This window comes from Streptomyces sp. P9-A2 (genome assembly GCF_036634175.1).
GTDB lineage: Bacteria > Actinomycetota > Actinomycetes > Streptomycetales > Streptomycetaceae > Streptomyces > Streptomyces pratens.
Window position 1 is genome coordinate 1 of sequence record NZ_JAZIFX010000001.1, and the last position, 922,746, is coordinate 922,746.

The 922,746-nt window shown below is 70.7% G+C and carries 770 protein-coding genes, 57 pseudogenes and 1 CRISPR repeat array (1 of these 828 only partly in view); of the genes and pseudogenes, 397 read left to right on the plus strand and 430 right to left on the minus strand.

Annotation, left to right across the window (positions count from 1 at the left end; all coding sequences use genetic code 11):
• The first annotated feature begins 40 nt into the window (after positions 1-40).
• A complete protein-coding gene (locus V4Y04_RS00005) occupies positions 41-367 on the plus strand; it encodes a transposase (RefSeq protein WP_031102356.1) in 327 nt (108 codons plus the stop codon).
• 5 nt (positions 368-372) lie between these two features.
• Positions 373-1,050, plus strand: coding sequence for an IS3 family transposase (locus V4Y04_RS00010; RefSeq protein ID WP_332432647.1), 678 nt, complete (start codon positions 373-375; stop codon positions 1,048-1,050).
• Here V4Y04_RS00010 and V4Y04_RS00015 read toward each other — a convergent pair.
• Positions 998-2,347 carry an IS30 family transposase gene (locus V4Y04_RS00015; RefSeq protein ID WP_332432648.1) on the minus strand — a complete coding sequence of 450 codons (1,350 nt, stop codon included), beginning with the start codon at positions 2,345-2,347 and terminating at the stop codon, positions 998-1,000. The two genes, V4Y04_RS00010 and V4Y04_RS00015, sit on opposite strands and share 53 nt — an antisense overlap.
• A 59-nt stretch (positions 2,348-2,406) precedes the next feature.
• On the opposite strand from V4Y04_RS00015, the gene V4Y04_RS37590 reads away from it, so the two are divergent.
• The 4 genes and pseudogenes from V4Y04_RS37590 to V4Y04_RS00030 all read left to right on the plus strand — a co-directional run bounded on the left by V4Y04_RS37590 (position 2,407) and on the right by V4Y04_RS00030 (position 4,840).
• Positions 2,407-2,592, plus strand: coding sequence for a hypothetical protein (locus tag V4Y04_RS37590; protein WP_443079926.1), 186 nt, complete (start codon positions 2,407-2,409; stop codon positions 2,590-2,592).
• A 12-nt stretch (positions 2,593-2,604) separates the two neighbouring features.
• Positions 2,605-2,748 (plus strand): annotated as a pseudogene (locus V4Y04_RS37595) (integrase core domain-containing protein); the annotation flags it as partial.
• A gap of 60 nt (positions 2,749-2,808) precedes the next feature.
• Positions 2,809-3,906: a HEAT repeat domain-containing protein gene (locus V4Y04_RS00025; RefSeq protein ID WP_332424803.1), complete on the plus strand. Its 1,098-nt coding sequence runs from the start codon at positions 2,809-2,811 to the stop codon at positions 3,904-3,906.
• Between the two features lie 592 nt (positions 3,907-4,498).
• Complete coding sequence (locus V4Y04_RS00030) at positions 4,499-4,840, plus strand: hypothetical protein (RefSeq protein WP_332424805.1); 342 nt, start codon at positions 4,499-4,501, stop codon at positions 4,838-4,840.
• Positions 4,841-5,161: 321 nt separating this feature from the next.
• Here V4Y04_RS00030 and V4Y04_RS00035 read toward each other — a convergent pair whose 3' ends face one another.
• The 5 genes from V4Y04_RS00035 to V4Y04_RS00055 all read right to left on the minus strand — a co-directional run bounded on the left by V4Y04_RS00035 (position 5,162) and on the right by V4Y04_RS00055 (position 11,973).
• Positions 5,162-7,636: a CBM35 domain-containing protein gene (locus V4Y04_RS00035; RefSeq protein ID WP_332424806.1), complete on the minus strand. Its 2,475-nt coding sequence runs from the start codon at positions 7,634-7,636 to the stop codon at positions 5,162-5,164.
• A gap of 112 nt (positions 7,637-7,748) precedes the next feature.
• Positions 7,749-8,573: a carbohydrate ABC transporter permease gene (locus V4Y04_RS00040; protein WP_332424808.1), complete on the minus strand. Its 825-nt coding sequence runs from the start codon at positions 8,571-8,573 to the stop codon at positions 7,749-7,751.
• Positions 8,570-9,499, minus strand: a complete 930-nt coding sequence (locus V4Y04_RS00045; protein ID WP_332424809.1) for a carbohydrate ABC transporter permease — start codon at positions 9,497-9,499, stop codon at positions 8,570-8,572. Before V4Y04_RS00045 ends, V4Y04_RS00040 begins: the two co-directional genes overlap by 4 nt.
• A 46-nt stretch (positions 9,500-9,545) precedes the next feature.
• On the minus strand, positions 9,546-10,868 hold the full coding sequence (locus V4Y04_RS00050) for an ABC transporter substrate-binding protein (RefSeq protein WP_332424810.1): 1,323 nt from the start codon (positions 10,866-10,868) through the stop codon (positions 9,546-9,548).
• A 67-nt stretch (positions 10,869-10,935) separates the two neighbouring features.
• A complete protein-coding gene (locus V4Y04_RS00055) occupies positions 10,936-11,973 on the minus strand; it encodes a LacI family DNA-binding transcriptional regulator (protein WP_332424811.1) in 1,038 nt (345 codons plus the stop codon).
• A 117-nt stretch (positions 11,974-12,090) separates the two neighbouring features.
• Between V4Y04_RS00055 and V4Y04_RS00060 the strand changes: the two genes are divergently transcribed.
• Positions 12,091-14,226, plus strand: coding sequence for an alpha-galactosidase (locus V4Y04_RS00060; RefSeq protein WP_332424812.1), 2,136 nt, complete (start codon positions 12,091-12,093; stop codon positions 14,224-14,226).
• Between the two features lie 1,218 nt (positions 14,227-15,444).
• On the opposite strand, the gene V4Y04_RS00065 is transcribed toward V4Y04_RS00060, so the two are convergent.
• Both V4Y04_RS00065 and V4Y04_RS00070 read right to left on the minus strand, forming a co-directional pair.
• Positions 15,445-15,579 carry a hypothetical protein gene (locus tag V4Y04_RS00065; protein ID WP_332424814.1) on the minus strand — a complete coding sequence of 45 codons (135 nt, stop codon included), beginning with the start codon at positions 15,577-15,579 and terminating at the stop codon, positions 15,445-15,447.
• 19 nt (positions 15,580-15,598) lie between these two features.
• Entirely contained in the window at positions 15,599-15,970 is a 372-nt protein-coding gene (locus tag V4Y04_RS00070; protein ID WP_332424815.1) for a DUF6907 domain-containing protein, read from the minus strand.
• A gap of 197 nt (positions 15,971-16,167) precedes the next feature.
• Here V4Y04_RS00070 and V4Y04_RS37600 point away from each other — a divergent pair, with 197 nt between their 5' ends.
• Positions 16,168-16,548 (plus strand): transposase, encoded by a 381-nt coding sequence (locus V4Y04_RS37600; protein WP_443080156.1) that lies wholly within the window; start codon positions 16,168-16,170, stop codon positions 16,546-16,548.
• Positions 16,549-16,576: 28 nt separating this feature from the next.
• Here the strand turns inward: V4Y04_RS37600 and V4Y04_RS00075 are convergent, their stop codons facing one another.
• A complete protein-coding gene (locus V4Y04_RS00075) occupies positions 16,577-16,960 on the minus strand; it encodes a PPOX class F420-dependent oxidoreductase (RefSeq protein ID WP_332432649.1) in 384 nt (127 codons plus the stop codon).
• 1,180 nt (positions 16,961-18,140) lie between these two features.
• Here V4Y04_RS00075 and V4Y04_RS00085 point away from each other — a divergent pair.
• From V4Y04_RS00085 to V4Y04_RS00095, 3 genes are read left to right on the plus strand one after another with little or no spacing between them, the layout of a single operon-like run.
• Positions 18,141-19,253: an NDMA-dependent alcohol dehydrogenase gene (locus V4Y04_RS00085; RefSeq protein WP_332424816.1), complete on the plus strand. Its 1,113-nt coding sequence runs from the start codon at positions 18,141-18,143 to the stop codon at positions 19,251-19,253.
• A 26-nt stretch (positions 19,254-19,279) separates the two neighbouring features.
• Complete coding sequence (locus tag V4Y04_RS00090; RefSeq protein WP_332424817.1) at positions 19,280-20,500, plus strand: cytochrome P450; 1,221 nt, start codon at positions 19,280-19,282, stop codon at positions 20,498-20,500.
• A 6-nt stretch (positions 20,501-20,506) separates the two neighbouring features.
• On the plus strand, positions 20,507-20,695 hold the full coding sequence (locus V4Y04_RS00095) for a ferredoxin (protein WP_332424818.1): 189 nt from the start codon (positions 20,507-20,509) through the stop codon (positions 20,693-20,695).
• Between the two features lie 207 nt (positions 20,696-20,902).
• Here V4Y04_RS00095 and V4Y04_RS00100 read toward each other — a convergent pair whose 3' ends face one another.
• Positions 20,903-21,220, minus strand: coding sequence for a hypothetical protein (locus V4Y04_RS00100; protein ID WP_332424820.1), 318 nt, complete (start codon positions 21,218-21,220; stop codon positions 20,903-20,905).
• A 128-nt stretch (positions 21,221-21,348) separates the two neighbouring features.
• On the opposite strand from V4Y04_RS00100, the gene V4Y04_RS00105 reads away from it, so the two are divergent.
• From V4Y04_RS00105 to V4Y04_RS00115, 3 genes are all read left to right on the plus strand, one after another.
• The gene (locus tag V4Y04_RS00105) at positions 21,349-21,909 is read left to right on the plus strand and encodes a hypothetical protein (protein WP_332424822.1); all 561 of its coding nucleotides are present in this window, start codon (positions 21,349-21,351) and stop codon (positions 21,907-21,909) included.
• A gap of 438 nt (positions 21,910-22,347) precedes the next feature.
• Complete coding sequence (locus V4Y04_RS00110; protein ID WP_332424824.1) at positions 22,348-23,115, plus strand: crotonase/enoyl-CoA hydratase family protein; 768 nt, start codon at positions 22,348-22,350, stop codon at positions 23,113-23,115.
• 76 nt (positions 23,116-23,191) lie between these two features.
• A complete protein-coding gene (locus tag V4Y04_RS00115) occupies positions 23,192-23,968 on the plus strand; it encodes an SDR family NAD(P)-dependent oxidoreductase (protein WP_332424826.1) in 777 nt (258 codons plus the stop codon).
• 355 nt (positions 23,969-24,323) lie between these two features.
• On the opposite strand, the gene V4Y04_RS00120 is transcribed toward V4Y04_RS00115, so the two are convergent.
• On the minus strand, positions 24,324-25,391 hold the full coding sequence (locus V4Y04_RS00120; RefSeq protein ID WP_332424828.1) for a phosphotransferase family protein: 1,068 nt from the start codon (positions 25,389-25,391) through the stop codon (positions 24,324-24,326).
• 185 nt (positions 25,392-25,576) lie between these two features.
• Here V4Y04_RS00120 and V4Y04_RS00125 point away from each other — a divergent pair, with 185 nt between their 5' ends.
• Positions 25,577-27,028 carry an MFS transporter gene (locus V4Y04_RS00125; protein ID WP_332424830.1) on the plus strand — a complete coding sequence of 484 codons (1,452 nt, stop codon included), beginning with the start codon at positions 25,577-25,579 and terminating at the stop codon, positions 27,026-27,028.
• A gap of 108 nt (positions 27,029-27,136) precedes the next feature.
• Here V4Y04_RS00125 and V4Y04_RS00130 read toward each other — a convergent pair whose 3' ends face one another.
• The 5 genes from V4Y04_RS00130 to V4Y04_RS00150 all read right to left on the minus strand — a co-directional run bounded on the left by V4Y04_RS00130 (position 27,137) and on the right by V4Y04_RS00150 (position 32,676).
• Entirely contained in the window at positions 27,137-28,234 is a 1,098-nt protein-coding gene (locus V4Y04_RS00130) for a 2-oxoacid:ferredoxin oxidoreductase subunit beta (protein WP_332424832.1), read from the minus strand.
• Entirely contained in the window at positions 28,231-30,093 is a 1,863-nt protein-coding gene (locus tag V4Y04_RS00135) for a 2-oxoacid:acceptor oxidoreductase subunit alpha (protein WP_332424834.1), read from the minus strand. Before V4Y04_RS00135 ends, V4Y04_RS00130 begins: the two co-directional genes overlap by 4 nt.
• On the minus strand, positions 30,090-30,404 hold the full coding sequence (locus tag V4Y04_RS00140) for a hypothetical protein (protein WP_332424836.1): 315 nt from the start codon (positions 30,402-30,404) through the stop codon (positions 30,090-30,092). The genes V4Y04_RS00135 and V4Y04_RS00140 overlap by 4 nt, the downstream gene beginning before the upstream one ends.
• 117 nt (positions 30,405-30,521) lie before the next feature.
• Complete coding sequence (locus V4Y04_RS00145; protein ID WP_332424838.1) at positions 30,522-31,448, minus strand: SDR family NAD(P)-dependent oxidoreductase; 927 nt, start codon at positions 31,446-31,448, stop codon at positions 30,522-30,524.
• Positions 31,441-32,676: a cytochrome P450 gene (locus tag V4Y04_RS00150; protein ID WP_332424840.1), complete on the minus strand. Its 1,236-nt coding sequence runs from the start codon at positions 32,674-32,676 to the stop codon at positions 31,441-31,443. The genes V4Y04_RS00145 and V4Y04_RS00150 overlap by 8 nt, the downstream gene beginning before the upstream one ends.
• Before the next feature lie 112 nt (positions 32,677-32,788).
• On the opposite strand from V4Y04_RS00150, the gene V4Y04_RS00155 reads away from it, so the two are divergent.
• Positions 32,789-33,577: an enoyl-CoA hydratase gene (locus tag V4Y04_RS00155; RefSeq protein WP_332424842.1), complete on the plus strand. Its 789-nt coding sequence runs from the start codon at positions 32,789-32,791 to the stop codon at positions 33,575-33,577.
• A gap of 83 nt (positions 33,578-33,660) precedes the next feature.
• Here V4Y04_RS00155 and V4Y04_RS00160 read toward each other — a convergent pair whose 3' ends face one another.
• The 17 genes from V4Y04_RS00160 to V4Y04_RS00240 all read right to left on the minus strand — a co-directional run bounded on the left by V4Y04_RS00160 (position 33,661) and on the right by V4Y04_RS00240 (position 52,301).
• Positions 33,661-34,119, minus strand: coding sequence for an SRPBCC family protein (locus V4Y04_RS00160; RefSeq protein ID WP_332424844.1), 459 nt, complete (start codon positions 34,117-34,119; stop codon positions 33,661-33,663).
• A 40-nt stretch (positions 34,120-34,159) separates the two neighbouring features.
• Positions 34,160-34,645: a nuclear transport factor 2 family protein gene (locus V4Y04_RS00165; RefSeq protein ID WP_332424846.1), complete on the minus strand. Its 486-nt coding sequence runs from the start codon at positions 34,643-34,645 to the stop codon at positions 34,160-34,162.
• A gap of 16 nt (positions 34,646-34,661) precedes the next feature.
• On the minus strand, positions 34,662-36,905 hold the full coding sequence (locus V4Y04_RS00170; protein WP_332432650.1) for a transketolase-like TK C-terminal-containing protein: 2,244 nt from the start codon (positions 36,903-36,905) through the stop codon (positions 34,662-34,664).
• 166 nt (positions 36,906-37,071) lie between these two features.
• Positions 37,072-38,256 carry an acyl-CoA dehydrogenase family protein gene (locus V4Y04_RS00175; RefSeq protein ID WP_332424848.1) on the minus strand — a complete coding sequence of 395 codons (1,185 nt, stop codon included), beginning with the start codon at positions 38,254-38,256 and terminating at the stop codon, positions 37,072-37,074.
• A gap of 27 nt (positions 38,257-38,283) precedes the next feature.
• The gene (locus V4Y04_RS00180; protein WP_332424850.1) at positions 38,284-39,072 is read right to left on the minus strand and encodes an SDR family NAD(P)-dependent oxidoreductase; all 789 of its coding nucleotides are present in this window, start codon (positions 39,070-39,072) and stop codon (positions 38,284-38,286) included.
• Positions 39,069-40,235 (minus strand): thiolase family protein, encoded by a 1,167-nt coding sequence (locus tag V4Y04_RS00185; RefSeq protein ID WP_332432651.1) that lies wholly within the window; start codon positions 40,233-40,235, stop codon positions 39,069-39,071. The genes V4Y04_RS00180 and V4Y04_RS00185 overlap by 4 nt, the downstream gene beginning before the upstream one ends.
• A 60-nt stretch (positions 40,236-40,295) precedes the next feature.
• Positions 40,296-41,342, minus strand: coding sequence for an LLM class flavin-dependent oxidoreductase (locus V4Y04_RS00190; protein ID WP_332424851.1), 1,047 nt, complete (start codon positions 41,340-41,342; stop codon positions 40,296-40,298).
• An 81-nt stretch (positions 41,343-41,423) separates the two neighbouring features.
• Positions 41,424-42,275, minus strand: coding sequence for an alpha/beta fold hydrolase (locus V4Y04_RS00195; protein ID WP_332424852.1), 852 nt, complete (start codon positions 42,273-42,275; stop codon positions 41,424-41,426).
• Between the two features lie 2 nt (positions 42,276-42,277).
• Positions 42,278-43,477: a CaiB/BaiF CoA transferase family protein gene (locus tag V4Y04_RS00200; RefSeq protein WP_332424853.1), complete on the minus strand. Its 1,200-nt coding sequence runs from the start codon at positions 43,475-43,477 to the stop codon at positions 42,278-42,280.
• A complete protein-coding gene (locus V4Y04_RS00205; protein WP_332424855.1) occupies positions 43,474-44,643 on the minus strand; it encodes a hypothetical protein in 1,170 nt (389 codons plus the stop codon). The genes V4Y04_RS00200 and V4Y04_RS00205 overlap by 4 nt, the downstream gene beginning before the upstream one ends.
• Positions 44,644-44,901: 258 nt before the next feature.
• A complete protein-coding gene (locus tag V4Y04_RS00210) occupies positions 44,902-45,678 on the minus strand; it encodes an enoyl-CoA hydratase-related protein (RefSeq protein ID WP_332424856.1) in 777 nt (258 codons plus the stop codon).
• A 15-nt stretch (positions 45,679-45,693) separates the two neighbouring features.
• Complete coding sequence (locus V4Y04_RS00215) at positions 45,694-46,812, minus strand: hypothetical protein (protein ID WP_332424858.1); 1,119 nt, start codon at positions 46,810-46,812, stop codon at positions 45,694-45,696.
• Positions 46,813-46,815: 3 nt separating this feature from the next.
• Entirely contained in the window at positions 46,816-47,628 is an 813-nt protein-coding gene (locus tag V4Y04_RS00220; RefSeq protein ID WP_332424860.1) for an SDR family NAD(P)-dependent oxidoreductase, read from the minus strand.
• A gap of 75 nt (positions 47,629-47,703) precedes the next feature.
• A complete protein-coding gene (locus V4Y04_RS00225) occupies positions 47,704-48,165 on the minus strand; it encodes a limonene-1,2-epoxide hydrolase family protein (RefSeq protein ID WP_332424862.1) in 462 nt (153 codons plus the stop codon).
• Entirely contained in the window at positions 48,162-48,767 is a 606-nt protein-coding gene (locus V4Y04_RS00230; RefSeq protein WP_332424864.1) for a VOC family protein, read from the minus strand. The genes V4Y04_RS00225 and V4Y04_RS00230 overlap by 4 nt, the downstream gene beginning before the upstream one ends.
• Complete coding sequence (locus V4Y04_RS00235; RefSeq protein ID WP_332424865.1) at positions 48,767-51,532, minus strand: branched-chain amino acid ABC transporter permease/ATP-binding protein; 2,766 nt, start codon at positions 51,530-51,532, stop codon at positions 48,767-48,769. The genes V4Y04_RS00230 and V4Y04_RS00235 overlap by 1 nt, the downstream gene beginning before the upstream one ends.
• A 40-nt stretch (positions 51,533-51,572) precedes the next feature.
• On the minus strand, positions 51,573-52,301 hold the full coding sequence (locus V4Y04_RS00240) for an ABC transporter ATP-binding protein (RefSeq protein WP_332424867.1): 729 nt from the start codon (positions 52,299-52,301) through the stop codon (positions 51,573-51,575).
• Positions 52,302-52,546: 245 nt separating this feature from the next.
• Between V4Y04_RS00240 and V4Y04_RS00245 the strand changes: the two genes are divergently transcribed.
• Both V4Y04_RS00245 and V4Y04_RS00250 read left to right on the plus strand, forming a co-directional pair.
• Positions 52,547-53,731, plus strand: coding sequence for an ABC transporter substrate-binding protein (locus tag V4Y04_RS00245; protein ID WP_332424869.1), 1,185 nt, complete (start codon positions 52,547-52,549; stop codon positions 53,729-53,731).
• Positions 53,732-53,733: 2 nt separating this feature from the next.
• Positions 53,734-54,462, plus strand: coding sequence for an SDR family NAD(P)-dependent oxidoreductase (locus V4Y04_RS00250; RefSeq protein WP_332432652.1), 729 nt, complete (start codon positions 53,734-53,736; stop codon positions 54,460-54,462).
• A 323-nt stretch (positions 54,463-54,785) separates the two neighbouring features.
• Here the strand turns inward: V4Y04_RS00250 and V4Y04_RS00255 are convergent, their stop codons facing one another.
• The 6 genes from V4Y04_RS00255 to V4Y04_RS00280 all read right to left on the minus strand — a co-directional run bounded on the left by V4Y04_RS00255 (position 54,786) and on the right by V4Y04_RS00280 (position 62,260).
• Positions 54,786-55,976, minus strand: a complete 1,191-nt coding sequence (locus V4Y04_RS00255; RefSeq protein WP_332424871.1) for an ABC transporter substrate-binding protein — start codon at positions 55,974-55,976, stop codon at positions 54,786-54,788.
• A 162-nt stretch (positions 55,977-56,138) separates the two neighbouring features.
• The gene (locus V4Y04_RS00260) at positions 56,139-58,106 is read right to left on the minus strand and encodes an oxidoreductase (RefSeq protein ID WP_332424873.1); all 1,968 of its coding nucleotides are present in this window, start codon (positions 58,104-58,106) and stop codon (positions 56,139-56,141) included.
• Positions 58,107-58,164: 58 nt separating this feature from the next.
• On the minus strand, positions 58,165-60,165 hold the full coding sequence (locus V4Y04_RS00265) for an alpha-ketoacid dehydrogenase subunit alpha/beta (protein WP_332424875.1): 2,001 nt from the start codon (positions 60,163-60,165) through the stop codon (positions 58,165-58,167).
• A 194-nt stretch (positions 60,166-60,359) separates the two neighbouring features.
• Positions 60,360-60,869, minus strand: coding sequence for a MarR family winged helix-turn-helix transcriptional regulator (locus tag V4Y04_RS00270; protein WP_332424876.1), 510 nt, complete (start codon positions 60,867-60,869; stop codon positions 60,360-60,362).
• Between the two features lie 21 nt (positions 60,870-60,890).
• Positions 60,891-61,085, minus strand: coding sequence for a ferredoxin (locus V4Y04_RS00275; protein ID WP_332424878.1), 195 nt, complete (start codon positions 61,083-61,085; stop codon positions 60,891-60,893).
• The gene (locus V4Y04_RS00280; protein WP_332424881.1) at positions 61,082-62,260 is read right to left on the minus strand and encodes a CaiB/BaiF CoA transferase family protein; all 1,179 of its coding nucleotides are present in this window, start codon (positions 62,258-62,260) and stop codon (positions 61,082-61,084) included. The genes V4Y04_RS00275 and V4Y04_RS00280 overlap by 4 nt, the downstream gene beginning before the upstream one ends.
• Before the next feature lie 72 nt (positions 62,261-62,332).
• Here V4Y04_RS00280 and V4Y04_RS00285 point away from each other — a divergent pair, with 72 nt between their 5' ends.
• A complete protein-coding gene (locus V4Y04_RS00285; RefSeq protein WP_332424882.1) occupies positions 62,333-63,454 on the plus strand; it encodes an NAD-dependent epimerase/dehydratase family protein in 1,122 nt (373 codons plus the stop codon).
• A gap of 615 nt (positions 63,455-64,069) precedes the next feature.
• Here V4Y04_RS00285 and V4Y04_RS00290 read toward each other — a convergent pair.
• From V4Y04_RS00290 to V4Y04_RS00315, 6 genes are all read right to left on the minus strand, one after another.
• Positions 64,070-64,486 (minus strand): PPOX class F420-dependent oxidoreductase, encoded by a 417-nt coding sequence (locus V4Y04_RS00290; RefSeq protein WP_332424883.1) that lies wholly within the window; start codon positions 64,484-64,486, stop codon positions 64,070-64,072.
• Positions 64,483-65,427, minus strand: a complete 945-nt coding sequence (locus V4Y04_RS00295) for a hydroxymethylglutaryl-CoA lyase (RefSeq protein WP_332424884.1) — start codon at positions 65,425-65,427, stop codon at positions 64,483-64,485. Before V4Y04_RS00295 ends, V4Y04_RS00290 begins: the two co-directional genes overlap by 4 nt.
• Positions 65,424-67,439: an oxidoreductase gene (locus V4Y04_RS00300; protein ID WP_332424885.1), complete on the minus strand. Its 2,016-nt coding sequence runs from the start codon at positions 67,437-67,439 to the stop codon at positions 65,424-65,426. The genes V4Y04_RS00295 and V4Y04_RS00300 overlap by 4 nt, the downstream gene beginning before the upstream one ends.
• Before the next feature lie 17 nt (positions 67,440-67,456).
• On the minus strand, positions 67,457-69,517 hold the full coding sequence (locus V4Y04_RS00305) for an oxidoreductase (protein ID WP_332424887.1): 2,061 nt from the start codon (positions 69,515-69,517) through the stop codon (positions 67,457-67,459).
• A 125-nt stretch (positions 69,518-69,642) separates the two neighbouring features.
• The gene (locus tag V4Y04_RS00310) at positions 69,643-71,163 is read right to left on the minus strand and encodes a class I adenylate-forming enzyme family protein (protein ID WP_332424889.1); all 1,521 of its coding nucleotides are present in this window, start codon (positions 71,161-71,163) and stop codon (positions 69,643-69,645) included.
• A gap of 152 nt (positions 71,164-71,315) precedes the next feature.
• Positions 71,316-72,026: an EthD domain-containing protein gene (locus tag V4Y04_RS00315; RefSeq protein ID WP_332424891.1), complete on the minus strand. Its 711-nt coding sequence runs from the start codon at positions 72,024-72,026 to the stop codon at positions 71,316-71,318.
• 147 nt (positions 72,027-72,173) lie between these two features.
• Between V4Y04_RS00315 and V4Y04_RS00320 the strand changes: the two genes are divergently transcribed.
• Both V4Y04_RS00320 and V4Y04_RS00325 read left to right on the plus strand, forming a co-directional pair.
• Positions 72,174-72,737: a VOC family protein gene (locus tag V4Y04_RS00320; protein ID WP_332424893.1), complete on the plus strand. Its 564-nt coding sequence runs from the start codon at positions 72,174-72,176 to the stop codon at positions 72,735-72,737.
• Positions 72,738-72,932: 195 nt separating this feature from the next.
• Complete coding sequence (locus V4Y04_RS00325) at positions 72,933-73,307, plus strand: hypothetical protein (RefSeq protein ID WP_332424894.1); 375 nt, start codon at positions 72,933-72,935, stop codon at positions 73,305-73,307.
• Between the two features lie 160 nt (positions 73,308-73,467).
• Here V4Y04_RS00325 and V4Y04_RS00330 read toward each other — a convergent pair whose 3' ends face one another.
• Positions 73,468-74,115 carry a TetR/AcrR family transcriptional regulator gene (locus V4Y04_RS00330; RefSeq protein ID WP_332424896.1) on the minus strand — a complete coding sequence of 216 codons (648 nt, stop codon included), beginning with the start codon at positions 74,113-74,115 and terminating at the stop codon, positions 73,468-73,470.
• A 182-nt stretch (positions 74,116-74,297) separates the two neighbouring features.
• Between V4Y04_RS00330 and V4Y04_RS00335 the strand changes: the two genes are divergently transcribed.
• Genes V4Y04_RS00335 through V4Y04_RS00345 form a run of 3 tightly spaced genes read left to right on the plus strand, consistent with a single transcriptional unit; the run spans position 74,298 to position 77,109 of the window.
• Positions 74,298-75,569, plus strand: coding sequence for a multidrug effflux MFS transporter (locus V4Y04_RS00335; RefSeq protein WP_332424897.1), 1,272 nt, complete (start codon positions 74,298-74,300; stop codon positions 75,567-75,569).
• A gap of 56 nt (positions 75,570-75,625) precedes the next feature.
• The gene (locus tag V4Y04_RS00340) at positions 75,626-76,225 is read left to right on the plus strand and encodes an NADPH-dependent FMN reductase (protein WP_332424899.1); all 600 of its coding nucleotides are present in this window, start codon (positions 75,626-75,628) and stop codon (positions 76,223-76,225) included.
• Positions 76,222-77,109: an LLM class F420-dependent oxidoreductase gene (locus V4Y04_RS00345; RefSeq protein ID WP_332424901.1), complete on the plus strand. Its 888-nt coding sequence runs from the start codon at positions 76,222-76,224 to the stop codon at positions 77,107-77,109. The genes V4Y04_RS00340 and V4Y04_RS00345 overlap by 4 nt, the downstream gene beginning before the upstream one ends.
• Positions 77,110-77,450: 341 nt before the next feature.
• Here V4Y04_RS00345 and V4Y04_RS00350 read toward each other — a convergent pair whose 3' ends face one another.
• Together V4Y04_RS00350 and V4Y04_RS00355 are read right to left on the minus strand one after the other, a co-directional pair.
• Positions 77,451-78,245, minus strand: a complete 795-nt coding sequence (locus tag V4Y04_RS00350; protein ID WP_332424903.1) for an enoyl-CoA hydratase/isomerase family protein — start codon at positions 78,243-78,245, stop codon at positions 77,451-77,453.
• Between the two features lie 8 nt (positions 78,246-78,253).
• Positions 78,254-79,069, minus strand: a complete 816-nt coding sequence (locus V4Y04_RS00355; RefSeq protein ID WP_332424904.1) for an SDR family oxidoreductase — start codon at positions 79,067-79,069, stop codon at positions 78,254-78,256.
• A gap of 46 nt (positions 79,070-79,115) precedes the next feature.
• On the opposite strand from V4Y04_RS00355, the gene V4Y04_RS00360 reads away from it, so the two are divergent.
• Together V4Y04_RS00360 and V4Y04_RS00365 are read left to right on the plus strand one after the other, a co-directional pair.
• On the plus strand, positions 79,116-80,375 hold the full coding sequence (locus tag V4Y04_RS00360) for a cytochrome P450 (protein WP_332424906.1): 1,260 nt from the start codon (positions 79,116-79,118) through the stop codon (positions 80,373-80,375).
• A complete protein-coding gene (locus V4Y04_RS00365) occupies positions 80,372-81,676 on the plus strand; it encodes a cytochrome P450 (protein ID WP_332424908.1) in 1,305 nt (434 codons plus the stop codon). Before V4Y04_RS00360 ends, V4Y04_RS00365 begins: the two co-directional genes overlap by 4 nt.
• 222 nt (positions 81,677-81,898) lie before the next feature.
• Here V4Y04_RS00365 and V4Y04_RS00370 read toward each other — a convergent pair whose 3' ends face one another.
• Entirely contained in the window at positions 81,899-82,942 is a 1,044-nt protein-coding gene (locus V4Y04_RS00370) for an NAD(P)H-dependent flavin oxidoreductase (RefSeq protein WP_332424910.1), read from the minus strand.
• Positions 82,943-83,140: 198 nt separating this feature from the next.
• Between V4Y04_RS00370 and V4Y04_RS00375 the strand changes: the two genes are divergently transcribed.
• From V4Y04_RS00375 to V4Y04_RS00385, 3 genes are all read left to right on the plus strand, one after another.
• A complete protein-coding gene (locus tag V4Y04_RS00375; RefSeq protein WP_332424912.1) occupies positions 83,141-84,334 on the plus strand; it encodes a flavin reductase in 1,194 nt (397 codons plus the stop codon).
• The gene (locus V4Y04_RS00380; protein ID WP_332424914.1) at positions 84,331-85,347 is read left to right on the plus strand and encodes a TIGR03617 family F420-dependent LLM class oxidoreductase; all 1,017 of its coding nucleotides are present in this window, start codon (positions 84,331-84,333) and stop codon (positions 85,345-85,347) included. The genes V4Y04_RS00375 and V4Y04_RS00380 overlap by 4 nt, the downstream gene beginning before the upstream one ends.
• Before the next feature lie 104 nt (positions 85,348-85,451).
• A complete protein-coding gene (locus V4Y04_RS00385) occupies positions 85,452-86,648 on the plus strand; it encodes a cytochrome P450 (protein WP_332424916.1) in 1,197 nt (398 codons plus the stop codon).
• 99 nt (positions 86,649-86,747) lie between these two features.
• Here the strand turns inward: V4Y04_RS00385 and V4Y04_RS00390 are convergent, their stop codons facing one another.
• The 4 genes from V4Y04_RS00390 to V4Y04_RS00405 all read right to left on the minus strand — a co-directional run bounded on the left by V4Y04_RS00390 (position 86,748) and on the right by V4Y04_RS00405 (position 91,363).
• Complete coding sequence (locus tag V4Y04_RS00390) at positions 86,748-87,248, minus strand: nuclear transport factor 2 family protein (RefSeq protein WP_332424918.1); 501 nt, start codon at positions 87,246-87,248, stop codon at positions 86,748-86,750.
• On the minus strand, positions 87,245-88,672 hold the full coding sequence (locus V4Y04_RS00395; RefSeq protein ID WP_332424921.1) for an FAD-dependent oxidoreductase: 1,428 nt from the start codon (positions 88,670-88,672) through the stop codon (positions 87,245-87,247). Before V4Y04_RS00395 ends, V4Y04_RS00390 begins: the two co-directional genes overlap by 4 nt.
• Positions 88,673-88,776: 104 nt before the next feature.
• On the minus strand, positions 88,777-89,955 hold the full coding sequence (locus V4Y04_RS00400; RefSeq protein ID WP_332424923.1) for an ABC transporter substrate-binding protein: 1,179 nt from the start codon (positions 89,953-89,955) through the stop codon (positions 88,777-88,779).
• Positions 89,956-89,962: 7 nt separating this feature from the next.
• The gene (locus tag V4Y04_RS00405) at positions 89,963-91,363 is read right to left on the minus strand and encodes an aldehyde dehydrogenase family protein (protein ID WP_332424925.1); all 1,401 of its coding nucleotides are present in this window, start codon (positions 91,361-91,363) and stop codon (positions 89,963-89,965) included.
• A gap of 188 nt (positions 91,364-91,551) precedes the next feature.
• Here V4Y04_RS00405 and V4Y04_RS00410 point away from each other — a divergent pair, with 188 nt between their 5' ends.
• Positions 91,552-92,754: an NAD(P)/FAD-dependent oxidoreductase gene (locus tag V4Y04_RS00410; RefSeq protein ID WP_332424927.1), complete on the plus strand. Its 1,203-nt coding sequence runs from the start codon at positions 91,552-91,554 to the stop codon at positions 92,752-92,754.
• Positions 92,755-92,815: 61 nt separating this feature from the next.
• On the opposite strand, the gene V4Y04_RS00415 is transcribed toward V4Y04_RS00410, so the two are convergent.
• On the minus strand, positions 92,816-93,718 hold the full coding sequence (locus V4Y04_RS00415; RefSeq protein ID WP_332424928.1) for a crotonase/enoyl-CoA hydratase family protein: 903 nt from the start codon (positions 93,716-93,718) through the stop codon (positions 92,816-92,818).
• Positions 93,719-93,858: 140 nt separating this feature from the next.
• Between V4Y04_RS00415 and V4Y04_RS00420 the strand changes: the two genes are divergently transcribed.
• On the plus strand, positions 93,859-94,494 hold the full coding sequence (locus V4Y04_RS00420; protein WP_332424930.1) for a TetR/AcrR family transcriptional regulator: 636 nt from the start codon (positions 93,859-93,861) through the stop codon (positions 94,492-94,494).
• 205 nt (positions 94,495-94,699) lie between these two features.
• Here V4Y04_RS00420 and V4Y04_RS00425 read toward each other — a convergent pair whose 3' ends face one another.
• From V4Y04_RS00425 to mftA, 10 genes are all read right to left on the minus strand, one after another.
• Positions 94,700-95,824, minus strand: coding sequence for an acyl-CoA dehydrogenase family protein (locus tag V4Y04_RS00425; RefSeq protein WP_332424932.1), 1,125 nt, complete (start codon positions 95,822-95,824; stop codon positions 94,700-94,702).
• Positions 95,817-96,992, minus strand: a complete 1,176-nt coding sequence (locus V4Y04_RS00430) for an acyl-CoA dehydrogenase family protein (RefSeq protein ID WP_332424934.1) — start codon at positions 96,990-96,992, stop codon at positions 95,817-95,819. The genes V4Y04_RS00425 and V4Y04_RS00430 overlap by 8 nt, the downstream gene beginning before the upstream one ends.
• A gap of 8 nt (positions 96,993-97,000) precedes the next feature.
• Positions 97,001-97,774 (minus strand): enoyl-CoA hydratase-related protein, encoded by a 774-nt coding sequence (locus V4Y04_RS00435; RefSeq protein WP_332424936.1) that lies wholly within the window; start codon positions 97,772-97,774, stop codon positions 97,001-97,003.
• Between the two features lie 159 nt (positions 97,775-97,933).
• The gene (mftR, locus tag V4Y04_RS00440) at positions 97,934-98,551 is read right to left on the minus strand and encodes a mycofactocin system transcriptional regulator (RefSeq protein WP_332424938.1); all 618 of its coding nucleotides are present in this window, start codon (positions 98,549-98,551) and stop codon (positions 97,934-97,936) included.
• A gap of 120 nt (positions 98,552-98,671) precedes the next feature.
• Complete coding sequence (gene mftF, locus V4Y04_RS00445; RefSeq protein ID WP_332424939.1) at positions 98,672-100,129, minus strand: mycofactocin biosynthesis glycosyltransferase MftF; 1,458 nt, start codon at positions 100,127-100,129, stop codon at positions 98,672-98,674.
• Positions 100,126-100,953, minus strand: a complete 828-nt coding sequence (gene mftE / locus V4Y04_RS00450; RefSeq protein ID WP_332432653.1) for a mycofactocin biosynthesis peptidyl-dipeptidase MftE — start codon at positions 100,951-100,953, stop codon at positions 100,126-100,128. Before mftE ends, mftF begins: the two co-directional genes overlap by 4 nt.
• On the minus strand, positions 100,953-102,155 hold the full coding sequence (gene mftD / locus V4Y04_RS00455) for a pre-mycofactocin synthase MftD (protein WP_332424940.1): 1,203 nt from the start codon (positions 102,153-102,155) through the stop codon (positions 100,953-100,955). Before mftD ends, mftE begins: the two co-directional genes overlap by 1 nt.
• Before the next feature lie 76 nt (positions 102,156-102,231).
• Positions 102,232-103,494 (minus strand): mycofactocin radical SAM maturase, encoded by a 1,263-nt coding sequence (gene mftC / locus V4Y04_RS00460; RefSeq protein WP_332424942.1) that lies wholly within the window; start codon positions 103,492-103,494, stop codon positions 102,232-102,234.
• Positions 103,491-103,772, minus strand: a complete 282-nt coding sequence (gene mftB / locus V4Y04_RS00465) for a mycofactocin biosynthesis chaperone MftB (RefSeq protein WP_332424943.1) — start codon at positions 103,770-103,772, stop codon at positions 103,491-103,493. The genes mftC and mftB overlap by 4 nt, the downstream gene beginning before the upstream one ends.
• 9 nt (positions 103,773-103,781) lie before the next feature.
• Complete coding sequence (gene mftA, locus V4Y04_RS00470) at positions 103,782-103,910, minus strand: mycofactocin precursor MftA (protein ID WP_332424945.1); 129 nt, start codon at positions 103,908-103,910, stop codon at positions 103,782-103,784.
• Between the two features lie 377 nt (positions 103,911-104,287).
• Here mftA and mftG point away from each other — a divergent pair, with 377 nt between their 5' ends.
• Entirely contained in the window at positions 104,288-105,913 is a 1,626-nt protein-coding gene (gene mftG, locus V4Y04_RS00475) for a mycofactocin dehydrogenase MftG (RefSeq protein WP_332424947.1), read from the plus strand.
• A gap of 282 nt (positions 105,914-106,195) precedes the next feature.
• Here mftG and V4Y04_RS00480 read toward each other — a convergent pair whose 3' ends face one another.
• The 6 genes and pseudogenes from V4Y04_RS00480 to V4Y04_RS00505 all read right to left on the minus strand — a co-directional run bounded on the left by V4Y04_RS00480 (position 106,196) and on the right by V4Y04_RS00505 (position 115,463).
• Positions 106,196-108,364: an MMPL family transporter gene (locus V4Y04_RS00480; RefSeq protein ID WP_332424949.1), complete on the minus strand. Its 2,169-nt coding sequence runs from the start codon at positions 108,362-108,364 to the stop codon at positions 106,196-106,198.
• Positions 108,365-108,390: 26 nt separating this feature from the next.
• Positions 108,391-108,939, minus strand: a complete 549-nt coding sequence (locus V4Y04_RS00485; protein WP_332424951.1) for a TetR/AcrR family transcriptional regulator — start codon at positions 108,937-108,939, stop codon at positions 108,391-108,393.
• 179 nt (positions 108,940-109,118) lie between these two features.
• Positions 109,119-109,536 (minus strand): annotated as a pseudogene (locus tag V4Y04_RS00490) (TetR family transcriptional regulator); the annotation flags it as partial.
• Positions 109,537-109,671: 135 nt separating this feature from the next.
• On the minus strand, positions 109,672-111,453 hold the full coding sequence (locus tag V4Y04_RS00495; protein ID WP_332424953.1) for a ThuA domain-containing protein: 1,782 nt from the start codon (positions 111,451-111,453) through the stop codon (positions 109,672-109,674).
• A gap of 17 nt (positions 111,454-111,470) precedes the next feature.
• Entirely contained in the window at positions 111,471-114,317 is a 2,847-nt protein-coding gene (locus V4Y04_RS00500; RefSeq protein WP_332424956.1) for a PQQ-dependent sugar dehydrogenase, read from the minus strand.
• A gap of 843 nt (positions 114,318-115,160) precedes the next feature.
• Entirely contained in the window at positions 115,161-115,463 is a 303-nt protein-coding gene (locus V4Y04_RS00505) for a helix-turn-helix domain-containing protein (protein WP_332424958.1), read from the minus strand.
• Positions 115,464-115,529: 66 nt separating this feature from the next.
• Here V4Y04_RS00505 and map point away from each other — a divergent pair, with 66 nt between their 5' ends.
• Positions 115,530-116,312 (plus strand): type I methionyl aminopeptidase, encoded by a 783-nt coding sequence (map, locus tag V4Y04_RS00510; protein ID WP_332424959.1) that lies wholly within the window; start codon positions 115,530-115,532, stop codon positions 116,310-116,312.
• A 374-nt stretch (positions 116,313-116,686) separates the two neighbouring features.
• On the opposite strand, the gene V4Y04_RS00515 is transcribed toward map, so the two are convergent.
• Together V4Y04_RS00515 and V4Y04_RS00520 are read right to left on the minus strand one after the other, a co-directional pair.
• On the minus strand, positions 116,687-116,848 hold the full coding sequence (locus V4Y04_RS00515; protein WP_332424961.1) for a hypothetical protein: 162 nt from the start codon (positions 116,846-116,848) through the stop codon (positions 116,687-116,689).
• A gap of 189 nt (positions 116,849-117,037) precedes the next feature.
• Positions 117,038-117,298: a UBP-type zinc finger domain-containing protein gene (locus V4Y04_RS00520; RefSeq protein ID WP_332424962.1), complete on the minus strand. Its 261-nt coding sequence runs from the start codon at positions 117,296-117,298 to the stop codon at positions 117,038-117,040.
• Positions 117,299-117,370: 72 nt separating this feature from the next.
• On the opposite strand from V4Y04_RS00520, the gene V4Y04_RS00525 reads away from it, so the two are divergent.
• The gene (locus tag V4Y04_RS00525; protein WP_332424964.1) at positions 117,371-118,963 is read left to right on the plus strand and encodes a Na+/H+ antiporter; all 1,593 of its coding nucleotides are present in this window, start codon (positions 117,371-117,373) and stop codon (positions 118,961-118,963) included.
• 16 nt (positions 118,964-118,979) lie between these two features.
• On the opposite strand, the gene V4Y04_RS37605 is transcribed toward V4Y04_RS00525, so the two are convergent.
• The 6 genes from V4Y04_RS37605 to V4Y04_RS00555 form a co-directional block, all read right to left on the minus strand.
• Positions 118,980-119,285: a hypothetical protein gene (locus V4Y04_RS37605; protein ID WP_443079927.1), complete on the minus strand. Its 306-nt coding sequence runs from the start codon at positions 119,283-119,285 to the stop codon at positions 118,980-118,982.
• Positions 119,286-119,394: 109 nt separating this feature from the next.
• Positions 119,395-120,206 (minus strand): IS5 family transposase gene (locus V4Y04_RS00535; protein WP_332424965.1). Its coding sequence is split into 2 segments (ribosomal slippage): positions 119,395-119,867 and positions 119,867-120,206, totalling 813 coding nucleotides; the frame shifts between segments, so codons are not numbered across the junction.
• A 154-nt stretch (positions 120,207-120,360) separates the two neighbouring features.
• The gene (locus V4Y04_RS00540; protein ID WP_332424967.1) at positions 120,361-120,492 is read right to left on the minus strand and encodes a hypothetical protein; all 132 of its coding nucleotides are present in this window, start codon (positions 120,490-120,492) and stop codon (positions 120,361-120,363) included.
• 455 nt (positions 120,493-120,947) lie between these two features.
• A complete protein-coding gene (locus V4Y04_RS00545; protein ID WP_332424969.1) occupies positions 120,948-122,333 on the minus strand; it encodes a DEAD/DEAH box helicase in 1,386 nt (461 codons plus the stop codon).
• A 336-nt stretch (positions 122,334-122,669) separates the two neighbouring features.
• Positions 122,670-123,317 (minus strand): dihydrofolate reductase family protein, encoded by a 648-nt coding sequence (locus tag V4Y04_RS00550; RefSeq protein ID WP_332432654.1) that lies wholly within the window; start codon positions 123,315-123,317, stop codon positions 122,670-122,672.
• A 555-nt stretch (positions 123,318-123,872) separates the two neighbouring features.
• Complete coding sequence (locus V4Y04_RS00555; RefSeq protein ID WP_332432655.1) at positions 123,873-124,550, minus strand: helix-turn-helix transcriptional regulator; 678 nt, start codon at positions 124,548-124,550, stop codon at positions 123,873-123,875.
• An 83-nt stretch (positions 124,551-124,633) separates the two neighbouring features.
• Here V4Y04_RS00555 and V4Y04_RS00560 point away from each other — a divergent pair, with 83 nt between their 5' ends.
• Together V4Y04_RS00560 and V4Y04_RS00565 are read left to right on the plus strand one after the other, a co-directional pair.
• Positions 124,634-125,068 carry a hypothetical protein gene (locus tag V4Y04_RS00560; protein WP_332424971.1) on the plus strand — a complete coding sequence of 145 codons (435 nt, stop codon included), beginning with the start codon at positions 124,634-124,636 and terminating at the stop codon, positions 125,066-125,068.
• Positions 125,069-125,216: 148 nt separating this feature from the next.
• Positions 125,217-126,449: pseudogene (locus V4Y04_RS00565) on the plus strand (IS200/IS605 family accessory protein TnpB-related protein); the annotation flags it as partial.
• Here the strand turns inward: V4Y04_RS00565 and V4Y04_RS00570 are convergent.
• From V4Y04_RS00570 to V4Y04_RS00580, 3 genes are all read right to left on the minus strand, one after another.
• On the minus strand, positions 126,439-126,855 hold the full coding sequence (locus tag V4Y04_RS00570; RefSeq protein WP_332424973.1) for a hypothetical protein: 417 nt from the start codon (positions 126,853-126,855) through the stop codon (positions 126,439-126,441). The pseudogene V4Y04_RS00565 and the gene V4Y04_RS00570 sit on opposite strands and share 11 nt — an antisense overlap.
• A gap of 199 nt (positions 126,856-127,054) precedes the next feature.
• Positions 127,055-127,189, minus strand: a complete 135-nt coding sequence (locus tag V4Y04_RS00575) for a hypothetical protein (RefSeq protein WP_332424975.1) — start codon at positions 127,187-127,189, stop codon at positions 127,055-127,057.
• A gap of 655 nt (positions 127,190-127,844) precedes the next feature.
• Positions 127,845-128,015 (minus strand): hydrophobic protein, encoded by a 171-nt coding sequence (locus V4Y04_RS00580; RefSeq protein ID WP_332424976.1) that lies wholly within the window; start codon positions 128,013-128,015, stop codon positions 127,845-127,847.
• Between the two features lie 141 nt (positions 128,016-128,156).
• Here V4Y04_RS00580 and V4Y04_RS00585 point away from each other — a divergent pair, with 141 nt between their 5' ends.
• Positions 128,157-128,330, plus strand: a complete 174-nt coding sequence (locus V4Y04_RS00585; RefSeq protein ID WP_332424978.1) for a CsbD family protein — start codon at positions 128,157-128,159, stop codon at positions 128,328-128,330.
• A 305-nt stretch (positions 128,331-128,635) separates the two neighbouring features.
• On the opposite strand, the pseudogene V4Y04_RS00590 reads toward V4Y04_RS00585, so the two are convergent.
• Positions 128,636-128,797: pseudogene (locus V4Y04_RS00590) on the minus strand (anti-anti-sigma factor); the annotation flags it as partial.
• A 477-nt stretch (positions 128,798-129,274) separates the two neighbouring features.
• On the opposite strand from V4Y04_RS00590, the gene V4Y04_RS00595 reads away from it, so the two are divergent.
• Entirely contained in the window at positions 129,275-129,724 is a 450-nt protein-coding gene (locus V4Y04_RS00595; protein WP_332424979.1) for an ATP-binding protein, read from the plus strand.
• Between the two features lie 96 nt (positions 129,725-129,820).
• Here the strand turns inward: V4Y04_RS00595 and V4Y04_RS00600 are convergent, their stop codons facing one another.
• From V4Y04_RS00600 to V4Y04_RS00630, 7 genes are all read right to left on the minus strand, one after another.
• Positions 129,821-130,666 carry an RNA polymerase sigma factor SigF gene (locus V4Y04_RS00600; RefSeq protein ID WP_332424981.1) on the minus strand — a complete coding sequence of 282 codons (846 nt, stop codon included), beginning with the start codon at positions 130,664-130,666 and terminating at the stop codon, positions 129,821-129,823.
• Positions 130,667-131,287: 621 nt separating this feature from the next.
• On the minus strand, positions 131,288-132,481 hold the full coding sequence (locus tag V4Y04_RS00605; RefSeq protein ID WP_332424983.1) for a PP2C family protein-serine/threonine phosphatase: 1,194 nt from the start codon (positions 132,479-132,481) through the stop codon (positions 131,288-131,290).
• A gap of 721 nt (positions 132,482-133,202) precedes the next feature.
• Positions 133,203-134,030 carry a restriction endonuclease gene (locus V4Y04_RS00610; RefSeq protein WP_332424984.1) on the minus strand — a complete coding sequence of 276 codons (828 nt, stop codon included), beginning with the start codon at positions 134,028-134,030 and terminating at the stop codon, positions 133,203-133,205.
• Between the two features lie 416 nt (positions 134,031-134,446).
• On the minus strand, positions 134,447-134,794 hold the full coding sequence (locus V4Y04_RS00615; protein ID WP_332424986.1) for a hypothetical protein: 348 nt from the start codon (positions 134,792-134,794) through the stop codon (positions 134,447-134,449).
• Between the two features lie 381 nt (positions 134,795-135,175).
• Positions 135,176-135,577: a hypothetical protein gene (locus tag V4Y04_RS00620; RefSeq protein WP_332424988.1), complete on the minus strand. Its 402-nt coding sequence runs from the start codon at positions 135,575-135,577 to the stop codon at positions 135,176-135,178.
• A 242-nt stretch (positions 135,578-135,819) separates the two neighbouring features.
• Positions 135,820-136,239, minus strand: coding sequence for an SRPBCC family protein (locus V4Y04_RS00625; RefSeq protein WP_332424990.1), 420 nt, complete (start codon positions 136,237-136,239; stop codon positions 135,820-135,822).
• Between the two features lie 32 nt (positions 136,240-136,271).
• Positions 136,272-137,276 (minus strand): aldo/keto reductase, encoded by a 1,005-nt coding sequence (locus V4Y04_RS00630; protein ID WP_332424992.1) that lies wholly within the window; start codon positions 137,274-137,276, stop codon positions 136,272-136,274.
• 143 nt (positions 137,277-137,419) lie between these two features.
• On the opposite strand from V4Y04_RS00630, the gene V4Y04_RS00635 reads away from it, so the two are divergent.
• A complete protein-coding gene (locus V4Y04_RS00635) occupies positions 137,420-138,334 on the plus strand; it encodes a LysR substrate-binding domain-containing protein (RefSeq protein WP_332424993.1) in 915 nt (304 codons plus the stop codon).
• A gap of 524 nt (positions 138,335-138,858) precedes the next feature.
• Here the strand turns inward: V4Y04_RS00635 and V4Y04_RS00645 are convergent.
• Together V4Y04_RS00645 and V4Y04_RS00650 are read right to left on the minus strand one after the other, a co-directional pair.
• On the minus strand, positions 138,859-139,686 hold the full coding sequence (locus V4Y04_RS00645) for an isocitrate lyase/PEP mutase family protein (RefSeq protein ID WP_332424995.1): 828 nt from the start codon (positions 139,684-139,686) through the stop codon (positions 138,859-138,861).
• 331 nt (positions 139,687-140,017) lie between these two features.
• A complete protein-coding gene (locus tag V4Y04_RS00650) occupies positions 140,018-141,130 on the minus strand; it encodes a glutamate--cysteine ligase (protein WP_332424997.1) in 1,113 nt (370 codons plus the stop codon).
• A 317-nt stretch (positions 141,131-141,447) separates the two neighbouring features.
• Between V4Y04_RS00650 and V4Y04_RS00655 the strand changes: the two genes are divergently transcribed.
• Together V4Y04_RS00655 and V4Y04_RS00660 are read left to right on the plus strand one after the other, a co-directional pair.
• Positions 141,448-142,377: a GNAT family N-acetyltransferase gene (locus V4Y04_RS00655; RefSeq protein WP_332424998.1), complete on the plus strand. Its 930-nt coding sequence runs from the start codon at positions 141,448-141,450 to the stop codon at positions 142,375-142,377.
• 750 nt (positions 142,378-143,127) lie between these two features.
• On the plus strand, positions 143,128-151,755 hold the full coding sequence (locus tag V4Y04_RS00660; protein WP_332425000.1) for an SDR family NAD(P)-dependent oxidoreductase: 8,628 nt from the start codon (positions 143,128-143,130) through the stop codon (positions 151,753-151,755).
• Positions 151,756-152,212: 457 nt separating this feature from the next.
• Here V4Y04_RS00660 and V4Y04_RS00665 read toward each other — a convergent pair whose 3' ends face one another.
• Positions 152,213-153,640 carry a flotillin family protein gene (locus tag V4Y04_RS00665; protein ID WP_332425002.1) on the minus strand — a complete coding sequence of 476 codons (1,428 nt, stop codon included), beginning with the start codon at positions 153,638-153,640 and terminating at the stop codon, positions 152,213-152,215.
• A 148-nt stretch (positions 153,641-153,788) separates the two neighbouring features.
• Complete coding sequence (locus V4Y04_RS00670) at positions 153,789-154,298, minus strand: hypothetical protein (RefSeq protein WP_332425004.1); 510 nt, start codon at positions 154,296-154,298, stop codon at positions 153,789-153,791.
• Between the two features lie 626 nt (positions 154,299-154,924).
• Here V4Y04_RS00670 and V4Y04_RS37610 point away from each other — a divergent pair.
• Together V4Y04_RS37610 and V4Y04_RS00675 are read left to right on the plus strand one after the other, a co-directional pair.
• A complete protein-coding gene (locus V4Y04_RS37610) occupies positions 154,925-155,128 on the plus strand; it encodes a four-helix bundle copper-binding protein (protein ID WP_443080157.1) in 204 nt (67 codons plus the stop codon).
• Positions 155,107-156,006 carry an NAD-dependent protein deacetylase gene (locus V4Y04_RS00675; RefSeq protein WP_332425005.1) on the plus strand — a complete coding sequence of 300 codons (900 nt, stop codon included), beginning with the start codon at positions 155,107-155,109 and terminating at the stop codon, positions 156,004-156,006. Before V4Y04_RS37610 ends, V4Y04_RS00675 begins: the two co-directional genes overlap by 22 nt.
• 189 nt (positions 156,007-156,195) lie before the next feature.
• Here V4Y04_RS00675 and V4Y04_RS00680 read toward each other — a convergent pair.
• Positions 156,196-156,540, minus strand: a pseudogene (locus V4Y04_RS00680) (VOC family protein); the annotation flags it as partial.
• Between the two features lie 379 nt (positions 156,541-156,919).
• Between V4Y04_RS00680 and V4Y04_RS00685 the strand changes: the two are divergent.
• From V4Y04_RS00685 to V4Y04_RS00695, 3 genes are all read left to right on the plus strand, one after another.
• Positions 156,920-157,342 carry a DUF6003 family protein gene (locus tag V4Y04_RS00685; protein WP_332425007.1) on the plus strand — a complete coding sequence of 141 codons (423 nt, stop codon included), beginning with the start codon at positions 156,920-156,922 and terminating at the stop codon, positions 157,340-157,342.
• A gap of 240 nt (positions 157,343-157,582) precedes the next feature.
• On the plus strand, positions 157,583-158,455 hold the full coding sequence (locus tag V4Y04_RS00690) for a hypothetical protein (protein WP_332425009.1): 873 nt from the start codon (positions 157,583-157,585) through the stop codon (positions 158,453-158,455).
• A 25-nt stretch (positions 158,456-158,480) separates the two neighbouring features.
• Positions 158,481-158,888 carry a DUF4190 domain-containing protein gene (locus V4Y04_RS00695; RefSeq protein ID WP_332425011.1) on the plus strand — a complete coding sequence of 136 codons (408 nt, stop codon included), beginning with the start codon at positions 158,481-158,483 and terminating at the stop codon, positions 158,886-158,888.
• A gap of 172 nt (positions 158,889-159,060) precedes the next feature.
• Here the strand turns inward: V4Y04_RS00695 and ykgO are convergent, their stop codons facing one another.
• The 3 genes from ykgO to V4Y04_RS00710 form a co-directional block, all read right to left on the minus strand.
• Positions 159,061-159,183 carry a type B 50S ribosomal protein L36 gene (gene ykgO / locus V4Y04_RS00700; RefSeq protein WP_006130958.1) on the minus strand — a complete coding sequence of 41 codons (123 nt, stop codon included), beginning with the start codon at positions 159,181-159,183 and terminating at the stop codon, positions 159,061-159,063.
• An 86-nt stretch (positions 159,184-159,269) separates the two neighbouring features.
• A complete protein-coding gene (gene rpmG, locus V4Y04_RS00705; protein WP_055575111.1) occupies positions 159,270-159,434 on the minus strand; it encodes a 50S ribosomal protein L33 in 165 nt (54 codons plus the stop codon).
• Between the two features lie 304 nt (positions 159,435-159,738).
• Entirely contained in the window at positions 159,739-160,182 is a 444-nt protein-coding gene (locus tag V4Y04_RS00710) for a hypothetical protein (RefSeq protein ID WP_332425029.1), read from the minus strand.
• A gap of 563 nt (positions 160,183-160,745) precedes the next feature.
• Between V4Y04_RS00710 and V4Y04_RS00715 the strand changes: the two genes are divergently transcribed.
• The 3 genes from V4Y04_RS00715 to V4Y04_RS00725 all read left to right on the plus strand — a co-directional run bounded on the left by V4Y04_RS00715 (position 160,746) and on the right by V4Y04_RS00725 (position 162,829).
• Entirely contained in the window at positions 160,746-160,970 is a 225-nt protein-coding gene (locus tag V4Y04_RS00715) for a hypothetical protein (RefSeq protein WP_332425031.1), read from the plus strand.
• Positions 160,971-161,506: 536 nt separating this feature from the next.
• Complete coding sequence (locus tag V4Y04_RS00720; protein WP_332425033.1) at positions 161,507-161,965, plus strand: DoxX family protein; 459 nt, start codon at positions 161,507-161,509, stop codon at positions 161,963-161,965.
• A gap of 531 nt (positions 161,966-162,496) precedes the next feature.
• Positions 162,497-162,829 (plus strand): putative quinol monooxygenase, encoded by a 333-nt coding sequence (locus tag V4Y04_RS00725; protein ID WP_332425034.1) that lies wholly within the window; start codon positions 162,497-162,499, stop codon positions 162,827-162,829.
• A 28-nt stretch (positions 162,830-162,857) separates the two neighbouring features.
• Here V4Y04_RS00725 and V4Y04_RS00730 read toward each other — a convergent pair whose 3' ends face one another.
• From V4Y04_RS00730 to V4Y04_RS00740, 3 genes are all read right to left on the minus strand, one after another.
• The gene (locus V4Y04_RS00730; RefSeq protein ID WP_332425035.1) at positions 162,858-163,736 is read right to left on the minus strand and encodes an endonuclease/exonuclease/phosphatase family protein; all 879 of its coding nucleotides are present in this window, start codon (positions 163,734-163,736) and stop codon (positions 162,858-162,860) included.
• A 282-nt stretch (positions 163,737-164,018) separates the two neighbouring features.
• Positions 164,019-164,909: a DMT family transporter gene (locus tag V4Y04_RS00735; RefSeq protein ID WP_443080158.1), complete on the minus strand. Its 891-nt coding sequence runs from the start codon at positions 164,907-164,909 to the stop codon at positions 164,019-164,021.
• A gap of 198 nt (positions 164,910-165,107) precedes the next feature.
• Complete coding sequence (locus V4Y04_RS00740) at positions 165,108-166,298, minus strand: MFS transporter (RefSeq protein WP_332425038.1); 1,191 nt, start codon at positions 166,296-166,298, stop codon at positions 165,108-165,110.
• A 252-nt stretch (positions 166,299-166,550) separates the two neighbouring features.
• Between V4Y04_RS00740 and V4Y04_RS00745 the strand changes: the two genes are divergently transcribed.
• Positions 166,551-167,231 (plus strand): lysophospholipid acyltransferase family protein, encoded by a 681-nt coding sequence (locus tag V4Y04_RS00745; RefSeq protein WP_332425040.1) that lies wholly within the window; start codon positions 166,551-166,553, stop codon positions 167,229-167,231.
• A gap of 183 nt (positions 167,232-167,414) precedes the next feature.
• On the opposite strand, the gene V4Y04_RS00750 is transcribed toward V4Y04_RS00745, so the two are convergent.
• Both V4Y04_RS00750 and V4Y04_RS00755 read right to left on the minus strand, forming a co-directional pair.
• The gene (locus V4Y04_RS00750; RefSeq protein WP_332425041.1) at positions 167,415-167,882 is read right to left on the minus strand and encodes an SAM-dependent methyltransferase; all 468 of its coding nucleotides are present in this window, start codon (positions 167,880-167,882) and stop codon (positions 167,415-167,417) included.
• Positions 167,883-168,058: 176 nt separating this feature from the next.
• Complete coding sequence (locus V4Y04_RS00755) at positions 168,059-168,940, minus strand: helix-turn-helix transcriptional regulator (RefSeq protein ID WP_332425043.1); 882 nt, start codon at positions 168,938-168,940, stop codon at positions 168,059-168,061.
• A 100-nt stretch (positions 168,941-169,040) separates the two neighbouring features.
• On the opposite strand from V4Y04_RS00755, the gene V4Y04_RS00760 reads away from it, so the two are divergent.
• A complete protein-coding gene (locus V4Y04_RS00760) occupies positions 169,041-169,805 on the plus strand; it encodes an SDR family oxidoreductase (protein WP_332425045.1) in 765 nt (254 codons plus the stop codon).
• Between the two features lie 49 nt (positions 169,806-169,854).
• Here the strand turns inward: V4Y04_RS00760 and V4Y04_RS37615 are convergent, their stop codons facing one another.
• The 6 genes from V4Y04_RS37615 to V4Y04_RS00785 all read right to left on the minus strand — a co-directional run bounded on the left by V4Y04_RS37615 (position 169,855) and on the right by V4Y04_RS00785 (position 175,893).
• The gene (locus V4Y04_RS37615; protein ID WP_443079928.1) at positions 169,855-170,451 is read right to left on the minus strand and encodes a transposase; all 597 of its coding nucleotides are present in this window, start codon (positions 170,449-170,451) and stop codon (positions 169,855-169,857) included.
• A gap of 75 nt (positions 170,452-170,526) precedes the next feature.
• Positions 170,527-170,955, minus strand: a complete 429-nt coding sequence (locus tag V4Y04_RS00765; RefSeq protein WP_332425047.1) for a DUF6892 domain-containing protein — start codon at positions 170,953-170,955, stop codon at positions 170,527-170,529.
• An 86-nt stretch (positions 170,956-171,041) separates the two neighbouring features.
• The gene (locus tag V4Y04_RS00770) at positions 171,042-172,481 is read right to left on the minus strand and encodes a GH1 family beta-glucosidase (protein WP_332425048.1); all 1,440 of its coding nucleotides are present in this window, start codon (positions 172,479-172,481) and stop codon (positions 171,042-171,044) included.
• A gap of 87 nt (positions 172,482-172,568) precedes the next feature.
• The gene (locus V4Y04_RS00775; RefSeq protein ID WP_332425049.1) at positions 172,569-173,492 is read right to left on the minus strand and encodes a carbohydrate ABC transporter permease; all 924 of its coding nucleotides are present in this window, start codon (positions 173,490-173,492) and stop codon (positions 172,569-172,571) included.
• 12 nt (positions 173,493-173,504) lie between these two features.
• Complete coding sequence (locus V4Y04_RS00780; RefSeq protein ID WP_332425050.1) at positions 173,505-174,500, minus strand: carbohydrate ABC transporter permease; 996 nt, start codon at positions 174,498-174,500, stop codon at positions 173,505-173,507.
• 82 nt (positions 174,501-174,582) lie between these two features.
• Positions 174,583-175,893 carry an ABC transporter substrate-binding protein gene (locus tag V4Y04_RS00785; protein ID WP_332425051.1) on the minus strand — a complete coding sequence of 437 codons (1,311 nt, stop codon included), beginning with the start codon at positions 175,891-175,893 and terminating at the stop codon, positions 174,583-174,585.
• Positions 175,894-176,194: 301 nt separating this feature from the next.
• On the opposite strand from V4Y04_RS00785, the gene V4Y04_RS00790 reads away from it, so the two are divergent.
• Positions 176,195-177,208, plus strand: coding sequence for a LacI family DNA-binding transcriptional regulator (locus tag V4Y04_RS00790; RefSeq protein ID WP_332425053.1), 1,014 nt, complete (start codon positions 176,195-176,197; stop codon positions 177,206-177,208).
• 10 nt (positions 177,209-177,218) lie between these two features.
• Here V4Y04_RS00790 and V4Y04_RS00795 read toward each other — a convergent pair whose 3' ends face one another.
• The 3 genes and pseudogenes from V4Y04_RS00795 to V4Y04_RS00805 all read right to left on the minus strand — a co-directional run.
• Positions 177,219-177,791: a chloramphenicol phosphotransferase CPT family protein gene (locus tag V4Y04_RS00795; protein ID WP_332425055.1), complete on the minus strand. Its 573-nt coding sequence runs from the start codon at positions 177,789-177,791 to the stop codon at positions 177,219-177,221.
• A 1,747-nt stretch (positions 177,792-179,538) separates the two neighbouring features.
• A complete protein-coding gene (locus tag V4Y04_RS00800) occupies positions 179,539-179,979 on the minus strand; it encodes an ATP-binding cassette domain-containing protein (protein WP_332425056.1) in 441 nt (146 codons plus the stop codon).
• Positions 179,980-180,018: 39 nt separating this feature from the next.
• A pseudogene (locus V4Y04_RS00805) lies at positions 180,019-180,162 on the minus strand (IS5 family transposase); the annotation flags it as partial.
• Between the two features lie 9 nt (positions 180,163-180,171).
• Between V4Y04_RS00805 and V4Y04_RS00810 the strand changes: the two are divergent.
• Together V4Y04_RS00810 and V4Y04_RS00815 are read left to right on the plus strand one after the other, a co-directional pair.
• Positions 180,172-180,291: pseudogene (locus V4Y04_RS00810) on the plus strand (IS5/IS1182 family transposase); the annotation flags it as partial.
• 420 nt (positions 180,292-180,711) lie between these two features.
• Positions 180,712-183,720: a family 16 glycoside hydrolase gene (locus tag V4Y04_RS00815; RefSeq protein ID WP_332425057.1), complete on the plus strand. Its 3,009-nt coding sequence runs from the start codon at positions 180,712-180,714 to the stop codon at positions 183,718-183,720.
• An 88-nt stretch (positions 183,721-183,808) separates the two neighbouring features.
• On the opposite strand, the gene V4Y04_RS00820 is transcribed toward V4Y04_RS00815, so the two are convergent.
• Entirely contained in the window at positions 183,809-184,000 is a 192-nt protein-coding gene (locus V4Y04_RS00820; RefSeq protein WP_332425058.1) for a DUF397 domain-containing protein, read from the minus strand.
• On the minus strand, positions 183,997-184,278 hold the full coding sequence (locus V4Y04_RS00825) for a Scr1 family TA system antitoxin-like transcriptional regulator (protein ID WP_332425059.1): 282 nt from the start codon (positions 184,276-184,278) through the stop codon (positions 183,997-183,999). Before V4Y04_RS00825 ends, V4Y04_RS00820 begins: the two co-directional genes overlap by 4 nt.
• A gap of 203 nt (positions 184,279-184,481) precedes the next feature.
• Between V4Y04_RS00825 and V4Y04_RS00830 the strand changes: the two genes are divergently transcribed.
• The 6 genes from V4Y04_RS00830 (at position 184,482) to V4Y04_RS00855 (ending at position 192,954) form a co-directional block, all read left to right on the plus strand.
• Positions 184,482-185,513, plus strand: coding sequence for a LacI family DNA-binding transcriptional regulator (locus V4Y04_RS00830; RefSeq protein ID WP_332425060.1), 1,032 nt, complete (start codon positions 184,482-184,484; stop codon positions 185,511-185,513).
• Between the two features lie 199 nt (positions 185,514-185,712).
• Positions 185,713-186,810, plus strand: coding sequence for an ABC transporter substrate-binding protein (locus tag V4Y04_RS00835; protein ID WP_332425062.1), 1,098 nt, complete (start codon positions 185,713-185,715; stop codon positions 186,808-186,810).
• A gap of 81 nt (positions 186,811-186,891) precedes the next feature.
• Positions 186,892-188,463: a sugar ABC transporter ATP-binding protein gene (locus V4Y04_RS00840; RefSeq protein ID WP_332425063.1), complete on the plus strand. Its 1,572-nt coding sequence runs from the start codon at positions 186,892-186,894 to the stop codon at positions 188,461-188,463.
• Positions 188,456-189,418: an ABC transporter permease gene (locus V4Y04_RS00845; protein ID WP_332425064.1), complete on the plus strand. Its 963-nt coding sequence runs from the start codon at positions 188,456-188,458 to the stop codon at positions 189,416-189,418. Before V4Y04_RS00840 ends, V4Y04_RS00845 begins: the two co-directional genes overlap by 8 nt.
• Complete coding sequence (locus tag V4Y04_RS00850; protein WP_332425065.1) at positions 189,415-190,449, plus strand: ABC transporter permease; 1,035 nt, start codon at positions 189,415-189,417, stop codon at positions 190,447-190,449. Before V4Y04_RS00845 ends, V4Y04_RS00850 begins: the two co-directional genes overlap by 4 nt.
• 216 nt (positions 190,450-190,665) lie before the next feature.
• Complete coding sequence (locus V4Y04_RS00855) at positions 190,666-192,954, plus strand: AbfB domain-containing protein (protein WP_332432656.1); 2,289 nt, start codon at positions 190,666-190,668, stop codon at positions 192,952-192,954.
• 177 nt (positions 192,955-193,131) lie between these two features.
• Here V4Y04_RS00855 and V4Y04_RS00860 read toward each other — a convergent pair whose 3' ends face one another.
• The 4 genes from V4Y04_RS00860 to V4Y04_RS00875 form a co-directional block, all read right to left on the minus strand.
• Entirely contained in the window at positions 193,132-196,395 is a 3,264-nt protein-coding gene (locus V4Y04_RS00860) for a LamG-like jellyroll fold domain-containing protein (RefSeq protein WP_332425066.1), read from the minus strand.
• A gap of 320 nt (positions 196,396-196,715) precedes the next feature.
• The gene (locus V4Y04_RS00865) at positions 196,716-197,519 is read right to left on the minus strand and encodes an SAM-dependent methyltransferase (RefSeq protein WP_332425067.1); all 804 of its coding nucleotides are present in this window, start codon (positions 197,517-197,519) and stop codon (positions 196,716-196,718) included.
• 103 nt (positions 197,520-197,622) lie between these two features.
• A complete protein-coding gene (locus V4Y04_RS00870) occupies positions 197,623-197,856 on the minus strand; it encodes a DUF397 domain-containing protein (RefSeq protein WP_443079929.1) in 234 nt (77 codons plus the stop codon).
• Positions 197,853-198,719: a helix-turn-helix domain-containing protein gene (locus tag V4Y04_RS00875; RefSeq protein ID WP_332425070.1), complete on the minus strand. Its 867-nt coding sequence runs from the start codon at positions 198,717-198,719 to the stop codon at positions 197,853-197,855. The genes V4Y04_RS00870 and V4Y04_RS00875 overlap by 4 nt, the downstream gene beginning before the upstream one ends.
• 256 nt (positions 198,720-198,975) lie before the next feature.
• On the opposite strand from V4Y04_RS00875, the gene V4Y04_RS00880 reads away from it, so the two are divergent.
• Positions 198,976-199,434: an ATP-binding protein gene (locus tag V4Y04_RS00880; RefSeq protein WP_332425072.1), complete on the plus strand. Its 459-nt coding sequence runs from the start codon at positions 198,976-198,978 to the stop codon at positions 199,432-199,434.
• A gap of 143 nt (positions 199,435-199,577) precedes the next feature.
• Positions 199,578-200,180, plus strand: coding sequence for a TetR/AcrR family transcriptional regulator (locus V4Y04_RS00885; RefSeq protein WP_332425073.1), 603 nt, complete (start codon positions 199,578-199,580; stop codon positions 200,178-200,180).
• Positions 200,181-200,495: 315 nt separating this feature from the next.
• Here the strand turns inward: V4Y04_RS00885 and V4Y04_RS00890 are convergent, their stop codons facing one another.
• From V4Y04_RS00890 to V4Y04_RS00900, 3 genes are all read right to left on the minus strand, one after another.
• Positions 200,496-201,095 (minus strand): DinB family protein, encoded by a 600-nt coding sequence (locus tag V4Y04_RS00890; RefSeq protein WP_332425074.1) that lies wholly within the window; start codon positions 201,093-201,095, stop codon positions 200,496-200,498.
• A gap of 66 nt (positions 201,096-201,161) precedes the next feature.
• Positions 201,162-202,748, minus strand: a complete 1,587-nt coding sequence (locus V4Y04_RS00895; protein WP_332425075.1) for a hypothetical protein — start codon at positions 202,746-202,748, stop codon at positions 201,162-201,164.
• Positions 202,749-203,423: 675 nt separating this feature from the next.
• The gene (locus V4Y04_RS00900) at positions 203,424-204,620 is read right to left on the minus strand and encodes a 4-hydroxybenzoate 3-monooxygenase (RefSeq protein ID WP_332425077.1); all 1,197 of its coding nucleotides are present in this window, start codon (positions 204,618-204,620) and stop codon (positions 203,424-203,426) included.
• Positions 204,621-204,790: 170 nt separating this feature from the next.
• Here V4Y04_RS00900 and V4Y04_RS00905 point away from each other — a divergent pair, with 170 nt between their 5' ends.
• The 4 genes from V4Y04_RS00905 (at position 204,791) to V4Y04_RS00920 (ending at position 209,803) form a co-directional block, all read left to right on the plus strand.
• Positions 204,791-205,168 carry an ASCH domain-containing protein gene (locus tag V4Y04_RS00905; RefSeq protein ID WP_332425080.1) on the plus strand — a complete coding sequence of 126 codons (378 nt, stop codon included), beginning with the start codon at positions 204,791-204,793 and terminating at the stop codon, positions 205,166-205,168.
• Positions 205,169-205,441: 273 nt separating this feature from the next.
• Positions 205,442-206,254 (plus strand): SDR family NAD(P)-dependent oxidoreductase, encoded by an 813-nt coding sequence (locus V4Y04_RS00910; protein WP_332425081.1) that lies wholly within the window; start codon positions 205,442-205,444, stop codon positions 206,252-206,254.
• Between the two features lie 44 nt (positions 206,255-206,298).
• On the plus strand, positions 206,299-207,513 hold the full coding sequence (locus tag V4Y04_RS00915; protein ID WP_332425082.1) for a serine hydrolase domain-containing protein: 1,215 nt from the start codon (positions 206,299-206,301) through the stop codon (positions 207,511-207,513).
• A gap of 19 nt (positions 207,514-207,532) precedes the next feature.
• Complete coding sequence (locus V4Y04_RS00920; protein ID WP_332425083.1) at positions 207,533-209,803, plus strand: cytochrome P450; 2,271 nt, start codon at positions 207,533-207,535, stop codon at positions 209,801-209,803.
• A 111-nt stretch (positions 209,804-209,914) separates the two neighbouring features.
• Here V4Y04_RS00920 and V4Y04_RS00925 read toward each other — a convergent pair whose 3' ends face one another.
• Positions 209,915-210,499, minus strand: coding sequence for a TetR/AcrR family transcriptional regulator (locus V4Y04_RS00925; protein ID WP_332425084.1), 585 nt, complete (start codon positions 210,497-210,499; stop codon positions 209,915-209,917).
• 458 nt (positions 210,500-210,957) lie between these two features.
• Here V4Y04_RS00925 and V4Y04_RS00930 point away from each other — a divergent pair, with 458 nt between their 5' ends.
• Positions 210,958-212,460: a glucose/sorbosone family PQQ-dependent dehydrogenase gene (locus tag V4Y04_RS00930; protein ID WP_332425085.1), complete on the plus strand. Its 1,503-nt coding sequence runs from the start codon at positions 210,958-210,960 to the stop codon at positions 212,458-212,460.
• Between the two features lie 160 nt (positions 212,461-212,620).
• Here V4Y04_RS00930 and V4Y04_RS00935 read toward each other — a convergent pair whose 3' ends face one another.
• Positions 212,621-213,232, minus strand: coding sequence for a dihydrofolate reductase family protein (locus tag V4Y04_RS00935; RefSeq protein WP_332425086.1), 612 nt, complete (start codon positions 213,230-213,232; stop codon positions 212,621-212,623).
• Between the two features lie 308 nt (positions 213,233-213,540).
• Between V4Y04_RS00935 and V4Y04_RS37620 the strand changes: the two are divergent.
• Positions 213,541-213,639 (plus strand): annotated as a pseudogene (locus tag V4Y04_RS37620) (YceI family protein); the annotation flags it as partial.
• Between the two features lie 34 nt (positions 213,640-213,673).
• Here V4Y04_RS37620 and V4Y04_RS00940 read toward each other — a convergent pair.
• Positions 213,674-214,942: an NAD(P)/FAD-dependent oxidoreductase gene (locus tag V4Y04_RS00940; RefSeq protein ID WP_332425087.1), complete on the minus strand. Its 1,269-nt coding sequence runs from the start codon at positions 214,940-214,942 to the stop codon at positions 213,674-213,676.
• A gap of 181 nt (positions 214,943-215,123) precedes the next feature.
• On the opposite strand from V4Y04_RS00940, the gene V4Y04_RS00945 reads away from it, so the two are divergent.
• The 3 genes from V4Y04_RS00945 to V4Y04_RS00955 all read left to right on the plus strand — a co-directional run bounded on the left by V4Y04_RS00945 (position 215,124) and on the right by V4Y04_RS00955 (position 218,641).
• Positions 215,124-216,797 carry a PucR family transcriptional regulator gene (locus tag V4Y04_RS00945; protein WP_332425088.1) on the plus strand — a complete coding sequence of 558 codons (1,674 nt, stop codon included), beginning with the start codon at positions 215,124-215,126 and terminating at the stop codon, positions 216,795-216,797.
• Between the two features lie 103 nt (positions 216,798-216,900).
• A complete protein-coding gene (locus tag V4Y04_RS00950) occupies positions 216,901-217,398 on the plus strand; it encodes a carboxymuconolactone decarboxylase family protein (protein ID WP_332425089.1) in 498 nt (165 codons plus the stop codon).
• Between the two features lie 154 nt (positions 217,399-217,552).
• Positions 217,553-218,641, plus strand: coding sequence for a questin oxidase family protein (locus V4Y04_RS00955; protein ID WP_332425090.1), 1,089 nt, complete (start codon positions 217,553-217,555; stop codon positions 218,639-218,641).
• On the opposite strand, the gene V4Y04_RS00960 is transcribed toward V4Y04_RS00955, so the two are convergent.
• Positions 218,592-219,260: a maleylpyruvate isomerase family mycothiol-dependent enzyme gene (locus V4Y04_RS00960; RefSeq protein ID WP_332425091.1), complete on the minus strand. Its 669-nt coding sequence runs from the start codon at positions 219,258-219,260 to the stop codon at positions 218,592-218,594. The genes V4Y04_RS00955 and V4Y04_RS00960 overlap by 50 nt on opposite strands.
• Before the next feature lie 163 nt (positions 219,261-219,423).
• Here V4Y04_RS00960 and V4Y04_RS00965 point away from each other — a divergent pair, with 163 nt between their 5' ends.
• Entirely contained in the window at positions 219,424-220,197 is a 774-nt protein-coding gene (locus V4Y04_RS00965) for an alpha/beta fold hydrolase (protein WP_332425093.1), read from the plus strand.
• 58 nt (positions 220,198-220,255) lie between these two features.
• Here V4Y04_RS00965 and V4Y04_RS00970 read toward each other — a convergent pair whose 3' ends face one another.
• The 3 genes from V4Y04_RS00970 to V4Y04_RS00980 all read right to left on the minus strand — a co-directional run bounded on the left by V4Y04_RS00970 (position 220,256) and on the right by V4Y04_RS00980 (position 225,049).
• Entirely contained in the window at positions 220,256-223,630 is a 3,375-nt protein-coding gene (locus V4Y04_RS00970) for a pyruvate carboxylase (protein ID WP_332432657.1), read from the minus strand.
• A 124-nt stretch (positions 223,631-223,754) separates the two neighbouring features.
• Entirely contained in the window at positions 223,755-224,546 is a 792-nt protein-coding gene (locus V4Y04_RS00975) for a response regulator transcription factor (protein ID WP_332425094.1), read from the minus strand.
• On the minus strand, positions 224,543-225,049 hold the full coding sequence (locus V4Y04_RS00980; RefSeq protein WP_332425095.1) for a MarR family transcriptional regulator: 507 nt from the start codon (positions 225,047-225,049) through the stop codon (positions 224,543-224,545). Before V4Y04_RS00980 ends, V4Y04_RS00975 begins: the two co-directional genes overlap by 4 nt.
• A 254-nt stretch (positions 225,050-225,303) precedes the next feature.
• Here V4Y04_RS00980 and V4Y04_RS00985 point away from each other — a divergent pair, with 254 nt between their 5' ends.
• From V4Y04_RS00985 to V4Y04_RS01020, 8 genes and pseudogenes are all read left to right on the plus strand, one after another.
• The gene (locus V4Y04_RS00985) at positions 225,304-226,545 is read left to right on the plus strand and encodes a cytochrome P450 (RefSeq protein WP_332425096.1); all 1,242 of its coding nucleotides are present in this window, start codon (positions 225,304-225,306) and stop codon (positions 226,543-226,545) included.
• 55 nt (positions 226,546-226,600) lie between these two features.
• A complete protein-coding gene (locus tag V4Y04_RS00990) occupies positions 226,601-226,807 on the plus strand; it encodes a ferredoxin (RefSeq protein WP_332425097.1) in 207 nt (68 codons plus the stop codon).
• Complete coding sequence (locus V4Y04_RS00995) at positions 226,804-228,042, plus strand: NAD(P)/FAD-dependent oxidoreductase (protein WP_332425099.1); 1,239 nt, start codon at positions 226,804-226,806, stop codon at positions 228,040-228,042. Before V4Y04_RS00990 ends, V4Y04_RS00995 begins: the two co-directional genes overlap by 4 nt.
• The gene (locus V4Y04_RS01000; protein ID WP_332425101.1) at positions 228,029-228,871 is read left to right on the plus strand and encodes an SDR family oxidoreductase; all 843 of its coding nucleotides are present in this window, start codon (positions 228,029-228,031) and stop codon (positions 228,869-228,871) included. The genes V4Y04_RS00995 and V4Y04_RS01000 overlap by 14 nt, the downstream gene beginning before the upstream one ends.
• A 291-nt stretch (positions 228,872-229,162) precedes the next feature.
• Positions 229,163-229,813, plus strand: coding sequence for a CatB-related O-acetyltransferase (locus tag V4Y04_RS01005; RefSeq protein WP_332425102.1), 651 nt, complete (start codon positions 229,163-229,165; stop codon positions 229,811-229,813).
• A 173-nt stretch (positions 229,814-229,986) separates the two neighbouring features.
• Positions 229,987-231,465, plus strand: coding sequence for a glutamate--cysteine ligase (locus V4Y04_RS01010; RefSeq protein WP_332425104.1), 1,479 nt, complete (start codon positions 229,987-229,989; stop codon positions 231,463-231,465).
• Between the two features lie 3 nt (positions 231,466-231,468).
• Positions 231,469-231,603: pseudogene (locus V4Y04_RS01015) on the plus strand (pyridoxamine 5'-phosphate oxidase family protein); the annotation flags it as partial.
• A gap of 401 nt (positions 231,604-232,004) precedes the next feature.
• Positions 232,005-232,727, plus strand: coding sequence for an FAD binding domain-containing protein (locus tag V4Y04_RS01020; protein WP_332425106.1), 723 nt, complete (start codon positions 232,005-232,007; stop codon positions 232,725-232,727).
• Positions 232,728-232,766: 39 nt separating this feature from the next.
• Here V4Y04_RS01020 and V4Y04_RS01025 read toward each other — a convergent pair.
• The 3 genes and pseudogenes from V4Y04_RS01025 to V4Y04_RS01035 all read right to left on the minus strand — a co-directional run bounded on the left by V4Y04_RS01025 (position 232,767) and on the right by V4Y04_RS01035 (position 235,267).
• A pseudogene (locus V4Y04_RS01025) lies at positions 232,767-234,000 on the minus strand (IS256 family transposase).
• 133 nt (positions 234,001-234,133) lie between these two features.
• Positions 234,134-234,499 (minus strand): transglycosylase family protein, encoded by a 366-nt coding sequence (locus V4Y04_RS01030; RefSeq protein WP_332425108.1) that lies wholly within the window; start codon positions 234,497-234,499, stop codon positions 234,134-234,136.
• A gap of 420 nt (positions 234,500-234,919) precedes the next feature.
• Positions 234,920-235,267 (minus strand): transposase, encoded by a 348-nt coding sequence (locus V4Y04_RS01035; RefSeq protein ID WP_332425110.1) that lies wholly within the window; start codon positions 235,265-235,267, stop codon positions 234,920-234,922.
• Between the two features lie 330 nt (positions 235,268-235,597).
• On the opposite strand from V4Y04_RS01035, the gene V4Y04_RS01040 reads away from it, so the two are divergent.
• On the plus strand, positions 235,598-236,401 hold the full coding sequence (locus tag V4Y04_RS01040; protein ID WP_332425112.1) for an SAM-dependent methyltransferase: 804 nt from the start codon (positions 235,598-235,600) through the stop codon (positions 236,399-236,401).
• A gap of 267 nt (positions 236,402-236,668) precedes the next feature.
• Here V4Y04_RS01040 and V4Y04_RS01045 read toward each other — a convergent pair whose 3' ends face one another.
• A complete protein-coding gene (locus tag V4Y04_RS01045; protein WP_332425113.1) occupies positions 236,669-238,117 on the minus strand; it encodes a WGR domain-containing protein in 1,449 nt (482 codons plus the stop codon).
• A gap of 271 nt (positions 238,118-238,388) precedes the next feature.
• Between V4Y04_RS01045 and V4Y04_RS01050 the strand changes: the two are divergent.
• Positions 238,389-247,280, plus strand: a pseudogene (locus V4Y04_RS01050) (SDR family NAD(P)-dependent oxidoreductase); the annotation flags it as partial.
• A gap of 19 nt (positions 247,281-247,299) precedes the next feature.
• Here V4Y04_RS01050 and V4Y04_RS01055 read toward each other — a convergent pair.
• Positions 247,300-248,579 (minus strand): annotated as a pseudogene (locus V4Y04_RS01055) (ISL3 family transposase).
• A gap of 109 nt (positions 248,580-248,688) precedes the next feature.
• On the opposite strand from V4Y04_RS01055, the pseudogene V4Y04_RS01060 reads away from it, so the two are divergent.
• A pseudogene (locus tag V4Y04_RS01060) lies at positions 248,689-252,378 on the plus strand (condensation domain-containing protein); the annotation flags it as partial.
• Between the two features lie 81 nt (positions 252,379-252,459).
• On the opposite strand, the gene V4Y04_RS01065 reads toward V4Y04_RS01060, so the two are convergent.
• From V4Y04_RS01065 to V4Y04_RS01075, 3 genes are all read right to left on the minus strand, one after another.
• The gene (locus V4Y04_RS01065) at positions 252,460-253,038 is read right to left on the minus strand and encodes a tellurite resistance TerB family protein (RefSeq protein ID WP_332425115.1); all 579 of its coding nucleotides are present in this window, start codon (positions 253,036-253,038) and stop codon (positions 252,460-252,462) included.
• Positions 253,039-253,440: 402 nt separating this feature from the next.
• Complete coding sequence (locus V4Y04_RS01070) at positions 253,441-253,899, minus strand: hypothetical protein (protein ID WP_332425116.1); 459 nt, start codon at positions 253,897-253,899, stop codon at positions 253,441-253,443.
• 65 nt (positions 253,900-253,964) lie between these two features.
• Positions 253,965-255,317, minus strand: coding sequence for a ricin-type beta-trefoil lectin domain protein (locus tag V4Y04_RS01075; RefSeq protein ID WP_332425118.1), 1,353 nt, complete (start codon positions 255,315-255,317; stop codon positions 253,965-253,967).
• Between the two features lie 530 nt (positions 255,318-255,847).
• Here V4Y04_RS01075 and V4Y04_RS01080 point away from each other — a divergent pair.
• Together V4Y04_RS01080 and V4Y04_RS01085 are read left to right on the plus strand one after the other, a co-directional pair.
• Positions 255,848-256,342: a hypothetical protein gene (locus tag V4Y04_RS01080; protein WP_332425120.1), complete on the plus strand. Its 495-nt coding sequence runs from the start codon at positions 255,848-255,850 to the stop codon at positions 256,340-256,342.
• A 30-nt stretch (positions 256,343-256,372) separates the two neighbouring features.
• The gene (locus V4Y04_RS01085) at positions 256,373-257,257 is read left to right on the plus strand and encodes an IS5 family transposase (protein WP_332425122.1); all 885 of its coding nucleotides are present in this window, start codon (positions 256,373-256,375) and stop codon (positions 257,255-257,257) included.
• Positions 257,258-257,267: 10 nt separating this feature from the next.
• On the opposite strand, the gene V4Y04_RS01090 is transcribed toward V4Y04_RS01085, so the two are convergent.
• On the minus strand, positions 257,268-257,663 hold the full coding sequence (locus V4Y04_RS01090) for a hypothetical protein (protein ID WP_332425124.1): 396 nt from the start codon (positions 257,661-257,663) through the stop codon (positions 257,268-257,270).
• Positions 257,664-257,777: 114 nt separating this feature from the next.
• Between V4Y04_RS01090 and V4Y04_RS01095 the strand changes: the two genes are divergently transcribed.
• The 3 genes from V4Y04_RS01095 (at position 257,778) to V4Y04_RS01105 (ending at position 260,697) form a co-directional block, all read left to right on the plus strand.
• Positions 257,778-258,011, plus strand: coding sequence for a hypothetical protein (locus V4Y04_RS01095; protein ID WP_332425125.1), 234 nt, complete (start codon positions 257,778-257,780; stop codon positions 258,009-258,011).
• Entirely contained in the window at positions 258,008-260,131 is a 2,124-nt protein-coding gene (locus V4Y04_RS01100) for a bifunctional serine/threonine-protein kinase/ABC transporter substrate-binding protein (protein WP_332425126.1), read from the plus strand. Before V4Y04_RS01095 ends, V4Y04_RS01100 begins: the two co-directional genes overlap by 4 nt.
• A gap of 143 nt (positions 260,132-260,274) precedes the next feature.
• A complete protein-coding gene (locus tag V4Y04_RS01105) occupies positions 260,275-260,697 on the plus strand; it encodes a DUF350 domain-containing protein (protein WP_332425128.1) in 423 nt (140 codons plus the stop codon).
• A gap of 85 nt (positions 260,698-260,782) precedes the next feature.
• Here the strand turns inward: V4Y04_RS01105 and V4Y04_RS01110 are convergent, their stop codons facing one another.
• Complete coding sequence (locus V4Y04_RS01110; protein WP_332425129.1) at positions 260,783-261,337, minus strand: hypothetical protein; 555 nt, start codon at positions 261,335-261,337, stop codon at positions 260,783-260,785.
• Positions 261,338-261,456: 119 nt separating this feature from the next.
• Positions 261,457-261,894 carry a hypothetical protein gene (locus V4Y04_RS01115; protein ID WP_332425130.1) on the minus strand — a complete coding sequence of 146 codons (438 nt, stop codon included), beginning with the start codon at positions 261,892-261,894 and terminating at the stop codon, positions 261,457-261,459.
• A gap of 291 nt (positions 261,895-262,185) precedes the next feature.
• Here V4Y04_RS01115 and V4Y04_RS01120 point away from each other — a divergent pair, with 291 nt between their 5' ends.
• The 4 genes from V4Y04_RS01120 (at position 262,186) to V4Y04_RS01135 (ending at position 268,672) form a co-directional block, all read left to right on the plus strand.
• The gene (locus tag V4Y04_RS01120; protein WP_332425132.1) at positions 262,186-265,467 is read left to right on the plus strand and encodes a family 78 glycoside hydrolase catalytic domain; all 3,282 of its coding nucleotides are present in this window, start codon (positions 262,186-262,188) and stop codon (positions 265,465-265,467) included.
• A 201-nt stretch (positions 265,468-265,668) separates the two neighbouring features.
• Positions 265,669-266,118: a hypothetical protein gene (locus V4Y04_RS01125; RefSeq protein WP_332425134.1), complete on the plus strand. Its 450-nt coding sequence runs from the start codon at positions 265,669-265,671 to the stop codon at positions 266,116-266,118.
• Positions 266,119-266,280: 162 nt separating this feature from the next.
• On the plus strand, positions 266,281-267,624 hold the full coding sequence (locus tag V4Y04_RS01130) for a cytochrome P450 (RefSeq protein WP_332425136.1): 1,344 nt from the start codon (positions 266,281-266,283) through the stop codon (positions 267,622-267,624).
• Between the two features lie 205 nt (positions 267,625-267,829).
• Entirely contained in the window at positions 267,830-268,672 is an 843-nt protein-coding gene (locus V4Y04_RS01135; RefSeq protein WP_332425137.1) for an alpha/beta fold hydrolase, read from the plus strand.
• Positions 268,673-268,855: 183 nt separating this feature from the next.
• Here V4Y04_RS01135 and V4Y04_RS01140 read toward each other — a convergent pair whose 3' ends face one another.
• Together V4Y04_RS01140 and V4Y04_RS01145 are read right to left on the minus strand one after the other, a co-directional pair.
• The gene (locus tag V4Y04_RS01140) at positions 268,856-269,737 is read right to left on the minus strand and encodes a diacylglycerol/lipid kinase family protein (protein ID WP_332425139.1); all 882 of its coding nucleotides are present in this window, start codon (positions 269,735-269,737) and stop codon (positions 268,856-268,858) included.
• 151 nt (positions 269,738-269,888) lie between these two features.
• Positions 269,889-271,520, minus strand: coding sequence for an FAD-binding oxidoreductase (locus tag V4Y04_RS01145; RefSeq protein ID WP_332432658.1), 1,632 nt, complete (start codon positions 271,518-271,520; stop codon positions 269,889-269,891).
• A 72-nt stretch (positions 271,521-271,592) separates the two neighbouring features.
• On the opposite strand from V4Y04_RS01145, the gene V4Y04_RS01150 reads away from it, so the two are divergent.
• Positions 271,593-272,192, plus strand: a complete 600-nt coding sequence (locus tag V4Y04_RS01150; RefSeq protein WP_332425140.1) for a TetR/AcrR family transcriptional regulator — start codon at positions 271,593-271,595, stop codon at positions 272,190-272,192.
• Positions 272,189-273,781: a glycerol-3-phosphate dehydrogenase/oxidase gene (locus tag V4Y04_RS01155; RefSeq protein WP_332425141.1), complete on the plus strand. Its 1,593-nt coding sequence runs from the start codon at positions 272,189-272,191 to the stop codon at positions 273,779-273,781. Before V4Y04_RS01150 ends, V4Y04_RS01155 begins: the two co-directional genes overlap by 4 nt.
• Positions 273,782-273,866: 85 nt before the next feature.
• Here the strand turns inward: V4Y04_RS01155 and V4Y04_RS01160 are convergent, their stop codons facing one another.
• From V4Y04_RS01160 to V4Y04_RS01200, 9 genes are all read right to left on the minus strand, one after another.
• A complete protein-coding gene (locus V4Y04_RS01160) occupies positions 273,867-275,855 on the minus strand; it encodes a galactose-binding domain-containing protein (protein WP_332432659.1) in 1,989 nt (662 codons plus the stop codon).
• Positions 275,856-276,372: 517 nt separating this feature from the next.
• Positions 276,373-279,147 (minus strand): glycoside hydrolase family 97 catalytic domain-containing protein, encoded by a 2,775-nt coding sequence (locus tag V4Y04_RS01165; RefSeq protein WP_332425142.1) that lies wholly within the window; start codon positions 279,145-279,147, stop codon positions 276,373-276,375.
• A 69-nt stretch (positions 279,148-279,216) separates the two neighbouring features.
• Positions 279,217-279,567, minus strand: a complete 351-nt coding sequence (locus V4Y04_RS01170; RefSeq protein WP_055592751.1) for a hypothetical protein — start codon at positions 279,565-279,567, stop codon at positions 279,217-279,219.
• A 463-nt stretch (positions 279,568-280,030) separates the two neighbouring features.
• On the minus strand, positions 280,031-280,762 hold the full coding sequence (locus V4Y04_RS01175) for a hypothetical protein (protein WP_332432660.1): 732 nt from the start codon (positions 280,760-280,762) through the stop codon (positions 280,031-280,033).
• A 335-nt stretch (positions 280,763-281,097) separates the two neighbouring features.
• Entirely contained in the window at positions 281,098-281,439 is a 342-nt protein-coding gene (locus tag V4Y04_RS01180) for a hypothetical protein (RefSeq protein ID WP_332425150.1), read from the minus strand.
• A gap of 35 nt (positions 281,440-281,474) precedes the next feature.
• On the minus strand, positions 281,475-283,199 hold the full coding sequence (ctaD, locus tag V4Y04_RS01185) for an aa3-type cytochrome oxidase subunit I (RefSeq protein WP_332425151.1): 1,725 nt from the start codon (positions 283,197-283,199) through the stop codon (positions 281,475-281,477).
• 248 nt (positions 283,200-283,447) lie between these two features.
• Entirely contained in the window at positions 283,448-286,831 is a 3,384-nt protein-coding gene (locus tag V4Y04_RS01190; protein ID WP_332425152.1) for a CARDB domain-containing protein, read from the minus strand.
• 379 nt (positions 286,832-287,210) lie between these two features.
• A complete protein-coding gene (locus V4Y04_RS01195) occupies positions 287,211-289,112 on the minus strand; it encodes a DUF2264 domain-containing protein (protein WP_332425153.1) in 1,902 nt (633 codons plus the stop codon).
• A complete protein-coding gene (locus V4Y04_RS01200; RefSeq protein WP_332425154.1) occupies positions 289,109-290,140 on the minus strand; it encodes a hydroxyacid dehydrogenase in 1,032 nt (343 codons plus the stop codon). Before V4Y04_RS01200 ends, V4Y04_RS01195 begins: the two co-directional genes overlap by 4 nt.
• A 232-nt stretch (positions 290,141-290,372) precedes the next feature.
• On the opposite strand from V4Y04_RS01200, the pseudogene V4Y04_RS01205 reads away from it, so the two are divergent.
• Positions 290,373-290,552 (plus strand): annotated as a pseudogene (locus V4Y04_RS01205) (cupin domain-containing protein); the annotation flags it as partial.
• Between the two features lie 116 nt (positions 290,553-290,668).
• On the opposite strand, the gene V4Y04_RS01210 reads toward V4Y04_RS01205, so the two are convergent.
• The 5 genes from V4Y04_RS01210 to V4Y04_RS01230 form a co-directional block, all read right to left on the minus strand.
• The gene (locus V4Y04_RS01210) at positions 290,669-291,490 is read right to left on the minus strand and encodes a transferase (RefSeq protein WP_332425155.1); all 822 of its coding nucleotides are present in this window, start codon (positions 291,488-291,490) and stop codon (positions 290,669-290,671) included.
• Positions 291,487-292,752: a glycosyltransferase family 4 protein gene (locus tag V4Y04_RS01215; protein ID WP_332425157.1), complete on the minus strand. Its 1,266-nt coding sequence runs from the start codon at positions 292,750-292,752 to the stop codon at positions 291,487-291,489. The genes V4Y04_RS01210 and V4Y04_RS01215 overlap by 4 nt, the downstream gene beginning before the upstream one ends.
• 98 nt (positions 292,753-292,850) lie before the next feature.
• Positions 292,851-293,282: a cupin domain-containing protein gene (locus V4Y04_RS01220; protein ID WP_332425159.1), complete on the minus strand. Its 432-nt coding sequence runs from the start codon at positions 293,280-293,282 to the stop codon at positions 292,851-292,853.
• A 129-nt stretch (positions 293,283-293,411) separates the two neighbouring features.
• Positions 293,412-294,401, minus strand: a complete 990-nt coding sequence (locus tag V4Y04_RS01225; RefSeq protein ID WP_332425160.1) for an alpha/beta fold hydrolase — start codon at positions 294,399-294,401, stop codon at positions 293,412-293,414.
• 127 nt (positions 294,402-294,528) lie between these two features.
• Positions 294,529-294,837 (minus strand): MarR family winged helix-turn-helix transcriptional regulator, encoded by a 309-nt coding sequence (locus V4Y04_RS01230; RefSeq protein ID WP_332425162.1) that lies wholly within the window; start codon positions 294,835-294,837, stop codon positions 294,529-294,531.
• 533 nt (positions 294,838-295,370) lie between these two features.
• Between V4Y04_RS01230 and V4Y04_RS01235 the strand changes: the two genes are divergently transcribed.
• Positions 295,371-295,892 carry a hypothetical protein gene (locus V4Y04_RS01235; protein WP_332425163.1) on the plus strand — a complete coding sequence of 174 codons (522 nt, stop codon included), beginning with the start codon at positions 295,371-295,373 and terminating at the stop codon, positions 295,890-295,892.
• A 109-nt stretch (positions 295,893-296,001) separates the two neighbouring features.
• Here V4Y04_RS01235 and pgm read toward each other — a convergent pair whose 3' ends face one another.
• The 7 genes from pgm to V4Y04_RS01270 form a co-directional block, all read right to left on the minus strand.
• Positions 296,002-297,642, minus strand: a complete 1,641-nt coding sequence (pgm, locus tag V4Y04_RS01240) for a phosphoglucomutase (alpha-D-glucose-1,6-bisphosphate-dependent) (protein ID WP_332425164.1) — start codon at positions 297,640-297,642, stop codon at positions 296,002-296,004.
• 104 nt (positions 297,643-297,746) lie between these two features.
• Positions 297,747-298,175 carry a hypothetical protein gene (locus V4Y04_RS01245; RefSeq protein ID WP_332425166.1) on the minus strand — a complete coding sequence of 143 codons (429 nt, stop codon included), beginning with the start codon at positions 298,173-298,175 and terminating at the stop codon, positions 297,747-297,749.
• 50 nt (positions 298,176-298,225) lie between these two features.
• Complete coding sequence (locus tag V4Y04_RS01250) at positions 298,226-299,080, minus strand: STM4011 family radical SAM protein (RefSeq protein WP_332432661.1); 855 nt, start codon at positions 299,078-299,080, stop codon at positions 298,226-298,228.
• 82 nt (positions 299,081-299,162) lie between these two features.
• Positions 299,163-300,554, minus strand: a complete 1,392-nt coding sequence (locus V4Y04_RS01255; protein ID WP_332425168.1) for an STM4012 family radical SAM protein — start codon at positions 300,552-300,554, stop codon at positions 299,163-299,165.
• Complete coding sequence (locus tag V4Y04_RS01260) at positions 300,551-301,372, minus strand: STM4013/SEN3800 family hydrolase (protein WP_332432662.1); 822 nt, start codon at positions 301,370-301,372, stop codon at positions 300,551-300,553. Before V4Y04_RS01260 ends, V4Y04_RS01255 begins: the two co-directional genes overlap by 4 nt.
• Before the next feature lie 118 nt (positions 301,373-301,490).
• Positions 301,491-302,744, minus strand: coding sequence for an STM4014 family protein (locus V4Y04_RS01265; RefSeq protein ID WP_332432663.1), 1,254 nt, complete (start codon positions 302,742-302,744; stop codon positions 301,491-301,493).
• Between the two features lie 10 nt (positions 302,745-302,754).
• Complete coding sequence (locus tag V4Y04_RS01270) at positions 302,755-303,720, minus strand: STM4015 family protein (protein WP_332425169.1); 966 nt, start codon at positions 303,718-303,720, stop codon at positions 302,755-302,757.
• Positions 303,721-303,941: 221 nt separating this feature from the next.
• On the opposite strand from V4Y04_RS01270, the gene V4Y04_RS01275 reads away from it, so the two are divergent.
• The 5 genes from V4Y04_RS01275 to V4Y04_RS01295 all read left to right on the plus strand — a co-directional run bounded on the left by V4Y04_RS01275 (position 303,942) and on the right by V4Y04_RS01295 (position 307,083).
• The gene (locus tag V4Y04_RS01275) at positions 303,942-304,268 is read left to right on the plus strand and encodes a hypothetical protein (protein WP_332432664.1); all 327 of its coding nucleotides are present in this window, start codon (positions 303,942-303,944) and stop codon (positions 304,266-304,268) included.
• 121 nt (positions 304,269-304,389) lie between these two features.
• Positions 304,390-305,484, plus strand: a complete 1,095-nt coding sequence (locus V4Y04_RS01280; RefSeq protein WP_332425171.1) for a DUF6745 domain-containing protein — start codon at positions 304,390-304,392, stop codon at positions 305,482-305,484.
• Between the two features lie 146 nt (positions 305,485-305,630).
• Complete coding sequence (locus V4Y04_RS01285; RefSeq protein WP_107098775.1) at positions 305,631-305,780, plus strand: hypothetical protein; 150 nt, start codon at positions 305,631-305,633, stop codon at positions 305,778-305,780.
• A gap of 77 nt (positions 305,781-305,857) precedes the next feature.
• Positions 305,858-306,379, plus strand: coding sequence for an ATP-binding protein (locus V4Y04_RS01290; RefSeq protein WP_443079930.1), 522 nt, complete (start codon positions 305,858-305,860; stop codon positions 306,377-306,379).
• Positions 306,376-307,083 carry an adenosylcobinamide amidohydrolase gene (locus V4Y04_RS01295; RefSeq protein WP_332425174.1) on the plus strand — a complete coding sequence of 236 codons (708 nt, stop codon included), beginning with the start codon at positions 306,376-306,378 and terminating at the stop codon, positions 307,081-307,083. Before V4Y04_RS01290 ends, V4Y04_RS01295 begins: the two co-directional genes overlap by 4 nt.
• 76 nt (positions 307,084-307,159) lie before the next feature.
• On the opposite strand, the gene V4Y04_RS01300 is transcribed toward V4Y04_RS01295, so the two are convergent.
• The 5 genes from V4Y04_RS01300 to V4Y04_RS01320 all read right to left on the minus strand — a co-directional run bounded on the left by V4Y04_RS01300 (position 307,160) and on the right by V4Y04_RS01320 (position 310,727).
• Complete coding sequence (locus V4Y04_RS01300) at positions 307,160-307,684, minus strand: SRPBCC family protein (RefSeq protein WP_332425176.1); 525 nt, start codon at positions 307,682-307,684, stop codon at positions 307,160-307,162.
• 77 nt (positions 307,685-307,761) lie between these two features.
• On the minus strand, positions 307,762-308,682 hold the full coding sequence (locus V4Y04_RS01305) for an oxygenase MpaB family protein (RefSeq protein ID WP_332425178.1): 921 nt from the start codon (positions 308,680-308,682) through the stop codon (positions 307,762-307,764).
• A 138-nt stretch (positions 308,683-308,820) separates the two neighbouring features.
• On the minus strand, positions 308,821-309,087 hold the full coding sequence (locus tag V4Y04_RS01310) for a hypothetical protein (protein WP_332425180.1): 267 nt from the start codon (positions 309,085-309,087) through the stop codon (positions 308,821-308,823).
• A 103-nt stretch (positions 309,088-309,190) separates the two neighbouring features.
• Positions 309,191-309,802 carry an AMIN-like domain-containing (lipo)protein gene (locus V4Y04_RS01315; protein WP_443080159.1) on the minus strand — a complete coding sequence of 204 codons (612 nt, stop codon included), beginning with the start codon at positions 309,800-309,802 and terminating at the stop codon, positions 309,191-309,193.
• Positions 309,803-310,559: 757 nt separating this feature from the next.
• Positions 310,560-310,727 carry a hypothetical protein gene (locus V4Y04_RS01320; RefSeq protein ID WP_332433148.1) on the minus strand — a complete coding sequence of 56 codons (168 nt, stop codon included), beginning with the start codon at positions 310,725-310,727 and terminating at the stop codon, positions 310,560-310,562.
• Here V4Y04_RS01320 and V4Y04_RS01325 point away from each other — a divergent pair.
• The 3 genes and pseudogenes from V4Y04_RS01325 to V4Y04_RS01335 all read left to right on the plus strand — a co-directional run.
• A pseudogene (locus V4Y04_RS01325) lies at positions 310,683-310,802 on the plus strand (PAS domain-containing protein); the annotation flags it as partial. The gene V4Y04_RS01320 and the pseudogene V4Y04_RS01325 overlap by 45 nt on opposite strands.
• A 308-nt stretch (positions 310,803-311,110) precedes the next feature.
• The gene (locus tag V4Y04_RS01330) at positions 311,111-312,304 is read left to right on the plus strand and encodes a PP2C family protein-serine/threonine phosphatase (RefSeq protein ID WP_332425184.1); all 1,194 of its coding nucleotides are present in this window, start codon (positions 311,111-311,113) and stop codon (positions 312,302-312,304) included.
• A 182-nt stretch (positions 312,305-312,486) separates the two neighbouring features.
• Positions 312,487-314,772, plus strand: coding sequence for an MMPL family transporter (locus V4Y04_RS01335; RefSeq protein ID WP_332425186.1), 2,286 nt, complete (start codon positions 312,487-312,489; stop codon positions 314,770-314,772).
• A 189-nt stretch (positions 314,773-314,961) separates the two neighbouring features.
• Here the strand turns inward: V4Y04_RS01335 and V4Y04_RS01340 are convergent, their stop codons facing one another.
• The 4 genes from V4Y04_RS01340 to V4Y04_RS01355 all read right to left on the minus strand — a co-directional run bounded on the left by V4Y04_RS01340 (position 314,962) and on the right by V4Y04_RS01355 (position 319,315).
• Positions 314,962-316,905, minus strand: coding sequence for a DUF1996 domain-containing protein (locus V4Y04_RS01340; protein ID WP_332432665.1), 1,944 nt, complete (start codon positions 316,903-316,905; stop codon positions 314,962-314,964).
• Between the two features lie 292 nt (positions 316,906-317,197).
• Complete coding sequence (locus V4Y04_RS01345; protein ID WP_332425187.1) at positions 317,198-317,875, minus strand: lytic polysaccharide monooxygenase auxiliary activity family 9 protein; 678 nt, start codon at positions 317,873-317,875, stop codon at positions 317,198-317,200.
• Between the two features lie 259 nt (positions 317,876-318,134).
• A complete protein-coding gene (locus V4Y04_RS01350; protein ID WP_332425189.1) occupies positions 318,135-318,767 on the minus strand; it encodes a GNAT family N-acetyltransferase in 633 nt (210 codons plus the stop codon).
• Between the two features lie 95 nt (positions 318,768-318,862).
• Positions 318,863-319,315: a flavodoxin family protein gene (locus V4Y04_RS01355; protein ID WP_332425191.1), complete on the minus strand. Its 453-nt coding sequence runs from the start codon at positions 319,313-319,315 to the stop codon at positions 318,863-318,865.
• Positions 319,316-319,447: 132 nt separating this feature from the next.
• Between V4Y04_RS01355 and V4Y04_RS01360 the strand changes: the two genes are divergently transcribed.
• Positions 319,448-320,101 carry a class I SAM-dependent methyltransferase gene (locus tag V4Y04_RS01360; RefSeq protein WP_332425193.1) on the plus strand — a complete coding sequence of 218 codons (654 nt, stop codon included), beginning with the start codon at positions 319,448-319,450 and terminating at the stop codon, positions 320,099-320,101.
• Between the two features lie 31 nt (positions 320,102-320,132).
• Here V4Y04_RS01360 and V4Y04_RS01365 read toward each other — a convergent pair whose 3' ends face one another.
• The 3 genes from V4Y04_RS01365 to V4Y04_RS01375 all read right to left on the minus strand — a co-directional run bounded on the left by V4Y04_RS01365 (position 320,133) and on the right by V4Y04_RS01375 (position 323,492).
• Positions 320,133-320,474, minus strand: coding sequence for an ArsR/SmtB family transcription factor (locus V4Y04_RS01365; RefSeq protein ID WP_332425195.1), 342 nt, complete (start codon positions 320,472-320,474; stop codon positions 320,133-320,135).
• 443 nt (positions 320,475-320,917) lie between these two features.
• Positions 320,918-322,570, minus strand: a complete 1,653-nt coding sequence (locus V4Y04_RS01370; protein WP_443080160.1) for a SulP family inorganic anion transporter — start codon at positions 322,568-322,570, stop codon at positions 320,918-320,920.
• A 316-nt stretch (positions 322,571-322,886) separates the two neighbouring features.
• Positions 322,887-323,492 carry an Rv1733c family protein gene (locus V4Y04_RS01375; RefSeq protein WP_332425198.1) on the minus strand — a complete coding sequence of 202 codons (606 nt, stop codon included), beginning with the start codon at positions 323,490-323,492 and terminating at the stop codon, positions 322,887-322,889.
• A 662-nt stretch (positions 323,493-324,154) separates the two neighbouring features.
• Between V4Y04_RS01375 and V4Y04_RS01380 the strand changes: the two genes are divergently transcribed.
• The gene (locus V4Y04_RS01380) at positions 324,155-325,528 is read left to right on the plus strand and encodes an alpha-lytic protease prodomain-containing protein (RefSeq protein ID WP_332425200.1); all 1,374 of its coding nucleotides are present in this window, start codon (positions 324,155-324,157) and stop codon (positions 325,526-325,528) included.
• 31 nt (positions 325,529-325,559) lie between these two features.
• Here the strand turns inward: V4Y04_RS01380 and V4Y04_RS01385 are convergent, their stop codons facing one another.
• The 3 genes from V4Y04_RS01385 to V4Y04_RS01395 all read right to left on the minus strand — a co-directional run bounded on the left by V4Y04_RS01385 (position 325,560) and on the right by V4Y04_RS01395 (position 328,255).
• Positions 325,560-325,883, minus strand: coding sequence for a hypothetical protein (locus tag V4Y04_RS01385; RefSeq protein WP_074995366.1), 324 nt, complete (start codon positions 325,881-325,883; stop codon positions 325,560-325,562).
• 349 nt (positions 325,884-326,232) lie between these two features.
• Positions 326,233-327,891 (minus strand): catalase, encoded by a 1,659-nt coding sequence (locus tag V4Y04_RS01390; RefSeq protein WP_332425207.1) that lies wholly within the window; start codon positions 327,889-327,891, stop codon positions 326,233-326,235.
• Between the two features lie 178 nt (positions 327,892-328,069).
• Positions 328,070-328,255 (minus strand): hypothetical protein, encoded by a 186-nt coding sequence (locus V4Y04_RS01395; protein ID WP_332425209.1) that lies wholly within the window; start codon positions 328,253-328,255, stop codon positions 328,070-328,072.
• Positions 328,256-328,492: 237 nt separating this feature from the next.
• On the opposite strand from V4Y04_RS01395, the gene V4Y04_RS01400 reads away from it, so the two are divergent.
• The 4 genes from V4Y04_RS01400 to V4Y04_RS01415 all read left to right on the plus strand — a co-directional run bounded on the left by V4Y04_RS01400 (position 328,493) and on the right by V4Y04_RS01415 (position 332,207).
• Positions 328,493-328,642 carry a hypothetical protein gene (locus tag V4Y04_RS01400; protein ID WP_332425210.1) on the plus strand — a complete coding sequence of 50 codons (150 nt, stop codon included), beginning with the start codon at positions 328,493-328,495 and terminating at the stop codon, positions 328,640-328,642.
• 303 nt (positions 328,643-328,945) lie between these two features.
• Positions 328,946-329,566, plus strand: a complete 621-nt coding sequence (locus V4Y04_RS01405) for an L-threonylcarbamoyladenylate synthase (protein WP_332425211.1) — start codon at positions 328,946-328,948, stop codon at positions 329,564-329,566.
• A 228-nt stretch (positions 329,567-329,794) separates the two neighbouring features.
• A complete protein-coding gene (locus V4Y04_RS01410) occupies positions 329,795-330,550 on the plus strand; it encodes a dienelactone hydrolase family protein (protein ID WP_332425213.1) in 756 nt (251 codons plus the stop codon).
• A gap of 151 nt (positions 330,551-330,701) precedes the next feature.
• Positions 330,702-332,207: a metallophosphoesterase family protein gene (locus tag V4Y04_RS01415; protein ID WP_332425215.1), complete on the plus strand. Its 1,506-nt coding sequence runs from the start codon at positions 330,702-330,704 to the stop codon at positions 332,205-332,207.
• Between the two features lie 48 nt (positions 332,208-332,255).
• On the opposite strand, the gene V4Y04_RS01420 is transcribed toward V4Y04_RS01415, so the two are convergent.
• Positions 332,256-333,230: a TauD/TfdA dioxygenase family protein gene (locus V4Y04_RS01420; RefSeq protein WP_332432666.1), complete on the minus strand. Its 975-nt coding sequence runs from the start codon at positions 333,228-333,230 to the stop codon at positions 332,256-332,258.
• 196 nt (positions 333,231-333,426) lie between these two features.
• Between V4Y04_RS01420 and V4Y04_RS01425 the strand changes: the two genes are divergently transcribed.
• Positions 333,427-334,257 carry an aldo/keto reductase gene (locus tag V4Y04_RS01425; protein ID WP_332425216.1) on the plus strand — a complete coding sequence of 277 codons (831 nt, stop codon included), beginning with the start codon at positions 333,427-333,429 and terminating at the stop codon, positions 334,255-334,257.
• 71 nt (positions 334,258-334,328) lie between these two features.
• On the opposite strand, the gene V4Y04_RS01430 is transcribed toward V4Y04_RS01425, so the two are convergent.
• From V4Y04_RS01430 to V4Y04_RS01440, 3 genes are all read right to left on the minus strand, one after another.
• A complete protein-coding gene (locus tag V4Y04_RS01430; protein ID WP_332425217.1) occupies positions 334,329-334,796 on the minus strand; it encodes a peroxiredoxin in 468 nt (155 codons plus the stop codon).
• Positions 334,793-335,173, minus strand: coding sequence for a hypothetical protein (locus V4Y04_RS01435; RefSeq protein ID WP_332425218.1), 381 nt, complete (start codon positions 335,171-335,173; stop codon positions 334,793-334,795). The genes V4Y04_RS01430 and V4Y04_RS01435 overlap by 4 nt, the downstream gene beginning before the upstream one ends.
• A 74-nt stretch (positions 335,174-335,247) precedes the next feature.
• Entirely contained in the window at positions 335,248-335,769 is a 522-nt protein-coding gene (locus V4Y04_RS01440; RefSeq protein ID WP_332425220.1) for a MarR family winged helix-turn-helix transcriptional regulator, read from the minus strand.
• Positions 335,770-336,164: 395 nt separating this feature from the next.
• Here V4Y04_RS01440 and V4Y04_RS01445 point away from each other — a divergent pair, with 395 nt between their 5' ends.
• Both V4Y04_RS01445 and hemC read left to right on the plus strand, forming a co-directional pair.
• A complete protein-coding gene (locus V4Y04_RS01445) occupies positions 336,165-336,941 on the plus strand; it encodes an NPP1 family protein (protein ID WP_332425221.1) in 777 nt (258 codons plus the stop codon).
• A 128-nt stretch (positions 336,942-337,069) separates the two neighbouring features.
• Positions 337,070-338,005: a hydroxymethylbilane synthase gene (gene hemC, locus V4Y04_RS01450; RefSeq protein ID WP_332425223.1), complete on the plus strand. Its 936-nt coding sequence runs from the start codon at positions 337,070-337,072 to the stop codon at positions 338,003-338,005.
• A 16-nt stretch (positions 338,006-338,021) separates the two neighbouring features.
• Here the strand turns inward: hemC and V4Y04_RS01455 are convergent, their stop codons facing one another.
• Positions 338,022-338,543, minus strand: a complete 522-nt coding sequence (locus tag V4Y04_RS01455; RefSeq protein ID WP_332425225.1) for a hypothetical protein — start codon at positions 338,541-338,543, stop codon at positions 338,022-338,024.
• 539 nt (positions 338,544-339,082) lie between these two features.
• Between V4Y04_RS01455 and V4Y04_RS01460 the strand changes: the two genes are divergently transcribed.
• Entirely contained in the window at positions 339,083-339,877 is a 795-nt protein-coding gene (locus V4Y04_RS01460; RefSeq protein ID WP_332425226.1) for an RNA polymerase sigma factor SigF, read from the plus strand.
• Positions 339,878-339,962: 85 nt separating this feature from the next.
• Here the strand turns inward: V4Y04_RS01460 and V4Y04_RS01465 are convergent.
• Positions 339,963-340,262: pseudogene (locus V4Y04_RS01465) on the minus strand (ANTAR domain-containing protein); the annotation flags it as partial.
• A 266-nt stretch (positions 340,263-340,528) separates the two neighbouring features.
• Here V4Y04_RS01465 and V4Y04_RS01470 point away from each other — a divergent pair.
• Positions 340,529-341,320 (plus strand): VOC family protein, encoded by a 792-nt coding sequence (locus V4Y04_RS01470; RefSeq protein ID WP_332432667.1) that lies wholly within the window; start codon positions 340,529-340,531, stop codon positions 341,318-341,320.
• A gap of 21 nt (positions 341,321-341,341) precedes the next feature.
• Here the strand turns inward: V4Y04_RS01470 and glgX are convergent, their stop codons facing one another.
• Both glgX and V4Y04_RS01480 read right to left on the minus strand, forming a co-directional pair.
• Complete coding sequence (gene glgX, locus V4Y04_RS01475; RefSeq protein WP_332425228.1) at positions 341,342-343,486, minus strand: glycogen debranching protein GlgX; 2,145 nt, start codon at positions 343,484-343,486, stop codon at positions 341,342-341,344.
• The gene (locus V4Y04_RS01480; protein WP_332425230.1) at positions 343,483-343,995 is read right to left on the minus strand and encodes a pep a2; all 513 of its coding nucleotides are present in this window, start codon (positions 343,993-343,995) and stop codon (positions 343,483-343,485) included. The genes glgX and V4Y04_RS01480 overlap by 4 nt, the downstream gene beginning before the upstream one ends.
• Positions 343,996-344,363: 368 nt before the next feature.
• Between V4Y04_RS01480 and V4Y04_RS01485 the strand changes: the two genes are divergently transcribed.
• The 7 genes from V4Y04_RS01485 (at position 344,364) to V4Y04_RS01515 (ending at position 354,833) form a co-directional block, all read left to right on the plus strand.
• Complete coding sequence (locus V4Y04_RS01485; protein ID WP_332425232.1) at positions 344,364-344,663, plus strand: DUF5133 domain-containing protein; 300 nt, start codon at positions 344,364-344,366, stop codon at positions 344,661-344,663.
• A 74-nt stretch (positions 344,664-344,737) separates the two neighbouring features.
• Complete coding sequence (locus V4Y04_RS01490; RefSeq protein ID WP_332425234.1) at positions 344,738-346,735, plus strand: alpha-1,4-glucan--maltose-1-phosphate maltosyltransferase; 1,998 nt, start codon at positions 344,738-344,740, stop codon at positions 346,733-346,735.
• A complete protein-coding gene (gene treS / locus V4Y04_RS01495) occupies positions 346,732-348,456 on the plus strand; it encodes a maltose alpha-D-glucosyltransferase (protein WP_332425235.1) in 1,725 nt (574 codons plus the stop codon). The genes V4Y04_RS01490 and treS overlap by 4 nt, the downstream gene beginning before the upstream one ends.
• A gap of 28 nt (positions 348,457-348,484) precedes the next feature.
• Entirely contained in the window at positions 348,485-349,843 is a 1,359-nt protein-coding gene (locus V4Y04_RS01500) for a maltokinase N-terminal cap-like domain-containing protein (protein ID WP_332425237.1), read from the plus strand.
• Positions 349,844-349,846: 3 nt separating this feature from the next.
• A complete protein-coding gene (gene glgB, locus V4Y04_RS01505) occupies positions 349,847-352,072 on the plus strand; it encodes a 1,4-alpha-glucan branching enzyme (RefSeq protein ID WP_332425239.1) in 2,226 nt (741 codons plus the stop codon).
• A 274-nt stretch (positions 352,073-352,346) separates the two neighbouring features.
• Complete coding sequence (locus V4Y04_RS01510; RefSeq protein ID WP_332425241.1) at positions 352,347-354,251, plus strand: AMP-dependent synthetase/ligase; 1,905 nt, start codon at positions 352,347-352,349, stop codon at positions 354,249-354,251.
• A gap of 147 nt (positions 354,252-354,398) precedes the next feature.
• Positions 354,399-354,833 (plus strand): ATP-binding protein, encoded by a 435-nt coding sequence (locus V4Y04_RS01515; protein ID WP_332425243.1) that lies wholly within the window; start codon positions 354,399-354,401, stop codon positions 354,831-354,833.
• Positions 354,834-354,950: 117 nt separating this feature from the next.
• On the opposite strand, the gene V4Y04_RS01520 is transcribed toward V4Y04_RS01515, so the two are convergent.
• Positions 354,951-355,355: a PRC-barrel domain-containing protein gene (locus V4Y04_RS01520; protein WP_332425245.1), complete on the minus strand. Its 405-nt coding sequence runs from the start codon at positions 355,353-355,355 to the stop codon at positions 354,951-354,953.
• Positions 355,356-355,619: 264 nt separating this feature from the next.
• Between V4Y04_RS01520 and V4Y04_RS01525 the strand changes: the two genes are divergently transcribed.
• The 5 genes and pseudogenes from V4Y04_RS01525 (at position 355,620) to V4Y04_RS01545 (ending at position 360,921) form a co-directional block, all read left to right on the plus strand.
• The gene (locus V4Y04_RS01525) at positions 355,620-356,027 is read left to right on the plus strand and encodes an STAS domain-containing protein (protein ID WP_332425247.1); all 408 of its coding nucleotides are present in this window, start codon (positions 355,620-355,622) and stop codon (positions 356,025-356,027) included.
• 246 nt (positions 356,028-356,273) lie between these two features.
• Positions 356,274-356,564, plus strand: a pseudogene (locus tag V4Y04_RS01530) (RsbRD N-terminal domain-containing protein); the annotation flags it as partial.
• A 2-nt stretch (positions 356,565-356,566) separates the two neighbouring features.
• Positions 356,567-356,791, plus strand: a pseudogene (locus V4Y04_RS01535) (SpoIIE family protein phosphatase); the annotation flags it as partial.
• 323 nt (positions 356,792-357,114) lie between these two features.
• A complete protein-coding gene (locus V4Y04_RS01540; protein ID WP_332425249.1) occupies positions 357,115-358,482 on the plus strand; it encodes an NAD(P)/FAD-dependent oxidoreductase in 1,368 nt (455 codons plus the stop codon).
• A 201-nt stretch (positions 358,483-358,683) separates the two neighbouring features.
• Positions 358,684-360,921, plus strand: a complete 2,238-nt coding sequence (locus V4Y04_RS01545; RefSeq protein WP_443080161.1) for an FUSC family protein — start codon at positions 358,684-358,686, stop codon at positions 360,919-360,921.
• A gap of 38 nt (positions 360,922-360,959) precedes the next feature.
• Here V4Y04_RS01545 and V4Y04_RS01550 read toward each other — a convergent pair whose 3' ends face one another.
• The 3 genes from V4Y04_RS01550 to V4Y04_RS01560 all read right to left on the minus strand — a co-directional run bounded on the left by V4Y04_RS01550 (position 360,960) and on the right by V4Y04_RS01560 (position 362,881).
• Complete coding sequence (locus V4Y04_RS01550; RefSeq protein WP_332425252.1) at positions 360,960-361,391, minus strand: hypothetical protein; 432 nt, start codon at positions 361,389-361,391, stop codon at positions 360,960-360,962.
• Positions 361,388-362,233: a SigB/SigF/SigG family RNA polymerase sigma factor gene (locus V4Y04_RS01555; protein ID WP_332425254.1), complete on the minus strand. Its 846-nt coding sequence runs from the start codon at positions 362,231-362,233 to the stop codon at positions 361,388-361,390. The genes V4Y04_RS01550 and V4Y04_RS01555 overlap by 4 nt, the downstream gene beginning before the upstream one ends.
• Positions 362,234-362,437: 204 nt before the next feature.
• Positions 362,438-362,881, minus strand: a complete 444-nt coding sequence (locus tag V4Y04_RS01560; RefSeq protein WP_443080162.1) for an ATP-binding protein — start codon at positions 362,879-362,881, stop codon at positions 362,438-362,440.
• Positions 362,882-363,334: 453 nt separating this feature from the next.
• Here V4Y04_RS01560 and V4Y04_RS01565 point away from each other — a divergent pair, with 453 nt between their 5' ends.
• Entirely contained in the window at positions 363,335-363,790 is a 456-nt protein-coding gene (locus tag V4Y04_RS01565) for a cyclic nucleotide-binding domain-containing protein (RefSeq protein WP_332425258.1), read from the plus strand.
• Positions 363,791-363,913: 123 nt separating this feature from the next.
• Here V4Y04_RS01565 and V4Y04_RS01570 read toward each other — a convergent pair whose 3' ends face one another.
• Complete coding sequence (locus V4Y04_RS01570; RefSeq protein ID WP_332425259.1) at positions 363,914-364,531, minus strand: LysE/ArgO family amino acid transporter; 618 nt, start codon at positions 364,529-364,531, stop codon at positions 363,914-363,916.
• Positions 364,532-364,601: 70 nt separating this feature from the next.
• On the opposite strand from V4Y04_RS01570, the gene V4Y04_RS01575 reads away from it, so the two are divergent.
• The 3 genes from V4Y04_RS01575 (at position 364,602) to V4Y04_RS01585 (ending at position 366,382) form a co-directional block, all read left to right on the plus strand.
• On the plus strand, positions 364,602-365,498 hold the full coding sequence (locus tag V4Y04_RS01575) for a LysR family transcriptional regulator ArgP (protein ID WP_332432668.1): 897 nt from the start codon (positions 364,602-364,604) through the stop codon (positions 365,496-365,498).
• Between the two features lie 176 nt (positions 365,499-365,674).
• On the plus strand, positions 365,675-365,920 hold the full coding sequence (locus V4Y04_RS01580; RefSeq protein ID WP_332425261.1) for a WhiB family transcriptional regulator: 246 nt from the start codon (positions 365,675-365,677) through the stop codon (positions 365,918-365,920).
• 102 nt (positions 365,921-366,022) lie between these two features.
• A complete protein-coding gene (locus V4Y04_RS01585) occupies positions 366,023-366,382 on the plus strand; it encodes a DUF488 domain-containing protein (protein ID WP_332425263.1) in 360 nt (119 codons plus the stop codon).
• A gap of 79 nt (positions 366,383-366,461) precedes the next feature.
• Here V4Y04_RS01585 and V4Y04_RS01590 read toward each other — a convergent pair whose 3' ends face one another.
• A complete protein-coding gene (locus V4Y04_RS01590; protein WP_332425264.1) occupies positions 366,462-368,135 on the minus strand; it encodes an FAD-binding dehydrogenase in 1,674 nt (557 codons plus the stop codon).
• Positions 368,136-368,152: 17 nt separating this feature from the next.
• On the minus strand, positions 368,153-368,767 hold the full coding sequence (locus V4Y04_RS01595) for a TetR/AcrR family transcriptional regulator (RefSeq protein WP_332425266.1): 615 nt from the start codon (positions 368,765-368,767) through the stop codon (positions 368,153-368,155).
• Positions 368,768-369,246: 479 nt separating this feature from the next.
• Here V4Y04_RS01595 and V4Y04_RS01600 point away from each other — a divergent pair, with 479 nt between their 5' ends.
• Both V4Y04_RS01600 and V4Y04_RS01605 read left to right on the plus strand, forming a co-directional pair.
• A complete protein-coding gene (locus V4Y04_RS01600; RefSeq protein ID WP_332432669.1) occupies positions 369,247-369,993 on the plus strand; it encodes an MBL fold metallo-hydrolase in 747 nt (248 codons plus the stop codon).
• A 71-nt stretch (positions 369,994-370,064) separates the two neighbouring features.
• On the plus strand, positions 370,065-371,300 hold the full coding sequence (locus V4Y04_RS01605; RefSeq protein ID WP_332425268.1) for a DUF4032 domain-containing protein: 1,236 nt from the start codon (positions 370,065-370,067) through the stop codon (positions 371,298-371,300).
• Positions 371,301-371,372: 72 nt separating this feature from the next.
• Here V4Y04_RS01605 and V4Y04_RS01610 read toward each other — a convergent pair whose 3' ends face one another.
• A complete protein-coding gene (locus V4Y04_RS01610) occupies positions 371,373-372,245 on the minus strand; it encodes a universal stress protein (protein WP_332425269.1) in 873 nt (290 codons plus the stop codon).
• A gap of 83 nt (positions 372,246-372,328) precedes the next feature.
• Here V4Y04_RS01610 and V4Y04_RS01615 point away from each other — a divergent pair.
• Positions 372,329-372,559: pseudogene (locus V4Y04_RS01615) on the plus strand (peptidase M15); the annotation flags it as partial.
• A gap of 192 nt (positions 372,560-372,751) precedes the next feature.
• Here the strand turns inward: V4Y04_RS01615 and V4Y04_RS01620 are convergent.
• Positions 372,752-373,948, minus strand: a complete 1,197-nt coding sequence (locus V4Y04_RS01620) for an RNA-guided endonuclease InsQ/TnpB family protein (protein WP_332425270.1) — start codon at positions 373,946-373,948, stop codon at positions 372,752-372,754.
• Positions 373,949-374,103: 155 nt separating this feature from the next.
• Here V4Y04_RS01620 and V4Y04_RS01625 point away from each other — a divergent pair, with 155 nt between their 5' ends.
• The 6 genes from V4Y04_RS01625 to V4Y04_RS01650 all read left to right on the plus strand — a co-directional run bounded on the left by V4Y04_RS01625 (position 374,104) and on the right by V4Y04_RS01650 (position 380,838).
• On the plus strand, positions 374,104-375,486 hold the full coding sequence (locus V4Y04_RS01625; protein ID WP_332425271.1) for a CAP domain-containing protein: 1,383 nt from the start codon (positions 374,104-374,106) through the stop codon (positions 375,484-375,486).
• The gene (locus tag V4Y04_RS01630; protein ID WP_332425272.1) at positions 375,483-376,016 is read left to right on the plus strand and encodes a GrpB family protein; all 534 of its coding nucleotides are present in this window, start codon (positions 375,483-375,485) and stop codon (positions 376,014-376,016) included. The genes V4Y04_RS01625 and V4Y04_RS01630 overlap by 4 nt, the downstream gene beginning before the upstream one ends.
• A gap of 58 nt (positions 376,017-376,074) precedes the next feature.
• Positions 376,075-377,025, plus strand: coding sequence for a transposase family protein (locus V4Y04_RS01635; protein WP_332425274.1), 951 nt, complete (start codon positions 376,075-376,077; stop codon positions 377,023-377,025).
• A gap of 177 nt (positions 377,026-377,202) precedes the next feature.
• The gene (locus V4Y04_RS01640) at positions 377,203-377,880 is read left to right on the plus strand and encodes an AIM24 family protein (protein ID WP_332425276.1); all 678 of its coding nucleotides are present in this window, start codon (positions 377,203-377,205) and stop codon (positions 377,878-377,880) included.
• A 135-nt stretch (positions 377,881-378,015) separates the two neighbouring features.
• On the plus strand, positions 378,016-378,975 hold the full coding sequence (locus V4Y04_RS01645; protein WP_332432670.1) for a threonine/serine dehydratase: 960 nt from the start codon (positions 378,016-378,018) through the stop codon (positions 378,973-378,975).
• Between the two features lie 216 nt (positions 378,976-379,191).
• Entirely contained in the window at positions 379,192-380,838 is a 1,647-nt protein-coding gene (locus tag V4Y04_RS01650; RefSeq protein ID WP_332425277.1) for a serine/threonine protein kinase, read from the plus strand.
• On the opposite strand, the gene V4Y04_RS01655 is transcribed toward V4Y04_RS01650, so the two are convergent.
• Positions 380,835-382,277 (minus strand): serine hydrolase domain-containing protein, encoded by a 1,443-nt coding sequence (locus V4Y04_RS01655; protein ID WP_332425279.1) that lies wholly within the window; start codon positions 382,275-382,277, stop codon positions 380,835-380,837. The genes V4Y04_RS01650 and V4Y04_RS01655 overlap by 4 nt on opposite strands.
• A 183-nt stretch (positions 382,278-382,460) precedes the next feature.
• On the opposite strand from V4Y04_RS01655, the gene V4Y04_RS01660 reads away from it, so the two are divergent.
• Complete coding sequence (locus V4Y04_RS01660) at positions 382,461-382,886, plus strand: SsgA family sporulation/cell division regulator (protein WP_332425280.1); 426 nt, start codon at positions 382,461-382,463, stop codon at positions 382,884-382,886.
• A gap of 51 nt (positions 382,887-382,937) precedes the next feature.
• Here V4Y04_RS01660 and V4Y04_RS01665 read toward each other — a convergent pair whose 3' ends face one another.
• The 4 genes from V4Y04_RS01665 to V4Y04_RS01680 form a co-directional block, all read right to left on the minus strand.
• Complete coding sequence (locus V4Y04_RS01665) at positions 382,938-383,435, minus strand: DUF6328 family protein (protein ID WP_332425281.1); 498 nt, start codon at positions 383,433-383,435, stop codon at positions 382,938-382,940.
• A 167-nt stretch (positions 383,436-383,602) separates the two neighbouring features.
• Entirely contained in the window at positions 383,603-384,586 is a 984-nt protein-coding gene (locus V4Y04_RS01670) for an aldo/keto reductase (RefSeq protein WP_332425283.1), read from the minus strand.
• A gap of 146 nt (positions 384,587-384,732) precedes the next feature.
• The gene (locus tag V4Y04_RS01675) at positions 384,733-385,443 is read right to left on the minus strand and encodes a ribonuclease H family protein (RefSeq protein WP_332432671.1); all 711 of its coding nucleotides are present in this window, start codon (positions 385,441-385,443) and stop codon (positions 384,733-384,735) included.
• Between the two features lie 108 nt (positions 385,444-385,551).
• A complete protein-coding gene (locus tag V4Y04_RS01680; RefSeq protein ID WP_332425285.1) occupies positions 385,552-386,355 on the minus strand; it encodes a VOC family protein in 804 nt (267 codons plus the stop codon).
• Positions 386,356-386,538: 183 nt separating this feature from the next.
• Here V4Y04_RS01680 and V4Y04_RS01685 point away from each other — a divergent pair, with 183 nt between their 5' ends.
• The gene (locus V4Y04_RS01685; protein WP_332425287.1) at positions 386,539-387,510 is read left to right on the plus strand and encodes an SGNH/GDSL hydrolase family protein; all 972 of its coding nucleotides are present in this window, start codon (positions 386,539-386,541) and stop codon (positions 387,508-387,510) included.
• A gap of 91 nt (positions 387,511-387,601) precedes the next feature.
• Here the strand turns inward: V4Y04_RS01685 and V4Y04_RS01690 are convergent, their stop codons facing one another.
• Entirely contained in the window at positions 387,602-388,084 is a 483-nt protein-coding gene (locus V4Y04_RS01690) for a VOC family protein (RefSeq protein ID WP_332425289.1), read from the minus strand.
• 277 nt (positions 388,085-388,361) lie between these two features.
• Here V4Y04_RS01690 and V4Y04_RS01695 point away from each other — a divergent pair, with 277 nt between their 5' ends.
• Both V4Y04_RS01695 and V4Y04_RS01700 read left to right on the plus strand, forming a co-directional pair.
• Positions 388,362-389,099 (plus strand): ATP-dependent Clp protease proteolytic subunit, encoded by a 738-nt coding sequence (locus V4Y04_RS01695; RefSeq protein ID WP_332425291.1) that lies wholly within the window; start codon positions 388,362-388,364, stop codon positions 389,097-389,099.
• A 2-nt stretch (positions 389,100-389,101) separates the two neighbouring features.
• Positions 389,102-389,704: a ClpP family protease gene (locus V4Y04_RS01700; protein ID WP_332432672.1), complete on the plus strand. Its 603-nt coding sequence runs from the start codon at positions 389,102-389,104 to the stop codon at positions 389,702-389,704.
• A gap of 198 nt (positions 389,705-389,902) precedes the next feature.
• Here the strand turns inward: V4Y04_RS01700 and V4Y04_RS01705 are convergent, their stop codons facing one another.
• Entirely contained in the window at positions 389,903-390,307 is a 405-nt protein-coding gene (locus V4Y04_RS01705) for a helix-turn-helix transcriptional regulator (protein ID WP_332425293.1), read from the minus strand.
• A 186-nt stretch (positions 390,308-390,493) separates the two neighbouring features.
• Between V4Y04_RS01705 and V4Y04_RS01710 the strand changes: the two genes are divergently transcribed.
• Positions 390,494-391,387, plus strand: coding sequence for an RNA polymerase sigma factor SigF (locus V4Y04_RS01710; RefSeq protein ID WP_332432673.1), 894 nt, complete (start codon positions 390,494-390,496; stop codon positions 391,385-391,387).
• 130 nt (positions 391,388-391,517) lie between these two features.
• Here V4Y04_RS01710 and V4Y04_RS01715 read toward each other — a convergent pair whose 3' ends face one another.
• Positions 391,518-391,973, minus strand: a complete 456-nt coding sequence (locus V4Y04_RS01715) for an ATP-binding protein (protein WP_332425295.1) — start codon at positions 391,971-391,973, stop codon at positions 391,518-391,520.
• 172 nt (positions 391,974-392,145) lie between these two features.
• Between V4Y04_RS01715 and V4Y04_RS01720 the strand changes: the two genes are divergently transcribed.
• Positions 392,146-392,739, plus strand: coding sequence for a PRC-barrel domain-containing protein (locus V4Y04_RS01720; protein WP_332425297.1), 594 nt, complete (start codon positions 392,146-392,148; stop codon positions 392,737-392,739).
• Complete coding sequence (locus V4Y04_RS01725; protein ID WP_443079931.1) at positions 392,739-393,182, plus strand: PRC-barrel domain-containing protein; 444 nt, start codon at positions 392,739-392,741, stop codon at positions 393,180-393,182. The genes V4Y04_RS01720 and V4Y04_RS01725 overlap by 1 nt, the downstream gene beginning before the upstream one ends.
• Positions 393,183-393,212: 30 nt before the next feature.
• On the opposite strand, the gene V4Y04_RS01730 is transcribed toward V4Y04_RS01725, so the two are convergent.
• Positions 393,213-394,493 carry a DUF6777 domain-containing protein gene (locus tag V4Y04_RS01730; RefSeq protein ID WP_332425301.1) on the minus strand — a complete coding sequence of 427 codons (1,281 nt, stop codon included), beginning with the start codon at positions 394,491-394,493 and terminating at the stop codon, positions 393,213-393,215.
• Between the two features lie 168 nt (positions 394,494-394,661).
• On the opposite strand from V4Y04_RS01730, the gene V4Y04_RS01735 reads away from it, so the two are divergent.
• Positions 394,662-395,945: a streptophobe family protein gene (locus V4Y04_RS01735; RefSeq protein ID WP_332425303.1), complete on the plus strand. Its 1,284-nt coding sequence runs from the start codon at positions 394,662-394,664 to the stop codon at positions 395,943-395,945.
• A gap of 42 nt (positions 395,946-395,987) precedes the next feature.
• Here the strand turns inward: V4Y04_RS01735 and V4Y04_RS01740 are convergent, their stop codons facing one another.
• The 5 genes from V4Y04_RS01740 to mgrA all read right to left on the minus strand — a co-directional run bounded on the left by V4Y04_RS01740 (position 395,988) and on the right by mgrA (position 401,879).
• Positions 395,988-397,097 (minus strand): serine/threonine-protein kinase, encoded by a 1,110-nt coding sequence (locus V4Y04_RS01740; protein ID WP_332425305.1) that lies wholly within the window; start codon positions 397,095-397,097, stop codon positions 395,988-395,990.
• Entirely contained in the window at positions 397,094-397,771 is a 678-nt protein-coding gene (locus V4Y04_RS01745; RefSeq protein WP_332425306.1) for a hypothetical protein, read from the minus strand. The genes V4Y04_RS01740 and V4Y04_RS01745 overlap by 4 nt, the downstream gene beginning before the upstream one ends.
• A 7-nt stretch (positions 397,772-397,778) precedes the next feature.
• Complete coding sequence (locus V4Y04_RS01750) at positions 397,779-400,109, minus strand: ABC transporter ATP-binding protein/permease (RefSeq protein WP_332425308.1); 2,331 nt, start codon at positions 400,107-400,109, stop codon at positions 397,779-397,781.
• Between the two features lie 68 nt (positions 400,110-400,177).
• Positions 400,178-400,588, minus strand: coding sequence for a hypothetical protein (locus tag V4Y04_RS01755; RefSeq protein ID WP_332425311.1), 411 nt, complete (start codon positions 400,586-400,588; stop codon positions 400,178-400,180).
• 298 nt (positions 400,589-400,886) lie between these two features.
• Positions 400,887-401,879 (minus strand): L-glyceraldehyde 3-phosphate reductase, encoded by a 993-nt coding sequence (gene mgrA, locus V4Y04_RS01760; RefSeq protein WP_332425313.1) that lies wholly within the window; start codon positions 401,877-401,879, stop codon positions 400,887-400,889.
• Between the two features lie 142 nt (positions 401,880-402,021).
• On the opposite strand from mgrA, the gene V4Y04_RS01765 reads away from it, so the two are divergent.
• The 3 genes from V4Y04_RS01765 to V4Y04_RS01775 all read left to right on the plus strand — a co-directional run bounded on the left by V4Y04_RS01765 (position 402,022) and on the right by V4Y04_RS01775 (position 405,384).
• Positions 402,022-402,906 (plus strand): LysR substrate-binding domain-containing protein, encoded by an 885-nt coding sequence (locus tag V4Y04_RS01765; protein WP_332425315.1) that lies wholly within the window; start codon positions 402,022-402,024, stop codon positions 402,904-402,906.
• Between the two features lie 281 nt (positions 402,907-403,187).
• Positions 403,188-404,855 (plus strand): transposase, encoded by a 1,668-nt coding sequence (locus tag V4Y04_RS01770; RefSeq protein WP_332432674.1) that lies wholly within the window; start codon positions 403,188-403,190, stop codon positions 404,853-404,855.
• Between the two features lie 13 nt (positions 404,856-404,868).
• Positions 404,869-405,384 (plus strand): mycothiol transferase, encoded by a 516-nt coding sequence (locus tag V4Y04_RS01775; RefSeq protein WP_332425316.1) that lies wholly within the window; start codon positions 404,869-404,871, stop codon positions 405,382-405,384.
• On the opposite strand, the gene V4Y04_RS01780 is transcribed toward V4Y04_RS01775, so the two are convergent.
• Together V4Y04_RS01780 and V4Y04_RS01785 are read right to left on the minus strand one after the other, a co-directional pair.
• The gene (locus tag V4Y04_RS01780; protein WP_332425318.1) at positions 405,366-406,445 is read right to left on the minus strand and encodes an adenosine deaminase; all 1,080 of its coding nucleotides are present in this window, start codon (positions 406,443-406,445) and stop codon (positions 405,366-405,368) included. The genes V4Y04_RS01775 and V4Y04_RS01780 overlap by 19 nt on opposite strands.
• 89 nt (positions 406,446-406,534) lie before the next feature.
• A complete protein-coding gene (locus V4Y04_RS01785; RefSeq protein WP_332425319.1) occupies positions 406,535-406,927 on the minus strand; it encodes a VOC family protein in 393 nt (130 codons plus the stop codon).
• A gap of 154 nt (positions 406,928-407,081) precedes the next feature.
• Here V4Y04_RS01785 and V4Y04_RS01790 point away from each other — a divergent pair, with 154 nt between their 5' ends.
• Positions 407,082-407,543, plus strand: a complete 462-nt coding sequence (locus tag V4Y04_RS01790) for a pyridoxamine 5'-phosphate oxidase family protein (RefSeq protein ID WP_332425321.1) — start codon at positions 407,082-407,084, stop codon at positions 407,541-407,543.
• Positions 407,544-407,843: 300 nt separating this feature from the next.
• Here V4Y04_RS01790 and V4Y04_RS01795 read toward each other — a convergent pair whose 3' ends face one another.
• From V4Y04_RS01795 to V4Y04_RS37625, 8 genes are all read right to left on the minus strand, one after another.
• A complete protein-coding gene (locus V4Y04_RS01795) occupies positions 407,844-409,214 on the minus strand; it encodes a PI-PLC domain-containing protein (protein ID WP_332425322.1) in 1,371 nt (456 codons plus the stop codon).
• Between the two features lie 99 nt (positions 409,215-409,313).
• The gene (locus V4Y04_RS01800) at positions 409,314-410,222 is read right to left on the minus strand and encodes a glycoside hydrolase family 19 protein (RefSeq protein ID WP_332425324.1); all 909 of its coding nucleotides are present in this window, start codon (positions 410,220-410,222) and stop codon (positions 409,314-409,316) included.
• Between the two features lie 271 nt (positions 410,223-410,493).
• Positions 410,494-411,642, minus strand: a complete 1,149-nt coding sequence (locus tag V4Y04_RS01805; RefSeq protein WP_332425326.1) for an LLM class flavin-dependent oxidoreductase — start codon at positions 411,640-411,642, stop codon at positions 410,494-410,496.
• Positions 411,643-411,668: 26 nt separating this feature from the next.
• Positions 411,669-412,862, minus strand: a complete 1,194-nt coding sequence (locus tag V4Y04_RS01810) for an SfnB family sulfur acquisition oxidoreductase (protein ID WP_332425327.1) — start codon at positions 412,860-412,862, stop codon at positions 411,669-411,671.
• Entirely contained in the window at positions 412,859-413,419 is a 561-nt protein-coding gene (ssuE, locus tag V4Y04_RS01815) for an NADPH-dependent FMN reductase (protein ID WP_332425328.1), read from the minus strand. Before ssuE ends, V4Y04_RS01810 begins: the two co-directional genes overlap by 4 nt.
• A gap of 154 nt (positions 413,420-413,573) precedes the next feature.
• Positions 413,574-414,791 (minus strand): acyl-CoA dehydrogenase family protein, encoded by a 1,218-nt coding sequence (locus V4Y04_RS01820; protein ID WP_332425330.1) that lies wholly within the window; start codon positions 414,789-414,791, stop codon positions 413,574-413,576.
• A 55-nt stretch (positions 414,792-414,846) separates the two neighbouring features.
• Entirely contained in the window at positions 414,847-415,965 is a 1,119-nt protein-coding gene (gene sfnG / locus V4Y04_RS01825) for a dimethylsulfone monooxygenase SfnG (RefSeq protein ID WP_332425332.1), read from the minus strand.
• A 191-nt stretch (positions 415,966-416,156) separates the two neighbouring features.
• A complete protein-coding gene (locus tag V4Y04_RS37625; RefSeq protein ID WP_350851021.1) occupies positions 416,157-416,240 on the minus strand; it encodes a putative leader peptide in 84 nt (27 codons plus the stop codon).
• Positions 416,241-416,377: 137 nt separating this feature from the next.
• Between V4Y04_RS37625 and V4Y04_RS01830 the strand changes: the two genes are divergently transcribed.
• The 3 genes from V4Y04_RS01830 to V4Y04_RS01840 all read left to right on the plus strand — a co-directional run bounded on the left by V4Y04_RS01830 (position 416,378) and on the right by V4Y04_RS01840 (position 418,671).
• Positions 416,378-417,328, plus strand: coding sequence for a LysR family transcriptional regulator (locus tag V4Y04_RS01830; protein WP_332425334.1), 951 nt, complete (start codon positions 416,378-416,380; stop codon positions 417,326-417,328).
• 116 nt (positions 417,329-417,444) lie between these two features.
• Positions 417,445-417,882, plus strand: a complete 438-nt coding sequence (locus tag V4Y04_RS01835; protein ID WP_332425336.1) for an SPW repeat protein — start codon at positions 417,445-417,447, stop codon at positions 417,880-417,882.
• Between the two features lie 303 nt (positions 417,883-418,185).
• Positions 418,186-418,671, plus strand: a complete 486-nt coding sequence (locus V4Y04_RS01840; protein ID WP_332425337.1) for a nucleoside deaminase — start codon at positions 418,186-418,188, stop codon at positions 418,669-418,671.
• Between the two features lie 46 nt (positions 418,672-418,717).
• On the opposite strand, the gene V4Y04_RS01845 is transcribed toward V4Y04_RS01840, so the two are convergent.
• A complete protein-coding gene (locus V4Y04_RS01845; RefSeq protein ID WP_332425339.1) occupies positions 418,718-418,945 on the minus strand; it encodes a hypothetical protein in 228 nt (75 codons plus the stop codon).
• Positions 418,946-419,047: 102 nt separating this feature from the next.
• On the opposite strand from V4Y04_RS01845, the gene V4Y04_RS01850 reads away from it, so the two are divergent.
• The 3 genes from V4Y04_RS01850 (at position 419,048) to V4Y04_RS01860 (ending at position 423,640) form a co-directional block, all read left to right on the plus strand.
• Positions 419,048-420,628, plus strand: coding sequence for an alpha/beta fold hydrolase (locus V4Y04_RS01850; protein ID WP_332425340.1), 1,581 nt, complete (start codon positions 419,048-419,050; stop codon positions 420,626-420,628).
• A gap of 68 nt (positions 420,629-420,696) precedes the next feature.
• Complete coding sequence (locus tag V4Y04_RS01855) at positions 420,697-421,791, plus strand: baeRF3 domain-containing protein (protein ID WP_332425342.1); 1,095 nt, start codon at positions 420,697-420,699, stop codon at positions 421,789-421,791.
• Positions 421,792-422,188: 397 nt separating this feature from the next.
• Positions 422,189-423,640 carry a PP2C family protein-serine/threonine phosphatase gene (locus V4Y04_RS01860; protein ID WP_332425344.1) on the plus strand — a complete coding sequence of 484 codons (1,452 nt, stop codon included), beginning with the start codon at positions 422,189-422,191 and terminating at the stop codon, positions 423,638-423,640.
• A gap of 108 nt (positions 423,641-423,748) precedes the next feature.
• Here V4Y04_RS01860 and V4Y04_RS01865 read toward each other — a convergent pair whose 3' ends face one another.
• On the minus strand, positions 423,749-425,242 hold the full coding sequence (locus V4Y04_RS01865) for a DNA-binding protein NsdB (protein ID WP_332425346.1): 1,494 nt from the start codon (positions 425,240-425,242) through the stop codon (positions 423,749-423,751).
• A gap of 234 nt (positions 425,243-425,476) precedes the next feature.
• Between V4Y04_RS01865 and V4Y04_RS01870 the strand changes: the two genes are divergently transcribed.
• Positions 425,477-426,616: an aminoglycoside phosphotransferase family protein gene (locus V4Y04_RS01870; RefSeq protein WP_332425348.1), complete on the plus strand. Its 1,140-nt coding sequence runs from the start codon at positions 425,477-425,479 to the stop codon at positions 426,614-426,616.
• Positions 426,617-426,978: 362 nt separating this feature from the next.
• Positions 426,979-428,967: an N-acetylmuramoyl-L-alanine amidase gene (locus V4Y04_RS01875; protein WP_332425350.1), complete on the plus strand. Its 1,989-nt coding sequence runs from the start codon at positions 426,979-426,981 to the stop codon at positions 428,965-428,967.
• A gap of 69 nt (positions 428,968-429,036) precedes the next feature.
• On the opposite strand, the gene V4Y04_RS01880 is transcribed toward V4Y04_RS01875, so the two are convergent.
• The 3 genes from V4Y04_RS01880 to V4Y04_RS01890 all read right to left on the minus strand — a co-directional run bounded on the left by V4Y04_RS01880 (position 429,037) and on the right by V4Y04_RS01890 (position 430,997).
• Positions 429,037-429,534: a hypothetical protein gene (locus V4Y04_RS01880; RefSeq protein ID WP_332425352.1), complete on the minus strand. Its 498-nt coding sequence runs from the start codon at positions 429,532-429,534 to the stop codon at positions 429,037-429,039.
• Between the two features lie 112 nt (positions 429,535-429,646).
• Positions 429,647-430,573: a universal stress protein gene (locus V4Y04_RS01885; RefSeq protein WP_332425354.1), complete on the minus strand. Its 927-nt coding sequence runs from the start codon at positions 430,571-430,573 to the stop codon at positions 429,647-429,649.
• Positions 430,574-430,754: 181 nt separating this feature from the next.
• Positions 430,755-430,997 (minus strand): DUF397 domain-containing protein, encoded by a 243-nt coding sequence (locus V4Y04_RS01890; protein ID WP_332425356.1) that lies wholly within the window; start codon positions 430,995-430,997, stop codon positions 430,755-430,757.
• A 317-nt stretch (positions 430,998-431,314) separates the two neighbouring features.
• Here V4Y04_RS01890 and V4Y04_RS01895 point away from each other — a divergent pair, with 317 nt between their 5' ends.
• Positions 431,315-433,159: a sulfatase gene (locus tag V4Y04_RS01895; protein WP_443079932.1), complete on the plus strand. Its 1,845-nt coding sequence runs from the start codon at positions 431,315-431,317 to the stop codon at positions 433,157-433,159.
• 182 nt (positions 433,160-433,341) lie between these two features.
• A complete protein-coding gene (gene paaK / locus V4Y04_RS01900; RefSeq protein WP_332425358.1) occupies positions 433,342-434,637 on the plus strand; it encodes a phenylacetate--CoA ligase PaaK in 1,296 nt (431 codons plus the stop codon).
• Between the two features lie 34 nt (positions 434,638-434,671).
• On the opposite strand, the gene V4Y04_RS01905 is transcribed toward paaK, so the two are convergent.
• The 4 genes from V4Y04_RS01905 to V4Y04_RS01920 form a co-directional block, all read right to left on the minus strand.
• Positions 434,672-436,168, minus strand: a complete 1,497-nt coding sequence (locus tag V4Y04_RS01905) for an acyl-CoA synthetase (RefSeq protein WP_332425360.1) — start codon at positions 436,166-436,168, stop codon at positions 434,672-434,674.
• A 601-nt stretch (positions 436,169-436,769) separates the two neighbouring features.
• Positions 436,770-438,332, minus strand: coding sequence for a phytoene desaturase family protein (locus V4Y04_RS01910; protein WP_332425362.1), 1,563 nt, complete (start codon positions 438,330-438,332; stop codon positions 436,770-436,772).
• Positions 438,333-438,459: 127 nt separating this feature from the next.
• Positions 438,460-440,745, minus strand: coding sequence for a serine/threonine-protein kinase (locus V4Y04_RS01915; protein ID WP_332425363.1), 2,286 nt, complete (start codon positions 440,743-440,745; stop codon positions 438,460-438,462).
• A gap of 356 nt (positions 440,746-441,101) precedes the next feature.
• A complete protein-coding gene (locus tag V4Y04_RS01920) occupies positions 441,102-441,503 on the minus strand; it encodes a ferredoxin (RefSeq protein WP_332425365.1) in 402 nt (133 codons plus the stop codon).
• 109 nt (positions 441,504-441,612) lie between these two features.
• Between V4Y04_RS01920 and V4Y04_RS01925 the strand changes: the two genes are divergently transcribed.
• The 5 genes from V4Y04_RS01925 to V4Y04_RS01945 all read left to right on the plus strand — a co-directional run bounded on the left by V4Y04_RS01925 (position 441,613) and on the right by V4Y04_RS01945 (position 446,117).
• Complete coding sequence (locus V4Y04_RS01925; RefSeq protein WP_332425367.1) at positions 441,613-442,020, plus strand: DUF6479 family protein; 408 nt, start codon at positions 441,613-441,615, stop codon at positions 442,018-442,020.
• A 221-nt stretch (positions 442,021-442,241) separates the two neighbouring features.
• Positions 442,242-442,748 (plus strand): SigE family RNA polymerase sigma factor, encoded by a 507-nt coding sequence (locus tag V4Y04_RS01930; protein ID WP_332425369.1) that lies wholly within the window; start codon positions 442,242-442,244, stop codon positions 442,746-442,748.
• Positions 442,749-442,759: 11 nt separating this feature from the next.
• A complete protein-coding gene (locus V4Y04_RS01935) occupies positions 442,760-443,296 on the plus strand; it encodes a cellulase (RefSeq protein ID WP_332425371.1) in 537 nt (178 codons plus the stop codon).
• 164 nt (positions 443,297-443,460) lie between these two features.
• Positions 443,461-444,789 (plus strand): bifunctional glycosyltransferase family 2/GtrA family protein, encoded by a 1,329-nt coding sequence (locus V4Y04_RS01940; RefSeq protein WP_332425374.1) that lies wholly within the window; start codon positions 443,461-443,463, stop codon positions 444,787-444,789.
• Positions 444,786-446,117, plus strand: a complete 1,332-nt coding sequence (locus V4Y04_RS01945; protein ID WP_332425375.1) for a hypothetical protein — start codon at positions 444,786-444,788, stop codon at positions 446,115-446,117. The genes V4Y04_RS01940 and V4Y04_RS01945 overlap by 4 nt, the downstream gene beginning before the upstream one ends.
• A 15-nt stretch (positions 446,118-446,132) precedes the next feature.
• Here V4Y04_RS01945 and V4Y04_RS01950 read toward each other — a convergent pair whose 3' ends face one another.
• The 3 genes from V4Y04_RS01950 to V4Y04_RS01960 form a co-directional block, all read right to left on the minus strand.
• On the minus strand, positions 446,133-447,407 hold the full coding sequence (locus tag V4Y04_RS01950; RefSeq protein WP_332425376.1) for an amidohydrolase: 1,275 nt from the start codon (positions 447,405-447,407) through the stop codon (positions 446,133-446,135).
• Positions 447,408-447,496: 89 nt separating this feature from the next.
• Complete coding sequence (locus V4Y04_RS01955) at positions 447,497-447,820, minus strand: hypothetical protein (protein WP_332425378.1); 324 nt, start codon at positions 447,818-447,820, stop codon at positions 447,497-447,499.
• A gap of 102 nt (positions 447,821-447,922) precedes the next feature.
• Positions 447,923-448,702 (minus strand): SDR family NAD(P)-dependent oxidoreductase, encoded by a 780-nt coding sequence (locus V4Y04_RS01960; protein ID WP_332425380.1) that lies wholly within the window; start codon positions 448,700-448,702, stop codon positions 447,923-447,925.
• Positions 448,703-448,874: 172 nt separating this feature from the next.
• Here V4Y04_RS01960 and V4Y04_RS01965 point away from each other — a divergent pair, with 172 nt between their 5' ends.
• Positions 448,875-449,510, plus strand: a complete 636-nt coding sequence (locus V4Y04_RS01965; protein ID WP_332425382.1) for a TetR/AcrR family transcriptional regulator — start codon at positions 448,875-448,877, stop codon at positions 449,508-449,510.
• A 111-nt stretch (positions 449,511-449,621) separates the two neighbouring features.
• On the opposite strand, the pseudogene V4Y04_RS01970 reads toward V4Y04_RS01965, so the two are convergent.
• The 3 genes and pseudogenes from V4Y04_RS01970 to V4Y04_RS01980 form a co-directional block, all read right to left on the minus strand.
• A pseudogene (locus V4Y04_RS01970) lies at positions 449,622-450,322 on the minus strand (flavoprotein); the annotation flags it as partial.
• Positions 450,298-450,585: pseudogene (locus tag V4Y04_RS37630) on the minus strand (hypothetical protein); the annotation flags it as partial. The pseudogenes V4Y04_RS01970 and V4Y04_RS37630, both read right to left, overlap by 25 nt.
• A gap of 166 nt (positions 450,586-450,751) precedes the next feature.
• Positions 450,752-451,735, minus strand: coding sequence for a PstS family phosphate ABC transporter substrate-binding protein (locus V4Y04_RS01980; RefSeq protein ID WP_332425383.1), 984 nt, complete (start codon positions 451,733-451,735; stop codon positions 450,752-450,754).
• Between the two features lie 278 nt (positions 451,736-452,013).
• On the opposite strand from V4Y04_RS01980, the gene ligA reads away from it, so the two are divergent.
• Entirely contained in the window at positions 452,014-454,122 is a 2,109-nt protein-coding gene (gene ligA, locus V4Y04_RS01985) for an NAD-dependent DNA ligase LigA (protein WP_332425385.1), read from the plus strand.
• A 497-nt stretch (positions 454,123-454,619) separates the two neighbouring features.
• Here the strand turns inward: ligA and V4Y04_RS01995 are convergent, their stop codons facing one another.
• From V4Y04_RS01995 to V4Y04_RS02005, 3 genes are all read right to left on the minus strand, one after another.
• A complete protein-coding gene (locus V4Y04_RS01995) occupies positions 454,620-454,838 on the minus strand; it encodes an EF-hand domain-containing protein (RefSeq protein ID WP_332425386.1) in 219 nt (72 codons plus the stop codon).
• A gap of 282 nt (positions 454,839-455,120) precedes the next feature.
• Entirely contained in the window at positions 455,121-455,990 is an 870-nt protein-coding gene (locus tag V4Y04_RS02000) for a universal stress protein (protein WP_332425388.1), read from the minus strand.
• Between the two features lie 157 nt (positions 455,991-456,147).
• The gene (locus V4Y04_RS02005; RefSeq protein WP_332425390.1) at positions 456,148-457,218 is read right to left on the minus strand and encodes a zinc-dependent alcohol dehydrogenase family protein; all 1,071 of its coding nucleotides are present in this window, start codon (positions 457,216-457,218) and stop codon (positions 456,148-456,150) included.
• Positions 457,219-457,595: 377 nt separating this feature from the next.
• On the opposite strand from V4Y04_RS02005, the gene V4Y04_RS02010 reads away from it, so the two are divergent.
• Positions 457,596-458,624, plus strand: a complete 1,029-nt coding sequence (locus V4Y04_RS02010) for an alcohol dehydrogenase catalytic domain-containing protein (RefSeq protein WP_332425391.1) — start codon at positions 457,596-457,598, stop codon at positions 458,622-458,624.
• Between the two features lie 324 nt (positions 458,625-458,948).
• On the opposite strand, the gene V4Y04_RS02015 is transcribed toward V4Y04_RS02010, so the two are convergent.
• Positions 458,949-459,572 carry a hypothetical protein gene (locus tag V4Y04_RS02015; protein WP_332425393.1) on the minus strand — a complete coding sequence of 208 codons (624 nt, stop codon included), beginning with the start codon at positions 459,570-459,572 and terminating at the stop codon, positions 458,949-458,951.
• Between the two features lie 412 nt (positions 459,573-459,984).
• Here V4Y04_RS02015 and V4Y04_RS02020 point away from each other — a divergent pair, with 412 nt between their 5' ends.
• From V4Y04_RS02020 to V4Y04_RS02035, 4 genes are all read left to right on the plus strand, one after another.
• Complete coding sequence (locus V4Y04_RS02020; RefSeq protein ID WP_332425394.1) at positions 459,985-460,182, plus strand: hypothetical protein; 198 nt, start codon at positions 459,985-459,987, stop codon at positions 460,180-460,182.
• Positions 460,167-460,772, plus strand: coding sequence for a 3'-5' exonuclease (locus V4Y04_RS02025; protein WP_332425396.1), 606 nt, complete (start codon positions 460,167-460,169; stop codon positions 460,770-460,772). Before V4Y04_RS02020 ends, V4Y04_RS02025 begins: the two co-directional genes overlap by 16 nt.
• Positions 460,773-461,162: 390 nt before the next feature.
• Complete coding sequence (locus V4Y04_RS02030) at positions 461,163-461,537, plus strand: hypothetical protein (protein ID WP_332425397.1); 375 nt, start codon at positions 461,163-461,165, stop codon at positions 461,535-461,537.
• A 190-nt stretch (positions 461,538-461,727) separates the two neighbouring features.
• Complete coding sequence (locus V4Y04_RS02035; RefSeq protein WP_055625691.1) at positions 461,728-462,102, plus strand: ArsR/SmtB family transcription factor; 375 nt, start codon at positions 461,728-461,730, stop codon at positions 462,100-462,102.
• A 768-nt stretch (positions 462,103-462,870) separates the two neighbouring features.
• Here V4Y04_RS02035 and V4Y04_RS02040 read toward each other — a convergent pair.
• The 5 genes and pseudogenes from V4Y04_RS02040 to V4Y04_RS02060 all read right to left on the minus strand — a co-directional run.
• Positions 462,871-463,023, minus strand: coding sequence for a hypothetical protein (locus tag V4Y04_RS02040; RefSeq protein WP_332425402.1), 153 nt, complete (start codon positions 463,021-463,023; stop codon positions 462,871-462,873).
• 233 nt (positions 463,024-463,256) lie between these two features.
• Positions 463,257-463,544 (minus strand): integrase, encoded by a 288-nt coding sequence (locus V4Y04_RS02045; protein ID WP_332432676.1) that lies wholly within the window; start codon positions 463,542-463,544, stop codon positions 463,257-463,259.
• Between the two features lie 33 nt (positions 463,545-463,577).
• Positions 463,578-463,700: a hypothetical protein gene (locus V4Y04_RS02050; protein WP_332425404.1), complete on the minus strand. Its 123-nt coding sequence runs from the start codon at positions 463,698-463,700 to the stop codon at positions 463,578-463,580.
• 255 nt (positions 463,701-463,955) lie between these two features.
• Positions 463,956-464,280: pseudogene (gene trxA, locus V4Y04_RS02055) on the minus strand (thioredoxin).
• Between the two features lie 30 nt (positions 464,281-464,310).
• Positions 464,311-464,789: pseudogene (locus V4Y04_RS02060) on the minus strand (FAD-dependent oxidoreductase); the annotation flags it as partial.
• Between the two features lie 271 nt (positions 464,790-465,060).
• On the opposite strand from V4Y04_RS02060, the gene V4Y04_RS02065 reads away from it, so the two are divergent.
• Positions 465,061-465,807: a DUF4118 domain-containing protein gene (locus V4Y04_RS02065; RefSeq protein ID WP_332425406.1), complete on the plus strand. Its 747-nt coding sequence runs from the start codon at positions 465,061-465,063 to the stop codon at positions 465,805-465,807.
• Between the two features lie 344 nt (positions 465,808-466,151).
• On the opposite strand, the gene kdpC is transcribed toward V4Y04_RS02065, so the two are convergent.
• From kdpC to V4Y04_RS02100, 7 genes are all read right to left on the minus strand, one after another.
• Positions 466,152-466,781, minus strand: coding sequence for a potassium-transporting ATPase subunit KdpC (gene kdpC, locus V4Y04_RS02070; RefSeq protein WP_332425408.1), 630 nt, complete (start codon positions 466,779-466,781; stop codon positions 466,152-466,154).
• A gap of 35 nt (positions 466,782-466,816) precedes the next feature.
• The gene (gene kdpB, locus V4Y04_RS02075; protein WP_332425410.1) at positions 466,817-468,946 is read right to left on the minus strand and encodes a potassium-transporting ATPase subunit KdpB; all 2,130 of its coding nucleotides are present in this window, start codon (positions 468,944-468,946) and stop codon (positions 466,817-466,819) included.
• Positions 468,946-470,610 carry a potassium-transporting ATPase subunit KdpA gene (kdpA, locus tag V4Y04_RS02080; protein WP_332425411.1) on the minus strand — a complete coding sequence of 555 codons (1,665 nt, stop codon included), beginning with the start codon at positions 470,608-470,610 and terminating at the stop codon, positions 468,946-468,948. The genes kdpB and kdpA overlap by 1 nt, the downstream gene beginning before the upstream one ends.
• A 12-nt stretch (positions 470,611-470,622) precedes the next feature.
• Entirely contained in the window at positions 470,623-470,712 is a 90-nt protein-coding gene (gene kdpF, locus V4Y04_RS02085) for a K(+)-transporting ATPase subunit F (RefSeq protein ID WP_332425412.1), read from the minus strand.
• On the minus strand, positions 470,709-470,864 hold the full coding sequence (locus V4Y04_RS02090; protein WP_332425414.1) for a hypothetical protein: 156 nt from the start codon (positions 470,862-470,864) through the stop codon (positions 470,709-470,711). Before V4Y04_RS02090 ends, kdpF begins: the two co-directional genes overlap by 4 nt.
• Positions 470,865-470,942: 78 nt before the next feature.
• The gene (locus V4Y04_RS02095; protein WP_332425416.1) at positions 470,943-473,462 is read right to left on the minus strand and encodes a sensor histidine kinase; all 2,520 of its coding nucleotides are present in this window, start codon (positions 473,460-473,462) and stop codon (positions 470,943-470,945) included.
• An 824-nt stretch (positions 473,463-474,286) separates the two neighbouring features.
• On the minus strand, positions 474,287-474,655 hold the full coding sequence (locus V4Y04_RS02100) for a hypothetical protein (protein ID WP_332425418.1): 369 nt from the start codon (positions 474,653-474,655) through the stop codon (positions 474,287-474,289).
• 490 nt (positions 474,656-475,145) lie between these two features.
• Between V4Y04_RS02100 and V4Y04_RS02105 the strand changes: the two genes are divergently transcribed.
• Entirely contained in the window at positions 475,146-476,246 is a 1,101-nt protein-coding gene (locus tag V4Y04_RS02105) for a tyrosine-type recombinase/integrase (RefSeq protein ID WP_055606369.1), read from the plus strand.
• A gap of 34 nt (positions 476,247-476,280) precedes the next feature.
• Here V4Y04_RS02105 and V4Y04_RS02110 read toward each other — a convergent pair whose 3' ends face one another.
• From V4Y04_RS02110 to V4Y04_RS02115, 3 genes and pseudogenes are all read right to left on the minus strand, one after another.
• Complete coding sequence (locus tag V4Y04_RS02110; protein WP_326751187.1) at positions 476,281-476,493, minus strand: helix-turn-helix domain-containing protein; 213 nt, start codon at positions 476,491-476,493, stop codon at positions 476,281-476,283.
• Positions 476,490-477,011, minus strand: coding sequence for a WhiB family transcriptional regulator (locus tag V4Y04_RS37635; protein ID WP_443079933.1), 522 nt, complete (start codon positions 477,009-477,011; stop codon positions 476,490-476,492). Before V4Y04_RS37635 ends, V4Y04_RS02110 begins: the two co-directional genes overlap by 4 nt.
• Before the next feature lie 211 nt (positions 477,012-477,222).
• Positions 477,223-477,690, minus strand: a pseudogene (locus V4Y04_RS02115) (IS5 family transposase); the annotation flags it as partial.
• A gap of 242 nt (positions 477,691-477,932) precedes the next feature.
• On the opposite strand from V4Y04_RS02115, the pseudogene V4Y04_RS02120 reads away from it, so the two are divergent.
• The 4 genes and pseudogenes from V4Y04_RS02120 to V4Y04_RS02135 form a co-directional block, all read left to right on the plus strand.
• A pseudogene (locus V4Y04_RS02120) lies at positions 477,933-478,820 on the plus strand (IS110 family transposase); the annotation flags it as partial.
• Positions 478,821-478,900: 80 nt separating this feature from the next.
• Entirely contained in the window at positions 478,901-479,284 is a 384-nt protein-coding gene (locus V4Y04_RS02125) for a transposase (RefSeq protein WP_109383656.1), read from the plus strand.
• Positions 479,285-479,343: 59 nt separating this feature from the next.
• Positions 479,344-480,309, plus strand: a complete 966-nt coding sequence (locus tag V4Y04_RS02130; protein ID WP_443080163.1) for an IS3 family transposase — start codon at positions 479,344-479,346, stop codon at positions 480,307-480,309.
• 37 nt (positions 480,310-480,346) lie between these two features.
• Positions 480,347-480,661: pseudogene (locus V4Y04_RS02135) on the plus strand (transposase); the annotation flags it as partial.
• Positions 480,662-480,678: 17 nt separating this feature from the next.
• On the opposite strand, the pseudogene V4Y04_RS02140 reads toward V4Y04_RS02135, so the two are convergent.
• Positions 480,679-481,023 (minus strand): annotated as a pseudogene (locus tag V4Y04_RS02140) (transposase); the annotation flags it as partial.
• A 215-nt stretch (positions 481,024-481,238) separates the two neighbouring features.
• Positions 481,239-481,632 (minus strand): annotated as a pseudogene (locus tag V4Y04_RS02145) (helix-turn-helix domain-containing protein); the annotation flags it as partial.
• A 198-nt stretch (positions 481,633-481,830) separates the two neighbouring features.
• On the opposite strand from V4Y04_RS02145, the gene V4Y04_RS02150 reads away from it, so the two are divergent.
• Positions 481,831-482,748: a MerR family transcriptional regulator gene (locus V4Y04_RS02150; protein WP_332425426.1), complete on the plus strand. Its 918-nt coding sequence runs from the start codon at positions 481,831-481,833 to the stop codon at positions 482,746-482,748.
• Between the two features lie 303 nt (positions 482,749-483,051).
• On the opposite strand, the gene V4Y04_RS02155 is transcribed toward V4Y04_RS02150, so the two are convergent.
• The 6 genes from V4Y04_RS02155 to V4Y04_RS02180 form a co-directional block, all read right to left on the minus strand.
• A complete protein-coding gene (locus V4Y04_RS02155; protein WP_332425427.1) occupies positions 483,052-485,841 on the minus strand; it encodes a hypothetical protein in 2,790 nt (929 codons plus the stop codon).
• 242 nt (positions 485,842-486,083) lie between these two features.
• Positions 486,084-487,802: an IS1182 family transposase gene (locus tag V4Y04_RS02160; RefSeq protein WP_332425428.1), complete on the minus strand. Its 1,719-nt coding sequence runs from the start codon at positions 487,800-487,802 to the stop codon at positions 486,084-486,086.
• A gap of 203 nt (positions 487,803-488,005) precedes the next feature.
• Positions 488,006-488,728, minus strand: coding sequence for an HAD family hydrolase (locus tag V4Y04_RS02165; RefSeq protein ID WP_332425430.1), 723 nt, complete (start codon positions 488,726-488,728; stop codon positions 488,006-488,008).
• The gene (locus V4Y04_RS02170; protein WP_332425432.1) at positions 488,725-490,221 is read right to left on the minus strand and encodes a helix-turn-helix domain-containing protein; all 1,497 of its coding nucleotides are present in this window, start codon (positions 490,219-490,221) and stop codon (positions 488,725-488,727) included. The genes V4Y04_RS02165 and V4Y04_RS02170 overlap by 4 nt, the downstream gene beginning before the upstream one ends.
• Positions 490,222-490,423: 202 nt before the next feature.
• Positions 490,424-491,431 (minus strand): IS3 family transposase, encoded by a 1,008-nt coding sequence (locus tag V4Y04_RS02175; protein ID WP_332425434.1) that lies wholly within the window; start codon positions 491,429-491,431, stop codon positions 490,424-490,426.
• Between the two features lie 17 nt (positions 491,432-491,448).
• The gene (locus tag V4Y04_RS02180) at positions 491,449-491,832 is read right to left on the minus strand and encodes a hypothetical protein (RefSeq protein WP_332425435.1); all 384 of its coding nucleotides are present in this window, start codon (positions 491,830-491,832) and stop codon (positions 491,449-491,451) included.
• Between the two features lie 223 nt (positions 491,833-492,055).
• On the opposite strand from V4Y04_RS02180, the gene V4Y04_RS02185 reads away from it, so the two are divergent.
• Complete coding sequence (locus V4Y04_RS02185) at positions 492,056-492,526, plus strand: ATP-binding protein (protein WP_332425436.1); 471 nt, start codon at positions 492,056-492,058, stop codon at positions 492,524-492,526.
• A 50-nt stretch (positions 492,527-492,576) separates the two neighbouring features.
• Here the strand turns inward: V4Y04_RS02185 and V4Y04_RS02190 are convergent, their stop codons facing one another.
• Positions 492,577-493,065 (minus strand): SAM-dependent methyltransferase, encoded by a 489-nt coding sequence (locus V4Y04_RS02190; RefSeq protein WP_332425437.1) that lies wholly within the window; start codon positions 493,063-493,065, stop codon positions 492,577-492,579.
• Positions 493,066-493,140: 75 nt separating this feature from the next.
• The gene (locus V4Y04_RS02195) at positions 493,141-494,529 is read right to left on the minus strand and encodes a Tat pathway signal protein (RefSeq protein WP_332425438.1); all 1,389 of its coding nucleotides are present in this window, start codon (positions 494,527-494,529) and stop codon (positions 493,141-493,143) included.
• 189 nt (positions 494,530-494,718) lie between these two features.
• Between V4Y04_RS02195 and V4Y04_RS02200 the strand changes: the two genes are divergently transcribed.
• From V4Y04_RS02200 to V4Y04_RS02305, 22 genes and pseudogenes are all read left to right on the plus strand, one after another.
• Entirely contained in the window at positions 494,719-495,216 is a 498-nt protein-coding gene (locus V4Y04_RS02200; RefSeq protein WP_332425439.1) for a DUF6415 family natural product biosynthesis protein, read from the plus strand.
• A 293-nt stretch (positions 495,217-495,509) separates the two neighbouring features.
• The gene (locus tag V4Y04_RS02205; RefSeq protein ID WP_332425441.1) at positions 495,510-497,405 is read left to right on the plus strand and encodes a glycoside hydrolase family 15 protein; all 1,896 of its coding nucleotides are present in this window, start codon (positions 495,510-495,512) and stop codon (positions 497,403-497,405) included.
• A gap of 2 nt (positions 497,406-497,407) precedes the next feature.
• Positions 497,408-498,748: an ATP-binding protein gene (locus tag V4Y04_RS02210; RefSeq protein ID WP_332425443.1), complete on the plus strand. Its 1,341-nt coding sequence runs from the start codon at positions 497,408-497,410 to the stop codon at positions 498,746-498,748.
• 2 nt (positions 498,749-498,750) lie between these two features.
• Positions 498,751-499,176 (plus strand): roadblock/LC7 domain-containing protein, encoded by a 426-nt coding sequence (locus V4Y04_RS02215; protein ID WP_332425445.1) that lies wholly within the window; start codon positions 498,751-498,753, stop codon positions 499,174-499,176.
• Between the two features lie 23 nt (positions 499,177-499,199).
• Positions 499,200-499,532, plus strand: coding sequence for a DUF742 domain-containing protein (locus V4Y04_RS02220; protein WP_332425447.1), 333 nt, complete (start codon positions 499,200-499,202; stop codon positions 499,530-499,532).
• On the plus strand, positions 499,507-500,130 hold the full coding sequence (locus tag V4Y04_RS02225) for a GTP-binding protein (protein ID WP_332425448.1): 624 nt from the start codon (positions 499,507-499,509) through the stop codon (positions 500,128-500,130). Before V4Y04_RS02220 ends, V4Y04_RS02225 begins: the two co-directional genes overlap by 26 nt.
• On the plus strand, positions 500,127-501,311 hold the full coding sequence (locus V4Y04_RS02230) for a cytochrome P450 (protein WP_332425449.1): 1,185 nt from the start codon (positions 500,127-500,129) through the stop codon (positions 501,309-501,311). Before V4Y04_RS02225 ends, V4Y04_RS02230 begins: the two co-directional genes overlap by 4 nt.
• 11 nt (positions 501,312-501,322) lie before the next feature.
• Positions 501,323-502,555 carry a cytochrome P450 family protein gene (locus V4Y04_RS02235; RefSeq protein WP_332425451.1) on the plus strand — a complete coding sequence of 411 codons (1,233 nt, stop codon included), beginning with the start codon at positions 501,323-501,325 and terminating at the stop codon, positions 502,553-502,555.
• Between the two features lie 87 nt (positions 502,556-502,642).
• Positions 502,643-503,119, plus strand: coding sequence for a helix-turn-helix domain-containing protein (locus tag V4Y04_RS02240; RefSeq protein ID WP_332425453.1), 477 nt, complete (start codon positions 502,643-502,645; stop codon positions 503,117-503,119).
• Positions 503,120-503,268: 149 nt separating this feature from the next.
• Positions 503,269-504,534 carry an ATP-binding protein gene (locus tag V4Y04_RS02245; protein ID WP_332425454.1) on the plus strand — a complete coding sequence of 422 codons (1,266 nt, stop codon included), beginning with the start codon at positions 503,269-503,271 and terminating at the stop codon, positions 504,532-504,534.
• 4 nt (positions 504,535-504,538) lie between these two features.
• On the plus strand, positions 504,539-505,204 hold the full coding sequence (locus tag V4Y04_RS02250; RefSeq protein ID WP_332425456.1) for a dTMP kinase: 666 nt from the start codon (positions 504,539-504,541) through the stop codon (positions 505,202-505,204).
• A complete protein-coding gene (locus V4Y04_RS02255) occupies positions 505,201-506,076 on the plus strand; it encodes an isocitrate lyase/phosphoenolpyruvate mutase family protein (RefSeq protein ID WP_332425458.1) in 876 nt (291 codons plus the stop codon). The genes V4Y04_RS02250 and V4Y04_RS02255 overlap by 4 nt, the downstream gene beginning before the upstream one ends.
• 87 nt (positions 506,077-506,163) lie before the next feature.
• Positions 506,164-506,625: an NUDIX domain-containing protein gene (locus tag V4Y04_RS02260; RefSeq protein WP_332425460.1), complete on the plus strand. Its 462-nt coding sequence runs from the start codon at positions 506,164-506,166 to the stop codon at positions 506,623-506,625.
• 2 nt (positions 506,626-506,627) lie between these two features.
• The gene (locus V4Y04_RS02265; protein WP_332425461.1) at positions 506,628-507,323 is read left to right on the plus strand and encodes a TylF/MycF/NovP-related O-methyltransferase; all 696 of its coding nucleotides are present in this window, start codon (positions 506,628-506,630) and stop codon (positions 507,321-507,323) included.
• Complete coding sequence (locus V4Y04_RS02270) at positions 507,320-507,646, plus strand: hypothetical protein (RefSeq protein ID WP_332425462.1); 327 nt, start codon at positions 507,320-507,322, stop codon at positions 507,644-507,646. Before V4Y04_RS02265 ends, V4Y04_RS02270 begins: the two co-directional genes overlap by 4 nt.
• A gap of 12 nt (positions 507,647-507,658) precedes the next feature.
• Entirely contained in the window at positions 507,659-508,264 is a 606-nt protein-coding gene (locus V4Y04_RS02275) for an NAD(P)-dependent oxidoreductase (RefSeq protein ID WP_332432677.1), read from the plus strand.
• Complete coding sequence (locus V4Y04_RS02280) at positions 508,261-509,193, plus strand: nucleotidyltransferase domain-containing protein (protein ID WP_332425463.1); 933 nt, start codon at positions 508,261-508,263, stop codon at positions 509,191-509,193. Before V4Y04_RS02275 ends, V4Y04_RS02280 begins: the two co-directional genes overlap by 4 nt.
• 34 nt (positions 509,194-509,227) lie before the next feature.
• Positions 509,228-511,105, plus strand: coding sequence for a radical SAM/SPASM domain-containing protein (locus V4Y04_RS02285; protein WP_332425464.1), 1,878 nt, complete (start codon positions 509,228-509,230; stop codon positions 511,103-511,105).
• Positions 511,105-511,818: a 2OG-Fe(II) oxygenase gene (locus V4Y04_RS02290; protein WP_332425466.1), complete on the plus strand. Its 714-nt coding sequence runs from the start codon at positions 511,105-511,107 to the stop codon at positions 511,816-511,818. Before V4Y04_RS02285 ends, V4Y04_RS02290 begins: the two co-directional genes overlap by 1 nt.
• An 82-nt stretch (positions 511,819-511,900) precedes the next feature.
• Positions 511,901-512,074 (plus strand): hypothetical protein, encoded by a 174-nt coding sequence (locus V4Y04_RS02295; RefSeq protein ID WP_332425468.1) that lies wholly within the window; start codon positions 511,901-511,903, stop codon positions 512,072-512,074.
• Between the two features lie 392 nt (positions 512,075-512,466).
• Positions 512,467-513,081 (plus strand): aKG-HExxH-type peptide beta-hydroxylase, encoded by a 615-nt coding sequence (locus V4Y04_RS02300; protein ID WP_332432678.1) that lies wholly within the window; start codon positions 512,467-512,469, stop codon positions 513,079-513,081.
• Positions 513,071-513,238, plus strand: a pseudogene (locus V4Y04_RS02305) (IS110 family transposase); the annotation flags it as partial. The gene V4Y04_RS02300 and the pseudogene V4Y04_RS02305, both read left to right, overlap by 11 nt.
• Here the strand turns inward: V4Y04_RS02305 and V4Y04_RS02310 are convergent.
• Complete coding sequence (locus V4Y04_RS02310; protein WP_332432679.1) at positions 513,231-513,716, minus strand: hypothetical protein; 486 nt, start codon at positions 513,714-513,716, stop codon at positions 513,231-513,233. The pseudogene V4Y04_RS02305 and the gene V4Y04_RS02310 sit on opposite strands and share 8 nt — an antisense overlap.
• Positions 513,717-514,073: 357 nt before the next feature.
• Between V4Y04_RS02310 and V4Y04_RS02315 the strand changes: the two are divergent.
• Positions 514,074-515,077, plus strand: a pseudogene (locus tag V4Y04_RS02315) (IS5 family transposase).
• A 119-nt stretch (positions 515,078-515,196) separates the two neighbouring features.
• Here V4Y04_RS02315 and V4Y04_RS02320 read toward each other — a convergent pair.
• From V4Y04_RS02320 to V4Y04_RS02340, 5 genes and pseudogenes are all read right to left on the minus strand, one after another.
• Positions 515,197-516,162, minus strand: a complete 966-nt coding sequence (locus V4Y04_RS02320; protein ID WP_332425470.1) for a WGR domain-containing protein — start codon at positions 516,160-516,162, stop codon at positions 515,197-515,199.
• Between the two features lie 111 nt (positions 516,163-516,273).
• Positions 516,274-516,831 (minus strand): annotated as a pseudogene (locus V4Y04_RS02325) (transposase); the annotation flags it as partial.
• Positions 516,832-516,946: 115 nt separating this feature from the next.
• Positions 516,947-518,461, minus strand: a complete 1,515-nt coding sequence (gene ltrA, locus V4Y04_RS02330) for a group II intron reverse transcriptase/maturase (protein ID WP_332425472.1) — start codon at positions 518,459-518,461, stop codon at positions 516,947-516,949.
• Between the two features lie 479 nt (positions 518,462-518,940).
• Positions 518,941-520,193, minus strand: a protein-coding gene (locus tag V4Y04_RS02335; protein ID WP_332425473.1) for an IS3 family transposase whose coding sequence is annotated in 2 segments (ribosomal slippage) — positions 518,941-519,911 and positions 519,911-520,193 — 1,254 coding nt in all. Because the reading frame shifts where the segments join, the coding sequence is not laid out codon by codon here.
• 171 nt (positions 520,194-520,364) lie between these two features.
• Positions 520,365-520,961 (minus strand): annotated as a pseudogene (locus tag V4Y04_RS02340) (helix-turn-helix domain-containing protein); the annotation flags it as partial.
• A 69-nt stretch (positions 520,962-521,030) separates the two neighbouring features.
• Here V4Y04_RS02340 and V4Y04_RS02345 point away from each other — a divergent pair.
• The 7 genes and pseudogenes from V4Y04_RS02345 (at position 521,031) to V4Y04_RS02375 (ending at position 530,363) form a co-directional block, all read left to right on the plus strand.
• On the plus strand, positions 521,031-521,339 hold the full coding sequence (locus V4Y04_RS02345) for an immunity 53 family protein (protein ID WP_332425474.1): 309 nt from the start codon (positions 521,031-521,033) through the stop codon (positions 521,337-521,339).
• Between the two features lie 72 nt (positions 521,340-521,411).
• Positions 521,412-522,203 (plus strand): annotated as a pseudogene (locus V4Y04_RS02350) (NAD(P)H-dependent glycerol-3-phosphate dehydrogenase); the annotation flags it as partial.
• Between the two features lie 121 nt (positions 522,204-522,324).
• Positions 522,325-523,577 (plus strand): IS3 family transposase gene (locus V4Y04_RS02355; RefSeq protein WP_332425473.1). Its coding sequence is split into 2 segments (ribosomal slippage): positions 522,325-522,607 and positions 522,607-523,577, totalling 1,254 coding nucleotides; the frame shifts between segments, so codons are not numbered across the junction.
• Between the two features lie 74 nt (positions 523,578-523,651).
• On the plus strand, positions 523,652-525,115 hold the full coding sequence (locus tag V4Y04_RS02360; RefSeq protein ID WP_332425475.1) for a hypothetical protein: 1,464 nt from the start codon (positions 523,652-523,654) through the stop codon (positions 525,113-525,115).
• A 98-nt stretch (positions 525,116-525,213) separates the two neighbouring features.
• A complete protein-coding gene (locus V4Y04_RS02365) occupies positions 525,214-527,052 on the plus strand; it encodes a hypothetical protein (protein WP_332425477.1) in 1,839 nt (612 codons plus the stop codon).
• Positions 527,049-529,145 carry an integrase gene (locus tag V4Y04_RS02370; RefSeq protein ID WP_332425479.1) on the plus strand — a complete coding sequence of 699 codons (2,097 nt, stop codon included), beginning with the start codon at positions 527,049-527,051 and terminating at the stop codon, positions 529,143-529,145. The genes V4Y04_RS02365 and V4Y04_RS02370 overlap by 4 nt, the downstream gene beginning before the upstream one ends.
• A 387-nt stretch (positions 529,146-529,532) precedes the next feature.
• Complete coding sequence (locus V4Y04_RS02375) at positions 529,533-530,363, plus strand: IS5 family transposase (protein ID WP_332425481.1); 831 nt, start codon at positions 529,533-529,535, stop codon at positions 530,361-530,363.
• On the opposite strand, the gene V4Y04_RS02380 is transcribed toward V4Y04_RS02375, so the two are convergent.
• The gene (locus V4Y04_RS02380) at positions 530,281-530,847 is read right to left on the minus strand and encodes a hypothetical protein (RefSeq protein WP_332425483.1); all 567 of its coding nucleotides are present in this window, start codon (positions 530,845-530,847) and stop codon (positions 530,281-530,283) included. The two genes, V4Y04_RS02375 and V4Y04_RS02380, sit on opposite strands and share 83 nt — an antisense overlap.
• A 105-nt stretch (positions 530,848-530,952) precedes the next feature.
• On the opposite strand from V4Y04_RS02380, the gene V4Y04_RS02385 reads away from it, so the two are divergent.
• Complete coding sequence (locus V4Y04_RS02385; protein ID WP_332425485.1) at positions 530,953-531,294, plus strand: hypothetical protein; 342 nt, start codon at positions 530,953-530,955, stop codon at positions 531,292-531,294.
• Positions 531,295-531,383: 89 nt separating this feature from the next.
• Here V4Y04_RS02385 and V4Y04_RS02390 read toward each other — a convergent pair whose 3' ends face one another.
• Positions 531,384-532,397, minus strand: a complete 1,014-nt coding sequence (locus V4Y04_RS02390) for an NAD(P)H-dependent glycerol-3-phosphate dehydrogenase (protein ID WP_332425487.1) — start codon at positions 532,395-532,397, stop codon at positions 531,384-531,386.
• Positions 532,398-532,596: 199 nt separating this feature from the next.
• On the opposite strand from V4Y04_RS02390, the pseudogene V4Y04_RS02395 reads away from it, so the two are divergent.
• Positions 532,597-532,827: pseudogene (locus V4Y04_RS02395) on the plus strand (NAD(P)H-dependent glycerol-3-phosphate dehydrogenase); the annotation flags it as partial.
• Positions 532,828-533,028: 201 nt separating this feature from the next.
• Here the strand turns inward: V4Y04_RS02395 and V4Y04_RS02400 are convergent.
• From V4Y04_RS02400 to V4Y04_RS02415, 4 genes are all read right to left on the minus strand, one after another.
• Entirely contained in the window at positions 533,029-533,652 is a 624-nt protein-coding gene (locus V4Y04_RS02400; RefSeq protein WP_332425488.1) for a hypothetical protein, read from the minus strand.
• Positions 533,649-534,842 (minus strand): MAB_1171c family putative transporter, encoded by a 1,194-nt coding sequence (locus tag V4Y04_RS02405; RefSeq protein WP_332425490.1) that lies wholly within the window; start codon positions 534,840-534,842, stop codon positions 533,649-533,651. The genes V4Y04_RS02400 and V4Y04_RS02405 overlap by 4 nt, the downstream gene beginning before the upstream one ends.
• On the minus strand, positions 534,839-535,216 hold the full coding sequence (locus V4Y04_RS02410) for a hypothetical protein (protein ID WP_332425492.1): 378 nt from the start codon (positions 535,214-535,216) through the stop codon (positions 534,839-534,841). Before V4Y04_RS02410 ends, V4Y04_RS02405 begins: the two co-directional genes overlap by 4 nt.
• Positions 535,217-535,583: 367 nt before the next feature.
• Positions 535,584-536,030: a helix-turn-helix domain-containing protein gene (locus V4Y04_RS02415; protein ID WP_332425494.1), complete on the minus strand. Its 447-nt coding sequence runs from the start codon at positions 536,028-536,030 to the stop codon at positions 535,584-535,586.
• 672 nt (positions 536,031-536,702) lie between these two features.
• On the opposite strand from V4Y04_RS02415, the gene V4Y04_RS02420 reads away from it, so the two are divergent.
• The 8 genes from V4Y04_RS02420 (at position 536,703) to V4Y04_RS02455 (ending at position 543,564) form a co-directional block, all read left to right on the plus strand.
• Positions 536,703-537,599 carry a helix-turn-helix domain-containing protein gene (locus V4Y04_RS02420; RefSeq protein ID WP_332425495.1) on the plus strand — a complete coding sequence of 299 codons (897 nt, stop codon included), beginning with the start codon at positions 536,703-536,705 and terminating at the stop codon, positions 537,597-537,599.
• A 2-nt stretch (positions 537,600-537,601) separates the two neighbouring features.
• A complete protein-coding gene (locus V4Y04_RS02425; protein WP_332425497.1) occupies positions 537,602-538,303 on the plus strand; it encodes a zinc finger domain-containing protein in 702 nt (233 codons plus the stop codon).
• Positions 538,304-538,462: 159 nt separating this feature from the next.
• Positions 538,463-539,110, plus strand: a complete 648-nt coding sequence (locus V4Y04_RS02430; protein WP_332425499.1) for a WhiB family transcriptional regulator — start codon at positions 538,463-538,465, stop codon at positions 539,108-539,110.
• Positions 539,107-540,708: a hypothetical protein gene (locus V4Y04_RS02435; RefSeq protein WP_332425500.1), complete on the plus strand. Its 1,602-nt coding sequence runs from the start codon at positions 539,107-539,109 to the stop codon at positions 540,706-540,708. Before V4Y04_RS02430 ends, V4Y04_RS02435 begins: the two co-directional genes overlap by 4 nt.
• The gene (locus tag V4Y04_RS02440; protein WP_332425502.1) at positions 540,705-540,896 is read left to right on the plus strand and encodes a hypothetical protein; all 192 of its coding nucleotides are present in this window, start codon (positions 540,705-540,707) and stop codon (positions 540,894-540,896) included. The genes V4Y04_RS02435 and V4Y04_RS02440 overlap by 4 nt, the downstream gene beginning before the upstream one ends.
• An 84-nt stretch (positions 540,897-540,980) precedes the next feature.
• Complete coding sequence (locus V4Y04_RS02445; protein ID WP_332425504.1) at positions 540,981-541,217, plus strand: hypothetical protein; 237 nt, start codon at positions 540,981-540,983, stop codon at positions 541,215-541,217.
• Positions 541,214-541,840, plus strand: a complete 627-nt coding sequence (locus V4Y04_RS02450; protein WP_332425505.1) for a plasmid mobilization protein — start codon at positions 541,214-541,216, stop codon at positions 541,838-541,840. Before V4Y04_RS02445 ends, V4Y04_RS02450 begins: the two co-directional genes overlap by 4 nt.
• Positions 541,837-543,564, plus strand: a complete 1,728-nt coding sequence (locus V4Y04_RS02455) for a relaxase/mobilization nuclease domain-containing protein (protein ID WP_332425507.1) — start codon at positions 541,837-541,839, stop codon at positions 543,562-543,564. Before V4Y04_RS02450 ends, V4Y04_RS02455 begins: the two co-directional genes overlap by 4 nt.
• Here V4Y04_RS02455 and V4Y04_RS02460 read toward each other — a convergent pair whose 3' ends face one another.
• From V4Y04_RS02460 to V4Y04_RS02470, 3 genes are read right to left on the minus strand one after another with little or no spacing between them, the layout of a single operon-like run.
• A complete protein-coding gene (locus tag V4Y04_RS02460; RefSeq protein WP_332425508.1) occupies positions 543,565-543,969 on the minus strand; it encodes a DUF5958 family protein in 405 nt (134 codons plus the stop codon).
• A complete protein-coding gene (locus tag V4Y04_RS02465; protein WP_332425509.1) occupies positions 543,966-544,622 on the minus strand; it encodes a Fic family protein in 657 nt (218 codons plus the stop codon). Before V4Y04_RS02465 ends, V4Y04_RS02460 begins: the two co-directional genes overlap by 4 nt.
• A complete protein-coding gene (locus V4Y04_RS02470; RefSeq protein WP_332425510.1) occupies positions 544,619-545,290 on the minus strand; it encodes a hypothetical protein in 672 nt (223 codons plus the stop codon). The genes V4Y04_RS02465 and V4Y04_RS02470 overlap by 4 nt, the downstream gene beginning before the upstream one ends.
• A 329-nt stretch (positions 545,291-545,619) precedes the next feature.
• Here V4Y04_RS02470 and V4Y04_RS02475 point away from each other — a divergent pair, with 329 nt between their 5' ends.
• The gene (locus tag V4Y04_RS02475) at positions 545,620-546,096 is read left to right on the plus strand and encodes a hypothetical protein (RefSeq protein WP_443079934.1); all 477 of its coding nucleotides are present in this window, start codon (positions 545,620-545,622) and stop codon (positions 546,094-546,096) included.
• Positions 546,097-546,249: 153 nt separating this feature from the next.
• Here V4Y04_RS02475 and V4Y04_RS02480 read toward each other — a convergent pair whose 3' ends face one another.
• The 4 genes from V4Y04_RS02480 to V4Y04_RS02495 all read right to left on the minus strand — a co-directional run bounded on the left by V4Y04_RS02480 (position 546,250) and on the right by V4Y04_RS02495 (position 548,656).
• Positions 546,250-546,726, minus strand: coding sequence for a DUF7919 family protein (locus tag V4Y04_RS02480; protein ID WP_332425511.1), 477 nt, complete (start codon positions 546,724-546,726; stop codon positions 546,250-546,252).
• A gap of 348 nt (positions 546,727-547,074) precedes the next feature.
• Positions 547,075-547,884, minus strand: a complete 810-nt coding sequence (locus V4Y04_RS02485) for a DUF317 domain-containing protein (RefSeq protein WP_332432681.1) — start codon at positions 547,882-547,884, stop codon at positions 547,075-547,077.
• A 27-nt stretch (positions 547,885-547,911) separates the two neighbouring features.
• Positions 547,912-548,202 carry a hypothetical protein gene (locus V4Y04_RS02490; protein WP_332425512.1) on the minus strand — a complete coding sequence of 97 codons (291 nt, stop codon included), beginning with the start codon at positions 548,200-548,202 and terminating at the stop codon, positions 547,912-547,914.
• A 100-nt stretch (positions 548,203-548,302) separates the two neighbouring features.
• Positions 548,303-548,656, minus strand: a complete 354-nt coding sequence (locus V4Y04_RS02495; protein WP_332425513.1) for a DUF317 domain-containing protein — start codon at positions 548,654-548,656, stop codon at positions 548,303-548,305.
• A gap of 292 nt (positions 548,657-548,948) precedes the next feature.
• On the opposite strand from V4Y04_RS02495, the gene V4Y04_RS02500 reads away from it, so the two are divergent.
• From V4Y04_RS02500 to V4Y04_RS02520, 5 genes are all read left to right on the plus strand, one after another.
• On the plus strand, positions 548,949-553,439 hold the full coding sequence (locus V4Y04_RS02500; protein WP_332425515.1) for an AAA family ATPase: 4,491 nt from the start codon (positions 548,949-548,951) through the stop codon (positions 553,437-553,439).
• Complete coding sequence (locus tag V4Y04_RS02505) at positions 553,436-553,888, plus strand: hypothetical protein (RefSeq protein WP_332425516.1); 453 nt, start codon at positions 553,436-553,438, stop codon at positions 553,886-553,888. The genes V4Y04_RS02500 and V4Y04_RS02505 overlap by 4 nt, the downstream gene beginning before the upstream one ends.
• A gap of 28 nt (positions 553,889-553,916) precedes the next feature.
• A complete protein-coding gene (locus V4Y04_RS02510; protein ID WP_109383656.1) occupies positions 553,917-554,300 on the plus strand; it encodes a transposase in 384 nt (127 codons plus the stop codon).
• Positions 554,301-554,317: 17 nt separating this feature from the next.
• A complete protein-coding gene (locus tag V4Y04_RS02515; protein WP_332425518.1) occupies positions 554,318-555,325 on the plus strand; it encodes an IS3 family transposase in 1,008 nt (335 codons plus the stop codon).
• A 251-nt stretch (positions 555,326-555,576) separates the two neighbouring features.
• Positions 555,577-555,828, plus strand: a complete 252-nt coding sequence (locus V4Y04_RS02520; protein WP_332425519.1) for a hypothetical protein — start codon at positions 555,577-555,579, stop codon at positions 555,826-555,828.
• Positions 555,829-555,883: 55 nt separating this feature from the next.
• Here the strand turns inward: V4Y04_RS02520 and V4Y04_RS37640 are convergent.
• Positions 555,884-556,950, minus strand: a protein-coding gene (locus V4Y04_RS37640) for an IS630 family transposase (protein WP_435841980.1) whose coding sequence is annotated in 2 segments (ribosomal slippage) — positions 555,884-556,464 and positions 556,464-556,950 — 1,068 coding nt in all. Because the reading frame shifts where the segments join, the coding sequence is not laid out codon by codon here.
• Positions 556,951-557,146: 196 nt separating this feature from the next.
• Here V4Y04_RS37640 and V4Y04_RS02535 point away from each other — a divergent pair.
• Both V4Y04_RS02535 and V4Y04_RS02540 read left to right on the plus strand, forming a co-directional pair.
• Positions 557,147-558,592, plus strand: coding sequence for an NF041680 family putative transposase (locus V4Y04_RS02535; protein ID WP_332425521.1), 1,446 nt, complete (start codon positions 557,147-557,149; stop codon positions 558,590-558,592).
• Between the two features lie 141 nt (positions 558,593-558,733).
• Entirely contained in the window at positions 558,734-559,300 is a 567-nt protein-coding gene (locus V4Y04_RS02540) for a hypothetical protein (protein WP_332425483.1), read from the plus strand.
• Here V4Y04_RS02540 and V4Y04_RS02545 read toward each other — a convergent pair.
• Positions 559,218-560,048, minus strand: coding sequence for an IS5 family transposase (locus V4Y04_RS02545; RefSeq protein WP_332425481.1), 831 nt, complete (start codon positions 560,046-560,048; stop codon positions 559,218-559,220). The genes V4Y04_RS02540 and V4Y04_RS02545 overlap by 83 nt on opposite strands.
• Before the next feature lie 390 nt (positions 560,049-560,438).
• Entirely contained in the window at positions 560,439-560,648 is a 210-nt protein-coding gene (locus V4Y04_RS02550) for a hypothetical protein (protein WP_332425522.1), read from the minus strand.
• 123 nt (positions 560,649-560,771) lie between these two features.
• Between V4Y04_RS02550 and V4Y04_RS02555 the strand changes: the two genes are divergently transcribed.
• From V4Y04_RS02555 to V4Y04_RS02565, 4 genes are all read left to right on the plus strand, one after another.
• Complete coding sequence (locus V4Y04_RS02555; protein WP_332425523.1) at positions 560,772-563,675, plus strand: NACHT domain-containing protein; 2,904 nt, start codon at positions 560,772-560,774, stop codon at positions 563,673-563,675.
• 168 nt (positions 563,676-563,843) lie between these two features.
• Positions 563,844-564,815 (plus strand): Helicase associated domain protein, encoded by a 972-nt coding sequence (locus V4Y04_RS02560; protein WP_443079935.1) that lies wholly within the window; start codon positions 563,844-563,846, stop codon positions 564,813-564,815.
• A 154-nt stretch (positions 564,816-564,969) separates the two neighbouring features.
• Positions 564,970-565,137, plus strand: a complete 168-nt coding sequence (locus V4Y04_RS37645; RefSeq protein ID WP_435841982.1) for a hypothetical protein — start codon at positions 564,970-564,972, stop codon at positions 565,135-565,137.
• Entirely contained in the window at positions 565,137-565,511 is a 375-nt protein-coding gene (locus V4Y04_RS02565) for a hypothetical protein (RefSeq protein WP_332425525.1), read from the plus strand. Before V4Y04_RS37645 ends, V4Y04_RS02565 begins: the two co-directional genes overlap by 1 nt.
• On the opposite strand, the gene V4Y04_RS02570 is transcribed toward V4Y04_RS02565, so the two are convergent.
• Positions 565,471-566,112, minus strand: a complete 642-nt coding sequence (locus V4Y04_RS02570; RefSeq protein WP_332425527.1) for a hypothetical protein — start codon at positions 566,110-566,112, stop codon at positions 565,471-565,473. The genes V4Y04_RS02565 and V4Y04_RS02570 overlap by 41 nt on opposite strands.
• Before the next feature lie 241 nt (positions 566,113-566,353).
• Between V4Y04_RS02570 and V4Y04_RS02575 the strand changes: the two genes are divergently transcribed.
• A complete protein-coding gene (locus V4Y04_RS02575; protein WP_332425529.1) occupies positions 566,354-567,634 on the plus strand; it encodes an ISL3 family transposase in 1,281 nt (426 codons plus the stop codon).
• Here V4Y04_RS02575 and V4Y04_RS02580 read toward each other — a convergent pair.
• Genes V4Y04_RS02580 through V4Y04_RS02590 form a run of 3 tightly spaced genes read right to left on the minus strand, consistent with a single transcriptional unit; the run spans position 567,579 to position 571,707 of the window.
• Positions 567,579-568,985 (minus strand): hypothetical protein, encoded by a 1,407-nt coding sequence (locus tag V4Y04_RS02580; RefSeq protein WP_332425530.1) that lies wholly within the window; start codon positions 568,983-568,985, stop codon positions 567,579-567,581. The two genes, V4Y04_RS02575 and V4Y04_RS02580, sit on opposite strands and share 56 nt — an antisense overlap.
• A gap of 47 nt (positions 568,986-569,032) precedes the next feature.
• Positions 569,033-571,003, minus strand: a complete 1,971-nt coding sequence (locus tag V4Y04_RS02585) for an ATP-binding protein (protein WP_332425531.1) — start codon at positions 571,001-571,003, stop codon at positions 569,033-569,035.
• Complete coding sequence (locus V4Y04_RS02590; protein WP_332425532.1) at positions 571,000-571,707, minus strand: hypothetical protein; 708 nt, start codon at positions 571,705-571,707, stop codon at positions 571,000-571,002. The genes V4Y04_RS02585 and V4Y04_RS02590 overlap by 4 nt, the downstream gene beginning before the upstream one ends.
• 729 nt (positions 571,708-572,436) lie before the next feature.
• Here V4Y04_RS02590 and V4Y04_RS02595 point away from each other — a divergent pair.
• Positions 572,437-573,387 carry a hypothetical protein gene (locus tag V4Y04_RS02595; RefSeq protein WP_332425533.1) on the plus strand — a complete coding sequence of 317 codons (951 nt, stop codon included), beginning with the start codon at positions 572,437-572,439 and terminating at the stop codon, positions 573,385-573,387.
• A 100-nt stretch (positions 573,388-573,487) separates the two neighbouring features.
• Positions 573,488-573,667 (plus strand): hypothetical protein, encoded by a 180-nt coding sequence (locus V4Y04_RS02600; RefSeq protein ID WP_332425534.1) that lies wholly within the window; start codon positions 573,488-573,490, stop codon positions 573,665-573,667.
• Positions 573,668-573,792: 125 nt separating this feature from the next.
• On the opposite strand, the pseudogene V4Y04_RS37650 reads toward V4Y04_RS02600, so the two are convergent.
• From V4Y04_RS37650 to V4Y04_RS02680, 17 genes and pseudogenes are all read right to left on the minus strand, one after another.
• A pseudogene (locus V4Y04_RS37650) lies at positions 573,793-574,104 on the minus strand (hypothetical protein); the annotation flags it as partial.
• On the minus strand, positions 574,101-574,589 hold the full coding sequence (locus V4Y04_RS02605; protein ID WP_332425535.1) for a hypothetical protein: 489 nt from the start codon (positions 574,587-574,589) through the stop codon (positions 574,101-574,103). The pseudogene V4Y04_RS37650 and the gene V4Y04_RS02605, both read right to left, overlap by 4 nt.
• A gap of 30 nt (positions 574,590-574,619) precedes the next feature.
• The gene (locus V4Y04_RS02610) at positions 574,620-575,486 is read right to left on the minus strand and encodes a DUF317 domain-containing protein (protein WP_332425536.1); all 867 of its coding nucleotides are present in this window, start codon (positions 575,484-575,486) and stop codon (positions 574,620-574,622) included.
• A gap of 32 nt (positions 575,487-575,518) precedes the next feature.
• Positions 575,519-576,148 carry an HAD family hydrolase gene (locus tag V4Y04_RS02615; RefSeq protein WP_332425538.1) on the minus strand — a complete coding sequence of 210 codons (630 nt, stop codon included), beginning with the start codon at positions 576,146-576,148 and terminating at the stop codon, positions 575,519-575,521.
• Entirely contained in the window at positions 576,145-577,296 is a 1,152-nt protein-coding gene (locus V4Y04_RS02620; RefSeq protein ID WP_332425539.1) for an MFS transporter, read from the minus strand. Before V4Y04_RS02620 ends, V4Y04_RS02615 begins: the two co-directional genes overlap by 4 nt.
• Positions 577,293-578,519 (minus strand): ATP-grasp domain-containing protein, encoded by a 1,227-nt coding sequence (locus V4Y04_RS02625; RefSeq protein WP_332432683.1) that lies wholly within the window; start codon positions 578,517-578,519, stop codon positions 577,293-577,295. Before V4Y04_RS02625 ends, V4Y04_RS02620 begins: the two co-directional genes overlap by 4 nt.
• A gap of 256 nt (positions 578,520-578,775) precedes the next feature.
• Entirely contained in the window at positions 578,776-579,915 is a 1,140-nt protein-coding gene (locus tag V4Y04_RS02630) for an MFS transporter (RefSeq protein WP_332432684.1), read from the minus strand.
• A 65-nt stretch (positions 579,916-579,980) separates the two neighbouring features.
• Complete coding sequence (locus V4Y04_RS02635) at positions 579,981-580,457, minus strand: hypothetical protein (protein ID WP_332425541.1); 477 nt, start codon at positions 580,455-580,457, stop codon at positions 579,981-579,983.
• Positions 580,454-581,296 carry a winged helix-turn-helix transcriptional regulator gene (locus V4Y04_RS02640; protein ID WP_332425543.1) on the minus strand — a complete coding sequence of 281 codons (843 nt, stop codon included), beginning with the start codon at positions 581,294-581,296 and terminating at the stop codon, positions 580,454-580,456. The genes V4Y04_RS02635 and V4Y04_RS02640 overlap by 4 nt, the downstream gene beginning before the upstream one ends.
• Positions 581,297-581,338: 42 nt before the next feature.
• Complete coding sequence (locus V4Y04_RS02645) at positions 581,339-581,752, minus strand: hypothetical protein (RefSeq protein ID WP_332425545.1); 414 nt, start codon at positions 581,750-581,752, stop codon at positions 581,339-581,341.
• 13 nt (positions 581,753-581,765) lie between these two features.
• Positions 581,766-582,215, minus strand: a complete 450-nt coding sequence (locus tag V4Y04_RS02650) for a hypothetical protein (protein WP_332425546.1) — start codon at positions 582,213-582,215, stop codon at positions 581,766-581,768.
• Positions 582,212-582,643 (minus strand): annotated as a pseudogene (locus tag V4Y04_RS02655) (hypothetical protein). The gene V4Y04_RS02650 and the pseudogene V4Y04_RS02655 overlap by 4 nt, the downstream one beginning before the upstream one ends.
• Positions 582,644-582,730: 87 nt before the next feature.
• Positions 582,731-583,078, minus strand: coding sequence for an SH3 domain-containing protein (locus V4Y04_RS02660; protein WP_332425548.1), 348 nt, complete (start codon positions 583,076-583,078; stop codon positions 582,731-582,733).
• A gap of 151 nt (positions 583,079-583,229) precedes the next feature.
• Positions 583,230-583,949: a hypothetical protein gene (locus V4Y04_RS02665; protein ID WP_332425549.1), complete on the minus strand. Its 720-nt coding sequence runs from the start codon at positions 583,947-583,949 to the stop codon at positions 583,230-583,232.
• 66 nt (positions 583,950-584,015) lie between these two features.
• Positions 584,016-584,498 carry a hypothetical protein gene (locus tag V4Y04_RS02670; protein WP_332425550.1) on the minus strand — a complete coding sequence of 161 codons (483 nt, stop codon included), beginning with the start codon at positions 584,496-584,498 and terminating at the stop codon, positions 584,016-584,018.
• Positions 584,495-585,043, minus strand: coding sequence for a DUF4913 domain-containing protein (locus tag V4Y04_RS02675; protein ID WP_332432685.1), 549 nt, complete (start codon positions 585,041-585,043; stop codon positions 584,495-584,497). Before V4Y04_RS02675 ends, V4Y04_RS02670 begins: the two co-directional genes overlap by 4 nt.
• A 183-nt stretch (positions 585,044-585,226) precedes the next feature.
• Positions 585,227-585,982 carry a DNA-methyltransferase gene (locus V4Y04_RS02680; protein WP_332425551.1) on the minus strand — a complete coding sequence of 252 codons (756 nt, stop codon included), beginning with the start codon at positions 585,980-585,982 and terminating at the stop codon, positions 585,227-585,229.
• A 515-nt stretch (positions 585,983-586,497) separates the two neighbouring features.
• Between V4Y04_RS02680 and V4Y04_RS02685 the strand changes: the two genes are divergently transcribed.
• The 12 genes from V4Y04_RS02685 (at position 586,498) to V4Y04_RS02740 (ending at position 597,533) form a co-directional block, all read left to right on the plus strand.
• Positions 586,498-587,613 carry a C40 family peptidase gene (locus tag V4Y04_RS02685; protein ID WP_332425552.1) on the plus strand — a complete coding sequence of 372 codons (1,116 nt, stop codon included), beginning with the start codon at positions 586,498-586,500 and terminating at the stop codon, positions 587,611-587,613.
• Between the two features lie 81 nt (positions 587,614-587,694).
• The gene (locus tag V4Y04_RS02690) at positions 587,695-588,003 is read left to right on the plus strand and encodes a DUF6112 family protein (RefSeq protein ID WP_055607579.1); all 309 of its coding nucleotides are present in this window, start codon (positions 587,695-587,697) and stop codon (positions 588,001-588,003) included.
• Entirely contained in the window at positions 588,003-588,689 is a 687-nt protein-coding gene (locus tag V4Y04_RS02695) for a hypothetical protein (protein ID WP_332425557.1), read from the plus strand. The genes V4Y04_RS02690 and V4Y04_RS02695 overlap by 1 nt, the downstream gene beginning before the upstream one ends.
• Before the next feature lie 15 nt (positions 588,690-588,704).
• Positions 588,705-590,105: an SCO6881 family protein gene (locus V4Y04_RS02700; RefSeq protein ID WP_332425559.1), complete on the plus strand. Its 1,401-nt coding sequence runs from the start codon at positions 588,705-588,707 to the stop codon at positions 590,103-590,105.
• Between the two features lie 81 nt (positions 590,106-590,186).
• Positions 590,187-591,659, plus strand: a complete 1,473-nt coding sequence (locus tag V4Y04_RS02705) for an SCO6880 family protein (protein ID WP_332425560.1) — start codon at positions 590,187-590,189, stop codon at positions 591,657-591,659.
• A gap of 71 nt (positions 591,660-591,730) precedes the next feature.
• Entirely contained in the window at positions 591,731-592,186 is a 456-nt protein-coding gene (locus V4Y04_RS02710) for a DUF6238 family protein (RefSeq protein WP_332425561.1), read from the plus strand.
• A gap of 28 nt (positions 592,187-592,214) precedes the next feature.
• The gene (locus tag V4Y04_RS02715) at positions 592,215-593,720 is read left to right on the plus strand and encodes a VirB4 family type IV secretion system protein (RefSeq protein WP_332425562.1); all 1,506 of its coding nucleotides are present in this window, start codon (positions 592,215-592,217) and stop codon (positions 593,718-593,720) included.
• Between the two features lie 324 nt (positions 593,721-594,044).
• A complete protein-coding gene (locus V4Y04_RS02720; RefSeq protein WP_332425563.1) occupies positions 594,045-594,599 on the plus strand; it encodes a hypothetical protein in 555 nt (184 codons plus the stop codon).
• 318 nt (positions 594,600-594,917) lie between these two features.
• A complete protein-coding gene (locus tag V4Y04_RS02725) occupies positions 594,918-595,700 on the plus strand; it encodes a hypothetical protein (protein WP_332425564.1) in 783 nt (260 codons plus the stop codon).
• 9 nt (positions 595,701-595,709) lie between these two features.
• A complete protein-coding gene (locus V4Y04_RS02730; RefSeq protein WP_332425566.1) occupies positions 595,710-595,949 on the plus strand; it encodes a hypothetical protein in 240 nt (79 codons plus the stop codon).
• Complete coding sequence (locus V4Y04_RS02735) at positions 595,942-597,042, plus strand: hypothetical protein (RefSeq protein ID WP_332425567.1); 1,101 nt, start codon at positions 595,942-595,944, stop codon at positions 597,040-597,042. Before V4Y04_RS02730 ends, V4Y04_RS02735 begins: the two co-directional genes overlap by 8 nt.
• A 35-nt stretch (positions 597,043-597,077) precedes the next feature.
• Positions 597,078-597,533: a hypothetical protein gene (locus V4Y04_RS02740; RefSeq protein WP_332425568.1), complete on the plus strand. Its 456-nt coding sequence runs from the start codon at positions 597,078-597,080 to the stop codon at positions 597,531-597,533.
• Between the two features lie 172 nt (positions 597,534-597,705).
• Here the strand turns inward: V4Y04_RS02740 and V4Y04_RS02745 are convergent, their stop codons facing one another.
• Both V4Y04_RS02745 and V4Y04_RS02750 read right to left on the minus strand, forming a co-directional pair.
• On the minus strand, positions 597,706-598,656 hold the full coding sequence (locus V4Y04_RS02745; protein WP_332425274.1) for a transposase family protein: 951 nt from the start codon (positions 598,654-598,656) through the stop codon (positions 597,706-597,708).
• Positions 598,657-598,714: 58 nt separating this feature from the next.
• A complete protein-coding gene (locus tag V4Y04_RS02750) occupies positions 598,715-599,248 on the minus strand; it encodes a GrpB family protein (protein WP_332425272.1) in 534 nt (177 codons plus the stop codon).
• Positions 599,249-599,656: 408 nt separating this feature from the next.
• Between V4Y04_RS02750 and V4Y04_RS02755 the strand changes: the two genes are divergently transcribed.
• The 4 genes and pseudogenes from V4Y04_RS02755 (at position 599,657) to V4Y04_RS37655 (ending at position 602,999) form a co-directional block, all read left to right on the plus strand.
• On the plus strand, positions 599,657-600,154 hold the full coding sequence (locus tag V4Y04_RS02755; protein ID WP_332425569.1) for a hypothetical protein: 498 nt from the start codon (positions 599,657-599,659) through the stop codon (positions 600,152-600,154).
• A 1,050-nt stretch (positions 600,155-601,204) separates the two neighbouring features.
• Positions 601,205-601,402, plus strand: a pseudogene (locus tag V4Y04_RS02760) (hypothetical protein); the annotation flags it as partial.
• Positions 601,403-601,505: 103 nt separating this feature from the next.
• A complete protein-coding gene (locus tag V4Y04_RS02765; protein ID WP_332425571.1) occupies positions 601,506-601,940 on the plus strand; it encodes a hypothetical protein in 435 nt (144 codons plus the stop codon).
• 654 nt (positions 601,941-602,594) lie between these two features.
• Positions 602,595-602,999 carry a hypothetical protein gene (locus V4Y04_RS37655; RefSeq protein WP_443079936.1) on the plus strand — a complete coding sequence of 135 codons (405 nt, stop codon included), beginning with the start codon at positions 602,595-602,597 and terminating at the stop codon, positions 602,997-602,999.
• Here V4Y04_RS37655 and V4Y04_RS37660 read toward each other — a convergent pair.
• The gene (locus V4Y04_RS37660) at positions 602,967-603,227 is read right to left on the minus strand and encodes a hypothetical protein (protein WP_443079937.1); all 261 of its coding nucleotides are present in this window, start codon (positions 603,225-603,227) and stop codon (positions 602,967-602,969) included. The genes V4Y04_RS37655 and V4Y04_RS37660 overlap by 33 nt on opposite strands.
• Positions 603,228-603,451: 224 nt before the next feature.
• Between V4Y04_RS37660 and V4Y04_RS02775 the strand changes: the two genes are divergently transcribed.
• From V4Y04_RS02775 to V4Y04_RS02840, 14 genes are all read left to right on the plus strand, one after another.
• On the plus strand, positions 603,452-603,835 hold the full coding sequence (locus V4Y04_RS02775) for a hypothetical protein (protein WP_332432686.1): 384 nt from the start codon (positions 603,452-603,454) through the stop codon (positions 603,833-603,835).
• Entirely contained in the window at positions 603,832-604,635 is an 804-nt protein-coding gene (locus V4Y04_RS02780; protein ID WP_332425572.1) for a DUF317 domain-containing protein, read from the plus strand. Before V4Y04_RS02775 ends, V4Y04_RS02780 begins: the two co-directional genes overlap by 4 nt.
• Positions 604,636-604,666: 31 nt before the next feature.
• The gene (locus V4Y04_RS02785; RefSeq protein WP_332425574.1) at positions 604,667-605,023 is read left to right on the plus strand and encodes a hypothetical protein; all 357 of its coding nucleotides are present in this window, start codon (positions 604,667-604,669) and stop codon (positions 605,021-605,023) included.
• A complete protein-coding gene (locus V4Y04_RS02790) occupies positions 605,014-605,829 on the plus strand; it encodes a DUF317 domain-containing protein (RefSeq protein ID WP_332425576.1) in 816 nt (271 codons plus the stop codon). The genes V4Y04_RS02785 and V4Y04_RS02790 overlap by 10 nt, the downstream gene beginning before the upstream one ends.
• Positions 605,826-606,455 carry a hypothetical protein gene (locus V4Y04_RS02795; RefSeq protein WP_332425578.1) on the plus strand — a complete coding sequence of 210 codons (630 nt, stop codon included), beginning with the start codon at positions 605,826-605,828 and terminating at the stop codon, positions 606,453-606,455. The genes V4Y04_RS02790 and V4Y04_RS02795 overlap by 4 nt, the downstream gene beginning before the upstream one ends.
• Positions 606,456-606,687: 232 nt before the next feature.
• Positions 606,688-608,475, plus strand: coding sequence for a type IV secretory system conjugative DNA transfer family protein (locus V4Y04_RS02800; RefSeq protein ID WP_332425579.1), 1,788 nt, complete (start codon positions 606,688-606,690; stop codon positions 608,473-608,475).
• 40 nt (positions 608,476-608,515) lie between these two features.
• Positions 608,516-609,343, plus strand: a complete 828-nt coding sequence (locus V4Y04_RS02805) for a hypothetical protein (protein ID WP_332425580.1) — start codon at positions 608,516-608,518, stop codon at positions 609,341-609,343.
• A gap of 174 nt (positions 609,344-609,517) precedes the next feature.
• Entirely contained in the window at positions 609,518-610,381 is an 864-nt protein-coding gene (locus V4Y04_RS02810) for a hypothetical protein (protein ID WP_332425581.1), read from the plus strand.
• A complete protein-coding gene (locus V4Y04_RS02815; protein ID WP_332425582.1) occupies positions 610,378-611,652 on the plus strand; it encodes a DNA cytosine methyltransferase in 1,275 nt (424 codons plus the stop codon). Before V4Y04_RS02810 ends, V4Y04_RS02815 begins: the two co-directional genes overlap by 4 nt.
• Positions 611,652-612,782 (plus strand): DnaB-like helicase N-terminal domain-containing protein, encoded by a 1,131-nt coding sequence (locus V4Y04_RS02820; protein WP_332425584.1) that lies wholly within the window; start codon positions 611,652-611,654, stop codon positions 612,780-612,782. The genes V4Y04_RS02815 and V4Y04_RS02820 overlap by 1 nt, the downstream gene beginning before the upstream one ends.
• 63 nt (positions 612,783-612,845) lie before the next feature.
• On the plus strand, positions 612,846-614,210 hold the full coding sequence (locus V4Y04_RS02825; RefSeq protein ID WP_332425586.1) for a DUF317 domain-containing protein: 1,365 nt from the start codon (positions 612,846-612,848) through the stop codon (positions 614,208-614,210).
• A gap of 210 nt (positions 614,211-614,420) precedes the next feature.
• A CRISPR array of direct repeats spans positions 614,421-615,548; the repeat unit is 29 nt; unit sequence CGGAACACCCCCGCGTCGGCGGGGAGGAC.
• A gap of 32 nt (positions 615,549-615,580) precedes the next feature.
• Positions 615,581-618,001, plus strand: coding sequence for an alpha/beta fold hydrolase (locus tag V4Y04_RS02830; RefSeq protein ID WP_332425588.1), 2,421 nt, complete (start codon positions 615,581-615,583; stop codon positions 617,999-618,001).
• A 49-nt stretch (positions 618,002-618,050) separates the two neighbouring features.
• Positions 618,051-618,263, plus strand: a complete 213-nt coding sequence (locus V4Y04_RS02835; RefSeq protein ID WP_332425590.1) for an MbtH family protein — start codon at positions 618,051-618,053, stop codon at positions 618,261-618,263.
• 188 nt (positions 618,264-618,451) lie between these two features.
• Complete coding sequence (locus tag V4Y04_RS02840) at positions 618,452-618,955, plus strand: winged helix-turn-helix domain-containing protein (RefSeq protein ID WP_332425591.1); 504 nt, start codon at positions 618,452-618,454, stop codon at positions 618,953-618,955.
• A 14-nt stretch (positions 618,956-618,969) separates the two neighbouring features.
• Here the strand turns inward: V4Y04_RS02840 and V4Y04_RS02845 are convergent, their stop codons facing one another.
• The gene (locus tag V4Y04_RS02845; RefSeq protein ID WP_332425592.1) at positions 618,970-619,914 is read right to left on the minus strand and encodes a tryptophan 2,3-dioxygenase family protein; all 945 of its coding nucleotides are present in this window, start codon (positions 619,912-619,914) and stop codon (positions 618,970-618,972) included.
• Between V4Y04_RS02845 and V4Y04_RS02850 the strand changes: the two genes are divergently transcribed.
• Positions 619,854-621,041: a cytochrome P450 gene (locus tag V4Y04_RS02850; protein WP_332425593.1), complete on the plus strand. Its 1,188-nt coding sequence runs from the start codon at positions 619,854-619,856 to the stop codon at positions 621,039-621,041. The genes V4Y04_RS02845 and V4Y04_RS02850 overlap by 61 nt on opposite strands.
• A 6-nt stretch (positions 621,042-621,047) precedes the next feature.
• Here the strand turns inward: V4Y04_RS02850 and V4Y04_RS02855 are convergent, their stop codons facing one another.
• Positions 621,048-622,808, minus strand: coding sequence for a non-ribosomal peptide synthetase (locus tag V4Y04_RS02855; protein ID WP_332425594.1), 1,761 nt, complete (start codon positions 622,806-622,808; stop codon positions 621,048-621,050).
• A gap of 89 nt (positions 622,809-622,897) precedes the next feature.
• A complete protein-coding gene (locus V4Y04_RS02860) occupies positions 622,898-623,392 on the minus strand; it encodes a hypothetical protein (RefSeq protein ID WP_332425595.1) in 495 nt (164 codons plus the stop codon).
• Positions 623,393-623,584: 192 nt separating this feature from the next.
• Here V4Y04_RS02860 and V4Y04_RS02865 point away from each other — a divergent pair.
• The 7 genes and pseudogenes from V4Y04_RS02865 to V4Y04_RS02895 form a co-directional block, all read left to right on the plus strand.
• Positions 623,585-623,686, plus strand: a pseudogene (locus tag V4Y04_RS02865) (DNA cytosine methyltransferase); the annotation flags it as partial.
• 121 nt (positions 623,687-623,807) lie between these two features.
• Positions 623,808-624,752, plus strand: a pseudogene (locus V4Y04_RS02870) (DNA cytosine methyltransferase); the annotation flags it as partial.
• Positions 624,753-624,804: 52 nt separating this feature from the next.
• Positions 624,805-625,404 carry a DUF4913 domain-containing protein gene (locus tag V4Y04_RS02875; protein ID WP_332425596.1) on the plus strand — a complete coding sequence of 200 codons (600 nt, stop codon included), beginning with the start codon at positions 624,805-624,807 and terminating at the stop codon, positions 625,402-625,404.
• Positions 625,401-626,180, plus strand: a complete 780-nt coding sequence (locus V4Y04_RS02880) for a glycosyl hydrolase (protein ID WP_332425597.1) — start codon at positions 625,401-625,403, stop codon at positions 626,178-626,180. Before V4Y04_RS02875 ends, V4Y04_RS02880 begins: the two co-directional genes overlap by 4 nt.
• Entirely contained in the window at positions 626,177-626,653 is a 477-nt protein-coding gene (locus V4Y04_RS02885) for a hypothetical protein (protein ID WP_332425598.1), read from the plus strand. The genes V4Y04_RS02880 and V4Y04_RS02885 overlap by 4 nt, the downstream gene beginning before the upstream one ends.
• A complete protein-coding gene (locus tag V4Y04_RS02890) occupies positions 626,650-627,315 on the plus strand; it encodes a hypothetical protein (RefSeq protein ID WP_332425599.1) in 666 nt (221 codons plus the stop codon). The genes V4Y04_RS02885 and V4Y04_RS02890 overlap by 4 nt, the downstream gene beginning before the upstream one ends.
• Complete coding sequence (locus V4Y04_RS02895) at positions 627,312-628,064, plus strand: large ATP-binding protein (protein ID WP_332425601.1); 753 nt, start codon at positions 627,312-627,314, stop codon at positions 628,062-628,064. Before V4Y04_RS02890 ends, V4Y04_RS02895 begins: the two co-directional genes overlap by 4 nt.
• Positions 628,065-628,253: 189 nt before the next feature.
• Here V4Y04_RS02895 and V4Y04_RS02900 read toward each other — a convergent pair whose 3' ends face one another.
• Positions 628,254-629,408: an acyl-CoA dehydrogenase family protein gene (locus tag V4Y04_RS02900; protein WP_332425603.1), complete on the minus strand. Its 1,155-nt coding sequence runs from the start codon at positions 629,406-629,408 to the stop codon at positions 628,254-628,256.
• 404 nt (positions 629,409-629,812) lie between these two features.
• Between V4Y04_RS02900 and V4Y04_RS02905 the strand changes: the two genes are divergently transcribed.
• Complete coding sequence (locus V4Y04_RS02905) at positions 629,813-630,196, plus strand: transposase (protein WP_109383656.1); 384 nt, start codon at positions 629,813-629,815, stop codon at positions 630,194-630,196.
• A gap of 17 nt (positions 630,197-630,213) precedes the next feature.
• Positions 630,214-631,221, plus strand: coding sequence for an IS3 family transposase (locus tag V4Y04_RS02910; RefSeq protein WP_332425518.1), 1,008 nt, complete (start codon positions 630,214-630,216; stop codon positions 631,219-631,221).
• A 173-nt stretch (positions 631,222-631,394) separates the two neighbouring features.
• On the opposite strand, the gene V4Y04_RS02915 is transcribed toward V4Y04_RS02910, so the two are convergent.
• Positions 631,395-632,141 (minus strand): aminotransferase class I/II-fold pyridoxal phosphate-dependent enzyme, encoded by a 747-nt coding sequence (locus tag V4Y04_RS02915; RefSeq protein WP_332425605.1) that lies wholly within the window; start codon positions 632,139-632,141, stop codon positions 631,395-631,397.
• On the opposite strand from V4Y04_RS02915, the pseudogene V4Y04_RS02920 reads away from it, so the two are divergent.
• Positions 632,117-632,746, plus strand: a pseudogene (locus tag V4Y04_RS02920) (HARBI1 family protein); the annotation flags it as partial. The gene V4Y04_RS02915 and the pseudogene V4Y04_RS02920 overlap by 25 nt on opposite strands.
• Positions 632,747-632,750: 4 nt before the next feature.
• Here the strand turns inward: V4Y04_RS02920 and V4Y04_RS02925 are convergent.
• A complete protein-coding gene (locus V4Y04_RS02925) occupies positions 632,751-633,536 on the minus strand; it encodes an aminotransferase class I/II-fold pyridoxal phosphate-dependent enzyme (protein ID WP_332432687.1) in 786 nt (261 codons plus the stop codon).
• 368 nt (positions 633,537-633,904) lie between these two features.
• Here V4Y04_RS02925 and dnaE point away from each other — a divergent pair, with 368 nt between their 5' ends.
• A complete protein-coding gene (dnaE, locus tag V4Y04_RS02930) occupies positions 633,905-637,441 on the plus strand; it encodes a DNA polymerase III subunit alpha (RefSeq protein WP_332425607.1) in 3,537 nt (1,178 codons plus the stop codon).
• A 289-nt stretch (positions 637,442-637,730) separates the two neighbouring features.
• A pseudogene (locus V4Y04_RS02935) lies at positions 637,731-638,326 on the plus strand (transposase); the annotation flags it as partial.
• Between the two features lie 137 nt (positions 638,327-638,463).
• Here the strand turns inward: V4Y04_RS02935 and V4Y04_RS02940 are convergent.
• Together V4Y04_RS02940 and V4Y04_RS02945 are read right to left on the minus strand one after the other, a co-directional pair.
• Positions 638,464-639,471 carry an IS3 family transposase gene (locus V4Y04_RS02940; protein WP_332425434.1) on the minus strand — a complete coding sequence of 336 codons (1,008 nt, stop codon included), beginning with the start codon at positions 639,469-639,471 and terminating at the stop codon, positions 638,464-638,466.
• Between the two features lie 17 nt (positions 639,472-639,488).
• Positions 639,489-639,872, minus strand: coding sequence for a hypothetical protein (locus V4Y04_RS02945; protein WP_332425435.1), 384 nt, complete (start codon positions 639,870-639,872; stop codon positions 639,489-639,491).
• A 617-nt stretch (positions 639,873-640,489) separates the two neighbouring features.
• Here V4Y04_RS02945 and ltrA (V4Y04_RS02950) point away from each other — a divergent pair.
• Positions 640,490-642,124: a group II intron reverse transcriptase/maturase gene (gene ltrA / locus V4Y04_RS02950; protein WP_332425608.1), complete on the plus strand. Its 1,635-nt coding sequence runs from the start codon at positions 640,490-640,492 to the stop codon at positions 642,122-642,124.
• Between the two features lie 245 nt (positions 642,125-642,369).
• Positions 642,370-643,150, plus strand: a pseudogene (locus V4Y04_RS02955) (transposase); the annotation flags it as partial.
• 246 nt (positions 643,151-643,396) lie between these two features.
• Here the strand turns inward: V4Y04_RS02955 and V4Y04_RS02960 are convergent.
• Positions 643,397-644,222: pseudogene (locus V4Y04_RS02960) on the minus strand (HARBI1 family protein).
• 310 nt (positions 644,223-644,532) lie between these two features.
• Between V4Y04_RS02960 and V4Y04_RS02965 the strand changes: the two are divergent.
• The gene (locus V4Y04_RS02965; RefSeq protein WP_332425610.1) at positions 644,533-645,186 is read left to right on the plus strand and encodes a hypothetical protein; all 654 of its coding nucleotides are present in this window, start codon (positions 644,533-644,535) and stop codon (positions 645,184-645,186) included.
• A gap of 203 nt (positions 645,187-645,389) precedes the next feature.
• On the opposite strand, the pseudogene V4Y04_RS02970 reads toward V4Y04_RS02965, so the two are convergent.
• The 6 genes and pseudogenes from V4Y04_RS02970 to V4Y04_RS02995 form a co-directional block, all read right to left on the minus strand.
• Positions 645,390-645,784 (minus strand): annotated as a pseudogene (locus V4Y04_RS02970) (transposase); the annotation flags it as partial.
• A gap of 10 nt (positions 645,785-645,794) precedes the next feature.
• A complete protein-coding gene (locus V4Y04_RS02975) occupies positions 645,795-647,018 on the minus strand; it encodes an aminotransferase class I/II-fold pyridoxal phosphate-dependent enzyme (protein WP_249954476.1) in 1,224 nt (407 codons plus the stop codon).
• Between the two features lie 22 nt (positions 647,019-647,040).
• Positions 647,041-648,363 (minus strand): hypothetical protein, encoded by a 1,323-nt coding sequence (locus V4Y04_RS02980; RefSeq protein WP_332425613.1) that lies wholly within the window; start codon positions 648,361-648,363, stop codon positions 647,041-647,043.
• A 45-nt stretch (positions 648,364-648,408) separates the two neighbouring features.
• Entirely contained in the window at positions 648,409-648,957 is a 549-nt protein-coding gene (locus tag V4Y04_RS02985) for a hypothetical protein (protein WP_332425614.1), read from the minus strand.
• Positions 648,958-649,074: 117 nt separating this feature from the next.
• Positions 649,075-650,022, minus strand: coding sequence for an aspartate 1-decarboxylase (locus tag V4Y04_RS02990; protein ID WP_332425615.1), 948 nt, complete (start codon positions 650,020-650,022; stop codon positions 649,075-649,077).
• Between the two features lie 443 nt (positions 650,023-650,465).
• Complete coding sequence (locus tag V4Y04_RS02995) at positions 650,466-651,842, minus strand: IS1380 family transposase (protein WP_332425616.1); 1,377 nt, start codon at positions 651,840-651,842, stop codon at positions 650,466-650,468.
• Positions 651,843-652,444: 602 nt separating this feature from the next.
• Between V4Y04_RS02995 and ltrA (V4Y04_RS03000) the strand changes: the two genes are divergently transcribed.
• From ltrA (V4Y04_RS03000) to V4Y04_RS03015, 4 genes are all read left to right on the plus strand, one after another.
• Positions 652,445-653,797: a group II intron reverse transcriptase/maturase gene (gene ltrA, locus V4Y04_RS03000; RefSeq protein WP_332425618.1), complete on the plus strand. Its 1,353-nt coding sequence runs from the start codon at positions 652,445-652,447 to the stop codon at positions 653,795-653,797.
• Positions 653,798-653,886: 89 nt separating this feature from the next.
• Complete coding sequence (locus V4Y04_RS03005) at positions 653,887-654,681, plus strand: hypothetical protein (RefSeq protein ID WP_332425620.1); 795 nt, start codon at positions 653,887-653,889, stop codon at positions 654,679-654,681.
• A gap of 451 nt (positions 654,682-655,132) precedes the next feature.
• The gene (locus V4Y04_RS03010) at positions 655,133-655,849 is read left to right on the plus strand and encodes a tyrosine-type recombinase/integrase (RefSeq protein WP_332425622.1); all 717 of its coding nucleotides are present in this window, start codon (positions 655,133-655,135) and stop codon (positions 655,847-655,849) included.
• A 17-nt stretch (positions 655,850-655,866) separates the two neighbouring features.
• On the plus strand, positions 655,867-656,211 hold the full coding sequence (locus V4Y04_RS03015) for a helix-turn-helix domain-containing protein (RefSeq protein ID WP_055605523.1): 345 nt from the start codon (positions 655,867-655,869) through the stop codon (positions 656,209-656,211).
• A gap of 1,284 nt (positions 656,212-657,495) precedes the next feature.
• Here V4Y04_RS03015 and V4Y04_RS03020 read toward each other — a convergent pair.
• Both V4Y04_RS03020 and V4Y04_RS03025 read right to left on the minus strand, forming a co-directional pair.
• Entirely contained in the window at positions 657,496-657,870 is a 375-nt protein-coding gene (locus V4Y04_RS03020) for a hypothetical protein (RefSeq protein ID WP_332425624.1), read from the minus strand.
• A 304-nt stretch (positions 657,871-658,174) separates the two neighbouring features.
• Positions 658,175-658,543 carry a hypothetical protein gene (locus tag V4Y04_RS03025; protein WP_332425625.1) on the minus strand — a complete coding sequence of 123 codons (369 nt, stop codon included), beginning with the start codon at positions 658,541-658,543 and terminating at the stop codon, positions 658,175-658,177.
• A gap of 71 nt (positions 658,544-658,614) precedes the next feature.
• Between V4Y04_RS03025 and V4Y04_RS03030 the strand changes: the two genes are divergently transcribed.
• From V4Y04_RS03030 to V4Y04_RS03040, 3 genes are read left to right on the plus strand one after another with little or no spacing between them, the layout of a single operon-like run.
• On the plus strand, positions 658,615-659,268 hold the full coding sequence (locus tag V4Y04_RS03030; RefSeq protein WP_332425627.1) for a hypothetical protein: 654 nt from the start codon (positions 658,615-658,617) through the stop codon (positions 659,266-659,268).
• On the plus strand, positions 659,265-659,873 hold the full coding sequence (locus V4Y04_RS03035; RefSeq protein ID WP_332425629.1) for a hypothetical protein: 609 nt from the start codon (positions 659,265-659,267) through the stop codon (positions 659,871-659,873). Before V4Y04_RS03030 ends, V4Y04_RS03035 begins: the two co-directional genes overlap by 4 nt.
• Positions 659,866-660,522 carry a hypothetical protein gene (locus V4Y04_RS03040; protein WP_332425630.1) on the plus strand — a complete coding sequence of 219 codons (657 nt, stop codon included), beginning with the start codon at positions 659,866-659,868 and terminating at the stop codon, positions 660,520-660,522. Before V4Y04_RS03035 ends, V4Y04_RS03040 begins: the two co-directional genes overlap by 8 nt.
• Here the strand turns inward: V4Y04_RS03040 and V4Y04_RS03045 are convergent.
• Positions 660,519-661,163, minus strand: a complete 645-nt coding sequence (locus V4Y04_RS03045; protein ID WP_099970846.1) for a class I SAM-dependent DNA methyltransferase — start codon at positions 661,161-661,163, stop codon at positions 660,519-660,521. The genes V4Y04_RS03040 and V4Y04_RS03045 overlap by 4 nt on opposite strands.
• Before the next feature lie 125 nt (positions 661,164-661,288).
• Here V4Y04_RS03045 and V4Y04_RS03050 point away from each other — a divergent pair, with 125 nt between their 5' ends.
• Entirely contained in the window at positions 661,289-661,777 is a 489-nt protein-coding gene (locus V4Y04_RS03050) for a hypothetical protein (protein WP_332425636.1), read from the plus strand.
• Positions 661,778-661,831: 54 nt separating this feature from the next.
• Here V4Y04_RS03050 and V4Y04_RS03055 read toward each other — a convergent pair whose 3' ends face one another.
• Together V4Y04_RS03055 and V4Y04_RS03060 are read right to left on the minus strand one after the other, a co-directional pair.
• Positions 661,832-662,542 carry a TylF/MycF/NovP-related O-methyltransferase gene (locus V4Y04_RS03055; protein WP_332425638.1) on the minus strand — a complete coding sequence of 237 codons (711 nt, stop codon included), beginning with the start codon at positions 662,540-662,542 and terminating at the stop codon, positions 661,832-661,834.
• Between the two features lie 258 nt (positions 662,543-662,800).
• Positions 662,801-663,682, minus strand: a complete 882-nt coding sequence (locus tag V4Y04_RS03060; RefSeq protein WP_249954483.1) for a methyltransferase domain-containing protein — start codon at positions 663,680-663,682, stop codon at positions 662,801-662,803.
• Between the two features lie 250 nt (positions 663,683-663,932).
• On the opposite strand from V4Y04_RS03060, the gene V4Y04_RS03065 reads away from it, so the two are divergent.
• The 6 genes from V4Y04_RS03065 to V4Y04_RS03090 all read left to right on the plus strand — a co-directional run bounded on the left by V4Y04_RS03065 (position 663,933) and on the right by V4Y04_RS03090 (position 672,297).
• Entirely contained in the window at positions 663,933-664,085 is a 153-nt protein-coding gene (locus tag V4Y04_RS03065; protein WP_332425640.1) for a hypothetical protein, read from the plus strand.
• 57 nt (positions 664,086-664,142) lie between these two features.
• Entirely contained in the window at positions 664,143-665,357 is a 1,215-nt protein-coding gene (locus V4Y04_RS03070) for a cytochrome P450 (protein WP_332425642.1), read from the plus strand.
• A gap of 47 nt (positions 665,358-665,404) precedes the next feature.
• Positions 665,405-666,814: a serine hydrolase domain-containing protein gene (locus V4Y04_RS03075; protein ID WP_332425643.1), complete on the plus strand. Its 1,410-nt coding sequence runs from the start codon at positions 665,405-665,407 to the stop codon at positions 666,812-666,814.
• Between the two features lie 7 nt (positions 666,815-666,821).
• Entirely contained in the window at positions 666,822-670,055 is a 3,234-nt protein-coding gene (locus tag V4Y04_RS03080) for an amino acid adenylation domain-containing protein (protein ID WP_332425645.1), read from the plus strand.
• Positions 670,056-670,096: 41 nt separating this feature from the next.
• Positions 670,097-670,918 carry a tryptophan 2,3-dioxygenase gene (locus V4Y04_RS03085; RefSeq protein WP_249954487.1) on the plus strand — a complete coding sequence of 274 codons (822 nt, stop codon included), beginning with the start codon at positions 670,097-670,099 and terminating at the stop codon, positions 670,916-670,918.
• A gap of 155 nt (positions 670,919-671,073) precedes the next feature.
• Entirely contained in the window at positions 671,074-672,297 is a 1,224-nt protein-coding gene (locus V4Y04_RS03090; protein WP_443079938.1) for an IS701 family transposase, read from the plus strand.
• Between the two features lie 268 nt (positions 672,298-672,565).
• On the opposite strand, the gene V4Y04_RS03095 is transcribed toward V4Y04_RS03090, so the two are convergent.
• Positions 672,566-673,507, minus strand: coding sequence for a hypothetical protein (locus tag V4Y04_RS03095; RefSeq protein ID WP_332425649.1), 942 nt, complete (start codon positions 673,505-673,507; stop codon positions 672,566-672,568).
• On the minus strand, positions 673,504-675,219 hold the full coding sequence (locus tag V4Y04_RS03100) for a non-ribosomal peptide synthetase (protein ID WP_332425650.1): 1,716 nt from the start codon (positions 675,217-675,219) through the stop codon (positions 673,504-673,506). Before V4Y04_RS03100 ends, V4Y04_RS03095 begins: the two co-directional genes overlap by 4 nt.
• Before the next feature lie 1,199 nt (positions 675,220-676,418).
• Between V4Y04_RS03100 and V4Y04_RS03105 the strand changes: the two genes are divergently transcribed.
• The 4 genes from V4Y04_RS03105 (at position 676,419) to V4Y04_RS03120 (ending at position 680,022) form a co-directional block, all read left to right on the plus strand.
• Positions 676,419-676,616 (plus strand): phosphopantetheine-binding protein, encoded by a 198-nt coding sequence (locus V4Y04_RS03105; RefSeq protein WP_332425651.1) that lies wholly within the window; start codon positions 676,419-676,421, stop codon positions 676,614-676,616.
• On the plus strand, positions 676,613-677,767 hold the full coding sequence (locus V4Y04_RS03110) for an acyl-CoA dehydrogenase family protein (protein ID WP_332425652.1): 1,155 nt from the start codon (positions 676,613-676,615) through the stop codon (positions 677,765-677,767). Before V4Y04_RS03105 ends, V4Y04_RS03110 begins: the two co-directional genes overlap by 4 nt.
• Positions 677,767-679,239, plus strand: a complete 1,473-nt coding sequence (locus tag V4Y04_RS03115; protein WP_332425654.1) for an AMP-binding protein — start codon at positions 677,767-677,769, stop codon at positions 679,237-679,239. Before V4Y04_RS03110 ends, V4Y04_RS03115 begins: the two co-directional genes overlap by 1 nt.
• An 81-nt stretch (positions 679,240-679,320) precedes the next feature.
• On the plus strand, positions 679,321-680,022 hold the full coding sequence (locus V4Y04_RS03120; protein WP_099965359.1) for a methyltransferase: 702 nt from the start codon (positions 679,321-679,323) through the stop codon (positions 680,020-680,022).
• A 62-nt stretch (positions 680,023-680,084) separates the two neighbouring features.
• Here V4Y04_RS03120 and V4Y04_RS03125 read toward each other — a convergent pair whose 3' ends face one another.
• From V4Y04_RS03125 to V4Y04_RS03145, 5 genes are all read right to left on the minus strand, one after another.
• Positions 680,085-680,228, minus strand: a complete 144-nt coding sequence (locus V4Y04_RS03125) for a hypothetical protein (RefSeq protein ID WP_249954489.1) — start codon at positions 680,226-680,228, stop codon at positions 680,085-680,087.
• A 522-nt stretch (positions 680,229-680,750) separates the two neighbouring features.
• Positions 680,751-681,092: a hypothetical protein gene (locus V4Y04_RS03130; protein ID WP_332425659.1), complete on the minus strand. Its 342-nt coding sequence runs from the start codon at positions 681,090-681,092 to the stop codon at positions 680,751-680,753.
• Positions 681,093-681,132: 40 nt separating this feature from the next.
• Positions 681,133-682,029, minus strand: coding sequence for an IS982 family transposase (locus V4Y04_RS03135; protein WP_332432689.1), 897 nt, complete (start codon positions 682,027-682,029; stop codon positions 681,133-681,135).
• 130 nt (positions 682,030-682,159) lie between these two features.
• Complete coding sequence (locus V4Y04_RS03140; protein ID WP_332425660.1) at positions 682,160-682,561, minus strand: hypothetical protein; 402 nt, start codon at positions 682,559-682,561, stop codon at positions 682,160-682,162.
• Positions 682,562-682,638: 77 nt separating this feature from the next.
• Positions 682,639-684,225 carry a hypothetical protein gene (locus V4Y04_RS03145; protein WP_332425662.1) on the minus strand — a complete coding sequence of 529 codons (1,587 nt, stop codon included), beginning with the start codon at positions 684,223-684,225 and terminating at the stop codon, positions 682,639-682,641.
• Positions 684,226-684,245: 20 nt separating this feature from the next.
• On the opposite strand from V4Y04_RS03145, the gene V4Y04_RS37665 reads away from it, so the two are divergent.
• The 3 genes from V4Y04_RS37665 to V4Y04_RS03165 all read left to right on the plus strand — a co-directional run bounded on the left by V4Y04_RS37665 (position 684,246) and on the right by V4Y04_RS03165 (position 686,869).
• Positions 684,246-685,321, plus strand: a protein-coding gene (locus V4Y04_RS37665) for an IS630 family transposase (protein ID WP_443079939.1) whose coding sequence is annotated in 2 segments (ribosomal slippage) — positions 684,246-684,717 and positions 684,717-685,321 — 1,077 coding nt in all. Because the reading frame shifts where the segments join, the coding sequence is not laid out codon by codon here.
• 139 nt (positions 685,322-685,460) lie between these two features.
• Entirely contained in the window at positions 685,461-685,844 is a 384-nt protein-coding gene (locus tag V4Y04_RS03160; protein WP_332425435.1) for a hypothetical protein, read from the plus strand.
• A gap of 50 nt (positions 685,845-685,894) precedes the next feature.
• Positions 685,895-686,869 (plus strand): IS3 family transposase, encoded by a 975-nt coding sequence (locus V4Y04_RS03165; protein WP_443080164.1) that lies wholly within the window; start codon positions 685,895-685,897, stop codon positions 686,867-686,869.
• Between the two features lie 2 nt (positions 686,870-686,871).
• Here the strand turns inward: V4Y04_RS03165 and V4Y04_RS03170 are convergent, their stop codons facing one another.
• The 4 genes from V4Y04_RS03170 to V4Y04_RS03185 all read right to left on the minus strand — a co-directional run bounded on the left by V4Y04_RS03170 (position 686,872) and on the right by V4Y04_RS03185 (position 692,009).
• Complete coding sequence (locus V4Y04_RS03170; RefSeq protein ID WP_332425667.1) at positions 686,872-689,574, minus strand: hypothetical protein; 2,703 nt, start codon at positions 689,572-689,574, stop codon at positions 686,872-686,874.
• Between the two features lie 251 nt (positions 689,575-689,825).
• Positions 689,826-691,298 carry a hypothetical protein gene (locus V4Y04_RS03175; RefSeq protein ID WP_332425669.1) on the minus strand — a complete coding sequence of 491 codons (1,473 nt, stop codon included), beginning with the start codon at positions 691,296-691,298 and terminating at the stop codon, positions 689,826-689,828.
• Complete coding sequence (locus V4Y04_RS03180; protein WP_332425671.1) at positions 691,299-691,661, minus strand: hypothetical protein; 363 nt, start codon at positions 691,659-691,661, stop codon at positions 691,299-691,301.
• Positions 691,662-691,691: 30 nt separating this feature from the next.
• Positions 691,692-692,009 (minus strand): hypothetical protein, encoded by a 318-nt coding sequence (locus V4Y04_RS03185; RefSeq protein WP_332425672.1) that lies wholly within the window; start codon positions 692,007-692,009, stop codon positions 691,692-691,694.
• Between the two features lie 48 nt (positions 692,010-692,057).
• On the opposite strand from V4Y04_RS03185, the gene V4Y04_RS03190 reads away from it, so the two are divergent.
• A complete protein-coding gene (locus V4Y04_RS03190) occupies positions 692,058-694,817 on the plus strand; it encodes a hypothetical protein (protein WP_332425673.1) in 2,760 nt (919 codons plus the stop codon).
• Positions 694,818-695,124: 307 nt separating this feature from the next.
• Here the strand turns inward: V4Y04_RS03190 and V4Y04_RS03195 are convergent, their stop codons facing one another.
• The 5 genes and pseudogenes from V4Y04_RS03195 to V4Y04_RS03215 all read right to left on the minus strand — a co-directional run.
• Positions 695,125-696,939: a UvrD-helicase domain-containing protein gene (locus tag V4Y04_RS03195; protein WP_332425675.1), complete on the minus strand. Its 1,815-nt coding sequence runs from the start codon at positions 696,937-696,939 to the stop codon at positions 695,125-695,127.
• Positions 696,936-699,098: an ATP-dependent nuclease gene (locus V4Y04_RS03200; protein ID WP_332425677.1), complete on the minus strand. Its 2,163-nt coding sequence runs from the start codon at positions 699,096-699,098 to the stop codon at positions 696,936-696,938. The genes V4Y04_RS03195 and V4Y04_RS03200 overlap by 4 nt, the downstream gene beginning before the upstream one ends.
• 330 nt (positions 699,099-699,428) lie before the next feature.
• On the minus strand, positions 699,429-700,880 hold the full coding sequence (locus V4Y04_RS03205) for a hypothetical protein (protein ID WP_332425678.1): 1,452 nt from the start codon (positions 700,878-700,880) through the stop codon (positions 699,429-699,431).
• A complete protein-coding gene (locus tag V4Y04_RS03210; RefSeq protein WP_030944093.1) occupies positions 700,877-701,194 on the minus strand; it encodes a hypothetical protein in 318 nt (105 codons plus the stop codon). The genes V4Y04_RS03205 and V4Y04_RS03210 overlap by 4 nt, the downstream gene beginning before the upstream one ends.
• Before the next feature lie 75 nt (positions 701,195-701,269).
• Positions 701,270-701,402: pseudogene (locus V4Y04_RS03215) on the minus strand (IS5/IS1182 family transposase); the annotation flags it as partial.
• Between the two features lie 278 nt (positions 701,403-701,680).
• On the opposite strand from V4Y04_RS03215, the gene V4Y04_RS03220 reads away from it, so the two are divergent.
• The gene (locus tag V4Y04_RS03220; protein WP_332425682.1) at positions 701,681-702,832 is read left to right on the plus strand and encodes a hypothetical protein; all 1,152 of its coding nucleotides are present in this window, start codon (positions 701,681-701,683) and stop codon (positions 702,830-702,832) included.
• A gap of 290 nt (positions 702,833-703,122) precedes the next feature.
• On the opposite strand, the pseudogene V4Y04_RS03225 reads toward V4Y04_RS03220, so the two are convergent.
• Positions 703,123-703,347 (minus strand): annotated as a pseudogene (locus V4Y04_RS03225) (MBL fold metallo-hydrolase); the annotation flags it as partial.
• 986 nt (positions 703,348-704,333) lie between these two features.
• Positions 704,334-704,498 (minus strand): annotated as a pseudogene (locus V4Y04_RS03230) (pirin family protein); the annotation flags it as partial.
• A gap of 139 nt (positions 704,499-704,637) precedes the next feature.
• Between V4Y04_RS03230 and V4Y04_RS03235 the strand changes: the two are divergent.
• From V4Y04_RS03235 to dhaM, 4 genes are all read left to right on the plus strand, one after another.
• On the plus strand, positions 704,638-704,889 hold the full coding sequence (locus tag V4Y04_RS03235; RefSeq protein WP_332425684.1) for a hypothetical protein: 252 nt from the start codon (positions 704,638-704,640) through the stop codon (positions 704,887-704,889).
• A gap of 654 nt (positions 704,890-705,543) precedes the next feature.
• Positions 705,544-706,536, plus strand: coding sequence for a dihydroxyacetone kinase subunit DhaK (dhaK, locus tag V4Y04_RS03240; protein ID WP_332425685.1), 993 nt, complete (start codon positions 705,544-705,546; stop codon positions 706,534-706,536).
• A 48-nt stretch (positions 706,537-706,584) separates the two neighbouring features.
• The gene (gene dhaL, locus V4Y04_RS03245; protein ID WP_332425686.1) at positions 706,585-707,229 is read left to right on the plus strand and encodes a dihydroxyacetone kinase subunit DhaL; all 645 of its coding nucleotides are present in this window, start codon (positions 706,585-706,587) and stop codon (positions 707,227-707,229) included.
• The gene (dhaM, locus tag V4Y04_RS03250; protein ID WP_332425687.1) at positions 707,222-707,635 is read left to right on the plus strand and encodes a dihydroxyacetone kinase phosphoryl donor subunit DhaM; all 414 of its coding nucleotides are present in this window, start codon (positions 707,222-707,224) and stop codon (positions 707,633-707,635) included. Before dhaL ends, dhaM begins: the two co-directional genes overlap by 8 nt.
• A gap of 121 nt (positions 707,636-707,756) precedes the next feature.
• Here the strand turns inward: dhaM and V4Y04_RS03255 are convergent, their stop codons facing one another.
• Complete coding sequence (locus tag V4Y04_RS03255) at positions 707,757-708,458, minus strand: glycoside hydrolase family 75 protein (protein WP_332432690.1); 702 nt, start codon at positions 708,456-708,458, stop codon at positions 707,757-707,759.
• Between the two features lie 262 nt (positions 708,459-708,720).
• Between V4Y04_RS03255 and V4Y04_RS03260 the strand changes: the two genes are divergently transcribed.
• Both V4Y04_RS03260 and V4Y04_RS03265 read left to right on the plus strand, forming a co-directional pair.
• The gene (locus V4Y04_RS03260) at positions 708,721-709,776 is read left to right on the plus strand and encodes a fibronectin type III domain-containing protein (RefSeq protein ID WP_443079940.1); all 1,056 of its coding nucleotides are present in this window, start codon (positions 708,721-708,723) and stop codon (positions 709,774-709,776) included.
• Positions 709,777-710,064: 288 nt separating this feature from the next.
• Complete coding sequence (locus V4Y04_RS03265; protein WP_332425688.1) at positions 710,065-710,610, plus strand: hypothetical protein; 546 nt, start codon at positions 710,065-710,067, stop codon at positions 710,608-710,610.
• Between the two features lie 249 nt (positions 710,611-710,859).
• On the opposite strand, the pseudogene V4Y04_RS03270 reads toward V4Y04_RS03265, so the two are convergent.
• The 3 genes and pseudogenes from V4Y04_RS03270 to V4Y04_RS03280 form a co-directional block, all read right to left on the minus strand.
• Positions 710,860-711,393: pseudogene (locus V4Y04_RS03270) on the minus strand (PadR family transcriptional regulator); the annotation flags it as partial.
• 32 nt (positions 711,394-711,425) lie between these two features.
• On the minus strand, positions 711,426-713,441 hold the full coding sequence (locus tag V4Y04_RS03275; RefSeq protein ID WP_332425689.1) for an NADPH-dependent 2,4-dienoyl-CoA reductase: 2,016 nt from the start codon (positions 713,439-713,441) through the stop codon (positions 711,426-711,428).
• Between the two features lie 161 nt (positions 713,442-713,602).
• Positions 713,603-713,983, minus strand: coding sequence for a hypothetical protein (locus tag V4Y04_RS03280; RefSeq protein WP_332425690.1), 381 nt, complete (start codon positions 713,981-713,983; stop codon positions 713,603-713,605).
• A 347-nt stretch (positions 713,984-714,330) separates the two neighbouring features.
• Between V4Y04_RS03280 and V4Y04_RS03285 the strand changes: the two genes are divergently transcribed.
• Entirely contained in the window at positions 714,331-716,496 is a 2,166-nt protein-coding gene (locus tag V4Y04_RS03285; RefSeq protein WP_332425691.1) for a SpoIIE family protein phosphatase, read from the plus strand.
• Here V4Y04_RS03285 and V4Y04_RS03290 read toward each other — a convergent pair.
• On the minus strand, positions 716,486-717,322 hold the full coding sequence (locus V4Y04_RS03290) for a putative protein N(5)-glutamine methyltransferase (protein ID WP_332425692.1): 837 nt from the start codon (positions 717,320-717,322) through the stop codon (positions 716,486-716,488). The two genes, V4Y04_RS03285 and V4Y04_RS03290, sit on opposite strands and share 11 nt — an antisense overlap.
• Before the next feature lie 339 nt (positions 717,323-717,661).
• On the opposite strand from V4Y04_RS03290, the gene V4Y04_RS03295 reads away from it, so the two are divergent.
• The 4 genes from V4Y04_RS03295 (at position 717,662) to V4Y04_RS03310 (ending at position 721,413) form a co-directional block, all read left to right on the plus strand.
• Positions 717,662-718,285, plus strand: a complete 624-nt coding sequence (locus tag V4Y04_RS03295; RefSeq protein WP_332425693.1) for a sulfite oxidase-like oxidoreductase — start codon at positions 717,662-717,664, stop codon at positions 718,283-718,285.
• 91 nt (positions 718,286-718,376) lie between these two features.
• Positions 718,377-719,096, plus strand: coding sequence for a ferredoxin reductase (locus tag V4Y04_RS03300; RefSeq protein WP_332432692.1), 720 nt, complete (start codon positions 718,377-718,379; stop codon positions 719,094-719,096).
• Positions 719,097-719,412: 316 nt separating this feature from the next.
• Positions 719,413-720,381, plus strand: a complete 969-nt coding sequence (locus V4Y04_RS03305; RefSeq protein WP_332425695.1) for an acetylxylan esterase — start codon at positions 719,413-719,415, stop codon at positions 720,379-720,381.
• Between the two features lie 252 nt (positions 720,382-720,633).
• Positions 720,634-721,413 (plus strand): GntR family transcriptional regulator, encoded by a 780-nt coding sequence (locus tag V4Y04_RS03310; protein WP_332425697.1) that lies wholly within the window; start codon positions 720,634-720,636, stop codon positions 721,411-721,413.
• Here V4Y04_RS03310 and V4Y04_RS03315 read toward each other — a convergent pair.
• Positions 721,391-722,173 carry a class I SAM-dependent methyltransferase gene (locus V4Y04_RS03315; RefSeq protein ID WP_332425698.1) on the minus strand — a complete coding sequence of 261 codons (783 nt, stop codon included), beginning with the start codon at positions 722,171-722,173 and terminating at the stop codon, positions 721,391-721,393. The two genes, V4Y04_RS03310 and V4Y04_RS03315, sit on opposite strands and share 23 nt — an antisense overlap.
• A gap of 404 nt (positions 722,174-722,577) precedes the next feature.
• Between V4Y04_RS03315 and V4Y04_RS03320 the strand changes: the two genes are divergently transcribed.
• The 3 genes from V4Y04_RS03320 to V4Y04_RS03330 all read left to right on the plus strand — a co-directional run bounded on the left by V4Y04_RS03320 (position 722,578) and on the right by V4Y04_RS03330 (position 725,906).
• On the plus strand, positions 722,578-722,976 hold the full coding sequence (locus tag V4Y04_RS03320; RefSeq protein ID WP_332425699.1) for a nuclear transport factor 2 family protein: 399 nt from the start codon (positions 722,578-722,580) through the stop codon (positions 722,974-722,976).
• Between the two features lie 404 nt (positions 722,977-723,380).
• A complete protein-coding gene (gene rho, locus V4Y04_RS03325) occupies positions 723,381-724,520 on the plus strand; it encodes a transcription termination factor Rho (RefSeq protein WP_332425701.1) in 1,140 nt (379 codons plus the stop codon).
• A 165-nt stretch (positions 724,521-724,685) separates the two neighbouring features.
• The gene (locus V4Y04_RS03330; RefSeq protein WP_332425703.1) at positions 724,686-725,906 is read left to right on the plus strand and encodes a D-alanyl-D-alanine carboxypeptidase family protein; all 1,221 of its coding nucleotides are present in this window, start codon (positions 724,686-724,688) and stop codon (positions 725,904-725,906) included.
• 80 nt (positions 725,907-725,986) lie between these two features.
• On the opposite strand, the gene V4Y04_RS03335 is transcribed toward V4Y04_RS03330, so the two are convergent.
• Positions 725,987-727,006, minus strand: a complete 1,020-nt coding sequence (locus V4Y04_RS03335; protein WP_332425704.1) for an asparaginase — start codon at positions 727,004-727,006, stop codon at positions 725,987-725,989.
• Positions 727,003-727,791 (minus strand): FadR/GntR family transcriptional regulator, encoded by a 789-nt coding sequence (locus tag V4Y04_RS03340; RefSeq protein ID WP_332425705.1) that lies wholly within the window; start codon positions 727,789-727,791, stop codon positions 727,003-727,005. The genes V4Y04_RS03335 and V4Y04_RS03340 overlap by 4 nt, the downstream gene beginning before the upstream one ends.
• A 134-nt stretch (positions 727,792-727,925) precedes the next feature.
• On the opposite strand from V4Y04_RS03340, the gene V4Y04_RS03345 reads away from it, so the two are divergent.
• Positions 727,926-728,987, plus strand: coding sequence for a fatty acid desaturase family protein (locus V4Y04_RS03345; protein WP_332425707.1), 1,062 nt, complete (start codon positions 727,926-727,928; stop codon positions 728,985-728,987).
• A gap of 133 nt (positions 728,988-729,120) precedes the next feature.
• Here V4Y04_RS03345 and V4Y04_RS03350 read toward each other — a convergent pair whose 3' ends face one another.
• From V4Y04_RS03350 to V4Y04_RS03360, 3 genes are all read right to left on the minus strand, one after another.
• The gene (locus V4Y04_RS03350) at positions 729,121-729,378 is read right to left on the minus strand and encodes a winged helix-turn-helix domain-containing protein (RefSeq protein WP_332425709.1); all 258 of its coding nucleotides are present in this window, start codon (positions 729,376-729,378) and stop codon (positions 729,121-729,123) included.
• Between the two features lie 240 nt (positions 729,379-729,618).
• Positions 729,619-731,196 (minus strand): glycoside hydrolase family 53 protein, encoded by a 1,578-nt coding sequence (locus tag V4Y04_RS03355; RefSeq protein WP_332425710.1) that lies wholly within the window; start codon positions 731,194-731,196, stop codon positions 729,619-729,621.
• A 116-nt stretch (positions 731,197-731,312) separates the two neighbouring features.
• A complete protein-coding gene (locus V4Y04_RS03360) occupies positions 731,313-733,334 on the minus strand; it encodes a beta-galactosidase (RefSeq protein WP_332425711.1) in 2,022 nt (673 codons plus the stop codon).
• Positions 733,335-733,550: 216 nt separating this feature from the next.
• On the opposite strand from V4Y04_RS03360, the gene V4Y04_RS03365 reads away from it, so the two are divergent.
• From V4Y04_RS03365 to V4Y04_RS03385, 5 genes are all read left to right on the plus strand, one after another.
• Positions 733,551-734,873: an ABC transporter substrate-binding protein gene (locus tag V4Y04_RS03365; RefSeq protein ID WP_332425713.1), complete on the plus strand. Its 1,323-nt coding sequence runs from the start codon at positions 733,551-733,553 to the stop codon at positions 734,871-734,873.
• Entirely contained in the window at positions 734,870-735,847 is a 978-nt protein-coding gene (locus V4Y04_RS03370) for a carbohydrate ABC transporter permease (protein WP_332425715.1), read from the plus strand. The genes V4Y04_RS03365 and V4Y04_RS03370 overlap by 4 nt, the downstream gene beginning before the upstream one ends.
• On the plus strand, positions 735,844-736,749 hold the full coding sequence (locus V4Y04_RS03375; protein ID WP_332425717.1) for a carbohydrate ABC transporter permease: 906 nt from the start codon (positions 735,844-735,846) through the stop codon (positions 736,747-736,749). Before V4Y04_RS03370 ends, V4Y04_RS03375 begins: the two co-directional genes overlap by 4 nt.
• Positions 736,746-737,777 carry a LacI family DNA-binding transcriptional regulator gene (locus V4Y04_RS03380; protein ID WP_332425719.1) on the plus strand — a complete coding sequence of 344 codons (1,032 nt, stop codon included), beginning with the start codon at positions 736,746-736,748 and terminating at the stop codon, positions 737,775-737,777. Before V4Y04_RS03375 ends, V4Y04_RS03380 begins: the two co-directional genes overlap by 4 nt.
• Positions 737,778-737,874: 97 nt before the next feature.
• Positions 737,875-738,264, plus strand: a complete 390-nt coding sequence (locus V4Y04_RS03385) for a MarR family winged helix-turn-helix transcriptional regulator (protein ID WP_332425721.1) — start codon at positions 737,875-737,877, stop codon at positions 738,262-738,264.
• A 336-nt stretch (positions 738,265-738,600) separates the two neighbouring features.
• On the opposite strand, the gene V4Y04_RS03390 is transcribed toward V4Y04_RS03385, so the two are convergent.
• Entirely contained in the window at positions 738,601-739,002 is a 402-nt protein-coding gene (locus V4Y04_RS03390) for an SseB family protein (RefSeq protein WP_332425723.1), read from the minus strand.
• A gap of 283 nt (positions 739,003-739,285) precedes the next feature.
• Between V4Y04_RS03390 and V4Y04_RS03395 the strand changes: the two genes are divergently transcribed.
• Positions 739,286-740,731: a glyceraldehyde-3-phosphate dehydrogenase gene (locus V4Y04_RS03395; RefSeq protein WP_332425725.1), complete on the plus strand. Its 1,446-nt coding sequence runs from the start codon at positions 739,286-739,288 to the stop codon at positions 740,729-740,731.
• Between the two features lie 241 nt (positions 740,732-740,972).
• Positions 740,973-741,947, plus strand: a complete 975-nt coding sequence (locus V4Y04_RS03400; protein ID WP_332425726.1) for a hypothetical protein — start codon at positions 740,973-740,975, stop codon at positions 741,945-741,947.
• 22 nt (positions 741,948-741,969) lie between these two features.
• On the opposite strand, the gene V4Y04_RS03405 is transcribed toward V4Y04_RS03400, so the two are convergent.
• Positions 741,970-743,631 (minus strand): FAD-dependent oxidoreductase, encoded by a 1,662-nt coding sequence (locus V4Y04_RS03405; RefSeq protein ID WP_332425728.1) that lies wholly within the window; start codon positions 743,629-743,631, stop codon positions 741,970-741,972.
• A gap of 245 nt (positions 743,632-743,876) precedes the next feature.
• Between V4Y04_RS03405 and V4Y04_RS03410 the strand changes: the two genes are divergently transcribed.
• From V4Y04_RS03410 to V4Y04_RS03440, 7 genes are all read left to right on the plus strand, one after another.
• Positions 743,877-745,016 carry a SchA/CurD-like domain-containing protein gene (locus V4Y04_RS03410; protein ID WP_332425730.1) on the plus strand — a complete coding sequence of 380 codons (1,140 nt, stop codon included), beginning with the start codon at positions 743,877-743,879 and terminating at the stop codon, positions 745,014-745,016.
• Positions 745,017-745,085: 69 nt separating this feature from the next.
• Positions 745,086-745,568, plus strand: a complete 483-nt coding sequence (locus tag V4Y04_RS03415) for a cupin domain-containing protein (RefSeq protein ID WP_055605499.1) — start codon at positions 745,086-745,088, stop codon at positions 745,566-745,568.
• Positions 745,565-746,833: a beta-ketoacyl-[acyl-carrier-protein] synthase family protein gene (locus V4Y04_RS03420; RefSeq protein WP_332425734.1), complete on the plus strand. Its 1,269-nt coding sequence runs from the start codon at positions 745,565-745,567 to the stop codon at positions 746,831-746,833. Before V4Y04_RS03415 ends, V4Y04_RS03420 begins: the two co-directional genes overlap by 4 nt.
• A complete protein-coding gene (locus tag V4Y04_RS03425; protein WP_332425736.1) occupies positions 746,830-748,077 on the plus strand; it encodes a ketosynthase chain-length factor in 1,248 nt (415 codons plus the stop codon). Before V4Y04_RS03420 ends, V4Y04_RS03425 begins: the two co-directional genes overlap by 4 nt.
• A gap of 27 nt (positions 748,078-748,104) precedes the next feature.
• Complete coding sequence (locus V4Y04_RS03430; RefSeq protein ID WP_332425738.1) at positions 748,105-748,365, plus strand: acyl carrier protein; 261 nt, start codon at positions 748,105-748,107, stop codon at positions 748,363-748,365.
• Between the two features lie 2 nt (positions 748,366-748,367).
• Positions 748,368-748,850: an SRPBCC family protein gene (locus V4Y04_RS03435; protein ID WP_332425740.1), complete on the plus strand. Its 483-nt coding sequence runs from the start codon at positions 748,368-748,370 to the stop codon at positions 748,848-748,850.
• A 28-nt stretch (positions 748,851-748,878) separates the two neighbouring features.
• Positions 748,879-749,214 (plus strand): TcmI family type II polyketide cyclase, encoded by a 336-nt coding sequence (locus V4Y04_RS03440; RefSeq protein ID WP_332425741.1) that lies wholly within the window; start codon positions 748,879-748,881, stop codon positions 749,212-749,214.
• 114 nt (positions 749,215-749,328) lie between these two features.
• Here the strand turns inward: V4Y04_RS03440 and V4Y04_RS03445 are convergent.
• The 6 genes and pseudogenes from V4Y04_RS03445 to V4Y04_RS03470 all read right to left on the minus strand — a co-directional run bounded on the left by V4Y04_RS03445 (position 749,329) and on the right by V4Y04_RS03470 (position 758,220).
• A pseudogene (locus tag V4Y04_RS03445) lies at positions 749,329-750,244 on the minus strand (methyltransferase).
• Positions 750,245-750,343: 99 nt separating this feature from the next.
• Positions 750,344-751,405, minus strand: a complete 1,062-nt coding sequence (locus tag V4Y04_RS03450; RefSeq protein WP_332425743.1) for a right-handed parallel beta-helix repeat-containing protein — start codon at positions 751,403-751,405, stop codon at positions 750,344-750,346.
• Between the two features lie 141 nt (positions 751,406-751,546).
• Entirely contained in the window at positions 751,547-753,085 is a 1,539-nt protein-coding gene (locus V4Y04_RS03455; protein ID WP_332425745.1) for a vWA domain-containing protein, read from the minus strand.
• Positions 753,082-756,093, minus strand: coding sequence for a hypothetical protein (locus tag V4Y04_RS03460; protein ID WP_332425746.1), 3,012 nt, complete (start codon positions 756,091-756,093; stop codon positions 753,082-753,084). Before V4Y04_RS03460 ends, V4Y04_RS03455 begins: the two co-directional genes overlap by 4 nt.
• Entirely contained in the window at positions 756,090-757,175 is a 1,086-nt protein-coding gene (locus V4Y04_RS03465; RefSeq protein ID WP_332425748.1) for a hypothetical protein, read from the minus strand. Before V4Y04_RS03465 ends, V4Y04_RS03460 begins: the two co-directional genes overlap by 4 nt.
• On the minus strand, positions 757,168-758,220 hold the full coding sequence (locus V4Y04_RS03470) for a hypothetical protein (protein ID WP_332425750.1): 1,053 nt from the start codon (positions 758,218-758,220) through the stop codon (positions 757,168-757,170). Before V4Y04_RS03470 ends, V4Y04_RS03465 begins: the two co-directional genes overlap by 8 nt.
• A 281-nt stretch (positions 758,221-758,501) precedes the next feature.
• Between V4Y04_RS03470 and V4Y04_RS03475 the strand changes: the two genes are divergently transcribed.
• Positions 758,502-759,851, plus strand: a complete 1,350-nt coding sequence (locus tag V4Y04_RS03475; protein WP_332432693.1) for an IS30 family transposase — start codon at positions 758,502-758,504, stop codon at positions 759,849-759,851.
• Here V4Y04_RS03475 and V4Y04_RS03480 read toward each other — a convergent pair.
• The 14 genes from V4Y04_RS03480 to V4Y04_RS03545 form a co-directional block, all read right to left on the minus strand.
• Entirely contained in the window at positions 759,799-760,725 is a 927-nt protein-coding gene (locus tag V4Y04_RS03480; RefSeq protein WP_332425752.1) for a hypothetical protein, read from the minus strand. The genes V4Y04_RS03475 and V4Y04_RS03480 overlap by 53 nt on opposite strands.
• Before the next feature lie 477 nt (positions 760,726-761,202).
• Entirely contained in the window at positions 761,203-763,329 is a 2,127-nt protein-coding gene (locus V4Y04_RS03485) for a serine/threonine-protein kinase (RefSeq protein ID WP_332425754.1), read from the minus strand.
• A 13-nt stretch (positions 763,330-763,342) separates the two neighbouring features.
• Positions 763,343-763,498 (minus strand): hypothetical protein, encoded by a 156-nt coding sequence (locus tag V4Y04_RS03490; RefSeq protein WP_332425756.1) that lies wholly within the window; start codon positions 763,496-763,498, stop codon positions 763,343-763,345.
• A 1,039-nt stretch (positions 763,499-764,537) separates the two neighbouring features.
• Positions 764,538-765,746 (minus strand): MFS transporter, encoded by a 1,209-nt coding sequence (locus V4Y04_RS03495; RefSeq protein ID WP_332425757.1) that lies wholly within the window; start codon positions 765,744-765,746, stop codon positions 764,538-764,540.
• Between the two features lie 542 nt (positions 765,747-766,288).
• Positions 766,289-767,518, minus strand: a complete 1,230-nt coding sequence (locus V4Y04_RS03500) for an RNA polymerase sigma factor (RefSeq protein WP_332425759.1) — start codon at positions 767,516-767,518, stop codon at positions 766,289-766,291.
• A 43-nt stretch (positions 767,519-767,561) separates the two neighbouring features.
• Positions 767,562-767,969 carry a YciI family protein gene (locus V4Y04_RS03505; RefSeq protein ID WP_332425760.1) on the minus strand — a complete coding sequence of 136 codons (408 nt, stop codon included), beginning with the start codon at positions 767,967-767,969 and terminating at the stop codon, positions 767,562-767,564.
• Positions 767,970-768,319: 350 nt separating this feature from the next.
• Positions 768,320-768,541: a hypothetical protein gene (locus V4Y04_RS03510; protein WP_332425762.1), complete on the minus strand. Its 222-nt coding sequence runs from the start codon at positions 768,539-768,541 to the stop codon at positions 768,320-768,322.
• Between the two features lie 187 nt (positions 768,542-768,728).
• A complete protein-coding gene (locus V4Y04_RS03515; RefSeq protein ID WP_332425764.1) occupies positions 768,729-769,163 on the minus strand; it encodes a ribosomal maturation YjgA family protein in 435 nt (144 codons plus the stop codon).
• A gap of 403 nt (positions 769,164-769,566) precedes the next feature.
• Positions 769,567-769,851, minus strand: a complete 285-nt coding sequence (locus V4Y04_RS03520) for an MGMT family protein (RefSeq protein ID WP_332425765.1) — start codon at positions 769,849-769,851, stop codon at positions 769,567-769,569.
• 7 nt (positions 769,852-769,858) lie between these two features.
• On the minus strand, positions 769,859-770,386 hold the full coding sequence (locus V4Y04_RS03525) for a DUF488 domain-containing protein (protein WP_332425766.1): 528 nt from the start codon (positions 770,384-770,386) through the stop codon (positions 769,859-769,861).
• 523 nt (positions 770,387-770,909) lie between these two features.
• The gene (locus V4Y04_RS03530; protein WP_332425767.1) at positions 770,910-772,022 is read right to left on the minus strand and encodes an alpha-hydroxy acid oxidase; all 1,113 of its coding nucleotides are present in this window, start codon (positions 772,020-772,022) and stop codon (positions 770,910-770,912) included.
• Entirely contained in the window at positions 772,019-773,143 is a 1,125-nt protein-coding gene (gene hppD / locus V4Y04_RS03535) for a 4-hydroxyphenylpyruvate dioxygenase (RefSeq protein ID WP_332425768.1), read from the minus strand. The genes V4Y04_RS03530 and hppD overlap by 4 nt, the downstream gene beginning before the upstream one ends.
• Before the next feature lie 70 nt (positions 773,144-773,213).
• Complete coding sequence (locus tag V4Y04_RS03540) at positions 773,214-773,426, minus strand: MbtH family protein (RefSeq protein WP_332425769.1); 213 nt, start codon at positions 773,424-773,426, stop codon at positions 773,214-773,216.
• 44 nt (positions 773,427-773,470) lie between these two features.
• On the minus strand, positions 773,471-802,594 hold the full coding sequence (locus V4Y04_RS03545) for a non-ribosomal peptide synthase/polyketide synthase (RefSeq protein WP_332425771.1): 29,124 nt from the start codon (positions 802,592-802,594) through the stop codon (positions 773,471-773,473).
• Positions 802,595-803,151: 557 nt separating this feature from the next.
• Between V4Y04_RS03545 and V4Y04_RS03550 the strand changes: the two genes are divergently transcribed.
• The 4 genes from V4Y04_RS03550 (at position 803,152) to V4Y04_RS03565 (ending at position 809,181) form a co-directional block, all read left to right on the plus strand.
• Entirely contained in the window at positions 803,152-804,789 is a 1,638-nt protein-coding gene (locus tag V4Y04_RS03550) for an MFS transporter (protein WP_332425772.1), read from the plus strand.
• 291 nt (positions 804,790-805,080) lie between these two features.
• Positions 805,081-805,329 carry a transposase gene (locus V4Y04_RS03555; RefSeq protein WP_332425773.1) on the plus strand — a complete coding sequence of 83 codons (249 nt, stop codon included), beginning with the start codon at positions 805,081-805,083 and terminating at the stop codon, positions 805,327-805,329.
• A gap of 291 nt (positions 805,330-805,620) precedes the next feature.
• On the plus strand, positions 805,621-806,916 hold the full coding sequence (locus V4Y04_RS03560; protein ID WP_332425774.1) for a glycosyltransferase: 1,296 nt from the start codon (positions 805,621-805,623) through the stop codon (positions 806,914-806,916).
• A gap of 858 nt (positions 806,917-807,774) precedes the next feature.
• The gene (locus V4Y04_RS03565) at positions 807,775-809,181 is read left to right on the plus strand and encodes an MFS transporter (protein ID WP_332425775.1); all 1,407 of its coding nucleotides are present in this window, start codon (positions 807,775-807,777) and stop codon (positions 809,179-809,181) included.
• A gap of 119 nt (positions 809,182-809,300) precedes the next feature.
• Here V4Y04_RS03565 and V4Y04_RS03570 read toward each other — a convergent pair whose 3' ends face one another.
• From V4Y04_RS03570 to lnt, 4 genes are all read right to left on the minus strand, one after another.
• Positions 809,301-811,322, minus strand: a complete 2,022-nt coding sequence (locus tag V4Y04_RS03570) for a helix-turn-helix domain-containing protein (RefSeq protein WP_332425777.1) — start codon at positions 811,320-811,322, stop codon at positions 809,301-809,303.
• A gap of 199 nt (positions 811,323-811,521) precedes the next feature.
• The gene (locus tag V4Y04_RS03575) at positions 811,522-812,322 is read right to left on the minus strand and encodes a 3-hydroxybutyrate dehydrogenase (protein ID WP_332425779.1); all 801 of its coding nucleotides are present in this window, start codon (positions 812,320-812,322) and stop codon (positions 811,522-811,524) included.
• Between the two features lie 54 nt (positions 812,323-812,376).
• Positions 812,377-812,856, minus strand: a complete 480-nt coding sequence (locus V4Y04_RS03580) for an NUDIX hydrolase (RefSeq protein ID WP_332425781.1) — start codon at positions 812,854-812,856, stop codon at positions 812,377-812,379.
• A 72-nt stretch (positions 812,857-812,928) separates the two neighbouring features.
• Complete coding sequence (gene lnt / locus V4Y04_RS03585) at positions 812,929-814,533, minus strand: apolipoprotein N-acyltransferase (RefSeq protein WP_332425783.1); 1,605 nt, start codon at positions 814,531-814,533, stop codon at positions 812,929-812,931.
• 327 nt (positions 814,534-814,860) lie between these two features.
• Between lnt and V4Y04_RS03590 the strand changes: the two genes are divergently transcribed.
• On the plus strand, positions 814,861-815,010 hold the full coding sequence (locus V4Y04_RS03590; RefSeq protein WP_332425784.1) for a hypothetical protein: 150 nt from the start codon (positions 814,861-814,863) through the stop codon (positions 815,008-815,010).
• 18 nt (positions 815,011-815,028) lie between these two features.
• Here the strand turns inward: V4Y04_RS03590 and V4Y04_RS03595 are convergent, their stop codons facing one another.
• Both V4Y04_RS03595 and V4Y04_RS03600 read right to left on the minus strand, forming a co-directional pair.
• Positions 815,029-815,574, minus strand: a complete 546-nt coding sequence (locus tag V4Y04_RS03595; RefSeq protein WP_332425785.1) for a hypothetical protein — start codon at positions 815,572-815,574, stop codon at positions 815,029-815,031.
• A 115-nt stretch (positions 815,575-815,689) separates the two neighbouring features.
• Entirely contained in the window at positions 815,690-816,475 is a 786-nt protein-coding gene (locus tag V4Y04_RS03600; RefSeq protein WP_332425786.1) for a glutamate racemase, read from the minus strand.
• A 57-nt stretch (positions 816,476-816,532) separates the two neighbouring features.
• On the opposite strand from V4Y04_RS03600, the gene V4Y04_RS03605 reads away from it, so the two are divergent.
• Positions 816,533-817,708 (plus strand): glycosyltransferase, encoded by a 1,176-nt coding sequence (locus tag V4Y04_RS03605; protein WP_332425787.1) that lies wholly within the window; start codon positions 816,533-816,535, stop codon positions 817,706-817,708.
• 83 nt (positions 817,709-817,791) lie between these two features.
• On the opposite strand, the gene V4Y04_RS03610 is transcribed toward V4Y04_RS03605, so the two are convergent.
• Positions 817,792-819,081 carry a TerD family protein gene (locus V4Y04_RS03610; protein ID WP_332432694.1) on the minus strand — a complete coding sequence of 430 codons (1,290 nt, stop codon included), beginning with the start codon at positions 819,079-819,081 and terminating at the stop codon, positions 817,792-817,794.
• A 292-nt stretch (positions 819,082-819,373) separates the two neighbouring features.
• On the opposite strand from V4Y04_RS03610, the gene V4Y04_RS03615 reads away from it, so the two are divergent.
• From V4Y04_RS03615 to V4Y04_RS03630, 4 genes are all read left to right on the plus strand, one after another.
• Positions 819,374-819,805 carry a DUF6643 family protein gene (locus tag V4Y04_RS03615; RefSeq protein WP_332425790.1) on the plus strand — a complete coding sequence of 144 codons (432 nt, stop codon included), beginning with the start codon at positions 819,374-819,376 and terminating at the stop codon, positions 819,803-819,805.
• 117 nt (positions 819,806-819,922) lie between these two features.
• Positions 819,923-820,753, plus strand: coding sequence for an MOSC domain-containing protein (locus tag V4Y04_RS03620; protein WP_332425792.1), 831 nt, complete (start codon positions 819,923-819,925; stop codon positions 820,751-820,753).
• 281 nt (positions 820,754-821,034) lie between these two features.
• A complete protein-coding gene (locus tag V4Y04_RS03625; RefSeq protein ID WP_332425793.1) occupies positions 821,035-821,640 on the plus strand; it encodes an Rv1733c family protein in 606 nt (201 codons plus the stop codon).
• Between the two features lie 107 nt (positions 821,641-821,747).
• Entirely contained in the window at positions 821,748-824,180 is a 2,433-nt protein-coding gene (locus tag V4Y04_RS03630; RefSeq protein ID WP_332425794.1) for a right-handed parallel beta-helix repeat-containing protein, read from the plus strand.
• A gap of 34 nt (positions 824,181-824,214) precedes the next feature.
• On the opposite strand, the gene V4Y04_RS03635 is transcribed toward V4Y04_RS03630, so the two are convergent.
• Positions 824,215-826,593 carry a hypothetical protein gene (locus V4Y04_RS03635; protein WP_443079941.1) on the minus strand — a complete coding sequence of 793 codons (2,379 nt, stop codon included), beginning with the start codon at positions 826,591-826,593 and terminating at the stop codon, positions 824,215-824,217.
• Positions 826,594-826,881: 288 nt separating this feature from the next.
• On the opposite strand from V4Y04_RS03635, the gene V4Y04_RS03640 reads away from it, so the two are divergent.
• Positions 826,882-827,721 carry a DeoR/GlpR family DNA-binding transcription regulator gene (locus V4Y04_RS03640; protein ID WP_332425796.1) on the plus strand — a complete coding sequence of 280 codons (840 nt, stop codon included), beginning with the start codon at positions 826,882-826,884 and terminating at the stop codon, positions 827,719-827,721.
• A gap of 112 nt (positions 827,722-827,833) precedes the next feature.
• Here V4Y04_RS03640 and V4Y04_RS03645 read toward each other — a convergent pair whose 3' ends face one another.
• A complete protein-coding gene (locus V4Y04_RS03645) occupies positions 827,834-828,976 on the minus strand; it encodes a PLP-dependent cysteine synthase family protein (RefSeq protein WP_332425798.1) in 1,143 nt (380 codons plus the stop codon).
• Positions 828,977-829,340: 364 nt separating this feature from the next.
• Between V4Y04_RS03645 and V4Y04_RS03650 the strand changes: the two genes are divergently transcribed.
• Positions 829,341-829,664, plus strand: a complete 324-nt coding sequence (locus tag V4Y04_RS03650; protein ID WP_332425800.1) for a hypothetical protein — start codon at positions 829,341-829,343, stop codon at positions 829,662-829,664.
• A 195-nt stretch (positions 829,665-829,859) separates the two neighbouring features.
• The gene (locus V4Y04_RS03655; RefSeq protein WP_332425802.1) at positions 829,860-830,405 is read left to right on the plus strand and encodes an ATP-binding protein; all 546 of its coding nucleotides are present in this window, start codon (positions 829,860-829,862) and stop codon (positions 830,403-830,405) included.
• Positions 830,406-830,722: 317 nt separating this feature from the next.
• On the opposite strand, the pseudogene V4Y04_RS03660 reads toward V4Y04_RS03655, so the two are convergent.
• From V4Y04_RS03660 to V4Y04_RS03685, 6 genes and pseudogenes are all read right to left on the minus strand, one after another.
• Positions 830,723-831,015: pseudogene (locus V4Y04_RS03660) on the minus strand (SHOCT domain-containing protein).
• A gap of 110 nt (positions 831,016-831,125) precedes the next feature.
• A complete protein-coding gene (locus V4Y04_RS03665; RefSeq protein WP_443079942.1) occupies positions 831,126-832,820 on the minus strand; it encodes an ISAzo13 family transposase in 1,695 nt (564 codons plus the stop codon).
• 292 nt (positions 832,821-833,112) lie between these two features.
• Positions 833,113-833,535, minus strand: a complete 423-nt coding sequence (locus V4Y04_RS03670; protein WP_332425804.1) for a PPOX class F420-dependent oxidoreductase — start codon at positions 833,533-833,535, stop codon at positions 833,113-833,115.
• Between the two features lie 126 nt (positions 833,536-833,661).
• Positions 833,662-834,549, minus strand: coding sequence for an NAD(P)-dependent oxidoreductase (locus tag V4Y04_RS03675; RefSeq protein WP_332425806.1), 888 nt, complete (start codon positions 834,547-834,549; stop codon positions 833,662-833,664).
• Between the two features lie 466 nt (positions 834,550-835,015).
• The gene (locus tag V4Y04_RS03680) at positions 835,016-836,254 is read right to left on the minus strand and encodes an ROK family protein (RefSeq protein ID WP_332425808.1); all 1,239 of its coding nucleotides are present in this window, start codon (positions 836,252-836,254) and stop codon (positions 835,016-835,018) included.
• Positions 836,251-836,943 carry an alpha-ketoglutarate-dependent dioxygenase AlkB family protein gene (locus tag V4Y04_RS03685; RefSeq protein WP_332425809.1) on the minus strand — a complete coding sequence of 231 codons (693 nt, stop codon included), beginning with the start codon at positions 836,941-836,943 and terminating at the stop codon, positions 836,251-836,253. Before V4Y04_RS03685 ends, V4Y04_RS03680 begins: the two co-directional genes overlap by 4 nt.
• Positions 836,944-837,028: 85 nt before the next feature.
• On the opposite strand from V4Y04_RS03685, the gene V4Y04_RS03690 reads away from it, so the two are divergent.
• The 3 genes from V4Y04_RS03690 (at position 837,029) to V4Y04_RS03700 (ending at position 841,415) form a co-directional block, all read left to right on the plus strand.
• Complete coding sequence (locus V4Y04_RS03690; RefSeq protein ID WP_332425810.1) at positions 837,029-838,171, plus strand: methyltransferase; 1,143 nt, start codon at positions 837,029-837,031, stop codon at positions 838,169-838,171.
• 465 nt (positions 838,172-838,636) lie between these two features.
• The gene (locus tag V4Y04_RS03695; RefSeq protein ID WP_332425811.1) at positions 838,637-840,472 is read left to right on the plus strand and encodes a glycoside hydrolase family 15 protein; all 1,836 of its coding nucleotides are present in this window, start codon (positions 838,637-838,639) and stop codon (positions 840,470-840,472) included.
• A 277-nt stretch (positions 840,473-840,749) separates the two neighbouring features.
• Positions 840,750-841,415: a phosphatase PAP2 family protein gene (locus V4Y04_RS03700; protein ID WP_332425813.1), complete on the plus strand. Its 666-nt coding sequence runs from the start codon at positions 840,750-840,752 to the stop codon at positions 841,413-841,415.
• Between the two features lie 41 nt (positions 841,416-841,456).
• Here the strand turns inward: V4Y04_RS03700 and V4Y04_RS03705 are convergent, their stop codons facing one another.
• The 4 genes from V4Y04_RS03705 to V4Y04_RS03720 all read right to left on the minus strand — a co-directional run bounded on the left by V4Y04_RS03705 (position 841,457) and on the right by V4Y04_RS03720 (position 845,602).
• Positions 841,457-841,621, minus strand: a complete 165-nt coding sequence (locus V4Y04_RS03705; RefSeq protein WP_332425815.1) for a hypothetical protein — start codon at positions 841,619-841,621, stop codon at positions 841,457-841,459.
• Positions 841,618-842,733, minus strand: coding sequence for a Gfo/Idh/MocA family protein (locus tag V4Y04_RS03710; RefSeq protein WP_332425817.1), 1,116 nt, complete (start codon positions 842,731-842,733; stop codon positions 841,618-841,620). The genes V4Y04_RS03705 and V4Y04_RS03710 overlap by 4 nt, the downstream gene beginning before the upstream one ends.
• Before the next feature lie 185 nt (positions 842,734-842,918).
• On the minus strand, positions 842,919-843,752 hold the full coding sequence (locus V4Y04_RS03715) for a response regulator (protein WP_332425819.1): 834 nt from the start codon (positions 843,750-843,752) through the stop codon (positions 842,919-842,921).
• On the minus strand, positions 843,749-845,602 hold the full coding sequence (locus tag V4Y04_RS03720) for a sensor histidine kinase (protein ID WP_332432696.1): 1,854 nt from the start codon (positions 845,600-845,602) through the stop codon (positions 843,749-843,751). Before V4Y04_RS03720 ends, V4Y04_RS03715 begins: the two co-directional genes overlap by 4 nt.
• Before the next feature lie 399 nt (positions 845,603-846,001).
• Here V4Y04_RS03720 and V4Y04_RS03725 point away from each other — a divergent pair, with 399 nt between their 5' ends.
• The 5 genes from V4Y04_RS03725 to V4Y04_RS03745 all read left to right on the plus strand — a co-directional run bounded on the left by V4Y04_RS03725 (position 846,002) and on the right by V4Y04_RS03745 (position 852,259).
• Positions 846,002-846,985, plus strand: a complete 984-nt coding sequence (locus V4Y04_RS03725; RefSeq protein WP_332432697.1) for a Bug family tripartite tricarboxylate transporter substrate binding protein — start codon at positions 846,002-846,004, stop codon at positions 846,983-846,985.
• Entirely contained in the window at positions 846,982-847,518 is a 537-nt protein-coding gene (locus V4Y04_RS03730) for a tripartite tricarboxylate transporter TctB family protein (protein WP_332425821.1), read from the plus strand. The genes V4Y04_RS03725 and V4Y04_RS03730 overlap by 4 nt, the downstream gene beginning before the upstream one ends.
• Before the next feature lies 1 nt (position 847,519).
• Positions 847,520-849,013 carry a tripartite tricarboxylate transporter permease gene (locus tag V4Y04_RS03735; RefSeq protein WP_332425822.1) on the plus strand — a complete coding sequence of 498 codons (1,494 nt, stop codon included), beginning with the start codon at positions 847,520-847,522 and terminating at the stop codon, positions 849,011-849,013.
• A gap of 256 nt (positions 849,014-849,269) precedes the next feature.
• On the plus strand, positions 849,270-850,379 hold the full coding sequence (locus V4Y04_RS03740; protein ID WP_332425823.1) for a GDSL-type esterase/lipase family protein: 1,110 nt from the start codon (positions 849,270-849,272) through the stop codon (positions 850,377-850,379).
• A 200-nt stretch (positions 850,380-850,579) separates the two neighbouring features.
• The gene (locus V4Y04_RS03745) at positions 850,580-852,259 is read left to right on the plus strand and encodes a cellulase family glycosylhydrolase (RefSeq protein WP_332425825.1); all 1,680 of its coding nucleotides are present in this window, start codon (positions 850,580-850,582) and stop codon (positions 852,257-852,259) included.
• Positions 852,260-852,339: 80 nt separating this feature from the next.
• Here V4Y04_RS03745 and V4Y04_RS03750 read toward each other — a convergent pair whose 3' ends face one another.
• Positions 852,340-853,053, minus strand: a complete 714-nt coding sequence (locus V4Y04_RS03750) for a class F sortase (protein ID WP_443079943.1) — start codon at positions 853,051-853,053, stop codon at positions 852,340-852,342.
• Between the two features lie 117 nt (positions 853,054-853,170).
• Positions 853,171-854,076, minus strand: coding sequence for a hypothetical protein (locus V4Y04_RS03755; protein ID WP_332425828.1), 906 nt, complete (start codon positions 854,074-854,076; stop codon positions 853,171-853,173).
• 146 nt (positions 854,077-854,222) lie between these two features.
• Here V4Y04_RS03755 and V4Y04_RS03760 point away from each other — a divergent pair, with 146 nt between their 5' ends.
• The 3 genes and pseudogenes from V4Y04_RS03760 to V4Y04_RS03770 all read left to right on the plus strand — a co-directional run bounded on the left by V4Y04_RS03760 (position 854,223) and on the right by V4Y04_RS03770 (position 856,724).
• Positions 854,223-854,498 (plus strand): hypothetical protein, encoded by a 276-nt coding sequence (locus V4Y04_RS03760; RefSeq protein WP_332425830.1) that lies wholly within the window; start codon positions 854,223-854,225, stop codon positions 854,496-854,498.
• A 184-nt stretch (positions 854,499-854,682) separates the two neighbouring features.
• A complete protein-coding gene (locus V4Y04_RS03765; RefSeq protein WP_332425832.1) occupies positions 854,683-855,882 on the plus strand; it encodes an MFS transporter in 1,200 nt (399 codons plus the stop codon).
• A 70-nt stretch (positions 855,883-855,952) separates the two neighbouring features.
• Positions 855,953-856,724, plus strand: a pseudogene (locus V4Y04_RS03770) (maleylpyruvate isomerase family mycothiol-dependent enzyme).
• Here the strand turns inward: V4Y04_RS03770 and V4Y04_RS03775 are convergent.
• On the minus strand, positions 856,711-857,097 hold the full coding sequence (locus tag V4Y04_RS03775) for a MarR family winged helix-turn-helix transcriptional regulator (RefSeq protein ID WP_332425834.1): 387 nt from the start codon (positions 857,095-857,097) through the stop codon (positions 856,711-856,713). The pseudogene V4Y04_RS03770 and the gene V4Y04_RS03775 overlap by 14 nt on opposite strands.
• A gap of 119 nt (positions 857,098-857,216) precedes the next feature.
• On the opposite strand from V4Y04_RS03775, the gene V4Y04_RS03780 reads away from it, so the two are divergent.
• Complete coding sequence (locus V4Y04_RS03780; RefSeq protein ID WP_332425835.1) at positions 857,217-857,486, plus strand: DUF6332 family protein; 270 nt, start codon at positions 857,217-857,219, stop codon at positions 857,484-857,486.
• On the opposite strand, the pseudogene V4Y04_RS03785 reads toward V4Y04_RS03780, so the two are convergent.
• Positions 857,447-857,686 (minus strand): annotated as a pseudogene (locus V4Y04_RS03785) (response regulator transcription factor); the annotation flags it as partial. The gene V4Y04_RS03780 and the pseudogene V4Y04_RS03785 overlap by 40 nt on opposite strands.
• A gap of 82 nt (positions 857,687-857,768) precedes the next feature.
• The gene (locus tag V4Y04_RS03790) at positions 857,769-858,464 is read right to left on the minus strand and encodes a TetR/AcrR family transcriptional regulator (protein ID WP_332425836.1); all 696 of its coding nucleotides are present in this window, start codon (positions 858,462-858,464) and stop codon (positions 857,769-857,771) included.
• Positions 858,465-858,680: 216 nt separating this feature from the next.
• On the opposite strand from V4Y04_RS03790, the gene V4Y04_RS03795 reads away from it, so the two are divergent.
• Positions 858,681-859,130, plus strand: coding sequence for a nitroreductase family deazaflavin-dependent oxidoreductase (locus tag V4Y04_RS03795; protein ID WP_332425838.1), 450 nt, complete (start codon positions 858,681-858,683; stop codon positions 859,128-859,130).
• Here V4Y04_RS03795 and V4Y04_RS03800 read toward each other — a convergent pair.
• Positions 859,120-860,421, minus strand: a complete 1,302-nt coding sequence (locus V4Y04_RS03800) for a geranylgeranyl reductase family protein (protein WP_332425839.1) — start codon at positions 860,419-860,421, stop codon at positions 859,120-859,122. The two genes, V4Y04_RS03795 and V4Y04_RS03800, sit on opposite strands and share 11 nt — an antisense overlap.
• Positions 860,422-860,652: 231 nt before the next feature.
• Here V4Y04_RS03800 and V4Y04_RS03805 point away from each other — a divergent pair, with 231 nt between their 5' ends.
• Positions 860,653-862,023, plus strand: a complete 1,371-nt coding sequence (locus V4Y04_RS03805) for a dipeptidase (protein WP_332425840.1) — start codon at positions 860,653-860,655, stop codon at positions 862,021-862,023.
• Between the two features lie 124 nt (positions 862,024-862,147).
• On the opposite strand, the gene V4Y04_RS03810 is transcribed toward V4Y04_RS03805, so the two are convergent.
• From V4Y04_RS03810 to V4Y04_RS03820, 3 genes are all read right to left on the minus strand, one after another.
• Positions 862,148-863,188 carry an NUDIX hydrolase gene (locus V4Y04_RS03810; RefSeq protein WP_332425841.1) on the minus strand — a complete coding sequence of 347 codons (1,041 nt, stop codon included), beginning with the start codon at positions 863,186-863,188 and terminating at the stop codon, positions 862,148-862,150.
• A 148-nt stretch (positions 863,189-863,336) separates the two neighbouring features.
• Positions 863,337-863,531 carry a hypothetical protein gene (locus V4Y04_RS03815; RefSeq protein ID WP_332425842.1) on the minus strand — a complete coding sequence of 65 codons (195 nt, stop codon included), beginning with the start codon at positions 863,529-863,531 and terminating at the stop codon, positions 863,337-863,339.
• A gap of 113 nt (positions 863,532-863,644) precedes the next feature.
• Positions 863,645-864,598, minus strand: coding sequence for an ROK family protein (locus V4Y04_RS03820; RefSeq protein ID WP_332425843.1), 954 nt, complete (start codon positions 864,596-864,598; stop codon positions 863,645-863,647).
• Between the two features lie 237 nt (positions 864,599-864,835).
• On the opposite strand from V4Y04_RS03820, the gene V4Y04_RS03825 reads away from it, so the two are divergent.
• Positions 864,836-865,885, plus strand: a complete 1,050-nt coding sequence (locus V4Y04_RS03825) for a LacI family DNA-binding transcriptional regulator (RefSeq protein ID WP_332425846.1) — start codon at positions 864,836-864,838, stop codon at positions 865,883-865,885.
• A gap of 502 nt (positions 865,886-866,387) precedes the next feature.
• Here V4Y04_RS03825 and V4Y04_RS03830 read toward each other — a convergent pair.
• Positions 866,388-867,692 carry a DUF6986 family protein gene (locus V4Y04_RS03830; RefSeq protein ID WP_332425848.1) on the minus strand — a complete coding sequence of 435 codons (1,305 nt, stop codon included), beginning with the start codon at positions 867,690-867,692 and terminating at the stop codon, positions 866,388-866,390.
• Between the two features lie 294 nt (positions 867,693-867,986).
• On the opposite strand from V4Y04_RS03830, the gene V4Y04_RS03835 reads away from it, so the two are divergent.
• Positions 867,987-868,952 (plus strand): endonuclease/exonuclease/phosphatase family protein, encoded by a 966-nt coding sequence (locus tag V4Y04_RS03835; protein WP_332425849.1) that lies wholly within the window; start codon positions 867,987-867,989, stop codon positions 868,950-868,952.
• Between the two features lie 106 nt (positions 868,953-869,058).
• Here the strand turns inward: V4Y04_RS03835 and V4Y04_RS03840 are convergent, their stop codons facing one another.
• The 3 genes and pseudogenes from V4Y04_RS03840 to V4Y04_RS03850 all read right to left on the minus strand — a co-directional run bounded on the left by V4Y04_RS03840 (position 869,059) and on the right by V4Y04_RS03850 (position 871,542).
• The gene (locus V4Y04_RS03840; protein ID WP_332425850.1) at positions 869,059-870,021 is read right to left on the minus strand and encodes an electron transfer flavoprotein subunit alpha/FixB family protein; all 963 of its coding nucleotides are present in this window, start codon (positions 870,019-870,021) and stop codon (positions 869,059-869,061) included.
• Positions 870,022-870,076: 55 nt separating this feature from the next.
• Positions 870,077-870,865, minus strand: coding sequence for an electron transfer flavoprotein subunit beta/FixA family protein (locus V4Y04_RS03845; protein WP_332425852.1), 789 nt, complete (start codon positions 870,863-870,865; stop codon positions 870,077-870,079).
• Between the two features lie 288 nt (positions 870,866-871,153).
• A pseudogene (locus V4Y04_RS03850) lies at positions 871,154-871,542 on the minus strand (TlpA family protein disulfide reductase).
• Between the two features lie 105 nt (positions 871,543-871,647).
• Between V4Y04_RS03850 and V4Y04_RS03855 the strand changes: the two are divergent.
• Positions 871,648-872,058 (plus strand): DUF4395 domain-containing protein, encoded by a 411-nt coding sequence (locus V4Y04_RS03855; protein ID WP_332432698.1) that lies wholly within the window; start codon positions 871,648-871,650, stop codon positions 872,056-872,058.
• A 189-nt stretch (positions 872,059-872,247) separates the two neighbouring features.
• Positions 872,248-872,976, plus strand: coding sequence for a lysophospholipid acyltransferase family protein (locus V4Y04_RS03860; protein ID WP_332425856.1), 729 nt, complete (start codon positions 872,248-872,250; stop codon positions 872,974-872,976).
• A 19-nt stretch (positions 872,977-872,995) separates the two neighbouring features.
• Here the strand turns inward: V4Y04_RS03860 and V4Y04_RS03865 are convergent, their stop codons facing one another.
• The 4 genes from V4Y04_RS03865 to V4Y04_RS03880 form a co-directional block, all read right to left on the minus strand.
• A complete protein-coding gene (locus tag V4Y04_RS03865; protein ID WP_332425857.1) occupies positions 872,996-873,586 on the minus strand; it encodes a transglutaminase domain-containing protein in 591 nt (196 codons plus the stop codon).
• A gap of 454 nt (positions 873,587-874,040) precedes the next feature.
• Positions 874,041-875,111 carry a threonine aldolase family protein gene (locus V4Y04_RS03870; protein WP_332425858.1) on the minus strand — a complete coding sequence of 357 codons (1,071 nt, stop codon included), beginning with the start codon at positions 875,109-875,111 and terminating at the stop codon, positions 874,041-874,043.
• On the minus strand, positions 875,108-875,854 hold the full coding sequence (locus V4Y04_RS03875) for an SDR family NAD(P)-dependent oxidoreductase (protein WP_332432699.1): 747 nt from the start codon (positions 875,852-875,854) through the stop codon (positions 875,108-875,110). The genes V4Y04_RS03870 and V4Y04_RS03875 overlap by 4 nt, the downstream gene beginning before the upstream one ends.
• 38 nt (positions 875,855-875,892) lie before the next feature.
• Positions 875,893-877,290, minus strand: a complete 1,398-nt coding sequence (locus V4Y04_RS03880; RefSeq protein WP_332425859.1) for a DUF6421 family protein — start codon at positions 877,288-877,290, stop codon at positions 875,893-875,895.
• A 252-nt stretch (positions 877,291-877,542) separates the two neighbouring features.
• Here V4Y04_RS03880 and V4Y04_RS03885 point away from each other — a divergent pair, with 252 nt between their 5' ends.
• Positions 877,543-878,226 (plus strand): glycerophosphodiester phosphodiesterase, encoded by a 684-nt coding sequence (locus tag V4Y04_RS03885; RefSeq protein WP_332425861.1) that lies wholly within the window; start codon positions 877,543-877,545, stop codon positions 878,224-878,226.
• A 60-nt stretch (positions 878,227-878,286) separates the two neighbouring features.
• Here the strand turns inward: V4Y04_RS03885 and V4Y04_RS03890 are convergent, their stop codons facing one another.
• Positions 878,287-878,829, minus strand: a complete 543-nt coding sequence (locus V4Y04_RS03890; RefSeq protein ID WP_332425863.1) for a GNAT family N-acetyltransferase — start codon at positions 878,827-878,829, stop codon at positions 878,287-878,289.
• 169 nt (positions 878,830-878,998) lie between these two features.
• Between V4Y04_RS03890 and V4Y04_RS03895 the strand changes: the two genes are divergently transcribed.
• On the plus strand, positions 878,999-879,400 hold the full coding sequence (locus tag V4Y04_RS03895) for a VOC family protein (RefSeq protein WP_332425865.1): 402 nt from the start codon (positions 878,999-879,001) through the stop codon (positions 879,398-879,400).
• A gap of 35 nt (positions 879,401-879,435) precedes the next feature.
• Here V4Y04_RS03895 and V4Y04_RS03900 read toward each other — a convergent pair whose 3' ends face one another.
• Together V4Y04_RS03900 and V4Y04_RS03905 are read right to left on the minus strand one after the other, a co-directional pair.
• A complete protein-coding gene (locus tag V4Y04_RS03900; protein ID WP_332425867.1) occupies positions 879,436-880,077 on the minus strand; it encodes a MarR family winged helix-turn-helix transcriptional regulator in 642 nt (213 codons plus the stop codon).
• The gene (locus V4Y04_RS03905) at positions 880,074-881,885 is read right to left on the minus strand and encodes an FUSC family protein (RefSeq protein ID WP_332425869.1); all 1,812 of its coding nucleotides are present in this window, start codon (positions 881,883-881,885) and stop codon (positions 880,074-880,076) included. The genes V4Y04_RS03900 and V4Y04_RS03905 overlap by 4 nt, the downstream gene beginning before the upstream one ends.
• Before the next feature lie 180 nt (positions 881,886-882,065).
• On the opposite strand from V4Y04_RS03905, the gene V4Y04_RS03910 reads away from it, so the two are divergent.
• The 5 genes from V4Y04_RS03910 to V4Y04_RS03930 all read left to right on the plus strand — a co-directional run bounded on the left by V4Y04_RS03910 (position 882,066) and on the right by V4Y04_RS03930 (position 885,703).
• Positions 882,066-882,635 carry a DUF5134 domain-containing protein gene (locus V4Y04_RS03910; protein ID WP_332425871.1) on the plus strand — a complete coding sequence of 190 codons (570 nt, stop codon included), beginning with the start codon at positions 882,066-882,068 and terminating at the stop codon, positions 882,633-882,635.
• A gap of 101 nt (positions 882,636-882,736) precedes the next feature.
• The gene (locus tag V4Y04_RS03915) at positions 882,737-883,675 is read left to right on the plus strand and encodes a M56 family metallopeptidase (RefSeq protein WP_332425873.1); all 939 of its coding nucleotides are present in this window, start codon (positions 882,737-882,739) and stop codon (positions 883,673-883,675) included.
• 320 nt (positions 883,676-883,995) lie between these two features.
• Complete coding sequence (locus tag V4Y04_RS03920) at positions 883,996-884,682, plus strand: phosphatase PAP2 family protein (protein ID WP_332425875.1); 687 nt, start codon at positions 883,996-883,998, stop codon at positions 884,680-884,682.
• Positions 884,663-884,848 (plus strand): hypothetical protein, encoded by a 186-nt coding sequence (locus V4Y04_RS03925; protein WP_332425877.1) that lies wholly within the window; start codon positions 884,663-884,665, stop codon positions 884,846-884,848. Before V4Y04_RS03920 ends, V4Y04_RS03925 begins: the two co-directional genes overlap by 20 nt.
• A 39-nt stretch (positions 884,849-884,887) precedes the next feature.
• Positions 884,888-885,703: a TetR/AcrR family transcriptional regulator gene (locus V4Y04_RS03930; protein WP_332425879.1), complete on the plus strand. Its 816-nt coding sequence runs from the start codon at positions 884,888-884,890 to the stop codon at positions 885,701-885,703.
• Here the strand turns inward: V4Y04_RS03930 and V4Y04_RS03935 are convergent.
• Positions 885,691-887,193: an LVIVD repeat-containing protein gene (locus tag V4Y04_RS03935; RefSeq protein ID WP_332425881.1), complete on the minus strand. Its 1,503-nt coding sequence runs from the start codon at positions 887,191-887,193 to the stop codon at positions 885,691-885,693. The genes V4Y04_RS03930 and V4Y04_RS03935 overlap by 13 nt on opposite strands.
• 190 nt (positions 887,194-887,383) lie before the next feature.
• Here V4Y04_RS03935 and V4Y04_RS03940 point away from each other — a divergent pair, with 190 nt between their 5' ends.
• Positions 887,384-888,043 (plus strand): DUF305 domain-containing protein, encoded by a 660-nt coding sequence (locus V4Y04_RS03940; protein WP_332425883.1) that lies wholly within the window; start codon positions 887,384-887,386, stop codon positions 888,041-888,043.
• Here V4Y04_RS03940 and V4Y04_RS03945 read toward each other — a convergent pair.
• A complete protein-coding gene (locus V4Y04_RS03945) occupies positions 888,032-888,670 on the minus strand; it encodes a DUF6214 family protein (protein WP_443079944.1) in 639 nt (212 codons plus the stop codon). The two genes, V4Y04_RS03940 and V4Y04_RS03945, sit on opposite strands and share 12 nt — an antisense overlap.
• Positions 888,671-889,287: 617 nt before the next feature.
• Here V4Y04_RS03945 and V4Y04_RS03950 point away from each other — a divergent pair.
• Together V4Y04_RS03950 and V4Y04_RS03955 are read left to right on the plus strand one after the other, a co-directional pair.
• A complete protein-coding gene (locus V4Y04_RS03950) occupies positions 889,288-890,091 on the plus strand; it encodes a pectate lyase (RefSeq protein WP_332425885.1) in 804 nt (267 codons plus the stop codon).
• A gap of 163 nt (positions 890,092-890,254) precedes the next feature.
• Complete coding sequence (locus tag V4Y04_RS03955) at positions 890,255-891,409, plus strand: WD40/YVTN/BNR-like repeat-containing protein (protein ID WP_332425887.1); 1,155 nt, start codon at positions 890,255-890,257, stop codon at positions 891,407-891,409.
• A gap of 189 nt (positions 891,410-891,598) precedes the next feature.
• Here V4Y04_RS03955 and V4Y04_RS03960 read toward each other — a convergent pair whose 3' ends face one another.
• The gene (locus tag V4Y04_RS03960) at positions 891,599-892,306 is read right to left on the minus strand and encodes a uracil-DNA glycosylase (protein WP_332425888.1); all 708 of its coding nucleotides are present in this window, start codon (positions 892,304-892,306) and stop codon (positions 891,599-891,601) included.
• Between the two features lie 240 nt (positions 892,307-892,546).
• Between V4Y04_RS03960 and V4Y04_RS03965 the strand changes: the two genes are divergently transcribed.
• Positions 892,547-893,599: an N-acetylglucosamine kinase gene (locus tag V4Y04_RS03965; RefSeq protein WP_332432701.1), complete on the plus strand. Its 1,053-nt coding sequence runs from the start codon at positions 892,547-892,549 to the stop codon at positions 893,597-893,599.
• A 65-nt stretch (positions 893,600-893,664) separates the two neighbouring features.
• Entirely contained in the window at positions 893,665-894,588 is a 924-nt protein-coding gene (locus V4Y04_RS03970) for a sirohydrochlorin chelatase (protein WP_332425889.1), read from the plus strand.
• Positions 894,589-894,768: 180 nt separating this feature from the next.
• Here V4Y04_RS03970 and V4Y04_RS03975 read toward each other — a convergent pair.
• Positions 894,769-894,933 (minus strand): annotated as a pseudogene (locus V4Y04_RS03975) (beta-propeller fold lactonase family protein); the annotation flags it as partial.
• A gap of 249 nt (positions 894,934-895,182) precedes the next feature.
• Here V4Y04_RS03975 and V4Y04_RS03980 point away from each other — a divergent pair.
• From V4Y04_RS03980 to V4Y04_RS03990, 3 genes and pseudogenes are all read left to right on the plus strand, one after another.
• The gene (locus V4Y04_RS03980) at positions 895,183-895,878 is read left to right on the plus strand and encodes an HAD family hydrolase (protein WP_332425890.1); all 696 of its coding nucleotides are present in this window, start codon (positions 895,183-895,185) and stop codon (positions 895,876-895,878) included.
• 116 nt (positions 895,879-895,994) lie between these two features.
• Positions 895,995-896,661 (plus strand): annotated as a pseudogene (locus V4Y04_RS03985) (beta-L-arabinofuranosidase domain-containing protein); the annotation flags it as partial.
• Between the two features lie 174 nt (positions 896,662-896,835).
• Entirely contained in the window at positions 896,836-897,585 is a 750-nt protein-coding gene (locus V4Y04_RS03990; RefSeq protein ID WP_332425891.1) for a DUF4142 domain-containing protein, read from the plus strand.
• 83 nt (positions 897,586-897,668) lie between these two features.
• Here V4Y04_RS03990 and V4Y04_RS03995 read toward each other — a convergent pair whose 3' ends face one another.
• Positions 897,669-898,457, minus strand: coding sequence for a LysR family substrate-binding domain-containing protein (locus V4Y04_RS03995; protein ID WP_332425893.1), 789 nt, complete (start codon positions 898,455-898,457; stop codon positions 897,669-897,671).
• A gap of 162 nt (positions 898,458-898,619) precedes the next feature.
• Here V4Y04_RS03995 and V4Y04_RS04000 point away from each other — a divergent pair, with 162 nt between their 5' ends.
• The 5 genes and pseudogenes from V4Y04_RS04000 to V4Y04_RS04020 all read left to right on the plus strand — a co-directional run bounded on the left by V4Y04_RS04000 (position 898,620) and on the right by V4Y04_RS04020 (position 902,949).
• Positions 898,620-899,012, plus strand: coding sequence for a DUF5997 family protein (locus V4Y04_RS04000; RefSeq protein ID WP_332425895.1), 393 nt, complete (start codon positions 898,620-898,622; stop codon positions 899,010-899,012).
• 269 nt (positions 899,013-899,281) lie between these two features.
• Positions 899,282-899,761, plus strand: coding sequence for a hypothetical protein (locus V4Y04_RS04005; protein ID WP_332425897.1), 480 nt, complete (start codon positions 899,282-899,284; stop codon positions 899,759-899,761).
• A 228-nt stretch (positions 899,762-899,989) separates the two neighbouring features.
• Positions 899,990-901,420: a S41 family peptidase gene (locus V4Y04_RS04010; protein WP_332425899.1), complete on the plus strand. Its 1,431-nt coding sequence runs from the start codon at positions 899,990-899,992 to the stop codon at positions 901,418-901,420.
• Positions 901,421-901,490: 70 nt separating this feature from the next.
• A pseudogene (locus V4Y04_RS04015) lies at positions 901,491-901,610 on the plus strand (IS6 family transposase); the annotation flags it as partial.
• A gap of 214 nt (positions 901,611-901,824) precedes the next feature.
• The gene (locus tag V4Y04_RS04020) at positions 901,825-902,949 is read left to right on the plus strand and encodes a DNA polymerase III subunit beta family protein (RefSeq protein ID WP_332425900.1); all 1,125 of its coding nucleotides are present in this window, start codon (positions 901,825-901,827) and stop codon (positions 902,947-902,949) included.
• Positions 902,950-903,295: 346 nt separating this feature from the next.
• On the opposite strand, the gene V4Y04_RS04025 is transcribed toward V4Y04_RS04020, so the two are convergent.
• Both V4Y04_RS04025 and V4Y04_RS04030 read right to left on the minus strand, forming a co-directional pair.
• Entirely contained in the window at positions 903,296-904,570 is a 1,275-nt protein-coding gene (locus V4Y04_RS04025; protein WP_332425902.1) for a cation:proton antiporter, read from the minus strand.
• A 4-nt stretch (positions 904,571-904,574) separates the two neighbouring features.
• On the minus strand, positions 904,575-905,045 hold the full coding sequence (locus V4Y04_RS04030; protein WP_332425904.1) for a cation:proton antiporter regulatory subunit: 471 nt from the start codon (positions 905,043-905,045) through the stop codon (positions 904,575-904,577).
• Positions 905,046-905,402: 357 nt separating this feature from the next.
• Here V4Y04_RS04030 and V4Y04_RS04035 point away from each other — a divergent pair, with 357 nt between their 5' ends.
• Both V4Y04_RS04035 and V4Y04_RS04040 read left to right on the plus strand, forming a co-directional pair.
• Positions 905,403-906,302, plus strand: coding sequence for a universal stress protein (locus V4Y04_RS04035; protein WP_332425906.1), 900 nt, complete (start codon positions 905,403-905,405; stop codon positions 906,300-906,302).
• A 136-nt stretch (positions 906,303-906,438) separates the two neighbouring features.
• Entirely contained in the window at positions 906,439-907,260 is an 822-nt protein-coding gene (locus V4Y04_RS04040) for a universal stress protein (protein WP_443080165.1), read from the plus strand.
• 296 nt (positions 907,261-907,556) lie between these two features.
• On the opposite strand, the pseudogene V4Y04_RS04045 reads toward V4Y04_RS04040, so the two are convergent.
• Positions 907,557-907,769: pseudogene (locus tag V4Y04_RS04045) on the minus strand (aldo/keto reductase); the annotation flags it as partial.
• 115 nt (positions 907,770-907,884) lie between these two features.
• Complete coding sequence (locus V4Y04_RS04050; protein WP_332425911.1) at positions 907,885-908,313, minus strand: secondary thiamine-phosphate synthase enzyme YjbQ; 429 nt, start codon at positions 908,311-908,313, stop codon at positions 907,885-907,887.
• A gap of 106 nt (positions 908,314-908,419) precedes the next feature.
• On the opposite strand from V4Y04_RS04050, the gene V4Y04_RS04055 reads away from it, so the two are divergent.
• On the plus strand, positions 908,420-909,511 hold the full coding sequence (locus V4Y04_RS04055) for an NAD(P)-binding domain-containing protein (protein WP_332425913.1): 1,092 nt from the start codon (positions 908,420-908,422) through the stop codon (positions 909,509-909,511).
• A 162-nt stretch (positions 909,512-909,673) separates the two neighbouring features.
• On the opposite strand, the gene mltG is transcribed toward V4Y04_RS04055, so the two are convergent.
• On the minus strand, positions 909,674-910,504 hold the full coding sequence (gene mltG / locus V4Y04_RS04060; RefSeq protein ID WP_332425915.1) for an endolytic transglycosylase MltG: 831 nt from the start codon (positions 910,502-910,504) through the stop codon (positions 909,674-909,676).
• Between the two features lie 43 nt (positions 910,505-910,547).
• Entirely contained in the window at positions 910,548-912,350 is a 1,803-nt protein-coding gene (locus V4Y04_RS04065; RefSeq protein WP_332425917.1) for an ABC transporter ATP-binding protein, read from the minus strand.
• Positions 912,351-912,488: 138 nt separating this feature from the next.
• On the opposite strand from V4Y04_RS04065, the gene V4Y04_RS04070 reads away from it, so the two are divergent.
• From V4Y04_RS04070 to V4Y04_RS04090, 5 genes are all read left to right on the plus strand, one after another.
• Entirely contained in the window at positions 912,489-912,956 is a 468-nt protein-coding gene (locus V4Y04_RS04070; RefSeq protein WP_332425919.1) for a MarR family winged helix-turn-helix transcriptional regulator, read from the plus strand.
• 298 nt (positions 912,957-913,254) lie between these two features.
• Positions 913,255-915,102 (plus strand): ABC transporter ATP-binding protein, encoded by a 1,848-nt coding sequence (locus V4Y04_RS04075; protein WP_332425921.1) that lies wholly within the window; start codon positions 913,255-913,257, stop codon positions 915,100-915,102.
• On the plus strand, positions 915,099-916,880 hold the full coding sequence (locus tag V4Y04_RS04080; RefSeq protein ID WP_332425923.1) for an ABC transporter ATP-binding protein: 1,782 nt from the start codon (positions 915,099-915,101) through the stop codon (positions 916,878-916,880). Before V4Y04_RS04075 ends, V4Y04_RS04080 begins: the two co-directional genes overlap by 4 nt.
• A 350-nt stretch (positions 916,881-917,230) precedes the next feature.
• The gene (locus V4Y04_RS04085; protein WP_332425925.1) at positions 917,231-917,701 is read left to right on the plus strand and encodes a DUF5709 domain-containing protein; all 471 of its coding nucleotides are present in this window, start codon (positions 917,231-917,233) and stop codon (positions 917,699-917,701) included.
• Between the two features lie 153 nt (positions 917,702-917,854).
• Entirely contained in the window at positions 917,855-918,124 is a 270-nt protein-coding gene (locus tag V4Y04_RS04090) for a type B 50S ribosomal protein L31 (RefSeq protein WP_332425928.1), read from the plus strand.
• Positions 918,125-918,180: 56 nt separating this feature from the next.
• Here V4Y04_RS04090 and V4Y04_RS04095 read toward each other — a convergent pair whose 3' ends face one another.
• Positions 918,181-918,975 (minus strand): metal-dependent hydrolase, encoded by a 795-nt coding sequence (locus V4Y04_RS04095; RefSeq protein ID WP_332425930.1) that lies wholly within the window; start codon positions 918,973-918,975, stop codon positions 918,181-918,183.
• A gap of 144 nt (positions 918,976-919,119) precedes the next feature.
• Between V4Y04_RS04095 and V4Y04_RS04100 the strand changes: the two genes are divergently transcribed.
• Both V4Y04_RS04100 and V4Y04_RS04105 read left to right on the plus strand, forming a co-directional pair.
• The gene (locus V4Y04_RS04100; protein ID WP_332425932.1) at positions 919,120-921,633 is read left to right on the plus strand and encodes a DEAD/DEAH box helicase; all 2,514 of its coding nucleotides are present in this window, start codon (positions 919,120-919,122) and stop codon (positions 921,631-921,633) included.
• A 19-nt stretch (positions 921,634-921,652) separates the two neighbouring features.
• Positions 921,653-922,519 (plus strand): acyl-CoA thioesterase, encoded by an 867-nt coding sequence (locus V4Y04_RS04105; RefSeq protein WP_332425934.1) that lies wholly within the window; start codon positions 921,653-921,655, stop codon positions 922,517-922,519.
• A gap of 1 nt (position 922,520) precedes the next feature.
• On the opposite strand, the gene V4Y04_RS04110 is transcribed toward V4Y04_RS04105, so the two are convergent.
• A protein-coding gene (locus tag V4Y04_RS04110; protein ID WP_332425936.1) for a DUF6397 family protein crosses the window boundary here: on the minus strand, positions 922,521-922,746 show its 3' portion. The gene runs 725 nt beyond the window's last position; the window shows 226 of its 951 coding nt (coding positions 726-951); the start codon falls outside the window, past its right edge; it ends in the stop codon at positions 922,521-922,523.

A 922,746-nucleotide genomic window follows, 5' to 3' on the forward strand; every position in this document is an offset into this window, starting at 1 on the left:
CGGGTCAGGTGGAGGCTCGATTCCATGTAAGGATTGAGTCATGGCACGACCCTCCCGTTACCCGCTTGAGCTCCGCCGTCGTGCGGTGCGCATGGTCGCCGAGGTGCGCGACGACCACCCGAACGAGACGGCCGCCCTGCAGGCGGTCACCGACAAGCTCGGCATCGGGTCCCGCGAGACGCTGCGGAACTGGGTCAAGCAGCACGAGATCGACGCGGGGACGCGTCCGGGGACGACGACGGAGGAGTCCGCCCAGCTCAAGGCGTTGAAGAAGGAGAACGCCGAGCTGAAGCGGGCCAACGAGATCCTCAAGGCCGCGGCGAGTTTCTTCGCGGCCGAGCTCGACCGGCCACACACGCGCTCGTAGCCTTCATCGACGAGCACCGGGACCGCTTCGGCGGCGTCGAGCCGATCTGCCGGGTCCTCACCGACCACGACTGCAAGATCGCCCCCTCCACGTACTACGCCCACAAGAAACGCCTCGAAACGCCCTCCGCCCGCCGCTTGCGCGACGAAGAACTCAAGGAGCGGATCCAGGACGTCCACACGTCCAACTACCGTGTCTACGGGGCCCGGAAGGTCTGGCGCGAGCTGAACCGGCAGGGACATGCGGTGGCCCGCTGCACCGTCGAGCGCCTGATGCGCGAGCTCGGGATCCAGGGGGCAGTGCGCGGCAGACGCGTCATCACCACGATCCCCGGCGGACAGGTCCAGCGGGCCCCCGATCTGGTCGACCGCGACTTCGTCGCCGTCGCTCCGAACCGGTGCTGGGTGGCGGACTTCACCCATGTGAAGACCTGGTCCGCGACCGTCTATGTCGCGTTCGTCGTGGACACCTTCTCCCGCCGGATCGTCGGCTGGTCCGCGGCCACCGTGAAGGAGACCGTCTTCGTGCTGGACGCCCTGGAGATGGCCCTCTGGCAACGCGACCGCGATAAACAGCCGGTTCAGCCGGGCGAGTTGATCCATCACTCGGACGCCGGGTCGCAACCCGGACTCAACCGGTCGTTGCAACACCGGCTTCCTGAATCGATAGTAGATGCCCGTTGAGGGCTTCGGCGGGTGTCTTCCAACCGAGGGTCTTGCGGGGCCTGCTGTTGAGTGCGAGAGCAACAGCCTGGAGATCTTCGGGATCCCATCGCGACAGGTCGGTGCCCTTGGGAAAGTACTGTCGCAGCAGCCCGTTGGTGTTCTCGTTCGTGCCTCGCTGCCAGGGGCTGTGCGGGTCGGCGAAGTAGACCTGCAACCCTGTGCCGAAGCGGAGTTGGGCATGCTGAGCCAGCTCCTTGCCACGGTCCCAGGTCAATGAGCGACGCAGCTGCTCGGGCAGCGTGGTAATCGTGGCGGCGATCGCGTCCCTGACGGCCTCGGCGCCCAGGCCTGCCAGCGCCGGCCCGTTCTTCACCCGCGGCTCGATACCGAAGCCTTCCATCCGGGGCAGATGCAGAAGCATCGTGAACCGCGTCGTGCGTTCCACCAGCGTGCCGATCGCGGACTTGCCGGTGCCGATGATCAAGTCTCCCTCCCAGTGCCCTGGGACCGCACGGTCTTCAGCTTCGGCCGGCCGCTGACTGATCATCACCTCGGGCGTGACGTGCCCGCCCGCCCGCCGTCGGGAGCGGGAGCGGGGAACCCGCAGCGCACGGCCGGTGCGCAGGCAGGCGACCAGCTCGCGCTTGAGCGCCCCGCGTCCCTGGACGTAGAGGGCCTGGTAGATCGCCTCGTGCGAGATACGCATGGACTCATCATCGGGGAAGTCCGCCTTGAGCCGGTGGGCGATCTGCTCCGGACTCCACGCCCTCGCCCACCGCCGGTCCTGACGCCGGGGCTTGTTGCGTCCTTTCCACCGCGGCGTCTGCGGCCCGGCCACCGGCGTCCCGTCCGGACGCCGGACCTCTCCGGCGAGCCGGTCCTGCACATACTCACGCAGCCGCTCATTGGCCACCAGCTTCGGCGTCTTGGGACGCCGCGCCATCAGCTCCGCCTTCCACTGCGCGATCGAGGCCCGGTAGGTGAGCTGTCCGCCGCGGGTGGCCGCGTTGCGCCGCAGTTCCCGCGAGACGGTCGACGGATCCCTGCCCAGCCGGCGTGCGATCTCGCGCACGCCCACGTCCTGGGCGTTGAGCAGCGCGATCTCCTCGCGTTCCGCGAAGGACAGGTACCGGCCTGATGGCGGGCTGAGCTGGATCGACGGCATGCCGCCACGCTCACGGAACCACCGGGATCCCACTACCGGGGATACGCCGCACGTGACGGCAGCGTCCTCGCTGGCCATCCCCTCGGCGATCTTCACCCAGAACGCCCGCTCCACTTCCCGACGGATCGGAGGCCGCCCCGGCGAACGCATCGCCGGACGCCCCGTCACCGCCGTCGCCCAGCCCTCTGGTCTTCCCACGCGACACCTCCGTGATCAAGGTGTTGCGACGATCAATTGAATCCGCCCAATACACGTCGTTCAAGCTCGCCGAGCACCTGGACGCCGCCGGCATCGCGGCGAGCATCGGATCGGTCGGTGACGCGTACGACAACGCCCTGATGGAGTCCACGATCGGCCTGTTCAAAACCGAGTTGATCAAGCCCCGGCGGCCCTGAAAGACGCTCTCCCAGGTCGAGCTGGCCACCGCCGAGTGGGTCGACTGGTACAACCACCGAAGACTCCACGGCGAGATAGGCCACATTCCGCCCGTCGAATACGAAGCCAACTACTACACCGAACTCACGAAACCCCAGGTCATCACCACAATCTGAGATCTCTACCGAACCCGGGGCGGTTCATCTGGACTGCCTTCGACGGCCAGGGAGCTGCTCATGGCAACTGAATGGGGCGCCTTGCAGCATGCATATGGGAGTGCCGAGGACACCCCGCCGTACCTGTGTCAACTCCTGAACGAGGATCCCGAGGTGCAGGCCGAGGCACTGGGAATGCTCGATATGTCCGTGCTGCATCAAGGATCCCTGTACAGTTCCACCCCGCCGGCCGCACTGTTCGTCGCAGCGATCCTGACCCACCCCCAGACTTTGGCCGAGCACGAGAGCTTCTTCCCCTGGGATGACCGGACCCGGCCCCTGCGTGCCGCACTACTCGACTGGCTCGGCCAGATCGCCGACTCGGCCTCCTACGGCGAAGACCCCGGCAGCGAGGACGAGTACGGGGATGAGTACGACGGCGAGGACGAAGACGAGCTCGAAGCGATCCACGCATGCCGGAGTATCCGACGCGAGCTCTACGACGCGGTCGAACCGTTCCTCGACGATCCGCATCCGGACACCCGAGAGGCAGCCCTCGGAACGGTCACCCTGCTTCTGAAGGCACCCGACCTCGCTGAGCTCGTCCCCCGCGCCGCCCACCGCCTGCGCAACGTTCTCGCAGCAGACGGAAGCCGCCGAGAACGCTCCTCCGCAGCTCTGGCGATGGGCGCCTGGGGCCAGGACACCACCGGCCTCCTCAACGATCCTGATCCAGCCGTGCGCGCCTGCGCCGCTTTGGCCACCGGATGCGAGCACATGCCACGAGCCACCGCCGTCCTGCTCGAAGCCCTGCAAAGCCCGGCCGAGGCAGACCACTGGTTCCCCGACCCCCTCCCCCAGATCGACGGCTGGCTCCGCTTCACCCTTCTGAAGGCCGTCCTTGACCGCGTCGGCGCCTTCGAGGACCTAGCCCCGGCGGCCATGGCCCTGATACCGCTCGCCAGCGACTACACCGTCGACCGCGACTGGGGTCCGCTGCTCGTCAAAGCCTTCCCCACCGGCTACAGCCCTGGCCTGCCACTGTCGGCCGCGCAACGAGAGCTTCTGCAAGCCGTCACCGCCAATGACAATTGCTGGGGAAATATTGGCAACAGATTCCACTGGCTCAGGGAAGCCGGCCTGCCGGAGCAGCGCGACGCCATCCGAGCCCTGCTCTGATCACACGGACATCGGCTGATCTGGTCCAAGAACAAGACCTGTCCGCAGTCCGCTGTGGTCCCGGCTCCGCGTACCTGTCGAAAACGACCGTGACAGGTACAGCGAGAGCTGGACCAGAGAAATGAGATCAAACCCCACGTACGGGGCAAACACCGTCGCTCAGCACGCGGCGCAGTGAGAATCCGACAGCGCGAACGAGAAGCGGTGAGAACCCGACAGTTTCAGTGCGACAGGACAGCAGTCAAGAGAACCAACGCAGAGCGACGTCAGCTGGCGTTTGCCAACAAGCGTGCTGATTCGCCAACCACGTTGCGTCGTCACAGTCGTCCCGGTGGGTGCGCTCACCGCCGGTGTGCGGACTCTGTCCACAGGTCCGCGCTCCGAGGATCGCTTCTGAGGCCGCCGCGATCAGCGCAGCGGCCCGTATGTGAGGAGCTGCCCATGATCCAGAACCCGCTCATGTCCCAGGTTCCCGGCGTGCCGCTCGCTCCGTTGACGCCGGATGCAGCGATCAGTGCCTTCAGCTACCTCCGGGCCGTGGAGGCCGGCGACACCGAAGCAGCCGCCGGGTTCGCCAGCGCCGGATCCGCGAATGCATTGGCTGCTCGTGGACGTCGCCAAGCGGATCGTCGTCCCGGTCACCGCTCTGTGCGGCATCGACCCGGACCCGTGCGACGACTCCTTCGCCCTGGCGGCCGTCGGGCGGGTCCTCGTGACCACCTTGGGCAACTGGGCGTCGCAGGCCGGCTCGAATGCGGCGGAAGGAATCGCCTACGCGGTCATCTCCTTCGTCAGGCAGGTCCTCACCGAGGAAGAGTGCGGTGAAACCGTCGCCGGTGTCCTGCGACAGCTGGAGGCCGTCGGCGTGGGCCAGGCCCTCGATGCGCACCTCGCACCGGCCGGTGCGCACTCGGTGCGCCTGTCCATCGTGTAGTGCGCCCCGGGACGGCGGTGGTGCGCACCACCGCACCGCACCAGGTGCGCCCCAGCGGCGGGCAGGCCCCCTATCACACACCCCCTTGACCACGGCCTGACCGGCGGCCCGAACGTGCTGTGGCAAGGAGAAACGTGCCGGGTGGCACACCTGGCCAAGGGGGCCGACGCGCGCCAGGTCGACCTGGTCAAGGGGGCGGTCGACGGTGCGCACACCGGTGCGGCGCGGACGCCTCGGGGGACGACGCTCTCGGGCAGTCAGGGCGCCAGTGGTCGGCGGGTAGGTGCCCGCCGACCACTGGGTAAGGGCCGGCTCGAGGGACTACGGCTGGCCGATGACCCGACCCAGTTCGATCCGGTCGATGTTCGGAGCCCACGCGCTCGTGTTCCCGAACGTCACACTGTTGGAGCCCTCCTTCAGGTCGACGGGAACGCTCAGCGTCCAGTAGTCGTCCCAGCTCCAGGTGTTCTTGAAGGTGACCTTCCGGGGAGTGGCGCTCCCCACCGTGATGTCCGCCGTACGGGACATGATGTCCGTGTTGTAGGCGTGACCGTTGTCGCGCCGGTCGTTGTGCGCGTAGTGGACGACCAGCAGATAGCGGCCGGACCTGGGCGCGTCTACCGTGAACTCGGCGGTGGCGGCGGCGCTGTTGCCGAGGTCGCCGATGTACGAACCGGCGGAGGCGTGGGGAGAGTCGACGAGCTTCGCCCCGCCCGCCAGGGTGGCGGATGCGGCCTCGTAGGAGAGCGTGCCGGCGGTCGAGCCGTCACCCATGACGTCCAGGGAGCGCACGGAGGCGTACCCGGCCGTCATGGCGACGCGGTTGTTGCCCGCTGCCAGGTACAGCCGCAGGGGCCGGCCGGGCGCCGCCGTCACCTTCTCTCCGTGCAGGGTGAGCTTCACCGCCGCCGAGGCCCGCGACACCACCCTGTAGTGGCCGTCGCGTGGGGCGTACACGTCGAAGATCGTCTTGTCGCCCTGGCGCAGGACCAGAGCACCCGTGCCTACCCCGGCCGAGGAGGAGTAGTCGTACGAGGGTTTTCCGCTGATGTCCGCCAGCGTGGCCTCGTACGAGGCGGACGGGGCTCCGGTGCGCGCGGTCAGGTCGACGCGGTCGAGGGTGACTTCGGCGTCGCCCTTGGAGAGCGACAGCACATGGGTTCCGGCCGACAGCTCCACGCTGACGTCCTTCTTGGCGCGGTAGGTCCAGTTTTCCGTAGAGGGGTAGGTGACCGTGACCGGGTCCGCGCCGTCGACGGACAGCTTCTGTGTGGCGGGGGCGCCGGACTGGTTGCCGTAGAGGATCGACAGGTCGTACCTCCCGGCCTCGGGCACCGTCACGGTGAAGTCGACCTTGCTTGAGGCCTGGTTGAGCGAGCCGACGTCCTTCGTTCCGGAGGCCGCGTAGCCGTTGGGGTTGCTGACGGTGCCCTGGGTGTAGACCCGGCCGCCGGTGATGGCCGCGTCCTCGGCCTCGTACGAGGCGGACCAGGGCACGGAGGCGGCGGACGGGGTGCCGGAGCCGCCGGGGGTGAGGACGATCCGGTACGCGGACATCTTGTGCAGGCCGCGCAGCGGGACGGTCACCGAGCCGTCGTCGGCCACCTTCACCTTCGTCCGCGCGAGGACGCGCGGCGTCGCGTGCTGGCCCTCGTAGCCGGACCAGGCGGCCTCGGTGACCGTCGCGGTGACCGTGCGGCCGAAGACGGGTCGGGAAACGTTCCGCACCACGACGTCGGAGTCGCCGGCGGAGCCGCCGAGCAGGATCTGCGCCTGGCGGCGCGAGGTGTCGAGGGAGGCGAGACCCTGGAGGGTGTCGATGGTGTTGGCCTGCGGTGGGGTCACCTTGACGGTGTCGCCGGTCAGCCCGGCGTACCAGCGGAAGAACCACCAGCCGCCGTTGGGAATGTTTGACCGCACCACGTTGCCGTCCATGTTGCCGGCGGCGTCCCAGTAGGCCTGGTTGGCGTACACCTTGTTCCGCTCGAACATCGAGACCCACTGCACGAGCTGCCCCGGCACGGACAGGTCACGGCGGTTGGCGTACTCGTCGATGTTGATCTTCAGCGGTGCGATGCCCAACCGACGTTCGATCGAGCGGTAGTTGTCGTAGTGTGCCTGGAAGTCGCGCAGCGAGCTCGAGCTCAGCTCATGCCAGGTCATCACCTGGGGCAGGACGTTCTCCCGCTGGGCGAAGGCGAGGAAGTCGGTCATCAGCCGGGTGTGGTAACCCGTCTCGTTGGGTCCGGCGATCCTCGCGTCTGGGTCGATCGCGCGAATGCGCTGGTACACCGTTTTCCAGTCCTTGAAGAACCGGTCCCGGTTGATCTCGTACTGCGCCTGGTCGGAGACGCCGATGTTGTACCAGATCCAGTCGGGCTCGTTGAACGGGATGTAGACAAAGCGGTCGCTGTTCGGGTTGGCCGATACCTCCTTGACGATCTTGTCGACCTTGGGGAGGTAGTCGTTGATGCCGAGGTCCTCGTACGGCCACTTGGCGTAGATGTCCTGCATCATCACGTTGATCTCGCCGCCACCGTTGCGGAAGAACGACTTGGAGACGGTGAGTGCGTCGCCGTTGGGGTGCTGGGCACCGCCCTCCGGCTTCTGCGAGATGCTGGTGATCTTCAAGGGCTCCAGGACGGCGTCGCTGGGCACGCTGTCGTCACTGAGTCCGTACAGCGCGCCGTTGGCGCCGTGCGTCACCGGCCCTTCGGAGGCGGCGAGGTCGACGGTGACACATTGCGGGTCGGCGGCGGCTGCCGCGGGCCCCGCCGCGGGAAGGGTGCCTGCCATGACGACTGCTCCAAGTACGGTGGTGAGGAAGGCGGTTCTCGCACGGGACCTCGTGCGGGTCCTTGTACGGCCTCTCGTGCGGGTGGGGGTGATCACGCTGTTGGACCTCCGGTCACTTGACGGCTCCACTGGTGATTCCGGACACGATCTTTCGCTGGCCGACGAGGAACACGGCGACCATGGGCAGGCTCATCACCACGACGTACGCGAAGACGAGGTGCCAGTTGTTGAGGTAGAGCTGGGCGCCGGCGACCTGGTAGAGGTTCAGTGGGAGGGTCGCCCGCTCTCCGCCGCCGAGGACGAAGAAGGCGTAGAAGACATCGCTCCAGGCGTAGAGCATCACCATGATCGTCGCGGTGGCGATCACCGGCCTGAGCAGGGGGAGGACGATCCGCAGGAAGATCCGGGACGGCTTCGCCCCGTCGATCCGCGCCGCCTCCTCCAGCTCGACGGGGATGGTACGGATGAAGCCCGTCATGAAGAAGATCGACGTGGAGAGGTACATTCCGGTGTAGACGGCGATCATCCCGGGCCGGGTGTTCGCGAGCCCGAGCTGCCGCAGCTCCATCACGATGGTGATGACGGCGGGCGGCAGCAGCAGTCCGCTGATGCACAGCGCGTACGCCGCCGAGACCAGCTTGGACTTGCGGCGGGCGAAGACCCAGGCGGCGCCCGCTCCGAGGATCAGGACGAGGGCCACCGAAGGCACCACGACGATGAGCGAGTTGAAGAAGCCGCGCACCATCTCGCCCTGGCTGACGGCGTCCTGGTAGTTGCTGCCGGGCTGCCAGTGCCGCGGCAGGTCCAGGTTCGGCGTGACGGCATCCGCCTGCGGCTTGGCCGACGTGAGGGCGACCAGCCACAGCGGTACGCCCACGGCGAGCCCGGCGAGGAGGAGGACGAGGACCGGGCGGCCGTACCGCCACACCGGGGTCATGGCATCTGCTCCCTTCGCCGCAGGCCGATGACGAGCGGGATCGCGATGGCGACCACGACCAGGAACAGGACGAGGCTCATCGCGGAGGCCTGGGCGTACAGGCCCTGCCCGAAGACCCGGAACATGTAGATGTTGAACACCTCGGTGGAAGCCGCGGGCCCGCCACCCGTGGTGGCCTGCACGATGTCGAACGTGTTCATCGACCCGATCAGCGCCGTGGTCACGTTGAAGGTGACCGCCGGCGCGAGCATCGGCCAGCGCACCGACCGGAAGGTCCGCCAGGGGCCGGCGCCGTCGCACTTCGCGGCCTCCAGCATCTCGCCGGGGATGCCCTTGAGCCCGGCCAGATAGATCAGCATGGCCAGGCCCATCCACTTCCAGCCGTGGATGAGGGTGACCAGGACCAGCGTCCAGGTCGTCGAGCCCAGCCATGGAACGTCGGTGCCGAGAACGGAGTTGACGGCGCCGTCCTGGTCGAGCAGGGCCTGGAAGACGTAGCCGGTGGCGAGCGCCGAGATGAGCACCGGCAGGAAGAAGACGGCGCGGAAGAACCGGTTGAAGCGGGTGTCGGCCTCCAGCAGCAGGGCGAGCACGAGCCCGAAGCCGTTCTGGAACAGCGCCGCCAGCAGGGCGTACAGCAGGGTCGTGCGGATCGCGCGCAGCAGCGAGCCGTCGTCGGCGATGGTCTTGAAGTTGTCGAGGCCGGTGAAGGCGATGTCCGCGTGGTAAGAGGACCAGTTGGTGAACGGGTAGTAGAAGTTGAGCAGGTTCGGCGCCAGGAAGAAGCCCGCGAAGACGGCGATCGCGGGGAGCGCGAACCACCAGGGGTGGTGCGTGGCGGCGCGCGGCAGCCGGCCCGCCCTCTTCGCTGCGCCCTTCACTCGTGCCGACCCCTGCTTACGCGTACGTATGGCCGTGTCCGCCATCGGAAGTCCCGCCCGTGGATGTCGGGGAAGTGGGGAATCGGGTTGTCTAGAAGCCGGGTGCGCCCTGAGCCTTGGCCACCTGCGCGAACTGGTCCTGGATCGCCTGGGCGACCTGCTGCGGGCTCTTCTTGCCGTAGATCATGTCGGCGAGGTAGAGGTGCGTGTCCGGGGCGACGATGGCCTTGGCCTGGAAGACCCCGATGGCCTTGGACAGGGCCGCGACCTGCTCCTTGGACGTCTGCGGGAGCCCGTCGGGGGTGGGCACGGAGGGCTGTACGGACGGGATCTTCATCGCCTTGATGTAGCCGGCGTAGTCGGGGCCGAGCCAGAAGGCGAGGAACTGCCGGGCTGCGTTCTGCCGTTTCTCGTCGCCGGTCCTGAAGGCAACCACACCGTTGGTCTGGTCGGGTGAGTACATGCCGGTGGCGGAGGAGTTGGTGATCGGGAACCAGCCGATCGTCCGGTCGATCTCCGCCGTGGGGTGCTTGGCCTGCAACTGGCTCTGGAAGGAGGTGACGTTGAGGGCCATGGCGGCCTCGCCCTTCCACAGCGCGTCCGCCTGTCCGGTGAAGGTGCCGGTCCGGTAGTTCTTCTGGGCGAGCCCCGCGTCGAGCAATTCCTCCTTGTACTTCTTGATGGCGGCGACGACGACCGGGTCGGTCCACTTCTCCTTGTTCTCGTTCAGGCCGGCCCACCACTGCTGGTCGAGGTCGGTGAGTTGGATCTGCATCTGCCACTGGAGGGGCCACTTGTCGCCGCCGGCCTCGTAGAAGCCGGCCGCGTCGGTCTTTTCCGTGACGGTCCGGCCGAGGGCCAGGAGATCGTTGTACGACGTGGGGAAGTCCTTCTCGCTCAGTCCCGCCTGCTGGAAGACGTCCTTGTTGTAGTAGACGCCGAGCATGGCGGGGCTGGTGACGATGGCCGCGTACCGTTTGCCGTCGATGACGCCGAGCGAGCGCTCGGTGTCGCCGAGCCTGGAGACCCACTCCTCCCCGTCGAGGGTCAGGAGGTTCTGCTGCGGCTGGATGAACGGCAGCGTGGAGATGGACGGCTGCCAGAACATCAGGTCGGGCCGGTCGCCGGAGGCGAGTTTGGTCGGCACGTTCTGCTCGTACAGGTCCGGGATCGCCTGGGTCTCCACCTCGGCGCCGGTGGCCTTCTCGAAGGCGTCGATGACCTGCTGCGGTGCGTTGACCGTGTTCTGCGCGGTCCACACGGTCAGCTTCACGCCGTCCAGGCGGGCGGTCGGGTCGACCGTCGTCTGCTTCGCGTCCGCACCGGAGTCGCCGGCGGTGGGGTCACTGCACGCGGTGACGGCCAGGCCGACGGCGCATATCAGTGCCAGGGCGGGGAGAGCTCTTGTCTTCATCTCGTGCCTTTCGAGAACGGGTGGTTCAGGAAGCAGGACTCAGAACCGCGGTGTTCCTAAGAGCCGTTCAGCCACCCGCGGGCGGCGCCCCCGAGCTCTCCCGCACCACCAGCTCCGGCACGGAGACGGGGTGCGGGGCGATGTGCGCGGACTCCTCCAGCACCCCGTGCAGCAGGGCGAAGGCGGCCCGCCCGAGGCCGGTGAAGTCCAGGCGTACGGTCGTCAGAGACGGGGTCAGATAAGCGGAGTGCGGGGCGTCGTCGAAGCCGGCGACGCTGACCTCGCCGGGGACGGACCGGCCGGACTCGTGCAGGGCACGCAGCACCCCGAGCGCGAGGTCGTCGTTGCCGCACAGGATCGCGGTGACGTCCGGGTCCTTCGCCAGCTTCCGGCCCGCCCCGTGGCCGCCGGCCGGACCCCAGCAGCCTTGTACCGGAAGGGGCTCGGGCGCTCCCGCCTCCTTGAGCGCCTGCCGCCAGCCGGTGGTGCGGGCGCTGGTGCGCCGGGTGCTGGAGGGGATGGCGACGTAGTGCACGGTCTCGTGGCCGAGGGCGAGCAGATGGCGGGTCGCCTCGTAGGCGGCCTCGCGGTCGTCGGTCCACACCCAGGGGCGGTCGTTCCCGGGCGGGCTCGCGGGGGTCTCGATCACGCCGACGACCGGCAGTCCGGCGGGGACGGCGCCCAGGGCCCGTACACCGGCCGGATCGTAGGCGATCACGATCAGCCCGCCGCCCGCGTCCGCCGCCCGTTGCACCGCGGCGGCGGCAGCGGCCTCGTCCACCGATTCGAGGACGCCGATTCCCACCGCATACGAGGCGGCGCGGGCGGCCTCCTCGATGCCCTGGAGAATGGAGGCGTAACCGTAGTGGGTGGTGTTGGCCGTGAGCACGGTCACGGCCCTGCCGCGTCCGCTGGCCAAGGCGAGCGCGGTGGCGTTGCGACGGAAGCCCAGTTCGTCGATGGCGGCGAGCACCCGTTCCCGGGTGGACGGCTTGACGCTGGGATGGCCGTTGATCACCCGGGAGACGGTCTGGTAGGAGACCCCGGCGGCGGTCGCGACGTCCCTGATGCTCGCAGGGCGCCTTGTGTGACCGGTCACATTCATGCCAGGATTGTGACCGGTCACAATGCGGCCGTCAAGAGACGGTAACGATGGATTCACGCGGCTGACGCAGACCGCCGCCGACGGACGGGCAGGGCGGGGTCAGGAGGGGGAAACGCCTTGACCGATACGGCGGATTCGACGACGAAGGTCGCCGACTACCCGGATGCCAGGATCAGTTGGGGACACTCGGCGCTCCGGATCGAGATCGCCACCGCCTCCGACGGGACCCTCCGGCTGGTCCGGCTGACCCCACCCGGCGACACCGGACCTACCTGCGGACCGGAGATGGCCCTCCCCCTCGTCGAACTGACCGCCCTCGGCCACGGCAGCGGCTGGTCCGGGCCGCGCTTCACCGGTACGGCCTTCGGTACGCGGCTGCGGTACCGGGACCACCGCAGCGGCAGCCGCGCCGGCTGGGTGTGGCTGACCGTCGAACTCCGGGACCGCGCGAGCGGGTTGACGGCGCTGGTCGAGTTGACGTCCCCGGTCGGATTGCCGGTGCTCCGCTCCCGCGTCCGGCTCCGCAACGAGGGCACCGAGCCCCTGGTCATCCAGTCGGTCAGCAGCCTGCTGCTCGGCGGCCTGCCCGTTCCGGACGCTCTCGACGTGCACCACGCCCGCAACGACTGGCTCGCGGAGTGCCGTTGGCACGCCGAGCCGCTGCGCGACACCGTCGCCGACATCAACGTCGGCGCCCACCAGCACGACAGCCGGGCCGCCCTCGTCCTCACCGGACGCGGCAGCTGGTCCACCGACGGCCACCTGCCGATGGGAGCGCTGACGGAAAGGGGCGGCGGCCGGACCTGGCTGTGGCAGATCGAGTCCCCGGCCGGCTGGCGCTGGGACCTGGGCGAACACACGCACGGCACGTATCTGGCGCTGAACGGCCCCACGGACGCGGAGCACCAGTGGCGGGTCAGGCTCGCTCCGGGCACGGAGTTCACCACCGTGCCGGGGGCGCTGGCCCTCGGCACCGGGTTCGACGCGGCAATGGGGGCGCTGACCTCGTACCGCCGTGCCGTACGCCGTCCGCACCCGGACCACACCACGCTCCCCGTCGTCTTCAACGACTACATGAACACCCTGATGGGCAACCCGACGACGGAGAAGCTGCTGCCGCTGATCGACGCGGCCGCCGAGGCCGGGGCGGAGTACTTCTGCATCGACTCCGGCTGGTACGACGACGACACCGAGGGCTGGTGGGACAGCGTCGGCGCATGGCAGCCCTCACCGCGTCGCTTCCCCGACGGCGGGATCCAGGCGGTCCTGGACCGGATCCGGGAGCGAGGCATGGTGCCCGGGCTGTGGCTGGAGCCGGAGGTCGTCGGGGTGCGCAGCCCCCTGGCGACCAGCCTCCCGCCGGACGCCTTCTTCCAGCGGGACGGCGTGCGCATCGGCGAACAGGGCCGCCACCAACTGGACCTGCGGCACCCGGCCGCCCGTGCGCACCTCGACAAGACGGTGGACCGGATCGTCGGCGGCTGGGGCGTGGGCTATCTCAAACTGGACTACAACATCGTGGTCGATCCGGGAACCTGCGCCCCCGGTGACATTGCGCCGGGAGCCGGGCTGCTCGGCCACGCCCAGGCCTACCTGGACTGGCTGTCCGACGTTCTGGACCGTTACCCCGGGCTGGTCGTGGAGAACTGCGCCTCGGGCGGGATGAGGATGGACGGGGCCACTCTCGCCGTCACTCAGCTCCAGTCCACCAGCGACCAGCAGGACCCGCTGCGCTACCCAACGATCGCCGCGGCCGCGCCGACGGCGGTTCCGCCCGAGCAGGGCGCCGTCTGGGCCTACCCGCAGCCCGGGTTCGACGACGACCTGATCACCTTCACCCTGGGCGGCGCACTGCTCGGACGGATTCATCTGTCCGGCCACCTCGATCGGATGTCGGAGCATCAGCTCGAGCTCGTACGGGACGCGGTGGGGGCGTACAGGACGATCCGCGGGGATCTGGCACAGGCGGTACCGTTCTGGCCGCTGGGTCTTCCGGGGTGGACGGACGAGTGGCTGGCCCTGGGGATGCGGGTGCCTGGTGGCCGTACGTCCTACCTCACCGTCTGGCGCCGTGGGGGAGAGGCCGAACTCCGGGTTCCGGTAGGGCACCTGGCAGGGCGGGAGGTCCGTGCGGACATCCTGCACCCGTCCGCGGCGGATGCGGGCTCGGCGGCCTGGGACGGGAACGGACTGCGGGTGTCACTGCCGCGCGTGCCCGCCGTCCTGCTGGTCCGTCTCACTTCGGGCGGATAGGGACACGGGCCGTAGGGACGGGTCCGCGAGCCCGGCCCGGGGGCCAGGCGGCGCGGCTCAGAGCCTGTCGGATGGCTGATCATGCGCGAAGCGTGACGTTGGGGTTCTGCCCTCCGGACATGGCGACGGCCCCGGAATGATCACGTGGTGTGTGCCAGTGCGAGAACTCCGAGGCCGTCAGCGGCCCATGCTGCCCGCCCAGTCTGACCGATGAGATGTGGGAGATCATCCAGCCGCTCCTTCCTGTATATGACCTGCGAAGAGGCGGCGGGGTGCGCAAGTAAGCAGACCGGTTGGTGCTCGACTCGATCCTGGGCCTTGTCCCCTGTCAGAGGGCTCTACATTCTTTCCCGGGTTGGTCCCCCCATTCGTAGGGTGGGGACGCCCAGGGGTGCCGGGTGTGGCTATCAGAGGGCGTTTAGGGATGGATTGCGGCACTAAGTCGCTCCTGCGACCAACAACCTTCGGGCTGATTCGCACCTTACGCGCGCCTTCACGGCCTTCCGGGTGCCGGCTCGTGCGCCCGTTTGATCAGCTTATCGGAGCTGGATTCCGTCTGGTTTAGCAATGGGGCGGAAGATTCTCACCAGTGCGGAACTTCCAGGCATTTCAGGCTGCGCACGTTACCGATGAATACGGCAAAGCGGGTTGAAATGCCCATCGCGAATCAACATCAAACGCCCACTCAAGCGCCAGCTCCGCCCGGACATCTCCCGGCGGCGTCCCGACACCCACTACCTCCACGGCGTGGACTGAACGGCAAACGAGGCCCGTGCCGCGCTGGGTCTGACCGCCGACGACGCCGGGCCCGCCGCGCGGCAGGCAGCCAGTCGCGGCACGACACTTCAAAACGGACGGCGATGTCCGAGTTCGCCACGGCCCGACCGCTGAACCCGGCGGCCGGCAGACCGGCCCCCCTTGCTACGGCACCCGCAGCAGCGATGCCCGGCCGGCGCCTCGGGCACCGCTGTCCTCCCGGCCCGCGCGGCCAGGCCGACGCAGTCCGGTCCGGGGCTGTCGGGGACGTGCCGGGTGCGGGGCGTTGAGGGCGTCAGCGGGTCTGCCCGTCCTGGTCCGCTGCGGTCCCCGGCCCCAGTTGGCCGATGAGCGTGGCGGTCGCGGCAGCAAGTCGCTCGGCGAGGCTGAAGTCGCCGTCACGATGCCCCGCAGCGGCCCGTCCTCATCGGCATCGGCCTCTTGCCCCAGGCGCTCGCATAGTTACCGGTCGGCCTGGTCCAGGACGTCGGGCCAGACACCGCCGTACGTCTCCGGGCGCACTTTGGTCAGGGGTGTCAGCCACAGGTCCGCGTGAGACTGGAGCAGCTGCTCGGTCGGCCGGAAGTGCTGAAACACACGCCCCTGTCGTTGTCTGTCAGGCCTGGCTGTGTGCGGCGGGTGTGTCGGGCAGGTGGTGCTCCCACTTCTGCAGCTCGTCTGCCATCTGGCGTAGCTCGTGGATGAGTTGCCGGAGCTGTTCCCTGCTGGTCACCTCGGCTTCTTCTGCTCTCGTGGCCTCGAGCATGACGTACGGCTGAGCGTCAGGTTCTTCGTCGGAACGGTCGCAGGTCAGGGTGGTCAAAAGTTCCAGCCATCCCGGCTTTCCGGCGCGGCGGGGAGCGGCGATCCCAGGTCCCAGCAGCATGTGAGGGCTGTCGTCCTGGTGAGTGGCGGTGTGGTCCCAGTCGCACCATGTGGGGCAGGCGGTGGCCGCCGCGGGAACTGGTTGAGGGATGACCGTGTCCATGATGCGGATTGTTCCCTCTGGCCTGCGGCGCGTGCTGGAGGCGCACGGGGGTCGGACGCGGGCCGGCGGGGTCGCCGGTGACGTGGCCGCACACCGGCCGGCAATCTCCGCTTGCCTACAACACGCGGCGACCACGCTGCGCAAAAGCCGCCACCTCGCTCAGCTCATCGCGCAGCACAAACAGCCAGCTCAGCCACATGCCACCAGTCACCCACGCCTCCGCGCCGCGTAACCCTCCCTCGATACCGCCCAGTACAGCTGAGCATCAGCAGGCCACAACCAAGATCAATACGCAAGCGCCCCAGCTACGCCACATCCGTAGGCTCCGCTGGGACGCGGTCGAACTCGTGTGGCCGTCGGGCCGGACAGTGACCGAGGTCGCGCGGGAACTCGGGGTCAGTCCGGAGTCGTTGCGGGGCTGGGTGAAGAAGGCCCGCGCCGCCCAGGACACCGGATCGGGACTCGATGCCCGGGGGCGGGGCGGGCCGTCGATCGAGTCCCTGTCGAATCCGGAGCGGTTCAGGTGTGACGTGCACTGGTTCAGTTCGAGTGGGCATCCACGGAAAGCCTGCCTGTAGGCCGCCCACCCCGGGTCGGGGCTGGGAATCACCACCCGGAGGGCTTCGCGGTGCCCATGACGCGGCTGACGGTGATCTCGATGACGACCCGGTTCGGGTTGACCCGCGGGGTCTTGTACCGCTCGGCGTACCGGCGCTCGGCATCGGCAACGGAGGCGGGATCGTCCTTGATCACGGCTGTGCCTTCGAGAGTGCACCAGCGCCGGCCTTCGACCTGCCCCACGGACACGCGTGCCTCGGTGCCGACGGCCAGGGCGGCGCGGACGTTGCGCGCCTTCTTGCTGCCGCCGTCGGTGATGACGCGGGCGATCCGTGCCTGGGGGTCGTAGGTGACGCCGACGGGGATGAGGTGCGGAGTGCCGTCAGGCCTGAGCGTGGTCAGGAAGCACGTGCGGCGCTCCCGCCAGAACATGTCGTCCCCCTCAGCAGGCTGCGGTGCCCTGATGTCCAACGTGGGTCTCCTCGGTGCGAACGGCTCAGCACGACGTCCACGAGCCCGAAGGGTCGTGGAGGCCGATGGTTCAACCGTAACGGGCCGCCCTGGCCGGGCCCCGCTTCCCCCTGCCTGCCCGTGCACAGGCCGGCAGATGGCCAAGGTCGAGGGAGGTTCCCGTCCGCTGCACTCACCGAGCCGCACCCAGTCCCACCTGTGCCGTTCGGAATTCGTCGCTGCTGCTCAGAGTGGGGCCGGCGCGTCACAAGGGCCTCCTGGAACCCTGTCCGGGTGATCGTCTCACTGGTGTGTCGGGGGACGCGGAAGCTGCTGTCGGTCCCGGCGGTGCTGTTGCGTCGACGCGCGGCCAAGGATGCCGAGTTGTTGGTGCTGCGGCATGAGAACGCGGTGCTGCGCAGGCAGCTCGCCGGTCCGGTGCGGTACGAGCCGTCGGACCGGATCTGGTTCGCTGCGCTGATCGAGGTGTACCGCGCGTACTACCTGCTCACCGTGCTGGACGCGGGCACGCTCGGGCTGGGCATCGTCTATAGGCATCTCCGGCATCGGAGGCGTCATCGGCGCGCTGAAGGCCCCGCGGCTCGCGAGGCGGTTCGGGCCGGGCCCGGTGATGCCGGCGGCCTTCGGGCTCTACCCGGTGCTGGGTGTCCCACTGCTCCTTGCCCGGCCCGGTCCCGGGTGGCTGACGGTGCTCGCCCTCACCGGCGCCGTGCAGATGGCGGCCGCGACCTGTGCGGGAACGATGCAGCGTTCGGTACGCCAGCAGCTGACGCCGGCCAAGCTGCAGGGGCGAGCTCAGCAGGGCCTTGGCCCCGCCGAGCATCCCCACACCACTGATATCGCCCCGGCACAGAACGCCACCGAGGAGCCATTTCGCTCGTGGGTTCAGCCGCGCGTTCAACTCTCTCACCTCACGGTGTTCGTTTTCTCGGGAGGATCGTCGGGTCGATCGGCCGGGCGCCACACGGGCGAGTGTACCGACGCCCGGCATCGAGGCCCTTCCTGCCGGGCACTTCGGTATCACCCAAGGGGTTATGAGCACCGGCACGGCCGACGTCGGAGCGTTTTCGACCGGAGGCTTGACACATCGAACCCAACACTGTGTGATTACCGCCACCTAAGGCGTGAGAGGGGTCACACCGTGAAGTCAAAGGCAGCCATCCTCTGGGAGACCGGCCAGCCGTGGAGCGTCGAGGAGATCGAACTCGACCCGCCCCAGCAGAACGAGGTCCTCGTACGGATCGAGGCCGCCGGCATGTGCCACTCCGACGATCATGTCCGGGCCGGCGACGGATACGCCGCGCTCCCCACCATCGGTGGGCACGAGGGTGCGGGCGTGATCGAGCAGGTCGGTCCCGGCATCGAGCACCTGGCCGTGGGCGACCACGTGGTGTTCTCGTTCCTGCCCGCCTGCGGACGGTGCCGCTGGTGCGCGAGCGGACGGTCGAACCTGTGCGACTACGGGCAGTTCCTGATGGAAGGCTCGATGATCAGCGGCGGGTACCGCGCGCATGCCCGGGGCAAGGACGTCGGCACGCTCTCCCTCGTGGGCACCTTCAGCGAGCGCACCGTCGCGCACGAGACGTCGGTCGTGAAGATCGACCAGGACATCCCCTTCGAGGTCGCCTGTCTGCTCGGCTGCGGGGTGCCGACCGGCTGGGGATCGTCGGTCAACATCGGCAAGGTCCAACCCGGCGAGACCGTCGTGGTGGTGGGGATCGGCGGCATCGGCGCGAACGCGGTCCAGGGCGCCCGGATGTCCGGCGCGCAGAACATCGTGGCCGTCGACCCGGTGGCCTTCAAAACCGACCAGGCGAAGATTCTCGGTGCCACGCACACCGCTGCCTCCATGGAGGAGGCGATGGGCATCGTGCAGGACGTCACCCGGGGCGTCATGGCCGATGTCGGGGTGTGCACGATCGGCGTGGTCGAGGGGGAGATGATCCAGCCGTTCCTCGACCTCGTCTCCAAGGGCGGTCGCGCGGTCCTCACCGGCATGGCCCGCAACGTCGACAACAAGGCGACTCTGGGCCTGCAGATGTTCGCGCTGTTCGAGAAGTCCCTGCTCGGCACCGTGTACGGCGGCTGCAACCCGCGCGCCGACATCCCCCGCCTCGCCGACCTGTACCGGACAGGAAAGCTCCAGCTCGACGAGCTGGTCACCCGCACCTACTCCCTCGACCAGATCAACGAGGGCTACGCCGACATGCTCGCAGGCAAGAACATCCGCGGCGTGATCGTCAACCAGTTCTGAACCGATCCCGCTGCCGAGGAGGCTCCGTGACGACGACGCGTCAAGGCGACAACCAACAGCAACTCGACGACAGACAAAAGCAACTCGCCGAGCAGCTCAGCCACTTCGACCTCTTCAGCTGGGAGGACCAGCGGGTGAAGTGGGAGCTGTTCGACTACGCCCGGGGACGATGCCCGGTGGCACACACGGACGGAAACGGCGGCTTCTACATCGTCAGCCGCTACGACGACGTACGACGGGTCATGGAGGACTGGGAGACGTTCTCCTCGACCGAGTCACCGCTGGTGCCGACCGGCGTGCCGTCGCTCTGCCCCATCGACGACGACCCGCCCGTCCAGACCGCGGCCCGGCAGCTGCTCAACCCGCTCTTCTCCCGCAAGGCGCTCGCGCCGTACGAGGAGGCGATGCATCAGACCGCCGTCGACCTGATCGACGCGTTCATCGACCGCGGCTCCGCGGAGATCCTCAACGAGTACGCCGGCCCCTACGTCGGCCGGATGCTGACAAAAGTTATCTTCAACGACCTCACCGACGAGGAGCTCAACGCGGCCCAGGAGCTCGCGCTCGCCGTCGCCGAGGCAGCCACACCAGAGCTGTTCGGGCAGCTGTTCGTCATGTGTACCAAGTACCTGGAGCGTGCCAAGAAACGCGGGATCACCGGCGACGGTGTGCTCGCCCGCCTCGTCAACGGCCGCTTCGGCGACCGGCCCATCACCCAGGAGGAGCAGATCGGTTGCCTGGGCATCCTGGTCCTCGGGGGCCTGGACACCACGCGGGCCGCGATCGGCAACATCGCCTACCGGCTCACGCAGCACCCCGGGCTCGAGGACCGGCTGCGGGACCCCGCGTGGGTGCGCCGGGACATGGACGAGTTCCTCCGCCTCGACTCCCCCGTCGCCGCGATGGCACGCGTGGCGACCCGGGACGTCGAGCTCAACGGTGTGCTGATCAAGAAGGGCGAGCGGGTACAGGTCCGGTTCGACTCCGCCAACCGGGACACAGCCAAGTTCCGTGACGCCGACCAGCTGGTCTTCGACGAGGCGCGCAGCGGCCACGCCGCCTTCGGCATGGGTGTCCACCGCTGCGTCGGCTCCAACATGGCCCGCATGCAGATCGAGATCGCCTTCGAGGAACTGCTGAAGCGGGTCAAGAACATCAGGCTCGCGCCGGCCGCCGACATCAAGTGGGTCCCGGGCCAGAGCAACGCACTCCACACCGTCGACATCGAGTTCGACCGGGTGAGGTGAGCGACCATGAAGGTCATCGTTGATGTGACACGATGTCAGGGCCACGGCAGGTGTGCCCTGTTGGCCCCGGAGGTCTTCGACGTGGACGACGACGGCAAGGTCGTCGTGCTGCTCGCGGAGGTCGGTGACGAACACGTCGCCGGTGTCCGCGAGGCCGTGACGAGCTGTCCGGAGGCCGCGCTCGAACTCGCATGACCCGTCCCGGCCCGACCTGGTTCGGGCCGGGACACCACGTGCCCCCACGACATCCACCACCGTCAACTCCCCAGCCGTCGATGGCATTACCCGGCTCCAGGACCTGGCTTCCGAAGGAGACCGATGACGATGACGAACGCCGTCCAGGCTCTGGCCGCCGTCGCGCGCGCCCTCCGCACCCTGCTCCACGGCACCGGCGATCCGACCTCACGGCTGTACCGGACGTCGCGTACCGCATGGCTCGCCGTTCAGGTCGCGCGCGAGCGCGCGCTGCCCCGACGGCCGCACGGCCGTCCCGGCGACTCCGGACGCGGTCACCGACACGTGGCTGACCGACGTGCTGTGCCGCGACGTACCCGGCGCCGGAGTCATCTGGTCGCAGACCACGGAGGCATCCGCCGGCAGCTCGACCCGCTGGCGCACCGAGGTGCGCCACAACCGGGCGGGCGACGACGCCGGGCTGCCCTCGACGCTCTTCAGCAAGACCACCCAGCGTTTCAAGCAGCGGATGATGCTCGGCTTCATCGGCAACATCTCCGGTGAGCCGACGTTCTACCGCGACTTCCGTCCCGACCTCGACATCGAGGCACCGCTCGGCTACTACGGCGCCTTCGACCCGGTGTCGTGGCGCTCGATCTCCCTTCGAGGACCTCGTGCACATCAAGGGGGCGGAGTTCCTGGTGCCGGCCCGCTACGTCACCCGCGACGAGATGGTCGTCCTGCTCGACCAGATGGCCGCCTGGCACGGCCTGTTCTGGAACTCGCCCGAGGTGCGTCCGCTGGTCAACGCGCCCGCCGACTATGTCGCTCGCGCCGGTGACTTCTTCGGCCGGGAGGGCACCGCCCGGCCCGGCGCGGAGCGCGGACGCGATGTCATCCCGTCCGCGCTCGCCGCACGGACCGTGAACAACCTGGAACCGATGAGAGCCGGACTGCGGCTGCACGGCGCCCCGCACATCGGCAGCACCTACGTCACCGACGAAGAACAGATGGGCTTCACCGACTGGCAGTGCGTGCTGCGCGGCTCGTGGGCGTACGACGTTTCCTGTCTGCTCACCGGCTGGTTGACGGTGGAGGCCCGGCGCGCCTGGGAACGTGATCTGCTCGAGCACTATCTCCACCGGCTCGACGCGGCGGGGGTGAGCCGCCGACGTCGAAGGAGGCCTGGACGGCGTATCGACAGCAGACGTTGTAGCCCTACCACGCCTGGCTGAGCACCATCGGTCACGGCTCCCTCCAGCCGGACATGCAACCCGGCGAGGTCAGTCTCGAGATGGTGGCCAGGACCGCCACCGCGGTCGACGACCACGATCCGATCTCGCTCCTGCGCAAGGCTCCCGGTATCGGCTCCGGGAGGGAGTGAGGAACCCCGCCCGCCCCTCCCGGAGGGGCGGGCGCCCCCGTCGCCCTCGGCATTCGTGAGGTTGTCCAAACCCCGGCGGCGCCCGCCCCACCCAGTCGGTCGGCGGTGGGGCGGGCGCCGCCGCAGTTGTTGTCACAGGAGCGTCCGGGGTGAGGACGACGACTTAATCCATCAATGCTTGGTAAAGTGTGAGTGCCACGCCTTCCCGCCCTCTCCTCTAGGTGGGCCGCAGACGTCGGCGTGCCGTGTGGTCGTCGCATCCGCTTGTCGCGGAACCGAAGGGAGAGATGTGAGCTCGAAGGACGTTCTGACCGAACGGACAGGCGCCGTACTGGTGATCACGATCAACCGGCCGGACGCCAGGAACGCACTGAACCGGAACGTGGCCGAGGGCATCGCGGCGGCAGCCGACGAACTCGACGCGTCCGAGGACCTGAGGGCCGGCGTGCTGACCGGGGCCGGCGGGAACTTCTCCGCCGGCATGGACCTCAAGGCCTTCCTCCGGGGTGAGTCCCCGAGCCTGGAGGGCCGGGGGCTGTGCGGCATCACGATGACGCCGCCCCGCAAGCCGTTGGTGGCCGCCGTGGAGGGCTGGGCGCTGGCGGGGGGACTCGAACTCGTGCTGGCCTGCGACATGGTGGTCGCGGGCGAGACGGCGCGGTTCGGCGTCCCCGAGGTGAAGCGCGGCCTCGTCCCGGCCGCCGGCGCCGCACTGCGCCTGCCGGGCCGGGTGCCGCAGGCGCTGGCACTGGAGATGCTGCTCACCGGTGAACCGATCGAAGCACCGCGAGCCGCGAAGATCGGCCTGGTCAACCGTGTGACACGGGCCGGCGGGGCACGGGAGGGCGCTCTGGCCCTGGCACAGAAGATCGCCGAGAACGGTCCCTTGGCCGTCCTGCGGACCAAGCAGATCGCGAGCGCCGCCGCGGACTGGGGAGCGGAGGAGGGTTGGAAGCGCCAGCAGCCGTTCATCGACGAGGTCTTCGCTTCCGAGGACGCCGCCGAGGGAGCACGCGCCTTCGCGGAGAAACGCCTCCCTGTCTGGCGTGGCCGGTGAAAGTCGGCGTTCTTGCTCGCAGTCGGCCCGACGTCCGTCCCCATGTTCCCCGTCATCGTCAGGAAGAGAGAGAAACGTGAACATCACGGGAGCCAGCGCTCTGGTCACGGGAGCGGCGTCCGGAATCGGCGCCGCGGTCGCACGCCGTCTCGCGGCGGAAGGGGCCCATGTCGTCGTCGCCGACGTACAGGAGGACAAGGGTCGGAAACTCGCCGCGGAGATCGGAGGCGTATTCGCCCCGGTGGACGTGACCGAGACGGGTCAGATCCGCGACGCTGTCGCGGCGGCGACTTCGATGGCGCCGCTGCGGGCCGTGGTCAACTCCGCCGGAGTCGGCGGAGCCCAGCGGACCATCGGCCGCGACGGCAGCCTCGAATCGGCGCACGACCTCGGGGCATTCGCCCGGATCATCGCGATCAACCTGATCGGCACGTTCGACGTCGTGCGCCAGGCGGCCACCGCCATGAGCACCAACGAGCCGGACGCCAATGGGCAGCGCGGGGCGATCGTCAACATGGCCAGTATCGCGGCCTTCGACGGCCAGATCGGCCAGGCCGCCTATGCCGCCTCGAAGGGAGGTGTGGTCGGCCTGACGCTCCCGGTGGCGCGCGACCTGTCGGCCGCGGGAATCCGCCTGAACACCGTCGCCCCTGGTCTGATCGACACGCCCATCTACGGCGAAGGCCCGGACGCGGAGGCCTTCAAGGAGCAGTTGGGATCGCACGTGCTCTTCCCCAAGCGCCTCGGCCTGCCGGATGAACTCGCCGCCGTGGTAATGGAGTTCCTCAGGAACGACTACCTCAATGCCGAGACCGTCCGGGTGGACGGTGGCATCCGGATGCCACCTCGCTGACACCCCGGCCCAGGGCACGAACGCTGCCGGCTCCGGCTGTCCGACGGGGGACAGCCGGAGCCGGCTGCGTTCGTGCCCGCAGCACCTCGCGGGGGCTGGAGTCTTTCGTTTGGATCGGGCCAGATCGGGGAGCGGGGTCCGGTGCTGGGGGGCACCGCCCACACCCTTCAGGCAGTGGGGGGCATCGCAAGGCGGAAGAGGGAGCCACATGGGGTCGCCCCTGCTCTGGGGGCACCTCCCATCGGTAGCCGGGGGAGAAGCCGAGAGCTCGGGGAAGGAGCCCTGGGGACCGACGACAACGCGGCGAGGTGCGGCACCGAACCCCGCGAGCCCGGCCCGATCCACACGAGAGGCCCTAGGTGCGGAGGGATCCCACGGCGAGGCCGGCCGCCATCAGGCGGGGCACCGCGCGTCCGGCGGTGGCGAAACCCGGCCCCGATCCGACGCCGGCCCTGCGCCGGTGTTCGATGCCGGCCGCGATCGTACCGATCTTGTAGTAGGCGAGGGCCAGGTGGAAGTCCCAGTGGTCGAGCGGTACGCCGCCCGCCGCCTCGTAGGACGCCGCCAGTGAGGGTGCGTCGGGCAGCCGGTCGCTCGTCCAGGCACTCGGTGCGCCGAGGATGAGGTCGAGGGCCTCGTCCCGGTAGGCGCACATCATGGCCACGTCCGCCACGGGGTCGCCGATCGTCGACAGCTCCCAGTCGACGACGGCTGTCACCTCGGGGGGATTGCCGTGCCCCAGGATGGTGTTGTCGATGCGGAAGTCGCCGTGCACGATCCCGGTGAACCGCTGTTCCGGGACCGCTGCCTCCAGTCGCCGCCCGAGTTCCGCCGCCCCGGCGCGGACGTCGTCGTCCTCGGGGGCGACCAGCTCCCACTGACCTCGCCACCGGCGCAGTTGCCGCTGCGCGTACGCGTCGGGCCGGCCGAAGCGTTCGAGTCCGACAGCCACATGGTCCACACGGTGCAGCGCCGCCAAGGTCTGAGTCAACGAGGACATGACATGGGCCAGTTGGGGTTCGTCGAGGGCGGCCAGGTCGTCGCGTGACTGCACGCTGCGGCCGTCCACGTAGTCCACGACCGTGAAGGCGCCGCCGAGGACCGACTCGTCCTCGCAGAGGACGACCGGCCGCGCGACGGGTACACCGCTCCCCCGCAGACCGGACGTCACCCGGAACTCGCGTGCCACGTCGTGTGCGGAGGGCGTACGACCCGCGCGCGGCGGCATGCGCAGGACCCAGCGTGACGTCCCGTCGCTCAGCACATACGTCAGGTTGGACCGCCCGCCGGTGATCAGGACCGCCTCGAGCGGACCCGTGGGAGTCGTGTCGGCTTCCGCCATGTGGCGGGCGACCGCGTCCAGTTCGTCACGGCTCAGATCGGTCGTCGCCCGACTCGCCTGCGCAGGTGGCTCGGTCTTCACGGATGCTCCTCCTGACGGTCGCAGCCGGCCTCGGCCACCCCGGAAGATGCGGCGGCCAGGGCCGGCCGGGTGTGACGTGATCGGCCCTTCCACGGACGGCCGATTATACCTATTGATGTTTGGTTTAGCGTAGCATGAGGCGGCCGGACCGTCCGGTCGCGCATCCCAGGCGGGGAGGCCAGTACGTGACGGACACCGGACGCGGACGCCGACGCATGTCGTTCCTGGTCCTCACCCTCTCGGCCGCGGCGTTCTCGTCGCTGCAGTCCCTCCTGGTCCCCGTGCTCACCCACATCGAGCACACGTTCCACACCGATCAGCGGACGGTCGTCTGGGTCCTCACGGCCTACCTGCTCTCCGCCTCGATCCTGACTCCGGTGCTCGGACGCGTGGGTGACATGGTGGGCAAGCGCCGCATGCTGGTGGTGACCCTGGCCGCGCTGACCGTCGGGTCCGCACTCGCGGCGCTCGCACCGTCCGTCGGATGGCTCATCGCGGCCCGGGTGATCCAGGGTGCCGGCGGCGGAGTCATGCCGCTGGCCTTCGGGATCATCCGCGACCTGTACGGCGAGGCGCGGGTCTCCCGGGCGGTGAGCGTGCTCGCCGCCATCGGCGCGCTCGGCTACGGTGCGGGCATCATCGCCGCCGGGCCCGTCATCGATGCGCTCGGATATCCCTGGCTGTTCTGGCTGCCGACGATCACGACGGCGATCGCGGCGATCGCGGCTCGCGTCGTGATCCCCGACTCCCCGGTGCGCGGCCCCCGGGGTCTGCCCCTGTTCCCGGCGCTCCTGCTGTCCGTGGCACTCGTGGCCCTCCTGGTCGCGCTGAGTGAGGGCAACGTCCGGGGCTGGGTCACGCCCGGCATCCTCGGGCTGGTGGCGCTCTCGGTGCTGGCAGGGGCCGGCTGGATCTGGACCGAGACACGCGTTCCGGTGCCGATGATCGACATGGCGATGATGCGGCGACGCGGTGTGTGGTCGTCCAACTGCGTGTCGGCCCTGCTCGGGTTCGGGATGTTCGCGGGTTTCGCGTTCCTTCCCCAGCTCATGCAGACCCCGCCCGAGGCGGGCTACGGGTTCGGGAGCACGATCTCGGAGTCGGGGCGCCTCATGCTCCCTTCCGCCCTGGCCATGTTCGTCGTGGGCTTCGCGACCTCCCCGCTCGTCCGGCGCTTCGGGTCCCGGGCGGTGACCGTCTCCGGGTCCGCCCTGGGCTCCCTGTCGTTTCTCGGTCTGGCCGGCTTCCATGCCACCCCGTGGCAGACGTGCGTCGCGGCCACGTTCCTCGGGGTCGGCCTCGGGCTCGTGTTCGCCACCGTCGCGGGCGTGGTGGTCAGTGCCGTCCCTCCCGAACAGACCGGCGTGGCAAGCGGGATGAACGCCAACATCCGCACGATCGGCGGTTCACTCGGGGCGGCGGTCATGGGCGCCATCGTGACGACCCGGGTCTCGGCGACAGGACATCCACCGGAGTCGGCCTACACCCTGGGCTTCGCGATGCTGGGCGTGGCGCTCGCGCTCGGCAGTATCACGGCCCTCTTCATCCCCGACCCCCGCGGGCGGCTGATCGAGAGCTCCGCGCGCGACACGGCACCGGCCGGGTCGGACATGGCCCCGTCCGGCCGCATCCTCTGATCCGGCGCGTACGCGAGGCCCCCGCGGGCCGACCCTCCAGGTCGGCCCGCGGGGGCCTCGCGTGCCCGCTACGGCGTCACCGGGACGCCTTGGTGAGTGGGTGACAGATCACGGCACCTCCCAGGTGTCGGGGCCCTCGATGAGGGCCTGGAGGTCGCCGTCGCCTCTTTGCTCACGGTCGGCTCTCCCCTGGGCACGGGCCTGGTCGTCGTACGTCGGGCGCTGCACCTGACGGAGGATTCCGATCGGGGCGCGGGTCATCTCGCCCGTGGCGGTCAGTCGCGAGAGCGCGAACGCCACGGTCGGGTCCTCGGCGTGCGCGTCGTGGACCACGACCTGTCCCGCGTTCGCGGGCGTGACGTGGTCGACGTGCACCTCGCCGGTGGGCCGGCGGAAGACACCGAGCCGTCCCTGCCCGTCCTCGGCGGGTACGCCGAAGCGAACCGGTTCGCCGTGGACGAGCGGGATGATCGCGTCGGCGGCGGAGTCGCGGTCCTTCAGGGCGTCGTAGGCACCGTCGTTGAAGATCGGGCAGTTCTGGTAGATCTCCACGAGCGAGGTGCCGCGATGGGCGGCCGCGGCCGACAGCACCGAGGTGAGGTGTTTGCGGTCGGAGTCGACGGTGCGCGCCACGAAGGTGCCCTCGGCCCCCAGGGCGAGGGAGACCGGGTTGAAGGGATGGTCGACCGAACCCGCCGGAGTGGACTTGGTGATCTTGCCGGTTTCGCTGGTGGGCGAGTACTGGCCCTTGGTGAGCCCGTAGATGCGGTTGTTGAACAGCAGGATCGTCATGTTGACGTTGCGGCGCAGGGCGTGGATGAGGTGGTTGCCGCCGATGGACAGGGCGTCGCCGTCGCCGGTGACGACCCACACCGAGAGGTCCTCGCGGGCGGTGGCGATGCCGGTGGCGATGGCGGGAGCGCGGCCGTGGATGGAGTGCATCCCGTAGGTGTCGAGGTAGTAGGGGAACCTCGAGGAGCAGCCGATGCCGGAGACGAAGACGATGTTCTCGCGGCGCAGGCCCAGACTGGGCAGGAAATCCTGGACTGCCTTGAGCACCACGTAGTCGCCGCAGCCGGGGCACCAGCGGACCTCCTGGTCGCTGGTGAAGTCCTTGCCGGTCTGGGGGCCGTCGGCAGCGGGCACCAGTGCCGTGCCGCTGTGCCCGTCCCCGGCCACGGGGACAGGGAGGTCGGTGACCGTCATGAGGCCTCCTGCGAGATCTCGGTGAGATGGGACAGCAGCTCGTGCTCGAGCTGCTCTGCGCCGAACGGCATGCCGCGCACGGTGGTGAGGCGGTGTACGTCGACCAGATAGCGGTCGCGCAGCAGGGTGGCGAGCTGGCCCAGGTTCATCTCCGGGCACACCACGCGGTCGTAGGCCGCCAGGACGTCCCCCAGGTCCGCCGGGAACGGGTTGAGGTGGCGAAGGTGCACCTGGGCGATGTCGAGGCCGCGGCGGCGCACCCGGCGTACGGCGGCGCCGATCGGGCCGTACGTCGAGCCCCAGCCGATGACCAGCACGCGGGCCCGGCCGTCCGGGTCGTCCACGGCGAGGGCGGGGATCGACCGGGCCACCGCGTCGACCTTGGCCTGCCGGGTGCGGACCATGAGGTCGTGGTTGTCGGGGTCGTAGGAGATGTCCCCGGTGCCGTCCTTCTTCTCGATGCCGCCGATACGGTGCTCCAGGCCGGCGACGCCGGGCGGTGCCCAGGGCCGGGCCAGGGTCTCGGGGTCGCGGGTATAGGGCAGGAAGCGCCGGCCCTCGGCCGGTGTGGTCGCGAAGCACGGCTCGATGCGGGGTATCGACGCCACGTCGGGGAGTCGCCACGGCTCGGAGCCGTTGGCGAGGTAGCCGTCGGAGAGCAGTATCACGGGGGTGCGGTGGGTGACGGCGATGCGTGCCGCTTCGACGGCGGCGTCGAAGCAGTCGGCCGGGGACTGGGCCGCCACCACCGGCAGCGGTGCCTCGCCGTTGCGTCCGTACATCGCCTGCAGCAGGTCCGCCTGCTCGGTCTTGGTCGGCAGGCCGGTCGACGGTCCGCCGCGCTGGACGTCGACGATCACCAGTGGCACCTCGAGCATCACCGCGAGGCCGATGGTCTCGGCCTTGAGCGCCACGCCCGGCCCGGACGTCGTGGTGACGCCGAGATGGCCGGCGTAGGACGCTCCCAGGGCCGCGCCGATGGCGGCGATCTCGTCCTCTGCCTGGAAGGCGGTGACGTCGAAGTTCTTGTGCCTGCTCAGTTCGTGGAGGATGTCGGAGGCCGGCGTGATCGGGTAGGCCCCGAGGAAAACCGGGAGTCCCGAGAGGCGTCCGGCGGCCACCAAACCGTAGGACAGAGCGGTGTTGCCGGTGATGTTGCGGTAGCGGCCGGGGGCCACGGCAGCGGGTTTGACCCGGTAGGAGACGGCGAACGTCTCGGTGGTCTCGCCGAAGTTCCAGCCCGCGCGCAGCGCGGTGACGTTGGCGTCGCGGATCGCGGGTTTCTTGGCGAACTTGCTGCCGAGATAGGCGACCGTACCGTCCACCTCGCGGCCGTACAGCCAGGACAGCAGGCCCAGCGCGAACATGTTCTTGGCACGGGCCGCGTCCTTGCGGGAGAGCCCGAACTCCTTGACCGCAGCCACGGTCATCCCGGTCAGGTCGAGTGCGTGGACGGCGAGGTCGGCCAGCGAGTCGTCCTCCAACGGACTGGCGGAGTACCCGGCCTTGGCCAGGTTCCGTGCCGTGAAGTCGTGCGTGTCGACGATCACCGTCGCTCCCGGCCGCAGGTCCCCGACGTTGGCCTGGAGCGCCGCCGGGTTCATCGCCACCAGGACGTCGGGCCGGTCGCCGGGAGTCAGGATGTCGTGGTCGGCGAAGTGCAGCTGGAAGCTGCTCACGCCCGGGATGGTGCCCTGCGGTGCGCGGATCTCGGCCGGGAAGTTCGGCAGCGTGGACAGGTCGTTGCCGAAGACGGCCGCGTCCTGGGTGAACCGGTCCCCCACCAGTTGCATGCCGTCGCCGGAGTCGCCGGCGAACCGGATCACCACCCGGTCCAGTTCGGTCACTCGTGTGCTCATCGGGGTGCCTCCAGGTGGGCTCGGACCACCGAGCGGGTGTCGTCGGCCCAGCCCTTGCCCGCGGCGTACGCGATCATCTCGTCGTAGCGGGTGCGCCACTGGTCTTCGCCGGACGGGTGGGCGCGGCGCCCGAGTTCGGCGACGTCGAGCCACACGTGTGCGGGGTCCCGTTCGTCGGTGGCGCGGGCCAGGCCGTCGGCCGCCAGCGCCCGTGCCGCGGTACGGGCATCGAGTTCGGTGACGACCGACAGCGCGGTCAGCAGGGCGGGGTCGAGGATGTCGATCCCCTCGGCGGTGACGCGCACCTGCATGGCGGCTCCTCTCCTCGAGGGGTGGGCGTGTGCGTGGGCGCCCCACCGTATCAAACGTTGTTGGATTATTGTGAGAAAGGATCACCCGTCGTCATGGGGACGGGTGATCAGCGGACATCAGGGGGCCAGTGCGGCCGTCGCGGTCTCCCAGAGCCGCTCGGCGGCAGCCGGGTCCAGGGCATAGGGGGCCACTCCCCCCGAGTGGTCCGGGCGGCGTTCCGTGACGACCGCGGCCGGCCGGCAGTCCTGGTAGTACCCGGCTCCCGCATGCGCGAGTCCGGGCGCGGTGGCGAGCAGGACCGACGTCGCGGCGCCCTGCTCGACGGACTTCATGGGCAACCCCTCCGTGTCCCACCGGATGTGCCGCTGCAGTTCGGTGTGGACGATGCCGGGGTGAGCGGCGTTGGCCCGCACGCCCCGGTCGCCCCAGCGACGCGTGATCCCGACGGCGAGCAGCACGTCGGCGGTCTTCGACTGCGCGTACGCCAGCCACGGGTCGTAGGGGCGGAAGCGGAAGTGCAGGTCGTCGAAGACGACCGGCGAGCGCAGGTGCGCGGCGGAGCTGAGACACACCACGCGGGCGCCCGACGCCTCGGCCAGCGGCCGTTCCAGGCCGTGCACCAGCGCGAAGTGACCGAGGAAGTTGGTGGCGAACTGCTGCTCCCAGCCGTACGGCGTGCGCTCCAGCTCGGGCAGCGCCATGATCCCGGCGTTGTTGACGAGCACGTGCACCGGTCCGGTCCACGCGTCGGTGAACCGGCGCACCGAGCGCGGATCGGCGAGGTCCAGCTCGCGGGCCTCGATCAGATCGTTGCCGGTGCGCTCCGTCAGTTCCGCGGCGATCCGGGCCGCGGCGCCGGTGCGGCGGGCGGCGAGGACGACCCGGGCCCCCGTCACGGCGAGGGCGCGCGCGGTCTCGACGCCGAGGCCCGAGGTGGCACCGGTCACGATCGCCGTGCGGCCGGTGAGGTCGACGCCGTGGACGACCTCGTCGGTGGTGGTCGCGAAACCGAAACCCGTCAGCCGCTCCCCCGTCTCAGACATCGCCGTCCTCCTGTATCCGTACGGCCGCGGGCTCGGCGCCGGCCGCGAAGCGCACCGGAAGGCTGCGCAGCCCGTGGGAGTTGGTGTGGCCGCCCCAGACCACGGGGCCGTCGGGTTCGAGGGCCGGAAGCTCGTCCAGGAGGTACTCCAGGACCGTCCGCAGCTCCAGTCGGGCCAGGCCCTCCCCCAGGCACCGGTGCCGGCCGCTGCCGAAGGTGAGGTGCTGGGTCAGGCCGGGGCGGTCGAGGTCGAAGGCGAAGGGGTCGTCGAACTTGTCGGGGTCGTGGTTGGCCGCCCCGAAGGCCAGCATCACCTTCTCGCCGGGGCACAGTTCGGCGTCGCCCAGGGTGGTTTCGCGCCGTACGGTGCGGGCCATGTTCCACACCGGCGGGTGCAGCCGCAGGCACTCCTCGATCATCTTCGGCACCAGGGAGCGGTCGGCGAGCAGCCGGTCGCGCACACCCGGTTCGGTGATGAGGCGGTAGATCATCGTCCCGATGCCGTCGACCGTGGTGCCGTGGCCGGCGACGACCAGGAGCTGGACCAGGCCGAGCGCCTCGACGTCCGAGACGGTCTCGCCCTCGATCTCGGCGTTGACCAGTTGCCCGAGCAGGTCCTCGGCCGGCCTGCCGCGCCGGGCCGCGATCTCCTCCGCCAGGAACGCCTCGAGCCGCTGGGCCGCGGCCCTGCCCCGTTCGGGGTGGCCGGTGTCGGCGAACGCCTCCATGAACTCCTCACCGAGGGAGTGGACGCGCTCCCAGTCCGACCGGATGCCGAGAATCCGGCAGATCACCAGGACCGGCACGGGGCGGGCGAACTCGGTGACCAGGTCGGCGCGGCCCCGCTCGGCGAGCGGGGCGAAGCCGTCCGCGACGATCCGGCGGATGTCGGCCTCCCAGGGGCCGAGCGCCTTGGGTGTGAAGTGCGGAAGGACCAGTTTGCGGAAGGCGCCGTGGCGGGGCGGGTCGAGTTCCGCCGGGATCACCGGCATGGACTTGCCGGTCGGCGGGATCATGATGCCCTCGGTGACGGTGAACGTCTCCCAGTCCGTCGAGGCGGTCACGATGTCGGCGTGCTTGAGCAGTGCCCAGAAGCCGCCGGACGCCTCGCTCCAGGCCACAGGACACCGTGCCTGCATGTCCGCGAGTGTCCCGAACAGTTCGTCGGCCAGTTCCGGCCTGCGGTTGTCGAGGTCCACGAGGTGTCGCTGCCTGCGGTCGTCGGTCACGGATCCTCCTCGATGATCGGACCGCGCTAATCTAACAGTGATTGGCTCTGGTGTGACCGTGTGACACCCGTCACTCCGAGGGCCGAAAGCCCATTGCCGTTAGGAGTCCGGTGTGTCCTCCACGAACCCCTCTGCCTGTGTCCTCGTCGAGCACGACGGGGCAGTCGCCACGGTCACGCTCAACCGCCCGCTGCGGCGCAACGCGCTGACCTCCCGGCTGATCCGGGAGCTGAGCGCCGCCATGGCCCGGCTCACCGACGACGCGCGGGTGCGCGCGGTGGTGCTGACCGGTGCGGGGCAGGCCTTCTGCGCCGGACTCGACCTGCGCGAACTGGGCGAGACCGGGGACAACATGCGCTCGGCGGGCCCCTCGGCCGGCGACAACGCGCCCTGGCACCGTCCGGCCAAACCGGTCATCGCCGCGGTGAACGGTCCGGCGGTCACCGGCGGTCTGGAGATCGTGCTGCACTGCGACTTCGTCATCGCCTCGGAGGCGGCCCGCTTCGGTGACACCCACGCCCGGGTCGGCGTGCTGCCCGGCTGGGGCCTGTCCTACCTGCTCCCGCAGGCCGTCGGCGTGCGCCGGGCCCGGGAGATGAGCCTCACCGGGCGTCTGATCGGCGCTGAGGAGGCGCTCACCTGGGGGCTGGTCAACCGGGTGGTGGAGGGCGAGGACCTGCTCGCCACCGCCCGGGAGGCGGCACGGCAGATCGCCGAGCTCGACCCGGAGATCGCCGCCGAGTACCTGGCGCTCTACCGCGACAACGCCGCCTCCACGCTCGCGGAGGCGGCGCGGCGCGAGAGCTCCCGCTCACTGGCCTGGGCGGAGCGCATGTTCCGTCCGGAGGGCGTCGCCGCCCGGGCGGACGCGCTCATCGAGCGGGGGCGGGCCCAGAACTGAGGGCCGTCCGGCGGACCGTTCCAAAGGCGCGGCGGCACGCACGGTGCCGTCGCCGTCCTCCGGAACGGTCCGCCGGTGAGCCCCTACTCCTGTGTTGCCGGCGTCAGGCCGAGGTGGTCGCGGAGGTTCCCCAGGAACGCCGAGTACCGGCTCGCGAAGGCCTCGTGCATCTCGGCCTCGACGCCGGCGTCGCAGTCGAAGTCGCCGTACCACTCGACGAACGTCCCGTTCGTGCGCGTCACCGGGCGGACCCGGATGGTCGCCCGGTAGCTGCGCACCGGGAACGGGTTCTCCCCCGGGGGGAAGCCGTAGGAGTACGACCGGTCGTCGGCGTCCATGGCCACCAGCCGCTCGCGGACCACCCGGCCCCCGTCGCGCAGCACGAGACGGCGTACGGAACCGACGGCCGGTCCCCCCTCGCCTTCCAGCCCGCCCTCGGACAGTTTCTCGACGAAGTCCGCGATGTCCTCGAAGCGGCCCAGTACCGCCCAGACGGTGTCGACCGGCGCGGGCAGGATGTCGCTGACGTACGCACGGCTCATGGTTCCTCCGGTACGGACCGTGTCGGGGCGGGCGGGGGTGTCACTGCTGTCCTGCGGTCGGGAGGGGCCGCATGAACGCCTCCGTCTCACGTTTGAACGCCACGACGACGCGGCGCTCGCGGAACAGCCACCGGCCGTCGACGCGTACGAACTCGTCCTCGTAGTCGCCGGCGATGGCCGGACGGGTGTCGACCGCGAGGCCGTCGGGACCCTGGTCGTCCCGGAGTTCGACGGCGACGGACACGCCGCGGGCGTGGTCGGCGTCCAGCACGTCGACGGCGATGTTGGTGACGACGTGGCGGGTCACCCGGTCGGTCAGTGCGTCCCGCCGGGCGAAGAAGGCACGCAGTTCCTCCCGCCCGACGGCGTCGATCGCCGGGGAGCGCCAGGCGCCGTCCTCGGTGAAGAGGTCGGCAGCCGACGCGCCGCGGCCGTGGTCGAGCCGACGGCCGTACTCCACCATCAGCCGTCTGCACTCCTCGATCGCCAGAAGCCGTTCCAGCGGCGGCATTTCATGGTTCGTCATGCGCGTGTTCCTCCCGTCAGTCGGGCCGGTCGATCAGATCGAGGGCCGCGCGGACGATGTGATCGGCATCGATGCCGTGTGCTGCGTACAGGTCCGGCAGGTCGCCGGACTCGCCGAACCTCGTCACCCCGAGTGGGCGGATGCCGAGTCCGCCGGTGTGGGCGGCCAGGAAGGCCAGGGTGTGCGGATGGCCGTCGAGGACGGTCACCAGGGCCTGCGGCCGACGTTGCGGGAACAGCTGGTCGAGGATCCAGCTGTCCCCCGGTTCCAGTCCGTCGCGGGCCCGCTGGGCCCGCATCAGCCGGTCCGGGCTGGTGGCCACCACGACGTCCACGGGGTGGCCGGCGGCCGCGAGACGCTCGGCCGCCGTGACCGCCTCGGTCACCATCGCGCCCATGGCGACGATCGCGACCCGGGCGCCGGGCTCGATGCGCAGCCGGTAGCCGCCGGCCACCACCTGGCGGCGGCGCCGTTCCCGGGCGGCGGCCTCCTGCGGTATCCGCGCCAGCGCCTGGTCGACGGGGCGGGTGGACAGCCGCAGGTACGTCGAGCTGCCGCCCTCGCGGCCCAGCCGGGACAGGCCGTCGAGCAGGCACCACTCGGCCTCCAGGGCGAAGGCCGGCTCGAAGGCGACGCAGCCTGGCTGTTCCAGGCCGATCGAGGGCGTGGTGATCGACTGGTGGGCGCCGCCCTCGGGTCCCAGGGTGACGCCCGACGGGGTGCCGACCAGGATCGACTGTCCGCCCGCGTACATCCCGAACGACCAGGGCTCCAGGGCCCGGCCGACGAAGGGGTCGTACACCACGCCGATCGGGAACAGCGGGTGTCCCCACCGGCTCCAGGTGGCACCGAGTTCGCCCAGCAGACCGACCAGGTTGACCTCGGCGATGCCGAGTTCGATGTGCTGGCCGGTGGGCCGTTCGGCCCAGCGCAGCAGCGTTTCGGCGTCGTCGGCGAACCAGTCCTGCTTGGCCGTGCTGGACCAGGGGCCGGCCTTGTTGAGCCATCCGCCGAGGTTGGTGCTGGAGGCGACGTCGGGGGCCACCGTGACCACGCGGGCCGCCACCTCCGGCGCGGACCGGGTCAGGTCGAGCAAGGTGCGTCCGAGCGCCTGCTGGGTCGACGCGCGGCCGTTCGGGGTGCGTCCCAGGTCCGCCGGTACGGCAGGGGGCGCGGTGGGCTCCGGCGGCGTGCGGGTCAGCCGGGCCGCGACCGCGGCGCAGTGCCGGGCCTCGGCGCTGTCCGCGGGGAAGGCGGCCCACGGGTCGGCCGGGTCGGCCCCGGTGCGCACGGCGAGGTCGTGCAGCTGCTCGGGGGCGAGCAGGTTCGCGTGGTTCTGCGGGTGTCCCGCGCTGGCCAGCCCGTAGCCCTTGACCGTGTAGGCGAAGATCACGGTAGGGCGCGTGTCGTCGATCCGGTCGAAGGCGTCGAGGAGTGCGGGCAGGTCGTGACCGCCCAGGTCGCGGACGGCCTCGACCAGGGTGGTGTCGTCGACGTCCGCGATCACGGCGGCGACCGCGGCGGCGTCGGATCCGATGCCGGGCAGGCGGCGGCGCAGTTCGGCGGCGTCGCAGCGCAGCAGTCGCTGGTACTCCGGGTTGGGCATCTCGTCGATCCGGCGTTCCAGGGCGTCGCCGCCCGGCCGGTCGATGAGGGCCCGCAGTCTGCGTCCGTACTTCACGGTCAGGACCTGCCACCCGGCCGCGTCGAACATCTGCCGCAGCCGGCCGGCGGCGATGTCGGGCACCACGCGGTCCAGGGACTGCCGGTTGAGGTCCACGATCCAGACGACCTCGCCGAGGTCGGCGGTGGCGGGGTCGAGGACGGCCTCCCAGACCGCGCCCTCGTCCAGTTCGGCGTCGCCGACGAGCGAGTACTGCCGTCCGCCGCGCCGGGTGCCGGTGCGGTCGTCGACGTAGCGGCCGGCCACCGCGCCCCAGATCGGCGCGGTCGCCCCGATGCCGACCGAGCCGGTCGAGTAGTCGACCGGGTCGGGGTCCTTGGTGCGGCTCGGGTAGCTCTGCAGTCCGCCGTATTCCCGCAGGCGGGTGAGGTAGGACCGGTCGAGCCGGCCCAGCAGGTAGTTGACGGCGTGCAGGACCGGCGAGGCGTGCGGCTTGACCGACACCCGGTCCTCGGCGGTCAGGCGGCCGAACCAGAGTGCCGTCATGATGCCGGCCATCGAGGCGCTGGAGGCCTGGTGGCCGCCGACCTTGAGCCCGGAGCGGTTGGGGCGGCCGCGGTTGGCATGGTCGATCATCGCCGTCGCGAGCCACCGGACGCGGCGCTCGAGCGATTCCAGGACCGCCGGTTCGTCCGCCGTCCCGTTTCCGTCCGTCCGGACCGCCGCGCCGGGGTAGGCGTCCGGCGGGGTCGGGGTGGGGGTGGTGCTGTGGGTCATCGGTCTCTCCCGGTCATTCGTCGGCTCAGCCCACGTACGGTCGCTCCCGGCGCAGTTCCTGCCGGGCGACGGTGCGCCTGTGCACGGCGTCGGGCCCGTCGACGATCCGCAGCACCCGCGCCCAGGCGTAGAAATAGGCGAGCGGCAGGTCGTCGCTCACGCCGGCGCCCCCGAACACCTCGATGGCGCGGTCGATCACCCGGGTGGCGACGGCCGGGGCGACCACCTTGATCTGGGAGATCTCCCCGCGGGCCGCCTTCGCCCCGTCCCGGTCGATGAGTCCGGCGGTGTGCTGCACCAGCAGACGGGCCTGGTCGATGTCCATGCGGGAGTCGGCGATGAGCTCCTGGACGACGGGGTTGTCGGACAGCCGCCGGCCGAACGCCACCCGTTCCCCGGCGCGCCGGACCATCAGGGCCAGGGCCCGTTCGGCCATGCCGAGCGCGCGCATGGCGTGGTGGATGCGGCCGGGGCCGAGCCGGGCCTGGGCGATGGTGAATCCGTCGCCCTCGGACGCGAGGAGGTTCGAAGCCGGCACCCGTACCTCGTCGAAGACCAGCTCTGAGTGGCCGTGCTGGTCCTGGTAGCCGAAGATCGGCAGGTGCCGCTCGATGGTGAGTCCGGGCGTGTCCCGCTCCACCAGCACCATGGACTGCTGCCGGTGGGTGGGCGCGTCCGGGTCGGTCTTGCCCATCACGATGAAGATCCGGCAGCGCTCGTCCGCGGAGCCGGTGATCCACCACTTGCGTCCGGTGACGACGTAGGAGTCGCCGTCCCGCCGGATCGTGGTGGAGATGTTGGTGGCGTCGGAGGAGGCCACGTCGGGCTCGGTCATCGCGAAGGCCGAGCGGATCTCTCCGGCGAGGAGGGGGGCGAGCCATTTCTTCTTCTGCTCGTCCGTGCCGAAGAGGGCGAACGTCTCCATGTTGCCGGTGTCGGGTGCCTGGCAGTTGATCGCCTCGGGCGCGATGACCGGGGACCAGCCAGTGATCTCCGCGATCGGGGCGTACTCGGCGTTCGACAGGCCGGAGAGCGAGGGCAGGAAGAGGTTCCACAGCCCCCGCTCGCGGGCGGACGCCTTCAACTTCTCCATCACGGGCGGGTAGCTGTGCTCGCCGTGCTCGCGCAGGTGGGCCGCCCAGACCTTCTCGGCCGGGAAGACCTCCTCGCGCATGAAGTCCCACATGCGGTCCTGCAGGGAAGTACTCATGAACAGCGCTCCAGGGTCTTACGCGGCCTAGTGGCCGGACATGCCGCCGTCGACGGGCAGCGTGATACCGGTGACGTACGTCGACGCGTCGCTTGCGAGGAACACCACGACGCCGTCGAGTTCGTGCGGCTCGCCCAGCCGCCGCAGCGTGGTGTGGTGCTCCAGGAAGTCGTTGAGCGCCGGACGCGGGATCGGGTCGGTCAGGTCCGTGGCGAAGTAGCCCGGGGCGATCGCGTTGACCCGGATGCCCTTGCGGCCCGACCACTGCTGGGCGAGGTCGCGGGTGAGGCCGACCAGGCCGGCCTTGCTGGAGACATAGGCCGCCTGCGGGGCGAAGGGCTTGACCAGCGCGAGCGCGCTCGCGACGTTGATGATGCTCGACCCGGGCCGCATGACCCGGGCGCAGGACTGGGCCATCCAGTAGGCGCCCATGAGGTTCACGTCGATGACGCGGCGGAACTCCTCCGGTGTCTCGCGCAGGGCCGGGACGGCCGTGCCGATCCCGGCGTTGTTCACCAGCACGTCGACCGCGCCGAGTTCGGTGACGGCCCGGTCGACGACCTCGGCGCAGTCCTCCGGGGAGACCACGTCGCAGCGCACCGGCAGTGCCCGCACCCCGTGCTTCTCGACCTCCCGGGCGATGTCCCGCAGGCGGTCCACCCGGCGGGCGGCGAGGACCACGTCCGCGCCGGCCGCGGCCAGCGCGCGGGCGAAACCCGCGCCGAGGCCGGAGCTCGCGCCGGTGACGACGGCGACCCTGCCGGTCAGGGAGAACTGTGCGACACCGGTCCTGGGTGTCTCGCCCGGGGCCGTCATCGGACCAGCTCGACCAGGGTCGCGTTGGCCATGCCCCCGCCTTCGCACATGGTGATCACACCGCGTCGTCCGCCGGTGGCCTCCAGATGGCTGATCAGGGTGGCGAGGATGCGGGTGCCGGAGGCGCCCATGGGGTGGCCGAGGGCGATGGCTCCGCCCCGCGGGTTGACCTTCGCGAGGTCCACGCCGAGTTCGCGGGCCCAGACCAGGGGGACGGGTGCGAACGCCTCGTTGACCTCGAAGGCATCGATGTCGTCGATCGTCAGGCCGGTACGGTCGAGCAGGCGCTGGGTGGCGGGGATGACGCCGGTGAGCATCAGCAGCGGGTCGCTGCCGGTCACCGCGAATCCGGTGAGCCTGGCCCGCGGCGTGAGGCCCAGTTCGGCGGCCTTCGCCTCGCTCGTCACCAGGGCCGCGGAGGCCCCGTCGGTAAGGGGCGAGGAGTTGCCGGGCGTGATGTGCCAGCCGATCTCCGGGAAGCGCTCCGCGAGCCCGTCGTCCCTGAACGACGGCCGCAGGCCCCCCAGTTGTTCGGCGGTGGTACCGGGGCGGATGGTCTCGTCGGCGGTGACGCCGCCGACCGGCACGATCTCCCGGGCGAAGTCGCCCGCGGCGGCGCGGGCGGCGGCCAGCTCGTGGGAGCGTGCGGCGAACTCGTCCAGCTCCAGCCGGCCGAGCTTCCAGCGCCCCGCGATGATCTCGGCGGAGACACCCTGGCCGACCAGTCCCTCGGGGTAACGGCCCGCCAGGGGCGCGAACGGCTTGCCCTCGCGCCCCGGGAACCCGAGCGGCACCCTGCTCATGGACTCCACCCCGCCGGCGACCACCACGTCGTAGGCACCGCTCATCACGCCCTGGGCGGCGAAGTGCAGTGCCTGCTGGGCGGATCCGCACTGGCGGTCGACAGTGGTGGCCGGCACGGACTCCGGGTAGCCGGCGGTGAGCAGGGCGGTCCGGGCCACGTTGGTGGCCTGGTCCCCGGCCTGACCGACACAGCCGGCGATCACGTCGTCGATCCGCGCCGGGTCGACCCCGGTGCGTTCGAGCAGGGCCGTCAGCGTCGTGGCCAGCAGGTCGGCCGGGTGCACACCGGACAGGGCGCCGCCGGGTTTGCCCCGGCCGGAGGGGGTGCGCACCGCGTCGACGACGACGGCAGGAGACAGCTCGGGCATGGGTTTCTCCTGAGTGGGACGGTCAGGTCGGGGCCGGGGCGCCGGGCCGGGTCAGGCTCCCGCGAGCTGCGGGATCACCTTGCTGCCGAAGAGCTCGATGGCGTCGAACAGCTCCGGCTCCGGCATGCCGCCCATGTCCATGTAGGCGAGGTGCGTGGTGACCTTGAGCTGCTCGCTCAGCCGGGAGATCCGGTCGACGACCTCGTCCGGACTGCCGACGATGGCCGGGCCCTTGGTGGTGAGCCAGTCGAAGTTGAAGGGACGCTGGTTCTGCTTCGGGACGGCGGGGTTGATCTGCGCGAGCAACTCGTTCATCCAGGCGTGGTAAGCGGCGTACCGCGGTTCCCACTGGTCGCGCGCCGACTTGCTGTCGGGGCCGACCCAGACGTGCCAGCCCGCACCGATCTCCGGCTCCCAGTCGTGGCCGTGCTCCTCCCACTTGGCGAGGTAGTGGTCCACGACCTTGGTGAAGAACGACGGGTCGCCGAAGGCGCTGGGAAGCATCAGCTTCCAGCCCAGGCGGGCGGCGTGTTCGACGGACTCCAGGGAACTGCCGCCGCCGATCCACATGCAGTCGCGGGCCGCCTGGATCGGGGCCGGCTGCAGGGACTCGCCGTTGATGGAGGGCCTGAACTGCCCGGACCAGTGCAGGGGTTCACCGGTCCAGAGCTGGTCGACGAGTTCCGCGTTCTCCTTGAAGCGGGCCGCGGACTCGTCCAGGCTCTGGCCGAAGAGGGTGTAGGTCGAGGCGAAGAAGTTGCCCCGGCCGTGCACGACGTCGACGCGGCCGTCGGACAGCACGTCGACCGTGGCGTAGTCCTCGGCGATGCGCAGACCGTCCAGGTTGGCGAGCAGGGTGACGGCGGTGCCGAGGCGCAGGGTGGTGGTGCGCTCCGCGATGGCGGCGAGGACGACCGGCGGTGCCGAGTAGATGTACTCGATCCCGTGGTGCTCGCCCATGTTGATGCCGTTGAATCCGGCGGACTCGGCGAGGACGGCCATCTCCGGGAACATCTTGTAGCGGCGCGCGTTGGTGCTCCGCTCACCGGTCACGGGGTCGGTGACGAGGTCACCCAGCGACATCAGGTTGAACTTCATGGAGCCTCTTTCGCGTCAGGCCGGCAGGGCACTCACAAGGAGCCTTACGTGGCATTAATCTAACACCCTTGGGTTAAGGGGTCAATCGTCGAGGAAGGCGCGGATGGCCTCGACGAAGGCGTCGTTGCGGTCGCCGACGACCATGTGTCCCGCGCCGTCGAGCGTGACCGCGCGGGCCGTGGGCATCACCGTCAGGAACTCGCCCACCTCGTCCTCCCGGACGACGTCGCTGTCACCGCCCGCGACCAGCAGGGTGGGCACGCCGACCGACTTCGCGGCGGCGACCGCGTCGTCCGGCCGGACCAGCGGGTGGGGGCCGCCGTCGGCCTCCGGGAGGATGGCCGGGTCCCAGTGCCACCGCCACCGGCCGTCCGCACCGCGGCGCACATTGCGGTGCAGCCCCTCAGTATCCGAACGACGTTCGGTCGAGCGGTACGCCGCGACGGCCTCCGCGACCTCCTCCAGACTGCCGAAGCCCTCGAGGTGGGCCGTCATGAACCGTCTGATCCGGGCGATGCCGACCGGGTGCGGACGCGGGGTGATGTCGACCAGCACCAGACGCTCGGTCAGGTCCGGGCGCCGGGCCAGTCCCATCAGTGCGGTCATGCCGCCGAGGGACGCGCCGGCCAGGCAGGCGGGGCGGCCCCCGCCCACCTGGTCCAGGACGCGCTCCAGGTCGTCGATGTAGTGCTCGATGGAGTAGTCCCGGTCCGCGGACCAGTCGCTCTCGCCGTGCCCGCGGGCGTCGTAGGTGACGGCCGTCCAGCCGTCGCCCGCCAGGGTCTCGGCGGCGCGGCTCCAGGAGTGCCGGGTCTGGCCCCCTCCGTGGAGCAGCACCACCAGGCCGCGCCCGGTGCCGGGCACGGCCGGTGCCCGCACATCGGCCACGATCCTGCCGGCCGTGCCGCGCAGGACCAGGGGTGCCCGCTCCACGGTCACCTCCGGCCCGCGGACGTGGTCCGCAGCACGCCCAGGATCTCGTCGTTGTGCTCACCGAGCAGCGGCGCACCGCGCCGGATGACCCCCGGTGTCCGGCTCAGTTTGGGAACCACACCGGGCATCGGGACGCTCTCGCCGTCCAGGGACGGATCGGGCACTTCCACGACCATCTCCCGTGCCCGGTAGTGCGGGTCGCCGAGGATGTCGGGCGCGGTGTAGATCCGGCCGGCGGGCACTCCCGCCCGGTCCAGCACGTCGAGGAGTTCGTCGACGCTCTGCCCGCGCGTCCAGCGCGCGATCTCGGCGTCCAGTTCCAACTGGTGCTCGCCGCGCCGCAGATGGGTGGCGTACCGGCCGTCCGGCGCGGCCCACCCGGGGCGTTCCATCAGGGCGGCGAGCCGGCTGAACACGGTGTCCTTGTTGGCTCCCATGACGATCCACCGTCCGTCGGAGGTGGGATACACGCTGGAGGGCGCGATGCCCGGCAGCAGGGGGCCGGAGGGGCCGCGCACCTTCCCCAGCTTCACGAACTCGGGGAGGATCGACTCCATGTACATCCACGTCGCCTCGTAGAGGGCCACGTCGATGACCTGGCCCCGGGGGCCCGGACGCAGATGGCCCGACAGCAGGGCGAGCAGGGCACCGATGAAGCCCTGGGTGCCGGCGAGAGCGTCCCCGATGGAGATGCCGACCCGCACGGGCGGCCGGTCCGGCTCGCCGGAGAGGTGCCGGAAGCCGCTCATCGCCTCGGCGATGGAGCCGAATCCGGCGCGGTCGCGCAGCGGGCCGGTCTGGCCGTAGCCGGTGATGCGGACCATGACCAGGTCCGGGTTGCCGGCCTGCAGGTCCTCGGGGCCGAGGCCCCAGCGTTCCATGGTGCCGGGGCGGAAGTTCTCGATGACCACGTCGGCCGTACGGGCCAGTTCGCGGAAGGCGGCCTGACCCTCGGCCTCGCGGAGGTCGAGGGTGACCGACTTCTTGCCGCGGCCGATGATGGGCCAGTACAGCCCCACGCCCTTGTAGAGCCCGCCCCAGCGGCGCATGTCGTCACCGGCCGGGGGTTCGACCTTGATGACCTCGGCGCCGTGGTCGGCGAACAGGTGGGCGCAGAACGGCCCGCTGATGATGTGTCCGACCTCCAGGACGCGCAGGCCGGCGAGCGCGCCGCCGTCGGCGGACGCCGTCCGGGCGGTCATCGGTCGAACCCGTTCCGCGTCAGCCAGCCGTCGATGTGGTCGACCGCGGACCGGAGGTGTTCCTTCTGGCCGCTGTAGTAGTGGTTCGCGCCCTCGATGACGCTGAGCTGCTTGTTCTCGTGGGCGATGCCCTCGTAGATGGCCCGGGGGTGGGCCGGCGGGCACGCGTCGTCGCGGGAGTTCTCCAGCAGGAGCACCGGGACGGTCACCCGGGACGCCGCGTCGACGGCGTCGACCTGGGCGGTGTCGTAGGACCACTGGGAGAGCCAGCTGCGGGTGGTGGTGAAGCGGCCCAGCGCCGAGGGGCCGTCGTTGACCAGGCGGGGGTCACCGAGGTAGGAGCCGGGGGCCCGGTCGTTGGGGTCGACGGAGAGGTCCAGCCAGCGGGGGTCTGCCATGGTGCCCTGCACCACGAAGCAGTGCTCCTCCTGGTCGCGTCCGGCCGCCTTCAGACCGGCCAGCCGCTCCTGGCAGTAAGCGGTGATACGGCGGCTGCGGGCCACCTGGGCCGCGCGGTACTCGGCCAGGAACTCCGCGGTGTACGGAGGCTGGTCGGGGTTCTGAGGGGAGTACAGGTTCAGGTGGGGGTCGCGCTCGTCGGGGCGCGACTCGTCGAGGATCGAGGCGTCCAGGAAGTCGGTGAGCAGGTGGTGCCGGCTGCGGTGGGCGGCAAGGATCATCACCCCGTCGGCCGGGGTGAGCCGGGTGTCGGCGAGCGGGGTGTACTCCCCCGCACCGGTCAGCTTGATGACCGGTTTCTCGGCCTCGGCCTGATAGCCCATCATCAGCGAGCCGCCGCCGCTCCATCCGGCCAGGATGACCCGCTCGTAGCCGAGGCGCTCCTTGGCGTCCTTCACCACGGCGCCGAGGTCGAGCAGGACGTTCTCCATGATCAGCGCGGCGTCGCCGTTGCTGTAGCGGGTGCCGGCGGCGACCACGTGGAATCCGGCGCGGGCCAGCGCCGAGAACATCGGCAGGTAACCGGGCGATCCGATCGGGTGCATGGCGACCACGCAGGTGGTGGACGGGTTCTCCCCACGGAGCAACTGGGCCTGCAGCACCACCGAGTCACCGATCGTGCCGTAGACGTCCTTGCGGGTGGAGTTGTCCCGTTGCACCACGAGGTAGGGGGTGCGGGTGTACTTCACGGACCTGTCCGCGGGCATGGGCGTTCCTCCGGTGCTCGACGTCGTGCGGGCCGGCTGTCAGATGCCGTCCACAAAACCATACAGCGTTTGGATCCTTCTGTGCAGCTCCTCCGAGGCCGGGGCTCCGGCCTGTGGACCGGGCCGGGGCAGGGTGGGGCACAGCCCGTGGGAGGGTGACTGCCCCCGCTCGGCCGAAAGCTCGCGGCAGCGTCCGGCACCGCGGCGGACCGCGGTGCCGGCGCCCGCGAGCCCGGCGGGAACCGTACGGGTGGTCCCCTACGAAGAGGTGCCCCGCGAGAGGTAGCCCCGGCGCTCGCCGGACACGAAGGTCTCGCGGGCCTCGCGCGCGTCACCGCGCATGTTCAGTTCGAGGGTCAGCGCGGTCTCCTGGCGGTACAGCGGGCCGATGTCCCGCCGGGCGCTGCCGTTGATGGCCTTCTTGGCCGCCCTGACCACCGCCGGCCGCTTGGCCGCGATGACCCCGGCCAGCCGCCGTGCCTCCACCACGACCGACTCCTCGTCGGGCACCGCGACCACGGTCCCGTACGAGGCCAGTTCCCGCCCCAGGACCGGCTCGCAGGTGAGCATGGCCTGGCGCAGCCGTTTGTCCGGCATCAGGCCCATGGCCTGGACCGCGCCGCCGGTGGCACCGTTGTCGACCTCGGCGAGCACGAAGCGGCACTCCTCGTCGGCGACGACGATGTCGCAGGCGCCGGCGACCAGGACGCCCAGCCCGATGCAGTAGCGGTGTACGGCGGCGATGACGGGGGCGGCGCACTCGTGCAGGGCCACCGTGAGGTCCGTGGAGCCGTTGACCTGGCCGAGGATGCCCTCGAAGCCGGGCAGCCGCTGGACCTCCTTGACGTCGCCACCCCCGATGAAGCCCCGGCCCTCGCCGCGCAGGAGCACCGCGCGTACCTCGGGGCGCGCGGCGACGCCCTCCACGACGGCTGCCAGCGCGGCGAGGTCATCGATCCCGACGGCGTTGACCGGCGGGGCGTCGACGACCAGCTCGAGGACGCCGTCCTCGGACAGCTTCTGGTGGATGGGCACGGTGTCCTCCTTCGCTCAGCGTCCGCGTTCGTCGCCGGTCAGCGACGGGACCTTCGGGTGCGGCATGGGGTGGGCCAGGGGCGGGGCCTCGTCGGGCGCCTCGGCCCGGCACATCTCGACCGCCTTGGCGTAGGCGGCGACCTGCCGGTCCTCCAGCTCGTAGTCGAACCTGGCGGTGTACATCGGGTACGCCTCGGGGGTGGGCGGATTCTCCCGCAGCCACTCGACGGTCTCCACGAGCGCGTCGTACGCCGTGATGACGTCCCGGTGACCGAGCTGGGTGCGGATCTTCGAGGCGTCGACCGTCATGTGCGGGCGGGAGGCGGGCGCCAGGAACTCGTTGACGGCCGAGGGCGCGATCAGCGACGGGATGCCCACGAAGTCCAGCGGCTTCCCGCAGATCTCCGCCACCACCTCGGCCCACTGGCGCAGGGTGAACTGGTCGTCGTCGGCGACGTTGTAGGACTCGCCGTCGGCCACCTCGGGCTGGTCGACCATCGCCATGATGCCCGCGGCCGCGTTCCGGGCGGCGCAGCGGAAGATCGTCCACAGGCCGTCGTCGGGCAGGATCATGTAATCGCGGCCGTCCTGGATCCGCTTCAGCACCGCCCACTCCCACGGCACGATGTTGCGCGGGCCGTAGATCTGCGGGTACCGGACGTAGGACGCCTTGTAGGCGCCGTTCGCGGCGCGTTCCATCACCGAGCGCTCGGCGTTCAGGATCTGCATCGCGAACTTCGCGGGCACCTCGGCGGTGTCGGCCAGCGGGCTGTCCTCGCGGGCGTTGACCTTCATGCCCCACGGCTTGGAGCCCTGCGGCTCGATGAAGCCGCGGTAGACCGGTACCCCGCCGACACAGATCAGCTGGTCGGTGCGGCCGGCGAAGAACTCCCCGGTCACCCGCATCCGCCCGTAGGTCGCGACCACGAGGTCCCACTCCTGGCCACCGACGACCTCCTGAAGCGTCTCGGCGAAGTGCGGGTCGGCGTGCAGGTGCCGGACATCGGGCAGACCGGGGGGCTCGTGGGCGCCGCGGTGCAGCATGGTGACGTCGTGGCCCCGGTCGAGCAGCCCCTGCAGGATGTGCGGGCCGGTCGGGCCGGTGCCGCCGATGACCAGTGTCCTCTTGCTCATGGCTCAGTCCTCGATTCCACGGCTGACCGCGGGGGCCAGCCCTTCGCTGAAGGCGGTCTGTCCGCCGTCGACCGGGATGACCGCGCCGGTGATGAAGCTGGAGAGGTCGGAGGCGAGGAACACCACCGCCTGTGCCATCTCCTCGGGCCGGCCGACCCGGTTCAGCAGATGGGAGCGCTCGACCTCGCGCAGCCGCTCCGCGGGCAGGCCGTTGCGCAGCGCGGGGGTGTCGAAGACACCGGGCACGATCGCGTTGCAGCGGACGCCCCGCGCCCCGTAGTGCACCGCCACCGTGCGGGTCAGCCCGATGATGCCGGCCTTGGCGGTGTTGTAGCTCATCCGCCAGGTGGCGCCGGTGACGCCGCGGGTGGAGGACATGTTGACGATGCTGCCCTTCCCGGCTTCGAGCATCCCGGGCAGCACGTGCTTGCAGCCGAGTGCGGCGCCGGTCAGGGTGACCGACAGGCTGGTGTTCCACGCCTCCAGGTCGAGGTGGAGCGGGTCACGGTCGAGGTCCATCACCGGTCCGCCGGTGAGCGCGGCGTTGTTGTGCAGCACCGTCACCGGCTCGGCGAACGCCCGGCGCGCCGCCTCGACGGCCTCCTCCCAGGAAGCCTCGTCGGCGATGTCGAGGACCACCGCGGCGGCCGTGCCGCCGGCCCCGGTGATCGCCTGCGCGGTGGCGGTCGCGGTGTCGCCGTTCACGTCGGTCACCAGCACCTTGGCGCCCGCCGCGGCAAGGGCCTCGGCGGAGGCCCGGCCCATTCCGGAGCCTGCGCCGGTGACCAGCGCGACCCTCTCGTCCAGGGAACCCATCGTCGTGTTCTCCGTTCACCTCGGCGTAAAACCAAACAGTGTTCTATCAGGGTCGGGGGCGCGGGGGAAGGAGGGTCAGTCCCCGGCGCGCATGTGGTCGTCCAGGAGGGGCGGCCGGTCGGTCACGAAGTCCTCGGGCAGGTAGCGCTCGGCGAACTCGCGGGTGTCGTAGAAGTAGTCGCGGACCCAGCGGATGCGGCCGTCCTCGATCTTGAGCGTGCCCATCACCTTGAACGAGTGGAGCAGTTCGCCGTCGGCGTCGACGGAGTCGTCGTACCGCTCGGTGAGGACGTAGGGGCCGTCGGCGGCGGCGTGCACCAGGTCGAACCGGAAGCCCGCCACCCCCTTCCTGGCCTTCGCCTTCTCCAGGTCCGTCACCAGCTGCTCCAGGCTGGTCACCCGGGGCGGGTCGAAGCCGGCGGAGGCCCACCACAGGTCGTCGTGGCACAGCCGCCGGGCGGTCGCCGCCATGTCGTCGTGGGAAGGCCCGAAGTGGGCGAAGAAGTCGCGCACCACGGTCAGCGGATCGGTGTTCACGCCCCCTCCTCCCCTTCCCCGGCCGATGGGCCCGGCACGGGCCGGGCGTTCTCGTGGTCGTAGCGGTAGGCCGTGAGCACGGCCTCGTTCTCGCCCTCGTGGAAGCGGCGGACCAGGTCGTCGAAGTCCACGCCGTGACCGACCGGGTGCCGGGCGAAGGCCGGCGAGCGCAGGAACGCGGTCGCCTCCTCGTTGCCGGGGAACCGGTCGATCTGCAGCTCGGCCCGGTTCCCGTCCGGGTCCTGGTAGTAGAGCGACAGGGTCGGTCCGTGGTTGACGGCCCAGGTGGGGTCGGTGCCCCGGCCCTTGAGCCGTTCGTACGTGGCGACCAGGTCGGCCAGGCTCGCGTAGGTGAACGCGATGTGGTCCAGGCCCGCCGTGTGCCCGGCGGGCTCGCCGAGGTCCGGCGGCTGGACGACCGCGATCCGGTGGTGCTCGTCGTCGAAGGTCAGGAAGCCGATGAACTCGTTCTCGAACACCACCTCCGCCTGGAGCAGGTCGGCCCACCAGTCGAGCATCGGCCGGAACCGCCGGGTGCGGAGCACCACGTGGGCCAGGCGGGCGGGCACGACCCGGCGGGCCGTGCTCCCTTCCCCGGTCATCAGCTGAGCTCCTCGACGAGGTCGCCGTCGCGCCGGCCGGCCGCCCGCGCGGTGTCCTGCGGGTCGGCGGACTCCGCCGGCTCCTCGGCGCCGCCCCCCAGGTAGGCGCTGAGCACCCGCGGGTCGTTGCGCACCTCGTCGGGGCTGCCGTTGACGAGGACGGCTCCGGCGGTCAGCACGGTCACCTCGTCGCAGGCGGCGAGCACCATGTCGATGTTGTGCTCGACCAGCAGGATGCCCATGCCCCAGTCCTTGGCCAGGCGGCGCAGCAGCGCGGCGAGGTCCTGTGCCTCGGGGTCGCTCAGGCCGGCGGCGGGCTCGTCGAGGCAGAGCACCGAGGGGGTGCTGGCGACGGCCCGGGCGATCGCCGCGAGGCGGCGGTGGCCCATGGAGAGTTCGCCGGGCTTCAGGTCGAGCTCGCCGAGCAGGTTGAACTCGCGGGCCGCGGCGAGCGCCACGCCGTTGAGCTGGATGCGGCCCGGCCGCACGAAGTCGGCACCGTACTTCAGAGGGCTCCACTGCTCGCTGGCGATGGCGAGGTTCTCGCGCAGGGTGAGGTCCTCGAACAGCTCCAGGGACTGGAAGGAGCGGCCCAGGCCGGCCTTCAGCCGCTTCTGGGGCGACAGCCGGGTCAGGTCGGTGCCGTCCAGGTCGACCGTGCCCGTCTCGGTCCGTACGAAGCCGGTGACGGCGTCGATGGCCGTGGTCTTGCCCGCGCCGTTGGGGCCGATCAGGCCGTGCACGGTGCCGGGTTCCACGGTGAACGTGGCGTCGGCCACGGCGACCACGTTGCCGAAGCGCACCCGCACTCCGGAGACGGTGAGCCGCTTGGGCGCCACCGGCTCCGCCTTGACCGCTTCGGCGGCCTGCACGTCCGCGGCGTCGGCCACCGGCTCCGCCTTCCTGCGGCGCAGCTTGCGTCCGATGCCCTTGACCAGTTCGACGTTGACCTGCCACAGCCCGGACGGGTTCTGCACCAGGATGACCAGCAGCATCAGGCCGCTGATCAGCGGGAGCCAGGACTCGATCGAGTGGATGCCGGAGAACAGTTCCGAGCCGACGCCCGACGGCATCAGCGTGCCGCCCATGACACCGCCGCCGACGTAACCGGCGCCGCCCACCACGGTCATGGCGACGACCACGATGGAGTTGAAGGTGTCGAAGTTGATGGTCACCACGCTGAAGCTGCGGAAGGTGAGTACCACACCGGCGATGGCCGCGATGCCGGCCGCCGCACCGAAGGCGAACAGCTTGGCGCCGAAGACGCTGACGCCCAGGGAGGCCGCCGCACGCTCGTTGCTCCGCACGGCGAGCAGCCGCCGGCCGACGGCGCCGCGGCGCAGGTTGAGGACGCCGACCGCCACGAGCACCAGCAGGACGAGCGACATCACGGCGTAGTTTCCGGGTGCCAGCAGGCCGCTGACGTTCAGCCCGAAGATCTCGATGGGCGGGACGACGATGCCGCTGGTGCCGCCGCTGTAGTCGCTGTTGTTGAGGACGATGTTGTAGATGACGACGGCGAGGCCGAGGGTGACGATGGCCAGGTTGATGCCGCGGGTGCGCAGGGCGGGCAGCGCCACCAGTACGCCGAGCAGCGCGGTGACGGCCACGGCACCGGCGAGGGCGGCGAGGAAGGGCCACTTCAGGTCGGCCACCAGGCGGGCGGCGATCAGGGCGCCGAAGCCGGCCAGCACGTACTGGGCGAGCGAGAGCTGCCCGGCGTAGCCGGTGACGAGCACGATGGACACGCACAGGATCGCGAAGCCCATGGTGACGGTGACGGCGTTGGTCCAGGCGGTGTCGAACACCGAGGAGACCAGCCAGGCCATGACCGCGGTGACGACGACCGTGGGGATGATCCGCACCTTGCCGGAGCCCACGTCGATCATGCGGTCCAGTACGTGGCTGCGCAGCGGGATGCCGCGTCCGCGCAGCACCATGACGACGACCACGATGATGAAGGGCACACTGGCCGACCAGCCGGGCGCGCTGACGTAGCGGGCCAGGAGGGACTCGACGACACCGAGGCCGATGGCTCCGGCGAAGACGATCGGGAACGAGTTGAAGTTGGCGATGAGGCCGACGGCGAGGGCGGGGATCACCAGCATGGCGAGGACCTGCGGCTGCAGGTAGGTGATCGGCGCGATCAGGGCGCCCGCGAGCGCGCTGAGGCCGGCGCCCAGGGCCCAGTTGACGGTCGCGATGCGCTCCGGGGAATGCCCGAGGCTCGCGGCGACGCGCACGTTCTCGGCGACCGCGCCGGTGGCGCGGCCGAACGTCGTACGGCGGTAGACGAACCAGAGCGCGACGGTGGAGGCGGCGCCGAGGAGGAAGAGGATCATGCGGTCGGCGCCGACGTAGACGTCCGGGGCGACCTGGATCCCGTTGGTCGGCAGCAGCGACGGCGCCGCCTTCAGGTCACTGCCGTAGATCAGTACGGCGGCCGATGTCAGCACCATCAGCACGGCGAGGGTCGAGATGACCTTCAGCAGGGCCGAGGCTTCCTTCATCGGTTTGAGGATCAGCAACTGCACCAGGATGCCGAGGACCGCGCCCACCACGACGGCGAAGACCAGGCCGAGCCAGCGCGGGAGCGAGAAGCCCACCACGGCCTGGTAGTAGGCGTAGCCGCCGACCATCACGAAGCCGCCCTGGGCGAAGTTGAGGATGCCGGATCCCCGATAGACCAGTACCAGCCCCTGGGCGATCAGCGCGTAGAGCGCACCGGCTCCCAGGCCGATGAGCACATACCGGAGGATGTCCATGGAGGTGTCTCCTGTGAGTGGTGAGGCCGGGTCGAGCGCGTCAGGCGGCGCTGTCGTGGTCGGAGAGGTAACGGCGCCGGATCTCCTCGTCGCCGTCCGCGGAGTTGCCGCTGGCGACGAGTTCGCCGCGGCGCATCAGGTACCAGCGGTCGGAGGCACCGAGGGCCCGGCGCGCCTGCTGCTCCACGAGCAGCACCCCGATGTCCAGCGTGGTGGCCGCTTCGCGCAGGGCCGCCAGGAGCCGGTCGACCACGAGCGGTCCCAGGCCCAGGGAGAGTTCGTCGGCGAGCAGGACCTTCGGCCGCCGGGCGAGCGCGCGGCCGAGGGTGAGCATCTGCTGTTCGCCGCCGGAGAGGAGTCCGGCCCGGCGGTCCAGAAGTCTGCCCAGTTCCGGGAAGACCTCGACGGCCGGCTCGATGCCGCCGCTGCCCAGGAGCAGGTTGTCCCGGACCGACATCGACATGATGACGGAGCGTTCCTCGGGCACGAAGCCGAGGCCGGCCGCCGCCCGCTTGTGCAGGCCTCCGGTGAGCGGTGCGCCGAACCAGCTGATCTCCCCGCCCAGCGGGTTCAGCTCGCCGGCGAGTGTCAGCAGGGTGGTCGACTTGCCGGCGCCGTTGGGGCCGAGCAGTGCGACGATCTCACCGGCGTGGACCTCGATGTCCAGCCCGCGGACGACGGCGAGATCGCCGTAGCCGGCGACCAGCGACGTCGCCCGCAGGGCGGCGGCTCGCGCCGCGCCGGGCTCGGTGTGGGCGACTGCAGTCACGTCATCTCCCTCAGCGGTGGTGGAGCCGGGTGCGCTGCCATGGCGTGGTGGTGGGCGGCGCACACAACAAAGTAAACGCTGTTTGGTTTTACGCCCACCGCAAGCCGGGCGCAAGATCCGTGCATGGCCGGATTTCCTCGACACTTGGCGCGAACACATCCCTTGATGTTCTGGGCTGCACGCCATTAACCTAACTATGTTTCGTTATGTGTGGCAAGGACTCTGTCTCCTAGGGCAAGGACCCCATGAAGCGAAGACTGTTCTCCACCCTCGCCGTATCCCCTCTCCTCCTCGGTTCGCTGGCCGCCTGCGGCGGCTCCGACTCCGGCACCGCGGCCACCGGGGGCCCGATAAGGATCATGTCGATCGGCTCCTTCGAAACGCCCGTCTTCTCGACCCCCCAGGTCGAGACGGCACTGCGGGCGAAGATCGCCGACATCAACGAGAACGGCGGTATCGACGGACGCGAGGTCGTCCTCAAGATCTGCAACGACAAGTTCGACCCCAACGAGGCCACCTCCTGCGCCCAGCGCGCGGTGTCCGACGGCACGCACGCCGTCGTCGGGGGCGCTTCCCCCTTCTCCCCCCAGTTCCTGCCGGTCCTGGAGGCCGCGAAGATCCCGTTGGTGGCCGGGAGCGCCAGCTCGGGCCAGGTGGAGCTGCAGAGCGAGGTCTCCTTCCCGGTCAACGCGGGCGCGCCCGGCATGTCGCTCGGCACCGGGCGCCTGGCCGCCGAGGCGGGCCCCTCCACCGTCGTCATCGCCTCCGACAACGAGGGCTCGCAGACCGGCGCCGACCTGAGCATCCAGGGCGCCGAGTCGGCCGGCGCCAAAATGGCCAAGGTCACGATGAAGCTGGGCGCCCCGGACGTCTCCGCGACCGTCGCCCGTGCCCTGCAGCTGAAACCCGACGCCATCGCCCTGCAGGTCGTCACCGAGGACGCGCTGAAGGTGGTCAAGAGCCTGCGCCAGTCCGGCTACAAGGGCGCGCTCACCGCTCCCGGCTCCCTCTTCCCGCCGGCCAGCCTGAAGGCGCTCGGTGAGTTCGCCGAGGGCGTTCGCATGACCAGCCGGGTGGTGCCGCCCACGTCCACCGACATCCCCCAGGTCAAGGAGTTCCTCGCCCAGATGAAGGCCGAGGACCCCGGGGCCCAGACCGACGATCTCGCCCTCAACGCCTGGACCGGCATGTACCTGCTGGCCGAGGTGCTGAAGGGCCACGAGATCACCGACGGCGCGTCCGTGATCGCGGCCTTCGACGCCATCAAGGAGCCGATCGAACTCGGTACCGCCCCGGACTACACCGGCGTGCCCGCGACACCGGACTCCAAGACCTACCCCCGGGTGCCGCAGTTCGCCACGGTCGGCAGCACCGTCAAGGACGGCGAGATCGTCCGGGACGGGGACTTCTTCAACCCGCTCGAGCTGTGAGCATGGACACCGTCGTCGTCACCGGGGGCGCCGGCGGCATCGGCGCGGCCACCTGCCGGTACCTCGCCGAACAGGGCTACCGGGTGGTCGTCGCCGATCCGCAGCGCGCGGAGGGTGAGCGGCTGGCCGGCGAACTGGACGGCCTGTTCGTCCACCACGACGTGGGGGACCCGCGGTCCTGGGACACGCTCATGACCGCGGCGGTGGACCGCTTCGGTGCGCTGTACGCCCTGGTGGCCGCAGCCGGGGTCAAGAGCGAATACCTCCTGGCCAGTCCGCCTGACCCGGTCCTGTTCCACCGCACCGCCACGGTCAACCAGCTCGGAGTGATCCTCGGGGTCCAGATCGTCGGGGAGCACCTGCGGCAGCAGGGCCGGGGCTCGATCGTCAACATCGCCTCCGGTGCGGCGATGCCGCCGTCGCAGAGCCCGGACCTGGCCTATGTCAGCACGAAGTGGGGGGTGCGCGGGATCAGCCGGGTCGCCGCGCGGCGGCTCGCGCCGCACGGAGTACGGGTCAACACGGTGCTGCCCGGGCTGGTCCGCACCCCGATGATCGCCGGCGTCACGGAGCGGGATCCCGGACGGGTCGCGTCGGTCGAGGCGGTGATCCCGATGGGACGGATGGGCCGCCCGGACGAGATCGCCCGGGCCGTGTACTTCTTCGTCTCAGAACTCGGCTCGTACGCCACCGGCGCCGAACTGGTCGTCGACGGGGGGTCCCTCGCCTGACGGACCCGGCACACGACGGGGCGGGCGGCCCACGGCACGCGGGACACCGGGGAGACCCCGCCCGCTCCCGTATCCGCCCCGGACGCCTCCGGGGCGGCGCGCCCCCGGGCGGGATCCCCTTCCCCGCCCGGGGGCGCGTACGGCCATCGGCCACGCCCCGCCCGGGCAGACGGGCCGGCGACGGCGTGGGGCCGGGGCCGGAAGCCGGCCCGCCGGTGTCCCGGGCGGACGGACGCGCGTGCCGCGCGTGCGGACGGCCGGTGGCCACCCCGTCCACCGGCCGTCCGTCGCGGTGCCTCGCGGCCGTGTCCCGCCCGTGCGGGTCAGCCCTCCAGCGGGTCGAAGAACTCGCCGTCCGGGACGATCTTGCCGTCCTCGATGGTGCTCGGCATCACCTTGAAAACCGAGACTCGCGGGTACTCCTTGTGCGGCACGTCGCCTCCGAGGCCCGGGTAGTCGGGGTAGATGCCGAACAGGTCCACCGGCTCGGCGATGTCCGACAGGGCGTCGATGACCGACTGCCCGTCAGTGACCTTCTTGCCGCTCAGGATGCCGGGCAGGGCGCGCACGGAGAGCCAGCCGTTGAGGCTGATGTCGTCGATGGGCGCGTCGGCGTCGAGGGCGTGCACCTCCTTGTTGAACTGCGCGATCATCTCGTTCTCGCTGTACGCCGAGGGGAGGCCGCGGCCGGCGAGGACGATGCCCTCCGCCTTGTCGCCGAGGGCCTTGATCGAGGCCGGGTTGACGATGGACGCCGGGCCGGTGATCGGGCCCTTGAACCCGTTCTCGCGCAGGGCCGACACGATGCGCGTGGCGGTGTCCCCGGACGCGGTGATCACGACGCCGTCCGGCTTCTGGTCGAGCACCTTGAGGGCGATCGGGTTGTAGTCGGCGGCGGTCTGCGGGGCGACGACCTCGGTCGTGGTTCCGCCGGCGCGCTTGATGCCCTGCTCGGCCTGCTTGACGGAGGCACGGCTGGAGGCGTTGTCCGCGGGAACCACGACGATCTTGTCGCCGCCGCGCTCCGCGGCCAGCCGGCCGGCCGCGATGACGAAGGCGCTGGATCCGGCGTTGATCGGGTAGAACGCCGCCTCCTCGCTCTCCGCGGTGCCGTCACCGCCACCGGGGCCGATAAAGGGTATCTTCGCCGCCTCCAGGACGGGGGCGAGCGCGGCCGTGTGCGGGGTCATGCCGCCGACAACGGCGGCGACGCCCTCACTGATCGCGCGCTGGGCGCAGGCGGTGGCCTCGTTGGGGTCGAACTTGTCGTTGCAGAAGGAGACCTTGAGCTTGCGGCCGTCGATGCCGCCGCCCTTGTTCACCGCGTCGACCGATGCCTGGATGGCGGTCTCCAGCTGGGGAATCGAGTAGACCGGGCTCTCGAAGGAGGCGATCGACATGATCTTGATGGGGCCTTCGGCGCCCGCCTCGGAGCTGGAGTCGCCGCCACCGCACGCGGTGAGCGGCAGGGCCAGGGCGAGCGTCGCGGCGGCGATTTTCGCGGAGCGGTGCATGGATGTCTCCTACGTGATCAGGAAGGGGGTGTGGGAGCGGGCCGCTCTGCTGCCGCCGTTCGCGCGGCAGGAGGGTCGAGCGGACTCCGCGGAGGCCGGACCGGTCCGGTCCATGCGGGGTGGGCGGGCCGGGCCGCCGGGTCGCGGCCCGGCCCGCCGTACTCAGAACGTCTGTGCGAGCAGGGTCGCTTCGCGGGTGGCGGTGGTGACGCCACGGGGGGCGATCACGTCACCGCAGGTGTGCGCGGTGACGCCGAGCGCCTCCAGTTCGTGGACCAGCCGGTCACGCGGCACGGGGTGCACCGCGGCGACGACGACGTCGATCCCGGGCAGTACGCTCTCGACTCCGTCGGGGTCGATGAGCGTGGCCTGTCCGTCCTCGTACGACCTGAGGTCCCGGAAGGTCATCGCCGTGATGTGCGACGACCGGCGGAAGAGGTCCTGGTAGTCGAGCCGGTGGTTGTAACCGCTGTTGGTGACCAGCCGGTCGAACGGCGTCACGTAGACGACGTCGCGGCCCTCCAGCGCCAGTTTCTCCACCGCCACACCGGCCGGGTTGTGCCCGGTGCGGTCCACGACCAGTACGGTCGCCCCCTCGGGGACGCCGTGCACGATCGCGTCGTCGACCGTGACGATCCCCGGGCGGTCCAGGCCGTGGGCGGCCAGGTCGTGCTCGGCGCCGGTGGCCACGACGACCTCGTCCACGTCCGCCGCCCGGATGTCGGCCGCGGTGAGCCGGCGTCCGTACTCCACCTCGACGCCCTCGTGGCGGAGTTCGCCCACCAGGTGGTCGACGGTGCCGAACAGTTCGGCGGCGCGGGTGTCCAGCAGGTTGCGCAGCCGGCCGCCCGGCCGGTCGGACGCCTCGACGATCCGTACGTCGTGGCCCCGCTTGACCGCCACCTCGGCGGCCTGGAGGCCGGCGACTCCGGCGCCCACGACGAGGACGCGCTTGCGCCGCGACGGCGCCGGCAGGGCGGCGAACTGTGCCTCGCGGCCGAACTCCGGGTTGTGCCAGCACTGCACGGCCTTGCCGTCCACGCGCCGGCTGTTGCACTCGGCGACCCGCACGCAGGTACGGATGCGGTCCTCGTCGCCACGCAGGATCTTGACGCCCATGTCCGGGTCGGAGAGGAAGCCGCGGGTCATGCCGATCAGGTCGCACATGCCGTGCTCCAGGGCCCGCTCCGCCATGTCCGGGTCGACGATGCCGCCGACGCCGACCACCGCCACCCGCGCGCCGACCGCGTCCCGCAGTCCCTTGGCCAGTTCGAGGTCGTAGCCCTTGGGGTAGCGGAAGGAGGCGACCGACGGCTGGGAGTACGCCGGTGCCTTGGTGCCGATGGAGAGGTTCATGAAGTCGATGTGGCCGGTGTCCACCAGGCGCCTGGCGACGTCGTTGAGCTCCTCCACGGTGAGGCCGTTCTCGTCCTCGCGCAGATGGTCGTCGGCCGTCATCCGCCAGCCGAGGATCCCGTCCTCGCCCAGTCCCGAACGGACCGCTTCGAGCACCGCGGTGGAGAAGGCCAGTTGCTCGCCCCACTCGTCGTCGCGGCCGTTGCCCCAGGGGCTGTAGGACTGCTGGAGCAGGTAGCCGTGGGCGCCGTGCAGTTCGAGCCCGTCCAGGCCGGCCTCGCGGAACACCTCGGCCATCCGGCCGTAGGCGTCCACGGTCATCTGCACCTCGGCGCCGGTCATCCGGTGGGCGGCCTCACCGAACTCGTCCTGGCCGCCGTTGAAGGACCACTCGGCGCGCTCGTCGAGCAGCACGTGCGAGCCGATCTGCCGGCCGAAGCTGACCACCTGCGGGGTGACCAGCGCGCCCTCCTCGTGCACGGCGTCGGCCAGCCGCTTGAGCCGGTCGACCACCGGCCACGGCCAGCCGTGGAACGGCTCGACGTTGACCGGCTGGGTGATGAGCAGCGCGGCTCCGCCCCTGGCCCGGCGGCGGCAGTAGTCGACGTAGGTCGTTTCTTCGCCGGCCGGGTGCCAGGGCGCCATGATGCTGTGTGCCGTGGTGATCATCCGGTTGCGGAGCACATGGCCGCGGAGGGTCATCGGGCTGAGCAGACGGGCGTACTTCCCGTCCGTGCGGGGTGACGTCGGCTCAACGGCCGGGCTGGTCGTCATGCGTCTCTCCTGTCGGAAAGCCCGCCGTGTGCCGGAGGGCCGAAGCGGCCCAACCGGCCTAGACGGCGAGGATTCTGCGGATCGCGGCTTCGATGTCGCGCTGCCCGACCACCCACTGCTTCTCCAGGGCGGGGGCGTAGGGCGCGGGGCTGAAAGGCGCCCCCACGCGCACCACGGGGGCGTCGAGCGTCCAGAACCCCTCGTCGACGGCGCGGGCGGCGATCTCGGCGCCGATGCCGAAGTCGAGGACCGCCTCGTGCGCGATCACCAGGCGGTTGGTCTTCGCGAGGGAGCCGAGGACGGTCTCCCAGTCGATGGGTGCCACGGTGCGCAGGTCGACGACCTCGACCGAGACGCCCTCGGCGGCCAGCGACCCGGCGACGGCGAGGCTCTCGCGCACCATGCGCGAGACGCTGACGACGGTCACGTCGGTGCCTTCGCGGAGCACCTTCGCCTTCCCGATCGGGACGACGTGGTCGGACGAGAAGCCCGGGCCGGACTTCTCGTAGAGGAGCCGGTGCTCGATGACGACGACCGGGCTGTCCTCGTGGATGGCGCTGCGCAGCAGTCCGTAGGCGTCGGCCGGGGTCGAGGGCATCACGACCTGGAGGCCGGGGATGTGCGCGAGGAGCGCCTCGATCGCCTGGGAGTGCTGGGCGCCCGAGGAGCGGCCGGCGCCGAACTGGGTGCGGATGGTGAGCGGCACGCTCACCTTGCCGCCGGTCATGTACCGCAGCTTGGCGGCCTGGTTCATGATCTGGTCCAGGCAGACGGCGATGAAGTCGGAGTACATGATCTCCACCACCGGCCGCATGCCGGCCATGGCGGCGCCCACGCCCGCCCCGATGATGGCGCTCTCGGCGATCGGGGTGTCGCGCACCCGGCCCGGGAAGTCGGCGGCCAGTCCGCGGGTCAGGCCGAAGACGTTGCCGCCCTCGCCGACGTCGATGCCGGCCACGAAGACCGACGGGTCGTGCTCCAGTTCGTGGCGCAGTGCGGCCTTGACCGCGCGGCTGTAGCGGACGGGTTCGGCGCCCTCGGGCAGCGCGGGCTCGGTGACGGTCCTGGTGGGCGTACGGATGTACTCGAAGAGGTCGCCGGCCGACGGTTCCCGGCCGGCTTTCGCCGCCTGAACGGCCCGCTCGATCTCCTCGGTCACCGACGCGTGCACGGCCGCGATGCCGGCCTCGCTCGTGCCGCCCGCCCGCAGCCGTTCCTCGGCGAGCAGGATCGGGTCCCGCTCGGCCCAGGCCGCCGCGAGGTCCTTGTCGCGGTACTTGAGCGGGTCGCCCTCGTAGTGGCCGCGGGCGCGGAACGTCACGGCCTCGACGAACGCCGGGCCCCCGCCGCGGCGTACCGCCGCCACGATGTCCTCCATGGCGTCCGCCATCTCCGTCACGTCGTTGCCGTCGAGACGGTGGAAGGACATGCCGTAGGCGGCGGCGCGGGCCTCCATGAGGCCGGGCGCCTTCAGGTGGGTGCTGGAGAACTCGGAGAACTGGTTGTTCTCGCAGAGCAGGATCAGCGGCAGCCGCCAGTCGCCGGCGAGGGTGGCGCCCTCGTGGAAGGCGCCGGTGCTGGTGGCGCCGTCGCCGAAGTAGCTGACGGCGACCTTGCCGTCGCGCCGCAGCAGCGCGGCGGTGGCGGCTCCGGCCGCGATCGGTACTCCGGCGCCGACGATGCCGTTGGCGCCGAAGATGCCCAGTGCCGGGTCGGCGATGTGCATGGAGCCGCCGCGGCCGTGGTTGGTCCCGGTCTCCCGGCCGAAGAGTTCGGCGAAGGCTCCGGTGAGGTCGAGGCCTTTGGCCAGTACGTGCCCATGCCCCCGGTGGGTGGAGGTGATGACGTCGTCGGGCCGCAGTGCCGCCGCGGTCCCGACGGGCACGGCCTCCTGACCGACCGAGAGGTGCACGAACCCGCGGATCACGCCGTCGCGGTAGAGCGCGGCGGCCCGGTCCTCGAACATCCGGATGCGCAGCATCTCGCGGTGGAGGTGGGCCAGGTCCGTCCGGTCTCCGGGGCTCGGGTGCGAACGGGGCTTCTCCTGGACGTGTGTCATCGTGCTCCCTGTCCTCGCGGGAATCGAATCGCGGCGTCGGTTGCGGACCGCAGTCGCGATCGGGCTCACTGTGACACAGGACGAGGGCCTTAAACAAGCATTGATTGGTTACTGGTGTGCGCGGATTTCTGCGGGCTTTTCCGGCGTGTGCGCGACGGCCGGCCGGACCGGCCCGCGCGCGGCCCGCACCCGCGTCACGGCGCGGGCTGGTCGGCCAGGCGTATCAGGAGGCTGCCGAGCTGCCGCTGTTCCTCGGGGGAAAGCACGGCGAACCAGGCCCTGTCCCGCTCGGCCTGGGCGCGCAGGCCCTCCAGCAGCCGGGAGGCGCCCTCCTCGGTGAGCGAGACGAGCACCTGACGGCGATCGGTCTCGCTGCGGTCGCGGCGGATCAGTCCGTCGCGCTCCAGGGTGTTCAGGACGGCCGAGGTCGCGGCCCTCGAGGCCCCGGACAGCCGGGTGAGCTGCCGGGCCTCGAGGGGTCCGGCGGCCCACAGCAGGTTCATGAAGCGGAACCCGGCCCAGCTCCAGCCCAGTCTGCGGTGCACCGACTCGGCGTCCTGGCCGAGCCGGTTGAAGAACTTGGTCAGGTTGAAGACCAGGTCGGTGCGGTCGGCGGCGTCGGGCGGGACGGTGTCCTGCTCGACGAGCCGGGCCCGCAGGACGTCTCGGAGGGTGGGCTGCGCCTGGCCGTCGGGGGAGTTCACGCCGAGAAGGATAGAACCCACTCAGTCCTCGAGACGGATGGCCTGCTCGGGACATGCCATGGCCGCGGTCTCGGCGTCCCGGCGCTGGTCGCCGGTCAGCTCGGCGACGACGGTCTCGGCGTAGCCGCCCGCGTCGAGGTCGAACACGTCGGGCGCCATCATCGCGCACTGGCCGTGGCCCACACACTTGCTCGTGTCGATCACTGCTCTGGTCATCGGTGCTCCTTCGTCGGGTCCTGCGCTGCGGGGCCTGCGCTCACCACGCCCGTCTCGACGAGCCGGGCGGCGTCGAGCCCGAGGGAGGTGAGGATGTCGTGGCTGTGCTGTCCGGGCAGCGGCGGCGGCGTCGGCTCGTGCGGCTCGGAGCCCGAGAACCGGGGTGCCGTACCCGCCTGGAGGACGCCGTCGTGCCTGCGCAGCGACCGCCGGGACCTGATGTGCGGGTGGTCGGCGGCCTCGGTGAGACCGAGGACCGGGGTCACGCAGCAGTCGGTCCGCTCGAACTCCGCCGCCCACGCGTCACGGGTGCGGGTGGCGAAGACGGCGGCCATCCGGCGGCGCAGGTCCGGCCAGCGGGACTCGTCGAGCTGGTGACGCGGGTCGTCGTCGAGGCCGAGCCGGCGCAGCAGCTCCGCGTAGAACTTCCCCTCGCCCGCGCCGACGGCGACGTATCCGCCGTCGGAGCACTCGTAGACGGAGTAGAAGGGCGCGCCCCCGTCGAGGACGTTCACCCCGCGGCGGTCCTGCCACATGCCCCCGGCGTACATCGCGTGGGTGCTGGACAGCAGGTGGGAGACGCCGTCGACGATCGCGGCGTCGACGACCTGCCCGGTGCCGCTGACCGCGGTCTCCCGCAGCGCGGCGAGGAGTCCGATGACGAGGTAGGTGGCGCCGCCGCCGAAGTCTCCCACGTAGTTGACCGGGATCTGCGGCGGTCCGCCGGCGCCGCCGATGCCGTGCAGCGCTCCGGTGAGGGCGATGTAGTTGATGTCGTGGCCGGCGGTCGCGGACAGCGGGCCCTCCTGGCCCCAGCCGGTCATCCTGGCGTACACCAGCCTGGGGTTGCGGGCCAGGCAGACGTCCGGGCCGAGTCCGAGCCGCTCGGCGACGCCGGGCCGGAAGGGCTCGGTCAGGGCGTCGGCCCGTTCGGCGAGCCGGAGGACGATCTCCACCGCCTCGGGCTTCTTCAGGTCCAGGGCGAGGGACCGCTTGCCGCGGTTGAGCAGGTCGAACCTGGGCTCGGCGGCGGCCTCGACCCCGCCGTGCGCGGCCCGCGCCCGGTCGACGCGGATCACGTCCGCGCCGAGGTCGGCCATCAGCATGGTGGCGAAGGCGCTCGGGCCGAGACCGCCCAGTTCGACGATCGACAGCCCGCTCAGCGGTCCGGGCATGGCTCCTCCTGCGGTCAGCACCGATGCGGGGGATCAGTGGCACCGACAGCGTAAACCAATTAACGTATGGTTATGAAGTCCTCCCCTACCGCACTCGTCGTCGGCGGCACCGGTCCGAGCGGGCCGCACCTGATCACGGGCCTGTTGGAGCGCGGGTACGACGTCGAGATCCTGCACCGCGGGGTCCACGAACCGCCGGACCTGCCCGACGTCCGCCACCTCCACGCCGACCCGCACTTCCGCGAGACGCTGGACGCGGCGATCGGCTCCCGCACCTGGGACGTCGTCCTGGCCACCTACGGACGGCTCAGGACGGTCGCGCAGGCGTTCGCCGGGAAGTGCGGGCAGTTCATCGGCGTCGGCGGCGTCCCCGTCTACCGCGGCTTCTTCGAGCCGGAGGCCACCCGGCCCTACGGCATGCGGCTGCTCGCCCGCGAGGACGGCACCCTCGCTGACGCCTACGAGCCGGTGGCGCCCTTCGCCGCGAAGATGGTGGCCGCCGAGCGGGAGGTGTTCCGGCTCGGCGCCGAGGGCGCGTACGCCGCCACCATGGTCCGCTACTCCCAGATCTACGGGCCGCGCAACATCGTGCCGTGGGAGTGGGCCGTGATGAAGCGGATCGCGGACGGCAGGCGCCGGATGATCCTGCCCGACGCCGGGCTGTGGATCGTGACCCGGTGCGCCGCGCGCAACGCCGCCGAGGTGCTGCTGTCCGCGGTCGGCAACCCGGCCTCCGCCGGCGAGGCGTTCAACGTCGCCGACGACGACCAGCAGACCACCCGCCAGTGGGCGGAGAGCATCGCCATGCTGCTCGGCGCGGAGCTGGAGTTCGTCGGCATCCCGTCCGAACTCGCCCCCTCCGCCATGGGTGAGCTGCTCTCCCCCACGGCCCGCCCGCACGTCCTCGTCGACGCCTCGCGCGCCAAGCGGCTGCTGGGCTACCGCGAGGTCGTCACGGCCGCGGACGCCCTCGCCGAGACCGTCGCCTGGCTGGCCGAGAACCCCGTCACCGCCGAGGACTACCCGACGTACAACGCCCGGTTCGACTACGCGATGGAGGACCGGCTGCTGGCCGCCTGGGACCAGGCCCGCGACCTCGTCCGCCGGCAGGCGCCGGACACCCCCGTCGACATGGCCCACCCGATGCCGCACCCCCGTGTGCCGTCCCTCCGGGCGGACGCTCGCGGTCGCTGACCGAGGGTCCTCCGGCGGCTTCCCGGTGCCCGGGGAGCCGCCGGAGTCATGCGCGGCGCCGGGCCGGGCGACCGCGGACCTGAATCCGGGCCCGGGCGGCGACGGGGCAGAATCCACGCCCGGGACACCGTCGGCAGAAGGCGGGGCAGGGCCCGGGGACGCAAGGGGTAGCACCGCCCGGTGCGGGTGAGATGAACAAGCAGCCAGGGCTCCGGAGTGGCTCGGGCACGACCCCGCCTGAGCCGTCGGCCGAGGCGTGGGACCCGCACCCAGGCCTGGCAGCGACGGACAGGACCCCACCCACCCCGGCCCGGAGACGCACGCGGCGCCGAACCAGGCCACAAGGCCACAAGGCCACAAGGGGCAGGATCCCCGACCGAGTCGGCGATACATGAGAACCGGGTCCCGGGCCGTCGGCAGGACCCGCGGCCGAGCCCCTGCGTGACCGGCAGGACCCACCCCCGGGCCCGGAGACGCACAGAACGCCGGGCCTCGCGGCGGCGAGGGGCAGGATCCCCCGCCCGAACCGGCGATACGCGAAGACCGGGCCCCGGGGCGACCGCGGGCCGGACTCCGCGTCACCCCGGGACCCGGCGTATACCGGCCGGGCCGGGCTCAGCCCGGCGTCAGATCCGTCGCGACGATCCGGCGCGGGTGAAAGGTGACCTTGCTGCGGGTCTGGCCCGGCAGGTCGTGGTCGTGGAAGTCGTGGCCGTACTTCGCCCCCGCCTCGGCGGCGAACGAGAAGTCGGCATCGGGTTCGAGCTGGACGTCGGCGCGGATCTCCAGCGTCCGGAACCTGTTCTCGGGGTCCATGACGAACAGGGTGGCCAGCGGGTTCCGCCGCAGGTTGCGGGCCTTCTGCCGGGAGTCGTTGAGCGAGATGCGGAAGAGTCCGTCGCCCTCGTCGTAGTGGAAGGCGATGGCCGTGACCTGTGGGAGCCCGTCCGGGCCGATGGTGGACAGGGTGGCGGTCATCGCCTTGGTGAGGTCCTGGTGAGTGGCCGGGACCCGGGGCCGGTCGGACGTCATGACGCCTCCTTCTGCGGGAAGCCGCCCGCCTTGGACACCATCGAGGGGACTTCCTTGCCGAGCTTCCCGCCGATGAAGGCGGCGGCGTCGACCAGCGCCGGGACGGACAGGCCGGTGGTGACACCCGAGCGGTCGAGGGTGTAGACGAGGTCCTCGGTGGCGATGTTGCCCGTCGCTCGCGGCGCGAAGGGGCAGCCGCCGATGCCGCCGATGCTCGAGTCGAGGATGTTCACCCCGAGGTCCAGTGCGGTCACGGCGTTGGCGTAGCCGGTGTTGCGGGTGTTATGGAAGTGCGCGCGCAGCGGGACGTCGGTCAGCGTGCGGGCGGTGCCGAAGAGTTCGCGCACCTGGCGCGGCACGCCCACCCCGATGGTGTCGGCGAGCGCGATCTCGCGGGCGCCGGCCGCCGAGGCCCGGGCGACGAGACCGGCGACCGTATCGGGCGCCACCTCGCCCTCGAAGGGGCAGCCGAACGCGGTCGCGATCGTCACCGACGCCGGCATCCCGGCCGAGGCGGCGAGTTCCAGGACCTCCTCCACCATGGCGGCGAGGGCGTCGGTGCCGGCGTTCTGGTTGCGCAGGTTGAAGGAGTCGCTGGCGGCGACGACCAGGTTGATCTCGTCGACGCCGGAGTCCAGGGCGCGCAGGAAGCCACGCCGGTTGAGCACCAGCCCGATGTACGACACGTCGTCGCGCCGGGGCACCCGCTCCATCACCTTCTCGGCGTCGGCCATCTGCGGCACGGCGTCCGGGCGGACGAAACTGACGGCCTCCATCCGGCGCACCCCGGCCGCGATCGCCAGTTCGATGAAGCGGACCTTGTCCTCGGTGGCGAGGATCGTCGCCTCGTTCTGCAGGCCGTCCCGGGGGCCGACCTCGACCACCTGGACCTGCCCGGCCGTCTCCCGCGCCGCACTCGTGGTGCCCGACGGCTTCGTCATGCCCTCACCTCCGCTGTCGCGCCCCGCGCCGGACGTGCCGTGCCGCTGAGCTGCTCGATCCGCGTCGCCGCGAGGTACCCCTCCCGTACGGCGGTCCGGTAGGACCGCGGGAGGACCGCGTCACCGACGTACTCCACCGGGACCCCGAGGTCCCCGGCCCAGTCGGGCCGGGACGGCGCCGCGCGGGTCACCATGACCACCAGATCCGCCTCGTGCGTGGACACCGTGTGCCCGAGGAGGTCCTCCACGTCGACGGAGGCCGGGGTGACCGCGGCGACCATGGACAGCGGCAGTGCCGTGAACCTGCCGTGGGCGCGCAGCCGGCCGAGCGCCGTCGCGGGGCGTCCGGTCGCCTCCGCGGGCAGTCCGACGGAGGCGAACGGGGTGACGAAGGTGACGTGCGCGCCCGCCTCGACGAGCAGTTCGGCCACGCCGAGCGCCTCGTACTCACCGATCTCGTCGACCACGACCGCCGCCGCGGGGACGGTGGTCAGCGTGAGGGCGTCCCGCGAGGTCACCACGTGCGGCAGGTCCGCTCCCGGCACGGCCGCACCGGGCCGCGCCGTCTGACGGGCGCCGGGCCGGGGCACCGATCCGGTGGCCGCGACGACCACGTCGGGCACGGTGGCGAGCACCGCCTCGGCGTCCGCGCGGGTGCCGAGCCGTACGTCGACGCCCGCGCCGCGCACCTCCCGTTCGGACCAGGCGATCGCGTCGAGCATGCCCGGCGCGTTCGGCATGGCCAGCGCCGCCCGGCGGGCGAGGCCGCCCAGTTCCCCGGTCTCCTCGAACAGGGTCACGGTGTGCCCGGCCAGGGCCGCCGCACGGGCGGCCTCCAGACCGGCCGGGCCGCCGCCGACGACGGTCACCCGGCGGGCCCGCCGGGTGGGGTGCGGCAGGTCGGTCGTGGTGCCGGCGCCGGGCAGGGCGGGGTTGACGGCGCATCGGATCGAGCCCTCGGTGATGATCGAGCGCTGGCACTCGTTGCAGCCGATGCAGGGCCGCACCCGGGCGGCCCGGCCGGACATCGTCTTGCGGATCAGTTCGGGGTCGGCGATGTGCGCCCGGGTCATGCCGATCAGGTCGGCGGCGCCCGAGGCGACGGCCTCGTCGGCCTGTTCCAGGGTGCGGTAGCGCCCGGTGACCAGGGTGGGCAGGGTCAGGCCGCGCGAGGGCAGTTCGTTCCAGGGCAGTTCGTAGCCGGCCGGCTGGTCCATGCCACCGGTCATCAGCGGGAAGGCCTCGGGGGTCCGGCCGCCGAGCGAGAACCCGACGAAGTCGACCAGGCCCTGGTCCTGCAGGGCCCGGCCGATCGCGAGCATCGCCTCGGAGTCGATGCCGCCCGGACCGATGTCCGCGCTCAGCCGCACGCCCAGCACGAATCCCGGCCGGGTCGCGGACCGCATCCCCTCCAGGATCTCGGCGAGGAAGCGCAGCCGGTTGCCGAAGCTGCCGCCGTAGCGATCCTCGCGCCGGTTGTAGAGCGGTGAGAGGAAGTGGTTGACCAGGTAGTGGTGGGCGCCGTGCACCTCGCAGCCGTCGAGCCCCGCGTCCGACATCACCTGCGCGGCGTGCACGAAGGCGTCCTGGATCTCCTCGATCTCGGCGTGCGTCATGGCCCGGGCCGGGGCGCCGTTGAGACCGTCGTTGTCGGAGGCGGAGAACGCCGGGCGGCCGTCGGGCAGGGGCGGTGAGGCCGCCCCGCCGTGGTTGGCCTGCCCGATCAACACGGCCCCCTCCTCGTGCACGGCCGCGGCGAGCCGCGCCAGACCGGGTCCTACGTCGTCCCGGTGGAGCCGGAACGACGCGGGCCGGTACGTCGGGTGCACGGCGCCGGCCTCGGTGATCAGCAGGCCGACGCCGCCGCGCGCCCGGGCGGTCAGGTACGCGACGAGGGTGTCGGAGACCAGCCCGTCCTCGGCGTACCCGGTCATGTGGGCCGTCGTCGCGACCCGGTTGCGGACCGTCAGCGGCCCGAGGCGGAGCGGCGAGAGCACGTGCTCGAGTGCCATGATGCCCTTCCTCTTCCTCAGACGGAGCTTCCGCCGGAGTAGCGCACCCACGTCGCGCGCTGCCAGCCGTCCTCGAACCGGGCCGCCGCCAGCGAGCCCTCGGTGATCGCCGGTTCCAGGGTGCGCGGACCGCGCGCGTCGCCGATGACGTACAGCTCGGGGATGTCCTCGAGCTCGGCCGTCAGGGCGTGGTCGGGCACCGCGCCGGACATGAACACGAAGGTGTTCACCTGCAGTTCCTGGATCCGGTTCGGGGCGACGATCGGTGCGACGGTGGCCCTGCCCGGTTCGACGCCGTGCACGAGAGTGCGCGTGTGCAGCTCATAGTCGCCCTTGTACAGTTCCTCGGCGTGCGGGCCGGCGGCGTAGTCGTAGGCGACCGGGATATTGGCGGCGAGGTTGGAGAAGCGGGTGACGTGGTGCACCCGGTGGCCGGCCAGGACGAGGGTGTCGGCGACGTCGATGCCCTCGTAGTGCCCGAGCTCGTCGACGAGGAGCACCGGCCCGGTGATCTCGGCGCCGTTCAGGACGTCCCAGCCGGTCAGCACGTCGACCCCGGCCAGACCCGCCGGGGCGTCGGCGGGCCGCCAGGCCTGGAAGCCGTCGTGGCGGGGGGTGGCTCCGGTCGCGACGACGACGCGGTCGGCGCCGATGGCGTCCACCGCCTCGCGGGAGTCGAGCGCGGAGTTCAGGACGACCTCGACGCCGAGGCGGGCCAGCTCCGACTCGTAGTAGGGCAGCAGCGAGGCCACGTCGGAGCGGGACGGGGACTTCTCGATCAGCCTGAGCTGTCCGCCCAGCCGGTCGGCCCGTTCGTGCAGGACGACCCGGTGACCGGCCAGCGCGCAGGAACGGGCGGCTTCCAGGCCGGCCGGGCCGCCGCCGATGACCAGGACGGTGCGGCGGCGCGGGCTGATGGTGAGCACAGGGTCGCCGCGCCTGCTCTCGTGACCGCAGGCGGGGTTGACGACGCAGCCCATCAGGCCGCGGCTGGTGAGGCCGCCGGCGCAGGCCTGGTTGCAGGAGATGCAGGGGCGGATCTCCTCGGTGCGTCCCTCCTGCGTCTTCCTGACCAGGTGCGGGTCGGCGATGAGCGCGCGCACCATGGAGACCATGTCGGCCTCACCGTTGCGCAGGATCTCCTCGGCGTCGTGCAGGGACAGGACGCGGCCGGTGACCATGGTGGGGAGCGTGGCCTGCCGGGTGATCTCCCCGGTGGCCTGCCGGACCATGTAGTTCCGCGGTTCGCGGGTGACGCCGATCAGCTTGGAGCGGCGGTAGTGGCTGCCGTAGGAGACGTTGAGGTAGTCGACCAGCCCCTCGGCCTCCAGCCGCCCGATCACCTTCCGGATGTCGTCGCCCGTGGTCATGTGGTCGGCGCCGTCGGGCGAGAGCCGTACGCCGACGACGAAGTCGGGGCCGACCCGGTCCCGGACCGCGCGCAGTGCCTCGACGAGGATCCGTGAACGGTTCTCCAGGGATCCGCCGTACTCGTCGGTGCGGTGGTTGGTGGCCGGGGAGAGGAAGGAGCTGAAGAGGTAGCTGTGCCCGCCGTGCAGTTCGACGCCGTCGAGGCCGGCCTGCCGGACCCGGCCCGCCGCGGCGGCAAAGCCCTCGACGACCTCGTCGATCATGTTCTTGGTCATCGGGTGCGGCACCAGGCCCAGGACCGGGTCCGGCACCGCGGAGGCCGCCCAGGGGGCCGAGCCGTCGTGCGCGTAGAGCGTGGGGCCGCCGTGCATGAGCTGCTGGAACAGCTTCATGCCCTCGGCCCGCACGGACGACGCCAGGTCGGCGAGGCCCTCGATGATGTCGTCGGTGGTCAGGTCCAGGAAGCCCGGTGAGCTCCAGTGGACCTGACCGCCCTCGCCGAAGCTGAGCGCGACGCCGCCCCGGGCGCGCTCCATGTGGTAGGCCTTCAGGGTCTCCGTCACCGGGCCGCGGGCGAAGCCGGTGCCGTGCGCGGACCGGACGATGCGGTTGCGCAGCGTGACGTTCTTGATCGTGAGCGGCTGCCAGACCAGGTCCAGTTCCCGCTCGGCCCGCTCGGCCTGCTCGTGAAGTTGCTCGGCGCTCACGTACGTCCCTCTCGTGCCGGGTCCTGCTGTGGTGTGGTGCGTGTGCCTACTGAGTTCCTGTGGTGTTCCCGCGGTCCGGTCGCTGCGGTCCGGACCGCGTCTGGGATAGGGGGGTTGCCCGGGTGTCAGCCGAGCATGTCGCGCAGCACGTTCTTCTGGATCTTGCCGGTCACGTTGCGCGGGAAGTCGTCGACGACGACCACCTTCGTCGGCACCTTGTACTTGGCCAGGCGCGAGGCCACGTGGGCGATCAGGTCGGACTCGTCGACCGTGCGGCCCCCCTCGGGCACGACCACCGCGTAGCCGACCTCGCCCCACTTCTCGTGCGGCATCCCGACGACCGCCGCGTCCTGCACGTCGTGGTGGCTGGAGATGACCCGCTCGACCTCGGCGCAGAAGACGTTCTCGCCGCCGGATTTGTACATGTCCTTGAAGCGGCCCCGCAGGGCAACGAAACCGTCCTCGCCGATCGAGACGGCGTCACCGCTCTTGAACCAGCCCGTGGCGGTCGCCTCGTCGTTCTCGGGGTCGCGGCGCCAGTATCCGGGGGAGATGGAGGGGCCCCGCACCCATGCCTCGCCGATCTCGCCCGGGGTGACGTCCTCGAGGGTGATGGGGTCGACGACACGGATCTGGACGTGCTGGACGGGCATCCCGACCGTGTGCGCCTTCTCCACCCGCGACCCCTTCGGCATCAGGGTCATGCTGGGCCCCATCTCGGTGGCGCCCCAGCCGGCCTGCAGTTCGAGGCCGTGCTCGCTGAAGTAGGCACCGACGTCCGCCGGGATCGCGCCGCCGCCGACCATGCCGGCCCGGATGTGGGAGAAGTCGGCCGAGTCGGAAGCCTGCTCCATCACCATCCGGTACATCACCGGTGCGGCGTTGAAATTCGTGAATCCGTGGCTGCTGTCGCCGAGCAGTTCGGCGACCCGGGCCGGGTCGAAGCGGCGCATGACGCTGATCCGGCCGCCGGCCATGAGCGTCGGGTTGACGATCGCGTTGAGGCCGGCCGCGTGGAAGAGCGGCAGCGCGCTGAGGTAGCGGGCGGGCGGGCTGCCGATGCACATGTCGTGCTGGACGTTCAGCGCGTGCCAGGCCAGCCCGCCGAGCGTGATGAGGGCGCCCTTGGGCAGACCGGTGGTGCCGGAGGTGTAGAGGATCTGGGCGGTCCGGTCGCCCGGGTACGGGCCGGTGCCGCTGATCGGAGCCGCCCGGTCCATCGCCGCGTCGATGTCGTTGCGGACGTCGGTGCACTCCCAGCCCGCCAGCGGCAGGCCGAGCTTCTCGCCGAGCGTGGTGGCGGTGTCCTGCCAGGTCGCGTCGTGGATGAGCAGGGCGAGGTCGGCGTCCTCGCAGAGCACGGCGATCTCGTCGACCGTCAGCCGCCAGTTGAACGGCACGAAGACCGCGCCGGTGCGGATACAGGCGAACTGCAGGGCCAGGACCCGCCAGTCGTCGTCCGCGATCAGTCCTACCCGGTCACCGCGCCGAACGCCGAGGTCGACCAGGACCGAAGAGAGCCGGGCGACCCGGTCCTCGAACTCGCTCCAGGTGAGTTGCCGGCCGGAGTCGAGGCTTTCTACCGCGATCTCGGGCCCGTGGCGGCGCGCGTTGTAAGTGACCCAGTCCGTCAGATGAGTGACCACTCGTGCTCCCTAGCTGGTGATCGAAGTGGGGTGCGGCATCCCTAGCCGTCGTACGCCCTCGGTCACGTGGCCGAACGGGCGAAAACCTAACAGCATCTGATTATGGGGTCAATGGCAGTGACGGCGCTTCCACTGTCCGTGGGATCCGCAGGTCAGACCACCCGTTCCTCCCGGACCACCAGACAGAACACCTGGAACGGCAGGAGCGCCGGACCGTCCGCCACCGCCTGCGCGGCCCGGGTGGCCGGGGCGGCGGAAGGGAACCAGACCTCCAGCAGCCCGTCGTACGGCCGGTCCGCCGCACCGCGCGGCGAGAGTCCGGGGTCGGCGTCCAGCGCCGCGCTCCAGCGGTGCCCCAGCGCCGAGCCCGCCCCCGGCAGGGCACCCAGGGATCCGGCCAGCGCCCGGCCGGCCGGCTCGCCCGCGGCGCCCGTACGGGCGAACACCATCAGCGTGCGCCCTCCGGGCGTAGGGTGCTCCGGCGCCTCACCGAAGCAGTGCGCCAGCAGCACCGCGGTCATGCTGGACCGGTCGGTGAACAGCGCCTCGTCCGGCACGGCACGGCCGAGGTAGTCCGGGTGCGCGCGGAGCGTGCCGATGGCCGCGAGGTCCGGGAACGAGGCCAGCGGCACGCCGTCGTACTCCCAGTCCGGCGGGCGGCCGACGGGCTGCTCATCAGGTATCGCGTGACCCTGCGAGTAGCCCACCATGCCCGGCAGCCCGCAGGCGATCGCCGCGTGCTCCTCGCGCCAGTGGCGGGAGAACTCCGCCCAGTCGAGGTCCGCTCGCCGGCGCACGGGGGCCACGGATCTGATCATGGAAACGGTGGTACCGGCCGGATCGGCCGTCATCTGGTCAGACATGGGCAGATGCTGACGTGACTCCCGGTAAACGTCAAGGTTTAAACAAGCGACGATCATACGTCAAGTCTTTGACAATCATCGTTGGGTAAGCCACTGTGGAAGCGCACCCCCCGGTTCCGGGAACGTCTTTCACCACGAGGAGGGGCCGTGATTCACCACCTGGCCATCACCCCGAAGAACTTCGACGTGTCGCACAGGTTCTACACCGAGGTCATGGGCTTCGAGCTCGTGAAGATCGTCAAGCGTCAGGCCATGGGCGGATCCAAGGCCGGCTGGACCAAGCACGTGTTCTACGAGACCGCCAAGGGTTCCGGCTCGTACTTCGTGCTCTGGGACCTCCACCTCAACGGTGTGGAACTGCCCGAGGACTGGGACCCCTCGATCTCCGTCGGCGTCGGTCTGCCCTGGTGGATCAACCACATCGCCTTCGAGGTCAAGGACCTCACCGAGCTGGAGGAGAAGAAGCAGCACTGGCTGTCCCACGGCCAGAAGGTGAGCGAGGTCGTCCACGAGTTCATCACGTCGATCTACACCCGTGACCCGGACGGCAACATGGTCGAGTTCACGACCAACACCCGTCCGCTCGACGACGACGACAAGGCGGAGGCGCTGGAACTGCTCGCCGACAACGAGCCCGCCTCCATGCCCGACTACCCGGGGGTCGTCTACCTCCCGGACGGACGGATCATCGAGGCACCGTCCTCGGAGTGACCCTTCCCGGCCGCATCCGTCGTCCTTCGTACAGGCCCGGCCCGGCCCGATCCCGTCCGGATCGGGCCGGGCCGGGACGACGGGCCGCGCCGGCCGTGTCCGCCGCCCCCGCGACGGACACGGCTCCCTCAGCACGTTGCCGGTTGTTCCCCCCGCCCGCTGCCGCGGGACACCCACACACGAGAGGTCAGGCTCATGGGCTGGTCGATGTACACCGCCAGATTCGGAGCGACGAAGCCGGCCTTCCTGCCGGCCGTGGCGGATCCCGAAGCCGTCACCGAGTCCGTGCGCGCGGGCCTGGACTGGATGTTCCCCGACGTCGTCATCACGGCCGACACCGCCACGGTGCGCCTGTCCATGAACGCGCCCTCCGCCGAGGCGGCGCTCGCGCATCTGCGCGGCAGCTACAAGTCAGCCCTCTACACGGCCGGGGTGTGGCAGGTCGGCAACTGGCCACTGCACCTGCTCACCGTCGAGGCCGGCCTGCCCCTCGGGGTCGGAGCCCCTCCCGACGCCACCGCGGAGCCCGCCGCGGTCCACGGCCGGGACGGTCTCCATCTCGTCGGCTGACGTCCGGTCGGCTGACGTCAGCCGGACGCACGGCATGCACGGCACCCACGGCACGTGCGCCGGATCCCCGGAGGGGGCAGCGGACGCCGCCCCGCGCATCGCGGGGGCGGGACGTCCTCGTGCCCGCGCCCTCCGTCCCCGCCGTCGGCTTTCCGCTCGCTCAGGACCCGGAGAGCCGTTCGGCCGCCAGCCGCGTCTCCTTCAGCTGGATCGTGCTCTCGATGATCGAGATCATCGAGGAGGCCATCACCTGGAAGAGCTCCTCGGAGCTCATGCCGCGCGCGTCGAGGGCCGCGTACAGCGACGGCGTGGTGATCTCGCCGTTCTCGTCCTCGACGGGCCCGGTCGTGCCGGTCTCCTGCAACGCGCTGGTGATCGCCAGCAGTTCCAGGCTCTCCATCAGCGGGGCGACCATCGGCAGCGGCACGCCCTCGGCCTGCAGCCGCTGCACACTCGCCTCGACCTCCAGCAGACCGATACCCAGCGGCGCGCGGCGCAGCATCACGGGAATCAGCTCCGGGTGCGAGATCAGCGCCTGGCGGGTGCGGTAGGCGTTGAGCGGCAGCCAGACCCTCCAGTTCTCGTTCTCGGTGCGCGGGGTCGCCACGTCGGCCAGCGCGAGCTGGGTGACGCCGACCAGGATCTCGTCCTTGTTGCGGAAGTGGTGGTACAACGAGGCGCCGTTGACCTTGAGGGCCTCCCCCAGACGCCGGATGCTCAGAGCGTCGAGACCCTCGCCGTCAACGATCTCGAGCGCCGCCTCGAGTGCCTTGCGGCGCGAGATCAGCGGGACCTTCGGTCGGGCCATGGGGGCTCTCCTCGTCTCCGGGCTCCACGTCCTCACGCACCTTAATCCATCGACGTTCGTCTGGTGGCCACCAGGTGCGGGTGGCCCTCTTTGTCCTTTCCTGATTCCACGTCAGTTCCGGCAGCCCCCTCGGCCCGTTCGCTCCCGGCCGTCATCCCATCGTACGGAGAGGCCCGCGCCCAGTGACCGACGACAACACCGCCCCCTCAGCAGGGGCTCCTCCCGGCCCGGATCCGGCGCCGGTCGCAGCGGCCCCCTCGGCGGCGGGCGCGACCCGTGTGATGGTGGTCGTGGCGCTGCTGATGTCGGTGTCGCCCTTCACGATGGACATGTACCTCCCGGCCATGCCCGAGATGGCCCGCGACCTGGACGCGGCGCCGTCGCAGATCCAGCTCTCCCTCACCGGTGTGCTGGTGGGGCTGGCGCTGGGCCAGCTGGCCGCCGGGCCGCTGGCCGACGTGTTCGGCCGCCGCCGCCCGGTGCTGGTGGGGCTCGCCGGCCACATCGTCACCTCGCTGCTGTGCTTCGCCGCCCACGACCCGTATCTGCTCGCGGGTACCCGGCTGCTGCAGGGTCTGTCGTGCGCGGCGGTGGCGGTCGTGTCCATGGCCACCGTGCGCGATCTGTTCGCGGGTTCGGGCTACGCGCGGGTCATGTCACGGATGTTCCTCGTGATCGGTGTGGCCCCGGTGCTCGCACCCACCATCGGCGGCGGTGTGCTCGCGGTCGCCGAGTGGCCGTTCATCTTCCTGGCGCTCGCCGGTCTCGGAGCGGTGCTGCTCGTGGTGGCCGCGACCTCGCTTCCCGAGACGCTGCCGCCCGAGCGGCGGGGCCGGCCCTCACTCCCGGCCGTCCGCGCGTCCTACCGAGCACTGCTGGGCGACCCGACGTACCTCGCGCTGATCCTGGTCGGGGGGCTGATGTTCTCGACCCTGTTCAGCTACGTGTCGGGGGCGTCGTTCCTCCTGCAGGGCCGATTCGGGCTGAGCGAGCAGCAGTTCGCCCTGCTCTTCGCCGCCAACGCGGTCGGACTGACGGTGCTCGCCCAGGTGAACCCGGCGCTCATCCGGCGCTTCGGACCGGCGAACGTGCTCACCTTCGCCACCGTGCTGGGGCTGTTCAGTTCGGCGCTGCTGCTGCCGCTGCTGGCCTTCGGCGAGGCGCCGCTCGGGGCCGTTGTCGCGGTGCTGGCGCTGTCGGTCGCCGGGTACGGGCTGAGCATGCCGAACAGCCAGGCGCTGGCGCTGAACGGGCAGGGCCACCGGGCCGGCACCGCGGCCGCGCTGATGGGGTTCACACAGTTCGCGGTGGCCAGTCTCGTGGCGCCGATCGTGGGCCTGGGCGGGGCCGACGGCACCGCGATGGCCGGCGCCATGCTGGCGGCCACCGCCTGCGCGGCGGGCGTGATGTGGCGCGTCGTCCGGCGGCACCCGGAAACGATGGCCGTCCGCTGATTCCGCCGTCCACCGATTCTTGCCAGCTTGAACCAACCGCTGTTAGTTTATGGTGCATGCCTGAACACGCGCTCGACCAACGACCGCTGGTCGTCGGCATCGGTGGCACGGTGCGGGGCGAGTCCAGCTCCGAGGCGGGGCTGCGCTCCGCTCTCGCGGCTGCCTCGGCCGCCGGTGCCCGCACCCTCTGCCTGACCGCCCACGACATCGCGCTGCCCTTCTACGAGCAGCGCGTCCCGCGCTCGCCCCAGGCGGCGAGACTGGTGGAGGCGCTGCGCTCGGCCGACGGCCTGATCGTGTCGAGCCCCGGCTACCACGGATCGGTCTCGGGCCTGGTCAAGAACGCCCTCGACTACGCCGAGGACCTCGCCGGCGACCAGCGCCCCTATCTCGACGGGATCCCGGTCGGCTGCATCGGTGTCGCCTACGGCAAGCAGGCCGCGGTGGCGGTCATCGACCAGCTGCGCACCGTCGCCCACGCCCTGCGCGCTTTCCCGACCCCGTACGGCGCGGCGGTCGTCGCCCAGCGCGGCGCCTTCCGCGACGGCCGGTGCGTCGACGCGGCACTGGACGATCAGTTCGCCCGTGTCGGGGCCCAGGTGGCGGCCTTCGCCGGCGCCGTCCGGACCGCCGCCGCCGTGTTCGAGGTCGCATGAGCGCCCGCCCGCTGCGTGCCGCGGGGCGGTCCTTCGGCATATGGGCCGGCGCGTTCCGCCTCGACGACCGTGCGCTCGTCGCCGACGCGGCCGCCGCCCTGGAGGACATGGGCTACGCGGCCCTGTGGTTCCCGGGTGGCCTGCGCCGTACGTTCGAGACGGCCGCCGTGCTCCTGGAGGCCACCTCGCGGGCCGTCGTCGCGACCGGTATCGCCAACATCTGGGTCAACCCGCCCGCGGAGTCCGCGCGGGCATTCGCCCGCCTCGACGCGGCGCACCCCGGCCGGTTCCTGCTCGGGCTCGGCGCGAGCCACGGGCCGATGGTCGAACGGGCCGGTCTCGGCCGGTACGAACGGCCGCTGGCCAAGATGCGGGGCTACCTCGACGAACTGGACGCCTCGACCACCCCGGTGCCGCCCGAGGACCGGATCATCGGCGCCCTGGGCCCGAAGATGCTCGCCCTCTCCGCGGAGCGCTCCCTCGGCACGCATCCGTACCTCGTCACACCGGAGCACACGGCGCGGATCCGCGCGGCGGTCGGCTCCGGCGCCCGGGTGATGCCGGAGCAGGGGGTCGTCCTCGACTCCGACCCCGCCTCGGCCCGCGCCACCGCCCGTGAGGCGCTCGCCATGTATCTGGAGCTGCCCAACTACGTGAACAACTGGCTGCGCCTGGGCTTCACCGAGGACGACGTGGCCGACGGCGGCAGCGACCGCCTGGTCGACGCCCTGGTCGCCTGGGGAACGCCCGGACAGATCGCCGCCCGGGTCCGCGCCCACCATGACGCGGGCGCGGACCATGTGTGCCTGCAGTTCCTCGGCGCCGCACCGGGCGGGCTGCCGCTGGACGCGGCACGCAGCCTGGCCACGGCCCTGCTCGGCTGATCCGCGGGCGCCCGGGCCCTTCGTCACGGAGGGGCCCGGGCGCTCCGCGGATGTCACCGCGTCCGCCCCTGTGTCGGGCCCCGCTCCGGCGAAACCGTGGAACCCGCCCACCTCCTGGGCCGTCTCCTGGAAAGTGAGCGCGCCGTCCCGGCGGTTCGGGACCGCTGTCCCCGCGGGGACAGCGGCCACCGGTCAGGACCGGCGGCACGGAAGGGGCCCGCGCCCACCCACTCGTCCAGGGCCGCCTGCGCGGAAGGTGACAGGTCGTCGGCGAGTTCGTCACCGCGGGGCCCGTGCCCGCCCGTCGCCGTCGTGGAGCACCGAGCGGGTCCGGGACACGCCTACCTGTTGTGGAACTCCGGGGCGCGCTTGCCGAGGAAGGCCGCGACCGCTTCCCGGTGGTCCTCGGTGAGCGCCGCGGAGACCTGGGTGCGGTTCTCCAGATCGAGACCGGCGGCCTGGCTGGAGATCTCCAGCTGCGACCACATCACCTGCTTGGTCATCCGCACCCCGTACGGCGCGTGCGCGGCGATCGCGCGGGCCACCTCCAGGGCGGTGTCCATCAGCTCCGCCCGGGGCACCAGCCGGGAGACCAGTCCGATCCGTTCGGCCTCCTCCGCCTCCACGAAACGGCCGGTGAGCAGCAGTTCGAAGGCGCGCGAGGCGCCGATCAGCCGGGGCAGCAGCCAGCTCACCCCGATGTCGCAGCCCGAGAGGCCCACCTTGACGAAGGCCGCGTTGAAGCGGGCGTCGTCGGCGCAGACCCGGACGTCGGAGGCGAGCGCCAGGGCGAACCCGCCGCCGGACGCGGCGCCCTGCACCGCCGCCACGACCGGCATCCGCAGCGAGCGCAGCCGGGTCACCAGGGTCGCGATGTGCTCCTGCACCGACATCCAGTCCGGGACCGCCCGTGATCCGTCGCCGCCGGGCGCCGTGCCGTGCCCCTGGAGGTGGGCACCGGCGCAGAAGTGCTTGCCCGCCCCGGTGAGGACCACCACGCGGACATCGGTGCGGGGCGCCAGGGCGCCGAGCACGTCGTGCAGTTCCTGGACGATCACCGCCTCCAGGGTGTTGAACCGCCCGGGCTCGTCGAGGCGGACCTCGAGGACGCCGCCGCCGTGGTCGACGGTGCTCACCGAGGGCATCAGACACCCTCCAGCGCGGTGAACTCGTCGCCGCCGAGCAGCGCGCCGCCGTCGACGGTCAGCACCTGTCCGGTGACCCACGACGCGGCCTCGCCGGCGAGGAACTCCGCGGCGTCCGCGACGTCCTCGGGCTCGCCGAAGCGGGGCAGTGGCCAGCGGCCGTAGACCTTCTCGCCGCCGGCGATGAGCGGCCCGGAGAACCGGGTGTTCACGACCCCGGGCGCGATGCCGTTCACCCGGACCCGCGGGCCGAGTTCGACCGCGAGCTGGGCGGTCAGGTAGTTGAGCGCCGCCTTGCTCGTGCCGTAGACGCCGGACGGACTGCCCGGGGTCTCGGCGACGTTGGAGGAGATCATCAGGACGGAGCCGGGCCGGGTCTCCCCCAGGCCCGCCTCCAGGGCCAGCTGCGTCCAGCGCAGCGGGGCCCAGAGGTTGACGTCCATGATCTTCTGCCAGCGGCCGTGGTCCACCGTGTGGGTCGGGCCGAAGTGCGGGTTGGCGGCGGCGTTGTTGACCAGCACGTCGAGTGCGCCCCACCGCTCGCGCACGTCCGCGAGCAGGGCCTGGGCGGTGTCCTCGTCGGAGACATGCACGCCCGCGCCGCGCGCGGTCTCCCCCGAGGGGTCCAGGGCCTGCGCCGCGGCCGTCGCGTCGTCGGCGTTGCGGGCGCACAGTACGACCCGCGCGCCCCGTTCGTGGAAGCGGCGCGCGATGCCGAGACCGATGCCCCGCGAGCCTCCGGTGACCACGGCGACCCGGCCCTTCATGGACCCGTCCGGCGCCGTGGCTTCTCGTTGACACCCTTTGTGTGGCATGCCAGCATCCTAAATCTAATACTGGTTGATTAATAGGGGTGCATCCATGACGCCCGATCAGTTCGACCACACCGCCGAGGACCACGCCGCGCGCTGGCGGGACATCTACGCGGAGGCCCGCCGCGGCTGCCCGGTCATCTCCTCCGAACGCCACGGCGGCTACCACGTACTGACCCGGCACGCCGACATCACCGAGGCGCTCCGCAACCACCAGGCCTTCTCCTCCGAACGGTCCTGGCACGCCGACGGCACCGACAACGGCCTCGGCGTCGCCATCCCGCACCAGCCGGTACGGGTCGGCATCCTCGAGATGGACCCGCCCGAGCACACGAAGTACCGCAGACTTCTCACCCCGTGGTTCACCCGCCAGGCCATCGCCCGGGGCCGCGAACGGATCCGGCACACGGCCACCTGGGCCATCGACCGGATCATCGAGAAGGGCGGGTGCGACATCGTCACCGATCTCGCCGGGCCGTTCCAGGCCATCGTCATCCTCGACATCCTGGGCATCCCGCTGGAGCGGTGGTCGGCCTACGCCGACGTCGCCGAACGGATGGTCCGGCAGACCGAGGACCGCGCCGAGGGTGCCCTCTGGATGCGGGAGGACGTCCGCAAGGAGGTCGAGCGCCAGCGCGCCGCACCCCGGCCGGGGCTGATCAGCGGTCTCAACACCGCGGTGGTCGACGGCGAACCGCTCAGCGTCGGATGGGCCACCGAACTCGTCAACATGATGCTGCTCGGCGGCGAGGGCACCACGATCGCGACCATCGCCCACATGCTCAAGCATCTGCACGACCGGCCGGAGGACCGGGCCCGGATCACGGCCGACCCGTCGCTGCTGCCGACCGCGGTCGACGAGATGATGCGCTACCACGCGCCGTCCCCCGGCCTGGCCCGTACCGTCACCCGGACGGTCGAGGTCGGCGGCCACACGTTCCACCCCGGTGACCGGGTGCTCCTGTCCTACGCGTCGGGCAACTTCGACGAGGACGTCTTCCCGGACGCCGCAACCCCCGACATCACCCGCTCGCCCAACCCGCACCTCGCCTTCGGCGGCGGCGTCCACCGCTGCCCCGGGGCGCTGCTGGCCTCCGCCAACGCCGAGGTGTTCCTCGGCGAACTGCTGCGCCGCATCCCGGAGTACGGGATCACCGCCGTCCAGGCTTACGAGCGGATCCCGCTGACCAACGGCTTCTACTCGATGACGATGGCCTACCGCCAGGGCCCGCGCGAGGGCACCGACACCGGCGAACTGCCCCGGCTGACCGGCGAGCGGGTACGCCCGAGCGAAGGAACGGACCGATGAACGACTCCTCCGTCCCGGTCGGCACCCCCGAGCCGTTCGACCACCACTCCCCCGCCTTCGCCGAGCAGTGGCCGGAGATCTACGCGGACCTGCGCGCGGGCTGCCCGGTCACGCACTCCCCGCGGCACGGCGGGTTCTACGCCGTCACCCGCTACGAGGACATCCGCCGCGTCCTGCGGGAACCGGAGACGTTCGCGTCCGGGCGCGAGCTGGAGTTCGACGGCCGGACCGTGGGCGGGGCGACCGTGCCGGTCACGGCGTCGCGGCTGGGGATGATGGAAATGGACCCGCCGGCCTCCCTCGCCTACCGCCGGCTGATCGCGCCGTTCTTCTCCGCCCGCACGGTCCGCGAGTACACCCCCCGGCTCACCACGATCGTCGACCGGATCCTCGACCGCACCATCGAGTCGGGCCGGATGGACGTCGTCGATGACCTCGGCGCCGTGCTGCCGCCGCTGGTCATCGTCGATCTGCTGGGGCTGCCCCTCGACCGCTGGCAGCACTACGCGCACGCCCTGCACCAGGGCGTCGGCCACCGGAAGGGCTCGGCGCGGGCGATCATCGGCGTGATGCGGGAGATGCGGGAGCTGGTCACCGAGTGGCGGGAGCGCGGGGCCGGGCCGCCGGGCGTCTGCACCGCCCTGCTGGAGGCCGAGGTCGACGGGCGGCCCATCGACGACGACCTGATCGCCGAGCTGGTGTTCATGCTGCTCACCGGGGGCGTCGACACCACGACGGCACAGATATCCAACGTCGTCGGGCATCTGGACGCCCATCCGGAGCTGCGCCGTCGGCTGATCGAGGACCCCGACGCCGTCCCGGGTGCGACGGACGAACTCCTGCGGCTCTACAGTCCGGGCACCGGCGCGGCCCGCACCGTCGTCGCTCCGGCCACGCTCGGGGGCGTCGAACTGCGGCCGGGTGACCGGCTCTTCCTCGGCATCGGCTCCGCCAACCGCGACGAGACGGTGTTCCCCGATCCGGAGACCGTCGATCCCGACCGTGCGAACGCGCACCAGCACACGGCGTTCGGGATCGGTGTGCACCGCTGCGTCGGCGCGTACCTCGCCAAGGCCGAACTCGTCGAGGTGGTCCGCGCCCTGCTCCGCCGGATGCCCGACTTCGCCGTCGACCGCGAGGGTCTTGTCCACCGGCCGGTGATCCCCCTGGTCAACGGCTGGACCTCGATGCCCGTCCGGTTCACCCCCGGCCCGCGGGTGGTCCCGGAACACGCCGCCCCGCTGCCGGAGACGGCGGCTGTCGGTACGGCGCCGGCCGGTACGGCGGACCGGCACGGCTGATCCGGCTGCACTGTCCGGACCCCGCCCGGTCCCACCTGCTCCGAACTGATCCGAACTGATCTCACCGGGGCCTGCACGGCCGGCCCGGCTCCCCCGAGCCGGGCCGGCCGGCCGACGTGGTTCCGCCGCCCCCTGGCCGCAGGCCCGTCCCTCCGCCCGCGGCGGCGCCGATGGCCCGGTCCCCCCGTCGGGACCGGGCCATCGGCGTACCGCTTCGCGGGGTCAGGCGCGGGTGGCTTTGAGGGCCGGCAGCGAGGCAGCGGTGTTCTCCAACAGGCCGAGGGCCTGGTCCATCATCCGGTCGAGGAGCACCTTGACCGGCACGATGTCCTTGATGGCGGCGGCGACCTGACCGGCGACGACGATGCCGGCCTCGGTGTCGCCCTCCATCTGGGCCAGGTACCCCCGGTCCTCCTTCCACTGGTTCAGCTCGTCCACGGAGATGCCCGACTCCTTGACGGCCGGCAGTTCCTCCAGGAGGGCCTTGTTGCGCAGACCGCGGCTGGGCGCGTAGTAGCCCTGGTAGGTCATGTCGTCCCACTCACGCGAGTCGACGATGTACTGCTTGTAGTTCTGGTGCCACTCGTGCTCCTCGGTGGTGATGAACCGGGTGCCCATGGCGACGCCGGCGGCGCCCATGGCGAGCATCGCGGCGAGCCCGTATCCGTCGTGGATGCCGCCGGAGACGATGACCGGGATGTCGACCTCGGCGATCACCTGCGGGGCGAGCACCATCGTGGAGACGGGCTTGAGGTGGGTGTGACCGCCCATCTCGTAACCCGAGGCGATGACGACGTCCACGCCGGCCTCGGCCGCCTTCACCGCGTGGCGCACGGAGCCGACCTTGTGGACGTGCAGCAGGCCGGCCTCCTTGATGCGCTCGGTGAAGCCGCCGGGGAAGCCCGCCGAGGTGGTGATGGCGGCGAAGTGCTCGCCGACCGGGCCGCCGGCGAGCTTGATCCGGATCGCCTCGTCGATGCAGGCCTCGGAGGCCGGCAGCATCTCGCCCGAGGAGAGGGTTCCCACCGGGATGTTGACCGCGAAGGCGCCCCGCGCGCCGACCGCCACCTGCTCCATCCGGTCACGCAGCTTCTTGCGCAGTTCCACCTCGGGGGTGAGCAGACCCGGCGTGGAGACCGAGCCGAGCCCTCCTGCCGCGGACACGGCGGTCGCCAGCGAGGTGGTGGGTGACGGACCCATACCGTCCTGCATGATCGGGTACTTGGTTCCGAGTCGGCCGCACAGGGCCTGCCATACCGCTCCCACGTCGATCCCTTCCGCTGAGTGCGCAAACGGCCCTTCCCGGGGCCCGGACCCGCTCAGCCTAACGACATTTGGTTATTGCGCCAAGACCCCTCTTCGGCAACTGCGGACCACCCTCCGCCCGGGCCGCCCCCTCCGCCCCTTGGCCCTAGAATCTAATGTTGTTAGATTATGATTATTGCCGTCCCAGTGAGGTGCGATGTGAGCAACTACGCCCGGGCGACCGCCCCGCCACAGGACTCGCGCTACTTCCGCGACGTCCTCGGACAATTCCCCACCGGTGTCGCGGTCATCACGGCGCTCGACGCGAAGGGCCGGCCCCTCGGCATGGCGGTGGGGTCCTTCGGTTCGGTATCGCTCGACCCGCCCCTGGTTAGCTTCATGCCGGCGCGCACGTCGAGCACCTACCCGAGGATCGAGGCCTCCGGACGGTTCTGCGTCAGCATCCTCGGCGCCGACCAGGAGGACGTGTGCCGCGCCATGGCGACCAGGGGCGCCGACAAGTTCGACGGGATCACGTGGTTCCCGGCACCCTCCGGCGCACCCGTCATCGACGGGGCCCTGGCCTGGATCGACTGCACGCTCGCCCAGCGCCACGAGGCGGGCGACCACTACATCGTCGTCGGCGAGGTCGACCAGCTCTCCGAGCTCCGGCCGGGTCCGCCGCTGGTGTTCTTCCGCGGCGGGTACGGCGGGTTCACCACGCCGTCGCTGATGGCCGCGCCCGAACGGGATCTGGTCGAGCTCATCGAGCTGGCCGGGCGCGCCCGGCCGGTCATGGAGCGGCTCGCCCGGGAACTCGACCTCGAATGCCTCGCCGTCGGGACGGTCGGCCGGCAGTCCGTCTGCCTCGCCATCGCCGACTCCCCGAACGCCGACTACATCTCCTCCCGGGTCGGTTACCGCACCCCGTTCGTGTTCCCGGTCGGCTCGGTCTTCGTCGCCTGGGACCCGGCCGGCACCGGCGCCTGGCTCCCCGACGACCCGGCCCACGCCGCGGCGGGTGAGGCCGCACTGCGCCGCACCCGGCGGCGGCGCTGGTCGGTGGCGATCGGCGACGACCACTACGACCAGCTCGAGCGCGCGGTCGGCCTGCAACTGCGCCATCCCTCGGTCGACGAACTCGACGGCGTGATGCGCGGACTGCGCGAGGAGCAGTTCGACCCCGAGCTCGATCCGCACACGTCGTACGACGTCCGGATGCTCGTGGCGCCCGTCTTCGGCCCCCGGAAGGTCGAGCTCGGCCTCGCCGTCCGGGGCTTCGGCCGCCATCTCGACGGCGCCGAGGTCGAACAGGTCGCGGCCCGGCTGGTCGAGGCGGCCGACGAAGTGAGCAGCAAGATCGGCGGGGCGGACGCCCTGGCCGCGGCGATCGGCAGGGAGACAGCAGCATGAGCGTGCCCGTCGACACCGCGCTGCCCATCAAGGGCGGCGCCGATCCGGCCGCGGCGGCGCGTGCGGCCGAGGAGGCCGGCTACGACGCCGTCTGGGCCAGCGAGCTCGACCGCGATCCGTTCCTCCAGCTGGCCGTCGCGAGCACCGCGACCGAGCGGATCGGCCTGGGCACCGGCATCGCGGTGGCCTTCGCCCGCAGCCCGATGAACGTCGCCTCGATGGCGCACGACCTGCAACGCCTCTCGCAGGGCCGCTTCATGCTGGGGCTCGGCACCCAGGTGCGCGCGCACATCACCCGGCGCTTCTCGATGCCCTGGTCCGAACCGGCCGCCCGGATGCGCGAGTACGTCCTCGCCCTGCGCGCCATCTGGTCCGCCTGGGAGACCGGTGACCGCCTCGCCTTCGAGGGCCGGTTCTACACGCACACGCTGATGACGCCGATGTTCACCCCGGCCCCGCACGGCCACGGCACACCACCGGTCGTCGTCGCGGCCGTCGGGGACCTGATGACCGAGGTGGCCGGGGAGGTCGGGGACGGCGTCCTGTTCCACAGCTTCCTCACCGAGCGCTATCTGCGCGAGAACACCCTCGCGGCGCTCGGGCGGGGACGCGCCAAGTCCTCGCGTCCGGGCTTCCAGCGGGTCGGCGGGCCGTTCGTGGCGACCGGCACGACCCCGGAGCAGATCTCCGCCGCGGCGGAGGCCACCCGGAGCCAGATCGCGTTCTACGCCTCGACCCCGTCCTACCGGCCGGTGCTGGAGGCGCACGGCTGGGGCGGGCTCGGCGAACGGCTGCACGCGCTGTCCCGTGCGGGCGACTGGCAGGCGATGACCGCCGCGGTGGACGACGAGGTGCTGCACGAGTTCGCGGCCGTCGGCACCCCGGAGGAAGCGGCGGACATCCTCGCCGCGCGCTACGCCGACGTGTTCGACCGCTTCACCCTCGTCACACCGTACGACCTCGACGAGACCGCCCGCGCCCGGGTCGCCGCCCGCCTGCGGGAACTCACCTGACCTGCGGCCGACGCCACAACGGGTGTCCTCCGCTCTTGTCGGAAGGCACCCGCCACTTTACGCTAACAGCGTTTGGTTAAAAGCGCGTACGACAAGGATCCGCCATGACCGAGAGCCGTAAGTCCGAGCACGCGTACCACCTCGACAACACCGATCCGTCCCTCGCCCCACACCTGTTCGAGACACTGAAGGACGTGCAGGGCAAGTGCCCCGTCGCGTGGAGCGACGCGGTCGGCGGGTTCTGGATGCTGACGAAGTACGCCGACATCACCGCGGCGGCCAACGACTGGGAGACCTACACCGTCGAGGAGGGCCACACCATCCCGTCGACCGGGAAGTCGGTGATGCTCCCGCTCGCCGAGGTCGACCCGCCGCTGCACACCCCGTGGCGCCGGTTCCTCGTGCCGTACTTCACCCCCAGGACCGTCGAGGGCTACCGGCCGGTGATCGAGGGAATCGTCGAGGACGCCTTCTCGGGCCTGGCCGCGAGGGAGCGCGGGGACCTCGTCTTCGACGTCGCCCGCAAGGTCCCGACCTCCACGATCTCCGCGATCCTGGGCTTCGAGCAGGACGGGAACCACATCTCCGACATCGTCGACGAGTGGATGGCCTCCACGGGGGACCCGGAGCGCGCACGCAGCGCCGCGGCCGCCGTCGAGGCCGTCGTGCGGGAGGAGATCGACAAGCGTCGCGGGAAGCCCGCCGAGGACGTGCTCGGCAGGATCATGGAGGGCGAGATCGAGGGCGCCCCGCTGACCGACGACGAACTGCTCGGCCTGTGCATCGTCTTCATCGTGGCCGGTCACGGCACCACCGTCGACGGCATCACCAACACCGTGCACCGGGTGCTCGCCGAGCCGGGTCTGATGGAATCACTGCAGGCCGACCGCTCCCGGCTGGGCAAGGTCATCGACGAGTCGCTGCGCATCAACCCGCCGGTGTGGAACATGGGGCGCACCGCCCGCAAGGACGCCGAGGTGCGCGGTGTGGGCATCTGTCCCGGGGAGAAGGTGATGCTGACGTTCGGCGCCGGCAACTACGACCCGGAGAAGTTCGAGGAGCCGGACCGCTTCGACCCGGACCGGCCGGGCGTGCACGGCCATCTGACCTTCGGTTTCGGCCGTCACCGGTGCATCGGTGAGGCGCTGGCGAAGCTGGAGATCACCATCGTGCTGGAGTACATCCTCGACCGGCTGCCCGACCTGGCCCTGGACGGCGAGGTCACCGCCCGGACCTACTTCACGACCTACGGCTTCACCGCGCTGCCCGTCCGCCACGGCGCCGTCGCCCCGACGGTCTGACGGCCCGCCCCCGCCACGACGGGAAGGCCCCCACCCCGCGCGGGGTAGGGGCCTTCCCGTCGTGGCGTGCTCTTCCGGGGCGCCTGGTTCAGTCCTGGTTCAGCCCTGGGGCAGGGTGGTGCCGGAGTTGAACGCGGCGAGGTCCCTGCGCTCGGCGAACCGCCACTGCCCGTCGGTGTCGCGGACGACGACGTCCTCGTAGCGGCCGAACTGGTGGACGCGGCCGTCGGGCGCGAGCACGACGAAGTACGCCGTCCCGGTGGCCCGGTCGCCCTCGTAGGAGGTGACGACGGCGTTGACGGTGAGGTGGTGGTGGAGAGGCGCGCCGGGGGTCTTGGTGGCGATGGTCCGCAGGCGGGCCCGGCCGCGGACCTTGCCGGTGTCGTCGAGCACGTCCAGTCCCCTCGCCCGGAAGGACGCGGCGGTGTGGCCGAAGGAGGAGATGTCGGTCCAGCCGTCCTCGGTGAAGCAGTCGGCGTAGGCGGCGCCGTCCGCGAGGTCGGCCGCCTGGGCGTAACGGGCGTACAGCTCGTAGATCGCCAGGCGGTCGGCGACCTCGCGGGGGCCGCGCCCGCCGGTGGCGGCCGTCTCGGGCGTCACCGCACGGCCCCGGCGGTGGCGCTGCGGGCGGCGGTGCGGCCGAAGACGAGGGCGTTGCCGATGGAGGTGCCGCCGCCGGCGTACACGTCGGCGTCGAGACCGCCGGCCACCTCACCGCCGGCGAACAGGCCCGGTATCGGGCGGCCCGCGGTGTCCAGGACCCGGGCCTCGTCGTCGATGCGCAGACCGGCGAAGGTGATGCCGATGATGGCCGGCCGCAGCTCCACCGCGTAGAACGGGGCGGTCGAGACCGGGGCCAGTGTGCCCTTCTTCTCGAAGGCGGTGTCGCGGCCCCGGGTGACGTCGGCGTTCCAGTGCTCGGCGGTCGCCTGGAGACCGGCGGCGGCGATACCGGTGCGCTCGGCCAGCTCGGCCAGCGTGGCACCGGACTTCACGACGCCTGCCTCGATCTGTTTGCGCAGCATGGCGGCGGTCCAGTTCGACTCCAGGTCGACGCCGAGGCCGTAGGGGTCGACGTGCCCGCTGTCGGCGACCTGGCGCAGCGCGGCCTCGTCGAAGACGGCCCAGCACGTGCCACCGGGCTGCTTGGCGATGACGTGCGGCATCACGCAGTAGGTGTCGGTCTCGTCGACGAAGCGGTGACCGTTCTTGTTGACGTAGATCACCCAGGGCGGGGTGAAGGCGTCGTTGAGGCGGCCGAAGTTCGGCGTCTCCAGCAGGGTGCCACCGTAGCCGCGCAGTTCGCCGCCGGCGGCCAGTCCCATGCGGACACCGTCGCCGATGTTGGTGTCGGGGCCGAGGTACCAGTGCCAGTCGCCGTGCTCGACGGCCTCGGGCCAGTGCTCACCGAGCAGGTCGGGGGCGGCGCCGAAGCCACCGGTGGTGAGGATGACGGCGTCCGCCCGGATCTCCTCCCCGGACTCGGTGCGTACGCCGGCGACGGCACCGTCGTCCCCGGTGAGCAGTCCGGTGCAGCGGGTGGCGGTGCGGATCTCGACGTTGTCCATCGCCTCGACCGCGGTGAGCAGCGCGGCGACGATCATCGCGCCGCCCGCCGGGCCGAGCCCGCGTGTGTCACCGGTGGGCAGGTGACCGCGCGGCTTGTACTCGAGTCCGGCGATGTAGAGGCGGTCGGGCTCCCAGGTGACGCCCAGCTCCTCCAGCCAGCCGATCACCTCGCGGGTGCCCTCCGCCGAGGCGCGCAGCAGCCGCGGTTCCAGTTCGTGCCGGCTCACCGTCATGTAGTAGTTGATGAGCTCGTCGACCGAGTCCTCGACGCCGCGGGCCTTCTGGACCGGGGTGTCGGCGGCGTAGACGACGCCGCCGGCCCGGGCGGTGGCGCCGCCGACCTGATCGGCCGTTTCGAGGAGGATCACGTCGGCTCCGGCCCGGCCTGTCTCGAGTGCGGCGGCGAGTCCGGCACCTCCGGCCCCGACCACGGCGATCCTGCGGGTTGCTGCCATGAATGAACCTTTCTGCACAGGGGTGCCGGTGGGGGCCGCCCCGTAGTGGCCCCCACCGGCACACGGCTGTCCGGCTGTCCGGCTGTCCGACTGCTTGCGCTTCGCTACTTGGCGAACGGGTCGAAGAAGTCGCCGTCCGGCACGATCCGGCCGTCCTTCACCGCGCTGGTGCCGACCTCGAACGAGGCGACCCGCGGGTACTCCGGCAGCGGAGGGGGATCCTGGATGCCCTGGTAGTCCGGGTAGGCGTCGCCCAGGCTGACCGGTTCCTCGATGGCGTCGAGGAGCTTGATGACGGAGGCTCCGTCGGTGATCTCGCTGCCTTCGGCGACCGCGGCGAACAGCTTGACGGCCAGCCAGCCGTTGAGGCCGATGTCGTCGATGTTGACCTTCGGATCGGCGGCCTTCATCGCCTTGTTGAACGCCGCGATCTCCGCGTTGGAGGTGTCGGAGGCCGCGTGGCCGCGGGAGGTGAGCACGATGTTCCCGGCGTCCGGCCCGAGGATCTTCAGTACGCCCGGGGTGACCATGGAGGAGATGCCGGTGATCAGGCCCTCGTATCCGGCGGACCGCAGCGCGGTCGCGATCCGGCCGGCGTCGGCGCCCGAGCCCTGCAGGGAGACCGCGTCGGGGTCGTGGCCGATCGCCTTGGCCACCACCGTCGCGTAGTCGGCCGAGCCGATCGGGGCGTAGATCATGGTCGCCTTGCCGCCGGCCTCTTCGACGCCCTTCTTGGCCCATTCGGCGCCGGCCCGGGCGGTCTCGTTGTCCCCGCCGATCACGACGACCTTCGGGCCGCCGCGCTCGACCGCGAGCTTTCCGGCGCCGACGCCCATGCCGACCGGGGTCGCGTTGATGGGGTAGGACACCGGGCTGGTCGCCTCGTTCTGGCCGTCGGCGCCGCCGGGGCCGACGATCGGGATCTTCGCCTGCTCCATCACGGCCGCGATGGCCCCGATGTTGGGCGAGAGCGGGCCGACGACCGCGGCGACCTTCTCGGAGACGGCGCGCTGGGCGCAGGCCGTGGCCTCGTTGGGATCGAACTTGTCGTTGCAGGTCAGCAGCTCGATCTTGCGGCCGTCGATGCCGCCGTCCTCGTTGACCTGTGCCACCGCGGCGGTCACGGCCGTCTTGAGCCACGGTACGGAGTAGACCTGGCTCTCGAACGACGCGATCGTCATGATCTTGACGGGACCGTCGGACGTTCCCCCGGTTCCGCCGTCGCCGCACGCGGTGAGCAGCAGCGGGAGCACCGCGAGTGAGGCAAGTGTTCTCTTGCGCATGTCGTGTTCAGCCCTTCGCGGTGTGGACGACCTGCTGCTCGGTGAAGGACCGCAGTCCGTCCTCACCGTTGGCGACCCCGAGGCCGCTGTGCTTGGCGCCGGAGAACGGCGCGTGGGAGGGCAGCATGGCGTGGCAGTTGACCCATGCCGTGCCGCATTCGAGCTGTTCCGCGACCGCCCTGGCCTTCGCCGCGTCGGCGGACCAGACCGAGCCGGACAGGCCGTAGTCGGTGGCGTTGGCACGTGTCACCGCCTCGTCGACGGTGTCGTACTTCAGCAGTGGGATCGCCGGGCCGAACTGCTCCTCGTCGACGATGCGCATGCCTTCGGCCACGTCGGCGAAGACCGTCGGCTCGAAGAAGTAGCCGCCGCCGTCGATGGGCTTGCCGCCGGACACCACCCGGGCGCCGCCGGCGACGGCGTCGGAGACCAGCTCCGAGACCCGCTCGAACTGCGGACGGGTGGTCAGCGGGCCCATGGCGGTGGCGGGGTCGGTCGGGTCACCGACGACGGTGGCGCGGGCCGCGGCGCCGAAGGCCTCGACGAACTCCTCGTAGCGGTTCGCCGGAACGAAGATGCGCTTGGGGATGCAGCAGATCTGGCCGCAGTTGAACATCGAGAACGCGAACAGGGTGCCGGCGGTCTTCTCCAGGTCCGCGTCGTCGAGAACGATCGCCGCGTCGTTGCCCCCGAGTTCGAGGGTGACCCGCTTGAGGTCGTGGGCGGCGTTGACGGCCACGGACCGTCCGGCGGCGATCGAGCCGGTGAAACTGATCTTGCGCGGCGTCGGGTGCGAGGTCATGGCCTTGCCGAGCTCGTCGCCGCCGGTGACGACGTTGATGACGCCGGGCGGCAGCACCTCGGCGCCGATCCGGCCCAGCAGCAGGGTCGAGAGCGGAGTGAACGGCGAGGGCTTGAGCACGACGGTGTTGCCGCCGCGCAGGGCCGGGGCGATCTTCCAGGTCCACATGCCGACCGGTCCGTTCCACGGCGTGATCGCGGCGACCACGCCCATCGGCCGGTGGGCCACCTCGATCCTGGCGGTGGCGTCGTCCTGGATGACCCGCTTCGGCCAGTCCAGGTCGGCGTAGTAGCGGATCCAGGGTGCGGAGGAGGCGACTTCGGCCGCGGCGACGGCCCGCGGCTTGCCGGTCTCCTGGATCAGGAGCGCGGTCAGTTCCTCCTGGTGGGCGTCGACGGCGTCGGCCAGGTCACGCAGGGTCTGCCGGCGCGCGTCGTCGTCCCGCTTCCAGCTCGTCTGGGCGCGGGCGGCCGACGTCATCGCCTGGTCGAGCTGCTCGGGCGTGCACTCGGGTGCCTGCGCCTCGACGGCACCGGTCGCCGGATTCACGACATCGAAGGTGTCGCGTGTGTCGACGGGCTTGCCGTCGATCGTCATGCTCAGCATGGGTGTCCTCCACGTCCGGACCACGAGGGATGAGCCACGTCGGGCATGCGGCAGGCAGCTCACGTGCCAGGAGTTGCGCCGAACGTGATCATTGACACAGTATTCTGACAGTGCTTGGTTTCTTAGGCAATGACTTCACACCTGGTTCCGTCCTTTCCCGACCGTGCCGTCCAAGGAGATCGATGACCATGAGCGACGGAATCGTCGTAGTCGGCGCCTCACTCGCCGGGCTGCGGGTCGCCGAGGCGCTGCGCGCCAACGGGTACACGGGCCGGCTGCGGCTGGTGGGCGACGAGCGCCACCTCCCCTACGACCGCCCGCCGTTGTCCAAGCAGGTACTGACCGGCGAGTGGGAAGCCGCGCGCACCGCGCTGACCACTCCCGCGAAGCTCGCCGAGGCCGGCATCGAGACCGTACTCGGAGCGCGGGCCGCCGCGGTGGACACCGAGGCCGTCACCCTGGCCGACGGCGGCCGGCTCGCCTACGACCAGCTCGTCGTGGCCACCGGCGCGGCCGCCCGGACCTGGCCGGGCGCCGCTCCCGGCGGGCGGGTCCACCGGCTGCGCACCCTCGCCGACAGCGTCCGGCTGCGCACCGCACTGGCGGACGGCGGCCCGCTGGTCGTCGTGGGCGGCGGTTTCATCGGGCTCGAGGTCGCGGCCGCCGCGCGCGGGGCCGGCCTGGACGTCACCGTCATCGAGGCCGCGGGCACGCTTCTCGAACCCGTTCTCGGCCCCGAGATCGGCGCCTGCTTCACCCGGCTGCACCGGGCCCGGGGCGTACGGGTACTGACCGGCGTCCCCATCACTTCGGTCCAGGAGGCGGCCGACACGGTGGCCGTCCGGCTCGCCGACGGCACCGAACTCGCCGCCGCCCACGTCGTCGTCGGTATCGGCGCCGAACCCAACAACGACTGGCTGACCGGCCTCGGCCTCGATGACGCCGCGGGCGTGCCGTGCGATGCCCGCGGCCGGGCCGGTGACCGGGTGTGGGCGCTCGGCGACGTCGCGCGGTGGGAGCAGCCGGCGTACGGCGACTCCGCACGCCACGAGCACTGGACGACAGCGGTCGACCAGGCGGCCGTGGTGGCGGCGGCGGTCCTCGGCCGGGAGTCGGCCCGCCCGCCGGCGCCGCCCTACTTCTGGAGCATGCAGTACGACGTGAACTTCCAGCTGGTGGGCCGCCCCGACCTCGCGTCCTCGGTCAAGGTGCTCGAAGCGGGGGAGGGCGGGGCCGACCGCGGCACCGTGTTCGCCTTCACCGACACCGCGGGCCGTCGCGTCGCGGTCGCCGCCTTCCACAGCCCGCGGCGCTTTCTGCGGCTGCGCCGCGAACTCCAGGAGGAGTTCGCCACCACGCCGACCCCCGTGACCGGTCACGGGGGTCGGTGACACGCGCTCATGCGTGGGCGGCCACTCCTGCGGCCGCCCACGCCCACCCGTACGGGGCTCCTCACTCGTCGTCCCACCACGGGTAGAACGGTGGCATTCCCGTGTGCGCGCTGCCGGTGAAGCGGGGTTCCCGCTTCTCGCGGAACGCCTCGACGCCTTCCTTTCCGTCCGCCGCGCTGGTGTAGAACATCGCCAGGGAGTCGACCCGGTGCGCCTCCCTGGGGTGCGGCAGGGCGCTGTTGCGGTACATCATCTGCCGGGTGAGCGCGACGGCGACCGGCGACCGGTTCCGCGAGATGCGGCGTGCCAGGCCCTGTGCCTCCTCGAGCAGGGATGCGGCGGGGACGACCCGGCTCACCAGTCCGCCGTCCCCGGCCTCCTCCGCCGAGAGGACCTCGGCCGAGTACACCCATTCCAGCGCGCGGGCCATGCCGACGATCCGCGGCAGGAACCACGTCGACGCCGCCTCGGGGACGATGCCGAGTTTGCCGAAGACGAAGCCGATGCGCGCCTCCTCCGAGGCCAGCCGGATGTCCATGGCCAGGGTCATCGTCGCCCCGATGCCCACGGCCGGGCCGTTGATCGCCGCGATCACGGGCTTGCGGCAGTCGAAGATCGCCAGGACCACCCGGCCGCCGGTGTCGCGCACGCCTCGCAGGATCCGCGGATCGTCGAGGTCGTCCATGTCGGACAGGGTCGGCCGCTGGGACTCGTCCAGCCCGAACACGTTGCCCTCCGACGCGAGTTCCATGCCGGCGCAGAAGGCCCGGCCGGCTCCCGTCACCACCACGGCACGGACCTCGTCCCGCGCGTTCACCCCGGTGAACAGTGCCACGAGTTCGTCCGCCATCTCGACGGTGAAGGCGTTCAGCCGGTCCGGGCGGTCGAGAGTGACAGTGAGAACCCCGTCGTCCAGGTCGGTCGACAGGGTCCGGAACCCCTCGACGTCCGCTCCCGCGCTCATGCCCCGCATATGATTCCTCGATCCGCGTGTTCTACCGATCGTCAGAAAATAATCTACCGTCGGGATTATGATGGTGAACGCGTGCAACGTGCAAGGGTTCGCCAGGCCCCCAGAGACTCCCAGGGACGAGGAAGAGTCACGTGAGCGAGACGAGCAGGGAATGGCCGCGCCCCAAGATCAGGCCCCGTAAGGCCGAGCTGAAGAACGATCAGATCTTCGAGACGGCCGCCCGGCTGTTCTACGAGAAGGGGTACGCGGCCACGTCCCTGCAGGACCTGGCCAGCGCGGTGGGCCTGCAGAAGGGCAGCCTCTACTACTACATCGACTCCAAGAAGGACCTGCTCTTCGCCATCGCCGACTACGCGCACACGTTCTTCGTCGAGCTCACCGAGAACGCCAAGGCCGAAGGCGGCACGCCCCTGCAGACGCTGGAACGCATGCTGCTCCAGCACGCCAGGTTCGCCGCGGAGCACTTCCATGTGACGGCCGCCTTCTACAACGAACGGTCGGCCCTGTCCGACGAGTACCAGGAGCGCATCGTCGCCACCCGCGACGCCTACGAGACGTCCCTGCGCGGGCTTGTGAGGAGCGGCCAGGAGTCCGGCGAGATCGCCGCGGACCTGAATCCCAGGCTCGCGGTGTTCGGTGTGCTGGGGATGATCAACTGGATCCACCAGTGGTACCGCCCGGAAGGGTCTCTGTCACCGTCCGAGATCGCGGCGGCGCTGAGCCGGCAGGCCGTCCGGTCCCTGCTGCCGCGCACCGACGCGGACTGAGCGTGGCGGGGCGGCCGGCCGCGCGACTCCCGCGTGCCGGGGCCTGTCCGGCGGATCAGGTCGCAGGACATCGGCGGCACCTCATCAGCGCGGGTGAGCGGGGGCGATGGGGGTGCCCCCGCGCATGGGGGTCCCCTGCTCGAAGAGCTTGGGGGAGGGCGCACCAGCCCCCGCGTCTGCGTCTGCGTCTGCGTCTGCGTCTGCGTCATGATCCGCCGGACAGGCCCTGAAGCGGGGCGGACACCAGGCGCCGCCCGACCTCGGTCGCGGCCTCCCGTTCGTCCCCGTACCAGGTGCGCAGGGACAGCGCGCGCTTGTAGTACCAGTGCAGTTCGTGTTCGTGGGTGAATCCGATGCCGCCGTGGATCTGCAGGGCATCCTCACATGCCGAGCGGCCGACCTCGGCGGCGGCGGCCTTGAGTGACAGGGCCGCGAGCTCGAAGGCCCCCGGGGAGAGCGTCGCCGAGTCTGCGGCCACGGCCTCGACGAGGCTCTCGAGCATGATCACGCGCTGGGCGGCCGAAGCCGCGATGTGCTTGACCGCCTGGAAGCCGCCGATGGGACGGCCGAACTGCTCGCGCTGTTTGGCGAATTCGACGCTCAGGTCGAGTACGTGGCGAGCGATGCCGGCGAGTTCAGCGGCGACCAGGACCCGCTGCCAGCTCCGCAGTGCGGCCACGAGTCCCGCCGCCGCCTCGCCCCGCGCGATGACGTCGCCCGGTCCGGCCGTGACCCCGTCGAAGGTCACGCGGGCGTAGCTCGCCCCGGGGTCCGTACTCCGGTGCCCGGTGACGGTGATGCCGGGCCGGTCGCGGTCGAGGACCAGGACCGTCGCCGTGCCGTCCGGTCCGCCGTCGACGATCGCGACGAACAGGTCCGAGACCGCGCCGAAGCGCACCAGGTCCACCGATCCGGCCAGCAGGCCGGAGTCCAGGACCGGCGAGCCGTTGGCCGCGCGCCAGTCGAGGGTGACACCGGGGTCCAGGACAGCCACCCGTCGTCCACCGGTCAGCGTGGCCGCCAGCCGGGTTCGCGCGTCGTCGGCGCAGGCCGTGCGGAGCAGCAGTCCCGGCAGCAGCATCTGCTCCAGCAGGGGACCGGTCACCAGACGCCGCCCGAACAGCTGGAACAGCGGCACGAGAGCGGCGGGGTGCAGTCCGAGGCCGTCGTCCGCCTCGGGCGCGATCAGCCCGAACCAGCCCTGTGCCGCCGCTTCTTCGAGCAGATGCCGGTCCTCACCCTGGGCCCGCAGTGCGGCGAGCCTGCGCTCGTCAGCGTAGTCACGGTCCAGGAACGCCCTGACCGCCTGCAGGATCTCGTCGTCAGCCACGGGGCAGTCCCAACAGTCTCTCGCCGATGATGTTCTTCTGGATCTGGGACGTCCCTCCGTAGATGGACGCCGCCCGGGAGTAGTAGTGCTCCTTGACCCACCGCGGGCCGTCGAGACCGAACGGTGCCCGGTCGGCCGCCAGACGGAACGGTCCGAGCAGGTCGGTGATGGACGTGTAGAGCAGTTGCTCCACCTCATTGAGGCTGAGCTTGTCCACCGAGTCGTAAGGGCTGGGTATGTCACCGGTGAGCTGCCGGTCGATGGTCCGGCGGGTCAGCGCCTCCAGTGCCCGCACCGCCGTGCAGGACCGGCCGAGCTGCTCCAGGACCCGGTCCGGGGGCTCGGTCCCGGTCGCGCTGACGTGGCCACGGAGGTTCCGCACGGCCTCCTCGACCGCCACCTCGTACTCCACACGCCGGCGGAGCGTGTACGAACCGCGCTCATGGCTCAGGGTGTCCTGGGCGATGGCCCACCCCTCGTTGAGCTGTCCGACCAGATTGCGCACCGGCACACGGACGTCCTCGAGGAAGACCTCGCAGAACTCGTCGTCCCCGGTCATCTGCACCAGCGGTCGTGCGGTGACGCCGGGGGTACTCATGTCGACGAGGATGTAGCTGATGCCCCGGTGCTTCGGAGCGTCCGCGTCCGTGCGCGCCAGCAGCGCGCACCACTGCGACTTGTGAGCCCAACTGGTCCACACCTTCTGACCGGTGATGACGAACTCGTCACCCTCGATCCGGGCGCGGGTACGCAGCGAGGCCAGGTCGGATCCGGACTCCGGCTCGGAGAATCCCTGGCACCAGATGTCCTCGCCGGACAGCAGGCGGGGCAGCAACTGCTGCCGTTGCCAGTCGAGTCCGTACGTCTCGATCGACTTGCCGACGACGTCCACGCCGATCAGGCCGATGGGCTGCGGGGCGCCGGCCCGGGCGAGTTCCTCCGAGAAGACCAGTTGGTGCAAGGGACTCAGTCCCTGCCCTCCGGCCGCCCTGGTCCAGGAGATTCCGACGAACCCGGCCTCATAGAGGGTCTTCTGCCATTCCCGCAGGACGGCGAAGCGGCCCTCCAGGTCGAGAGGGACCTCGGGGACGGTCGCCTGCGCGAGCCAGGCTCGGACCTGCCGACGGTAGGTCTCCAGGTCCGCGGTGTCCTGTGTCGTGTGGGTCATCCTCCGGATCACTTCCCCGTGTACTGCGGCTCGCGCCGCTCGAAGAAGGCGGCGACGGCCTCCTTGGCGTCGTCGTATCCGGAGAGTTCGCCGGTGAGGCTCTGCTCGAACGCGTAGCCGTCCTTGAGCTCCATGTACTCGATGTGGTTCAGGCTGCGCTTGGCCATCCTGATGGCGACGGGGCTGTGCCGGGCGATCCGTCGGGCCAGTTCGGTGGCGGCGAAGAGCAGTTGATCGCCGGGCACCACGCGGTCGATGCCGCCGTACTGGGCCAGCTCCTCCACCGGGACCATGTCACCGGTGAAGTGCATGCGGCGCACCAGCGCCTGCGGGACCAGGCGCGAGGCGTGCTTGGCGCCGCCCATCGCGCCGACCTGGATCTCGGGGAGGCTGAATCTGGCGCCCTCGGCGGCCACGACCATGTCGCACGAGCCGGCCAGCGCCAGTCCTGTCCCCACCGCAACGCCGTGGACGGCCGCGATCACGGGCACGGGACAGTCGTAGATCGACCAGAAGGCCTCACGCACATGCCTCATGCGCTCGCCGGCGTTCTCCGGGTTCATGGTCAGGAATTCGTCGAGGTCGTTGCCGCCGCAGAAGTGCTTGCCGGCCCCGGTCAGGATGACGACCCGCGCGTCCGGGGCATGCCGTTCGATCTCGCCGAACAAGGCCTTGATCTCGGCGTACATCGGCAGGCCGACGGCGTTGACGGGCGGCCTGTCCATCGTGACGGTCGCTACGTGGTCCGTCGTCCGCACGTCCAGGAACTGGAACTCCGACATGTGTGCACTCACCTTCTGCCGACTTCTGCCCGCCGGTCCGGGTCAACTGCTCGGTCGAAAAAAATCGACCGAGCGGTAGAATGGTGACAGCACCTCACCCCGGGCGCAAGCGTTCAGGGGTGCTCCAGTGCCCGGCCGACGGAACGGGTCCGGGTCCGGCTACGCCTCTCCGAGGCCGCGTTCGAGCTGCCGGATCGCCGCGTCGAGCAGGTCGCCCAGCTCGGCCCCGTCCTCCGCCAGCCAGTGCTCGTACGCGGCGATCGCCGCGGCGAGGAGGGCGTACCCGAACATGCGGGGCACCATGTCAAAGGGCGACAGGCCCTTGCGCAGCGCCACGTACTCGGTGACGATCGCGCGCCACGCCGCGTAGCGCAGGGTGGCATCGGCCTGGAGCGTGGGAACGGTCAGGATGAGTTCCATGCGCTGCCGGTGCCACGGCACCGACACGTCGTCGTACCGGTTGAACTCGACGACCGCGTGACGCAGGGCGTCCATGATCGGGGTGCTCGGATCGGTCGCGTTCAACAGGTCGCGAAGCCCGGTGAGTTGCTGCGCGAAGTCGCCCCAGACGAGGTCGTTCTTCGACGAGAAGTAGCGGAAGAACGTCCGCCGGCCGATGCCCGCCGCCCCGGCGATGTCGTCCACCGTGGTGGCGTCGAAGCCCTGCCGGGCGAACAGTTCGAAGCCCAACCGCTCCAGGTCGGCCCGCGAGGTGGCGCGCGGGCGCCCGCTCCTGGCCGGCGTGCCGACGATCACGCCTTTCGTAGGCGACTCCACAGGCGTGACCCTTCCCCGTCGGCCGGCTCCAATTCCTGTGCCGTACCGCACATACGGCTCTGCCCCGACAACATACGCCGCTACGGGTGCGGTGCGCCGTCCGAAGCCGAAGCCTCGGCCTCACCCCCCGGGCCGCCCTCTACTGCCTGGCTTTCGCCGCGCGGACGCCCGGGCCGGGACGATGCGGGGACGGAGGGCGGCCGTGGAGCGGCCCTTGAGGGCGGAGATCCACACACCGGTGCCGTACGCGAGGTCGTCGAGGCGGCGGGCGATGCCGTACCGGACGGGGTCCAGCCCGGCCTTGTCGCGCCGGTATTCGAGGGCGATGTCCACCACGGCCGCGACGGCGGTGGCGCGGCGTACGCGGGGGGAGGCCAGGCAGCCGAGGACGGTGAGCGGCCACCAGTGGCGGGTGAGCAGTGCCGAACCCTGGGCCACGGCGGACACGGCGCCACCGCCCGCGAGCCGGGCCGCGAGCCGGACGGGCCGCCCGGTGCTGCGCAGGGTGTGGGCGATCCGTGCCGTGGCGACGGCGCACAGGCCCGCGGCGACCGGCAGGGACCAGCGGCGCTGCGCGGCCAGGGCCAGGACCAGCGCGGCGTTCCAGGGGGCGAGTACGGCGGGGGCGATGTTTTGGGGATGGCGTTCGGCGAGGGGGTGGGCACCGGTGCCGTACTCCACCTTGCGCCGGAACCAGTCGCGCAGGACGACCCTGTGCTCGTGGGCGGCCTCGACGGACGGTTCGTAGCGCACGCGCAAACCGCTCCGTGCCAGGCGCCAGCACAGATCGACGTCCTCACCCACCCGCAGACGGGAGTCGAAGCCGTCCGCGAGCGCGTCGACGCGTGCGACGACGCAGGCGCTGGGCACCCAGGACACCGGTGTTCCGGGGCGGACCGAGGCCGGGTCCGTCCCCAGGTCGAGGGAGGACCGGATCCGTTCGTAGCGGCCGAGCCAGCAGGCGGAGGCGGGGGTGACCAGGCCGGTGATCCTGGGCGCGGCCATGGCGACACGGGGGTCGGCGAAGTGCCGCAGCAGGGTGGGCACCGTGGCGGGCGGCAGGACGACGTCGGAGTCGGCGAAGACGACGTAGGGGGTGGTGACGAGACGCAGACCGGCGTTGCGCGCCCCCGCCGGTCCCACGTTGACGGTGAGCGGCAGCAGACGCGCGCCGTGTTCGGCGGCGACGGCGGCGACGGGGCCGGGACGATGGGAAGCGTCGTCCACGACGACGACCGGGCTGCCGGCGGGCAGGCCGGCCAGGAGGCGGGCGAGTTCCCGTGGACGGTCGCGCACCGGGATCACGTACGTGCAGTCCGGGCCCGCCCCACCGTCGGCTCCGGGAGGTGGGGGCAGGACATGGACGGCGGGGTGGGCCAGTCCGGTCTCCAGGAGGCGGTCGGCCAGGACGGCACCGGCAGCGTCGCGCACACGGACCGTACGCCCAGAAAGCAACGGCCGGGCGCGGGCGCCGAGTCGGACGAGACGGACGGGGCTTCCGCCGAGGAGGACCCGGCCGCCGTCGAGGACGCGGGTGGACCGGTCGAGAGTGACCTCGAAGCCACGGGGAAGCGTCATGGGGCGGCTGCCTTCGTGCGTGCGACGGCGGGTGAGGCGGTGGACGCGGCCGTGGGGTGCTCCGGTGCGGGGTGCTCTGCCGAGTCGAGGAGGCGGCCCCGGGTGTCCGTGCGGCCCGCGGCGATACGGCGCACGGCGACCGACACCATCGACTCCAGTGCCGCCCGGCCCTCCTCGGCCGTCGCCCCGGTCGGGTCGCCGAGCACTCCGGTGGGAGACACCGCACGCACACCGCGGGCGACGAGTTCCGGCATGAGGGAAGTCAGCGACCGCGTGTCGCCGGCCACCGCCTCGGACAGGCGGACGTCGGCGGGTGCCAGGTGCAGCATCAGGGACGTCTCGGCACGGCCGGCGTGCGCGTCGCCGCCGGGTGTCTCGCAGCCGAGCCACGCCACATCGTGGCCTTCGCCGCGAAGTCGGCCGACCGCCACGTCGAGCGTGGGCACATTGCCTCCGTGGCCGTTGACGAAGACAATGCGGTGGGCCCACAGCGACAGCGACCGTACGGTTTCCACCAGTACCGCGCGCAGTGCCTCGTGGCCGATGGAGACCGTCCCGGGGAAGCCCGCGTGCTCGCCGCTGGCGCCGTAGGCGATGGTCGGTGCCAGCAGTACGGGACGGCGCACACGCTCCGCCGTCAGCCGTGCCGCTGCCAGCCGTGCCACCGACTCGGCGATGACACTGTCCGTGTTCAACGGGAGGTGCGGACCGTGCTGTTCGGTCGAACCGACGGGCACGAGGACCGAGGCGCCGGCCGGCACGCCCGGCCAGACGGAGCGTTCCAGCTCCTGGGGTCCACACGGCCGCCGGGGGCGGGGCGACATCACCGGCCGGCCGTGTCGGCGGCGCGCGGGGCGCCGGCGACGCGCGTGAAGCCGTCCGGGACTATCAGGTCGTGCGGTGACAGGTCCTGCGCCGAGGCGTGCCCGAGGCCCAGCACCGCCGAATCGAGCCCGCTCCGCAGGATGTCCAGGACGTTCTCCACGCCCGCCTGCCCGTTGGCGGCCAGGCCCCACAGGTAGGCGCGGCCGACCAGGACGGCCCGCGCGCCGAGCGCGAGAGCCTTCGCGACGTCGCCACCGCGGCGGACACCGCCGTCGAGGAGGACCTCGATGTCGTTGCCGACGGCTTCGGCGATCGCGGGCAGCAGCCGGATCGTGGCGGGTGTGGTGTCGAGGTTGTTGCCGCCGTGGTTGGAGACCGAGATGGCCGAGACTCCGGCGTCGACGGCCCGCAGTGCGTCGTCGACCCTGCTCACGCCCTTGAGCAGGAACGGGCCGCCCCATTCCGTCCGCATCCACTCGATGTCTTCCCAGGTCGGCGGCTTGGTCTGCATCCATTCGCCGTAGGCGCCGAAGAATGTCGGGGCCCTCCCGCCAGGCGGTTGGAGGTTGGGGGTGGTCAGGTCGGGGATCCGGCCGGATCTGACGAAGGCCCACAGCCAGCGCGGGTGCGGCAGGACGTCCGGTGCGAACCTGACCGCCGTCCTGAGGTCGATCGCCTCGGGGACGGGCGGGCTCCCCCAGTCCCGGCCGTGGGAGAAGGACCAGTCCAGCGTGGCGATGAGCGCCTTGGCTCCCGCGCTGCGGGCGCGCTCCATGCGCTGCGTCATGGCGTCGCGGGTGCCGGTCCAGTACATCTGGTAGAAGACGTTCGGGTTGGCCTCGGTGACCTCCTCCACCGACTTGGAGGCGAACGAGCTCAACCCTATGATCACGCCCCGGTTCGCCGCGGCCCGGGCGACCGCCACCTCGCCGTCGGGATGGACGGCCTGCACTCCGGTCGGTGAGATCACCACGGGGATGGAGGAGGGGACACCGAGCACGGTGGTGGACAGGTCGCGGTCGGCGTGGTGGCCCACGACCCGTGGGGCGAAGCCCAGTTCGGCGAAGGCGCCGGTGTTGTCGTCGAGCGTGCGGCCCCGTTCGGAGCCGGCCACGAGGGCACCGTAGACGGTGCTCGGCAGGTACTTCTTGGCGCGGCGCTGGGCTTCCGCGACGGTCTCGAACCAGGGATTCCTGCGCATGGTGCGGCTCTCTCCTGCGGTGGGGACGGTGACCGGGAACGAACCTGAGGGCTCGGGCGGTGCGGCGACGGCGTCGTCAATCGCCGCCGAGGGGAAGGCTCGTCCCGGCCAGGGGGTGCTCGTCGCAGTCGCCGACAGGTGGCCGGTTCCTGTCCGGGCGGCGGGTGAGGACGATGTCCACGGGCCCCCGTCCCCGTGCGGGCGTGGTGCGGTGGGAGTGGTCGCCGGAGGGTTTCGGAAGGTGGTCGCGGTCCTTCGGGCGCTCGGCCAGCAGTTGCTCTCCGTACCCCTGTACGCATTCGGGGTCGGGGCCGTCCAGCGGAAGCCCGGTGAAGAACTTCGCCGCCATGCAGCCGCCCTTGCAGGTGTCGTAGAACGTGCAGGAGGCGCACGCCCCGCCGGTCTGCGGCTCGCGCAGGCTCCGGAACAGCTCCGACTCCCGCCACACCCCGGCGAAGCCACCCGGCCGGCGGATGTTCCCGGCGAGGAACTCGTCGTGGATGGCGAACGGGCACGCGTACACGTCGCCGACGGGGTCGATCAGGCACACCACGCGTCCGGCGCCGCACAGGTTCAGGCCCGGCAGCGCCTGCCCGTAGGCGGACAGGTGGAAGAAGGAGTCACCGGTGAGGACGGTGTCGCCGTGGGCCACCAGCCAGTCGTAGAGCTGCCGTTGCTGCTCGGGCAGCGGATGCAGTTCGTCCCACACGTCCGCGCCGCGGCCGGAGGGACGCAGCCGGGTCAGCCGCAGTTGCGCGCCGTAGCGGTCGGCGAGGGCCTTGAACTCGTCCATCTGTGGGATGTTGTGACGGGTGCAGACCACCGACAACTTGAAGTTGGTCATCCCGGCGTCGGCCAGGTTGCGCATCGCGCGCAGCGCCGTGTCGTAGGAACCGGGCCCGCGCACGGCGTCGTTGACCTCGGCGGTCGCGCCGTCCAGCGAGATCTGCACGTCCACGTAGTCGTTGCGGGCCAGCCGCCGGGCGACCTCGGGGGTGATGCGCACACCGTTCGTGGAGAACTTCACTCCCACGTGGTGTGCGGTGGCGTAGTCGATCAGTTCCCAGAAGTCGGGCCGGACCGTGGGCTCGCCGCCGCCGATGTTGACGTAGAAGACCTGCATGGCCTCCAGTTCGTCGATGACGGCCTTGGCCTCCTGTGTGGTCAGTTCGCGCGGGTCACGCCGGCCCGAGCTGGACAGGCAGTGCGTGCAGGACAGGTTGCACGCGTAGGTGAGTTCCCAGGTGAGGCAGATCGGGGCGTCGAGACCGTGCTCGAAGAGGTCCACCAGGCGTGCGGCGCCGGGGACGGGCCTCGACTCCTGTGTGCTCGCGGTCATGGGATCCGGTTCCTTTCGACGACCATCGACGACCGGGTGAGTGCGGCCAGGGCCTGCCCGTACCGGGGCAGGTCCTCGTCGTCGACACCGGCCGCCGAGCAGGCGGCCCGTGCGGTGGGTGCCGTCGCCAGCGCCCGCACAACGGCCAGCAGCCTGCGGTCCTTGAGGAAGGTGAGCTTGCGGGTACCGAAGTGGTACAGCAGCGCACCGAAGGGTTCCGGCCGCACCGAGACCTGCGGGTGCAGGTCCCAGGCACGGTCCAGGTTCGGGGTGGTCATGCGCGTGGCCTAGTAGACGCCGCACATGCCGTCGATCGAGACTTCCTCGATCAGGTCGTCGGCCTCGATGAGTTCATCGGGCGACGCGGTCTCGTCGGGGTGGTTCTGCCGGGCCTGGCTGGAGTCGAGGTCGTTCATGCGGCTCTCCCTCATCGGGTGCGGTCGCACGGCTGCGGCCGTCAGGGGGTAAGGGGTACACGGACGGGCAAGCACCGGCACGCCGCCCTGTACGGGCGGTCTCGTGTGCGCGGGCGGACGACGTACGGGACGGCGGAGCACTTCGGGGGTCACCGGAACCGCCGACCGCGCCTGTGAGCACCAGAGAGTATTGACATCCGGTGCCAAAAGGAAGGTACTGGTGATCGGTATTTCCGCCAAGGCCCGTTCAGCATCCGCCGCCTGGCAGCCCGCCCGCGCCCCGACCTGCGCGAACGCGAGCCCTCCCGGTGCGGGCCGGCCGAAGAATCGGTTGCCCGCAGCCACCGCCGTGCCCGCCGTCGTAGAGAGGAGGGGCGTTGAGAACCTGCGCCCACGGCCCGTCCCCCGTGCCCCACCGCCGCGATACGGCTCCCGTACGGCGCGCGTACGACGTCGTCGTGGTCGGCGCCGGCACAGCGGGTTCGGTTCTCGCGGCCCGGCTGACCGAGGACCCCGACCGCCGCGTACTCGTGGTGGACGCCGGCCCCCTGCCGCGCGGCGCGGCCGGTTTCGGCCCGGCGCTGCTGGACGCGTGCCTGGTCCCGGGCGCACAGCCGAACCACCCTGCCACCCACGCACACCCGGTACGCCTCACACCGGAGCGGCCGTGGCTGGTCCCTCGCGGACGCGTCCTCGGCGGCTCGTCCACCGTCAACGGCGGTTACTTCGTACGGGCCCGGCGCGAGGACTTCGACCGCTGGGCCGCCGCGGGAAATCCCGCGTGGTCCTACGAGAGAGTGCTGCCCTACCTGCGCGCGCTGGAGAACGACCTCGACCACGGCGCCGGCCCTCTGCACGGCGACGGGGGCCCGATGCGTGTCCGGCGCGGTCGCCTGGACCATCCGGCCGCCGCCGCGTTCCGCGACGCGGCCCACGCCCTGGGTTTTCCCGACGACCCCGACAAGAACGACCAGGCTCCACCCGGCTTCGGGCCGGTGCCCGCCAACGTGGTCGACGGGGTGCGTCGCAACGCCGGGCTCAGCTATCTGCCGCCCGAGGTGCTCGACCGGCCCAACCTCACCGTCCTAGGCGGTGCTGCGGCCCGCCGGGTCGTGATCGAGAACGGCCGTGCCACCGGCGTCGTCGTCGAGCACGACGGTCGTCGCTCCGTCCTCGACGCCGACGCCGTCGTGCTCTGTGCCGGTGCCCTCGCCACCCCTCACCTTCTGCAACTCTCCGGAATCGGACCGCGCGCCGACCTCGAACGCGTCGGCATCCCCCTGGTCCGGGACGCCCCCGCCGTGGGCTCCGGCTTCAGCGACCACCCGCAGGTGGTCCTGGAGTGGACCCCTCGCGAGGCCTGGGACGAACCGTCCGGCTCGTGGCTCGGTGGATGTCTGCACCTCACCTCCCCGAGCGGCGGACCTGCGGGGCCGGACGGCGGGGACGGCCCCGGCGATCTGGAGATCCTCCAGTCGCTGGTGCCCATGTCCGGGCTCGTGACCGGTGGCGCAGGCACGGCCGGTGGCCCTCTGCCGTTCCTCGTGTCCGCCCTGACCCCCCGCCTCACCGGCCGGCTGCGCCTACGCTCGGCCGACCCCGCCACCCCGTTGAGCATCGACTACGGCTACCTCGGCGGCCCCGACGACCACCGCCGCCTCCGGGAGGGCGTGCGCGTCACCGCGGCCCTCCTCGCGAGCCCGCCCTTCGCCGATGTCGCCCGGGGGCTGGTCGATCCCGGCCGCGAGGTCCTGGACGACGACCGGTCCCTCGATCAGTGGATCCGCGGGCACCTCGGCACCGCCCAGCACACCTGCGGCACGGTACCGATGGGGCCCGCCGACGATCCCGGGCACGCCGCCGTGGACCAGTTCGGACGCGTCCACGGCGTACGGGGGTTGCGTGTCGCGGACACCTCGATCCTGCCGGACACACCTCATCGGGGGCCCGCCGCCACCGCCGTCCTCATCGGTGAGGTCGTCGCCGAAGCCATGCGGCGCTGACGGCTTCCAGGACCGCAGGAAGTCCGCCAGGCCCTCCACCAGCCTGTCGACGTCGTCGGCATTGGTGTAGGGCGCGGGGCCGACGCGGAGGCCGCCGGTGTCGCCCAGGCCGAGTCGCCGAGTCGCCGGGAGGCCTCGAGGGGATTGACACATCATTCATCTAGTGATCTTTAGCGGATTTGTCAGTCGGAAAGGGTGAGGGAAGCGGAGGAACGGGGGAGGACGGGACCGCTGTGCGGGTCCCGTCCTCCGGGGTGCGCTCCGGTCCGGCCGGTGCGCGGGTCAGACCGAGACGGGGGTCTCGTCGCGCGTCTTTGCTGCCAGTTGCCGGTTCAGCTTCTCGCCCTCGATGTCGAGGTCGGGCAGGGCCTTGTCGACGGACTTGGGCAGCCACCAGGCGGCACGGCCGAGCAGCGACATCACCGCCGGAACCAGCACCATGCGGACGACGAAGGCGTCGATGACCACGCCCACGGCGAGGGCGAACCCGATGGATTTGATGATCGGGTCGTCCATCAGGACGAAGCCTCCGAACACGGCCGTCATGATGAGCGCGGCGGCCGTGACGACGCGGGCGTTGTGGCCCATGCCGCTGACCACGGCGGCCTGCGGGTCGGCGCCGTGGACGAAGTCCTCGCGCATGCGGGAGACGAGGAAGACCTCGTAGTCCATGGCGAGGCCGAACAGGATGCCGATGAGCAGGATCGGCAGAAAGCTCACCAGCGGGCCGGGAGTGTCGACGCCCGCCAGGCCGGCGAGGTGGCCCTCCTGGAAGATGGCGACGGTGATGCCGAAGGTCGCGCCCACGGTGAGCAGGAATCCCAGGGCTGCCTTCAGCGGCACCAGGACCGACCGGAAGACCAGCATGAGCAGCAGGATGGACAGGCCCACCACCAGGAGCAGATACACCGGCAGGGCGTCGGCGAGCTTCTCCGAGACATCGATGCCCAGGGCGGTCGCGCCGGTGAGGGCGATGTCGGCGCCCTCGATGTCCGCGACCCGGTCGCGGATGTCGTGGACGGCTTCCTCGGTGGCGACGGCGGTCGGGCCGGCCTCGGGAATGATGGCCAGCAGGGCGGTGGTGCCCTGCTCGTTCAGCTGCGGTGGGGCCACGGCCAGGATGCCGTCGGTGTCCTTGATGAAAGCGGTGGCCTTCTCGACGGCCGCCCCGGTGGACTGGGCGTCCTCACCGTTGACGACGGCGATGAGACGGCCGTTGAAGCCCTCGCCGAAGCCCTCGGACGTCAGGTCGTACGCCTCGCGTGCGGGAGAGCCCTCGGCAGCGGTGCCCGCGTCCGGCAGGGCTATGCGCATGTCCTGGGCCGGCAGGGTGAGCGCGCCCAGCCCGAGGATGCCGACGACCAGGAGTGGGACGCGCAGCCTGGTGACGAGCCGGCCCCAGGTGAAGCCGAAGCCCTTGGCGACGGTGCCGTCCTCGGTGGCGTATCCGCCCGCGTGGCGCTGTTTGCGCGGCAGGATCTTCTTGCCGGCGAAGGAGAGGAAGGCCGGCAGCAGGGTGAGGGCGACCAGCACGGCGACGGCGACGGTGCCCGCCGCGGCCAGGCCCATCACGCTCAGGAAGGGGATGCCGACGACGGAGAGGCCGGCCAGGGCGATGACGACGGTGGCGCCGGCGAAGACGACGGCGGAGCCGGCGGTGCCGGTCGCCCGGCCGGCGGCCTCCTCGGGCTGGAGGCCCTCGGCAAGGTACTGGCGGTAGCGGGAGGTGATGAAGAGCGAGTAGTCGATGCCGACGGCCAGGCCCAGCATCAGCGCCAGGACGGGAGCGGTGGAGGTCAGTTCGATGACACCGGTCAGGGAGAAGAGGCCCGCCATGCCGACCGCGACGCCGATCAGCGCGTTCAGCAGGGTCATGCCGGCGGCGACCAGCGAGCCGAAGGTGACGACCAGGACCACCGCGGCGACCAGGACGCCGAGCGCCTCGGTGGAGCCGATCTCCACCTCGCCGCCCATGACCTCGCCGCCGTGCTCGACCCGCAGGTCCTCGATGTCGGCGCCGACGGCCTCGTAGGCCGACTTCTGCTCGTCGGTGACCTCGTCGGCGGCCTTGTCGAACTGCACCTGGATCAGGGCGTAGCGGCCGTCCTGGGAGACGGAGCCGGTCTGGAACGGCTCCATGGCAGCGATGACGCCGTCGATCCCGGAGGCTTCCTTCACCACGGGTGCCACCGCGGCGGGGTCCAGCTTCTCGCCCTCGGGCGCGGCGACGACGATGGCACCGGTGGCTCCGCCGGCCTGCGGAAACTGCCGTTCGAGGTCGTCCAGTGCCTGCTGGGACTCGGTGCCCGGCATGGAGAACTTGTCGCTGGTCGGGCCCATCAGGGTGGCCGCTCCGACACCCAGCAGGGTCAGCAGGAGCAGCCAGACCGCGGCTATTCGGCCTCTTCTGCGGAAGGAGAACCGTCCGAGCCGGTACAGCAAGGTCGCCATGGAGGAGGGGTCTTTCCGTTAGGGGGTCAACTGGGGGTGTGGTCAAGCGTCCGCAGCGCACTGCGAATCATTTCGGCGCGCAGCACCTCGTCCGGTGCCACCTCGTCATCAGTGGCACTGGTGATGAAGACGGCACCCAGTACCATCCACGCCGCCACCCGGGCCGGTGCCTGCCGCGAGCGGCCGGCCAGCGCGTCCAGCAGTCCGTCCGCCAGTTCCATGACATTGAGGTCCTGGTGGCAGGACATCTCGGCGATGTCCTCGAAGAGAAGCCGGATCTCGCGGCGGAACCGCAGCGTCAGGTCGACGTATCCGACGACGGCCTCCTCCACCAGCCGACCGCCCTCCAGCCCGGCCACGCGGTCGAGCAGCGTGGCGAGGGCGTCCCGGGCCGGGGTCAGCAACTCGGTGAGGATCTTTTCCTTGCCGGCGAAGTGGTAGAGGAGTGACGCCTTCGAGCAGCCCGCGTCGGAGGCGATGTCCTGCAACGAGGCGCCGCGGAAGCCGTGCACGGCGAACAGTCGCAGTGCCGACTCCAGGATCTGACCGCGCATGGCGGAGACGGAGCGTGCCATGCCCCAACCGTAACTGTCCGATCGGTCAGAACTGACCGATCGGACAGCGTGCCACTGTGGCTTGCGTCACTCTTTTCGCCCGAGGCCTGTACGGGGCGTACGCGGCCGACTTCGTCGGCGCGCACACGGAAGCCGGCCCTCGGAGAGTGCGGCACTGCGGGGCGTCACGCCGGGAGCGTTCACTGTTCGGGGTGGCCCTCGACGAGGTGTCGCAGCGAGGGGAGCAAGGCGTCGATGTCCTGTCCGCTCCGGCAGGCGACGACCGTGGTGCCACCGCCCGTCTCCGAGCGGGACCGCGGGCCCGCGGACAGGGCGAGCACCTCGCGCATCGCGGCATAGACCTCTCCGACAGGGGGCGGGGGACTCGCCCCGGAGCCATCGGCGCAGCACATGGTTATGGGCCGCGACCACGGACGCGACCACCGACGCGGCCATGAGCTCGGACCTGAGCGAGGCCGAATCGGTGGAGTCCCCCGGCCAGTTCGAGATGAACTCGCGGAACAGACGCCGGTAGCGGGCCACGCCGGCGATTTCGCGGTCGCGGAGCGCGGCGACCTTGCTGGTGAGTCGGTACCGCCGGCGGGCGAGGTCGCCTTTGAAGTTCCCCCGGGTCCTGGACAGCGGGTGTTTACGCTGCGGGGTGTCGATGACTATGGGTGAGGGCCGGCATGCACGCCGACCCTCACCAGCATGTGCTGCAGTGCCGCAACGGTCTACGGGTCGCTCAGGCCGTCATGGCAGGGTCCATTTCTGGTTGGGTCCGGTGTGGCAGGTCCACAGGTGGACGGGGGTGCCGTCGTTCCAGGTGCCGCCGGATACGTCGAGGCACTTGGCGGACCGGGGGTTGCGGACGGTGCCGTCGGGCTGGGGCGCCCATTCCTGCGCGCCGGTTCCGTTGCAGGTCCAGAGCTGAACCTTGGTGCCATCGGCACTCGCACCGCCGGAGACGTCGAGGCATTTGCCCAGGGCCCGGAAGGTGCCGTCGCCGGCCAGGGTCCACGTCTGGGCGCCGGTTCCGTTACAGGTCCACAGCTGGACCTTCGTGCCGTCCGCGCTGCCACCACCGTCCACGTCCAGGCACTTGCCGTTGACCCCCTTGACCGAACCCGACCGGGGGCCCGGCTGTGTGTCGCCCGACGTCTTGATCCGGACGTTGCGAAACGCGACGTCGTCGCCGTCGCCGTGGTTCTGGATTCCGATGTGGCCCTGCTGGAGGCTGCGCGCGGGGTCGGTATTGGTGAAGTCGTTGATCTTGCGCCCGTTGAGGAGGATCTCCAGTCGCTCGCCGGTGACACGGAGCTCGTAGGTGTTCCACTCGCCGGGCGGGTTCAGTGCGGCGTCACGTGCGGCGATGTCGGCGGACTTGAACCCGTACACGGCGCCCGTGGTGCGGTCGGCCGCGTCGGTCGCGTCGATCTGGATTTCGTAGCCGTTGTTCACCGCGGACCAGGGGTCGTCGGAGGCGGGGAAGCCGATGAAGACGCCCGAGTTGTCATCGCCGGGGGCTTTCCAGTCGAGCTTGAGGGAGTAGTCGCCGGTGAACTCCTTGGCGGAGTACCAGAGCATCCCGAGTCCGCCGTACGAGGTGAGGGTACTGTCGGCGAGGGTGAACCCGCCGGGACCGGCCTGTTTCCAGCCGGTCGTGGCGGAGCCGTCGAACAGGGACGTGTAGCCGGTCTCGGGGCGGCAGTCCGCCTCGGTCATGCCGGCCGCCCAGCGGATGCCGCCGAGGAGATGCCGGCGGAACACGGGGTCGGCGTAGGAATCGTCGGTGTGGCCGCCGCCGGTGTAGAAGGCCCGGCCGCCCTGGTAGTCCTTGCACCAGGCGATCGGATGGTCGCCGGACATGTTTCCGCCCGAGTAGCTGGACTCGTCGAGGGAGGCCAGCACATGGGCGGTGGTGCGGGGGTTGGTGCGGTAGTTGTACCACTCGTCGGTGCGCTGCCAGGTCGTGCCGAGATGGGCGGTGGCGTCGTGGGCGCGGTCCTCGACCTCGACGGTGGCGGACTGGATGGCCGGGTGGGAGTGGAAGAGGGCGCCGGCCAGTCCTTCGTAGAAGGGCCAGTCGTACTCGGTGTCGGCTGCCGCGTGGATGCCGACGTACCCGCCGCCCTCCTTGATGTACTGCTCGAAGGTGGTCTGTTGCGCGTCGTTGAGCACGTCACCGGTCGTGGAGAGGAAGACGACCGCCTCGTACCGGGCGAGATTTCCGGTGGTGAAGACCTGGGGGTCTTCGGACGCGTCCACGGTGAAGTTGTTGGCCGTACCAAGGGCCCGCAGTGCCGCGATGCCGTCGTCGATGGAGGAGTGCCGGAAGCCTGCGGTCCTGGAGAAGACCAGGATCTCGTAGGCGGGATCGGCAGCCGGAGCGGGCGCGGGGCGCGGGGCCGCCTCCGCTCGTGAGGACGCGCCGGCCGGCTGGTCACCGACACCGGGCACGGCCATGGCCTGTGGTGTCATACAGAGCGCGATGCCGGTGAACAGGCCGAGAGCCGCCTTGAGTCGAGTGTTCATGTACGGTCGCCTCCTTCCTACGGAAGAGTCCATTTCTGGTTGGGTCCGGTGTGGCAGGTCCACAGGTGGACGGGGGTGCCGTCGTTCCAGGTGCCGCCGGATACGTCGAGGCACTTGGCGGACCGGGGGTTGCGGACGGTGCCGTCGGGCTGGGGCGCCCATTCCTGCGCGCCGGTTCCGTTGCAGGTCCAGAGCTGAACCTTGGTGCCATCGGCACTCGCACCGCCGGAGACGTCGAGGCATTTGCCCAGGGCCCGGAAGGTGCCGTCGCCGGCCAGGGTCCACGTCTGGGCGCCGGTTCCGTTACAGGTCCACAGCTGGACCTTCGTGCCGTCCGCGCTGCCACCACCGTCCACGTCCAGGCACTTGCCGTTGACCCCCTTGACCGAACCCGACCGGGTTCCGCTGCCGGAGGTGGTGAAGGAGTACTCGTCGACATCGAACAGCGAGCCGGTGCCGCCCTTGAAGACCAGGAACAGCGTCGTGGAACCGGTGGGCTGATCGGACAGATCGGTGGTCACGTCCTGGAAGACCTCCCAGCCGCCGGTCACCGGCACGGTCGCCGTGCCGAGCACGGTGCCGGTCGGGGACCCGGCGCGTACCTCGATGGTGCCGCCCGCGCCTTCGGAGGAGACCCGGGCGGTGAACTCGGTGGCGTTGTCCAGGGCGTACGGGGCGAAGGAGACCCAGTCGCCGTTGTCGATGTGGCCGACGGTCTTGCCGCCATGGGCAGGGCTGTGGTTGACGACCTGGACACCGGCGGAGTCGCCGTAGTGCTCGGCCTGCCGGTGGGTGGGCTGGGTGATGTGCTGGTCGTGTGCGGTCAGCGCGGGCTGGCCGTTCGCGCCCTTGTCGGTGTACTCGGCGTCGATGACGCCGAAGATGTTGGCGTTGGGGTCGTGTTCGCCGTCGGCCAGGGTCTGCAGCGTGCCGGTGCAGCCGGTGGCCGAAGTCTGCGGGTGGCCGTGGCTGTCGTGCCCGACGATGAACGAGACCTTCACCTTGGAGCAGTCGACGGTGCCGTCCTCAGGGTCGGTCACCGTCACTGCGAACGGGATCGCGGCACCGAAGTCGTAGATGCGTCCGTCCGCAGGCAGGTCGATCCGCACTGTGGGTGCGGTGTTCCCGACGGTGATCTGCACGGACGCCGTAGCGGTCTTGCCGGTGGTGTCCGTGACCTTCAGTGTGGCCGTGTACTGGCCGTTGGCCGAGTAGGTGTGGGAGGGGTCGGCGGCGGTGGAGGTCGCGCCGTCGCCGAAGGCCCAGGAGTGGCCGAGGGTGTCTCCGTCCGGGTCCGAGCTGCCGGCCGAGGAGAAGGAGACGGTCAGAGGTGCCTTGCCGGAGGTGACGTTCGCCTTGGCCTGCGCGATCGGGGCGCGGCCGCCGGTGACGTGTTCGATGCGGTACAGGGCGGAGTTTTCGTCGCCGTTGAAGTAGCCGGTGCCGTAGTCGAGGACGTAGAGAGCGCCGTCCGGACCGAAAGCCATGTCCATCACCTGGGTGCCGCTCCAGGGGAAGGGGTTGATGGACTGTACGGTGCCGTCGCCGACCGCTTCGATGCGTTTGATCCAGCGGCGGCCGAACTCGCCGGCGAAGAAGTCGCCGTCGAACTCCTGCGGGAACTTGACCTCGGAGGTGGAGCCGGCGTCGTAGTGGTAGACGGGGCCGCCCATGGGGGACTCGGAGCCGCCGCCGAACTCCGGTACGGAGGTGCCGTTGTAGGGGATCCAGGCGGGTTGGGCAGGCGGCAGGTCGGTCAGGCCGGTGTTGCGCGGCGAGGTGTTCTTGGGTGCCGAGCAGTCGAAGGTGGTGCCCGGAGTTCCGGTGGCGAAGTTGTGATCGGTGTAGGCGTCGTTCTTGCCGGTGCAGTACGGCCAGCCGTAGTTGCCCGCCTTGGTGATGCGGTTGAACTCGACCTGGCCCTCGGGTCCGCGATCGGGCTTCGCGGTCCCTGAGTCGGGACCATAGTCGCCGAGGTAGACGGTGCCTGTGGCCTTGTCGACGCTCATCCGGAACGGATTGCGAAAGCCCATCGCGTAGATCTCGGGCCGGGTCCTGGCGGTACCGGGCGGGAAGAGGTTGCCACTGGGTATCGAGTACGTTCCGTCGGCGTCGACCTTGATGCGCAGGACTTTTCCACGCAGGTCATTGGTGTTGCCGGAGGAACGCTGGGCGTCGTAGGCGGGGTTGCGGGTCGCACGCTCGTCGATCGGGGTGTAGCCGTCGGAGGCGAACGGGTTGGTGTCGTCACCGGTCGACAGGTAGAGGTTGCCCGCCGCGTCGAAGTCGATGTCGCCGCCGACGTGGCAGCAGATGCCACGGGACGCCTGGACGTCGAGGATCTTTTTCTCGCTGGTGGGGTCCAGGGTGCCGTCGGTCTTCAGGACGAACCGGGAGAGTCGGTTGACACCGTCGAACGGCGTGAAGTCGGAGGCCGATCCGTCAGAGGGTGCGTCACCGCTCGGAGTGCTCAGCTTGGGGGCGTAGTACAGGTAGACGAAGCGGTTGGAGGCGAAGGCCGGGTCCACCGCGACGCCTTGCAGGCCTTCCTCGTCATGGCTGTAGACGTCGAGTCTGCCCGCCACCTTCGTGTTTCCGGCTCCGTCCGTGAGCCGGACGGAGCCGTCGCGCGAGGTGTGCAGTACGGAACGGTCCGGCAGCACGGTCAGGGTCATGGGCTCGCCCGTTTCGGCCACCCCCTTGGCGAGCGTGACCTGCTGGAACTCCGCGACCGCTGCCCTGGGGCCGTCGGCCGGGCCCGGCGGTGCGGCAGCCGCTGCTCCCGGTGTCAAGCAACCGGTGGCACACGCCACGGCCAGCGCTAACAAGCGGACGAGTCCGGGTCTGAGCAGTTTTGTGCGCACAGACGTCTCCCGAGGTGTGGGGTAGACAACAGGACATGATCAGTCCTGTCGAGGGGAGCATCGGCGCGCGCCGTCGCGCCGTCGAGCCAGGCTTCAGATGCATGACCGGTTCGATTCAAGGAAGTTAGCGGCCTTGGTTCCGGCGCGTAACCCCTTTCGTGAGAGATCTCTCGACTTTCTCCTTGATCGGGACAAAGCTCGCGGGGTGTCGGATGTGGGATCTTGCCCATCGCCGCCCGTTGCCGTCCGTTGCCGTCCGGACAAAATCGCTGGAGCGCTCGGACCAGCCGGTGGCCTCGCGTGGAAGAAGTACATCTCCCCGTGGGCGAAGGACACCACGCCCTCAATCACCAACGGGGCAGCTCGAGGCACTTGCCATCCTCTGCAATTCGTCCTGGGGCGGGTTCGTCCATGCGGATCCAGGCGAGCTCCTGCGAATTCAGCGCGGCCGGGCGGTCCAGCGTCGCCTGCCGGCCGGGGTCCGGCCGGCAGCATTACCGGTCTCCCTTCCCAGGCGCCGAGGCAGTTCACCAAGGCCTGCCCGATGGGTCCGCGGGGTGCGTTTTGTCCGGCTCCTGAGCTATGGCGCTACGGAGAACAAGCTCACGCGCGAGGCCGGCGCCTTCATTAATTTCCGGGACTACAAGTTCCAGGTGGAGTTACCCCGGCCTGTCAGACACTGATGGGCTTGCGATCCATGCGGCTGTGCAGAGCACCCCATGTGGCGCCTTCGCGGCGTGACGACGTTCGCACTCGGCCGGGCTGAGCCGGCCGTTCGCCGAATGGCGGCGCCGAGGGTTACAGAAGCCTTCGATGCAGGCAACGCAGCTGCGGGACGGAGACTTACGAGGCCAGCCGCCCTCGTGCGTGGTGACCGGAGTCGGTCGGCCCGACGCCGCTTTCGGGCCGGCTGATCTCGGCCCACACCGCGTCGAGGGAGAGGCCGAGGACGTCGGCGATCGCCGCGACGGTCGGGAAGGCGGGGGTGGCCACGCGGCCCGTCTCGATCTTACGGAGGGTCTCTGGTGAGACACGTGCGGCGAGCGCGGTATCGAGCATCGAGCGCTCTCCCCTGGCCCGGCGCAGGAGGGCGCCGAGGCGCTGTCCGCGTTCGATCTCTGCGGGAGTGAGCGGCAACCTGACCATGACCCCGATTCTAGTACCGGTACAGTATGGCCGGTATAGTTATTGGCCACATGAGAAGGGCGCCGCATGATCGAGATCCTGAACCCCACCCTGTTGGCCCGCGCAAGAGACACAGGTGCCCTGGTCGCCGACATCCTGCAGACGCTGAAGAGCCGTAGCGCGATCGGCACGAACCTTCTGGACGTCGACCGGTGGGCCAAGGCCATGATCGTCGAGGCGGGAGCCACGTCCTGTTACGTCGACTACGAGCCGTCCTTCGGACGCGGCCCGTTCGGTCACTACATCTGCACGGCCGTCAACGACGCCGTGCTCCACGGACGGCCGCACGACTACACGCTTGCCGACGGCGATCTGCTGACACTCGACCTCGCCGTCTCCCAAGGGGGAGTCGCTGCAGACGCTGCCATCAGCTTCATCGTGGGCGACGCAAAGCCCCCGGAGAGCGTCGCGATGATCAGCGCAACCGAACGCGCGCTGGCCGCAGGGATCGCCGCTGCCGGGCCCGGGGCCCGCATCGGCGACATCTCCCATGCCATCGGCACGGTCCTCAGCGGGGCGGGGTACCCGATCAACACCGAGTTCGGAGGTCATGGCATCGGATCGACGATGCACCAGGACCCGCACGTTTCGAACACCGGACGGCCTAGCCGTGGATACAAACTGCGCCCTGGGCTGCTGCTGGCACTGGAGCCGTGGGCCATGGCGGACACCGCCGAACTCGTCGTTGATGCCGACGGGTGGACACTCCGAAGCGCGACAGGCTGCCGGACGGCACACAGCGAGCACACGATCGCCATCACCGACGACGGAGCCGAAATCCTCACCTTGCCGAAGCAAGCACAGCCGTGAGGCCGGAGGCCCCCGTGCCCCTCTCCTCCAAACATCCCTCGGGCATGGGAATGGTCCAGCCGACCTCAGCCGCATGACCCGTACGGCGCCGTACCGCTGCGGGCGGCAGGAAGGCATCGGACATTGCCGAAGCCTGCAGCCTGTTCCCGTAGCCGTTGGATCTCGTCGCGCCGGGCAGTGAAGCCCCCCCTCCGGCCTGGACAGCCTGATACTGGGACGGAAGATCCCGGAGAAAGCAGTCGCAGGCAGTGAATAAAAGGGCAATACGGGCAAGCGGTGCATGCTGGAGTTCAAGCGGGATGCCGTCACGCCGGCGCTGTCGTCGGACAAGACAGTCACCGTGAAGTTTCCCCCAGGTCCTGGACAGCGGGTGTTTACGCTGCGGGGTGAACGCCGGTGCCGCCGAACTTCGTGATGGCGCCGTCCTGTTCCGCACGACGGACGATGCCGACCGCCTTGTCACCGCGTTGCGCCGGCAGGCGTACCAGCCGCCGGCCGTTCTTTCCGTGGACTCCGATGACGGCCACTGTGCTCATGGTTCCTACGCTCCTGCCGGGCTGGTCGTGCGGGTGTGCGTCACGGGTGCGCGGCTCCTGCGGCCATGGGCGCGCCACCGTGACGCGCGCCTGTCAGCCGGCTGACGTTCGCGTCGGCGCATGCCCGGCCGGCTGGCCGGGCGGGCGGCTCAGACCGGGAACGGCAGACCGGCGGCGTGGAACAGCCGGTCACACGAGTACGTGATCGACGAAGCACCAGCGCCAGTTCTCTCCGGGCTCATGTGTCCGCATCACGGGGTGTCCCGTTTCCCGGTGGTGCCCCGTCGCGTGCCGTCCCAGCGACGAGTCGCAGCAGCCGACGTGACCGCAGCTGAGACACAGACGCAACTGCACCGGATCCGTGCCGTCCCGCAGACACTCCGGACACGTCTCGGTGAGTGGGACGGGTTCCGGGAGCGGCAGCGCGTCGGCGTGCGTGCACTGTTTCATGATGGCCAGATTACGACGGCTGCGCAGATCACTGCGCGGATCACTGCGCGGAGATTCGGGGGTGGGCACGACATGGACGTGATGCCGCTGCTGTTGCTGGTGGCGGGCAGTGCCGCGATCTCCGCCGCCGCCAGACGCACTCCGGTGCCGGCCCCGCTGCTGGTGGTCGCCGCCGGTCTCGCGGTCAGCTACGTCCCCGGCGTGCCCGTCTACACGCTCGACCCGCACATCGTCCTCCCTCTCATCCTGCCCCCGCTGCTGCACACGGCTGCCACAGACAGCTCCTACCTCGGTCTGCGGGCGCAGCTGCGCCCGGTCGCGCTGCTGTCGGTGGGGTACGTGCTGTTCGCGACCTTCGTCGTCGGCTGGGCCCTGTACCTGCTCGTGCCGGGCCTGTCGCTCACCGCGGCTCTGGTGTTCGGTGCCGTGGTGGCCCCGCCGGACGCGGTCGCGGCGACGGCGGTGGCGCGCCGGGTCGGACTGCCGTCCCGGATCACCACGATCCTCCAGGGCGAGTCCCTGCTGAACGACGCCACCGCGATCACCGCGTTCCGGGTGGCCGTGGCGGCGGCCGTCGGCGAGGGCGCGACCTGGGCCGGGGGGATCGGGGAGTTCCTGCTCGCGGCGTTCGGCGGCCTCGCGTTCGGCCTGGTGTTGATGGTTCCGCTGCACTGGCTGCGCACCCACGTGAAGGAGGCGCTGCTGCAGAACACGCTCTCCCTGCTGATCCCGTTCGTCGCCTACGCCGCTGCCGAGCAGGTGCACGCCTCCGGGGTCATCGCGGTCGTGGTCGTCGCGCTCTTCCTGGGACACCGCGCGTGGGAGGTCGATTTCGCCACCCGGCTCCAGGAAGAGGCGGTGTGGAAGATGGTCGCGTTCGTCCTGGAGGCCGCGGTGTTCGCGCTCATCGGACTGCAACTGCCGATCGTCATTGGAGGACTCGGGGAGTACGCGGGCGCCGAGGCCGCCTGGTACGCGCTGGCCGTCTTCGCGGTGGTCGTCGTCGCGCGGTTCGTATGGGTGTACCCGGCGACCTTTCTGCCACCGCTGCTGTCGGCGCGGATCCGGGAACGCGAGGGAAGACCCGGCTGGAAGTCGCCGTTCGTCATCGCATGGGCCGGCATGCGCGGCGTGGTCTCGCTGGCCATCGCCTTCTCGATCCCGCTCACCGCCGGCGGCGCCGACTTCCCGCAGCGCAACCTGCTGCTCTTCCTGACCTTCACCACGGTCATCGGCACGCTGGTGGTGCAGGGGCTGACGCTGCCCCCGCTGATCCATCTGCTGAAGATCCCCAAACGCGACATCCAGGCCGAGACCCTCGCGGAGGCCAACGCCCAGGCGCAGGCTTCGCGGGTCGCCGAGCAGCGGCTGGACGAGCTCCTGTCCGACGAGCGCAACGCTCTTCCGGCCCCGCTCGCCGACCGTCTGCGCACCGTCCTGGAGCGCCGGCGCAACGCCGTCTGGGAACGTCTGGGCCAGGCCAACCCGGTCACCGGGGAGTCCGTGGACGACACCTACCGGCGGCTGTCACGGGAGATGATCAGCGCGGAACGTGACGTGTTCGTCAGACTCCGCGACGCCCGCTACCTCGACGACGAGATGCTGCGTACCTTGCTGCGGCGGCTGGACCTGGAGGAGGCGGCGGTGTATCGGGAGACGGCATAGAACGGCCCCCCGGTGCTCATGGGAAGGGGAACCTGGTGACGGCGGCGACGACCGTGCTTTTGCCCGGAAACGCACTCTCTTCGACCAGGGCGACAAGGACATACGGCATCTTGGCCATATGGGCACGTTCAACGGGTATGCCGTGGCGGTGTTCGAAGTCCTGGGCGAACTCCTCGAGGGGTCTCCCCTGTTTGTGGACATCTCCTGAAGATCGGATTGCGTGGTCCGAGAAGGAGGTGTCCAGGTGGATGCCGCCCGATATCCCGAGGAGTTCGAGCGGGACGCGGTCGAGCTCGGCGAATCCATCCCTCTGCCGAAACACCGGACCGCGGAGCGGACCCAGGGCGCCACGAGGCGCTCTGTTTGCATCCCCGGTTCGACCGGGAGGAACTCGGAAGAAGGTTCCTGGGCCGAATGACTTAGAGCTTGTCTCATGTGGTGAGTTTCGCGAGCTTCTTGTAGCAGGTCAGGGCCGCTGCGAGTCCGAGGAAGGCCAGGGAGTGGCTGCCCTTGCGCTCGTATCGGACGGTCAGGCGGCGGTAGCCGAAGAGCCAGGAGATCGACCGTTCGATCTTCCAGCGGTGCCGGCCGAGACGCTCGCCGGACTCGACGCCGGGCCCGGCGATGCGCGGGACGATGCCCCGCTCGCGCAGCCGCTTCAGCCTCTCGGCGCAGTGGTACGCCTTGCCGACGCGGAGCCGGCCGGGGTGGCGCCTGCGCGGGCCGCGCCTCGAGCGGATGGCGGGTATGCCCAGGACCAGCAGCAGCGCCTGGCTGTCGTGGGCGTTCGCGCCGGAGACGCCGAGAGCGAGGGGTAGGCCCTGCGCGTCGGACAGGACATGGAGTTTGCTGCCCTTCTTGCCCCGGTCGACCGGATTGCGCCCGGTCGGCGATCCCCCTTTTTCGCGCGGACCGAGGCCGCGTCCACGATGACCGAGGTCCGGTCCACCTCGCCGCGGGCTCCGAGTTCGTCCAGGACGGCCCGATGCAGCCGCCACAGCCCGTCCTTGGTCCATGCGGAGAACCGGCGGTGCGCGGTGGCCGGCGAGACACCGAATGTCTCCGGCAGATGGCGCCAGGCACAGCCGCTGGTCAGTACGTACACCACAGCCGTGAACACCGCTCGCTCATCGACCGGGGCCGTGCCTCCACCCTGCGGACGGGAAGTGAACGAAGGCAACAACGGTGCGACGAGCGACCAGAGTTCGTCAGGAACCAACCGCTGCGACAAACCAACAACCATGGCAAAGCATCATGCCGCATTCACCTAACGCCACGTGAGACACCCTCTTAGCCCCCACGCTGTCGCGGTGGACACTTCCTTGTCCGCATCAGAGTTCGAGACCCTACCCCTCAGCTCCGTGGCCGACGCGACGACCGGCAAGCAAGACTTCGAACTACTCGCCGGGCTCCCAGACGTCTTCGCCGACGACCGCGACGAAATCGCGGTCAAAGTCTTCCGCCTGCACGCCTATAAGGGCGGCCAGACCAGTCTCCAGCTCCTTCGGCTGAGCACGGAAGTGCGCCATATGCTGACCGTCCTTGCAGCCCGCGAGTCGGTGCCCTCCCCCACGTGCGGAGAAATCTTCCGCAAGGCGGACGAGCCGACCTGCCGCAGTAGGCAAGGAGATTGCCACTCAGGGCCGTTGGCGCCAGCAATACAACGCAGCCTGACGGACTGTCTACTGCTCAGACTGCCGTCCGCGACCAGCGTGAGCACCCCGAGAACCGGTCACACCAGCCCTTTGGCCTGCGTCTTCAAGTTGGCGGAGGCTTCGTGTGGAACATGCCTTCGCTCACACCGAGCCCTGCAAGGTCCTCCGCGACTGCCGGCAACGCGGGCGATAGCCTCCACTACGTGGTCCAGGCCGTCGCCCGCATGCACAACCTCGCCCTCGCCGCATGAGCGGACAGTCGGGCCGCCCACTTCAGGCTGCCCGATCACAGCCTTCTGCGGCACGCTTCGGGTGGGTTTCGTCCGAGGTCAGTGGCCCCTGCGCACTCGGGCCGCCGCCCGGGCCTCCGCCGCCTTGCGGGCCTCGGCGGCCTTGCGGGACTCCTTGACGGGACGGCTCGGACGGCTGCCGAGGCCGCGGAAGGGCGCGTTGCCGCTGTTGGCCTTCGTCCCGGCCGGCGGGCGCTTCGCACCGGTGATGGCGGTCAGCGTCGCCTCGCCGGAGCGCACCGGGGTGACGGTCGGCCGGACACCGGCATCGGACATCATCCGGTTCACCTCGCGCCGCTGGGCGGGAGTGACCAGGGTGACCACGGTCCCGGACTGTCCGGCCCGCGCTGTGCGCCCGCCGCGGTGCAGGTAGTCCTTGGGGTCGGCCGGCGGATCGACGTTGACGACGAGGTCGAGCGCGTCGATGTGAATACCCCGTGCCGCGACGTTGGTGGCCACCAGCACGGTGATGTCACCGTCCGCGAACCGGGCGAGCGTGTGCGTGCGCTGCGGCTGCGACTTGCCGCTGTGCAGGGCACCGGCCCGCACACCGCCGGCCCGCAGATGACGTGTGAACTGGTCGACGCCCGCCTTGGTGTCCAGGAACATCAGCACCCGGCCGTCCCGAGCGGCGATCTCGGTCGCCGTGGCGTACTTGTCGGCAGGATGAACGGTCAGGACGTGATGGTCCATCGTGCTCACCGAGCCGGCCCCGGGGTCGACCGACGCGTGGACCGGGTCGTTCAGATGACTCCGCACCAGCTGCTCGACGTGGCGGTCGAGCGTGGCCGAGAACAGAAGCCGCTGCCCGTCGGAGGGGACCTGTTCCAGGATGTCCGAGACCTGCGGCAGAAACCCCAGGTCGCACATCTGGTCCGCCTCGTCCAACACCGTGATCCGAACGTGGTTCAGATGACAGTCCCGGCGCGACACGAGGTCGGCCAGCCGCCCCGGCGTCGCGACGACCACATCGGCGCCGCTCCGCAGCTCCGCCACCTGCCGGTTGATCGACAGCCCGCCGACCACTGTCGCCAGCCGTACGTTCAGCGTCCGCGCGTACGGCACCAGGGCGTCGCTCACCTGCTGGGCGAGCTCCCGGGTCGGCACCAGGACCAGCGCGAGGGGCCGCTTCGCCTCCGCCCGTCGGCCCGCCGTCCGGACGAGCAGAGCGAGCCCGAAGGCCAGCGTCTTGCCGGACCCTGTGCGCGCCCGTCCGAGGACGTCGCGACCGGCCAGCGCGTCGGGCAGCGTCGCCGCCTGGATGGGGAACGGTTTCGTCACCCCGAGCCCTCCCAATGTCTTCACCAGCTCCGGCGGCAGCCCGAACGCGTCGAAGGACGCGGCCGGGATCACCTCCGGCGACACTGTCACTCGCGGGGACGTGCCACCCCTGGAGAGTCCGGAGGCCGACGGCTTCGCGTTCATGAGGCACCTTCCTGATCTGGCGCCCGGAACGCACCGGGGTCCGTACCGTTCGGTACGGACCCCGGTGTAATGAAGCGCGGGCACAGTTTATCAGCGGCCCGGTAGGGCCCTCATCCCTGATCTTGGACACTCGAGACGCTGGATCCTGAGAATCCGGGAACGGACATGTCGTGGCCATGAAGCGCTGTCCGCCGGAGTTCGAGGCGGGCGCGGTCACGCTGTACGAGTCGCGGCCCGAGGCGGCGATCAAGCAGATCGCCGTCGGCCTGGGGAACGACACAATGAAAGACATGGCATCGAGCCCTGCCTGCGCTCCAGGTCCTCGACCGAGGTGGTTCAGAGCCCCATACGGGTGAACGTCATATGCGCGACTCCGCTGGGCGAGGAGGCGGCCTCGACCTCGTAGTTCTTCTCCAGGCCTTCCAGTCCGTCCCAGAGGCGTACGCCTCTGCCGAGCAGAATCGGGACCACCACGATGTGCATGTGGTCGACGAGCCCGGCGGCAAGGAAGTCGCGGATCACGGTGGGCCCCCCGCCGATGCGTACGTCCTGGCCCCCCGCAGCCTCGCGGGCCGTTTCGAGCGCCTTCGCAGGCGAAGCGTCGAGGAAGTGGAATGTCGTGCCACCCTCCATCTCGATCGACGGACGCGGGTGATGGGTGAGGATGAAGGTCGGTGTGTGGAACGGCGGGTTGGGCCCCCACCATCCCTCCCACTTCGGGTCCTCTTGCCATCCGGGGTGGCCGAACTTCCCGGCGCCCATGATCTCGGCGCCGATCCCGGGCGTGAACTGCCGCGTGAAGGCGTCGTCGAGGCCGCCGGTCCCGCCGGGCCGGCCGATCATCTTGTGCCACCACCGGGTGGCGAACATCCACTCGTGCAGTCTTTCGGCGGCGTGGCCGAACGGTGCGTCATGGCTCTGCCCCTCACCGGTGCCGAAGCCGTCGAGCGAGACGGAGAAGTTGTGGACGCGGACGAGTGACATGGCTGGCGACTCCTGGGAACGTATGAGGCGGGCGATGGCGTCACGGGCTTCCTTCAGCTTCATGTTCCTCACCGCCTTCAGCAACGGCAGCCCGTACACAGGTGTCGCGGCATTCGACCGTGCTGCGTTGCTTGTACCACTCTTCAGTGAGGCATTGGGGCCGTCCGCCGCGTGGGCCTTTACGCAAGCGGGCGGCCTGGCTGTCGGCCTTCTCCGGGCAGGACGCCGAACAGGCTCCGGTGGTTCGGTCGATTTTCCTTGAGCCTGGACAGCGGGTGGTTGGTCGACATCGAGAAGCGGCGTCGAACGTGTCCGGCCCGTACCGCAGGGGTGGGCCGGCGAGCTGAGGACTCCCGCCGAATCGCAGTATGTCCCTGCGCGGGTGGGCGGGCACCGCGATCAGCTGCGACGGGAGGGGGCCGGCTGCGTCAGGCGCACTCGGATGCGGCGTAGGGCGGCTGAGATGCCGCATGCTTTGCGGACCCGGTACCTGGATGCACGCGCGACACCGGTCATGTCGGCGGGCGATCGGGGGTTCCGCGGTCTCCGGCCTGATCAGGCGGCTGGCTGCAGTCGGACGCAGCATTGTCCGAGGCTGGGCACCAGGCATGCCTGGAGTCCTGCCTCGCCCCTGCCCTTGAGGACACCGCGAAGCAGGTGGAGGTTCATGCCGCACACCGTCCGGGTGTGCTCCCGGGCCAGCGCGTGGAAGGGGCAGTTCGCCAGAACGATGGCGTCGTCCTCGTGGCGTGGCTCGAAGCCGTAGCGCTCCAGCAGGTCGAAGACGTTCGTCTCGTTCTGCTCGCCCAGTTGCGTGCCGAGTTCTTCGGCCTTTCGGTGCAGCACCTTGCGTACCGGCTCATCTGTCGCGTCGGATTCCTCCACGGCTTGGGCAAGGAGTTGTCCGGCCAGCTCGTAGCGGCGGTCCGGCAGGTTGATGGCGACCTGTTTCGTCGAGCGGCGGTAGAGCTTGGCCGGCCTTCCCGCGCCCGGTCCGGAGCGTCCGCTGCGGCGTTCGTAGACGACGTCCAGCAGCGATTCGTCGGCCAGCCGGTCCAAGTGGAACGCGACGGTCCGCCGAGCCAGCCCGAGGGCGGCGGCCGCCTCGTCACGGCCGACGGGACTCGGCTGACGCACCACATGGTCGTACAGCCTCCTGCGGGTCGGCTCGTCAAGAGCGGCTATGGCGGAGACATCCGGGTCGCGTACTTCCTTCGGGGTGTCCACGAACACCAGTGTAAAACCCACAGCCATTGACTATAGAAAGGATCGGCGATTCTATTACCAATGAACCTTGTCGATAGAAGGAGGGGGCCATGTCCTCCGTAACCACAAGCACCACCTCCGCCGCTCCGCGGCGGGCGGTGCTCACCGACCCCGGCTACCAGGCGTTCGTGATCCTGCGTGTCGGCTTCACCGTGGCGCCGATCCTGTTCGGGCTGGACAAGTTCGCCAACCTGCTCGTGGACTGGCCCACCTACCTCGCGCCGTGGATCGACGACCTGGCTCCCGGCAGCGCCCAGGCGGCCATGTACGCGGTGGGGACGATCGAGATCGTGGCCGGCCTCGCCGTGGCGCTGGCTCCGCGCTTCGGGGGCTGGCTCGTGGCCGGCTGGCTGGCCGGCATCATCGTCAACCTGCTGACCATCCCGGACTACTACGACATCGCCCTGCGCGACTTCGGACTGCTCCTCGGCGCCGTCGCGCTCGCACGGCTCGCCCAGCACTACCACGCCGAGCGGCGGCCGTGAACAGACGCCGAGCGCACTGAACCCCTCCAGCGGGTGGAGCCTCACGGCGCCACCCGCAGCGCCGCGCCTCCTCTGATCGCCCGGAATCCTGTTATCAGCCGCGCGCGCGAGAGCGATGGAGCAGATCCGATGAGACGGTGAAGCCGGCCGGCTGCGCGTGCTGGAGGACCGGCTGGCACGGAAACGCGCCGACTGGGCAGCCGGGCGGGTGCGCGTGGTGCGCGGCGGCAAGCGCCTGGCCCGGATGCGGCACCAGCTGCCCGCCGCGCAGTTGTCCGAGGGCGAGTGGCGTGGGCGCTGGGAGGCGGCCCGCTGGTTTTTGCGGGCGGACGGGGAGAGCGGCAAGCAATAGGGGAACGAGACGATCCGCATCGCACCAAACGGTGAGGTGAGCATCCGGCTGCCCGCTCCGCTCAAGGAGTTGGCGAATGCCCCGCCCGGCCGGTACGTGCTCACCGGCCGGGCGGCCTTTGCGCACCGGGGGCCGGAGTGGGCCGACCGGGTGGCGGCGAACCGGGCCATCGCCTACCGCATCCACCACGACCCGGCCCGGGCGCGCTGGTATGTGACCGCGTCCTGGCAGACCCCCGTCACACACACGATCCCCCTGACAGCGGCGCTGGCCGACGGGGTGATCGGGGTCGACATGAACGCCGACCACTTCGCCGCCTGGCGCCTGGACACCCACGGCAACCCCACCGGCAGCCCGCGCCGCTTCTGCTTCGACCTGACCGGCACCGCCGGCCACCGCGATGCCCAGGTCCGCCACGCCCTGACCCGGCTGCTGCACTGGGCCCGTACCTGTGGGGTGCGGGCGATCGCGGTCGAAGACCTGGACTTCACCACCGAGAAGACCCGCGAGAAACACGGCCGCAACAAACGGTTCCGCCGACTGATCTCCGGCCTGCCCACCGGCCGGCTCCGCGCCCGCCTGACCTCGATGGCCGACGCCATGGGCATCACCGTCGTCGCCGTCGACCCGGCCTACACCTCGAAGTGGGGCGCCCAGCACTGGCAGAAACCCCTGACCAGCAGCACCCGCAGGACCACCCTCCCCCAAGCTCTCGACTGCGCTCAAGCAGGGGGCACCCCCATCGACGCAGCCGCCGTGGCGATCGCACGACGCGCCCAGGGGCATCCGCTCCGGCGTCGGACGGCACCGCCCCGTGCACACCGGAGTGATGTGCACGGGCATCGGACCGTCCAGGCCGGACCGGATGCCCCCGGGCGTGAGGGACCCCGCCGCCGCCTTCCCGGACCACGGACACGATCCGTGCCGCCGGACGCGGAACGAACGCGGGCGACCAGGACACCCAACACCGTTCGGGGCGTCCGCGGCGAGCGGGAGTGGGTCCAGGACTCACTCCCGCTCACTGACTAGGAACGGTCCGTCCCGTATCAGCAGTCAGGTCGAGGGAAAACTCCGCGCCCCCGTCGAGCGCCATGAGGATCACTACAGCGCCACTGCCGTAGTCGATGACCTCGAAATAGGCGCGCTCCCCGAGCCCTTCGACCGGTGTCTTGACGATCTTGGGGCCGGTAGTGGTTTCGACGGCTTCGCCGTTGGCCTCGAACTCCGCTCGCGGGTCGGTCACCTTGTGCAACTTCAACCGTATGGTCAGCGTTCGGGAGACCGGGTCGTCCGCCCTCTTCGCGATGAGGGAGGCGTTGCACTCCGCGACGTCCATCGCCCGGTGCCGGTGCTCCCCGTGCGTGGAGTCGTCACTCCGGTCGTAGACCACGCTCACGGCGGCCATTTCCGCGTCCGCGCACAGGTTGCCGCTCATCCGGTATCTCGCGTCCGGCCCGTCGGGGGCATCCGTGGACAGCAGAAGCGACCCACCCCAGACCGCTGTAACCAGCACGGCACCGCCCAGTGCCCACACCGCACTTCCACCGCGACGCGGGAGTGGGCTGCGCCGAACCCGGTTCGGGCTGTTCTTCGGGCTCGCGCGTCCGCTGCGACGAGGTATGCACCAGGTGAACCTACGTCACCTCCGCTGTCGCCCCTCCCCCACCACCTGAATCCGCGGCCGGTGCGAGCGGATCCATGGTCGGGCCGAGGTGCGCGGCCACCAGGTCGTCGCGGTCGGCGGCATCCGGGAAGGAGACGATCGCCATGTGCTCGCCGTGGCCGTGGTCGCACCGCACCAGCGCCGTCTGCGCCGCCAGGTCGAGGGTGGCTACGACGAACAGGACCAGTCGGCGCCGAGTTCGTCGGCGACGCGGATGGACACCAACGTCTTACCCGTGCCCGCAGCCGACACATACAGCGCCCGAGTGTTCGCCCGGCGCAGACGCCGCGCCGAGCGTGAGACGGCCTTGGCCCGACCGGGAAGGAATACCGCCCTTTCAGCCGGCCTGGCGTGGAACAGCGATCGCGGTCGTACAGCTCTTCCTCGATCCGAAGCGGCGCCGACCGACACCGACCACATGTGCCGCCGGTCGGTGTGCTGTTACCGGAGGGTGTACTCGCCCATGTGCTTGCCGTCGACGCCCCCGGGCCCTCGGCGACCTTCTTCCCGTCGACGGTGATTGGGCAAGGGCTGCGGCGAACCGGCCGTTGCACAGCGTCACGGGCGCGGCGGTCCGCCGCCGACATGCGCCTGCTGTCGGCCGGCCCACCGGCCCGGCGTATGCGGCTTTCGGTCAGGTCGGGGACGGGACGCGGTGAGAGGTTGCGCGGTCCGTCGCGCATGACCGTCCCACCCCCGACCGCAGCACACCTACCCCGCTCCCCTTTGAGAGTCCTTGGCCTGGGCCGGTGCGGGTCGGATCACCATCGATACCAACGGCCGCGGCCACCACCGGCGGCGGTGGAGCGCATCACGAAACCCAGCAGCCACAGCACCAGCACGGCGAGGGCCACCCACCACAGAATCTTGACGGCGAAACCCGCACCGAAAAGGATCACCGCGAGAAGCAGAACAAGAAGCAGGGGAACCATGGTTATCGACCTCCTGCGGCTCCGTCTGCCCTGTCATTTTCCCTCCATTCCTGGGCGGCGCCTTGTTTGCGAAGGAGTAGCCGGGGCACAAGAGGCTTTACCGCGACAGCGGCACCAAAAGGATATGAGGAGGCGTGTTCCATGACTGCCGGCAAGAAGGCCAAGGCGAAGACCGAGCAGGCCGAGGGAAAGGCCAAGGAGGCCCTGGGAAGCGCCCTCGGCAACGACCGCATGGCCGCCGAGGGGCAGGCGCAGAAGAGTAAGGGCGACGCCCGTGAGGCCAAGGAAAAGGCCAAGGACGCCTTCAAGCACTGACGCGCTGTACCGGTCGAGGGTCTTCCCGGAAAAATCCGGGAAGACCCTCGATTTGCTTCGGCGAGCACCGCTCACCCCTTGTACTCCGGGCGTTTACCATCGGCAGCCGCCACCCCAGCCGCGCGGGAGGCCGGCGAGCTGTGATGATCCTTCCCGGCAGCACAGTGACCCCGTTCCCGCACGACCGGTCCCCCTGGCGTCCGGAGGTGACCGCTGCACAATGCACGCGGCCCTTGCATGGCTTGTCCCTGCCGCGCCTCTCCCCTCCCCCAGGCCCACTGCGTAGGTTCGGAACGCCGCTGGAGTCAGAACCGGATGGCGGAGTGACTGCCGGGGTGCAGAGAAAAGATCTGGTCGAGGCCGACGGTGCGCAGCACGCGCAGTGTGCGGGGCGGGACAGCTGCGAGCGCGATATCCGCCCGGGCGACGTGAGCATGGCCGCGGGCCGCGATCAGGGCGGGGAGTCCGCCAGCGGCAAGGAAGCCGGCGGGAGCGGTGCGGTCCGTCGACCCTCAGCGGGCGATCCCGCGGACACGGTGCTTGATGAGGTGACGCGCGTACCACCCCGCACACGCTGCCCGGCCTCGTAGCGGCGCATGCCGAAACGGCCTTCCTGCACGGCTCCGCCATATCCCTGGGCACTGTCAGGAGTCGTATCCGTCGAGGACGCCGACAGTATGCTCCTCAGCGCCCTTCTCGATGCCCGGCGCCGCCATGCGGCAGGCGGCTGGGGCCTCGTTCGCCTCGGCCCCTCGGCAGCAGGCCGTCGGTCGGCTGCCGATTGTCAGTGGCACGCTCGAACAGTTCACGATCCCCGGCACCGGAACGCGCCGAACACCAGGACCGGTGGGTGCCCCATGAACAGGACGATAGCGGGTAAGCGAAATGATGCGATAACGGCAACTTGCGTTGTACCAGTAAAAAAACGACCCACGGGAAGAGTTATGGTCACCCCGCTCAAAAATCGGGCATCGGATGAACAGGAATCCGCAGCGCCCCTGCGATACAGCATTGCCTGGGACACTGCGGATGCATCAATCGCCGAAGCCCGAGCGGCCGTACGCACGCTGCTGGCCCAGGCCGGACACGACCCCGGCCACCGGCCGAGCCAGGACGCCCAACTCATCGTCAGTGAGCTGGTCACCAACGCACTGCGTCATGCGCCCGGTCCGGGCGAACTGGCGCTGGAAGTGGCACCCGACGCCGCCCTGCTGCGCGTCACCGTGAGTGACAGCTCCCCTCGCTCGCCCGAACTGCGAGCACACGACGCGCGCCGCGTCGGCGGACACGGCCTGCACCTGGTCGCCCAGCTGTGCGATCAGGTGCAGGCCGTCGCCCGGGAGACCGGCAAACAGGTCGTCGCTCACTTCCACCTGCGCAAGCCCGCTCACTAGTCGGCGTCCGTGGCTGCGGCAGCGCAGGCCCGAAGAGTCGGCAAGCCACCGGCCCACCGGCGGGCAGCTGTGTGCCCGCCACGCTCGGGCGCCCTCTCAGGGACCGGTGAGCATGCCCTCCCGCAGCCGGGCGAGAGTGCGCGACAGCAGCCGGGAGACGTGCATCTGGGAGACGCCCAGGCGTTCGCCGATCTGGGCCTGAGTGAGTTCTTCCACGAACCTCATGTGGATGATCTGCCGGTCCCGCTCATCGAGTTCCGCGATCAGCGGGGCCAGGGCGTGGAAGTCCTCCACCAGTTCCAGAGCCTGGTCCCGGGTACCGATGAAGTCCTGCAGCGCGGCTTCGCCGTCCTCGCTACCGCTGATGGTGGCGTCCAGGGAGGAGGAGCTGTAGCCGTTCGCGGCGAGGCGGGCCTCCCGCACCTCTTCCTCGGGCAGGCTCATCAGCTCCGACAGTTCCTTCACCGTCGGGGTGCGGCCCAGGCGGCTGCGGAGTTCCTCGGTGGCGCGCGCGAGCTGGACGCGGGCTTCCTGGAGCCGGCGCGGAACGTGGACGGCCCAGGTGGTGTCGCGGAAGAACCGCTTCATCTCGCCGACGATGTACGGAATGGCGAAGGAGGTGAACTCTGCCTCCCGGGAGAGGTCGAACCGGTCGATCGCCTTGATCAGGCCGATCATGCCGACCTGGACGATGTCCTCCATCTCCTCCGGCCCGCGGCTGCGGAAGCGACCGGCCGCGAAGCGGACCAGGGACATGTTCATCTCGATCAGCGTGTTCCGCGCGTAGCTGTACTCCGGCGTGCCCTCCTCAAGCACCGCCAGCTGGTCGAAGAACAGTTTGGACAGCTCGCGGGCGTCCTTCGGCGCCACCTGAGAAGGATCGGCAACCTCCGGCAACCCGTGCGCCTGTGTGTCCGTTGCCGCCATATTCATGAGCGCCATGACATATCCCTCCCGCCATCGAAGCCAACCGCGCTGCCGGCCGGATGCAGCCGACGCCGCCACGCGGATACCCCCTCGTCCTGCATCCATACCTGCACTCGCACGAACGGAGGAGGGACCACACTTCTCGAGCGGCTCGGCGCCCAAGAGGACGCTCCAGGGACACCCGGTCCTGAAGTACGACGGAACGGCATCACGGCCGCCGGGCCCACTGAGCAGGGGACCGAACTCGCCGCGGTCTTGTCCATGACCTGTTCGGCGACAAGCCTCGCCGGTGGCCTCCAGGCTGATGCGCCGGGCCACCCGGCCGGCGTCGGCGAAGCTCTCGGCTCTCCGGACAATCCCTGGCAAGCGGGCATGTTGGAGACCGGCGGCGTCCATCGGCCGGTAGGCGAAGGGGTGCAGGTCGTCGTCGTGCGCGGAGGGATCACAAGACGGTTGGTCTTCTCCCGGCCGGTGCCGCCTGCGAACGTCGAGGTCAGGGTCGGCACCCGCACGGCCTGGTCACAGCGGCGCAGCAGTGGTCCGAGCCGGACGACCAAGTCTCGCTCGGCGGCCCGAACGATGGCGCCGTCAAGAGTGTGGTGGGCAAAGCGGTGTCGTCCGGCGGGCCGCTGCGGCTCATGGCTGCGGGCCCGGTCCGGTACCGGCCGATCTGCGGCGTTTACCGTGCCAGTCCAGTATCAGGACCGTGGCATCGTCCTTGAGGCTGCCATGGCAGGCATCGAGCACCGCAGCGGTCAGGTTCCGGACGGCTTCTCTTGGATGCAGCGCGCGGGTGGCGTGAACGACCGAGGCCAGATCGACGGCCGCGGCACCGCGGTCCTGCATTCCGTCGGTGAGCAGGATCAGGCGGTCTCCGGGCTGCAGGTGCAGTTCCTGGAGACGGTAGGAGGTGGGTGCCGCCACACCGAACGGCAGGTTGACGGCGAGTCCGACCTCTTCGACGGTGCCGTCGCGCAGCCGCAGCGGCCAGGGATGGCCGGCGTTGACCAGTTCACAGATGCCTGTTTCGAGGTCGACGCACAGCAACTGTCCGGTGGCCAGGCCGCGGTTGTGGCTCAGCAGAGCCTGGTGGGCGTGGTGGGCCTGTTTAAGGGCGTCACAGCCGCTGCGGCGCGCCTGTCGCAGTGCGCCGACCAGCAGGGTGGCCAGCAGAGCGGAGTTCGTGTCATGGCCCATGGCGTCGGTGATGGACAGGTGCAGGGTGCCGCGGTCGAGTGTGTAGTCGTAGGTGTCGCCACCGATGTCGTCGGCGGGGATCAGCCCGGCGGCGAGGGTGAACTGGGCCGCCTCGCAGCAGGGGGCCGAGGGAAGCAGCTGGTGCTGGATCTCCGCGGCCAGGCTGGTCTCGGTGGTGCGCCGGCCCAAGTGGTACAGATCGGTGAAGCGGCGGTCCGTGACGATGATGTAGGCCAGCGCATGTGCCGCCTCGCGCACTTGTCGGAGCACGGTGTCGTCGGCGGCCTGCAGGGTCACCTCCAGGACGCCGATGCGGTCGCCGCGGTTGGTGACCGGCGTGATGACGCGCCGTCCGCCCTGGCCGTCCGGTTCCACATACTGGCGCTGGCTCTGCAGAACGCTGTCGTAGACACTGCCCTGCAGGTCGATCGGCTCGGCATGATCCGCGACATCACCGCCGACCGCGGCGAGCCGTACCAGTCGCTGACCGATGAGGTCGACGAACAGGAAGGACACCTGTTCCGCACCGAATCGCTTCTGCAGGTCGTGTGCCACCACGTCCACTGACTCACCGGGTGGCGCTGCCTCCGCAGCGGCCAGCAACTCGCCCAGTTCCAGATCTCCACCCACCACAGCAACCTCCTATCGGCTGCCACAACTTTTTCCCCAAGTTTTCGCAACCTCACCTGATGCGCCCGTCTTACCTGGTCAGGGCGGTGAGACCGGCCGGTGCGGGCAGGTCCCGGGTCCGCCGGTGGGCGTCCGCGGGCGACCGGACGGCAGTGCGTCGGCGGCCGAGGGATACGGAGGAGGCAGCATGTCGGCACACGGTGAGCGGTCCGGAGCGGGCCGGTGCCGATTGGATGCGCGGTGGTTGCCGGACTGCCGGCGCCTTCGCCTGCCGCCGTGATCCCTTGCCCCTCACCCCGCAGGCGCTTCGACAAGCGGCTCGACCTGCTCTCCGGCCGACCGTGCGGGAGGGCGGGTGTACGACGATCAGCGCGCTGCTCACGCTTCCGGCCGGGCTCGGCGAGCGAGTCCGCTGTCTGCGATCAGGGCGTGTCGCCGGAAGAGGAGAAGCTGCACATCGCACCAGGGCCGGGCGTGCGCGGTTCGCCGGGGCGCGGGCCGTGCAGGGCGCGGCTGCCGGGCCACCGCGGCAGCTCGGTGGACGTGGCAGCATCGTCGTCGGCTTCGTCCGACCGCCGGCCCGTGGCGTCCAGGAGCAGAGCGTCAACGGTTCGTCGCCCACGAGATCTACCGCCATCTGCTTCACACGCCCCACTGCCAAATCGCTCCCGCAGACCGCTTGACGATCTGTGGGAGCTTCACCGGCCACCCGCCCTCCCCCGCTTCAGCCGGCCACGAACTCCGGCTCCCACGGCCGCGGCCCCACGTCGCCCTGCCAGCGCAGGAGTTCGTGGCCGTCCATGCAGACGATGCCGCACTGTCCGGCGTACTCGATCGCGGGAGCGGTGAAGTCGCTGGTGGTGACCACGACGGCGACATCGGCCCCGTGAACGGTGAAACGCGTGCCGCCGAACCGCTGCATGTCCTGGGAACCGACTCGGTTGGCGTCGCAGTACCGCTTGCACTGGATGACGACCAGGCGCCCGTCCGGCGTCCTCGCCACGACGTCGGCGCCCAGGTCGCCGGCTCCGCCCACGACGTCCACGTCGAGGCAGCCGTCGCGTCGGCACAGTTCGGCTATCGCCTGCTCGAACTCGTCGGGATCCAGCGCCTCGTAGGCGATCTTCTCAGTGTTCGCGAACACGTCGTTCACGGACTCGGGGAGCGGTGCGGTCCGTTCCACGTCGAGGCGACCACCGCAGGGATCGGTCCGTGCTGCCACGGGGCCGGCGGCAGGAGTCGGTGGAGCGGTGTCGAGGGCTTCGACCGCCGTCTCCGTGGCCTCGTCCAGGGCTTCCGCGGCATGGCGCGCAAGCCTCGCTGCCGATATCCGGCGCCCTCTACGGCAACCTGCCACGACACCGCCGGCGCCCACGAGGACGAGCGCGACGGCCCAGGCAGGATGGTGCTCGACGACGGCCGTCGCGGTACGGACGGCCGTGCCCACCAATATCAGGACGACGGCGAGAAGGACGAAGTACAGGGCCGTCGCACGGAGTTCGAACCGGCGAGGGCGACGCCCGGAACGCGGAGCACGTGCGGGTACGGTCATGGTGATGCTTCCCCTCCGAGGACGTCAACGAAGATCAAGAGGCGTCTGCCCCGGTACGGGATGTTCTACCGAGCCAGTGAGATCACCCGTGTCTCCGTGCTTCCGCACCGTCGACGAGGCGTGCGCCGCTGGATCCGACCGCCGACGAACGCTCGGTGGTGGAGGGTTGGGTGCGGCGGCACAGGTCCGTGCAGGACATGGCCATACAGGCCCAGACAATTCTGGCCTGCGACGAGGTCGGGGAGGACGGCTTCCCCCTGTCGACGGGTGTGGTGGTCGTGTCCGGGGGCCGGCCAGGAGGGGGCGGTGCCCCATGGGGTGGCTTCGGCGTCGGTCAGAGGAGCACTTGCGTCCGGTGGGCGGTGCCGTCTGGAGGAGGTGGACGTGAACAAAGGACTGCCCGCCGTAGCCGGAGGTCAGTCCGCGTACACGACGATCAGGCACAGAGCCACGAACGGCACGACGGAGGAGCCGAGCAGCGTCAGTACTGCCGGGACCGCCGCCGTCAGCCGCTCACTGCCCTTGCGCCGGCACGAGCGGAACACCACGCGGGCCAGGAGGAGCGGCAGCGCCAGCAGGGCCAGGAGGACCACCGGAGCCGAGAGCCTGCTGAACACGGTGGTACCGGTGTCGGTGACCAGGTGCCGGACGGTTGCGCCGAAGACGAGCGCCGGGACGGCCAGCAGGACGAACGAGAGGACCGACGCCACGGCGACGGTCAGTCCTTCGGTCAGCCGCTCGGCACGCCCACGTTCCCGGCGCACTTCCGTTGTCCCGCTGTCCCCCATGCCCATCCCCAGGTGCCGCAGTCCGGTGCCGCCGGCCCTCCGGTCGAGCCGCTCAGCCTGTGGCCGGCAGGACGGCAACGTCCGGGCCCTGTGGCCGTGGACACGATGATCTCACGTGCCCATCGGCCCGCCGGTTCCCTGTACGCCTCCATACGGCTCGCGTCCGCCCGGCCGGCGCCTCGTTGTGCGGTCGGCCTCGCATCCGCTGGGCAACGCACGCCGTCCCGCCCGGCGCTGCACCGTCACACACTTCATTCAACGTCACTCGCTGAAGTAGGCCTCTTCGAGTCCTTCGGCGGTGATCTCCCACAGGCACTGGTCGGTGGCGTCTTGCCACCGGACGTACGGCCTGACGGCTCAGCGGCTGCCGAGCCCCGGATCCCCACTCCGCAGCCGGTCCTTGCCGGCCGGAAAGAGCGGAGTCCAGGGCAGTGCCGTGCGCCAGCCATCGCCGCCGCGCATCCAGTCCCCGATGACCTTGGCCACCGTCTCGGGTCCGACGATGTCCCCCTGCCACGGCACATGCGCCTCGAAGTGCAGACGGTCACCGCCCTCGCGATACTCGACCTGGTAGCTGAGATCATCGTTCAGGTAGACCTGCATGAAGTGCCGGCCCACCGGTTCCCTGTCGGTCCGCTCGACGATCACGAACGGGTGCGACAGATTCATGTCGGCCAGCAGGTCATGGACAGCCACCTCCGACGGGTCGTCGATGGACTTCCCACCGGCCTCGGTGGCCCGGATCAACGGCTTGGTCATGCAGACGACTGTAAAGGCGCGGTCCGACAGTCGGGCCGGGCGGCTGGCAGGCGAGGCGGGACTCACGCAGCTCTTCCCACAGCGTGCAGTCCTCCCCCTGTTGCAGACCGCGCTCCTGGAGCATGCCGCATGCACCCCGGACACGTCCCTGCGTATGGTGCGTCGATGGTCCCTGGCGCAATTCCCGGCATCACCGAGCGCCGCCAGTACGTGTCGGCGGCGCTCGGTGATGCCGTTGCGCCTCAGGCGCTTGCGGTCTTCTCGAGTGCGGCGAGGCCCTCGGTGTAGATGCCGTGGAAGAGGTCCTCGGCTTCGGCGTCGCTGACGCCCACGGGGGTGAACGTGCCGGACCATTCGACGCGCGAGGCGTCGCGGCTGCCGGGAACGGCGTGGACGCGCAGAGTGGAGCGGTAGCCGGTCACCGGGAAGGGCGCCTGCTCGATGGTGTAGGAGTAGCTGCGCGCATCGTGGTCGAAGGCATGGAGGCGCTCGATGATGACGCCGCCGTCCTGGTTGGTCAGGCGGCGTACACGGCCGCCTTCACCCAGTTCGCTCTCGGGGATGTAGGGGAGCCAGTCGGGCAGGGATCCGAAACCGCCGATGAGCTGCCAGACGCGGTCGGGGCCCTGCGGCAGGTCGAGGGATACGGTGGTGGTGGCCATGGTGGGTGCTTTCTGTGGTGTGCCGTGGTGTGTCAAGCGGTGGGAGCGTGGGCGGCGATGAGCTTCTCGTCGCGCAGGGCGTCCCAGAAGGCGACCGGGACGCTCTCGGTGAGGGCGGCGACGTCCTCGGCGATGCGGCTGGGCCGGGTGGCGCCGGGTATGACGGCGGCCGTGGCGGGGTGGGCCAGTACGAACTGCAGCGCTGCGGCCTTGACGCTCACACCGTGCTCGGCGGCAAGCGTCTTGATCCGCTCGACCCTGGTGACGATTTCCGCCGGGGCCTGCTGGTACTCGAAGTGTCGGCCGCCGGCGAGGACGCCGGAGCTGTAGGGGCCTCCGACGACCATGTCGACGCCCTGCTCGGTAGCCGCGGGCAGCAGGCGCTGCAGGGACCGGTTGTGGTCGAGGAGGGTGTAGCGGCCGGCCAGGAGGAACGCGTCCGGCCGGGGCTCGTCCAGGTCGAGGGTGAGCTCGATCGGCTCCACCCGGTTGACGCCGAGGCCCCAGGCCTTGATGACGCCTTCCTCGCGGAGTCGCTGCAGCACGCGGAAAGCGCCGGTGCGCGCGGTCTCGTAGACGGCCGGCCAGCGGTCTCCGTGGAAGTCCTGGGCCACGTCGTGCACCCAGACGATGTCGAGGCGGTCCGTCTTCAGGCGCGTGAGGCTGTCCTCGATCGAGCGCAGGGTGGAGTCCGCCGTGTAGTCGTCGATCACCTTGTTCCGGCGGCCGTACTCGAAGAGGCCGCCCTTTTCGCCCAGGTCTCGGGTGGTGGGGTCCTCCGACTCGTCCAGGATGACGCGGCCCACCTTGGTACTGAGCACGAACTCGTCGCGCGGTCGGCCGGCGAGGACCTCGCCCAGGCGGATCTCGGACAGACCGGCGCCGTAGAACGGGGCGGTGTCGAAGTAGCGGATGCCCTGGTTCCAGGCGGCCTCGACGGTGGCCGCGGCCTCCTCGTCCGGGATGCTGCGGAACATGTTGCCCAGCGGTGCGGTACCGAAGCCGAGGGTGCCCGGCAGAAGGGACTTGATGCCCATGGGGAAAATCCTTCTCTTCATTGCGTGACGCGGAGTTACATAGGGTTTTTCCGCTCCGCGGCTCTTGCTCTGTCGAGGCTAGGATCGACGGGTGAGACTGTCCAAGACTTGCTTGGACGGACTTGAGTCCTGAGAGGTCTTAAATGCTTGACCTGCGCCAACTCCGGTATTTCGTGGCCGTCGCCGAAGAGGAACATGTCGGCCGGGCCGCCGAACGCCTGCACATCTCGCAGTCGCCGCTGAGCCGGCAGATCGCTCAGCTGGAGAAGAGCCTGGGCCTCACCCTGTTCGAGCGCAGCCAGCAGCGTATTCGGCTCACCTCCGACGGCCACGTCTTCCTCACCGAGGCCACGGCCCTGCTGCGGCACGCGGACCGGCTGGAGAACCTGGGCCGGCGCCTCGGCCGGGGCGAGGAGGGCGGCCTGTGTGTGGGATACGTGGGCGACGCCATGCACACCGGCCTTCTCCCCCGGGCCCTGCGGGCGCTGCACGACGACCGCCCCGGGATCCATGTCGCCCTCTACGACCTGCCCGCATCACAGCAGTTCGAGGGACTCCGCCAACGCAGCCTGGATATCGCCCTGGTCCCGCAGGCACCACCCGAGACCGACCCGGACCTGCGCAGCACCCTCCTCTTCGAAGACCCCCTGTTCCTGGCCATGCCGAACAGCCATCCCCTCGCCGGCGCGACGGAGATCCCGCCCGGTGACCTGGACGCCCAGCCGTGGGTCGCCATGGAAGACAGCCAGGACCTCACCTGGCGGGACGGCTTCGTCGCGTCCTGCACCGCCGCCGGCTTCACCCCCGACATCCGGCTGGAGGCGCCGGACCCCCTCACCGCACTCGGCCTCGTCGCATCAGGGCTCGGCATGGCGTTCGTACAGAAGAGCATGCTGCGCGGCCACATCCCAGGAGTCACAGTCCGCGACCTCCCCTGGTTCCAGAGGTCCGTGCGCCTGTGGGCCGCCTGGCACCGGATCGATCTCCGTCCCGTCGTCGCCTCGTTCCGCGCAACCGTCCTGAGCACCGGAAACGAGGAGCACGACCTCACCGGCTGAACCCCGGCGCCACGCTGCCGTCGGCAACCTGACGCACCCTCACCCGATACCGCTCGTCGGCAGGGGCAGGTACGACCGTACGGATACCGCGCTTGCGCAGGTGCTTGCGGACGGCTCGTGAGCAGTACTTCTTGTCGGCGAGGACCACATACGGTGCGGAGCGGGACCATCCACGTGGCACGGGCACTCGCAGGCCATGACCTCTTCGGAAGCGAAAACGGAAGCGGATGCGTCACCGGCCCGGCAGGCAGCCGGTACGAAGGCCGGGAGGGGGCGGCGCTCGTCGGCCACCGAAGGGATCTTCGTGGACAGTCGCCCGGGTCCGACCGACGGCGCGGTCGTCCGGTTCGCCGGCCGGGTTCTGCGTGCTTACCGACCGGCTGCTGCCTCACGCGTACATCGTTTTGACCGGAGGGCACCCGCCTCCGACTCGCACGGGAAGAGGGGCTCCCCACCGGCGCTGCAGCGGGCGCGCTGGGATGCCGGTCGCTCCTTCGGGTGTGCGAGCCCGGCCGGCGGGCCGGTCAACAGGGCTTGGAGAGGATTGCGTTGAGTTCGGAAAAGGTGATTCCTTCGGCGAGTGAGTCGTAGCCGCCGGTGCCGAAAAGCTCCTGCGCGGCGCGGCGGGCAGCGGCGTAGGCGGCTTGTGCCACGCCCGAGCCGAGACTGACGCGAGCCACTCCGAGGGCGCCGAGCTCGGCAACGGTCGGTGTGCCGGGGCCGGCCATGACGTTCAGCGGCATGGAGATGTCTCCGGCCAACGCCGCGATGGTGGCGGTGTCGGCCACGCCGGGGACGAAGATGCCGTCCGCGCCCGCCTCGATGTACATGTGTGCCCGGGCCAGGGTTTCCTTCAGCCGGGTGTCCGGGTCGCCGAGCCCGAACAGGAAGGTGTCGATGCGGGCGTTGAGGAACAGGTCCACGCCTGCGTGGTCGGCGGCCTGCCGGGCCACGGCCAGCCGCTTCGCGAGCTCTGCCGGGGGTCGGGCGCCGTCCTCGATGTTGATGCCGACGGCGCCCGCCGCGAGCACTCCGGTGACGGTCTCGGCAATGCCGGCGGCGTCCTTCGTGTACCCGCCCTCGATGTCAGCGGTGACCGGGACCGCGACGGCGGCGACGATCCGGGCGATCAGTTCCAGTGCTCGGTTGCGGGCGAGGACCTCACCGTCCGGAGAACCCAGTGACCAGGCGACGCCGGCGCTGGTGGTGGCGATCGCGGGGGCGCCCGCGGCCTCGATGACGCGGGCGCTCGCAACGTCCCAGGCGTTGGCGAGCGCGAGGGGGGCAGGTGAGGCGTGCAAGGAACGGAAGAGGTGGGCGTCCTTGGCGTTGTCTGACTGTGTGAGGGTCATGGACGCAGTCAAACATCGACCGGCGCCCGCTTTCCGGCAGGAATCCGACATGGACGTCGGCCTCGGGCCCGGCGAGAAAACGACCTCGCACAAGGACAGCCCCCGCCCCAGGATGACCCCCACATGCGACGGGAGACACCGGGTTCGTCCGCCGCGATCCGCTACATCCTGGTCGGCGGGTGTTTCCGGCGGGCGGTGCTGCCCTGCTTCGGGATATCGAGGTCTCCGGCCCTCCGCAGTTTCCCGATCCGGTAGGCCAGGCGCAAGACCCCGTGTTCCCTCTCAGCCGCGATCGCCCTGACGGCGCCGAAACCGCGTACCGGAAGGACGGTCAGCTGTTCGTGGTCAAGTCGGCACAGCGGGTCATGACGCGGGTGAGGCTGCCCTCCTCGGCCAGCAAACGGCGTTGCGTACGCGCCCCGTTGCCCTGTTCGAGGAGGCGGGCGATGCCCTCGCGGACGAGATCGTCGTCGCCGTGGTCCACCAGCGCCTCGCGAACGTGCCGGTACATAGCCTGGACCGCCCCGACCGCGGAGGTCTCGCGCATGGTCTCGGGGTGCAGGAGGGGACCGTCGAGACCCGAGCGTCCCGCTCGCCACGAGGCCAGGCGCAGCAGACCCGTCCCGACCCTGGCCGGCGGTACGCCGTCCTGCCAGGCCCGGGCGGACGTCTCCACCAGGGCACGCGCGAGCGCGGCCAGCAGCACAGGTAGAGAAGCGTCCAGGCACACGTCCGCCACACGGATCTCCACGGTGGGATACGAGGCGGAGAGCCGGGCATCGAAGTAGATCATGCCCTCGTCACGGAGGACCCCCGTCTCGACCATGGCGGTAACCTGCTCGTGGTAGCGGTCGGCGGACCCGAAGATCTCGACCGGCCCGGCGGACGGCCAGCGGTTCCACACCCGGCTGCGATAGCTGCCGTAACCGGTGTCCTGCCCCTGCCAGAAAGGGGAGTTCGCGCTCATCGCCGTCAGAACCGCCAGCCACGGGCGTATACGGTCCAGGACAGCCACACCCTCCTCGTCGGAGTCCACCGACACGTGCACATGGCAGCCACAGGTCAACTGCTCCTGAGCCGTCACCCCGAACTGCTCACCCAGCCACCGATAACGGGTACCGGTACTCAGCGACGGCTCGACAGCCAACGGCGAAGTCGCCACAGCCGCCACTCTCGCGCCGGCAGTGTCCGCGTGCCGCGCCGCCTCCCTGCGACAGCGGGTGATCTCCTCCTGGAGCCGGCCCATCTCCGTCACCGGCTCGGTCGCGAACTCCACCTGCTCCTGTTGAAGCTCCCCCTCGAACTGGTGGTCCTTCGCGCCGGCCCCTCCGTGCTGCCAGGCCCGGCGGTCGGCAGCCGCGAGCGCCGCGTCGGAGACGGCGACCGGCGCACCACTGTTCGGGTCCACCAGCAGTAGTTCCTCTTCCACACCCACACTTCGCATGCCGTCGCCCCTTGTCTCCTGCTCACCAGTCCTCCGGGCCCGCCCGGAGGACTGGTGAGCAGGTGCCCCCGCGACGACACACCATGCCTGGAGGAGGCGCCGGGCTCCCTGCCGACGGCAGCCGGGGCCTCGATGCATCCACCGGCGGCCCGGGACACGGAGGCAGGCTGCGACAAGGCCGGGCACCGCTCGCCGAAACGAGGCTGCGGGAAGACGCGCTCCCGCTCCACGCCGAAGAACGTCAGGCCTCCCCGGGTGCGGGCGGCCGCCGGAAAAGCCGTTGCGGCCCGTGCTTCCTCCCCGGACTCTTGGTGGTCATGCACTCCTACTCCCTGCGGCCTGCCTCGCTCATGGACGCGCCCGCCATCACCGAACTACTCAACAAGGTCGACGAGATCGAGATCGGCCGGCCCGAGACTGACCTGCACACCGTCCAGGCCGACCTGAAACGCCCCGGGACCGATCCGGAGCGCGACTCGTGGCTCATGTGGGACGGGGACGTGCTGGTGGCCTACGGGCTGCTGTGGGACGAGTCAGGCGGCGACCGCATCGACATCGACCACTACGTGCTGCCCGACCATCAGCGGCCCGGTGCACACCTGCTGGAGGCGATGGAGGCCAGGGCGCTGGAGAAGGCACGGGAGAACGGCGCCGGGCGAGCCGTGGTCCACCTCCACCTCAACGTGACGCCCACCCTCGACACGCAGTTGCTCCTGAGGCGGGGCTGGCAGGTCGTACGGCGATATCACGTGAAGCGCCGCCCGCTGGATCCCGCACGGGACGTGGTGCCCGAGGTACCCGCCGGCGTGCTGATACGGAACTGCGGCGCCGAGGAGGACCGGGCCCGCGTCCACGCGCTCCACCAGGCTTCCTTCGTCGACCACTTCGACTTCCAGCCGCGCCCGTACGACCAGTGGCTGCACGACATCGACGCCGACGCGCTGGACTGGTCCCTGGTGTGGATCGTCTCCACCGACGAGCTGGGGGACGCCGGGTTCCTGCTGGCGCGCGACGACCGGGAGGCCATGGGGTGGATCCCCGGCCTCGGCGTTCTGACCGGGGCCCGCGGTCTGGGTCTTGGCGGTTTCCTGCTCCGGCACGCCTTCGCGGCCTTCGCGGCACGGGGCCGGGACGCCATCGGGCTCGGCGTGGACACCGCGAACGCCACCGGGGCTCCCCGGCTGTACGACCGCCACGGGATGACGACCCATTTCGCCGTCGACACCTGGGAAACCGTCCTGAGCTGATTCCGCCCGCCGGCCCCGCCCTCCGCACTCCGTCGGTTCTACGGGCCGTCGGTCAGAACTCCCGAACGGCCGTGGTGCCCGCGAAGATGATCGGCACGTTCCGGTCGCGGGGCGGCGTTTGATGTGGTCGGCGTCGGCCGGCTGCTGCTCGATGATCTGTACAGCGTGCTTCGGGGAAGAGTTCGCGTCGAACGCCGACCATGGAGATCGCGTACGTACTCGATGGTCTCGAGGATGACGGTGGTGCCGTGGTGGACGACGCCAAAAGCGTCTTCGCCTACCGAGCCGGCCGCAGTGCTCGCCTCGGACAGGGGCGCAGGGGCCTCGCTGCTCGGGCGGCACGCTCAAGGCTCGTGAAAGCTCCCTCCGGGACGACCGGAGTGGGCGTGCCCACGGCCACGTCCGCCGTCGTCGGCCCTGTGCCACTCGGGGAAGCGTCCGTTTCTGCCGTTCCGCGGCCGATGCGGTCGGCATCGACGCGACACGGGCCGAACGGTCGGGCTTCGCAGCATCACGTTTGAGTGATGGTGGGGAGACGGTGTCCGTGCGGGCGAAGGATTCGACCGGCACTCTGCCGCCGCGTCGGCCCAGGGTACGCCGGAGCAGGAGGAACCTCATCATGGAAAGCGATTCCGCTTCGCGAGGCCGCCCTCGGAGCTCCTGAGGCCGGCGATCCGTTCGTCCCCGTGTTTTCGCGAGCCTTCGAGATCGTCCCGGCACCGTGCGGCTCCGCCGTCGCGGGGGAACCAGGTGGACCGCGCCGCCATCCTCACCTACGAGTCCATGGGAGGGTTCGAGCAAGTGAGTGCAGACGCGGACATCATCAGGCCACTGCCGGAGTCGCTCCGGGAGCATGCCCGGCGCCTCGGGGAGAAAGTCGCCTTCCAGGACCGCCGTACGCGGCGGACCTACCGGGACCTGGAGCGAAGGACCGGGCGGCTGGCCGGCCACTTGGCGCGGCTCGGCCTGGCGCGGGGCGAGCGGGTGGCCCTCCTGCTCGGCAACCGCGTCGAGGCGGTCGAGAGCTCACTCGCCGTCACCCGGGCGAGCGGAGTGGGCGTACCGCTGGATCCCGGGAGCTCGGGGGCGGAGTTGGCCCGTCTGCTGGACGACTGCGGTGCGCACGTGCTCATCACCGATGAGGCCCGACTGGCGCATCATCAGGAACTCCTGTCCCGCCCCGGGCTGATCGTGGTGACGGCCGAGGGCGGCGAGGAGGACGGGGATATTCCGTCGTCCGAGGGCTCCGGCGCGTTGACGGACGGGTCCGTGGCCGCGGGCGGTGCTCTGCGCTACGAGGAGCTGGCGGGTACGGAGCCCGGGATTCCCGCCCGGGACGATCTCGGGCTGGACGAGGTGGCGTGGCTGCTCTACACCTCCGGGTCCTCCGGCACCCCCAAGGGGGTCCTGTCCACCCAGCGCAACCGCCTCTCGCCGGTCGCGACGGGCCTCGTCGGCATTCTTGGCATGTCCGAAGAGGACCGGGTGCTGTGGCCGTTGCCCCTCCACCACGCCATGAGCCAGGTGGTCTGCGTCCTCGGGGTGACCGCGACCGGGGCCGGGGCCACTCTCGCGCCCCGGTTCTCGGTGGCGGAGGTACTCGGTGAGCTGCGCCGTACGGACGCCCCTTACACCCTTCTCGGCGGGGTGCCGACGACGTATTCGGCCCTGCTCGACGCGGTCCGGCGCGAGGAGGGCGACAAAGCCGACGGCGGCCTCGGAACACCCGCGCTGCGGGGCTGTGTCAGCGCCGGAGCTTCGGCGGGGCCCGCATTCCGGAAGTCCTTCGAGGCGATCTGCCGCACCCCCTATCTGGAGCACTACGGCAGCACCGAGGCGGGCCCGGTCACCATGGCGGCACCGGGTGACACGTCGAAGGCCGGGTCGTGCGGCCGGGCGCTGCCCGGCACCCGGGTCCGGGTCGGCGGTGGCACGGACGGACGGGACTCCGGCGAGGGCGAGTTGTGGGTGAGCGGACCCGGCGTCATGGCCGGCTACCACGGCAGGCCGGAGGCCACCGCCGAGGTGCTGCGCGAGGGCTGGTTCCGCACCGGCGACCTGGCCAGGATCGAGGCCTCCGGGGACATCGTGATCACCGGCCGGGTGAGTGAGCTGATCATCCGGGGCGGGGTGAACATCCATCCGTCGGAGGTGGAGGCGGTGCTGCGGAGGCTGCCCGGGGTGGCGGACGCCGCCGTGGCCGGACGCCCGCATCCCGTCTTCGGTGAGGTGCCGGTCGGCTATCTGGTCCCCGAGCCGGGCGGCGGTGTGCCGGCCAGGGGGTCGGTCCTCGCCGCCTGTCGTGCGGAACTGTCCGCTTTCAAGGTGCCCGTCGAGCTGTACGAGGTGGAACGCATCCCCCGTACCGCCTCCGGGAAGGTCCTGCGGCATGCCCTCGCCGACGGGCCCACGCGAACGCTCGGCACGCCGGCGGCCGGGGGGCCGGCGGACGACCTGCTGGCCCTGGTGCGGAGTGAGGCGGCGGCCGTTCTCGGCCGTACGGCGGAGGCGGTGGAGCCCACGACGGCGCTCCGGGACCTGGGCATGGACTCGCTGACGGCGACCGTGCTGCGGGAGCGGTTGTCGGCGGCGACCGGCCTTCCGCTCTCCGAGGCCGTCGCCTTCGACTTCCCCACGGCCGCCTCGCTCGCCGCCCACCTCCGCTCGCGAAGCGCCGCGAGTGCCGCGAGCGCCGCCGCACCGTCCGGCGCCGGGATCACGCACCGTGGAGCGGCCCGGCCGGACGACGACCCCGTGGTGATCGTGGGCATGGCCTGCCGCTATCCCGGAGGCGTGACCTCCCCCGAGGAGTTGTGGCGGCTGGTGGCCGACGGGAGGGACGCCATCGGCCCGTTCCCCACGGACCGGGGCTGGGACACGGAGGCACTGTACGACCCGGATCCGGGCCGGTCCGGCCGGACGTATGTGCGTGAGGGCGGCTTCCTCACCGGCGTGGACCGCTTCGACCCCGGCTTCTTCGGCATCTCCCCCCGCGAGGCCCAGGCCATGGACCCGCAGCACCGGCTGCTGCTCGAAGTGGCGTGGGAGACCTTCGAACGCGCCGGCCTTGTCCCCCGCACCCTGCGCGGCTCGCCGACCGGGGTGTACGTCGGGCTGATGTACAGCGACTACGCCGGCCGCCTCACGGAGGTGCCCGAGCATGTCGAGGGCTACCTCGGCCTCGGCAGCGCCGGAAGTGTCGCCTCGGGCCGTATCTCCTACACCTTCGGCCTGGAGGGCCCGGCCATCACGGTGGACACGGCGTGTTCCTCGTCCTTGGTGGCCCTGCACCTGGCGGCCCAGGCGCTGCGCCGGGGCGAGTGTTCCTTCGCGCTGGCCGGCGGGGCCACGGTGATGTCGGGGCCCGCGTCGTTCGTGGAGTTCAGCCGCCAGCGGGCGCTGGCCCCGGACGGCCGCTGCAAGGCGTTCGGCGCGTCCGCCGACGGCACGGGGTGGGCCGAGGGCGCCGGGATGCTGTTGCTGAGCCGGTTGTCCGAGGCGCGCCGCGCCGGGCTTCCGGTGCTGGCCGTGGTGCGCGGCTCGGCGGTGAACCAGGACGGGGCGAGCAACGGACTGACGGCGCCGCACGGGCCGGCACAGCAGCGGGTGATCCGGCAGGCCCTCGCGGACGCGGAACTGACCCCGGGGGACGTCGACGCGGTGGAGGCGCACGGCACCGGCACCCGGCTGGGCGATGTCATCGAGGCGGAGGCGTTTCTGGCGACGTACGGGCGAGCGACACGGGAGCGTCCGCTCCGGCTGGGCTCGGTGAAGTCGAACATCGGTCACACCCAGGCCGCCGCCGGGGTGGCGGGCGTGATCAAGACGGTGCAGGCGATGGCGCACGGCGTGTTGCCGCGTACGCTGCACGCCGACGAGCCGAGTCGCCGGGTCGACTGGTCGTCGGGGCGGATGACGCTGTTGAACCGGTCGGTGGAGTGGCCGGGAACGGACCGCCCGCGCCGGGCGGGGGTGTCCTCCTTCGGTATCAGCGGCACCAACGCCCATGTGGTGCTCGAGGAGGCCCCGGCGGACCGGAACACTCCGCCGCCGGTTTCCGCGGCGGACGACGGGGCCGGGAGGGACCGTGTCGACGGCGGGGCGATGCCGGCGTCCGTGGCTGTCGCGGTGTCTGCGAGGAGCGGGCCGGGGCTGCGGGCCCAGGCGCGACGGCTGTACGAACAGGTGGCCGCCGACCCGGACACGGCCTTGGTGGACATCGGGTACTCCCTCGCCACCACCCGTGAGGCCTTCGAGCACCGGGCCGTGGTGGTGGCCCGGGACCGTGCGGAACTGCTCGCCTCCCTGCGGGTGGTGGCGGAGGGCGCGAGCCGGCCCCGGGTGCGGACGGGCACGTCCCGCCGCCGGGGACCGCTGGCCCTTCTCTTCACCGGCCAGGGAAGCCAACGCGTGGGTATGGGACGTGAGTTGTACGAGTCCCGGGAACTACATCCGAGCTTCGCCCGGTCGTTCGACGAGTGCTGTTCCCTGCTCGACCCCTTGCTGCCGGTGCCCCTGCTGGACGTCGTGTTCGCCGGCCCCGGCACGGAGACGGGCGCGCTCCTGCACACGACCCGGTTCGCGCAGCCGGCGCTCTTCGCCCTGGAGACGGCCCTGTTCCGGCTGCTCGAGGCCTGGGGTGTGCGCCCGGACCTGGTGGCCGGGCACTCGGTGGGCGAGGTGGCCGCGGCGCATGCCGCCGGGGTGCTGTCCCTCGCGGACGCCTGCGTCCTGGTGGCGGCCCGGGGCCGGTTGATGGACGCGCTGTCTCCGGGCGGTGCGATGGCCGCCGTGGCCGCCGGAGCGGACGAGGTGGCCGCCCGCCTTGCCGAGACAAAGGGTGCGGCGGAGATCGCCGCCGTCAACGGTCCCGCTTCGGTGGTCGTCTCCGGGGACGAGGCCGCGGTGCGGGAGACCGCCGCGTACTTCCGGGAGCGGGGCCGGTCCACGACGCCACTGCGGGTCAGCCACGCCTTCCACTCCGCGCGGATGGAACCCATGCTGGCCGACTTCGCCGAGGTCGTGCGGCGCCTCTCCTTCTCCACTCCGCGCATTCCTCTGGTCAGCGCCGTATCGGGCCGGGCGGCCACCGACGAGGAGCTGAGCTCGCCGGAGTTCTGGGTGGACCACGTCCGTCGGCCGGTCCGCTTCGCCGATTCGGTGGCGCACCTCCGCGGCCGGGGCGCGGCGCACTACGTCGAGCTGGGTCCGCGCGGAGTGCTCACCGGCCTGGTCGAAGGCTGCCTCTCCGTGCCGGGCCCGGCACCGGCGGGCCCGGACATGGGCACAGGCACAGGCACAGGCACGGACATGGGCACGGGCACGGGCACGGGCGGAGCGTCCGGCGGCGAGCGGACTCCGGCACCTCTGGTCCTGCCGACCCTGCGCGGGGCGCGGCCGGAGGCGGACGCCCTGCTCGACACCGTGGCCGCGTTGCACACCCATGGCGTGCCCGTGGACTGGCGGGCCGTCTTCGCCGGGCGCGGCGGTCGGCGCGTCGCCCTGCCCACGTACGCCTTCCAGCGCCGCCGGTACTGGCTCGACGCCACCCCGCGGCATCGGTCCACGTCTCCGTCGGACACCCCGGCCCATCCTTTCCTCTCGTCCCGCACCATGATGGCCGACGACGACGGGCTGTTGCTGAGCGGGCTGCTCTCGGTGCGCCATCAGCCCTGGCTGGCCGACCACGTGGTGGCGGGGGCGGTGCTGCTGCCGGCGGCCGCCTTCGTGGAGATGGCCCTGCACGCCGGTGAGTCGGCCGGCGCGCCCGTCCTGGACGAACTCGCCCTGACCACAGCGCTGTCACTGCCTGCGGACGGCGCCGTCGAGCTGCAGATGAAGGTGTCCGGGCCCGATGACACGGGACGGCGGACCCTGCTCTTCCACTCCCGGCCGCACTCGCCGGCGGGCGACCGGCCCTGGCAACGGCACGCCTCCGGGACGCTCGTGCCGGAGCAGCGGTCGACGGACCGCAAAGCGGCTGCCACCGTGGCCGGCACCACGCCCTGGCCGCCGCCGGACGCGGTGCCGCTGCGCACCGACGCCCCGGACGCCGACCCGTACGAGCGGCTGGCCGGGCACGGGCTGAGCTACGGCCCCGCCTTCCGGGGCCTGCGCGGCGCCTGGCGGCTCGGGGACGAGCTGTACGCAGAGGTCGCGCTGCCGGAGACCGCCGGAGTTGCGCTCCCGGACGCGGGAGGCCCGGGATTCGTCCTGCATCCCGCGCTGCTGGACGCGGCGCTGCACGCCCTGGCACTCGACGGATGCGCGGCGGACCGTGCCGGGGAGGGCCGTGCCGGGACGGGGGATGGCGGGGTGTCCCTGCCGTTCGCCTTCAGCGGGGTGCGCCTGCACACGGCCGCCGCGCGGCGGTTGCGGGTGAGGATCGCCCTCGGGCCGGACGGGCGGGCCGGGGTGGAGCTGACCGACACGGCGGGCACGCCGGTGGTTTCGGTACGTTCGTTGACGCTCCGACCCCTTCCGCGCACCGGAGGGGGAACAGCGGATCCGGTCACCGGGGCTCTCCACCGGATGGACTGGGTGCCGCTGCCGGAGCCGCCCGTGCCCGCGGTGGTACCTCCGTGGGGCGTCCTGGGCGCGGCGGGCACACGACTGGTGGATGTGCTCGCACCCCGGGGCTCCGGCGTTCCGGTGTACGCCGGCCCGGCGGCGGGCGGCACGGCGCCGGCCGTCCTCGTCGCACCGTGCCCGCCGCCGCCGGCCACGACCGGCGATGCGCGGGACCCGGCGGCAAAGCCGCGGTGGGCGGCGGGCTGGGCACTGGAGTTGATACGGGAGTGGCTCGCCGCACCGCACCCGGCGAACTCCCGTCTCGTCCTCGTCACCTCCGGCGCCGTCGCCCCGGAGGACGGTGGTCCGGTCGACGGCGGTCCGGTCTGCGGCGGTCCGATCGACGGCGGCACCGGTTCCGGGGATTCCGGCGCATCCGACGGGTGTGCTTCCGTACCGGCCCACGCACCGGTATGGGGGCTGGTCCGCTCGGCCCTGCGGGAGAATCCGGGCCGTTTCGCCCTGGTCGACATGGACGATCACCCCGACTCCTGGCGCCTCCTCCCCGCCCTGCTGGCCGCCGCGGCGCCGGAGACGGCCGTACGACGGGGCACGGCGTACGTACCGAAGCCGGTACGGGTGGCCGAGGCGACGGGGGAACGGCGGCCCCGGCGGCGGCTCGATCCGGAGGGCACCGTCCTGGTCACCGGCGGCACCGGTTCCCTGGGCGTACTGGTGGCACGGCACCTGGTCACCGCCCACGGCGTCCGGCATCTGCTGCTCGCCGGCCGGCGTGGACCGGACGCTTCGGGGGTGGACGAACTCGTCGCGGAACTGGGCAGGTCAGGCGCCGAGGTCACCGTCCGGGCGTGTGACGTCGCGGACCGGACGGCGCTCGCCGCCCTGCTCGACGCGGTGCCGGCGGCCCATCCGCTGACCGGCGTGGTGCACGCCGCGGGGGTGCTGGACGACGGCATCGTCCCGGCGCTCACGGCCGACCGGCTGGAGCGGGTGCTGCGGCCCAAGGCGGGCGCCGCCCTCGCCCTGCACGAGCTGACCCGGGGACGCGACCTGGCGATGTTCGCGCTGTTCTCCTCGGTGGCGGGTACCTTCGGCTCCGCCGGTCAGGCCAACTACGCGGCCGCAAATTGCGTGTTGGACGCTCTGGCACGACACCGGAGGCGTCTCGGTCTGTCCGGTACGTCGATCGTCTGGGGTCCCTGGCGGCAGAACGAGGGCATGATGGCGCACCTCACCGACACGGACCTGCGGCGGATGGCCCGCTCAGGATTCGACCCATTGGAAAAGGAGGAGGGCCTGGCCCTCTTCGACGCCGCCGTGGCCGGTGACGACCCGGTGGTGGTGGCGGCCCGCTTCGGCCCGGCCGCCCTGAGCCACGGCGTTCCGGCGGCGGGCCGGTCCCGGGTGCCCGGTTCCGCCACGACGGGCGCGGGCGGCGGGGGCGGGGCTCCGCTCGTCCGACGGCTGGCGGCCGCTTCACCCGGTGAGCGGGGTGAGCTGCTGCTCACGGAGGTGCGGACTCTGGCGGCCTCGGTACTGGGCCACCCGGAGGGGGCGGGTGCGATCGACGGGGACGACCTGCTGGCCGACCTGGGGCTCGACTCCCTGGCCGCGGTCGATCTGGGCAACCTGCTCGTGGCGTCGACAGGGCTGGCTCTGCCGTCCACGCTGCTGTTCGACTTCCCGACTCCGCGTGCGGTCGCCGCCGAGCTGGCGGAACGGTACGCGCGGGAGGCGGCTCCTCCCGACGCACCTGGCGCATCCGACGCCCCCGAATCGCCGGATGCCGTCGGCCGTCCGGGCAGCCCCGGCCGACCGGCGGACGACGGTGTTCCCGGCGGTCCGGAGACGGCCGGTCGGCCGGAAGCCCCGGTGCGTGCCGGGAGCTCACCGGACGCCGGGGGTGCTTCGGATTCCCTGGAGACGCTCTTCCGCTCCGCCTGCGCCCGGGGGCAGACCTGGGACGGCATGGCTCTGCTCACGATCGCCGCGCGCCTTCGCCCGGTCTTCGACAGCGCCGGAGCGCCCGGTGCGGCACTCGAACCCGTCACGCTCGCACGGGGCGGTGCGGGACCCCGGCTGGTCTGCTTCCCTGCCCTCAGCGCGCTCTCCGGACCCCAGGAGTACGCCCGCTTCGGCGTCGGGCTGCGGGGTCTGCGACCGGTCCTGGCGGTACGGCATCCGGGGTTCGGCCCCGGGGAGGCGCTGCCGGCCACACTGGACGCCCTCGTCACCGCTCAGACCGCCACCGTCCGCGCGGCCGCGGGTGACGCACCGCTGGTCCTGGTGGGCCGGTCGGCCGGTGGCTGGGTGGCTCATGCCGTGGCCGAGCGGCTGGAAGCCGAAGGCTTCGCCCCGCTCGCCGTCGTCCTGGTGGACACCTATCCAAGCAGTGACGACCAGGACCAGGCGCTCTCCGCCATGACGACGGACATGCTGCACCGGGCTGCAGAGTTCCTCCCGGCCGGCCCTGACCGGCTCACCGCCATGGCCGGATACTTCGAACTCTTCGCCGGCCGGCAGCCCTCGCGGCTCGTCTCCCCCACCCTCTTCGTACGGGCCCGGGATCCACTGCCCGGTGCGGAGCCCGCTCCGGTCTGGGGGCTGCCGCACACCGAAGTCACCGTGCCCGGGGACCATTTCACCGTATTGGAGGAGCACGCCCGTACCACCGCGCTCGCGGTCCACCACTGGCTGGCCGGTCCGGACCGACGACGCCCCGACGCCTGGTACCGGTCGGAGTCCATGGCCGGTGACGGTCTCCTCGACGGCGGGAGCGATGCGGACCAGGGGCTCCCGGACGACGCCGACGACGGAAGCGGGCAGCACCACGCCGGTCGCCCTTGAGGCGTCTTGACGGCGTTGTCGACTTGACGCGGGGGTCCCACCCGGGGCGGGTTCAAGACCGGGTGGGATCGGCGGTGGTGCGGTCAGGCCGCTGCGAACAGACCGCCGGCGGCACACCGTGGCAGCCGGCGTCGGCAAGGGGGCCAGGGGCGATCCATCTCGTCCTCTGCGCGGCCGGCCCGCCGGACAAGGAGATCGCTCCCGCCCGCACGACGAGGCTCGCCCGTGGTCCCGCTTCACAGTTGGGAGTGGGGCCACTTCGGATCTTTCTTCCGGTAGCCGGTCGAGGGACACCCGCCGGCCCTGGAGGTGGCGAAGCCCTCCGGTGTCCTTCACCGACACGGTGCGGGTGACGTCGTGACGTCCGGTGCGGAGTTGCCCGCGTCCTTCCACGTCGTACGCACGGCACCGGAGCCCGCACGCCGGGAGGGGCGTGCGGGCTCCGGTGCCGGAAATGTCACTCCGAGATGTCGACCTTGCCGTTGGCGGGCTCGACGGGAGCGGGCGTCGCCGACGTACCGCGCCGGGTGAGCCCCTGGAGGAGCTGCGCGAGGTCGACTCCGGTGGCGGAGTTGAGGAGCTCCATGCCCTGGACGACGTTGTCGGTGACGGTGCGCGTGAGCTGCCCCGCGCCGTCGGTGGAGATGACGGTCAGCTTGTCCACGGCGGCCAGCGGCTCGGCGGCCTTGCCGACGACCTGCGGCAGCACCTCGACCAGCATCTGCAGCACCGCCGCGTCGCCGTAGCGTTCGAAGGCGTCGGCCTTCTTGTGCATGGCTTCGGCCTCCGCCGAACCCTTCGCAGCGATCGCGGCGGCGTCGGCGTCACCCTCGAGGCGTACGGCGTCGGCGAGCGCCGCGCGGTGGGCCTTCTCACCCTCACCGGTCAGCCGTGCCCGCTCGGCGGCCGCCTCGGCTTCCTTGACCGAGGCGATACGGCGGGCTTCGGCCTCCTGCTCGGCCTGGTAGCGGGCGGCGTCGGCGGGCTTGCGGACCTTGGTGTCCAGTTCGCGGTCGGTCAGCGCGGCCTGCCGGGCCGCGACCTTCTCCTGCTCCTGCAGGACCTCCTGCCGCCGGGCTGCCTCGGCGAGCGGGCCGGCGGCGTCGGCGCGGGCGGCGGCCTCGTCCGTCTCGGCCTTGATCTCGGCCTGCTTCAGGGCGAAGGTGCGCTGGGCGATCGCGATCTCCTCCTCCGCCTTGAGCCGGGCCTGCTCGGAGGCGCGCCGGGCGACGGCCTCGGCGATGTCGGCCTCCTGCTTGGCGCGGGCCGCCTCGGGCCGGCCCAGGTCCTGCAGGTAGGAGCCCTCGGTGGTGATGTCCTGGATCTGGAAGGCGTCCAGCACGAGGCCCTGCCCGGACAGGCTGGCCTCGGCCTCCTCCGCGACCTGCCCGGCGAAGGCGGCACGGTCGCGGATGATGTCCTCGACGGACATGCGCCCGACGATGGAGCGCAGCGCGCCGGAGAGCACTTCCTGCGTGAACCCGACGATGCCGTCCTGCTGGTCGAGGAAGCGCTGGGCCGCGGCGCGGATCGAGTCCTCGGTGCCGCCGACCTTGACGATGGCGACACCCTCGAGGTTCGCCTTCACCCCGCGCAGGGTGACCGCGCCCCGGACAGCGATCGGAATGTGCCGGCTGGACAGTTCGAGGGTGAACTTCTGCTGGACGAAGGGCACGACGAAAACACCGCCGCCGACCACGACCTTCTGGCCGCTGTTGTCGGTGAAGATCCGGCCGGTCTCGGGGTCGGTGGACTGCTTGCCGCGCCGGCCGGTGACGATGAACGCCTCGCTGGGGCCCGCGACCTTGTAGCGAGTGACCACCACGAGCGCCAGCAGGACCAGGAGTACGACGACTCCTACCACTGCTATCAGTACAGAGCTCATATGTGTGAAATCCCCTCAGCCCTCCCCGGGGGACGGCGATGTGGTTCGGATCGGACATGAACGTGGGCAATGCGGAACACGGGACATACGGCGACCGCGGGAACGGAAGGCTCGGGCGGGTGGGCGGCGCGCTGCGGTGACGTACCGGTCAGCGCTCGACCGGCCGGACCGCCACCGATGTCGCGGACAGCGCGGACTCCACCCAGACCTCGACGCCCCGCGCGACGGGCCCTGAGCTCTTCGCGGCCAGCTTCAGCGGCTGTCCGGCGAGATACACCAGCACCTCTCCGTACCCCTGGGCCGGGATGGCGGTCACCACGGAGCCGGAGGTGCCGACGAGATCGCCGCCGCGCGGGGTGGCAGCTGTCTGGTCCCGCATGAGGGCGCGGCTGAGCTTCCAGGTCAACCACCCCGCGGCCGTCCCGGCCACCACACCGACCGCCGTCGCTCCGGTGGTCCCCAGATCCGTCGTGCCGAGGACGATCGCGCCGCCGAAGCCGAGCATGGACACGAACCCGGCGATGACCGGCAGCGACAGGAGTCCGTCGAACAGCCCGTCCAGCACGCCGCCGAACAGGCCTTCCAGGATCCCGTCGAAGATCAACGAGAACAGCAACAGAAGCAGTCCCGCGATACCGAGACCCACAAACCAGTCCATTCGGGCCTCGCTTCCACTCGGTGATCTCCCGCATCCGCATACTCCCACACGGCCCGGCTCGAACACATTGCCGGAACTCGGCAATCTTTACGCGTTCTTGATGCCGCCTTCCGACGGATGCCGGGGTTCCGCTCCCGCTCCGGCCGCGGTACAGGTTACGGAGACGCGAGGCGAGATGCCCACGGCCCCCGCGTCTCGGCCCGGGGCGCGGCGGGGCGCCGGGCGGCACACAGCCGTTGCTCTACTCCGGCAGGATCAACGCCCCTGGGCCGACCGCGAGGGCCTGCGGGACCGTCCGGCGCGGGGACCTCTCCAACATGCCGTGTCCCAGCCGGCGAGGTTCCCGCGACGTACGACGAGACAGGTCACGGCGTGGGGTGGCGCGGCGAGGAACCGAAAAACATCAGCTGATTCCTGTCAAGTGGATCGCTCGACGCGGGAAGTACGTCTTCGCCGGCCCTTCGGCCGCGACCGGCTGAAGCCGCGGGGCGGCAGCACCTTGATCGCGGGCGTCCTGTCCCGGCACGCCGGTTACTACGCCGACATCGGCCCGGGCTGTGCTCGAGGTCTGTGCCATCGTCTGCACAGCGTCGTCGTACGGGGAGGAGTGCGCCCTCCACTCGGACATGCACGAGCACTGCCGCGTGTGCGCCAAGGTGTGCCGGCGGTGCGAACCGGTGTGCGACGAACTGCTCGCCCGGCTGGGCCAATGCCTGTCCGCGTGCGCCCGGGCGGCCCCTACGGACGGCGGACGGCGGACGGCGGACGGCACAAACGGGGAGGGCCGCCTGTTCCGTACCCTGGCGGTATGCGCATGCGCCCCACTCTGAGCTGGTCCCCCGCCGAGGACTTGCCACCCGGCACCACGGATCTGGAGCCGGTCGCCGAGACGCTGAGTACCGGCGGGGTGCTGGTACTCAGCGGGGCGGGGATCTCCACGGAGTCGGGCATCCCCGACTACCGGGGCGAGGGCGGGAGCCTGAGCCGGCACACTCCGATGACCTACCAGGACTTCACCGCCGGCATCCAGGCCCGGCGCCGGTACTGGGCGCGCAGCCACCTCGGCTGGCGCACCTTCGGCCGCGCCCGCCCCAACCCCGGGCACCGGGCCGTGACCGCGTTCGCGCGGCACGGCCTGCTCACCGGTGTGATCACCCAGAACGTCGACAGCCTGCACCAGGCCGCGGGCAGCGAGGACGTCGTGGAACTCCACGGAAGTCTGGCCCGGGTCGTCTGCCTTTCCTGCGGCGCCCTCAGCCCGCGCCGCGAACTCGCCCGGCGGCTGGAGGAGGCCAATACGGGCTTCGAGCCGGTGGCCGCCGGAATCAACCCGGACGGTGACGCCGACCTCACCGACGAACAGGTCGAGGGTTTCCGCGTGCTGCCCTGCACGCTCTGCGGCGGCATCCTCAAGCCGGACGTGGTGTTCTTCGGCGAAGCCGTTCCGCCGCGGCGGGTCGAGCACTGCCGCACGCTGGTCCGTGAGGCGGCCTCGCTACTGGTTCTGGGATCTTCGCTGACGGTGATGTCCGGGCTCCGGTTCGTCCGCCAGGCGGCCCAGGCCGGAAAGCCCGTACTGATCGTCAACCGGGACCCCACCCGGGGTGACCGGCACGCCGCCACCCGGGTCGCGCTCCCGCTGGGAACGGCCCTCACCACCCTGGCCGACCGGCTGAACATCCCCGTCGACGACGAGTTGACGGCCTGAGCGGGGTCTGTACGGTGAACAGGTTAACTCCCGAGCTGGAAGCGGCAGTTGATGACTGACGTGACGAGTGACCACTGAACGCTTGATTCAAGCGTTCACTGCCGCCTCCTTGGAGAAGTCAAGCCGAGTGGATTTCGCTTCGCGAAGGACCAGGCGAAAGGGCGGCAGCCAACCGCGATGGCGGCCCTCGACGCAGAACTGGTCGCCTTCCGGATCGGCGAGCACCACATGCCCCTCCTCGGGGCGTTGACCGATGTCGATGTGGCGGGCGCCGAGCCCGAGTGCCCTCGCCACCACCTGCTGCTGGTCGTCGAGGGACGTGCTCGTCAGGTCGAAGTGCATCCGGTTCTGGCCCGACTTCTGCTCCCGGGCGGGGAGAAATCGGAGCCGGAACCCTGTGTCGTCGTTCGGTAGGAGAGTGGGCCCGTCGTCGGATTCGTGGGCCGTCTCCCAACCCAGGAGACCGGCCCAGAAGCGCGAGAGGCGGAAGGGATCGTTCGCATCGAAGCAGAGGGCGTGGAGCTGAGACGTCATCTTCCGCATATCCGATCCGCCGGCTCGCCGCCCGCACCCGCCGATCGTGCGGGCGGCGAGCCGGCAACAGGGCTTCGTCCAAGTCGTGGGGGAGCCTGCCCCTGTGGCCCCGCCCGGTCAACTCGTTTTCGCTCACCACCGTCGCCACAGCCCTCCGTGGGCAGGAGCCGGGCGGTGGGCCGCGGCCGAGATCCGTGCCTGCGGACAGAGGTCGTCGGATCGTGGGGGCCGGCGGACCTCGTCCTCGGCAACGCGGGTGTCCACCTGTCCGCCGCGCGGCAGGCGTGGATGGCTTACGGCCGGGAGTGGTCGTGAGACGGCCGATGGGGGGTACAGGGGGTGCCGTCAGGACAAGAACTTCTCCCGTGAGGGCCCAAGGATGACCGATGACGCCTACCTCGTCCTGCTGAACGGCACGGCCGTGACGATCGGCGTGCCCCCCGCGGCCGTCGGGGAACTGGCCTGTATGGAGACCCCCGCGGTCCGGGCATGGCTGCAAGCGCAGGGGATCACCGCGACGTCCCCCGGCTTTCGGCTGCTGCCGCCCGAGGAGACGGCAGCCCTTCCCGACGATGCCGAGCGGCTGCCCGTCCCTCTCGGGGAGGAGGAGCTGAGCCGCGTACGCCGGCATGCCGCGCCGCCCGACGTCGCCCGGCTGGAGGAGGAACTACTGGCCTACCGTTCCCGCGCGGACGGCAGGGACGCACTGCTCGCCCGTGCCCTGGCAGCCGGGGTTCCGGCGCGCCGCATCGCGGAACTGACCGGTGAAGACCTGGCCGTCGTCGAGGCGTTGACGCACTGACACCACCTCTGCCGGACCGCGGCCGCGACCGGGCCCCGGCCGACGGCGGCGCGCCGTAAGCCGGTGGCCCGCCCTCCGGCCGCCCCGGCCGCGCAGGGGTCACCTCGCACCGGCAGGTGCGGTGACGTTGCGTCAAATATTGGCTCTCGAAGGTGCTTTCGTTGCAAACAGGGGCAGCCGGGACGCCAGGCCGGTACCGCGGCGGGCCAGCCTACGCACACCTGAGAGGAGACACATCACATGGTCAGGTCAAGCGGCAGCGTCCGGGTGGGCACGGCGTCCGTGGCCGGTGTTCTGGCCGGCACGGTGCTGGTCGGTTGCGGCAACGACGGCGACTCGCCGGAGGGGAAGGACCGCTCCGCGGGGAAGGAGACGTCCAGCGCTCGGGAGCAGGGCACGGAGGCCGTCCGTTCCGCTTACGACAGGACGGCCGAGCAGGACACCGCGCGGGTGACGCTGCGCGTGCAGACCTCGGCCGACGGCACCTCGGTGACGGCGAACGGCCGGGGGACCGTCGACCTGGAGGACGGTGACAGCGTCATGACCCTCGGCGCGCAGGGCGAGCGCATGGAACAGCGGGTCGTCGATCAGGTGCTCTACCAGAAGCTTCCCCGGGGCGAGACCCCCGGCGGTAAGCCGTGGATCAAGATCGACTTGCAGAAGGTCGCCGAGCGCCGGGGAGTCGGGGACCAGTCCGTGAACGATCCCGCCCAGGCGGCCACGTTCACCAAGGCGATCGACGACAAGGACGTCACCCGCAAGGGCACCGCCAAAGTCGGCGAGGTGAACACCACCCACTACCGGGTCGCCGTCGACGTCGTCGAACTCCCCAACGGTGCCACTCTGCGGCAACAACTCGGTCCGACGCTGCCGATGGACGTGTGGCTCGACGACGACGGCCGCATCCGGCGGCAGCAGATCGACATGACGCTCAAGGCCCCCGCGGAGAGCGGTGCCCCGGACCGGGCCTCCTCGTCCTCCCAGCAGGCGAAGGTGCGCACCGTCATGGAGTTCAGCGACTTCGGTACGGACGTGGAGGCAGAGGCGCCGCCGTCCCGGCAGGTCACCGACCTGACCCAGAAGGCCCTCGAAGGCAGCCGGAAGCAGGGCTGATCCGTCTCGTACCGAAGGAGCGACCATGACATCGACGCAAGGACACCACGGGGGGTGGCAGGGCGGCCCCGCCGGTCCGGGTGAGCGCCGCAACGGGTTCGGTGTCGCGGCTCTGGTTCTAGGACTGGTCGGCGCCGTACTGTTCTGGACCGTGATCGGCGGGATCGTACTCGGTCTGCCGGCGCTGATCTTCGGAGTGATCGGCCACCGGCGCAAGAAGCACGGCGTGGCCACCAATGGAACGATGTCCGTGATCGGCGCGGTGATCGGCGCGCTCGCACTCATCACCTCCTCGGTGCTCCTGGCCATGGGCGCGGCCGTGTTCAACAGCGACGAATTCAAGAGCTACACCGAATGTGTCGAGCACGCCGACACCGAAGCCGACCGACAGCAGTGCGCGCAGAACTTCGACCGGGACGTCGACAACCGGTGAGCCCCGGTGGTCAGGGCCGGGACGGATTCCTCCGGAAGGTGCGGGTCTTCTTCGACGGCACCGTGTGAGCGCCGGTCGAGCATCGGCCGGCCTTCCGCTCCGCTCCCCCGTCGGCGCGATGGGCGGCCCGGTACCGCGATCGCGGTACCGGGCCGCCCATCGCGCCGGCGCGTCAGCCCTGGCGGGCCTTGAAACGCGGATCCTTCTTGTTGATCACGAACGTCACGCCTCGCCGACGCACCACCTGGGCACCCGGCTTGGCCTTCAGCGAGCGCAAGGACTTGCGTACCTTCATCAGGGCCTTCTTCCGCGGTATCGAACGGGCGGGGGCGCCCTCGGCTCCCCCTCGGGGCCTCCGCCACAGGGCGACGGAGGCAGGTGTCATCGCTCTTCGCGGAAGAGGACGTGCTCACCGGCGACCGGGTCGTACTTCCGCAGGACCAGCCGGTCGGGATCGTTCAGACGGTTCTTGCGGGTCACGTAGGTGACCCCCGTGCCTACTGTCGACCTCAGCTTGACGACCGGCCGTGCAGTGCTGCGTGCCATGAGGTGCTCCTTTCGCCACCGCCCGAGCCATTGACTCGGGCATGCCAGACATAGTGGACAACAGTGTCGACGGGCTCCGTATTCCGCGTCCCACGTTCAGCAGGCCGGGACCGCCGCCCGCTCCGTGCCCGGCACCTCGCCGGGCGGACCGATGCCACGTGCAAAAGATCATGGAGGGCGGTCACCCACGCGGCGAAGGGCTCCGCAGTGCTTCAGCCGAAGGACCGTCCCCGTGGGCCATGGGTGAGACCCGGGGACACCGCGTCAGCGCCGTCCACCGGGCCTTCGGCACCGGCCACAAGGGTCAGGTGGCGGGGCGGGCAGTGTGGTCGGGGTGGTGCCGGGTACGGCGGGCCTCCTTCATCTCCGCCTCGTACAGGTGGTCACGCCCCTCGGCCAGTTCCTGCCGGATCCCCTGCTCGATCTGCTGGAAGGGCCGGTAGTACGTGGCGTTGTACGCCTCGACGATCTGGAAGGTCCAGTGCCCCGGGATCACGTTGCGGCCGAGGATCTCACGCTCCACCCGGTCCGCCTGCTCTTCGTGGCCGGCCTCGCGGAGCAGGCGCACCGCGTCGTCGAGGGCGAGGTCGGCGCCGCCGGTCAGCTGGTGGAACGCATAGAGCGCACCACGGGCCCGTTCGGCCGTCTCCAGCGCCTTCGACAGTCCGCCCAGGGCTTTGACCGTCGTGTCGGAAACGCCGTCCGGCCGCCGGTGCTCAGGGGCGGGGTGCTGCGCGTTCGTGTTCATACGAAGACGGGTTCCCCAGGCAGGGCCGCAGAAGGCTGCGGCGTTCGGGGCAAGCCGTGTGCGGGGCGGATGTGAGCAGGGGACCTGGCGGCTGGAGACGTGACCGCTCAAGGAATCCGGCAGAATAGTCTGATCATCGTATTTTTCTTGGGATTCACCCATATCATGCGGTTTCCACCTCATGGCAAAGTAACCTGGCTGAGCCCGTCAAGCCGAAGTTCAGTCTTCGGCCGTCGGACGGGACACCGGAGAGTGGGGATACACGGGGGTTTCAGCAGCGCCGGAAGGCGGGAGCGACCTCGTACAAGAGGGACACGACCCGACAGCACGGGACGGGCTCCAGGACATGGCCGACGACCGTCGCCGGGCTGTGCGCGAGCTGCTGCAGACGGCCGGGGAACTCCGCGAAGTGCTTGCCCTCGCGGCCGGCGATCTGCGAAGGGCCACCGCGTTCGCGGCCGAAGCGCGGGCGGGTGAGGTCCCCATGTCCGGCGTCCCTCCGGCCGACCTCATCGGCTGGGCGCCCGCACAGTCCCGCTTGCCTGCCGGACCGTCCGCAGGACGTGACCTGGCAGCGGATCGAGACCAGGCCAGGAGACGCCCTGGTGCTGTGCACCGGCCACTGCGTGGACTTGTTCACCGGCCGGAACAACGAAGCCCTGACCGCGGCATGGTCGCAGGGTCCACCCGAACTGCCCTCCGTGTTGGGCCACTTCGACCAGGCGGTTCCCCTCGGCGGCGCCGACCGGACCGCAGTCTGTCTCTGGGAGCACGAACACCGCGGTTGAGAGGCAGTGAGTACGACACCTTGCCCAACGCCTGACCGCCGGGCACTTCCGATGCCGGCGCGGCCGGTCCTGGCGCCGGTATCAGGACTGCGGAGCTGCCCGTGTACGGCAGTCTCCCCGATACATGTACATGCGGAAGCTCCCCGTGTCTGCCCGGGGGACGCTGCTCTCGCTCGCCGAGGCGTGGTTCGGCACGGCATGACGCGTGTCCGTCACACCGTGCCGGAGACCTCACGCCCTGGGCACACCGCCGGCCGCATACTGTCTTCGGTCAGTGATCCACAGGCTCCTCATCCGTCTCGTACGTGCCCGTCCGGGGGGGGAAGGGTTTCCCGGCCGGCAGGCCTGCGTTCTCGTTTCGAGACCTGGGGCGACCATGTCTCCAGGGAAACGGAACGTGATGATGTGCAAGAACCTCGCGATACGCCTGAACCCGCCGGGGCTCGCATGCGTAGGGAGTGCGGGAGGACACGCACAGCAGAATTCCGCACAGCCCGAAGCACCCGACGCACAGCGACATCTTCAAGGAGTGCCCGATGAGCACCGCACGTATCAGCGACCGGCTGACGAGCCGCCAGCCCCTCGTACTGGGCCTGTTCCGTATGGTCCTGGGTCTGCTGTTCGCCAGTGAGGGCGCGGCTACGGTCTTCGGGGTGCTGGACCGAACGGCCAGCCCGGTGGGCGACTGGCCGTTCTGGTACGCCGGGGTGATCGAGCTGGTGTGCGGCGTCCTCGTTCTCCTCGGAGTCACGACGCGCAGCGCGGCCTTCGTCAGCTCGGGCATCATGGCCTTCGCCTACTTCACGGAGCACCAGAAGGACGGCCTGTTCCCGCTGCAGAACGGTGGCCTCGCCCCCGCGCTCTTCTGCTGGGGATTCCTGCTCATCGTGTTCTTCGGGCCGGGTGCCCTGTCCCTGTCGGGCGTCGTGGGCCGAGGGGAAACCGACGTCCTGCGGTCTGCTCGCCCAAAGCCCGCGCAGCGGGTGGGCGAGTAGGCGGCACCGGGACGAGGACGTCCGGCACGGGGTCTCCGTGCCGCATCCGATCCGGCTGCGCCTCCGGCGCATTGACGACCGGATCGAGGCCGCGGCGAGTTCCGCCCCGACCGTCCCGCGCCCGCGCACGGGCGGCTGCAGTCGCTCCTCCCCCACGAGGACGGGCGGCCCCATGTGATGCGCGGCGATCCGCGCCTGAGCGAGGGACGGAGTCGTGGCTCCGGGAACGCGCGTGCCCGGTATGCCTGATCGATCCGGACGAGAAGTGGCGTCACCGGGCCATCGTGTCGGGCTGCCACCGGCCGTGCTCAGCGCCCCGGTGGCCTCCGAGGCCCTTGGCGCCGGTCGCCGCTGTGCCGGCGGAGCCGGTCGGTGTGGCGGGCGACGTCATCGACACGCGCCGCGAGGTCGGAGGGGCGGACAGGCGAGGTGACAGGCTCTGTGGCAGGGTTCGCCCGTCGGATGCGCCGGGGTGCGAAGAGTGCCGCGCCCGAGGGCGCGACCGTGCCGGAGAATGACGAGGGAGACAGAATGATCTTTATCACCGCGAAGTTCCGGGTGCGCCCCGAATATGCCGACGAGTGGCCGGGGATCGCCGCGGACTTCACCTCGGCCACCCGGGACGAGCCCGGCTGTCTGTGGTTCGACTGGTCCCGCAGCCTCGATGACCCGACGGAGTACGTCCTGGTCGAGGCCTTCCGCGATGACGAGGCGGGGGCGGCCCATGTGCACTCCGAGCATTTCAGGGCCGCGCAGCGGACCCTGCCGCCCCACCTGGCCGAAACGCCCCGCATCGTGAACGCGACGGTCGCGCAGGACGACTGGTCGCTCCTGGGTGAGATGAGCGTCCCCGAGCGGGAGTGACGTACCCGCCTTGAGGTATCCGGACCGTTCAGCGGCCGCGTCGGGGGACCCTCAGATCCGTGACCACCGGGCGGTGGTCCGATGCCTCCGCCGCCACGGCTTCGGCACCGGCCACGGTGATGTCGAAGGAGGCGGCCACCAGGTCGATGCGCTTGATCGGGGCGACCGCCGGATACGTCCCACCGCCGTCCGGGTCGGCGTCCCGCAGCCGCTGCCACAGGGGTGCCAGCTCCGGAGCCGTCGCCTCGGCGTTGAAGTCGCCGATCAGGATCTTCGGTCCGCGGTCGGCGGCCAGTACGTCGAGCATGTCCGCCACCTGGGCCGCACGGACCGAGGGGTCGGCCCGGTGGTCCAGGTGCGTGCTGTAGACGTGCACGTGTACGCCCTTGACGTCGACCGTCACCTCGGCGAACCCGGGCATCGGGGCCGGCACCGGGCCGGGTGCCTGGGTGGAGAGCCGGGTGATCTCGTGGTTCTCCGCCTCGATCACCGGATAGCGGCTCAGGACGGCGACACCGTACTGCCGGCGCTCTGCGTCCTCGGCTGCCGGGGCCAGATCGTAGATCGGTGCGAAGAACACCCGCATGTCCAGCTTCCCGGCCAGTGCACGGGCCTCGTCGACGAATTCGCTGCGGTCGCCCCAGTGCACGTCGACCTCCTGGAGGCCGACCACGTCGGCGCCCAGATCACGCAGTGCCCGCGCGGTCCGGTCCAGGTCGAAGACCCCGTCCTCACCGGCACCGGCGTGAATGTTGTAGGTCGCCACTCTCAGCGGCACCGCCGGGGCGTCCGCCCTGGTGGCACCGGCACCCGCGGCTGTCGCAGGCGCCGCCGCGGCGAGCAGGACTACGGCCGGCGCGGCGGTGGCGGCAGCGCCGCGGACGAGGCGGGAAAAGCTCGGTTTCATGCCTGCTCCGGATCAGGTGGTGGGTGGGACGCGCGGGAGGGGCGGGGCCCGGTCGGCGCGACAGATCGCCTGACAGCACGTCAACACCTGTACCAGGTGGGCGGGTTTATCCACCAGGTCCCCGGTGCCTCTCCCCTGTCGCGATGCCGGGGTGTCCCGTCGTGCCGCCTTCCGGGTGCCGTCGGCGGAGTGCGGGCGAGCCGGTGGTTCCATACCGTCGCACGGTACCTGTCCCGCGCCCCGCCCGGTGTCCGCCGGCTCACCGCCGTCCACGGGGACGGCTCACGGAGCCTCGGCGTTGACGGTGGAGCGGTCCTCGCCGGTCAGGGAACGGGCGAGCGCCAGCCTCGAGAGCATCAGCACGCCTGTCACGATCAGGGCGATGCCCAGCAGTTGGGGCAGGAGCCACCAGCCCGACCGCACGGATTCGGAGTAGACCGTGAGCCCGAGCGCCAGGCTCACGCTCGCGTCGCCGAGGGTGATGGCGGGCTGGGACGCGACCAGGGGGCCCGCCTGCAGCGCGTTCTCCAGGAGGAACAGCGCCGACGCGCCGAACAGGGCGAAGCCGTAGGTCTGCCAGGCCGTGAGGAACGCGGTGACGCCGCCGTCGTCGAGTGTGTGCATCGACGCCTTCATCAGCGCCGCGGTCACCGCGTACGCGACGGCGGTGGCCAGCCCGAAGCAGGCTGCGCGGGTGCGGCTCCCGGGCCGGCGGAGCGCGGCGAGCACGAGGGCGACGATCGCGGTGGCGCAGACGGCGAGTGCCGGGATCCAGCGGTCCATCGGCACGTGCGTGCGGTTTCCCGCGGGCGAGGCGGCGGCCAGGGCGACGGCGAGTCCTGCCACCACGGCGAAGGCGGCCGCCCAGCCGGTGCGGGACAGCCGCCCCCGCAACAGTACCGTGGCGATGGCCAGAGCGAGCGGGAGCTCCAGCACGAACAGGGGCTGAACGATCGTCAGTGGTCCCGTCGCAAGTGCCACGGCCTGGCAGACCGCCGCGGTGATCATGGTGATGATGCCGGCGAGCCAGACGGGGTGCCGCAGCAGGTCGAGCATCAGCCCGGCCCTCAGCTTGTCGGACCGGGGCACGCCGAGGGCCGCCTTGCGCTGCAGTACGGTGGCGAGCGCGCTACTGAACGCGGCGCCCAGGGCGAACAGGACCGGCAGCAGCATGTCCACGGTGTGGGTCCTCCGGGATGACGGGACGGCCCGCCCCCGGGCCCTGCCATGGTGCCCCGCGTTCTCCCTCCTTCTCGCGAACACACGGGGGCGTGTCGCGGCCCGTACGGTGGCGGCCGTTTGCTCGGTGACCGCTCCGGGCCCCGGCGGATGCCGGGCAGGCGGGCGCGGATGTCACCGCGGCCCCCGCGCTCACGTCCCCGGCGGTACCGGTCGCCTCAGGAGGTAGACGGTCGCGGTCACGACCAGGACGATCATGCACGCGATGAACACCAGCCCCGCGTCCTGCAGGCCGAGAGGGCCCGTCAGTAAGCCCACGCCGATCACCGGCACCGAGATGCCCGCGTAGGCCACCACGAACAGCATGGAGATGACACCCGCCCGCTCCCCCGCCGGAGACACCTCGGCCAGTGCGGACAGCGCGCCGCGGAACGCCAGCCCCTGCCCGGCGCCGCCGACGATCGCGCTCAGCACCACCAGCGCGAGCAGGTCCCAGTGCAGCGCGCCGGCGAGCAGCGCCAGTCCGGCGAGAAGGCCGGCACAGCCCCATGGCAGGGACCGTGCCGCCCCGACCCGGCCGACGGCCAGTTGCCCGGCGGTCGAGGCGAAGAACGCCAGCGCGACGACCAGCCCGATCAGGGCGCGGTTCTGCACGTTCAGGAACTGCGCGAGGAACGCCGGGCTGACCGACGTGAACACCCCGAACAGCGCGAAACCCACGAACGAGGCGATCGCCGCCGGCCCGAACACCGCCCGCACCTGCGGAGGCAGGCCGGGCCGTCGAGGCCGTACGGTGCTCAGCGGGCGTCGCTCCCGTACGGTCTCCGGAAGTCTCAGCAGGACAACGACCGAGCCGGCCACCAGGACCAGGTGCACGACGAACGGCAGGTACAGCGGCCCGGCCGCGTACTGGGACAGGACTCCCGCGAGCAGCGGTCCGCATCCCAGCCCGCCCATGTTGGCGGCGGTCGCGACGAATGTGGCGCGAGAGGCGCCGCCGGGCGGCGCCAGCTCCATCACGAACGCCGTGGCGGCCCCGGTGAACAGCCCGGCGGACAGTCCCGACAGCAGCCGCCCCGCGTACAGCCACCCCAGGTCGGCGGCGCTGAGGAAACAGACGGCGCTCAGGGCCGCGAATCCCAGACCCCACAGCAGCACCGGGCGCCTGCCCACCACGTCCGAGACGTTCCCCGCCAGCAGCAGGACACCGATGACACCGAAGGCGTACACGGCGTACACGACGGTGACGGTCAGCTCGGAGAACCCGAACTTCTCCTGGTAGAGACCGTAGAGAGGGGTCGGCAGCGTGGTACCGACCATGCACACGGCGAACACCGCACCGCCGAGCACACACGCGCGCCACCCCGGGCGATCACCGGCCATGCCGACGACGGTAGCCCCGTGTGCGCCGCGGTCCCGCCCGGCACGCCAACCGGCCGGGAGAACCCGGAAAGCACCGGGCGCCGTCCCCGGCCGTGTCATGGGGGCCGTGTCATGGGGCCGTGTCATGGGGCCGTGTCATGGGGCTGTGTCATGGGGAGAACCACGCGGTACCCGTGGGCGCGGATACTCATGTGCCGGAACGCGTCGGCACGCGAAACTGGCGAGCAGGATTCCCGTGTCGAAAGGCCGACCATGCTCAGCCGTGCCGCCGCCGCCCTGCTGCCCTTCTTCGGACGCCTCACCGTCACCCGCGAGGCGGACGGACCGTACCCCGTGGGCAGTGTCTTCGTCGCCAACCACGACTCGGTGGCCGATCCCGCGGTCGTCCTGGCCGCCCTGCGGTCCGTGGACGTGATGCCGGCGATCCTGGTGACGGCGGGTCTCTGGCGCGTGCCGCTGCTGGGCCGGGCGTTGACACGGGAAGGGCACATTCCCGTCCACCGGGGATCGGCCCGGGCATCGGAGGCACTCGCTGCCGCGGCCGGAGCACTCGGGGCGGGGCGTCATGTACTCATCTACGCCGAAGGAGGTCTCCCCCTGCACCAGGACGCGAGGTGCGCCGCACCCCTGCCCTTCCGCACCGGTCTCGCACGACTGGTGGTCGCGACCCACGCGCCGGTGGTCCCCGTCGGTCAGGTGGGGGCCCGGCGCCTCTGCTCGGGAACGGTCGCGAAGCAACTGGCCGGTGTGCTCACGGCCCCGGCGCGCCGCCCGCGGTTCCACGTGCACATCGGCGGTCCGGTGCGTCTGCCGGCGGAGACGGCGCGCGGTACGTCGGTCGCGCACGGTGCGGTCAGTGCCGCCTGGCGGCGAGCGGCACACGCCGTCGGTGAGCCGGTCCGCACTCCCGGGCCCCATGGAGAAGGGCGGTGACCCCTCGGTCGTCCAGGTCACCCGGCGGCGGCCAGGCGACGCCGGAGGGTACCAGCAAGGGCGTCGAGCTGGTGGACCAGCCGGGCCGTACCGTCGCAGGGCACCGGCCCGACCGCATCGACGTAACGCGCCCCGCGAGACGGCGGCGTGACTCATCCGCTCCACCTCGCGCCTCGCAACACCTCACGGCAGGAAGTACTCCGACATCAGGCGGCTGACCCATTCCGGCTGTTCGATGTCGGCCGGGCGGAACTCCTCCATCGTCGGCTTGAGGTCGATGACCGGGGTGCCGGAGACCGCGTCGAGGCCCACCACGGTCAGCTCGCGACCATGGACGGACTCGATGGCGCAGGACGTCACCCCGATGCGGTTGGGCCTGCGGGGTCCTCGGCCGGCGAAGACGCCGACCGGCGGGAGGTCGGGGCGGCCCCGGTAGGGGCGGGGTTCGCGGTAGTCGTCCTGTTCCGGGAACTGGTCGAAGACGAACAGCACCTCCACGTGGGAGAAGCCTTCCAGCCCCTGGAGGCAGGCATCGCCGAAGCGCTCGTAGACGGTGATGGTGCTGCGGACGGCACCCCAGTTGTCCGTCTGCCGGACATCCGTCCGGTTGTTCCGGACCGTACCGATCGGCGTGATCTCGAAGCTCGGCATGCCGAGAGGCTATCCCCGCCGCCCCCACACCGGCACCGGGAACGAGTACGAACCGTGAGCGGCGCGGGCCGCCTCGGGGTTGTCGTCGGCCGGCGGGGAGACCTACGGATCTTCACCTGCCCCGCCGACCACCGTCACGCCTTCCGGGTGGACCTGCACTGATGAGCTGGAGCTCATCACCCGCGCTCCGGCCCATCCGACAGGCCCTGTCGCTCCGCCGCCTCTGTGAAGCGGTTCAACCCGAGCGCGGCGAGCAGGCGCAGCTTCCCGTGGCCCTCGGACCGGGGCGGCGCGGTGAGGACGAGGAGTGTCTGGGACTGGTCCTCGGTGAACAGCGCCTGGCAGTCCACCTCGATCGCGCCGACCTCGGGGTGGATCAACGTCTTGTGGTCCTCGAACCGCTGTGCGACCTCGTGCCGGTCCCACAGGCCGGCGAACTCCCCGCTCGCCTTCTGCAAACTCCCCACGAGGTCGCCTGCCCGCGACCGCGGGCCGCGCAGGCCGTAGGCGGCGCGCAGGTTCGCGACCTGGGCGCGGCTCTGCCGGTCGTGGTCGGCCTCGGGATAGACCGACCGCTCAGCAGGGTCGGTGAACCAGCGGTAGATCGCGCTGCGGGCGAGGCCCGTGTGCTTCGACGCGTCCCCGAACAAGGCCGTGGCCATGGCGTTCTGCACCAGCGTCTCGGCCAGGTCGGTCAGGATCAGCGCCGGAGCGTCGTCGAGGCGGTCCAGCACGCGCAGCAGTGCGGGAGCGACGTGCGGCGAGGCCGACAGGGACGCCGGTGCGTGGTGTCCGGCGATCCGGTACAGGTAGTTTCGCTCGTCGGTGGTCAGCCGCAGGGCCCGGGCGAGCGAGGCCAGCATCTGCTGACTGGGCTGCGGGCCGCGCTGCTGCTCCAGCCGTGTGTAGTAGTCGGTCGACATCACGGCGAGGGACGCGACCTCCTCGCGCCGCAGACCCTGGGTCCGCCGGCGCGTGCCTGGAGGGAGGGCGACGTCCTCGGGCCGCAGTGCCTCACGGCGGCGGCGCAGGAAGTCGGCCAGTGCTGCACGGTCCACGATGCCGATTATCGTCCGAGGCCCGGACGTGAGCCAGGGATCGCCGATCCCCCGATAAGCGCTCTCTGCCCAGCGCCGGCGAAGCGACGACAATCGAGGCATGGACATCTCCGGAAACACCATCTTCATCCCCGGCTCCACCAGCGGCATCGGTCTCGCCCTCGCCCTGGAGCTGCAGGCCAAGGGCAACACCGTCATCGTCGGTGGGCGGCGCGCCGAGCTGCTGGCGCAGATCGCCGCCGAACACCCCGGCATCGACACCGTGCAGATCGACACGGCGGACCCGGCGAGCATCGCCTCCGCCGCGAAGCAGGTGCTGGCCGGCCACCCCGGCCTCAACGTCCTCGTGACGATGGCCGGTGTCATGAAGGCCGAGGACTGGCGCGACCCGGCTTCCTTCCTCACCTCCGCCGAGACGACGGTGACGACGAACGTGCTCGGTCCGATCCGGCTCATCGCCGCGTTCATCGAGCATCTGCAGGCGCGGCCGGACGCCACGATCATGACCGTCTCCTCGGGCCTGGCGTTCACACCTCTCAAGTACACGCCGAGCTACAACGCGTCGAAGGCCGCGATCCACATGCTCAGCGAGTCCATCCGGCTGCAGCTCGCCGACACCTCGGTGCGGATCGTGGAACTCGAACCGCCGTCCGTCCGCACCGCGCTGATGCCCGGACACGAGGACGACGAACACGCCATGCCGCTGGACGAGTTCATCGCGGAGGCGGTCGCCCTGATCGAGGCGGAGCCCGACGCCAAGGAGATCCAGGTCGAGCGCGTGAAGTTCCTGCGCTACGGCGAGGCCCGCGGCGACTACGACCAGGTCGTCGAGACGCTCAACGGCCCCGCCCCGCAAGGGAAGTAACCACACCGACAGCACCACCTCAGAGCCGACGCGCTCACAGCCGCAGGCCTCACCGGAGCCGAGCACAACCTGTCATCAGGCCCCAGGCGTTCACGTCTCGTGGGGTGACTTTCACAGCCCCGAGAGACGGGTCGATGGACATCCCCGTCCACGCGTCCACGCCCTCGTCGAGGAACCGTTCCTCGTCCCTGAAGTTCAGAAGTCGAGCCGCGCCGGCGCCCCAAAGGGTGGCCGTACTGATCGGACACTTGTCGAAGTCGCCCTGGAGAAGACGCAGGAGGAATTCCACCATCCCGCACTCGTACAGTCTCCGTCCTCCGCCTTGGCGTGCCCACACCGCCACCGGCCGGCGGTCGGGGTCGGGGTCCGTCGTCACCCGGCACAGCGCGTCAGCACCGTTCGTATCTCCCCATCCGAGCATGTCCTTCAGGGACGGCCGGGGCTCGGGAGCTGGATCCTGCCGGCCCTGCGTGGTTTCGGAGTTCGCGGTGTCCTCCGGCACGTCCCGCCACGGGCTTTTGGCCCTGAGCCGCCACATCACGGCGTTGAACTGCCACCGCGGGTCAGGGACCGGACCGCGCTCACCCACCGGCGAGAACGGCTCGACCGACTCCCACTCGGCATCCGAGAGATCACCACGCGCCACCCGCGACAACTACCAGGCCCGGCCTCCCACGCACCGACGGATCCGGAAACCAGTGATCCGGACCTGGAGCAGCCCCTAGTCGGCCGTGATGCCCCGGCTTTCGAGGACGGCCACCAGGTCGGGGCCCAGGAACTCCGAGCCCAGGACGCGGCGGAGGTTCGGGAGGAGAACGAGGTCGTCGAGGGAGGCGATGTCGAACAGGTCGTCCTCACCGTCCCAGACCGGTGCGCACTCCTGGTAGACCTGGTTGCCGCCGTCCATGCACAGTTCCTCGACCCCGGCCAGGAGTTCGTCGCCGATCTCCAGCGACTCGAAGTACGCGCGTGCCTCGGGCACCACCTTGTACGCCAGGCCGTGCTCCTGGGCGTACGTCCAGGGGTCGCCGCCGAGGCCCTTCTCCTTCAGAAGGCCGGCCAGACTGAACCGCGGGGTCAGTTTCTCGTCGATGTACATGAGCTGCTCGATGACGACGAGCTTGAAGTTGAAGTCCTTGAACCGGGCCATGGAAACGACCCTATTGCACCGTGCGGACGCCCTCCCCCGTCCCCGGTGCGGCACCTGCGAGGGTGCCGCACCGGGCCGGGCCCGGGTCAGGCTCCGGGCAGGACGCCGCTGCGCACCACCTCGGCGTACCAGCGGGCGCTGGCCTTCGGGATGCGGGTGCCGGTGGGGTAGTCCACGTAGACGGCGCCGAAGCGCTTGCTGTAGCCGTGGGCCCACTCGAAGTTGTCCAGCAGGGACCAGAGGAAGTAACCGCGTACGTCCGCGCCGTCCACGATGGCCCGGTGGACGGCGGCCAGGTGGCCGCGCACGTAGGCGATCCGCGCGGGGTCGTTGACCTGGCCGGAGGGGTCGGCGTAGTCGTCGAACGCCGCGCCGTTCTCGGTGATGTACAGCGGCAGCCGCGGGAAGTCGGCGGCCAGGCGGCGCAGCAGGTCGTACAGGCCGGTGGGGTCGACGGCCCAGCCCATGGCGGTGGTCTCGCCGGGCGGCTGGTGGAAGGCGACCTTGTCGGCGCCCGGCCAGGGGCTGTGGGCGCTCTTTCCGTGGCCGTCGGAGGTGTGGGCGCCGCTGCCGTCGGTCGCGGAGACGACGGTGGGGGTGTAGTAGTTCACGCCGAGGAAGTCCAGCGGCTGGTGGATCTGCTTCAGGTCGCCGTCGCGCACGAAGGACCAGTCGGTCAGTTCCGCGGTGTCCTTGAGCAGGTCCTCCGGGTAGGCGCCCTGGAGCATCGGGCCGGTGAAGACCCGGTTGGCGAGGGCGTCGATGCGGCGGACCGCGTCGGTGTCGGCGTCGTCGGGGGTGAGCGGGCGGACCTGGTGGATGTTGAGGGTGACCGAGCACCGGGCGTCGGCGGGGAGGCGGTCGCGCAGTGCCTGGACGGCCAGGCCGTGGCCCAGGTTGAGGTGGTGGGCGGCGCGCAGGGCGGCGACCGGGTCGGTGCGGCCGGGGGCGTGCACGCCGGAGCCGTAGCCGAGGAAGGCACTGCACCAGGGCTCGTTCAGAGTGGTCCAGGTCTTCACCCGGTCGCCCAGGGCGTCCGCGGCGAGGGCCGCGTACTCGGCGAACCGCTCGGCCGTGGCGCGCTCGGGCCAGCCTCCGGCGTCCTCCAGTTCCTGCGGCAGGTCCCAGTGGTAGAGGGTGGCGACGGGCTGGATGCCCTTGTCCAGCAGGTCGTCGACGAGGCGCCGGTAGAAGTCAAGGCCCTTCTGGACCGCGGGGCCGCGGCCGGTGGGCTGGATCCGGGGCCAGGCGAGGGAGAAGCGGTAGGCGCCCAGGCCGAGTTCGGCCATGAGGGCGACGTCCTCGCGCCAGCGGTGGTAGTGGTCGGTGGCGGTGTCACCGGTGTCGCCGTTGCGGACCCGGCCGGGGGTGCGTGCGTAGGTGTCCCAGATGGACGGTGTGCGGCCGTCCTCGGCGGCGGCCCCCTCGATCTGGTAGGAGGCGGTCGCGGAACCCCAGAGGAAACCCTTGGGGAAGGTGAGGGCAGCGTCCGGGGAGGACGCGGTCTGCTGTGCTGAGGTGACCACGTAAGTCCTTTCGGGGTGGTGGGGGCGGGTGCGCGGGCGCGCGAACGCCCGGTGGGGGTACGGGTCCGGGGGTGCGGGCGCGGCGGGTCAGCCCTTGACGGCACCGGCCATGATGCCGCTGACGATCTGACGGCCGAAGACGATGAACATCAGCAGCAGCGGCAGCGTGCCGAGCAGCGCGCCCGCCATGATCAGCGACTGGTCGCGGACATAGCCCGCGCTGAGCTGGGTGAGGGCGACGGGAACCGTCGGGTTGGTCATGTCGAGCACCACGAACGGCCAGAAGAAGTCGTTCCACGCGTGCACGAACGTGATCATGAACAGGACCGCCATCGCGGGCCGTGCGACGGGCAGCACGATGCTCCAGAAGATCCGCAGCGAGTGCGCCCCGTCCACGCGTCCGGCCTCGACGAGTTCGTCCGGCAGTGCCTCCGACAGGTACTGCCGCATGAAGAAGACGCCGACCGCGCTCACCAGGGTGGGGAAGATGACGGCGGGCAGCTGCTGCGACCAGCCCAGCTCGGCCATCATCATGAACAGCGGCACGACGGCGAGCTGCGGCGGCACCAGCATGGTGCCGATCACCAGCATGAGCAGGGCGTTGCGTCCCTTGAACCGCAGCTTGGCGAAGGCGAATCCGGCCAGGGTCGCGAACAGCACCGTGGACAGGGCGATCACCCCGGCCACGATGAGGCTGTTCATCATGGCCTTGCCCATCGCCGCCTCGTCCCAGGCCCGGGCGAGGTTGCTGAACAGGTTCGGGCCGGGCAGGAACGGCGGCGGCGTCTGGCTGACCCGGGTGTTGTCGGTGGAGGCGGCCACCATCGTCCAGTACAGCGGGAAGATCGACAGCAGCGCCATGACGGCGAGCAGGACGTAGGCGAGCGGGCCCGCGTGGTGCTGGCGGCCGGCGCGCTGGCGCAGCAGCCGGCGGCCACCGCGGCCGGTCGGCTTCTCGGCGGAGGTCCGGGCCGCGGTGTCCGTCCGGGCCGGGAGACTTTGAGTGGTCATGGCGACTCCAGGTCAGGACGTGCGGGAGCGCAGGCGCTTGATCAGGCGCTGCACGGCGAAGGCGAGGACGAGCAGCAGGAACATCGCCCAGGCGACGGTCGCCGAGCGGCCCATCTGGTAGTTCTTCCAGCCCTCCTCGTACAGCAGGAGTCCCAGCGTCTGGTACTGGTTGTCCGCGCCGCCGGTGATGCCGTTGGGTCCCTGGCCGAAGATCAGCGGTTCGCCGAACAGCTGGGTGGCGCCGATCGTGGAGAGCACGATGGTGAAGACGATGGTGGAGCGGATCCCGGGGATGGTGACGTGGGTGAACTGCTGCCATCGGGAGGCGCCGTCGAGGGAGGCCGCCTCGTACCGGTCGGCGGGGATGGCCTGCATGGCGGCCAGGTAGAGCAGCGCGTTGTAGCCGGTCCAGCGCCAGATGACGATGGTGGAGATCGCCGCCTGGGCGGGCCACTTGTCCGCCTCCCAGTTCACCGGGTCGATGCCGACCGAGCCGAGCGCCCAGTTGATCATGCCGAAGTCGCGTTCGAAGATCATGGTGAACACGAGGGCGGCGGCGGCGACCGAGGTGGCGTAGGGCACCAGTGACGCGACGCGGAAGAACAGCGAGGCGCGCATCCGGTAGTTGAGCAGGTGCGCCATGCCGAGCGCCATCATCAGCTGCGGCACCGTGGAGATGACACCGATGGTGATGGTGTTCCGCAGTGCGTTCCAGAACCGTGAGTCGTTCCAGAGGTCGACGTAGTTGTCGAAGGCCACCCACTCCATGACGTCGAGAGTGGCCAGTTCCACGTCGTGCAGGGAGATCCACGAGGTGTAGACGAGGGGGTAGAAGCTGAACGCGGCGAAGACGACGAAGAACGGCGCGATGAAGGCGTACGGGGCGCCCTTGATGTCGAGCCGGTGCAGCAGCCTGCCGCGCCGCCGGACGGTGCCCTCGCCGCCCGTCTTCCGCGGCGGGCCTGGCGGCTCCTCGCCGGCCAGGGCCTTGGTGGTGGAGGTGGCCACCGGACTTCCTTCCTGAGAGCGAATGTGTGAGCCGGGCCCGCCGGCAGGACGCCGGCGGGCCCGGACCGCCGGGGGCAGTAGGTCAGCCGACGGCCTTCTCGATGCGCTCCGCGGTGGTCTTCCACGCCTCGTCACGCGGGGTGCCCTGCTGCTCGATCAGAACCAGGCCCTGGGAGAAGGTGTCCTTGATCGTGCCGTCCTTACGGCCGAGGACCTGCTTGTCCGGGATCTCCTGGGCGGCGGCCCCGAAGATCTGGCCGATCGGGGCGTCGTTGAAGTACTCCGACTTGGCGTTCTTCACCTGGTCGCTCTCCAGCGCCTCTCCCGAGGACGGGATGTTGCCGATCTCCTTGAAGATGTGGGTCTGCTGCTCCGGTGCGGTCAGCCAGGCGACGAGCTTCTTGGCCTCCTCCTTCACCGGGCTCTGCTCGACCACGCCGAGGAAGGACCCGCCCCAGTTGGCACCCTTGGGGGCCTTGGCGACGTCCCACTTGCCCTTGTTCGCCTCACCGGCCTTCTCGCTGATGTGGCTGAGCATCCACGCGGGGCACACGGCGGTGGCGAACGTGCCGTTGGCCAGGCCCGGGTCCCAGCCCGGCTGGAACTGGCGGAGCTTGGCCGTCAGGCCGTCGTCCGCGGCGTCGGCGGCCAGGTTCCAGGCCTCCTTGACGACCGGGTTCTTGGCGTAGATCAGCTCGCCCGCTTCGTCGTAGTACTGCTCGGGGTAGCCGTAGACCATGGCGTTGAACAGACCGCTGGCCGCGTCCATGTAGGACACCTTGTCGCCCTTGAAGCCCTTCTTGAAGGTGCGGCCGACCTCGACGTACTTGTCCCAGTCGCCTTCCCAGAGCTTGGCGACCTCCTCGCGGTCGGTGGGCAGACCGGCCTGCTCGAAGTAGTCCTTGCGGTAACAGACGGCCATCGGGCCGATGTCGGTGCCCAGACCCAGCACCTTGCCGTCCCCGGTGCTGATCTGGGACTCCTTCCACGGCAGGAAGTGGTCGGTGCCGGTTACGTCGGAGAAGTCCGCGAACTTGTCCGCCTGGGTCTCGGTAATCTCCTTGGCCCGGCCGATCTCGATGCCCTGGATGTCCTTCAGGCCCTTGCCGGCGGCGAGCCTGGTCTGCAGCGCGGTGTAGTAGGTCTGCTCGTCGCCGGCGATCTCTTCCTTGATCTCGACGTTCGGGTTCTCCTTCTCGTACTGCTCGAGAAGCCCTGTCTCCTTGATGCCCATCACCCCGTACATGCCCATGGTGATGACTACCTTGCCGTCCTTTTTGCCACCACCCGTGGCCGAGTCGTCACTGCTGCTGCAGCCGACGACGAGCGTCATCGCGCCGGCGACCGCGACCGCGGCCGCCGCCCTCGTACGCATCGAACCGGGACTGCCCATGGATCTCCTCCTAGCGACGGCGCTGACGCACCGGAGTGACGATTGCTGCGATGACCACAGCGGCTCTGGCAATGGGGTGGGAACGTGCCCATTTTGGGGTGGGCACGTTCCCATCGATGAACCGAAGACTCCTTGCAGCACAGCCGGTCTGTCAATGACTTGAACACAACTCGTAGTCCGGGCAACGAGTTCGGCACCGGGCTGCCGGGCCCCGGCACACTCGCTTCGAGCCGCCGTCTGCAAGAATTGCCGCTGGTCACCTCCGCGGCCGGTGTGGCCGCGGCCGCCGAGAGGGGAGCACATGGCCGGGAATCGCCGTCCCACGATCAAAACCGTCGCCGCCCGTGCCGGCGTGGGCCGGACCACGGTGTCCCGCGTCGTCAACGGCTCGGATCTGGTCAGTGCCGACGCGCGGTCCAGGGTCCTGGCAGCGATCAAGGAACTGAACTACGTTCCCAACTCGGTCGCCCGCGGCCTGGTCACCAACCGGACCAATGCCGTGGCACTGGTGATCCCGGAATCGGAGAGCCGACTCGGTTCGGAACCGTTCTTCGCCGCGCTGATCCGGGGCGTCAGCGGCGCCCTCGCCGAGAGCCGTACCCAGCTGCAGCTCATGCTGGTCCGCGACCAGGCCGAGCGGGACCAGCTGACCGAATCGGTGGCGGCGCGCCGCGTGGACGGTGTCCTCCTGGTCTCGGTCCACGCCCACGACCGGCTGCCGGGCATGCTGGAGGAGATGGGGCTGCCCACCGTGCTGGCCGGCCGCCGCGACGCGGGCGAGCGGCTGAGCTACGTCGACTCCGACAACGCGGGAGGCGCCGCCGAAGCGGTCCGGCACCTGCTGGGCGGAGGCAGGACCAGGATCGCCACGATCACCGGGCCCCTGGACATGGACGTCGGCCGCAGCCGGCTCGCCGGCTGGCGTGACGCCCACCGGGAGGCAGGAGTGCCCGCAAGCGAATTCCTGGCCGAGACGGGTGACTTCACCGAGGAGGGCGGCACCCGCGCGATGCGTTCGCTTCTTGAACGTGCCCCGGACCTGGACGCCGTGTTCGCCGCCTCCGACCTGATGGCGGTCGGCGCGCTGGCCGAACTGCGCCGCCAGAAGCGGCGGGTGCCGGGTGATGTCGCCGTCGTGGGGTTCGAGGACTCCGTCCTCGCCCGCCACACGAACCCGCCCCTGACGACGGTGCGTCAGCCGGTGGAGGAGCTGGGCCGCACGATGGCCCGTATCCTCACCGACATCACCCAGCACGGCGCGCCCCGCCAGCAGTTGACGCTGCCGACGGAACTGGTGGTGCGCGAGTCGACCTGAACCGGCGTTCTCAGCTCATCTGACCGCTGTCCGCCGGACGGCGGGCGCGGAGGCGGGTGAAGGCGGTCGGCGTCGGCCGGACCGGAAGGAAATCCTTGATCAGTTCGGCGCACTCGCGCGGGCTCGCCGTACTGGTGTCGCATTCGACGTCGTAGTCACCGTGCTGATGGACCAGCTCGTACTGGAGCGCGGCGAGGCCCTGGGGCCGGTCGCCACGGGCCTTCTCGCGGCGAACCAGTTCGTCCGGTGAGCAGTGGACGCCGACGAACAGCACGTCCTCGGGGCGCAGTACGGCCAGGCAGTCGGCCGGCCGCCAGGGCTCACTGAGGACATGGTCGACGACGACATCGTTGCCCACCTCGGCCATGGCCGCGATCGAGCGGTGGAAGCCCATTCTCGTCCGGCGCAGAGCGGTGTCGAGGTCCTCCGGTGCGAGGGGCCGCTTCGTACGCATCGCGTTGAAGCCGTCCACCGCCAGGTGGGAGAAGACACCGTCGTCCAGGATGCCGAGCAGTTCACGGGCGATGCTCGACTTCCCTGAACTGGACGTGCCGTTGAGGAAGATGATCCGACCGGCTGCCATGCGGACATGATCACACGGCTGCCCCCGGTACCGGCCGTCCCTCCGGGCGCCGGTACCGGGTGGGGCCGGACCCGGGAGGACGGCCGGGTGGAGTCAGGTGGTGTTCAGGGTCCATTTCTGGTTGGCGGCGCCGGTGCAGATCCAGATCTGGGCGGGGTGAAGAACTGTTGGGGCTTGGCTGAGTACGAGTGTGTTCCGGTGTGTATGAGTGAGCGCAGGCGGTCACAGTCAGGGCCAGGGGTGTGTGCTGTCGTGCCAGAAGGGGGAATGTGGGTTCGCCTGCCGGATGCGTGTCCTTGGCGGGTGGTGCTCGTTGGGCGGGGTGATCGGGTTTCTCGGCGGCTGGGCTGATGGGGGTGTGTCGGGTGGGCGGTCTGCGGAAGGTCGCGGCGCCGTTCGTCGCGCCCGGCCCGTCGGGGGTGGCCATCCGCACCCGGCTCAAGCAGCTCACCGCCGCCGATGAGGAGGTACTGCGGCGAGTGGGCGCACATCTGGGCACCCTCGCCTCCCGTGACCTGAAGACGCGCTGCCACGACGGCCTCGAGCACGATGCCGGGGCGTGGGCGGTGCGCAAGCGGGAGCTGACCCCGCTCTCGTCGGCCCGCTGGGCAGGGGCGGTCACCAAGGCCACACATGATCAGTGGGCCCTGGCCCGCCGCTGCGCCCTCGCCCACCTCCAGAACCTTCAGGCGGGGGTGCGGATGCTGCGGCACCGGCTGTCGCTGCCGCTCGGCGCACAGGGCAGCAAGCGGGCGCCAGGCGGTTACCGCAGCAGGCGGGAATGGCACGCCAAGGCCCGCCGCCTGCACATGCTGGAGGACCGGCTGGCGCGGGAACACGCCGACTGGGAAGCCGGGCGGGTGCATATCGTGCGGGGCGGCAAGCGCCTGGCCCGCATGCGGCACCAGCTGCCCGCCGCACGGCTCACCGAGGACCAGTGGCGCGAACGCTGGGAAGCAGGGCGGTGGTTTCTGCAGGCGGACGGGGAGAGCGGGAAACGGTACGGCAACGAGACGATCCGTATCGGCCCGGATGGCGAGGTCAGTATCAGGCTCCCCGCCCCGCTCAAGCAGTGGGCGAACGCTCCGCACGGCCGGTACGTTCTCACCGGCCGGGTGACGTTTGCGTACCGAGGGCCGGAGTGGGCCGACCGGGTGGAAGCGAACCGGGCCATCGCCTACCGCATCCGTTACGACATGGTCCGTGGGCGCTGGTATGTGACCGCCTCCTGGCAGATCCCCGCCTCTCCGGTAGTGCCGATGGCGGCGGCGCTCGCGCACGGAGTGATCGGGGTGGACATGAACGCCGACCACCTGGCCGCCTGGCGCCTCGATGTCCACGGCAACCCCATCGGCACCCCGCGCCGCTTCTCCTACGACCTGACCGGCACCGCCGACCACCGGGACGCCCAGGTCCGCCACGCCCTGACACGACTGCTCAACTGGGCTAGGGCCTGTGGGGTGAAGGCGATCGCGGTGGAGGACCTGGACTTCACAGCCGAGAAGACCCGCGAGAAACACGGCCGCAAAAGGCGCTTCCGGCAGCTGATCTCCGGCCTGCCCACCGGCCGACTCCGCGCCCGGCTGACCTCCATGGCCGACGCCACCGGCATCACCGTCATCGCTGTCGACCCCGCCTACACCTCCCGGTGGGGCGCCCAGCACTGGCAGAAACCCCTGACCAGCACCACACGTAAAACCACCCGGCACGATGCCGCCAGCATCGCGATCGGGCGACGCGCCCAGGGCTATCCCCTCCGGCGTCGGACGGCACCGCCCCGCACCCACCAGAGCGATGGATGCGGGCATCGGACCGTCCAGGCCGGCCCGGAGTCCCCTGGGCGTGAGGGAGCCCGCCCCCGCCTTCCCGGACCACGGACACGATCCGTGCCGCCGGACGCGGAGCGAACGCGGGCGACCAGGACACCCAAAACCGTTCGGGATGTCCGCAGTGAGCGGGATTGGACCCAGGACTCACTCCTGCTCACTGACCAGGAACGGTAGTACTCCCACTTCAGCCAGCCCATCCGGTCCATGCGGCCGTTGTCCTTCATCCGCATGGTGGTGGACTTCCCGGCCCCGTTCGGCCCGAAGAAGCCCGTCATCTCTCCGGGGCGCACGGTGAAGCTCAGGTCGTCGACGGCCAGGACTTCTCCGTAGCGTTTGGTGAGACCACACACCTCAATCACCGAATCTTCAGAGGACGTCCTGATCGAAGAAGCGATAGTTCATGGATTGTGCCAGGTTATGACTGTTTCACCCGTAGCTCGTTTCGCGAGGTTGGAGATCATCGCGAGGCGGATCATGCTCTCGGAGTGTGCGGGTTTGGCCTCGTAGTCGCGGGCGAGGCGGCGGTGCATCATGATCCATCCGGTTGGGTCGGCCGCGACTACGAGACCCTCCCCGTCAGCTCCGAAGCCATGATCCACGCCGCATCGATCGACAACCTCGCCAAGCGCATAACGGACGAGACCACACCAACCTGGCGAGGAACTTACTAGAACTTAAAGGGCAATTCGGCTACATCAAACGCCCTCTCAGAAGTAGGCCGTTGTAACACGCGCACCGTCCGGTGCGTCGGGGCCAAGGCTGGCCGGGGCGCCTGGGAGCCGGATGGGCGATTCTGTGAGCTGCATGGGAACGAGTACCGGGGCGAGGGCGAACGGCCTGATCAGGGTGTGTGGTTCCGCGTATCCCCGGCCTCCGGCAGGCGGAGTCCCGCCGGACTCCCACAGAACTCGCAGGAACGGGGAGGCTGCTCCCCCACGCACGGCCCCGGACTTTGAACTCTCTGATGACAAAGTATGGACATGTCAAGCAGAAGTCCTCTAGCTTGACGGCTCAAGTACAGCGCCACCGCAGCAGACCGGAACGAAATCCGGCACGGTCCGGTCCCCTACTCGTGTACTCGTGGAGGACCAATGCGCCACCGTCTGTTTCCACGCGCCCGAAGACACCTCACCCCCCTGTTGTTCGCGGGAGCCCTGACCGTGGGGCTGTGCTCCGCGCCGCCGGCCGCCGCCGCTCCCTCGGACATTCCTCCCCAGGAACCCGGCGTCACACTGCGCGTGTTCGACGTGCAGACGCCGCTGAGCAAGCTGTGCACCCTGAAACCGGGTCAGACCCCCAACCACGACAAGCTGATGCCGACGGTCGACTGGTCCACGGAGGCCGACTTCGGCGGACTGGCGGACCGCTTCGTCACCGAGGCGTCGGGCTACCTGAACGTGCCGAGCGACGGCTCGTACGTGTTCCGCCTGACCAGTGACGACGGCTCACGGCTGGCGATCGACGGCGACACGGTGATCGACCACGACGGGTTGCACGGTGCCGAGCCGAAGGACGGCACGGTCCATCTCACCGCCGGGGCGCACCCGTTGCGCATCGACCACTTCGAGCGCGACGGCGGGCAGCAGCTCCAGCTGGCCTGGAAGCCGCCGGGCGCGAGCGACTTCGCGATCGTGCCCCGGGAAGTGCTGAGCACCGACGCCGGGGTCGTCCGGGTCACGGCGCCGGGCCGCAAGGAGTGCGAGGCGAGCGGCGACTCCCCCGGCGACGGCCTCCCGCTCACCGACGTACGCCCCGACCTGACCCTCACCGATCTGCGCCCGGACGGATTCGAGCCGCAGGTCAGCGGCATGGACTGGCTGCCCGACGGGCGTCTGGCGATCAGCACGTGGGGCGGCACCGACAACGTTGCCGGAGAGGTGTACCTGCTCGACGACGTCACCGGTGCCACGGGCCGCGACAAGGTCACCGTCACGAAGGTGGCGAGCGGGCTGCGCGAGCCCATGGGGATCAAGTACGTCGACGGATCCCTGTACGTCTCGCAGAAGCACGAGCTGACACGGCTCGTCGACCGCGACGGCGACGAGGTGACCGACGAGTACCGGACGGTCGCGACCTGGCCCTACGGAGGCAACTTCCACGAGTTCGCCTTCGGCCTGCTCTACCGGGACGGCCACTTCTACGTGAACCTCTCCGTCGCCATCGACCTCGGCGGCGCGACCACCGTGCCGCAGCCGGCCCCGGGCCGCGGAGCCACGTACAAGGTCAGCAAGAAGACGGGGAAGATCAGCCCGGTGGCGGGAGGGCTGCGGACGCCCAACGGCATCGGCTGGGGACCCGACGGCAGCATCTTCGCCACCGACAACCAGGGCGGATGGCTTCCCTCGTCGAAGCTCGTACAGATCAAGCAGGACCGCTTCTTCAACCACTACACCGAGCCCGCCGGTCCCTTCGACGGCTCCCCCGTCACCGAGCCGGTGCTGTGGCTGCCGCAGAACGAGATCGCCAACTCGCCCTCCACTCCGCTGTATCTGAAGAAGGGCGCGTTCGCCGGCCAGATGCTGCTGGGCGACGTCACCTACGGCGGACTGCAGCGCGCCTACTTGGAAAAGGTGAAGGGCCAGTACCAGGGGGCCGTGTTCCGCTACACCCAGGGCCTGGAGGCCGGCGTCAACCGGGTCACCCAGGGGCCCGACGGCGCGATCTACGTCGGCGGGCTGGGGGCCGACGGCAACTGGGGCCAGGAGGGCAAGCTCAAGTTCGGTCTGCAGAAGCTGGCGCCGAACGGCAAGAACACGTTCGACGTCCGCACCATGCGTGCCGTGCCCGGTGGCTTCGACCTGACGTACACCCAGCCGGTGTCCGAGGCCACCGCCGAGCAGTTGGCCGGCCACTACCGCGCGGAGCAGTGGCGCTACACACCGACCGCGGATTACGGAGGCCCGAAGATCGCCGAGGAGCAGCTGGCGGTGCGCTCGGCGACGCTCTCGAAGGACCGGCGTACCGTCAAACTCCGGCTGGACGAACTCAAGCCGGGCCGTGTCGTCCACATCCGCTCCCCGCGTCCCTTCACGTCGGACTCCGGTGAGCAGTTGTGGAGCACCGAGGCCTGGTACACCCTCAACCGGATTCCCGGCAAGCAGCCGCCCCCCGCGACCCGGTACGAGGCCGAGGAGGCGCGCCTGACGGGCACGGCCGGTGTGAACACCGACCACGCGGGCCATTCCGGCAGCGGCTTCGTGGACCGTTACGCCACCGAGGGCAAGGCCGGTACGACATTCGACGTGACGGTCCCGAAGCCGGGCACCTACGACGTGGGGCTGCGCTACTCCAACGGGCCGAACCCGTTCCGGGGCACCAAGTCCCTGTCCTTGTACGTCAACGGGAAGAAGCTGCGGCAGACGCAGCTTCCGCCCACCGACGACTGGGACTCGTGGTCGACGCGGACCGAGCGGCTGGCGCTGCGCGCCGGGAGCAATACGGTCTCCTACCGGTTCGACGCCGGCGACACCGGTCATGTCAATCTCGACATGCTCAGCGTCCACCCGCGCGGAGCCCCGGTCCCGCTCTTCGACGGCACGGCCGCCTCCCAGGCGCAGTGGCAGCACACGGACGGCCGGAATCTGCGATGGCCGCTCGGTGACGAGAAGTCGATGGAGGTGTGCTGCGGCGACATCCGCACCAAGGACGCGTACCAGGACTTCAGGCTGCACGTGGAGTTCCGGGTGCCGCTGCTTCCGCCCGACGTCACCGGACAGGACCGCGGGAACAGCGGCATCTTCCTCCAGGACCGCTACGAGCTCCAGATCCTCGACTCCTACGGTGACACCACGCTCGACACCAACGAGGCGGGAGCGTTCTACCTGAAGCGGGCACCGGACGTCAACGCGGCGACGGCGCCCGAGACCTGGCAGAGCTACGACATCGACTTCCGCGCGGCGCGTTTCGACGACAGCGGCCGCAAGACCGCCGACGCCCGGGTCACGGTGGTGTGGAACGGGAAGAAGGTCCACGACGACATCGTCCTCGACGGACCGACCGCGTCGGGCCGGTCCGAGACTCCTGCCGCGGGAGCGATCCGGCTGCAGGACCACGGGAACAAGGTGAGGTTCCGCAACATCCGGATCACTCCACTGGCGTGATCCTTCCGTCGTGCCGGGCGGTCCTCGCGGCCGCCCGGCACATTTTTACGTGGCCGCGAAGGACCCGAAGGGACGCCTCACCGATGGTTCAGACCCGCGCGTCGGACGCCAACGCCGTGAACGCCGACCATGCGCGGCGGGACACGGCCAGTGCCTGCCGCTGGATATCCTTCGAGTCCCGGACGTGAACGGCTTCGGGGCGCATGGCGACCTCGACGCAGTTGTCGCCGCCGCCACCGCTGTAGCTGCTCTTGAACCAGGCCGTTTCAGCGGTGTTCATAGCGCTCCTCGCATCTGTTCCAGCAGGCATGCCGTGGCCTGATGGCTCAGGGCCTGCGAGCGCAGCTTGCCATAGCGCTGGAGCATGCTGCTTGCGGCTTTCGGGTCGTTGACAAGCATGCTACTGCCGTGCCCCTCGATGTAACCCGCCCACCGATGATCGGTGGTCTCGGCGAGGTACATCTCACCCTCGAAGCCGGCGTGCTCCTCCTGGACCAGTGGCATCACCTGAAGCTCCACATTGCGGTGGCGGCCCACTACGAGGAGGTGCGTCAGCACGAGGGTGCCGCCGGGGAGGGGCGCCGCCTCGGCGCCACCGCGAGGGTGCTCGTGACACGTCCCCGCCCATAGCCTTGTCAGTGTCCCGGATACGGATGTATAACGTTGTAAAACTCGAGCCCGGCGGCTCGGCGCCCGGCTCACGGTGACGGCACCCGCATCTGCACCGGTCCCCGGTTCGGGCCGCTCACGAAGGGATTGTCGTGCGGGTCAGCCTCAAGGACGTCGCCGCGCACGCGGGGGTCTCCATCAAGACCGTCTCCAATGTGGTGAACAACTACCAGCACGTCACCCCCGCCATGCGCGAGCGCGTCCAGCGATCCATCGACGCCTTGGGCTACCGGCCCAACCTGGCCGCCCGCCACCTGCGCAAGGGGCGTACGGGCATCATCGCGCTCGCCCTGCCCGAACTGGGCAACCCCTACTTCGCCGAACTCGCCGCCGCCGTCATCGACGCCGCGGCCGAGCACGACTACATCGTGCTGCTCGACCACACCGGGGGCCGGCGCGAGCAGGAGATGCTCGTCAGCCAGGGCTTCCGGGCCAGGGTCATCGACGGACTCGTCCTCAGCCCGATCGAGATGGAGGCCAAGGACTTCCAGGACCGCGCCGAGCACGTGCCGCTGGTCCTGCTGGGCGAACGGGACTACGACCTGCCGTACGACCACATCGCCATCGACAACGTCGCCGCCGCGCGCGCCGCCGTCCGGCACCTGGTCTCGCTGGGTCGCCGGAAGGTGGCGTTCATCGGAGCGCGTCGGGGGCGCAGTCAGCCCGCCCAACTGCGCGTGCAGGGCTGGCGGGAGGAGCTCACCGCCGCCGGGCTCCCGGCCGACGAGAGCCTGGTCGCCGCCACCGACGGCTGGGGGCACGCGGACGGAGCCGCGGCGATGGCCCACATCCTGGACGGCGGGGTGCGCCCCGACGCGGTGTTCGCCTACAACGACCCGATGGCCATCGGGGCGATGCGGGTGCTCCACGAGCGCGGCCTGCGGGTCCCCGAGGACATCGCGGTCGTCGGATTCGACGACGTGCTCGAAGGGCGTTTCAGCGCGGTGACGCTCACCTCCGTGTCACCGGACAAGGCCGCCATCGGCCGTCTCGCCGTCGAGTCGGTGCTCGCCCGGCTCCACGACGCGGATCCGGAGCCGCGCCGCATCTGGGCGGACTACCGGCTGGTCGAACGGGAGAGCACACTGGGCCGGCCCGCGGGCGTCCACGGCTCGGGCACCTGATTCCCGCTCACTCACCCCCTCCCTCCCCCGCGTTGCTTCCATCCCGCCTTGTGCGCAAGGGGTTTACAGCATCCTTCCAACGATGTAAAAACCTGATTGCGGCGAACCGGACGCCGCTTCGCACACAGGGAGCACCATCAGTTCCGCGCGCCCTACAGCTCCCCAGTTCCCTTTCAGCGTCACCCGGATCGGGGTCACCATGCAGCGCACCACCCACCGCTCTCCTCTCCTCGCCCGTCCCGTGATCGTGGCCATGGCCGCCGCGGTGGCTCTCACCGCCACCTCCTGCGCGAAGTCGGAGGACGACGCCTCGACCGGCAAGAAGTCCCCGACCGCCGCGGCCGACGCCGGTCAGAAGGTCGCCTCGCCGAAGCCGGGCGGCAAGACCTGCACCATCGACGCGTACGGCGGCGAGAAGCTCGACCTCAAGGGCGCGACCGTCGGCTTCTCCCAGTCGGAGAAGGAGGCCAACCCCTTCCGCATCGCCGAGACGCAGTCCATCAAGGACGAGGCGGCGAAGCGGGGCGTCAAGCTGCTGACGGCCAACGCCCAGTCGCAGTTCTCCAAGCAGATCAGCGACGTCCAGGACCTGCTCGCCAAGGGCGTCGACCTGCTGGTCGTCGCGCCGCTCAACTCCGACGGCTGGGACCCGGTGCTGCAGGCCGCCGCCGCCAAGAAGGTCCCGATCGTCACGATCGACCGCAAGATCAACGCCACGGCCTGCGAGGACTACGTCTCCTTCATCGCCTCGGACTTCGTCGAGCAGGGCCGGCGCGCCGCCGACCTGATGATCGAGGCCACGGGCGGCAAGGGCGAGATCGCGATCCTGCTGGGCGCGGCCGGCAACAACGTCACCACCGAACGCACCAAGGGCTTCAAGGACCGCGTGGCCGAGAAGGCTCCCGGCCTGAAGGTCGTCTCCGAGCAGACCGGTGACTTCGCCCGGGAGAAGGGCCAGCAGGTCACCGAGCAGCTCATCCAGTCCAAGCCCGGTATCAAGGGCATCTACGCGGAGAACGACGAGATGGGCCTGGGCGCGGTGGCCGCGCTCAAGGGCGCGGGCAAGAAGGCCGGCGACGTCGAGATCGTCACGGTCGACGGCACGCGCAACGCCGTGCAGGGCATCGTGGACGGCTGGATCACCGGCGTGGTCGAGTCCAACCCGCGGTTCGGCCCGCTGGCGTTCGAGACGCTGGACACCTTCACCCAGGGCAAGGAAGTGGCCCAGGACATCATCATCGAGGACGGCGCCTACGACACCGGCAACGCCGAGCGGGACCTCGGCAGGGCCTACTGATCCCCCGCGGGGCCCGGCCTTCCCGGCGGGCCCCGCCACCACGTCACCCCTCACTTCCTGACCCACTTCCTGGAGGCACAGGTGGCTCCCCCCGCCGAAGTCCTCGCCGTCCGCGGACTGAGCAAGACCTTCCCCGGCGTCCGGGCCCTGGACGACGTGGACCTGACCCTGCACCCGGGCGAGGTGCACGCCCTGATCGGCGAGAACGGCGCCGGCAAGTCGACCCTCATCAAGCTGCTCACCGGGGTCTACCGGCCCGACGCCGGTGACATCGTTTTCCAGGGCCGTGACGTCTCCTTCGCCACTCCGCTGGAGGCGCAGAAGGCCGGGATCTCGACCATCTACCAAGAGGTCAACCTCATCCCGCTGCTGAGCGTGGCCCGCAACCTCTTCCTCGGCCGCGAGCCGCGCACCCGCTTCGGCCTGCTGGACTTCGCCCGCATGCACAAGGAGGCCGAGGAGACGCTGCGCGCCTACGGGGTCCGGGTGGACGTCCGCCTGCCGCTGCGCGCCCTCGGGGTGGGCGCCCAGCAGATGGTCGCCCTGGCCCGCGCGGTGGCCACCGAGGCACGCGTGGTCATCATGGACGAACCGACCTCCTCCCTCGAATCGCGGGAGGTCGAGACACTTTTCTCGGTGATCCGGCGGCTGCGCGACGACGGCATCGCGGTCGTCTACGTCAGTCACCGTCTGGACGAGCTGTACGCCGTGTGCGACACGGTCACCGTGCTGCGCGACGGACGCCGGGTCCATCACGGCCGGCTCGCCGACCTCGACCGTCTCTCCCTGGTGTCGACCATGCTGGGCCGGGAGCTGGGCGAGGTCCGCGAGGAGGGCCTGACCAAGTTCACCGGCGACCACCACGCGGCCGGCGCCCAGCCCGTACTTGAGGCACGGGATCTGACGGTCCCGCATCGGCTGCGGGGCGTGTCCGTTCAGATCCGGCCCGGCGAGGTCGTGGGGCTCGGCGGGCTCCTCGGATCCGGGCGGACCGAGACGGCCAAGGCCATCGCCGGTGCGCTGGCGACGAGTTCGGGCCGGGTCGTGGTGGCCGGTGTGCCACTGCGCGGCGGGTCCACACCCGCCGCCATCCGGGCCGGCGTCAGTCTGCTGCCCGAGGACCGCAAGAGCGAGGGCATCGTGCCCGGTCTCTCGGTCCGCGAGAACATCGCGCTGGCCGTGCTGCCCCGGCTGTCCCGCTTCGGCCTGGTCTCCGAGGCACGCGTCGACCGTGTCGTCGACACGTTCATCGAGCGGCTGCGCATCAAGGCGTCCTCACCGCACCAGAAGGTCGGTGAACTGTCCGGCGGCAACCAGCAGAAGGTGCTGCTCGCCCGCTGGCTGGCGATGAACCCCAAGGTGCTGCTGCTGGACGAGCCCACCCGGGGCATCGACGTCGGGGCCAAGGCCGAGGTGCAAAAGCTCGTGGACGAACTGGCCGAGGACGGCCTGGCCGTCCTGCTCATCTCCTCCGATCCGGAGGAACTGATCGAAGGGTCCGACCGCGTGGTCGTACTGAAGGACGGTGCGGTCGTCGGCGAGCTGGCCGGCGACGAGGTCACCGAGGACACACTCATGCGCACCATCGCCGGGCACGCCCCGGCCGGACACACGGCCGGGGCCGCTGCCGGGGAGGAGGCCGTCGATGGCTGAAGCCGCCCTCCGCACCGCGCCACTGGACCGGACCCGCGTCCTGCGGTGGCTGCAGACCTACGGGGTCTACGCCGGCGTGGCGCTGCTCCTCGTCGTCAACATCGCCGTCACTCCGCACTTCCTGTCCTCGGAGAACTTCCGCACCCAGGCCGTGCAGGTGGCCCCCGTCATCATCGTCGCGATCGGGATGGCCCTGGTCATCGGCACCGAGGGCATCGACCTGTCGGTCGGTGCGGTGATGGCCCTCGCGGCGTCCGTGACGGCCCTCTACCTCGGCTACGGCCTCCTGCCGGCACTGCTGGTGGTGGCGGTGTTCGCCGCCGCGATCGGGCTGGCCAACGGGGCGCTGGTCGCCCTCGTCGGGGTACAGCCGATCGTGGCCACCCTGGCGCTCATGGTCGGCGGCCGGGGTCTCGCACTGGTGCTGCTGCCGCAGCTGGAGGAGCTGCGCAACCCGGGGCTCGCCTCCCTGGGCTCCGGTGCCGTGCTGGGCGTCCCGTACCTGATCCTCGTCGCGGCCGCCCTGGCACTGCTGGCGGCGTTCGTGGTGCGCCGCACCACGTTCGGACGCCAGCTCCTCGCCATCGGCGACAGCCGGCCCGCGGCGCAGCTGGCCGGCCTGCCGGTGCGGCGCGTGCTGATCATCGTGTACGTGCTGTGCGCGCTGCTCGCGGCCGTGGCGGGCGTCCTGGCCACCGCGCGGCTCCAGGCCAGCGACCCGACCTCGCTGGGCAATCTGATGGAACTGTCCGCCATCACCGCCGTCGTGGTCGGCGGAACCCCGCTGACCGGCGGCCGGGTCAACATCGCCGGCACCGTGGCGGGAGCCGTCCTCATCCAGCTGCTCACCGCCACCCTCATCAAGCACGACCTGCCGCCGTCGTGGACCCAGATCGCGCAGGCCATAGTGATCGTGTGCGCGGTCTACGCGGCACGGGGACGGGGGAAGCGATGACCGCCACGAAGACGGACGTGCCCGTGACCGCCGTGGGCGGCGAACCGCCGAGGAGCGCCGGGTCCGAGGGCTCCGCGCGCAAGGAGCGGCTGAGCGGCCTGGTCCAGCAGCACGGGGCGCTGGCCGTACTGGTGATCGTCTCCCTGGTGGCGTCGTTCAGCTTCGACTCCTTCGCCACCGGGGACAACGTCGGCAACATGGCGACGAGTTCGGCGTTCCTGGCGATCGTCGCGCTCGGGATGACCTTCGTCATCATCACCGGGGGCATCGACCTGTCGGTCGGCTCCCTGTTCGCCCTGGGCGGTGTCCTGGCGGCCTGGGGATCGCGGCACGGAACTCTGGTGGCGCTGCTGCTGCCCCTGGTGGTGTGCGGCGGGATCGGCGTGGTCAACGGGCTGCTGGTGGCCCGTTCCCGGCTGGCGCCGTTCATCGTCACCCTGGCGTCGATGCTCGGGGCGCGCGGTCTGATGCTGGCCCTCACCGACGAGGGCGCCGAGACGTATCTGATCGGCAAGGGCTCCTTCCTCGCCGAACTCGGCCAGGGCACCACCTTCGGCGTCGGCAACCCGGTGTGGATCACCCTGGCGCTGTTCGCCGCGGGCGCCGTCGCACTGCGCCGCACCCGCTTCGGGCAGCATGTGTACGCGGTCGGCGGCAACGAGGACGCCGCGGCCCTGATGGGCACTCCGGTGGACCGTACGAAGATCCTCGTCTACACGCTGTCCGGACTGCTGGCCGGTCTTGCGGGCGCGCTGAACGCGGCGTGGCTCGCCTCCGGGGTGACCATCCTCGGCAACGGGATGGAACTCGAGGCCATCGCCGCCGTCGTGATCGGCGGCACCTTGCTCACCGGCGGCCTCGGTTTCGTCAGCGGCTCCCTGGTGGGCGTCCTGCTGCTCAAGGTGATCCAGAACGTCATCAACCAGATCGGCTCCCTGGACTCCTCCTACCAGCAGGTCGTCAGCGGCGCCTTCCTGGCCGTCGTGGTCGTCGCCCAGACCTGGCTGGGCCGCAGACGCCAGTTGCTCTGAAGCTCCGGACACGGCAGCCCTCCCTCCCCGGACCGGCTGCCGTGTCCGTCTTTCGGGGCGGCCGGCTCCCGCGCACACGCACGGGAACCGGCGGTCCCGCGCACACGCACGTGTACCGCCCCCACTCTCCGAGGAGGCACGATGCGTCGAATACCCGTACCGCGTCCACCGGTTCACGGGCCAGGACACCGGCGGTGGTGGGTCACCACCGCGCTGATGGTGCTGGCCCTGTTCGGCTCCGCGGCCCTCACCGGGTCCGCCACCGCTACTGCCGCACCCCAGGCGTGGACGCCCAGACCCGCGCCGATGACCACCCCCTGGACCAACCAGGTCCCCGTCGACACACCCCTGCCCGAGTACCCCCGCCCCCAGCTCACCCGCCCCGACTGGGCCAATCTCAACGGCATCTGGGACTTCGCCGTCACCTCGGCCGACGCCGGCCGGCCGGCGTCGTTCCCCGAGCAGATCCGGGTGCCGTTCGTGGCCGAGTCCGCGCTGTCCGGCGTCCAGCGCCGGATCACGCAGAACGACAAGCTCTGGTACAAGCGCACCTTCACCGTGCCGTCCGGCTGGGACGGCCGCCGGGTGCAGCTCCACTTCGGCGCCAGTGACTGGCGCACGACCGTGTGGGTCAACGACCGGCAGGCCGGCGCGCCGCACAGCGGCGGCTTCGACGCGTTCTCCTACGACATCACCGACCTGCTCGGCAGTGGCACCAACACCGTCGTCGTCTCCGTGTGGGACCCGACCCAGACCGGCGGTCAGGCCGTGGGCAAGCAGCGGATCAACGACGTGACACCGCATCCGGGCGGTGGCATCTTCTACACCGCCGCGTCCGGCATCTGGCAGACGGTGTGGCTCGAACCCACGGCGCCCGCGCACATCACCCGCCTCGACATGGTTCCCGACCTGGTGAACAACCGGCTCAAGGTCACGGTGCGGGGCGCCGGGACGAACGGCCACCAGGCCCGGATCACCGTCTCCACCGGCGGCAGCACGGTGGGCACCGCCACCGGCCCCGTCGGCAGCGAGTTCACCGTGCCGGTGCCCTCCGCACGGCGGTGGACCCCGGACGATCCCTTCCTCTACGACGTACGGGCGGATCTGCTCTCCGGCGGCACGACGGCCGACTCCGTCGGCAGCTACACCGGGATGCGCTCCGTCGGTGTCGCCCGCGTCGGGGGTGTCCTGCGTCCCGTCCTCAACGGCGAGTTCGTCTTCCAGACCGGCACCCTGGACCAGGGCTACTGGCCGGACGGCATCTACACCGCGCCCAGCGACGCCGCCCTCCGGTACGACCTGCAGAAGCACAAGGACCTCGGCTTCAACATGGTCCGCAAGCACATCAAGGTGGAGTCTCAGCGCTGGTTCTACCACGCGGACCGGCTCGGCCTGCTGGTGTGGCAGGACATGCCGTCCATGGACCTGCGCACACCGGACGCGGCCGCCCGTACCCAGTGGGAGACCGAGTACGACCGCGTCATCGACCAGCACCGCAGCTCGCCCTCGGTGGTGATGTGGGTCAACCAGAACGAGGGCTGGGGCCAGTACGACCAGGCCCGCATCGCGAACGAGGTGAAGGCGTACGACCCGTCCCGCCTGGTGAACAATATGAGCGGTGTCAACTGCTGCGGCTCCGTCGACGGCGGCAACGGGGACGTCGTCGACCACCACGTCTACGTCGGTCCCGGCACCACGGTGCCCGACGCCGGCCGGGCGGCCGTCCTCGGCGAGTACGGGGGCCTCGGGCTGAAGGTGCCCGGTCACGAGTGGTATCCCGGCGGCGGGTTCAGCTACGAGGACCAGCCGGACGCGGCTCACCTCGACAACCGGTTCGTCGGCCTGCTGGACGCGATCCGCGAGGTACGGCTGCCACGGGGCCTGTCCGGCGCGGTCTACACCGAGATCACCGACGTGGAGAACGAGGCCAACGGCCTGCTCACCTACGACCGTCAGGTCGTGAAGGTCGACGAGGCACGGGTGAGGGCCGCCAACCGCGCCCTGATCGACGCGTCCCGATCGCCGTCTGCACCCGTCACCCTGCCGGCCGGCCAGTACCGGTCCCTCGGTGTGACGACACCGGGGTTGGCGAACCGGTATGTGCGCCACCAGGACGGCGCGGTGTTCACCGAGGCCGTGGACGGCGGCAGCAGTGCGCTGCTGAAGAACGACGCCACCTGGAGGATCGTCCCCGGCCTCGCCGACGGCTCCTGCTACTCGTTCAAGTCGCGGAACTATCCCGGCGAGTATCTGCGGCACCGCGATTACCGCGTGTACAAGGAGTCCGGCAGCGGCGACCTGTTCCGGGCGGACGCCACCTTCTGCCCGGTACGCGGCGCGAACGGGGCGGTACGGCTGTCCGCCCACAACTTCCCCGAGCAGTATCTGCGCCACTACGACGCCCGGTTGTGGCTGGCCACCCCGGGCGGTACGCACACCTGGGACAGTCCCGCTCTGTTCACGGAGGACACCACCTGGACCGTGGCGGCGCCCTGGGCACCGTGAGCGGTGTGCGGCACCCGGGGTGACGGGCGGTGGCGGTCCCCGGTCCGTCACCGCCCGCGCGTCCCGGGCGGTGCTCCCCGACGGAGGGAGGGTGCGGATGCCGGACGGCATCCGCACCCTCCCGCTACCGCCGGGACCGTCGGCAGGCGCGGTCGCCCGTGCCTGCCGACAACCCGCCTACGGCTTCTCCCGGTCGTGCAGGGCGCTCACCTCCTCGGCGGTGAGCGCCCTGTCGTACGCGTGGACCTCGTCCACCGCGCCGTCCCAGAAGTCGGTGTCGCCGCCGTTCCACTGGGCGCGGCCCACGGCGAGCGGTCCGGAGCCGACGTAGGCGGGGCCGGCGGTGGAGGTCGCCGCCGGTTCGCCGTCGACGTAGAGGTCGATCTCGCCCCGCGCGTCGTCACGGACACCGACGAGGTGGTACCAGCGGCCCGTGTCCGGCTTCGTCTCCAGCCGGGCGCGCTTCCCGTCGGGGGTGCTGAAGGCGAAGGCGCCCTGCCCGTACTGCAGGTAGAAGGGGCTGGCCTGGCGCCGCCCGTCCTGACTGATCGCGGTGGCGTAGTTGCCGGGGAGCGAGTCGAGCCTGACCCAGCCGGCGACGGAGTAGCTGCCGGTGGTGTCGAGCACGGGGCCGTCGGTCTCGGCGTGCTGCCCCTGCCCGTCGAACTCGAGCGCGCTGCCGCTGACGCCGGGGGTCCAGCCGGCGCCTCCGGTGAGCGTCAGGGGCTTGCCGTTGGGGCCGCCGTCCTTCGCGGTCGTGCCGGTGCCCTCGTCGAGGGTCCAGTGGCCGCCGCCCTTCAGCTGCTCCCGCTCGCCCGCGGCGGCGCCGGCCGCGATGACCTTACGGTTGGCCTCGCGCACCCGGACCGGGTCGACCTTGATCTCCCGGCGGTCGTAGGTGTAGAGGCCGTTGAGCTCGTTCTCCAGGTCGGTGATTTGTGTGTACACCGAACCGGAGAGTTCGGCGGCGGCCTGGTCGAGGTAGAACCGCTCGGTGTTCTCCACGTACTTGCGGGTCAGCGCCTCCTTGTCGGCGACCCCGCTGTAGATCACCGTCGGCGTGCCCGGCCACATGTGGCCCGGGGTGCGCAGGGTGAAGCCGCCGTGCTCGCCGTCCATGGCCGCCCGGTGGTCGGGGAACGGCGGGTCGTCGTTGTTGTAGTCGTGGTGGTCGATGATGTCGCCCTTGCCCGAGTCACCCTTGGAGTTGCAGCAGTTGACACCGCTGTGGGCGTTGACGACGCGGGAGGGGTCGGCGGCCTTCACCGACTCGGCGATGCGACCGCTCTCCTCGCGGTTCCACTCGCCCCAGCCCTCGTTGAAAACGATCCAGCCGATGACCGAGGGCGAGTTGTGGTGCTGGCGCATCATCTCGCGGCCCTGGTCGACGAAGGCCTTCTGGCCGGTCTCGTTGGTGATGTTCCCGGAGACGAAGTCCTGCCAGACCAGCAGGCCGAGCTTGTCGGCGTGGTAGAACCAGCGCGCCGGCTCCACCTTGATGTGCTTGCGGACGGCGTTGAACCCGAGCTTCTTGTGCGCCTCGAGGTCGAAGGCCAGCGCCTTGTCGCTGGGGGCGGTGTAGAGGCCGTCGGGCCAGAAGCCCTGGTCGAGGGTGGCGAGGGAGAAGACGGGCTTCCCGTTGAGCACCAGCTTCTGGTAGCCGCCGACCTCCTCGATCCCGATCTCGCGCATGCCGAAGTAACTGCCGACCCTGTCGGCCGACCTGCCGTCGGTCAGTCTGACGTCGAGGTCGTAGAGGTAGGGGTCGTCGGGGCTCCACAGGTGCTGTTTCTTCACGGGGAGGTGGAGCCGGCGGTTGGCGGGCCCGCTGGCCTTGCCGACGACCTTCCCCCGGGCGTCGCGGGCGACGGCCTCCACGCGCGCCTTCCCGGAGGCGCCCTCGGACTCGACGGTCACCGCCAGGCTGCTGGTGTCGATGTCGGGCGTGGTGACGACGTTGTCGATGGCCGTGTCGGCGACGGGCTCCATCCAGACCGTCTGCCAGATCCCGGACGACTGGGTGTAGAAGATGCCGCTGGGGCTGGTGTGCTGCTTGCCCGTCGGCTGGTCGGCGCCGCCGGTGTCGGTGACCGCGACCACGACCTCCTGCGCTCCTCTGTCCTTGAGCGCGTCGGTGATGTCGGCGCTGAACGCGGTGTAGCCACCGGTGTGTTCGGCGACCTTCTTGCCGTTGACCCAGACGCGGGCCTGGTAGTCCACGGCGCCGAAGTGGAGCTTCAGCCGCTTGCCCTGGCCGACCTTCCAGTTCTTCGGCACTTCGACGAGCCTGCGGTAGAACATGTGGTCCTCGTGCCGTTCGAGCCCGGACAGCTGGGACTCGACGGGGAACGGCACGGTGATCTTCTCGTTCAGGTTCCTGCCGAAGACCGGCTGCTCGCCCGCCTTCGCGCCGCTGAACTGCCAGGTCCCGTTGAGGTTCTTCCACTGGGAGCGCACCTGCTGCGGCCGGGGGTGCTCCGGCAGCGGGTTCTTCCTGTCCAGCTTGTCGGCCCACGGTGTGGTGAGCCGGTGACCGGAGGCGTTCGTGGCGTAGCGGACGATCCGGGGCACGGTCCTGCCGCCTGCCGTCAGCCCGCCTTCGCCGTCGTAGGTGAACCGGACCTGCTGGTTCTTCTGGACGGGCTTCGAGAGCGTGACGAGGAGGGAGGTACGGTCGCCGGGTACGGCCTTCACCGACGTGACCGGCATGGCGGTCGTGTCGGCCTCGATCTTCAGGTGCTCCGCGACCTCGTCGAGGTCACCGACCCGTTCCTCGAAGCGGGCGCGCAGCCGCTTCCCGTCCTCGGCGACCGACAGGTCCACCGGAAAGACCTCGAAGCCTGCGGGCGGTGTGAACGCCGACTCGGGGACGAGTTGCTTGGGCGTCGTCGGGCTCGACCAGCGCAGGAACATGTTCGACCCGCCGAGGTCCTGGAACATCTCCAGCCGGAAGGTGTGCTTCTCACCGGCGGCCAGCCTGATCGGCTCGCTGGTCTGCTCCCTGTCCCAGTCCGGCTCCCAGTGGTCGATGACCGGCTTGTCGTCGACGAAGAGGCGGAATCCGTTGTCGCCGGTGGCGTGGAACGTGTAGTCGCCGGTCGCCGGTGCCTCGATCTGCCCCGTCCAGCGGGCGGTCGTGTGCTCCGTCCTCCCGGTCAGTTCCTCGAAGGTGCTCGTCAGGCCGGAGAAGTTGATCTGCGGTTCCAGGAGGGTCCCACCGAGCTCGGCGAAGTCCCTGGCTCCCGGCGCGGACATGCTGAAGTACTCGCCCTTCAGGCCGTGCTGCTGGACAGCGGCATCGGCTGCCGCGCCGGCGGTACGCGCGGACGTGCTGCTGCTCGCGGGTTCCGCGGCCGCCGCGGCGCTCGTGGGCAGGACCAGGGCCGCGGCGGTCAGCAGAGCCCACCACCGGGCTCTCGGGCGGGTGTGTTGTCTTGTCATCGAACCTTTCCTCGCGCAGGGGGCATGGAGACAGGACGAAACGGGACTGCGTCATTTGAACGGCCTTACCGGCGACGGGTGTTCACCGGCGGTCGGTGCGGGCCCGCCGGTACCGCACGGCACCGGCGCTGCGATGGCCAGAGACCCTTTCAACGTTGGAAATTCACTGTGCAGCGGAATGACAACACGTCACCGAACGGCTGTCCAGACTTCGCGCACAGCTGGCTGCCCGTCAGGAACCCGCGCAGCCGGGGCACAAGGAGGCGAGAGCCGCCGCGGCGGGCCACGGAGGACCACGGCGGATCGCGGCGGCGCAGACCTCAGGGAATACGGGCGACTCCGACGTACAACGGGATCTGTTCACTTCGGCTGTGCTGCTCCCCGGGATCCGGGTGCCAGCGCTCCGCGAGCTCTATGCCGGGGTCGATCAACTCGAGTCCCGCGAAGAACCTGGCGAACTCGTCGCGTGACCGGACCTGGGCGGAGGTCCCTCCCTTGCGGTAGACCTCGACGACACGCTCCCAGGTCTCGGCGTCGAAGTCTCCTGTCGCGTGGGAGAGAGCCAGATAGCTGCCGGGGGCAAGGGACTTGAGCAGTTCGGACACGATCCGGTAGGGGTCGTCCTCCTCTGCCACCAGGTGCAGCAAGGCCACCAGGGACAGGGTGACCGGCTGCTCGAAGTCGAGGGTCTCTCTCGCCGCCGCGAGGATCTTCTCCGGCTCCCTCGCGTCGGCCTGTATGTAGGCGGTACCGCCCTCCGGCGTGCTGTGCAGGAGCGCCTCGGAATGCCTGAGGACGATCGGGTCGTTGTCCGCGTACACCACGCGGGCCTCGGGTGCGACTCTCTGGACGATCTGGTGGAGATTGGGTTCGGTGGGTATTCCCGTGCCGATGTCGAGGAACTGACGGACGCCCCGCTCCGCGACCAGCCGGGCGGCCCGGTGCATGAAGTCGCGGTTGGCCCGAGCCATTTCCTTCACCGCGGGGAAGAAGGAGATCACTTTCTCGGCGGCTTCCCAGTCGACGGGATAGTTGTCCTTTCCGCCGAGGAAGTAGTCGTACATGCGGGCCGACTGGGGTTTGCTGGTGTCGATGTCGTCCGCGTTGAATCCCGCTTCTGTCACTTCATTCCTCCGCTACGGCATCGGCGTGGTGATTCATTTCATTCAACCGGTACTGATCAGTGCGCTCACGAAGGGACGCGCCCCAGTACGTTCCAGCCAGGTCTCAGGCAACCAGGAAGTCGACCGCTCCCGACTTGGCCGCTCTGACCAGATCGGCGATCGCGGCGGTGGTGCAGATGAGGGCGGGGCCGTCGGGGTCCGTCGACTGCCTCAGCGCCACCCTCCCCCCGCCGAGTTTCTTCACCTCGACACAGTTTCCGTTATTGCTGCCGCTCCACGGTTTGTGCCACCCCTCGGTTCCCAGATCACCTGTGGCGTTCATCGTGTGCTTCATCATTCCCACTCCTTGCGGACGTCCGAAAGGAATTCCCTGGTGCGCCCCTTGGACATGGCTTGGGCGCTCATCCGGTCGAGCACTTCGCGGTGCAGCGCGACTTCCCTCCGGTCTTCGCTGTACTGGGCGCCGCCGAGATTGTCCGTTCCGACGATGTCCGGGAAATCCGGCATCGGAAGACGGAAGAGAGTGAAGGGGCCGAAGGCGCCCGGGTGCAGTCCGGCGGTGAAGGGCAGCACCTGAAGTGTGACGTTCGACAGGTCCGTCACCTCGATCAGACGGTCGATCTGGGCCTTCATGACCTCGTGTCCGCCGGCCGGCCGCCGCAGGACGGTCTCGTCCATGACGATCCACAGCCGGGGCGCAGCCGGGCTCCGGCGGGTGAGCAGCGCCTGACGCTCCATCCGCAGTGCCACACGCCGGGTCAGTTCCTCCGGCGTCGGGTGGGGCCGGCTCAGCCTCAGGACGTCGCGGGCGTAGTCCTCGGTCTGGAGGAGTCCCGGGACGACGTGGGGTTCGTAACCCCGTATGTGGGTGGCCGAGTTCTCCAGGCTGACGTGCACCGCGAACCAGTCCGGCAGGGCGTCACGGTAACTCTTCCACCAGCCGGGCTGGTTGGCCTGGTCGGTCAGGGCGAGGAACTCCCGGGCCTCGTCCTCCGGTACGCCGTAGATCTCCAACAGCGCCTTGACCGTGGCCCACTTCAGGGTGACCTTGGCCTGCTCCGTCCTGGTGACCGTGGTGTGGGCCTGGCGCAGCCTGGCACCGACGTCCTGTGCCGAGAGGCCCTTGGCCCGCCGAAGTTCCTGGAGCCGTCTGCCCAGAACCATCTGAAGAACGGTCGGGGCCGACCGCGGTGCGCTCACGTCGCATGCCTCCTCGAACGGCCGGTCGCCGAGCAGTCTGCCACGGGCCCCACCCCGCGGACAGGCGCACAGCGAGGTTGCGCACTGTGCAAAGTGACGGGTTGCCAGAGCGCTCGCGGGGCAACCATAGTGACGGGGTGACCAGGTTTCCCCGGACCGCACGCCAGGCGCCGGCTACGCCTGGCCACGTGGACACCTGTCATGACCGCTCCCCCAGCTCACGGCATCCGGTGTTCCCCCACGTTAGGAATCGTTCGTGGCCTTAACCGACGCCACCCCCACGGCCGGTGGCACCCCTCCCCCCGACCTCGGCGGCGCCGCCTGCCGAGCCGCCTACTTCCTGCCCTCCGACCGCAGAACCGTCGGGAGGGCCCGTCACCTCGTGACGGAGCAGCTCGACGTCTGGGGTGTCGTCCCGGACACCTGCGACACAGCGGCCCTTGTGGTGAGCGAGCTTCTCACCAACGCCGTCCTCCACACGAGCAGCCGGAGAGTCGCCTGCACCCTGGGAGCCACACCGGACCTGGTGCTGATCCAGGTCACGGACGACGGCAGCGGTCCGTCCGTGCCCCGGACGCGACGGGCCGATGCCCGGGACGAGGCAGGACGCGGGCTGCTGCTGGTCAAGGCGATGTCGGAACGCTGGGGGGTGGAGGTCACCGAATACGGGGACGGCCGGACCGTATGGGCGACGCTGCGCACGACCCGGCCCTGAGCCCACAGCCGCACAGCCGGTCCGCCCGGCCGTCGCCGCCCGGTCCGCGCTCTGACATCATGAACCAAACGGAACTCCGCTCCGGAATGAGGGTACGGAACCACGTTCCGTGCAGCAGGTCCGGCGGCGGAGGGAGCGACACGGTGAGCGACACCGACGGCAGGGACAGCGAGGAAGCGGGGCGCGCGGGCCGGCCCAAGCGGACGGACGCCCGGCGCAACGAGAAGGCGCTGCTCGACGCGGCGGCCACCGTCTTCGTCACGTCGGGCGTGGATGCGCCGGTGCGCGACATCGCGGCCGAGGCCGGTGTCGGGGTGGGCACGATCTACCGCCACTTCCCGACCCGGGCGGATCTCATCATCGCCGTCTACCGGCACCAGGTCGAGGCCTGCGCCGAGGCCGGCCCGGCCCTCCTGGAGAGCAGCGCGACGCCGTACGCGGCGCTGCGGGAATGGATCGGTCTCTTCGTCGACTTCCTGGTCACCAAGCACGGACTCGCCGGTGTGCTGCAGTCCGACAACGCCGGCTTCGAGACGCTGCACGCCTACTTCCTCGACCGGCTCGTGCCCGTGTGTTCCCAACTGCTCGCCACCGCGGCCGCGGCCGGTGAGATCCGCCCCGACGTGGAGGCCTACGCGCTCATGCGCGGCGTGGGGAACCTCTGCATCGGCGCGGACAGCGATCCCCGCTACGACGCACGCCCGCTGGTCGACCTCCTGATCACCGGGCTGCGGCAACCGCGCTGACGCCCGTGGGTGCCCCTTCTCGCCGCTACGTTTCCATGCCGGCCGGCCGCGGCCATGAAGCACCGGCTGCGGCCTCCCCGGGTGGGAGACTGCCGGGATGATCGACCGCGCGTTCGCCGTCCGCCTCGTCGAGGCGTAGTGGGAGCGGTGCAGTGGGAGCGGTGCAGTGGGAGCGGTGCAGTGGGAGCGGTGCAGTGGGAGCGGTGCAGTTCGCCGATGGCGACCTGGGCGCCGCCGCCGCCGCTGCGGCTGAGCAGTGCCACGGGAATCCGCAGTCGTGCCGGCACCGCCCGCAGGACCTCACTCCCCGGCCGGTCAGCGGTTGCCGGCCTCCCTCGCCGCCTGCTCCAGCCGGTCTCGGTGGGCCTCCCACCAGGCAGCGTCATCGGACGGCAGGGCGCTCGCTCCCTTCCCCCAGCCGACGGCCCCGTCGATGAGCTCCCGCAGGATGTCCGCGTGGCCGGCGTGCCGGTGGGTGTCGGCGATCACGCGCACCAGGAGGTGGTGCAGTGTGGTCTCGCTCCGCTCCTTCGGCCACCACGGGACATGGCCGACGGTGTCGAGCGCGAGTGCCGCGAACGTGCTGTCCGCGTGCTCCCAGGCACGGTGGTAGAGCGCGACGATCTCCTCGCGCGACTCGTCCGCGGTGGCCCACATGTCCGCGTTGGGTTCGGCGTCCTGCGTGTACCACCAGGACGGCGGATCCTGATGGAAGAACGGCCGGCCGAACACGTCGCCGAAGTAACCCAGTTCCACTCCGGCGGCGTGCTTGACCAGCCCCAGCAGGTTGGTACCGGTGGGCGTCAGCGGGCGGCGGACGTCGTACTCCGGGAGCCCTTCGAGTTTCCACACCAGGGCTTCCCTGGCGTCCTGCAGATACCGGGTCAGGTCCGCTTTCGGGTTCGGTTCCGTCATGCCCCGCAGTCTCGCACCGGGCACTGACAGCCGGGCGTCCGGCGCCGAGGGCCAGGGCGGCCGGGGTCATCGTCCGAGGGCGGAGGAGAACGCGTTGCGGATGTCGGACTTCGACGGCGTGACGTACTTGTCCGAGGGGATGACGCCGTAGGTGAAGAAGAGCGACGGGCAGGTGGAGCCGCTGATCTGCACCGTGCGGTCGACGACGCGCTTGCCGGTGCGCAGCGCGTACACCTTCACCGGGAGCGAGATCCTGCGGAACGTGACGTCGGTGATCCGCCCGCTGGTCTCGCTGCGGTAGGGGCAGGTGCGGACGGCGCTCCCGAAGCCCTGTTGGCCCACGCACACCACCAGTGAGGCCTTCGCCGCGTCGGTGGTCCGCCAGGCGCCGGGAAGCTTGCCCGAGTGCTCGCTGTCTCCCAGGAACAGGGACCGGCCGGAGCCCGCGCGGCGGGCGGGAGCCCCCTCGTACTTCGCCGGATCCTCGCAGTAGCGGTTCTCGCGCACCAACTCCTGCACCTCGTCCAGTTGCAGGGCCAGCACGGCCTTCCTGATCGCCTTGCGGGCCCGGCCCTCATGGCTGTCGCCGGGGTACTCGTCCAGCAGCCGCTGGTAGCGGGACTCCGCCTGCGACCACTCCTGCGTGCCCATCAGGGCGTCGCCGCAGCCCATCAGTGCGGCCGGAGCGAGCCGGTCGGCGGTCTCGGAGGAACGGTCCAGGACCTGCTGACCCGGCTCGGACTCCCGGTCTCCGAGCCAGTCCGTGATCCGGACCGTCTCGCAGGCGTCGTCGGTGGGCAGCCCGTCCAGGAAACGGTCCAGGGAGGCCCCGACCGTGGCGTCGTTGCGGGAGTCCTCCTTCAGGATCGAGGCCAGCAGGCGGAAGCCCGAGGTCAGGTCGTCCTGGTCGCCGTTCAGTCCGGCGGCCAGCCGGGTTTGCGCCGTTTCCAGTCGCTCACAGGTGTCGACCGCCGTGTCGCCGCGTGCGGCCACCGGGGCCGCGGCGAGCCTGTGCCCCGCCCACACCCGTTCCTGGGCCTTGGTCACCGCCCCGCAGTCACCGTCCGCGCGTGCCCGGGCGATGTCGTCCTCGATGCCGTGGGCGTCGAACCGCAGCAGCCCCACCCCCAGCAGCACCGCGACGGAGAGGCCGAGCGCGACCAGGCGCTGCGCCGTCCGCGGGCTGCCCCTCCGACGCCGGGCGAGCAGCCATCCGTGCGCCACGACCGCCGCCCACCACAGCAGCAGGAGCACCTCGCTCCAGGTATCGGCGGTCGCGGCCGTCGTCCAGACCAGCGCGAGGGTGACCACCGCGGCGGTCCAGAACAATCCATGGCGGCGCATCAGCAGATAGCCCACCCCCAGGAGGGACGCGTTGCCGAGAGCGACCGCGAGCGGATCGTGCCGCACCGGATCCTGGAACGACGCTCCCTGCGACGGCGGGTCGTGGGCGGGCGGGCCCGGCAGATCCTGCGGGGCCCCGGGGCTGTGCGGAGGTGCGGGCGGCCGGGTCGGAATCGACGGCGCGGGCGGTTCGGTCGGCTTCGGTGGTGCGGAGGGGTCGGTCGGCACAGGTGGTGCGAAGGGGTCGGTCGGCACAGGTGGCGCGGACGGGTCGTCGTCCGGTCCGGTGGGCGGCGGCGGAAAGGTCATCGGTCCCCCAGGTGACGATCGTCGTACGGGGCGGGACGGGCGTGTCACGGCTCGTCCGGCAGGCGGGAGTGCCGCGCGCGGCTCCCGCTTCCTCCACAGGCCGGCTCTCCAAGGCGTCCCCGCCCTCCCCGGCACCTCCATTCCACCGCGTTCCAGCGTTGATCAGCACCCCTGCGGCAGCACTGAATCATCCCCAACCAGCTTGTACAGCAGGCCCGTTGCCCTTTTTACCGTTTCGCCGACCGGCTGGTGCCCCCGTCACGGGCCGCCGCGGCCAGGTGTCAGCCGGTGCGACGGCGGATCGACTTGAAGGCGGCGTATCGGGCCAGGCCCTCGACGGAACTCCTCACGGGCGATCCGCATGTCCGCCTCCGGGGCACCTCGTCCTCGGGCCCCCTGGGCCGGCCGGCGCCGTGGAGGAGGACCGCGGGCGGCACGACGTCGTGGTCGGCTTCGGAGCGCGGATCGCACAGCGCGGCGGCGGGTCCGTAGGAGAGCAGGTGTGGTGGCCGTCGTCGCTCCGTCCAGGAAGGTGGTCGACGGCCGGTCGCCGTACGGCGTCGTCCTCGGGCCCGAAGCCCACGGTGCCGGGTGCGTCCGCCCGGCCGGGGAGGGGGCCGGGGGCGTCCTCCCCGAGCCGGTCGGTGGCCGGTTCCCGGCGGGACGGCGCCTTGGTCATCGCCCTTCCGGCCAGCCCGTGTAGGCCTCGGCGAGGTAGGTCGAGCCCGCGGTCGAGCCGGTCACCGCGGCCAGCTCGCCCTCCTGGCGCCGTATGTCGAAGGGGGTGGCTTCCGGCAGGGTGTGCAGCATGGTGGTCATCCAGTACGAGAAGTGCTGGGCCTTCCAGACCCGGCCGAGCGCCCGTTCGCTGTAGGTCCCCAGTGGGGCGGTGTCACCGCTCGCGACCGCTCGCTCGAGTTCCTCGGCCAGGACCCGCACATCGGCGAGCGCCAGGTTGAGACCCTTGGCGCCGGTCGGCGGCACCGTGTGCGCGGCATCGCCGGCCAGCACCAGCCGCCCGTGGTGCATCGGCTCCTGGACGAAGCTGCGGAACGGAAGCACCGTCCTCGAGGTGATCGGCCCCTCCTTGAGGGTGTGCCCGTTGGCTCCCACACGGGACTGCAGTTCCTCCCAGATCCGGTCGTCGGACCAGGCGGCGGCGTCCTCGGCGGGGTCGCACTGGAAGTACATCCGCTGGACGGTCTCGGTGCGCCGGCTGATCAGCGCGAAGCCGCGCGGCGAGTGGTTGTAGATCAGCTCCGGAGCACTGGGCGGCGCCTCGGCGAGGATGCCGAACCAGGCGAACGGATACTCGCGGAAGTACTGCGTGCGCCGGGCCTGTGGCACCTCGCGACGGCACAGGCTGCGTGACCCGTCGGCGCCCACCAGGAAGTCCGCACGTATCTCGTGGGCGGTGCCGTCGGCGTCGGTGAACCGCATGGCCGGGGTGTCGGAGGTGAGGCCGTCCACCGACACCCCGGTGACGCCGAACCGGACGTCGCCGCCGTCGCGCTCGCGGGCGTCGGCGAGGTCGATGAAGACGTCCGTCTGGGGGTAGAGCTGGGTCGAGGCGCCGACCAGGCCCTGGAAGTCGATCCGGTGGGCGCCTCCTTTGAAGGCCAGTTCTATCCCGTCGTGGCGGTGGCCGTCGCGGTGCACCCGGTCACCGACGCCGGTGCCGGCCAGCAGGTCGACCGAGTCCTGCTCGAGGATCCCGGCGCGGTGGGTCTCCTCGATCTCGCGGCGGCTGCGCAGATCGACCGCTACGGAGTCGATCTCGGCACGGGCGAGCAGATGGGAGAGCATGAGCCCGGCGGGGCCGGCACCGACGATGCCGATCTGCGTACGACTGTGGACGCGCGAGGATGACATGGTCGACATTCTGCGTCCGTCCGGGCCGCCGGGCCAGGGACCTCTTCCGTCCGGTGGAGACGGATCGGCCGTCGCGGGCCCGGCCCATAATGGCCGGCCGAAGAGCGATCCGTGTTTCACACGGCTGACGGAGCAGGGCGGTAAGGAACATGTGGCCACGGGTCGGCGGTATGCGCGCACTGGAACTCGGCACCCCGGACGGACTGCGTGATGAGCTGAACTCTCTCGTTCTGGCCGGACGGAAGACCGCCACGACCGGCCTGCTGGCCGAGTACGTCGAGGAGACCGAGGGGCTGGAGTTCGTCGGTGAGCGGCTGGCCCTGCTGGACGACGACGGCCGTGCCGTCGCCACGATCGAGATCACCGGTGTGGATCTGACGTCCTTCGCGGAGGTCACATGGGAGCACGCCGCCGCCGAGGGCGAGGGCGACGCTTCCCTCGAGGACTGGCGGGCCGGCCATCGCCGCTTCTGGGAGCGCGAGGGCACCCCGGTGGAGGACGGCACTCCCCTCGTGTGCCTGACCTTCCGGGTGGTGCGGGCCGCCTGACCCTCCCGGCGATCCCTCGTCCTCTCCTCCCGACGACACCGCCGTCCCTGCTCACAGCGGGGGCGGCGGTGTCCTGCTGCGGGTCGGCCTTCGCCCTCGGCGTAGCAGACCTCCGCTTCGGACCAGTGGAGATCCGGCGTCCGTCCGTCCGTCCCGGAAACCAAACCTAGACAGGTGTCAAATTTTTGGTTAGGTTGGCCGGACTTCACCCGCTGGAAGGCAGAACTTGCCGTGACGCGGCAGGTCCACACCTCAACGACGAGGGGATCGACTATGGAACTCGACGGCAGGATCGCGGTCGTGACCGGTGCGGCATCGGGCATGGGCCTGGCCGCCGTGAAGGCCCTGGCGGGAGCCGGCGCCACGGTCTACGGAATGGATCTGAGGCAGGAGAATCTCGACCGCGCCTTCGACGGCCTGGAGCGGGTTCGGGGCCATGCCGCGGACGTGTCCGACTCCGCCGCGGTGAACCGGGTCTTCGACCGGGTCCGGGAGGACCACGGCCGGCTGCACATCCTCGTGAACGCCGCCGGTGTCGCCACGCCGAACAAGGAGAAGCAGGCGTGGGTGGACGGGATCAACCACCGGATGACCGAGTCCTCCAAGACCGGTGAGACCTACCACCCGGAGTTCCTGGGCGGCATCTCCGACGAGGACTTCGACCGGGTCGTCGCGATCAACCTCAACGGCACCTTCTACGCGATCCGTGCCGCCGTGCCGCTGCTGAAGGAGAGCGGCAGCGGTTCGATCATCAACTTCGCCTCCGTGGCAGGGCTCATCGGTCTGCCGATGCCCGCCTACTACCCGGCGTCCAAGGCCGCGGTCGTGGGCCTCACCAAGGCGGTCGCGGCCGAACTCGCCCCGTTCGACATCCGGGTCAACGCCCTGGCCCCGGCCGGCATCAGGACCCCCATGCTCACGGCGTCCGGCGACGACCACGTCCAGGCGCTGCTCTCCCTCCAGCCGCTGAAGCGGCTGGCGGAGCCCGACGAGATCGGCCGCACGGTTCTCTTCCTCGCCTCGGACGCGGCGGGGCACTACACCGGCCAGACGCTGGCGCCCTCCGGCGGCGCCCTCATGCTCTGACGCGCCTCGCCGACACCCTCAGCACACCGGACGGAGAAGAACCAGTGCAGCACACCGAGGCCCCTGAACCCACTGTCGCCCTCACCGGGACGCCCGGCGTCGAACGCCGCCTCCTCGAGGTCCTGGACCACACCATCCGCGCGGACATCGCGGACGGCGCCTACCACGGGGCGAACATCATCGTGGCCCGCCACGGCCGGGTCGCCCTGCGGGGCACCTACGGTCTGGCCGATGTCGACACCGGCCGCCCGACCCGGCGCGACGACGTCTACCGCATCCTGTCCATGTCCAAGGGCTTCACCAACGCTCTGGTCTTCCGGGCGCTCAGCGAGGGCAGGCTGATGCTCTCCACGCGTGTCGTCGACCTCATTCCCGAGTTCTTCGGCACCGAGCCGTTCCGTGCGGCGCGCAAGGACCGGATCAACCTCGCCCATCTGCTCACGCACCGGGCCGGCATGCCCGCCACGCCCAACCCGGGCCTGGGCCCTGAGGGCTTCGCCGTGCTCGCCGATGTCATCGAGGCACTGGCCGGCGTCGACGTCGTGCACGAGCCGGGCACGAACCTGAACTACTCGGCGGCCATCAACCACGCGCTCATGGGCGAGATGGCCCGGCGCGCCTACGGTGCCGACTCGTTCCGGGAGCTCATGCGGGAGAAGGTCTTCGACCCCGTCGGCATGGCACACACCCGGTTCGGGATGCCCGAGAAATGGCGTGACCAGGGCGTGCCGCTGAAGGTCATCGTCGCCAACGACTCCTGGCTCAAGCCCGAGGACATCGAGTGCCTCAACGACGTCATCGACCGCGAGGACGCCGAGATGCCGTGGGTCGGCGCGGTGTCCACCATCGACGACGTCTTCGCGTTCACCGAAATGCTGCGCAACAAGGGGCGCACCGCTTCCGGGGAGCAGCTCATCGGGGAGTCGGTGCTGGACTTCGCCGTGACCAACCAGACCGGCGACCAGATCAACGACCTGTACGGGATGGTCGCCGCCGCCCGCAAGTGGGACCTCCCGCCGGGGAACATGGGCCTGGGCATGGCCCTTGCCGGCACGGGGACGCACGCGCGTTTCTTCGGCCCCTTCGTCTCCCCGGGCACCTTCGGCTCGTACGGGGCCGGTTCCTCCCTGCTGTGGGTGGACCCCGCCTCGGGCATGTCCTTCTGTTTCCTCTCCTCCGGGGTGATGGACGAGGGGGACAACGTCGCCCGGTTCCAGAAGCTCTCGTCGATCGCCGCCTCCGCGGCAACCAGCGTCTGACCAGCGAAAGGACCAGGCCATGACGTCACTGCAGGAAGAGGCCCGCCCGGTGGGCCGCTGCCCCGTCGCCCACGGTTTCGACGCGATGGGCGACGACTACTACCGCGACCCGGCCGGTCACCTGGCCACGGTCCGGGACACCTCGCCGGTGTTCTGGTACCCGCACCTCAACGCGTGGATCGTGACGCGGCGGGACGACTGTCTCACCGTTCTCTCGGACTGGCGGACCTACTCCTCGGCAGCGAACTCGGCCGCGGACGTGCCGGAGAAGCACCACGGGATCTACCCGCCGGATCTCGTGTCGAAGATGATCGTGGGGCAGGACCCGCCCGGCCACACGGATGCTCGTTCCGTGGCCCAGCGGGGCTTCGTCAAGGAGCGCATGGACCGGCTGCAGCCGGAGATCGAGGCCAGGGCGCACCGCATCATCGACCGGTTCGAGAACCGGGGTTCGGCGAATCTGCTCGAGGAGTACTCGCTGGAGCTGACGACCCAGACGATCATGGCGCTGCTGGGTCTCGGCTACGAGCACGAGGCGATGCTGCGGCAGTTGCGCGACGACCTGTTCGCCGTGCTGTCGTCCGCGCACGAGCCGCTGCCCGAGCCGGGGCGCAGTGAGGTGTGGGACCGCTTCGTCGAGGCCAACCTGACGCTGCGTGCCATCGTGGACGAACGACGCGACTCCGACGCGGACGACATCATCTCCGTGATGGCGTCGGCCAGGGCGAAGGACGGCTCGTACGCGCTGCCCACGCCGCAGATCGCCCTGCATGTCTCCGAGTTCGCCGCGGCCGGCACGGACACCACCGCCCAGGCGATGACCAACGCGGTGATCTTCCTTTCCCAGAACCCCCAGGCGTTGCAGGACGCGCTCGCCGAACCGGAGCTGTGGCCCCGGGTCTTCGAGGAGACGGTGCGGCGCCGCCCGTCCTCGACGTTCACCTCCCGCCGGGTGACACGCGACGTGGAGCTGTCGGGCGTGAAGATCTCGGCCGGTGACATGGTGTGGGTCGCGCTGGCCTCGGCCAACACCGACCCCCTGCACGTCGACCGTCCCTTCGAGTTCGACATCCACCGCCCCGACCCCGAGGATCACCTGGCCTTCACCGCCGGACGGCACACCTGCCTGGGCAATCCGCTCGCCCGGGTCCAGGGGGCGACAGGGCTGCGGGTGCTCTTCGAACGGCTGCCGTCGCTGCGTCCCGACGACACCGACGAGCTGGACTTCCTGCGCATGGCCCTGCTCCCGGTACGCCGTTCGCTGCACGTGCACTGGGACGTCGCGGACGTCGAGCGGTCCCGGACGCGCACCGTGCGCACGCTCGACCTGGAGGTGATGGAACGCACCGAGGCGTCGGACGGCGTCGTCGCCCTGACCCTGAGCCACCCGGACGGCGGGGACCTGCCGCCGTGGAAGGCCGGCGCCCACATCGACGTCCATGTACCCCGGGGGGACAGTGGGGACAACGGGGAGGACGAGCCGTGGGTGCGCCAGTACTCGCTGGCCTCCGACCCCGAGGACCGCACCACGTACCGCATCGGTGTGCTGCGGGAGGAGGCCGGCCGGGGCGGGTCGGCGGCGGTGCACGACGCGCTGACCGCCGGGTCCCGGGTCACCGTGTCCTGGCCGCGCAACAACTTCCGGCTCCTGCCCTCGCCCCGCTATCTCTTCGTCGCCGGGGGCATCGGCATCACCCCGGTCCTGCCCATGATCAGGGAGGCCGAGCGTGCCGGGGCCGAGTGGGACCTCGTCTACGGCGGGCGCACCCGCACGTCGATGGCCTTCTGCGACGAGCTGGCCGCCCACGGCGGCCGGGTCACGCTGGTCCCGCAGGACCGGGACGGGCTGATCGACCTGGCCGGTCTGCTCGGTGAGGTGCGTGACGACACGCTCGTCTACGCGTGCGGGCCCGAGCCCCTGTTGCGCGCCGTCGAGGAGAACACCGCCCACTGGCCGAAGAACTCCCTGCGCATGGAGCGGTTCGCTCCCAAGCCCGTGGAACGCACCCTTCCCGACACTCCGTTCCAGGTGGAGTTCGCGGAGTCGGGGACGGTCGTCGAGGTCGGCGCGGACGAGACGATCCTTCAGGCCGCGGAGAAGGCCGGGCTGCCGACGGTGTCCTCGTGCAAGACCGGGACGTGCGGCACCTGCGAGACGCGCATCGTCTCCGGCCGCGCCGACCACCGGGACTCGATCCTCACCGCGTCGGAACAGGAGACCAACGAGACCATGCTGATCTGCGTGTCCCGGGCCGAGGCCGGGTGCCCGCGGCTGGTGCTCGGCGGCTGACTCCGGCGGCGCCGCCCGCTTCCTCCCGCCGCTCCGTCGGGAAACCCGTGACCCGGGTTTCCCGACGGAGTCATGTCGGCCGCCCCGGCCGCCCCGGCCTGGCCGGCCGTCTCAGTCGTCGAACAGCTGGGCCCATTGCCGGGCCAGCGAGGTGAGGATCAGTTCCTCCCGCTCCTTGTGGCCGCGGATGTACAGGAAGTAGAAGTTGCGCTCCAGGCTCATCATGAGCGTGGCCATGTGCACTTCGCGTTCCGTCCGCTCATCCTCCGTCCCACCGTCGAGATGGAGCGCGGCGTGGGCCGACGAGACACGCTGGATCAGGCCCAGCCACTCCTCGAGCACCTCTTGGTCGATGGCCATGGCCTGGTCGACGGCCTCGAACTCCGTGGCGTAGCGCAGCCACATCCCGCGGGCGGTCCCCAGCCACTCCCGCAGGGCCTCGGGGGTGTGCCCCGGCATCCCGTCCAGCACTTCGTAGAGCTCGGCGACCTCGGCCTCGATCTCGGTCATGCGGGCCCTGATGATCTGGGACTTGCTGTTGAAGTACAGGTACAGGTTGGCCCGGCTGCTGCCGGCCGCGGCCGCGATCTGGGCCATGGACGTGCTCCCGTAGCCCCGTTCCTTGAAGAGGCGCAGAGCCTCGTCGACGAAACGCTGACGCGTGGCAATGCTCTTGGCCGTGCGGTTGGCTGCCATGCGGAGTACCTGGCTCACAGAAAGAAGCTGACGGATCGAAACACCCGGGGGTCGCCGGGAACAGCGCCCGGCTCACCCGCCGAGGGGCGGGGCGGTACGGCACTGCCGGTGAAGTGTAGCCATTCGGGTGAACCGTACGGTGGGGACACTCCACGGTGCCATGCCGGTCGGGTTCGGTGGGCGCCTGATCGCGGCGGCCCCGACCGGTCCCACCGTACGGAACACCTGGGAACAGCATGCCGCCCGTCGGCAGCCGAGGAAGTCCCGACTCATCTCCTGCCAGGGGCATTTGAAGCTGCTCGGCCCACCGTCGAGCGGGGTGGCGTCCGGGCGGGTCCGCGTCCCGGCCGCAGCCTCCCCCTCACCCGAACGGCGCAACAAAGCGGCACCCGGAGCGCCAAAACGTAAGCGGAACGTGATGCTTCGAACGCGGGGGGTGGCCCACCGGAAGGAACCACATGCACCACATACTGCGCGGGCCGGTGACGACTGCGCTCGTCCTGGCCCTCGGCGCATCTCTGTCCGGCGCCGCTGTCACGGGCGGAGACCCCGCCGCGAACGGGAACACGGACGCCGCGACCCCTCCGTCCCACACCACCGCGCCGCCTGTGTCACCCGCCTCGGGGACGTTCACCAAGCGGGTCGTGGCCACCGGGCTGAACGACCCCTACGAGATCGTCCGGGCCCCCGACGGAGCCCTGTGGGTCACCGAGAAGACCGGCAAGAAGGTCACCCGCGTCGACCCGAAGACCGGCGTCAAGACCACCCTGCTCAGCCTGCCGGAGGCCGTTCACAGCGAGGGCGGGCAGGACGGCGTGCTCGGCCTCGCCCTGGAGGAGCACGAGTCCGGCGCGCTGTACGCGTACGTCGCCTACAGCTACGACATCGACTCCACCCCGGGCGTGCAGGCCCGCACGAAGATCGAGCGCTACACCTACGACGCCGGCCGGCAGCGGCTGCACAGCCCGAAGGCCGTCATCGCCGGCATGCCGTCCGGCAACGACCACCAGTCGGCGCGGCTGCGCCTGGGACCGGACGGCAAGCTGTACTACACCATCGGTGACCAGGGCGTGAACCAGTTCGGCAGCACCTGCAGGCCCAGCTACACCATGCGGCTGCCCACCGCCCACGAGGTCGAGGGTCTGGACTGGATCGCCTACCAGGGCAAGACCCTGCGGCTGGACACCGACGGCTCCATCCCCTCGGACAACCCGGTCCTCGACGGCGTGCGCAGCCACGTCTACACCTACGGGCACCGCAACGCGCAGGGCCTGGCCTTCGGCCCCGACGGCACGCTCTACTCGAACGAGCAGGGCCCGAAGACCGACGACGAGATCAACATCCTGACCAAGGGCACCAACTACGGCTGGCCGAACGTCTCGGGGTACCGCGACGACAAGGCCTACGTCTACGCCAACTGGTCCGCCTCCTGGCCGACGCCGTGCGACGAGCTGACCTTCAGCAACTTCGAGATCCCCGCGACGGTCCCCGTGCAGGAGGAGAGCGACTTCGCCCGGCCCTTCATGGACCCGATCCACACCTTCGGCACCGTGGGCTCGGACTTCCGGTTCCAGAACCCCACATGCGCCCAGGGCGAGATGTGGTCGGTGTGCTGGCCCACCATCGCGCCCTCCAGCTTCGAGCACTACGGGACATCCAGGAAGTCCGCCGGGGCCACCGGAGAGGGCCTCCCCGGCTGGAACGACTCCCTGGTGATGACCACCCTCAAGGACGGCACCGTCTACCGCGTCGACCTCACGCCGGACGGCCGGGACGTCAGCAACGTCACCAAGCTCATCACGGAGGAGAACCGCTTCCGTGACACGGAGTTCAGCGCCGACGGCAGGTCCCTCTTCGCCGCGACCGACTCCGCGGGCCCCGTCCGCGACCAGCGGGGCGCTCCGTCGACCGACCCGCTGGAGAACCCGGGCGCGATCATCGAGTACCGCTGGGAGAGCTGACCCGGTACGCCTCGGCCCGCTCCAGTACATCGAGGAACGCACGAAGTCGTCCTCGCCCCGTCCGGCCGGTGCCTCGCACCGGTCCGGGCTCCAAAGGGGCGAGGACACTTCCCGTCCCGCACGGGCCGGGCAGCCGTGCGGGACTGCCGGTGCACAACCCCTACGTGTCGGCGCCGTACGTCCCGTACTCGGGTGGTCCCGTTGTTTCGTAGGTGTGGACCGCCAGGCCGCGTGGTGTCGTCTCGTGTCGGACGAGGCGCAGGCCGGTCGGGGCGGTGCCGGCCGGGAAGAGACGGCGGCCGGTGCCGACCAGCACGGGGGCGATCACCAGGCGCAGTTCGTCGATCAGGCCGGCGGCCAGCAGGGACTGGGACAGCCGGGCGCTGCCGTGGAGCTGCAGCTCACGGCCCGGCCGCCGCTTCAGGTCGGCGACCTGCGCGGGGACGTCGCCGGCAAGGATAGTGCTCGGGTTCCAGTCGGCCTCGGTCAGGGTGTGGGAGGCCACGTACTTCGGCAGACCGTTCATGAGGGGGCCGAAGGGCGGGTCGGTCATCTTCGGCCAGTCCCGCGCGAAGTTCACGTACGTACGGCGACCCAGCAGCAGGGCGTCCGCCCTGCCGAGCCAGGTGGCGGCCAGCTGTTCGAAGGCCCCGTCCAGGTACGGCACGAACCAGCCGCCCCGGGTGAATCCGTCGCCGGTGTCCTCGTCCGGTGACCCCGGGCCCTGGTAGACGCCGTCCAGCGTCAGGAACTGCGTCAGCGTCAGCTTCATCGCGCACCGGTCCTCTCCTCGACGGGACGGCGCCCCTCGCGGTCCCTCACTGTTCTCCACCTCCTTGGACAGTGTGGCGCGCGAGAACTCATCGGTTCGGGCACCGCCTTCCGACGCGGCGCCGCACGGCGGGACGGCTGCGCGCCGGTGCGGCACCTCGCGCGTCCGGTGGTGTGTGCGCACGTCGTGCACGATGTGCGCCGATACCGCGAGTGCCGCATGAACTTTGTGATACGCCCCGCACTGTTCGTCAAAGCGTTACCGCAGAGCGGTGCCTCTCAAACTGGTTCATCTCCTCATGTACCAGGCTCACCCGCGGCATCGCCGTGGTCGGGCCCACCGTCCGGCTGGAGCTCGACGTACAGGCCCTGTACCGGACCCATGCCACCCCGGCACCGCCCCGGTAGGGACGACGCCAGGGTCGCACCGGGCCGCGGCCGGTCAGCGCAGCGGGTCGAACGGCGCGAGCTGCGCGGGGCGTTCGCCGGTGACCATCGTCTCGGCGAGCAGCAGTCCGGTGGCCGGGCCGAGGGTGATGCCCCACATGCCGTGGCCGCCCGCGGCGAAGACCCGGGGTGAGCGGGTGCGGCCGATCAGGGGAAGTCCGTCGGTCGTGCACGGGCGTGAGCCGACCCACTCGTCCTTGCGGGCGTCCAGGTCGGCCCCGCGCAGCAGCGGGCGGGCCGCCTCGGCGATGGCGTTGATCCGCCGGGCGTCCAGGGGCGCTTCCGGCTTGCGGAACTCCATCATTCCGGCGACGCGCAGCCGGTCGCCGAGCGGCGTGCAGGCGACGCGCTGTCCGGGGAAGTAGACCGGTCCGGACGGCACGTGCTCGACCGGGACGCTGAAGCTGTACCCCCGGCCGGCCTGTACGAGGGAGCGGACGCCGAACTTTTTGGCGTGCCGGCCGAGCCAGGCTCCGGTGGCCAGGACCACCGCGTCGAAGCGTCGGTTCTGGCCGTCACCGGTCAGGACGGTGACACCGGTGGCCGCGTCCCGCACATCGGTGACCTCCGTGTTCTCCCGGATCTCCCCGCCCCGGGCACGGACCGCGTCGGCCAGGGAGTGCACGAAGTGTCCCGGGTCGATGTAGCGCTGACCGTGCAGCCGGATCGCCGCGCCGATCTCGTCCGAGAGGGACGGCTCGACCCCCCGGGCCTCGTCTCCGTCGAGGATGTCGAACTCCATGCTCTGGCCCGCGGCGTGGATCTGTTCGAGTTCCTCCAGCAGAACCCGGCGCTCCCCGGCCGTGCGGTAGGCCGCGAGGAAGGACTTGGCGTCGAGGGTGCGCGCCTCGACGCCTCCTTCGGCCAGCAGGTCGAAGGAGGACAGCGACAGGCCGTTGATGGGGACGAGCGCGCGCATCGCGCGCAGCCACCGTGTCGCGGTGCTGTTGCGGGCGAATCCTGCCAGGAACCTGAGCAGGCCGGGGTTCGCGCTGGGCGGGACGTAGACCGGGGAGGACGGGCTGAGCACCGCTCGCAGGCCGTAGCTGAGGACCGCGGGTTCGGGCAACGGTGTCGCCAGTCCGGGGGTGAGCCATCCGGCGTTGCCCCAGGACGATCCGGCGGCCACTCCCGCGCGGTCGTACACGGTGACGTCGACCCCTCGCTCCTGCAGGAACCAGGCGGTGGACAGTCCGACCATGCCGGCGCCGACGACGGCGACGGAGCGGGGGTCGGAGTGTGCGGGCGAGGGCGTGCGGGCCATGCGAAACCTCTTCTCCAAGGCGGTGATGTCTCCGATGGTGAGCCCGGTCCGCCCGGTTGTCTTTGTGCTGCGCGGCCAATGAAAGGCGGATCGATGATGCTCAGGGCACTGCGCACGGGAGTCACAATGGGGGCATGACCCTGCGCATGAGCCGTTCCTCTCCCACCACGGGGTACCAGTGATGATCACGGTTACCGATCTCGTGGACTCCCTGGGCGCCGGCTTCCTCCGTACGGTCGTGGCGGCCAGGGACGCCGAAGTGCACGACATCGCCCTGGCCGAGCCCGGCGACGCCGGGGGGCAGCCGGGGGAACTCGTCCTGGGGGTGGGCGTGACCGACCGGGCGGAGGCCCTCGCTCTGCTGGAGCGGGCCGCACGGGCGGCGGCCGGGGGCGTCGTTCTCAAGAGCCCCTTCGCCGGCGATCCCCAGGTGGCCCGCGCCACTCGCGAGCTGGCGGGCCCCGCCCTGGTCGAACTGCAGCCGCACACCTCATGGGCGCATGTCGTCTGGCTGCTGCGAGGTGTCATCGACCGGGCCGCCGCGCCCGACACCGGTCGCCTCGGTACGCCCGGACCGCACGTCGACCTGTTCGCGCTGGCCGACGCGGCTGCCGAGATCATCGACGCGCCCGTGACGGTGGAGGACGCGCAGTCCCGGGTTCTCGCGTACTCCGCACGGCAGGACACCACCGATCCGGCGAGGGTCTCCACCATCGTGGGACGACGCGTCCCGCCGGAGACCCTCACCCATTTCCGGGCCGGCGGTGTCTTCCGCAGGCTCGCCCGCTCCAGCGACCCCATCTGGACCCCGGCGGGCCCCGACGGCACGCTGCCCCGGCTGATCATCCCGGTGCGGGCCGGCGGCGAGTGGCTCGGCTCGATCTGGGCGGTGGTCGGCCCTCCGGTCCCGGAGGAGCGCATCCGGGAGCTCGGCGAGGTGGCCTCGGTCCTCGCCCTGCATCTGCTGCGGCTGCGCGCCGAGGCGGGTATCGCACGGCGGGTGTCGACCGGCCGGCTGCGGGCGGCCCTGCGCGAGGGAGCCGCACCGGGCCCGGGCGCGCTTCCCGGACCCGGCACGCTGCCTGCCCTGCCGGCGGGCCCCTGGCGGGTGGTGGCCTTCGGGTCGCCCTACGAGGCCGGCGACGTACGCAGGCAGCTGGATCTGTGGGAGTCCGTCGTACGCCGCTTCGGCTGGCACGAGCCCTTGCTGACCGACATCGACGGGTCGCTGTTCGGCCTGGTCACCGAGCGACCGCGCGGCAGACGGCCGGTCACGGCCGGCGGCATGGCCGACGCCGGTGCGGGCACCCTCGACTGGCTCCGCCATGTGCTCGGTGAGGTCCACTCGCGCGATGCCGGCCTGTACGCCGTCGCGGGGGGCCCTGCCCACTCCCCCGACCGGTTGCCCCGTTCCACCGCGGAGGCCGGGGAGCTCCACCGGCTGGTCATCATGGGCCGGCTCCCGCTCCACGGCACGACGGGGATCGTCCTGATGGAGGACGCCTGGGACGCCGTGGTCGTGGAGCGTGCCACGGCGGCCGTCGGGATCGACACGGGCCTGCTCGGCGGCCCGCTCGCCGTGCTGCGCGCGCACGACGAGGAGCACGGCACGCCGTACCGCGCGACGCTCGCGGCCTGGCTGGACCACTTCGGTGACCCGCAGAGCGCCGCGCGGCTGCTGCGGATCCACCCCAACACTCTGCGGTACCGGCTGCGCAAGCTCGACGAGGTGGCCCCGGTGGACCTGTCCTCTCCCCGCGTGCGGCTGGCTCTGCGGCTGCAGCTCACGGCGATGGACGGGTCGCCGGCCCGGGGCGAGGCTCCCGGTCCTTCCTCGCCGCCGCCCCGTCCGTGACGGCTCGCGGCCTCATCCGGTCGGCCACTGAAAGTACGTTCATCAAAAATGAGTCATTGATGATAGGACAGGAGGTCAGATACCGCGCGTCGAGGGAGTTCACGTGACCGAGCAGGCAGCTGAGACCACCGACGGGCGGGTGTTCGTCGACCGGCAGAGCCCGGACGCCTATCGCGCACTGTCGGCCACGGCCGAGGCGGTGCGCAAGGTCGCGGCCGACGCCGGGCTGGACCGCATCCTCGTCGAGCTGATCAACATCCGGGTCTCCCAGCTCAACGCGTGCGCGTTCTGCCTCGGTCTGCACACCACGAGGGCGCTGCGCGCCGGTGAGACCACACAGCGCCTGGGCGTGCTGCCCGCCTGGCGCGACACCGAACTGTTCGACCCTCGCGAGCGTGCCGCGCTGGCGCTGGCCGAGGCGACCACCCTTCCCGCGGACGCGGACGCGCAGACCACCGCCTACCGCATAGCCCGCCCCGTACTGTCGGAGGACGAGATCTCCGCCGTGATCTGGGTGGCGATCACCATGAACGCCTTCAACCGGGTCTCGGTCCTGAGCAAGCACCCGGTGCGCAGCCGTGCCGCGGCACCGGCCGGCTGAAGGCCCCCGCGGGCCTGCTGTGGCCTCACGTTCTGCCCTGGCCCCATCGACCACGCGCAGGGGTGGGACCGGTACCAGGGACGCAGTCGTCCGGTTCCGGACCTAGGTCTTCGGCCTGTTACGTCGCCGTGGCGCCGCGCCTACCGTCCTGACCATGGACACGACGGGCATGCTCGACGAAGCACTCCAGCGACTGCACCGCTGCGGGCCGGAGCGGCTCGGACGGCTCACCAATCACGCACCGATGGCCGTCGAGGCCCTGGCCGCGCGAGGGCGGGCCGGTTCGGTGCACCGCTGGCTCGACCTGTACGCACGCAAGCTCGAGGAGTTCCCGGCCGGGGGCGAGCCGGTCACGACGGCCAACTGGCCTTCGGCGCTCGGCGATCCCCGCCGTGCCGCCGACTGGATCGGCTATTTCGGCCGAGAGGTCGCCGAACGCCCCTGGCGTGACGTGCTGACCGAGTGGTGGCCCCGTCTCCTGCCCGGTCTGTACGGCGGTTCCACCCATCCGGTGATCCGGGTGGGGCACGCCGTGCGGACGCTCCTGGTCGGCGAGGCCACCGAGCCGCGCCTGGCCGAACTCGGGCACGGCCTCGGCTACTGGGCCGCCCGCCATCGTCCCGTCGCGGATCTCGCCTCGTTGCCCGGCTCGGACAGCGCCGCCGCGGCGATGGACGCGGTGACGCCCATCGCCGTGCAGGACGGCGGCTTCGCCGACCGGCTCCGGCGCGTCACCGGCCTGCCGGTGTGGGCGGCAGCGGTCACGGACCCGGACGAGGCCCGCGATCGCCTCGCCGAACTGGTGCGGGCGGCGACCCACCGGTACGCCACGCATGGCCACGGCGAGGAGACGATGCTGGTCCACGCTGCCACGGCCCCCAATGCCGTACTGCGCAGCCTGCCCGCGCTCCCGCGTGCCCTGTGGGTGCCGAGTCTGCGGGCCGCCTGGACGGCGTCCGCGGCGGTGACCGCGATGTACGCGCCCCGCTCCCCCGTCGCGTACGCCGCGCCGGGGATTGTCACCCCCGAGGAGGTCTTCGAACGGGCGCCGGCGCACGGCGACGAACACGTCATCAAGCTGACGGACACGGCCCTCGACGTCGGCGACGAACCGGCTCTGGCGGCGGCCCTGCGCGCCGTCGAGCTGAGCGAACCCCTGGTCCAGGACGCGTCGCGCGGCCGGGCAGCACTGTTCACGCCGGGCCGCAGCGGCGGCGGAGCAGTTCCACGCCGGGGCCCGTGAGGTCGTCGCAGTACACCGCGCGTCCCGTCATGGCCATCACCAGGGCCACGGTCGGGCCGGACACCAGGGGTCCGGAACCGGTGGTGAAGGGACCGTCGTCGGCGACGAGCCGCAGGCCGCCGATCCGGCCCTTGGCCACGACGACCTGGTCCGTGCTCCGGTAGTACTCGGCGACCCGTGTGACGACGTCGGCCGGATGGTCGCGACGGATGCCCAGCGGGCGCCGGATGTCCTCTCCGTGCACGATCGTCTCGCCCAGCATGGCGATGACGGGCAAAGGGGGCTTGGTCGTGCTCGGGACGGCACGCCGGAACCGGTCGAGGGTCTCGGCCGGAGTCGCGCCCATCTGCTCGGCCAGCCGCATGGCCACCTGCTTGTCGAAGTCGAACCGGCAGCGGATCACCCCGGCCAGCCAGCGCGGCCCGTTCAGGCTCGCGCCCGCGGTGAGGTGCGCCAGCACCTCGCGCACGGTCAGGCCGGTGCACAGTGACGGCGTCACCCACCGCTCGTCGGTCAGTCCGGCGAGATCGGCCGCCAGCGCCGCGCGTTCCGCGTGGACCGAGGGCCAGATGGCCGTCCCGCGGATACGGCGGCCTGTCGTGGGTTCGGGATGGGGCATGCGGGCAGGTCTCCTGTCACGGGGCGTACGGCTCGGGTGTGGCCGGCGTGCTCTCGGTTCGTGAGGGAGACTCCCGGTCCGGGACGAAGTCATCGGTCGCCGATGAGTTCCGGAGGCCGGGCCGGTCTCCCTGGTGTACGACGACAACGTTCCCGGGACGGATGTGACGACCGTGCAAAGCGGTTCCGCCTACGCCGAGGTCAACGGTCTCGAGATGTACTACGAGGTCCACGGCGTCGACCGCGCGCCCCGGCGCCCGCTGGTGCTGCTGCACGGCGGGGTCCTCACGGTCGGGCTGTCCTTCGGTGCCGTGCTGCCCGCCCTGGCCGCCGACCGGCCGGTGGTCGCTCCCGAACTGCAGGGACACGGGCACACCGCCGACATCGACCGCGCCATGAGGGTGCCGGATCTGGCTTTTGACGTGGTGGCACTGCTCGACGCGATCGGTGTCGAAGAGGCCGATTTCCTCGGGTACAGCCTCGGCGGGCTGATCGCCCTCGAGATCGGGGTCAGGCATCCCGGGCGGGTGGGGCGGCTCGTGCTCGCCGCCGCCCAGTACACGCAGGACGGCGTCCATGAGGAGGTCCGTACCCCCGGCCACAGCTCACCGCGGCTGCCCGGCGAGGCGGACTTCCGGGAGATGGCCGACGCGTACGCAGCGAGCGCGCCGTATCCCGAGCGCTTCGAGGATCTCCTCGCCAAGTGCTCCGCGGCGGCGCACGCCCCGCTGCCCTGGACCGCCGACGACCTGCGCGGGCTGACCGCTCCCACACTGCTGGTCATCGGCGACACCGACTTCGTACGGGTCGAGCACGCCGCCGAGATGCAGCGGCTGATTCCGCGGTCGCGGCCGGCCGTGCTGCCCGCCACCACGCACATGACGCTGATGCGGCGGACGTCCCTGCTCCTGCCACTGCTGGACGAGTTCCTCGGCTGAGCACCAGCGGCGGGAACCGGGACGACCGGCGCGCGGCAGGCGGCGGGCGGCGGGCGGCTCAGGCGAGTTCCACGAGGAGGTCGCCGCCCTCCACCTGCTGGATGCGGTTGATGGCCAGCCGGCTCACCGTGCCGGACTTCGGGGCGGTGATCGCGGCCTCCATCTTCATCGCCTCGATGGTGGCCACCGTGGCACCGGCCGCCACCTCGTCGCCCTCGGCGACCGCGAGGGTCACCACTCCGGCGAACGGCGCCGCGACATGGCCGGGGTCGCTGCGGTCGGCCTTCTCGGTGACCGGGACGTCGGAGGCGGCGGCCCGGTCGCGGACCTGGATCGGCCGCATCTGACCGTTCAGGGTGGACATCACGGTGCGCATGCCGCGCTCGTCGGCGTCGCCCACGGCCTGGAGTTCGATGAGCAGCCGCACCCCGGGGTCGAGGTCGACGGTGTACTCCTTGTCGGGGCGCAGTCCGTAGAAGAAGGCCTTGCTGTCCAGGACGCTGGTGTCGCCGAAGGTCTGCCGGTGCGTCTCGAACTCGCGGGCCGGACCGGCGAACAGCAGGCGGTTGAGCGTGGACCGGCGGTCCTTCGCCAGCCCGGCGCGGTCGTCCGCGCTCAGTTCCCGCACCGGCTTGGCCTCGGCGCGGCCGCGCAGTGCCTTGGTCCGGAACGGCTCGGGCCAGCCGCCGGGCGGGGTGCCGAGTTCGCCGCGCAGGAAGCCGATGACGGAGTCGGGGATGTCGAACCGGTCCGGGTCCTGCTCGAAGTCCCGCGGGGACACCCCGGCGCCCACCAGGTGCAGGGCCAGGTCGCCGACCACCTTCGACGAGGGGGTCACCTTGACGAGGCGGCCGAGGATCCGGTCGGCGGCGGCGTACATCGCCTCGATGTCCTCGAAGCGGTCGCCCAGGCCGAGGGCGATGGCCTGGGTGCGCAGGTTGGAGAGCTGCCCGCCGGGGATCTCGTGGTGGTAGACACGGCCGGTGGGTGAGGCCAGGCCCGCTTCGAAGGGGGCGTAGACCTTGCGGACACTCTCCCAGTACGGCTCCAGGTCGCCGACGGCCTGGAGGTCGAGGCCGGTGGGCCGGTCCGAGTGGTCGGTCGCCGCGACGATCGCCGACAGGCTGGGCTGCGAGGTGGTGCCCGCCATGGACGCCACCGCTCCGTCGACGGCGTCCGCTCCGGCCTGGATGGCGGCGAGGTAGGTGGCGAGCTGCCCGCCGGAGGTGTCGTGGGTGTGCAGGTGGACCGGCAGGTCGAACTCCCGGCGCAGGGCGGACACCAGGGTCGCCGCCGCGGGTGCCCTCAGCAGGCCGGCCATGTCCTTGACGGCCAGGACGTGCGCGCCCGCGGCCACGATCTGCTCGGCCAGGCGCAGGTAGTAGTCCAGGGTGTAGAGCCGCTCGGACGGGTCGGACAGGTCGGAGGTGTAGCACAGGGCGACCTCCGCGACGGCCGTCCCGGTCTCCCGTACGGCGTCGATGGCGGGCCGCATCTGGTTGACGTCGTTGAGCGCGTCGAAGATGCGGAAGACGTCGATGCCGGTGGCCGCCGCCTCCTGGACGAAGGCGTCGGTCACCTCGGTCGGGTAGGGCGTGTAGCCCACGGTGTTGCGGCCGCGCAGCAGCATCTGGAGGCAGATGTTCGGCACGGCTTCGCGCAGGGCGGCCAGGCGTTCCCAGGGGTCCTCGGCGAGGAAGCGCAGGGCGACGTCGTAGGTGGCGCCGCCCCAGCACTCCAGGGAGAGCAGCTCGGGCAGGGTGCGCGCCACCACGGGGGCGACGGCGAGCAGGTCCTTGGTGCGGACCCGGGTGGCGAGCAGCGACTGGTGGGCGTCGCGGAAGGTGGTGTCGGTGACGCCGACGGTGGGTGAGGCGCGCAGCCGGCTCGCGAACCCCTCGGGGCCCAGTTCCGCGAGCAGTTGCCGGGACCCGGGCGCCGGCTCGGCCGCGGTCGGCCGGGGCAGCTTGGTGGTGGGGTCGATCAGCTCGGGCCGCTCGCCGTGCGGCTTGTTGACCGTGACGTCGGCGAGGTAGGTCAGCAGCTTCGTGCCGCGGTCTGCGGAGTGGCGTGCGGTGAGCAGGTGCGGGCGCTGCTCGATGAACGACGTGGTGACCCGGCCGGCCTGGAACTCCGGGTCGTCGAGCACGGCCTGGAGGAAGGGGATGTTGGTGGAGACGCCGCGGATGCGGAACTCGGCCACGGCGCGCCGGGCCCGGCCCACGGCGGTGGCGAAGTCCCGGCCCCGGCAGGTCAGTTTCACCAGCATGGAGTCGAAGTGGGCGCTGATCTCCGTACCGGCGTGGGTGGTGCCGCCGTCCAGGCGGATGCCGGAGCCGCCGGGCGAGCGGTAGGCGCTGATCTGCCCGGTGTCGGGGCGGAAGCCGTTGGCCGGGTCCTCGGTGGTGATGCGGCACTGCAGCGCGGCGCCGCGCAGGGTGATGTTCTCCTGGGCGAGTCCGAGGTCGGCGAGGGTCTCGCCGGCGGCGATGCGCAGCTGCGCCTGTACGAGGTCGACGTCGGTGACCTCCTCGGTCACCGTGTGCTCGACCTGGATGCGGGGGTTCATCTCGATGAAGACGTGGTTCCCGTCGCGGTCGACGAGGAATTCCACGGTGCCGGCGTTGCGGTAGCCGATCTGGCGGGCGAAGCGCACGGCGTCGGCGCAGATCCTGTCCCGCAGCTCCGGGTCGAGGTTCGGCGCGGGCGCGAGTTCGATCACCTTCTGGTGGCGGCGCTGCACCGAGCAGTCACGCTCGAAGAGGTGGATGACGTTGCCCTCGCCGTCGGCGAGGATCTGCACCTCGATGTGGCGGGGATCGACGACAGCCCGCTCCAGGAAGACCGTGGGGTCGCCGAACGCGGACGCGGCCTCCCGTGAGGCCGCCTCGATGGACTCCCGCAGCTGGGCGGGTTCCTCGACCCGGCGCATCCCGCGCCCGCCACCGCCGGCGACCGCCTTGACGAACACGGGGAAGCCGATGTCGTCGGCGGCGCGCACGAGTTCCTCCACGTCGGTGGAGGGCTCCGAGGAGCCGAGCACCGGCACGTCCGCCGCGCGGGCCGCGGCGACGGCGCGCGCCTTGTTCCCGGTCAGCTCCAGGATCCGGGCGCTCGGTCCGACGAAGGTGATGCCCGCCTCTTCGCACGCCAGGGCCAGCTCGGGGTTCTCGGACAGGAATCCGTAGCCCGGGTAGACGGCGTCGGCGCCCGCCCGGCGGGCCGCACCGACGATCTCCTCGACGGAGAGATAGGCGCGCACCGGATGCCCGACCTGGCCGATCTGGTACGCCTCGTCCGCCTTGAGCCGGTGGAGCGAGTTGCGGTCCTCGTGGGGGAAGACCGCGACCGTTCGGGCACCCAGCTCGTAGCCCGCGCGGAACGCCCTGATCGCGATCTCACCACGGTTGGCTACCAGCACCTTGCGGAACATGTTGATCCCTTCAGCCTGCCCGGTGACGAAGACCATCGTGTCGGTGACGGGCCCGGTGCGCCATGTGAGCCGGGCCACTCGTCACGCGCCGGACGAGGTTGCCGCTTCGGCGCCGTGGGGCACGTCAGTGTGCGGGGGTGGCGTCCTGACGGGCGGGGTGGCCGAGCCAGTAACCGAAACCCCGGCGGGTGCGGATCAGCGCGGGGTGTTCCTTGTCCACCTTGAGCCTCAGTCGGGAGACGAGCTTCTCGATGGCCGAGTTGGCCCGGTACTCGCCCCACACGTGCCGGCTGATCTGCTCCTTCGACAGCACGCGTTCGGCGTTGGCCAGCAGGTGGCTCAGGAGACGGTATTCGGCGGGGGTGAGGTCGAGCTGTCTGGACCCGCGCCATGCCTGGCAGGCGGCGTCGTCCAGGACCAGGTCGCCGTAGCAGTGCATCCCCTGCTGCTCGGGGGCACGGCCGCGCAGCAGGACCTGGGCCCTGGCCAGGAATTCGGTGATCCGCACCGGCTTGGTGACGTAGTCCTCGCCGCTCGGGCCGAGTTCGGGCAGGAGGCTGTGGAGGAAGTCGCAGGTGGTCAGGAACAGCAGCGGCGGCCGGTCCGCGGGCGCCACGCGCCGCCCCCGGGTGAAGCCGATCAGGTCGGGCAGGGTGGCGTCCAGGACCACCAGGTCGAAGCGGTGTTCCGTGAATCGCACCATCCCGTCGGCCGCGGTCCCCGCGGTGCAGACCCGGTGGCCCACCAACTCGAGTGCGGTGGCGATCAGTTCGGTCACCGAGGGGTCCTGTTCGACGACCAGGACGTGCCGCCCGCGGCCGCGGGGCGGCCACGCTCCTTCTCCGAGGAAGCAGCCCGCCGGATGGCCGGTGCCCCGGTACCCGGGGAGGCCGGTCGGGCGGGGCGCGGCCGTCATGGCTCGAGGCCGGCCTCGGCCCGGGCCTCGAAGTCGCCCACCGTGCGAGGAAAGAGCCCGGAGAGCAGCCGGAGGTCCTCGGGCGACCGGTCCGCCGGCGCCACCCGCATGCTTCGGAGGCTCACTTCCCGCATCCGGTCGGCGGCGGCCGGTCCGGCCTCGGCGAGCCGGACACGCCGGTCCTCCGGATCGGGGACCCGCCGTACGTAGCCGTCCTTCTCCAACTGCCCGAGCTGCCGGGTGACATGGGACGCCTCCACGGAGAGGCGGGCCACCGGCTTCCCGGGGCGCAGCGGGTCGCTCCCGGCGGCGTGCCGCAGGATCGCCGCGGCGGCCCGGTGCAGCGGCGGCCCGGCCACGGCCATCAGGCGCTCGTGCTGCCGGACCCGGCCCACCGGGCAGGCGACACGGGCGAGGGCCCGCTCGGTCTCGACCGGATCCGGCGAGGCGGGTACGGATACCCCTGCGGGCGCGGATACCACTGCGGGCTGCGGGACGGACATGTGGTTACCGTAGAGTTACTTGACTGAGTTAAGCAAGGTGGGCGCAGGCCTTCTCACTCCCGCGTCACCCCCACTCCGCCACCGGACCCTTCGTATGACGTGAATCACGTCAGGCTGAGGTCAGGAAACTGACCGGAAGGTGTCAGCCCGCTCCGCTTCCATGCCCGGTGGCCGAGCTTTCCGATTCCACAACTCCTGCTTCCTTTACGGCCGTTCCAGCCGGAAGCGCTCCCCCACGTCATGTAGGAGATGCCATGCCCGAGGCCCTGTCCTGCCCTGCCGGCGGCACCGCCGAGGAGTTGCCCGAGTATCCGCTGCCGCGGGCGGCGCAGTGCCCTCTGGCCCCGGCCCCGGCCGCGCAGGAGCTGCGGGCGGAGCGCCCGGTCACGAAGGTCCGCATCTGGAACGGCAGTACGCCCTGGCTGGTCACCCGGCACGCCGACCAGCGTGCCCTCCTGCCCGACCCCCGGGTGAGCGACGACGACCTCGACCCCGGCTTCCCCCATGTCAACGCCCACCGGGCGATGATCGCCCTGGCCACACCCCGGCTGATCACGAACACGGACGCGCCGGAGCACACCCGGCTGCGCCGGACCGTCAACGGCCCGTTCCTGGTCAAGCGGATCGAGAGGATGCGGGCCCCGGTCCAGAAAATCGTCGATGACCTGATCGACACGATGCTGGCGGGCCCCCACCCGGTCGACCTGCTCACGGCGTTCGCGCTGCCGGTGCCGTCGCTGGTCATCGCCGAACTGCTCGGGGTGCCCTATGAGGACCACGACTTCTTCCAGCGCAGCAGCAGCCTGGTCCTGGACGGCGCCGCGGCGCCCGAGGAGGCCCGGAGGGTCAGCGGTGAGCTGGCCGCCTATCTGAACGACCTGATCAGGCGGAAGACGGACGACCCGGGCGAGGATGTGCTCTCCGAGATGGCCGGCCGGGTCCGCGACGGGGAGATGTCGCACACCGAGGCCGTCCACATGGGCGTGGCGATGCTGATCGCCGGCCACGAGACGACCGCGACGATGATCAGCCTCGGCACCCTGGCGCTGTTCGAGCACCCCGACCAGCTCGCCCTGTTGCGGGAGACCGACGACCCGAAGCTGGTCGCGAACGCGGTGGACGAGCTGCTGCGCTACCTGACCATCGTCCAGACCGGTGTGCGCCGGGTCGCCAAGGAGGACATCGAACTCGGCTCGGTGGTCATCCGCAAGGGCGAGGGCATCGTCTTCGACCTGCACGCGGCGAACTGGGACCCGGAGGCGTTCCCCGAGGCCGGACGGCTGGACCTCACCCGCCCCGCCCGGGTCCACCAGGCGTTCGGCTACGGGCCCCACCAGTGCCTGGGCCAGAACCTGGCCCGGCTGGAACTCCAGGTCGCCTACGGCACCCTCTACCGCCGCATCCCCACCCTGCGCGCGGCCGCCCCGATCGAGGACCTTTCCTTCGACCGCACCGGGACGACGTACGGCGTCCACAGCCTGCCCGTCACCTGGTGACCGGCCCCGCCCCCACCCCCACCGCACGACCGGCAGAACCGGAAGGACCGACCGAGTGACAACGACGCGTGTGGAACTGGACGAACCCAAGTGCGTGGCGTCGGGACAGTGCGTCCTGGCCGCCCCCGACGTCTTCGACCAGCGGGACGACGACGGAGTGGCGGTCCTGCTGGAGGAGTACCCCGGTGAGGAACTGCTCCACGACGCGCGCCAGGCCGAGGCGGTCTGCCCGGCCGCGGCGATCCGCCTGGTGGAGCGGTGAGACGCGTCGTGGTCGTCGGCGCATCGGCCGCCGGACTCGCTGCGGCCGAGACCCTGCGCCGGGCGGGCCACGACGGCCCGCTCACCCTCGTCGGTGACGAGCCGCACGTCCCGTACGACCGTCCTCCGCTGTCCAAGCAGATCCTCTCCGGCGCGTGGCCGACCGGACGGCTGCCGTTGCGCCGGGACGAGGACCTCGACGCCCTGGACCTGGACCTGAGGCTGGGAACGGCGGCGACCGGGCTGGACCTGGCGGACCGCACGGTCCGGCTGGCCGACGGGTCGCGGGTGCCCTACGACGGGCTGATCGTGGCCACGGGCGTGCGTCCCCGGCGGCTGCCCGGCGAGGGAGCGCACGTCCTGCGCACGCTGGACGACGCCCTCGCGCTGCGTGACGTGCTGACGCCGGGCACCAGGCTCGTCGTGGTGGGCGCCGGGTTCCTCGGTGCCGAGGCCGCCGCCGTCGCCCGGGGCCTGGGCGCCCATGTCACCCTGCTCGAGCCGTCTCCCGCCCCGCTGGCCCACGCCGTCGGCACCGAGGTCGGCGGGATGCTCTCCCGCGTCCATCTCGACCACGGCGTGGAGTTGCGCACCTCGGTCACCGTGACGGAGGTGACCGAGGACGGCGTGCGGCTGGCCGGCGGCGAGGTGGTCGAGGCCGACGAGATCCTGGTCGCCGTCGGTTCGCTGCCGAACACCGGCTGGCTCGCGGAGAGCGGGCTGGCGCTCGGCGACGGCGTGATCTGCGACGAGTACTGCGAGGCCGCACCGGGGGTGTACGCGGCCGGTGACATCGCCCGCTGGTACAACCCGCTGTTCGGGACGTCGATGCGGATCGAGCACCGTACGAACGCCGCCGAGCAGGGCATGGCCGCCGCGCGCAACCTGCTCGCCGCGCCGGAGGCGCGCACGCCGTTCGCGCCCGTTCCGTACTTCTGGTCCGACCAGTACGGCCTGCGGATCCAGGCTTACGGCTACCTGCGCGGCCACGACGAAGTCACCGTCGTGGACGGGGACACGGCCGGGCGGCGGTTCGTCGCCGCCTACCGCAGGGGCGGAAGACTCACCGGCGCACTGGCGGTGGGCATGCCGCCCAGGGCCGTCCGCGCCTGGCGGAAGGCCGTCGCGGACGGTACGGCCTGGCACGAGGCCGTACGGGACGAGGCTGCCGCCCCCGACGGCCTCATCGGCATCGGTCATCACCACGGCAAGGAGACCTCCCATGCACGACAGTAGGGACGACCGGTCGCGTGACGTGGTCGTCGTCACCGGAGCGGGCGGGATGGGGTCGGCGGTCGCCCGACGGCTGGGCAGCGGGCGGACGCTGATCCTCGCCGACGCGTCCCGCGCCCGGCTGGACGAAACGGTGGACGCGCTGCGCGCCGAGGGGTACGCGGTACGGGGCGTGCCGACCGACGTCCGCGACCGTGCGGCGGTGGAGCGACTGGCCCGGACCGCGGCCGGGGCGGGGCGGATCACGGCCGTCGTGCACACGGCCGGGGTGGCCGCCGCGACCGCCTCGGTGTCCAGGATTCTCGAGGTCGACCTGCTCGGCACGGTGTACGTCATCGAGGCTTTCGAGCAGGTGGCCGTCCGTGGCACGTCGCTGGTCTGCGTCGCCAGCGTCGCCGGGCACATGGCCTCGATCGGCGCCGAGGACGAGGCCTCCCTGGCCACGGCACCCGCGGACCGGCTGCTGGGCCTGGACGCGGTCACCGGCCTCGGCGACGATCCGACGGCCGCCTACATCCTGGCCAAACGGGCGAATCTCCTGCGGGTGCAGGCCGCCGCCCTCGCGTGGAGCCGGCTCGGCGCCCGCGTCAACACGGTCAGTCCGGGCATCGTCGCCACCGCGATGGCGACGGCGGAGGCCGACGCGGACTCCGACGGGCACATGATGAGAATGCTCGACGCGTGCGGCGCCGGCCGCCCTGGTACACCCGCCGAGATCGCCGACGCGGTGGCCTTCCTCACGGATCCGCACTCCTCGTACATCACCGGCGCAGACCTGCTCGTCGACGGCGGTCAGACGGCATGGATCCGGCACCACATGCCCCGCGGGTGACGGCGCTTCGGGGCCGGGAGGTCAGGGCGCGAGGCCGGCTGCCTCATGCGGGCAAGGGCGCGTCAGGAGGACAGCCCGGGAGATCTGAGCCTCCCTGCCGGGCCGGCGCCCTACGGACACTCCGACGGCGACGGGCCACTCCGGCGGATGGACGGCGGGCGCTGGCCCGGCAGACGGCAGACGACAGACGGCAGGGGCGCGTTTCCGCAGGTGGTAAATCGGTGTCCCGGACAGCCCGGTACCGGGATCATGGACCGGCCCCTGACGCGCAACTGTTGAGGAACCGCCCCCATGCCGGTGCCTGCCGACCCGACGATCCTCCACCCGATGCCCGAGCACCCGCGGGTGGTGCTGCTCAGGCCGCTGGTGCGGTCCCCGCTGATCGAGGTCGGGGAGTACTCGTACTACGACGACCCGGACGACCCGACCGCGTTCGAGACGCGCAACGTGCTCTACCACTACGGGCCCGAGAAGCTGGTCATCGGAAAGTTCTGCGCGCTGGGCACGGGAGTGCGGTTCCTCATGAACGGCGCCAACCACCGGATGGACGGCCCCTCCACCTTTCCCTTCCCCACCATGGGCGGCTCGTGGTCCGAACACTTCGACCTGCTCACCGGCCTGCCCGACCGGGGTGACACCGTCGTCGGCAACGACGTCTGGTTCGGTCACGGCACCACGGTGCTGCCGGGCGTACGGATCGGACACGGCGCCGTCATCGGCGCCGGTGCCGTGGTCACCGGCGACGTGCCCGACTACGGCATCGTCGGGGGCAATCCGGCCCGCCTCATCCGCACCCGCTACGGCCCCCGGGACGTCATGCGCCTGCTGGCGGTGGCCTGGTGGGACTGGCCCGCGGAGCACATCACCGGCCATGTTCGGACGATCATGTCGGGGAGCATCGCCGATCTGGAGTCAGCCGCCCCTGACCTCCCGCCCGTGTGACGCGCGTCCAGTCGTACGAACGACCGCGGGGCGCGCCGGATGCGGCCGGGTACCCCGAACGGGTAAGGAGTATCCGGCTCCGCGACGGATCCTCTCCCGCGTGGTCGGAGTCGGCCGGGGGTGCGACGCTGGGATGGAGAGGTGTCCGCGGACGGCAGCCGGGAGGGAATGCGATGGGACGCGACGTCCCGGCGCTGGTGTTCACCCGTGAGGACCGCCGCCGGTACCGGATCAAGATGCAGGAGTGCCTCGACACGTTCGCGCAGATGCTGCGGGAAGCACGGTTCGAGTCCGAGCGGCCCCAGGTGGGACTGGAGATCGAGCTGAACCTGGTCGACGACCGGGCGGAGCCGGCCATGCGCAACAACGATGCGCTCGAAGTGATCGCGGACCCCGCCTGGTCCACGGAGCTGGGACGGTTCAACCTCGAGATCAACGTTCCGCCGCGGCGGCTGACGGCGGGCGGACCCGACTCCTGGGAGTCCGAGATCCGTACCGCGCTGAACCACGCCGAGAAGCGCGCGAAGTCGGTCGGCACGCATCTGATCATGACCGGGATCCTGCCGACGCTGCGGCAGGAGGACGCGGGTGAGTCGGCGCTGTCGGAGAACCCGCGCTACCGGCTGCTCAACGACCAGATCTTCGCGGCCCGGGGCGAGGACCTGCACATCGAGGTGGACGGCCTCGACCGGCTGCGCACCTATGCGGACACGATCACTCCCGAGGCCGCCTGCACCAGTACCCAGTTCCATCTGCAGGTGTACCCGGAGCAGTTCGCCGACTACTGGAACGCGGCGCAGTCGATCGCCGGGGTCCAGATCGCCCTGGCCGCCAACTCGCCGTTCCTGTTCGGCAGGGAACTGTGGCACGAGACCCGCATCCCGCTGTTCGAACAGGCCACCGACACCCGTCCCCAGGAGATCAAGGTGCAGGGGGTACGGCCCCGGGTGTGGTTCGGGGAGCGGTGGATCAACAGCGTTTTCGACCTCTTCGAGGAGAACCTGCGGTACTTCCCGGCGCTGCTCCCGCTGTGCGACGAGCAGGATCCCGCAGAGACGCTGGACCGGGGCGACATCCCCGAACTGGGCGAGCTGACCCTGCACAACGGCACCATCTACCGCTGGAACCGCCCGGTCTACGCCATCGCGCACGACAAGCCGCATGTGCGGGTGGAGAACCGGGTCCTTCCCGCCGGCCCGACCGTCGCCGACACGCTGGCCAACGGCGCGTTCTACTACGGGCTCACCCGAGCCCTGGTGGAGGAGGAACGGCCCGTATGGTCCCGGATGTCCTTCTCGGCCGCCGAGGAGAACCTGCACACGGCGGCACGGCACGGCATCGAAGCCCGGCTGTACTGGCCCGGGATGGGCGAGGTGCCGGTGCCCGAGCTGGTGCTGCGACGGCTGCTCCCACTGGCGCACCGCGGGCTGGAGCTCTCCGGGATGGACGAGGCCTGGCGGGAGCCGCTGCTCGGCATCATCGAGCAGCGCTGCGTCACCGGGCGCAACGGGGCGGTGTGGCAGAAGGAGATGTTCCACCACATCGACGCCACGGCCCACTGCGGCCGCCATGAGGCCCTGCGCCGGATGACGCAGCAGTACATCGACTACATGCATCTCAACGCCCCGGTGCACACCTGGCCCGTCGACTGACCCGTCCCGGGCGGCAAGGAGGTACTGCGCGTCAACGGACACGCCCGCATCCTGACGGACGCGCCGTTCTTCGACGACATGACCGCCGACGGCCGCCGCCCGGCGCTCGCCGTACTCCTGGAGATCGACGAGATCTACTGGCCATCATGTCGCTGTACTCCACCGGCAAGGGCCAGGCCCGCTGGACCATGCGCTGGAAGACCGCCCTGAATACCTTCGACATCACCTTTGACGGCCGACTCTCCGCAGCCCGTCAGTAACCCCAACCACCCTGATTGCACCGCTCGTTCGACAGACCCGGACTTGGCTCCCTCTGACACCCCACGGCCACTCGCGGGCGAGGGGTGCGTGGGCGCGGGGACGAGGGGACGTTCCCTGGAGGGCGGGACGCCGGCCCCTGGGGCGTACGACAGGCGCACATGGGGTTCGTGTGAGCCCTGTACGCGCCCCCACGCCCGTGCGGAGAATGCAGTGTCCATGATCATGCAGCGGAGTGGCCGGTTCCGTCGGCCGAAGCCCAGGAAAGCAGGTCGACCGCCATGCTCTTGCGTCTTCCCACATCCCTGACCGAAGCACAGAACTGCATGGCAGAGGGAGCGGTGCCCATCGGCGGAGCCACTCTCGTGTGGGCGCTCTGGCAGCGGGACGGCTTCCCCGAGCAGGCGATGTCCCTGCGCAGCCTGCCGGAGGCCAACATACTCGAGCGCGAGGCGTTGGGCGCGGCCGTCCTGCTGCACCGCATCGACGACCGGATACCGGAGGTCCTGCGCGGTGCGGCCTCCACCGTGGGCACCGGCGCAGTGCGCCGGACGGCAACGGTCGGCGGCAACATCGTGGGCAGCACCCTGCGATGTCTGCTGCCGGCGGCGCTCGTCCTGGACACCCGCGCCATGGTGCTGGACCGGGACGGAACCTTCGAGACGGATCTGGCCGAGGTGGTGGCCAAGCGCCATCTGCTGCTCAGCCTGCACTGGCGCGCCCCGATGACCAGCGGGTACCACAAGGCGCCCGCCGAAGCGGGCGGACCGCCGCCCCTCGTCGTCGCCACCGCCGTGCATGCCGAGGAGGACGGACGACGCAGGGTCCGCGTCGCGGTCCGTGACGGCTACGAGGTGATCGGCGGGAGCACGGACTGCACGGCCGGCACGGACGAGACGCTGCGGGCCCTGGACGCCACGGATCTCGGTTCGCTGACCCCGAAGATCGGCGACGTGATGCGCAGGAAGGTGACCGAGGTCCTCATCCAAACCGCCGACGGCTGACGGCCCCGACCCCCGGAGGCGTCACCGGCCCCGTAGGGCTCAGCCGGCCACGGGAACGTGCCAGGTCGTGGGGTCCCAGACACCGGACCGGCGCAGCGACTGCGGGCAGTGCAGGTAGACGCATTTCAAGGCCGCGGTCTCGTTCGGGAAGTGGCCGCGGGCCTTGGCTGCTCGCCGGATCCTGGCGTTCACCGACTCGATGGCGTTCGTGGTGCAGACGATGCGTCGGATCTCGGTGTCGAACCGGAGGAACGGCGTGAACTCTTCCCACGCGTTCTCCCGGAGCCGGACGATCGCCGGATACTTCTTGCCCCACACGTCGACGAACTCCGCGAACCTATCGAGCGCGGCCTCCTCGGTCGAAGCGGTGTAAACGGGCTTGAGGAGCTTGGCGATCTTGTCCCAGTCCTGGCGGGCGGCATAACGGAAGGAGTTCCGCGGCAGGTGGACCACACAGGTCCGGACGATCGTCCTCGGCCAGACCGTTTCGACCGTGTCGGGCAGGCCTTTGAGACCGTCGCAGACAAGCATGAGGACGTCGTTCACGCCGCGATTCTTGATCTCGGTGAGGACGTGCATCCAGTGCTTGGCGCCCTCTCCGCCGTCTCCGGCCCACAGGCCCACAGGCCCACAGGCCCAGGATGTCCCGCCGGCCCTCGACGGTGACGGCCAGGGCCACACAGATCGGCCGATTCGCCACGGCGCCGTCGCGGATCTTCACGTGGACGGCGTCGAGGGACCGGTTCTGCCGTTCGGCCATGCCGTCCATGACCTTGTCGGTGATCGTGGAGATGGTCCGGCGGGAAACTTCGGCGCCATAGACCTCGGCCAGATGGGCCTGGACCTCACCGGTCGTCAGACCCTTCGCGGACAGAGAGATCACCACCTCGTCCACGCCGGACAGGCGCTTCCGCCGCTTCTTGACGATCTTCGGCTCGAAGCTGCCCTCGCGGACGCGGGGCACGGTTATCTCGACCGGGCCGACGTTCGTCAGCACGGTCTTGGCCCGGGTCCCGTTCCGGCTGTTGCCGCCGTTCTTCCCGGCAGGGTCGTGCTTGTCATAGCCGAGGTGGTCGGTGATCTCGCCTTCGAGGGCGGACTCCAGGAGCCGCTTGGTCAGCTGCTGGAGCAGCCCGCCTTCTCCGGTCAGCTGCAGCCCCTCGGCCTGGGCGCGGCCGACCGACTCGTCGATGAGCTGGTCGGCCGCGCCCTTCGCCGGCTGCGGCTCAGCGGCCTTGACGGACTCGTCCTCGGTCACGTTGTCGCTGGTCATCGATGCGTCTTCCCTGATCAGGAGTTACACCGATCGTTTTACAGTCCCGACGCCGACCGGTGCTGAAGCGCGGCGTGCCAAGCGGGGCCTGGATACGCCCGATCGACAAATCTTCGGGCAGGTGTCGGGTCGCTCAGGCGCAGGACCAGGCCGACATCCCCTGGAGACGGGCCAGGCGTTTGGCCACGGCGATCTGTTCCTTGCGGGTGGCCAGGTCCGCGCGCGGGGCGTACTGGAGCCCACCGGCCGCGGCCCAGCTCGACTGCGTGAACTGCAGGCCGCCGTAGTGGCCGTTTCCGGTGTTCGCCTGCCAGTTGCCGTCGGATTCGCATGCGGCGATAGCGTCCCAGTCCGGCCCCGAGGTGATCGACGGGGAGGCCACCGCTTGGGTGGGCGTGCCGAGGGCAGCCGCGGTGGCCAGGACCATCAGGGCGGTGCGGATCCGGCTGCCGTGAGCCCGGCGCCTGCTGTTCACGTGAGCGTTTCGTCTGCTAGCCATAGAGAGACTGTTACTTCATGCGACGGGGGGATGGCATCTCGGCTGCCGTTTCCTTGGGCCGGACGGGCGATACTGCGCCTCTCCTGTTACTCGCAGTGCATCCGAGGCGTCCGCGCCGACCTGAACCTTCCCCGTGCATGTCGGACACTCAATGCTTACGCCGCGAGAGCGTGTCCTTGCTCGTGTCGCTGCCGGATCTCCAGCGGGGTCAGGTAGTCCCACATCGGATGCTTCCGCAGCCGCCTGCGGTTGTAGAAGGTCTCGTTGAACGCGAAGATCTCGGCGTGTGCGGTGGCCCGATCGGGCCGTGTGCGGGTGCCGACCGCGGCCGGCGGCCGTCACCAGCGCGTCGACGACCAGGGACGCCCGGTGATGGCCGGCCATCGAACAACCCACGATCTCGCGGGTTGCCAGGTCCAGTCAGGTCGCCGGATACAGCAGGCCCTCACCGGTGGCGATGAACGTGATGTCACCGACCAGCCGCATGCCGGGCCCGGGTCGGTGAAGTCGCGGCCGAGCAGGTCGGCCGCGGGCACCGCCTTCTTCGCCGGGCGGGTCAGGCCCCGGCGTCTGCGCCGTCAGTCGGCCCGGCGCCCCCTGCCCACGGTCGACCTGGTCCTGCCTGACCCAGTTGCGCAGCCCCTCGGGGCCAACGCCGAGTTCCCGGGCCACCTCGGTGACGGTCCTGCCGGAGGAGCGGACGAGGGCGACCGCGTCCCGCTTGAACTCCTCCGTATACCGCCTACTGCGACTGCTCTTACTTCCCACCTGGCACTACTTCCTCTGGAACCTCACCTCCCAGTCTCCAGGTGGCCAACGTCGAGGGAAAGCTTCATCGGCCAGCCTCACCCAATCCGCGGCATAGCCCGCAAGTCGCCCGTGTCCATCAAACCGGGGCAACTCCAGGCCCTCGTTTGCGTCACGTCTGCCCCTTCCCCGGTTGGCTGCGCCAGGGATTCCGCATCCTTACAGCGCTGTAAATGTCCGACCACCAGCAGGCCGTCGCGGCCCTGGCGGGCATTCCTCAGCCCGAACGAAATCGAGCCGGTATCGCGGTAGTTGACCTACGGAGGCACAGCTCTGTGTGAAGCTTTCCCCATGACTCACCCGCGTGAAGAAGTCAGGGCCAGGCTGCAGACCGATCGCCCGCACTCCGCCCGTGTCTGGAACTACCTGCTGGGAGGCAAGGACAACTACCCCGTCGACAGCGAGGCCGGTGAAGTCATCCTGAAGACCTTCCCGGAGTTCGCCGCCGTCGCGCGGCTGCAGCGGAGGTTCCTCGCGCGCGCCGTGCGCTTCCTCTCGGGCGAGGCCGGTGTCCGCCAGTTCCTCGACATCGGCACCGGACTGCCCACCGCCGACAACACACACGAACTGGCCCAGCGCATCGCGCCGGAGAGCCGCATCGTGTACGTCGACAACGACCCCCTCGTCCTGGTGCACGCGCAGGCCCTGCTCACCAGCAGCACCGAGGGCGCCTGCGCCTACGTCGACGCCGACGCCAGGGACCCGGAACGCATCCTCGCCGAAGCAGCGAAGACCCTGGACCTCAGCCGCCCGGTCGCCCTGACCATGCTGGGCATCATGGGGCAGATCTCCGACGCCGAGCGCCCCGCCGACCTGGTGAGCACGCTGATGTCGGCCCTGCCCTCGGGCAGCTACCTGGCCCTGAGTGACGGCACGAACACCAACGAGGCGCTCAACACCGCGGTCGGGGTCTACAACGGGCAGTCGGCCAACACCTACCACCTGCGGTCACCGCAGGAGATCGCCTCCTTCTTCGCCGGGCTGGAGCTGGTGGAGCCGGGGGTCGTGTCCACGGCCGCTTGGCGCCCGGACGCCGACCGGGCCGAGGAGGACACGGCCGACGTCTCCGTCTGCGGTGTCGCGGTCAAGAAGTGACCCGGCCTGCCGCTCGGTAGTCCCGCGGAGGCTGCGGGTGCCGATACATCATCCGGCCAGGTCAGAAGCTTGATCGTCGACGACGGGGCTTCCGTGCTGCCTCACCGCTCGCGCCCGTGCTGTGCACGTGGACGGCAATCGGGCGGCATCATGACCTGTCGTGCTGCCGCGCCTGGCCTCCCTCGCCGTGACCAACGCCTTCACCCTCCTGCACCTGCTACCGAGGAGCGAGCGGGACAAAGGCATCGAGAGGGCGCTGGCGCCCTCTCAGAGCAGCCGCCGGATGTCACCGCGGACCCGGTAGAAGCCGCCGGCCGCCGGGTGCAGCGCATCCACGACATAGCGGGCTCCGGGCTCTCGGATCGCGCGCGGGAACTGCACGTTCCACGACGAGTCGTACCCCTCGGACACCACGTGCACTCGCAGGCGGGCGGAGTCCTGAACACATTGGACGACGATCGACCCGGCCGGGGCCTGGGACACCGCGCTCACCGCGCTCGCCGTCGTGGCCGGTGCGTAGGCCGGCAGCGCCTCGGCGAGCTTGACGTCCCGCGCGACCGGCACCGTGCCCTGCTGGGCCGCGGAGACGGCCGCCTCGCTCGCGTCGACGCACACCAGTGAGCCGTCGGTGGTGACCAGGTACAGCCGCTCGTCCCGGTACTGCATCGACAGGGCCGAGCCGCCGCCCGTGCCGAGCTTCCACAGCCGGGTGCCGTCCTGGTCGAAGCAGTAGACGGACGACGCCGCGTCACCGGCGAACACGAACCGGCCGCCGGGCGAGGTGGCGCACGAGTACACGGCGCCGTCACAGGCGTAGGTGGCCTCGATGGCCCCGCTCGCCTTCGACAGCCGCTGCACCACGCGGTGGGCCGTGCCCGCGTACACGGTGTCGTCCTCCTGCCAGCCGAACAGCACACCGCCGCGGGTGGGGGTGTGCCACAACTCGCCGCCCCCGTCGGGCGCGTAGGCGGTGACGCCACGCTGATGACCGTGGTAGACGGCCCGGTCGTCGGCGCGCACCATCCAGGCGTGCTCGCCCTGGCTGCGACGGGACCACTGGTGCTCGTCCTCGTGGTCGATGACGGTGAGCTTGCCGTCGCGGTCCGAGACGTCCAGCACACCCTCGTGGATGTCCAGCCAGAAGATGTCGACGTCCGCGGCGATGTCGTACGCCGCGAACGGCAGCTTGGAGGACAGGTCGTAGACCTTGCCGTCGTCGCAGCCCGCGTAGATCCAGAAGTCGTCGGCGACCAGGCACTTCACGCCGTCCGGCAGGTTGAAGCGGGCCAGCACCCGGCCGTCGTGGCCCAGGGTGTACACGTCGCCGGCCTGGTTGCCGACCCAGCAGTGCTCGTCGTCGACGTGGATGCCGAACGCCGCGGAACCGGTACCGAACCGCCACAGCACGGGGGCCACGGCACGCGCGGTGGACGGGGCGGACGTCACCTGGCGCCGGGTCACCGCGCGCGGCGCGCGCTGCCCGGGGACGGCGGGAGCGTAGCCCTTGCGGACCTTCTCGCCGACCTTCTTGGCGGCTGCGGCCCGCGCCTTGTCGGCCGAGGGAAAGCTGGTGACCTGGGTCTGCCCCGAGGCGCCTATCCGCCCGTAACGGACGGTCACCATCGATGCATTGACGGTCACTTCATAGAACTTGTGCGCAGTGCCGTCATCCTGCGACAGCTCCAGATACGTCGTCGACACCGACCCGCCAGACATGACAGAACCCTCCCCGGAGCGGGCCGCCGGCCGTTCCGGCAGGTCCCACTGTCCGAACCGTAGGCGGCGCCACTGACAATGGACCGCCGGTGCTCCATACGCGGAAGCAACCTGTCCCGGTTCCTGCGAGTCCCACATATCGCTTGCCTCTGTCGTCCCGACGCCCGGTCTCGTCCCGCTGCTCACCTCACCGCCTTCCGGCCTCCCTGCCTCATCCCCTCATCGCCCCGGCGCCACCGCGCGTCCGCGGCTTCGGACCCACCACGAACGAATGAACGGACCCATGAACACCGCGACCCTGCTGGACGTCCTGCTGGACGCCGCCCACCAGTCCCCCGACCAGCTGATCGTCCATGTCCGGGGCGACGGCGGCGAGACGGTCGTCACCTTCCGGGAGCTCGTGGCCGAGTCGCTGCGCGTCGCGGGCGGTCTTCGTACCGCGGGCGTCGCGCCGGGCACCTGCGTTCCGGTGCTCGCGGAGCACAGTGCGGACTTCCAGCCCATGTTCTGGGGCGTGCTCGCGGCCGGTCTGGTGCCGGTGCCGCTCGCGCCCGACGTGCGGCGGGTCCGGCCGGTGTGGGAGCAGCTCGGCCGCCCCCCGGTCGTGGTGGACGCGGCCTGCGCGCCGGTGGCCGCCGAACTCCCGGACGATGCCCGGATCCTGCGGCTCGACGTGCTGCGGGAGGGCCCTGCGCCGGCCTCCCCCGCCACGCCGGATCCGGACGGACTGGCCTTCCTGCAGTTCTCGTCCGGCAGCACGGGGGCGCCCAAGGGCGTGGAGCTGACCCACAGGGCCGTGCTGGCGAACCTGCGGCAGCTGACCGAGGCTTCCGCCCTCACGGAGCAGGACGTGGTGGTCAGCTGGATGCCGTACTTCCACGACATGGGGCTCATCGGCACGCATCTGGCACCGCTGGCCGCGCGGGCCAAGCAGGTGAAGATCGGTCCCCTGTCGTTCGCGAAGAATCCCCGGCTGTGGTTCGACGTGGCCGCCGCGCATCGGGGCACCGTCCTCTCGGCCGCCAACTTCGCGCTGGCGCTGACCCTGCGCCGGGTTCCCGAGGAGGTGTTCGCCTCCCTGGACCTGAGCGCGGTCCGGCTGATCACGGTGGGGGCCGAACCGATCTCGGCGACGGTGTGGCGGGACTTCGCCGCCAGGACCCGCGCCTCGGGGCTGGATCCGCGGGCGGCGACGCCCGTGTACGGGCTGGCCGAGGCGACGCTGGCCGTGGCGTTCCCGCCGTTGGGCGAGGTGGCCGCGCCGGTGACCGTGGAACGTGCCGCCCTCGGCCGGGGCCGCGTGGTGGACGGGGAACCCGGTGGTGACGCGGCGGAGTCGGTGGAACTGATGGACGTCGGGGTGCCGGTGCCGGGCTGCTCGGTGCGGATCACCGACGAAGCCGGCCGGCCGCTGGGCGACCGGCGGGTGGGGCACATCGAGGTGAGCGGGCCGCAGATCGCCCGCGGCTACCACGGCCTGCCGGACGTGACGGCGCGGTCCTTCACCGACGGGTGGTTGCGCACCGGTGACCTGGGCTTCCTCCGGGACGGCCGGCTGTGTGTCAGTGGCCGGTTCAAGGACGTCCTGTTCGTCAACGGCCGTACGTTCCACGCCCCGGACCTGGAGGAGGTGGCGTCCGGCACACCGGGGGTACCGGCCGGGACGACGGTGGTGGTCGGGTCGACCGATCCGGTGTCCGGCGGGGAGCGGGTAGCGGTGTTCGTCGCCTGGGCGCGGCCGCCGCGTACCGCCTCCGAGGTGCTGAACCGGGTCGCGCGGCGGATCCGCGCGGCGCTGGGCCACGACGACGTGCGGGTGTTCGCCCTGCCGCCGTCCGCGTTCCCCCGGACGACGAGCGGCAAGGTGCAGCGGCAGCGGATGCGGTCCCGGTTCGAGGCGGACGGGTACCGGCCGTCGGCTCGTTCCGGTACGGCGGCGGGCTCGGGTGCCGTGGCGGGTGATCCGGTGGAACGGTCTCAGCGACCGTCGTCGTCCGGGGACCGGCGGGCAGTGCCCCGTTCCCGTGGGGACGTGCGACGGGTGGTGCGTGAGGTGTGGGCTGCGGTCCTGGGACTGTCCGAGGCGTCGTTCGGGGACCGGGACCGGTTCGCCGAACTGGGCGGCACCTCGCTGCGGGCCATGGAGGCGCTCGCCTCGCTGGAACGTTCCCTCGGTGTCTCGCTGGGTCCGGCGGTGATGCGCAACGACACCGTCGCCACGCTCACCGACCATCTCATGGGCGTCGTCGAGGCGGACGGCACAGGGGCGGACGACACACGGGCGGGCGGCGCCGGGACGGGCGGGCGAAAGGCCGCGTCCGCTGCCGGCGGGGCGTCCGCGACCGCCGTGGTGGGGCTGGCCTGCCGGTTCCCGGGGGCCGACACGCCGGAGGAGTTCTGGGACCTGCTCACCGCCGGCCGCGACACCGTGTCCGCGGTGCCCCCGGACCGCTGGGGCACGGGTCGCCGGCACACGGACGGCTCCAGGGGACTCGAGGCGACCGGCCGCTGGGGTGCGTTCCTGGACGACCCCGCCGCCTTCGACGCCGCCCACTTCGGCATCGGCGACGAGGAGGCGCGCGCGCTGGACCCGCAGGCGCGCGTCTTCCTCGAACTCGCCCACGAGGCGTTGGAACGCGCCGGGTACGCCGGACCCCGCCGCCGGGCCCTGCGGACCGGGGTCTTCGCCGCCGTCGGCGACAGCGGCTACCGGCAGCTCCTGGCGGACGCGGACACCGCCGGTACGCCGCCGACCGCCACGGCCCTGACCGGCAATCTCCCCAACCTGGTCGCCGCACGGCTGGCGCACTGCCTCGACCTGGACGGACCGGCGCTCGTCGTGGACACGGCGTGTTCCTCGGGTCTGGTGGCGCTGCACCTGGCCCGGCGCAGTCTCGCGGACGGCGAGTGCGACGTCGCGGTCGTGGGCGGGGTCAACCTGCATCTCACCGCGTCGGCGCACCAGGCCCTGGAGGCGGCCAAGGCCCTGTCGCCGACCGGGCGCAGCCGTGCCTTCAGCTCGTCGGCCGACGGGTTCGTGCCCGGCGAGGGCGGCGCGGTCCTCGTCCTGCGGCGGCTCGACGAGGCCCGGCGGGACGACGACGAGGTCCTGGCCGTCGTGCGCGGCACCGCCGTCAACAACGACGGTACGTCGCTGAGCCTGATGGCACCCAACCCGCTGCGCCAGCGCGAGGTGATCGGCCGCGCCTACGAGCAGTGCGGGGTCGACCCGGCGTCGGTCTCGTACGTCGAGGCCCACGGCACGGGTACGGCCGTCGGCGATCCGATCGAACTGCGGTCCCTCGCCCATGCCTTCCCGGCCCGCCCGGACGGCCGTCCCCGGCTGCTCGGCTCGGTGAAGACCAACATCGGGCACCTGCTGAACGCGGCGGCGCTCCCCTCGCTCGTGAAGGTGGTGCTGGCCCTCGGGCACGGGCGCCTCCCGGCCTCGCTGCATCACACACCGGTCTCGCCCGCCGTCGAGCAGTCGGGGTTCGCCCCGGTGACGGAGGTGACGGCCTGGGAGTCGTCCGGGCCGCGCAGGGCGGGGATCAACGCCTTCGGCTTCGGCGGCACCAACGCGCACGCCGTTCTGGAGCAGGCACCACCGCGCACGGCGGACGCGCCGCGCGGGGACGACCGGACGGTGGACCGGAACGACTCCGGCCCGAGCCTGCTCACTCTCTCGGCGGGCAGTGCGGCCGGGCTCGACGCGTGGACGGCGCGCATCTCGGACCATCTGGGCGAGCACCCGGAGTTCGAGGAGGCGGACGTCTGTGGGGCGGCGGGTGCCGCACGCGACGAACGGCCGCACCGTCTCGCCGTCGTGGCCGTCGGCGACCTGCGCGAACGGCTCGCCTCGGTACGCGCCGCCGACGGCTCGCCCGTGCGGGGCGCGGCCGCCGGGACGGTGACGCACCGGCCCCGGACCGTCTACGTGTTCCCCGGTCAGGGCGGTCTGCGACCGGGGCAGGGGCGGGAGTTGTACGCCACGGCGCCCGTGTACCGCGCGACGCTGGACGAGGCGTCGGGGCTGGTGGGAGCCGTGCACGGGCGGGAGTTGACGGCCTGGTGCGTGGACGGCGACATCGGCGACGACGCGCTCGCCGCGACCGAGGTGGCGCAGCCGCTGCTGGTGGCGCACGGCGTCGCGCTCGCCCGGCAGTTGGCGGCTTGGGGGGTCCGGCCCGACGCGCTGATCGGACACAGCGTCGGCGAACTGACGGCTGCCTGCGTCGGCGGCATGCTGTCGCTGTCCGACGCGGTGCTGTTCGCGGCGGAACGGGGACGGCTCATGGGCGGGTCGACCGCACCGGGTGCCATGGCGGCGGTACGGGGCGCCGAGGAAGGCGAGGTGGAGTCGCTGGTGGCCGCGTCCCCGGACGACCTCGCGGTGGCGGCGTACAACGGCCCCGGCCGGCTGGTGCTGTCCGGCTCCCCGGACGCGGTCCGGCGGGCGTCGGAGCGGCTCACCGGGCACGGCGCGACGGTCCGTCCGCTGACGGTGCCGCGCGCCTTCCACTCGCCCCTGATGGAGCCGGTCGCGCACGCTTTGAGCAGTGCGGCGCGCAGGCTGACGGTGTCGGCTCCCGAACTCGCCGTGATGAGTACACTCACCGCCGCGTGGCAGCCTCGGCTGGATCCGGACCATCTACGGGAACACGCCGTGCGACCGGTGCTGTTCGGCCGGGCCGTGGAGCGTCTGCTGGACGAGGGCTACGACACGTTCGTGGAACTCGGGACGGGTGAGAACCTCGCGGGTCCGATCCGGGCGGTGGCCGCCGGTCGCCGGGTCGACGGCGCGGCGCACGGCGCTCTTGTGGTGTCCGCCCCCGCAGCACCGTTCGACGGCTCAGAAGCGCCGGGCGGAGCACGGGAGTTGATGGATACGGTGGCGCGACTGTGGGTGCGCGGGGTGCCCCTCGACCGTACGGCGCTCGACGCGGGGGCCCGCAGGGTGCCGCTGCCGCCGTACCCGTACCAGCGGCGCAGGCACTGGCCCGAGCCCGATGCGCGCGGACTACTGCACCGCGTCGAGTGGCGGCCCGCTCCCCTGCCCGGCGACGACCTTCCCTTTTCCGGCCTTCCCACTGCCGGCCTTCCCGGCCCGGTGCTGGTGACCGGAGCGGACGCCTCGGCGGTACGCCGGACGGCGGACGGGCTCGCGGCCCTCGGCATACGGGCGGTCACGGCCGGCCACGGTGATGTCCGTCCACAGGCCGTGGTCCTCCTCGGCCGCCGGGTCCGGCGGGACGCGCCGGACCCGGCGAACCCGGCGGGCGGCCTCGACGCGGAGCTGCGGCAGGCGGTCGCGGCGTTCCGGGAAGCCCTCGCGTCGCTGGACCGGGCCGGGGCCCGCCGACTGCTGGTCGTGACCGAGGACGCGCACGTCACCGGGCACGGTGCGGAGCAGCCGGTGCCGGCGCAGGCGGTCCTGGGCGGTCTGGCCCTGGCCGTGCCGGAGGAGTCGGCCGGCGTGGTCGCGAACTGGGTGGACCTCTCGTCCCACGCCCTCCCCGACGCTCCCGACGCTCCCGACGCTCCCGACGCTCCCGACGCCGAAGGCTGGCTGCGTTGCCTGGCTGCCGAGTTGACGGCGCCGCAGGCGACGGGAGCGATCGCCTGGCGGGCCGGACAGCGCCTTGTGCGTTCCGTCGCGCCGGGACCGGGGCAAGGGCCGGGTCCGGTGGGAGAACCGGGCGGACGTGACCGCCCGGAGCGGCTGCCGGCCGACGGTACGTTTCTGATCACGGGCGGCGCCGGGGGCATCGGGTCCGCCCTGGCCCGGGACCTGGCGGGCCGGGGCCGGCCGGTCCTGGTGCTGGTGGGACGTTCCCCGCACCCGCCCGCGGGCCTGTTGAAGGAGCTCGCCGGTCTTGGTGCCGAGGCCCGCTACGTCATGGCGGACCTCACGGTGCCCGGTGACGTGGAGCGGCTCGTGGGCGAACTGCCGCCGCTGGATGCCGTGTTCCACGCAGCCGGTGTCGTACGGCCCGGCAGCCTGCGCGGGGCGGACATGCCGGAGACCGTGGAGGCGCTGGGCGCGAAGACCCTCGGCACGGTGCTGCTGTCCGGGGCACTGCGGCGGCACGGTCAACGTCCGGGGGTGTGCGTCGCGTTCTCCTCGGTGTCGTCGGTGCTGCACGGCCTGGCGGGTGCGCTGGGTTCCTACGCCGCGGCGAACGCCTTCCTCGACTCCTTCGCCGGAGCCGAGTCCCTGGCGGGCCGGCCCTGGCTGTCGGTGAACCTGGGTCCGTTCGCCGAAACCGGCCTCGCGGTCACCGCGGGCGCCGGGGCACTCGCCGCCGGTGCGGGCGGTGGGGGCCGTCCTCTGGCAACCGCGTCCGCGCTGGCCGCACTGCGGGCGGCGTGTGCCACCGGCGCGACGCAGCTGGTCGTCGCCGACCTGGTGCCCGGGGCACAGCCGGCCGCCGCCCCGCCGCGTCCGGTACGGCCCACGGGCGTCGAGAGCGCCGAGAGCATCAAGGGCGCCGCCGGGTCGGCCGGCACCGGCCGGCACCGGCCTCCGTTGTCCTCCGGCACCGCTGTCGTCCTGCGGGAACTGCTGGCCCAGTCGCTCGGCATCCCGGCATCGGGCGTCGACGACGACACGCCGTTCCTGCGGCTCGGGCTGGACTCGCTGGGCGCCGTCGACCTCGTCAAGCGGCTGGAGCGGAGGCTCGGACGGCAGCTGCCCACCACGCTCTTCTTCGAACACCGGACGGTGCGCGAACTCTCCGCCCATCTGGACCTGGAGGGGCGCACCGGTGCGCCGTCCCGGGCAGCGGCGGAGGACCAGGTGGCGGGTGCGGGGAGCGGGCTCGGAGACGGTCCGGGCCATGGGCCCGGGGACGGGAGCAACGACGGACGGGCATTCGCCCTGACCCCCGTGCAACTGGCGCTGTACACCAGCAGCCGGTTGCATCCGGACCTCCCGGCCCGGGGTCATCTGCGGCTGACCGTTCGGGGCCCGCTCGACACCGGTCTGCTGGGCCGGGCGCTGACGGCGCTGACCGAACGGCACGGCATGCTCCGGCTGCGGGTGGAGGCCCCGGACGGGGTTCCCGTGCAGCGTGTGGCGCCTCCGGTACCGCTGCGGGACTGGTTCGAGGTGCGCGACTGCGCCGCCGACGAGGTGGCCGGTGCCGAGACGGCCGTGTGCAACCGGCCGTTCGACCTGGCGGCGCTGCCGCCCGTCCGGGCCGTGCTGCTCCGTCAGGATCCGGGGCTCGCCCATCTGGTGCTGGTGGTGCACCACGCTGCGGCGGACGGCTACAGCTTGAATGTTCTCGCCGAGGAACTGTCCACCACGTACACCGATCTGTACCACGGACGGCGTCCGCGACAGGCACTTCCCGCACCGGACTTCGCACGGTACGCGTCGAGCCTGCCACCTTCCGGATCCGCCGAGCGGCAGGCCGACCGGCAGTACTGGGCCGAGCGGCTCGCCACGCGCGGCGAACCCCTCCGGCTGCCCTACGACAGCGGTCCCGACACGCCGGCCTCCGACCCGTCCGGCCCGATCGTGCAGTACTACGGCGAGCTCGGCGCGGATCTCACCACCGGCCTGGAAGAACTGGCCGCCGCGCGGGACGTCTCCCTGTTCCACCTGCTGCTCGCCGCGTATGTGCGCTGTCTGGCCCGCTGGTCGGGGCGCCGGGACGTGGCCGTGAACGTGGCCAGGGCGCGTCGCGAGGACCGTTTCGACGGTGTGGAACGGCTGGTCGGTCCGCTCGCCGACACCCTTCCCCTGCTCTGTGGGACGGCGGACGACGAGACGGTCGTCGCCCTGGCGGAGCGGTTGCGCGGGATATGGCTGCGGAGCGAGCAACACGCCGGGCTCAGCAGCCTGGACCTGGCCGCGCTGCTGCCCGGCGCGCGTCCCGGTGACGGCACCGACCCGCGTGCCGGTTCCAGTACCTGTACCGAAATCGGTACCGGTTTCGGCGACCGCACGGTGAGCCCGGCGGGCTTCAGCTTCGCTCGCTTCCCGGCGGAGCCGGCCGCCGACTGCCCGGTGGAGATCCGGGCGACCGCGGCCGGCACCGGGTCGGCCGCGACCCGGCTGAGCCTGCTGTGCTGGGCTGACGGTCCGCAGTTGCGGCTGTCGTGGAACTATCCGGAGCCGCTGTTCCAGCGGACCACCGTGGCACGTCTGGACCGGGAGTTCCGCGCCGAACTGGCCGCGCTGTGCACACCCCGGCCGTCGCGGCTGTTGCCGGACACCGGCCCCGCACCCGCCCTCGCCCTCGCCCTCGCGCCCACCCCCGCCCCGGCCCCCGCCTCCGTGGCGCCGCCCTCGTCCGTGCGGAGCGATGGGAGCGTCCCGCTGGTCGCGCGACTGCTCGGCCGGTTCCGGGCGACACCCGGCGCGGTCGCCGTGGATGCCGCCTATGCCATCGATGCCGCGGACGCCGTGGGCACCACGGACGCTTCGCTCACATACGGGGCGCTCGACCGGGCCTCCGCCCGGCTCGCCGCACGCCTGCACGCCCGCGGCGTACGCCCCGGCGATCTGGTCGGGCTGCTCACCGAGCCGGGCGCCGACACCGTCGTCGGTGTCGTGGGCATCCTGCGCGCCGGGGCCGGCTGGGTCCCGCTCGACCCGGAACACCCCACCGCACGGCTGGCCGGCCAGCTGGCCCGCACCGGCGCGACCACCGTGGTGTGCCACGCCGCCACCCGGCACACCGCCGCCGCTCTGACGGCCGTACGGGCGGTACCCGTCGTCGACGACAGCCCGCCGGCCACGAGCGCGGACACCGGGGCCGGCGTGACCGCACCCGCGACCGCGGCCGCTCCCGCCTCGTCGTCCGACGCCGAGGCGATCGCGTACGTCATCTTCACCTCCGGTTCCACGGGACGCCCGAAGGCGGTGCCGATCACTCACCGGGCGATGGAGAACTATCTCGACTGGGCGGTCACCACCTTCGGCTACGGTCCCGGCGACCGCCTCGCGCAGACCGCGTCGCCCTGCTTCGACGCCTCGGTACGCCAGTTGCTCGCACCACTTCTGGTCGGCGGCACCGTCGTGACCGTGCCGCGCGGCCTGTTGCGGGATCCCGAGCTGCTCCTCACGCGGGTCGAGCACGCGCGGGTCACCGTGTGGAGCTCGGTTCCCACACTGTGGGAGCAGTTGCTGTCGGCCGCCGAAAAAAGGGCTCTCCTGTCGGATCCGTGGGTCATCGGGTTGCGAGTTGACGGCCGGGTAGTTGAGGTCGGTGGCCGCCGAGGCTGAGCATCGCGAGGGCGATGAGGGACTTGGGGTCCTTGAAGCCGAAGGCGATGCGGGTGATCAGTCGGATTTTGGTGTTCATGGACTCGACCAGGCCGTTGCTCAGCCCGTGCTCGGCGGCGGCGGTGATGGCGTCGAAGTGTCTGACGATGCTGCGTTGCAGCTCGACGAAGGCCGCTATCCGTGAGCGGCGGGCCCAGAGCACCCAGTCCCACAGCGCCTCGGTGGTGTCGGGGCCCTGCTTGAGGGCGGTGCGCAGACCTTCCTTGAGCAAGTACGCCCGGTGCAGCAGCGGGTGAGCCTTGGCGATGAAGAGCAGCTGGGCCCGCTGCCCGGCCGTGAGGTCCTCGGGGTTCTTCCACAGCGCGAAGCGGGCTTTCTTCAGGGACTTTGAGCCCCGGGTGGATCTGCCCTTGCCTCCGCGCTCGGCGTTCCACACCTGACGGCGCACGACGTCCAGGGCGTCGGTGGTCCACTGAACGACGTGAAAGGGTCCATCACCCGTACCGCCTGCGGGCAGCGCTCGGCGACCACCGTGGAGATCCAGTCGGCCGCGTCCGCGGACACGTGGGTGAGCTTCGCGGCGCGCTCGTTGCCCAGGGCGTCGAAGAACTTACGCAGGGTGGCCTTGTCCCGGCCGGCCTCAGCCCAGACCAGACGCCCGGAGTCGTGATCCACCACGACGGTCAGGTACTTGTGGCGCTTCTTGTAGCTGATCTCGTCAATACCGATCCGTCGTAGCCCGGCGAACAGGTCCACCGACTTCTCGACGTCCGCCCAGACCCGGGCGACGATGTTGCCTACCGTGCGCCACCCGGTCCGCATGAGCTGGGTGACGGACGTCTTGGAACAGCAGGTCGCCAGCCAGGCCACCTGCGTGTCGAACGCCAGGGTATGTCCGGCGCCGTGTCTCGCCCAGGGAACCGAGGCGACCACTATGCCGTGCTCGGGGCAGGAGACCCGGGGCGCGTCGGCCTCGAGGAATGCCTGGATGACGCCCAGGTCCAGGGCCCGCCAGCGTCGGCGTCCCTCACCGGCGTCGTACTTCGCCGCCTTGCGCCGGCAGATCCCGCACCGCTGCCTGTGGCCCTTCGCCGGTCGGACATGCGCCACGATCACCAGCTCACCACCGACACCGCCCTCGGGGTCGGCCTCCTCGGCCTCGACCTGCTCGATCAGCGTCTTTTCGACACCGAGCAACCGAACCCATATCCTCTTACTTTGCACGCCGTATCCAGGTTTATTCGTTTCGTACCTTCAGCAGTCGAAACGTACCCCGGGTACGGCGTGTTCTGCGTATCAGCCCTGGTCAACGACCCACGGATCCGACAGGAGAGCCGAAAAAAGGGCACGGAGCAGGGCGGGGCTGCCTGATCTGACGGCGTTGCGGTGGGTGCATGTCGGTGGGGAGGCGCTGCCCGTGGACCATGTGCGCCGCTGGTTCGACCTGTTCGGGGACGGAGCGCGGATCGCCAACATGTACGGACCCACCGAGACGACCATCAACGCCACCTGCCAGATCCTCGACGCCCGTCCCGGCGACGAGGTGCGGCAGGTGCCGATCGGGCGCCCCGTGGCCGGTACGGACCTGGAAGTGGTCCGCGCCGACGGAACCGTCTGCGCGCCGGGCGAACCGGGGGAGCTGCTCATCTCCGGTGTCGGCCTGACCCCCGGCTACCTGGGCGAACCGGAGCTGACCGCACGGGCGTTCACCGTGCGGGCGGGCCGGCGCTGGTACCGCAGCGGGGACCGGGTCCGCCGGTCGGCCGACGGCACCGTGGAGTTCCTCGGCCGGGTCGACGACCAGGTGAAGATCCGCGGGAACCGGGTGGAGCCGGGAGAGGTCGAGGCGGCGCTCCAGGAGTGTCCCGGGATCGCGCGGGCGGTGGTGGCGGCTCACGAGGGACAGCTGCTCGCCTTCGTCACCCTCCGGCCCTCGGCCGACCGGCCCGGCACCCGGGAGATACGCCGCCGTCTGGCCGGCGTTCTGCCGTCGTACATGCTCCCGGCCCGGATCACGTGCGTCGACGCGCTGCCCCTCACGGGCACCGGCAAGGTCGACCGCCTGGCGCTGGTGGACCCGTCCTCCCGGCCCGGCCCGGCGGTGCCGGACAACGACGGGGCCTCCCCGCCGGTCACGGCGACCGAACGACGCGTGGCGGCGATCTGGTCGGACCTGCTCCGGGTGGAACCGGTCCGCCGGGAGGACGACTTCTTCGACCTGGGCGGGGACTCGCTGCTCGTCCTGCGCGTGTTCGCCCGGCTCGCGGAACACGAAGTGCCGTTGCCCCGGCCGACGGTGATCTACCGTCATCGCACGCTCGCGGAACTGTCCGCGGCCATCGACGCCGTCGCGACCGAGCCGGAGCCGCGCTCCTCCACCACGGCCTCGGCCTCCGTCTCCGCGCCCCCGGCCGGACAGTCCCTCCCGGCCGGTGACGACCGGACGTCCCCTTTCCCCGTCACACCCGGCCAGCGCGGGTTCCTGCTCGCGGAGGCTCTCACGCCGGGCGGCGGGGCCTGGCTGGCACGGATTCGGCTGTCCGGACCGCTGGACCCCGAGGTGTTCCAGGCGGCGGTCGACCTGCTGGTGGAGCGGCACGGCATGCTCCGTACCGTCTTTCCCGCCGGGGCCCGTCCGCCCGTCCAGCAGGAACTGCCCCCGTCACTGCGTCTGCCGGTCGTCTTCGAGACGGTCTCGTCCCCCGCGGAGGTGGACGAACGGGCCACGGCCGAGGCTCAGCGGCGCCTGGAGACCTGGGCCTGGCCGCTGGTGCGCCTTCAGGTGCTCAGCCTCGCCGCACAGGAGCACACCTTGCTGGTGCACGCCCATCACGTCATCGGCGACGGCTACAGCGCGGCGCTGCTCCTGCGGGAACTGACCGAGCTGTACGACCGGTTGGCGGGGGGCAGCGGCACCCCGCCCCACCTCGCGCCGCTGCGCAGCGATTTCCGTGACCATGTCCGGTGGTCGGCGGAGACCGGTCACGGGACCGACGCCGCCGGGACGGCCGCGGCAGAACGCCGGGCGCGGGTGTGCGCCCCGTACCGGTCGCCGGTGCTGCGCCCCGCGGCGGTGGCCGACGGCTCCGGTACGGCCGGCCGTGCCGGGGGCGCGACCGGCGATGTCCGGTTCGATTCCTCGGAGTTCACGCTCGGTGCCTCCCCGGCAGCGACATTGCGCGCGCTCGCGTCCCAGGCGCGAACCTCCCTGTACGCGCCCCTGCTGACCGCCTACCACCAGGAACTCACGGCACTGACCGGACGGTCCGATCTGATCGTGGGACTGGCGGTGAGCGGCAGGGACAACGCACTGCCCGACGCGCACCGGATCTTCGGCCCGTTCGCCTCGGCCGTCCCTGTCAGACCCGCCCCCGCCGATCCGGCCGACGGCAGCGGCAGCGGCAACGGCAACGAGTGGGACTTCGCCTGCGCCCTGCGGCGCATGGCGGCCGAGGCCGAGGAGGCACGCGCCCACGAGGACGTGGTCCCACGGCGTGCCGACGGGCTGCCCCTGACCTCCCAGTTCTTCTTCACCTTCCTCGACTTCTCCGCGCTGGCGCCCGCGGACGACGACACCCAGCGGTTGTCGTGGGAGGCGGGGGACAGTACGTTCCTGCCGCCGTCGTCCACGACGGATGTGTTCATGGCGGTGCGGCCCGACGGGGACGGGCTGCGGGTGACGGTCCGGGGCGCGAGCCCCGCGTTCGCACCCGGCGCACTCGACCGTTTCACCGGCTCACTGCGCCGACGTCTCGAACGGGCCGCGGTGAGTGACAGCGGCGTACCGAGCCGGCCGGGAACGGACCGTCCCGGAACGGACGGTCCCCTGGCGCACCGGCCCGCCGCCCACCGGTCCGGGACGAGGAGGTCCGGAACGCGGGGCCCCGGAACGCGGGACACGATGGACGCGGCCCTGATCGGCTACCTGCCCGCACCGGAGCATCTGGCGCGCCTGGCGGGTCTGCCCCCGTCGGCACTGCCCCGGGACGAGGTGCGCGCCATGCTGTTCCCCGACGGCGCCCCGCGCCTGGTGGAGACGGTGAGCACGCCGCTGGGCCGGTCCGGCTTCCTCTCCGTCCCGCTGTTCGCCGACGAACTCGCGACGGACACCGGACTGGTGAGGCACACCGCCCGTGCGGTGTCGCTCGCCGCCGCCGGGGGGGCACGATGTGTGTCCCTGGCGGGGATGATTCCGTCGCTGACCGGCTACGGTTTCGACGTGCTGCGGTCCGGGCGCCATCCTGCGTCCGTGACGACGGGGCACGCGGCAACGGTCGTCTCCGTGGTGAAAACGGTGCACGCGGCGCTGGAGGCCACCGGCCGGGACCTCGCGGATCTCGACGTGGCGTTCGCCGGTCTGGGTTCGATCGGTTCCTCCTCACTGGAGTTGTTGCTGTCCCTGGCCGCCCGGCCTCCCCGGCGACTGCTCCTGTGCGATGTGCGGGGCAGCGGGCCGCGGCTGACCGTCCTGGGACGGCGGTTGCGGGAACGAGGGCTGATCGGGGCGGCCGGGTTCGAGGTCGTGGAGTCGGAGCGGGTGCTGCCGGACACGGTCCACGGTGCGGACCTTCTGGTGACGGCGGTGAGCGGTGCCGCCGCGGTGCTCGATGTCGGCCGGCTCCGGCCCGGGGCCGTCGTGGTCGACGACTCCTTCCCGCACTGCTTCGACACCGGGCGGGCCCTCTCCCGCATGCGGGAGCAGAAGGACGTACTGGTGCTGGGCGGCGGGCTGCTGCACGTCGGCCGCACCGAGCGGGAGGTCGCCGGGGACCTGCCGGACTCGGCGGCGGCCGGCTATCTGGCCCAGCCCTGGCTCGAGGGCACCCTGGCCTCCTGCCGGTTCGAGTCCCTCCTCCACGCCGCAGGCCACGAACTGCCGCCGGTGCACGGCCTGGTGGACGCCGGGGTGGCCCTGGCCCACTGGGACGCGGTGGAACGGGCCGGGGTGTCGGCCGCCCCGCTGCACCTGCTCGGCCACACCGTGGACGCCGCTACGGCGGGCGGGGTGACGACGGGGAACTGACCGCCGGCCGAGGCCACCCCGCCACCGCTCCCGCCGCCCGCCCCGATTCGGGGCGGGCGGCGGGAGCGGTCCGAGAGGGCCTCAGACTCCGAACTCCGTGGGCGAGATGCCCAGGGCCGCACAGGCCTCGCGGATGGCCTGCTGCTCGGATGCCTCGAAGGTGCCGTCGGCACCGGCGACGACCATGCCGGTCTGGACGACCGCGCGTGCCTCGACCGGCTTCTTCGCCGCCTTGGCGATGTCCTGCAGCGCCCGCGCCTTGCCCGCCTCGAAGTTGGCCACGAGCTGGTCCACATGCTCGTTGAACCGCTTGCGGAGCTGGTCCGGCGGGAAGTTCTGCAGGACCTCGTTGGAGACGATGAGCTCTTCCACCCGCTGCCGCTCCGCCGGCTCGACGTACCCGTCGGCGGCCGCGACCAGCGCGCACATCGCCATGCTCGCGTCCCGGTAGGCGCCGCTCTTGAGTTCCGTCTTCGCAGAGGCCAGCTGCGACTTCAGCAGCCCCATCAGCTGGGCCTTGGAGCCGCCGGCGGACGAGCCGCGGGCACGGCCGCCGGACTGTCCCGGTCCGGGGTTGCCGTGCTGTCCTCCTCCCGACCTCGTGCCCTGGGACTGCTGGAGCGCCTTGGCCTGGTCCTTGACCCGGTCCCACATCGCCACTGGTGCCACCTCGGCTTCTGTTGCTGTCTTTCCGGGCCCGGTCGTCAGTCCCGGATGGTGCGGTCCGCCTGCTCAACGGACGCCGTCGCGGCCGTGTTCCCGAGAGCAAAAGAAAGGCAAAAAACTATCGTCGTGTCGTCATAGTGGCCGGTCAATCGGGTCGCGCGCGGTGGAGGCAACGGATCGGGGTGATCCCGGTCCCGTGGTGCGGCTCTTCCTGTCGACCCGCCCTACGATGCCGATGAACTGCCCTTCCGCGTCACTGCCGTGGGGTGCGGAGGACGACGGGGTGACCGGCACGCAGCGACAGCGTTTCACTCGGACGGCTCAGCCGCCAGGCGATCGTGGTGAAGGGCTGCGGCCAGGGAAGCGGGGAGGCACGGCGTCGCGCCCCGGCCGGAGTCAGGCTCCGGCGCTGTTCGGAGTCCCCGGTGCCACCGGGGCATCGCCGGTGGGACAGGCGGCGGCGCGCCGTTCGCACCGGAGCGCCGCACCGGTCGCCACCGCGCCGAGCCCCTCCCACACCGCGACGCCGATGAAGGCCTCGGGCGCCCGCCCGCCGATCACGGCAACCGTGAACACCGTGCACGTCAGCAGCCTGAACGGCACGGTCCAGCGGAAGAAGGCCCGCCAGTCGGCGAGCGCCGCCAGGACGTAGTACACGCCCATGTTGAGCGCCGCCATCGAGGACGCCGTCACGAAGGCCGGCGTGAGGTCGCCGGGACCCCGCACGTCCGGGGTCGCGAGGCCGAGCAGGAACAACTGCGCGGCCGGCGCGATCAGCCCCACCGCGCCCAGAACCGCGGCGAGTGCTCCGAAGACGGCCATGGTCCAGCCCGAGACCGAGCGGGGAGTACGCATCCGGCCAGCTCGGCGGTCGGCGGGACCGCCACCGGGGTCGCGGTCCCGCCCGAGCCGGGCGGGAATCAGCCCACCGTCCACTTCTGGTTCGCGGCGCCCGTGCAGGTCCAGAGCTGGAGCCGGGTGGCGTTGGCCGCGTTGTTGCCGGTCACGTCGAGGCACTTGTCGGCCTGGGGGTTGACGATGTCGCGGGCCCCGGTGACCGTCCACTTCTGGTTGGGTCCGCCGGTGCAGTCCCACAGTTGCACGGGCGTGCCGTCCGCGGTGCCGTTGCCGGTGGCGTCCAGGCACTTGCCGAGCGCGCGGAGCGTGCCGTCGGAGCCCACGGTCCATTGCTGGGCGGAGCTGCCGTTGCAGTCGTAGAGCTGGACGGGGGTCCCGTTGGCGGGGTTCGCCCCGGCGACGTCGACGCACTTTCCGGCCAGGCCCCTGACGGCGGCGCCCGGGGCCGAGTTCCCGGTGGTCACCGAGACGTGGTCCACGACGAGTTGCTGCGGGAGGACGGTGGAGCCGTCGGGGTCTCCGGGCCAGTAGCCGCCCACCGCCAGGTTCAGGATGAGGAAGAACGGCTTGTTGAACACCCAGGATCGTCCGCCCAGGTCGGCGGGGGTGCGTGTCTGGTAGACGTTGCCGTCCACCGACCAGGTGATCGAGTTCGGCGCCCAGTCGACGGCGAAGGTGTGGAAGCCGTCCGCGAAGGCCTGCCCCCCGGGAAGGGTGTAGCCGGCACCGATACCGCCCGAACCGGAGTAGCCGGGGCCGTGGATGGTGCCGTGGACGGTGGAGGGCTCGAAGCCGACGTTCTCCATGATGTCGATCTCGCCCGACGCCGGCCAGTCGACCGGTGTGCCCAGCATCCAGAAGGCGGGCCACATGCCCTGACCGCGCGGGACCTTCATCCGTGCCTCGATGTGCCCGTACTGCGCGGTGAACTTCCCCGCGGTGTTCAGCCGGGCCGAGGTGTACTGGCAGGTGCCGTACCAGCACTGGTAGTTGGACGGGTTCTCCTTGCGAGCCGTGATCACCAGACGGCCCTGGCCGTCCAGGGCGGCGTTCTTGTTGCCGGACGTGTAGTACTGCCGTTCGTGGTTGTTGACGTTGTCACCGGTCTCGAGCTGCCACTTCGAGGAGTCGACCGCCGCCCCGGCGGGGCCGTCGAAGGTGTCCGAGAACGTCACGGCGGCGGCCGCGGCGCCGTCCGCGGGTGCGGCGGCGGCCGTGGTGGTGTCCGCGGGTGCGGCGGCGGCCGTGGTGGTGTCCGCGGGTGCGGCGGCGGCCGTGGTGGTGTCCGCGGGTGCGGCGGCGGCCGTGGTGGTGTCCGCGGGTTCCGCCCGGGCGGTCCCGACGGCGGCGGAGGCGACCAGAACCGCGGACAGAGCGGCGGTCAGACATCTGCGCAGCATGCGTGGAGAGGACATGACTCTCCCTTCCGTACGGCGGCCCGCGTGGACGGGCGCGCCGACCGAGGTGTGGGGGTGGGGGTAACGACCTCACCCGCGATAGCGAGCGGGCTCCCCATCGCGGGTGAGGTCGTAAGCGCGTCGCCCCTTGATTCAAGACGTGAGTTAAGGGGGCGTCAACACCCTGGTCCGGACCAGGGATCCACAGCCGTTCACTCGTCACCCGAGGAGGGCCTTCGCCGGCCTCTGTGAACATCAAGGACCCAATTCTCAGGCTGTGTTGCTATCCGAGGCGCTCATCATGCGCCACACTGCCTACAGCAACGGAACCGACCGTTCGAAGCAGGGGGCGGGGCATGGCCGCGCACAGACCAGTCGTGGCCGCGGTGGCGGGGGTACTGCTGCTGGCCGCATGTACCGAGGGTGCGGGCGGGAATTCCTCCTCCCCGACCGCGTCCGGGAAACAGTCGGACGGAGACGGCGAAGCGACCGCGCGCCGGTCGCCGTCCCCCTCCCCCAGCCCATCGCCGTCGGACGAGGCGTACACCGTGACGGAGGGCAGGGCGCCCGGAACACGGAGCGCGGCGGCCGCCTTCATACGTGAACTCGCCGTGCGGCCGGACTTCTTCGGCCCCGGCTTCCGCAAACGCGTCCCGTACGAGAGTGATCCCGCCGAGTGGGCCGTGCTGGGCGAGGACTGCGTGTGGCGCCGCAAGCCACTGCCGGGCAGCGTACTGGCCAGCCTCACCCGGGCGTTCGTCCTGCCGGAGGCCAAGGGCAGGAAGGCCGTGTACGTGTCACTGACCGTCACCGTGCACCAGAACGTCCTGGGCGGGCGCCGGGACATGGCCGTGTCCCTCGAGGAGGCCCTGCGCTGCCAGGAGCAGCGGCTGAACGCCACGGAACGGGTGCGCGACCTGTACTCGCAGGCGAATCCGTTCGCCGAGGAACGCAACGCCATCGCCGACGACGACCTCATGGAGTCCGGGGTGTTCCTGGTCGACGGCGAGAAGGGGCTAGGTCGTGTCCGATGGGTCGTGTGACGCTCCCGCTGGGAACTCGTTCCGTGGGACATGGGGCGGGGAGATCTTTCGGATGAAGAGTGGGCTCGGCTGGAGCCGCACTTGCCGACGAATCGCGGGCGGGGTGGACGCTGGCAATGCCACCGTCGTGTGATCAATGGGATTCTGTTCCGGCAGCGGACCGGCCTCCCCTGGCGGGACCTGCCTCCCTGCTTCGGTAGCTGGAAGACGGTTCACGACCGTCATCGAAGGTGGTCGGCGGACGGCACGTGGGAGAGAATCCTGCGGGCCGTCCAGGCCGACGCCGATGCCGAGGGCCGGATCGACTGGAGCATGGTCAGCGTCGATTCCACGACCTGCCGCGCTCATCAGCACGCGGCTGGCGCCTCCACTCGTGCCCCGAAGATCCCCGGTCGGCGCAGGAGCCCGGCGCGTCACCGCTCCGATGAGGGCCTGGGACGCTCGCGAGGTGGCCTCACAAGCAAGATCCACCTCGCCGGGGAAGGTGGGTGCCGCCCGCTCGGGTTTGTCATCACGCCCGGCCAGTGGGGGGACGCACCGCAGATGATTCCCGTCTTGGAAGAGATCCGCGTGCCCCGGCAGGCTGGTGGACGACCGCGCACCCGGCCCGACCACGTCGGGGGAGACAAGGCGTACTCGTCACGCCGCAACCGGCGTCACCTGCGCAGGCGCCAGATCAAGCACACGATCCCCGAGCCGAGAGACCAGCGGGCCAACCGCCGGCGCCGCGGCAGCCAAGGCGGCCGACCCACAGGGTTCGACAAGACGATCTACCGCCGCCGCAACGAAGTCGAGCGGACCATCAACCGGCTCAAGAACTTCCGAGCCATCGCCACGCGCTTCGACAAGCGGGCGTACGTCTTCTACGGGACGGTCACCGTGGCCGCGATCCGCCTATGGCTCCGTCTGCAGTGAAGCGCCCCGTTCAGAGGTCCGTGGCACCCGGGTAGTGGTGGCGAAGTTCGCTTAGTACGCGCTCGTCGACAGCCCTGACGTCCCACAAGGAGCTGTCGAATTCAGTCAGGACGAGCACCAGCTTGTCCTCGGCGAACCCACGTGCTTCGGCGTCGATCAACTGGAGGGAGGGGGTCGTCAACGACAACAGTGTCAACGTGTCCATGCCCGCGTCCGCGGACCTACTCTCCATCTCGACACAGCGAGGATCGACGATCTCGTCGAATTCGACACGCCACGTCAGGTCCAGGCCGAAGCTGCCGAGGCGAACCAATAGCTCAGCCAGGGTCACGTAGTGCTTTCCGTGCCAGGCAGGAAACGTGATCCCCTTCATCCCCGCCTCTGCTTCGGCTGTATCGCGCAACATGCGACCCCCCTTCGTTCAGCGAACACTAGGCCACGTCCCTGATCAGCTCACACGACCCATCGGACAGCCCCTAGCCCCTTCCACTGGTACAAGCACCGACTGGGCCCGGTCACCGTGGCCGCGACCGCACGGGTCGGCGCCGGCCGTACCGAGGAGGAGCAGGACGCCGTTTCGTCCCAGGTGATCAAGGGGGTCGGTCTGGTGGCCGCCGAGGTCGCCCGGCGGGCCTCGACCGGTGGCGAGAAGAAGGACGGTTCCGGCGCGAAGGACGGGGCCGGTGACGCGACGGACGGGGCCGGTGCGACGTCGGGCACCCGCGACACCGGCGGTCCGGAGGGTGTGCGATGAGTGAACCGCTGCAGCCCTCCGATCCTTCGCGCATCGCGGACTTCCGGCTGCTGCGGCGCCTGGGCGCGGGCGGCATGGGCGTGGTGTACCTGGGGCGCACCGACTCCGGCCGGCTGGCCGCGGTCAAGGTGATCCAGGCCGAGGCCACCGCCGACGACGACTTCCGGACCCGGTTCGCGCGGGAGACGGAGCTGGCCCGCCGGGTGGAGAGCCCCTGGGTGGTACCGGTGCTCGGCGCGGACGCCGAGGCGGCCACACCGTGGCTGGCCACCGCGTTCGTTCCGGGACCGTCGCTCGCCGAGGCCGTAGCCGCTCACGGTCCCCTGCCCGCCCGGAGCGCACGGGCCCTGAGCGCGATGCTGGCTGCCGCGCTCGCCGACGTCCACGACGCCGGGCTGGTCCACCGCGACGTCAAACCGGCGAACGTCCTGCTCGCCGTCGACGGGCCCCGGCTCATCGACTTCGGCATCGCGCGGGCCCTCGGAGCGACCGCGCTCACCGCCGTTGGGACCGTGGTGGGCTCCCCCGGTTACCTGTCGCCCGAGCAGGCGCGCGGCCGTGACGTGGGTCCGGCGAGCGACGTCTTCTCGCTGGGGTGCGTCCTCGCCCACGCGGCCACCGGCCGGGCGGTGTTCGCAGGCGGCGGGGCGGCCGCGGTGCTGTACCGGACCGTGCACGAGGAACCGGACCTGGACGGCGTACCCCCCGAGCTCGACCGGGTCGTACGGCAGTGCCTCGCGAAGGATCCGCGGGCGCGTCCCGGCGCACGCCGGCTGTCCGAGGTCTTCGGGGAGTTCGAGCCGGACGGATGGCTGCCGGAAGGACTGCCCGCGCTGGTCGCCGCCCAGGCCTCGCGCATCGTCGGTCTGCCCGTCCCCGAACCCACCGTCGTCGGCGGCCCCGGGCCCGGCGAACCGGCCGAACCGCCCTCCCCCTCCAGGCGGCGTCTGGTCACGGCCGGTGCGGCGCTGGGCGTCACGGCCACGGCGGCCGGGACCTGGTGGCTGTGGCCCCGCGACACCCCGGTCGGGCCCGAGGCCTCCGCCCGGCCCCGGTACGCCGTCGGCCTGATCGGTCACCGCACCGACACCGTCTTCGCGGCGCACGCGCGCGGCGCGCGCCTCGCCGTCGACGCGCACAACCGGGACGCACGGCGGTCCTTCGACCTCGTCCTGCGCACCGCCGACGACAGCGGAACCGCCGAGGGCTCGGCCCGCGCCGCCACCCGGCTGGCCGCCGAGCGGGACATGGCGGTGCTCATCGCCGCCGGGACGAACTCGACGGTGCCCGAGACCGTGCGGGCGTGCACCCGTGTCCGGATCACCCTGCTGATCACCCGGGCCGACACCCACCGGCTCAACAGTCTCAACACCACGACCTCGCTTCTGCTGCGCTCGACCGGCACCGTGGGTCCGGCCGCGGTCCTGCGGTACCTCAACCGGGTCGTGAAGCCCGCCAGGACGGTGATCGTGCACGATCTCACCGACGCCGAGGAGTCCGCCGAGACCGTGCGGATCGCCACCGTGTACGGGAAGGTCGACGGCGAGACCGCGCTGGAAGAGGTCGCGGCGGACGAGGAGTTCACCGGCGTCTCCCGGCGCATCGCCGAACGCCCCGAGGACGCGGTCCTGTTCGCCGGCCTGCGTCCCGGGCGCGCCGCCTCGCTGGCCCGCGCCCTGCGGTCCACCCGCCATCGCGGCGCGCGCGTCACCGGAGAACACGTCCTGGGTGGCCGGTTCCTCGCCGAGGCGGAGGGCTGGATGGTCAGCATGGCCCGGACCGACGCCGACGCCGACCCTCTCACCAAGGCGTTCGCCGCCTCGTACCGCCGCCGTCACCGCCGCGCGCCCGCCCCCTGGGCGGCCGAGGCGTACGACGCCGTCCGGTACGCCGCCCATGGGCTGGCCTCCTCCGACGGCGAGGGCCGTCCCGCTCTGCGGGCCGAACTGCTGCGCCGTCCCTGGCAGGGCATCACCCGCAGGATCGCCTTCGACCCCGACGGCCATTTCTTCGAGTCGAACGACGACGCCGGCGCGTTCCTCTACCGCGTCACCGGCGGAACCGCCCGCTTCGTCGCCCGCTGGGACGACATCGGCGGGGAGACCGGCCGGGAGGCCTGACGGTCTCCGCCGCCGTCGGCCGCGCCCCGCGCTCGCTCTGCCGACCGCACCCACCGGCGCGTCGAACGGGTGCGCTACATTTTGCTCGCCCTCGCCCTCGACCGCGATCACTCGATCCCTCACGCTACGGAGCCGGCAATCCCATGAGCGACATCGTCAACGGACTCGGCCGGGCCACCGCCTACGGCGCACTCGGCCTGCTCCTGCTGGTGCTCGGCATCGTCCTGGTCGACCTGCTGACGCCCGGAAAGCTCGGCCGGCAGATCTGGGAGGAGCGCAACCGCAACGCCGCCCTGGTGCTCAGTTCCGCGCTGCTCGGCATCGGCGGAATCGTGTTCACGTCCATCTGGACGACGTACGAGGACTTCGGCAAGGGACTGGTGTCGACCGCCGTGTTCGGGCTGCTGGGGCTGGTCATGATGGCCGTGGCGTTCCTGGTGGTGGACCTCATCACGCCGGGCCGTCTGGGCAGCACCCTGGTCGACCCGGAGCCGCACCCCGCGGTCTGGGTGACGGCGTCCTGCAACCTCGCGGTGTCCGCGGTCGTTTCGGCGTCCATCGCCTGACACCGGGCACCTGCCGGCCTCCGCATGAGCCCTGAACCGGTGTCGACGACGGGAAACCCGCTCACCGGCAGAGCTTGACCGGCCGTCAGCCCGACACGATGTGGAGAAGGGCCGTGCCGTCCTCCCCCGGCGCCACCTGGACGACTACGGTGCCGGGCCGGGCGCCGGGTGGACCGTCGTCGCCGATGCCACCGCACAAGGTGCTGGAGCCGCCTGCGCGGAGCACGACGCGGCAGCTCTGGCCGCGGCCTTCGGCGCCGCCCGCGGACCGGCCGTTGCCGGACTCCACCTCGTACTCGATCCTGTCCGGGCCGACTTCGGACACGGACACGGTCGTGCTGCCGACCGGACCGTCGAACCGGACCGTCACCGGTCCGGACACCGCGATCTCACAGTTCCCGTCCGCACAGGCCGCCGGGTCACGGCCGTCCGCAGCCGACACCGACGGCTGCGCCGGGGCGGTGCCGCCGGCGGACCGGGACGCCGACGGGTACGCGTCGTGCGAGGTCGTTGTGCCCGGCTCCTCCGCGCCGCCGCAGCCGGCCAGCGCGACGACGGTGAGCAGGGCGAGCGCCTGACCCGTACCTGCCCGGCGCCTGCGCGCCGTTCCTTCCCGGTGCGCCGTCCTGGTGCCTCTCATAGTGCTCCCCGTGCGTCCCTGCCTGCGCGCACCGTGTGCCCGGCCTTCGGGGATCCCCCTTCCCCCGCGCCGCGTCTCCCACTCCACTCGCCGTACACGGAGTGCGCCCCGCGACCGGTTCAGGCGACGCGGGCGGTCCTGACCAGGCGGGGGCGCTCCCGCACCGGGGGGATCGGCGCGGCCAGGGCCCGGGAGGGCGTACCGGACCGAGTGGAGGAGGCGCTGACCCGGTACGTCGTCCGGTTCGCGTCCACGACGGGGTTCCCGAGCTCGATCTTCCCCGCTTCGTGCAGCGCGTCGCAGTCGCCGGTGGGCAGGGCCGCGTAGCAGCCGCCCTGGCCCGTGGTGGAATCGAGCGGCCGCCAGTAGCTGTACCGGCGCCGGCCGTTCGCGTACACCGTGACGAAGGTGGGGGTGCGCGGGTCGGAGATGACACGCAGCACGTCGGCGCCGGCGGTGCCGACCGGGACGCTCGACGGCGCGGGGGCCGCTCGGAGACCGGTGTTCATCCGCCCTGCGCGCGGACGGTCCTGTGTCTGGTTGACGGTGAACAGCATCGCTGGGCCTTTCCGGAGCCGGGTCTCGAGACCGTGTACCCAGCGCGGCGCCGGTGTTGATCTCTTTCAGTGATCATTCTGCTCCTTGACACTGACATTAACCCGTCAGCCACGATCGGATCGTCGAATTTCCTGTTCATACTTGACTGTTCTTCATCCCTCGTGGCCGTACTCCACCTCTTCTGACGGCGTCACACCTCTTGTAGGGCCCCGCGCCGGGTCCATAGGATCGCCGAAGAACGGATGTGAATCGTTTCAATCACCGGACACGGCGAACAGAGGACGCACATCATGGCCGAGGGATGGAAGCGCAGGGTGTTCCTGCAGGGGACGGTGGCCGCGGGAGCGGGCCTGGGCGCGTTCGGCACCACCGCGCCGGCGACCGCCGCATCGGGGGCCGCCCCGCGCTCCGGTGGACTGCGCGTCGTGCGCACCACCGTGGAGTACGCCGAGACGCTCATCGGAACCGACGTGGAACGACCGCGCCTGTCGTGGGAGCTGGCGGCCCCGGGGCACAACGCGCACCAGAGCGCCTACCGGATCCAGGTGGTCCGCGACCGGGCCCGCTGGGACGGCCGGATGGTGTGGGACTCCGGCAGGGTCGCCTCGGACCGCAGCGTCGGGGTCCCCTACGACGGCCCCGCGCTGCGTCCCCGTACCCGCTACTTCTGGCGGGTACGGGTGTGGGACGCGAAGGGACGCGCGGCACGCTGGAGCGAACCGCGCTGGTGGGAGACAACGTTGTCGCCGGACGAGTGGCGAGCCCGTTGGATCGGGGCCGGCCCTCCGCCGCAGCCACCCTCGTTCGAGGGCGCCGACTGGATCTGGTCGCCGGGCGCCACCCCCTCCGACGCGCCCGAGGGCCCGCGGTGGTTCAGGGGCCGGCTGACGCTGCCCGCGGGGACGGAGGTGGAGCGGGCCACGGTGGTCGCCACCGCCGACGACGACTTCACCCTGTACCTCGGCGGTGAGGAGGTCCTGCACGCCCCGCAGCAGACGGACGGCTGGCGCACCGGGAGAACCGCGGACGTCACCGGACTCGTCCGCGCGGCGGCGACCGCCGCGCCGGACGCGGACGCCCGGGCCGGGGACGTCGTCCTGGCCGCGCTCGCCACCAACCGCGGCGGGGCCTCGGTCAACCCGGGCGGGCTGCTGGTCCGGCTGCTCGTCGACACGGCGGACGGACAGCGCCACGAACTGGCCACCGACGGCGGCTGGCGCACCTCCGGGACCGTGCGGCAGGGCTGGCAGCAGCCGGACTTCGACGACAGCGGCTGGACACCCGCGGTCGTCCTCGCGCCCTACGGCCAGGGGCCCTGGGGCACGGGGCCGACCGTGGTGGCGCCCGAATCGCCCGCACCGCTGCTCCGCCGTGCCTTCACCGTCCGCAAGAAGATCTCCCGGGCACGGCTGTACATCAGCGGACTCGCCTACTACGAGGCGGAGATCAACGGCCACAAGGTCGGGCACCAGGTCCTCGACCCGGGGTTCACCGACTACGACCGGACCGTCCTGTACGCCGTGCACGACGTGACCGGGCTGCTGGAACGCGGCGAGAACGCCCTGGGGGTCGCCCTCGGGCGCGGCTTCTTCGGCATGACGACCCCCAATGTCTGGAACTGGCACCGGCCGCCCTGGCACGGCGAGCCGCGACTTCTCGCACAGCTGGAGATGGACCACCCCGACGGCTCCCGCACGACCGTCGCCTCCGGCGACGACTGGCGGCTGGCCGAGGGCCCGACGCGATCCAACTCCCTCTACGCCGGTGAGACCTTCGACGCCCGGCTGGCCCCCGGCGGGTGGACCCGGCCGGGCTTCGACGACAGCGGATGGCGCGCCGCCCTGATCCAGGAGGCACCGGCCGGGCGGCTGCGCGCCCAGCCGCACGACCCGATCGAGATCGTCGACACCGTGCGTCCCGCCGGGATCAGCGAACTGCGCCCCGGGGTGTACGTGGTCGACATGGGCCGCACCATGGCGGGCTGGACCCGGCTGACCGTGCGGGGCGCCGCCGCGGGCGACGTGGTGAGCCTGACGCACGGTGAGAAACTGAAGGAGGACGGCAGTGTGCACGCCGAGACGGGCCACGTCCCGGGCCGGTTCCAGACGGACGAGTACATCTGCGCGGGCGACGACGAGGAGATCTGGGAGCCCTCGTTCTCCTACAAGGGCTTCCGCTATGTGCAGATCACCGGACTGCCCGCGCGTCCCTCGGCCGGCCAGGTGCTCGGACGGCTGGTGCACACGCCCGTCGAGGAGGTGAGTTCCTTCGCCTGCTCCGAGCCGTTCTACGAGTGGCTGGACGGAGCCATGCGCCGCACCGTGCTCAACAATCTGCACGGCATCCCGACCGACACGCCCATGTACGAGAAGAACGGCTGGACCGGCGACGCCCAGCTCGGGGCGCCCGTCATGGCCTACGCCTTCGGGGTGCACCGGTTCCTGTCCAAGTGGCTCGGCGACCTGGCGGACAGCCAGACCGGCGAGGGGCAGCTGCCGGTGATCGTGCCGAGCGGCGGCTGGGGCTACGGCGATCTGGGGCCCTCCCCCGAGTGGACCACCGTCTACCCGTTCGTGGTGCGCGAGATGTACCGCGTGTACGGCGACGAACGGGCCGCTCGCGAGCACTGGGACACGCTGGTGCGCTATCTGGACTGGGAACTCTCCCGGCTGCGGAACGGTCTGGCGGTCACCGCGCTGGGCGACTATCTGCCGCCCGGCTACGGCGGGAATCCACCCGAGGACACCCGGCTCACCGCGACCGCCTACCTGTACCGCGCCCTGCTGCACACCGCGGAAGTGGGCGGGACGCTGGGCGAGGGAGACACCGCGGACCGCTACCGCGAGGCCGCCGGGAAGCTGCGGGACGCCTTCAACGCCGCCTTCCTCGGACCCGAGGGGTACTACCGCACGGCGAAGGACCCCGGATACCGGCAGACGTCCAACGCCGTGCCCCTGGCCTTCGGGATGGTGCCGGCCGGGGCCCGCGCCACCGTCGTCGACAGCCTGGTGCGGGACGTCGAGGAACGCGGCAACCACCTCAACACCGGGGCGCTCGGCACCAGCGTGCTGCTGCGCGTACTGTCCGCGCACGGCCGCCCGGACGTGGCCCACGCCGTCGCCACCCAGCGCACGTATCCGAGCTGGGGATACTGGCACGCGCAGGGCGCCGACACCATGTGGGAGATGTGGCCGGCCGACTCCCGCTCCCGCGACCACTACTTCCAGGGCACGGTCGCCCAGTGGCTCTACGAGAACGTGGCCGGCCTGCGGCCGGGCGACGCGGGCTACGCCACCTTCGTGGTGCGGCCCGACGCGCGTACGGGCGTGGACTGGGCGCGCACCACGATACGGACGGTGCGCGGGCCGGCGGAGGTGTCCTGGTCCCGGATCGACGGCCGGCTGCGGCTGGCGGTGCGGGTCCCCGTGGGGGCGACCGCCGATGTGCACGTACCGGCGGACGAAAGGTCCCAGGTCACGGTACCGGCGGGGGCCCGGTACCTCCGTACGGAGCCGGAGTTCGTGATCTTCCAGGTGCCGCACGGGAGTTGGGAGTTCACCGGCCGGGCGTAGCCCGAGGGCGGCCGCGCCCCGCCGTACCACCCCGGGATCGTTCGGGGTGTCTTCCTCATCGAACCGTGCCGAACCGCGCCGAAGCTCACCGAACCGCACCGAAGCTCGCTGAACCTCCTCGAACGGGAGGTGTTCATGCGGTCCGGCCTTCCGTGCCCTGCCGACTCGCGCTCGTTCCAACGGGGGAGCAGCATGAGACACATGAGCCCGATGCGTTCTCGCATCCGTCGTGGCGCCGCCGCGGCGCTCACCGTCCTGATGGCCGCCGCTCTCGGTGCCGCCGGCGCCGGGGCGTCGGACGCGGAGCCCGGCGTGCCGCAGCAGCGGCGGATCGCGTCGTCCGTCCTCGGCGCCGACCACCGGATCACCCTGACCGCACTCCGCTCGGCCGGGGACGGAGACGCCGCGTCCGTGCTCCTGCGGGTGTACACGCGGTCCGACGGCGTCCGGAGGGAGTCGGACCGCGTGACCGTCGGCGACGTGGACGGCTGGTTCTGGTATCCGCTCACGGGTACGGGCGCCGTCTGCCGGTTCTCGACAGCGAGCACGGAGCCCGCACCCCTCACGGTCGGCCTGCTGGTCACTCCGTCCATCGGCTGCTCCGACCCGGTCCACTACGTGGTGAAGGAGGGCAGGGTGTACGCCGGCTGAGTTCCGGGGACGCCCTTTCCAGCCGCCCGTCACCGGCCTCGCCGGGGCGGGCGGTTCGCACGGGGCCCGTGGTGCACCACGGGCGGTGTGTCCGGTTAGCCACCCCTCGTAGGAGGGAAGTGATCAACGCGCCGGACACCACTGTGAAGGGAGCACCCCCACGTGACGCTCTCCGCCCCTCCTCCCCCCATACCCAGGGCCTCCGGATCGCTTCCGGTCCTCGGCCACGCGGTCCACCTCATGCGGGACAACCTGGGATTCATCGCCTCGCTCCGCGCCGCCTACGGCCCACTCGTCGAGATCACCCTGCAGCCCGGGACACGGACGGTCGTCGTCCAGGACCCGGCCCTGATCCGCACCATGCTCATCGAACTCGGCCCGAGCCTCGACAAGGGCAGATTCTTCGAAAAAATGGGCCAGTTGCTGGGTGACTCCGTGGTCACCGCCGCGGGGCAGACCCATGTCCGCAAACGGCGTCAGCTGCAACCGGCGTTCACCCACAACCGGATCGCCGGGTACGTCGACATCATGCGCGAGGAGGCGTCCGGCGCCGCCGACGGCTGGCGTCCCGGCCAGGCACTCGACGTCCGCGAGGCGATGGTCAAACTGTCGCTGGACATGCTGGCCAAGACGGTCTTCTCCGGCAGCCTGGACGAGCGGACCTTCCGCCGGCTCCGCCGTGATCTGTCGGTCGTGATGAACGGGGTCGGGTCCCGCGTCATGCTGCCCGACTGGGCCGAGCGTCTGCCGCTGCCCGTCAACCGTCGCTTCGACCGGGCGCGCGACGCCGTGCGCGCCACCATCGACACGGCGGTCGGTGAACTGCAGGCCTCGGGACGCGACACCGGGGACATGCTGTCCCTGCTGCTGCGAGCCCGGGACGAGGAGAGCGGGCAGCAGTTGACCGGCCATCAGATCTCTTCCGAGATCCTGACGTTGGCCGTGGCCGGCACGGAGACGACGGCGTCGGTGCTTTCCTGGGCACTGTACGAACTCGCCCGCCGTCCCGATGTCGAGGACCGGGTGCTGGGGGAACTCGACGAGGTTCTCGGCGGGAGAGCGGTGACCTTCGAGGATCTGCCCCGGCTGCCCTTCCTCAACCGCGTCATCACCGAGACGCTGCGGCTGCACCACACCGGCTGGCTCGTCACCCGGCGTACGGTCACCGAGACCCGCCTCGGCCGGTGGACCCTGCCTCCGGGCACCGAACTCGCCTACTGCCAGCATGCCCTCCATCGCGACCCCGAGTTGTTCCCCGATCCATCGGCCTTCGTACCGGACCGGTGGCTGGACGGCGGTCCGCCGCCGGGCTTCCTCCCCTTCGGCGCGGGCAAACACAAGTGCATCGGCGACCGTTTCGCCCTCACCGAACTGGTCACCGCCCTCGCGACGATCCTGCGCAGGGTCCGGCTGACCCTGTCCCCCGGTCAGATCGTCGAGCCGGTGGCCCGTGCCACCGTCCGCCCTCGCAGGCTGGTCATGACCGTGCGGCCCCGCAACGGCTGACCTCGTGGGGCGCAGCCGGGCCGGCAGACCGGCGGCGGCCCCGTCCAGGGGGCGTGGCCCGGCAGCCGCGCCCCCTCGTCGGCACGTGACCGGATGCGGGCTCGCGCAGGTCGCGCGAACCTGGAGGGGTCGCCCGGTCGCGCCGCCCCGGTGGGGCCGTGGGAGCCGGGTCGTCCGACACCGAGCCGAGGAGAGACGAAAGCCCATGCCTCACATCACCGTGGGACGCGAGAACTCCACCGACATCGAGCTCTACTACGAAGACCACGGATCCGGACAGCCCGTGGTCCTCATCCACGGGTTCCCGCTCGACGGCGACTCCTGGGAGAAGCAGTCCGCCGCGCTGCTCGACGCCGGGTACCGCGTGATCACCTACGACCGGCGCGGGTTCGGACGGTCGGGCCGGCCGACGACGGGCTACGACTACGACACCTTCGCCGCCGACCTGAACACGGTCCTGGAGACCCTCGACGTCTCGGACGCCGTACTCGTCGGGTTCTCCATGGGCACCGGTGAAGTCGCCCGCTACGTCAGCCGGTTCGGCTCGGGCCGGATCGCCAAGGTGGCCTTCCTGGCCTCGCTGGAACCCTTTCTGCTGAAGACCGACGACAACCCGGCCGGCGCGGCGCCCCGCGAGTTCTTCGAGGGCATCTCGTCGGCGGTGAAGGCGGACCGGTACGCGTACTACACGTCGTTCTTCAAGGACTTCTACAACCTCGACGAGAACCTCGGCAGCCGGATCAGCCCGGAAGCCGTTCGCAACAGCTGGTGCACGGCTTCCTCCGGCGGGTTCTTCGCCGCGGCGGCCGCGCCGATGACATGGTTCACCGACTTCCGGGGCGACATCCCCGCCATCGACGTACCCGCCCTGATCCTGCACGGTACGGCGGACAACATCCTGCCGATCGAATCGACCGGGCGCCCGTTCCACCAGGCACTGCCGAGCGCCGAGTACGTGGAGATCGAGGGCGCCCCGCACGGCCTGCTGTGGACGCATGCCGAGGAGGTCAACCGGGCGCTGCTGTCCTTCCTCGGCAAGTCGGCCTGACGGCCCGACCGCCTCGCCGCCTCGCCGCCTCGACGCCTCGACGCCTGACGCGAGGTGCTGCTGCGGGGCCGGCGGCCCACGTCGCCGAACCCGTCGCGCCGGACGCGCCCGATGAGTCGGGTACGTCCGGCGCGTGGAACGGAGCACACGTTCCCGGGGCGAGGCGGAGGCCGCCGGGGCCGGTCAGCGGAGCACGCGGAGCGCTCCGGGGAGGACCCTGAGCGTCACCGGGAGAACCGCCTCGACCTCGCCGTCCGCCCCGTAGGGGACGTCCCGGTCGGCGAGGATGCGGATCTCCTTGCCACGCAGGATCCGCACCTGGGGCCGGTGGACGTGGACACCGGTCCTGAGGTCGTTCATCAGGCTGAAGAACAGCCGCCGTGGGGCGTCCGCGATCATCACGATCTCCAGGACTCCGTCGTCGACGCGTGCGTCGGGGGCGATGACACGGCCCGATCCGTAGTAGCCGGAGTTGGCGGCGACCACGGTGTATCCGGTGTGGGTGTGTTCCTCGCCGTCCACCGTGACCCGGTAGCGCGCCGCCCGCCAGCCGGTGACCGCGCGCAGGCCGCCGGCGTAGTAGGAGGCGGAGCCGCGCAGCAGCCGGGACCGGTTGGCGTGACGGTTGGCGAGCGCGTCCACGCCGGCGTAGACGCTGCCGAGGACGACGGCGCGGTCGTGGACGGCGGACTCGACCTCGATGGTGTCGACCGGCCGCGGTTCGTTGTGCAGCAGTATCCGGGCCAGGGCCGCGGGGTCGGCGGGCAGGCCCAGGGCACGGGCGAAGTCGTTGCCGCGGCCCGCCGGTACGAGACCGAGGATCGCGCCGGTTCCGCTGAGCGCGCCGCCGGTGGCTCCGGCGATGCCGTCTCCGCCGACCGCCAGCACCACCCGGCCCCGTCGGCCCGCCTCGCGGGCCAGTTCCCGCGCGTGGGCCAGGCTGCGGCTGTACTCCGTGTGCAGTTCGGCGCCGGCCTCCCGGAGCAGGCGCGCGAGGGCGAGCAGCGCGGCCGCTCCGGTGGATCCGCCCGCGGTGGGATTGACGACGGCGGTGAACTGTCGCATCGGGTGCCTCCGGGCGGGCCGACGGGATGGGGAGGGGACGTGGTCTGGCGGGGCGGTCGGGCGGCTGGAGGACGGGCGGTCGTCCGATGGGACAGCAGCCGGCGGGCCGTATGCCGGTCCGTGATCCGTATGCCGGTCCGTGATCCGCGTGTCAGTCCGTGGGCAGGAGGACGCCGGGGCTGAGGATTCCGGCCGGGTCCAGGCGCTGCTTCACGGCGCGCAGGGCGTCGGTGCCCAGCGGGCCGATCTCGCGGACGTACCAGTCCCGGTGGTCGGTGCCGACGGCGTGGTGGTGGGTGATCGTGCCGCCGGCGGCGAGGATCGCCTCGTTGGCCGCGTGCTTGGCGCGCGTCCAGTGCGCCACGGGGTCGCCGTCGCCCTGGGCCGAGACCACGGTGAAGTACAGCGAGGCGCCGTTCTCGTAGATGTGGGAGATGTGGCACATCACCAGGGGCGGGGTGCCGGCCCGGGTGAGTGTGCCGGTGAGGGCGTCGCGGACGGCGGTGTACAGCTCGGGCACACGGGACCAGAAGGTCGCGGTCTCCAGTGTCTCGGCCAGCGCCCCGGCGTCGAGGAGGGAGTCGCGCAGATACGGGGCCGAGAAGCGGCCGTGCGCCCAGTTCCGGCCGGTCTCCTCGCCCAGCGGGGTCCCGCCGCACGCGCGCAGGACGGCCGCGGCGCCCTGTCTGCGGTACGCGGTGTCCTCCTCCGTTCCCTCGTAGCCGGCGACGGCCGTGCATCCGGCGGGCTGCGCGGTGCCGGAGCCGATCGCCTCGGGCTGGGCGAGGCCGATCAGCGTCTCGGTCTCGTCGGACAGCCGCAGCACGGTGGGGCGCGGCCCGTCCTGGGCGAGGCGGCGCAGCGCGGCGGCCCCCTGCTCGAAGGAGTCGAAGCGCCAGCCCTCGTGGACACGGGTCCGGGGGACGGGCCGGATCCGTACGGTCACCGACGTGATGACGCCGAAGGCGCCCTCGGACCCCAGGACGAGCTGGCGCAGGTCGGGGCCGGCCGCCGAGCGCGGGGCCCGGCCGGTGTCGAGGGTGCCTTCGGGGGTGGCGAGGGTGAGGGCGAGCACCATTTCGTCGAAGCGGCCGTAGCCGGCGGACGCCTGGCCGCTGGAGCGGGTGGCGGCGAAGCCGCCGATGGTGGCCCACTCGTAGGACTGGGGGAAGTGACCGAGGGTGAAGCCGTGTTCGGCTAGCAGCGCCTCGGCCTGCGGGGCGCGCAGGCCGGGTTGCAGGGTGGCGGTGCGGGAGACCGGGTCCAGGGCGAGCAGGCGGTCCATGCGCCGCAGGTCCAGGGCGACGAAGGGGCGCGGCCGGCCGGGGGTGAGTCCGCCGACGACGGAGGTGCCACCGCCGAACGGCACCACGGCCAGGCCGTGTTCGGCGCAGGCGCGCAGGACGGCGAGCACCTGGTCGTGGCTCGCGGGGTACAGGACGGCCTCGGGGAGGCCGGTGACGTCGCCGTCCCGGATGCGCAGCAGGTCGGGGGTGGACTTGCCGCGGGTGTGCCGGATCCGGGTCTCCGGGTCGGTGCGCACGGGGTCCTCGCCGCCGTTCGCACCACCGCCCGTGCCCTCGTCCGAACCGTCCAGGGCGGCGGCCAGCGCACGGCGCGCCGCGGGCTCCAACCGGGGTTCGGGGACGGTCACTTCGCCGAGGGTGACCGGTGTGTTCGGGCGCGGCTTGACACCGAGCATGTCGCGCAGGAGTCCGATCACGGTGTCGGGCAGCGGCTTGGCCCTGGCCGGGTCGCCCCAGCCGCTCCACAGCATGTCCATGACTGTCGTCCTCACCGGTCGAGGGGAACGAGGCCGTCACCGACGGCCTCACGTGGCGTTACACTGTGACACATGACGCCTATTCGTCACAACCAAGCGGACAACGACGCCGTGCTCGACGCGGTGCGCGACTGTGTCCTGGCCGTCGGGGTCCGCCGCACCACGCTGACCGACGTGGCCCGCCGGGCCGGGGTCTCCCGTATGACGCTGTACCGGCGGTGGCCCGATGTGCGCACGCTGGTCGGCGATCTCATGACGCGGGAGTGGATCGGCGTGGCCACGGGGGCCGTCCCGGAGTCCCGGCCGGGACTGGCCACCCGGGCGAGGATGGTCGACGGGCTGGTGGCGGGGGTGCGTGCGTTCGGTGAGCATCCGCTCTTCCGGAAGATCGTCGGCGTGGATCCCGAACTGCTGCTGCCCTACGTGCTGGACCGGCGTGGGGCGAGCCAGGAAGCCATGCTGGAGCTGCTGGCCGACGCCCTGCGCGAGGGGCACGCCGACGGCTCGGTGCGCGCCGGGCACCCCGAACGGCAGGCGCGGGCCGTCCTGCTGGTCGTCCAGTCCTTCACCCTGTCCCTGCGGACCATGACCGACGAGGACGATCCGGACCTCACCCACGAGGCCCTCCTCGCGGAACTGCGCGACATCCTGGAGAGGACCCTCGCCCCGTGACCTCCCGCACCGGACCGGCCGCCTCCGCCCCCTCCTCGTCGTCCCTGTCCGCCGGCCGCCGCACCCGTGACCTGACCGCGGCCGTGGGCGGCGACGTCGTCGACGTCCTCGTCGTCGGGCTCGGTGCCACCGGCGCCGGGGCCGCCCTGGACGCGGCGTCCCGCGGGCTGAGCGTGGTCGCCGTCGACGCCCACGACCTGGCCTTCGGCACCTCCCGTTTCAGCAGCAAGCTGGTCCACGGCGGGCTGCGCTATCTCGCCTCCGGACAGCTCGACGTCGCCCACGAGAGCGCGGTCGAGCGCGGGGTGCTGATGGAGCGCACCGCCCCCCATCTGGTGCGCGCGCAGCCGTTCGTCCTGCCCCTCACCCCCCTGGTCTCCCCCGGTCGGGCCGCCCTGGCGCGGGCCGGTTTCCGGGCCGGTGACGCCCTGCGGCTGGCGGCCCGTACCGCGCGTGCGACCCTGCCCGCGCCGCACCGGATCTCGGCGACGGAGACCCGCCATCTGGCTCCCGCCGTACGGGCCGACGGGCTGCGCGGCGGCCTGCTGTCCTGGGACGGCCGGCTCACCGACGACGCCCGGCTGGTGACCGCCCTCGCCCGCACCGCCGCCGCGCACGGGGCGCGGATCCTCACCCGGGTCCGGGCCCTGGACCTGACCGCCTCCGGTGCCCGGGTCCGCGACGAACTCACCGGCGAGGAGGGCGGGATACGCGCCCGCGCGGTGATCAACGCGTCCGGCGTCTGGGCGGGGGGCCTCGTCGACGGCATCCGGATCCGCCCCTCGCGCGGAACGCACCTCGTGCTGCGCCCGGACAGCCTCGGCCCGCTTCCGGCCGGTCTGCACATCCCGGTACCCGGGGAGACCAACCGCTTCGTCCTCGTCCTGCCCCAGGACGACGGCCGGGTCTACGTCGGGCTCACCGACGAACCCGTGGACGGCCCCGTCCCCGATGTCGCCGAGGCACCCGAGACGGACATCGGCTTCCTCCTGGACGTCCTGTGCTCGGTCCTGGACGTCCCGCTGCACCGCGCCGACGTCGTGGGGGCCTTCGCGGGCCTGCGCCCCCTGCTGGACACCTCGGCGGAGGGATCCGGTACGGCGCCGAGGACCGCCGACGTCTCGAGGCGGCACGCGGTGCTGACCTCGTCCGAGGGCGTCGTCACCGTGGTCGGCGGCAAGCTCACCACATACCGGCGGATGGCCGAGGACGCCGTCGACACCGCCGTGCGCGTCCGCCGGCTGCCGGCCGGCCCGTCACGCACCGCGTCCCTGCCCCTGGTGGGCGCCGCGTCGCCGCGGTTCCTCGCCGCCCTGCCCGCACCCCGTCACCTCGTGCGGCACTACGGGACGGAGGCGCCCGCCGTGCACGCCCTCGGCGTGCGCGACGCCCGGCTGGGTGATCCCGTCCTGCCCGGCCATCCGGTGACCGGGGCCGAGCTGCTGTGGGCGGTGCGCCACGAGGGGGCGCTCGACGAGAGCGACCTGCTCGACCGCCGCACCCGGATCGGCCTCGTCCCCGCGGACCGCGCCGCCGCCCTGGACGCGGTACGGGCCCTGCTGGACGACGCCCTGCCCCGGCACAGCTGACCCCGCCCGGCCGAAACGGTCCGGTCGCGACAACTCGGTCGCGACGAGCCGGCGCGGACCGGCGCGGCCGGCCCGCGCCGGTCCGTCACCTGCCGTGCACACCGACCTCGTGCAGGGAGTAGCCCCACTCCGTCCCCCGGTCCAGGAACACGACGCGGACGTGGCGGGCCTGCTGCGGGGTGAAGCGGACCGTGTCGAGGCCGCCGTCGCCGGCCGTGACGGACCCGACAGCCCGCCAGACGGCGCCGTCGGCGGACAGCTCGACGCGGTACGACCTCCCGTACGCGCGCTCCCAGTCGAGGGTGACGCGCCCGACCTCGCGCATGGCGCCGAGGTCGATGCGCAGCCACTGGTCGTCGCTCCAGTCGCTGGCCCAGCGGGTGCCCCGGTCACCGTCCACCGCACGGCCGGGCGCGTAGCTCGTGAACGGGTTCCATTCGGCCGAACTCGCCGTCGCCGAAGCGCCCTCGGCGAGATTGGCCGCGGGCCGGTGCCGCTCGGAGGCGCCCCAGGTGCCGAGGTAGGTCTCGGCACCCCGGAAGAGGTCGTCCACCACGTCCTGGCCGCCGACGCGCCGGATGTCCTCGATCCAGTCGGGGACCAGGCCGTGGTGCGCGGCTCCGTCGGTGTTGAGGTCCCAGGTGCGCTCGCCGGTGGTCTGCCGGTCGATGACGGATCCGCCGTCCGCGCTGCGGAAAGGATATGTGACGGCGTCGGGCGCGTCCGCGCCGCGCGGGGCGGGCCAGCCGCCGACGCCGTTCATGTCGGTGCCGTAGCCGTAGCCCGCGCCGTACTCGTCCCGCACCGCCTCGGTGCGCCTCGCCTCCTCGACGAAGTGTTCCGAGCCGTGCATGTACTGGGCGACGAAGCCGCCGAGACCGTAGACCCGCTCGGTCCAGTCGATGTCCATCCAGCTGTGCGAGGAGATGACGCCGGGGTAGGACTCGGCCTCGAGGATGTCGAGCGCCCTGCCCGTGGCCTTGACGCTCATGTGGTCGATCTCGAGCATCATGTTGCGCTTCATCATGCCGCGCACCGCGTACTCGCCGAGGCCGGTGAGCCCCCGCACATTGCACTGGGCGCCCTCGTCGTAGGCGGGGACGTCGACGTCCTGGGGCAGTTCCGCCTCGGCTCCGGGCGCGGCGGCCAGGCCGATGGGGTTGTCGTGCTGGGGCCCTGTGCACTGTTCCGTCCGCCAGAAGGTGCCGGTCGACAGGAACTGGCCGACGTTGATGGCGGTGCCGAGCGCTCCCTCGTCGAAGCGGACTCCGCACAGGGCGTTGTCGAACTTGTGGCACAGGAACATGCTGCGTACGCCGAGGTCGTACAGTTCGTCCAGCCCGGCGTCGATGTCGGCCCTGTCACACTGGGCGACGTCCAGGACCTGCTTGCAGCCGAAGGGTTCGGAGGTCTCGACGCCCAGGACGACCGCCAGCTTGCCCTGTTCGACGACCTGCCGGGCCTGCGTGCTGTCGGTGACGATACGGAACCAGCCCTTGCCCGTGCCGCCGTACATCCGGTCGATGTAGGCCTGCATGTCGTACGTCAGCTTCGCCTGCAGCCGGATCGACGTCATCTCGTCGCAGCCGCGGTCCTTGAAGAAGTACACGGAGCAGATCACGCCGTTGGTCACGAGGTCGTTCACCAGGACCCGCTGCCCGCCGCGCCAGGCCCGTTCGACCCAGGCGTAGTAGTTCTGCTGGTGGGTCAGGGAGTCGTGGGCGGGCCAGTCCACGAAGGTGGGCCAGCCGTGCGGATCGTGCCTGCCGTCACCACCGTTGGTGATGAAGTCGAAAATCGCGAGTGAGCCGTCGGGGTAGTGCTCGGGGCAGTCCTTGAGCGCGTCGGCGATCCCCTTCTCGGAGAAGGGCCTGCCGCAGATGAGCCGACCGCCGAAGGCCTCGTTGGACATGAGGTGGTTGTGCGCGTCGACGAATCCGCGGACCTCGCCGCGCGCGTCGGTACCCGTGAAGGGTTCGCCGGTGACGCCGATGCCGGAGTCCGGAGCCGGCCGTGCGGTCGGTTCCCACCAGTTGCCGTCGGCCGCCGAACTGGGCGTCGGACCGAGGGACATGGCGAGCACGAACAGGAGCAGGGAGACGAGGGCGACATGACGGCGTCCGCCGTACCTGCGTCGAGCGATGGTCACGGCCCACGTCCCTCCGTCGACGGAACAGCACGGTCGGCTCTTCGGGCGGTCGGGCCGGTGTCCGGCCCCGACCGCCCGATTGTCATGACCTGAGCAACCTATGGGCCGAGGATGACTACTGACGCGTAAGGAGTCAAGAGTCCGGAACGACCTGCCGCGCGGTGCCCAGGAGGGGCCGGGGTCCGTCGTGAAGGCCCCTGGCACGACCGCACGGCTCTCGGTCTCTTCGCAGGTGTCCCCAGCCGGCGGCTGTGCGGCCGCGCCGACCTGGCGGGAACGGGCTGCCCGTTCCGGCCGCAGGGCCGTGCGGTGCGAGTCCGTGCGGTGCGAGTCCGGTGGGAACGGGATCGAATTCCGCGGCGCCCCGGTCCGAACACGCCGTGCCCGCCGCCGGGAGGACGGGCACGGCGTGTACCGTCGGTCGCCGATGTGCGGCGAACGCCTACGTCAGCAGTCGGGCGCCGGCCCAGTCGGCGTGGTCGGAGTCGAGGCTGTCACCTCCGTCGGTGACACGCAGGGTCAGCCGCTCCACTCCGGTGACGTCGACATCGATCCGCCGAGCCGGATCGGCACCGGTGAGCACCCCGGTGGTGGCCAGGACCCTGCCGTCCGCGAGCACTTCGAAAGCGACGCTCCCCTTGCCGCCGACCTCGTCGTCGACCCCCACCTCTGCGATGAACCGCCGGTAGGAGCTGTCGAGTCCGACGACGACCTCGCTCGCGGCATGAACGCCGAGCCCCTTGTCGTACGCGGCGCCCCGGATGCTCAGGGTGCCGCCGTCGGCCGCTTCGCGCTCGCCGTTGGACCGGTCCCGCTCCACCGGCCCCCAGCCGTTGCTCTCGGCGGCGAACGGCAGGTCACTCACATGGTCGACGCCGGGCGGTGAGACGAACACCCGGACGGTGCGCTCGACTTGGAGGCTGCGGGCACTCCGTCCTTGCGGGGAACGGTACTTCGCGGTCACCACCAGGTCCCGGCCGCCGTACTCCGCGTCCTGCGGCACACTCACCGTCCAGTCACCCCTCAGGTCACGCCCGGCGGGCAGCCGCCCGGCGGACGGATCGTCACCCTTCACCGTCCAGCCCTCGGGGGCCCGCACGGTCAGCGAGACGTCCTCGGCCGGACCGAACTCCTCCACCGCGAACCGGCCGACGACGTCGACCGACGCGCCCGCCTCCACATCGGTCCTGGCCGGCTCCACGGCCAGCGCGGTCAGCGGCAGCCGCGACACCGGCCGGTCGCAGCTGTCCCGGCCGGGCACCGCACGGCAGACGATCCCGGCGAAGCCGCCGTACTCGGCCGTCGGCACGCTCAGGGTGTCGCGGGCGGTGACGGTCCGCCGTTCCCTGACCAGGCCGTCGTCACCGTCCCGGACGACCTCCACCAGCCAGCGCCCGCCGCCGAGGAACTCCAGCGGAACGCCCTGGGCGCCGGCCGCGCCGGAACTCACGCTGCCGAGGAACCACCGGTCCCCCTGCCGCCGGGCGAACGCCGCCCCCTGACCCGGCTGCCCGGACAGCAGCCGGGTCTCGTCCCACACGGTGGGCACCTGCTCCAGGAACCGCTCGAGTTCGGGTCGGTCCCGGTAGGCCCGGACCGACCCGGCGTAGTTCTGGAAGCCGGACTCGTAGACCACGGACAGGGCGAGTTCGGCGGCGTCGGAGACGGTACGGGTACCGAACTGGAAGGCCATCGGGGTGTAGTCCATGGATCCGACGACATTGCGGGTGAACGGCAGGGTGGTGATTCCGGCGGCGGGGACACGGCCCTGTTCGGCACCGTAGACCGCCTCCAGCGTCATCACATGGGGCCAGGTCCGCTGGATCCCCTTGGGCAGGGTCGCGCCGTGGAAGTTGACGAGCAGTTCGTGCCGGGCGGTGTCCCGCAGGACGTCGTCGTACCAGCGGAAGCGCTCCTGGGAGTCGGAGTCCATGAAGTCGATCTTCAGTCCGGCCGCACCCCATCCCTTCACCCGGGGCAGGAACTCGGCGCGTTCCGCGGCCGTGTCCAGGTCGGTGTAATGCGCCCACAACAGGACCCGTACGCCCCGCTTCCGGGCGTAGTCGATCAGCTCGGGCATCCAGTCGGTGGTCTTCCAGCCGTCGTCCACCAGGATGTACGGCCAGCCGTGCGCCGCGCTGTAGTCGACATAGCGCTGCTGGGTGGCGAGGCTGCGCTGCGCCGCGGCGAATCCGTCCAGCCACGACCACGCGACCGGGCCGGGCCTGATCCACGAGGTGTCGGCGAGGCGGGAGGCCGGTGCGAGATCGTCGACCAGGGTGGATTCGGTGACACCGGCCAGGCTGCCGATGACGGCCGTGCGCCAGGGCGTGGCGAGCGGGCCGGCCGAGGTGACGGTGTCGTCGGCCAGTTCCACCGTGTACCGTCCGCTGCCCTGTTCGTGGACCAGGCGGCCGGCCGCGTAGCGTCCGTCGACGTCGGCCTCGGTCAGCAGGGCGTAGGTGTCGCCCACTTGGAAGAGGGACGGGTAGCCGTACGTGCCGTCGGCGGCGCCTGCCGCGGTGTCCGGGGCGTACAGGCGCTCGTAGTTGGGGGTGTAGGGAGCGAGCCAGGCGCGTGCGGAGGCGGGGAGCTGGAAGGTGGAGGCCTCGCGCTCGACGGTGACGTCGCCGCTTTTGCCGCCGTCACCGTCGCCGTCGCCGTCACCGTCGCCGTCGCCGTCGCCGTCGCCGTCGCCGTCGCCCGGCAGGATGTAGCGGTACGCGATCCCGTCGTCCGCGGCCCGGACCAGTAGGTCGAGTCGGGCGTCGTCGGTACCGGTGAAGGAGAACCGGGTCTCGGTCATCCGGACGGTGCGGCGCAGCTGCTTGCCGGTGGTCATCGTGTACCGCTCGGCCACCTCGCGTGAAGTGCGGGATTCCAGCCGCAGGTTCGAGGTGAGGTCGGCGGTGTCGGTGACGATGCCGACGGGCGCGGGTTCGAGCACGGTGACGCCACCCCTGCGGGCGGCCAGGGTCACCGTGCCCTCCACGGCGTCGACGCGCACCTCGGCACTCACGCCGTCACGCGCCGCGCCGGGCTGCCGCACGGTCCAGCTTCCCCCCTCCGGTTCCACGGCACGGGCGGGCGCGGCGAGGGCGCCGAGGGCCAGGAGGGCGGCGAGCAGGAGGGTGAAGAAGGTGCGGGGGGTGCGGGGGACGGACTGACGCGGTCTGAGCGGGGATCCGAACACCAAAACCTCCGAGAGGTCTGACATCGTTGTCAACCATGGCTCCGTGGGATCCCTTCCCCTCCGGGGGTCGTTCAACCGTCGGGCGGGCGCCGCCTACCGCTCCGGCCGGGGCTCGTAACGCAGCGAGATGGAGCGCAGGACGTCCGCGGAGGACACGTCGGTGCGGCCGGCGTCGTGCACTTCGGCAAGCTGCACGAAGGCGAAGGTGAGGGCGGAGGTGATGTGCACGATGGCGGGTCCCAGCTTCTCGGTGACGATCTCCGCCACTTCGCGGGGACTCGCGTCGGCCGGCAACTGGATGTGCGGCAGCATCTCTTCGAGGAGCGCGGAGACCGCTCCGCTCCTGGTCACCTCGGCGTCCGGGTTCTCCCGGAGTTGCCGCCGCATCTCGAGGGCCTCGGTGAGGATACCGACGCCCCGCTGCATGATCTCGCGCTGCTCCATGGGCACAGCCTAGACGGGTTCGACGGTGGCCGAGGTGACTCGCGGGCATGCCATGACTTGGCCGGCAAACGGCAGTAGAACCTGTTTCCTCCACTCCATGCCGAGGACCATCACAGGGGCGCCAGCACACAGAACGGGCAGAGCTCCAACGATATTTCGCACCACCGCCTCATTGCTGGAACAGGTTTCATTGCGGGTGCTGCAGTGCTGTAGTGCTGCCGTCGCACAGCGCCTCCGTGCGGGCCGTACCGCCTGCCTTATGGCCTTGGCCGTCCGGCGTTCCCGACGTCGCGGCTCCTGCGCAGGGGCCGCGGATGCGGCCGCTCGCCGCGTCCTGCGCCTCTTCGACCGCGAGTACGACACCGGGAGCCGGGCGGACGGGTCCGGGACCGCGCCCTGAGCGTCGGTCCGAGCACCCGCCCGCCCCGCTGCGAAGCCCCGGCACCGGACACGGGTGTCCCGTTCACCTGCTCAGTGACCCGGCGTCCCCCATGACGATCACCGGATGCTGCTCGGGGTCGAGGGCCAGCAGGAGTTGCCTCATGTGCCGTTCCTCAAGGCTCACACAGCCCTGGGTGGGCCCGTCGTGGTCCACGTGCAGCCAGATGCCACCGCCCCGGTCGGCGCCGAGCGGGCGGGTCCGGTCGAGCGGGGAGGTGCCCGGAATGCGGTTGTAGTCGATCGCCACGACATAGTCGAAGGACCCGTCGAGCGGCTCCCCCAGGAAGCCCGTGCCGCTGATGGAGAACCCGGGCGACTCGTCGTACGGCAGCAGGGTGCCCGGGTCCGGCAGCAGACCTCCCGCGTCGCTGAGGGTGAACACACCGATGGGCGAGCGGAGATCGCCCGCCAGGTGGTCGTCTGTCCAACCCTTGAGGGCGTTGCGTGCGGGCCAGGCCGTGCCCGTCTCCCAGCCCGATGCGGTACGTCGGTACAGCACGGCCTCGGAGCGGTTCGCGTCCCGGCTCTTGCCGGTGACGACGACGGCCTGGCGGGCGTTCCCGGGGATCAGGGCCAGCGTGCGGGGGCCGAGGCCGCCGAGCGGGGCGGGGGCGCCGGGGTGTGCTCCGGCGTCGGTCCGGCCCTGTGCGGTGCTCGCCACGCCAGGTGCTCCGCTCCCCGGCACTCCGTTTCCTGCCACTCCGCTCCCCGGCACTCCGGCTGCCGGTGGGGCGACGGCCGGTGGGGCGGCCATGGAGGTGACCGCCGCGGAGGCGGCAGCCGTGGGGGGTGACTGCCCCGCCGTGCTGCCGGCGGTCGCCGCGCAACCGGTGAGGAGCGCCGCCGCCAGGAGGGCGAGGACCGGCGTCGGCAGCCGTCCGCGGCCCCGGGCGGAGGCGGCGGGCCGCCGGTCGCCCGGGGCCGGAGCTCGGGGACGCCCGCGGTGCGGACCTTCGATCGATGAAGCCATGGGGTCAGCCTGACTTCGGCTCAGCCGAAACACCGCGCTCCCCGCGCGAGTCCGGGCAACGTCCCCCATCTGCCCGACGGGGCACCGGTCTCCGGTGGCCCCGGCGGGGCGGCGGACCGTCATTCCCCGACGAGGAAAGCGAGAACGACGGCGCCCGCACCACTCGCCATGCCCACGACCGCGGCGGCCACGCACCGCACCCGGAGCCGGTGATAGCGCTGGGTGTACATGTCGCGGAGCTCGGCCGCCCGGTCGCAGATCCGGACCAGCGTCACACGGGAGGCCTCGATGCGGTCGGCGGTGTACACGCGTTCCACGTCCTCGCGCTGCGCGGTCGTCAGCCACGGCAGCTGCTCGGTGAACCGCTCGGCCCGACGCCGGGCGTCCTCGACTTCGGCAGCCCACAGCAGGTATCCCTCGAACTGGTCGAGGCCGCGGGCGCTGTCCTGGCTCGGATTCACATATTCCTCCACGCTGGGCTGCGGGATCACTCCTGTCAGGCCTGGTCCCCGGGAGCCTGGATCACGGAGCGCTCGGGGCGGTTCTCCTCCCGGTCGTACGCCGCGACCGCCGGGTGGTGCAGGTCGAAGGCCGGGGACTCCGAGCGGACCCGCGGCAGGGTGAGGAAGTTGTGGCGCGGCGGCGGGCAGGAAGTGGCCCATTCGAGCGAACGGCCGTACCCCCACGGGTCGTCGACCTCGATCTTCTTGCCGTACTTGGCCGTCTTCCAGATGTTGTAGAGGAACGGCAGGATCGAGATGCCGAGCAGGAACGACGCGATGCTCGAGAAGGTGTTCAGCCCGGTGAAGCCGTCGGCGGCCAGGTAGTCCACATACCGGCGGGGCATGCCCTCGGCGCCCAGCCAGTGCTGGACCAGGAACGTGCCGTGGAAACCGGCGAACAGCGTCCAGAAGGTGATCTTCCCGAGCCGCTCGTCGAGCATCTTGCCGGTGAACTTCGGCCACCAGAAGTGGAATCCGGCGAACATCGCGAAGACGACGGTGCCGAACACCACGTAGTGGAAGTGCGCCACCACGAAGTACGAGTCCGTGACCTGGAAGTCCAGCGGCGGCGAGGCCAGGATGACGCCCGTCAGACCACCGAAGAGGAAGGTCACCAGGAAGCCCGCCGACCAGAGCATCGGTGTCTCGAAGCTCAGCGACCCCTTCCACATGGTGCCCAGCCAGTTGAAGAACTTCACCCCGGTCGGGATCGCGATCAGGAAGGTCATGAAGGAGAAGAACGGCAGCAGCACAGCCCCGGTGGCGAACATGTGGTGCGCCCACACCGTCACCGACAGACCCGCGATCGCGATGGTCGCACCGATCAGACCCAGATACCCGAAGATCGGCTTGCGGGAGAAGACCGGGATGATCTCGGAGACGATGCCGAAGAACGGCAGCGCGATGATGTACACCTCGGGGTGGCCGAAGAACCAGAACAGGTGCTGCCAGAGCAGCGCCCCGCCGTTGGCCGAGTCGAAGATGTGCCCGCCGAACTTGCGGTCGTACTCGAGGGCCAGCAGCGCGGCGGCCAGTATCGGGAAGGCGAGCAGGACCAGCACAGCGGTCAGCAGCACGTTCCAGGTGAAGATCGGCATGCGGAACATCGTCATGCCGGGAGCGCGCATGCAGATGATCGTGGTGATGAAGTTGACCGAGCCGAGAATGGTGCCGAACCCCTGGAAGGCCAGGCCCATGATCCACAGATCAGCGCCGAGCCCGGGCGTGCGGACCGAGTCCGTCAGCGGGCTGTAGGCGGTCCAGCCGAAGCTGGCCGGGCCGTCCGGGGTGAGGAAACCGCTGAGCGCGATCAGCGAGCCGAACAGGAACAGCCAGTAGGCGAACATGTTCAGCCGCGGGAAGGCGACGTCGGGCGCGCCGATCTGGAGCGGCATGATCCAGTTCGCGAAACCGATGAACAGCGGGGTCGCGAACATCAGCAGCATGACCGTGCCGTGCATGGTGAACGCCTGGTTGTACTGCTCGTTCGACACGATCTGCAGGCCCGGCCGGGCCAGCTCGGCGCGGATGACCAGCGCGAGGATGCCGCCGAAGATGAAGAACACGAACGATGTCGTGAGATACAGCGTGCCGATGGTCTTGTGATCGGTCGTGGTCAGCCATGAGACGACGACTTTGCCGGGACGCCTGCGCCGAACCGGCAGTTCGTCCTCGTAGGAGTCCGACTCGACCGAGTCCGACGCGCTGTGAACCGCCACTGTTCCGCTCTCTTTCTATGGGGCCGGTATCTCTACCCTCGGGAAGGATGTCGCATATGCGCCCGCTCGTGTGAGACCCGGGCCCGACCCGGCGTGTCACCGCACGCATCCGTACGCTCGCACATTGTGACGTACGGAGTGGGGGTGTCGCGCCCGGCGACGAGGCCGTCCGGACGCATCGGGGCCCGTACCCGGGTGGGGTACGGGCCCTTCGCCCGGCGCGGTGCGCAGGGTGTGGTGCGGTGGGGCTACCGGTTGATCACGAACTGCGAACCGGGTTCGATCAGCACATCACCCTCGGCCGAACCGGTGATGGTGACGTCCGTCAGAGTGGCGCTGCCCCGGGCACCGCCCATGGCGAGGATGCCGGACCCGTTGTTGGACCTGTCGATCGTGACGTTGCTGATCCGGACGTCCGGCATGGCACCGCCGCCCGCCTTGAACTGGATGCCGTCGTACGTCGAGTCATGGATGTCGGTGTCGCGGATCACCACTCCCGGGATGTCCGGCCCCTGTGCGAACAGGGTGATGGCACCGAACTCCTGGTCCTCGTTCCAGAAGGCTCCGCCGGTACGGTGCAGTTCGTTGTTGGCGATGAGGGTCCGTCCGGAGAAGGGCAGCGGATCGTGGTCGGTCGCCAGCATGATGCCCGGGTAGTTCATCGTGTCGTGGATCAGGTTGTTCTCGATGGTGTTGCCGTGGCCGCCGTAGACCGCGATGCCGTTGGCGCGCCAGGGCAGTTGGACGGTGTTGTTGCGGAAGTGGTTGTCGTGGCCGATGTCGACGGACGGGTCCTTGACGTACTTGCTCGCCCAGACGGCCAGCGCGTCGTCGCCGGTGTTGCGCAGCGATGAGTTCTCCACGAGTGAGTTGCGGGTGCCGTTGGCGAAGTTGACGCCGTCCGCGTAGGTGTTGCGGATCCTCATCCCGGTGAACTCCAGCCCGTCGGCGGGGCCCCACAGCTCGGGGATGTTGCTGTGGTCGCGGCCCACCCAGGCGCCCACGTTGGCGTGCTCGATCCACACGTTGCTGATCTTCGTGTTCTTGCCGAACCGGCCGTTCAGACCCACCCCGCCCTCGGCTCCGCCGTCGCCGCCGCGGATGGCGCCCGAGCCGAGGATGGCGATGTCCGAGATCCGGGTGTTGTCGTCAATGTCGAAGCCGAAGTTTCCCTCGTGCGGGTGGTTGATGCCGCCCGACTGGTGCGGCGGGGTGAGGGTGTGGAACTGGGAGTGCCACATACCGGCGCCCCGGACGGTGACGTCGCGGATGCCGACCTGGTTGTGCTGCCCGCGGTCGAGCGGGTCGTCGGTGAGGATCTTCTGCTCCTGCCGCCACTGGCCCGGCGGGATCCACACACAGTCGATCTGCCCGTTCTGGTCGGCGGTCACGGCCCGCTGAAGGGCGTCCGTGTCGTCGATCCCGTCGCCCGGGATCGCGCCGTACTCGGTGATGGAGACGCAGCCCGCGGGCCGGTCGGTGGGCGGTGCGACCTGCTCCAGGTCGATCAGGTCGACGATGTGGAACGCGGCGGTGTCGTCGTTGTCGCGCTGGAGCCGGAAGGTGGTGCCCTTCGGGAAGCTCCGGCCGAGCAGGGCATGGGACTCGTCGAACAGCCTGCGGGCGTCGGCCTGCGGCGTGTTGGTGAGCCCTTCGGGCTGGTCGGTGTTGCCGTACAGCCAGCTGTGCTTGGAGCTGAGGCCGATCTTCCGCACGAACTCGCCGTCCGCGTACAGGCTCAGGGTGGCCTCGGTGCCGCCGCCGCCCGGGGCGTCCGGGATCGAGTTGCGTACGACGATCGAGTTGGCCGGTCCCGAGGAGGTGAACTGCACGTACTGGCCGGTGGAGTCGAGACGGACGGACTTGCGGCCGGAGGACTCGGTGGCGAAGTTGGTGTGGCCGAACGTCCGCTTGGGGTCGGTTGTCAGGAGCGTTCCCTGGTAGGCGCCGTCCTCCGCCTCGTACTCGGTGTACGGCACGGCGGCGCCGCGGCCGACGACGAGGGAGCGGGTGAGGATGTTGTTGTTCTCGTTGGTCTCGGCGACTCGGCCGGTGGCGTCCGCGGTCGCGGTGAGGATGCTCGACCCGCCGGTGGCGGTCCAGGTGCCGTCGACGGTGACCGGGACACTCGCGCCCGCGGCAACCGCCCCGGTCGTGCCGTCGAGGGTACGGTCGCCCACCTCCAGCCGGGTGACGGAGCCGGCGGGCACGGCCGAGGTGCCCCGGTTGTGCACGGTGACCGTGAAGGAGACTGCGGCGCCGATGGCGGGGCTCGCCGGATCGCTCGCGATCGCGCGGACCTCCAGGTCGGGTCCGGGGCTCTGGGCCACGGTCAGTCTGTCCGTGGCGGTGCGGCTGTTGTTGGTGTCGTCCAGCTCGAAAACGGTGTCCGTGGGGTCGACCACGGCGGACACCGTGTAGGCGCCCCGGGCCCGCTTGCCCACGTCCACGGAGACGGTCGTGGAGGCGCCGGCGGCGAGCGCGCCGACCGGGGCACTGCCGGCGACGGTGCCCTCGAGGTTGACGTCCAGCCTTGAGACGGGGGACGCGGCGGTGCCGGTGTTGCGTACGGTCGCGCGGACGGTGACGGCGTCGGACTCTGTGGGGGAAGCGGGCGTCCAGGTGAGGTCGGTGACGATGAGATCGGGGTGGGGAGCGGCGGTGCCCATGACTTCCAGCTCGGCGATCTGGGCGCCGTATCCGGCGGAGTTGTGGGTGAATCTCAGCTGTACGTCGGCATGGCGGCCGGTGACCGGGATGGTGACCGTGTTGCCGCCCGAGGCGGGGTTGAACGTGTAGTCGGCGCGGGTCTTGATCGAGGTGAAGCCGCTCGCCGCCTGCTCGCGTCCGAGCACTTCGATGCTCTGTGTGCGGGTCTCCCAGACCGTGGCGGGGTTGAGCTTCACGACGACGCCGGAGAGATCGGCGTTCGCGCCCAACTGGACCGTGAGCGTGGCGGGATGGCCCGATGACTCCCAGTAGGTGTCCGTCCGGCCGTCGTTGGCGTTCCTCGCCACGAACTGGTGCGCGGTGGAGGAGGCCTGGACGGGCTTGTTCAGCGCCAGGTTGGTTCCATCGGCCGGGGGCTGCTCGGGGTCGGTGCCGGCGTCACTGTCGTAGACCTCGATCTCGGACAACTGGGCTGCGTTCCAGCCGGTGTTGGCGGTCACCCGTACACGGATGTGGCGCAGGTCGCGAGAGGCGAAATCCACGGTGACCGTGTTGCCGTCGTCGGGGTCGAAACCGCGGGCGGCGGAGGCGGACAGGGTGGTGAAGGAGGTGCCGTCGGTGCTGCCCTCGACGGTGAGGGTCTGGGTACGGGTCTCCCAGCCGGTGGGCAGTTTCAGCACCACCTGGTCGGCCTCGACGGTGCCGCCGAGGTCGACGCGTACCGGCTGCGGGAAGGACCCCGCGGGGCCCTCCCAGTAGGTCTGCTGGCTGCCGTCGGTCACGTTGGTGACGGGATGGCCGAGGTGGGAGCCACCGGCCGTGACGCTTTTGCCGAGCGCCAGGTTGGGCCCGCGGACGGCCGGTTGCGCGGCGATGGCCGGTGCGGGGTGGAGACCGACGGCGACCAGGCCGGCCAGGAGCAGGCCGGTGATCGTCCGGGGGCCGAATCGCTTCCGTCTCATGAAGTCCTCGTTCCACGGCGGGTGCTGGGGCGTGGTCGGGCGGGTGCGGGACGTACGGCGGAGCAGGGCGTGCGTAGAGCGGCACGTGCACAGGAGCAGAACGGAGCCGGCCGGGCGCGGACGGGCGGCGGGGCAGGCGGGCATCCGGGTAGCCAAGGGCACCTGCTACGGAATGCCGATCATTCGTAAATCTTTTGCGGCTACTCATTCATTTTTTGCGGCTCCTGGAGTGAGAGTTTCGGCTTTCCGCCTCACTTGTCAATGGCATGGACACAGCGACCCTCGACGGGCCGGGGTCCGGACACGCCGGAGGCGCCGCCCTTCCGGACGGCGCCCCTGCCCTGCACCGGTTCGACACGGACCCGAAGCCCGCCCTCGGTCACTGATCCGTGTGGCGGACCTCCACCGGGTCGAACGTGATCCGGGTGCGGGCTCCGCACCCGGCCCACACGACCTCGACCGTGCTCCCCCCGTCCACCCGGATCTCCTGGACCGCGTCCGTCAGGGGCCGCGGGTCGGGTTCGGCGGTCAGACTCGCCAGGCTGACGTGCACGGACGTGCCGTGGGAACGGCCGCTGAGCCGGGGCACCCGGGCCCAGCGGGTGAAGGCCGTGCCCTGGGGGGCGCGGACCGGGTCCGCGGCGGGGGCGTCCCAGCCGTGCAGGCCGTGCAGGGACGAGACCAGCGGTTCGTCGGGGCCGGTGGCCCAGCCGGTGTGCGTGACTAGGGAGTCCGCCGGTGCTCCCACCACCCGGTGCACCCGCAGTTCGTGACGGCCGTGGGCCACCGTGACGCTCTCCACCCGCAGGCCCGGCACCATCGGCGGGCCACCGGCGAACACCGGCCGGTGCCAGGAGGCCGCCCAGCCCCACCCGTCGCCGTGTCCGGCGCCCAGTGGGTGGACGCGGCGGCGGACGCTGGGCCGTCCGTCGATCACCACGGACAGGTGGTTGTCGGCGACGTTCCCGGTCGCGGTCGGGCCGGTGCGGGTCGAGTAGGCCTGGCGCCCGTAGTGCGGGTCGTCCTCGGCGGCCGACTCCGCCTGGTGGGGGCTCACATGGTGGCTGCCGTGGTTGTGCAGACGGACGACTCCGTCGGCCCGGGTCGCCTGGAGGAGCAGTCCGGGCGTGGGCAGGGCGAGCACCCGGTCGGCCTCCTCCACCGGCGCGGGCTCCTCCCGGTCCGTCCACAGGGCGTGGCCGGCGGGGGCGAGCAGGGCGACGAAGGCCTTCGACGCCCAGTAGGGGGACGCGGGGCCCGAGTAGGCCTGCAGTACGGCGTCGTGCGGGCCGTGCCAGCCCAGGCTCAGCAGTCCGTCGTCGGTCAGTGCGCCCCGGTCGAGGAAGTAACGCAGGCTGCCGTCGGCGATGCGGCGCGAGGCCCCGGGGGTCAGCGGGCTGTGACCGGTCACCGCGCCCAGCGCGACGGCCGACGCGGCGGCGAAGCGGTAGGTGAGGGACCGCCCGTAGTGCATTGGCGCCCCGTCCGCGCCGAACATCAGGGCGAAGCCCTCCAGATGGGCGCGCAGCCGGGCGCCGTAGTGGTCCAGTGCGTCGGCGTCGCCGCAGAGGTGGGCGTCGAGGACCGGGTAGAGGTGCAGGGCCCAGCCGTTGTAGTGGTCGAAGGCAGGCATCTCCCCGTCGGCGTACCAGCCGTCGCCCCGGTACCAGTTCTCGAGATGTTCCACCGCGCGCTGCCGGGCCGCGGCCGTCTCGTGGTCGCCACGGCCGACGGACTCGAGGAACCCGGCGACGGTGTAGGGGAAGAGGTACCAGTTGTTCGGCGCGGGGGTGTGCCGCAGCGCGCCCCGCAGCCATTCCTCGGCGCGGTCCTGCACACCCGGATCGAGGTTCTTCCACAGCCAGGGGGCGGTCAGGCGCAGGCCGAGGGCGATCGACGCGGACTCGACCATGGGCTGGCCCTGCACCGTGAAGTCCAGGATCAGCGGCCAGGACTCGGTGTCGTCGCGGCCCGGGGTACGGGTGCCGGCGGCGAGTCCGCTCGCGTAGCGCTCCAGCAGGTGGTGCGGGTCGTCCCCGTCCGCGCCGGCCACCCGGAAGGCGGCGGCGAGGAACGTCCTCGCGTACCCCTCGAGGCCGTCGGAGCGCACGCCCGAGCGGGAGGGGCGTCCCGGCAGGTCCAGCAGGGCGTGGCCGGGGGTGCTCCACCGCCAGGCCGCGGTGAGGAGCCCGTCCGCGGCGGCCTCCCAGTGGGCGCGGGTGTAGCCGGTGTGCGGGCTCAGGTCGCGGTTCTCCGGAGGCAGTTCGAAGGGGACGCTCATGCGAGGAAGGCCAGCCTTTCGCGTCGTACGGGGTGGAGGAAGCCGTCGCCGGCGGCCCAGCTCGCGATCTCGGCGAGCGCGAGATCGGCCAGGCGGCGCAGTTCGTTGCCCTGGGACCCGGCGAGGTGGGGAGTGAGCAGGACGTTCTCGCAATTCCACAACGGGTGGTCGGGCGGCAGGACTTCGGGTTCGGTGACGTCGAGCACGGCACGGATGCGGCCGGCCAGCGCCGCGTCGGTGAGCGCGTCCTGGTCGACGACGGCGCCGCGGGCCGTGTTGACGAGTACGGCGTCGGGCCGCATGGAGTCGATCAGCTCGCGGCCGACCAGGCCACGGGTCTCGGGCAGCAGCGGGGTGTGCACGCTGACCGTGTCGGAGTGCCGGAACAGCTCCGCCAACTCCACTCTGCGCACACCTAGCTCGGCCGCTTCTTTGTCGTCGACGTACGGGTCGTGGAGCAGGACGTCGATGTCGTGCGGGCGCAGCAGGTCGATGACGCGGCGGCCGATGAGGGAGGCGGACAGGATGCCCACGGTGCGGCGGTGGTTGCCGGTGGAGCGGTCGGGGCGCAGCCAGTCGGGCCGGGCGCGGGCGCCGCGGTAGTCGCGCGCGCTCTCCAGGACCCGTTTTCCGGTGAGAAGGATCATGGCGAGGGTGTACTCGGCGACCGGCACGGCGTTGGCCGCGGCGGCGGAGGAGACCTCGATGCCGCGTTCCCAGCAGGCGTCGGTGACATGGCCGCGTACGCTGCCCGCCGCGTGCACGACGGCGCGCAGGCGGGGCGCGGCCCGCAGGACCTCGGCGTCCAGGGGCGGGCAGCCCCAGCCGGTGACCAGCAGGTCGACGTCGGCGAGCACGGCGCGCGCCCGGGGTGTGGTGAAGTCGTCCAGCACCGGGAGGGGTACTGGATCGCACAGCGTGGCGAGGGCCGCGTGCGCCTCGGCGTCGAGGACGGCCGAGGCGACGTCGGGGTGCATGGCCAGTGCGGCACGGGGGCGGAAGGCGGAGCCGGGCGGGTGCTCGGTCATGGCTGGGGCGGAACTCCTTCCATGAGCGGGTCGCTTCACGGCGCCGGCGGTCGGACCGCTGCGCCGGAAGCGCTGGAGCAGGGCGAAGGCGAGAACAAGGGACACGACCTTCAGGAGCGTGCCCATGATGACCCCGAGGCAGTACTCGGGGGTGACGGAGGCCGGGCTGTTCCCTGTGCAGAGGCCGGGACCGAGGGGATACAGGTCCTGGTCAATGTTCCTGGACGGGACGGAGAAGGTTCGGCCGCGCGCCTCGCCCGGCGACCACATCTTCGTACCCCCGTTCGTGCCGCACCGCGAGGAGAACCCCGACCCCTCCGAGGAGGCCGTGGTCGTCAGCGCCCGCAGCACCCAGGAGGCGATCGTGGTCAGCCTGCCGAAGCTGTACGCCCTTCCGGCCGAGGACGCCTGACCCGGACGCCGCAAGCAGACGAGGGGCAGGAAAGCGGTTCCGTTCGGGCCGCTCCCCCCCTGCCCCTGCCCGTGTACTTGCCGATCGTCACCCTGCCGGGACGGGCGGCGGCCGGTTCACTGTACGGCGGTCACCTCGACGGCGAGGTCGTTGTCGACGGTGTAGTACGGGCGCACGGCGGCTTCGCCGACGGTGAGTGCCGGGTAGACGCATACCTTCTTACGGTCGGCCACGTCGTCGAGGAGCCTGCTGATCCGGACCGGCGGGGCACCGGCGGCGGGCCGGAGGAGGAAGGCGTCCCAGACCTGGTCGCCGGGCGCCCCACCGACCAGTTCCCCGAAGGGCGCGGTGAAGGAGAAGGCGCTGCCGTCGGTCCGCAGCGGGAAGGAGCGCGTGGTGCCCTTGTCGCTGCGCAGCCGGAGCAACGCGGTGGCGTCGTCGGACAGTTCGGCGCCGTGCAGGCGTGCGTGGACCGTCATCGCACCGTCCGCGAGGTCGAGGCGGCCGGCCTCGGCGTGGGCGGGGCGCAGCCAGGCCCGCACCGCCAGGAACCCGTCCTTCGTGGCGTAGGAGACCCGGACGGCCACCGGGGACGGCCGCTCCCGCAGGCTTCCGTCGACGAGGGCGCGCAGGTCCCGCAGCCCCGGGCGCAGCCGTTCCCGCACGGCGTCCGGTTCCCTCATCAGGTACGCGTCCCAGCGGCCCTCGGCGAGGGCCGGCAGCGGTTCGAGCACCGCGCGGAGGTCGCCGTCGGCGCCGTGGGGTTCGAGGTCGAGGAGGCGCGTCGGCTGCTGCGGCGCGTTCTTCTTCGGTCTCGGCACCAGGGCAAGCCGGGGGCGCCCGGCCGCGCGGAGCGCGATGCGGAAGGTGGTCCGGCCGTCGGCGTCGACCGTGCAGTGGGCGCGCGGTGCGCCCGTGTCGTCCTGGGCGGTGCTCATCGGCGTCCCTTCCGTAGGGTGCGCAGCGCCTCGGAGGCGGCGGTGAGGGCGAGGTCGGCGGCGGCGTGGCCCTGGCTGGACAGGGCCAGGTGGGCCCGGCCGCCGTCCGGTCCGGGGCGCCGGCCGGTGCTTCTGGCCGCCACGGCCTCTCCGGCGAGGCGTTCGGCCTGTGCCACAACGGGTCCGGGGGCGTACCGGCGGGCGTTGTCGAGAGCGGCCCTGCCCATGCGGCGGCGCCGTTCGTCGTCGCGGACGAGGTCCAGCAGGGCTTCGCCGAGGGCGTCGGCGTCATCGACGGGCACCAGCCGGCCGTCGACGCCGTCCTTGATGATCTCGCCGGGCCCGTAGGGGCAGTCGGTGCTCACGACGGGCAGTCCGCAGCGCATCGCCTCGACGATGGTCATGCCGAACGGCTCGAAGTTGGACGCGGCCACGCCGATGGAGCCCTTGACCCACTCGGCCTCCATCGGAGTCGTCGCGCCCATGAGGAAGACGTTGTTCCACAGGCCGAGCGACTCGATCAGGCTGCGCAGCGCGGCCTGTTCCTCGCCTTTGCCGTAAATGCGCAGCTGCCAGTCCGGATGGGCGGCCGCGACCCGGGCGAACGCCCTGATGATCAGGTCGTAGCGCTTGACCCGGACCAGCCGGCCCGCCGCGACCACCACCTTGGCGGTGCCGTCCGCGGCGGGCAGCACGGGGTCGGGGACGCTGTTCGGGAGGGCCTCCACACGCACCCCGGGCAGCCTCATCTTGCGCCGGTAGGAGTCGGCGTCCGCCTCCGTGACGGTGGTGAGCACGTCGAGGCGGCGGTAGGCGCGGCGCAGCGTGGTACGCAGCCGGGGCGGGTGGTTGTTCAGGGTGAGGTGCTCCTGGCCGACGCGTACGACGTGCTCGGGGGCCTGGAGCGCGAGGTGCACGTTGAGTCCCGGCCGGGTCCCGATGACCACGTCGGCGTCGATGGACTCCAGGCATTCGGCGATCCGCTGATCCGTCAACTCGCTGTACTGGTGGTAGCGGTACTCGGCCGACGGGAACACTTTGGCCGGTCTTCCGTGCCGGGGATCGTCCTTCTCCCCCCTCAGATCCACCAGGGGCCGCAGCCGCACGTCGGGGTGCGGGGTGAGGTTGGGCCGCTCCCTGTGCCGCAGCACGGAGACGATCTCCACGTCGTGCCGCTCAGCCAGCGCGGCGGCGAGGTTGAACGTGGTGGTGATCGTGCCTCCGATGCCATAGGCGTTGTGGATCAGGAAAGAGATCTTCATGGCGGACTAGACCGCTCAAAGCGTTCAAAAGTTGTCTGCTGTTATCACTTTGTTGGCTCGAGTTACGCCTTCCGGATGAAAGTTCCGCCTGGTCACCACTACTGGGTCCGGTCGGCCGAAGGCGCCGTCGTGCCCGACGACTTGATCTGCATGCCCGGGCGGCGGCGGTGCACGGTCAGGTAGGTCAGCCCTTGCCCGTCGGCGGCGAGAGCGCGTGTGGAACCGTGCGGAAGCCAGGTCAGGGTGCCCGCACGCAGGGGCCGCGTCCCGTCGGGCGCGGTCAGCGAACCCTCACCGGCCAGAACCAGGAGGAGTACGTCGAGGTCGGGCTCGCGGTGGGTGTCGACCTGTCGGCCGGGCGGAATGCGTACGACGTTGGCGTCGAGTTGCCGGCCGGACTCCGCGAGCCGCCACAGAGCGCCGGCCGGCGCGTCCTCGAGCGCTGCCAGCGCGGCCGTGTCGCACAGCATCCGGGGCAGTGGGTCATCGCCGCCGTGCTCGGTGGTGGCGTCGCCGTCGTCTGCCGTCATCGGGTGTCACCGTCCTGTGCGTCCTGTGCGTCCTGTGCGTCCTGTGCGCAGGATCTCTCAAATAGGAAGTTAGCATGCATATTTGAAGCCCGGCCGCTCGCTCCGGTGTGCTGCGGCGCACCCACACTCTCAGCGGGCGGGCAGTGCCGCGAGCCAGTCCGTGAGGATCGTGTTGGTCTCCTCGGGCCGTTCCTGCTGGATCCAGTGGCCGCAGCCGTCGAGGATGCGGGAGGACCACAGTCCGGGGAGCGTGCCGGGGAAGGCCTTGATGGCGTCGCCCATCCAGGCCGTGGACGCGTCCAGACCACCGCCGATGAACAGGGACGGCTGGGTGAGGGGTGCGCCGGTGTGGCCGGCGAGGTCCTCCCAGTCGCGGTCCATGTTCCGGTAGCGGGCCAGGGCTCCACTCATGCCGGTGCGTTCGAACTCCGCGGCGTAGACGTCGAGGTCGGCCTCACCGAGCCAGGCGGGCCGCCGGCCGGTGGGGAACCGGTCGCGCAGGGTACCGCCCGGGTTCACGAAGTACGGGCCCGGGGCGTCCGGAGCGGGCATGGTGTCGGCGGACAGCGCCGCGTAGAAGCCGGCCAGCCAGCCGCGTACGTCCGGTTCGATCTCGGCCTCGGCACGGCCGGGCTCCTGGAAGCGGGAGACGTAGAACTCCTCGTCGTCGCCCATCGAGGCGAAGACGGTGCTCGGCCTCGGGCCGCCGGGCGGGGTGTAGGGCACGCCGAGCATGCCCACCGCGCGGAAGTCGTCCGGCCTGAGCAGGGCGGAGCCGGCGGCGATCGTCGATCCCCAGTCATGTCCGACGATCACGGCGGACCGTTCCCCCAGGGCGTGCACGACCGCGACGTTGTCCGCCACCAGCTCCGTCATGCGGTAGGCGTCCGTGGCCGTGGGCCGGGAGGAACGGCCGTAGCCACGGACGTCGACGGCCACCGCGCGGTGACCGGCCGCCGCCAGGGCTGGCAGTTGGTGGCGCCAGGAGTACCAGAACTCGGGGAATCCGTGCACGAGCAGGACCAGCGGGCCGGTGCCCTGCTCCACCAGATGGATGCGGCCCGCGGGCGAGGGGACCAGCCGGTGGGCGACGTCGCGCCGGGGCTGCTGCGATGACATACGTGCTCCTGTGGCTCGTGCTCCGTCCCGCGCCGGGACCGGGCCGGGACCGTGCTTCGAGCATGGAGGCAGGACCGGGTGAGGGGGAGCCTTGTTGCCGCTTCGGCAAACCGACGCTTGGGCCGGGTCACTTCCACGAGGTGCCTACGCCCTCGACAGGCAGGACGTGCGGGCCGTGCGCCGGACCCCGGGTGTACGGGACCGGCGGCTCGCCGCCTGCCGCCTTGAACGCGGTGAGTGCTTCGACGAGCGCCACGCGTTCCTCGGGGGTGAGTCGTTCGACGAGGGCGGCGATCCCGGCACGGCGCCGCGCGGTGACGTCCTCGACGGTCCGCCGGCCCTCGCCGGCCAACTGCGGCGGTGTCTCGCGGCGGTTGGCCCCATGGGTGTGCCGTACGGCGAGTCCGGCCGCGATCAGCCGGTCCACCACGCGCATCGCGGTGGGCGGGTGACGCGGAGCGGTTCGACGAGGGCGACCGGCTTGGTGTCACCGACCGCCACCAGGGGCAGCAGGCCCACCCCCCGGTCCGACCAGGACGTCCGTCATCGCGACCACTGCCCTCACCACGAACGGCATCCAGAACAGCGCCGTCCGGCTCGATGACGGTTCCTCGTCGGTCATGACCTGCTCCAGCGGTGTCGAGGCGCTGGAGAGCCGTCCGATTCCTCCGCGGAAGCCCCTCCCCCACCGTTACGACCTCACCCGCGACAACGCCGGAGGCGAAGCCGCAGGGCGTCGGGAGCCCACTCGCTGTCGCGGGTGAGGTCGTTAGACTGTGCAGTGGTCGTGGGCGCGTTCCGGCCCCCACCTCGGACCTCTGCGCAATCGAGTCCCCGGTCCGGGCGACGGCATCCGGGGCGCCGGGCCCCTGGCCCGACGTTTTCGTGCTGTGGGATGATCCTGCCCAGGATCCTGGTGCGAGTGAGCTGAGGTGTGTTCGACGGGCTCCTCACCGGAGAGGAACAGACGTGACCGCGCAGCGACCTGACGGCGAGACGCCGGAGGACGAGGACAGGACGCCGTCGGTGCCGGACGAGGTCTGGCGGCGGTTCCTCACGGACAACGAACACGCCATTCGCGCCACCGCCCCCGTCGAACCCTCGGCCCTGCAGCGGGCGTCGGGGTGGCAGCCGCGGCCGACCGTCAGGGCCGCACGCGACCGGACGGAGCGTCAGGCCACCGATGCCACGGGCGCCGTCGGTGATCTGTGGCATCCCGACGACCCGTGGGAGGGCCCGTCGTGGCGGAACCTGGACGGGCGGGCCAGGGCGCGCCGGGTCTGCCGGGTCGTCGGCACGGCCGCCGCGATCGCACTGGTCCTGGGTGCCTGGTCCCAGCTGTCCACCGGTGCGGGCCGCTCGGACCAGGGGCCCGGCGACACGGTGCTGCAGCAGTCGGAGGACGTTCCCGCGGAGCTGCCCACGGCGACGTCCGTCCCGTCCGGCTTCGTCTCCCCCTCCCCGACCGCCTCGGCGGTGCGGGCGGGCTGACGCTCCGCCGGCCTCGCACGCCGAGCGGCGGTACGCGGCCCGGCTGCGGCACTCGGCCGACGGCGGACCCCCGCCGGGGACGAGCGGCAGCCGGGCGGTACGGAGCCGGTCAGCCGCCCAGCGCCGACAGCACCACCGCCCTGGCCTCCTCCTGCACGCGGCGGAGGTGGCCGGGGCCCTGGAAGGACTCGGCGTAGATCTTGTACACGTCCTCGGTGCCCGAAGGGCGGGCCGCGAACCAGGCGTTGGCCGTGGTCACCTTGATGCCGCCGATGGACGCGCCGTTGCCGGGGGCCTCGGTGAGCACCGCGGTGACCGCATCCCCGGCGAGGGTGTCGGCGGTGACCTGTGCGGGAGAGAGCTTCGCCAGGCGGGCCTTCTCCTCCCGGGTCGCCGGGGCGTCGATCCGCTCGTAGGCGGGCTCGCCGAAGCGTGCGGTGAGCGCGGCGTAGTGCTCGGAAGGCGTCTTCCCGGTGACAGCGGTGATCTCGGAAGCGAGCAGCGCGAGAAGGATGCCGTCCTTGTCGGTGGTCCACACCGAGCCGTCGCGGCGCAGGAAGGAGGCGCCGGCGGACTCCTCACCGCCGAAGCCGAGGGTGCCGCCCGCCAGGCCGTCGACGAACCACTTGAAGCCGACGGGCACCTCGACCAGTTCGCGCTTCAGGTCGGCGGCGACCCGGTCGATCATCGCGGAGGACACCAGCGTCTTGCCGACACCGGCCCCGGCGGGCCACTGCTCGCGGTGCGCGTAGAGGTACTGGATGGCCGTGGCGAGGTAGTGGTTCGGGTTCATCAGGCCGGCGTCGGGGGTGACGATGCCGTGCCGGTCGGCGTCCGCGTCGTTGCCGGTGGCGATGTCGAAGCGGTCGCGCTGCCCGATGAGGGACGCCATGGCGTGCGGCGACGAGCAGTCCATACGGATTTTTCCGTCCCAGTCCAGGGTCATGAACCGCCAGGTGGGATCGACGAGGGGGTTGACCACCGTGAGGTCGATGCCGTGCTGTTCGGCGATCCGGCCCCAGTAGGCGACGGACGCCCCGCCCAGCGGGTCGGCCCCGATACGGACACCCGCCGTCCGGATCGCCTCCAGGTCCAGCACGCTCGGCAGGTCGGCGACGTAGGTGCCGAGGAAGTCGTAGCGGCCGGTGCCGGGGGCGGTGAGGGCGCGGGCGTAGGGGACGCGCCGGATGTCCTTGAGGCCGCCCTGGATGATGTCGTTGGCCCGGTCCTGGATCCAGCCGGTCGCCTTCGAGTCCGCGGGGCCGCCGCTGGGCGGGTTGTACTTGAAGCCGCCGTCGGCGGGCGGATTGTGGGACGGGGTGACGACGACGCCGTCCGCGAGGCCGGTGGTGCGGCCTCGGTTGTGGGTGAGGATCGCGTGCGAGACCGCGGGGGTCGGCGTGTAGCCGTCGGCGCTGTCGATGAGCACCGTGACTCCGTTGGCCGCGAACACCTCCAGTGCGGTGACCCGCGCGGGCTCGGACAGCGCGTGGGTGTCGGCGCCCAGGAAGAGCGGGCCGTCGGTGCCCCGGTCGGCGCGGTACTCGCAGATGGCCTGGCTGGTCGCGGCGATGTGGTCCTCGTTGAAGGCGCCCGCCAGGGACGAGCCGCGGTGCCCGGACGTCCCGAACGCGACACGTTGTTCCGCGTCCTGGGGGTCCGGGTGCACCGCGTAGTACGCCGTGACCAGCCGAGCGACGTCGACGAGGTCCTCGGGGCGGGCCGGGCCGCCCGCTCGCTCGTGCTGCATGTGCCCACTCCTTGGCAGGGATTGATTCTGCGCTTGCGGACACATCCTTCCTCTTCGAGGCCGCACCGCGCGAGTGGAGCCGCCCGTCCCCGCACCGTCCCGGGTCAGATGCGTCCGCCGGTCATCCGGGTGAGAGGGCCCTGGGTGTGGCGTTCCGCACGGCGGCCCACCGCGTAGGACGCGGCGCTCAGCACGGTCAAGCCGGCGCCGACACCGGCGGCGACGAGCTTGCGGTGGGTGAGGACCGTCCAGGCGGTCACAGCGGTGGCGGCGACCTGGCCCGAGGTCGCGACGACCGCCCGGCGGCCCGCCTCGACGCCCTTGGCCGCGCTCTGCACGGCACCGTTCGCCGCACCGGCCGCACGCTCGGCACCCGACTTGGCCGCCGACGCGGCGTCAGCCGCCTTGCCGGCGACGCCGCCGGCCGCCTGCTCGGCGGGAGCGGTCGCCTTCTCCGTGGCGTTGCGGGCCTTGGAGGCGGCGGCCCGGGTGGAAGTGGTCTTCTGATTCGCGCTCTTGTTCTGTTCACTCATGGACACCGACTTGCCGCTGAGTCCGGAGACAAACCCACCCGGTCGCGCGATCAGTGCCACACGGGCGCCGCGGGGACGCGTTCCAGGACACCGCCCGCGAACACGTCGTACAGCGGCAGCGTCTCCAGGTGGACATAGCCGATGTGGCAGTCGCAGCTGCCGAGGGGGCAGACTCTCGGCCCCAGGGCCGCCCGGTAGCTGCCGTCGTAGAGGTTGCCCAGCTCGTCGGGGACGAAGTGGCAGCGGCGGACCGTGCCCTCGCCGTCGACGGAGATCACGGACTCTCCGGTGCGGCAGGGCGCGCCCGCACTGGTGTGGGGACGGCGGCTGTAGGGGAAGAGCGGGTCCAGCCCGGTCCACACCTCGGCCTCCGCATCGTCGTAGGTGTGGCCCTCGGCCGCGTTGACCCACAGGTACACCTGGCCCGGCAGTCCGGCACGCAGCCGCCGGGCCGCTTCCAGATGCTCGGGCAGGCCGACGATGCCGACGCTGAACCGGACACCGAGACGGGCCAGTTCCTGGCACTTGGCCGAAAAGCGGTCGTACGGGGTCTGCCCCGGATGGTAGGTGCACCACAGGGCGAGGGTGTCGAGGTCGGCGTCGGCGAGCCAGTCGGTGCGGCAGCTGAGGTTGGTCTGGATGGCGACCCGCCGGATGTGCGGCCGATGGGAGAGTTCCGTCAGGGCACGCCGGTACCAGGAGCGGACCAGCCCCTCGCCCCAGGGGGTGAAGAGGAGGGAGAGGCGGTCGCCGCTCTGCGCGGTGGCCCAGCGGGTGAACCGCTCCAGGGCGGCGCGGTCGGCGCGCAGTTGCTCCCGGCTGTCACGGCGCTTGGCGAAGGGGCAGTACGGGCAGTCGTAGTCGCACGAGGCGAGTGGGCCCCGGTAGAGCACGGTCAGGTCCATGGGGCTGGTCGGGGGGCCGGGCACGGGGCCGGGCATGAGGCCGGGCATGGGGCCGGGCATGGGGCGGTTCACGGGGCGGGTCTCACTTCCGCTCGTAGGCGGCCATGGCGGCCCGGACGGCCGGGGAGAACAGCTCCGGACCGATGGCGTCGGAGTGGGCGAGCCCTTCCCGGGTCAGCCGCAGCAGCGGGGTGTGCGGGCCGTCGTCTGCCAGCAGGCCGCGCCCGGTGAACCGGGACAGTTCGGTGCCGAAGTCGTCCTGGGGCGTGCTGCCGAACCGGGCCCGGTAGTCGGCGGTGTCGAGTCCGTCCGCCTGGAGCAGTGACTGGATGAGGTGACGGCGGCGGGCCTCTCCGGTGTCGATGCGGCGGCCGTACTCGGCGTGGGCGAAGTCGGCGGACGGGCGGGAGACGTAGTCGTCGATGATGCCGCGGATCTCGTGCATGCCGACGGCGTAGTCGAAGGAGTAGTGCAGGCCGGCGGTGTACGAGCGGGCGCCACAGCCGAGGCCGATCATGCCGTCGGTCTGACAGGCGTAGTCGTCGGCGCCCTGCGGCGGGGCGTCGGCCCGGCGGAACATGCGCATGGACCGCTGGGTGTAGCCGCGGGCGAGGAGGTGGTCGCGGCCCAGCCGGTACAGGCGCAGCCGCTGCTCGTCCCAGGCCGGGTCGGTGTCCGGTCCACGGCGGCCGAGGCCGGTCAGGGGGCGTATGTAGAGCGGGTAGAGGTAGAGCTCCTCGGGGTGCCAGGCCAGGGCCGCGTCCAGGGAGCGCAGCCAGGACCGCTCGGTCTGGCCGTCGATGCCGTAGATCAGGTCGATGTTGAGGACGGGGATCCGGGCGTCGCGGACGCGGCCGAGGGCCGCCTCGACGTCGGCGCGGCGCTGCGGCCGGACGGCGGCGCGGGCCTCGGTGTCGTCGAAGCTCTGGACGCCGAGGCTGAGGCGGGTGGTGCCGCGCGCGGCGAGGACCTCCAGCCGGTCGGCGGTGACCGTGGCGGGCGAGGCCTCCACGGACAGGGGGACGGCGCGCAGGTCGGCGCCCATGCGGTGTTCGGCGATGTCGCACAGCCGCTCGAGTTCGGCGGCGGTGAGGAAGGTCGGGGTGCCGCCGCCGAAGGCCGCCGTGGCGAACCGTACGCCGTCCTGCTCTCCCAGGGCCTCCCGCACGGCGCCCGCCTGCCGGTCCAGGGCGTCCAGGTAGGCGCCGGTGAGGCCGTCCGGGGCGCCGATGCGGGTGAAGAGGTTGCAGAAGCCGCAGCGGACCTCGCAGAACGGGATGTGGAGATAGAGGGAGAGGGCGTCCTTGGGTTCGGCGGCCCACAGGTCGCGCAGGAGCGGGCGGTCGGGGAGCTGCCGGTAGGCGGTCTTGTGCGGGTAGGCGTAGACGTAGCTCTGGTAAGGGCTCGCCGGGTGCGTTCCGGCGGTGCTGGTGCTGGTGCTGGTGCTGGTGCTGGTGCTGGTGACGATGGTCATCGGGCGGCCTCGGCGGGGGTGTGGTCCAGGAGGAAGTGGGCGTAGGGCACGGTCCACACGGACGGGTGACCGATGCGGTGGCCGGTGTAGCCGTCGTCGCCGTACGCGGTGCCGTGGTCGGAGCAGACGACGGCGAAGCAGCGGCGCCTGCTGCTCGCGGCGGCGAAGAGGCGGCCGATGTGCCGGTCGACGTACTCCAGGGCGGCGGCGTGCGTCGTGCGGCTGTCGCCGTCGGCCGGGGTGGCGCCGGGCAGGTGGAACCAGTTGGGCTGGTGCAGGGCGGCCACGTTGACGAAGAGGAACAGGCGCTGTTCCTCGGGCAGTTCCCGTACGACGTCCTCCGCGCGGGTCACCTGGGCCTCAAAGGAGGTGGGCGAGGCGACCCCGAACTCCGGTTCCCAGTGGGACTCCTGGAACATGCCGGGAAGTACCGAGCCCAAAGGGCCCTGCCGGTTGAAGAAGCCGACTCCGCCGATGCACACCGTGCGGTAGCCCTCCTTCGCCAGGCCCGACACCAGGTCCGGGGTGTCGTACACGAAGGTGCCGTCGGCCGTGGTCTCGCTGCCGGCGAAACGGGCCGCGAACAGGCGGGGGTGCGGGCCGGGGGTGGCGGGCGTCGGCAGGAAGCCGGCGAAGATCGCCTGGTGCGAGGCGTAGGTGAAGCTGCCCGGGGCGTGCCGCTCCTCCCAGTGGCCGCCGGGCAGCAGGCGGGCCAGGTTCGGGGTGCGGCCGGCGGCTGTGAGTTCGGCGGCGACGTCGTGGCGGAGGGTGTCGAGCGTGACGAGCAGGATGTCGTGGCTGCCGACGATCTCGTTCATGTCGGGCTTGCTCGTGTCGGGCCCGTACCGGTCCGGTTGCCGGGGTGCCGGGGACGCGGTGGGTGTGCCGGGGCCGGCGGCCTGCGGGTCGGGCGATACGAGCGCGGGGGGTGTCGGGTCAGGCGCTGGCATGGGTGGTTCCTGTCCTGTGCGGGTCGTGCGCGTGCTGCTGGGGGTGGTGCGGGTGCCGGTGGCTCGGCTGCTGTGGGCCGCCTTCGGTGCCGGTGCCGGTGCGGTGCAGGACGGCGGTGATCTGGGCCGCGTAGGTGTCGAGGCCCTCCGCTCCGCTGCCGGGGAGGCCCGTGAGGCGGGGCAGCAGGTCACCGAAGGCGTTGACCTCGCCTACCGCGAACCGGCGCCATCCGACGGCCGGGAGCAGGTCGACGCCCACGCAGAGGGTGCGCGGGAAGCAGGCCGCCGCCCGTTCGCACACGGCGAGGACGTCGGACCACCTGCCGCCCCCCGCCTGTACGGCGTCCCGGACCGCGTCCAGGTCGCCGCGGCTTCCGCCGAGGTGGAGGTTGGTCAGCGGCGAGGTGCTGGTGCGCACCACGGCGTGGGTCGCTCGGCCGTCCACCACCACGATCCGCAGATCGGCGGCACGGCCCCCCAGCGAGGCCTTGGGAAGCCAGCGTTCGAGGTGCAGGCCGTCGGGTGCCAGCGTGTCGACGATCGCGGCGATGTCCCGCTCCCGTTCGTAACGGCGCAACTTGAGGGAGTTGAACAGGGCTCCGTCCGGAGCCAGTTCGACGGAGGTGGTGGCCCGGATACGGCCGGCGGCCGACGACTCGACGGCCAGTACACCGGAGGCCGAGGAGCCGTGTGCGAGCTTGACGAAGAGCCTCGGCATCCGGTGCTCGCGCATGACCGCGCGGACGTCGCCCCAGCCCCGGACAGGAATCGCTTCGGCACCCGAAGTGGGCGATCGGGGCACGGGGACGTCCGCAGCCGCGAGGGTCGCGTGGCAGCGCCTCTTGTCGAACAGGACGGCCAGGTCGTCGGCGTCGTCGAGCCGGACACCGCCCCGCAGTTCCCGGACCGTCCGGGTGAACCGCGCGTACCAGCGTGCCGAGCCCTCGACCCTCGTGGGGTCCCCGGTGTCCCGCAGCAGCCGGTCGACCTCCGGGTTCTCGCCGGGCGAGTCGAGCCGGACGATCTCGCCGGGCGCGAAGTCGGCTCCACCCGCACGCAGGACCTCGGCCCAGGGCACGATGCGCGGTGCGGGCAGCCCGGCCGCGCGTACGCCATCGGCGAAGAGGGCGACCCTGCGGTTCTCGGGGTTGCCCACGACGGCGAAGCACACGGGCGGGCCGGCCGTCGGGGCGGTCGGTCCGGTCCGGTCGGGCACCGGGACTGGCGGCTGGACCTGCATCACGCGGTCGTCACTCCCCGACGGACACGTAGCGGTTGACGGTGCCGTCCTCCTCGTCCTCGTCCTCCTCGGCGCCGTCCGGGTTCAGGTCGATCTCGACGCCCGCGGCGACGAGGGTCTCGGTCAGGCGCTGCCGGATGGGTTCGCTGAGGTAGTTGTGGTGCAGGTCGAGCTTCTTCAGGTGGGTCAGCGGCTGACCGCCGAGGAGAGCGACGGCGCCCTCGTCGCTGAGGGTTCCCATGGACAGGTCGAGCACGTCGAGGCGGGCGACCACCGGGGCAGAGGCCACGGCGGCGGCGACCTCGTCCTGGATCTCGCTGTTGCGCAGGGCGAGGTGACGCAGGCGCGGGAAGCGGTCACCGGACAGGATCGGTTCCAGGTCTGCGGCTTCACTGTCGGCGCCGTACCACGAGGTGCCGAGCCACAGGTCGAGGTGCTCCAGCGCGGGCAGTTCGCTGGCCCCGACGCCCCGGACGACGTCCACCGGGAGCCCGCCGGACTCCATGGCCAGCGAGCGCAGCGCGTCATGACGCAGGGCGGGGAACTTCAGCCCGTTACTGCCCCGCACCCCGAACTCCTCCAGGGCGGGGAAGCCGGCCAGCAGGGGGGAGACGTCGGTATGGGTGATCCAGGAGATCTCGCACTCCTCGGACATGATGTCCCCGAGGAACAGCGCCCGCAGCGCGGGCAGGCGGTCGCGCGCTGCCAGCAGCGCCTCCATGACCTTGGACGGGGCCGAGTCGTACGCGCCTTCCCAGGGGCCGATGATCAGGGCCCGCACCCTTGTCGTGTCGACCGTGGCGCAGAACCGGGCGAAGGCCTCCTCCCACGTCTCGTCGGCGTCGTACGCGTCGCTGGCGGCGATCCGCCAGGCCACGGTGTCGGGCCGGGGCAGATCCGCTGCCGTGTCGGACGGTCCGGGGGAGTGGAAGGCGCGCAGGCCGTACAGCTCCTCGATGTGGTCGACGTAGGACATGCGGGCGGCTCCTGACATGGGGTGATCGAGCGGAGGACATGGAGGTCCGGCACCACCTCGGAGCCCGGGATGCGAGCCGTCCGACGGTGCGTGCAGCAGTTCTACCAACAGCCACTGACACCCCCCGATGGCGGGCCCGGCCGGGGGCTGTTGTCAGTGGCGGCTCGTACGGTCCTCGCATGGACTCCGGAGCACCGTGCGCCGGAGTGGAGGGGAGATCCATGTACCGGCAGGGAGACGTGCTGATCGTGCCCGTCGCGCAGGAGGCGGTGCCCGCGCACGTCCCGGACGCGCCCAAGGAACCTCGGGACGTCCGGGGCCGGCTGGTGCTGGCCCTGGGAGAGGTCACCGGGCACGCGCACGCGGTCGTCGGAAAGGGCGAACTGGTGAGCGAGCCGGGCCCCTTCGGTCCGCTACTGCTGCATCTGCCCGAGGGCGGCCGGGTGGTGCACGAGGAGCACGCGACGATCCCGCTGCCCAAGGGGTGGTACCGCGTGATCCGGCAGCGCGAGTACATCCCCGGTTCCGTACGGATCGTCGCCGACTGAGCAGAGCGGGCGAAAAGCACCACGACGGGCACCAGTGCGTAAGGAACACGAAGTGCACCCAGAGCACGAGCAGCACGAAGAGCACGGACCGAACGAGCGGCGCGGACAGGGGACGTTGGCAATGACGACGGCGACGGCGACGGAGCGGGCGAACGGGACGGCGGCCGGTACCGGCGCGCTCGTGTCGGGGGCGGGCGGGGACGGCGCACCGGACCCGGGGCGCTGGCGTGCGTGGGCCGCGAGCGCGCAGCCCGCCGACCGGGACGCGGCCGAGGAGGGCATCCGGCTGGCGTACCGGCGGGCCGGGCTGCCGGAGCCGGAGCGGGTGGTGTGGGCCGGCTCACCGCGCGAGGGCGTGACGCTGGTGCGGCAGGGCACGGACTTCGGGGCGAGCGTGCGCGAGGCGGTGCGCACGGCACCCTGGGCTGCCGAACGCGCGCGTCTGCACGATCGGTTGGGTGCGGCGGGCTGGGCGCGGCACTGGTCGGCGACCGGCGGCGCGCTCTGGGGCTCCACGCAGGCGCTGGTGGACCGGATCCGCGCCGGTGTGCTCGACGAGCTCGCCGCCGACGACGACGCGGCCGCCCGTACCGGCATACAGCTGATCCTGCTGGACGCGTTGCTCGGGCAGCACGACGCGCCGTGGCTGGCCGCGCTGGAGGCCGACGGGCCGTCCCCGCTCGACGGGCCGGCCCAGGTGTGCCGCAGCGCCGGCTGGTGGTGGCCCTTCGAGAAGGTGGCGGTGGTGTGCGAGCGCCCGGTCGCCCTGCACCGTGACGAGGCGGGCCGGCTGGACCACGGGGACGGCCCGGCGCTGGAGTTCCCCGACGGGTTCGCCCTGTGCGCCTGGCGCGGCATGCCGGTGGAGCGCGCCTTCCTGGAGGAACTGCGCACTCTCACGCCGGAACGGATCCGCGCCGAGGAGAACGCCGAGCTGCGCCGGGTGATGCTGGAGTACTACGGCTACGACCGCTACCTGGCCGATTCCGGGGCGCAGCCCGTGCACCGGGACGAGACGGGCATCCTCTGGCGGGTCGAACTCGACGGCGACGAGGCGGTCGTGATGGTGGAGGTCGTCAACTCCACGCCAGAGCCCGACGGCACCCACCGCACGTACTGGCTGCGGGTGCCGCCGACGACGCGGACCGCCCGGGAGGGGGTGGCCTGGACGTTCGGGCTGGAGCCCGGGGTGTACGAGCCGTTGCGGCAGACGTGAGGCGGCCGTCCCGCCGGTCGCAGGGCTGAGTTCGCCCGCAGGGGGTAAGCGGAGGACGTACCGGCAAGGACGATATGCGGTGACCGACGAGTGAGCACCGGGCCGACCGGGCCACCGGCACGCGGTCCCGTGGAAAGGAGCCCCTCATGGCCGGAATCGTGGAGCGCATCAAGCGGTTCGCCGGCAGCCCTCAGGGACGGCGCGCGACGGAACAGGTGCGACGTGCCGCGGCCGACCCCCGGCGCCGGGCGCAGGCCCAGCGGATGCTGGGCAGGCTCCGCGGTGGCCGCCGCTGACCGTTTCCGCCGCCCGCCGAAGCGGTCCGGGGTCCGTGAAGCCCCGGGCCGCACAGTTGTGACCAGGAAGGAGCCTCATGGATGAGCCGTCGGTCCGCGCTGTGGGCTGGGCGCGTTCCCTGCCGATGGGTGGAGGGGTGAAGGCCGCCCGGGACTGGGCCCGGGAGCACCTCGACGCCCTGGGATGGACCACCACGGCGCCCGAGACGGCGGACGCCGTACTGCTGACCGTGTCGGAGCTGGTCACCAACGCGCACAAGCACGCCCACAGCAACGCCCAGTTGACCCTGTCCCGCGACGACAACTGTCTGCACATCTCCGTCCACGACACGTCGGCCGAGCTGCCGGCCCGCCGCAGCCCGGGGACCGAGGGGACCGGCGGACGCGGTATGCTCCTCGTGGACGCACTGGCCGACGAGTGGGAGAGCCGCCCCTGTCCCCACGGCAAGTCGGTCACCGCCTGCTTCCGCGGGCCGCGGGCCGCGGGCCGAGAAGGCGCCGGGGGCAAGAGCGGAGCACTGACCGGGCCACTGTCCGCGGGGCGGCCGCGCCGGAATACGATCGGTCGATCCCGATCTCCGAGGAGTCCTGTCCGGTGACCGCCGTCCTCCCCCCGCCCCGCGCCTCCGCCGGGCTGCTGCGCCCGCGCCGTCTGACCCGCATCGAGGACGGTGGACGCCTGCACGCCCTGCTGTGGACTCCCGGGCCGGGCATGCGGATGATCAGCAGCGCGGTACTGGGCGGCGGCATCGGCGAACGGTGCTGGGTCCTCAACGCCCAGGTCTCCCACGGGTACGGGCGCACCGACCCGGACCGGCACCTCGCCGAACTCGCCGCGGACGCGGGCGCGCGCGGCCCGGGGGTCGGTCTGATGACGGCCGCCGACGTCTCGGCGTATGCCCACGCGCACGACAACGGCGCGGAGGCGATCGTCACCTCGGGCATCGACGTACGCGGCTGGGCGGCGGTCCCCGAGGCCCAGGAGGCGGCCTCGGGAGGCGGTGCGCGGGTGCCTGGCACGATCAACATCGTGGTGGCGCTGCCGGTGCCGCTCACCGACGCTGCTCTGGTCAACGCGGTGGCCACCGCGACGGAGGCGAAGACGCAGGCCCTGCTGGAGGCCGGTCACGACTGTTCCGGCACCCCCACCGACGCGGTGTGCGTCGCTGCCCGCGCCCCCTCCTCCGGCGAGACGCCGCACGCCTTCGCCGGGCCACGCTCCCCCTGGGGAGCACGGCTGGCACGCGTCGTCCACCGCGCGGTGCACGACGCGACCCCCTCACCGTCACCGTCCTCGCTCTGAGCGGTGGCGCCCCGGCGACCCGGGCCGTGTCCTATCGCCCGGCCGGCCGGGCGGCAGGACTCCGGACGCCGGAACGTCAAGGCGCGTCTCCGAGTCGGGTGCGGGTGCCGTTGTGGCCGGGTTCCGGCGCGACGACCTGGCCGAGCGGGCGGCGGCGTTCCCACTCGGCGGCCTCGGTCTCGCAGAGCTCCGTCAGCCTGGCGAGCATGGCACGGTGGCGGACCTGGAGCAGTGCCTCCACTACCAGATTGTGCAGCCGGCCGCCGACGCCCCGCAGGGGGTGTTCGTCCACGATCACCAGGCATTCCTCCCCCCAGGGCCGCAGCTCGATGGCGATCCGCGCCGTGCCGAAAGCGCCCGCCCAGGCCTCGAGTTCCAGTGTCTTCCCCCACTCGCAGCGCCGGACGACCGTCTCGTCGGACAGGCGAACGGGCCCCAGCCGCACCTCGTACCGGATCGCCGCTCCGAGCCGGGGCCACTGCCCGCGCACCGGCTTCGACGACGAGGTCCCCACCACCCAGTCCGCATAACGGCTGCCGTCCGCGAGGACGTCCCAGACCGTCTGCGGGCTCGTTCTGATCAGATGCTGCCGAACCGCCACTACGACCTCCCGTGTCCGGAACCGTACGAGCGCACCAGCCGGCACCGGGTGCCCGTCCGCGGACGGGCCGACACCTGTCAGCCCTTGGCTTCCCACCCGGGTACGGGCGGGCGCGGGCGCTGTCCGCGTCGTGCGGGCTCGCCCGGCGCCAGGGCCCAGCGGATGCCGGCGGTGACGGCGATGCCGAGCGGGAGGACCACCACGCCCTCGGCGGGCGGCACCCTGGGCAGCCGCAGCGCGCGCGAGGCCCAGAGGGGCAGCAGCGACACCGCGCCGGCGGCGAGGGCACCGTACGGCGGCCGGGCGAGCACCGGCACGGGCGGGTGGAGCAGCAGGAAGCGCGCCACGCTGCGCGCCTCGGGCGTGGAGCGCAGTTCGCCCCGGTAGGCGGCGAGACGGTCGGTGAGCTCGGCACGGTTCGTCGGCGGGTCGGGCACACCGAGCGCGATGGCGATGCGCGCCATGTCCTCGACGTACGCGTCACAGCCGGCGGCATCCAGTGGCCGGGCGCCGAAGCGCTGGTGGGCGCGGAGGAAGCAGTCGACCTCCGCGATGTGCACCCAGCACAGCAGACGGGGGTCGGCGGCGTGGTACTCCTGACCGTCGGGGGTGGTGCCGTGCACCGTCGCGTGCACGGCCCGCACCCGGTCGACCGCCCGCTGGGCGCTGTCGGCCGGGCCGTAGGTGGTCATGGCGAGGAAGGTGCTGGTCCGCTGGAGGCGCCCCCAGGGATCGCCACGGAACCCCGAGTGCCCCGCGACAGCGGCCATGGCCAGCGGATGGAGTGACTGGAGCAGCAGCGCCGACAGCCCGCCGATGAACATCGAGGCGTCCCCGTGCACCTGCCGGACGGGTCGCTCGGGGCCGAACCAGCGCGGGCCGGGCGCGCTGTGGATACGGGCACGGTTGTCGGGACCGTCCGGTCCCGCCACCCGGGAGAAGATCGCGTCGCCGATCCGGTCGCGCAACAACCGGCCGTTGTCCGAGAGGAGTCCCATGGCTCGTACCGCCTCCTTGCGTCCGCGACGACCGGCCGGCACCCCGCCGCCGTGCCTGCTCCTACGCCTGTCCGCTCCCCGTCCAGTACCCGCGATCCGCCGGATCACGGCACTCGCTTCGGACCCTCGCGGCACGCCTCACGGAACGTCTCCCCTCCAGTCGAACACTCTCACGTCCCCGGCACGGGGCACGTACACGGCGCGGCCGCCCGTGCCGTAGCGGCCTATCTCGGTGGGCAGTCCGACGCCGTCCCGCAGTTCCGTCCCGGAACGGTCGGTGATGTCCAGCAGCAGACCGTCCAGCGGCCCGCCGGCCAGTTCCACGTACGACCGCCCGTCACGCGGTCCCGGATCGTCGTGGTCCGCCCCGTAGACCCGGCCGCGCATGAACTCCAGCTCGTCCATACCGGCAGGGTGGCATCCACCACTGACAATCGCCGCCCCGTACCGGAACGGAGCCGGGGTTCTGGCCTGTCCCGCGTCCGCTCCGGCCGGGTGGTGCGGGAGGTCAACGGGCGCCCGTCCAGCTGTGGGCGACGTCGATGACGAGGCGGTCCTGGAGCTGGAGCACCCGGAACGGCAGCCGGGCGCGCAGCCCGAGCCCGAGCTGGGTGTCGCCCTCGAAGCTGGCGGCGAACCGGGTGTCCCTGAAGGTGCGGTATCCGGCCGGGTTCACGCCCGGCAGCGGCTGTCCGGCGCGGGCGGGATAGGTGGGCTCACCGGTCTCGGGGGCATAGGAGGGTGCGGCCACCCGTACTTCGAGGACGGCGTCGCCGGCGACGGGGAGGTGCGTGCCGGAGCCGTCCTGGTACAGCCGGTCGACGTACCGGACCGTGTACCCCACCGCTCCGGCGCTGCCGCCGCCGCCCGCGCCCGGCAGATCGACGACCATCCGGTCGTAGCAGTCGTGGCGGCCGGTCCTGACGTCGCGGACCGGTGTGGTCGTGGCGGTGTCGGCCGTATCGCTCTTGGCCAGGCTGCCCCAGCCGGTGGGGCATGCCGTGGACGGGGCCGGCGCCGCCGGAGCGGCGGACGGGGCGGCGACGGCTGGAGCCACCGCCGTACTCAGCGCGGCGCCTACGAGCGCCAGGGTCACGTAGACAGTTCTGGTTTGCATGATTTTCTGCCCCCAGGGTTGTATCCAGCTGATATCGGGTGGGACGAGCGGGTTCACCCAAAGGTTGCGTTCTTCCGGGCAGATCCCGTTTCACGCCCGGAGCACGTCCACAGCATGTCCGGTTCATACCCGGGGCGCCTCCGGGCCGGGCACGGGACCGTCCGCCGTCGCGCCGGAGCGCCGGGCATGGCACATCCTGGTGGGGAGCGAACGATGTCCTGTGCGTCCGCACCGGGAGGACGCGAGATGGAAGAGGCAGCCGCCGTACCGGCCGGAGAACGGCCGGGAGACCGGCACGGCCCCGGCCCGGACGCGGGCGGGGCCGAGGACGCGGGGCGGATCGAGGATGTACTCGCACAGCCCTTGGTGGCGGCGGTCGAGGCCTTCGGAGGGTACGGCGGCCTGGTGTACCTGAGGTCGCGCGACCGGCGTTCGCTGGTGCTGTGCCTGGTGGCCGGGATGCCGCGATCGCTGCTGAGGCCCTGGTGGCGGGTGCCGATGGGCGGCGCGCTGCCGATGGCCGAGGCGTACCGCTCGGGCGGGCGGCTGTGGCTGCCGGACGAGCGGGCGACGATGCTGCGCTTCCCTCAGCTCACCGCCGCGCTGCCGTACTCGTTCGCCTCCGCCTACCAGCCGGTGAGGGTGGACGGGGAGATCGTCGGAGTCCTGGTCGTACTGCGGTCGGCGACCCGGGACCCGATGGGCGCGGCCGCGGTGGCGCGCGTGCTGCACGACGCGGGGCGGAGCATGGAGGAGCGCCTCACCGGGTTTGTGGGGGCATGTCGTACGGGCGGGCTCGGCGGGCCGGCTCCTGGTGGGGGCGCTCGTCGACGCGGCGGGCGGGGTCACCGCGGCGGAGGCCGCCGAGCGGCTGCCCGACGGCCTGCTCTCGCTCGACCAGGACGGCCGGGTCACCTATGCCAATCACCGCTGTGCGGAGCTGCTGGGCTGCGAGCGGGACGCGTTGCCCGGCCACTACCCCTGGCAGGTGATCACCTGGCTGCACGATCCGGACTACGAGGACCGCTACCGCGCGGCGATGCTGTCGCAGGAGCCGGTGTCCTATCCGATACGGGATCCGAACGGCGCCTGGCTGGGCCTCGTGCTCTACCCCGGTGTGCACGGTCTGACCCTCCGTGTCTTCCGCACCGGCCCGCCCGCCGGAGTCGCGGCCGGACCGGAGTCCGAAGCCGCAGCGGCCCCCGGCGGCGGCACTGCGGGGTCCGCCCAGCCCGGCGCGGACACCGTCGTGCCGCCGCCGGAGGAGGTCGCCGCGCCCCGCGGGGGGGGGGGCTGTACCACGTCGTGCAGATGGCCAGTGTGCTCACCGAGGCCGTCACCGTCAGGGACGTGTGCCGCGCGGTCTCCGAACAGTTGCTGCCCGCGTTCGGGGCCCGCGAGCTGGCTCTGTACACGGTCCGCGACAAGCGAATGTACCTGCTGTGGGAGTCCGGCTACCCGAAGGGCTTCCTCGACACGTTCGAGGGCGTCCCCCTCGACACGGAACTGCCCGGCGTGCACGCCCTGACCACGAGGTTCCCGCTGTTCTTCGAGTCGCCGGAGGAGCTGAGCGGTGCGTATCCGGGGATCTCCCTGGACCGGATGAGAGCCTGGTCGTTCCTTCCTCTGGTCGCGTCCGGCCGTCCGGTCGGCTCCTGCATCCTCGGCTGGGAGACCCTCCACCGGTTCACTCCCGACGAGCGTTCCGCGCTGATCGCGCTGAGCGGACTGGTCGCCCAGGCACTGGAGCGGGCCCGGTTGTACGACGCGGAGTCCGCCGTCGCGCGCGGCCTGCAGGAGGGGCTGCTGCCCCACCGGCTGCCCGCGATCGAGGGACTGGTCAGTACCGGCCGCTATCTGCCGGGGACCCAGGGCATGGCCATCGGCGGTGACTGGTACGACGTGATCAGGACCGAGCGCGGGGTGGCGCTGGTGATCGGGGATGTGGAGGGGCACAGCGTCAAAGCCGCGGCCGTCATGGGACAGCTGCGCAGCGCCGTGCACGCCTTCGCCGCCAGCGGGCACCCACCGCAGGAAGTCGTCACGCACACCAACCGGCTGCTGGCCGATCTGGAGACGGATGCCTTCGCCACCTGCTGCTACATCGAACTCGATCCGGACACCGGCCACGCTTTCGCGGTCCGGGCCGGCCATCCCCCGCCGCTGCTGCGCCACCCCGACGGCTGTACCGAGGCCCTGGCTCTCCTCGGCGGCGTGATGCTGGGCGTCGAGGCGAACGTCCTCTACCCGGTCACGGCGCTCGCCCTGGCGCTCGCCCTGGCGCCCGGCAGCGTCCTCGCGCTGTACACCGACGGGCTGGTCGAGCAGCCCGGCAACGATATCGAGACCGGGATCGAGGCGGTTCGCCGCACCCTCGCGCACAGCGGTACGGACTCGGTGGAGGAAATCGCCGACCAGTTGGTCAGGACGGCCCGCAGGACCGAGGACCGGCCGGACGACGTGGCGCTGCTGCTCACGGCGTACCGCCGGGCGTCGGGGGCCTGACCTTCCGTCTGCCACCCCACCGCGCTCCCCGCCTTCTCCGGCCTGCCCGCCCGTCCCTGAGCCCGTTCTCTCCGGCCCTTCCCCGTTCCCGGATGCCGGGGTGATCCGGTCCGCATGTAATGGAGGTGAGGCCGGGAGCGGCTCGGCCTCGGTTGACCACCGGGGCAGAGGAGATCACGTCCATGCCTTCGACGCGCGGCGGGAACGAAGGGGCGGGCGGGCCGAGGGCGGGGGTGCTGCGGCGGCTGGGCGAGTGGTGCGCCCGGCACTTCGTGATCGTCGTCGTGGCCTGGCTGGTGGCCCTGGTGGCACTCCAGGTGACGAGCCGCTCCGTCGGCGACACGTACTCGGACAACTTCACGCTGCCGGACTCCCAGTCCCAGCAGGGCGTCGAGGTCCTCCAGCGGCACGATCCGCAGGCCGGCGGGTACAGCAGCCAGATCGTGCTGCACGACGGGCAGCAGCAGCTCACCGCGTTCGGCTCGCAGATGTCCACCGCGGTGGCCGGTCTGGAGAAGCTGCCGCATGTGCTGTCGGCGCAGAACCCGCTGTCCGCCGCCGGGTCGTCCTCGTCGTCCTCGTCGTCCACGGGATCCGGCTCCTCGCAGCCGGACGTCGGCCCCCTGTCCTCCGACGGGAAGACGGGCTACATCACGGTCCGCTTCGACGTCCAGCCCTCCACCCTCGGCGACGACTACCTCGACGGGGTCGACGACGCCGTGCAGCCGCTGCGGGCGGCCGGGGCGCAGGTCGAGTACGGCGGGCCGCTCGGCGAGCTGGCCAGGCCCGAACCCAACGACCGGGTGAGCGAGCTGATCGGCTTCGCCGTGGCGATCGTCGTCCTGCTGATCGGGTTCGGCAGCGTGATCGCCGCGGTCGTTCCCCTGCTGACGGCGCTGATCGCGGTCGTCGGCGGTCTCGCCCTGCTCGGCCTGCTGGCGGCGGCGTTCACCTTCGCGACGGTCTCACCGACACTGGCCACGATGATCGGCCTCGGCGTCGGCATCGACTACGCGCTCTTCCTGATCACCCGCTACCGGCAGGACCTCATGGACGGCCAGGACCCGGTGCCGGCCGCCGGTCACGCCACCGCCACCAGCGGGCGGGCCGTCGTCGTCTCCGGCTGCACGGTGGTCATCGCGCTCGCCGGCCTGTCCGCGTCGGGTGTCTCCTTCATCTCGAAGCTGGGGCTCGCCGCCGCCGTCACGGTAGTCTCCGCCGTCGTCGGCGCGCTGACTCTGGTGCCCGCTCTCCTGGGGCCGGCCGGCCGGCGGATCGACCGCTACCGGGTACGCCGTCCCGTGGCCGAGACCGATGCCGAGCCGGGCGCCGAACCGCGGGGCGTCTGGCACCGGTACGCGCGGCGGGTGCAACACCGGCCCTGGTGGTTCCTGGCCGCGGGCGTCGCCGCGATCGCCGTTCTCTCGGTCCCGGTGTTCTCTATCCAGCTGGGCCACATCGGTGACGGCGCCGACCCCACCTCCTTCACCGACCGCCGGGCCTACGACCTGATGACCGACGCCTTCGGGCCCGGCTCCAACGGTCCGCTCACGGTCGTCATCGACCAGTCCTCGGTACCGGAATCCGACCGGGCCGACCTCGCCTCGCAGGCACAAAAGACCCTGGACGGTGTCGGTGACACGGCGGCGGTCACGCCGCTGACGGCCACGCAGGACGGCGACGTGCTGGTCGGCACGGTGTACTCGGCCGCCTCCCCGCAGAGCGCCACGACCACGGACCTGACCAACCGACTGGTGCACGACACGCTGCCGGACGCCGTGCGGGGCACGGCCGCCGACACATACGTCACCGGTACGACGGCGGCTCAGGTCGACTTCCGTGACATCGTCACCGACCGGCTGCCGCTGATCATCGGCGTGGTGGTCGCGCTGGCCTTCCTGGTCATCCTGGCCGTGTTCCGCGGGCTGCTCGTCGCCGTCAAGGCCGCCGTTCTCAACGTCCTGTCCATCACCGCGTCCTACGGCGTCGTCGTCGCCGTCTTCCAGTGGGGCTGGGGCGGGCCCGCGCTCGGCGTGTCCGGCACGGTGCCGATCGAGAGCTATGTGCCGATGATGATGTTCGCGATCATCTTCGGCCTCAGCATGGACTACGAGATCTTCCTGCTCTCCCGCGTCCACGAGGCCTGGCTGCGCACCGGCGACGCCAAGGCCTCGGTCGCCCATGCCCTGGAGATCACCGCGCGGGTCATCACCTGCGCCGCGCTGATCATGGTGAGTGTGTTCGCCGCGTTCATCATCAGCGACAACGTCGTGGTCAAGATGCTCGGTCTGGGGCTCGCCGTCAGCGTCCTGATCGACGCCACCGTCGTACGGCTGCTGCTGGTCCCGGCCGTCATGACACTGCTCGGCCGGCACGCCTGGTGGACACCCCGGTGGCTGGACCGGATCCTGCCGCACATCGACACGGAGGGGGAGGCCGCGCCGGCGCCGTCCCGGACTCCCGGGTAGCGCGTAGAGCCGGGTGGCCACGGACGCCCGAGGCGCGCTGACGCCCGCATGGCACGGACACCGCGGGGGCCGGGCATGCGACGGCGGCAGGCCCCGGGGGACCTGCCGCCGTCGTACCTCGCCCGCACCTCACCCGGCGGGACGTTTCGGTTCAGACGCCCTGTGCCGGATCGGCCGAGCCGTGGGGGATCAGGCGCGTCGCACGCGGCGCAGGAGCACAACGCCCGCGACGAGCAGGACGGCGCCCACCGCCGCCGGCCAGAGCTGGGCTCCGGTGTCGGCCAGGCCGCCGGTCACCGTCTGCGGCTCGGTGGAATCCGCGGCAGCGGCCTGCTGTCCGCCGTCGTTGGTCGCCGTGCCCACGTCCGGCGTCGCCTGGCCGGCTCCGCCGTCGCTCTGACCCGCACCTGCCACATTGTCACCCTTGGTCGAGGCCCGGACCTCGGGCTGCTCGTCCCCGGGCGGTGTGGTGGCCTCGTCGCCCGCGGGCTCCTCGGTGGCCGGAACGTCGGCCGGAGACTCCGAGGGGTTCTCCTGCTGGTCGTCGCCGTCGTCGCCGGGCTTGCCGCCGTTGTCGCCCGGCTGCTCGGCACCGTTGTCGTTGCCGCCGTTGTCGTTACCGCCGTTGTCGTTGCCGCCCTCGTCGGGGGCCTCGGGCGCCTCGGTGGGCTCCTCCTGGGGGTCCTCACCCGGCTGCTCGCCGCCGCCGGCGCCGGAACCGCAGGTGCGGCCGCCGTTGATGCAGTCGACCATCTCCTGCATCAGGTCCTCTTCGAAGACGTTGATGAAGTCGCCGTGGTCGGTGCCCGGCTTGTGCAGCTGCTCCGGGAAGGAGTCCACGGCGAACAGCGGGGTCGTCGCGCCACCGTCGTTCAGGCTGGGCGCGTCGACGTCGTAGACGATGCGCTGGACCAGCTGCGGCACGGGCGTGAAGCCGGACGGGCAGTTGCCCTGGGCGTCCACGAACGCCATGTGCGTACGGTGGTTGGCGCTGTCGGTGTTGCGGCCGTCCCAGCAGCTCTGGAAGTCGAAGGTGCGGACCACGTCACTGCCCTGCGGGCACAGCGGGTACTTGTCCGCCAGCTGCCGGTCCTCGAAGCCGGTGCAGCTCCAGGACGCGTTGGCGTTGGCGGGGCCGTTGACGAACGACTTGGCGTCACCGGTGATGATGCGCAGCAGCCTCGGCATGGCCGTGACCTCGCCCTGCGGGTTGCCCACGAAGTTCAGCGTGACCTCCTTGGGGGTCACGATCTCACCGACGTTGCCCTCGATGCCGCCGCCGGGGGAATTGGCGTCCTGCTCCTGGGTGCCGTTCTGCAGCCGCAGCACGGGCCAGTAGTACGACGACTTGTCGCCCTGGTCCACACAGCTGGTGTCGGCCGCCGCCAGCTCATCGTCGCTGGAGAAGGCGTTGGTGGCCTGGTTGCCGATGTAGTCGTGGAAGTGGTGCGCGCCGTTGGCCACACCCGGGGCGGCGATCACGTTGTCCGAGTTGAACAGGCCGTTCTCGTTGACGCCGCAGCTGCTGACGAAGGTGCCCTTCGAGGCGTCGCCCGACTCGGCGGGCTTGGCCACGTTGGGCTGGATGCTCTTGATGTCCACGAAGTCCGCGGCGACGGGCCCGTTGCCCGCCTGGCCGCCGTTTCCGCCGCCCTGCTCCTGGCCTGCGCCCTCGTCGCCGCCCTGTTCGCCTTCTTCTCCCTGTCCGCCCTCCTGGCCGTTCCCGTCCTGGCCGTCGCCGGGCTGGGCGGACGCGTTACCGGAGTCGACCACGGAGCAGTCGGCGAGTTCGCCGAGGCCCTCGGGGCGGTCGCCCTCCTGCTCCATGGCGCCCGAGATGCGGTCGAGGGTCGCGGAGCGCTCCTCCTCGAGCGGACCCACGACCTTCTCGTCGGCGACGCCGGGGTCCTGCTGAATGGCCGGGGCGGAATCCGCCAGGCGCTGGTAGGCCTGGGCGATCTGCTCGTCCAGCGCCGCGAGTTCCTTGTCGACGGCCGGCCGCGCCTTCTCGGGGACCGTGGTCAGGTTGGTCCCTACATCGGGGCAGTTGATGGTGGCGCCGCCGAGAACCCGCGCCTGGCCGGCTCCGTCGGCGTCGTCCTCCGTCGCGGAAGCGTAGACATTGGCCGCCATCAACCCCCCTCCGCCCAGGATCAGCGCGACCGCTGCGAAGGTCGCGCGCTGTGGCCCTCGGGGGCGTCTGCGTGTGTTGCGTGCCAAGGCAGTACTCCTACGCTTCTGTCGCGGGGGGGGTGACATGAAATTCCCACGCCTCATACGTAGGTGCTCCGCGGTGCGTTCAAGCGCCTCACGGTTTCTTCGAAGAATCTCAGGAAGCCCCGGGCCCACCCGGACCCCCGGACCCCGTCCGACTCGGTGTGCACGGAAGGGACTTGGGGAGCCGGGCGGCGCGAGCGACGTCCGGTCAGCCGAAGTTCACGTCACTGCACAGGAAGTACGTCTGGTCCATGTGCGAGGCCTGCCAGATCGTGTAGACGACGTGGCGGCCGCTGTAACCGGACGTGCTCACCGGGATCGAGTAGTTCTGGCTCGGGCCGTACGAGCCGGTGGTGGCCACCAGTTCGAGGTCGTCCCAGCCCGGCGACCGGGTGGTGGGGTCGAAGCCCTGCCGGGTGACGTAGACGTGGAAGTAGTCCGCACCATGGCTCGCCTGGTCGTACAACTGGACGGTGAAGTCGCTGTCCACGTCGGTGGTCCGCCAGGCGCCCGCCGTGTCCATGGAGTTGTAGCGACCCCCCTCGGTCCGTCCTCCGCTGCACAACTGACCGTCGGGGATCACGGCCTCGAAGTCGCCGGCGGAGCCGTCGCGATAGAGGCCGTTCCAGTTCCACATGGCGTTGGGGTTGTCCTGCCACGCCTGCCAGCACATGGGGTCCTCGTCCGCCATGGCCGGATTCTGGAAGTCACTCCCCCAGCGCAGCCAGCAGCCGTAGTTGCGGGACGCCGGGTCGACCACCGAGCCGTGCGCGGCGGCGGTGCCGCTCCAGGGGACCAGGCACAGCAGCGTGGCGACGAGGGCGCTCAGGACGAGTGGGGGACACGACGCGACACGAACACGCAGGTCACGGACATGCCAATTCATGATCTCCTTCTTCCGGGTGGGGGTGTGCGAACGTCGGCGCTCGGCGCGCGAGGGTGTCAGTGCACGTGGGGGTACACACCAGGTGCACGCCGGAGCGTGTGCGCGGGAGCTATGGGAGCGCTCCCAGGAACACTGGCTGCGCCTCGGGAAGCGGAGGAGCAACACCCGTTTGCGCCACTTCCACACCGGTCATGGCGTGTTCGACGCCTTTCGACGTACGGGGCGTCCCGGCCGCCCGGAGCCGGCCGCCATCCGTCGGTCACAGCCGTTCGCGGCCCCGGGTCGAGCGACCGAGGCAGACGACGGAATCGTCGATGTGCGCCTCGATCTCATGGAAGCCCATCCGGTCGTAGAACGCCCTGGCAGGCTCGTTGGCCTTCACCGTCACGAGGTGGACCGCCGGCACCCCGCGGCCGTCCAGCGCCTCGAGGAGCGTGCGCATCAACTCCCGGCCATGACCGAGACCCTGCCAGTCGGGCAGCAGGTCGATGTGCAGGTGGGCCGGATAGGCGGCCAGTTCGGGGACGGACATCCGCTCGGGGTGGTGCAGGAGCCGGGCCATCTCCTCGTCCCTCGTACCCGGCGGCCCGGACGGCTCGGGGTAGCGGTCGGCGGCCAGGGGCAGCCACCCGGTGCGGAAGTCCCGGGCGAAGCGCTCCGTGTCGGCTACCCCGAGGATGTAGCCGACCGCACGCCCCCGCCCGTCGTCCAGGACGAAGGCCAGTTCGGGTTCCAGGTGTACGTAGGGGGCGGCGAAGAGGGCCGGGAGGATGCTCGGGTCGCGGTACAGGGCGCGGCCGTCCCGCCCGTTGTGCGCGGTGCGGATACAGATGTCGTCGAGGGCCGGCCGGTCCTCGCGGCGGTACGGGCGAATCGAGGGAGACAGGGTCATGCCCGGCATCCTGCATCGGACGGGAGCGCTCCCACAATCCGGTTCCCGCCCCTGCCGCTCCGTACCCGGGAGGAGGGGCCGGTGCGGTCCGGACGTCAGTCCATCAGACCGGCGGCGAGGGCGGCGCCCAGTTCCCAGCACCGCTCGACGGCGGCCTTGCCGGGTTCGCCCGTGACGGTCACGGCGTCGACGGCGCGCCGCCAGCCAAGGCCCTTGGTGACGGACTCGATGCCCCGCACCGCCCCGGTGACATCGCTGCCGCCGTGCACGTAGTAACCGAAGGGCCGGCCCCGGGTGGTGTCCAGGCAGGGGTAGTAGACCTGGTCGAAGAAGTGCTTGAGCGCCCCCGACATGTAGCCGAGGTTCGCCGGGGTGCCGAGGAGATAGCCGTCGGCTTCCAGGACGTCGCCCGCGGTGGCGGCCAGGGCCGCTCTCCGGACCACGCGGACGTCCTCGATCTCCGGGGCCGTGGCGCCGGAGAGGACCGCTTCGAACATCGTCTGGCAGTGGGGTGAGGGCGTGTGGTGAATGATCAGCAGAGTCGGCACCCCCTGACCCTGCCGTGCCGGCCGGTACCCCCGCAAGCCGGTCCGACGCGCCGTAAGGAGCCGCGAACCGTTGTGATGGCCCGCCGGGAATGGCACGATGCGCGGCATCGGTACACGGAGACGGGGTGTGTCTTGGCCGACGGGAATCACAGGTCACCGGCAGCGTCGGTGTTCGACGCGCTGGGCAGCGACTACGAGAGGGCGTTCGCCGCCTCCGGGGCGCACCGGGCCTCCCTGGAGTGGCTGCTGGAACGGCTCCCGCCCGCCGGCCGGGTACTGGACGTGGGCAGTGGGACGGGCCGGCCCACGGCCGCCACGCTGGCCGCGGCGGGTCACCGGGTGCTGGGGATCGACGTGTCACCGGTGATGGTGGAGATCGCGTCCCGGCAGGTGCCCGACGCCGAGTTCCGTTGCGGGGACATCCGGGAAATGCCGATCGAGGACGGCTCGTTCGACGCCGTCTGTCTGTACTTCGCCCTGCTCCAGATGTCCCGTGCGGAGCAGGGCGGCCTGCTGCGCCGGCTGACCCGGGTACTGCGGCCGGGGGGCCTGTTCGCACTGGCGACCGTGCCCCTGGACGTGGAGGGCTTCGACGGTGTCTTCATGGGGCAGAACGTGCGGGTCACCAGCTTCGCCGCCCAGGACGTGATCGGCCTGGTGCGGGACGCGGGGCTGACGGTGCTGTCCGAGGAGAGCGTGATGTTCACCCCGGCCCCCTCCGACGCCACGCCTGAACCCCAGCTCTTCCTGCACTGCCGGCGCGAGGAGACGGCCCCGGCGAACTGACGCGGGACGGCCGCGCGGAATGCGGCCCTCGCTACGGGAGCGGGCTCGTCTCGTCCCTGAGGCCGGCGAGCAGTTCGGCCTGGCCTGCCAGGACACCGGACAGGATGGTGCGTGCCACGCGGAGCAGTTCCGCCACGTGGGGGCTGGTCAGCGAGTAGTGGACGGTCGAGCCCTCCTTGCGGCTGACCACGAGGTTCGCCCGCCGCAACACCGCCAGCTGCTGGGAGAGATGTGCCGGTTCGATGCCCACCTGGGGCAGCATCTCCGCGACCGCGTACTCACGCTCACTGAGGAGTTCCAGGACCCGGATACGGGCGGGATGCCCCAGGGTTTTGAAGAACTCGGCCTTCAGCTGGTAAAGCGGCGTGCTCATCGTGCCGTCCCCTTCCCGGCGCCGGCCCGGCACCGGGCCCCGGTCCATCGCCTCGCCTGTACGTCGTCGGCACCCGACCTCGACGTTTTCCGACATTAGCAACTTCGTACATCGTTGATGTCCGGTGGTCGCACCCTCGGGGATCACAGGGTGGTCCGGACGCTCTTTCCTCGGCCGCCGAAGTCGCCGCGGGCCACCGCCGTGCCGCCGGTCCGACGGTGGCGGCAGGGCACCCGATGAGCGACGCGGGCCGGCCGCGGGGTGGTGTCCGCCGCTCCCCTGCCCGGCCCGGAGCTGCTCGGCGGTCTCGCGGGCGAGGGAACGACGGACGGTTCCGTGGGGAGGGTGAGCACATGACGGTGGGCGGCACGCCGACGTCATCGTCGCTTCCCCGCGCGATGGGCGCCGCCTGTGGCGCGGAGGGGGAACGGGCCGCACTCGGGTCACGGTGCCTCCCGGACGGGCAGGGGTGCCGACTGCGGGGCCCGGGCCGCGGGCAGGACGCCGGTGAGTCGCAGGTGCTCACGGGCCGCGTTGATCGCCTCGGGGGTCGTGGCGTACTCCCGGCCCTCGTGCCGCAGCAGGCCGAGGGCCCCGACGGAGTCGAGGACCTGCCGATGACCGGGACGGATACCGGAGACCATGACGACGATGCCGCGCCGCCTCAGCTTCGTCACCGCGTCCTTGAGCACGAGAGCGCCGGTGGCGTCGACGACGCTCACGTGCGACAGGCGCAGGATGACGACGCGTACGTCGGCGAGTTCGGTCAGTTCCAGCAGGAAGCGGTGGGCGGCGGCGAAGAACAGCGGACCGTCGAGGCGGTAGGCGACGATGTGTTCGGCGAGCAGTTCGTGCTCCTCCTCGGTGTGGTCGCCCCGGTCCAGTGCCAGCGGTGCGAGCCGCGCCTGCCGGGCGACGGCTCGCAGCGCGAGGAGGCCCGCGACGGCCAGGCCGATGATCACGGCGAGGACGAGATCGAGGACGAGGGTGGCGACGGCCGTCAGCACGAGGATCAGCGCGTCGGAGCGGGTGGCGCGGGCCATTGCGCGCAGCGAGCCGACCTCGACCATCCGGACCGCGGTGGCCAGCAGGACGCCCGCCAGAGCGGCGAGCGGGATCTTCGACACCAGCGGGGCTGCCGCGAAGACGATCGCGGCGAGGACCGCGGCGTGGGCGAGCGAGGCCAGCCGTGAGGTGGCTCCGCTGCGGACGTTGACCGCGGTGCGGGCGATCGCGCCGGTCGCGGGGACGCCGCCGAACAGCGGCGCGGCCAGGTTCGCCACGCCCTGTCCGAACAGTTCGCGATCCGCGTCGTGCTTCTGTCCGACGGTCATGCCGTCGGCGACGGAGGCGGACAGCAGCGACTCCAGTGCGGCCAGCGCCGCCACGGCCACGGCGGGCGCGACCAGCTCGGAGAGGGCGCCGACGTCGACGAAGGCGAGTGAGGGGGCGGGCAGGCCGGAGGGCAGTTCGCCGATGGGCCGTACCCCGTCCAGGCCGCCGATCTGCACCACGAGCGTGGCCGCGATCACGGCGAGGATGGAGAAGGGCACGGTGGGCCTCCAGCGTGCCCCGAGCAACATCACGGCGGCCACCGAGAGCGCCAGCACGACGGCGGTCCAGTCAGGGGTGCGGGCGAACTCCTCGAACGCCCGCCAGGCCACTACCAGGACCCGTTCGCCCTCGGGGGCGGGTACGCCGAGGGCGTTCGGGATCTGTTGCAGTCCGATCACGCACGCGATACCGAGTGTGAAGCCCTCCACCACGGGCGCGGGCACGTACCGCATGCTGCCGCCGGCCCGCAGCAGCGCCAGCGCCACCAGGATGGCGCCTGCCATCAGCCCGACGGTGAGCACGCCCGACGGGCCGTGCTCGGCGACGATGGGCACCAGTACCACCGTCATCGCGCCGGTCGGTCCGGAGACCTGGAGGTTGGAGCCGCCGAACACGGCCGCCAGCGCACCGGCGATCACAGCGGTGGCCAGCCCGGCCTCCGCGCCGAGCCCGGAGGAGACCCCGAAGCCGAGTGCGAGGGGCAGGGCGACGACGGCGACGGTCAGACCGGCGAGCAGGTCCCGGCGCGGGTTGCGACGCATCTGACCGAGGTCGTCCCGGCCGGGCAGCAGCGACGTGATGCGGGACCGGACTCCGGCGAGCAACAGCGGTACTGACACAACCCCTCGACTTCCCGGCGGCCACGACACGCCGTCGCGCGGTGACGGCGCGAGCCTCGACGGCCCACGACAACGGACACATTCAAGCATGTACGCAATTGCTAAATTTTGCAATTGCGCAGATCGACTAGGCAGTGAACGGCAAAGACGGCAGCACCCGGGCGGCTCGTGCGGTCCGGCCGTCCGCCGGTGGTCAGGGTGCCGGGGGCAGAGCACCGGTAGTCAACCCGTCAGCCGGTCAACCCCTCATCCGCCTTCGCCACGACGGTTCGACCTGCCGCCACTCGGCCTCCCACTCCTCCGAGCGCCGTTGCCGTATCCGGGACCGGACGAGCCATCCGCCGATCACGACCATCCCCCCGGTGGCGGCGGCGACCGTGAGGCCGGCCACGACGGTCTGGAACCGCGCGTCCGCTCCACCGGGCGGCTCGGGGACCAGGCGCCCCGCGTCATCCGTCCACACGATGACCACGCTGCCCGCCTTGTCCCCGGGGCCGGCCTCGGTCCGGCCCGTGCGGCCGGTGCCGTCGGGAGCCGTCCACCGCACCTTCACCCATGCCCGGCCGTCCCCACTGCCGTCCTCGGTCACCGGCGAGTGCAGCACGTCGGCCGCGTCCTCGGCCAGTACGGCGGGGACGGCACGGGACTCCGCGCGGCGCTCCGCCAGGGACCGGTCCACCGCCCCCGCCGCCGCCAGGCCGGTGAGCGCCCCGGTGAGCAGGGTGAGGACGAGGACGACGAGCAGCAGCCAGGCTTCGATCACGTCACTGCGGCGGCGCAGCGGGCTGCTCCGCCAGCGCCAGAGCCACACCCTGCGGGGCCGCGCACCACGGGTCCTCCCCATGGGCCGTCACCTCCTCGCGCGCCACCTCTCCAGGGTGCGTCACCCGGCCGCCCCGCGCATGGGCCGAACGGTCCCGTCCGGGGTCCGGAAAGCTTCGGGGCCACGGCCGCCCTCGGTCCGCACCGTGTGACGCCGGGCCGTCGGGCCGTCGGGCCGCGCCGGGCACATGGACCGCCCGGACATGCCGGCGGTCCCCTGCCCTCGGTCGGAGCGCCCGGCCGAGGGCGCTGCCGGGCCCCGGCCATCGCTCCACGCGGCCTGCCGTACACCGTTGCCGGTGCTCGGAGCACGGCGCGCACGGCGTCGGTGGCGAGCACCGCCCCGAGGTGCGGCGGTGGCCGGCCGGTGTCGCCGCGGGTGAGGGCGAGGGCGGCGCGGGCGAACGCCGGCAGCGCGGTCCGGGCGATGTCGGCGAGGGCGGCGGTCCCTGCGGGAGGGCCGCCACGGCCGGCGGGCGCCGGACGTGCCACGCGCGAGCAGTGCGCGCGCGGAACGTACGCGGAGCCCGGCCATCGCCACCGGCGTCGTACGCAGTACTGCACTTGGCGCCCGTTCGCGTCACCAAAGCGCGAAAGCGGGTCACCGATGACATCGCAACGGGCGTCATGGGCAAAACCTGAGGCTCTGCGGCAGCTTCACCCCACGACGAAGGAGATCACCGCATGGTCCACAGACATGGCCGGCCCGCACGACGGGCGGCCCTGGCCGCGCTCGGCGCGCTCGTCCTCGCAGCTCTCCCCTCCACCGTGTCGGCCGAGCCGGACCCGGTGGCGGGCACCACGTCCGGCGCGGCCCGGACCGTCGGCGCCGACCGCCCGTCGGCGGCGATGCTCGGAGCACTCCGGCGTGACCTGGGCCTGACCTCGCCGCAGGCGGCCGCGCGGCCGGCCAACGAGGCGGAAGCGGGTACCCGCGCGGGTGTCCTGCGCAACGCCCTGGGCGACCGGTTCGCCGGCGCCTGGGTGCGCGGGGCGGCCTCCGAGGAACTCAACGTCGCGACCACCGACTCCAAGGACGTGGCGGCCATCGAGGCCCAGGGCGCCAAGGCCGTCGTCGTCACCCACTCGCTGGCCGGCCTCCGGGCCACCAAGGAGAAACTGGACGCGGCGGCCGCCGCCCGCGACACCGCCGATACCCCACTGTGGTACGTGGACGTACCGGCGAACCGGCTCGTGGTGCAGGCGCGGACGGTGTCGGCCGGTGCCGCCTTCGTCAAGGCCGCCGGGGTCGACGACCAGGACGTGACCATCCTCGTGTCCACGGTCCGGCCGCGACTGCTGCAGGACATCACCGGCGGCGACGCCTACTACATCAATGACACCGCCCGCTGCTCGGTCGGCTTCTCCGTGACCAAGGAGGCGCAGCAGGGCTTCGCCACCGCCGGTCACTGCGGCGACCGGGGTGACACGACCACCGGTTTCGATCAGACCGCACAGGGCACCTTCCAGGGCTCCGTCTTCCCCGGCAGGGACATGGCGTGGGTGGGCACCAACGACACGTGGACCGCCACGCCGGGCGTCAAGGCGCAGGACGGCCAGGAGGTACAGGTCACCGGCTCGGTGGAGGCTCTCGTCGGGGCGTCGGTGTGCCGGTCCGGTTCGACCACCGGATGGCACTGCGGGACCATCCAGCAGCACGACACCAGCGTCAGCTACGCCGAGGGCACGGTCGACGGAGTGACCCGGACGACGGTCTGCGCCGAGCCCGGCGACTCCGGCGGACCCTACGTCACGGGCTCCCAGGCGCAGGGCGTCACCTCCGGCGGCTCCGGTGACTGCACGCGCGGCGGGACCACGTTCTACCAGCCGGTCAACCCGATCCTCGCCGACTTCGGCCTGACCCTGACCACCGAGCTCGCGCAGACCGCGACACCGGATCCGCAGGAGGGCGCCGAGGACACATGGGCCGCCGGCCGTGTCTACCCGGCCGGAGCCACGGTGACCCGCGACGGGGTCCGCTATCAGTGCCTGCAGACGCACCAGGCCCAGAGCGCGTGGGCGCCCGCCGGCACACCGGCCCTGTGGCAGCGCCTCTGATGCCCCGCAGGCCCGGCGTGCCCGGCGTGTCTCACCAGAACCGGGTGGTGAGCGCGGGCCGGCGCACCGCCTGGGCGGCGTCGCGCAGGCTCAGGGCGACACTGATGGTGGCGCGCAGCGCCGACGGCCGTACCGTCTGGGCCGTTTCGGTGGCCAGGACGAGCAGGCAGGCGGCGGCCTGTTCCACCACGGCGACGGGGAAGGTGTAGTCGCTGTCGGCCGCCGCGCGGAACGCCTTCAACGGGATCCCGGCCCCGTCGACGGTCCGCTTGGCGGCCTGCTCCAGGTGCTGTGCGGCCTGGTCGCACACGGAGGCGGGCAGGGTGAGGGTGCTGGAGAACGATGCACTGGTCATGATCCGATTCGTCCCCCGGCACCGGCCCGTTCGATCGGTCGGCGGGGCGTTTTCACCGTCCCGCGTGACGGGTGGGGGGCGAATGTCGGGGGCGCGCAGGGACGCACCGGAGGTGGTCGTCCCTGTCTGTCCGGTCGATACACGCCGGGGGTGTGGGGCCGGCACGCACTCTCCCGAGCTCTTCGGGCAGGAGAGATCCCCCGGCGGAGTGGGCGTCGCTCCCCGACGGACCGCGGGAGGCCACTCACGTCCCGGGTGACGGCGGGCGGGAACGCGTCGGCGGGCGGCACGGCGTGGACCAGCGCCTTCCGCCGCTGGTCCACGCCGTGCCGCCCGCCGGGAGAACCGCTCAGCGGCTCACCACATGCCGTTCGTCGGGGACGCAGTGGGTCATGGTGAGTCCCTCCACGTCGCGCGGCGGGTTGTCACCGAGGTTGGCCATTCGCTTGCGGTCCTCGTCCGTCAGATCCTGGCCCTCCAGGGGCTTCAGATGGGTGACGTCCTGCGGACTGATACCGAGGCCGTCGCCGACCCTGCGGCCGAGGTCGTTCTCGGCGAGGAGGCAGTGCCACACCATGCGCTCCTGCACCTCCCGGTCGCACTGGGAGAACAGGTCGACGAAGTTCTTGACCAGGTCGTCGCGCTCCCAGTCCTCCATCAGGCAGTAGCGCTGCCCCGCCTGGAGGTAGTCGTTGGTGCGGGGGATGCGCTTGCGGGTGAGCCGGCCCCGGATCTCCGGGCCCTGGTCGTCGTGCGTCGGGTACTGGCCCTCCCGCAGGCCGCCGGTGATCGACGGCTCGTAGTTCACGTGCGGGTTCTCGCCGGCGCCGTCCTGGTGGTACGTCATCTGGCCGTCGCGCTGGTTGGTGCGCACCTCGGCGTTCTTGGCCTGGTTGACGGGGAGCTGCAGGTAGTTCGGACCGACGCGGTGGCGCTGGGTGTCGCTGTAGGAGAAGGTCCGGCCGACGAGCATCTTGTCGTCGGAGAAGTCCAGGCCGTCGATGAGGACGCCGGTACCGAAGGAGATCTGCTCGCTCTCGGCGAAGAAGTTGTCCGGCATCCGGTTCAGCACCATCCTGCCCACCGGCTTCGGCGGGAAGTCCTGCTCGGGCCAGGTCTTCGTGTCGTCCAGCGGGTCGAAGTCCAGCTCCGGGTGGTCGTGGTCGTCCATCATCTGGACGAGCAGCTCCCACTCCGGGTACTCGCCGCGCTCCACCGCCTCGTAGAGGTCCTTGGTGGCGTGGCCGAGGGAGTCCGCCTGCACGTTGGCGGCGTCCTCCTCGGTCATGGAGCGCACGCCCTGCTTGGGCATCCAGTGGTACTTGACGAGCTTGGTCTCGCCCTCGGCGTCGACCCACTTGTAGGTGTTCACACCGAAGCCCTGCATGTGCCGGTAGTCCGCCGGGATGCCCCGCGGACTGAACAGGTTGACCAGCATGTGCATGGACTCGGGCGTCTGCGACATGAAGTCGAAGATGCGCCGGGGCTGCTGCTCGAAGGTGACCGGGTCGGGCTTGAGGGAGTGGATGACGTCCGGGAACTTGATCGCGTCCCGGATGAAGAAGACACCCAGGTTGTTGCCGACGAGGTCCCAGTTGCCGTCCTCGGTGTAGAACTTCACCGCGAAGCCGCGCGGGTCGCGGGCCGCCTCGGAGGAGTCGCGTCCGCCGATGACGGTGGAGAAGCGGATGGCCAGGTCGGTGCGCTTGCCCTGCTCCTGGAAGAGCTTGGCCCGGGTGTAGCGGGAGATCGGTTCGTCCCCCCACTTTCCGTACGCCTCGAAGTAGCCGAAGGCGGTGACACCACGCGCGTGGACGACTCGCTCGGGGATGCGTTCCCGGTCGAAGTGGCTGATCTTCTCCAGGAACTGGTAGTTCTCCAGCGTGGCGGGCCCCCGGTCGCCGACCGTGCGCTGGTTCTGGTTGTCGTAGACCGGATGGCCCTGGCGGTTGGTGAGTACCTTGCGGTCGTCGCCCGGAGCAGGACCCCGGCTCGAAACGTCCGTCATGTCTGTGCACTCCTTCGGCTGCTCATGACTGGTGGCGGACCGGAGCACGGTGGCGCGCGGCCACGGGCCGGTCGCCGCCGACCGCGCGGGAGCCCCGGTGTCCCGGCAGCCCGTGTCCCTGTCCCGGTGTCCCCGGTTTCCCGGGAACCACGTGGTCACTCACGCGTCGGTGGCCCGTTCACTGAACGTCCGCCGCCCGACGGCCGGCCCGCGCGCCTCGCGCACGTCCCGCCGGGGGCTTGCGTACGAGGGCCATGCTGCCGTGCATCACGGAGACCGGCGACTCGGAGCGGCGGCGGCCCGCCTCGTCCGCCGTGCGGCCGGGGTAGGGGTGGGCGGGACAGCCGGTGTACGCAGTGGGCACCGGTGTACATCGCGCGCTTCCCGGAGGGCTTCGACGGGAACACCGGTGCGCGGTCGCTCGACGGGGTCGGGACCGGCCGGGAAGGGTCGGCCGAGGGCGGCGAGGTCGGCGGCGAGGGACCGGCGGCGGACCCAGGAACTGTAAGCGGCGGGGCTGTGCAGCTCGAAGACCGCCGAACTGCTGCCCTGTGTGCCGGACCGCGCCGGAGGGCCGTCCGAAACGGCGGATGCTCTCCCGGTGAGCGAGCCGACGGTGGAGCGGGATCGTGTCGATCTCATGATCGAGCACCTGCGACGCTCCCGCATGCTTCTGGACGCCGTCATCGCGGCGGCGGTGTCGCGGACCGCTTCGCCGCGGACGGGGGAGCCGGCCCGGCAGACAGCGTAGGCGTACGCGGCGTGCGGGAGCACGGCCGGTCCCCCGTTCCGGTCATGCTCCCGCGGCATGACGAACCCATGTGCGGCCCGGCACCGGACGTTGTCCCACGGATGCGGCCGGCTCATGCCGGGCGGCCGGGGAGGAGAGGGAAACCTTGCACGACGTCGGCACACCGTCGACGCATGGGCAGCCCACGGGCGGGTACGGAACCAGGGCGCGGACGGCCCGGCCGGGGATGTGCGGTCCGGCCGAGGATGTGCGGTCCTGCCGAGGATGTGCGGTCCTGCCGTGCGGGCGGCATAAGCTCGGTGAATGGCGAAGTACTTCGACGTGCACCCCGACAATCCCCAGCCGCGCACCATCTCCCAGGTCGCCGCGAGCATCCGCGACGACGCTCTGATCGCGTACCCCACGGACTCCTGTTACGCACTCGGCTGCCGGCTCGGCAGCCGGGAGGGCATCGACCGGATCCGTACCATCCGCAAGCTGGACGACCGGCACCACTTCACTCTGGTGTGCCGGGACTTCGCTCAGCTCGGCCAGTTCGTACAGATCGACAACGACGTGTTCCGCACGATCAAGGCGTCCACGCCGGGCAGTTACACGTTCATCCTGCCCGCGACGAAGGAGGTGCCGCGCATGCTCCAGCATCCGAAGAAGAAGACCGTCGGCGTGCGCATCCCCGAGCACGTCGTCACCCAGGCGCTGCTCGCGGAGCTGGGCGAGCCCTTGCTGTCCAGCACCCTGCTGCTGCCCGGCGAGGACGAGCCGATGACCCAGGGCTGGGAGATCAAGGACCGGCTCGACCACGTGGTGGACGCGGTGCTCGACTCCGGGGACTGCGGCACCGAGCCGACCACGGTGATCGACTTCTCGGGCGGCGAGGCCGAAATCGTACGGCGGGGTGCGGGCGACACCTCACGGTTCGAGTAACGGCGGCGCGGTGAACTGCCCCGATACGGGCCGCCGGATCCGCGGGAGCGGTGAGGAACGTACCGGGGCGGGCGCAGGTTGTCCCAAAGGGGCGACCATTGCACCGTGTTGAACCGGTCAGGACCGAAGTGCCGGGCCCGGGGCATGTCACGATGAAGCATGATCCGCTCCGCTCGTCGCAGGAGCGGCCCCGGTCCGACGTATCCCGCAGAGAGGCACCCACCGGCCATGACCGCCGTACAGGGAAGCACTGTTGACATCACCACCGAGGACGGCACCGCCGACGCGTATCTGACGCATCCCGCCGACGGGGGTCCCCGGCCGGCGGTCCTGCTCTACGTGGACGCCTTCGGGTTGCGGCCGCGGATGCGGGCGATAGCCGACCGGCTGGCGGGGGCCGGGTACACGGTTTTGGTACCGAACGTGTTCTACCGCCACGGACGCAGTCCGGTGGTCGAACTGCCCGAGTTCATCGACCCGGTGGCACGGCCGGAGATCTTCCGGCGTATCGGACCGATCCTGCGGGAGCTGACACCGGAACTCGCCATGCGCGACGCGGGCGCCTGGCTGCGATGGCTGGCCGGCCACCCCGCGGCGGCCGACGGCCCGGTGGCGGTGACCGGCTACTGCATGGGCGCGGCGCTCTCCCTCCGTACGGCGGGCGCCTACCCGGACCGGGTGGCGGCCGCCGCCGGATTCCATGGGGCCCGGCTGGCGCCGGACGCGCCGGACAGCCCGCACCTGTCGGCCGGCAGGATCACCGCGGAGCTGTACTTCGGTCACGCCGACCAGGATCCGTCGATGCCCGAGGATCAGATCGAGCGGCTGGAGCGGGCGCTGACCGCGGCCGGGGTCCGGCACCGCTGCGAGGTGTACACCGGGGCCCGGCACGGCTACACACAGGCGGACACCGCCGCCTACGACAAGGAGGCGGACGAGCGTCACTGGGCCGCTCTGCTGGACCTGTTGAGCCGCACCTTCTGAGGAACCCGCCGGACCTCGTTCTCCGAGAGTCCTGTCGAGGCGTGCCGACCGAGCGAAGTCTTCAACGCCTCACTGAAAGAACCCAGTTCAGGTATACCGCTGCCCGTACCCGCTCTCCGGCCGCTCGCGGCACCGTTGTTACGGTGCTCCGATGTCAGACTCTTCACGCGACACGGCCGAGGGCGCCGGCTGGGGCACCGGGCAACGGGGCGAGTACCGGAGGTTGTTGCCGTCCGAGGACAAGAAGATCTCCTGGTTCGACCCGCGCATGCTGTGGGCCGCCCGCAACGGGGTTCTGGCCTCCTGGCTCGGGGACCCGACGGGCCGCACCCGCAGCCGGTGGGTGGCCCGGCGGGCGGCGGCCGGCGCGCCCGCCGACAAGGTGATCCGGCACGGCGGTCCGGACCGGTTCTCCTTCCTGGTCATCGGTGACACCGGCGAGGGAGGCGAGCCCCAGTACGCCGTCGTACCGGGGCTGTTGGAGGAGGGCCGGGACACCGCCTTCACCGTGCTGGCCAGCGACGTGATCTATCCGGTGGGCAGCGCCGACGACTACGGCGACAAGTTCTTCCGCCCGTATCAGGACTACAAGGCGCCCATCTACGCGATACCCGGCAACCACGACTGGTACGAGGACCTCGGCGGGTTCATGCGCGTCTTCTGCGACGACGCCCCTCCCCTGCCGCCCGAGCCCGCCCCGCGTCCCCTCACCCGGGCGTGGCTGCGTTCCCTGCTGTGGCACCGGCCGCGCCCGGGTGACGGCCACCGCCTCGCCGAGGCGCGCAGGCTGCGCTCCGGCCCGGAACAGCGGGCGGTGCAGCCGGGCCCGTACTGGGCGATCGACGCGGGGCCGGTGCGGATCATAGGTATCGACACCGGCCTGCTGGGAACCGTCGACGCCGAGCAGGGCGCCTGGCTGCGGGAGGTGTCCCGGGGGCCGCGCCCGAAGATCCTCGTGACCGGATCGCCGCTGTACGTGGACGGCGCGCACCGTCCCTGTCCCGTCGAGGGCGGGGGGACCGTCGACGACATCGTCCGTGACCCGGACCACCGCTATGTGGCGGCGATCGGTGGTGACATCCACAACTACCAGCGCTATCCGGTCCGTCTGGGCGACGGCCGTACGCTCCAGTACGTGGTGGCGGGCGGTGGCGGCGCCTTCACGCACGCCACCCATACCATTCCCCGCGTCGACGTCGCCGGCGTCACCGAGCAGGACTTCCGCTGCTATCCGCTGCGCGGCGACTCCCTCGCCTTCTACAGCGCGCTCTACGCGCGCCGGACGCGGCTGCGCCGCTTCTTCACCCTCACCGATACCGAGGCGACGGCCGTGATCGCCGAACGCCTCGGCATCGGTCCCACCCGCGTGCCGAGCACGCCTGCCCGGGTCACCCGGCGGGTGCGGCTGGTCGCCGGGCTGCTCGGGACCGGCCGTCGGCCCGATCGGGGCAAGCGGTTCAGGCTGCCCGTGCGCAAGGTCCACACGCAGGTGTTCTCGCCCGGTTCGGCCACCTACACGCCACCGTTCTTCAAGTGCTTCCTGCGGCTGGACGTGAGCCCGGACGCGATCCGGTTGCGCTGTCACGCCGCCACCGGCAACCTCGCGCAGGAGGTCGCTCCGCCGGTCGAGGACGAGGTGACCATCCCGCTGACGTGACCGGACCCCCGGCGCGGGGCCGCCGAGCGGGGCCGGTCGGGCCTGCGGTCACCAGCGTCCGGGAGCGGTTCCGGTGATCGGCTCCGAGGGGCGGCCGTCGGTGCCGACCGGTACCTCTCCGGCAAGCATCACCCGGTGCATGATCCGCGGGTGGTCGAGGTGGGCGGTGTCGCCCGGGGCGAGGTGGATGGTGGCACGGTTGTCCCAGAACGCCACGCTCCCCGGCTCCCACCGGAAACGCACCGTGTACTCGGGCCGGGTCGCCTGCTCCAGCAGCATCTCCAGGATCGCCCGGCTCTCCGGCCGGGACAGCCCGGTGATCTGCTCGACGTAGTAGCCGTTGACGAACAGCACCCGCTCCCCCGTCTCCGGGTGGACCCGCACCAGGGGATGCTCGGAGGCGGTCTGGTGGTCCAGCAGATGCCGCACATAGGCGTCGTCGCCGGACCGGGGCAGGTAGCCGACCCCCAGCCGGTGCTCGGCACGCAGCCGGTCGGCGAACTCCCGTACCGGGGCGGACAGGCCGGCGTAGGCGGCGGCCAGGTTCGACCAGGTGGTGTCGCCGCCGTAGGGCGGTACGGTCTGGGCGCGCAGGATCGTCGCGGCCGGCGGGTCGATCCGGGCGCCGTGATCGCAGTGCCAGCCGCGCGCCAGGGTGTGGCGGCGCCGCCGCAGCCATTCGTCGTGCTCCATGCCGAACCGTCCGCCGAGTTCCAGCCGGTCGGCGGTCGTCTCGATCTCCGGGAAGCCGGGCGGCGATGCCTTGCCCCGCCGGGGCAGGACGACCGGCTCGCCGAAACGCCGGGCCAGTGCCACATGCCCGGCGTGGTCCAGTCGCTGCCCGCGGAAGAACACCACCTTCCAGCGCAGCACCGCCGCCCGGACGGCGGTGATCACGGCGTCACCGGGCTCGTCCGCGAGGTCGACACCGGTGATCTCGGCGCCGATGTGCCCGGTGACCGGACGCACCTCCACGCCCGTACCCGTGCCGGGCCGCGCCCCCACGCGCCGCTCCCCGCCCATGTGCTGCCCGACGCTCTTCGTACCGTCCATGTCGCTCCCGCCCATGCTCATCTGTGCCCCCTCCATCGGTTCGTCCCCGGCCGGCGCCGGTTCGGATGCGTCGTGTCGTCCGTCCGGCCCACCCGTCAGGTTGATCGCCGGCCGCCCGGTCGGTGAGGCTGGAGGGAGACGACACTGTCAACGGGAAGGTCCCCTCGTGATCAGCATCCCGAACCACACACTCAATGACGGCACGACGATCCCCGCCCTGGGTCTGGGCACCTGGCCGATGGACGACGCTCAGGCCGAGCAGTCCGTGACCACGGCCCTGGAAATGGGATACCGCCTCGTCGACACCGCGACGAACTATCGCAACGAGACCGGTGTCGGCCGTGCCGTGGCCCGTGCCGGCGTGCCGCGCGAGGAGGTCGTCGTGACGACGAAGCTCCCCGGCCGCCACCACGGCTACGAGGAGACCCTCGCCTCCTTCGAGGAGTCCCGCGCGCGGCTCGGCCTGGAGTACGTCGACCTGTATCTGATCCACTGGCCGCTCCCCCGGGTCGGCAGGTACGTCGACTCCTGGAAGGCCATGATCAAGCTGCGCGAGGACGGTCTCGTACGGTCGATCGGCGTCTCCAACTTCACGCCCGCCCACATCGAGCGGCTGGAGAAGGAGACCGGGGTGCTGCCCTCGGTCAACCAGGTCGAGCTGCACCCGTTCTTCCCCCAGGAGGAGCTGCGCTCCCACCACGCGGACAAGGGAGTGCTCGTCGAGAGCTGGAGTCCGCTGGGCCGGGGTTCGCAGCTCCTGGACGACCTTGCCGTGGTCGCCGTCGCCGAGGCCCACGGGGTCACCCCGGCCCAGGCGGTGCTGCGCTGGCACATCCAGCTCGGGGTGCTGCCCGTGCCCAAGTCGGCCGACCCCGAGCGGCAGCGCGCCAACCTCGATGTCTTCGGCTTCACGCTGGACGACGCCCAGATGCACACCCTCACGGACCGGTCCCACCGGCGGATCGGCGGGGATCCAAAGGTGCATGAGGAGTTCTGAACCCCGCACGCCGACGGGCCCACGGCCGCACACGTGGTCCAGCCGTGGGCCGTGGGCCCGTCAGGCGCGGGTCACGTCCGGTGGTCGTGGAGTGCGGCGAGCGCGCGGTCGGCGTGCACGTTCATCCGCAGTTCGCTGCGCACGACCTCGAGAACGGTGCGGTCCTGCCCGATGACGAAGGTGACGCGCTTGGTGGGCGCCAGGGAGATTCCCCTCTTCACCCCGAACCGCTCACGGACGGCGCCGTCGGCGTCGGACAGCAGGGGCATGCCGAGCGAGTGCCGTCCGGCGAACTCCGCCTGCCGTTCGACGGCGTCACCGCTGACGCCCACCGGCCGTGCGCCGGCCGCGGCGAACTCGGCTGCCAGGTCACGGAAGTGACAGGCCTGCGCGGTGCAGCCGGCGGTCAGCGCGGCCGGATAGAAGAACAGCACCACGGGCCCCTCGGCGAGCAGCTCCGACAGCCTGCGGACGGTACCCGTCCCGTCCGGCAGCGCGAAGTCCTCGACCGTGTCGCCCTTCTCCGGGATTGCGCTCATGACGTGCTCTCCGCACCCTTGGCGACCCCCCGCGCCCACAACACCAGCGGCAGTTGCAGGGGCAGCCGCCCCCAGGCGGCGGCCTGCTGCGGCGCGGGGCGGCGACGCCGGTCCACAGCCATCTTCACGTTGGCGGGGAAGACCCCGACGAAGAAGGCGGCCGTGGCCAGTGCGGCGGCCCTGCGGGTCTGCGGCAGCGCCACCCCGGCGGCCAGCGCGAGCTCGGCGGCGCCGCTGGCATAGGTCCAGGCCCGGGGCGAGCCCGGCAGGGAGCGCGGCACGATGTGGTCGAACCGGTGCGGGGCGGTGAAGTGGGCGGTGCCCGCGGCGGCCAGCAGGCCGGCGAGCAGCAGGGGTGAGCGATCGGACCGTGACACGGTTCCTCCTCCGGTGGCCTGCCCCGCGACATTACCGGACGGTAAGTATGGAGGGCCACCGGGCCGTGAGCGTGTCAGGCGGCTCCGGCCGGGGTGGTGCCGCGCGGTTCCGTTTCCTCTTCGGCGGCGTGGGCGAGGAAGTCGTCGACCATGCGGTGGAAGAGCGTGGCGAGCTGCCGCAGTTCCGCCGGGGACCAGTCGGAGAGAGCCACCTGCATGGCCCGCGCCCCGACCTCACGGATGCGGGTGATGGCCTCCCGGCCCGTCTCGGTGAGTTCGACGCGGTGGGCGCGGCGGTCGTCGGGATCCGGGACCCGGATGACGTGGCCGGATTTCTGCAGTTGCTGCACGGTGCGGGTGACGTGCGACGCCTCGACGCCCAGGCGGGCGGCCAGTTCGCCCGGCCGCAGCGGTTCGATGTCGGCCGCCTGCCGCAGCAGCGCGACGGCCGCACGGTCCAGGGGGACGCCCGCCATGGCCATCAGCCGTTCGTGCTGGCGGGCGCGGGAGCCCAGATAGGTGACACGCGTGAGCGCACGCTCGATCTCGGCCACTTCCGGTGAGGCGGGGATGTCGGGTACCGAGGATGCGCGCATGCGTCCACTTTACCATCTCATTGCGTAACTCAATCAATCTGCGGGGGCACGGAACGTACTGCTCCGCCCGCCCGCGGGCGCCGCTCCGGCGAAGCCGCGGGCCGCGACGCGCGGCGGGACGTACGGAGCCCGACCCCGTCCGCACCCCTGCCACCGACCGCACGGATCCCCCACCGGCTGCCGCCGCACCCGCCGACGAGGTGCGCCGCAGCGCCCGCACCCGGTACGGCATTCCGGACGAGACGGAGTGATCCGGCAGCGGCTTCACAAGTGTTGAGGAACGCTTCACCATCGGTACGCCAATGAGCCCTTGGCATGGACGCGTCTAACCGCGATGCTGAACCCTCTTGCCCCCCACAGCCGTTGGGCTGCGCCCGGATCCCGAGGAGGACGCAGTGTCGTCCAGCACCTTCCGAACTCACCGCAGGAGATGGCTGACCGGTCTCGCCGGCGCCTTCGCCTTCGTCATCGCCTTCCCCGCCACCGCCTTCGCCGCACCACCGCCGGCCCTGCCGGCCTCCGCCGACGCTCTCGACCGGACGTACCAGCCCGCCTACGACTACGACACCGACGGGTGCTACCCCACCCCCGCGATCGGTCCGGACGGCGCGATCAACCCCGGGCTCAACCCGACGGGCGCCCTCAACGGCAACTGCCGTGACGCCCCGGACCTGGACAGCACCAACGGCTACTCGCGTTCGAAGTGCAACAACGGCTGGTGCGCCATCGTCTACGCCCTGTACTTCGAGAAGGACCAGGCCCTTCCGGGCGTCAGCCTCGGCGGCCACCGCCACGACTGGGAGCACGTCGTGGTGTGGGTGCAGAACGACACGGCCCAGTACGTCTCCACCTCCAACCACGGCTCGTTCTCGATCCATGCGAGGTCGGCGGTCCGCTTCGACGGGGCGCACCCGAAGATCGTCTACCACAAGGACGGCATCAGCACGCACTGCTTCCGGCTCGCGAGCGCGGGCGACGAACCGCCGGAGAACCACAAGGGCACCTGGCAGTACCCGGCTCTGGTCGGCTGGAACGGATATCCGGCCGGGCTGCGCGACAAGCTCGTCCAGCACAACTTCGGCAGTGCGAACTTCGGCCTCAAGGACGGGAGTTTCGCCTCCCATCTCGCCGCGGCGAAGCCGTCGGGCATCCCGTTCGACCCGAACGCCTGACCTGGAGACCCCTTCAGGTCCGAACATCCGGCCGCCCGTCACCAGGAGCCCGGACGGATCCGTCGTCCGGGCCTCCGGACCGGCCCGCCCTGCACGGGAGCCCGTGCCGAAGGGTCTATCGTGTCGCCATGTCCGTCCCCGAACTGATCCGTGTCGTCTCCCGCGACTCGCCCATGGCGCTTGCCCAAGTGGAGCGTGTCCGGGCCAACTTGGCCGACGCCCTGCCCGGTGTGCGTACCGTGGTCGTCCCCGTGCGGACCACCGGCGACAAGTGGCTGGGCGACCTGGCGCAGGTGGAGGGCAAGGGCGCGTTCACCAAGGAGGTCGACGCCGCGCTGCTGACCGGCGAGGCGGATCTCGCGGTGCACTGCGTCAAGGACGTGCCCGCCGACCGCCCGCTCCCCGCGGGCACCGTGTTCGCCGCGTTCCTGAAGCGGGACGACGTCCGTGACGCCCTCGTGCACCTGGACGGACTCACCCTGGACGAGTTGCCGGCCGGGTCCCGGATCGGCACCTCCTCCGTGCGCCGTGTCGCGCAGCTGGCCGCCTCCCATCCACACCTCCGGTGCGTACCGTTCCGCGGCAACGCCAACCGGCGGCTGGCGAAGCTCGCAGCGGGTGAGGCCGACGCGCTGCTGCTCGCGGTCTCCGGCCTGGAACGCATCGACCGCCGCGACGTGATCAGCGAGCTCCTCTCCCCCGAGACGATGATGCCGCCCATCGGCGCGGGCGTTCTCGCGCTCCAGTGCCGTGAGGACGACACGGATCTCATCGACGCGGTCAGTGCCCTCGGCCATCCGGACACGCATCGGGAGACCACCGCCGAGCGGATGTTCCTGCACGTGCTGCAGGGACACTGCAACAGTCCGATCGCCGGGTACGCGCGGGTCGACCGGAGCGGCGAACTGTCACTGCGGGCCTGTGTCTTCACCCCGGACGGCAAGGTACGGCTGAACGCCCACGAGTGGGCCGGCCCGCTGGATCCGGCGACGCTCGGTATCTCGGTCGCGGTCGCCCTGCTGCGTCAGGGCGCCCGCGAGGTCATCGACGGGATCCCGCACTGACACCGGTTCAACCGGCTCAGGCGGTGCCCTCCTCTGCCTGTTCCTGCAGGAACACGCCGATCTGATGCGCGAGGCCTTCCCGGACCCCGTCCGACGGGGTCGCGGCGGGTCCCTCACACACGTCGATGCCGCCCGACCACAGGCGGCGGCCGGTCCACTCCTCGTCGACCCGCAACTGCACCTGGACGTCGACATGGCTCAGGGACGCCTCGGGTCCGGCCGCGCAGAGCACGGCGGTGGCACGGCGCAGCGGATAGACGTCGAATCCCTCGATGAACTGCGAGTTGCGCCAGTCGAGGAACGCGCTCTCCCCGTCGGGGCCGATCCGTACGTCGACCTGACCGTCCTCGAGATGAATTCCGACGTTCCGCTCACCGCGGTTCTCGACGGTCACGCGAACGCTGAAGTACGTCAGCCCTTGGGCCGCGTCGTCCCGTCCGCGGGGCGGCTCGCCCGATTCCAGACGGTGGACGCGGACCCGCAGACCGGCATGTTCGTCGTACTCCTGCCAGTCCCCGACCACGTTCGGCTCGTACACGGTGCACCTCTCGACTTCTGTCGCTGTTTCCTATCTGTGGGCTCGGCGCACTGTCAAATGAGCGGAATGCGCCATGGTCGGACACTTCGTCCCCGGCGGCCGCCGATCAAGCGCTGCGCTGGCACGATCCGCCGGACCCGCCGGCCGGTCCGCGCGGCGGCGTGCCGCACATCACGTCGCCCACGGTGATCGCCACGCCCCGGCCCGGCGATCTCCTGACCGGCGCCGCCGGGCACGCCCCGCGTCGCCGGTCCCCGGGCGCCGCGACCGGCACAACGGCCCCCACCGGACTCCGGAATTTCACGTGCTGAATTCCCCCGGTTCCACAGCGTGCGATCCCTTCGATTCCCAGTGCATTCCCGCCCTGAATTCAGGAAACCGTTTCACCACCGCTGGACAGGGAATGAGTGGTTCAGTGCTTCGGACCGGAGGCACGACCGTGGGAACCGGCTCGCCGCCCCCGGGTCTCCTCCGTGTGGTCCGAGTCCGCGCTCCCACGGTGCCCGTCCACCCGGCACCTGCTCAGGGAGGTGCGCGTCATGCGTATCGCCGGCAGCACCACGAAGCCGCATCCTCACCACGACGCCCCGGACACCGCTCAGGACTTCGTCCGCCTCACCCGGCTGCCACAAGGCCCCGAGCGCAAGGCGCTGCGGGACGCACTCGTCCGTTCCTGGCTCCCCATGGCCGAGCGGATCGCCGTGCGCTTCCGCGGGCGCGGCGAGGCGCTGGAGGACCTGTACCAGGTGGCTGCCCTGGGACTGGTCAAGGCCGTCGACCACTACGACCCGGCGCGCGGCACCGCCTTCGAGGCGTACGCCGTGCCGACCGTCACCGGGGAGATCAAACGCCACTTCCGTGACCACATGTGGACCCTGCACGTGCCCCGCCGGGTGCAGGACCTGCGCAACCGGGTGCGGCACGCCGCCAAGGAGCTGGCGCAGATCACTCCCGGCCGGGCCCCGACGACCGCCGAGATCGCCGCGTACGCGCAGCTGACCGAGGACGAGGTGCGCACCGGCACGGAGGCCCTGGAGTGCTTCTCCGCACTGTCTCTGGAGGCGGAGATGCCGGGCACGGACGGCTACGCGCTCGGGGACTCGCTCGGCGGTCCGGACCCCGCGTACGACACGGTCGTCGACCGGGTGGCGGTCCGGCCCTGTCTCGAGGCGCTTCCGGAGCGCGAGCGGCTCATCCTCTATCTGCGGTTCTTCCGGGGCATGACGCAGAGCAGTATCGCCGAGTTGCTCGGCATCTCGCAGATGCACGTGTCCCGCCTGCTCAGCAATTGCTTCGCCCAGGTGCGCGAGGAGTTGCGGGCAGAGGCCGGCTGAACCGGTCCGCCCGGCCCGTCACGGTCCGGCCGTCGCGCCCCGGGCGCAGGGCGGGACGGGCCGGGGCGGCCGGACCGGTGGCCTCCGGACCACCCGGGGCACCGAGCCGGTCCAGGGCCTTCCCCAGCTCCGCCCGGATCCCCGGCGGCAGCACACCGGTGCGTCCCGAGGCCACGATCGTCCCGGCGATGTCACGGAGCTTGACGTTGGTGTGCTGGGAGACCTCCCTCAGCACCGTCCACCCCTGATCGGGCGACACCCGTCCGAGGGCGACGACCACGCCGATCGCCTGGTCCACCACCGCGTGCGAGACGACCGCCTCCTTCAGCTGCTGCACCTCTTCCTCCAGCTGAAGGATTCGGTCCGCTTCCCCGTCCGTGGGCATGGTCACCTCCGGGTCCGGTGTGCCGCTTCCGTGCCGCCCGCACCCGCGTTCGGGCGCCTTCGGCGGGTGTCCGGCTCCTCCATCGTCGTCATTCGTCCCGTCCTGTGCCACCGGGCATGTCCACGGCCCCCGCCGCACGGGTCCGGGTACCACCGTCGGGGTACTCGGCAGGCGCCCGGAGCCGTACAGGCCGGACACTGGAGTCCCCGGGTCATTGCCAGGCCGACGAGATCAGCGATCAGGACGCGACTGTGACGAACCACGACATGCCCTCCCCCTCCGGCACGACGGACGTCTTCTCGACGCACTCCGTGTACGGGACCCCCTGCTGGGTGAGTCTGACCAGCCGCGATCTGGGGACGACCGAGGAGTTCTACGGTGCCGTGCTGGGCTGGCGGTGGCGCCCGGTCCGGCTGGGTGAGCGGTTCCGGGTCGCCCTGGCGGACGGCGCACCGGTGGCGGGCGTCGCCGCGGTCGCCGACATGTGGCGGATGGCCGTGGCCTGGACCCCGTACTTCGCGGCGCGCAGCGCGGACGAGGCGGTGGCGCGGGTGCAGGAACGCGGCGGCACTCTGGCGGTCGGCCCGATCTCACTGCCCCCGGGGCGCGCGGCACTGCTGGCCGACCGGGACGGCGCGACCTTCGGGGTGTGGGAGGGCGAGCTGTCCACCGACTGGCTCAGCTGGCAGCGGTCCCAGCCCTCCTTCGTCAGGCTGCACACCCGGGATGCCTTCGACGCCGCCATCTTCTACGGCGAGGTCTTCGACTGGGGTACGACGGGGACGGGCCGCACGGAGGTCGTCTACGAAGGCGAGGAGGTGGTGCTGCGCGGGGACGGGCAGGTCCTCGCCTGCATCGAGTCGGGGGCGCTGGGATCGGCGCCCGATCCGACGATCAGGCCGCACTGGCAGGTGCACTTCAGCGTGACGGACGTGGACGCCTGCGTCCGCGCGGCCGAGCGGCACGGCGGCAGCGTGGTGACCCTGCGTGACAGCGAGGCCGTACTGCGCGACAACGAGGGCGCCGTGTTCACGGTGACCGCGCGCCGGGGCCGCTGACCCCGGGAGGGCCGCGGTCCCTCATTCGGCGGTGTGCGACGGCCGGGACAACAGCACCAGACTGCGCGAGCCCACGGTCAGCCTGGTGTCCGCCTTGCACTCCGACTCGTCGGGGACGCCGTCCGGGTCGGCGGTGTCGATCAGCGCCGTCCAGCGCTCGCCGTAGGCGGCGTCCGGAAGGCGGAAGTCCACCGGCTCCCAATGGCTGTTGAACAGCAGCAGGAAGGAGTCGTCGACCAGGCGCCGGCCACGCGGGTCCGGTTCGGCGATGGCGTCGCCGTTGAGGAAGACACCGACGCTGTGCGCGTCCGAGCGCCGCCAGTCGACGTCGGACATCTCCTCGGCGTTCGGCAGCAGCCACACCAGGTCGGGCAGGCCCCGGCCCGCGCGGGACGCCGGCCCGCCGTGGAAGAAGCGGCGGCGCCGCAGTACGGGGTGGGCGATCCGCAGCGAGATGACGCGCCGGGTGAAGTCCAGCAGGGAACGCTGTTCCTCGGTCAGCTTCCAGTCTATCCAGGAGATCTCGTTGTCCTGGCAGTAGGCGTTGTTGTTGCCGCGCTGGCTGCGGCCCACTTCGTCGCCGTGCGAGAGCATCGGGATGCCCTGCGAGAGGAGCAGTGTGGCAAGGAAGTTGCGCTGGCGGCGGGCCCGCAGTTCGAGTACGGACGGGTCGTCGGTGTCGCCCTCCGCGCCGCTGTTCCAGGACCGGTTGTGGCTCTCGCCGTCCCGGTTGCCCTCGCCGTTGGCCGTGTTGTGCTTGTCGTTGTACGAGACGAGGTCGCGCAGGGTGAAGCCGTCGTGCGCGGTGACGAAGTTGACGCTGGCGCGGGGCCGTCTCCTGCTGTGCGCGTACAGGTCGGAGGAGCCGGTGAGGCGGGAGGCGAACTCGCCGAGCGTGTGCGGCTCGGCACGCCAGAAGTCCCGTACGGCGTCCCGGTACTTGCCGTTCCACTCCGACCACAGCTGGGGGAAGTTGCCGACCTGGTAGCCGCCCTCGCCGACGTCCCAGGGTTCGGCGATGAGCTTGACGCGGCTGATCACGGGGTCCTGCTGGATGAGGTCGAAGAACGCGGAGAGCCGGTCCACCTCGTGGAACTGCCGGGCCAGCGTGGCCGCGAGGTCGAAGCGGAAGCCGTCGACATGCATCTCGGTGACCCAGTACCGCAGCGAGTCCATGATCAGCTGGAGTACGTAGGGGTGGCGCATCAGGAGGCTGTTGCCGGTGCCGGTGGTGTCGTAGTAGTGCGACCAGTCGCCGTCCACCAGCCGGTAGTACGCGGAGTTGTCGATGCCGCGGAAGGAGAGGGTGGGACCCTTCTCGTTGCCCTCGGCGGTGTGGTTGTAGACGACGTCCAGAATCACCTCGAGCCCCGCCGCGTGCAGGGTCCGGACCATCGTCTTGAACTCGGCGACCTGCTGTCCACGGGTGCCGTGGGCGGCGTAGGCGTTGTGCGGGGCGAAGTAGCCGATGGTGTTGTAGCCCCAGTAGTTGGCCAGGCCACGGCTCTGCAGCACCCCGTCCTGGACGAACTGGTGCACCGGCATCAGCTCCACCGCGGTGACGCCCAGCGAGGTCAGGTGGTCGACCACCGCCGGGTGCGCCAGTCCCGCATAGGTGCCGCGCAGTTCGGCGGGGACCTCGGGGTGGGTACGGGTCATGCCCTTGACGTGGGCCTCGTAGATCACCGTGTCGGCGTACGGCCGGCCGGGCCGGGTGTCGTCGCCCCAGTCGAACGCCGGGTCGGTCACCACGCCCAGCATGGTGTGTCCGGCGCTGTCCGCCGGGTCCGGGCCGTCGGAACGGCGTTCGTAGAGCGAGGGATGGTTGTCGATCTGCCCGTCGACGGCTGTGGCGTACGGGTCGAGGAGCAGCTTCGCCGGGTTGCAGCGATGCCCGGCGGCCGGGTCCCACGGTCCGTGCACCCGGTAGCCGTAGCGCTGGCCGGGTCCGATGCCGGGCAGGTAGCCGTGCCACACGAAGCCGTCGGCCTCGGTCAGCGGGACGGTGGTGTAGCGGCCGGCGTCGTCCACCAGGACGAGTTCGACGCCGTCGGCGACCTCGCTGAACAGTGCGAAGTTGGTGCCCTCGCCGTCATGGACCGCACCCAGCGGATAGGGGCGCCCGCTCCACGCGGGCGCCCCTCGGCCGGTTTTCCTCCGGGTCACCGGGCTGCCTCCAGGAGGTCGGCGGGGGTACGCGCCAGGCCGGCCAGCTGGGCGACGGTGACCACGCGGGGCAGGTCCAGCCCCTCGCTCGCCCTCGGGTCCGGAGCGGTCGGCACCAGTGGGACGCGCTCGTCGGCGCGGGCCCGCTGCGAGAACCAGATGACCTTGCTGCCGGTCTCGGTGGCACAGCAGCCCCAGCCGTCACTGCTGGCGGCGATGTGCTCCAGGCAGCCGCGCAGTTGCCGGTCGGGGCGCAGAGCGTGGTCGTAGCCCCCGATGGCGGTGATGAGGTGCTGCCCGTTCCACCACATCTCGATCGACGCGTCCTTGTCGGTGGCGTGCTCCTCGATGGCGCGCAGCAGCATCTCGGTGCCGCGGCAGACTGGCTCCACCAGGTTCTCCAGGTCCCAGTGCCGGAGGTGGGCGGCCAGAATGCGGCCGACCTGCTCCACGCGTTCCGGGCTGACTTCCACATCGAGGTGGTAGTAGCAGGGCACTGCGGTCTTCATCGTCGTTGGCTCCTCACCGCGAAGCTCCCGATTTCCCCTCGCCCCTGCGGGACGAGCCCCGAACACGAAACGTGAGCGGCTGGCGCTTCTGAGTCACCATCAGCGTGACCGGGTTGGCCCATTCGTGCAACACGAGCACGCGGCCGGGGTGACCGATACGCCGGACGGGCGCAGTTCCCGCCGACCTCGGATGCCGCCCGGCCCGCCACACCGGACCAAGGTCCAACAGGACGCACAGTTACTGATCATGCACCATGTGTGAAGACCCCTCGACCGCCGTCATGGGACCGTGCCCTCCACGCGCACGGCCGCCGCCCGACCGCCGGGAGAAACGTCCCTCCACGAGCCACGGAAAGGTGACCGGCGCCATGCTGCTACCCGCCAGAGCCGAAGTCGCCCGGCAGTTGCGTCGCTACCGGGCCTGGGAACGCGTGATGCTCGCCGCCCCCACCGACCTCACGGTACGGACGACGTTCGAGGACTCGGGTTACACCCTCTGTGTGCTGATGGGCAAGCGCTGCGCGCGGGAGGCTGCCGACGCGGCCGAACGGTATTTGCGCACCAGTCTCGTCACCTACCTGCAGGAACAGAACGGCCGGCCCCGGCCGGCCACTGCGGCCAGACGGGTTCCACCGGCGGTCGAGCGGCGGTCCCCGGCGGGAAGGTGAAGGACCTTCCCGCCTCAATTTCGTCCCACGACCGGGCACGGGCCCGGCGTCGAGCACGGCGGAGGTACAGACCCATGAAGGCGACCCGGGCCATCGGACGCATCCCGGTACGGGATGTCCGGCCGGCCGTCGAATGCGGCAGACGGCCGGCGAAGGCGGTCGTCGGAGAGACGTTCGAGGTGACGGCGACCGTGTTCCGTGAGGGGCACGACGCGGTGGCCGCCAACGTCGTCCTCAAGGATCCGGAGGGCCTGCGGGGGCCGTTCACGCCGATGCGGGAGCTGGCGCCCGGCACCGACCGGTGGGGCACGGAGATCACCCCGGACGCCGTGGGCCGGTGGACCTACCGTGTCGAGGCATGGGGGGACCCGGTCGCCACGTGGCGGCGCCACGCGCGCATCAAGGTGCCCGCGGGGATCGACACGGGTCTGGTGCTGGAGGAGGGCGGTGACCTGTTCGAGCGGGCAGCGGCCGGGGTGCCGAAGGGCGCCGGCCGCTCCCTCGTGCTCGCCGCGGCGAAGACGCTCCGGGACGACTCACTGCCCCCCGCCACCCGGCTGGCGGGGGCGTCGGTGCCGGAGGTGGACGCGGTGCTGGCCCGCCATCCGCTGCGGGAACTGGTCACCACCAGTGACCCGATGCCCCTGCTCGTGGAACGCGAACGCGCCCTCTACGGCTCCTGGTACGAGTTCTTCCCCCGCTCCGAGGGCACCCCCACCCACCCCCACGGCACCTTCCGCACCGCCGCCCGCCGACTGCCCGCCATCGCCGCGATGGGCTTCGACGTCCTCTACCTCCCCCCCATCCACCCCATCGGCACCACCCACCGCAAGGGACGCAACAACACCCTCACCCCCACACCCGACGACGTCGGCGTCCCCTGGGCCATCGGCTCCCCCGAAGGCGGCCACGACAGCGTCCACCCACAACTGGGCACCCTGGAGGACTTCACCTGGTTCGTCCGCCAGGCCACCCGCCACGGACTCGAGACCGCCCTGGACTTCGCCCTGCAGTGCTCCCCCGACCACCCCTGGGTCCACAAACACCCCCAGTGGTTCAACCACCGCCCCGACAACACCATCGCCCACGCCGAGAACCCGCCCAAGAAATACCAGGACATCCACCCCATCGCCTTCGACGCCGACCTGGACGGCCTGATCGCCGAGACCTGCCGCATCCTGCGCCACTGGATGAACACCGGCGTACGCATCTTCCGCGTCGACAACCCCCACACCAAACCCGTCGCGTTCTGGGAACGCGTCATCGCCGACATCAACCGCACCGACCCCGACGTCATCTTCCTGGCCGAGGCCTTCACCCGCCCCGCGATGATGCACACCCTCGCCGCCATCGGCTTCCAGCAGTCCTACACCTACTTCACCTGGCGCACCACCAAACAGGAACTGACCGAGTACCTCACCGAACTGGCCGGCGACGCCGCCTGCTACATGCGGCCCAACCTGTTCACCAACACCCCCGACATCCTGCACGCCTACCTCCAGCACGGCGGACGCCCCGCCTTCGAGGTCCGCGCCGTCCTGGCCGCCACCCTCTCCCCCACCTGGGGCATCTACAGCGGCTACGAACTCTGCGAGAACACCCCCCTGCGCGAGGGCTCCGAGGAATACCTCGACTCCGAGAAATACCAGCTCACCCCCCGCGACTGGGCCGGCGCCGAACACCACGGCCGCACCATCGCCCCCCTCATCACCCGCCTCAACACCATCCGCCGGGAACACCCCGCGCTGCGGGCACTCAGAAACCTGCGCTTCCATCACACCGACAACGACGCGGTCATCGCGTACAGCAAGCGCAGCGGAGCGGATGCCGTGCTGGTGGTCGCCAACCTCGATCCCCACCGCACCCAGGAGGCCACGGTCTCGTTGGACATGCCGCAACTCGGCCTGGAACGGCACGAGTCGGTATCCGTACGCGACGAACTCACCGGCGAGACCTACCGCTGGGGCGACACCAACTACGTGCGGCTGGAACCGGGGCGGGCTCCTGCGCATGTCCTGCACGTCCAGCGACCGCCCGCAGCACAGCGAACCGGAGGGTCAGGAGCGTCATGACTGTCAACGAACCAGTGCTGGACACCTTCGAAGACACTCCGGTCAGGGACCGGGACCCCGATTGGTTCAAGCGTGCCGTCTTCTACGAGGTCCTCGTCCGTTCCTTCCAGGACAGCAACGGCGACGGCATCGGTGACCTGAAGGGGCTGACCGCCAAGCTCGACTATCTGCAGTGGCTCGGCGTCGACTGTCTCTGGCTGCCTCCGTTCTTCAAGTCACCGCTGCGCGACGGCGGTTACGACGTCGCCGACTACACCGCGGTACTGCCCGAGTTCGGCGACCTCGCCGACTTCGTGGAGTTCGTGGACGCCGCCCACCAGCGGGGCATGCGCGTGATCATCGACTTCGTCATGAACCACACCAGCGACCAGCACCCGTGGTTCCAGGAGTCCCGCCAGAACCCCGACGGCCCCTACCGCGACTTCTACATGTGGGCGGACGACGACAAGGGCTATCCGGACGCGCGGATCATCTTCGTCGACACCGAGGCCTCCAACTGGACGTACGACCCGGTCCGCGGGCAGTACTACTTCCATCGGTTCTTCTCGCACCAGCCGGACCTGAACTACGAGAACCCGCGGGTCCAGGAGGAGATCCTGGCGGCCCTGCGCTTCTGGCTGGACCTGGGCATCGACGGTTTCCGGCTGGACGCCGTGCCGTATCTGTACGCGGCCGAGGGCACCAACTGCGAGAACCTGCCGGCCTCGCACACCTTCCTGAAACGGGTGCGCAAGGAGATCGACATCCAGTACCCGGACACGGTGGTCCTCGCCGAGGCGAACCAGTGGCCGGAGGACGTCGTCGACTACTTCGGCGACTACACCGCCGGCGGCGACGAGTGCCACATGGCGTTCCACTTCCCGGTGATGCCCCGCATCTTCATGGCCGTGCGACGCGAGTCGCGCTACCCCGTCTCCGAGATCCTGGCCAAGACCCCGGCCATCCCGTCGGGCTGCCAGTGGGGCATCTTCCTGCGCAACCACGACGAGCTGACCCTGGAGATGGTCACCGACGAGGAACGCGACTACATGTGGGCCGAGTACGCCAAGGACCCGCGGATGCGCGCCAACATCGGCATCCGCCGCCGCCTGGCCCCGCTGCTGGACAACGACCGCAACCAGATCGAGCTCTTCAACGCCCTGCTGCTGTCCCTGCCCGGCTCGCCGATCCTCTACTACGGCGACGAGATCGGCATGGGCGACAACATCTGGCTCGGCGACCGCGACGCGGTGCGCACCCCCATGCAGTGGACCCCCGACCGCAACGCCGGCTTCTCCTCCTCCGACCCCGGGCGGCTGTTCCTGCCCACGATCATGGACCCGGTTTACGGCTACCAGGTCACCAACGTCGAGGCGTCCATGGCGTCGCCGTCGTCGCTGCTGCACTGGACCCGCCGCATGATCGAGATCCGCAAGCAGAACCACGCCTTCGGCCTGGGCACCTACACCGAACTCCCCTCCTCCAATCCCGCCGTCCTCGCCTTCCTGCGGGAGTACGAGGACGATCTGGTGCTCTGCGTCAGCAACTTCTCCCGTTTCGCGCAGCCCACCGAGCTCGACCTGAGCGCCTTCGAGGGCCGCCATCCGGTCGAGCTGTTCGGCGGGGTGCGCTTCCCGGCCATCGGTGAACTGCCGTATCTGCTGACCCTGGGGGGCCACGGCTTCTACTGGTTCCGGCTCACCCGAGCCGCGGCCCGCACCCGCATCGGCCGGCGACTGTGACCGTGCGCCGACGACAGGAGGCGTCACCATGACGAAGACCGCATTCCTGCGTCCGCGAAGCGCGGCCGCCGAACCCATGGAGTCGTTCGCCGGGCTGCTGCGCGAATGGCTGCCGGAACAGCGCTGGTTCGCCGGCAAGGACCGGCCCGTCACCGACCTCCATGTGCTGTCGATGACGGAGCTGTTCCCCGGTTGTCTGCATCTGCTGGTCCACGCCGGCCACGGCGGTGTGCCCTCTCCCGGGAACACTCCCTGGGCCGGGGACTGCTACCAGCTCCTCCTCGGCGTACGGGAGCATCCCTCGCCGCGCCTGGGCCGGGCGGTCATCGGCAGGGTGCGGGACGGGGCACTGGCCGGGCGCACGGTCTACGACGCGCTCCACGACCCGCGGTCGGCGCAGCTGCTGCTGGAACGGCTGCGGCACCCCACAGTGGTGGGCCCGCTGCGGTTCGAGGGCCACGCGGCCCAGCGGGTGCCGGCCGGGCTGGTGCCGCGGCTGCTGGACGCCGAGCAGTCCAACTCCTCGCTGGTGTACGGCGACGAGTTCATCCTGAAGGTCTTCCGAAGGATCCAGCCCGGGGTCAACCCGGATCTGGAGGTGCCCGGCGCACTGGCACGGCAGGGCTGCCACCGGGTGCCCGCCCCGGTGGCCTGGCTGCGCACCACGCATCCGTTCAAAGCGACGCTCGGCGTCCTCCAGCCGTTCCTGCGCGATGCCTCCGACGGCTGGACGCTGGCCCTGGAGGCGCTGGCCGCCGGTGACGACTTCACCGCGCAGTCGCATGCCCTCGGCCGGGCCACCGCGGACGTGCATCTGGCGCTCGGCGCGGCCTTCCCCGTCGGCGGCCCCGGGGAGAACGCGCTCACGGCGGAGGGGATGACCGAGCGGCTGACCGCCGCCGCGCACTCCGTACCCGTGCTCCAGCCGTTCGTACCCGGTCTGAAGACGGCGTTCGCCGCACTCGCGACCTGCGATCCCGGGCCGCCCGCCCAGCGCATCCACGGCGACCTGCACCTCGGACAGGTGCTGCGGGCCGGACGCGACTGGTTCGTCATCGACTTCGAGGGCGAGCCGTCCCGGCCGCTCTCCGAACGGCGCAGCGCCCACTCCCCCCTGCGGGACATCGCCGGGATGCTGCGCTCGTTCGACTACGCCGCCCGCCAGCGCCGCCCCTGGCGCCCGGAGTGGGCGCGCCGCTGTCGCGAGGCCTACTGCGCGGGCTACACGGCCCGCGCAGGCTGGGACCCGCGCAAGAAGCACGGTCTGCTCCGCGCGTACGAAACGGACCGGGCCGTGTACGAGGTGCTGTACGAGGCCCGGCACCGACCCGACTGGCTGCCCGTACCCATGGCGGCGATCAAGCGCCTCGCCGTGAGAGGAGACTGAGCCGTGGCCCTGCACGACACACCGCTTCCCGAGTCGGCCGGGTCCGTCCCGTCCGCCCCGGAGACATACGGGACCGCACCCGCCCTCGATCCCGTCGACCGGGGGCGCCTGCTGGCGGGCGCCCATCACGATCCGCACGCGCTGCTCGGCGCCCACCCGGTGCCGGGCGGCATCGCCTTCCGGGCGCTGCGGCCGTTCGCGCGCACGGTGAGTGTGGTCACCGGCGGCGAGCACACCCCGCTCGTCTCGGAGGGCGACGGCGTCTTCTCCGGGGTCCTGCCGCTGGACGCGGTCCCCGCGTACACGCTGGCGGTGGCGTACGGCGACGAGGACGCCGTCGAGGTACACGATCCGTACCGGATGCCGCCCTCGCTCGGCGAACTGGATCTGCATCTGATCGGCGAGGGGCGCCACGAGGAACTGTGGACCGCGCTCGGCGCGCACCCCATGACCCACCAGGGGGTGACCGGCACCCGCTTCACCGTGTGGGCGCCGAACGCGCAGGGCGTCCGGGTCGCGGGCGATTTCACCTGCTGGGACGGGACGGCGTTCCCGATGCGCTCGCTCGGCTCGTCCGGGGTGTGGGAGGTGTTCCTGCCGGGGATCGGTGAGGGCGCCCGCTACAAGTTCGAGGTGCACTCCCGGTACGGCGGGCGGGCCCTGAAGGCCGACCCGATGGCGCGCCTCGCGGAGGAACCGCCGAACACCGCGTCGATCGTGACGGCCTCGCACTACACGTGGGACGACGCCGCGTGGATGAAACACCGTGCCCGGGTGTCCGTGCACGAGGCGCCGTTCTCGGTGTACGAGATCCATCTGGCGTCCTGGCGGCCGGGGCTGACCTATCGCGAGCTTGCCGAGGTGCTGCCGGCCTACGTCAAGGACCTCGGCTTCACCCATGTCGAGTTGATGCCGGTCGCGGAGCATCCCTACGGCCCGTCCTGGGGCTATCAGGTGACCGGTTTCTACGCGCCCACGGCCCGCCTCGGCACCCCGGACGACTTCAAGCACCTGGTGGACGCCCTGCACCGGGCCGGGATCGGCGTGATCATGGACTGGGTGCCGGCGCACTTCCCGAAGGACGACTGGGCGCTGGCCCGGTTCGACGGGGACCCGCTGTACGAGCCGGGGGACGCCCGGCGGGCGGAGCACCCGGACTGGGGGACGTACACGTTCGACTTCGCCCGGACCGAGGTACGCAACTTCCTGGTCGCCAACGCCGTGTACTGGTGCCAGGAGTTCCACATCGACGGTCTGCGCGTGGACGCCGTCGCCTCGATGCTCTACCTGGACTACTCGCGGGACTCCGGCCAGTGGGAACCCAATGTGCACGGCGGCCGGGAGGACCTGGCGGCGATGGCGTTCCTGCAGGAGATGAACGCGACCGTGTACCGGCGGTGCCCGGGAGTGGTGACGATCGCTGAGGAGTCGACCGCGTGGGGCGGGGTGACCCGGCCCACCGACACCGGCGGTCTGGGATTCGGGCTGAAGTGGAACATGGGCTGGATGCACGACTCGCTGCAGTACATGAGCCACGAGCCGGTCCACCGCAAGTACCACCACCACGAGATGACGTTCTCGATGGTGTACGCCTACAGCGAGAACTACGTGCTGCCGATCTCCCACGACGAGGTCGTGCACGGCAAGCAGGCCCTCGTGTCGAAAATGCCCGGCGACTGGTGGCAGCGGCGGGCGAACACCCGGGCCTACCTCGGTTTCATGTGGGCCCACCCCGGCAAGCAACTGCTGTTCATGGGGCAGGAGTTCGCGCAGGGCGCCGAGTGGTCCGAGCAGCACGGCCCGGAGTGGTGGCTGCTGGACGACGCGTACCGCTTCGCGGGCGACCACCGCGGCGTACAGGATCTGGTGCGCGACCTCAACGCCCGTTACCGGGCGACGGACGCGCTGTGGCAGCGGGACACCGATCCGGGCGGGTTCCGCTGGGTGTCGGTGGACGCGGCCGAGGACAACGTGTTCGCGTTCCTGCGGTACGACCGGGACGGCACTCCGCTGCTCTCGGTGTCGAACTTCTCCCCCGTCGTCCGGCACGACCACCGGCTGGGAGTGCCCGACGACGTGATCGCCTGGCGGGAGGTCCTCAACACGGACGCGGCCCGCTACGGCGGCGGTGACGTCACCAACCCGGACCCGGTCAAGCCCGAGGACGGCAGCGTCGGCATCACTCTCCCGCCCCTCGCGACGGTGTGGCTGGTGCCGCACGACCTGTGAGGCCCGGCGGCCCTCCTCCCGCCCCCGTACCCGCGTCCGGACGGTGATCGGCACGGGTACCGCGCGTGCCTGTGCATGCCGGGGCGGAAGGGCCCCGGCGGGGAATACGGGCGGAATGCGCGGGCAGGCTCGGGCCGCCGGGGCGGCGTGATCATCAATGTGGCCACAGTTCCGGCGATCCGGCCCCGGAACGCTCGGGCTCGGCTACATTCAGGCACCGCCGATGACTCCGCTCGTCGGCCGAATCACAGCCCGTACATGTCAGGAGCAGTGCATGCGCGACCTCGCTCTCGCTCCCCAGGCCGCCTCACCCCTGACGGGCGGCCTCGCGGACAGCCTCTTCAAGACGGCGGCCGAGAGCCCGAACCTGCCGATGCTCGCCCGCCGTGCCGATCCGGCCTCCGCGTCCTGGGAGGAGGTCACCGCGCTGGAGTTCCGCAACCAGGTCGTCGACCTGGCCAAGGGGCTGGTCGCCTCCGGGCTGTCCCCGGGCAGCCGTGTGGCGATCATGGCGCGGACCCGTTACGAGTGGACGGTCCTGTGCTACGCGCTGTGGACCGTGGGTGCCGAGGTCGTCCCCATCTATCCGACCTCCTCGCGGGAGCAGGTGGAGTGGATCCTCAGGGACTCCGGGTGCGTTGCCGTAGTGGTCGAGGACGAGCAGAGTGTGATGACCGTCGGGTCCGTGTGCGCCGCGCTGCCGCGGCTGCGGCACGTCTGGCAACTGGACTCGGGTGCGCTGGACCAGCTGGTGGCGCGCGGCGAGTACATACCGCCGGCCACGGTCGACTCGTTGCGCAGGATCGTGCTGCCGGACTCCACGGCGGTGATCGCCTACACGTCCGGTACCTCGGGGCAGGCCATGGGGTGCGCGCTGAGCCACCGCAATCTGGCCGCCCCCTGCGACACCCTGCTGGAGGGCTGGTCCCGGACCGCGGCGGAGCCGGGTGAGCAGGGCGTGGTCCTCGCCTTCCTGCCGTTCTCCCATGTGTACGGGCTGATGATCCAGGGGCTGTGCGTACGGGGCGGCCTGCTGATGGGGCACGAGCCCGATCTCGGCTCGGAGGCCCTGTCCTTGGCCCTGCGCACCCTGCGGCCCACCTATCTGTACGCGGTCCCCTCGCTGCTGGAGAAGATCTACAAGAACTTTCTGCGCGCCTCGCAGCAGGCGGGCCGCGGGGCTCTGTTCGAGCGGGCCGCCGATACGGCCCGTGACTTCGCCGCCGCCGTGGAGCGGCAGCGGCTGGGCCGTGGTTCGGGGCCCGGCCTCGACCTGCGGGTGCAGCACGCCCTGTACGAGCGGACGGTGTACCGCAGGCTGCGGGCCGCGCTGGGCGGCCGGGTGCGCAGGGCCACCTCGGGCGGCTCGACACTCAGCCGTGATCTGTCCCTCTTCTACGAGGGCATCGGCATCTACGTCCACGACGGCTACGGGCTCACCGAGACCAGCGGTGGAGTGACGATGCAACCGCTCGGCCGGGAGAAGTCCGGCACCGTCGGACGGGCGCTGCCGGGCAACGAGATCCGGGTCGCCGACGACGGGGAGATCCTGGTGCGCGGGCCGTCGGTGTTCCAGGGCTATGCGGGCGACGAGGCCGCCACCCTGACCGCGCTGGCCGGTGGCTGGCTGGCCACGGGGGACATCGGCCGACTGGACTCGGAGGGTTACCTGACGATCACCGGTCGCAAGAAGGACATCATCATCACCAGCAGCGGCAAAAGTGTCGCGCCCGCGGCCCTGGAGCAGCGGCTGCGGATGCATCCACTCGTCCACCAGGCCGTCGTGGTGGGGGACGACCGGCCCTGTGTGGGGGCTCTGATCACGCTGGACCCGGAGTTCCTCACGCACTGGCGCGGGGCACTTTCGATGCCGGGCGACGCGCCCACACGCGAGGCCCGGGAGGAGAACGCGTTGCGTGAGGAGATCGCGAGGGCGGTCACCGCGGCGAACAGCAGTGTGTCCCGTTCGGAGTCGATCCGGGTGTTCCGGGTGCTGCCGGAGCCGTTCGACGTGACCAACGGGCTGCTGACGCCGTCGATGAAGCTGCGCCGGGACGAGATCGTACAGCGCTACGCCTTGGAGATCGACGCGATGTACCACTCCCGTTCGCGTCCGGAGCGGGAGCCGCTGCCGGAGGAGCCGTCGGTCTGGGACGACTCGGACAACGTCTTCCGCTGACCGCCGGTGGCGGCGTGCCCGTCACCCCGGCTCACATGGATACGGGCGCGTAGGGTCCGGCGGCCCGGGAACCCACAGACCAGGAGAACGAAGGAACGTACGGCACATGAACGACTGGCCCGTGGTAGCCGGGGCAGGGAAGGCGACATGGCATCCGAGCCGCACAGGGACAATTCACTGGCCGCAGAGGAGATCACCGAACGCGTCGTCGGTTTCGCCGGGGAGCTGCGCGACGTCACCGACGCACGACTGGTGGCGGAGGAGTTCCTCCTGGACCTGGCCCGCATCTCCCCGCCGACGGCCCCGGAGCACTGGGACGACATCCTCCTGGTGGTCACGGAACTCGCCGCCAACGCGGTCCAGTACGCGCCGGGACCGTTCCGGCTGCGGCTGCGCAGGACGTTCGACGGGGTGCATGTGGTGATGCACGACACGAGTACCACCGAGCCCGCGCCCCGGCCCTTCAGGCCGAGCCGCGGCGGGGGCGGGATCGGCTGGCACCTGATCCACACACTGTGCGATCAGGTCAGCGTGGTCGGCGCCGCCGACGGCAAGGACATCCATGTGTTCCTGCCCTGGTGACGGCCGCCTGCCCCGGGGACGCCCGCGCCGGGCTCCGTACGGTGCCGGCCGGTGCCGGCCGGTGCCCGGTACGGGGATCACCGGCCGGCGTCGGGCGCGGACATCACCGGGCGACGGTCATCCGGCCGGGGTGCCGGGAGCGTGCTCGGGCGGGGGCCCGGGCCGTGTCAGCGCCCAGTAGTAGTCGCCGACCGTCGTGAGGTAGGCCGGGTCCATGGTCTCGCTGTCGGTCCTGAACCGGGGCGCGGCTTTCACCTCGGGCCTGGTGCAGGACACGGTGATCTTCCGGTCGCCGGTGTCGACGGCGGCGACGACGCCGACCGGTACGAGGAGACTCCGGCCGAACACCCAAACGCCCGTGTCGACGACCAGGTGCCGCATGGCGTGATGGTCGGCCTGCCGGTCCACATGGCCGATGGTGCTGCCGTCGCTCGCGACGACGGTGTATCCCGTGAGGTCCGGATCCTGCCCCTGGGCGGGACCCGGCTCCGGCGCGTATGACCAGATACTGTCCGTGGGCACGCTGCTCCTTGCCTCCCCTGTGACGACGATCCCGGAGCGGGCGGGACCCGCTCTCCGGCTCCGTCCGTCTCCACAGCAGCCAACTACCCGCCTGGAGCGGGCGCATTCGGCCGGCGAAGACACAAAACCCGCACAGGTCCAGTCCTGTTTCGAAAGTCTCACCCACCGGACCCGCACGCACGGACCGGCATGACGTGGTGATCCCGGGGTAAGCGCCTGCGCGTGCGGCCGGACCCGGCCGTCGGCTCGATGTGGGAGGTATGTGTGTCCATGGCCCTGAACCCGCTGTCCGTGGAGGTGACCGTGGTCCGGGAGGATGTCGCCCTGCTCACGGTGCAGGGCGACCTGGACGCCGACACCGGGACCGAATTCCAGCATCACCTGGCCAACCAGCTCCATCACGGGCGTCGGCACTTCCTGCTGGACCTGGCGGCGGTCCCCTTCATGGACTCGTCCGGAATGAATATCATCCTGCGCGTCTACCAGGAAGCCCGGGAACTGCCGGGCAGCGTACACATCATCTCCCCCACGCCCGCGGTGCGCCGCATCCTGGACCTGACCGGCGTGAGCATCACGGTCCCGGTGTCCCGGAGCGCCGAGGAGGCGCTGGAGCGGGTCGACGCCACGCCTGGTGGGCCGCAACAGCCGGAGACAGGACGACCGGAGTCCTGAGCCGAGCCCGGAGAGGTCCGGCGCACCGTCGCGTCGGACCTCCCCGGCTCCCGCGCGGGCGGCGGGCGCCCGCCGCCCGTGAGGCTCCGGCTCCGGCTCCGGCTCCGGCTCCGGCTCCGGCTCCGGCTCCGGCACAGGATGCCGCACGGGCCCGGAGCGTCGTTAGAGTGGTCTTCCGGCCAGGTATCGGCACCTTTCCGTGGCCCGGCGCGGTATCGGTGCGGAAACGACGACGAGGAGACACAGGTGCCTGAGCACGAAGCGGGCGGACCGTTGGGAACGCCGACGCTCGAGGTCAGGGACTTTCTGCGGCGCAGGCGCGAGCAGATCACGCAGCGGTGGGCGGACGAACCCCTATTCCGTACGGTCTTCACCCTCTCGCGCGACGAAGCGGTCGAGGCCGGCAAGGCAGTTGTCGACGTCTTGGCCCAAGTCGCCGACGCACAGCGGGTCGAGGACTCGGACGCCGCCGGGTTCACCGGCGTGCGGGAGCAGTTGGCGCGGATGAGCGCGTCCCGCTCCCAGGCGGGGCTCTCCATCGGGTGGCGCCCGGCTCGACGCTGACGCTCTACACGGACGGGTTGGTCGAGCGCCGTGCCGAGGGCATCGACCCGGGCATCGAACGGCTCTCGGCCGCGCTCGGCTCGTTCGGCCCCGCGGAGCTCGACACGGACCTGGAGGACGCGGCGGACCGCGTCCTGAACCCTCTCCTCAGCGACTCCGCGCGCGACGACGACGTCTGTCTGCTGCTCTGCCATCTGCAGAGCCGACGCCGCTCGCCGGTCTCCTCCCACAGGTCACCGGTCGGCGTTCGGGTGTGCCCGTACGGCGGCCGGGCACCCGCCGTACGGGCGCGGGGACCCGTGGCCCCGCCCGCACCACGGTTCTCCCGGTGCGCTCCGGCGCCGGTGCGGGCATCGTGGTGCTGGACGTGTGCGTGCCGGATCGGTGTCCGGACCAGGCACGGAGCGCTGCCGCGATCGCGATGCGCCGCGACCGAGGAGGTGCAAGGCAGCGGTCCAAGGGCAGGTGAAGGAACGTCGACGTCCGAGACGAACCGTGCGGAGCCGCAGGAAGGGATGAACACGTGACACGACCCAGGATCCTGGTGGTGGGCGCAGGCTTCGCCGGAGTGGAGTGCGTCCGCCGACTGGAGCGGAAGCTCTCCCCCGGCACTGCCGAGATCACCCTGGTGACGCCGAACTCCTACCAGCTCTACCTGCCGCTCCTTCCCCAGGTCGCCTCCGGTGTGCTGACCCCGCAGTCGGTCGCCCTGTCGCTGCGCCGCAGCACGAAGTACCGCACCCGGATCATCCCGGGCGGTGCCATCGGCGTGGACCTGAAGGCCAAGGTCTGCGTCATCCGCAGCATCACCGGCCGGATCGTCAACGAGTCGTACGACTACATCGTGCTGACCCCCGGCAGCGTCACCCGCACCTTCGACATCCCCGGGCTCACGGACCACGCGTTCGGCATGAAGACACTGGCCGAGGCCGCCTACATCCGCGACCACGTCATCGCCCAGCTCGATCTCGCCGACGCGAGCGAGGACCCGGCCGAGCGGGCCTCGCGGCTGCAGTTCGTGGTGGTCGGCGGCGGCTATGCGGGCACCGAGACCGCCGCCTGCCTGCAGCGGCTGACCCATGCCGCCGTCGAGCGCTACCCACGGCTGGACCCGGGCCTGATCAAGTGGCATCTGATCGACATCGCACCGAAGCTCATGCCCGAACTGGGCGAGAAGCTCGGGCGCAGCGCGCAGGAGATCCTCACCCGGCGCGGCATCGAGATCTCGCTGGGCGTCTCCATCGCGAAGGCGGGGCCGACCGAGGTCACCTTCACCGACGGCCGGGTGGTTCCCACCCGCACCCTCATCTGGACGGCCGGCGTGGTCGCCAGCCCGCTGATCGCCACGCTCGGCGCGGAAACCGTGCGCGGGCGGCTCGCGGTCACCGCGGACATGTGCCTACCGGGCGAGGACGGGGTGTTCGCCCTCGGTGACGCCGCGGCGGTGCCCGACGACGCCAAGGGTGTGGAGGGCGCGGTGTGCCCGCCGACCGCGCAGCACGCCATCCGGCAGGGCAAGCAGGTCGCCGACAACATCATCGCGACGCTGACCGGCCGGCCGCTTCGGCCGTACCACCACAAGGATCTCGGGCTGGTCGTGGACCTCGGCGGCACCGACGCCGTCTCCAAGCCGCTCGGCGTGGAGCTGCGGGGCCTGCCCGCTCAGGTGGCGGCCCGCGGGTACCACTGGTCGGCGCTGCGCACCAATGTGGCCAAGACGAGGGTCATGACCAGCTGGCTGCTGAACTCGATCGCCGGCGACGATTTCGTCCGGACCGGCTTCCAGGCCCGCCGGCCCGCCAAGCTGCGGGACTTCGAGTACACGGACGTCTATCTGACTCCGGAGCAGGTGCGGGCGCACGTCGAGGAGGCGGGCCTGCCCGTGCGGTGATCCGGCCCCCGTGGCCGCTCCGCCCTCCCTCGGGCCGTGCCCGGTGTTCCGGCCGGTGGGAGCCCCCCGGCGGGTCAGTGGTGGCACGTGCCATGCTTGCATCCTGATCAACGCGAGCTACGGGGAGGGTGCGGCGGCGTGAAGGCGGGGCTCTCGGTACGGACGCGGCTGCGGGACCGTCTGGCGGCGTCCGATCCCGGGATGCTGCGGATGACGGCCGGGCTGCGGATGGTGTGCTCGCTCGGACTGACGCTGGCCGTGCTCGCCGTGACGGGGGCCGGTGTCACCCAGCTGGTGGCGGGGGCGATGACCGCGGCGGTCACCAACTTCGCCATCCGGGAGAAGCGGCGCGGAGCCCAGGCCGTCACGCTCGCCCTCGGTCTGCCGGTGGCGCTGGTGTCCGTGTCGCTGGCCGCGGTGCTGAGCGAGCGGACCGTTGTCGGGGACCTCTTCTTCGTCGTCCTCATCTTCTGCGCGGTGTACGCCCGCCGGTCCGGCGACCGCGGGACCGGGCTCGGGCTGATCGGCTTCCAGGTCTATTTCGTGTCCCTGTTCATCGGCACGTCCGTCGACGGGCTGCCGGAGATCTGGGCCACCCTGGCCGTCGCGTTCGGATGCAGTGCCGTCATACGGTTCGCCGTCGTCCCGGTGACCCCGGCCGGGCTCCTCGCGCGGCTGCGGGAGGCCTTCCGTGCCCGGCTGGCGCAGCTCGTGACGGCGCAGCTGGTGCTGCTCGACGCCGACGGCGACGAGGTGGACAAGGCTCTGGCGGACGTCCGCGCGGGTACGGCCCGGCTGCACGAGACGGCCCTGATGATCCAGACCCGGCTGGAGCGGGGCACCCCCGACGTGTCGTCGGCACGGCTGGTGCAGCGCCGGATCGCGGACGCCGAGATCTCCGCCGAGCGGCTCGGCCTGCTGCTGCTCACCTCCCGCAGCGCCGAGCGCGCGGACACACTGACCCTGCACCTGCCGGGCGCGCCCGCCCCCGAGGCCGGCCGTATGCCCGCGCCCGACGAGGCCACCGCCGCGCTGCGCCGCGATCTGCTCGCCCTGCGCACCCAGATTCTGCACGCCGGGCCCGGCGTGCAGGGGACGTCGATCGCGCATGTGCGCAACCGGCTGCTCTCCTACCGGGACGAGGAGAACCTGCCGGCCTGCTCCCCGGCCGTCCAGGACGTGTTCCGGGCCATCGGCGAGGCGTCCCGCGCGGTGATGGGCCTGCGGATCGCCCTGGACGGTCCGCAGGACGAGTCGGACGACACCCCCGCGACGGCCAGGTCCCGGGAGGAGCTGGACGCCGAGGACGCCGCGATCGACGCCGTCGAGGAGGACGAGCCGGCCGAGGAGGCCAAGGGGCTGCGACGGCCCACCACCCGGGCCGCCGTCCAGGTCGCCGTGGGGTCGTCGCTGGCCATCGCCGGCGGTGAGCTGCTGCCCTCCCAGGGCTGGCACTGGGCGGTCCTGACCTGCTGGCTCGTCTTCATCAACACCGAGTCGACGGGCGAGATCCTGGTCAAGAGCTACCGGCGGCTGCTGGGGACGGCGCTCGGCGTCGTCGCCGGCATCGCACTGGCGGGGCTGGTAGGCGGGCACACCTGGACCGCGTTCGCCCTGATGCTGGTGCTGATCTTCGCGATGGCTTACACGGCGCCGCTCTCGTACACGCTGATGTCGTTCTTCGTGACCGCGATGGTGGGGCTGCTGTACACGCTGCTGCACACCTACAGCTGGGAGGTGCTGGTCCTGCGGGTGGCCGAGACCGCGCTGGGCGCCGCCTGCGGGGTGTTCGCCGCGTTCCTGGTGCTGCCGGTGCGTACGGACCGGCGGACGAACGAGCTGCTGGGTACCGTGCTGGCCCGGCTCACCGAGGTCACCGAGGCTGCCGTCGACCAGCTCAGCGGCGGGCCCGCCGCCGATCTGCTGGACCGGGCGCGGGAGCTGGACACGGCGCTGGGTGAACTGCGGGCCGCGACCAAGCCGCTCACCCATCCGGTCACCCCGCTGCGGGGCCGGCGCGACACCGTGCGGTACGTCGTCGCGCTCCTGGAGACCTGTGCATACCAGGCGCGCGCGCTGGCCGCGACGGCCGAACTGTTGCCCGCGCACCCCTCGATCGCGGCGGATCCCCGGCTGCGCGGGGCGACGGCGCGCACCGTGCGCAACATCGCGACGATCGCCGCCCGGGTCGCGGGCGAGGACACCACGGCCGGGATCGAGACGGGGCCGAGCTTCGCCTCGCTGCTGGGTGGTTCCGACGGTGACGGCGCGTCGCGCTACGGCCGGATCACCGGCCGGGTACTGCGGCATCTGGAGCGGCTGGACGAGGCGGTGGTGGGCCTCGCCCGCCCGCTGGACGTCCCGCTGGCGAGCGACGGCCGGGCGGTGAGGACGGCGGGCCCCGAGGACGGAAGCGACGGGCCCGGACGTCGTGGGTAGCGGATGGTGACGGGTTCGGGCTTCGGTGGCTGACGGGTTCAGAAGTCGGTGGGAAGGCCGCTGACCTCGGCGATGCCGCGCAGTTCGTCGTTCTGCCGGTGGCGCTGCCTGATGTAGTCGGCGATCTCGTCGAGGCGGGACGGATCGGCTGCGGTCGTCGCGTCGGTGACGACCCTGACCGGTCCGCTCTCGTCGACCTCCAGCTCGACCACCTCGTTGTCCATGCGGCCGGTGACGGCCGTGGCGATGACGAGGGCGGCCTCGTCGCGGACCTCCTGGGGCAGTTCCTCGTCACCCTCGTTCAGGGCGAGGTCGAGACCGGACAGCCGGTGTTCCTCGATCGCCCGGAGCACCGGCTCCACCACCCGGAGCAGCAGGCGGTAGTCCTCGGTGTCCATCCGGACGCTCAGGAGGTCGAGGTAGACGTCCACGGGCCGCCCGTCCTCCGGCGGAATCTCGGATTCACTCATCGGCTCCGTGCTCCCCTCATTCGGCCGCCCATGGCGTCGGCGCGTACCCGGGCGCAGCTCCGGCTGATCAGCCGGGAGACGTGCATCTGGGAGATCCCCAGCTGGGCGGCTATGCGGCTCTGGGTCATGTCCTCGAAGAAGCGCATGTACAGGATGGTGCGTTCGCGTTCCGGCAGACGGCGCAGGCCCTCCTTGGCGGACTCACGGTCGACCACGATGTCGTAGGAGACGTCCGAGGCACCCAGGGTGTCGGCCAGGCTGTAGCCGTCGTCGTCGGGTGACATCTCCGCGTCCAGCGACAGGGTGCTGAAGCTCTCCAGCGCCTCCAGTCCGGCCGTGACCTCCTCCTCGGTCAGGCCTGCGTGCCGGGCGATGTCGGCCGGGGCGGGTTCGGGACTGCCGGGCGTCTGGGTGAGGTCCCGCCGGGCGATCCGTACCTTGTTCCGCAGCTCCTGCACGCGGCGGGGCACCCGCAGGGCCCACATCCGGTCCCGGAAGTGCCGCTTGACCTCTCCGGTGATGGTCGGGACGGCATAGCTCTCGAAGGCTCCGCGGTCCGGGTCGAAGCGGTCCACCGCCTTCACCAGGCCGAGTGCGGCCACCTGGCGCAGGTCCTCGACGGATTCGCCGCGGTCGCGGAAACGGCCCGCGATGCGGTGGGCCATGGGCAGCCACGCGGTGACGAGCTCGTCGCGCACGGCCTCCCGCTCGGGGCCGTCCTCCAGGGAGGCCAGCCGGGTGAACAGAGCGGCGGTGTCGGGGGCGTCGTCGTGCCGCCTGCGGCTTCCTGCGGCGGTGGGGACGGGGGTGTCGGGGCGGTCGGTGGACGTGTCTATGAGCATGCGGTTTCGCTCCCGAACGGTTGTTGTCGTGGGCGATCCACCGCGGGACGAACGCTGCGAGGACGTCCGGAGGGAGTACCACAGCAGCCGTGCCTCTCCCGCTGGTGCGCCGTCGGTCCGAGGTACGACCCTCCGACTGCCCTGGACCCGGTGGCGCAAACTCCGCTTCGCCGCACAAATCCGCGGAAAGGAGCCGACGGCGGTTCAGGGCAGGGGGACCAGCGCGCTGATGCACTTGCCGCCCGTGGGCAGGTCCCGGACGCGGATGTCGCGGGACAGCAGGCAGACGATGGGCCAGCCGTGCCCGCCGGGCGTGAGGCGTCCCTGCGGGCCGGCCGCGGGCCGGGCGACGGGCAGTTCCGTGCTGCGGTCGCTCACCGACACCCGTACGCCGGGTCCGGCGACGTCCACCCTGACGTCGGTGACGCCGCCGCCGTGCAGGATCGCGTTCGTGGTGAGTTCGGAGGCGACGAGCAGGGCGTCCGCGAGGGCTGCGGCGTCGCACGGGGTGTGCGTGGCGCGGCAGCGTTCGCACACCGCCCGCTGCACGGCCTCACGCACCTGGGCCGGCCGGTAGGGGCGCCGGGGTGCGGCCCGGACGGTACCGGGCGGTTCCATGTACGGCCCTCTCCTGTCGAGCGGTTCCATGGCGGGCGGCTCTGCGTCGGCTGAAAACATGTGCTCCTGGCACATCGTTCGGCTCCCTGTTCGATGAGAAAGGTCACCCCTTTCCGGCTGACCCCTCATGGCACCGGCAAACCTTTCGGCCCGCTCCGGAGCGACTGTCGTCCGCACGGCGCACCTGAGCAGCCGGCCGGCTCGGCGGCTGCGGCGACCGACCCCGGAGTGAGACAGGTCACCTGCCCCGAATGCCGGCGACGCGAGCCCCGAGAGATGGTTTATCGTTCACATATACGTGGTGACGGAGTGAACGACCGTCCTCCTTGACCACCTTTTACGGCCCTGGCTGGCTTCCCCCGTCCAGCCAGGGCTTTCCACATCCCGGAGCACGCCGTCCGCCCTCGTCGAGGTGCCCCGGACGGCGGCAGCGGCTCCAATGGACGTAGGACCGTCCGACGGCCCGGCGAGGAGCCCCGCCCCATGACCAAAGCGATCAAACTCCTGACCGCCCTGCCTCCCCCGCAGCGGGAGCGCATGATGGCGCTCGCGCGGGAGGTGTCCTTCCCCGAGGACACCCGGATCTTCGAGGCGGGAACCACCGCCGACCGCTTCTGGGTCATCCGCTCGGGGGCGGTGTCGCTCGATCAGCGGGTGAACGAGCTCCAGCGGGTCACGGTCGCCACGCTCGGCGCGGGCGACCTGCTGGGCTGGTCCTGGCTCTTCCCGCCCCACGAGTGGGACTTCGGCGCCGAAGCCTTCAGCCAGGTCCGCGCCTACGAGTTCGACGCGGCGGCCGTCCTGCGCCTGTGCGAGGAGAATCCGGCGCTCGGGCTGACGCTGGTGCGCTGCGTCGCCGAGATCCTCGCGCACCGGCTGGAGGCGACGCGGGTCCGGCTGATGGAACAGCCGGCGACGCGTACCCGCGGAGTCTTCTGAGGCCGGTTCCTCCGGCGGAGCCCGCCGAAGCCGGGCGCGCTCGCCTCACACCCGGTAACGGCGCAGCGCCGGCATCGCGGCGGCCGGAACGGGCATCACCGCGACGACCGGCAGCCCGCCGCCTCAGCTTCCGGCGACGAGCGTGCAGCCGAGGACGATCATGGTGACGGCGACCAGGCCGTCCAGGACCCGCCAGGCGGTGGGCCGGGCGAGGAAGCGGCTCAGCAGCCGGGCCCCGAAGCCGAGGACGGCGAACCAACAGAGGCTGGCCAGCACCGCGCCGAGTCCGAACGTCCAGCGCAGCGGTCCGTGGTCGGCGGCCACGGAGCCCAGCAGGAACACGGTGTCGAGGTAGACGTGCGGGTTGAGCCAGGTCATCGCCAGGCAGGTGAGTACGGCCCGACGTCGCGAGGTCACCGCCTCACCCTCCGTCTCGAGCCCGGCCCCGGCCGGCCGGACCGCCCGCCGCGCGGCCAGGACACCGTAGCCGAGCAGGAACACCCCACCGATCCAGCCGACCGCGGTCAACGCGCCGGGCCAGGCCACCACCAGGGCGCCCACCCCGCCGACTCCCAGGGTGATGAGCAGCGCGTCGGACACCGCGCAGATGCCCACAACGGCGAACACCGCCTCCCGGCGGACGCCCTGGCGCAGGACGAAGGCGTTCTGGGCCCCGATGGCGACGATCAGGGAGAGGCCGGTGCCGAATCCGGCGGCGGCGGTGGTCAGGGCGGCGGTCATGCACAGGACGCTAGTGGTCGCGTCCCACTGCAGTACAGCTAATGATTCTTACGTACCATTAGCCGATGTGATGGAAGACCTTCCGCTGGACCAGGTGCGGACCCTGCTCGCCGTGGTGGACGAGGGCACCTTCGACGCGGCGGCCGCGGCCCTGCATGTGACGCCCTCCGCGGTGAGCCAGCGGGTGAAGGCGCTGGAGCAGCGCACCGGGCGGGTTCTGCTGCTGCGGACCCGCCCGGTCCGGCCGACCGAGTCGGGCGAGGTGCTGGTGCGGCTGGCCCGCCAGGTGGCGCGACTGGAGCGGGACGCGTACACGGAGCTCGGGCTGAGCCCGGCCGGGGAGGCGACCCGGGTGTCGGTGGCGGTGAACGCGGACTCGCTGGCGACCTGGTTCCTCGGAGCCCTCACCCGCGTCCCGGCCGAGCTGCGCCTCTGCTTCGAACTGCGCCGCGAGGACGAGTCCCACACCGCCGCGCTGCTGCGGGAGGGGGTGGTGATGGCCGCGGTGACCTCCTCGCCGGACGCGGTGCCGGGCTGCTCCGTACGACTGCTGGGACGGATGCGCTATCTCCCCGCGGCCGGCCCGGAGTTCGCCGCGCGGTACCTCACCGGGCCGTTGGAGGAGACGCTGCCGAGGGCGCCCGTGGTGACCTTCGACCGGCGGGACGACTTCCAGGACGCCTTCGTCCGCCGGCTCACCCGCGGCCGCACCGGGGCGAGCACGGGCCGGCACCTCATTCCGACCTCGGAGGGGTTCGCCGAGGCGGTCGCCTCGGGCCTGGGCTGGGGCATGGTCCCCGAGGCACAGGCCGGCCCCCTGCTACGGGCCGGCCGGCTCACCGTCTTCGCCCCGGACCTCGCGGCCGACGCGCCCCTGTACTGGCAGCAGTGGAAGCTGGACTCCCCCGCCCTGGCGGTGGTGGCCGAGGCGGTGGCGGCAACTGCGGCGACCGCGCTGCGGAGTTGAGGGCCGGCACCGTGCCCTCGTCGTGCCCGCCGGTCGTGCCCGTCGTCGGCCGGCCCAGTGGTGTCCGCGGTGACGCGCCCCGCCGAGGCCGCTGTTTCATCCTGTGGTGACAGGTGACCCGTAACGGAGTACGGCACCCCAAGGGTGCGCATCCACTGCGGATCAGGTGATTTTCCATGGACGACTGGCGGACCCGCGCGGCCTGCCGGGACGAGGATCCCGACCTCTTCTTCCCGATCGGGACCTCCGGCCCTGCCCTTCTTCAGACGGAGCAGGCGAAGGGGGTGTGCCGACGCTGCCCTGTCCAGCAGCATTGCCTCGACTGGGCGTTGGACACGGGGCAGCCCCTCGGGGTGTGGGGCGGCACGAGCGAGACGGAGCGACGCGCGCTGAAGCGCCGCTTGAAGGCACGGCGCGCCTGAGGCGGGCCCATGTTCCGGCCCGCCTGTCCACCGTTCCGCCCGCCGGGCCGGGCACGGCGGGCGGCGTTAGGCTCACCGGAAGAGCGCGGGAAGGAACCGATCATGAGCGTGCGTGTGCGTCGTGTCTACGAACCGCCCCAGCCGGACGACGGGATCCGTGTCCTGGTCGACCGGCTGTGGCCGCGTGGCCTGGCGAAGGACCTGGCCCGCGTGGACGAGTGGCCCAAGGGCCTGACGCCGTCGACGGACCTGCGCCGCTGGTACCACACCGGCGAGCGGCCGTACGAGGAGTTCCGCGGGCGCTACGAGAAGGAGCTCGCCGCTCCCGAGGCGGCCGAACTCCTCGACCATGTAAGGGATCTGGCCACGCAGGGCCGGGTGACGCTGGTGACCGCGGCCAGGGAGCCGGAGACCAGCCATGCCGAGGTGCTGGCCCGCCTCCTCGACGACCGGCACGGCTGAACTCTCCGGCCGCTCCGGCGTGTCCGGGGCGCCGGAGCGGCGGGCAGCGGCCGTTGTCCCTGCGGCCCGCCCGCACCGGCTACGCCGTCTGCCGTGCGGCCGCCCGCCCCGCCGCACGGCCCGAGAAGAGGCAGCCGCCGAGGAAGGTGCCCTCCAGGGCGTTGTAGCCGTGGACGCCTCCGCCTCCGAAGCCCGCGACCTCGCCGGCCGCGTACAACCCCTCGACCGGCCTGCCCCCGCCGTCCAGCGCGCGGGAGTCGAGGTCGGTCTGGATGCCGCCGAGGGTCTTGCGGGTGAGGATGTGCAGCTTGACGCCGATCAGCGGGCCGGCCGCGGGGTCGAGAATGCGGTGCGGGGTGGCGACGCGGCCGAGACGGTCGCCTATGTAGCGGCGGGCGTTGCGGATGCCCTGCACCTGGGCGTCCTTGCTGAAGGAGTGGCCGAGCTGCCGGTCGCGGGCCTCGATCTGGCTCCGGACGGCGGCCGCGTCGAGGAGCGGCTTGTCGGTGAGGGCGTTCATCCGCTCGACGAGCTGCTCCAGGGTCGGGGCGGTCACGAAGTCCGCGCCCTCACGCAGGAAGGCGTCGACCGGGCCGGGGGCGCCCTTGCCCAGGACGCGTTCGCGCAGGAACCCGGTCCGGTCCTTGGCGGTGATGTCGGGGTTCTGTTCGGAGCCCGAGAGCGCGAACTCCTTCTCGATGATCTTCCGGGTGAGGATGAACCAGGAATGGTCGTGGCCGGCGATGTCCTCGGTGGTGCGCAGGTGCTTGAGCGTGCCCAGGGTGTCGTAGCCGGGGAGGCAGGGCTCGGGCAGCCGGCGGCCGAGGGCGTCGAACCACATCGAGGACGGGCCGGGCAGGATGCGGATGCCGTGGCCGTGCCAGACCGGGTCCCAGTTCCGTATGCCCTCGGTGTAGTGCCACATCCGGTCCCGGTTGACCAGTCGCGCGCCCGCGCGCTCGCTGATGCCGAGCATCCGCCCGTCCACGTGGGCGGGGACCCCCGTGACCATCTCGCGGGGCGGGGTGCCGAGCCGCTCGGGCCAGTGCCGGCGGACGATGTCGTGGTCGGCGCCGATGCCGCCGCTGGTGACGATCACGGCCTGGGCGGTGAGCTCGAAGTCACCGATCGCCTCGCGGCTGGAAGCGACGCCGCGCGGGGCGTCGTCCGGGGCCAGGACGACGCCCCGCACTCCGCTCACGGCGCCGTCCCGGACGACCAGTTCGTCGACCCGGTGCCGGTGGTGGAAGGTGAGCAGACCGTCGCGCGAGGCCTGCCGGGCGTGGCCGACGAAGGGTTCGACGACGCCGGTCCCGGTGCCCCAGGCGATGTGGAAGCGGGGCACGCTGTTGCCGTGCCCGTCCGCGCGGAGGTCACCGCGTTCGGCCCAGCCGACGGTGGGCAGGAAGGAGATGCCGTGCCCGGTCAGCCAGGACCGCTTCTCCCCCGCCGCCCACTCGACGTAGGCGCGCGCCCAGCGCACCGCCCAGGTGTCCTCGTCCTCGAGCCGGTCGAATCCGGCGCTGCCCTGCCAGTCGCTCCAGGCGAGCTCGAAGGAGTCCTTGACGCCGAGGCGCCGCTGCTCCGGGGAGCCGACGAGGAACAGCCCGCCGAAGGACCAGAAGGCCTGTCCGCCGAGGTTGGCGGCGTTCTCCTGGTCGACGAGGGCGACTCTGCGGCCCCGGCTGGTCAGTTCGTGGGCCGCGACCAGGCCCGCGAGACCCGCTCCGACGATGACGACATCGGCATCCATGGCGAGAAGTCCCTTCCTCATCCGCGTCGGTGCGCGGCCGGTTCGGCGCTGCCGTCGGTCAGCAACGCGGTCAGCAGTTGTTTCAGCCAGGCGCGGGCGCGCTCGACGTCCCCGTCCAGCAGCAGTTGGGTGGTGACTCCGTCGTACGCGGCGACCACGGCGTGCGCGGCACCCTCGGCGGTGCCGAGAACGGCGGGCAGTTCGGTGTGGCCGCGGGCCCGGCCCAGGTGGTCCGCGATGGCGCCGCGCAGCCTGGCGCGGTGTTCCAGCAGGGCGCGGGAGATCTCCGGGTCACGGGCGGCACGTACGAGGAAGTCGGTCTTCACCAGCAGCCAGTCCCGGTCGAGCAGCAGTACCTCGGTGACGCGGTCCACGGCCGCGGGCACGTCGAGGTCGGGTCCGCCCACGGCGAGGGCACCGGAGACCTGCTCGGCGATCAGCTCGGCGCGCTCCGCGTACAGGGCGAAGAACAACCCGTCCAGGGTGGCGAAGTTCGAGTAGAAGGCGCCCCTGCTGTATCCGGCGGCCTCGCAGACCTCCTCGATGGAGACGTGCCCGAAGCCCTTGGCCGCGAACACGGCGAACGCCGCCCGGAGAAGGTCGGCGCGCGTGCGGACGCGGCGTCTGGTCACCCGCCCGGCCCCGCGCCCCGTGCTGCCGTCCCCGGTCACCCCGTCACCTCCGTTCGATACGTGAACGTATCCGATACACTGGTGTATCCATAGCCCTCGGCGACGGGAACTTCCCGATCCCGGCCGAGCACGCGATGCGCAGGCCCCGCCTGCCCCTGCCGGAAGCCTGTCGTCCTCCCGCTCCGCTCCCCCACACCGGGCCGCACACCTGCGGGGAGGGCCGATGCGCGCAGACTCCGGGCGACCGGTCGGCGGCGGTCAAGTACACCGTGATCGTGGTCTCCTCACCGGCGGTCATTTACACCGTCCATGAGTGCGGGGTGCGCAGAACCCGGGCGACGCGCTTCCTGTTCGGGATGCGCACCGCGTCCCCGGCCCGTCCCGTACCGGCTGCGACACGAACGGAACCGCCCCCTGGCACGACGTCCTGATCTGCTTTCCTGGTGGCTTCCGGCAGGGACGACGGACTCGGAGCGATCATGCGCGCAGAGGTACGGCAGGTGGCCGACGGCACCCACCTGGTGCACGGCTCCCACACCAACTGGGTGATCCTCCAGGAGGGGGGCGCCGTCACACTGATCGACACCGGGTACCCCGGTGACCGCGAGCAGCTCCTCGCCTCCCTCGCGGAGGTGGGCGGTTCACCGGAATCGGTCGCGGCCGTCCTCATCACCCACGCCCACACCGACCATCTGGGCTCCGCCGAGTACCTGCGGGCAACGTACGGCACGCCCGTGTACACGCACGAGGCCGAAGTCCCCCACGCCCGAAGGGACTTCCTCCAGCAGGTGACCGTCGGACAGGTCCTGCGCAACAGCTGGCGGCCGGGTGTGCTGCCCTGGGCACTGCACGTGCTGCGCTCCGGCGGCACGGCACACGTACCGGTCACCGCCCCCGAGCCGTTCCCTCGGTCCGGCCCGCTGGACCTGCCCGGCCGGCCGGTGCCCGTGCACACGCCCGGCCACACCGACGGGCACTGCGTCTTCCATCTCCCGCACCTCGGGGTGGTGGTGTCCGGCGACGCCCTGGTGAGCGCCCATCCCACGTCCCGGCTCGACGGACCGCAGCTGCTGCCCCGCATGTTCCACCACGAGCGGGCCACCGCCCTCGGCTCGCTGGACATCCTGGCCGGGCTGGCGGGCGACCTGACGCTGCCCGGACACGGCCCCGTGCACCGGGGATCCCTGAAGGGTGCGGCGGAGCTGGCCCGCGAACGCGCGCAATAGGGTGAGCGGACGACCACCGGTGTGATCACCACTCCGGAGACGGCCGCCCGCGAGACGAGGACACCCGATCCATGGCCCTGCAGATCAGCGCGACCAACCCGGAGCATCCCGCGCTCCTGCTGGAACTGCCCTGGCACCTGCCGCTCCAGGAATGGCCCGAGCAGTACCTGGTACCGCTGCCGCGCGGCATCTCCCGGCACGTGGTGCGCTACGCCCGCGCCGGCGACGAGGTGATCGCCGTCAAGGAACTCGCCCGGCGGCCCGCACTGCGCGAATACGAGCTGCTGCGCGACCTGGACCGGATCGGCATCCCCGCGGTGGACCCGCTCGCCGTGGTCACCGGCCGCGCGGGCACCGACGGGGAGCCGTTGGAGAGCGTGCTGATCACCCGGCATCTCGGCGGGTCGATGCCGTACCGGTCGATGTTCGAGACGACGCTGCGCCCGGCGACCATGCACCGGCTGATGGACGCACTCGCCGTGCTCCTGGTGCGGCTGCATCTCGCCGGGTTCGCATGGGGCGACTGCTCGCTGTCCAACACTCTGTTCAGACGGGACGCGGGTGCCTACGCCGCCTATCTGGTGGACGCCGAGACCGGTGAGCTGCACCCGGAACTGAGCCCCGGCCAGCGCGCGTACGACCTGGACCTCGCCCGCGTGAACATCAGCGGCGAACTGCTCGACCTGGAGGCCTCCGGAGCGCTGCACCCGTCCGTGGACCCCATCGAGTTCGGCACCGAGATCTGCGCCCGCTACGAAGGTCTCTGGCTGGAGCTGACCCGTACCTCCGTCTACCCGGCGGGCAAGTACCACTACATCGAGCGCCGGATCCGCCGGCTGAACGATCTGGGTTTCGACGTGGCCGAGATGCAGATCGAGCACGCCTCCAACGGCGACACGGTCACCTTCGTGCCGAAGGTCGTCGACGCCGGGCACCACCAGCGCCAGTTGCTGCGCCTGACCGGACTCGACGCCGAGGAGAACCAGGCCAGGCGGCTGCTGAACGACCTGGAGAGCTGGATGGCCACCCAGGACGACCACACCCCCGACGGCGCGCTGCCCGGCGCCCGCCCGGAGGTCCTCGCCCACCGCTGGGTGCGGGAGGTGTTCCGCCCGACCGTGCGTGCCGTGCCGCCCGGACTGCGCGGCGCGATGGACCAGGCGGAGATCTACCACGAACTCCTCGAGCACCGCTGGTACCTGTCCGAGCGGGCCCAGCACGACATCGGTCTCGACACGGTGGTCGAGGACTACATCAGGAACATCCTGCCCGAGGCCCGGGAGACGCTGCGGCCCACGACCGACTGAACCGGGCGGGGCGGCGGCCGGGGCACCGGCGTGGCAGCCACGCCGGGGTCCCGGCGCCCGGGGCCGGCCGGGTCAGTCGTGCGGCACCACCGCCACAGGGCAGTCCGCGTGGTGCAGGACGCCGTGTGCGACCGAGCCGATCCGGGCCCCGACGGCACTGCGGCGCGCGCGGCGGCCGACGACCATCAGCTGGGCCGTGCCGGACACCGACAGCAGCACCTGCCCGGCGCTGCCCATCTCCACCTGCTCGACGACGCGCACCTGCGGATAGCGCTCCCGCAGCGGCGCGAGAGCGTCCGACAGGGACTTCTGCTCGTACGGCTCCAGGCCCCCGGCCTCGTCCATGAGGCGCAGCGTGTCGGGGCTGTAGGCGAACATCGGCGGCAGGGTCCAGGCGCGTACGGCGCGCAGGGTGGCACCCCGCGCGGCGGCGGCCTCGAAGGCGAATTCCAGCGCGGCGGCGCTGTCCTCCGGGTCGCCCTGCTGGCCGACGACGATCTCCCGCCCGGCGACCTCGCCGGACGGCGTGTCCTCGGCCCGCACGAACACCACCGGCCGCCGGGCCCCGACGATCACCTGCTGGCCGACCGAGCCGACCAGGAAGCCCATGATCCGCCCGTGCCCGCGGGAGCCGAGCACCAGCATCTCGGCGTCCGCCGCGGCGCCGGTCAGGACCTCGACGGCGTCCCCCTCCAGGACATCGGTGGTCACCGCGAGAGCGGGGTGCCGTCCGGTGACCTGGCGGACCGACTCGGTCACCGCGTCGCGCACCCACCGCTCCTGGGTGGCGGCGTCGCCGGCGTCGACCGCCTCGTGCGTCTGGAAGCGCCAGGCGTGCACCACCCGCAGCGGGCGCCCCCGGCGGACCGCTTCCCTCGCCGCCCAGGCCAGTCCGGCGAGGCTCTCCCCGGTTCCGTCGACCCCTGCCGTGATCGGGCGCGTCATGCGGTTCCTCCTGTGTCGTGTCCACTACGCACGCTCCAGTCTTCCTTAACCCTCCCGCATGACCTCGACCTGGGATCAGGTAGTGCGGGATGTCCGTGTACGGGCACACCGGCGCCGTCCAGGGCTACTACACCTCTGCGTTCACCTCGAAGGACGGCGGGCGCAGCCTCACCGCGCTCGCCACCACCTCGCACAACGCCCCGGTGATGAACACGATGCTGGGCACGCTGGAGTCCGCCTTCTGCGGCAAGGGGACGGCGGTCCGACGGGGCTCAGCCGCGGCACGGTGGCACGGTGGCACGAGGACAGCATGACGGGAACGCGACCGGGGGGAGCGGAACACACGGGGACGGGGGGCTCGCCCGGCTGACCGCTCCGGGAACCCGCGCCCGCCGCCGGCCGTTGTCCGGACACCCCCACCGGTCCGTGACCCCGACGGACCGCTGACGGCTGACGACGGCAGGGCGGCGTGTTGACATTCTCCCCCTCCTGAAGGAGGGGGATTCCTACGGCTCGCGCCGTGGGGTTTTCTGCTTCGTCGCCGACTGCCCGCCCGGAGAACTCCGTTGAGGTCTTACACCAGCTCCACAGACTGTCACCGAGAGCCCCTCGGCCAGCACATTCTTCGCTGCGTTCACGTCCCGGTCGTGGGTCGTGCCGCAGTCACACGTCCACTCGCGGACGTTCAGTGGCATCTTGCCCCGCAACGTGCCGCACGCGGAGCACAGCTTGGAGGAGGGGAACCAGCGGTCGATGGCAACCAGGTCCCTTCCGTACCAGGCGCACTTGTACTCCAGCATGCCGCGCATCGTGGTCCAGGCCGCATCCGAGATGGCGCGGGCCAGGGAATGGTTCCTGACCATGTTGCGTACGGTCAGATCCTCGATCACGATCGTTTGGTTTTCACGAACGAGACGAGTGGTCAGCTTGTGCAGGACGTCGCGCCTGCGGTCGGCAATGCGGGCATGGACCTTCGCGACCTTACGCCGGGCCTTCGCCCGGTTCGCTCCGTCACCCCTGGCCTTCCTCGCCAGCACCCGTTGGGCCCTGGCAAGACGGGCGCGGTCCTTGCGCTCGAACTTGGAGTTGGTGACCTTCTCCCCGGTGGAGAGCGTCACCAGGCTGGTGATCCCGGCGTCGATCCCGACAGCGTTCGCGGTCTCGGGCATCGGTGCGGGGATGTCGTCACACAGCATCGAGACGAACCAGCGCCCGGCCGCGTCCTGCGACACGGTCACGGTGGACGGCGTCGTACCTTCGGGAAGGGGACGGGACCAGACGATGTCGAGCGGTTCACGCATCTTGGCAAGGGTCAGCCTGCCGTCACGGAAGCGGAAACCGCTGGTGGTGTACTCGGCAGACTTCCGCGACTTCTTACGAGACTTGAAGGTCGGGTACTTGGCCCGCTTCTGCCAGAAGTTCCCGAACGCGCCTTGCAGATGCCGCAGCGTCTGCTGCAACGGCACCGACGACACCTCGGACAGGAAAGCCAGTTCCTCGGACTTCTTCCACGAGGTGAGCATCGCGGAGGTGGCGTTGTAGTTGACCCGCTCCTGACGGAGCGTCCACGCCTCGGACCGTGCGGCGAGCGCCAGGTTGTAGACCTTGCGAACGCACCCGAACGTGCGCGACAGCTCCGCTGCCTGCGCGTCGGTCGGGTAGAAGCGGTACTTGAACGCCCGCTTCACCTGGCTCGTGACCATGCTCACAAACTAGCCGGGCCTCGACTTAAGATCAAACCTGCGGGTCACAGCACTGCAATCCGCCCCGGCGGCGAATCCCAGCTCGTTGCCCTGCTCCGCAGGAGCTGTGTTTCCTCCCCGAGCTAAAGCACGGGGTATCCACACAGGAGGAAGAGATGAGCGAGTTGGTCCCCGGCGGCAATCTGGCCCTTCCTGGCGGCGCGGTGACCGTCCGGGTGCCGGGCCCCTACGACGTGTCCGCGCTGATCACGGACGACGGCGGAAAGGTCGGGGACGACGCCGACTTCGTGTTCTTCAACCAGCCCTTTGCCCCCGGCGCCCGTCTGCACGGCGACACGCTCACCGTCGACCCTGACTCCCTGCGTCCCGGCGCCGTCCGGGTCACGGTGGCCGTCAGTGCCGCCGACCCCGCCGTCCCGCTGGGCGACCTGCCTCCTCCCGTCCTCCGGGTCACCGACGCCGGCGGGCGCTTCCTCGCCCGCTTCTCACCGGCGCGCCCCGGGCAGGAGTCGGTGCTGCTCCTCGCGGAGATCTACCGGCGCGGCGAGGGCTGGAAGCTGCGCGCCCTCGGCCAGGGGTACGCCGACGGACTGGCCGGTCTGGCCCGGGACTTCGGCGTCGACGTGCTCGACGAGACGGAGCCCGGCACGGCCGGGGTTCCGGCTGCGGCGGCGCTGTCGGCCGTCCCCGACCCGGCAGGCTACCTCGGTCCGGTCAACTCCGCTCGGGCCGAAGCCGGTTCGCCTCCGGTCGCACTCGACGCGCGGTTGATGTCGGCGGCCCGTGCCCACGCCGAGGCCATGGCGGCACAGCGGCACCTCGCCGTCGAGAGCCGGGACGGTGTCTCCGTCCATCAGCGGCTCGCCGCCGCCGGATACGCGTATCTCACCGTCGGCGAGCATCTGGTGTCCGGTCCGCGCACCCCCGCCGAGTTCGTCGCCCACTGTCTGAGCAACGAGCCGTCCCGGCGTACCCTGCACGGTCCCGCCTTCACCCACACCGGCCTGGCGCACGCGGGCGGCGACGTCGGTGACGTCTACTGGACGGCGCTGTGGGCCGTCCCGCTCACCCCGGCCGGCCTGACCCGGACGGTGAAGGACGTGGCCGACCGCACCAACCGGGAGCGCGTCCGGGCCGGACTGCCGCCACTGGCCGTCGATCCGCTCCTCGTCACCGCCGCACAGGCGCACAGCGCCGACATGGTGGCCCGCGACTTCTACTCCCATACCGCTCCCGACGGGAGCCGGCCCTGGGACCGGGCCGCCGCAGCGGGTTCGGCGCGCCGGACCATCGGCGAGAACATAGCCTGCGGCCAGCGCTCGGCCGCCGAGGTGGTGGAGGGGTGGATGAACAGTCCCGGCCACCGCGCCAACATCCTCAAGCCCGGCTTCACCCACATCGGCGTCGGCTTCGCGGGCGGTGGCCGCGCCGGCACGTACTGGACCCAGCTCTTCGGCGCTTACGACTTGGTACGCGATAGCCGGGGCCATCAGAGCGATTCGATGGGCCCTGGCGATCCTGCGAGACTGCTGACATGACTGGCATGATCGTGGTCGGCGACTACGACCCCCGATGGCCCGAGCGGTTTGAGGACCTGCGGCAGCGGCTTGCACCTCACGTCGCGGACCTGGCTGTATCCATCGAGCATGTCGGAAGCACAGCCGTGCCCGGATGTGCCGCCAAGCCGATCATCGACCTCGACATTGTGGTGGCCGAGGACGCCACCATGCCCGCGCTGATCTCCCGGCTCACCGAGCAGGGCTACCGGCACGAAGGCGATCTGGGGATTCCGGGGCGGGAGGCCTTTCAAGCCCCTCCTGCGGCTCCCGAACATCACCTGTATAGCGTGGTCACAGGCTCCAGACCCCACCTTGATCACGTCTTACTCCGTGACTACCTACGTCAGCGGCCCGATGAAGTCCGGCGCTACAGCGCGTTGAAGGTGGCCCTCGCACAGCGGTTCCGCGCCGACTGCCAGGGCAGACGGGACTACTCGAGGGCGAAGAGCGTTCTGGTAGAGGAACTGGTCGCGAAGTCCTACGTCGCTCGGGCCGCCGGAGAACCGTGACGTGACGGTGGCCGCACGGGTTGGTGATGTCGTGACGCATTACCGAACCCGTGCGGCCTTGTCTCATCCTGCCTTCTGCGGCCTTGAGCGTGCACATCTCGGCGTTCTGATCGAGGAGTTGGCCGACCCCTGGCTGGGGCGGTGTGAGTCCGAGTTGCGTGAGCGTCGTGGCGGAGAGCGCAAGCGGGCCGCCGGAGCCGGGCCGGATCACAAGCTGGTCTTCACCGACAGGGTCCTGGTCACCGTGGTCCACCTGCGTCTGCAGCTGCCGCACGCGGCACTGGCCGAGCTCTACGGCGTCTCCCGCCCAACCGTCACCCGCGCCATCCACGAGATCCGCCCGCTGCTGGCTGTCCGCGGCTTCGCCGTCCCCGACCGGCCCGGCATCCGCCTGCGCACCCTGGCCGATGTCTTCGCCTACGCCGAGACCGAGGGTGTCGAGCTGCGCATCGACGGCACCGAGACCCAGGTCCGCCGCCCCCAGGCCGGCCGCCCCGGCCGCAAGGCGTTCGTCTCAGGCAAGAAGAAGCAGAACACCGCCAAGACCACCACCATCAGCGACGGCTCGGGACGCCTGCTGTGGTCCGGGGCCGACCGGCCCGGCAGAATGCATGACCAGACCGCGATGCGCACCGAAGGCATCGCCGAGCAGCTGTGTCTGCATCCGCAGGTCAAGGCGAAGGTCGACGAGGGATACCGGGGCCTGGCCAACGACTTCCCCAACCAGGTACAGGCACCGCCACGCAAGCCGAAGGACAAAGTACCGCTGGGCGAGAACTACGCCTGGCGCGAGGCGCGCCGACGGCAGTCCTCCGCGCGGATCTGCGTGGAGCACACCATCGGCGAGGAGAAGAAGTGGCGGCCGCTCCAGCGGTACCTCGGCCGGCGCGAGTCCTACGCCGAAACCCACGCCGCCATCGCCGGACTGGTCTCCGACCGCGCGGCCCGCAGGCCCACCCGGCGGCACACGAGCACCGAACTCGTGCTCGCCCGGAAGGCCGACTGCTAATCACCCACCAGCCGACCCGCCAGGTCAGCACGCCCTGACCTCAATCGCGTACCGAGTCGTTAGGGCCTCCCGTCCGGGGCATGCCGGACTCGCGGCGTCGGGCCTGCTGCGGGCGGAGGCCCTCCGTCGTGCGACCGGGCCTTGGCGGAAGCGGCCCTTCCGGGCGAGGATGCCCGCATGAAGGGTGATCTGTTTTCCAGCCGGCACATGGTGCAGCCCGCCTCGGCTCCGGGCATGACGGTCGAGAACGCCAAATGCATCCGCTACGTGGTCAACGGCGAGATGCACGCCCGGCAGGGCGCGATGATCGCCTACCGTGGCGGGCTCCAGTTCGAGCGCAAGGGCCAGGGCGTGGGCGGCATGCTCAAGCGCGCGGTGACCGGCGAGGGGCTGCCGTTGATGGCGGTGCGGGGGCAGGGCGAGGCCTGGTTCGCGCACGAGGCGCAGAACTGCTTCATCGTCCAGGTCGACTCCGGCGACGAGTTCACCGTCAACGGCCGCAACGTCCTGTGCTTCGACTCCACGCTGTCGTACCGCATCTCGACCGTGAAGGGCGCCGGCATCACCGGCGGCGGCCTGTTCAACAGTGTCTTCACGGGGCACGGCCTCCTGGGTCTGGTGTGCGAGGGCGACCCGCTGGTCCTCCCGGTGTCTCCGCAGTACCCGGTCCACGTCGACACGGACGCGATCGTCGGCTGGACGGCAGGGCTGTCGACCTCCCTGCACCGCTCGCAGTCGCTCGGTTCGATGCTGCGCGGGGGTTCGGGCGAGGCGGTGCAACTGGTGCTGCAGGGCGAGGGGTACGTCATCGTGCGGCCCAGCGAGGCCACTCCGGTGAAGGCGCAGCAGCACTGAGGTCCGTCCCGGCCGCCCGTTCCGGCTCCGGGCGCGGCCGTGCCCCGGGGGAACCGTGTTGACCCCGGTGGTCCGGCCGGGTCAGGGTTCGTTTCGGTGCGGATCATGTCCCCCGTGCCAGGGAGGGTGGTTGTGGTGATCGGGATGGCGGAGATCGAGGCCGCGGCCGGGCGGATCGCCGGGCACGTGGTGCGGACGCCGACGGTGCCGAGCCCCGGGCTGTCGGCGCTGCTGGGCGCCCCGGTGACGGTGAAGCTGGAACTGTTGCAGCGCACCGGCTCGTTCAAGGCACGCGGTGCGGTGGCGAAGCTGCTGTCGCTGAGCGAGGCGGAGCGGGCCGCCGGGGTCGTGGCGGTGAGCGGCGGCAATCACGGTATCGCCGTCGCGGTCATGGCCGCCGCCCTCGACGTCAAGTCCACGGTGGTGATGCCGAGGTCGGCGCCCGCGCGGTCGGTGGAGGTCGCGGAGACCGCCGGCGCGTCGGTGCGGCTGGCCGACGACATGGACGGCGCGTTCGCGCTGACGGCGCGGCTCCGGCAGGAGGGGCTGACCCTCGTCCACCCCTTCGACGACCCGGTGGTGATCGCCGGACAGGGCACGGTGGGGCTGGAGTTCGCCGATGACGCCGGTGACCTGACCGATGTCCTGGTGAGCATCGGGGGCGGCGGGCTGATCTCCGGTGTGGCGGCGGCGCTGCGGGCCCGGCGGCCCGGGATCCGGATCTGGGGTGTGGAGACGGAGGGCGCCCAGGCGATGTCCGAGGCCCTCGCGGCGGGCGGACCGGTGCCGGTCGGGCTGTCCTCGATCGTGACCACCCTCAGCGCCCCGGCCGTGTCGCAATTGACGTACGAGCATGTGGCGGCGCTGGTCACCGAGGTGCTGGTGGTGCCCGACCGGGAGGCCGTGCGGGGTTCGCTCGACCTGGCGGACCATGCCAAGGTGTGGACCGAGCCGGCCGCGGGCTGTCTGCTGCCCGCCGCGCGAGGGGTGCTGGAGCGGGTCGGCGAGGGGGCCAGGCTCGGGCTGGTGGTGTGCGGGGGCAATGCGACCACCGGTGACATGATCGCCTGGGCCTCCCGCTTCGGGCTGCGCTGAGCCTCCCGGCCGGGCCGCCCGTGAAGCCCTGTCCATGACGCCCTGTCCGCCGTCCTCCCTCGACGCGGGACCGGGCTCGAGGACCGGCCCGGAGTTTGACCGAAAGACAGGAATGCGTCGGAGCCGGGATTCGGACGCGGTCGCTTGAACGAAGGCCGTGCGCTCCCGCGTACCACTGGGAAGGGCGGACAGCAGCGGCTTCGACGAGGGATGGCCATGGGCAGGGCGCACGTCTCCACACACCAGCCGGTCGCCGGGCGGTACCGGCTGGCCGAAATCATCCACCGCGAGACCAACCACGTCTGCTGGTACGCCGACGACCTCGGGACGGGCCGCCCCTGCCTGGTCACGCAGGTCGCGCTGCCCGGGGAACCGGGCGAGGCCGTGCGTCACGCCCCCTCCCGCGTCCTGCGGACGACCGCGGCGATGGCGCGGCTGTGCCCCGGCCGGATCGCCGCGGTCGTCGAATCCGTCCACGAGAACGGCTTCCTGTGGACCGCCGCCGCCTGGGTCGACGGCACTCCTCTCGGTGAAATCCTCGCGGAGCAAGGCCCGTTCGGCTTCGTCCGGGCCGCGCGCATCGGGCTGGAACTGCTCGACGTACTGGACGCCGCACACGGCGCGGGCGTGACGCACGGCGAACTCGGTCCCGGCCAGGTGTTCGTGCGGGAGACCGGTCCGGTCGTGGTCACCGGTTTCGGTCTGGCGGGCACCGGCCCCGCCCTCCGGCTCACGGCACCGTCGTACGCGGCACCGGAACAGGCCCGTGGCGAGGAGGCCGGGCCCGAGGCGGACCTGTGGGCACTGGGCGCGCTCCTGCACACGATGGTCGAGGGGCGCCCTCCCTTCCGTGACCGGGGGCGGCCGGAGGCCACGTTGAAGGGAGTGGACCGGCTGCCGTTGCGCGCGCCCCTGCGAGCGGGACCGCTCACCCGGATCGTCCAGGAGCTGCTGTGCAAGGACGCGGCGGAACGGCCCACCCGACAAATGGTCCGCGAGGCACTCGGCCGGGTACTCACGGAGGAGCACCCCGAGACGGCCCCCCATGCCGTACCGGGCGGCCTTCGGCTGCGCCGCGCGTACCCCACCGTCCTCGGAGACCTCGGCCGCACCGGGAGCAGACGGACGGCGGTCCTCGGCACCACCCTGGCCGTGGTCACCGTCGCGGTCGCCGTGCTCACCGCGGCCACCCAGGGGCTGCCCGGCACCGACTCCGGGTCCGCCGCCGACACCCCGAGTACGCCGCCCGCCTCCGCCGCCGCTCCGGCTGCCCCACCGGACGTGCCCCAGGTGCCCGGGACGTCCGGTGACCCGGGCGACCGGGACGACCGGGACGAGCCGACACCGACGTCCGCCCCGGCCACCCCCGCTCCATCGGGAACGGGAGACCTCCCGTCCGGCTACGGCCTCCTGCGCGCGCCGGAGGGCTTCACCGTCGCTCTCCCCGAGGACTTCGAGCGCCTCGACACCTCCCGCGTCTCCGACCTGGCCTACCGCATCACCTTCGGCCCGGAGGACGGCACCCGCACCCTCGCGGTCACCTACAGCGAACGGGTGGGGACCGACCCGGTGGCCGTGTGGCGGGACGACGTGGAGCCGCCCCTGGAGCGGACGGCCGGTTACCAGCGGATCGGCGCGATCCGCGCGACCGCTTACCAGGGGCGTGAGGCCGCCGACATGGAGTGGCTCTCGGCCGATGACGGCGCCCGGGTACACACCTTCGGCCGCGGGTTCCTGCTGGGCGGTGGACGCGGCTTCTCGCTGCGTTGGACGACCCCGGCCGCCGACTGGGCGGAGCCCGCGAACCAGGAGGCGCTACGGACGTTCCTGCGGACGTTCCGGCCGGCCTCCGGCCGGGGTTAGCCGCGCGGTGCGCGCAGCCGGCGCAGGGGCGTCCGACGCAGCGGGCGGGTGCGCCAGTGGGCCGTGAAGGTCCGGTCCGTGAGGGAGCACGTGACCCCGAGGCGGTGCGGGGTCTCCAGGAACACCACGTCCGCGGCGAAGGTGCCGTCGTCGGTCCAGCCGCCGCTCACCGCGGCCGGGCAGGGCTGCTCCGAGACCGTCCACCCCTCACCGCCGAGTGGCAGGTCGAGGCGGTGGCCGTCCTCCACGAGGCTCAGCGTCCAGCGTCCGCCGGCGTCCGTCGTCACCTCGGCGGCGGTGAGCGTCGGCTGGTCCGCGCAGCTTCCGCCGTACGGGGTGAAGTGTGTGGTGGACCGGTCCCGCGCCCGCTCCGGCGGTACCGGGCCGCCTGCGGCCGGCGGCAGGGCGAGGCGGGCGAGACGCTCGCCGAGGGCCCGGTCCTCGGTGTCCCGCCCGGTGAGCGGGCCGGGGCGGAAGGCCGGTACGAGGTGCCGCCAGACCAGGTCCAGGTACTGCTGCATCTGCTCGGTGGCCGCCGTCGTGGCGATCACGGCGTCGTGCTCGGGCAGGACGAGGCAGAACTGTCCGTACGCCCCGTCGCCCCGGAACCCGTGCCGGGACGTCCAGAACTGGAAGCCGTAGCCCTGGTCCCAGTCCTGCCGGCCGGTCTTCCCCATGGCCCCGGCGGTCGGTATGCGCGGACGCGAGGCCCTGGCGACCCATCCCTCGGGCAGCAGGCGCTTGCCGTCCCACATCCCGTCGTCGGCGTACAGCAGTCCGAGCCGGGCGATCGCGTCGGTGGTGGCGTGCAGCCCGCTGAAGCCGAGCTCACGGCCGGTGCGGTCGCGCTGCCACAGCGCCTCGCCGATGCCGAGCGGGTCCAGCAGGCGGGGCCGCAGCCAGTCGGTGAGCGACTGCCCCGTCTCCCGCTGCACGATCGCGGCGAGCGTGTACGTGCAGGGCTGGTTGTACGCGAAGACCGTGCCGGGGTCGCGGTCGGGCGGCTGCAGCAGAAACCCGCGTACCGGTTCGGCGGGGTCGGCTGCGTAGGCCGCGTCCACGGTCTCGGTCTCGTGGCCGCTCGCCATCGACGCCACGTGCCGGACCAGCATCGCCCGGCTGCGCGGGTCGGTGATGTCCGCCTCGAACTCGGGGAAGTACGAAATCACCGGGGCGTCGAAGTCGATCAGTCCCTCGGCCTCGGCGAGGGCGGCGGCGGTGGCCGTGAAGCTCTTGCTGAGCGAGTACAGCAGGTGCGGCCGCTCGGGGGTGTACGGAGCCCACCAGCCGGCGGCGGCCTGCCGGCTGTGGCGCAGGATCATCAGGCTGTGCGGCTCGATGTCCGGGGCGTCGTCGAGGGCGTCGAGGAAGGCGTGGACACCGGAGGCGTCGACGCCCAGCGCGGCGGGGGCGTCGGTGGGCAGTGGGTGAGCAGTCATGGGATGGATCCTGCCCGACCATCCGGACGCGATGCACCGTCAGGCGGCCGGTGGGCGGGCGAAGGCCGGTGGCCGGCCGGTGGGCGGGGTGGAGCAAGGCGGATCAATCCCCGGACGGCTGAGCATTCTCCGCGACCTCGGGGTAGGAGAGGGCTCTACGCCGGTACGACCAGGAGGCCTCTCGTGAACTCGATGGTGCACAAGACTTTGGTGGTGGAGCTCCAGGCGGGTGTCACGGACCGCTTTCCCGTGCTCGCCCACCTGAGCTACGACCCCGCCGACCCGTTCGCGGTCACGCTGGTCTTCAGCCACGACGGCCGGGTCCTGGCGCGCTGGCAGCTCGACCGCGAGATGCTCGCCGACGGCCTCACCCGCCCGGTCGGGACCGGTGACGTGCGGCTTCGCCCGGAGTCCAGAGGGGTGGGGCGGGAGCTGCGGATGGAGTTCCTCGGTGAACCCCACGCCGACGGCGGCCGTCACCACGCGGTGGTGTTCGCGTGGGCCGGGGCGGTCGGGGACTTTCTGAGCGACACCTTCCGCTCGGTCCCGCCCGACAACGAGGAGACCTGCCTCGACGACTTCCTCACGGAGGTCCTCACGGGCCGCTGAGCCGCGGGCCACCGGCCCTCCCCCGGCCCGGTGAACCCGCGGTCGCGCACGTCACGGGGCCGTGTGCCGGTACCGGGTCCACATCGGGAGCACGAACCAGCACAGCAGGTACCAGGCCACCACTCCGGCGACCAGGTACAGGACGAAGCCGTCGTCGGTGGCGACCCGCAGAATCAGCAGCAGTGCGGCGCAGGTGGTGGCGAGCAGCAGGACGAGGCCGAACAGGGTCAGCCGGGAGGCCCACCGGACGGCCTGCGGTTTGACCCTCCTCCCGGCCACCAGCCGGTGCAGCGAGACGGGGCCGATGAGCGCACCGGTGGCGCAGGCGCCGAGGACGACCGTCACGATGTAGATCGTCTGGTCGGTGCCGGACAGTTCCTCGTACTTGGGCGTGAACACGACGGTCAGCAGGAAGCCGAAGAGGATCTGGACGCCCGTCTGGGCGACGCGGACCTCCTGGATGAGCTCCTGCCACATCCGGTCCGCCCGCTCCTCCGCGGTTTCGTCGCGGCCTCTGCGCCCGCTCTTGTCCTGCTGCGTGTGCGACACGGTGCGCCTCCTGGGCGGGGAGAAACGGCCTCGGCCCGCCTCTCCCCTCGGGTGCCCACCGTCCGGGGCTCCTACCGCCTCACGGCCGCGCCCGGGCGGCTTCCACCGGGTCCGTGACCGGGCAGGCGCCCGCCCGGTCCTTCACCGCCGGGCTGCCGCCCGCTGTGTCACCAGCGGTCCTCCACCTGGTTCTTGATCCGCCGCTCGTACAACTCGTCGATCGCGGTGAGTGTCTGCTCGGACAGCTCCGGGAGCCGGGCGGCGTGCGCGTTGGCGCGGGCCTGCTCGGGCGACCGGGCGCCGGGGATGACGGTGGTGACACCGGGCTGTCGGACGATCCAGCGCAGGGCCAGCTGGGCCGGGGTGTATCCCTCGGGGGCGAACGCGGCGAACTCCGCGGCGGCCTCGACGCCGGTCGTGTAGTCGACCCCGGAGAAGGTCTCGCCCTGGTCGAAGGACTCGCCGTGCCGGTTGAAGGTGCGGTGGTCGTTCTCGGGGAAGACGGTGTCCTTGGTGTACCTGCCGGACAGCAGGCCCGAGGCGAGCGGGACACGGGCGATGATGCCGACGCCCGCCGCGCGGGCCGCCGGGAGCACCTCGCGCAGCGGCTTCATGCGGAACGGATTGAGGATGATCTGCACGCTCGCCACGTTCGGCCGGGCGATCGCGGCCAGCGCCTCCGCGCAGGTCTCCACACTGACCCCGTACGCGGCGATCCGCTCCTCCGCGACCAGGGTGTCGAGGGCGTCGAAGACCTCGTCGGTGGAGTACACGGAGGTCGGCGGGCAGTGCAACTGCACCAGGTCGACGCGGTCGACACCGAGATTGCGGCGCGAGCGGTCGTTCCACGCGCGGAAGTTGTCCAGCACGTAGTTCTCCGGGATCTGTTCGACCCGGCGGCCCATCTTGGTGGCGACCAGTACGTGCAGATCGGGCCGTCCGCTCAGGAACGACGCGATGGTCTGCTCGCTGCGCCCGTCCCCGTACACATCGGCGGTGTCGAAGAAGGTGACCCCGGACTCGGCGGCGGCCTCCAGGACCGTGAGGGCCTGCTTGTCGTCGACGTCCCCCCAGTCCGCTCCGAGTTGCCAGGTGCCGAGACCGATCACGGAGGCGTGCTGACCCGACCTGTCGAATGTGCGCTCGTCCATGGCGTCAGTCTGTCATCCGTCGCGGGCGGGCGTGCGAGCTGCCGCTCCGGACACTGGCCTGCCCGGGGCGGGCGTCTACGCAGGACTCCGGCCGTGGCGAGGATGCTGTTGCGCACCGCGGCCCGCGGGACCGGTCCCGGCCGTGCTCAGGCGCTCTCGGCCGTGCGGCACTCGGGGTGGCCCCAGCCGCTGTCGTTCTTGGAGATGGGCTCGCCCGCCGCGTAGGACCGGCCGCAGAGGCAGCGGCCCGGGAACTTCGCCTTGATCGTGCGGTTCGAGGAGCCGCCGCGCGGACGGGACGCCGTCTTCGCCCCGGTGGACCTGCGCTTGGCGGTACCGGCGGGCGGAGTGTCCGGGGAGGGCGGCGGCTCGGGCGAGCCCGCGTCGCTGCCCGCGTCCTGCTGGACGACGGCCGCCTGACTGGCGGCGCGGTCGGCGAAGTCGTTGAGACGGTCTCCGTCGACCTGGTGGGCGGGGACGTAGCGGAACTCGACCGAGCGGCCCTGCAGAAGTCCGTCGATGCCGACGACGAGTTCCTGGTTGGCGACCGGTTTGCCGGCCGCCGTCCGCCAGCCGTTGCGCTTCCAGCCGGGCAGCCAGGTGGTGACCGCCTTCATCGCGTACTGCGAGTCCATCCGGACCTCGAGCGGCACGTCGGGGTCGGTCGCCGCCAACAGCCGCTCCAGAGCGGTGAGTTCGGCGACGTTGTTGGTGGCTCTGCCGAGCGCGCCCGCCTGCCAGCGGACCGGGGTCTCGGAGGCGTCGGCGATCACCCAGGCCCAGGCGGCGGGTCCGGGGTTGCCCTTGGAAGCCCCGTCGCACGCGGCCACAACACGTTCACGCATGCGCCCGATCATGCCATGGCCGGGCAGGGCGCCAGGCCACTCGGTGCGCCTGCCCTGGATCACCCCGGGGAGCGGCTCCCCGGGGTGATCCAGGGTGTCGGCGCGGTCCGCACGTTCAGGTCACTCGTTCGGCACGTCGGTGGCGCCGGGCATCTCGCCCTTCATGGTCGTGACGTCGATCACCGAGAAGTTCGCGCCCTGTGGGTCGCTCAGGGCGGCGAACCGGCCGAAGGGAGTGGTGATCGGCCCGAAGTGCAGGGTGCCGCCCCGCTCGGTGGCCCTGGTCGCCGCCTCGTCGCAGTGCTCGACGGCGAAATAGACGTTCATGTACGACGGCACCTCGGGCGGGAAGTCCTCCGTCATACCCATCCGGCCGAGCACGGTCTCCCGGCCGAGTTCGTAGAGCCGGAAGTCGATCGCCTCGTCCTCGAGCTGCCTCGACCTGTAGGAGAAGACGGCGGGGAAGAACACGTCGGTCTTCTCCGGCTTCCGGGTGCAGATCTCCGCCCAGCAGTACGCGCCGGGGACGCCGGTCGCCCCGAAGCCCTCGTGGGTGCCGGCCTGCCAGAGGCCGAAGACGGTGCCGCCGGGTTCGCGGGCCAGGCACATCGTTCCGAAGTCGCCGACCCGCATCGGCTCCATCAGCACCTCGCCGCCGTTGTCCCGGACGCGGACGGCGGTGGCGGCGGCATCCCGGACCGCGAGATAGAGGCACCACTGCGACGGGCCCTCCTGGCCGGGCATGGGCGGGACGACGGCCGCCACCGCCTTGCCGTCGGCGTAGGCCTGCGTGTAGTTGCCGAGCTCCGGCGACGACCCGCCGAAGGTCCAGCCGAGGACGTCTCCGTAGAAACTCTTGGCACCGTCGACGTCATTGAACATCGCGTCGGCCCAGCAGGGGGTCCCCTCGGGTTGTACGGCCATGACGGCGTGCCCTCTCCGGAGAGTGGTCGGTCCTCCCTATCACGCTAATCACCCGGACCGGCACCCGCGCGCCGAGCCACCCGAGCCGCGGTGAACAACTTGTCCTGAACATGCCTTACCCTCCGGGCCGGGCTGTGCTTGCCTGGGGTGCCGTTCTGGCCGGGCGGGGTGGGAGTCTCACGTATGCGTAAGCCGTGGATCGCGGGAGTGGTGCTGGCCTTCGTGCTGCTCGGTGCGTGCGGCGACCCGTCGTCCGATCCGTCCGCCGGGCCGCCGGCCGCCGCCCCCGAGGCGTCGGCCACCACGCACCAGCGGCCCGTGGCCTCCCCCGGCACGGATCCCTCCGGGAAGGCCTCCCTCGAGGCCCCCTCCCCCGGTGCCACGTCGTCGTCCGGCGCCGGATCCGGGAAGTCGCCCACCGTGCTGTACCTCGGCGACTCGCTCGCGATGGAGAACCAGGAGGTCCTTGGGCGGGAACTGCGCAAAGAGCTGCGCGCGCGGTACACCGGCGCGCCCTACTCGGGCACCACCCTGTGCGACTACCTGGAGGGCTCGGCCGAACAGTCCCTGGTCCCGGCGGCGGACAAGGCGGCGGCGCTGGTGCGCTCGCTGCGGCCGGACTACGTGGTGCTGCAGTTCTGGGGAAATGCCTGGGGCTACACCCCCTGCATGGACGGGATCACCTACGACGCCGCCCGTGAGCGGTACCTCGAGCGGTACGCGGCCGACGCGCGGCGCCTCACCGAGCAGATCGCCGCGGCCGGCGCGGCCCGACCGCCGCGCATCGTCTGGGTACTGCAGGGCCCGGACCCGATCACCCCCGACCGGGTCCGCCGGGTGAACACGCTCTACGAGGAGCGGGCCGCCGCCTCGGGCGACCTCCTGGCCGACGCGGGCAAGGCGGTGAGTCCGGCGGGGGCACGCTACACCTGGGCGCAGTACCTGCCCTGCGACGCCTACGAGAGCACCCATCCCGAGTACTGCACCCAGCGGGACCGTGACCGGACAGCCCTGCACCGGGACGACGACTATCTGCATTTCTGTCTGGCGCCCACGACGTCGACGCCCAAGCCCTGCCCGGTCCGCTCGCCCGGCATTCTGCGCATGGCGCGGGAGATCACCCGGGTGGTCGGGGAACACGCCCGCTCGCGCTGACGGGACCGGGTGTCGCGGCACCCGCAGGACGCGACGAGAGCTCGGGCGGTGGGGCGGGCGTCCCACCGCCCGCCCCACCGTGCACCGTTGGTCACTCGCCCGCGTAGGCCTTCTCCAGGGCGGCGATGTCGAGCCTGCCCATCGACAGCATGGCCTTCATGGCCCGGTCCGCCTTCTCCTGGTCCGGGTCGCTGATCAGCTCGGTCAGCCGCACCGGGTTGACCTGCCAGGACACGCCGAACCGGTCCTTGAGCCAGCCGCAGGGGCCGTGCTCGCCGCCGCCCTCGATGAGCTTGTCCCAGTAGTGGTCGACCTCCGCCTGGTCGGCGCAGTCGAGCTGGAAGGAGACCGCCTCGCTGAACTTGAACTCGGGTCCGCCGTTCAGCGCGACGAACTTCTGTCCGTTGGCCGTGAACTCCACCGTGAGGACGGAGCCCGTCGTGCCGTACCCGGACTCGGTGTACCGGAGGATCCGGCCGATGCTCGAGTTCTTGAACACGGACACGTAGAAGTTCGCGGCCTCTTCGGCCCGGCCGTCGAACCAGAGACACGTGGTGAATCCGTCGGTGGTCATGAATACCTCCTGAGGCGTGGAACACGGTCATCCGTATCGACCGGTCCGGGCTCCGGAACTCATCGCCCGGCGGCGGAGCAACCACGGGAACGCGGGCCCCGGGGCCGGGAGGGGCCTCTGCCCGTGGCGAATCTGCCACGGGCAGAGAAATCCCCGCGGGTCCCCGCGGCCGGTCGAGAGTGGAGGCACGCGGTCGCACCGGCCGCGTACCGACGGACTGCACAGGCACACCCACGCACGACCGGACAGCCACACACCGACACCCACGGGAGCACCGATGTCTCCACTCAGTACCGGACTCACCACCGGAGCCGGCACCGGACCCATCACCGGATGCGTATCCGGACGCGCATCCGGCCTCGCTGCCGGGTTCGGCGCCGGCCGGCCGCCGGCCCCGCTGCCCCGGGCCGAGGAGGGCGACACCCCTTTGACCCGGTTCGACGACCATCTGGCCGCCCAGCTCCTCGCCCAGCGGATCGTCCTGCTCGGGACGCAGGTCGACGAGGTTTCCGCCAATCGGGTGTGCGCACAGCTGCTGATCCTGTCCGCGGAGGACCCGCGCACCGACATCAGCCTGTACGTCAACAGTCCCGGCGGGTCCGTGCACGCCGGCCTGGCGATCTACGACACGATGCGGCTGATCCCCAACGACGTCTCGACGCTCGCCATGGGGTTCGCCGCCAGCATGGGCCAGTTCCTGCTGAGCGTGGGCGCACCGGGCAAGAGGTTCGCCCTGCCCAACGCGCGGATCATGATGCATCAGCCGTCCGCCGGGATCGGCGGCACCACCGCCGACATCGAGATCCAGGCGGAGAACCTGGAGTTCACCAAGCGGACGATCGAGCGGATCACCGCCGAGCACACCGGCCGGTCGGCGGAGACCGTCTCCCGGGACGGCGACCGCGACCGCTGGTTCACGGCCGAGGAGGCCAGGGAGTACGGAATGGTGGACCGGGTGGTGGAGTCGCTCGACGACGTCCGCCCGGCCGCGACGCGACGCAGGACGGGGCTGTGACCATGGGGGCGTACACGATTCCGAACGTCGTCGAGCGCACCCCGCGGGGCGAGCGGTCCTACGACGTGTTCAGCCGGCTGCTGTCCGAGCGGATCATCTTCCTCGGTACCGAGATCGACGACGGGGTCGCCAACGTCGTCATCGCACAGCTTCTCCATCTGGAGTCGTCGGCCCCGGAGAACGAGATCGCGGTCTACATCAACTCCCCGGGCGGCTCGTACACCTCGCTCATGGCGATCTACGACACGATGGCGTTCGTGCAGGCGCCGATCTCGACGTACTGCGTCGGGCAGGCCGCGTCCACGGCTGCCGTGCTCCTGGCCGGCGGGGACGCGGGGCGCCGGTTCGTGCTGGAGCACGCGCGTGTGCTCCTCGGGCAGCCGGCCACGGGCGGGCAGCGGGGCACTGTCTCCGATCTGTCGCTCCGGGCCAAGGAGATGCTGCGGATCCGTGCCCAGGTGGAGGAGGTCCTGTCCCGGCACACGCACCACGACGTGGCGACACTGCGGGCGGACATGGACCGCGACAAGGTGTTCACCGCTCAGGAGGCCGTGGCGTACGGGCTGGCCGACGAGGTGCTGAGCCGGCGCCTCGTGGGTGTGTAACGACCTCACCCGCGACCACGCCGGAGGCGAAGCCGCAGGGCGTCGGGAGCCCGCTCGCTATCGCGGGTGAGGTCGTAAGGGCGTGCAGAGAAACAACTTGTGGGTTTCTGGACTTGATGTCGCAGGTCAGCGCGCCGCCCACCCGCATGTTGTTCTCCGGCAGACCCTAAGCCGGCTCCGGCACGGGCGCGGCCCGGGTCAGGCGGCCAGGCACAGTCCGTCGTACGAGGCGCGGGCCGTGCTCCGGCTCGCGGGAGCCCGCCGGCCGTCGATGCGGACGAGTTCTCCCTGGGCCCGCGACAGCAGGTCGCCCAGGTCCAGGCCCAGGGCCCGGGCGGCGGCCGCGAGGACCTCCGAGGAGGCCTCCTTGCGGCCCCGCTCCACCTCCGACAGATACGGCATCGAGATCCGGGCCGTGTCGGCGACGTCCTTCAGCGTCCGCTCCTGGGCGAGCCGCTCCCGGCGCAGCACGTCGCCGACCAGGTCGCGCCAGAGCGGCTCCTTGGGAGTGGGAGCGGCGGGAGCCGGTGGGGCGGCGGCATGGCGCGCGGGCGCGGGCCGCAGGGGGATGACACCGGTCTCGAGGGGCGCTTGGTTTCTCACCCCTCCAGCGTAGGAATCCTCGCCCCGAGGGGAAGGGAGTGGCGTTCCGCTCTGAGTGAAGGAGGCGATACCACGCGTCACCGTGAAGATTCTTGAAAGCCGGGTGGAGTGTTCGGAATAGAGCTGGGTAGTCGCAACCCCGAAGGACCAAGGCACATGTCCATCGGACTTTCGTGGGGAGAGGTAATGGAGACCGCCGTGATCCGGTCGCAGGCGCAGGTCATCGACAGAAACACCGAGGCCGAGGCCGGGACGGGTGACGGAAGCCTGCCTGGGGTCGTCAACCCCCGGGCCGTCGCTCCGCGTGATGCCAAGGAGCTGTCCCGTCAGTTCTTCCGTCGCCTGGCGGAACTGGAGGAGGGCACGCACGAGTACCAGTACGCGCGCAACACCCTGATCGAGATGAACATGTCGCTGGTGCGGTTCGCGGCCGGACGGTTCCGCGGCCGTGGCGACGACATGGAGGACATCGTCCAGACCGGCATGATCGGTCTGATCAAGGCGATCGACCGGTTCGAGCTGTCGCGCGAGGTCGAGTTCACCTCCTTCGCGCTGCCGTACATCGTCGGTGAGATCAAGCGTTTCTTCCGTGACACCACCTGGGCGGTCCATGTGCCGCGCCGGCTCCAGGAGCTGCGGGTGGAACTGGCCAAGGCCCGTGAGGAGCTCGCCAGCAGGCTGGACCGCGAGCCCACGGTCGCCGAGCTCGCCACCCTGATGAACATCACCGAGGAGCAGGTCAACGAGGGCCGGCTGGCCGCGAACGGCTACAACTCGTCGTCACTGGACGCCGCCCTCACCGGTGACGGCCCCGAGAACGGTGAGTCCGTCCTGGCCGACTTCATCGGTATGGAGGAGGAGGGACTGCGGCTCGTCGAGGACTTCCACGCACTCGCCCCGCTCATGGCCGAGCTCAGCGACCGCGACCGGGAGATCATCCGGATGCGGTTCGTGGAGGAGGCCACCCAGGCGGAGATCGGCGAACGGCTCGGGTGCTCGCAGATGCACGTCTCCCGCCTGATCAAGCGGATCATCGGCCGGCTGCGCGAGGGCATGCTGGGCGAGCTCGGCTGCGCCTGACGGCACAGAACACGGGATGCGGCTGGTGCCCCACCCCCGCGGGGGTGGGGCACCAGCCGCATCCCGTCCTGCGGGGGTGTCGGAGTCCGGCACGTGCGGACCGGAACGCGCGCCGACCGGCAGATGCCGTTCAGCCGGCGTCGAAGCTCAGCACCGCGCGGACACACTTTCCGACCGGTACCCGCTCCACGCGGATGTCGCGCACCAGAGCCTGCACGATCTCCAGGCCGTGGCAGCCGATGCGCTCGGGATCGCGGGGGTAGACGCGGGGCAGCGTGCCGCTGCTGTCGTAGACGGCGACCGTGATCGCTTCGTCCGTACCCTCCAGCTCCAGGATGTACGGGCCGTTGCTGTGCCGGTCGGCGTTGGTGACCAGTTCGCTCACGACCAGAAGTGCCGCGCCGTCGGTCCGCTCGCCGATCGTGGCGCACCACTCGGTCCTGAGCTGCTCCAGGAACAGCGACGCGAAGGCACGCGCCTCGGCGATGCATCCCGGCTCACCGGTGAAGTGCGCTGCCCGCCGTAGCGGTTCCACGGGTACGTCGAAACCAGTCGGTATCACTGCCCCGTCCAGGTGATCGATCATGTGCTTCTCTCTGCGAAGCCGGGCCGACCGGACGAGCCGGACGATCTGCACAGGTGCACGTACCCCGAGTTCGGCTGCTCAGTCCCCCGATCGGTGTTCGCCACGCCACAGAACGGGAACCCGACCTCGACAGGAGGGGACGGCGGGTGACGGGCATACGGGAAGGCGACCGATGAGCGAGCTGTTGGCGGTGCGGAGCCTGTCGACGCTGCCCGTGGTGACGCTGGGCGGCGATGCCGTCGCCCACGTCAAGGACACCGTCCTCGACGTCGAGGCCGGGTGCATCACAGGCTTCACCCTCACCAGCCGGACCCTGCTGGCTGGCTCGCCGGCCCGGGACCTGCCCTGGCCGGCGGCGCACTCCCTCGGCCGTCACGCGGTCATGGTCCGCGACAAGGAGGCGCTGTGCGACCTGCCCCTGTCGGTGTCCCGCCGCGATGCCCTGCGCGGGCGGCTGCTCAGGGCGCAGGTCCTCACCGACGAGGGCGACCGGCTCGGCACGGTGCTCGACGTCCTGGTCGAGGGCGGCACCAGCGGCCGGATCGTCGCCTTCCGGCTCGCCGCGCACCGAGGGCTGGTGCCGGGTTCGAGGCACCGGCAGCACCGGCGGCACCGGGTGTACGTACCGTACGGTGAGGCGGTGTCCGTCTCCGGCCGGTCTCTGGTCGTCCCCGCGCACATCACCGCCTATGTCACCGACGACCTGCCGGACTTCGTGGCACGGGCCGGCGCGTTCCACGCCCGGCGGACGGGCGTCCTGCCGTGATGCTGTTCTCCCGGGTGCGAGGGCTTCCGGTACTGACCCCGGACGAGGGGATCCGTCTGGGTGTCGTACGGGCGCTGACTGTCGACGCGGCCTCCCGCACCGTCACGCACGTACGGGTACGGCGCGGACGGCTGCGCGGGGACGCCGTCCTGGCCTGGGACGCCCTGGACACCGTCGGCCCGGACATGCTGATCGCGGCTCCGTCCTCCGCTCCGGCCGTGGCTCCGCCGCATCACGATCTGCTCGGCCGCAGAGTGCTCACCGAGGACGGTGAGGAGCGCGGCACCGTGCTCGACGCGGCGTTCGATCCGCTCACCGCCCGTATCGAGGCGATCCTGACGACGATCGGCGAGCTGCCGGCCGCGCGGCTGCTGGGGCTGGGCGACCACGCTCTGGTGGTGCGGGGGCGCAGGGCAGCGCGTGACCAGGGCCGGTCCGGCTGATCATTCCTCTGGATCCCCGAGTGTGAATCCCTAGGTGGCGCTGCCCGTGAGGTCGCCCGTGCCGTTGTCGCCGGTGCCGGTGCCGTTCGGTGCGTCGTTCGTGGTGCCGGACTCGGCCGGTGGCGGTACCTGGGGGCCGGACGGCGGCGGTTCGCCGGTCGTCGGGCCGCTGTCCCCGGGATCGCTCGACGGTGGTTCGCCGGGGGGATCCTCCTCGCCCGTCGCCGGCCCGGAGCCGGGGGTGGACGGAGTGGCCGGCGGGGCCGATGGGGAGGTGTCGGGTGACGGCGACGAGGGGGTCGTGTCGCCCGGTGACGGACTCTGCCCGTCCGGTGGCTTCGCGGGGCGGTCCTTGCCGCCTGTGTCGCCCTGGTTCCGCTCGAACCAGCCGCCGTCGGTGTCGCGGACCACGAACTTCTCGATGTCCCGCGGAGCGGGGTCGACCACGACGACCTTCGAGGGGGAGTAGCCCGGCCAGGGGGTGCCGGTGTAGCGGGGGTCGGACTGTTCGACCGGCTTGGTCAGCGGGTTGCCGCAGGCGCAGCGGACCCGGGGGACGCCGCGGGCGTCGACGAGCACGGCCGTGCCCGCCTGGAGGACGGCCTGGTAGTCGGTGGCGGCGCCGTCGCGGTATCCGTGGTTGGTGACCCTGGTGTCCAGCCGGAGTCGCAGCGGGGTCAGCGAGCGCAGGTACGAGGGGACCTCGGAGGATTCGACGCCGGCCACCGAGGCGAACGCCTCGTTCTTCGCCGGCACCTCCCGGAGGTACTTGATCTGCCGCTCCACGTCACAGCTGGAGGCGTCGCGGGTGCCGCCGTACAGGCCTGGTTCGCCACCGCGGACACCGCGCACCGCGGTGGCCGGAGAGGACTCGGACGCCGATCCGGTGGTCGGGGCGCCGGTGGTGGGCGGGGCGGAGGTCGTGGGGGGCGCGGAGCCGTCCTCGGCCGTCGACTCGGTGAACGGGTCGGGGCCGGTCGCGTTCGCGGCCTGGAGGAAGACCTCGCCGCCGCCCGCCTCGGATCCGCCGTCGGTGCGGGTGAGCACCACGGCGAGGACCACGGCCACCGCCATGGCCGCGACGAGCACCCCGAGGCCTGGTACGGACCTCCACCACGGCCGCCGGCCTCGCCCGGACGGCCCCGTGCCGCCGCCACCGTCTCCCCCGCCCGCTCCACCCGGCGGTGGCGGCGGAGGCGGGCCCGAGGACGAAGGTGGGGAGGAACCCGACAGAGGCCCGGAGGGCGGCCCGGAGGGCGGCCCGGAGGGCGGCCCGGAGGGCCTGCCGGAGGACGGTGGTTCGACGGTCACGAGCCCTTCTTCCCAGCGCGGCTTCAGGAGATGACCACCAGGTCAGTACCGGTATGGCGATTCTTCCGTTATGGGTTCATTGTGTGCCCCGGTGACGTGCCCGCCGCAAGCCGACGCGGACGGACCTCCCGGCAGGCGCCCCGTGCGGAGGCTGCTTAGCGTGCAGTGGTGAATTCACCCACCCTCTCCGACCTGGCGGTCCCCCGCCACGGCTGGGCGCAGGCTCTCGTCACGGTGCTGGGCGGGCTGATCGCCATGGGCCTCGTGGCCGCGCTCGGGCTGTGGGCGGCCGGTGCCACGGGCCTCCCGGACGGTTCGTTCCCCAGGGTGCTCGCCACGACCGTCGTCACTGCCGTCGGCGGGTCGGTGGACCTGTCCGGCGACGCGGGCGGCCTGGCCGGCGCGGAGGGCGGCCTGACCGTCATGCCGCTGTCCGTCACTCTCACCGGCGCCCTGTTCATCGGCTGGGGCTTTCTGCGCCCGTTGCGCCACCGGGCCGTCGCCGGGACGCCGGAGCTTGCCGGGTGGGCCGCGAGGATCGCCGCCCTGTGGCTGATCGTCCTGCTCTGCCTGGCGTTCGCCGCCCGGCACACGTTCGAGGTCTCCCTCGGGGAAGATGCCCTGGGTGATCTCGGTGATCTGTTCGGGGTCTCCCCCGAGGTCGGCTTCGCCGCCGATGTGCCGCTGACCCTTCTCGTCGGCCTGCTCTGGCTGGCGGGTGTCCTGGTGCTGGCCCTGCTGGTGTCGCGCGGCGCCCCGCTGCCGGTCCGGCTGCTCCGGTTCCAGACGGCGGTGCGGCCCGCCGCGCACGCGGTGCTGCAACTGCTGCTCGCCTCCGTCGTCATCGGTGCCGTGATCGCGCTGGTCGTCGCGGCGACGCGGGGGCGTCCGGCGGAGACGTTCGCCGTGCTCCTGCTCGGCCTGCCCAACGTGACCTGGCTCGCGCTGACCATCGGGCTGGGCGCCACCTGGGACGGCAGGGTGGAAGGCCCCTTCGGGCTGCCCATGCCGCACGTCCTCGACGAGGTGCTGCGGACCGAGGACGTCTCGGCGCTGAACCTGAGCACGCTCGCCGAGCACGACGCCGGGGTGTGGTGGCTGCCGGTGGCCGACGCGGTCCTGCTGCTGGCCGTGGCGTTCGTGATGGCGGCCTTGTCACCGGCCCGGGTCCGGGCCCGGCAGCACGCCGTGCACCTGGCGGTGGCGCTCGCACTGGCGGTCCTGACGATCTGCCTGGTCGGCCGGGTCTCCGCCCGGCTCGGCCTGTCCGTGCTCGGCATCGGCGATTTGGACACGGGGCTCTCCGGTCAGGTCCTGCTGAAACCGCGTCTGCCGGTCGCGCTGGGGCTGGCTCTTCTGTGGGGTCTGGTCGCCGGCTTCGCGGGCGCGCTGCTGGCCCGGGGGACGCGCCGCCGGGGCCGGTCGGACCGGCCGAGGGCGGCGGACGGCTGACCGGGCGGGTGCGCGGCGCCGGGCAGGGGCTCCTCCAAGACCCTAGGTCCGCGCCGGCCCGAACACCGGTTCCGCCCAGGCCGGCGGTGGCTGTGGCGCGTCCCGCTCCGCCTCTCCGTCCGTCGGCGCGGCTCCACTCCGGCCCTCGACGGCGTTCCCACTCCCGTCTCCATCCGTGCTCCCGTTCCGGTCTCCCCCCGTGCTCCCGTTCCGGTTTCCGCGCGGGTCCACTCGGGTGGCGGGGTGTCCCTCGGGGGTGGTCGTGGTGGCGCCGCCCCCCGTGACGGCGGCGCGCAGGGCGGCGACGAAGTCCAGACAGGACGCGTACCGGTCGTCGGGGCTCTTCGCCAGTGCCTTGGCCAGGACGGCGTCGGTCTGCGGGGGGAGGTCGGGGCGTACGGCGGTCAGGGAGGGCGGCTCGTCGTACTGGTGGGCCCAGAGCAGGGCCATGTCGTCGTCCCGGCGGAAGGGCGGATGGCCGGCGAGGGTCTCGTGGACGACGCAGGCGAACCCGTAGACGTCGCAGCGGGCGTCGACCGGACGCCCGGAGATCTGTTCCGGGGCCACGTAGTCGAGCGTGCCGACGAACTGGCCGACCGTGGTGAACCCTGTCAGGGACAGAGACTTCTTGGTCAGGCCGAAGTCGGTGAGGTAGACGTGCTCGGGGTGGTCGCTGTCGGTGCCGCGGGCGACCAGGATGTTGCCGGGTTTGACGTCCCGGTGGACCAGGCCGTGCTCGTGGGCGGCGTCGAGCGCCGAGGCCACCTGCACGGCGATGCGCAGCGCGGTACCGGACGGCAGGGGTCCCTCACGGTCGAGGAGGTGGCGCAGATCGCTGCCTTCGACGTACCGCATGGCGATGTAGAGGATGCCGTCCGCCTCCCCTGCCTCGAAGACGGGGACGATGTGCGGGTGGTCGATGGCGGCGGCGGTGCGGGACTCGTGGGTGAAGCGGCGGCGGAAGACGTCGTTGCGGGCGAGTTCCGGGGCGAGCAGTTTCAGGGCGACGGTGCGGTCCAGGCGCAGGTCCCGGGCGCGGTAGACGACGGCCATGCCGCCACGGCCGATCTCGCGCTCGAGGCGGTAGCCCGCGACCTGCTGCCCCGTCAGCTCGGAGGGCCGGCCGGCGAACAGCCCGGTGGCGTGCGTCATCGGACGTCACGGTCCGGGGAGGGGCCCGAGGCGACGGCCCTGGTGGGTTCGGCGGATCCAGCCCTGGTGGGTTCGCCCGGCACGACCCGGGTGGGGGCGTGTCCGGGGGATGCGGAGGCCTCGGGAGCGTCGGGAGCGTCGGGGGCCTCGGAGACTCCGGGGGCGCGCGGCGGGTCGTCGGCGGGCGGATCGTCGGCGGCGTAGGTGTGCAGCCGGGTGCCGTCGGTGTAGACCCAGCGGCCCTGGTCGGAGTCGTAGAGCCACAGGGACTCCCCGTCGACGACGAGGCCGACGCGCAGCCCCCGGGTGCGTACGCGGAACCCCTCGCCGTCGAGGCGGCCGTCGGCCAGTGCCTCGACGGCCGCCCGGTAGCCGGCCAGGGCCTCCTCGGCCCGGGTCAGCAGCGGCCGGGGGTCGGCGGTGCGGGTCAGGGGGTCTTCGGAGGCGGGCGGGTCCTGGGGCACCGCGACCAGCAGGCGGCCGTCGACCCAGGCCGACCAGCCGTTGGAGCACAGCACCTGACCCCAGTCCCCGCGCCGCTCGACCAGCCGGACCGGCAGCAGCGGGTCGAGGCCGACGGTGGGCCCGGCGGGGTCGGGCGCCTCCCAGGCCGGCATGCCGTCGCCCGGTACGACATGGGTGGGCCGGAATCCGGGCGTGGACGGGGTCGTCATGAGCCGGCTACCTCCGCATCACGGCGGGTTCGTGGCGGCGCAGCAGCCGCGACACGGCGAACGCGCACAGCGCCGAGAGGACCAGCAGCATCGCCACATCGAGCAGCCACACTCCCTGGGAGTGCTGGAAGAGCGGGTCCGCGGTGCTCTCCCCCGGGATGATCCCGGCCAGGTCGACGGTGCCGGCCATCGCGCCGAACGCCCAGCGCGAGGGCACCAGCCAGGACAGCTGCTCCAGGACGGGCACGCCGTCCAGTTTCAGCAGGGCACCGCAGAAGACGACCTGGACGATGGCCAGCAGCACCAGCAGTGGCATCGTCACCTCCTCCTTGCGCACCAGCGCGGAGACGAGCAGGCCGAGCATCATGGCGGTGAAGCCGAGCAGTGCCACGGCCACCGTGATCTCCACCAGGGGTGGCATCAGCACGCCTTCACCGCCCGGTGCGTCGAGGTCGACCCCGAGCAGGGCGACCAGGGTGAGCACCACCGCCTGCAGCACGGTGATCGCGCCCAGCACGATGATCTTCGACATCAGGTACGCCGATCTGGACAGGCCGACGGCCCGTTCACGCCGGTGGATCGGGCGCTCCTTGACGAGTTCCCGCACGGCGTTGGCGGCGCCCGTGAGCACGGCGCCGACGCACAGGATGAGCAGGGCGTTCATCGCGGTACTCCGGGTCAGGGTGCCGCCGGCCAGGGCACGGGCCATCGCTCCCATCACGAAGGGCAGCGCGATCATGATGGCGAGGAACGTGCGGTCCGAGCCGAGCACGGCGGTGTAGCGGCGTACAAGGGTGCCGAGCTGCGCTGTGCGGCTGCGCGGCCGGGGCGGCGGGGCCACGGCGACCGGGCCGGCCGTCTGCTGCCGGGGCTGGGCGGTGGCGTCGGCGATGTACCTGCCGTGGAAGGGCGAGGCGCGGTAGTCGCCCGCCCAGTCGCGGTCCCGGTCGCGCTCGAAGGCCTCGAAGGCCTCCGGCCACTGTTCGAATCCGAAGAACGCGAGGGTGTCCTCGGGCGGTCCGTAGTAGGCGACGCGTCCTTGGGGGGCGAGCATGAGGAGCCGGTCGCACACGTCCAGGCTGAGCACGCTGTGGGTGACGACGATGACGGTGCGGCCGTCGTCGGCCAGTGCGCGCAGCATGTGCATCACCGAGCGGTCCATTCCCGGGTCCAGGCCGGAGGTCGGCTCGTCGAGGAACAGCAGGGACGGCTTGGTGAGGAGTTCCAGGGCGACGCTGACGCGTTTGCGCTGGCCGCCGGAGAGGCTGTGCACGGGCTGCTCCGCCCGCTGTTCCAGGCCGAGTTCGCGGATGACCTCGTCGACCCGGGAGCGGCGTTCGGTCTTGGCGGTGTCCTGCGGGAAGCGGAGCTCGGCGGCGTAGGACAGGGCGCTGCGGACGGTGAGCCGGTCGTGCAGGATGTCGTCCTGCGGGACGAGACCGATGCGCTGGCGCAGTTCGGCGTAGTCGCGGTAGAGGTCGCGGCCGTCGTAGAGAACGGTGCCGTGGTCGGCGGGGCGCTGTCCGGTGAGGGCGTTGAGGAGGGTGGACTTGCCCGCGCCGCTCGGGCCGACCACGGCGAGCAGACACTTCTCCCCCACCGGGAACGACACCTGGTCGAGCAGGGTCCTGCGGCCGTGGTCGACGACGACGGTGAGGTCCTGCACGTCGAGGGAGATCTCGCCGGTGTCGACGTACTCCTGGAGTTCGTCGCCGACGAGGCAGAGCGCGGAGTGGCCGATGCCGACGATGTCACCGGGGCCGACCGGGGCGCTGGTGACGGGCCTGCCGTTGAGGTAGGTGCCGTTGTGGCTGCCGAGGTCGGCGATCTCGTACGTCGCGTCGGGCAGTGCCCTCAGTTCGGCGTGCCAGCGGGAGACCACGAGATCGTCGATGACGAGGTCGTTGTCGGCGGCGCGGCCGATGCGGACGGTGCGGGTGGGCAGCGGCCGTACGGTGGTGGGCCGCCGGTAGGTGCCGGTCAGGGCGGGGCTCGACACGGCGGAGAGGCGTTCGGGGGCGGGCGGCGGCCGGTCGATCAGGACGGCGCTCGGTCCGTCCTGAGGGCTGCCGAAGCGGATGACGCTGCCGGGGCCCACGTCCTTCACGCGCACGCGGTGGCCGTCGGTGTAGGTGCCGTTGGTGCTGCGCTCGTCCTCGATGGTCCAGTGGCCGTCACCGGGGTGGAGCACCGCGTGGTGCCAGGAGACCCGGGCGTCGTCCATGACGATGTCGCTCAACGGGTCGCGTCCGACGTGGTAGTCGCGGACCGGGCTCATCAGGGTGGAGCCGCTGTCGGTCTCCACGAGGAGCTCCGGTGCGACCGGCCGCTCGACCATGCCTGGATTCTACCGATTGGCCCGTTCGAGTGCCTGACGTGGCGGATGGGGCCGGGGCGGGGCGCGGGTCAGGCGACGGGGACGCCCAGGACCGGGGCCGCGCGCTGCATCCGCAGGGCGTCCACGGACTCGGCCAGGAGCTCGTACTCGGTGGTGTCGTCGCCGGTGGCCAGGCGCACCATCTGTCCGGCGGCCAGAGCCTCGGCCATTTCCTCCTGGTGAGCGACATCGCCGCACCAGGCACGCAGCACGGCGGGCACGTCGGGTACTCCGTCGGCGACGGGGACGAGCGCGCCCGGGGGTAAGTGTTCGGCCTCCGGCTGCGGATCGAGGCGCTCGGCGATCCAGGAGGCGCGGTCGCGCAGCCACCACAGGGCGAGAGCCAGGGTGGGGGCGCGGTACGTGCCGAGGGGTACACCGATGCGGCGGCCGTCGCAGACTCCGTACGCCGTGACGTGGCACAGGAACTCGTCGTGCACGATTCTCTCCCCCGGTTGCGTTGCCCGTCGGCCGACCGGGCTCGTTCTCCGGTGGGTCGCGTGCTGTGCGTGAGGGCGCCGTTGCGCGGGGTGAAGCGCTCTCGTTGTCGAGTATGTTCACCGCTGAATCACTGTCACCACGCCTTTCCGGCCACTCTCCTGGCATATTCGCCCCTCCGGTTGGCCGAAATAGCGTGTTTGCGGCGCCCTGCACGGCACGAAGCGGACCCGGTACGGCGTCGGCCGTGCCGTCATGACATCGACGACACGGCCGGAAACGATCTGCCGGACGCCGGCCCTACCGCTTGACGACCGCGTCGATGCGGGCCAGTTCGTCCGTGTCGAAGTCGAGGTTGCGGGTGGCCGCGACGCTGTCCTCCAGCTGCCGGGGACTGCTCGCCCCGACCAGGGCCGAGGTCACCCGCCCGCCGCGCAGGACCCAGGCGAGCGCCATCTGCGCGAGGCTCTGGCCGCGGGACCCGGCGATCTCGTTCAACGTGCGCAGCCGCTCCACCAGCTCACCGGTGACGGTGTCGGTGTTCAGGAACGGGCTGTCGCTCGCGGCCCGGGAGCCCTCGGGGATGCCGTCGAGGTAGCGGGCGGTCAGCAGACCCTGTTCCAGCGGTGAGTAGGCGATGGAGCCGACCTGGAGCTCGTCCAGGGCGTCCAGCAGGCCTTCGTCCTCCGGGCGCCGGTCGAGTATCGAGTAGCGGGGCTGGTGGATCAGCAGCGGGGTGCCCAGCTCGCCCAGGATGCGGGCGGCCTCGCGGGTCTGCTCCGCGGAGTAGTTGGAGACGCCGACGTAGAGCGCCTTGCCCTGCTGGACCGCCGAATGCAGGGCCCCCATCGTCTCCTCCAGCGGAGTTTCGGGGTCGAAGCGGTGCGAGTAGAAGATGTCGACGTACTCCAGGCCCATGCGGCCCAGGCTCTGGTCGAGCGAGGACAGCAGGGACTTGCGGGAGCCCCATTCGCCGTACGGGCCGGGCCACATCAGGTAGCCGGCCTTGGTGGAGATCACCAGTTCGTCGCGGTACGGCGCGAAGTCCGCGCGCAGGGCCTCGCCGAGGGCGGACTCGGCGGCACCGGGGGGCGGGCCGTAGTTGTTGGCGAGGTCGAAGTGGGTGACACCGAGGTCGAAGGCGCGGCGCAGGATGGCGCGCTGGGTCTCGGCGGGACGGTCGGGACCGAAGTTGTGCCACAGGCCGAGCGAGAGCGCGGGAAGTCTGAGCCCGCTGCGTCCGGTGCGCCGGTAGGGCAGGTCCGCGTAACGGTCGGGGTGCGGGGTGTACAACGCGACTCCAAGGGGTTGGCACACAGGGTGTACATGGGCGTCCGGCTCCGTGGAACCAGAACCGGGCTCCACTCTGTCGCGGTTCGCGGGCAGCGGTCCAACAGGGGAATCCGATGGAATTCAGCGAATACGCTTCTCAATCATGGAACTGCGTCACCTTCAGCACTTTGTCGCCGTCGCCGAGGACCGGCACTTCACCCGAGCGGCGGAGCGACTGCTGGTCTCCCAGTCGGGTCTTTCGGCGTCGATCCGCTCCCTGGAGCGCGAGCTGCAGACGCCGTTGTTCGTACGGACGACCCGGAGGGTGACCCTCACCGAGGCCGGCCGGGCGCTGCTGGTGGAGGCCGAGCGGATCCTGGCTCAGGTGCGGGCGGCGCACGAGGCGGTGGCCGCGGTCCAGGGAGTACTGCGCGGCACGCTCGCCCTGGGCACCGAGCAGTGCATCGCCGGGGTGCACCCGGCGGAACTGCTGGCCGATTTCCGGCGGCGCCATCCGGACGTGGAGATCCGGCTGCGGCAAGGGGGCTCGGCGGCGCTGGCGGAGGAGGTCGCGGCGGGACGCCTCGATCTGGCCTTCGCCTACCGGACCCCCACGGACCCCGACCAGTTGCGGTCGGTGCCCCTCACCGGCGAGCCGATGACCGTGCTCTGCCATCCCGATCACCGCCTGGCGCGCGCCGGGGCGCCGCTGACCCCGCACGACCTGGGCGGCGAGGTGTTCGTGGACTTCCATCCCGACTGGGGCCCGCGCCGCGCCACCGACACCGCGTTCGCCGACGCCGGCGCACGGCGCACGGTGGCTCTGGAGGTGAACGACGTGCACAGTCTGCTGGACCTGGTCGACGAGAACCTCGGCATCGCCGTCGTCCCCCAGCATTTCCGGCACAAGCGCGCGGCGCTGACCGCCCTGCCGTTGAAGGACACCGGCGAGTCGGTGTACGAGAGTGTGGTGCTGGTCCCGCCCGAGGAGGCGACCAGCCCGGCGGCGCGAGCGCTGATGGCCCTGCTGGACGGTGGGCGGTCGTAGCGGACGGCGCGCGGAGAAGGGCGGCGCACGTCCGGCGGGGCGTGCGGAACGGGGCGCGACCGGCGTTGGGATGCGCGAGGGTTGGGAACTGCTGGGGTTTGACTGAGTGCGAGTGTGCTCTGGCATGTGTGGGTGAGCGTGGGGACTGCGGCTGAGATGGCGTGTGCGGTCACATCCAGGCGATGGAATAGGGGTTTGCCCGTCGAATGTGTGACCTTTGCAGGTGGCGCTCGTTGGGTGGAGTGATCGGGTTTGTCGAGGTCGGCGACGGGGGTGCGGGAGTGGGTGGTCTGCGGAAGGTCGCGGCGCCGTTCGTCGTGCCCGGCCCGTCGGGGGTGGCGGTGCGTACCCGGCTGGGGCAGCTGACTCCCGTCGATGAGGAGGTGCTGCGTCGGGTGGGCGCGCATCTGGGCACCCTGGCCTCCCGTGACCTGAAGACCCGCTGCCACAACGGCCTCGAGCACGACGCCGGAGCGTGGGCGGTGCGCAAGCGGGAACTGACCCCCCTCTCCTCGGCCCGCTGGGCGGGCGCGATCACGAAGGCCACGCATGACCAGTGGGCGCTGGCCCGGCGCAGTGCGCTGGCCCACCTCCAGAACCTTCAGGCGGGTGTCCACATGCTGCGGCACCGGCTGTCGCTGCCGCTTGGCCAGAAGGGGACGCGGAAGGCCCCCGGCGGTTACCGCAGCAGGCGGGAATGGCACGCCAAGGCCCGCCGCCTGCGGGCGCTGGAGGACCGGCTGGCGCAGGAGCGCGCCGACTGGGAGGCCGGGCGGGTGCATGTGGTACGCGGCGGCAAGCGCCTGGCCCGCACCCGGCATCATCTGCCCGCCGCACAACTCACCCAGGACCGGTGGCGCGCACGCTGGGAGGCGGAACGCTGGTTTCTGCAGGCGGACGGCGAGTCCGGGAAACGCTACGGCAACGAGACCATCCGCATCAGCCCGGACGGTGAGGTGAGTATCCGGCTTCCTGCCCCGTTGTCCGGGCTGGCGAATGCCCCGCACGGCCGGTACGTGCTCACCGGCCGGATCCGCTTCGCGCACCGGGGGCCGGAGTGGGCCGACCGGGTGGCAGCGAACCGGGCTGTCGCCTACCGCATCCACCACGACCCGGCCCGGGCACGCTGGTATGTGACCGCCTCCTGGCAGACCCCCGCATCCCCGGCGGTGCCCCTGGCGGCGGCGCTGGCGCACGGGGTGATCGGGGTGGACCTGAACGCCGACCACCTCGCCGCCTGGCGCCTGGATGCCCACGGCAACCCGACCGGCAACCCGCGCCGCTTCTCCTACGACCTGTCCGGCACCGCCGAGCACCGTGACGCCCAGGTCCGCCACGCCCTGACCCGACTCCTGCACTGGGCCCTCACCTGCGGTGCCAAGGCGATCGCCGTGGAGGACCTGGACTTCACCGCCGAGAAGACCCGCGAGAAACACGGCCGCAAGAGGCGGTTTAGGCGGCTGGTCTCCGGCCTGCCCACCGGCCGGCTCCGCGCCCGCCTGGTTTCGATGGCCGACCGGACGGGGATCACCGTCGTCGCCGTGGATCCGGCCTACACCTCGAAGTGGGGCGCCCAGCACTGGCAGAAACCCCTCACCAGCACCACCCGCAAGACCACCCTCCCCCAAGCTCTCGACTGCGCTCAAGCAGGGGGCACCCCCATCGACGCAGCCGCCGTGGCGATCGCACGACGCGCCCAGGGCTATCCGCTCCGGCGTCGGACGGCACCGCCCCGCACCCACCGGAGCGATGGATGCGGGCATCGGACCGTCCAGACCGGACCGGATACCCCCGGGCGTGAGGGACCCCGCCGCCGCCTTCCCGGACCACGGACACGATCCGTGCCGCCGGACGCGGAACGAACGCGGGCGACCAGGACACCCAACACCGTTCGGGATGTCCGCAGTGAGCGAGAGTGGGTCCAGGACTCACTTCTGCTCACTGAATAGGAACGGTGGTCCCATGCTTGCCAAGGACATCCTCATCGACGGCTACGGCAGGATCCGCGAAGAGGTCCACGCCGCCGTGACCGGGCTCGGCCCCGACGCCCTGAACACTCCGCCGGCCCCGGGAGCCAACTCGGTCACCTGGCTGGTCTGGCACCTCACCCGGATCCAGGACGACCACGTCGCGGACGCCTTCGGGCTCGACCAGGTGTGGCTCGCCCAGGGCTTCGAGAAGCGGTTCGCGCTCGGCCTGCCCCGCCACGACACCGGGTACGGCCACACCCCGGAGCGGGTCGCCGGGGTACGGGTCGACGCGGGCGGCCTCCTCACCGGCTACTACGACGCGGTGCACGAGCAGACCCTGGACGCCTTGAACGCACTGGCCGCCAAGGACCTGGAGCGCGTCGTGGACGAGCGCTGGGATCCGCCGGTGAGCCTGGGGGTGCGCCTGGTCAGCGTCCTGTCCGACGATCTCCAGCACGCCGGACAGGCCGCCTATGTACGGGGGCTGCTTCAGCGCACGGAGTCGTAGCCGGGCAGGACCACGTCCCTGAGGAGGGCGTTGCGCTCGTCGAACGGGAGGAACGCGCTCTTGACGGCGTTCACCGTGACGGTCCGCAGGTCCTCGACGGTCCAGCCGGCCTGCTCCACCAGCAGGGACATCTCACGGGTCATCGTGGTACCGGACACCAGCCGGTTGTCCGTGTTGAGGGTGACCCGGAAGCCGAGGTCCTTCAAAGCGGTGATGGGGTGCGTGGCGATCGATTCGGCGGCCCCGGTCTGGAGGTTGGAGGTGGGGCACATCTCCAGCGCGATACGGCGGTCGCGGACCCAGCCCGCGAGCCGGCCGAGCTTGCCGGCCGCGAGGTCGGGGATGTCCTCCGTGATCCGCACGCCGTGGCCGATGCGCTGGGCGCCGCACAGCTGGAGGGCCTGGTGGATGCTGGGCAGGCCGTGGGCCTCGCCGGCGTGGATGGTGAACGGCACGCTCTCGCGGCGCAGGTGCTCGAAGGCGTCCAGGTGATCGGCGGCGGGGAAACCGTCCTCGGCGCCGGCGATGTCGAAGCCCACGACGCCCGCGTCCCGGAACGCCACCACCAGGCCGGCGATCTCCCGCGTCCGGTCGAACATCCGCATGCCGCACAGCAGCGTCCCGACCCGCACCGGCGTTCCCGCGGCGGCGGCCTTGGCCATACCGGCCGCGAGGCCCTCCTGCACGGCCTCGACCACCTCGGGCAGGGTCAGTCCGCCCTTCGTCATCAGCTCGGGGGCGTAGCGGACCTCGCCGTAGACGACACCGTCGGCGGCGAGGTCGAGCACGTACTCCTCGGCGGTGCGCAGCAGTCCCTCGCGGGTCTGCATGACGGCGAGGGTGTGCTCGAAGGTGGCTATGTAGCGCACCAGGTCACCGGAGTCGGCGGCCTCGACGTACCAGGCGGCGAGCTCGTCCGGGTCGGTGGTGGGCAGGGTGTGGCCGACCGTCTCCGCGAGCTCCACCACGGTGACGGGACGCAGTCCGCCGTCGAGGTGGTCGTGCAGCACGGCCTTGGGCAGCCGGCGGAGGGTGTCGGGGGTGATGCGGGGCGCGGTCATGGGCGGTGCTTTCCTCAGCGGTTCGGTGTCGGTGGCGGAATCGGCGCCGGAAGGGGGAGCGGAATCGGTGGCGATGCCGGTGTGCGGGATCAGTCGGCGGGCTGGAGCAGGTCCCAGCGGTTGCCGTACAGGTCCTGGAAGACGGCGACCGAGCCGTACGGCTCGTGGCGCGGGTGTTCCAGGAAGGTCACGCCCGCGGCTGTCATCCGGGCGTGGTCGCGGGCGAAGTCGTCCGTGTGCAGGAAGAAGCCGACGCGCCCGCCGGTCTGGTCACCGATCCTGGGGCGTTGGCCGTCGCCCTTGGCACGGGCGAGCAGCAGGCCGGTGCCGGTGCCGCCCGCGTCCGGTTCGACGACGACCCAGCGGGATCCGTCGGGCCGGAGGGTGTCCTCGGCGAGCCGGAAGCCGAGGGCCTCGGTGTAGAAGCGGATCGCCTCGTCGTAGTCGTCGACGACCAGGGTGACCAGGGCGACACGTCTCATCGGGACCTCTTCGGGGTGGGATCGATCGGCAGAGGTTATACGTAAAACGTAAGGAGGCGCCAATCCCCCTCCCGGCGGCGCCGAGGACCTGGGCCCGAAGACTTACGACTCCGGTCCGAGGCGTCCGGACGGATCGCCCGGCTACCGTCCGCACATGAAGATCACCGAGTCACCGCAGCGGAGTCGGGAGCAGCGCAGAACTGATGTTCTGGACCGCCTGGAACGGGAGACGGACATCTGGGTGGCCTCGGCGGACGCCGAGGGACTGCCCTGTCTGGTGCCACTGTGGTTCGCGTGGGACGGCGAGGCCGTCTGGTTGGCGACCCGGCCCGCCAACCCCACCGGCCGCAATCTGCGGGAGGGCGGCCGGACCCGGCTGGCGTTCGGCGACACGCGGGACGTCGTCCTGATCGACGGCGTGGTGGAGACGTACGACGCACGGGAGGTGCCGCCGGTGGCGGCGGAGGCGTTCCGGGAGAAGACCGGCTGGGATCCGCGCACGGACCGGGCCGGCTACGCGTTCTTCCGGGTGCGCCCCCGGGCGGTGCAAGCCTGGCACGAGGTGCACGAAATGCCGGAGCGGCAGCTCATGCGGGACGGAATCTGGCTGATGTAGGGCGTGTTTCGAAAGTCCCGCCTGCCCCGCGGCGTCCGGCACGCACTCCCCCAAGCTCTTCGAGCAGGAGGGACCCCCAGCCGCGTTGTCGGGATCGCCCGCGTACGCCCGGTACGCGGGCGACCCTCCGCCGTGCGATCGCACGCTCCCCCAAGCTCTCGGCTCCGCTCGAGCAGGGGGGACCCCCATGACACCGCGGGGCCCGCCCTCCGGGCGGCCGGCGCTACGTTCGAAACACGCCCCAGGGCTGTTTCCGCGCCGGACCCGGCGCGGCAGCAGCCCTCCTTGTTCCGCCCCGGGTTACGGATACGTGTACGTGTTGAGGTCGGCGACGGCGGCCGCCGGGTTGCCGAGGTCGTAGCGGTCCACGGCGAGGAAGTTGGGCTTCTTGCGGGCGGCGGGCTGGCAGAACCTGCGGGCGCGGTCGGCGAGTTTGGCGTTGTCCGTACCGGCCGTGTTCGCCATCGGGGTGTCCCGGAAGTGGTTCATGACGAAGAGGGGGCGGAAGCCCGGTTCGGTGCGGGTGAGGGGGATGTCGGCACCGACGTCGTACCAGCGGCTGTAGCAGGACCAGTCGGAAGCGCCGACGCCCGAGCCCATGGACCAGTGGTTCTCGACGGTCCACTCGCGCTGGTACATGACGCCGAAGCTGTCCCGGGTCAGCCCCGCGGACTGATCGGCGGAGCGGCTGTGGTCACTGAAGATCAGCAGTCGCTTTCCGGCCGCGGTCAGGTCCGCCATCGTCGGCCAGCCGTTCTCCCGTACGCCGCTGCGGTCCGGCCGGTAGAGCACATCCGACAGGCCGCTGACGCGGGCGAGTTCGGCGCGCAGCACACCGGGGTCGACGTAGTCCTCCAGGAACACGGTGACGACCTGGTCGGGGTGGGTCTCGAGGAAGTCGACCATGCGCTGGATGTCGACCCAGAGCGCGACGGGCCTGCTGACCAGGGTGCAGCTGTTGTGGCAGAGGATCGCGCCGTCCGGGGTCTGGTGGATGTCCAGCATGAATCCGCGTACTCCGTCGGCGAGTTGGCGTTCGATGCCTCGCGTCTGGTTGGGGAAGAGGTTGACGAAGGGCGGGGCGAAGCCGCCGTCGACTCCGTTGGCGTAGGCGTTGTGCGAGGTGAGGAAGGTGATCTGGTCCAGGGTGCGGCTGCCTTGGGGCGGCATGGGGCGGGTGACGGGAGAGACCGGGGTGAGATACCAGTGGGCGAGGTCCGAGGAGCCTGCGGAGAGGGCGAGTTGGGCGGGATGGTTGGCGCCGGAGGGTCTGGGTGCGACCGTGAGGCGCCGGTCGGTGCCGGGTGCGCCGAGTGTGTACCGGTCGGCACCGGCGGGGGTGATGTCCCAGGCCGCCTCGGCGCTCGCGCAGGGGACGGTCCTGGCCTGGTCGCCGACGCGGCCCAGGCAGGCGCCCGGGGTGTCCGTGTTCTCCAGGAGGGAGGAGGCGCCGTTCGGGCGCAGGTTCCACTGCTGGTGGTCCTCGTTGCCGCGCGGCCGGTGCTGCTCGACGGATCCGGCGTTGCCGGCCGCGTTCAGTCCCGTGGCCGCGCTCTGCACGTAGAAGGTGCCGGGCGCCGGTACCGCGTCGGCTCCGGCCGCGGGGGTCGGTGCCACGACCGCCGCGAGAAGAGCGGTGGCCGTGGCGAGCAGGACGTGGGGGGTGCGCATGGTGGGTGTCCTTCGTCCGAAAGGATGGCCGCGTGCGCGAGGGCACGCGGCCAGGTCACGGATGGTCAGGAGCATGACACCATGCCCCGCGGTCCTGCGTCAGCAGTACAGGTTGCCGCCGGGTGACGTTCCGAGGATCTGGGTGAACTGCTGATACGTGGTCACCCTGCTCTGCACCTGCGCCGGGTTGCGGCCGTCGCACTCCAGGGAGCCGTTGATGCTGCGGATCGTCTGGCCGAAACCGGCCTGGTTGACCATGGCGTTGTGCCCCGTCATGCTGCCGGGACCGGACTGGGTGTTCCAGTACCACAGGGCCGTCTTCCAGGCGACGGACGCGTCGTTCTGCACCAGCCAGGGGTTGTTCAGCAGATCGATGCCGAGCGCGTCGCCCGCGGCCTTGTAGTTGAAGTTCCAGCTCAGCTGGATCGGCCCGCGCCCGTAGTAGCCGGACTGACCGGCCGGGCAGCCGTACGGCTGCCCCCAGTCGCAGTAGTGCGAGTAGTTGGCCGTGTTCTGCTCGACCACATGCACCAGACCACCGGTCTCGTGGCTGACGTTGGCCAGGAAGGCGGCGGCCTCCTGCTTCTTCACCGTGTCGCTGCCCGTGTTGGCGAAGCCGGGGTAGGCACTCAGGGCCGCCTTCAACCCGCTGTAGGTGTAGAAGGAGTTCCGGTTCGGGAACATCTGGTTGAACTGTGCCTCGGACACGACGAAGTTCCCGACCGGTGTTCCGGGGCCGTTGTCACAGGAGTACGGCTCCCAGTACCAGGTACTGATGATCGGGTCGTAGCCCGGATTGCCGTGCTCGGCGACGTACGCCCGGCCGTCGGTGTAGCGGACGACGTCGCCGGCGTTGTACCACTGTCCGGCGACCCAGTTCGGGTAGCTGGAACACGCGGCGGCGGCCGAGGCGGGGGCGGCGGAAGCCGTCGCGGCGGGGAGCAGCACGGGCGCACTGGCGGCGATGACGACGGCAGCCAGAACGGAGGAGATGCGGCGTCTCGACAAGGGATCAACTCCTATGCGGAACACGGCCGCTCCCGGGCGGGGACATGCCGGAGCGGAGTCTCGCCGCATGCGCCGGCGAGGCCGGTCGCGGGGTGGGGGGGGCGGCCGTGGTGGGGGGTGTCGGGCACACTCAACCGCATTGGTCTGTACCAGTCAAGTCTGCGGACCGGCCGACCCCATGACCTGTCCAGGATGGCCAACTGCCCATTAACAGAGGGCCGGTTGGCCGTCCCGAAAGGCCTCGCCACGCCCCCTTTCGCCGTTTCCTCCCCTATCGCGCGAACGGCACCTGGGCGGGGACCGCGGGCTCCACGTCCTCCTGGAAGGGATGCCGCCACAGCCCCTGTGCGGCGAGGCGCGGCAGGACACCCTCACCGAACCAGTACGCCTCCTCCAGGTGCGGGTAGCCGGAGAGGACGAACTCCTCTATCCCCAGAGCGTGATACTCCTTGATCCGCTCGGCGACCTCGTCGTGGCTGCCGACCAGGGCGGTGCCCGCGCCGCCGCGCACCAGCCCGATACCCGCCCAGAGATTGGGATGGACCTCCAGCCCGTCCCGGCTGCCGCCGTGCAGGGCGAGCATGCGCCGCTGCCCCTCGGACTCGCTTCGGGCGAGCCCGGCCTGGACGGATCGCACGGTCTCCCGGTCGAATCCGTCGAGCAGCCGGAACGCCTCGGACCAGGCCTGTTCGGCGGTATCGCGGGTGATGACGTGCAGCCGGACACCGAACCGCAGGGTGCGGCCCTCGCGGGCGGCGGCCGACCGCACCCGTTCGATCTTCTCGGCGACCTGCGCGGGCGGCTCGCCCCAGGTGAGGTAGACGTCGACGTGCCGGGCGGCCACCTCCACGGCGGCGGGCGAGGAGCCGCCGAAATACACCTCGGGCACCGGGTCGGGCACCCGGGCCAGGGACGCGTTCTGCACACTCAGATGCTCCCCGTCCAGGCTGACGGTCTCACCACCCCACAGGTCCCGTACGATCCGCAGGAATTCATCGGTACGGCGGTAGCGCGCTTCCTTGTCGAGGAAGTCGCCGTAAGCGCGCTGCTCATGGCTCTCACCGCCGGTGACGACGTTGAGCAGAAGCCGTCCGCCGGACTGCCGCTGGAAGGTGGACGCCATCTGCGCGGCGAGGGTCGGCGAGACGAATCCCGGCCGGAAGGCGACCAGGAACTTCAGCCGTTCGGTGTGCCGGCTGACCATGGCGGTGGTCAGCCAGGCGTCCTCGCACCAGGCGCCGGTGGGGGTCAGGGCACCCACGAAGCCGAGCTGCTCCGCGGCACGGGCGATCTGGCTCAGATAGGCGACGGTCGGCGGCCGGTCCCGTCCCGAGGCGGACGCCGGGGTGCCGTGACCGCCACCGACGACGTGGCGGCTGTCGCCGTTGGTGGGCAGGAACCAGTGGAAGGTGAGGGACACGCGAGGTCTCCGATCAGATGCGTTCGTCAGAGCAGGCCGTGGCGGGGCGGCAGCGTCCCGCTCAGCACGTACCGGCCGATGTGCTGGATCTTCCAGCGCACCGGGTCGTGCAGGGTGTGGGTGCGGGCGTCGCGCCAGTGCCGGTGCAGATTCGAGGAGTTGAGGGCCGCGCGGGTACCGGCGAGTTCGAAGAGAGCGCCGGCCACCTCGACCGCGGTGTCGGCGGCGTGCGCCTTCGCGGCGGCCACCGCGATGGACGCCTCGGCGGCCGAGGTGTCGGTGAGAGCGGCGCGGGCGGTGTCCACGGAGCGGGCGGCCTCCCGCAGCAACGCCTCCGACGCCCGTACGAGGATGGCGAGTTCGCCGAACCGCTGGACGAGCAGGGGGTCGTCGGCCGCGGCGTCGAAGCCGCTCTCGAACCAGGGACGGCTCTTCGTCCGGACGAACTCGGCGGCCTCCGCCAGCGCTCCCCCGGCGATCCCCGCGTCGATCGCGGCGTGCAGCAACTGGGCATTCGCTCCGTGCAATTGAGGGCCACGGAAGGTGAGATGGTGCGGGAAGAGGTGGCCGACCGCCACCGGGACACCGTCCAGGCGCACGGTGCCGCTGGCCGTGGTCCGCTGCCCCATGCCGTCCCAATCGTCGGTCACGGTGAGGCCCGGGGCGTCCCGCGGAACGAAGGCGACGTGCAGGTTGTCGTCCTCGGCGCGGGCCAGGACGGGGATCCAGTCGGCGAAGAGGGCTCCGGTGGCGTAGTGCTTGACGCCCTTGAGGACGTACGAACCGTCCGGCCGGGGCTCCAGGCGGGTGCGGATGTCCTGGACGTGCCGGGTGCCCGCCTCGGACTGGGCGTTGCCGAGGCGACGGCCCGCGAGCAGCTCCGCGAAGAAGAACGTGCGCTGGGTGTCGGTTCCATGACGGCGAATCACATTGACGTAGACGAAGTGGCTCTGCGGGATCTGGGAGAGACTGGCGTCGGCCGCGGCCAGCAGCCGGAAGATCTCCGCCAGGGTCTCCTGGCTCACGTCCGCCCCGCCGTACTCGGCCGGGACGGTGACGGCGAGCAGACCGGACGAGGCGAGCCGGTCCACCTCTGCACGCGGCAGCCGGCGTTCGGCGTCGCGCGCGGAGGCCTCCGCGCGGAACTCCTGGGCCAGGGCGGCGGCGACGGCGAGCGCTTCCGCGTCGTCGGCGATGACGTGTGCGGTGCCCCCGGTCAACTCGCTACCGCCAGTGTCGCCGGGGCGGCGGGGCGCAGGGCCGCCGAGAACTGGTCGACCACCTGGGCGAGGGCCTCGGCGGTGCCCTGGGCGATGGCCAGCGAGCCGTCGTCGTGCACGGTGATGTCCTTGTCGAGGGTGAACCAGCCCTGCACGATGTGGGCCGCGCCCATGGAGTTCAGGACCGGGCGCAGGGCGTAGTCGATGGCCAGGACGTGGGCGGTGCTGCCACCGGTGGCCAGCGGCAGCACCGTCTTGCCGGTCAGCGCGTACTGCGGCAGCAGGTCGAGGAGCGCCTTGAGGACACCGGAGTACGACGCCTTGTAGACGGGAGTGCCGACGACCACGCCGTCGGCACGGGCGAACAGTTCGGCGGCCTCCACGACGGCCGGATGGCGGAGGTCCGCGCCGAGCAGCGCCTCGGCGGGGAGGGTGCGCACATCGAGCGGGATCACCTCGTGCCCCTGCGCGGTCAGCCGCTGGTCCAGGTGGCGCAGCAGCCTGTTGGTACGGGAGAAGGCGGAGGGACTGCCGGAGACGGACAGGACGGTGGCCATGGGTCCTCTTTCGGAAATCTCGGGATGCGGAAGGCTCGGGGCTCACGACTCAGGGCTCACGCGGGCTCCGCGAGGTTTTCAGGAGCCCGGAGACCCAGAAAGCGCGGAGGCCGGGAGGCGGGGGCGTCCGCGACCCGCGGACGCCCCCGGGGCGTCAGGAGTACCAGGTGGGTTCGGGCAGTTCACCCTCGAGGACCCAGCGTCCGACCTCCCGGCGCTTGTAGGCGACCGGGTCGTGCAGCGTGTGGGTGCGGATGTCGCGCCAGAACCGGTCGAGTCCCTCGGCCGTGGTGGTGGAGCGGGCGCCGGTCACCTCGAAGACGCGGCTCGCGATCTCCAGGGCGGTATCGGTGGCGCGGGCCTTGACCGCGGCCACCCGCACCTCGAAGTCGCCGCGCGCCTGCTCGGTGACCGCGTCGGGGTCGTCGTGCAGCCTCTGTCCCTCGGCGGCGACGGCGTCGGCCAGGGCCTCGACCGCCCACAGCTTCGCGGTGAGGTCGCCGTAGGTGTCGACGACGTACGGCTCGTCGACCGCGCGGTCGTGGCCGCCGTGCAGCCAGGGCCGGGTCCTGGTACGGGTGTAGGTGGCCGCCGTCTCCAGCGCGCCTGCCGCGATGCCGAGGTAGAAGCTGACGAAGACCAGCTGGATGGTGGGGACGTTGAGGGTGTTGTAGACGCGCGGCCGGAACTCCTTGTCGACGTATCCGGCCGCGGACGACCAGGATGTGCGGACCCCGTCGATGGTGACGCTGCCGCTCTCGGTGAGCCGCTGGCCGATGTTGTCCCAGTCGTCGTGGAAGGTCAGTCCCGCGCTGTCCGAGGGCACGATCGCGAAGACGTGCTGGTCGGTCCCCTCCAGGATGCCCTCCAGAACGGTGACGTCGGAGACCCTGCTGCCGGTGGAGAAGGACTTGCGGCCGGTGAAGACCAGGTCGTCGCCGTCCTCGGTGACCACGACGTCCCGGTCGCGCGGGTTGACGGCGCCGCCGAAGAACCAGCGGTTTCGGGCGGCCTCCGCCTCCACGTACTCCCACTGCTCACGGGTGCCGACCAGCCGGGCCGCCCAGTTCCACAGGTAGTGGTAGCCGAGGAGCTGGCCGAGGGAACCGTCGGCCTTGGCGATCTCCCGGATCACCCGGTAGGCGGTGATCCAGTTCTGACCTCCGCCGCCGTGCTCGACCGGACCGAGCAAGGTGACGAGGCCGGAGTCCTTCAGCAGCCGCACCTCCTCGTACGGAGTGGCGCCCGCACGGTCGCGGGCGGCGGCGTCCGTGGCGAGGACGGCGGCGACGGCCGCGGCGCGGGCGATCCAGTCCTCGGCGGTGCGCGGAGCGGGGCGGACCTGCCAGTCGGTGGGTGTGGCGGTGCTCATCGGTTCGGCCTTTCTCGTCGGCGTGTTCGCGACGGTGTTCGTGGGTGGGGGGCGGTCAGACGCGTACGGGCACGGAGTCGGTGGCGGCGGGAAGGGCCGCCTCCAGTTCGCGCACCAGGGGCAGGACGCGGCGGCCGAAGTACTCGACCTCCTCGTGGTAGTGCAGAAAGCCGAGGAGAAGGAGGTCCACGCCGAGCCGCTTGTAGGCGACGATCCGCTCGGCGATCTGCTCCGGGGTGCCGATCAGCCCGGTGCGGAAGCCGTCGTTGTACTGGACCAGGTCCTCGAACGTGGAGTCCTGCCACATGCCCTTGCCGTCGGCCGTGGACCCGCCGGCCTGCTTGACGGCTGCGCCGAAGCCCTCGACGGCCTCGGAGTCGGCCTTGGCGACGATCTCCCGGAGGGTGTCGCGGGCCTCGGCCTCGGTGTCGCGGGCGATGAGGAATCCGTTGAGGCCGAACTTCGGGGGCCTGCGGCCGGCCAGGGCGGCGGCCCGGTGGACGTCCGTGATCTGTTCGACGACCCCGTCGTGGTTCCGGCCGTTGGAGAAGTACCAGTCGGAGACCCGGCCGGCCATGGCGCGGGCGGCGGTGGAGTTGCCGCCCTGGAAAATCTCCGGGTGCGGACGCTCCGGTGTGTTCAGCGGCTTGGGTTTGAGCGAGAAGTCGCGCAACCGGTAGAAGTCACCGGCGAGTTCGGCGTGATCCTCGGTCCAGATGGTGCGCAGGGCGCGGATGAACTCCTCGGAGCGGCGGTAGCGTTCGTCGTGCTCCAGCCAGGGCTCGCCGAGGGCGGTGAACTCGCCTTTGAACCAGCCGCTGACCACGTTGACCGCGAAGCGGCCGTTCGACAGATGGTCGGCGGTCGCACCGAACTTGGCGAGGACACCCGGGTGCCAGAGCCCGGGGTGGACGGCGGCGATCACTTTCAGGCGCTCGGTGGCCAGCAGCAGCGCGAGACTGAAGCCGGTGGACTCGTGCTGGTATTCGGCACCGTAGCTCGCCATGTAACGCACCTGGCTGAGGGCGTAGTCGAAGCCGTTGTTCTCGGCGAGGACAGCGAGTTCCCGGTTGTACTCGTATCCCCAGTCGGTGCGTTGCTCGATGGTGCTGGTGACCAGGCCGCCGCTGACGTTGGGGACCCAGTAGGCGAATTTCACGGGATCTGCGGGCATGCGGAACTCCTGTTGCGAAATGCGGAGGTGTGCAAGTCAGGGGTGTGAGACAGGTGTGCGAGACAGGTGTGCGAGCGCGCCGAATTCACTCAGCGCGAAAGTGCGCGGAGTTCAGACGGTGCGGGGGAAAAGCACGCGCGATGGCTCCGGAGGCGGCTGCGACGTGCTGAACGGGCGGCGGATCGGACGGATCAGGCCGCGACGCGACAGGAGGCGCTGGAAACGCGCGCGAGGTCGACGTGGCGTCGCCGCGTGAGGTCCAGTCGCTTCGTCATGCCGTCGATCGTGGCAGCCCTCGGTCGCCACCGTCAAGGAAAACCCGACCGTTCCCGCATGACGGACCATTGAATTTCACGAACATGTGACAGGGAAACCCTTGAACAGGCCGGGAATGCGCCCCCATTCTTTCGCCATGCGGACGGAACAGCTGGAATACATCGCGGCCGTGACCCGGCTGGGTTCGCTGCGCCGGGCGGCGGAGGAACTGCGGCTCTCCCAGCCCGCGTTGAGTGAGACCGTACGAAATCTGGAACGCGAACTGGGCGTCGATCTCCTGGAACGCAAGCGCTCCGGAGCGACGATGAGCGCGGCGGGGCAGGAGCTGCTGCCCCACATCGTCGACATCCTGGACGCGGTGGACCGGCTGCGCGCGGCAGCGGGCGAACAGCACCGCATCCGACGGATGGTGCGCGTCGGCACGGTCAACGCGGCGACCGTGTCCCTGCTGATGCCGGTCGTGCGGGAGTTCCGGACCGAGCATCCGCTCACCCAGGTCGAGGTGGTCGGCGCGCAGCAGTCGGACATTCACCGGACGCTGCTGGAGGGCGGTTTCGATCTCGGGCTGGTGAACCACTTGGAGGGCGACGACATGCCGGCCGAGTTCGAGTCCGTCGAGCTGCTGCGCGGTCGGCCCGTGGTGTGCCTGCGGGCGGACAGCCCGCTGGCGGCACGGGCGGAGGTGTCGACGGACGAGCTGCTCACCGAGCCCCTGATCGCGATGCGCTCGGGCTATGTGATGCACCGCTATGTGCACCGGCTCCTGGCGGGCCGCTCGCCGGCGTTCGCGTACTCCACCGACGGCGCGGAGATGGGCAAGCTGATGGTCGCCGAAGGGCTCGGCGTGACGGTGCTGCCGGAGTTCAGTGTCATCGGGGATCCACTGGAGCGGCAGGGCGTGATTGTGTGCCGGCCACTGGCGGGTGACCGGGTGCGGGTGCTGCTCATGCTGCGAAGGCGCAGGTCGGAAGCCGTACCGCTGGCAGCCCGCGCCCTGCACGACACCTTCGTGCGCCAGGCCCGGCTACTGGGCGGCGGTATCGGCCGGGCCCGCGGGGCGGAGGGGGGCGGGCCGGTTCGGGGCTGACTCTCCACCCCGACCTCTACACATAAAGGGAAAATAAGCGCAGAATGACTCAAAGCGACGCTTGCCGCATACCGCCCCGGAAGCGGTCAAGGCCTGCTAGTCAAAGGAGACGACTCATGGCCAACGTCTCGCATTCCCGCAGTGACATCACGAGCCACCCCGATGCCCCAGAAATGCGGGCACGCTACGACCGTATGCTCGGCGGTCGTGATGTGGTCCTGGTGGACGGGCCGGTCTTCCTGCTCGGCCTCTACTGTGCGGTGTCCCCCTGGATACTCCACTACACGACGAGCCAGCCCGCGCTCGTGACCCACAACCTGATCGTCGGCATCGCGATCGGTCTGCTCGCCCTCGGCTTCACCGCCGCGCCGGCGCGCATGTACGGCCTCAGCGGAGCCATGTGCGCGCTCGGCGTGTGGATGATCGTGTCCCCGTGGATCGTCGGTACCGGTCCGGACGCGGGCGTCATCTGGAACAACATCATCATCGGCGCCCTGACCCTGCTGCTCGGCATCGTGTGCGTCGGCACGGCGTCCAGGAGCACCTCGAGGTAGGGGCACCCCGCCCTGGAAAGAAACCCTCGAGCGCAGGCCGGTCCGTGTCCCCGCGGACCGGCTTTCCCTTGTCCGCACCGGGAACGGCCGAGCCGCGAGGGACTGTCCCGTCCGGCCGCGCGCCTTCGCGCAGCTCACGGTCGAACAGGGCGAGTGCCGCGGCATCATCCGTACGCCCCGCCCCGCCCCGTCCCGCCCCGGCACGAACCCGGCCGGCCGGGCAAAGGAGTTCGGCATCGCGTCCGCCCGACGCCCACGCATAGGGTTGCCGTCGACCCACCCCCCGCGAGAGAGGCCGTGCCCATGGTCGTGAAGGACACCGAACTGCCCCATCTGCGCCGCTGCGTGGAGCTGGCCACCGAGGCGCTGGAGGCCGGGGACGAGCCGTTCGGTTCGGTCCTGGTGGGCGGTGACGGCACCGTACTCGCCGAGGACCACAACCGGGTGGCCTCCGGGGACCGGACCCGGCACCCCGAGTTCGAGCTGGCGCGCTGGGCGGCTGCCCGGATGACGCCCGGTGAGCGGGCCGCCGCCACCGTGTACACCTCCGGCGAGCACTGCCCGATGTGCGCCGCCGCGCACGCCTGGGTGGGCCTCGGCCGGATCGTGTACGTCGCCTCCTCCGCCCAGCTGGCGTCCTGGCTCACCGAGCTGGGTGTGCCCGCGCCGCCGGTGCGGACGCTGCCCGTGAGCGAGGTCGCCCCCGGTGTGACCGTGGACGGGCCCGTCCCCGGGCTGACGGAGGCCGTGCGGCAGTTGCACCACCGGTTCCACCGCGCGGGCGGCTGACCCGGCGCAAGACGTCGCTGCTCCAAGGGGCCCTGCCCCGCCCGCCTCAGGCCTGCGCGCCCGTACCCGCTCCCGGGCGGGAGCGGCGGTACAGGGCGACCCCGCCGCGGAAGAGCACCACTCCGGTGGCGTGGACCGGGAGAGTCCGGTCCGCGCCCTTTCCGGCGAGGGCCTTCGAGCCGGCGGGGGCGACCGGTGCGGCGGCGTGCGCCTCGGTTCCCGGGGTGGGGAGGGTGCGGGACGGTTCGGCCGGCCCGGGCGCCGGGCCGGGCACGACAGGGTTCAGTCCGGCCGGGAGGCGGGGCCGGTGGGGTCCCCGTATCGTGATCGAGGGCGCCGGTTCCCGGTCCGCTGTGGGGCGCCCCTGGAGGCATCGATGCTGGCCAAGCTCTCCATGCGACTCCCGGTCCGGCGCTGCGCGGTCGCCGGGGCGGCCGGACTGGCCCTGCTGGGCGCAGGTCTCCCGGCCGCCGCCGTCGAAGGCCCCGGTCCCGACCTCGACCGTTTCTACAACCAGAGGATCAAGTGGTCGGCGTGTGAGGGCGCGGACCTGCCCGAGGACCTGCAGTGCGGGAAGATCACCGTCCCGGTCGACTACGCCGAACCCGGCGGGGGCACCCTCGAGCTGGCCCTCGCCCGCTACCGCGGCACGGGGGACCCCCGCGGCTCGGTGGTACTGAACTTCGGCGGGCCGGGCGGTTCGGGCGTCCTCGGACTCGCCCACGGCGGCAAGGAGTTCATGGGTCTCACCGACAAGTACGACGTGGTGTCCTTCGACCCGCGCGGTGTCGGCCGTTCCTCACCGGTCAGCTGCGGCACAGAGGCCACCGGTCAGGCTCTGGAGGCCACCGGCGGCGAGGGCATGTCCGAGCCGCGGGAAGCACTGGCCCAACTGCGCGAGGTGGCCGCCGAGTGCGCCGAGCACTCGGGCCCGGTCCTGCCGCACATCGGCACCGTGAACGTCGCACGGGACCTGGACGTCATGCGGCAGGCCCTCGGCGACGAGAAGCTCAACTACCTGGGCTTCTCCTACGGGACCCGGCTGGCCGCGGTGTACGCGGCGCAGTTCCCCGAGAAGGTGGGCCGACTGGTGCTGGACGGGGTGGACACGCTGACCGAACCACTGGCCGAACAGGGGCTGGCGAGCGTACGGGGCCAGCAGACCGCGCTCGAGCACTTCCTGACCTGGTGCACCGAGGACATCGCCTGCCCGTTCGGCCAGGACCCGCGCAAAGCAAGGGTGTTGGCCGTGAAGCTGGTCGACTCGCTCGACGAGAACCCCGTGCCGACCGATTTCGGCTACCAGTTCACCGGACAGGACCTCGCGGTCGCCATGGGCCAGGGCCTCTACAGCAGGGAACTGTGGCCCTTGCTGCAACGGGCGCTCGCGGAGCTGATGGAGGACGGTGACACCCGTGGGGTGGAGGCCTTCGCCACCGGCGGGGTGACGCTCCCCCTGCCGCTTCGCGCCGACGATCCGCTCGTCGACGAGGAGGAGGTGCCGCTGGACAACCTGCCGGCCGCGCTGATGGCGGTGAACTGCGCGGACGATCCCGACCGCCCGGCCGCCGAGCAGGTGGCCCGGGACCTCGGCCGGCTGCGCGGCGCCTACGAGGAGGCCTCCCCGGTCTTCGGCCGCCACCGGCTCGCCCAGGTGCTGATGTGCCACGGCCGTCCCAAGGGGACCGACTTCATCCGTGAGGAGGTCGAGGACGTCGACACTCCGAAGATGCTGCTGGTCGGCACCCGGGGTGACCCCGCCACGCCGTACCGGTGGACGGTGGAGACGGCCGAGCGGCTCGGCCCGTCGGCAGTGGTGCTGGACAACCGGGCCGAGGGCCACACCGGCTACGGATCGTCCGACTGCGTCCACCGCGCGATCGACGACTTCCTCCTCTACGGCACCCTGCCGCCCAGCGGCAGCTCCTGCGGCGCCGAGGACGACACCCGTCCATGAGCCCGCACCCGGACGACGCGACGAATGCCCCAAATGCCTGATCCGCGATTCGGTTCTATGGTGCTGTCATGGAGCACGATCTGAGTCCCGCAACCCTTGCCGAGCTTCGCCGCCCGCGCCCCTACCCCGCGGTGTCGGTACTGACGCCGACGCACCGGCGCGAGCCTCTCAACGCCCAGGACCCGGTCCGGCTGCGCAATGCGGTGGCCGAGGCCAGGAAACAGCTGGAGGCCGATCCCGCGGTCACCCGGGACCGGCGTGGAGAAGTGGAGCTGCAGCTCGACCGGGCCCTGGCCGAGGTCGACCTGACACACGCCGAGGACGGCCTGGTCATCTTCGCCGCGCCGGGAGAGCACCAGGTGTGGTCGCTCGCCCGGTCGGTGCCGGAGCGCGTGGTGCTCTCGGACACCTTCCTCACCCGCAACCTGGTGTCCGCCCACACGGCGGAGCGCCCCTTCTGGGTGCTGTCCGTCTCCCCGGACCGGGCCACCCTGTGGAACGGCGGTACGGACCGGGTCACCGAGGAGCACGCCGGCGGTTTCCCGCTGACCCGCCCCGTGGAGAACTTCGACCCCGAGCGCGTGGAGCGGGTCGGCGATCAGCCGAGCGCCTTCCGGGACGAGGACACCCGCCGGTTCCTGCGCGAGGCCGACGCCGCGATGGGCACGATCCTGCGTGAACATCCGCGGCGGCTGTACGTCACCGGGGAGCCGGCCGCGCTGTCCCTGCTGGGTGAGGCCGGTGGCGTGGCCCGGGACGCGGTGCACGTCCAGCACGGCGGTCTCGCGCACGGCACGCCCGAGGCGGTGTGGCAGGCCCTGCGCCCCGCGCTCGAGAGCGAGGCCCGCAAGAACACCGAGGACGTCCGCCGGGCCCTGGAGACGGCCCGCGGGCGCAAGAGGTTCGCGGCCGGGGTCGACGAGCTGTGGCAGAACACCCGGGAGGGGCGGATCCAGCTACTGGCCGTCGAGGAGAACTTCCGGGCGACGGTGCGTGAAGCGGGCGAGCATCTGGTCGCCGCCGAGTCCGGCGACCTGGACGCCCGTGAGGACATCGTGGACGAACTGGTCGAGCAGTGCCTGGAGACGGGCGCCGAGGTCCACTTCGTCCCGGACGGCGCCCTCGGGGACGCGGCCCGGATCGCGGGCGTACTGCGGTACTGAGGCAGGCGGAGCAGGCCGGCCCCAAGGGCTGCCGCGCGTCCCCTCGCACTCCGCACCGCCCCGTCCCGGGGTGTCCGGCCGGAATCCGGTCGGGCACCCCGGACAAGGACGGTGCGGAGCGCTTCCGTGAACGCGCATCTCTTCGTCGAACATGTGCACGTGCGAGCGAAGCCGACCGTGACCCTCCCCCAAGTCGCTTACGCCCCAAGGGATTTAGCCCCTCACGTCGACGCCCGGCACATACCCTTGAGTAACTCCGCGAAGACGGCGGCATATGCCATGGGCATGACCTTAAGGTGTCTTGCCGAATCCCTTACAGGGCGTGGCGGGCTGTGCAACAGTCGTAACGGTCCCTCCGTCCGACTCTGGCCCGAACCGTCCCACATCGGAGTGCGTCATGCCGCCCCACCTCTCCGCGGACCGCTCAACAGTCCAGCCGCCAGGACGCGGCCCGGTCGACGCGCTCATCTCACAGACCCGGCGGCTCAAGGACGACGTGGACGCCGTACGGCGCGGCACCCCGGCGGACACCTCGGACCCGCGGGACCGCTGGCAGCGCGCACTGTACGACCTGGCACTGCACCAGCTCGACGACCTGGACGAGCACCTGGCCCAGCTGCGGGACGGCCCGCTGCCCGTACCCCTGCCGGCTGCTCCCGCCGGGCCGGCCGGGCCCGCACCCACCACGCCGTCCGCGCAGTCCACGCCGGGGCAGGGCGCCCTGCTCAGCCGGGTCGGCAGTGCCGAGTGGAACCTGCTGACGGACGAGGCCAGTTGGTCCGGGGAGCTGTACCGCATCCTGGACCGCGACCCGGCCGCTCCGCCGCTCACCCTCGACGAGCTGCCGTCGCTGGTGCACGACGAGGACCGGCCGAGGCTCACGGCGATGGTCACGGGCTGTCTCGTCGACGCCCGGCCCATCGACGGTGAGTTCCGGCTGGTACGCCCTGGCGGCGGTGTCCGGACCGTGCACATGATGGGCGAACCGGTCCTCGGGGCCGACGGCAGCACCACCTCGATGTGGGCCGTGCTGCGGGACGTCAGCGAACTGCGCCGGTGCCGACGGGCGGTCAGCGAGACCCGTGACTCGCTGAACCACCGGGGACAGGACGCGGCGCGGACCGAGCACCGGCTCGCGGTCGAGCTGCAGGAAGCCGTGCTGCCGGCGTGGCGCGGCTCCCTGCGGCTCCCGCGAAAAGGGCCCCGGGCCCTGGACGTCGCCGCCCGGCACCTCCCGTCGGCGACGGGTGCGGCGACCGGCGGAGAGTGGTACGACGCCCTCGAACTGTCCGACGGCACCACCCTGCTCAGTGTCGGCGAGCTGACCGGACAGGGCGTCGGCGTAGCCTCGGGCATGATGATGCTGCTCGGCGCCATGCGGGGCATGGCGATGTCCGGCACCGAACCCGGATCTCTGCTGACCTGCCTCAACCGGTTACTGGACGCCACCGGGCAGCCCGCCCTCGGCAGTGGACTCTGCCTGCGCTACCGGCCCGAGACGCGCTCCCTGATGTGGGCGCAGGCCGGGCACCCCGCCCCCCTGCTGTTCCGCGGCGGAACGGGGCGCTCACTGGACGCCCCGGCCGGCGTCCTGCTGGGCGCCGGCCCGGCTGCCTCCTACGGGCAGGCCGAGGAGACCCTCGAGGCCGGCGACCTGCTGCTGCTGCACACCGACGGGCTGGTACCCGGGCGGACCGGGGCCGCATCCGTTCACCGACTGGCCGGCCTGGCCCCGCAGTTCACGAAAAGCCGTACCGCGCAGGAGTGTCTGCTGGCCGTCCTGCGGGAGTTCGGCGACAGGGAACGCGAGGACGACGCCTGTGTGCTCGTCGCCCGGGTGGCCTCGTAAGGCTCCTGAGCCTCTGATCCGGCGTCGGCGGCCTCGTACGAGAAGCACAACGGGCCTCGCGATGAAGCACCCGCGCTCCCTCGGCGTTCTCGTACTCCCCCGGCCCCGCTACGCCCGTGCGCTGCCTCCCTTGCCCCTGGGCCTGGGCAGGGCCGCCCTGATCTCCTCCCGTAGTTCCTGGATCCTGGGATACGAGGAGTACTCGGCGGTGAGCCGGTACATCTCGCGCAGCCGGTCCCAGGTGCGGCGCGAGGAGTTGGACCCCATCGACATCAGCGCGAGACGCGCGTACCGGTCGGCCTGTTCCGGGTCGTCGGCGATGAAGCAGGCCGAAGCCATGGAGAGATGGTCGAAGATCTTCGACCGCTCCCGGCCGTCGAGGCGCAGGGACAGCGCCTTCTCCGCGTAGTGCTGGGCGTGCACCGCCGCGGCGGGCTCGAACTCGGCCAGCGTGCGGTAGGCCAGGGCGTGCATGCCGTACAGATCCTCGTCCTTGAAGGTCTGCATCCAGTCCGGCGGCTCCTGGTCCGGCCCCCGGTCGGAGACGAACAGGTCCTCGGCCCGGCCCAGGGTGCGGCGCATCGCCTGCCCCTTGCCCATGGACGCCTGCGCCCAGGCCTCGATGGTGTGGAACATCGCCCGGGTGCGCGGCAGGGCCTCCTCGCCCGAGCCCGAGTGGGCGAGTTTCAGGAGGTCCAGGGCGTCGTCGGGCCGGCCCAGGTGGACCATCTGACGGGCCGCGCGGGACAGCGCCTCCCCCGCGCGCGGCCGGTCACCACCCTCCCGGGCGGCGTGCGCGGCGATGACGAAGTACTTCTGCGCCGTGGGTTCCAGGCCGACGTCGTGCGACATCCACCCGGCGAGGACGGCGAGGTTGGCGGCGACGCCCCACAGGCGCCGCTGGAGATGGGGTGGGTGGTGGTAGGCGAGCATGCCGCCCACCTCGTTGAGCTGACCGACCACCGCCTTGCGCTGGAGGCCGCCGCCCCGGGCGGCGTCCCAGGCACGGAACACCTCCACGGAGCACTCGAGTTCCTCGATCTCCTGGGACCCGATGGGGGCGGCCTCGTACCGGTCGTACCCGGCGGAGTCTGCGTGCGGCGGATGGTCGGGGCGGGAAGCGTCGGTGGTCAGGGCGGGATCCGTGTGCAGCCAGTCGTGCATGGCGCCGGTGAGTGCGGATCCCGCGGTGAGCGCGGCGCCCGCGCCCACCAAGCCGCGTCGGTTGAGCATGAGGTCCATTCCCGTGAATTCGGTGAGGACCTCGGCTGTCCGCTCGGGCGCCCACGGCACTCCGTCGGGATGTTCCGTACTCCCGCCGCGTGGCCGTTTCCCCGCACGCCCGTGCCGGACCAGACCGAGATCCTCGATGGTCACGACACGGCCGAGACGCTCGGTGAACAGGGCCGCCAGCACCCGCGGAACGGGATCGCGCGGGATCTCTCCCATGTCGATCCAGCGCCGCACCCGGGAGGTGTCGGTCGCCAGCTGGGGGTGGCCCATGGCCGCCGCCTGCCGGTTGACCAGCCTCGCGAGTTCGCCCTTGGACCAGCCGGCCAGGCCGAACAGGTCCGAGAGCCGGGTGTTGGGTTGTCCGCTCACGTCAAGCCCCCAGGTTCTCGGCTGAGTTGACAGTAACCGGGTGAAAGGTGCCGGGCGACTATTCGCCAGGGTTCGCCAGGGTGCGCCAGATGGTGTGCCAGGGGTCATCGGGTGTCGAGTAGGAATGCGCCACCACGACCCGGTCACGGCCGGGGTATTCCCCAGGATGCGCCTGGGCGACCGGGCCGTGTGGTGCGCTGACGTCACAGGCACACGAAGGGATCTGTATCACCCATGTACGCAGCATCGTCCTCCGTGTCCGCCCCGCCCCGGCCGCTCCGTCCGCGCCCGGCGGACAGCGGCCCCTACCTCTCCCCCGCCCGCCAGGCGGCCCCCGCGCTCGGTGCGGGCAAGGCACGGCGCGCCCCGGGCTCCGGTCCCCAGCAGCTCAGCGGCCGGCTCGACCTGTCCGGCCCTCAGGGCGCCCAGTTGCGCTCGGCGATCGCGTCGGTGCACCGCATCTGCCCGGAGTTCTCGCCGGTGCAGGTGCTGCGCCGCAACGGCCGGTCCGTTCTCCTGATCGGTACGACCGGCCGGAGCACCGCGGTGGCCAAGTGCTTAACGGATCACTCGCCCGCCTGGTCCGAGCGGTTCCGGCACGAGATAGCGGTCTACCGCTCGTTCGTCCGGCATCGCCCGCCCGCGCGGGCACCCCGGCTGATCGCGGCGGACCCGGACCACTGCACCCTGGTGATCGAGCGGATGCCCGGCCGGGTGGCGGCACTGCAGCGGCACCCGGTGGAGGCACCACCACGGGCGGACATCAGGGCCGCGCTCGGCGCGATCTGCCGGCTGAACACATGGCGCCCGCCCGCCGGTACGTTCGACGCCCCGCTGGACTACGCGGCACGGCTCGCCCGCTATCACGAACTGGGGCTGCTCACCGACCGGGACATGGGGGATCTGCAGAAACTGCTGCACGGCATCGCGCACACGGCAGGGCGCCACAACATGGGCCAGTTCTGTCACGGCGACGCGCTGCTCTCCAACATCCTGATCTCACCGGCCGGTCCAGTGCTGGTGGACTGGGAGCACGCGGGCTGGTACCTGCCGGGTTACGACCTGGCGACGCTGTGGGCGGTTCTCGGGGACGCGCCGGCGGCGCGGCGGCAGATCAGCCAGCTCGCGCAGTCGGCGGGCCACGCCTCACGTGACGCGTTCCTGGTGAACCTGATGCTGGTGCTGACGCGTGAGATCCGTACCTACGAGACGGCCGTGCAGCGTTCGATGCATGATGCGCCCGCGGTGGCGCCGAGCTCGGCCCAGCCGGGCGCGCTGCCGTCCGGTGAGGAGCAGCGGCTGTTGCTGCGGCGGCTGCACGACGACTGTCAGCTGGCCCGCAAGGCCGTACGCGCGGCGGTCGGCACGCGCTGACCCCGTGAGGACGTGTGAAGGCCCGCGGCGCCTCCCCACCGGGAGGCGCCGCGGGCCTTCACACGTCCCGGCGCGTTCCCCACGGGTCTCGGCACGGTGCCGGCGCGTTCCCTGAATTTCACGGCCGGTTCCCGGCGCCATCGGTGTACGCCATTGACGTACCGCAGGTCTCCGGGCCGCCGCCACGAAAGCTCCGTGGACCCCGGGTGACAGGGGAATCGCACCTCCCCTGGGCATGATTGACGGATCATCGGCCAGCCGGTAGCACAGACGCACCGCAGGCTCCCGTACGGCCCTGTGGCTCGTACCGACCGTCCCGCCTTTGTCCCGCCCGTCCCGCCCGATCGTCCCAGGAGACCGTGTTGCGAAGATCCCCCACCCGGCCCGGCCGTGCGCCGGTCACCGGTGCCCGCCCTGCCCGCCGTACGGCGGGCGCCCTGGCAGCGGCGGCGCTCACGCTGCCGCTGCTCGGCGCGGCCCCGTCCGCTGCCCCACCGGATGCCGGCCCGGCCGACGGGACCCGACTGCAGGAAGCTTTCGGCGCCGCGGCCGCCGCGTACGAGGTGCCGCGGAGCGTGCTGCTGGGCGTCTCCTACCTCCAGTCCCGCTGGGACACGCACGCCGGCGCGCCGAGTGTGACCGGCGGCTACGGCCCGATGCACCTCACGGACGCCCGCGCCGCGCAGGCGGCGACGTCGCATCACGACGAGGGGACGGAGGACCCCCGGGGTGACGACGCCCGGCCCGCGCTGCGTCCACAGGCCCGCGCGCCGCGCACCGGGCCCCTCCCGGACCGGCTGGCCACCCTGCCGAGGGCGGCCGAGCTGACCGGGCTGAGCGCCGAGCGGCTGCGCGACGATCCGGCCGCGAACGTGGCGGGCGGTGCCGCACTGCTGGCCGAGGCCCAGCGGGAGCTCGGCCGGGCGCCGAGCGAGGACCCGGCGGACTGGTACGGCGCGGTGGCCCGCTTCTCCGGCTCGGACGGCACCGCCTCGGCGACGGCGTACGCGGACGAGGTGTACAGGGTGATCCTCGCCGGTGCGCACCGGGTCACGGACACGGGAGAGCAGGTCGTCCTGGCCTCCCGTCCGGGCCTCGCCCCGGACCGGTCGGCGTTGCCCGGCACCGGTCCGCCGGCCGTGTCCGCCGGCTCCGCCACCGTCCCGGAGTGCCCCGCGACGGTGTCCTGCGAGTGGATCCCGGCGCCGTACGAGGAGTTCGGGGACGGCGACTACGGCAACCACGACCTGTCGGACCGTCCTGCCTCGCAGCCGATCCGGTACATCGTCGTTCATGACACCGAGGGTGCCTGGGAGGGTGTTCTCGACATGGTGCAGGACCCCACCTATGTGTCGTGGCACTACAGTCTGCGCTCGACCGACGGTCACATCGCCCAGCATGTGAAGGCGAAGGACGTGGCCTGGCACGCGGGCAACTGGTACGTCAACGCCGGGTCGATCGGGCTGGAGCACGAGGGCTTCCTGGCGGAACCTGACGCCTGGTACACCGAGGCGATGTACCGTTCCTCGGCCCGTCTGGTGCGGTATCTCGCCGAGAAGTACGACATCCCTCTGGATCGGCAGCACATCCTCGGCCACGACACCGTGCCGGGTACGACCGCGGCGACCGTGCCCGGCATGCACACGGACCCCGGGCCCTACTGGGACTGGGCGCACTACTTCGAGCTGCTGGGCAGTCCGTTCGAGGCCACGGCCGGGAAGAACGGCGGCCTGGTGACGATCCGCCCCGACTACGCCACCCACGGCCCGGTGTTCACGGGCTGCGAGACCGCGGGCGAGCCGTGCGCGGCGCACGGGTCCAGTGCGGTACGGCTGTACTCCGGCCACGACGAGAAGTCCGCCCTGATCAGGGACATCGGCCTGGGTTCGGACCCGACGACCGGGGTGAACGACCTGTCCTCACGGGTGTCGACCGGCCAGCAGTACGCGGTTGCCGACCGGTGGGGCGACTGGACCGCGATCTGGTACCTGGGACAGAAGGCCTGGTTCAGGAACCCGAAGCAGCGGCCCACCGCGGTGCCCGCCACGGGCCGGGTGGTGACCCCGAGGAAGGGCCTGGACTCGGTGCCGGTGTACGGGCGCGCGTACCCGGAGAAGGCCGCCTACCCGGAGGGGGTGCCCGCCCAGGACGTGTCCCCGCTGCCGTACACACTGCAAAAGGGCCAGCGGTACGTCACCGGGGGTGAGGTACCCGGTGAGTACCTGTACGCGGTGACCTTCGACCGGTCCTCGCACCAGGTGGTCCGGGGCAAGGAGCTGTACCACCAGATCCAGTTCGGCCACCGGGTCGCGTTCGTGCGGGCGGCGGACGTGACGGTGAGAACGATGTAGCGGCGGCCGTCCCCGGCACTCGGTTCCGGCCCTTGTTCCCGGTCGGGGAACGGGGCCGGTCCGGGCCGCTCAGCCCTGCTGGAACAGTTCGGCGGGCAGCGGCTTGAGGAGGGTGTACAGGTCGTCGGTGATGGGGCGGTCCCAGGCGGCGATGGTGACCAGCACATTGTCGCTGCGGTCGAACTGCACGCAGGAGATCCGGCTCTCGGAGAGCTTCACCCGGCGCACGATGAGCAGGTTGTCGCCCTGCATCACGGGCATGTCCTCGGTGCCGACGACGTTCACCTCCTCGTCGTTCTCCAGCGCCAGCAGCAGCTGTCCGACCTCGAAGGGGACCTCGCCCTCGGAAATCTCGCGGGCCGGGGAGCCCTCCGGCAGATTGCCGATGACCATCGCGGGGCCGCGGCCGCCGAACAGGTCGTAGCGCAGGAAGACGCCCTGGCAAGTCCCGTCGGGGGCCGGCAGTAGTCCGGCGCCCAGATTCCCGGGCCAGTCGCCCGGGTCCATGGCCAGGACGTCGAAGTCAGGTCCGGCGGGAGTGGCGCTGCGGCGGCGGAGGAACGACATGCCGCCATGGTACGTGCCCCGCCCGGCCCTCCGTTGCCGTCGGTCCCGCGGACAGCCCTGGGGGACAGCCCTGGGGGACGGCCATGTGGACGGCCCACAGCTTTTCGCGGGGCTACTCCTGCGGCGGCGTCGGCGGGACCACGGCGACGGGACTCGCCGCGTGGAGCAGGACGGCCTGGGTGACGGAGCCCATCATGCGGGCCGGTGCCAGCAGACGTCGCCGGTGGCGTCCCACGACGACCAGCCCGGCGCTCTCGGAGGCCGCGACCAGGTGCCCGGCGGCGTCCCCGGGCAGCACCCGGATCTCGGCGGTGGCCTCGGGGTGCCGTTCGCGGTGCGGGGCGAGGAAGCCGTCGGCGAGGACGCGGGTCTCGTGCTCGACGGCGCTCCGGTCGATCTGCGGCGCGGGCATCTCGCCCGGCAGCATCCAGGTCTGCAGGGGCCAGGGGTAGGCGGCCAGAACGCGGAGCCCGGCGCCGCGCAGGGCGGCCTCGCGGAAGGCGAAGGCGAGGGTGGCCTCGTCGGGACTGTCGACGTTCACGCCGACGACGACCCCGGGGCCGGTCCCGGCGGCCTCGTCGTCCTCGGCGCCCTCGGCGGGCATGCCGGTGTCCCGGCCGGGCCGGGGAACCACGACGACGGGGCATTCGGCATCCCGGGCCGCGGCAAGGGAGTTGGAGCCGAGCAGCAGGCTGGTGAAACCGCCGCGGCCTCGGGAGCCGAGCACCAGCAGTTGTGCCATGGCCCCCAGTTCGGGCAGGACGGCACCAGGAGCGCCGTCCAGGGCGACGAAGTCGACGGCGGGGAGGTCGGTCCGGCCCTCCAGCCGGCCGCGGACCGGACCGAGGACCGGGTCGTCCTCGGCTGTGGGAAGTCCGGCGGGCGCCGCCGCGTCGGGCCGCCCCCAGAGAGCGTACTGACGTACATGCGCCACCCGCAGTGGGGCCTCGCGCCGGTGTGCGGCGTCGAGGGCCCACTCCAGGGCGCGCAGACTGTCGTCCGAACCGTCGACCGCCGCGACAACCGGCTGGGGGCTCATGGGGTTCCTCGCTTCCGGACCACGGCGCTCACTTTCCGGGGCCGGCCCGGCTCGGGCCCGGTTCCGGAAGAGTCTCCCTGGTCGTGTGTCCAGAAGACCGGCGGCAACACCTGTCCGGCCGGCCTTCCGCTCACCGGTCGGCAGGCCCCGGCGCGTACGCCCCGGGGCATGACCGCCCTGCTCACGTCAGGTCGAACTCCCCCTCCCGGGCTCCGGACACGAAGGCGCCCCATTCGGCCGGGGTGAAGATCAGGGAATGGCTCTGCGGGCGCCCACTGTTCCGCATGGCGATGAAGCCTTCCACGAAGGCGATCTGGACATCCCCCAGGCCTCGGCTGCTGGACTGCCACTGCGCGTTGCTCAGGTCCAGGTCCGGCTTGTCCCAGCCGGTGAGCGGTCGCTGCTGGGTGGTGCTTTCGGCCACGTCCGTGCTCCTCCCGATTTCCGTCGTCCGCGGCCAGCCTAGCGAGCGGTTCCAGCCGCCGACAGGTCATGTCAGGGGTGCCTTTCCCCGGGGCGGCGCAGGTTCGGCACGGCACGGGCGCGGTGCGGGCGGGTCAGGAGGCGGAAGGCCCCTGAGGGCAGGCTTCGCACCACGGCTTCGGATCGCGTGTTCCGGGCGCGCACTTCGGGCCGCGCGATTGAACGCGGGATGACGTGTGAACGTACTGGTGGCGGCAGGCCCGTTCACGGGCCCGGTGTGCCATGCCCTCGCAGTACCGCACGGAAGGACCCCCCCGGGTGCAGCTCTTCACACGCTCCCGTCAGCTGTCGGACCCCACCGAGAGCGGAGCGGACCCGGACGACAGCCCGGCCGAAACTCCGGAGCGCCCCGTCTCCTCCGCCGGCACACCCGAGCCTTCCGAGGAGACCCCCGACGGCCCGGCATCCACGCGACGGGACCGCTGGCGCCGCGACCACCCCCGCGCCGCCCGCGGTGTCACCGTGGGGACGACCGTCCTGGCCGGAGCGCTGCTGCTGTTCGCGCTCCTCGTGCCGAACCGTGTGGAGCGGCTGGCCCCCGAGGCGTTCCTCCGTATCCCGGCCGAGGGTGTCCTGCTGGCGACGCTGCTGCTCGCGCTGCCGCCGAGGCCCCGGCGGATCACGGCGCTGGTCTCGGGTGCCCTGCTCGGTCTGCTCACCGTCCTGAAAATGGTGGACATGGGGTTCTACCAGGTGCTGGCCCGGCCGTTCGATCTGGTGCTCGACTGGATCCTGTTCGACGACGCGGCCGAGTTCGTCCGGGAGTCGTTCGGCCGGAGCGGGCAGATCCTCGCCGTGATCGGTGTGATCGTCCTGTTCGCCGCCCTGCTGGTACTGATGACGCTGGCGGCGGCGCGGATCACGAACCTGATGGTCCGCCATCGTCCGGCAGCCGCCCGTACCACCCTGGTCCTCGGCGTCGTGTGGATCACCTGCGTCACCCTGGGCGTGCAGATCACCGGCGTCCCGCTCGCCACCAAGGGCACCGCGGAAATGCTGGGCAACCGCGCGGAGCAGGTGCGCGCGGGGCTCAGGGACGCACGGGTCTTCGAGCAGGAGGCCGCCGTCGACGCCTTCGCCGGTACTCCACCGGACCAGCTGTTCACCGGACTGCGCGGCAAGGACGTCCTGTTCACCTTCGTCGAGAGCTACGGCCGGGTCGCGATCGACGATCCCGCGATGGCGGAGCCGATCGACGCGGTGCTGAAGGAGGGCACCGGCACCCTGAAGGCCGCCGGTTTCGAGTCGCGCAGCGGCTGGCTCAGGTCGCCGGTGACGGGCGCGGGCAGCTGGCTCGCCCACTCCACCTTCCTGTCCGGCCTGTGGATCAAGAACCAGCAGCGCTACCGCAGCCTCACCACCAGCGACCGCATGACCCTCACCAACTACTTCCGCAAGGCCGGTGACTGGCGGACCGTCGGCATCGTGCCCGGGGTGCGGCGGGCGTGGCCGGAGGGCAAGTACTTCGGCCTGGACCACATCTACGACTCCGAACACCTGGGGTACCAGGGCCCGTACTTCAGCTGGACGCCGGTGCCCGACCAGTTCACCATGGAGGCCTTCGAGCGTCTGGAGCACGGCAGGAAGGACCGGCAGCCGATCATGGCGGAGATCATCCTCGCCTCCAGTCACAACCCGTGGTCCCCCAACGCCCGCATGATCGACTGGGACGACCTCGGCGACGGCTCCGTGTTCCACGAGATCAAGAAGGAGGGCACCGACCCCGCGGAGGTCTGGCAGGACCCGGAGAAGGTGCGCACCGAGTACCGCAAGTCCATCGAGTACTCGCTGCGCAGCCTGACCGAGTGGATGGAGCGGTACGGCGACGAGGACACGGTCCTGGTCTTCCTCGGCGACCACCAGCCCGTCCCGACCGTCACCGCCGGCGACACCGGCAAGGATGTGCCGATCACGATCGTCGCCCGCGACGAGAAGGTCCTGGACCGGGTGGCCGACTGGAACTGGACCGACGGCCTCAAGCCCGCGCCCGATGCCCCGACCTGGGGCATGGACGAGTTCCGCGACCGCTTCATGACCGCGTACGGGCCGCAGGGGGGAAAGCCCGGCGGCGGGAGCGGCGGCGCGGCCGGCACCACCGGCTGAGCGGGAGACCTCCCGGCCCCGCCCCCGCTCCCCTTCTCATGGCACCCCGACACGCGGAAGAAGTGTGCCCCGGGCCTTGCCCCGGGCGGGGTCGGGCTGGATTACTGATGCCTGCGGAAGCGACCGAATGATCGGTCGTCCGCATCGGCATGACGGGTGCCAGGAGCGAGGGGAAAATCCTGATGGCTCAGGCGGTGGACCTGCTCGACCCGGCGGAACGGCTCGGCGTGGAGGAACTGCGGGCACTCCAGCTGGAGAGGCTGCGGTCCTCGCTGCGGCACGCCTACGACCATGTGCCGTTCTACCGGGCGTCCTTCGACGCGGCAGGCGTCCGCCCGGACGACTGCCGCTCCCTCGCCGACCTGTCCCGGTTCCCGTTCACCACCAAGGCGGACCTGCGGGAGAACTACCCGTACGGGATGTTCGCCGTGCCGCGCGAACGGATCCGCCGCCTGCACGCCTCCAGCGGAACCACCGGGCGCCCCACGGTGGTCGGCTACACCGAGGACGACCTGTCCATGTGGGCGGACATGGTGGCCCGCTCGATCCGCGCGGCGGGCGGTCGGCCCGGGGACACGGTGCATGTGGGGTACGGCTACGGGCTGTTCACCGGCGGTCTGGGCGCCCACTACGGCGCCGAGCGGCTCGGCTGTACGGTGATCCCCGCCTCCGGCGGCATGACGGCCCGGCAGGTGCAGCTGATCCAGGACCTGAAGCCCGCGGTGATCATGGTGACGCCGTCCTACATGCTCACCCTGCTGGACGAGTTCGAGCGGCAGGGCGTCGATCCGCGCGGCACCTCCCTGCGCGTGGGGATCTTCGGCGCCGAGCCCTGGACGGAGCCGATGCGGCAGGAGATCGAGGAGCGGTTCGCGATCGACGCGGTCGACATATACGGGCTGTCCGAGGTCATCGGACCGGGTGTCGCGCAGGAGTGCGTGGAGACCAAGGACGGGCTGCACATTTGGGAGGACCATTTCCTCCCGGAGGTCGTCGACCCCCTCACCGGTGAGGTGCTGCCGGAGGGCGAGCGGGGCGAACTGGTCTTCACCTCGCTCACCAAGGAGGCGATGCCGGTCGTCCGGTACCGGACGCGGGACCTGACCCGGCTGCTGCCGGGGACGGCCCGGACGTTCCGGCGGATGGAGAAGGTCACCGGCCGCAGCGACGACCTGGTGATCCTGCGCGGGGTGAACCTCTTCCCCACCCAGATCGAGGAGATCGTGCTGCGCACACCGGGTGTGGCGCCGCACTTCCAGCTCCGGCTCACCCGGGAGGGCCGTATGGACGCCCTCACGGTGCGCGCCGAGGCCCGGCCGGACGCGGACGCCGCCACCCGCGCGGCGGCGGCCCGGTCCGTCGAGGCGGCCGTGAAGGACGGCATCGGGGTGTCGGTCGGGGTCGAGATCGTCGACCCCGAGACGCTGGAGCGGTCGGTGGGCAAGATCCGCAGGATCGTGGACCTGCGTCCGCGCTGAGCCGCGTCCGCCCCTGCCGGGCCGGGCACCGCGTTCACCCGGTGAAGCGGTCGCGCAGCTCCCGTTTGAGGATCTTCCCGCTGGCGTTGCGCGGCAGCTCGTCCACGAACAGCACCCTCTTCGGTGCCTTGAAGGGGGAGAGCCGCTCGCGCGCGTGCGCGATCAGTTCCTCCTCCGTCGCCTCGCCGCGCGTGACGACGACCGCCGTGACGGCCTCCACCCAGCGGTCGTCGGGAAGGCCGATCACGGCCGCCTCGGCGATCGCCCCGTGCGTGTACAGCGCGTCCTCGACCTGGCGTGAGGCGACCAGGACGCCGCCGGAGTTGATGACGTCCTTGACCCGGTCGACGATCGTGAAGTAGCCGTGGGCGTCCCGCACCGCGAGGTCCCCGGAGTGGAACCAGCCGTCGCGGAAGGCCTCGGCCGTCTCCTCGGGTTTGTCCCAGTACCCCTCGCACAGCTGCGGCGACCGGTAGACGATCTCGCCGGGGGTTCCGTCGGGTACGTCCTTGCCGTCCTCGTCGACCACCCGCGCGTCCACGAACAGCACGGGCCGCCCGCAGGAGTCCATGCGCCCCTTGTGTTCGTCGGGGGCGAGGACGGTCGCCAGCGGGCCGATCTCGCTCTGCCCGAAGCAGTTGTAGACGGCCAGGTCCGGAAGCCGCCGTGTCAGCCGCTCCAGGACCGGCACCGGCATGACCGACGCCCCGTAGTACGCCTTGCGCAGTCCGCTCAGGTCCCGGGTCGCGAAGTCGGGGCGGTCGGACAGGCCGATCCAGACCGTGGGCGGAGCGAACAGGCTGTCCGCGCGGCCCGCCTCGATCAGGTCGAGGATCCGGCCGCCGTCGGGCGCGTCGAGAATGACGTTGGTCGCGCCGACCGCGAGGTAGGGCAGCAGGAAGACGTGCATCTGCGCCGAGTGGTAGAGCGGCAGCGCGTGCACGGGGAGGTCGCCCGCCTGGAGGTCGAGGGCGGTGATGGCGCTCAGGTACTCGTGCACCAGGGCGCGGTGGGTCATCATCGCGCCCTTGGGCCGGGCGGTGGTGCCCGAGGTGTAGAGCAGCTGCACCAGGTCCTCGGAGCGCGGCTCGGGACCGTCGTGGGCGGGTGCCTCGGCCAGCAGGTCGAGCAGCGAGCCGTCGGCGTCGCGCAGGGGCAGCGTCCGTACGCCGTCCGGGAGCCGCCCGGCGAGGTCGGGGTCGGCGAGGACCAGACCGCTGCCGGACTGGCCGACGAGGTAGGCGAGGTCGTCGCCGGTCAGGTTCTGGTTGACCGGTACGTGCACCAGTCCCGCGCGGGCGCAGGCGAGGAAGCCGATCAGGTAGGCGTCGGAGTTGTGGCCGTAGGCGCCGACCCGGTCGCCGGGCGACAGTCCCGCACCGAGCAGGACGCTCGCCGCGCGGGAGACGGCGGTGTCGAGTGCGTCGTACGTCCAGGCGCGGTCGCCGTACTCGACGGCGACGCGCGCCGGGGTGCGGCGGGCGCTGCGTCGCAGGAGTCCGTCGACCGTGCTGGCGTGTCCGGGCGTCATGGAAGACGATCCTCGGTTCACCGGCCAGGAAGGTCAAGACACCGGACCGGTCGGTACCGGGCCGCGCGAACGGTCCGGCTCGCGCCCCCGACCGGTGTGGATGCCCGCTGTTGCCCTCAGCCACCCCTTCCCCCAGTGATGTCGGGAGGCACGGTGCGCTTACGACCTCACCCGCGATGGGGAGTGGATCAGCGAGCGGCGTCATGCGGCTTCGCATCCAAGGCGGAGGAGGAAGTGATGGCGGAACCATCGCGACCGACGACAACGCCGGAGGCGAAGCCGCAGGGCGTCGGGAGCCCGCTCGCTATCGCGGGTGAGGTCGTTAGGGTCTGCCGGAGAACAACATGTGGGTGGTCGGCGCGCTGACCTGCGACATCAAGTCCAGAAACCCACAAGTTGTTTCTCTGCACGCCCTTACGTCCGAGACGGTCGGTCGTGTGCGACGCCGCGGGTGAGACCGATGGGATGAGCGTCCGGGCCGGCGGCCGCGTCCTGTTGGACGAGGCCCGTCCGGCGGACGCCGCCCGCGTCGAGGCGAGGGGATGGACCAGGTGCGCCGACCGGACCGGGACAGGTCCGGTCTTCTTCGGTCCGGCCTCCGTCAGCGCGCCTCCAGTACCGCCATCGCCGCGTTGTGGCCGGGCACCCCGCTCACCCCGCCGCCGCGCACCGCGCCCGCGCCGCACAGGAGGACGTTGGCGTGCCGGGTCTCCACGCCCCACCGGCCGGTGCCCTCCTGTGCGTGGGGCCAGGACAGTGCGCGGTGGAAGATGTTCCCGCCGGGCAGTCCGAGATCGCGTTCCAGGTCCAGCGGGGACTTCGCCTCCAGGCAGGGGCGTCCGTCCGCGTCGGTCGCCAGGCAGTCGGCGAGTGGTTCGGCCAGATGGGCGTCGAGCTGGGCGAGCGTCGCGGTGAGGAGTTCCTCGCGTACGGCGTCGTTGTCGCGGGCGAACAACCGGGCCGGGGTGTGCAGGCCGAACAGGGTGAGTGTCTGGTAGCCCCGGGCGGCGAGCTCCGGTCCGAGGACCGTCGGGTCGGTGAGCGAGTGGCAGTAGATCTCGGAGGGCGGGGCGGCGGGTGGTTCACCGGCGGCGGCCTGTGCGTGAGCGGCGGCCAGTTGCCCGTATCCCTCGGCGATGTGGAAGGTGCCGGCGAACGCCTCGCGCGGGTCGACGGAGCTGTCGCGCAGCCTCGGCAGCCGGGTGAGGAGCATGTTCACCTTGAGCTGGGCGCCCTCGGCCGGGGCGGGGGGCGTGTCGCCGGTGAGCGCCGCCAGTTCCCTCGGGGAGGCGTTCACCAGGACGTGCCGGGCGGCGGCGACGCCCTCACCGTCGGCCGTACGGTGGGTGACCTCTGCCGTGCGGCCGTCCGTGTCGATGCGTACCGCCTCGTGACCGGTGGCGATGACGGCGCCCGCGTCGCGCGCGGCGGCGGCCAGCGCGTCGGTGAGGGCGCCCATGCCGCCGACCGGCACGTCCCAGTCGCCGGTGCCGCCGCCGATGACGTGGTAGAGGAAGCAGCGGTTCTGCTCGAGGGCGGGGTCGTGGGCGTCGGCGAACGTGCCGATGAGGGCGTCGGTGAGGACCACTCCCCGTACGAGGTCGTCGGTGAAGTTCTCCTCGACGGCGACACCGATCGGTTCCTCGAACAGGGCCCGCCAGGCCTCCTCGTCGTCGACGGTGCGGCGCAGTTCCGCACGGGTGGGCAGCGGCCCGGTGAGGGTGGGGAAGACGCGCTCGGCGACGCGGCCGGTCATGCCGTAGAAGCGCTGCCAGGCCCGGTACTCGTTCTCGGAGCCGGTGAGCCGGGCGAACGCCTCGCGGGTGCGCTGCTCACCGCCGCCGACGAGCAGTCCGGTGGGCCGTCCGTCCCGTTCGGCGGGGGTGTACGAGGAGACGGTGCGGGTGCGCACCCGGAAGTCGAGCCCCAGCTCCCTCACGATCTTCCGGGGCAGCAGGCTGACCAGGTACGAGTACCGGGACAGCCGTGCGTCGACGCCGGGGAACGGCCGGGTGGACACCGCCGCCCCGCCGGTGTGGTCCAGCCGTTCCAGCACCAGTACGGAGCGTCCGGCCCGGGCCAGGTAGGCGGCGGCGACGAGGCCGTTGTGGCCTCCGCCGACGATGACGGCGTCGTACGTCCGGGTTCCCTCGTGTGCGGTCACGGTTCTTCGTAGCACGTGAGGATCCGGGTCTGCCAGGCGGCGGGCGATGCCCGGCAGAGACACCACCGGGCGCACCGGTCATACGTCGTACCTGACGCCTGCCACCGCGCCCCCGTGCCCGTCGCGCTCAGCCCGCCGCCCGCCGCTGCTTCAGTGCCGCCACCTCGCGGTACAGCCCGGCGGCCATGTCCCCGTGTCCGAGTCGCTCCAGGCAGTGGGCCTCGTCGTTGCGGGCGGCGAGGGTGTCGCGGTGGTCCGCCCCGAGGAGGCGCTCACGGGCGTCGGCCACCCGGCGGTACTCGGTGAGCGCGTCCGCCCAGCGGCCCAGCCAGCCCAGGCCGACGGCGACCTCGCGGCGGCTGACCAGGGTGTCCGGATGGTCGGCGCCGAGGGTGCTCTCGCGCAGCGAGCACACGGCGCGGGACTCGGCGAGGGCCTCGACCCAGCGGCCGAGCCGGCCGAGGTTGACGCCCAGGCCGTGCCGGGCTCGCAGGGTCTCGGGGTGGGTGGGGCCCTGCACCCGGGTACGGTCCTCGACCAGGCCCCGGTAGAGGTCGAGGGCCTGCGCGGTGCGGCCGAGCCGGCCAAGTCCGATGCCGATCTCGTAGCGGGCGGCGAGCGTGTCGGCGTGGTCCGGACCGAGTGCCCGCGCGCGGGCCTCGGCGACCTCGCGGTAGGTCTCCAGGGCTTCTGCCCATCGCCCCAACTGCCCTAGCGTGTATGCGACTTCGTAACGGGTGACCAGGGTGTCCGGGTGCTCGGGGCCGAGCACCCGGGCACGTGCGGCAGCCACCTCGCACGCCGCGCTGTACGAGTCCTCCAGGCGGCCGAGTCTGCTGAGGTTGAAGGCGAGGTTGTGCCGGCAGCGCAGGGTCTCGGGATGCTCGGCCCCCATGGTGCGCTCGCGGGCCGAGAGCACCGACAGATACACCTGGTGGGCGTCGAAGGGCCGGCCCGACTGAGCGAGGACATAGGCCATTTCCTGACGGGCTGCGAGGGTGTCGGGGTGCTCGGAGCCGAGCGTGCGGATACGGACCTCGGCCACGTGCTTGTACTCGCGCAGGGCGTCGGCGGCACGGCCGGTGCGGCTGAGGGTGAAGGCGACCTCGTAACGGCTGGCGAGGGTGTCGGGGTGGTGCGGGCCGAGGAGGTGCTCACGCTCCGCGGCGACCGCGCGGTGCACCTCTCCCGCCTCCGTCCAACGGCCCAGGCGGCCGAGGCTCAGGCCCGCGTTGTGCCGTCCGGCCAGGGCGGACAGGGCTTCCGGGGACGGGGCGGGCCGTTCCTGTGCCGGGGGCGGCTCGCCCCGGCCGGCCGCGGGGCGGGCGATCCATTCACCGGACAGGCCGGCCGCCGGGTCCGGGGGCGCGGTGTACGGTCCGGCGACGACCGCCTTGCGGCCGGTGGTCATGCCACGCGTCCAGGACGGCAGCCGGGACGCGCGCCCCACGGGCTCGGGCCGAGCAGCCGGAGGTGAAGGGAACGCGGGGGCGCTCGCGCCGGGCGTCCCGGCGGGGCGCAGCCGGGCCGTCGCCGCGGCCGGCACCGGCAGTGGCGCCGGCCCGGCCCGCAGTTCGCTGATCCGGCGGGCCAGTTCACGTGCGCTGTCGGGGCGCTCACCGGGTTCCTTGGCCAGCAGGTCGAGGATGATCCGCTCCAGGCGCTCGGGCAGTTCGGCACGGTGGCCGCGCGGCGGCCGGGGCGGGGTGTCACGGTGCCCGACCAGGATGGCCCACGCGTCGTCGAGGTCGAACGGCGGTACTCCGGTGGCGATCTCGTAGAGCACGCAGCCGAAGGAGTACAGGTCGCTGCGCCGGTCGACCTCGGTGCCGCTGATCTGCTCGGGCGACATGTAGTGCGGGGTGCCCATCGCGACGCCGGTGCCGGTCAGCCGGGAGGTGAACCCGATGTCGTGGCCGAGGCGGGCGATGCCGAAGTCGCAGATCTTCACCGTGCCGTCGGCGAGCCGCATGATGTTGGCGGGCTTCAGGTCCCGGTGCACGATGCCCTGGTCATGGGTGTAGGCCAGGGCGGCGGCGACCTGCCCGGCGATCTCCACCACCTCGTCGACCGGCAACGGGTGCTGCTTGTTGTCCTCCAGGAGCCGGCTGAGGTCACGGCCCTGGAGCAGCTCCATCACCAGATACAGCACACCGTCGTACTCGCCGAAGTCGTGCACGACGGTGATCCCGCGGTGCTGCAGGGACGCCGCCACCCGGGCCTCCCGCCGGAACCGCTCGCGCAGCACCCGGCTGAACGCGTGGTCGTGCTGGGCGCCCGCCGGCTTGAGGCACTTCACCGCGACCTCTCTGCCGAGCGACTCGTCACGTGCCCGCCACACCTCCCCCATGCCGCCCCGCCCGATCGGATCGACCAGCCGGTACCGGCCGTGGATCAGCCTGCCGTCCCCCATCTTCCACCCCCGTCAGTGGTCGACGCGCCCTCCCCTGGCCCGTCCAGTATGGCGATGTGTCACCCGTTTTTGTACGGTGCCCGTCCGCTCCGCGCGTCCTCGGGCCGACGGGCAGGTGCCCTGCCGACGTACCCGGGAGGTCCCCGGCCGGCCCACGGGACGGTCTCGTGCCGGATCCCGTCGTTGTCGCCGCCGAAGGTGCGGACGCCCGCGGAGCGATGGCCGCGTTCCGCTTCGCCGTACGGACCGCGCCCGCCGTACTCCTTCGGGCACCCTCGCCGAGCCGGCCGGCGGCGCCGGCCGGCTCGGCGTGCCGCGGACGTCAGTGCGCTGCGGACATCAGTGTGCCGCGGACGTCAGTGCGTCGAGGGGGTCAGTGCGTCGAGGAAGTCCGTGCAGGCCCGCGCGCAGGTCCGGCACACCTCGGCCGTGCGCTCCGCGCCGGGGTGTCCGTCGAAGGCGTGCGCGCTCTCGAGGCACACCTGCCGGCACCATTCCACTTGGACCCGGACGGTCTCCTCGTCCGTCTGGTTGTCCTCGGACAGCGCACGGCTGGTCGCGTCGCACACTTCGGCGCAGATGACGCCCTTGCGCCGCACGATTTCCTGTGGTGTGCCGTCGCCGGGATTCACCAGACTCACCCGCACCGCGCAGGCCCGCGAGCACTCCGCGCACGCCTGCGCGCAGGCGAACCGGTCCTCGAGATACCGGTACAGCTCCTGCTGGGACACCTGGGGTATCCGGGATGTCGTCGTCACACCGGGCGGGTAGCCCTGGCCGCCGGCACTCAAACCACGGATGGCCCTGTCACGGACGGTCACACCTCTCCGATCCGATACATCGGAGGGTCGGGGGTACGCGCACACCATGTCGAACCCTGTGATGAACGCCCTGACGAATGTCTCGCCGAACGTCTCACCGAACGCCCCGGCGGACTCCTCCTGGACCGGAGCGGCCGATCTCGCCGTCGGCCGCGGCGCCGTCGGCATCGGGCTCGCGGTGGCGGCCCTGCTGGTCGTGGGCCTGTTGATCGGCCTGTTCGCGTCGGGCAGCCGCCGGGTTCGGCGCGGCGAATCCCCCAGGCCGCGCCCCGACGAGCAGCCGCGGATGCCCGAGGGCGGCCCGGTCCGTGAGGTCCGCGAACACCGGGAGCCCGACGAGATGCCCCGCGAGGGCGACCGTCTGGGGCCGCACGACCTGCACGGCGGCAGCTCCGGCAGCCGGACCGGCACCTCGCAGGACCGTCCCCGCTGGGACGGGAACGGCCGAGCCTAGGCCGGACGGCGAAGCCCTCTCCCGCACCGCCTGACGGCGGCACTGCGGGCAGTGCCCCGGGGCGGGTCATGAGTTCATCGGTCGGATCACACGGCCGCAGGACCGTGACCCGCCCCTTCGCCTGTGCGAAGTGAGGCGGATCACAGGGGCCGGGTGCATCGTGGGGCGGGGTCCAGCGTCTTTGTCCGGGTGTAGGGGATTGAACGGACGGGACGGTGAGGATGGAGCGGTTTCGGGCAGACGGCTTCGACGAGTTCGTGGCTGCCCGCTGGGGGGCGCTGCTCCATGTCGCGCGTCTGCTCACCGGCGGCGACCGGCAGCGTGCCGAGGACCTGGTGCAGGAGGCCCTGGTGAAGTTGTGGTTCGCCTGGCCGAAGGTCGCCGAGCAGGCGCCGGACGCGTACGTCCGTCAGGTGCTTGTGCGGATGGCGGCCCGTTCCGCCAGGCGGCGCTGGTGGGGTGAGCGTCCGGTGGGGCAGCTGCCGGACCGGCCCGAGCCGGGTGATGTGTCGTCGGCCGTGGCGGAACGCTCGCGGCTGGAGGCCGCGCTGGCGCTGCTGCCGCCCCGGCAGCGGGCCGCGGTGGTGCTGCGTTACTGCGAGGACCTGCCCGAGGCCCAGGTGGCACAGGTTCTCGGCTGTCCGGTGGGCACCGCCCGGTCCCATGCGTCGCGGGGCGTGGCGCGACTGCGGCAGATCCTGTCCGACGCCGTCAGGCCCGTGGGATGAAGGGAGAACCGATGGACGACTTCGAGCGGGAGCTGACGCACATGATGCGCGACCCCCGACAGCAGGCCCCCTTCGATTCCGAGCGGCAGAAGCGGCTGTACCAGGGCATCCGGGCCCGTCGCCGGTCCCGGACGCTGTGGCGGGCGGGCGGCTCGGCCCTGGCGGTGGCCGGGCTCAGTGCCGGACTCGCCCTGCTGCCCGGCCTCGGCTCCGGCTCCCAGCCGCCCGCCGATCACCGTCCGCTGCCCGCGACCAGTCCGACGCCACCCCCGGTGCTCCCGACGCCCACTCCGCCGGCGACGAGCTCCGCTCCCGGCACCTCCCGCCCGCCCATGAGCCCGCCCGTCACCACGAGCCCCGCCACCGGCACCCCGGGGAGCGGCACGCCGACCTCGACGTCACCGCCCGCCACGACAAGCGGGAGCGAGCGGACGTCGGTGCCCCCCTCGCCACCCGTGACCACGGCGCCGGCCTCGCCCCCGCCCACCTCCGAGCCCCCGCACTCGCCCTCCTTCTCGGCCGGCCTCGAATCGGCCGGAAGCGGGTAGCCGCAGCTCCGCACAGCGCGGCACCGCACTACGCCGCACTCCCCGCCCGGGGCGCCGTTCGGCCCCCCGGGGCCTTCCCTCCGACCACCCTCACGAGTGTATTGGCATGCTCACCCCATAAAAAGGGTCGGTGCCTTACGCCGGAAAGTGACCGTGAACCAGTCATGAGAACCGCCAGTCGGCCGACGCCGGCCGACCGTCGCACACCCGCCGCGCCCGCCCCGCCCGTGCTCCTGCCGCGCCGTCCACCGCCGGCGGACGACAGTTCCGGCGGCAGCGACAGCGACGACGGCCACCCGGACCCCGTCCTCGACGTGGTCATTCCCGTGCACAACGAGGAGAAGGATCTGGAGCGGTGCGTCCGGCGTCTCCACGCCTACCTCGTGGAGACGTTCCCGTACTCCTTCCGGATCACCATCGCCGACAACGCCAGCGTCGACGCCACCCCGCGGATCGCCGCGCGGCTGGCCCGGGACCTGCCCGGTACGTACTGGATCCGGCTGGCCGAGAAGGGACGCGGCCGCGCGCTGCACACCGCCTGGTCCGGATCCCGCTCCCCGGTCCTCGCCTATCTGGACGTCGACCTGTCCACCGATCTCGCAGCCCTGCTGCCGCTCGTCGCCCCGCTGATCTCCGGGCATTCGGACCTCGCGATCGGCACCCGGCTGGCGCGCGGCTCCCATGTGGTGCGCGGCCCGAAGCGGGAGATCGTCTCCCGCTGCTACAACGGCCTGCTGCGCGGCACCCTCGCCGTGGGGTTCTCCGACGCGCAGTGCGGCTTCAAGGCCGTACGCCGCGACGTCGCCGAGCGGTTGCTGCCGCTGGTGGAGGACCAGGGGTGGTTCTTCGACACCGAACTGCTGGTGATCGCCGAGCGGGCCGGACTGCGTATCCACGAGGTGCCGGTCGACTGGGTGGACGATCCCGACAGCCGGGTCCGCATCGTGTCCACGGCGCTGGCGGATCTGCGCGGCATGGCCCGGCTGGGGCGTGCCCTGGCCGGCGGCCGGCTGCCGCTGACCGCGCTGCGCCGGAACGGCGGTCCCGAGCGGGTCGCGGAACTGCCGCCGGGCCTGGCCGGTCAGCTGCTGCGCTTCGCCGCGGTCGGTGCCGCCAGCACGCTGTGCCACCTGCTGCTCTACACGGCTCTCCGGTCCTTCACCGGTGCCCAGGCGGCCAACGCGCTCGCCCTGCTGGCCAGCGCGGTCGCCAACACCGCCGCCAACCGGCGGCTGACCTTCGGTGTGCGCGGCCGGCACGGGGTGCTCGGGCACCAGCTCAAGGGGCTGGCCGCCTTCCTGGTCGGCCTCGCCCTCACCAGCGGTTCGCTGGCCCTTCTGCACCGCACCGCGCCCGAGGCCGGGCCGGGACCGGAACTGCTGACCCTGGTCCTCGCCAACCTCGCCGCGACCCTGCTGCGCTTCCTCCTCCTGCGGGCCTGGGTGTTCCCCGGCCGCGGCACCCGCCGTACGAGAGGGCCCTCCGCCTCATGAGCAGCACCATCCGGGCCGGCCACCCGGCCGGCCCGTCGGACCCCGCGGACCGTACAGACCGGGCGGACCGCACAGACCGGGCGCCGGGTCCGACGCCGTGGCCCCACGTCTCCCCGCCGGTGGACGCCGGCCCGAACCTCCGGGAGCGGCTGCGGCGCGCCGTCGCACGCCACGGGCCCGTCCTCGCGACGTACGGCGTGCTGAAGCTCATCGGCTTCGCCGCCTTCATGTACCTGCTCGACTCGGCCGGCGACTTCCGCGAGAAGCACCCCCGCTTCGGCGGCGGCGCCCGCACCTGGGACGTGCTGGGCAGCTGGGACGGCTGGTGGTACCAGCAGATCGCCCTGCACGGGTACGACCCGGCCCTGGAGCCCGTCCCCGGCGCGACCGGCATGATCACCCTCGAGGGCAACTCGGCGGCGTTCTTCCCTCTCTACCCGACGCTGATGCGGCTGGTCCAGGAGGTCACCGGACTCGGCCCGTACGGCGCCGGGATGACCGTCTCCATCGTCTCCTCGTTCGTCGCGGCGCTCGGCATCCACGCGGTCACCTCCCGGCTGGGCGGCCGCCGGGCCGGTCTGGTCGCCGTCGGTCTGTGGGCGGTGTGGCCGGGTTCCGGCGCCGAGTGGGCGGTGTACTCCGAGTCGCTGTACACGGCCCTGGCCGTATGGGCCTGCCACGCCGTCATGACCCGTCGCTGGCTCACCGCCGGGCTGCTCACGTTCTTCGCCGGGCTCGCCCGGCCGACCGCCGTCACCCTGGTCGCGGCCCTCGCCGTCGCCGGGCTGATCGCGGTGTGCCGACGGCAGGAGGGCATCCGCCGTCCGCTGCTCGCGGTGGCCGTCGCCCCGCTGGGCACGCTCGGCTACCTCGGCTGGGTCGGCCACCGCATGGGCGACTGGGGCGGGTACAGCAAGCTCCAGGACGGTGCGTGGGGCCACACGTTCGACTACGGCCGGCACAGCCTCAATGTCCTGACCTCGGTCCCCGTGGGCCATTTCGACTATCTGTTCGCGATGCCCTTCGAGGACGTCATCGGGGTCGGGGTGGTCCTGCTCGTGCCGGTCCTCACCGTGCTGCTGGCCCGGCTGCGCCCGCCCGCCGTGCTCATCGTGTACACGGTGCTGTCGTATCTGATGGTGATGGGCACCCAGCAGTACTTCGGCAATGTCTCGCGCTATCTCCTCCCCCTGTTCCCGCTCCTGGTCCCGCTCGCCCTCGCCATGCGGCGGCTCCGGCTGCCCTCCCTGGTCACTGTGCTCGGGACGGCGGCGCTGGCCTCCGGGTCGTACGCGGGATACGTCCTGTTCGAACTCGGGGTGCCGTAGGGCCCGGCCGGCGGCTCACGCCCGGGAGGCGGGCCGGGCGGCGAGCCAGGCGAGGGCGGCCACGGTCAGCGCGCGCACGCCGGTGTCCAGGGTGGGCTGGACCACCGGGGCGAAGAAGGGGCTGTGGTTGACCGGGACGTCCTCGGCGACGGTGCCGCCGCGGACGGCCTCGGCATGGCGGACGGGGTCGGTGCCGCCGATGCCCCAGTAGGTGAACGGCACACCGAACGCCACGGGAATCTCGCTCATGTCCTCGCTCGCGGTCTGCAGGTCGATGGTGTGCGCGTCGTCGCCGAAGTGCGCGGCGAACGCCTCGGCGACCCGCCGGGTCGCCGCCTCGTCGTTGACGGTGGGCGGGAAGGAGGCGATCCGCTCGATGTCGGGTGCCTTCGGCGACCGGGACGCCTCGCACTCGGCGCGGACGATCCGGCCGATCGCGTCCAGGACGTGGGTGCGGGTGGCGTCGTCGTAGGTGCGCACGTTGAGTTCGATGACGGCGCTTTCGGGGATGACGTTGGGGCCGGAGCCGGCGTGGACGCTGCCCACGGTGAGCACGGCGGGTGTGGTGGCGGCCAGTTCCCGGGAGACGATGCTCTGCAGGCGTACGACGATCATCGCGGCCATCACCACCGGGTCGACCGCCGCCTGGGGCATGGAGCCGTGCGCCCCGCGTCCGTGCACGGTGATGCGCAGGCTGTCGGCGGCCGACAGGAACGAGCCGGCGCGGGTGCCGACGTAGCCGGCCGGATAGGGCAGTACGTGCTGGGCGAGGACCACGTCGGGCCGGGGCGACCTGGAGGTGAGACCGTCGGCGATCATGGCCTCGGCGCCCTCGCCGTTCTCCTCCGAGGGCTGGAGGAGCGCCACGAAGGTACCCCGCCAGGCGTCCCGGTTCTCGGCCAGCAGCCGCGCGCAGCCGAGCAGGCAGGTCACGTGCACGTCGTGTCCGCAGGCGTGCATGACGGGCTGCTCGGTGCCGTCCGGACCGGTCGCGGTCGCGGTGGAGGCGTAGGGCAGGCCGGTCCGTTCACGCACGGGGAGGGCGTCCATGTCGGCACGCGCCATGACGGTGGGGCCGTCGCCGTTGGCCAGCACGCCGATCACACCGGTGCCGCCGATCCCGTCGGTGACCTCGTAGCCGAACGACCGCAGGGCCTCGGCACCCTTCCCCGCCGTGCGGTGCTCCCGCAGGCCGAGTTCGGGATACCGGTGCAGGTCCTCGTAGACGGCCTCGAGGTACGGGCGGATGCCGTCGAGACCGGCGAGCACGGTGGGGGCACGTTCGCTCATGGGTGACGCTCCTTGCGCGGAGAGGGCTGCTCTTCACCGGTGTCCCATGATCTCGCCCCGCCCCGCCGTTGACGATCCGGCGCCGGTGCTCACGCGCCGCGGCCGCGGAACGTCCCGGCCGCGATCAGGAGCAGCGCCGCCGTGTACCCGGCGAGCAGCAGCAGGGACGGCCGGGAACCGAGGCTGCCGACCGTCTCCCCGGTCACGACGGCGGACGGTACCGGCCGGCGGCGCGTGAGCACCGGCGCCGGGGAGACCGCCGGCAGCGGCCGGGTGAACCGGTCCGCCTGCCGGTATCCGGATTCCTCGCCACCGCGTCCGAGGCGTGAGGAACCCGACGACGGCCACGACCAGGACGTCCACGGCACCCGGGGACAGCGTCCGCGGGCGGGCAGACGGTCGAAGGTCGTCACGATCACGCCGTACGAGGCGCACCGCCCTGCCGCGGACGACGGCGGGAGTACGCGTGCCGGTGGACGGGACTCGAGTCCGGGCCGCTTCGGGTCCGGGCGGAGTCAGACCGCCGACCAGCCGTTGTCCACCGGCAGGACGACGCCGTTGATGCTGCTCGCCGCGTCGGAGGCGAGGAAGACGATGGCGGCGGCCTGCTCCTCCGGTTCACTGATGCGCCCCATGTTGACCATGTACCGGCCGACGACGGCGGGCCCGTGGGCCTCCCGGTCGACGTCGAGGCCGGTCGCGATACCGGTCATCGTGCCGCCCGGCACGATGGCGTTGGCACGGATGCCCTGGTCCCGGTACATCACGGCGAGGGAGCGGGTGAGGCCGAGAAGACCGTGCTTGGAGACGGTGTACGCGGTGCCCGCCGCGCTGCCGCGCAGCGCCGCCTCGGAGGCGGTGTTGACGACGGCTCCGCCGCCCGCGGAGAGCATGTGCGGCAGAACGGCCCGCGTCAGCAGGAACGGCGCCGTGAGATTGATGCGCAGGACACGGTCCCACTCGGCGTCGGTGACATCCACCGGCGCGGACATGCTGTCCATCACGCCCGCGTTGTTGACCAGGACGTCGATCCCGCCGAAAGCGTCGACCGCGCCGGTGACGACCTCGTCGACCACCGCACCGTCGCTCAGGTCTCCCGCGACGGCGATCGCCGTGCCGCCCGCCGACCGGATCTCGTCGACGACACTCCCGGCTCCGTCGGCGTTCAGGTCGGCGACGACGACCTCGGCCCCCTCGGAGGCGAACCGCAGCGCGGCCGCGCGGCCGATGCCCGAGGCGGCCCCGGTGACGACGACGCTCTTGCCGGACAGACCCGTACCGGATGTGGCACCCATGAGAGCTCCTCTGCTCGACGTATGGACATGTCGATGCGCCGACGGCCTGTCGGCGTTCGCCGGCGTGCGTCAGCCTACCGGTTATTGTCGCGACGCGACACAAAGGCATGGCGTGTCATTACGGCATCGCGCGCCATAAAATAGGGTGTTCACAGCGAGCGAGGGGGCCTGTATGACCGGACGAGCCGGTGGCGCCACGGGGCGACCGCCACTGACGGAGCGGCGGCGCGCCGAGACGCGCAGGGAGATCGCCGAGGAAGCGGTACGGCTGTTCGTCGCGCAGGGCGTGGCGGCGACCACCGCGGAGGACATCGCCTCCGCCGCGGGGATCTCCACCCGCACCCTGTGGCGGTACTTCCGCTCGAAGGAGGAGTGCGTCCGCCCGCTGCTCACCACGGGACTGGAGGCCCTGACCCGGGAGGTGCGGGACCGGAACGGCACAGCACCCCTCGCCGAGTCCGTCCTGCACGCCCACCGCGGCGAGGGCGCGGAGCAGGATCCGCTTGCCCTGCGCGACCTGGTGCGGCTGTGCCGGGACGAACCGGGGCTGCGTGCCGTCTGGCTGGAGGCGCACTACGACGCCGAGACCGAGTTCGCCTCGATGATCGCCGACCGCACCGGCCGCCCCGCCGCCGACCTCACGGTCCGTATGGAGGCGGGCGTGCTGAACACCGCGCTGCGCATCGCGGTGGAGGACTGGGCCCTACGGCCCGACCCGGCGGCGGGTCCCCCCTTGGGGGACACCGTCGCGGCTGCCTTGCGCCTGATCACCCACGTCTCCGCACAGGAAGCCCCTCGGCCGGTCTGACGGCCGTCCGCCCGCTCCGTCCGCTCCCGGTCCGCGCGTGCGCCACTACGGGCGCGCGATCGAGAACGGGCACGGCGGCGACAACTGGACCCGCATCATCGACGGCATCCGCGAACCACACCGACCGGACGCGGGTCCCGTGAACACGCTCAGCCCTGCCCCCGCTCCGCGGCCGGAGCGGTGCCGAGCTGTACCGGGGCGGGTGCCGGTGCGGCGCAGCATCCGCCTCCACTCTGCTCGCCCTCGGGGTCGTCGAAGAGGCCGGCGCCGCCGCAGACTCCGGTGTCGGGGAGGGCCAGTTCGACGCGGTCGGCGGAGTCGAGGTCTCCGGCGATCGCGGCGGCGACGGAGCGGACCTGCTCGTGACCCGTCATGGCCAGGAACGTCGGGGCGCGGCCGTAGGATTTCATGCCGACCAGGTAGACACCCTGTTCGGGGTGGGACAGCTCGCGGTGGCCGTGCGGGGAGACGGTGCCGCAGGAGTGCTGGTTGGGGTCGATCAGCGGGGCGAGTGCCACCGGGGCCTGGAGCCGCTCGTCCAGGCCGAGCCGCAGCTCGGACAGGAACGACAGGTCGGGGCGGAAACCGGTCAACACGATCACTTCGTCCACGGCGTCGAGCCGCCGGCCGTCCTCCGCCACGAGAACGGGGCGCCCGTCGCCGTCCCGCTCGACCGCCTCGGTACGGAAGCCGGTGACCGCGTCGGCGTGCCCGGCCTCGACGGCGGCCTCGGCGGCCAGGCCGAGCGCGCCACGGGCCGGCAGTTCGTCGGCCTCGCCGCCGCCGAAGGTGGAGCCCGCTTGTTCTCGGCGGCGGTGCGGGCGGATTCGGCCAGGTCGGCGAACTGCCCGGCGAGCGTGGCGATGACGTCGGGGCGCAGCTTGTAGTACGTGAACCGGCCGCAGGGCTCCGTCTCCACCACTCCGGCCTCGCGCAGCACGCGCAGGTGGTTGGAGAGGTTGGTCTGCCGGTCGGCCTCATCACGGTCGATCAACAGGCAGGCCAGGCCCGTCGTGCACGCTTCCGGGCCGTCCGACACCGTCTCCGCCCGCACGCCGTACGAAGAGATAGCCATCCGTTCGGCCTAGGTGCGAGCCAGGGGTTCCTCCGGTGCGGGAAGCCAGCCCTTCCCGCTTGTTCACCAGGGATTCTCCTGCGCCGCAGACCCGCTGGCAGCCCGGCACGCACCGGGCCATCGGCCATCGGACACCGGTCGATGCGTGATGAGCGATCGCTCCTGTTCAGGACTCCTGCTTCGCCTTGAGAGCGGCGAGGTCCTCACGCAGCTCGGCATCCTGCTCCGCGCTGAGCGGAACGAAGTTGGCCTTCTCGGCGATGCGCTTGTTGTTCTCGACGTAGTACTCGATGAACGCCGCGACCTCCGGCTTCTCCAGCGAAGACGCCTTCGGGTAGATGAACAGCGGGCGCGCCAGCGGCTTGTAGCTGCCGTTCTGAACAGCCTGCACGGTCGGGGCGACGCAGCCGTCACCGCTGTCGATCGCCAGGGCCTTCAGTTTGTCCTTGTTCTCCTCGTAGTAGGAGTGGCCGAAGTAGCCCATGCCGCCCACGGATCCCGAGACACCCCGCACGATGAGGTCGTCGTCCTCGTTCGCCGCGTAGTCGGTGCGCGAGGCGCCCTCCTCACCGTTGACGGCATCGGTGAAGTAGTCGAAGGTGCCCGAGTTCGTGCCGGGACCGAACAGTTCCAGTTCCTGGTCGGGGAACGACGCGTCGACCTGGTTCCAGTTGTCGATCTCCGAACCGGGCTGCCAGATCATCCTCAACTGGTCCACCGTGAGGCACTCGACGAATTCGTTGCCCTTGCTCACCACGACGGACAGGCCGTCCCCGGCGACCTGGAGCTCCTGGTACTCGACCCCCTTCAGCTTGCAGGCCGACACCTCGACGTCCTCGATCGCGCGCGAAGCATTGGAGATGTCGCTCTCGCCGTGGCAGAACTTCTCGAAACCGCCGCCGGTTCCGGACGTGCCGACGGCGATCTCGACGTCGGTGTTCTCCGCCCGGAAGAGCTCGGCCGCCACCGTCGACAGCGGAGCCACCGTGCTGGAACCGTCCACCTGAACCGTGCCCGACAGCTTCTCCCCCTCACCGCCGCTGCCGTCCGACCTCGCCTCGGCACTGCCGCACGCGCTCACGGCCAGCAGTACAGCCGCTGTCAGAACCACAGGGTTCTGGACCCTGCGCAACGAGGTGGGGATGTTCACGTGTTTCTCGATCCTGGTGACCGCCGGGGGAGCCCGGTCATACCGATGAGGGGCGCGACGCGCCCCGTTGGGACACTCGGATCGAATCCCGCCTATACGAACCGAGGGCATACAAGCGACCACTGGGACATGAACCGTAGGTATCCGCCCACATGGAAGCCTCAGATGGGCGGTGGCGCAGGCAACGACCCGGCACCGGCTCGGCATCGGCATCACAGCAGGTCGGTGCGGGTCGGCGTCCGGTCCCGTTGTCAGTGGTGGGCGGCATGATGCCGGTCATGACTACTCCCGCAGCAGTGATCGTGGATGCCGCCGCCTACGCACAGGCGATCGAGAACGCCGTGAGCGCGGCGGCCGCCTACTACGAGGGCGGCACCTCACCGTTGGACGACGACACCTACGACCGACTGGCCCGCGGGATCGCCGCCTGGGAGGCGGCGCACCCGGACGAGGTGCTGCCCGACTCCCCCACCGGCAAGGTCGCCGGCGGTGCGGTGGAGGGCGACATACCGCACACGGTGCCGATGCTCAGCCTCGACAACGTCTTCTCGGCCGAGGAGTTCACGGCGTGGACGGCGTCCCTGACCCGACGCATCGGCCGTGAGGTCGCCCGCTTCAGTGTGGGCCCGAAGCTGGACGGACTCGCGATCGTCGCCCGCTACAGCGACGGTCGTCTCACCCGGCTGATCACTCGTGGGGACGGGATCGCCGGGGAGGACGTCTCGCACGCGATCGGCACCGTCGTGGGGCTGCCCGAGCGGCTGGCCGAGCCGGTCACCGTGGAGGTGCGCGGCGAAGTCCTGATGACGGCAGCCCAGTTCGAGTACGCGAACGAGGCCCGCACGGGTCACGGCGGTCAGCCGTTCGCCAATCCGCGCAACGCGGCCGCGGGCACGCTGAGGGCGAAGGAGCGGCTCTACACCGTGCCGATGACGTTCTTCGGCTACGGACTGCTGCCGCTGCCCGGCACCGACGGCCCCTTTGCCGAGCGGCTGGCGGAGCTTCCCCACAGCGATCTGATGTCCCTGGCCGCCGAGCTCGGCGTGCACACCAGCGCCGCGACCGTGGTCCCGGACTCCATCGCCGATTCGCCGGAGCAGGTTCTGTCCCGGGTGAAGGAAATCGCCGCGGTGCGGGCCGAGTTGCCGTTCGGCATCGACGGGATCGTCATCAAGGCCGACCTCGCCGCAGACCAGCGGGACGCCGGCTCCGGGTCCCGTGCGCCCCGGTGGGCGATCGCGTACAAGCTGCCGGCCGTGGAGAAGATCACCCGGCTGCTGGAGGTGGAGTGGAACGTCGGACGGACCGGCATCATCGCCCCGCGTGGCGTCCTCGAACCAGTGGTCGTCGACGGCTCCACCATCACCTACGCCACCCTGCACAACCCGGCCGACATCACCCGTCGCGGCCTGCGGCTCGGCGACCATGTCATGGTCCACCGCGCCGGCGACGTCATCCCCCGCATCGAGGCCCCCGTCACCCACCTGCGCACCGGCGAGGAGCAGCCCGTCGTCTTCCCCGAGCAGTGCCCGCGCTGCGGATCGGACATCGACACCAGCGGGGAGCGCTGGCGGTGCGCGCAGGGCCGCAACTGCCACCTGGTCGCCTCGCTCTCCTACGCCGCGGGACGCGACCAGCTCGACATCGAGGGCCTGGGAGCCACCCGTGTCGTCCAGCTCGTCGACTCGGGCCTCGTCGCCGATCTCGCCGACGTGTTCGCCCTGCGGCGCGACCAGTTGCTCGGCCTGGAGCGGATGGGCGAGACCAGCACCGACAACCTGCTCGCCGCGATCGCCGCGGCCAAGGAACAGCCGCTGTCGCGGGTGCTCTGCGCGCTCGGCGTCCGCGGCACCGGCCGGTCCATGTCCCGCCGCATCGCCCGGTACTTCGCCACCATGGACAACATCCGCTCCGCGGACGCCGAAACGATGCAGCGGGTGGACGGCATCGGATCGGAGAAGGCACCCGTCATCGTCGCGGAACTCGCCGAACTCGCCCCGCTCATCGACAAGCTCGTCGCGGCGGGCGTCAATATGACGGAGCCCGGCGCCACTCCGCCTCCGGCCGCCGACTCCGGCTCCGACTCCGACTCCGACTCCGAGGAGCGGCATACGGCCGGGACGCCGGGGGCGGGACGCCCGCTGGCCGACATGACGGTGGTGGTCACCGGTGCGATGACCGGAAACCTGGAGAAGCTCTCCCGCAACGAGATGAACGAACTCATCGAACGGGCCGGTGGCCGCTCCTCCTCCAGCGTTTCCAGGAGAACCACCCTCGTCGTCGCCGGAGAAGGCGCCGGCTCCAAGCGCGCCAAGGCCGAACAGCTCGGCGTTCGCCTCGCCACCCCGGACGAGTTCGCCACGCTGGTCGCGGGCCTTCTGGAGTGACCGTCGCGACGACCGTGGGAGGGCAAGGGGCGTGCCCGGTGACGACCGTCCGGGTTCGGAGCGCGCAGTACACCCTGGTCCCCCGGAGTCCGAGACCCTCCGCCGTCCCGGGCCGGCGGCAGTGGCCGGGCTGGGGCCGGCCGTTTCCCGCACCCCGGGCCGGCGGCGCGTGCCGGAACTGGGCCGGCGGCCGGAACACCCCGCGACGGAGGTGCCGCGGGAGTTCCTGGACGGGTTGCGGCACGGCGCCGGCGCCGGCACCGCACCCATGCGAGGACGCGAGGTCGGCTGAAGGCGGCACGGACGGGCCCGGCACCCTCGCGATGCTGTTGGTCAATTCGGCATGGCGTTCCGGACCCCGCGAGCCCGTACCGGCGGCCCTGGGTACTCCGGCCGCGACCGTGACGCATTCCTGGAAAGTGTCACGGTTGGCGGACTCATGACCCGGGGCCACCGGATTCACCAACAGCATTCCTCGCGTGCCGGGCCCCCTGGGGTCAACGGTTCATGGCCGCCCAGAACTCCTCGAAGGACATCTGGCCGTCGCCGTCGGCGTCGAGTGAATCGATCAGTCCCTGGGCCTCCGACTCGGTGATCTCGGAACCTTCCAGCTCCGCCACGACCTTCCGGTACTCGTCTGCGGTGACCAGGCCGTCCCCGTCCAGGTCGTAGCGCTCGAAGACCTTACGCGCCGCTGTCTCCACGATGTCCGCCATGTGCTCCGTCTTTCCCCGATCTTCGCTGACGGGCCCACACTATCCGTCCGCCCGGGAGAAGCAGGCCGGCAGGATTCGCCTTCCGCCGCTTCCCGCCGTGGCGGTCCGGGAGGGTCGTCTTCACCCATGACTCCGGCCTGACCACCCGCCGCGTGGGGCGGGTCACCGCCATGGGGTGGTGAGGTACCGGTGGCCGGCGGGGGTGCCGGCAAGGTACCGGGCCGGCCGCATGACATGAACTCTCCCGTCCGGTTCCGGTTCACTCGCCGGTCCGCCACCGGCTCAGCCGTGCGGGGACTCGGGCACGGTGATCACCGGGCACTCCGCCCGGTGCAAGAGGCCGTGCACCACCGATCCCAGCCTCATGCCGGAGTACCCCCCGCGCCCGTGTCTGCCGACGACGACCACCAGGGCGCTGATCGAAGCGAGGGCCAGTTCCTCCACCGGGTGGCCACGCAGGACCTCATGGGTGATCTCCACGTCCGGATACTTCTCTCCCCGTCCCGCTACGGTCTCGGACAGGATCCGACGCCGCTCGTCAAGCCCCGCCGCTTCGTCGCCGAAGGACACGACGGGTCGCCGCCACACCCACACGGCGTGCAGGGCGGCGCCATGCAGCGCCGCCTCTTCCACGGCGAACTCCACGGCGGCTCTCGAGGATCCGCTGCCGTCGACACCCACGACGAGACGGGGATGCCGTTGCCCCACGCGCTCCGGTTCCCTGACCACGACGACCGGGCAGTCCGCCTGAGCACTCACCGGAACGGCCACTGAGCCCGCGCTGAGGAGCTCCTCCGGTCGGCTGAGCCGACGGGAACCGACGACGACCATCCGGGCCTGCGCCGCCTTCCGGCAGAGCACCACCGACGGCGTCCCGTCGAGCAGTTCCGTCGTCAGGGGCACTTCCGCGTACAGCGCCCGCACCGTGGCAGCCGCTTCGGCGAGCGCGCCCTCGCCCTGGACCCGGAGCATGGTGCGCCTCCAGGGCGCGTCGACGTGCTGTCCTCCGGGCAGGGGCGGCACCGCCACTACGAGCCGGAGGGGCGACCGCCTGCGGACGGCCTCGTCGGCCGCCCAGGTGAGCGCCGGAACGGGCTGCTCGCGCGGGTCGATCCCGACGATCACCTCATCGCGTACAGCGGTGTTCTTCATGGCTCCTCCTGCCGCTTCGTGCCGTTGTGGGGGAACGGACTGCGACAAGTGGGCTCGGCACCGCCGTAAGCGCCCTCGGCCATACCCCCACCAGTGACGCTTGGACGGGACGCTCCGTTCACGCTGTCGCTCCGGGCCCCGGGCCTCCGTTTCCTTTTCAGGGCACCCGGACCGCCAGGGCATCGTGCTGCTGCCCGCCGAGAACGACCTTGAGCGCACCGGTGTCGGCGGCCCGTGAGAAGACGTCGTACGCCTCTTCCATGTGGTCCAGCGGGAAAGTGTGGGTGAGCATGGACGCCGTGGGCAGGCGGCCGGCGGCCATCATGCGCAGCAGCGTGGGAGTGGAGTGCGTGTCGACCAGGCCGGTGGTGATCGTCACGTTCCTGGTCCACAGGTCTTCGAGGTGGAGTGTCGCGGGCTTGCCGTGCACGCCGACATTGGCCACATGCCCGCCCGGCCGCACCATGCGTGTGCATGCCTCGAAGCTCTCCGGCACCCCCACCGCTTCGATGACCACGTCGGCGCCGAGCCCTTCGGTGAGGTCGGCGACCAGTTGTTCGGCTTCTTCACCCGCGGTGGCCACGGCATCGGCGCCAAGGCGCTTGGCCGCCTCCAGCCGGGACGGAGCGAGATCCACGGCAATGATCTTCTCGGGCGTGTACAGCCGGGCGGTGGCTATCGCCGCGAGCCCGATGGGCCCCGCTCCGACCACGACGATCGTGTCCCCGGGCCGTACACGCCCGTTCAGGACACCCACCTCGTAGGCGGTGGGGAGAATGTCGGCCAGCAGGACGGCGTCCTTGCTGTCCACCCCTCCGGGAAGGGGGTGCACGGACAGGTCCGCGTGCGGCACACGGACGTACTCGGCCTGGGTGCCGTTGATCAGGTGGCCGAGGATCCAGCCTCCGCCGCCGCGGCACTGTCCGTACGCCCCCTCCCGGCAGAAGCGGCAGCGGCCGCACGCCGTGATGCAGGAGACCAGGACGCGCTCGCCGGGGCGGACACCGCGTACGTCGCTGCCCACCTCGACGACCTCGCCGACGGCTTCGTGCCCGAGCACCGTGCCGGGACGTACCTCCGGCACATCGCCCTTGAGGATGTGCAGGTCGGTCCCGCAGACGGTGGTGGCGTCGACACGGATGATCGCGTCGGTGGCCTCCTGCAGGGCGGGGTCCGCGATCTGCTCCCAGGCGGACTTGCCGGAGCCGTGGAACACGAGTGCTTTCACAACGATCCCTTCCGGGCGCCGGTCGTGGGCGACACCAGCGACCGGGGCCCTGTGCGCGGCCACCGGCAGCCCCTGGAACCGTCGGCGCCGAGAATGACGGGACACCATTGAGGGCCGTTCGAACGGAGTGGCCTCCTCTTCCCAGCCTGCCCGTGACGGCTGCCGTCCGCATGGGCAGGCCGATCCCATGGCCGGGCCGTCGGGCCCGGTATGCCGGCCCCTGTACCACTTGCGCACCAGGGCTGAACCGTTCAAGGCCGGACGTGAGGGGTGCGCCGGACGGCCTCCCTACGAGGTCCGGCGGTCGCGGTTGCCCTGGTCTCTTCCGAGAGCGAGTGTGGAGGGGGTGACCGAATTCAGCCACGGAGTGGGTGACCATGCGAGCACTCGTCTACCACGGCCCCGGACAGATCGCCTGGGACAAGGTCATGGACCCGACGGTCGAGGACCCGACCGACGCGATCGTGCGCGTCGACGCCACCACCGTCTGCGGTACCGACCTGCACATCCTGCGCGGAGAACTTCCCGAGGTGAAGCCCGGAACGGTCCTCGGCCACGAGGCTGTCGGCGAGGTGATGGACGTCGGCCGCGAGGTCCACTCCATCGCCCCGGGCGATCAGGTGATCGTGTCGTCCGTCACGGCCTGCGGCCACTGCCGGTCCTGCCGGGACAACGCGTTCGGACAATGCCGCGGCGGGGGCGGGTGGATTCTCGGGGATCTGGTCAACGGCACCCAGGCCGAGTTCGTACGAGTGCCCTTCGCCGATTACTCCACCCGGCGGACGCCCGGCACCCTGGCCCTCGATGACGCCGTCCTGTTCTCCGAACTCCTCCCCACCGCCTACGAGATCGGTGTGCGCAACGGACACGTGAGTCCCGGAGACACCGTCGTCGTCGTGGGCGCAGGTCCGATCGGACTCGCCGCGGTCATGACCGCCCGGATCTACTCACCGCGCAGAATCATCGCGGTGGACCTGTCCTCCTCCCGGCTGGAAGCCGCCGGCCGGCTGGGGGCCGACTCCGCCGAGCTGCCCGGACGGCTGATGGCCGACCTCGCGGACGGGCCCGGCGCCGACGTGGTCATCGAGGCCGCCGGAGATCCGGACGGCTTCGTCCTGTGCACCCGGGTCGTCCGCTCGGGCGGGCACATCGCCAACATCGGTATGCACGGCAAACCGGCCACCCTGCACCTCGAGGCGCTGTGGCGCAAGAACGTGACGATCAGCACCGGCCAGGTCGACACCTCCTCCACGCCTTGGCTGCTCGATCTGGTGACGTCCGGACGCCTGCACATCTCCCCGCTCGTCACTCACACCTTCGGCCTCAGCCGGATGGAGGACGCCTACGAGGTCTTCTCCCACGGCACCGATACCGGCGCCCTCAAGGTCGTACTGCACCGTGAGTAGAGTGCCCCGGCCGGTGACCGGCCGCGGGGCGGGCCTGCGGCTCCGTCGGGCCTTCCGACCATCGTGCCTGAACCGTCGGTTCTCCTGCTCGTCGCCGGTCCCTCTTTCGCTGTCCCCGTGGACTGTCTGCGTTTCGATGCCCGTGGCTCGCGATGCCCGGCCGCGGAGGGCCTGTCGGCGTATCCATCGAGGGCATCGTCCGGCTCGTGCACGACGGGCCGTCGGGCCTGGTCGAGCGAGGCCTCACCGCACGGGGCCGGCGGGGACACGAGCGGGGGCGTCCCCGGCAAGCGGAGGTGCCCCGGCCCGACGACTCCACGGCCGTCAGAGCAGCCAGCGGTTGCGGCTGACGAAGGGCAGCCGCGCCCAGACCCTGCCCAGGCCCCAGGTGGCGCCGGCGCCCGCGGCTGCGAGGGCGACCAGGACGACGGCGTAGACCAGGTGGTAGTCCACGAACGGGTTCGTCGACATGCTCGGCGATCCGTCCGACAGGTGTCGGGCCGGCGGCCATTCCGCGACCCACATCAGGGCCATCATGGCGGTGCCGCCGGCCGCGGCGAGCCGCAGGCCGATGCCCGCGATCAGGGCGATTCCGATGCCGAGCAGGCCGAGCATGAACATCCAGTCGGCCCACGCCGCCCCGGCCCAGTCGTGGAAGGTGGACTCCATCGGTCCGACGGCGACACCGCCGAGGAAGCCCCGGGTCGGCGATCCGCCTTCGATCCACCCCTTGCCGGAGGGGGTCGCGTAGCCGAAGCCGAACGTCTTGTCCAGGAACGCCCACAGAAAGACGAAGCCTGTCAGCAGACGGAGGCCGGCGAACACGTACGCGCGGGTCCCGGTAGCCGCGGCGGTCGCCGACTCGGCAGGCGCGGGAGCCGTCCTGGCACCGTGCAGGGGCGGGAGGCGGAATCCCCGGCGCCGGTGAGGGTGGTCGTGAACTGCCATGATGCTCATCCCTTCCAGAGGGTGACGCAGGACGTGGACGACTCTCCTTGCCTTTCAAGGTCTCGCGTCACCGACATCCGCCCCAGGGGCCGCAAGGCCCGGAAAGCGGGCCGAACGCCCCCTGGGTAAAGCCCTGTTGGCAGGAGTGAGCCGTCCGCTGCCGCCGGACTCGAGGAGGCCGACGGCGAGCAGTACATCACCGCGCAGGCCGCCGCCGGCGACGTACTGGAGACCCCCGCGAGCGACTGGAAATACGTGGTGCCCGCCGGATGGGTCACGCCGGCGGACACCTATGAGCGCCGGGTCGGCCGCTCCCGCACGGTCACCGTCGCGCTGTACCGACTCGGCGACGTCCGCGCGCTGCGGGACGTGCCGGGCGTCGACTGGGAAGCCGCCCGCGGTCTGCCCAAGGGTGCCCCCGAGCCCGCTGCGCGAGTACGCCAAGCTCGCCCCGACCCGGGCCGCCGTCGTCCGCGCCTTCGCGCAGGGCCTCGCCGACCGGCACGGCGTGAGGGTGTGGGCGTGGAACAGCCCGTACTCCGGTTGCTGGGAGCTGGACTGGGAGCGGATCGAGGACGCGCCCCCGAGGCGACCGTGCGGCGCGAGCTGACCGCCGATCCGGAGGCCGGTTCCTACGCCGACGAGATCGTGCTGTGCCCCGCCTGGGGGGAGATCACCCGCGAGGCCGGGGAGCTGCTCCGGCCGGGCCGCGCGGCCGTCGTGGACACCGAGACCACCGACCTGTACGGCCGCACGGTCGAGATCGCCGTGCTCGACACGGCCACCGGCAAGAAGCTGCTGGACACCCTGGTCAACCCCGGTGATGCCGAGATCAGCGACGGCGCCCGCTGGGTGCACGGCATCACGGACGAGATGGTCGCCGACGCCCGCCCGTTCGAGAAGATCCTCCCCCGCCTGCGCAAGGTGACCAAGGGCCGGACCATCTGCGCCTACAGCGCCGAGTACGACCGCACCGTCGTACTCAAGGACGTCGAGCGGGCTGGGAAGAAGCCGATGTACCTGGAGCCCTGGGACAACAGGTACTGCCTGATGCAGGCGTACGCGGGCTGGCTCGGTACCCGGCGCTGGCTGCGGCTCGGTGGCGGCCACCGTGCCGCCGGAGACTGCGAGGCCGCCCGGCAGGTTCTGCTCAAGATATCCAAAGGCCGTGGGTTCGAGTTTTCCGAAGGGGGCTCGTAGTCGAACTCGCGCGCGGTGCGTCCATAACGGTACCGGGGCGGGCCCGGGTTCGTCCGGGTCTGTCGAACTGAGGGCCCGGACGAACTCCGTACGAGTGACAGAGGGATGCGGCCACCGCCCGCGCGGTCACCGGCGTCGCGTCGCGGAGGAGAAGGGAAGGGGACAACTCGGCTCGTTCGGCCTGGCCCCCGAACGCCGTGGTGCTGTCATCTCGGGCGGTGCGTCGACGGGCATTTCGTGAGGGCGAATGCTAGGGCACCGGGGGTTGATTCCTGCCAGATTCCCGGTGTTCCCGTAACTCCTGGCGGCGCGTGGGTAACGTCTGCGGTCATCACTCGGCCGGAGTGTGAGGCCAGCCGGGGTCGTCCAGAACTGAGGGAGCGGGTACTGATGCTGACTGTGGAGACGTCTCTGAAGGAGGCGATGACCTCGATCGAGGGGAGCGTGGCGGCCGCGCTGGTCGACTACACGAGCGGTATGGCGCTGGGAACGCTGGGCGGGGGCAAGGACCTCGATCTGACGGTGGCCGCGGCGGGGAACACCGACGTGATCCGGGCGAAAGTCCGCACGATGGAGATGCTGGGCCTGAAGGACGACATCGAGGATGTGCTGATCACCCTCAGCAGCCAGTACCACCTCCTCCGGCTGATCAGGGGCCGCGGAGGCAATGGCCTGTTCCTGTACCTCATCCTGGACAAGGGCCGGGCGAACCTGGCCATGGCCCGGCACCAGCTCAGGCGCATCGAGGCGGAACTGGAGCTGTAGCCGTCCCTTGTTTCCCGGCTCCGCATGCCCACGAGTTGAAAGAGTCTTCAACTCAGCACATCTGAATGTGATCAAGCCAGGGCAGGCCGGGCCGGGAGACGGGAGGATGGCTGGAGCTGGGCACCGAAGATCCGGCAGGTCCAGCTGCCGGTCCTGGAGTGGTCGAACCGTGGGTTGGGAGTGTTGTCGCATGCAGGTGCCGCTGTACCAGGCCAAGGCGGAGTTCTTCCGTATGCTCGGGCATCCCGTCCGGATCCGTGTACTGGAGCTGCTCCAACACGGTCCTGTACCCGTACGCGAACTCCTGAGCGTGATCGAGATCGAACCATCGAACCTCTCCCAGCAACTCGCGGTACTGAGACGGTCCGGCATCGTGATCTCCATCCGTGACGGCTCCACCGTCAGCTACGCCCTCGCCGGCGGCGACGTGGCGGAACTCCTGCGCGCCGCACGGCGCATCCTCACCGAACTCCTGGCCGGACAGAATGAACTCCTCGCCGAACTCCGGCACACCGAAAGCTCGGCGCAGGCGGGGTCTTCGGCTTTTCCCCCTCCGGGGAGATGACCTCTGGCCGCTGGGGGCGTTGAATATGTGGATGCCTTCAGAGCGGACGGATCCGGAACGGCTGGGTGGTCGAGACGACCATGGTTGGGCCTCGTCCCGGCCGCCGGCCGTTACGGAGGCCGGAGAGTTGCTCATCGACCAGATCGTCGCGGCGGTCCAGGCTGGTAATGATCCGGGGCTTGCTGGCGCGGCTCGCCTGGGTTGCCGATGTCGCGGTGCTTCTGCGACTGCGCCGGCGCCTCTACGAGGACGTCCCCGGCTGACCGGGTTCAGAGCCTGGGCCGGCCCCCTTCCGTTCCGGGATCCGGTTCACTCGTATGAGTGCATAGCCGGATCTCCAGCTGACCTGATCCCGCCCGATCCGCTCAGCTGGGCCGCGAAACATTCGGTGAGGGTGGGGAGAAGGAGGTGGGATCAGTGCACGTGATAGGTCCGGTGGGGTGGGTGCTGACCGCGGCTCTGGGCGGCTGCCTCGCCACGGATTGCAGCAGCGTCGGGCGGGCGTCACCCGGCTGCCGCTGCGGCTGGTGACGGGCCACCCCCTACTGACCCTCGCCGGGCTGACCGCCTGGGTCGCTTTCCTGCTGAGCAGGACGCCCACTTCAGCCTGGGCGGCCTCGGCGATCGTCCTGCTGGCCGCCTCGCTCAGGTTCATGATGCTTTTCCGGCCGCGGGCGAGCCGGTCTGGAACCGGACCGGATTCGTCGCACCCTGCCCCCGGCCTGGGGCAGGCCCATGCGGTGTGGCCATGGTCAAGGCGGCCTGCTGTTACATGCGTGGCAGCTCTCCGCACAGGGCCGCGATGCCCCATTCCACGTCCGGGGCGCTCATCTGCTGTTCCAGGGTCACGCGTTCCGGGGTCCGGTAGGAACGGACCAGAGAACCCCCGACCACCAGCGAGCCGGCGATCCCGTCCGCCAATTCTCACAGACTGTGCGGACGTCTCCGGCCCTTGAGGCTCTGGCCTGGCATTACGCGCCTGTCCTGGATTAGCTGGACGCCTCTGGACGGTCTCTACAACCTGTGCCATGTGGGGTCGGTCCGCGCCGGACTGAGCCTCTTGGCCGCGTTGGTCAGCCATCGACGGGATGTGGCCTGCGGTGAGGCAGCCGCTATGCCGGACCTGCCGCGTCCGCTAACAGCGGACGCGGCAGTCACTCAGCGTGCTGACCCGAGAGCCGCAAGCGAACCGACTCACCCGCGTCACCGCAGCTACGCCAGACGCGCCTCTGGAGAGAATTTGGGGAGTTTCGGCCGGCGCACTGATCTCCCTGCTCCCCGAGCAGTCCGTCGATCATCGTGCGCCCCTTGCTCCCGGCCTCCGGCATGAAGTGAGCGTAGTAACCGAGCGTGACGGCCGGCGAGGAGTGCCCGAGCCATCGCGCCAACGTCACCACGGACTCCCCCGCCTCCAACATGATCGAGGCATAGGTGTGCCGCAGTACGTGGAAGCCGTCCTTCGGCGCCGCCTCCCACTACCACTGCTTCGCATCCTTGGCGCGCGGTGGAATGATCCCGGCCTCGGCGAGCGCGGGCTTCCAGGTGCAGGTGTTCCACGTGTTCACGGCGATGGCGTTACTGAAGCGCGTGGTGAGCACGAGGGAGAACTTCCTTGTCGGTCTGTCCGGCCCCGGCTTCCCCCACGGAAGCTCCACCTCCACCGGTGGGAACACCTCAGCATGACGCTTCAGTTCATCTGCCACCGATGAGGGCATGTCGACGGTACGCGTCTTCGCGCCCTTCGGCAGCGTGAAGTACAGCTTCCCGCTGTCACCACCCTCCGCATCTCGGGGGAACCTCAGATGAAGGACCGGCCCCTGCAGGACCGGTCCTTCATCTGTGCGGCTGGAAGCTCAGCCGAGGCAGTCGGCCAGGTCGCGCTCCAGCGCGGCCTTCGGCTCGGGGCCGACGACGAGGGTGCGGGCGGCCTCGCCGCCGACGTAGATGTTCATCGGCGGGATGGACATCACGCCGTACTTCGCGGCGGTCCCCGGATTCTCGTCGATGTTCAGCTTGACGATCTCGGTCTTGTCGCCGTGCTCGGCGGCGATCGCCTCCAGGAAGGGCGAGCTGCCGGCAGGGACCGCACCAGGGCGCCCAGAAGTCGACGAGCACGGGCTTGTCGCTCTTCAGGACGTCCTGGTCGAAGGAGTCGTCGGTGACGTTCTTGAGAGACATGTCTTTCCTCCTGCGCGTGGGGCGGATGCCTCAGACGGCGACGGCCACGGCCTCGGCCGGTGCGAGCACGTCGGCGAGGGCCGCCAGGTACCGCTCGGCGTCCAGCGCGGCCGCGCAGCCGGAGCCGGCGGCGGTGATGGCCTGGCGGTAGGTGTGGTCGACGACGTCGCCCGCGCCGAGGGGGCCTCGACCTTGAGGTAGCCCTCGCCGTCCAGTTCCAGCTGGCCCTTGAACAGCTCGGTCCGAGGGTCGTGGCCGATCACGATGAACAGGCCGGTCGCGGCCACCTCGCGCGTCCGGCCGGTGACGGTGTCGCGCACGCTCAGGCCGGTCAGCATGCCGTTCTCCTCGTGGAGTTCGGCCAGCTCGCTGTCGAACAGGAAGGAGGTCTTGTCGTCGGAGAAGGCGCGGTTCTGCATCACCTGGGAGGCGCGCAAGGTGGACCGGCGGTGCACGATCGTCACGGACCTGGCGAAACGAGTCGGACGTCGGGCTGCGCGGTCACGGCCGGCATGGAGCCCCGACTACCGAGTGGGCGGGGCGTCTGGAGGACCAGAACACCTCGTTCGTCGACCTTCTCACCTCTTCAGGGCTACGACGCCAGGAAGCGGCGGCGTTGCTGACGATCGAGATACCCACGCGGCGCGTGGTCGGTGGCTGGTATTGCAACGAGGACATCGTGCTCGGTTCGAAGCCTGTCATCAAGTTCCTATTAAACGGGACGGGGGGACCACGTGAGCGGCCTCCTCCGCGCTATACCTGAGGTGGAGGTGACCCCTCATGCTGCGGTATCTCACCCGGGGTCAGGTGGCGGTTGCGGCTGCCCTCGCGGTGCCACTGGCCGTGTGTGCGGTGCTGGTGCCCTTCCGGACCGGAATGTCCAACACCAACGCCGCTCTGGTGCTGGTCGTCGCCGTGGTGGCCGTGGCCACTCTGGGCCACCGTGTCGCCGGCGCGCTCACCGCACTGTCCGCGGCGGTGTGGTTCGACTTCTTCCTCACCCGCCCCTACGAAGCGTTCACCGTCACCAAGTCTGCGGACATCGCTACCGCCGTGTTGCTCCTCGTCGTCGGTGTCGCCGTCTCCCAGCTCTCGGCCCGGACGCGAGAGCTGAAGGTGATCGCCATTACCGATGCCGACTACCTGGCACAGATTCACCACACCGCTTGCCTGGCCGAGACCGCCACGAGCCCGCACACGGTGATCGACCATGTGTGCCGACAGCTCGTGGGGCTGCTCGGCCTGAGCGGCTGCCGTTTCGAGTACGGCACCCTCATCGGGCATCCGCCCCGGCTGGAGAAGGACGGAACCATCGTCTGGGGTCGCCGACACTGGGACGCCGACCGTTACGGTCTGCCGGGCGAGGAGCTGGAGCTGCGGGTCTTTCACAACGGACGCTTCTACGGCCGGTTCCTGCTCCAGCCCGCGCCCGGGTCGGCACCCCCACTGGCCGCACGTCTGGTCGCGGTGACCCTGGCCGACCAGGCTGGGGCGGCACTCGACACGGCCGGCCGCGCCCGCGCTTGACGACGCGGGCCCGTCGGCCGAGCCCGTGTCCCCGGCGGCCGGTGTGCCTGCACTGCCGACGCCCAGCCGCGGCCTCGGATCACTCCGCCCGCGCGAGGCGCTATCGAGAACTCGGCACGGATTTCTCGCTGCCACGCAGTCGCGACGGCGAGCACGGCCACAGTCACCGAGAGCGGCACGACGAAGACGCCCCTGGCTCTCATTCCCCGAGCCTGGCACAAGCCATGGCCCTCACAAGGATGGCGAACACGCTGCCCAGCGCTGCGATCCACGCAAGAACAGCCGTGGCTCCACGTCCTTGTGCCCGTTTCGGCCGCCGTCGCGTCGGCAGACGCGCGTTCCGGTCACATCGGTCTGGCCAGGTCGTGGTTGAGTTTGACGACGTTGACGCGTTTCTGCCCCAGGAAACCCAGCACGCGTCCCTGGACGTGCTGTGCGATCAGCGCCCTGACCTTGGCGGGGTCGACATGGCGGGCTCTCGCGATGCGGCCGGCCTGTTCGTAGGCGTACGCCGGGGAGATCGCCGGGTCGAGTCCGGAGCCGCTGGCGGTGACGGCGTCCGCGGGGACGGACGAGGACGGGACCCCGTCGAAGGCGGCGACGGCGGCTCGGCGGCTCTTGATGGTCTTGATCAGGGTGGTGTTGTTCGGGCCGAGGTTGGAGGCGCCGGAGTTCATGGGGTCGTAGCCACCCGCGGACGGGCGGGGCTGGAACCACTTGGGGTCGGGGCGCAGCGGCTCCTGGGCGTCGTGGGGATTCTTCGTGGGCAGGGTGAAGTTCTGGCCGATCAGGCTCGAGGCCACCGGCGTGCCGTTCGTTGTCAGCAGGGAGCCGTTGGCCTGGTGGGACAGGCCGGCCTGGGCGATGACGGTGATGAGCAGCGGGTAGGCGATGCCGGTGATCACGGTGAACGCCAGCAGCATGCGCAGGGCCACCAGATGGTGCTGGAGTACGGGCGGGAGGATGGCGCGCACGGTGAGATCCCTTTCTTCTCTAGTCGGGCTGTCTGTCAGCGCAGGCCGGGGATGAACTGGATGAAGAGGTCGAGCAGTTTGATGCCCAGGAACGGCAGCACCAGGCCGCCGAGCCCGTACATCCAGATGTTGCGGCTGAGCAGGTTCGCGGCGGAGGAGGGCCGGTAGCGCACGCCGCGCAGAGCGAGCGGGATCAGGGCGATGATGATCAGCGCGTTGAAGACGATCGCGGAGGTGATCGCCGAGGTCGGGCTGTGCAGGCGCATGATGTTGAGCTTGTCCAGGCCGGGGTAGACACTCGCGAACATCGCCGGGATGATCGCGAAGTACTTCGCGACGTCGTTGGCGATCGAGAAGGTCGTGAGCGCGCCACGGGTGATCAGCAGTTGTTTGCCGATCTCGACGATCTCGATGAGCTTGGTCGGGTTGGAGTCCAGGTCCACCATGTTCCCGGCCTCCTTGGCGGCCGAGGTACCGGTGTTCATGGCCACGCCGACATCTGCCTGGGCGAGCGCCGGGGCGTCGTTCGTGCCGTCGCCGGTCATCGCGACCAGCTTGCCGCTCTGCTGTTCGCGCCGGATCAGGGCCATCTTGTCCTCGGGGGTGGCCTCGGCGAGGAAGTCGTCCACGCCCGCCTCCTGGGCGATGGCGCGGGCGGTGAGCGGGTTGTCGCCGGTGATCATGATGGTGCGGATGCCCATCCGGCGCAGTTCGTGGAAGCGTTCGCGCATGCCTTCCTTGACGACGTCCTTGAGGTGGATGACGCCCAGGACGCGGGCGACGGGTGGGCCGCCGTGCCGGGTCACCTCGCCGACGACCAGCGGGGTGCCGCCGCTTGCGGAGATGCCATCGACGATGTCACCGACCTCTGCCGTGGGGTGACCGCCGTGGTCACGGACCCAGCGCATCACTGCCGTTGCCGCCCCCTTGCGCAGGGATCGGTTCTCGTGAGGGTCGTTGAGGTCGACACCGCTCATCCGGCTCTGCGCGGTGAAGGGGACGAACTGTGCCTGGGCCAGTTCTCCTTCACTACGGCCGCGTAGCGCGTGCTGCTGCTTGGCGAGGACGACGATCGAGCGGCCCTCGGGCGTCTCGTCGGCGATCGACGACAGCTGGGAGGCGTCCGCGAGTTCCTCGACGCCCACCCCGTCCACGGGCAGGAACTCGGCGGCCTGGCGGTTGCCGAGGGTGATGGTGCCCGTCTTGTCGAGCAGGAGGGTGTTGACGTCGCCCGCGGCCTCCACCGCGCGTCCGGACATCGCCAGCACGTTGCGCTGCACCAGCCGGTCCATGCCCGCGATGCCGATCGCCGACAGCAACGCTCCGATCGTCGTGGGGATCAAGGCCACGACGAGGGCGACGAGGATGACGATGGTCTGCTCGGCCCCCGCGAAGAGGGCGAAGGGCTGCAGGGTCACCACCGCGATCAGGAAGACGATCGTGAGGGAGGCCAGCAGGATGTTGAGTGCGATCTCGTTCGGCGTCTTCTGCCGCGCGGCGCCTTCCACGAGTGCGATCATCCGGTCGATGAAGGTCTCCCCCGGCTTTGAGGTGATCTTCACGACGATCCGGTCCGAGAGCACCTTCGTGCCGCCCGTGACGGCCGACCGGTCTCCGCCCGACTCGCGGATCACCGGCGCCGACTCGCCCGTGATGGCCGACTCGTCGACGCTCGCGATGCCCTCGACCACATCCCCGTCGCCGGGGATGATCTGCCCGGCCTCGACGACGACGTGATCGCCCACGCGGAGGGCGACGCCCGGGACCTCCTCCTCCGCGGTGCCGGTCGCGCCCGGCCTCCAGTCGATGAGACGGCGGGCCGTCGCCATCGTCTTGGTGCGGCGCAGAGTCTCCGCCTGGGCCTTGCCTCGTCCCTCGGCCACGGCTTCGGCGAGATTGGCGAAGAGGGACGTCAGCCAGAGCCACGCCGTGATCACCCAGGCGAAGACACTGGGTGTCCTGATGGCCGACAGCATGGTCAGGACCGCTCCGACCTCCACCACGAACATCACGGGGTTGTGGAACATCGAGCGCGGATCCAGCTTGCGCAGCGCATCGGGAAACGCCACCAGAAGCTGCTTGGGATCGAGCAGTCCGCCCGAGATCCGTTGCTGCGGACGCCCGCCGCGCGGCGGGACGGGAGCGGGAGCGGCGGTCGTGGTCATCAGTGCAGACCCTCCGCGAGAGGGCCGAGCGCGAGGGCGGGGAAGTACGTCAGGCCGACGACGATGAGGATGACCCCGGTCAACAGCCCGACGAACTGCGGCCGGTGCGTGGGCAGGGTGCCCGCGGTGACCGGAACGTGCTGCTGCCCGGCGAGCGAGCCGGCGAGTGCCAGGACGAACACCATCGGCAGGAACCGGCCGACGAGCATCACCACGCCGAGCGCGGTGTTGTACCAGACGGTGTTCACGCTCAGCCCCGCGAACGCCGAGCCGTTGTTGTTCGCGGCCGACGCGAAGGCGTACAGGACCTCGGAGAAGCCGTGTGGCCCGGAGTTGAGCATGGCGGCTCTCTCACCCGGGAACGCCATCGCCAGGCCTGCGCCGGTCAGCGCGAGCGCCGGTGTGGTCAGGATGTAGAGCGAAGCGAACTTCATCTCCCGGCCCCGGAGTTTCTTGCCCAGGTACTCGGGCGTACGGCCGACCATCAGGCCGGCGACGAAGACCGTGATGAGCGCGAGGATCAGGATCCCGTAGAGCCCGGAACCGGTGCCGCCGGGCGCGATCTCCCCCAGCATCATGTTGAAGATCAGCATTCCGCCGCCGCCCGGCGTGTAAGAGTCGTGGAAGGAGTTGACCGCTCCGCACGACGTGAGGGTGGTGGACACGGCGAACAGCGCCGAGGCCCAGATCCCGAACCGTGTCTCCTTGCCCTCCGTCATGGCGCCGGCCGCGTGACCGGCCGCGCTGCTGACGCTGTGCAGCTCGTTGGCGGTCACGATGGCGACCGAGGCACCCCAGATCAACGCCATCACGGCGACGATCGCGTAGCCCTGGCGGTTGTCGCCGACCATCGTCCCGAAAGTCCGCGGCAGCGAGAACGCGATGACCAGCATGAGGTAGATCTGGATCAGATTGGTCAAGGCGTTGGGGTTCTCGAAGGGGTGTGCGGAGTTCGCGTTGTAGAAACCACCGCCGTTGGTTCCCAGCTGTTTGATGGCCTCCTGGGAGGCGACCGGCCCGCCGGGCAGGCGCTGCTGCCCGCCCGCGATGGTGGTGATGTCGTGGAATCCGTGGAAATTCTGGACGACCCCGGAGGCCACCAGAACGATCGCGAAAACGAACGCACAGGGCAGCAGAACGCGCAGCACGATCCGTGTCAGGTCCACCCAGAAGTTCCCGACTTGATCGGTCTTCTTCCTGGTGAATCCGCGGATCAGTGCGGCGACGACGGCGATGCCCACGGCAGCGGAGACGAAGTTCTGTACGGCGAGGCCCGCCATCTGGACCAGATGCCCCATGGTCGACTCGCCGGAGTACGACTGCCAGTTGGTGTTGGTGACGAAGGATGCCGCGGTGTTGAAGGACTGGTCCGTGGTGACCGGCTTCATCCCCAGCGACAGCGGGAGATGGTTCTGCAGACGCAGGAACGCGTACAGGAACAGTACCGACACCGCGGAGAAGGCCAGGAGGCTGCGCAGATAGGCCGGCCACGTCTGATCGATGCCGGCGTTCACTCCGCCTGCCCGGTAGACCAGGTGTTCAGCCCGCCCATGGCGATCGGTGGTCAGGACCCGGGCCGTGTAATCACCCAGCGGCCGATACGAAAGACCGAGCGCGGCCACCAGGGCGAGCACCTGGAGCCAGCCCGCGAGGGTGTCGTTCATCGGGGCTGTCTCCTAGAACCTCTCGGGGAAGACCAGGCAGACGACCAGATAGATCACGAGGCACACGGCAACGATCAGACCAACGATGTTTTCCAGGCTCACAGACGCCCGACCCCCTTGGCAGCCAGCCCGATGAGGGCGAACACCACAACGGTGAGGCCGATGAACGCGACGTCGGACATGTGCCAGGCACCCCGCAGAGTCATCAGGGGCGGGACTGTTCGGCCCTCCCGGTCGGTATGGAGATGAGTCATTTCTGACGCTATATCAGCTTCCTTTGTGAGTACGCTGACGCTCCGCGGGCCGATCGGGTGACGGTCGACCGCGGGGATTCACTCGGCGCGGCCGGATGTCGCGTTGCCGCCGGGCGCGGCGCTCGGCAGTGTGAGCGTCACCGAGAAGGCGGCCCCCTCGGCGGCCGTCTCCAGGGACCCGTCCATGGCCTCGGCCAGGTCGCGTGACAGTCGCAGAGCCAGACTGTCACCCCTGCTCCCCGATGCCCGGGTGGCGGTGATGTCCGGTTCCGGGCCCCGCCCCGGCATCCCGTCCTCCACCCGGATCTCCAGGCGGTCGCCGCGGACCTCGGCGGTGAAGACGGGGGGCCGGTCCGGCAGGCTGTGCCGCAGCGCGTCGGCCCCGAGGGCGGTCAGGGCGCGGGTGAGGAGGGCAGCGTCGGCGATCACGTCGGGCAGTTGTTCCGGCAGGCGCAGAACGATCGGGTGGCCCCCGGGCCCGAGGTCGTCCAGGGCGGCGCCCAGCGCCTCGTTGAGGTCGACCGGGCGGAGATACAGATCGAGGGCTCCGGCATGCAGACGGCTCAGGTCATCGAGATCGGTGACCAACTGCGCCGCGCGGTGCACGGCCGCGCGGGCAGTATCCAAAAGCTGTGCCTCTTCCGGAGCCGGCTCGCCGACACGCCGACGCCCCAAGCGCAGGAGCGACTCCTCGGCAGTGTGCAGCGGAGCACGCAAGTCCCGGCCCGCCGCCAGAAGCAGAGATGCCCGGGTGCGCTCGGCGTCGGCGAGAAGGTCCGTGCCACTGGAAGGCCCGGCGATCCGCCCCCTGGCATGAGCCGGCCCCAGCTCGGCGGCGCATGCGGCGAGAACGCGACGGTCCTCCATGCTCAGTGCCGAGCCGCGGGCGACGAGCGTGAGACGGTCGTCGACCGGGCTCTCCACATCCGCCTCACCCGGTCCTTCCGGCGGCCGTTCCCCGGAGCTGGCGACCACGTACCAGCGGGGCACGAAAGATGCTTCCGAATTTCTCTCCAGCAGGCTGATCGAGACCAGGCCGAAAGACTCCCGGATCTGCTCGAGCAGCGCCGGCAGGTCCTGGCCACGCATTACGGCGGCAGCCAGGCGGCTCAGCACCCGCGCCTCCGATGTCACGCGCACGGCCTGGTGCGTACGTTGCGCAGCCGCTCCCGCAGCAGTGCCGACGAGAGCCGCCGTGGCGACGAAGACCACGAGAGCAGTGACCTCGTCGGCGCGCTCCACGGCCAGCGAATGCACCGGTGCGGTGAAGTAGTAATCGGCGAGCAGCGCCGCCGCGACGGCGGCGAACAGAGCGGGGTAGAGCCCACCGACCAGGGCGACCACCACGACGGCGAGGAGAAAGACCACCAGGTCGCTGGAGAGACCGAGGTGGTCCCGCAGGGCGATCAGCAGGAGCGTCAGCAGGGGCAGCAGCACCACGGTGCCGGCCAGCGCGGACCAGTACCGCCGTGGGCCCATGCCGAGAATGGGATGCGAAAGCCTGAGCGCAGCCGAGTCGGCCGCCTCCTCATGCGTGACGATGTGCACGTCGATGCGGCCGGACCCCTTGATCGTCCGCTCGCCCGCGCCTGCTCTCAGGAAGGAGGCGAGACGGCCGCGCCGGCTCGCGCCCAGCACGATCTGAGTGACGTTCTCCGCCTCGGCGAACTGGAGCATGGCATCGACAACGTCCCCGCCCGTGGTCTGGTGGTAGCTGCCGCCGAGCGACTCCAGAAGCAGGCGCTGGGCATCCAGCACCGCCGGATCGATGCCGGTGAGCCCATCCTCCGGGACAACATGGAGTGCCAGCAATTCGGCGCCGGGGGTACGAGCGCTGATCCGCGCTGCGCGCCTGATGAGGGTCTCGCCCTCCGCACCACCGCTCAGGGCCACCAGGATCCGCTCCCGGGTCTCCCAGGGGGCAGAGATGCCGTGTTCGGCGCGGTAGCGCTGCAGACCCTCCTCCACTCGGTCGGCGAGCCACAACAGGGCCAGTTCGCGCAGTGCGGTGAGGTTGCCGACCCTGAAGTAGTGGGTGAGGGCGGATTCGATGCGGTCCGGTGGGTAGATGTCGCCATGCACCATGCGGCGACGCAGCACCTCGGGCGGCAGGTCCACCAGTTCGATCTGGTCGGCATGGCGCGCCACCTCGTCGGGCAGAGTCTCCCGCTGCCTGACCCCGGTGATCTGCCGGATCACGTCATTGAGGGATTCCAGGTGCTGGACGTTGAGCGTGGTGACGACATCGATGCCGGCGTCCAGGCACTCCTCGACGTCCTGCCACCGCTTGGCGGTGCGGGCCCCCGGAACGTTGCTGTGGGCCAGCTCGTCGACCAGCACGACCTGAGGACGGCGGGCCAGCACCGCGTCGAGATCCATCTCGGTGAAGGCCGCACCACGATGGATCAGAGTGCACCGGGGGATCGTCTCCAGCCCGTCAGCCATGGCAGCGGTCGGCCGACGCCCATGGGGCTCGACGAAGCCCACGACGACATCCGCGCCCAGCGACCGCAGCCGCTGCCCCTCCACGAGCATCGCATACGTCTTCCCGACCCCGGGGGCGGCCCCGAGGTAGATCCGCAACCGTCCACGTGCCACCGGCGAACTCCTGCCAGACACCCCATGCCGTGCTCGCCCCCTACTATGGTGCGCCACTCGGGGCCCCTGCACTCGACGGCACCGGCCCTCAAGCCCGCAACGGCACCCTCACGGCCCATCGGGTCCAGCCTGCAAGGCCCGCCGCTGAACGGCGCATGAGGGTGAAGGGAGCCCTCGATGTGGACCCTGCTCCCCCTCTCCTTACTCCGGTGAGCGTGCCGAACGAGCCGACCCTATGCACAACGCACTCCGCCCTGCCTCAGCCATGACAACGGCGGAGCTGGAGGCCGTGGCCGTGGCGTCCTCCCCACCTGCGTGAGGGTGTTCCGTTTTTGGTCTCCGTCGTGAACGTCTCCTCAGCGTCCTCCTATAGCAGTCACTGAGCGTTCTCACTACAGTGCTGACTCCGGGCTCAGCGGGGTCTTCGGCAATGGCACTCTCTGGGGAGAACCTGGAGAGAATCTGCCCTGCTGGGGAGCGCGTGGGGAGGATCGACTGCGCAACACGGCATGATGCCGAAAGACGCTGAAAGACTCATCCACGCAGGTCAGCTACGCTTCTGACCGCATCGTCGCAGGTCCGCGCCCCTAGGTGGACAACTTCACGACGAAATCCTCCAGGATTGGATCCCGCGCAGGTCCCGCACTGGCTGGCAAGTCATCGTCTGCCGATGAGGAGCCCGCTGATCTCCAAGTAGGCGTGACGCCTGGCCGGCACTCTCCGGCGGCCTCACCTTCGGCAACAGACAAGCCCGCGTGGTTCCCCCGAATCCAAGATCCGGCCCAGTCGTGGGCCAAGGCACTGCCGGCTTCCCAGGTCCATCTTCATTCCTGCAGGTCCCGGACGAGTACATGATTGAGCCGGCGTAGCGCGTTCGGCCGGTTCGGCCCCTCGTTGAGGGCGTCAGCAGGACTCATCAGGTAGTCGATGAGCCTGCAGAAGGGCTCCGGGGGCTGAGCAGGACCGCCGTGCGGCTCGGCCGGCATCGCTTCAAGGACGTCGGCCATCCAACGGTGCCGGCGCGAGCCGTCGTGCACCCAGTCCGTGCCGAGCTCGGCGAAGAACTCGGTGGTATACGTGCTGGTTCGGTAAGGGAAGCACTTCGGTTCCGATGAGCTGTCGGGATCGTCGGAGCCGAGGTTTCCGCACACCAGGTCACCGAGAGATTCGAGCGTTCCCTTCCTGGACTTCACGACAGAGCCCCTCCCCGTCACCGCCGCGTCTCGGCCACGCATGCCCCGCCCTTATGCCGGCCCGCCGCACGGCGAAGGCTGCAGACCGTCCCACCTTCTGGGCGCACCTGGGCGCCCGTGTACGTGACCTTCGCTCCCGCAAGGTCAATAATTCAGACAAGAGGACTTCAGCCGGCCCGCAACCAACCACCCAGCAGATCTGACGGCCCGTCACCAAAGTCAGCTTTAAGTCAGCATCAGTACCGCCACAGCCCGCTTCCGGCCGCTACGGACCGCCAGGACCGAGAACTTCCCCTACCTGCTCTGACCAGCAAAAACGCAGGTCGAAGACCCACCTGCCAAGCCCTCTAGGAGGTACCCGTGAAGATGTTGATCAACGTCTCGTAGTTTGGCGCGGCCGCAGGTCAGACCCATGCTGAGAGGCCCATGGTCAGCAAACTCCCAGCATGAGTCAGGAGACCTGTACTTGGCGCCCCAGCTCGTACGCGGAATGGGCAGCTTCTTCAAGAGCTGCGCCTGCGTCCGCCAGAACCGTTGCTCTCACCCCTATTCCATTCGCTACCGGGACGCTTCCGGCTGCCAGCGCGAGGAGACGGGGCATGCGACACAACAGGCGGCACTGGACCGACTGACCAAGGTCTACAAAGAGAAGCGGAGTACTCCACGCGCCCAGGCCGACCTCAAACGTGAGATCGGAAAGCAGCGCTTCGGGGAATACTCCTCCACCTGGCTCACCAGGCAACGTCACTACGCCCCTGGCAGTGTCCGCGCGGTCAGGCAGGTCCTCAACAGCCAGATTCTCCCGGTGCTCGAGTCACGGCGGATGAAAACGTTCACGGCGACGGTCGTCGACGACTTCATCATGTCGATGGAGGAACGTTCCGTCGGACTGGCCGCCCAACAGAACGCCTTCGACACCCTCAAAAAGATCCTTCTCGACGCACGCCGTCGCGGCGGGATCACCGAGGACCCGTTCGAGGGTGTCATCCCGCCCGAGTACACACCCCGCAAGATTGATATCCCGTCGCTGGACGAGATACACGAGCTGAAGTCCGCCAGCAGCGACGGGCTACGGCTCGTCATCGATCTCATGTCCGGCTGCGGTCTCCGCAACGGAGAAGCATTTGCCGCGAATCTGGAACGGATGGTCGCGGACGACGTCTACCGCATCACCGAACAAATCGAGGGAAAGATGCGAAGACGGGCACCGTTGAAACACCGCAAGTTCGGAGAGTTCCGCGAAACCCCGATGCCGTGGGCCGTGCGGGAGTCCCTCCTCCGCTACGAGAAGGAGCACGGCACCGACGCAAACGGATACCTGCTCCGGACCCAGCGTTCTCCATACTGGGCTCACACGACACTTGAATACCAGTGGGGCGCCGCCAAGAAGCGGGCGGGCGTCACCAGGAGGCTCACTACCTACTCCTTGCGTCATTTTTTCGCCTCGAACTGTCTGACCAAGGGAATACCCATTACAGACGTGGCGGAATGGATGGGGCACAGGAACATCAACATGACCTTCAAGATCTACCGGCATCTCATGCCGGCGTCGATCGGACGGGCCGCGAAGCTCCTGAACGAGGGTTTGTAAAACGGAAGGGGGCCGGGATGATTCCCGGCCCCCTTCAGGTGACCTTCTGCTGCTGGGCCCACTTGTCCAGATCAATGATCTTGAACCTGAGTTTTCCGCCGAAGTAGTACCGCGGCAGCCCATGCCGCCTGGATTCCCGGTACATCCAGCGCCGACTCACGGCGAGGTATGCCGCTGCTTCATCGACTCCCAGATACCGGCTCATCCGCTCGCCGCATGCTCCGTGCATCGAATCGGTTCGGCTCATACTGAGGTCACCTCGCACGTAGCCTGCGCAGCGCTCGAAGCCCTCGAGCGGGCATTGGCACGACGCTCTTGTCGGAGGAGCTTCTTCACATGCGCCTCCGAAACCTTGAGAACCCTGGCCAGTTGTGGAATCGACGTCCTGGACTCAGCAGCCCATCGGATCAACTCTTGCCTCTCTGGCTGGGTGAGATACACGTCCCTCCCGGCCAGCGCTGCCGCAACCCTGACGGGATCACACCTCAGCTCGAAGCGATGCCGGATGGCTCTGCGTTCCTCTTCCGTCAGGCCACCTCGTATACCGGCAGCGTCGCCACATTCCAAAGCAGCTTCAAGACATGCCTCCCTGACTGCACAGGACGAGCAGATCCCTTTGGCAAGGTGGAGGCGCTGCTCATCCGCGAGCGTTCCGGGGAAGAAAAGATCAGGGTCCTTCATTGCCTCAGCGGCTACGGCACATGCCGCCCTCGCCTGCCAGGTCTGGTCTCCTCTGATCCGGGGAGCAGGGTGTCCTTCGCACATCACTGACGCTTCCTGTTCGATGCCTGCACTGAGCTTGTGGGCCTCATATGGCCAACAGAGGTACAAGCATCCGGACGATCGCCGGTTTCCCTAACCGGCGATCGTCGGCTATATTTTCGCCCTTGTCGTATCGTTGGCACCCTTGGTTACTGACGGTTCTGTACGGTGAGTGGCGTAACTCCCATCCAGGGTCCGTCAGTTAGACCGTGTCCTATGTGGTGAGGCGGACGAGTCGCTTGTAGCAGCACAACGCGGCGGCCAGGCCGGGAAAGGCCAGGTAGTTACGGGGGTGGCGTTCGTAGCGGTGGTTGAGCCGGCGGTAGCCGGTCAGCCAGGACATGGTCCGCTCGATGACCCATCGGCGGCGCCCCAACCGTTCACTGGACTCGATGCCCTTGCGGGCGATGCGCACGCCGATCCGCTTGCCTCGCAGCCATTTCCGCAGGTGGGGGACGTCGTACGCCTTGTCGGCATGCAGGCGCTGGGGCTTGAAGTACCGGCCGCGGTAGGGGTCGTGTCTCGTTTGGTGACCGGCGATCATGGGCTTCAGCGCTTGGCTGTCGTGGGTGTTGGCGGCGGAGAGGCCGACGAGGAGGGGCAGCCCGTTCACGTCCGACAGAACGTGCATCTTGGAACCCGGCTTGCCCCGGTCCACGGGGCTCGAGCCGGTGAGTTCGCCCCGTTACCGTTTTCGTGGCCCCGCAATGGGGTTCCCGGTCTCCGGGTCCGGCATGACTTGAGCCCCTTGTCGATCATGGTCGAAAAAGTGGTGTCACCGGGTCGGGAGGCATTGGCAGACCGCTGATCAGGGGCATGACCGCTCGCCGCGCTCGTCGAGGTAAAGCAGGCCTTCGTAACGTGGATGCCGGCACGCTGATGCCGCAGACGAGGCCGGGAAGAGTGTCTGCTGGGGAGGGGTAAGTGAGCGACAAGGGTGAGATCGATGTGTACCTCGGTCTGGACGTCGGCAAGAGTGAGCATCACGGCACCGCACTGACACAAGCGGGCAAGAAAGTGTTCGACAAGGCGCTGCCCAACAGTGAACCGCGGTTGCGTGAGCTGTTCGAGAAGCTGCAGGCCAGGCACGGAACAGTGCTGGTTGTGGTGGACCAGCCAGCCTCGATCGGCGCCCTGCCGCTGGCCGTTGCCCGCGACGCCGGCTGTCGTGTCGCTTATCTGCCGGGACTGACGATGCGGCGGATCGCCGACCTCTACCCCGGCAAGTCGAAGACCGACGCCCGCGACGCTGCGGTCATCGCCGATGCCGCCCGCACCATGCCGCACACTCTGCGCGACCTGGCGCCGGACGACGAGACCATCGCCGAGCTGAACATGCTCGTGGGCTTCGACGACGACCTGGCCGGCGAGGTCACCCGCACCAAGAACCGTCTGCGCGGGCTGCTGACCCAGATCCATCCCTCACTCGAGCGGGTCCTGGGTCCTCGCCTGGATCACCCGGCAGTCCTGTTCCTCCTCGAACGCTACGGCTCACCAGCACAGTTACGGAAAGCCGACAGGCGACGGCTGGTATCCATGCTGAAGCCCAGGGCACCGCGCTTGGCGGATCGACTCGTCGCGGACATCTTCGACGCGCTCGACGAGCAGAGCGTCCTCGTGCCCGGCACCGACGCTGCGGCGCTGATCGTCCCCAGCCTGGCCGCCTCGCTCACCGCCGTGCTTGACCAGCGCAAACTCCTTGCCGTCAGAATCGAGGAACTGCTGGAGGCGCACCCTCTTTCGCAGGTCCTGACCTCCATGCCCGGCATCGGGGTCAGGACCGCAGCCCGCATCCTTATCGACGTCGGTGACGCCCTCTCTGTCAGCCTTGGGTGAGACGTCCCGCTTCGGCGGGTTAGCCTGAGAGGGCACGACAGGAGAACCACCCCCTCATGACCAGCAGCAAGTCCGCCGGATCCGACCCGGCTCCCCGGCCGAAGCGCCGCACTTTCAGCCCGGAGTACAAGCTGCGGATCGTGGCCGAGTACGACGCCGCCCCGCAGAACGAGAAGGGCGCGGTCCTGCGCCGCGAGCGGCTGTACCACTCGCATGTGAAGGAGTGGCGGGCCGCGCGGGATGCCGGGGCTCTGGAGAAGCTGGTCGACCAGCGTACCGGCCCGGCGAGGCCGAAGAAGTCTGCCGCCGAGGCGGAGAACGAGAAACTGCGCCGCCAGGTGGAGCGTCTGGAGAAGGAACTGGCGCGGAACAAGGCCGCGCTGGAGGTTATGGGAAAAGCTTCCGCGCTCTTGGAAATGATCTCCGAGGGCGCGGACTGAACGCTGCCGTCACCCCGGTGGCCGATGACGCGTTCACCGGCGTCGAGGGCGTGCTGGGTGTGACTGCGGCGTGCCGGCTGACCGGCCGCTCGCGGGCCACCCACTACCGCCGGCTGCGTCCGGCGCCACCACGCCGGCCCCGCAAGCCGCAGGTCCAGCCCTCGGCCCTGACGGCCGAAGAACGGTCTGCGGTACTGGAGTTGATGAACAGCGACGAGTACGCCGAACTGGCGCCCGCGCAGATCTGGGCCCGCGAGCTGGATGCCGGGCGCTACCACTGCTCGGTCTCCACGATGTACCGGATCCTGCGCGAGAAGGGCCAGTCCGGCGAGCGCCGAAGACAGGCCACCCACCCCGCCCAGGCGGTGCCCGAGCTGGTGGCCACCGCCCCGTCGCAGGTGTTCACCTGGGACATCACCAAGGCGGCCGGACCGGCAAAGGGCATCTGGTATCACGCCTACGTCATCATCGACATCTTCAGCCGCTACATCGTCGGCCACACCGTCGAGGCCGCTGAATCGGCCGAACGGGCCGAGGAGTTGATCCGCGAGACCATCGTCCGCAACGGGATCGTGCCCGAGACCGTGCACGCCGACCGCGGCACCTCGATGACGAGCAAGAAGGTCTCCCAGCTGCTGATCGACCTCGGGGTGACAAGGTCGCACTCGCGGCCGAAGGTCTCCAACGACAACCCCTACAGCGAGGCCCAGTTCAAGACCACGAAGTACATGTCGGACTATCCCGAACGGTTCGACTCGCTGGCCCACGCCCGCGAATGGTTCGACGCCTTCATCGCGTACTACAACCACGAGCACCGGCACTCGGGCATCGGCTGGCACACACCCGCCTCCGTCCACTTCGGGACCGCCGAGGAGGTCCGCGACCAGCGCGCGGTCACCCTCGCCGAGGCATACGCCCGCCACCCCGAACGCTTCGGCCGCCGCCCCCGACCACCCGAGATACCCCAGACGGCCTGGATCAACGACCCGTCCAAGCGCCGCGAACCCGCACCACAAACCTCATAGCATCACGACCGTCTCACTGGACTTGAAATCTTCCGACGGCAGCGGCTTCGCCACTGCGGGCCACCTGGCCGCCTACGCCGGCCTGGCACCGGCTACCCGCCGTTCCGGCTCCTCCATACGTGGCGAGCGGCCGGCCCGGCGAGGCAACAAACAGCTCAAGCGAGCCTTCTACCTTGCCGCGTTCGCCTCGCTGTCCCAACCCGACTCACGCGCCTACTACGACAGGAAACGACGGGAGGGAAAACACCACGTCGCCGCGATCGTCTGCCTCGCCCGACGTCGCATCGACGTCCTCTTTGCCATGCTCCGGGACGGCACCTTCTACGAACCACCCAAGATCGCTACCACTTGACGAAAACCATAGGGGCACTTTTTCGCCGCTCCGGCGGCGTGCTGGTGGGCCCGGCAGACAGTGGAGTCGACGTTGACGTCCCAGGTGATCAGGCCCTTCGCATCCGCCTCGGCCTGGAGCTGGGTGAGGATCCTTGCCCAGGTGCCGTCCCGCTGCCAGCGCCGGAACAGGTCATAGACCCGGTCCCAGGGCCCGTATCGTTCCGGCACATCCCGTCAGGGAGCACCGGTTCGGGTCCGCCACCGTATGCCGTCTATCAGCTGCCGCCGCGTCCACACCTGCGGCCGACCCGGCTTGATGCCCGTCGGCAGCAGAGGCTCGAGCCGGGCCCACTGGCCGTTCGTCAGATCCCCACGTCCCACAGGACACGATCATCAACGAACAAGATCCACTTTCACAACAGACCCTAGTGGCTGGCATGGTCGGTGCCGTCCAGCGTGAAGGAGCGCAGGGACTGGCCTAGATGTGGTTGAGCCAGGAACTGTTGGTCGGCGTGTAGGCGAACTCGACGTTGCCGGCCGCGGCCCAGTCGCTGACCCGGCTGTCCTTCCTCGTGGGCAGGTGCGGCGAGAGGTGTCGAGCAGGACCCGAAGGCTCTCGTGGCTGAGGTCGTCGACCACCCCCTCGGTGACCGGAAGGTCGGCCAGCTCGGCCAGGCTCCGGTCGAGAACGGCAGGCCCTGCTCGGCCGGCCTGGACTTGGCGATCTTCTTGATCTTCCGCCGCTCAGGCAGGGTGAGCACCTTGGGCCGACCCACCTTGCACTTCGGGGAGAGGAAGCCAAGCCTTCGATGTTGAGGTTGTGGATCACGTCCCGGACCCGGTCCGCGCTGGTGGACGTCACTCCGACGATCTTCGCCACGGGCATGCCCTGTCGGGCAGCAACACCATCTGGGCCCGCCGCCGGCTCACCACCGACCCGGTGCCCCGGCGGATGATCCGCAGCAGACGCTGCCTCTCGTCGTCATCGATCTCGCGGACGTGTACTCACTCAGCCAACCAGCACAGCCTGGCGAACACCGCGCCGTCCGGGCCAACATCCGAACGGCGCGTCACATCACCAAGGGGCAGAGTATTGGCGCGGCGCGGTGTCCATGGGGTTGCATCTTCCGTAGCGGCATGTGGTCCGGTGGACCTACGTCTCGTTGCCTTGAGGAAAGGTCCCTGCTCATGCATTCGTCGTTCATGCCACCCCGTCAGGTCAAGATCGGTGACGCGGCGGCCTTCGTCGGCAGCACGCCACGGGCGATTCGCCATTACCACGAGATCGGCCTCCTCCCCGAGCCTGAGCGGGGCGGCGATGACCGCCGCCGCTACGGGTACGAGGACATGATCCGCTTGTTGTGGATTCGCAAGATGGCCGACGCCGGGATCGCCCTGGACGACATCCGTGACGCCTTCACCACCGGCACGGTTTCCGCCGGTGCGGACAGCGGAGAAGGTATCGCGGGCATCCTGGAGCGGTTGGAGGAAACCCTCGCCGAGCAGGAGGCGGAAGCGCGGCGGCAACGGACCGCCGTGCAGCGGATGCGGGCCGAAGGCAGCCGGATGGGCCTGCTCTCCGACTTCGTCACCGCACGCCTCAAGAGCCTGCCCGAGGGCTCCCTGCGGCAGGCGGACCTGGACAGTCTGCTGGTCACTGAGCGGATCTTCGGCCCGCTCGGCGCGGCCGTCCAGGCCACCCGCTTCGTCGTCCTGGCCACGCATCCCACTCTGCGGGAGGAAGCCGACCGCATCGATGACGCCGAGGAGGCACTCGATGACAGTGTCGCCGTCGATGATCCACGGGTGGCTCAAGTTGCCGTCGAGCGGCACGCCTTCGAAAGCGCCCTGCAGGCCGTCATCGAGGAGTCCGGCTTGGGTGAGGACGACGATGCCCTCTTCGACGCCTGGGACACGTTGCACCCTGCCACCGCCGGTGACGGCGAGGGCGAGGGCGAGGCCGATCTCGGCTCGGGCAGGCGGGAGGCTGACTCCATGAGCGTGTTCGAAGCCACCGGCAAGATGCCCTACGACTTCTCCCCAGCCCGCCTGCGCTGTATGGAACTGGCGGAAGAACTATCCGCCCAAGACCTACCCGCTACCTGAAACACGGCCTGAGCGATGTGGCCTGGCCGTAGCGGACGAGCTTCCTCGGGTCGCCCGGTGGCGGGCCGGATGCAGGCTGGTCCGTGGTCCGTTCAGCCGTCGGTGTGCCCCCGACCTGTGCATGGGTCTGGGGCACACCGACGGGTGCTCACAGCACCTTCGGCTCCGCCGCATCGTCAGCAGCAGGCTCCCCGGTGACCCCCGCGGAGTCGAGCACATCCGCGGCGAAGTGGACACCGGGAGCGCTCGCCCCGTCGGGCGCCCGGACAGCGGCGGCAGCAGCGAGGAATAGCACCGTGCGGACTACGGCGCGTCGCGGACCGTGCCCTCGAACGGCGGGCCCAGCGGCGCCTCCTCGTCGTCCGTCACCTGGAAGCGCACGTACTCGGCCCCTTCCTTCACCTGGTCGCGGATGGTCGGGACGGTCAGCTCTGTCGATTCTTCGCCCGCCTCGATCGCCGTCCACAGCGTCCCGTACGGGACCTGCGAGAGCGGGACCGCCGGGTTCGGGATCTCCTCCACGAGCTGGGACAGCCACTCCTGGTCGACGTCGGCCGTGGACAGCTCCGGGCGGCCGCCGGTGACGGGGACCAGCTGGGCCACGGCCCAAATCTCGATGTCCGCCTTCTCCGAGAGGGAGATCCGCCACGTCAGTGGCGTGCCCTCGGTGACATCGGCGTTCACCGGCTCGATGGTCACCTTCGGCATCGGATCGTCGTTCGCGGCGGTGACACCGCCGGCGTCCGCGCCGACGACTGTGCCCTGGACGGCCTTGACCGCGATGTCGTGGGGCTTGTCCCAGCCGTAGCGCTTGTTGCCCTCGACCTTCACCTTGACCTTGATCCCGGCGGTGTCGGGGCCGACCTTGACCAGTCGGCCGGTCGACCTGCCGGTGTCCGGGTCGATGACGTACAGCCGGACCGCGCCCGCGTTCTTGCCGGTGATGCGGACGGGCACCTGGTACGTACGGAAGCCGGAGTCGCCCTCCTTGACCGTGAGGCGGCCGATGTCGACGCGGGTGAGCGGCGTGGTCTTCACCGCGGGCGTGCCCGGCTTCCACGACCAGGCGTCCATCAGCCATGCCTTGCCGGAGCGGGACTTGGGGGTCACTTCGAGGGAGGCGATCTTGCTGAGGTTCAGCTTGGCGCGGGTCGCGGCGGTGAGCGGGACGCGGAGCTCCTGCGCCCAGTACGAGGCGGTGCGGTCGGTTCCCGGCAGCCCGTCGATACGGACGCTGCCCAGCACGGCCCGCTTGCCCTTGGCGTCCCTGACGCTGACGTCGAAGCGGGTGCCGCTGGTGTTCGGGGGTACGGCGACGCGCAGCGCGAGGCTTCCCGCGCCCTTGACCGAGACCGGTTTCTGCGGGGTGAGGCGGGCGGTCGTGCCCGGCTTCTTCCAGTCCAGGGCGACCGCGCGGCGCCCGTCCTCGTGCTCGGGGCGCCAGTGCGCGAAGTGCGGCGAGGAGCCGGGGTCCTTCTCGCCCATGCAGGCGGAGCGGCCGGAGGCGACGGCGTCGCACAGACGGGCGCCGCTGACCTTCAGCGGGCCCTGCGGGGCGTCGGGGAGGAAGCCTGCGCCACGGTTGCCGCCGACCGCGTGGGTCAGCACCCGGGCGGGGTCGGCGGAGGGAGCGCGGCGGCCGGTGCCGTCGACGAGCTGGCGTACGCGGTCGTCACCGCCGACGAACAGCCGTGCGGCGGCGGCGATGTAGGTCGCGCCCGCCTTGTGCTGCTGGTTGGCGGAGAGCCGCCCGGCGGCGCCGGGCGAGCAGAGCGGGTCCGGCGACTCGGGCTCGTGCCAGAAGTCGTCGTAGGCCGGGGCCTCGGCCTGGCCCGGGGTCCACTCGCTGTTGAAGTAGTTGTGGTTGGCGCCGATCATGTAGACCGAGCTGTGCAGGGCCTTGCCCCGGCTGACACCCCGGGTGCCGTCCGTGAACACCTGGCCCTGGAGGTCGGAGACGTCACCGTCGCAGCCGGGCAGGATCGTGAGCGAGGGGACGTCGGGCACCGGGTTGTGGCCGAAGAGGGTGGGGCCGATGTGGACCGTGCCGCGGATGTTCCAACGGGCCCTGGACCGGTAGCCGTCCTGGGCGGCCGGCGGCTTGTACAGGCTGTCCATCACCGCGCGGTTGACGCCCTCGCCGCCGCGCGAGTGCCCGACGAGGAGCACCCGGGACAGGTCGGTCTTCGGGCCCTTGCGCACCGCCGCGGGCGCGGAGGCGGGGTTGGCGGCCCAGTCGGCCCAGCGGCCGAGGTGATTGCGGATCAGAGAGGAGCGGGCCTGCGCGCCGCCGTCCTCGGCGTTCCAGTCCTGGCCGTTGATGCCGTTGGCGGAGATCGAGACGGTCATGTACCCCTGGGAGGCAAGGAGCTTCTGGTCGCGCAGATAGCCCCGGTGGCTGGGGATCGGCTTGCTGCCCTTGGTGCAGGGCCAGTTGCCGGAGGTCTCCTCGTCCTTGCCGGGCACGTAGCAGGTGGAGTGGCGACCGTGCAGGAAGAGCGCGATCGGACGCTTGCCGGGGGCGTTCTTCGGGGCGACGACGACCCCGCGCATCTCGACCGGCTCGGGGAGGCCCGGGAGCTTGACGGAGGCGAGGCTGTACTCACCGGTGGTGGTGCCGTACGTGCCGGCCTTGCCCGGGTCGACGGTCCCCGCCGGGAGCTTGGGCGGGAGCTTCGGGGCCGGCGGCGTCACCTTGCGGCTCGCGCCCGCGCCCGGGGCTTCATCGAGCCTGCGCCCGGCCGCCTGGACCTGGAGGTCGTCCAGGTCTGCGGTGCGGACCTCGTCGAGGGGGATACGGAAGGCCCGGCCGTCGTCCTGCGGCTCGGGTACGCCCACGAGCGCACCGTTGGCGCGGAATTCCACGCGGGAGTCGCCCATGGGGACCGGCTCGGGGGCGCGCCACTCCAGGTGGTTCCGCCCGTCCTCACCGGCGATGCGCCAGCCGGGCGGCAGCGTCTCCCCGGCGTCGGGTGTCACTGCTCCGCTGGGCTTGTCCGGCGGAGCCGGGGCGGCGTACGCCCCCGTCGGCGCCACCCCTGCCACTGTCAGCACCGCTAGCGCGGTAACCCATGCCTTCCGGGCACGTATCAAGGCTCTCTCCTCAACCCTGGTCAAGCGCAGGTCCGTTCCGGTGGTCTGTGCCGGATCGAACGCCCTCTCGGACATCGAGACGGGGAGCCGAACCCGTGGGTTGCCTCTGCGGGTGGAGTGAGCGATCGGCGAGGGCTGTACCGCAGGCGGTCGGTAGGGTCGCGCAACGGAAAGATGTGATCCACTACGGCCATTCCGGCCGCCCTAGCTTGACTCTGTCGGGGATCTTGGAAAGCGCGAGGTCAACTGCCCAGCTTTCGCCAGGACCTCAACCGGGGAATCCCCTGTCGGTCCAGGAAGGCCTGGAAGGCGGTCGGCGGTCTCGGTGAAGAGGCTTCCTCGGTCACCGGCTGACCGCTGAGGCGTTTGATGTTCACGGCGATGGCCGTGAGTACGTGTTGCAGATGGGTTTTCGGCTGTCCTCGGTAGCGGCAGCGGCGCATGCCGTGTCCGTGAGCGAACTCGTTGATGGTTCCCTCGACTCCGGAGCGGACCGCGTAGCGGGCCTTCCATTCGGGTGTCTGCTGCTCGGCGCGGACGCGGAGTTGCAGGTCGCGGAGCTCTCGTGGGGGAAATCCCACAGTCCGGGCGCTGTCGACGGTGGTAGTGCAGTGGGTGCGGGCCGGGCAGGGGCGGCACTGCCCTTTGGTGAACCGGGCCACGATCAGCGGGGCGGCGGTGGGTGAAGACGTCGGGTAGGGGCCGTGCCAGCCCGCGCTGACCTGGCCCTGGGGGCAGGTGACCTGCCGACGGTCGAAGTCGATGTGGAAGTCGTCCCGGTCGAAGCCTTCGTTCTGGCGGTGCTGGCGGGTGGGGTTGCCCGGCAGCGGCCCGCTGACGGTGACCCGGTGTTCGCGCTCGGCCCGGTCCAGATGGACCAGGGAGGTGTAGCCACCGTCGACCAGGTGCTCGGCGGGCAGCAGCCCGCGACGCGCCAAACGGTTGTGGATGCCGGGCAGGGCCTGGGCGTCGTTCGTGGCAGCCGAGGTCGTGGCCACGTCTGTGATCACGTTGACGCCGCCGGAGGCACACGTCTCGGTGACATGCGCGGCGAACCCCTTCCAGCTGATGATGTGCCCGTGCCGGACGTAGCGCGCCGTGGTGTCGTAAGGGGAGACGATCGCCGAGGAGGAGAGCGGCAGGCCGGCGTCGTCGGCGGTGCGCCGGCGCAGGCGGCCTGCCGCGTCACGGTAGTAGTTCTGCACGACGATCTGCCGCAGCGCCTCGGCCTGCGGGCCGGGCCGGTAGCCCGATCCCTGCCGGTGGAAGTGTTCCAGCAGTCGGCAGGCGTCGTCGCCGGCGGCGAGGATCCTGGTCTTGGGCCGGGTGGGGTTCTTGCCCAGGCGGACCGGACGGCCGTAGCGGCGCCCCCACTCCTCGTCGACCAGGCCGACCAGAAGGTACGGGGCGGTGCCGGCGACCTCTTCCAGCGCGGCGCGTACGGCCTCGGTGACCAGTTCCAGCCGGGTCAGGTCGCGCACCGCGGCCAGGACGTGGGTGGAATCGGTGCGCTGCGTGGTCCGCTCGCGCACCAGCCCGGCCTCTTTGAGGCGGGCCAGCGCGAGATCGAGGAGGCGGTCGGCGCGATCGCACTCGGCCATCCGGTCACGGAAGTCGGCCAGGACGCTGTGATGAAAGCCGGGATCGTCCAGCTCCATGGCCAGCGCGTACTTGAAGTCGATGCGGCAGCGGACCGCCTCGGCGGCCTGCCGGTCCGACAGGCCGAGCAGGAACTGCAGTACACAGACGGTGGCCAGTTGGGCGGGCGAGATGCCGGGGCGCCCGTCCCGCGGATACCAGTCAGCGAAGTCCTCGTCGCACCATAAGCCGTCGAGGCGGTCTCTCACCCACATCGCCGTCGTACCGCCTGGGTTACTCGCCCGCGCGACCTGCGCAGTCAGAGACGGGACCTGCTCACTGGAACGGGGGTGGAGGGACAACGAGCACCTCGACGACTGCATCGGTCATTGGAACGACCCCGAGCATGCCTGCTGATCATGCTGCCCCACCGGGAGACTCCAAGATCCCCGACAGAGTCAAGTTAGGGCACATCAAACCGCTCCGGCCGGAGAATTCCTACCTGGCCTGCCCGACACACGACCGACCCGGGGCTCAGGCTTCCACCCAGTCCGTCGAACCTACTCACCAACGACGGTGACTCAGGTCAGCCCTGGTCGACGTCCGACACCGCACATTGGTTGATCAGTCGAATTACGCGTTGTGCGTCGGTTAGATCCGGCACAACGTGACAGGCGCCGGCTGCAGCAAGTGCCTCGGCTGTGGTGGTACCGGAAGCGACGCCGATCACCTGGGCACCGCCTTCTCGGCCAGTGCGGACGTCTTCAAGCGAGTCGCCGATGATGACAGTCGTATCCCGTGTGAAGGCACGCCCGTGGCGGGTGCCGGCTCGCTGCTGTGCCACACGCACGAGGGCAGGGCGGTGGGAGTCGTCGGAGGCGTATCCGCCGATGCCGAGGTCGAGATACTCGTCCAAGCCCAGAGCCTTGAGTTTGATCTCCGCGCTGCCTCGCAGGTTGCCGGTGACCACTGTGGGAACCAGCCCGGGCTTTTGCTGCACGGCGGCAAGGGCGGCGGGTGCACCAGGCATGATCTGTCCCGTGCGACGGAGCTCTTCACGGTGAAGCTCTAGTTGTACGGGCATGCGCTGCACGATGCGCTGCGCGAGTTCCTCGATTCGTTCAGGCTCCACTCCGTTCACCCGCAGCAGCTCCCGGACAGCGAGAGGCATCGTCACTCCCGTTCCCCGAGCGGGCAGACTCTGAGCAGGCTGGCCCACTATCTCCTCGAAAAGCTCCCGATAGACCTGCCTGTCGATGTCGCCGACGTAGAGAAGGGTGCGGTCGACGTCCCAGAGAACCAGGATCATGCGGCAGCTCGCTGACGCATGATGCTCTCCCCGCGCTCCAACAGGTCCCTGGTGGGCGAGGAGGCACCGTAGGAACGCGCCTCGTTGAGCATGTTGCGCAGGTGATCGTCGAGGCGGGCGGAGGCAATGCCTTCGGCGAGGGTCAGGACGTCATGAGCGGTGGCGCACCCGGCGTCGGCGTCGCCGGCGCGCATCTGTGCGGTGGCGGCTCGGGAGAGGAATTGGGCAGTGGTTCGGATCTCATCTCGACTGAGCACATCGCGGGCTGCGGCGAATGATTGCGCTGCCCGGTCCGGCTGACCTAGGTCGAGGTAGCAACTCCCGGTCTGTCCGAGGATCTCCCCCGTATTGACCCAGTACAGCCAGTGAGGATCGTCCTCGCCTCGGCCGCGGGCGCAGAGTTCTTCAGCTTCGGCAAGTGCGGCCAGGGCGTGGCGCTCTTCACGGAGTCGGGCGTGACCGCGAGCCTGGCGGGTGAGCAGCATGGCGTTCAGGGCGGGGGCGTCATGCTCCGTGATCGTCTGGCGCGCTGTGCGGGCGGCGGTGATGGCGTCACGCGGGTCGCCGACGGAGTAGCCGTGGATGGCGAGGAAGCCGAGAGCTCCGGCGCGCAGGCGGGAGTCGCCTGAGGCGTGGGCTGCGCGCAGAGCGCCGAGGAAGAGGTGTTGGGCGGCGTCGTGGTCGCCGCCGTCGAAGGTGTACCAGCCGGTCTGGGCTGCCGTGTCGGCGGTGACGGCAGCCAGCCGGCGCCCATGACGCTCGCTGTAGGAGCCGTGCTTGAGCAGGTGCAGGAGCATCTGCAGATGAGTCTTCGCCGTATGGGCGAGGCTTCCGCTCCCGCTGGTCGCGTCAACCTGGCGGAGTGCGTCGGTGGTGCTTTGGAGGGAGCCGATCAGGGCGTCGGTGACGGTCGTGGTACCGGAAGAAGCGGCCACGGCCTCTGTGGGGGCGATGGCGGACTGCAAGACGTACTGGGTGAGTGCGGCTCCGCTCAGGGCGGTCAGCACGCGGCGGCGCTTCATGGCGGTACCTCCGATAGCCACTTCAAGTGACGTCACCATACGATCCGCCGTCCAGGGCAGTACGACCTCCGTCGATCGGCTGTAGCCAGGCTTCGGTGCATCGCCGCGCAGGGGTGTCAGGAGCAAAGGTTGCAGGTCGGAGGGCAGACCGAGGCCGTTGAGAAGGTCGAGAAGGGTGGCGGGGCTGCCGATCTGTTTCTGACCGCGTTCGAGCCCGGAAATGAAGGACTGAGGTAACGCCGTCAGCTCGCGTACGGCCATCTGGGACAAGCCGGCCCGCCTACGCACGAGGCGCAGCAACTCACCGAAGTCCCATGCGGCCAGGGCCCGGTAAACGGCTTCGTCGCGCCAGGCTCGATCGGGAACTCCCGGCGCCGTTCCTGCCTTGGAGCACAGGGGGCACAAGGCACCGGGGTTGTACTGGCTCAGCGCGGTGGCACACCGCTCGCATACGCGGCTCGGCGGTCTCATGGCGCAGCCCCCTGAGTCGAACTCCCCAACCATCCACACGATATGCGGGGATCCATATCTCTACAGAGATATCGCCGCAGAGATCAGCACGAGGGCGTCCTGGTCCCACACTCATGCCCACTGCAGTGACCACTCGGCCGGATGCGGTGATCACGTTGTCGCTACGGCGGAAGATTTCAAGTCCAGTGAGACGGTCGTGATGCTATGAGGTTTGTGGTGCGGGTTCGCGGCGCTTGGACGGGTCGTTGATCCAGGCCGTCTGGGGTATCTCGGGTGGTCGGGGGCGGCGGCCGAAGCGTTCGGGGTGGCGGGCGTATGCCTCGGCGAGGGTGACCGCGCGCTGGTCGCGGACCTCCTCGGCGGTCCCGAAGTGGACGGAGGCGGGTGTGTGCCAGCCGATGCCCGAGTGCCGGTGCTCGTGGTTGTAGTACGCGATGAAGGCGTCGAACCATTCGCGGGCGTGGGCCAGCGAGTCGAACCGTTCGGGATAGTCCGACATGTACTTCGTGGTCTTGAACGGGGCCTCGCTGTAGGGGTTGTCGTTGGAGACCTTCGGCCGCGAGTGCGACCTTGTCACCCCGAGGTCGATCAGCAGCTGGGAGACCTTCTTGCTCGTCATCGAGGTGCCGCGGTCGGCGTGCACGGTCTCGGGCACGATCCCGTTGCGGACGATGGTCTCGCGGATCAACTCCTCGGCCCGTTCGGCCGATTCAGCGGCCTCGACGGTGTGGCCGACGATGTAGCGGCTGAAGATGTCGATGATGACGTAGGCGTGATACCAGATGCCCTTTGCCGGTCCGGCCGCCTTGGTGATGTCCCAGGTGAACACCTGCGACGGGGCGGTGGCCACCAGTTCGGGCACCGCCTGGGCGGGGTGGGTGGCCTGTCTTCGGCGCTCGCCGGACTGGCCCTTCTCGCGCAGGATCCGGTACATCGTGGAGACCGAGCAGTGGTAGCGCCCGGCATCCAGCTCGCGGGCCCAGATCTGCGCGGGCGCCAGTTCGGCGTACTCGTCGCTGTTCATCAACTCCAGTACCGCAGACCGTTCTTCGGCCGTCAGGGCCGAGGGCTGGACCTGCGGCTTGCGGGGCCGGCGTGGTGGCGCCGGACGCAGCCGGCGGTAGTGGGTGGCCCGCGAGCGGCCGGTCAGCCGGCACGCCGCAGTCACACCCAGCACGCCCTCGACGCCGGTGAACGCGTCATCGGCCACCGGGGCGACGGCAGCGTTCAGTCCGCGCCCTCGGAGATCATTTCCAAGAGCGCGGAAGCTTTTCCCATAACCTCCAGCGCGGCCTTGTTCCGCGCCAGTTCCTTCTCCAGACGCTCCACCTGGCGGCGCAGTTTCTCGTTCTCCGCCTCGGCGGCGGACTTCTTCGGCCTCGCCGGGCTGGTGCGCTGGTCGACCAGCTTCTCCAGGGCCCCGGCGTCCCGCGCTGCCCGCCACTCCTTCACATGCGAGTGGTACAGCCGCTCGCGGCGCAGGACCGCGCCCTTCTCGTTCTGCGGGGCGGCGTCGTACTCGGCCACGATCCGCAGCTTGTACTCCGGGCTGAAAGTGCGGCGCTTCGGCCGGGGAGCCGGGTCGGATCCGGCGGACTTGCTGCTGGTCATGAGGGGGTGGTTCTCCTGTCGTGCCCTCTCAGGCTAACCCGCCGAAGCGGGACGTCTCACCCAAGGCTGACAGAGAGGGCGGAGAGGGGAAGGACATGCGCGGCACCACAACGACTCTGCGCTGCCCCTGTCTGTCCCGTCTTCGTCCCTGCAGGGAGCAGACCTGCCTGCGTAGGGCGACATCCACCGCCCGGTCGGTTCTCCGCACCCCCAAGAGGACGTGATGACAACGATTGGCGCACGACCGCTGCGCTCCCCCAAGGCCGATGCTGGCCTGTTGAGTCATTCCTTTCAGATCGCTGAGCGCAGTCCAGGTCAACCCCTCGCACGCATTGACGCATTGCAGGTCGCAGAGATGCGCAGGCTGACCCGGAATCACCTGGTCGAAGAGGGGCTGTCCTGTTACGCAGACGACGCCGTGCTCGTCGTTTCCGAGCTGGTGACGAACGCGGTCCAGCACAGCCACGGTCGCGAGGTCACCCTGACGCTCACCCTCCACAACGGCTACTTACGGATCAACGTCCACGACGGGGTCCCCAGCCGTCGGCCCACTCCAGAGAACCCCTGCGACGAAGACGAGCACGGCCGCGGTTTGCTGTTGGTTCAAACGGTCGCAGACGACCGACGGGGCGCCTGGGGTATCAGCAACGACGGCGCCGGCACGTGGTGCGAACTGGCATTGGCGGTCAGCTGATGACAAGCAATCTCAAAGCCAAGTGCCATGGGCGCCTTCAGATTCCGGTATTACGGGCGTTCGGCTGCATCCCTCCAGTACTCGGCGTCCAGCATCTCACCGGGCCAGGCCGGCTGACGCACCCCTCCTCGGGGGCCCATCTGCTGGAAGTAGGGCGCCAGGTCGATCACAGGAGTTCCGTCGACGGCGTCGAGGTCGGTGACGTGCAGGTCGCGGCCGTCCACGTCGAGCAGGCGCGGGTAGCTGATCGCGAGTTGGTTCGGCCTGCGATGGTTGCGGTGCACGAAGGTTCCTGTGGCCGGCCAGCGCGTGTTCCCTCGAGGGCTGCGGGCGTGAAGCTGCACATCCTCCGGGCGGGCCAGGTGGAAGCGCCACGTCACCGTCAGGTGCGAGAACTCCTCGATCCCTTTCAGGGTTTCGAGTGGGTACTCCTCGTGGAGACGGATGATCGACCGGACTCCGCCCTGGTAGTCGTCCAGGACGCGGGTGTGTCCCCCGACAACTGTGGCGATCGGCCTGACCTCGTACGTGGAGACCACCGTTCGTTCCTCTCGCTCGGCAGGGTGCGCAGGGCGGCGCCCCGGGGGTGTGGCCACCACTGCCCTGTTCGGTGTTCAGCCTATGGCGCGGAGCATGTCGCGTGCGCGGCGGTCCAGCTCCACGATGTGTCGGCCGCCGCGGTGGCGAACGGGCGAGAGGTCGGTCTGCATACGGACGATGACGTCTCGAGCGCGGCCGGATTGGATGCCGGACATCGCATCGAGGGCTTCGTTCCAGGTGGCGCACGCCTCGTCGAGGCGACCTTGCTGGACTTGGACAGCACCGAGGTATCCGAGGGTCACGCTGTGGGTGCGGGCGTAGAGCTGGCGCCGGCGGGTGGCGACGCTGCGCTGGAAGTGGATCTCCGCGTCGCGCGGCCGACCGAGGTCGCGCAAGGCACAGGCTGTCTCGTGAGCGAGCGAGGCTTCCTGAAAGAAGCCCACGCGGCTGGGGACGGCGTTGTTGTCGGCACGGGCGAAGTCCCGTTCGGCGCGGCTGATGGCGGCCAGGGTGCCGGCGCGGTCGCCGTCTGCCGCCAGGGCTCGCGCGTGGACGATCGCGAGAAGGGCCTTCTCCCTGTAGCCGGCCTGGCCGTAGCGGTCGCGGGACATGGAGGCGCCCGCCAGGTCGAGTGCGTTGCGAGGGTGTCCGAGGTCTACGGCCTGGTGCGCCAGGGCCCGGAGAATGTGGCCGCCGAGTGGTCCGTCACCTGCCTCGGCGGCGATCCTGGCCGCGAGGGTGAGGTAGCGCTGCGCGGTGCGGTGTTGCGAGGCGTCGAAGGCCATCCATCCGGCCAGGTAGGTCATTTCCGCTACAGCGGAGTAGAGGTCCCTGCGTATCCGTTCGGTGGCGAACCTGCTGCCCAGCAGCGGCACCGCTTCGTCGCGAAGGTGGCCGGCAAGTGCCGAGCGTCCCGAGGCTCCACCGCGCTGCTGATCGCGGGCCGAGAAGAACCTGGTCAGCTCCCGGACATCGTCGATGTCGGTCGATGTGACCTGTCGGAAGGAGACCGCGGGCCGTTTCGCCGCCTCGGCGGGCGCAGCTGCCCACCACGAGGCGGCAGGCAGCGCGAGACCGGCCGCGGAGTAAGCGGCGGTCGTCAGCATCTTGCGTCGGTGCATGTCCAGATCGTCGCTTCCCAGCTCGGCCAGCGCGGTCAGAGGGTCGACGCTCCAGTGGGAAGCGGAGTCGTCTCGTCCCGTTGGTTCCCCTTCCAGCCCGATCTCGGCCAGGGTGAGGCGTCGGCCGAGCCTGCGGGACAGCGTCTCGCAGAGGATATGGGGCGCCTGCCCGCTCGGGCGTGTGCCCTGGATCCACATGGCGATGTGCGAGCGGGAGATCGCCTGCAGCTCGCGTACCCCGCTCTCCGCGGCAACGCGGGCAACTGCGGCGGCTGCCTGGGGCTGCGACCAGCCTGCTTCCTTCAGGAGCGCGGCGAGGGCGGCATTGCGTTCACGGGCCATGATCTGCCCCTCGGTTCCGGGATGATCTTTGACGCCTTTGACGGCCTTGCCGACCGTGCGGGGATTTCCCCCGACGAAGATTCACGGTTCGCTCAACGTAGCCGCTCCATCACGCACTTCGCACTCCGGTCACCCGTCGAGCACGCGGCTCCGCGTGCAACCTGGCTGATTCCACATAGGAGTTCCGTCATGCCTTCCTCGCCGGCCTCGCGCCTCCCGATGGCTTCCTTCGGCGTAGCCCGGCTCCGCCTCGCGAGTCCGGCGGGCGGAACGGGGCGTGATCTCACCGTGGCGGCGGAAGAGACCGTTGCCCTGGTCCTCGACGACAACTCGCCCCTCCCCGAGACGCCCGAGGACGTGAAGTGTCTCGCCGCACTCTTGCGTGGCCACATCAGCCAGCTCGGTGCCGTGGTGCCGGCCGACGACCTCGCCTTGCTCAGAGCACAGCGGCTCAGCTCGGCCGACCCGCCCGACGGCTATCTGCCCAGCAGGGTTCACCTCGTCCAGCTGGCCAAGGCCACGCTCGACCTCGTCAGTGCCGCCCAGCAAATCGACCGTGCAAGGCTGCCCGCAACCCCGCCGCCCGGGAGACGGTCGAGGAGGCCCAGTCGGAACACGTGGCGGGTGCTGGTCTTGACCGTCGCGCTGATCACCGTGGTCCTCGCCGCTTCCTTGCCCCGAACGTGATGCCCGAGTGCCCTCTGAAGCTTTCGCCCGCAAAGGACGTGGAGCCGCAGACGTGACTGCCACAGGAGCCGCGCTGATCACAGGGATCGTCGGAGCGATGGCCGGGCTCGTGCTCCTCGGAACGCCCCAGCCCCCGGAGCCACCCGCACCGGCCGTCGAAGACGACGAATCCTCAGCCGCATACCCGACGGACTCATAAACCCCGACCAGTGAACGCCCCTTTTTCCCACCCGCAGGCCGCCGAGGCGGCCATCCGGCCCCGGAAGCCCCGGGCCCTACGGAGTACAGACACGATGAATCACATCGAGCAGTACGGCCTGATCGGCGACATGCAGACCAGTGCGCATGTCTGCGATGACGGCTCGCTGGACTGGCTGTGCCTGCCCCGTTCTGACTCAGCCGCTGTCTTCGCGGCCCTGCTCGGCACGCAGAAGCACGGCGCCTGGCGCATCGCTCCGGCCCCGGACGCCGCCGCACCCGATCCAGATGTGAGGGCCGAGCGGCGTTACCGGGATGACTCGCTCGTCCTGGAATCGATGTGGCGCACGCCCAGGGGCACCGTCCGGGTCACCGACTTCATGCCGCCCCGTGACGGGGCGCCCCAGGTGATCCGCATCATCGAAGGCGTGGCCGGCGAGGTGCCGATGTTCTCCATCCTCCGTCCACGGCCCGGATACGGCCGCGTCAGTCCCTGGATCCACGAGGTGGGCGGACGCATGGTCTCCGAGGCCGGTGCGGACGCCCTCTGGCTCGACACCTCCACCCAGCAGGTGGAGAAGGACGGTGCGGTCGTCAGCTCCTTCACCGTCAGCGCCGGAGAGAACGTGGCGTTCGTGTTGAGCTGGTGCCCCTCCCATGGCGCCCCGCCGGAGATTCCCGACCCACGCGCCGCGCTCGCCACCACGCTCGAGTTCTGGCAGGACTGGTCTCGCCAGTGCACCTACGCCGGGCCGTACCGGGAGGCCGTCGTCCGGTCCCTGATCACACTGAAAGCGATGACCTACGCCCCCAGCGGCGGGATCGTCGCGGCACCGACGACGTCGCTGCCCGAGGAGATCGGCGGCAGCCGGAACTGGGACTACCGCTACACCTGGTTACGCGATGCCTCCACGACCCTGGGTGCCCTGCTGGGGACCGGATACCGGCGGGAGGCCGAAGCATGGCGTCGATGGCTGTTGCGGGCGGTGGCCGGCGACCCGGAGAACCTGCAGATCATGTACGGGATCGCCGGAGAGCGCGACCTGGCCGAGCGCGAGCTGCCGTGGCTGCCCGGGTACGAGGACTCGGCCCCGGTAAGAATCGGGAACGGGGCGGCAGATCAGCTGCAGCTCGACGTGTACGGCGAGGTGATCGAGACCCTTTACCTCGCGCACCAGAATGGTGTCGCCCCATGTAGCGACACGGCGGCCCTACACCAGCAGCTCGTGCGGCAGCTGGCCGAGCGCTGGCGAGAGCCGGACGAGGGCATCTGGGAGATCCGCGGACCGCGCCGGCACTTCGTGCACTCCAAGGTGATGGCCTGGGTGGCAGTGGACCGGACGATCCGGCTGGCCGAGGCCGGCGCCCTGGACGCCGACGTGCTCGCCCTCTCGAACCTGCGCGAGACCATCCACCGTGAGGTGTGCACCAAGGGCTTCGACCGGGAGCGCGGCACCTTCACCCAGTCCTACGGCTCCCAAGAACTGGACGCCGCCCTGCTACTGATTCCCCGGGTCGGCTTCCTGCCACCGGACGATCCCCGGGTCACCGGGACCGTGGACGCTGTCAAGTGCGAACTGGCCACGCCTGACGGCCTCGTGCATCGGTATCCGACCACCGGCCACGACACCACGGTGGACGGTCTGTCCGGACACGAAGGCGCTTTCCTCCTCTGCTCGTTCTGGCTCGTCGACGCCCTGGCCCTCACTGGCCGACACGGCGAGGCCCAGTCCCTGTTCGAACGGCTACTGACTCTGCGCAGCGACCTCGGCCTACTCGCCGAGGAGTACGACCCGGTGACCAGACGCCAACTCGGCAACTTCCCACAGGCGTTCAGCCATATGGGCCTGATCGAGAGTGCACTGCTGCTGCAGCAGATCGCTTGCTCGTCACTCCCCCAGACCACGACCGGACGCATCCCCCTCGCTGACGGCCTCGGCGCCGACGCCATCGCGGCCGGAAGCGTCTCCGAGATGCTCGCGAGGGCCTGACCATGGAACCGATACTGATCATCGCAGCCACACTGCTAGCCTCCGGTGCCACCGGCTCGGCCGTGCACTACCGCCGGGCAGCCCGTTCCCAGAAGCGTCGCGCTGACCGATTGAACCAGCGCGTCACACAGCTCCAGGAGCAACTGGTGGCAGCCGAGCAGCTTGTCCGGCACGTCGCGGCCTCCGTCGTCCCGGCTGCCTCGGCGGCGCAGGCCGGACAGCCCCACCAGCCGGATATGACGCTGCCGCAGCAACTGGTCAACACACCGATCACTGGGGCCCTCCGTGTGCTTACCGGCCAGATCGACTCCGCCCTCTTCGAGACTATGCGGTCGATCCAGGACGCGGCCCAGGCGCGAATCACACAGAGCAAGGTGGAAGCCGGACGGCAAATCGCCGAGGCACGCGAAGAGTCGGTGAACGTCACTCGGGCCGCGGTGCGGGCCTTCTCAGCCGGCGTCGTACAGCACGCCGCGAAGCTGAGCAGCAGGATCAGCGACGGCGTACGCCGCCATGTCACCGATGAGGCGTACGCGACGCTGCTGGAGATCGACCACCTGGGCCAGCAGATGCTTCGGGCCGCGTCCGGGTACACCGTGCTGGCCGGCGGCAAGCTGTCGCGACACTGGCCGGCGACCACAGTGACGGACGTCGTACGCAGCGCCATGGGCCAAGTCGAGCACTATCAGCGCGTTCAGCACACCGAGTTGGACTCCTACGCAATTCAGAGCCGCGCCGTGGCAGCGGTCGTGCACTGCCTGGCGGACCTGCTGAACAACGCGCTGCAATACTCCCCGCCGAGTGCCAAGGTGTACGTCTCCGTGGAGCAGAGCGCCACTGGCGTGCTGCTGATCGTGGACGACTCCGGGCTGCCCATGGAGGACGAGAAGCTGCAGTGGGCACGCGAAGTACTCGCCGGCAAGCAGCGCGACGACATCACCCAGTTGGGCGCCCACCCGCAGACCGGACTGCGTATCGCCGCCGTCCTCGCAGGCGAATACGGCTTCCGCGTCGATCTCACGACACCCAACGTGTACGGCGGCAACCGTGCGGTCATCGTGTTGCCGCAGACCCTGCTGACCACACCGACGCGGCCCGAACCGCCCACCCAGCCTGCGACCCGGCTGGCTCCCGTCCCACCCGCGGGTCAGGCCCTGACAGCCCCCGCCACCACCGCGGGCGGGCTCACGGTCCGCCGGCGCGTCCCCCGCCCCGCTGCTCCTACGCGCTCAGCGGTCGAGCCGGTGCAGCCGGGCAGCCCCGCAGCAGCAGCTGCCTGGGCTGCGGGCAGCCGCCGGGGCCGACACGACGAAACCCCCACCACTACCGAAGAAGGACGTTGACCATGACGACCGACACACGCGCGAACCTCGGGTGGCTGCTGGACGAGCACCTTGGCAGTGTGCCGGGCGTCCGTTACGCCGTACTGCTGAGCGGTGACGGTCTGCTGATGGCCCGGACGGAGAGCATCGGTCAGGACGACGCCGAGAAGCTCGCCGCGATCAGTTCCACCTTGCGGGCCACAGCCAAAGTCTGGGACGAGGAGACCAGCAGCGGCGGCGTGCGTGCACTGCTGATCGAGAGCACGAACGGCTTCGGCCTGACGACCGCGGCAGGGAAGAACACGGTTCTCTCGGTGGCCACGGGTGCCGAGGCCGACCCCGGCCTGGTCAGCCAGCAGATGGAACGGCTGGTGATGCGTCTGCGCGAGCACCTCGGCACCGAGGAACGCGCGCGCTTGCCTCAGCCGGACGGGGACTCCGCGGCATGACCGGGCCGCGGCATGACCCTGACATGGTCAGGCCCTACGTCCGCACCGGTGGACAGGTCCGACCGGAACGGCCCGTGCGCCTGGAAAGCGTGGTCATCGCCGCGACCGGACCTCTGCTCGAACTGGGGCCCGACGCTCGGCGGGTGATGAGCTTGTTCGCTCCGGACGGCCGGGGCGGGCTGGCCGTGGCGGACATCGCCGCAGCCCTCCAACTGCCGCCGTCCACTGTCCGGATCCTCGTCTCCACGCTCATCGACAGCGGCCACCTGGCCAGCCCGGTGACCGCTGTCGCCGACCAGCCCGAATCCGACGTCCTGCTGAAGGTGCTCCATGGACTCCGCCAACTGGCCCTCTGACCCGGCCGTCACCTATCTGCCCCACACGGTGACCGAGGCCGCGAAGATCGTGGTCGCCGGCGGGTTCGGGGTGGGCAAGACGACGTTCATCGGCAGCGTGTCGGAGGTAAGGCCGCTGCGGATGGAGGAGCCGATCACCGAAGGCAGCGTCGGCATCGACGACCTGCACGGCACCCCGGGCAAGACCACAACCACCGTCGGCATGGACTTCGGCCGCATTCACCTGGCCAACGGCACGCTCGCCCTGTACCTGTTCGGGCTCCCTGGCCAGACCCGTTTCCAGTCGCTGTGGGAAGACCTCGCCGGCGGGGCGCTGGGCTGCCTCGTCCTGGCCGACACCCGCAACCTCGCGGCCAGCCACGACGCGCTCAGCCTGCTGGAGACCCAGGCCATCCCATACGCCGTCACGATCAACGCCTTCCCCGACGCCCCCGGCTACGCGTCCGACGAACTGCGCCAGGCCCTCGCCCTGGATCCCCAAACACCACTGACCACATGCGACGCACGCGAGCGCACCTCCAGCCTGTACTCCCTGATCGCGCTCACCGAATACCTAGTCGCGCGCCGCGCGGCCACCCCTCTGGAGCCCACGCGATGACCCCCAACAGCCCCGTGCCGCTGTACGAGCCGGGCTTTGCCTCCGATCCGCACGCCGCCTACGAGCGGATGCGCACCACCCACGGTCCCCTGGTCCCCGTGGAGCTGTCCCCCGGCATCCCGGCCACCTTGGTGATCGGCTACTACCAGGCCCGACGCATCCTGGCCGACCCCATGCGGTTCCCCGCCGACCCGCGGACCTGGCAGCAACAGGTACCCGCCTCCTTCCCCGTGCGACCGATGATGGAGTGGCGACCCAACGCTCTTCGCAGCAGCGGCGCTGAACACGCCCGCTACCGGGCCGCCAACACCAGCGCGATCAACGCCGTCGACCAGCACCAGCTGCTCACCACCGTGGAGAAGATCGCCTCCGGCACCATCGCGGACTTCCGCACGGCAGGCCGTGCCGACCTGCTCACCCAGTACGCCTGGCCGATCGCCTTCCGAGTACTCAGCGCCCTGCTCGGCTGCCCCGACGAAACCGGGTCCCGTATCGCCGACGGCATGGCCCGCATCTTCAATGCAACCGACGCCGATCGCGGCAACCAGATCCTCGCCCAAGCCGTCGCGGAACTCGTCACCCTGCGCCAGGGCCATCCCGCCGACGACATCACCTCCCGCCTCCTCGCCCACCCCGCCCACCTGAGCAACGAGGAGATAGCCCACCAGCTCGTCACCCTCTACGGCGCCGGCATCGAACCCCTGACCAACCTCATCGCCAACACCCTGCTGAAGATCCTCTCGGACGCTGACTTCGCCGCCGCTGTACACGCAGGCCAGTCCACGGTGCGCGACGCCCTCGACATCGTCCTCTACACCGACCCGCCACTGGCGAACTACTGCATCACCTACCCGCCCTACCCGACAGACATCGACGGTGTGTTGCTCCCGACCCACCAGCCCGTCGTCATCAGCATGGCCGCCTGCAACAACGACCCCGCCCTGCGGGGCACCTCGGGCGACTTCTCCGGCAACAGAGCCCACCTGTCCTGGAGCAACGGACCGCACGCCTGCCCGGCCCGCCCCCACGCCTACCTCATCGCAGAGACCGCGATCAGCTACCTCCTCGACGCCCTGCCCGAGATAGACCTCGCCGTCCCCGCCACCGAACTGCGCTGGCGGCCCGGCCCGTTCCACCGCGCACTGGAAACCCTGCCCGCCTTCTTCCCGCCCGCTCGTTGAAGGAGACCACCGTGCCCGAGCAACAGCCCATCGTCCTCGACCCCACCGGCTTCAACCGCCACGCCGAGCACACGGCCCTGCGCGCCCAAGGCCCGGCCGCCCACGTGGACATCCTTGGCATCCACGCGTGGGCCATCACCGACCCCGCCCTCCTCAAGGAATTACTGACCAGCCCGGCCGTGTCCAAGGACGGCCGCGCCCACTGGCCGGCCTTCGAAGAGACCGTGGCCATCTGGCCGCTCGCCCTGTGGATCGCGGTGGAGAACATGTTCACCGCGTACGGTGCCGATCACCGCAGGCTGCGCCGCCTGGTCGCGCCGGCCTTCAGTGCCCGCCGTGTCGCCGCCATGAAGGACGACATCGCCGCGATGGTGACCAGCCTGATCGATAATCTGGCCGGTCTGCCCCAGGGCCAGGATGTGGACCTGCGCGAACACCTGGCCTACCCGCTGCCCATCGGCGTGATCAGCCATCTCATGGGCGTCCCCGAGGATCAGCGCGACGCATTCCGCGCGGTCGTGGACGGCGTCTTCAACACCACTCTGACCCCGGCGGAGGCCCAGGCCAACGCGGAGCGACTGTACGAGCAGCTCGACCAGCTCATCGCCACCAAGCGCGGGGCCCCGGGTGACGACATGACGTCACTGCTGATCAAAAGCCGGGGCGAGGAAGACGGAACGGGCCTGGCCCACCGGGAGCTGCGCGACACCCTCCTGCTGATGGTCAGCGCCGGATACGAGACCACCGTCAACGTCATCGACCAGGCCGTGGTGCACCTGCTCGCCCACCCCCGCCAGCTCGACCGGATCCTCACCGGCGACTACACCTGGGAGGACGTGGTCGAGGAAACCCTCCGGCTCGAACCCGCCGTCGCCCACCTGCCCCTGCGATACGCCGTGCAGGACATCCCTCTCCCCGACGGGCGGACCATACCCAAGGGCGACGCCATCCTCGCCTCCTACGCTGCCGCCAACCGCCACCCCGACTGGCACGGCCACACCGCGGACGACTTCGACGTCGCCCGCCCCTCCAAGGACCACCTCGCCTTCGGCCACGGCGCCCACTTCTGCCTCGGAGCACCCCTGGCCCGCCTCGAAGTCGCCGAGGTCCTCCGGCAGCTCTTCACGCGCTTTCCGCACATGCAACTCGCCATCCCCAGCATCCACTTGCGGCCCCTGGAGTCGCTGATCAGCAACGGCCACCAGTCCATTCCCGTTCGGCTGGGCTCACCGGCCGAGTCCTGAGCCGGTCAGCACTCCGTACATGGCTCTGATCAACACAACTCCGCAGCCACAGTGTCCGCTCCTGGGCAGCATTCAAGGAAGCTCACAATGACGGCTACTGGCCCGATCACCCCGCTTACGCCGACCGAGCGGCGCGTTGCCGAGCGTCTCGGTCGCGGCATGTCTCTGGCGCAGATCGCAGACGATCTGGAACTGTCGCTGCACACGGTCAAGAGTTATGCCGGAGGGTTGCGCATCAAGCTGCACCTTCCCCCGCGCTGCGCCATGCCTGTCCTGCTGCACGCCCTGATCACCACTGAGCAGATCACCGTGTCGACGCCTGAACAAACGGCACCGTTCCTGGACGAACAGCAAGTGCTGCTCCTCCGCGCAGTGGCTGCGAACACCAGCATCCCCCACATCGCTCGGGCAGCGGGCATCGCGCCGGCCGATGTCCGCGCCAGCGTCGATGCCCTCATCGCGACCACGGGCGCCACCGACGAGGTCCACATGGTGATGCTCGGACACACCTGGGACCTGCTCGGTCCGAACGCAGACACGGCTTCGGTGGGAGGAGGCCGATGACCTCTGGCCGATCCCAGATCGCTCTCGCGCACTCTGGAGTATCGGCTCTGCTGCCGTACACACCGGCTGCCAGCCGGAGTCTTCCGGCCGCTGCTGTGAAGGAATCGAGTCATGCTCATGCCTCAGCCCCTCCCGTTAATGGTGTCGCGGTGAGCACCACCGTGACCGCCCTGCTCGCGCGTGCCACCGCTACGCGCCGACTGCCGGGGGAGCGGAAGCTGGTGCTGCCCTGTGAGCCAGAGATGGCCGGTCAGGCGAGGAACTTCATGCGCACAGCGACGCTTGATCGGAAACTGGGCGAGGAGACGGTCGACACGGCGGAGCTCGTCCTGCTCGAGCTGTTCACGAACACGCTGGAGCACACCGAGGACGGCAAGATCCGCCCCCAGGTCCGTACGCGCGAGGACCATCTGGTCATCGAGGTTGCCGATCACCACCCGAGCAAACGGCTGAGAGCGAAGTCACCGAGCCCCGAGAAGGAGCACGGCCACGGTCTGTTGATCGGCCAGGTCGTTTGCCTCGCCTGGGGGCGTCGGCGCGCCAGTGGTAATTCTGTGACCTGGGCCTACCTCGCGGTGACCGGCGAGGGCACACCAGAGTCACCCCGCGCGCTGGATAGCCTGCCGCCCGCATCCCCTCCCGGAGATCTTCCGCCCCCTCTTGACGAAGGAGCCCGTGTGTCCCTCTCCCCATCCGGCCCGACTCTCTACGCGTCCTGGGAGACGCTCGCCGACGGGCTGCAGCTCCAGCGCCTGGCCCTGCACCTGCCGCAGCTGCGCGAGCAGCTCATCACACCACCTAGCGACGTCGTCCTATTCACGCAGACCTCGCCGGGCGCTCTGACCGCCTGCCCCGCCTCGCTCGCCGACCCTGCGGTCGAGGCGGTGATCGACGGGACCGGCCTGACGCACTGGCTACGTCTGCCGGACGAGTACGGCACCGCCGGCTCTGGGACGAACCCACTGACCGCGAGCGCGGAGCAGGTCGCGGACACCCTACTTCCGGCCGTCACCGACCCGGTCCTGCGCGCCGCGGTGGCCGCAGTGTGTTCGGCGTCGGCCTGGTGGGTGGGCGCGTTCGCCGTCATCCGCCACCTCGGGGTCCATCACACGTCCCTGCAGCCGGTCGATACCGCGATCTCTCTGGAGACGCTGAAGGACGCGACGCACATCGTGTCACTCGGCACCGCACAGCGGATCCTCGTCAAGCATCTGCGCACTGCGGCGGCCGACGAGACCGTGCGCCTCGGCTACTGCCAGGCGATCACCGAAAGCATCGCCGTCGAGAGCCGGCTTCCCATGTTGCTGGACGAGCTGGGCGAGCTGCGCCTGGTCGACCTGGTCTCCACGTCGATCCCGTGGCGCGGCCGGTTCACTAAGTACGCCGGGGGCACCGGCGCCGGGCAGGTGGAGTAAGCCGATGGACCGCTACCCCTTCATCGTCATCGAGGGCCTGGACGGCACCGGCAAGACGACCCTACGCAAGGGCCTGTTCCGCATCTTCGAGGGCCTGTTCCGCATCACCCCGCTCGCCGTGCTGACCACCAACTTCCTCGATCCGGGCGTCGCGGTGGACCTGGTGGAGGGCAAGTACCAGCCCACCCCGGACAACCAGGACCGCTACCTGTCATCACTCGCCGCGGACAAGCAGGCCACCACCCACCGACTGATCGCCCCGTCGCTGCCGGCCCGGCCGGTCATCGCGGACCGGTGGCTACTGTCCGAACTGGCATTCTTCGCGGTCAAGCACGACCGCACCCCCAAGGAGACCTACGCCCGACTTACCGAACAGCTCGTCCTAGTCCCCGACCTCACGCTCGTCCTGGACATCACGCCCGAGGCCGCGATGGAGCGAGCCGCCGACCGCTCCGGGGACGCCACCCGCCCCGACTGGGACGTCCTGGAAATTCAGGCCAAGGTCCGCGAGGTCTACCAGTCGGTGACCGACGCGCCCGCTGCCTTCCCCGCCCTGGGCCCAGTCGTACGGATCAACGCCGCACAGGGCCGCGCCGCTGTCTTGCACACCGCCTGGCAGGCCCTCGACGAGTACGGCCTGCTGCCCAACCCTGAAGGAGCTGCGACGTGAGCGCCCCCACCGAGGCCGACATAGTCCCGCTCACTACTCGGCTCGCCGCCGCCGCCCGCGCTCACCGGCCGCTGCGGGCGGTCGGCGCCTCGAGCGCGGTGGCCGCCAAGGTCGCCGTGGAGACCGGCTTCGACGCCCTGTGGGTGTCGGGCCTGGAGGTCTCCACGGCCTTGGGCCTGCCGGACGAGAACGTGCTGGGCCCGCGGGATCTGGCCGACACCGTCCTCGCCCTCGCCCGCACGGCGGCGCTGCCGGTGATCGTGGACGTCGACAACGCGGGCGGCACCCCGGCCACTGCCCGCCGTTTCGCCGGCGACCTCACCCGCGCCGGAGCCGCCGCCCTCTGCTTGGAGGACAGCGCCTACCCCAAGGTCAACTCCTTCGCGCTCCACCGCAGCCAGGTTCTCACCCGTGTGGAAACGATAAACGAGCAGATCGTCGCGATGCGCGAGGCCGCGGGTAGCGAGGTGGCGCTCATCGCCCGCACCGAGGCCCTGATCTGCGGGGCGAGCGTGAGGGAGGCGGTTCAGCGAGCGGCGGCGTACGCGGCGGCTGGCGCGGACGCGGTCCTTATTCACTCCAAGGACCCCACCGGCACCCAGGCCCTGGCGACGGCCGAAGCCTGGCCCGGGGCGGTGCCGCTGGTGACCGTGCCCACCGCGTTCGCGCACCTGGCTCCGGACGAGCTCCGCGCGGCCGGGTTCGCCCTGGTCATCTACGCCAACCAGCTCTCGCGCGCCGCGCTCGCCGCGATGCGCCATGTGGCCGCCTCTTTCCAGACCACCGGCTCCTTCACCACCGAGGGCACGCCGCTGTCCGATGTCGCCGACCTGCTGCAAATCGCCGACCCTGCAGCGCGCGCCTGCCTGTAGCACGCGCTCACGTCTGCTCCATCCCCGCACCACACCCGCGCGGCCACTGGGCCACGCGGCCCGACGAGGGAAGGAATGCACCGCACCATGACGCCTCTGCCCCGCATCAGCGTGTCGGTCAAGGCCGCGATCGTGCACTACGACCGCATCTTGCTGATGTCGTACGACGACCACTCCGGCTTCCACTACAACCTGCCCGGCGGCAAGGCAATCGCCGGGGAGCCGCTGCGGGACGCGGTCGCCCGCAAGGTGAAGGACGAGACAGGACTGCGCGTGCGCGCCTCCCGGCTCCTGTTCATCGTGGAGTACGTCCCCGAGCAGTACAACGACGAGTTCGGCACCGTCCACAAGACCCAGCACAACTTCCTCGCCGAACTCATCGACGTCAACACCACTCCGCGCAAGTCCGACCCGCCCGACCCGATCCAAGTCGGCTTCGAATGGGTGCCGCTGACCGAACTTCCCAAGAAGTACCTGCTGCCGCGCGTCAACCAGCAGCTCCTGGACGCGCTCGCCGCCGACCGCGACGTCCTCGTGGACCGGTGGTGACCATGCACTCGTTGCCCACCGCCGCCGTCCTGACCGAGCTGTCCGCTTGGCTGCTGGAACACCACAGCGACACCGTGGACGCCGACCGGCTGCCCGCCATCCGCACCGAGCTCGAACGCCTCGGCGCCGACGCCGTGCCCGGCGCCGTGGTCGAACTCGGCTGCTACCAGGGCGCCATGGCCCTGTGGATGCGCGCCGTCCTCGACTCAGGCGGACAACAGCAGCGGCCCATCCACGTCTACGACTCGTTTAAGGGCCTGCCCGAACGGGGCGAGGAGGACCCGGAGCTGTTCGAGCCCGGCTTCCTGCGCGCCGAGCCGGAACAGGTTCTGGCCCTGCACGACCTCTGGGGCCGCACCCCTCCGGTCATCCATCCCGGATGGTTCGCCGACACCCTGCCCGGCCAACTCCCTGCCCAGATCGCCTTCGCCTACCTGGACGGCGACTACTACGACTCCATCCGCACCTGCCTGACCGCGTGCGTGCCCCGCTTGGCTCCGGGCGGCGCGCTCGTCGTCGACGACTACGCCGACCTTCAGACCAACCCCAAGGCGTGGAACGGGCTGCCCGGCGTCAAGGCGGCCTGCGAGGACTACTTCAACGCCCCGTCCCCGCTGGAGGTGCTCATGGGTGACGGCGACCTCGCCTTCGGCCGCTATACCACCCCCGCTCCGCCCTGCAGGAGGGCGGAGCGGTGACCGAAGCGACTCCGGCGCCCCTGCTCGTCAGCGTGCGGGGCGCAGCCGACACCGAGCTGCTGCAGAAGCACCTGCCCGGCTGCACGATCCGGGAGATCGATGGCCTCGCCTCCGCAGACGCGAAACTCGTCTCCCGGGCCGAGGTCCTGGTGCTGCGCTCCGGGCAGCTCCTTGACGCCAGCCGACTGAGCACATGGCCCGCGCTGCGGCACGTGATCCGGGCCGGCTCCGGGCTGGACGGCATCGACGTCGCCGCGCTCGAGCGCCGCGGCATCACCATGCACCGTAACCCCACCCCGGCCGCCGACGCGGTCGCCGAATAGGCCCTGGCCGCCCTGCTCTGCCTCGCCCGCCGTATCCCTTATGGACATGCAGCCCTGATGGGCGGTCAGCACGTCAAGCAGCAGTGCCTCGCCCCGCCCAGTTCCCGGATGCGGCTGGCGATCTGGGGTGCCGGGCCGATCGGCCGTGCCTGCGCGCGGACCCTCGCCCCGCACGTTGGCGAGATCGCCTTCGCGGCCCGGCCGAGCCTGCCCAGCGCACTGCCTGCCCGCTCCGGTGACGAGCTGCCGGTCTGGGCAGACGCCCATGTCGTGGCGCTGCCGCTCACCGCCGAGAACCGAGGCAGGTTCAACGCCACGTTCCTCGCCGGGGCCCGGGCACGGCGCCCGCTGCTGATCTGCGTCGGTCGCCTCGGCACGCTCGATGTCGATGCCTGCCTGCGCGCGCTCGTTGAAGGTCGGCTCGGAGGGCTCGCCCTCGACCCCGTCGAGCCGACCGACCTCCCGCTGTGGCCCCACAGCGATCCACCCGGGCCGCTGAATCTGCTCGCCACCCCGCACATCGGCGCCCAGCGCCACGATGTCCGCGCCGTCCTCGACGCCTGGGCCGCCACGACCGCCGCCGAAGTCCTGATCCCGGAAGGGAACGTGCCCCGATGACCTTCGCATCGCAGCCCGCCCCGTGGCTGCAGATCCGGCTCAAGGTCGCCGAGCAGGCCGCCGCCGAACTCGCCGACGAGCACTTCGGTGCCGACGTGTGGCTCGTGGGTGCTCTTGCCGAAAACTTGGCCCACCAGCACAGCGACGTGGACCTCCTCCTTGTCACCCCCACCGACCGCGGCCCGGCCCCCGAGCTGAGGTCGCGCCTCACTGGCGGCATCCGCATCGACGTACAGGCGGTGAGCGAGACCACCGTGCACGACTGGCGCACGCTGCTCGACGCGTTCGCCGTGACACGCGACAACATCGAGACCTTCCGCACGGTCCGGGGCCGGTTGAACGACCTCACCGCCCTGCGCACGGCCCGTCCGCTCGCCTGGGTATCGGACCAGGCGGAGGTCCTGACGTCCGAGCAGCGTGCCACTTATCAGCGGTGGGCGCTCGCGGATCGCTGCGAGGCGGCGGCGAGCCTGGCCGAGGACCTGCTCGGTCTGGCTCAGGCGGGCCTGTACCCGCACGCCGACCTGGTGTGGGACCAACTCGCCCGTGTCGTCGCCCAGGCCGAGACCGTGGCCGCCGGCGCCCCGCTGCTCGGCGAGAAGTGGCTGCCCAGCCTACTGAGCAGCGACGACGACGCTGGTCGGTTCACTCCCGTGCCGACGCTGCCCGAGCCACGGTGGCTGAGCACCGCCGCACACAGTCCCTTCTTCGCGTCCGTCCAGGTCCGTCTCGCCGACGCCCTGCTCGCGCTCTGGCCCACCGACGCCGAGCCGGAGCCGCTCGACGAGGCGGGTCTCGGCGGCTTCGGCTGGCTGCCCCAGCGCTACAGCGACGGCTGGTTCCTGCGCCGTGGCGACGCCCGCGCCCCGCTCTCCGACGGCCGGATGCGCACCTGGCAGACGGCCGCCGCCCGGCGCGCCCGCGCCTGATTCATCCATCTACCTACGAATCGGGGAGGTCCCGATGTCCAGCACGCTCACTACCTCCACAACGACTGTGGGCGCCGAGGTGTGGCGGCCTCTGGAGGACACCGACCACAGCGCCTCGGTCTCCGTCGTCCTCAAGCTGCGCGGCGAAACATGCGACGTCGACTGCCTCTACTGCTTCGAAAAGCGCAAGTTCGCGCCCGGCGGCGCCCAGATCACCCCGAAGCACGTACGCCGCCTCGGCCAGATCTTCGGTGAGCGGCCTCTCGCGATCGAACTGCACGGCGGGGAACCCCTGACCGTCGGCAAGCAGGCCATGGCCGCCCTGCTCGACGAGCTCGGCGCCCAGCCCACCGTGCACCGCGTCCACCTGCAGACCAACGGTGTGCGGCTGGACGACGAGTGGCTCGACCTGTTCGACACCCACTACCCGGGGTTACACATCGGCATCTCCCTGGACGGCGACGAACAGGGCAACTCCTGGCGCGTCGGCTACGACGGCACCGCGATCTACCCGCACATCGTGAACGCTCTGAACCTGCTTGCCGAGCGCAGAGGCAGCTGCGGCATCGTCACCGTGGTCACCCCCTCCGTCCTGGGTCGTGCCGCGGAGGTCATCGACCACATCGCCGCCTTCGAGGCGGTACGCGCCGTGCATCTCCTGCCCGCCTTCGACACCGCCGTCACCCGGCCGCTGAAGGCCGCCGGCCGGCGTACCAGTCCCAGCCGCCGTCTCCAGGCCCTTGCGGTCGGCGAGGACGGCGCAGCCTGGGCGATCACTCCCGGGCAGTACGCCGAGTTCGTCCTCGACGCCGCGGCCCGCTGGATCGGTGCCGGCCACTTCCGCCGGATCAAACTCGACCCGGCCGTCGCCGCGATTCGCCGCCTCAAGGGTCTGGAGACCGCCCACTGCCACTTCGCCGCGCACAAGTGCTCCCACGTCTTCACCGCCTACCCCGACGGCCGCTTCGGATCCTGCGATGAACTTCCCTGGCCCCAGGCTCATTTGCTGCCGCTCGCCGCCGCCCGAAGTGAGGCAGACGTAACTGCGGCCCAGCACGCCAACCCGCTGCTCACCACAGGGCGACAGCTGATGACCACGTGCGCTTCTTGCCCGTACCGGTCGGTCTGCGGCGGCGGGTGCACCGCGACCCGCTGGCGCATGCTGAAGGCGACTGGCAGCGACGACGCATACTGCGACCACCGCGCCCGCCTCATCGACGGCATGGCCCACCTGCTCGCCGCCCCCGACCATCCGGCCGGCGCCCACTGTTTCCGCGCCCACTGGCGGCCCACCGTCCCGAACGTCATTGATGACGCCGATGCCTTCCTCGCCCGCTGGGACGACCCGGCAGCTCCCCGAACCTCGGCCCGGCTCCGGCGCAGCAACCACGGCAACATCAACGCCGTCGGATTGCCTGGCCAACACGAAGCCGACGACCTCGACCCACACCACCCCCAGTGGCGCGACGGCATCGAGGACAGGGTGTGGCCTCTGGTCGATACGATCACCCGCAGTTGGCAGGCCGTCACCTACGACTCCTGCCAGGGCCATGCCCACTTGGGTACCGTCCTGACCCCGTCCGCCTTCCGCGTCGGCCTGCTGCCGCGCACCCGCGCTGAGTACGCCGGGCTCGCCGCCCGGCTGTGCCACGCGCTCGCCGCCACCGACGGCTACTTGCCCGCCGCCGTCACCGCGCGCATAGTCCGCACCGAGCTGACCAGCGCCCGAACCAGCCGCCGGCACCCGGTCCTCAACCTGACCCTCACCCCGGCCCCCGGCAGCACGTGGGCCGACTACTTCGTCGCCCTCGAGCAGGCCGTGCGCACCCTCACCCACGTTGTCCGCCACACCCCGGCGGTCACCGGATGCGCATGCGCCCTCCGCCCGCCCCACCCCAGCCGGGAGGCATGATGATCCATATAGCGGAGACACTCACCGTCTCCAGCATCGAGAACTTCCTCACCCCCGACGAGGTCGCCACCCTCATCACCGTCGTGGACGACGTCCTCGGCGATGACGGCGTCTGCCGCTTCGATACCGAGCGCACCACCACCCTGCACTCCATCCCTGATCACACCAGCAAGCAGGCCATGGCCGTCTATGAGCCCGCCGGCCGCCTCGAAATCCACCCGCCGCCCGAAACCGCGGCCAAGATCCTTGCCCATGCCGTCGAGCGGGCGATGCCCGCCTTGCGGCGCGCCCTGCCCGCCCTGACCTCCTGCCGCGAATGGATGTACGTCGAGTACGCGCCCGGACAGCACATCACCCCGCACGTCGACGGAATCGCCCCGCGCCCCACCGACCCCGTCCGCCAGCTCGCCGGGATCAGCGTTGTCCTCGAACATGCCGAAGCCGGTGGCGAGTTCTTCGTCGAAACCACCTCCCACCCCGCTCTGTGGAGCGACCAGCCGGGTGGTGACGGCTACCACCCGGCCATGGCGTTCACCTACGACGGCGCGGACCACTCCGCCGACTGGTTCCGCACCATGCCGCGCACCCGCTGGAACGTGCGCCCCGCCCCCGGCACCGCGCTGCTGTACGGATCCCAGGTCACTCACGGCACCGAGCCGGTCCGCGCGGGGCGCGAACGCAAGTTCATCAGCTGGCTGATCAGCGAAGCCTGATCCGGCCATGGCCCCGCCCATCCGCAGCCCGCCCCCTCGTGCGGTGCATCCGACCAGTCCCAGCAACCCCCTGGAGGAAAAGATGGACACGACCGATGCGTGCGGCGAGTTCCTCGCCGCCGTGAACCAGCTGCGCGACGACAGCACCGTGCGCCTGACCGCGCACACCTCCAGCGTCTCCGCCGACGCCTGGAGCGCCCCGGACACCGAGGCCGAGCCGGCCCCGGCCACCCCGACGGCGGACCGCCCCAGCTGATCGGGCCGACCCAGCAGCCTGCCCCTCATCACAGTCCCGGTGCCGGCGCCCCGTGGGCCCGGCACCGGGGCCCCGCAGCCAAGGAGCCTGCCGACATGAACGACATCGCCGCCGCACTTGACCTGGACACCATCGCCACCCACCGCCGCGAACGCACCGCCGTCATCCTGGAACTGCTCCACCCCGGGCACACCCCGCCGCCGGGCGACAAAGCGCTGCCCTTGGCCTACGCCCTGGCACACCACCGGCTCGAAGGCGCCGAGAACGCCGCCCGCCGCGGCGACACGACCACGCTCGACTGGTACCGGAACACAGCTGGGCCCACCCTGGACCGCCTGGTTCATCCCTCCCGCCTCGGCCCACGCATCATGATCGCCCCGAACGACGACGAGATGATCCGCGGCCCACACTCCGACACCCCGTACTACGTCCTCGGCCCCGATACGACCCGCGCCGCCGAGCCCCTGGCCGCGCTGACCGACGATGCCATCGCCCACGTCACCGCCGCCGGCCTCGACGAGCTCGTCGAGGCGCACGCCACCGTGATCTGTCTGACCGGCCGGCGCCGCCTCGACCAGACCCTGCGCAGCTTCGCCATCACCCGGCTCCCGGCGACCGTCTTCACCGATCACACCAGCGACGCTGCCGTGCTGGGCCGCGACCTCGTCCACGAAACCGCCCACAACTGGCTCAACGACGCCTTGGTCGCGCTCCAGATCACCATTCCCGACGACGAGACCTACTTCTCTCCGTGGCGCGGCACCGAGCGGCCCGCGTACGGGTTCCTTCACGCCTGCTTCGCCTTTCCGCTCACCGTGATCTACGCCGCGCGGAGCCTGCCCGGCGCCTCCGGGGCCGGACACACCGTCCTCGCCGACCATGTACGCCAACAGCGCGCCCAACTGGCCGCTACTCAGGACGACTTCGCCCGCGCCCTGAAACTCGTCACCGACCACGGTCTGCGTGAGCGGCTCGACACTGTCTTCCAGCACGCCCGCACGTTCTGACCCGACACCCAGGGCCTACTACGACAGAAAGATCAGCCAGGGCAAGCACTACACCCAGACCCTGCCTTGCCTGGTCAGACATCGAGCCCACGTCCTCTTCGCGATGCTGCGCGACGGGACCTTCTACGCATCCCGGCCAGCAGCAGCGGTCACATGACCGGCGGTTCAGCCAGGAGCACGACACAGTCGGCTTCAACATCGAACCCGAGTACCGAATGACCGTAGTCGCCCTCTGAATCCATCAGCACCGGCTTGTCCAACCGTCGCCCGATCGCCCGCAGAAAGCCGCAGAACACATCCAGTCGCTCCTGTCCCTGAAGCTCGCGGAGATCCACATCGAAGTCGATCTCCTCGATCGCATGAAAACGGAAGATCGCCAACACATCGTCTGACGGCCAGACCCGCAGCTCGGGGCACTCGGCGTCAGCTGGACGGGAGAGCACTGCCTCGGATCGGGGCATCGGCAGCACCGTCTCGCCTTCGGAGTACTGGAACTTCCAGTCGCTCTCACCAACGAGATCGAGGACCGCCTGCCAGTCCTCCATCGAGGCATCTGGCACACGCACGTCCGGCAGCGACCCCATCAAGTCCGAGTCGAAGAAGTACGCGACGTCATCCCACAGCAGCTCAGACACCCCGCCATGCTGCCCGTCATCCCACCCCACTGCAGCCCGTTTTTCCTTGGCGAACCACATAGAGGCACCCCGCCCCACACTCGCCCTGTTCGCCGGCCCCGGCTCGATACCGCACTCTCCGAGGACGCGGCCCGCTGCCCAGCCAACGTCGAGCAGGAGAAAGCAGACGACGAGCGGACCTTCGCCGCACAGTACGCTGCGGCCGAGGCCGTGAACGTCCCGATCGGCACGCAGATCGGCACGGACGTGCCCCAGCCGCCAGCCCGGCGACAAGGTCGCGCTAGGGCCTGTGTGATGTTGTGATCAGTCTCGCCGATCCGGGTCCGTCTGGAGGGCGGATCCGGTAGGAAGACGGTCGTGACGCGCAGGCAACTTACCGACGAGCAGTGGAAGTTGATCGAGCCGTTCCTGCCGATAGGCGAGTACGGCCCGTACCCCGAGCGGCTGCGGGATCAGTTCGAGGGGGTGATCTGGCGGTTCAGGACCGGCGCGCAGTGGCGTGAGATGCCGGGCGAGTTCGGGCCGTGGCCGACCGTCTACGGGCGCTTCCGGGTCTGGCGGAACGCCGGTGTCTTCACCGCCCTGCTGGAGGGCCTGATCGCTGAGGCCGCCCGCCGGGGCAGGACGGACTTGTCCCTGGTCGGCGTGGACTCCACGACCGTCCGCGCGCACCACGACGCCGCCGGGATGCTCGTCGGCGAGGACGTCATGGAGGCTCTGGAAGAAGCCGCCGCCGAGCAGGAACAGGCCCGGCAAAAGGGGGCGGCGAGGCGGAACACAACGGGCAGCGCGGCGGAAACGGGCCGGAGCGGGAAGAACGCCGGCGCGTCCGCCGGCGACACCGGCTCCGCCTGAAGGAAGCCCTGCTCGGCCGGTCCCGTGGCGGGCTGACCAGCAAGATTCACCTCGCCGCCGACCGCAGGCGCCGGCCGCTGGCGTTCGTCCTGACCGCCGGGCAGGCCGCGGACAGCCCGCAGTTCATTCCCGTGCTGAACAAGATTCGCGTCCGCCTGCCGGTCGGCCGGCCCCGCACCCGGCCCGGCGCGGTCGCCGCGGACAAGGCGTACTCGTCCCGCGCCAACCGCGCCCACCTGCGGAAACGCCGCATCAAGGCGGTCATCCCGGAGAAGAAGGACCAGGCCGCCAACCGCAAGAAGAGAGGCAGCCGGGGCGGGCGGCCCGTCAGCCACGACACCGACCTCTACAAGGAACGCAACACCGTCGAGCGCCTGATCAACCGGCTGAAGGACTGGCGCGGCATCGCCACCCGCTTCGACAAGACACCCGAGAGCTACCTCGCCGGTCTCGAACTCCGCGCCTCGATGATCTGGCTCGAGGACCTCCTGCGAGCAGCCGATTGATCACGACATCACACAGGGCCTAGTGCTCTGACCGCATACGTTCACCGGGTCGGCCCTGTCTTTGGTGAGGCATGCCGGAGCTGCGTCGTGTGCGATCGCGGACGAGGCTCCGAGCAGGCTCAGCCGTGGAGGAAGGAGGTGACTTCGGAGAATGGTGTGGCGGTCTCGGGTGTGAAACGCCTGGTCTCGCCTCGGAAGGAGCGGACCTCCAGCCAACTCTGGGATGCCGCAGTCGGAAGGACATCCAGGAGCGCCTTGAGGACTGCGGATGTGAAGACCTTGAAGGTCTGCGTCCGCTGGTAGTTGGACGGCTGGACATCGAACCTGAGATCGACGACCGGCTGTGGCTGGCGGCTCCAGTCGCTGTGGGGCAGTGCACCATGGCCGCGGATTCGCGCGTCGACGAGGACTTCCGGATCCGCGTCACCGATCTCGCAGTCGAAGATTGGGAAGGCTGTCGCGACGCGAGCGGCGATGGCTGGATACGCGATGCAGGCTTGCCCGAGTGCCGGCGCGCAAAACAAGGCGTGACTGAAGGGTCCCACCGGTGTTGACAGCGGCACCTTGTGGTGGGATTGCCCGTCGAAGGGCAGGTCGCGCCCGGCGCCGAGGACGGCCAGGAAGGACGACACGGCCGCGGGGTCATGGCACTGTCCGCGCACGGTGAAGCGAACGGCGCTGCGTCCCTGGTCTCGCAGTACGAAGTACTCGTGAAATCCCATCGGGTGATCCGGGGCATGGCTGCGGTGGTACGTCTCGTCAAAGCCATCGATCGGCAGATACTCGGGGACCGGGGCATGCGGCTGGGTGCTTGACTTGATCACGTCGAGGACGGGTGTCTGCTGGTCAAGTTCGGCGACGTCAAACGGCCGCTCGACCTCGGCGAAGCCCTTGCGGAGCCATTCGTTGATCTTGCGGGAAGCGTGGCGGCTGGCGTGCTGTTCGTTGTCCAGCGTCGACGTGCTCGCCTTGCCGCTGGTGTCTATCGCGCCCCAGCGGAGGAAGCATCGGATGCCTTCCTGGCGAATCTCCCGGTACTCGGTCTTAGCCCCCTGCAGGAGCTCGAATCGCCGCCAGCCCGTCAACAGTTCCTCCAGCGCATGTGAACAGGGGAGTGGCGCCGTGCAACCCCGGGCCGTCCTCCGGCCGACACGCTATCCGGTGACTGAGCCGGTGGTCCCCACTCCCGGCGTCGTTCACGCCGCCGCAGCGACTGGTCGTCTGCCCCAGCGGATGTCTTTCTCACTGCGGACACGCGCACGTTCGCGGCGTTGAGTTGCCAGGACGTCGGGGTGACTGGCGTTCTTGTTGCGCCATCGCAGGTAGGCGTGCAGGGCCCGGGTCTGGACGGTGTGGTTGCGGTGGTTCGAGTTGGCGACGGTGAACGGCCGCAGCGGCCCGAAGTGGGCCTCGATCGGGTTGGCCCAGGACGCGTAGGTCGGGGTGAAGCACAGCTCGACCCGGTGCTTCTTCGCCCAGCGGCGGATCGTCTCGCACTTATGGGCGGACAGGTTGTCCAAGATCACGTAGATCGGGGCTCCGTCGGGGCGGGCGGCCCGGATCGACTTCAGCGCGGCCAGCGTGTTCGCGGCGCCCTTCTTGCGTCGGTTGACGCCCCACAGGGTGTCGTCGCCGACTGAGTAGCAGCCGTGGAAGTACCGGATCCCGTGAGTGCGGTGGTAGGTGGCGGGATGCCGCTCGGGGTGTCCGGCGGCGGCCCAGCCCGAGCCCATCGTGGGCCGTATACCCAGGGGTTGGGTCGGAGACGGGACGCCGTGCACCGTTTCTGGTGTCGGTCTTCCCGTCCCCGCCCGCCGAACCGGACGTGCCCGTTGGCCGGGCATCCGGCTCTCCACGTGACCCGATGAGTCAAGTGAGGTGCTCGCTGACCCGGCCGACGAAGGCCATGTCGTCGTGGCCGGTCCGTCGGAAGCGCGCTTCCTCGGGGTCGACCTCGTCGATGTTCCATGGCGTGCTGATCTGCGCGCCGCGATAGCGGTAGCGCTCGACCCGCATCTTCGCCGGGTTGTAGAGGACCATACGATCCTCCGCGATGCGATCGGCCCCGTAATAGCGCCGCCGCAGTTGCTTCCAGGTCAGGTGGGGGTGCTTGCGGCGTATCCACAGAATCAGCCTCCACCACGCATACCAGCCCAGGTAGGAGAACGTCTTCTTCGATGCGCCGTATCGGAAGTAGGCTGCCCAGCCCCGAAGGACCGGGTTGACCTTCCGCAGCACCTCCGCCAACGAGAGCGAGGTGGTGCCCTGCCCCGTCAACATCTTGATCTTGTGCATCACCGATGCCAGCGCCTGTTTCGCCGGGATCGTGAGTACGACGCGGCGTCCGTCGCCCCGGGTCTTCCTCTGGATGTGGAAGCCCAGGAACACGAAGCCGTCGTCGATGTGGGTGATGTGGGTCTTCTCGACCGAGAGGGTCATCTTCAGCCTGCTGGCCAGCAACCCGCCGATCTGCCCTTTCAGCGCTTCCGCTTCAGACCTGGTGCCGTGCACGAGCACGACGAAGTCGTCGGCGTAACGCACCAGTCGGTAGTTCGGCAGCCCCTTCCGGCGCCGGTACTGCCTGCGCCAGCGTGGACTCATCTCTTCGTCCCAGATCCGGGAGAAGTACCGGTCCAGGACGGAGAGATAGACGTTGGCCAGCAGCGGGGAGGCGACCCCGCCCTGCGGAGTGCCCGTGAGGCTTTCCGCAAAGCCACCGTGCAGTTCAACGACCCCGGCCCGCAGAAAGGCACTGACCAGGCGCAAGACCTTGCGGTCCTTGATGCGCTCGGCCACCAAGTCCATCAGGACGTGATGGTCGACGTTGTCGAAGCATGCGGTGATATCCCCTTCCACCACCCACTCATACGAGCGGCTGGCGAGCTGGTGGATCTCGGCGATGGCATCCTGAGCACGACGTCCGGGCCGATACCCGTACGAAGACGGGTAGAAATCGACCTCGAAGATCGGTTCCAGGACCAGCTTGAGGGCCATCTGCGCGACCCGGTCACGCAGCGTGGGAATCCCAAGGTGACGGACCTTGCCGCCCTTCTTCGGGATCACCGCCTGCTTGACCGGCAGCGCGGTGAACGACCCGTCCCTGAGCGAAGCACGAAGCTCCTCCAGGAACTGGATCACTCCATAGTCCTCGACGTGATGCCGCGTCACCGCATCCACGCCCGCTGTCCTGGCACCCTGGTTGCCCGACACCCGCTCCCAGGCCACCAACAAGGTGGACCGGTCGCAGATCAGGTTGAACACGTCACCGAACCGGCGGTCCGGATCGGCCCTTGCCCATCGGTGCAGCTTGAGCTGATGACCGAGTACCCGCCGCTCGGCCGCGAAGATACTCGGCCAAGATGTCGGCGGCGCGTCGTTATTCAACAACGCTCCTCCCCGGCAGCAGCACCGCTGCTATCACGCTGTCGCCCTTCCCCATGCGGCCGGCTCTCCCGACCTCGGAGTACTACGGCGACTCCGCCACGATCCGGTGCCATCAGCGAGCGTCGCACCTGCCCGCCGCCCGGCTGGCGGCCAGGCGGGAGGGCGACACCGGATCGCTTCCCACGTTCACTGAGGATCTCTTCAACGGCGTCGGTGCCCAGCTCTACCCCGGCGGCATCGCCACGGACCGCGCATCGCAGTCTTGGTCCGGGCCCCAGACCGTCCCACGCTCGGACGACCAGGGAGGAGAGGCCATCGGACAAGGCCCCCTCCAGCACCGCAAAGCGACCCATCCACCAGATTCGGCAGGCCGCTGACGACTCACGGGGCTTCGACCACTGGTTCAGTTTCCTTGCACCCATTCCGTCTTCGCTTGCGGGCACGAACCGCCTTGAACCGCCCCGGGTTCGGTAGAGATCTCAGATTGTGGTGATGACCTGGGGTTTCGTGAGTTCGGTGTAGTAGTTGGCTTCGTATTCGACGGGCGGAATGTGGCCTATCTCGCCGTGGAGTCTTCGGTGGTTGTACCAGTCGACCCACTCGGCGGTGGCCAGCTCGACCTGGGAGAGCGTCTTCCAGGGCCGCCGGGGCTTGATCAACTCGGTTTTGAACAGGCCGATCGTGGACTCCATCAGGGCGTTGTCGTACGCGTCACCGACCGATCCGATGCTCGCCGCGATGCCGGCGGCGTCCAGGTGCTCGGCGAGCTTGAACGACGTGTATTGCGACCCGGCGTCCGAGTGATGGATCAACTCGCCCGGCTGAACCGGCTGTTTATCGCGGTCGCGTTGCCAGAGGGCCATCTCCAGGGCGTCCAGCACGAAGACGGTCTCCTTCACGGTGGCCGCGGACCAGCCGACGATCCGGCGGGAGAAGGTGTCCACGACGAAGGCGACGTAGACCACTCCGGCCCAGGTGGCCACGTGCGTGAAGTCCGCCACCCAGCACCGGTTCGGAGCGACGGCGACGAAGTCGCGGTCGACCAGATCGGGGGCCCGCTGGACCTGTCCGCCGGGGATCGTGGTGATGACGCGTCTGCCGCGCACTGCCCCCTGGATCCCGAGCTCGCGCATCAGGCGCTCGACGGTGCAGCGAGCCACCGCATGTCCCTGCCGGTTCAGCTCGCGCCAGACCTTCCGGGCCCCGTAGACACGGTAGTTGGACGTGTGGACGTCCTGGATCCGCTCCTTGAGTTCTTCGTCGCGCAAGCGGCGGGCGGAGGGCGTTTCGAGGCGTTTCTTGTGGGCGTAGTACGTGGAAGGGGCGATCTTGCAGTCGTGCTCGGTGAGCGTCCTGCAGATCGGCTCGACCCCGCCGAAGCGGTCCCGGTGCTCGTCGATGAACGCTACGAGCGCGTGTGTGGCCGGTCGAGCTCGGCCGCGAAGAAACTCGCCGCGGCCTTGAGGATCTCGTTGGCCCGCTTCAGTTCGGCGTTCTCCTTCTTCAACGCCTTGAGCTGGGCGGACTCCTCCGTCGTCGTCCCCGGACGCTGCCCCGCGTCGATCTCGTGCTGCTTGACCCAGTTCCGCAGCGTCTCGCGGGAACCGATGCCGAGCTTGTCCGTGACCGCCTGCAGGGCGGCCGTCTCGTTCGGGTGGTCGTCGCGCACCTCGGCGACCATGCGCACCGCACGGCGGCGCAGCTCAAGCGGGTAACGGGAGGGTCGTGCCATGACTCAATCCTTACATGGAATCGAGCCTCCACCTGACCCGGGGCGGTTCACCTGGTGGTCGCGGCCCGCCCCTACGTTGTCGAGGCTGCTTCCGGCCTCACCCCCGACCTGGGGATCAGCCTGCCTCCAGCTTCAACCGGTCACTGCGATGACCAGCGGCGGGTTCCTCCTCCCGCACGATTCCTCAGCGCCTCGTGGCGCACGGCCGAACTCGTCGAAGGCGAACACCCGGTCGGGGAAGCGGTCCAGGACCTCCTCGAACCGATCCAGCTTCGTGTCGCGGTCGAGGTCCGGGGACTCCTTCCAGATCTTGGTGCGCTGAAAGGTGACGCCGCGGCGGGCGAGCAGGCCGCGTAAGGCTTCCCGGCCGATGCGAATGACCCGGCTGTGTACCTTCCGCAAGTAGGCGGCAAGTTTGCGGATGGACCAGCGGGTGAAAGGCTGGCCGAGCTTGGTCGGGCGGGTGGTGGCCGTCTGGACAACGAAGTCCTCGTCGTCAGGACTGAGTAGGCGGGGACGGCCTCCCGCCCACCGAGGGTCCAGGCAGGCCAGGCCGATCTCGTTGAAGCGGTGGATGACATCGCGCACGGTGTCCTCGTCGGCCGCAACAAGCTGGGCGATGACCGGCACCCGGTTCCCGCCGGCCGACGCCAGCAGCATCATCGAGCGGCGGTAGCGCACCGAGCTGGTGCTGCCCCGGCGCACGATCTGCTGCAGCCGCTGCCCCTCCTGGGAGGTCAGTCTGCGTACTCGTACCGGTTCCGCCACCGCGTCTCCCGTGCCGGTTGGACCAGCCACGCCCGAGCCCGGCACGCGACTCGTTTAGCATCTCCTGCCATGAGCGATCCGGAGCCCCTCCTTGACTGGCTGCAGAACTGGTACGCGCAGCAGTGCGACGGGGACTGGGAACACGAGTGGGGCGTGAAGATCGCCACGCTCGACAACCCCGGCTGGACTGTCAGTATCGATCTGGCAGAGACCGACCTGGAAGAACGCGAGTACCCCCACCAGGAGATCAACCGCACCACGCAGGACTGGGTCTGGGCCTGGACCGCCGAGAAGACCTTCCACGCCGCGTGCGGCCCCGGAAACCTCACCGAGGCCCTCACGCTGTTCCGTACCTGGGCGGCCACGATCGCTCCCTGAACCGGCGCAGAGCCCGGAGAGACCAAACCGGTGAACCTATGCGGTCAGAGCACTAGCCAGAAGGACCCTGCAGTGACTCAACAGCGTTCCGCCCACGTGGCGGTGTTCTCTGCCGGTTCCTGGGGCACCGCCGTCGCCAAGATCATGGCTGACGCCGGCAGCGACGTGATTGTGCACGCCCGCCGTAGCGAGATCGCCGACGCGATCAATGCAACCCACCGCAACCCCGGTTACTTTCCGGACATGGAGTTGCCCGCCTCCTTGAGGGCGACGACCGACCCGGCCGCCGCGCTGGAGGGCGCGGACTTCCTCGTGCTGTCCATCCCGGCGCAGTCCCTGCGGAGCAGCCTCGCCGCGTGGGCGCCGCACGTCGGGCCCGACACCGTGCTCGTGTCGCTGATGAAGGGCATCGAGCGCGACACCGGAAAGCGGGCGAGCGAGGTCACCACCGAGGTGACCGGTATTCCGGCGGAGCGGGTGGCGGTGCTGTCGGGGCCGAACCTCGCCCGCGAAATCATGGAGGGACAGCCCGCTGCGGCAACCGTCGCCTGCCCCGACAAAGCTGCCGCGGTCCGCGTGCAGCAGGCGTGCCACACCTCGTACTTCCGGCCCTACACGAGCACCGACGTGATTGGTTGCGAGCTCGGTGGCGCGGTGAAGAACGTCATCGCCCTCGCGGTCGGCATCGCCTCCGGCATGGGCCTGGGTGACAACGCCACCGCCATGCTCATCACCCGCGGTCTGGCCGAGACCACCCGGCTGGCCGTGGCCATGGGCGCGCACCCCGCTACCCTCGCCGGACTGGCGGGCCTCGGTGACCTGGTCGCCACCTGCTCCTCCCCGCTCTCCCGTAACCGCACCTTCTTTCAGCTGTTCAAATCTGTCTCATGAGATGTGTGGTTCAGTCTCGACTCGTTGTGGCGGTACGAGACAGGTGAACCGCCCCGGGTCAGGTGGAGGCTCGATTCCATGTAAGGATTGAGTCATGGCACGACCCTCCCGTTACCCGCTTGAGCTGCGCCGCCGTGCGGTGCGCATGGTCGCCGAGGTGCGCGACGACCACCCGAACGAGACGGCCGCCCTGCAGGCGGTCACGGACAAGCTCGGCATCGGTTCCCGCGAGACGCTGCGGAACTGGGTCAAGCAGCACGAGATCGACGCGGGGCAGCGTCCGGGGACGACGACGGAGGAGTCCGCCCAGCTCAAGGCGTTGAAGAAGGAGAACGCCGAACTGAAGCGGGCCAACGAGATCCTCAAGGCCGCGGCGAGTTTCTTCGCGGCCGAGCTCGACCGGCCACACACGCGCTCGTAGCGTTCATCGACGAGCACCGGGACCGCTTCGGCGGGGTCGAGCCGATCTGCAGGACGCTCACCGAGCACGACTGCAAGATCGCCCCTTCCACGTACTACGCCCACAAGAAACGCCTCGAAACGCCCTCCGCCCGCCGCTTGCGCGACGAAGAACTCAAGGAGCGGATCCAGGACGTCCACACGTCCAACTACCGTGTCTACGGGGCCCGGAAGGTCTGGCGCGAGCTGAACCGGCAGGGACATGCGGTGGCTCGCTGCACCGTCGAGCGCCTGATGCGCGAGCTCGGGATCCAGGGGGCAGTGCGCGGCAGACGCGTCATCACCACGATCCCCGGCGGACAGGTCCAGCGGGCCCCCGATCTGGTCGACCGCGACTTCGTCGCCGTCGCTCCGAACCGGTGCTGGGTGGCGGACTTCACGCACGTGGCCACCTGGGCCGGAGTGGTCTACGTCGCCTTCGTCGTGGACACCTTCTCCCGCCGGATCGTCGGCTGGTCCGCGGCCACCGTGAAGGAGACCGTCTTCGTGCTGGACGCCCTGGAGATGGCCCTCTGGCAACGCGACCGCGATAAACAGCCGGTTCAGCCGGGCGAGTTGATCCATCACTCGGACGCCGGGTCGCAATACACGTCGTTCAAGCTCGCCGAGCACCTGGACGCCGCCGGCATCGCGGCGAGCATCGGATCGGTCGGTGACGCGTACGACAACGCCCTGATGGAGTCCACGATCGGCCTGTTCAAAACCGAGTTGATCAAGCCCCGGCGGCCCTGGAAGACGCTCTCCCAGGTCGAGCTGGCCACCGCCGAGTGGGTCGACTGGTACAACCACCGAAGACTCCACGGCGAGATAGGCCACATTCCGCCCGTCGAATACGAAGCCAACTACTACACCGAACTCACGAAACCCCAGGTCATCACCACAATCTGAGATCTCTACCGAACCCGGGGCGGTTCAAGGTGAGCTGATGGGAGTTCCTCCCAGGCCCCTGGGGAGGGGCGAGTGTGGATCTTGCCTTTGTACAGTCCGGGCTGCTGGAGAAGTACCTGGACACTAATGTGATCTCCGCTGCGACGGTGGCCGCCTTGCTGGAACGGCGGGGCATCCTCGATGGGACGCCGGTGTACCTCGACGAGGAGACACAGAGGCCGGTCCCGCCCCTGTGCGAGTTCGGCAGGTATCTGTCGACGGCGCTGCTGGACGAGACCACGCTGAAGGACTACGGGCGGGTGATCGGCCGGCTGGACGACCATCTTGCCGGTCTGGACAGCGATGTGTTGTCGGCGTCGGAGTCCGATCTCGTCTCGTACCGAGGCCATCGGACTCAGCGGCAGAAGAAGCCGGTCGGCGCGTCGGTCTGGAGCCGGGAATCGTTCGTCCTGGACGACTTCTACGGCTTCCTCGTCGACCGGAAGATCTTGCCGCACCGCCCGGCGAGGCTGGCTGCGCGGGGACGTAACGCGCTGGCGCCACGGGTCCGGTCGGGCATGGACATCCGGCACCTCACGTTGGAGCAGTACCGCTACTTCCGGGACGTTGGGCTGGGCGGGCAGCTGCCCAACGCGCAGGTGGATCCGGTCTTTCGCGGATGGTCGCCGCTGCGCGGCCGCGCGGGCAGCGACATTGCTCTGGGCACGGGGGCACGCTGGCGGGAGTGGGCGACCGTGCTGCTGCCCGAGATCGGACTCTGGCCAGGAATGCCGGGAGGGGCAGCCGAGTACACCGTCCAAGCCTGCGCGAAATACGGCAAAGCCCGCCCGATCTACGTCCCCGAGGACGCCGTCGCGTCCGCCGACCTGTTCTGCCTGCTCGAACGTCCGGACATCGTCCGCAGGGCGGCCCGAGGGCTGGAGCGCAAGGCCCGCGACCTGTTCGTGGTGGGTGAGGTCGACGTCGCCGGCGGCCGGGTGAGGGGCATCCTGGACGGCGTCGTGCGCAAGTTCCAGATGTCGGCCATGGACGCCAAGCTGCGCCGGATCACCGTCTACGAGGGCGAGTTCGGCCTGGAGGCGATGTCCTTGTTCGTCTGCCGCGGCGGTCTGATGCCGGGGGCGGACGCCTGGAAGAGTTACCGCCATAGGGCCTGGACGCGCATGACGAACCTCGCCGACCGATCCACGCCACTGCTTCCGGCTCGACGCTGGCGCTGGCACGACCTGCGGCATACCTACGCTCTGCGACTTTTGACCTATCTTGAGAACCTCATGGACGGCGAGGAGCCGGACCTGCAGGCTCGCCGTCGCCGGCACCGGTCGTACTTGACCGGCCACATCCGGCACAACCCGCTGCTGATCGTCAGCCGAAGACTTGGGCACGCGAGTCCGGAAACCACCTACGAGTACCTGCAGTACACGGACGATCTGGTCAACGAGTTCGAGGCCGCGTTCTCCGGCTGGGTGGGCGACGACGAGGCGACCTACGCCGAGATCGCCTCGCATGCGATGTCCGGCGCGAACGGGGGCCACTGATGGGCAAGCCACGCAGGAAGGGCCGAAAGAGAGAAGAACGCGAGCGGCTCCTTGCCGCCCTGGCGAACCCGGTCCGGCCTGGGGGAATCGGCCCCCGGGTGGTGCAGATTCCGGAAAGGCTCCTGGTGGTGGACCCGGCGGAATACCGCTGCTCGCTGCTGGCCATGCAGCTGGCGGACGAGTGGACCGAGTACGTCGCCGCCACCGCGGTCACAGCTCAAGCAGATAACTACCGGCAGGCGATCGACCGCCTCTGCCGATACGTGGACGAAGCACTCGCTCCTGGGGCCGAGGGGGCGAGCCTGATGGACCCGGATCTCTTCGACACGCTGGTGAAGTGGGAGCTGTCCTTGCCCGAGGGCTACGCGCCGGGCTCGGCCAGGCCGATGGTGATCGCCTCCGCGCTGCGGGTGCTGATCATCCGCCGGGACGACCTTCCCGACCGCGAGGTGGCTCCGGCCCTGGCCCGACTCGCCCGCGGCCCTGGACTTCTTGGCGGTGGGGAGTGGACGGAACGAGACGAGTTCACCCGTCAGGAGAAGCGCACTATGGTCCGCGCTGCGTGGCAGAGCGTTCGTGCGACCCGCAAGCGCCTGGATGAGGGCTGGGCCCTGGCCGAACAGGGGCGTCACCCCGAGCAGGGCAGCTGGACCAGCGTCCCTGACCTGCTGTGGGGTCTGGCACACGAGGAGATCGCCTTCGACGACTTCCGCCGCTTCATGCCTTCGTCACGCGAGTGGCCTCTGGAACTGCTGGAGTTCACTGCCGGGCCAGGCAGGGTTCCTCATCCGCAGTCCGCGCGCATGCAGTTGGCGCGCAGGCTGTTCGCGAGTTTGTATCCCACCACTCGTGATCTGCACGCCTTCCGCGTCCTGCTGATGGACGCCACCGGCTACACCTCCGAAGAGGTCACCGGCTTCGGCGAGGCCGATGTGGAACTCCTGCCCAGGGGCGTCCGACTGACTCTGCTCAAGAACCGCGCGGGACATCTGCGGCACCGGGCCTTTCGCGACCAGCCCCCATCCGATGCTCTACCGGCGGAAGACGGTTCTGGCGGGCAGCTCACAGTGAACTGGCCACGGCGCGAGGCCAGCGAGGTCGTCCGGCAACTCCTGGACGTCACGGCCCGGGTCCGCGCCAAGGCCCCGCACGTCACCGACACGCTCTTCGTCAGAGCTGCCGTCCGCGCCAACTACAAGACCGTTTTTGACCGTTGGCACCCCACCGCCTCCAACGGCGGGAAGTTCCGCGAGTGGCTGGCCGCCATGGAAGTCGAGGTCAACGGCACCCCGCACATCGGCCGCCTACGCAAATCGGTGAAGGTCGAGAAGGCCATCGTCACCGAGGGACGTATCGATGCCGCCGCAGACGATCACACCGAGGAGACCTTCGCTGGCCACTATGCCCAGGGCACCACGCTGCGGATCATGTCCGGCCGGACGATCGCTACTGCTCAGCAGCACTGGCTCGACAAGGCCCTCGACCGCGTTGACGGCCCCACCGTCGTCGCCGGCACCGAGGACATCGGCCAGGGCCTGCTCGAAGACTCGGGCCTGTCCGCGCAGGAAGCCGAGGACATCATGACCGGCCAGCTCGACATGGGCGTCTCCCACTGCAAGAACCCCTACCAGTCGCCCTTCAGCCGCCCCGGGGAACTCTGCGCCGTCGCCCCGCTGCGCTGCCTCGAATGCCGCAACGCCTGGATCCTGCCCACCAACCTGCCTCAACTCCTGCTCTTCAAGGCGCACTTGGAACGACTTCGTACGCTTCAGACGCCGCAGGCATTCAGTCGGCTATGGGGGCAGAGCTGGGTGAACCTCAAGGCTGTCCTGGACGACCGCACGCCCGAGGAACTCACCCAGGCTCGCAAGCACATCGAAGCCGGCGAGGCATCCCTCGACCTGCCGCTGGCCGCGCACACGGAGTTCGACGCATGATCCTCGCCCTTCCCCAGCAGCGGCGCCCATCACTGTTTCGGGACGACGAACCCGTCCTCCAAGGTCACTCACTGCTGCCCGAGGCCCGCGAGCCCGGAGCCTACGTTCCCCGGTTCGGTGACACCGAACTGTGGGACTTCAACGGGGTCCTCAAACGACCGGCGAACGTCGGCTCCAGCGAGTGGAAGGTCTCCTTCAGCCTGGAACTGGACGACCCGTACTGGAATCTACTGGCCCGCGAGCTGATGATGATCACCTTCAACCAGCGTCACCCCGCGGTCCTCAGGAGCGGCGTCGTCCTCGACGGTTCCGCCAACCCCCGCACTCTGAGCCACATCGCCTCACGCCTGCGGACAGCCGCCCGCTGGGGCCGCACGATGGGTCTTCCAGGCAGCCCGGACCGATGGACGGTGGAGGATCTACGGCAACGCATCACCGACCTGGCCGCCGACGGCTCCTCCCCAAGAACAGTCCGGGGCCACGTGAGCACCTTGAAGAACCTGGCGGCAGCCGAGCCCGCGCTGAGCCTGGCCTGGCCAGCGGAGGATCCGTGGCCTGGCCAGCATGCCCGCAGCGTCGCCGCGGATACCTCCAGCAGGGCCATCACCACCCCTACCGTTCCCCCGAAGACCTGGTTCCCGCTGATTCGCGCCGCATGGACCTACCTCCACGACTTCGCTCCCGACGTCCTGCGCGCCGACCGCCGGCTCCGCGAACTCAAGGCAGCCGCCCGGACGTCGGTCCGCGGCATCGACGAGCGATTTGAGGAGTGGCTGGCCGACCCTCAGAACAAGATCCCCGTCCATGCCGCGTCGTTGAAGGAGCAGGTCCCACAGGTCCAGTGGAAGCTGCTGACGCTTCTGCTCGGCTACACGACAAACTCTCAGACAGCGATCACTGGCCTCGGCCGCCCAGGGGCGCGGCGTCGGCGCACCCTGATCCTGGATGCGGTCGCCGAGGGGCGGATCACGACCCATGCCCTGACCGGAGAACTCGTACAGGTCGTCCGGCCGGACGGCAGCACAGGGCCCTGGCACCCGGGCCTCGACCAGCAGGCACTGTTCGAGGCGAAGACGGCACTTCGTGACGCGGCATTCACACTGGTCGTGGGCCTTTCGATGATGCGTGACTCGGAGATCCACGAGATCCTGCGGGAGCCCGTCGTCGAGCACTACAGCACTCCCGCCATCTCCTCCACGAAGATCAAGGGCACCACCAACCGCCCCGGCAAACACTGGTGGATCGCTGAACCCCTCGTGGAAGCCCTCGAAGTTGCCGAGGCCGTCTCCCTGCACTCCGAACGTGTCTTCTCGCCCGTCCACGCCACCAAGCAGGACGGCACCCTCGATGGTGTCGACATGCTGGCGTCGTTCGTGACCTTCGTGAACGCCGCCCGGAACTGGACCGGGCTCGACGAGATCCCCACCACATACATCCGCCCGCACATGTTCCGCAAGACGATGGCGATGCTCACCGACCAGTTCCCCGGGTCCGAAATCGCCACCGGCATCCAGCTCAAGCACCTCGCCAAGCGGGCCTTGGCCAACGCAACCACCCGCGGCTACGCCGCCTCCGATGCTGAGTGGGCCAAATACCTCGAAGACGCACTCGACAACGTCAAGTTCCGCAAGATCAAGGACCTCTACGAGCGTCACACCGCAGGCGAGGAGATCGGATTCGGGCCCGGCGCCGAACGCGTCAAGGACGCCTTCGACCAGATCGACGCCACTGTCAAGGCCCGCAACGGAGATGCCCGCACCGCCGATACCCTTCTGCGAACCACACGAATCCACATCCGGTTCGGCATACTCAACAACTGCACTGCCGACCACAAGAACCCCGTCGGCGCCGTCTGCCTTGAGAACGCGATCGTCCCCGACGGCCACGTCGGGCCTCTTGATGAGCGCTGTCGACCGGACCGGTGCGCGAACAGCATGATCGGTCCAGAGCACCTGCCGATCTACGGCTCCCACCAGCGCATACAGCTCCAGCTCATCAACAACCCCTCCACGCCGGCTTGCCGCCGCGATCTCGCCGAACGCGAGCTCGACATCACCCGCAACGTGCTCAAGAGGGCGGGAGGACTCCAGTGACCGGCCGCGCCGAAGGCGATCCCGAAGATCAGGTCAGCCCCAAGACCGCCGTCGCCCTGCGGGCAGCGATGACCCGCCTCTTCGAGGGCCGTCCACAACGGACCGACGGTCGCCTCACTAAGTGCGTTGTGGCAAACCGGATCTTGTTCGAGCGGCAGCGGGTGATCATCTGGACGGAGGTTCGGGTGCGGTCGCGGGCATGAGAGAACGGGCCCCTTGGTAGTGACGCGGTTACGACACCAGCACGACCAAGGAAGCCCGTTGCCTGATCAGTTGAGCAGTATCTCTGTGCATGCGTCCACCGCGGTCACCCCTGGGTGTGACTGCTACGTGCACCGGTTCGGTTCGCTCGCTCCGGGACGGCGGGCAGGCTGCTATCCGAGTGACATGACGGATGCGGAGTGGGCCGAGGTCCGCGCCGCGATGCCGGTGCCGGCCTGGCTCCTGAAGCGGGGCGGGCGCCCCGAGGCGTACTGCCACCGGACAATGCTCGACGCGGTGCGCTACCTGGTCGACAACGGAGTGAAGTGGACGGCTCTGCCGGTCGATTTCCCTTGCTGGCGGGCGGTCTACGACTTCTTCCGCCGCTGGCGGGCCTACGACTATGCGCGTGAACTCTACGAACGCCTGCGACGTTCGGCGAGGGAGCGCGCCGGCCGCAACGCCGAGCCCAGCGCGGGAGTCATCGACAGTCAGTCGGTGGACGCCTCCGAGACCGTCGGCGAGGACAGTCGCGGATACGACGGCGGCAAGTCACGTGACGGCCGCAAGCGTCACATCCTGACCGACACCGAGGGCCTGCTCCTGGAAGTGACCGTGACCACGGCCGATGTGCACGACTCCAAGGCCGCCCCCGCACTGCTGGAGACGTTCATGCAGCAGCCGGGCCGGCTGCTGAAACTGGTGTGGGTCGACAGTGCCTACCAGGGTCCGGCGCTGGCGAAGGCGTTCGCCCGTCACGGAGTCCGGACCGAGGTCGTGCGCCGCTCCGACGGACAACGCGGATTTGTCGTACTGGCCCGCAGGTGGGTCGTGGAGCGGACGCTGAGCTGGCTCTCCCGCTCACGCCGCCTCAACCGCGACCACGAACGCCGCCCCGACCACCACGCCCAGATGGTGTGGTGGGCCGCCGTGATCAGACTGTCCCGGCGCCTGGCCGCAGACGCTCCGCGCTGGCCGGAGAAGCGTCCCGGCCGACTGCTCCGGGCTCAGGCATGAACCGTCCGTCCTTCGCCCGCACCAGCCAGCCCCGCTTCTCCAGCACATAGGCACGGTGACGGATCTTCTCCACCTCGTTCCTGATCTCCGCCTCCCGGCCCACCGCCCGCGTCAGCTCCACCCCGTTCACCGGCCCCGAAGCGGCCACCACCGCGGCGAACACCTCCCGATACAGGCCGCTGAGCACCTCCTCACCCATGCCCGACCGCCACACCGGCGGCCGCCCGCCATGCCCCGAGCCCGGGCCGCCCGATCCCACGGCGGCAGCCATCTCACCACCGGACGGCACCGGAACCGGCGTATTCACCGGGCTCTCCCCGGCCAGCACCGACACAAGCTCCTCACGCCCCACCCGGGCCCGCTCGACCCGCTCCCGCGCGGCATCCACCTCCGCCTGAGCCTGCTCCAGGACCTCCGTCCAGGACTCCAGATCCTGCCTCGCCCGCGCCTCACGCTGTTCCATCAACCCCAGCACCGACGGCATCGCACCCTCCTCGATCCATAACAAGCCGTCCGCTGCCTGCCCCTACCCCAAGGCGATCATGCCCCGCACACGAAGAAACCCCTGCTCATCGAACAGGGACTCCCTTTGCCACAACGCACTAAGGAGAACCTCTACAAAGAGGCCCAGGTCAGCCGCGCGACGATGAACCGTGCGCACGCGATCCTGGCCGAGTGGGACGCGCATCTCGCCGCCCACGGCAAGGCCACCCCCGGCGAGGCGAAACGCGACGCGGCCATCGCCGACCTCAAGAAGCGCCTGACCAAGAAGACCCAGGAATGCACGCTCCTGGAGAACAAACTCAAGGCCGCACACACGGCTATCGCCGCCCTCTTCCACGACAACGAAGCCCTGCGGCAGCAGCTCAACAAGGACACCGCGAGCACGGTCACTCCCATCCGCCTCCGCGGACCCCGACAACGCCCCTGAGCTTCAGAGGTCCGGCCCCTGAAACTGTGCTTTCGAGTCCGGTGCGTGAAGCGCGGCGCTGTTCGAGCCGGGTAGTGGGGCGCCGAGGGTCAGCGCTCGGGCTTGGGTGGGCGCTGCATCAGCGCGCCCGTGGCCTGGGCGAGCGTGACCTTGCCGTTCAGAAGAGCGGTGATCACGTCGGTGATCGGCATCTCGACATCATGGACGTGGGCCAGAGCAAGGATCGCTTCGGCGGACTTGACGCCCTCGGTGGTCTGCCGGGTGGCGATCGTCGCCTCCTCAACGCTCAGCCCCCGGCCGAGGTTGATGCCGAAAGTTCGATTTCGCGACAGCGGCGAGGTGCAGGTGGCGACCAGGTCGCCGAGGCCGGCCAGACCGGCGAGGGTGGCGGGGTGGGCGCCCATGGCCACCGCCAGCCGGGTGGTCTCCGCCAGGCCGCGGGTGATGAGCATCGCGGCGGCGTTGTCTCCCAGGCCCATGCCCGAGGCGGTGCCGACCGCGAGGGCGATAACGTTCTTCACCGCACCGCCCAACTCGCAGCCGATCACATCGGTGCTGGTATAGGGCCGGAAATAGGAGGTGTGGCACGCCTGCTGGAAGCGGCGGGCGGCGCCCTCGTCAGTGCAGGCGACGGTGGCCGCTGCAGGCTGGCCGTCCATGATCTCGCGCGCCAGGTTAGGGCCGGACAGCACGGCGACCCGGTCCTCGCTCACACCAGTCACCTCGGTGATGATCTGGCTCGCTCGCAGGTGGCTGCTCTGCTCGACGCCCTTCATCAGGGACACGATCACGGTGTCGGAGCGGATCTGCGGCGCCCACTCTGCGAGGTTGGCCCGCAGGGTCTGCGCGGGGATGGACAGCACCAGGAAGTCCGCGCCGTCCAGCGCGGCGGCCGGGTTGGTCGTCGCGGTCAGAGAGGCGGGCAGCTCGTGGTCCGGGAAGTAGCCGGGGTTGCGGTGCTGCGTGTTGATCGCGTCGGCGATCTCGCCGCGGCGGGCGTGCACGATGACGCTAGTGCCAGCGTCGGCCAAGATCTTGGCGACGGCGGTGCCCCAGGACCCGGCCGAGAACACTGCCGCGCGGGCGGAATCGTGCTGGGTCACTGCGGGGTCCTCTGGTCGGGATGGCGGTCGGGGCATCGTATCGGCCGCACAGGCCCGGCAGAGTGGGCAGCGCCACGATGTGTCAGCCCATCGCCTCGGCCTCACACGCTCTGGACTCCCAGCAGCGCGCTAATCTCCAGGCCCAGCGCGCGGCTCGTGACCAGATGTCTGTCTCATGAGACACATTGAGCGCGAAGAACGCACCTTCGGCACCCACCTCGGCCGCGGTCTGAGCATCGAAGAGGCCACCGCCGCCACCCGGCAGACCACCGAAGGCGTCAAGAGTGCGGAGGCGGTCCTCGCCCTGGCCAACGCCCACGACGTCGACATGCCGATCACCGACGTGATCACTGCCCTGCTGAATGGAAAAGCCACGCTCGACCAGGCCACAGCCGCGCTGATGCAGCGCCCGCCCAAACCCGAGCGCTGACCCTGACGCCCGCCCGCACGGGGCTGCTCTCTTCCCCCCTTCGCCCCTTCCGTAACGGAGACTCCTGTCCATGCAAGCGTCCGTGCTGTCCGCTGTCCAGATCGCCGCCACCCTCACCTCAATGGTGAGGAGGTGACCGTCAGCCGCTACTGCGCGCGGCTACCCAGGCGGCACCACCGACACGGCGCGCCCGTCGGGGTTCTATCGCAGCAGCGTGAACGCCAGGGCAGCGGTAGAACCCAACGCGGTGCCGCAGACGAGCTGAGCCAGGGTGTGCGCCTTCAGGACACGACGGGACCACCCCATGACCACGACGAAAAGGACCGCGGGAAGGACCAGCACCTGGCCGAAGACCAGGACGAGGATCATCACGGTGCCGCCAGCAACCGCGTTGTGCACGGATATCTGCCACCACACCGTCACCGCCAGCGCGCTGGCCAGGCCGACGAGCATGGCGATGACGAGGGCGAAGACCTCCCGCGGCGCGCCCAGGACGTTCAGGAGAACGATGCCGGTCACCACGGAGACCAGGGTGGCCGTGAGGGGGGCGATGCGCTGCTTGCGTACGCGGATGTGCTTGTCGGTGAGTTTCCCGCGGCGGACGCCGAAGTGGATGATCCCCACGGGGACGATGCCGCAGAACAGGGCCGCGAACAGGCCCCATCCGACTCCGCTGAAACTGCTTGTGCTGTGCCAGCCGATCAGCAGGAGCAGCGCGATGACCAGGTTGGCCGGTGCGAAGACGTCGGTGAGGACCTTCGCCGCTTTCACGCGTGGGGTGGCTTCGGCGTAGGTGGGGGTGGGGGGTGCGACGAAGGTGCTCATGCCGTTGGCTCCATCAGGCGGTCTTCGGAGTCCGTGAAGTCTCGGACGAGGTCGGAGTGGTAGGCGTCGGACAGTTGGGTGAGCGCGGAGATTTCACTGTTCAGGTCCCGCCCGCCGCCCGCGGGGCGGTGCTCGACGCTGGAGCCGGGCGCTGCGCCCCGGAGCTTGGCGTGGCGTGCGGCGGCGAGCCAGCAGGCTTCGGCGGCGATTGTGGCCTGGGTGCCGAAGAGGCCACGGGCTTCGGTGTGCTGCTGGGCCCGTTCCCGGAGGGCAGGCGACGCGTAGTTGTTGAGGGCCAGGGCGGCGTCACGGATCTCGACGCCTCGACGGTACAAACGGTCGTGCACGTTGAGTGGGTTGAGGTGTTCGGTCGCTGCGCCACGTGGAGCGTGAAGGCGTACGGAGGGTGTGACCTGTGTGAGGTCTCGCCACAGGGGGCGCAGGCGCAGTAGCGCGTGCCGCTTGGTCCGCCAGCTGTGGAGCAGGCTGAGCATGGGCAGGCTGGTGCCTGCGACGATGAGGACGAGGGCCGCCATGAGCAGGGCGGTGCTGATGTAGTCGTCCACGGCACCGGGGAAGAGACCGTCACCGTGGATGCGTGTGGTGATCGTTGTCGCTCTGACAACGGCATACGCGACGCCGGCGGCCAGGCCCACGCCGATGGTTCGAAGCCCCCAACTGAGTGCTGGGCCACTTGAGTTACGTCCCCAGCGCCAGCAGACCCTCATGCCTCCCAGCAGCGAGGCGGTGAGGTAGCCGAGGAAGAGAAGTGTGTAGGCGAGGAACACGTAACGGGCCACGGGATCCGCGAATATCGACGGCGTCTCGTACGGCTGGAGTTTCGCGAAGAACAAAATCGCCATGGCGAGCGCCGTCGCGCAGGCGAACATGATGCGCCGCCGCTTGGTTCGCGGCCCCTCCGAAGCCCCGGAAACCTTATGCAGGAAGGCCAGCAGAGCAGCTGATCCAAGCACCCCTCCGATGAGGTGCTTCAGCAAGTAGGAGAGGTCGGTAACGCCTGTCCATTGATCGAGCGCTCTTCCGGGCGGCATGCGCAACGTCATCATGACGGCCAGCCCGAAGAACGCCCACCAAAGAGACCGGTCCTGCCCTTTCCGCCAGACCTTGACGGCACGCCATGCAACGGTGATCCACAGGAGTATAGCGACCACGAACGTGAAAATGATCATCTTCTGCCGTCACCGCGCAACGCCGCGTCAAGACGATCAAGTTCGGGATCACGAGCTTTCGGAAGGGGCGTCAGTTTTGCCAATTTGGCTATTCGGGTGGCAAGTTGCTCGGCCTCGCGTTCCTGGGGACTACTGAAGTTCGCCCGTCCCAGCACACTACGGACGGTGCGGGGATCGATGGCGGTGAACAGTTCGCCCAGGTTGGCGCCCGTACTCGTGTCGCTCGAGGAGCTGTGTCCGAGGAGCATGTGACTGATCTCGTGCAGGACGATGTGGTCTCGGTGTAGCGGGGAGGTCGACGCCTCGAAAAAGATGTAGTCCGCGGTATCGAGTTCCACCCACAGGCCGCACAACTCGTCGTCCGCGCCGCTCACTCCTTCGACTTCCTCGACAAGCAGAGGGCGGCCTCGGTGTTCCGCTACGGCGACGCAGAATTCCTGCAGATCGAAGGGGGAAGGAATCTCGATTCCTGACAGTGGGTCCGGATTCACCAGTTTCCGGCGTTGCCGGAAGGGCGGTATCCGGAGTCGTCGCTGCGAGCGCAACGATTCCCTCCTGGTCTTTCATTTCCGCTTGCTCCAGGCGCACTGACGGCGCACCACCGGTCACCCTATGTGACCCGGGGGCGGTGATCCAGATCCGAATAAAGAACCCTCTCGATGACCCCGCCATTTTCAGGACAGCCTGACAGAAGTGTCCTGATTTTTACTGGACCTATCCCCCAGCAGGAAGTGACGAGAGTCATACACGCCGTTCCGGCTGATCCTCCTCGTCGAGACCCTCAAGCTCCCGAGCTCGCTCAATGAACGCCTGCACGGTGCGGAGGGTCTCGGGAGAAAGGCCGGAAGCACGCAGGGCCACGGAACGGACCTGGTTGTCGCGCATCGACTCGAGCAGGGTCACCTCCGCCCGAGCGCGCGCCCCCTCGTCGTCGTCAAAGAAGTACGCTGGCGACACGCCAAAAAAGCCTGCAATCGCCTTCAGATACTTGATGCCAGGGTTGTCCCGTTGCCCCGTGCGCAACTGGTGAAGGAAGCTCGCCGACATGCTGGGGCCGCCCATGTCCGCCACACCTCGGGCGACTTCGCGCAGCGAGTAAGGCCCCCGCCCCTCGGGGTGAATCACCCGGAACAGCCGGTCGACCTTCTCCGCCAGAGCGCGCCCCTCCTCGCTGACCCCGTCGCCCACACTTGTCCCCTCTCCGTCACGCACAGGGACCCATCAAACCAAACCTGTCAACTCAGGCGCACACCGAACCCGCAAAGCCAACGAAGTTGTCCGCTTCAGTTGACAGATGATGCCGCCTGCGACTTACGATCTTGCTCGGCTGTCAACAGGTGTGAACAGCCCCCGCGCGAGGCGACCTCAACCGAGAAGCGAGGGCCTGGCCGCACGTAAGCCCACTAACGGACAAATCGACATGAGGCGGAGAGTTGTAGAGAGTTTAAGAACCAAGTCTGGATCTTGACGCGGCGTCATGCGTATGTTCGTCGTCCCCTGGGCAGCCCGCCCGGCGCAACAACCATAAGGAGCAGTGGCATGCGCACCCACCGGGCCACGTAGGCCCGCAAACAGCGACGGTGCCCGAGAGCGGCAACTCCCGGACACCGAACGCTTCACGGCAGACCGCCCCGGCAAGGGCGGAGATCGCCACCATCACCACGCTGATCCCTTCCACCGGGCGTCTCAGCGTGGCAATACCAAAGGAGATTCTTGCATGCGCTCCGTCCTGCGCAAAAGGCCCAGCGGCCTGGCCTGCTCGCTAGCCTCCAGCTTCCCCGGCTCCACCCGCCGGCGGCGGGAACACGTCCCGGCCACCGGGCCTATGCAGCCTTTCCGCCCGATGATCGGGAGCGGCCGGTGAGCGTCGACGCCCGCGAATGGGTGTGGGAGCACAGCTCCAGCCGTGGGACCGCGCGCTTGGTCCTGCTGTCGATCGCCGACCGCGTACCGGACGAGCAGTGCGTCGCCTGGGCCTCACTCTCCAGCCTGGTCGAGCGCACGAACGCGAGCCGGACCGCGGTACGCGACGCGCTCACGTCACTCGTCCAGAGCGGCGAGCTGAAGGTGCTGGACCATCTGCAGGGCCCACAGCGCACCACGGCCTACCGCCTGCCACGCGCCGCCGCGTGGCTGGCCAAGGTCGCGGCAGCCACACGGGAGGACCCGGACGCGTACGTCGAGCCGCCGACCGAGTCGGACCCGGTGCCCGAGCTGGACGAGATACGGCTTCGGCGGCACGGGATCTGGCCCAAGGAGGGGAAGGAATCCGCCCCCTCCCGCCGGAGTTCGACCGGTGCGGAATCCGGCCCCTCGCGACGGAATCCGACCCCCCGACGTACCGGATTCCGCACCCCGCAAGGTACGGAATCCAACCCCCAGAACCGTAGAGAACCGAAGGTGAACCGTAAAGGCAGCAGTAGTGGTGCTGCCCTCACCCCGGCCGGCGAGTGGCAGGTCGACCCAGCCACCGAAGCCTGGGCCCACGAGCAGGGGCACTTCGCCCGCCTCGGCGAGGACGGCCTGCGTGCCGCCGACGCGAAGTGGCGTGCCCACCGGGCCGACTGGAAGCCCCGCTCGGCGGGCGCCTGGGCTGCCGACTGGCGCTCCTGGATCGCCCGGGAACACGTCCTCGGCCGCCCGAACCTCTACGCCCTGCCCGGCAGCGGCCTCGCCCCCGCAGGCGGCATGACCCGCGCGGAAGCCCACACCGCCGCCCTCCTCGCCGCCCTCGACGAGCCGACCGAAGCGGAGTAGCCATGGACCGCCGTGAAATTGCCGCCCTGCTGGCCTACATCGGCCGACTCGACCCCCGCACCATCCGCACCGACCAGGGCGAGGCCCGCGACCAGCTCGCCCAGTGGCACGAGCTGCTCGGCGACGTCCCCCTGGCCACACCGCACGGTTGGGACGCCCGCATCGCAGCCCGCCAACACATCCGGGTCTCGCCGTACCAGATCCTGCCCGCGGACATCGCCCGCCCGTGGGAGAGCTACCGACGCGACCGGCTCCAGCGGCACACCGACCCCACCCCGTCTGTGGACCCGGACGACCAGGCGGCCTGGACCGCCGAGCTGGTCGGCACCCGTCGCGCCGTCGCCACCGGCCACGCACAACCCGTGCATCACCGACAGCTCGCCGGGCGCCGCATCGACCCGAGGCTGGAAGCACGGCTGAAGGAAGTCGGCTCCTGCATCCCCCCGCAGGCCCGAGCCGCGCTGGCGCCCTTCCGGCCCGCCCGTGCGGCACGAGAGGCGGCCATCGCCCAGGGCGAGCCTGACGCACTCTCGGTCCGCTGCGAATGGTGCGAGGCCGCGGTCGGCGAGCCATGCCGCCGCCGGCGGGTCGCCCCCGACGGCTTCGCACGCGGCAACGCCACGCGGACCGACCCTCACCACTGCCGCCGGAACCTCGCCGCCGCAAAACAGGCGCGGGATACCACCCAGTCGGCGATGGCCTGACCGGCTCACCACCGGCACTCCCTGTCCGCTGCCCCGGCAACACCACCACCTCGTCCCGCACCGGCTGCGGCGCCGCCCCACGCCGCAGCCGACCCCCGACGCCGCGTCCGTCCTCCGCCGGCTCCAACCAGCCGACGCGGCAGCACATCGGAGACCACCTTGCGCCACATCACCACCCACACCTCGCCGACCAGCGGCCTGCGCGGCATCGGCGACACCAGCTGGCACACCCACAGCGTGTGCCACGGCATGAACCCCGAGGACGCCGACGCCACCTTCTTCCCGCTCCCCCGGGACTACGAAGCCATCGCCGAGGCGAAGGAACTGTGCGGCCTGTGTCCGGTCCGCCGCGACTGCCTCAACTACGCCCTGGAGAACACCCTCAAGGAAGGGATCTGGGGCGGGCTGACCGAGGCGGAGCGGCGCCCCTGGCACGACGGGCTGCCTCAACGCCTCGACTACGGACGCGTGATCGCCTTCTTCAACGGACGCGACGTACACCTGACCGGGGCCGAGCGCCAGGTCGTCATCGACCACGCCTACGTCCGGGGCTGGCGCCCCGACCGGCTCGCAGCTGCCCTGCAGATCAGCCACAAGCACGCCCGTGACCTGCTGCGGCAGGCCGCCAACAAGGTCTTCGACCGCGACCGGACCCTCGGCGTACCGAGGCGCAAGAACAAGAAGAAGGGGACGCAGACCGCCCCGCCGACCAGTCGATCCGCGTCCGCCAAGCCCAGCACGAAGCCGCCGACATGCCTACCGATGAAGCCCACCTCGGCGCACGCCTCTCCCAGAAAGGCCGCATGACCCACCCCACCGTTCTGTCCCTCGGTGTCGTCCCGGACCTGTCCCTCCTCCTCGCCATCGGCGTCCCCGTCACCGCCCTGGCGCTGGCCCTGACCGCCTGGGCGATCCGTTACCGGGGCGCCCGTCCGCAGAAACGTCTCGGCAGCCCAGCGGTCAAGGTAGCCGCGCTCGCCGCGCTCGGTTGTACCGCCTACAGCGCGGACACGAGCTGGCGGTTCGCCGCCGACTATCTCGACATGGCCGGCACCGCCGAACGCGTCGGTATGTTCGCCGCCGCCGAACTCGCCCTCTTCGCAACCGCGCTGATGGCCCGGCAGAACCTGGCCACCCAGGGGGCACCGGGGCTACCGGGCACCCTGGTGTGGGTCATCACCGGAGTGCAGGTGATCCCTGCCTACGCCGAGAGCGGTCCCGTCGGCGGCACCGTCCGCGCCTTCGTCGGACCGGTCATGGCGGCGATGCTGTGGCACCTCGCCATGGGCATCGAACTACGCGTGCGCACCCCTGGTGCCGCCTCCCACGGCCTGCTCGCCGTCCTCGGGCGTGAGGCACGCGAGCGGCTGCTTTCCCGCCTCGGCATCGCCGCACGGGACCGCGACGCCGCGCAGATCACCCGCGACCGAGCCACCGCCCGCGCGGTCGCGCTCGCCGCCCGCCTCGCCGAACGCACCCCCGAACAGCAGCAGAACTGGCGCGGCCGGCGACTCACGCGGAAGCTGTCGAAGGCCATCGGCCGGGCCTCGGTCGGAACGGACCCTGCCCAGCGCGCCGAGCTGCTCGACCAGCTCGCCGCCCGCCGGCACGCACTCTCGCTCGCCACAGTCCCCCTGCCCTCCCCTTGGTCCCCGCACCACGACAACACCACGACCATCACGGTCCCCGCACCAACCGTCTGGAGCACCACGGCCCCCGTCAACGGTCCCCGTGCCGCCTCCGAACCCGCCGGGGACCGGGGACCGGACATGGAGAGGGGACCGGTCCCCGGAGCCGGGGACCGGGAAGCGGGGACCGAGCTGGGGACCGGGGACCGTGACACGGGGGCCGGGGACCGTGACACGGGGGCCGGGGACCGCGACGGCGCGGGCACCGGGGCGGTCGAACCAGAGTCCCAAATGGACCGCATCAGCTGCGTGGGGACCGACCTCACTGCGGCGAAAGCGCCTGCTCAGGGCCCTGACCTGCGCCGGGGACCGAGTAATACCGAGTCGGGGACCGACACCACCGGGGACCGGGGACCGAGCACCCCCGACACGGGGACCGACACCACCGGGGACCGGAAGCACAAGGTGACCCTCAAGCGGAAGCCGACCACGGAGGTCAAGAGCAGGGCAGACAAGCGGAGCAGGTCCCGGAACCCGCAGACGCAGCGTCCGCCGCTCGAGCCGGAGCAGTCCGTGGAGCACCTCGTCGAACAGGTCCGCCCTCACGTACCGGCCTTGCTCGAACGGGACGGCAACGAAGCCGTGACCCGGGTCCAGCTGAGGGAGATCATCCGGCGCGAGGGCCTTAAGGGCGGCCGGAACGACCGATTGGGCCTCGCCCTCCAGCAACTGCGGAGCGAGGGCACCACCACGAAGACAAGGAGCAGCACCCGATGAAGACCTGCCCGCGGTTCATGGCCCTTCGTAAGGAGTACGAGCGGGAGATCGGTTTCCTGAACGCTCACTCCGAGCGGCATGCCGGAAAGCCAGCGGCGAAGTGCAGCGCAAAATACGCCGCGTCAACGAAGGCGCGGATGGCCCGGGCACTCAGCGGCCACGTCGGACGCTGCCCCGAGTGCGGCTGACCTGCAAACCAACAAGTCAAAGCCTCTACCACCAGCGGTGGCCCGGCCTGTGCCGGGCCACCGCCCCCGCTCCAGGAGGTCCCCATGGTGCCCCTTCCCACCCGCACGTCCAACCCAACGGTCGCCGAGACCGACGCCTGGGCGGACGTCTTGGTCCGACGGCGGCTTCTGCACGCCGCAGTTCCCGTCCCGAGCAGCCAGTGGCTCGTCCAGCACGAGGCCGCCGGGCCCGTACGCGTCTTCGCAGGGCCGGCCGACGTCGTCGACCTGGCCGCCGCAATCCAGCTCCGCACCCGCTCACCGAGGCCCGATACCCGATGACAACCCCGCACGAGAACGGCACCGCCCCAGAACCTGCCCCTGACCCCAACTCGGTCTCGAGGCGAGCAAGTTGGGGCGGAAGCGTAGCTTCCGCCGAACCCGCCCCCGAGGGGGCGGGAGAGGACCTGCACCAGGGGGCGCAGGTCCTGGAGGCTTCGACCGAGGGCGGATCGAAGCCGGGGCAGGAGGAGAAGCCGTCGCAGCACCGCAGCCACCGCGAGCGCAGTGCCCGCGCTCGCCAGCGTCCGCGTCAGCCGCGCGAGAAGAAGCGCCTGCACCAGCCCAACACGCGTTTCAACGACGAAGAGTTCGCCCTGATCAAGTCCGCCGCCGCTCGATGCAACCTGTCCGTCGCCGGGTTCCTTGCCCGTGCCGCGCTCGCAGCCGCCCGCGACCTTGACCGCACCAGCGCCGAGATCGCCGACGAGCATGAAGTGATCATCGCCCTCTTCGACAGTCGTCGCAGGCTCGGCTGGGCCGGCAGCAACCTCAACCAGGCGGTCAAGGCCCTCAACTCCGGCGCCGAGGCACCCCAGCTGGAAGCGGTGATCGCGGCTGTCCAACGTGCCGCCGAGAGTGTGCGCGAAGCCTCTGGCCGGCTGATCGAGCAGCGCGCTCCATGATCCCCAGCGTCCACAAGGCCGGCTCCCGGACGATCGGCCTGCTCGCCTACCTCTACGGCCCAGGCAAGCACGAGGAGCACACCGACCCCCACCTCGTGGCCTCCTTCGACGGCATGTCCCCCGACCCCGGCCGCGACCCGAAAGCCACCCTCAAGGACCTCCAGCAGCTCCTCGACCAACCCGTGATGGCCCTGCCCGAACACTCACGGCCGGCCAAGCACGTCTGGCACACCTCCGTGCGCGCGACCGCCGACGACCGGATCCTCACCGATGAGGAGTGGGGCGACATCGCCCGACGCATCGTGGCCGCCACCGGCATCGACCCCGGTGACGTACAGACCGGCTGCCGGTGGGCCGCCGTACGCCACGCCGAGGATCACATCCACATCGTCGCCACCCTGGTGTGCGAGGACGGCAGCCGCCCCGACGACTTCCGCTCCGGCAAGCGTGCCCAGACCGAATGCCGCCTCATCGAGAAGGAACTCGGCCTCCACCAGGTCGCACCTGGAGACGGCACCGCCGCCCAGAGACCCACCAGCGCCGAACGTCACAAAGCCGAGCGCCAAGGCCGCGAGCGCACCGCACGGGAGGAGCTACGCGAAACCGTCCGACGCGCGGTGGCCGGCGCAACCAGCGAGGAGGAATTCTTCGACCGGCTGGCCGCCGCCGGCCTCCTGATCCGCAAGCGGGTCGCCCCCTCCGGGGACCTGCTCGGCTACAAGGTCGCTCTACCCGACGACCGTAACGCCCAGGACGAGCCGGTGTTCTACCCCGGTGCGCGTCTCGCGCCGGACCTGTCCCTGCCCCGGATCCGAGAACGCTGGTCCGCCGAAAGCCACGACCAGGACGCCGTGCCGGCCGATGCGAAGGTGCGTACGGCGCCGAGCGGACCGTCCGCCACCCGTCGACGCACTGCCTCCGCGGCATGGCAGGCGGTGCACGTCATCGAGCGCGGCGGCGACGCAGTCGCCGCCGCCCACATCGCCTCGGCTGGTGAGGTCCTGGACGCGCTGGCGAAGACGTCCGCCGCGCACACCCGCCGCGAATTGCGTGACGCCGCCTTCGCGTTCGAGCGCGCCTCCCGCTCCCACGTCCGCGCCGAGCGCGGCCACGACCGGGCACTGCGACAGGCCGCCCGCGATCTCGTCCACAGCGGACCCGCCCTAGGCCGGGGCGAAGACGGCGCGACGACTGCCATGGCGATCGACATGCTGTTCTTCCTCATCACCGCCACCGTCCACTGGCATGCGAAGAAGGGCCACGCCCAGCAAGCCGCCGCTGCGCTCCGGGCCGCCGCACATCTGCGCGCCGCCTACCAGTTGGCCGCCGCCCAGCCGCTCGGCGCCCTCTACCAGCGCGGCCGGCGCCTGGGCCGCCCCCTCCTCCAGCGGCAGACAAGGGCACTGCGCGAGGCACTGCCGGAACTGGCGGAGCAGATCCTCGCCGAGCCCGGCTGGTACGCGCTCGCCGCCACCCTCGCCGATGCCGAAGCCGCCGGCCACGATCCCGCTGCCCTGCTCACCGACGCCGTCGGGCGACGGGAACTCGACACGGCCGAGTCCGTCAGCGACGTCCTGGTGTGGCGACTGCGCCGGACCGCGGACCTGCCCGCCGACACCAGCAACATGGTCGGCAACGCCCCCAAGGCAGGCCAGGCCGCACGCCGTACGGGTGTCCCGTCCCGTTTCACCTCCCCTCCCAAGCACCCCGCCCGGGCTGACTGATCAAGTGGGATCAGAGGCGAACAACCTGTGCCACCAGTGACCGCATCCGTCGGAGCACAAGCGCTCGCGGCGCCGTTCGTCGGCGATCGCAAGTACCGCGATCAGCAACCGGAACGCCTTGCGACGTTCGTCGAGAGGGGCGAGGCTGGCAATCTTCCCCAGTTGCCGGTCGATCCTGCCGCGTGTGATCAGCACCGCCGGCGTATGAGTCGGGCGCAGTCCGGCACGGCGAATGCTCTCCGGGCCGTCCTCGATGACGGCCCGGGCTTGGACACAGTGATGGCGTAGAAACCGCAGCGTCTCGGACTGCTCCTCCGAACTGAGACCGTCGAACCACTCGATGCCCTGTGCCATCGGGCGCAGCCCCTGGGCGAGTTTGTTGAGCATGACGTCGCGTCCAGTCATGACTGGCTTCCGTTGGCCAGGCGGCGCTCCGCCGCGGTGATCAGGATTCCGAGCAGCATCGCCAGATCGGCCGCGCCTTCGGCGTCGTCGGCCCAGCGGGTGGTCTGCAACGGGTGCGCCTGGTCGAGGGAGACGCCTTCGCGGGCCAGGACGAAGGCCAGCGCCAGCATGGCTGCGCGGGCGTTGCCGTCCTCGAACGGATGGAAGAAGAGGATGTCGAGGTAGGTCCGGGCGGCGCGTGATGGGAGGGGCAGGTCCGGGCGGGTGCTTTCTGCGAGGCAGTGCTCGAACCGTGCGTGCGTGTCGGGCGCGAGGCCGTAGCGCTCTCGTCCGCCTTTCGCGAAGGCCGGCATCGTGCGGAAGGCGACGGCGTTGCGGTGCAGCACGGTCCGCTGCCAGTTCGCCATGAGGGCGAAGGTCAGTTGCGCGCCCTGCTCCGCGTCGGCGAGAGCCCGGTCGAGGGCGCTCAGAACCCGCGCGGTCTCTTCGGCGTCGCGGCCGCCGCGTGTCGCGGTGAAGAAGTCCCGGAAGCCGTCAAGCGTCGGCGGTTCGACGACGGGGGGCTCCCCGTTCCAGCGCGGCCAGGAGATCTCCGTACGGATACGCAGCCAGTCGGCGAGGGCGTCGTTCTGGTGGTCGGGCCCGGAGCTCATCGGTTTCCGCCCATGGTCCGGGCGAACCGCGAGCTCACCGCCTCGACCACCGCGGCGTCTGGTGCGATCCAACTGCCGAACCGGCCACCGACCGCGCTCTCCACGATCTCTCTGGCTCGCTCCTCGTCAATTCCGTTGTAGGTGAGGAACCATTCGAGGACCTGAACGCAGTGCCCGTACCAGCCGCTTTCGGCCTGAGTGCGGTCGGCCACCACAGTGACCAGTCGCGTGCATGCCCGCTCCCAGTGCCAGGGATCTATCGAGGACGCAGCCGAGTTCGACGGCGGTGCCAGGGCGGAGAAGCGCTCCGCCAAATCCTCGAGCCAGCCACGCCATTCAAGCAGGGCCGCGACGACCAGCGGGGCGGTTGCGTCCGTCGTCGTCACGGAATCGGCGGCGCAGCACCACGTGCCGACGACCCCTCCGTCGGTGTCGCCCTCACCCACCGACCAGTTCCACCCGCAGGCCCACCGGCCGTACCGGTCCACCAGAAACTCGGTGACGGGATCCAGCGAGCGCCAACGCTTCTCCTCCGCAGCCTCGGCGTCGGGCAACAAGGGCGCGACAAGATCGGCCAAATCCCTCGCCGCATCTTCATCCAGCTCGAACGGATGCCGCAACGGATCCACTTCTGCCCAGGTCAGGGCGTGTGCCCACAGCTCAGTCACCACCCCACTCTGCCGTGCACAGCCGCTCGAACACCAACCCATTGTCGAGCGGCAGCGCCACAGCACCGGGAAGCGATCTCCATCACCTCTCTGGAATGCCTGGCCAGAGGCACTCGCGAACATCCCGAGCCCTGGTGTACGCAGCGAGCGACACCATGCCCCGGGACGAGCGGCGAACTGAACAACTTCACCCGGGACAGCGACAAGATGACGAGAGATGGGGCAACGGGCCAGCAGGCACCGCAGCGGTCCGGGTCCCGGCACAGACGAGCGTGACTGTGAAGCTTGTGAATTGAAGCAGGTCGGGGCCCAGGGCACGATCATGACGCGTGCAGGACGAGACGAGGGAGAACGTCAAGGTGTTCCAGCGGATACGCCGCCGTCGCGGAGCGGAGATCAGTGAGATGCGCCAACTCCACGAGACAATGAGGGCTCGGCTGGACGGCTTGGTGCCGTCGGAAGTGCAAGGGATACGGGTCGTGATGCAAGCCGACGAACCTGTCCCGGTGATGGACGACTTCCTCCCGCCGGAATTGCGTGTCCCGAGCCACGACCAGCTCGACGGCCGGATGATGCCCTGGCCCTGGCCGATCGTCCTCGACGGCGAGATGGTCGAGTGTGCCGCATGCGGCGCATACCGTGACTGGCTCGTCCTCTCCACCCGCGGCCAGATCTGGCTGCGCTGCCGGGCCGGCCACCAGCAGCACGAGAAGCGTCTCGACACCGCCTGGTACAACCGGCACGCCGGGCCGACGGACGCGACGCACAGCACCTTCGAGGACTGCCTGCGGCACCTCGGCCACTGACCTTCACCCCACCCCACTGGGTTCCACGGCTGGCCGGTGGACACTCGCGCACTCGGACCGATCGCCTCGGAGGCGGCAAAGCCCACGTCTTCCAGGGGACGGCCACCGTCGCCTCGCTCCGGCTCTGGCTGCGCAGGTGAGATTCGCTCGCTCCTACTCCAGCATGCGTTCGGCGTCATCCGGAACCCAGGGAAAGGGGACGTCGGGCCATCGTGCGGCAGCCCACGCGTCGAGATCGACGGCGAGGACCGCATCGATGAAGACCTGCGGTGGCCGGTAGCCGTGTGCGGTGACGTAGTGCGTGATCAGGAACGGAGCGGCGTATGCGATACCGGGCTCGCCGGGGGTCCGGACCTCCCCGTTTCCCTCCGGGGCTTTTCCCTCCGGACACAGGCCGCACTCGTGCTGCCCAAGGCAGACATTCATCCACTGGACCTTCTGGAGAGCCTTCAGCTTCTCCACGAACGCCGCAGGGACGACACCCGTGGGATATGACCTACCTGCCTCCAACCACCCGACGTTCAGACGTCTGTAGGCAGGTCGGTACCACAGCGCGTAGAACCCCGACTCCCTGTCCGTGAAGGCGTCCTCGCCCTGGTAGTCGTACTCGCTCAGATCCTCATGGAACACCCGCACATCATCGCCGTGCCCTCCAACGAACCGCGATCCATGACTGAAACGCGCCGCGGGTTGCCTCCAGCTCCCCGCCCTCGTCGACCGACACCTCGACAAGGCCCTCCTCAAGGCGCCAGGCCGCTGGCACCCCTTCCGCCCCGCTGCCCCGGCCTCGACGGCCAGAGGAGCAGCCGCATGTTCCCGCAGCCCGACTCCGCACGCGTCATACCAGGGCGCGGGCAACAGCACAAAGCTCGGCCTCCCCCAGCGGGGCAGGCCGGGCTTCACCGGTTTCGGGCGAGCGGCGGGCGGTCGGACACCGTTCCTGCCCGGGGCTCGTGCCGACCCGGGATGAATGTGCGGTCAGCCGGCCGGGGCGCGCAGAAGTCGGTGCCGGGTGCTCTCGGGCAGCACTCGGCGCAGCACCGGGGCCGTGGAGCTGAGGGTGCCAGCGAACACGGTGACGAGGTCGTGCGGCACGCTGCTGCCGAAGGACGCTGCCCACAGGCACGGCGAGCCGGGCACCGGCTCGGCCCATGCCTGCCACCCGGCCGGGCCCGCCTCGTCCGCGCCGACGGTCAGGGCGCGCGGGTCGGCGTCCTGGATGAGCGGTGGTACCTCGCCGAGGCTGATGTGCGAGGCGAAGGTCGGGTCCATCGCTCCCGTGCCGGGCCGGTCGATGTCGCGGAGCCAGCCGTGCGCGGTAACCGCGTCGAGGACCGGCTCGGGCCCGGCGAGCTGCACGGCGGGCTGATCACGGGCGTCGAGCGCAAAGAGGAAGTCGACGATCGCCTCCCCGGGAACCTCGAGGGTGAAGTAGGCGGACCACTGCGCGAGCGGGCTGCTCGTGTCCGCGCGCGCGGACACATGCCAGGCGATCGGCAGCTCCCCCAGGTGGAACGGCTCGTCCGCCAGGACCCACTGGGCCCAGCGGAGGGTGTCGGGGTTGATGTGCAGGATAATTGAGCGCAGGACCTGGCGGTCCTGCGGCGCCTCGTCCGGCTCCCGCCGTCCGCGAACGATCGTCAGGCTCGTCCAGCCAAAATCGGCGAGCGTGTCGGCGACGGCGTCGTAGAGGCGTCCATCGTCACCGGCCAGGTCACGGGGACCGACCCAGTACGCGCCCTGAGCCTTGTCCGAGTGGGACGGGTCGAACGGGAAGTCGGGGTACAGGGCGCCTCCAACGGCAATGGTGGGGATCTACTGTCCGCTGACGGTGCGGCGGGGACGGCGCGGGGGCGCCTGGACGGGAACCTGCCAGGCCAGCAGGACGGCGACCTCGGGCGGCAGATGGCCGAGCTGCGTGTCCGCGCCCCGGCCCTCAGCAAGATAGACGACCGTCTGTCCGGTCTCGTCCGTGGCCTGAACCGCCTGTTCGAGGCGGTGAGCCATCGGAAAGAACGGGTTCATCGCCTGGCGCACCGGAGCGCTGCGGTCACAGGCGGACAAGAGGTCGATGAGATCGCCGACGGTCATCTCCGTGTGTGGCACGGACAGCCTCCTTGGTTGCGGGATACCGGTGGCGGGGCAAGAGGCGCCGGTGGACGGAGAACCGCCTCCAAGGGAGTACCTCCGGCTCGCGGCTCCGGCGTCATACGCGACGGGAGGTTTCCAGCACATGCGCCACGGCCGCGGCGACAACAGCAGGCGGCGTCTCCATGTCGAAAGAGATGCTGTAGCCACGAACCGTCGCCGTACCGGTAACGGCGATCTTCCACCCCTCCCCGTCGGTGCCGGGGCGGCCGAGCGGAAACCATCCGAGGTAGAAGCGGCCGTCCTTCGAGTTGACGTGCACGTCCGCGCGGTCGTCCACGACCAGATGGAAGTCGTCGGTGGAGAACTGGTCCATGACGAGCGTGGGCTCGCCCGGACCGAGCTGCCACTCACTCAGTCGCAGGGCCTCAACGGTGGTCGAGAATCCGGGGTTCATAGGAGCCACGGTCACGGGCATTCACCTTCCTGACCTGGTATCTCGGGGAAGGTTTTCTACGTTGACATGCCCCTGCCCACCCAGCCAGGCTTTCGTGGATCTTTCCCGTCTGCCCCCGGCGAACTGCTTTCCTTTGTCATCCAATCGAGGCGTTTGACAGCAAACGCAATCCTCTGGGCTTTTCTAACAGAAAATCTAGTCGTGAGGGCTGACCAGCCTCGATCCCGATAGCCTGGAGACCGAAGCGTACGGGCACGGGGGGATGATGGTTCGAGCACTTCTGCTCGGGGTTGGGACCTTTGAGAGCGTGATCGAAGGTGAGTGGAGCCCCACGTCGGAGGGGTTGCTTCCGCTGCCGTCCGTTGAACCGCAGGTGCGTGAACTCGCTGAGGTGCTCTCGCGCTTCGACGGGCTGAACGTAAGTGAACCGTTGATCGACGCGGACCGGGTCAGCGTTAATGAGAGCTGGCGGCAGCTGCGACACGATTCGTTAGGCCGGCCACGTATCGTTCACTTTTCCGGTCACGGGGTCTCTCGTGGCCGGGTCTTGTACCTGCCCGTGCACGACAGCCGTCCGAGCGACCTCCCGGCGTCGGCGATCGATGTCGGCCGATGGCTGAACGAGGTCGAGCACGGCTCCGACCAATCTCCCGTCCTATTCCTGCTCGATGTTTGCGGTGCAGGGGCCGCGACGGACTACCAGCTGTTCCAGGACGTTCCCGAGGGCGACCGAAAGACCTGGGTGATTGCGGCCTGCACGGCGGACGAGAGCGCCTTCGACGCACGGTTCACCAAGGCTACAGCCCAGGTGCTGGAGCGGCTCCGCTTGGGGCACTGGGACATCTCTCCGACTCTGTCCCATGTGCCGGTGGAGGCTGTCGCCGACGAGATCGCGCGGGAGCTGGTCCGCCTCGGCGAGGGGTATCCGCAGACCGTGGTGCACTCGCCGCGCCGGGCCGCCTCGTTGGCGGTACCGGAGTTCTTCGCCAACCCGGCGTTTAGCACTGACGGGTGGCAGCGTCTTCGGAGCCGACTGCGGTTTGCAGTGCGGGAACTGGCGGCGGAGTTCGACCCCGGTCTGGATCCAGTGCATTTTCTCACCCGGGCGTCCGGCCGCCTGGACGACGCCGTTGCAATGACGGGCTGCCTCTTCACTGGGCGGACACGTGAGCTGACCCAGATTCGCTCCTGGTTGGCGAGCGACGAACCCCTGTTACTGGTGACCGGAAGCCCTGGGGCCGGAAAGTCGGCGCTGCTGGGGGTGACGGTCTTCCTGGCACACAACCAGCTCGCCGAGCTGAGTGCCGGGCTGGTTGGCCGTATTTGTGCTCAGTACCGCCCAAAGCGTCGGTACCCGACTCTTGTCGCGGTCCATGCCCGGCACCGGAGCACGGACGAGGTGATCGCATCGATCATAGTTCAGCTGTCTCCCGAGGACGCTGAGCCGGCCGTCGTTAGCAGTGAGCAAGCTCTGGACGACCTCAAACGCATCGCCCGGGACATGCCGGAACCGGTGGTACTCATCCTCGATGCCATTGACGAAGCCCTGGAGAGCGGCCGCATCGCCCGCTATCTGCTCCCCGAGCTTCTGCGCATGCTCCGCTCTGATGGCCGCCCCGCTTTCCGGGCGCTTGTGGGAATGCGCCCGCCGAAGGTGGACGGCCACCGGTTCTGCGAGGTGCCCGGTGCCCACGCGATGGTGCTCGACCTGGACACCTCCTCCAATGCCGAGGACCTCGCGGACGACCTCACGACCTACATCGCCGACATCCTGTACAGCGCACCCGGTTACAACGGCCAGGCCCTTCGTGAGTCCGTAGCCCGTGCGGTCGCTACCGAGATCGCTCATAGCCCCGATCGCAGCACCTTCCTCGTCGCAGCACTCTTCGCCGACTTCCTGCGAACCGGTGCACCCCTGAATCCCGTGGAGGCGGTCGCCCAACTGCCGCAGAACCTGCCGCACCTGCTCGAACTGCACCTGCGGACCACGCTGGACGGCGATCCGTGGATGCGGCACTTGATGGTGGGGCTGGCACAAGCGCGGGGTCAGGGTATGCCGCTTGAGCTTGTGGCCGCAGCGGCCACTGCTGCCGCCATGGCCGCGGGTCAGGAGCTCCGCCCGCTGACCCCGGGCGAGGCCCGCGAGAAGCTGGCTACCGCCCGCTTCTATCTACGGACGAACATCGACTCGGACGGACGCCAGCTCTATCGGTTCTTCCACGAGACGATCACCGAGCACTTCCGTGACGCTGGGGCCGAACTCGACGGGCTCGCCGACACGCTGTTTAACGAGCTATTGTCGGCCGTCCCGGGGCGGTGGGCCGCTGAAGGACCTCGGTGGGACCTCGCCGCACCGTATCTGCTGCGACATCTCATGGAGCATGCCGTCGCTGTTCCGGGCGGATCTGCGGTCGACCAGTTGTTCCTAGACCCGGAGTACCTAGTCCGCGCCGACTACGCCGGCATCTGGGAGGCCGTCCACAGGACGAAGACCCCCACGGCGCGGCGGGCCGGAGTCGCGTACCGGAAGGCATTCGGCCGCTTCGACCTCGGCAGCCCCTTCGGCGAGAGCATACCGCTGGAGACGCGACGTGCCAGGCTTCAGCAGAGCCTCGTGACCTACCAGGCGGCCGGGCTCGCACGCCGCCTCTACGACGAACGGACCCCGCTCCGCACGCACTGGAGCACGGGCTTGCCTGAGGAGTCCCTGCTGTACGTCATCAGCGAGGACGAGTTGGGCGCCACCGTGTCAGCCCTCGCCCTGGGAGCCGTCGCTCGACGGCTTCTCGCCGTGTTCGGCGGCACCGATGGCTCCCTCCAAGCGTGGGACATCACACCGAGCCCTGACAGCAGCGCGGTCCAGTACTTCTCGGCTCCGAGGACAGACAAGGGCGCCATCACCCAAATGGCGATCGCGGATCTGGATGAGCGGGCAGTCATCGCCTCGGTGACTGACCAGAACGCTCTCCTGCTGTACGACCTCGCCACGGGTGCGATCGTCGCCGACACACGCCTCGACGGCGCGAGAGTCTCAGCCCTGGCGGTTGTCGGCACCGGCGACGAAACTGCTCTTGCAGTCGGTCGGGGCAGTGGCGAGATCAGCCTGGTCGGCCTGCTCGGCGAGTCGTTCGGCAGGATCTTAGACACCGTCGAAGCCGGGGGCGCCGCCATCGGTTCGTTGCTCGGCGAGGAGTCCGCAGACGGCTCCCTCGCCTTCCACTGCGTTTCCGCCGAGTCTCAGGGACATGGGCCGAGGGTGCTGCGGAATCTGGGCGAGCGGCCCGTCACCATCTCGTCGGAGGGACCGCTCCAGGAGGTGCGGATCCAGCCCACCAACGCGCGCACCCCGCTGTTCTCCCTCATCGCCTATCACCCGAGCATGTATGTGGTAAGGGTGAACGGTGAGACTGCCCACTTCGTCACGGAGGACAAAGACCGCGGGCTGACACTCGCAGACATCCGCCATGTAGACCGCTTTCAGATCGCGCTGACCGCCCATCGCGACGGCAACATGCGGGTGTGGGACCTCGACGTTTGCCCGCAGTTCGGTCACGGCCAAAACCACTGGCACCCTGCCACAATCCTCGGCACCATTCGGATCGGCGGCTCGGAACTCGTCCTCAGCGCCGAACTCGCATTTGGCGAGATCAAGGCTTGGGACCTAAGCACCGGCGCCGAGGATCATGAACTGACCGAACTGGGCGGGCTCAGCCATGCCGCCACCGTGACAGCCGACGATGCGTCCTATGTCGTCACAGTAACCACGGAGAACGAGCTCGACACCTGGAATGTCCGTGAGGACGCCCTGGAATCAACGGTCCGCCTCCCCGCTCCGGCCACCGCGCTGGCCGCTGTGCCGCAAGGAGATTCGGTGTGGGCCGTGGTCGGCGGTGCCGACGGTGATATCCACGTGTGGGACACGAGCAAGGAGTCGCCTTCCCACGTCCTCACCGGCGTTGACGGACCGGTCACGGAGCTGGTCGCGGGCGACGTCGGCAGCGAATCTCTCCTGATCAGCGTCCACAACGAACGCAGGGTCTGTCTCTGGTCCCTGGCTGACGGCACCCTGCGGCAATCGATCACGCTGGATCGGATCGGAGCGATCGCGATGCAAGGAGGACGCCTGTTCGCTGCCGAGCAATCGTCGGACGACGACCAGGTGCGGATCTGGGACCTTGTGACGGCCTCGCTCGTGGGCTCTGTCTCCGTGGCCAGCCCGCAGGTGATGACTGTCAGCCAAGTGAACGGCAGGCCGGTACTCGTGGCCGCTGTCAACGAGGCGGAGGTCCAAGCATGGGATGCCAAATCCGGCGATCCACTCGGATACCCGGCCCCAGTTCCGGATCGAGTGCACACGATCGCCCCCCACGAGAGCGGCGTGCTGGTAGGCAGCAAGGCCGGCCATGTCACGGCCCTCGGCTGGGGCTGCTCCGCAGCGGCGTCGGCACTCCGCCCAACGAGGCCGACCGTCCACGTCACCCACGTCCTGGCTTGGTTGCCGGGCGAACTGCTATGCGGCGATGCCCGCGCAGACGGATGGGAGTTGTACACCGTCGACGAATGGGAGGGAGGACTGCCGCCTTCCTTCGGCCTGGTCTACGCCCGCCCCATCACTGCGACGACGACTGAACTCCACGATGCTCTCGTCGACGTACTGACGCCCGACGGATTTGAGGTCGTGCGGCTGGAGGCACACTGGTACGAGATCAGCAAGGTCGACGGCGTGACCAACGGCGGCCCGTGGCGATTCCCGGCGTACTCCGTTCATTGTCACTCGGAGGAAGGACCAGAGCAGTGACGATCATCGCAGTGCACGGCATCGGCAACCACCTGAGCGGCCGCCCGCCGGAACAGGCGGCCACCGAACTAGCAGGACAGTGGCAACTCAAACTTCAGCATGGGTTCACTGCCGCCGGACTGGGCGCCCACCGACTCCCCGCCCTGCACGTCGCGTACTACGCTCACCACACCCACGCCGCGGAGCGGCAGGCTGCCGTGCCGGATGTACTTGCCATCGACGAACGAGAACAGTCCATCGTCATCGCCTGGGCGCTGGCCCTAGGTTCACCCACCCTCCAGGAACGGCAGGGACTGATTACTGCACCACTGCGGCAGGTCCTGTCCTGGGTTTCCCGACGCCGCAACATCCCCATCGGTACGGTCATTCGGCTCGCCGTCCAACTGGCCGGCGAGGTCCCCTCTCTGTCAGCCTTGGGTGAGACGTCCCGCTTCGGCGGGTTAGCCTGAGAGGGCACGACAGGAGAACCACCCCCTCATGACCAGCAGCAAGTCCGCCGGATCCGACCCGGCTCCCCGGCCGAAGCGCCGCACTTTCAGCCCGGAGTACAAGCTGCGGATCGTGGCCGAGTACGACGCCGCCCCGCAGAACGAGAAGGGCGCGGTCCTGCGCCGCGAGCGGCTGTACCACTCGCATGTGAAGGAGTGGCGGGCCGCGCGGGATGCCGGGGCTCTGGAGAAGCTGGTCGACCAGCGTACCGGCCCGGCGAGGCCGAAGAAGTCTGCTGCCGAGGCGGAGAACGAGAAACTGCGCCGCCAGGTGGAGCGTCTGGAGAAGGAACTGGCGCGGAACAAGGCCGCGCTGGAGGTTATGGGAAAAGCTTCCGCGCTCTTGGAAATGATCTCCGAGGGCGCGGACTGAACGCTGCCGTCACCCCGGTGGCCGATGACGCGTTCACCGGCGTCGAGGGCGTGCTGGGTGTGACTGCGGCGTGCCGGCTGACCGGCCGCTCGCGGGCCACCCACTACCGCCGGCTGCGTCCGGCGCCACCACGCCGGCCCCGCAAGCCGCAGGTCCAGCCCTCGGCCCTGACGGCCGAAGAACGGTCTGCGGTAATGGAGTTGATGAACAGCGACGAGTACGCCGAACTGGCGCCCGCGCAGATCTGGGCCCGCGAGCTGGATGCCGGGCGCTACCACTGCTCGGTCTCCACGATGTACCGGATCCTGCGCGAGAAGGGCCAGTCCGGCGAGCGCCGAAGACAGGCCACCCACCCCGCCCAGGCGGTGCCCGAGCTGGTGGCCACCGCCCCGTCGCAGGTGTTCACCTGGGACATCACCAAGGCGGCCGGACCGGCAAAGGGCATCTGGTATCACGCCTACGTCATCATCGACATCTTCAGCCGCTACATCGTCGGCCACACCGTCGAGGCCGCTGAATCGGCCGAACGGGCCGAGGAGTTGATCCGCGAGACCATCGTCCGCAACGGGATCGTGCCCGAGACCGTGCACGCCGACCGCGGCACCTCGATGACGAGCAAGAAGGTCTCCCAGCTGCTGATCGACCTCGGGGTGACAAGGTCGCACTCGCGGCCGAAGGTCTCCAACGACAACCCCTACAGCGAGGCCCAGTTCAAGACCACGAAGTACATGTCGGACTATCCCGAACGGTTCGACTCGCTGGCCCACGCCCGCGAATGGTTCGACGCCTTCATCGCGTACTACAACCACGAGCACCGGCACTCGGGCATCGGCTGGCACACACCCGCCTCCGTCCACTTCGGGACCGCCGAGGAGGTCCGCGACCAGCGCGCGGTCACCCTCGCCGAGGCATACGCCCGCCACCCCGAACGCTTCGGCCGCCGCCCCCGACCACCCGAGATACCCCAGACGGCCTGGATCAACGACCCGTCCAAGCGCCGCGAACCCGCACCACAAACCTCATAGCATCACGACCGTCTCACTGGACTTGAAATCTTCCGGTCCGCCGCTACCTCCACGTTCCGCAGGTACGGGCTGCCGCCCGATCCACCGTGGCCGAGTCGATCCGACGGGTCCGCCCCCGCGTGGTGCTGGCGCACTCCCTCGGCTCCGTCGTCGCGTACGAAGCCCTCCACGCCCACCCGGAACTAACCGTGGACTGCTTCGTAACCCTAGGTTCTCCCCTTGGCTTGCCAGGCGGGATTTTCGATCACCTGGTGCCCGCTCCCATCGCCGGTCGGGGCGCCCGGCCTGCCGGGGTCCGCTACTGGGTGAACCTCGCCGACACAGGTGACCTGGTGGCGATTCCCCGTCGGCTCGGCGACCGATTCCCCGTTGACCAGCACGCCGACACCCCGATTGGCCGTATCGACTTCCACACCTTCGGAGCGTACTTGTCCTCCCCGCTCACCGCCGCAGCAATTACTCCCTTCGTCCTCAACCCGACGATCCCGGACCAGATCGCCTGAGATTTTCGGCGGTCGGCGTCTTAGCTTGGCGTTTACTGACTTCGGCGCTTTGAGGTCACGGTGGTGACAGCCCGGTCCCGGCCATGAAGCCGTCGAGTGTCGTGGGCCGGTACTGCAGGCTCTTGAGCCGATTGCGGACCAAGGCCACGAGCCGGCCGATCGTTCCGGAGGTGAGGTTGGCCAGGCTTCCCCTGCACTGCGACCACGCCCCCTCCACCGGATTCAACTCCGGCGCATACGCGGGCAGCAGGAAGACCGTCAACCAAGTTCGTGCGGCGACCAGTTGCTGCATCGCCTTTGAGGTGTGGGTGCCCAACCGGTCCCAGACCAGGACGATCGGCGCCTTCACCAGCTGATGCGCGCTGTCGATCAGCCGGATGTAGTCGTCCTCCGACAGGCTGCGCCGCTCGCCCTTGCGGCCGCGGTGGACCCGCAGGCGGTAGCACAGCCGGGTCCGCGACCCGGGCCGCATCGCGATCAGTCCCGCCATGGAGATCCGGCCCGGGCTCCGGCGGCCGGACACCCTCACCAGCGGGGTGTGTCCGCGTCGGCCCCAGGTGCGCCTCTTGGGCGGCCGCTGCTGCTGGCCGGCCTCGTCCTCGAAGCAGATCCAGCCGTCGGCGGCCGCCCTGGTCCTTTTACCTCCGGCCAGGTGCTCTCCTTCCAGGCGGTGATCGCCGCCTCGTCGCGCTCGGCCGCCCGGCGGGCGGGCATCTGCGGGGTGAAGCCGAGCCGGCGCATCAGCCGGGTCGCCCCGGAGATGCTGTAGGAGATGTGGAACGTGCGGCCGATCAGCGTGGCGACCCGGGCTCCGGTCCACACCTGGTCCTCGTCCCAGCCGTGCGCGGCCGGCCCCTGCTCCAGCATCGCGGCCAGTTTCCCGCACAGCGCCGGGCGGAGTTTGCAGCGCTGCCCACCGGGCCCCCGGGAGGCCGGCGCCGCCGTCCCTCCGGCGGCCCAGGCGCGCCGCCACTGGTAGGCGGACTTCGGTGTCACCCGCAGCAGCTCGGCGACCTCCGGCGCACTGGCCCCGGCCGCGAACAGCTCGGCGGCCTGCAGGCGCAGCGCCTCGCGTCGCGCGCGTTCCTGGGCGGTCATTCCGCCGCTGTCTGCGTACCTCATACCTTCCGGTGTAGCGCTGTCGCCGCGTACCGCCACCCAGGCGGGCTGTCACCGGTCAGACCTCAAAGCGCCGAAGTCAGTAACGTCGCAGGTCACTCGACCTGCTGAGATCCCCGGGAAACGGCGGCACGTAACGCGGCCGTTCTTCACGCTTCGAGATGTCGAGTAACGAAGCACGAGAGAACGGCCGCTGCGTATGAGTCTCCCCGTCGACGCGCCCGCAGGCGAGGCATTGGGCGTGTTGTCCCGCTTTCGGGTCGAGTTCTACAACTGCCTCTACTCCCGCGCGGACGCGCTCTTCGAGCTCACCGATGCGGTGCTGTGCGCGGACGGGCCGGTGAAAACCCTGGTCGAGCTCTCCTTGGCGGTCGAGCACCGGCGCGGGCATGGCGCCCTGTACGCCGCCCTGGACCGGGGCTGGCTGGAGCCGACACGGTTGCGCCGCACGCTGGCCGGGCTGCCGCTGCCGAGGGCGGCCGACGGGCGCATCGTGCTCGCCGTGGACGTCAGCAACTGGCTGCGGCCCGACGCTCCCACCAGCAACGACCGGCTCTTCTGCCATGTCTACGGGCGCGGCGACCGCAGCTCGGACCAGCTGGTGCCCGGCTGGCCCTACTCCTTCGTCGCCGCCCTGGAGTCCGGCCGCACCTCCTGGGTCGCCCTGCTGGACGCGGTCCGCCTGGGCCCGGCCGACGACGCGACCATTGTCACGGCCGCCCAACTCCGCGATGTCATCGAGCGGTTGACGAGCACAGGCCACTGGAAGCCGGGCGATCCGGACATCGTGATCGTGATGGATTCCGGCTACGACGTCGCCTACCTGACCCACACTCTCGCCGACCTTCCCGTCGTGCTGGTCGGACGGCTGCGCTCGGACCGGGTCATGCTCCGTGACCCCGGCCCCGCCCGGTCGGGCCCCCGGGGCGGGCGTCCCCGCCGGCATGGCGGCGTCCTGACGTTCAAGAAGCCCGACAGCTGGCACGAGCCGGATGTCACGACCGCCACGGACACCACCCGCTACGGCACGGCCGCCGCGATGGCCTGGGACCGGATGCACCCCCGACTCACCCACCGCGGCCCCTGGCTGAACCACGCCAAGGAAGAACTCCCCATCCTGCACGGCACGTTGATCCGTCTCCAGGTCGAGCGCCTGCCCGGCGACCGCGACCCTAAACCGGTCTGGCTGTGGTGCTCGGCCACCGCCGCCACACCGGCGGGCGTGGACCGCTGGTGGCAGGTGTTCCTCCGCAGATTCGACCTGGAGCACACCTTCCGGCTGATGAAACAGACCCTCGGCTGGACTGCCCCGAAGACCCGCCACGCGGACACCGCCGACCTGTGGACCTGGCTCATCATCGCCGCCCACATCCAGCTCCGCCTCGCCCGGCCCCTCGCCGAAGACCTGCGCCACCCCTGGGAACGGCCCGCTGCACCGCGTCGGCTCACCCCCGCCCGGGTGCGGCGGGGGTTTCGCAACGTCCGCGCGACCACGGCCCGTCCGGCGGCCGCACCGAAACCGTCCCGGCCAGGGCCGGGACGGCCTGCAGGCTCGAAGAACAGGCACCGGGCCAGGCATCACGACGTCGGCAAGACCGTCAAACGCGCCGAGTCGATCAAGGAACACCAAACCCGCCCACGTTAAACGCCAAGCTCAGATAAAATCAGTGCGTTGTGGCAAAGGGAGTCCCTGTTCGATGAGCAGGGGTTTCTTCGTGTGCGGGGCATGATCGCCTTGGGGTAGGGGCAGGCAGCGGACGGCTTGTTATGGATCGAGGAGGGTGCGATGCCGTCGGTGCTGGGGTTGATGGAACAGCGTGAGGCGCGGGCGAGGCAGGATCTGGAGTCCTGGACGGAGGTCCTGGAGCAGGCTCAGGCGGAGGTGGATGCCGCGCGGGAGCGGGTCGAGCGGGCCCGGGTGGGGCGTGAGGAGCTTGTGTCGGTGCTGGCCGGGGAGAGCCCGGTGAATACGCCGGTTCCGGTGCCGTCCGGTGGTGAGATGGCTGCCGCCGTGGGATCGGGCGGCCCGGGCTCGGGGCATGGCGGGCGGCCGCCGGTGTGGCGGTCGGGCATGGGTGAGGAGGTGCTCAGCGGCCTGTATCGGGAGGTGTTCGCCGCGGTGGTGGCCGCTTCGGGGCCGGTGAACGGGGTGGAGCTGACGCGGGCGGTGGGCCGGGAGGCGGAGATCAGGAACGAGGTGGAGAAGATCCGTCACCGTGCCTATGTGCTGGAGAAGCGGGGCTGGCTGGTGCGGGCGAAGGACGGACGGTTCATGCCTGAGCCCGGAGCAGTCGGCCGGGACGCTTCTCCGGCCAGCGCGGAGCGTCTGCGGCCAGGCGCCGGGACAGTCTGATCACGGCGGCCCACCACACCATCTGGGCGTGGTGGTCGGGGCGGCGTTCGTGGTCGCGGTTGAGGCGGCGTGAGCGGGAGAGCCAGCTCAGCGTCCGCTCCACGACCCACCTGCGGGCCAGTACGACAAATCCGCGTTGTCCGTCGGAGCGGCGCACGACCTCGGTCCGGACTCCGTGACGGGCGAACGCCTTCGCCAGCGCCGGACCCTGGTAGGCACTGTCGACCCACACCAGTTTCAGCAGCCGGCCCGGCTGCTGCATGAACGTCTCCAGCAGTGCGGGGGCGGCCTTGGAGTCGTGCACATCGGCCGTGGTCACGGTCACTTCCAGGAGCAGGCCCTCGGTGTCGGTCAGGATGTGACGCTTGCGGCCGTCACGTGACTTGCCGCCGTCGTATCCGCGACTGTCCTCGCCGACGGTCTCGGAGGCGTCCACCGACTGACTGTCGATGACTCCCGCGCTGGGCTCGGCGTTGCGGCCGGCGCGCTCCCTCGCCGAACGTCGCAGGCGTTCGTAGAGTTCACGCGCATAGTCGTAGGCCCGCCAGCGGCGGAAGAAGTCGTAGACCGCCCGCCAGCAAGGGAAATCGACCGGCAGAGCCGTCCACTTCACTCCGTTGTCGACCAGGTAGCGCACCGCGTCGAGCATTGTCCGGTGGCAGTACGCCTCGGGGCGCCCGCCCCGCTTCAGGAGCCAGGCCGGCACCGGCATCGCGGCGCGGACCTCGGCCCACTCCGCATCCGTCATGTCACTCGGATAGCAGCCTGCCCGCCGTCCCGGAGCGAGCGAACCGAACCGGTGCACGTAGCAGTCACACCCAGGGGTGACCGCGGTGGACGCATGCACAGAGATACTGCTCAACTGATCAGGCAACGGGCTTCCTTGGTCGTGCTGGTGTCGTAACCGCGTCACTACCAAGGGGCCCGTTCTCTCATGCCCGCGACCGCACCCGAACCTCCGTCCAGATGATCACCCGCTGCCGCTCGAACAAGATCCGGTTTGCCACAACGCACTCAGACCCCACGGTCGACGGCTTGGCGCTGGACGGGCTTCCCCGGCACTCACGACTGACGGCGCCCACCACAGCGGGCACCCCTCTCTCGCCAGCGAAGGGGGTGCGCCAACGGATCCGTCAGTTCACAGCGCCGTCAGGACGAAGGTCAGCAGTGCCAGGCAGAGGGTGGTGCTGCCTGCGAAGGCCAGGGCACCCCGTAGCAGGGCGCTGGCGTAGGTAGCCCCGTCGATGCGAGCAAGCAGGCCGGCCGCTGCTCCTACGAGGGTGCAGAAGAGCGCGACGACTGCCAGGAGCAGAACCAGGAGCATCAGGTGGATGGGTGAGGTGTTCATGGCTTCTTCCCGGGACGGTCGACGACGGTGACTCCGGGGAATTTCGCGGCTTTGGTGTTCACCGGGGTTCAGGGCGAACAAAGATGAACGAAGACGGTCGCCCGGGGGACGGAGAAGCAGGACATGGGGGACGTGCACGAGGATCCGTTGGCGGAACTCGCGCTGCGGCTGCGCACCCTCAGGGCGCAGCGGGGTTTGCAGATCGGGGGGTTGCAGCAGCGGACCGGGCTGGGGCGGACAACGCTCAGCCAGGCACTGAACGGCCGCATGGTGCCCTCCGAGGCCACGCTGGTGGCCTTGGTGAAGGCTCTGGGTGCGGATGTGAAGCCGATGCTGGCCCTGCGCGAAGCCGCAGTGCGCCAGCCTGATGTCTCACCGGTAAGAGTGGTGCGCAGACCGGTGCGGCCGAAGGTGGAGCCGTCCTTTGTGGAGCGGTATCTCAACTACGTGGCAGAGCGGCATTCCCAACTGACCGTCGTAGGGCTGGACCTGAGCCGGCCGGAACGTGCGCGCTGGCCACTCGACGCTGCCTACTTGAGCCTGGAACTGGCGGAGCGGCCGGAAGGCTGGCCTGCAGGCGGCGAGGAAGCGGACCGGCCGCCCGTCATGGTGAAGCGTGCCGAGAGTGCGCTGGCCGACTGCCGACGGGTGCTCCTGCGCGGGCTCGCCGGCAGCGGGAAGACAACGCTGCTGCAGTGGCTGGCTGTCGCGACGGCACGCGATGAGCTGCCAGAGGAACTGGCGGGCTGGCGTGGGCAGATCCCCTTCGTCCTGCCCCTGCGGACGCTGGTGCGGCGCGGGCCTCTCCCGGGGCCACACGATTTCCTGTCTGCGGTCGGCACACCGCTGGCTGCCTCGCAGCCTGAAGGTTGGGCCGATGGCGTACTCGCAAGAGGTGAGGCGCTCGTCCTGGTCGACGGGATCGACGAGGTGCCCCAGGAACAGCGGGGTGCCACCCGGGACTGGCTCGAGCAGCTCCTGGCGGCATACCGGGAGGCACATTTCGTGGTCACCACAAGGCCATCAGCTGTTCCCGAAGGCTGGCTCGCATCGTCGCGCTTCACTGAATTGTCGGTGCGGCCTATGAGCACCGCCGACATCGGCGTCTTCGTCGGCCGGTGGCATACTGCCGCCCGGCACAGTACGGCGACCGAAGCCGAACGCGCACAACTGCACGATCTCGAAGCAGCGCTCCAAGTGACAGTACGTGCTCAGCGTGACCTGGCGCAGTTGTCCAGCACACCCCTGATGTGTGCACTCATCTGCGCGCTGCACCGGGACCGCCGCGGCCACCTGCCTCACAGTCGTATGGAGCTCTACGAGGCAGCACTCTCAATGCTGCTCGTACGCCGTGATCTTGAGCGCAGCATCGATGTCCCCGAAGGCATTCAACTCACCGAACACCAGAGCATTCAGCTACTACAGCGTCTGGCCTACTGGCTCATCCGCAACCGACAGACCGAGATGGACCGGGCCACCGCGCTGGCCCTGGTGAGTGACGCACTGCCGGCCATGCAGGCCGTGGCCGAGCAGGGCACTGCCGACCAGGTCCTCACCCATCTGGTCGGCCGCAGCGGACTCCTGCGCCAGCCCACCATGGACGCCTTCGACTTCATCCACCGCACCTTCCAGGACTACCTCGGAGCCAAAGCCGCCATCGAAGCCCACGACTTCCCTCTGCTGGTCAACAACGCCCACGACGACCAGTGGGAAGATGTCATACGCATGGCCGTTGCCCACGCCCGCCCAGCCGAAAGCGCCGACCTCCTTCGCCGTCTCGTCAAACGCGGTGATGCCGAAAGCGAGCACCGGTCCAGGCTCCACCTTCTGGCAGCTGCCAGCCTGCAGTACGCCACCGAAATAGACCCCGACGCCCGCAGACTGGTCGAACAGCGCGCACGCCACCTGATGCCGCCACGCTCCCAGGAAGAAGCAGAGGAGCTTGCCGCACTCGGACCCGGCATCCTGGACTTGCTACCGGGCCCCCAAAGCCTGGAAGGCGACGAAGTCGGCCCCGTAATTCGGACGGCCGCTGCCATCGGCGGCGACCATGGCTACGCATTCCTCCAGCGTTTCGCACAGGCCCTACCTGCCGACACACCCCCCTCTTCGATAGTCGGGGGCTGGGAGAATTTCGAGGCCGACGAGTATGCGCGGGACATCCTACGCCCCTTTAAAGACCACCTAAGTCTGGACGTCAACACTCCCGATCAGCGCAACGCCCTGCGACTACTGGAACCTAACTTCAACGTCACATTTCGAGATGAATTCACTGCTGAGGAAATCATCGAACACCTCTCACCCGAACACACCCATACACTGCGCATCTACTCCGGTAAATCACTGACAGACCTGAGATTCGTCCGCCAACTTCCCGCCTTGGCAGAACTCGCCTTGGCCGAGTGCAGCCAGCTCACACACATCGACGACCTTGCAGGACTTCAACTGTCACGCTTGAGCCTCCTGCAGTTCCCAGACGAAATCTCCTTCGACGCTCTGGCTTCGTTGTGGGACCTTACGGAACTCGCCCTCTACACCCGCCTCCCATGGGACAGCCTGGAGGATATGCCCGCACCGTTGGACTTGACCGCACTGCGCCTAGCTAGATGGATCGATACGCCCCTGCGAGGCGTCTCCAAGTGGCAGCACCTAGAGGATCTGGTAATCAATTCCACACCCACCCCTGCAGAGTGGCGAGAGGTAGCCTCACTGCCTCAGCTGACGGATCTTTACATCTCACAATACGATCTTGCACAGGCACCTCCCATGCATGGCGTGAAACACCTTCAGTTGTCGCCCACAGATTCAGATGCACAACTGGAACTAGTACCTGAGGTATTCCCTAACCTTGAGACCATTTTCATCAACTGCCGCGCTTCCCTGCCTGACATTACCGACATCACACCCCTGAAGCGAAGCACAGCACTACAAATTTCTTTGCATTACGCAAAAAGCGTCGTTGGCATTGAAGAATTCACCTCAGGTACAGTCCACCTATATCCACGCCCCCGGACAACCGACACCTGAGCCGCCCCTTACTCCGGAATGCCGCGCCCACAGTCCGACCTGTCTCCGTAAGGATCCTCAGGCTACAAGGTGTCGCACGCCACGCCCTGTGCTAGGCACGCCCTGCCTAGCAATCAGAACAAACGTCGCTCACGCTCACCCCACCTATAGATAATCGACATCCGAGCGGTGGACAGCGTGGCTCTGCTGGACCCCAAGGGCGCTCCGCACGACATCGTCCAGGCGGTCGGCCGCGCTTTGCGTCAGAAGCCGGGACAGGGAAAGCTCGCCTCTTTGATCGTGCCGGTATTTCTCCAGCTGGAGGAAAATCCGGAGGATATGTTCACCTCGGGATCGTACCGGCCTCTGGTGAAGGTCCTTGAAGGTCTGCGGGCTCACGATGAAGAGGAAATCGAATTGCTGGCCATCCCGCAGGAGCCGCAGAAGGACGTCGCGCAGCCGTCCGAGTACATCGGTGCCGCGCCCGGCGATGACGAGGACGAAACCCGACTGCTGCTGCGTTTTGCGGCTCCGCGTGATCCGGTGATGGTCGCGGACTGGGTGTCCTTCAACGTGATCGACACGGAGAAGCAGGACTGGGCGCGCGGCTGGGCGAAGCTCAAGAAGTTCACCGAGCGTGAGCTTCACGCCCGGGTTCCGTACGAGCACAAGGAGGGGGCGTTCCCGCTGGGGACCTGGGTCGCGGAGCAGCGGCGGGCCTACGGGGCCGGGCAGATGAGCGGCAAGCGCGCTGCGCGGCTGGAGAAGCTGGGCATGGCCTGGTCGGCGGCCGATGCGCGGTTCCAGGAGAACCTGGCGGCGGCCCGGGTGTACTACGCGGAGCACTGGACGCTGTGCGCTCCGAGGTCGGCGGCGGCGCTGGACAAGCCGGTGGGGCAGTGGCTGTCCAACCTGCGCCGCTCGGGTGCGCTGGAGGGCCACCCGGAGTGGGAGGCTGCGTTGAAGGAGATCGACGAGGACTGGAACCCGTCGTGGCCCGCGGAGTGGCAGCGGCACTACGCCGCGCTGCGCGAGCTGGTGCGCGACGAGGAAGGCCCGGCGGAGGTCCTGCCCGGCTTCACTGTGCACGGGATGGACGTCGGCAAGTGGCTGGCCCGGCAGCGGAAGCCCGAGGTGTGGGCGGCCCTGGCGGAGGGGTAGCGCGAGCGCCTGGAAGCCGTCGGCGTCACCCCGCTCGCCGCCGCTCCGGCCCCGGTGAAGCCGGACGTGTCCGCGGGGCCGTCCACGGCGCCCGTGAGCGCCTTCGAGAGGGGTGTTGCGGCCCTGGCACAGTACAAGGGCCCGCACGGGCTCTGTGAAGGTCCCCAGGGCCCACGTAGAGGCGTTGCCGGACGGGACGGAGGTCAAGCTCGGGGTGTTCCTGTCCAACAGCAAGAGTCGCCGGACCAAGCTGACCGTCGACAAGCTGCGGGCGCTGGCCGGCCTCGGGCTGGAGTGGGCGGCCACGGAAGGAGCGGCGTGATGACTACGCCCGAGGAAGAGCGGCGCGTGCAGGACGCTGTGCGGCGGCACGCCCGCACCAGGGCCTTCGCGGAGGCGGAGGACGTCATCTCGGCTCTGCTGTCCGACCCGGGGGTGCGGGAGGCGCGGGCCCGGGTCGAGGCGGCGGAGACAGACCTCGGCATAGAGCTGCGGGCCCGTCTCCAGGCGTTCCAGGACCGCTACGAGCAGGCCGTGACGGAGGGCGACGCGGACCGGCTCACCGAAGTCTGTGCGGGCAAGCACGGCAGCGCGAAGCCCCTACCCGTCCGGGGCGGGGGGCGTGAGTGGCTGCGCGGCCGACCTGGGCTGGTTGCTATGCCGAGAAGTCGCTGGGGGTGTAGCGGTTGCCGGTGACGACGGCTGCCACGACCGCGCGATCAATCAGGGCGTTCGGCGGGCGGTGCTTGGCCAGCCAGGTCAGCTCGTCGACGCGGAGGGTGCCAGCCTTCTTCTTCTCGGTGAGGTCGAGTACGAGCAGCTGGCCGAAGGGAGCGGTGGTGTTGGTGTATTCGGCGGCTTGGGCCAGGTACCTCTTCTCCAGGTAGGCCCGATCGTTGCTGGTGTGGTTCTTTTTGATCTCGGTCAGGTACTGCCGGGATCCGAAGTGGACGAGGATGTCGGCCCGTCCAAGGGCCCGGTTGACGGCCTCGACCTGGACCAGGTGACCGATCTGGCTGCTGAGAAGCCAGACGTAGAAGTGCTGCTGCAGGTCTCCTTCGACGGGGACCAGGTCGCCGTCCGCTTTGTCGAAGCGCCGCCGGTAGTCACGGAACTTGATGCGCTTGCCGTCCGGGCCGGTCCGCCCTTCGCCGAAAGCGGTGGCGGTGTCCAGGTCGGCTGCGGCCCTGAGGAAGTGGACGGTCTGGCCGACCAGGACGGTGAAGGTCCGCCGGGTCTCTCCGACGAAGTCGGGGAACGCTTCCAGGCCGTCCAGGAGACGGTTGAGCAGCGGCACCGCGACGGGGTCGGCGTTGTGTAGCCGGGTGAGGTCTGCGCGATAGGCGAGGTCGTCGATCGCCTTCAGGTCGTCGTCGGTGCTGGTGCGTGCGAGTCGGGCGGTGAAGTCACGTCCGAGTGCTTTTACGGCTCTCCTGTCGGATCCGTGGGTCGTTGACCAGGGCTGATACGCAGAACACGCCGTACCCGGGGTACGTTTCGACTGCTGAAGGTACGAAACGAATAAACCTGGATACGGCGTGCAAAGTAAGAGGATATGGGTTCGGTTGCTCGGTGTCGAAAAGACGCTGATCGAGCAGGTCGAGGCCGAGGAGGCCGACCCCGAGGGCGGTGTCGGTGGTGAGCTGGTGATCGTGGCGCATGTCCGACCGGCGAAGGGCCACAGGCAGCGGTGCGGGATCTGCCGGCGCAAGGCGGCGAAGTACGACGCCGGTGAGGGACGCCGACGCTGGCGGGCCCTGGACCTGGGCGTCATCCAGGCATTCCTCGAGGCCGACGCGCCCCGGGTCTCCTGCCCCGAGCACGGCATAGTGGTCGCCTCGGTTCCCTGGGCGAGACACGGCGCCGGACATACCCTGGCGTTCGACACGCAGGTGGCCTGGCTGGCGACCTGCTGTTCCAAGACGTCCGTCACCCAGCTCATGCGGACCGGGTGGCGCACGGTAGGCAACATCGTCGCCCGGGTCTGGGCGGACGTCGAGAAGTCGGTGGACCTGTTCGCCGGGCTACGACGGATCGGTATTGACGAGATCAGCTACAAGAAGCGCCACAAGTACCTGACCGTCGTGGTGGATCACGACTCCGGGCGTCTGGTCTGGGCTGAGGCCGGCCGGGACAAGGCCACCCTGCGTAAGTTCTTCGACGCCCTGGGCAACGAGCGCGCCGCGAAGCTCACCCACGTGTCCGCGGACGCGGCCGACTGGATCTCCACGGTGGTCGCCGAGCGCTGCCCGCAGGCGGTACGGGTGATGGACCCCTTTCACGTCGTTCAGTGGACCACCGACGCCCTGGACGTCGTGCGCCGTCAGGTGTGGAACGCCGAGCGCGGAGGCAAGGGCAGATCCACCCGGGGCTCAAAGTCCCTGAAGAAAGCCCGCTTCGCGCTGTGGAAGAACCCCGAGGACCTCACGGCCGGGCAGCGGGCCCAGCTGCTCTTCATCGCCAAGGCTCACCCGCTGCTGCACCGGGCGTACTTGCTCAAGGAAGGTCTGCGCACCGCCCTCAAGCAGGGCCCCGACACCACCGAGGCGCTGTGGGACTGGGTGCTCTGGGCCCGCCGCTCACGGATAGCGGCCTTCGTCGAGCTGCAACGCAGCATCGTCAGACACTTCGACGCCATCACCGCCGCCGCCGAGCACGGGCTGAGCAACGGCCTGGTCGAGTCCATGAACACCAAAATCCGACTGATCACCCGCATCGCCTTCGGCTTCAAGGACCCCAAGTCCCTCATCGCCCTCGCGATGCTCAGCCTCGGCGGCCACCGACCTCAACTACCCGGCCGTCAACTCGCAACCCGATGACCCACGGATCCGACAGGAGAGCCGCTTTTACTGCCGCGGGGGCCAGGCGGTGGGCACGTTCGGTCTCCGCTTCGCCAGGCGGTTCCTCGGCGCCGGCGGTGGTTCCGTGCTCCCGCGGGCCTGAGGGCCGTGCTGTCAGTTGCTGTTCCACGCGGGTCAGGAGTTTGGATGCTGCCTCCTGGTCGAAGCCCGTGGTGGGGTGGGTGTCCGGTTCGGTGACGGCGCGGCGGAGCTGGGCGAGGAGGGACTGCTGGCGCAGGAAGGTGTCTTCGATGGCAGGTTCGACGAGGAGGGACATGCCGTGTTCGGCTGAGCCGACAGGGCAGACTGTGCGGGCTGCCTGGTAGGCGGTCAGGACGTGGTCGAGTGCTCCCCAGGGTTCCATCCAGACGGTGTCCTGCAGGTGTTCGGCGGCGTGTTTTAGCTGCAGTACGAGGTGTTCCCAGGCGACTTCTGCGGCCTTCTGGGGTTGCAGCCAGGCGGGTTGGTGCATGCCCCAGCTCCAGGCGTGCCGCTGATTGAGGGTGGTGGCGAGCCGGTCGGCGGCTTCGTTGAGTCTGGTGCTCTGGCCGGCGGTGAAGGCGAGCAGGGCGTCGCATGTGGCGGCGTAGGCGCGGGCGTCGTGTCGGGCTTCCTCGGCGGCGTCTGCTGTGGTGAACCAGGTGTGGGCGGCCTGGAGGTGGTCGATGACCTCGGCCACGGTGCGGGAGGTGAGCGCGGTGCGCAGTCGGTCGTACCCCAGTTCGACGAAGGCGTCGATGTCACTGGCTTCGTCGTTGGAGAGGCGTTCGAGGTAAGAGCGCAGGGTGGCGGTGATGGCTTGCTCGTGGCTGGACCAGCTGTCCAGTCCCAGGCCGATGATGCGAGGCAGGCGTTCGGTGAGGTCCTCTGGAGTGTCGCTCTGCTCCAGTTCCTCCAAAATCCCCCACACCTGGTACGGTTTGACCGATTTGGCTACCGCGAGGCGGACCGCGCCTTCGAGGCGTGCTGCGGCGAGCAGTGGCTGGGTGCCTGTCACTGTGTTGAAGTCGTTGAGGAGTGCTGAATTCAGGGCTTTGGCCAGCTGTTGTGTGGTGGGGGTGCTGGCGAGGAGTGTTTCGAGGGTCGCGGTGGTGTGCAGGAAGCTGGGCTGGCGGGCGAATCCGCCGGGGAATGTGCCTGCGATGTCATGCCAGTCGGCTTCGGCGTGGTCGAAGGCGTGGGTGACCGCTTCGGCCAGCAGGGGGGCGTAGGGGCCTGCGGCGACCGTGTCCATCTCGGCACGGACGGCATCGGCGGGCATACCGAGGCTGGCGAACGTGATCTCCCGGCCTTGTTCGGCCAGGGCGCTGAGTTGCTCGGCCAGACCCATGCCGCCCTCTCCTGTCCTGGTCGTGCGTTTCGTGGGTAAGGGGCTGTTCACCACATGGGGCGGCCCTCGGCTGCCTCGACGATACGGTCCTTGGGCAGTACGCCGTTGGCAAGGGTGAAGTCGGCGGTGGTGATCAGCACCTGCAAGCTGTTCTCGTCAGCCAGTTTCGCCAGTTCCGTGACCAGGCTGTGGGCGTCGAGGTCCTGGATCTCCTCGGCCTTGGGGCTGTCGATCAGCAGCAGGCCCGGGTGGGTGGAGAGGCCGTGTGCCGCTCCGACCCGCAGCAACGCGATGACCACGGCGATACGCAGGCGCAGCCGCTCGCCCGCGCTCAGCTTGCTGAAGTAGTCGGCGACTCCGCCGTCCTTGATGACCTTCAGCTGGGCCGCCCGGTTGATCTCTACCCTCTCCAGGGAGTTGATGCCGAAGCGGCGTCCGAGGTCGGCGATCTCCTTGTTGACGTCCTCGAACAATCGCTCGGCGGCGGACTTGCTGTCGGTGTCCAGGACGGCGATGCCGGCCTTGAGGACGTTGACGATCGTGCTCTCGTAGGGGTCGCTGGTGTTCTCGGGCAGGTCGGGGAGAACGGACAGCGCTCCTTCCAGACGCAGGATCTCTTCTTGGGCCTGGATTCGCTGGGGGAGCAGAAGGACGGACTGGGCCTCGCGCAGGCGTGCTTGGCCGACTGCAAGCAGGTCGGTGAGCCGGGTGAGTTCGGCCTCGGTGGCTTCCAGCGCCTGGCGGGAGGTGGACTCGGCTTCCTTCGCCTGTTCCAGGCGCAGTCGTGCCTCGTCCTGGACCTCTTGCGGGTTGTCGTCCTCGCCGGTGACAAGCCGGGCGCAGACCGCGCAGGCGTGGTGGTCGCGTTCCTGCAAGCGCCGGTCTTCGGCGATCTCCTGGTCGCAGCGGGGGCATGCCTGCGGGTCCAAGCCGTGGAAGAGGAGCCGGGCGGTGAGGCTCTCACTCACATCGTTCAGCAGGCGTTCCTCGCGGCGCCGGTGCTCCACCGCGCGTCGGTGCACTCGCATCAGACCTTCCCAGGTCTCCTGAGCATCGGCCACCTCACCTGCCCGTCGTGCCGCTTCGGCGGCCAGGGAGGTCAAGGATTCGTCCTCGCCGGGGCCCGGCAGCGCGGCCAGTCGGGCGCGGGCCTCGCGCAGCTCGCTCTCTTTGCGTTCGCGTTCCTCGCGGCGCTGCTGGAAAGCGTCGTGGGCGTCGGCTTTGCGGCGTTTGACGGTGGAGTTCCTGACGTCATGGGCGGCGCGTACGCGGGTCAGAGTCGCGGCGGCCGGGAGGTCCAGGAAGACCTGGAGCAGGCGGCCGGGCAGACCGCCCATCATTTGGTCGCCGAGCAGCACCTTGTCGCCGCCGGCAGGCAGGTAGATTGCTCCGTAGTAGGCGGGCCATCCGTGGGCCTGGGTGCCGGTCTCGTTGAGTGTGTTGAGCAGGGGCTGCAGGTCGAGGCGATCGAGCATGAAGGCCTGGATGTGCTGGGCATAGCTCTCGGCGCTGCCGGCGGTAATGAGAGCCGTGATCTGGCCCGTGTCGTCGGGTGTGCGAGCCGCTTCGAGTGAGTCGATGTCGGGGCCGGTCAGTACCTGTGCGCTGACGATCTCGCCGTCAAGGCAGTCAAGGCGGAAGCCGAGGGGCTGGCCGGCCACGACAATGTCGAGGTCCAGGTGGCGAATCCAGTTCCGGACCCCCGATTGGAGGTCACGCGGGGTTCCGCGCAGGCACCAGGTGATCAGTTCCAGGACGCTGGTCTTGCCCCGCAAATTGGAGGCGACCAGTGCCGTCAGCCCGGCGCCGAAGCGGAACGTGGTGTCGAACGGGCCCGGCTCAAGGGACCCGGTGCGCAGGCCGTCCACGCGCATCCGGTGCAGGCGCAGTCCCCTCGGGCGGGCGGGAGTGAGGGTGAGAGGCAGCCCGTAAGTGGCAAAGACGTCGCGGACGTCGACCTCGCTGCTCTTGGCCTGCCGGGCGATCCGGGCCGCAAGAGACTCCTCGGCTTCGGTCACGACTCCCCCTCGTTGTCGTTGGTGGCGCTCTGTGCGCGCAGGGCCTCAAGCCGGGCCCTGGCCCGGGTGCTCACCGATCCGATGCGCGTGCCGCGTGCCGCTTCGGCGTACTCGCGCTGCAGATACTGCCGCTTTTTCAGTGCGGTGCCGCCCAGTCCGTCTGCCAGGGCGACCACCAGGGCGACCCGCTCGACGTAGTAGGAGAACACCGGTGCCTCACTCACCACGCGCTGGGCGATCTGGTCGCCGTGCTGGGTCAGGTAGTAGTCGTGCTGGCGCACGTGGTTGACGGTCCCCCGCCGACGTCGCATGACCAGGCCGCTGCTACGCAGCACCGCGAGCGCGTCGTCAAGCGGCTCGTAGGCGCCGAAATGGTGGCGCAGCATCGGGTACCGACGGACCTCGGGCTCCTCGGAGTCCAGGATCTGCCCCGCGAGCTCCAGCAGGGCCGGCTCCTTGCTCGTTTCGTAGTCAGTGAGCAGCTCATCGGCCAGGTAGTCCGGGTTCCTCAGCCAGAAGTCCAGCTTCTGCAGGCGCACCTGGGTACGGACCACCCCGACCGCTTTGCCGAGGCCGGGGTCAGCGAGGTCGAGGTCTGTGGGTTTCTGGCTGGCGCCACGGATCAACAGCAGGAGGCGCACCGCGTCCTGCTCCCGGCTGGTGACGGGAGCATCCGGGACGGATGAAGCAAGGTCGTTCTCCATCGAGTGATCCTAACGATGATCCACTGCCCGACGTGCGGTTTTCATGACAAGACGGCCAGCAGCCAGGGTGTGCCTGGGCGGAAGGTCACCAGGTGGCGTTCCCCTCGCGCTGGCGGCCGGTGACGGCCACTGGGGGGCTTTGTCGGGGAGGATTCGGGAGGGGCTTCGCTGTGGGCAGCTGTCAGGTGGGCCGGGGTGGAGATGGGACGCATCGAAAACCCCATCGGCTACCGGGGGTCCGGTCGCGGCCGGTCCGCTCGATCGCGTTAGGACTGTCCAAGAGCAGCCGCTCGTCGTTGATGAACGGCAGTCCGGGAACCGGGTGATCGGTGCGCAAACCGTTGGCAACCGGTTGGATCATGCTCACGAAAGTGCCCTCTTTCTGCGGCTCTTGAGCCACCAGGACGGATCACCCTCTGGCATACCTGCTCAACCCCACAGCGCCGGCCTCCTTGCCCGGTGCCCCTGCTGGGATGCCGCCGGGCAGAGGCGCGCCGCCTGCTACTCCGATTCTGACGGCACCGCCCGAGCGCGTCCGATGAATCACCGAACCCGTGCCCTCGTGACCAGGGCTTGTCGAGCTATGTGGCGGCCGGGGTGGGTTCGGTGAGGCGGTCCAGCCGCGTGTAGAGGGCCTGTACGAGGCGGGCGCGGTTCTGGGCGCAGCGGCCTTTTCTTTTGGGCAGGATCGAGCCACGCGGTGACGCTAGCTGGCACTACGGTCTAGGGATGACGACATCACCGTGGCAGCCGCTCTCCGCCCGCGAGGCCAGGCTTCCCGTCGACCGGACGGTCCATGAAGGAGTTCCCGAGCACCTGGAACCGGGACTGCGATCATGGATCCGGGATTCGGTGGTGACGGAATCGCTCGTCCACCGCGTCGTAGCCGCGCTGAAGTTGAACGCCGACGCTCACGTCTTCGACAACAGCCGCCTCCCGTCGAGCGCACATGATCTGTCCAGGGTGCCCGCTGGCCTGCTTCTCGATGTCGTCGACTGTCTGCTCTACCTCAAGGTCGGCGAGGTCGCCCATCACGAGTACCTCGTCAAGCACCCGAACGCAGCCTCTCCCTTGGCGGCAATATTCTCCAAGTCCGCGACGTTCGTGGATCCGGTCGACACACTGGACGCACTGCTCGGCGATGCCGCCTCCGCATACCAGGTTCGCGAGGCCGACGACGTCTCGCACGCCGGCCTGGAGCGGGTCGTCGACGCCACCGTCGCCGACTCCGCCGTCATGGCCATGCAGCAGGCCGAATCCTCCGGCCGCGGCGACGCCAGCTTCTATCTACGCAGTTCCTGGGCCAAGGCGTACGCCCTGCACCCCGACTCAAGTGGCGCTTACGTCGATGCGGTGCGGGCAGTAGAAGATGTCGCGATCCCCCTGTACGCGAGCACCGATCCCCGGGCGACCCTCGGCTCCGTCATCCGTGAACTGGATCGCAACGGAACGACCTACTCGATGGTGATCCTCGACAACAATGCGGTCCCCGCCAAGGTCGACACGATCCTCTCCCTCATGAAACTCCTCTGGCACGGACACCGCGACCGACACCCCGGAGGACAGACCAGCGCACCCATCACCCCGGAAGCCGCCCAGGCCGCCGTCCACATCGCGGTGCTCCTCGTCCAGCTCCTCAGCACTTCCGCGGTGACAAGAAGCCTCCCACCCCAACCGTGACACCAGGACGGGCGCTGCTCCCCGCCGACCGACGGAAGGACACGCGTCGCCGCGGGCAGCCAGCGCGGGCTCAGGTCGAGGCGGCCGATACGGAAGTTCGGTGTGGAACTGGGTGCCCGTCTCCAGCCATCCCAGGCCCAGTGCGACCAGGCCCGTGCGCTGGGGGCGGCTCTGCGTCCTGCCCGACGGTCACGAGACCTCGATGGAGGAACCGCACTGGGGCCGCAACAGCGAAGGCCGGCCGATCGCGTGGGTGGGCAGCGCACCCGACAGCTGGTGAGCGAGTCCGCACGAGAGCTGCACATCCGCCTCACCCGGCGAGCCGCCGAAAACAATCAGCGAAGCCGGACAAGGTGAACCCGGGCGACATCTGTCCAGTCCTCCGGGGAACCTCAAGGTCAGCTTCCCCCGGGCGTCGGTCTTCCCGCGTCCGACTTCCTGACCGGCGGGGTCCAGGAGGAGGAACGAGGCTCCTGCGAGGGGATCGCCGGCCGAGTCCGTCTTGGTGATGGCGATGCTGCCGGCGTCGAGGGCGGGAGTCTCGGTGGGAGCTGTAGAGACAGGGGGCGTTGGCTCGGTCGGCTGAGCGGTCGCGGTGGGCGCCCAGGTGAGGGTGCTGGTCACCGCGGTGGCGAGTGCAGCGGATCGGACGGCGCCGCGGACGATACGAGCGTGCACGAGAAAGGGGGTTCCTTGATCAGGTTGTGGGGAGGTCATCGGGTCCGGCCAGGACCTGGACCCGGAGGAGGCAGGACGGTCTTGTGAGCGGTACGGCCAGCAGCGTGGCTCGGCGTCGATGCCTGCCACACGCCGGGGAACCAGACGGCGGTGTACTGCTCGATGGCATCACGCAGCCCGGTGGTGACGGCGCCCTCCCACGGCGGCTGGCCGGGGCGATGGTGCTTGTCGAACGTGCCGTACTGCTTGTTGTTCGCGGAGGTGTGGTGGGCTTCGTCGCGGCGGTGGAAGGTGCCGTGATCCACGAAGCTGAGTGCCACCGCATCGATCTCGCCCCGGTTCGCGTGGAGGACCGTCAGGCGCAGGCCGCCGTAGGTGTCCGCGTGGATGGTGTCGGTGAAGCCGATGCGCAGCCACAGCGGTGCGCCCGCGACGGGGGTCGCGTAGTAGGTGTTGCCCACGACGGTGCTGTGGGTGAAGGGGAGGCACAGTTCGGCGAAGAACTCGGGGGCCTGCAGGGACAAGAGGGGTCTCCGGTCGAGGTCGTGCTGGCGTTACCGGCGGGGGCCCGGTAGGGCCGGTCGGCTGGTGGTGCTCCAGCGCGGGACGCTGGTGGCGGGGAGGGCGGCAGTGCGGCGGGCGACGGCCCGCTGGACGTCGAGCGGCGTCGGGGCCGGTGGGGGCGGTGGGAGGATCGGGGTGAGGCGGGCCATACTCTCGACGTAGCTGTGGGTGTCCTGTCGCCATCGGGGCAGGGGTGCGAGGTCGGAGACGCATTCGGTGACGGCCCGGACGAGGGCGACGGGGGTGTCGGTGCTGGCGGTGGCGTACCAGAAGGGGCGGTCAAGGGACTTGCCGGCCCACAGCTGCCAGCGGGCGTCGCGGGTGGTCAGCTCGGTTTCCGGGTCGAGGGCTCCGGTGGTGAACTCCAGTCCGGCGAGCCCGTCGGCGGACCGGACGGCAAAGACTCCCCAGCGGGGGTGGTCGATCTGCCAGCCGCGGTTGATGAGCGGTGCGACCGCGAGGAACGGGCCTCGGTCCTTGCTCCTGGGGTCGGGGGCGGCGAGGTAGGTGTCGGGGCCCTGCTCGTACGCCTCGGCGAGCGCGGTGGTGAAGGCGGTGACGAACTCCGTCGGACTGGAGTCGTTGAAGCAGACGCCCCAGACCGGCGGACCGAACGGGTCCTGGTAGGCGTTGATGCGCCACAGACCGTCGTCCTCACCTTCCGGCAGGTAGCCGAAGCGCACCTTGCGGTCGGGAGCGTTCAGGTAGGCGTTGCCGAGGTCGTCGTTTGTCAGTTCCCAGCCGAGGTCGCGGAGCGGGGCGAAGCCGGGGTCACCGATCGCGGTGCTGCCGGCGAGGTAGCGCGGGGAGACGTAGACGTCCCCGTCGATGGTGTGAAGGTCGTCGTGGGGTGGCACGTGGCTCCTGAGAGAAGGGAAACGGCGATGGGTCAGCCGACGGTGTGCAGAAGGGCTGTCTCGAGGGCGTCGGGTCGGCCGGTGTAGTGCAGGGCGCGCAGCCCCAGGTTCCGGGCGGCGTGGCAGTTGTCGGCGCGGTCGTCGACGAACAGCACGCGCTGTGGGTCGCTGGCGCCGGTGGCGGCCAGGGCGTGCCGGTAGGCGTCCGGGTGGGGCTTGCAGATCTCCAGCCGGGCCGAGTAGAAGGCACGGGTGATCAGGTGGCGGCGCCAGTCGGTGGCGTCGAGGACGTCGCTGAGGTAGTGCGGTGCGTTGGACAGGAGCACCATCGGCAGCCCTGCCTGATGGGTGCGGTGCAGGACGTCCAGGACGCGGTCGTCGGTGGCGGTCCACATGTCGGTGTCCATAGTGCGCAGTTCGCGCAGCAGGCGGGGGCCGGGGTGGGTGCCGAGGACCTTGGTCCAGTACGCCAGGTCGCTGAGCTGGCCGGCGTCGTAGGGCTCGCGTGCGCTCCAAAAGACGCGCTGGAAGCCGGTGAGGTCGTCCTCGGGCCAGGATGCGGTGCGCGCGAGGCGGAGCCACTGGCTGGGGGTGGGCTGGAGGCCGATGACGCCGTTGTAGTCAAGGATGACGGCATCGAGGGCGGCGGTGTCCGGTATCACGGGGTGGGTTTCTCCAGGGCTCGGTGGGCGAGGACGGCAACGGTGGCCGCGAGCAGTGCGGGCAGCAGCAGTGCCGTGGGCAGGGTGGTGATGCTGGCGATGGCGCCGATGAGGGCGGGCCCGGCGAGCAGGCCCAGGTAGCCGGTGACGGCGACGGTGGCGACGGCGCCCGGGCCGCCGACGCCGGCGGCACTGATCAGGCAGGGAACCGTGGTGGACAGGCCGAGTCCGAAGAGTGCCCAGCCGGCCAGGGCTACAGAGGTGGTGGAGGCGAGGACGCCGGTGGTCAGCCCGGCCGCCGCGAGGACGGCTCCGGCCCGCACCACGGCAGCGGGTCCGAAGGCGGCGATGAGCCGGTCGCCGGTCAGCCGCCCGGCGGCCATGGCCGCGCTGTAGAGGGCGAAGGCGGCGGCGCTCACCGCGGCGGATGCGTCCAGGCTGTGCAGGTGGACGGCCGCCCAGTCGGCGGCTGCTCCTTCTCCCAGCAGGCTGGCGGCAGCCAACGCCCCCAGCAGCCACAGCTTGGCGGACGGCAGCGACACCCCGGTCTCATCCTGTCCCGCGGGAGTCGGTGACTGGTCGGTGCCTGTCAGCGTCCGGGTTGCCGGGGCGGCGGCCAGCGCGGCGCCGGCCAGGATCAGGCCGGTCATCAGGAAGAGGGTGCGGTGCGTGGTGTGGGCGGTGATCGCGGCCAGGGCGGCACCGGCGAGGGCGCCGAGGGAGTAGGCGGCGTGCAGGAACGACATGATCGGTCTGCCGTAGGCGTTCTGGCAGCGCACCGCTGCGGAGTTGGCGGCGACGTCCAGCACGCCATGGGTGACCCCGAAGGCGAGCGCGGCCACAAGCAGCGAGGGCAGGTCGTCGCAGCGGCCGAGGAGGGCCAGGCAGCCGGCGAGACCGGCCGCGCCGCAGGTGAGCAGCGCGGGCAGGCGCTCAGGCCGGGTGAGCCGGCCCCCGGCCTGCAGTCCCGCCACCATGCCGAGGGCGGCGGCCAGCAGGACCAGGGACAGTTGCGCGGTGCTCAGGTGGGCAGCCTGCTGGACGGCCGGCATGCGGGCCCCCCAGACGGCCATGATCGCCCCGAGGCCGAAGAAGTACCCCGTCAGCAGGCTGCGGCTGCGGCGGACGGAGTCGGTGGTCCGGGTCATGCGTTCGGGCCGCTGCGGGAGGTCTCGCCCGCGGTGCGGGGAGAAATCTGGATGCCGAGGGCACGAACGGCCTGTTCGGCACGGGACTGGGCGAGCTCTGCCGTGGGCGCTGTGGTGATGACGTAGCCGATGCGCGCGGTGAACATGTCGCCGCCGTCGCCGGGCAGGACCAGCTCGTCGCCCGGATGGTGCTGGAAGTGGACGCGCTCCAGCCACTGCGGGCGGGGCCCGTCGAGGCGGAGGCGGGTGAGGATGCCCGAGGTGTCGGGGTAGATCAGGCGGATCGCGGCGGCGGAGGACCTGGTCGGGGTGAGGTCGGGGACGCGGTCGCAGGCGATGTCGGCTGCGGCGCGCGGCAGGTCGATGTCGGTAGCGAGGCGGACCAGGTGGCCGATCATGTCCCCGGCCAGTCGGCCGTTGACCTCGACGAGCCGGGGCCGTCCGCCGACGAGGCGCATCTCGACGTGGCTGACGCCGCCGGTGATCCCCAGGGCACGGATCGCGGCCCGTGCGGCAGGGGCGACCTGGGCGAGGAGTGGGTCCGCGGCATCGACGGAGTGCGCGAGTTCCTCAAAGTACGGCGGGTCGCTGACGGTCTTGCGGGTGACGGCAACGACGGTGGTCTCGCCTTGGTAGGTGACGCACTCGACGGAGACCTCGGGGCCGTCGAGGTACTCCTCGACCAGCACGTCGGTGCTCTCCAGGCCCAGGCCAGCGGCCCGGTCGGCGAATGGGTAGGCGGCGGTGAGCCGGCCGGGGTTATCGACGCGGATCACGCCGATGCTGGCCGCGTGGGCGGCCGGCTTCAGGACGACCGGGTAGCCGATCCGCTCGGCCGCGGTCTGCGCCTCGTGGAGAGTGCGGACGCTCACCGATGCGGCCGACGGGACACCGTGGCGGGCGAACAGGCTCCTCGCGGTCGCCTTGTTGCGGCATGCCTGCGTCGCCTCCGGGGCGGTGGTCGGCAGGCCGAGCCAGCGTGCGAGGCGGGCGACGGGGACGAGGTACCACTCGGTCCACGTGAACACCCCGGCGATATCGTGGCGTTGGGCCAGGTATCGGCCTGCGGAGAACAGTGCCGCCTGATCGGTCGGGTCGGGCAGGACCATGCAGTCCCGGATGTACGGGACCTCCCACGACGGCTCCTCGTCGGTGATGAGGACGACGTCGTAGTCGGCAGCGACGCTTTCGAGGCAGTAGCCCCGGTAGCCTTCGGCTTCCATGTCTGCGGAAGCGACGAGCAGAACAACGGGACGGTCGGACAAGAACAGGCTCCTTGAGAGTTCAGGGGGTGGAAGATGTCTGCCTGCTCTGCCGTTCACGGGCTGCGCCGGCGGCGGACCTCGATGGCAGGGCCCACTCGGGGTGAGCGGCGAGCAGCCTGCGGGTGATGGCCGGCCCTCAGAGGGAGGCAAAGGCCGGGCAGTCCGTCCTGGCTGATGGTGGGCATGAGGGACAGGGACCCTGTCGCGCAGAGGGTCAAGGCACCGGTTTCAGTGGGGCTGGCAGGGTGCGCAACCGGATGAAGGCGGTTGCGAGACCGGCTGCTTGAAGCAGCGCGGCGACGGTGACGGCGTGCCCGAGCTGGGAGGGTGGGAGGGCGGCGACGAGCAGTCCGGCGGCGGGGAACGGCAGCAAGAGCAGCAGGATCGTCAGGCTGAGGGTGCTGCCGAAGACGTCGGCCGGGATCAGGTGGGAGCGCAGGGTGCGCAAGACGACGGTGAGGCCGCCTTCGCCGGCCATCAGGACGGCGATCAACAACAGGTAGCTGCGGTAGGTATCCGCCTGGGAGACGGCGAGGGTCGCTCCGGCAGCGAGCACGGAGGCTGCGGCACCGACCGGCCACAGGCCCCAGCGGTCGATCGCCCGGCGGGCTGCGGTGATGGCGAGCAGGGAGGCGACGGCGGCGGCGGACCAGATGAGTCCGGCGTCCGCACTGGAGCGCCCCAGTTCGGTGACCACGATCACCGGCATGGCCGCCTGCAGAACGGCGATGGCCGTGTTGGAGACCACAAGGCCGCCGACCAGCCAGGCCAGGACGGGCAGCGAGCGCAGTGTCGCCCACCCCGTCCGCAGTCCTCCCTTGGCCAACACCGTGCTCATCGGCGTGTTCCGCTCGCCGGATCCGAGGGCGGCGGCGAGCAGGGAGAAGGCCGCGAGCGTGCCGAGCATGGCGGTCGGCCCGCCGTGCTCCAGCAGCAGGCCGGCAACCAGCGGTCCGGCGAGCATGGCGCTCTGGTCGATGCCCAGCAGCACGGACTGCACCCGGTGGGCCTGAGCACCCGCGCTCCGGCTCACTGCGCCGCCGACGGTCTCGGCGGCCACGTGGCTGAACTCGGTGAGGAGGCCGGTGGACGCGGCCAGCAGCATGACCGTGACGGTCACCGCCGGCGACCCGGCGTCGAGCGCGATCAGGACGCCGGCGGCGGCGAGCACGATCAGGGCCCGCGCGAGGCAGGCTGCCCGGAAGACACGGGCCGTGCCATGACGGTCGACGACGGTGCCGGCCACGGTGAAGGCCGCAACGCGCGGAATCCATTCCAGCGCGAAGGCGAGGCCGGTCAGCGCGGCCGATCCGGTAGCAGCGAGGACGAGGAGGGGGATGCCGTAGGTGGCCATCGCGAAGGCGGCACCGTCGGCGCTGCGCGGCAGGTAGATCCCGCGCAGGAGGCCAGGGGCAGACGTCACGCGGCGACGCCATGGGTGCTGCGGTTTCGCTGATGAGTGTGGACCCACTCGGTCATCAGCCGGTGGATACGGCCGAGTTCTGCATCGCGCTCACCGTCGGAGTCCTGCGTGCCCTCTGCCGTCGTGCCCAGGAGGGCGAAGGTGTGCTGGATCCGTCCGGCGAAGTCACACAGCGGAGCCGGGTAGTTGTGCCGCCGGGCCCACCTCGCGGTCGCGTCATAGACGTCGGCGAGATCCCGGCCGGCTGCCGAGAGGCCCACGCTGCCGGGGGTACGGGTGAGGAGTCCGAGAACGTCTGCCTGCTCGATGGCCTGGCGGATCTGGCGGGTGGAGAGGTCTGCGAGGGTGCGTGCCAGGCCACGCACCGGTATCGCTCCGTGGTCGTCGATCTCGCTGACCAGGCGAATCAGGCTTGCGGAGGACAGCGCCGTACACATGGCGTGAAGCTGCTGGTGGGAGAGAGCGGGGATCATCGGCGGGCTCCCCCGGTCGGCAGAGCGGCCTTCACTCGGGCGGGGGTCGCATGGGAGAACAACTCGCTGGGCTGCCAGCCGGGGCGGTGTGCGGGCTGCGTCGGTACGGCAGGGGCGGGGATCATGGGCTGATGGCTGGTCCAGGCGGGAGCAGGAGTCGCGGGTCCGGGGGCGGCTCGCCCCCAGAGTGGATGCCGGGCGGCGTGGTCGAGTGGCCGTCCGACGGACCACATGGACAGGGCTCCGAGAACGGGCCCCAGAGCCTCACCGGCCCGCGAGAGGCGGTAGGGCTGCCCGTTGCCCGCAGTCATCACCAGGCCGTCATCGATGAGTTGACGCAGCGGCGGGTAGATGTTGGTCCAGTAGCCGTCGGGGGTGACGATGCGGGCCAGGGCCCGAGCAGTCACCTCCTGCCGTGACTTGAGCACCCAGAGGATCGCGGCAGCCTGTCGGCGGGCGAGGAGGGTGAGGCTGTCCTCGACCTGTTCGATCACAGAAAGCGGCTGCTCCGGCTTCTCCAGATGTTCCTCGGCCCAGGCAGCCATCACGGGAAGCACCGGCAAGAGTTGTCGGCCCCGGGTGCTGAGACCGTAGGTGACGTGACGCGCGGAGTGTTCGGTGCGCTCGGCGAGGCTGGCGTCGCACAGCGAGCGGATCTTGGGATGCAGCTGGCCGCTCTGGAGGTACGGCAGCTTGGCCGCGATCTCCATGTAGCGCTGGGGCGGCTGGTTCAGGGCCAGGAGGATCCGTACGTTCCAACGCGGGGTGATCATCTGGAGGGCTTCGGTGACCCGGGCGACGTCGGCGTCGTCGGCGGGCGGCAGACCGGTGATGGCCAAGGGGGTGAACTCCTGGGATGCGGAAGGCCGGGCGCTGTCGGGTCAGCGGCTCGGGGCGGGGCTCGCGGCCGGTCTGGGCGGAACGGCAACGGGTGCTGCCGCAGGGGCGGTGGGCGGCTCCGGTGCCGGCGCGCGACCGAGGCTGCGCAGGACCGCGTCGGCGGTTGCGGCTTGCGTGTCGCGGACGGCGACGGCTTCGGCGAGGCGGCGGGCGCAGTCGAGGATGTGGGAGACCTCGTGGGCGCTAATCTGCCGCTCGGGATGGGTCAGGTGCTGCAGCCGCTCTCGGTGCGCGGCGATGCTCTGTTCGGCGAACGCCAGGGTGCGGTGGCTGCCGAGGAGAGCGGCCAGCATGCCGGGAGCCTGGTCCTGGGCGTGTGCTTCGAGGCCGGGCAGTTCGACGCCGTACAGGCCCTCGATCCGCGCGGCGATCTCAGCGGCGGTGGGATGGGGCAATCGGCGAGGGCTCTCATCGTCGTCGGCTGCGGGCCGCCCCGGCATGCGCGGGTGCCGGGGCGGCGGAGGCCGGGGGCAGGGTGGTGGTGATTGTCTGCCGGGCGAATCGGGCAGGGCGGGCCTGCGCGTGGAGCGGGGGCATGGTGTGCAGCAGGTCGTCCAGCGCGGCGCGGTAGCCGTCACGGGCCGACAGCGCTGTCTCCAGCCACTGCGTGTCCATCCGCAGATCGGTCGCGGACAGCTCGTCCATGTCGCGCTCGGGCGCCATCGCCTTGTGCACGCGGTCGCGGACCCGGGCGACCTGTTCCTCGGCCAGGGCGAGGAAGCTGCGCAGTTCCAGGGCCCGGGTGATGGCCGCGGAGGCGTTCGGGTCGGCGGCCTGCGTGTACAGGTCGGTGACCGGGACGCCGAACACCTCGTGGAGTCGGGTGTCCTGGGTACAGGGCTTGTCTCGGATGCTCATCGCAGGGCTCCTTGGCCGACGGCCAGCGCCGTCGCGGGCCGGGCCGCTGTGCGGGTGGGCACGGCCGTCCCTGGTCACTGACTGCGGTTGAGGCGGGCCAGCCGGTCTGCGGCGGGGCCCCGTTTGCCTGGTGCGTCGGGGTCGAGCAGCCACCGCACGACCATGGCACGCCCGTCACGGGTGGAGACGGCGGCGTTGACGCGGTGGGCGAGATCCATGGTGGGGTCGTCGACCTCGCTGGGCTGCGTTTCCAGAGCACGCAGGAGGTCGTCCCCCGCGCGCTCCAGTACGGTCTGGGATTCGGTGAGCAGACCGTGCCAGCGCACGACGTCGGTGGCCTGGCGATTGGCGTCCGGGGCGGCTGTGACGGCGGCCTTCAGCGTCTCGATGTTCATGCCGAAGCGTTGCTCGATCTGCTCGGTGAGCACGCCCACGACATCGTCTGCGTCGTCGGACACAGGGCTTTCCTTCCTGGGAGACACACGGGATACAGGCAGGCGAAGTTCGAACCCCGGTCACTCGAGGCGCATACGGATGTCGCGGTAGACGTAGGTGCCGGAGATCCAGCCCTTCACGCCGGTGGTCGTGTCCGTGACGTGGTGCCGGTTCCCGCTGGTCTTGTGGACGGTGAAACGGTCGCCACGGTGGAGAATGCCGAGCCGGGTGGACTTGGCCGATGTCTTGGAGCGGATGTCGACGGTCTGCGTGCCGATGCTCCAGGGGCCGGTCCGGTCGCACGCCCGGGTGGTCGGCATCGTGCTCGGCGTGGATGTCGGAGCAGCCGTGGCCGCCGTCGCGGACACGATCGGCAGGGCGAACACTCCGGCGACGGCGGCGGACAGCGCTATTCGGGATGGGCGCATGCGGAAGTAACCTTCGTACGGGAAAAGGGGAAAAGCAGAGAGAAGCGGACCGGGCGTTCGCCCCGTCGGCCGCTACTAGAGTCCGTGGATTCGCCGGTTTGGCCAACCGGTGATCGTCGTCTATATTTCCGGCCTTTTCCCAGGCCTGAGTTCAGCGGCTGCGGCCCGCGGGGCGTTGTGCGGGAGCCGGAAGGGAATAGTCCGCTCGCGGGACGGGCCGGACCGTGGGCTGGACCGGCGGCAGAGAAGGAGCCTCGCCGCTGAGGGCGTCGTCGCACCACTGAAGGGCTTCTGAGCAGGTGGCGAAGCCGCCCTCGCGCAGGGTGTGGGTCCAGGAGTCGGTGTCCACATCCTCGTGGAGCACCCGAAACGGGGAAGGGCTGCGCTCGTCCAGGGAACGCAGGACCACGAAGGTTGCGGAGTTCTCGGGGTCGTCGTCGGTGTAGCTGTGCAGGAGGACGAAGTGACCGCCGTCGCTCATGAGCCGCTGTTCCAGCGCACGGGTCGTCTCGTCCGCCGGGGTGGTTCCCATGCCGGGCGCCAGACTGATCTCCTTGGGCGGGCAGCCTCGGTGGATGAGCCAGGACTGTGCCATGGCCGGCAGAGGCAGTGTCGCGTGAGCGAAGCGGAACCTCTTCGCCTCCAGGTCGCGCTGCAGGTGCAGGGCGACGAGCTGCGGCTCCCCGGGGATGCCCCAGGTGACGGCACCGTTGTGGAGGACGTGGTAGCTCGCGCCGTCGGGTGCGTGATGCTCGGCCAGCGGGGTGAGTTCGGTCTGCTCGATCTGGATCGCGCGCCAGAACGCTTCCCGGGTCTGCTCGTCGGCGGCTTCGAAGCCGTCCAGACGAAGGTCGGGTTCGGGTGGGTACATGGGCCCTTTCGGTGGGCGGGGCTGGGGCTGTGGGGTCAGTGGGGCTGCGTGGGGTGCCTCTTCAGGTCAGCGGGCCTGGTGGTACGTGAGGGCCTGAGCCGGACGGGGAGGGCCGGGTATCGCGGAGGGCAGCGGTCCGGGCTTCGGAATGGGCCCGCGGGTGGTGAGCTGTGGGGAACGGGAGCGGGCCGCGTGGGTCCGGGCGCTGAGCGGCCGGCGGTTCATCCCCAGGCGCTTGCCGACGGTGTCGTAGACGTCGTTGCCGGCCCGGGGTCGTACCGCGACGACGTGGATCTCCCGTCGGTGCGCGGACGTCTCGGGCGCCGTACGGATGCCGTAGACGACGCGCCACTCCTTGCGGGAGTCCACGAACAGCTTGCGGTAGCCCTCCAGGTCGCCGGTCAGTCTCGTCCCGAAGCGCTCGGTGTTCACGACTTCCTGCAGGTAGGCGAGGGTGAGGTCGCGGATGTCACTGGGGGCCTGGACGAGGTCGGTCAGAGCACGCGGGTCGAAGCTGAGCCCGAAGGCCGGCTGCCGCCCGGCGCTCATGACGTCGACTCGCCCGGCACGCTCGCATCCGAGGCGTTCGCCTTCTCCGTGCGGGCCGAGGGCGGCGGGCCGGGCAGGAGGCGGTGCGCGGGCCGGTCCGGTGAGGTCATGCACGCCGACAACGGCCCGCCCGGCCCTCTGACGGCGACCATGGTGTGGGTGAGGAAGTCGCGGTGCCACACGAGCAGACCGCTCAGTCCGGCCTCGGGGTCCTTGTGCTGCTGGTAGGCGAGCCAGAGCGCGTGCAACCAGGCCACGACCTCGCTGTGCTCCTGCCACCGCAGGCACCACGGGGCGGCCGTGGTGACTTCGGTCCCGTAGACGGGCAGCAGGAAGTCGTCCACCCAGTCCGACAGGGCGTCCAGCTCGTCCTCGTACTCCTCACCCTCCAGCTCCAGGATCGGCTGAGGCTCCGGCGGCGCTGCCGAAGGTGGCCCGCCGAGGCCCGGCATCCCGAAGGCGGCGAACGGAGACACACCCGTGTGCGGTGCGGGGACGGAGGCGAGGTGGTCGAGCTGCTGGGTCTGCTGGGCGGACTGCTCCATCAGTTTCCGGACGCTGGCCTCGATCTCTTCGAGGTGGGGATCGGGGATGCGAACCGGCTCCAGCTCGCCCTCATCGGGCGGGTTTACGGGTTCGGACATGACGAGGCAGGGCCTCCTTGCACCGTGGCTGTCGGGAGAATGCGGCACCAATGAGCCGGCACCGGCTGGTGGGCTGCGGTGGTGTCAGACGGTCAGTTCGACGTCGTCCTGGGTCAGGGTCTGACGGACGGTCTCGGTCAGCCGGTCGGCCGCGATACCGGCGTAGTGCTCGGTCTTCTCCACGCCGATGAAGTCGCGTCCCTCCAGCAGGGCGGCGACACCTGTGGAGCCGGAGCCGGCGCAGAAGTCGAGCACCGTGCCGCCTTCGGGACTGATTTTGACCAGTTCGCGCATCACTTCGACCGGCTTCTGCGTGATGTGCTGCCGCTTCGAGCCTGACGGCTGGGAAGCGGAGTACAGGCCGGGCAGATAGACCGGATTGCGGGAGCCGTCGATCGGGCCCTTCGATGCCCAGATGATGAACTCGCAGTTCTGGGTGAAGCGGCCCTTCTGCGGCCTGGCCTGCGGCTTGTGCCAGGCCAGCACCCCGCGCCACAGCCATCCGGCGGCCTGGATCGCATCCGTGGTGATGGGGAGTTGGCGCCAGTCGGTGAACAGCAGGGCGGTCCCGCCGGTCTTCGTCAGCCGGTGGGCTTCGGTCATGATCTGGGTCAGCCAGAACCCGTAGCTGCGCTGGTCCATGTTCTCGCCGGTGAAGTCCGGCAGGGTGTGCTTGGCGTCGGCGGAGGTGTACTTCTGCTTCGCCGAGCGGGACGTGCGCTCCTTGGCGGTCCTGCCGCCGGAATTGTACGGCGGGTCGGTGATCACGGAGTCGACGCAGTCGTCCGGCAGCGTGGCCAGCACGCGCAGGGCGTCACCCTGGTGAAGGGAAAAAGGCAAAGAGGTACCCCGATTCGGGTTCGGACGTAAGGGATTCGAGAGGGCACCCCTCGCTCAGGAGAATCCGGGCAGGCTGGAAATCGGGCATGCAGAAGCCCGGAAACCCGCGAACCGGAGAGCGAAGGAAGTCCCAAAACTGTAGGGGCGAATTGACCGCTCACCAAGAAGTTTCCTGCCAGGGGTACGGATTTCGATCCCTCAGGACGACTTCTTGGTCAACCGCCGATCCGGGCCTACTGTTTTGGAACCGCCCAACGCACACCGTCGCCGGCGCCTTCCACCACGCTTCGCGGAGGCACCCTCTGCCCCAGCACATGTAGCTACCCCGGCCCGCAGACAGAGCGGCAACTCGCCCGCAGGCCGGCGCCTCCCGATCGCCCACCCCGACCGCCGCGCCCTTCCATCCGTCTCCACGCGTACGCGGCACGCCGGACATCATCTCTGAAGGAGACCTTCGTGACGTCTCGTTACCCGCCCCTGCTCGCGTCCTCCATTGTGCGAGGGAGCCGGGCAGGTTGAAGGCGCTCGCCGCCGGCATCGGCGTCGTCGTCCTCTCCCCCTTCCTCCTCGGCGGCGCGGCCATGATGATGGCCACGTCCAGCGAAGCCGCAGCACAGAGCAGCGCGTCCCTTCAGTGCCTGCCCGACCTGGACACCGACAAGGTCACCGAACAGGTCACCAAGGTCCTCGACGGCGCGGACGTCTCCGACATCGCCATCGAGGGCCTGGACCTGCCCGGTGAGCAGATCCCGAACGCACAGACCATCGTCGCCACCGGGATCAGTCTCCACGTGCCCAAGCGCGGGCAAATCGTCGCTCTCGCCACCGTCATGCAGGAATCCCGGTTGCGCAACCTCGCCTACGGGGACCGCGACTCCCTCGGCCTGTTCCAGCAGCGGCCCAGCCAGGGCTGGGGCACGGCCGAGCAGGTCCGCGATCCCGTCTACGCGTCCGAGAGGTTCTACAAGGCGCTTCTGCAGGTGAGCGGCTGGCAGCAGCTGACCGTGACACAGGCCGCCCAAGCCGTGCAGAAGTCCGGTTATCCGGACGCCTACGCCCAGTGGGAGCCGCTGGCGACCGCACTACAGAAGGCCATCGCCGCCACCTTCCCCGGCGCCGGTGACGATGCCGGCCAGGAGGCCGACGACGCACCCTCGTTGTCCGACTGCACCACACAGGACGGCTCGTCCTTCGGGAAGATCCCGGAAGGCGCCGTCCCGAAGGGATACAAGATCCCCAAGGACGCCGGCCCACGTGCCCGCAAGGCGATCGTCTGGGCGATGCATCAACTCGGCACGATGTACCAGTGGGGCGGCACCTGTACCGCGCCGCACGGCCCCGACCCGATGGGCCGCTGTGACTGCAGCTCGCTGATGCAGCAGGCGTACGCCAAGGCCGGCATCCAGCTCACCCGTACCACGTACACGCAGGTCAACGAAGGCAGAGCCGTCTCCGTCAAGGCCATGAAGCCCGGTGACCTGATTTTCAGCCGCGGCACCGCCGCTCGCCCCGAGCACGTCGGCCTGTACCTGGGCGAGGGACTCGTCATCGAAGCCCCGCGCACGGGCAGACCCGTACGCATCACGCCGCTCAAGGACTGGGCCGTCCTCACCGTGCGGCGCGTGCTGTAACGCCGATCTCCGTCCGGCCCGCCCCTTTCGTTCCTCACTTCTGCCCTCTGGCCTGCGTACGCAAGGAGCCTTGCCGCACCCATGACATCTCTCGCCGACCGGCTCTATCTCGCCTTCGACCCCGGAATCACTCCCAAGGGCGGTGGCCTGCCGGGGCTCTCCGTCCTGAAAAGCGTCGTCAGCTCCATCAACATGTTCGGCATCATCGCCGTCGTCGGTGCCCTCGCCGTCAGCCTGGCGGTGTGGGCCTGGGGCCACCACACCGGTGGCCACCAGGCCGAGGCGAACGGCAAGAAGGGCGCGACCGTGGCCGCGGGCGCCGCCCTCGGCCTCGGCGCCGCGAACGGCATCGTCGCCTTCTTCTCGGCCCTGGGGTCGCAGGTCCAGTGATGAAGAACCGGTTCTCCCTTTCGAACCTCGGCATCGACTGGTCGGCGAACCGTCGCATCCTCGTGATCGCCGTGACCCTGGTGTCGCTGCTCGCCCTGGCCGGTGTGACCGCCTACGTCACCGGCCGCAACGGGCAGGGCTACTCTTCGGCCGACCCGGCGCCGTCGATACCGCACAGCCCGACATCGTCGGCCTCCTCCTCCAAGGAACCGGGAACCGAGACGGGGTCAGTGCCCCGGCCTCCGCGGATCTCCGATCCTCTCGCCTTCGCCAAGGCCGCAGCCGAGATGCTGTGGTCCTACGACACCCGCGACACCAGCCGCGAACAGCAGCTCGCCGGCATGGAGACGTGGATGACGAAGGAGAGCGAGTACGGCGACTGGGCCTCGGTCTCCGCGCAGATGCCCGACCCGACCCTGTGGTCGCGCATGGCCGACCAGAGGCAGCACGCCACTGCCACCGTCGCCGAGGCCCGCTATCCGGCCGCCTTCAAGCAGGCCCTGGCCGAAGACCTTTCCGCGATCACCGAGGCGTACATCTACGCCGTGACCGTCACCGGCAAGCAGACCATCGCCTGGGCCAAGGGCGGCGGTGGGGCGGAGGACCGCTCCGTCACTCTCGCCGTGCAGTGCCGGCCCTCGGCCGACTGTTTCCTTGTCGCCATCGCCCCGAACGTCGCACCCTGACCGAAAGGAGTCCCCATGGGGTTCTGTGACCTCCCCCTCGCGGACGTGGTCTGCACGGTCGGCGAAGCCGTGGATTTCGCCTCCGATCCCGGCAAGGCGATCGGTGACTGGATGGCCCGGAGCGCCGGCGAACTCGCCGCCGCCTCGGTCGACCTCGCGGCCAGGGCGGTCGACTCCACCACTCGCGTCGACCTCAACGCGGTCTGGTTCCGCGACAACTACGAGACGATCCTTCCGGTCGCCCTGGTTCTTCTGGTGGCCACCTTCTGTGCCCAGCTCGTCCGCGCCGCGATCAGACGCGACGGCCAAGCCCTGATGCAGGCATTCACCGGCACGGCATCCGGTGTGCTCTTCGCGTTCGCCGCCATCGCCCTGACCACCGTGGCGATCGAATTGGTAGACGCCCTGTCCGCCGGCCTGCTCAAGGCCGCGAACCTGAACATCGAGTCCGCGGTCCGCCGCATCGTCAAGGTCGGGCAGCTCGGCGCCGTCAGCAGCCTGGGCTGGCTCGTGATGGTGTTGGCCGCGCTCGGATCCGCCATCGGAGCACTCCTCTACTGGTGCGTGATGATGGTCCGCAAGGTCGGCATCCTGGTCATGGTCACGCTGGCCGCATTCGCCGGGGCCGGGGGCGGCTGGGAAGTCGCACGCCGGTGGCGCAAGGGCTGGATCGAGGCCACCGCCACCCTCGTCGTCTCCAAGCTGCTGATGACGATCATCTTCGTCCTCGGCACCGCGGCCATGGGCAGGACCGAGGCCACGGACGGCCTGGCCGCACTCGCCGATGCCCTCGCGGGCATCGTGATCATGATCCTGGTGCTGCTCTGCCCCTACGCGACCTTCAAGTTCGTACACTGGGCCGCTGAAGGATCCGACGGAGAAACGTTGCACCGTGCCGGTGGCGCCGGTGCGCAGCTCGCCAAGCAGCACGCCGAGCGCGCCGGGAGAAAGGCAGCCGCGATGGCGGCCACCGCAGGAACCGGCGGTGCGGCAGCCGGAGCGGGCGCGGGAGCCGGGGCCGCTCCGCAGGGACCGGACTCGCTCCCAGGGAGTGGCGGGTTTCCCGGCGACGTCGCCTCCAGCCCGAGCGGCGGAGGCAGCGGCCAAGAGAGCGCGCAGTCCGGCGGCTCGGGTGCCTCTCCTGACGGAGACGCCGTCAAGTCCGGCCTGGAAAAAGCCGTGCAGCCTGCACCGACCAGGGTCACCGATGACACGAGCGGCCATGTCGGCGGGAGTCCCACCGGTGGCGGCTCGGATCCCGGCTCCGGTGCCGCGTCCGGTCAGGTCGGTGGCTGGAGCTCCACACCGCCGTCCACCACGCCTCCGCCGCAGGGCGCCCCGCCGTCCTCCGGCTCCCAGACGGCCGGTGTCGGCAGCGGCACGGCATTCCCTCCGCCTCCCCCGACCAGTTTCTGATCGCCCTGGCCATGCCCGAGAGCGGGACGGGCGCTTCGCTCCCCGCGCTCGGGCCTCGCCAGCGTCTCTTGGACCAGCCCTTTGTCTGATCTCTCCGTCGCCCCGGTCACGGTGAAGTTCCCACACCGGTCCCGCCGTGGCATCCTCCTCGGTCTTTCTCTCCCCCAACTCGTCCTCGTCTCCTGCGCGCTGGCGCTGCTACTGGTGACGATGATCTCCACCGGGCTGCTCGGCGCCGTGGCACTGGCCCCGCTGTGGGCAGCCGTCGCCGCGCTGGCCGTGATCCGCCGCCACGGCCGATCGCTGATCGACTGGGCGCCGATCGTCGTCCGCTACGCGATCCGTCGCCGCACCGGACACGCCCTCTGGCTCGCCCGGCCGGTCACCCGGCCGCGGAGAGACGGCATCCTGCACCTGCCCGGCACCGCCGCCTCCCTGAAGGTCGTCACCCCCGGCGACTCCGCCAACGGCGCCGCGGCCGTCCACGACCCGCACCGGCAGACCCTCACCGCCGTCGCCCGCGTCACGTCCCGCGCGTTCGTCCTGCTCGACCCGGCCACCCAGAACGCGAACGTCAACAGCTGGGGCCGTGCACTGGCCGGCATCGCCCGCACCGGACACGTCGCCACCGTGCAGGTCCTGGAACGCACCGTCCCCGACTCCGGCGACACCCTGTCCCGCCACTGGGCCCAGCACGGCCGGCCCGAAGCCCCGGTCGCCGGGCAGGTCTACTCCGAGCTCGTCGCCTCCGCAGGACCGGCAGCCGCCCCGCACGAGACCTACCTCGCCATATCCCTCGACCTGAAGGCCGCCAAGCGGCTCATCTCGCAGGCGGGCGGCGGACTGCCGGGCGCCTTCACCGTCATGCAGCAGACCACCTCCTCGATCGCCCATGCCGCCCGCAACGCCGACCTCATGGTCACCGGCTGGCTGTCCGCCCAAGAGATCGCCGCCGTCATCCGCACCGCCTACGACCCCGAGGCCCTCGCCGCCCTGCAGCAGTGGTCCGACACCGGCCGGGCGGAGGCCGACCCCTCCGCCGCCGGCCCCGTCGTCCAGGTCGAGGAGTACGACCGGCTCGCCACCGACACCGCGCGCCACGCCACGTACTGGGTGGAGAACTGGCCCCGGACGGAGTCGCATGCCGGGTTCCTGCACGGGCTGATGTTCACCACTGGCGTCCGCCGCAGTCTCTCCCTCATCTACGTCCCGCAGGGGCTCGAGTCCGCGCTCCGCGACGTCCAGCGCCGCAAAGCGGCGATCATCGCCGACGCCAACGAACGCGTCCGCCGCGGCCAGGTCGACAGCGAGGAGGACTCCGTCGAATACGCAGACGTCAAGCAGCGTGAACGGCAACTCATCGCCGGGCACGCCGACGTGGCCCTGACCGGCCTGGTCACCGTCACCGCCGGAACCGACGCCCTGCTCGACGCGGCCTGCGCACAGATCGAGACCGCCGCCGTCACCGCCGGCGTCGATCTGCGCCGCCTCAACTACCAGCAGCCCGACGCCTTCACCCTCGGCGCGCTCCCTCTCGCCCGCACCGCCCTGTGAACGCCGACCTCCCGGCCTGGAATCGTTCGCCCACCCTGCCCGCCGGCCGGTGGCAGGAAGGACCGCTCTCTTTGACCACCGTCTCTCCCGACGACGCACACCCCTACCTCCGCGCCGCGAGCGCCGGGATCCGCCACCACCGAAAGATCGCACAGACCAAGCGCACGGCGGTCGACCGCACACACCTCGACGTGATCCACGCCCACCTCACCGCCGTGCACCAGCTTCTCGACCAGCTCGCCGACACAGCCCGGCCCTCTCATCCGACCGCAGGCCGGCACCTCGCCACCGCGCAGACCCGGCTCTGGCAGGCCACCGCAGAGGTTCATTCCGCCTTCCACCTCCTGCCGGTACCCCTCTCCCCAGCCAGCACCCAGACCACCGAGTGCCAGCCCAAACGGCTCCCCGAGGGACCGCCGGTGCTGACCATCTGCCAGCGCCATCTGACCGCCGGGCACATCGTCCGCCGCAAGAACACACCCACCGACCTCAACCGCCCGCCGCACACCACCGCGTGCATCCGATGAGCGCCACCCGCCGAATCGAGGGCCCCTGATGAGCCACCGGTTCGCCCGCCGAGCCTCGGCCTCTCCCCTGTTCACCCCGCACGGCACTGACCGGGCCAGCCGCAAGGCAGCCCGCCGCCGACTCGCCGAGGCCGCCGCCAAGGCCCGTTCCGAAGCCGTCGGCCATGCCGCAGGCACAGCCCCCGCCGAGCACGAGACCCCGGCGCCCCACTACCCGCCCCGTGGACGGCCCGGCCCTGCGTCGGCCCGCGGAAACCGGCTCAGGCTCCCCGCCCACCGCATGACCACCGCCATCGCTGCCGGGGCGTACCCCTTCCTCGCCGAAGGCGGGCTCGGCGCCGAGGGCATCTACGTCGGCCGCGATGTCCACGCCGAAGCAAGCTTCGTCTTCGACCCGTTCGCGCTGTACGGGAAGGTCGAGGGCTTCACCAATCCGAACGTGCTGTTGGCCGGGGTGATCGGACAGGGTAAGAGCGCGCTGGCCAAGAGCTTCGCGCTCCGCTCCGTCGCCTTCGGCTACCGCGTCTACGTGCCCTGCGACCCCAAGGGCGAGTGGACGCCCGTGGCCGCCGCGCTCGGCGGCATGTCCGTCGCGCTCGGTCCCGGGCTTCCCGGCAGGCTGAACCCGCTGGACGCCGCGCCTCGCCCCGCCTCCGTCTCGGAGACCGACTGGGCCGGGGAGGTCCGCAAGCGCCGGCTGCTTCTGCTCGGATCCCTGGCCCGCACCGTCCTCGGCCGGGACCTGCTCCCGATGGAGCACACCGCCCTCGACGTCGCCCTGGACACTGTGGTCACCCGGGCTGCCGACTCAGACCGGACACCGCTCCTCGGCGATGTCGCCTCCACCCTCAACAACCCCGACCAACTCGACGAGGCCGCTGGCCTCATGTCCGGACGGCTCGGGGACGCCGCACGCGACCTCGCCCACGCCATGCGCCGACTCGTGCACGGCGACCTGGCGGGCATGTTCGACGCCCCCAGTACGGTCACCTTCGACCCCAGCAGCCCGATGCTCACCATCGACCTCTCGCGGCTGGGTGGATCCGGCGACGACACCGCTCTCGTCCTCGCCATGACCTGCGCCTCCGCCTGGATGGAATCCGCTCTCACCGACCCGCGCGGCGGCCGACGCTGGATCGTCTACGACGAAGCCTGGCGCCTCATGCGGCACCCGGGCCTGCTCCAGCGCATGCAGGCCCAGTGGAAACTCTCCCGCGGCCTGGGCATCGCCAACCTGATGGTCATCCACCGGCTGTCCGACCTGCTCACCGCCGGCGACGCCGGATCGCAGGGCCGCGCCCTCGCGGAAGGGCTGCTCGCCGACTGCTCCACCCGGATCATCTACCGCCAGGAGACCGACCAACTCCACGCCGCGTCCACCCTCCTCGGCCTCACCTCCGTCGAAGCCGAAGCCATCGCCCACCTCAACCGCGGGCGCGGCCTGTGGAAGGTCGCCGGCCGGAGCTTCATCGTCCAACACCTCCTCCACGCCCACGAGCTGGCCCTCTTCGACACGGACGCCCGCATGCACTGACAAGCCGGTGCGTTCACGAACCCCGATCCGCGCTCTCGGCCACTCATCTGCCCCGCAACCGCCGACGGGTCCTGCCCTGGCCGATCACGGCCCCGCTACCTCCAGGAGGCCCACCTGTATCCGAGCCGCGCCAGTGCCTTCGCCACAGCACTCGCACCGCATCTGCCCGAAGGGTGGTGCCGCAAGTACATCGGGTTCCGGCTCCCCAGCGACCCTCCCCTGGCCGACCAGGTCTGGGACCGCGGCCCGACCCATTCGGCCCTGCTCGACTGGCCCGACGCCCGTACGGGCTTCGTCGGAGGACTGGACGGCGAGGAGCTCTGCGTGCTGGAGCGCCCCCGCCACCCCCGCCAGTACCTGGTGGCTCCCCTGCAACCCGAAGGGTTCTTGCCCCACCACTTCAGGGGCGTCGACGAGCCCAACGGAATCGCGGTCCCCGACGATCCGGTCCGTGCCGCAGCCGCCGTCAGCCGACGGGTCCTGCCCCGCCTGCAGATCGCCCTGGCCGCCGTACGACACAACGCAGCCGCCCAGCCCGAGCCTCCCCACCGGCCTGAGCCGCCGCAGGTGGCGCGCGTCGTCACCCTGACCTGGTACCAGGACGGCGCCCTCGGCACACCGTACAACAGCGTCCCCGAGGACGCCCGCACGGACCTGTACGTGCTCGGCTTCCAGTACCACCCCCATCAGGCCGCGTTCCTGCTCCCTGCCACATACGGCGAGGACGGCCGCGACCTGCGCCTGCGAGCGCTGGTCCACCAGCTCGCCCAGAAGGGCATCGGCGTGAACCTCCGCCACACCCCCACGCCCGCCATCGCCGCAACACGCCCGGCCGCCCCCGTACCGACCAGCCCCTCGGTGACCGCCCACCGCCGGTGAGCCGACCGCTCACCGCGCCCTTCCCGTCCCCAGCCAGGAGGAGCCCCCATCCGCCCCGCCCGCCGCACTCTGCCCCTGATCACCGCCGTTGTCTGCCTCGCTCTCGCCGCGACCGCCTGCTCCAGCGACACGGACGGCACCACCCCTGCTGCCGCAGACCAGACGAAGGCGCCCAGCGCCGCACCGAAGCCGACCCCCGCGCTCACCCTGGCCGAGGCCCGTAAGGCCATCGCCTCCTACTCGACGACGAACAACCTCGCCCGCATCAAGCGCGACCGCGCGCTCCTCGATTCCGTCGAGGGCGGCCCCCGGTACGCGATGTCGCTGGCCAGCCTCAAGGAAGACGAGGCCCTACCGAAAGCGGACCGCGAGCCGTACCGGCCGTGGTCGTACAACCTCGCCGCAACCGACCTCTACATCCCGCGCCTGCAGCACGGGCAGCAGCGGTGGTTCGCCGCCGTCACCCGGGCCGGCAGCAAGAAGCAGCACGCCCGCGTCCTGGTCCTGGCCGAGAACACGAAGTCGAAGCGGTGGGAGATGGTCGCCACCGTCGACCTCGAAAACCCCTCCCAACTCCCGAAGATCATGCTGGACAAGGACGGCTACGCCACGGCGGTCGACCCCGCTTCCACGTCCCTGGCCACTCCCGTCGACCTGCTGCGCTCGGCCGTGATCGACAATTTCGCCACCGGAGGCGACCTCACCGGACGCAAGGTGCTGGCCCCTACCGAGGCCGCCAAACGGCAGGTCAAGGCCCACCACGACACGATCCACAAGTTCGGCACTCGAGGCACCACCCAGTTCGCCTCCGCGGACACGAAGTTCCCCGACAGCTACGCGCTGAAGACCTCCACGGGCGCGCTCGTCGTCTTCTCCCACAACCACACCCAGCACGACGCCGTCGCCGCACCGGGTCTGAAGATCGTGCCGGAGAAGCAGGACCGCGCCTGGCTCGGCATCACGCCCCGCCCCGCCTTCACCTACACCTACACCTGCTCGGACGTCGCCGCTGTCCCGACCACGCCCGAGCCGTCCCGCCTACTGGGCTACGGATGCCGCCGCACGGACGCCGCAGCCGCCGACCCGAGCACGTCCGTCTAGGAACCGGCCATGCGCCATCCCGACTTCGAGCTGTACGACAATGCGGGCCGCGGCGCCGACCAGATCGCCGCCGCCCACTTCGGCATCGCCACCCGCGACGACCTGCTGCGCTGGGCACGCGGGGACGCCGAGCCGTTCCTCGCCCAGCACGGAGACAACCAGCCCGAGACCGCAGCCCGGCCACACGCCTGGCGGTACGGGCGTGCCCTGCGCTCCGCCTTCCACCGCCGAGTGCCGACCCATGGCTGACGCGCAGATCATTCTCGCTTACGGCCACGACACCGGGATCATCGCCATCGGCCACGGCGAGCGGTACAAGGCCGCACACCAGGCCCTCTCCGCAGCCGGCTTCCATCGTGGCGACGACTGGGTGTATCACCTGCCGAACGTGGACGAGGACGCCTCGCGCGCCACCGTGGCCGACCTGGTCCGCCACGCCACGGCGCACGGGGCGGAAGTGACGACCAGCAGCCGACGGTTCATCGGCGACACCGCCCGGGACATCGCCCGCCTACTGCCCGGCCAGTGGGAGGCACGCATCGAGCTCTACTCCCACCCCGTGTGGCAACAGGACCTGGTGCCGTGGCTGTGGGACAGCGGCGAACTCGCCCGCGCCGTACAGAATGAGCGGGTCCCCTATGCCGCCACCCTCACCGACACAGCCGGGACGACCCTGCTGCTCGTCGAACGTCCGGGCCACCAACTCGGCTATCTGGTCGGTGCCTTCGCGCCCGAACCGTTCGAGGAGGGGTACGGCGACCCACACGCCCCGCACAGCATCGTCCTGCCGCCGTTCGCCGACCGCGCGGCCCGGGCCATCGCGGACCGTTTCCTGCCCGCCTACGAACGTGCCGTCCACGCTCGCCGGATCACAACCGTCACCGAGGCCCTCGACCGCATCCGCGCCGAGCAGGGCGCCTGGGCCGCCTTCGTCGCTTCGGGCCGGTACAGCGACGTGATCTCGCTCGACACCGCAACGCGCGGCGAGGCAGCCGAGACGTTCCTGAACCGGGCCTGGGCAGAGTTCCTCACCATCGTTCAGCATGCTCCCGCCCTCCTGGACCGGTGTCGTCCTGCGGCCACCAGCCGGCCCGAGGACGCCCGCGTGCTCGCCAAACTGGCCGGCACCCTCACTGATGCCGACAGCCTGGACAGGGACGTGTCACTCACGCGACCGGAGCGGGACGCCCGGCTCCGGGCGGCCCTCGACACCTGGCTCACCCACAGCGAACCGTTCCTCCGCCAGGCTCTCGCGGCAACTCCCCTCCAGCAGCCCACGGTTTCGGCCGTCGCCCCGCCGCGCCAAGCCCTCCCTCGTAGTCATCAAGCACCCCGCCGCTGACCCCTCTCGCTGCCCACCGCAAGGAGACCTCCTCTTTGGATCCTGGAACACACTTCGTCTTCGGCACCCACAACGATCACGGCTTCGTCGCCTCCGCCACCACCTCGATGCCCGCTCACCTGGCCGACTGGTTCCTGATGCGGGAGCAGTTCGAGCCCGTACCAGGCTCGCCGGGCCTGTACCGGCTCACCGACCCCGAGCGTGACGGGCCGCGCCGCACCCGGCAGGCCGCCCGGGATCTGCGCCGCCACGGCTACGCCGTGCACGTCGACGCCGACGTCTCCCTTACACCGGCCAACCCGCCACGCCCGCACCGACCGAACGGACTCGCCGAACGCCGCAGCCGCATCGCCCGGGCCGCCGCCGGCCAGTCATCGCAGCGCCACGTGATGCCGACGGCCTCGCCGCCGTCCGCGCGTCCGACCCCGCCGAAGCCCACCTACGCGCCGACCGTTCACCCGGCCGCTTCCGCCACCGGACGGTCCCGGTGAACCCCGACATCGAGCCGATCCGCATCACCCGCGGGCCAGGGGGCGAAGTCGAAGCCGAAGGCCGCTTCGACTCCCTCGCTGCGGACATCCTGCGCCACGCTGGCTTTCTCTTACGACTCGGTACGCGATTGAGGTCAGGGCGTGCTGACCTGGCGGGTCGGCTGGTGGGTGATTAGCAGTCGGCCTTCCGGGCGAGCACGAGTTCGGTGCTCGTGTGCCGCCGGGTGGGCCTGCGGGCCGCGCGGTCGGAGACCAGTCCGGCGATGGCGGCGTGGGTTTCGGCGTAGGACTCGCGCCGGCCGAGGTACCGCTGGAGCGGCCGCCACTTCTTCTCCTCGCCGATGGTGTGCTCCACGCAGATCCGCGCGGAGGACTGCCGTCGGCGCGCCTCGCGCCAGGCGTAGTTCTCGCCCAGCGGTACTTTGTCCTTCGGCTTGCGTGGCGGTGCCTGTACCTGGTTGGGGAAGTCGTTGGCCAGGCCCCGGTATCCCTCGTCGACCTTCGCCTTGACCTGCGGATGCAGACACAGCTGCTCGGCGATGCCTTCGGTGCGCATCGCGGTCTGGTCATGCATTCTGCCGGGCCGGTCGGCCCCGGACCACAGCAGGCGTCCCGAGCCGTCGCTGATGGTGGTGGTCTTGGCGGTGTTCTGCTTCTTCTTGCCTGAGACGAACGCCTTGCGGCCGGGGCGGCCGGCCTGGGGGCGGCGGACCTGGGTCTCGGTGCCGTCGATGCGCAGCTCGACACCCTCGGTCTCGGCGTAGGCGAAGACATCGGCCAGGGTGCGCAGGCGGATGCCGGGCCGGTCGGGGACGGCGAAGCCGCGGACAGCCAGCAGCGGGCGGATCTCGTGGATGGCGCGGGTGACGGTTGGGCGGGAGACGCCGTAGAGCTCGGCCAGTGCCGCGTGCGGCAGCTGCAGACGCAGGTGGACCACGGTGACCAGGACCCTGTCGGTGAAGACCAGCTTGTGATCCGGCCCGGCTCCGGCGGCCCGCTTGCGCTCTCCGCCACGACGCTCACGCAACTCGGACTCACACCGCCCCAGCCAGGGGTCGGCCAACTCCTCGATCAGAACGCCGAGATGTGCACGCTCAAGGCCGCAGAAGGCAGGATGAGACAAGGCCGCACGGGTTCGGTAATGCGTCACGACATCACCAACCCGTGCGGCCACCGTCACGTCACGGTTCTCCGGCGGCCCGAGCGACGTAGGACTTCGCGACCAGTTCCTCTACCAGAACGCTCTTCGCCCTCGAGTAGTCCCGTCTGCCCTGGCAGTCGGCGCGGAACCGCTGTGCGAGGGCCACCTTCAACGCGCTGTAGCGCCGGACTTCATCGGGCCGCTGACGTAGGTAGTCACGGAGTAAGACGTGATCAAGGTGGGGTCTGGAGCCTGTGACCACGCTATACAGGTGATGTTCGGGAGCCGCAGGAGGGGCTTGAAAGGCCTCCCGCCCCGGAATCCCCAGATCGCCTTCGTGCCGGTAGCCCTGCTCGGTGAGCCGGGAGATCAGCGCGGGCATGGTGGCGTCCTCGGCCACCACAATGTCGAGGTCGATGATCGGCTTGGCGGCACATCCGGGCACGGCTGTGCTTCCGACATGCTCGATGGATACAGCCAGGTCCGCGACGTGAGGTGCAAGCCGCTGCCGCAGGTCCTCAAACCGCTCGGGCCATCGGGGGTCGTAGTCGCCGACCACGATCATGCCAGTCATGTCAGCAGTCTCGCAGGATCGCCAGGGCCCATCGAATCGCTCTGATGGCCCCGGCTATCGCGTACCAAGTCGTTAGAACCAGCCCTGCGCGGCCACTGGATCCGGCTCCCCTTCGACATGGGACGCGACCGGGAGAACCAGCACGCGACCTGGGCCGCGGAGATGCTCACAGCCGCCCGCTACCCCGTGTATCTCGCCCCCGACCTGCGTCCAGGCGCCCCCAAGTCATCGACGCCTCGCGCACCGGCCATGACGGCACAGGCTCCGCCTGGGCGACGGCCGCGGCGCTGACGCCGATCGCCAGGAAGACCCAACCTCAACCTCGGATTCCACGCCCCCGGCCCCGCCACATCAGGCCCCGGCGCCTGCACGCCGCCCGTAGCACCCCCGAACCTAGGAGATCTCTTCATGGCTGTCCGCACACAGTGGACGATCACGCACGACTGCGGCCACGAAGTCGTCCATGACCTGTCCGACCGCCCCGCCGACAAGCGGGCCGGATTCGCCCGCTGGCTCGCGACCAAGCACTGCACCGACTGCTGGAAGGCCGCCCGCGACGCCGACACCGAATCCAAGGAGCAGTGGCTCGCCACCAAGCGGGCCGAGGAACGGCAGGCTGCCGCCGAGTGGACCGAACGATTCGACATGCCACCGCTGGAAGGCCCCGAGAAAGCCCTCGACTGGGGTGAGCGCTCCCGCCACCAGTTGATGATCGCCGCGCACACCGCGCTGGTCGTCGAGGGCGCCTGGGACGAGAACGACTGGGCGGAGCTGGAAGAGAGGGCCCGCGCGATCACCAGGGCCGGATGGTGGATCGACCAGCGCGACGCGGAAGGCCCTGACCTGCTCGAACTCCTCAACGCTGCCAGCAAGGCAGACCGCGGGACCGAGAACCCGTTTCACTGACAGCACCAGGCTTGGGGGGATCTCATGACAATACGGAAATAGAAACCTATCACCCGAATGAGTGAGCGAGCCCGCCACCTCGGGCGGTGGCGTCACGCGACGGCCCGTACATCCGGTCCCCTTGAACAAGGGCCAAGCCTGTCGCAAGAAGGCCTGGCCAGGCGCTTGAGTGATGACGCACCTGGGCGTCGACACCACACCATTCAACACGCTCGACCCAGCCGAAACTTTCAATCACGCCACCCAAATGGGCGAGCGACTTTGAAATCGTCGCCGCACTTTTGAGCCAGCGCACAAAACAGCAGATCCAAAATAAAATTCACGACCACATTCGAAACCGAACGATGACACACGAAATGAATTCGCGGAAAATGAAGCCGCAAATCAATTCACGAACCTCGGGCAAAATGACTTTGAGTGGTAGAGTCTCAAGAGTCATCCACAAAGACGACGGGGCCTGCCTCACCGCCAAGTAAGCACAGGCCCCGCCGGGGCTAGACGTGGATGTCGCGCAGGAGTTCACCGCACATGGCGGACTCCTGCGCACACACCCTGGTCAGGCTAGCCACGACTTGATCGCATGCGCGATGCGCACTACGACCAACCCCGCTTGAGCCACAAGGAGCGCGATCTTCAGCCGCCGCATCCGCTCCGCCCTGCGGCGGCGCCGACGCCGTGACCGTCGCGACCCTTCGGCCAACTCCCAACCAGCATTCAGCACGTCCATCACCCCCTTCCGATCTCGTTCTGGAAAAGGGCTTTGAGAGACTCAACCTACCATCCTGAGAGCGTCAGATCTTGACCTCCAGCCCCACCCATTGAATGACGCGTACGCATTAACATAGATTGCAGGTCGGGCACTTCCAGGGGCCTCACGTAACCCAACACAGAAATAAATACCAGCGTTAAGGCGGATTCGCAGGTCACACCCGTTTCGCCACGCGAGCCAGCGCATCAGCCAACAAACCTGCGAACCCACCCGCCCCCTTAAGCACACCCTCAAGTGATGTGAATCACATTCATGGCGGGCGGGTGCTCCCACCACCGGCCATCGCGGCCGCACACACCGTGCTTGTCATCGAGGGCACTTGGGATGAAGCCGATCGGGCGGAGCTGGAAGAGAGGGCCCGCGCGATCACCAGGGCCGGATGGTGGATCGACCAGCGCGACGCGGAAGGCCCTGACCTGCTCGAACTCCTCGACGCCGCCACCGAGTCGGACCGCGGAACCGAGAACCCCTACCGGTAAGGACGGACCGGAACGTAGCCGAGGGTCGCCGGTTGGCCAAACCGGCGATCCTCCGGACCATTGATCCTCCCGCCGCCACCCGCCCCGTGTGGAAGGACTTTCCGTGACCGAGCCCTGCCCGCCCCCGCCCCCTCCGGCCTTCGCGCCTACCCCCGACCCGCTCACCCCCTCCCGGGACGTCACCCACGCCCACTTCGAGGCCGGCGACCAGATCGTCGTCCTCAAGGGAGTCGCCGACGGAGAGCTGTGGGGAGACGCCATGCGTGTCGTCGCCCCCTCCTGGCACACGCCGACCGACGAGGACGGGTGGCGGCTGCGCAACGCTACCGGCGGAGCCCAGACCTACATCACCGGCCACCCGCGCTACCTCGTGCACCTCTCGCGCCGCTGCCCGGACTGCCTGATCCACCTGCGCGCCATGGAAGACCACCTTCTGCCGAAGTACGCAGGGCAGGACGCACTGATCGACTGCGGCTGGTACACCACCACAGCCCTCGGCCAGCTTGTGCACATCGCCGACATCAGGCGCGGCCGGTGAGCCTGCCCGCCCGCCACCCCGGCGCGGGCGCTCCCTGATCACCGCGCTCCGCCCGCGACCTCCGCCACCCAGGTCGCCAAGGCCAGCAGAGCAACACCGACGTGATCCCCCGAGTCAACGCCCGCACTCACACTCCGCACGGCCCGCTCTGCGAGGCCTTGGTGCGAACCGGTGTTGCCACCGCTCCACCCGCGGTACGAAACACCCCACGACGATCGCCGTAGGAGATTCGGCCTCGCCACCAAAGCCGTAGCCCGACTGCGGGCCGTCGGCTACCGCATCGACTGCGACAAGGACTTTCACACCGCCCGGCGCCCCGCCTTCACTGACTGCCGCTGGGCGCCCAGGTCGCACAGCTCGCCGAGTTCATGCGCAAGGTCACCACCACTGACGAGGGGCCGAGGTCCTCACCGAGCTGGCTGCCTCCCACGACGGCATGGACGAGGCCGCCGACCCACATGTGGCCTGCGCTACCTCGCAGACCGGCACCCCTGCACCCCGGCCGCAGCACCTACGCGGAAGAGATCCCCGCCACAGAGCGCGAACGCTCCAGCATGTGCGCCTGCCCGCCCCGCCACGTGCCGTGCCAGTACCGCCTCCGCCCACCGTCGTCGGGCTTCGCCGCTGACGCCGTCCCATCTGACCAAGGAAGACATGCACGACCACGACTCCGGACGCCTTGTCTCGTTCGCCGATGTCCTCGCCGGTGAACTGCCCGATGCCTGGACCAGCAGCCACCACCCGGCCGAGGACAAGGACGACCTCGCCGAACTCACCGACCGTATCTGGGACATGGACCTCGTCGCCCAAGCCCTCGTCAAGCACCCGCTCCAGCAAGCGGCGGTCCTCACCCGCCAGGACGGTGCGCAGCTCGTCGTCCTCGACCGACCTGGACGGGACGGATTCCTCATCGCCGCCGTCGCCCCCAGCAACCTCCCCGCGGAGGCGTTCCTGGGTCTGCGTGAACCAGACGGGATCGTCCTGACGGACAACCCGTTCCACAGCGCCGAGTTGGTCACCGGCGACCTACTGGCCCGTCTCGACACCGCTCTCGCCTAGGCCCGCTGCAACGCCGCAGGCATCCGGCCGTCCCAGCCGGACCTCGTCGTCCTGACCTGGCAGCCGGACGGCAGCCTCGCCGCCGCCCCTGTCGGCGCGAAGGCCGCCGAAGTCCTGACCGCCAACGGGTTTATCCGCGATGACGACGGCACCTACCGCCTGAGCGGTGACGACACCACCGCCCAGGCCCGCGCCGTACGGGCGATCGGTCCGCAGCTCGACGCTCACCGCATCACCACCGCGCTTCAGTCTCCCTCGGGCCGGATCCCGCCCACCGCCACCCCGTCGGCGCCCGTTCCGGCCCTGCCCACCACCAGGGCCTCGGCCGGGAGAGGACGGTGACGCAAAACATCAGCGAGCGCGCCGGTCCGCCGTCCGATCCCCGGCGCGAGGCACCCCAGCCCATGCAGATCGGCCGCCGCACTGACCTCGCCCACTTGCTCGGGAGGACCATGCCCCACACTGCCCCCTACCCGGCCCGGCTCGCCGACGAGATCGCGCGTCAGCTCGGCCGGCTCACCGACCATCTCTCCCAACTCCCCGCACACGAGGCCATCCAGGTCATCGCACGGGTCCTCGAACCGCAGGACGGTGTCCTCGAGCGCGTCACCCACCTGGTCGTCACCGGCTCCCACTTCGCCAAGGACCAGGCCGAATGCGGCATCCTGCCGACCGAGGTCTGGCTCGCCCTCGGCCGGGCCGCGAACGAGCTGCACGACATCGCGCTCGACCTCGACGAGCACACCGACACGCTCGCCGAACTGACCACCCGCCCTGCACCCACTCCCGCACCGCCCCCGAACGCCGCACCACTCGTCGTCCGGCGCCGCCGGTGAAGAAAAGGCAATGGCACGGCTGGAGTCCAGGCGAGCAGGCCGAGCAGCACTACCTGATCGAGCCCCGTACCCTCGCCGGCGGCGGAGACGTCCGTCACGTCTCCGAGTTCCTGCGCGCCTCTGGATGGCGGGACCGATCAAAGCCCGGCGGGCCCCTGCTCATGGACAGCCCCGACCGCAGCATCCGCATCGGGTACGACCCCTTCGTCCAGCCCGGCGGATGGACCATTCACGGAAAGGCCACCACCCACCAGGATGAATGGACAGCGATCCTGGGCCGCCAAGCACCGGTCGAAATCGTCGCCGGGCTCACCGACGTGCTCACCCGTCCTCGCTCCGCACACGCCCCCACCGTCTGGGCCCCGCTCCAGGAACAGCGCTGGTACATCCCACCCAGCGACGGCCACATCACCGCCGTGAGCCCCGACCGCTCGGCCTGGATGCAGTTCCACCAGGCCCCCGACGGCCACGCCATGTGGTGGTCCGGAGCCCAGGATCACCAAGGCAACTGCTGGACAGCCCAGTTCACCGCCACCACCCCGATGCACCTCGTGCAGAACTACGCCGCCGCCCTTGCCAGCCCCGAGCCCGTCATGCGCCCCCGCGGACGCGTCCCCCACAGCACCCGGATCCGCACCACTTCCGTCTCGGTCCTCCCCTCGCAGCTCAGCGCCTGGCAGCAAGCCCGCATCACCGCCGCCCGCGCCGCCACCTGGGCCCGCACCTCCTGGCAGACCAACCAGCCCCCCACCACCGCGCGCCCCCGCGCCACCCAGCGCGGCGCCCGCGCCCACCGCTGATTCCTTCGTCTCCTCACCTCCAAGGAGTCCCGTGCCCGCACCCACCCCCGGCGACATCCACGCCGCCACCCAGACCCTGGCCCGGCTCACCGAGTACCTGCGCGAGAACCCCGAGCCCGCCGAGGCACTCGGCCTCATCGAGCCGCTGCTGGACGAGTACACCGGTGTCCCCGTCCAGCTCGCCGATGCCCTGCGCGCCCTGGCCCGAGCCGTGCAGGAGCACCCCGCCACCCCTCACACCGTCGAAACCGACCTCCTGATCCAGGAGTTGCGCACCGCCGCGTGGGAGCAGGCCGACCAGCACACCCTCCACTACGCTCTCGACGATCTGCGCGGCCTGTACCGGAAGGCACCCGAGTCCCTGTCGGAGTGCGGCCCGTGTCCGTGAGCGAACGGCAGCTCGCCGCCTTCGCTGGCACCCACGCCTGGCGCGTCCCGTTCGACACCAGTCCGCGCCACCTGGCCGGCCCCGGCGACGGCCGACACGTCACCCACGGCCTGGCCGCGGCCGGATGGACGCGCACGTCCGACCCGCTGAGCCCCGAGATCGTACTGACGAGCCCGGACCACCGGCACAGCCTGCAGTTCGACCCGCAGTCCGCCACCGCCGCTCGGTGGCGGCTGCGAGCCGAGCCCACCGACACCGACCCGGGCTGGTACGCAGAGTTCGGTGAACTCGTCCCCGCCGAGGTCCTCAGCGCTGTCACCGATGCCCTCGTCACCCCCTCGACCGTAGATCCACGCGACCCCCTGGTCGCGGCGGACGCCGCAGGCTGGCTCATCGATGCGCGCGGTGCGGCCAGTTCGCCGGACGCTGCGTGCCGCGTCGAACGACGCCCCGAACGGCACGCCACCGTGTCCTGGCACGTGGAGGCGCACGAGCCCGGACACGGTTTCCGTGGCCTCCAACTCTGGCACGCCTGGTTCGATACCCAGACGCCCACCCGCCTGGTGAAAGCCTTCGTCACCGCACTCGCCGACCCCGCCCCGCTCCAGCGCGGCATGTTCGACCGCACCGCCCACGGCGCCGTGCAGGAGCCGAGCCTCCTGTCCCCGCAGCACGTGGTCGACGCACACACCGAGCGACTCCGTGCCCTTGGTGCCCGGATCCGTGCGGCCCGGCGGCGCCCCCAGCCCGAGACGGCCGAGGTCCCCGCTCCGCCGCCATCCCCGTCTGCCTCCCTGCGGCGATGACCGCCAAACATGGGACCCCGAACATCACCACCCCACAAGGACCCGTCATTTCCACCACCTCCGACTCCCACCGCGCCACGCTGAAGCAGCTCTCCGCCTTCCTACGCGAGAGCACCTACATCCTGGCCAACTGGAACTACTACTCCGAAGAGAACACCGACCTCGACGGCTGGCCGTTCGACGAGCACGCCTACGGCCTCCGCCAGCACCAGCGCGACCGCGAGACCGCCGAAGCATTCGAGGCCGTCCGCCCCACCGCACGGCAACTCCTCGCCACCGCAGAAGAACAACTCGCCCCACTGCCCGCCCATACGGTCCAGCCCCGCTGGGCCTGGCAGCTCGGCACCCTGCGCGACGCGCTCGACCGCCTGGACACCCTGCACCAGGAGTGGCAGCAGACCTGCGCCGACCTCCCCCTCACTGCCCGGCCCGGCACTCCGGCGTACGACGACGCGCTCGTCGACCACTACGCCGAGGCATGGAGCTACCTCGACGACTGGGCCACCCATGGCCACGCCGTCATCGACATCAACACCACTGCCCGCAGCACCCAGTCACGCCTGGCCCCGCCGCCGACCGCGAAGTCGGCGCCCGTGGTCGGCCGGACCACCCCGGTACGGAGGTAGTGGTGCCCTCGTCTCCCGAGACCGTCGACCCGAACCGCATCACACGGGCCGAGGCGAACCTGCCTGTCGGCCTGATCGCCTTCGCCCTGCAGAACCGCGTCCGCACACTCACCGCCCGCCGCAGCGCACCGCCGGCGGCCCCGAGCACCCCGCGACGCCCCCCCGGCCCACTCGGGCAACACCCGCTGAACCACGCCTCCCGCCCTCGCCCTCGCCCGGAAGCACATCGCCCTTGCCCCCTTCCGCCAACAAGCCCTCCGACGGCTACGACATCGCCTTCCGCCTCCTCCTGGGCGTGGCCGCCATCGTCGTCCCCCTGGCCCACCTCGCCTGGCTGTCCAGCAACATCACCGCCTGGCTGGCCGGCCAACCCTGGGCCGCATACGCACCCGCCACCGCTCTGCTCCAACCCGACCAGCTCTGGCCCCACACCGGAAAAACGTCCCTGCTCATCGGAGCCCGCCTCGTCCCCGCCGCCGTGCTGCTCGCGCTCGCCACCGCAGCCGTCGTCCTGTGGTCGCGCCACAAAACCGGTGTAGGACGGAAGAAGAAGATCGCCGGTATGGCCAAGCCCAAGGACATCGAGCCCCTGCTGGCCAAGGCCATCACCGACAAGGCCCGCTCCCTGCGGCCGAGCCTGAAGACCGCCAAGCGCATCGACGCCAAGGACACAGGCGTCCTCCTCGGCAACCTGCAGGGCACCAAGCACGAGGTCCGCATGGGGTACGAGGACGTCGCCGTCGCGATCATGGCCCCGCGCTCCGGCAAGACCACGTCGCTGGCGATCCCCTCGATCCTCAACGCGCCCGGCCCGGTCCTGCTGACCTCGAACAAGGCGGCGGGCGACGCGTACACCGCGACCCTCGACGCCCGGACCGCGGTGGGGCGGGGGTGGTCGATGGACCCACAGCAGATCGCCCACGCGTCCCGCGAGATGTGGTGGAACCCCCTCGCGGACGCCAAGACGCTGGACGGTGCCGGCCGCCTGGCCGGGCACTTCCTCGCTGCGAGCGTGGACGCCTCACAGCAGGGTGACTTCTGGTCGAAGGCCGGATCCAACATCCTGTCGCAGCTCTTCCTCGCCGCCGCCCTCGACGACCGGCCCATCACCGACGTCATGCAGTGGCTCGCGTTCCCCGCCGACCGCACCCCACTGGACATCCTCCGCGACCACGGCTTCACCGCCGTCGCCGCCCAGCTCAAGGGCACCGTCGAGGGCCCGCCCGAGACCCGCGACGGCATCTACGAGACCGCCCGCCAGTACGCCGCCGCCCTGCTGAACTCCGAGATCGCCGTGTGGGTCACCCCGCAGAAGAACGTCCCCGAGTTCAAACCGGCCGAGTTCGTCACCTCCGCCGACACGCTCTACCTGCTGAGCAAGGACGGCGGAGGCGGAGCGAGCGCCCTGATCGCTGCATGCGCGGACTCCGTGATGCGGGCCGCGACCGCCCAGGCAGAGCGCGCCGGCGGACGCCTCGACCCGCCGATGCTCGCGATCCTCGACGAGGCCGCCAACGTCTGCAAGATCTCTGACCTTCCGGACCTGTACTCCCACCTCGGCAGCCGCGGGATCATCCCGATCACCATCCTGCAGTCCTACCGCCAGGGCCAGAAGGTCTGGGGCGACGCCGGCATGGACGCCATGTGGTCCGCCTCCACCGTGAAGGTCATCGGCTCCGGCATCGACGACCCGGACTTCGCCGACAAGCTGTCCCGGCTGATCGGCGACCACGACGTCGAGACCACCTCCACCTCCCATTCCGAGTCCGGCAAGTCCACCTCGGTGTCCATGCGGCAGGAGCGGATCCTGCCCGCCGACGCTATCCGCGCCCTGCCCAAGGGCACCGCCCTGTGCTTCGCCACCGGCATGCGCGCCGCCATGCTCGACCTGCGCCCCTGGTACCTGGAGCCCGGCGCCGGCGAGCTGTCTGCCGCCTCCGCCCGTGCTTCGAAGGCCATCACCACCCGCGCCGTCGCCAAGCACACACCCATGCAGGACGACTTCGGCCCTGCGACCTGATCACAGCGCCTCGCCACTCCACCGGAGCCCCACCATCACCATGCGCCAAATTGACCTGCCCGCACAGATCGACCATCTCCGCAAGCTCGGCGCCGACTTCGCCGCCCTGCACACCACCGTCACCGCCCTGAACGCCCATCCGGGCAGCGAGATGCTGCAGCAGGTCGGTCCCAAAATCCTCGCCGTCCACGAGCTCGTCGGCCGCGCCTTGGTCCGCCTGTCCGTGCTCGATGGCAGCCAGTACACAGCCGTGCCCGGCAGTCGTTCCTCCCTGGAGATGCTCAGTGAGGTCATCGCCTCCGGCTCTCTCGCCGCTTCGCAGCTGGCGAGAGCCGTGGCCGACAACCCGCTCGAAGCCGCCGCCTTCGCCGGAGGCCCACCGGCCGACGACGCTGCCGTGCACCAAGCCCGGCACGCCGAGGCCAGGCCCCTCCTGGCCGAGAGCCTGACCACGGCCGCCCACCACCTCGACCTGTGCGCGACGTGCTGCCAGTACACGGCGGCCGGGGTCGCCCGCGACCTGAAGGACCACCCAGAACACCGCCCGTCACTGCCGCAGTTGACCGACGCCCAGTACACGGCGCTCGACAAGATCACCCAAGGCGGCGCCCGCCGCTACGAGCGCCGAGGCGGAAGCAGGAGCGTCATGGCCGGCGACGGCAGCAGCATCCACGCCACACCCTTCGCCGTGCTGGAGAAGCACCGCCTGATCCGGATCGACACACAGCACTCCGCCATCGCCGGCCAGGACATCACGGTCACGGCCGCCGGGAAGCTGGTGCTGGACACTCAGCGGCCCGGACCGACGCCCTCAGCATCACCGGGCAAGGTACCCGCACCCAGCAAGCCGGGCGGGAGGCGCCGATGAGCAGCCTTCGCCCCGCCAAAGCGGGCGCTCTTGTCGCCGTCATCTCCCACGCACTCCATACGCAGCGCTGAGCGCCGGCCCACTCTCCCCACCATCTCACCGTCAGGACTTGCCATTTCCGCCCCTCCGCAGTTCCGCGCCATATCACTCGGCGCGGGAGTCCAGTCCAGCGCCATGCTCGCTCTTTCCGCCGAAGGCGTCCTCCCGAAGGTCGATTACGCCATCTTCGCCGACACAGGTTGGGAACCGGCTGCTGTATATGAGCACCTCGACCGCCTGGAGACAGAGATAGCCAGGCCCGCCGGAATCCCGGTGCTGCGTGTCTCCGCCGGAAACATTCGCGACGACGCCCTCGACCCAAATCACCGATTCGCCTCCATGCCTCTTTACATCCTGAACCAGGACGGGAAGCAAGGCATGATCAGGCGCCAATGTACTGGTGAGTACAAAATCAAACCGATCAAGAAGAAGGTCCGCGAACTCCTCGGATATCCCTATCCGCAGCGCATCCCGAAGGACGTTTTCGTCGAGCAGTGGATCGGTATTTCGACGGACGAATTCCATCGCGCCAAGGACGCCGACGTCCGCTACATGAAGAACTTCCATCCGTTGATCGAGATGGGCTGGTCCCGTAGCGACTGTGTCCGTTACCTGGCGTCGCTCGGCCTCGCGGACACACCGAAATCGTCATGCCTGGGATGCCCCTTCCACGGCAACGCACAATGGCGCCACATCCGCGACACGAGCCCCGAAGAATGGCAGGACGTCGTCGAATTCGACGCCGCGATCCGAAAGGGCAACGCCCGGGCCAACGCCGCCGGCAACAAGCTGCTCGGCCAGGCATTCCTTCATCGCTCACGCGTACCCCTCAGCGAGGCACCGATCGACCACGTCACCGCCGCCGAACGAGCAGCTCTCCAGAGCGAGCCGACGGACGTGTACGAGCTGGAACACGGTGTGGCCGACGGGTGCTCGCCCTGGGCTTGCCGGGGAGATGCGGACGCGCCGACACAGGGCGACTTCGGGCTGACCTCTTGATCCTCGACCTCTTCGCCGGACCGGGCGGCTGGAGCCACGCCCTGACCGTGCTGGGTGCTCGGGACGTCGGCCTGGAGTGGGACAAGTGGGCTTGCAAGACCCGTACTGCCGCAGGTCAGTTGACCATCCGGACGGACGTGGCCCTGTACCCGACGTGGCCGTGGGTCGGCCGAACATGGGGGCTGATCGCGAGCCCGCCGTGCCAGGCATGGTCGATGGCTGGCAAGCGCCTGGGCCTGGTGGACCAGCCGCTGGTGCACCAGGCTGTCGCGGACCTGGCCGCCGGGCGGGACACTCGCGAGAAGTTGCTGGCCGCCTGCCGGGACGAGCGCAGCATGCTGGCCGCCGAACCGATGCGCTACCTCCACGCCCTGAATGCGGTCGGCGAACCCGAGTGGGTCGCCATGGAGGAGGTCCCTGACATCCTGCCCTTGTGGCGGCAGTACGCGGCCGTCCTGCGCCGTTGGGGCTTCTCCGTCTGGACGGGCATCCTCAACGCCGCCGACTACGGCGTCCCCCAGACGAGACGGCGAGCAATCCTCCTCGCCTCCCGCATCCGTACAGCCCAACCACCCGCGCCCACCCACGCCCAAGTCGCCGAACCCGAGTCGCTGTTCGGACCGGGCCGCGCCCGGTGGGTCAGCATGGCGGAGGCCCTCGGCTGGGGCGCCACCGAGCGGCCTGTCCCCACCGTGTGCGCCGGGGGCGGACCGGGCGGCGGCCCCGAGCCCTTCCCTTCCGGCTCACGCCAGAGTCTCGCCAACGCCCGTAAGCGAGGTCTGTGGCGCCCGCAGGCGGCTCCCACGGAGGTGGTGCTCGAACCGCAGACCCGCGGAGCAGGCTGGGCCGCGCGGCACGGCACCCGATCGGCTACCCCCGCGGGAAGCCCGGCGCCCATGTTCACCAGCAAGGCCACCCACTGGAAGTGGGCACTGCGCAGCAACAACCAGGCCAACGCCACCGTCCGGCCGCTGGACGAGCCCGCCGGGACCCTGTTCTTCGGGCACCGCGCGAACGAGTGCACCTGGGTCGCCGAGCCCGTCGGTGTCCCGTCCGAGGGCGAGCCCCCTGCAGCCCCGGAGCCGATCCGGATCACTGCCCGGGAGGCCGGCGTCCTGCAGACCTTCCCCGCCGACTACCCCTGGCAAGGAAACAAGGGCCAGCAGTTCTCCCAGATCGGTAACGCCGTGCCCCCGCTACTCGCCGCCCACCTCCTCGCCCCGCACCTCCGAGTGCCGCTCAACCCCGACGACTTCACCCTCGCTGCCTGATGCTCCCCGACCACGCTCCCGACAAGGACGAGGGCCTCGACACGCTGCCTGAACCGCGGCCGGTGTACTACGCCGAGCAGGCCCTCCTCGGCGCCCTCCTCCTTGAACCCCACCGTCTCCCCGACATCACCGGAGTCGAACCCGACTCCTTCGCCCAGCACGCCCATGGCGCCCTGTTCGCCGCGATCCGCTCGCTGCCGACCCCCGATCCCGGCCGACACGCCAAGGACGCCAGCTGGCTGACCGCGGTCCTGACCACCGCCCGAAAGCACACCCGCGGACTGACCGCCTCCTACCTGCACACGCTGGTCCAGATCTGCCCATGGCCCAAGCACGCACCCGCCTACGCGCGGATGGTCGAGACCGACCACGCTCGCCGCACCCTGCGCTTGCACGCCCACCGCCTCAAGCAAACCGCGACAGACACCACGCTCCCCCAGCCCGTCTCCGCGGCCCTCGCCGAAGCCGATGCCCTCGCCCGCTGCGCCGACGACCTCGCGGCCCGCTTTCGGGCGCACCCCGGTTCCCTGCCCCGCACGCCGGCGCCACCACCCGGCGGCACGCTCAGCGGCCACGACAAAGAAGCACTCGACGAGGAGCGGTCACTGCTGGCGACCGCGATCGCGCACCCCGCGGAGGCCGAGCAGATGCGCTGGCTGACCGCCCAGGACATCACCCACCCGCTTCACGCCGGCCTGTGGCAGTGCCTGACCGCCCTGACCCGGCGCGGTGCTCCCGTCGACCCGGTCACCGTCCTGTGGGAGGCCCAGCACAAGGGCCTGCTCACCGCGGAGATCACGCCCCGGGAGCTGCTCGACCTCCTCGATACGCCGCCCGGCGGCTCGCCCCCCTACTGGGGCGAACGCATCCTCAAGCGCGCCGTCCTCGCGACCGCACATCGCGTAGGCGCGCGCATCGCAGCGTTCACCGACGATCCGGCGACCACCCCGTACCAGCTCGTCGTCGGCAGCCGTCGCGCACTGGCAGACCTCACCTCGCTGCGCACCCGCTGGGAGCGGGCCAACCATCCCACGCCACCAACCATGCCCGCCTACTCCCGAACCTCACCCCCGCCACGGGCGGGCCCGCCGCCGGTGACGACCCTGCCCTCCCCCCGCATCTCCCGCTGACGTCTACCCGCCCAGGGCCCGGCTCCCCATGACCCGACCCCAGGCCGAATCGAGCAACTCGCCTTGACGACACCGTCCATCGACGCGCACGTCCGCCTCGAGACCCACCCCTCCCATCGCAGCGCCGTCGTCGCCACCGTCGCCGGCGCCGCACGACACATCGCCCACGCCCACCTGAGCGTCCGCGGCTTCGAGAGCGTGGAAGAGCGCACGCTGGTCATGGCCCGCATTGACCACGAGGAGCCGTACTGGGCGGAACGGGCCGCCCAGGCGCTCACCGCCGAAGGCATCAGCACCGAGATCACGCCCGGCCTGCGTGAAGCCATTGACGAGGAGTGGACCTGGGCCGACTATCCCATGCCCTGGTGCACCCGCCAGGAGATCCGTGAGGTCTCCGACGAAGCCCAGAAGATCTACGACGACATCCGCCACGGTCGCCTCGCCATCCACGCCCACGCCGACGACGGATGGACCATGGTCGCCGTCGGCTCCTACCGCGATGGCAGCAGCGTCACCCTCCACGGCGAGAACCACCTGCGCACGATCGCGGAAACCTTCGATTCGCCTGCCGATGCTCTCGCCGCCTTCGAACGCCTCCACAGCGACACGAAGCGCCCCGGGCCCGCGCCCATGACCGACGTCGAGCGTCAGGCCGCCGAAGCCCGCAGCACACTGCACTCGCCAAACCCGCTGAAACCTGAACCGGCCGTCCAGCGGACCGAGATGGTTCCCGCCTACGCCGCCGACCCGGCGGACCACAACGCCGCCCTCGACGGGTTCGTCACCGAACACGACAACTGGGAGAAATGGCGCACCTGGTCGGACGACACCACCCACCTCATCCACGAGACACAGACCCTGCGGGCCGAACTCGTCCACGAAACGAATCCCCGCGAGACCGCTTGGACCTTCGCCGCCTACGAGACACCCGTCTCCGACCGCATGTGGCACCTCACCCTGACTGGCGCCACCCCCGCCCCTCTGCTGAAGACTCTCCTGAACAGGCTCGCGGAAGGAGACGCCTGGGAGACCGCCATCGGCAGCCCCACCACCGAGAAGACCGTCACCGAAGCCACCCGCCCTCTCACCGACGCCGGCTGGAAGCACACCATCGAGGGCCGATGGATCCGCTGGGAGACCACCCCAGGCGACGCCGGCGTCCAGTTCGACGCCTTCGCCGCCCAGAACCCCAGCACCCTGCCCACCTGGACCCTCTGGGCAGGCCCCAGCATCGACCGCCCCACCTGGACCCTCCACGCCTCCCCCTACACACCCGCCCCGCTCCTGGCCAGTCTCACCGAGGAACTCGCCCACGGCACCGGCACCCGCACGAAGCCGACAGTGCCCCACAGACCCGCACAGCTCAAGGCCACTCCACTCGGCCTCCCGCAGGCCACCACCCCGCACGCTGCCAACCGGAACCTGTGACGACTCAACTCTCTTTCCGCGCCATGACATAAGCGAAGCGTCACCCTCGGACGACCGCTGCCGTAGGTACGCCCCCGAGCCCGAACGCACGTCGGTCCCTGCACCGCATGTCCAAAGGTCGACATGCTGTTTCAGGCAGTCCGGTAGACCGAAGGCATAGGTCCAGGTAGGTGAAAAACCTTTCGAAGTTCGCGGACAAGGCGTGCCCAGCGGAACACCCCCGCGTCGGCGGGGAGGACCCGTCCGTAGCCGACGAGGTGCACGGTGCCGTCGGAACACCCCCCGCGTCGGCGGGGAGGACGAGCCCTGCGCCGGTCACCTTCGTGATGAGGTCGGAACACCCCCGCGTCGGCGGGGAGGACCCCAGCGGCGCCGGACCGTGCGGTCCACCCTCCGGAACACCCCCGCGTCGGCGGGGAGGACGACGAGCTGGTGGAAGCGGTCTTTCGTCACGGCGGAACACCCCCGCGTCGGCGGGGAGGACCACGGCCTGCAGCTCCTCACCCGCTACTGCGACGGAACACCCCCGCGTCGGCGGGGAGGACGGTGGGCTGGTCCACACACGCGGCCTCCGGTGCGGAACACCCCCGCGTCGGCGGGGAGGACATCAGCCGCGGCGAAGTCCGCACCCTCCGCACCGGAACACCCCCGCGTCGGCGGGGAGGACTGCTGCATCAGCGCCGCAGTCTCCGCCAACGTCGGAACACCCCCGCGTCGGCGGGGAGGACTCGCGGATCCACAGGGTGATGGGCTCGCCGTGCGGAACACCCCCGCGTCGGCGGGGAGGACGAAGACGTTCCATGCCAGGACGGTCTGATCATCGGAACACCCCCGCGTCGGCGGGGAGGACCGTCGCGTGAACGACAACGCCCCGCTCCTCTGCGGAACACCCCCGCGTCGGCGGGGAGGACCACGGCGAGCGGGCCTCCGCCGGCACCGGTCACGGAACACCCCCGCGTCGGCGGGGAGGACGTGCCCGCGGTGATGGTGTAGGTCCCGTTGGCCGGAACACCCCCGCGTCGGCGGGGAGGACGGGGTGATGGTCGCCGCCGACGCGGCACAGTAGGGAACACCCCCGCGTCGGCGGGGAGGACAGCAGCCGCAGTTCCTTGCCCTCGCCGATCACCGGAACACCCCCGCGTCGGCGGGGAGGACGGCACCACGTTGCCCGCAAAGAGATCACCTGGCGGAACACCCCCGCGTCGGCGGGGAGGACGGAAGTTGGGGCACTCTTGGAGCACGCGGAAGCGGAACACCCCCGCGTCGGCGGGGAGGACAGAACCTTGTAGGTCTCCGCCATGAACCACCGCGGAACACCCCCGCGTCGGCGGGGAGGACGCTACCGCGTCGAGCCGGGCGAGCTGGAGGCGGTGCTGCGCGAACAGGACGGCGTGGCGAACGCGGTGGTCGCCGTGCGCCGGGACCGGCTCGGCGAACGCCGCCTGGTCGCCTACGTGGTGCCCGACGGCTCCGAGTCCACCGGCCGTGACGCCGCCGAACAGGTCGGCGAGTGGCGCGAGATCTACGACACCATGTACGGCGAGACGGAAGTCGGCAACGACACGGTTGGCGAGGACTTCACCGGCTGGAACAGCTCCTACACCGGCCGCCCCATCCCGCTGCCGGAGATGCGGTCCTGGCGCGAGGCCGTGCTGGGGCGGGTGCGGTCCCTGCGCCCGCGCCGGGTGCTGGAGATCGGCGTCGGCTCCGGCCTGCTGCTCGGCCCCCTCGCACCGGAGGCCGAGGAGTACTGGGGCACTGACTTCTCGGCACCTGTCATCGAACGGCTCCGCGCCCAGACCGGCACCGACCGGCGCCTGTCGGACAAGGTGACCCTGCGCTGCCAGCCCGCCGACGACGCCGACGGTCTGCCCGACGGGTACTTCGACACGGTGATCCTCAACTCGGTCGTGCAGTACTTCCCGGACGCCGACTACCTCACCCGGGTGCTCGATCTCGCGATGGACCGGCTCGCACCCGGCGGGCGCGTCGTGCTCGGCGATGTCCGCAACCACCGGACCCTGCGCACGTTCGCCGCGGCGGTCCACCGCTGCCGACAGCCCGCCGACGGCCCGGCCGCCGTGCAGGCCGCCGTGGAACGCGCGGTGCTCGCCGAGAAGGAACTCGTCGTCGACCCGGGCTTCTTCGCCCGCTGGGCCGAGGCCCGGCCGGACGCCGTCGCCACCGACATCCGCCTCAAACAGGGCGCCCACCACGACGAGCTGACCCGCCACCGCTACGAGGTCGTGCTGCACAAGGCGCCGGCGAAGCCGCTGGACCTCGGCGACCTGCCCGAGGCGGTGTGGGCGGCGGACGTCCGGGAACTGGCCGACCTGGAAGACGCGTTGGCCCGGCACGGCGGTCGGCTCCGACTGACCGGCGTCCCCAACGCCCGTCTGGCCGGCGAAGCCGCCGAGTGGGGTGCCCCCGCCGAACTGGGCGGCACCCTCGACCCCGCCGAACTGGAGGCATGGGGCGCCCGGCGCGGCCTCGCGGTGTACTGCACCTGGTCGGCCCGGGCGAGTGACTGCTTCGAGGCGGCCGTCCTACCCGACGTCGACGCCGTCTGCTGCGACGGCCTCTACCGGCCCGCCGACGCCCCCTCGGCCCGGCTGGCGAACGTCCCCGCGGTCTCCCGCCGCGCCTCCCGGCTGCCCTCCCTGCTGCGTGAGCGGCTCGCCGGCCGACTCCCGGAATTCATGATGCCCGCCGAGATCGTCTTCCTGGATCGGCTGCCGCTCACCGAGAACGGCAAGGTGGACCGGGCTGCGCTCCCCGAGCCGGACCCGGTCAGCGGGGAACACCGCTCCCCGCGCACCCCGCGCGAGGAGGAACTCGCCGCGCTCTTCGCCGAGGTGCTGGGCCTGGACCGGATCGGCATCGACGACGACTTCTTCGCCTCCGGCGGCCACTCCCTGCGACTGACGCGTCTGGTCTGGCGGATCCACGAGAAGCTGGGCGTGGACGTCCCGATCCGCACGGTCTTCCAGTATCCGACCGTGGCCGAACTGGCACCGCAGTTGTCCGCCGACACCGAGGCCGACATCGAGGACCCGTTCGCCGTTCTGCTGCCGATCCGCACCGAGGGGCACCGGCCCCCTCTGTGGTGGCTGCACCCGGGCGGCGGGCTGAGCTGGCCCTACCTCGGTTTCGCCCGCTACCTGGACCCGGACTGGCCTCTGTACGGCATCCAGGCGCGCGGCTTCGACGGGACCACCCCGCCGGCCGACTCCATCGACGAGATGGTCGAGGACTACATCGGGCAGGTGCTCGAGGTCCAACCGAACGGTCCCTACTACCTGCTGGGCTGGTCCTTCGGCGGCACCCTCGCGCACGCCATGGCGACCGAACTCCAGCGGCGCGGACACGAGGTGGCACTCCTGGCGCTGCTGGACGCCGCGCCTTCCAGCCACTTCACCGACCTGGAGGCCCTCGACGAGGCCATGGTCCGTCGCTTCCTCGCCAACTACATGGGACACCTGGCCGGGATGGAGGAGTATCCGTCGTTGGTCGCGACCGCCTCCTCGATCTTCATCAAGCAGATGGACCAGATGCGGCGGTTCGCCTCACCGCGCTTCCGCGGCGACATCGTCTTCTTCAACGCGCTCCTCGATCCGGAGACCCACGACAAGCGGGAACTGGAAGAGGAACTGGACGTGCTCTGGCAGGAGCACGTTGACGGCCGTGTGCAGCGCATCGACCTCGCCTGCGCGCACAATGAGATGTACTGGCCGCGCAACGCCGCCGAGATCAGCCGCGCCATCAACCGGATCCTGGGGGCGGCGCGGTAACTCCTGACCAGAGCCGCGACTGATGGAAAATCGATTCGGGAGGACACAGGTGAGCACAAATCCGTTCGATGACGAGGACGGCCGGTTCCACGTGCTGGTCAACGACGAGGAGCAGCACTCGCTCTGGCCGGCCTTCGCCGAGGTGCCCGCGGGCTGGCGCAGCGTCTTCGGTCCGGCCGCGAGGGCGGAGAGCGTCGCCTACGTGGAGGAGCACTGGACCGACATGCGGCCGCGCAGTCTCCAGGAGGCGATGAACGACTAGGGCCGCACGAAGAGGCGCGGCTCCGGAAACCACCGGAACCGCGCCTCCCGTGGGCAGCAGGCCGTAGCAACCGAACCAAGCCACCACGGCCTGCGGCCCATTCTCCACGCCTGCTTGGCTGACGTCAGGACGCAATGGGCAGGCGGCGGCAGTGACCATCATTGTGCGTATGCGGGGAGGCGCGCGCTGTGGCAGGCATAAGCAGCGATGTCATGTTCGTCCGATGGCCGGCACAAACAGACCTTCGGAACCGATGTAAGAGGGACGGCGTCCCCCGACTCCTGGTAGTCGAGGCGGGGGCCCGTCCACCGGTCTGCAACGATCCCTTCGAGGACTGGGTTCGCGCACCCATCGCCAGGGCCGACCTCGACGCCCGGGTCAGGGCGCTCCAGAACCGGCTGGACCATCGGCAGACACCGACTCTCGACTCCGCCGGGACGCTCACTTTCGGTCCGCACTCGATCACCGTCTCGAATGTCCAGACAGAGTTGATGGAACTGTTCATCGAGCACTACGGGGAGGTGGTGTACCGGCACGAACTCACTCAACGGCTGGCGGAACGCGTGCAGAGGCCGACGAGAAACTCGCTCGACCTCCACATCATGCGGCTCCGCCGCCGCCTCTTACCGACCGACCTGGTCATCCGGACGGCCTGGGGCCGCGGTTATGTACTGGAGACCGAGGTCGGCTAGCCGACGGACGACGGCTACGAGTGGTGCACCTTTCCGCGCAGTCGGCGAAGCTCGGGAAAGGGCCTGGTGACCCGGCGGGCAAGAAACTCGACACCGCTGGACCCGCCGGTCCCACCCTCCTCCCCGACCATCTTCGACACCAGCGCGAGGTGTGCCATTTTCCAGTGCCAGTACCCGTTCCCCACGTCCACCAGCGCTTCCGCGAGGCGGTGGAGCACCCCGGACTCCGCACCGAGCCGACAGACGTCGTGCACGGACTGCCCGTGGTACTCGGCCGCCGCCGCGAACGCGTCGTAGAGGGTGCCCTGGTGATGGTGGTTGCCCAGCAGCGTGGTCAGCCGCCGGAACTGCGCGGACTGCGCGCCGCTCGCCGTGCCCAGATAGGGCCGAAACTCGGCGAAATAGCGCAGTGGCAGTTTCTCCAGCACCAGAATCTGCTGTTGCAGTACGCGTACCACCTCGCCAGCCCGCAGCAGGAATTCCAGTCCCAGCTCCAGATCGTGTGGGTCGCAGGGCGGCACGAGAGCTTCGGCGGCGGCGTCCAGATCGGACCCCAGTTGCTTCAGCCACAGCTCGCACGACTGGTGGGTGATAATGAAGAACTGCTCCGCGAGGACGACCGCGCGGCTGGACGTGGGTGGGGTCCGAGGCTCCTGGAGCGAAAGCAGAGTCTCCATTCGGAGATATTCCGCGTACGTCAGAGGGCTCAAGGCGCCGCCTCCTCGCGATAGGTGATCGACCGGCCTCCGCCGGACGATCCGGCGCCTCCGACGATCGGTATTCCTGAGAATGGCACGGAAAGGAACCGCCTGATCAGCAATCTTTCGCCTCTCATTCACGGAGAAAGACCTGCGCAAGAAATTTTCGTTGCCAGCGCCGGCGTTGTCACGATTCCGGCATGACCACCCCGACCGAGCTAGACCTGACCGATGCGACCGCCTTCGTACGGCACGACGCACACGAGTTCTGGCGCCAGGTTCGGACGTCCCGACCTGTGTACTGGCACGAGGGGAACCCCGGTTTCTGGGTCGTTTCCCGCCACGCCGACGTGCTGGCCTGCTACGCCGACGTACGTTCCCTGAGTTCCGCTCGTGGGACCGTGCTGGAGGTGCTGCTGAGCGGCGGTGACTCGGCGGGCGGCAAGATGCTCGCGGTCACCGACCGGCCCCGCCACCGCGAGCTGCGCAACCTGATGCTGCGCGCGTTCTCCCCACGCGTCCTCGGCGCGGTCGAACAGAGGGTACGGGAACGGGCCTCACTGCTCGTCAGGAACCTCGCCCGGCAGGGCGAGTTCGACTTCGCGACGGAGGTCGCCGAGCACATTCCGATGCAGACGATCTGCGATCTGCTCTCCATTCCCGAGGCGGACCGCGAGAAGCTGCTGCGCTGGAACAAGCTGGCCCTCTCCTCGGACGACGCCGAGTCCGACCGGCTGGACTCGCTGGAGGCCCGGAACGAGATCGTCGGCTACTTCATGGACCTCGCTCAGCACCGCCGCGGCGACCCCGGCGACGACGTCGTCAGCATGATCGCCACGGCAGAGGTGGGAGACCGCCCGCTCACGCTGGAGGAGGTCGCGCTCAACTGCTATAGCCTCGTGCTCGGCGGCGACGAGTCCTCCCGGGTGTCCGCGATCTGCGCCGTGAAGACGTTCGCCGAGCACCCCGACCAGTGGCGGGCGCTGCGCGCAGGGACGGTCACGATCGACACGGCGGTCGAGGAGGTGCTGCGCTGGGCCACGCCCGCCATGCACTTTGCCCGCACCGCCATCCGGGACATGGAGATCGGCGGCCGACGGGTGCGCGCGGGCGACATCGTGACGCTGTGGAACACCTCAGCCAACAACGACGAGGAGGTGTTCGACCAGCCGCGCCGGTTCGACCCGGCCCGCACGCCCAACAAGCACCTCTCCTTCGGCCACGGCCCGCACTTCTGCGTCGGCGCGTTCCTCGGCCGGGCGGAGCTGCGCGCACTGCTGAGCGCGCTCACCGGGTCGGTCACCGAGATCGAGGTGTGCGGCGAGCCCACACCGATCTACTCCAACTTCCTGAACGGCTACGCCGGCCTGCCGGTCGCCTTCCGCTGACGGCCGTCAGTCGGGCAGCCGGCTCTCGACGGCCACGGCCAGCTCGCCTATCGTCGCCGCCTCCAGCACCGTCCGGATCGGCCGCGCGATCTCGAACCGCTCACGGATCCGGGCGGTCAGCCTGGTCGCCTGTACGGAGTGCCCGCCGAGCTGGAAGAAGTTGTCGGCGACCCTCGCCTCCTGGATCCCGATAATGTCCCGCACAATCGCGCAGATCACGGCCGCGCAGTTGTCCGGCTCGACGGCATCCGGCGCCCGCCCGCCGTGCGGCTGTCCGTCCGCCCCCGCGTTCGGCTGCGGAAGGGCCGCCCGGTCGATCTTGCCGTTGGCCAGCGTCGGGAAGCGGTCCAGCACCATGACGTGTGCGGGCACCATGTGCGCGGGCAGTGACTGGGCGGCATGGGCGCGCAGGTCGTCCGGCCCTACCGTCGCCGTGGTGGTGACGTAGGCGACGACATGCGCGTCGGCGAGCTCGCCCCGCACCACGGCGACGGCGACTTCCACCGCCGGATGGGCGGCGAGCCGGGTCTCGATCTCACCGAGTTCGACGCGGAAGCCGCGCAGCTTCACCTGGCCGTCCACGCGGCCCGCGAAGAAAAGATCGCCGTCCTCCGCCCTGCGGCCCCGGTCGCCCGTGCGGTACATCCGGCTGCCGGGCGACCCGAACGGGTCGGCCACGAACTTCGCCGCGGTCGACCGAAACCGGTGGAGATAGCCGCGCGCCAGCCCGCTGCCCGCGATGTACAGTTCGCCCTCCGTGCCGGGCGGCACCGGGCGCAGGCGCTCGTCGAGCACGTACACCTCGTTGCCGATCCACGGCATGCCGATCCCGACGTCACCGGCGCCGTGCACCGGCCCGCCGATCGTCGCCCCGACGGTCACCTCGGTCGGACCGTAACCGTTGAACATCCGCCGCTCCCGTGACCACTTGCGCACCAGCGTCGGCGTACAGCTGTCCCCCGTGGACATGACGGTTCCGCCGAGCAGGACGTCCTCGGCATCGGTCTCGCTAAGAGCCACCGGGGGCAGTACCGCGTGCGTGATGCCGTACTTGAACAAGGTGGTCCACAGCGGGTGGCCCGGCAGCAGCTCGTCGGCGGGCACCATCACGAGGGCCGCCCCGGACAGCAGCGCGAGGGACACGTCCCAGAAGGCGGCGTCGAAACTGATGGACGCCCACTGGAGCACTCGGTCGCCCGGGCCCGCCCGCAGAACGGCCGCCTGGGTGGCCGCCATGTCCCGCGCGCCGCTGTGCGGTACGGCGACACCCTTGGGCGTTTCTGTCGATCCCGACGTGTAGATGACGTACATCAGGTGGTCGGGGCGCAGTACGGCGTGGCGCTCGTGCTGGGTGATGTCGTGCCCCGGCAGAGCCGCGCACGCGGCGCGGAACGCCGGGTCATCGAGGACGAGTTCCTCCGGACCCTCGCCGAGGGGCGCCACCGCGGAGGACCGCAGCAGCAGGGCCGGCCGCGCGTCGGACAGCATGAACGACAGGCGTTCCGCCGGATAGCCCGGGTCGAGCGGGAGGTAGGCGCCGCCGGCCTTGAGCACCGACATGATCGCCACGATCAGTTCGCTCGACTTCGGCATCGCGACCGCGACGAGCGAGTCGGGACCGACACCGTGCGCTATGAGCCTGCGGGCGAGCCGGTTGCTCCGGGTGTTCAGCTCCGCGTACGCGAGGGTGCCCTGCCCGTCGATGAGGGCCGGCTCGTCGCCCCGTAGGGCGACGGTTGACTCGAACAGTGCCGGAACAGTGTTCAAGCTCAGTCAGCTCCTTCGGAAGGCTCCCTGATCGACGGCGAATCTAATCTCCGGCGCCAAGGGAGCCCGCCGATTCCTTCCCGTCTCTGTCAGTGCCCGCTCCCCGCACCGGCGAGTACGCGCGGGCGGTTCCCGGCCCGGGTGACGGTGGTGCCGTCGCTGACGTGCAGGACCGCGTCGGATGTGGCCAGGGTGGCATGGTCAAGCGGGTAGTAGCCCTGCTGCGGGGTGGCGTCCGTCCGGCACCGGGCGGAGGCGACCGTGCCCGTGGGGGCCACGCCCCAACCGTTGACGCGGTCCTGCAGGCGGCTCTCGTAGGTGCCCGGCTCGGGGTCGCCCAGCTCGATGGCCTCGCTGCGGCCCAGGCTGCCGACGACGAAGACGTACTGCTCGCCCAGCAGCGGTGCCACGACGGTGCCGGCCCCGGGCCAACTGACGCTGAGGTCTCCCAGGCTCCAGGCGCTCGGGGTCCGCTGGAGGTGCACGTTGGCCGAGCCGCCGCCCGACCGAGTGAAGGCCGCCCGCGCCCGCAGCACACCCCGCCCAGGCGCGTCACCCCCAGCCCCGGCCAGCCGTCTCCCCACGCTGTCAGCAGCCCGACCACCCTCGCGCGGCCACCCGTGAGGCCCCCTCCCCACCAGCCTCTTCTGCCCCTGGAACTCGCCTTGATCTACCCCATCTCCGCAGCCGCGCCGGACCTACGTGCCACGACCCCGAGCCTCGCCACCCCGTTGATCGGGTCTCTCTGCTCGGGGTACGGCGGCCTCGACCTGGGCGTGCAGTCCGCGCTCGGCGGCACGCTCGCCTGGCATGCCGAGGTCGAACCGAACGCCTCACGCATCCTGGCCCGCCACTGGCCCGGCGTCCCGAACCTGGGCGATATCACCGCCGTCGACTGGTCCACCGTCCCCCGGGTGTGCGTCCTGACGGCCGGCTTCCCCTGTCAAAGACGTCTCGGTCGCCGGCCGCCGGGCCGGACTCAACGCCCAGACCCGCTCCGGGCTCTGGCTGCACGTCGCCCGTGCGGTCGCAGCCCTCCGACCCTGCCTGGTTGTGATCGAGAATGTGCGCGGCCTCCTCACCTCCCCCGCCGGTTCCCCTGGCGACGTGGAACCCTGCCCGTGGTGTCTGGGAGACACCGCAGGTCAGCCTGCTCTGCGGGCACTCGGTGCCGTACTCGGATCCCTGGCCGACCTCCGGTACGACGCGAAGTGGCTCGTGCTTCGCGCCTCCGACGTCGGGGCCCCGCACCGCCGCGAGCGGACCTTCCTCGCCGCATGGCCCGCCGGGCACCCTGCTGAAGACGCCGACCAGCAACATCGGGAAGAACGGCGGCAGCCAGCATCCATCGAAGCGGAAGAGCGGGGGGCACGGTCCGAACCTGGCCGACGAGGTCGAGTGGCTGCTGCTGCCGACCCCGAAGGCGTCGGACGGAATCAAGGGTTCGCCGAACCAGCGGCACGGCAATGGCGACATGACCCTGCCCAGTGCGGCTGCGTCTCTGTTGCCGACGCCGAGGGCCAGCGACACGGGCACCCCGGGCCGCCGCCCCGGGGAGGGATGGCGGCCTCCCTTGTCGGCGGTGGTCCTGCCCCTCTGGGCGGAGGAGACGCCGGAGGCGGGGGCGCGGACCGGCGATGGGGAGCGTACGGATCCGCCATCACCCGATGGGAGAGCCTCACCCGCCCGGCCCCGGCCCTCACGGACGGCGCCGGTCGGCTCCGCGCGGACTTCGTGGAGTGGATGCAGGGCCTCGACGCCGGCTGGGTCACCGCGACTCCGGGGCTCGGCCGTCCAGCGCAACTCACCGCGCTCGGCAACGGCGTCGTCCCACAACAGGCTTCGCGCCTTGCAGTTGCTGGCACCACCCTTCCCCCGCTGTCCCCGCTGCGCCGACCGATAGCGCTCCACTACCGCGATTTTCCGGCCGGACCAAACCGCTGATTCTCCGGATCCTCTCGGGCATGTCGCCGTCTCACAGATGGAGCACACCCCCATGGCCGACACCAGCCCGACCTCCCCCGGCCCCGAGCCGTACCGCGTCCCCGACGCAGACCTCGACGACCTCGCCAGCACCCTCGCCAAGACCATGGCCGAGGTCAGGCAGCACGGCGTCATCCTCGACCGCCTCGGCTCCGAGCCCGACCCCGGCGCCATCCAGCCGCCGGACGGCGCTCCGGAAGCCGAGGCGGCTGACGGGAAGAAGCCCGACGGCCCCGCCTCGGTGTTCATCCTCGCCCTGGGCGGCAAGGAGTACGCCGTCGAACTCGCTGCCCTCAGCGACTGGGTGAACTACCTCTTCCTGCCGGTGTACGGCCGGGAGATCAGCACGAGCCGTCCCTGGTGCGCGCACTGGCACGAACACCCCGAGGCCGTCGCCCGGCTCCACGCACTCTGGCTCGCCTGGCAGCAGTTCACCGACACGGAGGCTGGCCTGTCCGGCCCCTCGACCTGGCACCGCGACCACCTGGACCAAACCCTGGCGCACCTGCGTGCGCCCGACGGACCGTTCGCGGCCTGCACGACCAGCGCAACTCGCCCCAATCACCGGGTGCTGGCCACCCCGGCGCCCGAGCAGGCGGGGGTGACGGCGTGAACGACAGCCTCGACTTCGGCCTTGACGATCTCTCGCCGGTCGACGACGACTCCGAGGAGGCGATGGAGGCCCTCTGGACTGGCGACCTGACGGTGCTGTCCCAGAACCACACCACGCCCAACGGTTCGCACAGCTTCGTCCTCGCCCACGACCGATCGGTCACCTGGGGGATACCCGGCGAGCCACAGCTCGTTGCGATCGCGGTCGCTCGGGATCTGCGGCAGTCCACGTTCACGTTCGAGACTAGTCACCACGCCACGGCGTCCTTCGCACAGAACTGGCTGGCAGAACGCGGCTGCCCGCTCGAACGGATCGCACTGCACGGTGGCGACTACATCGAGCCCGCCGACGACCTCACCCTCCAGGTGGAACAGCAGATCCACAAGTCGGGCACCCGCTACGAGGTCCTCGACACCTACACCTCTGACGACAACCCCAGCGAGGCGTGGACACTCGTCAACGACTCCCAGGCCGCCCAGGCACCGGTTCGCCTCTTCTACGAGGAGTGGAACCACGGCGCCGGCACGTACACGATGCGCGAAGGCGCCTTCCCCGACGTCGGCGTCGCCCAGACCTGGCTGGACGAGCGCAGTGAACCGCTGCCCGAGCCTCCGGAGTACAGCGACCACAACGGTGCTGTCGTCCGGGCCCGCATCGCCCGCGTCGCCCTTTCCCGGTCCGCCGGCACCTCTCCGACACCGCAGACCGGGCTCGACGCGCCCCGTGCGACAGCGGCGGTACCGGTCCAGCGTGCGGTCCAGGGGAGGCTGCTGTGAGCCGCGCCCGCTTCGCCTTCGCCGCGCATCCTGACGCCATTGCCGACCTGCGGGAACTCCCGTCTGAGATGCGCGATTTGGCCTTGCTGGAGCTGCAGAACCTGGTCCACGGAAGCGACGACTGCTTGCCGTTGAAGGGCCGCCTCGCCGGCTTCCACAAGGTGTACGTCGACCCGGAGGTCTCTTACCGGCTGGTCATCCAGTTCCGCCAAGCGCCACCGACCTCGACCCACAAGCGCGAGATCTACCTCGTGGCGGCTGGCAGCCGGAAGGACTACGCGGTCTACCGCGCGGCCCACCTACGGACCGAGCCCCAGCAAGGGGTCGGCCCGCACTCCGCCACGGAGGCCCGCGTGCAGGCCGCCCGGTCTCGCTCGACGCTCACCACCGAACGGCCGACAACGGGCCGCGCGGCTGCCCCGTCACCAGCGCCGCCCTCGGCCACTGCTTCTCGAAAGGTCGCCCAGCGATGACCAACGACCGTACTGCGCTCACCCGTTCAGAGCTGGCGAATCTCCTCACCGAGGCCGCTCAGAACGTCGGCGGCATCCCTGCCGCCGAGTACCCGACGGCCGCCGCCCGCTCCTACCTGCATCCCGTCTTGGGTCCGCTGGCCGCTGGGCCCCGCGTGATCACCGAGCTGAACGACCGGTTCGAGGGCTTCGTGGCCATAGAGCCACGCCCTGCTGGTTCGGCGGGCCTGTTCGCTCTGGCCTCCTACGCCTCCGCGCTGGGGTGGCTCACCGAGTCGTTCGCCGAGCTGACCTCCTCGGTCGACGAGATCTGTACCCGCGTGGGCATACCCACGGAGCCACGCGCCCCGATCGCCGCCGCGCCCGGTGGTACTGAGCGGGACGACGAGTTCGACTTCGCCTTCAACGCACTTGAGTTGGAGGCGGTCCGCAACGCAGCCGAGGCCGCCGGCCTCGCGCCGGACGACTACGTCGAGGTTCTCTCCCAGTCGCTGCTCGCCGCCGCCCGGATCACCGACGCCTGCATGGAGATCTCCAGCGGCCTGCTCGATGACGCCGATCTCCTCAGCGAAGTGAGCGACCGCCCTCGGCTCGACAACGATCCCGGGAGCCTGCCCGCTCTGGTCCGCTCCCTGCTCGCCCGGATGGAGACGACGGAGTGAACCCGTACGACGCAGACACACACCCTGGGCCTTATCTCGTCGTCGAAGTGCTCGGTGTCGGGGATGTCAGCGTGCACGCCCTCGCACATGGTCCGGAGGAGCCGCTGCACCAGGCCGCTACACGCGTCATCGAAGCCGCAGCGGCGCTGGACGAGCGACACGAGAGCGTGCTCAACGCGGTCCAGCGCGCTCAGCGGCTGCTCGAAGGCACTGGTCGCGGTGAAGTCGGCCGAGCCCAGGTCTCATACGCGCTGCTGCGCACATCTCTCCCGGACCTCGGAGACGGCCTGGCCCAGCAGGACCGGGCATACAGCCAGCTCGTCGAGTCCCTGTCCGCCTACCGCCGGCTTCTTTCCTCGCCCGAGCCTGCTCAACACGCGAGCAACAAGAGCCATGGGCCGGGCCAGGAGACGAGGCCCCACCGGGACGACGACTGGGCCGTTGCCGGGGAGCGCGGGCTGGTAGCCCTCGAAGTGGTTGCGGCCGGAGGTGTTCGCTTTCGCCGCAACGCGATCGGCGAGGACCCGTACATCTCGCGGGAGAGGGCCCAGTGGCAGGACCCGGCGGTCTTCCCACAGACCGTGCAGCGGCTGGTCGCCGACGGGCTACTGCATCAGGACATCACCGAGAACGTGTACCGGCCCGGCCAGCTCCTCTCGCTCACTGCGCAGGGGGAAGCCGACCTGCGTCACCGCACATCCAACCGCCACGACCGCCAACCCGGCGAACCCATGCGGTCAGAGCACTAGGGACCGCCACTAGCGCCCCTTGGCCCCGCTGCCACAGTCCGCAGACGGCGTCCGCCCGCCGAGGAAGGGGCGAAACAGGAGCACTTTCCAGTACTCCTGTTCAACCCCGGACCGAAGCCCCCATCTAACTACTGATCGTTGCCGCTCCCGTTGGCGAAGGCGACGTGAATGGAACCCCGGGGGTCGGCGTCACCCGACGAAGCCCAGCTCCCTGGCGATCAGCATGCGCTGCACCTCGCTGGTGCCCTCGCCGATCTCCAGGATCTTGGAGTCCCGCCACATCCGGGCCACCGGATACTCGTTCATGAAGCCGTAGCCGCCGTGGATCTGCGTGGCCTCGCGGGCGTTGTCGACGGCGACCGTGGAGGAGTAGAGCTTCGCGATCGCCGCCTCCTTCTTGAAGGGCTCCCCGCCGATGAGGCGCGACGCCGCGTCCCGCCAGCCGACCCGTGCCATGTGCGCCCGCATCTCCATGTCGGCGATCTTGAACTGAATCGCTTGGTTCGCCCCGATCGGCTTCCCGAAGGCGTGCCGCTCCTTGGCGTACTTCACGGACTCGTCCACGCAACCCTGCGCGAGACCCGTCGCTAGCGCGGAGATGGCGACCCGGCCCTCGTCGAGAATCCGGAGGAACTGGGCATATCCTCGACCCTCTTCACCGAGGAGGTTCGCCGCCGGGACCCGCACGTCCGAGAAGGAGAGCTCGCGCGTGTCCGAGGCGCTCCAGCCGACCTTCGAGTACGGCGCCGCGACCGTGAACCCGGGCGTCCCCGACGGCACGATGATCGAGGAGATCAGCGGACGGCCGTCCGGCTTGCGGCCGGTGACGGCGGTGACCGTGACCAGGCCCGTGATGTCCGTACCGGAGTTGGTGATGAAGCACTTGGAGCCGTTGATCACCCACTCGTCGCCGTCCCGCACCGCGGTCGTGCGGGTGCCGCCCGCGTCCGAGCCGCCGTCCGGCTCGGTCAGACCGAAGGCACCGAGCAGTTCACCGGAACAGAGCCGGGGCAGCCACTCCTGCTTCTGCTCGTCCGTGCCGAAGAGGTGTATCGGCATGGCGCCCAGCGAGACACCCGCTTCCAGTGTGATCGCCACGGAGGAGTCGACCCGCGCCAGCTCTTCGAGCGCGATGCCGAGCGCGAGATAGTCACCGCCCATGCCGCCGTACTCCTCGGGGAAGGGCAGGCCGAACAGGCCCATGCGGCCCATCTCGCGGACGATCTCGTACGGGAACTCGTGGCGCTCGTAGTAGTCGCCGATCTTGGGGGCAACGACGTCGTGCGCGAACGCCTCGATCGTGCTGCGGAGTTCCTCGTGCTCGGGGGACAGATGGTGGTCCATTCTTCTCCTCATTTGCGACTTGCAAGGTTTGGTCACTACATAAGTGCTGCATGTGAGGGAGTCGGCCGGCCCGCTGCAGCAGCTCGACATCACACGCAGAGAACCGCGACCGTCGCCCAGGCTCTTTTGCTGGTGGTCTGCGCGGTCACGTCTGTCTCGCTAGCCCTGTCTTCGCTGATTGTTCTATCCCTTCGTTCTCCAGGCATGGCCAGGTTCCGTGTGGCGCTCGGAGCGCGGCTGCGGGGCCCCCGACAGCCGATCCGGGCGGCCGCCGCCGCGCGAATACGCTCTTCGCCGGCCTGTAGCGGGATGCCCAGCGGTCTCTCCCTCTCTGTCAGCCTTGGGTGAGACGTCCCGCTTCGGCGGGTTAGCCTGAGAGGGCACGACAGGAGAACCACCCCCTCATGACCAGCAGCAAGTCCGCCGGATCCGACCCGGCTCCCCGGCCGAAGCGCCGCACTTTCAGCCCGGAGTACAAGCTGCGGATCGTGGCCGAGTACGACGCCGCCCCGCAGAACGAGAAGGGCGCGGTCCTGCGCCGCGAGCGGCTGTACCACTCGCATGTGAAGGAGTGGCGGGCCGCGCGGGATGCCGGGGCTCTGGAGAAGCTGGTCGACCAGCGTACCGGCCCGGCGAGGCCGAAGAAGTCTGCTGCCGAGGCGGAGAACGAGAAACTGCGCCGCCAGGTGGAGCGTCTGGAGAAGGAACTGGCGCGGAACAAGGCCGCGCTGGAGGTTATGGGAAAAGCTTCCGCGCTCTTGGAAATGATCTCCGAGGGCGCGGACTGAACGCTGCCGTCACCCCGGTGGCCGATGACGCGTTCACCGGCGTCGAGGGCGTGCTGGGTGTGACTGCGGCGTGCCGGCTGACCGGCCGCTCGCGGGCCACCCACTACCGCCGGCTGCGTCCGGCGCCACCACGCCGGCCCCGCAAGCCGCAGGTCCAGCCCTCGGCCCTGACGGCCGAAGAACGGTCTGCGGTAATGGAGTTGATGAACAGCGACGAGTACGCCGAACTGGCGCCCGCGCAGATCTGGGCCCGCGAGCTGGATGCCGGGCGCTACCACTGCTCGGTCTCCACGATGTACCGGATCCTGCGCGAGAAGGGCCAGTCCGGCGAGCGCCGAAGACAGGCCACCCACCCCGCCCAGGCGGTGCCCGAGCTGGTGGCCACCGCCCCGTCGCAGGTGTTCACCTGGGACATCACCAAGGCGGCCGGACCGGCAAAGGGCATCTGGTATCACGCCTACGTCATCATCGACATCTTCAGCCGCTACATCGTCGGCCACACCGTCGAGGCCGCTGAATCGGCCGAACGGGCCGAGGAGTTGATCCGCGAGACCATCGTCCGCAACGGGATCGTGCCCGAGACCGTGCACGCCGACCGCGGCACCTCGATGACGAGCAAGAAGGTCTCCCAGCTGCTGATCGACCTCGGGGTGACAAGGTCGCACTCGCGGCCGAAGGTCTCCAACGACAACCCCTACAGCGAGGCCCAGTTCAAGACCACGAAGTACATGTCGGACTATCCCGAACGGTTCGACTCGCTGGCCCACGCCCGCGAATGGTTCGACGCCTTCATCGCGTACTACAACCACGAGCACCGGCACTCGGGCATCGGCTGGCACACACCCGCCTCCGTCCACTTCGGGACCGCCGAGGAGGTCCGCGACCAGCGCGCGGTCACCCTCGCCGAGGCATACGCCCGCCACCCCGAACGCTTCGGCCGCCGCCCCCGACCACCCGAGATACCCCAGACGGCCTGGATCAACGACCCGTCCAAGCGCCGCGAACCCGCACCACAAACCTCATAGCATCACGACCGTCTCACTGGACTTGAAATCTTCCGTCTTGACCCGCCCCCGTCACGAGCGCCCGGCTGCGTCCTCGCCGGGCCCGCGGCGCGGCAGGCGTGGACGCGGGAGAGGGGCGGTCGTTCCCTGTGCGTAGCGGGGGTGCCGCTGCGCCCGAAGCTCGCGGCGTCGGGTTACTTCACTGGGCCTCCCCTTATCGCGTCGGCTATCCGGTCGAGCGCCTGGAGGAGAACGGGCCATGAGGTTGCGAAGCCCAGCCGGACGAAGTCCTTGCTGACCGGCCCGAAGTCGGCACCCTCCATGGCCGACACTCTGGCTGCCCGCGAGATGAACTCCGCAGGGCCTGCGTTGCCCTGGCCGAGCCACTCAGGCAGTTCCAGCCACGACAGGTACGAAGCCTCTGGCTCGACGTAGCCGATGACGGGCAGCTCGGTGCGGGCGAAGAGGCTGACGACGTCGCGGTTTCCGGCTAGATAGTCGATCACCGAATCCAGCCACTCTGCGCCGTCGAGATACGCGGCCATCGCCGCGACAGCCCCCAGGGTGGAGGTTGAGTTCGACGTCGAGCGCAGCATCTCGGAGCCATCCCATGCTGCCACGGCGTTCCGGTGCGGCAGGATCACTTCTGCACACTTGATGCCGGAGATGTTCCATGCCTTGGACGCCGAGGTGATCGTGAAAGTGATGCTCGACGCTGTTTCACCAGGCAGCGAGGCGAAGGGGAGGTGCGTGGCGGAGGGGTAGGCCAACGGGGCATGGACCTCGTCACTGATCACCATGCCGCCGTGCCTGCGCACCAGCTCCGCCAGCTGTACTAGCTCACCCTCCTTCAGAACGGACCCTGTCGGATTGTGCGGGTTGCACAGGACGACGAGACACGGGCCCTCGGTCTTCAGATGGCCTGTCGACCTCAACTGCATACCGCTACCTCCACGAGGTACTGGCCGTCCTGGCCGCCGGCGCACCGGACCTGTCCACCGCGCTGGAGCGCGCGAAGGCAGCCGGGCTGACGCATCTGCACCTCGACGGTACGGTCATCCGTACCGACCGCGTCGCCGCCCCGGGCCCCAACGGCGCAGACCTCTGGTGGTCCGGAAAACACAAGCACCATGGCGGGAACGTGCAGGTCATCGCTACCCCGGACGGCTGGCCGATCTGGGTCTCGCCCGTACGGCCGGGCCGGGAACACGACACCACCTGCGCCCGCCACCACGGGCTGGTCGAAGCACTCAACCGCATCGCGGCCGAGCTGGACATGCCGACCCTGGTCGACCTCGGCTACGAGAACGTCGGCGACGGCTTCCGGCACCCGCACAAGAAGCCCGCCGGAGGCGAGCTGACCGAGGCCCAGCAGACGTACAACAAGGTCATCCGCGGCATCCACGGCGTCTGCGAGCGCGCCAACTCCCTGCTCAAGACCACCTTCAAGGCACTGCGCAGGGTCAGCTTCGACCCCAGCCGCATCACGAAGATCGCCGCCGCGGCCCTCGTCCTGCTCCAGCTCGAGTACGACCGCACCATCTGAACAATCACACACCGTCGTGATCCATTACTGGCAAAGGCTCAATGGCTCTCCCCGCGGCTCCGAATCCCTTGTTCAGCGAGGTAATGATCATCGTGCGCTCGTTGGTCGAACCCATCACGTCCAGGGCGTGGCCGCGCCCGTTTGCCCCCACTACCGACGTGCTGTGGGCTTCGTCGAAGTACAGGAACAATCCGCACTCCGCCTGAAGACGCATGAGTTCGCGGATGGGCGCGACGGTCCCACCGGTGCTGTAAACAGAATCACATATGTATGCAACGGCCTCATGCTCGCGGCATATCTCCTCGAGGGCTTCCATGTCGTTGTGCAACACGGTCATAACCTGCGTCTCGTCAGCACAGGCCGCCTTCAGCGCCAGCATGCAGAAGTGCGCCCTCTCGTCGAAGACGACAACGGGAGGATTCTCCCCTGTCAGCAGACCCGAAGCCAGAACGGGCAAGGTCGCCCAGGCCGCCGCCGCACACGAGTTGATGGTCCCGGTATCCGCATCGAACAGGTCGCTCAGCTCGGCTTCGGCCTCCTCGAGGAGCGGCATGGTCATCCTCACGCGCGACAGCGAGCTGTTGAGGACCCCGGTGCGCTGAACGGCAGCAGCGGCCGCCGCAATGATTTTGGGGTGTTCGTCAAGTCCCAGATATGAGTAGGACGACATATTGACGATACTTCTGTCGTCGGGCGTGCGCAGCAGCCCTCCGCTGCTCGGCTCCAGCACGCATCCGTGGACGCCTTCCTCCCGGGCGTAGTCCCAGTTGTGATTGCTGAGCGCCTGCATCTTCTTCACGTTTCCGTACTGGTGAAACGTCTACATCCTGCCCCCCGCGCCTTTCGTTGGTAGCTGCATCGATCGTAGTAGCGACCGCATGGTGCACCCCGCCGAGGCCTGCGGCAATGACGCCTTCAGGTCGGCCTTCCAAGACCAAGGGCGACAAAAGCCTCAAACGCCGTGCTCGTGTGTGGCGTTTGACGCAAAATCGACCAAGAGCCCGACGTGTTGGCCTCCCTGTTGCACCGCCAGCACCAGCACCTGGCCCCGGACGTGACCCGGACGCCACCTCCAACAGCAATGCGCCCGCCCACCGGTTGCAGCTAGCCTATCGGGACTCCCCTCAACAGTCCCCCTCGCACCTGGAGGCCAAAGCCGTGACAAAGCCGCCATTCACACATCTGCACGTCCACACCCAGTACTCGATGCTGGACGGCGCCGCGCGGCTGAACGACATGTTCAAGGTCAGCAACGAGATGGGCATGACGCACATCGCGATGACCGACCACGGCAACCTCCACGGGGCGTACGACTTCTTCCACTCCGCTCAGAAGGCGGGCGTCACGCCGATCATCGGGATGGAGGCGTATGTGGCGCCGGAGTCCCGCCGCAACAAGCGGAAGATCAAGTGGGGCCAGCCGCACCAGAAGCGGGACGACGTGTCCGGTGGTGGCTCCTACACCCACCTGACCATGTGGGCGACGAACAAGACCGGCCTGCACAACCTGTTCAAGCTCTCCTCGGACGCGTACGCGGAGGGCTGGCTGCAGAAATGGCCGCGGATGGACAAGGAGGTCCTCGCCCAGTGGTCGGAGGGCATCGTGGCCTCCACCGGGTGCCCCTCCGGAGAGGTCCAGACCCGGCTGCGCCTGGGGCAGTTCGACGAGGCGCTCCAGGCAGCCGCTGACTACCAGGACATCTTCGGCAAGGACCGCTTCTTTCTGGAGCTGATGGAGCACGACCTCGACCTCGAACACCGAGTCCGCGACGACCTGCTCCGGGTCGGCAAGAAACTCGGCCTCCCGCCGCTGGTGACGAACGACTCGCACTACACCTACGCGCACGAGGCGACCGCCCACGACGCGCTGCTGTGCATCCAGACCGGCAAGAACCTCTCGGACCCCGACCGCTTCAGACTGGCGGGAGGGGGCTATTACCTGAAGTCGACCGACGAGATGTACGCCCTGGTCAACTCAGACGTCTGGCGTGAAGGCTGCGACAACACCCGGCTGATCGCCGACATGGTCGACACCTCCGGCATGTTCGAGAAGCGCGACCTCATGCCGAAGTTCGACATCCCCGAGGGCTTCACCGAGGTCACCTGGTTCCGCGAGGAGACCATGCGCGGGATGCACCGCCGCTTCCCGGACGGCATCCCGGACGACCGCATGAAGCAGGTCGAGTACGAGATGGACACCATCATCTCGATGGGCTTCCCGGGCTACTTCCTCGTGGTCGCCGACTTCATCATGTGGGCCAAGAAGCAGGGCATCGCCGTCGGCCCCGGCCGCGGCTCCGCCGCCGGCTCGATCGTCGCGTACGCCATGGGCATCACCGACCTCGACCCGATCCCGCACGGACTGATCTTCGAGCGGTTCCTCAACCCCGAGCGCGTCTCGATGCCCGACGTCGACATCGACTTCGACGAGCGCAGGCGCGTCGAGGTGATCCGGTACGTCACCGAGAAGTACGGCGCCGACAAGGTCGCCATGATCGGCACCTACGGCAAGATCAAGGCGAAGAACGCCATCAAGGACTCCGCGCGCGTGCTGGGCTACCCGTACGCCATGGGCGACCGGCTCACCAAGGCCATGCCCGCCGACGTCCTCGGCAAGGGCATCGACCTCGACGGCATCACCAACCCCTCGCACCCGCGCTACAACGAGGCCGGCGAGATCCGCGCGATGTACGAGAACGAGCCGGACGTGAAGAAGGTCATCGACACCGCCAAGGGCGTCGAGGGCCTCGTGCGGCAGATGGGCGTGCACGCGGCCGGCGTGATCATGTCCAGCGAACCCATCGTCGACCACGCCCCGCTCTGGACGCGGCACACCGACGGCGTGACCATCACGCAGTGGGACTACCCGCAGTGCGAGTCGCTCGGCCTGCTGAAGATGGACTTCCTGGGCCTGCGCAACCTCACCATCATGGACGACGCCATCAAGATGGTGAAGGCCAACAAGGGCATCGACCTGGAGATGCTCGCGCTTCCGCTGGACGACCCCAAGACCTTCGAACTGCTCTGCCGCGGTGACACCCTCGGCGTCTTCCAGTTCGACGGCGGCCCGATGCGCTCGCTGCTCCGCCAGATGCAGCCCGACAACTTCGAGGACATCTCCGCCGTCTCGGCCCTCTACCGGCCGGGCCCGATGGGCATGAACTCGCACATCAACTACGCGGAGCGCAAGAACGGCCGCCAGGAGATCACCCCGATCCACAAGGAGCTGGAGGAGCCGCTCCGGGAGGTGCTGTCGGTCACCTACGGCCTGATCGTCTACCAGGAGCAGGTGCAGAAGGCCGCCCAGATCATCGCGGGCTACTCGCTCGGCGAGGCCGACATCCTCCGCCGCGTGATGGGCAAGAAGAAGCCCGACGAGCTGGCGAAGAACTTCACCATCTTCCAGGCCGGTGCCAAGAAGAACGGCTACAGCGACGAGGCCATCCAGGCCCTGTGGGACGTCCTGGTGCCCTTCGCCGGCTACGCCTTCAACAAGGCCCACTCCGCCGCGTACGGCCTCGTCTCCTACTGGACCGCGTACCTCAAGGCCAACTACCCGGCCGAGTACATGGCGGCGCTGCTCACCTCGGTCAAGGACGACAAGGACAAGTCGGCCGTCTACCTCAACGAGTGCCGCCGCATGGGCATCAAGGTGCTCCCGCCGAACGTCAACGAGTCGGAGCACAACTTCGCCGCCCAGGGCGACGACGTCATCCTGTTCGGCCTCGAAGCCGTGCGCAACGTCGGCACCAACGTGGTCGAGTCGATCATCCGCAGCCGCAAGGCCAAGGGGAAGTACGCCTCCTTCCCCGACTACCTCGACAAGGTCGAGGCCGTCGCCTGCAACAAGCGCACCACGGAGTCGCTGATCAAGGCGGGCGCCTTCGACACGATGGGGCACACCCGCAAGGGCCTCACCGCGCACTTCGACTCGATGATCGACAACGTGGTCGCGGTCAAGCGCAAGGAGGCCGAGGGCCAGTTCGACCTCTTCGGCGGGATGGGTGAGGAGGAGAGCAGCGAGCCGGGCTTCGGGCTCGACGTCGAGTTCACCACCGACGAGTGGGAGAAGACCTATCTCCTCGCCCAGGAGCGGGAGATGCTCGGCCTCTACGTCTCCGACCACCCCCTTTTCGGACTGGAGCACGTGCTCGCCGACAAGGCCGACGCGGGCATCGCCCAGCTCACCGGCGGCGAGCACGCGGACGGCGCGGTCGTCACCATCGGCGGCATCATCTCCGGCCTGCAGCGCAAGATGACCAAGCAGGGCAACGCCTGGGCCATCGCCACCGTGGAGGACCTCGCCGGTTCCATCGAGTGCATGTTCTTCCCGGCGTCCTACCAGCTCGTGTCGACCCAACTCGTCGAGGACGCGGTCGTGTTCGTCAAGGGCCGCCTCGACAAGCGCGAGGAGGTGCCGCGGCTCGTCGCCATGGAGATGCAGGTCCCCGACCTGTCGAACGCAGGCATCGATGCCCCAGTGATCCTCAGCATTCTCGAGAACCGGGTGACCCCGCCCTTGGTCACCCGACTCGGGGAGATCCTCAGCCACCATCGCGGCAACAGCGAAGTACGCATCAAGGTCCAAGGCCGACAGAAGACAACGGTGCTGCGTCTCGACCGACACCGCGTCACACCGAGCCCGGCGCTTTTCGGCGACCTCAAAGCACTGCTGGGATCCTCCTGCTTGGTTTGAAACCCGGTACGCATGTCCCTGCGCGGTGTCCCGCAGAGGCGCTGTCTTCACGAACTCCTGTACGGCGGCCCGCGGATGAGGCCGCTGGCTTGGGGAGGCGCCAGTGATGGCAGCGGCCCCCTGCGGGAGCGGGCTGCGGCGTCCCGTCTCGTCAGCTGCCAGGCTCCGCAATGCGCTGCTCGAGGGCTCGGCTACACGAAGGCCGCCGGCCTCGGGCACGCCTCCTTGACCTGCAACGATAGGACTTGCTGAGGGTCCTGTTGGCTGCGAGGAAAAGAGCACTTTCCAGGTGAGAGAGCCTACCGGGTCATACCCGTCTGTCCGGGTCCAGGGCGACGGCCGTCAGGTGGTCTCGCAGGCTGGCTCGGTCCTGCTGGTGGAGACGGTCCGCAAGGCCGGTCTGGACACCGCGATATCCGAGGCACTCGGGCCGTGGCGGAAGCCACGGGCCGTTCACGATCCCGGGAAGGTCCTCCTGGACGTCGCCCTGGCGGTCGCGTTGGGCGGCGACTGTCTCGCGGATGTCGGCATGCTGCGGGCCGAGCCGGCGGTGTTCGGGCCGGTCGCCTCCGACCCAACGGTCTCCCGCCTGCTCGACTCCCTCGCGGCCTCCGGGGAGAAGGCCCTGCGGGCGATCCGTTCCGCGCGGGCCGAAGCACGCGAGCGCGTCTGGCGAACGGCGGCCGGGCCGCGCCCGACACCGGCGGGATGGTGACCGTCGATCTCGACGGGGTACTGGCGATCGCGCACTCCGACAAGGAGGACGCAGCCCCGACCTGGAAGCGGACCTATGGTCACCACCCGCTCATGGGTTTCGTCGACCACGGACCGGGAGGCACCGGAGAGCCCGTGGCGGCTCTGCTGAGGCCGGGGAACGCAGGCTCGGTGCGACACGAGGTCGCACAGTTTGAGTGGTTGCACCGATTGGAGGTTCGACTGATGTCGAAGGTGTAGATCCGGGCCAGTGTCCAAGGCCCGTCCCCGCTTCGGAAGATTTCAAGTCCAGTGAGACGGTCGTGATGCTATGAGGTTTGTGGTGCGGGTTCGCGGCGCTTGGACGGGTCGTTGATCCAGGCCGTCTGGGGTATCTCGGGTGGTCGGGGGCGGCGGCCGAAGCGTTCGGGGTGGCGGGCGTATGCCTCGGCGAGGGTGACCGCGCGCTGGTCGCGGACCTCCTCGGCGGTCCCGAAGTGGACGGAGGCGGGTGTGTGCCAGCCGATGCCCGAGTGCCGGTGCTCGTGGTTGTAGTACGCGATGAAGGCGTCGAACCATTCGCGGGCGTGGGCCAGCGAGTCGAACCGTTCGGGATAGTCCGACATGTACTTCGTGGTCTTGAACGGGGCCTCGCTGTAGGGGTTGTCGTTGGAGACCTTCGGCCGCGAGTGCGACCTTGTCACCCCGAGGTCGATCAGCAGCTGGGAGACCTTCTTGCTCGTCATCGAGGTGCCGCGGTCGGCGTGCACGGTCTCGGGCACGATCCCGTTGCGGACGATGGTCTCGCGGATCAACTCCTCGGCCCGTTCGGCCGATTCAGCGGCCTCGACGGTGTGGCCGACGATGTAGCGGCTGAAGATGTCGATGATGACGTAGGCGTGATACCAGATGCCCTTTGCCGGTCCGGCCGCCTTGGTGATGTCCCAGGTGAACACCTGCGACGGGGCGGTGGCCACCAGTTCGGGCACCGCCTGGGCGGGGTGGGTGGCCTGTCTTCGGCGCTCGCCGGACTGGCCCTTCTCGCGCAGGATCCGGTACATCGTGGAGACCGAGCAGTGGTAGCGCCCGGCATCCAGCTCGCGGGCCCAGATCTGCGCGGGCGCCAGTTCGGCGTACTCGTCGCTGTTCATCAACTCCAGTACCGCAGACCGTTCTTCGGCCGTCAGGGCCGAGGGCTGGACCTGCGGCTTGCGGGGCCGGCGTGGTGGCGCCGGACGCAGCCGGCGGTAGTGGGTGGCCCGCGAGCGGCCGGTCAGCCGGCACGCCGCAGTCACACCCAGCACGCCCTCGACGCCGGTGAACGCGTCATCGGCCACCGGGGCGACGGCAGCGTTCAGTCCGCGCCCTCGGAGATCATTTCCAAGAGCGCGGAAGCTTTTCCCATAACCTCCAGCGCGGCCTTGTTCCGCGCCAGTTCCTTCTCCAGACGCTCCACCTGGCGGCGCAGTTTCTCGTTCTCCGCCTCGGCGGCGGACTTCTTCGGCCTCGCCGGGCTGGTGCGCTGGTCGACCAGCTTCTCCAGGGCCCCGGCGTCCCGCGCTGCCCGCCACTCCTTCACATGCGAGTGGTACAGCCGCTCGCGGCGCAGGACCGCGCCCTTCTCGTTCTGCGGGGCGGCGTCGTACTCGGCCACGATCCGCAGCTTGTACTCCGGGCTGAAAGTGCGGCGCTTCGGCCGGGGAGCCGGGTCGGATCCGGCGGACTTGCTGCTGGTCATGAGGGGGTGGTTCTCCTGTCGTGCCCTCTCAGGCTAACCCGCCGAAGCGGGACGTCTCACCCAAGGCTGACAGAGAGGGCTTCGACGTGCGTCACTGGCAACAGTGGGGTGCGGAGCTCGAAGAAGACGCCCAAGGGTTCCCGATCCGTCCGGGGGCCACAGGCAAGGGGAAGACCGGACGGGTGAACGCGAGTGAACCCCTGATGATGCCTCGTCACGTTTGGGCTCCGCCAGACGGAAGTCTTCAGCGGAGTGCAGGGACTGGCCGCGGAGAAGCGGTGGGTGCCGGTCGGACTGCGAACCGCCGACCGGGAGGACACCACCGTCCCCGGGGTATAGAGAGCGCCCACCCCGATTCTATCTCAACTGTGTGGAACGTGGAAACCCCGACGGGGTCCGCTCAGGCGACTGAGCGGTGAGCCGACTGCGAGGAAGGCCCAGCCCCCGGGCGGGAACAGGATGACCCAAGAAGCGAACGCCGGCAGCTGAAAGGCAGCGGGAAGACGGGGCAACACGTTCGGCCCTCCGCCGATCGCCCTGCATAACCGGCCGGATACGGGCACGTGCCCGAACTCGAAAGGGTGCCGACGTGGGTCGGGTGAGTCTGTGGAGACCAGATGCTCGAACACCCCGAACCGAGGGACAAGTTGGACGCCCCAGCCGAGGCTGCGGTGAACGGACCTGGGGACGAGATCACCGACTGGCTGGCCGTCGACTGGCAGCAGGTCGAAGACGACGTACGGCGACTTCGGCAACGCATCTTCACGGCATCGCAGGCAGGGGACCTGAAAAGGGTCCGCAATCTGCAGAAGCTGATGCTCCGCTCCCGCGCCAACACGCTGCTCAGCGTGCGCCGGGTCACGGAGATCAACGCTGGCCGCACGACCGCCGGGATCGACGGGAAGGTGGTGCTGCTGCCCCAGGGCAAGGCCGAACTGGCCGACTGGATGCAGCGATCCGCCGACACGTGGAGGGCCCGGCCGGTCAGGCGGGTGTATATCCCCAAGGCAGGAGGGAAGAAACAGCGCCCGCTCGGTATCCCGGTGATCATTGATCGCGCTCTCCAGGCGCGGGCCCTCAACGCGCTGGAACCCGAGTGGGAGGCACGGTTCGAGCCGAAGTCGTACGGTTTTCGGCCCGGCCGTGGCTGCCATGACGCCATCGAGGCAATCTTCAACGCGGTCGGGGGAAAGAATCCGCACCGCCGGTGGATTCTCGACGCGGACCTGGCAGCGGCGTTCGACCGCATCGACCACGACCATCTTCTCCGCCAGCTCGGCACGTTCCCCGCGCGGGAACAGATCAGGCAGTGGCTGAAGACGGGCGTGGTCGAGCGTGAACAACTCACCCCGACCGAGGAGGGAGCTCCACAAGGCGGGGTGATCAGCCCCACGCTACTGAATGTCGCCCTGCACGGGCTGAAACAAGCCGCCGGGGTCCGGTACTTCCCTGACGGGATGAGGCACGCGGGCAAGTCGGAGCCGGGCACCCCCGTGGTGATCCGCTATGCCGACGATCTGGTGGCCTTGTGCGTCAGCGGGGAACAGGCCCGGCAGGTCAAGCAGCAGCTCGCGGTGTGGCTGACGCCGAGGGGACTGGCCTTCAACGAGGACAAGACGCACGTCGTCCGTCTCGAAGACGGCTTCGACTTCCTCGGGTTCAACGTCCGCCGCTACCGCAACGGCAAGCTGCTGACCAAGCCCAGCAAGGCAGCGGTGCGGCGCATTCGCAGCAGGCGCGCCGCCGAGGTCAAGGCTCTACACGGGGCCAACGCCCAAGCGGTGATCAACAAGCTCAACCCCGTGATCCGGGGCTGGGCGGCCTACTACCGCACCGGGGTGTCCAAGGAGATCTTCTCCTCCTTGGACCACTACCTGTGGCGGCTCACCTACCGGTGGGGACTGCGGGCGCACCCGAACAAGTCGAAACGCTGGGTCGTGGCCCGGTACTTCGGCGCGTTCCACCACTCCAGACGGGACCGCTGGGTGTTCGGCGACCGGGACACCGGCCGCTACCTGGTGAAGTTCTCCTGGACGAAGATCGTCCGACATCGGCTGGTCAAAGGCAGGGCGTCTCCGGACGACCCGGCTCTGACCGGTTACTGGGCTGATCGGCGACGGCGGCGAAAGCCCCCGCTGGGGCCGTTCGTGCTGCGGCTGCTACACGCGCAGCACGGCCGCTGTCCCGGCTGCGGCACTCTGCTGCTGCACGCCGATCAAGAGCCGCAAAGTCCCACCGAGTGGGAGCAGTGACTCACCGCCGTCCGCAAGGCGATCCGCCGCACGGCGCTCGCCACTGAGGACGGCCACCCGCCAGACGACACCGCACGCTGCCTCATGCACGCCCACTGCGCGCGACGGCGCATCGCCGCCCGCGCACCGGGACCAGCAGTTCTGCCTGCCCGCGAGCCTTTGGGGCTTGCTTGAGCCGGGTGCCTGGAAAGCGGGCACGCACGGTTCTGAGGGGGCCCCGGCGCAGTAATGCGCTGGGGCTACCCGACAACACCGCGTCCGACCACACCACCGCCGCCCAACTGGCCCTGGCCCAGCTGCCAAAGAAGTACCGGCGTGGGCGCCGGACCCTGGTCCGCACGGACTCCGCGGGCGGTACCCACGACTTCGTCGCCTGGCTCGCCCAGCGAGGACGGTGGCTGTCCTACTCGGTCGGCATGGTGATCACCGAGGTCATCCACAGCCACGTCCTGAAGGTTCCGCCTCGGCCTGGACGCCGGCCGTCGGGGCGGACGGCGAGGTCCGTGACGGGGCCTGGGTCGCCGAGCTCACCGGCGACGTCCTGGACGGCCGGCCCGAGGGCGTGCGGCTGATCGTGAGGAAAGAGCGTCCGCATCCTGGGGCCCAGTTGAGGCTCACGGACGCGGACGGCATGAGGCTCACCTGCTTCGCCACCAACACGCCCGGCCGGCCGATCGCCGAGCTCGAGCTCCGTCACCGGCTGCGGGCCAGGGCCGAGGACCGCATCCGGGCCGCCCGGGCCACCGGTCCGCGCAACCTGCCCCTCAAGCGCATGGCACAAAACCGGGTCTGGCTGGAGATCGTGCAGATCGCTCTCGACCTGCTGGCCTGGATGCCCATGCTCGCGCTGACCGGCGAAGCCATACTCTGGGAGCCCCGCCGCCTGCGGCTTCGTCTGCTCAGCACGGCTGGACAGCTCGTGACCACCGGCCGCCGCCGGATCCTCCGCCTGGCCGGCACTGGCCCTGGACCAGCCACATCACCGCAGCTCTCGACCGACTCGCACTCCTCCCGAACCTCGGCTGATCAGCAGATTCACCCGTCCCTGCGAAAGAACCCTCCACCCCGGAGCAGTGGAACCCGGCGTCCGCCCGAGACGACACTCGGGACCTCAGCCTGCACAGCCTCAGACCACAGCACGAAAACGGTCCACCGACTCCGTCGGCGGACCGTCACGAAACTTCGAGGCTAGCCCTTCGGGCAGTCTACTCGCCTGCGCACACCGGCCCATTGAGCCTTTGCCAGTAATGGATCACGACGGTGTGTGATTGTTCAGATGGTGCGGTCGTACTCGAGCTGGAGCAGGACGAGGGCCGCGGCGGCGATCTTCGTGATGCGGCTGGGGTCGAAGCTGACCCTGCGCAGTGCCTTGAAGGTGGTCTTGAGCAGGGAGTTGGCGCGCTCGCAGACGCCGTGGATGCCGCGGATGACCTTGTTGTACGTCTGCTGGGCCTCGGTCAGCTCGCCTCCGGCGGGCTTCTTGTGCGGGTGCCGGAAGCCGTCGCCGACGTTCTCGTAGCCGAGGTCGACCAGGGTCGGCATGTCCAGCTCGGCCGCGATGCGGTTGAGTGCTTCGACCAGCCCGTGGTGGCGGGCGCAGGTGGTGTCGTGTTCCCGGCCCGGCCGTACGGGCGAGACCCAGATCGGCCAGCCGTCCGGGGTAGCGATGACCTGCACGTTCCCGCCATGGTGCTTGTGTTTTCCGGACCACCAGAGGTCTGCGCCGTTGGGACCCGGGGCGGCGACGCGGTCGGTACGGATGACCGTACCGTCGAGGTGCAGATGCGTCAGCCCGGCTGCCTTCGCGCGCTCCAGCGCGGTGGACAGGTCCGGTGCGCCGGCGGCCAGGACGGCCAGTACCTCGTGGAGGTAGCGGTATGCAGTTGAGGTCGACAGGCCATTGTCACGGGCGTTGGGCCAGGCGGGTGCCGTCGAGGAACCAGCGCAGCACGAGCACGGCCTGCTTGAAGCAGCCCAGCGCGCGTCGCCCCTTGCGGGTCCTGGTCACGATCCGGTGGTCGCGCAGGAGGCCGGCCAGGTACTCGGCGGTGGACCGCTTCACATCGAGCACGGCGGTGTACGTGACACTGGTCGGCATGTGAGGCCCCTCGGTCGGATCTTTCTGTCGCAAGATCGTTCCTACCAGGGGCCTCACGCCTGCCCGGACTTGGGGATACCACGGACCGCACGACACGCCGCTCGCTCACGGACGGTGGCCGACGGTTACTGGGAACAGCTCATTGCCCCCGAGTTGTAGCCTACCGTCCATGTTGAACGAAAAATGGAAGGCCTCGGAGAGTCGCTCTCGCCAATTGATGGCCCTTTGCGCTGCTGCTCCCTACGGAACTCAGCCTGGGCCGGCTCCCAAGTCGACACCCTCAACAGTCGAAGACCGGTGGTCTCTGCTGGTGTACGCGATCGCCGGAAGCACCGCGCTCGATCCCGGGGACATCGGACTTCGACATTTGCGTTTCCGAATATCCCAGTCGGCAAGCCCGGATGCCCTTGAAGGCTGGCTGTGTGCTTGCTTGCAGCGCTTGGGGCACGGAGTGCGCCGCGGATCACCGATCTCCATCGAGGAGAACGACGAGTCCGCCGAACTTCTCAGGAAACTACTGATCCGGAGCGCCACCAAGGATGCGACCGCAGACGAAGACCCGGTACTTCGCGCCTGGCACGCTGTGGAGTTCATCGACGCACACGTGAAGGAGCGCCCGGATGGACCAGCCACAGGCACGATTGAGACCCGGCGCTTCGCAAGCCTGCAACCCATGACTGCCGCCATCGATCTGGCGCTGACGGCTGCTGGCGGTGGTTACGCTCTAGGTGCCGCCATACGGTTCCGGTCGGGCACTGAATCACTTGCCGGAACCGTGGAATCACCTCTGTGGAGCCTCGACTCGGATACACAGACAGTTAGCGCAGGCCCCCCAAGCGGATACTTCGTCAGCGTAGTTGACGCTCACACCGGACTTCCGAGCGAGAAGACCATGACCATTTCGTCACGAGACGTATTCGTTCAGACTGATCCGGGCGAGGAGCCACGCCCTGAACGCCCGTGAAGTACACGACTTTTGTGTATATGGGTATCGCGCATGCCTAGCCTCGAAGTTTCGTGACGGTCCGCCGACGGAGTCGGTGGACCGTTTTCGTGCTGTGGTCTGAGGCTGTGCAGGCTGAGGTCCCGAGTGTCGTCTCGGGCGGACGCCGGGTTCCACTGCTCCGGGGTGGAGGGTTCTTTCGCAGGGACGGGTGAATCTGCTGATCAGCCGAGGTTCGGGAGGAGTGCGAGTCGGTCGAGAGCTGCGGTGATGTGGCTGGTCCAGGGCCAGTGCCGGCCAGGCGGAGGATCCGGCGGCGGCCGGTGGTCACGAGCTGTCCAGCCGTGCTGAGCAGACGAAGCCGCAGGCGGCGGGGCTCCCAGAGTATGGCTTCGCCGGTCAGCGCGAGCATGGGCATCCAGGCCAGCAGGTCGAGAGCGATCTGCACGATCTCCAGCCAGACCCGGTTTTGTGCCATGCGCTTGAGGGGCAGGTTGCGCGGACCGGTGGCCCGGGCGGCCCGGATGCGGTCCTCGGCCCTGGCCCGCAGCCGGTGACGGAGCTCGAGCTCGGCGATCGGCCGGCCGGGCGTGTTGGTGGCGAAGCAGGTGAGCCTCAGACTCGACCTCCTACTGCTGATCGACCCCGAGCTTGTGCCACACGTGTGCGAACTGCTCGATGTCCGCGGTCGACATGGAGGACCGGATTCGGGCGCGCAGGCCCGCCGCACCCCTGCTGACGATTGGGAAGAAGTCCGGCTCCACGTAGAATCCGTTGTCGAACAGGTAAGCCGACGTTTCCAGCGTATCGGCCTCGGAACCCAGCTCCAGGTATCGGATCGGGACGCTGTTTCCCTGGCCAGCGGCACGAACGAGGCCATCGAAAAGCGCAATGTTGCTGTGCAGTTTGGCTTGCAACTCAGGCAGAGCCTCACTGCGGTGGAGCTTGGCGGACTCGATGATCGCGCCCAGTGCCGGAGTGGTCAAACGCTGGGACCACATCATCGGGCCGCTGCTGCGCTGGATGATCTTTCGTTTGCGGTCGTCGTCCCTGGGGCCGAACACGATGGCACCGCCTGATGCACCGAAACCCTTGTTCAGCGACGTGATGAGCATGGTCGAATCGTTGATCGCGCCCATCCGGTCCAGAACATAACCCCGGCCCATGTCACCGATCACCGACGTGCTGTGTGCTTCGTCGAAGTAGAGGAAGAGCCCGAACTCCTCCTGGAGCTCGAAGAGTTCCTCAAGTGGCGCTAGAGTCCCTCCCGTGCTGTAGACGGAATCGCAGACATAAGCTACGCGTTTGTTCTTCCTGCAGATGTCGGCAAGAGCGTCGACGTCGTTGTGCCTGATCGTCTCGACCCTGGTCTCGTCGGCACACAGGGACTTGAGCGCCGCCATGCAGAAATGGGCGCGCTTGTCGAACACCATCACCGGGGCGACACCATCGGTGAGGAGACCGGAAGCCAGGACCGGCAACGTGGCCCACGCCGCTGCCGAGCACGAATTGAGGGTCGCCACATCCGCCCCGAACAGATCGCCGAGTGCGCACTCGGCTTCTTCGAGGAGCGGAAGGGTCATCCGGACTCGCGACAACGAACTGTTCAGGACCATGTTGCTCCGCAGCGCGGCGATCGCGGCGTCGATGATCCTCGGGCTCTCGTCCAGCCCCAGATAGGAGTAGGACGACATGTTGACCGCTACTCGACCGTCCGGCGCGCTGAGTCTTCCTCCCGGGACGGCCTGCAGCACTGCGCCATGGACTCCGAGCCGTGCCGCCGAGTCCCAGTAGCCGTCACTCAGGTGCCGGAGCTTCTTGACGTCGGAGAAGCCGTGACGCGAATTTTCCATCCCCACATTCCCTCTCGCATCCTTAAGACAACGTTCCGGCCGTCGTGGCGATCTCGTCCTTCATCGCTGTGAGCCGATCCCAGTTCTTGGAGAACACGAGCAGTTCGGCTCCCGGACCGAGATCCGAGTTGCAGCCGAGAACCACAGCCCCTTCACCTGAGTCCTTGTCGTACCTCACGCCCGCCCTCTCGATCGACCGGAGAAGGTCCGCGAGCCCCGCGGGCACAACATTGAGGATGGAAGAGAAGAAGTTGTTGCGGGCGTAGTCGTGCCCGAGGAGTCGTTCGGCGACGGTGTGGTAGATGAGACCGCCGCTCCAGCGAGCGTTGATCTCGTGGAAGAAGACCCGGCCATCGTCCAGCACGATGCCGTCGATGTTCACGTACCCGCGGTAGCCGATGGTCCGGACCAGTTCGATGAACTCTTCCGCGGGCTTCAAGGTCGCCTCGAACTCAGAACGTGACGGGGAGTCCAGTCCGATCCACTTGGCGCTGCCGCCAGAACCCTCCGGCAACTGCTCGTACTTCAGGATCGAGCTGTGCAGGAAACGTGCACGGTCGCCGTCGAGGTGGTACTCGAAGAAGAATCGTTGGTCTGCGCGGTGGTACGTCTCCAACGTGATGAACTGGTTCTGGGTGTCCGTCAGCTGCGACCACAGGGTGTCTGCGAGGGTATCGAGCTGGTCGTTGGCGTACGCCAGGACCTCGCGCGTTCCCGGGAAGGACGACTCCGGCGACGTCGATATTCCGATGTTGCCGTGGCCGCCACCACTCCTGTCCTGCTTGGCGATGACCATTCCGGTCTCAGCGATCAGTTCCTGGATCGCGCTCCGCACCTCAGCCGGACCGCGAGCGACGACGCCGTCCGTCAGCGGGGTGCCGAGACCGGCCGCCAGCCTGCGGAACGTCGACTTCATGTTCAGCAGATCGATGCCGTTCTGCATGGCGAACTCGTAGCCGTCGAGCGCTGCGACGTTCAGCTTCCGGGTCAGCTGCGCGGCGGCGCGCGTCGACACGCAGGGGAACAAGCTCCATCCCGCGCCGGTTCCCGTGTGCGCGGCGAGCCGGTCGATGAACTCCGGATCCTGCAGGACCGCTTCGCTCAGCGGAGTCTGCGTCCGCTCCACGTGGACGCTCGTGCCGTCGATGCCGAGGGTGTCCGCAACGTAGCCCGGGAAGTCGGGGTCCACGGTGTCGGGTATGACCAGCACGTCCCCGTCCTCCGCGTGCCACAGGAACCTCGCCGTCGTGTCGGTCGACGACGCCGTCGCATCCGAGATTCCCAACCAGTCGCGAACCTGCTCCGAGTAGTCGGCCCGGAAGTTCGGAAGGATGATCTTTGGCAACCGTGATCTCCGCTCTCTGTGGATACGTCATGCCGGCCGGACGCGTCAGGGATTCTCGTGGCGGAAGTCGAGCTCCGCGTGCAGTTTCGGGATCCCGTCGGACGTGATGGTCACCACGTTGTGCAGATGCCCTGGTCCGTCGGAGGTGAAATCGTCGGTCATGATGACGTCGCCGCCGTGGTCGCGCAACAGGATCGCGCCCGAGAAGATCAGGTGACCGTCGACCCAACCAGCACCGGACGTGACCGCATCGATGTGGTTGCCCCGATCGTCGAAGTAGATCGACACGAACTGCTCGAGCTCGGGGCTCCAGCCGAAGATGTATCGGCAGTGCTGACCCGTCGGGTGCAGCTCGTTCGGTTCCTGGGTGTAGTCCCACTCGTACCACGTGCCCCGGAGGATCGGCGAGAGCTTGCCCCGGAACAATCCCTTCACCGGGGAATCCTCGCGTCCCGGAGGGTACACCGTGGATTCGCATCGCCAGTTGCCCAGGAAGGGGGTGAGGGGACGCATCTCCTCGCGGGGTACGAACCCATCCGGCACGGGCAGGACGAGGCCCTGCGGGAGTTCGTGGGAGCTGGAGGTCTCGGACATCGTGTGCTGCTCCTGTCGATCGTCGTGCTGATGGGGATCTCGGAACACCGCGTGGTCGGCGTCGCGATGCGCCGGGCCCTCGCGCCGGCCGCTCATCGCGTCGAACGACGTGTGCAGCTACTGCCGGATCGCCGCAGTTCCGTCGGTCAGCACCAGCGACATGCGATGGTTCTTGTCGGCGAACCGGAACGACGCGACGCTGACCGTTGCTCCGAGCGGAGCGAATCCGGCCATGGCCCCGGTGGTCATGATCACGCCGTCGGGCATGGGCACGGCGTAGGTGTTCGTCCCGCCGCCGGCCGACGAGTTGTAGACCGTCACCATTGTGTGCCGGGACATGTTGGCTTCGCGCATCACGCTGCCCGGGATCTCCGCGCTCCCGAGCAGGCAGTCGTCCTTCGTGTCGTTGACGACGAGCCCCGTGATCAAGCTGTTGACCATCAGCCTGGGCATCAGCTCCTCCCTGAGCGGGTGTTCGTCCGGCACCGACCCCAGTTCCTCGTCACCGGTCAGGCGCTCGTACTTCAACGTCCCGGTGTCCAGCTTGTTGCCCGGGATGATGCCGTAGTCGACGATGGGCAGCGTTCCGTCCGCGTGGAGTTCCTGGCCGCGATCCCCGAGCCTGGTCTCCGATATGATGCACACCAGGTCGCCTGTGCTCAGGAAGTGGGCGACGCTGCCGCGGGCTTCCACCATGCCGGTGTCGGAATGCACGACGAACGTGTGCACCCGGTTCTCGATGTTGCTGGCGCCGATGCGAGCGACGATCACCGCCTCCCCGAGCACGAGATCGCTCACGGCGCACAGCTCCGGCGGCAGCGCGATGCCCTCACCGATGGCGGAGTCCGACCGCGCGCTCTCGTTCGTGGATCGATAGGCCGCATCAATGGTCAGGTTGTGGATCGCGCTCCGCTTGCACGGCATCTCGGGACCGATCACGGATGCTCCTCCGAATTCGTTGTTGACTAATTGCCAGGTTCCTGCGCGCCGATCACCTGTCGGACCGGCGCTGCGGGTGTGGATACCGGCCGACCCGTGGACGTCGGCTCGTGCGCATCGGTGCATCGTCGTCTGCGTCCTCGGACCGAAGCCTGCACTCCCATCTTCCGAATTCGAGTTCGTGCAGTCGGAACCCCGCGAGATGTTCGACGATTCGCCCGCTTGGTCGGGCAGTCGGCACTGATTCTGATAACCGGCGCCAGCTATCCTGCTACCGTCATGGAGATGGTGCCACATCAGAAGCCCCCACTAGTGAGTGGCTGTGATGTTGGCCGGAATTCGACGGCGAGATGTACGCGAGGGCACGTGAAACGGACGCCGATGCTAACAACCATGTCCCCCTCTAACCTCGATCTTTCGTGATGGGCCGCCGACGGAGTCGGGGGCCCATTTCGTTGTCGGTGGCTGGGACCGGGCAGGTTGAGGGCCCGGGTGTCGTCTCGGGTGGACGCCGGGTTCCACTGCTCCGGGCTGGCACGTTGTCTTGCAGGGACAGGTGAGTTGGCTGGTCAGCCAGGGGTTGGCAGGGGTGCGAGCCGTTCGAGGGCCTCTGTGATCTCGCGGGTCCAGGGCCAGTGGCGGGCGAGGCGAAGGAGGAGGCGCCGGCCGGTGGTGACGAGCTGGCCGGCCGCGGAGAACAGGCGGAGTCGCAGGCGGCGGGGTTCCCAGAGCCGGGTCTGGCCGGTCAGGGCGAGCATGGGCATCCAGGCCAGCAGGTCGAGGGCGATCTGGACGATCTCCAGCCAGATGCCGTTCTGCGCGGTGTCGTGCAGGGGCAGGTTGCGCAGTCCGGTCGCTCGCGCGGCCCGGATGCGGTCCTCCGCGCGGGCTCGCAGCCGGTGGCGGAGTTCGAGTCCGGCGATCGGCTGGTTGAGGGTGTTGGTGGCGAAGCAGGTGATACGCATGCCGTCGGCGTCCGTGATTCTCAACTGGGCTCCGGGATGAGGCCGTTCCTTGCGGACGATCAACCGAATGTCCTGTGGCCAGCCGTCGAGCAGGTCACCGGTGAGTTCGGCGACCCAGGCCCCGCCACGGACCTCGCCGTCCGATTCGACCGCCGGCGTCCAGGCCGATGCGGGGATCTTCAGAACGTGCTCGTGGATGGCCTCGGTGATCACCATGCCGACCGAGCAGGACAGCCAGCGTCCGCGCTGGGCGAGCCAGGCCACGAACTCGTGGGTGCCGCCCGCGGAATCACAGCGGATCAGTGTCCGCCGTCCCCGCCGGTATTTCTTGGGCAGTTGAGCGAGGGCGAGGCGAGCGACGGTGATGTGGTCGGCGGCCGTGTTCGAGCCCGCGTTGCCGGGCCGGAGGTGGGCTGCGACAGGTTCGCCGGTTCCTCCCGGGCCGTGGTCGACGAAGCCCATGAGCGGATGGTGTCCGTAGGTCTTCTTCCAGGTCGGGGCCGCGTCCTGCTTGTCCGAGTGCGCGACGACCAGGACCCCGTCCAGGTCCACGGTCACCTGCCCGCCGACATCCGGAGCCCGCTCGCCGGCCAACTCCCAGACCCTTTTGCGGACTTCGGAACGTGCGGCGCGGATCGCGGTCAGCGCCTTCTCGCCGGAGGCGGCGAGGGTGCCGATCAAACGGGAGACCGTCGGATCGGAGGCGACCGGGCCGAACACACCCGGCTCGGCCCGCAGCATGCCGACGTCGGCCAGGCAGTCGCCGCCGAGTGCGACCGCCAGTGCGAGGTCCACGAGCATCTTGCCGGGATCGTGGACGGCTCGCGGTCTCCGCCACGGGGTCAGGGCTGCGGATATCGCCTGGTCAAAGCCGATCTTGCGGACCGTTTCGACCAACAGGACCGAACCGGCCTGCGAGACCACGGCCCGGCCGTCATCCCGGACAAGGACATGGGGATAGGACCCGATAGGCTGCTTCACCTGGAAAGTGCCTCCGACAGGGGCGGGAACAAGGACCTCAGCAATCCTCATTCTCGCTGGTCAGAGGCACTTTCTGCTTCCCTGACCGCCTACCGGACAGCCCGCTTCATGAAAGCGCGAGGCTAACCAGACTTGAACTTCCGGGCGCTTGCTGGTTCTGTGTCGCGCGTGTCGCGCGTCAGAGTTCTTGGCAGAGCCCGTTGCCTACGGGTGTTCTACCGCCTGAGGAGAAGACCCGTGAAGGTCTACGGCGTAACCGTGGCGATGCCGCAGGGGCATAGCCGGGCGCCTCACCCGTCGATCGATCAGCGGTGAACGTGGGAACCGTCCGCGATCTGCTCCCGACCCAAGTCGCCTCCAGCGGCACGGGACGGGATAGGCGCGTTGCCCGCCGAAGGGCGTGGGCGGGGCGGAGCCGCCGTAGTACTCCGGGGCCGGGAGAGCCGGCCGCACGGGGAAGGGCGGCAGCGTGACAGACAAGGAGAGGACTGCAACGTCCGAAGATGCCCTGGTGAACACCGGGGTCGGGATGGCCGCCGCTTGGCGGCTGGGTGTCCCGGTATGGAAGATGCAGCTCAAGTTGCACCAGCGGGCGCAGGCGGATGCCTCGCGCCGATTCGACGATCTGTACAACACTGGTCTACGACCCGGGGTTCCTGATCGATGCCTGGCACAGGGTCGCGGGCAACACCGGGGCGAAGACGGCTGGGATCGACGGGCTGACCGTGGCCGCGATCGAATCCGGGCCGGGAGTACAGCCGTTCCTGATGGACATCAGGGACGAGCTCAAGGCGCGGATCTACCGGCCCGCACCGGTGCGGCGCACCCAGATCCCCAAGTCCAACGGGAAGATGCGTGATCTTGGCATTCCGACCGTGAAGGACCGGGGCGTGCAAGCCGCACTGAAGGCGGTCCTGGAGCCCATCTTCGAGGCCGACTTCCTGCCGGTCTCCTACGGGTTCCGGCCGGGCCGCCGAGCCCATGACGCCATCGCGGAGATTGTGTATCTGGCCCGCCGGGGCTACTCCGTAGTCCTGGAAGCCGACATCGAGGCGTGTTTCGACAACATCGATCACGTCGCCCTGATGGACCGGCTACGGGCCAGGATCTCCGACAAGCGCGTCCTGGCGCTGGTGAAGGCGTACTTGAAGGCCGGGGTCATGCACCACGGCATCGCCAAGGACACCCCCACCGGCACTCCCCAGGGCGGGATCCTCTCCCCGCTGCTGGCCAACATCGCTCTGACGGCACTGGACGAGCACTTCCACGTCCGGTGGCACACCCTGATGGGCACCAGTTGGCAGCGCGAGAAGCGACGCAAGATCGGAACGGGAAACTGGAGATTGGTCCGCTACGCGGACGACTTCGTCGTCCTCGTCAGCGGCCCGGCCCACCGGGCCGAGGTGTCGGCCCTGTGCGAGCAGGTCGCCGAGGTCCTGGCCCCGCTCGGACCGCGGCTTTCACCGGAGAAGACCCGTGTGGTCCACATCGAAGACGGCTTCGACTTTCTCGACCACCACATCCGCCGCCAGCGGAAACGCGACACGAACAAGCTCGTCGTCTATACCCGGCCCTCGAAGAAGGCCATCAAGGCCGTCAAGGACCGAGTCTCGGAACGGACCTACAGATACACCCAGAATCAGAGTCTGGCCACCCTCCTGGAGGGCCTGAACCGGACGATGACCGGGTGGGCGACCTACTTCCGACACGGCGCGGCGAAGCGGACATTCAACGCGGTCGACCACCACGCGTGGCACCGCGTCGCGATCTGGCTCCGCCGCAAACACGGCATCCCCAGCAGCCAGTTGAAGGGATTCTGTGACCAGGGATGGAGGTTCGCCGACAGCGGCACCGTGTTCCTCGGCGCATCCAGCGTCATGATCGAACGCTACCGCTACCGCGGAGCTCGGATCCCGACTCCGTGGACCATCGAACCGGCAGCCAACAACGGCTGACCACTGGCCAAGCCACGTGGAGAGCCGGATGCGTGGCCAACACGCACGTCCGGTTCGGGTCGGCGGCCCAGAGAAACGGAACGGCAGCAATGCCGTTCACCGCGCTCTGGGCCGACCGCACATGGTCAAAGCTGCTGCTGCGCCACGTCGAGCAGATCCGGCCGCACCTCGAACACGCCGTCCGGGTGCTGGGTGTCCAGCATGCCTGGGGCCGCAACGCAGCACCGGTTTCTGGCGCGGACGGCGGGCAGCCCCGCCCCTGGACGCTGCCGGTGTCCTACCACGAGATCCGGGGCCTGGTCACCGCGGTCCGCACCGCCTGCCTGATCCTCACCGCGGCGGCCAGCGGCATGCGGACGAGCGAACTGCTGGAACTGCGGGTCGGCTCCCGGCTGTCTCCCCGCATGGTCACCGGCGGCGGCCAGCGGTTCCGCCTGGCCAGCAAGGTCATCAAGGGCCGCCAGTTCGGCGGCGAGAACGACGAGTGGGTCGTCGTCGCCGAGGTCGACCAAGCGATCGCGCTCGCCAAACGCCTCCACGGCGGCGACATCGGCGAACCCGTGTTCGGCGCGATGGTCTTCCACACCAGCTACCCACGGCTGCGGAACTGGATCAACGGCCCCGCCGGGCATCGACTCGGTCTGACACCGATCCCCGCCGGCCCGCTCAACCTCCGGATGCTGCGCCGCACCCTTGCCCAGGAACTAGCCCAACGTCCCGGCGGACTGCTCGCGGCGAAGATCCACCTCAAGCACGTGTCGACTGCCACCACCGAGGGCTACGCCAAGGCTCGGGAATTGCATCAGACGGGCGAGAAGTCGCAGGTCGCCAGCTCGGGGCGAGGGCCTGATGGACTCCAACGCTACTACGAAGTGGCCTCCTGATCAGGAAGTTTGCCAGACGAATCCCATCTGATGCAGGATTTGCCCTCCAGAAGGGAGGGTCTGGAGTGGTGCAAGAGCGGAAGGTGGCCCTGGCCGGGGCGGCTCATCTGGAGCTTGTCTCCGGGGTGATCCAGCTGCGTCCGGAGGACGCGATGGTCGATGCGATGCTGCGGGGCTGGCGGGCTCAGCAGATGTCCCGGGGTTTGAAGGAAGGCACGATCGCCGGGCGGGAACGGCTGATCCGGCGCTTCCATGAATTCACCAACGAGTACCCGTGGTCGTGGCTGCCGGGCCACATGGACGAGTGGTCAGCCTCGCTGACGGGCGAGAAGCACCTGGCACCGTCCACGATCCGCAGCTACCAAGGCGACGTTCGGCAGTTCACAGAGTTCCTCGTCGACGGCCGCTACGGCTGGGGGCGGCCTGCGAGGACGCCTTCGGCACCCACCCCGTGGCGATCTGCCACGAGTGGAACACCATCGCCCATCTCAACGACTACGAGGGCGACCCGGAGGCCAGGCCGTTCACCCGGGCAGAACTACAGCGGTTCCTCGACTACGCCGACGATCAGGTCGAACGCGCCGTGAAGTCCAAGCGCAAGGGCGCCCTTGCCGCCTACCGCGACGCCACACTGTTCAAGGTCGTCTACGGGTGGGGTCTGCGTCGGACGGAGACTTCGAAGCTGGATGTCGTTGACTTCGGCCGCAACGCGAAGGCGCGACAGTTCGGCCGGTACGGCACGCTCAACGTCCGCTACGGCAAGGCGAAGAAGGGCCAGCCGCCGCGGCGCCGGAACGTGCTGTCGGTGATGGACTGGGCGGTGGACGCGGTCCAGGACTATGTGGAGAACGTCCGGCCGCGGTTCGGCTGCGAGGACCACCCGGCGTTGTGGGTCACTGAGCGGGGAGGGCGGGTCAAGCCCTCCGAGATCAACGCCCGGTTTGTGGCCTACCGCGACGCGTTGAAGCTCCCGAAGGAGCTCGTCCCCCACTCAATTCGCCATTCGTACGTCACGCATCTGACCGAGGACGGGGTTGACCGTCGGTTCATCCAGCAGCAAGTCGGCCACGAGTGCGACAGCTCCACCGCCATCTACACCCACGTCAGCGACGACTTCATGAACACTGCCCTGAGCAAGGCACTTGCCCCGGCGTTCGCCGGGACGTGACGAGGAAGGACCCGACGATGGCCGCCAAGCTCGACTACCAGTGGCACCTGCGCAAGATCATGGCGGACCGCGGGATGTTCTCCACGACCGACCTGATCGCTCCGCTCGAGGAACGCGGCATCACGCTGTCCTCCAGCCAGGTCTACCGGCTCGTCGTGGACCGGCCCGAGCGGCTCAGCTTGAAGATCCTCATGTCCTTGCTGGACATCCTGGACTGCACTATGGACGACCTCATCGAGCCGATCGCAACGGCCGGCGTCGTGAAGAAGCCGAAGAAGGTGGCGGCAGGCGGGGCACCCGCCGCCGAGGGAGTCGGTGACCTGCGGCCCAAGCGGGCCCGGATCGCACCGGTGGACCGTTGAACGGGTACGCGGAGGAGGTTCTGGCCGATCCGGTCGGCATGGTCGTGCGGCTGGTCGGAAACGTCGAGCGGCACCTGGACGCCGACCGCGTTCGCGAGATCGTCTGCACGGTGATGCGTGAACGAGCCGGTCGTCGGCGCCTCGCCCAGGCCCTGCATAACGATCCGTCGCTGCTGCGGACCGGACGGCCTCCGGCACCGTTCTGCGTCGCGCGGTTGCTGATGGCTCTTCGCGAAGCCGGCGCCCAGGACATCGCGCTTCCCCGCTGCGGTGAGTGCGGCCGCGGACGCCCCTACGTGGGCAGCCGCACCGGCGGCAGGTGGGGATGCTCGCCCTGCTTCGACAAGCCAGCCGTCTGCGCAGGCTGCCGCCAGCAGCGGCGCGTCGTCAGCCGGGACCGCAACGGCGACCCTCGTTGCGCGAAATGCCCGGACACAAACGGCGATCCACTCGCCGAACTCACCAGACTCGTCACCGCCGTCGATCCCCTGCTGACCGCCAACACTGTTCGATCAGCCCTCGAACGCGCCACCGTCCGAACGGCTGGCCGGCGACGTCTGGCCTGGGCGGTCATCGCCCAGCCCGACCTGCTGACCGGCGCCGGCTACGACGCCCCGACCCCCGCCGTCCTGCGGTTCATCAGCGAACTCGTCCAAGCCGGGGCCACGACGGTGGTCAACCCGGCCTGCTTCCGCTGCCAGGAGGTCAAGGCACTGTCGAAGCTGCTGGACGGCAAACGGGTCTGCCGCAACTGCTTCGCCCGCAACTCGGCCGTGCCCTGCATCCGCTGCGGAGCCATCCGCGAGCCCGCCGCCCGGGATGCCGAAGGGCACCCGCTCTGCCCCAACTGCCTCGTCAGCGACCCCGTCAACCTGGAGGAATGCTGCGGCTGCGGGCGCCGCCAGAAAGTCGCCGTCCGCCTTCCCGACGGACCCCGTTGCGCCAACTGCCGGCCCAGGACCGCCACCCAGTGCGGCATCTGCGGACGGACAGCGGCCTGTGAGATTTCCCGGGTCACGGACGAACCCTGGTGCAACCGGTGCCAGCTGCGGTGGACACCATGCAGCAGCTGCGGCACCGTCGACCACGTCCGCGGCGGCAGCTGGGACGCGCCTTTGTGCGCGAAGTGCACCAACCCGGATCCGGACTTCTGGGGCCGCTGCCCGGTCTGCCGCACCACATGGCAGCTCAGCACCCGCCCCTGCCAGCGATGCACGCTCGACCAGTTGGTACGCGACCTCCTTGGCGGCAACACCGGCACAGTCCGGCAGGACCTCGTCCCCTCTACGAGGCACTGTCCGGAGCCGAACGCCCCACCAGCACCATGTTCTGGCTATCGGGCTCGAAGGTCAGCATCCTGCTCCAGCAGATCGGCCGCGACGAACGCCCCGTCACGCACGAAACGCTCGACGAGCTGCCCGCGAGCAAGGTTCTCGCGCATCTCCGCAGCGTCATGGTCGCCACCGGAGCACTGCCGCCCGCGACGAACGCCTTGTCGCGCTGGAGGGCTGGATCACCGCGGCAGTTCATGCCCGCGCCGATCCCACCGAACGCCGGATCCTGCACGGATACGCAAGCTGGCATCACCTGCGGCGACTCCGACGACGCCTCGGCAATGAACACACCACCCATCTCCAAGCCCTGAACGTCCGCTGCCACGTCACCGCAGCGGCCAACTTCCTCGACTGGCTGGCCGGCAACGGCCTGACGCTCAGCGACTGCACCCAGCCTGACCTGGAGCGATGGACCTCAGACGCCGATGCCAGCTACCGGGACGAGACCGGCCACTTCGTCCGCTGGTCGGTACAGCACCACCACGCCCGCGGCCTCACCTACGGCACCACCCGCTGGACGGGCCCCTCAGCACCATCGACAGCGAGAAACGCTGGTCAGATGCCCGACGGCTCCTCCACGACGACGCCCTGCCCACCCCGGACCGCGTCGCCGGACTGCTGCTGGTCCTCTACGCGCAGAAGATCGCCACGATCAGCCAGCTCACTGTCGACGACGTCCACCTCGACAACGACACCGTCGCGATCACGTTCGGCACCTCGCCAGTCGTCCTACCCGAGCCGCTGGCCGCACTCGTCCGCGAGCTCGTCGCGACCCGCCGAGGCAAAGCCAAGATCGGAACCCCGAGGACGTCCCCTGGCTGTTTCCCGGCGGCCGCCCAGGACACCCCCTCGGCGATGACCGGATCGGCCAGCGTCTCCACAAGATCGGGATCCGGCCCCGGCAGGACCGCTCCACCGCACTGTTCACCCTCGCCGCCGAACTGCCCGCCGCCATCCTCGCCCGGGTACTCGGCGTCCACATCCAAGTCGCCGTCCAATGGCAGAAGGCATCAGCCGGCGACTGGGCCTCTTACGCCGCCGATGTCAGCCGCCGTGTCCCGGAGAACCAATGAAGCTACCCATCACCATCCACCAAGCACGGCTCGGATCCACGGAGTTCAAGGTCATCCGACCCGCCCGGCCCCTGGTCCACGCAGTGCTCATCGACCACGATCGGCACCTGGACACCTACCTCGATCAGGACGCCGCCCAGCGAATCGGTGGGCTATGGAAGCTCGCTGCCTCTTCACCGCGCTCGCTGGTCCACCTGCCGATGCGGGGGAACCGTGGCCCCTCCCGTGAGCTGCCAGAAGACGGCACACGGCAGCTTGATCTCGTGCTGCTGCACCACTCGCTCCAGTTCGCACCCTCACGTTGGAAGGAAATACGAGGACGGCTCGGCCCAGGGCGTCCGCAGACCGTGACACTGCCCGGCCCAGGACACACCGACGAAGCCGTGATTGATCACGAGGCACGGCACCACCAGGAGAACCGGGATCTGTTCCACCAGCATCTCCGCGCCGAGACCCTGTTCATGACCGGCAGCGCGAAGGTGTTCAGGGACACCGCCCGGCACTTCTTCGACGTCGCCCGAAACGGCCCCGGATACGTCCCCGTCCATCCGAGCTACCCGCACTTCTGCACCGAGCTCCACTCCAACGACGGCATTCTCGGCGGCGCGCGCGAGATCCACATCGAGTACTGCGACCAGTGGGACTCATGACCCTGACCGACAGGACCCCGCCGACCATGACGTTCAACGATCACCTCCAGCATCTCGTCGAGAGGGCCCTCGCATCCATCCCGGCCGCCGACGCCGGCGACATCTACGCTGTCTCCTTCCTCATCGACAACGAGGACGACGACCCTCGTCAGCCGACCTTGACGATCGGCTACAACACTGAAACTCAGGCCCGACGCAGCATCCAGGACGCCTCTGACCAGGCAGAAGCCCGCTGGAACTACGCTTTCTGGATCCAGAACGAGCTGACTGTGGTCGGCAACCTGACCAGCGACCCCGCCGGGGCCACAGCTCGCCAGGAGTGGATCACCGAACTCGGACTTTGGTACGACGAGCCGACCGACCTCGCCGACTGGGATTCAGTCATCGGGCCACTCGCCGCGCAGATCGAGGCCCGCTTCAACCAGACCTGCTGCCAGCTCGCCCGAACCCTCCATACGACCGGCGTCATCGGAAGATCTGTCGGCCGAACCGTGCCGGTGATCGTCCACGAGCTGGAGTACTACGAGGCGATCGCCCGGCAGACCGAGGCCGCCAACCCGCCCGGCCTCGCCGACGAGTTCACCTCATGGGTCCGCAATGGCTGAGGCATTCGGACAGTTCCAATACCCGACTCCACCATTAAACCGCCCCGGCGGATCACAAGCACTGTTCCACGCCCAGGTCCAGGAACTGGAAGAGGAACACCACCTGCACCTGACCATCGACGCGTTCCGCCAGTTCCAAGCCGGACAGCTCCCCGCCGGACCCGGCGCTCGGGATCTCATCGCGACATTCACCCACGTCGACGGAGCGCTCCAGGAGGGCGCCTCGTTGGAGCCGTCGGTGCTGGACACCGACCGTCGAGTGGAGAACCTGCTCCGCACCCACGCAGGAACCCTGCATGTCGGCCCGGCCAACTACTGCTGGTTCCGCGACCCAACGAAAGCGCTCTGCCTGCGGCTGGCCGGGACCACCGAGGCGACTCGGCCGCTGATCGGACTGTGCGACTCGGCCCGCTGTCCGCAGGCCACCCATCATGCCTGTCACCGCCCGATCTGGGCCGAGCAGGCGGCCACCTTTCAAGCGTTCCTCGGCAACCCCAGAGTCCCCACAGGGGAGAAGACCCGGCTACGACGCGAGCACGACCGCGTCCAACGAGTGCTCGACAGCATCGACCAGGCCACCAGCACCGCTATGAGTACACCCGCATGTCCTTCGGTTCCGAGTGGCGAGCCCGACATATGCAGAAGTTAGGGCTTACTGCGTGCGAAAAGAATCGCTTGCTGAGCTTTCGCATCCGGGTCGAGCAGCATCTCGGCCTCGACCACGAATCCGGCATCGCGCAGCCAGGATGCCACCTGATCCGGCTGACGGCGGTACACATGGACCTTCATCGGGTGACCGCCATAGCCCTCCGTCTTCAACTGCGACTCGTCACCCACCTGAAACAGGAGCTGCAGCGGTCCGCCTGGACGCATTGCTCGGTGGAAGTGCCCGAACACAGTCGGCACCTCGTCGTCGGGGATGTGGATCAACGACTGCCAGGCGAGCAGGCCGGCCACCGAAGCAACGGGGAGGTCCAGTTCCGCCATCGAGCCCACCTCGAACCGCAGGCCGGGGTGGTCGCGCCGGGCCACGTCAATCATCCCCGGAGAGAGGTCGACACCGAAGGCGTCGACACCGAGCTCATGCAGGTGGGCGGTGACTTCACCGGGGCCGCAGCCGACGTCCGCGACCGGCCCGCCGCCAGCGACCCGCACGCTGTCGGCGAACAACGCCAGCGCCGCGCAAAGGTACTGGTGTCCGGCGAGGGCACCTCGCACTTGGTCGGCATAGCTGACCGCGACCGTGTCATAAGAGGTGCGGGTGTCAGCCAACCAGTCATCCGTGGTCATGACCGGCACGATATTCCATGATCACGACCTCGTGAACGGCCGACGCAGAGGGACCGATCATTGGCCCGCCAACTGGCCCAGACCTCCGCCACGTTTCCGCAGACCGCAATGCAGGAGTGCACATCATGCCGCTGACCACCGAACAGCGCCGTCGCAACGAGGCCAGCATCCGTGCTGCGATGGACCGCCTACTGCTGGGGCAGCTTCCAGCCCGCGGCGGTTGCAACCTCAAGACTCTTGCACGAGAAGCCGGCGTCGCCAGAACGGGCTTCTACGCACGCACCGACCCACAGGGCAACCAGCGGCCAGGGCCCTATCAGCACCTGGCCGAGGAGTTTCAGCGTCGGCTGGCCGATCTCCGCGAGGCGGGCACCGTCTCAGACCCGCGCGAACTCCAGATCACCCGTGACCATGTGCGGTCGGCCCAGAGCGCGGTGAACGGCATTGCTGCCGTTCCGTTTCTCTGGGCCGCCGACCCGAACCGGACGTGCGTGTTGGCCACGCATCCGGCTCTCCACGTGGCTTGCCCAGTGGTCAGCCGTTGTTGGCTGCCGGTTCGATGGTCCACGGAGTCGGGATCCGAGCTCCGCGGTAGCGGTAGCGTTCGATCATGACGCTGGATGCGCCGAGGTGGCAGCCCGCTCAGCGCGGTGATCGCCTGCTACGGATTACGGATCGATCTTGTGGAGGAAGGCTATGGAACTGTCCCCCGTACGTCGGATCCGGGCGGTCGAACCGGTTTCCGCCAGGAAGTCGTGAACAGCCCTGCTGCACCCGTCCCAGAAGTCGTAGTCGTCGAGGATGACCACACCGTCGACCTCGACGTGCTGGAACATGACGTCGAGGCACAGCTTGGTGGATCGGTACCAGTCCCCGTCGATGCGCAGGACCGCGATCGGATCACCGCAGTAGTTCGGGACGGTGTCGTCGAACCACCCCTTCTCGACAGAGACGTGGTCAGCGTGATCGCCCGAGGAACGGATGAGGGAGAGGAACTCGTCGTAATCCGCGTGGAGGTTGTCGAGGTAGAACGGATCGTCGGAGTCGGACTGCCAGGCGACAGCGTCGGGTCCATCGATGGTGGCCGCCGGAGGAAGGCCTTCGAACGAGTCGTAGAAGTGGTACTTGCGCCCGGGACCGCCGATCTGCATCATCGCCGCGGCCATCCCGCCCTTCCAGGTACCGCATTCGACGAACGCGCCTCGGAGTGCGCGCGATCGCTCATGGATCAGGGCGAGGTTGTCGCAGAAGGAGTCTTCGGGTATAAGCGTGTAGTTCGCAAAACGGTCGTAGATCTCTTCGTAATGGGTCTGGTGCTCTTCTTGGAACGACCGGGTGACAAATTGCCGGAACCACTTCCTCTTGATTCGTTCGGACATATCATCCGCGTCTCGCCACGACCCCATCTTCACAACGTATCAGCAAGGACAGATGGGGGGGGAGGTGGCGTGAGCCGACGATATGTTGGACGCGGGTTGCCGGGACGCGGGATGTCCGCTGCTCCACGGCTCCGAGCGGACGGGCCGTGGTCGTGGTTCTTGCGGCCTTCCCGCCGGTCAGGCCCTCGCCGGCGCGATCTGCACGGCGACCCCACCGCCCGTGCCCGTGTTCTCCCCCGAGCCGTGGCGGGCGCGCGTTCAGCTCTTGGCTGCCCGCACCAGGACGTAGTCGAGGCCGTCGATCTGCGCGTGCAGCGCCGCCTGGTCGCTGAGGTTCTCCCGGACGAGGTCGGCGAGCTCGGTACCGACGCGCTCGACGTACTCCGGGTCGTCGACGGTCCGGAGCGCAGCGCGCAGGTAGGGTGCGAACACGTCGCCGTGGATCGACCTGATCTCGACGTCGTCGAACCCGGCCGTGGCCAACCGGTCACGGTAGGTGTCGACGCCGTACCAGTTCGCCTCCGGTGCCATACCCGCGAACATCGACGTGCGCAGCGGGTCGTCGGTGCCGGTCGCCTGCGGATGCCGGGGCACGATGTCGGTCACGGCGAGCACCCCACCCGGGCGCAGCAGGGTGTGGGCCTGGCGGAAGAACTCCGCGCGCGTGTCGAAGTGGAAAGCCGCCTCCAGCGCCAGCACCCGGTCGAAGGATCCGGCGATGAAGGCCTGTTCGATCGCGGTCGCCGAGCACCGATGGAAGGTGATCCGCTCGGTGAGGCCCTCGCGTTCCGCGCGCGATCTGGCGTGCGCGAGGTGGCTCGCGGTGATCGTCACGGCGTCGATGGTGCTGTGCGGGTACGTCGTGAGCCATCGGAAGTCCTGCGCGCCGAAACCGAAGCCCACGTCGAGGACACGGTCCCCGGGTGCGAGCCCTGCCGTGCGGGCGAGCGCGTCGGTGAGCGCTTCGCTGGCCCCGGTGAACGTGGTGGCCTCCGCCCAGTACCCGAAGTTGATGTAGGTGCTGTCGTGGGCGAACAGCTTCCCCGGGTCATAGAGCTCGTAGCGCCCGAGGGCCAGCTCCTCGGGCGCGGGCTCGGTCGTGTCGTCGACCAGTGGCGCGGCGCCGTCGGCGGTCGTCATGGTGCTGTCTCCTTCGCCTGGTGGGTGTCGCCTCGGCGGCCCGGTGGGCGGCCCGTGGCGGTACCGGGTCGGGGTCGATCACGATCTGCGCGACCGACCCTACCGACCCTACGTGCTCGGGCGTCGGCGTCCCGGGAATCTGCCAAAACAACGTGCCGCGGCAGGTGTTGCCCGCCGTGCACATCGGCGTCACCAGCACGTTCGGAGTTGGTCCGGCAGTTGTTCCGCAGCAGGTCAGACAACGGCCCGAATGGAATCCGCAGCAGCAACGGTGACCCTCGACGCGGGCGATCCGCCCGCCATCGGACCGAGCTGTCCGTCCTCGATCGACCGTCGGAGCACGAGCCTGCTCGTGGGCCCGGGGCAGATGCGCACGTTGACGATCCCGATGTTCATCAAGTAGACCATTGCGTGTGAACAGCCACGCACTCGAACGCCGGCACGGTACGAGGAGATACTGATGGTGTCAGCGGACGGCGTGTGGCCCATCGAGCAGGATCTGGCGGACCCCTCTTTCATGGGCGGCACCGGAGCTGGCGACGATTTCTGGGCGGAGTCCCGCCGTCGGGGCGTCACCTGGCACGAGCCGAGGAGCGATCGTCCCGGATTCTGGGTCGTATCGCGCTACCGGGACGTTCGTGATGCGTACGTGAATGTCGACGGTCTGTCCTCGTCCCGGGGGACCGTGTTGGACGTGCTCCTCCGGGGCCCTGATTCTGCGGGCGGGAAGATGCTCGCGGTGACCGATCCGCCGCGGCACCGCGAGCTGCGCATCCTCATGGCCCGTGCCTTGTCGCCGGAGTACGTCCGCCGCATGGAGCCGACGTTGCTCAGACGCAGTCGTCAACTGGTGCGGCGATGGACCGGGAGCGGTGAGTTCGACTTCGTCGAGTCGATAGCGGACCGTATGCCGATCGAGACCATCTGTGATGTGCTGCAGGTGCCGGGCAGTGATCGTACAATGCTGATGGAGTGGAACAAGCAGACGCTGTCGTCCACGAGCCTGGATGATACGCTGCTCGACGCCCTGAACGCCCGGAACGAGATCATCCTCTACTTCATCGATCTGGTGGAGGAGAGACGGGCGGCACCCGGAGATGACCCGATCAGCGCTCTGGCGCACGGGCGCGTACAGGGTGAACAGCTCAGCACAGAAGACGTCGCACTCAACTGCTACAGCCTCATACTGGGTGGTGACGAATCGTCTCGCATGTCCGCGACCTCGGCCGTGAGAGCGCTGCACGGCCACCCTGACCAGTGGCGGTCGTTGAAGAGCGGGTCGGTCGACTACGACACCGCCGTCGAAGAGCTCATCCGTTGGGCCACGCCGGCGATGCACTTCGCCCGCACCGCGGAGAAGGATGTCACCGTCGGTGGGACCCGGATCGCTCGCGGCGACGTCGTGAGCCTGTGGAACGTCTCGGCGAACCGCGACGAGGAGGCGTTCGACGATCCCGGCTCGTTGAACCTGTCCCGGCGTCCCAACAAGCACCTCGGCTTCGGCTGGGGTCCCCACTTCTGCCTGGGTGCCGCCCTGGGCCGGGCGAGTCTCACGTACCTGCTGCAGGCGCTCGCCGAGTCCGTTACGTCGATCGAGACCGAGGAACATCCGCAGCGCGTGTACTCGAACTTCCTGTACGGCTACAGGTCCCTCAGGACGACGCTCGTCCCCTAGGCGCCCCCACTCCACCTCCACCGTCACTGCGAAAGGAGCCGGCGGCGATGACCAGCAACACGTCGAACGAGGTTGCCGTGGAAACCGAAGAGAGGTTGCGCCGCGTCCGGGCTGCGCTCGACGATGTCGTCGACGCGGAGGGCCTGCCGGGTGGGGCTGTTGCACTCCTCGACGGCGACAGCACGTACTACACGTTCTCGGGCCACGGCGACCTCGACACCGCGCGGGACTGGTCCGACGAGTCCCGGCAGCCCATCGGTTGCCTCTCCAAGGTCCTCATCGCGTACGTGGCCATGATGCTCGTCGACCGGGGCGTCGTCTCGCTGGACGAACCGTTGTGCGACCGCGTTCCCGGGGCGTGCTTACGACGGGACGGCGTGAGCGCACCGATCACGCTGCGATCCGCGCTCAGTCATTCAACGGGGGTGGACCAGGCGTTCGAGGTCTGGAACCAGGTGAATCCTCGAACTCCTGCAGAGTACGTGGAGGGTCTCCAGGGCTATCGGCAGATCGCTGAACCCGGCCAGGTCTTCGCCTACAACAACATCGGTACGGCCGTGGCTGCCGTGCTGATCGAGAACATCCTGCAGGAGAGTTGGCAGCGCGCCGTCAACACGATGCTGCTCACGCCGCTCGGGATATCGGCGATCGCGGAGCCGGAGGACGGAGGCGGGCTCTCCGGACTCGACGAGACCGTGGTTACGGGGTACTCGGCGCGTGCGGGAGGCCAGGGATACCAACCCGTGGCGCCGGCTGATCTCGAACGGGTGGCCGACTGCTTCGGATCGACCACCATCTACATGACGCCGCACGAGATCAGCCTCTTGGCGCGGTGCGCGATGTCCGACGGTGTCGGCGAGAACGGCGTCCGGGTGCTGTCGGAGACCCTCGCTCGCGAGATGCGCTCGCCGCAGATCGGTATCCCCGGCCATCCGATGTACGACTCATGGGGACTCGGGTGGCTGCTCTTCGACGACGAGTCCTTCGGCTTCGAAGCTGCGACCGAGGGGCAGCACATCTTCCTGAGGATGTTCAAGGAAGAGGACCGTGGATTCCTGGTCATGACCAATTCGTTCCCGTCTTTCCCCCTGTACTCCGAGATCCTGCTGGCCGCGACCGATCGGCAGTGGCCGGCCGACGGAGCTGCCGCCAACACGTTGCAGGAATCCCACTGCGTGGGAACGTACGAGGCGGACGGCCACAAGCTGGAGATCCGGGCGGCGAGCGACGGCATGGAGTTCAAGCTGTTCCTGGGCGGCGGTTCCGAGAACTGGTACCTGCTGCACCAGGGTCAGTCGGCGTTCGCAGGAGGTGGGGCGCTCGTGCTGTCGTCGGTGAACAGGGGGTTCCAGAGCGCGGCGGTTCCGATCTGGGTGGACGATCGGGCGGAGCCATCCTTCCTCAGATTCGGGATGATCGTTCTCGAGAAGGTCTCCTCGACCGATCCTGGGAAATGAGGGCACGATGAACGCGCACGCGAACCCGCCGTCGACCACGATCAACGATCTCCTCAGGGACCAGGCCGAACGAACCCCGGATGCTGTCGCGATCGTCTACGGCGACGACACGAGGCTCACCTACGCCGAACTCGACGCCGTCATCGTCCGACGGTCACGTGCGCTCGTCGACCGTGGGGTCGGGCGGGAGTCCGTCGTCGCTCTGGCGGTGCGGAACCCCCTGAGCTTCTGGACCACCGTGCTGTCCGTGCTCCGCGCGGGAGGTGCGTACCTGCCGATCGATCCCGACAGCCCGGGGAAGCGGATCGAGTTCATGATCGGCGATGCCTCGCCGTTCCTGATCGTCGCCGACGAGAGCGTCCGGTCGGCTCTGCCGCAGCGGAGCGGCATCGTGACGGTCGAGGCCCTCGACGCCGAGCGTCGTCCTCCCGACCCGGAGCGCGAGGCGGAGCAGCGTCATGCGCCCGCGACGCGCGACGATCTGGCGTACGTCATGTACACCTCGGGGTCGACCGGCAACCCGAAGGGTGTTTTGGTCTCGCACGCGGGGATTCCCGGCCTCGTTTCCACGCTGGCGACATCGATGGACATCACGTCGCGGAGCAGGGTCCTCCAGTTCGCCTTCCCGACCTTCGACGCGTCGCTGTCCGAGGTGTGCGTCGCTCTCGCCTCCGGGAGCACCCTGGTGCTCGCCGACCGAGCTGACCTGTCTCCTGGGAAGTCGCTCTCCGACACCATCGCCCGTCACGGGGTCACCGCGGTGATGCTGACACCGCAGGTGCTCGCGGCGGCCGGCGACGGAACCCTGTCGACCGTCGAGTCGCTCCTCACCACCGGGGACAAGGTCTCGCTCGGCCTCATCCGGACGTGGTCCGCGCGACGCCGGATGGTGAACGGGTACGGGCCGACCGAGACGACGGTCTGCGCCACCGTGAGCCGTGCACTGTCGGCGGACGAGGTCGAGATCCCGATCGGGCCGGCGATGGCGGGCACCGACGCGTACGTCCTCGACGGCCGGCTGGAGCCGCTCCCAACGGGCGAGCCGGGCGAGCTCTACCTGCACGGCCCGCACCTCGCGCGGGGGTACCTGGGGCAGCCGGGCCTGACCGCGTCCCGGTTCGTGGCATGCCCCTTCGCCGAGCCCGGGGACCGCATGTACCGGACCGGCGACCTGGTCTCCTGGAACGAGGCTGGCGAACTGGTGTTCCGCGGCCGGGTGGACGGGCAGGTGAAGATCAACGGCGTCCGCATCGAGCCCGGCGAGATCGAGGAGGTCCTCGTCCAACACCCTGATGTCGACCAGGCGGTCGTCCGCGCCGCGGGTGGTCGGTTCGAGGACGACGGGCGCCGGTTGATCGCGTATGCGGTGCCGACGGGCAGCGCCGGGACGTGGTCGGGGACCAGCGGGAGCGACCCGGGTGCGTGGCGGGACGAGCTGGCAGCGCGGTGCCGGACGTGGCTCGTCGACAGGCTGCCCGCGAGCATGATTCCCGCCGTCCTCGTGGTCCTCGAGCGCTTGCCCCTGATGCCCAACGGCAAGCTCGACGCGGCCGCGTTGCCGGTGCCGGAGTTCACGTCCGAGGCCTCCGCGTCGCCGTCCAGTCCGGCGGAACGCAGCGTGGCCGACATCTTCTGCGAGGTCCTCGGACGCGAGACCATCGGTGTCGACGATGATTTCTACACGGTGGGCGGGGACAGCGTCCGCGCGATGCGCGTCGTCTCGTTGGCTCGCGCCCGTGGCCTGCGGTTCAGTGTTCGACAGATGATCGAGCTCCGGACCGTGGCCAAACTGGCCGCTGTCGCCCGGACGACCGCCGTGAAGGTGCCGTCGTCCGACCGGGCGACCGGGCCGGCGCAGGAGAAGCGCATTCCGCTCCTCCCGGTCACGCAGTGGAACCGGGACGCCGGACCCGGGTTCGAGCGGTCCGCGCAGGCGGCCCTCTTCGAGGCTCCGGACGGCTTCCTCCGGACCGACCTGGTCCCTTTGCTGGAGAAGGTGGTTGAGCGGCACGAGCTGCTCCGATGCCGTCTGGATCGCGACGGCTGCCTGGTCGTCGGCCCACGCGCGAACGTCCCCGTGGCGACATCGATCACAGTGGTCGACGTGCCTGACGGTGTCGAGGGCGCGGCATGGCAGTCGCTCGTGGTCGCGGAACGCGACTCGGCAGTGCAGAGGTTGGATCCCGCAGGGGGCGTGATCGGCCAGTTCGTCTGGTTCGAGTCTGCGACGACGCAGGCACGTCGGCTCCTGGCGGTGGTCCACCACGCGGTGGTGGACGGGGTGTCGTGGCGTGTCCTGCTGGATGATCTGGCCGCTCTCTCGGCGCCCGCAGCGGTGGCCGGCAGCCGAGAGGTCCCGCCGTTGCCAGCGACCGGGATGGGGGAGTGGGTCGACATCCTCACCAGGGAAGCTGCTGCGCGCACGCGCGTCCAGGAACTCGAGTACTGGCGGTCGGTCGTCGACGGGCCCGACGAGCCCGTGGGGCGCAACCGCCTGGACCCCACGGTCGACCTGACGGACACGCTCGTCCACGCACGTCTCGTACTCCCTCCCGACCACACCGCATCGTTGCTGGCGGCCGCGGAACGGGGTGCGGGCGGCATGGACGGTCTGCTGGTGGCGAGCGTCGCGGTGGCGGTGGCCGAGTTCCGTCGGACCGATGCGACCGTGGGCTCGTCCGTGCTCCTGTGGCTGGAGGGGCACGGGAGGGAGGAGTCCGTCTTCCCGGGCGTGGACCTGACGAGAACGTTTGGGTGCTTCACCACCGCCTATCCCGTGCGTGTCGCCGTGCCGGGGTCCCCCTCCGTCTCGGCCCGCGCAGCTCACGCCAGTGCGGTCGACGCGCTGTCGGGTCTTCCCGACAAGGGCATCGGTTACGGGCTCCTGCGACACCTCAACCCCGAGACGAGGGCCGTTCTCGAGAAGCATCCCATCGGGCAGATCGGCGTGAACTACCTCGGGAGGTTCGGATCGAGATCGGGTTCGAGCTCGGGCTGGGACTTCTGCTCGGAGGTCCCGGAGCTGGGGGCACTCGATGTGCCGGAGCCGCCCGGCCGTTCGGCGTTGACGGAGCTGAACATCGACGCATGGGTGTTCGACACCCCGGGGCAGTCGACGTTCGGTGTCTCTCTCACGGCCCCGCGACGTGTGCTGTCGTCGGGCGACCTGGAGGTATTGGGGGGCCTCTTGGAGCACGCCCTCGCCGACGTGGCCCGAGCAGCACTCGACGACGAGGCGTGAAGCCCGACCAGGACGAGCCCCTCTCACGTCAGGTGGACGGCATGACTTCTCCGCACGGAACTGGTGCCCCTGCTCGGGATCACGGTTCGTACGCGCAGTACCTCCAGTTGGACAAGCTCCTGTCCTTGCAGGCGTGCATCACGAACGGCGCCGGCGAACCCCTGTTCCTCATCATGCACCAGGTCGCCGAGCTGACGTTGAAGCTCCTGGTGGGGGAGATCGACCGCCTGCAGCGCCACGTCGAGCAGGGAGACCTGCTCGACGCCATCACCCAGGTGGGGCGCGCGCAACGCGTCCACGGAGTGCTGAGGGAGACGTGGGAAGTCCTCGGCACCCTGAGCCCGGCGGAGTTCGGGGCGTTCCGCGGTGCGCTCGGTTCGGCCTCGGGTGCCCAGTCCGTCACCTATCGGGAGCTGATGACGCGCCTCGGGGAACGGGATCACACGTTCCTCCTCCGCGGCGGCGTGCCGGCCGCGGAGGCCCGACGTCTGCGTGAGCTGCTGTCCCGGCCCAGCCTCTACGACGCCGTCCTCGAGCAGCTGCACAAGGGAGGCGTTCCCCTGCCGGACCGGTGCCTCGACCGCGACTGGAGTGAGCCCTACGAGGAGCACCCGGACGTGGTCGACGCCTGGCGGGAGGTCTACCAGAACCGCCGCGAGCACCAGTCCCTCTTCGACCTGGCGGAAGCGCTCATCGAGCTGTCCTACGGATTCTGCCGGTGGCGGGCGGTTCATGCACTCGTCGCGGAGCGGCTGATCGGCGCCAAGGTCGGCACCGGAGGCACGTCAGGCGTGAGTTGGCTGCAGCGGCGGGTCCAGCGCCGGGAGTTCCCGGAGTTGTGGACGGTCCGGACGCTGCTCTAGTACTCCAGCAGGATTTCGCTGTTTGACCTGGCCTTTTCGTCGGGTGGCGGGAGTGTAGCGGGACTTCGGTCGTGCGGGGGCGGTCTCACGGAGACCGCCCCTCGATCGTGCGACAACGCCGCAGGGTAGTGACAGCGGCGGGGCAGCCTCAGAGGGTGATCACCGAGTCTGCCGCCGCGCAGTGGGACCTCGAACTGGACGATCTCTTCCTGACCATCGGGCACCGCTTCGGCCGGGTCGAGCTCCGCCGCCGCATGCGGGACTACGTGCGCGGGCTGCTCGCCCCGGTTGCCCGCAAGAACAGCTGGCAGCTGGCCGAACAGGCCGGCCACTCCACCCCTGACGGCCTGCAGCACCTCCTCGCCGGACCGAAGTGGGAGCCCGATGACATCCGCGACGACCTGCAGGAATACGTCGCCGCCAAGCTCGGCGAGGCCGGCGGCGTCCTGATCATCGACGACACCGGGTTCATCAAGAAGGGCACCACCTCGGCCGGAGTCCAGCGCCAGTACTCCGGAACCGCAGGCCGGACCGAGAACTGCCAGATCGGCGTCTTCGCCGCCTACGCCTCCGCCCGCGGCCGGGCCCTGGTCGACCGTGAGCTCTACCTCCCGAAGTCCTGGACTGAGGACCGGGAACGCTGCCGCACCGCAAGGGTCCCCGACCAGCGGGAGTTCGCCACCAAGGGCGAACTGGCCCGGCACATGGTGCTGCGGGCCCTGGCCTCGCCGCTGCCCATTACCTGGGTCACTGCGGATTCCGCCTACGGCCAGGACAACCGATTCCGCCGGCTGCTGGAACAGTCGGGTGTCGGCTACGTACTGGCGGTGCCCAAGTCCCAGTTCAGCGTGGGCTGTTCACGGATCGAGGGTCTGTTCGCGCAGGCCCCGGACGAGGCATGGGAGAAGATCTCCTGCGGCGACGGCGCAAAGGGGCCCCGCGTCTACCACTGGGCAGCGGTGCGGCTGCCGGCCGTCGCCGAATTCGACTATCAGGGCGAGGTCCCTCACCGGATGCGGTGGGCACTGGCCCGGCGCAGCATCAGCAAGCCCGACGAGATCGCCTACTACCTCGCCTACGCACCCCTTCAGGCCACCGTCCAGGAACTGGTGCGGGTCGCCGGGGCGCGCTGGGCGATCGAGGAGTGCTTCCAGGCCGCGAAGAACGAGTGCGGCCTGGACCAGTACGAGGTCCGCCGTTACGTGGGCTGGTATCGGCACATCACTCTGGCCATACTCGCTCACGCCTTCCTGGCCGCCACGGCACACCAGCCCTGGGAAAAAGGGGCGGAACAGGTGAGACGCCCGGGGTCATCGGGCTCACAGTGGCGGAGGTTCGGCGACTCCTGGCAGCTTGTCGTGCCCGGCCCCCGCACCTGAGCGGACACCGCGGACGACACCACGCGCTGAGCTGGTCGAACTGGCGCCGCCGACGCCAAGCGGTCGCCCGCCGCTGTCACTACCTGCGGCGTTGTCGCACGATCGAGGGGCGGTCTCCGTGAGACCGCCCCCGCACGACCGAAGTCCCGCTACACTCCCGCCACCCGGCGAAAAGGCCAGGTCAAACAGCGAAATCCTGCTGGAGTACTAGGCGGCATCGTCCGCTGTGCGCCGGGTCCCAGGACGATCAGGCGGCTGCACCCCCGCCTCAGACGACCGAGAAAGCCATGCATCCCCACGAGTTGTAGCCCGAAACGATGGCCAGGATCCGATCGCCCGGCTCGATGATGCTCTCCGACGCCATCACGGACACGTTGATGAGAGCGTCTGCCGCGAAGCAGTGGGAGTAGCCCGCCACGGTGCCCCGGTAGGTCCGGTCGAACGGCACCTCCGCCGCGTTCGCGAAGGTCCTCAGCGTGGGCTCGAGGTAGTTGTTGGTGACGAGGTAGGAGAAGTCTGCCGGACCGAGCCCGGTCCTCTCGTAGAGCGCCGCGGCTGCCCGGCGCACTCCGCGGGCCGTCGCCATGGCCATCGCCATCGGCTCGGACTCCGACGTCAGAGCATGCAGTCCTGCCTCGACGGTCATGGTCGTGCCGAGCAGCTGCAGACCGTGCTCGGGGCGACGGGTACTGACGACGCAGGTGGCAGCGCCATCGCTGAGCACCCCGATGCCGCCACCGAGCAGGCGTTGCCCCGGTCGGCAGACATCGGTGGTGGCGACCAGCGCGGTGGTGGCGTCGCCGCCGCGCAAGCAGGCCACCGCGGTGCGCACGGCGACGGCCAGGTTCGCGCAGTTGGCCAGGCCGACGCCGATCAGCGGGGTGCGGTTCAGTCCTATGGCCTGAAGGAACCGCGCCGCGTCCAGCTCGGGGTCGGCGCTGTCCCAGAACGTGTTGGTCGCGTAGACGACCAGATCGACGGCTGCGGTCGAGGAGGACGGATCGAGCGTCGACGTCGCGCTGTCTGCTGCCAGCTGCCAGGCCTGCCGGTCGGACTGCCGGAAGTGCGCCAGCCCGCCTCGCGTCAGCTGCTCCAGCGCCTCCGACGACAAGATTTCGGGCAGCACCGCGATGTCGTTCGACTCTCCGACCGCGACGCCGATCCGGGTCAGGAAGATGTCGGGCCAGGCTTCACCCGCCCCCGTGGTCATCGTCGAGCGAGGTGGCGGCGGCAGGCGGAGGCGAGTTCTTCGATCGTCTCCGCTCCCTGGAACACCTCGAACGGCAGCTCGGTCGCCAGCAGGCTGTCCAACCTGCTGGCGACGTCGACCGCCTGCAACGAGTCACCACCGAGGTCCTTGGTGAAGGAGTCCTGGACGCTGATGTCGTCGAGGTCGAGCACCTGCTGCCAGATCCGGAGTATCTCCGCCTCCATGTCGTCACGCGGCGCGACGATCGGGCGGGTCCGCTCCACCGGTGATTCGCGGGGCTCGGGAAGTGCTCCCCGGTCGACCTTGCCGTTCGTCGAGAGCGGAATCTCGGGAAGGTTGATGAACCGGGCGGGAACCATGTACTCGGGGAGTCGGCTCGCGAGGTGCTCGCGCAGTTCTCGGCGCCCGGCCCGGCCCACGACGTAGGCCACCAGCTGGCTCTGGCCCTCGGATTCACGCACCACCGCGACGGCTTGACGGACGTCCGGGTGCGTCCCGAGGCTGGCCTCCACCTCGCCGAGTTCGATGCGGAACCCCCTGACCTTGGCGAGGTGATCGGCTCGTCCTGCTGAGGTCAGGAGACCATCCGCGTCCTGACGGACCAGATCCCCCGTGCGGAAACCCACCTCGGAGAACTGGCCGGCATTGAGCTCGGCCTGGCCGAAGTAGCCCAGGGTGACACCGGGTCCGCTGACGTGCAGTTCGCCGATCTCGCCCGGAGCTGTCGGAGTGTGGTCGGGGTTCAGCACGCGCACGTCGACGATGTCCGTGACCGGATAGCCCATCGGTGCGGGGCGCTCCTCGCCCGGCTTGCACCGCCAGTGCGAGACCACCGGCACCTCGCTGCTGCTGAACACGTTGTGCAGCGCAGTCTCCGGGAAGATCGCGAAGAACCGCTGCTGCAGGGCCGGGGGCAGGGGTTCGCCCGCACACAGGACATGGCGCACCGCGGTGCAGCTCGCGGCCTCGGGCTGTTCGAGGAACAAGCGCATGACCGACGGGATGAAGGTGGAGATGGTGATCTGCTTCCTGGCCGTCAACCTCGCCAGGTAGCCGAGGTCGGTCTGTCGGCCCGGAGGGACGACCACCGTGCTGCCGCCGGTCAGCAGCGGCCAGAGCAGGCCGTGCACGAGGGCCACGAAGTTCACCGACATCTTGAGCAGGTGGCGATCGCCGGGGCCGACGCCGAACGCGTCGACGATCCACGGGATCTGGACCGCGCAGTTCTCGTGGGACAGAGTCACCTGCTTCGGCCGGCCGGTCGAGCCCGAGGTGCTGAAAATGAAGGCTGCGTCGCCCGGCACCGTGACGACGGCCGGCGCGGTCGTCGACACGCGATCGGACACCTCGAAGTGCGGGTGCGCGAAGTCGAGCCGCTCGGCCGCGGCGCCGGGCGCGATGAGCGCTGCAGCGGCCCCGTTCCGCAGGATCTCCTGGTTGCGCTCGGACGGCTCGTCCGGGCTCAGCGGGAGGCAGACGGCTCCCGCCTTGAGGATGCCGACCACGGCCGCGGCGTACTCGACCGAGCGATCGAGGCAGACGGCCACCGAATCACCGTGCTCGACACCGCGGTCGAGCAGTGCTTCCGCCACCGCGTTGGCACGGGCGTCGAACTCCGCGTAGGTGACGGAAGCATCGTTGACATGAATTGCATCGAGGTCCGCGTACTTCCTCGCTGCGACCGCGAACAAATCTATCAGCGTTGCTGTCACAGGCGTACCTCTTAGAGTGTGGGACGAACGACGAGCACGGCGGCGACCGGACTGGGAGCTCGCACGAACCACGTGGGTCCGGGTGTGCCGAACAATCGAGTGCGGGATGTTGGGGAACGCAACGCGCCGCATATCTAGGTCAGTTCACGAAATCAAAAGCATTGTCATGATGTCAAGGTCTCGGGCGTCGCGCAATGTCGTTCGTGGTGCGTTCGTGACAGGCCGTCCCATTTCGTCGCCCACCCGTTCTCGGGCTGCGCGAAGAGCCGTCGATCACCGCGTCGATGCTCGACAGTGGGCCGGGGAACGATGCGTGGAGAGCGGTTTCCCGGTAGGGGCGAGGATGCACGGGCCGGACGAGAGCGGGGCGTCGCCAGGCGCCGCCGACCGGACGTCCGTCGAGCCGTGTTCCGGGGACCGGGACGCGGTGCGGCGCGGCGGGAGCGGAGATCGACGGCGGATCCCGGTGCGTGTTCGCCGGTGCGCCGAGGAGGCCGAAGGCTCCGCCGGATCGCGGTCGCGACCACCGGTGAACTGGTGCTGGGCGCCGGATCGGGCGGCACGGACGGCCGGGGTGACGGAGCCCTCCACGTCGTCGCCCTCGCCGGTCAGGAGCTCGGTCCGGGCCGCCGGCGCGACCGGCAGGACTTGACCGGGCGCCGCGGACGCGCCGATGCTGCGTCCCACCGCGGGTCGACGTGTCCTGGTGGGCCCACCGACGGCACGTCACCGCCTGCGTCGACCAGGACCGCGCCGAGCTGGTCGGTTCCGAACACCCACAATCAGCGGAACGGCCGCGAAGGCCAATAGATGCACGGCAGGATCACAGCGGACTCGGTGCGACAGATCGAGGGTGGACCCGTCGACGAGGCTTCCCGCCGGCGTCGATCGCGGCGTGCGAACCTGCATCATCGGTCACTGGTGGCGCGCCTCATCACGCCGACCCGGTTCCCTCGCGCCGGGCTGGCCCGGGCCTGCGTGCACCCCGTTTCCCGAAGACCCGTAATGCTGTAGCTTGCAGTCCGGAAGGCAGGGAATCTGCGCGATTAGCCGCTGGTGGCTCTTCGGCCAGCCACCTCGACGAGTATCGGTGACGGCGTCCTGCGGCCATGGGAGGGATGTAGTCCTTGTCCAACGAATCTATCGCATCAATCTTAGATCGACTGCTCCGCGCGCACCTGCCGAATATCGGGGACGACATGGTCATCGGTCAGCACGAACCTCTTTCGAGGTTGGGTCTGGACTCCTTGGGCATGGTCCGGCTGGCGATGCGGATGGAGCGAGAGTTCCAGGTGGACCTCCCGGACGGGTTCCTGGTTCCCGAGACCTTCGAGACCCCCGCCTCCATCGCATCTGCCGTCGCGGCCCTGCGCCCGGATCTGGACATCGCGTCATGACCACCGTCGGGGCGCAGGCGACCTCCGAGGCCGTCACCGCGGTCGCGGACGTCGCCGCGGCGCACGCGGAGCAGGTCGACCGTGAGTCGCGGTTCCCGGTCGCGGCGGTGGAGGCGCTGCGGAGCGGTCGCCTGCTGTCCATGGGTGTCCCGGCCGGGTTCGGCGGCGGCGACCAGGGCATCGGCACGGTGGCGCGGACGACCACTGCGCTCGCCCGGAAGTGCGGATCCACCGGCCTGATCTTCGCGATGCACCAGAGCCAGATCGCGTCCTTGGTCCGGCACTCTGAGGACGAGGCGGTCCAGCGTGCTCTGCGGCGCATCGCCGCCGAGGAACTGCTGGTCGCGTCGGCCACGACGGAGGCGAGCGTCGGGGGTGACGTGCGCACGAGTTCCTGCTTCGTCGAGCGGGTCGGCACCCGCTTCCGGCTGGCGAAGCAGGCGTCCGTGATCTCGTACGGTGGACACGCCGACATCATCCTGGTGACCGCCCGGCGGGACGCGGCCAGCGATCCGCAGGACCAGGTCCTGGTCCTCTGCGACCGGGACGGCGTCACCCTGGAGCAGAACGTCGTCTGGGACGTGCTCGGCATGCGCGGCACGTGCAGCCACGGCTACGCGCTGCTGGCCGAAGGCGACGGGGACGCCGTCATGACCACCCCGTACGCCGTCATCAGCGCCCAGACGATGTTGCCGGTGTCCCACGTCCTCTGGGCGGCGGCGTGGCTGGGGCTGGCCGAGGAAGCCGTCGAGAGGGCCCGGCTGTTCGTCCAGGCGTCCGCCCGGAAGAAGCCGGAGGTGGTGCCGCTCGGCACGGTGCGGCTCGCCGAGGCGACAGCTCGGCTGCACCAGATGCGGGCACTCGTGGGCGCCGGGGTCGGCCGCTTCAAGGAACTCGCCGCCGTCCCCCACGAGCTCTCGCGCATGTCGACGGTGGTCGAGTTCAACAGCCTCAAGGTCTCCGCCTCGACGCTGGTGGTGGAGATCGCGGCAGCGGCCATGTCGATCTGCGGCATCGCCGGCTACCGCTGCGACGGCCCCTACAGCGTGGCCCGGATCCTGCGCGATGCGTACGGCGCTGCTCTCATGGTCAACAACGATCGGATCAACGGCAACAACGGGCAGCTCATGCTCGTGGGGAAGTCGTTCTGATGCGGTTGGAGGACCGGTTCCTGGCTGTGCTGGCCGACCACCGGGACGAACCCGCCATCGTGGAACCGCATCGTTCGTGGACGTTCGCCGAGGTCGACGCGCTCGCCCGGCACTGGGCCGCAGGGCTGCGCTCCCGAGACGGCAGCCGTCCCGCTGCGGTCGCCGTGCTCGCGGGACGCAACGCGACCGGCTGCATCGGCGTGCTCGCGGCGTTGTACGCCGATGCCGCGTTCGTGCCGGTCAATCCGGCGTTCCCGGCCGTGCGCAGTGCGGGCGCGATGGCCGCGACCGGGGTGGGCGTGCTCATCGCCGATGTGACCGCCGACCAGGAGCTGGTCGCTGCGATCCTCGCCGCCCATCCGGTTCCGGTGCTGTGGGCGGATCCCGACGCCCCGGTGCCGGTCAGCGACGCCGGACTCGGCCGGCGATTTTCCGAGATCGCGTACGTGCTCTTCACGTCCGGTTCGTCGGGGAGCCCGAAGGGCGTGTCGATCTCCCACGCCAACGTCGACGCGTTCCTCGACGCCGCTGTCGCCCGCTATCCGATGGGTCCCCCGGACCGGTCGGCTCTGACCTGCGACCTGACCTTCGACCTCGCTCTGGCGTCGCTGTTCCTGGCCTGGTCGCAGGGATGCGCGATCGTGCCGGCCTCCGTGTTCGCCATGGGGGATCCGGCGCGGTTCGCGGCCCGCTACGGGATCACCGTGTGGACGTCGGTGCCGTCGGCCATCGGCCTGGCGAGGGATGCCGGGTCGCTGGTCCCGGGTTGCCTGCCCGGCCTGCGGATCAGCATGTTCTGCGGTGAGGCCCTGACGGTCGACGCGGCCACCGCCTGGTCGCGGGCCGCACCCGGCTCCGCCGTCGTCAACAACTACGGTCCGACCGAGGTGACGATGTTCTGCACCGCGTTCGAGTTCCGCTCCGACCCACCGCTGGACGGCCCCACCGTTCCCATCGGACACCCCTTCGAGGGCGTCGAGATCGCTGTCGTCGACGCCGACGGCCGCCCGGCTGAGGCCGGTGAGCTCCTGCTGCGAGGACCTCAGATGTTCGGCGGCTACGTGGACCCCGGCCAGGACGACGGAGCGTTCACGGAGACGGACGCGCCGGGCGGTCGCTGGTACCGGACCGGCGACGTGGTCCGGTCGGGCGTCGACGGTCTCACCTACATCGGCCGACGCGACGATCAGCTGCAGGTCGGCGGCTTCAGGGTGGAGCCGGCCGAGGTGGAACAGGCGATCCGTGCCCTGCTCGGAGTGGCCACCGCGGTCGCGGTCCAGCGGAGGAACACGATCGTCGCGTTCGTGTCGCCGGCGCCGGCGGCCGAGGATCCGCTCCTCCTGGTCGAGGAGGTGCTGCCGGCCTACATGTGTCCGAAGCACCTGATCGTCGTCGACGAGCCGCGGCTCAACGCCAACGGCAAGATCGACCGCCGCTACTACCGGGACCGTGCCACCGAGCTCGCGGTCTGAACCGGATCCCCAGGCATCGCGGCCGCTCCCAGGTCCCCGGCTCGCTGCAACCCGTAGCTCCGACCTCGCTAGGAGATTCCAATGAACACATCGGCCGAGTCGGTACCCGACGATGCGCTCGGCGTCAGCTCGTGGGAGGTGACCCAGGAGACCGAGGTCGAGTTCGGTGGCCTCGGCTGGACCGTGCTCCCCAGCGTGTATCCCATGCACCTGGTCCGATCGAGCGAGTTCTTCCGGCGGCAGCTGAGCGCTCTTCCGCCGGTCCACTCCTTCCTGGAGGTCGGCTGCGGCGCCGGTGCGCTGTCGGTGCTCGCCGTCAAGAACGGTCTCTGCCAGGAGGCCACGGGCGTCGACATCAATCCCAACGCACTGGCCGCGTCGCAGATGAACGCTCGTCGGCACGGCGTCGAGGACGCGACGACGTTCGTCTACAGCGATGTGTTCGACGGGGTCTCGGACTCGCAGTTCGATCTCATCTTCTGGAACTCGAACGGCGCCCTTCCGGATTCCGGGGAGATCCTCGACGAGGATGCGGCCATCTCGCACCACGAGAGAGCCATCTTCGATCCCGGCTACGCCAGTCACCTGCGGTACCTCGAACTGGGCCGGAACCATCTCCGACCCGGAGGTCGGCTCCTGATCGGGTTCTGCGGTAACGGGGATCTCGAGTTCATCAAGGAGAAGGCAGCGGGCCTCGGCCTGAGCCTGGAACTCCTGGCCACCGACGATGAAGGAAGTCACCCGCACTACCTCCTGGAGATCCGGGAGACCTCTCCCGCCTAGGGTGCTCGGTGCTCGACCTGCGCCGGCGGGGCGGCGACCATCGTGCTGGTCGCGGCGCGCGATCACGCGGAGAGGAGCTGCGCGGCGGGGACGTCGCGGTCGGCCGCCGTCGGGTCCGCGGTCGGCCTGACGACGACGGTCGGTGAGCGCTGGCCGACACGGAGTTCGCCGCGCTGATCGCCCCTTCGCGCCTGGTCCGTCGCCATGCCGCGGAGGTCCTCGGGCCCACGAGCTCAGCGCTGCCGCGGCCACCGGGGCCGATCCGCGGATCGCGGACGTCGCCCGACGGTGCCTCGACGGGTCCTGGGCCGGCGGCGCCGGGCGACCCGAGCCCACCGGCTCGCCTCGGCCGCCGGCAGCGGAACTCGACGGATCCCCCATCCGGACGACCGTGCCTGCCTCCGCCATTCGCCGTGATCTTGAAGGTGGCGTGCCGGAACAAGGAAAAGTGCCCCTGAGCTGGGGTAATGCGGTCTGCTGAGACTGCAGGACACCCAGGACGAGGAGCACTTTTCAGGTGCACGACAGCGCGTGGTCGAAAGATCTGACGGTCGACGTCGATGGGCACGGGGTCGCACACCGGGTCGGCGGTGCTGCGCCTGATCGCGGACAACACCGGGCTGACCGCCGGGTTGTCCCGGGCGGTGACCCGCCGCGGGTTCACCCCGGTCCACGACCGCGGCCGGGTCGATGACCCCTGTCGCTTCGGCCACGCCGATCGCCGAGGCTCAGGTTTCGCGCGCTCCGACTCCGCTGGACGTACGCCGCACCGCGGTGACCCAGGCCGTACACCGTGCCGCGCGGGCACCACGCACAGCAGCCGACCTCCGGGTGATGGCCGCGCAGAGCCGCTCCACGGGGGCGGCGCAGAAACGGACGGGACACCCCGCGCCCGCGACCTCTGCCCGGCTGCCGGCCAGCTCGCCGACGCCCCGGCGCGGACGCTGACTCCCACCCCAGGCCGCACTCCACTCGCGACCGTCCCCGCCCAACAGGAGTTCCACCATGCCCACCACCACCATGCTCGACCAGGCCACGGCCATGATCGAGAACACCTGGGGCCAGCCCATCGAAGCTCTTGAGGTCCTAGATGAGTAGTTCCGATGTGGCTCAGTGGTCGTAGGCGATCAGTGACCTGGTGATGGGTGCGCCGATGGTGCGGTTGTGCCAGATCGCGCAGGTCATCGCCAGGATCCGCTGGGCCACCCGGACGCTGGCGCCCTCGATGGTGCGGCCGCCGTGCTGTTCGAGGTCGAGCTGGCCCTTGAGGGTGTCGTTGACCGACTCGATCAGCTGCCGCACCGTCTTGAGCAGGGCTTCTGCGGGCTGTGGGGTGCCGCGGTTGCGGTAGGAGGGCCGTAGCAGGCTGATGCCGCGGGCGGCGAGGAAGCGGTCGAGTCCGGCGGAGATGTAGCCCTTGTCCGCCAGGATCAGCAGCCCCGGCCGGGCGGCTGTCAGGTGCGGTTCGTCGTCGATCAGGGCGGCCAGGACCTGTCGTTCGTCGATCTTGGGGTCGGCCAGGGCCCAGGTGACGGGCAGTCCGGCCGGGGTGCACACCAGGTGCAGTTTCAGGCCCCAGTAGAAGCGGGAGTGGGAGCGGCAGTAGCCGTAGTTGGCCCAGCCGGCCAGGTCGGAGCGTTTGACGGTCTCGCGGGAGCGGGCGCACTCGACGGGGGTGGAGTCCACGATCCACACGTCGTCCAGCCATAGGTCGGTGTCTGCGGCCAGCGATCGGATGGCCCGTTTGACCAGGGGCAGAGCGGCTCGCAGCCGTTTGTTGTAGGCGGGGCGTTGGGGCAGGTAGGGGAACATCGGGTGCAGGTGGGCGTGGGCGTAGCGCAGCCAGCGGGCCTCGCAGTGGAAGCCCAGCACGGCCTGGGCCACCGCCAGGGTCACCAGCTCGGCATCGGTCAGCCGCGGCGGACGTCCACGCCACTGCGGGGTCTTCGAACGGTCATCGACATGCACGTACAGTGCCGTCAAGAGGGTGTCTAAATCGGTCGTCACAAACCCGATGTTGGACACCCTCCCTCCGTCTGAGAACCCCGCAATTGGAACTACTCGTCTAGCGGTGGCGCTGGACCGACCGGCTCGAGCTGCCATTGGAGACCTGCCCAGTGCCCCAGCTTCAGCTGGCTCAGGCGTCACCCGTCGAGGCGCTGCCAATATGACCGCCCGCTGCGACGGATCTGTCGCCGACTGCGGTTACCGTCCCGGACGCCGGAGGCGGAGTGGGGGCCGCGGACGGTGTCGGCGCGGATGCGGGCGCGGCGCCATTGCCTGTCGTGGCGGCGCCGATGCTGCCTCCGGCCGCGATGGACCGTTCTCCGTCGGCGCTGACCTGGGTTCCGCTGGTGGCAGGAGCGGCCGACCGAGCGAATTGGGCGTACAGCGCCAGGGCGATACCCGCCAGACTTGCGATGCCACCACCGACGCTGGCCCACGGGTCCGCCGCGTCGACGTCGACAACCGCGCCGACAATCAATGCGACCATGCCGGCACCGCAGAGTCCGACTCCGGTGTACACGAGCGGCTCCATGTCTCGATCAACTCCTGTGTTGGCCGTAGGCTGGCAGGTCACGCCTGCCATCGTGGCAGGGTCTCAGCCCGTCCATCTCATCGGTGTGGGTTGGTCTTTCGAAGGCCCGAGCGCGCTGGGGGTGGCTCGCCCTGCGATGCCAGGTCCTGTTTCCCTCGTAGCAGTGGCCCCAGTGCGGTTGGCAGAGCCTGGGATGCCGTCCGGCGAACCGCCTCCAAACAGGTGGGCCACGAGGCAAGGCTCAGTGCTTCGACTGCGGCTGCACGGCCTGCGGGGCAGTCCCCCCATCCTTCGGCCGCGGCGGCCTGAAGGAGGCCTCGCCGGCGTTTCGCCCAGTCTTCCGTCGACTCCGAGGCGGCTGCCAGGAGGGCACCGACCTCGTTGGTGAACTCGTCGACGCAGTGGCGGGCACCGTGCCGACGGGCGGCCGCCGCGATGGCGCACAGTGCGCGCACCTGGTCCGCGGTGTCCCGGAGGGCGCGGGCGGCGGTAGCGGCTTCAGCGTACTGCCGCTTCGCCGCCGCGAGGTTTACGACGTTGAGCAGAGGAAACCTCTGTTGCTCAACGGGGTGTTCCGCAGCAGACAGGTCGATGGCGATGAGGAAGTCTCCGCGCCGAGCGGCCCAGCAGGCGACGTCGTCAAGCACCCGCTCTCGCTCGACCCCTTTCGGCAGGCTCCATGCCAGTTCGCGAGCCACCGCGTAATGCCCAGACGCCGCAAGGGCCTCGGCCGACGCGGCAGCAGCGTCATCCCTGCTGGGGCTGTCGTCCGGCAGTGCCTTGAGCAGGGACCAGGCGCGGTCGTGCTGTTCAGTCCAGGCCAGAGCGGCCACGACGGAGCCGAGGTCCCGCTGGTGATCGTGCACATTCGTGATCTGTTCTGCGAGGAAGGCCGCCTCAGCGGTCATGTCCTCGTCGTCCGGGTCGGCGCCGGTAACTGCCGTCAACCCAGCGGGAGTGCCACACAAAGCATCACACTCCGAACGTCTTCCGGGGTCTGCGATGTGCTGGCTCAGGGCCGCGGCGAGGTCGGTGCGGTCGTGGCGGAGCAGCAGTCCCACCTGTTCTGACAGCGCACGGTCGGTCCAACCCGGGCTGCTCAGAACGTCAGCCAGGGCGTGGGCGTGACGGGCCAGGACCGAGTCCCGTACGATGCCGTCCGCCCCGGCCAGGGACTTCGCGGTCAGCGCCAGGGCCTCCGCCTGGTCCGCCGCCCGTGGCAGGAGATCAAGAACAGCCAGTGCGCGCGGAGTTGATCCGGCCTTCGCCCATACAGTGGCGATCGGCGCGGTAAGGCGCGCAGCACGCGGAGATGTAACCAAGTGGCCCACGAGCGAGAGTGCTTTGTCATCCTCTCCGCGCTCGGCGAGACTCCCGGCGATGGCCGCGAGGACCGCCGCCCGGCTCCCGTTCTGTTTTACGGTGTCGGCTACGGTATCCGCCGCGTCGTCCTGGCCGTCCTCGGTGAAGGCCTTGGCAAGTGCGGCAAGGGCCGCTGTCCGGTGATCGCTTGAAACGAGGCCCGCTGGAGGTAGACCGCTCTCGATCTCTCGCATCTCCTGGATCAGGCTGGCCGCCAGACCCGTACGACCGCCTCGGGCCGCTGCAGTTGCCACCCAGCCGAGCGCTTCTGAGGCTTTCGCTTCGGGGTGACGCGCGGCCATGACGGGTGTATCCCGGAGGTATGAGGTATCCCGATGGGGGCGGCCTGACCGCGAAGCAGCGGGCCCAGCGGGAGCGGGTGCGGTTCGAGGCCGCCGAGATGTTCGCCGCCGGGGCCGGTCCCGAGCAGGTCGCCCGGCGGCTGCGGGTCTCGCGCAAGTCCGCCTATGCCTGGCACGCCGCCTGGCGGGCCGACGGCGCCGACGCGCTGTGCTCGAAGGGGCCCTCCGGCTGCCCGTCACGGATGAAGCCGTCCTGGCGGGCATGGCTGGAGCAGGCGCTGGAGGAGGGGCCGGCCGCGTACGGCTGGGTGGAGGACCAGCGGTGGACGCTGGAGCGGGTGGTCACGCTGGTCGCCCGCCGTTTCCATGTCCGTTTCAGCAAACCGCAGATGAGCCGGATCCTGCACCAGATGGGGTGGTCGGTGCAGGTGCCGGTGCACCGGGCCGCGGAACGGGACGAGCAGGCGGTGGCCACCTGGATCAAGGAGACCTGGCCGCGGGTGGAAAAACGGTGAGGGACCAGGACGCGTGGCTGGTCTTCGAGGACGAATCGGGGCAGTCCCTTCGGCCGCCGAAGGCGCGCACCTGGTCCCGTCGCGGCCGCTCACCGCGGGTGGAGGTGTCGGGGAAGGGCTCGGGCAGAATCTCGCTGGCCGCGCTGGTGTGTGCCCGCCCCGGGCGACGCACCCGGCTGATCCACCGGATGCTGGTGCACCATGCCGGCCGCCGCGGGGAGAAGAAGGGCTTCCGGGAGCGGGACTTCGCCGCCTTGCTCGATGCCGCCCGCCAGCAACTGGGCGGGAAAATCGTGCTCGTGTGGGACAACTCCACCCAGCACAAAGACGCGCAGATGCGTCAGTTGCTGGCCCACCGGGAGAAGTGGTTGACGGTCTTCCGTCTCCCTGCATACACACCGGAGTTGAATCCGGCCGAGGGCGTGTGGGCGAACCTGAAGAACAGCCTGGGGAACCTGGCCGCGTACACCACCGACGGGCTCGCGGTGTTGGCTCGCACCCGGCTGAAGAAGATGCAGTACCGCCCTGGTCTGCTCGACGGCTTCATCGCAGAGACCGGCCTTGTCCTGCAACCACCGTAGCGTCACCCCGAAGCGAAAACCTCAGTTGCGCTCGGCGCCAGGGGTCCTCGATCGCGCGGGCCCTCTCTGTCAGCCTTGGGTGAGACGTCCCGCTTCGGCGGGTTAGCCTGAGAGGGCACGACAGGAGAACCACCCCCTCATGACCAGCAGCAAGTCCGCCGGATCCGACCCGGCTCCCCGGCCGAAGCGCCGCACTTTCAGCCCGGAGTACAAGCTGCGGATCGTGGCCGAGTACGACGCCGCCCCGCAGAACGAGAAGGGCGCGGTCCTGCGCCGCGAGCGGCTGTACCACTCGCATGTGAAGGAGTGGCGGGCAGCGCGGGACGCCGGGGCCCTGGAGAAGCTGGTCGACCAGCGCACCAGCCCGGCGAGGCCGAAGAAGTCCGCCGCCGAGGCGGAGAACGAGAAACTGCGCCGCCAGGTGGAGCGTCTGGAGAAGGAACTGGCGCGGAACAAGGCCGCGCTGGAGGTTATGGGAAAAGCTTCCGCGCTCTTGGAAATGATCTCCGAGGGCGCGGACTGAACGCTGCCGTCGCCCCGGTGGCCGATGACGCGTTCACCGGCGTCGAGGGCGTGCTGGGTGTGACTGCGGCGTGCCGGCTGACCGGCCGCTCGCGGGCCACCCACTACCGCCGGCTGCGTCCGGCGCCACCACGCCGGCCCCGCAAGCCGCAGGTCCAGCCCTCGGCCCTGACGGCCGAAGAACGGTCTGCGGTACTGGAGTTGATGAACAGCGACGAGTACGCCGAACTGGCGCCCGCGCAGATCTGGGCCCGCGAGCTGGATGCCGGGCGCTACCACTGCTCGGTCTCCACGATGTACCGGATCCTGCGCGAGAAGGGCCAGTCCGGCGAGCGCCGAAGACAGGCCACCCACCCCGCCCAGGCGGTGCCCGAACTGGTGGCCACCGCCCCGTCGCAGGTGTTCACCTGGGACATCACCAAGGCGGCCGGACCGGCAAAGGGCATCTGGTATCACGCCTACGTCATCATCGACATCTTCAGCCGCTACATCGTCGGCCACACCGTCGAGGCCGCTGAATCGGCCGAACGGGCCGAGGAGTTGATCCGCGAGACCATCGTCCGCAACGGGATCGTGCCCGAGACCGTGCACGCCGACCGCGGCACCTCGATGACGAGCAAGAAGGTCTCCCAGCTGCTGATCGACCTCGGGGTGACAAGGTCGCACTCGCGGCCGAAGGTCTCCAACGACAACCCCTACAGCGAGGCCCAGTTCAAGACCACGAAGTACATGTCGGACTATCCCGAACGGTTCGACTCGCTGGCCCACGCCCGCGAATGGTTCGACGCCTTCATCGCGTACTACAACCACGAGCACCGGCACTCGGGCATCGGCTGGCACACACCCGCCTCCGTCCACTTCGGGACCGCCGAGGAGGTCCGCGACCAGCGCGCGGTCACCCTCGCCGAGGCATACGCCCGCCACCCCGAACGCTTCGGCCGCCGCCCCCGACCACCCGAGATACCCCAGACGGCCTGGATCAACGACCCGTCCAAGCGCCGCGAACCCGCACCACAAACCTCATAGCATCACGACCGTCTCACTGGACTTGAAATCTTCCGGGCGATGTCCGCGCCACGGCCCGGCTTGTCGGAAGCTGCAGCGCCGGCTGCCTGCGTTAGGGCCATGGCCTGTCTGTCCGGTTCGTCGATCTTCCGGGCGGCCTCGACGGCAAGGCCCGGCGCCTCCGCCTGAGCCAGGACTGTGGCCAGTTGAGCGACGTGATGGAAGTTGCCCCACCCGGTGTTCTCCCGGGTCGCGTCCGACGCCTCCTGTGCCAAGGCCTGTGCGCGCGCACGGTCTCCGGCCGCGAGGTGGGCTGCCGCCAGGTACGCCAACGCCCGGCTCCGGCTGCGTGGAGAGCTCAGGCTGTGGGCCAGTTCGGTGGCCCGCTGGAGATCATCCGACGTTTCCGCCAGGCCCCTCACCATGTCCGCCGCAGCCTCTTCCCGAGCCACAGCCGACCTGAGGGGAGCCAGCAACTCAACAGCCGACTGGTGCTGGCGGGCCAGAGCCAGAGCCACTGCGGCCATGGTGAGACCATCGGCGCGCTGGTTGTCCGCGGTTACCTTGTCCGCGAGGGCAGCGGACTCGTGAGCCAGGTCCGCGGCTTCGCCGACCTCGCCGGAGGTGGCCAGCACCGCTGCGACGCGAGCCAGCGAAGTCATTCGGTCGAACGGGTCGGACAGCGATCGGCAGATCTCGCCTGCCCGCCTGGGTTCACCGGCGTAGGCGATGGCGAGAGCAGCTGCGATGAGCGCACGTTGTCCTCCCTCCGCCACGGCTTCGGCGAGGGCTTCCTCGGCAACGAGGACCGCATCGGTGTGCCCGTCCTCAGCCATGGCCGAAGCGGCGTCCGCCAGCAGCTGTGCCCGCAGGCCACGGTCACCGACCGTCCGGATGACCGCGACAGCCCGCGGACAGTCACTGTCCAGGATCATGGCCTGCGCTTCCATAACCGGCACAGTGTCGGGGAGCGAGGCAGCGGCCGCACGGGCGAGGATCTCCGCGGTCCCGCGTTGCCCCGCGTACAGGGCCGCCATAGCCGCCGACGCAAGCACCTCGTCCTGCCCTTGCTGGGGCACCTGCGTACACGCCATGTTGTACGCCCGGTTCGTCGACCCGACTACGGCCAGCATGACCACCGCGTACGTCACGGCCTCCCTACGCCCGTGTCCGGCTACGGCATCAGCCAGTTGGGCTGCCTCGTCGGCCACTTCCGTCGCCCGCTGCAGCTCACCCTTCGCGACCAGCACCCGCACAACTTCCACAAGGGCTCTCAGACAGGCCACTTCACTCTGCCGGGCTCGAGCCAGGCTGACAGCGCGCCGCACCCGCCCCAGACCCGCCCACACCGCGATCAAGGCGTCCGGGAGACTATCGCTGCGCGAAAGCAGGGCGTCGCGCTGCACGGCGAGCACAAATGCGTCAGCAACCTCGGCAGGATCTCCGCAGCCCCCGGCCACCAGGCCCTCGAACGCCGTGGACAGCTCGTCCAGCCCGTCCAGATCGGAACCGGACCGCTGCCACAGCCGCGTGTGACGGTGAGCGTCACCGGCCAGACGGACAAGGCGCCGTGTATCTCCCTGTGCCCGCAGCAGTTGACCGTAGCCGCGGAGCAGATACTCCGGTGTGCGGGGCGGCCAGCGCCGCGCTTGGTAGTCGTCCGCCCACTCATGCAGCCGCTCCCGGTTCGCCGCCAGCTCCTCGTCGGTGAGCAGTTCGACCGCGCTGCGCCGGATCTCCTCATGGGCCAGGACGTAGACGCCTGATGCGGACGCGTCGGCGTCCTGGGAGGACCAGTGCGGCGTGCGGACGCGGAAGGCACGCCCGGTAACCGTACTTAACTCCTTTTCGACCAGCCGGGGACGGGTATCTGCCAGGCGGGCAAGGTCCGTCGCCGTCAGGCCACCACCGGCCGCCGTCACCAGTCCGAGCAGTTGCCGTGCGAGGCCACCGGCCTGCAGCATCCGCATGAGGCTGTCCTCCGCCTCCCGGCGCACGACTTCCGCGTACGGCGATGGTGGCAGCCACCGGTCGATGGCGCCGCTTCTCAGCGGGTGCGCGTGGGCCACATCGTCCGGGATGGGAGGATGTGGCCGCCCGGCCACTATTACCCGCATTCTGTGCTTGGGCGAGCGCGGCAGCAATGCGGCGATGCTGTGGCTTCCGGGGCCCGCGAGCACCCCACAGTCCTCATCCAAACCGTCGACGACGAGCACCAGTCGTCTGCCTCGGCTCTCGCACAGGGCTGCGGCCCGGTCCATAGCGGCGAGGAGGCTCTCCTCGCGCGTGTGCTCGGTGACCGCTGGTTCCTCCTCACCTAGCAGCGCGTAGAACTGCCGGTGCACCACCTCGCAGTACGCCTCACGGTCGTTTTGCCGGTTCAAGCGCGATGTGATGAAGAAGGACACGACGTCGACCCCGGCAGGGGGCTCCATCACGAACTCGGCCATGAGAGCCGTCTTTCCGGCCCATGCGGGGGCGAGCCACCTCCAGTACGCACCCTCGGCACTGTCGGCATCTTCCCGCGCGGTGCAGAACTCCGCCATCCGCGCCAGCTCTTGAGACCGTCCGCGAAACTCGGCAGCTGCCAGGGACTCCACTTGGTAGCGGTAGTTGGACGTGGCGACGCGCTGTGGGGAGGCGACGAACTGGAACTGATTGCCGTCGCCCGTGACGACCACACCGATGTCCCCCGCTGCCACCACGGAGCGAGCACCGGTGGCCATAGGCATGCCCTCCAAGGGCAACGACTGCTGTCGCCGTGGACGGCCCCACCACCTACCCAACAAGGGTGCCGGGCCTCCCTACATCCCTCGGCGCTCTGTGCCCACGCGTCACTGGATCCGGCACAAAAGATCCTGATACGTCGTCTCGACGAGTCTAGCCCCGCGAAATCACACGGCTTGAGGCAACCTGTGGATGTTCGCGGACAGATCACCCACGTGCGAGAAGACCCGTCGTCAACCTTTTCGCAACGTCACCCGCGGACTGCCCACCGCGTGTGGGGGACGGACGAGGCGGCGCTGTCGATGGCGTCGATCCCTGTGAGAGTGTCCCGCCATGCTTCACGCAATGCCTTCCGACGGCGATCGTCGACCATGGCTGCGTCGACACCCGCATCCGCGTCCAAGGGCCACAAGGAATTCTCGTCGGCTGCGAGGCAGATCCGGGCAAGCAGGCTGCGGCGGACCAGGTCGCGCAACCGTTCTACGGCGTGCGCGATCGATTCTCCGTCAGACAGCCCGTCGGGAACGGTCGAGATCTTGCGGACCTCCTTGAGGAGAGTCTTCTCCGCCATGGCACCGCCATGGACAAGCGTGGATCGGAGTCCGTAGATCACGCCCACGTCTTTGAAGATCTGCTCTGCTGGATCAAGGTCGGTGAACAGCAGCGTCGACGCACGGATCTTCAAGCGGAGCGTGACGTCGTCTTTCTCCTTTCCGGACAACGCCGCTTCGAAGGCGGTCGCCAGATCGACGATCTGCTCGAACCAGTCGTAAGCATGGAAGGACAGAACAAACTTTTGAATCGCCATTCCAAATGATGTGAATACCATGCCTGTTCGCGGCTGCTCGGCAGCGGCCCGGAGCCGCCCGAGCCCATCGACACGGCCGGCATCATCCGAGCTGAGGGTAATCACACGAGCGGCCAGTTGCGTCGGAGAGGCGAACCCGGGCCCCGCACCCCGGAAGCGGAGCACGGTGGGCTTGAACTCTCGGACCGTGTGAGTTTCCCCTTGGACTTCCAGCATCGACTCGCTGGTGCCCGGCTTCAGTAGTCGTACCAGCACCATGAACCGCTCGATCCGCTGCGACAGCGGATCGGCCAGGTCGAACGGCGTCGAGCCGCTGTCCCGCGCAACAACGACGCTCTCCGGCGGCGCGAACCCATAGGGCCGGTCTCGGCCGTAGGCGCTCACCGCCCCGGGGATCACCGCCGAGATGATTCGCTGCAACTCGCTGTCGTGGCCGGCTGCTTCCGAGATCACCGGCTCGACTCGGACGTTGGCAAACTCGACCGGCCGGCCGTCTGCGGTGGCCAGGTGGGAAACCACCCGGCAGCACGCCACCTCGTGAGTGTCTGCGTGAACTGCCTGGATCAGGTCACGCAGAGACTGCTCGGCGGCTGGTCCATCGGGAGAGAACTCCTCCTGTGCTCGAGTCAGTTGAGCGATGAACGTCTCCAGGAAACTGAAGATCAATCCGCCGGGGAACGCGCGCTCGTCGAGTGGCCGACCAGCGTCGAACCGAGGATGAGAAGCGGTAATCGCATCTTCAAGCGCACGGTATTCGGCCAGCGGCGTCACCGAGCCCCCGAAGTAGTCGCGCCCCACCCTCAGGTACGGGTGAAAGCGCGGCGGCGGAACCACCCGCTCTCTCCGCAGCCGATCCCATGACGCCGCCAGAAATGCTTGCCCTGTGTTTCGCAGTAGGTTGTCGATGTCGTTCACTCACCCAGCATGGAGGACCGCGTCGCAGAAGGCCCTGTCAGTGCCATGGTCGACAATGGAGGGCATGCGAGGACTTCCACTCAGTAGCGAACCTTCCTGCTGCCCGTCGACATCCAGGTTGAGCCGATGAACACCGATGTCGCACACCGCATCGCGCAGTTGGGCAGTCGTCTGGGACTCGGCGTCGTCGCCGTCGTCGGGGCCGGACTGTCTCTCTCCGCCCGGTACCCGACCAGCGCCGGTCTCGCCGCACTGCTGTGGGACGCCATCGACGCCGACCCTGCTGCCCGAGCGGACCTCGCTGCCGAACTCGGCAAGGCAGACATGCCGACGAAACTGCTGGTCGGCGACAATGGTGACCACTGGGACCCAGCGTGGCGCAGCGTCGAAGGATCACCGGCTGCCCGGCAGCGCTTCCAGCAGGAGATGGCCAACCTCGACCGGCATCGCAGCGCACAGCCGTCCGCCGCCCACGAAGCCCTCGCCGCCCTGATCCACGCCGGTGTCGTCGAGTGCGTCGTCTCGCTCAACTGGGATACCGCCCTCGAATCCGCCTACCGCCGCCAATACGGAACCGGCATTCCCGACGGCATCCTGTTCAAGCCGCACGGCGACGCAGCCGATCCGCATCAACCCTGGATGCTCCCGCACCTGCCCGGCACCCTCGGCCCCGACCTCCGGGACCGTATCTGCAGCCTGGTCGCAGACCACCCCCGTACGCTTCTCATCGTCGGCTACTCAGAACGCGACACCGCCGTCGTGGACCAGCTCATCGCACCGCTGGACCAGGGTTGGCGGGTCTGCCGCATGGGACCCGACGTCTCCGGCAGCGACGACATCCCCGCCGTGGCCGACACTGCACTTCCCGCCCTCGCCAACGGAACGCGCCAGCGAGAGGCCACATCGGCATGGCACACGGTCCCCTTCCGCGGCAGACACGACATCAGCCACGCCTTGGCCGGTGAGCGCCTCGGCCCCTCCGACGTCGAGGCCTGTCCCCGCCTTCCCGAGGTCGCGCTCCTCGTCGACGCGTTGCGCCGCGATCACGCCGTCGTACTCAACGGAGACAGCGGCTGTGGCAAGTCCATCACCGCCTACCAGGCGTTGAGCGACCTCCTCGAAGACGGCTACGAAGTGCTGCGACTGCGCGATGACGCCCGCAAGCGGGGCCTTCGGCAATGGATGGCAGACCTGTCCCTGTACCCGCACCGCAAGGCACTCCTGGTCGACGACGCCCAGGACCTGCCCGCAGACCTGGTTCGCGAACTGGCCGAGACGGCCACCGCAGATCAGCTCGTACTGGTCGTCGGCGTGGATCACGTCGCCGGCGGCGTCACCACCTACCGCATCAGCAACATCGCTGCGGTCGGAGCGCTCGCCCGCGACATGCGAGAACGCGCGGACGAAATCCTGCCCAAGATCCGCGCGCTGGACGACTTCGTTGGCAACCTGGCAGGCGACGAACCTTTGATGAACCGGATCGAGGAAGCCTCCACGAAGGACTCCGCCTGGCTCTTCTTCTACACCCTCACAGGCGGCTGGCGGCGCACCGAACGCGACGCACTCGACCTGCGCGGCCATGACCGCGCCGACCTGCTCCTGCTGGCCCTCGCCATTGCTCAGATCGCCGGCGTCGATGCCGGCGTGACCACCGACAGCCTCGCCCCGTACGCCCGTCAGCTCGGCCGGGACCGCGCGTGGATCGACCGGAGCCTTGCCATCCTGCGGGACAAGCGGCTCATCACCCGGAACGACGGCGTCCTGCGCTGCGCGCACCTCAGGTCCGCATGGGCACTGATCAGGTGGATGCTGCACCCTCCGCGCTACTCCCACACACCGCCCCAACCCGTCACGATCCCGCCGATCGCGTCAGCAGCCGAAACCCCAGCGCCGCCGCTCCCGCCTCCCATACGCCGGACCGAGCGGCCCCGAGCCGTGCTGCCGGACCACCATGTCGAAGCCGACCGGAAGACCGCTGCAGCGTTCTTCCGCCTTACCCTGGACTCACCCCACACACCACTGCGTGGCGCGGCATGGCTGATCGGACGCAACCACGACAGCGAGTCACGGTGGGTACTCAACCAGTACGACGTTCTGCACCGTCCGCGCATCCACGCACTGGCCGAACGTGCGCTCGCCACACCGGCCGGACCAGATGCGGCCATGGCCGCCCAGCTCCTCGAAAATCTCCTGAGCCCGTACGAAGACGACTGCCTCGACCTGATCCGCGACCATCACGGCCGGGTCCTCGAATGGGTACGCGGTGTCACCCCGGAAAACGGCTGGGCGATCGGTGACTTGATCAACGCGCTGGCGAACGACGACCGCGCTTTCACCGAGAAACTCCTGGCCGATGTCGACCCGCACGCCCTCGCTCGACTGATCCCCGACGGCGGATGGCCACATGTCTACTCCACCACCCGCGCCGTCGACCGGATCACCCAGGCAGCAGGCATGCCCCTCATCACCCGCGTCGGCCACGCCTACGACCCGGAGGCCTTCCACGCTCTCGCCGCCAACCCACCGGCAGACATCCAAGCCGTGGACGAACTCCTCAGCGTCCTGGCCTACACACAGCGTGACCTCGGACTCGAAGTCTTCAACCAGCTGACACCCCACCTGGCTACCGCGATCTCCCGCAACCCTCCGGCCGAGTCCCAGAAGATGTTCCGCACCTGGGCATTTCTCCTGGGGTTCGCCCCTCACTTCCTGCGGGGCCGGCACGTGCCCGACCCGGCAGCCCGCCGACTCGCCAAGAAGTTCGTGCGCACACTCGATGCCGATCGGTTCGCCAGAACGCTGTCGCACCCTGCCGCAGACCTCACCTGGGAGAACTTCTGTGGCTTCGTCGAGGCCATGAAAGAAATTGACCCGACCAGCGTGAAAACGATCGTCAGCCGTATAGACGTGGCCGAACTCGCGGCGGAATTCGAGCAGAGCCTGCCGACACCATCACGATGCCACCTGTACGCGGTCGAGGTCCTCCGTGAACACCGGCCGGACGAGGCGCAGGAACTCCTCGAACGGTTCGAGGCACGCTACGCCGCCATCGATGTCTTCCTCGCATACATGGCGCCCAAGATGACAATCCGGCTGTTGCGGCGCGGCCTTCCTCTTGACCTCAGGCTTCGTAGCCACGACTGGGAGATCGCAGCCACTGTAGTGGACAGCATCGCCGCGCACGATCCGCATACCGCGTCCGAACTCGCCGAGGCCAATCGCCCCGGCTTTATCGCCGGGCTCTCCTCGAAGTCCACGGATCCGTTCGAAGACCTCTCAGCGTGGATCCGCGCCAGCGACAAGCACGCTCCCGGTCTCGTGGACGAAGTGCTGCGCCAGCTTCCCGCGGACGCTGCCACGGCCTGGGCATCCGAGCTCAGAAAGAAGGACCGCAAACGCGAGATCGCCCCCCTCGTGCATCGTGCTGCGGCGTCTGACGGACCGGCCGCAGCCGAAGCGCACGAACTCATCCGGCGTTTCCCCAGCCTGCAACGCCAGGGGAAGGAGCCCTCACCCTGACGTACGCCGGTGGCGTCCCTTGAAGGACACCGTTGGCGAATTCGGTGCTAGTCGGGTCAGATGCGGGTGAAGCGTGCGGTCCTGGTGGGGGCGAGCGGTGTTTCGGTGAGCCATGCGTCGGCGCGGATGAGCCTGCGAGGCGATCCGGTGATTGACCGGTGCTCCGACCTTCGCCCACCTCCTCCGTGATCTTGGGCGGCCGGGAGCTGCCCGACGTCGTCATGAGGCGATCGCATCCGGGCGACCAGCAACCCAGGGCATCCCTTGTCGGGGTTGGCCCGGGGATCCGTCCGGCCTGCCTCGTCCCTCATTCGCCACCCACCACCGTATCCCCGTCGAACCGCAGCGACGTGATCCGCGACTCGCCGACCCACTCCCGGAGGGTGTCCAGAGCAGCGGGCTCAAGTTTCGTGGTGAAGAGGATGGCCAGGTGCTCTCTGGCCCGTGAGCATGCCACGTAGAACAGGTTGCGCGCCCTGATGAACGCCTCCAGTTCCTTGTCCATCAGTTCGTCACGCCGGGAGAAGTTAGCCAGCATCTCGGGGATCTGGAATCGGGAGTGTCCCTTGCTGACCACGGCGAGGACCCGGTTGAACTCCAGTCCCTTGACTCCGTGTTGTGTGGCGAAGGGCGTGCCGCCGCCGAGGTGCTCGTTCAACGCCAGCAACTCCGCGTACGGCACCTGGCGCAGTTGTTGGTACTCCTTCGACCGCGCCACCGCCCGGGCTTCGGCCTTGTCGTCACTCACAGCCTGCGGGGCGGTGCCGGATGGTGACACGGCCTTCCGGTGACGCTCGCGCACCTTCCCCAGGCCATCGAAGAGCTGCTGCTCAAGACAGAGGTCGAGGACGTCGCCGACCGTTCCCGTCTTGCGGGCCTCTCCCAGTTTCGTCAGGAACGCCATCCATTCCTGCTTGTCGGCCGACGAGTTGATGGGTGGGCGGCCACGGGGGTCGAGTGCGTCGAACATCGCGCCGTAGCGCTTGTTCCGGTGGTGGAGCAGGGCCGGTTCCAGCGTGTCCATGAAGAAGGCCATGGCGTGGTCCTCCTTCCTCACGTAGGAATCGTTGCGTCGAAAGGCCCCGTGGAGCTTCTGATATCCCAGTTCGCCGGCGATCGTCTCGTGCGTGAGCATGAGGATCTTCGTGCTGGGCTCCTCCGCCCGTGCCTGGGCATCGTGACCGGATGCCCCGGTGCTCCATAACCGGTCGCGGACGTCGTCCAGTACCCATTTCCGGGCCGCGTGGGCCGCGTCCCAGCCGAGCTGACCCTTCCGGTGGTGGGTGAGCCTCGTCCCGGCCCATTCGTTGGTGTGATAGACGGCGACGGTGCCCTCGCCGACTCCTGACGCCGTGGTCTGCGTCAGTTCGGGACGCATCGTGTTCAGGAGGTTCACGACGGCGCGATGCGAGCGCCGATTGCGCCGTCTGAAGACCGGTGTCGGGCGGGCGTCCTCGAGTGCCCCGCACGCGTTGTCGTAGATCTGCTGCCAATGGTCCCCGAAGAATCCGCAGAGGGGGCCGCGCGCGGTGGCCTCATCGCCCGGCGTGCCCAGCATGGCCTCCGCCAGACCGGCGGGGGTGTCCTGGTACTCGTCCACGAAGACGATCGGGAACCGGTCGGCAGCCAGGGCCCGGAACTTGGGAAGGGCGAAAAACGCCCTCGCGAGGACGGGCAGATCGTTGTGACCCAGCTGCACGCGACGGCTGTCGTGGTCCACTTTCTGGAAGCCGGTGCTGTACTCGACGGTGTAGCCGTCCAGTGAGGTGTGGCCCTCCATCTTCGACAGCATGATGTCCAGCTCGACGACGTGGCGCAACAGGTGCTTGCCGAAAGGAGAGAGCAGCTGCCACAGGAAACCATGGATGGTTTCGGCGAACACGTACGGGCTGCGGTCGGTACGGCTGATGATCTCGTCGCGGGCCACATTGGTGTAGGTGACGCAGGCGATGCGCTGGTGGGGCCGCGGGAGGTAGCGGGGGCGGTCAGCCAAGATGCTCTGGAGCGCCTCGATCAGTGAGCTGGTCTTGCCCGCACCGGCACCGGCCTCCACCTTGAAGTGACGGCCCGCTTGGAGAGCCGTCAGGATCGTGTGCGTGACGTCTTCCGCCTCCGTCGTCACTGGACGTCCGCCTTCGTCGCCGTCCCGTCCTGTGCCATGAGCCACTCGAGGCCGCGCCTGATGTACTTCGGGACCTGCCAGTCGTGGTCTCCGAGGACGTGGTCGAGGGCGAAGTCGACCTTGCTGCGCCTGGTCTCCACGCTGCTACGGGCCTGTTGTTCCACTTCCTCGGCGGGAGCGGCACCCGTGGGGATACCGAACAGGGCCCGGTTGGCCAGCGCGAAGGCGTCCTCGAAAGTACGGCCGCACGGACCGCCGGGCTCCTCCGGCACCTGGTAGGCGAGGCACATGCTGCCGCCGGCGATCGGCGGGTCCGTCTCGGCCCGCTGCAGCAGCTCGGCCACCGTAATGTCGGCCATCTCGGGGGACCACGCCCTGATGGACTGGTTGGACGTGCGTCCGGATTCGGACACCAGACATTTGCGGATCTTGGGCTCCCTGTCGTCGACGGGATCAAGATCCGTGATGATCAGGGCTGGAATCCCGAGGACCTTCAGCAGCGGATAGAACCTGTGGGCATGCGCCCCTCCGACCTCCATCAAGGTCACGTACTGGTGCTGGGGCGTCTCTCCGGGCCTCCTCGCCGCCAGCTTCTCCTCCGCAGCCGGGACGAAGATACGCTCGCTGGCGCCCTCGACGAGGATGGCCTTGTCCGCGAAGTAGAGGTCGGCCCGGGTGAGGGTCAGGTACTTGCGGAGAAACCTCTCGTCGCCGGTCACCTGGGACAGGTCCTTGATGACGGTGCGGGCCGGCCCCGGCTCGCTTCCGCTCTCCACGGTGTCCTCCTCCTTCCGGAAGTACCGGATGTCGGAGAAGTGTCCCCGGTTGGCCACGTGTGCCGAGTGGGTGGTCACCACGAACTGAGCGTTCCACCGGGGGCTGCTGTCGATTGCGGTGCTGCTCTCCTCGACCGATCCCTTTTGCCCGGGCATCGTCGCTCTCATCTGCGCGTCGATCCGAGGGAACAGATTGACGGAGTACGTGAGTCGCTGGATGAACGCCTCCTGCATCTGCGGATGCAGATGGGCCTCCGGTTCCTCCAGGAAGACGAGATGGATCCCCGACTCCGGAGAGGTCGCCGTGTGGTCGCGGTAGCAGGTGAAGAGCCTGAGCAGAATCATCACCAAGTTCCGCGTACCGAGGCCGCTGTACGACTCCGGGAACCGCACACCGGCCACTCCCGGATAGTGAATGCGCGCGAAGTTCCTGAGCAGCCTCTTGGAGTCCAGCCGGGCGGCCGTGACGAACTCCTGGTTGGCCAGACCCGGATAGCCGAATGCCTTCAACGTCGGCGCCACCCGTTCGCGGACCTTCTGGAGGCTGCTGTCGAGACTGCCGGAGGTGTCCACGAGTGTCCTGTCGATGTTCGCGGCGAGCTCCTCCAGCCACGTCGCGTTCTGACTCTTCTCCGCCGCGGTCAGCAGTTGCTCGAAGACCGCTCCGATTGGTGCGGCATGCCCGTCGCTCTCATCGTCCAGCCCTCGCTGCGCCTCGACGAAGTCCACCCTCACCAGGGTGCGCACGTCCGCGAGGTCGACCGGTCGGACGTTCGCCTCATCGGTCGGGTCGACCGCCATCACCGACATCTCGAAGTGCTTCGGGATACCTCTGCCCAGCTGCTCAAGCGTGGCCGTGGCATCCGGCCCCACCGGCACGCCGCCGAAGAACTCCTTCAGGGCACCGTCCCCCAACGCGAAGGCGAACCTGATCACCACCTCGGAGCAGTCGGGGTCAAGGTCCACCACGAAGGGGGCCAGGGGTCCGTACTGGCCGCAGTCCTTGTCGTAGGAGATGTGGAGGGTGAGGGTGATTGCCGGAACCGTGTCGCGCGCCTGCTCCGCCTCACCCGAGGCGAAGAGGCGATGGGCGGCGAGGAACTCCTCGTAGCAGTCGGCGGAGAAGTCCTCGATGCGCAGCGCGGCCTTCTTCCTCGCCACGAAGAATTCGAACAGTTTTGCCAGCGAGGTCTTTCCCGTGTTGTTGCGGCCGACGCACAGTGTCACCTTGTCCGTGAAGGAAAGCTCGGTTCTGCGGAGCAGCCGGAAGTTGCGGATGACCGCCTTGGCGAGCCGGGGCGGCACCGGGACTACGGTCCCGTGGGGTTCGGCGGAGCCGTCTCGCGGGCCTGGGATGGCACGCGGATCACTGGGCTGGGTCATCGCGGCTCCTTGCTGCGCTCGTACACACCCTGGGACGCCCGGCGGGAACACACAGCGAAGGAAGCCACAAGCCCCATGAGATGCCGTCACCCCCTCAGGATCTGGAGCCGCATCTTGTCACCATAATTCTCTAAATGCACAGCGGTCGCATTTGATTCAGTTTCGGTCGCCTATCGATCTGAATTCACTCCCGAATGTTCGAGATACGGCACCCGTGCGGCCACCACCTCATAGGCCGACGGACCCGGTGAGGGACGGCCATGTACGAGGCGCACAGCCTGACCGGTGCTCAGCGAAGGCGTTGCGCCAGGAGCGGTGAATGGGTCCGTATCAGGTCCGATGCCAGCCCATGTCCAGTCCCGTCGAGTCCTTGAGGACCTGGTTCAGCGCTTCGACCTGTCCGACGTCGTCGAAGAGGCTGCGGGGAAGGTGGTCGTGAGCGAGAGGGCCGACGCCGTGCAGGATGTCGTCGTACGCCGACGCCACGGCGGCACCTATCAGTAGGTCCGTCGCCTCATCGAGGCCCACGTGCTCCGCCGGCCACCGGTACTCACCCTGACTCACCTGGAACACCGGGAACAGCCACTGCATGTCCCGGTCGGGCTTGATGAACCTGGTCGCTCTCTCGCCCAGGAAATTGACGCCGTAGTGCGAGATCGAACAGACGTCTCTTTCCCGCAGGGCAAGCAGACGTGAAGCGCACATGAGGGACACAGCAGGCGTACGCGCGGACAGGTGCATGGGGGCCGTGGCGGCTTCCCGGAGGGTCGAGAGGTCGGACAGACGGGAAGCCACGCTTCCCATCCGGAGCCCACTGCGCTTGGCCAGCATGTGCTGAAAGTGGACCGTCGCCTCGTGGCTCGGATACTGGAACTCCAGGCCCGTCTCCCAGCTCGTCATCGCCTTGGCTGCCGTCACGAACCGGTAGGGAGGGTAGAGCTCTTTCCAGTCGACGGACGGGTCATCGGAGTTCAAGCCCGGCACCACAGGGTTCAGCGCGAAGTCGATGAGGGCCAGGACGGTACTTCCGCCGAGGGTGCGTCCTGCGAGAGCATGTGCCAGGCGACACGGCATCCCATACTCGCCGTTCAGCACCTCGAGCAAGAACTCGCGCAGCGCCGGGTCAGCTTTCCGTATGAAGGCGCCCTTGAACTGGAAGAGTTCGTCGAGCACCGCCGCGCACTCGAAGAGGACGCGAGTGGTGAGCGGGCCCTCGGAGGTGTGCACGAGCTTCAGGGGCCCGTCGATGCCGACGCGTACGTCATCGGGACACTCGACCATCTCCATGCCCGCACCCTGGCGCCACATGTCTTCGAGGGAGTGCTCCATTGCCGCCCGCATGTCCCAGGTGGCGGTGTCGAACTCCGTCAGACCCTCCGGGTCCAAGAGGAGGTAGTAGGCGCAGTAGAGGTTGAGCCAATCCAATTCGCTGTATTTCAGTTCCCCTTGGGCGTGCTTGGGGTAGCGATCAAAGGAGAAAAAGGGGACTCCGCTGCTCCGGTCCTCGTGGAGATGCTCCACGTCTTGCCGGGGCAGGTGAGAGATCGTGTACGCGGCCAACTGGTCCCTCGTGCGCCGCAGCAGGCTCAGAAGAATGCCGACAGTGGATCCGTGATATCGGGCCCAGTGGCTGCTCTCGTGGACGTAGGTCTTGTGCCAGGAGCCGACCGCCGTCACAAGATCGCTGGTGCGCGTGCGGGTCTGATCCTGGAAGAGGATCTGGCTGCGCAGATTCAACTCGGCGCCGCTCGAGTTCCGTAGACGTGGAGAGTGGACGGTCACCGGTTCACCCCTTCCGAGCCGTCCGCACCCTGGTCGTCGTCTTCCGGTCGAGGAGGCGCCTCCTCGACGGGCCCCCGGTCACGCGCCCGCTCGACCAATGCCTTCAAGGCGTCATACAGGGTGTTCGTGGCCAGTCCGGCGGCGACGGAGATGGAGATCTCCGCCCAGTGGGCGTGGCGTAAGGAGTCGCGCCTGTTCTGCTGCAGGGGTGTGAGGGCGAGGGAGCACTTTCCGGCGAGGTGCTGATCCGCTTCTATTTCCCGTGCTAGCACCTTCAAGTTCGCGGCTTCGCCCCGGTATTCAAAGATCGGCATGGCGGGAGCCTACAACTGGCCTCCGGTTTCCGGATCGGACTCGGACACCGCCGTCTTCGCTGGAGGACCGCGGTAGCGCAACGTCGGGTGAGTTCGCCCCCCGGGTGGTCGTTTGAGGCCAGCGGCGACGTGGGAGGCCGGCGCCGGTATAGGCGCGGTCGGCGAGGACAGGGACGCCTTGTCGCTCACAGATCCGGATGATGTGGTGGCCCACGCCGACGCTCACTTTCCAGCAACATACGGCTGTCATGGGTCGCTTCGGTGGCTGATGGCCGGCGCGGTCCGACGCGCCCGTCGCCATCAGGGCGGCACGCGGACACAGGCGCCTGGCGTGGCCGGAGCCATGCGGCGAGCCAGGGTTCCCGGGGGATCGCTTCCGTCTCCGCTGATGCCGGGGCGGACTGCGGACCGGGGTGATAGAGAGATGCTGGCACGACGATCCTCACGGTCTGTGTATGACGCCCCTGAACCCGGAAAGCGGCAACGATGTTCTTCAATGGCCCCGCGCACGTGCGCACCGATGCCACGCTCTTCCCGGCCAGTACCGGAGTCCCCGTCGAGCAGGATCTGCCAGTCCTGCCGCAAGACTTGGCGCGCGCGTTGTTCATCACGGGCAGGGCCCCGTACGACCAAACCAAGCACGGGAGGTCATCGGCGTACGAGTGGTGCCACAGGGTGGCGGTACTGCCCGCCTATCTCAGCTGGAGCGATGATCCGGTCCGCCGCATCACACGCACCGACCTCGCCCGCGAACTCGACCCCTCCGAGAAGGGCATGCTGTCCTACACCCTGGGGCAGGCCATGTGCCAGATCTTCGCCGAGAGGCAGCTATCCGTCCGGTTCTTCATGCACGTCGCCCGCTACGCCTCCGCCTACAACCTCACCTTCGCCCCCGGCCAGAGCCGGGCGGACTTCTTCGGAGAGCGGACCGTCGGCGGTTATGTCGTCGCGGAAGCCAAGGGCCGCTCAGGCCCGCTGACGAAGAAGCTGCGCGAAGCCATGGAGGAACAGAAGAGGACAGTCAAGACCATCAAGGGCGAAGTGCCGAAGATCGCATACACGAGCGCGGTGCACTTCTCCTCCCCCCATAGCCCCATGCGTCTGACGGCGATCGACCCGGACACAGCCGACCCTCGCGCCGTAGACCTTCCCGTCGACCCGGACCTACATGTACTGGCCTACTACACGCCGTTCCTGGACGCCTTCGCCCATCAGGAACCACTCATTCTGGGCGACTACGTTGTGGCTGGCTTCGCGGCGCTCGGCGTGACGCTCGGGGTCTTGGCGCCGGTGCTGCAGCGTGTGGAACGGGCAGCTCGACGCAACGAAATCGCGGGCCTTCGCGACGACATCCTGGGCCTGCTCGCCCGCCACCGGCCTCGCCAGGAGCGCACGCTCTACATCGACGGCACTCTTTTCGCGGCAGACTTGACGGTTCCTGAGGACCGGCGCCGCCCGGGCCGTCGGGACAGCGAGGTGCTCCCCGACTTCCTGCACGAGGCGTTCCGCAGCATGAACGAGGAGGACGACTGGCGAGCCGTGTCCGTGGAGGAGGGGGACCTCGACTGGCGGGATCTGTCCCCTGCCAGAGGCTACATGCCGGGAATCCTCTCCCAGGGTGATCTCCTCGAGGGCTGAGGCATGGACGGCCGCCGGGCACCCTACGGCCGCTGCACATTCACCGCCGCGGTGTGGACGCCGCCGAGGGCCTGTCGGGCGCTGTCCCGGTCCACGCGCTGTGTAGATCGGCTTGTCCCCGTCGGTCCGGCGACACGAGTTTCGCCGGGCAGCCCAACGTGGCAACTCCACCAGGTCGATGCGAATGTCGACGATGGTGGTATGGCCTTTCCGGGGCGACGATAGAGCCTCCCCGGTTGTACCGAGGGCGCCGAGAGTGGTGCCGATTTCCCAGAGATCCCCGCCCGACGTCACCGCTCACCAGCGAGGCCGAGATCCCCCTTGCTCGTCTCGGCCGCACCCTCAGTACTCCGGTCACGCCGCCAGGGGTGCGCAATCGGCTGCGACACCGCCCGCCACCACGCTTCCACCGACAGCTTCCCCACTGGCTCGAACGGTTCACCCGGCCACGGGCACGCCACGGCCTGGCCGGCCTCCTCGGCTGCATCCTGCATCCACTCCCCCGGCTCCGAGGATGTCGATGGCAGTATCGACTTCATCGTCACCGTGGCTCCGCCATGACCTGGAGACGCAAAGGGGACCGCGTCGGAGGCGACCGCGGGCTGCTACACGAGATGCGCGACGAGACCGGCACGGGCGATGACACCGGAGTCCGTACGGCCGGTAGCGGTGTCGCCGATGAGGACCAGCACGAGAGCGCAGACCACGGCTCAGCGCAGAGGTTCCGTCAGGGTGGTTCCTGGCGGGGCTTCGCCTTATCACCCGCTATCACTCAGGTATCACGAACTGGGCGGACCCTACCGGACCAGGAGGCCCTGACCTGTGGTTTCGTGCCCGCGCTGGAGTGGCTGGACGCCCGTGGACGGTCTATCCAACCTGCGCCAGGTGGGACCGTCAACGCGGGGCAGGCGGATGCGGCCACTCCAACAGACCTGCCGCCCCGAGATCGGCATCAGTCAAGATCCGGACCATACGCGGGCCAACTCCCCACCTTGAACCCGTCGGACCGACATCCTCGCTGGTCAGAAGGCTGTACCGCCTGTACCACCAGCAGACGAAGAACCTGCCGGGAACAATCCGAGACGGCATCCCCCGCCGGCAAGCAGCACCGAGATCGCTCACTGCCACAGACACTCACGCCTTGTGGAACTGCTACAAGACGACAGGCCGAGCGCCAGGTCCTGCCCCCTGGGTGCAACTCGGTCGCCCGCCAAGTCGGAATCCATCCGGTGACCACTCAGCCCGACGATGACCACCCCACACCCGTAAAGGTAGAACGCGAGCCACCGACAGCACCTGATGACGCGTCAGTAGAGTTAGCAAAGGGTTAGCAAGAGTCCTGCCACAGCCGCCCACAGACAGCCAGACCCTGAAACCGCCCAGCGCCGGAAACCGTAGCTGCGGCACACGCACCTGCTCCCCCGCGAGCGGCCTCCGAGCGGGAGACAGCACCGATAGCACGTCACCCACCCAGCACCGAATGATCAGTTATTTCCGCAGGTCAACGGGCCCTTCCCCGCGGCTTCAAAGGCGTCGGCGGCAGCTCGGGCGCGGGCAGCGGGTCCCCGTGGTACCCCTTCACCTCCCCGAATCTCGACCCTTCCATCCAGTCCCTACGCGCCTGTACGATCTCTTCCTGCGACCGTCCGATCCAGTTCCAGAACAACTGGATCATGTTCGAGGCGTGATCTCCGCGCATCCAGGAATGATCCCGATGACATGCCCCCAGTGCTGCCGTCGTTCGCGTGGTCCCCGCGCATGCGGGGTGGCTCCCCACATCTGCATCACCAGTCCCAGGTCCGGAGTTGACCAAGAAGACGCAACCCCGCCGACAGTGGAAGCAGCGCTTCCTCGAGGAGCTCGTCCTCACTGCACCCGTCGAGGTACGCGGCAAGGTCGGCATGGCGATGCGCCTCTGCAGCAGTGAAGGGGCGGTGCGGGTGTGCCGCCAGGGCCGGGCCGGTCTTCGTCCCGAGGCGGCGGAGACAGCATCGTCCATCGGCAGCGTAGAACGCTTCGAAACCTTCCCGGACGAGTGCTTGATCGAGCCGGCGTAGCGCGGTCGGCCGGTCCGGCCCCGTGGTGAGGGCGTCGGCAGGGCTCATCCGGTGGTCGATGAGCCTGCGGAAGAATTCCGGGGCTGAGCAGGGCCGCCGTGCGGCTCGGCCGGCGTCGCTTCAAGCACGCCGGCGACCCGACGGTGCCGGGGCGAGCCGTCGTGCACCCGGTTCGCGCCGAGCCCGGCGAAGGACTCGGTGATGCACATGCCGGACCGATAAGGGAAGCACTTCGGTTTTGATGAGCTGCCGGGATCGTCGGAGCCGAGGTTTTCGCACACCGGATCACCAAGAGATGCGAGCGTTCTCTTCCTGAATTTCGCGGCAGACCCTCTCCCCGGCACCGCCGCGTCGGCTGTGGGCCCGTCCTCATCGCGGTCCATCCCACCTTCCGGGCGCACCTGGGCGCCCGCGTACGTGACCTTCGCTCCTGCAAGGTCAATACTTCAGACAAGAGGACTTCAGCCGGCCCGCGTCCAACCATCCAGCAGACCTGACGGCCCGTCATCAAAGTCAGCATTAAGTCAGCATCAGTACCGCCACAGCCCGCTTCCGGCCGCCACGGACCGTCAAGATCGATAATTTCCCCTACCTGCTCTGACCAGCAAAGACGCAGGTGGAAGGCCCACCTGCTAAGCTCCCTAGGAGGTACCCGTGAAGATGTTGATCAATGTGCCGGAGACCGTGGTCGCTGATGCGTTGCGGGGGATGGCGTCGGCGCATCCCGAGCTTGCGGTGGACGTGGAGAACCGGGTGATCGTCCGGCGGGACGCTCCCGTGGCCGGGAAAGTGGGTCTGGTCTCCGGCGGGGGTTCCGGGCACGAGCCGCTGCACGGCGGGTTCGTGGGGCCCGGGATGCTCTCGGCGGCCTGTCCCGGAGAAGTGTTCACCTCTCCCGTGCCCGACCAGATGGTGCGGGCGGCGGCTGCCGTGGACAGTGGGGCCGGAGTGCTCTTCGTCGTGAAGAACTACACCGGCGACGTGCTCAACTTCGACATGGCCGCCGAGCTGGCCGAGGACGAGGGCATCCAGGTCGCGAAGGTGCTGGTCGACGACGATGTCGCGGTGACCGACAGTCTCTACACCGCGGGCCGGCGCGGCACCGGTGCGACGCTGTTCGTGGAGAAGATCGCGGGCGCGGCCGCCGAGGAGGGACAGTCGCTGGAGCGGGTGGAGGCTCTCGCCCGGCAGGTCAACGAGAACTCCCGCAGTTTCGGTGTGGCCCTGACCGCCGTCACCACGCCGGCCAAGGGCAGCCCGACCTTCGACCTGCCGGCGGGTGAGCTGGAGCTGGGGATCGGCATCCACGGCGAGCCGGGCCGGGAGCGGCGGCCGATGATGACCTCGAGTGAGATCGCCGAGGCCGCCGTCGGCGCGATCCTGGCCGACATCACCCCGCGCAATCCGGTCCTGGTCCTGGTCAACGGCATGGGTGCGACCCCGCTGCTGGAGCTGTACGGCTTCAACGCCGAGGTGCAGCGGGTGCTCGGCGAGCGTGGTGTCCCCGTCGCCCGGGTGCTCGTCGGCAACTACGTGACGTCACTCGACATGGCGGGCGCCTCGGTCACCCTGTGCCAGATCGACGAGGAGACGCTGCGGCTGTGGGATGCGCCGGTGAGGACCCCGGGACTGCGCTGGGGCATGTGAGGGACACCGGGTTGGTTGGTCACAGTGCCCAGTACACAAGGAGTTCCAGTGCTCGACGCCGACTTCTTCCGCCGTTGGATGGCGGTCACCTCCGCCACCGTCGACCGTGAGGCGGAGCGGCTCACCGCTCTCGACTCGCCCATCGGGGACGCCGACCACGGCAGCAACCTCCAGCGCGGGTTCAGCGCGGTGCGGGCCGCGCTGGACAAGGAGCCGCCCGCCACGCCCGGGGAGGTACTGACCCGCTCCGGTCGGCTGCTGATCTCGACGGTGGGCGGCGCCTCCGGGCCCCTGTACGGGACGCTGCTCCGCCGCACCGGAAAGGCGCTCGGTGACGCCCCCGAGGTGAGCAGGGAGCAGCTGGCCGAGGCACTGCGCACCGGGGTGGACGCGGTACGGCAGCTCGGGGGCGCGGCACCGGGCGACAAGACGATGATCGACGCGCTGGTGCCCGCGGTGGACGCGCTCGGCGACTCCTTCGTCGCGGCGCGGGCCGCCGCCGAGGAGGGCGCGGTGGCCACGACACCGTTGCGGGCCCGCAAGGGCCGGGCCAGTTACCTGGGCGAGCGCAGCATCGGACACCAGGACCCCGGAGCCACCTCGGCGGCCTTGCTGATCGCAGGCCTGGCCGAGGCCTCCGACACCTCCGGTGCCTCCGGTACCTACGAGGCCGGGGAGGTGTCCGGTGAGTGACGACGGGAAGCTGGTGGGCATCGTCCTGGTGTCGCACAGTGCTCAGGTGGCGGCGTCGGTGGCCGAGCTGGCGAAACAACTGGCGGGCGCCGGCAGTACGGTGCCCGTGGCCCCGGCGGGCGGCACGGAAAACGGCGGTCTCGGTACGAGCGCCGAACTCATCGCCGCCGCGTCCGCGGCCGTCGACCGCGGCGCCGGGGTCGCCGTCCTGACCGACCTCGGCAGCGCGGTGCTCACCGTGAAGGCGCTGCTCGCCGAGGGCGACGATCTCCCGGAGCACACCCGGCTGGTGGACGCGCCGTTCCTGGAGGGCGCGGTCGCCGCGGTGGTCACGGCCTCGACGGGAGCGGACCTCGCGGCGGTGGAGGCCGCGGCGGCGGAGGCGTACACGTACCGGAAGACCTGACGAGCACGGTTGCGGCGGGAAGTGACGGGCGGGCACTTTCGCCGCCCGTCACTTCCCCGCCCGTCACTTCCCGCCGACCCCGGCGGGCCCGGGTTCAGGCCGCCGGGTGTGGTGGTTCGGCTCAGCCGCCGTTCACGAACTGCTGGGCCAGTGCCTCCCCCGCCGCCACTGCGGCCTTCCGGTCCTCGATGGGAGTCACCCGGCTGCCCTTGAACACGATGTAGGTGACACCGGAGGACGTGCCGCCGCTTCGTGGGTCGGGATCGATGCCGAGTGCTTCGGCCGTCGCGTAGGACGCCTCACCGATGATGCCCGCGGGGCCGGTGTCGCCGACGACCGCGTACTGCACCTGGTCGCCGTACACGACGGCCACCACCGAGCCGCCCCGGACGCCGTGCGCCCGGTAGTCCCAGAGCGTGCTCGGCACCGGCACCACCACGTAGGGCAGGGTTTCGGAGTTCAGCGGACGGCCGTCGGACTGTGCGAACGCGGTGGAGGCGGAGAAGTACGGGTCCGTGGCGGTGTTGCAGCGGATGCCGGGCTGTCCGTCGCAGTCGATGTCCATGTCGGCCTTCCAGAACACGACCTCGTCGGTGCCGCAGACGGGAATGGTGGCGGAGGCGCCCTGGTCGCTCCGGTACTTGCCGTGGGAGACGGGGGTGCAGTCACGCACCTCGGCCAGCAGGTCGACGGCGCTGACGGAGCCGCCCTGTCGCACGGCCGGTGGTTGAGTGCGGGCCTGCTGGAAAGGGGTGCTGTGGAGCATCGTGGGGGCGAGCACGGTGACGCCGGCCACGGCCAGTGCGAGCGACTGGACAGGGATCACGGTTTGCGGGCCTCTCGTGGGGGACGCTGACGGGCACTCGGCCCCATCTCACCCCGGCCCCCTGGCGTGGCCACCGCAACAGGGCCGTACGGTGCACGTTCGGCTGCCCGGCAATGGGGCCGGGTGCCCGAGTCGGCGCCGGTGGCGGTACGCGCCCCGAGCCGCCACACCGCCCTCTTGATGCGGTCGCGTCATTCGCGTCACCATGGAATCGGGTATTGGTCCGGACCATTCCTGTGTGCCGTCGGGAGGCAGAGTCGTGCGAGGCATTCCTGTCACCGTTGCCGTCCCCTCCCGCCGTCCTCTCACATGGCGTGGTAGCGCGCTCCGTTCACCGCTCCTGCTCTGCGGCGTACTCACACTCGTGCTTCTCCTGGTCGTCTCCTGCGGCGGCGGTGGATCCGTGACCGGGGACGGGGACGGCGGGCAGCCACCAGGGGCTCCGGCGGGCGTCACGGCCGAGGCCGGCAGCTCCACGAGTGTGCATGTCATGTGGAACACCGTCGCTGCCGCGAGCGCCCGGGTGAGCCGGTACGAGGTGTACCGGGGCACCACAAAGGTCAAAGAAGTACCCGCTTCCGAGCACATGGTGGATGTCACCAGGCTTCGGCCCTCCACCACGTATGCCTTCACCGTGCGGGCGCGGGACGCGGAAGGGCGGCTCGGGCCCCGCAGCCAGGAGGTGCGGGCGACCACACCTACGGCCACGGCCGCCGACCGGTCCGCGCCCAGCCGTCCCTCGGGCCTCCGCGGCAAGGCGGTCGGCAGCAGGGCCGTCCAGCTGAGCTGGTCCGCCTCGACGGACGACCGGGGTGTCCTGTCATACGACATCCAGCAGGGAGAAACGAAGATCCACGGTGTCGGCGGACGTCAGACCGCCACCGTGGTGACGGGGCTGCGACCGGGCACCCGCTACTCCTTCACGATCCGGGCGCGGGACGCGGCCGGCAACCTGTCTCCTCCCGGCGCTCCCCTCCGCCTGACCACCCCGGGCAGCGGCACCGGCCGCGCCGCGGCGCCCACCGGCCTCCGTGCCTCGAGCCACCGGTCCGAGGGGGCGTACCACATCGACCTCAGCTGGGTACCGCCGCGCGTGGACGGGATGATCACGGAATACCAGGTACACCTGGACGGCCACCCGGCCACCTCCGTCGTCTACGGCGGCCAGGCACCGCGCGACCGGGCGACATACAGCTTCTACGCGGGACGTGAGGCGGGGGTCAGCCATCGAGTGCGGATCCGGGCCAGGCTGCCGGACGGGACCTGGGGCGGCTTCTCCACGGAGCGCACGGTGACGACGGGCCCGGGGCGCTGAGCGGGACCGGGCCCCGCCGGGCAGGCAGGGCGAGCCGGGTCCGGTCCGGGTCCGAGCCGAGCCGGGACCGAGCCGGAACCGAGCCGAGCCGGGACCGAGCCGGGTCCGGTCCGGCGTCACTCGACGGGCGGGTTCACCGGGCGAGGGCCGTCGTCACCTGCCCGGCGGCGGCCGGAATGCGACGCGGGCCGGGTGCGCGTTGGCTGGGCGCGTGGCAGCACGGGCGCTCCCCGACCCTCGGCGGTGCAAGGGATGTACCGCCGGCCGTGCCGCCGGGAGGCAGTTCACATGCGCTACTCGAAGCTTCTGACCCGCTCCGGCCTGACCGTCGCAGCCGCCGCCGCGCTGCCCCTGGTACTGGCCGGTCCGGCCGCCTCGGGTCCCGGCATCTCCGTGAGCACGACCGGTTCGACCGTCTCCGTCACGACCACCGCGTGCGCCCAGCTCAACGGCAGTTGGGGCACCGCGTCCCTGCTCGCCGCCGACCAGTCGAATTTCTCCCAGGGCCGTCAGGCCGCCCTGTCCGGAACCGGGTCGGGGCAGTCCGCCGCCTGGTCGGGCGTCGGCTCGGGCACCCACACGGTGATCGTGATGTGCTCGAACGGGACCACCGCGGGCACCCAGTCCATCATCGTCTCCCCCGCCGACCCTCCCTCTCCCAGTCCGTCGGTCGCCGCCTCGCCCTCACCGTCCCTCGGGGTGATGGGTGGCATCGGCGGCAGTTCCACGGACTACGGAACGGTGACGCTGGTGGCGGGCGGCGCGCTCGTCGGTACCGGTCTCGTCGCCACGGTCTGGTACCTGCGCCGTCGCAACAAGCCGGACCGGTTCTGAGACGGCGCCGGTCGCCACCACGTCCGACGCGCTCCGGTCGGGCGGCCGGCGTCACACTCCTCCGGGGCCCGAACCGTCCGATTCCGCACGCCCGGAGTCGGACGGTTCCGTGCGGGCGGGGGCCCGCGGGGGGTCGGCCCGCTGAGCGTCCGGCAGCACTGTGTTCTCCTCGCGCTCCGCGCTCTTCGTGCTCTGTGTGTCCTTCGTGCTCTGCGCGTTTTCCGTGAGGTCCGCGTTTTCCGTGGACTCCGCGATCTCTGCGAATTCCTCGAGCGCGTGCCCGAGCCACCCGGTCCAGAAGGTCTCCAGGTCGATACCGGCCCGGAGCACCAGATGCCGGAGCCGGTCGTCCGGGGCGTCCCTGCCGGGCGGGAAGTCCCGCCGTTCGATCTCCTGGTACTCCGCCAGCTGCCTTTCGTGCAGTTCCAGATGGCGCCGCAGATCGGCCTCGAGGCCCCCGGCCCCGACCACCGCCGCCGCCCTCAGCCGCAACAGCAGCGCGTCGCGCATCGGCTTGGGGTCCTGCGCCGTGGAGGTCCAGCGGGCCAGTTCGACGCGGCCCGCGGGCAGGACCTCGTAGGCCTTCTTCTGCCCGCGGGCGGGCTGTCCGGCGGCCAGCGCCCGGATCAGGCCCTCGCCCTCCAGTTTCCCCAGCTCGCGGTAGATCTGCTGATGCGTCGCGGACCAGAAGTATCCGATCGACTTGTCGAAGCGACGGGTCAGCTCCAGCCCCGACGACGGCTTCTCGAGCAAGGCGGTGAGGATCGCGTGCGGGAGTGACATGGGCCCCATCCTAGGGACGGCACAGGACTCTCCTAGAGAGCCGCCGCCACCTCCGTGCCCTGCTTGATGGCCCGCTTGGCGTCCAGTTCGGCGGCCACGTCGGCGCCGCCGATCAGGTGGACGGGGCGTCCGGCCGAGACCAGTTCCTCGTACAGGTCACGGCGCGGTTCCTGGCCGGTGCACAGGACGATCGTGTCCACCTCCAGGACGATGCTCTCGCCGTCGACGGTGAGGTGCAGACCCGCGTCGTCGATACGGTCGTAGCGCACGCCGGGGACCATGGTGACACCGCGGTGCTTCAGCTCGGTGCGGTGGATCCACCCGGTGGTCTTGCCCAGACCGGCACCGACCTTGGTCGTCTTGCGCTGGAGCAGGTGGACGGTGCGCGGCGGGGCGGGCCGCTCGGGTGCGGTGAGGCCGCCGGGCGTGCGGTGGTCCATGTCGACGCCCCACCGGCGGAAGTACGTCTCGGGGTTTTCGTGCGCCTTGTCGCCGCCGTCGGTGAGGAACTCGGCTACGTCGAAGCCGATGCCGCCCGCGCCGAGGACGGCGACCCGGTCTCCGACGGGGGCGCCGTCGCGCAGGACGTCGAGGTAGCCGAGCACGCTCGGGTGGTCGACGCCGGGGAGGTCGGGGACGCGCGGGGTGACTCCGGTGGCGACGACGACCTCGTCGTGGCCGGCCACGTCGTCGGCCGTGGCCCGGGTGTCCAGGCGTACGTCGACGGCCAGTTCGGCGAGCCGGGTGCGGAAGTAACGCAGGGTCTCGTCGAACTCCTGCTTGCCGGGGACCTTGCGTGCGACGTTGAGCTGGCCGCCGATCTCGCTCGCGGCGTCGAACAGGGTGACGTCGTGGCCACGTTCGGCGGCGCTGACGGCGCAGGCCAGGCCTGCCGGACCGGCGCCGACGACCGCGACGCGCTTGCGGCGCCTGGTCGGGGAGAGCACCAGCTCGGTCTCGTGGCAGGCGCGCGGGTTGACCAGGCAGGAGGTGATCTGCAGGTTGAAGGTGTGGTCCAGACAGGCCTGGTTGCAGCCGATGCAGGTGTTGATCGCCTCGGGCCGGCCGTCCGCGGCCTTGGCCACGAAGTCGGGATCGGCGAGCATCGGACGGGCCATCGACACCATGTCGGCGTGTCCCTCGGCGAGCAGTTGCTCGGCGAGTTCGGGGGTGTTGATCCGGTTGGTGGTGACGAGCGGGACCGAGACCTCGCCCATCAGCCGCTTGGTCACCCAGGTGTAGGCGCCGCGCGGTACGGAGGTGGCGATGGTGGGGATGCGGGCCTCGTGCCAGCCGATGCCGGTGTTGATGATCGTGGCGCCGGCCGCCTCGACGGCGCGGGCCAGTGTGATCACCTCGTCCAGGGTCGAGCCGCCGGGCACGAGGTCCAGCATGGAGAGCCGGTAGACGACGATGAAGTCCTCGCCGACCGCCTCACGCACCCGACGGACGATCTCGAGGGGGAAGCGCGTCCGGTTCTCGTACGAGCCGCCCCAGCGGTCGGTGCGCCGGTTGGTCTGCGCGACGATGAACTCGTTGATCAGATAGCCCTCGGAGCCCATGATCTCGACGCCGTCGTAGCCGGCCTGCCGGGCGAGGCGGGCGGTACGGACGTAGTCGTCGATGGTGCGCTCGATGTCCGCGTCGGTGAGTTCGCGGGGCGTGAAGGGGCTGATCGGCGCCTGGAGAGGGCTGGGCGCGACCAGGTCCTGGTGGTAGGCGTACCGGCCGACGTGCAGGATCTGCAGGGCGATGCGCCCGCCCTCACGATGCACGGCCTCGGTGACGACGCGGTGCCGCTCCGCCTCCTCGTCGGTGGTGAGCTTCGCGCCGCCCTCGAAGGTCCGCCCCTCGTCGTTGGGTGCGATACCGCCGGTGACGATAAGGCCGACGCCACCTCGGGCACGGGCGGCGTAGAACTCGGCAAGGCGCTCGAAGCCGTTCTCCGCCTCCTCCAGGCCTACGTGCATGGAGCCCATGAGGACCCGGTTGGGCAGGGTGGTGAAGCCCAGGTCGAGGGGGGTCAGCAGGTGCGGGTAACGGCTCATCGGGCCCTCCGTGCGCGGTGTCGTCCCTCTGTTGTAGAGGACGCGCACCCGTTTTTGCAACTAGTTGCAAAAACGTGGTGGAGGGCACACCGGTGCGGTGACGCGCACGGCCGGAGGCGCCCGGCCGTGCTGACGTCCCGTCGTCCCGTTCCTTTCGGCGGTCACCGGCTTTCGAGGCGGACGTGCAGCTCCTCCTCCTGGTCGCCGGAGACCGTGCTCAGGTCGCGCACCGTGAACAGGGATTCCAGGGTGGTGCGGAACCGGTCGACCGCCCAGTAACCGCCCTGCAGGTCGGCCTCGACCGAGGACGCCAGCCGGACCGGGTCGTCCGGGCGGGCTCCGCCCTCGTGCGGGTCGGCGACGTCGAACGTGCCGAGCCACACCGTCGGGCGGATCCCGGAGAACTCCTCCGGCACGTCGCCGGAGCGCCGGTCGGACGTGAAGTACGCGCCCAGTGTGTCGAACACGATCTGTGCGTCGTGCCTGTCGCACCCGCTGAGCTCGACCGAGACGGATTCCGGGTGCGGTCGCTCGCTGCCCATCGTGATCGCTCCTTTCGTCGCGACGCCTTGCCGCGTCCTGCTCGTCGCGACACCTTGCCGCGTCCTGCCGTACCTCGGCCACGTCCTTGCCGTGCCTTGCCGGGCCTGCCACACGGCGTACCCCGCGCTCCCCCGCCCAAGCACCGCACGCACACCCACACGCACACGCACAGGCGCACTCCCCGCGCACGACCGGCGTGCCCACGGGATCGCGGGGCACCCGACGGAAGGAAAAAGAAGGTGGAGGAGACAGCCGGAGAGGCGGAAAATCGCCCCCACGCGCGGTAGAACAAGTGATGCAGGGACATCACGGTGTGCCGTGGAAATCGGCGAAGGCGGGGCGTGCGATGAGTTCAGCCGGGTCACCCCTGGGCGAGAGCGAGGGCGAGAGCGAGGGCGACGGCGACGGCGACGGAGTGGCCCCCGGGCCGGTCCGTCCCAGCGGACTGCTCGATGTGCTGCGCGTGGCCTCGGTGGTGCTGGACCCCCAGGGCCGGATCGTGCTGTGGAGCCCTCAGGCCGAGGAGCTCTTCGGTTACGGCACCGAGGAGGCGCTGGGCCAGTACGCCGCCCGGATCATGGTGCACGAACAGTATCTGGACCTGGTGGTCAAACTGTTCTCCGAGGTCATGCGGACCGGGCAGAGCTGGGCCGGGGCGTTCCCCATCCGGCGCAAGGACGGCAGTACCCGGCTCGTGGAGTTCCGCAATGTGCGGCTGACCGACGACCAGGGCGGCGTCTACGCCCTCGGCCTCGCGGTCGACCAGTCGACCGTGCGCCAGGTGGAGCAGGACGTGGCGCTGTCCACCCGGATCGTCGCCCAGTCCCCGATCGGGCTGGCCGTCCTGGACACGGATCTGCGGTACGTCTCGGTCAACCCGGCGCTGGAACGGATCAACGGCGTCCCGGTCGAGGAACACCTGGGTCACACGATGCCCGAGGTACTTCCGCACCTGGAGATCGACGCCGTCGAGGCCGCGGCGAGGCGGGTCCTGGACACCGGGGAACCGGTCGTCGACCAGTTCATGATCGGCCGGACCCCGGCCGATCCCGACGAGGAACACGCCTGGACCACCTCCCTGTTCCGGCTGGAGAACGCGCTCGGCTCGGTGCTCGGCGTGGCCCTTTCCGTGGTGGACGTCACCGAGCAGCACCGGGCGGGCCTCGAGGCCGAACAGGCCCGGCGCCGGCTGGCCGTCGTGGCCGACGCCTCGGCTCGGATCGGCACCACGCTCGACCTGGAGCGTACGGCCCGTGAGCTGGCCGATGTGGCCGTGCCGGAGCTGGCCGACGTGGCCGCCGTGGACCTGCTGGACACGGTGGTGCTGGGCCGTCGGAGCACCCTCGGCCCGTCCGAGTCGGCGGTGATCCGGGCGCTGGCGGTCCAGGGCACGGGCGCCGGCTCGGGGGACGCCCTGCTGGCCGCCGATCCGCCGGGCCGGGTGGCCCGGTACGGCCCGGACCGGTTCGTCACCGAATGCGTACGCACCGGCCTGCCCGTGATGCTGCCGCAGGTCAAGGACAAGGATCTGCCCCGGGTCGCCCGGTCCGCCGAGGCGGCCGAACTACTGGACCGGGCGGGTGTGCACTCGTATCTGGCGGTACCGCTGATCGCGCACGGTGAGGTGCTCGGTGCGCTCGACCTCAAGCGCACCGGCAACCCGCTGCCGTTCGACGAGGACGATCTGCTGCTGGCCCGGGAGCTGGCCGCCCGAGCGGCGGTGCAGATCGACAATGCCCGCTGGTACAAGAACGCCCGCGACTCCGCGCTCACCCTGCAGCGCAGCCTGCTGCCCAGCCATCCGCCGGTGACGGGCGGGCTCGAGGTCACCTCCCGCTACCAGCCGGCGGGGGCCACCAACGAGGTGGGCGGCGATTGGTTCGACGTGATCCCGCTGGACGGCGACAGGACGGCCCTCGTCGTGGGAGACGTGATGGGCAACGGCATCCCCGCGGCGGCCACCATGGGGCGGCTGCGCACGGCGACGAACACGCTGGCCTCGCTCGGCCTCGATCCCGCGGTGCTCCTGGAGCACCTCGACCGGATCGTCGGCGAGCTCGAGGACGCCATCGCCACCTGCCTCTACGTCGTCCACGATCCCCATGAACGGCAGTGTCTGATCGCCAACGCGGGGCATCTGCCACCGGTGCGGGTCCGGGCCGGCGGCACCCCGGAGCTGCTCGACCTGCCGACCGGGGTGCCGCTGGGGGTGGGCGGCGTCAAGTTCTCGACCACCGTCGTGGGACTCGAGCCGGGCGACCGGCTGGTGTTGTACACCGACGGCCTGGTCGAGACCCGGCACCACTCGCTGGACGAGCGCCTCGACCACCTGCTCGCGCTGCTGGACGGCCGGCCCGACCGCTCCCTCGAGGAGACGTGCGACCTGCTGCTGCGCACCCTGCACGAGCCCGACAACTTCGACGACGTGGCCCTGCTCATCGCCCGCGCGACCCTGCCCGGCGGCCCCGCGTCCCCGGGCCGTCCCGCCGCGTCGGACGGAGCTACGGTCTGACGCCGATCACGACATGGACGTACTCCTCCTCCGGGACGGCCAGGCGGGTCCGCAGTCCGGCACCGGTGAAGGCCGCGGCAGCCGCGGGCGCCTGGCGGCGGGTCGTCTCCACCAGGAGACAGCCCCCGGGCGCCAGCCAGTCGGGGGCTCCGGCGGCCACCCTGCGCAGCACGTCGAGCCCGTCCGCGCCGCCGTCGAGCGCGACCCGCGGCTCGTGGTCGCGGGCCTCCGCGGGCAGCAGGCCGATCTCGTCGCTGGGCACGTACGGCACATTGGCCGCGAGGATGTCGACCCGGCCGCGCACCCTGGCGGGCAGTGCCTCGAACAGGTCCCCCGTGTGCACCAGGCCGCCGACGTCCGCGACATTACGGCGGGCGCAGCGCACGGCGGCCGGGTCGATGTCGGCGGCGTGCAGTTCGACCGTGCCGAGGCCGCCGGCCAGGGCGACGCCGACGGCACCCGAACCACAGCACAGGTCCACGACGACGGCCGCGTCGGGTGCCTGCGCGAGTGCCTGCGCCACCAGGAACTCGGTACGGCGCCGGGGCACGAAGACGCCGGGGACCACGGTGATCCGCCGTCCGCTGAACTCGGCCCAGCCGACGACGAGTTCGAGGGGCAGCCCGCGGACCCTGCGCTCGACCATCCCGGTCACGTGGTCCGGGGTGGGAGCGGCGGCGAGGATCAGTTCGGCCTCGGCCTCGGCGAAGACACAGCCCGCGGCGCGCAGCGCGGCCACGACGGATTCCTGTGCGGCGGGTGCGGACGGAGCGAGGGGCGGGGAAGAAGGGAATGAGAAGACAGCGCGGGAAGAGTGGGACGGCATGGCGGCAGGAGCCTTTCGAGAGCCGAAGGGTGCTCCCGCGGTCACCTACCGGGGGTGATCCGCGTCACTTCGTGGTGAGAGCACCCGACCTGACACAGCGGTAATGGGTCTCACCCCCTCGGCCGTCGACGGCTGGGACCCTCCGCAGCCGGACCGCAACAGTACCCGAGGACGTCACCGCCCGTCCGGCACTTTCCCCGGGGCCGGCGGGATCGCGGAGCGGACGGCAGGCAGGCGGGCCGACGGGCGGGCGAGACAGATGTGCGGGCGTTCCCGGACACCCCGTACGGTTGAGCCCGGAACCACCTGAGCACCACTCGCAACGGAAACGCCGATCACGTGAACATCACCCGCGGCTTCACCGGCCGCCCCCGCGTGCACAATCCCGGCCTGCCGCCCGGCCAGTACGACGCGGGCGACGAATGGCCCGTACTCTCCGCCGAGGTCACGCCCGACCTCGCGCCCGCCGACTGGGCGCTGCGGATCGACGGGCTGGTGGCGGAGCCCCGCACCTGGAGCTGGGAGCAGGCCCACACCCTGCCGGCCTCCGCGTACGAGGGCGCGATCCACTGTGTGACGAGCTGGTCGAAGTTCGGGGTGCGGTTCGGGGGCGTCTCCCTGGACGCCTTCTGGGATGTCGTCCGGCCCCATGGGCCCGCCACCCATGTCGTCGCCTACTCGCACACCGGCTACACGGCGAACCTGCCGCTCGCGGACCTGACCGGCGGGCGTGCCTGGATCGCCTGGGAGTACGACGGCCGGCCGCTCCCGTCCGAGCACGGCGGCCCGGCCCGGCTGATCGTGCCCCATCTGTACTTCTGGAAGAGCGTCAAGTGGATCGCGGGCCTGCGTCTCCTCGACCATGACGAGCCGGGTTTCTGGGAGGGCAACGGCTACCACCCGCGGGGCGACCCCTGGGAGGAACAGCGGTACTCCGGTGACGGAGACGACGGAAATGACTGAGGTGACCGGGCGGGCGGCGCAGCCGCAGGAGGCCGGGAACCGGCAGGCGGAGGCCTCGTCGGCGTTGTTCACCCCTCCGACACGGTTCGCCGTGCCCGGACGCATCGGAGTGAGCGCGCAGACGGCCTCGGTATGGCGGACGGCGACACTGACCGGTATCCGTCGCGAGACCCCGCGCGCCGCGACCTTCCGCTTCGCCGTGCCCGGCTGGCCGGGGCATGTGCCCGGCCAGCATCTGCTGCTGCGGCTGACCGCCGAGGACGGCTATGTGGCCCAGCGCCACTACTCGATCGCGTCCGCGCCGGACGACTCGGGGCACATCGAGCTGACCCTGGACCATGTGGCGGGCGGCGAGGTGTCGGGCTGGTTCCACTCGGTGGCCCGGCCCGGTGACCGGGTCGAGGTCCGCGGCCCGCTGAGCGGCTTCTTCGCCTGGCCGGGCGACCGGCCCGCGCTGCTGGTGGGCGCCGGCTCGGGCGTCGTCCCGCTGATGTCGATGGTGCGGCACCACAGGGCCCGGGGTCTGTCGCTGCCCTTGCGGTTGCTGGTGTCGGCGCGCAGTCCCGAGGAGCTGATCTACGGGGACGAGTTCGGCGCGGAGACCCTGCGGGTGTTCACCCGGAGCGCACCGGAGGGCACGGCCGTGGGACGTATGGCGGCCGCACATGTGGCGCCGCTCCTGGCTGAAGCCCCTCCGGGTGGGTGGGAGGCCTATGTGTGCGGTTCCAACTCCTTCGCCGAGCACGCCTCCAGGCTGCTCGTCGCGGCCGGACAGCCCGTGGACCGCATCCGCATCGAGCGCTTCGGCTGACCCGCACCGCTCACCGGGCCGGCGCCACCACCACCACCACCACCACCGCCACCGCCACCACGCCACCCGACCGGGCCGGGCCGGGCCGGGCCGGGCCGGGCCGGGCCGGGCCGGGCCGGGCCGGACTACCGTTCCGGACCCGGCGGGACTACCGTTCCGGACCCGGCCAAGGCAAGCGCTTTCCACATCTTTTACCTGCGTCTCTTCTTTCCTTGCGTACGTGAGGACCGAGTCCGGCGCAGGGTCTGGCGGGCGCTCCGACGACCCACGTACGGTGTGATCGCTTCGTACTGTCCCGGCACAAAGGCGGTTCCTCATGCCCCTGTTCGACCTTCCCCTCGACGAGCTGCGCGAGTACCGGAGCGCGTCCACGGCACCGGAGGACTTCGAGGCGTTCTGGACCGGAACCCTCGCGGAGGCGCGCGAGCACGATCTGGACGCCCGCTTCGAGCCGGTCGACACGGGCCTGTCCACGGTGCGGGTCTTCGACGTGACGTTCGCCGGGTTCGGGGGCCATCCGGTCAAGGGCTGGCTGACGCTGCCTGTCGGGGCCGAGGCGCCGCTGCCGCTGGTCGTGCAGTTCATCGGCTACGGCGGTGGCCGCGGGCTGCCCCACGAGCATCTGCTGTGGGCCTCGACGGGCCGGGCGCACTTCGTGATGGACACCCGGGGCCAGGGCAGCGCCTGGGGCGGCGGCGGTGACACCGCGGACCCGGTGGGCGGCGCGCCCGCGTACCCCGGGTTCATGACGCGCGGCATCGACGCGCCCGAGAACTACTACTACCGCCGGGTGTTCACGGACGCGGTGCGCGCGGTGGAGGCCGCCCGTTCCCACCCCCTGACCGACGCGGCGCGCACCGCGGTACTCGGCTCGAGTCAGGGCGGCGGCATCGCCCTCGCGGTGGGCGGCCTGGTCCCGGACCTCGCGGCGGTGGCCCCGGACGTGCCGTTCCTGTGCGACTTCCCGCGGGCGGCGACGCTCACCGACCGGCACCCGTACCGGGAGGTGGGCCTCTACCTCAGGACCCACCGGGGCCGTACCGGGGACGCCCTGCGCACTCTGTCCTACTTCGACGGCGTGCACTTCGCCGCCCACGGCTCGGCACCCGCGCTGTTCTCGACGGGCCTCGAGGACCAGACCTGCCCGCCCTCGACGGTCTTCGCGGCGTTCAACGCCTGGACGCACGACGACAAGTCGATCGAGGTGTACGACTTCAATGACCACGAGGGCGGTGGCCCCTTCCAGGAGGCTACCCAGCTCCACTGGATGCGTTCGTACATCTGAGGGACCGGACCACGGACTTTCGGACAGGACGGCTTCGGCGGCTCCCGCATCCCCTTCGGCTCCCGGACAAGGGAACTCGGCTGTCGCCGCACCGCACGCGCCCTCCCCCACGGCACCGCGCGGCAGGCCTCGCCCCGGTCCCGTTTCGGCCGAACTCACGGATTACCCTTCCCTGCTGGTTTAGACCAATGGTAGATGTGGTGGCGCAACGAGCCCACGCCACTACGGAACGTCACCAACAGGAGGCGCGGCATGGCCCGCACCACCCCGCACGACCCTCCGCATGCCTTTCCATCCACCGCACCGCCCAGCCCCGCACACCCCGAGGATGAGCCGCTCTACCGGCGGATCGCGACAGAGTTACTCGGCGAGCTGCACGACGGAGCCATTCCGCCCGGCGAACGGCTCCCCGGTGAGCGGCAGTTGGCCGAGCACTTCGGGGTGAGCCGGGAGACCGTACGACAGGCGCTGGAGGTGCTGCGCCGCGACGGCCTGGTCGCCACCGACCGGCGGGGCAGCCATGCCACCCTGAAGGGGCCGCCGGTGGAGACGCCTGCGGCGCTCGCCTTCCCGGTCGGCGCGCGGTACGTCGGCCGGGACGTGATGGCACGGGCCACCGTGTCCTGGGAGTCTCCACCACCGGGGCACGCCGAGGCGCTGGCTCTGGCGCCCTCCCGGCCGACCCTGGTGCACCGCTACTGGTCCGCGTCGGCCGACGGGTGCGAACTGCGGACGGCCGTGACCTCGTTCTCCAGCGTCGCGCTCGCCGAGGCCGAGGAGCTGGCGCGCTACCGCTACCGGGCCGACGGCGCCACCGCCGCGGAGCTGCGTCGCGCCTACGACTGGCTGCGCAGGGCCGGGCTGACACTGCACCACCGCGACACGATCACCCGGATCGCGGGCACGCCCTCCGTTCGGGTCACCCGCCGGGTGCGCGACCAGTACGCCCGGCCGCTGGAGATCACCGAGCTGATCGTGGACGCCCAGCAGGACGCGCTGGTATACGAGTTCACCCTGCCCGCCGCGGTCTGACCGGCACGGCGGACGGCCCGCGGGCGACCCGCCGCCCCCGGGGCCGCTCGGCGACGACCAGGCGGACCCGGGGACTGCCGTCCGGCCGCTGCCCGAATTCGGGCAGTGGGTGGAGTTCGACCCGGAATCCGGCCCGGTCCAGCTCGCGCCGGAGAGCACCGAAGCGCAGTGCGCGGTAGTACATGACGAACGGCGGGCGCCACACCGCGTTGCGCACCCGCATCACCACGTCGAAGCCCAGAAGCATCCCGTGCTCGAGCGAGCCCGGCCGGGGCGGGGCGACCACCGGGAAGGCGAACCGTCCCCCGGGCCGCAGCACGCGGTGGACCTGAGCGAACAGCCCTGGCAGCTCACTCGGCAGGAAGTGGCCGAACGCCCCGAAACTCACCACCAGGTCGAAGGCCGGCCCGAACGGCAGCGCCCGTGCGTCCGCCCGCACCCAGCGGGCCGTCGGCCCTTCGGGCCTGGTCCGCTCGCGCGCGACGTCGAGCATGCCCGCGCTGAAGTCGACGCCGGTGACGCTCCGGCGGCACACCTTCGCCAGAACGTCCGTGCCCGCGCCGGTGCCGCAGCACAGATCGAGCCCGGAGTCGAACGGTCCCCATCTCCGCAGCGCCACGGCGGTGGCATCGAGCACCGAGTCGGGTGTACGGAAGGGGGTGTGGTCGAATTTCGGCGCGAGGAGGTCGTATCCGCGTTCCACGGACGACAGCGCCTGGAGGGCGAGTTCGCGCAGGCGGGGGCCTTCGGGGCTGAACATCGGATCAGCCTAACGACCTCACCCGCGATGGGAGTGGATCAGCGAGCGGCGTCATGCGGCTTCGCATCCGAGGCGGAGGAGGGAGTGATGGCGGAGCCATCGCGACCGACGACCACGCCGGAGGCGAAGCAGCAGGGCGTCGGGAGCCCGCTCGCTGTCGCGGGTGAGGTCGTAAGGGCTGTCCCGTGATCCGTGGTGGACCAGCGCGCGGCGTCGGATGCGGTGCATCGCAAGACGGAGGGGCGTCCGGATACTGGATGTATGTGGACGTTCCGACAACGCGGCGAGGTGCCGTAGCCGGCGTCGCGCGCCCGCCAGGGATCACGGGACAGCCCTTGGACCCAGGAGCCGGCCATGGGGCTAACCTCGTGTGCACTGCGATCCGTTGACTGTGAGGAGTTGTGATGCGGGCATTCCGTGAGGCCGTGGAGGCGCACGACATGGACGCCGCCGAAGCGCTGCTGGCGGAGGATGTCGTCTTCTCCAGTCCGGTCGTCTTCAAGCCCTACACCGGCAGGCCGGTCACCGCGGCGATCCTGCACGCGGTGGCGGAGGTCTTCGAGGACTTCCGCTATGCGCGGGAGGTCAATGACGCGAACGGCCGTGACCACGTCCTCGTGTTCACCGCTCGCGTGGGCGACCGCGAGGTCGAGGGCTGCGACATCATCCACGTCGACGACGACGGCCGCATCGACCGACTCACCGTGATGGTCCGCCCCTTGTCGGGCGCGCAGGCGCTCCAGGCGGCCATGGAAGCGAAGTTCGACCAGATCGCACGTGCCGCGCAGGACCGTTCGGCCTGAACCGCTTCCCCAGCCCTGCCCCGGGGCCCGCCGGTCGCCTCCGGCGGGCCCTTTCCGGCTCCCTCTCGCACGCGCATACCCCGTGACCCCGCACCCCTGCACCCCCGTTACCCCGTTACCCCGTTACCCCGTTACCCCGTGATACAGTGCACTGAGCACTCGTTTAGCGCCCCGATACGGGCGTCGGTGCCAGTTCTTCCTCGAATTCTCATCGGCACGCCGTTCCGCCCGTCGTTTCGGGCCGGCTGTCCGGCTTTCCCACATCACCTTGTGAGCGGGCTTCACGCCGTGGCCAAGGTGCTGTTCCCACCGCCCCGGGCGCTGGACGCGCCCCCCTGTGCGCGGTTCTCCCCTTCCCTGCGTGTATCCCTTCCCTCCCAGTCGTCCACGAAAGGACCGACCCCATGACCACTCCCATGCTCGACCGCCCCTCCGTCCGGCAGCAGCCCCGGCACGTCAGCGGCGTCCTCGACATCGACGCGGCCGGGAAGGGGCACCTGCGGACCGGCACCTGTCTGCCCTCCCCCTCCGACCCCGCCGTCTCCCCCGCCATGCTTCGTAGGTACGGCCTGCGCAAGGGCGACCTGACCGAGGGCCTGTGCGACAACCGGAGCGGCCTGACCGAGATCACCCGGATAAACAGCCGTACCCCCGAAGCGCTGCGCGGCCGGCCCCGCTTCGGGGACCTGACGCCGCTTCACCCGCAGGAGCGGCTGCGCCTGGAGCACCCCGCGTCCGGTCTGGCCGGGCGCGTCGTCGATCTGCTCGCCCCTGTCGGCAAGGGGCAGCGAGGCCTGCTCGTGGCCCCGCCGAAGACCGGCAAGACCGTGCTGATCCAGCAGCTCGCGGCAGCCGTTGCGGGTAACCACCCCGAATGCCGCCTGATGGTGGTGCTGCTCGACGAGCGCCCCGAGGAGGTCACCGACATGCGGCGCTCGGTGCACGGCGAGGTGTACGCCTCGACCTTCGACAGGCCCGCCAAGCAGCACATCGCCCTGGCCGAACTGGTGATCGAGCGGGCCAAGCGGCTGGTCGAGGCGGGCGAGGACGTCGTCATCCTGCTCGACTCGCTGACCCGGCTCTGCCGGGCGTACAACAATGCCGCCACCTCCGGCGGCCGCACCATGAGCGGCGGGGTCGACACCTCGGCGCTGATCGGGCCGAAGCGGTTCTTCGGTGCCGCACGCCGGGCCGAAGAGGGCGGTTCGCTCACGATTCTCGCCTCGGCCCTGGTGGACACCGGATCCCGCGCCGACGAGTTCTACTTCGAGGAGCTCAAGAGCACCGGCAACATGGAGCTCCGGCTGAGCCGTGAAGCGGCGTCCCGCCGGCTGTTCCCGGCCGTCGACATCGTCCCGTCCGGCACCCGCCGTGAGGAACTGCTGCTCACACCCGCTGAGTTGTCGGCCTCACGCGGTCTGAGGCGGGTGCTGCGGTCCCGGCAGGGACAGTCCGGCCTGGAGACGCTGCTGGAGCGGATGCGCGAGGCCCCCGACAACGCGACCTTCCTCCGGCGCGTCCAGCCCACCCTGCCCGGCCACTGACCGGTGCCCGTCCACCGACCGGTACCCGGCAGCTGACGGTGCCCGGCAGCCACCTCTCCCCGACCGCGAAGAGCCGTCGCAGTGCCGTGCGGCATCCGGGTGTTTACGGAGGGCCTCCGGCCCGGTCACCGCGGCCGTCCGCGGTCCTCTTTCTACGTTTGCGGTATGACTATCGGATTTGCTTCGCGGGCTGCCGCGTCCACGTGTGCCCTCTGCACAGCAGGCCTGCTGGCGCTCGCCCCCGCCGCGGCGACCGCCGGCACGAGCGCGGACCCCGCGCCGTCGCCCGACTCCGGAGCACGAGTCGCCGCGGAACCGCGGACCGCGGCCGGGTCCGCGCCGGATGCGCTGCTGTACCGCTCCGGCACCCAGGTCCGCCCGCGCGCCGGGGCACCCGAGGTCCCGGAGCTGTCCGCCCGGTCGTGGCTGGTGGCCGACGCCGACTCCGGTGAGGTGCTCGCCGCGCACGACGCGCACCGCAGGCTGCCGCCCGCCAGCACCCTCAAGACCCTGTTCGCGCTCACCGTGCTGCCCGTGCTGCCGGCCGGCATCCGGCACACCGTCAGCGAGGAGGAACTGACGGGCATCGGCCCCGGCAGCAGCCGCGTCGGGGTCGCGGAGGACCTCACGTACCGGATCTCCGACCTGTGGAACGGAGTCTTCCTCAGCTCGGGAAACGACGCCGTGCATGTGCTGGCCGCGCTCAGCGGCGGCTGGGAGGCCACCGCGCAGCGGATGCAGGACAAGGCCCACGCCCTCGGCGCCCACGACACGCAGGTGGAGTCGCCCGACGGCTACGACGCCCCGGGCCAGGTGTCGTCGGCGTTCGACCTGGCGGTGTTCGGCCGGGCCGGGCTGCGCAGCCCCGACTTCGTCCGGTACTGCTCCCGCGAGGAGGCGATGTTCCCGGGCCGCGACGGCGGATCGTACGGAATCCGCAACACCAACCGGCTGCTCACCGGCTCGGACGGGGTGGAACGGTACCCGGGGATCGTCGGGATCAAGAACGGCTACACCAGCAACGCCGGCCACACGCTCGTGGCGGCCGCCCACAGGGACGGACGCACCCTCGTGGTGACGGTGCTGAACCCCCGATGGGGCGGCGGGAGCGCCGTGTACGAGGAGGCGCGCACGCTGCTGGACTGGGGGTTCGACGCGTCCGGCCGGGTCGATGCGGTGGGGTCGCTGGACGCCCTGCTGGTCAAGCCGCTGCCGGGGCCCCAGGCACGGCCCACGACCGCCCCGACCCCCGCCGCGGTTTTGGCGGCGCGGGGCCGGGAGCCCGAACGGCCGGGGACATGGACGGTCACGGGCGCCGCACTGCTGGGCGCGATGGGCGTGGCCCTGTTCCTGCGGCTCAGGTGGGGTCGGGCAGTGCCGGACTGACCGGCCACGACCAGCCGCGGCCGACGCCACCCGCCGCCCCGGCACACCGCCGCCCGCCGCTCCACTCTCCGGCGAGGCCGTCAGCGTCGTGCGGCCGGCCCGGGCAGCGGTTCCAGCGCGGGTACGGGGTGGATGCCGCCGACCGGCAGGCCGCCGCCGAACAGCGGTTCACCGGCGAACGCGGTGAGCACGGCCGGGTCGATCCCGGCATGGATGAGGGCGGCCGCGGTCACCGGGACGCGAGCCCGGTCGGCGCCGTCGGAGATCTTCACGGCGACGGCACTGCCGTCGGGCAGGGCGGCGACCTGTACGCCCTCGAATCCGTCCTTGGCGAGCAGCCCGGGCACGGCCCCCATCAGGGCGGCGACGTCCCGGCCCGAGCCCGATGCCATCTGGGGGTGGTCGCGCATCGCGTCGGCGACCCGGGCCTCGGGGGTGCCGGGCAGGGCGGTGGCGATCCGGGCGACGGCGCGGGCGAGGCCGTACAGGGAGACGGCGAACAGGGGCGCGCCGCAGCCGTCGACGGTCACCCGGGCGACGTGCTGCCCGGTGAGGTCCTCGACGGTCTCGGCGATCGCCCGCTGGAGGGGGTGGCCGGGGTCGAGGTAGTCACCGAGGGACCAGCCGTTGAGCCGTGCGGTGAGGAGCATGGCGGCGTGCTTGCCCGAGCAGTTCTGGGCGAGTCGGGAGGGCGGGCGGCCCTCGCGCACCCAGGTCTCGCGTACGGCCCGGCCGAACGGCAGGTCCGGGGTGTTGCGCAGATGGTCCTCGGTGAGTCCGGCGCCCGCGAGGACGCGCCGAGTGCCGGCGAGGTGCCGTTCCTCGCCGGAGTGGCTGGCGGCGGCGAGGGAGAGCAGCTCGCCCTCGAGCGGGAGACCGGCCCGCACCATGGCGACGGCCTGGACAGGCTTGAGCGCGGAGCGCGGGTAGCAGGCGGCCTCGATGTCACCGAGCCCGAGCCGGACCTCGCCGTCGGCGCCGAGGACGACGACGGAACCGTAGTGGACACCTTCCACGATCCCGCCGCGGACGAGGTGGGCGACAGGGGCGTGGAGGGGGTCGCGGACCGGGGGCGCGGCCGCGGGGAACGTGCTGTTCATGGGGATCGGTCTTCCGTGGGGGCGGGCCCGTGGGGGGCCGTGGGGGTATGCGTGTGCGGAACCGCGCGGGTGACCGTCCGGGTGGCTGCGCGCGCCGGGTGCACGATGTCCGTGAGGGTCGTCCCGACCCGCTCGAGATGGTGCGCCATCGCCTCGGCGGCGGCGTCCTCCGAGCCGTCGGCCAGTGCCTCGACGACAGCCCGGTGCTCGCGGTTGGACTGTTCGCGCCGGTCCCCGAGCTGGTTGAGGAAGGCGGACTGACGCGCCAGCGCGTCCCGGATCTCCTCGATGACCCTGCGGAACACGGGGTTCTGGGTGGCCTCGGCCACTGCGAGGTGGAAGTGGGTGTCCATGGCGGCCCAGGCGGTGGTGTCGGTCTCCCGGTCCATCCGGTCCAGCAGCCGGCGCAAAAGCTCGAGGTGCTCGGGGGTACGCCGCCGGGCCGCGTACCGGGCGACCGGGATCTCGACGTGGCGGCGCACCTCCAGCAGGTCGCCGGCCGTGTAGTCGCCGAAGGTGGGGTCCCCGACGGCGTCGGCGACGACGAAAGTGCCCTTACCGGTCCTGGACGCGGTCAGGCCCATGGTCTGCAGCGCCCGCAGCGCCTCGCGCAGCACGGGCCGGGAGACCTCGAGGGTGCGGCACAGCTCCGCCTCCGAGGGGAGCTTGTCGCCGATGGCGTACTCGCCGCGCTCGATGGCGTCGCGCAGGTGGGAGAGGGCCGCTTCCATCGCGCTGACACGCCGCGGCCCGGCGCCGCCTGTCTGGCTGTCTGACAGGTTCACGAGGCTGATGGTGCGGGGCGGACGCGAGGGGTGTCAAGCCGGACGGGACGGCTCCCGCGCTGGGGCTACCCACACCTTCGTTCCGGGGGGCAACATCATTCTGCGGCGGGGCGTCCGTTCACATACTCATCTGCATGGCCAATCCAACGGTGCTCAATCCGACGACGCTCACAAGAACCCCGGCTGCGCGGGCAGGCGAAAAGGGGAGCGACTTCGCCGAACTGTCGCGGCGCATGGCCGCCGAAGGGCTGCTCAGGCGCCGTCCTCTCTACTACACCCTGCGCTTCGGCACGGTGGGGCTCGCCCTGGCGGGAGGTGTCGCCGCCTTTCTCGTCCTGGGCGACAGCTGGAGCCAGCTGTTCGTCGCGGCGGCCCTGGCCGTGGTCTTCGGGCAGCTCGCGCTGGCCGCCCACGATCTGGCACACCGGCAGGTGTTCTCACGCCGGCGCCCCAGCGAGGCGGGTGGTCTGCTGGTGGCCGACGTGCTGCTGGGCATGAGTTACGGCTGGTGGATGAACAAGCACACCCGCCACCACGCGAATCCCAACCACGAGCAGAAGGACCCGGATGTCGCCCCCGACCTGCTGGTCTGGTCGCGCCGCCAGGCGGGCCGGGCACAGGGCCCCGCGCGGTTCATCGGCAAGCACCAGGCCGCGCTCTTCCTCCCGTTGCTGACACTGGAAGGCCTCAATCTGAGTTTCAGCAGCTTCAAGGCCCTGCGCGGCCCGGCCGTGAAGCGGCCGGTACTGGAGGGGACCCTGCTCGTCGCCCACTTCGCCGTGTACTTCGGCGGCCTGTTCACGGTGCTCTCCCCCGGCAGGGCACTCTCCTTCGTCGCCGTCCACCAGGGCCTGTTCGGGATCTACCTCGGCTCCGTGTTCGCCCCCAACCACAAGGGCATGCCGATGATCGAGGAGGGCCGGCAGCTGGACTTCCTGCGCCGCCAGGTCCTCACTTCCCGCAATGTCACGGGCGGTCCGATGGTCGACCTCTTCATGGGCGGGCTGAACCACCAGATCGAGCACCACCTCTTCCCCAGCATGCCCACGCCCGCCCTCGGCCGGGCCCAGGTCATCACCGAGCGGTACTGCGCCGAGCTGGGCATCCCGTACTGCCGTACGGGGCTGTTCGCCTCGTACGTCACGGCGCTGCGCCACCTCAGGAGCGTGGGGGAACCATTGCGCGAGGCCCGCTGACGGACGGCGGCGCACCCTCCGGCGGGACGACGGGCAAGGGCGGGCGGCCCACTACGCCCACAGCGCGTCGGCCGGGGCCGCGGCCGGGTGCCGGCTTGATGTCCGAGGCCGGGGAGGCCCTGGGCCGTATGCGCTACCAACCCTTCTCGAACATCCGCGCGACCTCGGCGATCCGTACCTCGTCGCACCGGTAGTACGGGCGCCCGGCGGCACCGCCGGTGCGCAGCAGGCCGACGGCCGTGAGCAGCCGGAGGTGGGTGAGGGCGACCGGGTGGGACATGCCGAACCGGCCGGCGACGGCCTCCGCGGTGACGCCGTGCCCGGCGCGGCCGGATTCCCTCAGCCAGGCGAGGATGTGCAGCCGTGTCCCGTCGTCGGGAGTCCTGATCATGTCGTCCACCTCCACCCCGGCGTCCACTCCGGGCACCTCCACTGTCCCGCAGCCGGCGCCCCCGTGTCAGGCGCTCCGGAACCCTTGCCGGGACGGTCGACCCGCCTCGGTCACAAGGTGGTTGAACGGTTCAGCGACTCTACGGAACCACTGTTTCACGGCACGATGGCGAGCGGCCCGGCCGCACACGTACCGTCGTGTGTGCGGCCGGGCCCCGGCGTACGTCAGTACCTCACACGCTCACCGGTGGCCGAACCACGACATCGCGGGCAGCGCCCGGTCGTCGTAGCCGAACAGTGCCTGGTTCTCCCAGCCGTTGCCGGAGGCCGGGTCGGCCGGGTCCCAGCCGTTGCCGGTACGGGCGGTCCAGGTCGCCTCCCAGTAGAAGACACCGAGGCCCCGCCCGTTCGGGACGGCCTCCACGATGCTCGCCACGTCGTTCATCCACCGGGTCTGGCCCGCGGTGGTCGCCGGGTAGCCGGGGACCAGTTCTCCGGCGAGGTCGATGATGTTCTCCAGCCCGTCCTCGCTGTCGAGGCGGAACGGGTAGGCCGTCTCGGCGAGGAAGACCGGCTTGCCGTAGCGGGCGGCGGCGTCGTCCAGGGTGGTCTGGAAGTCGTGGAGCGTGCCGTGCCAGTAGCCGTAGTACGACAGGCCGATGGCGTCGAACCTCACTCCCTGGGACACCGCGTTGTCGAACCACCAGCGGGTCCCGTCGAGGTCGCCTCCCTCGGCAAGGTGCAGCGCGACGGTCGTGGACGGGGCGACCGCCTTGGCGGCGTCGTAGCCGGAGTTGAGCAGGCCGGCAAGCTGCGTCCAGTTACTGGTGGACCCCTCGTTCCAGAGCATGCCGCCGTTGATCTCGTTGCCGACCTGGACCATGTCCGCGGTGGTGCCCTGCGCCTTGAGGGCGTCCAGGACGTCGTACGTGTGCTGGTACACGTCCGTCTTCAACTGGCTGTAGGAGTGTCCTGCCCAGGCGGCGGGCTTGGTCTGCTTGCCGGGGTCGGCCCAGGCGTCCGAGTAGTGGAAGTCGACCAGCAGCTTCATGCCCTGGGCCTTGACCCGCTTCGCCATGGCGAGGACACGTGCCTTGTTGTTGTATCCGTCGGCCGGGTTCACCCAGACCTTCAGGCGGGCGTAGTTCATGCCGGCGGAGCGCAGGATGGCGACGCCGTCACCCGCGCTTCCGGACGCGGTCCGGTAGACGCCGCCCTTGGCCTCGCTCTTGGGCAGGGACGAGATGTCGGCGCCCTTGACCGCCAGGCCCGAGGTGCCCGGGGCGAAGGTCAGGTCGTCGACGTTGATCCAGTTGCCCGCGCCGGCATCGCTGTTCACACTGATCGTGCACTGGTTGTTCGTCACCCTGACGGGCACGACGATCCGTATCCAGTCGCCGGCGGACACCGGCAGGTCGGTGCGCTGTTCGGTGCCGCCGCAGTTCTTGAGGGCGAGGTACGCGGCGTTCTGGCCGCCGCCGGAGCGGACCCAGGCGGTCAGCCTGTAGTCGCCGTTGGTCAGGCCGGACAGGTACTGGTACGTCTCCACCTGGTAGGCCGAGGACGACCAGTGGGACAGTCGGTGGCTTCCGCTGCGGCCGCCGGACTCGGTGTACGAGGCTCCGGTGGCGCCGTGCTCCGACCAGCCGGCCGGGGCCGCGGCCCCCGAACCGTCGGCTTCGAAGCCGCCGTTGGTGAGGGTGCTCGCCGCCGTCGCGGTCTGGGCGGGCAGTGCGGTGAGGGCCAGCCCTGCGGCGAGCGGCAGCAGCAGGGCCCGGAGGATGCGTTGAGGTGTGCACGTGCGTCTGGGATGGAGCATCGGTGTCCGTCGTCCCTTCGACGTGGGGAGAGGGGGGTGCCCCCGCCCTCGGCGGGGCGGGGGCCTCCCTCCGCCCGCGGCGTGCGCTGCTCACGCGGGCGGAGGGGAGTCATGGCTCAGCCGTCGAGTCGGACGACCCGGACGGCTCCGGCCGGGACCGCCAGGCGGCCCGCGGCGCGTTCGCCCGTCAGCAGTTCGGTGCCGGGGGCGTCCAGCGGCACCTTGGTGTCGCCGGCGGTGTGGTTGATCACGAACAGGAAGGTGCCGGACTCCCCGGTGCGGCGCACCACTTCGACGTCGAGGGGCAGGTCGGCGCGCGGGGTGATCCCGGTGTCCTCGACGGCCCGGCCGAGCAGGGTGTCCAGCCCTTCGGCGCCCAGGCGGGTGGAGACGTACCAGGCGCTGCCCTCGCCGAGGCGGTGGCGGGTGACGGCGGGGTGGCCGGCGGTGAGGCCGTCGGCGTAGGTCCAGACGGTCTCCGCGCCGCGCGGCACCACGAACTCGGACCACACGTCGCCGCCGAGTTCGGAGCCGTCGGGGCCGGTCAGGCGTACCCGGGCGCCGGCGTCGAGCGGCGAGAACTCCTCGACGGTCAGGCCGAGGACGTCCCGCAGGGCCCCCGGGTGGGCACCCTCGTGCACGGCGTCGTGTTCGTCGACGATGCCGGAGAAGTACGAGACGACCAGGGTGCCGCCGTTCTCGACGTACTCCCTGAGGTTGTTTCCCGCCGCCTCGGTCATCAGATACAGGGCGGGGACGACGACCAGGGGGTAGCGCGACAGGTCGGCCTCCGGGTGGGCGAAGTCGACGGTGAGGTGGCGGTCGTAGAGCGCCTCGTAGAAGGCGTCGGCGCGTTCGCGGGCGTCGTGGTCCTCGGTGGGACGCCAGTCGAGGTTCTGCGCCCACCAGGAGTGCCAGTCCCACAGCACGGCGACGTCGGCCTCGGTGCGGGTGCCCCGCAGAGGTGCCAACGCGTCGGTGTTCGCGCCGAGTTCGACGACCTCACGCCAGACGCGGGTGTCGGTGCCGCCGTGCGGGAGCATCGCCGAGTGGAACTTCTCGGCGCCGCGCCTGGACTGGCGCCACTGGAAGAACATGGCGCCCTCGGAGCCGCGGGCCACGTGCGCGAGGGAGTTGCGGGCCATCTGGCCGGGTGCCTTGGCGGGGTTGCGGGGCTGCCAGTTGACGCCCGAGGTGGAGTGCTCGAGCAGCAGCCAGGGGGCGCCGCCGGCGACGGAGCGGGTGAGGTCGGCGGACATCGCCAGGTTCACGTGGGTGCGGCGGCCGTCGGTGATCAGGTAGTGGTCGTTGGTGACGAAGTCGACCTCGCGGCCCCAGGCCCAGTAGTCCATGGAGTCGCACTGGCTGAGGGCGGTCATGAAGTTGGTGGTGACCGGGACGCCGGGCGAGAGGCGGTGCAGGATGTCCCGCTCGGCGGTGAAGTTCTCCCGCACGGTCGCGTCGGCGAACCGCCGGTAGTCCAGTGCCTGGGCCGGGTTGCCGACCGTCGGGGTGACCCGCGGCGGATTGATCTGTTCGAAGTCCGCGTAGCGCTGGCCCCAGAAGGCGGTGCCCCAGGCGTCGTTGACGGCCTCGACGGTGCCGTAGGTCCGTGCGAGCCAACGGCGGAAGTGCGCGGCGCACCCGTCGCAGTAGCAGGCGGAGACGGGGACGCCGTACTCGTTGTGGACGTGCCACATCGCGAGCGCGGGATGGCTCCCGTACCGCTCGGCGAGCCTGGTGGTGATGTCCGCGGCGGCGGCCCGGTAGTCGGGGTTGCTGTGGCAGATGGCTCCGCGCGAGCCGAACTCGTAGCGCACCCCTTCCGCGGTCACCGGCAGCGCGTCGGGGTGGGCCCGGTAGAACCAGACGGGCGGCACGACGGTGGGCGTGCCGAGGTCGGCGCGGATGCCGTTCTCGTGCAGCAGGTCCAGGACGCGGTCGAGCCAGCCGAAGTCGTGGACGCCGGGCTCGGGTTCGAGCAGGGCCCAGGAGAAGATGCCGACGCTCACCATGGTGACGCCGGCCTCACGCATCAGCCGGACGTCCTCGGTCCAGACGCTTTCCGGCCACTGCTCGGGGTTGTAGTCCCCACCGAAGGCGAGCCCGGTGAGGCCCAGGGGGGTGGTCTCCGGCATGGATTGTCTCCGATATGTCGATCTTCTGGGAACGTACACACACACTTTCGGTAGCGCAGGGCCAACATAACCGCACAGCAACAACCATTGACAAGTGTCCGGGATGTTTCTCTACTGTGAACGCTCACAGATCAGCGCGAGCCACGGTACGAACCGAGCGCAGCTGGGGCAGCAGGTCTTCGCGAGAGGCGGGGGCCCAGGTCAGGGGAGAGTTCCATGCGATACACGATCCACCGTCGCCTCGTGAGTTCCGCCATAGCGGTCACGCTCGGCGCCACCACGCTGGCCGCGTGCGGCTCGTCGTCGGACGACGACGGCGGGGCCCGGTCCGGTCCGGTCTCACTGACGTACTGGACCTGGGCCCCGGGCATGGACAAGGTCGTGGACCTGTGGAACGAGGGCCCCGGCAAGAAAAAGCAGATCAAGGTCACGGTGAAGAAGCAGGCGTCCGGCGACACGCTGGTCACCAAGATCCTCACCGCGCACAAGGCGGGCAAGGCCCCGGACCTGGTGCAGGCGGAGTACCAGGCGCTGCCCACACTGGTCAGCAATGACGCGCTCGCCGACATCTCGAAGGACGTGGGCGACGCGAAGAGCAAGTTCGCGGACGGCGTCTGGCAGCAGACCACGCTCGGCACCGACGCGGTGTACGCGGTCCCGCAGGACATCGGACCGATGATGTTCTACTACCGCGAGGACCTGTTCAAGAAGTACGGCCTGACGGTGCCGACGACCTGGGACGAGTTCGCGGAGACCGCGCGGGAGCTCAAGAAGGAGTCCCCGGAGACGGACCTGACCACGTTCTCCGCCAACGACTCGGGCCTGTTCGCGGGGCTGGCCCAGCAGGCCGGCGCGCAGTGGTGGAGCACGTCGGACGACCAGTGGAAGGTCGGCATCTCCGACGACGCGACCAAGAAGGTCGCCGAGTTCTGGGGCGGCCTGGTCAAGGAGGGTGCGATCGACAACCAGCCGATGTACACCCCCGCCTGGAACAAGGCGCTCAACACCGGCAAGCAGATCGCGTGGGTCAGCGCCGTGTGGGCGCCGGGCACCCTGAGCACGGCCGCGCCCGACACCAAGGGCAAGTGGGCCATGGCCCCGCTCCCCCAGTGGACCGAGGAGGAGAACCGCACCGGCAGCTGGGGCGGCTCCTCCACCGGCGTCACCACCGACTCCGAGAACAAGGAGGCCGCCGCCGAGTTCGCCGCCTGGCTGAACACCGACGGCGACGCCCTGAACGCGCTGGCGAAGGAGAGCGGCATCTATCCCGCCTCCACCTCGGCCCAGCTCAGCGGCGCCTTCACCACCCCACCGGAGTACTTCTCCAACCAGCCCGACTTCTACCAGAAGGCCGCCGGGATCGCGCAGACCACCGCGCCGTCCGCCTGGGGCCCGAACGTCAACGTGGCGTACACGACGTTCAAGGACGCCTTCGGTGCCGCGGCGAAGAACAAGTCCGACTTCGTCGCGGCCGTGGACAGCATGCAGCGGGACACGGTCGCCGACCTGAAGAAGCAGGGCTTCGAGGTCGCTCCGTGACATCCCCGGCACGTGGGAAGGCGTACGGGGTCGAAGGGGCCCCGTACGCCCGCCCGTCCCGCACCTCCGCACTCAGGCGCACCCGGAGCGCCCCCTTCCTCTTCCTGATCCCCGCGACGGTTCTCTTCCTGCTCTTCTTCGCGCTGCCCATCGGGTACGCGATCTGGCTCAGCTTCCGCAAGGTGCGGGTGTCCGGGCTCGGCCTGGGCGCTGGTGCCCGCAAGGAGGTCTGGGCCGGCCTGGAGAACTACACCGCCGCCCTCTCCGACAGCGAGTTGCTGGACGGCGCGCTGCGCGTGCTCGGCTACGGCTGCATCGTGGTGCCGGTGATGCTGGGGCTCGCCCTGGTGTTCGCGTTGACGCTGGACTCCGAGAGGGTGCGGCTCGCGCCCTTCACCCGGCTCGCGATCTTCCTGCCGTACGCCATACCCGGCGTGATCGCGGCGCTGCTGTGGGGCTTCCTGTACCTGCCCGACGTGAGCCCGTTCTACTTCGTGCTCGACAGGTTCGGCCTGCCGCAGCCGGACCTGCTGGACGGCGGTCCGCTGTTCCTCGCCCTGTCGAACATCGCGGTGTGGGGCGGCACCGGCTTCAACATGATCGTCATCTACACCGCGCTGCGGGCCATCCCGGTCGAGGTGTACGAGGCGGCGAAGCTGGACGGCGCCACGCCCCTGCAGATCGCGTTGAAGATCAAGATCCCGATGGTCGCGCCGTCGCTGGTGCTCACCTTCTTCTTCTCGATCATCGCGACCCTCCAGGTGTTCAACGAACCGACCACGCTGAAGCCGCTCACCAACTCCGTGTCCACCACCTGGAGTCCGCTGATGAAGGTGTACCAGGACGCCTTCGTCAACGGTGACATCCACTCGGCCGCCGCCCAGGCCGCCCTCATCGCGCTCGCCACCCTGGTGCTCTCCTTCGGCTTCCTGCGGGCCGCGAACCGACGCAACAAGCAGGAGGCGGCCCGATGAGTTCCGTGGCCCTGAACAAGGCCGAGCCCGTGGCCGGCACCGTCCCGGGCACCGGTCGCGGCCCGGCGCGGCCCCGCCGCATCGCCCTGGTCCCCACCCTGACACTCCTGCTCGGCGCGCTGTACTGCCTGCTGCCGGTGGTCTGGGTGGTCATCGCGTCGACCAAATCCGGCAGCGAGCTGTTCTCCACGTTCACGTTCTGGCCCGGCACCGGCTTCACCGAGAACCTCTCGGACCTGAACGCCTACCGCGACGGCGTCTACTGGGAGTGGATGGGCAACTCCGCCCTGTACGCCGGCCTCGGCGCCCTGCTGTCGACGTGCGTGTCGGCGGTCAGCGGCTACGCGCTGGCGGTCTACCGCTTCCGGGGCCGCGAGACGCTGTTCAACGTGCTGCTCGCGGGCGTCCTGATGCCGCCGGTGATCCTCGCCGTCCCGCAGTATCTGCTGCTCGCCCAGGCGGACCTCACGGACTCCTACCTCTCCGTGCTGCTGCCGCAGATCCTCTCCCCGTACGGCGTCTACCTGGCGCGGATCTACGCCGCGGCGTCGGTGCCGTCCGACGTGGTGGAGGCCGGGCGGATGGACGGCGCGGGCGAGTGGCGGATCTTCACCCGGGTCGCGCTGCCGATGATGCTGCCCGGACTGGTGACGGTCTTCCTGTTCCAGTTCGTCGCGATCTGGAACAACTTCCTGCTGCCGTTCATCATGCTCAGCGACGACGAGAAGTTCCCGATCACGCTCGGTCTGTACACGCTCCTCGAACAGGGTGCCAGCACCCCGGCGTTGTACACCCTGGTGATCACCGGGGCATTCCTCGCGGTGTTCCCGCTGGTCGCCCTCTTCCTGGTCGTCCAGCGGTTCTGGAGCCTGGATCTGCTGTCCGGGGCCGTAAAGTCATGACCATGAGCAACACGGGGAGCAGGCGCAAGCCGCCGACGATCCACGACGTGGCGCGTGAGGCCGGTGTCTCGCGCGGCACCGTCTCACGCGTGCTCAACGGCGGCCACTACGTCAGCCCGTCCGCGGCGGAGGCGGTCAACGCCGCGATCCGCAGGACGGGGTACGTGGTGAACCGGCACGCCCGCTCGCTGATCACCGGCCGGTCCGACTCGGTGGGCTTCCTGCTGACGGAGCCGCAGGAGCGGTTCTTCGAGGATCCCAACTTCAATGTCCTGCTGCGTGGTTGCACACAGGCGCTGGCCGCGCACGACATTCCGCTGCTGCTGATGATCGCCGGTACACAGGCCGAACGGCGGCGCATCGTGCGGTACATCACCGCCGGGCACGTCGACGGGGTGCTGCTGGTCTCCAGCCACTCGGGCGATCCGGTGGCCGAGGAGCTGCGGGCGGCGGGCGTTCCGCTGGTCGCGTGCGGCAAGCCGATCGGGCTGGGTTCCAAGGTGAGTTACGTGGCCGCGGACGACCGGGACGGCGCCCGCGACATGGTGCGTCATCTGCTGGGACTGGGCCGGCGCAGGGTGGGCGTGGTGACAGGACCGCTCGACACCCCGGGCGGCGTGGAGCGTCTCGCCGGGTACAAGGAGGTGCTCGCCGAGGCCGGCACCGCGATCGACGAGCGGCTCATCGTCTCCGGCGACTACAGCAGGGCCAGCGGCGAGGCGGGCGCTGAGCGCCTGCTGGCAGGGGCGCCCGACCTGGACGCCGTGTTCGTCGCCTCGGACCTGATGGCGCAGGGCGTGCTGACGGCACTGCACCGCGCGGGACGCCGGGTGCCCCAGGACGTGGCGGTCGGCGGCTTCGACGACTCCCGGGCCGCCGTCTCCACCAGCCCCGGCCTGACCACGATCCGCCAGCCATGGGACCGCATCAGCTCCGAGATGGTGCGGGTTCTGCTCGCCCAGGTGGGCGGCGAGGACCCGGCCACGGTGATCCTCCCGACGGAGCTGGTGAAGCGCGAGTCGGCATAGGGGTGCGCCGGCCACGGGCGTGACGCGCGGAGGTCCGTGCAGGTCCGTGCATCGCCCAGCCATTAGTTGAACTCCGAACAAATGTTACCGTTCACTCATGGCAGTGGAGACGGCCGGCATCCGGCTCGAGGAGCGATGGCGGGAGATTCTGTCGGTGCACGCGCGCACCCTCGGTGAGATCGACCGCGCGCTGCATCCGCACGGCCTGGGCGCCTCCGACTTCGAGGTGCTCGACCTGCTCGCGACCGCGTCGCCCGAGAAGGGCGAGCACTGCAGGGTGCAGGATCTGGGCGGGCGCGTCCACCTCAGCCAGAGCGCGCTGTCCCGCCTCATCGCCCGACTGGAGAAGGACGGCCTGGTCACCCGCAGCCTCTGCGTGGAGGACCGACGGGGCGTCTATGTCACGCTCACCCGTAAGGGCCGCGACCTGCACGCCGAGGCACTGCCGCTCCAGCGCGCGGCCCTGGCCCGCACGCTGGGCGAGTAGTCCGCCGCACCGGACGGACGCGGCACGCCCCAGAACCTTCGTTCGGATCATGCCGGGCCCGCGGGGGCCCGGCATGATCCACTCGAGGAGCCCTGGGGCGTGTTTCGAACGTAGCGCCGGCCGCCCGGAGGGCGGGCCCCGCGGCGTCATGGGGGTCCCCCCTGCTCGAGCGGAGCCGAGAGCTTGGGGGAGCGTGCGATCGCACGGCGGAGGGTCGCCCGCGTACCGGGCGTACGCGGGCGACCCCGACAACGCGGCTGGGGGTCCCCCCTGCTCGAAGAGCTTGGGGGAGTGCGTGCCGGACGCCGCGGGGCAGACGGGACTTTCGAAAACGCCCTAGGGGCGGGCCAGCAGGGTACGCACCCCTTCGGAGGTCAATGTCAGGCGGTGCTCCGAGCTGCCGTCGATGGTGAGGGACAGTTCGTCGGCCGGCCACTGCGCGGCCAGCGCCCCGAGCGGCACCAGCCGGTAGCGGGAGACGAACGGCAGCAGCCCCGACATCTCCAGTTCCGAGGTGAAGACCGGCACCACCTGGATGCCGTCCGGCTGCTCCATCACCGGCAGCGCGACCGCGCCGGGGTCGACGGCCTCGTCACCCGCGTCGTCGGGCACGGGAATCAGTACATCACTGTCGGCGAGGGCGTCCAGCGCCGCCGTGTCCTGGGTGTTGTCGGTCAGAGCGTCCAGAGCCCGCTGGGCGGACATGGGGGCATTGTTCTCGTGCGCGGGTGTCTCCATGGCGGCTTCCCTCGTAGCGGCGGTCGTACGGACCCGCCCCGGACGGAATCGGCGACGGCCATCGGCGATCCGCGACGAGCGATCCGCGCGCGGCGGACCGGCAGAAGGCGGATCGTCCGATCGGCCTTCTGCCGATCGGACCAGGATCCGCTCCGGGCACGGTCCTGCACGCGTACCCGATCGCACGGTTCGCAATCCTCCCGGCGCCGGAAGGGAGGCCCCATCGAGCCCCCTGACCGGCATGGTTATCATATGAGCGCCGCCTAGCTCGAAAGATAATCCTGTGACTGTCAATGAAGACTCGTTCACCAGTTGGAAGCACCGCGAGGAGATCGCGGAGTCGATGATCCCGATCATCGGGAAGCTGCACCGCGAGCGGGACGTCACCGTCCTGCTGCACAGCCGCTCCCTGGTGAACAAGTCGGTGGTCTCGATCCTCAAGACCCACCGCTTCGCCCGTCAGATCTCCGGCCAGGAGCTGTCGGTCACCGAGACGCTGCCCTTCCTCCAGGCGCTCACCGCACTCGACCTCGGTCCGTCCCAGATCGACCTCGGTCTGCTCGCCGCGACCTACCGGACCGACGACCGCGCACTGTCGGTGGCGGAGTTCACCGCCGAGGCCGTGGCCGGAGCAACCGGCGCCCACAAGATCGACCGCCGTGAGCCGCGCGACGTCGTCCTCTACGGCTTCGGCCGCATCGGCCGGCTCCTCGCCCGCCTGCTCATCGAGAAGTCCGGCTCCGGCAACGGCCTGCGGCTGCGCGCCGTCGTGGTCCGCCGGGGCGGCGAGCAGGACATCGTCAAGCGCGCCTCCCTGCTGCGTCGCGACTCCGTGCACGGCCAGTTCCAGGGCACGATCACCGTGGACGAGGCGAACAGCACGATCGTCGCCAACGGCAACACCATCAAGGTGATCTACGCCGACGACCCGTCGCAGCTGGACTACACGGCGTACGGCATCAAGAACGCCATCCTCATCGACAACACCGGCAGGTGGCGCGACCGCGAGGGCCTCTCGCAGCACCTGCGCCCCGGTGTCGACAAGGTCGTGCTGACCGCGCCCGGCAAGGGCGACGTGCCCAACATCGTGCACGGCGTCAACCACGACACCCTCAAGCCGGACGAGCAGATCCTTTCCTGTGCCTCCTGCACCACCAACGCGATCGTCCCGCCGCTCAAGGCGATGGCGGACGAGTACGGTGTGCTGCGCGGCCACGTGGAGACCGTCCACTCGTTCACCAACGACCAGAACCTGCTGGACAACTACCACAAGTCCGAACGCCGCGGCCGTTCCGCGCCGCTGAACATGGTGATCACCGAGACGGGTGCCGCCTCCGCCGTCGCCAAGGCACTGCCCGACCTCGACGCGACGATCACCGGCAGCTCGATCCGGGTTCCGGTGCCGAACGTCTCCATCGCGATCCTCAACCTCCAGCTGGGCCGCGCGACCGACCGCGCCGAAGTACTCGAGTACCTCCGCGATGTGTCGCTCACCTCGCCGCTGAAGCGCCAGATCGACTTCATCAGCGCCCCCGACGCGGTCTCCAGCGACTTCATCGGCTCGCGGCACGCCTCGATCGTCGACGCCGGCGCCCTCAAGGTCGAGGGCGACAACGCGATCCTGTACCTCTGGTACGACAACGAGTTCGGCTACTCCTCCCAGGTCGTCCGGGTCGTCCAGTACGTCTCCGGCGTGGAGTACCCGACCTTCCCGGCGCCGGCTCCCTGACCGGCCGGGCACAGCCGGACGGACGGAAGGACACACCGACGAAAAACATGAGGGGGCGGGCCGGCGAACCGGTGCGCCGCCCCCTCGTACTGCATCGTTCTCCCCGACCACCAGGAGCTGAGCGCCTGTTCAGGCCCTTGGCCACCTTCGGCATGGTCAAACCGCGTCACGCTGAGGTCCGGATCGGTAACGATCTGCTCGTATCGGTTGCCGTACCCAAAACAGTTCCTAGTCTGCGGTCATGTCGCTCTTCAGCAGTCGTGCCGGTAAACGTCCCCGCCTCGCCCCCGCCCTCGACGATGACGCCCTCGCGCGCGTCCTCCGGCAGGTGGGCAAACGCGGCGGGAGCGTCAAGTCGACGGAGGTGACCCTTGTCGCGGCCTTCCTCGAGGAAACCGGGGACGACTGGGACCGGCGCAGCCATCGGGTGACCGTACTGGCCGGGGAGACGGCCGGATCGGGGTCCGACCTGGCCTCGGCCTGGCTGACCAGGGAGCCGAAGAACCCCGACGCTCTGGTGTTCCACTCCTGGGTCGCTCTGATGCGCGGCCTGCGGGACAGACACCTGCAGGACGCGGCACAGGTGGTGACCCAGTGCCATCGGGCCGCGGAGCTGAAGCCGGCGGATCCGCTGCCCTGGGTGGCCCTGCTCGGCATGGCCCGCCTCGAGCGGTATCCGCAGAACGAGGTCAACGCCATCTGGCGGGAGGCCACCGGACGCGACCGCTGGCACCGTGAGGCCTATCTGCAGATGCTCGCCCATCTGTCGCCGGAGGAAGGCGGCTCGAGCGCGGCCGTCCTCGACTTCATCGATGTGGTGCGCACCCGGATACCGGCCAACGCGCCGTGCGCGGCGATCGAGCTGACCGCGACCGTCCGGCAGTATCAGGGGCTGGTGGCGCAGGGCGGCGTCCGGGCCATGACGGCCGGTCAGCTGTGGGAGGGCGGACAGATCGCGGCCTCGCTGGAGCAGGCCGCCTCCCTCTGGGCGAAGCCGGGATTCTTCCAGCACGCGGCGGCCCAGGCGGACCTGAACGTCCTGGCGTACGCGCTGTGCGCGGCCGGCCGGGCCGTCGACGCGAACCATGTGTTCGAGGCGCTCCAGGGCACGGTGACCCCGTGGCCGTGGAACGACGACGGGCCCGCGGTCCAGCGGTTCGAACAGCACAAGGCCAAGGCGGAGCGGGGACGGCAGGGCGGCGTCGGAGGAGCCTGACGCCGCCTCGCCGCGCGCACCGTCAGTCCCGTTCCCGGGCCAGGATGTCCGTGACGGCCTTCCGCAGCACCGTCGCGGGATCCTCCACGGCCCCTTCCGAGCGCCACGCCACGAATCCGTCGGGGCGGACCAGTACCGCGCCGTCCCCGGTGACGCCGTGGGCCTGTGCCCAGTCGACGCCGTCGTCCGGCGTCAGGTCCGCGGCGGGGCCGGTGCCGATCCGGTAGGCGTCGAGGGGCACCCGCAGGTGCTGCGCCGCCTGCGCCGCGGCGGTGTGCCAGGCGGCGTCGCCGGACTCGCCGGTCAGCAGCACCAGGGACCGCTCGTACAGGTCGAGGGTGGAGATGCGGACGCCGTCGCGGTCCAGCCACAGGTGGGGGGCCCGGGTGCCCGGCTCCCCCGTCAGCCGCAGGCCCTCCGGGACGACCGGTGCCGCCGGATCGCCGCCGACGACCGCGCCCTGCGGGTAGCGGTAGCCCAGCGCCACGTTGAGGATTCCGCCCTTCGGGCCCTTGCTGCCGGCGCCCGCCGCGGGCGTGTAGCCGGGGTGGCTGTGCTCGACCGAACGGTTCGAGGCGCGGGCGCTGGTCGCCTCGGCGACCGGTCGGCGCTCGGCTTCGTAGGACTCCAGCAGTCCGGGGCCCGCCCAGCCGCCGTGGACGGCGGCCAGCTTCCAGGCGAGGTTGTGCGCGTCCTGGATGCCGGTGTTGGAGCCGAACGCCCCGGTGGGCGACATCTCGTGGGCCGAGTCGCCGGCGAGGAACACCCGGCGGTCGGTGTACCTCTCGGCGACCCGCTCCGCGGCGTGCCAGGCCGCCCGGCCGGTGATCTTGACGTCGAGGTCCGGCACGCCGATCGCCCGCCGGATGTGGGCGACGCACCGCTCGTCGGTGAACTCCTCGATCGTCTCGCCGTGTTCGGGGTGCCAGGGGGCGTGGAACACCCAGTTCTCGGCGTTGTCGACGGGCAGCAGCGCCCCGTCGGCCTCCGGGTTCGTCAGGTAGCAGACGATGAACCGCCGGTCTCCGACGACATCCGCGAGGCCGCGTGAGGAGAAGGTGAGGCTCACGTTGTGGAACAGGTCCCCCGGACCGCTCTGCCCGATGCCGAGCCGCTCCCGCACGGGGCTGCGCGGGCCGTCCGCGGCGACCAGGTAGTCGGCGCGGATGGTGGTGTGCTCGCCGGTCTCCCGGCTCTTGACCCGTGCCGTCACCCCGTCGCCGTCCTGGTCGAACGACATCAGCTCGGTCGCGAACCGCAGATCGCAGCCGAGTTCGCGGGCGTGGGCCAGCAGCACCGGCTCGAGGTCGTTCTGGCTGCACTGGCACCACCCGGCGGGACTGAACCGGGCCAGCCCGCCCCCGGGGTCGATCTCCTTGAACAGCCACTCGCCGTCGCCGTCCGCCAGACTCGGCGTCTGCATGATGCCGTGGTTGTCCGCCAGGACCGACGCGACCTCCCTGATCTGCTGCTCCACCTGGGCCACCCGGAACAGCTCCATGGTGCGCACGTTGTTGCCGCGCCCGCGCGGGTGGATCGACGTGCCCGTGTGACGTTCGACGAGCGTGTGCGGCACGCCCAGACGCCCCAGGAACACGGACATCGACAGGCCCACGAGGGAGCCGCCCACGATGAGGACGGGCGTGCGGTGACCGGTCTCGCCGGCCTCTTGCGATCGGTTCATTGAACTGCCTCCATCGTCGCCCTGGACGGGCGGGGAAAGGACGCCGCATTCATGCCCGGTACAGGTCGTTCCGTGTCCTGGCGGCACCCGGTTGACGCGCGGTTCACCCACCTGCCCCGTGTGTCTCGCGCACTTCGCGGGACGCCCCGAAGATCGGTTCAGGGCGAGCCCGGCCGTTTCGGCGACGGGGCCGTTTCCGACCTCCACTGAAGAGCCTTTCGTGAAGAAGAGGAGAGGTGCGCCGGATGACCACGACGGAACGCACGACGGGACCCACGGCGGGACGGATAGCGCATTCGGCGTTCGACGGCTCCAGGCTGCGGGTGATTCTGCTGCTCGACCTGTACGACGGGGCGCAGGAGCAGTTCCTCGAGGCCTATGAGCACATGAGCAGCAAGGTCGCGTCCATTCCCGGGCACATCCAGGACCAGCTCTGCCAGTCGATCGAGAACCCCTCGCAGTGGCTCATCACCAGCGAGTGGGAGAGCGCGCTTCCCTTCCTCGCCTGGGTGAACAGCGAGGAGCACATCGAGATCGTCCGCCCGATGCACAGCTGTGTCCGCGACACCCGATCCATGCGCTACAGCGTCCTGCGCGAGACGGAGCCGCGTCCCGGGGCGAAGAAGCGGTCCGGTCTGCAGGCACAGGTCCGCGTGGGCGACGGGGTGGCCCGCCACGCGCTCACTTTCACCGTCAAGCCGGGCAGCGAGTCCAAGGTCGCGGAGCACCTGGCCGGGTACACGTCTCCCAAGGCCCAGCTGGAAGCGGACACGAGGCTGCGCCGCACCTCCGTGTTCATGCACGGCAACCGCGTGGTGCGGTGCATGGAGGTCGAGGGCGACCTGGCCGCGGCACTGCGCCACGTGGCCGGCCAGCCCGAGATCCGGGCTATCGAAACGGCCATAGACCCCCACCTGGAGCAGGAGCGGGATCTGTCCGACCCCGGCTCGGCGCGGGTGTTCTTCACCCGGGCCGCGCTCCCCTCCGTGCACCACGTCCGCGCGGACGGCCCCGAGCCCGCCGGTCTGCGGCGGCACGCGCTGTACTACCCGGCCGTCGAGGGACAGGGCATGGAGCTGGCCCGGTTCCTCTCCCATCAGGACGAGGCCGCGGTCGGCGACCCGGACAGCCGCATCTTCATGAGCACCGTCTTCCAGCGCGACGACATCGTGGTCCGCATGGTCGACGTCACCGGCGCCTTCGACGTCGACCCCGAATGGGCCCTGGGCGTCAAGGGCCCGGGGAAGGCGGCGGAGCTGGAGCGGCTCCTGGACGGCGCGGCGGTCGGCGTCGACGCCCCTCTGAACTCGGAGCGCAACCTGAACCGGCTGCTGTCGCACGCCGACATGCTGCTCGTCACCGATCGCAGCGCGGTGGATTCCTGACGGCAAACCGTGATGACGACCGCGGCCGCCCCGCCCGGACGTCTCCCGCCCCACCCGGAGGTACCAACCATGTCCCAACAGCATCCACGCATCGTGGACCTGAGCGAGACGGAACCCAACAGAAGGCGCGGAGGCGATCTCAGGACCCTCCTCACCCCGGCCACGGTGGGTTCCACCAGCGGCTTCATGGGTCTGGCCGTCATACAGCCCGGTGAGCGCATCGGCGAGCACTACCACCCGTACTCCGAGGAGTTCGTGTACGTCGTCAGCGGCGCGCTCGAAGTCGACCTGGACGGGGAGCCGTTCGCGCTGCGGGCCGAGCAGGGTCTGATGATCCCGATCGACATGCGGCACCGCTTCCGCAACGTCTCCGACGCCGAGGCCCGCATGGTCTTCCACCTGGGCCCGCTGGCCCCCCATCCGAGCCTCGGTCACGTCGACACCGAGGAGAACGCCGGCTCCGAGGCCGGCCCTCAGCTGACCGTGGGCGGGCCGGTCGCGTCCGGGACCGGGCAGGGCCGGCCGGCCGGACGCAGCGAGGCCATAAAGTGACCCGGCGGGTAGCCGTCACCGGTATCGGGGTGGTCGCTCCGGGCGGCACCGGGGCGACGGCGTTCTGGGACCTTCTGTCGGCCGGCCGCACCGCGACCCGCGGCATCACCCTGTTCGACCCGAGCGGGCTGCGCTCGCGGATAGCGGCCGAGTGCGACTTCGACCCGTTCGATCACGGTCTCGACCCGGACCTGTGCCAGCACGCCGACCGGTACATCCAGTTCGCCGCGGTCGCCGCCGACGAGGCGGTCCACGACTCCGGGCTCGACCCGGGGGGCGAGGACGGCTGGCGCACCGCGGTGTCGCTGGGCAGCGCGGTCGGCGGCACCACCCGGCTGGAGCACGACTACGTCCGGGTCAGCGAGCACGGCTCGCGCTGGGACGTGGACCACCGGGCCGCCGACCCGAAACTGCACCTGGCGTTCCAGCCGAGCACGCTCGCCGCGGTCGTCGCCGAGCGGTTCGGCGCGCGGGGCCCGGTGCAGACCGTCTCCACCGGCTGCACCTCGGGGCTCGACGCGGTCGGGTACGGCTTCCACACCATCGCCGAGGGCCGGGCCGACGTCTGCATCGCCGGGGCGTCCGACTCGCCGATCTCGCCGATCACGATGGCGTGCTTCGACGCCATCAAGGCGACGTCGCCGAACAACGACGACCCGGAGCACGCCTCCCGTCCCTTCGACGCCCACCGCGACGGGTTCGTGATGGGCGAGGGCGCGGCGGTGCTGGTCCTCGAGGAGTACGAGCACGCACGGGCCCGCGGGGCACGGATCCACTGCGAGATCGGCGGGTACGCCACCTTCGGCAACGCCTACCACATGACCGGTCTGACCACCGAGGGCCTGGAGATGGCGCGGGCCATCGACAGCACGCTCGACCAGGCCCGTCTCGACCCCACACTGATCGACTACGTCAACGCCCACGGTTCCGGCACCCGGCAGAACGACCGGCACGAGACGGCCGCGGTGAAGCGGTCGCTCGGCGCCCACGCGTACGACACGCCCATGAGCTCCATCAAGTCGATGGTGGGGCACTCGCTGGGCGCGATCGGCGCGATCGAGGTGGTGGCCTGCGTGCTCGCCCTGAAGCACCAGGCCGTACCGCCGACGGCGAACTACGAGACCCCCGACCCCGAGTGCGACCTGGACTATGTGCCGCGCACCGCCCGCCCCCGGAAGCTGAGGAACGTGCTCTCCGTCGGCAGCGGGTTCGGCGGCTTCCAGTCCGCGGTGCTGCTGACCGGGCCGGGCGGGAGGACACCATGAGTACTCAGCGCCTCCGCCGCGCGGCCATCACCGGCATCGGGGTGATCGCGCCCAACGGACAGCGGACCGACGCCTACTGGAAGTCCGTCAGCGAAGGCATCGGCGTGCTGGACCGGATCACCCGCGAGGGCTGCGGTCATCTGCCGCTGCGGGTGGCGGGCGAGGTCCGCTCCTTCGACGCGGCGGCCCTCATCGAGGACCGGTTCCTGGTCCAGACCGACCGGTTCAGTCATTTCGCGATGGCGGCCGCCGCCCTCGCCCTCGACGACGCCGGGCTCGGCAGCGGGGAACCCGCGGATCCGTTCTCCATCGGCGTGGTCACCGCGGCCGGTTCCGGCGGCGGTGAGTTCGGGCAGCGTGAGCTGCAGAAACTCTGGGGGCAGGGCCCTCGGTTCGTCGGCCCGTACCAGTCCATCGCCTGGTTCTACGCCGCGAGCACCGGCCAGATCTCCATCCGCAGCGGTTTCAAGGGCCCGTGCGGGGTGGTCGCGAGCGACGAGGCCGGCGGCCTCGACTGCCTCGCGCACGCCGCCGGGGCGGTCCGGCGTGGCACCGACACGATGATCGTCGGTGCCGCGGAGGCCCCGCTGGCCCCGTACTCGATGGTCTGCCAGCTCGGTTATCCCGAGATCAGCACCGTCGAGGACCCGGATCTCGCCTACCGTCCCTTCACCTCGAAGGCCTGCGGGTTCGTGCCCGCCGAGGGCGGTGCGCTGCTCGTCGTCGAGGACGAGGACCGCGCCCGCGAGCGTGGGGTGCCGGTGCGGGCCACCCTCGCCGGCCATGCCGCCACCTTCACCGGTGCCTCCCGCTGGGAGGAGTCTCGGGAGGGTCTGGCCCGGGCGATCCGCGGCGCCCTCGACGAGGCGGGCGCCGCGCCGGAGGACATCGACGTGGTGTTCGCCGACGCGATGGGCGTACCGGAGGCGGACCGCGCCGAGGCGCTGGCGATCGCCGACGCGCTGGGCGCGCACGGCGGGCGGGTCCCCGTCACGGCGCCCAAGACGGGTTTCGGACGGGCCCACTGCGCGGCACCCGTGCTGGACACGGTGGCCGCGGTGCTCGCCATGGAACACGGTCAGGTGCCCCCCACACCCAACGTGTTCGACATCTGCCACGACCTCGACCTGGTCATGTCGCGCGCTCGGCCCGCCGAGCTGCGCACCGCCCTCGTCCTCAGCAGGGGACTCATGGGCTCCAACGCGGCGCTGGTCGTGCGCCGCGGTGGCGAATCCGCCCGGTAGGCCCGGGCGGGGAAGGAGCAGACCCTCATGATCACCACCGAAGTGACCGTCGACGAACTGGCCGTCCTGATGAAGAAGGCGGCCGGTATCACCGTCGACCCGCAGGAGCTGAAGCAGTCCGCGGAGTCCCCCTTCGATTCCTTCGGCCTCGACTCGCTCGGCCTGCTCGGCATCGTCGGCGAGCTGGAGAACCGGTACGGCCTCTCGCTTCCCCCCGACTCGGAGCGCTGCAAGTCGCCCCGGGAGTTTCTGAACCTCGTCAACAGCACCCTCAAGGCTGGAGCCTGAAAGTGGCAGGACACACCGAGAACAGCATCACCGTCGACGCTCCCTTCGACCTCGTGTGGGAGATGACCAACGACCTCGAGAACTGGCCGGACCTGTTCAGCGAGTACGCGTCGGTCGAGGTGCTCTCCCGCGAGGGCGACACCACGACGTTCCGCCTGACCATGCACCCGGACGACAACGGGAAAGTGTGGAGCTGGGTCTCCGAGCGCACCCCCGACCGGGCCCGCCGGACCGTGCGCGCCCGCCGTGTCGAGACGGGTCCCTTCGCCCACATGGACATCCTGTGGGAGTACGAAAAGCTGCCGGGCGGCGTCCGGATGAACTGGACGCAGGACTTCGCGATGAAGCCCGACGCCCCGGTCGACGACGCCTGGATGACGGACAACATCAACCGCAACTCGCGTACGCAGCTGGCGCTCATCCGGGACCGGATCGAGCAGGCCGCCGGCGAGCGCAGGAGCACCGCGTCCGTCACCTCCCGCTGACCGCCGACCGATCCGGAAAGGACCGTCGATGCACCACGCACTCATCGTGGCCCGTATGGCGCCCGGTTCGGCGCCGCAGATCTCCGATGTGTTCGCCGCCTCCGACCGGGGTGAACTCCCCCACCTGATCGGGGTGAACAGGCGTCGGCTCTTCCAGTTCGGCGACGACCTGTACATGCACCTCATCGAATCCGAGCGGGACCCGGCGCCCGCCATCGCGAAGGTGGCCGGGCACCCCGAGTTCCGCGGCATCAGCGAACAGCTCGAGGCGTACGTCAGTCCGTACGACCCTCACACCTGGCGTGGTCCCAAGGACGCCATGGCGCAGTGCTTCTATCACTGGGAGCGCGGCGCCGGCTCCTGAGCGGACAGCCCGGAAGAACCCCGAGGCCGCCGGTCCCGTGTACGTCACGGAGCCGGCGGCCTCGGGGTCGGCCCGCACGGAACGCGTCGGCCGGACGGTGCGGGCCGGTGCGGATCAGCCGGGGACGGTGCACTCGAAGGCGTGCAGGCAGGCGTTGACCGGCCGGACCTCGCCGATGACCAGGCCCGCGTCGGCCGGCAGATCGGTCACGCTCTTCCGGGTGTGTGCGGCGCCGCCGACGTTGAGGAGCAGCAGGTCCATGGCCGTGGTGAACCGCATCGACGGGGTGTCGTCGACAGGTTCTCGATGACGACGACGCGTGCTCCGGGCCGCGCGACCGCGCGGATGTCGGCCAGGACCCGGCGGGTACTGTCGTCGTCCCACTCCAGGACGTTCTTGATGAGGTAGAGGCCCGCCCGTGCGGGGATGTCCCGGCGGCAGTTCCCGGCGAGGAGCCGGGCTCGGCCGGCCGGCGCGCCGCCCTCCCACCGCCGGGGGTCTGCGTTCTCCCCCACCCTTGGTAGGTCGAGCAGGGTGCCGTGGAGGTCCGGGTGCTTCTCCAGCAGCCCGGCCAGGACGTGGCCCTGGCCACCCACGATGTCCACGACGGAGGAGACGTCGTCCAGGTCGAGCAGTGCGGCGACGTCCCGTGCGGACTGCTCACTGGACGTTGTCATGGCCCGGACGTTGCCGCCCGAGCGGACCGTCTCGTCGAGCGGCGGCCAGACGTTCCAGGTCCACGGTTCGGTGCACCACAGGGCGATGTACCGCAGGCTGTGCGGTTCGTCCTCGCCCAGCAGCCGGGACATCCCGGTGTGCGCGAACGTCCTGCCGGGGTGCTCGATGAAGACTCCCTGGCACGACAACGCGCGCAGCAGCCGCCGCGGGGTGTGCGGCGGCTCTTCACCGCTTCGGCGAGGTCGTCCACGGTCATGGAGGTGTCGTCGAGTGCGTCCGCCACGCCCAGGCGTACGGCGGCACGCGCGGCGGCGGCGCAGGCCGCCCCGGAAACGATCTCCCGCAGCCGCATGGATGGTGGGGGAACCTGGTCGACGGTCGTCGTCCGTCGTTTCGCTTCTTCTGTTGTGCTGCCGGGGAAAGGGTGGGGCAGTGTGGCACGGCGGGGTGTTCAGCACAGGCCGGCGGGCTCGGAGAGCGTGCAGGTGTTGCCGCCGAACGTGTTGGTCGTGGCGGTGTCCCGGTTGGCCAGGTCGGCCGGGCTGTTGCCGGTGACCAGGTTGTCGCGGACGGTGTTGCGCTCGTTCGCGGAGCCCTCGAAGCTCTTGAACAGCACGATGCCGCCGGACAGCGGGGAGGTGCCCTTGTGGTTCTCGATCCGGTTCCCGGCCACGAGGGTGTCCTCGGCTCCGGTGAGGACGATGCCCGCGCCCTGCAGGAAGGGCAGCCGCGGTGTGGCGGCGCAGTGCTTGTTGTTGGCGCGGAGGTGATTGCGGGTCACCCGCAGGTGGCCCGCGACGGGCTTGGACTCGTCGCCCACCACGAACACGGCGGCACAGTTGCCGGTGGCCTCGTTGCGGTCGAGGGTCAGGTTCCGCAGCCGTCGCACGATGACACCGACGCGGTTGCCGAGCATGCGGTTGTGGCGGATCACCGTCCTGTGGGCGTCCCGGGCGCCTTCCTCGGTGTCGGTGGTGTCGGCCAGGAACAGTCCGGCGTCGCCGTTCTCCCTGGCCACGTTGTGGCTGAGCACGCTGCGCACCGAACGCTCCTCGGCGATGCCCCACTTGCCGTTCTTCTCGGCGGTCACGCCCCGCACCCGCAGCCGGTCGGTGCCGGTGGCCCACAGCCCGCTCCCGGTGAAGCCCCGCAGCGTCAACGAGCGTACGGTGACGTCCTTGAGGGGTGCCTCGTCCGTGCCGGTCACGCAGATGCCGTGCCCCGCCCCGGCGCAGGCGCCCCGGCCGGCGTCCGTGCCGGGCACCAGGACGGTGCGGTGGGCACCGGAGCCGCGCAGGGTGACGTCCGGTGTGGTGATGTCGACGCTCTCCCTGTAGGTGCCGGGCGAGAGGACGACGGTGTCCCCCGGCTTCGCGGCGTCCACGGCCTTCTGGATCGACGCGCCGGGCCGCACCCGGTGCACGGTGGGCTGGGCGGTCGACGGCGTGGCTGCCATGCCCGACGCCAGGACGACCACGCTGCAGGTGAGGTACGTGAGGTGTCGTTTGGTCATGTGCCGAAGCTAGAAGGGAGTGTGACGCCCCGCCACCGCTGATCCCCCAGGTGAGCAGCGGCAACTCGCCGCCCGGCGGCGGGCCTCGCGGGAACCTCCGGGCAACGTCGCGGGCGGCCTCTGCCGGGCGGTGGGCACCGGTCATCTCCGCTGCGCGGACAGCGTCGTGTAGTGGAACTCGATGCCGCACAGCAGCACGGTCTGGCCGGGCGAGCAGACGATCTCACGTTCCGGCCGGTCGGCGGTGCGGCAGCGCAGCCGGATGGGAGGCTGCTCGCGGAGCGGGCCGGGGACACTGCGGATCCTGACCGAGCCGTCGCCCTCGAGGAGCGGGGAGAGGTCCACGGTGACCTCGCCGCGTCCTTGCAGAGAGATCCGCACGGGCTCCCTGGTGTCGACTCCTTCGGCGGACAGCGTGCCCCGGACCGGGCGGTAGCGGCGCAGCAGCGCAATGCCCGCCGGGACGAGGACGAGCAGGAGGACGCCCAGCGCGGTGGCCCAGCGCACCGGGTCGACGGCGACCTGCGCCGTCCCCCGCACTGCCAGGGGCTCTCCGGCCGGGGCGGGGGCCAGCCGCGCCTGCCGGTCGACGAACCGCTCCGAGGCCCGCGCCACCGGGGTACTCACCCTGCCGTCGAGGGACAACTGCCAGGTCTCGGTGCGGGGGCCGCTGCCCCACCCCTTGCGCCGCGCGGTGGTGGAGCTGAGCGTGACGTCGATGTCCCGGCTCTCCCCCGGCCGGAGGTCGACCGAGCGGGGCAGTCCGCCGGTCGGTTCGACGCCCTCGGGAAGTCCTTCGATCCGCAGGCCGGTGACGCGTACGGGCAGCGCGTCGGTGGTGGCCGTCAGCCGCAGACGGAGGTCCGACCCGGCCGGCACCGGCCCGTTCTCGGACCCGTCCGGCCAGGAGACGGCCACGCCCTTGTCCTTGTCCCCGGTCACGGCCCGGGCGGCCTGGAGCAGACGGGTGTCGTCCTGAGCCGCCGTCATCGCCTCCCGGGTCCGGGATCCCGACGCGTCGAGCATGCGGTGGCTCGGGAACACCTTGGCCAGGACCTGTTCGACCTCGGCGCCGGGGGTCAGGGCGATGCCGTAGCCGGTCAGGGTGCGGTCGGCGGGCAGGCCCGAGGCCTGCTTGCGCAGGGCGGGCCAGCCGCTCGCGGTGAAGTCCCGGTACTTGACGTCGTCGGGCGCGTGCATCTGCGCGTCGGACAGCAGCAGCACGCCGCCGACGTCGGTGCCGGCCCGTTGCAGTCCGTCCAGTGCCTGCTCGAAGGCGCGCCCGAAGTTGGACGCGGAACCGTCGGGGGTGGCGGGCAGCGCCTCGTCGAGTTCCGCGAGCGCCTCGTCACGGGAGACCATGTCGCAGGTGCGCGCGCTCGTGCTGAAGGGGATCAGACAGACCAGGTCTTCGGGGTGCAGGGACTCGAGGAACGCGGGAAGCACCGAACGGACCTTGTCGTACGATCCGTTGTTCGCCATGGACTGTGAGGTGTCGACGACGATCGCGTAGCCGGCTCCACGGGTGCCCACCACCGAGTCCAGGAACCGCTCCAGGTCGCCGGAGTCCGCGGCACGGGCGGGAGCGAAGGGGCTCAGCGCGGGCACCAGGGTGAGGAAGGCGGCGGTCAGCACCACGGCGAGTACGTGCCGGGCCGGCCGGGAACGGTTGTTGCTCATCGGACGGTGCTCCCTCTGCTCCACTTCTTGGGCTTGCGCGGCGTTCCCGGGGCGAGGTTGACGTGGGCCCTCAGTCGTATCCACCACAGTTCCCGCACCCGCGCGCGGCGAGCGCGCAGATCCCGCTTCGCCTCCCGGAGTACGGGCCCCGCCCGCCATCCGCCGCCGCTGTGGCCGGAGGCCAGGCCGGCCATGATCAGGCGCCTGATTTCGTGGAGGATGTCCGCGGTGACATCGATGCCGCACCGGTGCTCGGTGAGCAGCGTGCGTTCCAGATGACCGAAGAGCGTGGCACGTTCCCCGTCCTGGGCCTTCTCCCACCAGCGGCCGGCCGCTTCGAGGGCCTCGTGGCTCTCGGCGGATTCCAGCTCGAGGGTGAAGGGCGCCCACATCGCCGCGAGGTCCCGGGAGGAGCCGATGTGTGCTGCGGCCCGGACGAACTCCTGCAGAGGCAGAGGGCCGGGCCCCTCGCTCCTCCGGCCGGCGCCGCCGCCGAGGACGGGTGGACGTCCGGGGCCCGCGTGAGGACCGGGGCCCGCGTGAGGACCGGAGCCCGTTCCGGTCGCGAGGCCTGTGCCGGGGTGCCGTTCCAGGCCGGCCTTCTGCACTGCCTGGCTCTCCTGCGCCTGACGGGCGGCACGCCGTCGGGCGTTGTAGACGGCTTCGCGCTCGGAGAGCCGCTGGGCATGGACGGCACGCTCCCGCTCCCAGGCCTCCTGCCGTCGTCGCCATTCCTCTTCCCGGGCGGCGACGCGCCGGCGCAGGTCCGCGGCGGCCACCTCGTGCGGCACCCGGAGGAGGGCCGTCAGGACGATGCCTCCCTCCCGGCCCCGGAATTCGTCGAGCACCAGTGCGGCGAGCTCGTCCACGAGCAGGTGCAGGAAAGGCTCCAGGTTCCTGTCCCGGAAGATCCGGTGCAGGCTCCGGGCGTAGGCGACGCACTCCGTCTCGCGCCACGGGGGCCCGACGGGAGGGAGACCCACCAGGCAGCTCAGGACGTCGGCCGGCGCCCTGCAGTGCTGCCACACGTCCGGGTCCGCGGTGAGCAGGTCCCTCAACGTACGCGCGTCCGGAGGGCCGAACGGGGCCGCCGGGTCCGCGTGGTCGGCGGAGACGGCCTGGCGCGGGGAGACCGGCGGACGCTCCGGAGTCCGCGGGTTCTCCGGGGTGCCCGGTGCCCCGGCCGAGGGCGGTTTCCGCGATCCGCCCCGGTTCCGTCCCGGGAGGGGAGACCTGAAGACGGCTCCGTCCTCGCCCGTTCGTCCGCCGTCCCCGGGCTCGAGCTCGGGCTCGGGTCCGGCGGCGACGGCACACAGCTGCGGCCACAGCCACCCGACGGCCTCCGCCGTCCAGTCGGGCCGCCGTGCGCGGACGGTGGCGGTGAGTACATGGACAGCGTCCTCGGCGGTGGGACGCGGCTCGGCCCGAGAGACCTGTCCCGCCTCGCGCCCCGACAGCACGGCCCAGGCCCGCAGCCAGGCGGGGGCCTGGTGCGCGGCCGGTGCGAGCGGGGTCAGCCAGTCCACGAGCCGCGCGGGGTCGGCCGATTCCCGCGCGAGCACTTCCAGGGTGAGCCGGCGCGCCCCCCACAGCGCGCGCACGGCGTCGGCCTGTCCGTCGGCCCGTCCGTCCGCCATCCTGTCCGGGCCCAGCAGGCACAGACAGTCGACCGCGTACCTCAGGCGCCGGCCGTCGGCCGGCTGTTCGGGGCCGGGCAGCAGCCGCAGTACCTCGGCCTCCTTCCGGCACTGTTCGACCAGCCTCCACAGTGCGTCCAGCCTGGCACGGCACGAGGCGCTGTCCGACGCGTGCGAGGCATCGCTCAGCACCACGTCGAGGAGAGCTTCCGCCATGAGCGCGGACACCCGCGGTCCGGTCCTCTCGTGCGTCCAGTGGCGGTGCAGCGCCTCGTGCAGCTCCCGGCCCCCGGGGTCGACCGCGTACGCGATCCCGCACTCGACGAGCCGCAGGAAGCCGTCGGAGTCCGTGTCCTCGCCGTCCGTCAGGCTGTTCAGCCCCTCGGCCACGACCCGGACGGACTGCTTCCCGGCCTCGACGGCCCTCACCGCCGCGTGGAACGGGTCCAGCCGGCCGAGGGCTCCGAGCAGCGCCCCGTGGTCGACCGGCGCGACGGGCGCGTCGAGTCCGCGCAGCCCGGTGGCGACCGCGTCGAGTCCCCTGGCCCCGATCAGCCGGGCGAGCTGACGCCGGTAGTCCTCCGGAGGACCGGCCGGAACCTGCGGGAGGGCGCCGAGGCGGACGCATCGGGCGGACGGCGTGTGCTCGGGTCCGAAAGCCAGCTGGGTGGGCGGTCTGTCACCCCCGTCGACGCAGCTGCCCACGCGCAGCCCGCTGCGCACCCCGTACGGCAGGAGGCCCACGACTGCGTCGAACACGGCGAGCCGGGCCCGCGCGTCGAGCCGGCCTCCCCCGGTGACGACGACGGGGCTGCCGCACAGCAGCAGCGCGGCCACGGACACGGCCCAGTCCACGGCGGCCGCTCGCCGCTGCCCGGTCCCGGCGGCGGTGCCGGGCACGTGGCCGGCGATGGTGTCCAGGCCTTCCGCCAGTCCCTCACCGGCCGGTGGGGGCACCTCCAGTACGACGCTCCCGCCGTGCTCCGGGGGGAGCGGTACGGGGGCGACGGCGTCCCACAGGTTGGTGTATTCCACCCTCCGGCGCACCAGTTCGGCGGAGTCGATCAGCAGGTAGCGGGTCGGGGTGACGGCCCGGTTCGCACCGTCGCGCAAGGTGGAGGTCTCCATCACGGAGATGCCGGTCCACAGTTGGTCGGTGAAGGGCATACCCACTACGGAGATCCAGGGCAGCCGGTCCCGTACGGCCGCCGCGGAGGGCGGATTGCCCAGGCTCGCCGCGATGATGTACTCGGAGAACGTCGCGCGGCGGGGCGCGCCTCCGGTGCAGTGCATCACGTCGTACTCGGCCAGCGAGTCCGCTTTCTTGCCGTACCAGGCCCACAGTGCCTCCACGGTGAACGCGTCGTTCACGGCCGGCCTCCGTTCCGCATGCCGAGCAGCAGGGCCACCAGCGGTTCCATGACGTTGTACGGGCTGAGCGGGCCCACGATGCGCTCCTCCCCGTCGACGAAGTTGACGTTCCCGAAGCGCCGCAGGTCGACGGAACCACCGGGCAGGGTGCCGAACCCGATCGCCGAGGAGGTGAAGAAGTGGAGGCGCGAGGGATGGAAGTGGGCGCGCAGCGTCTGCCCCACCAGGCGCATGGTGCTGCCGTGCAGGTCGTCCGCGAGCCAGTCGAAGAAGCCGGCGGGGTCGGACACCACGGGCACTCCGTTCGGTCCGAGGTCGGTCCAGCCGCCGCGCCGGGCCCGGTGGAAGATCTCCGGGTCGTCGAACTTGGTGAGGCAGACGGCGAGGTGGTGCGGGAGATAGGGGCCGTCCAGCCGGTTCTCCTGCATGCAGAGACGGGTGATCCGGGTCAGGGCGCCGTTGAGGAAGGCGAACGAGTCTCTGTCCTTCGCCTCGCGCACCGGGTCGAAGAGATAGACGAGTCCCTGGGCCCTGGCCAGGTGATCGATGCTCCGGACGGCGAGGCCGTCGCTCCTGAGGTCCTGGTAGGCGCCGCCGGGTACATCGAGCACGCTCAGCTCGAACTCCAGCCGGTTCGAGGGCCGTTTGCGCCACAGGCGTCGCCTGCCGAAGGCCGTGCCGCTGAGGTCCCCGCGAAAACGCCAGGCGTACGAGCGCACGACCTGGGTGGCCCCGGGGAAGACCTTGTCGATCGCCAGCTCGCGTGCCGTCTCCACCAGGAATTTCTCCGACACGTCGTCGGACGGCACCACCTGCCACCGGCCGTACGGACCGGACGGGTCGAGCGCGGCGAGCCGCAGTGCGCCCAGGAACGTGGTCTTGCCCGAGGACGGGCCGCCCCAGACGCCGATCCGTGTCTCCGCCTCCCCCGCCTGCTGTCCCGGGGTGAACTCGACCGGAGCGGCGTACACCGGCTCGCTGCCGGTGTACCCGGCCTCCTCGTCCACCGCGTCGCGCTCGTAGGTCTTGCTCATCATGTCCGACGGTGGGAACCGGGGCTCGTCCGGCTTGTTCTCAGTCATGGTGCTCACTGTCCTTCTGGCTGGGTGGTACCGCCGCCCACGGGTCGACGCGCGTGCCATGGCCGCGGGCGGTCCCGGGGGCCGCCGGTGCGGTGGCGGGGCCGGTCAGCGGCCCGCGGGCCCCGGCGGGGCGTCCCAGGGCGTGGTTGACGCACGAGGCGACGTCTTCGGGTGTGTGTGTCCCGAGGGTGAACAGGTGGTCGCGGCCGAGGTCGCGCCAGATGTGGCGGAGCCGCTCACGGGTCTGGGGGCGCCAGCGTCCGGAGGTGTCACCGGCCACCGCATCGCGTACGCCGATGACGGTCAGGTCGGGACAGGCCACCGTACGCAGCCGGTTCAGGGCTTCCTCGTAGTCGTGCCGACCGGGGCAGGGCAGGCTGAGGTCGGACTGCTGGCGGGCGGGGTGGGGCGGCCGACGGGCCAGCACGAGCAGCAGGTGCCGGGCTCCGTCGCGCCAGTGCCGCCAGTGGGCGGCCGCGTGCAGGGCGTCCTCCAACGGCGCGCCGTAGTCGTGCCGTACGGGCCGCACGGAGAACCGGCGGACGGCCTCGGCGGCGGCTTCGGCGGAGCCCGGACCCCAGACGCTCAGCACGGATTCGTCTTCCGGTTCCGCTCGCACGGGCAGGACCTTGTGGTCCTCGTACCCGACGAGCCCGATCCGCAGGCTCGCCGGAACCTTGGGGATCTCCTCGCCGGGGCGGCCCTCCCCCGGGTCCGGCGGGCCGGCGGCGCCGAGCCGGTGGAGCACCGACCACAGGAAGCGGACGCGGCGCTCGGACTCGGCCCGGGCACCGCCGAGTTCGAGCAGGAGCAGCACATCGGCGGCGGCTCGGGGCCGGGACGCCCCCTCGTCCACGTCCGCGTCGGTGGAATGCTGCAGCGTCCGTCGAGTCCGGCTTTCGGTGAACAACTCCGGGGCCGCGAAACGGAGCTGTCCGTAACTGTCGAGGGCGACGGTGACAGTGGTCCGGCGTCCGGGCCGTACCCGCGCACGCCCCGTGCGCAGCACCGGCCAGTCCTCGGTCCGGGTGCCCCTGGCCGTCACCAGCGGAAGGGTGAACACACCGTCCCGCGCGCGGGATTCGGTATCGGCTTCGGCATCGGCATACGGACGGGAATCGTCGTCTGAACGTGCGCCCGTAGCCACGTGCGTGCTCTCGTCCCCGCGTCCGTCTTCGCCCGCTTCCGCTTCCGCTTCCGCTTCCGCCGACAGCTCGACGGAGGCGAACAGGGCGGATTCAATTGATCGTCGCAACACCTTGATCACGGAGGTGTCGCGTGGGAAGACCAGAGGGCTGGGCGACGGCGGTGACGGGGCGTCCGGCGATGCGTTCGCCGGGGCGGCCTCCGATCCGTCGGGAAGTGGAGCGGGCGTTCTGGGTGAAGATCGCCGAGGGGATGGCCAGCGAGGACGCTGCCGTCACGTGCGGCGTATCCCCGGTAGTGGGATCCCGGTGGTTCCGTGAGCGTGGCGGCATGCCGTCGATCCAGCTCAGCCCGCCATCAGGCCGGTACCTGTCCTTCGCGGAACGCGAGGAGATCGCGCTGCTCAACGCCCAGGACGTGGGCGTGCGCGAGATCGCACGCCGGCTGGGCAGGGATCCGTCGACCGTCTCGCGGGAACTGCGGCGCAACGCGGCCACCCGCGGCGGACAGCTCACCTACCGGGCCTCGATCGCGCAGTGGAAGGCGGAGCTGATGGCGCGGCGTCCCAAGACGCCGAAGCTGGTGGCCAATGAGCGGCTGCGTGAGTATGTGCAGGACCGGCTCGCCGGAGAGGTCCGGCGTCCGGACGGGACGCCGGTGGCCGGGCCGCAGACGCCGCGGTGGAAAGGACGCAACAAGCCCCGGCGTCAGGACCGGCGGTGGGCGACGGCGTGGAGTCCGGAGCAGATCGCCCACCGGCTCAAGGCGGACTTCCCCGATGATGAGTCCATGCGTATCTCGCACGAGGCGATCTACCAGGCCCTCTACGTCCAGGGACGCGGGGCGCTCAAGCGCGAGCTGGTCGCCTGCCTGCGCACCGGCCGTGCGCTGCGGGTTCCCCGCTCCCGCTCCCGACGGCGGGCGGGCGGGCACGTCACGCCCGAGGTGATGATCAGTCAGCGGCCGGCCGAAGCTGAAGACCGTGCGGTCCCAGGGCACTGGGAGGGAGACTTGATCATCGGCACCGGCAAGTCCGCGATCGGCACGCTGGTGGAACGCACGACGCGGTTCACGATGCTTCTGCATCTGCCCCGGATGGAAGGCTTCGGTATCGAGCCGCGGGTGAAGAACGGGCCGGCGCTGGCAGGCCTGGGCGCCGAGGCCGTCAGGGACGCGATCGCCGCCACGATTACCACGCTGCCCGAGCAGCTGCGTCGCTCATTGACCTGGGACCGTGGCAAGGAGCTGGCTCAGCATGCCCAACTCCGCTTCGGCACAGGGTTGCAGGTCTACTTCGCCGACCCGCACAGCCCCTGGCAGCGAGGCACGAACGAGAACACCAACGGGCTGCTGCGACAGTACTTTCCCAAGGGCACCGACCTGTCGCGATGGGATCCCGAAGATCTCCAGGCTGTTGCTCTCGCACTCAACAGCAGGCCCCGCAAGACCCTCGGTTGGAAGACACCCGCCGAAGCCCTCAACGGGCATCTACTATCGATTCAGGAAGCCGGTGTTGCAACGACCGGTTGAGTCCGGGCAGTTCGCCCTCCTCCGGCAGCGTCGTACCGCCCGGGAAGAGGATGCGGGCACCGGTGTCCGCCCCCTGGTCCGGTGAGCTTCCCGGGGCGGGCCGGGTGAGCAGGGCGTAGCCGTGCCGCAGCGGAACCTGACGGCAGACGCTTTGGACGATGTCGTCCAGGGAGCGCGGGTCGGAGGCGTCAAGGAGGATCCGGGCCGCCGCCGGTGCCCTGGTCGCCAGGATCTGTGCCGCGTAGTCCGGCCAGCGCCATCCGTGGGCCTGGCCGACGAGGAGCAGCGGCACCGCGCGGCCCTGTGCGCGTGCGGCGTCGAGGGGGGCCAGAGTGGTGGTGAGGGCGCGGCGGACCGCGGGCTCCCACGCCTCGTCGGTGGCCCGGGGCACCCCGTGGGTTCCGTAGGGGGGCGTGAGACCGATACCGCCGGCCAGCAGGAAGGCGCGTTCCGCCGCCGCCGCGGGCAGCCAGGGCACGAGGTCCGGCCACCGCACGTCGCCGTTCGGGGAGTTGTGCGTCCACCCGGTTCCCTGCGGGCAACGGCCCAGCTCCCGCAGGGCCAGGCCGGCGGTGGAGACGCCGAGGACGCAGACGGCGTCGTACTCGCCGGCCGTGAGCGCGGTGAGCAGGGACACGGCACCGGCGGGGCTGCCCGCCCCGGCGTCCCTCCGCTCCCCCGCGCCGAGCGGGCCGAGGAGGCCGAAGGGGTCGAACGGGTCGAGGGAGCCGAAGGGGCGTGGACCGCGTACGGCCGCCGCCGGGGCGCGGCGGATCAGAGGACTCAGCCGACGGTCGACGGCGCCACCCGGCGTCGCTCCGCGGGAACGGCCGCCGGCCGCCAGGTACCGGGTCGCGAGAACGGCCGCGGACATGTCCCAGGAGCAGCAGGCCGCGATCTCCGCTTCCCGTGCCGCCGGGCCGGTGGCCGCCGCCGTCTCCGGCTCCCGGCCGCAGACTCCGCACCGCCTTCCGGCACCCCCCGACCAGCAGACGGGGCAGTGCCCGGGGGGCCCGGCGGCGGAGGGCCCGGCATCCCTGGACCACGGCCGGCCGCGCTCGGGTCCGTCGTGGCGGACGCGTGTCACCCGCGGCGCCCACGGGTCGCGGAAGGGCCCTCACTCATGGATGCCGGCCCTGTGTCCGGCCATCTGTCGTTGTGCACGGTTCCCCCTCGGACCGCCGTCCCCGCTGCCGCTCCGGGTACAGAACCCCTGGTCATGGTCTGCGAACTGAGGATGCGTCAGCGATCGTAGCGGGGCGCTCGCCCCGTTGTCCGGGGAAAAGACAGAATCCTTCGTTCTCTTTCCTGAAATGCAGGTACATCACGTGATGAGAAGATATGAACTGATTCAGTCGGTGGTCGAACGGTGTCCTCCTCCGAAGGCCAGCCGGCGTACCGTGCCGTCGAGTCCGACCGCGATCAGCCCGTCCTCGGCCGGACGCAGTCCCGAGACGGAAGGCAGTTCCCAGCGCCTCAGCAGGCGGCCGTCGTCGACGGCGAGCAGCCGGATCCCGCGCTGGTCGGCGACGCACACCGCGGAACCGTCCACCAGGACGTCCAGCGCACGTGGCGCCGCCCCACCGGTCGCCGGCGCCGTCCACAGCGGGTGGCCGTCCTCGGCGCCCAGCGCGGTGACCGAGCCCTCCGTGGTCGCGACCACGACAGCCCCGTCACAGCCGACGGCGGCGAGGTGCACGGTTCCGCCGGCCGGCGCCGCCCACACCGTCTCTCCTGTGGCACGGCACAGGGCGGTCACCGTGCCGTCCGCCCCCGGCACGACGACGGCGTCCTCCAGCGCCGTCACCCCCGCCGGGCCTGCGGCACGCGGATGCACGTCCCACAGCCGGCTCCCGTCGTCCATCCGCCGGCACACCACCTGGCCGCGATCGGTGCGGTAGACCACCGTGCCGACGGCGACCACCGCCCGTCCCGTCACGACTCCCGCGTCCTCGACGGCCCAGCCGCGGTCCCCGGAACGGAGGTCGAGGACGCGCACGCTCCGTCCCTCGGCGACGAAGAGCCGGTCCGGATCGTCGCCAGGAGCGCCGGACCGGCCCACCGCGTGCACTCCCGCGGAGAACCGGTGCCGTGCGTGCTCGGGACCGGCCGCGGCCGGCCGGACATGGTGCACCGCTCCGTCGGCGGCGCCCAGGACCACCCCGTCCCGCACCGGGACCAGTCCGCCCCGCACCGGTGCGCCGAGGTCCAGGCGCCACAGGGGCCGCCCGCTCCGGTACTCGACGCCGTACAGGACCCCGCCCGCCGTGGCGATCAGCACCATGTCCCCCATCAGCCAGGGGGGTACGCGCAACCAGTCGTGGCAGTGCCAGACCCAGCGCTCCCCGGTGGCCGGTCCGGGTACGGGCTCCGCCGCAGATGCCCGAGCCGACTCCGACGCGGGTACGGGCGCGGACACCGGTACCGGAACAGGGGCCGGTACGAACGCGGGCACGGTCGGCGCGAGGCCGTCGGCCGCCCGGTGCCCGGGGCTCCACTGTTCCCGGTCCGCTTCCCGGCCCCGGGCCCGCCGGGTTTCCCGCTCCCCCGTCTCCTCCCGCGCCAGTTGGTCGGCGCGCGGCCCGATAAGGGCACGTAGCTCGTCCACATGGCGCCCGAACACATGGAGCGCCGTGGGCGGGTAGGGGATGTGGTCCGCGTCCGTCGCGTGGGCCAGCCCGGCGCGTACGTCGTCCATCGAGGGGCGCTCGGTGTCGGTGAACCGGAGACACGCGGTGACGAGTTCACGCAGCGGACCGTCGCGCAGGCCGGTGATGTCCGGCGGCTCCGTCAGAGCGCGCAGCCGGATGTCGAACTGGTTGCGCCCGCTGTAGGGGGGATGCCCCGTCGCGGCGAAGAGCAGCGTCGCGGCGAAGGCGAAGACATCGGCGGGCCCCTGGGCGCGGCCTAGGCCGCTCGCCTGCTCGGGGGCGGCGTACTGGAAGCTGCCCATGGCGTCCGCGGTGACGGTCAGGCTGGGGTTGGCGACGAGGCGTACGAGGCTGAAGTCGATGATCCAGGGGCGGGCCGGGGTGACGAGTACGTTGCCCGGTTTCAGGTCCCGGTGGTAGAGCCCGGCACCGTGCAGGGCGGCCAGCGTGTCGGCCAGGCGGCGACCGAGGGCGAGCACCGTGGTCTGCGGCAGCGGGCCGGCGCCGTCGACCAGCCGTTGCAGCGAGGGGCCCGGAACGTACCGGGTGGCCAGCCAGGGGCGGCGGGCGGCCGGGTCGGCGTCCAGGAGTTCGGGAACGCCTTCGCCGCCGGCCCGGTCGACGGCCTCGACCTCGCTGTGGAACCGGGGTCTGAGCCGCTCGGACTCGGCGACATCGGTCCGGATGATTTTGACCGCGGCGAACCGCCCCCGGCCGCCCGGCTCCTCCTGCCCGAGGAACACCTCTCCGAATCCGCCCGCGCCGATGCGGGACAGCAGCCGGAACCGTCCCAGCCGCCGGGGGTCCTCGCTTCTCAGGATCTCCATCGAGGGCACCGGATCAGGCCTCCCCGTGCACGTCGGTCCGCCGGCCCGTCCGGTGGCGCGCCCCGTCGTCGCCAGGGAACGAGGTGGGCGCGGTGCGCCGGGCGAGCGCGCGTGGCAGACCGTCGGTGCCCAGTCCCTCCCGCGGCATCAGCACCTGCGCCCGCCCCACGGAGCAGGATGTCGCCGAGCGCCGGTGTGGCGCGGGTCAGCAGGACGCCCCGGTGCCGCCGGACCGTCGGACGGGCCATGTGTCGCGCCATGGGCCAGGCGACGGCCCGGGCCCTGTCGCCCACGCCGGGGGTAGCTCCGCCCGGACGCTTTTCCACGGCCCGCCACAGCGTGTCGCGTTCCGCGGCGGACACGATCACGGATTCCCCGTTCCGTTCCCGGAACCTGATGTACGCGGCGGTGACGGACCGTGCGACCAGGTCGTACGACGCCCTTGCGGCGAGATAAGGGAAGGGCCGCGAAGAATTCCTGAGCACTCAGCAATTCCGTGACGGCCGCGCGGAATTGCTCGCCGATTTCGCCTGCCGGAGTCAATTCCCCGACTTCGGGATCCTCCGGCATGGCACCGATACCCGTCCTCAGCAGGTCCAGCGCCCTTGGCGAAGTGGCGGACGCGTCGCCGGGTGCCGCCAGGGCCGCCGTCCGAATCTCGTGGAGCGGGTCGTCGTACAGCCGGGCCCACACCGCCCGCTCCCCACCCGACCAGGCCGCTTTGTGCCCGTCGGAGGTCCAGGCGGGTCCCATGCCGTCCGGCGCGTCGGTCTCGTCCGTCGGAGCCACACCGGGGCCGTCGCCCCGGGAGTACGTCTCCACCACGGTGTCCGGCGGTACTTTCCGGAAACCGTCCCCGGTCCTGTCGAGCACTTCCCGCTCAGGCTTCGACCGGACAGCCGTTCCGCGGACGAACAGAATCGTCTTCCTGCCTCTTCGCACACGCCCCCCGCCCCGATGCCGCGGCCATGAACACCACGGCGGCCGCCAACGGTAGCGCGACACGAGGAATCATCTCCGCGCATCCCCTGAATTCACCCCACCCGGAAGATGAGTCACCTTTTGGGAAAGACAACGGAACCCAATCGATCAGGAACGGGCAGAGCGAAAGAACGCCCCGGCGGGGTCCCCGGTCAGCGGTCTCCTCGACACCCGGGGCAGGCCGTGCCGCAGAGGCAGGCGGCCGGTTTCGCTCTCTTCTCAGGTCGTCACGTGACCGTACGCGTCTCCTGCTCGGGCACCGCCGAGGCTTCCATGATCACTTCGGAGCGCCGGCCGCCCCGGTCCATCAGGCCGCCCGTGAAGGCCAGGCCGAGGCCGGCCAGAGCAAGAGCCGCGCCGGCCAGGCTGGGCGCGGCCCAGCCCCAGCCGGCCGAGATGACCAGGCCGCCGATCCAGGCCCCGCCCGCGTTGGCCAGGTTGAACGCGGAGTGGTTGGAGGCCGCCGCCATCGTCGGGGCGTCCTTGGCCTTGGCCATGAGCAGCATCTGGACGGGCGTGGTGATGAGGGAGCCCATCGCGCCGATGACGGTGATCGTCACCAGGGCGGGCACGAGGCTGTGCACGGTGAAGTAGAACGTCACCAGTGCCGCGGCGAGCAGAGCCAGGCCCGCGTACAGCGTCGGCCGCAGGGCACGGTCCGTGAGCGGGCCGGCGATCAGCGTGCCGAGCGTCATGCCGACGCCGTAGAGCGCGAGGACCAGGGTGGTCGAGGAGTCGGACATGCCCGTCAGATTCGTCAGCATGGGCACCAGGTAGCTGTAGACGGCGAAGAACCCGCCGAACCCGACCACGGCGACGGCCATGCCGATCGCGACCTGCCTGTTGCCCATGGCCCGCAGCTCGGTCCGGATGCCGGACTGCCGGCCCCGTGGCTGGTGGGGGACGAAGCAGGCCAGCATGAGCAGGGCGACGAGTCCGATGGCGGTGACCGCCCAGTAGGCGGACCGCCAGCCCAGCTGCTGCCCGAGGGCCGTGCTGGCCGGGACTCCGACGATGTTGGCGACGGTGAGGCCGAGGAACACCTTCGAAACGGCACGGGCCGCGCGCCCCGGGGCGACCAGTCGTGAGGCGACGACGGCGCCCACGCCGAACAGCGCTCCGTGCGGCAGACCCGCCAGGAACCGCGCGGCGAAGAGCAGGCCGAAGTCGGGCGCGAGCGCGGACGCGGCGTTGCCGACCACGAACAGCCCTGACAGGAGCAGGAGCAGCCGCTTGTGGGGTATGCGCGCGCCGATGCCCGTCAGCAGGGGCGCACCGACGACGACACCGAGCGCGTAGGCGGAGACGAGGTGGCCGGCCTGCGGCACGGACACTCCGACCCCGTCGGCGATCTGGGGCAGCAGTCCCATCGTGGCGAACTCGGTCGTGCCGATGCCGAACGCGACGACAGCCAGGGCCAGCAGAGCCAGCGGCATGGTGCAAAGAACCTTTCGAAGACGACGGTCCGGGAGCTGGGGGACGGTTTCGGGCACGGCCACGAGTGGCGTTGCCGGCCTGGTGGACCGGACAGCGGCGGGCCGGTTGCGTCGAGCGTCGGCCGTGCGTCTCTGGACGGCCTGCTGGACCGGCTTCGCGGACGGTCGGCGTGACCGCGCGGAGCGGGAAGCGTGAGGGACACGACCGCACGAGCCTCGCTACGGGGTTCTGTTCCGGTGACCGGCGCAGTGTCTCCCGGCCGAGCCGCGCCGTGCCGGCACCGTCTCGTCGCGCGAGACGGCTGAAGCCGGAGAGGACGCGGCGGAGGACGTACGGAGTTCCATGGTTCGTGACTCTCGGAGAGTGCGGCGACCGCCCGAGACGGGGCGAACCTGCGGGGACGAGCTGAGGAGGCGCGGGCCTCGACGGTGAGGCGGGCCACCCAGGACCGTAACATCGATTCGATCTGTATATCGATTCGCTGACAAGTGGAAGTGGAAGAAGAACCGCGCGTGCGGTCCCGTCGGCCGAGCGCGATCCGTCAGTGGCCCCGGCGAGCGTTGAGCCGGGCTGCCTGGCGTGTCAGGTGGTCGCGTTCGGCGAGGTCGGGCGCCTTCCGGGCCGCCTCGGCGTACAGGCGTGCCGCCGCCGGGTCGCCGTCGCGTTCGCGGAGGTACGCCGCCACCGCGGTGTGGCGGGGCAGTGAGTCGTCCAGTGCCGCGAGCGCCGCCAGGCCCGCGCGCGGTCCGTCGGCCTCGCCGACGGCCACCGCGCGGTTGAGCCGGACGACCGGGCTGTCGGTCAGGCGCGTGAGTTCGTCGTACCACTCGACGATCTGTACCCAGTCGGTCTCCCCGGCCGTGGCCGCGTCGGCGTGGAGGGCCGCGATGGCGGCCTGGGCCTGGAACTCGCCCAGCCGGTCGCGGGCGAGGGCCGCCTGCAGGATCCCGACGCCCTCGGCGATCGACTCGGTGTCCCACTTGTCGCGGTCCTGCTCGGCGAGCGGCACCAGGCTGCCGTCGGGTGCGGTCCGCGCGGCGCGCCGGGCGTGGTGGAGCAGCATGAGGGCGAGCAGCCCCGCCACCTCGGGGTGGTCGATCGCGGCCGCGAGCTGCCGGGTGAGCCGGATGGCCTCGGCGGCGAGGTCGACGTCACCGGAGTAGCCCTCGTTGAAGACCAGGTAGAGGACGCGCAGCACGGTGGCGACGTCGCCGGGCTGGTCGAACCTTCCCCAAGCTCTCGACTTCTCCCCCGCTCTCGTCTTCGCTCGAGCGGGGGGACCCCCATGAGCAGGGGAGACCCCATTGCCGGCGACGGTGCGCTTGGCCCGGCTGATGCGCTGCGCCATGGTCGCCTCGGGCACCAGGTAGGCCCGGGCGATCTGGCGGGTGGTGAGCCCGCCGACGGCGCGCAGCGTGAGCGCGACCGCGGACGACGGCGTCAGCGACGGGTGGGCGCACAGGAAGTAGAGCTGGAGCGTGTCGTCCACCTCGGGCACGGGCCCGGGGGCAGGTTCCTCGTCAACGAGGTTCTCACGCCGGCGGCGTGCGGTGTCCGCCCGGGTCGCGTCGAGGAACCGGCGCCAGGCCACGGTGACCAGCCAGCCCTTCGGGTCGCACGGCGGGGCGGCCGGCCAGACGCGGACCGCCTCGACCAGCGCGTCCTGTACGGCGTCCTCGGCCGCCGCGAAGTCGGCTCCGCGGCGGACGAGAATCCCGATCACGCCCGGCGTGAGGCTCCGGAGCAGGACCTCGTTCGCCTCGGACGTCATTCCGCCGTCCTTCCCGTCGTGATGTCCGTCGTGCTGTTCGCCGTCATTCCGTGATGGTGGGCGGAGCGGTCAGGAACGGGCGTACCTCGAGCCACTCATGGATCGGCTTCCCGCCCGCCCCGGGGGCGGCCGACAGTTCCCCGGCCAGCTCGACGGCGCGCTCATGACTGTCGACGTCGATCACCATCCAGCCGGCGATGAGATCCTTGGTCTCGGCGAACGGGCCGTCGGTGACCGGCGGCCGGCCCTCGCCGTCGTACCGGACGAACGTCCCCTCGGGGGCGAGCGCCTGGCTGTCGACGAACTCACCGGTTCCTTCGAGCCTGGCGGCGAAGTCGTTCATGTACTGCACGTGGGCCGAGATCTCCTCCGGCGTCCACCGGTCCATGGGCACGTCGTTGACCGCGGCAGGGGCGCCACGGTAGTGCTTCAGCAGCAGGTACTTGGCCATCGTGCTTCTCCTCGGTGCCGACGCGACCCCTTCCGGTCGCGTTCACTGCGGGGACGGAGCCGGCCACGGGTTCTCGACATCCGCGCCCGAATCTTTTTGGCTCTCATCTGATACGCAACGCCCACCGGTGGCCATCGTCCCGGGCCGGCACAGCTTCCGCGCGCCGAAGGGGCATCACGGCTCGGCGGTGCCCGTCGACACGGATGCGTGGTGAAGACCTGCCGGTCACCTGCGGTGGACGACTCCCCCAGTAGGCCACGCGGTACCGCGTGGTACGCCACCGCGCGGTCGTGCGCGTCGAGGGGCGGGCCGGGCGACGCACGCCCCTGCCCGGGCGGCCGGTACGCAGGTCAGCAGACGGACGACCTGCGGCGGGCCGCGAGGTTTTCCCTCTCCTCGGCCGCCGCGAAGACGACGTACCGGCCGTCATGGCTCAGAGGCGGCCCGTCGACCTGCCGCTCATCGCCGGTCGAGGGCTCGTCGAACCACTCGCCGGTGCCCCGCCCGAGGTCACACAGCCGGATGGGAGAGCGTTCTCCCGTGCCGGCCGTCGGCCGGGCCCTGAGGGCCACGTCCCTTCCGTTTCCGCTGATGATCGGCGCGTTCGCGTTGCTGAATCGGATATCAGGTGCCGTCACGGACCAGTTCGGCAAGCCCCTCGCGCACGTCGTACACAGTCGTACGCACAAGCCCGGGACCTGTCCGGCACCGGGTACGACGGCTCATCCGGCCAGACCGACGAGCACCGCGAACGATCACTCACCATGCTGGAGATGTCCGTCTCCGGCCCGCCCTTCGCGAGGCTACGACGAGCCATCCGACCAGCGCGCCGACCGCGTACCAGAACAGGTCCGGTGCGTTGAAGGTGGAACCGAGGATCAAACGGGCAGCGGTGCTGTGCCGGGAGAGCTCTGCCGGCAACTCGCTGAGCTGCAAGAACTCGACTCCCCAACTGATGGCCAGCGCGAGTGCGCCGGCTTTCCATGCCGTCACCCGCGGCGCCACCAGGACGACGAGGGCGACGATCAGGAGGGTGTACAGGGCGTCCCCGCCATACTTGGCCACCTCTCCTGTCGCCACGGCCCTGAGTCCCAGCCCCGCGCCAACGGTCGCCAGCGCGGCCCCAGCCGCCGAAAGACGTATCCGGTTCGTCCCGCTGTGGGTACCCGCACCGGTTCTGGAAGGAGAGGCCATACGGTCATTCTGCTGGACGCCCGGCTCTCGCCCCGACAGGCACCCGCCCCGCCGGGCCGCGGACTCTCGGCCGCACAGAGCCACCTCACCAGTTTTTCGACCACTGCCGCCGTCGCCCGTGTCCAAGGCCCTCGAAATGTCGACATCCCGGGCCAGGCGGTGCACCCAGCCATGCTCGCGGAACCAGCGCAACACCAGCACGGCCCGGTGTCCGTTCTCTCCGCGGACGGACAGATCAACCCGCCGGAGACACTGGTACTGCCACCTCCACCCTGGGGAGTGCAACGGCGGCTTCCTTTCCGGCATTCGCGCCCGGCCCGGCCACCAGGAGCATGTCCGGGCCGCCTTCGACGGAGCCGTCCGGCAAACCGGTGGCCAACGGCTGCACATGCGAGTGAGGGCGTCACGGGGTCCAGCGGTACCGTGCCCGTCGCATGTCCACGCGCTTACCACGCATAGGCGTTGCCTCGCCGCTGAGCAGTTCCGGTGCCCGCCCGTCATGGCAGGTGGAGGGTGTTCCGTCCGCGTGAACGACACGCCACCACGGCACATGCTCATCGAGCAGGCCCATGGCGCGTCCCACCTGCCGCGGGCCGACACCGATCCTTCTACCGATGTCTCCGTAGGAGGCGACAGAGCCGGCCGGGACGGCAAGGACCGCTTCCCGGACGTCGTCGATGAAAGCCATGGACGCCTCAGGCGGTCGGTGGGTAGGTCAGGCGTCCGTTGCGGACCCGCGCATGCTCGTTCAGAACGGCAGGTCGCGACGTCGTGCCCGACATGATGTGCACCACCTCCGCGCCGGCGACGATCAGCGCGTCGGAGACCAGCCTGCGGTGGCACCGCCACGGCACGGCCTCGCTGCACATGATGGCCGGCCGCTCGTCCTCAGCCAGCTCGAGCAATTCGTTCAAGCCTTCTCTGAATTCATCACCGTCCATGTGGTCGGCGTAATCACGGAAAGCTTTCACACGCCATGCGCCGTTCTCGCTCGGAACACCCTTGGGTGTGTGCCGCCGACCGCCCAGCTCGGCGATCCAGCGGTATCCGATGCCGGACGGCAGGGCGTCGATGATCGCCGCCTGGTTCCACTGCGGGTACTTCCTCGACGACGGGTACGAGCGAACATCGACCAAGCAGGTGATGTCATTGTTGCGCAGCATTTTCAGCACTGTGTCGAAGTCGTGTGTCGAGTGCCCGACCGTATGGATGCGGTGCGTCATCTCGCAGCCTCACTCAGGTCGCGCGATCCTCCGATCGGCTCGCCGAATCGGCCGCGCATGCCGTTGTCCGGCGTGCGCCGCGAAGGATCGTGTGGCATTTTCTGTCGAACTGCTTCGTCATTCCGGTTCCCTCCGCCTCGGTCTTCCACCCGATACCGATATCGGCAGCGAAGTCGACATCAGGTAGTAACGAGTACCACCGGTGCTCCACCCGATGCCATCCGAAAGGGCTCGTTGTCGATCCGGACGCGGTCGCGTTCGAGCCCTGGACCTTGAGCCCTCTCCAGCCTGACAGCGGTGACAGAGATGGCGTCGCCGGCCGGGAATCAGCCGATGCCCGTTCTTCCCCCGACCGCAGATGCGGCGGCTCCCTTCGGGCCCACCTTCCGCCCAGACACGCCGGACGACAGTCCCGGGTCGGTGGTCTAGACGACGCCGCCAGGTGGACGCGCCGGTCGAGGCGAACAGGCCATAGGGTGCAGCATGGTGAGGCCGAGGCCGTCCGTGGCCGTGCTCGCCGTGGTCATCGCGGTTCACCTCCCGGGCTGACGACGGTGCGCAGCCGTGCCGCTGCGGCAAGGTCCGGGCAGCCGGCCAATGCGAGGGCCGACTCCAGTTCCTCGCCGAGCAGTTGGAGGACCCTGAGCACGCCCCGGTGTCCGCCGGCCGCCAGGCCCCAGAGCACGGGGCGGCCCAGCAGCACGCCGTCCGCGCCGAGGGCGAGGGCCTTCAGGACGTCCGTACCGCTGCGGACACCGCTGTCGAAGAGCACCTCGCACCGCCCAGCGACAGCCTCGGCCACGGTGGGCAGGGCGTCGAGTGCGGGCAGGGCGCCGTCGAGCTGGCGGCCGCCGTGGTTGGAGACCACCAGCGCGTCCGCACCGCGGGCCGCGGCGCGTTCGGCGTCGGCCGGGTCCAGCACGCCCTTGAGGACCAGCGGCAGCCGGGTGTGTTCGCGCAGCCAGTCCAGGTCGGCCCAGCTGAGGGACGGGTCGACGACGTTGGCGGTCTGCGCGGCGACCGCGCTCACGCCGCTGCTCGCGGTGCGCGGCACACCGTCGGGGCGGGGACCGAAGTGCACGGGCGACACCCCGTCGGGCAGGGCGAAGGCGCCGCGCATGTCGGCCGCCCGGCGTCCCATCCTCGGTGTGTCGACGGTCAGCATCAGCGCGCGGCAGCCGGCCGCCTCCGCGCGCTTCAGCAGTTCCTCGGTGTGGCCGCGGTCGCGCAGCCAGTACAGCTGGAACCAGGTGGTGGCGCCGGTGGCGGCGATGTCCTCCACGGCGGTGCTGCTGAAGGTGCACGCGGTGAACGGGACACCGGCGTCCCGGGCGGCGCGGGCGGCGGCCAGTTCGCCGTCCGGGTGCACGGCCCTCTGGTACGCCATCGGGGCCACGGCCGCCGGGAGAGCGCTTTCCGTGCCGAGCAGGGTGCGGGTGGTGCCGACGGACGAGACGTCCGCGAGCACCCGGGGAACGAGGTGGAGCCGGTCGAACGCGGCGCGGTTGGCGCGGAGCGTGAGTTCCGCGCCCGCCGCCCCGCCGACGAAGCGCTCCACGGCGGCGGGCAGGACCGCCGCCGCCAGAGCCTCCGCGTCGGCGGGGGTGAGCAGGCCGGCGAGTGCCGGGTCGGTCACGCGGTCTCCCCGTCGGCGTTCGCGGCGGCCTCGTGCTCGGCCTTCTCCGCCTGTACGGCGTCGTACAGCGCGCGGACGTTGCCGCCGCCGAAGCTGTCCGCGCCGGCGCGCTCGATGATCTCGTAGAAGACCGTGCGCTTGGGGTGGACGGTCCGCGTGAAGATCTGGAAGAGCTGGCCGCCGTGGTCCTCGTCGGCGAGTATGCGGCCCTTGCGCAGCTCGGCGATCGAGTGGCGGTTCAGCTGGAGGCGCTGCTCCAGCCGGTCGTAGTACGTGTCGGGGGTGCCGAGGAAGACGATGCCGCGCTCGAGTATCCGGTCGACGGTGCCGATGATGTCGGTGGTGGCGAAGGCCAGGTGGTGCACGCCGCCGCTGCCGTGCCGCTCCAGGAAGTCGCCCAGGTGGCCGGCGTCGTGGTCCGGGCTCGGCGCCAGAACGGTGAAGGTCAGGTCCCCGGCGGGGCTGCGGACGGCCTTGGAGTCCATGGCCTCGGTGCCCTGGACCATCAGCTCCTCGTACACGGACTCGTAGCCGAAGACCCGCTCGTAGTAGCCGGTGCTCTCGGCCAGTCGCCCCATGGGGACGCTGACCGCGACGTGGTCGAGGACTGTCAGCCCCACCGGCTCCGGCTTCCCGGACGTCGCGGCGGGCTCGGCCACCGGCTCGAAGCCGGGCAGCGGGACGGCTGTGTCCGTGTGGCCGGCGGGCCGCTGGACCAGGGTGTGGTGTACGTCGTCGAAGCCGGCGGCGATGACGGCGGTGACCCAGCCCTCCCGCTCTGCGGGCTCGGCGAGGGGCATGGCGGAGCGGGAGACGGCGTCGGCGAAGGCCTCGCGGGCGTCGCGGGCGGTCAGCGCGATGTCGGCTATGCCGTCGCCGTGCCGCGCCACGTAGGCGGCGGCCGGGTGGCTGTCGTCGAGCGCCTGGGTCACCACGAGGACGATGTCGCCCTGGCGCAGCGCGAGGGAACGGGAAGCGCCCTCGGGGCCGCCGCGTTCGGCGGTGGCGCAGACCTGGAAGCCGTAGCCGTCGGCGAATACCGATGCGGCGGCCTCGGCGTCGGTGACGTACAGCTCGACGTGGCTGACGCGCAGGGAGGTGGCGGGTGCGGTGTCTGTCATGTCGTTCTCCTCACGGGGTGTTCCGGGGTCTTTTGGGTGTTCAAGGGCAGGCAGTGGGGGCTCGGGGTGGTCACTGCTCGGCCATGGCGTCGGCCAGGCTCTTGGGCCGCATGTCCGTCCAGTTCTTCTCGACGTGGTCGAGGCACTCCTGACGGCTCGCGGCCGGGAGGGCGACGGTCCAGCCGGCGGGGACGTCGGCGAAGACCGGCCAGAGGGAGTACTGCAGTTCGTCGTTGACGAGGACCAGGTACTGGGCGTCGTCGTTCTCGAAGGGGTTGGTCATGGGGGTGCTCCGTACTGGGGTGGGTGGGGTCGGTCGGGCAGGGGTCAGGTGGTGTGGGGGCGGTCGGTGCTCTCCAGACGTTCCGCGACGGCACGGCCGATCTCTGTGACGGGGCCGGGCAGAGTCATGTCGTGGTGACCGCAGGCGACGGGGTGCGGGTCGAGGCGTCCGCCGACGTACGGCGTCCAGGATGTGGGGGCCGGCGCGTCCGTCCCCGGGTCCGGTTCGGCGGTGAACAGCAGGACGTCACCGTCGAAGTGCCGGGGGGTGAACTCCCGTTGCAGCCGGGCGTGGCGGGCGGCGATGCCGGGCCACACCCGCAGCGTCCGCGGCGGGATGTCGGTGAGGGGCGCGCCCTCGCGCCGCAGGACCTCGCGGGCCGCCTCCGCGTCCACCGGGCCGCCGTCCGGGAAGCCGGGCGCCTCGTGGCCGAGGAACCGCAACAGCCGGGCGAGGACGTCGCCGTCCGTCCGGTCCTGCGAGGGCGATCCGTCGGCCTCGGCACGCTCGGCGGCGGCGGCGGTCGCGTCCGGTGGGAAGGCGTCGAGCAGAGCCAGCAGCGCGACGTCCTCCCCCACCTCACGCAGCCGCACCGCCATCTCGTGGGCCACCAGGCCGCCGAAAGACCAGCCCAGCAGGTGGTACGGGCCCTCGGGCTGGACCTCGCGGATCCGGGCCAGGTAGTCCTCGGCCATCTCGCCCACGGACGCGGGCGGTTCCTCGGCCCGGGCCAGCCCCCTGGCCTGGAGCCCGTACAGCGGCCGGTCCTCGCCGAGGGAGCGGAGCAGGCCGGCGTACGGCCAGCTCAGCCCGGCCCACGGGTGGACGCAGAACAGGGGCGGCCGGGTGCCCGTGGCGCGCAGCGGCAGCAGGACCTCCAGGGCCCGTGTCGCCTCCTCGGCTCCGGTCCCACACCCGCCGCCGGAACGCAGCAGACGGGCCAGGGCTTCGGGGGTCGGCGCGTCGAACAGCGAGCGGATGCCCAGGGCGGTACCGGAGCCGGAGCCGGTGGCCGAGCGGATACGGCCCAGCAGCCGGACCGCGAGCAACGAATGTCCACCCAGCTCGAAGAAGCTGTCCTCTGGGCCGGCCCGGTCCACGCCGAGCACCTCGGCGAACAGCTCACAGAGCAGCCGCTCCTCGGCGTCGCGCGGCGGGCGCCCGCCTCCGGGTGCGATGAACGAGGGTTCGGGCAGCGCCTTGCGGTCCAGCTTGCCGTTCACGGTGAGGGGCAGGTCCGGCAGGGTCACGACGACCGCGGGCACCATGTACTCCGGCAGGTGCTCCGCGACGTACTGCCGCAACAGGGCCGGATCGACGGACGCGGGGGCCGGGTGGGCGACGGCGGGCACTGCGTAGGCGATCAGCCGAGCCTCGCCCTGCCCGTCGGCCCGTACGACGACGGCGGCGCGGGCGATGCCGGGGTGGGCGCGCAGGACCGCCTCGACCTCGCCCGGCTCGATCCGTACTCCGCGCACCTTGACCTGTTGGTCGGCGCGGCCCAGGTACTCCAGTGCACCGTCGGCACGCCGGCGGGCCAGGTCGCCGGTGCGGTACATGCGCCCGCCCGTTCCGTACGGGTCGGCGACGAAGCGTTCGGCGGTCAGCGCGGGCCTGCCGTGGTAGCCGCGCGCCAGCTGTACCCCGGCGAGGTACAGCTCGCCGGTGGCCCCGGGCGGCACCGGACGCAGCCCCGCGTCCAGGACGTACACCCGGGTGTTCCAGACCGGTCGGCCGATCGGCACGGGGCCCCGGGCGTCCGGCTCGCAGTCCCAGTGGGTGACGTCGACGGCCGCCTCCGTGGGGCCGTACAGGTTGTGCAGCGACACCTCGGGCAGCACGGTGTGGAAGCGGGCCGCCAGGTCGGCGGGAAGTTCCTCGCCGCTGCACACCACCCGGCGCAGTCCGGTGCACCCGGCCGCGGCGGGCTCGTCGAGGAACGCGCCGAGCATCGACGGCACGAAGTGCGCCGTCGTCACGTTTTCGGCGCGTATCAGCTCCGCCAGGTAGGCCGGGTCCCGGTGTCCGTCGGGACGGGCGACGACCAGGGCCGCGCCGGTGACGAGCGGCCAGAAAAGCTCCCACACGGAGACGTCGAAGCCGGCCGGGGTCTTGTGCAGCACCCGGTCCCCGGCGGTGAGCCCGTACGCGTCCTGCATCCACAGCAGGCGGTTGACGACGGCCTCGTGCGAGACGGCGACGCCCTTGGGCCGGCCGGTGGAGCCGGAGGTGTGGACGACGTAGGCGGGGTTGCGCGGGTCGGGGGCGGTGTCCATACCGGAGGTGCGTGTGCCGTCGCTGGTGTCGGCGTCCACGATCAGGACGGGCGTGTCGCCTGCGGGCAGCGGGGACTGTGCCGCCACCGCTTCGGTGACCAGGATCAGGACCGGTTCGGTGTCCTCGAGGAGCAGGGCGGTGCGTTCCGCCGGAAGGCCCGGGTCGACGGGGACGTACGCGGCGCCCGTCCCGAGGACCGCCAGGAGGGCTGTGACCAGGTCGGCGGAGCGGGGCACGGCGACGGCGACACGGGTCTCCGGTCCGGCTCCGGCCCGGCGCAGGTGGTCGGCGAGGGCGGAGACGCGGGCGGCCAGCTCGCCGTAGGTCAGCCGCTGTGTCCCGTGGACGACGGCCGGCGCGTCGGGTGTACGGGTGGCCTGGGCGGCGAACAGCTCGGGGAGGGTGGTCGGTGCGAGGGGCACCGCCGTGTCGTTCCACCGGGTGAGGACCAGGTCGCGTTCCTCGTCACGGAGCACGTCGACGGCCGCCAGCCTCCGGCCGGGCTCCGTGGCGAACTCCCGCAGCAGCAGGCCCAGCCGTTCCGCCAGCGCGGTCACGGCCGCGTGGTCGAAGTGCGCGGGCTGGTAGCCGAGGCGGAGGGTGAGGCCACCGCCCGGGGAGTCCGGTGAGCCTTCGGTTCTCCGGGACCCCTGGGTCACGATCAGGCTCAGCGGGTAGTGGGTGGCGTCCCGGCCCTTCACCCCTGTGAGCCGCGGCCCGGAGGCGCCTGCCCGCGGGGCGAGCGACTCCCGGTCGACCGGGTAGTTCTCGAAGACCACGAGGGTGTCGAAGAGCGCGGGGTGGCCGGACAGCCTCGTGACCTCGCTCAGACCGAGGTGCTGGTGGGTCATCAGGGACGACTGGCCGGTCTGGAGTCCGGTGAGCGTCTGGCGGACGGTCGCCCGCGGGTCGAGGGCGACCCGGACGGGAAGTGTGTTGATGAAGAGTCCGACCATGGACTCGACGCCGGGTATCTCCGGCGGGCGGCCCGCGACCGTGGCGCCGAAGACGACGTCGTCACGGCCCGTCATACGGGACAGCAGCACCGCCCAGGCGCCCTGTACCAGGGTGTTGACCGTCAGGCCCGCTTCCCGGGCCAGCCGGTGCAGGGCCGCGACCGTGTCGGAGGGCAGTTCCAGGGCGACGTGGCCTGGTTCGACCGTGGACGTGCCGACCGCCCCGGGGGCGAGCAGCGTCGGTTCGTCCAGCCCGGCCAGCTCGGCGGTCCAGGCTGCCCTGGCGGCCTCCCGGTCCTGGGCCGCGAGCCAGGCGAGGTAGTCGCCGTACGGGGTGACGGCGGGCAGTCCGGCCGCCGGGCCCCGTGCCGCGTACAGCGCGAACATCTCGCGGAGCAGCACGGGCATGGACCAGCCGTCGAGCAGGATGTGGTGCGGCGTCAGGACGAGGCTGTGGTGCTCCTCGTCGTGCTTGACCAGCGCGATCCTCAGCAGCGGAGGCCGCGACAGGTCGAACCGCGCCGACCGCTCCTCCTCGGCGACGCGGTCACGCCGGACGGTGTGCTCCGTCGCCGGTACGCCGGTCAGGTCCACGGTGTGCCAGGGCAGTCCGGGGTCGCGCACGATGACCTGGACGGGGGCTCCGGTGGCGTCGTGCACGAACCCGGCCCGCAGGTTGGCGTGCCGGCGCAGCAGTGCCGTCCATGCCTCGCGCAGGACCGACGCGTCCAGGGGGCCGGCCAGGTCGAGTACGAGCTGGGCGGTGTAGACGTCGGTGTCCTGGGTGTCGTACAGCGCGTGGAACAGGAAGCCGTCCTGGAGCGGGGAGAGCGGGAGGACGTTCTCCAGGCCCGGGTGGGCGGCCTCCAGTGCCTCCACCTGCTCCTGAGTCAGGGACACGAGGGGGAAGTCGGACGGCGTGTGGCCACCGTTCTCCGCGCCCGCGCCCGCCAGGGTCCCAAGGGCCCGGAGCCACCGCTCGGCCAGCTCCCGCACCTCCGCCTCGTCGAGCAGCTCCCCCGCCCACGAGAACGTCGCCGACAGCACCGGGCCGTCCGCCCCGTCGACCGTGAGGGCGTTGATGTCCAAGGCGTGCGCGAGCGGGGTGGCCGGATCGGCGTGGGGTCCCCCGGGCTGTGCGACCGGTGACCAGTCGGCACCGGACGGGGAGGCGGACGTCGGCGTGCGCCCGAGGTAGTTGAAGCCGACCCGGGGCCGGGCGAGACCGGCCAGCGCGGGCGCGGTGTCGGCGTTGAGGTGGCGGAGGAGACCGTACCCCGCGCCGTCACCGGGTATCGCCCGCAACTGCTCCTTGACCCGCTTCACGGCGTCCGCGGGGTCGTCCCCGGAGGCGGTGACGTCGAGCCGTACGGGAAGGACGCGGGTGAACCAGCCGACCGTGCGGGAGAGGTCCACGTCCGGCCGGTCGGTGTCGCGGCCGTGGCCCTCCAGGTCGACCAGCACCCCGCCGTCGGTTTCCACACCCCGCGCCTCGCGCCACTGGCACACCGCGAGGGCCAGCGCGCCCAGCAGCACGTCGTCGACCCCGCCGTGGAAGGCGGCCGGGACCGATGAGAGCAGCGGTGCCGTGTGCGCACCCGGCAGCGTCACCGTCAGCCGTCGTGCCGTGCCGGCGGTGTCGCGTGCGGGGTCCAGGTCCCGGCTGCCGAGCGTCGGCTCACCGCTTCTCGACGTCTCCTGCCAGTACGCGAGTTCGGCGGTCACCCGCGGGTCCTGCGCCCGCTCGCCGAGCAGTCCCGCCCAGCGCCGGAACGACGTGCCCACCGGATCCAGCCGCACCGGCTCACCGGCCGCCACCGACTCCCACGCCTGCCGCAGATCCGGCAGCAGGATCCGCCAGGAGACCCCGTCCACCGCCAGGTGATGCACCACCACCAGCAACCGGCCCGACACCTCCGGACCCGCGTCGAACCACACCACCTGCACCATCACACCCACCTGCGGCGCCAACCGCGCCACCGCCGCACGCACCTCCCCCACCACACCGGCATCGACATCGACATCGACATCGACATCGGCCGAGGACACCCGGCGCACACACCGGGCGGCGTCCACCGACCCACGCGCGCCCACCTCCAGCGCCCAGTCCTCGGACACCCGCAGCCGCAGCACGTCGTGGTGGTCCAGCAGCGCCTGCACCGCCGCCGTCAGCCGCTCCTCCCCCAACCCGGCCGGGACCCGGAGCAGCACCGACTGCTGGAAACCCTCCGCCGTGCCCCGCCACTCCCGCAGCCAGCGCATCACCGGAGTCGCCTCGACCGGACCCGTACCGTCGTCCTCGACAGTGTCCGCCGCTTCCTCGCCGGCGGTGCGGCAGACCTCCGCCAGCGCGGCCGGTGTCCGGTGCTCGAAGATCTCGCGCGGGGTGAGGACCAGACCGGCCCGCCGCGCCCGGCTGACCAGCTGGATCGACATGATGCTGTCCCCGCCCAGCGCGAAGAACCCGTCGTCCGCGCCGACCCGCTCCACGCCCAGCACCTCCGCGAACAGGGCGCAGAGGGTCCGCTCCACGGGAGTGCGCGGTGCCCGTCCTCCGCCCGTCGTGCCGGCGAAGCCGGGCACGGGCAGGGCCGCGCGGTCGAGCTTGGCGTTCGCGGTCAGCGGCAGTGTGTCGAGCAGGAGGATGTCGGAGGGGACCATGTACTCCGGCAGCCGTTCGGCGAGGCTCGCCCGGAGCGTGCCCAGGTCGGGCCCGCGTCCCGGTTCGGGCACGACGTAGCCGACGAGGTGCTTGCCGCCGGAGGGCGCCCGCTGCACGAGGACCACGGCATCGGCGACCTCGTCCTGTTCACCCAGTACGCCCTCGATCTCGCCGAGTTCGATGCGGAAGCCGCGGATCTTGACCTGGTGGTCGGCCCGCCCGAGGAACTCCAGCACTCCCTCCGGGGTCCAGCGCACCAGGTCGCCCGTGCGGTACATACGGGTACCGGCCGGACCGAACGGATCGGCGACGAACCGCTCCGCGGTCAGCGCGGACCGGTGCGCGTAGCCGCGCGCCAAGGCGTCACCGGCGATGTACAGCTCGCCCACCGCGCCGGGCGGCACCGGCCGCAGCCGGCTGTCGAGCACATAGGCCCGCATGCCGTCACGGGAACGGCCGATGGGGACGCTGCCCGGCACCCGGGCCGCGTCCCGCATGGTGTGCTGGGTGGCGAACAGGGTGATCTCGGTCGGGCCGTAGATGTCGGTGACGTCCGTGTTCGGGCACGCGTTCAGGACACGCCGCACGGACGCCGACGAGACCACGTCTCCGCCGGTCAGCACCTCCCGGACCCCCTCCAGGCAGCCGGGGTCCTCCTCCGCGACCACCCGGAACAGTCCGGCGGTGAGCAGCAGCGAGGTCACGCCGTGCGTGCGGACCGTACGGGCGATGGTGGGTACGTCGAGGTCGCCGGGCGGTGCGACGACGACCTCGCCGCCGCCGAGCAGGGGCATCCACAGCTCGTAGGTGGACGGGTCGAAGCCGTACGGCGAGTGCAGCAGCACCCGGTGCGGGACCCTGCCGGCACGAGAGGCGGCACCGGTGTTCCAGCGGCGGTCGGTGGCCAGGCCGACCACTCCGCGATGGGTGATCTCCACGCCCTTCGGCTCGCCGGTGGAGCCGGACGTGAACATCACGTAGGCGGCGCTGTCCGGCAGGACACGCACGGCGGGGGCCCGGACGGGGGGCTCCTCCGGACGGTCGTCATCGCCGGCCGGGACCGGGACCTCGTGCTCGATTCCGGGCAGGGCGTCGGTGGTCGTGCTGCCGTCCGTGACCACGACGCGGCACCCGGCCAGTCGTGTCATCGAGGCGAGTCGGGCCTTGGGCAGTCTTCCGTCGAGGGGCACGTAGACCGCTCCGGCCTTCAGCACGCCGAGGATCGCCGTCACGACCTCCGGCGAACGCTCCATCAGCAGGGCGACACGCTCCTCCGGCTTCACCCCCAGGGACACCAGTCGCGCCGCGAGGCGGTCCGCCCGCTCGTCGAGTTCACGGTACGTCCGCACCCCGCCGTCCCAGCGGACCGCCACGGCCTCCGGCGTACGCGCCACCTGCGCCGCGAACGCCTCGACGACGCTCGTCGCGGTCTTCGTCGTATCCGCGTCGGCGTCGTTCCAGTCGGTGAGGATGCGGTGCCGCTCCTCGGCGGTGAGGACTTCGACGGAACCGGACGGACGGGTGGGGTCGTCGGCGAGTGTCCGCAGCAGCGTCCGGAACCGGCCGGTGAGCGTGCGTGCGGCCTCCTCGGTGAGGAGGTGCGGCATGTAGTGGAGCCGCAGCCACAGTTCGTCGTCGCGGAGTCCGGCGGCGAGGGTCACCGGGTAGTGGGTCGCGTCGTGGACCTTCGAGCCGCTGACGGCGAGACCCGAGGACGGGACGGCCCCTCCGGTGACCGGGTAGTTCTCGAAGACCACGAGGCTGTCGAACAGCCGCGGCAGGCCGGACAGCCTGTTGATCCGGCTCAGACCGATGTGCTGGTGGGCCATCAGCTTCGACTGGGCGGTCTGGACGCGCAGCAGGAGGTCGGCCAGCCGCTCGGCCGGGTCGAGGACGACCCGGACCGGGAGGGTGTTGATGAACAGTCCCGCCATGGACTCGATGCCGGGTATCTCCGGCGGCCGGCCGGAGACCGTCGTACCGAAGACGACGTCGTCGCGGCCGGTCAGCCGGGACAGCAGCAGCGCCCAGGCGCCCTGCACCAGGGTGTTGACCGTCAGGCCCCGGTCCCGCGCCAGCCGGCGCAGTGCCGTCACGGTCGGCGCGGGGAGCTCCGCGCCGATCCTGGCGGGGACGCCCGGTGCCCCGGCGAGGGCGGCCGAGGTGTCCGGGGCCAGGAGGGTCGGCTCCTCCACCCCGTCGAGTTCGTCCGCCCAGGCCCGCTCGGCCGCCTGTCCGTCCTGTACGGCGAGCCAGGCGAGGTAGTCGCTGTAGGGGGTGGACGGCGGCAGGTCCGCGCCGGTGCCGCCGGCGGCGGCGTACAGGGTGAACAGTTCCTTCGCGAGGATCGGGACCGACCAGCCGTCGAACAGGATGTGATGATTCGTCAGGACGAGACGGTGCCGGGTGTCGCTCAGGCCCACGACGGTGAGGCGCATGAGCGGTGCCCGCGCCGGATCGAGGCGCTTCGCGCGCTCCTCGGCGGCGATCCGGCCGGCTTCCGCCTCCGCGTCCGCCTCGGGCAGGGCGCGCAGATCGACGGCTCGCCAGGGGAGTCCGGGGTCGCGCACGACCACCTGGACGGGGACGCCGGCGACGTCGGGCACGAACGCGGCCCGCAGGTTGGCGTGGCGGCGCAGCAGCGCCGTCCATGCCTCCCGCAGGGTCGCCTCGTCCAGCCGTCCGTCCAGGTCCAGTTCGACCTGAGCGGTGTAGACGTCGGTGCCCTCGTGGTCGTAGTGGGCGTGGAAGAGCAGGCCCTCCTGGAGCGGGGAGAGCGGAAGGACGTCCTCCAGGCCGGGATACGCGGCCTCGAGGGCCTCCACCTGCTCCTGGGTCAGGGACACGAGGGGAAAGTCGGACGGCGTGTGGCCACCGGTCCCGGTATTCGTGCCCGCGAGGGTCTCCAGCGCCCGCAGCCACCGCTCGGCCAGCTCCCGCACCTCGGCCTCGTCGAGCAGACCGCCCGCCCACGAGAACGTCGCCGACAGCACCGGACCCTCGGGGCCGTCCTTCGCGATGGCGTTGATCTCGAGAGCGTGCGGCAGTGCCGTCGCCGGGCCGTCGAGTCCGCCCGGCCGGTCGAGCGGAGTCCAGTCGGCCGAGGACACGGAGACCGTGCGGCCCAGGTAGTTGAAACCGATCTGCGGCTCGGCGAGGGCCGCGAGAGCGGTCACGGTCCCGGCGTTCAGATGGCGCAGCAGGCCGTACCCGAAGCCGTCGCCGGGAACGGCCCGCAGCTGTTCCTTGACCCGCTTGACGGCGTCCGCGGGGTCGTCCCCGGAGACGGTGACGTCGAGCCGTACGGGATGGATGCGGGTGAACCAGCCGACGGTACGGGAGAGGTCCGCCTCGACATCGGCGCGGTCGCCGTCACGGCCGTGGCCCTCCAGGTCGACCAGCACCCCGCCGTCGGTTTCCACGCCCCGCGCCTCGCGCCACTGGCGCACCGCGAGGGCCAGCGCGCCCAGCAGCACGTCGTCGATCCCGCCGTGGAAGGCGGCCGGGACCGATGAGAGCAGCGGTGCCGTGTGCGCACCCGGCAGCGTCACCGTCAGGTGCCGGGCGGTGGCGGTGGTGTCCCGCGACCGGTCCAGCGCGCGACGGCCGAGCGGGAGCTCGTCCGTGCCCAGCATGTGCGTCCAGTAGGGGAGTTCCTCCAGCAGTGCCGGGTCCTGCGCCCGCTCGCCGAGCAGTCCCGCCCAGCGCCGGAACGACGTGCCCACCGGATCCAGCCGCACCGGCTCACCGGCCGCCACCGACTCCCACGCCTGCCGCAGATCCGGCAGCAGGATCCGCCAGGAGACCCCGTCCACCGCCAGGTGATGCACCACCACCAGCAACCGGCCCGACACCTCCGGACCCGCGTCGAACCACACCACCTGCACCATCACACCCGACCCCGGCGAGAGCCTCGCCAGCGCCGCACGCACCTCCCCCACCACATCAGCACCCACGGAAGGCACCCGACGGACGCAAAGGGCGGCATCCACCGAACCCCGCTCACCCACCTCCAGCGCCCAGTCCCCGGACACCCGCAGCCGCAGCACGTCGTGGTGGTCCAGCAGCGCCTGCACCGCCGCCGTCAGCCGCTCCTCCCCCAACCCGGCCGGGACCCGGAGCAGCACCGACTGCTGGAAACCCTCCGCCGTGCCCCGCCACTCCCGCAGCCAGCGCATCACCGGAGTCGCCTCGACCGGACCCGTACCGTCGTCCTCCGTCGTGGTGGCGGGGCCGTCGACATCGCGGCACACGTGTGCCAGTGCGGCGGGGTTCTGCCGCTCGAATACATCGCGCGGGGTGAGAATGAGACCGGCCCGCCGCGCCCGGCTGACCAGCTGGATCGACATGATGCTGTCCCCGCCCAGCGCGAAGAACCCGTCGTCCGCGCCGACCCGCTCCACGCCCAGCACATCGGCGAAGAGCGCGCAGAGCAGCCTCTCCCGTTCCGTGCGGGGTTCCCTGCCGCTGCCCGCGCCCTCCGGGTGCGGCACCGGGAGGGCGGTGCGGTCCAGCTTCCCGTGCCGGGTCAGGGGCAGTGCGTCCAGGACCTGCAGGGTGCTCGGGAGCGCGTACTCCGGCAGCCGCTCGGCGGCCAGGGCGCGCAGCCGGTCGGTGTCGAGGGTGCGGCCCGGTTCGGGCACGACGTAGCCGGCAAGGTGCTTGGCACCGGAGGGCGCCCGGTGCACCAGGACGACGGAGTCGGCCACGTCGTCCTGCTCGCCGAGGACCGCCTCGATCTCGCCGAGTTCGATGCGGAAGCCGCGGATCTTGACCTGGTGGTCGGCCCGCCCGAGGAACTCCAGCACTCCCTCCGGGGTCCAGCGCACCAGGTCGCCCGTGCGGTACATACGGGTACCGGCCGGACCGAACGGATCGGCGACGAACCGCTCCGCCGTCTGCGCGAACCAGTTCAGGTAGCCGCGCGCCAGGGCGTCACCGGCGATGTACAGCTCGCCCGGCGCCCCGGGCGGCACCGGCCGCAGCCGGCCGTCGAGCACATAGGCCCGCATGCCGTCACGGGAACGGCCGATCGGCACGGTCGACGGCACCGAACGCCGGTCGTCCATGGTGTGGGCGGTGGCGTACACGGTGATCTCGGTCGGGCCGTACGCGTCGGTGATCACGGTGTCGGGGCAGTGCTCCAGCACCCGGCGGACGGTGGCGGCCGTGACGACATCGCCGCCGACCATCACCTCGCGGACGCCGGCGAGGCAGCCCGGGTCCTCTTCGGCCACCACGCGGAAGAGCCCGGCCGTCAGCAGGAGCAGGGTGACCTCGTGCTCGCGGACCGCCCGGGCGATGGCCGCCACGTCGGGCTCGCCGGGCGGGGCCACCACGACCTCCCCGCCGTTCAGCAGGGGCGTCCACAGTTCGCAGGTGGACGGGTCGAAGCCGTACGGCGAGTGCAGCAGCGTCCGGACGGGGCGATCGGTCGCCGTCCTCGTCCAGTGACGGTCCAGGGCCAGGCTCACCACACCGCGGTGGGTGGCCGTCACGCCCTTCGGCTCGCCGGTGCTGCCCGACGTGAACATCACGTAGGCGGCATTGTCCGGGTGGGAGCGCACCACGGGAGGTGCGACGGCCTGGTCCTGTCGCGGGTCGTCGTCGGTCACCCCGTCGTCGGTCACCGCGAGGAAGTGGGCGGCTCGGGGCAGCAGGCCGGGCGCCGTGCCCCGGTGGGTCTCGTCGGTGACGACCACCGACGCCCCGGTCTGCCGCAGCATCTCGTCCAGCCTGGCCCGGGGCAGGTCGGGGGCGAGGGGTACGTAGGCCGCTCCGGCCTTCAGCACGCCCAGGATCGCCGTCACGGTCTCCGGCGAGCGGTCCATCAGCAGCGCGACCCGGTCCTCCGGACCGGCCCCCAGGGACATCAGCCGTGCCGCGAGGCGGTCCGCCCGCTCGTCGAGTTCACGGTACGTCCGCACCCCGCCGTCCCAGCGGACGGCCACGGCCTCCGGCGTACGCGCCACCTGCGCCGCGAACGCCTCGACGACGCTCGCGGCGGGCTCCACCGCATCCGCGTCGACGTCGTTCCAGTCGGCCAGAATGCGGTGCCGCTCCTCCGGCGACAGCACGTCCACCGTGCCGGCGGGCCGGTGGGGGTCGTCCACGAACGCCCGCAGCACCCGCACGAACCGGTCGGCCAGCACGCATGCTTCCTCGTCGCCGAACGCGGCGAGCGCGTACTCGATGCGCAGGGACAACCCCTGCTCCCGCGGTGCGGCGATCAGCATGAGCCGGTAGTGGGCGGCCTCACGGGTCTCCGCGCGGGTGAGGGTGAGGGAGGTGCCGGTGAGGGCCGTGGCCTTCTCGTCCACCGGATAGTTCTCGTAGACCATGGCCGAGTCGAACAGCCGGGGCAGGCCCGCGAGACTCTGGATGTCGCTCAGCCCGAGGTACTGGTGGGCCATCAGCCCGGCCTGCTCGTCCTGGAGGCCGCGCAGCAGTTCCTCGAGGGTCCGGTCCTGGTCCAGCCGCGCCCTGACGGGCAGGGTGTTGATGAACAGGCCCGCCATGGTCTCGATGCCGGGCACCTCCGGCGGCCGGCCGGACACCGTCGTACCGAAGACCACGTCGTCACGGCCGGTCAGCCGGGACAGCAGCAGCGCCCAGGCGCCCTGGAGAACCGTGTTGACGGTGAGCCCGCGGGACCTGGCCCACGTGACGAGGCGGGTGGCGAGGCCCGGAGGGAGCTCGGGGTGCACCCGTCCGGGGCGCGCGGCCGGCGCCATCCGGTCGGAGGCGGCGGGGGCGACGAGCGTGGGCTCGTCCACCCCCTCCAGAGCCCGGGCCCAGGCGGCGTGCGCGTCGTCACGGTCCTGCGCGGCCAGCCAGCGCAGGTAGTCGCCGTAGGGGGCGGCCCGGGGCAGCGTGGCCGCTGGGCCCCCGGCCGCGTACAGGGCGAACAGATCACGGGCAAGGACGGGCACCGACCAGCCGTCCAACAGGATGTGATGATGCGTCAGAACAAGTCGGTGGCGTTTGTCACCGAGGCGGAGCAGCGCGGCCCGCAGCAGGGGCGGGCGCGCCGGGTCGAAGCGCTCGGCGAGCTCCGCGTCCGCGATCCGGTCGCTCTCCGCGGCCTGCGCGGTGTCGGGCAGGCCGCTCAGGTCGGCCGTCAGCCACGGGAGTCCGGGATCGCGGGCGATCACCTGGACGGGGGTGTCCGTGATGTCGTGGACGAACGCGGCCCGCAGGTTGGCGTGCCGGGCCAGCAGCGCCGTACAGGCGGCCCTGAGCGCGTCCGCGTCGAGCGGACCTTCGAGGTCCAGGCAGAGCTGCGGGGTGTAGACGTCGCTCTCGCCGCCGTCGTAGACGGCGTGGAAGAGCAGTCCCTCCTGGAGCGGGGAGAGCGGAAGGACGTCCTCCAGGCCGGGATACGCGGCCTCGAGGGCCTCCACCTGCTCCTGGGTCAGGGACACGAGGGGGAAGTCGGACGGCGTGTGGCCACCGGTCCCGGTATTCGTGCCCGCGATGGTCTCCAGCGCCCGCAGCCACCGCTCGGCCAGCTCCCGCACCTCGGCCTCGTCGAGCAGACCGCCCGCCCACGAGAACGTCGCCGACAGCACCGGACCCTCCGCCCCGTCGACCGCGACCGCGTTGACGTCGAGCGCGTGCAGCAGCGGGGTGGCCGGATCTGTACCGGCGCCCAGTCCGTGCGCGTCGTCGGCCACCGTCCAGTCGGTGCTTCCGGCTGTGCTTCCGGACGCGGACGAAGCCTGGGCGTCCAGGGACGTGGTCATACGGCCGAGGTAGTTGAAGCCGATCTGCGGCCGGGCGCAGTGCATCAGGAGCGGGGCCGTCTGCGGGTTGAGGTAGCGCAGCAGGCCGTGGCCGAAGCCCTGTCCCGGCACCCGGCCGAGCTGCTCCTTGGCCTGCTTGGCCGCGTCCACCGGATCGTCGCCCGTGACGTCGAGCCGTACGGGGTGGACCCGGGTGAACCAGCCCACCGTGCGGGAGAGGTCCACGTCCGGCCGGTCGGTGTCGCGGCCGTGGCCCTCCAGGTCGACCAGCACCCCGCCGTCGGTTTCCACGCCCCGCGCCTCGCGCCACTGGCGCACCGCGAGGGCCAGTGCGCCCAGCAGCACGTCGTCGACGCCGCCGTGGAAGGCGGCCGGGACGGACGACAGCAGCGGTGCCGTGTGCGTCCCCGGCAGCGTCACCGTGAGCTGCCGCGCCGTGCCCACCGTGTCCTGCACGGGGTTCAGCGGGCGGGAACCGAGTGGCGGCTCCGGGGCCGCGAACGTGTCGGTCCAGTAGGGGAGTTCCTCCAGCAGTGCCGGGTCCTGCGCCCGCTCGCCGAGCAGTCCCGCCCAGCGCCGGAACGACGTGCCCACCGGATCCAGCCGCACCGGCTCACCGGCCGCCACCGACTCCCACGCCTGCCGCAGATCCGGCAGCAGGATCCGCCAGGAGACCCCGTCCACCGCCAGGTGATGCACCACCACCAGCAACCGGCCCGACACCTCCGGACCCGCGTCGAACCACACCACCTGCACCATCACACCCGACCCCGGCGAGAGCCTCGCCAGCGCCGCACGCATCTCCCCCACCACACCGCCACCGGCGTCGGCGCCGACCGAGGGCACCCGGTGGACACACCGGGCAGCATCCACCGAACCGCGCTCGCCCACCTCCAGCGCCCAAACCAGTCCGCCCGCCGTCCGGGTCAGCCGCAGTCGCAGGGCGTCGTGGTGGTCCAGCAGCGCCTGCACCGCCGCCGTCAGCCGCTCCTCCCCCAACCCGGCCGGGACCTGGAGCAGCACCGACTGGTGGAAGGCTTCGACGGGGCCGCGGCGCTCGCGCAACCTGTGGACGATCGGGGTGAGTTCGACGGGTCCCGTCCCGTCGTCCTCGGCGCGGACGGCCGGCCGGTCGTCCACGCGCCTGCTGACCCGCGCGAGTTCGGCCACCGTCTGATGGGTGAAGACATCGCGCGGGGTGAGGACCAGACCGGCCCGCCGCGCCCGGCTGACCAGCTGGATCGACATGATGCTGTCCCCGCCCAGCGCGAAGAACCCCTCGTCCACGCCCACGCTCCCGGCACCGATGCCGAGCAGTTCGGCGAAGATGCGGCAGAGGGTCTCCTCGGCCGGGGTGCGCGGCGCGCGTCCTCCGTCCGCCGTGCCGGTGGGATCGGGAACGGGCAGGGCCGCGCGGTCCAGCTTGCCGTGGGGGGTGACGGGGAGGGCGTCGAGCACCATGATCTCGGCGGGGACCAGGTACTCGGGCAGGGTGTCGGCGGCCCGGCGGCGCACCTGTCCCCCGTCCAGGGTGCGGCCCCGCTCGGGCACGACGTAGCCGACCAGGCGCCGGCCGCCGGAGGGAGCCTCATGGGCCACGACCACGGCGGCGCTCACACCCTCCTGCTCGCCGAGCGCGGCCGCGGCCTCGCCCGGCTCGACGCGTACGCCGCCGACCTTGACCTGGTCGTCGACGCGGCCCAGGTACTCCAGTTCGCCGTTCTCCGTCCAGCGGGCGAGGTCGCCGCTGCGGTACATCCGGGAGCCGGGCGGGCCGAAGGGGTCGGCGACGAAGCTCTCCGCCGTGGCGCCGGGGCGGCCCAGGTAGCCGCGGGCCAGCTGGGCACCGGCGATCCACAGCTCACCGGAGGCGCCCGGCGGTACCGGCTCCAGGGCCGCGTCGAGGACGTACAGGCGGGTGTTGGCGACCGGACGGCCGAGCGGCGGCGGGCCCCCGGGGTCGGCGGGGCAGCGCCACCAGGTGACGTCGATGGTGGCCTCGGTGGGACCGTACTGGTTGAACAGAGCCACACCCGAGGCGCCGAGCACGTCGTGGAAGCGTCGTACGAGGTCGGCGGGCAGGGCCTCGCCGCCCGAGAACACCCGGCGCAGCCCGGTACAGCCGACGGCGGCCGGCTGGTCCAGGAAGGCGTGCAGGACGGTCGGCGCGAAGTGCGCGGTGGTGACGGACCGGTCCCGTATCAGCTCGGCGAGCCGGGCGGGGTCGCGGTGCGCCCCGGGCTCGGCGACGACCACGGCGGCGCCGGCGAGCACCGGCCAGAACAGCTCCCACACGGAGACGTCGAAGCCGGCGGAGGCCTTGTGCAGCACCCGGTCGTCGGACTGGAGACCGTACTGCTCCTGCATGCCCCACAGCCGGTTGACGACGGCCCGGTGCGGGACGGCGACGCCCTTGGGGCGCCCCGTCGAGCCGGAGGTGTGGATGACGTAGGCGGTGCTGTCGCGGTGCGGCGCCTCGAACCCGGTGTCGGGCCCGGAGGCGTCCTGTGGTCCGGGCGTCCCGTCGAGCGGCAGGACCGGGGCCCGCACGGCGGAGGGCAGCAGGCCGCGCGCCTCCTCCGTGGTCACCACGCACACCGGGTCGGTGTCGGCGAGCAGCAGGGCGATGCGCTCGGCCGGGAGGCCGGGGTCCACGGGCACGTACGCGGCACCGGTGCGCAGGACCGCGTGCAGGGCCACGGGCAGGCCGGTCGAGCGCGGGACGAGCACCGCGACGCGGCGCTCCGGCCGGGCCCCGAGCGCGCGCAGGCGGCGCGCGAGGGCGTCGACGCGGGTGTCCAACTGCGCGTAGGTGAGCCGGTCGGCGCCGCAGACGACGGCCTCGGCGTGCGGGGTGCGCGCGACGCGGTCGGCGAGGAGTTCGGGCACGGTGGCGGACGGGACGTCCATGGCGGTGTCGTTCCAGTCGGTGAGTACCCGCCGGCGTTCGTCGTCGGCGGTGGTGGCGGCCCGGGACACGGTGAGGTCCGGGTCGTCGGCGAAGGACTCCAGGAGCCGGGTCCAGCGCCGGGTGAGAAGCCGTACCGTCGCGGGGGTGAAACGGTCCGCGCGGTATTCGGCACGGCCGTCGATCCCGTCCGGGGTGCCGTCGGAAGTGCGGTGTTCGGCCATGTTGAAGGAGAGGTCGAAGCGGGCGGTGGCGGCGCCGACGCGGATCGGCTCGGCGGTGAGGCCGGGGAGTTCGACGGCGCCGCGGGTGAGCTCGGGCTGGGCGGCCAGCATCACCTGGAACAGCGGGTTGCGGTCCAGGGAGCGGGTCACGCCCAGGTGGTCGACGAGACGCTCGAAGGGCACGTCCTGGTGAGCGTAGGCGGTGAGGTCGGTCTCCCGCACCCGCCGCAGCAGTTCGCGGAAGTCCGGGTCGCCGCTGGTGTCGGTGCGCAGGACGAGCGTGTTGACGAAACAGCCGACGAGGTCCTCCAGCACCTCGTCACCGCGCCCGGCCACGGCCGTGCCGAGCGGGATGTCCGTACCGGAGCCGAGGCGGGTCAGCAGCGCGGCGAGGGCGGCCTGGAGCGTCATGAAGACGGTGGCGGAGTGCTCGCGGGCCAGCTCCGCCAGGCGGGCGTGGAGCGGTGCCGGGATGCGGAAGAGGTACGAGCCGCCGGGTGCGGTGCCAGTGGGGTCACCTGATGCGACGGTGGTGGTGTCACCGGACGCGGCGACGGTAGGGTCCACGGGCAGGTCGATGCGGTCCGGCAGGTCCGCGAGCCGCTGCCGCCAGTGCGCGAGCTGACGGGCCGTCACCCCGTCCGCGCCGTCGTCGGCGAGCAGGTCGTGCTGCCACAGGCTGTAGTCGGCGTACTGGACGGGCAGCGGGGCCCAGTCGGGCGCCTGCCCCCGCGTACGGCTGCGGTAGGCGGTGGACAGGTCGGCCGCCAGCGGCCCGAACGACCAGCCGTCGGCGGCGATGTGGTGCAGCACCAGTGCCAGGACGTGGTCGTCCTCCCCCAGCTCGAACAGGGCCGCCCGCAGCGGGATCTCGGCAGCCAGGTCGAAGGGCCGGCGGACGGTCCGCTCCAGCTCGGTGGTCAGGTCCGCCTCCGCGACGCGGACCGCCTCCAGGTCCGGGCGGGCCCGCTCGGTATCGACGTCCAGGATCTCCTGGCGGGGGCGGCCGTCGGTGTCGGGGAAGACGGTGCGCAGCGCCTCGTGCCGGGCGGTCAGGTCGGCAAGCGCGGCGCGCAGCGCGGGGAGGTCGAGGGGACCGCGCAGCCGCAGCACCACCCGCATGTGGTAGCCGTCCGTGGCGCCCTCGGCGAACTGGTGCAGGAACCACAGGCGGCGCTGGGCGGAGGACAGCGGGATGTCGTCGGGCCTGGTGCCGGCGGCGGGACGGGGACGGGGCGGGGCGCCGGCGGCGGCGGCGACGCGTTCGGCGAGTTCCGCGATCGTGGGGGCCTCGAAGACGGCGCGGACCGGCAGGTCGGCGCCGAACGCGTTGCGTAGGTGGGCGACGAGGCGGGTGGCGAGCAGCGAGTGTCCGCCCAGGTCGAAGAAGCTGTCGTCGATGCCGATCCGGCCGACGCCGAGGAGCCGCGCGTACAGGCCGCACAGCACTTCCTCGAGCGGCGTGCGCGCCTCGCGGCCGCCGTCCGCCGCGGAGCCGTCCGTGGCGCCGGGGTCGGGCAGGGCGCGGCGGTCGACCTTGCCGTTGGGGGTGAGCGGCAGCCGGTCCAGGACGACGAACACGGAGGGCACCATGTAGCCGGGCAGGCCGGCCGCGGCGTGGCGGCGCAACTCGGCCGGGGCCGGGGCGCTCCCGAGCCTGAGCCCGGTTCCGGTCTCCGGGACGACGTAGGCGACCAGTCGGAGATCGCCCTCGGGCGTGTCCCGGCGTACGTCCGCGACGGCGCGGGCGACCGCCTCGTGGCTCTCCAGGACCGCCTCGATCTCACCGGGTTCGACGCGGTGGCCGCGCACCTTGACCTGGTGGTCGGCGCGGCCGAGGTGGTCCAGGCGACCGTCCGCGGTCCAGCGGGCCAGGTCGCCGGTGCGGTACATGCGGGTGCCGGGCCCGCCGTACGGGTCGGCGAGGAAGCGCTCGGCGGACGGACCGGGGCGGCCCGCGTAACCCCGGGTGACGCCGGGGCCTGCCAGGTAGAGCTCGCCGGGCGTTCCGGCGGGGACCACGCGCAGCCGGTGGTCCAGGACGTAGGCACGGACGCCCGGACGGGGACGGCCGATCAGGAAGCGCCCGCCGGACCGCCGTGCCCCGGGCTCGCCCACCGCCTGGAAGGTGCTGCTCATGGTCGCCTCGGTAGGCCCGTACTGGTTGACGACCAGCGGGTTCCCGAGGGCGGCCGTCTGCCGGAGATGGCCTTCGGTGAGCGCTTCGCCGCAGGTCATCACCAACCGTGGGGAGGGGCGTTCGCCGACGGGCAGCTGTGCCGCCTCCTCGTGCAGGGCTGCCAGCAGGGACGGTACGACGGAGAGCAGCACGGTGACCCGGTGGCGGCGCATGGCGCGGACGAGGGCGCGTGCGTCGTTGGCCTCGTCGGACGGCACCATGACGACACGCCCGCCGGCGGCCAGGGTGCCGAGGATGTCGCGCACCGAGGGGTCGAAGGAGACGGACGCCAGGTTGAGCACGACGTCGTCGGGGCCGAGCCGGGCGATCCCGGACGTCAGGTACGAGAAGTAGGCGGCGACTCCCCGGTGCGGCACCACGACCGCCTTGGGCCGCCCGGTGGAACCCGAGGTGTGGATGACGTAGGCCGGGTGGCCGGGCGTCAGCGGTGCGGTGCGCTCGTCGTCGGTGGGGTCGCCGTCCGGCAGGGCGCGCAGCGCGCGTCCGGTGTCCGGATCGTCGAGCCGTACGGCGTCGGAGCGGACGTCCTCGGGGAGCGACGCGGCTGCCCCGGTGGTGGTCAGCACCGTCACCGGCCCGGCGTCGCCGAGCATGTGCGCGATGCGGTCCGCCGGGTAACCGGGGTCCACCGGGAGATACGCCGCGCCGGCCTTGAGGACCGCCAGCAGGGCCACCACCAGTTCCGGGGAGCGGGGCACCGCGACGGCGACGGTCCGTTCGGGCCCGGCGCCCCGGGCGATGAGCAGGCGGGCGAGGCGGTTGGCACGGGCGTGCAGTTCGCGGTGGGTGAGCCGCTCGTCCCCGAAGAGAACCGCCGGGGTGTCGGGGGCGGTGGCCGTCCGGTCTTCGAGTATGCCGGTGACGATGCCGGCTGCCGTGGCCTCGTCCTGTGCTCCCTGCCAGGCGGTCAGCAGGTGGCCGCGTTCGCGCGGGGTGAGGACTCCGGCGCGGCCGGCGGGCCGGTCCAGGCCGTCGCCGAGCTCCTCGAAGAGGCGCACCAGCCGGTCCATGAGCGCTTCGGCGGCGGCCCGGTCGTAGGCGGAGGTGTGGTAGCCGAGGGTGAGGTGCATCCGCTCGCCGGGGGTGGCGAGCAGCCGCAGCGGGTAGCTCGTGGCCACTCCACCGTCGACGGCGGAGACACGGATGCCGTCCGCCGGCCGGAACACGGCCGGGTCCAGCGGGAAGTTGAGGAACACCACCATCGTGTCGGCGAGCGCTCCCACACCGGTCTGCCGCTGGATCTCCGGCAGTCCGAGGTGCTGGTGGGCGGCGAGACGGGACTGCTCGTCCTGCAGCCGGCGCAGAACGGCGGCCATCGGCCGCGCCGGGTCGAGGCGCACCCGCACCGGAACGGTGCTGATGAACAGGCCGATGACGGACTCCACGTCCTCGACGTCGGCCGGGCGGCCCGCGTTCGGAGCGTCGAGGACGACGTCGTCGCGACCCGTCAGCGCGCCGATCAGGGTGGCCCACACACCCTGCACCAGGGTGGCCGGTGTCAGGTCGTGGCGGCGGCAGTGCGCGGTCAGGCGGGACGTCAGGTCCGGGGGCAGCAGGCGCTCCACGGTCTCGTGCCCGGGTGCGTACGCCGTACCGCCGGTGTCGTGGTCCGTCCGGCTGCCGGTCACCGGCACCACGAGGGTCGGTTCGGCACCGTCGAGTGCCTGCCGCCACGCCTGCCGTGCCGCGTCCTTGTCCTGCCGGGCGAGCCAGGACAGGTACCGCTCGAACTGGGGCGCCGGGGAGCGGGAGTCCGGCTCGGCGTAGGCGGTCAGCAGTTCGTTCAGCAGCAGCGGCTGCGACCAGCCGTCGAACAGGATGTGGTGGTAGGTCACGATCATCGTGTGCCGGTGCGGGGCCAGCCGTGCCAGCGCCACGCGCAGCAGCGGCGGCCGCGCCGGGTCGAACGGGGCCTCCCGCTCCGCGGTCCGCAGCTCGGCGAGCCGCGACTCCCGCCCCGGCCCGTCGGTCGTGGACAGGTCCGTCTCCCGCCAGGGCGGTTCCACCTCGCCGGAGACGATCTGCACCGGGCCCGCGTCCGCGTCGTACACGAAGGCGGCCCGCAGGCTGCCGTGCCGGACCAGCAGCCTGGCCCAGGCGGTGCGCAGCCGGGCCGGGTCGAGAGGGCCGTCCAGCGTGAGCGACAGCTGGACGGTGTAGTCGTCCACCCGGGCCCGGCCGTCCTCACCGGCCCGCGGGGCCTGCGCGGCGGCCAGGGACTCGAAGAGCAGCCCCTCCTGCAACGGTGTCAGCGGGAGGACCGGCATGTCCACCGGACCCGGGTACGGGGCGGTCAACCGCTCGCGCACCGGCGCCGGCAGCGGCAGCAGGGGCTCCTCGCGTGCCGCTTCCGGCGATCCGGTGACGTCGGTGTCCTCGGCCTCCCGCGCCACGGAGGCGAGAGCCGCGACGGTGGGGTGCGCGAAGACGTCACGGACGGCCAGGCCGATCCCCGCCCGGCGCGCGGCGCCCACCAGCCGCATGGCCAGCACGCTGTCGCCGCCCAGCGCGAAGAAACTGTCGTCGATCCCCACGTGCGGGATGCCCAGCAGCTGGGCGAAGGCGGTGCACAGGGCCTGTTCGGTCGCGTCGCGCGGCGTCCGGCTGTCCGGTGCGGCCGCGAAGTCCGGCGCCGGAAGGGCGGCGCGGTCCAGCTTGCCGTTCGCGGTGAGCGGCAGCTCCGCCAGCACCACGAAGGCGGCGGGCACGAGGGCCTCCGGCAGGGTGCGTTCGGCGAGGGTCCGCAGTTCGGCCGGGAGCGCGGCGAGCCTGCGGGCGAGGCCCGGCTCGTTGGTCTGCCGCGCCGGGGCCGGGACGGATTCCGTCGCGGGCCGGTAGGCGCACAGCACGTCACCGGTCACGGCGTCCGGGGTGCCCTCACCGGACGGGGAGTCCGAGGTGTCCCTGCGCCGGAAGACGGCGTCCACCGCGCCGGGGCCGGTCACCGACGGCGCCACGGCTACGCGGTAGCCCAGTTCCTCTGCGAGGGCGTACAGGTCCTCGGGGTCCACCGCGCCGGGCACCGGGACGTCGTCCGCGAGGACGCGCGCGGCACGGGCGGGTTCGGCCCCCTCGGCCAGCCGCCCGGCCGCCAGGACCTGCCGGGCGGTGCGCTCGTCGGGGAGCCCCGACACGCGCAGTCGGGCCGGGCGGGCCGTGGACAGGGTGTGCCGCAGCCCGTCCAGGTCTGTTCCGTCGCCGGCGTCGTGGCCGTCGGCCGGCGGCGCCGCCACGGCTGCCGGGGCCGTGTGCAGGACGACGTCATAGCGGTAGCGGCTCAGTTCGTTGCGGTACCCGCCCCGCTTCACCTGGACGTCCGCGGCCGTGAAGGGACCGCCGGGACCGGTCCGTCCGGTGAACCAGGCGGGATCGACGAGCAGTTCGTTCTCGTTCAGCAGGGCCCGGCCTATGGACCGGCGCAGCGCCGCGGTGCCGGTGTGCCGGCCCGGAGGAAGGCGGACGAGGTGCTTCTCCGTCTCGAAGGCGCGGGCGGCCCGCAGGTCCCGTACGTCACCGACGAAGATCCGCCCGCCGGGTGCCAGCAGCGGCGCGACGGCGCGGATCACCCGGTCCAGGTAGCCGGCGTCCGGGAAGTACTGGATCACCGAGTTCAGTACGACGGTGTCGAAGAACCCGGTGGGCAGGCCCCCGGTGTCGTCCGCCGCCTGGTGCCGCAGGGTGACGCGGCCGGCGAGGCGGCCGGGCAGCCGGTCGCGCAGCGTGCCGATCGCCTCGGCGGAGAAGTCGGTCGCCCAGTAGGTCTCGGTGTCCCCGGCGAGCCGCGACAGCAGCAGGCCCGCACCGACGCCGATCTCCAGCAGGCGTACGGGACGCAGGGCGCGGATCCGCTCCACGGTCGCGTCGCGCCAGCGGCTCATCTCCCCGTACGGGAGGGGCCGGCCGTCGTAGCTGCTGTCCCAGCCGGCGAAGTCGTCGCCGAAGGCGGGGGGTTCGCCGGCCGGGAGTCGACCGGCCGGAAGCTCTCCGGTGGCGCTCGGTGCGGACGGTGCCTGGGCGGCGGGTGCGTAGACCGATTCCCAGACGGCGTTCCACTCCTGTACCTGTGCCTGTGCCTGTACCTGCTCGGACCCGGACACGTCCGTGTCACGCCCGTGGAGGGCCGGCACCACGTAGGCGGTGAGCTGCCGTCGGCCCGGCTCGTCCTCCCGGACGATCACTGCGGCCCGGCTCACCGCCGGGTGCCCGGCGAGCGCGGCCTCGATCTCGGCGGGCTCGGCGCGCACCCCTCGGATCTTGACCTGGTGGTCGGTCCGGCCCAGGTACTCCAGCGTGCCGTCGCCGCGCCACCGCGCCAGGTCGCCGGTGCGGTACATGCGGCTGCCCGCGGGGCCGAAGGGGTCGGCCACGAAGCGGAGCGCGGTCGTCCCGGGCAGGGCCGGGTAACCGCGGGCGAGCTGGCGTCCCGCCAGGTACAGCTCACCCGCGACGCCCGGGGCGGCCGGCCGGAGCGCCGCGTCGAGCACGTACACCCGGGTGTTGTCCACCGGACGACCGATGGGGACCGTGCCCGTCCCGGCGGGCACCGCGGTGGCGGTCCCGGCGGGGACGCAGGTCCACCGGGTGACGTCGATGGCCGCCTCGGTCGGCCCGTACAGGTTGAACAGCGGCACGTCGAGGAGGCGGAGGCAGGTGCCGGCGAGTTCGGTGGGAAGCGCCTCGCCGCTGCAGATCACGCGCCGCAGCCCGGCCCCCGCCGCGGCCGCGGCGGGCTCGTCGAGGACGTCGAGGAACACCCGGAGCATCGACGGGACGAAGTGCACCGTCGTCACCCGGTGGGTCTCGATGGCCGCCGCCAGGTACTCCGGGTCGCGGTGCCCGCCGGGGCGTGCCACGACCACCGTGGCGCCCGTGGTCAGCGGCCACAGCAGCTCCCACACGGACACGTCGAACCCGACGGGCGTCTTGTGCAGCACCCGGTCGTCGGCGGTCAGGGCGAACTCCCGCTGCATACCCAGCACCCGGTTGGCGATGGCCTCGTGGGAGACGACGACGCCCTTCGGGCGGCCGGTCGAGCCCGAGGTGAAGATCATGTACGCGGCCGAGCCGGGCGCCACGGGGACCGGCGAGGACAGGGCTCCACCGGCACCGGCGGGTGCGCCGTCCCCGAGGAGGACCGTGTCCGGGCCGCTCAGCCGGGGGAACCGCTCGACGAGGCCGCGCGTGGTGAGGACGCAGGCCGGGGCCGCGTCGTCCAGCAGCAGCCCGATCCGCTCCGCCGGCAGGTCCGGGTCCACCGGCACGTACACCGCGCCCGCGCGCAGCACGGCGTGGACGGCGACGAGCAGGTCCGCCGAACGCGGCACGGCGACGGCCACGCGGGTCTCGGGCACGGCCCCGCGCTCGCGCAGCAGCGCCGCGAGCGCCGCCACCCGGGCGTCGAACCCGGCGTACGTCAGCTCCTCGGTACCGTCCCCGCCGTCCCCGTACACCACGGCGGTCGCGTCGGGCGTGGCCGCAGCCTGTGCCGCGACCAGTTCGGGCACGGTGACGGGCGGCACCGGCACGGTGGTGTCGTTCCACTCCGCCAGCACCTGCCGCCGCTCCTTCGGAAGGAGCACGTCGACGGCGCCGACGGTCCGGGTGGGGTCGGCGACCGGCCCCTCCAGCAACCGCACCAGCCGTTCACCGACGAGGGCGATGTCCTGCGGCGAGAAGACGCCGGCCCGGTAGCCGAACCGCAGGCTGAGCCCGGCGGTTTCCGGCACCACCAGCAGGGTCAGCGCATAGTGGGTGCCCGCGTGGACGTGCGGACCGGTGATGCCGAGGCCGGGGCCCGGCCGGAAGGCGGCCGGGTCGACGGGGAAGTTCTCGAAGGTCAGGACGGTGTCGAAGAGCCGGTCGAGCCCGGTCGGGCGGGTGATGTCCGGCAGGCCCAGGTGCGCGGCGGCCGTGAGACGCGACTGCCGGCGCTGCATCCCACGCAGGACACCGAGCAGGTCGTCCGCCGGACGCAGCCGTACGCGCACGGGGACGGTGTCGACGAACAGCCCGACCATGGACTCGGCCCCGTCGATCTCGGCGGGACGGCCGGCGACCGTGGTGCCGAACACGACGTCGTCGCGCCCGGTCAGCCCGGCCAGAAGGAGGGCCCAGGCGCCCTGGACGACGGTGTTGAGGGTGAGGCCGTGCGCGGCGGCCAGGTCCCGCAGGGCGTCGGTGGTACGGGCCGACAGGTCGACGGTGTACCGGCCCTGCGCCGACTCCGCCGCTTCGGCGGCGTCCGGCACGAGGAGCGTCGGTGCGTCGAGCCCGTCGAGCGCGGCACTCCACTCGGCGCGGGCCGCGTCACGGTCCTGCCGTCCGAGCCAGGACAGGTACGCGCGCGGCGGGGTCACCGGCGGCAGGGGCTCGTCGTGGTACAGCGCGAACAGCTCACGGCCCAGCAGGGGCAGCGACCAGCCGTCGAGCAGCATGTGGTGGTGGGTGAAGAGCACGGCGTGCCGCTCGGGGGCGAGCCGCACCAGGGCGATCCGCAGCAGCGGGGGGCGTGCCAGGTCGAAGCGTCCGGCCCGCTCCTCGGCGGCGACCTGCCGCAGTCGCCGGTCCCGCTCCCGGGCTTCGGTGTCCGTGGGCGGCTCCGTGAGGTCCACGTCGCGCCAGGGCAGCTCGACGTCGTCGAGCACCACCTGCGCCGGTACGTCGGCGGCGTCGGCGACGAACGCGGAGCGCAGGATGGGGTGCCGGCGCAGCAGGGCGTGCCAGGCCGCACGCAGCCGGTGCCCGTCCAGCGGGCCCTCGACCGTGAAGCCGAGCTGCACGGTGTAGTCGTCGTCCCCGTCGGCCTGCGCGTCGTGCAGGGACTGGAACAGCAGGCCCTGTTGTACGGGAGTCAGGGGCAGGGCGTCCGAGAGCCGCGGGTAGCGGGCGCGCAGGCGCCGGAGTTCGGTCTCGGCGAACAGGGCGGCGTCCGAGGGCTCCGGTACCGGGGAGGCGTCGCCCGTGGCGTCCTCCCGCGGGACCGCGCGGGCGGCGAGGTCCACCACGGCCGGGTGCTCGAACACGTCGCGCAGGGTGATGGCCAGTCCCTCGCGGCGTGCGGCGGCGACCAGGCGCATCGCCGAGACGCTGTCGCCGCCGAGGGCGAAGAAGTCGTCGTCGATGCTCACGCCCGGTGTGTCGAGCAGGTCGGCGCAGAGCCGGCAGAAGGTCTCCTCGACCGGGTTCCGTGGCGTCCGGCCGCCACCGGGCACGGCCGCCGCCGGCGCGGGCAGCGCGGCCCGGTCGAGCTTGCCGTTCGCCGTCAGGGGCAGTTCCGGGAGGGTCATGAAGGCGGCGGGCACCATGTACGGAGGGAGGCGCCGCGCCAGCGCCGCGGCCAGCTCGTGTTCGCCCGCCACCGGCTCCGTGCCCGGGACGAGGTACGCCGTCAGCTGCCGCCGGCCCGGCGTGTCCTCACGGAGCACGACCGCGGCACGGTCCACGCCCGGCTGCCGCTCGAGCACGGCCTCGATCTCGCCCGACTCGATACGGTGTCCGCGCACCTTGACCTGCTGGTCCGCCCGGCCCACGTAGGCGAGCCGGCCGTCCCGCGTCCACCGTACGAGGTCGCCGGTCCGGTACATGCGGGTGCCGGGGGCGCCGAAGGGGTCGGCCACGAAGCGCTCGGCCGTCAGACCGGGCAGCTGCGCGTACCCGCGCGCCAGTCCGGCGCCGGCGATGTACAACTCGCCCACCACGCCGGGCGGCACGGGGCGCGCCGCCCCGTCCAGCACGTACACCGCGGTACCGGCGATCGGCCGTCCGATGGTGACCGTCGCCGCTTCGGTGTCCTCGGCCGACAGGTCCGCCGCGGTCGACCAGACCGTCGTCTCCGTGGGGCCGTAGACGTTGGTCACCGACGCGGCGGACGCGACGAGTTCACGCGCCAGTGCGCCCGGCAGCGCCTCACCGCCGACGAGGACCCGGACGCCGCCGAGGACGGGGGCGACCTCCGCGGACACCGCCTGCCACAGGCTCGGCGTCGCCTGCATCACCGAGATACCCTCGGTCAGCAGCAGTCGCCGCAGCCGTGCCGGGTCGCGTGTCTCGTCAGGTCCGGCCACCACCACCGCGGCACCGGTCACCAGAGGAGCGAGCAGCTCCAGGTTGGCGATGTCGAAGGCCGGCGTGGTCACGGCGAGCAGGCGGTCGCCGCCGCCGAGGCCGGCCCGCCCGGCCATGTCCAGCAGCAGATTGGCGAGGCTCGACCGGGGAACGACCACGCCCTTGGGCCGGCCTGTCGACCCCGAGGTGAAGATGACGTACGCCGCGGCCGAACCGTGCACCGTGGCGGGCGGCGCCGCGACGCCGGCCTCCGCGGGGGCATGAGCATGGGGAGGGTCGTCGGCGGGGGCGACGTCCCACGGCCCGTCGGTCAGCACCCGTCGCGGGCCCCGCGGCACCCGCTCGGCCAGTTCGGCCGTCGTCAGGACCACGGCCGGCCGTGCCTCGGCCACCATGAGTTCCAGCCGCTCCGCCGGATGCGACAGGTCCAGCGGCAGATAGGCGGCGCCGGAGTGCAGGCAGGCCAGCACTCCGGCCACCAGGTCCACCGAGCGTGGCAGTGCCAGCGCCACGCGGTCCTCCGGCCCCACTCCGTGACCGGCCAGGACGCCGGCCAGCCGGGCCACCCGGCCGACCAGTTCGCCGTACGTCAGGGACGCTCCCTGGGCGGTCACCGCGACGGCGTCCGGAGTCCGGGCCGCCTGCGCCGCGACCAGCCGCCACGGGTCGCTCTCCGGGGCGCGCCCCGGGTCACCCTTCGAAGTCCTCTCCGGTGCGCTTTCCGCGTCGCTCTCCTCGGCGGGGGCGACATCGCCGACGGCTCCGGCACCACCGGACCAGCCGCCCAGCACGCGCCGGCGCTCGTCCTCGTCGAGCAGGTCACCGTGGCCGATCGGCCGCGCGGCGGCGTCGTCCCCCGCGGTGAGCCTCTCCAGCAGCCGCAGGAACCGCTCGTGGTGTCCGGCCAGTTCACCGGCCGAGTACAGCTCGGGGTTCCCGTCGACGACAGCCTTGATCGCGCCGCGCTGTCCCGGGCGCCCGCCGTAGCAGGCGACCGACAGGTCGGCCACCGGCCCCACGGCCAGGCTGTGCAGGGAGCCGCGGAGGCCGCCGAAGGTGAAGTTCTGGCCGAACGGCATGACGTTGACGACCGGCCCGTAGAGCCGGCCCCCCGCGGAGAGGCCGAGGTCGCGGGCGAGGTCCGCCTCCGGATAGCGCTGGTGCCGCACCGCGTTCTTCATCTCGGCCGCGACCCGGGCGGTCAGCTCGCCGTACGTCAGGCCGGGGTCCACCCTCAGCCGCAGCGGGACGACGTTGGACACCATGCCGGGGGCGGCCTCCGCGACGGAACTGACGCGCGCGGTGACCGGAAAGCCCAGCACCAGGTCGTCCGCCCCGGTCATCCGGTGCAGATAGGCGGTGACGCCCGCGACGAAGGCGGCCGGCCAGCTCGACCGGCCGCTCCGCGCGACCTTCCGCATCCCCGACTCGGTCTCGGGGCTCAGCCATGAGGTCCGCCGGTGCACCGGGGCGGAAGGCCGCGCGGCCCGCTCCGCCGGCCCGGCCGGTGCGGGCCGGCCGGCCATCCGTTCCAGCCAGTACGCCCGGTCGGCGCGGAAGTCGTCCGAGGTCCGGTAGGCCGCCTGCTCGTCCAGCAGCTCCCGGACCGGCCGCAGGGCGCCCTCCGCGGGGTCGCGCCCCTCGGAGAGCGCGGTGTAGACGGCCGCCGCGCGCCGTACGGCGATCCCGGCGCCGAACCCGTCGCTGATCAAATGGTGGATGCCCGAGTACCACCAGTGGCGCTGCCCGGCGACGCGGATCACCGCGCTCGTGAGGTTCGGCGGGTGGCCCAGGAGGCGCGGACGCGCCATGTCGGCCTTCATCCAGGCGTGTGCCGCGGCCTCGGGGTCGGCCTCGGCCGACACGTCGATGAAGAGCTGCTCCCACGCACCGGTCGGCTCGACCCACTGGCGCAGTTCGCCCGCGTGCTCCCCGATCCGGACGCGGAACCCGTCGGCCTCGTCGAGGAAGCGTCGCGTCGCCTCGGCCAGCAGCGCGAGGTCGAGCGGACCGGCGATGTCGACGTAGATGCCGAGGTGGTAGGCGCGGCTCTCCGGGGCCAACTGCTGGCCGAACCAGATGCCCGACTGTCCCGGGGTCAGCGGCAGGCCACAAGGATGGTCGTCTAGCACGTACGTAACTCCCAGGCATACGGATGAACGGCGAGCGTGGCCCGATCTCGGTACCGGACCGGGAAAACCCTGGTGACCACGGCATTCACCGCGTCGGCCGACCTCGGTCAGTGGTGATTGGCTGTCACCTCGGTGTCTAGCACGGCGAGTTGACCGGTCGGGGTGCCCGCTCACGGAAAATGATCTTCAGGTGAACTGTCCCGCACCGCGCGGGGCCTCCGCGGCGGTCGGCGCCGGGTCGGAAACCGCGTATTCCGCCTGTGGCGCACGCCCGGTATTCACCCCGGCATCACCTGCGGGGACCTCTTGTTCACTCGGCTGAACTTTCCCCCAACTGCGGTGATCTGTACGGTCCGGGGCGTCATCCGCCGTCCGCGGCCGGATGCCATCATCGAACCGTCGCGGCGCCTCTTCGGTTCCGCTTCCCCCGGGCCATCCGCCGGCACTCACCGCGCCCCGCCCCTCCCAGCCCCCTCCCCATCCCTTCCCGATGCTTTCCCGATGCTTTCCCTGACCCCTCCCGCCGCGCCGTGCGGCAGCGACCCCCGAGGATCCTCATGGCGCAGCTCGGCACCCTCCTGATGAGTCCCGCCGAAACCCGCCGCGCGTTCCGCGCCCTGCTGCTCGGCCTCTTCGCCGGCCTGCTGGCCGGCACCGTGGTCGTCACCGCGCTGCCCCGCGTCGTCGCCGACCTGGACGGCAGCCAGGCCGCCTTCACCTGGGTCGTCGCGGCCACGATGGTCTCCTCCACGCTGAGTCTGCCGCTCTGGGGGAAGCTCGCCGACCTCACGGACCGCAAGACACTGATCCAGTGCTCGCTCGGCCTGTTCGCCCTCGGGTCGGCGTGGTGCGCGCTGGCCGGTGACGTCGGGCAGCTCATCGCGGGCCGGGCCGTGCAGGGGCTGGGGGCCGGCGGGGTGAACGCGCTGGCCCAGGTCATCATGGCCGCGCTGGTCCCGCCACGAGAGCGTGGCCGGTACAACGGCCGCATCACGCTGGTCGTCACGGCCGGAACGGTCGCCGGTCCCCCGCTCGGCGGCCTCCTCGCCGACACCCCCGGGGTGGGCTGGCGCGGCTGCTTCCATCTGGGCGTGCTCCTCGCGGCCGGCGCCGGACTCACCCTCCACCGGACACTGCGGCTGCCCGCGCCCGGGGCCGGTTCCGGGCGCGCGACGCGCGGATCCCGCCCCGACCTCTGGGGCGCGGCCCTGCTCACCGCCGCGGTCGGTACGCTCCTCCTCGCCGTCACCCGGGCCGGTGACGGCGTCCCGTGGGTGTCCTGGCCGACCGCGGGAGCGGCCTGTGCCGTGCTCGTCCTGGCCGTGCTGTTCGTCCGTCGCGAGTCACGGGCCGCCGATCCGCTGGTGCCGCTGCGCCTGTTGCGCGACCGCACCATCGCCCTGGCGGCGCTCGCCGGTTTCGCGGTCGGACCGGCGCTGTTCGCCGCCCCCGCCCTGCTGGGTCAGTACTTCCAGACCGCCCGGGCGCAGTCACCGGCCGTGTCGGGCCTGCTGACCCTGCCGATGGTCGCGGGTCTGCTGGTGGCCTCCGGCGTCGCCGGCCGTCTGATCGCCGCGCGAGGCCGCTGGAAACGCCTCCTGGCCGTCGGAGGCCTGCTGCTCGTCCTCGGCTTCTCACTCATGGGCACCGTGGAGGCGGACACCCCACTGCCGCTGGTGAGCGCCGCTCTGTTCGCGGGCGGCGCGGGCGTCGGCATCGTCTCGCAGAACCTCGTGCTGATCGCCCAGAACGCGGCGCCGCCGGACGGCCTGGGCGCCACCACCACCTTGGTGGTCCTTTCCCGCAGCCTCGGCGGTGTACTCGGGCTCGCCGCACTCGGCTCCCTGCTCACCGCCCGCGTGGACGCCCTGTCCTGCGCACACGCCGCGGCCGGGACCGGACTCGACGGCGGCCTGCCGGACCTGGGCGCGCTGCCGCCCTCGGCCGTGGAGAGCGTCCAGACGGTGTACGGGCAGGCTTTCGGCGACGTGTTCGCCACCGCCGTGCCCTTCGCCCTGCTCGCGCTGACCGCCGTCCTGCTGATGCGGGAAACACCCCTGCGCACCGCGCACGGGGAACTCGACCAGGGGTCGGGCCCCGACCCGGAACAGGAACCGGACCCCGCCCGGGATCAGGACGCGAACCCGCGCAAGGACCTGGACCAAGACCTGGATTCCGACCTGCACCTGCCCTGAGAAGCCATATCTCGACCGGTCATGGAACGTGCAGGTCAACAGGTTTCCCGCTGGGGCGGGCGGCCAGCCGGCCGCTACTGCCGGTGCCGGCCCGGCTTCAGGGCAGGGGCGGGCAGCCCGAGGGCTACTGCCACTACCAGATGCTGGACGCGATCCGACCTGGTCGCGGGCGGGATCTCCTGGCGGGCGACGCCGGCGGACTTTCCCGCCCGGGGCGGGGTCCACGCCCTCTTTCGCCGTCGGCGCGAGCACGGGCTGATCGCCGAGTTCCACGACCGGCTGCGCGGACGGGTGCGTGAGCACGAGGGCCGTGAGGCCGAGCCCACAGCGGGGATCATCGACGCACCGTCGGTGAAAGCACCCGCGTCGGTGCCGGCCGAGTCCCGGGGCTTCGACGGCGCAAAGAAGATCAACGGCCGCAAGCGGCGCATCGTGGTGGACACCCTCGGGCTGCTGCTGGCCGTGACGGTCACAGCAGCGTCGGTCACCTGTCGGGAGGCAGGCCACAGCCTGCCGGCCCGGCTGCGCGAGCGGCACTGACGGATCACGCGGGTGCGGGCCGACGGCGGCTGCACCGGGCAGCCGGTCGATACCGTCCACACCCTCTGGCGGCTCACGCTGACGGTGGCCGAACGCAGCGACGGTGCGGCAGGGGTCATCGTGCTGCCCAAGAAATGGCTGATGGAGCACACGTTCGAGTGGCTATGCGCTCACGCCGTCCGGTCCGCAACTACGAGCGGCGACCCGAGGGCGGCGGTCCCGGCGGTCTTGCCCAGCGTTCGGATCCGGTGTGAGACTTCGGAACCGCCTTGGCTGATAAAGGAGTTGGGCTTGTCGCCTACGGGAAGATCGTTACGACCCCTGACCATCCTCTTCGCACCGGAGAGCGCGTACGGGCCGACGAACAACTGCGTAGGGATCGGGGGTGTCCTGCGCCGCCGGGGGCACCGTGTGGTGTTCGCCGCGGAGGCGTCCTGGAAGGGCCGCCTCGCGCCGCTCGGTTTCGAGGAGGACCTGGTCGATCTGGCCCCGCCGCCCGAACAACCCCAGGACGCGGGCCAGTTCTGGAAAGATTTCATACGCGACACCGCGCCCGAGTTCCGGAAGCCGACCATCGAGCAGCTGGGCACCTGGATCAAGCCGGTGTGGGAGGAGCTGGTCTCCGGCGCCCGGTACTGCGAACCGCAGATGAAGGAGATCATCGACCGGGTCCGGCCGGATGTGATCGTCGAGGACAACGTTGTGTGCTTCCCTGCGTTGACCACGGCGGGCGTACCTTTCGTGCGGATCGTTTCCTGTAACCCGCTGGAGATGAAAGGCGAGCACGTTCCACCGCCGTTCTCCGGGTACCCGGCCGGGGACCGGAGCGAGTGGGACGAGTTCCGCGCCGAGTACGACCGCACGCACCGGAGCCTGTGGAGCGACTTCAGCGCCTGGGTGACCGAGCAGGGCGCGCGTCCGCTGCCCGACCTGGAGTTCATCCACGAGGGCGACCTGAACCTGTACGTCTGTCCCGAGTCTGCCGACTACACGGACGCCCGTCCGCTGGGCCCCACCTGGCACCGGCTGGACTCCTCGGTCCGCGAGACGCAGGAGAGGTTCACGCTGCCGCCCGGCCTGGCCGACGGCGGCGCGCTGATCTATTTCAGCCTCGGCTCGCTCGGCTCGGCCGACGTGGACCTCATGCGCAGGGTCATCACCTCGCTCGCCCGCACCCCGCACCGCTACATCGTCTCCAAAGGCCCGCTGCACGAGGAGATCGAGCTGCCGCCGAACATGTGGGGCGAGGAATTCCTGCCGCAGACCCGGATCCTCCCGCTGGTCGACCTCGTCATCACGCATGGCGGCAACAACACGACCACCGAGGCCCTCCACTTCGGTAAGCCCATGATCCTGCTGCCGCTGTTCTGGGACCAGCACGACAACGCCCAGCGCATGGCCGAACTGGATTACGGCGTCCGGCTCGACCCGTACCGCTTCACCGACGCCCAACTCCACGGCGCGATCGGCCGTCTGCTCGGCGATACGACTCTGCGGCGCGCCCTCACCGAAGCCGGTGAGACGATCCGGGCGCGCGACGGGCTGCATACGGCCGCGGATCTGATCGAACGGGCCGCCACGGGCTGACTGCGCCGGCCCTCGGACGAACTACGACGACTGGCGCGCGTGCGCGCACGACCCCGCAGAGAACGAGGAGGTCACCCACAGCACGTGGGTGACTCTCGAACCGACCGACCCGGACAACGGCTGTCCGGCGCCGGACCGGAGCAACGGGGCAAGGTGGACCTGCGTGGCCGGGACGAAGACGGCGGCCCTGACTGCCGGGACCCCTTCCCCCGCGACAGCAACCGCACCTTCCCGAACGGCCCCCCGGACAGCTCGGACGGCTCCGGCGGCTCGTCCGGCGGGGCAACGGGAGCATCTGCCGCCACACCCGCTGCTGCCGGCGCAGCCGCGACACGCAGGCGCCGGACCGCGGACGCACCTGCGCATCAGCCCTGAACGCCGGAGATGAGACGGCACACCCTGAAAGACTCCGAAAGGCGTGTCTGCCCAGGTCGGCCCAAGGCGTCACCGCATCGCCGCCGGTCCGCGCCGCCAACCGGTGAACTTCTGGACTTCACGCTGAGGTTCCACCTGCGAGGCGCCGATGAGGACCTGGTGGCGCCGGTTCACACGACGCTGGAGCAGGTGCGGAACGGCGCGTACCGGTACACAGGTGATGACGTGGGCTTTCAGTCAGCACCGAACCAGCACGGGAGTCAGCACGGCGCCCCCGAATCATGCCCCAGTAGTGCAACTCGGACAGCCTCTTTCACAACCCTGTCCAAGGCCATCGAGGAGACCTCGACGCTGCCCCCATAGTGGGGGCACGCACTCCCGCACCCAGAACTATGGTGTCCCACCACATACGCCTCTCATCTGCGCGTTCCTACCGTGTGGCGACACACAAACGTCCCCGTCGAACGCCAGGAAGTGGTGCCGATGTCCTCCCCCGCGACCGCTCCACCAGCCCCGTCGAACCTCAAGCGCATCGTCGCCGCGAGCCTCATCGGCACCACCATCGAGTGGTACGACTTCTTTCTCTACGGCGCCGCCGCCGCACTCGTCTTCAACAAGCTGTTCTTCCCCGGCTCCGACCCGCTCGTCGGTACACTGCTGTCGTTTCTGACGTACGCGGTCGGGTTCGCCGCCCGGCCGCTGGGTGCTTTGGTCTTCGGGCACTACGGGGACCGGCTCGGGCGCAAGAAGCTGCTGGTGCTGAGCCTGCTGCTGATGGGCGGTGCGACCTGTGCGATCGGCTTGCTGCCCACACACGCGACGATCGGCAGCGCCGCACCCGTGCTGCTCACCGTGCTCCGGCTGGTCCAGGGTTTCGCACTGGGCGGTGAGTGGGGAGGGGCCGTGCTGCTGGTGTCCGAGCACGGTGACGCGCGACGTCGCGGATTCTGGGCCTCCTGGCCGCAGACCGGTGCCCCGGCGGGGCAGTTGCTGGCGACCGGTGTGCTCTCCATCCTGACCGCTGTGCTCTCGGACGCGGCTTTCGGCAGCTGGGGCTGGCGCATCCCGTTCCTGCTCTCCGGAGTGCTCGTGATCGTCGGTCTGTGGATTCGGCTCTCCGTCGACGAATCGCCGGTGTTCAAGGAGGCGTTGGCACAGGCCGAGTCCCGTGAGGCGGACGCCGGGGCCCTCGCCGAGCGAATGCCGCTGGTGGCCGTGCTGCGGCACCACTGGCGTGATGTGCTGGTCGCGATGGGCGCGCGCATGGCGGAGAACATCAGTTACTACGTGATCACCGCGTTCATCCTCGTCTACGCCACCACGTCGGCCGGCGTGTCCAAGCAGACGGCGCTGAACGCCGTACTGGTCGCCTCCGCCATCCATTTCGTCACCATCCCGGCCTGGGGTGCGCTGTCGGACCGGATCGGGCGGCGGCCCGTGTATCTGATCGGCGCGGTCGGCGTCGGCCTGTGGATGTTCCCGTTCTTCGCGCTGATCGACACCGGAGGATTCGGTGCCCTGCTCCTCGCGGTGACCGTGGGCCTGGTGATGCACGGTGCGATGTACGCGCCGCAGGCCGCCTTCTTCTCCGAGATGTTCGCGACGCGGATGCGCTACTCCGGGGCCTCGATAGGTGCCCAGTTCTCCTCCGTGGCCGCGGGCGCGCCCGCGCCGCTGATCGCCACCGCGCTGCTCGCGGACTACGACAGCTCCACCCCGATCGCCCTGTACGTCATCGCCGCGAGCCTCCTGACGGTCGTCGCCGTGGTCGCGGCCAAGGAGACCCGTCACCGGGACCTGAACGAGATCGCCCCGGGAGGAAAGGCACAGGGGCCGGCCGGGACCCCCGCCAAGGCGCCGGCCACGACGCAGGACGCGCACACCGGCTGATCACGACGGTCGCCGGTCGCCACCGGTCCGACCCTCGTACGCCCGCACCGGGCGTACGAGGGTCGGCGCTGTCCCGGCCTGCGCCGACCCTGGTGTCGGTACCCGGCCGGCACGGGTACCTACGCCCCCGCCGGCGCCGAGAACCGGTACAGGCGCAGGGCGAGTTGGATCTCCAGGGCGCGGTCCGGGCTCTGCCAGTCGTCGCCGAGGAGGCGGCCGACGCGGTCCAGGCGCTGGGCCACCGTGTTCACGTGCACGTGTAGGTCGTCCTTGGTGCGGACGGGGCTCATGCCGCAGGCGAAGTACGTGTCGAGGGTGCGCAGCAGGTCGGTGCCGCGCCGTTGGTCGTACGCGACGACCGGGCCGATGGTGCGGTCGACGAAACCCGTGATGTCGCCCTCCCCGGCCAGGAGCAGCCCAAGGAAGCCGAAGTCCTCGGCGGCGGCGCCGTCGCCGGAGCGGCCGAGCACGCGCAGGGCGTCGAGGCAGCGTCGGGCCTCCACGTAGGCCGTGGCCACGGTGTCGGGGCGGGCGGTGAGGTGCTCGACCGGGGCGGAGGCTCCGACGGTGACCGGCTCGTGGACGGCCGTGCCGAGCTGGCGGGCGGTGCGGCGGGCCAGCTCGGTGGCCGTGTCGTCGGGGCCGAGGGGGAGCAGCAGGACGGTGCCGCCGTCGCGTGCGGCGGCGAGGCCTTGACGGGTCGCCGCGAGGTGCGATGCCGCGGCCCACAGACGCCGGCGGGCGTCCGCTTCCTCGTCGGCGTCGGCGGCGGAGCCCTCGATGCGGGCGGAGAGTACGGCGTGGGTCGCCTCGAGGTCGGCGTGCAGCCGGGCCGCGCGCTCGCGCATCAGGCGCGGATCGCGGTCGCGGGCGTCGAGCAGGTCGTCGAGCAACTCACCCCGGACGCGCTGCTCGGCCTCGGCGGCGGAGCGGCGGGCGAGCAGCAGGAGCGAGGTGACCATGGCCGCGCGTTCCAGAGTGCGCTGGTCGACGGGGTCCAGGCCGGGGTGGCCGCGCAGCACAAGGGCTCCGAGGAGTTCATCGCCCGCGGACACGGCCGCGACCCAGTCGCGGCCGTGGCGCACCACGTGTGCTTCCGCGCGGGACGCCTCGAGGGCCCGAGTGGGCGCGGTGGCGGCCTCGGTGAACTCGACCGTGCCGTCCAGGACCTCGGAGACGGCAGCGGCCACGTCGTGGACCCCGCCACCGCGCAGGACGAGTTCGGCGAGCCGGTCGTGGACGTCGGAGGCGCGTTCGATGACTCCGCTGCGGTCCTGGATGATCTCGTTGGCGCGCTCCAGACCGGCGAGGGCCGAGCGGGTCTCGGCGAGCAGGTTCGCGGTGTCGATGGCGGCCGCGGCGAGTGCGGCGAAGGACCCGAGCAGGGCGATCTGTTCCCGCTCGAAGACCCGGGCCCGCCGGTCCGCGGCGAACAGCACGCCGATGACGGTGTGCCCGAGCATGAGAGGTACCCCGACGATGGCCACGAGCCCCTCGTCCCGGACGCTGGTGTCGATGGTGAGGGTGTGCTCGAAGCGGTCGTCCCGGAAGTAGTCGTCGGTGACATAGGGGCGGGCGGTCTGGGCGACCAGGCCGCCGAGCCCCTCCCCCATGCCGAGGCGCAACTGCTGGAAGCGGGCCGCGACCGAGCCCTCGGTGACCCGCATGTAGGTGTCGCCCCGGGCCGGGTCGTTCAGACTGAGGTAGGCGACGTCGGTGCCGAGCAGTGAGCGGGCGCGCTGCACGATCGCCTGGAGCACGGCGTCCAGGTCGCGCAGTCCGGCGAGGTCGTGGGCGGTCTCGAAGAGCGCGGACAGCTCGGCCTCACGGCGGCGCCGTCCCTCCAGGTCGGAGCGGACGCGCAGGGCGAGCCTCCGGGCCTGTTCGAGGGCGGTGATCCGCTCGGTGGGCAGTCCCTCGGCACGGGCCAGGAGCACCGGCTGATCGTAGGCCTCGGCTGACGCGCCCCGGGCCAGGAGTTCCAGGAACGGCGTCTCGGCACTGCCCTGTGCGGGCCGGTCGTGCGGCTCGGATGCGGACCGGCCGTGCGGCTCGGATGCGGACCGGTCCTCGGGGCGCGTCCGGTCCGGCACGGCACCGGGGGCCGGACGCTCGACGGGCTGCAGGTGATCGCGGGACATGGACACAGGATTCCTCATCCCACGGCCACCCCGTCAGGCCTGTGGACAACCCGGTGGGCGGGGGGCCGTGGGCCTGTGGACAACATGGCCGAGCGGGCACCGGGTGACATCCGGCGTGGGTTCCTGGGTGAGGGGGGCGGCGGTGGCGCGACGGCCGGCTCCGGCTCTCCCTTCCCTCTCGTCACCGGTCGGTCGTGGCTCAGTGCGCGGTCCAGCCACCGTCCAGCACGAACGACGTTCCGGTGACGAACGACGCCTGTGGGGCGCACAGGTACGCCACCGCCTCGGCGACCTCCTCCGGTTCGATGAGCCGCTTGACCGCGCTGTCCTGCAGCATGACGGTGGCCACGACCTCCTCCTCGGGGACGCCGTGCGCCCGTGCCTGGTCGGCGATCTGCTTCTCGAGCAGTGGGGTGCGCACATAGGCGGGGTTCACACAGTTCGAGGTGACACCATGGGGTGCGCCTTCGAGAGCAGCGGTCTTGGACAGTCCCTCGAGACCATGTTTGGCGGACACATAGGCGGACTTGTAGGCCGAGGCCCGCAGCCCATGGACTGAGGACACATTGACGATGCGGCCCCATCCCTGTCCGTACATGTGGGGCAGGGCGCCGCGGATGAGCCGGAACGGTGCCTCGAGCATCACGGTGAGCACCGTGTGGAAGACGGCGGGCGGGAAGTCCTCGATCGGGCGGACCAGTTGCAGTCCGGCGTTGTTGACCAGTACGTCCGTGCCCGCGGCGGCGACCTCGGCGGCGTCCAGGTCCATGAGGTCGAGGACATACGGCTCGATGCCGCCGCCGAGGTCCTGGGCCTGCTCGGCCAGCGCCTCCAGGCCGGCGGCGTCCCGATCGACGGCTCTCACCTTGGCGCCGGCCGCCGCGAGCCGCAGCGCGCAGGCGCGGCCGATGCCGCCGGCGGCACCGGTGACGAGGGCGGTGCGGCCACCGAGGTCGAGCAGGGGGGCCAGGGGGGTGGAGAGGGCGTGGGGCGCGGTCATGTCCCGACCCTAGGCAGCCCCCCTACCCCGCCCCATGTGGTTGCGCCCCACAGTTCAGCCAGAAGTAGTGGGGTCGAACCATGTGGGTGTGTCAGCCATGGCTTGCTTGATGCGGAAACGCCCGAACTCGTTCAGCTCCGGCAGCGCGTCCACGGCGAACCAGGCGACGTCCAGTGATTCGTCGTCGTTGACCCGGGCCTCACCGCCGACGGCACGGCAGCGGAAGGTGATGTCCATGTACTGGCAGATGTCGCCGTTTCCGTACGTCACCGGGTTCAGCGCCTGGACCAGCACGACCCGCTCGACGACGCAGTGCACCGCGGTCTCCTCCTCGACCTCGCGCACCGCGCAGGCCGCGGGCTGCTCCCCCGGGTCCGGGATGCCGCCGAGCACCGACCACTTGCGGGTGTCGGACCGGCGGTTCAGCAGCACTCTGCCCTCATCGTCGAAGACGACGGCGGTGACCCCGGGAAGCCAGAGCAACTGGTGACCGGCGGAGACGCGCAGGGTACTGATGAAATCAGGAGTAGCCATGCCCCGACCTTAACGCGCAGGTCGGGCCGCTCCACGGCACTTCAGGGGGTGCGTCCTCCGTACGACCGCGCGTCACCGGCGCGTCCGCCCGCGCACACCGGTGCCGACGGCCCACCCCAGGCCGCCCGCGGCAACCAGGACAAGGGCGATCTCGGGTAGGACGCCGAGGCGGGTGGCGGGGGTCCGGGAGGAGCGCAGCGGCACCTCCTGCACCAGGGAGTCGGCGACGAACATGCCGGTCTTCCGGCTGACCGTCCCGTCCGGCATGATGATCGCGCTGACACCGCTGGTCACCGGGACGGTGACGGTGCGGCTGTGCTCGACGGCGCGGACCCTGGACATGGCGAGCTGCTGGTATGTCATCTCGCTGCGGCCGAAGGTCGCGTTGTTGCTGGGTACGGAGATCAGCTGGGCGCCGTCGGTGACCGTGTCGCGCACCGCCCAGTCGAAGGCCGCCTCGTAGCAGGTGACCAGTCCCACTCCGGTGCCGGCCATGCTGAACACACCGGGTTCGGTGCCCCGGCTGAAGTCCTGGCGGACCATCGACGTCCACTCGTCGTTGATCGCCCCGACCAGGGAGCGCAGCGGAAGGTACTCGCCGAAGGGCTGGATCTGCCGCTTGTCGTAGGTGTCGACAGGGCCCTTCGCCGGGTCCCAGAGGACCTGCTCGTTGAGCAGCCTGCCGTCCTTGCCCACCACGGCGCCGACCGAGATCGGGGCCCCGATCGCCCGGGCCGCGCGGTCGATGACGGCACGCGCGTCGGCGTTGGTGAAGGGGTCGATGTCGGAGGAGTTCTCCGGCCACAGCACGATGTCGGGCCGCTCGGCCCTGCCCGCGTCGACGGCGGCGGCCAGGCGCTCCGTCTCGCGCGCGTGGTAGTCGAGGACGGCACGCCGCTGGGAGTTGAAGTCGAGCCCCAGACGCGGCACGTTGCCCTGGACGACCGCGACGGTCGCCGTGCCGTCCTCGGCCGTGTCGCTCACCAGTGGCCGGGTGGCGACCGCGGCCACGAGGGGCACCGTCACGCTCAGGGCGCCGACGGCCGCCGCCACGCGCCGCACGGTCCCGGTACGGCGGGCGTCCAGGGACACGCGCGCGATCTCGTACAGGCCGAAGCCGCACAGGACGACCGCGAAGCCGAGCACGGGGGTGCCGCCCAGCGCGGCGAGCGGCAGGAACACGCCGTCCGCCTGCCCGAAGGCGACCTTGCCCCAGGGGAAACCGCTGAACGGCACGCGCGCGCGCGCCGCCTCCCCCGCGGTCCAGAGAGCGGCGGCCCACACCGGCCATCCGGGCAGCTTCGAGACCGCGGCGACACCCGCACCGACCAGCGCGACGAAGACCGCCTCGATCGCGGCGAGGGCGATCCACGGCCCGGGGCCGACCTCCACACCGGTCCACACCAGCAGCGGCAGCAGGAAGCCCAGGCCGAAGAGACAGCCGAGGCCGAGCCCCGCCTTCCAGCTCCGCCCGCGCAGCAGCAGGCCGAAGACGGCGAAGGCGGGCAGCGCCAGCCACCACAGGGTGCGGGGTGGGAAGCTGACGTAGAGGAGCAGCCCGGAGAGTGCTGCCGCTGCGGCCGGAACGAGACGCACGAGCCACCGGTGCCACGAGCTGGGCGCGGTCTGCGGGGGCATCGGGTCCGACTCGCCGACGGAGGTTGCGATGACGGTCACTCCGCGAGTCTACGGCGACCGACCTGGGCGTCGGCCGTACCGACCGCGCGGGAGACCGGCCGACGGGAGGGCCGTACGGGAGGGATGGGCCGCAGGTGGAGGCGGGGCTCGTCAAACACGTCCCCCGCACATCCCCGGACCGCCCACCAGCCGCTACCGTGCGCCGGTGCCTCGGTCGTGCCGGCCCGTCGCGGGGTCGGCGGCCGGTGTCCGTCACAGGTCGGGGGTGACACGGTGCGGGGGTGCGGGGTGGGTTCCGCGGGGATGGTTTTCGCCGGCCCGGATGCGGACTGCGGAAGACGGAGCGGTCCGGACACGGCGGGCGTCGTGGTGGGCAACGCGCTGGACTTCACCGCGCTTCCGGTGGGGGCGGACCTGCTCGCGGGACTCGCGACGGCCGGTCCGCTCGCCGTCGGCGCACCGGAGCGGCCGACGGACACGAACACTCCCGTACGCGGGACCCGGCGCACACCGTGACCGCCCCGGTGCGGTGGCTCAGCCTGCCGGGTCCGGCCGGTGCGGGTGGAGACGGGCGCGGATGACGGTCACCGCCGCCTGCGCGTCGTCCACGGTGATCGTGAAGGTGTGTCCGTCCCACAGGCTCAGGGCGATGCCCTCGCCCCGGCGCACGACGACGGCGGTGCCCTTCTCCGGCCTCCAGCGGTAGCCCCAGCCGCCCCAGTGCCGCGGGGTGACGTGCGGGACGAACTCGGCTCCGGCGACGTGCGACAGCGGGATGCGGCGGCGCGGCACTCCGATGTGGCCGCAGCGCACTTCCAGGTGGTCCTCGTCGACCCGCAGGGCGACGTGCACGAAGGCGAGCGTGCCGAACAGGACCAGCAGCCCGGCCGCGATGCACCCGACGACGGCCATGGCCAGCGGCGCGACGCCGCTCGACCAGGCCGAGTCGACGGCCAGCACGATGCCGAGTGCCATGCAGGCGGCGCCGATCAGCGCCAGCAGCCACTGCATCCGGTTGGTCGCGCGGCCGGTCCAGACATCGGGGTGCGGGGTGTGGGCACCGCGGGGGTGGTCCCTCATGCCTTCGAGATTACTCACGTTTCGCTTCGCGGGGACCGCGGTGCCCGGCGCCACTGCGCCGACCGGGTGTGCCAGGAGCCGGGGTGCGGGTGGCCGGGGTGCTGGTGGCCGGGGCTCACCCCGTGGGGGTGACCTGCTGGAGAAGCCTGCCTTCCGCGTAGGCGAGGGCGGGCGGGGGCAGCGCGCCCTCACGGCCGCTCAGCAGCACGGTGAGGGTGCCGGTCGCCGGGGCCTCGGGTGCGGGTTGCTCACCGAGGCGGCGCATGGTCTGGGCGGCGACCGCTCCGGCGGAGCCGTGCAGGACGAGCGGCGGCAGGCCGGGGCGCTGCACGGCGGCCCGGATGTGTTCGGCGACCAGTTCGTAATGGGTGCAGCCCAGGACGACGGTCGTCACATCGTCCGGGGTGAGTTCGGCGGCGGCGACGACGGCGGCGGCGATCGCGCTCTCGTCCGCGCGTTCCACGGCCTCCGCGAGTCCCCAGCACGGCACCTCGACGACGTCGACGCCGCCGGCGAAGTCCTGTATGAGGTTCCGCTGGTACGGGCTGCCGGTCGTGGCCGGAGTCGCCCAGATCGCCAGCGGTCCGCCTCCGGCCGCCGCCGGTTTGATCGCCGGGACGGTGCCGACGACGGGCAGGGCCGGTTCGAGGCGGGCGCGCAGGGCGGTGAGCGCGTGCACGGTCGCGGTGTTGCAGCCGACAATCAGGGCGTCGGGCCGGTGCGCGGCAGCCGCTTCGGCGACGGCGAGGGCGCGGGCGGTGAGGTCCTGTGGGGTCCTGGGTCCCCAGGGCATGCCGTCGGGGTCGAGGGAGAGGACGAGATCGGCGTCGGGGCGGAGGTGCCGTACCGCTGCGGTGGCCGCCAGCAGGCCGATTCCGGAGTCCATGAGCGCGATCTTCACCCGGTCACAATAGTCGATGGGCCGTGTCCGGCCGCTCGTCCGGGGCAGACTGCGCACGTGAGCGCCCTTGTGTGGACCGCCGTCGTGTCCCTCGTCGTCTGGCTGTGGCTGCTGTTCGGCCAGGGCTTCTTCTGGCGTACGGACGTCCGGCTCCCGCCCCGGCGGGAGCCGGAGCCGTGGCCGGCGGTGAGCGTGGTCGTCCCCGCGCGGGACGAGGCGGCGGTGCTGCCGGTGAGCCTGCCGTCGCTGCTCGCCCAGGACTATCCCGGGCGGGCGGAGGTCTTCCTCGTCGACGACGGCAGTACGGACGGCACCGGGCGGCTCGCGCGTGAACTGGCGGACCGGCACGGCGGGCTGCCGCTGACCGTGGGTTCGCCCGGTGAGCCGCCGGCCGGCTGGACCGGCAAGCTCTGGGCGGTGCGGCACGGCATCGGCCTGGCACGCGCGTGTGCGCCCGAGTACCTGCTGCTCACGGACGCCGACATCGCGCACGCGCCCGACAGTCTGCGGCGGCTGGTCGCGGCGGCCCGCACCGGAGGGTTCGACGTCGTCTCGCAGATGGCGCGGCTGCGTGTGGAGAGCGTCTGGGAGCGGATGGTCGTACCGGCGTTCGTGTACTTCTTCGCGCAGTTGTATCCGTTCCGCCGGATCGGGCGGAACGGATCGCGGACGGCCGCGGCGGCCGGGGGCTGTGTGCTGCTGCGCGCGGAGGCGGCCGAGCGGGCGCGGATCCCGGACTCCATCCGGCAGGCCGTCATCGACGACGTGGCGCTCGCGCGGGCGGTCAAGGCCGGCGGCGGCCGGGTCTGGCTGGGTCTGGCGGACGGGGTGGACAGTGTGCGCCCGTACCCGCGGCCGGCCGACCTGCGGCGCATGGTGTCGCGCTGCGCGTACGCGCAGTTGCGGCACAGTCCGGTGCTGCTGGCGGGTACGGTCGCGGGTCTTGGGCTGGTGTACCTGGTACCGCCGGTGGCGGTGGTCGCGGGACTGGCGGCGGGGGATACGCCGGCCGTGGCCGCCGGTGCGGCGGCCTGGCTGGTCATGACGGGGACGTACGTCCCGATGCTGCGCTATTACCGGCAGCCGTTGTGGCTCGCTCCCCTGTTGCCGCTCACCGCGTTCCTGTACCTCCTGATGACGCTCGATTCGGCGGTGCAGCACTACCGCGGGCGGGGGGCGGCCTGGAAGGGCCGCACCTACCCGCGTCCGGGCGCCGTGCCCGACGAGGGCTGAACCGCCGAGGGCTGAACCGGCGGCCCGTCAGGCGTCATGGCGATCGGGGGGCGCGTGCTGCCGGAGCCGCGCGTGGCCAGAGGTCACTTGCGGCCGGGGGTCCAGTTCATTCCCCAGCCGTAGGCGCGGTCGACGGTGCGCTGCGGGCTGACGCCCCGCTCGGGCACCAGGTAGCGGGCCTCGCGCTGGACGACGAGGTCGCCGCCGGTGTTGGTGATGAGGGCGAGGGCGCACACCGTCGAGGGAACGGTGCACTCGTCGAGCGAGAAGTCGATCGGGGCGCCGTGCTGCGGCTGGAGCGTGACCGTGGCGTGCAGGTCGGCGAAGGAGCGGGCGCCCTCGTAGATGGTGACGAAGACGAGGATGCGGCGGAAGTACTGCTGGTGGTCGAGGCTGATGGTGAGGTTCTCGCCGGAGTCCACGGCGCCGGTGCGGTCGTCGCCGTCGAGGTGGATGAAGGGGGGCCGCTGCAGTGCCCCGTACGCGTTCCCGAGGGCCTGGACGACTCCCTTGCTGCCGTCGCTGAGTTCGAACAGGGCGCACAGGTCGAGGTCGAGGTCGGCGTGCATGGCGACCGGACGGCCCAGCTTGCCCGCCCAGCCGGAGAACTGTTTGCGCACCTGCCAGTTGAGGTTCACCCGGAGGGCGCCCGAGGTTCCCCCTTGTTTGGTCAGTGAGACGGAGGGCGCGGCCTTGGTGAGCGTCACCTTGGTGAGCCGGACCGGCGACGCGGCGGGAGACGCGGCAGACGGGGGCGGGGCGGCCGGCCGGGCCACCGGGGGCGTCGGCGTGGCGACCGGGGGTGCGGGGGCGGCCGGCGGAGCCGTCGCCGGGGAGGCGGGAACGGTGTGCTGCGGCTCGTCCACGGTGATGCCGTATTCGGTGGCCAGTCCCTCGAGTCCGCTGCTGTAGCCCTGTCCGACGGCGCGGAACTTCCAGGCGCCCTGGCGGCGGTAGAACTCGCCGAGCACGAAGGCGCTCTCGCTGGTCGCGTCCGTGCTGTCGAAGCGGGCCGCGACGGTGCCCTGCGCGGCGTCCTTGATCTCGATGTACAGGCCCGGGATCCGGCCGAAGGTGCCGCCGTCGGAGGAGGCCGCGAGGATCACCGTCTCGATGCCGGGCTCCACGCGCGCCAGGTCGACGAGGACGGTGTCGGTGACCTGCCCGCCCGCGTTCCGCTTGCCCTCGTGCCGGACGGCTCCGGAGGAGTGGGCAGGCTGGTTGTAGAAGACGAAGTCGCCGTCGGAGCGGACCTTGCCGCCGGCCAGCAGGAGCGCGGAGGCGTCCGCGTCGGGGACTCCGGGGCCGGTGCGCCATCCCAGCTCCACCCGGAGTGCCGTGGTCGGCACCGGTGTGTTCGACCCCTTCGACATTGACATGTCCACCCCCATCACGTGTCACCTCGCCAGGCGATGCCCGGCATGCGTCATGCCCTGCCCGCACAACCTAATACCCGCGCGCGGGAACTCCCACAGGGCGTGCGCGGAGAGGCCGATCACCCCGGGCACCCCCTGCCGAAATCCGGCTTTTATCAGATGACCACCAGGGAGTACAGCCGTTTCATCCAACTTCGCCCGAATTGGCTATCCCAGGGTGCGTCGGACACGGAAAACAACCCTCTTATCGCTCTCCCCAACCAGCACATCGTGGGCTTAACTTATGGCCATGACCTCCCCCCGCTCCACTTATGGCGGCGGCTACTACTCCGCCTCCTTCCCGGACACCCCGATCTACGACTCCCTCGTGGCCGAGCGGGGCACCCCGCAGATCGCCCCGATCCGGGTCCCCTCCGTCTACGACGTGCCGAGCAGTCATCTGCCCGCGCTCCCGTCGGCGTTGCCCGCGCTCCCGGCGGCCCCCTCCCAGCCCCTCTACGGTTATCCGCAGGCGCAGCAGCCGGCCCCGCTCCAGCAGGCGCACGCGCCGTACATTCCGCAGCAGGCCACCACGCCGCGCGGTTACCCCGGGTCCCAGCCGCAGCAGCCGCGTCCGGCCGCTCCCGGCGCGGGCTACGAGGCCATGCGCCCCGCGGCCCCGCGCCCGGCGCCGGCTCCGTACCAGGACCCGTACAACAACCAGCAGTACCGCGGGTACTGAGCAGTCCCCGACACTCACCGGGTACTGAGCCGTTCCGGGCGGTGCGCCCCGGGCCCTGAGCCGTCCCGCGGGCCGCAGACCCATGGAGCCGTCGTCGCCGGCTGACACGATGGCTCCATGGGGAACGCGTTGCTGCACTCGATTCACGTACATCCGGTCAAGGCCTTCCGGAGCCTGCCTCTCCGGGAGGTCGTCGTGGAGCCCTGGGGGCCGACCGGAGACCGGCGCTGGATGCTGATCGACGACGGGGGGAGGGTCGTCACCCAACGCGGGCATCCGCGCCTCGCACTGGCCGCTGCCGAGTTGTTGCCCGGCGGCGGCCTACGGCTGTCCGCTCCCGGCGGGGCCCCGGTGACCGTGTCCGTGCCCGCGCCGGGCGGCCGCACCGAGCGGGTGGAGATCTTCCGCGACAAGATCGACGTGGTGCCGGCCGAGGACGACGCCGTGCACGCCTGGTGCAGCGCCTTCCTCGGCGCCGACGTACGTCTGGTGCACCTGGACGAGCCCGCCACGCGCCGGCCGGTCGATCCCGGGTTCGCCCTGCCGGGCGAGACGGTCAGCCTCGCCGACGGCTATCCCCTGCTGCTCACCACGACCGCGTCCCTCGACGCGCTCAACGCCCTGGTCGCCGGGGGTGCTCACGCGGAGGAAGGGCCCCTGCCCATGAACCGCTTCCGGCCGAACCTGGTCGTCGAGGGCACCAACGCCTGGGCCGAGGACACCTGGTCACGCGTCACGGTCGGCGAGGTCTCCTTCCGCGTCGCCAAGCCCAGCGGCCGGTGCGTGGTGACGACCACCGACCAGCACACCGCCGAGCGCGGCCGGGAACCCCTGCATTCGCTCGGCAGACACCGCCGGTTCGGCGACCGGCTGGTGTTCGGGCAGAACCTGGTGCCCCTCGCGCCCGGTACGGTCCGGGTCGGCGACCCGGTCACGGTCCTCGCCTGACAAATACGATGCGGACCCGCCCGCCGTACGGCTCCCGTACCAGGGGTCCGTCCCGGTGCTCGTGCGCACCGCCTCGCCCGGCGGACGCCGTGTCGGCTCTCCTCCGTTCCCGCCCGGCTTCCCCGAGCGGGCGCGGGAACCGCGTTCCGGGCCCGCCCGTCGGCCTTTCCGAGAAGCCGATGAGAGGGCCTCGGGGTGACGTCCCTCTCTCTTCGGCGGATTCTCGGGGGAACGGCTCCGCTGCGGCGTTATTACGGATGGAGGGGAAGGGGGTGCGGCCGGTGCGGGTGATCAGCGGGCTCTGGCGCTGGCGGCACAATCCGCTGTGCCGCCCGACCGACCTGGCCGAGGGCCGGCTGGCGCTCATGGCGCTGCTGCTCGTCCTCGTCGCCGCTCCGCTCGCCGGTGTCCTCGCCGGGAACGCCACCGAGGACGCCCTTCAGCATGCCGTGCGCGAACAGCACAAGGCGCGACACCAGGTACGGGCCACGGTGGTGCGGGTTCTCGAGCCCGCCCGCCCGGAGCTCGACCCGGAGGGTTCGTCCGGCCAGGCCCTGCGCACCCGGGTCATGGCCCGCTGGACCGCCCCGGACGGCACCGGGCACCAACGCCCGGTGCTGATGCGTCTGAAGGACCCGCGCCCGGGCGGGCACTTCCCCCTGTGGACCGACGGCGGGGGCCGCACGACGGCCCGCCCGATGGACACCGCGACGGCGACGACGCACGCCGTGCTCGCGGGCTTCGGCGCGGCCCTGTTGACGGCGGCCCTGATCGAGGGCGCACGACGGCTGACGGTCCGGCGCATGGTCCGGCACCGGTACGCCGCCCTGGACCGGGCATGGGACAAAGCGGGCCCCGACTGGGGCAGGACCGGCACCGGAAGCTGACCGCCTTCCGCCTCTGGTCAATCCGGCGGCCGTGCGCACGCTACGGTGGTCCGGCCGAAGGAATCGACGAAAACCCGCGTACGACGAGGTGGGGGCACAGCTACGCCATGGCACAGGGCACGGTCCAGGTGACGCACACCGGCACATCGCGGTGGCGGCGCCGCACAGGTGAGTACGCGTCGCTCGCCGCGGCCCTGGAGGCCGCGGCCGAAGGCGACGTCCTCACCGTCGCTCCGGGCACCTACCGGGAGAATCTCGTCGTGGAGCGGGCGGTGACCCTGCGCGGTCCCGAGGGCTCGCCCGGCTCGGTGCGCATCGCACCCCTGGACGGGGTTCCGCTGACCGTACGCGCTTCGGCGGTGGTCCAGGACCTGCACGTGGAGGGGCAGGACGCGGCGGCGCCCGCCCTGCTGGTCGAGGACGGCACCCCGGAACTGCGGGACATACGAGTGGTCACCCGGTCCGCGGCCGGCATCGAGGTGCGCGGCGGCGCCCGGCCGACGGTCCGCCGGTGCACGGTCGACAATCCGGCGGGGATCGGCATAGCCGTGCTCGACGACGGGGGCGGTGTGTTCGAGGAGTGCGAGGTCGTCGCCGCCGGGCAGGCGGGCGTCGCGGTACGCGGGGGCGCCCGTCCCCGCTTCGAGCGCTGCCGCGTGCACCATGCCGCCGGCTCGGGCCTGACCGCGACCGGGGAGAACTCGGCGCTCGAGGCGGTGGGCTGCGAGGTCTACGAGGTGCGGGGCAGCGGTGTCCAGGTGACCGGCCGGGCGACCGCGCACCTCACCGACTGCGATGTGCACCGCACCACCGGCGACGGGGTCACGCTCGACACCGACGCCGTGCTGACGCTGGCCGACTGCCGTATCCACGACATCCCGGAGAACGCGGTCGACCTGCGGTCCCGCTCCGTGCTCACCATGACCCGTACCACTGTGCGGCAGTTCGGCCGCAACGGCCTGTCGGTGTGGGACCCGGGCACCCGCGTGGACGCCCATCAGTGCGAGATCTTCGACAGCACCGGTGACTACCCGGCGGTGTGGGTGAGCGACGGCGCCACCGCCGTCCTGGACTCCTGCCGGGTGCACGACGTGCCGGACGCCCTGTTCGTCCTCGACCGCGGTTCGCGCGTGGACGTGGTCGACAGTGATCTGTCGCAGGTGCGCAACACCGCCGTGTCGGTGAGCGACGGCGCCACCGCCCAGCTCGACGACTGCCGGATCCGGGAGGCGGCCACGGGCGCCTGGTTCCGGGACCACGGCAGCGGCGGCACCCTCAACAACTGCACCCTGGACGGGATGCAGACCGGTGTGATCGTCACCAAGGGCGCCGACCCGACCGTGGAGCGCTGCACCATCGACTCCCCCGCCGAGGCCGGTGTCTACGTCTCGGCCGGCGGTCGCGGCAGCTTCCTCGATTGCCGGGTCACAGGCAGCGGAGGCTACGGCTTCCACGTGATAGACGGCAGCCGGACGACGCTGCGCAAGTGCCGCACGGAACGCTGCGCGCGCGGTGGGTACGAGTTCGCCGAGAGCGGCGCGGCTCCCGGCACGGGGGGCCCGGTGGTGGAGGACTGCAGCAGCGACGAGAGCGGCAGCCTCGCGTCACCGTCGGCACCGGCGCCTGCCGTGCAGACCACGGAGCACTCCCCCGGCCTCCTCGGCACCGTCCCCGGGCAGTCCGCCGAACCGGCCCCGCCCGGACCGGCCCCCGGGCCCGAGAAGGAGCTGCGCCCGTCGAGGACCGTGCTCGGCGAACTCGACGCGCTGGTGGGCCTGGAGAGCGTCAAGCGGGAGGTACGGGCCCTCACCGACATGATCGAGGTGGGCCGGCGCCGGCAGCAGGCGGGGCTGAAGGCCGCGTCCGTCAAGCGTCACCTGGTCTTCACGGGTTCCCCGGGCACCGGCAAGACCACGGTCGCGCGGCTGTACGGCGAGATCCTCGCCTCCCTCGACGTGCTGGAGAAGGGGCATCTGGTCGAGGTCTCGCGCGTCGATCTGGTCGGCGAGCACATCGGCTCGACGGCGATCCGTACCCAGGAGGCGTTCGAGAAGGCGCGCGGCGGTGTGCTGTTCATCGACGAGGCGTACGCGCTCTCCCCCGAGGACTCCGGGCGCGACTTCGGCAAGGAGGCCATCGACACGCTCGTGAAGCTGATGGAGGACCACCGGGACGCGGTCGTGGTGATCGTCGCGGGGTACACGGCCGAGATGGAGCGGTTCCTGTCCGTCAACCCGGGTGTGGCGTCCCGTTTCTCACGGACCATCACCTTCGGCGACTACGGGGCCGGTGAGCTGTTGCGGATCGTGGAGCAGCAGGCCGAGGAGCACGAGTACCGGCTGGCGCCGGGTGCCTCGGAAGGCCTGCTGAAGTACTTCACGGAGATGCCCAGGGGCCCCGCCTTCGGCAACGGCCGTACGGCGCGGCAGACGTTCGAGGCGATGGTGGAGCGGCACGCGAGCCGGGTCGCCCAGCTGCCGGAGCCGAACACGGACGACCTGACCCTGCTCTTCGCCGAGGACCTCCCCGAGCTGCCCTGATCCGGAGGGCACCGCACGCGTCGCGACTCGCCTCTCACGCGGTGGGCGCCTCCGTGCCGGTGCGGGCGCCGTCGTCGAGGTCTCCCGTGCGGCGCGGTGCCGGGACGTCCGGTCGCAGCCGGGCGAGCAGCCGTCGGCGTTCCTCGGCGAAGGCTGGGTCCGCCTGGTAGTCGGAGTGGCCGAGGATCGGGGCGGGCAGTGGGTGGCTCCCGGTGCGGCCGTACGCCAGTGGGTCCTTGAGCGGGGGGCGGTCCACCTCGGGGCCGCAGTCGCCGGGCAGCCGCACCGGGCCGCCGATGGGGTCGGTGCGGCGGTGGAGGTTGCGCCAGCAGTCGACGTCCTGGTGCAGCGCGCCGAGCGCGTCCGGTCCGAAGTGGGCGGGGAACCAGCGGCCGTACAGCCGCTCCAGCGGGGAGCCGTAGGTGAGCAGGGCGACGCGCCTCCGGGTGGACGGGGTGAGCTGCCAGGCCGCGGCGGCGGCGAGGACGCTGCCCTGGGAGTGGCCGGAGAGCACCAGGCGTCCGCCGGTGGCCCGCGTCCAGGTCTCGATCCGCCAGGTCAGGTCGGGCACGGCGCGTTCGGCGTAGCAGGGCGGGGCGAAGGGGTGGGCGGCACGGGGCCAGAAGGTGCCGACGTCCCACAGAATGCCGATCGTGCGCCGCGCGGAGGCGTCCTTGTAGGCGCGCCGGCCCCAGGTGACGAACAGTATGAAGCCGAGTCCGATCAGCCAGGAGCCCAGGGCCTGCGCCGTTTCGGCGGCGCCGTGGACGACGGCGTAGGTTCCCTGTGCGGCCTCGCCCGGCGTGCGGTCGGTGGCCAGCGCGCCGATGAGGGCGCCCGCCCCCAGCAGCAGGGTGGCGGCGGAGGTGACGGCGAGGATGCGGGGTCCCCGGTCGGTGAGGGAGGCCATGGCGCGTGCGTTGGCGATCCGCCGGGTGCGGGCGGGGTCACCGGTTTCGCCCGGGAACTCGCGTGCCACGGCGGTACGCTCGTCGCGGGCGATGTTCCAGGCCCGCCGGGCCAGCCAGCAGCAGAGCCCGAGAAGCAGGACGAGCAGCGGCGGGATCACGGCCGCCTGCCAGGTCAGGACCACCGGCGGCCCGGGGATCGACGTCCCGGTGCCGTCCAGCCAGTCGGAGACGCGCTGGGCCACGCCGCCGGACATCACGCCGCCCAGCGCGCAGGCCAGCATCACGACGGCCGGTCCGGCCAGGCCCCGCATGGCGGCGCGCCGGTCGGGGGCGCTGCGATGCAGGGCGTGGGCGACACCGGCGAGGACGATCACGAGCAGGCCCTGGACGAGGGCGGTCGCGCCGAAGGCCATGTCGCCGGGGAGCCGGCCCGCCGAGTCCCAGCCGGGGCGGCGCCATCCGGCGTACACCAGGGTGAGGGCGAGCAGGAGGAGCGCGGCCAGGGGCAGCAGGCGCAGCAGGTGTGCGTCGAGGGCGTCGTCGAGACGGCGGTCGGTGCGGCCGCGGCGGCAGACCACCCACACCACGACGGCCGCGGCGGCGAACAGGGCCGCTTGCACGAGGGGGCCGAGGAGCGCCAGTGCCGCGGATCCGCCCGGTGCTCGGTCGTGCCGGGCGGCCGCCAGGGCGAGGGCGAAGGCGACGGTGAGCAGTCCGGCGGCGGTGTGCGCGGCACGGAGCCGGGCGACCAGGCGACGGCCGTACCAGAAACCGGGTCGGCTCAGGGCGGTGGGGCCGCCGTCCTCGGGCTCGGTCTCGTGGGTCATCGGCTGCTGGGACTCGTACGCGCTCCAGGTGCGCAGGGACAGATACCACAGCAGCCCGGTCAGGGCGGTGGGCACCAGGGCGGCGAGGCCGAGCCGGCGCCCCGGCTCGCTCCACCAGCCGTCGTCCGATGCCTCGGGGGAGAGGAAGCCGAGCCAGGAGTGCCGGTCGGCGCACGCCCGCGTGCCCGCGCACTGCCAGGCCGACAGGTCGAGGGCGACCTCGCACGCCGCCGCGACGAGCAGCACCGTCAGGCTCAGTCCGGCCAGCCGCACCAGCAGTCCGTACAGCCGGGTGAGGCGTCTGCGGCCTCGGGCCGCCGGGCGCATCCAGTGGGCGAGGTTGACCACCATGAAGGGCAGCAGCAACAGCCACAGGGCGCGGGTGCCGTTCCCGGAGGTGAGGTTGCACCAGACGTAGGCCTCGGGGACCGGTCCGTGCCGGTGGCCGGCGGGCGGGCGCTCCGCGCGGACGTCGTCGGCGCGCCGGAATATGGCGGCGACGTCGTCGCCGGCGATCCGCACGGTGCGCGGATCGTTCAGCATGTCCTGCGGGGTGGCGCCGCCCACTCCGTGGACCAGGAGTTCCAGGGCGGTCCCCGAGTCCTCCGGCCGCTCGGCGGGGCCGTCCGTGGTCTCGGCCCGCTCGGCCGGTCTGTCTTCCCGCGTATGTTCCACTGCTTCGCACTTCCCCCGTGACACGCCGTCGGATCCGTCCGTGCGGGCAACAGGATCCCCCCGCCGGAGCGGCTGACACCTCTCCTCACGGAATCTCCCCGATCCGGGTGACGAACGGACGACCCACGGGACAACCATGACATGTTCGCGACGAAAGCTGGGTGCGCCGCCCTTGCCCCGGCATGCGAGGATGGGACGCCGACGCACCGGCGGCGGGAGGAACGTGCCAGTCGGACCGGGTGCGCGGGGCGTGTCGGACGGCTTGGCTGCGAAAGGACCGGAGCGTACGTGAGCGAGAATCAGAACCTCCTCGCGGAGCAGCGGCGCACCCTGATCCTCGACGAGGTCCGGCGCCGCGGCGGAGTCCGGGTCAACGAACTGACCCGTAAGCTCGGCGTGTCGGACATGACGGTCCGCCGCGACCTCGACGCACTCGCCCGGCAGGGCGTGCTGGAGAAGGTGCACGGCGGCGCGGTCCCGCTGGTCGAGGCCAGCACCCATGAGCCCGGCTTCGAAGCCAAGTCCGGTCTGGAGCTGAGCGCGAAGGAGGACATCGCGCGAGCGGCGGCCGAACTGGTCCCGCCGGGCGCGGCGATCGCCCTCTCGGGCGGTACGACGACGTACGCGCTGGCCGGCCGGCTGCTCGACGTGCCCGACCTCACCGTGGTCACCAACTCGGTGCGGGTGGCGGACGTCTTCCACGCGGCCCAGCGCACCTCGGACCCCCGCCAGGGTGCGGCCACGGTCGTCCTGACCGGCGGTGTGCGCACGCCGTCCGACTCACTGGTGGGGCCGGTGGCGGACCAGGCGATCGCGGCGCTCCACTTCGATCTGCTGTTCCTCGGCGTGCACGGGATATCGATCGAGGCCGGGCTGTCGACGCCCAACCTCGCCGAGGCCGAGACGAACCGGCGTCTGATGCAGTCTGCGCGACGGGTGGTCGTGGTGGCCGACCACACCAAGTGGGGCACGGTGGGCCTGAGTTCCTTCGCGTCCCTGGACCAGGTGGACACGCTGGTGACGGACTCCGGACTGCCGGCCGAGGCCCGCGACGAGATCTCCGAGCATCTGCCGCGGCTGGTCGTGGCGGGCGAGCCCGAGGAACCGGCGGAACCCTCGGACGTCTGACCGGGCCGCAGGAACTCGGTTCCCGGCCCCCGGTCCCTCCGCCCTCCGGCTCTTCGGCCGGAAGTCACCCGACACCACGGGCTGACGGCGACCGTGCGCGCGGCGGTCGCCGTCAGCCCGGCCAGGCTCCTGTCCGCAGCAGCGTCTCGATCGTCGCCGTGTACGGAGCGACGTCCAGGCCCTGGGCGGCCAGCCAGGCGTCCGAATAGTACTTGTCGAGGTAGCGGTCCCCCGGGTCGCACAGCAGCGTCACCACGCTCCCCGGCCGCCCCTCGGCCACCATCTCGGCGACGATCTTCAACGCGCTCCACAACCCGGTGCCGGTGGAGCCGCCCGCCTTGCGGCCGATCGCCTGCTCCAGGGAGCGTACGGCGGCGACGGCGGCCGCGTCGGGGACCTTCATCATCCGGTCGATCGCGCCGGGCACGAAACTCGGTTCCATCCGGGGCCGGCCGATGCCCTCGATGCGGGAGCCCCGGTCGCAGGTGACGTCCGGATCGCCGGTGGTCCAGCCCTCGAAGAAGCAGGAGTTCTCGGGGTCGGCGACACAGATGCGGGTGTCGTACTGCATGTAGTGGACGTAGCGGGCGAAGGTCGCCGAGGTACCGCCGGTGCCGGCCGTGGCGACGATCCAGGCGGGCTCCGGATGGGGCTCCGACCTCAGCTGGCGAAAGGTGGATTCGGCGATGTTGTTGTTTCCCCGCCAGTCCGTGGCGCGTTCGGCGTAGGTGAACTGGTCCATGTAGTGGCCGCCGGTCTCCGCCGCGAGGGCGGCCGACGCCTCGTACATGGCGCGTGGGTCGTCCACGAAGTGGCACCGGCCGCCGTGGAACTCGATCAGGCGGCACTTCTCGGCGCTCGTCGTGCGCGGCATGACGGCGATGAAGGGCACCCCGATCAGCTTCGCGAAGTACGCCTCGGACACGGCGGTCGAGCCGCTGGAGGCCTCGATCACCGGGCGGCCCGGACGGATCCAGCCATTGCACAGTCCGTAGAGGAAGAGGGAGCGGGCGAGCCGGTGCTTGAGGCTGCCGGTCGGGTGCGTCGACTCGTCCTTGAGATAGAGGTGCACGCCCCACCGGTCCGGCAGCGGGAAACGCAGCAGGTGGGTGTCGGCCGACCGGTTGGCGTCGGCCTGGACCCTGCGCACGGCTTCTTTCAGCCAGTCGCGGTAGCCGGGGTCACTGTGGTCGGCGTCGAGGGTGGTCCCGTCCAAGGTGTGACGGGGTGGTGGGGACTGCTGGGGAGTGCTCACGACAGGGCTCCTTACGCTGAGCGCGCCGACGGCGTCCCGCGCGGCCGGCACACCGATCATAGAACCCCATGAACCACCTCCCACCTGCATAAACGCCCCTTTGGGGAGCTCAAAGGAAGGCCTGGGGCCCACCTTGGCGCCACCTTCCGGCATCCGGCACGCGACTGCGGGGGGCGCATTCGCGCGAATGCTTCGGACGCCCCCGGAAGGGGAACGTGCGCACTGGTGCTCAGCGGCGGGGACGGGCAGACTTCCCGCGAAGCGAAGTCCCGGACGGGAGCACACTGGAGCAGGACATGGGCCGGCCCGCGGAGCACGGTCCGGTACACCGACGTGCGCAGACGCGCACAAGGGGGCGAGTGGCATGGCCGAGCTGGAGTTCACGGCCAGGGGCGTGCGGATCGGCAGGCGGCTGCGGTCGCTCACCCGGGCCGGAGAGGTCCGGATCAGTGACGGCAGGCTCGAGCTGCTCACCAGCTACGGAAGCGAGATCGACAGCGCGCCGGTGCAGGCCGTGCGTGCCTCCCGGCCCTGGTTCACCCCGGGTGGCCGCGCCCTGGCCGACCTCAACGGCCACCGCTACCTGCTGACTCTGGGCGACCACGACCCGGCGCCGGGTGAGCCGGGGCCGCCCGCGGCGCGCCGCTTCATCGAGGCCGTACGCCGGGCATCGGGGCGCGGCACCTGAGATGCCCGCGAGTTGCGCCGCCCCAGGCCCTGCGTCACGCTATTCTCACGTCACTCTGGGTTTACCGGCGATAACGCTGCGAACCAGCCCGCCGGCCACGACAGCAGGCGGTCATGTCACGCAGGCACCCTGCTGGATCCGTACTCCGTGTTCTTCCGGGCGCCCGTCCGGGCCTGACACCGGGGAGTCGCAGCTGTGATCACTCACCCAAGCAGACACTGCACGGTGGAGCTCCAGGCTCTGCCGTCGCGGATCGGCCAGGTCCGCAGAATCGTATCTGCGCAATTGCGCTACTGGCATATGGACACCTTGATAGACCGGGCCTCGCTCGGTGTGACCGAGCTGTTGTCCAACGTCCACCGGCACGCCCAGCCCGACAAGACCTGCACGGTCGAGCTGGAGGTGCTGCTCGACCGGCTCAAGGTCTCGGTGCACGACCACGACCCGCGGCTGCCGGTCGTCGGGGACGCGGCTCCGCTCGCCACCTGTGGGCGCGGGCTCGCGATGGTGGCCGCGATGAGCGAGAGCTGGGGCGCCCTGCCTGACGGCGAGTCCGGCAAGGTCGTGTGGTTCACGCTGCCGGCGCCGTCCGCGGCTCCCGTCGCGGACTGGGACCACTATCCGCGGATCACCACCGGTGAGCACGCCGCGCACCGGTTCGCGGAGGTCACGCTCGTCGAGCACGCCATCGAGGACCGCCGCTCCGAACCCGCTCCCGCCCGGTCCGCCGTTGTCGGCTGACCGGGCGGTGCCCACCTCCCGTACCCGGTGCCCCACCCGGCGGCCCCGCTCCGGCCCACGGCCCGGAGCCGACCCCGTTCACGGACGGGAACGCGGACCGCCGGGGTCGGCGTACCGACTGCGCCCAGGACGTGACGAGTCGGCCGTCGCCGGCGGCGTGTGGACCGGGGCGAGCGTCACGCGGTCTCCGCCGCGCCGCCCCCGAGGCCGATCGACCACGTACTGCCTGCCCTCCGCCACGGCAGACGGGGGCGACCACGTCCGGACCCCGAAACCCGCCCGGTCGCGGCACAGCGGGGTCGTGGTTCCTCCTGCTGTCATACCTCACCGCCCTTGCCGTGCCGGCCGAACTCCTCGTCCAGGACGGACAGCCGCCACCAGTACTCGTCCTCGTCGATCTCGCCGGAGGCGAAGCGGTGACCGAGCACCGCGATGGGCGAGTTGTCCGCCACTGCGGGCCCGCCAGGGCCGTGTCCGCGTCCGCGGCGTCCGTGCCACACCGTGCGGCGCAGCAGGGCGATGCCACCGCCGATGGCCAGGGCCCGGATCAGGGGAAGAGCAGGATCCACGGGCCGGGCCCGCCGTCGCCGAAGTGCGCCAGGGTCTGCATGGCCGTTCAACTCCTCGGATGCGCGCGCCGACGTCCCGTCGTCGTACGAAGCGTCGTGACGCGTCGTTGTGCTGCTTCGCTTCCGAGAATCGTCCCCGAGGAGCCGTAATTTAACTACTGCCGGAGTTGATCTCGTTGTCGTGGTGCTCGATCACGCGCTTCAAGGCTTCGAGCGTGCGGGGAGGGCGGGTCCGGCGGAAGACGAGGACTCTGGCGAGTTCGGGCCCGGCGAAGGCCAGCATCGGCTTGGACCTCCCGGCGTGGTAACTCAGCACGTTGCGCTTGCGGCCCATCAGCTCGGCCGCGAGGGTCAGGGTGACGGTGTTGCGGCTGCGGAGCACGGCGACCAGGACGCGGTGGCGGTGATCGAGGGTGCCGAAGCCGGGGTTGCGGCCGCGGCCGTCCCTGCCTGCGCTCTGGCGTTCGACTTCGGTCAGGACCTGTTGGCATGGTTCGAGCTGGAGCACGAGCTGTTCGAACTGTTCTCGGGGCATGCCCGTGAGTGCGGGGTGGGTGAGGAGGAAGGTGGCCTCGGTCGGGACCGGAGGTCCCGACTCGTCGCGTGGATCTTCCGGAAGCTGCTGGTCGGGGTCCTGCGGGGCGATGGTGTAGTTCCACTCGCCGTGGAACTCGTCCCGTTTGACCCGCCGCTCGGCGCTCTTGCGTTCAGCTCGGGTGAGCACGCGGCCGGTGGGGTAAGCATTCTCGTCCAGTGCGGCATGAACGGTCAGTCCGGTGCTGGTGCGGGTGGCTGAGATGGTCTCCAGCAGCACTTCGTAGCTGGTCAGAGGCTGCCCGCGCAGGCTGTGGGTGATCCGGGAGAACAGCCGGTGTTCCACTTTGTTCCATTTTGAAGTACCTGGCGGGAAGTGCATGACGGTGATGCTCAGTCCGCACTCGTCTGCGAAGTCGGCCAGGCCCATCTTGAACAGGCGGGAGTCGGCCGAGTTGGCCCCTCCGGAATCGGCGGTGACCAGCAAGCGGTCCACGCTGGGGTAGTCGAGGCGCCCTTGGATCTTCCACCAGCGGCGCAGGGACTCCACCGCGAAGGCGGCGGTGTTTCGGTCGGTGCCCACGTTTACCCAGCCGCTGTCGCGCCCCAGGTCGTAGATGCCGTACGGAATGGCGACCGGGGTGTCGGGGCCGACGAAGTCGTGGTCCGGGGCGGTGATCGGCTGGCCTTTGGGGCGGTAGGTGCGGCCGGGCCGGGCGAAGTCGCCGATCGGTTCCTTCTGTTTCGTGTCCACGCTCACCACCGGCAGGCCCCCCGCCAGGAAGCGTTCGGCGGCGGTGTTGATGTGACGGAACTGGGCGTCTCGGTCGGGCACCTGACTGCCGGCTTGAGTCTTGGCCATGCCCTGCAGGCTGAAGCCCATCGCACGCAGTAGGCTGCCGACCACTGGGGCGCTGACCGGATGACCGGCATCGGTCAACTCCCGGGACAAGTCCCGCAGCGAGGCAGTGGTCCAGCGCAGCGGGGACACCGGATCACCCACCTCACGCGGCTCGATCAACAACTCGAGAGCCGCCACCAGACCGGGATCGCGCTCGGCGGCAGACTTGCGCCCGCCGCCGGGTCTGCGCACCCGCCCCAACGCCTGTGTTCCGCCCGCGAGTTCCTCACGCCCTCGTGCGACGGTCGACTCCGAGACCTCCGCCAGCCTGGCCACGGCCGCGATCCCTCCATGCCCCAGCGCCTCGGCCTCGGAAGCCAGATACAGACGGCGCTGCCGCTCGTCCAGATGCGGCAGCACCGCCGCGAACTTCGTATCCAGTACCGCCAGGACTTCATCCGGAATCGCCACAACAGCTCAACTACCACACAGAACCGAGATATTGACCCGAATCCGGCAGTAGTTAAATTACGGCTCCCGAGCGGGTACCGGGTCGTCGTACGGCCGGCGGCACTGTGCGTACCTCAGGGGAAGTACGCCGGACGGCGACGCCTGCTTCCGTCCGTCCGGAGTGCTGTACCTGCCGGTACGTGCAGCACAACGGCTGTCCGACCGGGCGGCCCCGAGGGGCGGAACCGGCTCCCCCGGGGGCGTCGTGGGGCAGCCCCCGGGGGAAGCCCGTTCCGCTCCGGGCAGCCGGGGCTCAGGTGGACGCCTGGGAGCTGTCCTTCATCGCGCCCCAGCCGTGCCAGCGTTCGACCTCGATCCAGGCGCTGACCCGCGCCCGCACCCGGTCCGGGTACGGGTTGCCGGTGTAGTGCCGGGAGATACGGTCGATGTCGGCCAGGCCCTCGTCGTCGTTCAGCTCGACAACGCGGCCGATGAGGGTGACGTGGGTGTACCAGTCGTCATCGGCCAGCACCGTGAGAGTGACGCGCGGGTCGCGGCGCAGGTGCTTCAGGCGTACCCGGCCCTCGTCCAGGCTGATCAGCACGCGACCGTCCTCCCACACGTACCAGGTGGGCGTGGAGACGGGCGTGCCGTCGGAGCGGAGGGTGGCCATGACACAGGGATTGGGGCGGCCCAGCAGGGCGTCGGCCTCGGGGGGCAGCGGGGGCTTGGACATACGGACTCCTCGGAGGGTCTTCGGACAGGTCCCCGGACGTTGGCGCGTACGGGTGCTCGGGAGGGGATGCGGCGGACGCTGAGGGCGGCGGCACGGGCGGGCGGGGCGGGCGGCCGGGGCGGCCGTTCAGGCGGGGGGTTCGTCGAAGCCGGCGTAGTAGGCGGCGGCCATGTCCTCGTCACCGTGCCCCTGGGCGGCGGCACGTTCCAGGCGTTCGGCGCCGGCCGCGGCCACGTCCAGACGTACACCGTGCTGTTCGCCGGCCCGGACGATCAGACGGGCGTCCTTGGCCGCGGTGTTCACGGCGAACTGGGCCGGGGACAGCCGCCCGTCGAGGATCAGCCCCGCCTTGGCCCGCAGGTAGCCCATGTCGAGCGGGCCACCGGCGATGAGGTCGAAGAAGCCGTCGGGCTCGACGTCCAGCGCCTTGGCCAGGGCGAGGGTCTCACCCACCGCCGATGTGGCCGCCAGGACCCAGCTGTTGACCACCAGCTTGAGGCGGGTGGCGCTGCCGTCCGCTCCGTCCTCCCCGGTCCACACGGTGCGGGAGCCGACGGCGTCGAACACCGGCGTCACCGTGTCCCGGCCCTCGGCCGGTCCGGCGGCGAGCACGGTCAGCTGTCCCGCCTCGGCGGGCTGACGGGTGCCCAGCACCGGGGCGTCGTAGAAGAGCAGACCGTGCTCGCGCGCGAAGCCGGCCAGCTCGGCGACACCCTCGAGACCGGCGGTGGTGGACTGCGCCCAGACGCTTCCGCGCCGCAGCGCGGGTGCGGCCAGCCGCATCGTCTCCAGGGTGGCGGAACCGTCGTACAGCATGGTCAGGACGACATCGGCGGACTCGACCGCCTCGGCGGGGGTGCCGGCGATGTGCGCGCCGTCGGCCACGAGCGGGTCGGCCTTGGCACGGGTGCGGTTCCAGACGTGGACGGTGTGGCCGGCACGGGCGAGGTTGCGGGCCATCGCCGCACCCATGATGCCGGTGCCCAGGACGCTCACGGTGAGCTCGTCGGTCATGACCTCGGCTTTCTGTCGATCGGCCGGTCCGGGACGCACCCCCGGACCGGTTCGCGCCACCTGTTCCCGCGGCCCGCGCGTACGGTCCTCGCGTACCACCCGTTCGCACGGCCCGTACGTACCACCCGTCCGTCTACGCACAACCCGTTGGCACGGCCCGTTGCTCCGGCGCTCGCGCAGGAGCCGCGCATGCGCCCCGTTCGTACGTCTTGGTCATTGTGCGACAGCCGGCTCAGGGTGCGCCTGTCGGCACGGGCGTCCGCCGTCCCGTCCGCCCGCCAGGGCCTGTCCGGCGGATCAAGTCGGAGGTGACCGGCGGTATCCGTCCAGCCGGGGCGAACGGGAGCCGGTGCGTTCAGCCGCACGGCGGAGGAGTGCGCCGACGCGATGGGGCCCTGTTCGAAGAGCTCGGGGAGGGCGTGCCGGCCCCCGCGTCTTCGGCATGATCCGCCGTCCCGTCCGCCCGCTACGCCAGGGTCCCCAGCGGGTCGTCCAGGACCGGCTGCCAGGCGAGTTCGGCGGCTCCGGCCAGGCTGTTGTGAGCCAGCGTGCACGCCAGAATGGGGACGCCACCGCTGCGGCCCCACAGACTGCGGTCGGCGACGACGGCGCGCAGCCGGTCGGGGGCGGCGGCCAGGAGGGTGCCGTGCAGGCCGCCGAGGATGATCCTGTCCGGGTTGAGGATGTTCACCAGGCCGGCGAGGCCCAGCCCCAGGCGGTCGACGAGGGTGGCGACGGCGGAACGGACGGCAGGGTCGTCGTAGTGCTCGCGGATCAGCGTGTCGGCCTGCTTCAGAAGGGACACCTCGGGGCCGGGTTCACGTCCGGCCGCGGTGAGGAGGGCCAGCGGGTCCGCCTCCACGTCGAGACAGCCCCGGCTGCCGCAGTGGCAGGGCCGGCCCCCTGGGTTGACGGGGACGTGGCCGACCTCCAGGGCGAGGCCGGAACTGCCGGTGTGCAGACGGCCGTCGAGCACCAGCGCGCCGCCGACGCCCCGGTGGCCGGTGGCCACGCACAGCAGGTCGCGCGCGCCGCGCCCGGCGCCGTGCCGGTGTTCGGCGAGGGCGGCGAGGTTGACGTCGTTGCCGGCGAAGGCGGGGCCGTCGAGGCCGGCGGCGCGCACCCGCTCGGCGAAGATCTCCCTGACCGCGGCTCCCGCGGGCCAGGCGAGGTGCATCGGGTTGAGTGCCAGCCCTTCGGGTTCCGCCATCGCGGACGGTACGGCGAGCCCCGCTCCGACGCAGCGGCGTCCGGTCTCCCGGAGCAGGTCCGCGCCGGCCGCGACGACGGAGCCGAGCACCTTCGCCGGGTCGGCGTCGACGACCTCACAACCGGGGGCGGTGGCCACGATCCGGCCGCCGAGGCCGACCAGGGCGGCCCGGAAGCCGTCGGCGTGCACCTGCGCGGCCAGCGCCACCGGACCGTCCTCGGCCACCGAGAGCCGGTGCGAGGGGCGGCCCTGGGAGCCGGCCGCGGCGCCGGGCCGCGCGTCGACCCGGATCAGGCCGAGCGCCTCGAGTTCGGCGGCGACCGCACCGGCCGTCGCCCGCGTCACGCCCAGCTCCGCGGTGAGCACCGCGCGGGTCGGCGCACGCCCGGTGTGCACGAGCTCCAGCGCGGGACCGAGCGCACCGCGCCCTCGGTCCAGCCGTGTCCTCGAGGTGGTTCCTTCCCCCGTCGGCCGGGGGTCCGCCGTCCCTCTCATGAGGGCGATTCTCCCATGATCGCGACCGCGTCCGGTGACCGGCCGCTGACCCGGAGTGTGATGTTCAGCCTGCCATTCAGCCCCAGCTCCGGCGGCGCCGTGCCCGCGTGCACGCGCGGGACCCCGTGATACGCCGCCCGCGACGGCCCGCCGAAGACGAAAAGGTCACCGCTGCGCAGTTCGACGTCCGTGTAGGGGCGGGTCCGGGCCCGGGGATTGCCGAAGCGGAAGACGCAGGTGTCGCCGAGGCTCAGCGACACCACGGGCGCGTCGCTCTCCTCGTCCCCGTCACGGTGCATGCCCATGCGGGCGTCGGCGTCGTAGAAGTTGATCAGGGCGATGTCGTACGCGGTCCCCGCCGGCGCCGCGTCCGGGCCGAGCGCGTCGGTCACCGCGCGGCGGCCCAGTTCGCCGAGGCGGGCGGGGAACGGCTTGACCGGGGCGCCGTCGCCGTCGACGACGGTGCGCGCATAGCCGTACGGGTACCAGTGCCATCCCAGGCACACCTGCCGGGCGGTCATCGTGCCACCGCCGGGTGTGCGGACCGTGCGCAGTCCGGCGGGCGGGCGGGCCCACGCGCGGCACGCGTCGAGCAGGGTGCGCTGTGTCCGGGCGTCCAGCCAGTCCGGCACGTGCACCGCGCCGGGCGCGACCTCGGCGCGGGGCCGGGGGAAGAGCTCGCCGTCCATGGAATCCATCCTGCCCGACGGCCTCTCCTGCCCGGCACGGACCGGTTCGGGGCTCGGCTAGCCTGGTCGCACGATGAACGACCGTATGACGACTGCGTGGGGTGCGCCGGTCCTGGCCCGCTTCCCCGAGGATCCCCGCGACGGGCTGCGCGCCTGGGACGCGTCCGACGAGTACCTGCTCGGGCATCTCGACCGGGAAGAGGTGCCGCTGGACGGCACGGTCGTGGTCGTCGGGGACCGGTGGGGGGCCCTCGTCACGGCGCTCGCCGCGTACCGGCCGACGCAGATCACCGACTCCTGGCTGGGGCAGGAGGCCACCCGCGCGAACCTGGCGCGGGCCGGTGTCGAGCCGGGTACGGTCCCGCTGCTCACCACGCAGGACCCGCCGCCGGACCGGATCGACGTGCTGCTGGTGCGGGTGCCCAAGAGCCTGGCGCTGCTGGAGGACCAGTTGCTGCGGCTGGCACCCGCGGTGCACGCCGGCACGGTCGTCGTCGGCACCGGCATGGTGAAGGAGATCCACACCTCGACGCTGAATCTCTTCGAGCGGATCATCGGCCCCACCCGGACCTCCCTCGCCGAGAAGAAGGCGCGGCTGATCCTCTGCACACCGGATCCGGCACTGGTGCGTCCCGCCACCTCCTGGCCGTACAGCTATCGGCTGCCCGAGGACATCGGCGCGGTCTCCGGACGGACCGTCGTCAACCACGCGGGGGTCTTCTGCGCGGACCGGCTCGACATCGGCACCCGGTTCTTCCTCCGGCATCTGCCGCGGCCGCCGTCGGACCGGCCGGGTCTTCGGGTGGTGGACCTCGGGTGCGGCAACGGCGTCGTCGGTACGGCGGTGGCGCTGGCCGATCCGCGAGTCGAGGTGCTGTTCGTGGACGAGTCGTTCCAGGCGGTGGCGTCCGCGCAGGCTACGTACCGGGCCAACGGCGTACCGGGGCATGCCGAGTTCCGGGTCGGCGACGGCCTGACGGGCGTGCCGGACTCCAGTGTCGACCTGGTGCTCAACAATCCGCCGTTCCACTCCCACCAGGCGACCAGCGACGCCGGCGCCCGGCGCATGTTCACCGGTGCCCGGCGTGCCCTGCGGCCCGGTGGTGAGCTGTGGGTGGTCGGCAACCGGCATCTGGGCTACCACGTGAAGCTGCGACGGTTGTTCGGGAACAGCGAAGTGGTCGCGAGCGACCGGAAGTTCGTCGTGCTGAAGGCCGTGAAGCGGTAGGACGGATTTCCCCGGGGCCGGGGCCGGGCCGTACCCGGCCGGACCGGGGCGTCCACCGCTCGCTCCTGGCCGGAGCGGTCACGGTGGAACGGATGACCGTCATGGTCCGGGCGGGGGCGGGTGGGGCCTGGAGGGTGCCCACTGGTCCCGGTGGTCCCGGTGGTCCCGGAGTAGCGTCGGCCGCCCGGAGGGCGGGCCCCGCGGTGTCATCGGGGTCCCCCTGCTCGAGCGGAGCCGAGAGCTTGGGGGAGCGTGCGATCGCAAGGCGGAGGGTCGCCCGTGTACCGGGTGTACGTGGGCGACCCCGACAACGCGGTTGGGGTCCCCCCTGCTCGAAGAGCTTGGGGGAGTGCGTGCCGGACGCCGCGGGGCAGGCGGGACCTTCGAAACACGCCCTAGGCTGGCAGTGCGGCCACGCGGGCCGGGTCGCGGTACGGCGGCGCGGGCCGGAGCAGGGAGGCTGTGATGGACGGGACGGCCGAGGAGCGGGGTGTGTCCGGCGGGCGCCGGTACGTGCCGATCGCCGATCACGGGCTGATCGGCGACCTGCGCAGTGTGGCGCTGGTGGGGACCAACGGCACCATCGACTGGTACTGCTGTCCGGACTTCGACGCGCCGAGCGTGTTCGGCGCGATCCTGGATGCCGAGCGCGGCGGCTGCTTCGAGCTGGCGGCGGCCGTACCGGCGCGTACCCGGCAGTTCTACTTCCCGGACACCAACGTCCTGATCACCAGGTTCTTCACCGAGGACGGCGTGGGTGAGGTGCAGGACTTCATGCCCGTCGCCGGGGAGTCGGCCGAGGCGGGCCGGCACCGGCTGATCCGGCGGGTGGTGTGTGTACGCGGGTCCCTGCCGTTCCGGATGCGGGCGGCTCCGAGATTCGAGTACGGCACCCGGCCGCACACCCTGCGGTTGACCGACGGCATGGCGCTGTTCGCCTCCGAGGCGCTGTCCCTCGCACTCACCTCGACCGTCCCCCTGGAGGCGGACGGCCCGGACGCGTGGGCCGACTTCAAGCTCGCCGAGGGCGAGACGGCGGTGTTCGCCCTGGACCAGGTCGGTGGTGAGGTGTCCCCCCGCCGCTGCGCGCAGCGGGAGGCGGAGGACCAGTTCGGTGAGACCGTGCGGTACTGGCGGCGCTGGCTGTCCTCCTCGCGCTACCGCGGCCGCTGGCGGGAGATGGTGCACCGCTCCGCCCTCACCCTGAAGCTGCTCACCTACGCGCCGACCGGGGCGATCGTGGCGGCGCCCACGACGAGTCTGCCGGAGGAGCTCGGCGGGGAGCGCAACTGGGACTACCGGTACGTATGGGTGCGGGACGCGGCCTTCTGCGTATACGCGCTGCTGCGGCTGGGCTTCTCCGAGGAGGCCGCGGCGTTCATGGGGTTCGTGTCCCGGCACATCAGCCCGGGTGCCGACCGCCCCTCCGGCCCTCTGCAGATCATGTACGGCATCGACGGCCGCACCGACCTGTCCGAGCGCGAGCTCGGACATCTGGAGGGGTACCGGGGCTCGGCACCGGTGCGGGTCGGCAACGCGGCGTCCGACCAGTTGCAACTCGACATCTACGGGGCGTTGATCGACTCCGTCTACCTGTACGACAAATGGGCCGAGCCGGTTTCCAGCGAGCAGTGGGACCATGTGTGCGCACTGGTGGACTGGGTGTGCGCGCACTGGGACCAGCCCGACGAGGGGATCTGGGAGACGCGCGGCGGGCGCAAGAACTTCCTCTACTCACGGCTGATGTGCTGGGTGGCGATCGAGCGGGCCATCCGCATGGCCCATCGGCGCGGGCTGCCCGCCGACCTCCCCCACTGGCAGACGAGCCGCGACGCCGTCTACCGGCGCATCATGAGCCATGGCTGGTCCGATACGCGCCGGGCCTTCGTGCAGCACGAGGGAAGCGATGTGCTGGATGCGGCGGTACTGATGATGCCGTTGGCGAAGTTCATCGCGCCGACCGACCCGAAGTGGCTGTCCACCCTGGACTCCCTCACCGAGGACCTGGTGTCGGACTCCCTGGTCTACCGGTACGACCCGCGGACGAGCCCGGACGGCCTGCACGGCGCCGAGGGCACGTTCTCCATCTGCACGTTCTGGTACGTCGAGGCGCTGACCCGGGCCGGCCGGCTCGACGAGGCGTCCCTCGCCTTCGAGAAGATGCTGACGTACGCCAACCATCTCGGCCTGTACGCCGAGGAGATCAGCCACAGCGGGGAACAGCAGGGCAACTTTCCGCAGGCGTTCACGCATCTCTCGCTGATCAGCGCCGCGTTCAACCTGGACCGCGCTCTGGGCTGAGGTTCAGTGGCCGTGGCCTTCGCCTTGGCCGCCATAGCCGTCGCCGTCGCCGTCGCCGTCGCCGGGATGATCCGAGGTGCCGGTGTCCGGTGCGTCCGAACCGCTCCGGGCAGGCAGGTGCGGTACGGCCGCCGGGCGCGGCGGCGGGGTGCGCGAACATACCGGGCTGACCACGCGTACCGTGGGCACCTGGTGATTCCCGGTCCGCGGCGCGGGTGTGCCCAGCGGGCCCCGGACGCGCGGACCCTGCTCCACCACACCACCGCGGGAGAGACGAATGAGCGAGCCGACCACCACCGACCAGGGCGGAGCCCGCCCGCTCACGACGCCTGTGCCCCCTGCCGACGGCCTCCGCCGGGTGGTGTCCGCCGTCCTCAGTGATCTCAGGTCCGTCGACGGCGCCCTGTACGCGGCGGTGGCCGCCACCCCCACCCCCACCCTCGACCGGGCGCTGCGCCGTCTCTCGCACGCCGCCGACCACTCGAAGATCTCGTTCGCCGTCGCCGGCGCCCTCGCCCTGGGCGGGTCGCGGTCGCGCCGGGCCGCGCTCGTCGGGGTCGGGGCCATAGCGGTGGCGTCGGCCTCGGCCAACATCCTCGGCAAGCGCCTCGTCCGCAGGGACCGGCCGGACCGGGAGGCGGCCCGGGTGACCGTGGACCGGCACGTCCCGATGCCGACATCGGCCTCCTTCCCGTCCGGGCACACCGCGTCGGCGGTCGCCTTCGCCACCGCCGTCGGTACGGTCCTGCCCACCGCCTCCGTCCCGCTCGGCGCACTGGCCGGCGCGGTCGGCTACTCACGCATCCATACGGGCGTGCACTACCCGGGTGATGTCGCCGCCGGCGCGGTTCTCGGCATCGCGAGCGCGGCCACCGCCCTCGCCGTGGCATCGGCCCGTCTCCCCCACTCGTACGGGAACTCGAGACCGACGTGGAGTCAGTGACCGGCATCCGTCCCGGGTACTGCCACCGAAGGCCCGGTCGTTCACTCGTACGGCTTGCGGGACTCGAAGGCGTCGGCGCCGGGGCGGTGGACGTGGCACAGGCTCTCCGTGCCGCCCGCGGAAGCGGCCGTGGCGGCCTCACCGCGGGTGCGGCCGACGCGGAGACCGCGGGTGGCACGCTCGGCGTGCTCTGCGCGGGCGCTCATGCGTGCCCCTTCGGGGCCCAGTCGGGGTGGCCGCCGTGCATGGCCGTGTGGAAGGGGTCGCCGGCCGCGATCTCGCCGGCCCGCACCGGGTGGCCGGTGAACGCGGCCTTGTACAGGGCTGCGGCGAACTCGAGGGTGGCCCGGGCCTCCTGGCCGCTGCCCGGCGGCCGGACCCCGGCGTCGTAGGCGTCGAGGAGGGCGCCGAGCTGGGCCGTGTGCGAGCTGGGTACGTCGTGCGGCGGGATGTGCCAGGCGGCGGCGCGTTCGGCGGGGACGTGCCGCGCCGGGGTGTACGACCAGTCGTCGTTGCGGTGTCCGTACAGGTGGGTGAGCTCGACCGTGGCGTCGGCGCAGTCCACGCGGACGCGGCTCACCTCGTCCGGCGAGAGCACGCTGTTGACGACGGTGGCGAGGGCGCCGCCGCGGAAGCGGACCAGGGCGGTGGAGACGTCCTCGCTCTCGGTGTCGTGGACGAGCCGGCCCGCCATGGCCCGTATCTCCTCCCACGGGCCGAGGAGATGGAGCAGCAGGTCGTACTGGTGGATGCCGTGCCCCATCGTCGGCCCGCCGCCCTCGGTGGCCCACCGCCCGCGCCAGGGGACGGCGTAGTACGCGGCGTCCCGGTGCCAGGTGGTCTGGCAGTGCGCGACCAGCGGGGTACCCAGCGCGCCGCTCGCGATCAGCTCCCGGGCGTGGACGGAGCCCGAACCGTAGCGGTGCTGGAAGATCACGGAGGCGTACGCGTCCGACGCGTCCTCCGCCGCCGCGATCTCGTCGTACTCGGCGAGCGACAGGCACAGCGGCTTCTCACACAGCACCCAGGCGCCGGCCCGGAGCGAGGCCACCGTCTGCTCCCGGTGCAGCGACGGCGGCGTTCCGATCAGCACCAGGTCGGGGCGTACCGCGTCGAGCATCGCGTCCATCGAGGCGTACCCGGCGATCTGCTCGCCGGCCAGTTCCCCAAAAGCCTCGAGCCGGCCCGGGTCCACATCGACTGCGGCCACGAGTTCGGTGCGGTCGGCGTGGGCCCGCAGCGCCGGCAGGTGGCTGTCGGCGACGATGGCGCCGGTGCCGACGACGGCGACTCGGCGGCGGACAGGGGGCAGGGACATCGGCACTCCTCCGAACGGTCGGCGGGCACACGCTGCCGACGGGCTCCCGGAGGAGTCCTCGCCGAGCATCTAGAAAGCGCTTGCACCCGCTGCTCGACCCTAGATCCGGGCGCAGACGGGGACAACCCCGCACCGTGGGCGGGTTCGCCCCGCACGAGGTCGCGCCGGGGCGCCGGCCCATACCTCTACCGCCGCACCCCGCCACCCGACCGGAGCCCGCCGGTCTGCCCACCGACCTGCCCGCCGGCCTGCGGTTCGGGCTGCCGCCGGACCCCCCGGCCGGGCCGGTCCTTCGGCAGTCCCAGGAACCGGTAGCGGCGTTCCGGCCGCCCCGCCGCCCCGTACCGCAGGGAGACCTCGGCCCTGCCCACGGCGTGGAAGTGCTCCAGGTAGCGGCGGGCACTGACCCTGGAGACACCGGTGAGGGCGGCGCACTCGGTGGCCGACAGCGTGCCGTCGGCCTCGCGCAGGACGCGCTCGACGAGTTCGGCGGTCTCCACGCTCATGCCCTTGGGCAGCGCCGGCGCCGTGGCCATCGGTGCCTTCGCTCCGGCCAGGACCCGGTCGATATCGGCCTGGCCCCGCACGACCGCGCCGAGCAGCCGGCCGCGCCGGACGGCGTACCGCTCCAGCCGCGCCCGCAGATCCTCGGAGTCGAACGGCTTCAGCAGATAGTCGACGACCCCCTGCCTGACCGCACCGCGCACCGCGTCGGCCTCCCGCGCGGCGCTGATGACCATCACGTCGCAGTCGTGGCCGGCGCTGCGCAGCCGGGGAATCACGTCGAGGCCGAACAGGTCCGGCAGATACAGGTCGAGCAGGACCAGATCGGGACGGAGCCCGTCCACCGCGGTGACCGCCTGCTCGCCGGTGCCGGCGACGCCGACGACCCGGAATCCCTCAACGCGTTCGACGAAGGCGCGGTGCACCCGGGCGACCATGAAGTCGTCGTCGACCACGAGCACGTCGATCGCACCGGCGCGCGCGGACCCCGCGTGCTCGCCATGTGTGCTGGTCATCGGCCGGCTCCTTCCGCCACCGCGTCGGCGAGGTGGCTGACGGTCATGCGGGCGGTGAACATCGCACCCTCCGGGGTGTTGGTCACCGAGATCTCACCGCCGTGACGTTCGCAGACGAGACGGGTGAGCGCCAGGCCTATACCGCGCTCACCCTCCTGGGCGGCCTTGGTCGTGAAGCCGTGCTGGAAGACCTCCCGGGCCAGCTCGGGGGCGACGCCGGGGCCGGAGTCACGGACGACGATCTCCACGCTGGCGGCGTCGTGGCGCAGCTCGACCTCGACCCAGGCCTCATGTCCGTCGTCCCTGGTCCCCCGCCCGTCACCCCCTGCCTCATGTCCGTCGTCCCCGGCCCCGGGGACGCCCCCGGTGGCCGCCGCCGCGTCCACCGCGTTGTCCACGAGGTTGCCCACGACCGTCGCCACGTCGGCGGCGTCCTCGGGGGCGAGCGGGTCCAGGGCGGTGCTGTCGGAGATGCGCAGGGCCACCCTGCGTTCGGCGGCGAGCGAGGCCTTCGCCGTCAGCAGGGCGGCGAGGGCCGTGTCCCGCACCCGCCGGCTCAGCGTGACGTCGAGGGACTGGCGGCGCCGGCTCAAGGCCCGGATGTAGCGCACGACCTCGTCCTGTTCACCGATCTGGATGAGCCCGGAGATCGTGTGCAGTTGGTTGGCGAACTCGTGGGCCTGGGCGCGCAGCAGCTCGGAGGAGCTGCGGAAGGACCCGATCTCCCGTTCCAGCCGGGCGAGTTCGGTGCGGTCCCGCAGGGTGGTGACCGAGCCGAGGGAGCGCCCGTCCTTGGCGACGGTCATCCGGTTCATCACCAGCACCCGGCCGTTTCGGACGACGACCTCGTCGCGCCGCCGGCCCGCCTCGTGCGGCGGCCGGGCACCCGCCCGGGGCCGCGGCCGGTCACTCCCCCGGGCCTGCGACCGATCACCGTCATTCCCCTGCGACCGATCACCGTCATCCCCCTGCGGCCGATCGCCTGCCCGGTGCGGTGTCCGGTCCCCCGCTTCGTGCTGCGTCCCGGCGAGCACGTCCCGCAGCCGCCCGTCGATACCGAGGGCGTCCAGGCTCTGGCCCACGCAGTCCTCGGGCAGGGCCAGCAGCCGTCGGCCCATCTCGTTGACGAGGGTGAGCCGGTGCTGCGGGTCGAGGGCGACCACGCCCTCGGCGATGCCGTACAGCATGGCTTCGCGGTGTTCGGCGAGTCCCGCGATCTCGCGCGGCTCCAGGCCCAGGCTCTGCCGCTTGACGCGTCGCGCGAGCAGCCAGGAGCCGGCCACCCCGAGCCCGCTGGCGATACCCAGGTAGGCCAGCAGGTACGAGGAGGCGCCACTGAGCCGCTGCCACACCGTCGGGTCGGCCGCGCCGATCATCACCGTGCCGAGGTGGCGCCCCAGGTTGTCCTGGGTCGCGCCGAGGACCGGCACCTGGGCGACCCGTTCACGGCTGCCGTCGAGCGTCAGCGGGCCCGACCAGCCGCGACCGCGCACGGCGCCGTCCCCCGGGGGCAGCTGCCCGCCGATCACCGTGGGATTCGTGGAGGCGACGATCCGGCCGTCCGGGCCGGCCACGGTCACCGAGGTGACCCCGGACTGGGTCTGGGTGGAGTTCACCAGCGCGGCCAGGGCCTCCCCGGGCACCGGCCGCACCAGCCGGTTGCGCACCAGCGGGTTCGCGGCCAGCTGTTCGGCGAGCGCGCCGACCCGACGGCCCTCGACCCGGTTGAAGGTCGCCTCCGACTGCGCCAGGGAGACCGCGGCGACCGCCAGCAGAACCATCACGACGATGGCGAGCTGGAGCACCAGCATCTCGCCCGCGAGGGTCTGACGACGGAAGGTGACGGCCACGACGTACCCGATCTCTCCTGCCGCCGGACTCACCTGCCGACGGGCTCTCCTTGCCGACGGACTCTCCGGCCGGCGATGCCCCGTGCCCCGACGGGCACGACGAGGTGCGGCGCGGGCGGCGGGCGCCCCATCATGGCGCCCACCCGCGTCTCACGGGAAGGGATGTTCCCAGGTGAACGTGTGCAGGCGGACACCGGAGCGCCCTGCGACGCGCCGACCCGACGAGGCGAAGAGGCGAAGAGGCGAAGAGGCGAAGAGGCGCTGACGCAATGACCAGAACCTCCGTTGGTTCCGCAAGCGGGACAGCCGGGCGGTGCGCGTGCACCATATGGCGCACGTCACCCACCCCACAGGGCTCTGCGTGACCCCCAGACGATCGACCGACAGGTGGTGGCATTCGTGCGCCTGCGCATCCCCCTGGCCCTGTTCGGGGCCGCCGCGCTGGTACTCGTGGGTCCGCCGCTGCTCACGACCGGCAGCGGCACCGAGACCGGCACACAGATACCGGGCCTGCGCTTCATGGTTCCCAACACGCCCGGCGGCGGTTACGACATCACGGCCCGTACGGCCGCGAAGAACGCCGAGGACGCCGGACTCACCCACAACATCGAGGTGTTCAACCTGCCCGGCGCCGGCGGCACCGTCGGTCTCAGCAGGCTGGTGAGCGAGCACGGCAACGGCAAGCTCGCCATGTCGATGGGCCTGGGTGTCGTCGGCGCCGTCCGGTCCAACGGCGCGCCGAAGACCCTCGCCGACACCACCCCTGTCGCCCGGCTCACCGAGGAGCAGGACGTCGTCGTGGTCGCCAAGGACTCCCCTTACAAGACGATCGACGACCTGATCGGTGCCTGGAAGGAGAGCCCCGGCAAGGTGCCGGTGGGCGGCGGCTCCTCGCCCGGCGGGCCCGACCATCTCGCGCCGATGCTGATGGCGCGGGCCGCCGGGATAGCCCCGAAGCAGGTCAACTACATCCCGTTCGACGGTGGTGGCGAACTGCTCGCCTCGATCCTCGGCGACAAGGTCGGGTTCGGCGTGTCCGGTGTGGGCGAGTACCTCGACCAGATCAAGGCGGGCGAGCTGCGCCTGCTCGCGGTCACCGGACCCGAGCGGGTCCCCGGGCTGGACGCGCCCACACTGCAGGAGGCGGGATACGACGTGAGCTTCACCAACTGGCGGGGCATCGTGGCCCCTCCCGGTCTGACCGACGCCGAGCGCGACCAACTCATCACTCTGGTGGAGAAGCTGCACGACTCGGATGAATGGCGCGCGTCCATGAAGCAGAACGGCTGGGACGACGCCTTCCTGACGGGTGAGGAGTTCGGCGACTTCCTGGACGCCGAGGACACGCGCGTGGTGTCCGTTCTGAAGGAGCTCGGACTGTGACGACACCGACCACCGGCCTGTCCCCCGCGCCCGCCGAACAGCGATCCTGGCTGCGCGACCACTCCGAACTCGGTGTTTGCGTATTGCTGTTGGTACTCGGCGTGCTCGTTCTGGCCGATGCCCTCACCATGGACGTCGACATCACCCAGCGCGGCCCCGTCGGGCCGAAGACGGTGCCCGTCGTGGTCGGCGCCGGACTCCTCGCAGTCGCCGCCCTGCTCGCGGTGGACGTCATGCGCGGCGGGCGGGGCCGGGCCGAGACCGGCGAGGACGTCGACCTGTCCGAACCCGCCGACTGGCGCACGGTGCTGCTGCTCACCGGGGTGTTCCTCGGCTCGGCCGTGCTCATCGAACCGCTCGGCTTCCCCGTGGCCGGCGCACTGCTCTTCTGGGGGGCCGCCTTCGCCCTCGGCAGCCGCAGATTCGACCGCGACCCGCTGATCGCCGCGACCGTCTCCCTCGTCGCCTACACCGTGTTCAACAACCTGCTCGGAGTGCCGCTGCCCGGTGGTCCACTGATGGGAGTGCTGTGACGTGAACGCCCTCAACTCCCTTCTGGACGGCTTCGGTACCGCGCTGACCCCGGTCAACCTGCTGTGGGCCGCGATCGGTGTACTGCTGGGCACCGCGATCGGCGTGCTGCCCGGTATCGGTCCGGCGATGGCGGTGGCGTTGCTACTGCCGGTGACGTACGGACTTGAGCCGATCGGCGCGTTCATCATGTTCGCGGGGATCTACTACGGTGCGATGTTCGGTGGTTCGACCACCTCGATCCTGCTGAACACACCCGGAGAGAGCGCCGCCGTGGTGGCGGCCATGGAGGGCAACCCCATGGCCAAGTCGGGCCGTGGTGCGCAGGCACTGGCGGCCGCCGCGATCGGTCACTTCGCGGGCGGCATGGTCGGCACGATTCTGCTGGTCGTGCTGGCGCCGGCGGTCGCCGAACTCGCCGTGGACATCGGCGCTCCGGACTACTTCGCCATCATGGTGCTGGCGTTCATCGCCGTGACGTCGGTCCTGGGTTCGTCGCGGATCCGGGGGCTGGCCTCACTGCTGATCGGCCTGACGATCGGTCTGGTGGGCCTGGACCGGATGACCGGCCAGCAGCGGCTGACCTTCGGCTCCCTCCAACTGGCCGACGGCATCGACGTGGTGATCGTCGCGGTGGGCCTGTTCGCCATCGGAGAGGCGCTGTGGGTCGCCGCGCATCTGCGGCGCAGGCCGCCCGAGCCGATTCCGGTGGGCCTGCCGTGGCTGAGCCGCGGCGATGTGCGGCGCACGTGGAAGTCCTGGGCGCGCGGCCCGTTCATCGGCTTCCCGTTCGGCGCGATCCCGGCAGGCGGCGCGGAGATCCCGACGTTCCTGTCGTACGTCACGGAAAAGCGGCTGTCCAAGCACAAGGACGAGTGGGGCAAGGGCGCCATCGAGGGCGTGGCGGGGCCGGAGTCGGCGGCGTCCGCCTCGGCGGCCGGCACGCTGGTGTCCATGCTGACGCTGGGTCTGCCGACCACCGCGGTCGCGGCGGTGATGCTGGCCGCCTTCCAGCAGTACGGCATTCAGCCGGGTCCGCTGCTCTTCGAACGGGAACCCGACCTGGTGTGGGGCCTCATCGCCTCGCTGTTCGTCGGCATGGTGCTGCTGCTCGCCCTCAACCTGCCACTGGCACCGGTGTGGGCGAAGCTGCTGCGCATCCCGCGGCCGTACCTCTACGCCGGGATCCTGTTCTTCGCGGCGATCGGCGCGTACGCGGTCGGTGGCGAGGTGATCGATCTGGTGATCCTGCTGATCATCGGCCTGATCGGCTTCGGTATGCGGAGATACGGTCTGCCGGTCCTGCCCGCCATCATCGCCGTCATCCTCGGCCCGGCCGCCGAGCAGCAGCTCCGTCGCGCGCTGCAGATCAGTGACGGCGGTGTCTCGGGCCTGGTCAACACACCCTTCTCGGTCACCGTGTACGTGATCGTCGCGTTGCTGCTGGCCTGGCCGCTGTTGAAGAAGATGGTGACCCGCCGGCGCGCCGAGCGCTGATCCCGGTCGCGGGATTCTCCCCCGAGGACATCTCATGGGCGTGGCGCACATGTGCGCCACGCCCATGAGATGCATGGAACCCGTGGAGGCCAACCGCACGACACCCGATGGAGCGAACGCGCGCACTCCACCGGGCCGACCGTACGGGCACCACCACACCCGGTACTCCCTCACCTCAACCTCTTGACGCGTCACTGACAAGGTGACTTCATGTCCTTATGGGAGCGCTCCCACGTCGCCTGGAGAAGGGAACACCATGCGCGTCATCGGCCACTTACCGTTACGAGCTCTACTCGTACTGACCGCTCTGCTCCTTCCGCTCGGCCTCACCCTCACTCCCCCCTTCGCACCACGCGCGGCCGCCGCGCCGGACGCGGCCCCCGTCCGCATCATGCCGCTGGGCGACTCGATCACCGGCTCACCGGGCTGCTGGCGGGCCCTGCTGTGGAACCGGTTGCTGGACGCCGGCCACACGGACATCGACTTCGTGGGCACCCTCCCCGGCCAGGGGTGCGGCATGGCGTACGACGGCGACAACGAGGGTCACGGCGGCGAACTGGTGACCAACCTCGCCGACCAGAACCTGCTGCCCGGACGGCTGGCGGCGACCCGGCCGGACATCGTTGTCATGCACTTCGGTACGAACGATGTCTGGAGCGGCATCTCCCCCGACCGTATCCTCGCCGCCTACACCGAACTGGTGACTCAGATGCGGGCGGCCAACCCGGACACGCGGCTCCTGGTCGCCCAGATCATCCCGATGAACCCCGCCGGCTGCACCGGCTGCGCCCAGCGCGTCGCCGACCTCAACGCGCGGATTCCCGGGTGGGCCGCGGAGACGAGTACCGCCCGTTCCCCGGTGGCCGTGGTCGACCAGTGGACGGGCTTCGACACCGCCGCCGACACCTACGACGGTGTACACCCGGGCGACGCCGGCAACGAGAAGATCGCCGCCCGCTGGTACCCCGCCCTGGCAGCCGCCCTCGATCAGGGCGGCCCCGGTGATCCCGGCGACCCGGGCGATCCGGGCGGCCCCGGTGACGACGCCACCTGCACCGCGTCGTTCCGGGCCGGTTCGGCCTGGCAGGGCGGCTATCAGGCCGAAGTGACGGTACAAAACACCTCCGCCGTCGCGCTCACCGGCTGGACCGTGACGGTCGCACCGGCCGACGGCGCGCGGCTGACCCAGGTATGGGGCGGCACCCTCGGCACTGTCGACGACGGCACGGCGACCGTCACCGACGCGGGCTGGAACGGCGCCCTGGCTCCCGGCGCGAGCACTTCCTTCGGCTTCATCGCGAGCACCCCGGCAACGTCCGGGGCTCCGGCGGCAACCGTCGACTGCACGGCCACCGCACCCTTTTGACCCACGGCGCACATACAGCAGTCCCCTGCACAACAGCTCCTCCGCACAGCAGCCGCACCGGCGCACGCTCCGCACCCCCACAGCACACATGACGCACTCTCATGAACCACGGCACGGAAACGAACCAGGACCGAATCCGGGACCGGCCCCGAACCGGCCCCTATCACCCGAGCCACCCGAATCCCCACTCTGGAGCCGCCATGAGATCCCGCACGCCCACCCCCACCCACACACCCGCCCCGGCTTCCACCCGCGCCACCCCGCTCCCCCGTGCGGTCGGTCTGGTCGCCGCCCTCCTGGGTCTCCTGCTCCCGCTGCTCGCCCTCGGCACCCCGGCGCACGCGGCACCCACCGGCTTCCGCGTCGAGAACGGACGACTGCTGGAGGCTTCCGGGAACGACTTCGTGATGCGCGGGGTCAACCATGCCCATACCTGGTACACGGACCGGATCAGTTCCCTCGCGCACATCAAGGCCAAGGGCGCCAACACCGTGCGCGTGGTCCTCTCCAGCGGCGACCGGTGGACCGCCAACAACGCCGCCGACGTGGCGAATGTCGTCGCGCAGTGCAAGCAGAACCGGCTGATCTGTGTCCTGGAGGTGCACGACACCACCGGTTACGGGGAGCAGAGCGGAGCGGTCACCCTCTCCCGCGCCGCCGACTACTGGATCGGCGTCCGGAGCGCGCTGACCGGCCAGGAGGACCACGTCGTCGTCAACATCGGCAACGAGCCCTACGGCAACACCAACTACGCGAGCTGGACAGCGGACACCAAGGCCGCCATCCAGAAGCTGCGCAACGCGGGTTTCGACCACACGCTGATGGTCGACGCCCCCAACTGGGGCCAGGACTGGGCGTTCACCATGCGCGACAACGCCGCCTCGGTGTTCGCCGCCGACCCGGACGCCAACACGGTGTTCTCCATCCACATGTACGGCGTCTTCGATACCGCCGCCGAGGTCAGCGACTACCTGGGCCGCTTCGTCTCCGCGCGACTCCCGATCGTGGTGGGCGAGTTCGGCCACGACCACTCGGACGGGAACCCCGATGAGGACGCCATCCTGGCCGTCACCCAGCAGCTCGGCCTCGGCTATCTCGGCTGGTCCTGGAGCGGCAACGGCGGTGGGGTCGAGTACCTGGACATGGTCACGAGCTTCGACCCGGACCGGCTGACCAGTTGGGGGCAGCGCCTCTTCAACGGTGCCAACGGCATCGCCGCGACCTCCGAGGAGGCCGAGATCTACTCGTCCGGATCAGGCGGCGACACCACGGCCCCGACCGCCCCCGGCAGGCCGGCCGCCTCCTCGGTGACCTCGTCGTCGGCCACGCTCTCCTGGGCGGCGGCCACCGACGAGAACGGAGTGACGGGCTACGACGTCGTCCGGATCAGTGGCGGCGAGGAGACGGCCGTCACCACGACCGCAAGCACTTCCACCACCCTCACCGGCCTCTCTTCCGAGACCTCCTACACGTTCGCCGTGTACGCCCGGGACGCGGCCGGCAACCGCTCGCCGCGCTCCGGCACGGTGGCGGTCACCACGTCCCCCGGCGGGAGCCAGGGCTCCTGCGCGGTCGCCTACCGGGTGACGAACGAGTGGCCCGGCGGCTTCCAGGGCGAGGTCGTCATCCACAACACCGGCAGCTCGGCGGTCGACGGCTGGACTCTGAACTGGGTCTTCCCCGGTGCCCAGCGCATCACCAACATGTGGGGCGGCACCCCTGTCCAGAGCGATTCCGAGGTCAGTGTCGCCTCGGCTTCCTACACCGCGTCGATCCCCGCGACGGGCTCCGTCACTCTCGGCTTCACCGCTACCACGACGGACGGCAACCCCGGTCCGTCGGCGTTCACCCTCAACGGGGCCCTCTGCTCCGCGGCCTGACGAACGCGCTGCCCGGGAGGGTGCCCTCGTCCCCTTCCGGGCAGCGATCCATTCGAGTCGGCCCGACCGTTCTGTGCGGGTCAGACCAGGTGGGCGAAGACCACCAGGTTCTCGGTGTAATCCTTGGCCTTGCGGTCGTACTCCCCGGAGCAGGTGATGAGCCGGATCTGGGCCTCGTCCGTATCGGCGTAGACACGCTTGTCGGGGAAGTCGTCCTTGGCGAACGACTCCGCGTGGTGGACCACGAACTTTGCCTTACGCCCATCGGCCCGTTCCACCTCGAAGCGGTCGCCCTTCTCGAGTTCGGAGAGCCGGGCGAACACAGCGGCCGAGGTTTTCGTGTCCACATGCCCGGCGATGATCGATGTTCCACGCTCCCCCGGGGACGCGCCACCGGCGAACCAGCCGACCAGGTTGGTGTCGTCCGGAGGCGGTGCGTCGAGTTCGCCCGAGGCGGCGATGGCGAGATCGGTGAAGGGCGCGTCGACGTCGATGTCGGGGATGCGCAACCGGGTCGGGGCGGACCGCGTCAGATGCTTGCCGGCCGGCCGGTCCTCGGCGGAAGCGCCGGCCGCGGTACTGGTGGCGGAGGCGGAGGCAGTAGCGGCGGCGGATGTCGCGGGAGGAGCGTGCGAGTCGAGGGTGTCGGCGGGGGGATCCCCCCTGCCGCCGAGCAGACTCACCGCCAGCACCAGGGTTGCCGTGCCCCAGAAGATCGACGTCATGACGGCACGCAGCCTCCGCCGCGCCGGGGCCGGATCTGTGGGGACGGGGGGAAGGGGGCGGGCTGCCATTGGGGGACCACCTCATTCGGACACGGCAGCGAACACGGGAGGTGAAAAGGCGAGCGGGACCGCCATGACCACGTCGTGCGTCATGGCGGCCCCGGCTGCTATGACGCCAGGCATGGATCAGGCCACGCTTCCGGACGCCTTCTTGCGTCGCAGCGCGTAGGCGCCGGCGCCGAGAACAGCCAGCGCGGCCAGGCCGCCGCCGGAGACACTCGGGTCGGAGAGCCCGCCACCGCCCGTGTGCACACCGCCACTCGGCTTCTCCTGCTCCCAGTCCTTCTTGCCCTCGTACTCGCCCTTGTCCTCGTCCTTGTCCTTGTACTCGTCCTTCGACTCGTCCTTGTCGTGCTTGCTACCCCAGTCGCCCTCGTTCACGGCGGCCAGGGCGCCACCGCCGGTGTGCACACCGCCACTGGGCTTGTCGTACTCCCCGTCCTTCTTCTTGTACTCGTCCTTCGACTCGTCCTCGTCCTTGTACTCGTCCTTGTCCTCGTCCTCGTCCTTGTACTCGTCCTTGTCCTCGTCCTCGTCCTTGTACTCGTCCTTGTCCTCGCCCTTGTCCTTCGACTCGTCCTTGTCGTGCTTGCCGCTCCAGTCGTCCCCGTCCCCGGTGGTCAGGGCGCCACCGCCGGTGTGCACACCGCCACTGGGCTTGTCGTACTCCCCGTCCTTCTTCTCGTCCTCGTCCTTGTCCTCGCCCTTGTACTCGTCCTTCGACTCGCCCTTGTCCTTGTCCTTGTACTCGTCCTTGTCCTTGTACTCGTCCTTCGACTCGTCCTTGTCGTGCTTGCCGCTCCAGTCGTCCCCGTCCCCGGTGGTCAGGGCGCCACCGCCGGTGTGCACACCGCCGTTCGGCTTGTCGTGGCTGCTGTCCTTGTCGTGGCTGCTGTCCTCGTCGTGCTCCTTGCTGTAGGAAGACTTGTCGTGGTCCCAGTCGCCCGCCATGACGGCGAAGGCTGTGGGCGCCGAGACCACGAGGGCCGCGGTGGCCGTCGCGGTGGCGAGCAGCATGCGGGCAGAGCGCATCCGATTGTCCTTCCGCCGGTGACCCCGGCTGCTGACTCCACATCAGCACGCTTGACCGGGCCCCGACGTGATCTACCGTCAGTCATATGTCCGGCTCCCACCATTCGAGGCGTTCACACGGGTTACGAAGCCACCCCTACGGCGGTATGACGGCTCGCCCGGGGGCGGCGGCGAGCCGCCGCCGCGAGCAGGCAGGATTCCGGACCTGGGGCGAGGTCCACGGGATCGAGGTCGCCGACGTCACTGTCGGGCGGACGGCACGGCGGCACGTCTTCATCGCGTTCGACGTGGTCAGCACCATGCCGGGCCAGGATTCCGAGCAGTCGTTCTTCTTCGCCGCCCTCGTGACGACCGGGGACGGAACGGCCGGGACGAGTCCTTTCGCGGCCATTACGGGCGGGCCCTACAGGCCGACGGAGTAGGAGCTCTCGCTCACCCTCCCGCGACGGCTCGTGGGCGGCGGCACCGGCCTCGCCACCTGACGCCTCACCCATGGGACCACCGCCACCCCGGACCGCGCGGGCCGACCTCCTCCTTGCCCTGGCCCGGGGGTCCACTTAATCTCACTTTGTGCCGTTAATAAACAAACTCTGCTCGCACAGCGTCGTGCCCCGCTCCGACCTCGTCCGCCTCCGCCTCGCCCTGACCCTCTTCTTCGCCCTCGACGGCTTCGTCTTCGCCGGCTGGGTCGTGCGCATTCCCGCCATCAAGGAGCAGACCGGTGCCTCCGCGAGCGCGCTGGGGCTCGCCCTGCTCGGGGTCTCCGCCGGAGCCGTCGTCACGATGATCTTCACCGGCCGGCTGTGCCGCCGCTACGGCAGTCATTCCGTCACCGTGGTCTGCGCGGTCCTGCTCTGCCTCAGCGTCGGCCTGCCGCCGCTCACCCACTCCGCGCTCGCGCTCGGCACCGTGCTCATGGTGTTCGGCGCGGCCTACGGCGGCATCAATGTCGCCTTCAACAGTGCGGCCGTCGATCTGGTGGCCGCACTGCGGCGCCCCATCATGCCGAGCTTCCACGCCGCGTTCAGCCTGGGCGGCATGGTCGGCGCGGGGCTGGGTGCCCTGGTCGCCGGTTCCCTCTCGCCCACCCGGCATCTGTGGGGACTCGCCGCCACCGGCCTGCTGGTGACCGCCGTAGCGGGACGGATGCTCATGCGGATCGAGCCGCTGGTCCCCGCTGACCGAGGGCAGGGGCGAGGACAGGCGCGGGGGAAGGCTGCCGGGCGGACCGAGCAGGGCGGACCGCGCCGACCGGACGGCCGTACTCGCACGCTGGTGATCGTCTTCGGGCTGATCGCGCTCTGCACCGCCTACGGCGAGGGGGCCCTGGCCGACTGGGGCGCGCTGCATCTGGAGGAGGACCTGGGCGCCTCGCCGGGCGCCGCGGCCCTCGGGTACTCCTGCTTCGCGCTCGCCATGACGATCGGGCGGCTCACCGGTACGACGCTGCTCGAGCGGCTGGGCAGGACCCGGACCCTGGTCGCGGGCGGCACCATCGCGACGGCCGGGATGCTGCTCGGTGCGCTCACGCCCTCACTGGAGGGAGCCCTGCTCGGCTACGCGATCACAGGCATCGGCCTCGCCAACCTCTTTCCGGTGGCCATCGAACGCGCGGGCGCGCTCGCCGGCCCTGGTGGTGTCGCCACGGCGTCCACCCTGGGGTACGGCGGCATGCTCCTCGGCCCGCCGGCGATCGGGTTCATGACGGACCGGTTCAGCCTTCCGGCTGCCCTGACCAGCGTGGCGGTGCTCGCGGCGGTGGCCACGGTGATCGGGTTCGCGACCCGCAAGGCGGTCCCGGCCTGACCAGAGGCAGCTTGCCGCACATATGACCCCACCGGCCCCGGCCGCGTACAGCAGACTCCTACTCCTCCCCATGGACGTTTCCTGGTTCGTGGGGATCCTGGACGAAGAGGGCCGGCTGCCGGCCGAATCCGCCGAGCAGGCCGGCCCGGACACCGAGGTGCCGACCTGCCCCGAGTGGCGGATGCGTGACCTGGTCCGGCACACCGAGGTGGTGCACCGGTGGGCCGCCGCCTTCGTCGCCGACGGACATGTCCCGCCCCGCCCCATGGGCGACCCTCCCGAGCTGGACGGCCCCGAACTCATGGCCTGGTACCGCGAAGGGCACCGCGGGCTCGTCGGCACTCCGTCGGGCACAGCCGCCGACATGGAAGTGCTTCACCTTTCTGCCCGGGCCCCTCTCGGCCCTTGTCTTCTGGTCCCGTCGCCAGGCGCACGAGACGACGGTGCACCGGTTCGACGCCGAGCCGACGCACGGCGGTGCTCCGGCCCCGGTCGCGACGGACTTCGCGGTGGCCGGCATCGACGAACTGCTGCGCGGCTTCCACCCACGCCGCAAGAGCCGGGTCCGTACCGAGGAGCCGCGCGTCCTGCGGGTGCGGGCCACCGATGCCGACGCGGCGTGGACCGTACGCCTGTCCCCGGAGCCGCCCGTGACCACGCGGGAGGCGGACGGGGAAGCCGAATGCGAACTGGCCGATCCGGCAGAGCAGTTGCATCTCGCGCTGTGGAACCGACTGCCGGTGCCCGCAATATCGGGTGATCCGGCCCTCGCCACGCTCTGGCGGAACACGTCCGCCGTGGTCCGGGTTCCCGCCTCCAAGCCCCGGCTCAGGGGTGCGTGAGCATCCGGGTCAGCACCGCGCGCTGAACGGGAAGCACTTCACCGTGCAGTGCGCGCCCCTTCGCCGTCAGCGAGACCCGGACGCCCCTCCGGTCCTCCGCGCACGTGCCCCGTTCGGCGAGCCCCTCCCGCTCCAGACGGACGATCAGCCGGGAGAGCGCGCTCTGGCTCAGGTGGACACGCCCGGCGATCTCCTGGACGCGGTAGGAACAGCCACGCACCGCGCTCGCGAGGATGTCCAGAACTTCGAAGTCGCTGCCGCACAGGCCGTGTTCATGTAGTGCACGGTCGAGTTCGCACTGCGTGCGGGCATGCAGGGCCAGTATGTCCCGCCACTGTTGCACGAGCGCCTTTTCGGCCTGCTTCGCCGCCATGGCCGCACCGTAGCAGGCCACCGCCCGAATCACGTACGCGCTGCGGACTCCTTGCCCTTCCGACCCCGGGGCTGTTTGACTTCGAAGGCCGAGCAGGGGACGTGAGTGGGGAGTTGCGGGTGCGGCGGACTCAGGCCGAGCGGGATGCGATCACCGTCGAGATCGGCTACGCGCTGTGCAGCGCGGCGTTCGCCGCTGTGGTCGCCTTCGGTGCCGTGGCGGGTCCGGCGCTGCTCTTCACCCTCCCGGATGCCGTCGAAGGGCTGCTGCTCGGCGCCGGGACGGTGCTTGCGCCGGTCCTCTTCCTGGTTCGGGTGGTCAGTGTACTAAGGCGGTTCCGGTCAACGGATCAGCCGAGCCAGCCCGGCCGGACCAGACCCGACTCGTAAGCCAGGACGACCGGTTGCGCCCGGTCGCGGGCGCCGAGTCTGACCATGGTGCGGCTGACGTGGGTCTTGGCGGTGAGCGGGCTGACGACCAGACGGCGGGCGATCTCCTCGTTGGTCAGGCCGATCCCGGCCAGGGCCGTCACCTCCCGTGCCCACCGTTCGCGGCGGGTCCTGGCCAGTTCCGCCACCGCGACGACGGCCACCACCCCGGCGAGGTGATCACGCCCACTCCCCCGGAAGTACGCGTCAGCGCGGGGCGGCGGAACAACGGGAGAGCCGGAGTTACGACGCCGCCGGCAGGCCGACCGAACGGGCGAGACGGTCCACCGCGTGCCGGAAGAACCTCGCACGGTCCTCCACGACCCGGTGGAAGTGCCCGAACAGTTCGAACCCGACCAGTCCGAACAGCTCGGCCCAGGCCGCCACCATCGCCACCACCACCTCCGGGGGGAGGTCGGGCGCGAGGTCGGCGGCCATCCGCTCGGCCTCCGGCCGCAGTTCGGCCGACAGGGGCGGCAGGGCCAGAGCGGAGCAGCGGTGTGCGTCCCGCAGGACGTCGAAGATGAGGAAGGCCAGGCGGGAGGCGGCCGGCACGGTGGCGTCGGGTGCCTTGTAGCCGGGGACCGGCGAACCGTAGATCAGGGCGTACTCGTGCGGGTGCCCGAGCGCCCAGGTGCGCGCGCCTTCGCACACCACGGTCCAGCGGTGGGCCGGCGGGGTGTCGGCGACCTCGTCATGGGCCGTTTCGACGGCCTCGCCGAGGGAGTCGTAGGCGTCGATGATGAGAGCGGTCAGCAGATCGTCTCGGCTGGGGAAGTACCGGTACAGGGCGGAGGACGCCATGCCGAGTTCACGGGCCACGGCTCGCAGTGAGAGCTTGGCGGCACCTTCCGCCGCGAGCTGTCTGCGGGCCTCCTCCTTGATCGCCGCGGTGACTTCGATCCTGGCCCGTGCGCGGGCGCCCTGTGCGGTGCTCATCGCATCAGTCTTCCACGAAATCAGAGCGCTGCACACAAAAGAGATTGGTGCACGCAAAAGAGATCGGCGCTCTTGCGCAACAGCAGTAAGCCGTGCAGACTTGCATCAGCAGAAAGAGAGCAGTGCTCACGAAGGGGAGCGGCGCTCTCCATTCATTCCACGTCTCTTTCGCCGCGCTACTCCGGCGACCCGACTTGTTCCCATCTGGGGGTCCTCATGTCCACGCACGTCAAGAAGCCCGGCTGGTTCACCGTCCATGTCCTCAACCGCCTCGTGGCGTGGCTGACCCGCCGCGGGCTGAGCGTCTGGGGGTCCAGGGTGCTTGCGGTCCGCGGCCGCAAGAGCGGTCAGTGGCGGACCACCCCGGTCAATCTGATGACCCTGGACGGTGCTCAGTACCTCGTCGCGCCCCGGGGCCACGTCCAGTGGACGCACAACATGCGGGCGGCCGGCGGCGGCGAACTGCACCTCGGGAAGAACGTCGAGGCCTTCACCGCGTCCGAGGTCGCCGACGACGACAAGCCGCCCCTGCTGCGCGCCTACCTCAAGCGCTGGAAGGCGGAGGTCGGCGTCTTCTTCGACGGAGTGGGCCCGGACTCCTCCGACGAGGAGCTGCGCCGCGTCGCCCCCGACCACCCGGTCTTCCGGGTCACGGTCACGGGCTGACGGACGTGCCCCCGGCCTCGGAGCCGCTTTGGGCCCCGTCCCCGGAACCGGCCCTGTCCGTGGCACCGGAGCCGCCGCCCGAAGGACGCCGCTCCAGCGCGATCATGGCGCGGTGGGCCAGCGGGTGGGTACGGACCAGCTCGCCGAGCGTCGTCGAACCGCGGGTGATGTCCCGGAAGGCGTTCCAGGCGGGGCGGAAGGTGGTGAGGACGGCGTGGAGCACCCCGGGGCGCCGCTCGAACGCGGCCAGTATCCGCTTGCCCACGCTCATCTCGGTACCGAGCCCCGCCTTGACCGCGAAGGCGTAGTTCAGCGCCTGCCGGCGTGTGTCCACGGCGTCGTGGGCCTCGGCGATGCGCACCGCCCACTCCCCCGCCAGCCGGCCCGAGCGCAGCGCGAAGGAGATGCCCTCGCGGGTCCACGGTTCCAGAAGCCCGGCGGCGTCCCCGCACACGAGCACCCGTCCGCGCGACAGCGGGGAGTCGTCCGCCCGGCACCGGGTCAAGTGGCCCGAGGAGATGCTCGGTTCGAAGCCGGCGAGACCGAGCCGCCCGATGAAGTCCTCCAAGTACCGCTTGGTCGCGGCGCCTTCACCACGCCGGGAGATCACGCCGACGGTGAGCGTGTCCCCCTTGGGGAAGACCCAGCCGTAACTGCCGGGCATCGGGCCCCAGTCGATGAGGACCCGCCCCTTCCAGTCCTCGGCGACGGTGTCCGGTACCGGGATCTCCGCCTCCAGGCCCAGGTCGACCTGGGCCACCTTGACTCCGACGTGTGCTCCTATGCGGCCGGAGCTGCCGTCCGCGCCGACCACGGCCCGCGCGAGCACTCTCTCGCCGCCCTGCAGGACAAGGGCGACCGTGCGGCGGTCCGGTACCGCCGGGCCGTGCTGCTCGACCCGCTGCACGGCGGCACCGGTGCGCACCTCGGCACCGGCCTTCTGCGCGTGCTCCACCAGCTGGTGGTCGAACTCGGGCCGGTTGATCAGCCCGAACAGCATCTGCCGGGAGCGACGGGTACGGGTGAAACGGCCGTTGAGCGAGAACGTCACCGCGTGCACCCGGTCCTTCAGCGGAAGCTCGAAGCCGGGAGGCAGGGAGTCCCGCGACGGACCGATGATGCCGCCACCACACGTTTTGTAGCGCGGCAGTTCCGCCTTCTCCAGCAACAGCACGCGCCGTCCCGCGACCGCTGCCGCGTAGGCGGCCGAGGCCCCCGCGGGCCCCGCGCCCACCACGACGACGTCCCATACCTGCCGCGCGTCGTCCGCCGAAGAGTTCTCGCTGCTCACGATGGTCTACTGCTCCCGATCCAGCCGCCTGCCTCCCCCGTGCTCTCGGCTTCACTCGAGCAGGGGGTACCCCATCTGTCCACCGCATACTACGGCGACGATCACTCGAAGCCGCTGTGGGAGGATCGTGTGGCATGGGTGCCCCGTACACCGGGCCCACCCGTGCTCCACGGTCGTCTCGCCCACGAACGTACGCACCCGTACAACGTCGCACCCACAAGGAGCGTGCCCATGTCGTCGAATCCGGTCGCCGTGACCGTCGCCTCACTGATGCCCAGGGCGAAGGAGGAGCTCGCCGAGCTGGTGGCCTTCAAGTCGGTGGCGGACTTCGGCCAGTTCCCGCGCAGCGAGAGCGAAGGCGCCGCACGCTGGGTCGCGGACGCGCTCACGGCCGAGGGGTTCCAGGACGTGGCCCTCCTCGACACCCCCGACGGCACCCAGTCGGTGTACGGCTTCCTCCCCGGCCCCGAGGGCGCCAGGACAGTGCTCCTGTACGCCCACTACGACGTGCAGCCGCCGCTGGACGAGGCCGGCTGGGACACCCCGCCGTTCGAGCTCACCGAGCGGGACGGCCGCTGGTACGGGCGCGGGGCCGCCGACTGCAAGGGCGGGGTGATCATGCACCTGCTGGCGCTGCGCGCGCTCAAGGCGAACGGCGGTGTTCCCGTCAACGTCAAGGTGATCGCCGAGGGTTCGGAGGAGCAGGGCACCGGCGGCCTGGAGCGGTACGCCGAGCAGCACCCCGAACTGCTGGCCGCCGACACTGTCGTCATCGGCGACAGCGGAAATTTCCGCGCCGGTCTGCCGACGGTGACCGCCACCCTCCGCGGTATGACGCTCGTACGACTGCGTGTCGACACCCTCGAAGGCAACCTGCACTCGGGTCAGTTCGGCGGCGCCGCGCCCGACGCCCTGGCCGCCCTGATCCACGTCCTGGGCTCGCTGCGCGCCGAGGACGGCGGCACGACCGTCGACGGGCTGGCCGGCGACAGTGCCTGGGACGGGCTGCAGTACGACGACGAGCAGTTCCGCAAGGACGCCAAGGTCCTCGACGGCGTGGAGCTGATCGGCTCCGGCACGATCGCCGACCGCGTCTGGGCCCGCCCGGCCGTCACCGTCCTCGGCATCGACTGCCCGCCGGTCGTCGGCGCGACCCCGTCCGTGCAGGCGAGCGCCCGCGCGCTGATCAGCCTGCGCGTGCCGCCGGGTGTCGACGCGGCCGAGGCGACCGAGCTGCTCCTGGCGCACCTGGAGGCGCACACGCCGTGGGGCGCGCGGGTGAGCACCGAGCACATCGGACAGGGGCAGGCGTTCCGCGCCGACACCACCAGCCCGGCCTACCGGGCCATGGCCGAGGCGATGGCGGTCGCGTACCCGGGCCAGGAGATGAGTTACGCGGGGCAGGGCGGATCCATCCCGCTGTGCAACACCCTCGCGTCCCTCTACCCGCAGGCGGAGATCCTGCTCATCGGTCTGAGTGAGCCGGAGGCGCAGATCCACGCGGTGAACGAGAGCGTCTCGCCCGACGAACTGGAACGGCTGTCGGTCACGGAGGCGCTGTTCCTGCGCAACTACGCGTCCGCGGCCGAGCCCACGGGCTGATCCCGCCCGCGCGGTACGGCTGCGGTGCGCGGCCCGGCCCGGCCCGGGAACCATGCACCGGGCCGGGCCGCGCACCGCGGACAGGTCGCGCCGGGCCGCGCGAGGTCCGGCCGGGTTCCGGACGTCAGCCGACCGGTACCCCCGCTTCCAGATACATCGCCTTCCCGCGTTCCCGTGCCCGCAGGGCGCGGCGGAGCCGTTCGTAGCGCACCGGGGGCAGCATGCCGGCGGCCTCCGTCTCGGAGACGAAGCGCCAGTCGCGGAGTTCGGGGCCGGGCAGCAGCAGCCGCGCGGCGTCGGCGGCGTGGAGACGGCCACCGTCGAAGAGCAGGCGCAGGCCGCCGTAGGCGGGCGGCGCGGGCGGTTCCCAGTCGACGACGAGCAGGGACGGCGCGTCGTCGAGGCGGATGCCGGTCTCCTCGGCGACTTCGCGCATACCCGCGCGCGCGGGCGCCTCACCGGGTTCGACGACCCCGCCGGGGAACTCCCAGCCCGGCTTGTAGGTCGGGTCGACCAGCAGCACTCTGTCGCACTCGTCGAAGAGGAGGACACCGGCGGCGACCGTCTCGGCCGTCGGCTCGGGCGTCTGTACGATGTCGCAGGCGGGTGCCTCGCCGCTGCCGACCGCCTCGACGATCCGGACGGCGGTGTCGTACGGGCTCAGCGGGCCGGTGCCGACCGGATAGGCGTCGGCGGTGAGCCAGGAGGCCAGGGCGGTTTTGTACGGCTCGATGTGGTCGTAGGACCACTGCCGGATCCGTATCTCGCCGTCCGGGAGGTCCGGCGGAACCTCCCGGCTCGCTATTCGCTCACGCAGGATCGTTTCCGCCGGAGCGAGGAGGATATGCCGGACCGGAATGCGGCGGGCCGCGAGACCGCCGAAGATCTCGTCGCGGTAGTCCTGTCTCAGCAGGGTCATGGGAACGACCAGGGTCCCGCCGAGTTCGGCGAGCATCGCCGCCGCCGTGTCGATCACGAGCCGGCGCCAGATGGGAAGGCCCTGGAAGTCGCCGACCTCGGCCAGGCGTTTGGGCGGAAGCAGATGACTGAGCGCCCCGCCGATGACTTCTGGGTCGAAGAGCGCGCTGTTCGGGATCAGTTCGATCAGTTCCCGTGCGGTCGTGGTCTTCCCCGCACCGAACGCGCCGTTGATCCAGACGATCACGGTTCCCCCTCTTCTGTTGGGCCCCCTGTGGCTTGCCCGCTCCACCCTGCCACGGAAACCAGCCCCAGTTGAGAACGCACACCGACGGCGCCGGTGCCCCTCCGGGGAGGAGCGCCGGCGCCGTCGGACGGTGGTGCGGCGGGCCCCGTCAGTCCTTGGCCTTCCGGTCGCCGTCGGCCGCGTCGGCCGGGCCGTCGTCGGTGACGGTGTGGTCGAGGGTGCTGAGTGCGTCGCCGGCGGGGAGGCCGTCGAGGCCCTCACCGAACGCATGCGACGGAGTGACCGCCGCGACGACGAAACCGGTGGCCAGGGAGGCGATGGCGAGCATGCTGCGCTTCTTCATACCGGGCTCAACGGCCGAAGCCGCCCCGGGGTCACGCACGGACACGCACGGACCTGTACGGACCCGCACGACGAGCGTGAACGCTCCTGCGGGCGCCCGTGCCCCGGCCACGGTCAGACGCCCGCCGCCGCCGGGTCCGTCCGCAGTGTCAGGGCCGCCGCCGCGGCGCCCACCAGCCCGGCGTCGGTTCCCATCCGTGCCGGCGTCACCACCAGACGCCGGACGAACGACAGCGTCGCGTACTCGGTCAGGGCCTGACGCAGGGGGGCGAAGAGGACCTCGCCCGCCTTGCCCACCCCCCCGCCGACCACGGCGATGTCGATCTCGACGAGCGTCGCGGTGGCCGCGATTCCGGCGGCCAGCGCCCGTGCGGCCCGCGCGAACGACGCCACGGCCACCGGGTCCCCGGCACGGGCGGCGATGGCCACCGCCGCGGCGGAGGTGTCGCCGTCCGGTCCGGGGAGCCAGCCGTTCGCCAGGGCTCGGCGGGCGATGTTGGGCCCACTCGCGATGCGCTCCACGCAGCCGCGCGAGCCGCACGGGCACGGGTCGCCGTCGAGGTCCACGCTGATGTGGCCGATGTGCCCCGTGTTACCGGTCGGCCCGGGGCGCAGTCGGCCGCCCAGCACGAGTCCGCCGCCGACCCCGGTCGAGACGACCATGCACAGCGCGTTGTCATGGCCGCGGGCGGCGCCCTGCCAGTGTTCGGCCGCCGCGATCGCCACACCGTCGCCGATCAGCTCCACGGGCAGTCCACCGGTCGCCGCCCGGACCCCGGCGACCAGCGGGTAGTCACGCCAGCCGGGCACGTTCACCGGACTCACCGTGCCCGCGGAGGCGTCCACGGGGCCCGCGCTGCCGATGCCGACAGCGCTCGCGTGCCCCCACAGCGGGGACGCGGTGAGCTCGCCCAGCACCGCCTCGACCGACCGCATCACGGTGTCGCCGTCCGCCTCGGCGGGCGTCGGCCGCTGGGCGCGGACCTGTATCCGGCCCTGCCCGTCCACCAGCGCACCGGCGATCTTGGTGCCGCCGATGTCGAGTGCTGCCACGAGGTCGGTGTGCATCAGTCTCGGTTCTCCCCGTCAACCATGAGAAAGGCGCTGAAACAGCCCATGCGCGGCCATGAACCGACACACGGGGCGAGCCGCACCCCGGTCTCGCGATCGTTCGCGGGCCAGGATGTGCGGTGGACAGTGTCCCTGAGCCTGACAACGTTGTCCAGGCTCTATGCTCGACGCCACATCCTCATACAACCCCATGGATCCACACAGCCCGTGGTCGACAGAACAGGACACCGCACCGTGCCGGAGACATCCCACCGCGCCCATCGCCTCTCAGGGTCCCGTTACGGCAACCGTCCGACCATGAAGGACGTGGCGGCCCGTGCCGGAGTCGGCCTGAAGACGGTCTCGCGGGTGGTCAACGGCGAACCCGGGGTCACGCCGGAGACGGAGCGCCGGGTGCAGGAGTCCATCGAGGCCCTCGGTTTCCGCCGCAACGACAGCGCGCGGGTACTGCGCAAGGGCCGTACCGCCAGTGTCGGCCTGGTGCTGGAGGATCTCGCGGACCCGTTCTACGGTCCGCTGAGCCGGGCGGTCGAGGAGGTCGCCCGCGCACACGGCGCGCTGCTGATCAACGGTTCCAGCGCGGAGGACGCCGACCGCGAGCAGGAGCTGGTGCTGGCGCTGTGCGCCCGCCGGGTGGACGGCCTGGTGGTGATTCCGGCCGGTGACGACCACCGGTATCTCGAGCCGGAGCTGAGGGCGGGCGTCGCCACGGTCTTCGTGGACCGGCCGGCGGGCCGGATAGACGCCGACGTCGTCGTGTCGGACAACTACGGCGGTGCCCGTGACGGCGTGGCCCACCTCATCGCCCACGGGCACCGCAGGATCGGTTTCATCGGTGACATGCCCGGTATCCACACCGCGTCCGAACGGCTGCGCGGCTATCGCGCCGCCATGGAGGACGCGGGCATACCGGTGGAGGACGCCTGGATGTCCCTGGGGGTCACCGACCCCGAGCGGGTGCGCCGGGCCACCGAGGAGATGCTGTCCCGCCCGGATCCGGTCACGGCTGTCTTCACGGGCAACAACCGGGTGACGGTCACCGTGATCCGGGTCCTGAGCGAGCGGTCCCGCCCTGTGGCGCTCGTCGGCTTCGACGACATCGAGCTCGCCGATCTGCTCCGGCCGGGGCTCACGGTCGTCGCCCAGGATTCCGCGGCCCTCGGCCGGACCGCCGCCGAACGCCTCTTCCGTCAGCTGGACGGCACCCTGCTCGCCCCCGAGCGGATCGAGCTGCCGACCAAGTTGATCACGCGCGGCTCGGGCGAGCTGCCCCCGGCGGACTGAGCGCCCGTGTTCCCGAGGATCCGAACGGAGGGCGCGCCGCGCAGGCGACCGCCCCCGCTGCTCGAGTGACCGCGTACACCGCGCGGAGGGCGCGGGCCGTACGCTGCGGGCGCTGGGCCTGGCCGAGGCGCCGCGCGAGCATCCATTGCGGTATCCCCGGGTGCGTGTCCGCGGGAGTCCGGGCTGCCGGCCGGGGACCGGCTGCTGCCGCTGGACCACCTGGTCCACGAGGACCGGGCCCCTCCCGGCCGACTGCGTTACAAGATGGACCGGCAGGGCCCGCGCCGATCCGGCGCTCCGCGCGCGGGGCACCGGAGTGTCCGCCGAGGAACGTCCGGTGACGGCGTCGGGTCCGGAGCGGTGCGTACGCCCCGGCGGACGGGAAGTCCGGGCGCCGGCCCGGCGTTGCCGCCGCCCCTCACGTGGACGACGCGAACGCGCCGGTCGCCCTGGAGCATTGTGGAAGGCGGTTCCCGCACGACTGTTCCGCAGAGGTGGCCGGCTACGGCGCGGAGGCCGTCGGGCCACCGCGGCGCGGGGACGCGAAGCCCTCCAGGTCGGCGCGGGTCAGACCGGTCGCCCGTGCCACCTCGGCATGGTCCAGGGCGCCGCAGTCCAGGCCGCGCAGCAGGTGGCCGGCGAGGGCCTTGGCGGTGGCGGGCTCGTCCATGACGTCGCCGGCGGTCCGGGCGGCGTACCGGGCGAGCCGGGCGGCGGCCTGTTCGAAACTCTCGCGGTAGAAGGCGAAGACGGCCGCGTAGCGGGTGGGCAGATGCCCGGGGTGCATGTCCCAGCCCTGGTAGTAGGCGCGGGCCAGGGCCCGGCGGGTGAGGCCGTGGTGCAGTCTCCAGGCGGCGTGGACCTGCTCGGTCGGGCCGACGGGCAGGACGTTGGTGGAGCCGTCCGAGACGCGTACGCCGGTGCCCGCGGCGGCGACCTGCATGACGGCCTTGGCATGGTCGGCGGCCGGATGGTCACCGGCCTGGTGTGCGGCGGAGATGCCGAGACAGGCGCTGTAGTCGAAGGTGCCGTAGTGCAGCCCTGTGGCACGCCCTTCGGCGGCCTGGATCATCCGGGCGACGGTGGCGGTGCCGTCGGCGGCGAGAACGGCCTGGCTGGTCTCGATCTGGATCTCGAAGCCGAGCCGGCCGGGTTCCAGGCCGCGCGCCCCCTCGAATGCCCCGAGGAGCCGCACCATGGCGGTGATCTGCTCGGGGGAGGTGACCTTGGGCAGCGTCAGCACCAGTCCTGCGGGCAGCGGGCCGGCCTCGGCCAGGCCGGTGAGGAAGATGTCGAGGGTGCGGATGCCCCGGTCTCGCACCGCGGCCTCCAGGCACTTCATCCGGATACCCGTGTACGGGGCCGCCGTGCCGTCCCGGTACGCCTCGGCGACCAGCCGCGCGGCGCGGGCGGCGGCCTCGTCCTCCTCGGCGTCGGGGCGGTTGCCGTAGCCGTCCTCGAAGTCGACGCGCAGGTCCTCCACGGGTTCGCGCTCCAGCTTGGCGCGGACGCGGCCGTACACCGCCTCGGCCAGCGCGGGGTCCAGCCCGAGGACGGCGGCGAACGAGGCGGCGTCCGGAGCGTGTTCGTCGAGAGCGGCCAGGGCCTGGTCGCCCCAGGAGCGGAGAGTGCCTGCGGTGAAGGCGTCGCCGGGGACGTAGACGGTGTGGACGGGCTGACGGGTGCCGGGGTCTCCGGGGTAGCGGCGCTCCAGCTCGGCGTCGACCGGCGCCAGGAAGGCGCCGATCTCCGCGCCGACGGCATCCGCGATACTCGTGGCCACCTGTTCCCGCCGGCCCTGGCTCATCCGCGCCCTCCAGATTCTTCACGCCCCGGGACACGCCCGCTCCGTACTTCCCGCGACACGGAATCAACAATCTGTTGAACGAAGCTATCGGGCGGCCTTCGCGCCGGGCAACATCGCCTCGGCCCCCTCCCGCATCCCGGCCCTCTCCGCCCTCTCGGCATGCCCACGTCCATATGGCACCGTCTGACACGGAACCACGCACCGCCCGGCACCGCACCACCTCGCGCCACCCGCACACCGACGTACGCCCGGCTCTCCCGGACACCGCCGCGCAGCACCAGCTAAGGAGCTCCTGTGCCGAACCACAGCCGCGTCACGCGCCGCCTGGGACTGAAGACCGCGCTCGCCGCCTCCGTTGCCCTTCCGCTCTCCAGTACGGCACTGCCTCCCGGGCCCGCCTCGGCCCGGGAAGGCCGGGAAGGCCGGGAAGGCCGGGAAGGCCGGGAAGGCCGGGAAGGCCGGGAAGGCCAGAACCGCCAGGGCGGGCCGCTCGAGGTCATGTCGTTCAACCTGCGCTTCGCCAGTACCGCGGAGCCCCACAGCTGGGCCGCCCGCAGACCCGTGATGCGCCGGCTGCTGCGCCGCGAGCAGCCGCATGTCATCGGCACCCAGGAGGGCCTCCACCAGCAACTGCGCGACATCGGGGCGGATCTGGGGCCGTCCTACGACTGGATCGGCACCGGCCGGGCGGGCGGCAGCCGCGACGAGTTCATGGGAATCCTCTACGACACCCGCCGGCTCGCCCCCCTGGAGTACGACCACTTCTGGCTCTCCGACACGCCGTACCTGATCGCCTCGAACACCTGGGGCAACGCCCACATCCGCATGGTCACCTGGGTCCGCTTTTGCGATCTGCGCGCCGGTGACCGGGAGTTCTACGTGCTCAATACCCATCTGGACAACGCGAGCCAGTACGCGCGCGAGCGGGCCGCTGCCCTGGTCGCCGAGCGCGTCACCGGGCTGGCCCGCTCCCTGCCCGTGATCGTGACGGGGGACTTCAACGTCGCCGCCCACGGGAACCCGGTGTACGACACGGTGCTGGGCGCCGGTCTCGTCGACACCTGGGACGCGGCGGCCGAGCGGGGCGAGGCGTACGGGACGTTCCACGGCTACGGGCCGCTGGTGCCGGGCGGTGCCCGTATCGACTGGGTCCTGGCCACGCCCGACCTCACGGTGCACCGCGCTTCGGTCAACACCTACGCCCCGGAAGGCCGGTTCCCGAGCGACCACCTGCCGGTGCAGGCGTCGCTCACCCTGTGACGGCCGGGGCGGCCGGGGCGAGCGCCCGTTCCGGGACGGGCGAAGGCCCCCACGACCGCGCCGGACGCGGTCGTGGGGGCCCCGGGCCCGTACGGCCCTGAGGGGATCAGCCCTTGCGGGTCTTGATCTCCTCGGTGAGCTGCGGGACGACGTCGAACAGGTCGCCGACGACGCCGTAGTCGACCAGGTCGAAGATCGGAGCCTCGGCGTCCTTGTTGACCGCCACGATCGTCTTCGAGGTCTGCATGCCCGCGCGGTGCTGGATCGCCCCGGAGATGCCGGAGGCGATGTACAGCTGCGGGGAGACGCTCTTGCCGGTCTGGCCGACCTGGCTGGTGTGCGGGTACCAGCCGGCGTCGACCGCGGCACGCGAGGCGCCCACGGCCGCGCCGAGGGAGTCGGCGAGCGCCTCGATGACCGCGAAGTTCTCCGCGCCGTTGACGCCACGGCCACCGGAGACCACGATCGCGGCCTCGGTCAGCTCGGGGCGGCCGGTCGACTCGCGCGGGGTGCGGCCGGTGACCTTGGTGCCCCTCGCCTGCTCGGAGAACGACACGGACAGGGCCTCGACCGCGCCGGCGGCCGGGGCGGTCTCCACGGCGGCCGAGTTCGGCTTGACCGTGATGACCGGGGTGCCCTTGGAGACACGGGACTTGGTGGTGTAGGCGGCGGCGAACACCGACTGCGTGGCCACCGGGCCCTCGTCGCCGGCCTCGAGGTCGACGGCGTCGATGATGACGCCGGAGCCCAGGCGCAGCGCCAGACGGGCGGCGATCTCCTTGCCCTCGGCGGAGGAGGGGATGAGAACGGCGGCCGGGGAGACGGCCTCGTGGGCGGCCTGGAGGGCGTCCACCTTCGGTACGACCAGGTAGTCGGCGTACTCGGCGGCCTCGTGGGTCAGGACCTTCACCGCGCCGTGCTCGGCCAGGGCGGCGGCGGTGCCGGCGGCGCCGTTGCCCAGCGCGACGGCGACCGGCTCGCCGATGCGGCGGGCCAGCGTCAACAGCTCCAGGGTCGGCTTGCGGACGGCGCCGTCCGCGTGGTCGACGTAGACGAGAACTTCAGCCATGGGACTTCTTCTCTCCTGCTTGCGAGATGTGAGGGGCGGTCGGCGAATCCGGGGCTCAGATGAACTTCTGGCCCGCGAGGAACTCGGCGAGCTGCTTGCCGCCCTCGCCCTCGTCCTTGACGATCGTGCCCGCGGTGCGGGCCGGGCGCTCGGTCGCGGAGTCGACCACGGTGTAGGCGCCCTGGAGGCCGACCTCCTCCGCCTCGAGGTCGAGGTCGGACAGGTCCCAGGACTGAACCGGCTTCTTCTTCGCCGCCATGATGCCCTTGAAGGACGGGTAACGCGCCTCGCCCGACTGGTCGGTGACCGACACGACCGCCGGCAGGGGCGCCTCGAGCTGCTCGGAGGCGGCGTCGCCGTCACGGCGGCCCTTGACCGTGCCGTCCTCGACCGAGACCTCCGACAGGAGCGTCACCTGCGGCACGCCCAGGCGCTCCGCGAGCAGCGCCGGCACGACACCCATAACGCCGTCGGTGGAGGCCATGCCGGAGATGATCAGGTCGTAGCCGGCCTTCTCGACGGCCTTGGCCAGGACCAGGGAGGTACCGATGGCATCGGTACCGTGCAGGTCGTCGTCCTCGACGTGGATCGCCTTGTCGGCGCCCATGGACAGCGCCTTGCGCAGCGCGTCCTTGGCGTCCTCGGGGCCCACCGTCAGGACGGTGATCTCCACGTCGTCGTCGGAGTTCTCCGAGATCTGCAGCGCCTGCTCGACCGCGTACTCGTCCAGCTCGGAGAGCAGACCGTCCACATCGTCGCGGTCGACGGTCAGGTCATCGGCGAAGTGCCTGTCGCCAGTGGCGTCGGGCACGTACTTCACTGTGACAACGATCCTCAAGCTCACGCCGGCTCTCCTACTGCAATCGTCATTTCTGGCTGCCTGCCTTCAGGCAGCATAGGCGCCTCAAACGGCCGTTCCCGATCGGGGCGATCCACGGTTCCGAGCAAAATATTACTCGCCAGTACACCTAGTTCATTCCCGCTGAGCAAGCGCTTCGAACTGTGACCTTCGCAACGCAGCGTAACCGGAACTCGACCGGCATGCAGCAGCGGTCGCCCCGGGGCCGGTCACGCGGGACGTGGAAACGTCCCCGCCGGTGAAGGGTGAAGGAGGAGAGGGCGGCCCGCCCCGTCATACGGCCTCGCCGAGCGCGGCGATCACATCGGCCTTGCGCGGCTGGCCGGTGGCGCGCCGGACGATGGTGCCGTCGGCGTCGAGGACCAGCACGGTGGGAGTCTTCAGGATGTCCAGCCGACGCACGAGGTCCAGGTGGGCCTCGGCGTCGATCTCCACGTGGGCCACACCGGGAATCAGGCCGACCACCTCGCCGAGCACCCGCCTGGTCGCCCGGCAGGGCGCGCAGAACGCGCTGGAGAACTGGACGAGGGTGGCTCGTTCGCCGAGGTCCGCCCCGAGTTCCGTGCCCCTCAGCCGCTTGCCGTCGTCCCGCCCTCGCACCCGTGCTCTCCCGCTCCGCCGCCGTTGTACGGCACTCCGAAGGTGCTCGCCGCCGCGAGCACCGGCACACACCGTGAGTCCGGTCGCCATCCGTCGAAGCGTCCACGGGACCGCAAAGATTCCCGGCGCCCGCACGGGCTCCCGTACGGAATGCCCGCTCCACGGACATCGACGCGAGAGGGCCCCGCTTCGGGGCCGCCATGACGATCGTGGTGCCGGCCGTCGTGCCGGTCACCGGAGACGTGCGGCCGCCGGCCGGGCAGACGCCGGCGTTCACCCGCGGCACGACGGGCGGGGCCGGCCGCTCACCGTACGGCCGGCTGTTCCGGCATGCCCAGCGGCCCCGGGTCGGACCGGCGACGGACTTCGAGGCTCCCGAGCCGCCGCGGTTCACGCAGGCGGTGAGGCCGGTCTTCGCCGGCGTCCGGCTCGCCGGCTTCACCCTCGGGCCCGGTCGGCCGGGCCTCGCCGTGACCTGCGCCACGCTCGCGGCAGCCTTCCACGGCGCCGTGTTCGCTTACCGCCCGGGGTGCGAGATGCGCCTGCTCCTGCGACGGACGACGGCGCACGTGGGGTAACAGCGACGCAAAAGCCCGAGGTGGATCAGGGGAGTGGACGTGACGAGAATCTCGCCGCAGGCAGGCACCAGGGCTGGTTCGGCGGTCGTTCTTGGGGCACCATCAGCGACAAGCCGTAAACCTACGGCTGCGTAACTTCGACTGGGAGTCCCCCTTCCCAGGCAGAGCAGGAAGGGTTCCACCGCACCCATGGCAGAACTCGTCTACCGTCCCGTGATCGGTTTCGCCCAGACTCTGTTCAAGGCGTGGGACCTCAAGATCGACTGCCGGGGTTCGGAGAACATCCCGCGTACGGGCGGCGCCGTACTGGTCAGCAACCACATCAGCTACCTGGACTTCGTCTTCAACGGCCTCGCGGCGCTGCCGCAGAAGCGGCTCGTGCGCTTCATGGCGAAGGACGCCGTGTTCCGGCACAAGATCTCGGGTCCGCTGATGCGCGGGATGCAGCACATCCCCGTGGACCGCGACCAGGGCGACGCGGCGTACGCGCACGCGCTCGCCTCGCTGCGGTCGGGCGAGATCGTGGGTGTCTTCCCTGAGGCCACGATCTCCCAGTCCTTCACGCTGAAGAGCTTCAAGTCGGGTGCCGCGCGCATGGCGCAGGAGGCGGGCGTGCCCCTGATTCCGATGGCGGTGTGGGGCACCCAGCGGCTGTGGACCAAGGGACACCCCCGCAACTTCAAGCGCAGCCACACCCCGATCACCATGCGCGTCGGCGAGGCGGTCGAGGCGTCCAAGGACAAGTACGCGGGCGCGATCACCCGGCAGCTCCGGGGACGGGTGCAGGAATTGCTGGAGGCCGCTCAGCGCGCCTACCCGGTACGCCCCAAGGGCCCGGACGACACCTGGTGGATGCCGGCCCACCTCGGTGGCGCGGCGCCGACCCCGGAGCAGGTCCGCGAGGCCGAGGCGCGCTGAGCCGCCGCCGGCGTGCGTGTCATGATCCGGCGTGCTCCGGCAGCCCGGTGGGAAGCGTCCGCCACAGGTGCGGGCGGTCCCGCGCGGCCTTGAGCACGTTCAGCACGACGGGATGCGGTGCGGCGTACAGAAGCGGATGGTCCCTCTCACCGGCGGCCGGATCGGGCGTGAAGGCCAGTCGCTCCCCGTCCAGGGAGAAGCGGGCGTCGACCCCCGGCTTGTTGCCCCGGGGGTCCTGCCGGTGCCAGGCACCGTGGAACCGCACGGCGACCAGACCGTGCACCACCCCGAGATTCTGATAGCACAGCGCGGTCGGAATGTCCTCGGCCCGCAGCAGCGCGGCCAGCGCGTGGGCTTTGGCATAGCAGATCCCGGTGCGCCGCTCCAGGACGTCGGAGGCACGCCAGGTGACGCGAGGGTCGCCGGAGTCCTGCGAGTGCGGGATGGTGTCGCGCACGAACTCGAAGGCTGCCCGCGCATACTCATACGAGTCGGCCACTCCGGCCGCGAGCCTGGCGGCCGTCTCACGAACCAGCTCATGACAGTGGTCGATCGCCTCATCGGCAGCCAGATAGGCCGAGAGGTCCGGGGTTTCCTGGATGATTCGCATACCGCCGAAGCATAGGTATACACCCGACCGAAGATCAATACATTTCCGGTCAGGTGTATACCTATGCAATGACTTCGGCTGCGCGACGGCCGTTGGAAGGCCGCTGAAGATCTTGCTCAGGCCGCCCGGTTCACGCCGGATTGCCAGTCAACGCCAATCGGCATGAACCGGCGCGGGACGGGTGTGATGTCAAGATCTTCAGGACGCTTCCAGGGCGTATTTCGAACGTAGCGCCGGCCGCCCGGAGGGCGGGCCCCGCGGCGTCATGGGGGTCCCCCCCTGCTCGAGCGGAGCCGAGAGCTTGGGGGAGCGTGCGACCGCAAGGCGGAGGGTCGACCGCGTACCGGGCGTACGCGGGCGACCCCGGCAACGCGGCTGGGGGTCCCCCCTGCTCGAAGAGCTTGGGGGAGTGCGTGCCGGACGCCGCGGAGCAGGCGGGACTTTCGAAAACGCCCTAGCGGGCCATCTCCTCCTTGAGGGCCGCCACGAACGTGTCCACGTCGTCCTCGGTGGTGTCGAAGGCACACATCCAGCGGACGTCGCCCGTGGCCTCGTCCCAGAAGTAGAAGCGGAAGCGCTTCTGCAGGCGCTCGGTCACGGCGTGCGGCAGGCGGGCGAAGACGGCGTTGGCCTGCACCGGGTGGAGGATCTCCACACCATGCACGGCGCGCACGCCCTCGGCGAGGCGCTGGGCCATCTCGTTGGCGTGCCGGGCGTTGCGCAGCCACAGGTCCCGCGCGAGCAGGGCCTCCAGTTGCACCGAGACGAAGCGCATCTTGGACGCGAGCTGCATCGACAGCTTGCGCAAGTGCTTCATGTGGCTGACGGCGTCCTGGTTCAGCACCACGACCGCCTCGCCGAACAGTGCGCCGTTCTTGGTGCCGCCCAGGGAGAGCAGGTCGACGCCGGCCGCGTCGGTGAAGGTACGCATCGGCACGTCCAGGGCGGCGGCGGCGTTGGCCAGCCGGGAGCCGTCGACGTGCACCTTCATCCCGTGGGCGTGCGCGTGCTCGCAGAGGGCGCGCATCTCGTCCGGCGTGTACACCGTGCCCAGTTCGGTGGCCTGGGCGATGGACACCACCTGTGGCATCGCGCGGTGCTCGTCCTCCCAGCCGTACGCCTGCCGGTCGATCAGCTCGGGGGTGAGCTTGCCGTCGGGGGTGGGCACGGTGAGGAGCTTGATCCCGCCGACGCGCTCCGGCGCCCCGCCCTCGTCGACGTTGATGTGCGCGCTCTCGGCGCAGATCACGGCGCCCCAGCGGTCGGTGACCGCCTGGAGCGCGACGACGTTGGCTCCGGTGCCGTTGAAGACCGGGAAGGCCTCGGCGGTGGGCCCGAAGTGGCTGCGGATCACCTGCTGGAGGTTCTCCGTGTACGCGTCCTCGCCGTACGCGACCTGATGCCCGCCGTTGGCCAGGGCCAGGGCGGCGAGCACCTCCGGGTGGGCCCCGGCATAGTTGTCGCTGGCGAAACCGCGGACGTCCGGGTCGTGATGGCGGCGTGCGTCGGTCCGGGGTGGGTTCACGGCTTCTCGGTCAGCCACAGACGATTTCCGTTCAACTCCGCGGCGGGCCTGTCCCAGACGCCGGCGATCGCTTCGGCGAGATCCTTGACGTCCGTGAAGCCCGCGAACTTCGCGTTGGGGCGGTCCGCGCGCATCGCGTCGTGCACCAACGCCTTCACCACCAGGATCACAGCCGCCGATGTCGGCCCCTGCTCGCCCCCCGACTTGCGGAAGTAGTCGCCCATGGCCAGCGTCCACGCCTCGGCGGCAGCCTTGGCGGCGGCGTAGGCGGCGTTGCCCGCGGTGGGCTTGCTGGCGCCGGCCGCGCTGATCAGGACGTACCGGCCACGGTCGCTGCGCTGCAGCCCCTCGTGGAAGGCGAGGGAGGTGTGCAGCACGGTGCGGACCAGGAGCAGCTCCAGCAGGTCCCAGTCGTCCACGCTGGTCTTGGTGAAGGTCTCGCTGCCGCGCCAGCCGCCGACGAGATGGACCAGGCCGTCGACCCGGCCGAACTCCTTCTCGGTGCGCGCGGCCCACGCACGGGTGGAGTCCGGGTCGAGCAGGTCGACCGTGTCACCGGTGACGGTGGCGCCGCCGTGCGCGTAGCGCGCCGCGTCCACGGCCTCCGCCAGCCGCTCCGGATCGTTGTCGGAGCCGACGACGATCGCCCCCGCCTCGGCCAGCCTGAGCAGTGTCGCCCGACCCGCGGGCCCTCCCGCGCCGGCCACTGCGATCACCGCACCTTCGAGCGCCCCGTTCCCCATGGTCCTCGCCTCCTGAACAGTGGTGTGAACGAGATCGCTCACGCGGCGATCCGCTCGGCGCTGTCCGACGTGATGCCCCGGGTCGAGGCGATCACGTTCTTCAGCTTCTTGGACAGTGCCTCATAGAACATGCTCAGCGGAAACTCGTCCGGAAGCACGTCATCGACGAGTTTCCGCGGCGGCTGCGTCAGGTCCAGGGCGTCGGGGCCCTTGGCCCACTTGGATCCCGGGTGCGGGGAGAGATAGCGGGAGACCAGCTCGTACCCGGCGAACCAGTGGACGAGCTTGGGGCGGTCGATGCCGTCGCGGTACAGCGTCTCGATCTCGGCGCACAGCTGGTTGGTGACCTGCGGGGCGCGCTCCCAGTCGATGGTGAGCTTGTTGTCGGTCCAGCGGACGACGTCGTGCTTGTGCAGGTAGGCGAAGAGCAGCTGGCCGCCGAGGCCGTCGTAGTTGCGGACCCGCTCGCCGGTGACCGGGAAGCGGAACATGCGGTCGAACAGCACCGCGACCTGTACGTCACGTGCCTGCGGGACGCCCTCGCCGGCGAGCTTCACGGCCTCCTTGAAGGCGGTGAGGTCGCAGCGCAGCTCCTCCAGGCCGTACATCCAGAACGGCTGGCGTTGCTTGATCATGAACGGGTCGAAGGGCAGGTCGCCGTGGCTGTGGGTGCGGTCGTGCACCATGTCCCACAGGACGAACGCCTCTTCGGAGCGCTTCTGGTCGTGCACCAGGGCGGCGACGTCGTCGGGCAGTTCGAGGCCGAGGAGGTCGACGGCGGCGGTGGACACCCGGCGGAAGCGGGCGGCCTCACGGTCGCAGAAGATTCCGCCCCAGGTGAACCGCTCGGGAGCCTCGCGCACGGCGATGGTCTCGGGGAAGAGCACCGCGGAGTTGGTGTCGTAGCCCGCGGTGAAGTCCTCGAACGAGATGCCGCAGAACAGCGGGTTGTCGTAGCGGGTGCGCTCCAGCTCGGCCAGCCAGTCGGGCCAGACCATGCGCAGCACGACCGCCTCGAGGTTGCGGTCCGGGTTGCCGTTCTGCGTGTACATCGGGAAGACGACCAGGTGCTGGAGGCCGTCCTCGCGGTGCGCGGCCGGGTGGAAGGCCAGCAGGGAGTCCAGGAAGTCGGGTACCTCGAAGCCGCCCTCGGCCCAGCGGGTCAGGTCCTTCGCCAGAGCCTCGTGGTAGGCACGGTCGTGCGGGAGCAGCGGGGACAGCTCGTCGAGTGCGTCGAGCACCCGGCGCACCTCGAGTCCGGCCTCGGCGCGGGCCGGGGCTCCCTCGGCGTCGAGGTCGATCGATCCGTCCTTCGCCTGCCAGGGCCTGATCCGCTCCACGGCATCCTTGAGCACGGGCCACGCCGGGTGCTCAACCACCCTGGCCGCCGAAGGAACGCGCCCCTCCGTACCCACCTGCGCAAGAATTTCCGTCATTTCCCATCCTCCAGCGAAGAAACTGCGTACGCCGACCGTATACATACGAGGTTTCTCCCAGCAAGGGACACCTCCGCAAATTATCCTGCGACACCCCGGCCGTCACCGCATTTTTTCCTGTCCATCACGCGACTGGGTGATACTCCTCGACTTCGATGTTCAGCATCTGGACGGGGCGGGCACAGGCGATACGGTCCAGGAGGGCCGCAGGGACGCGGTCCCGCGTCGCCGTCGACGGAAGCGAGTCGTATCTTGAACTTCCTCACCATCGGTCACCGCGGAGTCATGGGCGTCGAGCCCGAGAACACCCTCCGTTCCTTCGTCGCCGCCCAGGAGGCCGGTCTCGACGTCATCGAACTCGATCTGCATCTGAGCAAGGACGGCGCGCTCGTCGTCATGCACGACACGGACCTGGACCGCACGACGGACGGCACGGGCCCGATCGCCGACCGGACCGTCGCCGAACTGCGCGCCCTGGACGCCGGACGCGGCGAGCGCGTCCCCGTCTTCGAGGAGGTGCTGGACGCCGTCCACACACCGCTGCAGGCCGAGATCAAGGACGTGCAGGCGGCCAAGGCCCTGGCCGAGGTGATGAACCGGCGGGATCTGACGGACCGGATCGAGGTGTCCTCGTTCCACGACGACGCGATCGCCGAGATCGCCCGTCTGGTGCCCGGGGTACGCACCGCGCTCATCGCGAGCCGCTACGGCACGGAGATCGTGGAGCGGACGGTCGGCGCCGGCGCGTCGACCGTCTGCCTGAACGTCCGCCGCCTCACCCTGGAGATCGTCGAGCAGGCCCGCAAGGCGGACCTGCGGATCATCGGCTGGGTGGTGAACACTCAGGACCACCTCAGACTGGTCCGGGCCCTCGGGCTCGACGGCGCGACCACCGACTACCCGGAGATCAAACGCACCGGCCGCTTCACCGCGTGACGGCCGGGCCGGCTCCGCCCGGGGCCATGGCGACGGCGGCCGGGACCGTGCGTTCGGCCGTCAGGACAGTTCCTTGACCAGCAGCTCGAACCGCAGGTCGGCGCGGAGCGGAATGCCGAACCGCTCATCGCCGTACGGGAAGGGAGTCGTGCTGCCCGTACGGCGGTAACCGCGCCGCTCGTACCAGGCGATCAGGTCCTCGCGCGCCGTGATCACGGTCATGTGCATCTCTCGCGCGCCCCAGGTGTCCCGCGCCTGCCGCTCGGCGTGAGCGATGATCGCCTTTCCGAGCCCGGCGCCCTGGAGCCCGGGGCTGACCGCGAACATGCCGAAGTAGGCGTGGTCCCCGCGGTGCTCGAGCTGACAGCAGGCGACGATCCGGCCCTCGCGCTCCACCGTCAGCAGCCTGCTGTCCGGCGACGTGACGACCTCCCGCACGCCTTCCGGGTCGGTCCGCTGCCCCTGGAGGATGTCGGCCTCGGTGGTCCACCCGGCCCTGCTGGAGTCGCCCCGGTACGCCGACTCGATCAGCTCGACGAGGCCGTCCACATCGGCGTCGGTGGCGTCACGGAAGGTGAACACGCTCTCGGTGACGGATTCCATGGGGCACTTCTCCACTTCTTCGCTTCTTCGCTTCTTCGCTCGGGTTTTTCGCTCGGGTCGTCCGCAGACCGCGGGCCCGCAGCCCGCAGCCCGTAAACGCATCGGCTGTGCCGGTTGTCGGCGTGGCTCGGCCACGGACGAGGTTATCCCGGCCGCTACGCTCGGCCGCATGGTGCATGTACTGGGCAGCCGGATCCTTCTCCGCCCCACCGATCCCGAGCGCTCCCGCGTCTTCTACGGCGAACACCTGGGCCTCGCGGTGTACCGCGAGTTCGCCACCGGCCCGGAGCGCGGCACGGTCTACTTCCTCGGCGGCGGTTTCCTGGAGCTGTCCGGCCGGTCCGACACCCCGGCGGACACGGCGGACCCCGCGACGAGGCTGTGGCTCCAGATCGCGGACGTGGCGGCAGCCCACGAGGAGCTGAAGGGCAAGGGCGTCGAGATCGTCCGGCCGCCCGTGAAAGAGCCGTGGGGCCTGATCGAGATGTGGATCGCCGACCCGGACGGCACGCCGATCGTCCTCGTGGAGATCCCGGCCGATCATCCGCTGCGGTACCGGCCGGGAATCTGAGACCGCGTACGGGTATCCCGGCAGGCCGGGGTCCGTCACGTCCGCGGGGCGCCCAGGCGTCCTTCCAGCCGGCCCAGCAGCTCGGCGAGCAACGGGGCCAGCTCGCCGAGCGTCGGTCCGTCCAGGCCGGACAGCACGGCGCTCTCGTAGGCGAGCTGTGCGGGCATGACCCCGTCGACCACGTCCCGCCCGGCGTCGGTCAGGCGGACCCGGGCCACTCGACGGTCGCGGGGGTCGCTGCGGCGCTCCGCCAGACCGCGCGCGGTGAGCTGTTTGAGGCGCTTAGTGACGGCGGCACCCGAGGAGAAGGTCTCGCGCGCCAGTTCCCCGGGGGTCAGTTCGCGACCGGTGCGGCGCAGCGCGCCGAGCAGGTCGAACTCGGGACGGGTCAGTCCGGCCCGGCCGAGCGGGGCCTCCTCGGCCTGCTGAAGCAGGGCGGCGCAGCGGTTGATGCGCCCGATGATCTCCATGGGCCCGGTGTCGAGACCGGGGTACACCGCCCGCCACTGCCGGACCACCTCTGCGACGGTGTCCTGGCCGGACACCGGTACGCCTTCGCCGGTGAGCGCTCCCGCGCCGGCCGGGAGAGCCTCGTCCTCCGGGGGTCCCCCGCCGGCCCGGTGGCTCCCTTCGACGGGACGTCCTCCGCCGACCGGTGGGCCTTTGGTCGCTCTCATGGCCGTACGTCCTCCGTGTCGTCGCCCGTGTCGTCGTTCGTGCCCTCACCGCTGCCGGTGCCCGGACTCGTGCCCGATCCTGCGCCCGGACCCGCGTCCGGGTTCGTGCCGGTGCCCGCGCTCTGCTTCGTCTCCGCACCGGAGCCGGCCGCCAGGCCCTGGCGCCGCACCATCGTCGCGAGCGTACGGTGTCCCGCCTGCTCGGCGAGCACGACCTGCTCCTGCGGCAGTGTGCGAAGCCACCATTCGCCCGCGGCCGCGTCGGCGGTGGCCCGCAGATCGACGAGGGCGGCGGCCAGGCCGCGCCGGGCGGCCTCCAGGGCGGTGGGGTCGGCCCGCGGGTCGGCCAGGAGCCGGGCCGCGTGTTCGCGCCGGAGGCCCGCCGTGGTGAGCGCCGTCGCGACGCGGTTGCCCGCCCGCCGGTTGGTGACGATCAGGGCCGCGCCGAAGCCGACCAGTGCGCCGACCAGGGTGTCCACCACCCGGTCGGCCACCAGGGAGCCGGTCTCCTGGTAGCCGGGGAACTCGGTGACGAGCAGGGCCAGCGGGGTGACACAGACGCTGCCGAGCCAGTAGTTGCGGCCGATGAGCGCCTCGGCGCCGAAGTTGAACAGGAGGCAGCACAGGACGAGGGCGAGCGGTCCGAGGTTGGCGATCGGGGCGACGGCCGCGAAGAGCAGCACGCCGACGAGGTTGCCGACGACCCGCTGCACGGTCCTGCTCCAGGTGAGGGTGATGTTGGCCTGGTAGAGCGCGGCGGCTGTGGTCAGGGCCCAGTAGGGCCGCCCGACTCCGAGGGCGAGGGAGGCGTATCCGGCGAGGCCGCAGCCGAGGACGGTGCGTACGGCTATGGGGGTGAGCGGTCCCAGCCGGGACCACAGCGAGCGGTGGGGGACGGCACGCTCGGCGGCCGTACCGAGGAGTTCGTCGGCCTCCGAGCAGGGGTCGTCGGCGCCCGGGACACGGCCTGTGCCGCGCAGCTCACCGGCCTGGGCACGCAGCCGCGCGGGGTCTGCGTCGGCCGGCGCGGCGAGCGCGATCTCGGCGCGGACGACCAGCCGTTCGAGGGCCCGGCGGGTGGTGACGGAGCGGGTCCCGGTGAGGAGCAGACACTGCCAGGCGGCCTGCACGGCGGCGTAGGCGGAGGCACGGGCCCGCGCGTGGCCGTCGCCGGTGCCGCCGGTATCGATGTACGCGGCGGTGGCGTTCAGGGCGTCGGCGGTGGCGCGGCGTTCGGGGCCGTGCGGCCGGACCAGGGCGGGCGCCATGCCGACCAGCCAGGCCCAGGCCCCGGCCACCGCGGCCAGTGCGACATGGCCGGGGACCTGTCCGAGCGTCTGGGGAACGAACAGCGAGGCGGAGCTGACGAAGGTGAGGATCACGTTGCCGGGCGGACCGATGCGCGTGACGTCGCACAGCACCTTCTGCACGGCGGCCAGCAGGGCGCCGATGCCGACCAGGATCACGGCGTTACTGGTGAGCGAGGCGGCGACCAGGGCGATGGCGAGGCCCCCGACCATGCCGAGCACCACTCCCACGAGCGCCTTGGCGCGGGCGGCGTACGGACGGTTGTGGGCGTAGAGGGCGCACAGGGAACCGGCCATGGTGTAGACCGCGAGGTCGAGCCGGCCGAGGGCGACCAGGATCAGGCTGGGAGGTGCGACCGCGGCCACCACGCTGAAGGCGGGCTTGAACCAGATGTTGGAGGGACGCCCGACACGCAGTACGCCGGCCAGCGGGAACCGCCGGGGCTTCCGCGCCGGCTCTGCCTCAGGGGTGGGGGTGGGATGGGGGGGCGCACTGCTCATGACGTCCAAGACTACCAGATCTTTTACTCGTAAAATATCTCCGCGACCTGCGATGCTCCCCCGAATGCCCCCTGTGTACCCCCGTGCGCTCGCGTGCACGCCTTCGCGCGCGGGCATGCCTTGACCGACCGGGGAGCGGGGCCACCCGGGCGGCGAGGGCGGCCCCAGGGGGAGGTTCACGTGCACGGACCGGCGGCGTCCGGCTGGCTGCTGGTCGCGCTCTGCGCGGCGACCGGCGCCTACTGCCTGCTGCGGATGCGCAGCAGCGTCGAGGAACAGCGCCGTACCGCGGGCGGCGAGGCGCTGATGGGCTTCGGCATGGCGGCGATGGCCGTACCGGCGGCGGCCTTCACACCGCCCTCGTGGGCGTGGCCCGTCTACGCGGTGGTGTTCGGCACGGCGGGGCTGCACGCCCTGTGGGCGGCCCGCGCGGGCACCCGTCATCTGCACCATCCGCTGGGCGCCGGGGCCATGGTCTACATGGCGGTGGCGATGGCCGTCTCCCCCGGAGCGGGGCAGGGACACCCGCACGGGAGCTCGGGCATACCCCTGCTGACCGGCGTCCTGCTGCTCTACTTCACCGGATACGTGCTGGTCACAGGCGTACGCCTGGTGCCGGTGGCCGCCGTGGCAGGGAACCCGGCACCAGGGGCCGACGGGGCCTCGGGCTGGGGCGACCGGCCGGAGCTGGCGCGGGCGTGCCGGCTGTCCATGGGCATCGCCATGGTGGCGATGCTGTTGACGATGTGAGGCGGACGGTCGTCGGCCGGCCGATGGACGGGACCGTTGCCTACGTCACTTTGCCCCGGTGGGCCGTACCCGGGGGTGGTACGCGCTCATAGGCTGAACGCATGATGCTCCCCGCGGCACTGCTGCTGCTCGGCGTCCTGATCGCCGTCGCCGGCCCCCGGTTGCTGGCGCGGGCCGACTGGGCGGACCGCGAGCCGGTGGTGGCGCTGTGGGTGTGGCAGTGCGTGGTCGCGGCGGTTCTGCTGTGCTGCGCCCTGTCGATGACGTTCAGCGCGGCCGCCGCCTCGGACGCGGTCGGCCGTCCCGTGTTCGCGACGGCACCGCGCGGCGTCGTGGAGGCCTACGCCCTGGGCACGGCCGGGCCCGTGGCGGCGACCACCGCGGTCGCGCTGGCGTGCGGTGGGCTGTGGACCGCGGCGATGCTGGTCCGCGAGGTCCTCCGGGCCCGTGCCCGGCGACGGACCCGCCGGGCCGGGCTTCTGGTGCGGGCGCCGCTGCTGCCCGGCGAGGAACCCGGTGCCGGCCGGCTGGTGGTCCTGGAGGGCGAGCACCCCGACGCGTGGTGGCTGCCCGGCGCCCCGCCCCGGCTGATCGTCACCACGGCCGCGCTGCGCCGGCTGAAGGGCCGTCGGCTGGACGCCGTCCTCGCGCACGAGCGGGGGCACGCGCAGGCCCGGCACGACTGGCTGCAGCACTGTTCCTCCGCGCTCGCCGACGGCTTTCCACAGGTGCCGGTGTTCGCCGCGTTCCGCGACGAGATGTACCGGCTGGTCGAACTCGCCGCCGACGACACCGCCTCCCGCCGCTTCGGCCGGCTCACCACCGCCCTGGCGCTGGTCGAGCTCAATGAACACCGGGGGGTGTTCGGTCCCTGCCCGTCCCCGCAGGGTCAGGTCCCGGCCCGGGTGCACCGGCTGCTGACTCCCCCGAACCGGCTGCCGGCGTGGCACCGGCTGCGGCTGACGGCCGTGGCGTCGCTGGTGCCGGTGATCCCGGTGCTGGTGGCGTTCGTACCGGGGCTGAGAGCGCTGGGCCAGTGACCTGAGCCGGAGATTCCTGGGTGGTTACTGCCGGATGCTCGATGCGTCAACGGCTGCCGGGAGAAGCTGCGACCGGCGGCGTTCGTGGGTGCCGTCGGATTCCGCGGATGAAAGGCAGCCGATGATCTGCCGAAGAACTTCCGACTCAGGGCACCAGGGCCTTTCGTTCGGATCGGGCCGGGCACCCGAGGCCCCTGGGCCACGGCGGGGCCACGGGCGCGCAGGCGCCGGGGCGGGAGGAGACGGGCCTGCGGGCTCACCGGGCCGACGGCGGGCGAGGGGACTGGCTCCGAGCCCCAGAGGTCGGAGAGTATCGCTGTATGCCCTCCCCCCACACCTCTCCCGTCGTCCCCGAGGCACCGCCCCGCCCACCGGAGCACCGTCCGTCCACCGCTCTCCTCGGCGTTCTGGCCGTGTGCTCGGCCCTTCTGCTGATCCTGGTCGCCGCGAAGTGGCGTCCGCTGACCGGTCTGGACCGTGACATCGCCTCGGCCGTACACCGCTGGGCGGTCGACGAACCGGGGCTGACGCGGACGGCCCGCATCCTGACGGACTGGGTCTGGGACCCATGGAGCATGCGCCTGCTGTGCGGGGCGGTCGCACTGCTGCTGTGGTACCGGTACGCGGCCCGGTGGACCGCGGTGTGGCTGGTGGTGACGTGCGCCGTGGGGGCCATGGTGCAGCAGGTCCTGAAAGCGGCGGTGGGCCGCGCCCGCCCTGTGTGGCCGGACCCGGTGGACACGGCCCACTACGCGGCGTTCCCTTCGGGTCACGCCATGACCGCCGCCCTCACCTTCGGCCTCCTGCTCTGGCTGCTGCGCCGGCACGGTGCGGGCCGGGCCCTGTGGGGCTGGGCCGTGGCTCTGGCGGCGCTCTCGGTCACCGGCGTCGGCCTCACCCGCGTCTGGCTCGGCGTCCACTGGCCCACGGACGTGCTCGGCGGCTGGCTCCTCGGCATCGTGACCGTGGCCCTGGCGGTACGGATTCATGGGCACCGGCACCCTTGACCGCGGGGGCCCGGCACCCGGCGTCCCGCCGGTCCGAAGCACCGGCCTCCTGGACGAGCGGGCCCGCGCCGACGACGGCGCCGCTCTCCTCGGGCGATCCCCCGCGCCGCCCGAGGAGGACGGCAGCCCGGAATGGACCCACGCGGGGCCCGACCGGATGCGCTGAGTATAGTTGGCTGTCGGCCAGTCAACGCAGGAGTCCAGCATGTCCCCGCGCAGCGCCTCGGTCAATGAAGAGTTGCGGAGGCGTTCGAAGGAGCGGCTTCTCCAGGCCGCCGTCGAGCTGGTGAGCGAGCGCGGCTACGAGGCGACGACGCTCGGCGACATCGCCGACCGCGCGGGTTCCGCGCGGGGCCTGGTGTCGTACTACTTCCCGGGGAAACGCCAGCTGGTGCAGTCCGCCGTGCACCGCTTGATGCATCGGACGCTCGACGAGGCGCTGGAGCGCGAACCACGAACCGACGACGGGCAGGAGCGGATGGCGCGGGCCATCGACGCGATCCTGGGCCTGGCCCGGGAGCAGCCCGTACTGATGCGCCAGCACATGGCCGGGCTGTTGCAGGCCGAGGGTTTCCTGCCCTGCCCCGAGCAGCGGCGTCTGGCGGAACTGCTGAGCGACACCGTCGCCCGGTACGGCTCGACGCGGGTCGACAGTGACTATCCGATGCTGCGCGCCCTGCTGATGGGCGCCGTGTACTCGGCCCTGGTGCCGGGTGTGCCGATGCCCGTCGCGGTGCTGCGCGAGGAGTTGTTCAAGCGGTACCGGCTCGACCGGGAACTGGGTGTCCCGCCGGACACCGAGGTGCCCGGCGGGACGGGTGCGAGCCGGCCGTCCGGCCGCTCGGGCGACACGGAACGGCCGGGCGGATCGAACCGCTCGAGTGGAACGGCCGGCTCGGAAGGTACGGGCGGCACGGACGCGCCGGACCGGACGGATGTGTCGCGGTTCTTCGCGACCGGGGCGGCACCGGAGTCTCCGGCGCCTGCCCGTCGGCCCGAGCCGGACGCTCAGTCGAAGTAGTCCGGCTGCGTCTGCACGTTGAGCTCACGCATCTTGACCCAGCGAGCCGGGTCCGTGCGCCGGTCCTCGATCTTCAGGACGTCGAAGCCCTTGGCGATGTCGTTCGAGTAGATGTAGCCGTTGTAGTAGTACGCCGACCACGAACCGCCGGTGACGAGCCGGTCGGTGCTCAGCGGACCCCGCTCGAAGTAGGCGATCTCCTTCGGCTTCGAGGAGTTGGTGAAGTCCCAGACGGAGACCCCGCCCTGGTACCAGGCCTGGACCATGAGGTCCTTGCCCTTGACCGGGATCAGTGAGCCGTTGTGGGCGACGCAGTTCTCGGTGTCGGCCTGGTGACGCGGGATCTTGTAGTAGCTGCGGAAGACGAGCTTGCTCCTGTCCCCCTTGCCCACGACGTCGTAGATGCCGTTCGCCCCGCGGTCCGGTCCGATCTCCGCGTTGCAGGTGGCGGCGCCGCCGCCGCCCAGCTCGTCGGTGAAGACGATCTTGCTGGCCTTCTGGTTGAAGGTCGCGGAGTGCCAGAAGGCGAAGTTGACGTTGTCCTGCACCCGGTCGATCACCTTGGGGCGCTCGGGGTTCTTGATGGAGAACAGGATGCCGTCGCCCATGCAGGCACCGGCGGCCAGGTCCTTGGAGGGCAGCACCGTGATGTCGTGGCAGCCCGTGGTCTTGGAGACACCCGGGTTGGTGGGCCCGCCCGGGTTGCCGCCGCCGTCGGGGCCCTCACCGGGGAACAGCACCGGGAATCCGACCACGGCCGCCTTGTGCGGGGCCTTGCGCGGCACCTTGATGACGGAGATGCCGTCGTGCGGCGGCTGACAGTCGGGGTAGGCGGCGTTCGGCGAGTACGAGGAGACGTAGACGTAGACGTTCTTGCCCTCGGGGACCAGCGTGTGGGTGTGCGAGCCGCAGGCGGTCTCGACGGCGGCGACGTAGCGCGGGTTGCGCTTGTCGCTGATGTCGAAGACCTTCATGCCCTCCCACGAGGACTTCTCGGTCACCGGCTGTGTGGTGCTGTTGCAACTGCTGTCGCTGCGCGAGGAGTCGGTGGAGAGGAAGAGCAGATCACCGGAGACGGAGATGTCGTTCTGGGATCCGGGACACAGTACCTGTGACACCGTCTTCGGTGACTTCGGGTTGCCGATGTCGTAGATGGTGAAGCCGTCGTAGTTTCCGGCGAAGGCGTACCGGCCCTGGAAGGCCAGGTCCGAATTGGTGCCGGGCAGCGCGTCCTTGGGTACGTGGGCGACGTGGCGGATGTTGTCGGAGTGGACGACCTCGTCCTGGGCGGGTATCTCGCCCGCGGCGATGGCCTCACGTGCCTCGGCCTGCGCGCTCTTCGATATCTCCTTCGAGGCGGGCGGCGCGTCCCCGGGGTCGGGGGTCGCAGCGGCCGGCGCGGCGGTCAGGAGCGCGGCGAGCAGTCCGCCGGCCGCTGCGGCAACTCCCAGTCGTCTGCGCCGGGTTCGGGGAACATTCAACAGGATCACTGTTTTCCTCCCTTGTTCCGTTCGGCTCGGAACGGGTTCTGCTTCGGCAGTATGGTCCTGGGCATGCTCATATCAACAGTGGGCAACACACTCGCAACGAAGTTTTTTGATCACTGCCGCGCGGAAGCGTGCTAGGACAGTCGTCAGCACTCACGAGGTGTCATGCCAACCGCCTTCCACAGGAGGTCCCGTGTTCCACCGCCGTGCGTCACGCGCGTCCGCCGTCGCGACCGGGCTGGCCGTCGCCCTGGCCGTACTCGGACTCACGGGCTGCGACTCCGATACGGACGACGCCGGGCCGGCCTCCGCGAGCGGCCCTTCGGTGATCGCGCCGGGCGAGCCCGGAGGACCGAACCGGACCCTGTCCGCCGAGGAGGCGGCGGAGCAGCGCGTCGAGGACGACTCCCCCAACTCCGCGGACGTCTCCTACACCCGCATGATGATCGAGCACCACTCCCAGGCCCTGGAGATGACCGAACTCGTCCCGGACCGCGCCGAGTCGACGAAGATCGTCAAGCTGGCCGAGCGGATCGCCGCGTCCCAGCAGCCGGAGATCAAGATGATGGAGGGCTGGCTGACGACGCACGGCAAGTCCGGGAAGGCCGACGGGCACGACCACGCGACGATGCCCGGCATGGCGACCCCGGCCCAGCTCAAGAACCTGCGCGCGGCCGAGGGGAAAGCCTTCGACCAGCTCTTCCTCACACTGATGATCACCCATCACGAGGGGGCGATCACCATGGCCACGGAGGTGAAGGCGCAGGGCAACAACATTCGGATCGAGGAGATGGCCGACGACGTGGTCGCCCAGCAGACGAGCGAGATCACCCGGATGCGCTCACTGCCCTGACGTCCGCCGGACGTGACGCGGAGTCAGCAGACCCGCGTCACGCGCCCGCCCGATGACCCTGAGCGCTCCGCGCCGGCTGTATCCGGTCGCGCACATCACGGCGAGGACCGGGTCGGCGCCCTCCTCCTGGGCCGCGCGGTACTCCCGCGCCACGAGGCGTCTCCCCACGGGCTCCCGCGGCCGGACCGCACGGCTTTGACGTTCTCCCGCGCCGGGCGGCCGGGCTCGGACGGCGGAGCCGCCCTCGGAGGCCGGTCCCTCGTCGGGGAGCGGTTCACCGTCGGCCACCGGCCCGCTCTCGACAGCCGGCTCACGGCCGGGGCCCGGGGCACACATGGCGCTCCGGCCCCCGGTGCCCGGCCCGTCGCCGGCCGTCCCGTCGCCCCGGCCCGGCCCGCCCTCGGCGCCGCACGCACGTGCGAGCGGCTCCTCGATCCAGTCGGCGAAGAGCGCCAGGTCCTCCAGTGACAGCGCGGGCCGGGCCCGTACGTCCTCGACGCAGACACAGAGCCCGGACACCAGGGCGAGCGCCTCGACACCGGCCCCGTCGGCGAAGAGGAGCCGCACATGGAACCAGCGCGTCGCGTGCTCACCCTCCCGCACCTCCCAGGCGGGCCACACGGACACCGCCCCGTCCGCCGGAGAGCGATCGGAGAAATGGAGAAAAGATTCATCGAGCACGCGCGCCACGTAATCACGTGATCACTTTCCGTACGAACGAACACGCACTCCGGTCGGCGGACGGCACCCTGTCAGCGCAGCGGATGCCATGGCCGCCGTGAAAATCCCCCGCGCCCCGACCCGTCGGAGGTGAAGGCGCCCGGGCCGCCCCGTCGCCATCGCGGCTCGTCCGGCACCCGACACCCGCGCTCACGCCGGGGGCGATCGCGTCGTCGCGCGGGACGCCGACCGCCACCACCGTGCCGGAAGCCGGGGAGGGAGCGGGGCCGACACGCCCGGGGCCTTCCTCCGCGAGGGAGGACGGCTGCGCGGAAAGGCTACGGGGCGCGGTGGCACAGCCCGCTCAGCGGCGTGGACACGCGCTTCGTGGAGACACTCCCGCACCCTTGAAAGAATGCGCTCGCCACTTCAACAGAAGGCCGAATATGACTGTCCAGGGCGTTGACCAGAAAGCGCTTACCCTCTACGTTCCGTTCAGCGATGTGAACCGGACCGGGCGGCACGACGCCCCCGCGTTCTCCGCCTCGCCGTATCCCCCACACCACGACAGAAGGAACCGGAACATGACTTCCGCGACACGACCACGCGCCCGCGGGCGCGCCCTGACCGGAGCACTGGCCACCCTCGGCCTCTCGGTTGGCATGATCATGACTACCGGGGCGTCCTCGGCGAGCGCCGCCACCTGGCCGACCCCCAACGGCAGCGAGGGCGTCTCCTCCACCATCTCGGTGTCCGGCACCAAGGACTACGGGATGAAGCGCCTCTACGGCACCGGCGACCTGGGCTCGGGCAGCCAGGACGAGGACCAGGGGCCGATCCTGGAGCTGGCGAACGGCGCGGTCCTGAAGAACGTCATCCTCGGCGCTCCCGCGGCCGACGGCATCCACTGCAAGGGTTCCTGCACGCTGCAGAACGTGTGGTGGGAGGACGTCGGCGAGGACGCGGCCACGTTCAAGGGCACGTCCTCGTCCTCGGTCTACACCGTCAGCGGCGGCGGGGCCAAGGAAGCCAGCGACAAGGTGTTCCAGTTCAACGGCGCCGGCACGCTGAACGTGTCGAACTTCGCGGTCAAGAACTTCGGCACCTTCGTGCGCTCCTGCGGCAACTGCTCGACGCAGTACAAGCGCACGATCAACCTCAACACCATCGAGGTGAGCTGGAAGGGCAGCAGGATCGCCGGCATCAACACCAACTACGGCGACAGCGCGACCCTGCGCAACATCAAGATCGTCGGGGACAGCAGCAAGAAGATCATCCCCTGCCAGAAGTACATCGGCAACAACACCGGTGCCGAGCCCGGCAGCAACGGCTCGGGCGCCGACAGCACTTACTGCAAGTACGCGTCGTCCGACATCACCTACCAGTAGGACCGCCGCCGGCAGCCCTCCACGGTGAGGGCGGCGGCCGTGCACGGCGCCCGCGCGGCGCTGTGTACGGCCGCCGCCCATGTCCACAAGCCGTTCCGCCCCGCCTCACGTTCCGCCCCACCGCTTCGACCTGCGCCGACGCCCGATCCGGAGGTGACTGTCAGTGGTGGGGTGCAGACTGGCGGGTGTCGGAAACGAGGGCGTCGACGAAGACGTCGCGGAGGTGATCGGCATGTCCGGGGTACTGCTCGCCGTGGGCACCCGCAAAGGTCTGTTCATCGGGCGCCGGCGGGGCACCGACTGGGAGTTCGACGAGAACCCTTACTTCAACGCGCAGGCGGTGTACTCGGTCGCCCTCGACACCCGCGGTCCGGCACCGAGGCTGCTGGTCGGCGGTGACAGCGCACACTGGGGTCCGTCCGTGTTCCACTCCGACGACCTGGGCCGGACCTGGACCGAACCGGCGCGGCCCGCCGTCAAGTTCCCCAAGGACACGGGGGCCTCGCTGGAGCGGGTCTGGCAGCTCCACCCGGCGGCCGCGGAGCCGGACGTGGTGTACGCGGGCACGGAACCGGCCGCGCTCTACCGCTCGGAGGACCGCGGGGAAACCTTTGATCTGGTCCGGCCGCTGTGGGAGCATCCGACCCGCTCCAAGTGGGTGCCGGGCGGCGGCGGTGAGGGCCTGCACACCGTGCTGACCGACGAGCGGGATCCGCGGGCGGTGACGGTCGCCGTGTCCACGGCGGGTGTGTTCCGCACGCTGGACGGCGGTTCGACCTGGGCTCCGTCCAACTCCGGAGTCTCCGCGGTGTTCCTGCCGGATCCGAACCCGGAGTTCGGCCAGTGCGTGCACAAGGTGGCCCGGGACGCGGTGACACCGGACCGGCTGTACCTGCAGAACCACTGGGGTGTGTACCGCAGCGACGACGCGGGCGCGCACTGGACCGATATCGGTGCCGGGCTGCCGTCGACGTTCGGCTTCGCGGTCGTGACCCATCCGCATCGGGGTGGCACGGCATACGTGTTCCCGATCAACGCCGATTCCGACCGCGTACCGGCCGGCCGGCGCTGCCGCGTCTACCGCACGACGGACGCGGGCCGGAGCTGGGAGCCGCTCGGCGCGGGACTGCCGCAGGGCGACCACTACGGCACGGTGCTGCGTGACGCGATGTGCCACGACGGCGCCGAACCGGCGGGCGTGTACTTCGGAAACCGCAACGGCGAGGTGTACGCGTCGGCCGACGACGGCGACAGCTGGCAGCAGCTCGCCGCGCATCTGCCGGACGTACTGTGCGTCCGAGCCGCGGTTCTCCCGTGAAACGGATCGGCTGAACCCGCGGAGCACTCGGACCGGACGGCCGGACACGGGAAACCGTCATGCGTACCGCGCGGACGAGCGGGAAGACCTACACCCTGACGGGTGACGGCTCGCGACCGGGGCCACGGCGCCCGGGGCCCGAAGGCATCGGCGCGTCACTCCCCGAATCGGGCTCTCGCCCCAGCGGCGCTACCCGGCCGGTGTGTTCGCCTCCTGGGCGGACGGCAGCCGCCAGTCCACGGGGGCGGCGCCCTGCCGGGCCAGGTAGTCGTTGGCCCGGCTGAACGGGCGCGAGCCGAAGAAGCCGCGGTCCGCCGACATGGGCGAGGGATGCGCCGACTCGATGGCCGGATAATCCCCGAGGAGCGGGCGCAGATTACCCGCGTCCCTCCCCCACAGGATCGACACCAGCGGCCCGCCCCGCGCGACAAGGGCGCGGATGGCCTGCTCGGTGACTTCCTCCCAGCCCTTGCCCCGGTGCGCGGCGGGCTTGCGCGGGGCGGTGGTGAGCGCCCGGTTGAGCAGCAGAACGCCCTGCTCGGTCCATGGGGTCAGATCACCGTTGACCGGCCTGGGCAGGCCCAGGTCGGTATTCAGCTCCCGGTAGATGTTCTCGAGGCTGCCCGGCAGCGACCGCACGTCCGGCGATACCGCGAAGCTCAGCCCGATCGCCATTCCCGGTGTCGGGTAAGGGTCCTGGCCGACGATCAGAACCCTTACGTCGTCGAAGGGTTGCTGGAAAGCCCGCAGGACGTTCGCTCCCGCCGGGAGGTACGTCCGTCCGGCCGCGACCTCCGCGCGCAGGAAGTCCCCCATGGCCGCGACGCGTCCGGCCACCGGTTCCAGGGCCTTTGCCCAGCCGGGCTCGACAAGTTCGTGCAAGGGTCGTGGTGCCACGGTGGATCACTCTACCGGCTCGCACCGACACCCCTGGTCCGGCAGCCCGTTTCAGGCGTCTGAGGCGCCCTGGGGCGCTACCCTTCCTCCCCGTCGAGGTCGAGGCCCGGAAGATCGAGGTCGAGCCCGGGAAGAGAGGGGAACCCATTGCGTCCGTCCCTCAACGGTCCGCCGACGAGCGGTCCGCCTACCCGGCAGGGTGCGGCGCCGGCAGGCCCGACGGTCGTCGGGCCCGGCTTCATCGCCGTGGACTCCGGGGGCTCGGGGCTGCGGGTCGTCGTCGGCACCGCGGGATGCGGCCCGCTCGCCCGGAGTGCGTCCGGGGACCCGGTACGGACCGGCTCCAAGGGGATCGACCCCGGGCACCTGATGGAGCAACTGGTGCCCATGGCCCGGGGGCTGATCGCCGAGGCCGGCATCGAGCGGCTGAACACGGCGGTCGTCGGTGCGGCGGGGCTGGCCAGCCTCGGGGACGCGCTGCGCGCCGAGCTGCCGTCGGCACTGGCCCGGGAACTGGGCGTGTGCCGCGTCGCGCTGGCCGCCGACGCCGTCACCGCCTACGTCGGCGCCCTGGGGCCGCGGCCGGGCGCCGTGGTCGCCGCCGGTACGGGGCTGATCGCCGTCGGCACCGATCTGGCCGGCTGGCGCCGGGCGGACGGCTGGGGGCATCTGCTCGGCGACTGCGGCGGCGGCGCGTGGATCGGGCGGGCCGGTCTGGAGGCGGCGCTGCGCGCCCACGACGGACGCGACGGCGGCTCCGGCCGCCTGCTGGAACTGGCCGAGGAGATGTTCGGGCCGGCGGCGACGCTTCCCGGCCGCCTGTATCCGCGTGCCGACCGGGCGGCCGTCCTCGCCTCCTTCGCACCCCGGGTGGCCGAGTGCGCCGACGGTGACGCCGTCGCCGCGGGCATTCTGCGGGCGGCCTCCCGGCACATGGCGGACTCGGCGGCGGCCGTCTGCCCGGAGCCGGGCCCGGAACGGGGCGGGAGGCCGAGGCCGGGCGGGGGCCCGGACGTGAGCGTGCCATGGGTGGCGTTCACCGGTGGTCTGCTCAACCTGGGCGACCCCCTCCTCGTGCCCCTGGGCGAGGAGCTGACGAAACGGCTGCCCTGGGCACGGCGGGTGGCGGCGGAAGGAGATCCGCTGCAGGGGGCGGTACGTATCGCCACCGACCTCGCGACCGATTCGTTCACCCTTCCGGTTGACGAGAAGATGCTGTGCGTGACGAGTCCGGCAGATGAGGGGGCAGCGACGCACCCGATCTCCATACCTGACACATCAGACAAAAACTGACGTAGTCCGCGCAGGCGCACCCTCCCCGAACAGGGGAGCCCGGCAAACCACTAACATTCCGCTCCATGAGCACCCCCACTGGGCCCGCGTCCGGCCTGCCAGTACGAATGCCGCGCCCCCGCCAGCCCGGACGGCACCGCCGTCCCGAGCCCCTGGTGGCTCCCGAGGGCGCACCCGCACTCGTCCTCGCCGTGCCGGGTACTCCCAGCAGCGCCACCCGTTCCCTCGCCGACGAGGTCATCAGCATCGCCCGTTCCGAGCTGCCGGGCCTGAACGCCCGGATCGGTTATCTCGACGGGGACGATGCGGAGTTCCCCACGCTGCAGTCGGTACTGGCGCACGCTGCCGAGGAGCGCGCCGCCCGTTTCGAGCAGGCGCGCGCGGCCGGCCTGGACGCCAAGGAGCCGGACGGCCCCGTCGGCGTCGTCGTGCCGCTGCTCGCCGGTCCGGACGGCGCGCTGCTGCGCCAGGTCCGTCAGGCCCTGATGGACAGCCGTGTCGCCGCCGAGCTGACCGATGTGCTCGGTCCGCACCCGCTGCTCGCGGAGGCTCTGCACGTACGGCTGTCCGAGGCCGGACTGGCTCGTGCCGACCGCGCCCGTCTGTTCACCGTGGCGACCGCCGCGGACGGTATCGTCCTCGCCTCCGTGGGCGGTGACGAGGCCGTACAGGCAGCCGGGATCACCGGCATGCTGCTCGCCGCGCGTCTTGCCGTGCCGGTGATGGCGGCGGCCTTGGACGAGGAGGGCTCGATCGCGTCGGTGGCCGATCAGCTGCGCGACTCCGGTTCGCAGCAGCTGGCACTCGCGCCGTACCTGATCGGCCCTGAGATCGACGCGAGCCTGGTCGAGGAGGCCGCGAGGGAGGTGGGCTGCTCCGCCGCCGAGGCGCTGGGCCCCTACCCGGCGATCGGCAAGCTCGTTCTGGCCAGGTACACCTCCGCGCTGGGCATCAGCCCGCAGCAGACGCAGAGCACTTCGGCGAACTGACCCGGGCGGGCTCATCCGCTCCACGACGCAGACGCCGAACAGGCCCGCTCCGACCACCGGGGCGGGCCTTTCGGCGTGTACGGCCGGGATCGACGCGGTATCCCCGAGCCGTGTGCGGGTGCGGCCCCGCCGCTCGGGCTCCGTACCTGCGGGAATCGCTCGGCGCACGCGGGGAATCGCTCAGCCGGCGACCACGCACGACGCCGCCGTCACCGGGATCGAGCCGCGGCGCCGGGGCATTCCGGTGTCCGGGTCGACCGCGAACCGGGTCACGTCCCCGGAGCGCTCGTTCGCCACGTGCAGGAAGCCGTGGGACTCGGTGAGCGCGCGAGGCCAGTGGTCGTGGCGCGTGACCACGCGCATCTCGAGGACGTGGTCCAGAAACTGATCAATCCGACCGGCGTGGTCCGCACCCGCACCGAGGTGGCCCTGGGCGAGCGCGTCCCGCACCGCTGTCGCCACTGGTGGAGTCGATCGGCCGGACGGCTCGTGCCCAGAACCCTCGCTCGCGCCCAGAGCTCTCGCTCGCCCCTGAACGCCTTGTCCCGCCCCTGGGGTCCTTCCGCCGGCCGGAGCTTGGCATCCTGGGGCCCCATGAGCACCTTCGACGCACTCTCGGTCGTCTTCGATCTCGACGGAACACTCGTGGACAGCGAGCCGAACTACTACGAGGCGGGGCTGCTGACCCTCGCCGAGCACGGCGTGCCGGACTTCTCCTGGGCCGAGCACGAGCGCTACGTGGGGATCAGCGCCCGGGAGACGATCGCCGACTGGCGGGAACGGTACGGGCTGCGGACCTCGGTGGAGGACCTGCTGGAGGTCAAGAACGGCCACTACCTCCGGCTGGCCCGCGCCTCGACGCGGGTGTACCCCGAGATGCGCCGGTTCGTCGAGCTGCTGGCCACCGAGGGCGTACCGATGGCCGTGGCCTCCGGTTCCTCGCCCGAGGCGATCGAGGCGATCCTGGCCGGCACGCGCCTGGACACCCATCTGCGTACGGTCGTCTCGGCGGAGGAGGTGCCGCGTGGCAAGCCCGCCCCCGACGTCTTCCTGGAGGCGGCCCGTCGTCTCGGGACGGACCCCGCCGACTGCGTGGTGCTGGAGGACGCCGTCCCTGGCGTCGCCGCAGCGCACGCCGCGGGGATGCGCTGCATCGCGATCCCGTACGTCGCGGCGCAGGCCGACGCCCCGGAGTTCGCCACCGCCGCGCTGCTGCTGCGCGGCGGGCAGCGGGAGTTCACTGCACGGGCCGCGTACGAGTGGCTGACGCGCTCCGCCCGGCCGGTGTGACCGACGCCCCGTCGGCCCGACCGGCGCCCCGCCGGCATCCGGCCGGTTTGACGGGCGCCCGCCCGACGGGCCGCGCGGCACGGTGGACGCGGTCCGGAATCCGGGCGCCCCGGCCCGCCTCGTTCACCCTGCTGCCGCGTGTGCCGTCCTGGGCGACCGCCGGCTTCCGGGTGACCGTCAACGGACTGGCGGTGCCCGGGACTCCGGTCCCCGGCGGCTGCTTCGGCGTCTCCCGGACCTGGTGGACCGGTGACACCGTGCGGGTCCTGGCCCCGTTCCGGCTGAGGGTGGGGCACACGCTCGACGGCCCCACGCTGCAGACCCTGTTCCTCGGCCCGGTCGACCTGGTCGCCCGCCACCCGTCGACCGAGCTCCTGCGGTGCGCGCTGTACGGCAACGCCGGTCTCTCCGGCGCTCTGCTGCCCTCGCTCGCCCCGGTCGCCGGGAGACCGCCGCATCACACGCTGAACGGTGTCGAGTTCACGCCCTTCGTCGAAGGGGACCTCGGATGCGCCACACGCCCGCTTCCGGCGCTCGGAGCCATGTGTGATCTTCGGCACCTCCGACTCCGACTCCGGCGTCGCCGATCCCGCCCGGAGCGACGGTGTGACCCTGCTGGACGAAATCCGGTCGGGAGCTCCCTTCGGCAGCAGGAGTGCGCTGTTCACGCGGGTACGGGCAACAGTCGACGGCCGGGTGACCGCCGGCCTGCTGAGCGGAGCGCACGGCGACAAGGTGGCACTTACGGCACGGAACGCCTCGTACGCTGGTCCGAGTTCATGAAAAGGGGCATCCGACGCCGTACGGCCGCACCGGTCGTCGCCGTCGGATGCCCCGCCGAAGCACCGACGGAAACACCGCCGCGTCCCGGCAGAAGATTTCTTCCGGAACGGTGATTGTCCTGCCGCTTTCATCCGTACTCACTGGTGTTGGGCTGTTGATACACCAGGAGGAACGATGCGCATCTCGCGCAGCACGGCAGGAACCGCGTTCGTGGGCGGAGCCATGATTCTCACCCTCACCGCGCTCGCCTACCCCACCATGCTGGGCGTGCAGACCACATCGAGCACCCAGGACCGGGTCGTCGCCAACACGCAGTACGGCCAGCTGACCGAGGCCGACCGCGACTTCGTGGTCAAGGTCCGTGCGGCCGGACTGTGGGAGCACCCCCTGGGCCTGCTGGCGATGGAGCGGGGTACGACGCCGGAGATGAAGGAGGCGGGAGAGCACCTGGTCGTCGGGCACGGACGGCTCGACGAGAGCTGCCGCAGGATCTCCCTCGAACTGGGCATCACCCTGCCCAACCAGGCATCGCCCCAGCAGCAGCAGTTCGTGGAGACCATCAAGTCCACCAACGACAAGGAGTTCGACACCACGGCCGTGAACATCATGCGGGTGACGCACGGCCAGATCTTCTCGGTGATCGCCAAGGTCCGCGCCAACACCAGGAACACCCTGGTGCGGCAGCTGGCCGACCAGGCCAACGACACGGTGCTCGACCACATCACGGTCCTGGAGAAGACCGGTCTGGTCAATCACGAGCAGGTCAACTTCCAGCAGACCAGCCCGCCCAAGATGCCCCGGGAGCAGGTGACGCCGCCGGCCCCGCAGGCGGGCGCCCCGGTGCTGGTGCTCGAGATCCCCGAGAACCTGAAGGACCTCAACACGGTCTCCCCGGCGCCGACACCGGCCTCCGAAGTGAAGTAGAAGCCCGGATACCGGATACACGACTACCGGATCCTACGGTCCGGTGTCCCGCAGGGCCGGCGGCGGACGCCGGGCGGCAGAGGTCAGGACCCGCGGCGGGGTTTGCCCCGTCGCGGGTTCTTCGGCGTTCCGCCCGCGCCCTTCCGGCGGCCACGGCCGGCCGGCCCGCCCGCTGCCTGCCGACGCCCGGCACCGCCCTTGTCGGCGCGTCCGGGCTTCTCCTGTTTCTCCTGTTTCTCCTGTGCGGAAGGCCGGGGCCGGGTGCGGCCCCGGGTGCTGTTGACGGTCCGGCCGCGGACGATCCCGATGAAGTCCTCCACCAGGTCGGTGGTCGCGGCCTCGGGCCACGCCAGCGCCACACCGGACTCGGGGGCGTCCTTGAGCGGCCGGTGGGTGAGGTCCTTGCGGTGGTGCAGCCGCGCCAGGGACAGCGGTACGACGAGCACGCCGATCCCGGCCGCGACGAGCTCGACGGCGTCGGCGGTGGTCGCGGGACGTTCCAGGGCGGGCCTCCCGGGCAGAGTCTCCCAGGCGAGGACGTCGTCGAGGGGGTGGAGCACGATCTCGTCGGCCAGGTCCTCCGGGGACACCTCGTCGACCGCCGTCACGAGGTGGTCCTTGGGAACCACGACGACCGTCTGTTCGGTGTAGAGGGGGATCGCGCTGAGCACCGTCCGGTCGACGGGCAGCCGGACGAGTCCCGCGTCGGCGTCCCCGGCCAGCAGCAGGCCGCCCGTCTCCGCGGCGGGCACCTGGGTGAGGGCCAGCGGGACACCGGGCAGCCGCTCGTTCCAGACGCGCACCCACTTGCCGGGCATCACCCCCGGCGCGTACACGAGCCGGAACGAAGGGGGTACATCCGAGCTTGTCACCCGGCCAGGTTACCGTCCGTGGCCACGGGCCCGGACCGCGGATGATGACGGCCGATCACCGCGGCCGGCCACGGCCACCGGCCCCGGTCGGTGATCATGCCGAGGGGGCGCGGTCGTCGGTCGTGGTCGGCGGTCGCGCGTACGGTCGATACCCTGGGCACCATGACGTCGCACCAAAACACCCAGACGATGAAGCCCGCGACCGCGGCGAAGAAACTGGGTGTGTACCTCGAGGCCACCCCCGCCGAGTTCCGGGAGGGTGTCGTCTCACGCGCCGAGCTGAACGCGCTCCAGGCCGATCCGCCCCAGTGGCTGCAGGAGCTGCGGCGCAACGGCCCGCACCCCCGCCCCGTGGTCGCGTCGAGGCTGGGGGTCTCCATCTCCGGTCTCACCCGCGGCGGAGTCACCGAGCCGCTCACCACGGAACAGATCGACGCCCTCAGGGAGGAACGTCCCGAGTGGCTGGAGCGCGAGCAGGCCACTCAGGCCGAGGTCCGCAAGGAGGCGGAGCGCATCAAGCAGCGGAACGCGGAGCGCGCGAAGCACGACAGCTGACCACGGCGTTCCTCCGCTCCCCCCCTCCTCACGTCGCGCCCCCTCACATCGAACACCCCCGAACGGGCTTTCCCATCGGGGGTGTTCTCGTTCGGATGGACGCCGCATGACGCGGAACCGGGGCAACGCAAGCCTGCAGCACCCCTTCCGGCGCATAGAAATATCTATCACCATGGCTGCACGCCGGGCCGGCGTGCAGCCCGTGAGGCCGTCGGCCCGGATCCAGTACGCGCCCGCAGCGGCGCGGCCGACCGTGCCCGGGGTGGGACATGCAGAGCGCCGGATGGAAACAGGCCGTCGAATGGCTGGCCGCCGCGGCCCGGGACCCCCGTGAGTGCAAACGGCAGTGGGACCACGGCACGGGGACGGCACTGCTGGCGGCGGGACGCTACTGGGACGTGCTCAGTGTTCCCGACCGGCTCGGACTGCTCGCCCTGGACCTCCTGTGGAACGATCCGCTGAAGGTGCCCGGCCCTACTCTGGTGGACGTCACCGCCCGCCGCGTCGGCTTCTTCCTGCCGCCCGACCCGGCCGGCGAGTGGATCGGGTTCGGCGTACGGCACGTCGGCCGGGGCTCCTGGGTGGCGGTGCCGCCGCCGTACCGGCCCAGCGGCCGCCTGGAATGGCTCGTCCCCCCGGACGGCACCGGCACCCTGCACGCCCCCGTTCCCCTCGAACAGGCTCTCCGCACAGCCACCGCCACCCTCGCCGTCCTGATCCCGGCGGGGGCTGAGCCGGGGGGCTGGTGATTTCCTCGTCTAGGTGATCACCCCCTGCCGGGACTCGCCGCTCCACGACAAGGGCCGTACAGATCGGTGGAGGGGCGCGCCGGCACATCCGGAATGCTCCACACCCGCCGAGTCGAGTGAACCGCCCCCTCCGCAGATACCACCCGCCCGAACAGGGGTTCAGTGTCCGGAACACCGAGAAACCGGGGTAGCCGTATCGCTCAGGAGGCTTACGGTACGTTCGCGCTCATGGCACGGAAACAATGGCTGCTGGCGGGGCTCGCCGCGGTGCTGACCGCTTGCTCGGTTCCGGACCGCGCCCCTGGCGACCGGACCGCGGGGATCGAAGGGACATGGCAGAGCGCCGGATACGGTTACGTCTTCGACATCACCCAGGACGGTACGGGGAAGACACAGCTCGCCTCCTACGAACAGACATCGGTGAGCTGCCTCGGCGGGGACATGTCGGCACAGGTGGGCCGCGAAGGTGAGGCGACGTCCTTCGGCGAGGACGGCGAGGCCGAGCTGGTCGTCCGCAGGCGAGGAGGCCACCTGATCGTGCAGGAGCCGGGGGCGGCCGGCCACATCCGCATGGAACGGCTCAAGAAGCTGCCCGGCTGCCCGTCTGCGATCTCCGGGAACGCGGCTGACCGTCGCCTGCAGACCTTCGACGTCTTCTGGCAGAACCTCGCCGAGCACTACCCGCCCTATCCGTACCGGAAGCTCGACGGGGCGGGCAGGAAGCGCGACCGGGCGGCCCTGGCCGAGGACAACACCGACCGGACGCTCGGCAAGCTGCTGGGTGGCACGGTCCGTGAACTCGGCGACATGCACACCGGTATCGAGGGGGAGGACCTCAGCCTGTACGGCAAACGGCCGGGCACCCGCGACTCGGCCGACATGAACACCGACGCCTTCCGACCCGCGATCGAAGCGAGGCTGGGCAAGCGGCTCGAACCCGTCATCGACGACAAGGTGGAGTACGCCGGTGGGCTGCCGGGCCACCTGGGATACCTGCGCATCACACAGTTCGACGACTTCGCGGACGAGTCGTACGACGTCGACCGGAAGAAGTTCGGGCAGGCCCTGGACACGGTGTTCGCCGTCGCGGAGCGGGACGGCTGGCGCGGCCTCGTGCTCGATCTGCGCCTCAACGACGGCGGTTTCGACGACCTCGGCCTCGAACTCGCCTCCCGGCTGACGGACAAGTCCCATTTCGCGTTCCAGAAGCGGGCGCGCGACACGCAGGCAGCCTCCGGGTTCACGCCGTACGAGAAGCTGCGGGTGTCGCCCAGCGATCGCCCCGGCTTCCACGGACCGATCGCGCTGCTGGTCAGCGATCTCACGGTGAGCGCGGGCGAGACGGCGGTCATGACGCTGCTGAACCGCTCGCCGAAGCCCACGTTGATCGGCCTCCCGACGCAGGGCGTCTTCTCGGACCAACTGTCGCGGACACTGCCCGGCGGCTGGTCCCTCGACCTCAGCAACGAGGACTACCGGAATGCGGCCGGGCAGAGCTTCGAGGGCCGTGGCATCCCGGTGCCGCAGGAATTCCGTACCCCTGTCTTCACGGCCACGGAGATCGGCCGCCGCTGCGATGCGGCCATCGCCCGTGCCCTCGACCATCTCGCGGACAAACCGCCGGCGACGACACCGCCATGCCCCGGTGGAACCACCTGACGGCATCGTCACCTGGGCCGAGCTGCCTGGGACGATTCTGGAGTTGATCGTGCCGGGGAGAGATCCGCTCGTGTCGTCCGCGCCGCCGTCGTACCAGGGGCACCGGCACCCGGTGGCACTCATCGCGCACTGCGTGTGGCTGTACTTCCGCTTCCCGCTGTCGTTCCGCGAGGTCGGGGAGCGGAGACTCCGGGGACCGACGCCGCCCGAAGAGCAGTGCCTCACTGACCACGGGGGCGGTGTCGTACGGGTTCCCGTACGGGCGTTGTACGGCTCCGGAGGCGTGTCCCGGTCGGCGCGGGCCCCCGTTGAACATGTCCCCGGCGGAGAAGCGAGCCGGGCTCCGGGCCCGGGTTGACCCTCGACCTTGTCGAGGCATGAGGGTTCCGGGTGTGGAGAGCGAGATGCGCAGCATTGGTGAGACGGCCCGGGACAGCGGCCTGAGCGTGAGCGCCCTGCGGTTCTACGACCGTGCCGGTGTGCTCGTACCCGCCTGGGTCGATCCGGTGAGCGGCTACCGCTGGTACGCCCCCGGGCAATCGGACGAGGCCCGGCTGCTGGCGCGGCTGCGGCGGGCCGGCATGCCCCTGGCCGACATCCGGCTGGTGCTGGCCGGCTGGACCGGCGCGGACACCGATCTCGTGCAGCAACTCCTTGAGGCGCACCTGCGCCGCCTGGAACGGGGGCTGTCCGATGCCCGCGGTGAGTTCTCCATGCTCCGAGATCTACTCGACGACAGGGAGAAACCCATGACCCCGCTCCGCACCGCCACGGCCCGGCCTGCCCTCACCTCGCCCGAACTGGCCGCCGCGTTGGACGCGGTCCGCTTCGCGGCCGGTGCCGACCCCGAGCTGCCGATGCTCGGCGGAGTCCTCTTCGACATCGAGGGCGACGCGCTGCGCCTCGTGGCCACCGACCGGTACCGGCTGGCTGTCGCGCGGGTCCCGGTCACCGGGCACAGCGGGCCCCGCGTGCAGGTCGTCGTGCCGCTGCCGCTCGTCGACGCGATGCGGGCGCTGGCCGGCGGCCCCGAGCCCGTACGGCTCGCCGTGGACGGTGACCGGGTGACGCTGGAGACCGGGGGCGGCCGCCAGGTGGCCGGCCGGTCCCTCGAGCACGACTTCCCGGACTATCTCCGTCTGGTCAGTCTCCCCGCCGGGCGCCGCGCCGTGGTCGACGTGGCTTCCTTCCGGGAGGCGGTGCAGGAGGGTCCCGTCCGTACGGGCGAGGTGCGCGAGGAGGACGGGGCGGTCTTCGACGTCAGTGTGCTCGAGGCCGGCGCCGACGGCACGGTGCGGGTCTGCGACGACGGCACGGACGCGGACGGCGGGGTGAACGGGGGTGACGGGGTGAACGGGGACGGCGGCCGTGTCGCGGTCAACCGTGCGTTCCTGCTGGACGCCCTCGACGCCGGGGCCCGTGACCGGCTGGTCCTGGAGTTCGGCGCCCCCACGGCGCCCGTCGCGATCCGCCGGCCGGACGACGAGGACACGTTCTCCCTGCTGATGCCGGTCCGACTGGACGACTAGGGTCTGTCGTTTGGATCTTGCCGGGGTCGCGGGTCCTGGCACCGCGCCTCGCCACGTTGTCGTCGGTTGCCAGGGCTCCTTCCCCAAGCTCTCGGCTTCTCCCCCTCTCGGCTGCACTCGAGCGGGAGGGACCCCCATGAACAGGGGGACCTCATGAACAGGGAGGGGCCCCCACGCCCCCACTCGGCTCGGCTCGGTTCGGCTCGGCTGCAAGGCACCGCCCACCTGAGCCGACCTGATCCAAACGACACCCCCTGGCTGGAGCCTCAGCAGAAGTCCCGTGCTCCACGGCCCCGGTCAGGGCTGGGAGCACGGGGCCCGTGCGGCAGAGGGAGCGGTCCCGGTTCTATGACCGTTCGGTCTTTCCGTCCTCCACCGGCTCCAGCGTCTCCAGGGCGGGGGCCAGGGCGAAAGCGGGGGCGGGCGTCGGCCCGTCGGGGGTGGGGGCACCGTCCGCTGAGGACTTCTTCCTGGTCAGGCGGAGGGCTATGGGCTCGGTGTAACGGGCGGTGAGCGGTCCCAGGATGACCAGGATCAGAACGTACGAGGTGGCCAGCGGACCGAGCTGGGGCTCGATGCCGGCGGTGACCGCGAGCCCGGCGATGACGATGGAGAACTCGCCGCGGGCGACCAGCGTGCCGCCCGCGCGCCAGCGGCCCTTCCCGGAGATCCCGGCCCGGCGGGCGGCCCACCAGCCGGTGGCGATCTTCGTCAGCGCGGTGACGACGGCGAGCCCGAAGGCGGGCAGGATCACCGGCGGGATGGACTGCGGGTCGGTGTGCAGTCCGAAGAAGACGAAGAACACCGCGGCGAACAGGTCGCGCAGCGGGGCCAGCAGGTTGTGCGCGCCCTCGGCTGCCTCCCCGGACAGGGCGATGCCGACCAGGAACGCGCCCACCGCGGCGGACACCTGAAGTTGCTGGGCGATACCGGCGACGAGCAGGGTCAGGCCGAGGACCACCAGCAGCAGTTTCTCCGCGTCCTCACTGGAGACGAAACGTGAGATGACCCGCCCGTAGCGGACGGCGACGAACAGGACGAGTCCGGCGACGCCGAGCGCGACGGCCAGCGTGACGCTTCCCGCGGCGAGGCTCACGCCGGCCAGCAGGGCGGTGACGATGGGCAGGTAGACCGCCATCGCCAGGTCCTCCAGCACCAGGATGCTGAGGATCACCGGGGTCTCCCGGTTGCCGAGCCGGCCGAGGTCGTTGAGGACCTTGGCGATGACGCCGGAGGAGGAGATCCAGGTGACCCCGGCCAGCACCACGGCGGCGACCGGGCCCCAGCCGAGCAGCAGGGCGAGGATCGCGCCGGGCACGGCGTTCAGCAGCATGTCGACCAGGCCGGCCGGATACTGGGTCTTGAGGTTGGAGACCAGGTCACTGGCCGTGTACTCCAGGCCGAGCATGAGCAGCAGCAGGACCACGCCGATCTCGGCGCCGATCGCGACGAACTCCTCGCTCGCGCCGAGCGGCAGCAACCCGCCCTCGCCGAAGGCCAGACCCGCCAGCAGGTAGAGCGGGATGGGGGAGAACTGCAGTCGCCCGGCGAGGCGGCCCAGCAGACCGAGCCCGAGAATGATCGCACCGAACTCGATCAGGAAAATTGCGGAAGAACGCACGCGCTCATTCCCGCCCGAGGACCTCGGCGGCGGTCTCGACGCCCTCACGGGTGCCGATGACGATGAGTGTGTCCCCGCCTGCCAGGCGGAAGGCGGGCGTCGGGGACGGGATCGCCTCGGCCCGGCGCAGCACGGCCACGATCGAGGCGCCGGTGTCGGTGCGGATCCTGGTCTCGCCCAGCACCCTGCCGTTCCAGTACGAGGCGGCGGACAGTTCGATGCGCTCGGCGACCAGCCCCAGGTCGGTCGTGTGCAGCACGTTCGGGCTGTGGTGAGCGGGCATCAGCGCGTCGATCAGGGCGGCCGACTCGGCGACGTTCAGTCGCAGCGACTGGGCACAGGCGTCCGGGTCGTCGGAGCGGTAGACATTGACCGTGCGTGCGCCGTCCCGGTGCGCGATCACGGACAAGTGCTGGTGCTCACGCGTAGTGAGGTCGTATTTCACGCCGATACCCGGCAGTGGCGTGGTGCTCATCCGTGGAGCAGGCACAGCCCGTCCCCTTCCCGGTTTCCTTCTGATCATCCGTCCATGGGTGGGGACCCTCATCGCGCTGATGGTCGGCCCCCGTGGAGGACATCGTGTCATCCCGCGATCTCGTCGAGAGATTGGGTGATGCCACGGATGGACAACAGTTGCGACGGCCGTCGATCCCCCGCCGGGGCCCTGGAGCGGTGCCATGCCGTACGCGGGGCGTTCCGTGTGGGGGGCTGGACAACCGGCGGCTCCGGAGACCCTCCGGGCCGGTCGGCCGCGAGGTGGGGCTCGTAGGCCCCGTGGTGGCGCGGCACACCCGTGGGACGATTTGTATGACGTACCGATTCTGGAGGCGTGATGAGTGGTCTGGTCGTAGTGGGAGTTGACGGGTCGGCATCGAGCCTGGCCGCGGTGGGGGCCGCGGCCGAGGAGGCACGGCGGCGCGGGGCCGGGCTGCGGGTGGTGCACGCCTTCCTCTGGCCGGCCATGCACGTGCCGCTGGGCCCCTCGCCGCTGGGGCCGCCCGAGGGCGGTCTGCGGACCATGGTCGAGAAGCTGGTGGCCGAGGCGGTGGAGCACGCCAAGTCCGTGGCACCGGACGTGGAGGTCTCGCACGCCGTGGTGACGGGCGAACCGCTGACCGTGCTGGAGGCGCAGTCCCACGACGCGGAACTGGTGGTCGTCGGGTCCCGCGGCATGGGAGGTTTCGTCGGACTTCTGGTGGGATCGACGGCGGTGCACATGGCGAGCCACGGGCGGTGCCCGGTGCTGGTCGTACGGGAGACGGGCGCCTCGGACGGGCCCGTGGTGGTCGGGGTCGACGGTTCCCCGGCGGGCGCGAAGGCGATCGACTTCGCCTTCGCCGAGGCGTCGCTGCGCGGGGCCGAACTGGTCGCGCTGCACTCCTGGACCACCTGGAACGCGCCGGTGCCCCCGCCGCAGGACGCGAAGGCTCCCTACGCGAGCGGGCCCGACGAGCTGAGGGCGGGCGAGGAGCGTCTGCTGTCCGAGGCACTGGCCGGGCAGCAGGAGCGGTACCCCGGCGTGAAGGTGCGGCACGAGGTCGTGCACGGCGGCACGCGCGAAGCGCTCATCGAGGCGAGCCGTACGGCGCAGTTGCTGGTGGTCGGGGCCCGGGGACGGGGCGGGTTCACCGGACTGCTGCTCGGCTCGGTCAGCCAGGCGATGCTGCACCACGCCCACTGCCCGGTGGCGGTCGTCCGCGGCAGCGGCGGGGAGGAGGACGGGGACGCATAGCCCGCTCCCCCTTCGAAGCCACCAGGCCGGTACGGGTGCCCTGCCCGCGGGTACTTCGGTACGCGCGGGCACAACCGGGACGCACCCGCCACCGGACACCCGACCGGGACAGGAGTGGACATTGAAGGACACGGTGATGGTCGGAGTGGACGGATCGCCGTCCAGTCTCGCCGCTGTGGACATCGCGGCCCGTGAGGCGCGGCTGCGCGGCGCACCGCTGCGGATCGTGCACGCCTTCAGTCGCCCGGCCGACCTGGAGCCGATGGTCCACGGCGTCCTGGCCCAGGCGGAACAGCGGGCCGCCGAGGTGGCACCGGGCCTGGAGGTGTCCAGGACCGTGGCGTCCGGGGACACCCTGACGGTGCTGCAGAGCGAGTCGCGGCACGCGGTGCTGGCGGTGGTCGGCGGACGTGGCCACAACCGGTTCGGGGATCTGCTGCTGGGCTCGACGGTGGTGCAGCTGGCCGCTCACGCCGACTGCCCTGTCATGGCGGTGCGGGGACGCCCCGATCCGCAGGGGCCCGTACTCCTCGCCGTGGACGGTTCGCCCGCCGGGGCCGCGGCGGGCGAGTTCGCCTTCGCCGAGGCGGCGCTGCGGGAAGCCCCGCTGATCGCGCTGCACGTGTGGAACACCTGGAGCGAGCCGGCCCCGTACGAGGGCCCCGCCGACCCGCTGAACGTGGTGGTCGACCTGGGCCGGCTCCGTGAGAAGCACCGCCGCCGGCTGGAGGATGCCCTGGCTCCGTGGCGGGCCGCTCATCCAGAGGTGTCCGTGGAACCGCTCCTGGAGCGTTCCCGGGTGCGGCACGCACTGCTGGAGGCCGCCAAGGGGGCCCAGCTGCTGGTGGCGGGGGCCCGGGGGCACGGGGGATTCACCGGAATGCTGCTGGGTTCGGTGAGCCAGGCGCTGCTGTACCACGCCGACTGCCCGGTCACCGTCGTCCGTGGCGAGCAGTGATCCGTCGACGGCACGACAGGACTGACGGCAGGCAGGAGGGGACCGTGTACACGACGCGGGTCTCGGGTCGGGTGAACGCTCCCCGGCCGGCCGTCCACCGGGCGCCGGCGAGCGCGGACGCGATCGCGCGGTGGCGGGTGCCGCCGGGCGTGCGGGGCGAAGTGCACGAGTTCGGGGCGCGCGAGGGCGGCAGGTGCCGGATGTCGCTCACGTACGACGCACCGGACGCGGTCGGCGGGTCGGCCGCGCGCACCGACACCTACCACCGCAGCTTCGCGCGGCTCGTGCCGGACGAGGAGCGGTACCGCGGGATCGAGCCGGGCGGGGCGGTAGATGTCGATGTGGTCGGTGCCGAGCCGGGTCAGGGAGTGGGCCAGGAAGTTCTTCACCGCCTCGGGGCGGCCGTCGGGCCCGCCGAATGCGAAACCCGGCCCTGCCGGCATGCCGAACTCGACGCTCAGCCGATGACCGTCCCGGTCCCGGCCGCGCAACGCCTCGGCGAGCAGCCGCAACTGCTCCGGGTGCTCGGCGTCGAGGAGTTCCCCACGGGGGGCGGCGGACAGCCCCGTACGGTGAGGCGTCCGCCCACCTGCCTGCCGCCTTCCGCTCCAGCCGTCTTTCGCTCTACCCGCCTCCGAGGAAGCTCAGCCGGACCCGGCGGTCGGGGTTGTCGCGGTTGGTGTCGACCAGGCACACGGACTGCCAGGTGCCCAGTTCCAGTCGGCCGTCCAGTACGGGCAGGGTGGCGTGCGGCGGGACGAGGGCGGGCAGGACGTGGTCGCGGCCGTGGCCGGGGTGGCCGTGGCGGTGCTGCCAGCGGTCGTCGGCCGGCAGCAGGCTGTGCAGGACGGCCAGGAGGTCGTCGTCGCTGCCCGCGCCGGTCTCGATGACGGCGATGCCGGCGGTGGCGTGCGGCACGAAGACGTTGAGCAGCCCGTCACGGCCGGCCGCGACCTCCCGCAGGAAGGACTCGCAGTCGCGTGTGAGGTCGATGATCCGCTCCGCGGAGCCGGTGGCAACGTTCAGGACCCGGGTGTCGAAGGCATCTGACATGGCTTCCATCCTGGCCCATGCGCCGGGGTGTTCGAGGAAGGAAACCCCCCGAGTGGCGGTAACGGCTCGCGGGAAGATCTCCACCCCCGACAGCGTTAGTAGAAATGTGAACTACACCAGTGAGGCTGAGGCGGCCGAGGTCCAGACAGTCGTCATAGGTGCCGGGCAGGCGGGACTGTCCAGTGCCTATCACCTGCGGCGCACCGGTTTCGAGCCGGGACGCGACTTCGTGGTGCTCGACCACAACCCGGGCCCCGGCGGGGCCTGGCGGTACCGCTGGCCCTCGCTCACGTACGACAGGGTGCACGGGATGCACTCGCTGCCCGGCATGGAACTCACGGACGCCGATCCGGCGCGGCCGTCCTCCGAGGTCATCACCGAGTACTTCGACCGTTACGAGCGGACGTTCGGCCTGCGGGTACGGCGGCCGGTGAAGGTGCGGACGGTACGGGAGGGCGCCGGCGGGCGGCTGCTCGTGGAGACCTCGGCGGGCACCTGGTCGACGCGGACGCTGATCAACGCCACCGGCACCTGGGACCGGCCGTTCTGGCCACGCTACGAGGGGCAGGAGACCTTCCTGGGGCGGCAGTTGCACACCGCGCAGTACCCCGGCCCCGAGGTGTTCGCCGGGCAGCGGGTCGTCGTGGTGGGGGGAGGCGCCTCGGCCACGCAGCATCTGCTGGAGATCGCCCCGTACGCGGCGGACACCACCTGGGTGACCCGGCGGCCCCCGGTCTTCCGCGAGGGCCCCTTCGACGAGGAGGCGGGGCGGGCGGCCGTGGCGCTGGTCGAGGAGCGGGTGCGGCAGGGGCTGCCCCCGCGCAGTGTCGTCTCGGTGACGGGGCTGCCGATGAACGACGCGATCCGCCGGGGCCTCGCCGACGGCGTGCTGGACCGGCAGCCGATGTTCGACCGCATCACGCCGGAGGGGGTGGAGTGGAAGGACAGACGGCGGGTGGCGGCCGACGTCATCCTGTGGGCCACCGGATTCCGTCCGGCCACCAACCACCTCACTCCGCTGCGGCTGCGGGAACCCGGCGGAGGCATCCGTGTCGAGGGCACCCGGGCGGTCGCCGACCCCCGCGTCCACCTCGTGGGCTACGGCCCCTCGGCCAGCACCGTCGGCGCCAACCGTGCCGGGCGCGCGGCCGTACGGGACATCAGGCGTCTGCTGACGGAGGAGCGCGTCGCGGCCTGATGCCGGCCGACGGCGGAGGAGCGCGTCACGGTCCGACACCGACGACCGGTGCGAGCCGCCTCACCTCTCCCCCGGCTCCGCCTGCTTCTCCCCCGGCTCCGCCTGCTTCTCCTTTCGTTCCTGCTCCTGCTCCTGCTCCTGCTTTGCCTTCTGCCCCTGTTCCTACTTTGCCTTCTGCTGCCGTGCGTTGAACTCGGCGAGATCGCTCTGGTGTTCGTTGTGGTCGGCGGTGAAGCGGGTGTCACCGGGCTTGACCGTGATGAAGTACAGCCAGTCGCCCGGCGTCGGGTTGATCGCCGCGCGCATCGCTTCCTCGCCGGGGTTGTCGATCGGGGTGGGCGGCAGCCCCATGCGCGTATAGGAGTTGTAAGGGCTGTCGGCCTCGATGTCCCTCTCCTTGACACCGGGCGTCGAACGGCCCAGGGCGTAGTCGACCGTCGAGTCCATCTGCAGCGGCATTCCGCGCTCCAGACGGTTGAAGATCACCCGGGCCACCTTGCCCATGTCGGCCTTGGCGGACGCCTCGGCCTGGACGATGCTCGCGATGGTGACGGCCTGATAGACGTTCATCGCGTTGCGCTGCGCACCGGCGGCGATCGGGGCTCTGTTGAATTTCTTGTCGGCCGTCTCGACCATCAGCGCCAGCAACTGCTCCGGTGTCGCCTTCCCCTTCAGCGGATACGTCGCCGGGAAGAGGTAGCCCTCCGGGTTCCCGTCGGCGTCGTCCGGCAGCTTGAGGCCGGCCTTCGCGAGGGACTTCTTCGTACTCCCCGCGGGCAGTTCGAGGGCCTTGTCGACGGCCGCGTACACCTGGCTCGCCCGTCGGCCTTCCGGAATCACCAGGGTGGTGGGGCGGGAGTCGCCGTCGTCGCCCAGAATGAGCAGGGGCGCCGCCACGGCGGTACCGGCCACGACGGCCCCGGTCGCGGCGAGGGCGAGCCACCCCCGGCGCGTCAGTCGGATCGTGGTTCGTGACGGAGTGTTCGTCTGCATGCGGGCACGGTAACCCGCATATCGCCATAAACCCGGCATATTTTCATCTTGCCGGCTCCAGTTGGGCGTCCCTGCGGACCAGGGCCGCGTACCTCCCGTCCCGCTCCAGGAGTTCCTCGTGCGTGCCCCGTTCGACCGCGCGCCCCTTGTCGAGCACCACGATCTGGTCGGCGCCGCGGACGGTGGAGAGCCGGTGGGCGATGGTGAGCGTGGTGCGGTCTGCGGACAGCGCGTCGATGGCCTGCTGGACGGCGGCCTCGGTACGGGTGTCGAGCGCGCTGGTGGCCTCGTCGAGAACGAGCACCGGCGGATCGCGCAGAATGGTCCGGGCGATCGCCAGGCGCTGCTTCTCACCACCGGAGAAGCGGTGGCCGCGTTCCCCCACGACGGTGTCGTACCCGTCGGGCAGGGCCGCGATGTGATCGTGGATCTGTGCCGCCCGTGCCGCCCCGTGGAGTTCCTCGTCCGTGGCGTCGGGCTTCGCGAACCGCAGGTTGTCGGCCACGGAGGCATGGAAGAGGTACGTCTCCTGGGAGACGACGCCGACCGCGCGCGCCAGAGTGTCGAAGTCGAGGTCGCGCACGTCGACCCCGTCGAGGGTGACCCGGCCGCCGGTGACGTCGTACAGCCGTGGCACGAGGTGGCCCAGCGTGGACTTGCCGGCGCCGGTCGAGCCGACCACCGCGAGACCGGTGCCGGCGGGGACGGTGATGTCGATGCCGTCGAGGACGGGGCCGCCCTTGCCGTCGTAGCCGAAGGTGACGTTCTCGAACCGGACCTCGCCGCGGACCCGGTCGAGGCGGACCGGGTCAGCCCGCTCGGTGATGTCGATCGGAAGGTCGAGATACTCGAAGATGCGCTGGAACAGCGCGAGCGAGGCCTGGATCTGCACCCCGGTCGACAGCAGGCTCACGGCAGGCCGGAACAGGCCCTGCTGGAGCGAGACGAAGGCGACGACCGTTCCGATGGAGACCCCGGGTCCGCCCGTCCGCAGGGCGAGGCCCGCGGTCCAGTAGATGACGGCCGGCATGGCGGCCATGACGATCGTGATGACGGCCAAGCGCCAGCGGCCGGCCATGCTCGACCGCACCTCCAGGTCCACCAGACGGTCGGACTCGTCGGCGAAAGCGCTGGTCAGGGAGTCGGATCGGCCCATGGTGCGGCCGAGCAGGATGCCGCTGACCGACAACGACTCGGTGATCGTGGCGGCCATCGAGGCCATCTGCTTCTGCCGCTGAGTGGTGATCTTCTTGCGTTCGTTGCCGACCCGGCGGCTGATCCACACGAAGGCCGGCAGCAGGACCAGTGAGACGACGGTCAGCCGCCAGTCGAGGACGAGCATCGCGACGACGGTGGCGACGACGCTGGTGAGATTGGAGACCAGGGAGGTCGCCGTGGAGGTCACGGTGGCCTGCATGCCGCCGATGTCGTTGGCGATGCGGGACTGGACCTCGCCGGTGCGGGTGCGCGTGAAGAAGGCGAGCGACATGCGCTGGAGCCGGTCGTAGACGGCGGTGCGCAGATCGTGCATGACACGCTGGCCGACGGTCGTGGAGATCAGTGTCTGGAGCACGCCGAAGACACTGGTGAGGACGGCGCTGAGGATCATGCCGAGGGCCAGCAGGCTGAGCAGCCCGGTACGGCGCTCGGGGATCGCCACATCGAGGATCGCCTTGAGCAGGAACGGGGTGGCGACCGAGACGAGCGACGCCGCTCCGACGAGCAGGCCGACGATCGCCAGGCGGCCCCGGTAGGGGCGGAACAGTCCCAGAATGCGGCGCACCTGCCGGGGCTGCTCCTCGGCGCCCACGGGTGCGCTCCAGACGGGTTCACGGTCGGGGTGCATGGTCTCCTTCGAGGGCTCGGGAGCGGGACGCGGGAGCCCGGCACCGCCATGGGAATGCCATGAGGATGCCGGGTCAACGGAGCCTAGCTCATTGTTACCTATACTCACAATGAACGACGTCCTGATATTGTTCCGCACATGACCACCCCCGACCCCGACGGCCTGCTGGCCGAGCAGTTGCTTCGGCTGACCCGCCGGGTGCACCGCATCCAGAAGCGCCATCTGGTGCGGCGCGAACTGGGCATCACCCCTGCCCAGTCCCGGTTGCTGCGCACCCTCGCCCACTACGCCTCGCCGCCCCGCATGGCCGACCTGGCGGAGCGTCTGGAGGTGGTACCGCGTGCCGTGACGACCCTGGTCGACGGGCTGGAGACGAGCGGCAAGGTGCGACGGGTGCCCGATCCGGCCAATCGGCGGGTGATCCGGATCGAGCTCACCGACGACGGACACGCGGCTCTGCGGGAGCTGCACGCCGCACGCAGGGCCGCCGCGGAGGAGATCCTGGCTCCACTGGGGGACGAACAGCGCGAGGTTCTCGGCGAACTGCTGAACACGCTGGTCGACGGGACGGCCGCCACCCCGCAGCACCGCGACGCGCCCTGCTGAGACACCGCGCCGGAGTCGCTGCGGGGGCCTCGTGCCGCTGTCGGCCGGTAGGGCCGCCGGGGGCGTCCGGAGTGCCGCGCAGCCGTCGGCTGTACGCCGTGACGGGACAGGCCGAGGCACCGTGCCGCAGTCGTCCGGTGTGCCGTGGGATTCCCGCCCCGTGCGTCGAGCCGGTTCCGTGCGCTGCCATGGAAAACCGTTTGCTTTACAGCACGCAACGGCGTCAATCTGTCACGGTTTGCTGTCGCGCCGTCCAAGGACGGCGCGCGGCCCCGCCTTTGCGAGCCACTGGGACGTCATGCAGATACAAGACCTTCCGTATCCCGACCCGGGCGTGCCCGACGCCCGCTCGGGCCCTCGATTCCTGCGGTGGCTCTTCCTGAATCAGCTCCCGGGCCAGCTCAAATCCCTCGCCTGGGGACTGCTGCACTTCGCCTCCGTCGCCTCGTTCCCGTTCTGTGTGGGCATAGGCGTCCAGGCCGCCGTCGACCGTTCCGGCTCCCGGCTCGCCCTGGCCGGCGGGCTCATGGCGCTGGCCTGCGTGGGCAACGCGGTCGGCGACACCTTCCTGCACCGGGCCGCCATCACCAACTGGATCACCGCGGCCGCCCGCGTCCAGCAGCTGCTGGCCCGCAGGACCGCGACGCTGGGCTCCGCGCTGACCCGCCGGGTCGCGGCCGGCGAGGTCGTGGCCGTCTCCACCGGCGACGTCGAGAAGATCGGCTGGTTCGTCGAGGCGCTGTCCCGGTTCACCGCGGCCGTGGTCACCATCGTGCTGGTCTGCGTCGGCCTGCTCGTCTACCAGCCCGGGCTCGGTGTGGTCGTCGTCGTGGGCCTGCCCCTGCTGGCGCTCGCGGTCCTGCCGCTGCTGCCGCACGCCACCCGGCGGGCCGACATCCAGCGGGAGAAGGCCGGACGCGCCACGGAGCTCGCCTCGGACACCGTCGCCGGACTGCGTGTACTGCGCGGCATCGGTGGCGAGGAGCTGTTCCTCGACCGCTACCGTCGCGCGTCCCAGGAAGTCCGCCACGCCGCCGTACGCAGTGCCCGGATGTGGTCCCTGATCGCCGCGATCCAGGTGCTGCTGCCGGGAATCCTGCTGATCACGGTGGTCTGCTACGGCGTTCATCTGGCCCGTCAGGGGCGGATCACCGTGGGCGAACTGGTCACCGTCTACAGCTCGGTGATGCTGCTCGCGTATCCTCTGCGCCACTTCGAGGAGATCGCGATGGCCTACTCCTTCTCCCGGCCGTCGGCCAAGCGCGCGGCGCGTGTGCTGGCGTTGGAGCGGGTCGTGGACACCGCCGGGACGCCCGGTTCCGAACAGCACGGGAGGCCCTCCGGAGACCTGTACGACCCGGTGACCGGTCTGCTCGCCCCGGCGGGCCGGCTCACCGCCGTGGTGTGCGGGGATCCGGACGCGGCGGGCCTCCTGGCCGAACGGCTCGGCGGGCACGCGGCGCACACCACGCACACCACGCGGAATGGTTCGGTGCTGCTCGGCGGCGTGCCGCTCGACGATCTGCCACTGGACTCCGCCCGCGGCTCCGTCCTCGTCCAGGACAAGGATCCGGTACTGCTCTCCGGCACGCTGCGCGAACTGCTCGACGTACCCGCGTCCGGGGCTGTCGGAGCGCGCGAGGCGCTGGACGCCGCGCAGTGCGCAGACGTACTGGCGGCGCTGGTGCAGGGTGCACTCGACGCCGCGGACCCGATGGACGCACGGCTCACCGAGCGCGGACGGTCCCTTTCCGGCGGCCAGCGACAGCGGCTCTCGCTGGCCCGGTCGCTGGTCACCGACCCGGAGGTCCTCGTCCTGGACGAACCCACCTCCGCCGTCGACTCGCACACCGAGGCCCGCATCGCCGAGGGCGTGCGGGAACTGCGGGCGGGACGGACCACCGTCGTGTTCACCTCGTCGCCGCTGCTGCTGGACCGGGCGGACCAGGTGGTCCTCCTGCACGACGAGACGGTCGTGGCGGTCGGCGGCCACCGCGAGCTGGTGCGTACCGAGCCCCGGTACCGGGCCGTGGTGACCCGCGAGACGGAGGCCGAGGCGAAGACCGGGGCCGAAACCGGATCAGGGCTCGGGACGGACGATCTGACCGACCTGGACAAGCTCGTGGAAATCGAGGAGACAGCATGATCGGCGTGGCGCCACCGGCCTACGACCCGGCGGCCCCGACCACGGCCGGCACCCTCCCCGTGGGCGCGCCCGCCACCGTCCGCGCCTATGTGGGCGAGCTGCTCCGCAGGCACCGCAGGGCCTTCGTGCTCCTGATCACGGTGAACACCGTCGCGGTGATCTCCTCGATGGTCGGCCCCTACCTGCTGGGCGGCCTGGTGGAACGGGTCTCGGACCGCACGCGGGAGCTCCACCTGGGGCTCACCGCCGCCCTGTTCGTGGTGGCACTGGTCCTCCAGGCGGTGTTCGTACAGCAGGTGCGGCTGCGCGGGGCGATGCTCGGCGAGCGGATGCTGGCCGATCTGCGCGAGGACTTCCTGGTGCGGTCGGTCGGGCTGCCGCCCGGTGTGCTGGAGCGGGCCGGGACGGGTGATCTGCTGTCCCGGATCACGACCGACATCGACCGGCTCGGCAACGCGATGCGCGAGGCCGTGCCCCAGCTCGCCATCGGTGTGGTGTGGGTGGTGCTGCTGCTGGGCGGCCTGGTCGTCACCGCACCCGAACTGGCGCCGGCCGTACTGCTCGCCGTTCCGCTGCTCGTGGCCGGCTGCCGCTGGTACTTCCGGCGGGCGCCGGCCGCGTACCGCTCCGAGGCCGCCGGGTACGCCGCCGTGGCCGCGGCACTCGCCGAGACCGTGGACGCGGGACGGACCATCGAGGCGCACCGCCTCAGCGAACGCCGGGTGGCGTTGTCGGACCAACGGGTCAAGGAGTGGACCGCCTGGGAGCGCTACACACTGTGGCTGCGGTCGGTGCTCCTCCCCGTCGTCAGCATCACCCATGTGACCGTGCTCGGCTCCGTGCTGATGATCGGTGGCGTCTTCGTCCTGCAGGGCTGGATCGGCGTCGGCCAGCTGACGACCGGTGCGCTGCTGGCGCAGATGCTCGTCGACCCGGTGGGGCTGATCCTGCGCTGGTACGACGAGTTGCAGGTGGCCCAGGTGTCACTGGCCCGGCTGGTCGGCGTCCGGGACATCGAGCCCGACGCCGGTGACGCCGCGCTGACCCCCGACGGGCGCCATGTGCGCGCCGAGCGGGTGCACTTCGGCTACCACGAGGGCGTCGACGTGCTGCGCAAGGTGTCGCTGGAGGTCGCGCCCGGCACCAGGCTGGCGCTGGTCGGCCCCTCCGGCGCGGGCAAGTCCACCCTGGGTCGGCTGCTCGCCGGGATCTACGCGCCCAGGAACGGCACGGTGACCCTGGGCAGCGCCGAACTCTCCCGGATGACCGCGGAACGCGTCCGTACCCAGGTGGCCCTGGTCAACCAGGAGCACCACGTCTTCGTGGGGTCCCTGCGCGACAACCTGCGGCTCGCCCGGACGGATGCCGAGGACGCCGAGCTGTGGGCGGCCCTCGGCGCGGTCGACGCGGACGGCTGGGCGCGTTCGTTCGACGACGGCCTCGACAGCGAGGTCGGCTCGGGCGGGCTGGCGCTCACCCCTGCCCAGGCTCAGCAGATCGCGCTGGCACGGCTGGTACTGGCCGACCCGCACACTCTGGTGCTGGACGAGGCGACCTCGCTGCTCGATCCCCGCGCGGCCCGGCACCTGGAACGCTCGCTGGCCCGTGTCCTCGACGGCCGTACCGTTGTCGCCATCGCCCACCGCCTGCACACCGCCCACGACGCGGACGTCATCGCCGTCGTCGAGGACGGCCGCATCAGCGAGCTGGGCAGCCATGACGAGCTGGTCGCCGCGGGCGGTGCGTACGCGGCACTGTGGCGCTCCTGGCACGGGTGAGGCCCCAGGTCGAGGGTATGGATGAGGCCTCGGGGAGGCGAGGGGTGAGCACGCGGGGGACCGCACGGCGGACTGCGCGGCCGGGCGTGTCCGGCGGGCCCCCGGCCGCGGTGTGAGGCGCGCCCGGGGGTGGACGCGCCGTGCGCACGGTCCGTCACCGGCGGCGTCCGGTGACGGACCGTGCCGTTGCGCGGAGCCGAACCTGGGTGGAAGGGTGGAATCAGGCACCGGCTCGGGGAACGCCCGGGGCTCCGGAGAACCGGGGTGCGGGTGATGCCAGTGCCCGTGCAGGCGCGGCCCGCAACGGGCCACGGCGGGAACGGGCCCGTCCCCACCCTCTGGAGGTCCCCGTGAACAGAGCCGGCGGTTGGGGAGACGACGTCTACCAGCCCGATGGATCCGAGGTCCAGGACGACGCCGGACTGCTCGACGCCGAGGACACCCTCGAGAACGACGGCGTCGACGATCCCCTCGACCGGGGCTGGTCCCCTCCCGAGCGGCCGTGGGCCGTGGAGCACCGCGGTGTGACGGCGTCGGAGCGCAGGGCGGGCGAGACGCTGGACCAGCGGCTCGCCGAGGAGCTGCCCGATCTCGCCGCCGCCGGCGGTGACGACCTCGGTGACAGCGAGGGCACCGACGGCGAGCTCCTGGACAACGAGGTCGGTGCCGTGCGCTCCGGCCGGCTCGTGGCCCCCGACGAAGGGGCGCACGAGGACGAGGAGAGCGCCCTGGTCGCCACGGACATCGGCATCGACGGGGCCGCGGCCTCGGCCGAGGAGGCCGCCATGCATGTCGTCGACGAAGACACCCTGCCCGGCTGACCTCATCGTTCCACTGCCGTCACGGCCGTCACGCCCGTCCGGACGGCGCGAGCCACCCGGGCCGTCACCCGAACCGTTCCGGGCGTCCAGGACGTCCGGATCGATCACATCGCGGGCACCACGGACATCGCCCATGTCGTACGAGGAGCGTCCATGCAGCAGGACAAGCACCCCGACTACCGTCCCGTCGTCTTCCGCGACCGGGCCGCCGGATACGCCTTCCTGACCCGGTCCACCGCGACCAGTGAACAGACGATCGAGTGGGACGACGGCGAGACCTATCCGGTCGTGGAGGTGGAGATCTCCTCGGAGAGCCATCCCTTCTACACGGGCACCGCACGGACCGTGGACACGGAAGGACGCGTCGCCCGCTTCCAGCGCCGCTACGGCGGTGAAAGCTCCGGCGGTGAAAGCTCCGGCTGAGCCGACGACGGCGGGCATCGGGCGTCCGCCGGCGACGACCACCGGTCGTCCGCGCCTCAGAACACGTTGAGCGCCACCGCACAGCCCACTCCGCCGAGCACCATGAACGCGGGCATCAGCACCTTGAGCTCCACCCAGCTGCCCGCCCGGAACCGCATCGCCTTGGGCGGGCCTATGGGGTACCAGCGCTTGCGTCCCACCGGTATGGGCCACAGGACCGGGCAGCCCGAGACCGTCAGGGCGTCCCCGATGTCGTGCACCAGCGCGCCCAGGACGATCGGCAGCCCCAGCCACAGGTACTCCTGGCCCGGTGCCGTGAACAGCCAGGCGGCACCGTGGCCCGGCTGGTCCAGGATGTCCGCGAGGATCCACGAGCTGGTCGCGGCGAGCAGCCACACCAGGACGTCGCTGCTGGCACCCCGGGTGGCCCGCCACAGCAGACCCTCGATGGCCAGCACCATGTGGACGAAGAGGATGGCCAGTACCGCCCACCGGCCGCCCGTGATCGCCAGAGCGGAAGCGCCCCCGCCGATCAGGACCGCCCACAGCCAGGTGTGGGTGAGCGTGCGGTGACCACCGGAACGGCGCGGGTCGCCCGGTTTCCTGGTGGCCTTGTAGACGGCGTACGACAGCTTGTCGACGATCTCGCACAGTCGCTTGGACACGGGGCCGAAGGACCGCGATATCGTCGCCGCCTTGTGGTCCAGGTCCGGGGCGAGGGCGGCGCCGGCACAGATCAGAGCGCCGACCAGAAGCACCGGCCAGGGCATCGGTTTTCCGGCGGCGGTCATCGCCGCACCCGTACCGAGCCATGCCGCGGCACCCGACAGTGAGTGTGCTGGTCCCATCATCCCCGTTGCCCGCCCATTCCACTTGTGCCGCTGTCCAGTTGACCAGGTGCGTTGACGCCCCTCCGGCGACACAGCGTAGCGTTCACGATCTTCATACCCGAATCCGATTCCCGCGCAGGGCCCGGTGGCAGGCAAGATGGGGACGTGACCCTCATCGATCAGCTGCCGCCGACCGCCGACCCCGACGCCCTCTACGAAGCCTTCGAGTCGTGGGCGGGGGAACGTGGCCTCACGCTCTATCCCCACCAGGAGGAGGCGCTGATCGAGGTGGTCTCCGGGGCGAACGTGATCGTCTCGACCCCGACCGGCTCGGGCAAGAGCATGATCGCGGCCGCCGCCCATTTCGCCGCGCTGGCCCGGGACGAGGTCACCTTCTACACGGCGCCGATCAAGGCACTGGTGTCGGAGAAGTTCTTCGAACTGTGCAAGATCTTCGGCACGGAGAACGTCGGCATGCTGACCGGCGACGCGTCCGTGAACGCCGACGCCCCGGTCATCTGCTGCACCGCCGAGGTGCTGGCGTCCATCGCGCTGCGCGACGGCAGGAACGCCGATGTCGGCCAGGTCGTCATGGACGAGTTCCACTTCTACGCGGAGCAGGACCGCGGCTGGGCGTGGCAGATTCCGCTGCTGGAACTGGAGCAGGCGCAGTTCGTGCTGATGTCGGCGACGCTCGGCGACGTCTCCTTCTTCGAGAAGGACCTCGCCCGCCGTACCGGCCGCCCCACGTCGGTGGTCCGCTCGGCGACCCGGCCGGTCCCGCTGTCCTACGAGTACCGCTACACACCGCTCACCGAGACGCTCACGGACCTGCTGGCGGCCCGGCAGGCTCCGGTCTACATCGTGCACTTCACGCAGGCCCAGGCGGTGGAGCGGGCGCAGGCACTGATGAGCATCAACATGTGCACACGCGAGGAGAAGGACAGGATCGCCGACCTGATCGGCAGCTTCCGCTTCACCACCAAGTTCGGCCGTAACCTCTCCCGTTACGTCCGGCACGGCATCGGTGTGCACCACGCAGGCATGCTGCCCAAGTACCGTCGGCTGGTGGAGAAGCTCGCGCAGGCCGGTCTGCTGAAGGTCATCTGCGGTACGGACACGCTGGGTGTCGGGGTCAACGTCCCGATCCGCACGGTGCTGTTCACCGCCCTCACCAAGTACGACGGGACCCGGGTGCGCACGCTGCGGGCCCGTGAGTTCCACCAGATCGCGGGCCGGGCCGGCCGGGCCGGCTTCGACACCGAGGGGTTCGTCGTCGCGCAGGCCCCCGAGCACGTCGTCGAGAACGAGAAGGCGCTGGCGAAGGCGGGCGACGACCCGAAGAAACGCCGCAAGGTGGTCCGCAAGAAGGCGCCGGAGGGGTTCATCGCCTGGTCGGAGCAGACCTTCGAGAAGCTCATCGGTTCGGATCCCGAGCCGCTGACCTCCCGCTTCCGGGTGACGCACACGATGCTGCTGTCGGTGATCGCCCGGCCCGGGAACGCCTTCGCGGCGATGCGTCACCTCCTCGAGGACAACCACGAGCCGCGCAAGCAGCAACTGCGGCACATCCGGCGGGCCATCGCGATCTACCGGTCCCTGCTGGACGGCGGCATCGTCGAGAAACTGGACACACCGGACGCCGAAGGGCGGACCGTGCGGCTCACCGTGGACCTGCAGCAGGACTTCGCTCTGAACCAGCCGCTGTCCACCTTCGCGCTGGCCGCGTTCGAGCTGCTGGACCCCGAGTCGCCGTCCTACGCGCTCGACATGGTGTCCGTGGTGGAGTCCACGCTGGACGACCCGCGCCAGATCCTCGCCGCACAGCAGAACAAGGCGCGCGGCGAGGCGGTCGCCCTCATGAAGGCGGACGGCGTCGAGTACGAGGAGCGCATGGAGCGCCTCCAGGACATCACGTACCCGAAGCCGCTGGAGGAACTGCTCTTCCACGCCTACGACACCTACCGCAAGAGCCACCCGTGGGTCGGTGACCACCCGTTGTCGCCGAAGTCCGTGGTGCGGGACATGTACGAACGGGCCATGTCCTTCACGGAGTTGGTGTCCCACTACGAGCTGGCCCGGACCGAGGGCATCGTGCTGCGGTACCTGGCCAGCGCCTTCAAGGCCCTGGACCACACCGTCCCGGACGATCTGAAGTCCGAGGATCTCCAGGATCTGATCGCCTGGCTGGGCGAGATGGTGCGTCAGGTCGACTCGAGTCTGCTGGACGAGTGGGAGCAGCTGGCCAACCCCGCGGAGATGACCGCCGAGGAGGCCCAGGAGAAGGCCGACCAGGTCAAGCCCGTCACCGCCAACGCACGTGCCTTCCGCGTCCTGGTCCGCAACGCCATGTTCCGCCGTGTCGAACTGGCCGCCCTGGACCAGGTGAACGCGCTGGGCGAGCTGGACGCCGAGGCCGGCTGGGACGCCGGCGCCTGGGGCGAGGCGATGGACAAGTACTGGGACGAGTACGAGGAACTCGGCACCGGTCCCGACGCCCGCGGTCCCAAGCTGCTGCTGATCGAAGAGGAGCCGGACAACGGACTGTGGCGGGTCCGGCAGATCTTCGACGACCCGAACGGCGACCACGACTGGGGTATCAGCGCCCAGGTCGACCTCACCGCCTCCGACGCGGAGGGCCGTGCGGTCGTCCGGGTCACCGAGGTCGGACAGCTGTGACGGCAGGAGATCAGCACTCATGACGAACCCGACCGAGAGCCTCGTCGCCCTGCTCGACCTGGAGCAGATCGAGGTCGACATCTTCCGTGGCCGCAGTCCGCAGGAGTCGCTGCAGCGGGTCTTCGGCGGCCAGGTGGCCGGCCAGGCGCTGGTCGCCGCGGGCCGCACCACGCAGGGCGACCGACCCGTGCACTCGCTGCACGCGTACTTCCTGCGCCCGGGGCGGCCCGGGGTGCCGATCGTGTACCAGGTCGAACGGGTACGGGACGGGCGGTCGTTCACGACCCGCCGGGTCACCGCCGTGCAGCAGGGCCGCACGATCTTCACTCTCACCGCCTCCTTCCACAAACCCGAACAGGGGAGTTTCGAGCACCAGCTGCCGCCGGCCCGCGAGGTCCCGGACCCGGAGTCCCTGCCGACCGTCACCGAGGAGATCCGCGGGCATCTGGGCGAACTGCCGGAGCAGCTGGAGCGAATGGCCCGCCGTCAGCCCTTCGACATCCGCTACGCGGACCGGCTGCGCTGGGACCCGGACGACGTCAAGGACGCCGAACCGCGCAGCGCCGTGTGGATGCGCGCGGTGGGGCCGCTCGGCGACGATCCGCTGGTGCACACCTGTGCCCTGACCTATGCCAGCGACATGACCCTGCTGGACGCCGTTCGGCTCCCGGTGGAACCCCTGTGGGGTCCGCGCGGCTTCGACATGGCGTCGCTGGATCACGCGATGTGGTTCCACCGCCCGTTCCGCGCGGACGAGTGGTTCCTGTACGACCAGGAGTCGCCGATCGCCGTGGGCGGGCGTGGTCTGGCCCGGGGGCGGATCTACGACCGTGAGGGGCGGATGCTGGTGTCCGTCGTTCAGGAGGGGCTGTTCCGGGCGCTGTAGGTCACCGGGCAGACCCTCCGGGCCGGCGGGCAGCCGGCCACCCGGTGGCCGGTCGTCGGTTCCTTCCGCGCCACCGGGCGAGCAGCACGCGGAACGCCCCGCACGAGCGCTCCGGTTCCCGGGGGGCCTGCCCGGCCGGTGCGGGACGGTGGGAGGCGAACCCCGGGCGAGGTGCCGGCCGGTGTTCGCGGGCCTCGGCCAGCAGCCCTGCGAGCTCCGTCCGGAGC

Bases quoted from the DNA above. Each gene is read 5' to 3' on its own strand.
- V4Y04_RS00005 (WP_031102356.1), top strand. From the start codon at position 41: ATGGCACGACCCTCCCGTTACCCGCTTGAGCTCCGCCGTCGTGCGGTG.
- V4Y04_RS00015 (WP_332432648.1), bottom strand. From the start codon at position 2,347: ATGCGTTCGCCGGGGCGGCCTCCGATCCGTCGGGAAGTGGAGCGGGCG.
- V4Y04_RS00025 (WP_332424803.1), top strand. From the start codon at position 2,809: ATGGCAACTGAATGGGGCGCCTTGCAGCATGCATATGGGAGTGCCGAG.
- V4Y04_RS00030 (WP_332424805.1), top strand. From the start codon at position 4,499: ATGCATTGGCTGCTCGTGGACGTCGCCAAGCGGATCGTCGTCCCGGTC.
- V4Y04_RS00035 (WP_332424806.1), bottom strand. From the start codon at position 7,636: ATGGCAGGCACCCTTCCCGCGGCGGGGCCCGCGGCAGCCGCCGCCGAC.
- V4Y04_RS00040 (WP_332424808.1), bottom strand. From the start codon at position 8,573: ATGACCCCGGTGTGGCGGTACGGCCGCCCGGTCCTCGTCCTCCTCCTC.
- V4Y04_RS00045 (WP_332424809.1), bottom strand. From the start codon at position 9,499: ATGGCGGACACGGCCATACGTACGCGTAAGCAGGGGTCGGCACGAGTG.
- V4Y04_RS00050 (WP_332424810.1), bottom strand. From the start codon at position 10,868: ATGAAGACAAGAGCTCTCCCCGCCCTGGCACTGATATGCGCCGTCGGC.
- V4Y04_RS00055 (WP_332424811.1), bottom strand. From the start codon at position 11,973: ATGAATGTGACCGGTCACACAAGGCGCCCTGCGAGCATCAGGGACGTC.
- V4Y04_RS00070 (WP_332424815.1), bottom strand. From the start codon at position 15,970: ATGGACACGGTCATCCCTCAACCAGTTCCCGCGGCGGCCACCGCCTGC.
- V4Y04_RS37600 (WP_443080156.1), top strand. From the start codon at position 16,168: ATGCCACCAGTCACCCACGCCTCCGCGCCGCGTAACCCTCCCTCGATA.
- V4Y04_RS00075 (WP_332432649.1), bottom strand. From the start codon at position 16,960: ATGTTCTGGCGGGAGCGCCGCACGTGCTTCCTGACCACGCTCAGGCCT.
- V4Y04_RS00095 (WP_332424818.1), top strand. From the start codon at position 20,507: ATGAAGGTCATCGTTGATGTGACACGATGTCAGGGCCACGGCAGGTGT.
- V4Y04_RS00100 (WP_332424820.1), bottom strand. From the start codon at position 21,220: ATGAAGCCGAGCATCATCCGCTGCTTGAAACGCTGGGTGGTCTTGCTG.
- V4Y04_RS00130 (WP_332424832.1), bottom strand. From the start codon at position 28,234: ATGACGGTCACCGACCTCCCTGTCCCCGTGGCCGGGGACGGGCACAGC.
- V4Y04_RS00135 (WP_332424834.1), bottom strand. From the start codon at position 30,093: ATGAGCACACGAGTGACCGAACTGGACCGGGTGGTGATCCGGTTCGCC.
- V4Y04_RS00140 (WP_332424836.1), bottom strand. From the start codon at position 30,404: ATGCAGGTGCGCGTCACCGCCGAGGGGATCGACATCCTCGACCCCGCC.
- V4Y04_RS00145 (WP_332424838.1), bottom strand. From the start codon at position 31,448: ATGTCTGAGACGGGGGAGCGGCTGACGGGTTTCGGTTTCGCGACCACC.
- V4Y04_RS00160 (WP_332424844.1), bottom strand. From the start codon at position 34,119: ATGAGCCGTGCGTACGTCAGCGACATCCTGCCCGCGCCGGTCGACACC.
- V4Y04_RS00165 (WP_332424846.1), bottom strand. From the start codon at position 34,645: ATGACGAACCATGAAATGCCGCCGCTGGAACGGCTTCTGGCGATCGAG.
- V4Y04_RS00170 (WP_332432650.1), bottom strand. From the start codon at position 36,905: ATGATCGACCATGCCAACCGCGGCCGCCCCAACCGCTCCGGGCTCAAG.
- V4Y04_RS00175 (WP_332424848.1), bottom strand. From the start codon at position 38,256: ATGAGTACTTCCCTGCAGGACCGCATGTGGGACTTCATGCGCGAGGAG.
- V4Y04_RS00180 (WP_332424850.1), bottom strand. From the start codon at position 39,072: ATGACGGCCCCGGGCGAGACACCCAGGACCGGTGTCGCACAGTTCTCC.
- V4Y04_RS00190 (WP_332424851.1), bottom strand. From the start codon at position 41,342: ATGAAGTTCAACCTGATGTCGCTGGGTGACCTCGTCACCGACCCCGTG.
- V4Y04_RS00200 (WP_332424853.1), bottom strand. From the start codon at position 43,477: ATGACCGCCCGGACGGCGTCCGCCGACGGCGGCGCGCTCGCCGGCCTG.
- V4Y04_RS00205 (WP_332424855.1), bottom strand. From the start codon at position 44,643: ATGCCCGCGGACAGGTCCGTGAAGTACACCCGCACCCCCTACCTCGTG.
- V4Y04_RS00215 (WP_332424858.1), bottom strand. From the start codon at position 46,812: ATGAGCAAGAGGACACTGGTCATCGGCGGCACCGGCCCGACCGGCCCG.
- V4Y04_RS00220 (WP_332424860.1), bottom strand. From the start codon at position 47,628: ATGGGTTCCCTGGACGAGAGGGTCGCGCTGGTCACCGGCGCAGGCTCC.
- V4Y04_RS00230 (WP_332424864.1), bottom strand. From the start codon at position 48,767: ATGACCGGGGAAGGGAGCACGGCCCGCCGGGTCGTGCCCGCCCGCCTG.
- V4Y04_RS00235 (WP_332424865.1), bottom strand. From the start codon at position 51,532: ATGGACATCCTCCGGTATGTGCTCATCGGCCTGGGAGCCGGTGCGCTC.
- V4Y04_RS00245 (WP_332424869.1), top strand. From the start codon at position 52,547: ATGAAGCGAAGACTGTTCTCCACCCTCGCCGTATCCCCTCTCCTCCTC.
- V4Y04_RS00250 (WP_332432652.1), top strand. From the start codon at position 53,734: ATGGACACCGTCGTCGTCACCGGGGGCGCCGGCGGCATCGGCGCGGCC.
- V4Y04_RS00255 (WP_332424871.1), bottom strand. From the start codon at position 55,976: ATGCACCGCTCCGCGAAAATCGCCGCCGCGACGCTCGCCCTGGCCCTG.
- V4Y04_RS00260 (WP_332424873.1), bottom strand. From the start codon at position 58,106: ATGACGACCAGCCCGGCCGTTGAGCCGACGTCACCCCGCACGGACGGG.
- V4Y04_RS00265 (WP_332424875.1), bottom strand. From the start codon at position 60,165: ATGACACACGTCCAGGAGAAGCCCCGTTCGCACCCGAGCCCCGGAGAC.
- V4Y04_RS00275 (WP_332424878.1), bottom strand. From the start codon at position 61,085: ATGACCAGAGCAGTGATCGACACGAGCAAGTGTGTGGGCCACGGCCAG.
- V4Y04_RS00280 (WP_332424881.1), bottom strand. From the start codon at position 62,260: ATGCCCGGACCGCTGAGCGGGCTGTCGATCGTCGAACTGGGCGGTCTC.
- V4Y04_RS00285 (WP_332424882.1), top strand. From the start codon at position 62,333: ATGAAGTCCTCCCCTACCGCACTCGTCGTCGGCGGCACCGGTCCGAGC.
- V4Y04_RS00290 (WP_332424883.1), bottom strand. From the start codon at position 64,486: ATGACGTCCGACCGGCCCCGGGTCCCGGCCACTCACCAGGACCTCACC.
- V4Y04_RS00295 (WP_332424884.1), bottom strand. From the start codon at position 65,427: ATGACGAAGCCGTCGGGCACCACGAGTGCGGCGCGGGAGACGGCCGGG.
- V4Y04_RS00300 (WP_332424885.1), bottom strand. From the start codon at position 67,439: ATGGCACTCGAGCACGTGCTCTCGCCGCTCCGCCTCGGGCCGCTGACG.
- V4Y04_RS00315 (WP_332424891.1), bottom strand. From the start codon at position 72,026: ATGTCTGACCAGATGACGGCCGATCCGGCCGGTACCACCGTTTCCATG.
- V4Y04_RS00325 (WP_332424894.1), top strand. From the start codon at position 72,933: ATGGGCTGGTCGATGTACACCGCCAGATTCGGAGCGACGAAGCCGGCC.
- V4Y04_RS00330 (WP_332424896.1), bottom strand. From the start codon at position 74,115: ATGGCCCGACCGAAGGTCCCGCTGATCTCGCGCCGCAAGGCACTCGAG.
- V4Y04_RS00340 (WP_332424899.1), top strand. From the start codon at position 75,626: ATGCCTGAACACGCGCTCGACCAACGACCGCTGGTCGTCGGCATCGGT.
- V4Y04_RS00345 (WP_332424901.1), top strand. From the start codon at position 76,222: ATGAGCGCCCGCCCGCTGCGTGCCGCGGGGCGGTCCTTCGGCATATGG.
- V4Y04_RS00355 (WP_332424904.1), bottom strand. From the start codon at position 79,069: ATGCCACACAAAGGGTGTCAACGAGAAGCCACGGCGCCGGACGGGTCC.
- V4Y04_RS00360 (WP_332424906.1), top strand. From the start codon at position 79,116: ATGACGCCCGATCAGTTCGACCACACCGCCGAGGACCACGCCGCGCGC.
- V4Y04_RS00365 (WP_332424908.1), top strand. From the start codon at position 80,372: ATGAACGACTCCTCCGTCCCGGTCGGCACCCCCGAGCCGTTCGACCAC.
- V4Y04_RS00380 (WP_332424914.1), top strand. From the start codon at position 84,331: ATGAGCGTGCCCGTCGACACCGCGCTGCCCATCAAGGGCGGCGCCGAT.
- V4Y04_RS00385 (WP_332424916.1), top strand. From the start codon at position 85,452: ATGACCGAGAGCCGTAAGTCCGAGCACGCGTACCACCTCGACAACACC.
- V4Y04_RS00395 (WP_332424921.1), bottom strand. From the start codon at position 88,672: ATGGCAGCAACCCGCAGGATCGCCGTGGTCGGGGCCGGAGGTGCCGGA.
- V4Y04_RS00400 (WP_332424923.1), bottom strand. From the start codon at position 89,955: ATGCGCAAGAGAACACTTGCCTCACTCGCGGTGCTCCCGCTGCTGCTC.
- V4Y04_RS00405 (WP_332424925.1), bottom strand. From the start codon at position 91,363: ATGCTGAGCATGACGATCGACGGCAAGCCCGTCGACACACGCGACACC.
- V4Y04_RS00410 (WP_332424927.1), top strand. From the start codon at position 91,552: ATGAGCGACGGAATCGTCGTAGTCGGCGCCTCACTCGCCGGGCTGCGG.
- V4Y04_RS00415 (WP_332424928.1), bottom strand. From the start codon at position 93,718: ATGAGCGCGGGAGCGGACGTCGAGGGGTTCCGGACCCTGTCGACCGAC.
- V4Y04_RS00430 (WP_332424934.1), bottom strand. From the start codon at position 96,992: ATGACCCACACGACACAGGACACCGCGGACCTGGAGACCTACCGTCGG.
- V4Y04_RS00435 (WP_332424936.1), bottom strand. From the start codon at position 97,774: ATGTCGGAGTTCCAGTTCCTGGACGTGCGGACGACGGACCACGTAGCG.
- mftF (WP_332424939.1), bottom strand. From the start codon at position 100,129: ATGACGCTTCCCCGTGGCTTCGAGGTCACTCTCGACCGGTCCACCCGC.
- mftE (WP_332432653.1), bottom strand. From the start codon at position 100,953: ATGTCGCCCCGCCCCCGGCGGCCGTGTGGACCCCAGGAGCTGGAACGC.
- mftD (WP_332424940.1), bottom strand. From the start codon at position 102,155: ATGCGCAGGAATCCCTGGTTCGAGACCGTCGCGGAAGCCCAGCGCCGC.
- mftC (WP_332424942.1), bottom strand. From the start codon at position 103,494: ATGACCGCGAGCACACAGGAGTCGAGGCCCGTCCCCGGCGCCGCACGC.
- mftB (WP_332424943.1), bottom strand. From the start codon at position 103,772: ATGACCACCCCGAACCTGGACCGTGCCTGGGACCTGCACCCGCAGGTC.
- mftA (WP_332424945.1), bottom strand. From the start codon at position 103,910: ATGAACGACCTCGACTCCAGCCAGGCCCGGCAGAACCACCCCGACGAG.
- V4Y04_RS00480 (WP_332424949.1), bottom strand. From the start codon at position 108,364: ATGGCGACCTTGCTGTACCGGCTCGGACGGTTCTCCTTCCGCAGAAGA.
- V4Y04_RS00485 (WP_332424951.1), bottom strand. From the start codon at position 108,939: ATGGCACGCTCCGTCTCCGCCATGCGCGGTCAGATCCTGGAGTCGGCA.
- V4Y04_RS00495 (WP_332424953.1), bottom strand. From the start codon at position 111,453: ATGAACACTCGACTCAAGGCGGCTCTCGGCCTGTTCACCGGCATCGCG.
- V4Y04_RS00505 (WP_332424958.1), bottom strand. From the start codon at position 115,463: ATGGTCAGGTTGCCGCTCACTCCCGCAGAGATCGAACGCGGACAGCGC.
- map (WP_332424959.1), top strand. From the start codon at position 115,530: ATGATCGAGATCCTGAACCCCACCCTGTTGGCCCGCGCAAGAGACACA.
- V4Y04_RS00515 (WP_332424961.1), bottom strand. From the start codon at position 116,848: ATGAGCACAGTGGCCGTCATCGGAGTCCACGGAAAGAACGGCCGGCGG.
- V4Y04_RS00520 (WP_332424962.1), bottom strand. From the start codon at position 117,298: ATGAAACAGTGCACGCACGCCGACGCGCTGCCGCTCCCGGAACCCGTC.
- V4Y04_RS00525 (WP_332424964.1), top strand. From the start codon at position 117,371: ATGGACGTGATGCCGCTGCTGTTGCTGGTGGCGGGCAGTGCCGCGATC.
- V4Y04_RS00540 (WP_332424967.1), bottom strand. From the start codon at position 120,492: ATGGCGCACTTCCGTGCTCAGCCGAAGGAGCTGGAGACTGGTCTGGCC.
- V4Y04_RS00545 (WP_332424969.1), bottom strand. From the start codon at position 122,333: ATGAACGCGAAGCCGTCGGCCTCCGGACTCTCCAGGGGTGGCACGTCC.
- V4Y04_RS00550 (WP_332432654.1), bottom strand. From the start codon at position 123,317: ATGTCACTCGTCCGCGTCCACAACTTCTCCGTCTCGCTCGACGGCTTC.
- V4Y04_RS00560 (WP_332424971.1), top strand. From the start codon at position 124,634: ATGTCCTCCGTAACCACAAGCACCACCTCCGCCGCTCCGCGGCGGGCG.
- V4Y04_RS00570 (WP_332424973.1), bottom strand. From the start codon at position 126,855: ATGAGCGGCAACCTGTGCGCGGACGCGGAAATGGCCGCCGTGAGCGTG.
- V4Y04_RS00575 (WP_332424975.1), bottom strand. From the start codon at position 127,189: ATGGCGATCGTCTCCTTCCCGGATGCCGCCGACCGCGACGACCTGGTG.
- V4Y04_RS00580 (WP_332424976.1), bottom strand. From the start codon at position 128,015: ATGGTTCCCCTGCTTCTTGTTCTGCTTCTCGCGGTGATCCTTTTCGGT.
- V4Y04_RS00585 (WP_332424978.1), top strand. From the start codon at position 128,157: ATGACTGCCGGCAAGAAGGCCAAGGCGAAGACCGAGCAGGCCGAGGGA.
- V4Y04_RS00595 (WP_332424979.1), top strand. From the start codon at position 129,275: ATGGTCACCCCGCTCAAAAATCGGGCATCGGATGAACAGGAATCCGCA.
- V4Y04_RS00600 (WP_332424981.1), bottom strand. From the start codon at position 130,666: ATGGCGCTCATGAATATGGCGGCAACGGACACACAGGCGCACGGGTTG.
- V4Y04_RS00610 (WP_332424984.1), bottom strand. From the start codon at position 134,030: ATGACCGTACCCGCACGTGCTCCGCGTTCCGGGCGTCGCCCTCGCCGG.
- V4Y04_RS00620 (WP_332424988.1), bottom strand. From the start codon at position 135,577: ATGACCAAGCCGTTGATCCGGGCCACCGAGGCCGGTGGGAAGTCCATC.
- V4Y04_RS00625 (WP_332424990.1), bottom strand. From the start codon at position 136,239: ATGGCCACCACCACCGTATCCCTCGACCTGCCGCAGGGCCCCGACCGC.
- V4Y04_RS00630 (WP_332424992.1), bottom strand. From the start codon at position 137,276: ATGGGCATCAAGTCCCTTCTGCCGGGCACCCTCGGCTTCGGTACCGCA.
- V4Y04_RS00635 (WP_332424993.1), top strand. From the start codon at position 137,420: ATGCTTGACCTGCGCCAACTCCGGTATTTCGTGGCCGTCGCCGAAGAG.
- V4Y04_RS00645 (WP_332424995.1), bottom strand. From the start codon at position 139,686: ATGACCCTCACACAGTCAGACAACGCCAAGGACGCCCACCTCTTCCGT.
- V4Y04_RS00650 (WP_332424997.1), bottom strand. From the start codon at position 141,130: ATGCGAAGTGTGGGTGTGGAAGAGGAACTACTGCTGGTGGACCCGAAC.
- V4Y04_RS00655 (WP_332424998.1), top strand. From the start codon at position 141,448: ATGCACTCCTACTCCCTGCGGCCTGCCTCGCTCATGGACGCGCCCGCC.
- V4Y04_RS00665 (WP_332425002.1), bottom strand. From the start codon at position 153,640: ATGAGCTCTGTACTGATAGCAGTGGTAGGAGTCGTCGTACTCCTGGTC.
- V4Y04_RS00670 (WP_332425004.1), bottom strand. From the start codon at position 154,298: ATGGACTGGTTTGTGGGTCTCGGTATCGCGGGACTGCTTCTGTTGCTG.
- V4Y04_RS37610 (WP_443080157.1), top strand. From the start codon at position 154,925: ATGCACGAGCACTGCCGCGTGTGCGCCAAGGTGTGCCGGCGGTGCGAA.
- V4Y04_RS00675 (WP_332425005.1), top strand. From the start codon at position 155,107: ATGCGCATGCGCCCCACTCTGAGCTGGTCCCCCGCCGAGGACTTGCCA.
- V4Y04_RS00685 (WP_332425007.1), top strand. From the start codon at position 156,920: ATGACCGATGACGCCTACCTCGTCCTGCTGAACGGCACGGCCGTGACG.
- V4Y04_RS00690 (WP_332425009.1), top strand. From the start codon at position 157,583: ATGGTCAGGTCAAGCGGCAGCGTCCGGGTGGGCACGGCGTCCGTGGCC.
- V4Y04_RS00695 (WP_332425011.1), top strand. From the start codon at position 158,481: ATGACATCGACGCAAGGACACCACGGGGGGTGGCAGGGCGGCCCCGCC.
- ykgO (WP_006130958.1), bottom strand. From the start codon at position 159,183: ATGAAGGTACGCAAGTCCTTGCGCTCGCTGAAGGCCAAGCCGGGTGCC.
- rpmG (WP_055575111.1), bottom strand. From the start codon at position 159,434: ATGGCACGCAGCACTGCACGGCCGGTCGTCAAGCTGAGGTCGACAGTA.
- V4Y04_RS00710 (WP_332425029.1), bottom strand. From the start codon at position 160,182: ATGAACACGAACGCGCAGCACCCCGCCCCTGAGCACCGGCGGCCGGAC.
- V4Y04_RS00720 (WP_332425033.1), top strand. From the start codon at position 161,507: ATGAGCACCGCACGTATCAGCGACCGGCTGACGAGCCGCCAGCCCCTC.
- V4Y04_RS00725 (WP_332425034.1), top strand. From the start codon at position 162,497: ATGATCTTTATCACCGCGAAGTTCCGGGTGCGCCCCGAATATGCCGAC.
- V4Y04_RS00730 (WP_332425035.1), bottom strand. From the start codon at position 163,736: ATGAAACCGAGCTTTTCCCGCCTCGTCCGCGGCGCTGCCGCCACCGCC.
- V4Y04_RS00735 (WP_443080158.1), bottom strand. From the start codon at position 164,909: ATGCTGCTGCCGGTCCTGTTCGCCCTGGGCGCCGCGTTCAGTAGCGCG.
- V4Y04_RS00740 (WP_332425038.1), bottom strand. From the start codon at position 166,298: ATGGCCGGTGATCGCCCGGGGTGGCGCGCGTGTGTGCTCGGCGGTGCG.
- V4Y04_RS00745 (WP_332425040.1), top strand. From the start codon at position 166,551: ATGCTCAGCCGTGCCGCCGCCGCCCTGCTGCCCTTCTTCGGACGCCTC.
- V4Y04_RS00750 (WP_332425041.1), bottom strand. From the start codon at position 167,882: ATGCCGAGCTTCGAGATCACGCCGATCGGTACGGTCCGGAACAACCGG.
- V4Y04_RS00760 (WP_332425045.1), top strand. From the start codon at position 169,041: ATGGACATCTCCGGAAACACCATCTTCATCCCCGGCTCCACCAGCGGC.
- V4Y04_RS00765 (WP_332425047.1), bottom strand. From the start codon at position 170,955: ATGGCCCGGTTCAAGGACTTCAACTTCAAGCTCGTCGTCATCGAGCAG.
- V4Y04_RS00775 (WP_332425049.1), bottom strand. From the start codon at position 173,492: ATGACCACTCAAAGTCTCCCGGCCCGGACGGACACCGCGGCCCGGACC.
- V4Y04_RS00785 (WP_332425051.1), bottom strand. From the start codon at position 175,893: ATGGGCAGTCCCGGTTCGATGCGTACGAGGGCGGCGGCCGCGGTCGCG.
- V4Y04_RS00790 (WP_332425053.1), top strand. From the start codon at position 176,195: ATGGCCGGGAATCGCCGTCCCACGATCAAAACCGTCGCCGCCCGTGCC.
- V4Y04_RS00795 (WP_332425055.1), bottom strand. From the start codon at position 177,791: ATGGCAGCCGGTCGGATCATCTTCCTCAACGGCACGTCCAGTTCAGGG.
- V4Y04_RS00815 (WP_332425057.1), top strand. From the start codon at position 180,712: ATGCGCCACCGTCTGTTTCCACGCGCCCGAAGACACCTCACCCCCCTG.
- V4Y04_RS00820 (WP_332425058.1), bottom strand. From the start codon at position 184,000: ATGAACACCGCTGAAACGGCCTGGTTCAAGAGCAGCTACAGCGGTGGC.
- V4Y04_RS00835 (WP_332425062.1), top strand. From the start codon at position 185,713: ATGCAGCGCACCACCCACCGCTCTCCTCTCCTCGCCCGTCCCGTGATC.
- V4Y04_RS00845 (WP_332425064.1), top strand. From the start codon at position 188,456: ATGGCTGAAGCCGCCCTCCGCACCGCGCCACTGGACCGGACCCGCGTC.
- V4Y04_RS00850 (WP_332425065.1), top strand. From the start codon at position 189,415: ATGACCGCCACGAAGACGGACGTGCCCGTGACCGCCGTGGGCGGCGAA.
- V4Y04_RS00855 (WP_332432656.1), top strand. From the start codon at position 190,666: ATGGTGCTGGCCCTGTTCGGCTCCGCGGCCCTCACCGGGTCCGCCACC.
- V4Y04_RS00860 (WP_332425066.1), bottom strand. From the start codon at position 196,395: ATGACAAGACAACACACCCGCCCGAGAGCCCGGTGGTGGGCTCTGCTG.
- V4Y04_RS00870 (WP_443079929.1), bottom strand. From the start codon at position 197,856: ATGATGAAGCACACGATGAACGCCACAGGTGATCTGGGAACCGAGGGG.
- V4Y04_RS00890 (WP_332425074.1), bottom strand. From the start codon at position 201,095: ATGACGGAACCGAACCCGAAAGCGGACCTGACCCGGTATCTGCAGGAC.
- V4Y04_RS00895 (WP_332425075.1), bottom strand. From the start codon at position 202,748: ATGACCTTTCCGCCGCCGCCCACCGGACCGGACGACGACCCGTCCGCG.
- V4Y04_RS00900 (WP_332425077.1), bottom strand. From the start codon at position 204,620: ATGTCATCCTCGCGCGTCCACAGTCGTACGCAGATCGGCATCGTCGGT.
- V4Y04_RS00905 (WP_332425080.1), top strand. From the start codon at position 204,791: ATGCGCGCACTGGAACTCGGCACCCCGGACGGACTGCGTGATGAGCTG.
- V4Y04_RS00910 (WP_332425081.1), top strand. From the start codon at position 205,442: ATGGAACTCGACGGCAGGATCGCGGTCGTGACCGGTGCGGCATCGGGC.
- V4Y04_RS00920 (WP_332425083.1), top strand. From the start codon at position 207,533: ATGACGTCACTGCAGGAAGAGGCCCGCCCGGTGGGCCGCTGCCCCGTC.
- V4Y04_RS00925 (WP_332425084.1), bottom strand. From the start codon at position 210,499: ATGGCAGCCAACCGCACGGCCAAGAGCATTGCCACGCGTCAGCGTTTC.
- V4Y04_RS00930 (WP_332425085.1), top strand. From the start codon at position 210,958: ATGCACCACATACTGCGCGGGCCGGTGACGACTGCGCTCGTCCTGGCC.
- V4Y04_RS00935 (WP_332425086.1), bottom strand. From the start codon at position 213,232: ATGAAGCTGACGCTGACGCAGTTCCTGACGCTGGACGGCGTCTACCAG.
- V4Y04_RS00940 (WP_332425087.1), bottom strand. From the start codon at position 214,942: ATGGCCCGCACGCCCTCGCCCGCACACTCCGACCCCCGCTCCGTCGCC.
- V4Y04_RS00945 (WP_332425088.1), top strand. From the start codon at position 215,124: ATGATCACGGTTACCGATCTCGTGGACTCCCTGGGCGCCGGCTTCCTC.
- V4Y04_RS00955 (WP_332425090.1), top strand. From the start codon at position 217,553: ATGGACACGACGGGCATGCTCGACGAAGCACTCCAGCGACTGCACCGC.
- V4Y04_RS00960 (WP_332425091.1), bottom strand. From the start codon at position 219,260: ATGCCCCATCCCGAACCCACGACAGGCCGCCGTATCCGCGGGACGGCC.
- V4Y04_RS00970 (WP_332432657.1), bottom strand. From the start codon at position 223,630: ATGTTCCGCAAGGTGCTGGTAGCCAACCGTGGTGAGATCGCGATCAGG.
- V4Y04_RS00975 (WP_332425094.1), bottom strand. From the start codon at position 224,546: ATGACGGCCGCGCCCCGCCCGACCGGCCTCCCCGGGTACCGGGGCACC.
- V4Y04_RS00980 (WP_332425095.1), bottom strand. From the start codon at position 225,049: ATGTCCGTCCCGCAGCCCGCAGTGGTATCCGCGCCCGCAGGGGTATCC.
- V4Y04_RS00985 (WP_332425096.1), top strand. From the start codon at position 225,304: ATGCCCGAGGCCCTGTCCTGCCCTGCCGGCGGCACCGCCGAGGAGTTG.
- V4Y04_RS01000 (WP_332425101.1), top strand. From the start codon at position 228,029: ATGCACGACAGTAGGGACGACCGGTCGCGTGACGTGGTCGTCGTCACC.
- V4Y04_RS01005 (WP_332425102.1), top strand. From the start codon at position 229,163: ATGCCGGTGCCTGCCGACCCGACGATCCTCCACCCGATGCCCGAGCAC.
- V4Y04_RS01010 (WP_332425104.1), top strand. From the start codon at position 229,987: ATGGGACGCGACGTCCCGGCGCTGGTGTTCACCCGTGAGGACCGCCGC.
- V4Y04_RS01020 (WP_332425106.1), top strand. From the start codon at position 232,005: ATGCTCTTGCGTCTTCCCACATCCCTGACCGAAGCACAGAACTGCATG.
- V4Y04_RS01030 (WP_332425108.1), bottom strand. From the start codon at position 234,499: ATGGCTAGCAGACGAAACGCTCACGTGAACAGCAGGCGCCGGGCTCAC.
- V4Y04_RS01040 (WP_332425112.1), top strand. From the start codon at position 235,598: ATGACTCACCCGCGTGAAGAAGTCAGGGCCAGGCTGCAGACCGATCGC.
- V4Y04_RS01045 (WP_332425113.1), bottom strand. From the start codon at position 238,117: ATGTCTGGCGGGTCGGTGTCGACGACGTATCTGGAGCTGTCGCAGGAT.
- V4Y04_RS01070 (WP_332425116.1), bottom strand. From the start codon at position 253,899: ATGCGTACTCCCCGCTCGGTCTCGGGCTGGACCATGGCCGTCTTCGGA.
- V4Y04_RS01075 (WP_332425118.1), bottom strand. From the start codon at position 255,317: ATGTCCTCTCCACGCATGCTGCGCAGATGTCTGACCGCCGCTCTGTCC.
- V4Y04_RS01085 (WP_332425122.1), top strand. From the start codon at position 256,373: ATGGGGCGGGGAGATCTTTCGGATGAAGAGTGGGCTCGGCTGGAGCCG.
- V4Y04_RS01090 (WP_332425124.1), bottom strand. From the start codon at position 257,663: ATGTTGCGCGATACAGCCGAAGCAGAGGCGGGGATGAAGGGGATCACG.
- V4Y04_RS01100 (WP_332425126.1), top strand. From the start codon at position 258,008: ATGAGTGAACCGCTGCAGCCCTCCGATCCTTCGCGCATCGCGGACTTC.
- V4Y04_RS01105 (WP_332425128.1), top strand. From the start codon at position 260,275: ATGAGCGACATCGTCAACGGACTCGGCCGGGCCACCGCCTACGGCGCA.
- V4Y04_RS01110 (WP_332425129.1), bottom strand. From the start codon at position 261,337: ATGAGAGGCACCAGGACGGCGCACCGGGAAGGAACGGCGCGCAGGCGC.
- V4Y04_RS01115 (WP_332425130.1), bottom strand. From the start codon at position 261,894: ATGCTGTTCACCGTCAACCAGACACAGGACCGTCCGCGCGCAGGGCGG.
- V4Y04_RS01120 (WP_332425132.1), top strand. From the start codon at position 262,186: ATGGCCGAGGGATGGAAGCGCAGGGTGTTCCTGCAGGGGACGGTGGCC.
- V4Y04_RS01125 (WP_332425134.1), top strand. From the start codon at position 265,669: ATGAGCCCGATGCGTTCTCGCATCCGTCGTGGCGCCGCCGCGGCGCTC.
- V4Y04_RS01135 (WP_332425137.1), top strand. From the start codon at position 267,830: ATGCCTCACATCACCGTGGGACGCGAGAACTCCACCGACATCGAGCTC.
- V4Y04_RS01140 (WP_332425139.1), bottom strand. From the start codon at position 269,737: ATGCGACAGTTCACCGCCGTCGTCAATCCCACCGCGGGCGGATCCACC.
- V4Y04_RS01145 (WP_332432658.1), bottom strand. From the start codon at position 271,520: ATGGACATGCTGTGGAGCGGCTGGGGCGACCCGGCCAGGGCCAAGCCG.
- V4Y04_RS01150 (WP_332425140.1), top strand. From the start codon at position 271,593: ATGACGCCTATTCGTCACAACCAAGCGGACAACGACGCCGTGCTCGAC.
- V4Y04_RS01160 (WP_332432659.1), bottom strand. From the start codon at position 275,855: ATGTCCCTCGGTCCGACGCCCAGTTCGGCGGCCGACGGCAACTGGTGG.
- V4Y04_RS01165 (WP_332425142.1), bottom strand. From the start codon at position 279,147: ATGTCAGACCTCTCGGAGGTTTTGGTGTTCGGATCCCCGCTCAGACCG.
- V4Y04_RS01170 (WP_055592751.1), bottom strand. From the start codon at position 279,567: ATGGAGCAGCGCGAGATCATGCAGCGGGGCGTCGGTATCCTCACCGAG.
- V4Y04_RS01175 (WP_332432660.1), bottom strand. From the start codon at position 280,762: ATGGCCGCCCCACCGGCCGTCGCCCCACCGGCAGCCGGAGTGCCGGGG.
- V4Y04_RS01190 (WP_332425152.1), bottom strand. From the start codon at position 286,831: ATGAGACGGAAGCGATTCGGCCCCCGGACGATCACCGGCCTGCTCCTG.
- V4Y04_RS01195 (WP_332425153.1), bottom strand. From the start codon at position 289,112: ATGAGCGTCCCCTTCGAACTGCCTCCGGAGAACCGCGACCTGAGCCCG.
- V4Y04_RS01200 (WP_332425154.1), bottom strand. From the start codon at position 290,140: ATGACCGAGCACCCGCCCGGCTCCGCCTTCCGCCCCCGTGCCGCACTG.
- V4Y04_RS01210 (WP_332425155.1), bottom strand. From the start codon at position 291,490: ATGAGCACCGCCCAGGACGACACGGGCGCACCGCGCGCCCACTGCACG.
- V4Y04_RS01215 (WP_332425157.1), bottom strand. From the start codon at position 292,752: ATGAAGATCTCTTTCCTGATCCACAACGCCTATGGCATCGGAGGCACG.
- V4Y04_RS01220 (WP_332425159.1), bottom strand. From the start codon at position 293,282: ATGACGGCAGACGACGGCGACGCCACCACCGAGCACGGCGGCGATGAC.
- V4Y04_RS01225 (WP_332425160.1), bottom strand. From the start codon at position 294,401: ATGTCATCGCAGCAGCCCCGGCGCGACGTCGCCCACCGGCTGGTCCCC.
- V4Y04_RS01230 (WP_332425162.1), bottom strand. From the start codon at position 294,837: ATGCGCGTGGTGGACCGGCTGATCGCGGCCGGACTCGCCGTACGGCAC.
- pgm (WP_332425164.1), bottom strand. From the start codon at position 297,642: ATGCAGCACGAGCGAGCGGGCGGCCCGGCCCGCCCCGAGGACCTCGTC.
- V4Y04_RS01245 (WP_332425166.1), bottom strand. From the start codon at position 298,175: ATGAGTGAACAGAACAAGAGCGCGAATCAGAAGACCACTTCCACCCGG.
- V4Y04_RS01250 (WP_332432661.1), bottom strand. From the start codon at position 299,080: ATGGACCTGACCGTGCTCTACCGGGGCCCACTCGCCTCGTGCGACTAC.
- V4Y04_RS01255 (WP_332425168.1), bottom strand. From the start codon at position 300,554: ATGACCATCGTCACCAGCACCAGCACCAGCACCAGCACCAGCACCAGC.
- V4Y04_RS01260 (WP_332432662.1), bottom strand. From the start codon at position 301,372: ATGAACGAGATCGTCGGCAGCCACGACATCCTGCTCGTCACGCTCGAC.
- V4Y04_RS01265 (WP_332432663.1), bottom strand. From the start codon at position 302,744: ATGCAGGTCCAGCCGCCAGTCCCGGTGCCCGACCGGACCGGACCGACC.
- V4Y04_RS01270 (WP_332425169.1), bottom strand. From the start codon at position 303,720: ATGTCCTACGTCGACCACATCGAGGAGCTGTACGGCCTGCGCGCCTTC.
- V4Y04_RS01275 (WP_332432664.1), top strand. From the start codon at position 303,942: ATGTACCGGCAGGGAGACGTGCTGATCGTGCCCGTCGCGCAGGAGGCG.
- V4Y04_RS01280 (WP_332425171.1), top strand. From the start codon at position 304,390: ATGACGACGGCGACGGCGACGGAGCGGGCGAACGGGACGGCGGCCGGT.
- V4Y04_RS01285 (WP_107098775.1), top strand. From the start codon at position 305,631: ATGGCCGGAATCGTGGAGCGCATCAAGCGGTTCGCCGGCAGCCCTCAG.
- V4Y04_RS01290 (WP_443079930.1), top strand. From the start codon at position 305,858: ATGGATGAGCCGTCGGTCCGCGCTGTGGGCTGGGCGCGTTCCCTGCCG.
- V4Y04_RS01305 (WP_332425178.1), bottom strand. From the start codon at position 308,682: ATGGGACTCCTCTCGGACAACGGCCGGTTGTTGCGCGACCGGATCGGC.
- V4Y04_RS01310 (WP_332425180.1), bottom strand. From the start codon at position 309,087: ATGGACGAGCTGGAGTTCATGCGCGGCCGGGTCTACGGGGCGGACCAC.
- V4Y04_RS01330 (WP_332425184.1), top strand. From the start codon at position 311,111: ATGGCCAGTGTGCTCACCGAGGCCGTCACCGTCAGGGACGTGTGCCGC.
- V4Y04_RS01335 (WP_332425186.1), top strand. From the start codon at position 312,487: ATGCCTTCGACGCGCGGCGGGAACGAAGGGGCGGGCGGGCCGAGGGCG.
- V4Y04_RS01340 (WP_332432665.1), bottom strand. From the start codon at position 316,905: ATGGCGGCCAATGTCTACGCTTCCGCGACGGAGGACGACGCCGACGGA.
- V4Y04_RS01345 (WP_332425187.1), bottom strand. From the start codon at position 317,875: ATGAATTGGCATGTCCGTGACCTGCGTGTTCGTGTCGCGTCGTGTCCC.
- V4Y04_RS01350 (WP_332425189.1), bottom strand. From the start codon at position 318,767: ATGACCCTGTCTCCCTCGATTCGCCCGTACCGCCGCGAGGACCGGCCG.
- V4Y04_RS01365 (WP_332425195.1), bottom strand. From the start codon at position 320,474: ATGAGCACGCCGCTTTACCAGCTGAAGGCCGAGTTCTTCAAAACCCTG.
- V4Y04_RS01370 (WP_443080160.1), bottom strand. From the start codon at position 322,570: ATGCGTCGCAACCCGCGCCGGGACCTGCTCGCCGGTCTGACCGTCGCC.
- V4Y04_RS01375 (WP_332425198.1), bottom strand. From the start codon at position 323,492: ATGGGGAGGACCCGTGGTGCGCGGCCCCGCAGGGTGTGGCTCTGGCGC.
- V4Y04_RS01380 (WP_332425200.1), top strand. From the start codon at position 324,155: ATGGTCCACAGACATGGCCGGCCCGCACGACGGGCGGCCCTGGCCGCG.
- V4Y04_RS01385 (WP_074995366.1), bottom strand. From the start codon at position 325,883: ATGACCAGTGCATCGTTCTCCAGCACCCTCACCCTGCCCGCCTCCGTG.
- V4Y04_RS01390 (WP_332425207.1), bottom strand. From the start codon at position 327,891: ATGACGGACGTTTCGAGCCGGGGTCCTGCTCCGGGCGACGACCGCAAG.
- V4Y04_RS01405 (WP_332425211.1), top strand. From the start codon at position 328,946: ATGGCGAAGTACTTCGACGTGCACCCCGACAATCCCCAGCCGCGCACC.
- V4Y04_RS01410 (WP_332425213.1), top strand. From the start codon at position 329,795: ATGACCGCCGTACAGGGAAGCACTGTTGACATCACCACCGAGGACGGC.
- V4Y04_RS01415 (WP_332425215.1), top strand. From the start codon at position 330,702: ATGTCAGACTCTTCACGCGACACGGCCGAGGGCGCCGGCTGGGGCACC.
- V4Y04_RS01420 (WP_332432666.1), bottom strand. From the start codon at position 333,230: ATGGGCGGGGAGCGGCGCGTGGGGGCGCGGCCCGGCACGGGTACGGGC.
- V4Y04_RS01430 (WP_332425217.1), bottom strand. From the start codon at position 334,796: ATGAGCGCAATCCCGGAGAAGGGCGACACGGTCGAGGACTTCGCGCTG.
- V4Y04_RS01440 (WP_332425220.1), bottom strand. From the start codon at position 335,769: ATGCGCGCATCCTCGGTACCCGACATCCCCGCCTCACCGGAAGTGGCC.
- hemC (WP_332425223.1), top strand. From the start codon at position 337,070: ATGTCCGTCCCCGAACTGATCCGTGTCGTCTCCCGCGACTCGCCCATG.
- V4Y04_RS01460 (WP_332425226.1), top strand. From the start codon at position 339,083: ATGCGTATCGCCGGCAGCACCACGAAGCCGCATCCTCACCACGACGCC.
- V4Y04_RS01470 (WP_332432667.1), top strand. From the start codon at position 340,529: ATGCCCTCCCCCTCCGGCACGACGGACGTCTTCTCGACGCACTCCGTG.
- V4Y04_RS01480 (WP_332425230.1), bottom strand. From the start codon at position 343,995: ATGAAGACCGCAGTGCCCTGCTACTACCACCTCGATGTGGAAGTCAGC.
- V4Y04_RS01485 (WP_332425232.1), top strand. From the start codon at position 344,364: ATGCTGCTACCCGCCAGAGCCGAAGTCGCCCGGCAGTTGCGTCGCTAC.
- V4Y04_RS01490 (WP_332425234.1), top strand. From the start codon at position 344,738: ATGAAGGCGACCCGGGCCATCGGACGCATCCCGGTACGGGATGTCCGG.
- treS (WP_332425235.1), top strand. From the start codon at position 346,732: ATGACTGTCAACGAACCAGTGCTGGACACCTTCGAAGACACTCCGGTC.
- V4Y04_RS01500 (WP_332425237.1), top strand. From the start codon at position 348,485: ATGACGAAGACCGCATTCCTGCGTCCGCGAAGCGCGGCCGCCGAACCC.
- V4Y04_RS01510 (WP_332425241.1), top strand. From the start codon at position 352,347: ATGCGCGACCTCGCTCTCGCTCCCCAGGCCGCCTCACCCCTGACGGGC.
- V4Y04_RS01515 (WP_332425243.1), top strand. From the start codon at position 354,399: ATGGCATCCGAGCCGCACAGGGACAATTCACTGGCCGCAGAGGAGATC.
- V4Y04_RS01545 (WP_443080161.1), top strand. From the start codon at position 358,684: ATGCTGCGGATGACGGCCGGGCTGCGGATGGTGTGCTCGCTCGGACTG.
- V4Y04_RS01550 (WP_332425252.1), bottom strand. From the start codon at position 361,391: ATGAGTGAATCCGAGATTCCGCCGGAGGACGGGCGGCCCGTGGACGTC.
- V4Y04_RS01555 (WP_332425254.1), bottom strand. From the start codon at position 362,233: ATGCTCATAGACACGTCCACCGACCGCCCCGACACCCCCGTCCCCACC.
- V4Y04_RS01560 (WP_443080162.1), bottom strand. From the start codon at position 362,881: ATGGAACCGCTCGACAGGAGAGGGCCGTACATGGAACCGCCCGGTACC.
- V4Y04_RS01565 (WP_332425258.1), top strand. From the start codon at position 363,335: ATGACCAAAGCGATCAAACTCCTGACCGCCCTGCCTCCCCCGCAGCGG.
- V4Y04_RS01570 (WP_332425259.1), bottom strand. From the start codon at position 364,531: ATGACCGCCGCCCTGACCACCGCCGCCGCCGGATTCGGCACCGGCCTC.
- V4Y04_RS01575 (WP_332432668.1), top strand. From the start codon at position 364,602: ATGGAAGACCTTCCGCTGGACCAGGTGCGGACCCTGCTCGCCGTGGTG.
- V4Y04_RS01580 (WP_332425261.1), top strand. From the start codon at position 365,675: ATGGACGACTGGCGGACCCGCGCGGCCTGCCGGGACGAGGATCCCGAC.
- V4Y04_RS01585 (WP_332425263.1), top strand. From the start codon at position 366,023: ATGAGCGTGCGTGTGCGTCGTGTCTACGAACCGCCCCAGCCGGACGAC.
- V4Y04_RS01590 (WP_332425264.1), bottom strand. From the start codon at position 368,135: ATGGATGCCGATGTCGTCATCGTCGGAGCGGGTCTCGCGGGCCTGGTC.
- V4Y04_RS01600 (WP_332432669.1), top strand. From the start codon at position 369,247: ATGCGCGCAGAGGTACGGCAGGTGGCCGACGGCACCCACCTGGTGCAC.
- V4Y04_RS01605 (WP_332425268.1), top strand. From the start codon at position 370,065: ATGGCCCTGCAGATCAGCGCGACCAACCCGGAGCATCCCGCGCTCCTG.
- V4Y04_RS01610 (WP_332425269.1), bottom strand. From the start codon at position 372,245: ATGACGCGCCCGATCACGGCAGGGGTCGACGGAACCGGGGAGAGCCTC.
- V4Y04_RS01620 (WP_332425270.1), bottom strand. From the start codon at position 373,948: ATGGTCACGAGCCAGGTGAAGCGGGCGTTCAAGTACCGCTTCTACCCG.
- V4Y04_RS01625 (WP_332425271.1), top strand. From the start codon at position 374,104: ATGAGCGAGTTGGTCCCCGGCGGCAATCTGGCCCTTCCTGGCGGCGCG.
- V4Y04_RS01630 (WP_332425272.1), top strand. From the start codon at position 375,483: ATGACTGGCATGATCGTGGTCGGCGACTACGACCCCCGATGGCCCGAG.
- V4Y04_RS01640 (WP_332425276.1), top strand. From the start codon at position 377,203: ATGAAGGGTGATCTGTTTTCCAGCCGGCACATGGTGCAGCCCGCCTCG.
- V4Y04_RS01650 (WP_332425277.1), top strand. From the start codon at position 379,192: ATGGGCAGGGCGCACGTCTCCACACACCAGCCGGTCGCCGGGCGGTAC.
- V4Y04_RS01655 (WP_332425279.1), bottom strand. From the start codon at position 382,277: ATGACTGCTCACCCACTGCCCACCGACGCCCCCGCCGCGCTGGGCGTC.
- V4Y04_RS01670 (WP_332425283.1), bottom strand. From the start codon at position 384,586: ATGGACGAGCGCACATTCGACAGGTCGGGTCAGCACGCCTCCGTGATC.
- V4Y04_RS01675 (WP_332432671.1), bottom strand. From the start codon at position 385,443: ATGATCGGGCGCATGCGTGAACGTGTTGTGGCCGCGTGCGACGGGGCT.
- V4Y04_RS01680 (WP_332425285.1), bottom strand. From the start codon at position 386,355: ATGGCCGTACAACCCGAGGGGACCCCCTGCTGGGCCGACGCGATGTTC.
- V4Y04_RS01685 (WP_332425287.1), top strand. From the start codon at position 386,539: ATGCGTAAGCCGTGGATCGCGGGAGTGGTGCTGGCCTTCGTGCTGCTC.
- V4Y04_RS01690 (WP_332425289.1), bottom strand. From the start codon at position 388,084: ATGACCACCGACGGATTCACCACGTGTCTCTGGTTCGACGGCCGGGCC.
- V4Y04_RS01695 (WP_332425291.1), top strand. From the start codon at position 388,362: ATGTCTCCACTCAGTACCGGACTCACCACCGGAGCCGGCACCGGACCC.
- V4Y04_RS01700 (WP_332432672.1), top strand. From the start codon at position 389,102: ATGGGGGCGTACACGATTCCGAACGTCGTCGAGCGCACCCCGCGGGGC.
- V4Y04_RS01710 (WP_332432673.1), top strand. From the start codon at position 390,494: ATGGAGACCGCCGTGATCCGGTCGCAGGCGCAGGTCATCGACAGAAAC.
- V4Y04_RS01715 (WP_332425295.1), bottom strand. From the start codon at position 391,973: ATGATCGATCACCTGGACGGGGCAGTGATACCGACTGGTTTCGACGTA.
- V4Y04_RS01720 (WP_332425297.1), top strand. From the start codon at position 392,146: ATGAGCGAGCTGTTGGCGGTGCGGAGCCTGTCGACGCTGCCCGTGGTG.
- V4Y04_RS01725 (WP_443079931.1), top strand. From the start codon at position 392,739: ATGCTGTTCTCCCGGGTGCGAGGGCTTCCGGTACTGACCCCGGACGAG.
- V4Y04_RS01740 (WP_332425305.1), bottom strand. From the start codon at position 397,097: ATGACGCACGCCACCGGGCTGTTCGCCGGCCGGCCCTCCGAGCTGACG.
- V4Y04_RS01745 (WP_332425306.1), bottom strand. From the start codon at position 397,771: ATGACGACCCCGTCCACGCCCGGATTCCGGCCCACCCATGTCGTACCG.
- V4Y04_RS01750 (WP_332425308.1), bottom strand. From the start codon at position 400,109: ATGGTCGAGCGGCCGGTCGCACCGGAGCTCCTCGTGGAGACCGACAGC.
- V4Y04_RS01765 (WP_332425315.1), top strand. From the start codon at position 402,022: ATGGAACTGCGTCACCTTCAGCACTTTGTCGCCGTCGCCGAGGACCGG.
- V4Y04_RS01775 (WP_332425316.1), top strand. From the start codon at position 404,869: ATGCTTGCCAAGGACATCCTCATCGACGGCTACGGCAGGATCCGCGAA.
- V4Y04_RS01780 (WP_332425318.1), bottom strand. From the start codon at position 406,445: ATGACCGCGCCCCGCATCACCCCCGACACCCTCCGCCGGCTGCCCAAG.
- V4Y04_RS01785 (WP_332425319.1), bottom strand. From the start codon at position 406,927: ATGAGACGTGTCGCCCTGGTCACCCTGGTCGTCGACGACTACGACGAG.
- V4Y04_RS01790 (WP_332425321.1), top strand. From the start codon at position 407,082: ATGAAGATCACCGAGTCACCGCAGCGGAGTCGGGAGCAGCGCAGAACT.
- V4Y04_RS01795 (WP_332425322.1), bottom strand. From the start codon at position 409,214: ATGCGCACCCCCCACGTCCTGCTCGCCACGGCCACCGCTCTTCTCGCG.
- ssuE (WP_332425328.1), bottom strand. From the start codon at position 413,419: ATGGCCACCGTCCTGTCCGTCTCCGGCAGTCCCTCCGCCTTCTCCCGT.
- V4Y04_RS01820 (WP_332425330.1), bottom strand. From the start codon at position 414,791: ATGAGCACCGCCACACCCACCGACTGGCAGGTCCGCCCCGCTCCGCGC.
- sfnG (WP_332425332.1), bottom strand. From the start codon at position 415,965: ATGCCCGCAGATCCCGTGAAATTCGCCTACTGGGTCCCCAACGTCAGC.
- V4Y04_RS37625 (WP_350851021.1), bottom strand. From the start codon at position 416,240: ATGACGAAGCGACTGGACCTCACGCGGCGACGCCACGTCGACCTCGCG.
- V4Y04_RS01830 (WP_332425334.1), top strand. From the start codon at position 416,378: ATGCGGACGGAACAGCTGGAATACATCGCGGCCGTGACCCGGCTGGGT.
- V4Y04_RS01835 (WP_332425336.1), top strand. From the start codon at position 417,445: ATGGCCAACGTCTCGCATTCCCGCAGTGACATCACGAGCCACCCCGAT.
- V4Y04_RS01840 (WP_332425337.1), top strand. From the start codon at position 418,186: ATGGTCGTGAAGGACACCGAACTGCCCCATCTGCGCCGCTGCGTGGAG.
- V4Y04_RS01850 (WP_332425340.1), top strand. From the start codon at position 419,048: ATGCTGGCCAAGCTCTCCATGCGACTCCCGGTCCGGCGCTGCGCGGTC.
- V4Y04_RS01855 (WP_332425342.1), top strand. From the start codon at position 420,697: ATGGAGCACGATCTGAGTCCCGCAACCCTTGCCGAGCTTCGCCGCCCG.
- V4Y04_RS01860 (WP_332425344.1), top strand. From the start codon at position 422,189: ATGCCGCCCCACCTCTCCGCGGACCGCTCAACAGTCCAGCCGCCAGGA.
- V4Y04_RS01870 (WP_332425348.1), top strand. From the start codon at position 425,477: ATGTACGCAGCATCGTCCTCCGTGTCCGCCCCGCCCCGGCCGCTCCGT.
- V4Y04_RS01880 (WP_332425352.1), bottom strand. From the start codon at position 429,534: ATGTCGTTCCTCCGCCGCCGCAGCGCCACTCCCGCCGGACCTGACTTC.
- V4Y04_RS01885 (WP_332425354.1), bottom strand. From the start codon at position 430,573: ATGAGCCCCCAGCCGGTTGTCGCGGCGGTCGACGGTTCGGACGACAGT.
- paaK (WP_332425358.1), top strand. From the start codon at position 433,342: ATGGCTCAGGCGGTGGACCTGCTCGACCCGGCGGAACGGCTCGGCGTG.
- V4Y04_RS01905 (WP_332425360.1), bottom strand. From the start codon at position 436,168: ATGACGCCCGGACACGCCAGCACGGTCGACGGACTCCTGCGACGCAGC.
- V4Y04_RS01915 (WP_332425363.1), bottom strand. From the start codon at position 440,745: ATGGGGGACGGCAGGCTGATCCACGGCCGGTACCGGCTGGTCGATCCG.
- V4Y04_RS01925 (WP_332425367.1), top strand. From the start codon at position 441,613: ATGTCGAACCCTGTGATGAACGCCCTGACGAATGTCTCGCCGAACGTC.
- V4Y04_RS01930 (WP_332425369.1), top strand. From the start codon at position 442,242: ATGGAGCGGTTTCGGGCAGACGGCTTCGACGAGTTCGTGGCTGCCCGC.
- V4Y04_RS01935 (WP_332425371.1), top strand. From the start codon at position 442,760: ATGGACGACTTCGAGCGGGAGCTGACGCACATGATGCGCGACCCCCGA.
- V4Y04_RS01940 (WP_332425374.1), top strand. From the start codon at position 443,461: ATGAGAACCGCCAGTCGGCCGACGCCGGCCGACCGTCGCACACCCGCC.
- V4Y04_RS01945 (WP_332425375.1), top strand. From the start codon at position 444,786: ATGAGCAGCACCATCCGGGCCGGCCACCCGGCCGGCCCGTCGGACCCC.
- V4Y04_RS01950 (WP_332425376.1), bottom strand. From the start codon at position 447,407: ATGAGCGAACGTGCCCCCACCGTGCTCGCCGGTCTCGACGGCATCCGC.
- V4Y04_RS01960 (WP_332425380.1), bottom strand. From the start codon at position 448,702: ATGGGTGCCACATCCGGTACGGGTCTGTCCGGCAAGAGCGTCGTCGTC.
- V4Y04_RS01965 (WP_332425382.1), top strand. From the start codon at position 448,875: ATGACCGGACGAGCCGGTGGCGCCACGGGGCGACCGCCACTGACGGAG.
- ligA (WP_332425385.1), top strand. From the start codon at position 452,014: ATGACTACTCCCGCAGCAGTGATCGTGGATGCCGCCGCCTACGCACAG.
- V4Y04_RS01995 (WP_332425386.1), bottom strand. From the start codon at position 454,838: ATGGCGGACATCGTGGAGACAGCGGCGCGTAAGGTCTTCGAGCGCTAC.
- V4Y04_RS02000 (WP_332425388.1), bottom strand. From the start codon at position 455,990: ATGAAGAACACCGCTGTACGCGATGAGGTGATCGTCGGGATCGACCCG.
- V4Y04_RS02010 (WP_332425391.1), top strand. From the start codon at position 457,596: ATGCGAGCACTCGTCTACCACGGCCCCGGACAGATCGCCTGGGACAAG.
- V4Y04_RS02015 (WP_332425393.1), bottom strand. From the start codon at position 459,572: ATGGCAGTTCACGACCACCCTCACCGGCGCCGGGGATTCCGCCTCCCG.
- V4Y04_RS02030 (WP_332425397.1), top strand. From the start codon at position 461,163: ATGCTGACTGTGGAGACGTCTCTGAAGGAGGCGATGACCTCGATCGAG.
- V4Y04_RS02035 (WP_055625691.1), top strand. From the start codon at position 461,728: ATGCAGGTGCCGCTGTACCAGGCCAAGGCGGAGTTCTTCCGTATGCTC.
- V4Y04_RS02065 (WP_332425406.1), top strand. From the start codon at position 465,061: ATGCTGCGGTATCTCACCCGGGGTCAGGTGGCGGTTGCGGCTGCCCTC.
- kdpB (WP_332425410.1), bottom strand. From the start codon at position 468,946: ATGACCACGACCGCCGCTCCCGCTCCCGTCCCGCCGCGCGGCGGGCGT.
- kdpA (WP_332425411.1), bottom strand. From the start codon at position 470,610: ATGAACGACACCCTCGCGGGCTGGCTCCAGGTGCTCGCCCTGGTGGCC.
- V4Y04_RS02090 (WP_332425414.1), bottom strand. From the start codon at position 470,864: ATGACTCATCTCCATACCGACCGGGAGGGCCGAACAGTCCCGCCCCTG.
- V4Y04_RS02105 (WP_055606369.1), top strand. From the start codon at position 475,146: ATGGGCAGCTTCTTCAAGAGCTGCGCCTGCGTCCGCCAGAACCGTTGC.
- V4Y04_RS02110 (WP_326751187.1), bottom strand. From the start codon at position 476,493: ATGAGCCGAACCGATTCGATGCACGGAGCATGCGGCGAGCGGATGAGC.
- V4Y04_RS37635 (WP_443079933.1), bottom strand. From the start codon at position 477,011: ATGTGCGAAGGACACCCTGCTCCCCGGATCAGAGGAGACCAGACCTGG.
- V4Y04_RS02125 (WP_109383656.1), top strand. From the start codon at position 478,901: ATGACCAGCAGCAAGTCCGCCGGATCCGACCCGGCTCCCCGGCCGAAG.
- V4Y04_RS02150 (WP_332425426.1), top strand. From the start codon at position 481,831: ATGCATTCGTCGTTCATGCCACCCCGTCAGGTCAAGATCGGTGACGCG.
- V4Y04_RS02160 (WP_332425428.1), bottom strand. From the start codon at position 487,802: ATGCAGTCGTCGAGGTGCTCGTTGTCCCTCCACCCCCGTTCCAGTGAG.
- V4Y04_RS02165 (WP_332425430.1), bottom strand. From the start codon at position 488,728: ATGATCCTGGTTCTCTGGGACGTCGACCGCACCCTTCTCTACGTCGGC.
- V4Y04_RS02170 (WP_332425432.1), bottom strand. From the start codon at position 490,221: ATGAGACCGCCGAGCCGCGTATGCGAGCGGTGTGCCACCGCGCTGAGC.
- V4Y04_RS02180 (WP_332425435.1), bottom strand. From the start codon at position 491,832: ATGACCAGCAGCAAGTCCGCCGGATCCGACCCGGCTCCCCGGCCGAAG.
- V4Y04_RS02185 (WP_332425436.1), top strand. From the start codon at position 492,056: ATGACAACGATTGGCGCACGACCGCTGCGCTCCCCCAAGGCCGATGCT.
- V4Y04_RS02195 (WP_332425438.1), bottom strand. From the start codon at position 494,529: ATGGCCCGTGAACGCAATGCCGCCCTCGCCGCGCTCCTGAAGGAAGCA.
- V4Y04_RS02200 (WP_332425439.1), top strand. From the start codon at position 494,719: ATGCCTTCCTCGCCGGCCTCGCGCCTCCCGATGGCTTCCTTCGGCGTA.
- V4Y04_RS02205 (WP_332425441.1), top strand. From the start codon at position 495,510: ATGAATCACATCGAGCAGTACGGCCTGATCGGCGACATGCAGACCAGT.
- V4Y04_RS02210 (WP_332425443.1), top strand. From the start codon at position 497,408: ATGGAACCGATACTGATCATCGCAGCCACACTGCTAGCCTCCGGTGCC.
- V4Y04_RS02215 (WP_332425445.1), top strand. From the start codon at position 498,751: ATGACGACCGACACACGCGCGAACCTCGGGTGGCTGCTGGACGAGCAC.
- V4Y04_RS02220 (WP_332425447.1), top strand. From the start codon at position 499,200: ATGGTCAGGCCCTACGTCCGCACCGGTGGACAGGTCCGACCGGAACGG.
- V4Y04_RS02225 (WP_332425448.1), top strand. From the start codon at position 499,507: ATGGACTCCGCCAACTGGCCCTCTGACCCGGCCGTCACCTATCTGCCC.
- V4Y04_RS02230 (WP_332425449.1), top strand. From the start codon at position 500,127: ATGACCCCCAACAGCCCCGTGCCGCTGTACGAGCCGGGCTTTGCCTCC.
- V4Y04_RS02240 (WP_332425453.1), top strand. From the start codon at position 502,643: ATGACGGCTACTGGCCCGATCACCCCGCTTACGCCGACCGAGCGGCGC.
- V4Y04_RS02250 (WP_332425456.1), top strand. From the start codon at position 504,539: ATGGACCGCTACCCCTTCATCGTCATCGAGGGCCTGGACGGCACCGGC.
- V4Y04_RS02260 (WP_332425460.1), top strand. From the start codon at position 506,164: ATGACGCCTCTGCCCCGCATCAGCGTGTCGGTCAAGGCCGCGATCGTG.
- V4Y04_RS02265 (WP_332425461.1), top strand. From the start codon at position 506,628: ATGCACTCGTTGCCCACCGCCGCCGTCCTGACCGAGCTGTCCGCTTGG.
- V4Y04_RS02280 (WP_332425463.1), top strand. From the start codon at position 508,261: ATGACCTTCGCATCGCAGCCCGCCCCGTGGCTGCAGATCCGGCTCAAG.
- V4Y04_RS02285 (WP_332425464.1), top strand. From the start codon at position 509,228: ATGTCCAGCACGCTCACTACCTCCACAACGACTGTGGGCGCCGAGGTG.
- V4Y04_RS02290 (WP_332425466.1), top strand. From the start codon at position 511,105: ATGATCCATATAGCGGAGACACTCACCGTCTCCAGCATCGAGAACTTC.
- V4Y04_RS02295 (WP_332425468.1), top strand. From the start codon at position 511,901: ATGGACACGACCGATGCGTGCGGCGAGTTCCTCGCCGCCGTGAACCAG.
- V4Y04_RS02300 (WP_332432678.1), top strand. From the start codon at position 512,467: ATGATCCGCGGCCCACACTCCGACACCCCGTACTACGTCCTCGGCCCC.
- V4Y04_RS02345 (WP_332425474.1), top strand. From the start codon at position 521,031: ATGAGCGATCCGGAGCCCCTCCTTGACTGGCTGCAGAACTGGTACGCG.
- V4Y04_RS02370 (WP_332425479.1), top strand. From the start codon at position 527,049: ATGATCCTCGCCCTTCCCCAGCAGCGGCGCCCATCACTGTTTCGGGAC.
- V4Y04_RS02375 (WP_332425481.1), top strand. From the start codon at position 529,533: ATGACGGATGCGGAGTGGGCCGAGGTCCGCGCCGCGATGCCGGTGCCG.
- V4Y04_RS02380 (WP_332425483.1), bottom strand. From the start codon at position 530,847: ATGCCGTCGGTGCTGGGGTTGATGGAACAGCGTGAGGCGCGGGCGAGG.
- V4Y04_RS02400 (WP_332425488.1), bottom strand. From the start codon at position 533,652: ATGAGCACCTTCGTCGCACCCCCCACCCCCACCTACGCCGAAGCCACC.
- V4Y04_RS02405 (WP_332425490.1), bottom strand. From the start codon at position 534,842: ATGATCATTTTCACGTTCGTGGTCGCTATACTCCTGTGGATCACCGTT.
- V4Y04_RS02425 (WP_332425497.1), top strand. From the start codon at position 537,602: ATGGACCGCCGTGAAATTGCCGCCCTGCTGGCCTACATCGGCCGACTC.
- V4Y04_RS02435 (WP_332425500.1), top strand. From the start codon at position 539,107: ATGACCCACCCCACCGTTCTGTCCCTCGGTGTCGTCCCGGACCTGTCC.
- V4Y04_RS02440 (WP_332425502.1), top strand. From the start codon at position 540,705: ATGAAGACCTGCCCGCGGTTCATGGCCCTTCGTAAGGAGTACGAGCGG.
- V4Y04_RS02445 (WP_332425504.1), top strand. From the start codon at position 540,981: ATGGTGCCCCTTCCCACCCGCACGTCCAACCCAACGGTCGCCGAGACC.
- V4Y04_RS02450 (WP_332425505.1), top strand. From the start codon at position 541,214: ATGACAACCCCGCACGAGAACGGCACCGCCCCAGAACCTGCCCCTGAC.
- V4Y04_RS02455 (WP_332425507.1), top strand. From the start codon at position 541,837: ATGATCCCCAGCGTCCACAAGGCCGGCTCCCGGACGATCGGCCTGCTC.
- V4Y04_RS02460 (WP_332425508.1), bottom strand. From the start codon at position 543,969: ATGACTGGACGCGACGTCATGCTCAACAAACTCGCCCAGGGGCTGCGC.
- V4Y04_RS02465 (WP_332425509.1), bottom strand. From the start codon at position 544,622: ATGAGCTCCGGGCCCGACCACCAGAACGACGCCCTCGCCGACTGGCTG.
- V4Y04_RS02510 (WP_109383656.1), top strand. From the start codon at position 553,917: ATGACCAGCAGCAAGTCCGCCGGATCCGACCCGGCTCCCCGGCCGAAG.
- V4Y04_RS02535 (WP_332425521.1), top strand. From the start codon at position 557,147: ATGAGTCTCCCCGTCGACGCGCCCGCAGGCGAGGCATTGGGCGTGTTG.
- V4Y04_RS02540 (WP_332425483.1), top strand. From the start codon at position 558,734: ATGCCGTCGGTGCTGGGGTTGATGGAACAGCGTGAGGCGCGGGCGAGG.
- V4Y04_RS02545 (WP_332425481.1), bottom strand. From the start codon at position 560,048: ATGACGGATGCGGAGTGGGCCGAGGTCCGCGCCGCGATGCCGGTGCCG.
- V4Y04_RS02550 (WP_332425522.1), bottom strand. From the start codon at position 560,648: ATGAACACCTCACCCATCCACCTGATGCTCCTGGTTCTGCTCCTGGCA.
- V4Y04_RS02555 (WP_332425523.1), top strand. From the start codon at position 560,772: ATGGGGGACGTGCACGAGGATCCGTTGGCGGAACTCGCGCTGCGGCTG.
- V4Y04_RS02565 (WP_332425525.1), top strand. From the start codon at position 565,137: ATGACTACGCCCGAGGAAGAGCGGCGCGTGCAGGACGCTGTGCGGCGG.
- V4Y04_RS02580 (WP_332425530.1), bottom strand. From the start codon at position 568,985: ATGGGTCTGGCCGAGCAACTCAGCGCCCTGGCCGAACAAGGCCGGGAG.
- V4Y04_RS02590 (WP_332425532.1), bottom strand. From the start codon at position 571,707: ATGGAGAACGACCTTGCTTCATCCGTCCCGGATGCTCCCGTCACCAGC.
- V4Y04_RS02595 (WP_332425533.1), top strand. From the start codon at position 572,437: ATGACGACATCACCGTGGCAGCCGCTCTCCGCCCGCGAGGCCAGGCTT.
- V4Y04_RS02620 (WP_332425539.1), bottom strand. From the start codon at position 577,296: ATGACCCGGACCACCGACTCCGTCCGCCGCAGCCGCAGCCTGCTGACG.
- V4Y04_RS02625 (WP_332432683.1), bottom strand. From the start codon at position 578,519: ATGGAAGCCGAAGGCTACCGGGGCTACTGCCTCGAAAGCGTCGCTGCC.
- V4Y04_RS02630 (WP_332432684.1), bottom strand. From the start codon at position 579,915: ATGGCCACCTACGGCATCCCCCTCCTCGTCCTCGCTGCTACCGGATCG.
- V4Y04_RS02635 (WP_332425541.1), bottom strand. From the start codon at position 580,457: ATGATCCCCGCTCTCTCCCACCAGCAGCTTCACGCCATGTGTACGGCG.
- V4Y04_RS02650 (WP_332425546.1), bottom strand. From the start codon at position 582,215: ATGAGCATCCGAGACAAGCCCTGTACCCAGGACACCCGACTCCACGAG.
- V4Y04_RS02660 (WP_332425548.1), bottom strand. From the start codon at position 583,078: ATGCGCCCATCCCGAATAGCGCTGTCCGCCGCCGTCGCCGGAGTGTTC.
- V4Y04_RS02665 (WP_332425549.1), bottom strand. From the start codon at position 583,949: ATGTACCCACCCGAACCCGACCTTCGTCTGGACGGCTTCGAAGCCGCC.
- V4Y04_RS02670 (WP_332425550.1), bottom strand. From the start codon at position 584,498: ATGAGCGCCGGGCGGCAGCCGGCCTTCGGGCTCAGCTTCGACCCGCGT.
- V4Y04_RS02675 (WP_332432685.1), bottom strand. From the start codon at position 585,043: ATGGAGCAGTCCGCCCAGCAGACCCAGCAGCTCGACCACCTCGCCTCC.
- V4Y04_RS02690 (WP_055607579.1), top strand. From the start codon at position 587,695: ATGACATCTCTCGCCGACCGGCTCTATCTCGCCTTCGACCCCGGAATC.
- V4Y04_RS02695 (WP_332425557.1), top strand. From the start codon at position 588,003: ATGAAGAACCGGTTCTCCCTTTCGAACCTCGGCATCGACTGGTCGGCG.
- V4Y04_RS02700 (WP_332425559.1), top strand. From the start codon at position 588,705: ATGGGGTTCTGTGACCTCCCCCTCGCGGACGTGGTCTGCACGGTCGGC.
- V4Y04_RS02715 (WP_332425562.1), top strand. From the start codon at position 592,215: ATGAGCCACCGGTTCGCCCGCCGAGCCTCGGCCTCTCCCCTGTTCACC.
- V4Y04_RS02725 (WP_332425564.1), top strand. From the start codon at position 594,918: ATGTCGCTGGCCAGCCTCAAGGAAGACGAGGCCCTACCGAAAGCGGAC.
- V4Y04_RS02730 (WP_332425566.1), top strand. From the start codon at position 595,710: ATGCGCCATCCCGACTTCGAGCTGTACGACAATGCGGGCCGCGGCGCC.
- V4Y04_RS02735 (WP_332425567.1), top strand. From the start codon at position 595,942: ATGGCTGACGCGCAGATCATTCTCGCTTACGGCCACGACACCGGGATC.
- V4Y04_RS02750 (WP_332425272.1), bottom strand. From the start codon at position 599,248: ATGACTGGCATGATCGTGGTCGGCGACTACGACCCCCGATGGCCCGAG.
- V4Y04_RS02755 (WP_332425569.1), top strand. From the start codon at position 599,657: ATGGCTGTCCGCACACAGTGGACGATCACGCACGACTGCGGCCACGAA.
- V4Y04_RS37655 (WP_443079936.1), top strand. From the start codon at position 602,595: ATGCACGACCACGACTCCGGACGCCTTGTCTCGTTCGCCGATGTCCTC.
- V4Y04_RS02775 (WP_332432686.1), top strand. From the start codon at position 603,452: ATGCCCCACACTGCCCCCTACCCGGCCCGGCTCGCCGACGAGATCGCG.
- V4Y04_RS02795 (WP_332425578.1), top strand. From the start codon at position 605,826: ATGACCGCCAAACATGGGACCCCGAACATCACCACCCCACAAGGACCC.
- V4Y04_RS02805 (WP_332425580.1), top strand. From the start codon at position 608,516: ATGCGCCAAATTGACCTGCCCGCACAGATCGACCATCTCCGCAAGCTC.
- V4Y04_RS02810 (WP_332425581.1), top strand. From the start codon at position 609,518: ATGCTCGCTCTTTCCGCCGAAGGCGTCCTCCCGAAGGTCGATTACGCC.
- V4Y04_RS02820 (WP_332425584.1), top strand. From the start codon at position 611,652: ATGCTCCCCGACCACGCTCCCGACAAGGACGAGGGCCTCGACACGCTG.
- V4Y04_RS02850 (WP_332425593.1), top strand. From the start codon at position 619,854: ATGACCACCCCGACCGAGCTAGACCTGACCGATGCGACCGCCTTCGTA.
- V4Y04_RS02875 (WP_332425596.1), top strand. From the start codon at position 624,805: ATGGCCGACACCAGCCCGACCTCCCCCGGCCCCGAGCCGTACCGCGTC.
- V4Y04_RS02890 (WP_332425599.1), top strand. From the start codon at position 626,650: ATGACCAACGACCGTACTGCGCTCACCCGTTCAGAGCTGGCGAATCTC.
- V4Y04_RS02900 (WP_332425603.1), bottom strand. From the start codon at position 629,408: ATGGACCACCATCTGTCCCCCGAGCACGAGGAACTCCGCAGCACGATC.
- V4Y04_RS02905 (WP_109383656.1), top strand. From the start codon at position 629,813: ATGACCAGCAGCAAGTCCGCCGGATCCGACCCGGCTCCCCGGCCGAAG.
- V4Y04_RS02915 (WP_332425605.1), bottom strand. From the start codon at position 632,141: ATGCAGTTGAGGTCGACAGGCCATCTGAAGACCGAGGGCCCGTGTCTC.
- V4Y04_RS02925 (WP_332432687.1), bottom strand. From the start codon at position 633,536: ATGCAGGCGCTCAGCAATCACAACTGGGACTACGCCCGGGAGGAAGGC.
- V4Y04_RS02945 (WP_332425435.1), bottom strand. From the start codon at position 639,872: ATGACCAGCAGCAAGTCCGCCGGATCCGACCCGGCTCCCCGGCCGAAG.
- ltrA (WP_332425608.1), top strand. From the start codon at position 640,490: ATGCTCGAACACCCCGAACCGAGGGACAAGTTGGACGCCCCAGCCGAG.
- V4Y04_RS02975 (WP_249954476.1), bottom strand. From the start codon at position 647,018: ATGGAAAATTCGCGTCACGGCTTCTCCGACGTCAAGAAGCTCCGGCAC.
- V4Y04_RS02985 (WP_332425614.1), bottom strand. From the start codon at position 648,957: ATGTCCGAGACCTCCAGCTCCCACGAACTCCCGCAGGGCCTCGTCCTG.
- V4Y04_RS02990 (WP_332425615.1), bottom strand. From the start codon at position 650,022: ATGCACCGATGCGCACGAGCCGACGTCCACGGGTCGGCCGGTATCCAC.
- ltrA (WP_332425618.1), top strand. From the start codon at position 652,445: ATGCCTCGCGCCGATTCGACGATCTGTACAACACTGGTCTACGACCCG.
- V4Y04_RS03005 (WP_332425620.1), top strand. From the start codon at position 653,887: ATGCCGTTCACCGCGCTCTGGGCCGACCGCACATGGTCAAAGCTGCTG.
- V4Y04_RS03015 (WP_055605523.1), top strand. From the start codon at position 655,867: ATGGCCGCCAAGCTCGACTACCAGTGGCACCTGCGCAAGATCATGGCG.
- V4Y04_RS03030 (WP_332425627.1), top strand. From the start codon at position 658,615: ATGAAGCTACCCATCACCATCCACCAAGCACGGCTCGGATCCACGGAG.
- V4Y04_RS03035 (WP_332425629.1), top strand. From the start codon at position 659,265: ATGACCCTGACCGACAGGACCCCGCCGACCATGACGTTCAACGATCAC.
- V4Y04_RS03040 (WP_332425630.1), top strand. From the start codon at position 659,866: ATGGCTGAGGCATTCGGACAGTTCCAATACCCGACTCCACCATTAAAC.
- V4Y04_RS03045 (WP_099970846.1), bottom strand. From the start codon at position 661,163: ATGACCACGGATGACTGGTTGGCTGACACCCGCACCTCTTATGACACG.
- V4Y04_RS03050 (WP_332425636.1), top strand. From the start codon at position 661,289: ATGCCGCTGACCACCGAACAGCGCCGTCGCAACGAGGCCAGCATCCGT.
- V4Y04_RS03055 (WP_332425638.1), bottom strand. From the start codon at position 662,542: ATGTCCGAACGAATCAAGAGGAAGTGGTTCCGGCAATTTGTCACCCGG.
- V4Y04_RS03060 (WP_249954483.1), bottom strand. From the start codon at position 663,682: ATGACGACCGCCGACGGCGCCGCGCCACTGGTCGACGACACGACCGAG.
- V4Y04_RS03065 (WP_332425640.1), top strand. From the start codon at position 663,933: ATGGAATCCGCAGCAGCAACGGTGACCCTCGACGCGGGCGATCCGCCC.
- V4Y04_RS03070 (WP_332425642.1), top strand. From the start codon at position 664,143: ATGGTGTCAGCGGACGGCGTGTGGCCCATCGAGCAGGATCTGGCGGAC.
- V4Y04_RS03075 (WP_332425643.1), top strand. From the start codon at position 665,405: ATGACCAGCAACACGTCGAACGAGGTTGCCGTGGAAACCGAAGAGAGG.
- V4Y04_RS03080 (WP_332425645.1), top strand. From the start codon at position 666,822: ATGAACGCGCACGCGAACCCGCCGTCGACCACGATCAACGATCTCCTC.
- V4Y04_RS03085 (WP_249954487.1), top strand. From the start codon at position 670,097: ATGACTTCTCCGCACGGAACTGGTGCCCCTGCTCGGGATCACGGTTCG.
- V4Y04_RS03095 (WP_332425649.1), bottom strand. From the start codon at position 673,507: ATGACCACGGGGGCGGGTGAAGCCTGGCCCGACATCTTCCTGACCCGG.
- V4Y04_RS03105 (WP_332425651.1), top strand. From the start codon at position 676,419: ATGGTCATCGGTCAGCACGAACCTCTTTCGAGGTTGGGTCTGGACTCC.
- V4Y04_RS03110 (WP_332425652.1), top strand. From the start codon at position 676,613: ATGACCACCGTCGGGGCGCAGGCGACCTCCGAGGCCGTCACCGCGGTC.
- V4Y04_RS03115 (WP_332425654.1), top strand. From the start codon at position 677,767: ATGCGGTTGGAGGACCGGTTCCTGGCTGTGCTGGCCGACCACCGGGAC.
- V4Y04_RS03120 (WP_099965359.1), top strand. From the start codon at position 679,321: ATGAACACATCGGCCGAGTCGGTACCCGACGATGCGCTCGGCGTCAGC.
- V4Y04_RS03125 (WP_249954489.1), bottom strand. From the start codon at position 680,228: ATGGCGACGGACCAGGCGCGAAGGGGCGATCAGCGCGGCGAACTCCGT.
- V4Y04_RS03130 (WP_332425659.1), bottom strand. From the start codon at position 681,092: ATGGGCTGGCCCCAGGTGTTCTCGATCATGGCCGTGGCCTGGTCGAGC.
- V4Y04_RS03140 (WP_332425660.1), bottom strand. From the start codon at position 682,561: ATGGAGCCGCTCGTGTACACCGGAGTCGGACTCTGCGGTGCCGGCATG.
- V4Y04_RS03145 (WP_332425662.1), bottom strand. From the start codon at position 684,225: ATGGCCGCGCGTCACCCCGAAGCGAAAGCCTCAGAAGCGCTCGGCTGG.
- V4Y04_RS03160 (WP_332425435.1), top strand. From the start codon at position 685,461: ATGACCAGCAGCAAGTCCGCCGGATCCGACCCGGCTCCCCGGCCGAAG.
- V4Y04_RS03170 (WP_332425667.1), bottom strand. From the start codon at position 689,574: ATGGCCACCGGTGCTCGCTCCGTGGTGGCAGCGGGGGACATCGGTGTG.
- V4Y04_RS03200 (WP_332425677.1), bottom strand. From the start codon at position 699,098: ATGACCCAGCCCAGTGATCCGCGTGCCATCCCAGGCCCGCGAGACGGC.
- V4Y04_RS03210 (WP_030944093.1), bottom strand. From the start codon at position 701,194: ATGCCGATCTTTGAATACCGGGGCGAAGCCGCGAACTTGAAGGTGCTA.
- V4Y04_RS03220 (WP_332425682.1), top strand. From the start codon at position 701,681: ATGTTCTTCAATGGCCCCGCGCACGTGCGCACCGATGCCACGCTCTTC.
- V4Y04_RS03265 (WP_332425688.1), top strand. From the start codon at position 710,065: ATGCGCTACTCGAAGCTTCTGACCCGCTCCGGCCTGACCGTCGCAGCC.
- V4Y04_RS03275 (WP_332425689.1), bottom strand. From the start codon at position 713,441: ATGAGCCGTTACCCGCACCTGCTGACCCCCCTCGACCTGGGCTTCACC.
- V4Y04_RS03280 (WP_332425690.1), bottom strand. From the start codon at position 713,983: ATGGGCAGCGAGCGACCGCACCCGGAATCCGTCTCGGTCGAGCTCAGC.
- V4Y04_RS03285 (WP_332425691.1), top strand. From the start codon at position 714,331: ATGAGTTCAGCCGGGTCACCCCTGGGCGAGAGCGAGGGCGAGAGCGAG.
- V4Y04_RS03290 (WP_332425692.1), bottom strand. From the start codon at position 717,322: ATGCCGTCCCACTCTTCCCGCGCTGTCTTCTCATTCCCTTCTTCCCCG.
- V4Y04_RS03305 (WP_332425695.1), top strand. From the start codon at position 719,413: ATGCCCCTGTTCGACCTTCCCCTCGACGAGCTGCGCGAGTACCGGAGC.
- V4Y04_RS03310 (WP_332425697.1), top strand. From the start codon at position 720,634: ATGGCCCGCACCACCCCGCACGACCCTCCGCATGCCTTTCCATCCACC.
- V4Y04_RS03315 (WP_332425698.1), bottom strand. From the start codon at position 722,173: ATGTTCAGCCCCGAAGGCCCCCGCCTGCGCGAACTCGCCCTCCAGGCG.
- V4Y04_RS03320 (WP_332425699.1), top strand. From the start codon at position 722,578: ATGCGGGCATTCCGTGAGGCCGTGGAGGCGCACGACATGGACGCCGCC.
- rho (WP_332425701.1), top strand. From the start codon at position 723,381: ATGACCACTCCCATGCTCGACCGCCCCTCCGTCCGGCAGCAGCCCCGG.
- V4Y04_RS03330 (WP_332425703.1), top strand. From the start codon at position 724,686: ATGACTATCGGATTTGCTTCGCGGGCTGCCGCGTCCACGTGTGCCCTC.
- V4Y04_RS03335 (WP_332425704.1), bottom strand. From the start codon at position 727,006: ATGAACAGCACGTTCCCCGCGGCCGCGCCCCCGGTCCGCGACCCCCTC.
- V4Y04_RS03345 (WP_332425707.1), top strand. From the start codon at position 727,926: ATGGCCAATCCAACGGTGCTCAATCCGACGACGCTCACAAGAACCCCG.
- V4Y04_RS03350 (WP_332425709.1), bottom strand. From the start codon at position 729,378: ATGATCAGGACTCCCGACGACGGGACACGGCTGCACATCCTCGCCTGG.
- V4Y04_RS03355 (WP_332425710.1), bottom strand. From the start codon at position 731,196: ATGCTCCATCCCAGACGCACGTGCACACCTCAACGCATCCTCCGGGCC.
- V4Y04_RS03360 (WP_332425711.1), bottom strand. From the start codon at position 733,334: ATGCCGGAGACCACCCCCCTGGGCCTCACCGGGCTCGCCTTCGGTGGG.
- V4Y04_RS03365 (WP_332425713.1), top strand. From the start codon at position 733,551: ATGCGATACACGATCCACCGTCGCCTCGTGAGTTCCGCCATAGCGGTC.
- V4Y04_RS03375 (WP_332425717.1), top strand. From the start codon at position 735,844: ATGAGTTCCGTGGCCCTGAACAAGGCCGAGCCCGTGGCCGGCACCGTC.
- V4Y04_RS03380 (WP_332425719.1), top strand. From the start codon at position 736,746: ATGACCATGAGCAACACGGGGAGCAGGCGCAAGCCGCCGACGATCCAC.
- V4Y04_RS03385 (WP_332425721.1), top strand. From the start codon at position 737,875: ATGGCAGTGGAGACGGCCGGCATCCGGCTCGAGGAGCGATGGCGGGAG.
- V4Y04_RS03390 (WP_332425723.1), bottom strand. From the start codon at position 739,002: ATGGAGACACCCGCGCACGAGAACAATGCCCCCATGTCCGCCCAGCGG.
- V4Y04_RS03400 (WP_332425726.1), top strand. From the start codon at position 740,973: ATGTCGCTCTTCAGCAGTCGTGCCGGTAAACGTCCCCGCCTCGCCCCC.
- V4Y04_RS03405 (WP_332425728.1), bottom strand. From the start codon at position 743,631: ATGAACCGATCGCAAGAGGCCGGCGAGACCGGTCACCGCACGCCCGTC.
- V4Y04_RS03410 (WP_332425730.1), top strand. From the start codon at position 743,877: ATGACCACGACGGAACGCACGACGGGACCCACGGCGGGACGGATAGCG.
- V4Y04_RS03415 (WP_055605499.1), top strand. From the start codon at position 745,086: ATGTCCCAACAGCATCCACGCATCGTGGACCTGAGCGAGACGGAACCC.
- V4Y04_RS03425 (WP_332425736.1), top strand. From the start codon at position 746,830: ATGAGTACTCAGCGCCTCCGCCGCGCGGCCATCACCGGCATCGGGGTG.
- V4Y04_RS03430 (WP_332425738.1), top strand. From the start codon at position 748,105: ATGATCACCACCGAAGTGACCGTCGACGAACTGGCCGTCCTGATGAAG.
- V4Y04_RS03440 (WP_332425741.1), top strand. From the start codon at position 748,879: ATGCACCACGCACTCATCGTGGCCCGTATGGCGCCCGGTTCGGCGCCG.
- V4Y04_RS03450 (WP_332425743.1), bottom strand. From the start codon at position 751,405: ATGACCAAACGACACCTCACGTACCTCACCTGCAGCGTGGTCGTCCTG.
- V4Y04_RS03455 (WP_332425745.1), bottom strand. From the start codon at position 753,085: ATGAGCAACAACCGTTCCCGGCCGGCCCGGCACGTACTCGCCGTGGTG.
- V4Y04_RS03465 (WP_332425748.1), bottom strand. From the start codon at position 757,175: ATGACTGAGAACAAGCCGGACGAGCCCCGGTTCCCACCGTCGGACATG.
- V4Y04_RS03475 (WP_332432693.1), top strand. From the start codon at position 758,502: ATGCGTTCGCCGGGGCGGCCTCCGATCCGTCGGGAAGTGGAGCGGGCG.
- V4Y04_RS03480 (WP_332425752.1), bottom strand. From the start codon at position 760,725: ATGTCCGCGGCCGTTCTCGCGACCCGGTACCTGGCGGCCGGCGGCCGT.
- V4Y04_RS03485 (WP_332425754.1), bottom strand. From the start codon at position 763,329: ATGGAGATCCTGAGAAGCGAGGACCCCCGGCGGCTGGGACGGTTCCGG.
- V4Y04_RS03495 (WP_332425757.1), bottom strand. From the start codon at position 765,746: ATGCCGCTGGCTCTGCTGGCCCTGGCTGTCGTCGCGTTCGGCATCGGC.
- V4Y04_RS03500 (WP_332425759.1), bottom strand. From the start codon at position 767,518: ATGACGTCCGAGGCGAACGAGGTCCTGCTCCGGAGCCTCACGCCGGGC.
- V4Y04_RS03505 (WP_332425760.1), bottom strand. From the start codon at position 767,969: ATGGCCAAGTACCTGCTGCTGAAGCACTACCGTGGCGCCCCTGCCGCG.
- V4Y04_RS03515 (WP_332425764.1), bottom strand. From the start codon at position 769,163: ATGGCCTCTCCTTCCAGAACCGGTGCGGGTACCCACAGCGGGACGAAC.
- V4Y04_RS03520 (WP_332425765.1), bottom strand. From the start codon at position 769,851: ATGGCTTTCATCGACGACGTCCGGGAAGCGGTCCTTGCCGTCCCGGCC.
- V4Y04_RS03525 (WP_332425766.1), bottom strand. From the start codon at position 770,386: ATGACGCACCGCATCCATACGGTCGGGCACTCGACACACGACTTCGAC.
- hppD (WP_332425768.1), bottom strand. From the start codon at position 773,143: ATGACAGACACCGCACCCGCCACCTCCCTGCGCGTCAGCCACGTCGAG.
- V4Y04_RS03540 (WP_332425769.1), bottom strand. From the start codon at position 773,426: ATGACCAACCCCTTCGAGAACGACGACGCCCAGTACCTGGTCCTCGTC.
- V4Y04_RS03550 (WP_332425772.1), top strand. From the start codon at position 803,152: ATGGCGCAGCTCGGCACCCTCCTGATGAGTCCCGCCGAAACCCGCCGC.
- V4Y04_RS03565 (WP_332425775.1), top strand. From the start codon at position 807,775: ATGTCCTCCCCCGCGACCGCTCCACCAGCCCCGTCGAACCTCAAGCGC.
- V4Y04_RS03570 (WP_332425777.1), bottom strand. From the start codon at position 811,322: ATGTCCCGCGATCACCTGCAGCCCGTCGAGCGTCCGGCCCCCGGTGCC.
- V4Y04_RS03575 (WP_332425779.1), bottom strand. From the start codon at position 812,322: ATGACCGCGCCCCACGCCCTCTCCACCCCCCTGGCCCCCCTGCTCGAC.
- V4Y04_RS03580 (WP_332425781.1), bottom strand. From the start codon at position 812,856: ATGGCTACTCCTGATTTCATCAGTACCCTGCGCGTCTCCGCCGGTCAC.
- V4Y04_RS03595 (WP_332425785.1), bottom strand. From the start codon at position 815,574: ATGAGGGACCACCCCCGCGGTGCCCACACCCCGCACCCCGATGTCTGG.
- V4Y04_RS03610 (WP_332432694.1), bottom strand. From the start codon at position 819,081: ATGTCGAAGGGGTCGAACACACCGGTGCCGACCACGGCACTCCGGGTG.
- V4Y04_RS03615 (WP_332425790.1), top strand. From the start codon at position 819,374: ATGACCTCCCCCCGCTCCACTTATGGCGGCGGCTACTACTCCGCCTCC.
- V4Y04_RS03620 (WP_332425792.1), top strand. From the start codon at position 819,923: ATGGGGAACGCGTTGCTGCACTCGATTCACGTACATCCGGTCAAGGCC.
- V4Y04_RS03630 (WP_332425794.1), top strand. From the start codon at position 821,748: ATGGCACAGGGCACGGTCCAGGTGACGCACACCGGCACATCGCGGTGG.
- V4Y04_RS03650 (WP_332425800.1), top strand. From the start codon at position 829,341: ATGGCCGAGCTGGAGTTCACGGCCAGGGGCGTGCGGATCGGCAGGCGG.
- V4Y04_RS03670 (WP_332425804.1), bottom strand. From the start codon at position 833,535: ATGTCCAAGCCCCCGCTGCCCCCCGAGGCCGACGCCCTGCTGGGCCGC.
- V4Y04_RS03675 (WP_332425806.1), bottom strand. From the start codon at position 834,549: ATGACCGACGAGCTCACCGTGAGCGTCCTGGGCACCGGCATCATGGGT.
- V4Y04_RS03680 (WP_332425808.1), bottom strand. From the start codon at position 836,254: ATGAGAGGGACGGCGGACCCCCGGCCGACGGGGGAAGGAACCACCTCG.
- V4Y04_RS03685 (WP_332425809.1), bottom strand. From the start codon at position 836,943: ATGGACGGCGAGCTCTTCCCCCGGCCCCGCGCCGAGGTCGCGCCCGGC.
- V4Y04_RS03690 (WP_332425810.1), top strand. From the start codon at position 837,029: ATGACGACTGCGTGGGGTGCGCCGGTCCTGGCCCGCTTCCCCGAGGAT.
- V4Y04_RS03695 (WP_332425811.1), top strand. From the start codon at position 838,637: ATGGACGGGACGGCCGAGGAGCGGGGTGTGTCCGGCGGGCGCCGGTAC.
- V4Y04_RS03700 (WP_332425813.1), top strand. From the start codon at position 840,750: ATGAGCGAGCCGACCACCACCGACCAGGGCGGAGCCCGCCCGCTCACG.
- V4Y04_RS03705 (WP_332425815.1), bottom strand. From the start codon at position 841,621: ATGAGCGCCCGCGCAGAGCACGCCGAGCGTGCCACCCGCGGTCTCCGC.
- V4Y04_RS03710 (WP_332425817.1), bottom strand. From the start codon at position 842,733: ATGTCCCTGCCCCCTGTCCGCCGCCGAGTCGCCGTCGTCGGCACCGGC.
- V4Y04_RS03715 (WP_332425819.1), bottom strand. From the start codon at position 843,752: ATGACCAGCACACATGGCGAGCACGCGGGGTCCGCGCGCGCCGGTGCG.
- V4Y04_RS03740 (WP_332425823.1), top strand. From the start codon at position 849,270: ATGCGCGTCATCGGCCACTTACCGTTACGAGCTCTACTCGTACTGACC.
- V4Y04_RS03745 (WP_332425825.1), top strand. From the start codon at position 850,580: ATGAGATCCCGCACGCCCACCCCCACCCACACACCCGCCCCGGCTTCC.
- V4Y04_RS03750 (WP_443079943.1), bottom strand. From the start codon at position 853,053: ATGGCAGCCCGCCCCCTTCCCCCCGTCCCCACAGATCCGGCCCCGGCG.
- V4Y04_RS03755 (WP_332425828.1), bottom strand. From the start codon at position 854,076: ATGCGCTCTGCCCGCATGCTGCTCGCCACCGCGACGGCCACCGCGGCC.
- V4Y04_RS03760 (WP_332425830.1), top strand. From the start codon at position 854,223: ATGACGGCTCGCCCGGGGGCGGCGGCGAGCCGCCGCCGCGAGCAGGCA.
- V4Y04_RS03775 (WP_332425834.1), bottom strand. From the start codon at position 857,097: ATGGCGGCGAAGCAGGCCGAAAAGGCGCTCGTGCAACAGTGGCGGGAC.
- V4Y04_RS03790 (WP_332425836.1), bottom strand. From the start codon at position 858,464: ATGAGCACCGCACAGGGCGCCCGCGCACGGGCCAGGATCGAAGTCACC.
- V4Y04_RS03795 (WP_332425838.1), top strand. From the start codon at position 858,681: ATGTCCACGCACGTCAAGAAGCCCGGCTGGTTCACCGTCCATGTCCTC.
- V4Y04_RS03805 (WP_332425840.1), top strand. From the start codon at position 860,653: ATGTCGTCGAATCCGGTCGCCGTGACCGTCGCCTCACTGATGCCCAGG.
- V4Y04_RS03815 (WP_332425842.1), bottom strand. From the start codon at position 863,531: ATGAAGAAGCGCAGCATGCTCGCCATCGCCTCCCTGGCCACCGGTTTC.
- V4Y04_RS03820 (WP_332425843.1), bottom strand. From the start codon at position 864,598: ATGCACACCGACCTCGTGGCAGCACTCGACATCGGCGGCACCAAGATC.
- V4Y04_RS03830 (WP_332425848.1), bottom strand. From the start codon at position 867,692: ATGAGCCAGGGCCGGCGGGAACAGGTGGCCACGAGTATCGCGGATGCC.
- V4Y04_RS03840 (WP_332425850.1), bottom strand. From the start codon at position 870,021: ATGGCTGAAGTTCTCGTCTACGTCGACCACGCGGACGGCGCCGTCCGC.
- V4Y04_RS03860 (WP_332425856.1), top strand. From the start codon at position 872,248: ATGGCAGAACTCGTCTACCGTCCCGTGATCGGTTTCGCCCAGACTCTG.
- V4Y04_RS03865 (WP_332425857.1), bottom strand. From the start codon at position 873,586: ATGCGAATCATCCAGGAAACCCCGGACCTCTCGGCCTATCTGGCTGCC.
- V4Y04_RS03875 (WP_332432699.1), bottom strand. From the start codon at position 875,854: ATGGGGAACGGGGCGCTCGAAGGTGCGGTGATCGCAGTGGCCGGCGCG.
- V4Y04_RS03880 (WP_332425859.1), bottom strand. From the start codon at position 877,290: ATGACGGAAATTCTTGCGCAGGTGGGTACGGAGGGGCGCGTTCCTTCG.
- V4Y04_RS03890 (WP_332425863.1), bottom strand. From the start codon at position 878,829: ATGGAATCCGTCACCGAGAGCGTGTTCACCTTCCGTGACGCCACCGAC.
- V4Y04_RS03895 (WP_332425865.1), top strand. From the start codon at position 878,999: ATGGTGCATGTACTGGGCAGCCGGATCCTTCTCCGCCCCACCGATCCC.
- V4Y04_RS03900 (WP_332425867.1), bottom strand. From the start codon at position 880,077: ATGAGAGCGACCAAAGGCCCACCGGTCGGCGGAGGACGTCCCGTCGAA.
- V4Y04_RS03905 (WP_332425869.1), bottom strand. From the start codon at position 881,885: ATGAGCAGTGCGCCCCCCCATCCCACCCCCACCCCTGAGGCAGAGCCG.
- V4Y04_RS03915 (WP_332425873.1), top strand. From the start codon at position 882,737: ATGATGCTCCCCGCGGCACTGCTGCTGCTCGGCGTCCTGATCGCCGTC.
- V4Y04_RS03920 (WP_332425875.1), top strand. From the start codon at position 883,996: ATGCCCTCCCCCCACACCTCTCCCGTCGTCCCCGAGGCACCGCCCCGC.
- V4Y04_RS03925 (WP_332425877.1), top strand. From the start codon at position 884,663: ATGGGCACCGGCACCCTTGACCGCGGGGGCCCGGCACCCGGCGTCCCG.
- V4Y04_RS03930 (WP_332425879.1), top strand. From the start codon at position 884,888: ATGTCCCCGCGCAGCGCCTCGGTCAATGAAGAGTTGCGGAGGCGTTCG.
- V4Y04_RS03950 (WP_332425885.1), top strand. From the start codon at position 889,288: ATGACTTCCGCGACACGACCACGCGCCCGCGGGCGCGCCCTGACCGGA.
- V4Y04_RS03970 (WP_332425889.1), top strand. From the start codon at position 893,665: ATGAGCACCCCCACTGGGCCCGCGTCCGGCCTGCCAGTACGAATGCCG.
- V4Y04_RS03980 (WP_332425890.1), top strand. From the start codon at position 895,183: ATGAGCACCTTCGACGCACTCTCGGTCGTCTTCGATCTCGACGGAACA.
- V4Y04_RS03990 (WP_332425891.1), top strand. From the start codon at position 896,836: ATGCGCATCTCGCGCAGCACGGCAGGAACCGCGTTCGTGGGCGGAGCC.
- V4Y04_RS04000 (WP_332425895.1), top strand. From the start codon at position 898,620: ATGACGTCGCACCAAAACACCCAGACGATGAAGCCCGCGACCGCGGCG.
- V4Y04_RS04005 (WP_332425897.1), top strand. From the start codon at position 899,282: ATGCAGAGCGCCGGATGGAAACAGGCCGTCGAATGGCTGGCCGCCGCG.
- V4Y04_RS04010 (WP_332425899.1), top strand. From the start codon at position 899,990: ATGGCACGGAAACAATGGCTGCTGGCGGGGCTCGCCGCGGTGCTGACC.
- V4Y04_RS04020 (WP_332425900.1), top strand. From the start codon at position 901,825: ATGCGCAGCATTGGTGAGACGGCCCGGGACAGCGGCCTGAGCGTGAGC.
- V4Y04_RS04030 (WP_332425904.1), bottom strand. From the start codon at position 905,045: ATGAGCACCACGCCACTGCCGGGTATCGGCGTGAAATACGACCTCACT.
- V4Y04_RS04035 (WP_332425906.1), top strand. From the start codon at position 905,403: ATGAGTGGTCTGGTCGTAGTGGGAGTTGACGGGTCGGCATCGAGCCTG.
- V4Y04_RS04040 (WP_443080165.1), top strand. From the start codon at position 906,439: ATGGTCGGAGTGGACGGATCGCCGTCCAGTCTCGCCGCTGTGGACATC.
- V4Y04_RS04050 (WP_332425911.1), bottom strand. From the start codon at position 908,313: ATGTCAGATGCCTTCGACACCCGGGTCCTGAACGTTGCCACCGGCTCC.
- mltG (WP_332425915.1), bottom strand. From the start codon at position 910,504: ATGCAGACGAACACTCCGTCACGAACCACGATCCGACTGACGCGCCGG.
- V4Y04_RS04065 (WP_332425917.1), bottom strand. From the start codon at position 912,350: ATGCACCCCGACCGTGAACCCGTCTGGAGCGCACCCGTGGGCGCCGAG.
- V4Y04_RS04070 (WP_332425919.1), top strand. From the start codon at position 912,489: ATGACCACCCCCGACCCCGACGGCCTGCTGGCCGAGCAGTTGCTTCGG.
- V4Y04_RS04075 (WP_332425921.1), top strand. From the start codon at position 913,255: ATGCAGATACAAGACCTTCCGTATCCCGACCCGGGCGTGCCCGACGCC.
- V4Y04_RS04080 (WP_332425923.1), top strand. From the start codon at position 915,099: ATGATCGGCGTGGCGCCACCGGCCTACGACCCGGCGGCCCCGACCACG.
- V4Y04_RS04090 (WP_332425928.1), top strand. From the start codon at position 917,855: ATGCAGCAGGACAAGCACCCCGACTACCGTCCCGTCGTCTTCCGCGAC.
- V4Y04_RS04095 (WP_332425930.1), bottom strand. From the start codon at position 918,975: ATGATGGGACCAGCACACTCACTGTCGGGTGCCGCGGCATGGCTCGGT.
- V4Y04_RS04105 (WP_332425934.1), top strand. From the start codon at position 921,653: ATGACGAACCCGACCGAGAGCCTCGTCGCCCTGCTCGACCTGGAGCAG.